Annotated in this window: 794 protein-coding genes, 17 tRNA genes, 7 pseudogenes and 3 riboswitches (2 of these 821 only partly in view); of the genes and pseudogenes, 339 read left to right on the plus strand and 479 right to left on the minus strand. The window is 62.9% G+C overall.

Going from position 1 to position 914478, the window contains the following annotated elements:
• The 6 genes in view from ACN9MW_RS17335 to ACN9MW_RS17360 are tightly spaced (at most 10 nt apart) and all read right to left on the minus strand, a layout consistent with a single transcriptional unit that may run on beyond the window.
• Nucleotides 1–229, minus strand: the start of a protein-coding gene (locus ACN9MW_RS17335) for an SDR family oxidoreductase (RefSeq protein ID WP_426161684.1). 668 nt of this gene lie to the left of the window's left edge; only the first 229 of its 897 coding nucleotides appear in the window; the start codon lies at nucleotides 227–229; the stop codon falls past the left edge of the window.
• On the minus strand, nucleotides 226–1224 hold the full coding sequence (locus tag ACN9MW_RS17340; RefSeq protein WP_426161685.1) for an NADP-dependent oxidoreductase: 999 nt from the start codon (nucleotides 1222–1224) through the stop codon (nucleotides 226–228). Before ACN9MW_RS17340 ends, ACN9MW_RS17335 begins: the two co-directional genes overlap by 4 nt.
• A gap of 9 nt (nucleotides 1225–1233) precedes the next feature.
• Nucleotides 1234–2019, minus strand: coding sequence for an SDR family oxidoreductase (locus ACN9MW_RS17345; RefSeq protein WP_426161686.1), 786 nt, complete (start codon nucleotides 2017–2019; stop codon nucleotides 1234–1236).
• Between the two features lie 10 nt (nucleotides 2020–2029).
• The gene (locus tag ACN9MW_RS17350; protein WP_426161687.1) at nucleotides 2030–2332 is read right to left on the minus strand and encodes a Dabb family protein; all 303 of its coding nucleotides are present in this window, start codon (nucleotides 2330–2332) and stop codon (nucleotides 2030–2032) included.
• Between the two features lie 10 nt (nucleotides 2333–2342).
• On the minus strand, nucleotides 2343–4166 hold the full coding sequence (locus ACN9MW_RS17355) for an acyl-CoA dehydrogenase (protein WP_426161688.1): 1824 nt from the start codon (nucleotides 4164–4166) through the stop codon (nucleotides 2343–2345).
• Nucleotides 4166–5344 carry an acetyl-CoA C-acyltransferase gene (locus ACN9MW_RS17360; protein WP_426161689.1) on the minus strand — a complete coding sequence of 393 codons (1179 nt, stop codon included), beginning with the start codon at nucleotides 5342–5344 and terminating at the stop codon, nucleotides 4166–4168. Before ACN9MW_RS17360 ends, ACN9MW_RS17355 begins: the two co-directional genes overlap by 1 nt.
• A 186-nt stretch (nucleotides 5345–5530) precedes the next feature.
• Here ACN9MW_RS17360 and ACN9MW_RS17365 point away from each other — a divergent pair, with 186 nt between their 5' ends.
• The 4 genes from ACN9MW_RS17365 (at nucleotide 5531) to ACN9MW_RS17380 (ending at nucleotide 9365) form a co-directional block, all read left to right on the plus strand.
• Complete coding sequence (locus ACN9MW_RS17365; protein ID WP_426161690.1) at nucleotides 5531–7234, plus strand: MFS transporter; 1704 nt, start codon at nucleotides 5531–5533, stop codon at nucleotides 7232–7234.
• Nucleotides 7235–7447: 213 nt separating this feature from the next.
• Entirely contained in the window at nucleotides 7448–8554 is a 1107-nt protein-coding gene (locus tag ACN9MW_RS17370) for a C1 family peptidase (protein ID WP_426161691.1), read from the plus strand.
• A gap of 24 nt (nucleotides 8555–8578) precedes the next feature.
• The gene (locus ACN9MW_RS17375; protein WP_426161692.1) at nucleotides 8579–9031 is read left to right on the plus strand and encodes a hypothetical protein; all 453 of its coding nucleotides are present in this window, start codon (nucleotides 8579–8581) and stop codon (nucleotides 9029–9031) included.
• A gap of 13 nt (nucleotides 9032–9044) precedes the next feature.
• On the plus strand, nucleotides 9045–9365 hold the full coding sequence (locus ACN9MW_RS17380) for a protease inhibitor I42 family protein (RefSeq protein ID WP_426161693.1): 321 nt from the start codon (nucleotides 9045–9047) through the stop codon (nucleotides 9363–9365).
• On the opposite strand, the gene nadC is transcribed toward ACN9MW_RS17380, so the two are convergent.
• The 10 genes from nadC to queE form a co-directional block, all read right to left on the minus strand.
• Nucleotides 9341–10207: a carboxylating nicotinate-nucleotide diphosphorylase gene (gene nadC / locus ACN9MW_RS17385; RefSeq protein WP_426161694.1), complete on the minus strand. Its 867-nt coding sequence runs from the start codon at nucleotides 10205–10207 to the stop codon at nucleotides 9341–9343. The genes ACN9MW_RS17380 and nadC overlap by 25 nt on opposite strands.
• Complete coding sequence (gene nadA / locus ACN9MW_RS17390) at nucleotides 10204–11337, minus strand: quinolinate synthase NadA (protein ID WP_426161695.1); 1134 nt, start codon at nucleotides 11335–11337, stop codon at nucleotides 10204–10206. The genes nadC and nadA overlap by 4 nt, the downstream gene beginning before the upstream one ends.
• Nucleotides 11337–12938: an ABC-F family ATPase gene (locus ACN9MW_RS17395; protein WP_426161696.1), complete on the minus strand. Its 1602-nt coding sequence runs from the start codon at nucleotides 12936–12938 to the stop codon at nucleotides 11337–11339. Before ACN9MW_RS17395 ends, nadA begins: the two co-directional genes overlap by 1 nt.
• A 197-nt stretch (nucleotides 12939–13135) precedes the next feature.
• A complete protein-coding gene (locus ACN9MW_RS17400) occupies nucleotides 13136–13603 on the minus strand; it encodes a hypothetical protein (protein ID WP_426161697.1) in 468 nt (155 codons plus the stop codon).
• Between the two features lie 128 nt (nucleotides 13604–13731).
• Nucleotides 13732–15003: an NAD(P)/FAD-dependent oxidoreductase gene (locus ACN9MW_RS17405; RefSeq protein ID WP_426161698.1), complete on the minus strand. Its 1272-nt coding sequence runs from the start codon at nucleotides 15001–15003 to the stop codon at nucleotides 13732–13734.
• On the minus strand, nucleotides 15000–15905 hold the full coding sequence (gene ldcA / locus ACN9MW_RS17410) for a muramoyltetrapeptide carboxypeptidase (protein ID WP_426161699.1): 906 nt from the start codon (nucleotides 15903–15905) through the stop codon (nucleotides 15000–15002). The genes ACN9MW_RS17405 and ldcA overlap by 4 nt, the downstream gene beginning before the upstream one ends.
• The gene (locus ACN9MW_RS17415) at nucleotides 15902–16798 is read right to left on the minus strand and encodes an alpha/beta fold hydrolase (RefSeq protein ID WP_426161700.1); all 897 of its coding nucleotides are present in this window, start codon (nucleotides 16796–16798) and stop codon (nucleotides 15902–15904) included. The genes ldcA and ACN9MW_RS17415 overlap by 4 nt, the downstream gene beginning before the upstream one ends.
• 40 nt (nucleotides 16799–16838) lie before the next feature.
• The gene (gene tadA / locus ACN9MW_RS17420) at nucleotides 16839–17336 is read right to left on the minus strand and encodes a tRNA adenosine(34) deaminase TadA (protein WP_426161701.1); all 498 of its coding nucleotides are present in this window, start codon (nucleotides 17334–17336) and stop codon (nucleotides 16839–16841) included.
• Entirely contained in the window at nucleotides 17299–17742 is a 444-nt protein-coding gene (gene queD, locus ACN9MW_RS17425; RefSeq protein WP_130312395.1) for a 6-carboxytetrahydropterin synthase QueD, read from the minus strand. The genes tadA and queD overlap by 38 nt, the downstream gene beginning before the upstream one ends.
• A gap of 3 nt (nucleotides 17743–17745) precedes the next feature.
• Complete coding sequence (gene queE / locus ACN9MW_RS17430; RefSeq protein WP_426161702.1) at nucleotides 17746–18378, minus strand: 7-carboxy-7-deazaguanine synthase; 633 nt, start codon at nucleotides 18376–18378, stop codon at nucleotides 17746–17748.
• A 143-nt stretch (nucleotides 18379–18521) separates the two neighbouring features.
• On the opposite strand from queE, the gene ACN9MW_RS17435 reads away from it, so the two are divergent.
• On the plus strand, nucleotides 18522–19511 hold the full coding sequence (locus ACN9MW_RS17435; RefSeq protein WP_426161703.1) for a diguanylate cyclase: 990 nt from the start codon (nucleotides 18522–18524) through the stop codon (nucleotides 19509–19511).
• On the opposite strand, the gene ACN9MW_RS17440 is transcribed toward ACN9MW_RS17435, so the two are convergent.
• The 3 genes from ACN9MW_RS17440 to ACN9MW_RS17450 all read right to left on the minus strand — a co-directional run bounded on the left by ACN9MW_RS17440 (nucleotide 19492) and on the right by ACN9MW_RS17450 (nucleotide 24779).
• Entirely contained in the window at nucleotides 19492–20415 is a 924-nt protein-coding gene (locus tag ACN9MW_RS17440) for a diguanylate cyclase domain-containing protein (protein ID WP_426161704.1), read from the minus strand. The genes ACN9MW_RS17435 and ACN9MW_RS17440 overlap by 20 nt on opposite strands.
• The gene (locus tag ACN9MW_RS17445) at nucleotides 20397–24512 is read right to left on the minus strand and encodes an ATP-binding protein (RefSeq protein WP_426161705.1); all 4116 of its coding nucleotides are present in this window, start codon (nucleotides 24510–24512) and stop codon (nucleotides 20397–20399) included. Before ACN9MW_RS17445 ends, ACN9MW_RS17440 begins: the two co-directional genes overlap by 19 nt.
• A gap of 84 nt (nucleotides 24513–24596) precedes the next feature.
• Nucleotides 24597–24779 (minus strand): hypothetical protein, encoded by a 183-nt coding sequence (locus tag ACN9MW_RS17450; protein ID WP_426161706.1) that lies wholly within the window; start codon nucleotides 24777–24779, stop codon nucleotides 24597–24599.
• 124 nt (nucleotides 24780–24903) lie between these two features.
• Here ACN9MW_RS17450 and ACN9MW_RS17455 point away from each other — a divergent pair, with 124 nt between their 5' ends.
• Nucleotides 24904–25965: a methyl-accepting chemotaxis protein gene (locus tag ACN9MW_RS17455; protein WP_426161707.1), complete on the plus strand. Its 1062-nt coding sequence runs from the start codon at nucleotides 24904–24906 to the stop codon at nucleotides 25963–25965.
• On the opposite strand, the gene ACN9MW_RS17460 is transcribed toward ACN9MW_RS17455, so the two are convergent.
• The 4 genes from ACN9MW_RS17460 to ACN9MW_RS17475 are packed head-to-tail and all read right to left on the minus strand — an operon-like array spanning nucleotide 25966 to nucleotide 30825.
• Nucleotides 25966–26958, minus strand: a complete 993-nt coding sequence (locus tag ACN9MW_RS17460; protein WP_426161708.1) for a response regulator — start codon at nucleotides 26956–26958, stop codon at nucleotides 25966–25968.
• On the minus strand, nucleotides 26955–28082 hold the full coding sequence (locus ACN9MW_RS17465) for a hybrid sensor histidine kinase/response regulator (RefSeq protein ID WP_426161709.1): 1128 nt from the start codon (nucleotides 28080–28082) through the stop codon (nucleotides 26955–26957). The genes ACN9MW_RS17460 and ACN9MW_RS17465 overlap by 4 nt, the downstream gene beginning before the upstream one ends.
• Entirely contained in the window at nucleotides 28079–29440 is a 1362-nt protein-coding gene (locus ACN9MW_RS17470) for a sensor histidine kinase (RefSeq protein ID WP_426161710.1), read from the minus strand. The genes ACN9MW_RS17465 and ACN9MW_RS17470 overlap by 4 nt, the downstream gene beginning before the upstream one ends.
• Nucleotides 29437–30825: a class I SAM-dependent methyltransferase gene (locus tag ACN9MW_RS17475; protein WP_426161712.1), complete on the minus strand. Its 1389-nt coding sequence runs from the start codon at nucleotides 30823–30825 to the stop codon at nucleotides 29437–29439. The genes ACN9MW_RS17470 and ACN9MW_RS17475 overlap by 4 nt, the downstream gene beginning before the upstream one ends.
• A gap of 192 nt (nucleotides 30826–31017) precedes the next feature.
• Between ACN9MW_RS17475 and ACN9MW_RS17480 the strand changes: the two genes are divergently transcribed.
• Nucleotides 31018–31206 (plus strand): hypothetical protein, encoded by a 189-nt coding sequence (locus tag ACN9MW_RS17480; protein WP_426161713.1) that lies wholly within the window; start codon nucleotides 31018–31020, stop codon nucleotides 31204–31206.
• On the opposite strand, the gene ACN9MW_RS17485 is transcribed toward ACN9MW_RS17480, so the two are convergent.
• On the minus strand, nucleotides 31203–32396 hold the full coding sequence (locus tag ACN9MW_RS17485; protein WP_426161714.1) for a hypothetical protein: 1194 nt from the start codon (nucleotides 32394–32396) through the stop codon (nucleotides 31203–31205). The genes ACN9MW_RS17480 and ACN9MW_RS17485 overlap by 4 nt on opposite strands.
• A gap of 107 nt (nucleotides 32397–32503) precedes the next feature.
• Between ACN9MW_RS17485 and ACN9MW_RS17490 the strand changes: the two genes are divergently transcribed.
• The gene (locus tag ACN9MW_RS17490; RefSeq protein WP_426161715.1) at nucleotides 32504–34879 is read left to right on the plus strand and encodes a diguanylate cyclase domain-containing protein; all 2376 of its coding nucleotides are present in this window, start codon (nucleotides 32504–32506) and stop codon (nucleotides 34877–34879) included.
• On the opposite strand, the gene ACN9MW_RS17495 is transcribed toward ACN9MW_RS17490, so the two are convergent.
• On the minus strand, nucleotides 34876–35766 hold the full coding sequence (locus tag ACN9MW_RS17495) for a LysR family transcriptional regulator (RefSeq protein ID WP_426161716.1): 891 nt from the start codon (nucleotides 35764–35766) through the stop codon (nucleotides 34876–34878). The two genes, ACN9MW_RS17490 and ACN9MW_RS17495, sit on opposite strands and share 4 nt — an antisense overlap.
• 120 nt (nucleotides 35767–35886) lie before the next feature.
• Here ACN9MW_RS17495 and ACN9MW_RS17500 point away from each other — a divergent pair, with 120 nt between their 5' ends.
• Nucleotides 35887–37020 carry a hypothetical protein gene (locus tag ACN9MW_RS17500; RefSeq protein ID WP_426161718.1) on the plus strand — a complete coding sequence of 378 codons (1134 nt, stop codon included), beginning with the start codon at nucleotides 35887–35889 and terminating at the stop codon, nucleotides 37018–37020.
• Here ACN9MW_RS17500 and ACN9MW_RS17505 read toward each other — a convergent pair.
• Together ACN9MW_RS17505 and ACN9MW_RS17510 are read right to left on the minus strand one after the other, a co-directional pair.
• Entirely contained in the window at nucleotides 37017–38030 is a 1014-nt protein-coding gene (locus ACN9MW_RS17505; RefSeq protein WP_426161719.1) for an AraC family transcriptional regulator ligand-binding domain-containing protein, read from the minus strand. The genes ACN9MW_RS17500 and ACN9MW_RS17505 overlap by 4 nt on opposite strands.
• Nucleotides 38030–38926, minus strand: a complete 897-nt coding sequence (locus ACN9MW_RS17510) for a GGDEF domain-containing protein (protein WP_426161720.1) — start codon at nucleotides 38924–38926, stop codon at nucleotides 38030–38032. Before ACN9MW_RS17510 ends, ACN9MW_RS17505 begins: the two co-directional genes overlap by 1 nt.
• Before the next feature lie 133 nt (nucleotides 38927–39059).
• Between ACN9MW_RS17510 and ACN9MW_RS17515 the strand changes: the two genes are divergently transcribed.
• The 3 genes from ACN9MW_RS17515 to ACN9MW_RS17525 are packed head-to-tail and all read left to right on the plus strand — an operon-like array spanning nucleotide 39060 to nucleotide 44554.
• Nucleotides 39060–41552 (plus strand): TonB-dependent receptor, encoded by a 2493-nt coding sequence (locus ACN9MW_RS17515; RefSeq protein WP_426161721.1) that lies wholly within the window; start codon nucleotides 39060–39062, stop codon nucleotides 41550–41552.
• Nucleotides 41552–43216, plus strand: a complete 1665-nt coding sequence (locus ACN9MW_RS17520) for a phytase (protein WP_426161722.1) — start codon at nucleotides 41552–41554, stop codon at nucleotides 43214–43216. The genes ACN9MW_RS17515 and ACN9MW_RS17520 overlap by 1 nt, the downstream gene beginning before the upstream one ends.
• 39 nt (nucleotides 43217–43255) lie before the next feature.
• A complete protein-coding gene (locus ACN9MW_RS17525) occupies nucleotides 43256–44554 on the plus strand; it encodes an NCS2 family permease (RefSeq protein WP_426161723.1) in 1299 nt (432 codons plus the stop codon).
• On the opposite strand, the gene ACN9MW_RS17530 is transcribed toward ACN9MW_RS17525, so the two are convergent.
• Complete coding sequence (locus ACN9MW_RS17530) at nucleotides 44539–44802, minus strand: hypothetical protein (RefSeq protein WP_156401456.1); 264 nt, start codon at nucleotides 44800–44802, stop codon at nucleotides 44539–44541. The two genes, ACN9MW_RS17525 and ACN9MW_RS17530, sit on opposite strands and share 16 nt — an antisense overlap.
• A 96-nt stretch (nucleotides 44803–44898) precedes the next feature.
• Here ACN9MW_RS17530 and ACN9MW_RS17535 point away from each other — a divergent pair, with 96 nt between their 5' ends.
• Nucleotides 44899–45360 carry an Lrp/AsnC family transcriptional regulator gene (locus ACN9MW_RS17535; RefSeq protein WP_426161724.1) on the plus strand — a complete coding sequence of 154 codons (462 nt, stop codon included), beginning with the start codon at nucleotides 44899–44901 and terminating at the stop codon, nucleotides 45358–45360.
• 12 nt (nucleotides 45361–45372) lie between these two features.
• Nucleotides 45373–46122 (plus strand): DUF481 domain-containing protein, encoded by a 750-nt coding sequence (locus ACN9MW_RS17540; RefSeq protein ID WP_426161725.1) that lies wholly within the window; start codon nucleotides 45373–45375, stop codon nucleotides 46120–46122.
• Here the strand turns inward: ACN9MW_RS17540 and ACN9MW_RS17545 are convergent.
• The 3 genes from ACN9MW_RS17545 to ACN9MW_RS17555 are packed head-to-tail and all read right to left on the minus strand — an operon-like array spanning nucleotide 46119 to nucleotide 49890.
• The gene (locus tag ACN9MW_RS17545) at nucleotides 46119–48590 is read right to left on the minus strand and encodes a cbb3-type cytochrome c oxidase subunit I (protein WP_426161726.1); all 2472 of its coding nucleotides are present in this window, start codon (nucleotides 48588–48590) and stop codon (nucleotides 46119–46121) included. The genes ACN9MW_RS17540 and ACN9MW_RS17545 overlap by 4 nt on opposite strands.
• Nucleotides 48587–49540: a cytochrome c oxidase subunit II gene (locus tag ACN9MW_RS17550; RefSeq protein WP_426161727.1), complete on the minus strand. Its 954-nt coding sequence runs from the start codon at nucleotides 49538–49540 to the stop codon at nucleotides 48587–48589. Before ACN9MW_RS17550 ends, ACN9MW_RS17545 begins: the two co-directional genes overlap by 4 nt.
• Complete coding sequence (locus tag ACN9MW_RS17555; protein WP_426161728.1) at nucleotides 49537–49890, minus strand: c-type cytochrome; 354 nt, start codon at nucleotides 49888–49890, stop codon at nucleotides 49537–49539. The genes ACN9MW_RS17550 and ACN9MW_RS17555 overlap by 4 nt, the downstream gene beginning before the upstream one ends.
• Before the next feature lie 150 nt (nucleotides 49891–50040).
• On the opposite strand from ACN9MW_RS17555, the gene ACN9MW_RS17560 reads away from it, so the two are divergent.
• The gene (locus tag ACN9MW_RS17560; RefSeq protein ID WP_426161729.1) at nucleotides 50041–50856 is read left to right on the plus strand and encodes a c-type cytochrome; all 816 of its coding nucleotides are present in this window, start codon (nucleotides 50041–50043) and stop codon (nucleotides 50854–50856) included.
• Here the strand turns inward: ACN9MW_RS17560 and msbA are convergent, their stop codons facing one another.
• Nucleotides 50857–52677: a lipid A export permease/ATP-binding protein MsbA gene (gene msbA, locus ACN9MW_RS17565; RefSeq protein ID WP_426161730.1), complete on the minus strand. Its 1821-nt coding sequence runs from the start codon at nucleotides 52675–52677 to the stop codon at nucleotides 50857–50859.
• 99 nt (nucleotides 52678–52776) lie between these two features.
• Between msbA and ACN9MW_RS17570 the strand changes: the two genes are divergently transcribed.
• Nucleotides 52777–53574 carry an isocitrate lyase/PEP mutase family protein gene (locus tag ACN9MW_RS17570; protein ID WP_426161731.1) on the plus strand — a complete coding sequence of 266 codons (798 nt, stop codon included), beginning with the start codon at nucleotides 52777–52779 and terminating at the stop codon, nucleotides 53572–53574.
• Here ACN9MW_RS17570 and ACN9MW_RS17575 read toward each other — a convergent pair.
• Nucleotides 53561–53968, minus strand: coding sequence for a carboxypeptidase regulatory-like domain-containing protein (locus tag ACN9MW_RS17575; RefSeq protein ID WP_426161732.1), 408 nt, complete (start codon nucleotides 53966–53968; stop codon nucleotides 53561–53563). The two genes, ACN9MW_RS17570 and ACN9MW_RS17575, sit on opposite strands and share 14 nt — an antisense overlap.
• Before the next feature lie 211 nt (nucleotides 53969–54179).
• On the opposite strand from ACN9MW_RS17575, the gene ACN9MW_RS17580 reads away from it, so the two are divergent.
• From ACN9MW_RS17580 to ACN9MW_RS17605, 6 genes are read left to right on the plus strand one after another with little or no spacing between them, the layout of a single operon-like run.
• Nucleotides 54180–56417: a TonB-dependent receptor gene (locus ACN9MW_RS17580; protein ID WP_426161733.1), complete on the plus strand. Its 2238-nt coding sequence runs from the start codon at nucleotides 54180–54182 to the stop codon at nucleotides 56415–56417.
• 11 nt (nucleotides 56418–56428) lie between these two features.
• Nucleotides 56429–57229 carry a carotenoid biosynthesis protein gene (locus tag ACN9MW_RS17585; RefSeq protein WP_426161734.1) on the plus strand — a complete coding sequence of 267 codons (801 nt, stop codon included), beginning with the start codon at nucleotides 56429–56431 and terminating at the stop codon, nucleotides 57227–57229.
• Nucleotides 57226–58590, plus strand: a complete 1365-nt coding sequence (locus ACN9MW_RS17590) for an oxygenase MpaB family protein (RefSeq protein ID WP_426161735.1) — start codon at nucleotides 57226–57228, stop codon at nucleotides 58588–58590. The genes ACN9MW_RS17585 and ACN9MW_RS17590 overlap by 4 nt, the downstream gene beginning before the upstream one ends.
• Nucleotides 58584–62048 (plus strand): response regulator, encoded by a 3465-nt coding sequence (locus ACN9MW_RS17595; RefSeq protein ID WP_426161736.1) that lies wholly within the window; start codon nucleotides 58584–58586, stop codon nucleotides 62046–62048. Before ACN9MW_RS17590 ends, ACN9MW_RS17595 begins: the two co-directional genes overlap by 7 nt.
• Complete coding sequence (locus ACN9MW_RS17600) at nucleotides 62045–62941, plus strand: diguanylate cyclase (protein WP_426161737.1); 897 nt, start codon at nucleotides 62045–62047, stop codon at nucleotides 62939–62941. Before ACN9MW_RS17595 ends, ACN9MW_RS17600 begins: the two co-directional genes overlap by 4 nt.
• On the plus strand, nucleotides 62941–63219 hold the full coding sequence (locus tag ACN9MW_RS17605) for an acylphosphatase (protein WP_426161738.1): 279 nt from the start codon (nucleotides 62941–62943) through the stop codon (nucleotides 63217–63219). The genes ACN9MW_RS17600 and ACN9MW_RS17605 overlap by 1 nt, the downstream gene beginning before the upstream one ends.
• A gap of 6 nt (nucleotides 63220–63225) precedes the next feature.
• On the opposite strand, the gene lnt is transcribed toward ACN9MW_RS17605, so the two are convergent.
• Genes lnt through ACN9MW_RS17620 form a run of 3 tightly spaced genes read right to left on the minus strand, consistent with a single transcriptional unit; the run spans nucleotide 63226 to nucleotide 67339 of the window.
• Entirely contained in the window at nucleotides 63226–65637 is a 2412-nt protein-coding gene (lnt, locus tag ACN9MW_RS17610; protein ID WP_426161739.1) for an apolipoprotein N-acyltransferase, read from the minus strand.
• The gene (locus ACN9MW_RS17615) at nucleotides 65634–66263 is read right to left on the minus strand and encodes a hypothetical protein (protein WP_426161740.1); all 630 of its coding nucleotides are present in this window, start codon (nucleotides 66261–66263) and stop codon (nucleotides 65634–65636) included. The genes lnt and ACN9MW_RS17615 overlap by 4 nt, the downstream gene beginning before the upstream one ends.
• Nucleotides 66260–67339 (minus strand): SGNH/GDSL hydrolase family protein, encoded by a 1080-nt coding sequence (locus ACN9MW_RS17620; protein WP_426161741.1) that lies wholly within the window; start codon nucleotides 67337–67339, stop codon nucleotides 66260–66262. Before ACN9MW_RS17620 ends, ACN9MW_RS17615 begins: the two co-directional genes overlap by 4 nt.
• A 174-nt stretch (nucleotides 67340–67513) precedes the next feature.
• Between ACN9MW_RS17620 and ACN9MW_RS17625 the strand changes: the two genes are divergently transcribed.
• The 3 genes from ACN9MW_RS17625 to ACN9MW_RS17635 are packed head-to-tail and all read left to right on the plus strand — an operon-like array spanning nucleotide 67514 to nucleotide 69509.
• On the plus strand, nucleotides 67514–68482 hold the full coding sequence (locus tag ACN9MW_RS17625) for a ribonuclease Z (protein ID WP_426161742.1): 969 nt from the start codon (nucleotides 67514–67516) through the stop codon (nucleotides 68480–68482).
• Between the two features lie 7 nt (nucleotides 68483–68489).
• On the plus strand, nucleotides 68490–68864 hold the full coding sequence (locus ACN9MW_RS17630) for a cupin domain-containing protein (protein ID WP_426161743.1): 375 nt from the start codon (nucleotides 68490–68492) through the stop codon (nucleotides 68862–68864).
• 45 nt (nucleotides 68865–68909) lie between these two features.
• Complete coding sequence (locus ACN9MW_RS17635; RefSeq protein ID WP_426161744.1) at nucleotides 68910–69509, plus strand: DUF3617 family protein; 600 nt, start codon at nucleotides 68910–68912, stop codon at nucleotides 69507–69509.
• Here ACN9MW_RS17635 and ACN9MW_RS17640 read toward each other — a convergent pair.
• Complete coding sequence (locus ACN9MW_RS17640; RefSeq protein ID WP_426161745.1) at nucleotides 69506–70228, minus strand: class I SAM-dependent methyltransferase; 723 nt, start codon at nucleotides 70226–70228, stop codon at nucleotides 69506–69508. The genes ACN9MW_RS17635 and ACN9MW_RS17640 overlap by 4 nt on opposite strands.
• A gap of 180 nt (nucleotides 70229–70408) precedes the next feature.
• Here ACN9MW_RS17640 and ACN9MW_RS17645 point away from each other — a divergent pair, with 180 nt between their 5' ends.
• Nucleotides 70409–71179, plus strand: coding sequence for a polysaccharide deacetylase family protein (locus ACN9MW_RS17645; protein ID WP_426161746.1), 771 nt, complete (start codon nucleotides 70409–70411; stop codon nucleotides 71177–71179).
• Here the strand turns inward: ACN9MW_RS17645 and ACN9MW_RS17650 are convergent, their stop codons facing one another.
• Genes ACN9MW_RS17650 through ACN9MW_RS17740 form a run of 19 tightly spaced genes read right to left on the minus strand, consistent with a single transcriptional unit; the run spans nucleotide 71180 to nucleotide 87351 of the window.
• Entirely contained in the window at nucleotides 71180–71800 is a 621-nt protein-coding gene (locus ACN9MW_RS17650; protein WP_426161747.1) for a 4'-phosphopantetheinyl transferase family protein, read from the minus strand.
• Nucleotides 71801–71813: 13 nt separating this feature from the next.
• Nucleotides 71814–72257, minus strand: a complete 444-nt coding sequence (locus tag ACN9MW_RS17655) for an excinuclease ATPase subunit (protein ID WP_426161748.1) — start codon at nucleotides 72255–72257, stop codon at nucleotides 71814–71816.
• 12 nt (nucleotides 72258–72269) lie between these two features.
• Entirely contained in the window at nucleotides 72270–73502 is a 1233-nt protein-coding gene (locus ACN9MW_RS17660; RefSeq protein ID WP_426161749.1) for a beta-ketoacyl-ACP synthase, read from the minus strand.
• A complete protein-coding gene (gene fabG / locus ACN9MW_RS17665; protein WP_426161751.1) occupies nucleotides 73499–74236 on the minus strand; it encodes a 3-oxoacyl-ACP reductase FabG in 738 nt (245 codons plus the stop codon). Before fabG (ACN9MW_RS17665) ends, ACN9MW_RS17660 begins: the two co-directional genes overlap by 4 nt.
• A complete protein-coding gene (locus tag ACN9MW_RS17670; RefSeq protein ID WP_426161752.1) occupies nucleotides 74233–74694 on the minus strand; it encodes a 3-hydroxylacyl-ACP dehydratase in 462 nt (153 codons plus the stop codon). The genes fabG (ACN9MW_RS17665) and ACN9MW_RS17670 overlap by 4 nt, the downstream gene beginning before the upstream one ends.
• Nucleotides 74691–75884 carry a beta-ketoacyl-ACP synthase gene (locus tag ACN9MW_RS17675; RefSeq protein WP_426161753.1) on the minus strand — a complete coding sequence of 398 codons (1194 nt, stop codon included), beginning with the start codon at nucleotides 75882–75884 and terminating at the stop codon, nucleotides 74691–74693. The genes ACN9MW_RS17670 and ACN9MW_RS17675 overlap by 4 nt, the downstream gene beginning before the upstream one ends.
• 15 nt (nucleotides 75885–75899) lie before the next feature.
• A complete protein-coding gene (locus tag ACN9MW_RS17680) occupies nucleotides 75900–76460 on the minus strand; it encodes a DUF3261 domain-containing protein (protein ID WP_426161754.1) in 561 nt (186 codons plus the stop codon).
• Nucleotides 76453–78804: an MMPL family transporter gene (locus tag ACN9MW_RS17685; protein WP_426161756.1), complete on the minus strand. Its 2352-nt coding sequence runs from the start codon at nucleotides 78802–78804 to the stop codon at nucleotides 76453–76455. The genes ACN9MW_RS17680 and ACN9MW_RS17685 overlap by 8 nt, the downstream gene beginning before the upstream one ends.
• Nucleotides 78801–79403 carry an outer membrane lipoprotein carrier protein LolA gene (locus tag ACN9MW_RS17690; RefSeq protein ID WP_426161757.1) on the minus strand — a complete coding sequence of 201 codons (603 nt, stop codon included), beginning with the start codon at nucleotides 79401–79403 and terminating at the stop codon, nucleotides 78801–78803. The genes ACN9MW_RS17685 and ACN9MW_RS17690 overlap by 4 nt, the downstream gene beginning before the upstream one ends.
• On the minus strand, nucleotides 79400–79831 hold the full coding sequence (locus ACN9MW_RS17695) for an acyl-CoA thioesterase (protein ID WP_426161758.1): 432 nt from the start codon (nucleotides 79829–79831) through the stop codon (nucleotides 79400–79402). The genes ACN9MW_RS17690 and ACN9MW_RS17695 overlap by 4 nt, the downstream gene beginning before the upstream one ends.
• A complete protein-coding gene (locus ACN9MW_RS17700) occupies nucleotides 79824–81389 on the minus strand; it encodes an HAL/PAL/TAL family ammonia-lyase (RefSeq protein WP_426161759.1) in 1566 nt (521 codons plus the stop codon). The genes ACN9MW_RS17695 and ACN9MW_RS17700 overlap by 8 nt, the downstream gene beginning before the upstream one ends.
• On the minus strand, nucleotides 81376–82329 hold the full coding sequence (locus tag ACN9MW_RS17705) for an acyltransferase (RefSeq protein ID WP_426161760.1): 954 nt from the start codon (nucleotides 82327–82329) through the stop codon (nucleotides 81376–81378). The genes ACN9MW_RS17700 and ACN9MW_RS17705 overlap by 14 nt, the downstream gene beginning before the upstream one ends.
• Nucleotides 82314–83063 carry a glycosyltransferase family 2 protein gene (locus ACN9MW_RS17710; protein WP_426161761.1) on the minus strand — a complete coding sequence of 250 codons (750 nt, stop codon included), beginning with the start codon at nucleotides 83061–83063 and terminating at the stop codon, nucleotides 82314–82316. Before ACN9MW_RS17710 ends, ACN9MW_RS17705 begins: the two co-directional genes overlap by 16 nt.
• A complete protein-coding gene (locus tag ACN9MW_RS17715) occupies nucleotides 83056–84786 on the minus strand; it encodes an AMP-binding protein (RefSeq protein ID WP_426161762.1) in 1731 nt (576 codons plus the stop codon). The genes ACN9MW_RS17710 and ACN9MW_RS17715 overlap by 8 nt, the downstream gene beginning before the upstream one ends.
• The gene (locus ACN9MW_RS17720; RefSeq protein ID WP_426161763.1) at nucleotides 84779–85324 is read right to left on the minus strand and encodes a hypothetical protein; all 546 of its coding nucleotides are present in this window, start codon (nucleotides 85322–85324) and stop codon (nucleotides 84779–84781) included. Before ACN9MW_RS17720 ends, ACN9MW_RS17715 begins: the two co-directional genes overlap by 8 nt.
• A gap of 5 nt (nucleotides 85325–85329) precedes the next feature.
• On the minus strand, nucleotides 85330–85581 hold the full coding sequence (locus tag ACN9MW_RS17725; protein WP_426161764.1) for an acyl carrier protein: 252 nt from the start codon (nucleotides 85579–85581) through the stop codon (nucleotides 85330–85332).
• A gap of 37 nt (nucleotides 85582–85618) precedes the next feature.
• Nucleotides 85619–85873: a phosphopantetheine-binding protein gene (locus tag ACN9MW_RS17730; RefSeq protein WP_057263891.1), complete on the minus strand. Its 255-nt coding sequence runs from the start codon at nucleotides 85871–85873 to the stop codon at nucleotides 85619–85621.
• Complete coding sequence (locus ACN9MW_RS17735; RefSeq protein ID WP_426161765.1) at nucleotides 85866–86627, minus strand: lysophospholipid acyltransferase family protein; 762 nt, start codon at nucleotides 86625–86627, stop codon at nucleotides 85866–85868. The genes ACN9MW_RS17730 and ACN9MW_RS17735 overlap by 8 nt, the downstream gene beginning before the upstream one ends.
• Nucleotides 86620–87351 carry a beta-ketoacyl synthase chain length factor gene (locus ACN9MW_RS17740; protein WP_426161766.1) on the minus strand — a complete coding sequence of 244 codons (732 nt, stop codon included), beginning with the start codon at nucleotides 87349–87351 and terminating at the stop codon, nucleotides 86620–86622. Before ACN9MW_RS17740 ends, ACN9MW_RS17735 begins: the two co-directional genes overlap by 8 nt.
• A gap of 1226 nt (nucleotides 87352–88577) precedes the next feature.
• On the opposite strand from ACN9MW_RS17740, the pseudogene ACN9MW_RS17745 reads away from it, so the two are divergent.
• Both ACN9MW_RS17745 and ACN9MW_RS17750 read left to right on the plus strand, forming a co-directional pair.
• A pseudogene (locus ACN9MW_RS17745) lies at nucleotides 88578–90050 on the plus strand (DNA translocase FtsK); the annotation flags it as partial.
• An 82-nt stretch (nucleotides 90051–90132) separates the two neighbouring features.
• Nucleotides 90133–90438 (plus strand): hypothetical protein, encoded by a 306-nt coding sequence (locus ACN9MW_RS17750; RefSeq protein ID WP_426161767.1) that lies wholly within the window; start codon nucleotides 90133–90135, stop codon nucleotides 90436–90438.
• A 15-nt stretch (nucleotides 90439–90453) separates the two neighbouring features.
• On the opposite strand, the gene tssA is transcribed toward ACN9MW_RS17750, so the two are convergent.
• The 21 genes from tssA to tssB form a co-directional block, all read right to left on the minus strand.
• Nucleotides 90454–91551 (minus strand): type VI secretion system protein TssA, encoded by a 1098-nt coding sequence (gene tssA / locus ACN9MW_RS17755; protein ID WP_426161768.1) that lies wholly within the window; start codon nucleotides 91549–91551, stop codon nucleotides 90454–90456.
• A gap of 2 nt (nucleotides 91552–91553) precedes the next feature.
• Nucleotides 91554–92204, minus strand: a complete 651-nt coding sequence (locus ACN9MW_RS17760; RefSeq protein WP_426161769.1) for a formyltransferase family protein — start codon at nucleotides 92202–92204, stop codon at nucleotides 91554–91556.
• Nucleotides 92205–92211: 7 nt separating this feature from the next.
• Nucleotides 92212–96324 (minus strand): type VI secretion protein IcmF/TssM N-terminal domain-containing protein, encoded by a 4113-nt coding sequence (locus tag ACN9MW_RS17765; protein WP_426161770.1) that lies wholly within the window; start codon nucleotides 96322–96324, stop codon nucleotides 92212–92214.
• A complete protein-coding gene (locus ACN9MW_RS17770; RefSeq protein WP_426161771.1) occupies nucleotides 96246–97022 on the minus strand; it encodes a DotU family type IV/VI secretion system protein in 777 nt (258 codons plus the stop codon). Before ACN9MW_RS17770 ends, ACN9MW_RS17765 begins: the two co-directional genes overlap by 79 nt.
• 2 nt (nucleotides 97023–97024) lie before the next feature.
• Nucleotides 97025–98350: a type VI secretion system baseplate subunit TssK gene (tssK, locus tag ACN9MW_RS17775; protein ID WP_426161772.1), complete on the minus strand. Its 1326-nt coding sequence runs from the start codon at nucleotides 98348–98350 to the stop codon at nucleotides 97025–97027.
• Between the two features lie 14 nt (nucleotides 98351–98364).
• Entirely contained in the window at nucleotides 98365–98868 is a 504-nt protein-coding gene (locus ACN9MW_RS17780; RefSeq protein WP_426161773.1) for a hypothetical protein, read from the minus strand.
• Between the two features lie 8 nt (nucleotides 98869–98876).
• The gene (locus tag ACN9MW_RS17785; RefSeq protein ID WP_426161774.1) at nucleotides 98877–100283 is read right to left on the minus strand and encodes a cation:dicarboxylate symporter family transporter; all 1407 of its coding nucleotides are present in this window, start codon (nucleotides 100281–100283) and stop codon (nucleotides 98877–98879) included.
• A 10-nt stretch (nucleotides 100284–100293) separates the two neighbouring features.
• Nucleotides 100294–101607 carry a dicarboxylate/amino acid:cation symporter gene (locus ACN9MW_RS17790; protein ID WP_426161775.1) on the minus strand — a complete coding sequence of 438 codons (1314 nt, stop codon included), beginning with the start codon at nucleotides 101605–101607 and terminating at the stop codon, nucleotides 100294–100296.
• The gene (locus ACN9MW_RS17795) at nucleotides 101604–102473 is read right to left on the minus strand and encodes a substrate-binding periplasmic protein (RefSeq protein ID WP_426161776.1); all 870 of its coding nucleotides are present in this window, start codon (nucleotides 102471–102473) and stop codon (nucleotides 101604–101606) included. Before ACN9MW_RS17795 ends, ACN9MW_RS17790 begins: the two co-directional genes overlap by 4 nt.
• On the minus strand, nucleotides 102470–102673 hold the full coding sequence (locus ACN9MW_RS17800) for a hypothetical protein (protein WP_426161777.1): 204 nt from the start codon (nucleotides 102671–102673) through the stop codon (nucleotides 102470–102472). The genes ACN9MW_RS17795 and ACN9MW_RS17800 overlap by 4 nt, the downstream gene beginning before the upstream one ends.
• A 40-nt stretch (nucleotides 102674–102713) precedes the next feature.
• On the minus strand, nucleotides 102714–103100 hold the full coding sequence (locus ACN9MW_RS17805; protein WP_426161778.1) for a DUF4280 domain-containing protein: 387 nt from the start codon (nucleotides 103098–103100) through the stop codon (nucleotides 102714–102716).
• Nucleotides 103100–103813, minus strand: a complete 714-nt coding sequence (locus tag ACN9MW_RS17810; RefSeq protein WP_426161779.1) for a toxin-antitoxin system YwqK family antitoxin — start codon at nucleotides 103811–103813, stop codon at nucleotides 103100–103102. The genes ACN9MW_RS17805 and ACN9MW_RS17810 overlap by 1 nt, the downstream gene beginning before the upstream one ends.
• Nucleotides 103814–105799 (minus strand): type VI secretion system Vgr family protein, encoded by a 1986-nt coding sequence (locus ACN9MW_RS17815; protein WP_426161780.1) that lies wholly within the window; start codon nucleotides 105797–105799, stop codon nucleotides 103814–103816.
• Entirely contained in the window at nucleotides 105796–108429 is a 2634-nt protein-coding gene (tssH, locus tag ACN9MW_RS17820) for a type VI secretion system ATPase TssH (RefSeq protein WP_426161781.1), read from the minus strand. The genes ACN9MW_RS17815 and tssH overlap by 4 nt, the downstream gene beginning before the upstream one ends.
• 3 nt (nucleotides 108430–108432) lie before the next feature.
• Nucleotides 108433–109458 (minus strand): type VI secretion system baseplate subunit TssG, encoded by a 1026-nt coding sequence (gene tssG, locus ACN9MW_RS17825; protein WP_426161782.1) that lies wholly within the window; start codon nucleotides 109456–109458, stop codon nucleotides 108433–108435.
• Complete coding sequence (gene tssF / locus ACN9MW_RS17830) at nucleotides 109446–111200, minus strand: type VI secretion system baseplate subunit TssF (protein ID WP_426172228.1); 1755 nt, start codon at nucleotides 111198–111200, stop codon at nucleotides 109446–109448. The genes tssG and tssF overlap by 13 nt, the downstream gene beginning before the upstream one ends.
• A gap of 20 nt (nucleotides 111201–111220) precedes the next feature.
• On the minus strand, nucleotides 111221–111679 hold the full coding sequence (gene tssE / locus ACN9MW_RS17835) for a type VI secretion system baseplate subunit TssE (RefSeq protein WP_426161784.1): 459 nt from the start codon (nucleotides 111677–111679) through the stop codon (nucleotides 111221–111223).
• Between the two features lie 484 nt (nucleotides 111680–112163).
• Nucleotides 112164–113735, minus strand: a complete 1572-nt coding sequence (locus ACN9MW_RS17840) for a GNAT family N-acetyltransferase (RefSeq protein ID WP_426161785.1) — start codon at nucleotides 113733–113735, stop codon at nucleotides 112164–112166.
• Between the two features lie 366 nt (nucleotides 113736–114101).
• A complete protein-coding gene (locus ACN9MW_RS17845; RefSeq protein WP_426161786.1) occupies nucleotides 114102–114593 on the minus strand; it encodes an Hcp family type VI secretion system effector in 492 nt (163 codons plus the stop codon).
• An 80-nt stretch (nucleotides 114594–114673) separates the two neighbouring features.
• Nucleotides 114674–116164 carry a type VI secretion system contractile sheath large subunit gene (tssC, locus tag ACN9MW_RS17850; RefSeq protein ID WP_426161787.1) on the minus strand — a complete coding sequence of 497 codons (1491 nt, stop codon included), beginning with the start codon at nucleotides 116162–116164 and terminating at the stop codon, nucleotides 114674–114676.
• A 45-nt stretch (nucleotides 116165–116209) separates the two neighbouring features.
• Entirely contained in the window at nucleotides 116210–116749 is a 540-nt protein-coding gene (gene tssB, locus ACN9MW_RS17855) for a type VI secretion system contractile sheath small subunit (protein ID WP_426161788.1), read from the minus strand.
• Between the two features lie 212 nt (nucleotides 116750–116961).
• On the opposite strand from tssB, the gene ACN9MW_RS17860 reads away from it, so the two are divergent.
• Both ACN9MW_RS17860 and ACN9MW_RS17865 read left to right on the plus strand, forming a co-directional pair.
• Nucleotides 116962–120237, plus strand: coding sequence for a winged helix-turn-helix domain-containing protein (locus tag ACN9MW_RS17860; RefSeq protein ID WP_426161789.1), 3276 nt, complete (start codon nucleotides 116962–116964; stop codon nucleotides 120235–120237).
• Nucleotides 120238–120248: 11 nt separating this feature from the next.
• The gene (locus ACN9MW_RS17865) at nucleotides 120249–120656 is read left to right on the plus strand and encodes a hypothetical protein (RefSeq protein ID WP_426161790.1); all 408 of its coding nucleotides are present in this window, start codon (nucleotides 120249–120251) and stop codon (nucleotides 120654–120656) included.
• On the opposite strand, the gene ACN9MW_RS17870 is transcribed toward ACN9MW_RS17865, so the two are convergent.
• Nucleotides 120626–121393, minus strand: coding sequence for a hypothetical protein (locus ACN9MW_RS17870; protein WP_426161791.1), 768 nt, complete (start codon nucleotides 121391–121393; stop codon nucleotides 120626–120628). The genes ACN9MW_RS17865 and ACN9MW_RS17870 overlap by 31 nt on opposite strands.
• A 272-nt stretch (nucleotides 121394–121665) precedes the next feature.
• On the opposite strand from ACN9MW_RS17870, the gene ACN9MW_RS17875 reads away from it, so the two are divergent.
• The gene (locus ACN9MW_RS17875; RefSeq protein ID WP_426161793.1) at nucleotides 121666–122763 is read left to right on the plus strand and encodes a hypothetical protein; all 1098 of its coding nucleotides are present in this window, start codon (nucleotides 121666–121668) and stop codon (nucleotides 122761–122763) included.
• A gap of 1 nt (nucleotide 122764) precedes the next feature.
• Here the strand turns inward: ACN9MW_RS17875 and ACN9MW_RS17880 are convergent, their stop codons facing one another.
• Together ACN9MW_RS17880 and ACN9MW_RS17885 are read right to left on the minus strand one after the other, a co-directional pair.
• Nucleotides 122765–125104 carry a family 43 glycosylhydrolase gene (locus ACN9MW_RS17880; protein ID WP_426161794.1) on the minus strand — a complete coding sequence of 780 codons (2340 nt, stop codon included), beginning with the start codon at nucleotides 125102–125104 and terminating at the stop codon, nucleotides 122765–122767.
• Between the two features lie 105 nt (nucleotides 125105–125209).
• A complete protein-coding gene (locus ACN9MW_RS17885) occupies nucleotides 125210–126094 on the minus strand; it encodes an alpha/beta hydrolase (RefSeq protein ID WP_426161795.1) in 885 nt (294 codons plus the stop codon).
• Between the two features lie 143 nt (nucleotides 126095–126237).
• On the opposite strand from ACN9MW_RS17885, the gene ACN9MW_RS17890 reads away from it, so the two are divergent.
• Both ACN9MW_RS17890 and ACN9MW_RS17895 read left to right on the plus strand, forming a co-directional pair.
• Nucleotides 126238–126717: an arsenate reductase ArsC gene (locus ACN9MW_RS17890; protein ID WP_426161797.1), complete on the plus strand. Its 480-nt coding sequence runs from the start codon at nucleotides 126238–126240 to the stop codon at nucleotides 126715–126717.
• Nucleotides 126718–126828: 111 nt separating this feature from the next.
• On the plus strand, nucleotides 126829–127041 hold the full coding sequence (locus ACN9MW_RS17895; protein ID WP_426161798.1) for a hypothetical protein: 213 nt from the start codon (nucleotides 126829–126831) through the stop codon (nucleotides 127039–127041).
• 3 nt (nucleotides 127042–127044) lie between these two features.
• Here ACN9MW_RS17895 and ACN9MW_RS17900 read toward each other — a convergent pair whose 3' ends face one another.
• The 3 genes from ACN9MW_RS17900 to ACN9MW_RS17910 form a co-directional block, all read right to left on the minus strand.
• A complete protein-coding gene (locus ACN9MW_RS17900; RefSeq protein WP_426161799.1) occupies nucleotides 127045–127374 on the minus strand; it encodes a hypothetical protein in 330 nt (109 codons plus the stop codon).
• Nucleotides 127361–128158 (minus strand): family 1 glycosylhydrolase, encoded by a 798-nt coding sequence (locus tag ACN9MW_RS17905; protein ID WP_426161800.1) that lies wholly within the window; start codon nucleotides 128156–128158, stop codon nucleotides 127361–127363. The genes ACN9MW_RS17900 and ACN9MW_RS17905 overlap by 14 nt, the downstream gene beginning before the upstream one ends.
• A gap of 65 nt (nucleotides 128159–128223) precedes the next feature.
• Nucleotides 128224–128754 (minus strand): hypothetical protein, encoded by a 531-nt coding sequence (locus ACN9MW_RS17910; RefSeq protein WP_426161801.1) that lies wholly within the window; start codon nucleotides 128752–128754, stop codon nucleotides 128224–128226.
• On the opposite strand from ACN9MW_RS17910, the gene ACN9MW_RS17915 reads away from it, so the two are divergent.
• Complete coding sequence (locus ACN9MW_RS17915) at nucleotides 128732–129130, plus strand: VWA domain-containing protein (protein WP_426161802.1); 399 nt, start codon at nucleotides 128732–128734, stop codon at nucleotides 129128–129130. The genes ACN9MW_RS17910 and ACN9MW_RS17915 overlap by 23 nt on opposite strands.
• Nucleotides 129131–129146: 16 nt before the next feature.
• Here the strand turns inward: ACN9MW_RS17915 and ACN9MW_RS17920 are convergent, their stop codons facing one another.
• A complete protein-coding gene (locus tag ACN9MW_RS17920) occupies nucleotides 129147–129785 on the minus strand; it encodes an NAD(P)-dependent oxidoreductase (RefSeq protein WP_426161803.1) in 639 nt (212 codons plus the stop codon).
• Between the two features lie 118 nt (nucleotides 129786–129903).
• Here ACN9MW_RS17920 and ACN9MW_RS17925 point away from each other — a divergent pair, with 118 nt between their 5' ends.
• Both ACN9MW_RS17925 and ACN9MW_RS17930 read left to right on the plus strand, forming a co-directional pair.
• Nucleotides 129904–130779 carry a LysR family transcriptional regulator gene (locus ACN9MW_RS17925; protein WP_426161804.1) on the plus strand — a complete coding sequence of 292 codons (876 nt, stop codon included), beginning with the start codon at nucleotides 129904–129906 and terminating at the stop codon, nucleotides 130777–130779.
• Nucleotides 130780–130814: 35 nt separating this feature from the next.
• Nucleotides 130815–131165: a hypothetical protein gene (locus ACN9MW_RS17930; RefSeq protein WP_426161805.1), complete on the plus strand. Its 351-nt coding sequence runs from the start codon at nucleotides 130815–130817 to the stop codon at nucleotides 131163–131165.
• A 9-nt stretch (nucleotides 131166–131174) separates the two neighbouring features.
• Here ACN9MW_RS17930 and ACN9MW_RS17935 read toward each other — a convergent pair whose 3' ends face one another.
• Nucleotides 131175–132005 carry a MipA/OmpV family protein gene (locus tag ACN9MW_RS17935; protein WP_426161806.1) on the minus strand — a complete coding sequence of 277 codons (831 nt, stop codon included), beginning with the start codon at nucleotides 132003–132005 and terminating at the stop codon, nucleotides 131175–131177.
• Nucleotides 132006–132094: 89 nt separating this feature from the next.
• On the opposite strand from ACN9MW_RS17935, the gene ACN9MW_RS17940 reads away from it, so the two are divergent.
• Both ACN9MW_RS17940 and ACN9MW_RS17945 read left to right on the plus strand, forming a co-directional pair.
• A complete protein-coding gene (locus ACN9MW_RS17940; RefSeq protein WP_426161808.1) occupies nucleotides 132095–132787 on the plus strand; it encodes a hypothetical protein in 693 nt (230 codons plus the stop codon).
• Between the two features lie 146 nt (nucleotides 132788–132933).
• On the plus strand, nucleotides 132934–133470 hold the full coding sequence (locus ACN9MW_RS17945) for a glycine zipper 2TM domain-containing protein (protein ID WP_426161809.1): 537 nt from the start codon (nucleotides 132934–132936) through the stop codon (nucleotides 133468–133470).
• A gap of 51 nt (nucleotides 133471–133521) precedes the next feature.
• Here the strand turns inward: ACN9MW_RS17945 and lpdA are convergent, their stop codons facing one another.
• The 4 genes from lpdA to ACN9MW_RS17965 are packed head-to-tail and all read right to left on the minus strand — an operon-like array spanning nucleotide 133522 to nucleotide 138507.
• Nucleotides 133522–134919, minus strand: coding sequence for a dihydrolipoyl dehydrogenase (gene lpdA / locus ACN9MW_RS17950; protein WP_426161810.1), 1398 nt, complete (start codon nucleotides 134917–134919; stop codon nucleotides 133522–133524).
• A gap of 3 nt (nucleotides 134920–134922) precedes the next feature.
• On the minus strand, nucleotides 134923–136239 hold the full coding sequence (locus ACN9MW_RS17955) for a dihydrolipoamide acetyltransferase family protein (RefSeq protein WP_426161812.1): 1317 nt from the start codon (nucleotides 136237–136239) through the stop codon (nucleotides 134923–134925).
• A 2-nt stretch (nucleotides 136240–136241) separates the two neighbouring features.
• Nucleotides 136242–137246: an alpha-ketoacid dehydrogenase subunit beta gene (locus ACN9MW_RS17960; RefSeq protein WP_426172230.1), complete on the minus strand. Its 1005-nt coding sequence runs from the start codon at nucleotides 137244–137246 to the stop codon at nucleotides 136242–136244.
• 28 nt (nucleotides 137247–137274) lie between these two features.
• A complete protein-coding gene (locus ACN9MW_RS17965; protein WP_426161813.1) occupies nucleotides 137275–138507 on the minus strand; it encodes a 3-methyl-2-oxobutanoate dehydrogenase (2-methylpropanoyl-transferring) subunit alpha in 1233 nt (410 codons plus the stop codon).
• A 212-nt stretch (nucleotides 138508–138719) separates the two neighbouring features.
• On the opposite strand from ACN9MW_RS17965, the gene ACN9MW_RS17970 reads away from it, so the two are divergent.
• Nucleotides 138720–140198: a hypothetical protein gene (locus ACN9MW_RS17970; protein WP_426161814.1), complete on the plus strand. Its 1479-nt coding sequence runs from the start codon at nucleotides 138720–138722 to the stop codon at nucleotides 140196–140198.
• On the opposite strand, the gene ACN9MW_RS17975 is transcribed toward ACN9MW_RS17970, so the two are convergent.
• The 3 genes from ACN9MW_RS17975 to ACN9MW_RS17985 form a co-directional block, all read right to left on the minus strand.
• Nucleotides 140136–140738: a serine hydrolase domain-containing protein gene (locus tag ACN9MW_RS17975; protein WP_426161815.1), complete on the minus strand. Its 603-nt coding sequence runs from the start codon at nucleotides 140736–140738 to the stop codon at nucleotides 140136–140138. The two genes, ACN9MW_RS17970 and ACN9MW_RS17975, sit on opposite strands and share 63 nt — an antisense overlap.
• A gap of 71 nt (nucleotides 140739–140809) precedes the next feature.
• A complete protein-coding gene (locus tag ACN9MW_RS17980) occupies nucleotides 140810–141055 on the minus strand; it encodes a hypothetical protein (RefSeq protein WP_426161817.1) in 246 nt (81 codons plus the stop codon).
• A 59-nt stretch (nucleotides 141056–141114) separates the two neighbouring features.
• Nucleotides 141115–141852: a substrate-binding periplasmic protein gene (locus tag ACN9MW_RS17985; protein ID WP_426161818.1), complete on the minus strand. Its 738-nt coding sequence runs from the start codon at nucleotides 141850–141852 to the stop codon at nucleotides 141115–141117.
• Nucleotides 141853–142026: 174 nt separating this feature from the next.
• Here ACN9MW_RS17985 and ACN9MW_RS17990 point away from each other — a divergent pair, with 174 nt between their 5' ends.
• The 3 genes from ACN9MW_RS17990 to ACN9MW_RS18000 all read left to right on the plus strand — a co-directional run bounded on the left by ACN9MW_RS17990 (nucleotide 142027) and on the right by ACN9MW_RS18000 (nucleotide 148496).
• Nucleotides 142027–143166, plus strand: a complete 1140-nt coding sequence (locus ACN9MW_RS17990; RefSeq protein WP_426161819.1) for an SLC13 family permease — start codon at nucleotides 142027–142029, stop codon at nucleotides 143164–143166.
• A 423-nt stretch (nucleotides 143167–143589) separates the two neighbouring features.
• Entirely contained in the window at nucleotides 143590–146385 is a 2796-nt protein-coding gene (locus ACN9MW_RS17995; RefSeq protein WP_426161821.1) for a TonB-dependent receptor plug domain-containing protein, read from the plus strand.
• A gap of 14 nt (nucleotides 146386–146399) precedes the next feature.
• Nucleotides 146400–148496 (plus strand): prolyl oligopeptidase family serine peptidase, encoded by a 2097-nt coding sequence (locus ACN9MW_RS18000; RefSeq protein ID WP_426161822.1) that lies wholly within the window; start codon nucleotides 146400–146402, stop codon nucleotides 148494–148496.
• Between the two features lie 28 nt (nucleotides 148497–148524).
• Here the strand turns inward: ACN9MW_RS18000 and ACN9MW_RS18005 are convergent, their stop codons facing one another.
• Nucleotides 148525–149280, minus strand: a complete 756-nt coding sequence (locus ACN9MW_RS18005; protein WP_426161823.1) for a helix-turn-helix domain-containing protein — start codon at nucleotides 149278–149280, stop codon at nucleotides 148525–148527.
• Nucleotides 149281–149648: 368 nt separating this feature from the next.
• On the opposite strand from ACN9MW_RS18005, the gene ACN9MW_RS18010 reads away from it, so the two are divergent.
• The 4 genes from ACN9MW_RS18010 to ACN9MW_RS18025 all read left to right on the plus strand — a co-directional run bounded on the left by ACN9MW_RS18010 (nucleotide 149649) and on the right by ACN9MW_RS18025 (nucleotide 155505).
• Entirely contained in the window at nucleotides 149649–152321 is a 2673-nt protein-coding gene (locus tag ACN9MW_RS18010; RefSeq protein ID WP_426161824.1) for a TonB-dependent receptor, read from the plus strand.
• 125 nt (nucleotides 152322–152446) lie between these two features.
• Nucleotides 152447–153514 carry an OmpA family protein gene (locus tag ACN9MW_RS18015; protein ID WP_426161825.1) on the plus strand — a complete coding sequence of 356 codons (1068 nt, stop codon included), beginning with the start codon at nucleotides 152447–152449 and terminating at the stop codon, nucleotides 153512–153514.
• Nucleotides 153515–153678: 164 nt separating this feature from the next.
• Nucleotides 153679–154191, plus strand: a complete 513-nt coding sequence (locus ACN9MW_RS18020; RefSeq protein WP_426161826.1) for a hypothetical protein — start codon at nucleotides 153679–153681, stop codon at nucleotides 154189–154191.
• 63 nt (nucleotides 154192–154254) lie between these two features.
• On the plus strand, nucleotides 154255–155505 hold the full coding sequence (locus tag ACN9MW_RS18025; RefSeq protein WP_426172231.1) for a styrene monooxygenase/indole monooxygenase family protein: 1251 nt from the start codon (nucleotides 154255–154257) through the stop codon (nucleotides 155503–155505).
• Here ACN9MW_RS18025 and ACN9MW_RS18030 read toward each other — a convergent pair.
• Entirely contained in the window at nucleotides 155472–156356 is an 885-nt protein-coding gene (locus tag ACN9MW_RS18030; protein ID WP_426161827.1) for a class I SAM-dependent methyltransferase, read from the minus strand. The two genes, ACN9MW_RS18025 and ACN9MW_RS18030, sit on opposite strands and share 34 nt — an antisense overlap.
• Nucleotides 156357–156365: 9 nt before the next feature.
• Nucleotides 156366–157259 carry an NAD(P)/FAD-dependent oxidoreductase gene (locus ACN9MW_RS18035; RefSeq protein WP_426161829.1) on the minus strand — a complete coding sequence of 298 codons (894 nt, stop codon included), beginning with the start codon at nucleotides 157257–157259 and terminating at the stop codon, nucleotides 156366–156368.
• A gap of 83 nt (nucleotides 157260–157342) precedes the next feature.
• On the opposite strand from ACN9MW_RS18035, the gene ACN9MW_RS18040 reads away from it, so the two are divergent.
• Entirely contained in the window at nucleotides 157343–158005 is a 663-nt protein-coding gene (locus ACN9MW_RS18040; RefSeq protein ID WP_426161830.1) for a TetR/AcrR family transcriptional regulator, read from the plus strand.
• Between the two features lie 38 nt (nucleotides 158006–158043).
• On the opposite strand, the gene ACN9MW_RS18045 is transcribed toward ACN9MW_RS18040, so the two are convergent.
• From ACN9MW_RS18045 to ACN9MW_RS18060, 4 genes are all read right to left on the minus strand, one after another.
• Nucleotides 158044–159045, minus strand: coding sequence for an NADP-dependent oxidoreductase (locus ACN9MW_RS18045; RefSeq protein ID WP_426161832.1), 1002 nt, complete (start codon nucleotides 159043–159045; stop codon nucleotides 158044–158046).
• 106 nt (nucleotides 159046–159151) lie between these two features.
• Nucleotides 159152–159760 carry a TetR/AcrR family transcriptional regulator gene (locus ACN9MW_RS18050; RefSeq protein WP_426161833.1) on the minus strand — a complete coding sequence of 203 codons (609 nt, stop codon included), beginning with the start codon at nucleotides 159758–159760 and terminating at the stop codon, nucleotides 159152–159154.
• 167 nt (nucleotides 159761–159927) lie between these two features.
• Nucleotides 159928–160437, minus strand: coding sequence for a hypothetical protein (locus tag ACN9MW_RS18055; RefSeq protein WP_426161834.1), 510 nt, complete (start codon nucleotides 160435–160437; stop codon nucleotides 159928–159930).
• A gap of 16 nt (nucleotides 160438–160453) precedes the next feature.
• Complete coding sequence (locus ACN9MW_RS18060) at nucleotides 160454–161215, minus strand: hypothetical protein (RefSeq protein WP_426161835.1); 762 nt, start codon at nucleotides 161213–161215, stop codon at nucleotides 160454–160456.
• Between the two features lie 396 nt (nucleotides 161216–161611).
• Here ACN9MW_RS18060 and ACN9MW_RS18065 point away from each other — a divergent pair, with 396 nt between their 5' ends.
• On the plus strand, nucleotides 161612–164209 hold the full coding sequence (locus ACN9MW_RS18065) for a discoidin domain-containing protein (protein ID WP_426161836.1): 2598 nt from the start codon (nucleotides 161612–161614) through the stop codon (nucleotides 164207–164209).
• A 46-nt stretch (nucleotides 164210–164255) separates the two neighbouring features.
• Here the strand turns inward: ACN9MW_RS18065 and ACN9MW_RS18070 are convergent, their stop codons facing one another.
• From ACN9MW_RS18070 to ACN9MW_RS18115, 10 genes are all read right to left on the minus strand, one after another.
• Nucleotides 164256–165656: a glycoside hydrolase family 43 protein gene (locus ACN9MW_RS18070; protein ID WP_426161837.1), complete on the minus strand. Its 1401-nt coding sequence runs from the start codon at nucleotides 165654–165656 to the stop codon at nucleotides 164256–164258.
• A 40-nt stretch (nucleotides 165657–165696) separates the two neighbouring features.
• Entirely contained in the window at nucleotides 165697–166557 is an 861-nt protein-coding gene (locus ACN9MW_RS18075) for an alpha/beta hydrolase family esterase (RefSeq protein WP_426161838.1), read from the minus strand.
• 106 nt (nucleotides 166558–166663) lie between these two features.
• Complete coding sequence (locus ACN9MW_RS18080; RefSeq protein WP_426161839.1) at nucleotides 166664–167041, minus strand: hypothetical protein; 378 nt, start codon at nucleotides 167039–167041, stop codon at nucleotides 166664–166666.
• Nucleotides 167042–167073: 32 nt separating this feature from the next.
• Nucleotides 167074–168255, minus strand: coding sequence for an MFS transporter (locus ACN9MW_RS18085; RefSeq protein ID WP_426161840.1), 1182 nt, complete (start codon nucleotides 168253–168255; stop codon nucleotides 167074–167076).
• Nucleotides 168256–168340: 85 nt separating this feature from the next.
• Complete coding sequence (vioE, locus tag ACN9MW_RS18090) at nucleotides 168341–168922, minus strand: violacein biosynthesis enzyme VioE (protein ID WP_426161842.1); 582 nt, start codon at nucleotides 168920–168922, stop codon at nucleotides 168341–168343.
• 10 nt (nucleotides 168923–168932) lie between these two features.
• Nucleotides 168933–170051: a tryptophan hydroxylase gene (locus ACN9MW_RS18095; RefSeq protein WP_426161843.1), complete on the minus strand. Its 1119-nt coding sequence runs from the start codon at nucleotides 170049–170051 to the stop codon at nucleotides 168933–168935.
• Complete coding sequence (locus tag ACN9MW_RS18100) at nucleotides 170051–171340, minus strand: FAD-dependent oxidoreductase (protein WP_426161844.1); 1290 nt, start codon at nucleotides 171338–171340, stop codon at nucleotides 170051–170053. The genes ACN9MW_RS18095 and ACN9MW_RS18100 overlap by 1 nt, the downstream gene beginning before the upstream one ends.
• A gap of 1 nt (nucleotide 171341) precedes the next feature.
• On the minus strand, nucleotides 171342–174362 hold the full coding sequence (vioB, locus tag ACN9MW_RS18105) for an iminophenyl-pyruvate dimer synthase VioB (protein ID WP_426161845.1): 3021 nt from the start codon (nucleotides 174360–174362) through the stop codon (nucleotides 171342–171344).
• Nucleotides 174359–175663 carry a flavin monoamine oxidase family protein gene (locus tag ACN9MW_RS18110; RefSeq protein WP_426161846.1) on the minus strand — a complete coding sequence of 435 codons (1305 nt, stop codon included), beginning with the start codon at nucleotides 175661–175663 and terminating at the stop codon, nucleotides 174359–174361. The genes vioB and ACN9MW_RS18110 overlap by 4 nt, the downstream gene beginning before the upstream one ends.
• A 669-nt stretch (nucleotides 175664–176332) precedes the next feature.
• Nucleotides 176333–178396 carry a beta-galactosidase gene (locus tag ACN9MW_RS18115; RefSeq protein WP_426161847.1) on the minus strand — a complete coding sequence of 688 codons (2064 nt, stop codon included), beginning with the start codon at nucleotides 178394–178396 and terminating at the stop codon, nucleotides 176333–176335.
• Between the two features lie 315 nt (nucleotides 178397–178711).
• On the opposite strand from ACN9MW_RS18115, the gene ACN9MW_RS18120 reads away from it, so the two are divergent.
• From ACN9MW_RS18120 to ACN9MW_RS18130, 3 genes are all read left to right on the plus strand, one after another.
• Nucleotides 178712–180253, plus strand: coding sequence for an alpha-L-fucosidase (locus ACN9MW_RS18120; RefSeq protein ID WP_426161849.1), 1542 nt, complete (start codon nucleotides 178712–178714; stop codon nucleotides 180251–180253).
• A 151-nt stretch (nucleotides 180254–180404) separates the two neighbouring features.
• Entirely contained in the window at nucleotides 180405–182774 is a 2370-nt protein-coding gene (locus ACN9MW_RS18125) for a dockerin (RefSeq protein ID WP_426161850.1), read from the plus strand.
• Nucleotides 182775–182788: 14 nt separating this feature from the next.
• On the plus strand, nucleotides 182789–183370 hold the full coding sequence (locus tag ACN9MW_RS18130) for a hypothetical protein (RefSeq protein WP_426161851.1): 582 nt from the start codon (nucleotides 182789–182791) through the stop codon (nucleotides 183368–183370).
• Here the strand turns inward: ACN9MW_RS18130 and ACN9MW_RS18135 are convergent.
• From ACN9MW_RS18135 to ACN9MW_RS18145, 3 genes are read right to left on the minus strand one after another with little or no spacing between them, the layout of a single operon-like run.
• A complete protein-coding gene (locus tag ACN9MW_RS18135) occupies nucleotides 183367–184287 on the minus strand; it encodes a putative DNA-binding domain-containing protein (RefSeq protein WP_426161852.1) in 921 nt (306 codons plus the stop codon). The two genes, ACN9MW_RS18130 and ACN9MW_RS18135, sit on opposite strands and share 4 nt — an antisense overlap.
• Nucleotides 184274–185221: a DUF692 domain-containing protein gene (locus ACN9MW_RS18140; protein ID WP_426172233.1), complete on the minus strand. Its 948-nt coding sequence runs from the start codon at nucleotides 185219–185221 to the stop codon at nucleotides 184274–184276. The genes ACN9MW_RS18135 and ACN9MW_RS18140 overlap by 14 nt, the downstream gene beginning before the upstream one ends.
• Nucleotides 185221–187218, minus strand: a complete 1998-nt coding sequence (locus tag ACN9MW_RS18145; protein WP_426161853.1) for a ferritin-like domain-containing protein — start codon at nucleotides 187216–187218, stop codon at nucleotides 185221–185223. The genes ACN9MW_RS18140 and ACN9MW_RS18145 overlap by 1 nt, the downstream gene beginning before the upstream one ends.
• 490 nt (nucleotides 187219–187708) lie before the next feature.
• On the opposite strand from ACN9MW_RS18145, the gene ACN9MW_RS18150 reads away from it, so the two are divergent.
• From ACN9MW_RS18150 to ACN9MW_RS18180, 7 genes are read left to right on the plus strand one after another with little or no spacing between them, the layout of a single operon-like run.
• Nucleotides 187709–189262 (plus strand): TolC family protein, encoded by a 1554-nt coding sequence (locus ACN9MW_RS18150; protein ID WP_426161854.1) that lies wholly within the window; start codon nucleotides 187709–187711, stop codon nucleotides 189260–189262.
• A complete protein-coding gene (locus ACN9MW_RS18155) occupies nucleotides 189259–190032 on the plus strand; it encodes an efflux RND transporter periplasmic adaptor subunit (protein WP_426161855.1) in 774 nt (257 codons plus the stop codon). Before ACN9MW_RS18150 ends, ACN9MW_RS18155 begins: the two co-directional genes overlap by 4 nt.
• Before the next feature lie 32 nt (nucleotides 190033–190064).
• Nucleotides 190065–190898, plus strand: coding sequence for a phage tail protein (locus ACN9MW_RS18160; protein ID WP_426161856.1), 834 nt, complete (start codon nucleotides 190065–190067; stop codon nucleotides 190896–190898).
• Nucleotides 190899–190941: 43 nt separating this feature from the next.
• Entirely contained in the window at nucleotides 190942–191925 is a 984-nt protein-coding gene (locus tag ACN9MW_RS18165) for a tetratricopeptide repeat protein (protein WP_426161857.1), read from the plus strand.
• 1 nt (nucleotide 191926) lies between these two features.
• A complete protein-coding gene (locus ACN9MW_RS18170) occupies nucleotides 191927–197833 on the plus strand; it encodes an Ig-like domain-containing protein (protein WP_426161859.1) in 5907 nt (1968 codons plus the stop codon).
• On the plus strand, nucleotides 197830–199188 hold the full coding sequence (locus ACN9MW_RS18175; RefSeq protein WP_426161861.1) for an efflux RND transporter periplasmic adaptor subunit: 1359 nt from the start codon (nucleotides 197830–197832) through the stop codon (nucleotides 199186–199188). Before ACN9MW_RS18170 ends, ACN9MW_RS18175 begins: the two co-directional genes overlap by 4 nt.
• 9 nt (nucleotides 199189–199197) lie before the next feature.
• On the plus strand, nucleotides 199198–201300 hold the full coding sequence (locus ACN9MW_RS18180) for an HlyD family efflux transporter periplasmic adaptor subunit (protein WP_426161863.1): 2103 nt from the start codon (nucleotides 199198–199200) through the stop codon (nucleotides 201298–201300).
• Nucleotides 201301–201516: 216 nt separating this feature from the next.
• Here the strand turns inward: ACN9MW_RS18180 and ACN9MW_RS18185 are convergent, their stop codons facing one another.
• The 3 genes from ACN9MW_RS18185 to ACN9MW_RS18195 form a co-directional block, all read right to left on the minus strand.
• Nucleotides 201517–202347 carry a hypothetical protein gene (locus tag ACN9MW_RS18185; RefSeq protein ID WP_426161865.1) on the minus strand — a complete coding sequence of 277 codons (831 nt, stop codon included), beginning with the start codon at nucleotides 202345–202347 and terminating at the stop codon, nucleotides 201517–201519.
• 241 nt (nucleotides 202348–202588) lie between these two features.
• On the minus strand, nucleotides 202589–203662 hold the full coding sequence (locus ACN9MW_RS18190) for a diguanylate cyclase domain-containing protein (RefSeq protein WP_426161866.1): 1074 nt from the start codon (nucleotides 203660–203662) through the stop codon (nucleotides 202589–202591).
• An 18-nt stretch (nucleotides 203663–203680) separates the two neighbouring features.
• Complete coding sequence (locus ACN9MW_RS18195; protein ID WP_426161868.1) at nucleotides 203681–203929, minus strand: hypothetical protein; 249 nt, start codon at nucleotides 203927–203929, stop codon at nucleotides 203681–203683.
• Nucleotides 203930–204337: 408 nt separating this feature from the next.
• Between ACN9MW_RS18195 and ACN9MW_RS18200 the strand changes: the two genes are divergently transcribed.
• Nucleotides 204338–204547: a cold-shock protein gene (locus ACN9MW_RS18200; RefSeq protein WP_426161869.1), complete on the plus strand. Its 210-nt coding sequence runs from the start codon at nucleotides 204338–204340 to the stop codon at nucleotides 204545–204547.
• Here ACN9MW_RS18200 and ACN9MW_RS18205 read toward each other — a convergent pair.
• Genes ACN9MW_RS18205 through ACN9MW_RS18215 form a run of 3 tightly spaced genes read right to left on the minus strand, consistent with a single transcriptional unit; the run spans nucleotide 204534 to nucleotide 205364 of the window.
• Nucleotides 204534–204788 carry a hypothetical protein gene (locus ACN9MW_RS18205; protein WP_426161871.1) on the minus strand — a complete coding sequence of 85 codons (255 nt, stop codon included), beginning with the start codon at nucleotides 204786–204788 and terminating at the stop codon, nucleotides 204534–204536. The two genes, ACN9MW_RS18200 and ACN9MW_RS18205, sit on opposite strands and share 14 nt — an antisense overlap.
• 4 nt (nucleotides 204789–204792) lie before the next feature.
• On the minus strand, nucleotides 204793–204990 hold the full coding sequence (locus ACN9MW_RS18210; RefSeq protein ID WP_426161872.1) for a hypothetical protein: 198 nt from the start codon (nucleotides 204988–204990) through the stop codon (nucleotides 204793–204795).
• Nucleotides 204991–205016: 26 nt separating this feature from the next.
• Nucleotides 205017–205364: a hypothetical protein gene (locus ACN9MW_RS18215; protein ID WP_426161873.1), complete on the minus strand. Its 348-nt coding sequence runs from the start codon at nucleotides 205362–205364 to the stop codon at nucleotides 205017–205019.
• Between the two features lie 618 nt (nucleotides 205365–205982).
• On the opposite strand from ACN9MW_RS18215, the gene ACN9MW_RS18220 reads away from it, so the two are divergent.
• From ACN9MW_RS18220 to ACN9MW_RS18230, 3 genes are all read left to right on the plus strand, one after another.
• Nucleotides 205983–206252, plus strand: coding sequence for a hypothetical protein (locus tag ACN9MW_RS18220; protein ID WP_426161874.1), 270 nt, complete (start codon nucleotides 205983–205985; stop codon nucleotides 206250–206252).
• Between the two features lie 92 nt (nucleotides 206253–206344).
• Nucleotides 206345–206653 carry a transcriptional regulator gene (locus tag ACN9MW_RS18225; protein ID WP_426161875.1) on the plus strand — a complete coding sequence of 103 codons (309 nt, stop codon included), beginning with the start codon at nucleotides 206345–206347 and terminating at the stop codon, nucleotides 206651–206653.
• Nucleotides 206654–207089: 436 nt separating this feature from the next.
• Complete coding sequence (locus tag ACN9MW_RS18230) at nucleotides 207090–208295, plus strand: cation:proton antiporter (protein ID WP_426161876.1); 1206 nt, start codon at nucleotides 207090–207092, stop codon at nucleotides 208293–208295.
• 823 nt (nucleotides 208296–209118) lie between these two features.
• On the opposite strand, the gene ACN9MW_RS18235 is transcribed toward ACN9MW_RS18230, so the two are convergent.
• Nucleotides 209119–209769: a hypothetical protein gene (locus ACN9MW_RS18235; protein ID WP_426161878.1), complete on the minus strand. Its 651-nt coding sequence runs from the start codon at nucleotides 209767–209769 to the stop codon at nucleotides 209119–209121.
• 18 nt (nucleotides 209770–209787) lie between these two features.
• Entirely contained in the window at nucleotides 209788–210210 is a 423-nt protein-coding gene (locus tag ACN9MW_RS18240; RefSeq protein ID WP_426161879.1) for a hypothetical protein, read from the minus strand.
• A 277-nt stretch (nucleotides 210211–210487) separates the two neighbouring features.
• Here ACN9MW_RS18240 and ACN9MW_RS18245 point away from each other — a divergent pair, with 277 nt between their 5' ends.
• Nucleotides 210488–210697 (plus strand): cold-shock protein, encoded by a 210-nt coding sequence (locus tag ACN9MW_RS18245; RefSeq protein WP_426161880.1) that lies wholly within the window; start codon nucleotides 210488–210490, stop codon nucleotides 210695–210697.
• Between the two features lie 1438 nt (nucleotides 210698–212135).
• Here ACN9MW_RS18245 and ACN9MW_RS18250 read toward each other — a convergent pair.
• From ACN9MW_RS18250 to ACN9MW_RS18265, 4 genes and pseudogenes are all read right to left on the minus strand, one after another.
• A complete protein-coding gene (locus ACN9MW_RS18250; protein WP_426161881.1) occupies nucleotides 212136–213320 on the minus strand; it encodes a DesA family fatty acid desaturase in 1185 nt (394 codons plus the stop codon).
• A gap of 27 nt (nucleotides 213321–213347) precedes the next feature.
• A complete protein-coding gene (locus ACN9MW_RS18255; protein WP_426161882.1) occupies nucleotides 213348–213944 on the minus strand; it encodes a hypothetical protein in 597 nt (198 codons plus the stop codon).
• Between the two features lie 204 nt (nucleotides 213945–214148).
• On the minus strand, nucleotides 214149–214481 hold the full coding sequence (locus ACN9MW_RS18260) for a hypothetical protein (protein ID WP_426161883.1): 333 nt from the start codon (nucleotides 214479–214481) through the stop codon (nucleotides 214149–214151).
• Between the two features lie 97 nt (nucleotides 214482–214578).
• Nucleotides 214579–215678, minus strand: a pseudogene (locus tag ACN9MW_RS18265) (GGDEF domain-containing protein).
• Between the two features lie 225 nt (nucleotides 215679–215903).
• Between ACN9MW_RS18265 and ACN9MW_RS18270 the strand changes: the two are divergent.
• Together ACN9MW_RS18270 and ACN9MW_RS18275 are read left to right on the plus strand one after the other, a co-directional pair.
• Entirely contained in the window at nucleotides 215904–216248 is a 345-nt protein-coding gene (locus ACN9MW_RS18270) for a hypothetical protein (protein WP_426161884.1), read from the plus strand.
• Nucleotides 216249–216661: 413 nt separating this feature from the next.
• A complete protein-coding gene (locus ACN9MW_RS18275) occupies nucleotides 216662–218569 on the plus strand; it encodes a PAS domain S-box protein (protein WP_426161885.1) in 1908 nt (635 codons plus the stop codon).
• A 369-nt stretch (nucleotides 218570–218938) separates the two neighbouring features.
• Here the strand turns inward: ACN9MW_RS18275 and infA are convergent, their stop codons facing one another.
• The 3 genes from infA to guaB all read right to left on the minus strand — a co-directional run bounded on the left by infA (nucleotide 218939) and on the right by guaB (nucleotide 223116).
• Nucleotides 218939–219205 carry a translation initiation factor IF-1 gene (gene infA, locus ACN9MW_RS18280; RefSeq protein ID WP_426161886.1) on the minus strand — a complete coding sequence of 89 codons (267 nt, stop codon included), beginning with the start codon at nucleotides 219203–219205 and terminating at the stop codon, nucleotides 218939–218941.
• A 792-nt stretch (nucleotides 219206–219997) separates the two neighbouring features.
• A complete protein-coding gene (gene guaA, locus ACN9MW_RS18285; RefSeq protein ID WP_426161887.1) occupies nucleotides 219998–221599 on the minus strand; it encodes a glutamine-hydrolyzing GMP synthase in 1602 nt (533 codons plus the stop codon).
• A 56-nt stretch (nucleotides 221600–221655) separates the two neighbouring features.
• Nucleotides 221656–223116 (minus strand): IMP dehydrogenase, encoded by a 1461-nt coding sequence (gene guaB, locus ACN9MW_RS18290; protein ID WP_130312186.1) that lies wholly within the window; start codon nucleotides 223114–223116, stop codon nucleotides 221656–221658.
• Between the two features lie 218 nt (nucleotides 223117–223334).
• Between guaB and ACN9MW_RS18295 the strand changes: the two genes are divergently transcribed.
• From ACN9MW_RS18295 to ACN9MW_RS18310, 4 genes are all read left to right on the plus strand, one after another.
• Entirely contained in the window at nucleotides 223335–223844 is a 510-nt protein-coding gene (locus tag ACN9MW_RS18295; RefSeq protein WP_426161888.1) for a gluconokinase, read from the plus strand.
• A 19-nt stretch (nucleotides 223845–223863) separates the two neighbouring features.
• Entirely contained in the window at nucleotides 223864–225177 is a 1314-nt protein-coding gene (locus ACN9MW_RS18300; RefSeq protein WP_426161889.1) for an MFS transporter, read from the plus strand.
• Between the two features lie 33 nt (nucleotides 225178–225210).
• Nucleotides 225211–226278 carry a porin gene (locus tag ACN9MW_RS18305; RefSeq protein ID WP_426161891.1) on the plus strand — a complete coding sequence of 356 codons (1068 nt, stop codon included), beginning with the start codon at nucleotides 225211–225213 and terminating at the stop codon, nucleotides 226276–226278.
• Between the two features lie 94 nt (nucleotides 226279–226372).
• Nucleotides 226373–226897 carry a DUF4124 domain-containing protein gene (locus tag ACN9MW_RS18310; RefSeq protein WP_426161892.1) on the plus strand — a complete coding sequence of 175 codons (525 nt, stop codon included), beginning with the start codon at nucleotides 226373–226375 and terminating at the stop codon, nucleotides 226895–226897.
• A gap of 80 nt (nucleotides 226898–226977) precedes the next feature.
• On the opposite strand, the gene ACN9MW_RS18315 is transcribed toward ACN9MW_RS18310, so the two are convergent.
• Together ACN9MW_RS18315 and ACN9MW_RS18320 are read right to left on the minus strand one after the other, a co-directional pair.
• Nucleotides 226978–227259: an RnfH family protein gene (locus ACN9MW_RS18315; RefSeq protein ID WP_426161893.1), complete on the minus strand. Its 282-nt coding sequence runs from the start codon at nucleotides 227257–227259 to the stop codon at nucleotides 226978–226980.
• Nucleotides 227252–227683, minus strand: a complete 432-nt coding sequence (locus ACN9MW_RS18320; protein ID WP_426161894.1) for a type II toxin-antitoxin system RatA family toxin — start codon at nucleotides 227681–227683, stop codon at nucleotides 227252–227254. Before ACN9MW_RS18320 ends, ACN9MW_RS18315 begins: the two co-directional genes overlap by 8 nt.
• Before the next feature lie 67 nt (nucleotides 227684–227750).
• On the opposite strand from ACN9MW_RS18320, the gene smpB reads away from it, so the two are divergent.
• Genes smpB through ACN9MW_RS18335 form a run of 3 tightly spaced genes read left to right on the plus strand, consistent with a single transcriptional unit; the run spans nucleotide 227751 to nucleotide 229507 of the window.
• On the plus strand, nucleotides 227751–228200 hold the full coding sequence (smpB, locus tag ACN9MW_RS18325) for an SsrA-binding protein SmpB (protein WP_130312176.1): 450 nt from the start codon (nucleotides 227751–227753) through the stop codon (nucleotides 228198–228200).
• A 60-nt stretch (nucleotides 228201–228260) separates the two neighbouring features.
• On the plus strand, nucleotides 228261–228965 hold the full coding sequence (locus ACN9MW_RS18330; protein ID WP_426161895.1) for a hypothetical protein: 705 nt from the start codon (nucleotides 228261–228263) through the stop codon (nucleotides 228963–228965).
• Complete coding sequence (locus ACN9MW_RS18335; protein WP_426161896.1) at nucleotides 228962–229507, plus strand: FlgO family outer membrane protein; 546 nt, start codon at nucleotides 228962–228964, stop codon at nucleotides 229505–229507. Before ACN9MW_RS18330 ends, ACN9MW_RS18335 begins: the two co-directional genes overlap by 4 nt.
• On the opposite strand, the gene ACN9MW_RS18340 is transcribed toward ACN9MW_RS18335, so the two are convergent.
• The 7 genes from ACN9MW_RS18340 to ppsA form a co-directional block, all read right to left on the minus strand.
• The gene (locus ACN9MW_RS18340) at nucleotides 229488–230333 is read right to left on the minus strand and encodes an NAD-dependent protein deacetylase (protein ID WP_426161897.1); all 846 of its coding nucleotides are present in this window, start codon (nucleotides 230331–230333) and stop codon (nucleotides 229488–229490) included. The genes ACN9MW_RS18335 and ACN9MW_RS18340 overlap by 20 nt on opposite strands.
• Complete coding sequence (locus ACN9MW_RS18345) at nucleotides 230311–230559, minus strand: DUF1272 domain-containing protein (protein WP_426161898.1); 249 nt, start codon at nucleotides 230557–230559, stop codon at nucleotides 230311–230313. Before ACN9MW_RS18345 ends, ACN9MW_RS18340 begins: the two co-directional genes overlap by 23 nt.
• 12 nt (nucleotides 230560–230571) lie before the next feature.
• Nucleotides 230572–231645 carry a hypothetical protein gene (locus ACN9MW_RS18350; protein WP_426161899.1) on the minus strand — a complete coding sequence of 358 codons (1074 nt, stop codon included), beginning with the start codon at nucleotides 231643–231645 and terminating at the stop codon, nucleotides 230572–230574.
• Nucleotides 231642–232064 (minus strand): DUF4259 domain-containing protein, encoded by a 423-nt coding sequence (locus ACN9MW_RS18355; protein WP_426161900.1) that lies wholly within the window; start codon nucleotides 232062–232064, stop codon nucleotides 231642–231644. Before ACN9MW_RS18355 ends, ACN9MW_RS18350 begins: the two co-directional genes overlap by 4 nt.
• Nucleotides 232065–232231: 167 nt before the next feature.
• A complete protein-coding gene (locus ACN9MW_RS18360; RefSeq protein WP_426161902.1) occupies nucleotides 232232–233152 on the minus strand; it encodes an SPFH domain-containing protein in 921 nt (306 codons plus the stop codon).
• A 13-nt stretch (nucleotides 233153–233165) separates the two neighbouring features.
• A complete protein-coding gene (locus ACN9MW_RS18365) occupies nucleotides 233166–233585 on the minus strand; it encodes an NfeD family protein (RefSeq protein ID WP_426161903.1) in 420 nt (139 codons plus the stop codon).
• 70 nt (nucleotides 233586–233655) lie between these two features.
• The gene (gene ppsA / locus ACN9MW_RS18370) at nucleotides 233656–236082 is read right to left on the minus strand and encodes a phosphoenolpyruvate synthase (RefSeq protein ID WP_426161904.1); all 2427 of its coding nucleotides are present in this window, start codon (nucleotides 236080–236082) and stop codon (nucleotides 233656–233658) included.
• 153 nt (nucleotides 236083–236235) lie between these two features.
• Here ppsA and ppsR point away from each other — a divergent pair, with 153 nt between their 5' ends.
• On the plus strand, nucleotides 236236–237081 hold the full coding sequence (ppsR, locus tag ACN9MW_RS18375) for a posphoenolpyruvate synthetase regulatory kinase/phosphorylase PpsR (RefSeq protein ID WP_426161906.1): 846 nt from the start codon (nucleotides 236236–236238) through the stop codon (nucleotides 237079–237081).
• Here ppsR and ACN9MW_RS18380 read toward each other — a convergent pair.
• The 18 genes from ACN9MW_RS18380 to rpsB all read right to left on the minus strand — a co-directional run bounded on the left by ACN9MW_RS18380 (nucleotide 237056) and on the right by rpsB (nucleotide 254656).
• Nucleotides 237056–237907 (minus strand): hypothetical protein, encoded by an 852-nt coding sequence (locus ACN9MW_RS18380; RefSeq protein WP_426161907.1) that lies wholly within the window; start codon nucleotides 237905–237907, stop codon nucleotides 237056–237058. The two genes, ppsR and ACN9MW_RS18380, sit on opposite strands and share 26 nt — an antisense overlap.
• Nucleotides 237907–239106, minus strand: a complete 1200-nt coding sequence (locus tag ACN9MW_RS18385) for an EAL domain-containing response regulator (RefSeq protein ID WP_426161909.1) — start codon at nucleotides 239104–239106, stop codon at nucleotides 237907–237909. Before ACN9MW_RS18385 ends, ACN9MW_RS18380 begins: the two co-directional genes overlap by 1 nt.
• Before the next feature lie 28 nt (nucleotides 239107–239134).
• On the minus strand, nucleotides 239135–239920 hold the full coding sequence (locus ACN9MW_RS18390) for a TrmH family RNA methyltransferase (RefSeq protein ID WP_426161911.1): 786 nt from the start codon (nucleotides 239918–239920) through the stop codon (nucleotides 239135–239137).
• Nucleotides 239917–240534: a ribonuclease HII gene (gene rnhB / locus ACN9MW_RS18395; RefSeq protein ID WP_426161912.1), complete on the minus strand. Its 618-nt coding sequence runs from the start codon at nucleotides 240532–240534 to the stop codon at nucleotides 239917–239919. Before rnhB ends, ACN9MW_RS18390 begins: the two co-directional genes overlap by 4 nt.
• A gap of 131 nt (nucleotides 240535–240665) precedes the next feature.
• A complete protein-coding gene (gene lpxB / locus ACN9MW_RS18400) occupies nucleotides 240666–241820 on the minus strand; it encodes a lipid-A-disaccharide synthase (protein WP_426161913.1) in 1155 nt (384 codons plus the stop codon).
• On the minus strand, nucleotides 241804–242595 hold the full coding sequence (gene lpxA, locus ACN9MW_RS18405) for an acyl-ACP--UDP-N-acetylglucosamine O-acyltransferase (protein WP_426161914.1): 792 nt from the start codon (nucleotides 242593–242595) through the stop codon (nucleotides 241804–241806). Before lpxA ends, lpxB begins: the two co-directional genes overlap by 17 nt.
• Before the next feature lie 4 nt (nucleotides 242596–242599).
• Complete coding sequence (gene fabZ / locus ACN9MW_RS18410; RefSeq protein ID WP_055924214.1) at nucleotides 242600–243061, minus strand: 3-hydroxyacyl-ACP dehydratase FabZ; 462 nt, start codon at nucleotides 243059–243061, stop codon at nucleotides 242600–242602.
• Nucleotides 243058–244113, minus strand: a complete 1056-nt coding sequence (lpxD, locus tag ACN9MW_RS18415; protein ID WP_426161915.1) for a UDP-3-O-(3-hydroxymyristoyl)glucosamine N-acyltransferase — start codon at nucleotides 244111–244113, stop codon at nucleotides 243058–243060. The genes fabZ and lpxD overlap by 4 nt, the downstream gene beginning before the upstream one ends.
• Before the next feature lie 19 nt (nucleotides 244114–244132).
• Nucleotides 244133–244645 carry an OmpH family outer membrane protein gene (locus ACN9MW_RS18420; RefSeq protein WP_426161916.1) on the minus strand — a complete coding sequence of 171 codons (513 nt, stop codon included), beginning with the start codon at nucleotides 244643–244645 and terminating at the stop codon, nucleotides 244133–244135.
• 44 nt (nucleotides 244646–244689) lie between these two features.
• Nucleotides 244690–247023 (minus strand): outer membrane protein assembly factor BamA, encoded by a 2334-nt coding sequence (gene bamA / locus ACN9MW_RS18425; RefSeq protein WP_426161917.1) that lies wholly within the window; start codon nucleotides 247021–247023, stop codon nucleotides 244690–244692.
• A 17-nt stretch (nucleotides 247024–247040) separates the two neighbouring features.
• Entirely contained in the window at nucleotides 247041–248405 is a 1365-nt protein-coding gene (gene rseP, locus ACN9MW_RS18430) for an RIP metalloprotease RseP (RefSeq protein ID WP_426161918.1), read from the minus strand.
• Between the two features lie 10 nt (nucleotides 248406–248415).
• Nucleotides 248416–249588 carry a 1-deoxy-D-xylulose-5-phosphate reductoisomerase gene (ispC, locus tag ACN9MW_RS18435; RefSeq protein WP_426161919.1) on the minus strand — a complete coding sequence of 391 codons (1173 nt, stop codon included), beginning with the start codon at nucleotides 249586–249588 and terminating at the stop codon, nucleotides 248416–248418.
• 8 nt (nucleotides 249589–249596) lie between these two features.
• Nucleotides 249597–250433 (minus strand): phosphatidate cytidylyltransferase, encoded by an 837-nt coding sequence (locus ACN9MW_RS18440; RefSeq protein ID WP_426161920.1) that lies wholly within the window; start codon nucleotides 250431–250433, stop codon nucleotides 249597–249599.
• A gap of 11 nt (nucleotides 250434–250444) precedes the next feature.
• Entirely contained in the window at nucleotides 250445–251197 is a 753-nt protein-coding gene (gene uppS, locus ACN9MW_RS18445) for a polyprenyl diphosphate synthase (RefSeq protein WP_426161921.1), read from the minus strand.
• Nucleotides 251198–251262: 65 nt separating this feature from the next.
• On the minus strand, nucleotides 251263–251823 hold the full coding sequence (gene frr, locus ACN9MW_RS18450; RefSeq protein ID WP_057262710.1) for a ribosome recycling factor: 561 nt from the start codon (nucleotides 251821–251823) through the stop codon (nucleotides 251263–251265).
• Between the two features lie 33 nt (nucleotides 251824–251856).
• A complete protein-coding gene (gene pyrH / locus ACN9MW_RS18455) occupies nucleotides 251857–252573 on the minus strand; it encodes a UMP kinase (protein WP_130312126.1) in 717 nt (238 codons plus the stop codon).
• A 270-nt stretch (nucleotides 252574–252843) separates the two neighbouring features.
• Entirely contained in the window at nucleotides 252844–253758 is a 915-nt protein-coding gene (tsf, locus tag ACN9MW_RS18460) for a translation elongation factor Ts (RefSeq protein ID WP_426161922.1), read from the minus strand.
• A 145-nt stretch (nucleotides 253759–253903) separates the two neighbouring features.
• A complete protein-coding gene (gene rpsB, locus ACN9MW_RS18465; RefSeq protein ID WP_130312122.1) occupies nucleotides 253904–254656 on the minus strand; it encodes a 30S ribosomal protein S2 in 753 nt (250 codons plus the stop codon).
• A 314-nt stretch (nucleotides 254657–254970) separates the two neighbouring features.
• Here rpsB and ACN9MW_RS18470 point away from each other — a divergent pair, with 314 nt between their 5' ends.
• From ACN9MW_RS18470 to ACN9MW_RS18480, 3 genes are all read left to right on the plus strand, one after another.
• On the plus strand, nucleotides 254971–255405 hold the full coding sequence (locus ACN9MW_RS18470) for an SRPBCC family protein (protein WP_426161924.1): 435 nt from the start codon (nucleotides 254971–254973) through the stop codon (nucleotides 255403–255405).
• A gap of 10 nt (nucleotides 255406–255415) precedes the next feature.
• Nucleotides 255416–255616, plus strand: coding sequence for a DUF4287 domain-containing protein (locus ACN9MW_RS18475; protein WP_426161925.1), 201 nt, complete (start codon nucleotides 255416–255418; stop codon nucleotides 255614–255616).
• Nucleotides 255617–255678: 62 nt separating this feature from the next.
• Nucleotides 255679–256323: a hypothetical protein gene (locus ACN9MW_RS18480; RefSeq protein WP_426161926.1), complete on the plus strand. Its 645-nt coding sequence runs from the start codon at nucleotides 255679–255681 to the stop codon at nucleotides 256321–256323.
• A 5-nt stretch (nucleotides 256324–256328) separates the two neighbouring features.
• Here ACN9MW_RS18480 and ACN9MW_RS18485 read toward each other — a convergent pair whose 3' ends face one another.
• Both ACN9MW_RS18485 and ACN9MW_RS18490 read right to left on the minus strand, forming a co-directional pair.
• Nucleotides 256329–258224, minus strand: a complete 1896-nt coding sequence (locus ACN9MW_RS18485; RefSeq protein WP_426161927.1) for a M6 family metalloprotease domain-containing protein — start codon at nucleotides 258222–258224, stop codon at nucleotides 256329–256331.
• 118 nt (nucleotides 258225–258342) lie between these two features.
• Complete coding sequence (locus ACN9MW_RS18490; RefSeq protein ID WP_426161929.1) at nucleotides 258343–260760, minus strand: phosphocholine-specific phospholipase C; 2418 nt, start codon at nucleotides 260758–260760, stop codon at nucleotides 258343–258345.
• A gap of 223 nt (nucleotides 260761–260983) precedes the next feature.
• On the opposite strand from ACN9MW_RS18490, the gene map reads away from it, so the two are divergent.
• From map to ACN9MW_RS18510, 4 genes are all read left to right on the plus strand, one after another.
• The gene (map, locus tag ACN9MW_RS18495) at nucleotides 260984–261802 is read left to right on the plus strand and encodes a type I methionyl aminopeptidase (RefSeq protein WP_426161931.1); all 819 of its coding nucleotides are present in this window, start codon (nucleotides 260984–260986) and stop codon (nucleotides 261800–261802) included.
• A 6-nt stretch (nucleotides 261803–261808) separates the two neighbouring features.
• The gene (locus ACN9MW_RS18500; protein WP_426161932.1) at nucleotides 261809–264391 is read left to right on the plus strand and encodes a [protein-PII] uridylyltransferase; all 2583 of its coding nucleotides are present in this window, start codon (nucleotides 261809–261811) and stop codon (nucleotides 264389–264391) included.
• Entirely contained in the window at nucleotides 264391–265140 is a 750-nt protein-coding gene (locus ACN9MW_RS18505; RefSeq protein WP_426161934.1) for a pseudouridine synthase, read from the plus strand. Before ACN9MW_RS18500 ends, ACN9MW_RS18505 begins: the two co-directional genes overlap by 1 nt.
• Nucleotides 265141–265262: 122 nt before the next feature.
• Nucleotides 265263–266021 (plus strand): flagellar brake protein, encoded by a 759-nt coding sequence (locus ACN9MW_RS18510; protein WP_426161935.1) that lies wholly within the window; start codon nucleotides 265263–265265, stop codon nucleotides 266019–266021.
• Between the two features lie 17 nt (nucleotides 266022–266038).
• Here the strand turns inward: ACN9MW_RS18510 and ACN9MW_RS18515 are convergent, their stop codons facing one another.
• Together ACN9MW_RS18515 and ACN9MW_RS18520 are read right to left on the minus strand one after the other, a co-directional pair.
• The gene (locus ACN9MW_RS18515; protein ID WP_426161937.1) at nucleotides 266039–269239 is read right to left on the minus strand and encodes a TonB-dependent receptor; all 3201 of its coding nucleotides are present in this window, start codon (nucleotides 269237–269239) and stop codon (nucleotides 266039–266041) included.
• Between the two features lie 49 nt (nucleotides 269240–269288).
• Complete coding sequence (locus tag ACN9MW_RS18520) at nucleotides 269289–271805, minus strand: DUF4982 domain-containing protein (RefSeq protein WP_426161938.1); 2517 nt, start codon at nucleotides 271803–271805, stop codon at nucleotides 269289–269291.
• Nucleotides 271806–272093: 288 nt separating this feature from the next.
• Here ACN9MW_RS18520 and ACN9MW_RS18525 point away from each other — a divergent pair, with 288 nt between their 5' ends.
• A complete protein-coding gene (locus ACN9MW_RS18525) occupies nucleotides 272094–273773 on the plus strand; it encodes a rhamnogalacturonan lyase B N-terminal domain-containing protein (protein ID WP_426161939.1) in 1680 nt (559 codons plus the stop codon).
• Nucleotides 273770–274414, plus strand: a complete 645-nt coding sequence (locus tag ACN9MW_RS18530; protein WP_426161941.1) for a PEP-CTERM sorting domain-containing protein — start codon at nucleotides 273770–273772, stop codon at nucleotides 274412–274414. The genes ACN9MW_RS18525 and ACN9MW_RS18530 overlap by 4 nt, the downstream gene beginning before the upstream one ends.
• Here ACN9MW_RS18530 and ACN9MW_RS18535 read toward each other — a convergent pair.
• From ACN9MW_RS18535 to smc, 6 genes are all read right to left on the minus strand, one after another.
• A complete protein-coding gene (locus ACN9MW_RS18535) occupies nucleotides 274411–275232 on the minus strand; it encodes an aldo/keto reductase (RefSeq protein ID WP_426161942.1) in 822 nt (273 codons plus the stop codon). The two genes, ACN9MW_RS18530 and ACN9MW_RS18535, sit on opposite strands and share 4 nt — an antisense overlap.
• A 22-nt stretch (nucleotides 275233–275254) precedes the next feature.
• A complete protein-coding gene (locus ACN9MW_RS18540; protein ID WP_426161943.1) occupies nucleotides 275255–277240 on the minus strand; it encodes an OPT family oligopeptide transporter in 1986 nt (661 codons plus the stop codon).
• A 76-nt stretch (nucleotides 277241–277316) separates the two neighbouring features.
• Complete coding sequence (gene def, locus ACN9MW_RS18545; RefSeq protein ID WP_426161944.1) at nucleotides 277317–277853, minus strand: peptide deformylase; 537 nt, start codon at nucleotides 277851–277853, stop codon at nucleotides 277317–277319.
• Nucleotides 277854–277855: 2 nt separating this feature from the next.
• Nucleotides 277856–280201 carry an NAD-dependent DNA ligase LigA gene (gene ligA / locus ACN9MW_RS18550; protein WP_426161946.1) on the minus strand — a complete coding sequence of 782 codons (2346 nt, stop codon included), beginning with the start codon at nucleotides 280199–280201 and terminating at the stop codon, nucleotides 277856–277858.
• A gap of 8 nt (nucleotides 280202–280209) precedes the next feature.
• Nucleotides 280210–281334 (minus strand): cell division protein ZipA C-terminal FtsZ-binding domain-containing protein, encoded by a 1125-nt coding sequence (locus ACN9MW_RS18555; RefSeq protein ID WP_426161948.1) that lies wholly within the window; start codon nucleotides 281332–281334, stop codon nucleotides 280210–280212.
• Nucleotides 281335–281348: 14 nt separating this feature from the next.
• Complete coding sequence (gene smc / locus ACN9MW_RS18560) at nucleotides 281349–284879, minus strand: chromosome segregation protein SMC (RefSeq protein WP_426161949.1); 3531 nt, start codon at nucleotides 284877–284879, stop codon at nucleotides 281349–281351.
• Nucleotides 284880–284958: 79 nt separating this feature from the next.
• On the opposite strand from smc, the gene ACN9MW_RS18565 reads away from it, so the two are divergent.
• Complete coding sequence (locus ACN9MW_RS18565) at nucleotides 284959–285429, plus strand: low molecular weight protein-tyrosine-phosphatase (RefSeq protein WP_426161950.1); 471 nt, start codon at nucleotides 284959–284961, stop codon at nucleotides 285427–285429.
• Here the strand turns inward: ACN9MW_RS18565 and ACN9MW_RS18570 are convergent.
• Nucleotides 285426–288164, minus strand: coding sequence for a DUF1631 family protein (locus tag ACN9MW_RS18570; RefSeq protein ID WP_426161952.1), 2739 nt, complete (start codon nucleotides 288162–288164; stop codon nucleotides 285426–285428). The two genes, ACN9MW_RS18565 and ACN9MW_RS18570, sit on opposite strands and share 4 nt — an antisense overlap.
• A 289-nt stretch (nucleotides 288165–288453) precedes the next feature.
• Between ACN9MW_RS18570 and ACN9MW_RS18575 the strand changes: the two genes are divergently transcribed.
• The gene (locus ACN9MW_RS18575; protein WP_165402207.1) at nucleotides 288454–288621 is read left to right on the plus strand and encodes a hypothetical protein; all 168 of its coding nucleotides are present in this window, start codon (nucleotides 288454–288456) and stop codon (nucleotides 288619–288621) included.
• 66 nt (nucleotides 288622–288687) lie between these two features.
• On the opposite strand, the gene ACN9MW_RS18580 is transcribed toward ACN9MW_RS18575, so the two are convergent.
• The 3 genes from ACN9MW_RS18580 to ACN9MW_RS18590 form a co-directional block, all read right to left on the minus strand.
• Complete coding sequence (locus tag ACN9MW_RS18580; protein ID WP_426161953.1) at nucleotides 288688–289248, minus strand: ATP-dependent Clp protease proteolytic subunit; 561 nt, start codon at nucleotides 289246–289248, stop codon at nucleotides 288688–288690.
• A gap of 67 nt (nucleotides 289249–289315) precedes the next feature.
• The gene (locus ACN9MW_RS18585; RefSeq protein ID WP_426161955.1) at nucleotides 289316–289660 is read right to left on the minus strand and encodes a hypothetical protein; all 345 of its coding nucleotides are present in this window, start codon (nucleotides 289658–289660) and stop codon (nucleotides 289316–289318) included.
• Between the two features lie 72 nt (nucleotides 289661–289732).
• On the minus strand, nucleotides 289733–289933 hold the full coding sequence (locus tag ACN9MW_RS18590) for a hypothetical protein (protein ID WP_426161957.1): 201 nt from the start codon (nucleotides 289931–289933) through the stop codon (nucleotides 289733–289735).
• Nucleotides 289934–290012: 79 nt separating this feature from the next.
• Nucleotides 290013–290098: riboswitch (glycine riboswitch) on the plus strand.
• A gap of 5 nt (nucleotides 290099–290103) precedes the next feature.
• Nucleotides 290104–290208, plus strand: a riboswitch (glycine riboswitch).
• 49 nt (nucleotides 290209–290257) lie between these two features.
• Between ACN9MW_RS18590 and gcvT the strand changes: the two genes are divergently transcribed.
• From gcvT to ACN9MW_RS18610, 4 genes are all read left to right on the plus strand, one after another.
• Nucleotides 290258–291376: a glycine cleavage system aminomethyltransferase GcvT gene (gcvT, locus tag ACN9MW_RS18595; RefSeq protein WP_426161959.1), complete on the plus strand. Its 1119-nt coding sequence runs from the start codon at nucleotides 290258–290260 to the stop codon at nucleotides 291374–291376.
• A gap of 45 nt (nucleotides 291377–291421) precedes the next feature.
• Nucleotides 291422–291802, plus strand: a complete 381-nt coding sequence (gcvH, locus tag ACN9MW_RS18600) for a glycine cleavage system protein GcvH (protein ID WP_426161960.1) — start codon at nucleotides 291422–291424, stop codon at nucleotides 291800–291802.
• A 64-nt stretch (nucleotides 291803–291866) separates the two neighbouring features.
• Nucleotides 291867–294746: an aminomethyl-transferring glycine dehydrogenase gene (gene gcvP / locus ACN9MW_RS18605; RefSeq protein ID WP_426161961.1), complete on the plus strand. Its 2880-nt coding sequence runs from the start codon at nucleotides 291867–291869 to the stop codon at nucleotides 294744–294746.
• Between the two features lie 78 nt (nucleotides 294747–294824).
• Nucleotides 294825–295154, plus strand: a complete 330-nt coding sequence (locus tag ACN9MW_RS18610) for a hypothetical protein (protein ID WP_426161962.1) — start codon at nucleotides 294825–294827, stop codon at nucleotides 295152–295154.
• Here ACN9MW_RS18610 and ACN9MW_RS18615 read toward each other — a convergent pair.
• Both ACN9MW_RS18615 and ACN9MW_RS18620 read right to left on the minus strand, forming a co-directional pair.
• A complete protein-coding gene (locus tag ACN9MW_RS18615) occupies nucleotides 295151–296674 on the minus strand; it encodes a hypothetical protein (RefSeq protein ID WP_426161963.1) in 1524 nt (507 codons plus the stop codon). The two genes, ACN9MW_RS18610 and ACN9MW_RS18615, sit on opposite strands and share 4 nt — an antisense overlap.
• Before the next feature lie 3 nt (nucleotides 296675–296677).
• Nucleotides 296678–298018 (minus strand): hypothetical protein, encoded by a 1341-nt coding sequence (locus ACN9MW_RS18620; RefSeq protein ID WP_426161964.1) that lies wholly within the window; start codon nucleotides 298016–298018, stop codon nucleotides 296678–296680.
• 188 nt (nucleotides 298019–298206) lie between these two features.
• Here ACN9MW_RS18620 and ACN9MW_RS18625 point away from each other — a divergent pair, with 188 nt between their 5' ends.
• The gene (locus ACN9MW_RS18625; RefSeq protein ID WP_426161965.1) at nucleotides 298207–301440 is read left to right on the plus strand and encodes a winged helix-turn-helix domain-containing protein; all 3234 of its coding nucleotides are present in this window, start codon (nucleotides 298207–298209) and stop codon (nucleotides 301438–301440) included.
• Between the two features lie 23 nt (nucleotides 301441–301463).
• Nucleotides 301464–301919 (plus strand): hypothetical protein, encoded by a 456-nt coding sequence (locus ACN9MW_RS18630; protein WP_426161966.1) that lies wholly within the window; start codon nucleotides 301464–301466, stop codon nucleotides 301917–301919.
• A 164-nt stretch (nucleotides 301920–302083) separates the two neighbouring features.
• Here the strand turns inward: ACN9MW_RS18630 and ACN9MW_RS18635 are convergent, their stop codons facing one another.
• On the minus strand, nucleotides 302084–303022 hold the full coding sequence (locus ACN9MW_RS18635; protein WP_426161967.1) for a fatty acid desaturase family protein: 939 nt from the start codon (nucleotides 303020–303022) through the stop codon (nucleotides 302084–302086).
• A gap of 48 nt (nucleotides 303023–303070) precedes the next feature.
• Between ACN9MW_RS18635 and ACN9MW_RS18640 the strand changes: the two genes are divergently transcribed.
• The 4 genes from ACN9MW_RS18640 (at nucleotide 303071) to ACN9MW_RS18655 (ending at nucleotide 308529) form a co-directional block, all read left to right on the plus strand.
• A complete protein-coding gene (locus ACN9MW_RS18640) occupies nucleotides 303071–304042 on the plus strand; it encodes a GlxA family transcriptional regulator (RefSeq protein WP_426161968.1) in 972 nt (323 codons plus the stop codon).
• 97 nt (nucleotides 304043–304139) lie between these two features.
• Nucleotides 304140–306104 carry a TonB-dependent receptor plug domain-containing protein gene (locus ACN9MW_RS18645; protein WP_426161969.1) on the plus strand — a complete coding sequence of 655 codons (1965 nt, stop codon included), beginning with the start codon at nucleotides 304140–304142 and terminating at the stop codon, nucleotides 306102–306104.
• Nucleotides 306104–306643: a YfiR family protein gene (locus tag ACN9MW_RS18650; protein WP_426161970.1), complete on the plus strand. Its 540-nt coding sequence runs from the start codon at nucleotides 306104–306106 to the stop codon at nucleotides 306641–306643. Before ACN9MW_RS18645 ends, ACN9MW_RS18650 begins: the two co-directional genes overlap by 1 nt.
• Nucleotides 306640–308529, plus strand: a complete 1890-nt coding sequence (locus ACN9MW_RS18655) for a putative bifunctional diguanylate cyclase/phosphodiesterase (RefSeq protein ID WP_426161971.1) — start codon at nucleotides 306640–306642, stop codon at nucleotides 308527–308529. The genes ACN9MW_RS18650 and ACN9MW_RS18655 overlap by 4 nt, the downstream gene beginning before the upstream one ends.
• A gap of 52 nt (nucleotides 308530–308581) precedes the next feature.
• Here ACN9MW_RS18655 and ACN9MW_RS18660 read toward each other — a convergent pair whose 3' ends face one another.
• From ACN9MW_RS18660 to ACN9MW_RS18705, 10 genes are all read right to left on the minus strand, one after another.
• The gene (locus tag ACN9MW_RS18660) at nucleotides 308582–310213 is read right to left on the minus strand and encodes a peptide chain release factor 3 (RefSeq protein ID WP_426161972.1); all 1632 of its coding nucleotides are present in this window, start codon (nucleotides 310211–310213) and stop codon (nucleotides 308582–308584) included.
• A gap of 56 nt (nucleotides 310214–310269) precedes the next feature.
• Complete coding sequence (locus ACN9MW_RS18665) at nucleotides 310270–310857, minus strand: hypothetical protein (protein ID WP_426161973.1); 588 nt, start codon at nucleotides 310855–310857, stop codon at nucleotides 310270–310272.
• A gap of 10 nt (nucleotides 310858–310867) precedes the next feature.
• Nucleotides 310868–314500, minus strand: coding sequence for a pilus assembly protein (locus tag ACN9MW_RS18670; RefSeq protein ID WP_426161975.1), 3633 nt, complete (start codon nucleotides 314498–314500; stop codon nucleotides 310868–310870).
• Between the two features lie 15 nt (nucleotides 314501–314515).
• The gene (locus ACN9MW_RS18675) at nucleotides 314516–315157 is read right to left on the minus strand and encodes a pilus assembly PilX family protein (RefSeq protein ID WP_426161976.1); all 642 of its coding nucleotides are present in this window, start codon (nucleotides 315155–315157) and stop codon (nucleotides 314516–314518) included.
• Nucleotides 315158–315161: 4 nt separating this feature from the next.
• A complete protein-coding gene (locus tag ACN9MW_RS18680; RefSeq protein ID WP_426161977.1) occupies nucleotides 315162–316268 on the minus strand; it encodes a PilW family protein in 1107 nt (368 codons plus the stop codon).
• A gap of 15 nt (nucleotides 316269–316283) precedes the next feature.
• Nucleotides 316284–316673 carry a type IV pilus modification PilV family protein gene (locus ACN9MW_RS18685; RefSeq protein WP_426161978.1) on the minus strand — a complete coding sequence of 130 codons (390 nt, stop codon included), beginning with the start codon at nucleotides 316671–316673 and terminating at the stop codon, nucleotides 316284–316286.
• A gap of 10 nt (nucleotides 316674–316683) precedes the next feature.
• Nucleotides 316684–317280 carry a GspH/FimT family pseudopilin gene (locus ACN9MW_RS18690; RefSeq protein WP_426161979.1) on the minus strand — a complete coding sequence of 199 codons (597 nt, stop codon included), beginning with the start codon at nucleotides 317278–317280 and terminating at the stop codon, nucleotides 316684–316686.
• Nucleotides 317274–317732 (minus strand): type IV pilin protein, encoded by a 459-nt coding sequence (locus tag ACN9MW_RS18695; protein WP_426161980.1) that lies wholly within the window; start codon nucleotides 317730–317732, stop codon nucleotides 317274–317276. The genes ACN9MW_RS18690 and ACN9MW_RS18695 overlap by 7 nt, the downstream gene beginning before the upstream one ends.
• A 96-nt stretch (nucleotides 317733–317828) precedes the next feature.
• Entirely contained in the window at nucleotides 317829–319169 is a 1341-nt protein-coding gene (locus ACN9MW_RS18700) for a sensor histidine kinase (RefSeq protein WP_426161981.1), read from the minus strand.
• A 5-nt stretch (nucleotides 319170–319174) separates the two neighbouring features.
• Nucleotides 319175–319846 (minus strand): response regulator transcription factor, encoded by a 672-nt coding sequence (locus tag ACN9MW_RS18705; protein WP_426161982.1) that lies wholly within the window; start codon nucleotides 319844–319846, stop codon nucleotides 319175–319177.
• Between the two features lie 763 nt (nucleotides 319847–320609).
• Here ACN9MW_RS18705 and ACN9MW_RS18710 point away from each other — a divergent pair.
• From ACN9MW_RS18710 to ACN9MW_RS18720, 3 genes and pseudogenes are all read left to right on the plus strand, one after another.
• Nucleotides 320610–321056: pseudogene (locus ACN9MW_RS18710) on the plus strand (methyl-accepting chemotaxis protein); the annotation flags it as partial.
• A gap of 235 nt (nucleotides 321057–321291) precedes the next feature.
• Nucleotides 321292–321909 (plus strand): methyl-accepting chemotaxis protein, encoded by a 618-nt coding sequence (locus tag ACN9MW_RS18715; RefSeq protein ID WP_426172235.1) that lies wholly within the window; start codon nucleotides 321292–321294, stop codon nucleotides 321907–321909.
• 164 nt (nucleotides 321910–322073) lie between these two features.
• A complete protein-coding gene (locus ACN9MW_RS18720; protein ID WP_426161983.1) occupies nucleotides 322074–322883 on the plus strand; it encodes a Crp/Fnr family transcriptional regulator in 810 nt (269 codons plus the stop codon).
• Here ACN9MW_RS18720 and ACN9MW_RS18725 read toward each other — a convergent pair.
• The 12 genes from ACN9MW_RS18725 to ACN9MW_RS18780 form a co-directional block, all read right to left on the minus strand.
• Complete coding sequence (locus ACN9MW_RS18725) at nucleotides 322786–324318, minus strand: CHASE3 domain-containing protein (protein WP_426161984.1); 1533 nt, start codon at nucleotides 324316–324318, stop codon at nucleotides 322786–322788. The genes ACN9MW_RS18720 and ACN9MW_RS18725 overlap by 98 nt on opposite strands.
• A gap of 81 nt (nucleotides 324319–324399) precedes the next feature.
• Nucleotides 324400–325032 carry a response regulator gene (locus ACN9MW_RS18730; RefSeq protein WP_028101218.1) on the minus strand — a complete coding sequence of 211 codons (633 nt, stop codon included), beginning with the start codon at nucleotides 325030–325032 and terminating at the stop codon, nucleotides 324400–324402.
• Nucleotides 325033–325186: 154 nt separating this feature from the next.
• Nucleotides 325187–325585: a MerR family transcriptional regulator gene (locus tag ACN9MW_RS18735; RefSeq protein ID WP_426161986.1), complete on the minus strand. Its 399-nt coding sequence runs from the start codon at nucleotides 325583–325585 to the stop codon at nucleotides 325187–325189.
• 17 nt (nucleotides 325586–325602) lie between these two features.
• Nucleotides 325603–325950, minus strand: a complete 348-nt coding sequence (locus ACN9MW_RS18740; protein WP_055925271.1) for an integration host factor subunit alpha — start codon at nucleotides 325948–325950, stop codon at nucleotides 325603–325605.
• 137 nt (nucleotides 325951–326087) lie between these two features.
• Complete coding sequence (gene pheT, locus ACN9MW_RS18745; RefSeq protein ID WP_426161987.1) at nucleotides 326088–328514, minus strand: phenylalanine--tRNA ligase subunit beta; 2427 nt, start codon at nucleotides 328512–328514, stop codon at nucleotides 326088–326090.
• Nucleotides 328515–328636: 122 nt separating this feature from the next.
• On the minus strand, nucleotides 328637–329653 hold the full coding sequence (gene pheS, locus ACN9MW_RS18750) for a phenylalanine--tRNA ligase subunit alpha (RefSeq protein ID WP_426161988.1): 1017 nt from the start codon (nucleotides 329651–329653) through the stop codon (nucleotides 328637–328639).
• Between the two features lie 99 nt (nucleotides 329654–329752).
• On the minus strand, nucleotides 329753–330112 hold the full coding sequence (gene rplT / locus ACN9MW_RS18755) for a 50S ribosomal protein L20 (RefSeq protein ID WP_028101213.1): 360 nt from the start codon (nucleotides 330110–330112) through the stop codon (nucleotides 329753–329755).
• Between the two features lie 26 nt (nucleotides 330113–330138).
• Nucleotides 330139–330336 carry a 50S ribosomal protein L35 gene (gene rpmI / locus ACN9MW_RS18760; RefSeq protein ID WP_057262756.1) on the minus strand — a complete coding sequence of 66 codons (198 nt, stop codon included), beginning with the start codon at nucleotides 330334–330336 and terminating at the stop codon, nucleotides 330139–330141.
• Nucleotides 330337–330563: 227 nt separating this feature from the next.
• Nucleotides 330564–331139, minus strand: coding sequence for a translation initiation factor IF-3 (gene infC, locus ACN9MW_RS18765; protein WP_426161989.1), 576 nt, complete (start codon nucleotides 331137–331139; stop codon nucleotides 330564–330566).
• Nucleotides 331140–333047 carry a threonine--tRNA ligase gene (gene thrS / locus ACN9MW_RS18770; protein ID WP_426172237.1) on the minus strand — a complete coding sequence of 636 codons (1908 nt, stop codon included), beginning with the start codon at nucleotides 333045–333047 and terminating at the stop codon, nucleotides 331140–331142.
• Nucleotides 333048–333228: 181 nt separating this feature from the next.
• A tRNA-Val gene (locus tag ACN9MW_RS18775) sits at nucleotides 333229–333305 on the minus strand.
• 34 nt (nucleotides 333306–333339) lie between these two features.
• Nucleotides 333340–333416: transfer RNA gene (locus tag ACN9MW_RS18780), tRNA-Val, on the minus strand.
• A gap of 80 nt (nucleotides 333417–333496) precedes the next feature.
• Here ACN9MW_RS18780 and ACN9MW_RS18785 point away from each other — a divergent pair.
• Nucleotides 333497–334417, plus strand: a complete 921-nt coding sequence (locus tag ACN9MW_RS18785) for a cation diffusion facilitator family transporter (RefSeq protein WP_426161990.1) — start codon at nucleotides 333497–333499, stop codon at nucleotides 334415–334417.
• Nucleotides 334418–334543: 126 nt separating this feature from the next.
• Here ACN9MW_RS18785 and ACN9MW_RS18790 read toward each other — a convergent pair whose 3' ends face one another.
• Complete coding sequence (locus tag ACN9MW_RS18790) at nucleotides 334544–335023, minus strand: lipocalin-like domain-containing protein (RefSeq protein ID WP_426161991.1); 480 nt, start codon at nucleotides 335021–335023, stop codon at nucleotides 334544–334546.
• A gap of 98 nt (nucleotides 335024–335121) precedes the next feature.
• Between ACN9MW_RS18790 and ACN9MW_RS18795 the strand changes: the two genes are divergently transcribed.
• Entirely contained in the window at nucleotides 335122–335970 is an 849-nt protein-coding gene (locus ACN9MW_RS18795) for a LysR family transcriptional regulator (protein WP_426161992.1), read from the plus strand.
• A gap of 71 nt (nucleotides 335971–336041) precedes the next feature.
• On the opposite strand, the gene ACN9MW_RS18800 is transcribed toward ACN9MW_RS18795, so the two are convergent.
• Genes ACN9MW_RS18800 through ACN9MW_RS18810 form a run of 3 tightly spaced genes read right to left on the minus strand, consistent with a single transcriptional unit; the run spans nucleotide 336042 to nucleotide 339549 of the window.
• The gene (locus tag ACN9MW_RS18800; protein WP_426161993.1) at nucleotides 336042–338291 is read right to left on the minus strand and encodes a RelA/SpoT family protein; all 2250 of its coding nucleotides are present in this window, start codon (nucleotides 338289–338291) and stop codon (nucleotides 336042–336044) included.
• Nucleotides 338292–338310: 19 nt separating this feature from the next.
• On the minus strand, nucleotides 338311–338658 hold the full coding sequence (locus tag ACN9MW_RS18805; RefSeq protein WP_426161994.1) for a RidA family protein: 348 nt from the start codon (nucleotides 338656–338658) through the stop codon (nucleotides 338311–338313).
• Nucleotides 338659–338667: 9 nt separating this feature from the next.
• On the minus strand, nucleotides 338668–339549 hold the full coding sequence (locus ACN9MW_RS18810; protein ID WP_426161995.1) for an alpha/beta fold hydrolase: 882 nt from the start codon (nucleotides 339547–339549) through the stop codon (nucleotides 338668–338670).
• Between the two features lie 84 nt (nucleotides 339550–339633).
• Between ACN9MW_RS18810 and ACN9MW_RS18815 the strand changes: the two genes are divergently transcribed.
• Nucleotides 339634–340428: a 3-hydroxybutyrate dehydrogenase gene (locus tag ACN9MW_RS18815; protein WP_426161996.1), complete on the plus strand. Its 795-nt coding sequence runs from the start codon at nucleotides 339634–339636 to the stop codon at nucleotides 340426–340428.
• On the opposite strand, the gene ACN9MW_RS18820 is transcribed toward ACN9MW_RS18815, so the two are convergent.
• Nucleotides 340429–340965, minus strand: a complete 537-nt coding sequence (locus ACN9MW_RS18820) for a gamma carbonic anhydrase family protein (RefSeq protein WP_426161997.1) — start codon at nucleotides 340963–340965, stop codon at nucleotides 340429–340431.
• Between the two features lie 135 nt (nucleotides 340966–341100).
• Here ACN9MW_RS18820 and ACN9MW_RS18825 point away from each other — a divergent pair, with 135 nt between their 5' ends.
• From ACN9MW_RS18825 to ACN9MW_RS18855, 7 genes are all read left to right on the plus strand, one after another.
• Nucleotides 341101–342417 (plus strand): dicarboxylate/amino acid:cation symporter, encoded by a 1317-nt coding sequence (locus ACN9MW_RS18825; RefSeq protein WP_426161998.1) that lies wholly within the window; start codon nucleotides 341101–341103, stop codon nucleotides 342415–342417.
• A 166-nt stretch (nucleotides 342418–342583) separates the two neighbouring features.
• Nucleotides 342584–342976 carry a type IV pilin protein gene (locus tag ACN9MW_RS18830; protein WP_426162000.1) on the plus strand — a complete coding sequence of 131 codons (393 nt, stop codon included), beginning with the start codon at nucleotides 342584–342586 and terminating at the stop codon, nucleotides 342974–342976.
• Between the two features lie 4 nt (nucleotides 342977–342980).
• Nucleotides 342981–343430, plus strand: coding sequence for a GspH/FimT family pseudopilin (locus tag ACN9MW_RS18835; protein ID WP_426162001.1), 450 nt, complete (start codon nucleotides 342981–342983; stop codon nucleotides 343428–343430).
• 32 nt (nucleotides 343431–343462) lie between these two features.
• Complete coding sequence (locus ACN9MW_RS18840; protein ID WP_426162002.1) at nucleotides 343463–343996, plus strand: type IV pilus modification PilV family protein; 534 nt, start codon at nucleotides 343463–343465, stop codon at nucleotides 343994–343996.
• 11 nt (nucleotides 343997–344007) lie between these two features.
• Nucleotides 344008–345030, plus strand: coding sequence for a PilW family protein (locus ACN9MW_RS18845; RefSeq protein ID WP_426162004.1), 1023 nt, complete (start codon nucleotides 344008–344010; stop codon nucleotides 345028–345030).
• Nucleotides 345030–345596, plus strand: coding sequence for a hypothetical protein (locus ACN9MW_RS18850; protein WP_426162005.1), 567 nt, complete (start codon nucleotides 345030–345032; stop codon nucleotides 345594–345596). Before ACN9MW_RS18845 ends, ACN9MW_RS18850 begins: the two co-directional genes overlap by 1 nt.
• Nucleotides 345597–345628: 32 nt before the next feature.
• The gene (locus ACN9MW_RS18855; protein ID WP_426162006.1) at nucleotides 345629–348997 is read left to right on the plus strand and encodes a pilus assembly protein; all 3369 of its coding nucleotides are present in this window, start codon (nucleotides 345629–345631) and stop codon (nucleotides 348995–348997) included.
• Nucleotides 348998–349093: 96 nt separating this feature from the next.
• Here the strand turns inward: ACN9MW_RS18855 and ACN9MW_RS18860 are convergent, their stop codons facing one another.
• Both ACN9MW_RS18860 and ACN9MW_RS18865 read right to left on the minus strand, forming a co-directional pair.
• Nucleotides 349094–349738: a CoA transferase subunit B gene (locus tag ACN9MW_RS18860; RefSeq protein ID WP_426162007.1), complete on the minus strand. Its 645-nt coding sequence runs from the start codon at nucleotides 349736–349738 to the stop codon at nucleotides 349094–349096.
• Nucleotides 349739–349750: 12 nt separating this feature from the next.
• Entirely contained in the window at nucleotides 349751–350449 is a 699-nt protein-coding gene (locus ACN9MW_RS18865) for a CoA transferase subunit A (RefSeq protein ID WP_426162008.1), read from the minus strand.
• Nucleotides 350450–350531: 82 nt separating this feature from the next.
• On the opposite strand from ACN9MW_RS18865, the gene ACN9MW_RS18870 reads away from it, so the two are divergent.
• Nucleotides 350532–351077, plus strand: a complete 546-nt coding sequence (locus ACN9MW_RS18870) for a LuxR C-terminal-related transcriptional regulator (protein ID WP_426162009.1) — start codon at nucleotides 350532–350534, stop codon at nucleotides 351075–351077.
• A 171-nt stretch (nucleotides 351078–351248) separates the two neighbouring features.
• Here the strand turns inward: ACN9MW_RS18870 and ACN9MW_RS18875 are convergent, their stop codons facing one another.
• Nucleotides 351249–352025, minus strand: a complete 777-nt coding sequence (locus tag ACN9MW_RS18875) for an SDR family oxidoreductase (protein WP_090436401.1) — start codon at nucleotides 352023–352025, stop codon at nucleotides 351249–351251.
• Between the two features lie 211 nt (nucleotides 352026–352236).
• Here ACN9MW_RS18875 and ACN9MW_RS18880 point away from each other — a divergent pair, with 211 nt between their 5' ends.
• The 3 genes from ACN9MW_RS18880 to ACN9MW_RS18890 all read left to right on the plus strand — a co-directional run bounded on the left by ACN9MW_RS18880 (nucleotide 352237) and on the right by ACN9MW_RS18890 (nucleotide 355941).
• Entirely contained in the window at nucleotides 352237–353853 is a 1617-nt protein-coding gene (locus ACN9MW_RS18880) for an electron transfer flavoprotein-ubiquinone oxidoreductase (RefSeq protein ID WP_426172238.1), read from the plus strand.
• Nucleotides 353854–354025: 172 nt separating this feature from the next.
• Nucleotides 354026–354907: a flagellin gene (locus ACN9MW_RS18885; protein WP_426162010.1), complete on the plus strand. Its 882-nt coding sequence runs from the start codon at nucleotides 354026–354028 to the stop codon at nucleotides 354905–354907.
• A gap of 74 nt (nucleotides 354908–354981) precedes the next feature.
• Nucleotides 354982–355941, plus strand: a complete 960-nt coding sequence (locus tag ACN9MW_RS18890) for a hypothetical protein (RefSeq protein WP_426162011.1) — start codon at nucleotides 354982–354984, stop codon at nucleotides 355939–355941.
• On the opposite strand, the gene ACN9MW_RS18895 is transcribed toward ACN9MW_RS18890, so the two are convergent.
• Nucleotides 355871–356839 (minus strand): LysR family transcriptional regulator, encoded by a 969-nt coding sequence (locus ACN9MW_RS18895; protein WP_426162012.1) that lies wholly within the window; start codon nucleotides 356837–356839, stop codon nucleotides 355871–355873. The genes ACN9MW_RS18890 and ACN9MW_RS18895 overlap by 71 nt on opposite strands.
• A 126-nt stretch (nucleotides 356840–356965) precedes the next feature.
• Between ACN9MW_RS18895 and gcl the strand changes: the two genes are divergently transcribed.
• The 5 genes from gcl to pyk are packed head-to-tail and all read left to right on the plus strand — an operon-like array spanning nucleotide 356966 to nucleotide 363128.
• Complete coding sequence (gene gcl / locus ACN9MW_RS18900) at nucleotides 356966–358708, plus strand: glyoxylate carboligase (protein WP_426162014.1); 1743 nt, start codon at nucleotides 356966–356968, stop codon at nucleotides 358706–358708.
• An 11-nt stretch (nucleotides 358709–358719) separates the two neighbouring features.
• A complete protein-coding gene (gene hyi, locus ACN9MW_RS18905) occupies nucleotides 358720–359499 on the plus strand; it encodes a hydroxypyruvate isomerase (RefSeq protein ID WP_426162015.1) in 780 nt (259 codons plus the stop codon).
• 18 nt (nucleotides 359500–359517) lie between these two features.
• Nucleotides 359518–360405, plus strand: a complete 888-nt coding sequence (gene glxR / locus ACN9MW_RS18910) for a 2-hydroxy-3-oxopropionate reductase (protein WP_155455714.1) — start codon at nucleotides 359518–359520, stop codon at nucleotides 360403–360405.
• 1 nt (nucleotide 360406) lies between these two features.
• Entirely contained in the window at nucleotides 360407–361678 is a 1272-nt protein-coding gene (locus ACN9MW_RS18915) for a glycerate kinase type-2 family protein (protein WP_426162017.1), read from the plus strand.
• Between the two features lie 28 nt (nucleotides 361679–361706).
• Nucleotides 361707–363128 (plus strand): pyruvate kinase, encoded by a 1422-nt coding sequence (gene pyk / locus ACN9MW_RS18920; protein WP_426162019.1) that lies wholly within the window; start codon nucleotides 361707–361709, stop codon nucleotides 363126–363128.
• Between the two features lie 112 nt (nucleotides 363129–363240).
• Here pyk and guaD read toward each other — a convergent pair whose 3' ends face one another.
• Together guaD and uraH are read right to left on the minus strand one after the other, a co-directional pair.
• The gene (guaD, locus tag ACN9MW_RS18925; RefSeq protein ID WP_426162020.1) at nucleotides 363241–364542 is read right to left on the minus strand and encodes a guanine deaminase; all 1302 of its coding nucleotides are present in this window, start codon (nucleotides 364540–364542) and stop codon (nucleotides 363241–363243) included.
• A 9-nt stretch (nucleotides 364543–364551) separates the two neighbouring features.
• Nucleotides 364552–364905, minus strand: a complete 354-nt coding sequence (gene uraH, locus ACN9MW_RS18930; RefSeq protein WP_426162021.1) for a hydroxyisourate hydrolase — start codon at nucleotides 364903–364905, stop codon at nucleotides 364552–364554.
• Between the two features lie 129 nt (nucleotides 364906–365034).
• Here uraH and ACN9MW_RS18935 point away from each other — a divergent pair, with 129 nt between their 5' ends.
• From ACN9MW_RS18935 to ACN9MW_RS18945, 3 genes are all read left to right on the plus strand, one after another.
• Nucleotides 365035–365856 carry an outer envelope protein gene (locus ACN9MW_RS18935; RefSeq protein ID WP_426162022.1) on the plus strand — a complete coding sequence of 274 codons (822 nt, stop codon included), beginning with the start codon at nucleotides 365035–365037 and terminating at the stop codon, nucleotides 365854–365856.
• A 108-nt stretch (nucleotides 365857–365964) separates the two neighbouring features.
• A complete protein-coding gene (locus ACN9MW_RS18940) occupies nucleotides 365965–367317 on the plus strand; it encodes a uracil-xanthine permease family protein (RefSeq protein ID WP_426162023.1) in 1353 nt (450 codons plus the stop codon).
• A 112-nt stretch (nucleotides 367318–367429) separates the two neighbouring features.
• Nucleotides 367430–368806 (plus strand): 8-oxoguanine deaminase, encoded by a 1377-nt coding sequence (locus ACN9MW_RS18945; protein WP_426162024.1) that lies wholly within the window; start codon nucleotides 367430–367432, stop codon nucleotides 368804–368806.
• Nucleotides 368807–368834: 28 nt separating this feature from the next.
• Here the strand turns inward: ACN9MW_RS18945 and ACN9MW_RS18950 are convergent, their stop codons facing one another.
• The 4 genes from ACN9MW_RS18950 to ACN9MW_RS18965 all read right to left on the minus strand — a co-directional run bounded on the left by ACN9MW_RS18950 (nucleotide 368835) and on the right by ACN9MW_RS18965 (nucleotide 373391).
• On the minus strand, nucleotides 368835–369212 hold the full coding sequence (locus ACN9MW_RS18950; RefSeq protein ID WP_426162025.1) for a DUF3060 domain-containing protein: 378 nt from the start codon (nucleotides 369210–369212) through the stop codon (nucleotides 368835–368837).
• A gap of 123 nt (nucleotides 369213–369335) precedes the next feature.
• Nucleotides 369336–370232 carry a hypothetical protein gene (locus ACN9MW_RS18955; protein WP_426162026.1) on the minus strand — a complete coding sequence of 299 codons (897 nt, stop codon included), beginning with the start codon at nucleotides 370230–370232 and terminating at the stop codon, nucleotides 369336–369338.
• 254 nt (nucleotides 370233–370486) lie between these two features.
• The gene (locus ACN9MW_RS18960; protein WP_426162027.1) at nucleotides 370487–372109 is read right to left on the minus strand and encodes an HAL/PAL/TAL family ammonia-lyase; all 1623 of its coding nucleotides are present in this window, start codon (nucleotides 372107–372109) and stop codon (nucleotides 370487–370489) included.
• Nucleotides 372110–372119: 10 nt separating this feature from the next.
• Complete coding sequence (locus ACN9MW_RS18965; protein WP_426162028.1) at nucleotides 372120–373391, minus strand: urate hydroxylase PuuD; 1272 nt, start codon at nucleotides 373389–373391, stop codon at nucleotides 372120–372122.
• A 232-nt stretch (nucleotides 373392–373623) separates the two neighbouring features.
• Here ACN9MW_RS18965 and ACN9MW_RS18970 point away from each other — a divergent pair, with 232 nt between their 5' ends.
• The 6 genes from ACN9MW_RS18970 (at nucleotide 373624) to ACN9MW_RS18995 (ending at nucleotide 382432) form a co-directional block, all read left to right on the plus strand.
• Nucleotides 373624–374559: a LysR family transcriptional regulator gene (locus ACN9MW_RS18970; protein ID WP_426172240.1), complete on the plus strand. Its 936-nt coding sequence runs from the start codon at nucleotides 373624–373626 to the stop codon at nucleotides 374557–374559.
• 129 nt (nucleotides 374560–374688) lie between these two features.
• Nucleotides 374689–376440, plus strand: a complete 1752-nt coding sequence (locus ACN9MW_RS18975; RefSeq protein ID WP_426162029.1) for an allantoate amidohydrolase — start codon at nucleotides 374689–374691, stop codon at nucleotides 376438–376440.
• A 145-nt stretch (nucleotides 376441–376585) separates the two neighbouring features.
• Nucleotides 376586–377887: an NCS2 family permease gene (locus ACN9MW_RS18980; protein WP_426162031.1), complete on the plus strand. Its 1302-nt coding sequence runs from the start codon at nucleotides 376586–376588 to the stop codon at nucleotides 377885–377887.
• 17 nt (nucleotides 377888–377904) lie between these two features.
• Entirely contained in the window at nucleotides 377905–379392 is a 1488-nt protein-coding gene (gene xdhA / locus ACN9MW_RS18985; RefSeq protein ID WP_426162032.1) for a xanthine dehydrogenase small subunit, read from the plus strand.
• Nucleotides 379389–381734 (plus strand): xanthine dehydrogenase molybdopterin binding subunit, encoded by a 2346-nt coding sequence (gene xdhB, locus ACN9MW_RS18990; RefSeq protein ID WP_426162033.1) that lies wholly within the window; start codon nucleotides 379389–379391, stop codon nucleotides 381732–381734. The genes xdhA and xdhB overlap by 4 nt, the downstream gene beginning before the upstream one ends.
• Nucleotides 381731–382432: an aquaporin gene (locus ACN9MW_RS18995; protein ID WP_426162034.1), complete on the plus strand. Its 702-nt coding sequence runs from the start codon at nucleotides 381731–381733 to the stop codon at nucleotides 382430–382432. Before xdhB ends, ACN9MW_RS18995 begins: the two co-directional genes overlap by 4 nt.
• A gap of 18 nt (nucleotides 382433–382450) precedes the next feature.
• Here the strand turns inward: ACN9MW_RS18995 and ribB are convergent, their stop codons facing one another.
• The 8 genes from ribB to ACN9MW_RS19035 all read right to left on the minus strand — a co-directional run bounded on the left by ribB (nucleotide 382451) and on the right by ACN9MW_RS19035 (nucleotide 389820).
• Complete coding sequence (gene ribB, locus ACN9MW_RS19000; RefSeq protein ID WP_426162036.1) at nucleotides 382451–383092, minus strand: 3,4-dihydroxy-2-butanone-4-phosphate synthase; 642 nt, start codon at nucleotides 383090–383092, stop codon at nucleotides 382451–382453.
• A 102-nt stretch (nucleotides 383093–383194) separates the two neighbouring features.
• Nucleotides 383195–383345: riboswitch (FMN riboswitch) on the minus strand.
• 199 nt (nucleotides 383346–383544) lie between these two features.
• Nucleotides 383545–385638 (minus strand): flagellar biosynthesis protein FlhA, encoded by a 2094-nt coding sequence (locus tag ACN9MW_RS19005; RefSeq protein ID WP_426162038.1) that lies wholly within the window; start codon nucleotides 385636–385638, stop codon nucleotides 383545–383547.
• On the minus strand, nucleotides 385635–386780 hold the full coding sequence (gene flhB, locus ACN9MW_RS19010; protein WP_426162039.1) for a flagellar type III secretion system protein FlhB: 1146 nt from the start codon (nucleotides 386778–386780) through the stop codon (nucleotides 385635–385637). Before flhB ends, ACN9MW_RS19005 begins: the two co-directional genes overlap by 4 nt.
• On the minus strand, nucleotides 386773–387555 hold the full coding sequence (locus ACN9MW_RS19015) for a flagellar biosynthetic protein FliR (protein ID WP_426162041.1): 783 nt from the start codon (nucleotides 387553–387555) through the stop codon (nucleotides 386773–386775). The genes flhB and ACN9MW_RS19015 overlap by 8 nt, the downstream gene beginning before the upstream one ends.
• A 6-nt stretch (nucleotides 387556–387561) precedes the next feature.
• On the minus strand, nucleotides 387562–387834 hold the full coding sequence (gene fliQ, locus ACN9MW_RS19020) for a flagellar biosynthesis protein FliQ (RefSeq protein ID WP_055924555.1): 273 nt from the start codon (nucleotides 387832–387834) through the stop codon (nucleotides 387562–387564).
• Between the two features lie 11 nt (nucleotides 387835–387845).
• Nucleotides 387846–388592 (minus strand): flagellar type III secretion system pore protein FliP, encoded by a 747-nt coding sequence (fliP, locus tag ACN9MW_RS19025; protein ID WP_426162042.1) that lies wholly within the window; start codon nucleotides 388590–388592, stop codon nucleotides 387846–387848.
• Nucleotides 388589–388963 (minus strand): FliM/FliN family flagellar motor switch protein, encoded by a 375-nt coding sequence (locus tag ACN9MW_RS19030; RefSeq protein ID WP_426172241.1) that lies wholly within the window; start codon nucleotides 388961–388963, stop codon nucleotides 388589–388591. Before ACN9MW_RS19030 ends, fliP begins: the two co-directional genes overlap by 4 nt.
• 2 nt (nucleotides 388964–388965) lie before the next feature.
• Nucleotides 388966–389820, minus strand: a complete 855-nt coding sequence (locus ACN9MW_RS19035) for a FliM/FliN family flagellar motor switch protein (protein ID WP_426162043.1) — start codon at nucleotides 389818–389820, stop codon at nucleotides 388966–388968.
• 387 nt (nucleotides 389821–390207) lie between these two features.
• Between ACN9MW_RS19035 and ACN9MW_RS19040 the strand changes: the two genes are divergently transcribed.
• The 17 genes from ACN9MW_RS19040 (at nucleotide 390208) to ACN9MW_RS19120 (ending at nucleotide 403846) form a co-directional block, all read left to right on the plus strand.
• Nucleotides 390208–390558, plus strand: coding sequence for a flagellar hook-basal body complex protein FliE (locus tag ACN9MW_RS19040; protein ID WP_426162044.1), 351 nt, complete (start codon nucleotides 390208–390210; stop codon nucleotides 390556–390558).
• Between the two features lie 36 nt (nucleotides 390559–390594).
• A complete protein-coding gene (gene fliF, locus ACN9MW_RS19045; RefSeq protein WP_426162045.1) occupies nucleotides 390595–392364 on the plus strand; it encodes a flagellar basal-body MS-ring/collar protein FliF in 1770 nt (589 codons plus the stop codon).
• Nucleotides 392345–393367, plus strand: a complete 1023-nt coding sequence (locus tag ACN9MW_RS19050) for a flagellar motor switch protein FliG (protein ID WP_426162046.1) — start codon at nucleotides 392345–392347, stop codon at nucleotides 393365–393367. The genes fliF and ACN9MW_RS19050 overlap by 20 nt, the downstream gene beginning before the upstream one ends.
• Nucleotides 393367–394071, plus strand: a complete 705-nt coding sequence (gene fliH, locus ACN9MW_RS19055; protein WP_426162047.1) for a flagellar assembly protein FliH — start codon at nucleotides 393367–393369, stop codon at nucleotides 394069–394071. The genes ACN9MW_RS19050 and fliH overlap by 1 nt, the downstream gene beginning before the upstream one ends.
• Nucleotides 394068–395378 carry a flagellar protein export ATPase FliI gene (gene fliI, locus ACN9MW_RS19060; RefSeq protein ID WP_426162048.1) on the plus strand — a complete coding sequence of 437 codons (1311 nt, stop codon included), beginning with the start codon at nucleotides 394068–394070 and terminating at the stop codon, nucleotides 395376–395378. The genes fliH and fliI overlap by 4 nt, the downstream gene beginning before the upstream one ends.
• The gene (gene fliJ / locus ACN9MW_RS19065) at nucleotides 395375–395806 is read left to right on the plus strand and encodes a flagellar export protein FliJ (RefSeq protein ID WP_426162049.1); all 432 of its coding nucleotides are present in this window, start codon (nucleotides 395375–395377) and stop codon (nucleotides 395804–395806) included. The genes fliI and fliJ overlap by 4 nt, the downstream gene beginning before the upstream one ends.
• Before the next feature lie 87 nt (nucleotides 395807–395893).
• Nucleotides 395894–397285, plus strand: a complete 1392-nt coding sequence (gene fliD / locus ACN9MW_RS19070) for a flagellar filament capping protein FliD (protein ID WP_426162050.1) — start codon at nucleotides 395894–395896, stop codon at nucleotides 397283–397285.
• 12 nt (nucleotides 397286–397297) lie between these two features.
• Nucleotides 397298–397684, plus strand: coding sequence for a flagellar export chaperone FliS (fliS, locus tag ACN9MW_RS19075; RefSeq protein ID WP_426162051.1), 387 nt, complete (start codon nucleotides 397298–397300; stop codon nucleotides 397682–397684).
• The gene (locus ACN9MW_RS19080) at nucleotides 397677–397988 is read left to right on the plus strand and encodes a hypothetical protein (RefSeq protein WP_426162052.1); all 312 of its coding nucleotides are present in this window, start codon (nucleotides 397677–397679) and stop codon (nucleotides 397986–397988) included. The genes fliS and ACN9MW_RS19080 overlap by 8 nt, the downstream gene beginning before the upstream one ends.
• Before the next feature lie 2 nt (nucleotides 397989–397990).
• Nucleotides 397991–399229 carry a flagellar hook-length control protein FliK gene (locus tag ACN9MW_RS19085; protein ID WP_426162053.1) on the plus strand — a complete coding sequence of 413 codons (1239 nt, stop codon included), beginning with the start codon at nucleotides 397991–397993 and terminating at the stop codon, nucleotides 399227–399229.
• A 7-nt stretch (nucleotides 399230–399236) separates the two neighbouring features.
• Nucleotides 399237–399692, plus strand: coding sequence for a flagellar basal body-associated FliL family protein (locus ACN9MW_RS19090; RefSeq protein WP_426162054.1), 456 nt, complete (start codon nucleotides 399237–399239; stop codon nucleotides 399690–399692).
• Nucleotides 399693–399697: 5 nt separating this feature from the next.
• On the plus strand, nucleotides 399698–400414 hold the full coding sequence (locus ACN9MW_RS19095; RefSeq protein ID WP_426162055.1) for a FliA/WhiG family RNA polymerase sigma factor: 717 nt from the start codon (nucleotides 399698–399700) through the stop codon (nucleotides 400412–400414).
• 40 nt (nucleotides 400415–400454) lie between these two features.
• Nucleotides 400455–401369: a flagellar motor stator protein MotA gene (motA, locus tag ACN9MW_RS19100; RefSeq protein ID WP_426162056.1), complete on the plus strand. Its 915-nt coding sequence runs from the start codon at nucleotides 400455–400457 to the stop codon at nucleotides 401367–401369.
• The gene (locus ACN9MW_RS19105; protein WP_426162057.1) at nucleotides 401353–402339 is read left to right on the plus strand and encodes a flagellar motor protein MotB; all 987 of its coding nucleotides are present in this window, start codon (nucleotides 401353–401355) and stop codon (nucleotides 402337–402339) included. Before motA ends, ACN9MW_RS19105 begins: the two co-directional genes overlap by 17 nt.
• A 22-nt stretch (nucleotides 402340–402361) precedes the next feature.
• Nucleotides 402362–402634 carry a flagellar biosynthesis anti-sigma factor FlgM gene (gene flgM / locus ACN9MW_RS19110; protein WP_426162058.1) on the plus strand — a complete coding sequence of 91 codons (273 nt, stop codon included), beginning with the start codon at nucleotides 402362–402364 and terminating at the stop codon, nucleotides 402632–402634.
• Nucleotides 402631–403059 (plus strand): flagellar export chaperone FlgN, encoded by a 429-nt coding sequence (gene flgN, locus ACN9MW_RS19115; RefSeq protein ID WP_426162059.1) that lies wholly within the window; start codon nucleotides 402631–402633, stop codon nucleotides 403057–403059. Before flgM ends, flgN begins: the two co-directional genes overlap by 4 nt.
• The gene (locus tag ACN9MW_RS19120; protein ID WP_426162060.1) at nucleotides 403046–403846 is read left to right on the plus strand and encodes a glycoside hydrolase family 73 protein; all 801 of its coding nucleotides are present in this window, start codon (nucleotides 403046–403048) and stop codon (nucleotides 403844–403846) included. Before flgN ends, ACN9MW_RS19120 begins: the two co-directional genes overlap by 14 nt.
• On the opposite strand, the gene flgA is transcribed toward ACN9MW_RS19120, so the two are convergent.
• Complete coding sequence (flgA, locus tag ACN9MW_RS19125) at nucleotides 403806–404522, minus strand: flagellar basal body P-ring formation chaperone FlgA (RefSeq protein WP_426162061.1); 717 nt, start codon at nucleotides 404520–404522, stop codon at nucleotides 403806–403808. The genes ACN9MW_RS19120 and flgA overlap by 41 nt on opposite strands.
• A 54-nt stretch (nucleotides 404523–404576) precedes the next feature.
• Here flgA and flgB point away from each other — a divergent pair, with 54 nt between their 5' ends.
• The 13 genes from flgB (at nucleotide 404577) to ACN9MW_RS19190 (ending at nucleotide 415488) form a co-directional block, all read left to right on the plus strand.
• Nucleotides 404577–404939: a flagellar basal body rod protein FlgB gene (flgB, locus tag ACN9MW_RS19130; protein ID WP_426162062.1), complete on the plus strand. Its 363-nt coding sequence runs from the start codon at nucleotides 404577–404579 to the stop codon at nucleotides 404937–404939.
• 11 nt (nucleotides 404940–404950) lie between these two features.
• Nucleotides 404951–405367 carry a flagellar basal body rod protein FlgC gene (gene flgC / locus ACN9MW_RS19135; protein WP_426162063.1) on the plus strand — a complete coding sequence of 139 codons (417 nt, stop codon included), beginning with the start codon at nucleotides 404951–404953 and terminating at the stop codon, nucleotides 405365–405367.
• On the plus strand, nucleotides 405367–406035 hold the full coding sequence (locus tag ACN9MW_RS19140; protein ID WP_426162064.1) for a flagellar hook assembly protein FlgD: 669 nt from the start codon (nucleotides 405367–405369) through the stop codon (nucleotides 406033–406035). The genes flgC and ACN9MW_RS19140 overlap by 1 nt, the downstream gene beginning before the upstream one ends.
• A gap of 15 nt (nucleotides 406036–406050) precedes the next feature.
• Entirely contained in the window at nucleotides 406051–407298 is a 1248-nt protein-coding gene (locus tag ACN9MW_RS19145) for a flagellar hook protein FlgE (RefSeq protein ID WP_426162065.1), read from the plus strand.
• Nucleotides 407299–407312: 14 nt separating this feature from the next.
• Nucleotides 407313–408041 (plus strand): flagellar basal-body rod protein FlgF, encoded by a 729-nt coding sequence (flgF, locus tag ACN9MW_RS19150; RefSeq protein ID WP_426162067.1) that lies wholly within the window; start codon nucleotides 407313–407315, stop codon nucleotides 408039–408041.
• A 13-nt stretch (nucleotides 408042–408054) separates the two neighbouring features.
• Nucleotides 408055–408846 (plus strand): flagellar basal-body rod protein FlgG, encoded by a 792-nt coding sequence (gene flgG / locus ACN9MW_RS19155; protein ID WP_207232845.1) that lies wholly within the window; start codon nucleotides 408055–408057, stop codon nucleotides 408844–408846.
• On the plus strand, nucleotides 408846–409505 hold the full coding sequence (gene flgH, locus ACN9MW_RS19160) for a flagellar basal body L-ring protein FlgH (protein WP_426162068.1): 660 nt from the start codon (nucleotides 408846–408848) through the stop codon (nucleotides 409503–409505). Before flgG ends, flgH begins: the two co-directional genes overlap by 1 nt.
• 10 nt (nucleotides 409506–409515) lie before the next feature.
• Nucleotides 409516–410709: a flagellar basal body P-ring protein FlgI gene (locus ACN9MW_RS19165; RefSeq protein ID WP_426162069.1), complete on the plus strand. Its 1194-nt coding sequence runs from the start codon at nucleotides 409516–409518 to the stop codon at nucleotides 410707–410709.
• Entirely contained in the window at nucleotides 410709–411113 is a 405-nt protein-coding gene (locus ACN9MW_RS19170; protein ID WP_426162071.1) for a rod-binding protein, read from the plus strand. Before ACN9MW_RS19165 ends, ACN9MW_RS19170 begins: the two co-directional genes overlap by 1 nt.
• A gap of 84 nt (nucleotides 411114–411197) precedes the next feature.
• A complete protein-coding gene (gene flgK / locus ACN9MW_RS19175; RefSeq protein WP_426162072.1) occupies nucleotides 411198–412589 on the plus strand; it encodes a flagellar hook-associated protein FlgK in 1392 nt (463 codons plus the stop codon).
• 11 nt (nucleotides 412590–412600) lie between these two features.
• A complete protein-coding gene (flgL, locus tag ACN9MW_RS19180) occupies nucleotides 412601–413512 on the plus strand; it encodes a flagellar hook-associated protein FlgL (RefSeq protein WP_426162073.1) in 912 nt (303 codons plus the stop codon).
• A 5-nt stretch (nucleotides 413513–413517) separates the two neighbouring features.
• On the plus strand, nucleotides 413518–414552 hold the full coding sequence (locus ACN9MW_RS19185) for a hypothetical protein (RefSeq protein ID WP_426162074.1): 1035 nt from the start codon (nucleotides 413518–413520) through the stop codon (nucleotides 414550–414552).
• 93 nt (nucleotides 414553–414645) lie between these two features.
• Complete coding sequence (locus tag ACN9MW_RS19190) at nucleotides 414646–415488, plus strand: transposase (RefSeq protein ID WP_426162075.1); 843 nt, start codon at nucleotides 414646–414648, stop codon at nucleotides 415486–415488.
• A 12-nt stretch (nucleotides 415489–415500) separates the two neighbouring features.
• On the opposite strand, the gene ACN9MW_RS19195 is transcribed toward ACN9MW_RS19190, so the two are convergent.
• From ACN9MW_RS19195 to ACN9MW_RS19210, 4 genes are read right to left on the minus strand one after another with little or no spacing between them, the layout of a single operon-like run.
• Entirely contained in the window at nucleotides 415501–417717 is a 2217-nt protein-coding gene (locus ACN9MW_RS19195) for a putative bifunctional diguanylate cyclase/phosphodiesterase (protein WP_426162076.1), read from the minus strand.
• A gap of 42 nt (nucleotides 417718–417759) precedes the next feature.
• Nucleotides 417760–418422 (minus strand): amino acid ABC transporter permease, encoded by a 663-nt coding sequence (locus tag ACN9MW_RS19200; RefSeq protein ID WP_426162077.1) that lies wholly within the window; start codon nucleotides 418420–418422, stop codon nucleotides 417760–417762.
• 2 nt (nucleotides 418423–418424) lie between these two features.
• A complete protein-coding gene (locus ACN9MW_RS19205; protein WP_426162078.1) occupies nucleotides 418425–419195 on the minus strand; it encodes a transporter substrate-binding domain-containing protein in 771 nt (256 codons plus the stop codon).
• 10 nt (nucleotides 419196–419205) lie between these two features.
• Complete coding sequence (locus ACN9MW_RS19210; protein ID WP_426162079.1) at nucleotides 419206–419610, minus strand: hypothetical protein; 405 nt, start codon at nucleotides 419608–419610, stop codon at nucleotides 419206–419208.
• A 35-nt stretch (nucleotides 419611–419645) separates the two neighbouring features.
• On the opposite strand from ACN9MW_RS19210, the gene ACN9MW_RS19215 reads away from it, so the two are divergent.
• On the plus strand, nucleotides 419646–419831 hold the full coding sequence (locus tag ACN9MW_RS19215) for a DUF3460 family protein (protein ID WP_426162080.1): 186 nt from the start codon (nucleotides 419646–419648) through the stop codon (nucleotides 419829–419831).
• 102 nt (nucleotides 419832–419933) lie between these two features.
• Here ACN9MW_RS19215 and ACN9MW_RS19220 read toward each other — a convergent pair whose 3' ends face one another.
• Both ACN9MW_RS19220 and ACN9MW_RS19225 read right to left on the minus strand, forming a co-directional pair.
• Nucleotides 419934–420521 carry a YcbK family protein gene (locus ACN9MW_RS19220; protein WP_426172242.1) on the minus strand — a complete coding sequence of 196 codons (588 nt, stop codon included), beginning with the start codon at nucleotides 420519–420521 and terminating at the stop codon, nucleotides 419934–419936.
• 92 nt (nucleotides 420522–420613) lie between these two features.
• Entirely contained in the window at nucleotides 420614–420895 is a 282-nt protein-coding gene (locus tag ACN9MW_RS19225; RefSeq protein WP_426172243.1) for a 2Fe-2S iron-sulfur cluster-binding protein, read from the minus strand.
• Nucleotides 420896–420905: 10 nt separating this feature from the next.
• Here ACN9MW_RS19225 and ACN9MW_RS19230 point away from each other — a divergent pair, with 10 nt between their 5' ends.
• The 4 genes from ACN9MW_RS19230 (at nucleotide 420906) to ACN9MW_RS19245 (ending at nucleotide 425394) form a co-directional block, all read left to right on the plus strand.
• Nucleotides 420906–421418 (plus strand): DUF1697 domain-containing protein, encoded by a 513-nt coding sequence (locus ACN9MW_RS19230; RefSeq protein WP_426162081.1) that lies wholly within the window; start codon nucleotides 420906–420908, stop codon nucleotides 421416–421418.
• Nucleotides 421403–422161 (plus strand): helix-turn-helix domain-containing protein, encoded by a 759-nt coding sequence (locus ACN9MW_RS19235; RefSeq protein ID WP_426162083.1) that lies wholly within the window; start codon nucleotides 421403–421405, stop codon nucleotides 422159–422161. The genes ACN9MW_RS19230 and ACN9MW_RS19235 overlap by 16 nt, the downstream gene beginning before the upstream one ends.
• A gap of 45 nt (nucleotides 422162–422206) precedes the next feature.
• Nucleotides 422207–423043 carry a sterol desaturase family protein gene (locus ACN9MW_RS19240; RefSeq protein ID WP_426162085.1) on the plus strand — a complete coding sequence of 279 codons (837 nt, stop codon included), beginning with the start codon at nucleotides 422207–422209 and terminating at the stop codon, nucleotides 423041–423043.
• A 122-nt stretch (nucleotides 423044–423165) separates the two neighbouring features.
• A complete protein-coding gene (locus tag ACN9MW_RS19245; protein ID WP_426162087.1) occupies nucleotides 423166–425394 on the plus strand; it encodes an NADP-dependent isocitrate dehydrogenase in 2229 nt (742 codons plus the stop codon).
• Nucleotides 425395–425494: 100 nt separating this feature from the next.
• On the opposite strand, the gene ACN9MW_RS19250 is transcribed toward ACN9MW_RS19245, so the two are convergent.
• Nucleotides 425495–426355, minus strand: coding sequence for a LysR substrate-binding domain-containing protein (locus ACN9MW_RS19250; protein WP_426162088.1), 861 nt, complete (start codon nucleotides 426353–426355; stop codon nucleotides 425495–425497).
• Between the two features lie 95 nt (nucleotides 426356–426450).
• On the opposite strand from ACN9MW_RS19250, the gene ACN9MW_RS19255 reads away from it, so the two are divergent.
• Both ACN9MW_RS19255 and ACN9MW_RS19260 read left to right on the plus strand, forming a co-directional pair.
• The gene (locus ACN9MW_RS19255; protein WP_426162090.1) at nucleotides 426451–427815 is read left to right on the plus strand and encodes an MFS transporter; all 1365 of its coding nucleotides are present in this window, start codon (nucleotides 426451–426453) and stop codon (nucleotides 427813–427815) included.
• Entirely contained in the window at nucleotides 427803–428027 is a 225-nt protein-coding gene (locus ACN9MW_RS19260; RefSeq protein ID WP_426162092.1) for a 2-hydroxymuconate tautomerase family protein, read from the plus strand. Before ACN9MW_RS19255 ends, ACN9MW_RS19260 begins: the two co-directional genes overlap by 13 nt.
• Here the strand turns inward: ACN9MW_RS19260 and ACN9MW_RS19265 are convergent, their stop codons facing one another.
• Nucleotides 428028–428762, minus strand: a complete 735-nt coding sequence (locus tag ACN9MW_RS19265) for a ThuA domain-containing protein (RefSeq protein ID WP_426162093.1) — start codon at nucleotides 428760–428762, stop codon at nucleotides 428028–428030.
• Nucleotides 428763–428924: 162 nt separating this feature from the next.
• On the opposite strand from ACN9MW_RS19265, the gene ACN9MW_RS19270 reads away from it, so the two are divergent.
• Nucleotides 428925–429521, plus strand: a complete 597-nt coding sequence (locus ACN9MW_RS19270) for a M15 family metallopeptidase (protein WP_426162094.1) — start codon at nucleotides 428925–428927, stop codon at nucleotides 429519–429521.
• Between the two features lie 3 nt (nucleotides 429522–429524).
• On the opposite strand, the gene ACN9MW_RS19275 is transcribed toward ACN9MW_RS19270, so the two are convergent.
• Entirely contained in the window at nucleotides 429525–430043 is a 519-nt protein-coding gene (locus ACN9MW_RS19275) for a GNAT family N-acetyltransferase (RefSeq protein WP_426162095.1), read from the minus strand.
• 173 nt (nucleotides 430044–430216) lie between these two features.
• On the opposite strand from ACN9MW_RS19275, the gene ACN9MW_RS19280 reads away from it, so the two are divergent.
• Nucleotides 430217–431227 (plus strand): sulfate ABC transporter substrate-binding protein, encoded by a 1011-nt coding sequence (locus tag ACN9MW_RS19280; protein ID WP_426162097.1) that lies wholly within the window; start codon nucleotides 430217–430219, stop codon nucleotides 431225–431227.
• Between the two features lie 3 nt (nucleotides 431228–431230).
• Here ACN9MW_RS19280 and ACN9MW_RS19285 read toward each other — a convergent pair whose 3' ends face one another.
• From ACN9MW_RS19285 to ACN9MW_RS19295, 3 genes are read right to left on the minus strand one after another with little or no spacing between them, the layout of a single operon-like run.
• Nucleotides 431231–432379 carry a response regulator gene (locus ACN9MW_RS19285; RefSeq protein WP_426162099.1) on the minus strand — a complete coding sequence of 383 codons (1149 nt, stop codon included), beginning with the start codon at nucleotides 432377–432379 and terminating at the stop codon, nucleotides 431231–431233.
• Nucleotide 432380: 1 nt separating this feature from the next.
• Nucleotides 432381–436676 (minus strand): response regulator, encoded by a 4296-nt coding sequence (locus tag ACN9MW_RS19290; protein WP_426162101.1) that lies wholly within the window; start codon nucleotides 436674–436676, stop codon nucleotides 432381–432383.
• A gap of 9 nt (nucleotides 436677–436685) precedes the next feature.
• Entirely contained in the window at nucleotides 436686–438188 is a 1503-nt protein-coding gene (locus ACN9MW_RS19295; RefSeq protein WP_426162103.1) for a cache domain-containing protein, read from the minus strand.
• A gap of 201 nt (nucleotides 438189–438389) precedes the next feature.
• Here ACN9MW_RS19295 and ACN9MW_RS19300 point away from each other — a divergent pair, with 201 nt between their 5' ends.
• Nucleotides 438390–439256, plus strand: coding sequence for a serine hydrolase (locus tag ACN9MW_RS19300; protein WP_426162104.1), 867 nt, complete (start codon nucleotides 438390–438392; stop codon nucleotides 439254–439256).
• Between the two features lie 33 nt (nucleotides 439257–439289).
• Entirely contained in the window at nucleotides 439290–441620 is a 2331-nt protein-coding gene (locus ACN9MW_RS19305) for a histidine kinase dimerization/phospho-acceptor domain-containing protein (protein WP_426162105.1), read from the plus strand.
• Here ACN9MW_RS19305 and recD read toward each other — a convergent pair.
• The 4 genes from recD to ACN9MW_RS19325 are packed head-to-tail and all read right to left on the minus strand — an operon-like array spanning nucleotide 441600 to nucleotide 453687.
• Complete coding sequence (recD, locus tag ACN9MW_RS19310; RefSeq protein ID WP_426162106.1) at nucleotides 441600–443531, minus strand: exodeoxyribonuclease V subunit alpha; 1932 nt, start codon at nucleotides 443529–443531, stop codon at nucleotides 441600–441602. The two genes, ACN9MW_RS19305 and recD, sit on opposite strands and share 21 nt — an antisense overlap.
• Nucleotides 443528–447160, minus strand: coding sequence for an exodeoxyribonuclease V subunit beta (gene recB / locus ACN9MW_RS19315; protein WP_426162107.1), 3633 nt, complete (start codon nucleotides 447158–447160; stop codon nucleotides 443528–443530). Before recB ends, recD begins: the two co-directional genes overlap by 4 nt.
• Entirely contained in the window at nucleotides 447157–450555 is a 3399-nt protein-coding gene (gene recC, locus ACN9MW_RS19320; RefSeq protein ID WP_426162108.1) for an exodeoxyribonuclease V subunit gamma, read from the minus strand. The genes recB and recC overlap by 4 nt, the downstream gene beginning before the upstream one ends.
• Nucleotides 450556–450603: 48 nt before the next feature.
• Nucleotides 450604–453687 (minus strand): CHASE domain-containing protein, encoded by a 3084-nt coding sequence (locus ACN9MW_RS19325; RefSeq protein ID WP_426162109.1) that lies wholly within the window; start codon nucleotides 453685–453687, stop codon nucleotides 450604–450606.
• A 222-nt stretch (nucleotides 453688–453909) separates the two neighbouring features.
• On the opposite strand from ACN9MW_RS19325, the gene ACN9MW_RS19330 reads away from it, so the two are divergent.
• Nucleotides 453910–455412, plus strand: a complete 1503-nt coding sequence (locus ACN9MW_RS19330; RefSeq protein WP_426162110.1) for a CehA/McbA family metallohydrolase — start codon at nucleotides 453910–453912, stop codon at nucleotides 455410–455412.
• Here the strand turns inward: ACN9MW_RS19330 and ACN9MW_RS19335 are convergent.
• Nucleotides 455399–456079: a hypothetical protein gene (locus ACN9MW_RS19335; RefSeq protein ID WP_426162111.1), complete on the minus strand. Its 681-nt coding sequence runs from the start codon at nucleotides 456077–456079 to the stop codon at nucleotides 455399–455401. The genes ACN9MW_RS19330 and ACN9MW_RS19335 overlap by 14 nt on opposite strands.
• Nucleotides 456080–456153: 74 nt before the next feature.
• Between ACN9MW_RS19335 and ypfJ the strand changes: the two genes are divergently transcribed.
• On the plus strand, nucleotides 456154–457035 hold the full coding sequence (gene ypfJ / locus ACN9MW_RS19340) for a KPN_02809 family neutral zinc metallopeptidase (RefSeq protein ID WP_426162112.1): 882 nt from the start codon (nucleotides 456154–456156) through the stop codon (nucleotides 457033–457035).
• Here the strand turns inward: ypfJ and ACN9MW_RS19345 are convergent, their stop codons facing one another.
• A complete protein-coding gene (locus tag ACN9MW_RS19345) occupies nucleotides 457036–457608 on the minus strand; it encodes a hypothetical protein (RefSeq protein WP_426162113.1) in 573 nt (190 codons plus the stop codon).
• Between the two features lie 62 nt (nucleotides 457609–457670).
• Between ACN9MW_RS19345 and ACN9MW_RS19350 the strand changes: the two genes are divergently transcribed.
• From ACN9MW_RS19350 to ACN9MW_RS19365, 4 genes are all read left to right on the plus strand, one after another.
• Nucleotides 457671–459755: a prolyl oligopeptidase family serine peptidase gene (locus ACN9MW_RS19350; protein ID WP_426162114.1), complete on the plus strand. Its 2085-nt coding sequence runs from the start codon at nucleotides 457671–457673 to the stop codon at nucleotides 459753–459755.
• 148 nt (nucleotides 459756–459903) lie between these two features.
• Nucleotides 459904–460746 carry a transposase gene (locus ACN9MW_RS19355; RefSeq protein ID WP_426162116.1) on the plus strand — a complete coding sequence of 281 codons (843 nt, stop codon included), beginning with the start codon at nucleotides 459904–459906 and terminating at the stop codon, nucleotides 460744–460746.
• 249 nt (nucleotides 460747–460995) lie between these two features.
• On the plus strand, nucleotides 460996–465891 hold the full coding sequence (locus ACN9MW_RS19360; protein WP_426162117.1) for a HAMP domain-containing protein: 4896 nt from the start codon (nucleotides 460996–460998) through the stop codon (nucleotides 465889–465891).
• On the plus strand, nucleotides 465891–466766 hold the full coding sequence (locus ACN9MW_RS19365) for a CheR family methyltransferase (RefSeq protein WP_426162118.1): 876 nt from the start codon (nucleotides 465891–465893) through the stop codon (nucleotides 466764–466766). Before ACN9MW_RS19360 ends, ACN9MW_RS19365 begins: the two co-directional genes overlap by 1 nt.
• Here the strand turns inward: ACN9MW_RS19365 and ACN9MW_RS19370 are convergent.
• Nucleotides 466732–467637 (minus strand): AEC family transporter, encoded by a 906-nt coding sequence (locus ACN9MW_RS19370; protein ID WP_426162119.1) that lies wholly within the window; start codon nucleotides 467635–467637, stop codon nucleotides 466732–466734. The genes ACN9MW_RS19365 and ACN9MW_RS19370 overlap by 35 nt on opposite strands.
• A 117-nt stretch (nucleotides 467638–467754) precedes the next feature.
• Between ACN9MW_RS19370 and ACN9MW_RS19375 the strand changes: the two genes are divergently transcribed.
• Entirely contained in the window at nucleotides 467755–468621 is an 867-nt protein-coding gene (locus ACN9MW_RS19375; protein ID WP_426162120.1) for a LysR substrate-binding domain-containing protein, read from the plus strand.
• Here the strand turns inward: ACN9MW_RS19375 and ACN9MW_RS19380 are convergent.
• A complete protein-coding gene (locus ACN9MW_RS19380) occupies nucleotides 468618–470843 on the minus strand; it encodes an alpha-galactosidase (RefSeq protein WP_426162121.1) in 2226 nt (741 codons plus the stop codon). The two genes, ACN9MW_RS19375 and ACN9MW_RS19380, sit on opposite strands and share 4 nt — an antisense overlap.
• A 212-nt stretch (nucleotides 470844–471055) precedes the next feature.
• Between ACN9MW_RS19380 and ACN9MW_RS19385 the strand changes: the two genes are divergently transcribed.
• The 5 genes from ACN9MW_RS19385 (at nucleotide 471056) to ACN9MW_RS19405 (ending at nucleotide 477978) form a co-directional block, all read left to right on the plus strand.
• A complete protein-coding gene (locus tag ACN9MW_RS19385; protein WP_426162122.1) occupies nucleotides 471056–473392 on the plus strand; it encodes a TonB-dependent receptor in 2337 nt (778 codons plus the stop codon).
• 66 nt (nucleotides 473393–473458) lie between these two features.
• Nucleotides 473459–476101, plus strand: coding sequence for an ATP-binding protein (locus tag ACN9MW_RS19390; RefSeq protein ID WP_426162123.1), 2643 nt, complete (start codon nucleotides 473459–473461; stop codon nucleotides 476099–476101).
• 149 nt (nucleotides 476102–476250) lie between these two features.
• Complete coding sequence (locus ACN9MW_RS19395) at nucleotides 476251–476505, plus strand: hypothetical protein (protein ID WP_426162125.1); 255 nt, start codon at nucleotides 476251–476253, stop codon at nucleotides 476503–476505.
• On the plus strand, nucleotides 476489–477367 hold the full coding sequence (locus tag ACN9MW_RS19400) for a DUF692 domain-containing protein (RefSeq protein ID WP_426162126.1): 879 nt from the start codon (nucleotides 476489–476491) through the stop codon (nucleotides 477365–477367). The genes ACN9MW_RS19395 and ACN9MW_RS19400 overlap by 17 nt, the downstream gene beginning before the upstream one ends.
• A 2-nt stretch (nucleotides 477368–477369) precedes the next feature.
• Nucleotides 477370–477978, plus strand: a complete 609-nt coding sequence (locus tag ACN9MW_RS19405; RefSeq protein ID WP_426162127.1) for a hypothetical protein — start codon at nucleotides 477370–477372, stop codon at nucleotides 477976–477978.
• On the opposite strand, the gene ACN9MW_RS19410 is transcribed toward ACN9MW_RS19405, so the two are convergent.
• A complete protein-coding gene (locus ACN9MW_RS19410) occupies nucleotides 477864–478775 on the minus strand; it encodes a LysR family transcriptional regulator (RefSeq protein ID WP_426162129.1) in 912 nt (303 codons plus the stop codon). The two genes, ACN9MW_RS19405 and ACN9MW_RS19410, sit on opposite strands and share 115 nt — an antisense overlap.
• 128 nt (nucleotides 478776–478903) lie before the next feature.
• On the opposite strand from ACN9MW_RS19410, the gene ACN9MW_RS19415 reads away from it, so the two are divergent.
• Genes ACN9MW_RS19415 through ACN9MW_RS19440 form a run of 6 tightly spaced genes read left to right on the plus strand, consistent with a single transcriptional unit; the run spans nucleotide 478904 to nucleotide 484482 of the window.
• Nucleotides 478904–479770 (plus strand): alpha/beta fold hydrolase, encoded by an 867-nt coding sequence (locus tag ACN9MW_RS19415; protein WP_426162130.1) that lies wholly within the window; start codon nucleotides 478904–478906, stop codon nucleotides 479768–479770.
• A 3-nt stretch (nucleotides 479771–479773) separates the two neighbouring features.
• Complete coding sequence (locus ACN9MW_RS19420) at nucleotides 479774–480946, plus strand: substrate-binding domain-containing protein (protein ID WP_426162131.1); 1173 nt, start codon at nucleotides 479774–479776, stop codon at nucleotides 480944–480946.
• Nucleotides 480947–480959: 13 nt separating this feature from the next.
• On the plus strand, nucleotides 480960–481709 hold the full coding sequence (locus tag ACN9MW_RS19425; RefSeq protein WP_426172244.1) for an ABC transporter ATP-binding protein: 750 nt from the start codon (nucleotides 480960–480962) through the stop codon (nucleotides 481707–481709).
• A complete protein-coding gene (locus tag ACN9MW_RS19430; RefSeq protein ID WP_426162132.1) occupies nucleotides 481702–482424 on the plus strand; it encodes an ABC transporter ATP-binding protein in 723 nt (240 codons plus the stop codon). Before ACN9MW_RS19425 ends, ACN9MW_RS19430 begins: the two co-directional genes overlap by 8 nt.
• A 14-nt stretch (nucleotides 482425–482438) precedes the next feature.
• Nucleotides 482439–483413 carry a branched-chain amino acid ABC transporter permease gene (locus tag ACN9MW_RS19435; RefSeq protein WP_426162134.1) on the plus strand — a complete coding sequence of 325 codons (975 nt, stop codon included), beginning with the start codon at nucleotides 482439–482441 and terminating at the stop codon, nucleotides 483411–483413.
• Nucleotide 483414: 1 nt separating this feature from the next.
• Nucleotides 483415–484482 carry a branched-chain amino acid ABC transporter permease gene (locus ACN9MW_RS19440; protein WP_426162135.1) on the plus strand — a complete coding sequence of 356 codons (1068 nt, stop codon included), beginning with the start codon at nucleotides 483415–483417 and terminating at the stop codon, nucleotides 484480–484482.
• Here ACN9MW_RS19440 and ACN9MW_RS19445 read toward each other — a convergent pair.
• From ACN9MW_RS19445 to ACN9MW_RS19465, 5 genes are all read right to left on the minus strand, one after another.
• Entirely contained in the window at nucleotides 484451–485224 is a 774-nt protein-coding gene (locus ACN9MW_RS19445; RefSeq protein WP_426162137.1) for a substrate-binding periplasmic protein, read from the minus strand. The two genes, ACN9MW_RS19440 and ACN9MW_RS19445, sit on opposite strands and share 32 nt — an antisense overlap.
• Nucleotides 485225–485227: 3 nt before the next feature.
• Nucleotides 485228–485851 carry a glutathione S-transferase family protein gene (locus ACN9MW_RS19450; RefSeq protein WP_426162138.1) on the minus strand — a complete coding sequence of 208 codons (624 nt, stop codon included), beginning with the start codon at nucleotides 485849–485851 and terminating at the stop codon, nucleotides 485228–485230.
• Nucleotides 485852–485872: 21 nt separating this feature from the next.
• Nucleotides 485873–486571, minus strand: coding sequence for a glutathione S-transferase family protein (locus tag ACN9MW_RS19455; protein WP_426162139.1), 699 nt, complete (start codon nucleotides 486569–486571; stop codon nucleotides 485873–485875).
• Between the two features lie 67 nt (nucleotides 486572–486638).
• Complete coding sequence (locus ACN9MW_RS19460; RefSeq protein WP_426162140.1) at nucleotides 486639–487229, minus strand: NF038129 family PEP-CTERM protein; 591 nt, start codon at nucleotides 487227–487229, stop codon at nucleotides 486639–486641.
• Between the two features lie 10 nt (nucleotides 487230–487239).
• On the minus strand, nucleotides 487240–490173 hold the full coding sequence (locus tag ACN9MW_RS19465) for a putative Ig domain-containing protein (protein ID WP_426162141.1): 2934 nt from the start codon (nucleotides 490171–490173) through the stop codon (nucleotides 487240–487242).
• Between the two features lie 666 nt (nucleotides 490174–490839).
• On the opposite strand from ACN9MW_RS19465, the gene ACN9MW_RS19470 reads away from it, so the two are divergent.
• Nucleotides 490840–491466: a YceI family protein gene (locus ACN9MW_RS19470; protein WP_426162142.1), complete on the plus strand. Its 627-nt coding sequence runs from the start codon at nucleotides 490840–490842 to the stop codon at nucleotides 491464–491466.
• Here the strand turns inward: ACN9MW_RS19470 and ACN9MW_RS19475 are convergent.
• Nucleotides 491450–492079 carry a LysE family translocator gene (locus tag ACN9MW_RS19475; RefSeq protein WP_426162143.1) on the minus strand — a complete coding sequence of 210 codons (630 nt, stop codon included), beginning with the start codon at nucleotides 492077–492079 and terminating at the stop codon, nucleotides 491450–491452. The genes ACN9MW_RS19470 and ACN9MW_RS19475 overlap by 17 nt on opposite strands.
• A 101-nt stretch (nucleotides 492080–492180) precedes the next feature.
• Between ACN9MW_RS19475 and ACN9MW_RS19480 the strand changes: the two genes are divergently transcribed.
• From ACN9MW_RS19480 to ACN9MW_RS19490, 3 genes are all read left to right on the plus strand, one after another.
• On the plus strand, nucleotides 492181–493893 hold the full coding sequence (locus ACN9MW_RS19480) for an ATP-binding protein (RefSeq protein ID WP_426162144.1): 1713 nt from the start codon (nucleotides 492181–492183) through the stop codon (nucleotides 493891–493893).
• Nucleotides 493890–494510, plus strand: coding sequence for a phosphohydrolase (locus ACN9MW_RS19485; RefSeq protein ID WP_426162146.1), 621 nt, complete (start codon nucleotides 493890–493892; stop codon nucleotides 494508–494510). Before ACN9MW_RS19480 ends, ACN9MW_RS19485 begins: the two co-directional genes overlap by 4 nt.
• Nucleotides 494511–494800: 290 nt before the next feature.
• On the plus strand, nucleotides 494801–495499 hold the full coding sequence (locus ACN9MW_RS19490; RefSeq protein WP_426162147.1) for a hypothetical protein: 699 nt from the start codon (nucleotides 494801–494803) through the stop codon (nucleotides 495497–495499).
• Nucleotides 495500–495785: 286 nt separating this feature from the next.
• On the opposite strand, the gene ACN9MW_RS19495 is transcribed toward ACN9MW_RS19490, so the two are convergent.
• The 4 genes from ACN9MW_RS19495 to epsC all read right to left on the minus strand — a co-directional run bounded on the left by ACN9MW_RS19495 (nucleotide 495786) and on the right by epsC (nucleotide 499532).
• Nucleotides 495786–495989, minus strand: a complete 204-nt coding sequence (locus tag ACN9MW_RS19495; RefSeq protein WP_426162148.1) for a hypothetical protein — start codon at nucleotides 495987–495989, stop codon at nucleotides 495786–495788.
• A 143-nt stretch (nucleotides 495990–496132) separates the two neighbouring features.
• Nucleotides 496133–497893, minus strand: coding sequence for an amidohydrolase (locus ACN9MW_RS19500; RefSeq protein WP_426162149.1), 1761 nt, complete (start codon nucleotides 497891–497893; stop codon nucleotides 496133–496135).
• A 4-nt stretch (nucleotides 497894–497897) separates the two neighbouring features.
• Nucleotides 497898–498464 (minus strand): YceI family protein, encoded by a 567-nt coding sequence (locus ACN9MW_RS19505; RefSeq protein WP_426162151.1) that lies wholly within the window; start codon nucleotides 498462–498464, stop codon nucleotides 497898–497900.
• Nucleotides 498465–498590: 126 nt separating this feature from the next.
• A complete protein-coding gene (epsC, locus tag ACN9MW_RS19510; RefSeq protein WP_426162152.1) occupies nucleotides 498591–499532 on the minus strand; it encodes a serine O-acetyltransferase EpsC in 942 nt (313 codons plus the stop codon).
• A 126-nt stretch (nucleotides 499533–499658) separates the two neighbouring features.
• Here epsC and ACN9MW_RS19515 point away from each other — a divergent pair, with 126 nt between their 5' ends.
• Nucleotides 499659–500861, plus strand: a complete 1203-nt coding sequence (locus ACN9MW_RS19515; protein WP_426162154.1) for a multidrug effflux MFS transporter — start codon at nucleotides 499659–499661, stop codon at nucleotides 500859–500861.
• Here the strand turns inward: ACN9MW_RS19515 and ACN9MW_RS19520 are convergent.
• Genes ACN9MW_RS19520 through ACN9MW_RS19535 form a run of 4 tightly spaced genes read right to left on the minus strand, consistent with a single transcriptional unit; the run spans nucleotide 500831 to nucleotide 503716 of the window.
• Nucleotides 500831–501088 (minus strand): hypothetical protein, encoded by a 258-nt coding sequence (locus tag ACN9MW_RS19520; protein ID WP_426162155.1) that lies wholly within the window; start codon nucleotides 501086–501088, stop codon nucleotides 500831–500833. The two genes, ACN9MW_RS19515 and ACN9MW_RS19520, sit on opposite strands and share 31 nt — an antisense overlap.
• A 51-nt stretch (nucleotides 501089–501139) precedes the next feature.
• Nucleotides 501140–501760 (minus strand): helix-turn-helix transcriptional regulator, encoded by a 621-nt coding sequence (locus ACN9MW_RS19525; RefSeq protein ID WP_426162156.1) that lies wholly within the window; start codon nucleotides 501758–501760, stop codon nucleotides 501140–501142.
• Nucleotides 501757–502998: an MFS transporter gene (locus ACN9MW_RS19530; protein WP_426162157.1), complete on the minus strand. Its 1242-nt coding sequence runs from the start codon at nucleotides 502996–502998 to the stop codon at nucleotides 501757–501759. Before ACN9MW_RS19530 ends, ACN9MW_RS19525 begins: the two co-directional genes overlap by 4 nt.
• Nucleotides 502999–503053: 55 nt before the next feature.
• Nucleotides 503054–503716, minus strand: a complete 663-nt coding sequence (locus ACN9MW_RS19535; RefSeq protein ID WP_426162158.1) for a GntR family transcriptional regulator — start codon at nucleotides 503714–503716, stop codon at nucleotides 503054–503056.
• 130 nt (nucleotides 503717–503846) lie between these two features.
• On the opposite strand from ACN9MW_RS19535, the gene dctP reads away from it, so the two are divergent.
• From dctP to ACN9MW_RS19585, 10 genes are read left to right on the plus strand one after another with little or no spacing between them, the layout of a single operon-like run.
• Nucleotides 503847–504863: a TRAP transporter substrate-binding protein DctP gene (gene dctP, locus ACN9MW_RS19540; protein WP_426162159.1), complete on the plus strand. Its 1017-nt coding sequence runs from the start codon at nucleotides 503847–503849 to the stop codon at nucleotides 504861–504863.
• Nucleotides 504860–505414, plus strand: a complete 555-nt coding sequence (locus ACN9MW_RS19545; protein WP_426162160.1) for a TRAP transporter small permease — start codon at nucleotides 504860–504862, stop codon at nucleotides 505412–505414. The genes dctP and ACN9MW_RS19545 overlap by 4 nt, the downstream gene beginning before the upstream one ends.
• Complete coding sequence (locus tag ACN9MW_RS19550; RefSeq protein ID WP_426162161.1) at nucleotides 505411–506760, plus strand: TRAP transporter large permease; 1350 nt, start codon at nucleotides 505411–505413, stop codon at nucleotides 506758–506760. The genes ACN9MW_RS19545 and ACN9MW_RS19550 overlap by 4 nt, the downstream gene beginning before the upstream one ends.
• Nucleotides 506761–508428, plus strand: coding sequence for a malonate decarboxylase subunit alpha (mdcA, locus tag ACN9MW_RS19555; RefSeq protein ID WP_426162162.1), 1668 nt, complete (start codon nucleotides 506761–506763; stop codon nucleotides 508426–508428).
• An 8-nt stretch (nucleotides 508429–508436) separates the two neighbouring features.
• Nucleotides 508437–508751 (plus strand): malonate decarboxylase acyl carrier protein, encoded by a 315-nt coding sequence (gene mdcC, locus ACN9MW_RS19560; protein ID WP_426162163.1) that lies wholly within the window; start codon nucleotides 508437–508439, stop codon nucleotides 508749–508751.
• Nucleotides 508748–509632 carry a biotin-independent malonate decarboxylase subunit beta gene (locus ACN9MW_RS19565; protein ID WP_426162164.1) on the plus strand — a complete coding sequence of 295 codons (885 nt, stop codon included), beginning with the start codon at nucleotides 508748–508750 and terminating at the stop codon, nucleotides 509630–509632. The genes mdcC and ACN9MW_RS19565 overlap by 4 nt, the downstream gene beginning before the upstream one ends.
• Nucleotides 509633–509634: 2 nt before the next feature.
• Nucleotides 509635–510351 (plus strand): biotin-independent malonate decarboxylase subunit gamma, encoded by a 717-nt coding sequence (gene mdcE, locus ACN9MW_RS19570; RefSeq protein WP_426162165.1) that lies wholly within the window; start codon nucleotides 509635–509637, stop codon nucleotides 510349–510351.
• Nucleotides 510335–511033 carry a malonate decarboxylase holo-[acyl-carrier-protein] synthase gene (mdcG, locus tag ACN9MW_RS19575; RefSeq protein ID WP_426162166.1) on the plus strand — a complete coding sequence of 233 codons (699 nt, stop codon included), beginning with the start codon at nucleotides 510335–510337 and terminating at the stop codon, nucleotides 511031–511033. The genes mdcE and mdcG overlap by 17 nt, the downstream gene beginning before the upstream one ends.
• Entirely contained in the window at nucleotides 511030–511956 is a 927-nt protein-coding gene (gene mdcB, locus ACN9MW_RS19580; RefSeq protein WP_426162167.1) for a triphosphoribosyl-dephospho-CoA synthase MdcB, read from the plus strand. The genes mdcG and mdcB overlap by 4 nt, the downstream gene beginning before the upstream one ends.
• A complete protein-coding gene (locus tag ACN9MW_RS19585; protein ID WP_426162168.1) occupies nucleotides 511914–512846 on the plus strand; it encodes an acyltransferase domain-containing protein in 933 nt (310 codons plus the stop codon). Before mdcB ends, ACN9MW_RS19585 begins: the two co-directional genes overlap by 43 nt.
• Here the strand turns inward: ACN9MW_RS19585 and trxC are convergent.
• Complete coding sequence (trxC, locus tag ACN9MW_RS19590; RefSeq protein ID WP_426162169.1) at nucleotides 512843–513277, minus strand: thioredoxin TrxC; 435 nt, start codon at nucleotides 513275–513277, stop codon at nucleotides 512843–512845. The genes ACN9MW_RS19585 and trxC overlap by 4 nt on opposite strands.
• A gap of 61 nt (nucleotides 513278–513338) precedes the next feature.
• On the opposite strand from trxC, the gene ACN9MW_RS19595 reads away from it, so the two are divergent.
• Complete coding sequence (locus ACN9MW_RS19595; RefSeq protein WP_426162170.1) at nucleotides 513339–514220, plus strand: alpha/beta fold hydrolase; 882 nt, start codon at nucleotides 513339–513341, stop codon at nucleotides 514218–514220.
• Here ACN9MW_RS19595 and ACN9MW_RS19600 read toward each other — a convergent pair.
• Genes ACN9MW_RS19600 through ACN9MW_RS19625 form a run of 6 tightly spaced genes read right to left on the minus strand, consistent with a single transcriptional unit; the run spans nucleotide 514217 to nucleotide 521808 of the window.
• Entirely contained in the window at nucleotides 514217–515023 is an 807-nt protein-coding gene (locus ACN9MW_RS19600; protein ID WP_426162171.1) for a substrate-binding domain-containing protein, read from the minus strand. The two genes, ACN9MW_RS19595 and ACN9MW_RS19600, sit on opposite strands and share 4 nt — an antisense overlap.
• Complete coding sequence (locus ACN9MW_RS19605) at nucleotides 515024–515677, minus strand: energy-coupling factor ABC transporter ATP-binding protein (RefSeq protein ID WP_426162172.1); 654 nt, start codon at nucleotides 515675–515677, stop codon at nucleotides 515024–515026.
• Nucleotides 515674–516381 (minus strand): ABC transporter permease, encoded by a 708-nt coding sequence (locus ACN9MW_RS19610; RefSeq protein ID WP_426162174.1) that lies wholly within the window; start codon nucleotides 516379–516381, stop codon nucleotides 515674–515676. The genes ACN9MW_RS19605 and ACN9MW_RS19610 overlap by 4 nt, the downstream gene beginning before the upstream one ends.
• Nucleotides 516381–517337, minus strand: a complete 957-nt coding sequence (locus ACN9MW_RS19615; protein WP_426162175.1) for a formate dehydrogenase accessory sulfurtransferase FdhD — start codon at nucleotides 517335–517337, stop codon at nucleotides 516381–516383. The genes ACN9MW_RS19610 and ACN9MW_RS19615 overlap by 1 nt, the downstream gene beginning before the upstream one ends.
• Entirely contained in the window at nucleotides 517334–520117 is a 2784-nt protein-coding gene (fdhF, locus tag ACN9MW_RS19620; protein WP_426162177.1) for a formate dehydrogenase subunit alpha, read from the minus strand. Before fdhF ends, ACN9MW_RS19615 begins: the two co-directional genes overlap by 4 nt.
• Nucleotides 520114–521808, minus strand: coding sequence for an NADH-ubiquinone oxidoreductase-F iron-sulfur binding region domain-containing protein (locus tag ACN9MW_RS19625; RefSeq protein WP_426162178.1), 1695 nt, complete (start codon nucleotides 521806–521808; stop codon nucleotides 520114–520116). Before ACN9MW_RS19625 ends, fdhF begins: the two co-directional genes overlap by 4 nt.
• Nucleotides 521809–521907: 99 nt before the next feature.
• Between ACN9MW_RS19625 and ACN9MW_RS19630 the strand changes: the two genes are divergently transcribed.
• On the plus strand, nucleotides 521908–522318 hold the full coding sequence (locus tag ACN9MW_RS19630; protein WP_426162179.1) for a hypothetical protein: 411 nt from the start codon (nucleotides 521908–521910) through the stop codon (nucleotides 522316–522318).
• Here the strand turns inward: ACN9MW_RS19630 and ACN9MW_RS19635 are convergent, their stop codons facing one another.
• Both ACN9MW_RS19635 and ACN9MW_RS19640 read right to left on the minus strand, forming a co-directional pair.
• Nucleotides 522319–523359 carry a dienelactone hydrolase family protein gene (locus tag ACN9MW_RS19635; protein WP_426172246.1) on the minus strand — a complete coding sequence of 347 codons (1041 nt, stop codon included), beginning with the start codon at nucleotides 523357–523359 and terminating at the stop codon, nucleotides 522319–522321.
• 201 nt (nucleotides 523360–523560) lie between these two features.
• Nucleotides 523561–524118: a TetR/AcrR family transcriptional regulator gene (locus ACN9MW_RS19640; RefSeq protein ID WP_426162180.1), complete on the minus strand. Its 558-nt coding sequence runs from the start codon at nucleotides 524116–524118 to the stop codon at nucleotides 523561–523563.
• 114 nt (nucleotides 524119–524232) lie between these two features.
• Here ACN9MW_RS19640 and ACN9MW_RS19645 point away from each other — a divergent pair, with 114 nt between their 5' ends.
• From ACN9MW_RS19645 to ACN9MW_RS19655, 3 genes are read left to right on the plus strand one after another with little or no spacing between them, the layout of a single operon-like run.
• Nucleotides 524233–524568, plus strand: a complete 336-nt coding sequence (locus tag ACN9MW_RS19645; protein WP_426162181.1) for a flagellar basal body rod C-terminal domain-containing protein — start codon at nucleotides 524233–524235, stop codon at nucleotides 524566–524568.
• A 54-nt stretch (nucleotides 524569–524622) separates the two neighbouring features.
• Complete coding sequence (locus ACN9MW_RS19650) at nucleotides 524623–525264, plus strand: phosphoribosyltransferase (RefSeq protein ID WP_426162182.1); 642 nt, start codon at nucleotides 524623–524625, stop codon at nucleotides 525262–525264.
• Between the two features lie 54 nt (nucleotides 525265–525318).
• Nucleotides 525319–526272: a gamma-glutamyl-gamma-aminobutyrate hydrolase family protein gene (locus ACN9MW_RS19655; protein ID WP_426162183.1), complete on the plus strand. Its 954-nt coding sequence runs from the start codon at nucleotides 525319–525321 to the stop codon at nucleotides 526270–526272.
• Nucleotides 526273–526296: 24 nt separating this feature from the next.
• On the opposite strand, the gene ACN9MW_RS19660 is transcribed toward ACN9MW_RS19655, so the two are convergent.
• The 5 genes from ACN9MW_RS19660 to ACN9MW_RS19680 form a co-directional block, all read right to left on the minus strand.
• Nucleotides 526297–526773 carry a hypothetical protein gene (locus ACN9MW_RS19660; protein WP_426162184.1) on the minus strand — a complete coding sequence of 159 codons (477 nt, stop codon included), beginning with the start codon at nucleotides 526771–526773 and terminating at the stop codon, nucleotides 526297–526299.
• A 49-nt stretch (nucleotides 526774–526822) separates the two neighbouring features.
• The gene (locus tag ACN9MW_RS19665; protein WP_426162185.1) at nucleotides 526823–528763 is read right to left on the minus strand and encodes a hypothetical protein; all 1941 of its coding nucleotides are present in this window, start codon (nucleotides 528761–528763) and stop codon (nucleotides 526823–526825) included.
• Between the two features lie 7 nt (nucleotides 528764–528770).
• Nucleotides 528771–529085 carry a hypothetical protein gene (locus ACN9MW_RS19670; RefSeq protein ID WP_426162186.1) on the minus strand — a complete coding sequence of 105 codons (315 nt, stop codon included), beginning with the start codon at nucleotides 529083–529085 and terminating at the stop codon, nucleotides 528771–528773.
• 83 nt (nucleotides 529086–529168) lie between these two features.
• On the minus strand, nucleotides 529169–530287 hold the full coding sequence (locus tag ACN9MW_RS19675; RefSeq protein WP_426162187.1) for a YbdK family carboxylate-amine ligase: 1119 nt from the start codon (nucleotides 530285–530287) through the stop codon (nucleotides 529169–529171).
• 1 nt (nucleotide 530288) lies between these two features.
• Nucleotides 530289–531473 carry a cation:proton antiporter gene (locus ACN9MW_RS19680; protein WP_426162189.1) on the minus strand — a complete coding sequence of 395 codons (1185 nt, stop codon included), beginning with the start codon at nucleotides 531471–531473 and terminating at the stop codon, nucleotides 530289–530291.
• A 65-nt stretch (nucleotides 531474–531538) separates the two neighbouring features.
• On the opposite strand from ACN9MW_RS19680, the gene fghA reads away from it, so the two are divergent.
• Nucleotides 531539–532393, plus strand: a complete 855-nt coding sequence (gene fghA, locus ACN9MW_RS19685; protein ID WP_426162190.1) for an S-formylglutathione hydrolase — start codon at nucleotides 531539–531541, stop codon at nucleotides 532391–532393.
• A gap of 7 nt (nucleotides 532394–532400) precedes the next feature.
• Here the strand turns inward: fghA and ACN9MW_RS19690 are convergent, their stop codons facing one another.
• Nucleotides 532401–533354, minus strand: a complete 954-nt coding sequence (locus ACN9MW_RS19690) for a chemotaxis protein (protein ID WP_426162191.1) — start codon at nucleotides 533352–533354, stop codon at nucleotides 532401–532403.
• A 141-nt stretch (nucleotides 533355–533495) separates the two neighbouring features.
• A tRNA-Gly gene (locus tag ACN9MW_RS19695) sits at nucleotides 533496–533571 on the minus strand.
• 77 nt (nucleotides 533572–533648) lie between these two features.
• Here ACN9MW_RS19695 and ACN9MW_RS19700 point away from each other — a divergent pair.
• From ACN9MW_RS19700 to ACN9MW_RS19715, 4 genes are all read left to right on the plus strand, one after another.
• Entirely contained in the window at nucleotides 533649–535295 is a 1647-nt protein-coding gene (locus ACN9MW_RS19700; RefSeq protein ID WP_426162192.1) for a Na+/H+ antiporter, read from the plus strand.
• Nucleotides 535292–536341 (plus strand): sensor histidine kinase, encoded by a 1050-nt coding sequence (locus ACN9MW_RS19705; RefSeq protein ID WP_426162193.1) that lies wholly within the window; start codon nucleotides 535292–535294, stop codon nucleotides 536339–536341. Before ACN9MW_RS19700 ends, ACN9MW_RS19705 begins: the two co-directional genes overlap by 4 nt.
• Complete coding sequence (locus tag ACN9MW_RS19710) at nucleotides 536329–537045, plus strand: LytR/AlgR family response regulator transcription factor (protein WP_426162194.1); 717 nt, start codon at nucleotides 536329–536331, stop codon at nucleotides 537043–537045. The genes ACN9MW_RS19705 and ACN9MW_RS19710 overlap by 13 nt, the downstream gene beginning before the upstream one ends.
• An 88-nt stretch (nucleotides 537046–537133) precedes the next feature.
• Nucleotides 537134–537850, plus strand: coding sequence for an SDR family oxidoreductase (locus tag ACN9MW_RS19715; protein ID WP_426162195.1), 717 nt, complete (start codon nucleotides 537134–537136; stop codon nucleotides 537848–537850).
• On the opposite strand, the gene ACN9MW_RS19720 is transcribed toward ACN9MW_RS19715, so the two are convergent.
• Complete coding sequence (locus ACN9MW_RS19720) at nucleotides 537731–538729, minus strand: LysR family transcriptional regulator (RefSeq protein WP_426162196.1); 999 nt, start codon at nucleotides 538727–538729, stop codon at nucleotides 537731–537733. The two genes, ACN9MW_RS19715 and ACN9MW_RS19720, sit on opposite strands and share 120 nt — an antisense overlap.
• Before the next feature lie 89 nt (nucleotides 538730–538818).
• On the opposite strand from ACN9MW_RS19720, the gene ACN9MW_RS19725 reads away from it, so the two are divergent.
• A complete protein-coding gene (locus ACN9MW_RS19725; RefSeq protein WP_426162197.1) occupies nucleotides 538819–539838 on the plus strand; it encodes a metallophosphoesterase family protein in 1020 nt (339 codons plus the stop codon).
• Here the strand turns inward: ACN9MW_RS19725 and ACN9MW_RS19730 are convergent.
• Nucleotides 539812–541401 (minus strand): sigma-70 family RNA polymerase sigma factor, encoded by a 1590-nt coding sequence (locus ACN9MW_RS19730; protein WP_426162198.1) that lies wholly within the window; start codon nucleotides 541399–541401, stop codon nucleotides 539812–539814. The genes ACN9MW_RS19725 and ACN9MW_RS19730 overlap by 27 nt on opposite strands.
• Nucleotides 541402–541578: 177 nt before the next feature.
• Between ACN9MW_RS19730 and ACN9MW_RS19735 the strand changes: the two genes are divergently transcribed.
• The gene (locus ACN9MW_RS19735) at nucleotides 541579–542769 is read left to right on the plus strand and encodes an acyltransferase family protein (RefSeq protein WP_426162199.1); all 1191 of its coding nucleotides are present in this window, start codon (nucleotides 541579–541581) and stop codon (nucleotides 542767–542769) included.
• A 97-nt stretch (nucleotides 542770–542866) separates the two neighbouring features.
• Here the strand turns inward: ACN9MW_RS19735 and ACN9MW_RS19740 are convergent, their stop codons facing one another.
• From ACN9MW_RS19740 to ACN9MW_RS19750, 3 genes are all read right to left on the minus strand, one after another.
• The gene (locus ACN9MW_RS19740; RefSeq protein ID WP_426162200.1) at nucleotides 542867–543469 is read right to left on the minus strand and encodes an RNA-guided endonuclease InsQ/TnpB family protein; all 603 of its coding nucleotides are present in this window, start codon (nucleotides 543467–543469) and stop codon (nucleotides 542867–542869) included.
• Nucleotides 543470–543497: 28 nt separating this feature from the next.
• On the minus strand, nucleotides 543498–544613 hold the full coding sequence (locus ACN9MW_RS19745) for a suppressor of fused domain protein (RefSeq protein WP_426162202.1): 1116 nt from the start codon (nucleotides 544611–544613) through the stop codon (nucleotides 543498–543500).
• A 283-nt stretch (nucleotides 544614–544896) separates the two neighbouring features.
• Nucleotides 544897–545826 (minus strand): sensor domain-containing diguanylate cyclase, encoded by a 930-nt coding sequence (locus tag ACN9MW_RS19750; protein WP_426162203.1) that lies wholly within the window; start codon nucleotides 545824–545826, stop codon nucleotides 544897–544899.
• A gap of 101 nt (nucleotides 545827–545927) precedes the next feature.
• Here ACN9MW_RS19750 and ACN9MW_RS19755 point away from each other — a divergent pair, with 101 nt between their 5' ends.
• The gene (locus tag ACN9MW_RS19755) at nucleotides 545928–546791 is read left to right on the plus strand and encodes a dienelactone hydrolase family protein (protein WP_426162204.1); all 864 of its coding nucleotides are present in this window, start codon (nucleotides 545928–545930) and stop codon (nucleotides 546789–546791) included.
• Here the strand turns inward: ACN9MW_RS19755 and ACN9MW_RS19760 are convergent.
• A complete protein-coding gene (locus ACN9MW_RS19760) occupies nucleotides 546781–549168 on the minus strand; it encodes a penicillin acylase family protein (RefSeq protein ID WP_426162205.1) in 2388 nt (795 codons plus the stop codon). The genes ACN9MW_RS19755 and ACN9MW_RS19760 overlap by 11 nt on opposite strands.
• A 185-nt stretch (nucleotides 549169–549353) precedes the next feature.
• On the opposite strand from ACN9MW_RS19760, the gene ACN9MW_RS19765 reads away from it, so the two are divergent.
• Nucleotides 549354–549767, plus strand: coding sequence for a hypothetical protein (locus ACN9MW_RS19765; RefSeq protein ID WP_426162206.1), 414 nt, complete (start codon nucleotides 549354–549356; stop codon nucleotides 549765–549767).
• 34 nt (nucleotides 549768–549801) lie between these two features.
• On the opposite strand, the gene ACN9MW_RS19770 is transcribed toward ACN9MW_RS19765, so the two are convergent.
• The 6 genes from ACN9MW_RS19770 to ACN9MW_RS19795 form a co-directional block, all read right to left on the minus strand.
• The gene (locus ACN9MW_RS19770; RefSeq protein WP_426162207.1) at nucleotides 549802–553053 is read right to left on the minus strand and encodes an EAL domain-containing protein; all 3252 of its coding nucleotides are present in this window, start codon (nucleotides 553051–553053) and stop codon (nucleotides 549802–549804) included.
• Nucleotides 553054–553072: 19 nt separating this feature from the next.
• Nucleotides 553073–553951, minus strand: coding sequence for a pyridoxamine 5'-phosphate oxidase family protein (locus tag ACN9MW_RS19775; protein ID WP_426162208.1), 879 nt, complete (start codon nucleotides 553949–553951; stop codon nucleotides 553073–553075).
• A complete protein-coding gene (locus ACN9MW_RS19780; RefSeq protein WP_426162209.1) occupies nucleotides 553948–554559 on the minus strand; it encodes a glutathione S-transferase family protein in 612 nt (203 codons plus the stop codon). Before ACN9MW_RS19780 ends, ACN9MW_RS19775 begins: the two co-directional genes overlap by 4 nt.
• 99 nt (nucleotides 554560–554658) lie before the next feature.
• A complete protein-coding gene (locus ACN9MW_RS19785) occupies nucleotides 554659–555798 on the minus strand; it encodes an esterase-like activity of phytase family protein (RefSeq protein WP_426162210.1) in 1140 nt (379 codons plus the stop codon).
• Nucleotides 555795–557096: a DUF3422 family protein gene (locus ACN9MW_RS19790; protein ID WP_426162211.1), complete on the minus strand. Its 1302-nt coding sequence runs from the start codon at nucleotides 557094–557096 to the stop codon at nucleotides 555795–555797. The genes ACN9MW_RS19785 and ACN9MW_RS19790 overlap by 4 nt, the downstream gene beginning before the upstream one ends.
• A 67-nt stretch (nucleotides 557097–557163) precedes the next feature.
• The gene (locus tag ACN9MW_RS19795; RefSeq protein WP_426162212.1) at nucleotides 557164–557922 is read right to left on the minus strand and encodes a hypothetical protein; all 759 of its coding nucleotides are present in this window, start codon (nucleotides 557920–557922) and stop codon (nucleotides 557164–557166) included.
• A 178-nt stretch (nucleotides 557923–558100) separates the two neighbouring features.
• On the opposite strand from ACN9MW_RS19795, the gene ACN9MW_RS19800 reads away from it, so the two are divergent.
• Genes ACN9MW_RS19800 through ACN9MW_RS19810 form a run of 3 tightly spaced genes read left to right on the plus strand, consistent with a single transcriptional unit; the run spans nucleotide 558101 to nucleotide 560873 of the window.
• Nucleotides 558101–559081 carry a L,D-transpeptidase Cds6 family protein gene (locus tag ACN9MW_RS19800; protein WP_426172248.1) on the plus strand — a complete coding sequence of 327 codons (981 nt, stop codon included), beginning with the start codon at nucleotides 558101–558103 and terminating at the stop codon, nucleotides 559079–559081.
• A 5-nt stretch (nucleotides 559082–559086) separates the two neighbouring features.
• Nucleotides 559087–560307, plus strand: a complete 1221-nt coding sequence (locus ACN9MW_RS19805) for a L,D-transpeptidase family protein (RefSeq protein ID WP_426162213.1) — start codon at nucleotides 559087–559089, stop codon at nucleotides 560305–560307.
• Entirely contained in the window at nucleotides 560277–560873 is a 597-nt protein-coding gene (locus ACN9MW_RS19810) for a CPBP family intramembrane glutamic endopeptidase (protein WP_426162214.1), read from the plus strand. Before ACN9MW_RS19805 ends, ACN9MW_RS19810 begins: the two co-directional genes overlap by 31 nt.
• Here the strand turns inward: ACN9MW_RS19810 and ACN9MW_RS19815 are convergent.
• Nucleotides 560828–561853, minus strand: a complete 1026-nt coding sequence (locus ACN9MW_RS19815; RefSeq protein ID WP_426162215.1) for a GlxA family transcriptional regulator — start codon at nucleotides 561851–561853, stop codon at nucleotides 560828–560830. The genes ACN9MW_RS19810 and ACN9MW_RS19815 overlap by 46 nt on opposite strands.
• Before the next feature lie 65 nt (nucleotides 561854–561918).
• Here ACN9MW_RS19815 and ACN9MW_RS19820 point away from each other — a divergent pair, with 65 nt between their 5' ends.
• Nucleotides 561919–562668 carry an SDR family oxidoreductase gene (locus ACN9MW_RS19820; protein ID WP_426162216.1) on the plus strand — a complete coding sequence of 250 codons (750 nt, stop codon included), beginning with the start codon at nucleotides 561919–561921 and terminating at the stop codon, nucleotides 562666–562668.
• Nucleotides 562669–562671: 3 nt separating this feature from the next.
• Here ACN9MW_RS19820 and ACN9MW_RS19825 read toward each other — a convergent pair whose 3' ends face one another.
• Nucleotides 562672–564162, minus strand: coding sequence for an AMP nucleosidase (locus tag ACN9MW_RS19825; RefSeq protein WP_426162217.1), 1491 nt, complete (start codon nucleotides 564160–564162; stop codon nucleotides 562672–562674).
• A gap of 43 nt (nucleotides 564163–564205) precedes the next feature.
• Here ACN9MW_RS19825 and ACN9MW_RS19830 point away from each other — a divergent pair, with 43 nt between their 5' ends.
• Nucleotides 564206–564949 (plus strand): substrate-binding periplasmic protein, encoded by a 744-nt coding sequence (locus ACN9MW_RS19830; RefSeq protein ID WP_426162218.1) that lies wholly within the window; start codon nucleotides 564206–564208, stop codon nucleotides 564947–564949.
• 2 nt (nucleotides 564950–564951) lie between these two features.
• Here ACN9MW_RS19830 and ACN9MW_RS19835 read toward each other — a convergent pair whose 3' ends face one another.
• The 6 genes from ACN9MW_RS19835 to ACN9MW_RS19860 form a co-directional block, all read right to left on the minus strand.
• A complete protein-coding gene (locus ACN9MW_RS19835; RefSeq protein WP_426162220.1) occupies nucleotides 564952–565536 on the minus strand; it encodes an NAD(P)H-dependent oxidoreductase in 585 nt (194 codons plus the stop codon).
• On the minus strand, nucleotides 565533–567032 hold the full coding sequence (locus ACN9MW_RS19840) for a thymidine phosphorylase family protein (protein WP_426162222.1): 1500 nt from the start codon (nucleotides 567030–567032) through the stop codon (nucleotides 565533–565535). The genes ACN9MW_RS19835 and ACN9MW_RS19840 overlap by 4 nt, the downstream gene beginning before the upstream one ends.
• A gap of 64 nt (nucleotides 567033–567096) precedes the next feature.
• Complete coding sequence (locus ACN9MW_RS19845; RefSeq protein ID WP_426162223.1) at nucleotides 567097–567816, minus strand: TorF family putative porin; 720 nt, start codon at nucleotides 567814–567816, stop codon at nucleotides 567097–567099.
• Nucleotides 567774–569045, minus strand: a complete 1272-nt coding sequence (locus ACN9MW_RS19850; RefSeq protein WP_426172250.1) for a S8 family peptidase — start codon at nucleotides 569043–569045, stop codon at nucleotides 567774–567776. Before ACN9MW_RS19850 ends, ACN9MW_RS19845 begins: the two co-directional genes overlap by 43 nt.
• Nucleotides 569045–569725: a zf-HC2 domain-containing protein gene (locus ACN9MW_RS19855; RefSeq protein ID WP_426162225.1), complete on the minus strand. Its 681-nt coding sequence runs from the start codon at nucleotides 569723–569725 to the stop codon at nucleotides 569045–569047. The genes ACN9MW_RS19850 and ACN9MW_RS19855 overlap by 1 nt, the downstream gene beginning before the upstream one ends.
• Nucleotides 569722–570273: an RNA polymerase sigma factor gene (locus ACN9MW_RS19860; protein WP_426162226.1), complete on the minus strand. Its 552-nt coding sequence runs from the start codon at nucleotides 570271–570273 to the stop codon at nucleotides 569722–569724. The genes ACN9MW_RS19855 and ACN9MW_RS19860 overlap by 4 nt, the downstream gene beginning before the upstream one ends.
• 171 nt (nucleotides 570274–570444) lie before the next feature.
• Here ACN9MW_RS19860 and mrtJ point away from each other — a divergent pair, with 171 nt between their 5' ends.
• The 7 genes from mrtJ to ACN9MW_RS19895 are packed head-to-tail and all read left to right on the plus strand — an operon-like array spanning nucleotide 570445 to nucleotide 578266.
• On the plus strand, nucleotides 570445–570780 hold the full coding sequence (gene mrtJ / locus ACN9MW_RS19865; RefSeq protein WP_426162228.1) for a JDVT-CTERM system glutamic-type intramembrane protease MrtJ: 336 nt from the start codon (nucleotides 570445–570447) through the stop codon (nucleotides 570778–570780).
• 26 nt (nucleotides 570781–570806) lie between these two features.
• A complete protein-coding gene (locus ACN9MW_RS19870; RefSeq protein WP_426162229.1) occupies nucleotides 570807–573389 on the plus strand; it encodes a choice-of-anchor D domain-containing protein in 2583 nt (860 codons plus the stop codon).
• Complete coding sequence (locus tag ACN9MW_RS19875; RefSeq protein ID WP_426162230.1) at nucleotides 573386–573604, plus strand: DUF4266 domain-containing protein; 219 nt, start codon at nucleotides 573386–573388, stop codon at nucleotides 573602–573604. Before ACN9MW_RS19870 ends, ACN9MW_RS19875 begins: the two co-directional genes overlap by 4 nt.
• An 11-nt stretch (nucleotides 573605–573615) precedes the next feature.
• Entirely contained in the window at nucleotides 573616–574761 is a 1146-nt protein-coding gene (locus tag ACN9MW_RS19880) for a DUF3570 domain-containing protein (protein ID WP_426162232.1), read from the plus strand.
• Entirely contained in the window at nucleotides 574755–575645 is an 891-nt protein-coding gene (locus tag ACN9MW_RS19885; RefSeq protein WP_426162233.1) for an FAD:protein FMN transferase, read from the plus strand. The genes ACN9MW_RS19880 and ACN9MW_RS19885 overlap by 7 nt, the downstream gene beginning before the upstream one ends.
• 3 nt (nucleotides 575646–575648) lie before the next feature.
• Nucleotides 575649–577523: a protein-disulfide reductase DsbD gene (dsbD, locus tag ACN9MW_RS19890; RefSeq protein ID WP_426162235.1), complete on the plus strand. Its 1875-nt coding sequence runs from the start codon at nucleotides 575649–575651 to the stop codon at nucleotides 577521–577523.
• Nucleotides 577520–578266, plus strand: a complete 747-nt coding sequence (locus ACN9MW_RS19895) for a carbonic anhydrase (RefSeq protein ID WP_426162236.1) — start codon at nucleotides 577520–577522, stop codon at nucleotides 578264–578266. Before dsbD ends, ACN9MW_RS19895 begins: the two co-directional genes overlap by 4 nt.
• 2 nt (nucleotides 578267–578268) lie before the next feature.
• On the opposite strand, the gene ACN9MW_RS19900 is transcribed toward ACN9MW_RS19895, so the two are convergent.
• Complete coding sequence (locus tag ACN9MW_RS19900; RefSeq protein ID WP_426162238.1) at nucleotides 578269–579291, minus strand: diguanylate cyclase domain-containing protein; 1023 nt, start codon at nucleotides 579289–579291, stop codon at nucleotides 578269–578271.
• 8 nt (nucleotides 579292–579299) lie between these two features.
• Nucleotides 579300–580664 carry an MBL fold metallo-hydrolase RNA specificity domain-containing protein gene (locus tag ACN9MW_RS19905; protein ID WP_426162239.1) on the minus strand — a complete coding sequence of 455 codons (1365 nt, stop codon included), beginning with the start codon at nucleotides 580662–580664 and terminating at the stop codon, nucleotides 579300–579302.
• A gap of 148 nt (nucleotides 580665–580812) precedes the next feature.
• On the opposite strand from ACN9MW_RS19905, the gene ACN9MW_RS19910 reads away from it, so the two are divergent.
• Nucleotides 580813–582159, plus strand: coding sequence for an amino acid permease (locus ACN9MW_RS19910; protein ID WP_426162240.1), 1347 nt, complete (start codon nucleotides 580813–580815; stop codon nucleotides 582157–582159).
• Complete coding sequence (locus ACN9MW_RS19915; protein ID WP_426162241.1) at nucleotides 582159–582989, plus strand: hypothetical protein; 831 nt, start codon at nucleotides 582159–582161, stop codon at nucleotides 582987–582989. The genes ACN9MW_RS19910 and ACN9MW_RS19915 overlap by 1 nt, the downstream gene beginning before the upstream one ends.
• Before the next feature lie 81 nt (nucleotides 582990–583070).
• On the opposite strand, the gene ACN9MW_RS19920 is transcribed toward ACN9MW_RS19915, so the two are convergent.
• The 8 genes from ACN9MW_RS19920 to ACN9MW_RS19955 form a co-directional block, all read right to left on the minus strand.
• Nucleotides 583071–583634 carry a hypothetical protein gene (locus ACN9MW_RS19920; protein ID WP_426162242.1) on the minus strand — a complete coding sequence of 188 codons (564 nt, stop codon included), beginning with the start codon at nucleotides 583632–583634 and terminating at the stop codon, nucleotides 583071–583073.
• Nucleotides 583631–584944 (minus strand): peptidylprolyl isomerase, encoded by a 1314-nt coding sequence (locus ACN9MW_RS19925; protein WP_426162243.1) that lies wholly within the window; start codon nucleotides 584942–584944, stop codon nucleotides 583631–583633. The genes ACN9MW_RS19920 and ACN9MW_RS19925 overlap by 4 nt, the downstream gene beginning before the upstream one ends.
• Nucleotides 584944–585969: a phospholipase gene (locus ACN9MW_RS19930; RefSeq protein WP_426162245.1), complete on the minus strand. Its 1026-nt coding sequence runs from the start codon at nucleotides 585967–585969 to the stop codon at nucleotides 584944–584946. The genes ACN9MW_RS19925 and ACN9MW_RS19930 overlap by 1 nt, the downstream gene beginning before the upstream one ends.
• Before the next feature lie 87 nt (nucleotides 585970–586056).
• A complete protein-coding gene (locus ACN9MW_RS19935) occupies nucleotides 586057–587730 on the minus strand; it encodes a methyl-accepting chemotaxis protein (RefSeq protein ID WP_426162246.1) in 1674 nt (557 codons plus the stop codon).
• An 85-nt stretch (nucleotides 587731–587815) separates the two neighbouring features.
• Nucleotides 587816–588736 (minus strand): hypothetical protein, encoded by a 921-nt coding sequence (locus ACN9MW_RS19940; protein ID WP_426162247.1) that lies wholly within the window; start codon nucleotides 588734–588736, stop codon nucleotides 587816–587818.
• 80 nt (nucleotides 588737–588816) lie between these two features.
• Nucleotides 588817–589455, minus strand: a complete 639-nt coding sequence (locus ACN9MW_RS19945; RefSeq protein ID WP_426162249.1) for a dienelactone hydrolase family protein — start codon at nucleotides 589453–589455, stop codon at nucleotides 588817–588819.
• A 42-nt stretch (nucleotides 589456–589497) separates the two neighbouring features.
• Nucleotides 589498–589860 carry a DUF5329 family protein gene (locus ACN9MW_RS19950; protein ID WP_426162250.1) on the minus strand — a complete coding sequence of 121 codons (363 nt, stop codon included), beginning with the start codon at nucleotides 589858–589860 and terminating at the stop codon, nucleotides 589498–589500.
• On the minus strand, nucleotides 589857–590276 hold the full coding sequence (locus ACN9MW_RS19955) for a hypothetical protein (protein ID WP_426162251.1): 420 nt from the start codon (nucleotides 590274–590276) through the stop codon (nucleotides 589857–589859). Before ACN9MW_RS19955 ends, ACN9MW_RS19950 begins: the two co-directional genes overlap by 4 nt.
• Before the next feature lie 143 nt (nucleotides 590277–590419).
• Between ACN9MW_RS19955 and ACN9MW_RS19960 the strand changes: the two genes are divergently transcribed.
• The 5 genes from ACN9MW_RS19960 (at nucleotide 590420) to ACN9MW_RS19980 (ending at nucleotide 595290) form a co-directional block, all read left to right on the plus strand.
• Entirely contained in the window at nucleotides 590420–591817 is a 1398-nt protein-coding gene (locus ACN9MW_RS19960) for an amino acid permease (protein ID WP_426162252.1), read from the plus strand.
• Between the two features lie 146 nt (nucleotides 591818–591963).
• Complete coding sequence (locus tag ACN9MW_RS19965) at nucleotides 591964–593163, plus strand: porin (RefSeq protein ID WP_426162253.1); 1200 nt, start codon at nucleotides 591964–591966, stop codon at nucleotides 593161–593163.
• A gap of 10 nt (nucleotides 593164–593173) precedes the next feature.
• Entirely contained in the window at nucleotides 593174–593581 is a 408-nt protein-coding gene (locus tag ACN9MW_RS19970) for a hypothetical protein (protein ID WP_426162254.1), read from the plus strand.
• Between the two features lie 60 nt (nucleotides 593582–593641).
• On the plus strand, nucleotides 593642–594520 hold the full coding sequence (locus tag ACN9MW_RS19975) for a DMT family transporter (protein WP_426162255.1): 879 nt from the start codon (nucleotides 593642–593644) through the stop codon (nucleotides 594518–594520).
• 92 nt (nucleotides 594521–594612) lie between these two features.
• Entirely contained in the window at nucleotides 594613–595290 is a 678-nt protein-coding gene (locus ACN9MW_RS19980) for a PEP-CTERM sorting domain-containing protein (protein WP_426162256.1), read from the plus strand.
• Nucleotides 595291–595308: 18 nt separating this feature from the next.
• Here the strand turns inward: ACN9MW_RS19980 and ACN9MW_RS19985 are convergent, their stop codons facing one another.
• On the minus strand, nucleotides 595309–596010 hold the full coding sequence (locus ACN9MW_RS19985; RefSeq protein WP_426162257.1) for a 2OG-Fe(II) oxygenase: 702 nt from the start codon (nucleotides 596008–596010) through the stop codon (nucleotides 595309–595311).
• Between the two features lie 255 nt (nucleotides 596011–596265).
• On the opposite strand from ACN9MW_RS19985, the gene ACN9MW_RS19990 reads away from it, so the two are divergent.
• On the plus strand, nucleotides 596266–597831 hold the full coding sequence (locus ACN9MW_RS19990; RefSeq protein WP_426162258.1) for a S8 family serine peptidase: 1566 nt from the start codon (nucleotides 596266–596268) through the stop codon (nucleotides 597829–597831).
• A gap of 192 nt (nucleotides 597832–598023) precedes the next feature.
• On the opposite strand, the gene ACN9MW_RS19995 is transcribed toward ACN9MW_RS19990, so the two are convergent.
• The 6 genes from ACN9MW_RS19995 to ACN9MW_RS20020 all read right to left on the minus strand — a co-directional run bounded on the left by ACN9MW_RS19995 (nucleotide 598024) and on the right by ACN9MW_RS20020 (nucleotide 602008).
• Nucleotides 598024–598440: an ExbD/TolR family protein gene (locus ACN9MW_RS19995; RefSeq protein WP_426162259.1), complete on the minus strand. Its 417-nt coding sequence runs from the start codon at nucleotides 598438–598440 to the stop codon at nucleotides 598024–598026.
• Nucleotides 598441–598525: 85 nt separating this feature from the next.
• The gene (gene xth / locus ACN9MW_RS20000; RefSeq protein ID WP_426172252.1) at nucleotides 598526–599305 is read right to left on the minus strand and encodes an exodeoxyribonuclease III; all 780 of its coding nucleotides are present in this window, start codon (nucleotides 599303–599305) and stop codon (nucleotides 598526–598528) included.
• Nucleotides 599306–599329: 24 nt separating this feature from the next.
• On the minus strand, nucleotides 599330–599863 hold the full coding sequence (locus ACN9MW_RS20005; protein WP_426162260.1) for a GNAT family N-acetyltransferase: 534 nt from the start codon (nucleotides 599861–599863) through the stop codon (nucleotides 599330–599332).
• Nucleotides 599863–600219 (minus strand): hypothetical protein, encoded by a 357-nt coding sequence (locus ACN9MW_RS20010; RefSeq protein WP_426162261.1) that lies wholly within the window; start codon nucleotides 600217–600219, stop codon nucleotides 599863–599865. The genes ACN9MW_RS20005 and ACN9MW_RS20010 overlap by 1 nt, the downstream gene beginning before the upstream one ends.
• Before the next feature lie 81 nt (nucleotides 600220–600300).
• Nucleotides 600301–601335 (minus strand): NADP-dependent oxidoreductase, encoded by a 1035-nt coding sequence (locus ACN9MW_RS20015; protein ID WP_426172253.1) that lies wholly within the window; start codon nucleotides 601333–601335, stop codon nucleotides 600301–600303.
• A gap of 79 nt (nucleotides 601336–601414) precedes the next feature.
• The gene (locus ACN9MW_RS20020; RefSeq protein WP_426162262.1) at nucleotides 601415–602008 is read right to left on the minus strand and encodes a TetR/AcrR family transcriptional regulator; all 594 of its coding nucleotides are present in this window, start codon (nucleotides 602006–602008) and stop codon (nucleotides 601415–601417) included.
• Nucleotides 602009–602102: 94 nt separating this feature from the next.
• On the opposite strand from ACN9MW_RS20020, the gene ACN9MW_RS20025 reads away from it, so the two are divergent.
• Entirely contained in the window at nucleotides 602103–602537 is a 435-nt protein-coding gene (locus ACN9MW_RS20025) for a DUF411 domain-containing protein (protein WP_426162263.1), read from the plus strand.
• On the opposite strand, the gene ACN9MW_RS20030 is transcribed toward ACN9MW_RS20025, so the two are convergent.
• The gene (locus tag ACN9MW_RS20030) at nucleotides 602534–602890 is read right to left on the minus strand and encodes a hypothetical protein (protein ID WP_426162264.1); all 357 of its coding nucleotides are present in this window, start codon (nucleotides 602888–602890) and stop codon (nucleotides 602534–602536) included. The genes ACN9MW_RS20025 and ACN9MW_RS20030 overlap by 4 nt on opposite strands.
• Before the next feature lie 122 nt (nucleotides 602891–603012).
• Between ACN9MW_RS20030 and ACN9MW_RS20035 the strand changes: the two genes are divergently transcribed.
• Together ACN9MW_RS20035 and ACN9MW_RS20040 are read left to right on the plus strand one after the other, a co-directional pair.
• Nucleotides 603013–603819, plus strand: a complete 807-nt coding sequence (locus tag ACN9MW_RS20035) for a ferritin-like domain-containing protein (RefSeq protein WP_426162265.1) — start codon at nucleotides 603013–603015, stop codon at nucleotides 603817–603819.
• An 11-nt stretch (nucleotides 603820–603830) separates the two neighbouring features.
• On the plus strand, nucleotides 603831–605285 hold the full coding sequence (locus tag ACN9MW_RS20040; RefSeq protein WP_426162266.1) for a DUF4832 domain-containing protein: 1455 nt from the start codon (nucleotides 603831–603833) through the stop codon (nucleotides 605283–605285).
• A 3-nt stretch (nucleotides 605286–605288) separates the two neighbouring features.
• Here the strand turns inward: ACN9MW_RS20040 and ACN9MW_RS20045 are convergent, their stop codons facing one another.
• Nucleotides 605289–605666, minus strand: coding sequence for a GFA family protein (locus ACN9MW_RS20045; protein ID WP_426162268.1), 378 nt, complete (start codon nucleotides 605664–605666; stop codon nucleotides 605289–605291).
• 64 nt (nucleotides 605667–605730) lie between these two features.
• Here ACN9MW_RS20045 and ACN9MW_RS20050 point away from each other — a divergent pair, with 64 nt between their 5' ends.
• Nucleotides 605731–606060, plus strand: coding sequence for a hypothetical protein (locus ACN9MW_RS20050; protein ID WP_426162269.1), 330 nt, complete (start codon nucleotides 605731–605733; stop codon nucleotides 606058–606060).
• 63 nt (nucleotides 606061–606123) lie between these two features.
• Entirely contained in the window at nucleotides 606124–606795 is a 672-nt protein-coding gene (locus ACN9MW_RS20055; RefSeq protein ID WP_426162270.1) for a CatA-like O-acetyltransferase, read from the plus strand.
• Here the strand turns inward: ACN9MW_RS20055 and ACN9MW_RS20060 are convergent.
• The 3 genes from ACN9MW_RS20060 to ACN9MW_RS20070 form a co-directional block, all read right to left on the minus strand.
• Nucleotides 606792–607343 (minus strand): hypothetical protein, encoded by a 552-nt coding sequence (locus tag ACN9MW_RS20060; protein ID WP_426162272.1) that lies wholly within the window; start codon nucleotides 607341–607343, stop codon nucleotides 606792–606794. The two genes, ACN9MW_RS20055 and ACN9MW_RS20060, sit on opposite strands and share 4 nt — an antisense overlap.
• Nucleotides 607344–607347: 4 nt before the next feature.
• On the minus strand, nucleotides 607348–607704 hold the full coding sequence (locus ACN9MW_RS20065; protein WP_426162274.1) for a hypothetical protein: 357 nt from the start codon (nucleotides 607702–607704) through the stop codon (nucleotides 607348–607350).
• Nucleotides 607705–607833: 129 nt separating this feature from the next.
• Nucleotides 607834–608697, minus strand: a complete 864-nt coding sequence (locus ACN9MW_RS20070; protein ID WP_426162276.1) for a hypothetical protein — start codon at nucleotides 608695–608697, stop codon at nucleotides 607834–607836.
• A gap of 511 nt (nucleotides 608698–609208) precedes the next feature.
• Between ACN9MW_RS20070 and ACN9MW_RS20075 the strand changes: the two genes are divergently transcribed.
• Entirely contained in the window at nucleotides 609209–610063 is an 855-nt protein-coding gene (locus ACN9MW_RS20075) for an integrase core domain-containing protein (RefSeq protein WP_426162277.1), read from the plus strand.
• Nucleotides 610064–610385: 322 nt separating this feature from the next.
• Here ACN9MW_RS20075 and ACN9MW_RS20080 read toward each other — a convergent pair whose 3' ends face one another.
• The 4 genes from ACN9MW_RS20080 to ACN9MW_RS20095 all read right to left on the minus strand — a co-directional run bounded on the left by ACN9MW_RS20080 (nucleotide 610386) and on the right by ACN9MW_RS20095 (nucleotide 629501).
• Nucleotides 610386–610805: a hypothetical protein gene (locus ACN9MW_RS20080; protein WP_426162278.1), complete on the minus strand. Its 420-nt coding sequence runs from the start codon at nucleotides 610803–610805 to the stop codon at nucleotides 610386–610388.
• Nucleotides 610802–626551 (minus strand): hemagglutinin repeat-containing protein, encoded by a 15750-nt coding sequence (locus tag ACN9MW_RS20085; RefSeq protein WP_426162279.1) that lies wholly within the window; start codon nucleotides 626549–626551, stop codon nucleotides 610802–610804. Before ACN9MW_RS20085 ends, ACN9MW_RS20080 begins: the two co-directional genes overlap by 4 nt.
• A gap of 5 nt (nucleotides 626552–626556) precedes the next feature.
• Nucleotides 626557–628203 (minus strand): ShlB/FhaC/HecB family hemolysin secretion/activation protein, encoded by a 1647-nt coding sequence (locus ACN9MW_RS20090; RefSeq protein WP_426162280.1) that lies wholly within the window; start codon nucleotides 628201–628203, stop codon nucleotides 626557–626559.
• 233 nt (nucleotides 628204–628436) lie between these two features.
• Nucleotides 628437–629501: an alkene reductase gene (locus ACN9MW_RS20095; RefSeq protein ID WP_426162281.1), complete on the minus strand. Its 1065-nt coding sequence runs from the start codon at nucleotides 629499–629501 to the stop codon at nucleotides 628437–628439.
• Nucleotides 629502–629606: 105 nt separating this feature from the next.
• Between ACN9MW_RS20095 and ACN9MW_RS20100 the strand changes: the two genes are divergently transcribed.
• Nucleotides 629607–630485, plus strand: a complete 879-nt coding sequence (locus ACN9MW_RS20100) for a LysR substrate-binding domain-containing protein (RefSeq protein WP_426162282.1) — start codon at nucleotides 629607–629609, stop codon at nucleotides 630483–630485.
• Here the strand turns inward: ACN9MW_RS20100 and ACN9MW_RS20105 are convergent.
• Genes ACN9MW_RS20105 through ACN9MW_RS20130 form a run of 6 tightly spaced genes read right to left on the minus strand, consistent with a single transcriptional unit; the run spans nucleotide 630445 to nucleotide 637604 of the window.
• Entirely contained in the window at nucleotides 630445–633612 is a 3168-nt protein-coding gene (locus tag ACN9MW_RS20105; RefSeq protein ID WP_426162283.1) for an efflux RND transporter permease subunit, read from the minus strand. The two genes, ACN9MW_RS20100 and ACN9MW_RS20105, sit on opposite strands and share 41 nt — an antisense overlap.
• Nucleotides 633613–633621: 9 nt before the next feature.
• Nucleotides 633622–634800 carry an efflux RND transporter periplasmic adaptor subunit gene (locus ACN9MW_RS20110; protein ID WP_426162284.1) on the minus strand — a complete coding sequence of 393 codons (1179 nt, stop codon included), beginning with the start codon at nucleotides 634798–634800 and terminating at the stop codon, nucleotides 633622–633624.
• The gene (locus ACN9MW_RS20115) at nucleotides 634797–636026 is read right to left on the minus strand and encodes a TolC family protein (protein WP_426162285.1); all 1230 of its coding nucleotides are present in this window, start codon (nucleotides 636024–636026) and stop codon (nucleotides 634797–634799) included. Before ACN9MW_RS20115 ends, ACN9MW_RS20110 begins: the two co-directional genes overlap by 4 nt.
• Nucleotides 636027–636080: 54 nt before the next feature.
• Nucleotides 636081–636401: a hypothetical protein gene (locus ACN9MW_RS20120; protein WP_426162286.1), complete on the minus strand. Its 321-nt coding sequence runs from the start codon at nucleotides 636399–636401 to the stop codon at nucleotides 636081–636083.
• Between the two features lie 9 nt (nucleotides 636402–636410).
• Nucleotides 636411–636905, minus strand: a complete 495-nt coding sequence (locus ACN9MW_RS20125) for a DinB family protein (RefSeq protein WP_426162287.1) — start codon at nucleotides 636903–636905, stop codon at nucleotides 636411–636413.
• A gap of 15 nt (nucleotides 636906–636920) precedes the next feature.
• On the minus strand, nucleotides 636921–637604 hold the full coding sequence (locus tag ACN9MW_RS20130) for a substrate-binding periplasmic protein (RefSeq protein ID WP_426162288.1): 684 nt from the start codon (nucleotides 637602–637604) through the stop codon (nucleotides 636921–636923).
• Nucleotides 637605–637739: 135 nt separating this feature from the next.
• On the opposite strand from ACN9MW_RS20130, the gene ACN9MW_RS20135 reads away from it, so the two are divergent.
• Entirely contained in the window at nucleotides 637740–638576 is an 837-nt protein-coding gene (locus tag ACN9MW_RS20135; protein ID WP_426162289.1) for a universal stress protein, read from the plus strand.
• Here the strand turns inward: ACN9MW_RS20135 and hppD are convergent, their stop codons facing one another.
• A complete protein-coding gene (gene hppD, locus ACN9MW_RS20140; protein ID WP_426162290.1) occupies nucleotides 638577–639644 on the minus strand; it encodes a 4-hydroxyphenylpyruvate dioxygenase in 1068 nt (355 codons plus the stop codon).
• 119 nt (nucleotides 639645–639763) lie between these two features.
• Here hppD and ACN9MW_RS20145 point away from each other — a divergent pair, with 119 nt between their 5' ends.
• Nucleotides 639764–640285: an Lrp/AsnC family transcriptional regulator gene (locus tag ACN9MW_RS20145; protein WP_426162291.1), complete on the plus strand. Its 522-nt coding sequence runs from the start codon at nucleotides 639764–639766 to the stop codon at nucleotides 640283–640285.
• A 6-nt stretch (nucleotides 640286–640291) separates the two neighbouring features.
• On the opposite strand, the gene ACN9MW_RS20150 is transcribed toward ACN9MW_RS20145, so the two are convergent.
• The 9 genes from ACN9MW_RS20150 to ACN9MW_RS20190 all read right to left on the minus strand — a co-directional run bounded on the left by ACN9MW_RS20150 (nucleotide 640292) and on the right by ACN9MW_RS20190 (nucleotide 651074).
• A complete protein-coding gene (locus ACN9MW_RS20150; protein ID WP_426162292.1) occupies nucleotides 640292–642004 on the minus strand; it encodes an FAD-binding oxidoreductase in 1713 nt (570 codons plus the stop codon).
• On the minus strand, nucleotides 642001–642693 hold the full coding sequence (locus ACN9MW_RS20155; protein ID WP_426162293.1) for a PepSY domain-containing protein: 693 nt from the start codon (nucleotides 642691–642693) through the stop codon (nucleotides 642001–642003). The genes ACN9MW_RS20150 and ACN9MW_RS20155 overlap by 4 nt, the downstream gene beginning before the upstream one ends.
• A 94-nt stretch (nucleotides 642694–642787) precedes the next feature.
• The gene (locus ACN9MW_RS20160) at nucleotides 642788–643141 is read right to left on the minus strand and encodes a hypothetical protein (protein ID WP_426162294.1); all 354 of its coding nucleotides are present in this window, start codon (nucleotides 643139–643141) and stop codon (nucleotides 642788–642790) included.
• Between the two features lie 6 nt (nucleotides 643142–643147).
• The gene (locus ACN9MW_RS20165) at nucleotides 643148–643495 is read right to left on the minus strand and encodes a copper-binding protein (RefSeq protein WP_426162295.1); all 348 of its coding nucleotides are present in this window, start codon (nucleotides 643493–643495) and stop codon (nucleotides 643148–643150) included.
• A 1-nt stretch (nucleotide 643496) separates the two neighbouring features.
• On the minus strand, nucleotides 643497–646631 hold the full coding sequence (locus ACN9MW_RS20170; protein ID WP_426162297.1) for an efflux RND transporter permease subunit: 3135 nt from the start codon (nucleotides 646629–646631) through the stop codon (nucleotides 643497–643499).
• On the minus strand, nucleotides 646628–648109 hold the full coding sequence (locus tag ACN9MW_RS20175; protein WP_426162298.1) for an efflux RND transporter periplasmic adaptor subunit: 1482 nt from the start codon (nucleotides 648107–648109) through the stop codon (nucleotides 646628–646630). The genes ACN9MW_RS20170 and ACN9MW_RS20175 overlap by 4 nt, the downstream gene beginning before the upstream one ends.
• Nucleotides 648106–649356 carry a TolC family protein gene (locus tag ACN9MW_RS20180; RefSeq protein ID WP_426162299.1) on the minus strand — a complete coding sequence of 417 codons (1251 nt, stop codon included), beginning with the start codon at nucleotides 649354–649356 and terminating at the stop codon, nucleotides 648106–648108. Before ACN9MW_RS20180 ends, ACN9MW_RS20175 begins: the two co-directional genes overlap by 4 nt.
• A gap of 77 nt (nucleotides 649357–649433) precedes the next feature.
• Complete coding sequence (locus ACN9MW_RS20185) at nucleotides 649434–649808, minus strand: hypothetical protein (protein WP_426162300.1); 375 nt, start codon at nucleotides 649806–649808, stop codon at nucleotides 649434–649436.
• Between the two features lie 210 nt (nucleotides 649809–650018).
• A complete protein-coding gene (locus tag ACN9MW_RS20190) occupies nucleotides 650019–651074 on the minus strand; it encodes a LacI family DNA-binding transcriptional regulator (protein WP_426162301.1) in 1056 nt (351 codons plus the stop codon).
• Between the two features lie 105 nt (nucleotides 651075–651179).
• On the opposite strand from ACN9MW_RS20190, the gene ACN9MW_RS20195 reads away from it, so the two are divergent.
• Together ACN9MW_RS20195 and ACN9MW_RS20200 are read left to right on the plus strand one after the other, a co-directional pair.
• Nucleotides 651180–653621, plus strand: coding sequence for a family 20 glycosylhydrolase (locus ACN9MW_RS20195; protein WP_426162302.1), 2442 nt, complete (start codon nucleotides 651180–651182; stop codon nucleotides 653619–653621).
• A gap of 103 nt (nucleotides 653622–653724) precedes the next feature.
• A complete protein-coding gene (locus tag ACN9MW_RS20200; protein WP_426162303.1) occupies nucleotides 653725–654534 on the plus strand; it encodes a pre-peptidase C-terminal domain-containing protein in 810 nt (269 codons plus the stop codon).
• Nucleotides 654535–654542: 8 nt separating this feature from the next.
• On the opposite strand, the gene ACN9MW_RS20205 is transcribed toward ACN9MW_RS20200, so the two are convergent.
• A complete protein-coding gene (locus tag ACN9MW_RS20205; RefSeq protein ID WP_426162304.1) occupies nucleotides 654543–656078 on the minus strand; it encodes a hybrid sensor histidine kinase/response regulator in 1536 nt (511 codons plus the stop codon).
• A complete protein-coding gene (locus tag ACN9MW_RS20210) occupies nucleotides 656071–657564 on the minus strand; it encodes an ATPase domain-containing protein (protein WP_426162305.1) in 1494 nt (497 codons plus the stop codon). Before ACN9MW_RS20210 ends, ACN9MW_RS20205 begins: the two co-directional genes overlap by 8 nt.
• Before the next feature lie 317 nt (nucleotides 657565–657881).
• Here ACN9MW_RS20210 and ACN9MW_RS20215 point away from each other — a divergent pair, with 317 nt between their 5' ends.
• The gene (locus ACN9MW_RS20215) at nucleotides 657882–659057 is read left to right on the plus strand and encodes an MFS transporter (protein ID WP_426162307.1); all 1176 of its coding nucleotides are present in this window, start codon (nucleotides 657882–657884) and stop codon (nucleotides 659055–659057) included.
• Nucleotides 659058–659059: 2 nt separating this feature from the next.
• Here ACN9MW_RS20215 and ACN9MW_RS20220 read toward each other — a convergent pair whose 3' ends face one another.
• Both ACN9MW_RS20220 and ACN9MW_RS20225 read right to left on the minus strand, forming a co-directional pair.
• Nucleotides 659060–659749 carry a hypothetical protein gene (locus tag ACN9MW_RS20220; RefSeq protein ID WP_426162308.1) on the minus strand — a complete coding sequence of 230 codons (690 nt, stop codon included), beginning with the start codon at nucleotides 659747–659749 and terminating at the stop codon, nucleotides 659060–659062.
• Nucleotides 659750–659753: 4 nt separating this feature from the next.
• Entirely contained in the window at nucleotides 659754–660368 is a 615-nt protein-coding gene (locus ACN9MW_RS20225; protein ID WP_426162309.1) for a transglycosylase domain-containing protein, read from the minus strand.
• A 177-nt stretch (nucleotides 660369–660545) separates the two neighbouring features.
• Between ACN9MW_RS20225 and ACN9MW_RS20230 the strand changes: the two genes are divergently transcribed.
• The 7 genes from ACN9MW_RS20230 (at nucleotide 660546) to ACN9MW_RS20260 (ending at nucleotide 668719) form a co-directional block, all read left to right on the plus strand.
• Nucleotides 660546–661787, plus strand: coding sequence for a paraquat-inducible protein A (locus tag ACN9MW_RS20230; protein ID WP_426162310.1), 1242 nt, complete (start codon nucleotides 660546–660548; stop codon nucleotides 661785–661787).
• Nucleotides 661780–663417: an intermembrane transport protein PqiB gene (locus ACN9MW_RS20235; RefSeq protein WP_426162311.1), complete on the plus strand. Its 1638-nt coding sequence runs from the start codon at nucleotides 661780–661782 to the stop codon at nucleotides 663415–663417. The genes ACN9MW_RS20230 and ACN9MW_RS20235 overlap by 8 nt, the downstream gene beginning before the upstream one ends.
• Nucleotides 663414–664013, plus strand: coding sequence for a PqiC family protein (locus ACN9MW_RS20240; RefSeq protein WP_426162312.1), 600 nt, complete (start codon nucleotides 663414–663416; stop codon nucleotides 664011–664013). Before ACN9MW_RS20235 ends, ACN9MW_RS20240 begins: the two co-directional genes overlap by 4 nt.
• A gap of 65 nt (nucleotides 664014–664078) precedes the next feature.
• A complete protein-coding gene (locus tag ACN9MW_RS20245; RefSeq protein WP_426162313.1) occupies nucleotides 664079–664963 on the plus strand; it encodes an AraC family transcriptional regulator N-terminal domain-containing protein in 885 nt (294 codons plus the stop codon).
• 107 nt (nucleotides 664964–665070) lie between these two features.
• Nucleotides 665071–665529 carry a (2Fe-2S)-binding protein gene (locus ACN9MW_RS20250; RefSeq protein ID WP_426162314.1) on the plus strand — a complete coding sequence of 153 codons (459 nt, stop codon included), beginning with the start codon at nucleotides 665071–665073 and terminating at the stop codon, nucleotides 665527–665529.
• Nucleotides 665526–667721 carry a molybdopterin cofactor-binding domain-containing protein gene (locus tag ACN9MW_RS20255; RefSeq protein WP_426162315.1) on the plus strand — a complete coding sequence of 732 codons (2196 nt, stop codon included), beginning with the start codon at nucleotides 665526–665528 and terminating at the stop codon, nucleotides 667719–667721. Before ACN9MW_RS20250 ends, ACN9MW_RS20255 begins: the two co-directional genes overlap by 4 nt.
• Nucleotides 667721–668719: an XdhC family protein gene (locus tag ACN9MW_RS20260; RefSeq protein ID WP_426162316.1), complete on the plus strand. Its 999-nt coding sequence runs from the start codon at nucleotides 667721–667723 to the stop codon at nucleotides 668717–668719. Before ACN9MW_RS20255 ends, ACN9MW_RS20260 begins: the two co-directional genes overlap by 1 nt.
• On the opposite strand, the gene ACN9MW_RS20265 is transcribed toward ACN9MW_RS20260, so the two are convergent.
• Nucleotides 668672–669541, minus strand: coding sequence for an acyl-CoA desaturase (locus ACN9MW_RS20265; protein WP_426162317.1), 870 nt, complete (start codon nucleotides 669539–669541; stop codon nucleotides 668672–668674). The two genes, ACN9MW_RS20260 and ACN9MW_RS20265, sit on opposite strands and share 48 nt — an antisense overlap.
• A 66-nt stretch (nucleotides 669542–669607) precedes the next feature.
• On the minus strand, nucleotides 669608–670528 hold the full coding sequence (locus ACN9MW_RS20270) for a LysR family transcriptional regulator (protein ID WP_426162318.1): 921 nt from the start codon (nucleotides 670526–670528) through the stop codon (nucleotides 669608–669610).
• 112 nt (nucleotides 670529–670640) lie between these two features.
• Here ACN9MW_RS20270 and ACN9MW_RS20275 point away from each other — a divergent pair, with 112 nt between their 5' ends.
• Nucleotides 670641–671876 carry an MFS transporter gene (locus ACN9MW_RS20275; RefSeq protein ID WP_426162319.1) on the plus strand — a complete coding sequence of 412 codons (1236 nt, stop codon included), beginning with the start codon at nucleotides 670641–670643 and terminating at the stop codon, nucleotides 671874–671876.
• On the opposite strand, the gene ACN9MW_RS20280 is transcribed toward ACN9MW_RS20275, so the two are convergent.
• Nucleotides 671845–672474 carry a LysE family translocator gene (locus tag ACN9MW_RS20280; protein WP_426162320.1) on the minus strand — a complete coding sequence of 210 codons (630 nt, stop codon included), beginning with the start codon at nucleotides 672472–672474 and terminating at the stop codon, nucleotides 671845–671847. The genes ACN9MW_RS20275 and ACN9MW_RS20280 overlap by 32 nt on opposite strands.
• 78 nt (nucleotides 672475–672552) lie before the next feature.
• Between ACN9MW_RS20280 and ACN9MW_RS20285 the strand changes: the two genes are divergently transcribed.
• Nucleotides 672553–673464 (plus strand): LysR family transcriptional regulator, encoded by a 912-nt coding sequence (locus ACN9MW_RS20285; protein ID WP_426162322.1) that lies wholly within the window; start codon nucleotides 672553–672555, stop codon nucleotides 673462–673464.
• Here the strand turns inward: ACN9MW_RS20285 and ACN9MW_RS20290 are convergent.
• A complete protein-coding gene (locus ACN9MW_RS20290) occupies nucleotides 673445–673696 on the minus strand; it encodes a hypothetical protein (RefSeq protein WP_426162323.1) in 252 nt (83 codons plus the stop codon). The genes ACN9MW_RS20285 and ACN9MW_RS20290 overlap by 20 nt on opposite strands.
• A 497-nt stretch (nucleotides 673697–674193) precedes the next feature.
• Complete coding sequence (locus ACN9MW_RS20295; RefSeq protein WP_426162324.1) at nucleotides 674194–674622, minus strand: PACE efflux transporter; 429 nt, start codon at nucleotides 674620–674622, stop codon at nucleotides 674194–674196.
• A 124-nt stretch (nucleotides 674623–674746) separates the two neighbouring features.
• On the opposite strand from ACN9MW_RS20295, the gene ACN9MW_RS20300 reads away from it, so the two are divergent.
• Nucleotides 674747–675634 carry a LysR family transcriptional regulator gene (locus ACN9MW_RS20300; protein ID WP_426162325.1) on the plus strand — a complete coding sequence of 296 codons (888 nt, stop codon included), beginning with the start codon at nucleotides 674747–674749 and terminating at the stop codon, nucleotides 675632–675634.
• Between the two features lie 40 nt (nucleotides 675635–675674).
• On the opposite strand, the gene ACN9MW_RS20305 is transcribed toward ACN9MW_RS20300, so the two are convergent.
• Nucleotides 675675–676676: a YeiH family protein gene (locus tag ACN9MW_RS20305; protein ID WP_426162326.1), complete on the minus strand. Its 1002-nt coding sequence runs from the start codon at nucleotides 676674–676676 to the stop codon at nucleotides 675675–675677.
• 102 nt (nucleotides 676677–676778) lie between these two features.
• Here ACN9MW_RS20305 and ACN9MW_RS20310 point away from each other — a divergent pair, with 102 nt between their 5' ends.
• Both ACN9MW_RS20310 and ACN9MW_RS20315 read left to right on the plus strand, forming a co-directional pair.
• The gene (locus ACN9MW_RS20310) at nucleotides 676779–677678 is read left to right on the plus strand and encodes a LysR substrate-binding domain-containing protein (protein ID WP_426162327.1); all 900 of its coding nucleotides are present in this window, start codon (nucleotides 676779–676781) and stop codon (nucleotides 677676–677678) included.
• A gap of 70 nt (nucleotides 677679–677748) precedes the next feature.
• Nucleotides 677749–678180 carry a VirK family protein gene (locus ACN9MW_RS20315; RefSeq protein WP_426162328.1) on the plus strand — a complete coding sequence of 144 codons (432 nt, stop codon included), beginning with the start codon at nucleotides 677749–677751 and terminating at the stop codon, nucleotides 678178–678180.
• A gap of 50 nt (nucleotides 678181–678230) precedes the next feature.
• Here the strand turns inward: ACN9MW_RS20315 and ACN9MW_RS20320 are convergent, their stop codons facing one another.
• The 3 genes from ACN9MW_RS20320 to ACN9MW_RS20330 form a co-directional block, all read right to left on the minus strand.
• Nucleotides 678231–678872 (minus strand): outer membrane beta-barrel protein, encoded by a 642-nt coding sequence (locus ACN9MW_RS20320; protein ID WP_426162329.1) that lies wholly within the window; start codon nucleotides 678870–678872, stop codon nucleotides 678231–678233.
• A gap of 171 nt (nucleotides 678873–679043) precedes the next feature.
• The gene (locus ACN9MW_RS20325; RefSeq protein WP_426162330.1) at nucleotides 679044–682688 is read right to left on the minus strand and encodes a hypothetical protein; all 3645 of its coding nucleotides are present in this window, start codon (nucleotides 682686–682688) and stop codon (nucleotides 679044–679046) included.
• Between the two features lie 84 nt (nucleotides 682689–682772).
• Nucleotides 682773–683288 carry a hypothetical protein gene (locus tag ACN9MW_RS20330; protein ID WP_426162331.1) on the minus strand — a complete coding sequence of 172 codons (516 nt, stop codon included), beginning with the start codon at nucleotides 683286–683288 and terminating at the stop codon, nucleotides 682773–682775.
• Between the two features lie 140 nt (nucleotides 683289–683428).
• Here ACN9MW_RS20330 and sctV point away from each other — a divergent pair, with 140 nt between their 5' ends.
• From sctV to ACN9MW_RS20365, 7 genes are all read left to right on the plus strand, one after another.
• Nucleotides 683429–685543, plus strand: coding sequence for a type III secretion system export apparatus subunit SctV (gene sctV, locus ACN9MW_RS20335; protein WP_426162333.1), 2115 nt, complete (start codon nucleotides 683429–683431; stop codon nucleotides 685541–685543).
• Nucleotides 685544–685545: 2 nt separating this feature from the next.
• Nucleotides 685546–686463: an FHA domain-containing protein gene (locus ACN9MW_RS20340; RefSeq protein WP_426162334.1), complete on the plus strand. Its 918-nt coding sequence runs from the start codon at nucleotides 685546–685548 to the stop codon at nucleotides 686461–686463.
• Nucleotides 686457–687818 (plus strand): FliI/YscN family ATPase, encoded by a 1362-nt coding sequence (locus tag ACN9MW_RS20345; protein ID WP_426162335.1) that lies wholly within the window; start codon nucleotides 686457–686459, stop codon nucleotides 687816–687818. The genes ACN9MW_RS20340 and ACN9MW_RS20345 overlap by 7 nt, the downstream gene beginning before the upstream one ends.
• Before the next feature lie 74 nt (nucleotides 687819–687892).
• Complete coding sequence (locus ACN9MW_RS20350) at nucleotides 687893–688279, plus strand: hypothetical protein (protein ID WP_426162336.1); 387 nt, start codon at nucleotides 687893–687895, stop codon at nucleotides 688277–688279.
• Between the two features lie 260 nt (nucleotides 688280–688539).
• Complete coding sequence (locus ACN9MW_RS20355) at nucleotides 688540–689127, plus strand: RNA polymerase sigma factor (RefSeq protein ID WP_426162337.1); 588 nt, start codon at nucleotides 688540–688542, stop codon at nucleotides 689125–689127.
• A 64-nt stretch (nucleotides 689128–689191) separates the two neighbouring features.
• Nucleotides 689192–689530, plus strand: a complete 339-nt coding sequence (locus ACN9MW_RS20360) for a hypothetical protein (protein ID WP_426162338.1) — start codon at nucleotides 689192–689194, stop codon at nucleotides 689528–689530.
• Entirely contained in the window at nucleotides 689527–691026 is a 1500-nt protein-coding gene (locus ACN9MW_RS20365; protein WP_426162339.1) for a DUF535 family protein, read from the plus strand. The genes ACN9MW_RS20360 and ACN9MW_RS20365 overlap by 4 nt, the downstream gene beginning before the upstream one ends.
• Nucleotides 691027–691029: 3 nt before the next feature.
• Here the strand turns inward: ACN9MW_RS20365 and ACN9MW_RS20370 are convergent, their stop codons facing one another.
• The gene (locus tag ACN9MW_RS20370; RefSeq protein WP_426162340.1) at nucleotides 691030–691281 is read right to left on the minus strand and encodes a hypothetical protein; all 252 of its coding nucleotides are present in this window, start codon (nucleotides 691279–691281) and stop codon (nucleotides 691030–691032) included.
• Nucleotides 691282–691379: 98 nt separating this feature from the next.
• Between ACN9MW_RS20370 and ACN9MW_RS20375 the strand changes: the two genes are divergently transcribed.
• Nucleotides 691380–692153, plus strand: coding sequence for an AraC family transcriptional regulator (locus ACN9MW_RS20375; protein ID WP_426162341.1), 774 nt, complete (start codon nucleotides 691380–691382; stop codon nucleotides 692151–692153).
• A gap of 9 nt (nucleotides 692154–692162) precedes the next feature.
• On the opposite strand, the gene ACN9MW_RS20380 is transcribed toward ACN9MW_RS20375, so the two are convergent.
• From ACN9MW_RS20380 to ACN9MW_RS20400, 5 genes are all read right to left on the minus strand, one after another.
• Complete coding sequence (locus ACN9MW_RS20380) at nucleotides 692163–697043, minus strand: hypothetical protein (protein ID WP_426162342.1); 4881 nt, start codon at nucleotides 697041–697043, stop codon at nucleotides 692163–692165.
• A gap of 108 nt (nucleotides 697044–697151) precedes the next feature.
• A complete protein-coding gene (gene bla, locus ACN9MW_RS20385) occupies nucleotides 697152–698087 on the minus strand; it encodes a class A beta-lactamase (RefSeq protein WP_426162343.1) in 936 nt (311 codons plus the stop codon).
• 10 nt (nucleotides 698088–698097) lie between these two features.
• Complete coding sequence (locus ACN9MW_RS20390) at nucleotides 698098–698511, minus strand: type III secretion system chaperone (RefSeq protein ID WP_426162345.1); 414 nt, start codon at nucleotides 698509–698511, stop codon at nucleotides 698098–698100.
• 116 nt (nucleotides 698512–698627) lie between these two features.
• Nucleotides 698628–699311 carry a response regulator gene (locus tag ACN9MW_RS20395; protein ID WP_426162346.1) on the minus strand — a complete coding sequence of 228 codons (684 nt, stop codon included), beginning with the start codon at nucleotides 699309–699311 and terminating at the stop codon, nucleotides 698628–698630.
• Nucleotides 699312–699407: 96 nt separating this feature from the next.
• Nucleotides 699408–702449: an ATP-binding protein gene (locus ACN9MW_RS20400; protein WP_426162347.1), complete on the minus strand. Its 3042-nt coding sequence runs from the start codon at nucleotides 702447–702449 to the stop codon at nucleotides 699408–699410.
• Between the two features lie 227 nt (nucleotides 702450–702676).
• Between ACN9MW_RS20400 and ACN9MW_RS20405 the strand changes: the two genes are divergently transcribed.
• Together ACN9MW_RS20405 and ACN9MW_RS20410 are read left to right on the plus strand one after the other, a co-directional pair.
• The gene (locus ACN9MW_RS20405) at nucleotides 702677–703975 is read left to right on the plus strand and encodes an SGNH/GDSL hydrolase family protein (protein ID WP_426162349.1); all 1299 of its coding nucleotides are present in this window, start codon (nucleotides 702677–702679) and stop codon (nucleotides 703973–703975) included.
• A gap of 128 nt (nucleotides 703976–704103) precedes the next feature.
• Complete coding sequence (locus ACN9MW_RS20410; protein WP_426162350.1) at nucleotides 704104–705330, plus strand: PrpF domain-containing protein; 1227 nt, start codon at nucleotides 704104–704106, stop codon at nucleotides 705328–705330.
• A 262-nt stretch (nucleotides 705331–705592) separates the two neighbouring features.
• Here the strand turns inward: ACN9MW_RS20410 and ACN9MW_RS20415 are convergent, their stop codons facing one another.
• The 3 genes from ACN9MW_RS20415 to ACN9MW_RS20425 form a co-directional block, all read right to left on the minus strand.
• Nucleotides 705593–708943, minus strand: a complete 3351-nt coding sequence (locus tag ACN9MW_RS20415) for a TcdA/TcdB pore-forming domain-containing protein (protein ID WP_426162351.1) — start codon at nucleotides 708941–708943, stop codon at nucleotides 705593–705595.
• A gap of 158 nt (nucleotides 708944–709101) precedes the next feature.
• Entirely contained in the window at nucleotides 709102–710019 is a 918-nt protein-coding gene (locus ACN9MW_RS20420) for an arsenic resistance protein (protein ID WP_426172255.1), read from the minus strand.
• An 82-nt stretch (nucleotides 710020–710101) separates the two neighbouring features.
• Complete coding sequence (locus tag ACN9MW_RS20425; RefSeq protein WP_426162352.1) at nucleotides 710102–710695, minus strand: cysteine hydrolase family protein; 594 nt, start codon at nucleotides 710693–710695, stop codon at nucleotides 710102–710104.
• Between the two features lie 216 nt (nucleotides 710696–710911).
• Here ACN9MW_RS20425 and ACN9MW_RS20430 point away from each other — a divergent pair, with 216 nt between their 5' ends.
• From ACN9MW_RS20430 to ACN9MW_RS20450, 5 genes are all read left to right on the plus strand, one after another.
• On the plus strand, nucleotides 710912–711769 hold the full coding sequence (locus ACN9MW_RS20430; RefSeq protein WP_426162353.1) for a hypothetical protein: 858 nt from the start codon (nucleotides 710912–710914) through the stop codon (nucleotides 711767–711769).
• A 3-nt stretch (nucleotides 711770–711772) separates the two neighbouring features.
• Nucleotides 711773–712267, plus strand: coding sequence for a hypothetical protein (locus ACN9MW_RS20435; protein WP_426162354.1), 495 nt, complete (start codon nucleotides 711773–711775; stop codon nucleotides 712265–712267).
• Nucleotides 712264–713442 carry an MFS transporter gene (locus tag ACN9MW_RS20440; RefSeq protein WP_426162356.1) on the plus strand — a complete coding sequence of 393 codons (1179 nt, stop codon included), beginning with the start codon at nucleotides 712264–712266 and terminating at the stop codon, nucleotides 713440–713442. The genes ACN9MW_RS20435 and ACN9MW_RS20440 overlap by 4 nt, the downstream gene beginning before the upstream one ends.
• Nucleotides 713443–713624: 182 nt before the next feature.
• The gene (locus ACN9MW_RS20445) at nucleotides 713625–714563 is read left to right on the plus strand and encodes a DMT family transporter (protein WP_426162357.1); all 939 of its coding nucleotides are present in this window, start codon (nucleotides 713625–713627) and stop codon (nucleotides 714561–714563) included.
• Nucleotides 714550–715296 carry an alpha/beta fold hydrolase gene (locus ACN9MW_RS20450; protein WP_426162358.1) on the plus strand — a complete coding sequence of 249 codons (747 nt, stop codon included), beginning with the start codon at nucleotides 714550–714552 and terminating at the stop codon, nucleotides 715294–715296. The genes ACN9MW_RS20445 and ACN9MW_RS20450 overlap by 14 nt, the downstream gene beginning before the upstream one ends.
• A 98-nt stretch (nucleotides 715297–715394) precedes the next feature.
• Here ACN9MW_RS20450 and ACN9MW_RS20455 read toward each other — a convergent pair whose 3' ends face one another.
• Entirely contained in the window at nucleotides 715395–715676 is a 282-nt protein-coding gene (locus ACN9MW_RS20455; RefSeq protein WP_426162359.1) for a hypothetical protein, read from the minus strand.
• A gap of 66 nt (nucleotides 715677–715742) precedes the next feature.
• On the opposite strand from ACN9MW_RS20455, the gene ACN9MW_RS20460 reads away from it, so the two are divergent.
• Nucleotides 715743–716153 (plus strand): hypothetical protein, encoded by a 411-nt coding sequence (locus tag ACN9MW_RS20460; protein ID WP_426162360.1) that lies wholly within the window; start codon nucleotides 715743–715745, stop codon nucleotides 716151–716153.
• A 33-nt stretch (nucleotides 716154–716186) separates the two neighbouring features.
• On the opposite strand, the gene ACN9MW_RS20465 is transcribed toward ACN9MW_RS20460, so the two are convergent.
• The 8 genes from ACN9MW_RS20465 to ACN9MW_RS20500 form a co-directional block, all read right to left on the minus strand.
• A complete protein-coding gene (locus ACN9MW_RS20465) occupies nucleotides 716187–716438 on the minus strand; it encodes a hypothetical protein (RefSeq protein ID WP_426162361.1) in 252 nt (83 codons plus the stop codon).
• 262 nt (nucleotides 716439–716700) lie between these two features.
• Nucleotides 716701–723096 carry a TcdA/TcdB pore-forming domain-containing protein gene (locus ACN9MW_RS20470; protein ID WP_426162362.1) on the minus strand — a complete coding sequence of 2132 codons (6396 nt, stop codon included), beginning with the start codon at nucleotides 723094–723096 and terminating at the stop codon, nucleotides 716701–716703.
• A gap of 213 nt (nucleotides 723097–723309) precedes the next feature.
• Nucleotides 723310–723609 (minus strand): hypothetical protein, encoded by a 300-nt coding sequence (locus ACN9MW_RS20475; protein ID WP_426162363.1) that lies wholly within the window; start codon nucleotides 723607–723609, stop codon nucleotides 723310–723312.
• Between the two features lie 135 nt (nucleotides 723610–723744).
• Nucleotides 723745–725874, minus strand: a complete 2130-nt coding sequence (locus tag ACN9MW_RS20480; RefSeq protein WP_426162364.1) for a type I secretion system permease/ATPase — start codon at nucleotides 725872–725874, stop codon at nucleotides 723745–723747.
• A 1-nt stretch (nucleotide 725875) separates the two neighbouring features.
• The gene (locus ACN9MW_RS20485; RefSeq protein WP_426162365.1) at nucleotides 725876–727243 is read right to left on the minus strand and encodes an HlyD family type I secretion periplasmic adaptor subunit; all 1368 of its coding nucleotides are present in this window, start codon (nucleotides 727241–727243) and stop codon (nucleotides 725876–725878) included.
• Nucleotides 727233–729356: a peptidase domain-containing ABC transporter gene (locus ACN9MW_RS20490; RefSeq protein WP_426162366.1), complete on the minus strand. Its 2124-nt coding sequence runs from the start codon at nucleotides 729354–729356 to the stop codon at nucleotides 727233–727235. The genes ACN9MW_RS20485 and ACN9MW_RS20490 overlap by 11 nt, the downstream gene beginning before the upstream one ends.
• A 168-nt stretch (nucleotides 729357–729524) precedes the next feature.
• Nucleotides 729525–730181 (minus strand): gamma subclass chorismate mutase AroQ, encoded by a 657-nt coding sequence (aroQ, locus tag ACN9MW_RS20495; RefSeq protein WP_426162367.1) that lies wholly within the window; start codon nucleotides 730179–730181, stop codon nucleotides 729525–729527.
• A 53-nt stretch (nucleotides 730182–730234) separates the two neighbouring features.
• Complete coding sequence (locus ACN9MW_RS20500; protein ID WP_426162368.1) at nucleotides 730235–730699, minus strand: PliI family lysozyme inhibitor of I-type lysozyme; 465 nt, start codon at nucleotides 730697–730699, stop codon at nucleotides 730235–730237.
• Between the two features lie 296 nt (nucleotides 730700–730995).
• On the opposite strand from ACN9MW_RS20500, the gene ACN9MW_RS20505 reads away from it, so the two are divergent.
• Nucleotides 730996–731343, plus strand: a complete 348-nt coding sequence (locus tag ACN9MW_RS20505; protein WP_426162369.1) for a hypothetical protein — start codon at nucleotides 730996–730998, stop codon at nucleotides 731341–731343.
• 158 nt (nucleotides 731344–731501) lie between these two features.
• Nucleotides 731502–731846, plus strand: coding sequence for a helix-turn-helix domain-containing protein (locus tag ACN9MW_RS20510; protein ID WP_426162370.1), 345 nt, complete (start codon nucleotides 731502–731504; stop codon nucleotides 731844–731846).
• Nucleotides 731847–732155: 309 nt separating this feature from the next.
• Here the strand turns inward: ACN9MW_RS20510 and ACN9MW_RS20515 are convergent, their stop codons facing one another.
• The 9 genes from ACN9MW_RS20515 to ACN9MW_RS20555 all read right to left on the minus strand — a co-directional run bounded on the left by ACN9MW_RS20515 (nucleotide 732156) and on the right by ACN9MW_RS20555 (nucleotide 741599).
• The gene (locus tag ACN9MW_RS20515) at nucleotides 732156–733130 is read right to left on the minus strand and encodes a fimbrial protein (RefSeq protein WP_426162372.1); all 975 of its coding nucleotides are present in this window, start codon (nucleotides 733128–733130) and stop codon (nucleotides 732156–732158) included.
• Nucleotides 733131–733334: 204 nt separating this feature from the next.
• Nucleotides 733335–735845 (minus strand): fimbria/pilus outer membrane usher protein, encoded by a 2511-nt coding sequence (locus ACN9MW_RS20520; RefSeq protein ID WP_426162373.1) that lies wholly within the window; start codon nucleotides 735843–735845, stop codon nucleotides 733335–733337.
• Nucleotides 735846–736041: 196 nt separating this feature from the next.
• Nucleotides 736042–736788 carry a fimbria/pilus periplasmic chaperone gene (locus tag ACN9MW_RS20525; RefSeq protein ID WP_426162375.1) on the minus strand — a complete coding sequence of 249 codons (747 nt, stop codon included), beginning with the start codon at nucleotides 736786–736788 and terminating at the stop codon, nucleotides 736042–736044.
• Between the two features lie 91 nt (nucleotides 736789–736879).
• A complete protein-coding gene (locus tag ACN9MW_RS20530) occupies nucleotides 736880–737428 on the minus strand; it encodes a fimbrial protein (RefSeq protein ID WP_426162376.1) in 549 nt (182 codons plus the stop codon).
• Nucleotides 737429–737609: 181 nt separating this feature from the next.
• Nucleotides 737610–738653: a hypothetical protein gene (locus ACN9MW_RS20535; RefSeq protein WP_426162377.1), complete on the minus strand. Its 1044-nt coding sequence runs from the start codon at nucleotides 738651–738653 to the stop codon at nucleotides 737610–737612.
• 3 nt (nucleotides 738654–738656) lie between these two features.
• A complete protein-coding gene (sctC, locus tag ACN9MW_RS20540; RefSeq protein WP_426162378.1) occupies nucleotides 738657–740252 on the minus strand; it encodes a type III secretion system outer membrane ring subunit SctC in 1596 nt (531 codons plus the stop codon).
• Nucleotides 740246–740665 (minus strand): hypothetical protein, encoded by a 420-nt coding sequence (locus ACN9MW_RS20545; protein ID WP_426162379.1) that lies wholly within the window; start codon nucleotides 740663–740665, stop codon nucleotides 740246–740248. Before ACN9MW_RS20545 ends, sctC begins: the two co-directional genes overlap by 7 nt.
• A complete protein-coding gene (locus ACN9MW_RS20550; protein WP_426162380.1) occupies nucleotides 740662–740880 on the minus strand; it encodes a hypothetical protein in 219 nt (72 codons plus the stop codon). Before ACN9MW_RS20550 ends, ACN9MW_RS20545 begins: the two co-directional genes overlap by 4 nt.
• A complete protein-coding gene (locus tag ACN9MW_RS20555) occupies nucleotides 740877–741599 on the minus strand; it encodes an HrpE/YscL family type III secretion apparatus protein (RefSeq protein WP_426162381.1) in 723 nt (240 codons plus the stop codon). Before ACN9MW_RS20555 ends, ACN9MW_RS20550 begins: the two co-directional genes overlap by 4 nt.
• Nucleotides 741600–741713: 114 nt before the next feature.
• On the opposite strand from ACN9MW_RS20555, the gene sctQ reads away from it, so the two are divergent.
• The 13 genes from sctQ to ACN9MW_RS20620 all read left to right on the plus strand — a co-directional run bounded on the left by sctQ (nucleotide 741714) and on the right by ACN9MW_RS20620 (nucleotide 749436).
• A complete protein-coding gene (gene sctQ, locus ACN9MW_RS20560; RefSeq protein ID WP_426162382.1) occupies nucleotides 741714–742748 on the plus strand; it encodes a type III secretion system cytoplasmic ring protein SctQ in 1035 nt (344 codons plus the stop codon).
• Nucleotides 742745–743407: a type III secretion system export apparatus subunit SctR gene (gene sctR / locus ACN9MW_RS20565; RefSeq protein ID WP_426162384.1), complete on the plus strand. Its 663-nt coding sequence runs from the start codon at nucleotides 742745–742747 to the stop codon at nucleotides 743405–743407. Before sctQ ends, sctR begins: the two co-directional genes overlap by 4 nt.
• Before the next feature lie 10 nt (nucleotides 743408–743417).
• Nucleotides 743418–743699, plus strand: a complete 282-nt coding sequence (sctS, locus tag ACN9MW_RS20570) for a type III secretion system export apparatus subunit SctS (RefSeq protein WP_426162385.1) — start codon at nucleotides 743418–743420, stop codon at nucleotides 743697–743699.
• Between the two features lie 59 nt (nucleotides 743700–743758).
• Nucleotides 743759–743932: a hypothetical protein gene (locus tag ACN9MW_RS20575; RefSeq protein WP_426162387.1), complete on the plus strand. Its 174-nt coding sequence runs from the start codon at nucleotides 743759–743761 to the stop codon at nucleotides 743930–743932.
• A gap of 93 nt (nucleotides 743933–744025) precedes the next feature.
• A complete protein-coding gene (locus tag ACN9MW_RS20580; RefSeq protein WP_426162388.1) occupies nucleotides 744026–744229 on the plus strand; it encodes a hypothetical protein in 204 nt (67 codons plus the stop codon).
• Between the two features lie 29 nt (nucleotides 744230–744258).
• A complete protein-coding gene (locus ACN9MW_RS20585) occupies nucleotides 744259–744543 on the plus strand; it encodes a hypothetical protein (RefSeq protein ID WP_426162390.1) in 285 nt (94 codons plus the stop codon).
• A 56-nt stretch (nucleotides 744544–744599) separates the two neighbouring features.
• Nucleotides 744600–745163: a hypothetical protein gene (locus ACN9MW_RS20590; protein WP_426162391.1), complete on the plus strand. Its 564-nt coding sequence runs from the start codon at nucleotides 744600–744602 to the stop codon at nucleotides 745161–745163.
• Nucleotides 745160–745525 carry an EscI/YscI/HrpB family type III secretion system inner rod protein gene (locus ACN9MW_RS20595; RefSeq protein ID WP_426162392.1) on the plus strand — a complete coding sequence of 122 codons (366 nt, stop codon included), beginning with the start codon at nucleotides 745160–745162 and terminating at the stop codon, nucleotides 745523–745525. Before ACN9MW_RS20590 ends, ACN9MW_RS20595 begins: the two co-directional genes overlap by 4 nt.
• Nucleotides 745526–745532: 7 nt before the next feature.
• Nucleotides 745533–746288 (plus strand): type III secretion system inner membrane ring lipoprotein SctJ, encoded by a 756-nt coding sequence (gene sctJ, locus ACN9MW_RS20600; protein WP_426162393.1) that lies wholly within the window; start codon nucleotides 745533–745535, stop codon nucleotides 746286–746288.
• Entirely contained in the window at nucleotides 746266–746949 is a 684-nt protein-coding gene (locus tag ACN9MW_RS20605; protein ID WP_426162395.1) for a hypothetical protein, read from the plus strand. Before sctJ ends, ACN9MW_RS20605 begins: the two co-directional genes overlap by 23 nt.
• Entirely contained in the window at nucleotides 746936–747514 is a 579-nt protein-coding gene (locus ACN9MW_RS20610; protein WP_426162397.1) for a GNAT family N-acetyltransferase, read from the plus strand. Before ACN9MW_RS20605 ends, ACN9MW_RS20610 begins: the two co-directional genes overlap by 14 nt.
• Before the next feature lie 6 nt (nucleotides 747515–747520).
• The gene (sctT, locus tag ACN9MW_RS20615; protein WP_426162398.1) at nucleotides 747521–748309 is read left to right on the plus strand and encodes a type III secretion system export apparatus subunit SctT; all 789 of its coding nucleotides are present in this window, start codon (nucleotides 747521–747523) and stop codon (nucleotides 748307–748309) included.
• A complete protein-coding gene (locus tag ACN9MW_RS20620; RefSeq protein ID WP_426162399.1) occupies nucleotides 748306–749436 on the plus strand; it encodes an EscU/YscU/HrcU family type III secretion system export apparatus switch protein in 1131 nt (376 codons plus the stop codon). Before sctT ends, ACN9MW_RS20620 begins: the two co-directional genes overlap by 4 nt.
• Here the strand turns inward: ACN9MW_RS20620 and ACN9MW_RS20625 are convergent.
• Nucleotides 749418–750524 (minus strand): HD-GYP domain-containing protein, encoded by a 1107-nt coding sequence (locus ACN9MW_RS20625; protein WP_426162400.1) that lies wholly within the window; start codon nucleotides 750522–750524, stop codon nucleotides 749418–749420. The two genes, ACN9MW_RS20620 and ACN9MW_RS20625, sit on opposite strands and share 19 nt — an antisense overlap.
• A gap of 218 nt (nucleotides 750525–750742) precedes the next feature.
• On the opposite strand from ACN9MW_RS20625, the gene ACN9MW_RS20630 reads away from it, so the two are divergent.
• A complete protein-coding gene (locus ACN9MW_RS20630) occupies nucleotides 750743–751090 on the plus strand; it encodes a hypothetical protein (protein ID WP_426162401.1) in 348 nt (115 codons plus the stop codon).
• Nucleotides 751091–751110: 20 nt separating this feature from the next.
• Here ACN9MW_RS20630 and ACN9MW_RS20635 read toward each other — a convergent pair whose 3' ends face one another.
• Entirely contained in the window at nucleotides 751111–751275 is a 165-nt protein-coding gene (locus tag ACN9MW_RS20635) for a hypothetical protein (RefSeq protein ID WP_426162402.1), read from the minus strand.
• A 375-nt stretch (nucleotides 751276–751650) separates the two neighbouring features.
• Here ACN9MW_RS20635 and ACN9MW_RS20640 point away from each other — a divergent pair, with 375 nt between their 5' ends.
• From ACN9MW_RS20640 to ACN9MW_RS20655, 4 genes are all read left to right on the plus strand, one after another.
• On the plus strand, nucleotides 751651–751830 hold the full coding sequence (locus ACN9MW_RS20640) for a hypothetical protein (RefSeq protein ID WP_426162403.1): 180 nt from the start codon (nucleotides 751651–751653) through the stop codon (nucleotides 751828–751830).
• Between the two features lie 9 nt (nucleotides 751831–751839).
• A complete protein-coding gene (locus ACN9MW_RS20645) occupies nucleotides 751840–752400 on the plus strand; it encodes a disulfide bond formation protein B (protein ID WP_426162405.1) in 561 nt (186 codons plus the stop codon).
• 73 nt (nucleotides 752401–752473) lie between these two features.
• Nucleotides 752474–753730, plus strand: coding sequence for a molybdopterin-dependent oxidoreductase (locus ACN9MW_RS20650; protein ID WP_426162406.1), 1257 nt, complete (start codon nucleotides 752474–752476; stop codon nucleotides 753728–753730).
• Nucleotides 753731–753741: 11 nt separating this feature from the next.
• Nucleotides 753742–754392 carry a c-type cytochrome gene (locus ACN9MW_RS20655; RefSeq protein WP_426162407.1) on the plus strand — a complete coding sequence of 217 codons (651 nt, stop codon included), beginning with the start codon at nucleotides 753742–753744 and terminating at the stop codon, nucleotides 754390–754392.
• 59 nt (nucleotides 754393–754451) lie between these two features.
• On the opposite strand, the gene ACN9MW_RS20660 is transcribed toward ACN9MW_RS20655, so the two are convergent.
• Nucleotides 754452–755177 carry a hypothetical protein gene (locus ACN9MW_RS20660; RefSeq protein ID WP_426162408.1) on the minus strand — a complete coding sequence of 242 codons (726 nt, stop codon included), beginning with the start codon at nucleotides 755175–755177 and terminating at the stop codon, nucleotides 754452–754454.
• Nucleotides 755178–755363: 186 nt separating this feature from the next.
• On the minus strand, nucleotides 755364–756506 hold the full coding sequence (locus ACN9MW_RS20665; protein WP_426162410.1) for a branched-chain amino acid ABC transporter substrate-binding protein: 1143 nt from the start codon (nucleotides 756504–756506) through the stop codon (nucleotides 755364–755366).
• A 367-nt stretch (nucleotides 756507–756873) separates the two neighbouring features.
• Here ACN9MW_RS20665 and ACN9MW_RS20670 point away from each other — a divergent pair, with 367 nt between their 5' ends.
• From ACN9MW_RS20670 to ACN9MW_RS20695, 6 genes are all read left to right on the plus strand, one after another.
• Entirely contained in the window at nucleotides 756874–757275 is a 402-nt protein-coding gene (locus ACN9MW_RS20670; RefSeq protein WP_426162412.1) for a CesT family type III secretion system chaperone, read from the plus strand.
• A 12-nt stretch (nucleotides 757276–757287) separates the two neighbouring features.
• Nucleotides 757288–762060, plus strand: coding sequence for a hypothetical protein (locus tag ACN9MW_RS20675; RefSeq protein WP_426162414.1), 4773 nt, complete (start codon nucleotides 757288–757290; stop codon nucleotides 762058–762060).
• Nucleotides 762061–762216: 156 nt separating this feature from the next.
• A complete protein-coding gene (locus ACN9MW_RS20680) occupies nucleotides 762217–763713 on the plus strand; it encodes a DUF535 family protein (protein ID WP_426162415.1) in 1497 nt (498 codons plus the stop codon).
• Nucleotides 763710–764921, plus strand: coding sequence for an MFS transporter (locus ACN9MW_RS20685; RefSeq protein ID WP_426162416.1), 1212 nt, complete (start codon nucleotides 763710–763712; stop codon nucleotides 764919–764921). The genes ACN9MW_RS20680 and ACN9MW_RS20685 overlap by 4 nt, the downstream gene beginning before the upstream one ends.
• A 111-nt stretch (nucleotides 764922–765032) precedes the next feature.
• A complete protein-coding gene (locus tag ACN9MW_RS20690; protein ID WP_426172257.1) occupies nucleotides 765033–766943 on the plus strand; it encodes an FTR1 family protein in 1911 nt (636 codons plus the stop codon).
• Nucleotides 766944–767054: 111 nt separating this feature from the next.
• On the plus strand, nucleotides 767055–768080 hold the full coding sequence (locus tag ACN9MW_RS20695) for a hypothetical protein (protein WP_426162417.1): 1026 nt from the start codon (nucleotides 767055–767057) through the stop codon (nucleotides 768078–768080).
• Between the two features lie 76 nt (nucleotides 768081–768156).
• On the opposite strand, the gene ACN9MW_RS20700 is transcribed toward ACN9MW_RS20695, so the two are convergent.
• Nucleotides 768157–768498, minus strand: a complete 342-nt coding sequence (locus ACN9MW_RS20700) for a hypothetical protein (RefSeq protein WP_426162418.1) — start codon at nucleotides 768496–768498, stop codon at nucleotides 768157–768159.
• A gap of 264 nt (nucleotides 768499–768762) precedes the next feature.
• Between ACN9MW_RS20700 and ACN9MW_RS20705 the strand changes: the two genes are divergently transcribed.
• From ACN9MW_RS20705 to ACN9MW_RS20715, 3 genes are all read left to right on the plus strand, one after another.
• Nucleotides 768763–770403 carry a methyl-accepting chemotaxis protein gene (locus ACN9MW_RS20705; protein WP_426162419.1) on the plus strand — a complete coding sequence of 547 codons (1641 nt, stop codon included), beginning with the start codon at nucleotides 768763–768765 and terminating at the stop codon, nucleotides 770401–770403.
• Nucleotides 770404–770416: 13 nt separating this feature from the next.
• Nucleotides 770417–771157 (plus strand): HD-GYP domain-containing protein, encoded by a 741-nt coding sequence (locus ACN9MW_RS20710; RefSeq protein ID WP_426162420.1) that lies wholly within the window; start codon nucleotides 770417–770419, stop codon nucleotides 771155–771157.
• A gap of 313 nt (nucleotides 771158–771470) precedes the next feature.
• A complete protein-coding gene (locus tag ACN9MW_RS20715) occupies nucleotides 771471–776774 on the plus strand; it encodes a hypothetical protein (RefSeq protein ID WP_426162421.1) in 5304 nt (1767 codons plus the stop codon).
• 115 nt (nucleotides 776775–776889) lie between these two features.
• Here ACN9MW_RS20715 and ACN9MW_RS20720 read toward each other — a convergent pair whose 3' ends face one another.
• The 9 genes from ACN9MW_RS20720 to ACN9MW_RS20760 all read right to left on the minus strand — a co-directional run bounded on the left by ACN9MW_RS20720 (nucleotide 776890) and on the right by ACN9MW_RS20760 (nucleotide 788465).
• A complete protein-coding gene (locus tag ACN9MW_RS20720; protein WP_426162422.1) occupies nucleotides 776890–777948 on the minus strand; it encodes a porin in 1059 nt (352 codons plus the stop codon).
• A 124-nt stretch (nucleotides 777949–778072) separates the two neighbouring features.
• Nucleotides 778073–779542, minus strand: a complete 1470-nt coding sequence (locus tag ACN9MW_RS20725) for an amidohydrolase family protein (protein WP_426162423.1) — start codon at nucleotides 779540–779542, stop codon at nucleotides 778073–778075.
• A gap of 128 nt (nucleotides 779543–779670) precedes the next feature.
• Nucleotides 779671–780213 carry a response regulator transcription factor gene (locus ACN9MW_RS20730; protein WP_426162424.1) on the minus strand — a complete coding sequence of 181 codons (543 nt, stop codon included), beginning with the start codon at nucleotides 780211–780213 and terminating at the stop codon, nucleotides 779671–779673.
• Nucleotides 780203–781540 carry an ATP-binding protein gene (locus tag ACN9MW_RS20735; protein ID WP_426162425.1) on the minus strand — a complete coding sequence of 446 codons (1338 nt, stop codon included), beginning with the start codon at nucleotides 781538–781540 and terminating at the stop codon, nucleotides 780203–780205. The genes ACN9MW_RS20730 and ACN9MW_RS20735 overlap by 11 nt, the downstream gene beginning before the upstream one ends.
• The gene (gene cyoD, locus ACN9MW_RS20740; protein WP_426162426.1) at nucleotides 781537–781896 is read right to left on the minus strand and encodes a cytochrome o ubiquinol oxidase subunit IV; all 360 of its coding nucleotides are present in this window, start codon (nucleotides 781894–781896) and stop codon (nucleotides 781537–781539) included. Before cyoD ends, ACN9MW_RS20735 begins: the two co-directional genes overlap by 4 nt.
• Complete coding sequence (cyoC, locus tag ACN9MW_RS20745; RefSeq protein WP_426172259.1) at nucleotides 781893–782495, minus strand: cytochrome o ubiquinol oxidase subunit III; 603 nt, start codon at nucleotides 782493–782495, stop codon at nucleotides 781893–781895. The genes cyoD and cyoC overlap by 4 nt, the downstream gene beginning before the upstream one ends.
• A gap of 37 nt (nucleotides 782496–782532) precedes the next feature.
• The gene (cyoB, locus tag ACN9MW_RS20750) at nucleotides 782533–784533 is read right to left on the minus strand and encodes a cytochrome o ubiquinol oxidase subunit I (protein ID WP_426162427.1); all 2001 of its coding nucleotides are present in this window, start codon (nucleotides 784531–784533) and stop codon (nucleotides 782533–782535) included.
• A gap of 2 nt (nucleotides 784534–784535) precedes the next feature.
• On the minus strand, nucleotides 784536–785552 hold the full coding sequence (gene cyoA, locus ACN9MW_RS20755) for a ubiquinol oxidase subunit II (protein WP_426162428.1): 1017 nt from the start codon (nucleotides 785550–785552) through the stop codon (nucleotides 784536–784538).
• Between the two features lie 198 nt (nucleotides 785553–785750).
• Nucleotides 785751–788465: a M16 family metallopeptidase gene (locus tag ACN9MW_RS20760; protein ID WP_426162429.1), complete on the minus strand. Its 2715-nt coding sequence runs from the start codon at nucleotides 788463–788465 to the stop codon at nucleotides 785751–785753.
• 192 nt (nucleotides 788466–788657) lie between these two features.
• Between ACN9MW_RS20760 and ACN9MW_RS20765 the strand changes: the two genes are divergently transcribed.
• The gene (locus ACN9MW_RS20765) at nucleotides 788658–789740 is read left to right on the plus strand and encodes an FUSC family protein (RefSeq protein ID WP_426162430.1); all 1083 of its coding nucleotides are present in this window, start codon (nucleotides 788658–788660) and stop codon (nucleotides 789738–789740) included.
• Nucleotides 789741–789742: 2 nt separating this feature from the next.
• Here the strand turns inward: ACN9MW_RS20765 and ACN9MW_RS20770 are convergent, their stop codons facing one another.
• A complete protein-coding gene (locus ACN9MW_RS20770; RefSeq protein ID WP_426162431.1) occupies nucleotides 789743–790051 on the minus strand; it encodes a hypothetical protein in 309 nt (102 codons plus the stop codon).
• Nucleotides 790052–790265: 214 nt separating this feature from the next.
• Between ACN9MW_RS20770 and ACN9MW_RS20775 the strand changes: the two genes are divergently transcribed.
• Both ACN9MW_RS20775 and ACN9MW_RS20780 read left to right on the plus strand, forming a co-directional pair.
• Nucleotides 790266–790715, plus strand: a complete 450-nt coding sequence (locus ACN9MW_RS20775; RefSeq protein WP_426162432.1) for a helix-turn-helix domain-containing protein — start codon at nucleotides 790266–790268, stop codon at nucleotides 790713–790715.
• Between the two features lie 77 nt (nucleotides 790716–790792).
• The gene (locus ACN9MW_RS20780) at nucleotides 790793–791728 is read left to right on the plus strand and encodes a dihydrodipicolinate synthase family protein (protein WP_426162433.1); all 936 of its coding nucleotides are present in this window, start codon (nucleotides 790793–790795) and stop codon (nucleotides 791726–791728) included.
• Here the strand turns inward: ACN9MW_RS20780 and ACN9MW_RS20785 are convergent.
• Entirely contained in the window at nucleotides 791688–796094 is a 4407-nt protein-coding gene (locus ACN9MW_RS20785) for a two-component regulator propeller domain-containing protein (protein ID WP_426162434.1), read from the minus strand. The genes ACN9MW_RS20780 and ACN9MW_RS20785 overlap by 41 nt on opposite strands.
• A 241-nt stretch (nucleotides 796095–796335) precedes the next feature.
• Entirely contained in the window at nucleotides 796336–800796 is a 4461-nt protein-coding gene (locus ACN9MW_RS20790) for an ATP-binding protein (RefSeq protein WP_426162435.1), read from the minus strand.
• A 180-nt stretch (nucleotides 800797–800976) separates the two neighbouring features.
• Here ACN9MW_RS20790 and ACN9MW_RS20795 point away from each other — a divergent pair, with 180 nt between their 5' ends.
• Nucleotides 800977–802644 (plus strand): protein-tyrosine phosphatase family protein, encoded by a 1668-nt coding sequence (locus ACN9MW_RS20795; RefSeq protein WP_426162436.1) that lies wholly within the window; start codon nucleotides 800977–800979, stop codon nucleotides 802642–802644.
• Between the two features lie 535 nt (nucleotides 802645–803179).
• Here ACN9MW_RS20795 and ACN9MW_RS20800 read toward each other — a convergent pair.
• The 9 genes and pseudogenes from ACN9MW_RS20800 to gspG all read right to left on the minus strand — a co-directional run.
• Nucleotides 803180–803665 (minus strand): type II secretion system protein N, encoded by a 486-nt coding sequence (locus ACN9MW_RS20800; protein WP_426162437.1) that lies wholly within the window; start codon nucleotides 803663–803665, stop codon nucleotides 803180–803182.
• A gap of 15 nt (nucleotides 803666–803680) precedes the next feature.
• Nucleotides 803681–804862 (minus strand): type II secretion system inner membrane protein GspF, encoded by a 1182-nt coding sequence (gene gspF / locus ACN9MW_RS20805; RefSeq protein ID WP_426172261.1) that lies wholly within the window; start codon nucleotides 804860–804862, stop codon nucleotides 803681–803683.
• A gap of 628 nt (nucleotides 804863–805490) precedes the next feature.
• Nucleotides 805491–806546, minus strand: coding sequence for a hypothetical protein (locus tag ACN9MW_RS20810; RefSeq protein WP_426162438.1), 1056 nt, complete (start codon nucleotides 806544–806546; stop codon nucleotides 805491–805493).
• Between the two features lie 134 nt (nucleotides 806547–806680).
• A complete protein-coding gene (locus tag ACN9MW_RS20815; protein ID WP_426162439.1) occupies nucleotides 806681–807205 on the minus strand; it encodes a type II secretion system protein N in 525 nt (174 codons plus the stop codon).
• Nucleotides 807202–807585, minus strand: a pseudogene (locus ACN9MW_RS20820) (type II secretion system F family protein); the annotation flags it as partial. The pseudogene ACN9MW_RS20820 and the gene ACN9MW_RS20815, both read right to left, overlap by 4 nt.
• Before the next feature lie 88 nt (nucleotides 807586–807673).
• A complete protein-coding gene (locus ACN9MW_RS20825) occupies nucleotides 807674–808057 on the minus strand; it encodes a PulJ/GspJ family protein (protein ID WP_426162440.1) in 384 nt (127 codons plus the stop codon).
• Nucleotides 808054–808416 carry a type II secretion system minor pseudopilin GspI gene (gspI, locus tag ACN9MW_RS20830; protein WP_426162441.1) on the minus strand — a complete coding sequence of 121 codons (363 nt, stop codon included), beginning with the start codon at nucleotides 808414–808416 and terminating at the stop codon, nucleotides 808054–808056. Before gspI ends, ACN9MW_RS20825 begins: the two co-directional genes overlap by 4 nt.
• A complete protein-coding gene (locus ACN9MW_RS20835; protein ID WP_426162442.1) occupies nucleotides 808416–808904 on the minus strand; it encodes a GspH/FimT family pseudopilin in 489 nt (162 codons plus the stop codon). The genes gspI and ACN9MW_RS20835 overlap by 1 nt, the downstream gene beginning before the upstream one ends.
• Nucleotides 808873–809112 (minus strand): annotated as a pseudogene (gspG, locus tag ACN9MW_RS20840) (type II secretion system major pseudopilin GspG); the annotation flags it as partial. The gene ACN9MW_RS20835 and the pseudogene gspG, both read right to left, overlap by 32 nt.
• Here gspG and ACN9MW_RS20845 point away from each other — a divergent pair.
• Complete coding sequence (locus ACN9MW_RS20845) at nucleotides 809002–809337, plus strand: response regulator (RefSeq protein WP_426172262.1); 336 nt, start codon at nucleotides 809002–809004, stop codon at nucleotides 809335–809337. The pseudogene gspG and the gene ACN9MW_RS20845 overlap by 111 nt on opposite strands.
• A gap of 438 nt (nucleotides 809338–809775) precedes the next feature.
• Nucleotides 809776–810066 (plus strand): HU family DNA-binding protein, encoded by a 291-nt coding sequence (locus tag ACN9MW_RS20850; protein WP_426162443.1) that lies wholly within the window; start codon nucleotides 809776–809778, stop codon nucleotides 810064–810066.
• A 960-nt stretch (nucleotides 810067–811026) separates the two neighbouring features.
• Here the strand turns inward: ACN9MW_RS20850 and ACN9MW_RS20855 are convergent.
• Nucleotides 811027–812331, minus strand: coding sequence for a hemolysin family protein (locus ACN9MW_RS20855; RefSeq protein ID WP_426162444.1), 1305 nt, complete (start codon nucleotides 812329–812331; stop codon nucleotides 811027–811029).
• 459 nt (nucleotides 812332–812790) lie between these two features.
• On the opposite strand from ACN9MW_RS20855, the gene ACN9MW_RS20860 reads away from it, so the two are divergent.
• The 4 genes from ACN9MW_RS20860 to tnpB all read left to right on the plus strand — a co-directional run bounded on the left by ACN9MW_RS20860 (nucleotide 812791) and on the right by tnpB (nucleotide 816802).
• Nucleotides 812791–813927 (plus strand): sensor histidine kinase, encoded by a 1137-nt coding sequence (locus tag ACN9MW_RS20860; protein WP_426162445.1) that lies wholly within the window; start codon nucleotides 812791–812793, stop codon nucleotides 813925–813927.
• A 323-nt stretch (nucleotides 813928–814250) separates the two neighbouring features.
• Nucleotides 814251–815606, plus strand: coding sequence for a S49 family peptidase (locus tag ACN9MW_RS20865; RefSeq protein ID WP_426162446.1), 1356 nt, complete (start codon nucleotides 814251–814253; stop codon nucleotides 815604–815606).
• Nucleotides 815607–815980: 374 nt separating this feature from the next.
• Nucleotides 815981–816166 carry a transposase gene (locus ACN9MW_RS20870; RefSeq protein ID WP_426162447.1) on the plus strand — a complete coding sequence of 62 codons (186 nt, stop codon included), beginning with the start codon at nucleotides 815981–815983 and terminating at the stop codon, nucleotides 816164–816166.
• A 132-nt stretch (nucleotides 816167–816298) separates the two neighbouring features.
• On the plus strand, nucleotides 816299–816802 hold the full coding sequence (tnpB, locus tag ACN9MW_RS20875; protein ID WP_426172264.1) for an IS66 family insertion sequence element accessory protein TnpB: 504 nt from the start codon (nucleotides 816299–816301) through the stop codon (nucleotides 816800–816802).
• A gap of 67 nt (nucleotides 816803–816869) precedes the next feature.
• On the opposite strand, the gene ACN9MW_RS20880 is transcribed toward tnpB, so the two are convergent.
• From ACN9MW_RS20880 to ACN9MW_RS20905, 6 genes are all read right to left on the minus strand, one after another.
• A complete protein-coding gene (locus tag ACN9MW_RS20880) occupies nucleotides 816870–817121 on the minus strand; it encodes a hypothetical protein (RefSeq protein WP_426162448.1) in 252 nt (83 codons plus the stop codon).
• A 561-nt stretch (nucleotides 817122–817682) separates the two neighbouring features.
• On the minus strand, nucleotides 817683–818867 hold the full coding sequence (locus tag ACN9MW_RS20885) for a DesA family fatty acid desaturase (RefSeq protein ID WP_426162449.1): 1185 nt from the start codon (nucleotides 818865–818867) through the stop codon (nucleotides 817683–817685).
• A 26-nt stretch (nucleotides 818868–818893) separates the two neighbouring features.
• Nucleotides 818894–819532 carry a hypothetical protein gene (locus tag ACN9MW_RS20890; RefSeq protein WP_426162450.1) on the minus strand — a complete coding sequence of 213 codons (639 nt, stop codon included), beginning with the start codon at nucleotides 819530–819532 and terminating at the stop codon, nucleotides 818894–818896.
• A gap of 368 nt (nucleotides 819533–819900) precedes the next feature.
• Entirely contained in the window at nucleotides 819901–820218 is a 318-nt protein-coding gene (locus tag ACN9MW_RS20895; protein WP_426162451.1) for a hypothetical protein, read from the minus strand.
• A 22-nt stretch (nucleotides 820219–820240) separates the two neighbouring features.
• Nucleotides 820241–820417 (minus strand): hypothetical protein, encoded by a 177-nt coding sequence (locus tag ACN9MW_RS20900; RefSeq protein WP_426162452.1) that lies wholly within the window; start codon nucleotides 820415–820417, stop codon nucleotides 820241–820243.
• 137 nt (nucleotides 820418–820554) lie between these two features.
• Nucleotides 820555–820980 (minus strand): SET domain-containing protein-lysine N-methyltransferase, encoded by a 426-nt coding sequence (locus ACN9MW_RS20905; protein ID WP_426162453.1) that lies wholly within the window; start codon nucleotides 820978–820980, stop codon nucleotides 820555–820557.
• 726 nt (nucleotides 820981–821706) lie between these two features.
• Between ACN9MW_RS20905 and ACN9MW_RS20910 the strand changes: the two are divergent.
• Nucleotides 821707–822584 (plus strand): annotated as a pseudogene (locus ACN9MW_RS20910) (slipin family protein).
• 1267 nt (nucleotides 822585–823851) lie between these two features.
• Here the strand turns inward: ACN9MW_RS20910 and ACN9MW_RS20915 are convergent.
• Nucleotides 823852–824385: a DUF1003 domain-containing protein gene (locus tag ACN9MW_RS20915; protein WP_426162454.1), complete on the minus strand. Its 534-nt coding sequence runs from the start codon at nucleotides 824383–824385 to the stop codon at nucleotides 823852–823854.
• Between the two features lie 238 nt (nucleotides 824386–824623).
• Here ACN9MW_RS20915 and ACN9MW_RS20920 point away from each other — a divergent pair, with 238 nt between their 5' ends.
• The 5 genes and pseudogenes from ACN9MW_RS20920 to ACN9MW_RS20940 form a co-directional block, all read left to right on the plus strand.
• The gene (locus tag ACN9MW_RS20920; protein ID WP_426162455.1) at nucleotides 824624–824779 is read left to right on the plus strand and encodes a hypothetical protein; all 156 of its coding nucleotides are present in this window, start codon (nucleotides 824624–824626) and stop codon (nucleotides 824777–824779) included.
• 569 nt (nucleotides 824780–825348) lie between these two features.
• The gene (locus ACN9MW_RS20925) at nucleotides 825349–825582 is read left to right on the plus strand and encodes a hypothetical protein (protein WP_426162456.1); all 234 of its coding nucleotides are present in this window, start codon (nucleotides 825349–825351) and stop codon (nucleotides 825580–825582) included.
• 202 nt (nucleotides 825583–825784) lie between these two features.
• Complete coding sequence (locus ACN9MW_RS20930; protein ID WP_426162457.1) at nucleotides 825785–826135, plus strand: hypothetical protein; 351 nt, start codon at nucleotides 825785–825787, stop codon at nucleotides 826133–826135.
• Between the two features lie 31 nt (nucleotides 826136–826166).
• Nucleotides 826167–826658 (plus strand): hypothetical protein, encoded by a 492-nt coding sequence (locus tag ACN9MW_RS20935; RefSeq protein WP_426162458.1) that lies wholly within the window; start codon nucleotides 826167–826169, stop codon nucleotides 826656–826658.
• 660 nt (nucleotides 826659–827318) lie between these two features.
• A pseudogene (locus tag ACN9MW_RS20940) lies at nucleotides 827319–828268 on the plus strand (IS256 family transposase); the annotation flags it as partial.
• 480 nt (nucleotides 828269–828748) lie between these two features.
• On the opposite strand, the gene ACN9MW_RS20945 reads toward ACN9MW_RS20940, so the two are convergent.
• The 3 genes from ACN9MW_RS20945 to ACN9MW_RS20955 all read right to left on the minus strand — a co-directional run bounded on the left by ACN9MW_RS20945 (nucleotide 828749) and on the right by ACN9MW_RS20955 (nucleotide 832060).
• Nucleotides 828749–828934: a hypothetical protein gene (locus ACN9MW_RS20945; RefSeq protein ID WP_426162459.1), complete on the minus strand. Its 186-nt coding sequence runs from the start codon at nucleotides 828932–828934 to the stop codon at nucleotides 828749–828751.
• A gap of 218 nt (nucleotides 828935–829152) precedes the next feature.
• Entirely contained in the window at nucleotides 829153–831363 is a 2211-nt protein-coding gene (locus ACN9MW_RS20950) for an ATP-binding protein (RefSeq protein WP_426162460.1), read from the minus strand.
• Between the two features lie 346 nt (nucleotides 831364–831709).
• Nucleotides 831710–832060: a PEP-CTERM sorting domain-containing protein gene (locus tag ACN9MW_RS20955; protein ID WP_426162461.1), complete on the minus strand. Its 351-nt coding sequence runs from the start codon at nucleotides 832058–832060 to the stop codon at nucleotides 831710–831712.
• Between the two features lie 21 nt (nucleotides 832061–832081).
• Here ACN9MW_RS20955 and ACN9MW_RS20960 point away from each other — a divergent pair, with 21 nt between their 5' ends.
• Nucleotides 832082–832348 (plus strand): hypothetical protein, encoded by a 267-nt coding sequence (locus ACN9MW_RS20960; protein ID WP_426162462.1) that lies wholly within the window; start codon nucleotides 832082–832084, stop codon nucleotides 832346–832348.
• A 713-nt stretch (nucleotides 832349–833061) separates the two neighbouring features.
• Here ACN9MW_RS20960 and ACN9MW_RS20965 read toward each other — a convergent pair.
• From ACN9MW_RS20965 to ACN9MW_RS21110, 30 genes are all read right to left on the minus strand, one after another.
• Nucleotides 833062–834204, minus strand: a complete 1143-nt coding sequence (locus ACN9MW_RS20965) for a site-specific integrase (protein WP_426162463.1) — start codon at nucleotides 834202–834204, stop codon at nucleotides 833062–833064.
• Between the two features lie 272 nt (nucleotides 834205–834476).
• Nucleotides 834477–834550 (minus strand) — tRNA-Cys (locus tag ACN9MW_RS20970).
• A 49-nt stretch (nucleotides 834551–834599) separates the two neighbouring features.
• Nucleotides 834600–834675 (minus strand) — tRNA-Gly (locus ACN9MW_RS20975).
• 16 nt (nucleotides 834676–834691) lie between these two features.
• A tRNA-Gly gene (locus tag ACN9MW_RS20980) sits at nucleotides 834692–834767 on the minus strand.
• Nucleotides 834768–834806: 39 nt separating this feature from the next.
• A tRNA-Gly gene (locus ACN9MW_RS20985) sits at nucleotides 834807–834882 on the minus strand.
• 91 nt (nucleotides 834883–834973) lie between these two features.
• Nucleotides 834974–835049, minus strand: a tRNA-Gly gene (locus tag ACN9MW_RS20990).
• Between the two features lie 80 nt (nucleotides 835050–835129).
• Nucleotides 835130–835720 (minus strand): CDP-diacylglycerol--glycerol-3-phosphate 3-phosphatidyltransferase, encoded by a 591-nt coding sequence (pgsA, locus tag ACN9MW_RS20995; protein WP_426162464.1) that lies wholly within the window; start codon nucleotides 835718–835720, stop codon nucleotides 835130–835132.
• A gap of 258 nt (nucleotides 835721–835978) precedes the next feature.
• Complete coding sequence (uvrC, locus tag ACN9MW_RS21000; protein ID WP_426162465.1) at nucleotides 835979–837832, minus strand: excinuclease ABC subunit UvrC; 1854 nt, start codon at nucleotides 837830–837832, stop codon at nucleotides 835979–835981.
• Nucleotides 837825–838223, minus strand: a complete 399-nt coding sequence (acpS, locus tag ACN9MW_RS21005) for a holo-ACP synthase (protein ID WP_426162466.1) — start codon at nucleotides 838221–838223, stop codon at nucleotides 837825–837827. The genes uvrC and acpS overlap by 8 nt, the downstream gene beginning before the upstream one ends.
• Nucleotides 838220–838978 (minus strand): pyridoxine 5'-phosphate synthase, encoded by a 759-nt coding sequence (gene pdxJ, locus ACN9MW_RS21010; protein ID WP_426162467.1) that lies wholly within the window; start codon nucleotides 838976–838978, stop codon nucleotides 838220–838222. The genes acpS and pdxJ overlap by 4 nt, the downstream gene beginning before the upstream one ends.
• Before the next feature lie 9 nt (nucleotides 838979–838987).
• Nucleotides 838988–839821, minus strand: a complete 834-nt coding sequence (recO, locus tag ACN9MW_RS21015; protein ID WP_426162468.1) for a DNA repair protein RecO — start codon at nucleotides 839819–839821, stop codon at nucleotides 838988–838990.
• Nucleotides 839821–840723 (minus strand): GTPase Era, encoded by a 903-nt coding sequence (gene era, locus ACN9MW_RS21020; protein WP_426162469.1) that lies wholly within the window; start codon nucleotides 840721–840723, stop codon nucleotides 839821–839823. Before era ends, recO begins: the two co-directional genes overlap by 1 nt.
• 18 nt (nucleotides 840724–840741) lie before the next feature.
• Nucleotides 840742–841530, minus strand: a complete 789-nt coding sequence (rnc, locus tag ACN9MW_RS21025) for a ribonuclease III (RefSeq protein ID WP_426162470.1) — start codon at nucleotides 841528–841530, stop codon at nucleotides 840742–840744.
• Nucleotides 841531–841536: 6 nt separating this feature from the next.
• Nucleotides 841537–841914: a DUF4845 domain-containing protein gene (locus ACN9MW_RS21030; RefSeq protein ID WP_426162471.1), complete on the minus strand. Its 378-nt coding sequence runs from the start codon at nucleotides 841912–841914 to the stop codon at nucleotides 841537–841539.
• A gap of 21 nt (nucleotides 841915–841935) precedes the next feature.
• The gene (gene lepB, locus ACN9MW_RS21035; protein WP_426162472.1) at nucleotides 841936–842865 is read right to left on the minus strand and encodes a signal peptidase I; all 930 of its coding nucleotides are present in this window, start codon (nucleotides 842863–842865) and stop codon (nucleotides 841936–841938) included.
• Complete coding sequence (lepA, locus tag ACN9MW_RS21040) at nucleotides 842862–844655, minus strand: translation elongation factor 4 (protein WP_426162473.1); 1794 nt, start codon at nucleotides 844653–844655, stop codon at nucleotides 842862–842864. Before lepA ends, lepB begins: the two co-directional genes overlap by 4 nt.
• A 148-nt stretch (nucleotides 844656–844803) precedes the next feature.
• The gene (locus ACN9MW_RS21045; protein WP_426162474.1) at nucleotides 844804–845058 is read right to left on the minus strand and encodes a glutaredoxin family protein; all 255 of its coding nucleotides are present in this window, start codon (nucleotides 845056–845058) and stop codon (nucleotides 844804–844806) included.
• Entirely contained in the window at nucleotides 845059–845445 is a 387-nt protein-coding gene (locus ACN9MW_RS21050) for a hypothetical protein (protein ID WP_426162475.1), read from the minus strand.
• 103 nt (nucleotides 845446–845548) lie between these two features.
• The gene (locus tag ACN9MW_RS21055) at nucleotides 845549–847030 is read right to left on the minus strand and encodes a DegQ family serine endoprotease (RefSeq protein ID WP_426162476.1); all 1482 of its coding nucleotides are present in this window, start codon (nucleotides 847028–847030) and stop codon (nucleotides 845549–845551) included.
• A 106-nt stretch (nucleotides 847031–847136) separates the two neighbouring features.
• Complete coding sequence (locus ACN9MW_RS21060; protein WP_426162477.1) at nucleotides 847137–847421, minus strand: hypothetical protein; 285 nt, start codon at nucleotides 847419–847421, stop codon at nucleotides 847137–847139.
• 9 nt (nucleotides 847422–847430) lie between these two features.
• Nucleotides 847431–848009 carry a sigma-70 family RNA polymerase sigma factor gene (locus ACN9MW_RS21065; protein ID WP_426162478.1) on the minus strand — a complete coding sequence of 193 codons (579 nt, stop codon included), beginning with the start codon at nucleotides 848007–848009 and terminating at the stop codon, nucleotides 847431–847433.
• A gap of 24 nt (nucleotides 848010–848033) precedes the next feature.
• On the minus strand, nucleotides 848034–848342 hold the full coding sequence (locus tag ACN9MW_RS21070; protein WP_426162479.1) for a protein YgfX: 309 nt from the start codon (nucleotides 848340–848342) through the stop codon (nucleotides 848034–848036).
• 150 nt (nucleotides 848343–848492) lie between these two features.
• Nucleotides 848493–849737: a beta-ketoacyl-ACP synthase II gene (gene fabF, locus ACN9MW_RS21075; protein ID WP_426162480.1), complete on the minus strand. Its 1245-nt coding sequence runs from the start codon at nucleotides 849735–849737 to the stop codon at nucleotides 848493–848495.
• Nucleotides 849738–849776: 39 nt separating this feature from the next.
• The gene (gene acpP, locus ACN9MW_RS21080) at nucleotides 849777–850016 is read right to left on the minus strand and encodes an acyl carrier protein (RefSeq protein ID WP_028104092.1); all 240 of its coding nucleotides are present in this window, start codon (nucleotides 850014–850016) and stop codon (nucleotides 849777–849779) included.
• 143 nt (nucleotides 850017–850159) lie between these two features.
• Entirely contained in the window at nucleotides 850160–850912 is a 753-nt protein-coding gene (fabG, locus tag ACN9MW_RS21085; RefSeq protein ID WP_426162481.1) for a 3-oxoacyl-ACP reductase FabG, read from the minus strand.
• Between the two features lie 6 nt (nucleotides 850913–850918).
• Nucleotides 850919–851860 carry an ACP S-malonyltransferase gene (fabD, locus tag ACN9MW_RS21090; RefSeq protein ID WP_426162482.1) on the minus strand — a complete coding sequence of 314 codons (942 nt, stop codon included), beginning with the start codon at nucleotides 851858–851860 and terminating at the stop codon, nucleotides 850919–850921.
• A 44-nt stretch (nucleotides 851861–851904) separates the two neighbouring features.
• Nucleotides 851905–852891: a beta-ketoacyl-ACP synthase III gene (locus ACN9MW_RS21095; protein ID WP_426162483.1), complete on the minus strand. Its 987-nt coding sequence runs from the start codon at nucleotides 852889–852891 to the stop codon at nucleotides 851905–851907.
• Nucleotides 852845–853945 (minus strand): phosphate acyltransferase PlsX, encoded by a 1101-nt coding sequence (gene plsX, locus ACN9MW_RS21100; RefSeq protein WP_426162484.1) that lies wholly within the window; start codon nucleotides 853943–853945, stop codon nucleotides 852845–852847. Before plsX ends, ACN9MW_RS21095 begins: the two co-directional genes overlap by 47 nt.
• A gap of 83 nt (nucleotides 853946–854028) precedes the next feature.
• Entirely contained in the window at nucleotides 854029–854211 is a 183-nt protein-coding gene (rpmF, locus tag ACN9MW_RS21105) for a 50S ribosomal protein L32 (RefSeq protein WP_028104096.1), read from the minus strand.
• Between the two features lie 133 nt (nucleotides 854212–854344).
• Complete coding sequence (locus tag ACN9MW_RS21110) at nucleotides 854345–854842, minus strand: YceD family protein (protein ID WP_426162485.1); 498 nt, start codon at nucleotides 854840–854842, stop codon at nucleotides 854345–854347.
• A gap of 117 nt (nucleotides 854843–854959) precedes the next feature.
• Between ACN9MW_RS21110 and ACN9MW_RS21115 the strand changes: the two genes are divergently transcribed.
• Entirely contained in the window at nucleotides 854960–855553 is a 594-nt protein-coding gene (locus tag ACN9MW_RS21115) for a Maf family nucleotide pyrophosphatase (protein ID WP_426162486.1), read from the plus strand.
• Between the two features lie 108 nt (nucleotides 855554–855661).
• The gene (locus ACN9MW_RS21120) at nucleotides 855662–856387 is read left to right on the plus strand and encodes an SAM-dependent methyltransferase (protein ID WP_426162487.1); all 726 of its coding nucleotides are present in this window, start codon (nucleotides 855662–855664) and stop codon (nucleotides 856385–856387) included.
• Nucleotide 856388: 1 nt separating this feature from the next.
• On the opposite strand, the gene ACN9MW_RS21125 is transcribed toward ACN9MW_RS21120, so the two are convergent.
• Both ACN9MW_RS21125 and ACN9MW_RS21130 read right to left on the minus strand, forming a co-directional pair.
• Nucleotides 856389–857657, minus strand: coding sequence for an EAL and HDOD domain-containing protein (locus ACN9MW_RS21125; RefSeq protein WP_426162489.1), 1269 nt, complete (start codon nucleotides 857655–857657; stop codon nucleotides 856389–856391).
• A gap of 67 nt (nucleotides 857658–857724) precedes the next feature.
• On the minus strand, nucleotides 857725–858645 hold the full coding sequence (locus ACN9MW_RS21130; RefSeq protein ID WP_426162490.1) for a 23S rRNA (adenine(2030)-N(6))-methyltransferase RlmJ: 921 nt from the start codon (nucleotides 858643–858645) through the stop codon (nucleotides 857725–857727).
• Between the two features lie 70 nt (nucleotides 858646–858715).
• Here ACN9MW_RS21130 and ACN9MW_RS21135 point away from each other — a divergent pair, with 70 nt between their 5' ends.
• Nucleotides 858716–859174: a GNAT family N-acetyltransferase gene (locus tag ACN9MW_RS21135; protein WP_426162492.1), complete on the plus strand. Its 459-nt coding sequence runs from the start codon at nucleotides 858716–858718 to the stop codon at nucleotides 859172–859174.
• Here ACN9MW_RS21135 and aceA read toward each other — a convergent pair.
• From aceA to ACN9MW_RS21150, 3 genes are all read right to left on the minus strand, one after another.
• Nucleotides 859171–860472, minus strand: coding sequence for an isocitrate lyase (gene aceA / locus ACN9MW_RS21140; RefSeq protein ID WP_426162493.1), 1302 nt, complete (start codon nucleotides 860470–860472; stop codon nucleotides 859171–859173). The two genes, ACN9MW_RS21135 and aceA, sit on opposite strands and share 4 nt — an antisense overlap.
• A 247-nt stretch (nucleotides 860473–860719) precedes the next feature.
• Nucleotides 860720–861214: a ribonuclease E activity regulator RraA gene (rraA, locus tag ACN9MW_RS21145; protein ID WP_426162494.1), complete on the minus strand. Its 495-nt coding sequence runs from the start codon at nucleotides 861212–861214 to the stop codon at nucleotides 860720–860722.
• Between the two features lie 37 nt (nucleotides 861215–861251).
• Nucleotides 861252–862460, minus strand: a complete 1209-nt coding sequence (locus tag ACN9MW_RS21150; protein WP_426162495.1) for an MFS transporter — start codon at nucleotides 862458–862460, stop codon at nucleotides 861252–861254.
• Nucleotides 862461–862559: 99 nt separating this feature from the next.
• Here ACN9MW_RS21150 and ACN9MW_RS21155 point away from each other — a divergent pair, with 99 nt between their 5' ends.
• Nucleotides 862560–863354, plus strand: a complete 795-nt coding sequence (locus tag ACN9MW_RS21155; protein ID WP_426162496.1) for an AraC family transcriptional regulator — start codon at nucleotides 862560–862562, stop codon at nucleotides 863352–863354.
• Nucleotides 863355–863422: 68 nt separating this feature from the next.
• Here the strand turns inward: ACN9MW_RS21155 and ACN9MW_RS21160 are convergent, their stop codons facing one another.
• A complete protein-coding gene (locus ACN9MW_RS21160; protein ID WP_426162497.1) occupies nucleotides 863423–864001 on the minus strand; it encodes an HD domain-containing protein in 579 nt (192 codons plus the stop codon).
• A gap of 46 nt (nucleotides 864002–864047) precedes the next feature.
• On the opposite strand from ACN9MW_RS21160, the gene ACN9MW_RS21165 reads away from it, so the two are divergent.
• Entirely contained in the window at nucleotides 864048–864563 is a 516-nt protein-coding gene (locus ACN9MW_RS21165; protein WP_426162498.1) for a hypothetical protein, read from the plus strand.
• Nucleotides 864564–864565: 2 nt separating this feature from the next.
• Here ACN9MW_RS21165 and clpB read toward each other — a convergent pair whose 3' ends face one another.
• The 7 genes from clpB to ACN9MW_RS21200 form a co-directional block, all read right to left on the minus strand.
• Nucleotides 864566–867148 carry an ATP-dependent chaperone ClpB gene (clpB, locus tag ACN9MW_RS21170; protein ID WP_426162500.1) on the minus strand — a complete coding sequence of 861 codons (2583 nt, stop codon included), beginning with the start codon at nucleotides 867146–867148 and terminating at the stop codon, nucleotides 864566–864568.
• Nucleotides 867149–867202: 54 nt separating this feature from the next.
• On the minus strand, nucleotides 867203–867655 hold the full coding sequence (locus ACN9MW_RS21175; protein ID WP_426162502.1) for a molybdenum cofactor biosynthesis protein MoaE: 453 nt from the start codon (nucleotides 867653–867655) through the stop codon (nucleotides 867203–867205).
• Nucleotides 867652–870237: a DUF349 domain-containing protein gene (locus tag ACN9MW_RS21180; RefSeq protein WP_426162503.1), complete on the minus strand. Its 2586-nt coding sequence runs from the start codon at nucleotides 870235–870237 to the stop codon at nucleotides 867652–867654. Before ACN9MW_RS21180 ends, ACN9MW_RS21175 begins: the two co-directional genes overlap by 4 nt.
• An 80-nt stretch (nucleotides 870238–870317) precedes the next feature.
• Nucleotides 870318–870989 carry a hemerythrin domain-containing protein gene (locus tag ACN9MW_RS21185; RefSeq protein ID WP_426162504.1) on the minus strand — a complete coding sequence of 224 codons (672 nt, stop codon included), beginning with the start codon at nucleotides 870987–870989 and terminating at the stop codon, nucleotides 870318–870320.
• A 105-nt stretch (nucleotides 870990–871094) separates the two neighbouring features.
• A complete protein-coding gene (locus ACN9MW_RS21190) occupies nucleotides 871095–873458 on the minus strand; it encodes a bifunctional acetate--CoA ligase family protein/GNAT family N-acetyltransferase (RefSeq protein ID WP_426162505.1) in 2364 nt (787 codons plus the stop codon).
• Between the two features lie 12 nt (nucleotides 873459–873470).
• On the minus strand, nucleotides 873471–874463 hold the full coding sequence (locus ACN9MW_RS21195; RefSeq protein WP_426162506.1) for a DUF2804 domain-containing protein: 993 nt from the start codon (nucleotides 874461–874463) through the stop codon (nucleotides 873471–873473).
• A complete protein-coding gene (locus tag ACN9MW_RS21200) occupies nucleotides 874460–875692 on the minus strand; it encodes a winged helix-turn-helix domain-containing protein (protein ID WP_426162507.1) in 1233 nt (410 codons plus the stop codon). The genes ACN9MW_RS21195 and ACN9MW_RS21200 overlap by 4 nt, the downstream gene beginning before the upstream one ends.
• Before the next feature lie 190 nt (nucleotides 875693–875882).
• Between ACN9MW_RS21200 and ACN9MW_RS21205 the strand changes: the two genes are divergently transcribed.
• The 3 genes from ACN9MW_RS21205 (at nucleotide 875883) to ACN9MW_RS21215 (ending at nucleotide 883535) form a co-directional block, all read left to right on the plus strand.
• Nucleotides 875883–878483 carry a diguanylate cyclase domain-containing protein gene (locus ACN9MW_RS21205; protein ID WP_426162509.1) on the plus strand — a complete coding sequence of 867 codons (2601 nt, stop codon included), beginning with the start codon at nucleotides 875883–875885 and terminating at the stop codon, nucleotides 878481–878483.
• A gap of 67 nt (nucleotides 878484–878550) precedes the next feature.
• Complete coding sequence (locus ACN9MW_RS21210) at nucleotides 878551–879801, plus strand: exonuclease SbcCD subunit D C-terminal domain-containing protein (protein WP_426162510.1); 1251 nt, start codon at nucleotides 878551–878553, stop codon at nucleotides 879799–879801.
• A complete protein-coding gene (locus ACN9MW_RS21215; RefSeq protein ID WP_426162511.1) occupies nucleotides 879798–883535 on the plus strand; it encodes an AAA family ATPase in 3738 nt (1245 codons plus the stop codon). Before ACN9MW_RS21210 ends, ACN9MW_RS21215 begins: the two co-directional genes overlap by 4 nt.
• Here ACN9MW_RS21215 and ACN9MW_RS21220 read toward each other — a convergent pair.
• Nucleotides 883524–883688, minus strand: coding sequence for a hypothetical protein (locus ACN9MW_RS21220; protein ID WP_426162512.1), 165 nt, complete (start codon nucleotides 883686–883688; stop codon nucleotides 883524–883526). The genes ACN9MW_RS21215 and ACN9MW_RS21220 overlap by 12 nt on opposite strands.
• A gap of 93 nt (nucleotides 883689–883781) precedes the next feature.
• Here ACN9MW_RS21220 and ACN9MW_RS21225 point away from each other — a divergent pair, with 93 nt between their 5' ends.
• The 8 genes from ACN9MW_RS21225 to dbpA all read left to right on the plus strand — a co-directional run bounded on the left by ACN9MW_RS21225 (nucleotide 883782) and on the right by dbpA (nucleotide 890997).
• On the plus strand, nucleotides 883782–884279 hold the full coding sequence (locus tag ACN9MW_RS21225) for a putative metalloprotease CJM1_0395 family protein (RefSeq protein WP_426162513.1): 498 nt from the start codon (nucleotides 883782–883784) through the stop codon (nucleotides 884277–884279).
• A gap of 307 nt (nucleotides 884280–884586) precedes the next feature.
• Nucleotides 884587–885573, plus strand: coding sequence for a hypothetical protein (locus tag ACN9MW_RS21230; protein WP_426162514.1), 987 nt, complete (start codon nucleotides 884587–884589; stop codon nucleotides 885571–885573).
• A 109-nt stretch (nucleotides 885574–885682) separates the two neighbouring features.
• On the plus strand, nucleotides 885683–886834 hold the full coding sequence (locus ACN9MW_RS21235; protein ID WP_426162515.1) for a methyltransferase: 1152 nt from the start codon (nucleotides 885683–885685) through the stop codon (nucleotides 886832–886834).
• A gap of 48 nt (nucleotides 886835–886882) precedes the next feature.
• Nucleotides 886883–886959 (plus strand) — tRNA-Met (locus tag ACN9MW_RS21240).
• 95 nt (nucleotides 886960–887054) lie between these two features.
• Nucleotides 887055–887567: a hypothetical protein gene (locus ACN9MW_RS21245; protein ID WP_426162517.1), complete on the plus strand. Its 513-nt coding sequence runs from the start codon at nucleotides 887055–887057 to the stop codon at nucleotides 887565–887567.
• Between the two features lie 45 nt (nucleotides 887568–887612).
• On the plus strand, nucleotides 887613–889268 hold the full coding sequence (locus ACN9MW_RS21250; RefSeq protein WP_426162518.1) for an acid phosphatase: 1656 nt from the start codon (nucleotides 887613–887615) through the stop codon (nucleotides 889266–889268).
• 82 nt (nucleotides 889269–889350) lie between these two features.
• Nucleotides 889351–889584: a hypothetical protein gene (locus tag ACN9MW_RS21255; protein WP_426162519.1), complete on the plus strand. Its 234-nt coding sequence runs from the start codon at nucleotides 889351–889353 to the stop codon at nucleotides 889582–889584.
• Nucleotides 889585–889587: 3 nt separating this feature from the next.
• Nucleotides 889588–890997, plus strand: a complete 1410-nt coding sequence (gene dbpA / locus ACN9MW_RS21260; protein ID WP_426162520.1) for an ATP-dependent RNA helicase DbpA — start codon at nucleotides 889588–889590, stop codon at nucleotides 890995–890997.
• Here dbpA and ACN9MW_RS21265 read toward each other — a convergent pair.
• From ACN9MW_RS21265 to apbC, 21 genes are all read right to left on the minus strand, one after another.
• Nucleotides 890994–892571 carry an amidase gene (locus tag ACN9MW_RS21265; protein WP_426162521.1) on the minus strand — a complete coding sequence of 526 codons (1578 nt, stop codon included), beginning with the start codon at nucleotides 892569–892571 and terminating at the stop codon, nucleotides 890994–890996. The two genes, dbpA and ACN9MW_RS21265, sit on opposite strands and share 4 nt — an antisense overlap.
• Before the next feature lie 133 nt (nucleotides 892572–892704).
• Nucleotides 892705–893280 (minus strand): elongation factor P, encoded by a 576-nt coding sequence (locus tag ACN9MW_RS21270; RefSeq protein ID WP_130311408.1) that lies wholly within the window; start codon nucleotides 893278–893280, stop codon nucleotides 892705–892707.
• A gap of 65 nt (nucleotides 893281–893345) precedes the next feature.
• Nucleotides 893346–894485, minus strand: a complete 1140-nt coding sequence (earP, locus tag ACN9MW_RS21275; RefSeq protein ID WP_426162522.1) for an elongation factor P maturation arginine rhamnosyltransferase EarP — start codon at nucleotides 894483–894485, stop codon at nucleotides 893346–893348.
• Between the two features lie 47 nt (nucleotides 894486–894532).
• Nucleotides 894533–894608 (minus strand) — tRNA-Glu (locus ACN9MW_RS21280).
• Between the two features lie 29 nt (nucleotides 894609–894637).
• Nucleotides 894638–894713 (minus strand) — tRNA-Glu (locus tag ACN9MW_RS21285).
• Between the two features lie 39 nt (nucleotides 894714–894752).
• Nucleotides 894753–895088, minus strand: coding sequence for a cytochrome C oxidase subunit IV family protein (locus ACN9MW_RS21290; RefSeq protein ID WP_426162523.1), 336 nt, complete (start codon nucleotides 895086–895088; stop codon nucleotides 894753–894755).
• A 9-nt stretch (nucleotides 895089–895097) separates the two neighbouring features.
• Nucleotides 895098–895754: a heme-copper oxidase subunit III family protein gene (locus tag ACN9MW_RS21295; RefSeq protein ID WP_426162524.1), complete on the minus strand. Its 657-nt coding sequence runs from the start codon at nucleotides 895752–895754 to the stop codon at nucleotides 895098–895100.
• Between the two features lie 3 nt (nucleotides 895755–895757).
• The gene (locus ACN9MW_RS21300; RefSeq protein WP_426162525.1) at nucleotides 895758–896417 is read right to left on the minus strand and encodes a bb3-type cytochrome oxidase subunit III; all 660 of its coding nucleotides are present in this window, start codon (nucleotides 896415–896417) and stop codon (nucleotides 895758–895760) included.
• Nucleotides 896414–898225 carry a cytochrome c oxidase subunit I gene (ctaD, locus tag ACN9MW_RS21305; protein ID WP_426162526.1) on the minus strand — a complete coding sequence of 604 codons (1812 nt, stop codon included), beginning with the start codon at nucleotides 898223–898225 and terminating at the stop codon, nucleotides 896414–896416. The genes ACN9MW_RS21300 and ctaD overlap by 4 nt, the downstream gene beginning before the upstream one ends.
• An 11-nt stretch (nucleotides 898226–898236) precedes the next feature.
• The gene (locus tag ACN9MW_RS21310; RefSeq protein WP_426162527.1) at nucleotides 898237–899334 is read right to left on the minus strand and encodes a c-type cytochrome; all 1098 of its coding nucleotides are present in this window, start codon (nucleotides 899332–899334) and stop codon (nucleotides 898237–898239) included.
• An 81-nt stretch (nucleotides 899335–899415) separates the two neighbouring features.
• Nucleotides 899416–899919, minus strand: a complete 504-nt coding sequence (locus tag ACN9MW_RS21315; RefSeq protein WP_057259100.1) for a hypothetical protein — start codon at nucleotides 899917–899919, stop codon at nucleotides 899416–899418.
• A gap of 114 nt (nucleotides 899920–900033) precedes the next feature.
• Nucleotides 900034–900109 (minus strand) — tRNA-Glu (locus tag ACN9MW_RS21320).
• A 30-nt stretch (nucleotides 900110–900139) separates the two neighbouring features.
• Nucleotides 900140–900215: transfer RNA gene (locus ACN9MW_RS21325), tRNA-Ala, on the minus strand.
• Between the two features lie 26 nt (nucleotides 900216–900241).
• Nucleotides 900242–900317 (minus strand) — tRNA-Glu (locus tag ACN9MW_RS21330).
• Between the two features lie 40 nt (nucleotides 900318–900357).
• A tRNA-Ala gene (locus ACN9MW_RS21335) sits at nucleotides 900358–900433 on the minus strand.
• A 26-nt stretch (nucleotides 900434–900459) separates the two neighbouring features.
• Nucleotides 900460–900535 (minus strand) — tRNA-Glu (locus ACN9MW_RS21340).
• A 36-nt stretch (nucleotides 900536–900571) separates the two neighbouring features.
• Nucleotides 900572–900647 (minus strand) — tRNA-Ala (locus ACN9MW_RS21345).
• Nucleotides 900648–900722: 75 nt separating this feature from the next.
• Complete coding sequence (gltX, locus tag ACN9MW_RS21350) at nucleotides 900723–902117, minus strand: glutamate--tRNA ligase (RefSeq protein WP_426162528.1); 1395 nt, start codon at nucleotides 902115–902117, stop codon at nucleotides 900723–900725.
• A gap of 128 nt (nucleotides 902118–902245) precedes the next feature.
• Nucleotides 902246–902632: a DUF4399 domain-containing protein gene (locus ACN9MW_RS21355; protein ID WP_426162529.1), complete on the minus strand. Its 387-nt coding sequence runs from the start codon at nucleotides 902630–902632 to the stop codon at nucleotides 902246–902248.
• Between the two features lie 10 nt (nucleotides 902633–902642).
• Nucleotides 902643–903716, minus strand: coding sequence for a WD40/YVTN/BNR-like repeat-containing protein (locus ACN9MW_RS21360; RefSeq protein ID WP_426162530.1), 1074 nt, complete (start codon nucleotides 903714–903716; stop codon nucleotides 902643–902645).
• Complete coding sequence (gene apbC, locus ACN9MW_RS21365; protein ID WP_426162531.1) at nucleotides 903716–904798, minus strand: iron-sulfur cluster carrier protein ApbC; 1083 nt, start codon at nucleotides 904796–904798, stop codon at nucleotides 903716–903718. Before apbC ends, ACN9MW_RS21360 begins: the two co-directional genes overlap by 1 nt.
• A gap of 82 nt (nucleotides 904799–904880) precedes the next feature.
• Here apbC and metG point away from each other — a divergent pair, with 82 nt between their 5' ends.
• Together metG and ACN9MW_RS21375 are read left to right on the plus strand one after the other, a co-directional pair.
• Nucleotides 904881–907046, plus strand: a complete 2166-nt coding sequence (gene metG / locus ACN9MW_RS21370) for a methionine--tRNA ligase (RefSeq protein WP_426162533.1) — start codon at nucleotides 904881–904883, stop codon at nucleotides 907044–907046.
• 2 nt (nucleotides 907047–907048) lie between these two features.
• Nucleotides 907049–907528: a GNAT family N-acetyltransferase gene (locus ACN9MW_RS21375; protein ID WP_426162534.1), complete on the plus strand. Its 480-nt coding sequence runs from the start codon at nucleotides 907049–907051 to the stop codon at nucleotides 907526–907528.
• 250 nt (nucleotides 907529–907778) lie between these two features.
• On the opposite strand, the gene ACN9MW_RS21380 is transcribed toward ACN9MW_RS21375, so the two are convergent.
• The 3 genes from ACN9MW_RS21380 to ACN9MW_RS21390 all read right to left on the minus strand — a co-directional run bounded on the left by ACN9MW_RS21380 (nucleotide 907779) and on the right by ACN9MW_RS21390 (nucleotide 909527).
• Nucleotides 907779–908171 carry a TonB-dependent receptor domain-containing protein gene (locus ACN9MW_RS21380; protein WP_426162535.1) on the minus strand — a complete coding sequence of 131 codons (393 nt, stop codon included), beginning with the start codon at nucleotides 908169–908171 and terminating at the stop codon, nucleotides 907779–907781.
• 179 nt (nucleotides 908172–908350) lie between these two features.
• Nucleotides 908351–908548, minus strand: a complete 198-nt coding sequence (locus ACN9MW_RS21385) for a zinc ribbon domain-containing protein (RefSeq protein ID WP_426172265.1) — start codon at nucleotides 908546–908548, stop codon at nucleotides 908351–908353.
• A complete protein-coding gene (locus ACN9MW_RS21390) occupies nucleotides 908514–909527 on the minus strand; it encodes an RNA-guided endonuclease InsQ/TnpB family protein (protein WP_426162536.1) in 1014 nt (337 codons plus the stop codon). The genes ACN9MW_RS21385 and ACN9MW_RS21390 overlap by 35 nt, the downstream gene beginning before the upstream one ends.
• A gap of 21 nt (nucleotides 909528–909548) precedes the next feature.
• Here ACN9MW_RS21390 and tnpA point away from each other — a divergent pair, with 21 nt between their 5' ends.
• Entirely contained in the window at nucleotides 909549–909965 is a 417-nt protein-coding gene (gene tnpA / locus ACN9MW_RS21395; RefSeq protein ID WP_426162537.1) for an IS200/IS605 family transposase, read from the plus strand.
• Between the two features lie 80 nt (nucleotides 909966–910045).
• Here the strand turns inward: tnpA and ACN9MW_RS21400 are convergent, their stop codons facing one another.
• Together ACN9MW_RS21400 and ACN9MW_RS21405 are read right to left on the minus strand one after the other, a co-directional pair.
• On the minus strand, nucleotides 910046–910207 hold the full coding sequence (locus tag ACN9MW_RS21400; RefSeq protein WP_426162538.1) for a hypothetical protein: 162 nt from the start codon (nucleotides 910205–910207) through the stop codon (nucleotides 910046–910048).
• On the minus strand, nucleotides 910204–911361 hold the full coding sequence (locus ACN9MW_RS21405) for a PepSY-associated TM helix domain-containing protein (protein WP_426162539.1): 1158 nt from the start codon (nucleotides 911359–911361) through the stop codon (nucleotides 910204–910206). The genes ACN9MW_RS21400 and ACN9MW_RS21405 overlap by 4 nt, the downstream gene beginning before the upstream one ends.
• 87 nt (nucleotides 911362–911448) lie before the next feature.
• Between ACN9MW_RS21405 and ACN9MW_RS21410 the strand changes: the two genes are divergently transcribed.
• A complete protein-coding gene (locus tag ACN9MW_RS21410; RefSeq protein WP_426162540.1) occupies nucleotides 911449–913596 on the plus strand; it encodes a TonB-dependent receptor in 2148 nt (715 codons plus the stop codon).
• A gap of 10 nt (nucleotides 913597–913606) precedes the next feature.
• On the opposite strand, the gene ACN9MW_RS21415 is transcribed toward ACN9MW_RS21410, so the two are convergent.
• The gene (locus ACN9MW_RS21415) at nucleotides 913607–913744 is read right to left on the minus strand and encodes a hypothetical protein (protein ID WP_426162541.1); all 138 of its coding nucleotides are present in this window, start codon (nucleotides 913742–913744) and stop codon (nucleotides 913607–913609) included.
• Nucleotides 913745–913779: 35 nt separating this feature from the next.
• A protein-coding gene (locus tag ACN9MW_RS21420; protein WP_426162542.1) for a DMT family transporter crosses the window boundary here: on the minus strand, nucleotides 913780–914478 show its 3' portion. It continues 204 nt past the right edge of the window; the window shows 699 of its 903 coding nt (coding positions 205–903); its start codon lies beyond the right edge, outside the window — the gene reads right to left on this strand; it ends in the stop codon at nucleotides 913780–913782.

Raw genomic sequence — 914478 nt, forward strand, 5'->3', positions numbered from 1 at the left:
CCGCATCGGCCAATGCCTGCACTTCGGCCGATTTGCGCACGTCGCAGCGCACGGCCACGGCCTGGGCGCCCTGCGCGCGCAGTTCTGCGGCTGTGGCGTCGAGCGCGTCCTGCTGCACATCCGCCAGCACCAGCTTCATGCCGAGCGAGTGGGCCTTGAGCGCGAATTCACGGCCAAAGCCGCTCGCGCCCCCGGTGATGACTGCAACCTTGCCTTGGAAGTTTTTCATGAGGTAAGTCTCACAAGTTGTTTACCGAAGTTGTGGCCCTGCAGCAGGCCGATAAGGGCTTCCGGCGCCGAGGCCAGGCCCTGGGAAATCGTTTCACGGTATTTGACCTGGCCCGATGCGACCAGCCTGCCCATCTCGGCCAGGCCTTGCGGCCACATATCCATATGCTCGGTGACGATGAAACCGCGCAAGGTGATGCGGCTTAGCAGCAGCTTCTTGGCGTTGCGGATCGGGATCTCGGCGCCGGTGTAGCCGGCCAGCAGGCCGCAAAGCGCGACGCGCGCAAAGGCATTGCTGCGGCCCAGCGCAGTATCGAACACTTCGCCGCCCACGTTCTCGAAAATGGCGTCGATGCCGTCCGGAGTGGCGGCTGCCAGGTCGGCCTTCAGGTTGCCGGCCTTGTAGTCGACGCAGGCGTCGAAACCCAGTTCATTGACCACGTAATCGCACTTGGCCTTGCCGCCGGCAATGCCGACCGCGCGGCAACCGGCAAGCCTGGCCAACTGGCCGACCGCGCTGCCCACCGCGCCGCTGGCTGCGGACACCACCACAGTCTCGCCCAGCTTCGGGCGCAGGATTTCATGCATGCCGTACCAGGCGGTCATGCCGGGCATGCCCACTACGCCGAGGTGGGCGGAGGCCGGGACGACGCTGGTATCAACCTTGCGCAAGCCGGCGCCGTCCGACACGCCCATCTCGGCCCAGCCGAACATGCCGGCCACGAATTCGCCGACGACGAAGCTGGCGTTGCGCGATTCGACCACCTCGCCGACCGTGCCGCCGATCATGGTCTGGTCCAGCGGCTGGGGCGCAGCATAGCTTTTCGCCTCGCTCATGCGGCCGCGCATGTATGGGTCCAGCGACAGGTAATGGTTGCGCACCAGGAGCTGGCCTTCGGCCAGCGCCGGTACTTCCACTTCTTCAAGCCGGAAATTTTCCGGCACGACGACACCGCGCGGACGCGAGGCCAGCACGATGCGATGATACTTGGACATGCAAACTCCTTAGACCGCCGAGACCCCGCCATCCACTGCCAGGACCTGGCCGGTAATGTGCCGGCCGGCGTCGGAGGCAAACAGCGCAACCGCGCCCTTCAAGTCCTCGTCGCCGCCCAGGCGCTGCAGCGGCGCTGCCGCCGCCAGCTTGTTTTCACCCATGGCCTTGATCACGCCTGCGCTCAATTTCGACGGGAAGAAGCCCGGCGCCAGCGCGTTGACGTTGATACCGTACTCGCCCCACTCGCCCGCGAGGGCGCGGGTGAGGTTGATCAAGGCCGCCTTGGACGTATTGTAAGCGACGGTCTTCATGGTGCCGGGGCCATTGCCGGCCAGGCCGGCAATCGATGCGATATTGATAATGCGGCCGGAGCGGCGCGGAATCATGGAGCGCTTGCCGACGGCTTGCGACAGCAGGAAGATGCTGCGCACGTTCAGGTTCATCACCTTGTCCCAGGCTTCCAGTGGATAGTCTTCCGCCGGAGCGCCCCAGGTGGCGCCGGCGTTATTGACCAGGATGTCGACATGGCCGCCCAGCGCGGTCAGCGCCGCGTCCACCAGCGGATCGATCGATGCTTCCTTGCCCAGGTCGGCGGCGATGGCGAACGCTTCGACGCCGTTTTCCTTCAGCACTGCAACCGCTTCGTCCAGGTCGGCCTGCTTGCGCGAAGTGACCACCACCTTCGCGCCCAGTTCGCCCAGTGCCAGGGCCATTTGCAGGCCCAGGCCGCGCGAGCCGCCGGTGACGAGTGCAGTCTTGCCTTTGAGGTCGAAGAGTTCCTGGGTAGTTCGCATGGTCGAGTCCTTAAATTGTGTAATCCATGCACTGGCGCGCATCGCGCACAGCGCTGAAGAATGGTTTGAGTGCCTGGTGCTGCGGGTGCGACTGGTAGGCGTCGAGCGCCTGCTTGCTTTCGAATTCGGAATACAGCACGACGTCGCAGGTCGCTTCCAGGCCCGGTTCGGCGATGGCCACTTCGAGCTTCAGGATGCCGGGGACGATGCCGGCACAGGCCAGCAACTGCTCCTTCATTTTGGCCGCGTTGGCGGCGCGGCCGGCGCCTTCGGCATAGTCTTTCAGCTTCCACATGACGATGTGCTTGATCATTCGTTACTCCTCAGAACCACGCGTCCTGCATGTCGAGCGTGGTCGTATCGAGGGCGGCCAGCAGGTCCAGCTGCGGCTGGACCCTGGGCAGCTCCCATTGGTAGAAATAGCGGCAGGCTTGCAGTTTGCCGCGCCGGAAGTTGTCCTCTTCCGGCAGCCCGGCCACAGCCGCCATGGCTTGCTGCAGCCAGATCCAGGCCACCACCACATGCCCCACCGCCTCCAGGTAGACCGTGGCGTTGGCCAGGGTCCGGTTAAGGTCGGGGGCAGCATACAGGGCCTGCGTCACTTCTTCAACCCGGCGCCAGGCGGCATCGAGGGCATTGGCGTAGGCGACAAGCTGGCGCGCGTCCGCGCCGCGGCCGGCGCCGCGCGCGCTGTGCACCGTGGCGCGGATTTCTTCGGCCATGGTCTTGAGCAGCGCACCGTCATGGATGCTGGCCTTGCGGCCCAGCAGGTCCAGGCCGTGGATGCCCTGCGTGCCTTCGTGGATCTGGTTCAGGCGGTTGTCGCGGTAGAACTGCTCGACGTTGTACTCGCGGGTGTAGCCGTAGCCGCCATGCACCTGGATCGCCAGGTTATTCGCCTCCAGCCCCCATTGCGAGGGCCAGGACTTGGTGATCGGTGTCAGGAATTCCAGCAGGCGGCCGGCGCGCTGGCGGATCTCCGGCGTTTCGCCGGTATGCTCGTCGTCCACCAGGCGCGCACTGTACAGGCACAACCCCAACGCCCCTTCGGCGTAGGCTTTTTGCGCCAGCAGCATGCGGCGCACGTCGGTGTGGGCAATGATGGGCAGTTGCGGCGAGGCCGGATCCTTGGCTGCCGGATGCCGGCCCTGCGGGCGTTCACGGGCGTAATCCAAAGCGTGCAGGTAGCCGGTGTAGCCCAGTACCGCGGCCGCCAGGCCCACACCGATGCGCGCCTCGTTCATCATGTGGAACATGTTGAGCAGGCCCTGGCCTTCGCGGCCGACCAGGTAGCCGACAGCGCCGCTGCGGCCGCCGGGCAGATGACGCCCTTCGCCGAAGTTCAGCAGGCAGTTGGTGGTGCCGCGGTTGCCCATCTTGTGGTTCAGGCCTGCCAGGGCGATGTCGTTGCGCTCGCCGTTGTCGAGGAACTTGGGGACGATGAACAGGGAAATGCCTTTGACGCCGGGCACCAGCTTGCCGTCCGGGCCGGGAATCTTGGCCAGCACCAGGTGCACGATGTTCTCGGCCAGTTCGTGCTCGCCGCCGGAAATCCACATCTTGTTGCCGGTCAGCCGGTACTGGCCTTCGGTGTCGGGATCCGGTTCGGCGCGGGTGGCGATGTCGGACAGGCTGGAGCCGGCCTGCGGCTCGCTCAGGCACATGGTACCGAACCAGCGTCCTTCCAGCATTGGCCGCACGAAGTGCTCGACCTGCGCCGCGGATGCGCACTTGAGCAGCGTATTGGCGTTGCCGATAGTGAGGAAGGCGTAGCTCGCAGTGGCCATGTTGGCCGCGGTGAAGTAGGCGGTGACCGCCTTTTCCACCGTCAGCGGCAATTGCATGCCGCCCAGCGCGTAGTCCTGGCCGGCGGCCATCAGGCCCGCTGCCGAGAAGGCGTCCAGTGCGCGCTTCACTTCCGGGATCACGCTCACGCGTTCACCGTCGAACTGCGGCTCCTGCTGGTCGCTCAGCTTGTTATGCGGGGCGAACAGGTCGGTGGCGATCTGCTCGGCGGTGTCGAGGGCCGCAGTGAAGGTCTCGCGGCTGTGGTCGGCAAAGCGCGGACGCGCGGCCAGCCCTTCGGCGTCGAGCCAGTCGTACAGCATGAATTCGACATCGCGGCGGTTCAGCAGCCGGGACGACATCACACCACCTCGAACAGGCCTGCCGCACCCTGGCCGCCACCGATGCACATGGTGACCACCACATATTTCACGCCGCGGCGCTTGCCTTCGATCAGCGCGTGGCCGACCATGCGGGCGCCGGAGACGCCATAAGGATGGCCCACAGCGATGGCGCCACCGTTCACGTTCAGGCGCTCCATCGGAATGCCAAGCTTGTCGGCGCAATACAGCACCTGCACGGCGAAGGCTTCATTCAGCTCCCACAGGCCGATGTCTTCGACCTTCAGGCCTGCGCGCCCGAGCAGTTTCGGCACGGCGAAGACCGGGCCGATCCCCATTTCGTCCGGCTCGCATCCGGCAACGGCGAAGCCGCGGAAGACGCCCAGCGGCTGCAAGCCTTTGGCAGCTGCAATGCGGTCGCTCATGACGATGGCGCAGGAGGCGCCGTCGGAGAACTGGCTGGCATTGCCCGCCGTGATCACGCCGCCCGGCACGGCAGTGCGGATGCCGCGCACCGCTTCCATGGTGGTGCCGGCGCGGATGCCCTCGTCGGCCGCAATCGTCACTTCGCGCGTGCCCAGCATGCCGGTCGCCTTGTCGGCCACGCCCATGGTGACCGTCATCGGCACGATCTCGGCATCGAAGCGGCCGGCGGCCTGCGCGGCTGCGGCGCGCTGCTGGCTCTGCACGCCGTACTCATCCTGGCGTTCCCTGGCAATGCCATAGCGCCTGGCCACGATTTCGGCGGTCTGCAGCATCGGCAGGTAGATCGCGGGCTTGTGTTCGTTCAGCCAAACGTCCTTGTACATGTGCATATTCATTTCCTGCTGCACGCAGGAGATCGACTCCACGCCGCCGGCCGCGAAGATCTCGCCCTCGCCCGCCAGCACGCGCTGAGCAGCGCTGGCGATGCCCTGCAGGCCGGAAGAGCAGAAACGATTGATGGTCATGCCGGGCACGGTGACCGGCGCGCCGCCGCGCAAGGCGATCTGGCGCGCGATATTGCCGCCGGTGGCGCCTTCCGGATTGGCGCAACCCATGACGACGTCCTCCAGCTCGCCCGCTTCAATGCCGGCGCGTGCGATGGCCGCCTGCAGCACGTGGCCGCCGAGGCCGGCGCCGTGGGTCATGTTGAAGGCGCCTTTCCAGGATTTGGCGAGGCCGGTGCGCGCGGTTGAAACGATGACTGCTTCGGTCATGGGTGTCTCCTCTGGATGAATGTTTCGAACCAGCATAGCACAGGTTTAGCACGGTCGTTCGCTAAATTAGCGCTGTTGTAAGTTTTGTGTAAGTTTCAAGAAAGAATGCTGTAAGAATACTGGTCCAGACTCCATCCTGCCGTTGAAGCATTTGGAACACTAACTATTAATCTGGAGACAAGCATCATGGCAATTAGTTCTGGCACCGCCGACGGGCGGAGCATGGGCGGCGGCAAGGCCGCGCCGATGACCAAGGAAGAGAAGAAGGTCATCTTCGCCTCTTCGCTCGGTACCGTGTTCGAATGGTACGACTTTTACCTTTACGGTTCGCTGGCATCGATCATCGCCAAGCAGTTCTTCGTCGGCGACCCGACCACCTCCTTCATTTTCGCCCTGCTGGCCTTCGCTGCCGGCTTCATCGTGCGCCCGTTCGGCGCCATCGTGTTCGGCCGCCTGGGCGACATGATCGGCCGTAAATACACCTTCCTGGTGACCATCCTGATCATGGGCCTGTCCACCTTCATCGTGGGCCTGCTGCCGAACTACGCCAGCATCGGCATCGCGGCGCCCATCATCCTGGTCGCACTGCGCCTGCTGCAAGGCCTGGCGCTGGGCGGCGAGTACGGCGGCGCGGCAACCTATGTCGCGGAACATGCGCCGCACGGCAAACGCGGCCTGTTCACGGCCTGGATCCAGACCACCGCAACGCTGGGCTTCTTCCTGTCGCTGCTGGTGATCCTGGCCTGCCGCAATTCGATGCCGCTGGAAGAGTTTGAATCCTGGGGCTGGCGCATTCCGTTCCTGGTGTCCGTGGCACTGCTGGGCATCTCGGTCTGGATCCGCCTGTCGATGAACGAGTCCCCTGCTTTCGCCAAGATGAAGGCTGAAGGCAAGACCTCGAAGGCGCCGCTGAGCGAAGCCTTCGGCCAGTGGAAGAACCTGAAGATCGTGATCCTGGCGCTGCTCGGCCTGACCATGGGCCAGGCGGTAGTGTGGTACACCGGCCAGTTCTACGCGCTGTTCTTCATGATCCAGACGCTCAAGATGGATATCGCGACTGCCAACATCCTGATCGCCATTGCGCTGATCCTGGCAACGCCGTTCTTCATCTTCTTCGGCAGCCTGTCCGACAGGATCGGCCGCAAGTGGATCATCCTGGGCGGCTGCCTGATTGCAGCAGCAACCTACTTCCCGCTGTTCGGCGCACTGACCCACTACGGCAACCCGCAGCTGGAATCGGCGATCAAGAATTCGCCGGTGGTCGTGGTGGCTGATCCTGCATCGTGCCACTTCCAGTTCAACGCGACCGGCGAGAAGAAATTCCCGTCGTCCTGCGACATCGCCACCTCGATGCTGTCGAAAGCTTCCGTCGCCTACACCCGCCAGGATGCGCCTGCCGGCAGCGTGGCCGTGATCAAGGTTGGCGACAAGGAGGTCCAGTCCTTCAACGCGACCATGACCGCAGACGGCCTCAACTTCGATGCCGATTCGAAGAAAAAGGAAGGCGAGCTGAAAAAGTCCGTGGCTGAAACCGTGAAGGCGGCAGGCTATCCTGCCAAGGCCGACCCGGCGCAGATCAACAAGCCGATGATGGTGCTGATCCTGTGGGTGCTGGTGATTTACGTGACCATGGTGTACGGCCCGATCGCAGCCATGCTGGTGGAACTGTTCCCAACCCGCATCCGCTATACCTCGATGTCGCTGCCATACCATATCGGCAACGGCTGGTTCGGCGGCCTGCTGCCAACCACTGCTTTCGCACTGGTGGCGTTCAAGGGCGATATCTACTACGGCCTGTGGTATCCGATCGTGATCGCACTGGCCACCCTGGTGATTGGCGCCCTGTTCATCCGTGAGACCAAGGACAACAACATCTACGCACAAGACTGAGCCGCCAGCGCGTTCAGCCGAGGCCGCTTTCGGGCGGCCTTTTTCATTGCGGCGTCGACCGCACAAGGCGCGGGAGCTTTGAGATACCTCAAACCCCGCGCATTCAAGGGACTTGAAATATCGACCGCCTCCTATACTCAAGCTGCTCCCATGGCCCCGTATTCACAGGGTAGAGCAAGCAGGAAATCCCATCAGCTTCATCAGGAGAAGGCCATGACTATTGAAACCATTTCCCTCCAGCAGATCAAGGATGCACTCGCAAAAGAAGGCGATCCTTGGGAGGCTGGAGTGACCACCATGTCCGTACTGCTGCCCGACGAGCAGCAACTGCGCCTGGGCGTCAAGCCGCCGCCCGGCGAAGCATCGATCGACCAGGTTGCGGCACGCAGCCAGCAGAACCGGGAAGCATTGCGCGCCCGCGCATCCGAGAACATTGCCGCGCCAAGCGCCTACGATCTGCGCAATGTGGGCGGGAAGAACTTCGTCACCGATGTCACCGACCAGGGCAATTGCGGCTCCTGCGTGGCATTCGGCACCATCGCAACCGTGGAAGGACGCCTGCGGGTCCAGCGCAACAACCCTGCGCTGAGCATCAACCTGAGCGAAGCGCACCTGTTCTTCGTGTATGCCAAGGCGGCGGGCTACAACTGCGATACCGGCTGGTGGCCGGAGTACGCGTTTGACGCCTTCAAGCAAGGCGTGGTCGACGAAGCCTGCTACCCCTATGACCTGAATCACCGTGAAGGCAACCTGTGCAGCAATGCGGCCGAGCGGCTGACGCGCATTACCGGCTATACGGCGTTGACCAACAACCCGGCACAGATGAAAGAGTGGATCGCCACCAAGGGCCCGGTCAGCGCCTGCTTCGTGGTCTACAACGACTTCTTCAGCTACAAGAGCGGCATCTACCGTCACGTGACGGGGGGCCAGGCCGGCGGCCATTGCGTTTCCATCGTCGGCTATAACGACAATCCAGGCTATTGGATCTGCAAGAACAGCTGGGGCAATGCCTGGGGCGATGCCGGCTTCTTCAATATTGCCTACGGCGAGTGCGCCATAGACAGCTGGCGCAACCACGGCGTGGACGCCATTCAAAACACCGGCTGGCAGAACAATGCGCGCGTCACGGGCCTGTGGGCCATCGACCAGCAGCGCAATGCCTGGGCCTATTTCCAGGGACTCGGATGGCGCAAGATTTCCAATGAAACCGATGCCATTTTCTACGACATGCTGACCGACCTGATTGCAGCCAAGGCATCAGGCCGCGCTGTCAACTTCTACGAAGTGGACAACGTGATCAAGCAAGCCTATGTATTCTGAACCGCAGTAATTTCGGAGAACATCATGACTGAATCACAACCGACAATGACACCTGGCGGCGCCCAGGCATCCGGCGTCGTGGAGTACGACGCACCAAGCATGAGCCCGGCAACCGTGCTACCCGACGGCGATGGCGCGACGGCGCTGCTCCTGCAAAGCCCGCCCGTGCCCACTATCGGCCTCGAACTGTTGGCACGGCAGAGCTCTCCTGCCCTGCCGGCCCAGGCTGCCGGCACCGCTGTGGGCGCGGTGACGGCGTGGCAAAATGACAAACGCTTCACCGCACTGTGGACCATCGCCGAAGACCGCAACGCCTGGGTTGGCGTGTCCGGCATCGGCTGGAAGAAGCTGTCCAACGCAAGCGAAACGGCGACCACCGGCCTGGCCATGCTGTCTGCCCATGCGCGCGACCGCGAGCGCCAGGTCAACTACCGCGACGAAGCCGATGGCATGATTCACGAAATGTACGTCTGGTAAACGGGAGGCCGGGATGCAGGTGGATGAGTCGCAAGCTGGCAGCAGCGTCGACCTCGCCGAGGGTGAGCTGCTGATCGTGCGCCTGAAGGAAAACCCAAGCACGGGATACCGCTGGGCCGTCGAACAGGCCGGCGGACTGGCGTGGGAGGATGGCGGCAGCGGTCCGGCCGGCGTGCCCGGCGCTGCCGGCATCCACGAGTTCCGCGCACGCGCCGACCGCGTGGGCCGGCACGACATCTGCCTGAAACACTGGCGCGACTGGGAAGGCGAGCGCGGCATCATCGCCCGCTATCCCTTGACCCTGCAGGTTCAGCCGATGATACGCAGCGAGTAATCGGTGGCCTTGATGTCTTTCGTCAAGGCGCCGATGGAAATGCGGTGTACGCCGGTTTCGGCAATGGCGCGCACCGTGTCGAAATTGACGCCGCCCGAAGCTTCCAGCAGCGCCCGCCCGCCGTTCAGTTGCACGGCTGCGCGCATCATGTCGAGGTTGAAGTTGTCGAGCAAGATGGAGACCGCGCCGGCAGACAAGGCTTCTTCCAGTTGCTCCAGCGTTTCCACTTCAACCTGGATGCTGACTTTCGCGTCCAGGCGCTTGGCCGCCGCCAGTGCAGCCGTGATGCCGCCTGCCGCCGCGATATGGTTCTCCTTGATCAGGATACCGTCGTACAACGCCAGGCGCTGGTTCTGGCCGCCGCCCACGCGCACCGCGTATTTCTGCGCCAGGCGCATGCCCGGAATCGTCTTGCGGGTATCGAGGATGGCCGCGGTGGTGCCTGCGATCACGTCGACATAGCGACGGGTCGCAGTGGCAACGCCGGACATCAGCTGCATGAAATTCAGCGCCGAGCGCTCGGCAGTCAGGATGGCGCGGGCCGGGCCGACGATGGTGCAGACAGGCGTGTCGGCGGCCATCAGGTCGCCTTCAGCGTAATGCCAGTCGATGCCGATGGACGGATCCAGCGCTTCCATCACGCCTTCGAACCAGGGCGCGCCGCACAGGACCGCCTCTTCCCGCACGATCACGCGCGCGGTGGCGCGGCCGTCTTCGGGCACCAGCTTGCCGGTCAGGTCACCGGTGCCGATATCTTCCATCAGTGCCGCCAGCAGGTTGCGCTCGTACGCGCCCGCCAACGCATCGTCAAACGGTGCGAATCTATTTTTCAGGGTACTCATGCGGGACCGATGCCTTGGAACAGTTGCGCTTCTTTCGCCAGGTCGGCGCCGGGGGCAATCTTGGCTTTCTTGGCGGCGGCGAAATCGAGCATGCGGTTGATCGAGCGCTGCGCCAGCTTGCCCACTTCGGGATCGACGTGGATCTCGTTATTCATGTTCTCCAGCACGTCGGCCAGGTTGCGCAGGCCGTTCATCGCCATCCATGGGCAGTGCGCACAGCTCTTGCAGGTCGCGCTGTTGCCGGCGGTAGGCGCTTCGATGAAGGTCTTGCCCGGTGCAGCCATGCGCATCTTGTGCAGGATACCGTTGTCGGTCGCGACGATGAATTCGGTGTTCGGCAGGCTGACAGCAGCGGCGATCAGTTGCGAAGTCGAGCCCACCACGTCGGCTTGCTCAACCACGCCGGCCGGCGACTCCGGGTGCACCAGCACTTTGGCGTTCGGGTGCTCGGCCTTCAGCAGGTCCAGCTCCACGCCTTTGAATTCGTCGTGCACCAGGCAGGAGCCCTGCCACAGCAGCATGTCGGCGCCAGTCTGCTTCTGGATGTAGGAACCAAGGTGCTTGTCCGGCGCCCACAGGATCTTCTTGCCCTGCTCGTGCAGGTGCTTGACGATGTCCAGGCCGATCGAGGACGTGACCATCCAGTCTGCGCGCGCCTTCACCGCGGCACTGGTGTTGGCGTACACCACCACGGTGCGGTCCGGATGCTGGTCGCAGAAGGCGATGAAGTCTTCCGGCGGGCAGCCCAGGTCCAGCGAACAGGTGGCGTCCAGGTCCGGCATCAGCACGGTTTTCTCCGGACTCAGGATCTTGGAGGTCTCGCCCATGAACTTGACGCCGGCCACCACCAGGGTCTTGGCCGGATGGTCGCGCCCGAAGCGCGCCATTTCCAGCGAATCGGAGACGCAGCCGCCGGTTTCCTCGGCCAGGTCCTGCAGGTCGGCGTCCACGTAGTAGTGGGCCACCAGCACGGCGTTGCGCTCGCGCAGCAGGGTCTTGATGCGTTCCTTCAGCAGGATCTTTTCATTGGCCGGCACGGGTGCCGGGGTGCGGGCCCACGCGTGGGCCACGCAGCTGCCGCCTTCGACCGGCTTCTCGAATTCGACAGTCTTGATCGGAGTTTCAATCATTACTCGATGCCTTGGCTCTTCAGATATTCCTCATAGCCGCCGCGGAAGTCCACGACTTCGTTTTCCTTGATCTCGATGATGCGGGTGGCCAGCGAGGAAACGAACTCGCGGTCATGCGACACGAAGATCAGGGTGCCGGCGTACTTTTCCAGGGCGATGTTGAGCGACTCAATCGATTCCATGTCCATGTGGTTGGTCGGCTCGTCCAGCAGCAGGACATTGTGACGGCCCAGCATCAGCTTGCCATACATCATACGACCTTTTTCGCCACCCGACAGGACCTTGACCGATTTCTTGACTTCGTCGCCGCCAAACAGCAGGCGGCCCAGCGAGGAGCGCACCGCCTGGTCGTCGTCGCCTTCCTTGGTCCACTGGCCCATCCAGTCGGTCAGGTTGATGTCCGCAGCGAATTCCTCGGTCGGATCCTGCGGCATGTAGCCGACGTTGGCGTTTTCCGCCCACTTCACAAGGCCGGTATCGCTGTCCAGGCCCGTGATGTCCTTGCCGCCGATGCAGCGCAGCATGGTGGTCTTGCCGGCGCCGTTGGCGCCAATGATGGCAATGCGCTCGCCCGCTTCGATCATCAGGTCGACGTTCTTGAACAGGGTGCGGTCGTAGGTCTTCGAGATGCCCTGGGTTTCCACGGCCAGGCGGTGCAGCTTTTTCTCGCCGTCGAAGCGCACGAACGGATAGGCACGCGACGATGGCTTGATGTCCTCGATCTTGATCTTGTCGATCATCTTGGCGCGCGAAGTAGCCTGGCGGGCCTTGGACTTGTTGGCCGAGAAGCGGCGCACGAAGTCCTGCAGTTCGGCGACCTTCTCTTTCGCCTTGGCGTTGTTGGCCAACTGCTGGTTGCGGGCCTGGGTCGAGGCCAGCATGTATTCGTCGTAGTTGCCCGGATAGATCTTCAGGGTGCCGTAGTCCATGTCGGCGACGTGGGTGCAGACCTGGTTCAGGAAGTGACGATCGTGGGAAATGATGATCATCGTCGAATCGCGCTGGTTCAGGGTGTCTTCCAGCCAGCGGATGGTGTTGATGTCCAGGTTGTTGGTCGGTTCGTCCAGCAGCAGGATGTGCGGATTGGAGAACAGGGCCTGCGCGAGCAGCACGCGCAGCTTCCAGCCCGGCGCCACGGCGCTCATCGGGCCCTGGTGCAGGCTGATGTCGATGCCGGCGCCCATCAGCAGCTCGCCGGCGCGCGCTTCGGCGGTGTAGCCGTCATATTCGGCGACCTTGCCTTCCAGTTCGGCCGCTTCCATGTAGTCGTCGTCGGTGGCTTCCGGGTTGGCGTAGATGGCGTCGCGCTTGGTCATCGCTTCCCACATCTCGGTGTGGCCCATCATGACCACGTCCAGCACGCGCATTTCTTCGTAGGCAAACTGGTCCTGGCGCAGCTTACCGAGGCGCTCGTTGGCGTCCAGGCTGACGTTGCCGGCAGACGGTTCCAGGTCGCCGCCCAGGATTTTCATGAAGGTCGACTTGCCGCAGCCGTTCGCTCCGATCAGGCCGTAGCGGTTACCGTCGCCAAACTTGACGGAGATGTTCTCGAACAGCGGCTTGGCGCCGAACTGCATGGTGATGTTTGCGGTAGAAAGCATGCTGGGAAAATGGTGAGAAAAAGCGAATCGGGCATTATACCCCGTCGACCACAGGGGCGCATAGGAGCGGCCATGATTGAATGCATCAGAAAGTTGCCTTATTGATCACAGATCATGACGCTTTTACGGCAGAGCGCCGTCAACCAACAGCAGCAATACGAGGCCGTTGTCGATTTCGGGAAAAGTCCTGTGCGGTCCTAAACGGTCTTTTTTGGTCTGGCGCGGTCTGGTTTGGTCTGGAATTCCATCATTTTATTGCGTAGCGCCATTGCGGGTTGCCATTCGTCTTCATTGGGAAAACGTAACCACAGGATACGCCAGGCATTGCGCTCGCACCTGGCGACCTGATTCACAAACTGACCAGGTGAGACGCCTTGGCCTTCGTACAGCACCTCGCTGCCCTCCACATGAGCCAGGTAGTTCGTGCGCTTATAGACGGTACGCAACGTCGTGCCACTTGGCAAAAACAAACATCTCCATTGGTACCCATCAAGGGTTGATGCTGAACGCCGGTTTTGCTGGTCCTGGAATTTCGCCATCCATTCATTGATCGCGATATCGACCAACTCAAACATTTCCTGTTTGATTCCGTGGTTGTACATAAAATTCCCCAGGCCCTGGTACGTTTCCAAAGACGCGGGCAGGCTGAACAAGATCGGATGCATGGCAATCTCCAGTTCTTTGAAAAGGACATGCCGATTTCGACCCAAACCAGACCAAAAAAGTTCAATCCAGACCAAAAAAGTTCGATCCAGACCATTCCAGACTTTTCCTGAAAATCGCGACCACCCCTCTATTGCCGCATCCAGTCCCGCAGTTCGTAGTACCAATACGTCAACTGTGCAGCGAGCAGGCCGGCCGGACCGCCAGTAGTCGGCAGCCCCCATGTCGCAAACTGTTCGACCTTACTGAGTTCGCCCATCAAGGCGGCCGACAGCACGTCGCCGGCCAGCGAAGTCGGGCCGACGCCATGGCCACCGAACCCCATGCCATACCAGACCCCATTGGGCAGTTTGCCAAGCTGCGGCATTTTGTGGCGGCCATAGCTCATCAATCCGCTCCAGGCGTATTCGACCCTGGCACCTTCCAGTTGCGGATAGACCTTCAGCATGTCGGCGTACAGCAAGCGCGCCACATCCTCCGGGCTGCGCGAGCGCACCGAAATCCGCCCGCCCCACAGCATGCGGCTGTCGCGCAATGGACGGTAGTAATCGAAGGCGAAACGCGTATCGTAGATGGCAGCGTCGGTGGCAAGCGCTTGCGGCATGCGCGCGCCCAACGGCTCTGTCACCATGACATATGTCGCAATTGGCAGGATCGCGCCGGCCAGCGCCGGATAAAGGCGTTCGATATAACCACCGCAACAGACAACCACCTCATCGGCCAGCACTTCGCCGGCATCGGTGGCGACGCGCCAGCCACCGTTGCTGCGTGCTTCAATTGTGGTCGCGCGGCTGCCTTCATGCAGGCGAACACCGCCAGCATGCAGCGCCCTTGCCAGGCCCTGCGCATACTTCAAAGGATGGAAATGGAAGGCATTTTCTTCGTACAGGGCGCCGAAATAGCGTTCGCTGCGGGCACGCTCGGCAAAATCGGCGCGCGCGATGCGCTGCCATTCCACACCAAGATGTTCCTGCATGAAGCGCTGGCGTTCGTCCAGCACGCGCGGGTCGTCGAACCAGTTCGCAAGATAGATGCCGCCGTGCGTCGCATCGCATTCAATCCCGTATCGCGTGATTCGGCGCCGGATCTGGTCGACGGCGCCAAGCGTTAGCTGGTAAAGCCGCCTGCCCTGCTCCGCGCCGACCGTCGCGAGCAAGGCTTGCTCGTCGAGCGAATAGCCGCCAAATACAAAACCGCCGTTGCGGCCGGACGCACCGTGACCGACGGATTCGGCCTCCAGCAGCGCGACATCGCGCTCGCCATGCTCCACCAGCGACATTGCAGTGGCCAGGCCCGCGAAGCCCGCGCCGATAATGCAGACGCGCGCCCGATGGCTGCCGGACAAGGGGGCGTAGCATTCTCCGGGCGCTGTGGCTCGGTAGTAGCTTTCCGCACCGTTCATGGCAGGGTGGGATATCCGCTTACAGTCAGGTCGAAGCCTTCGATATCGCTTACAAGGCGAGCTTGCGCACCAAACGGCAAGGTGCAGCGCTCCTTCACATGACCAAACGGCAGCCCGGTCAGCACCGGTATCGGCAGCAGGCCACGAATGAAGGCCAGCATCGCTTCGAAATCATAGCCATTATCGTGTGCGCCCAACTTGTACCCGGAAAAGTCGCCCAGCACGATCGCCTTCTGGCGCTCCAGCACGCCCGCGTAATGCAACTGCAGCAGCATGCGCTCTACGCGATACGGATGTTCGGCGATATCTTCCAGGAACAGGATGCCGCCCTCGATCTGCGGCCAGAATGGCGTGCCGACCAGATGGTTGACCATGGCCAGGTTGCCGCCCCACAGCGTGCCCTGCACGTCGACCTGTGGATTGCCGGCTGCCGTGCCGCGCACCTGGTGGGTCGGCCCCCGCAGGCAGTCCCAGAACTGCCGCAGCGTGTATTCGACAGGCTCTTCGCGGATGAAGTCATCGCACATCATCGGCCCGGCAAAACTGATCCGGCCGGTGGCCTGGTACAAACCCATATGGAAGGCCGTGAGATCGCTGTAGCCGCTAAACAGCTTGCCACAGTCGGCCATCTTGCGGAAATCGATGCGCGGCAAGATGCGGCTGATGCCGTATTGGCCGCGCAGCATGATCACGACCTGGCAATCCGGATCCGCCGCAGCGGCATTGAGCTGCGCCAGGCGGCCGTCGTCGGTGCCGGCAAAACGCTGGAATTTGCGCTCGGCGTCGTAATAGTTGTGGACGATGCAGCCCTGCGCTTCAAGGCGGGCGATGCCGCGTGCCAGCGCGGCGTCATCGAGGGCGTAGCCGCCGGGTGCGGCGATGGCAATTCCGATATTTTTCACCCGGCCATATTACTCCGCAGGTGTTGATCGAGCAAGGTTAGCAGCCTGCCAACCACGGCCGGCGGCATGTCGTGCCCCATGCCTTCGATCAGTTCCAGCCGCGCGCCCGGAATCTGGCGCGCCGTGTCGATGCCGCAGGCGCATGGCACCAGCGGGTCGGCGTCGCCGTGGATCACCAGCGCCGGGCAGCGGATCTTGCGCAGCAGCGCGCTGCGGTCGCCGGAGGCGGCAATCGCCACCAATTGCCGCGCCACCCCGCCGCCGCTCACATTGCGCGCCACCGCCTCGCCGGCCATCTGGCGCAGCAGGCCTTCCGGCATGGGAAACGCCGGACTGCCGATGGTGCGGAAGGTATCGACCATCTGCTCCACCACGCGCGCCCGGTGGTGGGCGCTTGGCGTGCGCCGCAGCAGGATGCGCCGGGCCGCCGGCGTCGGGCCCGGCAAGCCGGGGCGGCCGCTGCTCGACATGATGGAGGTCAGGCTCAGCGTGCGCGCCGGATAGCGCGCCGCCATGATCTGCGACACCATGCCGCCCATCGACACCCCGACAACATGCGCGGCCGCGACGCCCAGTGCATCGAGCAGCCCCACCGCATCGCCGGCCATGTCGTTCAGGGTATAGGGTGCGCGCTGGCGCCAGCCGAAGAGGTGGCGCAGGTAGGCCAGCCAGAGGTTGGGCGCCCCCAGATGGTCAAAGTGGGAAGACAGGCCGGCATCGCGGTTGTCGTAGCGGATCACGTGGAAGCCGCGCTGCACCAGCCCTTCGACGAATTCACCGGGCCAGGAAATCAGTTGCAGCGCGAGCCCCATGTTCAACAGCACAGCCGGCCCGGCCGGGTCGCCGCTCGACTCGTAGGTAATCGTAATACCGTTTATATCAACGCTGGCCATGGCTCAGCATAGCACCGCAGCAGCGGCGTGTGGCGCGCGCTCAGGTGACGTTGTTTTTGCGCACGGCGCGCCGTTCGGCAAAGAAATCTTTCAGCACCTGGCCACAATCCTCCGCCAGCATGCCGCCCTCCACCTCGGCATGGTGATTCAGCTGTTCGCTCTCGAAAACGTTGACAACCGAGCCACAGGCGCCGGTCTTGGGATCGGTGGCGCCATAGACGATGCGCGACAGGCGCGCATGCATCATGGCGCCGGAGCACATCACGCAAGGCTCCAGCGTCACATACAGTTCGCAGCCGGGCAGCCGATAGTTGCCCAGTGCTTCGGCAGCCGCGCGCATCGCCATGATTTCTGCATGGGCGCTCGGGTCGTGGCGGCCGATCGGCTGGTTATAGCCGCGCCCGATCACCACTCCATCCTTGACCACGACAGCGCCTACCGGCACCTCGCCTTCCGCCCAGGCGCGACGCGCTTCCAGCAGCGCCTCGCGCATGTACAGCTCATTCGACAATTTCAGCCCAGCAGTTAGGGGTTTCATGCAGCACCAGCTTGTGCAGGTGCAGGCCGGTGCCGTAGCGGTCCTTGAAGGCGGCCTTCAGGATGTCCCAGGCCACCGCAGCCAGGTTTTCCACCGTCGGGATACGGTCGATCACCACGGTCTTGTGGTTGGGCAGCGAGGACAGGAAATCCTTCACCGCGGCATCCTTCTCGTACACCAGGAAGGCGTGGTCCCACACATCGACCAGGTGTTCCTTGGCGATCGTCTTGACGTCGGAGAAGTCCATGATCATGCCGTTATCGGAATTGCCTTCGGCGTCGATCACCTTGCCGGTCAGGGTGATTTCCAGGGTATAGCGGTGGCCGTGCAGGTTGCGGCACTGGCTCTTGTGGTCCGGGATGCGATGGCCAGCATCGAATTCCAGCTTGCGGGTGATAGTCAGCATTGCTTAAGGGATGTTCAACAGTTTATGGGTTTGCAGGCTCAGTTTCCACTTCGGATTGCGCTTGCAGGTCTCGATCGCCAGCGCGGTATTGAAGGCCGCCAGCGGGCCATCCATCGGCTGCACGAAGAAATTCTCGAAATCCAGGCCTTCATAGGCGGCCAGGTCCTGGTCCTTCTGCGGGATCACGACCTTGATTTCATTGCCTTTGCTAACCACCAGCTTCGAGCCCATCTTCGGACTGACGCAGATCCAGTCCACGCCGGCCGGCACTTCGACGGTGCCGTTGGTCTCGATGGCGATGGTAAAGCCCGCCGCATGCATCGCATCGATCAGCGGCGCATCAAGCTGCAGCAACGGTTCGCCGCCAGTAAACACCACGTACTTGTGCCCATGGCCGGGCGGCCACAGGCTGTCGATTTCCTGCGCCAGCGCCTGCGGCGTGGCAAATTTGCCACCGCGCTCGCCATCGGTGCCCACAAAGTCGGTATCGCAGAACTGGCAAACGGCGCTGGCGCGGTCCTGCTCGCGGCCCGTCCACAGGTTGCAGCCGGAAAAACGGCAGAATACGGCGGGCCGCCCGGCATGGGCGCCTTCGCCCTGCAGGGTGTAGAAAATTTCCTTGATGCTATATGTCACGGGTGAATCCAGTGGTCGGCAACCCTACATTATAGCGCGTTTCACGAAACGAAACGGCTTTGCGTTTCGTCAACGTTTACCCCTTGCGGCAGCGGCACAATCAAATTCCCGACGCAGTGAACAACAAACAGGGCCGCCGCCAAATGAATAGTCTCCTCAAGATCTCCCATCTGATGGAAGCACCCTCCCCCGACCAGCCGCAGGGCTTTGCGCTGAAGCTCATGGAACTGCTGGTCATTCCCACTTTCGTGCTCGACGCCCAGGGCCGCGTCGTCATCTGGAACCGGGCCTGCGAACGCCTGACCGGCGTGCCGGCGCACGAGCTGCTCGGCACCAGCGGGCACTGGTGCGCCTTTTACGCCCAACAGCGCCCGACACTGGCCGACCTGGTGATCGCCGGCCGCACCGGCGAGATCCTGGACCTGTACGACGGCCAGTCGCGCGGGCCGGCCGGCGCCAAGGACAACCTGTGCGCCGAAAACTGGTGTGAAATGCCGCGCACCGCCGGCCGCCGCTACCTGGCCGCCGACGCCAGTCCGATCTACGACAGCGACGGCCAACTGGTGGCCGTGGTGGAAACCCTGCGCGACCTGACCGAGGAAAAACAGGCCCAGATCGCGCTGGAGCAGCTGGCAACGCGCGACGGCCTGACCGGGCTAGCCAACCGGCGCTGCTTCGACCACACCCTGCTGGCCGAATGGCAGCGCGCCTTGCGCCAGGCGCAACCGCTGTCGTTGCTGATGGTCGACGTCGACAACTTCAAGCAGTACAACGACGCCTACGGCCACGTCGGCGGCGACGACTGCCTGAAGCGCATCGCCGCCGCCGTGGCGAGCGAAATGCGCGCCAACGACCTGGTGGCGCGCTACGGCGGCGAGGAATTTTCCGTGATCCTGCCCAACCAGTCGCTCAAAGGCGCTGCCATCGTGGCGGAACGGATACGCTGCCGCGTCGAAGCGCTGCGCCTGCCGAATATCGGCGCTGCCCAGCACTATGTCACGGTCAGCATCGGCGCGGCCACCGCGATTGCCTCCCACGAGCACCAGCCGGCGCAGCTGGTGGCCACGGCCGATGCGGCGCTGTACCGCGCCAAGCACATGGGGCGCAACCGTATCAGCTTGCCCGGCACTTAGCGCTTGCCGCGCCGTCCAGCACGGCGCGGTTGCGGCCGGCCCGCTTGGCTTCATACAAGGCCTTGTCGGCCGCTTCCAGCACGCTGGCCGGCGTGTCGTCGACATCGGGCGACAGTGAGCACAGGCCGGCGCTGATGGTGACATGCGGCGCCACCGGCGAGGCGGCATGCGGCATGCGCAGCCCGGCCACATGCTCGCAGATCCATGCACCGTAGCGCTGCACCTCGTCTTCGCAGCTGTTTGGCAGCAGCACCACGAACTCCTCGCCGCCGTAGCGGGCCACCAGTTCGCCAGGCCGGCGCGTGCACTGCGCCAGCGCTTGCGCCACGGCGCGCAGGCATTCGTCGCCCGTCTGGTGGCCGTAGTGGTCGTTATACAGCTTGAAGTGATCGACATCGACCAGCGCCACCCCCAGGGCCGCGTCCTGGCGCCGGTGCCGCGCCAGTTCCACCGCGAACTGCTCGTCGAAATAGCGCCGGTTGTGCAGCCCGGTCAGGCCATCCTTGTGGGCCAGTGTGTCGAGGCTGGCCAGCGCCGCCTGCAGGCGCAGGTGGGTGCGCACCCGCGCCTGCACGACCGGTCCGCTCAGCGGCTTGGTGATGAAATCGACGGCGCCGGCATCGAGGCAGGCAATCTCGCTCTCCACGCCGCTGCTGGCCGTGACGAATATCACCGGGCAATGGCGCAGGTCGGGGTCGGCCATGATGCGCTCGCAAACGGCAAAGCCGTCCATGCTCTTCATCTGCAGGTCAAGCAGGATCAGTTGCGGGCGCTGGGCGCGCGCAATCTCCAGGCCCGCCAAGCCATTGGTGGCAAACAGCACCCTTGCCTGCTCGCGCAACATGGCGCTCATGAGGCGGATGGTGTCGGGGTTGTCATCGATGATCAGGATGGTGCTTTCCATGCTTCCTCACTCAGGACGTCGAGCGCGGTACCGAAGTCCAACGCTTCTATTGCTGTTTCCAGTTGGGCCGCCGCATCGTCGCCGCGCTGGCTGGCCAGTTGCGGCCGCAGCTGGCGAAACTGTTCGAGCGCATCCAGGTCCTGGCGGCGCAGCATGTCGACCAGTGTCTGCATCGCGCCCTGCAAATCCTGCTGCACCCTGGCGGCGGGCGCCGGCTGCTCCAACTGCAGCCAGCGCGCGCCGGCCTGCAGCGTTGCCGACAGTGCCTCCTGCACCAGCGCGAACTGGCGGCCGATGGCTGCCGCGTCGCCTTCGCGCAAGGCCTGCTCGGCCGCCACCGTGGCTTCCGAAAAATTGCGCGCCCCCAGGCTGCCGACGCCGCCACGCAAGGCGTGCAGCGCGGCGGCCGCGCCGGATGCGTCGCCCGCTTGCCAGCGCGCCTGCGCGGCGTCGAATTCGGCTTGCGACTGGCGAACCACGCGCTCTACCAGCGCAACGATATTCTGCCGCTGCGGCCCATGGCCGATCACGGACAGCAGCTTGCGGATGGCGAATACGCCGGGCTGCTGGTCGGCGTCGGCGCCGGCCGCCGGCTCCGCGGTCGCCGTGGCCGCCGTTGGCGCCGGCGCCGGCCGCTGCGCCGCGCCGCCCAGGTGGGCCGCGATGGTGGCCAGCATCTGGGTGTAATCGACAGGCTTGGGAATGAAGCCGTCCATGCCGCACTCGAGGCACTTGGCTTGCTCGGTATCGAGCACGCCCGCGCTCATCGCCAGGATCGGCAGCCGCAAGCCCATTTGGCCGCGCAGGATGCGGGTCGCTTCGAAACCATCCATCACCGGCATCTGCACGTCCATCAGCACCAGGTCGAAGGCCGCCGCGTCGTCGCGCAGCAAGTCCACGGCCTGCTGCCCATGCTCGGCCACCGTCAGCTGCGCGCCGGCCGGCTCGAGCACGCCGCGCGCCACCACCTGGTTGGTCGGGTTGTCCTCCACCAGCAGAATGCGCGCGCCGCGCAGCACGCTGGCATAGGCAGCCTGCGCGGCTTCCTGCGCCGCTTGCGGCGCGCCGCCCTGCTGGCGCAACCCCTGCAACAGCAGGCGCAGGGCGGCAGGCAGCACCGGCTTGGCCAGCGCCGCCGCCTCGCCCGGCAAGGAATTGCGGTCCAGGCTGCGGTTCAGCGCCACCAGGCACATGTCCTCGAACGCTGCCGTGCCATGCGCGTCAAGCAGCACCGAGTCGACCAGGGCCACGTCCCAGCTTCCTGTGCCGGCAGCCGGCGCCGCCGCATGCGCTTCCACCACGCAGCCCCATTGCCGCAGCTGGCCTTCCAGGTAATGCAGGGTCGGCACATGGTCGTCCACCAGCAGCACGCGCAGGCCGGCCAGCGAGCTGCCGGCCGGATCGCCGGCGCGCTGGCGCCGCGCCACCTGCAGCGGCAGGGACACCACGAACTCGCTGCCGCGTCCCGCTTCGCTGCTGACCGTGATGGTGCCGCCCATGAGCTGGACCAGCTGCTGCGAAATCGACAGGCCCAGCCCGGTGCCGCCGAAACGGCGCGCGGTCGATGTGTCGGCCTGCTCGAAGGGATTGAACAGCCGCCCCAATTGTTCGCCGCTCATGCCGATCCCGCTATCGCTGACCACCAGTTGCAGGATCTCCATCGAGCTGCCGGGCGCGCTGCTGCCGATGTGTACCCGCACCTCGCCTTCGGCCGTGAACTTGATCGCGTTGCCGACCAGGTTGAGCGCCACCTGGCGCAGGCGCTGCAAGTCGCCCACCAGGCTTTGCGGCATGTCCTGGTCGAGCGTGAGCAGCAGGTCGAGCCGCTTGCCGACGCTGGCCGACTGCATCGCCGCCGCCACCGCCTCGGCCAGCTCGTCGACCTGGAATGGCGCCGCCGCCACGGCCAGCTTGCCGGCCTCGATCTTCGACAGGTCGAGAATGTCGTTGACCAGGGCCAGCAGCGCGCTGCCGGAGGCGCGGATCAGGCGCACATATTCCTTCTGCTCGGCGCTCAGGGGCGTGCGCTCCAGCAACTGGCCGATGCCGAGCACGGCGTTCATCGGCGTGCGGATTTCATGGCTCATATTGGCCAGGAACGCGCTCTTGGCGCGGCTCGCCTCCAGTTGCTGCAATTCGGCTTTCTTGCGCGCCGTGATGTCCAGCGCCACGATGTGGAAGCCGCACACTTCGCCCTGCACGTCGGTGTCGGGAATGTAGTCGGTCATGAAATGGCGCTGCCAGCCGGCGCGCTCGGTGTCGGTCTCGAAGTGCACCCGCTCGCCGCGCAGCGCCGCCGCCGCGTGCGGCTCGATTTGCCGGTACAGGGCCTCGCCCAGCACTTCCTTCATGCTGCGCCCGATCATCGAGGCCGGGTCGATGCCGAGCAAGGTCTGGTAGCTGCGGTTGGCAAAGCGGAACACCTCGTCCTGGTCGACATAGCCGATGGCGGCCGGGTTGTGGTCGGCCACCGTGCGCAGGAAGCGCTCCTTGTCCGCCAGTTCCAGCTGGGCGCTGGCCAGGGCCGATAGCTGCTCGGCCGCCGCCTCTTCGCTGCGCCGGCCCTGCGTGGCGTCGGTGACGAATACCGCATAGGCCTGCGCCCCATCGGCCGCGTGGCGCCGCAGCGTCAGCTCGGCGTCGAAGCGCGCGCCGTCGCGGCGCCAGCCCGTCAGCGCCACCGGCTGCCCGACGCTGCCGTCGCCCAGGCGCGCCAGCAGGCCGGCGCCGGCCTGCAGGAACTGGTCGACCGGCTTGCCCAGCACCTCGCCGCGCTGCCAGCCGAAGATTTCGCTGGCGCGCCCGTTCCAGTCCGTGACGTTGCCGTTTTCGCTCAGGCCGATAAAGGCTTCCTGGGTCGCATCGAGCATGGCGCACATGCGCGCTGCCAGGGCCCGGCCCTCGCCTTGCGCGCGCGCCAGGTCCGCCACGGCTTGTTCGAGTTGCTGTTGCAGTCCCGCCTTGTCGTGCGCCAGTTGCCGCGCCTCGCCGCCCTGGCGCTGCAGCACGGCGTTGCAGGCCGTGCGCAAGGCCTCGAGTTCGCTGAAGCTGCCCGCCAAGGGCGGCACCTCGCTGGCGCCGCCCTGCTCCACCCGGCGCAGCGCCGCCTGCGCCTGCTGCATCGGCTGCAGCACTGCGCGTCCGGTGCGCCAGCCGATCAAGGCGAACAATACCGCCAGCGCCATCCCGCCCAGTACCACGCCTGCCTGCAGCCGGCGTACCGGCGCCAGGGCGCTGTCGACGTCCTGCCGCACCAGCACGGTCCAGCCCAGGCCGGGATAGCCGTCGTAGCCGCGCGTGCGTCCGTAGCCGACCAGGTAGTTGCGCCCATCGGCCCAGCGCCCTTCCACGTAACCGGCGTGCTGCAGCCGCGCCTGCGCCAGGGCGCCGCCTTGCAAAGGCTGTCCGAGCAAGGCGTCCGGGCCTGCCAGCACCTTGCCGGCGCGCGAGACCACCATCACGCTTTCGCCCAGCAGTTCGCGAGCCCAGTTCCAGTGCAGGTGCACGCCCAGCACGCCGGCAGGGCGGCTGGCGCCGTCGTAGTACGGGAAAGCCAGGTCCAGCACGCGCAGCGCGCGCCCGGCGCTGGACGGCAGCAACTGCCCAAGCTGCGGGTCGGCGTGCACGTCGTGCACGTACACCCCGCTTGGCGCATCGGCCCACCACGGCTGTTGCGACACGTCGGCGCCCTCCAGCACGGCGCCGGTGGCCACCGTGACCTTGCCGGCCGCGTTGGCCAGTCCGATCCAGGCATACAGGGGATAAGTGCGCTGCAGGTCTTCCAGCAGGTGGCGCCGCTGCGCCACACCCAGCTCGCCCGCCGCGGCGCCGGCGCGCCGCGCCAGCAGTTGCACTTCGCGATAGCGTTCGAACATGGCGGCATCGAGCTGGTCGGCGCTATCGCCGGCGCGCTGCGCCAGGCCATGGCCGATGCTGCGTTTGAGTTCGTCGGCCGTGCGCCAGCCCAGCAATGCTGCGCACAGCAAGGTCAGCAACAGCACCGCGATCGCCAGCAATCCGGCCAGCACCGTCCCCAGGCCCGCCGGGCCAATCCTGTGTCGCAGGGAAGGACGTTCGGGCAAGGCTTCGTCTGGCATGGCGGACTCCGGTGATCCGAAGTCCCGAGTATAACCGACTCTCCAGCGAAAAGTTGCCAGAAAGTCTTGCCCCAAGCGCCTTCCCTAATGCACTTTACGTCCCGAGCGCGCTTTCTGCGCCTTGGTCTCGCCGTGTTCGCGGCGCTGCTTGTTGACGATGCGCGCCGCCACTTCCTCTTCGCGCCCGGGGTAGCGGTGTTCCTGCTTGAACTCCTGTTTGAGCTCCTTGTATTCGCGCTCCCGTTTCTGGCTGGCTCCTCTTGGCATGATAGGCCTCCGTGTTTCAGATGCTGCCCCCATGCTAACCAAGCTTTGGCAGGCACAGCGCACGTAATGGCTGGTCACTTTCACCACTTTATCGACACGCAACTGTTTGACTGGGGAGACACCGATGCAAGACCATTACGCCAAGGCCCACAAGCTGTTCATCCCGACCCTGTGGCTGCTGCTGGCGCTTTCGCTTGGCCAGGCGCCGTGGTACGGCACCTGGCAGCCCGCGTTGCTGGCGGGCCTGCCGGCGGCCTTGCTGCCAAGCCTGCTCGCCTGGAAGGCGCCGCAGGCGCTGGCCAGCCGCATGGCTGTCGGCATCGCGTGCATGGGGTTCTGCGCCCTGCACATCCACCAGGCCATGGGCATGATCGAACTGCACTTCGGCATCTTCGTCTTGCTGACCCTGCTGGTCGTCTACCAGGACTGGCGCGTGATCGTGGCCGCGGCAGCCTTTGTCGCGGTGCACCACCTGCTGTTCAATTTCCTGCAGCAAGCCGGCTTCGGCACCATGTGCCTGAGCCGCCCTTCGCTGCCCGTCATCATCGTGCACGCGCTGTACGTGGTGGTGGAAACCGCGGCGCTTTGCCATTTCGCGCTCAGCTTCGCGCGCCAGCGCCGGCAGACCGAGGCCGACCGCCGCAGCCTGCAGGCCGGCTTCAACCGCATGCACCGCACCGTGACCGACATCATCGGCGTGATCGACGGCATCGCCTTCCAGACCAATATCCTGGCGCTCAATGCGGCAGTGGAAGCGGCGCGCGCCGGCGAGCAGGGGCGCGGCTTTGCCGTGATGGCGGGCGAGGTGCGCAGCCTGGCCCAGCGCAGCGCCGCGGCCTCGCAGGAAATCCGCCAGCTGATCGGCGACTCGGTCGGCAAGGCCGAACAGGCCAACCAGTTGGCCGGTGCTAGCGGGCAGGTGATGGAAAAACTGGTGGGATCGGTCCAGCAGGTGGCAGCACTGATGCAGGGCATTACCGCCGGCAGCCGCGCCCAGTCGGACGGCATCGAACAGCTCAGCGGCGCCGTCAGCGGCATGGACCGGGTCACGCAGCAAAACGCCGCGCTGGTGCAGCAGGCAGCCAGCGCCTCGGCCAGCATGCTGGAACATGCGCGCCGCCTGGTTCAGCTCATGGGCAGCCAGGACGACGGCGCGCCGCAGCAGCGCGCACCGGCGCTGCGCTGATCAGAACTGCTCGACCCAGGCCGCCAGCTGCGACGGGGTCAGGGCGGCGTCGGCCTGCACCAGCCGGCATTCCACGCCTTGCGCGCCGCTGGCCATTTGCAGCGAAGCGCCGCGCTTGCCCATCCACAGCAGGCAGGCCAGCCAGAACGCGTGCTGCGACGAGACCGGCGCGCTGGTCGGCGTTTCCAGGAATTCGGTGAGCTGGGACGCCTGCAGGAACAGGGCGTGGCCGGCATCCACCGCGCGGAACGTCGGGCCGAACGCTTCCGCCAGCAGCGCAAAAGCGTGCGCCGGGTCGGCATCGGCATAGCGCTGCTCCAGGTCCTGCAGGTGGTCGCGCACGGCGCAGCCGAAAGCGGCGCTGCGGAAGGCTTCCGAACTGATCAGATCGGAGTGGTCCAGCATCAGCCAGTCCGGTTCCGGCGGCGTCATGCCGGCGCTGAGGGCGCCCGCCAAGTAGCTCTCCACCGGCACGAAGGACGGGCCGGCCGACAGGCTGGCTGCCAGGGTGTACAGGGTGCCGATGCGGGTGGCCACGGCCTGCTTCTGGCGCACCAGCAGCTTTTCGCGCAGCAGTTGCGAATGTTCCTTTTGCAGCTTGGCCAGGGCCAGGGCCTGCTTCAGTTCCATGCGCAGCGCCGCGATGTCCCACGGCTTCTGGATGTAGCGGTGGATCTGGCCCTGGTTGACCGCGTCGACCGTGTGCTCCAGTTCCGAATAGGCGGTGGTCAGGATGCGCACGATGTGCGGGTAGCGGTCCCACGCATAGAACAGCAACTCGTTGCCGTAGGCGCCGGGCATGCGCTGGTCGGACACCAGCACTGCGATTTCGTCGGCGTGCTCGTCGAGCATGCGCTTGCCCTCCTCCACCGACTCGGCCACGTACACTGGCGCCAGCGAACCCAGGGCGCGCTGGAAATATTTGAGGGCGGTCGCCTCGTCGTCGACGTAGAGGATCGCCGGCGCTTGTCTGGTCGGTTGTTGTTCGTTCATGCTCGTTCCTTCTCTAACTCCGGGAAATTCATGGTGACGGTGGTGGAGCAACCCTGTTCCGACTGCACCCGCAGGTGGCCGCCGAACGATTGCATCACGCGGTTGCAGAAGATCAGTCCCCAGCCGCTGCCGCCTTCGTCGCCGTGCATGGACACCGGGTCCAGCAGCAGGCGGTTCAGCAGCGCCGGCGCGATGCCCGGGCCGTTGTCTTCCACGACGATATAGGGGCGCTCTGCCACGCCCACGGTGATCCTGATCCGGGGACCAGGCAGTCCTTGCAGCGCGCGCAGCGCATTGCTCAGCAACGAGGACAGCACCAGCGCCACGCAGTTGGGCGAGGCCCGCACGGTGAAGTCGGCTTGCACGTCCACTTCGATGATGTCGCGCTGGCCTGGCGCCAGCGGGTACATGCCCAGCAAGGCCGCGACCATCTGCTGCGCGCTGCCGCTGGCCAGGCGCGCCGCCGGCACGACGCTGGCGCGCTTGGCCGATTCGACAAACGTGGCCAGCACCGACAGGCAGTAGCGCGCATTGTCGTGCATGTGCGCCGCAGCGTTGCCGATGTCGGCCCGCGGCGGCAAGCCGCTCTCTTCCTGCTGGGCGTTGTGGGCGTTGACGCGGCGCTGGATATTGCGCGCGAAATTGGCGATCGTGGCCAGCGGCGTGTTCAATTCGTGCGCCAGGAAAGCGACGGTTTCTTCGATTGCGAGCAGGCTCTGGCGGCGCAGCGCGCGTTCGCGCGCGTTCTCGCTGGCCAGGCGCAGCGCATCGCGCACGGTATGGGCATCGAGCGGCTTTTCCAGGATGCGGAAGATATCGCCGCCGTTGATGGTCTCGAGCAGCACTTCCTTGTCTGCATAGGCCGTGACCAGGATGCGCACCAGGTGCGGGTAATCGCGCTCGACCTGGCGCAGCAGCTCGCCGCCGACGCGGCCCGGCATGCGGTAGTCGGTCACCAGCACGTCGACATCGCTGTCGGGCTTGGCCAGGATCTCCAGCGCCTCGTCCACGCTGGGCGCGGTCAGGACCGTGAAGTCGCTTTCCACCGCGCGGGCGAAGTACTTGCGCGCCAGTTCCTCATCGTCCACGTACAGCACGGTCGCCGGCTGGCTGCGATCGCTCATTTCTCGCCTCCGGTCACGCGCGGCAAGTCAAAGGTGAACCTGGTCCATTCACCCGGCATGCTCTCGGCGGCCAGCAGGCCGCCGTGGCGCTGGATCACGCTGTAGCAGATCGACAGCCCAAGGCCCAGGCCCTGCCCGACTTCGCGCGTGGTGAAGAAAGGTTCGAACACGCGGCCGATATTCTCCGGCGCGATGCCCGGGCCGTTGTCGCGCACCGTGATCTTCAGCCGTTCGCCGCGCGCTTCGGCATACACGTCGATGGCCGGCGCCTGGGTGGCGCCCTTGCGCATGGCCAGCGCCGCATTGCTCAACAGGTTGATCAATACGCCGATGATGGCCGCTTCATCGCCGCGCACCAGGGTGTCCGGCTGCAGGTGGCGATTGACCTTGATGCCCTTGATCTCGTGGCCCACCAGGCGCACCGACGATTCCAGCGCGCGCTCGAACAGGAATTGCGCACTTTCGTGGTCGGTGCCGGACTTGCGGTAGGCGAAGGTCTTCAGGTCGGACACGATGTACTGCACGCGCTGCATGCCCGACTTGGCATCGGTCAGGCATTCCAGCAGCACTTCGCTGCCCTTGGCAGCCGGCTCCTCCATCGCGATGTCGATCGCCATCATGCAGAAATTGACCGGATTGTTCACCTCGTGCAGCAGGCCTGCCGCCAGGGTGCCCAGGGCCGCCATTTTCTCCTGCTGCAGCATCTGACCCTTGATCTCGGCCAGGCTGCGGTTGTTCGCCTCGAGCTGGGCGTTCTTGTCGGCCAGCTCCGCCTTGAGCTGGAACAGGTTGAAGCGCGCCTGCTCGTTGTAATAGGTGCAGACCGCACTGGCCACGGCGCTGAACGCCAGCAGCAGCGAATTGACGGCAAACGCGCCGCCCACCGGCGGCTGGCCGTCATGCACCCAGCAGGCGGCCGCGTACAGCAGGTAGGTCAACAGGCCAAGCGTCAGGTTCTGCCACATGCGGAAGGCAAACGCGATGGCCGAGGCAAACACGCCCAGGTTCAAGCCTGCGTAATAAATCGACGAGGCGCCTTCGGTGACGGCAATCATCCAGGCGATCATGATCTGCGGCAGCATCAGCCAGGTGAAGCTCATCGCCTCCACATTGCGCGCTCCCCATGGCTGGCGCATCACGCCGATGATGGCGAGGATGGCCAGCGACACCAGCACGCGCGCCAGGGTAAATGCGCCGAGGTGGTCCGGATAGAGGCTGAAATCGAGCCCGATCCCCAGCAGCACCAGGCCGATCGCGGTCCACGCGCCGCCGCGGCTGAAGCGCAGGCGGTAGGCGCGCAGGTCCGACTCATAGGCCGAATGCAGGTGCGGGCTCACGTAGGGTGCCGGTCCAGTCATGGCAGCGACGCTTCGGCAAACACATTGACGCCGGTCGCATCGACATAGGTGAGGCGCTCGCGCGCCTGCGGCGGCAGGAGCTGCTCCATCTTGGCCTCGTCACGATAGATCAGGTACCACTCCAGCAGGTGCTCCATGCCAGGGCGCTCCGGATTGCTGCTGTGGACGTTGGTCACCAGCAGGCGCCCGCCGCGCTTCATGCAGGAGGCGAAGTAGCTCAGCAGGCGGCTGCACACCTTGTCCGACAGGTAGTCGAACAGGCCGGCGCAGTACACCACGTCGAAATCAGCGCCCACTTGCGGCCCGTCCACGCGGCGTTTCAGCAGGTTGTGCACGGAATCCTGCACGAAGCGGATGTCCGGCTGGCGCGCCAGGCCGGCGCTGATGCCGCCCAGCTGGCCGCGCGTCCAGGCCAGCGTCTCTTCGCTGAAGTCGACCAGTTCAAACGAGAGCCAGTGCGGCTCATCGTACTCGCGCAGGAAGCGCTGGATCTCCTGCGCTGGCCCGCAGCCCACGTTCAGCACGCGGTACGGGCGCCCCACGCGCCGCGCCGCGTCGGCCTGGCGCTTCAGGAACTCGACCAGGATCTCGATGCGGTTGCGGTGCGCCACGGCGACCGCGGTCTGCAGGAAGGCCGCATTGACGATCTGGAAGTAAGTGCTCGGCCCCTGGCGCGGGTCGCCCAGGATCTGGTTCACCATTTCATAGTCTCCGGCATAGCCGAGCGGCTTGCTGAAGGTGCGGAAGACGAACGGCGCGCGCAGGATCAGCGGGTGCAGCGCCGCCTGCGCAAAAGCGCGGTGGGCGGCGGCAGCATCGGCCTCGACCATTCCCGCTTCCTTGTTCAAGTCGTCGAAGTAGCGGCGCACGCGCATGATCAGCGGCTCGGCCAGTTCGGCAAACACGTCGGCGCGCAGGCGCCCGCCCTCTTTCGGCAGCGAATCGGACAGGTCGACCTGCTCGACCCAGCGCGCCACCTCGGCCAGGTAGGCCCGCGATTCGTTGACGGCAATCTGGTAGTCGCGCCGGATGCGGAAGCGCTCATCCCAGTCCAGCACGAACTTGCTCGCTTCGCGGCCCACCGCACCCGGCAGCATCACCACCTCGCTCAGTTCGCGCCATTCGTCGATCAGGGTCACCGACACCACGGCGGTCAGGCCGGTGTTGACCATGCTGATCACCACGGCCTTGCCGATGTAGGCGCTGGCCGTGCCCATGCGCACCGTCAGCTCGCTGAGCACCTCGCTGACCTGCACGATGGAATACGGGTTATACACTTCCATGACCAGCGACTTGCGCTGGAGTGTCACGATGGTGCCGCGCACTGCCTCACCCTGCGTGTTCAGGAAACTGACGACCGGATCGATTTGGGCCTGTGAATACACTTTTTTGTCGGAACTAAATGGTTGCCGTGAATTAAATCGAGTGTACTGACTTGTGGCGCAAATCGCAACGTTTCCCCAAGAAGAATTGCCAGGAAGATAGTAGGGCTTATTTAAATAGCAAGCGCGGCCGGATGTCAAAGTTCGCTGCCGCACAGACGCGACCATTGCCTGATGCCAAACTGGACGCAAGTCATGGAGATCACGATGGAGCAGTTACGCAAACAGAGCGCCGCTGAACTGGAGCGGGCAGAATTCCACGAACGGTTTGCCCGCAGTTTTACCGATGCCCGCTTCGACGGCCTGCGCGACGCCGTTGCAGCCCTGGAAGAACTGGCCTGGCGCCAGTATTGCGAACAGCGCCGGCCGCCTACAAGCCATTAGCCGTTCGTTGCCAGCAACTCCAGGCGGGCAGCGAGCCGGTCGGCCATCTGCGCCGGCGTAAAGCCGGCGTAGCGGTTGGCCACGCCGCGCGCCGCCATCAGGGTACGCCCATCCATCAGCAAGCTGCGCACCACGCCGCGCCAGTCCACCGTGCCCGGCAAGCGCCCGCCATTGACCGCCACCCCGGCCTGTTCCAGGCGCGCCGCCAGCAGGTAGCGTTCGAGCTGGGTCGGCAGCAGCAACATGGGCACCGCCGCCAGCACGGAATGGGCAATGGTGCCCTCGCCTGCCTGGCTGACGCAGATGCGCGCCTCGGCCAGCGCTGCCGCCAGGTCGACCGGCCCGCGCGCATACGCCAGGCTGGTGGCATGCACTGGCGGCACCGCGCCGGCAGCGACTTCCGGCTGGTAGCACAGCACCCGGCAACCTTCCATGACCAGCGCGTGCAGCACGGCGGCGTGGGCCGGATGTTCCTGGCGCAGGTAGACGAACACCTTGTGCCCGTGGCCGGGCGGCCACTGCGGCGCTTCGCCGCTGGGCGCCACGAAGGCCGGACCGTACCATTGCTCGCGCTCCGCCGGGCGGCCGTAGTGGTCCAGCTCGGGCCAGGCGCACAGGAAATGCTGGCGCCCCAGCAGCGCGTCGGCCGCCTGCACATAAGGCACGCCGCCGTGGTGCACCAGCACGGTGTTCATGATCTTGAGGGTATGCAGTTCGGCCGCGGCCAGGCGCTGCAAGTCCATCGCTTCCCATGGGCGAAAGTTGGGCAAGGGCTGGCCGGGCGGCGGCAGGGTAAAGCCGGCGCCGATCGCGGCCGACGGAATATCCAGCGTGCGCGCCGCCAGCAAGGCGGTGGGGGCGAATTCCGCCACCACCACGTCCGGCTTCAGCAACTGCAGTGCGGAGCGCCAGCCGCGCACCAGTGCGTCGAGCGACTGCGCCTCGCGATAGCCGGAAGCGAGCATGATTTCAGCCAGGCTGGCCGCATGCTGCCCGGCGCCGTGCAGCCACAGGGGCGCCTGCAGCATCGTCACGTTGAGCGCACCCAGCAGGCGGCGCGCCTGGCCCAGGTCGCGTACCGACAGGCTGACGGCATGGCCGCGTGCCAGCAGGGCTTGCGCAATGACCCGCAAGCGTCCCGCATGGGCGGGATCCCCGCCTAATTCCCAAGCCAGGTGGAAGTGAGCCATTCTCAGTTCACCCAGCCAAGTGTCATTGTATTTTTCACATTATTTCCAATCAAGGCCGTGCCTTGGATTTTAGAACACACTCGCAAACAGGTGTGCAATACTAAGCCATGGCCCTCCACCGACTGCTACCACAGAGCTTGCGCGCGCGCATGACCTGCGTGGTCATCTTGTTCGTGCTTGCGGCGACGACCATCGTGACCTGGCTGGCCCTGTCGCTGTCGGAACGGGACATGAAAAGCGTGATCGGCCAGCAACAGTTCAGCCTCCTGTCGGTGGCCGCCGCGCACATCGACGAACAACTGACCACCAAGCGCTTGCTGCTGGCCTCGATTGCCGACGCCATCCCGGCCGCCCAGCGCACGCCGGCCGCCATCCAAGCCGCGATCGAACGCCACGCAGCGGCCTCGGCCGAATTTGCCAACGTGGCTGCCTTCGACAGCAGCGGCCGGTTCCTGACCAGCCTGCGGGCGCCGCAGCAAGACAATCCCAATGTTGCCGACCGCTCCTACTTCACCCAGACCCTGGCGCAAAAGCGGGCCATCATATCACCGCCCCTGCGCGGACGCGTGTCCAGCTTGCCAGTGGTCGTGCTGACCCATCCCATCGTCGATAGCGGCGGCGACGTGCAGGTGGTCCTGGTGGGCAGCATCGACTTGCTGAACTCCGACTTCTTCCATCATTTCAATGCCATGAAGCCGGGCAAGACCGGCTTCATGTTCATCATGACCACCGAAGGGCTGCTGGTCAACCATCCCAACAAGGCGCGCCTGCTCGAGCATATCAATGCACGGCCCGGCCTCAACCTTGGCACCCAGCGCGCCCTCGACGGCTTCGAAGGCTGGATGGAAGCGGCCAACAAGGACGGCGTCGACGGCATCTATTCGTACAAGCGCCTGAACTCTACCAACTGGATCGTGGCGGCGCGCTATCCGACTGCCGAAGCGTTCGCCCCCATGATCAGCATGCGGCAACAGGCCGCGCTGGCGGCAAGCGCCTTTGCCGCCGTGGCCGGGGTCCTGAGCTGGCTGATGATCAAGGGACTGCTATCGCCGCTGCAAAGGCTGCGCGCCAACCTGCATGCCATCCGCCACCGCGGCGGCGATATCAGCCTGCTGCGCAGCGGCGGCAAGGATGAGATCGGGGAGCTCAGCGAAGCGCTGTATGAATTGACGGCCGAACGCCAGGCGGCGCAGGAGCGGCTGGCTGAAAGCGAAAAGCGCGCGCGCGTGATCGCCGACAATATCCCGGCCCTGGTGGCCTACATCGATCGCGAGCTGCGCTTCCGCTTCACCAACGAACATTATCAGTTCCTGCTCGGCATCGATCCGCGCGCCATGGTCGGCAAGCGTTTCGACGAAGTATTCGGGGCCGAACCCTTCGAGCGCTGGAAGGACTGCTTCGAGATCGTGCTGGCCGGCCGCCGCATCCACGTCGAGCGCCCCGGCGAGGAACTGGAACGCCACCTGCACCTGATGACCGAGCTGGTGCCGGACCTGGCGCCCGATGGCAGCGTGCCCGGCTTCTATATGATGTGCACCGACATTACGGAACGCAAGACTGCCGAACTGGCGCAGGCCGCCAGCGAAAAGCGCCTGCGCCTGATCGCCGACCACTTGCCGGTGATGATCAGCGCCATCGACCGCGAGCATGTCCTGCAATTCGGCAACGCCACTTATCGGCGCTGGCTGGACACCGATCCCGATACCCTGCCCGGCCGCCCCATGTCCAGCGTGAGCGGCGAAGCGGCTTATCAGCAAGCCCGTCCCTGGCTGGACCGCGCCTTCGGCGGCGAAGTGACGGAATACGAATCGACTGCCCGCCTGCACGGCGAACCGCGCGTGCTGGAAACCACTTTCGTGCCCGATGTGCGCAAGGATGGCAGCGTGCCCTTCGTCTACGCCCTGACCACCGACGTCACCCGCAGCCGCGAGGTCGAAGCGGAACTGCTGCGCCAGGCGCGGCGCGACCCGCTGACCGGCATTCCCAACCGGCGCCAGTTCGAAGACGTGCTGGACCAGGCCATCGAACGCGCGCGCCGCCAGGACAGCCAGATGGCGCTGGCCTATCTCGACATCGACAATTTCAAGCACATCAACGACAGCCTGGGGCATGCCGGCGGCGACGAAGTGTTGAAGGAGTTCGCGCTGCGCCTGTCGGGCAGCGTGCGCACCACCGATACCGCCGCCCGCCTGGCGGGCGACGAATTCGTGATCGTATTCGAAAATATTCGCCATGCGGACGAAGTGCGGCTGCTGGCCGAGAAAGTCATGGCGGCAGTGGCGCCCGACTTCACCGTGCTGGGCGCCCCGTTGCGCGTAACCACCAGCATCGGCATCGCGCTGTATGCCGGCGGCACCGAAACCGCGGGTGGCCTGATCGGGCGAGCCGACATGGCCCTGTACGACACCAAGCGGCGCGGCCGCAACGGCTTCACCATCGACAACGGCCGCGGGCTGCCCGAAGCCGCCGTTTCGCCGCCTTAGGCTTCGCGCAGCAGCGCGATGAAGCGGCGCCCCGCCGGACCTGGCGGCGCATCCTTGCGCCAGCACGCATACATCGAAAAGGCATGGCCCAGCACCGGGCTCGCTTCCAGCGACAATTCGACCAGCGCGCCGCTGGCCAGCTCGTCTTCCACCATATGGCGCGGCATGCCGCCCCAGCCCAGGCCCGCGCGCAGGAAGGCATGCTTGGCGCCGAGGTCGGCCAGGCGCCAGCCCTGCGGGTTGACAACGCCGAACTGGCGCCCCGCGGTCAGCGCCGAGCGATCGCTCAGGATCAATTGCACATGGCGCGCCGCCTCGCTGCGCGCAATCGGCGCCGGCAAGGCGGCCAGCGGATGGCCGGCCGCGGCCACTACCACCACCGGCACCTCGAACAGGAAATCCGTGTCGCACTCCGGCGGCACGTCGGGATAGGAACCGACGACTGCCAGCCGGCAGCGCCGCTCGAGCAGGGGCTGCACCACGGCACCCAGCGCTTCGACGTCCAGCCGCAGCGGCGTGCCCGGGAATTCCCGGTGAAAGCGCCCTACCGCCGCGGTCAGGCGCGCGATCGGAAACATCACGTCGACCGCGACCGACAGCTCCGCCTCCAGTCCCTCGGCCAGCGTGCGCGCCTTGGCCTTGAAGCCATCCATGCTGCTGGCGGCAGCGCGCGCCGCATCCAGCAAGGCACGGCCCTGCTCCGTCAAGCGCGGATAGCGGCCGCTGCGGTCGAACAGGGCAAAGCCCACTTGCAATTCGAGATTGGCGAGGGTCTGGCTGACCACCGATTGCGCCCGTCGCAGCTTGCGTCCTGCCGCGGAAAAACTCCCCTCTTCGGCCGCGGCGATGAATGTGCGCAGCTGGTCCATCGACATTGCGTCAAGCATGTGCGATCCTGTGTTTTGCCAATGGCGGCCGATTGTACACGACGGTGTAAGACTGGTCCGACATGGCGGCGCGCTTCTCTCTGCTAGGAAACACTGCCTTGCACTTGGATACTGGTTGACATGATGACCACACTTCCACTCAGCCGTAGCCCCCAGGCCGCAACGAGCGGTCCCTCGCAGCAGCTGTACCTGCTGCTGCGCGAAGCGCCCGACCGTGCCGCTGCGACGGCCTACCTGCAGCGCCGCCTGGCGGAGGCAGCTGCCCTGCCGCCCGCCTGGAGCGGCGGCCTGCAAGAGCTGGAAGAGTGGCTGGAGCTGCGCAGCCGCAACCGCGCGGAAGAATTCCGGCAGTACCAGCAAGGACGGCAGCAAGGCGGCCCGCGCCGCCATTTCGCGACGCTGGCCCAGGCGCGCCGGTTCCTGTGCGTGCAGGCGCCCGGCTTGCTGGTCGAAGGCGCCTGGCTGCATGGTGTGCTCGACCATTGGCGCCAGCCGGCCTATATGCCGCTGGTCAAGCTCTACCTCGATTACCTTGGCAAAGGCGTGCCGGCCGCCAACCATGTTGCGCAGGTGCGACAGGTGCTCGCAGTGCAGGCCTGCAGCACCTGGCAGGACCTGGAGGACAGTGGCTTTGTGCAAGGCGCCATCCGCCTGGCCCTCGCCAGTGCCGGCGAGCGCTGTCTTCCCGAGCTGCTGGGCTACCAGCTGGCGGTCGCCGACCAGCCCGCCGCCCAGCCGTCGCTCCTGCAGGAGCTGGCAGAACTGGGCATCGCCCTGCCGTCGCCGCCGCCTTCCGACACGCTCGTCCTGAACGTACTGCGCGCCATGCTGGGCCAGGCGCCGGAGACCGCGCCACAATTCCTCCAGCAGGTGGAGCTGGGCTACGCCCTGGGGCGCATCGGCCTGCAAACCCTGCCTGCCACACCCGAAGACGGCGCGCCGCAAGACCCGCCTGTGGCCAACGGCAGCGCCGCCATCTTTGCCGCGCCGGCCGCAAACGCTGGGCAAGCGGCCGAAGCGGCGCCAGCGCCAGATGAAGCACGCCCCATCCTGCGCCACCGTTTCGATGGCGATGAACACGCATGGGAAACCATCACCAGCGACCTGGGCCTGCTGGAAGCACAGATCGCAGCCTGCAGCGGGAAAGGCGAGGCAATGAACCTGCTGGCCCGCCATATGGGGCCCGCCGTCCACCACCAGCCATTGGGCCTGATGGCGGCCCGCATCTATTCCCAGCTGTTCGCACTGGCCTAGGACGCCAGCGAAGCCCGCAGCAAGGCCGGCGTCAGTCCGGTCCAGCGCTTGAACGAGCGCCGGAAATTCGCCGCATCGTGGAAGCCGAGGTAGTCCGCCACCGCTTCATTGCCGGCGTGCCGCGACTGGAACAGGTACAGCGCCACATGGGTGCGCACCTGGTCCAGCTCCGCAACGAAATGGGTTCCGTAGCGCGCAAGGTGGCGCTTCAGGGTGGCCGGGCTGACGCCGAAGGCCGCGCTGGCCCCCTCCAGCGTCGGGTTGCGGCGAATCTCTGCCAGCAGGTAATCGTACAGGGCATCGGTCAGGCTGGGTGTGGCGTCCAGCGCGCTAGCAGCGGCCAGCGAGGCGGCACAGGCACCGGGGTCCGCCTCCGGCCAAGCCTGCGCCAGCGAGGCAGCATCCAGCAGCATCGCATCCAGCAGGCAATCGAAACGCAGTTCGCCGCCAAGGTGCACCTCATGCTGCTCGACGTGGCGTGGACGGGCGCGGTTGAAACAAAACCGCCACGGCAGGCGGCGTCCGCCCAGCCAGCGCGCCAGCGAGACCACGGCCGTCATGTGCATTTCCACCAGGGCCGCGCGCAGGCCCGGTGCGCCCTGGCTGTCAACCCAGTACAGCACCATCTGGCCGCCGGCGACGTGCAGGCGTGGACGCAACAAGGGCAACAGGCGCGACGGCCACTGGCACAGGATTTCCAGCGCCTGCTGCAGCGACGCCGCGCGCCGCAAAGCGCCCGATAGCGCGGGCTCTGTACCCGGCAGCAAATGCTGGCCGAGCATGAAGCTGGTATCCGCGCTATCCAGCGCGCGCAGTACATTCGCGAGCAGTTGCAGGCATTGCTGCGGGCTGACCAGCGCTCCCGGCAAGGGCGGGCCGCCGTCTCCAGGCATTCCCGTACCGCGTGCAATCGCAGCCGGCTGTACCTCCTGTTGCAGGGCGTAGTCGAGAAAATGCCAGGGCAAGCCGCGCGCGGGAATGGTCGCCTCCCCTGGCAGCGAGTAGCGCATCACAGCGCAGGCATCGCTTGCGGCAAGGTCCGGCCAGGGCCGTCGATCGCAGCCGACAGGCGCGCCAGCAAAGCATCCGCCTCGCCCTGCGCCGGTTCGCTGGCAAAACGCAGGCTGACCTGCAGCGGGCCTTGCGGCCCATGATGGCGCATCATCGCCACCATGCCGCACAAGTGCCGCGCCACGTCTCGCGCCTCGGCATCGCCGGTGCCCGGCAACAGCAGCGCAAAGCGATCGCCTGCATAGCGGCACAACAGGTCTTCATTGCGCAGGTTAAGCAGCAGCATATGCCCGACCGCTTGCAGCACACGGTCGCCTTCGCGCGGCCCGTGTTCGCGGTTGATGCGGTGGAAGCCGTCGATATCCAGCAGGACCAGTGCGCACTGGCCGGACGGATCGCGCTCTTGTTCGAGCCGGATCTGCTGCCTCAAATAGGCCGCATCCGCCAGTTGCGTCACCCGGTCGAAGGCGCGGTGCTGGCGGAACAGGCGCTCGCGCTTGGCCAGGTGGTCGTTCAGCATGAACTGCTCGTGGCGCCAGTAGTAGATGCCAGCCGTCAGCACCAGCATGCCGAATGGCACCAGGGCTTCGAGCGAGTTATCCCAGGCCGCAGCCTTGTTGATGCGAAAGAATTCGTCAAGGCAGTCGGCCCAGGAGCCCAGCATGATCGCCGCGAGCCCGCCGGCCAGCAGGCGCGTGACCAGGCCGCCCGGCCTGCTGCTCAAGGTCATCACGAACCAGAGTCCTGCCATGGCCGCCATGCCGCCTTCGGCAATGATGTCCATCCAGCGCCAGGCGCTGAAAGGCTTGGTCTGGCCCGCGCTGGCATACAGCAGCAGGCATGCGATCACGGCCATTGCCGCGGCCAGCAGGGAATGTCGATGGAGTTTCAGCATAACCGCGCAGCTTAGCCACGCCTTGTGACAGGCGCATGACAAGCGCAGGGTCATTTCAGCTCACTGCCGCGTAACCAGCTTGTCATCCGCCCTTCACATAATCCGCTGCATTCTCCACTCCGACTGAATGCACATGAAAACCCGATTGACCGCCGTCGCCGCCGGCGTGCTTGCCCTGTCCAATGCCACCGCCTCCGATGGCGCGGACGCTTCCCTGGCCGGCGCCAGCGTTGTCATTACCGGCCAGCGCGCCGTATTGGCTAAATCCATCGCCGAGCAAGACAAGGCCGACAATATCATCAACGTTTTGAGCAGCGACGACATCGGCAACCTTCCCGACAAGAACGCCGCCGAGGCACTGGCGCGCCTGCCCGGCGTTTCGGTGCAGCGCGACCAGGGCGAAGGCCGCTACATCACCGTGCGCGGCCTGGGGCCGGACCTGAATGCCGTCGCCATCAACGGCGCCCTGGTGCCTTCCCCGGAAGCCGGCCGCCGTGCCGTAGCGCTCGACGTGCTGCCGTCGGGGCTTATCCGCTCACTGGAAGTCAGCAAGACCCTGACGCCCGAGCAGGACGCCAGCTCGCTTGGCGGCGCCGTCGAAGTGAGGACGCTGTCCGCCTTCGACCTGCCTGGCTCGCTCCTGACGGTGAACGCGGCATCCTCCCACGACCAGAACACCGGCAAGAACAGCCCGAGTGCCGGCATGCTGTGGGCCAGCCGCTTTGGCGATGGCAGGTTCGGCGTGGCGGTGGGCTTGAGCGGCGAAAAGCGCAAGTTCGGTTCCGACAACCTGGAAACGGGCGGCGCATGGGATGGCGAGCGCCTGTCGGGCTTCGAACTGCGCGATTACCTGCCGGTGCGCGAGCGCCGTGCCGCCGCGCTGAACCTGGACTTCCGCCCGGCGGCGGGCAACAGCTGGTTCCTGCGCAGCTTCCTGAGCCGCTTCAGCGACGACGAAGTACGCGACCGTCTCACGATCAGCAACGTCAGCGGCGGCGCCCTGACTGAAGGCGTACCGGCCAGTGCCCGGCTTGAGCGCCGCATCCGCCAGCGCAAATATACCCAGGAAATCCAGTCGGCCGTCTTCGGCACCCAGCAAAAATTCGGCGCCTGGCAGCTTGACGTGCAGGCCGGCCGCAGCACAGCCGACGAAGACACGCCGGAAGCGCTGAACGATGGCCGCTTCCGCGGCACCGCCAATTTCAAGGACATCAGCTTTACCAACAGCGAGCGCCCAACGCTGAAGGCCCCGGCAACGGCATTCGATCCCGCCAGCTATAGCCTGAACGCGATCACCTTGCAACAACGCTACTCGAAAGACGCGGAGCATCATGTCAAGTTCGACCTCGGCCACGAATTTGCGCTGGGCGAGATGCGCTCCGCCATGAAGTTCGGCGCCAAGGCCAGCCGCCGCGAAAAAACCAACGACACGAACCAGTGGAGCTACGGCAGCAAGGCGGTACCCGGCACCCTTTCCATGGCGTCGTTCGTACAGGACCACCAGCTTGATTATCAGTTTGGCCAGGTTGGCGCGGCGCTAAACCCGGCCGCCATCCGCGCCCGCGTCGCGGGGCTGGACCGCAACGCAGCGCGCCTCGCCACCGAGTCAGCCATCAACGACTTCACCCTGAATGAAGACATTGATTCCGCCTACTTCCAGGACACCCTGTCGCAAGGCGACTGGCGCCTGCTGGCCGGCGTGCGCGCAGAACGCACGGCCTTCGACGCCGCTGGCGTACGCACCAGCGGAAGCAGCATCACGCCACTGCAACGCAGCCGCTCCTACACCAACTGGCTGCCATCGCTGCAACTGCGCCATGACCTCGACCGCGAAACCAGTTTGCGCGCCGCCTGGACCAATTCCGTGGTCCGGGCCAACTTCAGCCAATTGGCCCCAGGGATTGCGCTGGCCAGCGCCACCGAAGCCACCATCGGCAATCCCGACCTGAATCCGCTCAAATCGCACAATCTCGACCTTGGAGTTGAACGCGTGATCGGCAACGACGGTGCGGTGTCCGCCTACCTGTTCTACAAGGACATCAAGGACTTCACTTACACGACCAATCTTGCCGGGAGCGGGCCGTGGACGGGCTACACCAGCGCCACCACCTATGCCAACGGCGACACGGCCAAGGTAAAGGGCATCGAATTGTCCTGGCAGCAGCCGCTGCGCATGCTGCCGGCGCCCTTCAACGGCTTGCTGGTCGGCGTCAACGGCGCCTTGACCGATTCACGCGCCCATATCGCACGTTTTGACCCCAAGGCCAGCGGCATGGCCGGCCGCCGCATCCCCATGCCGGGCCAGTCCGATCGCGTCATGAACCTGATGCTCGGCTACGAGGCCGGACCAGTCAGTACCCGCATCGCCTTGAACTACAAGTCGCCCTACCTGCTGGAACTGGGCTCGGATATCCTTAACAGCAGCCAGGACCGCATTGTCGATACGCAGAAGCAGGTCGACTTTTCCCTGTCCTGGCAGTTGTCCAAAGGCGTCCAGCTGAGCTTTGACATCGCCAACCTGAACAACGAGAAGTACTACGTCTACCAGGGGGTGAAGGCACATAACGCGCAATTCGAGCAATATGGCCGTACCTATAAACTGGGCCTGAAAGCGAGCGTGTTCTGATGCGCCGCCTGTCCTTGATCCCTTTCCTGCTGGCCTGCGCCTTGCCGGCAACGGCAGCCGAAACGGTCGCACTGCCCGGCGGAGCTGCACTCGCGCTCGACAAACAAGGCCTGCACCTGCGCGCCGCGGACGGCGCCGAACGTGCCACGATCGCGCTGCGCGGCCGCCATCTGGACTATCGCAACGGCACCGCCCTGGTCGTCGACGCCAACACCGAACGCGCCATGGCGGTATCAGTCGATACGGCCGCGGGGACCCTGACCACTGCCGCCATCCTCGACGGCGCCGCGATCGCGCCGGAAGCAGCCTGCCTCTACCGCGATGCCCAAGGCCTGCTCTACGCCTTCCTCGCCGGCAAGGACGGCCAGGCGGAGCAATGGCTGCTGCACGGCCGTCCACAGCTGGTGCGCAAGCTCGCGCTGCCGCCGCACAGCGAGCAATGCCTGGTTCACGACGCCAGCGCCAGCCTGGTAGTCGCCGAGAAAGGCCTCGGCGCCTGGTCCTACAACGCCGACGCCGAAGCCCCGCCAGGCCGCCGCGCGCTCGCCATCGACATACCGCCAGGTGACAGCACGCGCAACGCTGCCAAGGCCACCGAGCCTGCGACATATCGTCTGGCCGCATCCCCTGGAGGCGTCACCCTCCTCGACCGAAACGGCAAGCCCCGCCGCACAATCGCGCTGCAGGGCAGCATGCCACCAGCCCTTATCGTGCAACCGCAGGTGGAGACAGAAAGCATGCCGCGCCTTGGCGACGCCGCCGACGACCCGGCAATCTGGATCGACCACCAGCATCCGGGCATCGTCCGCGTGCTGGGCACGAACAAGAAGCAGGGCCTGCACGTCTACGACCTTCACGGCCGCCAGTTGCAGCTGCTCGAATCGGGCCGCCTGAACAACGTCGACCTGCGCCAAAACGTCACGCTCGACGGTCAACGCTACGATCTCGCCGCCGCCACGCAGCGCGATGAAAACGCGCTCGTCCTGTACACCATCGACGGCGCCGGCACGGTGGCGGAAGCGGCTCGCTTCCCTACGCCTCTGGAGCGCATTTACGGCATCTGCTTGTACCAGCCGGCAAGCGGCGGCCTGGAAGCGTTCATCAACGACAAGGACGGCAGCTACCTGCAATACCGAATCGGCCGTCAAGCCGGGGCCTACACGGCCACCGAGGTGCGCCGTTTCAAGCTGCCTACCCAGCCGGAAGGCTGCGTGGCCGACGATCGCAATGGCCGCCTGTTTGCAGGCGAAGAGAAACGGGGCGTGTGGTCCATCGACGCCCGCGCCGATGCCAGGGCCGAACCCAGGCTGATCCTGCCTGTTGGCGGTCCGCTGCGCGCCGACGTCGAAGGCATGGCCATCTATCACGGGGCCAACGCCAGCTACCTGGTGGTTTCCAGCCAGGGAAGCAACAGCTATGTGGTGGCCGATGCCGCCGCTCCGCACCGCATCCGCGGCAGCTTCCGCATCGGCATCAACCCCGAAGCCCGCATTGACGGGGCTTCCGAGACGGACGGCCTGGACGTCACCTCCGCCAACCTGGGCGGCCGCTTTACGCGCGGCATGCTGGTGGTACAGGACGGTTACAAGCGCCTGCCGGACGGTGCCCAGAACTTCAAGTATGTTGCATGGGACGATATCGCCCGCGCGCTGGACTTGCCGTAGTGGTATGCTCCCCGATAGTCAAAACCGGGGAGCAGCGTTGTGTCGATCGTAGAAAAACTATTCAAACTCAAGGAAGCCGGCAGCGATGTGCGAACAGAAGTGGTGGCAGGGATCACCACCTTCCTGACCATGGCGTACATCATCTTCGTCAACCCCGCCATCCTCGGCGACGCCGGCTTGCCGAAAGAAGCAGTCTTCGTCGCCACCTGCCTCGCCGCAGCCCTGGGCACGGCGATCATGGCCTTGTACGCCAACTACCCGATCGGCATGGCGCCCGGCATGGGCCTGAACGCCTACTTCGCCTACGCCGTGGTGCTCGGCATGGGCATCAAATGGCCGGTCGCACTGGGTGCTGTCTTCATTTCCGGCTGCCTGTTCCTGATTGTCAGCCTGCTTGGGCTGCGGGAAGCCATTGTCAACGGCATCCCCCGCTCGCTGCGCATTGCGATCACCGTGGGCCTGGGCCTGTTCCTCGGCCTGATCGCGCTGAAGAGCGCCGGCATCGTCATGGCCAACCCTAATACGATGGTTACGGTGGGCGACCTGCACAAACCACCAGCACTGCTGGCCGTCGTCGGCTTCCTGCTGATCGTCACGCTGGACCGGCTGAAAGTCAAAGGGGCAATCCTGATCGGCATCATGACCGTCACCGTGTTGAGCTTCTTCTTTGCCGGGAACCAGTTCCATGGCGTTTTCTCGGCGCCGCCATCGCTGGACGCGACTTTCCTCAAGCTGGACGTTCCCGGCGCGCTGGGCGTGGGCGTGTTGAACGTGGTCCTGGTGTTCTTCCTGGTCGAACTGTTCGATGCCACCGGCACCCTGATGGGTGTCGCCAGCCGCGCCGGCCTGCTGGTCAGCGGCAAGATGGAGCGCCTGAACAAGGCCCTGCTGGCCGACAGCACCGCCATTGTGGCGGGCTCCGTGCTCGGCACTTCCAGCACCACCGCCTACCTGGAAAGCGCCTCGGGCGTGCAAGCGGGCGGCCGCACGGGGCTGACTGCGCTGGTGGTCGCGCTGCTGTTCCTGGCGGCGTTGTTCATTGCCCCGCTGGCTGGCGTGGTGCCGCCTTATGCGACCGCGCCCGCGCTGCTGTTCGTTGCCTGCCTGATGCTGCGCGACCTCGGCGACTTCGACTGGAACGAAACCACCGAGTGCATACCGGCAGCGATTACCGCCTTGCTGATCCCCTTCACTTATTCGATCGCGCACGGCATCGCCTTCGGCTTCATCACCTATGCAGCCCTCAAGCTGCTGACCGGCCGCTTCCGCGAAGTGAAACCGATCGTGTGGGTGATCGCCATCGTCTTCAGTTTCAAGTACGCCTATATCGGGGCGTAAGCGCGCGACTGCACGCGAATCTTCAACACGCCGATCAGGTTACACAGGCGCATCCGGGCCAGCACGAGGGCATCTTCGCCCTCGGCTGCCACATCCAGGTCAAGGTTCATGCCGTGCACGCCCGGCGCCATGCGCATTGCATGGAGCTGGACGCCACCGCGGCGCAGGGTCGCCAGCACCGCCTCCGCAGCATCCATGGCGGAGCAACGGTCGAGGCGCAAGCGGAAAGTTCTCTGTTCAGTATTCATGTGGAAGATTATCCGGCTGGCTCGCCGGAATAGGCATCTGAAGTTTGCCTCGTTTTCCATGTAAAATAGAAGAATCTTCTTCATTTCAACAAATTCATGGAACACCTTGACGAGATGGACCGAAAAATCCTGCGAGAACTTCGGCGGGATGGACGTTTAAGCAACACCAGGTTGGCCGAAACCGTGGGCCTGTCCACCACGCCTTGCTGGAACCGGGTCAAGGCGATGGAGGAGCGCGGCGTCATTGAAGGGTATACTGCGCTGCTCAACCAGCAGGCCCTGGGCCTGCCGGACACCGTCATCATCGAGGTCACCCTGGATCGCCATGACGACGACATGCTGCACAAATTCGGCCTGGCGCTGGCCGACCTTCCGGAAGTGATGGAAGCCTACCTGCTGACGGGCGAATATGACTACCTGATCAAGGTCGCGGTGGCCGGCACCGCGGGCTACGAAGAATTCCTGCGCCGGAAATTGTATAAACTGCCCGGCATCCGCCACAGCCGCTCGACTTTCGTGTTGCGCTGCCTGAAGCGGGCACATTCCGTAGAGCCCTGATAGAATTCAGTCATGAAATACCTGATACCCCTGATTTTCGCCTCCGGCATGGCCGCAGGCAACGCACTGGCAGAAGATAACGAAGTTGAGCACACTGGCAATGTCATGCTGTCCGCCGAAATCGGCGCCATCAGCACCAGCGGCAATACCGCCGGTACTTCCGTCACCGGCAGGTTCGAAATCCTGCAAGACACCCTCCGCTGGAGCAACGAGTACACCGGCAACGGCTACTTCAAGGAAGACCGCGCCCGCGTCAATGGCGAGGAATCCAAGCAACGCTCGGCTGAACGCTACCAGTTCGGCGCCAAGGCCGGCTACAAGCTGCTGGAAGAAAATTCCACCCTGTTCGTGCTGGCAGGCTTCTCGGAAGACCGGTTCGGCGCCTATACCCGCAGCGCCAGCGTCGGTGTCGGTCACGGCTTCCGCGTTTACCAGAGCGATGACAAGACCCTCGACATGGAAGCCGGTCCGGGCTTCTTCAGGGCCACGCGCGCGAATGGCGAAGAGGATCGCGGCCTGGTGCTGCGCGGCCGCGCCGCCTTCCGCTGGAAGCTCAGCGACAATGCCACGTTCGCGCAAATGCTGACGGTGGAACGCGCTTCGTGGAACACTCACTCCACTTCCGAGACTTCGCTCAGCGCCCGGATCAACGGGTCGATGCACATGAAGGCCGCCTTCAGCGCCATCAACGACTCCACCGTGCCGATCGACAAGCAGAACACCGACACCCAGACGTCGGTCACGCTGGTCTACTCGTTCTAAACCAGCCGAAGTAAAACCAGGCCCGCCAGCGCCTGCAAAACAGCGCAGTGCCACAGCAGGATAGTGTTATCCAGCGTGGCGCGGCTGGCTGCGCGCAATTTCCCCCGAGCCGCAACGTACGCCGCTGCCGGCGCCAGCACGGCAACATGCAGTCCCTGGTAAGCCAGTAGCGCGGCAACCGCTGCACTCCACGCATCGCGCGACGGGGCAAGTCCCGCTTGCCGGTGTGCATCCAGATCACATGCAAACGCGGCGAACAGGCATGCGCCTGCCGCCAACATCGGCCACCCCTGGGCCGGGCGGCGTGAACTCCACCCGGCCAAGAGGGAACTGGCCGCCAGGAAGGCAGCCTGCAGCCACGGCCAGGGCGCAGCCGGCAAGTGCGCGCCAGGCGGCGGGCAAACCTCCAGGCGCATCGACAAGTGCAAGAAAGTAAAGGCCAGCGAGGCGAAAATTGCCGCATCCACGACGACCAACACCCAGGTAGCCCACCAGGAATGCGATGCCCGTCCTTCGGCGCCGATCGGCAACTCGACCCCTTCCGCGGCAGTGGCCTGCGGTGGCAGCGGCCGGTCTGCCTGCCACAACCAGGCCAGCAGCGTGGCAATGGCCAGTGCGCCGAACAGCCACGCGGCGATGGCTTGCTGCACCGTCATCAAGAGGAAGAAGCCCGCCGTCCCAAGCGCACAAAGGAATGGCAGCCAGCTGTCGCCCGGCAGCACCAGCAAATACCGGGGCCGCGCGTCGCGCCAGCCGGTCACCAGCGTCTCGCGCATGCCGGTCACGCTGCCGGGTAGCCAATGCATGCCGGTTTCCACTTCCTGCACGAGCAGCGGCTGCCGCCACAACGGCTCCGCCGAGCGAACGTCCGGCTGGCTGCGGGTCGCATATTCGTCCTGTGGCAGCCACTCCAGCGAGCTCGCTCGCCAGGGATCTCCGTGCGCCCGTTGAGGTCGGCGCAGCGTCCGGATCAGATCGATGGTGAACAGCGCGACGCCGCAGGCCAGCAGCAAGGCGCCGACCGTGCTGGCCATGTTCAAGTCTGCCCAGCCCATTTCCGAACCATAGGTGTAAACCCGGCGCGGCATGCCAAGCAAACCCGATACGTGCATCGGGAAGAACGCCACATTGGTTCCCGCGAACACCAGGCCAAACACCCAGCGTGCCCAGGCCTCTGACATGCGGTGCCCGTTGAACAAGGGAACCCAGAAATACGCGCCTGCCAACATCGGGAATACCAGTCCGCCTACCAGCACGTAATGAAGGTGGGCGACAATGAAGTAACTGTCATGCGCCTGCCAGTCGAATGGCACGGCGGCCACCATCACGCCTGTCAGGCCGCCCAGTACAAAGACCAGCAGGAAACCAAGGACGAATAGCGTCGGCGCGTTCAACTGCACCCTGCCCCGCCAGAGGGTTGCGATCCAGGCGAACACCTGCACCGCCGTAGGGACTGCGATGGCCATGCTCGCGGCCGACACCAGCGTGGTCTCCAGCTGCCCAAGGCCGGCGGTGAACATATGGTGCATCCACAAGGCGAAACTCAGCGCTCCCACGGCAGCCAGCGAGAAAATCACCGCCCGGCGCCCCACCAGCGGGGTTTGCACCAGCGCCGGCAACATGGACGACACCATACCCGCAGCAGGAAGGAAAATGATGTACACCTCCGGATGCCCGAAGAACCAGAACAGGTGCTGCCACAAGACCGGGTCGCCGCCGCGCGCAGGGATGAAGAATGGCCAGTCGTAGGCCCGTTCCAGTTCCAGCAGGGCCGTTCCCGCAATCAACGGAGGAAAGGCGAAGACCACCATCGCAGCCACCACCAGCATCGACCAGGCAAACACGGGGATGCGCGCCAGCGTCATGCCGGGCGTGCGGGTGAACAGGATGCCGATAATGAGCTCGATGGCGCCGGCGATCGCCGAAATTTCGATGAATCCGATGCCGAGCAGCCAGAAGTCAGCGTTCAGTCCGGGCGAATATTCCTTGCCGGTCAGGGGCGGATACATGAACCAGCCGCCATCGGGAGCGAGCCCGAAGGCCAGCGTCACGATAAAGCCTGCGCCGCCGAAAGCATACGCCCAATAGGCGTAGGCGGACAGGCGCGGGAACGGCAGGTCCCGGGCCCCCAGCATGCCTGGCAGCAGGAAGACGGCAATGGCTTCCACCATGGGAATGGCGAACAGGAACATCATTACCGTGCCGTGCATGGTGAAGAACTGGTTATAGGTCCCCGGCTGCAGCAAGTCATTGCCTGGGACTGCCAGTTGCAGCCGCATTGCCAGCGCAAGGACGCCTGCGAACAGGAACAAGGCAAACGCGGTCGCCAGGTACAGGCGGCCAATGCGTGTGTTGTTGACGGCGGTCAGGGCGCGCCAGCCACCCGGTTTGCGCCATGCGCGCTCCAGCGCTTCGTACTCGCCCGGCGGGCGCGGCAGGCTGTTGGGGGGACGTCGAGGAGCGCTCATTCCAGCGTCTCCAGCCAGCTTGCCAGGGCTTGCAGGTCGTCGGGTGACAGGCTGCTGGGCGGCATGCGGGCACCGGGTTTGGCAGACTGGGGGTTGACGATCCATCCAAGCAGCCCGGCACGGCTCATTGGCAGCGCCCCGGCTGCAAGATGGCGGCGGCCAGCGAGGTGCGTCAAGTCCGGGCCCGACTTTCCACCTTCCGCGATGCCTCGCACCGTATGGCACGCGTTGCAGCGCGCGGCCAGGAACACCTCGCGCCCGCGGTGTGCGATTTCGCCCTCGCCCGCCTGCATCGTTGCCGCACGCGGCGAGCTGGCCGCTGGCGCGGCCTGGTGCGCCAGCCAGGCTTCGAATTGCTGCGGCGTGACTGCCACCACATCCAGCGCCATGGCTGCGTGCTGGGTGCCGCAATACTCAGCGCACTGGCCCCGGTAGCGGCCAACTGTCCCGGCACGCAGTGTGAGGCCATGGACGCGGCCCGGCACCATATCCACCTTGCCCGCCAGCGCCGGCACCCAGAACGCATGCAGTACATCCGCCGACGCCAGCGCGAGGTAAACCCGCTCGCCCACCGGAAGCCGCAGCTCGTTCGCCAGCACCGCCTCCCTCCCGCTCACCGTGTCGCGATAGCGCACTTCCCACCACCACATATGCGCCGTGACGGTGACCTGGATACGGGTCCCCGAAAAGGGCCACGCCAGGAGCGAAGCTTGCCACCCCGACCACCCCATGAGCGCAACCAGCAAGGGTACCGGCAAGAGCAATCCCCCGCCCACCACCAGCCTGCTCGACCAGGACTTTCCGCGCTTGCGTGCAACACTGGCGAGAACGAGGGCCGCGACCAACAGGAATATCACGGCCCCCGAGCCGAACAACAGCCAGCTGAATCGGCTAAGCAGCGCCGCATCCGGCCCCGCAGGCGACAGGACCGATTGCAGCGCCGGCGTCATTGGAGCGAATAAAGATAAGCCGCCATGTGGCGTGCATCTTCGGGGGAAACGCCCATGTCCGGCATCATGGTCGCGGGATCCATGCTGCGCGGGGCCGAAATCCAGCGCACCAGGTCGGCCTGCCGGTTCGGCCAGCGCCCCGCAATATAGCTGCGCAGCCCGAACTCCGCGAGCGACGGCGCCGCCTTGCCGCGTGCAGATTCCACGCCTGGAATGTGATGGCAGCTGCCGCACTGGAATTGCGCCAGCAGCGCCTTGCCGCGCCGGGCGTCGCCGCCCTCGCCGGCCGGTGGAGTGGGCTTGCGCGGCTGGCAAGCGCACAAAGCGAGCGGAAAGAGCAAGGCTGCCACGCATGCGCGATGCGTGCTCCCATTTTTCCGCAAACGCACAGTGATTGCTTGCACGAATCGTCCCTGCCTTCCCGCTGCCGATCCCTATAATTTGCTCAAGACATCATCGCCCTTTTCCCGATTGTGCGTCGCCTTATTGCTACCGCCGCTATGAGCTTGTGCCTGGCCGGACTGGCCGGAATACTGGCGGCTACCGTGGTGCTGCAGGCGGGCTGGTATGACGCTTCCGCGCTGCGCCCGCATTTCCAGTTCGTGCACACCCTGATCGAGCGCGGCATGCAGCAATCGGTACGCTTTCACGCGCGCGAAATCGCGCCCCCTTCGGCGACGGCGGGCGCCTCGACGCGCGGCGGCGTCCTGTTTCGCCAGCACTGCGAACAATGCCATGGCGGACCGGGCGTGCCGATGGGCGTGATCGGCTTGAGCATGCAACCGGTCCCCGGCCCGCTGGCCGACGCGGCACGGCGCTGGAAAGCGCGTGAAATGTACTGGATAACCGCAAACGGGATCAAGATGAGCGGGATGCCCGCATGGCGCTTCCACCTGAGCGAGCGCGAAATCCGGGATATCGTTGCCTTCCTCGGCGCGCTGCCTGCAATGACGCCCGCGGACTATGCCGCTATTGAAAGGCCGCCTGCGCTGCCCCCGCTGGACGCCCAGGTCGAGCGCGCGGTGGGCCACGTACCCGACCGCGAGCGCGGCAGGCTGGCGCTGACCCAGTTTGCCTGCCAATCCTGCCACCATGTCCCGGGCGTGACCGGCCCGCTGACCTTCGTTGGACCCAATCTGGACGGACTGGCACAACGCGGCTTCATCGCCGGCAAGCTGCCGACAAGCGAAGAAAACCTGGTGAAATGGATTCGCGCACCGCAGCAGGTCAAACCCGGTACCGCCATGCCGCAGCTCGGCGTGCCGGAGCGCGATGCGCGCGACATGGCAGCCTACTTGCTGCAGGCCACCCGCTGATTATTGGTCCAGCTGCTTCTGCGTCTGGTACAGGCGGGCGTAAATGCCGCCCTTCGCCAACAGCGCTTCGTGGCTGCCCTGCTCCGCAATCGATCCCGCCGACATGACCACAATGCGGTCGGCGTTTTCGATGGTGGACAGGCGGTGTGCGATGACGACCGTGGTGCGGCCTTCCATCAGCTTTTCCAACGCCGCCTGCACCTGGCGTTCGGACTCTGTGTCCAGGGCACTGGTTGCCTCGTCCAGGATCAGGATAGGCGCATCCTTGTACAAGGCGCGTGCAATGGCCAGCCGCTGGCGTTGGCCGCCCGACAGTCGCATGCCGTTTTCGCCGACCTCGGTCTGGTAGCCCTGAGGCTGGCGCATGATGAAGTCATGCGCGTAGGCCGCGCGTGATGCCGCTTCGACCCGTGCCATATCCGGTGCCGGATCGCCGTAAGCGATATTGGCAGCCAGCGTATCGTTGAACAGGACCACGTCCTGGCTCACCAGGGCGATCTTGCTGCGCAGTTCAGGCAGGCGGTATTCGCGCAAGTCCACGCCGTCCAGCAGGATCCGGCCGCTGCTGACGTCATAGAAGCGCGGCAGCAGGCTGGCCAGCGTGGTCTTGCCGCTGCCCGAGCCGCCCACCAGCGCCACCGTCTCGCCGGCCGCGATGTCGAGCGACAGCGAGCGCAAGGCCGGCGCCGCTTCCGGGTCGTCCGCGTTGTAGCGGAAGCCGACATCCACCAATTCAATGTGGCCTTTCACGTTATCTGCCGGGCGCGTGCCGGTATCGGCTTCCATCGGCGCATCGATCAGGCCGAACACCGATTCCGCGGCAGCCAGGCCGCGCTGCAGGGGTTCATTCAGCTTGGTCAGGTTCTTGATCGGGCCTTGCAGCGACATCAGGCAGGTGATGAAGGCGACGAAAGCACCGGGCGTCAGTGCGCCCGCCTGCGCGCGCAGCAAGGCGTAATAGATCACGGCCGACAAGGTGGCGCCGACCATCAACATGATCAGGCCGGAATTCATCGCTGCAGTCGAAGCGTGCTTGACGGCCAGTTGGCGATTCAGCTTCACCACTTCGTCGAAGCGCTTTTGCTCATAGGCCTGGCCGCCGAAAATCTTCACTACCCGCTGGCCGCCGATGCTTTCGTCCAGCACGCGGGTCAGCTCGCCCATAGCATGCTGGGCGCTGGAACTGAGGCGGCGCATGCGGCGGGCCGCGATGGTCACGACCAGAGCGACCAGCGGCAGCAGCACGAGGCAGAACAGGGCCAGCTTCCAGTCGATATCGAACAGCGAACCAAGGAAACCGATCACCGCCACCGTGTCGCGCACGGCGATGGTGAGCACGCTGAGGCCGGCCTGGGTCACCTGCGTGGCATCGAAGGCAATGCGCGACAGCGTGGTGCCGGTCGAAGACTGGTCGAAATAGCGGTTCGGAAGACGCAGCACACGGGCAAACATCTGCTCCCGCACATTAGCCTGGACGCGCTGGGTCAGCCATGCGGAGCCGTAGTCACCGGTAAACGTGCTGACCATGCGCAGCAGGGCCAGGGCCATGATCAGGGCCGGAATCGCCCACAGTGCAGCGGCGCCGGGATCGGTCGGCAGGATGCTGTCGAGCCAGGCGTGCACCGTCGCCAGCGCCCCGCTCTGCGGCGCCGCGCCGGCGACCGCGTTCGGCTGCACCGCATCGACCACATTCTGCAGCTGGCGTATCAGCAGCACGTCGGTCATCGACGCCACACCCACGCCGACCAGGGTCACCAGGGCGGCCCACTTATAGGGGAGGAATTCCTTGATCAGGCGGACGTAGAGTTGGCGGCTTTGCACTATGGTTGGGGATTGATTGGCAACCCCGAATTGTACCAAAGCAGGAATGTGGGAACCGTGGCAGAATGGCCAGCTCCTCAATGTTAAGGAAAAAACCACATGCGCAACGACACCCAATTCCATGCCCTGCACCAGGATGGCATCCTGCTGCTGGCCAATTGCTGGGACGGTGGTACCGCCCGCATCGCCGCCCTGGCTGGCGCCAAGGCACTCGCCACCAGCAGCGCGGCAGTCGCCTGGGGCCACGGCTACGCCGACGGTTCGCAGCTGCCGACCGCCCTGTTACTGGAAACCGTGCGCGACATCGTCCGTGCCAGCGCCTTGCCGCTGACGGTCGATATCGAGGACGGCTATTCTTCCGATCCGGAAGTCGTTGGCCAGTTTGTCGGGCAACTTATCCGGGCCGGCGTGGTCGGCATCAATATTGAAGATGGCGGTGCGCCGCCGGAGCTGCTGGCGCGCAAGATCGGCGCAGCGCGCGCTGCGGCCGCTGCGGCCGGCATCGACCTGTATATCAACGCCCGTTGCGACGTCTACCTGCGCGGCCTGGCCGAGCCGGGCGCCCGCGTGGCGGAAACCCTGCGCCGTGCAGCGCTGTACCAGGAAGCGGGCGCCAGCGGCCTGTTTGCACCGGGCGTCACGGACGAGGGCGAAATTGCCGAGCTTGCAAAAGGCATAACAATGCCGCTCAATGTGCTGGCCCGTCCCAACCTGGCCGCGCCATCACGCCTGGCCCAGTTGGGCGTGCGCCGCCTGAGCGCAGGATCGTCGCCGGCAGAGGTAATGATGGGCCGGCTGAGGGTGTATATGGAGCGCTTCCACCAGACCGGCGCCATCGACGATGAGCAGACCTTCCATTACGGTCCGCTCAACCAACTGATGTCTACTGCACGATAGTGGCAGGTTCGCTCCAGTAGAAGTACAGGTCCTTCGTCCGTCCAGGCTGCACTTGCACCTCGCGGCGTTGGACCTGGCCATCGGCCGCCGTAGCGGTCACGCGGTAGCGGCCAGGCTCCAGGTTAACGAACATCAATGGCCCGGCATCGCGCGCGTTGACGTTGGTATGGCCTTTCGCATCAGAGATCTCGACCTGGACGTCCGAGCGGTACTCGCCGGTGCCGCGGGTCGCGAAGGTCATGCGCACGTTGTAATCCGGCTTGCTGGCGAGCATTTGGCCACGCTCTTCAAGGCCGACGCCGCCGGTCACGAATTGCGGCTCATCGGCCGCCACTGCTGCGCCGATGGCGCTGCAAGCCAGGGTGAAGGCGAAAGTAATGTTTCGTACAAACATGATGCACTCCTTTCCTTTTTCAGGCTTGCCGCCAGTATTCTCCCCTCGCGCCCGGCACGCTATCAGCCATCGTGTCGTTTCTATGTCGGGGAAAGCCTACATACCCCCTATTTCCTACGTTGCCAAACTGTTAGACTCTTGAACTTTGCTAGCAACACTTTTAAGTAACGTTGCAAAAATAATCATATAAAGCAAGGCACTAGGGGTAATCATGTCGAATTGCGGGGCGCATCTGCGCCCGACCATGTTGGCGGCCGCGGTCTCCAGCATTCTTTGCGCGCCTGTCATCGCGCAAGGTCAAACTGAAGAGCAAATTCCGGAAGTCCTCGTGACGGCCCAGCGCATCGCTGCGCCCGAATCGCGGACACCGGTCGCCATGTCGGTCCTCACTGCCGAGCAACTGGACAAACTCGGCATCGACAACGCGGCAGCCATCGGCAAGCGCCTGCCCAATGTGCACCTGGACGGCGCCCCGGACGGGCTGCGCATCACGATCCGCGGCGTGTCCAATTCGGACGTGACGGAAAAGGGAGATCCTTCCGCCGCGTTCATGATGGACGGGATCTATATCGCCCGCCCCCAAGCCCAGACCCTGGGCTTCCTGGACGTGGACCGCATCGAAGTGCTGCGCGGTCCGCAAGGCACCTTGTATGGCCGCAATACCACGGCCGGCGTGGTGAACGTCATCAGCAACACGCCAATCCAGCGCTGGGAAGGCGCCGCCAGCCTTGCGCTGGGCAATTTCCATTCGCGCGTAGCGAACGGCATGCTCAACCTGCCGGTCAATGACATGCTCGCCCTGCGCGCTGCAGTAGCGCTCAGCAAGCATGACAGCACCCTGCGCAATGGCCAGGGCACCGGCTATGAACTGGGCCAGGACCGCGACGACCGCGCTGCGCGCCTGTCCGCCAAACTGGCCCTGGGGAAATCGGCCACGCTGCTGCTGCGCTACGAACACGCTACGCAGAACGGCAATATCGACAACATCGTCCCGGACACCAATTTCTACAAGGGTGTCGAGGCAGGCAGGCCCACCTGGTATGACGCCGGCACCGATGAGCGCCTGACCAACAATTTCAAGCCATTCAATACAAAGCTCGAGCAAGGCTACAACCACAAATCGACCGATAGCCTGGGCGCCGAACTCTCGTGGAACCTCGGCCCCGTCACCCTGGACTACCTTGGCTCGCACCGCAAGAACGAACACGACTTCCTGGCCAACTTCTACTACCGTGTGCAACCAACGCTGGCAATTGGCGTGCACGAGAATTTCTGGGGCGACCAGCGCCAGGATTCCCATGAACTGCGCCTGTCCGCCTCCGGCAGCGGCCCGCTGAAGGCGCAGGGCGGCTTGTATTACTTCCGAGAAGAATCGCAGCAGCTCTATGTGTTCCGCGACCTGCAGCTGGTCAAGCTGCCGCCTTACTACGTATTCCCGCATGGACCGACGATCTCGCGCAGCAAGGCAGCCTTCGGCCAGCTGACGTACAGCGTAACGCCGGTCCTGCGCGCCACTGCGGGCCTGCGCTATACGGAGGATGACAAGTCGCGCGTGGGCTCGACCAACTTCCAGCAGGCGCGCGAATTCAACGCCGCGACCGATCTCAAGATGCTGAACGACGCCACCCTGGCCACCCACAAGACGACGTGGAAGCTGGGTGCCGAGGTCGACCTGGCGCCGGCGGCCATGGCTTATGCCAGCATCGCCACGGGCTACAAATCGGGCGGCTTCAATGACGGCTGCCTTGCCGGTTCCAGCGCGCTGGGCATCGCCTGCCCGGCCGTGATTGCCGTGCCGGCTGAAACCCTGTTCTACCGGCCCGAGACGCTGAAATCCTGGGAAGCCGGGCTGAAAACGCGGTTCTGGAACAAGCGGGCTAGCATGAACCTGGCCATCTTCCACTACGACTACACCAACCTGCAGCTCTCCGGCGTTGCGATCGTGGCCGGCGCGCCGCGCTTCGTCACCCAGAATGCCGGCGCCGCCAGCGTCAAGGGCCTCGAGCTCGATGGGCAGGTACGCGCCACCCCTGCCGACAGCTTCACCTACGGCCTGACGCTGCTGGATGCCCATTACGTAAGCTACCGGCCGAACGGCCTGGTTTCCTGGGCCGGCGAGCCGCTGGACCGGGCGCCGCATTCGGTGCTGAGCCTGGGCTGGGACCATCGCTTCCGCCTGCCTGGCGCAGCACTCACCGCCGGCATCAGCGCGCGCCGCAGCGCGGCCTACAACATCAGCGCTTCCAGCCAGTTGCTGCAATACCGCATCCCGCCGCGCACCGCCAGCGACCTCTCGCTGGCGTATCGCCCCGACGGCGCCAATTGGAGCCTGATGGCCCATGTGAAGAACCTGGAAAACAAGGTGCAGCCTGTCACCATCGACAGCTTCGGCATGGCTGCGCCGAGCGATCCACGGACCTTTGACATCCATTTCGACTACCACTTCTAACCCGGAGACGTATGAAGTCGCTGCTGAACCAACTGCCCCGCATCACCCTCGTCCTGCTCGCCGGATTCCTGATCGCGCTCGCATCCCGCAGCTGGAGCGAAACGACGACCCTGTTGATCGTCAGTTCGATCCTGATGTTTGCCTGCTGCTGGGCCAGTGCCAGCCACTTCCTCGGGCACGCACCGGCGCTGCGCTTCGTCGTCATCGGCGTCGTCGTCGGCTGGTTCGCCGAGGAGATGGGCGCGCGTTATGGCTGGTTCTTCGGCTCGTACACCTATACCGACGTGCTGGGCCCGCGCATCGGCTCCGTGCCCTTCATCATCCCGCTGATGTGGTTTGCGCTGTGCTATGTCGCCTATGTGATCGCCAACCTGATCGTCTGGCAAACGCCGACCGACGGCGTGCCGTCGACGCTGATGACTTTCATCATGGCCTTCCTTGGCGCGATGATCGTGACCGCCTACGACCTGGGCGCCGACCCTTACATGGTCTTCACGCTCAAGGCCTGGATCATGACCAAGACCGATGGCGGCTGGTTCGGCGAAACGCTGCAGGGTTTTGTGGGCTGGATGACGATTTCCTTCGCCATCATTTATGGCTTCCGCCTCACGCTGCGCAATAAGCCGCCGGTTCCAAGCAGCAGGGTCACGCCCCTCTACGCGCTGGTACCCTTGCTGATCTACGGCGGCAGCATGGTGTTCCAGGCCCTGAAAGGCAACCCGATCGAGACCCGTACCATCGCCCTGTTCGCCATGGGAATTCCCGTCCTGACGGGCCTTTGCGGCTGGATGCGCTGGAAGGAAGCGCAATGAACGCGCCCATCGCAGTGGCGCCGACCCTGCGTGCCGACCCGCTCGCCGACGACGCCATCGCAGCCATCCTCCACGGCCACGAGGGCAGCCAGTGGGAAGCCATCGCGATTGTGAACCGCCTGCTTGGCGAGTGGCAAAGCAACGCCATCATCGCCGGCTGGCGCGCCCCCGAAGGCACCCCCGCGCCAATCGCGGCCGCGCTGGAAGCCTACCTTGCCGCAGGCTCGCGGCTGCCCGAATGGGCCGATGCCGCCCGCATTGCGCGCTCGGAGGAGCTGTTCTTTGACATGAGCATGCTGTCCTGCAGCCTGCTGTTCTGCGCCAGCCTGCCCGAATGCTATGTCGTGCCCGACCTGGCGGGCGTGCTGCACGTCGCCGGCCAGCTCGAAGCCCATACCGACTACCGCGTGCGCTCCACGGCCGCCATGATCTTCCCGGTCATGATGCACGGCGGCCTGACCAGCCCGGAAGGCGGCGGTGTCGCACAGATCCTCAAGGTTCGGCTGATCCACGCCGCCATCCGCCACCTGATCTTGCGCGGCAACCCTTCCGACGCGGTCCTTGAAGGCGGCAGCGCCGTGGCGCCGATGGATGCTCCCTGCCGCAATGTGCACGATACCCTGTACAACCATGGGTGGGACGTCGCCGCGAACGGCCTGCCCTGCAACCAGGAAGAGCTGGCCTACACCCTGCTCACCTTCCACTATATTTTCCTGCGCGGCCTGCGCAAGCTTGGCCTCGGCCTGCCGCAGCAGGACGAACAGGCCTACCTGCATACCTGGAACGTGGTCGGGCACATCCTCGGCATCGAATCAGGCCTGATGCCGCAAACCATGGAACAGGCCGAGGCCAGCTTCAACGACATCCAGGCGCGCGCCCGGCTGTCGCCCTACCTGCCCGACCCGCGCCCGGAGCTTGGCGCGGCACTGATGAAAGCAATGCAGGACCAGATCCCGCTGCGCATCCTGAAGCCGTTCCCGGTCCTGCTTACGCGCTACCTGTGCGGCAAGTCCGCCCGCCTCGACCTGGCGCTCAATCAGCGCGTCAACCTGCTCTCGCGCGCACTGTTCATCAGCGGCATGGTCGTCGTGCGCGGCGTCGACGCCCTGGTGCGCCTGGCTTTCCCCAATTTTTCGATCTGCCGCATGATCACCCGCATTTTCGGCTACCAGTTCACCGTGAAGTTCCTGATGGACCAGACCCGCCCGCTGAAGCTTCCGCCTGCGGTGCTGAACCAGGTTGACAGCGCCGTGCGCGGCTGGGGCAAGGATCCCAAGGCGCCGGCCTGGATGAACGCACTGGAAGCGCGCCTCGCCGGCCGTGCCCCGGCCAAGCCGGCAGGAGACCAGCAGCCATGCTGAAGCGCGTCACCTTCGTTTTCTTCGCCCTCATGCTGGCGCTGGCGTCGAGCCTGTGCCTGGCCAGCGCCGCGGGAAGCGCAGCGCCGACCCCGCTGGTGCTGGACGAACGTGCCGGTTCGCACGACGCCTGGCCCGCCGTCACGATCCTGAAGGACCCGGGCGGCACCCTCAGCGCAGCCGAGGTCCTGGCCGCTGCCGCCGGGTTCCAGAAGCCGCAATCGGCTTATGCCACGCTGGGAGTGAACAAAGGCACCGTGGTCTGGGTCCGCATCCCGGTCTTCGTGCCGGCCGACGCCACCGGCGAATGGACCCTGAACATCGATTATTCGCAGATCAACCGGGTCGACGTGTTCGCCGCCACCGATGGTGCGCTCCACAGCCACACCGTGACCGGCAACCTGCAGCCGGTGGTGGCTCCGGGCGGCGGCGGCCGCACGCCGGCGGCAGCCTTGCGCCTGACGCCCGGCGCAGACCATGTGGTCCTGCTGCGGGTCGAGAATGTCGGCTCGATGATCCTGCCGATTCACTTCTCCAAGGCCGCGGTCTACCACGCCTCCGCGCTGGCCGAGCAAATGCTGCAGGGGATGCTGATGGGCCTCAGCCTGTGCCTGCTGCTGTATAGCCTGGCGCAATGGGCCAATTTGCGCGAGCCGCTGTTCGCCAAGTATGCGCTGCTGATCGCCGGCACCACCCTGTTCTCCTTCGAATTCTTCGGCCTGGGCAGCCAGTACATCTGGCGCGACAATGTGTGGATGACGCTGCACGCCGGCGGCCTGTTCGCCCTGATGGCGTCCTGCGGCGGCTACCTGTTCGTCGAGCAGTCCTTGGCGCGCCCCGGCGTCGACCGTACTTTCTCGGTCCTGATGAAGGCCGGGGCAGCGCTGGCCGCCCTGTTTGCCGTGGCCTATTGCCTCGATGTGATCAGCGTCGAAGGCCTGGTGGTCATCGTCAGCACCCTCGGCTTGCTGCCCATGCTGCTTGGCTTGCCGGGCGCCTACAAGCGCGCGCGCCGCGGCGATTCGGTCGGCATCTACTTCATGCTGGGCTGGGCGGTCAGCTTCTTGTCGTCGGTGGTGCTGAGCCAGGTCATCAGCGGCAAGATGGCGGCCAACTTCTGGACCATGCACGCCCTGCAGTTCGGCAATGCCTTCGACATGCTGGTGTTCATGCGCATCCTCGGCCTGCGCACCAAGGCCATGCAGAACGCCATGCTGCGCGCCGAAGCGGCCACCCGCCTGAAATCCGATTTCCTGGCCAATATGAGCCACGAGATCCGCACCCCGATGAATGCCATCATCGGCATGAGCCGCCTGGCGCTGATGACCGATCCCAGTCCGAAGCAGCGCAACTACCTGGCCAAGATCCTCGGCGCAGGCGAACACCTGCTCGGCATCATCAACGACATCCTCGATTTCTCCAAGATCGAAGCCGGCAAGCTGGCCCTGGAAGCCGTGCCGTTCAGCCTGGACGAGATGCTGGACCACCTGTCCACCCTGACCGCCGTCAAGACCGATGCGCGCAAGGTGGAGCTGGTGTTCCGCGTCGAACGCGGCGTACCGCAAAAGCTGGTCGGCGACCCCTTGCGCCTCGGCCAGGTGCTGATCAACCTGACCAACAATGCCGTCAAGTTCACCGAACGCGGCGAGATCGTGGTGGCAGTCAAGGCCATCGAGCGCTCTGCCGACGGCGTGGTGCTGCAATTCAGCGTCAGCGATACCGGCATCGGCATGAGCGAAGAGCAGCTCGCCCGGCTGTTCCAGTCCTTCAGCCAGGCCGACAGCTCGATCACGCGCAAATACGGCGGCACCGGCCTGGGCCTGAGCATTTCGCGCCAGCTGGTGGAACTGATGGGCGGCAGCATCAAGGTGACCAGTACGCCTGGCGTCGGCAGCCGTTTCAGCTTCACCGTCAGGCTCGGCCTCGGCGATGCCAGCGCGGAGCCTCTGTCCTCGCCGACCGGCGGGCTGCAGCAGGCCCGCGTGCTGGTGGTGGACGATAGCGCCACGGCGCGAGAAGCGCTGGTGGAAATGCTCGGCACCTTCGGCGTGGCTGCCCACAGCGCGAGCTCCGGCGAACAGTCGCTCAACATGCTGCTGCGCGGCGTGGAAACCGGCATGCCCTACCAGGTGGTGCTGATGGATTACATGATGCCGGGCTGGGATGGCGTGGAAACCATCCACCGCATCCACGCCGACCCGCGCTTCGCTGCCCCGCCATCGATCCTCATGGTCAGCGCCTGCACCCGCGAAACGGTGCTGCAGGAGGAAGGCGAACTGCCGCTGCAAGGCTTCCTGACCAAGCCGGTCGGCCCTGCGCTGCTCTATCACAGCCTGCTGCAAGTGCTGCGCCCCGAGATCGCCCAGCCGGCATCGCTGCAGGCGGAACGGCGCGGCGTGCCGGCCGAGGAGCTGGCGCGGCTGCACGGCGCCCGCGTGCTGCTGGTGGAAGACAATGCCAACAACCGGGAGGTGGCAGTCGACTTCCTGGAAACGGTGCGGGTGCACGTCGATGTCGCTGTTCACGGCGGCGAGGCGGTGCGGATGGTGCAGCAAGGCGATTACGACCTGGTGCTGATGGACGTGCAGATGCAGGTGGTCGATGGCCTGAGCGCCGCGCGCCAGATCCGCGCCATTGAAGCGCTGCGCGGCCTGCCTATCCTGGCCATGACCGCACACGCCATGCCGGAAGACCAGGCCAGGAGCCTGGAAGCGGGCATGAACGACCATATCACCAAGCCGATCGATCCGGACGTGCTGTTCCGCGCCATGCTGAAGTGGATCGATCCTGCACGCCTGGTCGGGCGCGCCATTCCCGGCGCGCCTGCCGCAGAAATCCCCGCCGCGCCGGTCGCCGCAGCCTACCCGCCGCTGGCAGGCGTCGACTGGCAATATGCGTTGGCGCGCGCCGAACGCGATCCGGCCATCCTCGCCAAGCGCATGCGCAGCTTCTGCACCGAATACGGCGGCGGCCCGGCCTTGCTCACTGCCGCACTGGCCGACGGCGACTGGGCCCAGGTCGAGCGCCTGGCCCACAACCTGAAATCCAGCGCCACCTACCTCGGCGCCATCGGGCTTGCCCAACTGTCCGACATCGTCGAAGCCGGCATCCGCGATGGACGCCCCGAGCGCTGCGCACGGGAGGCTGCGGACATGGCCAAGTCTCTCGGGATCATCCTTGCCGGCTTTGCGAATGCCTTGCAGGCGCCGGCCGGCGCCAGCGAAAGCCAGGTGGCCGATTTTGGCCGCCTGCTGCGTGAACTGGACCGCTACCTGCGGGCCGACGACGCCCGTTCCGAAGATTTGCTGACCGAACTGAGCGCCCTTCTGGCCGCTTCAGGCCACGCTGCGCTGCTGGCGCGCATCCAGCGTGCTGTGGACGAAATCGAATATCATGATGCCTTGAAACCGCTGGCCGAACTTGCGCAAGCACTCGGCGTCGATATGGAATTGAGTGCATGAGTCAAAAGGTCTTAGTCGCGGACGATGACGGCATCAACCGTCAGGTTCTCGCGACCTTGCTGAAACCAGAGTATGTGGTACTGCTGGCCAAGACCGGCGAGCAGGCCATCGAGCGCGCCCAGCGCCACTTGCCGGACTTGCTGATGCTGGACGTGATGTTGCCCGACATGGACGGCTATGAAGTGCTGCGCCGCCTGCGCGCCGACGCCGCCACTGCCCACATTGAAGTCATCTTCATCACCGGCATGGGCCGGCCCGAGGACGAGGCGCGCGGCCTCAAGCTGGGCGCAGCCGATTACATCACCAAGCCCTTCAACACCACGGTCGTGATGGCGCGCGTGGCCACCCACCTGGAAGTGGTACGCCAGCGCAGCATGCTCGAGCACCTGGCGCATATGGACGGCCTGACCGAACTGGCCAACCGCCGCCGCTTCGATGAAGTCTACGCAAGCGAATGGCAGCGCGCCGCCCGCCACGCGCACGCGATTTCAGTGGCGCTGCTGGACATCGACTGCTTCAAGCAGTACAACGACCATTACGGGCATCCGGCCGGCGACCGTGCCCTGCGCGCCGTGGCCCGCGTGGCGCGCAATGCCATGCGCCGGCCCTGCGACGTCGCCGCCCGCTATGGCGGCGAGGAACTGGTGATCCTGATGCCCGAAACCGACGCGGCGCAAGCCTTGTATGTAGCGGAGGGAATTCGCGACGCGGTGGCCCAGCTGCTGATTCCGCATGAGCAGTCCATTGCCAGCCCGATGCTGACGGTCAGCATCGGCGGTGCAACCCTGGCGCCGGGCAGCCAGGAAAGCGCCCCCGCGCTGTTCGATGCCGCCGACGCGGCCCTGTACCGCGCCAAGGAAGCAGGCCGCAACCGCGTCAACTGGAGGATGTGATGGCCAAGCGATTGATGATCGAAGGTCTGGTGCAAGGCGTTGGCTATCGCTACGCGCTTGCAGAACGCGCAACAGCGCTCGGCCTGGCGGGCTGGGTGCGCAACCGCGCCAACGGAGCGGTCGAAGCCAGCGTGCACGGCCCAGCCGACGCGGTGAAAGCCATCATCGAATGGGCGCACAAGGGTCCCAGCGCCGCGCGGGTCAGCAGCGTCCACGTTGCGGACGATCCGGAACCCGCACCGCTGGCCGCCACCTTCGACATCCGCCCGACGCTCTAGGCGTAGTCACGCGCCAAATACGCGCAGGAGCAGCCAGCCGGGCAAGGCGAGGTAAAGCGCAACATGTCCGGCACGCTCCAGGCCCAGGCGGATGCCGGCCGCATGGCCCGGGCGCAGCGCTGCCGCCATCATGCTTGCCGATTCAATCAAGGCGCGCACCAGTGCTGCCCCCAGCACCACGCCGATTGTCCACGCCGCCCACCACAGTCCGAAAGCACTCAGGTAGGCCCCCAGCCCGAAGCTGTAGTATTCGCCCAATGCGCTGCCATAGGCGATGTGCTGATGCAGGTGGAAGGCGGGAAGCGCCAGTACCAGCGGCAACATGACAAACTTCGCAAGCGGATGGTCAAGCCGCGTCGCCGGCGCCACCAGCATGCGCCACCCCGGCATATCCACCATAGGGGGGCCGCCGGCAGCGGCCAGGCCTGCGGCGAACGCTGCCGGGTCCGGCAAGGCGAGTCCAACATCCCAGTAATTCCCGGAGCGCAGGCGCAACGCCGCGCCGCGGCCCGGCACCGGCAGGCGCCAGGGTTCGACGGCAGCCACCTGGTCCAGGGCCAGCGCCAGTTCCTGCGCACCACGCGCCAGCAGCAGCCGGCCCTCGCTCAACGTCGCCCGGGCCGAAAACGCCATCAGCAAGCACCAGGCGATGGCCTCCGGCAGCAGGAAAACCAGGGAGAAGATGCGCAACTGCCCAAGAGTATTGCTGCGCAGCGCTTCGTTCAGCAGCAAGGCCGCTCCCGTGCCCAGCAAACCCGCACGAGAAATGACGCGCAGCAGTCCGGCAACGACGCGTGCCGCCGGCGGCAGCACCGCCACGCGCATCGGGAATGCCGGCCTGGACGTGCGCGCCCTGGCGCCATCGTAGTGCGGCCGCCACGCCTGGCTAAGCGGCCTTACCGTCAGCACCAGCAATACCGCGCAGCATGCCAGGCCAAGCCAGTCGCCCCACAGCACCATCAGGGTGGGTGCGGGCGAGCGCACCGGGAGGTCCGCGATTACCAGCGCAGGTTCGCCGACGCTGGTTCCGGCGAGGATGTCGCCGCTCGCATCGATCGCTGCGCTGTAGCCGTTTGTCGTCACGCGAAATTGCGGCAGGCGCGTTTCGATGCTGCGGAAGGCCGCCGCCGCCTGGTGCAGCCGCGCACCCGGCCCCTCCCCGCTGAACCAGGAATCGTTGGACATCGTCAGGATCACCTGCCCTCCAAGCCGCGCGCCGGCGATGGCCAGGGCCGGGTCGACGTCATCGCGGCAGATCAAGGGCAGCACCGCAATCTCGCGCCCGTCCGCCAGGCGCAAAGGGAACACCCGCGCGCCGCCGCCGGCCTGCCAGTTGCCAGCCCAGGGCAGAAGCCTCCGCAAGGCCGGCACGTCAAGCCAGGCCGGCAGGTATTCGGTGAACAGGAACAAATGCGACTTGCGATAGAACCCCAGCAAGCCCCGGCCCGGCTGCACAAAGGCCGCGGCGTTATATTCGCCCTGTTCATCCCGGTCATAGGTCCCGAACACCAGGGGGACCGCGGCCGCGTTCACGTATTCAATGATCTCCCGGTCGAGTTCCGCGCCGGCCTCGCTCTTTGGCTTGCCGAACGTGGTCGGATACGCTGTCTCGGACCAGAGCAAGGCTTCCGCACGCTGGCGCGTCACCGCGTCATAACCCATCGAGAAATGCCGGTCCAGCACCTCGCGCACGACCGCAAAAGCGCCCTTCTCCAGGCGCTGCCTTTCATAATCAACCATGTTTGCCTGGATTAGCCCCATGCGCAGCGGCTTCCCTGCCGGTGCAGCGCTGCCCGAAAGCGCCAGCGCACCGTACGCCGCCAGCACGGCAGGGACCAAGGCCGCCAGTGCCAAGGGCTTCGCGATTGCCCGCCAGCCTTGCCCATGCCGGGCGACGGCCGCCGCCACGCCCTCGTTGGCCAGCAGGAGCAAGAGAGTCAGTCCCGCGCTCCCGCCCACATCGGCCGCCTGCCGCAGCAGGCGCGAAGGGTACAGGCCGTAACCGAGCGTATCGCCAAGCATGCGCGGCACCAGCCATTCCACCGCCACCCATGCCGCAGCCGCCGCCAGCGCGCATACGCCCCGCCCGTACCAGCGCCCGGCGGCGTGGCGGACCAGCCCATAAGCAAGGAACTGCGGCTGGAACAAGGGCGCGGCAAGCAGCAGCAAGGCAATTCCACTGGCCTCCCCGGCCTGCGTATAGCGCCCAAGCGCAGCGCCAAACCACGCAAAGCCGGCCGCCGTGTAAGCGAGCGACATGGACCAGGCAAGCAGCAGCGTTCCGGCAAGGGAGCGGCGGCCGTCAAGCGCCAGGAGCCAGGGCACAAGTAGCAGGCATCCGAGCACCCAGGCCGCGCCGCCCTGTGCATACAAGGCAGTCATCGCAGCGCTGGCGAAAATGCAGGCAAGCGGCTTCATTGTCCGGAGGCGTCAAGTGGAGGCGGGATCACGATACGCCGCAACGGCAGCCCCGGCGGCGCCATTTCAGGTGGAACGACGCGGTCCTTCGGCATCTCGATGGGCCGGTTCGACGCATCGTAGAGCTGGAAGTCCGGCGCAAACATCAGGACAGGTTCGATGGACTGGCCATCGTCGGTGACCTGGTGATGCCGCACATACCCCGCAGGCAGCGGGAAATCCTTGGGCACGGCCAGGCCGACCAGGGGCGGACTGGTGCCGGGCGGATTGAACGCGCCCAGGCCGGTGTGCACACCTTGCTCGTGCAAGCGCTTGATCACTTCATTCATGGTCGGCTTCTCGCCCCGCATGACGTAACTGCGCAAGTCGCGCGTCGGATCGGCGTCGCCTTCCGGCGCTGGCGGCGTCTGGCGCTGGGGCCCTTCGCGCGCAACTGCCGGCCCGGCAATGGCGGCCGAGGCTGGTCGTCCGGCAGCCGCCACGCTTGCCGGGGGCGGCGTCTGGCCAGCCCCGGCTGCGGCGTCGCCGCGCGCAAAATACCAAAGAAAGAAAGCCAGGCTGGCCGCGCCAACGGCCAGCAGCAGCGCCGCCGCCAGGTAACCCGGGCTGGGGCGCCAGGAACTCACGGCGTTGGCGAGTTGAAGACCGAAACCGCCCACCCCATGCGTTCATGCCCGAACTGGTTCCAGATCGGGTTCTTGCCCGAGCTGAAGGAGGTGTAGCGTGGCGCCCCGGTGCCGGTGGTGCCGCCGAACAGCCCTGCCGTGACCGTGCTGCCGGTATAAGTCGGGTGCGTATCGTCCGACTGGATGTAGTCGTAGCTGCTGCCGGCAGACACGAAGTGCGTGTTGGCGTCGCGGATGGTGGAGCGCAGCGTCGAGGTGATGCGGGTCACATAGCTGGCCTGGCTCTCGCCGGCCACGTAGCGCAGCGCATCGGAATCGGCAATGCCGTCGCCGTTGCTGTCGTAATCGGCCCCCATGTACTGCGCGAAGTTGTCGGCGCATTGGAAGCCTTTCTGGCGCGCGGTATCGCACATCATGAAGTTCATGCGCGCCAGGGCCGGCAGGAACTTCTGCTGCATGTTAACGGTGGCGCCGGTATTCGGATCCTTGCAGGAGCTCTGCACATTGTCGGCCGCATAGCCGGGATAGTGCAGGTTCGAGATGACCTTCACCTTCACGCCCGAATAGGCGTTGGCGTTGATGTAGTCCATGGCCGCCGCGACGTAGGTCTTGCAGCTGTTCTCGGCGGCGGTCAGCACCGAGTCGTCGCAAGTGCCGGTCTGGCCCTTGAAGGCGGAGCGGGCCTGCAGCCCGTCGTTGCCGCACATTTCGAAGGTGACCACGCGCGTGTTGCTGGCCTGCATGTAGGATCGCTCGGCGACAATTTTGTTGTTGTAGACATCAGAGGCCACGGCGCCGGACTTGGCGCGGCGCACGCTTTCAATGTCGGCATTCCAGGCCGCGGACAGGTATTCCGCGTCCACCGTCGGCGCCGAATACTTGGCCGCGCTGGTAATCGAACCGTTATAGCCCGCATAGATCGAATCGCCATAGGCCACGACGCGGTACTTGGTGCTGGTGCCGGCGCGGTCGATGGTCCAGGATACGTTTTGGGTCAGGGTGTTTGCTGCTGCCTGTCCCCCGAGGGTGAAGAAGACTACTGCGGCCAGAAGCGTGCTGCGAATGCGAGTTTGCATAGAGTGTCTCCGATCATTGAAGTAATTGTTCGAATCGACCAGCCAACAACTCATCTTAACGCCGCCCTGCGCGGCCTTCACGGCCTGGCTCGCCAGGACACGCAAATGGCCGCCAAGGCACTGGCGCCTGTCGCGCGCGGGCCACGAACCGGCCCTGATGCGGCATAATATGGCATGCTGAAACTGACCTTCCTTGGCACCTCATCCGGCGTGCCGACCATCCGGCGCAACGTCACCGCGCTGGCCTTGCACTCAACAATGAACCGCGACTGGTGGCTGGTCGATTGCGGCGAAGCCACCCAGCACCAGCTGCAGCGCATTCCGCTCACCGTGCATGACCTGGCCGGCATCTGCATCACCCACGTCCATGGCGACCATAGTTATGGCCTGCCTGGGCTGCTCGCAAGCGCCTCCATGACCGGCCGCAAGAAGCCGCTGATCCTGATTGCGCCGGCCGCCGTCAAGGCCTGGCTCGATGCCACCATGCTGCACACGGAGCTCTTCCTCACGTTCGAGATCATCCATGTCGACGTCGCGAACCAGCGCCTGGTGCACCACCAGGATGGGCTGAAGATCGAACGCTTCCCGCTGTCGCACCGCGCGCCAAGCTTCGGCTTTAAGTTTAGCTTCGAAAAGACTACATGGAAGGTTGATAGCGACGCCTTGCGCGCACGCGGCGTGCCGCCCGGCCCGGCCTGGGGCCAGCTCCAGCACGGCAAGGACGTCCGGCTGGACGATGGCACGCTGCTGGCCGCTGCCGGGTTCCGCTCGGAGCACGTCGAACGCGTGAATGCGGTCATCGGCGGCGACAACGACACCCCTTCGCTGCTGGCCGAAGCCTGCCAGGGCGCCGACCTGCTGGTCCATGAAGCGACCTACACGGAAGCCGTGCTGCAGAAAGTCGGCCCGGGGCCGCAGCACAGCTCAGTGCAGCGCACTGCCCATTTCGCTGCCCAAGCCGAGGTGCCGAACCTGGTCCTGACGCACTTCAGCCCCCGCTATGACAGTAAGGAAGGCATGGCAGAGGTGGAGGCGGAAGCGCGCCAGCATTACAGCGGCCGGCTTTTCCTGGCCAGCGACTTCGATACCTATGAACTCGACGATGGCGTACTGGCCAAGATGGCGCCGGCGCCGCGCGTATAATGACGCCATGACTGCAATCACAGAATTCCGCGCTCAGGCTCCAGCCCCCGAATACGACCATCCGCGCGAAGACCGCCGGCTCGACGGGAACCCGCTGCGCACCACATGGAACCATTTCAGCAACGCCAGCGGCGAAGTCCATGCCGGCATCTGGGCCTGCGAGAAAGGCAGCTGGCGTATCGCCTTCGCGCCCAACAAGGATGAGTATTTCTGCGTCCTCGAAGGCCGCTGCCGCGTGATCGATGAACAGGGACACGCAGCCGAAGCCGGGCCGGGCGACGCCCTGGTCATCCCGGCCGGGTTCAAGGGCGTGTTTGAAGTCCTGGAACCGGTCCGCAAGCACTATGTCATCGTTGAGCGCAAAACGAACGGCCCATCCTGATGTTTTTTTGCTACCATTCGCTCCTTTTCCCCACAGGAGCCTCGAATGAAGTTCACCATCCACGCACTTGCCGCCAGCCTTGCCACCGTTTGCCTGGCCAGCCACGCTGAAGTCATCCCCCTCAAACTGGCACCGGGCCTGTGGGAAGAAAACCGTGTCACCATGATCAACGGCCAGAATGTAGAGGAAACGATGCGCAAAGGGCGCGAACGCATGATGGCGCGCCTGACGCCTGAACAGCGCAAGCAGATGCAGGACCAGATGGGACAAGGCGGCAACGCCGGCGGGACCCGGACCTGCCTAACGGCGGCCCAGGTGGCCAAAGGCGTCGACACCGAAGACATCAAGCGCAAGATGGAGCAGTCGGCGCAAGGCTGCAAGCTGGACATCATCTCGGCCAGCAGTTCGGGCGCCAAGTTCAAGGCGGCCTGCATTGGCCCGCAAGGGACCACCTACAATGGCAGCGGCGAGTACATCGTCGCCAACAGCAAGGAATGGCGCTTCAAGATGGTCGGCGACGGCAAGGTCACCGGCCCTGATGGCGCCCCGGTCCCGCAAGCGGGCGACTTCCACGCCACCCAGGAAGTGACCGCCCGCTGGAAAGGCAGCGACTGCGGCAGCGTAGCGCCGCAGCAGGAAGGCTAAGGCTTGACCGCCACCAGGTTGATCAGGGTTTCCTCGCGTTCGGCCGGCGGATTGATGCGCAGCACGCGCTCCATCAATCCCAGGTCCTCGCGGCTCCACCACAGGAAGGGGTAGGAAACCGCACTGTCAGGCACGCTGAAGCCGGCGTTACGCACCATCGCCAGGTATTCAGGCGCGGTTTTCTGCACGTCCATCGGATGGCGGAACAGCAGGCGGATGATCCAGGAATGGATGTAACGCCTGGTCGATTCGGCGAACAGCAGGACGCCGCCCGGCTTGAGCACGCGGAAGAACTCGCGGATCGCGTTTTCCTGGTCCACCAGGTGGTGGAAGGTCTGGTGGCAGAACAGCAGGTCCACCGAATTGTCTTCCAGCTTGATATTAGAGCTCGAACAGCAGATGAATTCGGCCTTGATGTCATGCGCGGCCACTTCCTTCGCCGCGTGCTGCAGCATCTCCGGGTCGATGTCCATGCCGATCAGGCGCTGCGGCGCGAAGCGCTGGTGCAGTTTCGGCAGGGAGCGGCCAAAGCCGCAGCCGACATCGGCCACCACGCCGAAACTGGCCGGCGCATCCGGCATCAGGCGCTGCAGATCCTTCAGCGCACGCTCCAGCACGTGCACGGTCCACGTCTCGGTACGCAAAAACCATTTGCCAAATGCCGTCTCTTCAACGTGAACCTCACCGGACGACTGGATGCCTTCTAAACTAGCGCTCATATTCTTTTCTGTTTAAGTTGATACAAACGGCCTGCGAGAGACGCTTGGTCAAATCACGTACAATATCGGGCCGACCTGTCCTGACGACCTTTTGCCGTGCTTTTCCTGCGCCTGCTACTTGCTGCCTTAACAATACTGCTACTTCCCCCGGGAGCGGCAGCGCAGGCCGACCAGGCCCCTGTGCGCTTCCTGCTCACGTTCGATGACGGCCCGGCCTGGGCCCCCTACTTCAATCCCACGGTGCGCATCCTTGAAACCCTGGAGAAGAATCCCTACCAGGACAACATCAAGGCCGTGTTCTTCACCCAGACACGTGCCTGGAGCGGCGGCGGCACCGACAGGGGCCGCGCGCTGATCCGGCGCGAACATGCCGAAGGCCACGTGGTCGCGCTGCACTCCGCCACGACCTTCCATTCCAACCACCGCCTCATGAGCCGTGAAAAGCTCGATGCAACACTGCAGCTTGGCGTCGCCGACCTGCTGGCAGAAACCGGCGTCGTGCCCAAGCTGGTACGCCCGCCGTTCTGGGCCTATGACGCCGATACGCTGGCGTCCTACCATGCCTATGGCCTGCACATGCTGCTGACCGACCTGAGCGCCAAGGACGGCGTGGTCTACGTCTTCAACATGAGCTTCCACAAGCGCTCCAACATGCTCAACATGCTGGCCGAAGCCCGCAAGCGCTGGGCCGCCGGCGCCATGCCGGACGTCGACGGCGCCACGCCCGTCGTCGTCACCTTCCACGACGTCAACAGCCATACCGCCCGCCATTTCGAGGAATACCTCGGGATCCTGCTCGACGTCGCCCGCGAACTGCAGATCCCGCTGGCCGACAAGCCTTTCTACGACAACCGCGACGAACTTGAGCGCGCAGCCCTGGCCTCATCCGTCGACACCCCGGAAAACGCCCCGCCCCTGCCCGGCCTCTGGCACTGGCTGTGGGAGCATTGATCAGGGCAGCGCGACCAGCACCGGCTGCGGCACGCTGGCCAGCGGCACGGCGCTGCACAACACCACCGACAGCTCCTGGTGCGGCACGGCGACGCAGTGGCCGCCCACCGCCAGCCCGAGCTTGATGCGCGCTTCCTTTTCGCTCCAGAGCCGATAAAAGCCTTCAATTCTTGCTGCGTCATCCCAGCGCTGCATCTGCTGCCAGCGCGCCATTTCATCGGCGTCGAAGGCCTGCTTTGCCAAGGCAGCGAGGTCGCGGGAGGCATCGCGCATTTCAATGTCCAGCCCCACCGCAAGGTCGCCGACGGCACAGGCCACCCAGCGGCCGCTATGGGAAATGCTGAAGCCTGGCGTCGCGCCGTCCGGCGCCGGCGTCAGCAGCCGCGGCGCCAGCCCGTTGCGTTCCTCCAGCAGCACCTGCTGCGGCTGAACACCCAGCAGCGGCGCCAGCGCCATCCGCAGCAACACCCGGCCGGCGACAAACTGGCGCTTGCGCAGTTCGCGTACAAAGCGCCCATGGCGCGCCAGTTCGCCCGGCGTCAGCCAAGCGAGGTAGCGCTGCAGGCTTGCCTCGGACAGCGCACCCGCATCGGCCAGCCAGAGCAGCATCCCGCGCGCCATGCGCCGCTTCTCCTTACCGGGCCAGCTTGACGAAATCGCCCTTCAGCGCCACGCCGGCCATCAGTGCGCCGTCGGCGCATTGGAACTCGGTAGCGCTGGCGAATTCAACGTTATTGAAATTGCTGACGATATTGACCACGGCATCAGCACCAACGTCTTGCGCGCGCTTCTGCAACTGCAGCATGGCGGACAGGAAGACGTAATTGCATGCCTTTTCAGCCGACTTGCCAAAACCGTTGGTGCGCTGGCTGGTCTTGTCGCTAATGATCTTGGAAGCGATGGCCGGCGTCGGCTGGCCGGCGAAGTAGAACTTGACCGAATCGCCCAGGCGTGCCTGCGCGTCGTTAGCAGCCATGGCGCCCTCGATCGGAAACTTCAGCATGTCGTTGCCAGCCGAAGCTGCCGACGATGCCATGGCGGCGGCGGCCATCACTACTACAGAAATCATCTTTTTCATCTGGTCTTCCTTCTATTTGTTGTAGCGTTTAAAAATCAGCGAGGTATTGATGCCGCCGAAAGCAAAATTATTCGACATCACGTATTCGCAATCGAGTTCTCGGCCGGTGCCGGCGATGTAATCCAGCGCCGCGCACTCGGGATCGGTTTCCTCCAGGTTGATGGTCGGCGCGAACCAGCCCTCGCGCATCATCTCGATGCTGATCCATGCTTCCAGCGCACCGCAGGCACCCAGCGTATGGCCCATATAGCTCTTCAACGAACTGATCGGAATGGCGCCGCCGAACACCGCCAGCGTGGCATGCGATTCGGCGATGTCGCCCTGGGCGGTGGCGGTGCCGTGGGCATTGATGTAGCCGATGTCCGATGCCTCCAGGCCTGCGTCCTGCAGGGCCAGCTCCATGGCGCGCTGCATGGTGGCCGCATTGGGCTGCGTGACGTGGCAGCCGTCGCTATTGGTACCAAAGCCGACCACTTCCGCATAGATCGTGGCGCCGCGCGCCTCCGCATGCTCCAGGTCTTCCAGGATCAGGCAGCCGGCGCCTTCGCCGATCACCAGGCCATCGCGGGCGCGGTCGAACGGACGCGGCGTCGCTTGCGCCTGGTCGTTGCGCACGCTGGTGGCGAACAGGGTGTCGAACACCGCGGCTTCCGTGGCGCACAGTTCCTCGGCGCCGCCGGCGACCATGGCGACCTGCTTGCCGCTCCTGATCGCCTCGTAGGCGTAGCCAATGCCCTGGCTGCCCGAGGTACAGGCGCTGGAGGTGGTGATCACTCGCCCGGTCAGGCCGAAGAACACGCCGATATTCACCGGCGCCGTGTGCGACATCATCTTGATGTAGGTGGTGGCGTTGATGCCCTTGGTGGTGCGCTCTTCCATCATGCGGCCGAAATCGCCGATGGCGCTTGGGGTGCCGGCGGACGAACCGAACGACACGCCCATGTCGCCGCTCCTGGTCAAAGGGTGTTCGAGCAGGCCGGCGTCTTCCAGCGCCAGTTCGGTCGCGCGGGTTGCCATCAGGGCTACGCGGCCCATGCTGCGGGTGGTCTTGCGGTTATAGCGTGCGGACAGTTCGAACGGCGCAGCCGGTGCGCCCAGGCGGGTATTCAGGCCCTCGTAGTCTTCCCACTCCTCCATGCGTACCACGGCATTGCGGAACTGGCCAAGCCGCTCTCGCACCGCTGCCCAGTCGTTGCCCAGCGGGCTGATGCCGGCCATGCCGGTGATGGCGACACGGCGGCTCATGCCAGGCCTCCGTTGACGGAAATGACCTGGCGGGTGATATAGCCCGCATCTTCGCCGACCAGGAAACTGACCGCGGCCGCCACCTCTTCCGGCTTGCCGACGCGGCGCGCCGGGATCATCTTCAGCGCTTCTTCCATCGGCACTTCCTCGATCATGTCGGTTTCGATCAGGCCGGGCGCCACGCAGTTGACCGTGATCGAACGCTTGGCCAGTTCCAGCGCCAGGGCCTTGGTGGCGCCGATGATGCCCGCCTTGGCGGCGCTGTAGTTGACCTGGCCCCGGTTGCCGATCAGGCCCGAGACGGACGCCAGGGTGACAATGCGGCCCGGCTTGCGGCGCTGTACCAGCGGCATAATCAGCGGGTTCAGGACGTTGTAGAAGCCATCCAGGTTGGTTTGCAGGACAATGTCCCAGTCCTCGCCCGACATGGCCGGGAAGGCGTTGTCGCGCGCCACGCCGGCGTTGCAGACCACGCCGTAGTAGCAGCCGTGTTGCGCGATGTCCGCTTCCAGCGCAGCGGCCGTGGCGGCGCGGTCGCTGATGTCGAACTGCAGCACGCGCGCGGCGCGGCCCAGTTGCACGATCTCCTGCGCGACCGCTTCGGCTTCGGCGCGCTGGCTGCGGCAGTGCAGCACCACGTCGTAACCGTCGCGCGCCAGGCGCAGCGCAATCGCCTTGCCGATACCGCGCGACGATCCGGTCACCAGCACGCTCATGGACTTGTTCTGATTCATCCTACGTTTCCATCTTTGAGAAATTGATTGACATTATCTGGCTGGAATACCGTGACCGTTGCGGCGGCGGCATTGGCCGGCCCGCCCGCGATGTCGATGCGGCATTCGAAGGCGCCCAGCCCGTTTTCGGACTGCAGCACGCGGCGCACGTGCACCCGCAGCACGCTTCCCAGCGCAAAGCTGGCGACATTGGCTTCGTACTTGCGCGAGCCGAGCAGGAAGCCAACCTTGACTTCCTCGCCCCGCTGCAGCGCGAGCCAGCCGGCGTGCGCGGCAATCGCCTGCGCCATGTATTCGATGCCCACCCAGGAGCCGACGCCGTCGGCGCCCGCCAGGATGCTGGCTTCGTGGATGCGCACTTCGGCGCACAGGCGCTCAGCGTCGGCTTCCAGCACCCGGTCGAGCAATACCATCTGGCCGGAATGGGGCACCAGCTGGCGGATGTCCGGCATGTTCATCCAGGCCTCCCCAGCAGCAGCACGGCATTCGAACCGCCGAACGCGAAAGAGCTGCTCAGCACCCGGCGCAGCGGCCGGCCCAGCGCAGCGCCCGGCGGCGCCAGGTTCAGTGCCGGCAATGCAGGATCGGCGGCGCCGTCCCACAAATGCGGCGGCAGCCGCCCCTGCGCGTTATCGTCCTGCATGGCCAGCCAGCACAGCGCTGCTTCAACGGCGGCGGCCGCGCCCAGGGTATGGCCGGTGAACGGCTTGGTCGAGCTGACCGGCACTTCTTCGCCGAACAGGGTCGCGATCACGCGCGACTCCATGGCATCGTTCTGCGGCGTAGCGGTACCGTGCATATTGATGTAGTCCACCTCGGCCGCACCCACGCCCGCTCGGCGCAATGCCTGTTCGAACGCCAACCGGGCGCCGGCGCCTTCCGGATCGGGCGCGGAGATGTGGTGGCCGTCGGACGATTCGCCCCAGCCCATCAGCTCAACGGCTTGCGGGCCGCCAGGTGTGGCTTCCATCAGGAACAGGGCCGCGCCTTCGCCGATATTGATCCCCTTCCGGTTGGCGCTCATCGGGTTGCACTGGCCGGGGCTGACCGATTCCAGCGCCGAGAAGCCCGCCACGGTAAAGGCGCACAGCGAGTCGGCGCCGCCGGTCACCACCGCATCGCACAGGCCCATGCGGATCATGCGCGCGGCACTTGCCATCGCCTTGGCGGCCGACGAGCAGGCTGTTGAATGCACGTAGGCCGGGCCTTCCAGGCCCAGCTCCAAGGCCAGCAGTTCGGCCGGCGAGCCCATTTCCTGCGCACGGTAGCTGAATTCTGGAGGCAGTGCGCCGTGCGCCACGTGGTGGGCCAGCGCCTGTTCGGTCTCGCCGATGCCGGAAGTGCTGGTGCCGAGCACCACGCCGACGCGTCCCGCACCATAACGGTTGACGGCCGCCTGCACCGCCTCGCGGATTTGCGCCAGGGCCGCCAGGGCCAGTGCGTTGTTGCGGCTGCGAAGGTGGGCAGGCAAATGCGCCACCGATGGCAGCTCGCCCGGCACTTCGCCCAGCGCCAGTTCGCGGCCTTTCGACCAGCGGCCGGTTGTGGACACGCCGGCCTGTCCCGCAAACAGGCGCGCCTTCACCTGCGCCTGGCCTTCGCCCAGCGCACAGATGATGCCGCATTCATTCAGGTAGATCTTCGACATTGCTCGCCCTCGCACTCAGTCCGCATTCGCCGCGAACTGGATCGTCAGCTTATAGCGATAGCGCAGGTTTTCCAATACTACGGTGCCACTCCAGCGCTGCGCGTCGCTGTAAGTGATCTGCATCACAGGCGCATCGTCCAGGTACAGGGTGCGCAAGCGCCCCTGCTCGGCCACCCGCCAGCCGGCAGGCAAGGCTGCCGCCACGGCATCGGCCGGCCACAGGGTGAGCTGGATATCTTCCAGCACATCCTCGGCCCGCACCTGCGCCGGCAGCATCACATGGCGCCAGGAAGTGAGTTCCCTGCCGTCGTAGTGCAGCGACAGCACGCGCTGGCCGAATGCCAGCCCGACCACGTCCACCGCTTCCGGCTCCACCTGCAAGGCCACGTCCAGGTCATCGGTGCGGCCGTTGCGCTCGACCTTCAGGTGCTGCTGCACGCTCAGCGAAGTGCCCAGAGCAGCGGGCGCCAGCTTCAGGCCAAGGCGAGCCTGCGGTTGCGGCGGCGTGGCGGCACAGGCGGCCAGCAGCAAGGTGCCGGCGACGGCGGCAAGGCGGCGCGGAAGCGCGTTAAACATTCCTGATTTCCTTCACAATAGCAAAACACGGAACCAGCAGCCAGACCAGCGTGGTCCCCAGCAGCATCGTCAGGCCGAAGGCCTGCAAGGCCGGCGTCGCGCTCAGTCCCAGCAAGCCAAACGACAGGATGGTGTTGGCGGCCGACATGCCGACTGCCAGCCACGGCGTGCGGTCGCTGCGCTCCGGGTGTTCCTGCATGAAGATGCCATAATCCACGCCCACGCCAAGCAGCAGCATCAGGGCCAGTACATGGAATAGCTGCAGGTTCTGCGATGCAAAGCCAAGCATGGCCAGCGTCGCGATGCTGGCCAGCGCAGTCGGCGCCAGCACACGCCAGGTACGGCTGCGATAGCGGTGCAGCAACAGCACGAACACCACGGCGTAGGCGCCCAGCACCACCCAGCCCATGTAGGCGCGGTAGCGGCCCAGGACCGAGGAAATCTCGGCCACCTTGTCGACCCATTGCACGCCCTGCAGGCCATCGGCAGCCAGCATGACCTGTTGGGCGGCCTTGTTGTCCATGCCGCGCAAGGCAACGATGCTGGCGTACGCGCCTTGCCGCTCGCCCAGCCACAAGTGGCGCCAGGGCTCGCTGGCAGGGGAAGCAAGGAATTCGTCGAGCAGCAGCGGCTGGCCGGCTGCCAGCAGCGCCTTGCGGGTGGCGGCAATCCATTGCTCGTCCTCGCCGGCCTGGCCGGCGATGCCTTGCAGCGGGCCGTCGTCGGCCAGCAACTTCTGTTCGACCAGCGTGCGGCGCGCCGCCTGCGTACGTGCCGACGGCACCCAGTTCGACATGGCCTGGTAGCCCGTCAGGCGCCGGGCCGCCACGTGCCGGTCCAGGCGCGCTTTCAATTCTTCTTCGCGCTGCAGCACCTGTTCGGCCGAATCGCCGCGCACCAGGAAATACTGTACCGGCGTCGGCGCATCCAGCAGCTTGCCCAGCTTGAGCTGGTCCGCCACCAGGTGCTTGGGGGGATTCTGCAGCAGGCGGATGTCGTCGTTTGCGCCCAAGCGGCTGATGCCCCAGGCGGCCAGTACGGCGAAGAGAACGGCAGCTGCCAGCGTGCCGCGGCTGCCACGCCACACCGGCCAGCGCGCGAGCGCCGCGCCATAATGCTTCACCAGCCAGCCACTGCGCAGGGTGCGGCCGTTGATCAGTGCCGGGAACCAGCACACCACCGTCAACCACGCGAACACCAGGCCCAGCGCCGAGAACACCGCCATCTGGCGCAGCCCAGGGAAAGGCGTCAACGCCAGGCCGGTGTAGCCGATCACCGCCGCCAGCAAGGTCAGGCCAAGGCCCGGCAGCAGCCGCTTGAGCAGCGTCACGGAATCGAGCTTTTCATCGGCTGCCAGGCGGTTGCACAGGAAGTAGATGCCGTAGTCCTGCGCCACGCCAATCAGGCTGGCGCCAAATACCAGGGTCAGGAGGTGGATGCGGCCGAAGAGCAGCCAGCATACCGACAATGCGCCCAGGCAGCCGATACCGATCGACAGTAGGATCAGCGCGATCGGCTTGAGGGAGCGGAAGGTGAACCAGGTCAGCACGATAATGCCGACCAGGGAGCCGATGCCGATGGTGGACATTTCGCCGCTGGCCTGGGCGCTGGCGCTGGCGGCGTGCAGGATCACGCCGGCCTGGATCAGCTCCACTTGCGGGGCTGCCTTGCGCGCTGCCGCTTCGGCCTGCCGCAGCACGGGCAGCACGGTTTCCTGCGCGGTCATCGACAGCGCGGGAACCTTCAGGGTCAGCGGCAACAGCACGTACTGGCGCTGCGCGTCGGCGACGAACAGGTGGCCGTCGCGCGGACGCACCGGCGTTTCCTGGGCGCGCTCCTGTACCCAGCCGGCAAACAGGCCGTAGGGATCATCCTGCCACGAGCCGAGCTTCGGGCCGCCGAAAGGCGCATACAGCCTGGCCAGCGCCGATTCCAGCCAGAATTGGGACGGCTGCTCGCGCAGCTGCTGCTCCTGCTGCGCCGTCAGCAGCGCCAGGCGATGGCGCTGGAACAGGCCAAGCCAGTCGTTCTGCGTCTGCTCGTTGATCGGGGTGGCTTCGAACAGATCCTTGCGCGCCGCCAGCACGCCCTGGTAGGCGTCGGCGGCACGGCGCGCATCATCCCATTCGGCGGCGCCGGCCAGGACCAGCACGCGCTGCTGCGCCGCGTCGACCATATGGCCGAACGAAGCCTGCAGCACCGGGTCGCGCTCCTGCACCGGCAGCAGCGCCATGATGTCCGTGTCCGGCACGATGCGCTGGACCAGCCACAGGGTGGCGTTATGGCCCAGCAGCAGGCAGGCCACCAGGGCCCACAGCCACGCGATTTTTCGGGTTTGCCTCAAAACAGCGCCGCCTCTTCCTTGTTCATCGCGCCGTCCCCGGTCTGGATGCCGGAGAACACGATGGTGGTGCGGTCGCCGCTGGCCTCGTTCATCACGATCTGCCTGACGTAGGCGCCGCCTTCGAGCTTGATGGTGCCGATGGCCTTTTCCAGTGCAGCCTGGCGCGGCTTGAGCGCCACGTTCCAGCTGTTGGCGTCCACGCTGCCCTCGCCGTCGAACAGCGTGTCGAGCTGGCCCAGGTCGCCCGACAGCAACGAGAACAGCACATTGTTAATCATGCGCACGGTCGGCTCGGTCTTGGCGTCCAGCCGCATGGCCACGCGTTCGCCCTGGTAGTTCACGATCTCTTCGCGCGTCAGGCGCAGCGTGTTGGGGAAAGGCTTCAGGGTGCGCCATAGCACGCCCTTGCCGGCGACGACGCAGAAGCGCCCTTCCGACGCCAGCGGCTTTTTCATGCCCGCCAGTTGCTTGGTCTGGTCGAAGCGGCCGCACATGACGGCCGGCTTGGCCAGCATTGCCTGAATTTTAGCGCTTGGCACGGCGGCCTGCGCGCTGCCTGCGGCGGCCAGCGCCAGGACGGTTGCAAGGTATTTTTTCATGCTGGTTCAATCCCCAGTTTCTCAAATAGTACCGGCGGCGAGGCAAAGCACATCTCCTTCGTCGCGATATCGACGGCAACCATGGTGGTGCTGGCGCGGTTCAGGCGCTGGCCGCTGGCCGCATCGGTGATCAGGTAATCGATCTTCATGCGGTTTTCCCACTCGACCAGGTCGGCGCGCAGCTTCAGCTTCTGGCCGAACACCGCCGGACTGACGTAGCGCAGTTGCATGTCGATGACCGGCCAGGCGTAGCCCGATGCCTTCATTTGCGGATAGTTGTAGCCGATCTTGTCGAGCAAGGCGCAGCGCACGATTTCCAGGTACTTCACGTAGTTGCCGTGCCAGACGATCTCCATCGGGTCCAGGTCGAAGAACTGGACATCGATCTCGACTTCCGCGAACCAGCGGCTTTGCTTGTACTTACGCATACAGCGCCCATGCCTTGCTGCGGATGCGCTCCAGCATCAGGCGCAGGTCCGGTTCCAGGCGGCGGTCTTCTTCCACCGGGGCGATGTCGGCGGCCAAGGCCTGCTGCATTGCAGCCAGCGGGCTTTCCGGAAGCACGCCCTGGTGGTCGCGGCAGCGCAGCCACACGGCCTGGCGCACGGTCACCAGCAAGGCCGCCACCACCTGCTCGGTGAGTTCCAGCACGCGCAGGCAGTCGCGCGCCGCGATGGTGCCCATGCTGACCTTGTCCTGGTTGTGGCATTCGGTGGAACGCGAGAACACCGAGGCGGGCATGGTCGCTTTCAACGCTTCCGCCGTCCATGCCGAGGCACTGATCTGCAGCGCCTTCAGGCCGTGGTTGATCGGCGCCCGGGCACCCACCGCACCGGACAGGTTGGCCGGCAAGCCATGGTTGTAGCGTGCATCGACCAGCAGCGCCATCTGGCGGTCCAGCAGGTCGGCCAGGTTGGCCACCGCATTTTTCATGCCGTCCATGGCGAAGGCGATGTGGCCGCCATAGAAGTGGCCGCCGTGCAGGATGCGTTCGTTTTCGACGTCCACCAGCGGGTTGTCGTTGGCGCTGTTCAGTTCATTCTCGATCAGTTGGCGGAACATCGGCATGGTGTCGGCCAGCACCCCGATCACGTGCGGCGCGCAGCGGATCGAGTAGCGGTCCTGCAGGCGCTTGCCGTTGCGTTCCCATTGGTCGGTCGGCAAGTCGCTGCGCAGCCAGGCGGCTACCCGCTGCATGCCCGGATGCGGCTTGGCCGAGAACAGCACTTCGTCGAAATGGTGGGCATTGCCGTCCATCGCGAACGACGCCATGGCGGTGATGCGCGTGCACAGCCTGGCCAGGTAATCGGCCCGGTCGTAGGCCAGGCAGGCCAGCGCCGTCATGACAGCGGTGCCGTTCATGATGGCCAGGCCCTCCTTTGGACGCAGGCGCAGCGGGGTGATGCCCGCCTCCTGCAGCGCCTGGGCGGCAGGCACCTGCTCGCCGTTGCGCCAGACTTCACGCTCGCCGCACAGCACGGCAGCGAGGTAGGACAGCGGGGTCAGGTCGCCGGAGGCGCCGACCGAGCCTTCGGAAGGGATCAGCGGCAGCAGGCCGGCGTCCAGCAGGCGGGTAATCTGCAGCAGCAGTTCGACGCTGACGCCGGAAAAGCCCTTGCTCAGCGACGCCAGGCGCGAGGCCAGGATGGCGCGGCTCTGGGCCGGCGTGAAGTACTCGCCCAGCCCCACGCCGTGATAGGTGTACAGGTGGTGCGGCAGGTCCGGCACCAGGTCCGCCGGCACCGTCACGGTGCAGGAATCGCCGTAGCCGGTGGTCACGCCATAGATGGTGCCGTCTTCGCGCAGCAGGCGGTCGAGGAAGCCGGCGCCGCGTTCAATGGCGGCGCGGAACTCCGGATCGTCCGACAGCACGGCGGCGGCGCGCCCTTGCGCGATGTCCACGATGTCTTCGATCGTCAGGTTGTTGCGGTCGAAGCGCACGCTGCGCTGCGGGTTATTCAGTTGGGCGATGTCAGCGAGATGCATCGTTGTGTTCCAGTCCAGGTAAATGCCAGAAATCGTAGAAATTGAACCACTGCAGCGGCGCGCGCAGGGTATGGTGTTCGAGCCGGCGGGCATAGTCGGCGGCCAGCACTTGTAGTGCGGCTTCGCGCCCCTGGCGCGGGATGCGCACCTGGTCGCGGAAGTGCTCGAAATGCACTTCCGAACGGCTGCCCCGGCGCACCGAGAACAACAGGTACACCGGGCATTGAAGAATGCTGGCCAGCATATGCGGGCCGATAGGGAACGCCGCGGGGGCGCCGATGAAGTCGGCTACTGCCACGCGCGGATTGAGCGAGACGGGAACGCGGTCGCCGGCAATCACCACGAACTCGCCGCGCGCAACGCGCTCCGACAGCAGCATCGCCGTGGCGGGCGACATCTCGGTCACCTGCAGCAGGTTAAGCTGGCTCTCCGGGTTCAGGCGGCCCAGCATGGCGTTGAAGGCTTGCGCGTGCTTTGTATGCACCAGTACCGTCAGCTTGATGTCCTGGCGCTGGCGCGACAGCACGCGGCACAGTTCCAGGTTGCCCAGGTGGGCGCAGACCAGCAGGCCGCCGCGTCCCGCCGCCACCGCATCGGTCATCAACTCGCCGCCGTGCAGGTCGACAGAGCTGAAGTCGAACAGGCCGCCCCACAGCAGCATCTTGTCTAGGATGCTCTCGCCGAAAGCGCCGAAATGGCGCATCACGCCCGCCGGCTCGGTGGACGTGTGGCCCGCGACACGGCGCAGGTATTCCCGGGAGGCGCGGCGCGGTAGCGGCTTGGCCATGACGTACCAGGCCAGCACCGGATACAGCACCAGGCGGAACGGCCAGCGGCCGAACACGCGGAAAATCCAGAACATCAGACGCATGCCTGCAACGAAGCTCACTTCGTTGATGGATGCCCAGTGCAAGCCGCGCGCGCTCAATTTGCCCGCCATTTCCGCGCCAGCAGCTTGGGAATGCGCGGCAGCATGCCGAAGAACAGCACGGTGTGCATGCGCGTGATCAGCACGTTGTCGCGCCAGACGCGGAAGTGCGACACGCCGTCGACCGGATAGGACACGCGCGTCCCAACGTTCACTACGCTCAGCCCGTCCCAGAACAGGCGCACGATGATGTCGGTGTCGAAATTCATGCGCGAACCGATTGCCTGGCGCGCAGCCAGGGCATTGACTGCCGCCACCGGATAGACGCGGAAGCCACACATGGAGTCCCTGATTTCCAGCGAGATGGTGTTAATCCAGACCCAGACATGCGTGGCGTAACGACCGTACAGGCGCGCTTTCGGCACCGACTCGTCGTAGATCGGGTAGCCCGACACCACGGCTTGCGGGTGGGCAGCCGCCTGCGCCAGGAACTTCGGCACATCGGCAGTCTGGTGCTGGCCGTCGGCGTCGATCTGCACCGCATGGCTGTAGCCGAGTTGCCCGGCACGGCGGAAACCGGCCAGCACTGCCGCGCCCTTGCCCTGGTTGCGCGGCAGGCGTTCCAGCACCACGCGTTCGCCATGGCGGGCCGCCAGCGCATCGAGCACCGCCGCACAGGCGGCTGAACTGCCGTCGTCGACCAGGATCACGGGCACGCCGTGCACCAGCAGGCCTTCCAGCACGGTGCCAATGGCGTGTTCGTGGTTATATACCGGCACCACGACGCAAGGCTTGAAATCAGCCATCGCAACCTCCCAGCGCCACGCGCCCGCCCGAATGCTGGCCGGCTGCGGAGCTGTAGCTGAAACGCAGGCTATGCTTGGCAGCGTCATACGCCAGTTCCAGCTGCACCGGTTTTTCTGGCCCGATCACCTGCTGGAACTTGAGCTGGCTCATGCTCTTGAACTGCGCCGGCAGATCGAAATACTGGCGGCCATAGTGGATCGCCCAATCGACCTGCACCACACCCGGAAGGATAGGCGCCACGTCGAAGTGACCGTCGAAATACCGCAGGCGCGCCGGGGCCGTAATTTCCAGCAGCACGCGCCCGTCTTCGTTCGCCAGCTCGCGCACCAGGGGGAAGCGCGGGCGCTCGTCGCCCAGCAATGCCAGCAAGGCGGCCACGGTGACCTTGCCCTGCGCATTGACCGGCATCTGTTCCAGGTAGCGCCAGCGGCGCGGCAACGCCACCGCGTCCACCACGCCGGCCAGCACTGCGCGCAGGCGGGCGTTCAGGGCCTGCTTGCCCTGCTGTTCCAGCAAGGCGCGGCCACTGTCAGCAGGCACCACGAAAGCGGCCAGGCGCTGGCGCTCGCCCGGCACCGGTTCGCACAGCGCCACGCGGGCTTCGGCAGCCAGGCCGGACGCCAGCAGTGCAGCTTCCATCGCGCCGAGCGATACGCGCTTTTCCTCGATCTTGACGATGCGGTCGCTGCGGCCCAGAAGGCGGAAGCCGCCGCCGGTCGCCGCCACGCGGTCGGCCAGCGCGAACCAGTCGTCGTCGGGAAGGTGCGGTGAACGTACCGCCAGCGTGCCGTCTTCTTCGTTGATGCGCCATGCCACCGTCGGGAACGGCTGCCATGCGTCATCGCCGGCGTCGCGGCGGCGGCGCCAGGCGATGCCGCCGGTCTCGGAACTGCCGTAGACTTCCGTCGGCACCTGGCCAAGCAGCGCGCCGGTGGCCAGCGCCGCATCGGCCGCCAACGGGCCGCCGGAGGAGAACACGCCGCGCAGCATGGCTGCGGCAGGGCTCCAGTCAAGGTGCGCCGGCAGGCGTTTCAGGTGCGCCGGGCTGGCCACCAGCATGCACGGTCCGGCTGCCATGGCAGGCAGCAGTTCTTCCGGATAGACGATGCTGGCGGCATGGATGGCGCGCCCGCTGGCCAAGGGCCACAGCACCTTGAACAGCAGGCCGTAAATATGCTGGTGCGAGACCGTCGCCAGCACGTCGGCGGCGCCGATGCGTGCGCCGAACAGCTCTTCCAGGGTCGCCACTTCGCTGGCGACCTGCGACAGCTTCTTTGGAATGGCCTGTGCCGCGCCGGTGCTGCCGGAGGTGAACACCACGAGCGCCGGCATGTCCGGGTCGAGCGCGGCAAGCGCCGCTGCAGCCACTGCAGTTGCCGCGCCAGGCGCGGCTTGCAACGGAGCCAGGTCCGCCGGAAACTCGCCGAGGAAGCCATCCACTGCGCCGCGCAATGCCGCGCAGCTGGCGGGCAGCGTATCCGCGCTCAGCCAGATGGTCTTGCCCGCGTGCCAGGCGCCCAGCAGTGCGGCGCCGAATTCAATGCTGTCCTCCAGGAACAGGGCGAAATTCCTGCCGGCCTGCGCGCTCAGTAGCGCGTGCCAGCTGCGAACACTGGCCAGGAAAAGCGCGTTGTCGACGCCCTCGCCCGCGCGCCAGCCGGCCAGTGCATTGCCGGAGCGCGCCGCAATGGCGGCGTAAAGATTTTCAATACGGTCAGACATTATGCAAGCGCTTGAAACGCAGGCGCACCAGGTATTCTGCGCCGAACAACAGCGCCATCAGCGCATAAGAAATCACACCGGTGTACAGCGACCAGACGGCTTCGGGCGCCCACAGTGCGGTGCCAAGGGCAAGCGCGCCATTGACCACAAAAAAGCCGCACCAGACCTGCGTCACCTTGCGCATATAGGCTTGTGCCACCGGAGGAAAGTCCTCGCCGCGCAGGCGGGCCATGCGCTCGACGGCGGACATCGGCGTGCCCAGGCTATAGGCGAAACCGGCCAGCAGCGCGGCGTTCACCAGCACCGGGTACAGCTTCAATGGCAGCAGCAGGTTGCTCCAGATCGCCGCAGCTACCAGCAGCAGCGCACCGGCAACCGACCAGCGCGCAACACCGCTCAGCTTCAGCGCGGGCAGCCGCGACATGGCGGCAAGCAGCAGCAGGCCGGCCAGCCAGCGCGGCTCGATGCGGCCGTGGCCAAACCAGATCGCCAATGGATACAGCAGGGTAATCGCTGCCGCCAGGACACTCATCCTCATCTTGCTTACGCAACCTGCTCCGTCTTGCCGGCCAGTGCTTCCACCACGTCGCCGATGGTGCGGATGGTCTTGAACACTTCCGGCTGCAGGCGCTGGCCGGTAAGCTGCTTCAGTTTCACCGCCAGGTCGACCGCATCGATGCTGTCGATATCCAGGTCGGCATACAGGTTGGAATCGGCGGACAGTTCCGACTTATCCAGTTCAAACATTTCAGCGAGCAGGTCGACCACCCAGGCTTGCAATTGGTCTTTGCTCATTTCTTTCAGATTAACCATCTTCTACCCCTACGTTGTTTTATTTCTGTCGGTGGCTCTCGATCATCGCGGCCAGCGCCTGCACCGAGGCGAAATGACGGCGCGTCTCTTCCGAATCGGCCGAGAGCGAGATCCCGTACTTCTTTTGCAAAGCGACGCCCAGTTCGAGCGCGTCGATCGAGTCCAGGCCCAGGCCTTCGATGAACAGCGGCGCTGCGCTGTCGATATCATCCGGTGTGATGTCTTCCAGCTGGAGGGCATCGATGATCAGTTGTTTCACTTCGAGTTCAAGCATTGCTTTGGCACTTTCCGGCAAAATAATTTTGTAAGAAGTCGGTCAATTGGCGCGCGGCCATCACGTCGCTGGCGCCCTCCGTGAATCGTGCGACCGCCAGGTCGTCCTGCACGTCGATCTGGATCAGGAAGCGGCGCGACGGCACGCGCCACCATTTTTCGCCCTTGTGCAGCGTGGGCGGATCGCATTGCAGCAGCACAGGCGTGATGTCGCGCCCGCCGCGCACCGCAATATTGGCGGCCCCGCGCTTCATGCTGATCACGCCGTTCTTCGGCGTGCGCGTCCCTTCCGGGAAGATGATCAGGTTGTTGCCGCGCTCCAGGGAAGCGATGCAGTCGTCCACCAGTTCCGCGCCGCCCTCGTTATTGATATAGCCCGCGCCGCGCACCGGGCCGCGCGTGAACGGGTTGTTCCACAGCGCGCCCTTGACGATGCAGTCGGCGTTCTTCACGAAGGCCATCAGGAACACGGTATCGAGCAGCGTCGGGTGGTTGGCCAGGATCAGCATGCCGCCCCGCTCCAGCTTTTCCAGCCCGCGCACCTCGTAGCGCAGCACGCCGATCACCCGCATCATGTCGATATAGACGCGGAAGGCGCAGCGGATCACGGTGCGGGCGGCACTGATGCGGCGCTGCCTGTCGCGGATCAGCAGGTTCATCACCGGGAACACCAGGAGGCCCAGTACGATTCCGCCGACGCCGAAGACCACGAAGCTCAGGCCCGTCACGAAAATGCGCCAGTAACGGTCAAGCATCGCGGCTCCATGTCCAGCGCAGGCGGCCGTCGCAGCGTTCGAGCTTGCGGGCGCCGCTGGCGTAAAAGGCTGCCACTTCCAGGCTGCCCGGCATCTTGGCAGACGGCGACTCGGCGCAAGCCTGCCATTCGAGCCGCACTGCATTGGCGCCGGCCGGCGCGATCAGCCATGCCCAAGCGTGCGGCTGTTCTTCATATTCCTCGAATGGCCTAAATAATTCCGGCAGCGGGCAATCGCAGGCAAGCAGCAGTACGCTAGTCGCACCGTCGGCCAGCAGGCCGCATGCTTCGATGAGCGCATGTTCGACCGACGCCGCGCCGGAAGCCAGCGCAGTGTAATTGGCGCGATCGCTGCGGGCGATGCTGAACAGGCCGGGGATGGCATTGTGCACGGCCATGCCGAACGCCATCGGCGACAACGGTTCGCTGCGCGCCAGGTCCGATAGCAATTCAACTGCGCGCGCCACGTCGCCATGGCGCGAACAGAACACGGTGGGCACGCCGCTGCGGCCTTCGAGGCAGTCATAGGCCACTTCCAGCGCCATCTTGCCGAGGAAGCCCGCGCGGCGGCGCAGCATGGCCGGCATCGCTTTCACGCCCGGCTCTTCGCCGGCACGGATCGCAAACGGCGCTTGCGCCCAGGCTTGCCAGGCTTCAGGCGTGCTGATGCCTGGCGCCCATGCGGAATGCCTGAGAATTGAAAAACTAATGCCCTGGGTGCGCACTTTGCTGAACTATCGGAAATCTGGAGGAAGCCGGCGATTATAAACGATCAGCCCGCCCGAACGATAGAAACATTATCCCAGCAGCAACACTTTTTTGCATATTAGCACCTAAAAACCGCAAAACTTCGCGCAAATTCTCACCAAAACTCACATTTCACTTCTCTTATTGGCATCATTGCTCGTGATAAACTCCGGGCGAGCGATTTTCAGGAAAGATTTGAATGGCAGTAATGTCGTGGTTTGGCTGGTCTGTGCTGTGGACACTCCCCCTGCTCTGGCGCCTTGTGAAGGTGTTCCTGCTGAAGAGGACCACCTTGCTCGGGCAGGGCTTCATTAGGTTAGTGCTGGGCACCGTGCTGATGTTGCTGGCCAACTCGATTGGCGCTGCAACCGGCGGTCTTGCCGGCATCTTGCTCATCCTTGCCATCGGTACCGTCGCCGTCCCGTGGATGTTTGGCCATCGCGCCCTGGCATTCATGGCCTGGTGCGGCCGTGCCGCGCGCCTGCTCAAACGCCCGGACCAGGGGGAGCGGCGCGCGCCGCCGCGAACCGCTTCCCACGCCGCGGCGCCGGCCAGCCCGGCCCGCGGCGGCGAGCGCTTCTCCGAAAAGCGGCCGGCCTGGGACCACGCTGCGGCAGCATCGCCTGCCCGCTTCTTCGGCGCGGAGGCACTTGAAAAGGCGCGCGCCCCGGCGGCGCGTCCGGCAACCGAATGGGCCGAAGTCGAAAGCCTGCGCCCTACTCCGGCCATGCTGGCCCGGGCCAGGGCCAGGGAAGAAGCCGATGCCCTGGCCCGCCAGGCGCGGCCCGCCAGGATCGTGAAATTGCCGCAGCCGGCCGCGCCGGTACCGGCTGCACACACGCCTGCTCCGCTGCCGGTCCAGGTCCAGGTGCCGCTGCCGGCAATCGTGGAAGTGCAGGTGATCCACGCAGCGGTCGAAGTGCGCACCATCACGAGCCCTGTGCCGGAAGCAAGGTGGGTCGACGAGACGCCCGGCCTGCCGCAACAGCCGCCTGCGCTGGAAACGACGCCGGTTGAGGTGGAATACACGCCATTCCGGGCTGCTCCGGTACCGGCGCCGGCGCTGCCTTGGCAGGAACCAGTTCCTGTTGTTTACGCCGAGCCGCCGCCGGCTCCTGCGAGCGCGCCGCCGGCAGTGCCGCCAGCCCCGCCAGTTCCGGCAGCGGTGCCGATCACGCTCATGTCCCAACCGGAAGCCGACGTCGAACTTCCCGGCCTGGACTTGCTAGACGCCTATACGGAGGCGAAGTTCGAAGTCTCCGGCGCCGAGCTGGAAGAAACCGCTCGCCTGATCGAGCAGCGCCTCAAGGAATTCAAGGTCCCGGTCACCGTGCTTGGCGCTTCCGCCGGTCCGGTGATCACCCGTTTCGAGATCGAGCCGGCCATCGGCGTGCGCGGCGCCCAGATTGTGGCGCTGGTGAAGGACTTGTCGCGCGCACTGGCCGTGACTTCGGTGCGGGTGGTCGAGACCATTCCGGGCAAGACCTGCATGGGCCTCGAGTTGCCCAATACGCGGCGGCACATGATCCAGCTGTCGGAGATACTGGCAGCGGACGCCTACCGCGCCTCGCGCTCGCAATTGACGCTGGCAATGGGCAAGGACATTACAGGCGCCCCGGTCGTGACGGACCTGGCGCGTGCGCCGCACATGCTGGTTGCGGGCACCACCGGTTCCGGCAAGTCGGTGGCGATCAATGCCATGATCGTCTCTCTGCTGTACAAGGCCACGCCGACCGACGTGCGCCTGATCATGATCGACCCGAAGATGCTGGAACTGTCCGTCTATGACGGCATCCCGCACCTGCTGGCGCCCGTGGTCACCGACATGAAGCTGGCAGCCAACGCGCTGACCTGGTGCGTCGCCGAAATGGAAAAACGCTACCGGCTGATGTCCGCGCTGGGCGTGCGCAACCTGGCCGGGTTCAATCAGAAAATCCGCGACGGCAAGGCCGCCGAAAAATACATTACGAACCCGTTCTCGCTCACGCCGGATGCGCCGGAACCGTTGTCGACGCTGCCCACCATTGTCGTCATCATCGACGAACTGGCCGACCTGATGATGGTGGCCGGGAAAAAGATCGAAGAACTGATCGCGCGCCTGGCGCAGAAAGCCCGCGCCGCAGGCATCCACCTGATCCTCGCCACGCAGCGTCCTTCCGTCGACGTCATCACGGGCCTGATCAAGGCCAACATCCCGACCCGCGTCGCCTTCCAGGTGTCGTCCAAGATCGATTCGCGCACCGTGCTTGACCAGATGGGCGCCGAAACCCTGCTCGGACACGGCGACATGCTGTTCCTGCCGCCCGGCAGCGGCTACCCGCAGCGCGTGCACGGCGCCTTCGTGTCCGACGAAGAAGTGCACCGCGTGGTCGACTACCTGAAACAGTTTGGCGAACCCGAATACGAAGAAGCGATCCTGGCCGGCACGCCGAGCGAAGAACCGGCGCCGGATCTCCTGGGCGACGTCAGCGCCGGCGAAACCGACCCGCTGTACGACGAAGCAGTGGCTTTTGTCATCCGCACGCGGCGCGCGTCGATCTCGTCCATCCAGCGCCAACTCCGGATCGGGTACAACCGCGCCGCGCGCATGGTGGAAGACATGGAGGCGGCCGGCATCCTGTCTTCGATGTCGACCAATGGCAGCCGCGAGATCCTGGTCCCTGTCTCATCCGATTGAGCGCCCCGTCAACGGTGCGGCCCTCAAGCAAGGCAATTGCTAAGATTTGGCATCGAAGCTTTGTTTGGATCAAGGAGGCACTATGGAGCGATTCCTGCTCGTCTATCGCGGCGCGCCGGACGGATCGGCCGAGGCCTGGCAGCATGCGCCGCAACGCTGGGCAAGCTGGTTCGATTCGCTGGGCGCCCGCTTGCTCGACCGCGGCAGCCTGACCCACGCCAGCGTCGACATCGACACCCGTCTCGCCGGCCCCAAATCGTCCAGCAGTTCACTGGCCGGTTACTCGGTGCTGGCGGCCGCCGATTTCAACGAGGCCGTTGCCCTGGCCGAACAGTGCCCGATCTTCGACGAACACGGCTCGCTCGAGATTGCGCACCTGGCAAATTGAGCGCCTGGGCCAAGGCTAGAACTTGATGCCGATCACGTTCATCAGCCGGTTCAGGTCTCCTTCTTCCTGCATGACTTCAGCCAGCACTTCCGGCAACGGCATGCGGCCCCAGCGTGCGGCACGACGCAACAGGAATGGCGTCGGGCTATGCGGCTCCACCGCCACCAGGTAGTCGGCCAGTGCATCGAGCGTGACATAGGCTTCGTTGCGATCGCGCCATTGGCCGACGACGATCGGGTCCAGCTTTGGCGGCGGCGCCGGCGCTGCTTCCGCTTGCACTGCTAGCGCCGATTCCTCTGCAGCCGGCGCCGCGCCCTCTTCCTCCTCTTTGCCGGGCTGGATCTGTTGCAGCACGCGCTGGACCGCTTCCAGCACGCTTTGCAGCTTGCCCAGCTTGGGCGCCTGGTCTTGCAGATGCGCGTGCAGCATGGCCGACAGCGAATGCAGGTAATCAAGGCTATGCGTTACAGCGGCAAGCGTGACGGCCAGCTCCGCCGCCCGCGCTGCGCCGGCGGCCAGGATATCGCCGCGCGTGGCCGCAGGCAGGCCGTCGCGTCCTGCGCTGGGCGTTTCTCGCGGCGCCGCAAGGCACTCCCACTCCGCCAGGGTGACCCGCGGCGGCTTGAAGCCATCGAGCGACAGCAATGGGGCCTGGACGCGGATGCTCACGCTCAGCGACTCGTTCAGCCATTCCAGGGGCGCCAGCCGTGCATCGCAATCTCCGTCGTCCTCGACCAGCGGATGCAATGCCGGCCAATATACGCGCAACAGCGCGTCGAGCAGGCGCAAGCCGTGCAACAGGCCGACGAAACCTCGCTGGCGCATCCAGGCCTCGGCCAGCCATGCGGCGAGCTGCAAGTCTTTCGAGCGCGTGGCCAACATGGCGCTGCAGCGCTGGGCAACCTGCTGCCACTGCGCGACCTTCAACGGACGCTCCCATTGGCCCATCGGCAGGCTCGGGTCGTCTTCTTCGCGCAGCAGGCGGATCTCGGTGAAGGCGGCATCGTCGCGCGCCGGCGGCCCGCACGGCGCGTCCTGCGACACAGGCGCCAGCAATTCGTCCAGCAATTGCTGTTCGGCGGCGCTGACCAGGAAATCGGGAATCGCTTTCATTGCTATGCCTTTTCTGAAGTGCCGGCAAGGAGCTTGCCAAGCTGTTGTACCAGGAACTTGGCCGCCAGCGGCGAGGTGCTCTTGTGCAGGTCGACCACGGAGGCGCCAGGAGGAAAATAGATGCGCTCCGACAGCGCGACGAGGCGACCGGTGTCGAAGCCTTCGTCCACCTCATGCAAGGCGATGACGACGTGGTCGGAACCGTCATCCAGCAGTGCCTGGAAGGGGTTCGGCCCCGCATAGCCGGACGGCCAGCCATCGTCGATGCAGGGATGCAGGTTATAGAAGCCATGGCGGGGATAGCTGCGCAGCCGCGCATCGATGCGCTGGCCGAACGTGGCGGCAATGCACAGGTCCGGCCGCCATTCGTCTTCATACAGGCGGTAGAAGGCCTCGCATTTCACCCGCCCCTTGTAGACCGGCAGCCCGTGTGCGCCGGCCAGTTGCTCCACCATCGCTTCCTCGCAAGCGCCATGCGGGTAAGCCCACACCCGCCGCGCTGGATTGACGAAGCTGGCCGCGGCGTCATCGGTCGCGACGCCTGCAACCAGCACCTGGCGGCCCAGCGGGCCTTTGAGCAGTTCGCTCAGCACATGGAAGCCGCGGTAGAAACTGCCGAATACCGCGATCCGGACCGGGGTGGTCATGTCCATGGCACGCTCACTCGCCCAGCGCCGCCTGCGCCGTGCGGCGCGCCGGCTCGGTGGTCCGCGCTGGGTCTTCCCACGCCGGCGCATGCGTCGGCCACGCCAGCGGCCAGGCCAGGGGCGCGCGCTTGCCGGGGGCGCTGACCAGCAGGCGCACGAACACGCGGGCGCGCGTGTCAGGTGCGGCCGGCTCGCTGTGCGCCAGCGGAAATTCGAAGCGCAGCAAGGGCACGCGCCCGTCGCCGGCACTGGTGTCGGCGTCGCGGTAGGCGCCGATAAAGCTGAACAGTGCCCACGGATCGTCGAAGCGATAGCTGACGGTGCGCGCCTCGACCGTCATGTTCGGATGGCCGCCTTCCGCCTTCGGCTGCACCATGCCGTCGCGCGCGAAGCGCAAGGACAGCAGCACCGGCATGCCCGGCTCCCAGCGCAAGGCGCGCGGCGTTTCGCCCTGGCGCACCGTGCTGGCGCCAATGGCCAGGCTCCATTCGATGATCTTGTTGGCCTCCGCTTCCGCCGCGACGTTGACGCGGAACTGCGCCGTTACGTCAAGGCCGCCGGCCTGGCCTTCCTCGGCCGGGAACAGCGGCGCCAGCACGTCGCGCACGCGGCGCCATTGCAGGTCGGCCTGCCGCACGGCGGCGCTGGCGACCGGCCGCCCGGGCTCGCGCTCGGCCCGCGCAGCGGCGGCACGCACCCGTTCATACTGCCGCAGCGCAGCCCCCACCTCGTCGACGGCGGCAGCCGCCGTATCGCCGCCGCTGCCGGGCCAGGCCACGAACGGCAGTCGCCTGCCGAGGTCGCGGTTGTAGCCCTCGGCAAAACGCTCCCATTCCGCCCTGTACTGATTGGCCGACAGCTCGCGGCAGCGGGCCAGCAGGCTGTCCTGCAGGCTGGCCAGGCGCTCGGCAAACAGGTCGGCGCCGCGCCGCGGCGTGCCGCGCCCTGCCAGCTTGTCCTGGCAATTGCCGGCGTCGATCTCGCTCGCGCCCAGCAGGATGAACTGTTCCAGCGCGATCAGGGAACTGGTCGGGCTCTTCAGGCGGTAGCGCCGCAGGTCGGCCGCGATGCCCTGCCAGCGCGCAACCGCCGGCGCGCCCGCCGCCGTGGCGCCGGCCAGAGGCAGCACGCCCTCCACCTGCTTGCCCGCCACCTCGATGAATTCAAGCTGTTGCGCCACGTAGTCCGGCAGCGCGCCGGCGACGCCGCCGGCAAAGGCATCGGCCAGCGCCCCCTTGCCGCCCTTCCACGACTGGAAATTGCGCTCGCGCGGCTGGAACACCTCGGCTGCGCTGAAATAGTCGTCCATGCGCTGCAGGCGGGTCAGCGCGTCGCGCGCCAGCGCCGCATCCAGTTCGGCCAGCGCAGGGCGCGCGCCCAGTTCTTCGAGGAAGGCCCGCACGCGCAGTGCCGCGGCGCGTTCGGCGTCACTGGCGGCGCTGGGCAAGGCGGCCGGCGCAATGCTGGCCGCCTGCGCCAGGGCATGGTGGGTACTGTCGGCCAGCGCGAGGTCGACCAGCGCCGCGGCGGGCAGCTGCAAGGGGGCCGGCAAGTGCAGGTAGCTGCCGGCCTGGAAGGCCTTGCGTGCCTCAGCCATGCTGGCTGCGCGTTCGAGCTGGCCCTTGTCCCAGGCCATGGTGGCGCCGGGCGGGACGTCGGGCAAGCGGGCCGGCGCGCCCTCTTTCATGTAAGGCTGCGCCAGCAGCGCCGTCACCGTCTCGTGCAGCAGTTTGCGCTCGGGCGTGAAGGCCCAGTGTCCCTCGGTCCAGGCCAGGCCGGTGCTACCGCCGTCGATCGCCAGCGGCGTTGCCAGCAGCCCGTCCCAGGCGGCCTTGAAGCGGGTGAAGCCCTGCGCCGCGCGCTCCTTGCTGTCGCGCGCGAGCGCAGGGCCCAGCAGCCCGTTGGCGGCAATGCGCGCCAGCAGCGCCTCGTGCGCGGCGCCCAGGTTGACCGTGCCTTCACGCATCCAGCCGCCCTTGGCTGTGGCCAGCATCGCCTTCTCGTCATCGAGCGCGCCGCGCAGGGCTGTCCATAGCTGCAGCTGACCCGCCAGTTCGGGCGAGCGCGGCGCGGTGTCGAGCAGGCCAGCCGTGCTGGCAGCAACGGCCTGTTCGGCGCGCAGCAAGCCATTGCCATCGAACAGGCGGCGATACAGCGCATGGCTGGCCAGTTGCAGCGTGCAGCGTGCGGCCTGCTGCATCGGCGCCAGGTCCAGGGCCGGCAACTGCTGCGCCGTGGCGCGGAACATGGCCGCCGTGCGTGGCGGCAGGCCTTGCAGTTGCACGCCCAGCAGCACGCGCACCGCCAGCGCCAGGTCGTCTCCCGTGGCCGGCGCCGCCCCGGGATCCTGCAGGCGCCGCAAGGCTTGCAGCGCCCCGTCGAGCCGGTCGAGCTGGTCCAGGTATTGCAGCATGCCGAGGTATTGCGGCAAGTCTTCCAGGTTCAGTGCGCGCGCCGATCCCGCAGCCTCGCTCCAGCGCGCCGGCAGGCTGCATTGCGCACCGGGGATCAACTGCCCCGCCGGGTCGCGCGGCACCCCGGTCAGGGCCGAGGCCTGCGCCAGCGCGGCGCGGCGCAGGGGCTCGAAAGCGTGCTGCGCAAAGTCCTGCGCCAGGCGCTGTTGCAGGCGGCCATGCAGCTTGTCGAAAAGCGCCCAGGAACCTGGCATGAAGACCGAGGAGAAACGGCGCGCTCCCAGTTGTTCCAGGCTGCGCAAGGCGTCTACCGTGCGCTGCTGGCCTGCCTGGGGACTGGCGGCGTCGGCCGCGCTGTCCGCCAGCGACTGCCGCAGCAGGTAGTCGTGCGCAGCGCCGCCTTGCTGCGCCAGCTGCACGGTGGCGACGACCAGCCCGACGCCCCACATGGCCGGCACCGCCCACAGCGCAAGCCGGCCGGCATGGCTCAATGCCGGGCGCCGCGGCCGGGAAGCGCCGCGCAGCAAGCCCATTTCCGCGAAGATCTTGCGCTCGAAAATATCGCGCAGGAAGGCCGGCATGCCGTGGCCTGCCGGCGCTGCGCCTTGCTGCACCGCCGGCTCGGCCTGGCCCGCCGGCAAGGCGGCGCTGCAATCGCCGCTCAGGTAGATGCCGCGCAGCAGGAACGGCTCGTGGTAGGTGCTGGGGCGCATCAGCTCCCCGCAAAACAGCTTCAGGCCACTGCGCAGGCGTTCCAGCTGCGCCGGCAGCAGGAAATAGGCGGAACTGCCGCCATCGCTGCCTTCCAGCGCGCACAGTTCGGCGCAGGCATCGGCCACGCTGCCCGTCACCTGGTCCATCGCCGCGTCGACCCAGGCTTCGCGGAACGGTGCCACCACTTCATACGGCGCCGCCCATCCCAGCATGGAACGGCGCAGCGCCTCGGGCAAGGCGGCGGCGAAGGCGGCGAAACCGGGTACCTGCTCGCATTCGGTGATCACGATGTGCAACGGAAAACGCAGGGCCAGGCGGTTCTGCGCCAGCCACAGGCGGCGATGGATGGCCTTGGCGCGCGCCGCCAGTTCCTGCTGGCCTTGCGCATCCGAGGCCAGCAGGGCCGAGCAAGGCAGGGCCAGCACGATGGCGTCGAACGGCCGTTGCGGGCGGTACTTGCGGCACAGGGCGATGAAGTCGTCCCAGATGCCGGTATTGGCCGCGCTGTCCGGGTCGGGCGAGCCAAGCTGGCTGGCCTGCAGCTGCGCCACCACGCCCTGGTCGAAAAAGTGCCAGCCCACGCCGAGCGCCGCGGCGCTCTGGCTGCTGTCGGCGCTCAGGGCGCTGGGCAGGCCCGATTGCGCCAGCGGCAGGCCGGCGCCGCTGCCTTCGTCCAGCACCAGGGTCCAGCACAGCTTGTACCGTTCAGCGCGCGTGGCGAGATTGGCTTCGATCAGCTCCAGCGCGGTGCGGAACGACTGGCGCAGCGAATCGCTGGCCAGTTTCGGCGCCGCGGCAGCGGCGGCCGCGTCCTGGCCGGGGGCACGCAAGGCCGCGCTGACGACCACGGCCAGCAAGGCCAGCACCAGCAGCGTCACCAGGAGCAGGCTGACGATGGCCAGGTTATCGGACAGGAAGTTCAGCATGGCAGCCCCTTTGCCGGCGGAGGGCCCGACCACGCCATGGCCGGCGCCGCCAGCGCCTCGCGCACCGGCCACGATTGCCACAGCCAGAGCACTTCGGATAGACCCAGCAGGATCAACAGGACCAGCCCGAGCGCCAGGTAGCGCCGGCTCAGGCTTGCCAGGCGCCGCGTGCCGAGGTGGGCCAGCGTGCTGGCATATGGCTGGTCGCTCAGTACCGCGTCGCGCCCGCCCAGTCCCGGCGCGCGCTGGTAGGCAAACTGGAACAGCTCGCGGCGGTAGGCGGCCAGCGGCGCCAGGCTCGGTCCATCGCGATAGCTGCCCTGGAAGCCCAGCGCCAGGACATGCAGGAACATGCGCGCCTGGCTGCGCTGGGCCGGCTCCCGTTCGCGCAGCAACTGGTCGATGTCGGCAAACACCCGTTGGCCGGCCTGGCTGGTCTGGAACAGCACCGCCTCCAGCAGCACATGTTGCCAATGCTGGCGTCCGGCCCAGTCGGTATGCAGCAGGATCTCGTCGGCCAGTGCCGCCTTCAGGTAGCGCGCCTGCGCCGCGGCGTCGGCCCCGCTGCGGCCGGCCACGCGCCCCGCTTCGCGCGCCTGCTCCTCGATCAGCGCGCACAGGCGCTGGCTCAGGGCGTCGGCCCCGCTGCGGCCCTCGCCTTCACCCAGGCGCACGGCGGCCGCCACCTCCTGCTGCAGCACGCCGAAGAAGGCGCGCATCTGGGCCGAGGCAAAGTCGTCGCCGCCGGCACTGGTGTCGTAGCTGGTCATGATCAGTCTTTCACAAAGAGCACCACTTCGCGCGGGCGGCCGGCTTGCGAGTGCTCCAGCTGGTTGCTAAGCAGCAGGTCCTGTCCCGCCACGATGAACTGCGGCGCCGCTTCGATGGCAAACAGGCTCCAGCCGGCGCCGCCGCGCAGGCCCAGTTCGGGCGCGCCGTCGATCAGCCAGCGCGCCGCGCCGGGCACCCTGCGTTCGGCCAGCGACGTCGATACCGTGCGCGAACCGATCACTGCGCGTTCCATCCAGTCCTGCAAGCCGCGCTCGTCCTGGCCGCGCAAGCCCACCACCAGGCGCGCACCCAGCCATGCTTCCTCGATCGGCAAGGCAAATACCCGCCCCTCGTCGCGGAAGGTGTGGCTGCGCCATTCCTGGCTCACTTCCCCGGCCAGGTCTTCCAGGTTGTCCAGCACCTGCTCGAAAGCGCAATGGCTGTCCGCATGCAGGTACACCGGCGGCGCCAGCGGCACCGCCCCGGGACGCAGCGCAGCAAGCGGCCCCAGTTGCGCGCACAGCGCCAGGTAGAGCGGCAGCGGCTGCACCTGCGGCGCGAAGACGGCCGCTTCCAGCAGCGGCAGGTGCAGCGTCAGGCTGGCCAGGCGCGAGCGCAGTTCCAGCAAGGCCAGCCTCTCTTCCGGCAACGAAGAACCGGCTGCGCTCTGGCGTGCCAGGAACAGCGCCTTGCCGCGCATCTGCGCCGCAAGCGCCTTGGCACGCTCCAGCAGCGGCGCCTGCGGCGCCACCGTGAGCTGCGCCGGCCAGAACGGGGCGCGCCGCACCGCCTCGTTCTCGCGCGTCAATTGCATCAGCTGCAGCGAGACATAGGCGGCGCCTGGCATCGTGCCGGCCATCAGGGCCAGGTTGGCCGCCATGCGCGGCACTTCTTCGGCCAGCGCCTCCGACACTTCATCCTCGACCAGGCTGCCCGCGATGCGGCGGAACCGGGCCGGCTGGCCCGCCAGCCGCAGCGAGCGCGCGCTGCCGACCGCCAGGTAGACCGGCAATGGCTGCTGTTCCATGCTGTTGCGATATGGAGCCAGGTCCAGCTCCAGCGCATGGCCCTGGGCCAGCGCCGCGTCGTAGTGCACCGCCATGCCGTCCGGCAGGATGGCCTCGATGGCGGTAATGCGCAGCAGGCCGTTGCCAAGCAGCGCTTCGTCGACTTCCAGCCGCCGCACGCCCCAGGCGGCCGGCTGGCCGGCCAGGGTTTGCCAGCCCACCAGCGCGTCGACGCGCGCACTCTCCTGCTGGAAATGCTGGGGCGCCAGGAGCATTCCTTCATGCCACTGGATATGTTCGGACAAGCGTGCTTCGGCCATGGCGGCTCCTTCTTTCAGTGGGCGGCGCCAGGCCGGATGTCGCTCGCGACAAAGCCCTGGGCGTTCAGTTGCAGGACATAGCCGCCGCGTTCGAGCAGCAGCCGTGCGCGGTGTTCGCCCGGCGCCGCATAGTTGGCGAAGGCCAGCGCGGCCCAGGCCCGTTCCGCGCCAAAGCGCTTCGGCTCGAGCTGGATGACCTGGCCCGGCGTGATTTCCACCGCCAGCACGGTCAGCGCTTCGGGAAAGGTTCGCTGCAGGTCGGCGCGCGTTGCGAAGTAGCGCGCGGCCGGCATGGCGGCCAGTGTATCGAGCACGCCCTTGTCCTTGACCAGCACCACGTCCACCGCCAGCGCGCTGTTGCCGTTGGCATTGTCGGCGGCGGCCAGGGCCAGCGTCTGCCAGCGCGGCGCTTGCGGACGCGGACCGCCAGCCAGGCTGGCCAGCGTGCCGCAGGCGGCCAGCACGCCGGCCGCCAATAACGCCGCCAGCAGGTGGGCGGCAGGCTTCGCGTATCTCATGGCGTCTCCTAAAAAGTGGCCAGCAGGTGCTTGCGCAGGCCGGCCCCGAGCCCGGCGCAAAAGACCAGCAGCAAGGTGCCGCCCAACAGCAGCAGGCTCAGTACCGCCTGCCGCCGCCCCAGCACCAGCACCACGGACGCCCCTTGCACGCTGTCGCGCGCCGTTGCCGCCGGCAAGCGCCCCGGCTCGGCAGACAGGGCCACCAGGGCTGCCGCCGTAAGATAGGACACCAGGCTGCGGGTGCCTTCGCACAACACTTCAACAGCCACCAGGACGGGCAACAGGGCATCCAGCGGCAGCCCGAAGCGCGCCTGCAGCACGCCGGACCACAGCGCGGCCTTGGCGCCCGGCAGGCCGCTGGTGGCCAGCGTGAACCAACAGGACAACAGGGCCAATAGCACAAGGTCCTGCAAGGCCAGGGCATGGCCGTAGATATTGGCCGCGTAGACAGCCAGCACCGCGTGGAACAGCGCTTCGCCGCTGCGCAAGAACACCGGAAATGCGGAAGCCAGCAATTCCACCGTGCCGCGCGCGAAGCCGAGCCGTACGCTGAGCGCTTCAATGAATTCCGGCAGCGCGGCCGTGCCTACCGGCGAGAACAGGCACACTGTCAACGGCATGCGCAATGCCGACAGCACCGGCGCCGGCGCCGACTTGAGCCGCCAGCACAGGGCCGCCAGCGCCAGGCCCGATGCCAGCAGCGCCGCCACGGCCCAGCTTCCAAGGAAGCCGCCCAGCAGGCTGATTTCCGTGCCGGCGGCGCCAACTGCAGCCGCCGCCAGCACGAAGGCGATCAGCGGCAGGCCGGTATTGACTAGTCCGATCACCCCTTCCAGGCCGCGGTAGACTGCCTCAAGGATGCTGCCAAGTTGCGCCACCCTCTCCATTTTCTGTGCGGCGACCGCGGCGCCGAACAGGATCACGCCCACCAGCACCGAAGGCACGGCGCCCGCCGCCAGGGCTGCATACAGGTTGGCCGGCACCAGGTCGGGGGACGCCGGCATGGCCGCCGGCGGCGCATCGCCGCGCAGGCTGATCGGCGCCCCGATCTCATCGCGCGCTGTCAGGCGGCCCAACGCCGCCGCCTGGTCCGGGGCCATGCCGGCGCCACCGGCCGCGGCGCTGGTCAGCAGGGCTCCCGCCAGCGCACAGGCGAGCATGCCGGCCAGCCCCGCCGCCAGCAGCCAGGCAAGGCGCCCCCAAGGCGCCCCGCCGGCAACGCTGCGCTGCAGGCCGAAGTACACCGCCAAGGCCAGGAACGGCAGCGTGGCAGCCTGCACCAGCGACAGGTAGAGTGCCGCCAGCGCCGCAAACAGCGGGCTGGCGGCGGGCCAGGCCAGCCCGCACCACGCTCCCAGCAGCATGGCTGCCAGCAAGGCCGCTGGCTGGTGCAGGATGGCGTGCAGCGCTTTCATGGCATGTCCCTCACAAGCCGAGCGGCCGAGCGCAGATCAGCGACACCGCAGCGCAGCCCACCAGCACGCTCACTGCGGTACGCGCCATCGCGCACAGCGGATCGACCGCAACAAAAAGCACGAAAGCTGCTTCGAACGGCAGCGAGAAGTACGCGCAGACCGTGCCCATCAGCGCTACCGTCGCCACCCCGCCCATGCCGGACGAAGCGAAGCCGGTCAGCGCCGCCACCGCTGCCAGCAGCACCAGTTCTCCCGGCCCCAGCGTACGCCCGTACAGGGCCGCGATGAACATGGTGCCGCTGACGAAATAGACGACCGGGCCGGCGCGCAGCAGGGCCGTGCACAGCGGCACCAGCAATTCCACGCGGGCCCGCGCAAAGCCCAGGCGGCCCGCCAGCGCCTCCACCATGGCCGGCATGCAGGCGGCGCTGTTGTTGGTTGCCACGCCAAGCGCAAACGGTTCGCGCATGGCCTTCAACACCGGTTTCAGCTCGCCGCCTGTGCGCTGGCGCAGCAACAGCACGGCCAGGCAGATCACCAGGGCGCTGACGAACAGGAATCCCAGCACATAGCCGGCCATTGCCGCCATCGCAACGACGCCGGTATGCGCCACCTGGCCGGCTGTCATGCATACCACGACCAGCGGCAGCGGCAGGTTGATCCAGCGCGTCAAGGTCTGGCAGGCTTCGTACACGGATTGCAGCGCCTGTTGCAGGCCGCCGGCGATGCGCTCGGGGACCTGTCCGACCGATACCCCGAACAACAACGCAAAAACCAGCACTTTCAGGGTTTCGCCTTCGGCCAGGGCCGCGAAGATATTCGAGGGCACCAGCCGCCGTACGATGTCCTGCGCCGTCGCCGCCGGCGGCGCGACATCCGCCTGGTGCAAGGCCATGGCGGTATTGGTCTGGTCAGCATCGCCGCCAACCAGCTGGCCCAGCTCCTGCCTTGTGGCGTCCGACAGGTTCTCGCCCGGGTGCAGCACCAGCGTGCCGGCAGTAGCCAGCACGGCGGCCGCCAGTGCCAGCAGCACGAACACCAGCACCACGCGCCGCGCAATCCTGCCGGTGCCGCCTTCGCGGTACAGGGTCTGCAGGCTCAGCACCACGGCCGACATCATGAACGGCAGCACCACCATGGTCAGCAGGTTGACGTAGACGCTGCCGACTACCGCCAGGCGCAGGCCGGCCGCCGGAGCGGCCCAGCCGATCGCCCCTCCCAGCAGCACGCAGGCCAGGACCACCAAAGGATTGATGGCCAGGGACCGCACGCGCCGCCAGGCAGCTGCGGGCAGCGGGCCGGCAAGCTGGGCCAGTGCGCTCATGGCTTGATCCTCCTGTCGCCGGGAGGGCGCCTGCCGGCGCGCGATGCAATCACCTCATTGACGAACGCCAGCAAGGTGCCGTCGCGCACGCCCACCATCACGCTCAGCGCCGTTTGCGCATCGGTGAATGTCACCGTGCGTAGGCTGAGCGCCAGGCGCGGGTCCTGCTCCAGCACCTCGCGCACTGCCAGCTCGTCGCGATAGGCGGCCAGCACTTCGCCGCGGCGCACCGCATCGACCAGCGCCTGCCAGGTGGGATACGGTTGCAAGCGGGCCGCCGGGAAGTCGCGCCGGGCGAACTCCACCCACGATGTGTTGGCCATCACGCCCAACGGTCCTTCGAAGTTGCGCATGGCTTCCTTCAACGGCTGCTTGCCGTATCTTTCGGCGAAGCGTACACGGTGGATCAGCATGGCGTGGCCCAGCACCAGGTAGGGCGTCGAAAACAGCACCATCTGGCTGCGCCGCAAGGTGCGCCCGAGGCGGCTGATGCCCAGGTCGGCCTGGCCGTTGCCGACCATTTCCACCACTGCATCGACGCTGCTGGAACTGCGGTCGAAGCGTAGCTTCACGCCCAGTTCCCCGGCAATCGCCTGCGCCAGCTCGATGTCGATCCCGCTCATCACGCCGTCCTTCTGCGCGTAGAACGGCGGGCTGTCGACCTGGTACATGGCGATCACCAGCTCGCCACGCTCGACAATGCGGGCGATATCGGGCGCCAGCAGGCGGCCATCGGCGGTGCGTACCAGCGGCGAGGCCGGCGGCAGCGCAGCACTGGCTGTTGCCGCCGCCGACGTTGCGGGCGCGGACATCAGGCCCATGGCCAGCAGCACCGGGGATGCCAGGCGGGCCAGGCGGGCGTTCATGGCGCCTCCTGCGCGACCGGGGCCGGCGGCGCGGCCACGGCCGGGGCGGCCGATTGCGGCGCCGCTGCCAGGACTTGCGGCGCATGTACGGCCGCCTCCGACATGCGCACGCCGAACTGGAAGCCCAGCGCAAACATCAGCACCAGCAAGGCCACCACGCCGCATGATCCCACTGCCAGCAGGCGGGGTGTCAGGCTCAATCGGTATTCCATCATCGCACCTGTCTGTCCGGATCCGGGTTCAGGGCACGGACACCGTGGCCTGACCCGGCACGCATACTTCGATCACCCCGCCGGCCATGCACATCAGCTTGGAGGCATTGTTCAGCGCCGGCAGCTTGCCCAGCAGGACTGTCGGCGAACCGGGCATCCAGGGAGCACTGGTCATCGGCACGCAAGGCATCGGCGTCAACACGCCCAGTGCCGCAGCAGTCGCCGCCGCCACTTGCGGATTGCCCAGCGAAGTGCACATGCCGAACGGCAGGATGTTCACCATCGGCTTGCAATCCATGACATTCGCATCGGGCATCGTCGATACGACCTGGCTGGCCGGCGGCACCATCAGAGTGCCGGGCGCCAGCCCGAACGAGCATTTGAGCATCGCTCCAGCGCATACTTGTTGTCCCATCAGTCGCCCCTCAGTAGTCGTTTGATGCGTTCCATCAGGGCCGGCGCCGCTTCGGCATTGCCCAGCCGTCCCCCCTGCGCATTGAAGCGCACCGGCGGCCCCACCGGAACGCCGTCGCGATACAGCACTTCCTCCATCAGCGCCCCGTTGGGCCAGTAGCGGCGCAGCGAACCATGCAGCAGGTTGGCGCGGTAGCTGCAGCGCTGCACCACTTGCCCTTCCGCGTCCAGGTCGACCGACTCGCCCTCCAGCAAGCCGCTGCGGTACACCGAGTTGCGCACCTGCCGGCCTTCGTGGAAGAAGGCAGCCGGCCCTTCGATCTGGCCCGACTCCAGCGACAGGCGCGCCGTAACCTGGCCTGCCTCGTCATAGGACAGCGCAGGCCCGCTGGCGACGCCTTCGGCCATGGTCTGCGCCATCACCCGCCGGCCGTGCACATAGGTCTCCACCAGGCCATGCGCCAGCCCGCGCTGGAAGGCACTGCGTTGCACCAGGGCGCCGTCGGCGTCGTACAGCGTCATCGGCCCATGCAGCTTGCCGTGCTCGAAATGGGCCTGCATCGCCAGCTGGCCGCCTGGCCAGAACTGCTCCAGCGGGCCATGCAGGACGCCGCTGGCCATGGCGCTGCGCAGCAGTATGTTGCCGTCGGCGTCGCGCTCTTCGACCACCGTCGGCACTGCGCTATTGCTGGCGGTTTGCAGTGGGGATTCCATTCAATTCACCTTCGCCATGGCGCCCTTGAGCGTCAACACCGCCCCCGCCTCCACCGTCTGGGTGGCATCGGCCTTGCTGTTGATGATGGGGGCCTTGTGGTCGATCTGCAGGCCGGCCTGCAACTGCAGCGCCTTGCCTGCCTTGCACCCCAGGTCGGTGCCTGCCTCGCATTGCAGCGCGGTACCGGCCTTGTTGCTCAACTCCGTGCCAGCCTTGGCCGACAGCGCTTTTGCCGCCTCGAGCGCCAGGCTGTCGTCCGACACCAGCTTGATGCCGCCTTTGACGGAAATGGTCAGGCTGCCGTCGATCGTCAGCTGGTAGTCGCCCTTGACCGTATGTGTGAACGCGGCCTCGTTGGCGTGGGTCTCGGCTCCCGTCACTGCCAGTTCGCGGCTGCCGGCCACCTGGTGCACTTCCTTGCCCTTTTTCAGGACGATGGTGCGGTCGCCCTCTTCCAGCGTGTGCAGTTCCACGCCCTTCTTTACCGTCGTGGCCAGGGCATTCTCGATCTCCACCGCCATATCCTTCTGCGCATGCATGTAGAGCTGCTCGGCGTCCTTCTTGTCTTCGAAGCGCAGTTCGTTGCCGGCCTTGCCCTGCTTCGACGACAAGGTGCGCAAGATCGACTGGGTCTGGTTTGCCGGCAGTGTTGCCGGCGGCACGTTGTTGCCGTTGTAGACGCTGCCCGTCACCAGCGGCCGGTCCGGGTCGCCGTTCACGTAGCTGATCACTACTTCATGCCCGATGCGGGGCAGGAAGAATGCGCCAACGCCCTTGCCCGCCGCGGCTTGCGCCACGCGGACCCATGGCGCCCGCTTGTCGTCGGCGGCCGCGCGGTCCCACGGGAAGCGCACTTTCACGCGCCCGTGCTTGTCGGTCCAGATCTCTTCCCCGGAAGGCCCCACCACCATGGCCGTTTCGCAGCCGGCCATGCGGGGAAGCGGCGCCCGGCGCGGAGGACGGAACGGCACGGCGCCGGGAAACGCTTCGAAAGCGTTGCTGTATACGTCGTCACGCACCGTATGCCGGACCCGGCGCAGCACGAAGTCGGCATTCAGCGCGGAGACGAAATGCCCGGCCAGCGTGAAGCGCGTTCCAGCACAGAAGGGATAGCAGAAGCTGTCTCCGTGCAGCACTTCCGACGCGCACTGGCTCTCCTCCACCTGCAACTGGGCCAGCGCCCGGCCGGCCTCCACCGTGCCATGGCCTGTGGCGAATTCATAACTCGCGCCGATGCCCGCCGTTGCCTGGAAACTGCCCTCGAGCGAGGTGTCAGGGGTGACGAAGTCATAATCGCTGACGGTCGCCTGCTGCAGCACGATCCGGTGCTCATGTGCGAAACGCGAGACGGCATCGACCGGTCGCAGCATACCCGTTTCGGGCCAGAAGCGAACCTTCGCAGCGCCGGCGCAGTCGGCAAACTGGCTCGATGCATCGGCCAGCACCATGGTGTGCCCGCTGGCGGCAAAGGTAAAGAAGTAGCAGATGCCTGCCTGTTCCATCAGCCGTGAAATGAAGTCGAAGGCGGTTTCGTCGTATTGCACGCAGTATTCGCGGCTGGCATAGCTCTTGCCGAGCCGGGACTCGAAGGCCACGCCGAATCCACCCAGTACATCCTTGATGATCGCGTCCACGCCCAGGTTGGAAAAGATCTTGCGGTCCCGCGAGAGGGTCAGCTTCCACAGTGCCGGCACCAGCTCCGCTTCGTAGAGCGCAAAATCCTTATCCTCGCCGCTTTGCACGAAACGCATCACCATCCCGCTGATGTAGCGTGTGCCGCCAGGGCCGCCGATACTGACCGTCATTTCCTTGCCGACGGCGGCGGCCGCGCGCAGGCTGGTGCTGGCGGAACGCATATGCAGGGTAAACCCGAACAGCTCGGACAAGCCTTCGCTACCAGCCAGGCTATCGAGCAGCAGGTCGTCGGCGCCGAAGGGCGAAGTCAGTTGCATCAGGCCGCCGGCCTGTTTGAAGCCGGTTTTCATGCCGCCCTCCCGATCGGACTGTCACGGAAACTATAGGAAAACTGCGTGCCCGCCACCGACATGTGCACGGCCGAGAATGCCGAAGCGGTGGCGATCCGTTCCAGCACCTGGCTGGCCAATTGCGGCAGCACGGTCTGGGTCAGGATGAAGTCGATATTGCGCGCGCCGCTGTCGACTTCCGTGCAGCGCGCCGCAATCGCGGTCGTCACCGCATCGTCCCAGCTGAAACGGGCGCGATGGTGGGCGGTAAAGCGTTCGGCCAGCCTGGCCAGCTTCATGTCGACGATCATGCCGATACCGGCGTCGTCCAGCGGATAGTACGGCACCAGCACGACGCGGCCAAGGAAGGCAGGGCTGAACTGGCGCAGCAGGGCTGGCCGCAGCAACTCCACCAGGGCGGCTGGATCCGGCACTGCACCGTTGTGGCAGGCACAGGTAATCACATCCTGCGCGGCATTCGAGGTGAGCAGGATCATGCAGTGCCTGAAATCGATCGCGACGCCCTCGCCGTCCTCCATGGTGCCCTTGTCGAAAACCTGGAAGAACAGCTCCAGCACATCCGGATGGGCCTTTTCCATCTCGTCCAGCAGGACCACGCTGTAGGGCCGGCGCCGCACGGCTTCGGTCAGCACGCCTCCCTTGCCGTAGCCCACATAGCCGGGTGGCGCTCCCTTCAGGCTGGAGATGGTGTGGGCCTCCTGGAATTCAGACATGTTGATCGTGATCATATTGCGCTCGCCGCCATACAGGATGTCGGCCAGTGCGCAGGCGGTTTCAGTCTTGCCCACACCGCTCGGGCCTACCAGCATGAACACGCCGGCCGGCTTGCCCGGATCGTCAAGTTCGGCGCGCAGGGTACGCACCCGGCGGGCGATGGTGTCCAGCGCCTGGTCCTGCCCGACGATGCGCTCGCACAGGCGCTCGTTCAGCTCCAGTACCGCATGCACCTCGTCGGCCAGCATTTTCCCGACCGGGACGCCGGTCCAGCCGGCGATCACTCCCGCCACCATGGCCGAATCGACGCACACGGGCACCAGCGGTTCATCGTCGCGTATCGCTTCCAGGCCTTTCTGCAGGCGCTGCAACCGGGCGGCCTGGGCCTGCTGTTCTTCGTCACCGGCGTTGCCGGCATCGGCGCGAGCCGCGATCTCGCGCCGCAACGCCAGGATTTCCTCCACGGCGCGGCGCTCCTCCGCCACCTTGGCCACCAGGCTTGCGCGACGGGCAGCCAGGCGTTCCAGGGCGCCCGCCAGCTGCGCCGCTTCGGCGGCATCACCCTCGCCGCGCCCAAGCTGCTGGCGCGCCAGGCGCAGCCCCTCCTGCGCCAGCACCATCTCGTGCTCAAGCGCCTCCAGCGCGGGCGGCGTCCCGGCCTGCGCAATGGCGACACGGGCGCAGGCCGTGTCCAGCACGCTGATCGCCTTGTCCGGCAGTTGGCGCCCTGCGATATAGCGCTGCGACAGGCGCACCGCATCGCGCACAGCCTCGTCCAGGATCTCCACCTGGTGGTGCCGCTGCAACGTTCCTACCATGCCGCGCAACATGCCGATTGCCGCCTCCGGCGCCGGTTCATCCACCTTCACTACCTGGAAGCGCCGCGCCAGCGCAGGGTCGCGCTCGACGTGTTTCTTGTATTCGGCCCAGGTAGTTGCCGCAATCGTGCGCAACTCCCCTCGCGCCAGGGCCGGCTTGAGCAGGTTGGCGGCATCGCCCTGCCCTTCGCTGCCACCGGCGCCGATCAGCTGGTGCGCCTCGTCGATGAACAGGATCACCGGAACGGCAGCGGCACGCACCTCGGCAATCACCGATTTCAAGCGCTGCTCGAATTCGCCGCGCACCCCGGCGCCGGCCTGCAACAGCGCAAGGTCCAGCGCGCAAACGCGCACGTCCGCCAGCGCGGCCGGCACGTTGCCGTCGGCGACGCGCTGGGCAAAACCTTCCACCACGGCCGTCTTGCCGACGCCGGCCTCCCCGGTGAGGATGGGATTGTTCTGGCGCCGGCGCAGCAGTACATCGATAATCTGGCGGATTTCCTCGTTGCGGCCGCGCACCGGGTCGATGCGCCCGGCGCGCGCCAACGCCGTCATGTCGACCGTGTACTGCTCCAGGGCCGGCGTCGAGGCACCCGCCTGCGCCCCTCCGCGCCGCACTTCGGCGCCGGCGCAGCCGCCCAGCAGCGAAGCCAGCTCGTTTTTCAGCCGCTCACGCGGGATCTCGAGCAGGGCCGGAGCGGTCTCGATCAGCATGCCGCGCATGCTGTCCAGATCCAGCATGGCAAGCAGCACAGCGCCGGAGCGGATTTGCTGCGCCCCCAGCAGCATTGAACCGGTCAGCCAGGCTTCGCGGAACAGGGCAGCGAAATGGGGCGACAATGCTGGCGTGCGACCGTTGCCGCGCTTGAAGCCATCCAGGCAATCCTGCACCTGTCGCCGCACCGCATCGGCGTTCACGCCATAGTGATTCAGCAGCAGCATCAGGTCGGAGGCGGCGCCATCGATCAGCGCTATCAGGAAGTGCTCCACCTCGACGTTGAAATGGGTTTGCTGGACACACAGTTCAGCGCCCGCGTCCATGGCCCGCCGGCATTCGGGGTCAAGGCGCGACAACAGGCTGCGGATATCGACTTCCATGCCTTAGCTCCCTTGTCCCGGCAGCACGAATCGCACCGCCCGGTATTCGCATCCCGGCCCAGACGGCGCCGCGCGGCCGCACAGCCATGCGCTGCGTCCCAGGCGTGGCGCAAGCCCGCCCCCGTGCTGCGCGCCCAGGCGAGACTCCGGCCTGCCCGCCAGCTTCAGTTCCAGCGTCACCTTGACATCGCGCTGCAGGTGACGCGCTACCAGCCAGCCCAGCAAACCGCATTGCCGTCCGTCCGGCAGCAGCGCCGCGAAACGGTCGGGCGCCAGGGATGGCGCGCGAAGCGCAATGCCCGCAGCCTGGTCCCAGGCACGCGCGCCCAGGCTGGCGCCGCCGCCAAGCCGTTGCGCCGCCTGGCCGCCGCCAAGTCCCCTCAGGCGCGCCCGGTCGCAGTCAGCCAGCGGATGCCAGTGGCCGACGAACTGCCTTCCCTCGCATGCGACGCCAAGGCGATCGCGCAAAAGCGTCAGCAAAGTCGCCAGCGAGCGAGGCGCTGCTCCTTGCAATCCCGCGTGGCGCAACCAGGCCAGTTCACCGCCTGGCCCAAGGGCGCCTTCCGCCAGGCCAAGTCCCGACAGGGCGTCCAGGCTGCGCGGAAGCGGCGCCCGCGCAGCGATCCCTTGCAATGCCAGGTGGTGCTTGCAACGGGCGCGATACCAGAACCCGATCAGGCGCTGGTTGAAGATGTCGAGGAAATCCAGCCCTGCGCCATCGCGCGCCCTGCGGCGTGCCAGCAGCAACTCGGTGAACGGCGCCGCCAGCGGGCCTTGCGCGCCGGCCAGCGTCAGCGCCGCAGTGCGCAAGGTCAGCGGTGGTCCAGGGCGCGCGCTCTCGCCCAGGCTGGCGATATCGCTCGGTGCAAACGCCATGTCCACCTGTGCAGCCAGCCGCAGCGCCTCGTTGGCGCCGACGCCACATCCGACCGGGCTGCGCGCCGGCTCGCTGCGCTCCACCAGGCTGATGGCCTGGAACAGGTTGAAATCCTGCGGTGCAGCCCGCAATTGTGCGATCAGGTCAGACATTGCCGCCCCGCCATTGCAGGCCACTGCTTCCAGGTTTCCCCGGCACGCCGTACCGACAGGCGCACGAAGGAATTGGCCGTAGTGTACAGCGCAAAGAATCTCGCCAGGACGCCCGCCAGCACCAGCGGCGAGGTGCCGTCAAAGGCGGCCGCATCGAATTCCAGCGTGACGTCGGTGCCGCGGCAATGGCCACGCCACGAATCGCCGCCCAGGCGAGCCGTTCCTGGCTGCGCATGCAGCCGCTTGATGCCCCGCACCTGGAGCTGGTCGCGCGCACTGCTGCCGGCAAACAGCGACAGCATGTCGCGCAGCGTCGCCGCACCGTTCGTGCCATCGGCCAATGAACGGTGGTTCAGCCGCAGCAGCGCAACCAGGGCCCAAAGCGCATCGTTGCCCAGGGCCGGCTGGCGCGGTGCACTCGGCTGGTAGACCGCGCGCACCGTAGTCGACTTGGCCACGCCATCGCCCCAGAAGCGCGTGCCTGGCAAGACCTGCTCAGCCAACAACCGGTTGGTGCACAGCAGGCTGGCGAAGACCACATGCTCGGCCAGCGCCGCCCGCACATCGCTGCGGTCGACAAATCCGAGGTAGACGTCGCTGCCGCTGATCCCTTTGCGCAGGCTAGCCTCGCGCCGCATCGTCCAGCGCACTTTCGCCCCGCTGGAACCACCTTCCGTCACTGCGAACGCGCTCGGAATCTCCACGCCACGTTCGCCACGCGGGTCCGCCGCACTGACTGAGACGATCGAATGCACTTCCAGCACCGCATCGCGGCGGCGGTCCGGAATCAACAGGTATTCATAATGGCGCCGGTCCAGCACGATCGGCTCGCTGGTGACCGGGAAAAGGTTCAAGGCCGGAAGACAGCCCAGCAGCACATTTTCCGGTCGTAGCTGCGACAAGACCGCCGAACTGTGGGTGAACACCAGGCGTATTGAAAAGCCGGCGCCGCGCCCCAAGCGGCCGCGCAGTCCGGACAAGTCAAAGAACTGGAATTTGCGCGGAAACGCGAAATACTCCTGTAGCAGGCAGTATGCGGGGTGGACGTGCGCCGGCCGCGCCAGCATTGCCTGATCCTCGGCGAAGCCCACGTCCACCATGTGGTGCGCGGACATGCGATAGACGCCGGCACTGCCTACTACCTCTATATATTCCAGTGCGCTGATCAACAGCTCGTGCAAGGGCATCGTGGTCAACAAATCGCCCGACAGATGGAGACGCAGCGTATCGAGCTCGAGTTCCGCCACATCGATACCACCATCGCACCGCAGGTCGAGGCGCAAGATCCTTGGATCTTCCTGCACGACGGCGTCGACCCGCAGTGGCCACAAAGTCGTGTCCCACCCCACTTGGAAACGGCATTGTTCGCCCGTCGCGGCTGTGGTGGACAGCATGGTGCCGCGCTTCACCGGCATCCCGGCCGTGACCTTGCCTTCATTAGGGTCGAGCGTCATCTGCATGACAGTCATGGCGGGCACGGGCTGCGTCAGGCTTGGGCACAGATTCTCGAGCATCGCCGCAGCCACGGTCGGAAAGTCACGTTCCAGCTCCCGATGCACGCGTGCGTTCAGGAAAGCCACCGACTGGATCAGGTGCTCGGTATGCGGATCGGCCGCCTCGTCGCTCGTCAACACCAGCCGATGCGCGACCTTCGGGTAGCGCGCCGCGAAGTCGGCAGACTGCGTGCGCAGGTAGGCCAGTTCGCGGCGGTAGTATTCGAGCAGTTCATCCTGAGCACGGATCACTGGTTTCTCCCTCGGGTTCATGCCGCCGGCTCCAGGGCTGCCACATGGCCGTCCAGCACACAATTGAAATGCAACCGGCGCTGCTGTCGCCCCTGTGTCACCGCGCCGCTAATCCTGATGCGCGCCGAAATGGGCTTGCCTGGCTCAGGCTCCACTTTTACCCCCACTTGCATCAGGCGCGGCTCATATAACGCGAGAGCGCGCGTCACCACCTGTTCCCATTGGGCGAGGTCGGCGGCGGACTGGGGCGACAGGCGCAGGGTATCCGGCAGGCCGTAATGTAGAGAATTTGGCTTATCGCCCAGGAATTCTTCTATCGTCAGGCCGTTTCGCGAATTGAAAAGCCTGGATAAATCGGTCAACACCGACTGCTGCACACCGTCGGCATCCAGCAAGCGGCTACCTCCTGCGGCATCAGCTATCCCCGTGAGGCGGTCGAACAACGGTGATACGGAATTCGATGACATGAACTTCATGTGAGCACCATTTCAAGGCTAGTCGACAAAAGGGCTTGAATTGATGTTAGGGTTTCCCACCAGCGTTACACAAGTATCAGCCGCGTAACAACTGAGCGCAATTCAAAGGGGGCAAGAGCCCCCTTTTTGAAAAATGCCGGATCAGACAGGCAGTCCGATCCTATCCGCATTCGTTTATTGCCCTGGATTGGGTGGCGCCATCCAATTCACCACTCCCGGTGCCTGAGTGGTCGCCATCCTGATAGCAGTTACCGCCCTGGGAACCTGCCCAGCAACCGCTATCATTCCGCCCATCCCGGAAGTGACGACGCCCACGGCATGTACCGCTCCCTCGCGAGAGTTGCCGTTGCTAAATGCCTGAACACTCTTATAGCCGTGATATCCGGCCATACCTATCGGTATCAAGAATGGAAACATAACTGAAAATCTCCTGTAATAGTTGGCAGACCTAAGTTAGTTCAAACGTATTTACCCCGCTTTCCCATTAAACACTCATATCTTCTTCCTTTCTAGCAGACTCGAATCGCTCCAAGGCGCAAGACGATTGCAATACCGCCGGCGCGCTAGCAAAACGAAAAGGTGCCGCAATCTCCCTGCACAGTGTTTGCAACTGCCACTCAGCGACTTCTTCGCGCGTTACACCTGGGACCAGGGATTTGTGCATAAAAAGCAGCCGCTGATCTTCTTCGATGCAGACTTCCATTGCAGTGAAGCCCAAACTATCCAATGCGCGACGAGACCTATAATTGCCTTCTCGTACCGAGGTGTACACCGAATGGACTCCCGCTTCCTTTGCCATCTCGAAGAGCAAACGAGCGGCATTGCTAGCGTATCCGCACCCCTGGAAATCACAACCGGCCCAGAAGTAGAAATAGGCATTGCGCCCACTACGCCGGAGAAAGACCATACCTACCAAGCCCCAGCGCCGGTGAATGATTGCCTGTGCTGCAAGTCCTCCCGTGAGCCGCTGCGAGCGAATCCATTGCCTGACCTGGGCCAGCGTCTGCAGTTCCGGCAGCCCGGCCATGGCCGCAATGCCTCGGTCCCGATATTGACGCAAGAGTGCCGGTGCATGGTCCATGTGCAGTGCTTCCAATACAAGAACCCCGGATGGATCGCGGCGTCCGGGATCAACTGGCAGTCGGCCCACGTCCGCCAAGCGCCGCTTGATCGCTTCCAATTCGCTTAGTGCATTTGTGTCGCATGGGGCAAGGGCGACCGCCTGGAGTAATAGATCGTGGGCGCGATTCAAATCTCCACTTGCGCTTTCGCAGCGCGCAAGGAAAACCAGATCGACTGGATTGTCGCCGTGAAGTTGAAGACCAGACTCGATGCATTGCTTTGCCAACCCCCAGTCGCCAACCGATGCGGAATATTCGGCCACGCACCGATAAAAGCAGTCGAAAACACTTTGAGTGCGATAGTTGTTCCATGTCTGCTCGAGAACAGCGCGCCACTGTTGCGCTACACCAGAATGGAGAGCACTAAAATCTATGTGCCGGGGGCAAACCTGCAGCAGCGCAGGAAAGTAAGACGTGGACGCCAACATGGCAGGTATAAGTTTCGCCGCCGCTGGCGCCGTCAGATAGGATGCCGCTTCCATTATGGCCAAGCTTCGGTAGGCTTGCCCTTGTTCGAGAATCTTGCCAATCACCTCGATAGCCGCGAGTGGTACCACGCTCCCCGCGACAAGATAGGTCGCCAGTTCCGCGTCGCCGGGCTGGCAGTACCATGTACGTGCCCCATGCCATGTCCGGTCGAGAAGGAGGGCGTGCAGGTTCAGGTACTCCTTGCCGATCACCTGCTCCCGTAACGCCGGTTCGTTGACAATCCCGAGGTCCGCGCCTAAGAAAAGATAACGCTCCCTACTCTGGCTAGCCAGTGCTGAAACACATTCAATCGCCGCCAGCGGCAATACTACGGGCGATCTGCCGCAGCAGATGGCGTAGTACGCAAGCAGCGCATCCGCATGCCCGCTACTGGGCGGTTCCTGCATTTCCGCAATGTAGACATTGCCGCGGTCAAGCGCATAGTGCGCTGAAGCAAGCGATCCCATGCACTTCCAGCCAACGCAAACCAGGGGATTGCCCCCGACATCAAGTCCTTTGACTCCGTCTGCAGGGCAATGTTTATAGGATACTGCCATTCCGGCGCAAGATGAACGCTCCAGGCGTTCTGCCAACAGGCGGGGCAACGCCCACGCAATGAGCCCACTGGGCGCCCCCAGGTCGAGGATTATTAATGGCTGAGAGGCGTCGATCGCACCCTGCGCCCACATTGCCCCCCAAAACAGCACGGCCGCATCTGCCCAGGCATGTTGAAGGACTGGCGGAGGTTCGCCCCTGGCCCTTTCAAACGCTTCAGAGCATTGCGATCCCTCGAAGGTATCGATCAGTTGGCGGTCCAGGGACATACTTGCCTCTCAATCAGCTTTCATCGTCTCGAGATTCCAGTTCCAAGTACCAGTGCCTTTTGCAGTAGAGTCAGTTTTCTGCTGGGTGAAATCGGCTTTAATTTTGGTGAAGTTGATCGAGAAGGCATCGGCCGGAATTCCGGTTGCGCCGCCACCGCTTGAATTCATCTGCGAGATCATGGCGTTGTCCAGGGTGTACGTCATGAAATTCATGTACACGCCATTTTCCACGCGTCCAACATGCAGTTTGGCGGTTCCAAGTTTGGTTCCCCGCGTACAGGCTTTGAACAGCTCCGTGGTGGACAGATCGGAGAGTTTGACGAGTCCCATTTCAGAGAGTACGGGCCGACCGGCCGTGCGCTCGGTATTCGCGGCGTCGTTCGCCATTGGAATATATGCGCCATGGCTGAATGAATTAATGATGATCTTATTGGCGTAGCCATCTATAGCGCAGTTCCCCTTGATGCTATCGCCCAGGTCCAGAATGAATACGTCAGACATCGTAGACTCCATTGAAAGTTTTGCCGCATGGGCAGCAGATCAGGACTGCCCTCCATACGGCGTGCATTGAAGAGGGTCGATCAGGCCCCTGCCGCTGGCAGTTGTGCCACCAGGCGGATCGAAGTTGTCAACTCTTCCATCTGGAAGTGCGGCCTCAGGAACACGGTGGCAGAATACGCGCCGGGCCTGCCTGGCACTTCGGTGACGTCAACCCGTCCCTCCGACAACGGGAAGCGCGCTTTCTCACCCTGCGATGCACTCGGGCTTAGCAGCACATAGTCGCTCAGCCAGTTGTTGAGGAAGTTTTCCACGCTGTCGCGGGTCTGGAAGCTGCCGATCTTGTCGCGCATGATCACCTTGATGTAGTGGGCAAAGCGCGAGGCGGCCAGCACGTAGGGCAGGCGTGAAGACAAGGCTGCATTGGCATTCGCCTCGTCCTTGTTGTACAGCTTCGGCTTGCTGACCGTCTGTCCGCCGAAGAAGGCGGCCATGTCCGAGCCTTTCGAGTTGACCACGGCGATGAAGCCAAGGTCGTTCAGCTCCTTTTCGCGGCGGTCGGTGATCGACACCTCGGTCGGGCACTTCAGGGCGATATCGCCTTCGTCGGTCTTGAACGTGTGCGCTGTCAGGCCAGTGATCTTGCCGCCGCCTTCCACGCCGCGGATCGCGGTGGTCCAGCTATGCTTGGCGAAGGCATCGGTGATGCGCAGGCCGAGCTGGTAGGCCGAATTCGCCCACAGGTATTTGTTGTGGTCCTTGCCGTCCACGTCTTCCTCAAACGCGAACTGCTCCACAGGATTGGTCTTGGCGCCATACGGCAGGCGGGCGGCGTAGCGCGGCAACACCAGGCCGACATATCGCGAGTCTTCCGAATCGCGGAAGCCGCGCCAGGACACCAGTTCATCGCTTTCGAAGATCTTCGCCATGTCGCGCGGCACGCCCAGCTCGGTGAACGATCCCATGTCGAACAGCGATGGCGCAGCGGCTGCAATGAACGGCGCATGCGCCGCCGCCGCGACCTTGGACAGGCGTTCGAGCAGCGCGATGTCCTGCGGATGGCGGCCGAAGTAGTAATCGCCGATGAACAGCGAGTACGGGTTGCCGCCGAAGGTGCCGTACTCTTCTTCGTAGACTTTTTTGAACAGCACGCTCATGTCGTGGTCGACCGCGCCTTCCAGGTCCTTCAACAATTCCTTTTTCGAGACATTCAGCAGGCGCAGCTTGAGCATCGTACCAGTCTCGGTGCCGAACACCATGTCATGCAGCCCGCGCCACGATGCCTCCAGGGCCTGGAAACGCTCGTCGTGCAGGATCGCGTTGACCTGGTCGCTCAGGATCTTGTCGATCTGCGCCACGCGCTCGTTGATCATGGCAACCACGCCCACGTCGGGCGCCTTCTTCATGCCTTCGTCCAGCACCTGGGTGGCGAACTGGCCCAGGAGCTGGCGCGCATATTGGCTTTGCGATGGCTCGACTGCCATTTTTCCTTCTTGGACGATGCGATCCAACAGGCTCAATTCCTGGTTGGTCGTGCTGGCACCGGCCTGGACTTCCTCTTGATTACTGGCCATTTTGGACTCTCTCTGATGAGTGGAGAAGACAGCGCGTTGGCGCTATCAGGACTGGACTTCCTCGGCTTTCTCTTCCGCGGCCTCGCCGCCGGCATCGGCCCCGCTTTCAGCCTTCAGCGTTTTCAGCTCTTCGGTGTTTTCGACGATCTTCTCGAGCAGCGTGTCGAGTTCATCGTTGCCATCGAGTTTGCCGAGCAAGTCGCGCAATTGCTGGCGAACGAGCAGCAGCTTGGCCAGGCGCGGCACCTGCTGCGCGATGGATTCGGGATGGAAGTCGTCGATCTCATTGAACTTCAACTCGATCTTCAGGTTGCCGTCTTTCTTGTAGGTGTCCGACACCGACAGGTCAAGGCGCGGCGCAATCTTCGCCATCACTTCCTTGAAGTTGTCGCGGTCGATTTCCACAAGGCGGCGCTGCTTCAGCTTGGGCAGCGGCACCAGCGGCTGGCCCGACAGGTCGGCCAGCAGGCCCACCACCAAAGGTAGTTCCTTCTTCTCGACGGCGCCGCCGACTTCTACATCGTAGGTAATTTGTACGCGTGGGGGACGGTTCCGTCCCACCCATTTTTGCAAGCTGTCTGACATCACGCCCTCACTGGAAATGTTATATGGGACAGACCGGGTGTTTCGGATTTGAGATTAGGACTGCGCTTCCGCGTAACACAAGTATCAGCGCCGTATCAAGCGATATCGTGCCAATTCTGCGTCGCAACTTTTCGCAGCAATCGTGTTAGCATGCGCCATCGTCTCTCCAGCGCACGTCCGACATGCCCGACTCGAATGCCGCAGCAGCAGGATTGAAAGGAACAAGGAGCCCCTTCCGCTTTGGTGCATGGCTGATCGACCCGTCCACCAACTCGATCGAGGGCGAGCAAGGCAGGCGCCAGATGGAGCCGCGCACGATGGATGTGTTGCTTGCCTTGTGCAATGCGCATGGTGCCGTGGTCAGCGCAGACGAATTGCTGCAGCAGTGCTGGGGCAACATCGTCAACAGCGACAGCTCGCTGCACAAGAACGTTGCGCAACTGCGCCGCCTGCTCGGGGACGACGCGAAATCACCGGAATACATCGAGACCATCCGCATGCGCGGCTACCGCGCCGTGGCTCCGATTGATTTCGAATCGCACGGCACGCGCAACTGGCAGGCTGGTTCTCCGTTCCGCGGCTTGATGGCCTTTGACGAGGCGCACGCGGATGTTTTCTTTGGCCGCGACGAAGCAACCCGCAACCTGGTCGAAACGGTGACAGAGCAAGCCAGGCATGGCTTCGCCCTGACGATGGTGCTCGGCCCTAGCGGCGTCGGCAAGACATCGCTGGTCCAGGCCGGACTGTTTCCCGCGTTGTCGGCGCGGGGCCCGGATTGCGAAGTCGCGGTGCTGGATTCCACAGCCTTCGACCTGGTGGAACTTGGCGAGCAAACCCTGTTCACCGGCCTCGCCGGGTCCCTGATCGACCTGCAATGCGGCGAGCAATGTGCCTTCCCGGGGGAGAACGCAATCTCCCTTGGCATACGCCTGCAGCAATCCTGCGCCTCCGTGATTGCGGTGATGGAGGCGGCGCTCGACAGCTATGCGCCGTCGCGCAGCGGCTTTCGCTTCGCGGTTTTCATTGACCGCTTCGAGGCCTTCTTCAACGATGGCCGCATCGCCGAAACCGAACGCCAAGCCTTCCTGAAAACGCTGGAGCAATTGGCGCGCAGCCGCGCCGCGCTCCTGGTAATTGCCTGCCGCAACGACTTCTACCCCAGCATAGCGAAGTACCCCCTGCTCACTGAGGGCAAGCGGCATGGCGGCCACTTCGACCTTGGCGCTCCCGGCTTCAGCGACATCGCTCAGATCATACGCCGGCCGGCGGCTGCGGCCGGACTCAGTTTCGACACCGATCCCGCGACCGATGCCAGGCTGGACGACGTACTGTGCGAAAGCGCGACAGACAGCCCGGATGCGCTGCCGCTTCTACAGTACTGCTTGCAGGAGTTGTACCGCCTGCGCACGGAACAGGGAGTCCTCAGCTTCGAGGCCTTCCACCAACTGGGCGACCTGGAAGGCGCGATCGGCCAGCGCGCGGAGCAAGTGGTGCTGGAGCTGAGCGACGCCCAACGCGCAACCATTCCCCACATCATGTCCCTGCTGATCGTGCTGTCCCTCGACGGAGACACCGCCACCAGCCAACGCGCGCCATGGTCGGCGCTGCGCGGCGTTGCCGCGCACGAGGCAGTGCAGGCGCTGGTCGAAGCGCGCCTGTTCGTCAGCGACCTGGCCGACGGCAATCCGGTTTTCGGCATCGCGCACGACGCCATCCTGCGCCGCTGGCCGCGCATGACCGACTGGATCGCGGCGCATCGGGTGGCGCTGCGCACGCGCGGCCGCCTGGCGCAGCAGGCAACGCGATGGCGCGACGAGGGACGTCCGGCCGACTTGCTCCTCCCGCGCGGCAAACTGCTGGACGAAGCGCGCGAGCTACAGCATGCGGGCGTGCTCTCGCTTTCGGACAATGAATCCGAGCTGATCCGCGCCTCGCACCAGCGCGCCCGCCAGCGCGACCGCCTGCAAATCCTGGCTCTCTCCGCAATCATCACCCTGGCCCTGCTGGCCACCGGCCTGGGATTGAGCGCTGTCGCTGCCAAACGTTCCGCCGAACAGCGGCGCAACGAAGCGGAAAGCATGATGGACTTCATGCTCGGCGACTTCGCCGACAAGCTGCGCCCGCTGGGCCGCCTCGACCTGCTCGAAAGCGTCAGCGGCAAGGCAATGCAATTCCTGCGCGGCTCCGATGACGACGACTTGAGCGCAACCGCCCTCACCTTGCGCGCCAAAGGCTTGCAGGTGATCGGCGAGGTCGCACGTTCACGGGGAGATTCCAAGGTAGCGATTGATGCACTGAACCAGGCCAACGCGATCCTGACTCGCCGGCACCAGGCTGCGCCAACAGACATCCAGGTGCTCAAGAGTCTCGGCGCCAATGCATACTGGGTCGGCCAGATGCACAAGGACCGCAACGACTGGGAGGCCGCCGGCGCCGCATGGCGCGACTACCTCGCCTATTCGGACCGGCTGCACAGCCTCGAACCGGAAAATGACGAATGGCTGATCGAACAATCGTACGCCCACAATAATCTTGGTAGCCTGGCCTTCCAGCGCGGAATGCCGGAACTGGCGGTTCCGGAGTTCCAGCACTCGATAGGATTGAAACAGCGCGTCCTGGCCAACAAGCCCGATGCCCGTTCAGTCAAGAGCGACCTTGCAAGCAGCTATTCGTGGCTGGCCTCGGCCAAGGAGGCTTTGGGTGAGTTGCAGGATGCGCAGCAGTTGTATGCGCAGGAGATGCAATTGATCCTGGAACTCCGCAAGCAATTCCCGGACGAGTCAACGCTGGCACGCCGCCATGCACTCGCCCTGCAGCATCGGGCAACGCTTGGCGTAGCGCTCGGCCTGGATGCCATCGCACTACGCGATTACGACGAAGCAAAACTGCTGTATACCCAGTTGACCTCGCACGATCCGGAAAACCGTGCCTGGCAAGTTGAAATGGCCGGCCTCGATGTGGATCGACTGAGGATCATTGCCCGCCATTCACCGCCTGCCGACCTGCTGCCAAGAACGCGGGATGTGCACCGGCGCCTGCAAACCATCCTCGCCTTCGACCCAATGAACTCGGACTGGAAGTTGCGCGAGGCGGGTGCGCGCACGCAAGTAGCGGCAGCCATGCGGGCGAACGGTGAAGTACCGGCGGCGCAGCAGGAAGTAAATGGCGCAGTCGCCAGCCTTGAACCATTCTACAAGAGCAACCAGTCCAACTTGAGCGGAAGACTGGTGTTGATCGAAGCATTGCAGCTCCAGGCCATGCTGCAGCTACAAGCGAAAAACGCGAGTGCGGCGGCCCAGGTCTGCAGGAAGATCCACGCCTTGATCGAAGGCGATGCCGGCCGGTCCATGAACTATCAGATCCTCGACCCATGGGTTCGCGTAAACGCTTGCCTGCAAAACCAAGAAGTCTTTACGAAAGGAGCCAAACTACTCAGCCAGATCGGATATCGTGACAGTTCGTACTTCCAATTTATTTCTAGCCATTAGAAGGGAAATACATGCACCCACTCGACAGACCTACTGTTCAACGCCGCATCGTTGTCAGTATCTTCGGCATCGAAAGCGATGCCAATGCCACCTACACCTACATCGAGCCGGTCACCGGCGAATCGTTCGTGCAGTCCGACACTTGCAATATGAAGATCAACCGTCCATCGGTCTGCCTTTTTGTGCTGGACGACGACGCCTCGATCAGTGGCTGGACCATCAAGGAAATCACGGCCAAACCGGCTGGAGCGCCGTTGCTGCCCAGCGCAAAGGGCCCCTTCGGCCTGTCGCTCGCCACCTATAACGACCACAGTGACGATACGGCAGTGTTCAACTACTACATCCACTTCTACAACACGGTCACCGAGGCCACGTTCAAGGAAGATCCTCAGGAAGAGAACATTCCGCGGCCACGATGATCTACCAGGTAGAACTGTAAAGCGTCGCAAATCGCCCCGGCCAGCTCTTCCTGCAATGACATGCAGAGTTCGCCGCGGCGATCAAATTGCGAGAGCCAGGCGATGCTTCCTGCTCCCGGGTCGACCAAACGGATGGAAGCGCGCACATGGTCATCCTCCACCCGCACGCTGCCTTCCAGCCGCGGCGATTGATTGGCATCCGATACAGCGCTGACTTGCAAGCCCTTGCCCAAAGTCTGGAACAGCCTTGAGCCCAGCTCTTCGTCCAGCCCGCAGACAAAGGTATTGCTGGCGCCAGCGCCGGTCAGGTTACGCAAGGGAGTCAGGAGAATTCGCTTGTAGCGCAGGAGCTTTGGCTGCGTACCAGGGCAGGCAATGACGGGTACATAGCTTCCCATCGGGATCGAGACATGAATCGCAGGCGTGATTTCCAGCGCCGCATAGTAAGCCGAAAGCCGCTGGCGCAAACGCCCAATCTGTACCCGGACCTGTGGGTCGAGACTGGTGTCGTACGTACTCGCATCGCGACCAAAAAGATCCAAACCGATCGCATATTCGTTGATCTCTTGCTCATTGCCGCTCAATTTTTTTTCGAGCAGGAAGGTCAGCAAGCGACACATCCGGGGCGCCTTCGCGAAGGTTGGGCTGGCCAGCAAATGGTCCACTTCGCGCCAGAGCTCTTCGTTTGACAGGGAAATGCCATTCTCTTCCAAGGGCTGCATCAATCGTGCGTTCATTTCCGTTTCCAGTTAGAAGTGATCGAATTGCACTTGCGACGTGCTGCAGCTACTCTAATTTCCCTCCCGGCTTCTTGCCTTACGACGATCTTACGGCTGAAAATTGTTGCGTTATCCGCCTTTCACGCATGGTTTGAGAAAGATCAAAACGACCCAGACAGGCCGGAGAGGTTGCGCATTTGTTGTATTTGCAGGCGACGTGAGTATCGGAGAGGATTGAGCGCAGCCGTTGCCCGCAAAATTTGAGACTCGCCAACAAGGGAGCAACAAAGATGAAGAGCGCCGTCGCGACACTGTTGATGCTTGCCGCTTACGCGCTGATCGCCGGCCAAGCTGCGGCCCAGCATCCCGCCTTCACCGATGGTGTCCGAAGCGGGCCCGATGCCAACTCATCGCTTGTCGGGATCGTCAAGGCCCTAGCGTGGCCAGTAGTGGCGCTCGCGATGGGTATCGTCTTTTATCGGCCGATTACACTCTTCGTCGCAGCCCTTGGAAGCCGCATCACCAGGCTTTCGCTCTTCAAGGTCGAACTCGAACTGGTGCCTGCCGCTCCCGCCACCACCATGCCTCTTCTCGACAACATCCGTTCGGCGACCCTGGCTGCGGAAATTGCCGACTCTTCGTCAGCCATGCTGGATCAGGTTCAAATTCAGACACCCGCGGATTATGTGCTGGTCATGCTTGGCGATGGCACTGAATGGCTGACCTCCCGCCTCTTCATCGCGATTGTCATGGTGGAGCGGATGCGAGGGGTCAAGGCATGTGTCTTCGTAGAGCGGTCAGCAAACTCCGAGCGCAGCTTCCTCGCCGTTGCGACAATCAGGGAGTTGCGCCAAGCGCTAACTCGCCGCTATCCCTGGCTCGAAGTCGCCTGGTTACAGAGCCTGCTTTCAATTTACCCTGGACTTCCGCCCATCGCTCCCAATACTGAGTGGCATCCCGACCCCAAAAGAATCAGTGCAGGCGGTCCGCCACAATTAAACGAATCTGGAAGCTTTACCCCATATGACGCGCGATCGATAGTTGCCAGATTCATCGAATCGCTGCAGCGAAATGAGATGAATCCCGATCCAGGCCAGGTGTATATAGAGACCGAATGGGTATCCCTGCGGTCAAGCAAGGAACGCGCCCAATGGGTCTCCAGGGAGCTGCTCGCGACCTTATTGCCCAATGCCGCATTCGAAGCCTGGGCGCCAAACCTGCGAGATGCGCCCAGGGCTCAATTGACCCGTGCGGTGCTGCGCCGGCCCGGCCCCTTCGTCGCACTGGTAGACGGCAACCGGGAATTCTCGCGGCTGACAAACCGCGGCGCCTTATTGGAGGAAACCGCAGCGAAGCTAGGTGAAGAGCCGGACGACAAGCCACACTGATTCAGCGCGCAATGCTCGCGACTTCCCCATCGCTCAAGGCCGAACCATAGATGCGCAAGTCATCCATCGAACCCTTGTAAGGCGCATCCCACCAATTGACCCCCAGCGCGAACACGCCGTTGGTCGTTGTGAAGACATTCGGGAAGTTCACGCCGCTGAAACGCTTCGCGCCGTTGACGTACACATTGACCGCGCCGTTCTTGACCGTGAACGCCACGTGCGACCATTGCCCGGCCGGGATGTTCATGCCCAAGCCGGCGTCATACCATGCCGTTCCCGACCACAGCATGCTGGCGCCGCCAACAAAGTCGTGTCCCTTGGGCAGGAAGCTGATCCACGAATCGCCGTTGCGCGCGCCAAAGAAGGTGGTCGAGAACGCGGTCAGCTGGGCAGGCTTGAGCCACATGGCAACCGTGTAGCTATTGCCCGTGATGAGCCCATCCGGCAAACGCACGCCAGATGCGCCATCGAAGACGGCGGCACTGCCTTTCATCCCCGGCTCGTACGCCATGCTGCCGCCGGCGGCATCTATCTTGCTGCCGACGACGGCGCCGGCGCCGAAGGCGCCCGTCGCGTCGCCCAGGTTCCCGTCAAACGCGTAATGGGCAACCATGCTACCCAGCTTGCGCACCGTGACCACGAAGGTCTTGACGGCACGCGCATGTCCCTTGGTGATAGTCGCTGTCAGCGTGACGTTCACGTCATTGGCAGGGCTGGTGACCTGCCCGGTATTGCTCAATACCGAAGGATTCGATGATATCCAGCTGATGGCCGAGTCACGCGCAGCGCTGGTCGGCAGCACGATATCGCCAGTGACCGCATTGGTGTTACCGAGACTGAGTTCGCCATAGACAGCCTGCACCACCTGCATGTCGCTACGGGGCGCCATGCGGCTGCCCATGATGGACACGCCCTCGCGCGACGTCGCAGTAAATGTCATCACATAGCTGCCGGAGGTCTCATCCCACTGATTCAGGAACACGCCCTTGAAAGGCGGCGACCCAGCCAGGTTGATTTCAGCCTGGTTGCTCCCAACCAGCGCCCAGCTGCCGGTTGCCGCCCCGCTGATTGTGCCGTTGGGATTCAGCGTGACCAGCCGGGACTTCTTGATCGTGGCCGAAATGTCCTTTCCGTGATTGACGAACATATAGTCGCCAAAGACAAAACCGCGCGGAACAGCAGCCAGCGTTTCATTGGTATTGCGGTATGGCGCCACCACCGGCCACCCGTCAGCGTTCATGAACATCTGGTGCACGCGGATTTCGTGCTGCTCGCCACGTTCAGGGAAGCGGCTATGGAAGATCAGGAAGTGCTTTCGGCTTGCGGCGTCGTAGTAAGCCGAGTTGTGGCCCGCGGACACATATCCGGTACCGATACCGGTGCCCGTTTCGCCGATCTTGCGCTCGAACAGGAAATTGCCCATGATTTTCACGCCATATGGGGCAATCGACGCATCGTCGAACAAGGGCTTTGCAGGATCTGCCTTGACGTTCGCCATGTTCACGCCCTGCGCGTCGAAATAGGGACCGTCCGGCGCAACGGATCGCGCCACGCGCATGTTGTAGCCCCCTGCCGCATCCAGCCCGCCGAATGAGGTGAACAGATAGTAGTACTGCGTGACAGGGCTGTACATCACGTAAGCCCCTTCTATCCGGCTGTGATTCCCGCCCATCAGGCGCTTGCCATAGCCCTGCCCCGGCAGCGGCATGCCAGTCGCCGGGTTCATTTGCATGATGAAAATGCCGCCGGAGTAAGAGCCGTAGACCATCCACAGCCGTCCGCCGTTATCGAAGAAGACGTTCGGATCGACGGTATTCGGATGCTTGAGGGCGTCGTAGATGGTACCGTCGTAGCTGGCCTGCCCCCACATGCCCGACTTCAGGATGATGCCCTTGTTCACATAAGGGCCCTCGATCTTGTCGGCGACCGCAACGCCCAGGGCTGAGCGCGGCGAATCGCCCTTGCAGGCGTTGTAGTACATGTAGTAGCGGCCGTCGGCCAGGCGGACGACGTCCGGCGCCCACAGGGTGTTCGTTTGCGCCCAGCTGAAAGTCTCCGCAAGTTCGGTAAAGACGTTGCTGGCACCGTTCAGGAACAACTTGTTGGTGGCGCTGACGGAACTGGTGATCTGCGTCCAGTTCATCAGGTCCGTGGACTTGGCCGAAGCAAGATGGGAGCCGAATACATAGTAGCTGCCCCCCGCCCTGATCACGGAAGGGTCGTGCACTGAGGCGTTCTGGAAAGTCACCGGCGCATAGGGCGCTCCGGCCAAGGCGCTGAGGGACAGCATGGAGGAAGCCAATACAGCAGCGCCCCCCCATAGCGAGAAGGGTTTGGTCACGTTCGTCTCCAATAATGTTTTTACGCAAGTTAGCGCGCGGGACTTGGAGTGTCCAATGACCTTTTCCGTTAATGCGATAGCGAAACCGGCATCGAAAGCAGCAAATCAGCCGATGTGAGCCCGGAGGAAGGCGCATCCCTCGTCGAGCGCTGCGGCGCCTTCCGGGAAGTGTTCAGCATCCTTGAAAAACTGGATGAACCCGTGCTGTTGGTCCCTGTAAACCCTGGCCCTGGCATCGACGCCCGCATCCTTCAGGGCCTGCGCATAAGCAACGCCCTCGTCCCGGAGCGGGTCATGCTCCCCGACCTGGACCAACGTAGCGGGAAGGCCCTCATGCCGCGCCCACATCGGCGCAAGCAGGGGCGCGTTCGCATCCATCCCGCACGGGACATAGGCAGCAAGCACTTTCATGTTCATGGCGCGGGTAGGGAAATTCTTTTCGCCGTATGCATGCCAGGACGCGGTGTCCATCCTGTTGTCCAGTGCAGGATACATCAGCCATTGTGCGCCGATCCCGGGGCCGCGCCGATCCCGCGCCAGGATAGCCGCTCCGGCCACCAGGTTCGCACCAGCGCTGTCCCCGCAGACCGCCATCCGTTGAGGATCGCCGCCAATGCTGCCGCCCTCCTTCGCCAGCCATTCCAGCGCGGCATAAACGTCGTCCAGTCCAGCCGGGAAAGGATGTTCCGGCGCCAGGCGGTAATCGACTGCAATGACAAGCGCGCCCGATCTGTTCGCGATGGCGCGTGCCAGCACGTCATGGGTATCGAGGTCACCCGCGACAAAACCGCCGCCGTGGGCAAAGAGAACCATCGGAAGGGCATTGCCGGCCGCCCCCAGCGGAGCATAAAGCCGCGCCGGGATCGGCAGCCCTCGAACCGCTGCAACGGGATCTGGCGCCCCGGCGGCAGGGATCTTCGACCGATAATTCGCGCGCATTTCTCCGGCAAATTTTGCAAGCTCCGCTTCAGGTAATACCGGCCTTTGCATGGTTCGCTCCCTGTTCCTCGCGCCAGCAACTATGCAGCGCACACTTTTGCATGTCAAGCCGAGGCCAGGCGGGAAAATGTCATAAAACTGTAATCTTGCTCCGTTATGATCCGGCATTTTGCATGAGCACCCGAACTTATCATGTGCTGTTCCTCAGCACCCAGAACACTGCACGCAGCATCATGGCCGAGGCAATGTTGAATGCTGTCGGCGGACGCCGGTTTCGCGCGTTCAGCGCAGGCAGCCACCCTGCCGGCAAGCTCAATCTCTTCGCCGTCGAGCAAATCCGGGCGCTTGACAATACCCTGGCAGGATTGCGCAGCAAATCCCTCGATGAATTCTCGGCGCCGGACGCGCCGGAAATGGATTTCGTCATCACCATGTGCGACCTGGTTGCGGGCGAACCATGCCCGAACTGGCCCGGCCAACCCGCAACAGCGAACTGGAACTTCCGCAACCCCGCCGCCGTGCAAGGACCGGTTGAGCAGATTCGCCAGGAGTTCTTTACGGTCTGCCGCGAAATCAAGACGCGCCTCGAGATCTTCCGCAACCTCCCAGATGAAGCACTTGACAAAATGGCACTGCAACGCAAAATAGCGAGGATCGCTGGCGTCCAGCTCTAACCCCTCGCTCCCATCGAGCATCTGCGCGGCCTTGCACGCGACGCGAAGAAAGTTGATCTCGCAAGCCAGGTCCAATCTGAATTAGGGCGCGAGAATAGCAGCAAGGTCGCCTTGGCCGAGGCTGAAATCACGCGCCAGCTCGGTTACGACATGGGCTGGGTCACGGCAAATGCCATCGAGCGCAAGGACGGCAAGCAAGCCATTTACCGTCTGCTGCAGGGGGAACCCAAGCAATTCGTCCTGCGCTGCCAGCAAATCGCGGAGAGCGACCCTGCCTTGTTCCGCTTTAACGAAGACTTCCTCAGCGCGGTGCGCAAGCTGTAGCACTCATTCCGTATTGGTCGGCGCGGCAGTCGCCTGGCTGCTTGGCTGGCCGATATCGGGCCTTGGCGCTGCCACGCCGGCGGCAGCGCACTCATCATCAAGCGGCAGCACGATAGGCACCCGCAGGCAAATACTCTGGGTCGGCAGCACTTCGCACCAATCCCGGATCAGGTCGCGATAAGCCGTGCCAACGGCGCGGATATTGCGCTGCAGGTCGAACAGGCCAAGCGGATTGACGGTGCCGCGGTTTTCGCGCAGGGCGACATCCCAGTCGACCTGGTCGATCAGCGAATACCAGGTATAGCCCACAATGGGCACGTCATTGTTGCGCACCCTGATAATCGTTGCCCATGATGCACTGGTGCTTGAGGCAATTGTCGAGGAAAAAATGATACTCCTCGCGCGTCATGCCATTATCCAGCAAGTACTCATAGACCTCGGAGTCGACCCTGCGGCCGTAATTCAGGTCCAGCGACAGGAAACGGCGCGCATTGCGGAACTCCGATTGCGCAATGGCGGCCGGATTCTCGGGATGGAAATATTCGCTCGATTCGCTCTGCACGAACAACGCGTCGGGGCGTACCTTGAGGATCTCGCGCATGGCCAGGATGTTTGCCTTGACGATATTCTTGATCGCTGTCGCAAACGCAAAATCGGAGGCCAACTGCTCGTTCCACCATCCGTACATGGCGGAAAACAGGGCGCAGATCTGCATCTCGTTGACCGGCGTATAGACCTGGACCCAGTGGTAGCGCTCGGCAAAGGCTCGGGCATACTTCGCGAACTCGGCCGGAAAATCCGGATTCTGGAAATTGCCGATCCAGTCCGGCACGCCGAAGTGGCACAAGTCGGCCATTGCAACGATATTCCTGCGCCGCAGGTCGCGGAATGTTTCGTCGGCAAACGACCAGTCGTACTTGCCAGGACCGGGCCACGCCAGATGGAGGGGCGCGCCATAGCGCAGTGCGCGTATGCCCAGCTGTTCGACGAGGTCGAAATCCGTGCACCAGTATCGGTAGTGGCCGCACTTTTCCATCTCGTCCATCCGTACGCGGCCATTCTCGATGGTCGGAATGCTGTTCTCGATCCCTGTTGCAAAGATGAATCCGTTATACATGGCGGCACCTGACATCGTGATCGCCCACGATACCGCTTTCCCAGGAGCCGCCTCGCCCGCTTGGCTTATCGTCGCGCCAGCCTCGGGCGCCTTGCAGTCCAGCCCAGCAGCCCCAGCAGGCCGGCACCGTACAGCGTGACCGGCACTGGCTCAGGCACCGCCGACGCAACCAGCGTCTGCTCGAACACCAGGAAATAGCCCGGTCCCGGATACACCGTGGGCAAATTGATCGAAAAAGTCTGCAAGCCGGAATCATATGCAGCGTCGCCGAGATGCATCACAAAATTCAATGCGTCCGGCATGAGATTGAATTCGAGGCTTTCGCCGCTAAAAGCCTGGATGCTGAATGGTTCGCCAAGGGCATCGAGCGCATGGCTCACAAGCAGCAGGGCTTCGCGTTCAACGTCGATAACGCGGCGCTGGCCGCTGATCCAGCCGTCGGTCGATCCGCTGACATCAACCAGGACGAGAACGGCGAGGTCGCGCCGCTCCTGCCGCTGGGTTTCAAACACACGTCCTGGGCATGCGCCGCCGGCGCGCCGCGCGCATTCCGCATCCAGGGATGGGGTGGTCGTGCGCGAGATAAAGGCCTTCAACGAAACCTTCGGCCAGCTGGTTTCCCTTCGCATCGCCGGCATCGAGCCCGATCGTTACACCCGGACCGGCAGCGCCCTTCGCCATGCGACAGCCTGCCTTGCCGCCGAACCGGCCAGGCACCGGCTCCTGCTCCTACTGACGGACGGCAAACCCAACGACGTCGACCATTATGAAGGCGAGTATGGCCTGCACGATACGCGGCAAGCCATCATCGAAGCCCGGCAAACCGGCATCTCGCCGATCTGCCTGGCGATCGACCACCAGGCGCCGCACCATCTCGGCCAAGTCTTTGGCAAACACCAGTTTGCGATCTTGCCGCGTACCGAACTGCTGCCCGGCGTTCTGCTGGCGTGGCTGCGCAAAATGCTTGCCTGACCGACCTGGCAGGCGCTTAGTAGGCGACGCTGAAACGCTTGCCCGAATGGGCAGGATGTTCCAGTTCATCCAGCATCGCAACGGCGTAATCCTGTACCGAAATGCGGCTCTGGCCCTGTGCATCGACCAGCAACTGATCGCCGCCGATGCGGAACTTGCCGGTGCGCTCGCCACGTTCAATCAAGGCGGCTGGGCTCAGGTAGGTCCATTCCAGCTCCTGCTCCTTGCACAGCTTCTCCAGCGTGTCGCGGGCGCCCAGCGCGGAGGCCTTCCACTGGTCGGGGAATTGCGGAGTATCGACGGCCTGCACGCCCGGCGCCACTTCCAGGCTGCCAGCGCCACCTACCACCAGCAGGCGCGGCACGCCGGCACGCTTGGCGGCGCCAACGATCGAGTCAATTCCGCGGCCATAGTACTCGCGCACGTCTTGCTGGGCATGGCCGCTGAATGCACTGATGACCGCGTCATGGCCGGCCAGCTGCCCGGTCAGTTTCTGCTGGTCGTGCACGTCGGCGCCAAGCGCCGTCAGGCCAGCTTGCGGCGCCAGCCGTTCCGGACGGCTGACCAGGGCTGTCACCTGGTGGCCGCGCGAGAGCGCCTCAGCCAGCAGGCCATTGCCAATGAAGCCGGTAGCGCCGATTAATGCGATTTTCATGGGGAACTCCTGGGTGATTGAAGATGGATTCAGTATGACGCCTTTACGATCCCCCGATAAGAGGGCAAAATCCACAATCACTATGAAGCAACTCTTAACAATCGACCGACTGAGGCGCATGGCCGTCTTTGCCCGCGTGGTGGAAGCTGGCTCCATGAGTGCCGCTGCGCGCGAGCTGGGCATGACCACCTCGGCAGTCAGCCAGCAGATACGGCAACTGGAAACGGAAACCGGCCTCGCCCTGCTGCACCGCTCGACCCGGCGCCTGAGCACCACGGTGGCCGGCCAGGCCTACTATGAGGACTGCGCCGCCATGCTGCACGCGGCACAGGCAGCCGAGCAGCGATTGTCCGACCTGCGCGACGAGCCGCGCGGCGAACTGCGGGTGGCCTTTCCCGTCGGCTTCAGCGCGCACCTGGCGGCAGCGCTGGCGCCTTTGCTGCGCGCCCACCCGCTATTGTCGCTGCGCCTGTTCGCCGAGGACCGCCGCGTCGACTTGATTGCCGAACGCAACGACCTGGCGATCCGCGCCGGAACGCTGAGCGATTCCGCGCTGGTCGCACGCCGCCTGACCGAATGGCGCCATGTACTAGTGGCCGCCAGATCATTCGCGCAGGAGCATGGCTTGCCGCGCACGCCGGAGGAACTGGCCAGGTTCCCGGTGCTTAACCTCAGCGTGATCAACCAGACCGAGTTCATCGAACTGCACCGGCCGGGCGAGCCGGCGCACCGCGTGCGCGTCAACGGCCCCGTTGCCGGCAACAGCTTCATCGCGCTTCAGCACATCATGCTGCAGGGCGCCGGCATCATGCGCATGCCCGGCCCGGATGCCGCGCCGCTGATCGAAGCCGGACTCGCCGTGCCGATATTGCCGGAGTGGTCGATGGCGCCGATGGGCGTCTATGCAGTGACGGTACAGCGTGATTCGCAGCCGGCCAAGGTGCGGCTGGCAATTGCCGCGCTGCGCGACTACCTGGAAAAGATGCCACCCTAGCCCGGCGACGGCCTTGGATGGTGTATGCTGCGGGCATGACTCAAGACACCGATATCCAGCTCAGCGGCCCCTTCAAGGCCATCGACGGCAACGGCCGCGCCATTGACATCAAATCCCTCCGCATATTCGACGAGGGCTACGGCGTGGTCGACCTATATGTCGACCTGGCCGCCCCAGCCACCGACGGCTTGCACAAGGATCATCAATTGATCGCCGAAATTGGCGCGCGCCTGCGCGCCATCGGCTACAACGGCCCCGACCTGAAGCCAGGCGATCCGGTGATCCAGGAAAAGCGCCTGATCGTGCTCGACACGCCGGACGAATTCCTGCCCTTCGCCGTGCGCAAGGGTTTCAAGGACCTCAGCTCGGAATTCGACGAGCAGTAATCCGGCCGCCTAGTCCCAGGCCCGCGCTTGCGAACGATAGGCCGTCCAAGTAAAACCGAAACCAAGCGACAGCCCGCTATTCTTGCGGAACAGCGGGCTGTCGCGGTTGGCAGCATGCGTGTAGTTGTCGTAGCGGGTAAAGCCGAACACGCGCCAATCGGGCCCCAGCGAATGCGACAGGCTCGCGCCAAGGCGCGTCATCATCAGTCCACTCCCGGCTTGATAGGCTGGACGGGTGGCGTTCGCATATTGTGGCGCGACCTCGTAAAAATACTGGTTCAGGCGAGTATTGCCAAACACCGCGCCGAGATTGGCGTCGGCCTGCCATTGCTGGTTGCTGCCGCTGGTTTCGAACACGACGCGCGGCTCAAAGACCAGGCCCTGGCGGCGAAAACCGTTCCCCACTTCAAGCGGCACCCGCAAAGGCAGCTCCAGCCTTACCCGATTGGGGGCCGAAGGCTCCGACAGCAACACTTTCAGGCGCGGGCCGAATTCCAGCAAGGAGTTCAGGTCCGGCATGCCGGCGCGGGCCGGCACGTCGTCCGAACGCGCCGGCAGCGACATCTGGAAACCAAGGTCCAGGTCCACGCGCTCGGTATCGAACAGGCGCGCGCTCACGCCGGAACGATCCGCACGCACGATCTTGCCGCGATAAATCACCATTGGCAGCACCAGCCCGCGCATGGAGCGTTCGGATGAACCCGGGTAAGCCGGCGTGGACGCCGCACCGCCGAACAGGCCGGCTTCCCATAGCGGCAAATCCGGACCCGGCGCTGGCGCCGCGCCGGCCGGCAACGCCAGTACCGACATCGCGATGCCAGCCCACATTCCCTTCTTCATATTCATGCTCCGCAAAAAGTCGTTGATGATACAGCCAAAGACGCGGGGCAACCATGCCATAATTTCATTTTTTACAATGTGCGACTGCCATGAAGCCCATTCACGTCTTGCCTGTCTTGCTCGTGCTCGCAGCATGCGGCCAGCAAGCCCCGTCAGCAGCTCCGTCCAAAGGCAACACCATGACTTGCGTAGCTGGCGGCCTCAAACTGGCCGGCGCCGGCGAACCAGAGGTTGGGGTTGGCAGTTTCGGCATCCAGGGCGATACCATCGGCGGTTTCGGGCTCGGACTGACCGTTGAGCATGGGGGCAAGGTGCATGAGATTTCCAGCTCGCTGATGTCCTTGCCGATGCAGAGCGGCACTTATCACTTTCCCTCAGTGTCGGAACCGGGCATGACCCTGGCTTCCTACAAGGTCAGGACCATGGACCGTGATCTGATCAGGGACTACAACGGCGGCATCTATAGCCAGCAGTTCTCGCCCATCGAGAACGACCCGGAAGCGAAGCTTAAGCTTCAAGTGGACAAAATGCTTGTCTCGGACGCGCCGCTGCCCGGATTCAAGCGTATCCACGCCGTCGGCAGGTTCCAGTTCAACGCAGCGGCGCTGCCCGGGCCGGAGCCCAGCGACGCCTGCGTGCGCGATAGCATCATCCGTTCGATCAAGGGCGCAAACGCCGGCAAGCGCCAGCTGCCGCTGTTCGACGCCGCACTTTGCGGCGCGGAAAAGATGCACGTCCAGTGTGATTTCGATGTCGTAGTGGACCTGGCTAAGGTGCAGTAGCCAGCGGCGATGACGCGTCTCCTATGCTGGTGGTGCGGCATCCGTAACAATTGCTTACCGGCGATACACTTTTTGCGTCACCGTGTTTTCATCCTGAGGCGTTTTCCAGGCAAGCGCCAACGATGGCGAGTTCAGGAGAAAACAACATGGAAAACAGCCCACGCACCAAAATTCATCCGATGATTGTCGCCGCAGCCGCTTCGGTGGCACTGGTAAGCCTGGTGGGAGCTGCATCAATTGCAGGCCTCCTGCCAAACTCGCAAGCGACCACGATGCCAGGCGCCGCAGCCGCACCGATCGCCGCTGTAAGCCCTGCAACGCCAGCAACAGTCGCGGCGCCAGCGCCGGAACCGGAAGTACGCAAAGTCGTGGAGCACAAAACCGTGGTGCATCATACGTACACGCCGTCGACGCGTGTCGCGGCAGCAGCGCCGCAAGCGGCCTCGCCTGCGCCGGCACCTGCTCAAGCACCTGCACCGGCGCCGGCACCAGCCCCCCAGAATAGTGCGCTGGGCATCGGCATCGGAGCTGTGGTGGGCGGCTTGATCGGCAACCAGGTAGGCGGCGGCAACGGCCGCAAGCTGGCTACTATCGCCGGCGCGGTTGGTGGCGGCTATATTGGCAATGAAATCGCCAAGCGCAACCAGCAGCAAGCACCGACGCAATCGCCATCGCAACAATAACGCCAATCGCAGCGGTGCAGGCCATCGACGGCCTGCACGCTCGCAGCAGGGTCAAATGTGCAGCGCATGCCCCAGGGCGCGCAAGGCAGCTTCCAGGATCGCCTCGCCCAGGGTCGGATGCGCATGGATCGTGCCCGCCACATCTTCAAGCGTCGCGCCCATCTCGATGGACTGGGCAAATGCGGCGGACAACTCGGATACCGCCTTGCCCACCGCTTGCCAGCCCACGACCAGGTGATTATCCCTGCGCGCCACCACCCGCACGAAGCCGTCCTTTGATTCCAGCGACATGGCGCGTCCATTTGCGGCGAACGGGAACAAAGCTTCGATGCAATCGATGCCCTGCGCCCGTGCCTGCTGGGGAGTGGCGCCGACCACCACGACTTCGGGATCGGTAAAGCACACCGCCGCAATCGCCGCTGGGCTGAAATGGCGGCGCTCGCCGCTGATGATCTCGGCGACCATCTCACCCTGCGCCATGGCACGGTGCGCCAGCATCGGTTCACCGGTCACGTCGCCGATAGCCCAGACATCGCGCATCGAAGTGCGGCACTGGTCATCGATCTTGATGAAGTGCCCATCCATGTCGATGCGCAGCTTTTCCAGGCCGAAGCCGCGGGTGCTCGGGCGCCGGCCAACGGCAACCAGCACCTGGTCTGCGGCAAGTACCGATTCCTCCCCAGCGGCATTCTGGATGCGTACCGCATTACCCTCCCCGCCCAGGCCGAGCACCGAGCTGCCCAGGTGGGTTTCAATGCCCAGGCCCTTGAGCGCGATCGCTACCGGACGGCTCAACTCAGCGTCGTAGGCAGGAAGGATACGCTCCTGCGCCTCCACCACCTGCACCTGCGCCCCCAGCTTGGCATAGGCGATGCCCAGTTCAAGGCCGATGTAGCCCGCTCCCACCACTACCAGCCTGCCCGGCACGGTCTTGGGCGACAGCGCTTCCGTCGCACTGATCACCGGCCCGCCGAACGGCATGAAGGGCAATTCGGTAGCGTGCGACCCGGTGGCCAGCAGTAAATGCTCGCAGCCGATGCGCTGCGGACTTTCGCCGTCGCGAATCACTTCGACGGTCTTGCCATCGACAATATTGGCCCAGCCCTTAACGACACGCACGCCGCTTTTTTTCAGCAGCGCCGCCACGCCGCCGGTCAGGCGCCCGACGATGCCGTCTTTCCAAAGCACGGTCTGGCCGATGTCGATGCGCGGCGCCTGCACCGAAATGCCAAGCGCCGAGCCGCTCGCGTAATGACTGGCCTTTTCAAACTCTTCAGCCGCATGGATCAGCGCCTTGGAGGGGATGCAGCCGACGTTCAGGCAGGTGCCACCCAGTTCTCCGGCTTCGACCAGGGTGGTGGGAATGCCAAGCTGGCCGGCGCGAATGGCCGCGATATAGCCGCCAGGACCGCCGCCGATCACCAGCAGCGTAGTGGTGTGTTGATTCATCGATTACTCCACAAAGAGCATCGCTGGACATTCCAGCAAGGCGCGGATGGCTTGTACAAACTGGGCTGCGTGCATGCCGTCGACCACGCGGTGGTCGAACGAGGACGAGAGGTTCATCATCTTGCGCACTACCAGCCCGCCCTGGCGCACCATGGGCCGCTCCACGATCTTGTTGACGCCGATGATCGCCACTTCCGGATGATTGATCACCGGCGTGGTGACGATGCCGCCCAAGGCGCCCAGGCTGGAAATGGTGATCGTCGAACCGGACAACTCGTCGCGCGTGGCCTTGCCAGTGCGCGCGGCATCGGCAAGGCGTGCGATCTCCGCGGCGCACGACCACATATCGCGTGCTTCGGCATGGCGCATGACCGACACCATCAGGCCGGCATCGGTCTGTGTGGCGACGCCAAGATGGACAGGACCGTAATGGGTAACCACGCCGGCATCGTCATCGAAACGGGCATTCATCTGCGGGAACTGGCGCAAGGCGACCACCAGCGCGCGTGCCAGCAAGGGCAGCACGGTCAGCTTGCCGCGCTCCTTGCCCCATTGCTCGTTCAGGCGCACGCGCAGGGCCTCAAGCTCGGTGACGTCGATTTCCTCCACGTAGGAAAAGTGCGGGATGCGGCGCTTCGATTCCTGCATTTTCTGAGCGATCTTGCGCCGCAGGCCGATCAGCGGAATTGCCTGCTCCCCGTGAACCTCGCGGTAGCCGCCCGGGCTTGCGGACGGAGCCCCATGCACACCGCGCGCGACGTAGGAATCAAGGTCGGCATGCAGGATGCGGCCGGCCGGACCGCTGCCGTGCACGAACTGCAGCTCGACACCCATGTCCCAGGCGCGCTTGCGCACAGCCGGAGAAGCCAGCGGACGTTCGCCAGGCTCGCGGGCCACGCGGGCCGGAGCCTGCACCTGCTGGCCCATCGCCGTCGCCGCAGGCTTCGCGGGCGAGGCAACGGACGGCGCGGCCGGAGCAGGCGGTGCAGCTTGCGCCACGGCGGGCACGGCCGCAGGCGCCGGCATCGCAGCAGAAGCAGCAGCAGCCGCGCCGGCCTGCGGCTTCAGGTTGCCAGCCCCCTCCACTTCAATATGGATCAGGTCCGCCCCCACAGCCATCACCTGCCCCGCCGCGCACCCAAGCATGGCGACCGTGCCGTGCACAGGCGATGGAATCTCGATGGTGGCCTTGTCGGTCATGACGTCGGCCAGGATCATGTCTTCCGTAACAGCGTCGCCCACCTTGACATGCCACATGACCAGCTCAACTTCTGCAATGCCCTCACCAATATCAGGCATCTTGATGACGTGAATACCCATCGTTATGCCTCCACCGTACGTTTGAACGCCGCGCCGACGCGCCCCGGCCCAGGGAAATACGCCCATTCCTGCGCGTGCGGGTAAGGCGTATCCCACCCCGTCACACGTTCAATCGGCGCTTCCAGATGGTAGAAGCAGTGTTCCTGCACCAGCGAGACCAATTCGGCGCCGAAGCCGCAGGTGCGCGTGGCCTCGTGCACAACCACGCAGCGCCTGGTTTTCCGGACCGACTCGACAATCGTCTCGAGGTCCAGCGGCCACAAGCTGCGCAGGTCGATGATCTCGGCGTCGATGCCGGTCTCGCGCGCCGCCGCCTCGCATACCCACACCATGGTGCCGTAGGCGAGCACCGTCAGTTGCTTGCCCGGCCGGAAAATTGCCGCCTTGTCCAGCGGGACGGTGTAATAGCCTTCCGGTACTTCCCCCAGCGGGTTCTGCGACCATGGCACTACAGGTTTGTCGTGGTGGCCGTCGAACGGCCCGTTATACAAGCGCTTCGGCTCGAGGAAAATTACCGGATCGTCGTTCTCGATCGAGGAAATCAGCAGGCCTTTGGCGTCGTAGGGATTCGACGGCATCACCGTGCGCAGGCCGCATACGTGGGCAAACACGGCCTCCGGACTTTGGCTGTGGGTCTGGCCGCCGTAGATGCCGCCTCCGCAAGGGGTACGGATTGTGATGGGCGCCGTAAAGTCGCCGGCCGAACGGAAGCGCAAGCGCGCCGCTTCCGACACGATCTGGTCGTAGGCCGGATAAATGTAGTCGGCAAACTGGATCTCGATGCATGGCCGCAGCCCGTAAGCTCCCATGCCGATGGCCACGCCGACGATGCCGCCCTCGGAAATCGGCGTGTCGAACACGCGCGATTTGCCATATTTCTTTTGGAGGCCCTCGGTGCAGCGAAACACGCCGCCGAAGTAGCCCACGTCCTGGCCGAAGACCACGACGTTTTCGTCCTTCTCCATCATCACATCCATCGCCGACCGCAGCGCCTGGATCATGGTCATGGAAGTTTTCACTGTGTTTTCCGCCATCTCAGATCCCCAGTTGCTGTCGTTGTACACGCAAGTGTTCCGGCAGCTCCTTATAGATGCCATCGAACATTTCTGCGGGACTGAAGGTATGGCCGCTGGCCATGGTGCCGTATTGTTCCGCCTCCTTCTGCGCGGCCAGTACCTCCGCCTCCAGCAGCTTCTGGGTTTCTTCGTGCTCCTGTTCGGACCAGGCGCCAGCCTTGATCAGGTACTGCTTCAGGCGTGCGATCGGGTCGCCCAGCGGAAAATGCGACCAGTCGTCGCCGGGACGGTACTTCGACGGATCGTCCGAGGTCGAATGCGGGCCGGCGCGGTAGGTGACCCATTCGATCAGGCATGGTCCGAGGTTGCGCCGCGCCCGCTCGGCCGCCCAGCGCGACGCTGCGTACACCGCCAGGAAGTCATTGCCGTCGACACGCAACGAGGCGATGCCGCAGCCGACGCCGCGCGCCGCAAACGTTGTATCCTCGCCGCCCGCGATGGCCTGGAAAGTCGAGATCGCCCATTGGTTATTGACCACGTTCAGGATCACCGGGGCGCGATAGACGTGGGCGAACGTCAGGGCGGTATCGAAGTCCGCTTCGGCAGTGGCGCCGTCGCCGATCCATGCCGAGGCAATCTTGGTATCGCCCTTGATCGCCGACGCCATGCCCCAGCCTACTGCCTGGATGTACTGCGTCGCCAGGTTGCCGGAAATCGAGAAAAAGCCGGCCTTTTTCACCGAATACATGACGGGCAACTGCCGACCCTTGAGCGGGTCGCGTTCGTTCGACATCAGCTGGCAGATCATGTCGACCATTGGATAGTCGCGCACGACGAGGATGCTTTGCTGGCGGTAGGTGGGAAAACACATGTCGTCCACATTGAGCGCCAGCGCCTGCGCGGTGCCGATCGCCTCTTCGCCAAGGCTTTGCATGTAGAACGACATCTTCTTCTGGCGCTGCGCCATCAGCATGCGGCTATCGAAGATGCGCGTCTTCATCATGGCGCGCAATCCTTTGCGCACGACTTCGATATCGATTTGCGGCACCCAGGGCCCCACGGCGTTGCCTTCGGCATCGAGCACGCTGATCAGGGAATACGCAAGATCGCGCGTATCCATTGGGGCTACGTCGACCTCGGGACGGCGCACAGCACCGGCCGGCGACAGCCGGAGATAGGAAAAATCAGTTGCACAGCCTGGACGTCCCGTGGGTTCGGGCACGTGCAGGCGAAGTGGTTCGCCCTTGCTCATTCAGATTCCTTCAATTGCGATGGTGACGCAGGATCATTCCCGGCGGGCCTGCGGCGGGTAGCCTCGGCCGGCCTGGACTGTGGAACCGCCCGCCGCGGATCGCAAAGCGGGCACGAAAAAACATTTCCTTCAAAGCAATGGTAGGGTAGCATGCTTTTTCGTGGCGAAGGGTCACAATTAAAGTTTCATTAATAAATCGCCGTTAAGGGGGAATGAGCCCAATCTCCTCCCCCTCCAACTGGCAACCGGCCGCCCGCTATCCCGTGCCCGCCCTCGCGCGGAAGGCCGATCCTCTCCTGGCCAGGCTGGACGCGGCCGCCGCTCCACCAGCTTCCACCATCGTGACGCTGAGCCCGGAAGCGATCGCTGCGGCCTCCGCGGCCGTTCCGACCAGCCTGCGCTACCAGGACCTTGGTGCGGACATGCTCAAGCAGCTCGGCGCCGGCTCGGTCATAGCGCTGGACCATGCCAGGCTGCCGGACAGGGTCGACAACAAATTCACGCTGGGCATCACCACGCGCAGCGGGACCCAGGTCGAGCTCACGCTGGCCGATGTCGATGACGAAATGATCTACCAGGTCAGCTCGAGCGCCAGGCTTGATGATGATGAGCGTAAAGCCCTGTCCACGCTGGCAGCGGGCTTCCAGGCTGCTATCGATGGGATGGCGGGAGCGGCCCCTCAGGTCCGGCTGAGCGGCCTGACACAGTTCGACAGCAGGTTTGTTCAGTCGATCGACTTCCATGCCGAAGTGTCCGGTCCTGAGCCTGCGCCGCAGACCCTGGATTTCCACATTGACGACGCGTTGCGCAAGGCACGCATCAACGGGCCTGATGGCCAGGCTGAAGTGAACGTGGACACAAGCACCCTGGAACACCTGGGCACCAGGAAGCAGCAGGCAAAAGCCATCAACAACTACCTGGCGCAATTCGACCAGGCGCTCGCACGCGGGCACGGTGACAAGAAGTTGATGTCCATGTTCAAAGACGCCTTCTCGGACATGAATCGAACGGCCGTCGCCGAAGAGACTGACGACTTCCTGCACATTCCATCGAAGTGGCAGCTGAATTCGGACGACCGTTCCGCGCTGACAGGTCTTTCCGATTTCAGCGCCTCCCTGACCCAGACGCCCAAGTCCAGCAATCCGCTCAAGGCATGGGAACAGGACACGTTCTCCTATGAGGTATCGCAAGCGACCAAACTGGAGGGGACAAGCCGCGACGACCGCAAGATTGGCCAGGACCAGCAATCGCGCCTTAGCGCCCAGTACCACACCGATATCGGCAAATCCAGTCCTCCATGGTTCGACGGGACCCTGCAGACCCAGAACTACGAATACCACCAGGTCGAGGATAGCGCGCGCAGCAATGTCTCCCTCGAATACCGGCTGGGCAAGCTGAAAAAAGCAAGCCTGGAACAGATCGCCGGCCAGTCGGAGCAAGTAAAGACGATCATCCTGGGCAAGCTGAAGTCAGACAAGTCCATTCCGAGCCAGCAGTCGCTTGTACGCGACCTGCTCCCATCGCTCACCTCATACGAACACATCAAAGGTGCGGATAATCTGAACGATCATGTCTTCCTGCTTGGTTCGCCTGGCGAAATCGTCGCGCGCAACGAGCAGTTCCAGGTCTCAGGCCACTGGCGGAAAACGGAAGGCGCCGTGATCCGAAGGCAGCACCTGCTGCGCGATTGAAGCGGCGAGCGGCATGCCCCGTTCGCTGTTTGTCAGGACCACAAAGCCATCCTTCGTCGTGGTCGACGCCATCGCAAATGCGCGGAAGCCGGGGTTGTTCCCCCACTGCCAGACATGGCTTCCGCCCGAGCCGCGCTCGATACCCCAGCCCAGCCCCCATGCCAGGCCAAGCGGCTTGCTCACGTCTACAGGCGCGGCAAGCGCCATCTGCATCAGCGCATCGTCGGCCAGGAAGGCCGACATGAAGCGCTCATAGTCTGCTGCCGTGGTGTAAAGGGTGAATGCGGCCAGCGCGTTCTGGAAACAAGCCCGCCGCGAAAAGCCAAGAAACATCTTGCCTGGGACGGCCCGTTCCTCGAATGCCTCGCGCCAGACCAGGCTCGTGTCGCGCATCTCCAGCGGCGCAAACAGATGCTGGTCGAGATAGGCTGCAAGGCCCGTCCGGGTAATGGCCTCCATGATGCCTTGCAGGAGCACGTAGCCTTCGCCGGAATAATTCCAGCCCTGGCCAGGTTCCGCAACAAAGGCCAGCGGTTTCATGGCTTCCCACCGGGCGTAAAGTAAGGCGGAAAGTATTGCCCAAGCGATAACCGTTGTAAATTAAGTAAAGCTTAAAGCAGCACGCACGGTGCCGGGCGTCGCGCTTGCTGCAATAGCTCCGCACAACATGCCGCCTGCCCCTGTGCGGCAATCAGCGCCTGCTCATACGCGCGCAACTGGCTAAGCGAAGGGAGCACCCCGCTGCCTTTCACCGCCCTGGCCGCGACTGCCGTGATTTCCGTCATCAGGCGGTTGGTCTTGTCGTGCGCCGCCTTGAGTTCGGCCAGGTGATCCAGCAACGCTTCTTTTGCATCCATAGCTCCTCCTCGAAAACGTCGTAACCGAGCCAGTAATTTTTGGCCTGGCCTGGAAGATTTCAAGAGGAGTCGTGCGGCCTGTAACGCGCCAGGATCGATCGGATCGTGCCGCGGGCCTTGAGCGTAGCGATCGCCTGGTTCAGGTCCCTGATACCGAGTTTGCCTTGTGGATGAACTGCGCAATAAGTATCAAAATCCGTGATCTTCAGGTTATGGGATGCCAGGCGCGCCCGCTCAGGGTGAACCTTGCGCTGGTAGTCGAAATAGATGCGGTTGGTGAAAATGAAGTCGAAGCGCCCGAGCAGCAACTTTTCAAGGTTCTGGCTATCGTTCGCCGCGTTATCGCGCAGGATTGGTGGCTGCAAGTGTTCAATCTCCGGGTACCTGTATCCCCGGATCGTTCCCACCCGCAGGCCCGCGATAGCGTTCAGGGAGGCCGGCACTGGCGTTTCACTGCGCATGGCGACCATCATTCGATTCGAAATAATGGCGTCCGACCAGAGGAAGCCCTGGTTGTCGAGCCATTCGGGCCGCAGGTCGCACAGCAAATCGGCATGTCCCCGCAGCAGCGCGCCTTCAACACGCGTGCGCGGCAGGATCATATAACGGGGCTCGAGATGCAGCAAACCGCCTAGCGCGTCGCCGAATTCCTTAAGTATCCCGCCCTTGAGTTCCTCGCCGCGAATATCGGTCATCGGCATGCCACTACCGTTGGAGATTGCCATCACCAGATCGGATGCATGGACGGTCTTTGAAGCTAGGAGGAAAGCGAATAGTAATTGACGCGTGAAGTACATCGTGGACCCGCGAGTTATCGTAGGGCAAGCGTTATTGATCGGTTTTGCTGATGATAACCCTTCCGGAAGACGCGGAGCTTCACAATTGCGGCAATGCAGGCGTGCCTGGCCCTGCGCACGCGCCCTTGCCCGCTCCTGTTATCATGCGCACGTTTGCCCACGCAGAAAACTTACATGCTTGTGACCACCGAACCAACCACCGCGCAGCCATTCCTGCGCCAGATTATCCAGCCTTTCCTACGCGACCGCCTGATGCACCTGCTGCTGCTCGCCGCCATTGCTCTTTCCATCCTGTCGCCGCATCCGCTCACGGAGTATAAGAACTGGGTAGACTGGCACACCATCGCGACGCTCGCCGGCATGCTGTTGCTAACGACCGGCATCGAAGCCAGCGGCTACCTGGAACACCTGGGGCGGCTCATCATCAACAGGCTGCGGCAGGAGCGGGTGCTGGCAGTGTTCCTGGTGGCGGCATCCACGGTGTTGTCGACCGTACTGACCAACGATATCGCGCTCTTCATCGTGGTGCCGCTGACTGTCGGCCTGTCCGGCATCCGCGGCCTGCCTGTCGGACGCCTGGTGATCTTCGAAGCGCTGGCAGTCAACGCGGGTTCGCTGTTGACGCCGATCGGCAATCCCCAGAACATCCTGCTGTGGCAACGTTCGCACCTGTCCTTCGCTGAATTCACCTGGCAAATGGCGCCGCTTGCGCTGGCGGTTTTTGCCGTACTGCTGCTGGCGACCTGGTTCTGCTTCCCCAAACAGACCATCCATGCCGAGCTCAATGACGATCCCGCGGCCTACCATGTCGGCTTGCTCAGGACTTGCGGCATGCTTTATATCGCCTTCCTGATGACTGTGGAACTCGGGTATCCCGGATGGGGCCTGGCCGGCGTGGGGCTGGCTGTCCTGCTGTCCTGCCGCGGCATCATCGCCAAGGTTGACTGGAGCCTGATCGTTGTTTTCATCCTGATGTTCATCGATATCCGGTTGCTGTCACAGCAGCATTTCATCCAGGGCTGGATTGAATCTGTTCCCCATTTCTCCCGACTGGAACTGTTCCTGGCAGGCCTGCTCGGTTCCCAGGTGATCAGCAACGTCCCGGCAACCATCCTGCTGGTCCAGCATTCCGTCGACTACAAGGTCATCGCCTATGCCGTGAATGCAGGAGGCTTTGGGCTGGCGATCGGCTCGCTGGCCAATATCATCGCCCTGCGCATGGCGCCCGAACGCCGCCTGTGGCTGCGCTTCCACTTGTACTCCTTCCCCTTCCTTCTGCTGTCGGCGCTGATTGCATGGGGGCTCCTGCGTTAATTGGCAACTCCACCGATTAATACGCGGTGTTCTGCAAGATTCTTATTGCCTTTGCGTTCTCCAGGCACCCCCATCTTGCTTTATAGTCCACCGCGTTGCGGCCGGCTCCTTTCATTCCCTGCCCTGAAGGACGGGTTTCTCGGAGCAACTCTGATAAATGATGTAGATACACGGCTGGGTTCCCGGCGCCGGGTTCTCCGATGAGGTGACTCGGAAGGATGATAGAGGTGCGCAGCGAGGTAACACCAGTATCAGCAGGTATCTGCAAGCGCGGCGCCGGTGCACAGGCCATTGGTTGCCGCGGTATGCCATTTTCAGCGTATTAGCGCGGGAAAACGCTCAAGACCGTGCGCTCCCTCGAAAGTATCCTTGCGACGACATGTAGAACGATTCAAATCGTCCATGAAGTACAAGGAGACATACGTGAAGCACAGCAAGAAGTTGAAGTACAGCGTCCTGGTCGGATCAATCGTTGCCGCCTTCCCGGCGATCACCCTGGCACAGGCTGCGCAAGACAAGAACGTCCAGCGCGTCGTCGTGACGGGCTCGAACATCAAACGCGTGGACCAGGAAACCGCCTCCCCGGTCCAGGTCCTGTCGCGCCAGGAGATCGAACAAAGCGGCGCGCAGACCGTTGCTCAAATCCTCGACAACCTGACCAGCAATGACCGCGGCGCGATCAGCGACCTGGGTGGTACCAATTCCTGGGCGAGCGGCGCCACCGGCGTCTCCTTGCGCAACCTCGGCACAGGTGCGACCCTGGTCCTGCTTAATGGCCGCCGGCTCTCCTCCTACGGTTTTGCGGACGGGCTTCAATCGAACTTCGTCAACATCGATTCCATTCCAAGCGACGTCATTGAACGCGTCGAGATTCTCAAAGACGGCGCTTCCGCGATCTATGGCTCCGATGCAGTTGCCGGTGTCGTCAACATCATCACCCGCAAGAGTTACCGGGGCGTTGGCGTGAAAGCTTCGGCCCAGCAATCGCTGACGCGCTCCTTCCTCGATCGCGAACGCAAGGCTTCGATCATCGGCGGCACCGGGGACTTCGAGGAGGACGGCTATAACGCCTTCGCTCATCTCGAAGTCTATTCGCGCGGCAAATTCACCGATCGCCAGGTGCGCCCCTTGCTCCCCGACTGGTTCATCCGCATGAACCCGGACCGCGACGCGACTTCCACCGGCTCGATTCCCGGCAACTATGTCGGCCGCTACCCCGCCAATTACCACGATCCTGCCCTGGCCGGCAAATCGATCAATGTCGCGGCCCCTGGCTGCGCGCCGGAGAACCTGCGCGGCGGCCTGTGCTTCTATGACTATTGGCAGGACAGCCTGGCCCGTGCGCCTGCCGAGAGGGTAACCTTCCTGGGTTTGGGACGCCTCAAGCTTTCCGGCGATACGGTAGCCTACGGCGAACTGCAGCTTGCCAAGACGCGCAACAACTACAACACGGCGCCTCCGCGCAGCAATGTCACCGGTGTTCCCCTGTCCTGGTATGATTCGATCAGCGGCACGATGCAGTACTTTACCGATCCCAAACTGCCGGTCGGCCATCCGAACAACCCATATGACTTCCCCATTGGCCTGAATTACCGTTTCGCCGACGATCGCGACATGTTCAAGAACGTCGGATCATCGGAGCAGTTCCGCGCCCTCGCCGGCATCCAGGGCGCAAGCTTTGGCTGGGAGTGGGATGGTGCAATCGGCCATATGGGCTCCAAGGCCCGCCAGCGCCAGCACCTGTACCGCGATCGTTACGGCTACTACGATGCCATCGTCAGCGGCGCCTACAAATTCGGCCAGCAGAATGACCGCGCCCTGCTCGAAACCATGTTCCCTGAAATGGGTTCGCATGGCGAGTACCGCCAGACCTTCCTGGACTTCAAGGCGAACCGCGAGCTGTTCATGCTGGGCGGCGGTCCACTCCAGCTTGCGACCGGCGTCGACCTGCGCCACGAGTCCTTTGAGCATCAGAGCAGCGACAACGTCCTGGCCGCGCGCATCGTCCAGTTCAGCGGCGTGAAGATCAATGGATCGCGCAAGGTCGCGGCGGCCTTCCTGGAGCTTGGGGCGCCATTCACCAAGCAGCTGGAAGCGAGTTTTGCGGTCCGCGGCGACAAGGTGATCGACGGGGCCGGCGCGGTCGTGCCCAAGCTTGGCCTGCGCTATACCGTGAACGACATGCTGATGGTGCGCGGCACGGTGTCCAAGGGCTTCCGCGCGCCAAGCCTGCCGGAGACCGGCAACGGCGGCGCGTCCTGGTTCAACAACGGCTACAACGACCCCAAACGCTGCGCAGCCGCCACGGAGCTCAGGAACATCCTGAATACCGGCAACGCGGCCGACAAGAACCTGGCCCTGACCGCCTATGGCCTGGGCTGCTCGGTCAGCTTCCCGTCCGCGGTCACTCCAAATCCCGACCTGAAGCCAGAATATACCAACAGCTTCACGGCGGGCCTGGTGCTGCAGCCGATTCGCGCGCTCAGTTTTACGATCGACTACTACAACATCAAGCGCCGCGATGAAATCGCCGTCAAGAGCATCGACCAGACGCTCGCCAACGAAGATCGGCTGGCCGGGCTGGTGGAGCGCGACCCGCTGACGTCACAGGACCTGGACATCGCACGCCGTGCCTTCGAGCTGTCCGGCAGAACGGTCGGCTTCCCTGTGGGACCAATCAGGACCATCGCAGCCCAGTATGAAAACTACGGCAAGTCGCGCGTTTCCGGTATCGACCTTGATGCCAAGGCGCGCTGGAACCTTGGCGAAGCCGGTACCCTTAACCTCGGCCTGGAACTCAACCGCCAGTTCAAATACCAGAGCTGGGATAGCTTTGCCAAGACCTACACCGAGAACTATGTCGGTTATCGCGACAAACCTCGCACGCGCGCCGTCGCCAAGATGTCGTGGGAACGGGGCCCGCTTGTTGCAGGCCTGCGCGCGAATTATACGGACTCCACCAAGCTCGCCTGGGGCGTACTTGATACGACCAGCAGCATCGAGGGATGCGAGGACCGCGGCGTGAGCGCGGGCGAATGCCATATCGCTTCGGATACGACGGTCGACCTGTGGACCCGCTATACCTTCCAGCCTGGCACCACCGTATCGGCGAACGTATTCAACCTCTTCGACCGCAAGGCCCCCGTCAAGCTGTATCCGGGAAGTTCCCTGCCGCTGCGCTCGCGTACCTTGATGCTGACGGTTGAGCACAAGTTCTGAGGAAATTGAGAAACATGCTTCCAATCGAAAAGCTGAGCCTGACGGCGGCGGCCGCACTCCTGTCCTGCACAATGGCGCAGGCACAGGCACCGGCGGCCGATGCCGATCCTTATCTTTGGCTTGAAGAAGTCAGCTCGAAGCGGGCGCTGGACTGGGTCAAGCAGTGGAATAGCCTCACCACCAGCCAGCTGGACGGACTGCCGGGCATCCAGCAGACCACCAATGCAATCCGCGAAGTCGTCGACTCGCGCGAGCGGATTCCTTTCGTCGAGAAACAAGGCCAGTACCTCTACAACTTCTGGAAAGACGCCGAGCACCCGCGCGGCGTGCTGCGGCGTACCACGCTGGAACGCTACGGGACTGATGCGCCGCAGTGGGACGTGGTATTGGATCTCGACCGGCTGGCGCGGGATGAGAAGGAAAACTGGGTCTGGCATGGCATGGAGTGCCTCAAGCCGCACGCGGAGCGCTGCCTGTTCTCGCTGACCCGGGGCGGCGGGGACGCGCATGTTGTGCGCGAGTTCGACATGAGCAGCCTGCAGTTTGTCCCGCAGGGCTTCTACCTTCCCGAAGCGAAGAGCGACGTCAATTGGGTGAGCCGCGACCGCCTGTTCGTAGCGACCGACTTCGGCCCCGGCTCGCTCACCAGCTCAGGATATCCGCGCATCGTCAAGGAATGGAAACGGGGAACGCCATTGCAGGCTGCGAAGCTGGTGTTCGAGGGCAAGCTGGCCGACATCAGCGTGTCCGGGTACTCTGACCACTATCCGGGATTTAAGCGCGAGTTTGTCCTGCGCTACACCTCGTTTTTCACGAACGAACTGTACTTCCGCCATGCCGGGAAGCTGGTCAAGCTCGACAAGCCGAACAGCGCAACAGCCTTTACCTTCAAGGACCAGCTCCTGATCCGCCTGCGCGGAGACTGGAACGTCGGCAATCGCCAGTACCAGCAAGGCTCGCTCCTGTCGATCGACTTTTCCGGCTTCATGGCGGGCAAGCGCAACTTCACCATTCTGTACGAGCCAGAGGCCACCCGCTCGCTGCAATCGGTCACGACGACCAGGAGCGCGATCCTGCTGACAGAGCTGGTCAATGTGCGCAGCCAGGTGCAGGAGCTGCGCATGCAGAAAGGAAAATGGGAACGCCGGACGGTACCGACGCCGGCATTTGCCAGCGTCTCGATCTCATCGCTGGACTACCTGGATTCAGACCAGTACTTCATGGTGCAGAACGACTTTCTCACCCCCACTACGCTGCACCTGGCTCAGGTCGGTTCCGACGAACGGCGCCAACTGAAATCGCAGCCGGGCTTCTTCGATGCTTCGGGCCTCAAGGTGGAGCAGCACTTCGCCTCCGCCAGGGATGGCACGCGGATTCCGTATTTCGTCGTCATGCGCAAGGACCTCAAGTACGACGGCAGCAATCCGACGCTGCTGTACGGCTATGGCGGATTCGAGATATCGATGAAGCCCTCATACAATGCCACGGTCGGCCGCGCCTGGCTGGAAAAAGGCGGCGTGTACGTGCTCTCGAACATTCGCGGCGGTGGCGAGTTCGGGCCGCGCTGGCACGAAGCCGCGCTGAAGGAAAAGCGCCAGGTATCGTATGACGATTTCATCACAGTGGCCGAAGACCTGATTGCGCGGAAAGTCACGTCGCCGCAGCATCTCGGCATCATGGGCGGCAGCCTGGGCGGCATGCTGGTGTCCGTGGCAGCCTTGCAGCGCCCGGAGCTGTTCAATGCCGTCGTCAGCCAGGTGCCGCTGGCCGACATGAAGCGCTACCACCGCATGCTGGCAGGCGCCTCATGGATTGACGAGTATGGCGACCCGGACCGCCCTGAAGAATGGGACTACATCTCGCGCTACTCGCCCTACCACCTGCTCGACAGGAACCGGTCCTATCCGCCGGTATTTTTCACCAGTTCGACCAGGGACGATCGCGTGCATCCGGCCCATGCCCGCAAGATGGTCGCGCGCATGAAGGAACAAGGCCACCAGGTCCTGTATTGGGAGAACATGGATGGCGGCCATGGCGGCGCGGTCAACGGTGAACAGCAGGCCCGCCTCTACGGCATGGTCTACAGCTTCCTTTGGGACCGCTTGAAATAGGTATTTGCCGGCCGCGCGGGGACCACAGTCAAGTCCCCGTGCGGCCCGCCACGCGGCTGTATTCGGACGGGCTCATTCCCACCACCGATTTGAACTGGCGGCTGAAAGCGCTGTGGTCGGAATAGCCGCATTCGTGAGCGATGTCGGCGATCCTGGCGTCCGGCATTTTGTCGATGATGGCCCTGGCTGCCGAAAGCCTGCACTGAACCAGCATTTGCCGCGGCGAGTGATGAAAGACTTTCTGGAACAGGCGTTCAACCTGCGAGAGCGATAGCCCCGCCTGGTCGGCCAGCTCCTGGACGCACACGTTGCGCTGATAATTCTCGCGGATGTAGTCCGCGATATGGGCGATCTGGCGGAATGCGGGATTCACGTCGTCGGGCAAGCCGAGATCGCGTGACGTGCCGATCAAGCCGACAATCCTGCCCTTCGTGTCCTGCAAAGGCATCTTCCTGGTGATGCACCAACCGCGGCTGCGCCCCGGGTAGATGTGCAATTCAAGGTGCTTGTCGATGCAAGCGCCGCTGTCAATCACCTTGCGGTCCTGGGCAAAATAGGTTTCCGCCAAAGCCTGGGGAAACAGGTCCAGCGCGGTTTTTCCGATCACCTCTTCCTTGTCCCGCGCCCCGCAACGGCGCACCATCGTCCGGTTGATGCCGAAATAGCGCCCTTCCCTGTCCTTGACGAAAAAGGCAATGTCATTCAAAGCGTCGAACATGGTCAAGATGGCGTCGATATTAATCGCCTCCAGCTCGCCAAAGCATGCCTGACTGATCATCTCCATTCCTCCGCAGCACGAAAAATGTTCACTTTGCATTGGCTTGGCAAGGATGGCAACGCCACTGTTGCGCCCCGCGCCAGGACATGGCCGGACTATGCCGATTTCCGTGTGATCCCGATCGAAAACATGCAAATTGGAAGTCAGCAAAAACGTTGTAATCACAACGAAATTGCGACTTGCATGTGCTCCAGTGCGCACAAGTCGCACAACGTTGCATACACTGCAATTGTTCCATAACAACTCAAGCTTAGTTAATCGGGTACGAATACCAACTTACGAGGACTGATCGCATGAAAATACCTGGCACGCACAAGGCATCGGCATTCTGCCGCTCCCAATGCACCCATGCTGTATTGCTCGCACTTGGCTGCATGAGTTTGGACGCCGTCGCGCAAACCATGCCGCGCGTGGAAATCACCGGCTCCAGCATCAAGCGCATCGAGGGCGAGTCAGCACTGCCAGTTGAAGTCATCAAGCGCGAAGACATTGAAAAGACGGGCGTGACCACGGCTGCCGAATTGCTGCAAAAGATCTCCTCGAATGTGGGCGGCCTGACCGATGGCACCAGCGTCAGCGATGTCATGGGCGGCCAGCGCGGCTTTAACGGCGCCAACCTGCGTGGCCTGGGCGTCTCCAGCACGCTGGTGCTGCTGAATGGCCGGCGCATGGCCAACTTCGCCAGCCCTGGCGACAATTCCGGCGTCGACCTGAACAACATTCCCGCCGGCGCCATCCAGCGCGTGGAAGTGCTCAAGGACGGCGCATCGGCAATCTACGGCACCGATGCCATGGGCGGCGTGATCAACTTCATCACCCGCAAGGATTACCAGGGCGGCGATGCCAGCGTGTATGCGCTGCGTACGGACGAAGGTGGCGGCGGCAAAAGGTCGGCCTCGCTGTCCGGCGGCATCGGCGATCTGAGCACCGACCGCTATAACCTGTTCGGTGCGCTGGACGTACAGAAGACGAACCGCCTGGCCAGTTCGCAACGCAAGTTCATGCAGGAATACAGCCTGCCCGACCGCCTGTCGCCACAGCTATCGAGCTACTCCTTCCCAGCCAACGTCGACCTGACTCCCGCCCAGTTGGCAACCCTGAACCAATCGAGCTATCTGAAGGGCTCCGGCCCCGGCGGCACTTGGGTGCCGTCGCCTGGTCGCCGCGTCAATTTCGGCAAGGAGTCCTGTGTGGACGGCAGCCCGAACGTGGTGCGGCCGCTCGGTCCCGGCGGCACGGAAGGCTGTTCCTTCAACTACATGGGCGATTCGGAAGTCTATCCGGAATCGAAGAAGCGAAGCTTTATCGGTCGCGCCACCTTCCAGGTGACGGATGCCCACCAGGTGTTTGCTGAAGTCCTGCTGAGCAGGGCCGAGACCAGCTATGCTGCCTCGCCTGCCGTATCGAGCAGCATCAACGGCACGACCAGCGGCATCTTCCTGCCGGCCGACCTGCAAGCCAGGACCGGCATCACGGATCCGATCAATTTTCGCTTCCGGCTGTCGGACGCGGGCCGCCGCACCTCGGAAGTGACCAGCAAAGCGTCGCGCCTGGTGCTCGGTGCGACCGGCAAGGTGGGCGACTGGGATTACGATACGGCCTACAACCACAGCGTCAACAAGGCCACCGACCTGGATATCGATGGCTGGGTGTCGCACAGCAAGATGTTGGCCGGTATTGCCAGCGGCCAGTACAACCCCTTTTCCCCTGCCACGGATGACTCCGGCCGCAAGTTCATGGACTCGATCAAGATCCATGACGCGGCACGCATGTCCAAGGGCACCAGCGACAGCATCGATGGCAAGGTGAGCCGCCCCCTGATGGCGCTGGGCGGAGGCGATGCCGTGCTGGCCATCGGCGCTGAACTGCGGCGCGAAAAGACTTCGTTCACCTCCTCCGAAGCACTGCGCAGCAACGATGTGCAAGGTGACCGCGCCAGCTCGGACGAATTGCTGGCCGACTCGTCCAATTCGCGCCGGATCACCGGCATCTACGCGGAGATCGACGCGCCGTTCAGCAAGGAATGGGAAGGCCAGTTCGCCATCCGTCACGACCGCTACAAAGGCGTACATGATCCGCTGACCAATATCACCACGCCGGCACTGAACACCACCAACCCGAAAGTCGCAATCAGCTATCGCCCGAGCAAGGAAGTACTGGGGCGCGCCTCCTACGGCACAGGCTTCCGCGCACCTTCGATTTCCGAAATGTTCCTGCCCGTCCGTTCCGATACCACGGCAAGCTTCGTGAAAGACCCGATCTCGGGCGAAGTAGCCCAGTTCGACCTGGACCGCTACGGCAACCCGCAACTGAAGCCGGAAAAGTCCAGGCAGTTTTCGGTCGGCCTGGTACTGCAGCCGAACAAGAACTGGAATGGCAGCCTCGACTACTGGATCATCCGCAAGACCGACATCATTTCGGAAATCGGCGAACAGACCGTGTTCGACAATCCGGTCTACTACAACGATCCCAACATCGTGGTGCGTGATGAAGATGGTGTCGTGTCCTTCCTTCAGTTCAAGAAGGAAAATCGGGGCAAGCTCAACACAGCCGGTCTCGATATTGACCTTAACTGGCACGGCGAACCCACTTCAATGGGCCGCTTCAGCGCCAGCCTGAACGGCACGCTGATCACCAAGTACAAGTTCCAGTCCGATCCGCTCTCGCCGATGACGAATGGCCTGGGCGTCTTCCGCGACGACAAGGCTGTGCAGCGCTGGCGCCACAAGCTGAATATCGACTGGAGCCAGGGACCCTTCAGCCTGAGCCTGGGCAACACCTTCTTCTCCAGCTATCGCGACCAGAACATCGCCGGCCTGGCTGATCCGGGATGGAACGACCGTGACGTGAAAGCCTATTCGCTGTGGGACCTGACAGGCAGCTATGCCTTCAACAGCAAGCTCAAGCTGCGCGCCGGCGTGATCAATATGTTCGATACGCCGCCGCCATTCACCAACCAGTCGCGCTACTTCGAAGTGACCTGGGACCCAACCTATGGTGATCCGCGCGGCCGCTCGTTCTTTGCCAACCTGCAGTACAAGTTCTAGTGTGACGTCGTTAATTCAGCCTTCCGATTACCGACGCGTTTGAATGGAGAGCGATCACGACGCAGTATAAGATTTACATCATTGCACTGCGTCGTGCTCTGACATTCTTCGCGAAAGGATAAACCTTGAAACTACTGTCCTCCCCTCTGGCACGCCACTTCGCCGCCACCGCATTCTGCCTGTCTTCGTTTGCTATCGCCGCCCCCGCCTCCGCCGGACCTGACTGGGCAATCGATGTCGCTGGCGGAGAAGACCATCCCCTGATCCAGCGCTATAACAATTCCTGGATGATGGCGTACAAGAAAATCGGCTTTGACCAAACGACTTTCCCCGGCAAAATGGGCTTGGACAGCCATAATGCATTCCAGGCGCCGGTCACCGTGGAAGGCCAGATCACCCGCATGGTGTATTTCGCCCCGCTCGGCAAGTCGCCGCTGGAAGTACATCGCAACTATGAACAGGCCCTGAAGGCAGCGGGATTCAAAGCCATCGTCAGTTGCACGCCGCGCGACAAAGGCTGCGATAGCATGCGCTACGGTTTTGACGATCATTATGGCGCCATGAAGGAAGCCGACTTCCGTGCCAACCGCTCACGCCATCCGGAGAAATCCGCGCTGTATAACCAGATGTATTCCCTGGGCGGTTCGAACATGCTCGGTACCGATGACATCTATTTTACTTACGGCACCTTGTCAAAGGATGGGAACCTCGTCCACGTGATGGTGAATTCAGGAAAGGTATATCGCACCGACTTCACCACGACTTACATCGAAATCGCCGAACCCCAGGCGATGCAAGGCGGACAGGTGACTGTCAACGCCGATGCATTGAAGACAGCCTTGCAGTCGAGCGGCAAGATTGCCCTGTACGGCATCTACTTCGATACCGGCAAGGCAGAGATCAAAGCCGCGGAATCCAGGACCCAGCTGGACGAGATGGCGAAACTGTTGAAAAGCCAGCCTGCCCTCAAGGTCTACATCGTGGGCCACACGGACAACCAGGGCAATCTCGACGCCAACCAGCTGTTGTCACAGCAACGTGCACAAGCGGTTGTCTCCGCGCTGGCGAAGCAATACCAGATCCCTTCCACGCGCCTGGCGAGCAAAGGTGTCGCCAGCCTGGCCCCCGTCGCTTCCAACGGAGATGAAACTGGTCGGGCAAAGAATCGCCGGGTGGAATTGGTCCTTCAGTAGAAACGGGAATGCCCGCAAACTCTAATCTAGGTATGTGCCCTGAGCTAAATTAGGTGGCAGTACCGATTCCCGCACCTCTCCTCCAGTCCATGATCAGCAGGCCGTTGCCCCTCGCGGGCAGCGGGTTCGCTGTACAAACAGTAGCGTTTTGATAGGAGGCTGCCATGTGGATTGGATCGATCAGGCTGATTGTGCAAACAAAAAACGCAGCAAACGCCGGAACAGATAGCCTTGTTCAAGCCAGGATCTTGCGGGATGGCCACGAACTTCGCTTGCTCAATCTGGACTATCCGACGGAAGATGACCTGGAGGCCGCGGCCATCAGGAATTATGATTACATGGGGCCTACGAAACTGCCCCGGCGGAATGACAAGACACCGGAACTTCCACCGGGCGTAGGGCAGATACCCATGCCGTATCCGGGTTACGGCTTTGAATTCTCGAGCGGGATGAGCCGTCATTTGCAGATTCAGTTGCGCATTCGCGGGGAAGATATGTGGATCAAGGACAACGTCGACCTGTACGTCAGGTTTATCCGCCAACGCGCCACAAGCTTCGATACCTTGGCCTGGATCGAGGACCCGGACTGGACATACATCGCGAGCTGGGGTCGCGACGTCGCAATGAGCACGGACGCAAGAGAAGGCGTTACCACCTGGACCTTGAATTTGTCCTGATGCAGACAAGTGCACTGCGCCTGCAACGGCGAACTTCTTTGAGAAACGTATGGGAGAGAAATGATGCGCAAGATCGCCGTTGTAGGCAGTGGACAGGCCGGCCTGCCTCTGGCATTGGGCCTGTTGGCCAATGGCTTTGACGTCACCGTCGCGACCAACCGCACGCCCGACGACATTCGTAATGGCCGCGTCATGTCGAGCCAATGCATGTTCGATGCCTCACTGCAGATCGAACGGGACCTGGGCCTCAACCAATGGGAGGACGCATGCCCGACGGTGGACGGGATCGGACTGGCCGTTCCGAATCCCGATGCCCCACATGAAAAACTGATCGACTGGAGCGCCCGCCTGCAGCGTCCTGCGCAGGCCGTCGATCAGCGGATCAAGATGCCTGCCTGGCTGCAGCAGTTCGAAAGGCAAGGCGGCAGGCTGCTGATCGAAGACGTCGGCATTCCGGAACTGGAACGGCTCGCGAAGGAGAATGAACTGGTGATCGCGGCCGCGGGCAAAAGCGAAATCGTCAAGCTATTCGAACGTGATGCCATCCGATCCGCATTTGACAAACCGCAGCGCGCCCTGGCCCTCACCTACGTGAACGGTTTGCGACCAGCGCAGGAATATTCGCGCGTCGCATTCAATCTGATCCCGGGTGTCGGCGAGTATTTTGTCTTCCCTGCCCTGACCACCAGCGGCCCTTGCGACATCATGGTGTTCGAAGGCGTTCCCGGCGGCCCGATGGACTGCTGGCGCGATATAGCAACGCCCCAGGCCCACCTGGCGCAAAGCCTCGCCCTGCTGCGTACCTTCCTGCCCTGGGAAGCCGAACGTGCCGCGCATGTGGAGCTGACCGACGCAAACGGCATCCTGGCTGGCAGCTTTGCGCCCACCGTGCGCAGGCCAGTCGCCACCCTCCCGTCAGGGAAAATGGTCTTCGGCCTGGGCGATGCCGTCATGCTCAACGACCCGATCACCGGCCAGGGTTCGAATAACGCCACTAAGGCAGCGCGCATTTATCTCGACGCCATCCTTGCCCATGGCGACCAGCCCTACAGCCTCGAGTGGATGCAGCGGACTTTCGAACGCTTCTGGGTGTACGGCGAGCAGGTCGTTGCATGGACCAATTCGCTGCTCCGCCCGCCGCCGCCCCACGTGCTCAACATGCTGGGCGCGGCCGGCAATTGCCCTTCCCTTGCCAGCGCTGTCGCCAATGGCTTCAACAATCCGCCAGACTATTTCCCATGGTGGTTCGACGCCGAGGCCTGCGAACAGTTTGTCGCCCTTCACATGGCCAACGCTTCGCGCGCGGCAGCCTGATTGCGCGCCATGACGATCCACGCCGCGCCGTCGAACATCACCGACCGATCACCGGGTTGACGCGCGAACACGGCACGCAGCGCGGCCGAGGCGCTGGCGCGGATGCCGTCGGGCTGGTCAGCGAGCGCACGCGACAACGGGCCGACCTCGAGCGCCATCTTTACCGCGTCGTCGATCGCAGCGTCGCGCGTCTCGCCTTCGCCCAACGGGATGGAAGCGTCGAAGGGCATGATGGCAATATCGGTGAAGCCGGCTGCAGCCAGGATGCACGCCACGCGCTCCCGGTCGCCGAACGAGAATGGGCCAGGCGCTTCTGGATCGGGCTGCGCGGCCGGCGGAACGATGCCCTTGATCGCACCCATCGGCAGGCGCACCCAATCGTTCTCGGCCGCTCCGCGCCAGCACACGAAAGCGACCCGCCCACCCGGCCGGAGCGCGCGCCGCATATGGGCGAACGCACCTGCCGGATCATCGAAGAACATGACCCCGAAACGCGAGAACAGGATGTCGAACGCGCCCTCGGGCAGCTCGGCGCTGCAGGCATCGGCCAACTGGAAACGGACCGGCGCATCCGGCGGCGCCAGCGCGCGCGCCCAGCCGATCAGCGGTTCGGAAATGTCGACGCCCAGCACTTGCCCGCTCGCACCGACGCGGGCGGCCAGCGCCAGGCTCGAAGTGCCCGCGCCGCAGCCAACGTCCAGCACGCGCTCGCCCGGCGCAGGAGCCACGGCGTCGATGGCGGCCTGGCCGAACACCGCCACCATGGCGTCAAGCCTGGCCTGGTGGGCAACCCAGCGCTCCCCGCTTTGACCATTCCAGTCGGCGACCTGGTAGATATTCCTTTCTGCCATGTCAAATCCTCACGCCAGCAGCGATTGCTGGGCGAAGATGCCCGCCATCGCGCCTTGCGATGACGCCTGGGTGACCGAAGGAAGGAAAGGCGTGGCGAGGTCGCCCGCGGCGTAGATGCCGGGCACGCTCGTTTGGCGGCGCTCGTCGACCTTGAGGACGATGCCGGTGGGCGTATCCGCGGTGGCCAGGCCCAGTGTTTCGTGCAGGCTTGCGGACGGCTTGTTGCGCGGTTGGGCGAACAGGACGTCGACCGCGACATGACGGCCGGTATCGAGATCGACGGTGGCGATATGGCCATTGCGATGGGCGATCGCGGCGATCCGGCCGGCGACGACTGCTATGTTGCGGCCCGCCAGGTCGGCCTGGATATCGGCCGGAATGTCATGACCATCGGCGAAGACAGTCAACTTGTCGGTCCAATGCTGGAACAGCTTGACGGACTGGTGCGACTGCGGGCCTGTCCAGAGAACGCCCCAATGCCGGCCCGCGACTTCAAAACCGTCGCAATAGGGACACGGCACGATCGACGTGCCCCAGCTTTCGGCAAAGCCAGGTACATCAGGCATCTGGTCGGCGACGCCATAACTCAGGATCACGCGGCGCGCCGCAAAGGTTTCGCCATCGCCCGTGAGAACGGAGAAATGGTCGATGGCGCCGGAGACGCTGTCGGCCCGGGCATTGACCAGCCTGATCGCGGGATAACGCGCCAGCTGCTGCCGCGCCTCGGCCAGGATGTCCAGCGGCGGCTTGTGATCGTGGCCGAGCAGGCCATGCGAGTGGCCGGCGAAGCGATTGCGCGGCAGGCCGCTATCGAGAACGGTGACCGTGCGGCGGGCACGGCCAAGCTGCAGGGCGGCGGCGAGACCGGCAAAGCTGCCGCCGATGATGATGACGTCATTCATGATGATGGGCTCCGTTTGCAGATTTGAATACTACGTGGTATCCTAAATCCTGACTTTGAATACTGTCAAGTACTATAATTATCATGACTGAAAACAGCCAGGGCCGGCGTGGCCGGCCAGCGAACGAGGCGCTTGCCCAAACGATCGTCGACGCCGCGTACGAACTCTTTGTGGAATTGGGCTTTCAAGCAACGACCATGGACAAGGTCGCCCAGCGCGCAAAAATATCCAAGCTCAGCATCTATCGGCACTTCGAGAACAAAGAGGCGCTATTCAGCGCCGCCATCTCGGCCCGCTGCCATCAGTTTGCACCGCAAGCCCTTTTTGAAAGCATCGGCGGGTCGGCCGAGGACCAGCTCATGGCGGTCGGATCATCCCTGCTGCGCACGCTGATGAATCCGGAAGTCCGCGGTGTCGAAGCCATGATCATGGCCGACAAGACGAATCAAAAGTCGTTAAGCAAGCTCCATTACGAAGCCGGGGCCGCCCATGTCACCGCCCAAATCGAGGTCCTGTTGCGCCAATTGCAGGCGAAGGGGGCGATGAAGGTGCCAAATCCTCGCCAGTCCGCCCGCTTGTTCGCCGCGCTTGTCAAAGGAGCCGACCTGCTGGCGATCGCACGCTTCGATGAAGCGAAAGCAATGGACGCCAGCGAAATCGAATCCTATTGCCGGTCGGCCGTCGCCATGTTCCTCGCCGCACACGGTTCTGCGCTGCCCAATAAAGGAATTGCGAACGCTGCATAGTGCTTCTTGGCTAAGCCATGTTTCCCTGCCTGAAAACATCACACCATCTGGACTACTACCTTGCCCTTGGCGCGCCCTTGTTCGAGGTGCGCCAGCCCTTCCTTCGCGCTCGTGAACGGAAACACCTTGTCGATGACAGGCCGAATGTGCGACGACTCCAGCATTTCTCCGATCTTGCCAAGCTGGCGTCCATCAGGGCGAACGAACAAGAATGAGTACCGCGCGCTGCGCTTTTGCGCCAGCCGAATGATCTTGCGGCTCAAGAGACCGAAGACGAACTTCATCAGGAAGTTCATGCCGCGCGCACTTGCAAATGCGGCATCCGGCGGGCCAACGAGGGAGACCACGCTGCTGCCAGGCTTCACGATCTTCAAGGCATTCTCAAGCCCGTCGCCGCGCACCGTGCCCAACACGGCGTCATAGCCACTCAGAGTATTCTCAAATTCCTGCTTCTTGTAATCGACGACTTCATCCGCGCCGAGACTACGCACCAGATCGACATTTGCCGTGCTGGTCGTGGTGCCCACTTTCGCGCCAAGCTGCTTGGCCAGCTGGATGGCAAAGGAACCAATGCCGCCAGAACCTGCCGGGATAAATACCTTCTGCCCTGGCTTCAACTGGGCGCGCTCGTTGAGCGCCTGCCACGACGTGAGGCCAACCATCGGAATCGATGCTGCCTGCACAAAATCCAGGTTGGCAGGCTTATGTGCTGCAGCGCGCTCAGGCACCGCAGCATACTCTGCCAGGGAGCCTGTGCCGAGATCGAACACGCTGGCGAAGACGGCATCGCCGACCTTGAAGCGGTTGACGCGGCTGCCGACTTCGACCACCACCCCAGCCAGGTCGCTTCCCATCGTGGCGGGCAAATCAAACTTGAGGATGGGCTTGAACGATCCTTTCGGAATCATGTAATCGATAGGATTGAGGCCGGCGGCATGCACGTGGACCAGGATCTCATCGGGTTTGATGCTTGGCCGTGGGACATCGGCAAAGGCGAGCGAGTCAATGCCGCCATAACGTTTCAGGACAAGTGCTTTCATTTGGACCTTCCTTCTTTATAAAAATAATACGGGCGGTCCTGGAGACCGCAATCCTGCTGCATCAATATGATGAGCATCATATTTTTGCGCAAAAAAAGTCAATGCCTCATTCGGCGGCAGCCGCAAACTGCTTCATCGTGGCTTCACACAACGCTTTGGACAAACGCGGGTCATCGACAGCGCGCGCCATTACCGTAGTGCCGATCAGGGCGCACACCAGCGCCATCGCCTGCTCATGCGCCTTTGGCTGGCCCCAATCCGGCATCTGGCGCGCGAACACGTCGATCATTTCCTTGATATGAATCGTCGCGGCTCGCCTTACTTCGGGCGATTGCCGCGGCATCTCCGAGCCCAGCGCCGATACAGGGCACCCGGTCTCGATCGCAGCAATATGCTGCGGCGACAGATATGCCTGCATCATGGCCTGCACGGCTTGGCCAGGGGGTGCGGCAGCCGCCACCCGCGCAGCCAGGGCAACCGACTCGGTGCCGGCACGATCGGCGGCTTCGGCCAGCAAAGCATCGCGCGATTCAAAGTGCGCGTAAAAGCCCCCGTGCGTCAGTCCAGCCTCTTTCATGATGTCGGCCACGCCGGTACCGTCATACCCGCTGCGACGAATGGCGCGCGACGCCACCTCCACGATACGCTCGTGGGTGAGTTCCTTGCGGCTGACAGGCGGGCGCTTGCGGGATTTGGTCGGCATGATGGTCATCATATACGATTTCAGCTAGATGTGCACGCAGCACATGCTGCCCGCCGTCGCCAACAGCGGCCATGGTTCGGTTGCCAAAAGTTTAAACTGCGAAAACGCTGGCCAGCGCGAATCAACCCGCGCCACGCCAGCGTTAATGGAAACCGGTACGGCCGGTCCAGGCCAAGCATTCACAAGTTCGAATGCACGATCGTTGCTCCCGTCTTTTTGTCCCGGACTGTTACGCTGCGTGCGCCAAGCGGACGGCCATCTGCATACAAGGGCACGACCAGGGCCCAGTCAAGCGTCCCCGTTTCATCAACCCATTGATAATCGGCGTGCGCCCTGGGGTATGCTTCGGCCTCGCGCCTCGCAGGGCTGTCGACATAGAAGGTGCGGGGCGTATCGCCCTCGATCATAACTTCCCACATCCCGCCCTCGCGGGCAAAGACCTTGGGCGCGTACGCCGCAATGCGCTTGACCGACTCGACCCGTGCGGCACGCACTTCGCCCTTCGCAACGTCAAGCTTGATCGCCAGTACGGCAACCTGCTGTTGTCCGGTCGGTGCGGCGGCTGGCCTGGCGCTTTCGATGCGCGCAGAACTTCGAAGCTCCCTCGCGCGCTCAGGGTCCTGTTGTTGGGCTTGCGCCAGGCCGAGGCCTGCCCCGCACATGCCGATGGCAATCCAGATCTTGTTCATGATGTTCTCCTCTCAATCAAGGGTGCCAAGGCGGCGGAACCGTGTAGCTCCAGTGGGCTGGTGCAAATGCGGCAGGCTGGGTGATGGTCGGGGAACCGGACAAGCCATGATAGGCCGCCCGCATCACTGCCCAATCGGCCGGCCCGGCCTCCCACACTTCGTCGCCGGCGTTGCGCATGATCAGGTTATCCGTGATATTGCCCTGCGAGCGCCACCAGACCGATCCATCCCGGCTGGACGTCATGGATTGGCAATTGCGCCAGCCGGCATTGGCGCCGTCCCCGTTACAGGCTGCCTGCGAACTGTACATGACCGGCGGCTTCACGAAGTATCCGCCATCGCAGCAATATTCGTCCGGCAGGCCGAACAGGCCATGGCCGGTTTCATGGACGATCGTTCGATAGCTGGTCGGTTCTCCAGTCGCGCGCCCGCCACCGCCGCAGTCACGCAATTCATTGCGGTGGATGAGCACGATCTGGTCGGCGAATACGCCGTCCGTGTTGACCTGCCCCGGCCAGGTAACGATCGGGCAGCGGAACTGGCCGCCCGGTCCCGGCGCTTGTTCGACAACGGAACCGCTGGCTGTCATGTAGAAGTAGTTGTACAGGCCCCAGGCGTTGAAGTAGGCGCGGTTCTGCCAGTATCCGTTTTCAATCACATTGGCCAGGTCGTTGACGAAAGCCTGGCGGTTGGCCAGGACCGACATGTCTCCATAAGAGGTGTCCGGAACGAAGAGCACGTTGAAAGCGCGATCGCGGTCGCTTTGTACAACATACATTTCGAACACCGTACTGCCGGACGCAGGCGGGTCGTCATCATGGACGACCCGCGTAATCTGACATCCCATGAGTAGCGATGCTGCAAGCGCCGCGAGCATCGCTCCCGGCAGGTTCCGTAGTTTTAGAACGTATTGCCATGACATGATGAACTCCCTTGTTTTGTTGACCGAGGCGGGCAGCAACCGCGCTGGCGCCTTGCGATGAACTTTAGGGAAGTGCGGACCGGCACGGATTGGTACTGACACCCAAATTTAGATGGCCGCGACACCCAGATTTCGGCCCAGCGAGCGTGTTTGATCAATTTCATTAAACCCGGTGGAAATATTCATAATTGCCAAGGTATGCAGCCGCGCCGACAATTGCCATAAAGCAATTTTAATCGTTGGAAGGATGGCATGAAGAGTTACAAGATGCGGACGATCGCCCTGTCGGTCATCGCAGCGAGCATCGCCGCGGGCTGCGGCGGCGATTTGAAGACTACCGGGAATACGGCTGCACCAAACAACGCCAGCAATTCCCCGGCTTCAAATGACGCTGGCGGAACGTCCGGCACTGGCGGTGCGGGCAACATTGGCAGCACGCCCGGCGCCGGCAGCACACCCGGCACAGGCACCACACCCGCAAATGACAGCGCTGTGGCGCGCGTTTTCACCCATCCAGGCGCCCCGCTCACCCGTTCGGACCTCCTCACGCTGAAGTCCTACGTCGACCAGGGCCGGGAACCATGGAAGTCCGCCTACGACCAGCTGGCAAACGATGGCAAGGCCAAGCTCACCTATGGCATGGCCGGTCCTTACGCGACGGTCGGTCGCGCGCCGAACGTCAACCTGTGGGCATGGCGCAATGACATGGTCGCGATCTGGAATCTCTCGCGCATGTGGCATTTCACTGGCAACCAGGAATACGCAAAGAAGGCGCGCGAGATCCTCATGGCGTGGGCCACAACCCAGGTGGAGTTTTCCGGCCGCGAGTCGATGCTCGACCTGGGCGACTATGCCTACATGTTCGTTGGCGGCGCTGACATCCTGCGCGGCACGTGGCCGGGCTGGACCGAAGCCGATACTGCCACCGTGAAGAAGTACTTCAAGAATGTCCTGATGCCGGCATCGAACCCTTATGGCGAACATCAGTTTGGCGCCGCCAACAAGGGGGCGTTGGCCCTGGTCGCCCTCGGCTTGATGGCCATTTTCAACGACGATACGGCGGCGCTGGACAAGGTGGTCTACCAGGTACGCACTCTGGCCCACATCGGACTGCGCAATTCCAACGATATCGGCATGCTCGGCGACTCCCTGCGCGACCAGGGCCACTTCCACGGCCAGCTGAGATCGCTGACCATGCTGGCAGAGGCGCTCTGGAAGCAAGGCATCGACATCTATTCCGACCTGGACGACCGCCTCCTGGCAGCTGGTGAGTATTTCGCGCGGGTGAACGAGCTCGTGCCAACCACCGCACTGCCTTTCGGCACCACCGATGCCTATTACACTGCTGACGTGACCAACCGCGGATGGGACGGCTGGGGTGGCGGGAACATCGTACTCAATCAGATCCATGCCGCCTACGTCCTTCGCAAGGGCATGCAGGCGCCGTTTATCGAACAAAGGCGCCGCTGGATGCCGGTGGACGGCAACAGCTTCATGTTCTTGAAGGAGGCCGACGCCTCCATCGCGGCGCCTGCACCACAGCTCAACCAGCCGTCTGCCACCTCGCTTACAAGTGGGTTGAACGGCATCGATATCGGCGGCGCCGCCCCCGGCGGCAGCGCCAGCTATAGCGCCGGCAAATGGACCGTAACGGGCGCCGGTTCAGAGATCTGGGGCACAAACGACAGCTGCCACTTCGCGTACAAGGCGCTCGTCGGCGATGGCGCCATTATCGCCAAGGTTGAATCGGTCCAGAACACAGGTCCGTCTGCCAAGGCGGGCGTGATGATGCGCACAAGCCTTGACCAGGGCGCCCCGCGTGCGTGGATGGCCATCAGCAATCGCATCCAGGCCGAGCAGAACATGCAGAAGCTCACGGCATATGGCGGCAGCAACTACGCGAACAAGGCCCTTCCAATTGCGAACCCTGCGGCCTCGTACTGGGTGAAACTCGAGCGCATCGGCAATGTCATCACCGGTTACCTGTCTCCCGATGGGACCAACTGGGCTGCCACGGACGTCGGCCGCATCGACGGTCCCCTGCCGGACACGATCTATGCAGGCCTGGTGGTCTCTTCGACCGTCAACGGCACACCTAACAGCTCAGTGTTCAGCAACGTCCAGATCACTGGAGGCGACGGTAATGCGCCGGCCGTGATCCCGGCAGCGCCGAGCGCACTGCTTGCCGCGCCGGGCGATGGCGCCGTTCCGCTGCGCTGGCAGCGCTCATTCGGCGCCACGCGCTACCTGGTCAAGCGCGCCACATCCAGCGGCGGCCCCTACACAACCATCGCAACGGATGTCAAGGGCGCCAGCTACACCGACAGGTCGGTGGCCAACGGCATGACCTACTACTACACCGTCGCTGCCGCAAACTCCGCCGGCGTGAGCGCCAATTCTCCCGAGGACGCGGCTACGCCGCTTCGGTCGATGGTCAACGTCGCCAGCGGCGGCACCGCCAACGACAGTGCGAACAATGCCGACAACGCGAAGCGCGCCTTCGACCATAACTCCGCGACGCAATGGTTCTACAAAGGTGTGCAGGGATGGCTGCAGTATGACCTGGGACACACGGAGACGGTCCAGCGCTACACCATCATCAGTTCCAACGACCAGGTTGCGCGCGATCCGAAGGCCTGGGAGCTCTTGGCTTCCAACGACGGCGTGACCTGGCAAGCACTCGACGCACAAACCAACCAGGCGTTCGCCCGGCGCTTCGCGCCGAAGAGCTACTCGGTCTCGCGACCGGGCGCCTATCGCTACTACCGGCTCAACATCACAGCCAATAACGGCGACGCTACCTTTACCGACCTCGCCGAATTCGGACTGTTCGCGGCCAGGAAAAATTGAAAATCATCGACAGCATCGGGCGCACCTCCGGGAGGTGCAACCGATGCTATTCAAACTGCCAGTAATCGATGCCGAACGGAACGTGGCGACCATGGGCGTTTAATACGAGGTAGAGGTCCTGCGTGCCGGTCACGTTCTCCGCAGGGACTGTGACGCTGCGCCAGGCGGACAAGGTACCGGTTGCGGGCACCTCGATGGTTGCGATCAACCTGCCTTCCGGCGAACCGGCCCGTACTTCGATCTTCCCTCCCGGCGCCTCGCTCGCGACGCTGATCGTGAACGTCTTCGGCCCCTTGCGCCCGAAATCGACGCCTGCCACCTGCGTGAACGCGCGTGCAGCCACAGGGGCAATGTACACGCCGGTCTGCCGATCCTTGACGCTACGCACCCCCGGTGCCCAATCAAACGGCATGTCCCGGTCGCGTTTCAGGCGCGATTCCCAGGCCATCGTCTCGGCCTCCACGCGGCGATACGGCGACAAGGGCTCCACTTGCTGGACGCCCGTCTTGTTCCAGAACGGCAGCGTCGGGATCGTGCCATCAGGACGGTAGGAAAAGTCGGCCAGGTTAACAGACCGCCGTTCACGGTGTATCGGCGTTTCAGCCCAGTTCAAGCGGTAGTTGAGCCCAAAGACATAGGACTTCCCCTTGAAATCGATGATGCCAGGGTGGTTGCCGGTTGACAGAGGGCTCGGGTCCATGATCTGCCCCCGGTATTCCCACGGACCGGTCGGCGCATCGCTCATCGCATACCCCAGTCCCTCGGAACAGCAGCTCGAGGCATACGCGAGGTAGTATTTGCCGTTGCGCTTGTAGACCCAAGGGCCCTCCTGGTAGTTGCGTGGCTTGGCGTCGATACGTGCGATCTCGCCGGCATAAGACACCATGTCGCGATTCAGCTTGACGTATGACAGATGGGGGTTGCCCCAGTACAGGTAGGCCTGGCCATCGTCGTCGATCAGGACTGTCGGATCGAAGTTCCCTTCCCCGCGTCCGATCAACGGCCGGCCCAGTGGGTCCTTGAATGGACCGTAAGGACTGTCCGATACCGCCACCCCGATGACGTTGCCGGGCGATCCGGCGACCGTAACAGGAGCGTACAAGTAATACTTGCCGTTGCGCGCAACGACTTGCGGCGCCCATGCATCGTTGTGCTGATTCGCCCAGGGGAATATGGAAAGATCGGCTACCGTACCATGGTCAGTCCAGTTCACCATGTCCTTCGAGGTGTACAGCTTCCAATCGACCATCTTGAACTCGAGCGCGTCGTCTTCGTCGTGTGTCGTGTACAAGAACACGGTGTCGCCGACTACCAGCGGTGCCGGATCGGCAGTAAAGCTGGTCTGGATGATCGGATTGGCAGCGAAGGCGCAGTTGCTGGCGAAACCGGCCACCACAAAAGCCAGGAGCGCCGCACGGACATCGGGCAACGCGGGTCTACGAACCATTTCCTTGATGATCGGCATGGGGCCGGCTCTCCTCATTGAACTACTTGAACCGGTCAAAGAAGGTTTTCGATTCCTGCGCCGAGAAATTGGGGTACCAGTGGCCGCCAGTCTCGGTGCCGCACCAGATCACCGGCTTGCCGCTGTCGCAGCCCTGGTACTCTACGCAGCCGTTGCTACCCAGCTGCACTGTGGCGGCGCCACAGCTATTGCGCTTAAGGAAAAGATCGCGCGCCTCCATCCCCGCGGTGTAAGGCACGACGTTATCGTCCTTGGCGTGAATGAACATGGCCGCCACCTTGTTGGAAGAACTGGCGCAGCCGCTCCAGAGCGAACCGGCCATGGGCACGATGGCCCGCACCACATCGCCCATCTGGCATCCGATGGCGTTGGACATCATTCCGCCGAAGCTGAAGCCGGTAGCGAAGACACGCCGGGTGTCGGTGCACGCGCCCTTCTGCACCTCGCTGATCATGGCGCGCAAGAAGCGGATATCGCGGTCGCCAGTGTTGGCCCACCCCTTATCCAGGCCTTGCGGGGCCACAAAGATGGCATTGTCGCCGTACAGGTTCTTCAGCCCGAAAAAGCCGCTCCAACCGTAGACATCGGCGGCGCTGCCATCGCGCCAGTGCAGCCCGATGATCACGGGATAGGCCTTGTTGCGGTCATAGGTGGCCGGCATCTCGATCCAGTAGCTGCGCTCGGTACCGTCGCTGGTGAGCGAGCGCAAGCCAGTGGTCAGGCTGGAACTGCCGCCGCAACCCGCAGTGCTCGTTGACGGCGGGGCGACGGGCGTCGAGGATGTTGATCCCAATGCCGGTGTTGGTGCGGTGCTGCTGGCGCCTGTTCCCCCTCCGCAAGCTACGACCGTGGTGAACAGTAACGCGGCCCAAACATATCTCATGTCTACTCCTTGTTTGCATTGAGACGTTTCATGCGCGCTAAGTCTAATGGCCACGATCGGGACCGTCATTTATGTTTTTCGCCAACAGCCGACATGTTTTTGAATTTCAGGCATCGTCGCCACCCGGCTTCCGCCCGCTGGCGGGGCCGGTGCGCTTTTTCACCTCGGCTTCGCGCAGGAACGGAACATCTTCCATGATCGGCTCAATGGCCCGGAATAGTTGATCGGCATCCCGGCCATACAGATGGAGGCAGACCTCACTGCCGTCTGGCGCAGCTTCCTTGCCGCCATATTCACCAGCCCCCGCCCTGGCCAGTGCATGCCGTATCCGGTCCTCCAGTTCAAGCACCCGGCTCAGGTCACGCGATCCGTACTGGAACCTGATGACCAGCGCCGGACCTGGGTGAGGCCCTGCGTGGGCAAGCAAAAGCGTGCCCGGATAGCTCATGCCGAGAAACCCGGCAAGCGAAGCGAAAACTTCCATGCTGTCTGCTCCTTGGTAAAATCAGGCAGCGGTCAATCGGCGCGGGCCGCGAAAGCCGCGGCCTTCGCCTGGCCCGGTTTCTGCCCGAGGTAAGGCAGCAAGCTGAGCAGGCCTAGAATCGCAAGCGCCACACCGACCCACAGCGGCGAGAGCAAGCCGTACCCGGCAGCGATGCCCGCTCCGCCGATCCAGGCACCGGCACTCAGGCCGATATTGATGACGGAGGTGTGCACCGTATTGACCAGCGGCCCGGGATGGGCGACGCGCATCACGCGCGCAATGATGGCCGGGTTCATCGACATGCCGACCAGCCCGATAACGACCAGCAAAGCCAGGCTGGCGCTCTGCCGGTGGGCAAAGACGGCGAACAGCGCCAGGGCGATGCTGAGGACCACCATGCCGCCGGCCAGGATGGGTATCGTGTGCCGGTCGGCGAAGCGCCCTACCACGCCATTGCCCACCACGTTGGCAATGCCGTACACGCCCAGCAGCCAGGGAATCGCGCTGGCAGGGAAGCCGCTGACCGTGGTCAGGATGGGCGCGAAATAGCTGAAGGCGGCGAAAATCGCGCTGATGACAAGGGCGCTGGTGGCATAAGCCGCCCACAGCTCGCGCTTGCGGAATTCGCCCAGTTCGCGGCCAAGGCTGATGTCCTCGGCCGGCCTGGAGCGTGGCACGAACAAAGCGACCAGCACCATGCACAGCAACGCCAGCACCACCACCAGCCAGAAGCTGGCCCGCCATCCCGCTTGCTGATCGATGAGCGTCGTGAGCGGCATGCCCAGCACCGACGACAGCATGAGGCCGCCGATCACGACTGCCGCGGCGCGTCCGCGCACCGGCGGGCTGACGGCTTCGGCGCAGATGGCCAGGGAGACCCCGAAACAGGCGGCGCCGGCCACGCCGGTGAGCAGCCGGGCAGTGGCCATGAGTTCATAGCTGGCAGCCGAAGCGGCAGCCGCTTGGGCAACGGCATACATGGCGAGCAGGCAAAGCAAGCCCTGTCTGTTCGGGACGCGCAGCTTCAGCATGCCGAAAGTGACCAGGGGTCCGCCGATCACCATGCCCAGGGCATACAGTGAGATCAGGTAGCCGATGCGCGCTACCGGCTCGCCCAAGGCGTGGGCCAGCGAGGGCATCATCCCCGCCACCATGAATTCAGAGGTGCTCAGCGAGAACACCGTCAATCCCAGAACATAGACAAGCAAAGGCATACAGATCTCCTGCAAAAGCCGGGCTCATGCCGGCATGAGCGGCAAAGGTGGGCGAACAGCACATGGACGGCAAACGCGGCGGGGCTCAGCCTGGCGGCGTCATGAACACGCTGTCCGGAATATCGCCGGCAAAGAAGTTGGGGAAGTCGCGCACCGAAAGATGCTGCGCGTCGTGGCCGGTAACCATGCGCAACAGGCGGTTGCCGCCGGCCTGGAGATAGAAGACCGACGGCGCCCGGCCGGCGTGCTCCACTACCCAGGCGTCGGCGGACTGGCCCAGCACGGCATGGCAGCCGTCATGGCGCGCCGCGCCGTCCAGCAGGATCGCCTGGGGCAGGAACAATTCCTGGAAGGGCGTTACCGTATCGGGCAGGGCCGCCTCGTACAGCCGGACGCCGGCCGCCACCGTTTCCCTGGCATACGCCACCTTCTGCTTGCGGCTCTGGCCGCACCCGGCATCGCCGATTTCCGACATCCAGAGCCGATGCCCGGTATCCCGTTCCGACCAGGGATTGAACAAGCCGTCGATGCGGCAGATGTTGCGGCCATAATCGAACCAGCAATAGCCGGAGGTGATCTGGTCTTCCTCCCGCATCGGCAGCCAGTACGAGATATAGGCACTGCTCCATTGCTGCGGCAGCAGCGGCGGTGTGGCGTGGACGGGCATCGGCGTCTCCTCAACGGCCCAGGGCGTAGCCCAGGGTGGCCATCAGCGCATCCTGCAGCGGCGGCAAGTCCTTGCGCCGGGCATCGAAGCTGGCGGTCAATTCCGCGTTGCTCAGTCCCATGCGTTCAGCCACGCTTTCAAACCACAGGCGGCTGCTGTTGGCATGCTCCTTGAACAGATGCGCCACAGGCAGCGCGCGGGCGTTGAAGTTGGCCAGGGCGGCCGCCGGATCGGTGTCGGCGTTGAGGGTTTTCACCAGCAGCAGGGCCAGCACCACCGCCATGGTCGTGCCGTGGCCGATCGAGAAGTGGCCCGATTGCAGCGCATCGCCGATCAGGACAAACTTGCCCTCGCAGGCGCGGTCGTGGCTGAGGGTCATGAAATTGCGCCAGCCCTGGCCGGGCTGGCTGACCAGGGCGTGGCCGCCCAGTTCGGCCTCGAACACCTTGGCGACATAGGCGGCGGCATCGCGCTCGGAGCGCATTTCCAGCTCGGCCCGGGCGTACGCCTGTTCATCGCATTCGACCACGAACGTGCTCATCGTGTCCGAATACCGGTAGGCATGGCCGATGAACATGCCTTGCGCATTGCCGCGGAACACCAGGTTCATCTGTTCGAACAGCTGGGTGGTGCCGTACCAGATGTATTTATTGCGCCCGAAGTCGATCTGCGGCGCCAGCGACGGCGGCAGCTCCAGCGTTTTGTGATTGACGCCATTGGCGACCACCACCAGGTCGTACTCGGCTTCGAGCTGCGCCTGGCTGGCCGGCGCCGTTTCGTAGCTGATGGCGATGCCGGCCGCCACGCATTTGGCGCGCAGCGCCTGCACCAGCGCGCGCCGCTCCACGCCGCACAGGGTGACGCCAGTGCTCATCAGATTGGGCTGGTCGTGGTGCACCAGCTTGAATTCTTCCAGGTACTGCGGCTTGAGCCGCTCCGGCTGCTCCAGGTAGGACAAGGGATTGGCAGGATGGCGCGGCGGCCGTCCCGGCAGCACCACGCCCCAGCCCAGCACTTCTTCCTCGGTGTTCCTTTCCACGACACGGATGTCCCAGCCTGGCTGGGCTTGTTTCATTTGGCTGGCAAAGATCAATCCTGCCGGGCCGGCGCCGATAACGAGAATCTTCATTAATTTACCCTTCCAAGTTTGTACCACACGTTTTGCTTCTTCTGGATTTGCTGCAGTTCGGCGTAAGGAACCGATGTGAAATACAGTTTCTCGGCCATGTCAGGTGGATAGACCCGCGGGAATTTCTGGTGCATATAGCGGGTGTAGCGCGCCTGCAGGAAGAAAAGAAAGTTCGGATTGCTCAGCACCTCGTAGTTGGCGATCGCCATCTCCTGCATGGCGTCGGCCTGCACCTTGCGCTGGCGGGTGAACTCGGGCAAGGCCAGCTCCAGGGCATTGCCATGCTTTTCGAGCAAGCCGACGAAGACCTGCACATCTTCCAGCGCCATATTCATGCCCTGCCCGAGGAAGGGCGCGGTGGCGTGGGCCGAGTCGCCGATCAACAGCACATTGCCCTTGTAGTGGAAGGCGCTGGAGCGGACGTTGATGAGGTCATTGCTGGGCAGCGCGAGGAACTGTTCCACCAGTTCCTCGCGGCTGGCCGGCGGCAGCTTGCCAAAGTAGCGGCCGAAAAAGCCGCGCATGACGTCGCGGTCTTGCGTGTGCAGGCTGGGCGCGCCGGTATATGGCAGGCAGATTGCGAAGCTGATGCTGCCGTCCGGGATGACGGCGGCGCGGCCGGCAAATTCGCCCCGCGAATCCATGCCGAAAAAGTACAGCAGGTCCTTTCGGAAGCCGAGCGCTTCCGCATTCGGCAGCACCATGGTCTTGTAGCCATGGCGGAAAAAACTCTGCTTGAATTCGAAACGCCGCATGCTGCTCTGCATGGCGCGCCGCACCGCCGAGTGCGCGCCGTCGGCACCGATGACCAGGTCGCCATGCAGCTGCTGCACGGCGCCGTCCGGCCCCTGGACCAGCACGATCTTGCGCTCCAGGTCGACATCCAGGCATTTATGCTCGAACGAATATTTCACCTGGTGCCGGGCCGCGTACTGGTTGAGCAGGCGCTGGAAGGCATTGCGGTTCAGCGACAGCGGCAACACGCCTTCCAGCGGGTGCAGCTCGCGCACCTTGTATTGGCCGCGGATGGAAAACGCCATGCCGACCACGGGCTCGCCGCACTGGCCCAGCTCCTGCATGCTGATGCCGGCCCCCAGCACTGCCTTGATGCCGCGCACGGTCATGCTGACGCCGATGGCGCGTGAGCTGACGGGATCGGCATTGGCCAGCGGTTCCTGCATCGGATCGGCGCGCTTTTCGACCACATGGACATCGTGTCCGCGCTGCGCCAGATAGATGGCGGCCAGGCTGCCTGCCAGGCCGCCGCCGACGATGATAATTTTATGCATATCAAGCCTCTCTAGACATCGTTCCCCGGGATAAGTCGGTCAATTGCTGATTAAAAAACTCTAGCATCTCGATCGGCGCCAGGCCGACCACGCCGGCGTCCAGGCCGCGCGCATAGCGGGCCAGCGCCAGGCATTTCTGCGCCAGCTGAGCGCACCCCTCGCTGTAGTCGACGCTGACCGTGGCGGCGGGCGGCACCGGCAGCGGTGGGCCGGCGTTGCGCCCCGGCAGGCCGGACGGCATATTCATCAGCGCCGCCGACAGGGGTCGCAGCACGCCGGTCATGATGTCGATCGAGGCGTTCATCAGGCGTGAGCGGCGCAGGCTACCTGCGGGCTTTTGCGCGAAATGGTGGGCCATCAACAGGAAGGTCAATTCGTAGCCGCCCTGGTACAGCCGCATCAGGGCAAGCGCTTTGCCATCGCTTACCCGGCAGCCCTCCGCGCCCGCATCGGGCAACGGATTTTTCAGCGCCGGCAAGGCCGGCTCGAAGGGCTTGCCGCGCGCCGCAAACCGGCCGGCCAGGGCGCGCAGCCGGTTGAAGTGTGAGCTCTCGAAATGCGGCGAATCGAGCGCCACGCCCTCCCCCTGTCCTGTGACGAAGTCGATCGCGAACAGCGCGCTGTCGCGGTCGCTCACCTCGAGCTGATAGGCGGGATAGGCGCGGTTGGTCAGCTCCTTCAGGAACAAGTGGTGTTCGCCGCCGCTCTTGCCGCTGCCGGCCGCGAACAGCTGCGGCAGGTCGGCGAGGGCGCGCCGGATCGCCGCGTAGAAGGTGGCCACCGATTTGCCCGGGGTCGGCAGGTAATCGGGCCACTCGAAGCGCACGAAGCGGGCCAGCACATGCTCGGAAAAGGGCTCGAACGCAAACTCCGTGTCCAGGCCAAAGCGCTGGCGCGCCTGCTCGCCCAGTAGCGGACGGCCGGCGTAGAACGGCTCGCCGAGCGCCATCAGCACGTTATTGACCACCAGGTAGTGAATCATTTCCTCGTGGGCGATTTCCAGCAGGGTGCCGCGCGCGCCGCTGTTGCGGCGCCGGTCCGCCCCGCCGCAAGCCAGCTCCAGCTCGCCGGCCTGCCAGCGGCCTTCCGCGACCAGCTGCACGCCTTGCTCATAGTTGGGGATGGAATAGGCGGCATACAGGTACTGCAGCATGAGCGACAACTCGAGGTCGATGGCCTTCTTCAGCTCCTCGACCAGCTCGGCCTTGCTGCCGATGGCCGGCGCGGGCCCGGGCGGTGCCGCTTGACCGCTTTTCGCGCCCGCTTCAACCTGGGTCAGGTATTTCAGGAAAAGGCGTGCTTTCGGCAGCGACAGTTCGCGCGTGCTCGGCATGTAATAGCTCTTGTCGCGGTTTTGCGGATCGCACATCTGCCACATCAGGCGCGCATAGGTTTCGCATTTGCACTGGTCCGCCAGGCTGAACACCTTGTCCGCCATGAAGGGATAGATCAGCTCGTAATAGCTCATCACATGCCGGTAGAGGAAGGCGTAGTCGACCTGTCCAGCCGGGACTTCGTCCAGATGCCAATCGTCCGGCAGCACGCGTACGCCAATGTGCTGGCGTTCCAGGCCATCGCCAAGCACGATGCGGGTGACGCCGGGAACGCGCCCCGTGACGCGCAGCTCGGCATAGCCACAGCCGCGCGCCGAAGCTTGCAGATCAAGGGCCAGCATCGCACCGTCTTCGGCCCGTGGCGCCAGGGCCGGATGGTCCGCCAGGACGCCGCGGAAACGGCTTTGCAGCGTGATCGTCTGCGGATAGTCCAGTCCTTTCGCGCGGTTGGGCGCCTCCAGGTACAGCTGATTGCTGTCGGACTGCAGCACCCAGTCCGCTTCCTCCCATTGCCCCAGCGCGCTGCCCAGGCGCAGCCCACCTTCGGCCACGCCAGCGTGCAGCAGCGGCACGTCGACCACCCCATGATGGCGCCAGTAATCGAGATACAGCGCCTCCGGGATGCGGGCAAGCAGCCTGCCCGCGCCATCCTCCAGCCGCAGGTCGCCCAGCGCCTGCTGGCCGCCCAGCGCATGCGTCGGGTGCTGCTCTGAAACGGCGCTGGCCGCGCGGGTGGTAAACGGAATCGCGGTCGGCATGTTCAGCGACACCCGGTCCGCGTCCAGTTTCACCAGCACCGGCCCCAGGCTGCCCTGGCGCGGCAGCAGCAGGCGGCCCGCCGGATAGGTGGCCAGTTCATCACGGCGCCACAGCCCAATGGTGCCGGCCAGGTCGTAGAACACCGGCGAATCGGGTTTCAGCGGCGTCGACATATTGAACAGGGCGTACTGGACCGTCAATCCCAGCACATCCTCCTCGGCCAAGGCTTCCTGCAAGGCGCACAGGCTGGCCGGTAGCGGCACCTCGGGGTTGAACAGGAAATGCGGCGCCTGCTTGGCAAGGGAAAACTGGAACAGCCGCGCGCGGCCGAATTCCTCGTCCAGAAAATGGCCGCTGCGCTCGGTAATGTGGCCGCTTCCCAGCCAACGCACCGAGTGCGCCTGCCCGATCGCGGCACTGAACAGGCTGGCGGTGTTGGGCCCGGCCTGCTCGCCGCTCAGCGTGAACTGCCCGGCGTAAATCAGCGTGGTATCGGGCTGGGCCGGATTGTTGTCCACCCAACGTGCGCGGTTGAACGTGGTGCGCAGATAGTCATTGTAATGGCCCCACAGGGCCAGCCTGGCGCCGACCAGGGCATCGCCGGTATCGACGCCGCCCTCCCCGAGCTGGACGCCGGTGATCCGGGTGTTTTCCCAGGAAAAGTGATTATTGCCGCAGGAATTGTAGCCGGCGGCCTGGCTGAAGATACCCTCCGGATCGGGCTTGCCGGCGGCATCGAAGCGCGGCTGCAACTGCTTCAGGTGCGCATGAAATTCCGACGGCGCCCGGCTCAGGTCGAAGGGCTGGCCCGCCATCGATACCACGTTGGTGGCCATATCGATATGCCCGTGCGTGTTGCGGTTTGCCGTGGGCACGTTGGCGCGGGCAAAGCCGCGGAAATGCAAACGGGGGAAATCCAGAATGCTCATGCGCTCTCCGCAACCGGGGTGTCGAGCGTATCGTCACCACTTGCCTCTTCGGGCAGCCAATTGCAGCGCTCCTGCAAGAGCTGGCAGGCCTGGTGCGCGCTGATCAGGCTGCCCTCCATCCAGCCGCAGTGCGAGGTATACGCGTCCGAGCAGGCGATGATGCCGCTCGGATGCACGAGGGCGGCCGGATGCTTGGCTTCAGGTTCCAGGTAGAACTCGACGCCATGCGGCCAATGCTTGTAGAAGTGCGATTGGATCGGCGGCAGCGCCCTGCCCTTGAGCGGCAGGGCCTCCTCCAGATGCCGCCGCACGCGCTCCAGGTAAATTTCTTCGCCCTGCTCCACGCTGTCCTGCCAATAGAGGGCGCTTTGGCTGTCGGTATAGAACAGCAGGTATTTATCGCTCTTGAAGTAGATCTTGCGCAGGGGATTATTCGCCATCAGCATCTTGTCGCCCAGCCCCAGGCACTCGAACCAGCGTTTCTCGAACGTCAGGAAGCCCTTGAACAAAGGCAGGGAATCGTACTTGAACGTGCTCCAGGCGGCCGGGAAGTCCAGGTTCAGGCCCGCCATGGCGGAGGGCGGCATGGCCAGGATCACATGGCGCGCACGCTGCATCTCGATCTCGCCATGATGGCTGAAAGCCAGCAGATGATCGGCGCCGGACTTTTCCAGCGACAGCAAGCGGTGTTCGAGGCGAAACTCCACACCAGCGGCCTGGGCCTGGCGCTGCAACTGGCGCAGCAGCTCTCCATAGCCATCCGGGGCATAGCGCCATTCGTTGCCGGCGTTTTCGGTGCAGTTTTGCGTTTCCGGATGCTTCTTGATGATGTCATACGCCATGGCAGCCGTGACGATCGGCAGTTGCAGCGCATCGTAGCCGGTGGCCTTGAGGATCCGGAGCGCTTCGGCAGCGCCCAGATAATGGCTGACGAATTCAAGGAAGGATTCCTGCGGATGCTCTTTCACCATGGGCTGCAAGCTCAGCAGGGTCTCCTTCAACTCTTGCTGCTCGCGCTCCTGGGACGCCACTTCCGTGAACGGGTAGACCGCGTGCGCCAGCCCGCTGTCGTGCATGAGCTCCTGGAAATGCGGATGGAGCTGCGGCGAATAGCGGGCAGCGCCGAGTTCGGCGACCTCCTCGTCGATTTTGCGCGACTGGATGCGGCCACCCACGAAGCCATTCAGGTCGAACACCCGGATGCGCATCTGCTGGCCAAGGCCGGCGTTGATCAAACGGGTCGCGCAGGTCAATCCACCAATACCGGCGCCAACAATGCAAATGTCGGAATAGTTTGTCATTTAGAAATCCTTTTAGCTAGTCAAGACCGTTAACCAAACTGGCCACGCCGCATTCCGACAGTGGGAGAGGCGCGCACGAACCCGCCCGCCGCTGGCGTGAATCAAGAATGGTTGACTTTAGGTAAAGCTTTTCGGTTGCTCGGACCAGGGGTCCGTCTTGCGGGGCAAAGCGAGTACTGCTCACTGACTGCAAATTCACCAAAGCGTAACGGCGCCCCCGTTCCGGCATTAGAAAAATGCCGCTGGCAGCGATTGCCGCGGGGTCTTACTTACTTGCAACTATGACATTGCGGTGCCCAGTTCCCTCAGCACTCGTAGCTCTGAGCGGGTAATTGATCTGGATCAAATTTGTCTAGACAATATCCGATGTCCAAGCCTCGGATTTGATAAAAATCAAACGAATTACTGAATGATCCACTTATCAATAAATGCAGGGTGAAAACCGAATTTCATTCATCCGACAGCGATTTCAAGAACATTTCCACCGGGCGCCCGCGCGGCAGTTGGCGTTTCGGGCGCGCATGGTGATCGCGCACGAATGATCTTGATTGGCCGGTGCCCTCAGGCCGCTTTCGTTCGGCCGGCAGAAACAAAAAAAGCCCCTGGGAGTCAGGGGCTTGGCTTGGTGGATGAACTGGGTGCAACTGCGAGAACAGAGCGCGCTTCAGGTCACTTCTCGAGGAGGTCGACGCCCAAGGGGCCAAGGCGCAGCACGCCTGGCCAGCGATTTCCGGTGAGCACACCGTTCATGGCGCCACCAAGCACCACGTCCTTGGTCTCGCCCGTAGTGTTGACGTAGAGCGTACGGCCAGCCACAACGCGCGCGTAAACCCCATCGGGCGTCTGCGGCCCCGGTGCAATGCCCAGGCTCGCGTAAAGCTGGCGGTACAACGGGCGCATGAGCTGCGGATGCGCAGCCGTGGCGACGTAGATGGCGCGTCCCTGGCCGTAGCGGTTGAGCGTGATGGCGGGCGTCTTGCCGTCAACATTGTCAAAACGTGCCAGCACTTCGGCCGTGGAAGGTTCCAGCACCTCGTAGGTCCCCAGTTCGGCCTTGATTTCTGCACCAGCAACCGTGGTCTGCAATGTGCCTGCGTTGTAGAACGCGTTGGTACGCAGGCCAAACACGTCGGACAGGCCGCCTGGCAGCGGAGTGTCGTGCCACTGATTGTTGTCATTCACCTTGGCCGACTGCGCGGTCATGATGACAGTGCCGCCGGCGGCGACGAACTCGCGCAACCTGGCGGTCGATGCCGCGTCGAGCAGATACAGGCCGGGCACGATCACCAGCTTGTAGCGTCTCAGGTCCTCGTGGCCGATGTGAATGATGGCCACGTCGATATTGTCCTTGAACAGCGGCTCGTAAGCGTTATGTGCCTGCTTCATGTAACCCGGGTTGAGGTAAGGGCGCACCGTGTTGTTCATGCCCTCCTTCGGCAAGTTGGTGGCGATCATATTGTCAAACGCGTAGGCGATCGCGACCTCGGATTGCTGGAGGCGGGGGAAGCCCAGCTTTTCCAATTGGCTGAACTCCTTCGCGATGGTAGCAAACTCATCGAGCTTCCATGAGGGCCGGTCATCGTGGTCGACCAGGCCGAACAAAGCCTGCTCCTCGCCGCCGTGGTGGCTGTGCCACGTCCATGGCATCACCGCCTGCGCGCCCATCAGCAGGCCAAAGTGCGCCCACATCCGGGAGCGCCCCGGGGTGCCATAATATCCCGGGCCGCCAGCAGTGAATTCGTTGAACCAGATCGGAGCCTTCATGCCGGCACGCATCATCGTCGCTTCGAAGCCGGCGCCCAGCGGATCGCCAGGGTAGAAGCCCATCGCGCCGTAGCTCACATAATTGCGGTACGTGGCCAAATAGTCGAAGCCCTTGCGCCCTGCGCTGTCCCATAGGTTGGAGATGGCGGGCTTGTCCGGCACATTTTTCTTGCGTACCGCTTCGAGCAGCTCCAGCACTTCAACAGTCTGGTCGGACCAGAAACGACGCATGTCGAGGTAGCGCTCGTAGGGACCAGCGCCTTCGATATACGGCAGGCGCACCTCATCCCAGTTACTGAGGTGGCGCGACCAGCGCTGCGCAGCCCAGGCCTTGTTCAAGGCGGCCAGGCTACCGTACTTGCGTTTGAGCCAGCGGATGAAGCGCTTGCGGTCAGCCTCGGAGTACGACACCATGCCATTGCCGCTTTCGTTGTTGTAGCCGATGGCGAACAGCGCCGGGTGCTTCGCATAGCGCCTGGTCATGGTGTCGGCCAGGCGTAACAGCAGGCGCCGGTAGTCGGGGTCGCTGGTATCGTCCATGTAACGCTCGACCGGATCGAGCCGCGCACCGCGCTCGGTGACGATGCCGACGCCGGGATACTTCTTGTGCAGCCATACCGGCGCCGGCTGTCCCGGGATATCCATGATGACCTTCAGGCCGGCGGCCTGCATCCGGTCCATGATCCAGTCGAACAGCCTGAAGTCGAATTTCCCCTCGGCTGGCTCGAAGGCATCCCAGGCCAGGTCGCCCATGCGCACCACTTTCATCCCAGCCTGCTTCATGCGCTGGATGTCGCGCTCAATCTGATCGCGGTCCCTACGGTCGAAGGGTTGGTAGTTGGTGCCGACAAATAGCTGTCCGGCGCCAGGCCATCCGGGATGGCCTTCCGCAGATTGCGCCCAAACATCGGCATTGGAGAAGGAGGCTAGCGCCAGCGTGCACGCGGCAGCGATTGAATTGAATTTCATGACTGTGCGGGGTGCATTCGGAATTTTTAGCCTCGCATTCTGCGAGCATCCGCATCGCACTGCAATTGCGAAAATGGTCAACGCATTCAATGAAATTCAACAACTGGAAAAACGGGGGCACATTGCCGAGCGTGGCCGCGGGATGGATCAATCCATTGTGCGAGCGGTGCCAGAGGCGAGGCGATTGCGAAAGTTACCAAGCTGGCCAACGAAATTTCGTACTCTGAACTCCAGTGCCCTGGTATCGCTTGTCCATGCAACCGTTTGCCTCTAACCTGTCTCCATCCCTACAAGTTCTTAACATCCGGAGACCGAATGCCGAATCGCCGCGCCACATTGCTGGCCTTTGCCGTGCCACTGCTCACCTCGTGCATCCCACTCTCGGCTGTCCACGCCGAGGATTCCACCCTACAGTTAACCAGCGTTCCGGGGCCATTCCGCGCGGACGCAGCAACGTTCAAAACTTACCAGGCTCCCGACTGGTTCCGCGACGCGAAGTTCGGCATTTGGTCGCACTGGGGGCCACAATCCGTGCCGCGCGCGGGCGACTGGTATGCGCGCAATATGTACATCTACGGGACCGATCAGTACAAACACCATCTTGAACACTATGGGCATCCGTCCAAGTCCGGCTACAAGGACATCATCCCCCTCTGGAAAGCGGAGAAATTCGATCCAGATGCCTTGATGGCCCTGTACAAGAAGGCAGGTGCGCGCTATTTCGTCAGCATGGGCGTCCATCACGACAACTTCGATTTGTGGGACTCGCGCTTTCATGAATGGAACGCAGTCAAGATGGGGCCGAAGCGCGACATCGTCGGCGACTGGAAGAAAGCCGCGTTGAAGGCTGGCCTGCGCTTTGGCGTATCGGAACACCTGGGCGCAAGCTACAGCTGGTTCGCACCAAGCCATGGCTACGACCAGGCCTGGCCCATGCTGGGTGTGCCATATGACGGCGCCGATCCAAAATACACATCGCTCTATCACCGCCCGACCGACCAGCCCTACCGCAATTCAAGCACCTGGTACACCACCGATGCCCGCTTCCAGCAGGAGTGGTTCAACCGCATCACCGACCTGGTGACGCGCTACCAGCCCGACCTGCTCTATTCCGATGGCGGCATTCCCTTCGATAAAGTGGGCCGCACCCTGGTGGCCAACTTCTACAATGCCAACGCCGCCAAGCACGGCGGCAAGCTGGAAGCGGTGTACAACCACAAGGATATCGGCTCGGGCGAATTCATCCGCGAAGCCGGCGTGCAGGACGTGGAGCGCGGCGTCATGGACGGCATCAATCCCCGTCCCTGGCAGACCGACACCTCGATCGGCGACTGGTTCTACAGCGAAGGCTATAAATACAAGAGCACCAGCGAGGTGGTGCATATGCTGGCCGATATCGTCAGCAAGAACGGCAACCTGCTGCTGAACGTGGTGCAGTACCCGGACGGCAGCTTGCCGCCCGAGCCGATGCGTTTCCTGAAGGAGATGGCAGAGTGGATGGCGGTCAATGGCGATGCGATCTATGGGACTCGCCCCTGGAAAGTCTTTGGCGAAGGGCCGACCAAGGCGTCGTCCGGCCATTTCAATGAGAACGCCGCCTATACACCGCAGGATATCCGCTTTACCGCCAAGGATGGAGCTCTATACGCCATCACCCTTGGCACGCCCGGAACCGAGGTGCGCGTCCAATCGCTGGGCCGGAAGGCCGGATTGGAGCCGCGGCCAATAAAGACTGTCACCCTGTTGGGCAGTCCAGCCCCGCTGTCCTGGGAACTGTCTGACGAGGCCTTGACAATCCGCCTGCCTGCCGGCCGGCTGGACACAATGGCAGCCAGCTTCCGCGTCACCTTCCAATAGCGTGTAAATCTCTTCAACTTTCTGCACATTCAAGGATTTGCAAGCGCGAATGCGACACCCCGTCCCGGCTTCCGCGTAGGCTGGGCTGGACCGGCCGAACGGTCTGTCATTCCAACAATCGCAGTTCAATAAATTCTCTTGGAGCCAAAGGATGAAGAAGCAAACTCTCGCCCTCGCCTGCCTCATGGCCGGCCTGGTGGCGGCCTGTGGAGGCGGCAGCAGTCCGTCTACCCAGTCGCCTGCTTTCGCCGCCACTGTCACCGCCAGCACCAGCGCCAGCACCAGCACTACCACGGCAACAGGCACGCGCTGGATGAACGTGAAGTACGGCGGCAGCGGCTATGTACCCGGGCTGGTCTTTCACCCCACCAGCCCCAACGTGCTGTACGCGCGTACTGACATGGGCGGCAGCTACCGCTGGGATGCGGCAACCTCAGCCTGGACCCCGATCACCGACGGCTTCGGGATCAGGGAAGAGTTTTTCAACGGTGCGGAAAGCATCGCACTGGACGCCAACGACGACAAGCGCGTGTACCTGGTCACGGGAATGTATGACTGGGCCGGTACCAATGGCCGCCTGTATATTTCAACGGATCGCGGCGATAACTGGACCCACGTCGATCTCCCCTTCCGCGTCGGGTCCAACGACCCGGGCCGCGCCATCGGCGAACGCCTGATGGTCGATCCGAACCAGTCCGCCGTCCTGTATTACGGTTCGCGCACTGCCGGTCTCTGGAAGAGCGCGGACTATGGCCAGACCTGGGCGCAAGTCAGCGCGCTGTCGTCGTTCCAGTATCCCGCCGAGCAGATCCCCTCGCTGCCCGGACGCACCTCGGCCGGCATCGAAGCAGTGTTGTTCGACACCTCGAGCACCGGCGCAGGCACTGCCACGCAGGGTCTTTACGCTGCCGTCGGTCCCGATTATGCAACTGCGGCAGGCCTGGCCTTCAACCTGTACAAGTCGAACGACGGCGGCGCAAGCTGGACGGGTGTACCCACCCCGGTGACCGGATACCACATCCCGCACATGGCCCGTGCCAAAGACGGCATGATCTATGTCGCGTTCACCCGCGATATGGGCCCAGGCGCTGGCGGTCCGGCAAAGCTTTACAAGTTCGACGGCAGCAACTGGACCCTGTTGAAAAACTACGATACGCAACAGTGGGTCAACTTCGGCATGGGCGGCCTGTCAGTCTCCGGCTCGGGACCGGCCACCCGGATTGCGCTCGGCGTCACGAATTCCTGGGGCAACTGGCAGGGCCAGCCTATCGTCCAGCTCTCGGACGACGCGGGCCTGACCTGGCGTGAAATCGCTTCGATGACGCCTCATACCCCGGCTGACGTCGACTTTTCCGGCTGGGTGGACGATGTCGAAATCGACCCGCACAACCCAGACCGCATCCTGCACGTATTCGGCGGCGGGGTCTGGGAAACCAGGAACGCTTCAGCAGCCTCGCCCAGCTGGAATCTCGCGGTCACCGGCCTCGAAGAAACCGCCACGCTTGCCCTGATGACGCCACCAAAGGGGGCCAGCTACACCCTGCTGAGAAGTTCGGGCGATATCGGCATGCACGTCCAGACCGAACTCCTGAAAACGCCAACGCGCGGCCCCCGCGGATGGTTCGGCAATGGCAACAGCGCCGACATGGCGTGGTCTGCCCCCGCTTACATCGCTGCGATCGGCACGCCGGTGTGGAACACGCCGAACGTCGCCGGCGCATACTCCACCGACTCCGGCGTGACCTGGACGGCATTTGCCGCCAACCACCCGGATGCCCTGGCCAACCAGGGTGGCGAATCGAACATCGCCGTGACCATGCCAGGGAACATTGTCTGGGCGCCTGCCAACTCGCGGCCCGCCTACACCACCAATAACGGCGCCAGCTGGGCCTATACCAACCTGCCAGCCCTCAGTGCGGTGGGTATCAACCGCGGCTACCGCATCGTTGCCGACCGCAAGAATCCACTCAAGGTGTACGCCTTCAACTCGGGCGGCGCATGGTGGAACCAGTGGTCCGATACTGCGCACTTCTGGTACTCCATCGACGGCGGCCACACCTTCACCGAGAGCACCGCCTTCACTGCTGCCGGAGCGCGGGTTGCAGATTTCTCGCACTCTTCGGTCGCCGTCAACCCGAATGCCGAGGGCGACATCTGGGTGGCTGATGGCTTCAGCCTCCTCCACTCGACCGATTCGGGCGTGACCTGGACCAGGCTGCAGGCCACGGCGCCCGACTGGGGCAGCCAGCCGGCGTGGATGTACCCGGAAGTATACGGTGCAACTTCGATCGCGCTGGGCAAGGCGACCGCCGGCGCCACTTATTCCTCGACCATCTACATCGTTGGCACCATCAGCAACGTATGGGGCGTGCATCGTTCCGACGATGGCGGCGTGACCTGGCGCCGTATCAACGACGACAAGCACCAATACGCGGGCCTCGGCAACCTCGCAGCCGACCAGTCCGTGCCGGGACGCGTGTTTGCCAGCGCCGCAGGCCGTGGCGTCGTGTTCAGCTATTGAAAAAGGGAGAAACCGTGAAACTCAATACTATCCTGGCCGCCTTGTGCTTCAGCATGGCAGCAAGCAGCGCTAGCGCGACCGTCCTGGAGTTCAGCAAGCTTACCGAGATGATGTATGGCGACGGCTTTCCGCTGGCGGACACCATGCGCTACGATGGACCGAACCTGAAGTACGAGGAGTCGGGTTTCCAGCTAACCCTGCACGCCCCTAATGCAGCACCAGGTGCGGCCAATGTTGGCAGCGGTACTTTCGAACCGCAGACCTACAACTGGCATGACGGCCTTGACAACGGCTCCGACACGTTCGTCACGCTGACCCGCATCGGTGGCGGCTTGTTCAACCTGAGTGGCTTTGACTACTTCGCAGACTGGAGCTCCATCTCCGCCGATGGGAAACTGGTTGGCGTCATCCAGGACGCAGGCATCTGGGCCACGGCCTTGACCGGCATCATGGAACTGCGCATCAGCTCCGGCGCATTCACCCAGATCGACAACATCGATGTCGAAGCTTCCACCCGGGCCGTAGGCTTGCCAGGGACGTTGTCGCTGATGCTGGCGGGATTTGCTGCCGCCGGATTCACGCGACGCCGACGCTAATCCTGTGAAGCCGCGGCAAATGGATCGCATCCACCTGCCGCGCGCCCCTTGTCCGACTCATTGCCTGCAGGGAGACTATGAATCAGGCCCGCCGCCAAGGCACCGGGCAGCCAGGCCAGCAGGTTGACCCGCATGTCGTGCTCGGACAAATCGGCGTGCCGCGCCGCCAGTGGCAAACACTGGCTGGCTAGCATGCCCTCGGGACCGGCGGCCACCAGCCGGGCCAGAAAATGGTATTGCCACTCCTGCAGTTCCTTCATGCCGACGCGGAATGCCATGCGCGTCACTGCGAGCAGCGAACGTGCGCGTGCCGGCGCGGGCGGTACGTCGTCGGCGGCAAGCAGGGCGCGCGCATAGTCAAGCGCCGGCACGTCCAGGTCCAGCAGGCGCAGGCAGGCCGGCGTGCGCAGCAAGGGATCGCACCCCATCAACCAATCCAGCGGCGAGACGGCTCGCCCGGCGGCGCGGCCGGCAGCCTCCAGTCCGGGCGCTCGGCCAGCCTCGGTGCAGGCGCGCTCCAACTGCGCCAACGCGACCGGCAACCGCAGTGCCCCATCGGCGCCCTGTCCCGCCTGGCTCGCGGCCAGGAAGCCGGCAAAACCCGCGCCCAGGTCATACAGCGATGTGGTGGATGGAGGATGGCGCCAGATGTAGCCCCTCGCAAAGAAGGAAAACAAGTCCTCGCCCAACAGCTTGTGCAGCAGTGGGTAGTCGGCGCGCAGGCAGTCCAGCAGTCGCAGCACATAGCCGTCGGCGTAGATGCGCATGCGCGCGGCAGGCGCTGCCCCATGGCCGTGGGCGATCACGTCGTCCAGGCGCCAGCCATGGCGTTGCAGCGCCAGCGCCTGCCCCTGCTCGACGCCACCCGGCGATGTCATCACCGTCAGGAACCAGGCTTGCAAATCAGGCAGAGACATCGACGCCATCCCCCTGCCCCAGGCAGAAATCGAGCGGCGTCGAAACGGCGTCTTCGCGGCGCGCTGCGGCAACGCTCTGCGGCATCCCGCCGTTGAGGACCTGGCGCGCCTTGCCCAGTTCGTCCAGCAATTCCGGGTAGGAGGGAATCTTCGCGTCCCATTCGAGCAGGGTCGACACCCCGCCTGTCAAGCGCTGGGCCAGCGCGTACAGCTGCCATACCGGCCCGGGCACCGGCGCATCGTGCGTGTCGACCAGGTAGGCGCCGCAGTCCGCCGGCCCGGCCAGGTGGATCTGGACGATGCGCTCGTGCGGCAGGCGCCGGATGTATTCCGCCGCGTCAAAGCCATGGTTGAAGGCCGAAACGTACACATTGTTCACGTCGAGCAGCAAGCCACAGCCGGTGGCTTCCGCCAGCCGTCCGAGGAACTCCCATTCCGGCATCTGCGAGGCGCGGAACTCCGCATAGCTGCTGGGGTTCTCCAGGACCAGCGGGCGCTCCAGGTAGTCCTGCACCTGGCGCACGCGCGCTGTCACGTGGGCCAGGCAGGCGTCCGTCAACGGCAGCGGCAGCAGGTCGTGCGCGTTGTGCGACGCCACGCCGGTCCAGCACAGGTGGTCCGAGACCCAGGCCGGCCCGATGTCGCCGGCCAGCCGCTTCAATCCGTCCAGATAGGCGAAGTTGAGCGGCGCCGTGCTGCCGATCGACAGCGACACTCCGTGCATGACCAGCGGCACCTGGCGCGCCACGGTCTCCAGCACATGGCGCGCATGGCCGTGGTGGCCGATGAAGTTCTCGCTGATGATTTCGAACCAGTCGACACCGGGGCCATGCGCCAGGATGTGCTGAAAATGCGGCGTGCGCAGGCCTACGCCGAGCCCGAGATCGGGCAGGCCCAGGCGCTGGCGCACACTGTCGCGCGCTTTGCCTGCCATCACGTGGATGGCGGCAGGGCCACGCGCAGGTCGGTCGGCTCCGGCATGGGCGCCGTCACCGGGGCGCCGCGCTTGGCCATTACTGCCTTGTAGGCTTCCCATGCCTTCCCGTACACCGAGTCGCCCTTGGTGAACGCCATGGTCTGACCCAGCGGCACCGCCTGGTGGTCCGGCCCCTCGAAGTCGTACAGCTTCATGGCCGGAGGCGGCGCCGTCTCCGGATACAGCTGCGAGGCCGAAATCGGCACCGCGCAGCCGCCGAAGCTGGCGCACTTGTTGTCGCTCGGCGCGCTGTATGGCGTCACTTTGCCGGTGCTGCCTGCGGCAGGCGCCTGCGCCACCTTGGCGCCGCACAGTCCTCCGCCTCCCGTATCGCGCTGCGCGAAGCCGCAGCCGCCCTGTGCATGGCAACCGTTGGAGCCGCGGCAGGTATGGTAGATCTCGATTGCCGCGCAGCTGGCGCCGGTATCCGGCTTGGCCAGCGACAGGCCCTGGCAGGCGTGGTACAAGGTATCCTTGCCGGGCGCGTCCAGGCCGTGGCGCAGGTCGGCCGACTGTCCCGTGATGGCCCAGCAGATCGACATGCGGTCACCCGATCCCACCATCGATGGATAGGGGAAGCTGACGCCCTGGTCCTGCCAGTATGTGTCGAGCACCGTGGTGATGCCGGCGATGGCGCCCACGGCCACCTCGCTCAGCATCTTGCGGGTGGCGGGACCCTGCGCCTTCAGGCGATTGAGCGCATCGGCCACCTGCTGCGGCGTGGGGATGTTGTGGGGCGCCGTTTCGGGATCGTACTGCGCGTTGGTCAGGTCGGCGGCGCTCCAGCCCTTGCCCTCCTTGTCCCATGCCGCATGCCACGCTTCCCAGGTCACGACCTGCTTGAGGATTTCGCGCACTTCCAGAAAGCGCTCGAAATGGTCCTGCTTCTTGCTGTCGGCGCGCGCCGCGGCATCGCGCGACGGCGACTGCTTGCCGTCCTGGTCGTAGGATGGATAGTCCGCTTCCAGCGCAGCGCGATCTTCCTGGTATTTCCCATCCACCGCCGTCAACAGGCGTTGCTTGCGGTAGCGCTGGATCTCGATGGTATTGCCCTCCCCCTGGTCGGAGATCGCACTCATCATGTCGATCACCTTGTCGAAGGCGGTGGCGGCGCTGGCCTGGTCTTCCGTCGTCAGCAAGGTGTCGAAGCGCGGGAACTCTTTCTTCGGGTGGCCATCGGCCTTGGAGTTGAACATGTCCTGCTGCACCGAGCCGGCGCGGAACATTTTCGTAAACAGCGACTCGCCATCCGCATATTCGATGCTCAGGTACTGGGCATAGCATTCGTACATCCAGCCGATGGTGCCGAACATCGGCAGGTTGCGCTCGGTGTAGTCCACCTGCCAGCCAGCGAACGGGACCTCGGGGAAATACCTCTTCGCGTTCTCAGGATCGCCTTCCAGTTCCTTGCGCGCATCCTTTTCCGGCTGCTCGATGGCCAGGAACAGCTTGCACTGGTTTTCGTTCAGCGCTTCCAGGTTGACGCGCACATGGCTGTAGTTACTGGTGTTCTGCAGGTCGACGATGTGGGGAATCACGCTGCAGTCGGGTCCATAGCAATGCCAGCCATGCTCTTTCGTCTGCAGCGACAGGCTGGTGAAGGACGGCTTGACGTCCAGCGCCGTAGCGATGTTGGAGGCCATCTGCAAATGCAGCATCTCCTGGATGAACACACTGAAGATGATGTTGAATGCCTTGGCGTTCGGCGTGCCCGGCATGGCGCGGGTCGACATGCCGGGCCATTCGCGGCCCTTGTAGTAAGTGGTGCCGTCGGAGTTGATCTGGTGCATGCCGTGGATCGAGTACATGGTGCTCATGTACAAGGGAATGGTGAACAGCTCCACGTTGATGGCCGCTTGCGCCATGGCGCGTGCGGCCGACTTGTCTTCCTCGACGAACTTCAGGCTGCGTCCGGTGATCGGCTTGATGGTCTTGCCCAACAATGGAATCTGCATGGAGCTTCTCCTCGGGGTGGTGAACCAGCGGGCGGCCCGCTGTGCCGCTACGACCTATAGCTCGGCAAGTGTGCCCGAGTCCCCTGCCCGGAATTCTCTCCAAATATTTACTTCGCGGAATATTTCGTTGCCGCTCCTTGAATTGCCTTGAGTTTCGCAACACTTGCGAATTACGAGCCGGACAAAATGGACTGATAATTAGTTATCAAAGCAAGCACGTATTAATACTTTTAAAAAAGTAGAAAAGCATGCGCCCGCCTTCCATTTAATTCTCTCCAATGCTCACATATTGAATTGAAAGCCTAAGTTCAAGCCCAGCCACCCTTTCCTGATGGTTGCGGAAATCCTACACATTCGTTCGGAAGCGTAACAGAATATTGTTTTTCCAGAGGCAAGTCTAAAATCCCATGTATTTTATGGTCCTATGAGCCAGTAAGCCAAACCCTTACCTCCTCGATAACCTGGCACCATTAACTGAGAAATCAAATTAATGCGCTCCATTCCTTGCAAGCTTCAGAATAAATACCGTCCAATAAACAAAATCGCGCTTGGCGCCGCCAGCCTGCTGATCCTGTCAGGCTGCTCGACGTTGAACGTCGATGGCGCCAAGCTGACGTTGCCTGAAGTGCGCGCCGCGCTGCGGGAGGACAAAACCGCCCTGGCCCGCGACGTCGAGCCGCTAAACGGCCCGCTGACCTTGGACAACGCCATCGCCCGCGCCATCAAATACAACGCTGACCGCCGCTTCCGCGCTATAGAACTGGCAGTGGCTCAGGACAGTTTTGAAGCAGGCAAATACGATATGCTGCCCAAGCTGGTAGCCTCGGCCGGCTACCGCGACCGCAGCAACGACCTGATCACGCGCAGCACCGATTCGGTCACCGGTGAACCGTCGCTGGCCCACCCGTATATTTCTTCCGAACGCCAAGCGCTGAATACAGAAATTGGCATTTCCTGGAGCCTGCTCGACTTCGGCCAAAGCTATTACGCCGCGCGCCAGAACGCCGACCGTGTATTGATCGCCGCCGAGCGCCATCGCAAGGCCCTGAATAACCTGGTGCAGGACGTTCGCTCGGCCTACTGGCGGGTCGTGGCGGCGCAAAATCTGCTGCCGCAGCTGCGCCAGACCATTGCCGATTCCGAGGCGGCGCTCAAGGATGCGCGCAAGGCTGAAGACGACCGCATCCGTACGCCGCTGGAACCGCTGCGTTACCAACGCCAGCTGCTGGAAAACCTGCGCCTGCTGGAAACGATCGAACAGGAGCTGTCGACCGGCAAAGTCGAGTTGGCCACCCTGGCAAACCTGCCGCTGACAGCTGACTACACCGTGGTCGAGCCGGCCAACGAAGTCAACGCTGCTTGGCTGCAGCAGCCGGTCGACCGTCTGGAAGAGTACGCACTATTGCGCAACCCGGACCTGCGCGAAGGCATCTACAACGCCCGCATCGCCCAGCAGGAAACCCGGCGTGCGCTGCTGAAGATCTTCCCTGGCCTGTCATTCAACTATGGCGTCAAGCACAGCAATGACGACTACCTGATCCACCGCAACTGGAACGAAGCGGGCGCACAGATTTCCTTCAACCTCCTGGGCTTGCTATCGGCCCCGGCACAGATGCGCCTGGCCGATGATGGTGTTGCGCTGGCCAACCAGCGCCGCATGGCGACCCAAATGGCCGTGCTGAGCCAACTGCATATCGCGCGCCTGCAATATGCCAACACGATCCGCCAGTACGAGCGCGCCGACGCCATTGCGGGCGTCGACAATCGCATCGCCCAGCACGTCGCCAACCAGGCCGAAGTGCAGAAGCAGTCGGCCCTGGACCGCATTTCGCAGCAGAGCAGCACTGTCCTGTCGCAGCTGCGCCGCTACCAGGCGCTGTCCAACGCGCAGGCCGCTGCCTCGCGCCTGCAGGCGACGCTGGGCATGGAGCCGGCCATCGCAGGTGCCGCCAACATGCCGCTGGACCAACTGACCGCGGCCGTCGGGCAGTCGCTGCAACGCTGGAACCAGGGCCAGCTGCCGCCGCTGAAGGACGGTAAATGAGCGCTGGACGCACTACCCTGGCCAGCCTGCTGGCAGCTGCCGCCCTGCCCCTGTTGAGCACCCGGGCCGCCACGCCGCCAACGGTCGGCGCTGCGCTCGATAGCCGTGAGATCCGTGCCCAGTTGATGCCGCGCCGCTACACGACCCTTGCCGCCGAGATCGGCGCCAAGATCAATCGCCTGCCGCTGGCTGAAGGCGCATCGTTCAAGCAGGGCCAGTTGCTGGTGCAGTTCGACTGTACGCTGCAGCAAGCGCAGCAGGCCAAGGCCGAGGCGGCGCTGATGGCGGCCGACACCAACTGGAAGGGCAACCAGAAGCTGGCTCAACTGAACTCGGTTGGCAAGGTCGAGCTGGATGTGTCAAAGGCGGAAATGCTGAAGGCCCAGGCCGAAGTGGGGGCCAGCCGCGCGCTGCTGGGCAAATGCCAGGTCAGCGCGCCATTTGCCGGCCGCATCGCCGAGCAAAAGGCGCGTGAGCAGCAGTATGTGCAGCCCGGCCAGGCATTGATGGAGATCATCGACGACAGCGCGCTGGAACTGGAATTCATTGTGCCGTCGCGCTGGCTCAACTGGGTGCACAGCGGCAGCGCCTTCCAGGTCAGTATCGATGAAACCGGCAAAACCTACCCGGCCAAGGTGCAGCGTATCGCTGCCAAAGTCGACCCGGTCAGCCAGTCGGTCAAATTGACAGCCGTCATCGAAGGCCGCTACGGCGAGCTGATCGCCGGCATGAGCGGCAAAGTGCTGATGACGCCGCCAACGCCGAAGTGATCTTTTACCACAACGGAAAGAAAGGGGATCCAATGAATTCGCGCTCTCGCATCACCCGTTGCCTCACCCTGACCGCGACCCTGGCCGCTGCCGCTGGCTGGAACAGCAGCGCCTATGCCTGCTCGGCAGAACCGTATTTGTCGTCAGTCTGCATCATGGCCTGGAGCAGCAATGACTTCCGTGGTTTTCTGCCGGCCGCCGGTCAACTGCTGAACATCTCGCAAAACTCCGCCTTGTTCTCGCTGCTTGGAACGACCTATGGCGGCAACGGCCAGAGCACGTTCGCCCTGCCCGACCTGCGCGGCCGCGTGGTGGTAGGCGCGGGCACCGGTGCCGATGGCATCCCCTATACAGTGGGCCAGGCTGGCGGTGTTGCCAACGCCACCCTGACGATGGCGCAAATGCCTCTCCACGTCCATAGCTCCGGCGCAGCCAGCCTGAATGGCGTCGCGGTCACGCTCGACCTGAGCAAAGCCACCGGCGCCACCGCCGCGTTGAGCGGTGCGACCTTCACGGCGAACACCAGCGCCCTGACGCTGAAAGCGTTCAGTGGCAACGGTACAGCCTCGGCTCCCGGTGGTGCTGCGCTGGCGACTACGGCCTCCCCAAGCAACAAGATTTACTCGACTACCGCGCCTGACGTCAACATGGCGGCGGGCACCTTCGGCGGCAGCATCGCGGTGAGCTCCACCAGCACGATCCCCGTCACCCTGCCGGCATCGGCCAGCGCCACGCTGAGCGGCACCGCGCCGGGCAGCGGCAACACCGGCCCGGCCGGCGGCAGCACGCCGTTCAGCAATATGCAGCCTTACCTTGTGATGAATTACTTTATTTCCACCCAGGGCGTTTACCCTTCCCGCAACTAAAGCAACGCGGCCGCTCTTCAGGGAGAGCGGCCTTTGGAACGATATGCAGTCCATTCGCATTTCCCTCCTGCTCGCCGCCGCGCTGTTTGCGGCGCCAGCGAGCGCAAAAAAGGCATCAGACTATGCAGAGCCGCTGCATGCCGCCTACGCTTTGCTGGACAAAGGCGATTATGCGCACGCCTATCCTGCATTCCTGCGCCAGAGTGGCAAGAATCCACTGGCTCAATTCATGCTAGGGCTGTTTCACCAAATTGGCTGGGGCCGCCCCGTTGACCAGGATGCCGCCTGTGCCTGGTTTGCCAAGGCTGCCAAGGGCAAGATTCCGACCGCCCAGCACTACACCGCGAACTGCCTGATGCGTACACCCGACGTACCTGGAAACGCGGGTGCCGCGCTGGCCGAATACCTGGCCGCTGCCGATGGCGGCCACAAGATCTCGCTGTGTTCGGCAGCCGAGTTCTACATCCGTGGTCGTTACATTGCCAGGGATGTGGTGCGCGGCCTGAACCTGTGCGCCCAGGCCGCGATGGCCAATTCGCCGCCGGCCATGCTGTTGCTGGCCAATTACCTGCAAAACGATCCTGACGTGCCGCGCGATCTTGCCGGCGCGCGCCACTGGTACCAACTGGCCGCCGGACACAACGTGCCCGAGGCACGGTACCAGCTGGCCATCATGCAGTCCCAGGGCGATGGCGGCCCGGTCGACAGCAATGCGGCGCTGGGCAATATGGAAGCCCTGGCTGCCGCCGGCTACGCGCCGGCCTACCTGCCTACCGCCGTCCTGTATGCCCATCAGCCACCGCAAGCCGACACCGGCGCGCCCAGCGCAGAACACCTGGCCAAGGCCTACCTGTGGGCCAGCGCAGCCAAGGCCAGCCTGGCCGACCCGGCCCCGGCTGAAAAACTGCTGGCCAGTGTCCTGGCCCTCATGCCCGCCGAATGGCGCCCCGGACTGGACCGGAAAGTCGCCGACCATTTGGGCAAATTTGCCGCACCTCGCGCCACCGGCGCATCCCCTGGAGCCTGACATGAACGATTCATCCTTCCCCGCCGATCGACGCCGCCGCCCCCTGCGCCGCAGCTCCCAACTGCTGCCGCTGGAGCAGCGTTTCATGTTCGACGGTGCTGTCGCCGATGCTGCGCATGCCGCCCAGGCGCACGAAGCACCGCCGGTCCCGCCCGCGGTCACGGTGCGGGCGGCCGAGCCGGCCAAGGACCAAGGCAAGAAGGAAGTGGCGATCGTCGATACCTCGCTGGCCAACTACAAGACTCTGGAAGCCGGCCTGCGCGCCGGCGTCGGCATCGTCGAATTCGACGGCAGCAAGGACGGCCTGGCGCAAATCGCGCAATGGGCTGCCAGCCAAAACGGTTACGACGCGATTCACGTCCTGTCGCACGGTGCGCAAAGCGTGGTCGATCTCGGCACCATGCACCTGAGCGAGAGCTCGCTGTCGTCGGCCGCGACCCAGCGGGAACTGGCGCAACTGGGCAAGGCGCTGTCCAGCGACGGCGACCTGCTGTTCTATGCCTGCGATGTCGCCGCCGGTGGCAAAGGCACTGCGCTGCTGGATGGCCTGGCACGCGCGACCGGCGCCGATGTGGCGGCGTCGACCGACGCGACCGGCGCCGCCGGCAAAGGCGGCAACTGGGGGCTTGAAGTCCGTGCGGGCAAGATTGAAACCGAGGCGCTGCGCATCAGTGACTACCAGGACTTGCTGACCCTGGTCACCATCACCAACAGCGACGCCGATTATTCGAACTATCAGTTCACCAAGAGCGTCAACGGCGTTACCTTTACCTTTGCCGGCGACCCGGGCTTCGGCGTCGGCATGGATGCATCCTTCGGGACAGACGGATTGTATGCATTCGATACCAGTACCGGGAGTGGCGTCAAGCTGACCATCTCGGCCCAGTCTGGTTATATGTTCGACCTGAGCGGCCTTGATGTGGGCACCAATGCCAGCGGAATAAGCATCCAATACACCGATGCCGGCAACCATACCAACACGGTGTCGCCGGGCGTGGCAAACGGCAGCTGGCAAACCCTCTCAGGTTTGGGCAGCACGGTCAGGAACGTAGTCAGCATCGTGCTGACCGCAAATGATTTCACCCTTTTCCAAAATTTTAATTTCATCAACATCCAGACGATAGCGCCGGTCGCCGTGGTCAATAGCGCCTCGCTGTCGTCCGATAGCGGCACCAGCAGCAGCGACTTCATCACCAACGTTGCCAGCCAGACGATCAGCGGTACGCTGAGCAGCGCGCTGGGCACGGGTGAAAAGGTGCAGGTGTCTTACGACAACGGCAGTACCTGGAGCGATGCCACCAGCTACACCGTCGGCTCCAGCAGCTGGAGCACCACCACCACCCTGTCCGGCAGCAATACCTTCCAGGCCCGCGTTTCCAATTCCAATACCTCCAGTACGGCCTATACGCACACCTACACCCTGGACACCACGGCGCCCGCCACCACCTTCAGCAACGCGGCGCTGGGAACCGATACCGGTGCCAGCAACACCGACTTGATCACCAACGTCTCCAGCCAGACCATCAGCGCCACCCTCGGCAGTACGCTGAGCGCGGGCGATGTGCTCAAGGGCTCGCTCGATGGTGGCAGCACCTGGACCGATATCACCGCCAAGGTTTCCGGCACCACGCTGACGTGGAACGGGGCCACGCTCGGCAGCGGGACCAATACCCTGATGCTGAAGGTGACCGACGCTGCCGGCAACGACAGCAGCACCTACAGCAAGAGCTATACGCTGGATACCGTCGCGCCGGCCACCACGATCAGCACCGTCAGCTTCTCGAACGACAGCGGCAGTTCCGGCAGCGACTTCAACACCAACGTCGCGTCGCAAACGGTCAGTGGCACGCTGTCGGCCAACCTGCAATCCGGCGAGACGGTGTACGTCTCGATGAACAACGGCGCCACCTGGACCGCGGCCACCACGACGGTCGGCACGAACACTTGGTCGCTGGCAGGCGTCACGCTCACCGCCAGTAACAATATGCGCATCAAGGTATCCGACACTGCCGGAAACGACGGCACCGTGCTAGTCCAGGCCTATGTCTACGACGCCACGGCGCCCAGCACGACGTTCAGCGGCCTGGCTTTCTCCAACGACAGTGGAGCCGCTGGCGACTTCATCACAAATTCCGCCAGCCAGACCATCAGTGCCACATTGAGTGGCAGCCTGGCAGGAGGCGATATCCTGTACGGTTCGCTCGATGGCGGCAGCACATGGACGAACATCACCAGCAACGTCAGCGGCACCGCGCTGAGCTGGACGGGCGTTACCCTCACAGGCAGCAACACCCTGCAGCTGAAGGTAGTGGACGCCGCCGGCAACCAGGGCGCGGCAAGCAGCCAAGCTTATGTGCTGGACACCGGCGTCCCTTCCGCGCCGTCCGCGCCGGTGCTGACCATCGACAGCGGTATTTCCAGCAGCGACCTGGTCACCAATGTCAACACGCCTACGTTCACGGGAAGCGCAGAGAATGGCAGCACGGTCAGGATCTACGATGGCGCTGTGCTGCTGGGCAGCGTGACCGCCAGCGGTGGTGTCTGGAGCTACACTTCGACCACGCTTGGCGAGGGCAGCCACAACATCTCCGCAACGGCAACTGACGCGGCCGGCAATGTCTCTGCATCGTCCAGTGCCATTGCGGTGACAGTGGATACAACTGCTCCAGTGGTCAATTCCGTGTCCGTGCCGGCGAACGCCACCTACTACACTGGCAATACGCTGGACTTTACTGTCAACTTCAGCGAAGCCGTATACGTGGACACCAGTGGCGGCACGCCGCGTATCGCGATGGTGATTGGCGCCACCACACGCTATGCCAACTACCTTTCCGGCTCTGGCACCAGTGCCCTGCTGTTCCGCTATACCGTGGTCAACGGCGACAGCGACAGCGACGGCATCACGGTCGGCGCCATGACATCCAACGGCGGCGTGCTATCCGACTTGGCGGGAAACATCGGCGTCAACACGCTGAATAGCGTCGGCAGCACGGCAGCGATCCTGGTCGATGGCTCGCAACCCAGTGTCACCAACATCAGCTCGACTACCGCAGACGGCGCCTATCGCACTGGCAGCACCATCACCATCACGGTCGATTTCAGCGGCACCGTGAACGTTGACACTACCGGCGGCACGCCGACGCTGGCACTCAACTCCGGTGGTACCGCTACGTACAGCGGCGGCAGCGGCAGCAGCACCCTGACCTTCAGCTATACGGTGATGGCGGGAGAAAACAGCGCCGATCTCGATTACACCAGCAGCAGCGCCCTTTCCCTTAATGGCGCCACCATTGCGGACGCGGGCGCCAGCGGCCAAAGCGCCTCCTTGACACTGGCCGCACCGGGCGCCGCCAGCTCGCTCGGCGCCAACAAGAACATTGATATCGACACCATTGCGCCTGTCGTCACCGGAAGCACGGCAGCATTCTCGGCCGATACCGGCATTTCCGGCACGGACCTGATCACCAATGTGGCAGCGCAAAGCATCAGCGGCACGCTGACCGGGAGCCTGCCGGCCGGGGACAGCGTACAAGTCTCGCTGGACAACGGCGCCACCTGGACCACCGCTCTTGCCTCAGGCAACAGCTGGTCGCTTGCCGCACCCGTCGTACTCACCGGCAGCAGCACATTGCAAGTGCGCGTCGTCGACCCCGCCGGCAACGCCGGCAGCGCCGCCTCCTTTGCCTACGTGCTGGACACCGCCGCTCCTGCTGCCGCTTTCAGCAATATCGCCTTCTCCAGCGACACCGGCATCAGCAATAGCGACCTGGTCACCAACATCAGCGCGCAAACCATCAGCGCCACCCTGAGCGCCGCGATGGCAAGCGGCGAACGTATGTTTGGCTCGCTGGACAACGGCGCCACCTGGACCGACATCACCAGCAAGGTCAGCGGCACAACGCTGAACTGGGATGGCATCACGCTAAGCGGCAGCAACACCTTGCAGCTGCGTATGACAGATGCCGCCGGCAATGATGGCGCCATTACCAGCAAGGCCTACGTGCTCGACACGACGGCACCGGCCACCGCCATCGCCAGCGCATCCTTTTCCGGCGACAGCGGCAGCAGCGCGAGCGATTTCATCACCAGCGTAGCGGCGCAAACCCTCAGCGGCATGCTGTCCGCCAACCTGGGGGCCGGCGAAACCGTTTACGTTTCCCTGGACAATGGCGCCAGCTGGCACGCCGCCAGCGCCAGCGTCGGCCAAAGTACCTGGTCGCTTGGCGGCCAGACGCTCAGTGCCAGCAATACCCTGCTGGTGAAAGTAAGCGACGTCGCCGGCAACGATGGTCCGGTCCACACGCAAGCCTATGTTTTCGACACGACAGCGCCAGTCAGTCCATCTGCCAATACAGTGTTCAGTAGCGATCTGGCGCCGGTGCTGTCAGGCAGCGCTGCGCTGGCTGGCGGCGAGACGCTTACCGTCACGGTCGGCGGTGCGAAATACGTCGTCAGCCCAGTCGGTGGCCACTGGAGCCTGGACCTTTCCAGCGCCACGCCCGCCAGCGGCACCCTGGCCCTTGCTCAAAACAGCAGCTACGACATCCTTGCGACCGCCACCGATCCCGCCGGCAATCCCAGCAGCGGCACCGGCAAGCTAACCATCGCCTCCACACCACTGGTTACCGGCTTCCAGCTGTCGGCGGATAGCGGCATCAGCAACAGCGATTTCATCACCAACGTGGCTGCACAGACCGTGAGCGGAACGTTATCGGCCCCACTGTTCAACGGCCAAACGGTGGAAGTGTCAGTCGACGGCGGCGCCACCTGGAGCCCGGCAAATGCCAGCGGAAATAGCTGGAGCGCCAACGTGACGCTCAATGGCAGCAACACCCTGATGGCGCGCGTTACCAGCGTCAGCGGGAGCGGCACGCCACTGCAGCATGCATTCACACTGGACACCACTGCACCAACCACCGCGCCATCGCTCATCTCGCTAAGCACGGATGGCATCGTCGACGGTGCCCTCTCGGCCCCTTTGGCTGCCGGCGAAGCCTTGCACGCTTCGTTAGATGGCGGAACCACCTGGTCTGCTGTCAGCACCATCGGTCGAGCCTGGTCCGTGAACAGCAACGGTGCCAGCAGCGTACAAGTAGCCGTACGCGATACCGCCGGCAATAGCGGCGCCACGCTGGTGATCAATACTGCGGTGCCACCAGCGATTCCCTTGCCCGTTACGCCGATGATGGCAGTTGCCCCGCCCAGTGCGCCATTCACCGTCGTTCCGGGTGGGGATGACCAGCAGGGGCAGGACCACCCGGATGCGACGGCGCCATTGGTGCTGCCGCTGACCAGCATGGGCGGGGACATTGCCTCCAGTTGGCCGGGCGCCGCGCCCAAACCGGTGCTGGACATTCTGCCAGCCACCGTCGCACTGGCACCGGTTCCAGGATTCGACCCAGGCCGAAGCGCAACGACCTTCAGCGATGTACAAGGATCGACCGGTGTCACCTTCCAGATCGCCATCGTGCCGGAACTGCCGGGTGGCGATACGCTGGTGGCATACCGGCCTATCCCGGATGTCAGCAGCGCTAGCGGCCAGCGGATATCCGTACAGATAGGCAGCGATGCCTTTGCCCAATCGAGCAAGAGCGCGAGCGTCATGTTGAGCGCGCAATCGGCGGACGGTTCACCGCTTCCCGGATGGATCAGGTTTGATGCCCGCACCGGGCGCTTTGAAGGCACGTCACCGCCGGCTTTCGAAGGCACCCTGAGCTTCAAGGTCATTGCGCGCGACAGCAAAGGCCATATCGCAACACAGGTGTTCAAGATTGTCGTTTCCAAGGATGGGCAAGCCGGTAAGCACAGCGAATGGCATGCAGAACCGGCCGGCCGGTCAAGTCTCGGTGAACAGCTGCGCGCGGCGCGCAGTGCGGCTGCGGCCCGTCTGGCGGCGCTCTCGCCATGAACGACGGCGCACTGCAGAATCCCTTGCTGCTCCTGCTGGAACTGGCCCAGCGCGCGCGCGCTGCGGCCAGTGCCAACGAACTGGCCTTCCTGGCGGTGAACGACAGCCGTGCGATGGCGCCTTATCGCCAGGCTGCGCTATGGTTCCAGTCCAGTGGCGTGCATACCCTGTCCGGCGTGGTCACGGTGGAAGCCAATGCACCCTACGCGCAGTGGCTGGACCAGCTTTGCCGCACACTCTCCGAACAGCACACGCTGACGACGCCGCTGGACATCGATCCAGCCCAGCTTCCAACTGCCATCAAAGGCGAATGGGACGAATGGCTGCCAGCGCACGCGACCTGGTTGCCGCTGCGTGGCTTGGCCAGTCCAGGCGGCCTGCTGCTGGCCGGTGAGGCTGCCCTGCCGCCCCATCAACTGGCGCTGTTGAGCGAATGGATGGACATCTGGCAGCACGCTTGGCGCGCCGCGCATCCGTCGCCGGGCTGGTCACTGGGCCGCCTGCCCACGCTGCTACGCGGCTGGTGGCAAGGCGGCACCCAGGACAAGCGCTGGCCTCGCCGGCTGGGCACTGTTGCCGTGCTTCTGGCCGTGCTGATGTTTCCGGTTCGGCTGACGGTTCTGGCGCCGGGCGAACTGGTGCCGGCCAATCCGGCCACCATACGCGCGCCGCTCGATGGCGTGATCGCCGCAATCTCCGTACGTCCGAACCAGGTGGTGACGGCTGGCCAGCCGCTGTTCTCATTCGACCAGGCTCCTATTGGCAGCCGGCTGAATGTAGCGCGCGAGGCCCTGTCCACCGCACAGGCAGAGTATCGCCAGAACGCCCAGCTGATGCTCAACGATCCACGCGCACGAAGCCAGCTGGCCGCGGCGCTCGGCAAGGTGGCGGAGAAGCAGGCCCAGGCCGAATTCCTTGAAGGCCTGGCGCAGCGCTCGCGGGTGTTGGCGCCGCAGGCCGGCATCGTCCTGTTCGACGATCCATCCGAATGGATAGGCCGTCCGGTGCAAACCGGCGAGCGCATCATGCAGGTCGCAGCGCCTGACGATGTTGAAATCGAAGCCTGGGTACCGATTGGCGATGCCATCCCCCTGGCCAACAACGCCCCACTACATCTCTACCTGGCCACGACGCCAATGTCGCCACTGAGCGGTTCGCTACGCTACATGAGCCACCGCGCCGTGACTCGTCCGGACGGAAGCTACGCCTATCGGGTGCGCGCGAGGCTGAACGCCCCCTCCGGCCAGCGTATCGGCCTCAAAGGCACAGCCAAACTGGGCGGAGAGCGTGTACCACTGATCTACTGGATACTGCGCCGGCCGTTGGCCAGCATTCGCCAGTTCATCGCACTTTAAGGGCGCCCCATGTCATCACGCCTTCCCCTGCTGCGCCAGGAACTATCGATCTCAGTCGGGCCGCGCCTGGCCGACGGCCAGCCCAGCTGGACGCTGCACGACCCGGTGCGCAATCTGTTCTTCCAACTGGACTGGCCCAGCTTTGAAATGCTGAACCGCTGGGGCCTGCACGAGCCACAAGCCTTGCTTGCACAGGTCAACCGCGATACCACCTTGCAGCTGGAAGCAGGAGATCTCGAACGATTGCAGGCCTTCCTCGCAAATCAGCAACTCCTGCAACCAGCGCTTGGCGCTGCTGCGGAACTGGCCGCCATGCGCGACCGCCAGCGCGGCAGCTGGTACGAATGGCTGCTGCATAACTATCTGTTCTTCCGCATCCCGCTGCTGAAGCCGGATCGCTGGCTTGGCAGGCTCACACCGCAACTGACCTTTCTGTTCTCGCCGCTATTCCTCTGGCTGACGCTGGCCGCTGGCGTGTTCGGACTGGCCGGTGCCTACCGCGAGTGGGACCGTTTTACCGCAACGCTGATGGACACCCTGAGCTGGCAAGGTGCGCTTCTGTACGGCTGTGCCGTCACCTTCGCAAAGATCTGCCATGAATTCGGACACGCACTGACGGCCAAGCGTTACGGCTGTCGCGTACCGGCCATGGGCATCGCCTTCCTGGTCATGTGGCCTGTGGCCTACACCGACACCAACGAAGTATGGAAATTGCCGCGCCGCGAACAGCGCCTGGCAGTCGCAGGTGCCGGTATCGCGACAGAACTGATGATCGCCGCATGGGCCACGCTGGCATGGGTGTGGTTGCCGGACGGAGCACCGAAACAGCTCGCCTTCCTGCTCTCCACTACCACCTGGATTTCGACCGTGGTGATCAACGCCAGCCCGTTCATGCGTTTTGACGGCTACTTCCTGCTGTCGGATTATCTTGGCATGCCCAACCTGCACAACCGAGCGTTTGCACTGGCACGCTGGGATCTGCGCGAGCGCCTGTTCGCGCTGGGCGACCCAGTTCCCGAACCTTTTCCGCCGCGTTTGCAGAAAGGGCTGATTCTATTTGCCTGGATGGTGTGGATTTATCGCCTGGTCGTGTTCCTAGGGATTGCCGCGCTTGTCTACCACTTCTTCATCAAGGCCGTGGGCATCCTTCTGTTCATGGTGGAGATCAGCTGGTTCGTCGCATTGCCAGTGTGGCGCGAGCTGCAAGCGTGGCGCACGCGCTGGAGCGTCCTTCGCCATAGCCGCCGCGCCAAACGCAGTGCCGTCGCTTTCCTGTTCTTGGCGGGCCTGTTCCTGGTACCGTGGCCGAATCGCGTGCTGAGTTCGGGGCTGCTGCAACCGAGCCAGCGCCTGGCGCTGTATGCACCGGGTAATGCAGTCCTCGAGGCGCTGCCGGTAAAGAATGGCCAGCAAGTAGCAGCAGGCATGCCGCTGCTACGCCTGTCTACGCCAGAACTGGCGCTTCGCGAAGGTGAAACCACTGCGCACCAGGATGCGCTGGCCTGGCAGTCAGCAGCAGCCGGCCTGGACACGGCAAGCCGCAAGGACTGGCAGGTTCTGCATGACCAGCTGGTTTATGCCAATGCAGAAAGCGCGACTGTGGACTCGGACCTGCAGCGCTACCGTCCAGTGGCGCCGAATGCCGGCGTGCTGGTCGATATCGACCCTGACCTGCGCCCTGGCGACTGGCTGAAGGGCCAGGAATACCTGGGATCGCTGATTACGCCAGGGCGTTGGCAAGTTGTCACCTATATCGACGAAGAGGCCGTGCGACGTATCGCCAAAGGAGATCGTGCGCTGTTCATTGCCGACGGCATGTCCGGGCCCGTGGTGCAGCTGAGCGTGTCGAGCATCGACCGCGATGCCAGCCGTACCTTGGGCGAGCCTGAGTTAGCTGCAACGTTTGGTGGCGACGTGCTGGTGCGGGAGAAGGCTGGCGCGCTGTATCCTGAACATGCTGTGTACCGCGTGCTGCTCGTGGCGGATGCTGAACTGCCTCCGACGAATCCGGAATGGCGCGGCCATGTCGCCATTGCCGGGCAATGGGAGGCGCCTGCGTTGCGCTTCCTGCGCACCGCAACCTCCGTCGCTTGGCGCGAAGCGGGCTTTTAATTGAGCGTCGCCGTCCATACTGACCAATCGGCCAACTGTGACGCTGACCGCTTGATCAAATGGCGTCCATAAAGTGACGAAACCTTGGTCGAGCAATTTGAATAATAGTGACGCGCCTGTACGTTCAGACGCCTCCCCCGCAGGCATTGGGCGCCGCGAGGCTCGGCCAAACCGCCGCAAAGACTAACGCGGTCACCACCGTGCGCCCTAAGCCGATTACCTTAACCCGTCCGAAATACCAATGGCTTTGAGCACGAACGCCTGTTCATCCATTACGCCTTCAGACGTTGTGCCGCAACCGCTATGAGTTTGTTGATCAAGAAAGTAGCGCATCGTCGCAAGTAACAGTCCGTCGCGGCGATCCCAGACGGTTATGTCGACGGACTCGAGATTACTTTTGGTGTCCTTGGGATCGATCCGAGATACCTTGTATTTCACCAGAACATCGGCGGTCGACTCTGGAACACCGAAGTAAGATGCAGAGTTGTCTCCATCGTTCTGGCGGCGAATGAACGGATGAATCCCGTTCGTTGCAGCACCTTCAAGCTGACAGCACCGGACCTCAGTGAACCTAATCGACTTGGGAAGTCTCGGAGGGTCTACTCGCAAATTCTGAGCAGCACCCCGAGCATCCAAGGTGAAATAATTGATCCGGGGTGGGTACGTGGCAGGTTCCCAATCATATGCGAGCGACTCCACAGTCGATGCTGGTTTGGCAATGAAGCGCGGCCCCACGTCTTTGCATACCGCTTCGAGCTTAGGTGAGTTGGGTTTAAACGAGTTGAAAGCGATGACGACGGGTATGCTCGCCAACGCGACGATATAGCCCACAGGCAGTGTTAGGCAAGCAGTGCCGATGGCGGTCGACCGTTTCCCCTCAGCGCAAAGTACAAGCGAACCCAACGAAGAGAGAGCAATCCACGAAAAGCCGAAGATCCACACCTGGAACATTCCCTTTGCACTGCCGTCGCCGGCGGCTAGGAACGAAAAGAAGAACAGAACGACGCAGTTCAGGATCGCGATGAGGAGGACGACAATATATGCCATGAGGCGCTAGTGTTGATGCAAAACGGCCTATGGTGCCATGTGACTGTTGGTAAAGCAATATTAGCTCAAGCGCCGATCGTTACCTTGCATCGCGTTCTCACCATCGGCAAATAGAAAAAGCCCCTGAGGAATCATGAGCTTGGCGGTGTTTTTTTAACCGGGTGCTGCGCTATGCAGCCTGACGGGAAACCTCGACGAGGATGCAGCGACGGCGAAGCGTCGTCTGCCGGAGGCGCCTGATTCAATGCAGACGGCTCCGCTTTTGCGCATACATTTGTTCGTCTGCCAGGAGGACGTAGTACGACAGGGTCTGGTTCGCAGATGAATCGACCAGCACGACGCCGGCACTGATCGAGACGCAATACGGCCGCTCCTGCATCAAGTTGAATGCACTCAGGTTAGCCTCGATACGCGCCAGGATGACCCCTGGCTGCTCGTCGTCCAGGGTATATGCAACAAATTCGTCGCCGCCGAGACGTGCAACAACATCGGCATGGCGAAACGACTGGCGGAACACAAGCGCGGCGTCCTTGATCATGGCATCTCCGGCCTCATGCCCCAGTTGATCGTTTACACGCTTCAGGCCATCGATATCTGCGAAGATCACAGCACTCTTCGTACGCTTGCGGCGCGCAAGCTTATAGATCTGTTCGGCCTGCAGGAAGAAGCCGCGCCTGTTGTACAGACCTGTCAGCACGTCGGTCAACGACAGCATCCGCATTTCGCTCACCGCTGCGTCCCTTTGCTGCAATTCTTCCGCATGGCTTACTGACGTGTCAGCGATTTCCTGGCGTTGTTCGCGTAGCAGCCGCTCGAGTGAAGTCTGCGACTCGATTTTGCCCAGCGCTGCCCCAGCCAACTGCAAAATGTATGAGAGCGTGCGTTCGTAGGCGTCCTGCGTCGCCGTATCCAAGTCGTGATCCCAACTGACTGCGAGGACCACCGCAGCGGCGTGCGCGGGCACGGCCAGCACCAGCCTGCGCGGCCCCCTGTATTCGAGCTGCTGTTCATCATAGGACTGGGCGTTCGCAGCCTCTACCGCGTCGGCGGTCATACGCACGGCGGCGCGGTATAGCGGATGGTCTGTGCCGGCCGAACGCGCAATGCCGTGGCTGTCGAATTCGACCAGTTCCGTCCGGTCGCTGCGCAGGAGCAGCAAGGCCGAATCGAACCGGACAGTCTCCGCCAGCGCGCGGCCGATCAGTGCCAACGAACCTTGCGCCTCGTCGGTCTGAAGCAGGTCGCGCGCCAGGGTCAACAACATGCGCAACTGGGCTGGTCCGAGCTGCCGCGTTTCCACCCGATCCTTTCTCATTGGGCATCGCCCTCCATGCTAGTCCTCCACCTCGTCTGTCGTCGGCGGCGCATTGGACGGGGTAATAGCCTCCGAGACCAGTTGATCGCTACTGGGGGCTCGGCGCAACAACGGCTTGTCGAGCACTCGCGCAATCACGTCCGAGGGAACGCGCCTGTATTCCATGTATTTCTGTGCCAGCGCCCGGTTGCGCACCGACTCGATGTTGATGCCGCGCGCCACCGCCTTCGCGGTACCAATGTCAGAGCGCCTTTGCCGTTCGTTCATCTCGGTCCCGATATGCTAAACATGTTGATGCTTCATGACTTCCGGTTCCCCAGCCACAAGGCGTTCTTCGCTTTTGCGGCCTGCACTGAGTGTATTCCTATTCCGGCCCATGCGCCGCCCACTTTCCTGGTCCTTCAAGTGTTGTTTGCTGAGTGGCACCGCCGCCTCGTATTGGCCAATCAACTCATCAACCGGCAGAGCTGACACGTTCCGTGAAAATCGCTAGGTGTTCGTCTGAAAGACCTGTATATTGGATTCACCGCGTATTCAGCACCGCTAAAGAATTGCCGGTTTCTCTCCTGTCTCGCCTATCTTGGCGACTCCCGTCTGATTCCCTCATCTGTTGCCCCTGCTCGTTGGCGCGTATCGCCGGAAACGGCCCGACTCTACATCTTTTGAGGTTATTTGATGACTACCCAAACCGGAATCGTTAAATGGTTCAACGAAGCCAAGGGCTTCGGCTTTATCACCCCAGACGCAGGAGGACCAGATCTGTTCGTCCATTTTCAGGACATCCAGGCTACTGGCTTCAAATCGCTCGCCGAGAACCAGCGTGTCTCGTTCGAGCTCAGCCCCAGCCCTAAAGGCGAAAAGGCGACCAACGTCAGTCCTTCCTGACAATCTGCGCTGCCTTCCGTTCGCGCGTGTGCTGGACCTTCAACCGCTTTTCCCACCAGCCATAATCTGACAAGGTTTCCTTGGCCACCTCCACGCATCGCAAATAGTCGGGGACGGCCTTGGAGCATGGCGGGGCCGGTGGTTCAATGCCCTGGGAGGTGCAATAGCGTACTGCATCCTCCAGGTCGCCGTCATTGAGCAAATCCCGGCACGCGGTCGAGTGAATCAGTGCAAGGTTCATGTCCCTATCCAGAACTCACCAATCGCCTGGAAAAGCGCTGCAGGAGACGCTGGCCGCAACGCTCCAGCGTGGCAAAGGTCGGCTGCCGCATCGCGGTAGAGATCGGTCCGGTCATGTACGCTGTCACCAGTCCGGCCAGCGAAAGCTGCCGCCAGCTTAAGGAGAGACGGCCTTCAGCCACCCACTGCAGATACCTCTTCATACCGGCGCTCCTTCACGATCCTGGGTCTACAAGTTGGGGTGGTCCTCAGCAAACGCGATCGCGTCGCACAGTTGGCCATACCGATAGCCTCCATACAGGAAGTGGCCCTCAATATAGGCGATGCCATGCAGTTTCATCATGCTTTCGTCTTCGTCGGTTGGGTGATATGCCGCCACCCAGCTCGGTTGGAACGCATCATCGCGCAAGAAGCCGGCTTTGGCGTGTTCTGCGACTGCGTAACGCAAGGCATCCCGAAATACATCGTAATGGTGCTGCCGAAATGCATACCGCCTCCCATCGAACGAAATCTCAAATTGTGCCGCCAGGCTTTCATCCGATTCCTGCTGCATATTTGTGTCGCGCGTGCTTTCCATGACCTTCCCCCCTGAACTATCCCGACTCCCATTCATTACGCAGATCTGACGCCGGGCCTTTAACATCGCGTCGGTGTTGGCGTCCTCTCGGGATCCGAACGCCTCGTCCGGGAAGATAATCGTTCGCCTGATGCTGTCCGGCCATTGAAGGCTGGTGCAGTCCGATGATGGCGGCATATGTTTGAGTATGGCAGTCGAGGCGTACTTCAGTGCTCCGTCCTGGCACCTGAACTCAGCGCACCTGAGCAGGATATTCCACCCCTGGAACCACGTTGTTGAGTGTTGGCGCATGGCGCCCTCCTTCGCTCGCGTTCAGGAACAATCTCGGAAAGGTGGCGGCAACGAGCAAGCCTTCCTTCCCGGCGCTGCACGCCAACGGCGTGCCAAACGCATGTGCAATACCAATTCAGGACGATTATGGGCTTTGACGCGATTGCGCTGTCAGGCAGCAATGCTGAGGAAGACCGGCACGAAACTCGATATTGGCTAGGTACCTGCTTACCCAATATACGCCCACAAACGAAATTCACCTAATGAATTCGGCAGCCAAGACGAGCCGTGCAAACGGGCCATTGCCGGATATACTGGAATGGTGGATTCGGGCGCTGGGAGGAACCGATGGAGAGCATGCTGCAGTGGAAAGTCTCCTATTGCCGCTCAGATGGGAGCACCGGCCTGGTCTTCATCGCGCTGCCCAGCGAACCTCTATGCACTGACCTGATGGACTCCATTCTTCAATGGGATACGGATCGCGCATACCTTCACCCAGGCGCGCTGCCAGAAACCGATCGGTTTGCGCAAGCGATCGCATTCTTTGAGTTTAATCACATCACAAATATGCGCGTGAAGTCACTTGATGACCAGATAGACTCTACGTCCGACGCCTAGTTCCCGGCAACATACGGCGTCAGTACAGCGCGAAACTGGGACCCGCGTCTATGGCAAGCGATGGCGTCGGCAGGATCACTTTGGGAGGATGTATGGAACTGCTCGAAACAGAAGACATTGCCGAGTTTCGGAAGATTTTGCGCAGGAGTCGCTTACTTCGTGCAGACTTTTCTCTCAGCGCTACGGACACAACCGATCCGAAGACTGATGAAGTGCCGGCATTGCAGGGTGAATTGACGGTGCGACGAAAATCGACCGGACAGACCAAACAATACCTGATCAGTGACAGCACCTCGTGGCTCGACCTGTTTCGCAATGACATCAAGAGCGGCGCGTTTATTGGACAGGATTCTTTGCAAGTGCGCTATCCGGCAAGTTGGCCGCACAAGACCAGCCATTAACGTGCGCTCTGCCCCAGCCTATTCTGCCCATCGAACCTGGCTGCATAGTACAGAATTGTGCCCAGCATCGATGCGCGCCGGTCGCCGACACGCATCGCTCGGCGCTTTAGCGCTCTTTGACTCTGCTCCCGGCGTGGTATCAGTGCGCCCACTAAATGCCCGCAATCGAGCATGGGCCAATGCACTCTTGGCGCCAGGCAGCGGAAGCGGCGGCACCGAGCCCGCAACGGAGCCGCCCCTTGGCGCCGATGCAGGTAGACTCGAGCAATCTCGCACCAATGGACGAATGTGCAGTCATGACAACTGACGGTCCCGGGTGATCCCATCGTTGCAAACTCTAATGCCTTCGTCATATTGGGTCCTCCTTGCAGGCCTCTTGCTCATCGCAATGATGTTGGGCGGGACGTTGCTTGGGCGTCTCCCGCTGAGCGGAGCCATGATTTACCTCGCAGTTGGCTACGTGCTTGGTGTGGCGGGGCTTATCACCCCGGACCCGATCCGCCATGCCGGGGCTCTGCAACTGGCGACGGAAGGCGCCCTGCTCATTTCGCTCTTTTCGGTCGGCCTTAAGCTGGAGCTTCCATTGCTGGACCGTCGTTGGCTCGCACCTTTCCGACTTGCCTTCGCAGCGATGGCAATGACCGTGGCGCTCATCGCTGTTATCACTGTCTATGGGTTCGGCTTGTCTGTTGGCGCCGCGATCCTGCTTGGCGCAATTCTGGCACCTACGGATCCTGTGCTCGCATCGGCGATTCATTCGGAGTCAGGACCGGCGCCCGATCCGACCCGCTTCAGTCTCGCCGGAGAAGGCGCACTCAACGATGGCACGGCATTCCCCTTCGTTCTACTGGGCTTGGGTATCATGCAGCTGCATGATCTCGGGGAATCCGGATGGCGTTGGTGGGTTATCGACCTGCTCTGGTCAACCGCCGGCGGAATGCTGATTGGGGCAGCCGTCGGCGGCATGCTCGGCACACTTGTGATCTACCTGAGAACGCGACACCAAAGCGCAGTCGGATTGGACGAGTTCCTCTCGCTTGGCGTCATCGCGGTCTCGTTCAGCCTGGCACAGTTGGCATTAGCTTCCGGCTTCTTGTCGGTCTTCTTCGCCGGTTTAGCGCTGCGACGCGCGCGAGACTTTCCCATCACCGGGACGACGCCGATGACGCGGAGCGCGGGCTTGGAAGCCTCGCCCACCAATGCGTCAACCCATTCCCATCATGCCAGTGGCGTCATGACCCGGGCAGTACTGAGCTTCAATGAGCAGTTGGAGCGTCTCGCCGAGCTGGCAATTGTATTGATGATCGGCGCCATGCTGCCTTCGATGGTCCTATTTAGCGGATTGTGGTGGCTCATCCCAGCGATCTTCTTTGTTGTGCGCCCCGTGTCGGTCGTGCTTGCATTTGCCGGCTCCAAAGTGCCAACGCACCAGTTGGCAGCCTTGAGCTGGTTAGGGATCCGAGGGATCGGGTCTATCTATTATCTGATGTTCGCCATCCGCAGGAACATCGACGATGGGCTCGCTCAACAGCTCGTCACGTGCACCCTGGCTGTCGTTACGACATCAATCATCGCGCATGGCATCACCGTTCTACCACTGTTGAAATGGTACGCATCCCGTAACCGCGGAGCCGCAAAATGATATGCTATAACTAAGGCGGAACCCACGGGGATTGGCGTTGACGAGAATGAGTTCGCCACTGCCGCTCTTTGTACCGTACTGCCCTTGAGGACAGGTGGCTTGCGATGAATACGTTACTTGAAAAAGAGCGGAGGCGGGATTGGCGTATGGCCGAGCTTGTACAGTACGGCATGACGCTGCGCGCTGTTATCGGCCTAGCGGAAGCCCAACGATACTTGCTCTCCCGCTGTGTTCCCCAGGCGGTGGTCGATCGCGCTTTGAATGCCGTCGGACCTCGGCCATCCATGCCGACGCGCATCGCGCAGGAATTGGAACGGTGCCTACTCACCAAACCCGTTCGATCCGTGCTGGATTAGCTGGGCATAGACTTGGGCAGCACCTCTCCCCTATAGGTCGAACCTCTTCTTGGTTTCAATGGTGGCCCGATCGCTCCAGCGGCCGCCGCGCTGAAGTGTAAATCTTAACAGCGATCTGTCGTGGTACACGGCCCGCAGAAAATGACCATAAGCCTGGTGTGAATTGCCGCGCTCATACCGAGCGATCCAGGCATTCTCGGCCGTGCGGCGGCCCCAGGCGTCGTACCGCTCATCTCCACGTCATTCATGGCCAACATTTTACGCCGCAATGAGAATGCAGAGACGGCGAAGCGCCGTTTGCCGGAGGCGCCAGATTCAATGCCGGCGGCTCCGCTTTTGCGCATACATTTGTTCATCTGCCAGGAGGACATAGTAAGACAGGGTCTGGTCCGCGGATGAATCGACCAGCACGACGCCGGCACTGATCGAGACGCAATACGGCCGCTCCTGCATCAAGTTGAATGCGCTCAGGTTGGCCTGTTGTACAGACCTGTCAGCACGTCGGTCAACGACAGCATCCGCATTTCGCTCACCGCTGCGTCCCTTTGCTGCAATTCTTCGGCATGGCTTACTGACGTGTCAGCGATTTCCTGGCGTTGTTCGCGTAGCAGCCGCTCGAGTGAAGTCTGCGACTCGATTTTGCCCAGCGCTGCCCCAGCCAACTGCAAAATGTATGAGAGCGTGCGTTCGTAGGCATCCTGCGTCGCCGTATCCAAGTCGTGATCCCAGCTGACTGCGAGCACCACCGCAGCGGCGTGCGCTGGCACGGCCAGCACCAGCCTGCGCGTCCCTCTGTATTCGAGCTGCTGTTCATCATAGGACTGGGCGTTCGCAGCCTCTACCGCGTCGGCCGTCATACGCACGGCGGCGCGGTATAGCGGATGGTCTGTGCCGGCCGAACGCGCAATGCCGTGGCTGTCGAACTCGACCAGATCCATCCGGTCGCTGCGCAGGAGCAGCAAGGCCGAATCGAACCGGACAGTCTCCGCCAGCGCGCGGCCGATCAGTGCCAACGAACCTTGCGCCTCGTCGTTCTGAAGCAGGTCGCGCGCCAGCATCAACAGTATGCGCAACTGGGTCGGCCCGAGCTGCCGCGTTTCCACCCGATCCTTTCTCATTGGGCATCGCCCTCCATGCTAGTCCTCTGCCTCGTCTGTCGTCGGCGGCGCATTGGACGGAGTGATGGCCTCCGAGACCAGTTGATCGGTACTGGGGGCTCGGCGCAGCAACGGCTTGTCGAGCACTCGTGCAATCACGTCCGAGGGAACGCGCCTGTATTCCATGTATTTCTGTGCCAGCGCCCGGTTGCGTACCGACTCGATGTTGACGCCGCGCGCCACCGCCTTCGCGGTACCAATGTCAGAGCGTTTTTGCCGTTCGTTCATTTCGGGCCCGATATGTTGAACATATTGATGCTTCATGACTTCCGGTTCCCCAGCCGCAAGAGATTCTTCACGCGTCATAATCGCGACGCCGTCACCGGCACTCTGGGCCAGCGCAGGGAAAGAAAATTTCAGTCCAGCATTATCAAGGTGCTTCGCCTGATTTGCGGCCTGCACCGAGTGTATTCCTATTACGGCCATGCGCCGCCTACTTTCCTGGCCCTGCAACGCAGTCAGCTGCCAGAACTAACAAATTCCGTGAAAATCGCTAGGTGTTCGTCAGAAAGGCATGTACACTGGACTCACCGCGTATTCAGCACCGCTAAAGAATTGCCGGTTTCTCTCCTGTCTCGCCTTTGTTGGCGACTCCCGTCTGATTCCCTCATTTGTTGACCCTGCTCGTTGGCGCGTATCGCCGGAAACGGCCCGACTCTACATCTTTTGAGGTTATTTCATGACTACGCAAACCGGAATCGTTAAATGGTTCAACGAAGCCAAGGGCTTCGGCTTTATCACCCCGGACGCAGGAGGACCAGATCTGTTCGTCCATTTTCAGGACATCCAGGCTACTGGCTTCAAATCGCTCGCCGAGAACCAGCGCGTCTCATTCGAGCGCAGCCCTAGCCCCAAAGGCGAGAAGGCTACCAACGTCTGTCCTTCCTGACAATCCACGCATCCTTCGACTCCCAATACAGGTGAGCCACATGTCCATATGGCGAATTCAATACCAAGACGATCATGGAGCGCATCAAGAATGTTTTGGGGAACGAGACGGCCGGCCGAGTCCTCATGAAGCCATGGAGATCGTGGTCCAAAGCCTTATTCTGGCTGCACACACCGGCATGAGCGCTGTACCAAACTTGACGCTGCTATCGGCAGACGCGCTTTCCGAATTTCGGGTCCACTTCATTTCACCAGTTAGCGCGATTTCCCAGACCAACCGAGAAACCAAGTGCCCGCCCGAACGGTAGTAAATGACAACTGGACCTTCAACCTTTTGGCTCATGTTCTTCATCCATAGGTCGCCAAACACCTGACAAAGCGCTGAAGGGGGCATGGCGCAACAGTCGCTTCGCCTGGACTGAAGTTGAATGCGGGACCAGCCTCGCCAAGGCGCTACGTTCAGCCTGAAATACGTCCAGCGTCAGGATGGTCAGCTCACGCGTGTATAGCGCACGATGGCCAAGGACGGTTCAAAGTCTCCAAGGTCGGCACGAACTGTCCTGCGCATCGCGTCAAGAGCTTCCGGGGGGCCGAAGCGGCCTCCCATTGCCGCGTCATCATCCCCGTCGTCAACCCAAGCCAGCAGCGGAAGCAATGTGCCACGAAAGGTTGCAGCATGAGGGAACGATGGGTCTAACAACGTGCAAATATATCGTCACCGTGACGATCGTCATGTGCGTGGTCACCAGTCAGATCAGCGAAAGCGGCCACCAGATTTAGGCGAGAAGACCTTCAGCCGTCTACTGCAGACACCTCTCCATGCCGGCGATCATTAGCTGGGGGGATTACCAGTTGCCTTGCAATGGACGGCCCGAAGAGATAAGCCGGCTTCAATGTATGCTGGAGTTCCCGCTCGATCAAATTTATAGGCATTCGATAGAAGCGCCGCACATACCCACTACATTTCTTTTAGGTAGGGACTTGTGCAGGATCGACGCCAACACATTCACTCGCCAGACGCGGCTCAAGCAGAAAGTGGTAACTCATTCGGTTCGTCTTCATCTGTCCGAACTTCGACGATCTCTGCGCGCCGTCTGATCAAGCTGGATGCGCGTACACACAAGAGGCCGAACGAAGACCGCTTTGATCAGAGTCATCCGCAGACCATATGACACAGCCGTGCGCAATCCTGCCGTTGTGCCAAAGGCAACTCTAGTTAGAAGGACGATGGACATCTGTTGAGCAGTAACTTGGTCAACGCGTCGTTTCTTTTGCATAGATCCCATCCATCTTCGGAACGCATTTCGGATGAAGCCTTTTTGCAAGGCTGGAATGCCGAAGGACTCCTTGCGCCAGACAATAAAGCATGGCGCCAGCCAGAGCGCCTTCGTTCAACAGCTCTTGGCATGTAGGTGAACGTATCGAGAGAACTCATCGCGTCACCCGTAACTGGCCAGTTGCCGCGCGAAGCGCCGCAAGGGGCGCGGCCCACAACGCTCCGCATCAGTGCACCATCGTTGCAGGCGGGCCAACAGTTGCTCTTGCGTTTCAGACGAGCGGTCCCACAGCGTTTCAAGCGTCTTCTGCGCCATATGCATTCGATGAAGACGTTCACTATGCGTCAACACCCGTTCGAGATCCCCGCACTGCGCACCAGAGAGACGGCATGGCGCTTGCTGCAACAACCCCTTGGCTTGCTGTAGGTCTGCCCTCGATATCAAGTTCGCCATTCGCGGACGCTCAGCCTGAAAGACCGCTTGTTTGAGCACAGTCAATTCCCGCATCAGGACCGCGCGATGTCCCAGAACCAATTGCAGCGTGCGCAGGGTCGGCGCGAACTGGCCGGCACAGCGCGTCAATGGAACGGGCGCCTTGCGCAGTGTTGCGAGACGCATCAATCCCATCAGCCTGATATAGACCCAGCCGACGTCCACTTCGAACCAGCGGACGGAGAACTTTGCCGAGGTAGGAAAAGTGTGGTGGTTGTTGTGCAGCTCTTCGCCACCGATCAGTACCCCAAACGGCAAGATGTTAGTCGCGGCCTCTTTGCATTCGAAGTTGCGGTAGCCGAAATAGTGCCCGAGACCATTGACCACCCCTGCGGCCAGAAACGGAATCCACATCATTTGGAACGCCCATAGCGTCAGCCCCGGAATTCCAAACAAAAGTAGTTCAATCACCAATAACAGGCCCACGCCTTGCCAGGTATAACGCCCGTAAATTTTTCGTTCCATCCAGTCGTCCGGACCACCTCCCCCATAGCGCCCAACCAAGCCGGGGGCGCTAGCCGCTTTCCGGTAGAGCTCAGCGCCCCGCCACAAAACTTCATTAATGCCCTCTTGTAACGGGCTGTGCGGATCTCTTGCTGTTTCGCAGTGCGCATGATGACACCGGTGTACCGCCACCCACTCCCTCGTCACCATCCCCGTGGTTAGCCATAGCCAGAAACGAAAGCAGTGCGCCACAACTGGATGTAAGGTCAATGCGTGATGCGTTTGGCACCGATGCAGGTAGATCGTCACGGCGACGATCGTCGCATGCGTCATCGCCATTCCGACCAGGATCAATTTCCACCAGCTCCAGGCCAGCAATCCCCCCATCAACCATTGCACGGTTTCTCCCATCACGCAGATCCTTTCAACTTCACTAAACTACAGCCCCGGATGTGCGATGGCGTAAGTGACCGCATCACGCAACTGGTCGTACCGATAGCCGCCGTAATGAAAGCGCCCTGTTGCAAAGACGATGCGATGCTGACGCATCAAGAAGTCCTCCGCGTCTGTCGGGCGATAAGCGCTCCGCCAATTCGGCCGAAAGCCATCATCAGGTACGAACCCCTCTTTGGCATGTTCAGCGATGGCGTAGCGTAAAGCATCGCCAAAGACATCGTAACGATATTGCCGGAAGGTGTACCGGAGCCCGTCGAAAGAAATCTCGTACTGTTCCGCCAGGAGCTGGTCCGCCGATGGCTTGCGCAACGTGCCGTCAACGCATTCCGTATCCCCGGCCCCACCAGCGACAATGCCGCTTTCCATGGCAATGATTTCGCGCTTGGCGCGCGAAGTGGCGGCAACATTGGCATCCTCTCGCGTATCAAAGGCCTCCTCGGGGAACACGACGGAACGTTTGCCGAGGTTCCGGAGAATAGCAGTCGACGCGAACCTGCGCACGCCATCCTGGCAACGAAACTCGGTACATCGCAAGACGATACGCCATCCATGGAACAAGGTGTCTTCCCGCCATCTCATCGCGCACTCCTTCGCTCGCGTTGGTGAAGGATTAGTGAAATGAGGTCGCGACGAGCAAGCTCTCGTTTCAGGCGAACCACGACTTAGAGAGGAGTGTAGGCCATACCGCCATCCTGGTTAGTCCCGGGAATTAAGGCTGCCCGGCGCCAATCATTGGTCAAAGAAGCGTCATGCCCCCACTATACGCGCAGCGTACGAAACCACCTATTCATTTCGGTGGCCCTGCGTGCCTTGGTGCTTCATGAACTCAGCCTCACTGGCAGCGTTGCGCTCTTCGCGCGCGGCAATGGGATCGCCGCCGCTATCAATCCGGTTTGCGGCGCGCTCGGCGTCAGTGTGCGGCCCTTCGGCACCGGTTTCATGCGTGTCATCGTCGCCCGGAGGATGCAGCATGTCCTTCAACATGGCACTTAGTTCAGCAGCATCCGGGGCCAACCCGCGCCTTTTCCTCTGATGGATATAGTGTTGGATTTCGGCTTCTTGTTCGGCGCTCAAAGGCAACCCGTGGAAAGCGGTTTCTGGTTCATTGCTGTGCACGATATCTCTCCAGTCCGGCATGACACCAAGTCTACGCTCTATTCCACAACTATTGGAAACCGATTTCGCTGTCCATGAGCGAACTGCGTTTGCCTGGCTAACTTGTTAGCGACAAGGCATGGTCGCGTGGTTGCACCAGATTGAACTCGGTGATCCGGGCAAGTATCCGCTTTGTGATTGCGCGCGGGGTCGCATTATCGAATGTGAATGCGGCAAATTTGTCCCCGCCAACACGTCCCACCACGTCGGCCTGCCGAAAGGCGCTACGAAAGAGCCGTGCTGCTTCGCGAATCAGGTCGTCTCCCGCAGCGTGGCCAGTTGGTCATTCACATTTTTTAGTCCATCGACATCGGCGAAAATGACGGCGCAGGCAAGACGCTGGCGGCGGGCGATCAACAAACACTGTTCCGATTTGGCGAGAAAACCGCGTCGATTCTGCAGGCCCGTCAGTTCATCCTGAACGGCCATTTCACGTGCTACCACTGCCTCACTCTCACTGATTCTTAACTCTTCGACGAGCCGCGATTCTGCCGCCGCATGGGCCTCGTGCTGTTCATGAACCAGTTCGTCACACTTCAGCGGATGCCACAGGGTCGTGAGCCGAATGCCCGCCAGTTCGGCGATAAGCGGGAGTACAGTGCACGCTCCGCGCTGGATAAAAGAGCCCGCGGGCCGGTCCAGCGGGACTTTCTCCAACATCTTCCTTAGTTTGCGGCATTCCTGATGGTTCATTTCCAGGAATTTTTTCTTTCCGGGAGGATCGAGGTAGTAACAACTGTCGCCGCCCCCTCGATTGCTGATCAATAAAACACCGTCAGGCTTCAATGACGACAAATTCTGATAGATGGATCGTAATGCGGCTTCGACGTTTACGGCATTCATCAAAGCCTTTGCAATCCGCAACAGCATCATGAACTCATTCTTAGACGGTTGGCGCGCATCACCAGAAGGCGCCAGGCTTCCATTCCTCCGAAGAGTCCGAGCCCCGAACACATCTGGGTTCGGGCTCGTTATCGCTCCGAGTTTTTCCATGATGTGTGCCCTCACAGATGGGGGGTGATCTGTCCGGCACTTTGCGGAAAGCCCGCGAACCGAGCGGAACGTCAAGGAGCACAGTGCCCCCGGACAGGCAATGCCCCACACTAGCACGTGGCACATTCCAAGTCGATTGCTGCTTCTTATCGAACACGGGTGCATTGTAGGCACGCTCCGGCTCACTCAATGTTCCTGGCGCGCTCGCTGTCGTTGGAGGCAACGGGCAATGCCTGAGCTAACCACTTCAGTTCCCCACTGCCTTGCGGACCAACAATGATCGCGGTGCAACAACGCTGTAGCATTTACAAATCAGAGAGCCGGCGCTAAGCTAGAAGTTCAGCCGAATACATTATGTCATCTTCGAAATAGGACAAAGGAGACGCAGACGTGCGTGTGTTGACTGCCGCAATTTCGGTGGTAAAAATTCAGATCGATCCGCCTGCTGAGGGCGGACAGACCACCGTGCTTGTTTATCAGCACGTGAATCGCAAATCACTGGTACCTTGCCAACCAGAGACGAGCTATTTTGTTGTTTCGGATGGAGAAGAGAGGCGTATCGCCAGAGCACCAGAATGGGATGAAGCACTTGGTGGTTTTGAGAAAGCGTTTTGGGATGAATCCGGAAACGCTTATATTGCTTCGGATTCAATGGGTAAGATCGATCGCATCTTTCCGTCCCCTTCAATGGGCCTCTCTACTTGTTTGGATGCAGACCGCCTCGACCTTCGATAAGCGCTTCCAGCCTTCCCACCAAGAGCGCATTCGTGCCCAAGCATCGAAATAGCCAGCTTTTCTCACACGTGGCCACGGTGACTTAATGAAGGGCGGCGTAATCACCCGCTATAGGTGCATTCTGTCGACATCGGCAATACCATTCCATGAAGAGATAAGACTTGCTCACCGTTCTGGCGCGATTCGACGAGGACCGTGACTTCGTGTTGGACGGATGGCGAGACGCATTCGACGAGCGACGCTAGACATGTCCTGTATCCGCGAGCGGACTGCGTCCGAGCTCCTGTTGTGACTGGACAGCCCACACCGTACGTCTGCGTTTGACCGCCCTCCCCATTCCAGCTACTCTCGATCAATGCTTCTCCATTCAGCGCCCCTGGAGCACCTGTTGGGCACATCTTTGCTACCCTGCCATGACCTTCCACGTTAAACGGCTTGCAGCACATCAGTTCGAGCAGTTCATCTCAGAGGTGGCAGACTACGCTATCTATACGATATCTCCGGAAGGCGAGATTACCAGCTGGAATGTCGGCGCGGAACAATCGACGCAATACGCCGAAACGGAGGTGCTGGGCAAGCATTTCTCGCTGTTCTGCACCGCCGAAGATCGCATTACGCGACTTCCTGAGGTGGCACTCCGCGTGGCTGCAGAGCAGCGTTTCGAAGGCGAAGGCTGGTGTGTCCGTAAGGACGGAACCCAGTTTTGGGCAAATACCGTGGTGGATGCAGTGCGTGACGTAACGGCAAAGCTGATCGGCTTTACCGTCATCACACGGGACATCACGGAGCGGGTTCGGGCGCAGGAAGCACTCTATGCGAGCGAACAGCAATTTCGGCTGCTGGTACAAAGCGTAACTGACTACGCCATCTACCTCCTTTCGCCCTCCGGCATCGTCACCAGCTGGAACACCGGCGCCGCGCGCATCAAAGGCTACGAGAGTGAGGAGATCGTTGGCCAACATTTTTCACGTTTCTATACGAACGAAGACAAGGCCGCTGGGCTTCCTGAGATCGCACTGAAGACTGCCGAGCGAGAAGGGAGATTTGAACGCGAAGGCTGGCGCGTCCGCCGGGACGGCACCCGATTCTGGGCACACGTCGTCATCGACCCGGTGCGGGACCGTATGGGCCAACTGATAGGGTTTGCCAAGGTGACACGCGACGTCACTGCGAAACGGTATGCCGACGATGCACTTGCGCGTGCGAAGGACGCGCTATTCCAGTCCCAAAAGGTGGAAGCACTTGGCAAGCTGACAGGGGGCGTCTCGCATGATTTCAACAACCTCCTGAACGTCATCGTCAATGGTTTGCACTTGCTAAAACTCGAATCGAACCGTGAGACGCAACAGCGTACGATCGATACAATGGAGCGCGCCGCAAAGCGCGGCGCCAAATTGACGCAACAGTTGCTGGCCTTCGCGCGCCAGCAGCCGATTCGGCAGGAGCATGTCAACGTCAATCAGGTATTGACAAGTTTTGAGCCCGTCCTCCGGCGCGCAATCCGCAGCGATATCTCGCTCGATCTGTCTCTTGCTCCCCATTTGCCCGACATCCTGGTGGACGAAGCCCAACTGGAAGCAGCAGTGCTCAACCTGGTCGTCAATGCTCGCGATGCCATCCAAGGGAACGGCAGGATCGTGATCAGCACAGAACTGGACGACACCCCTGCCAAGCGGCCAGATACCGGAACTGGGATCGCGTGCGACATTCTCCTGAGAGTAGAAGATACTGGGACAGGGATGAGTGAAGAGGTCGCTCAACGGGCTATCGAGCCTTTTTATACGACCAAGCCGCTCGGCGAAGGCACTGGACTCGGCCTCAGCCAGGTTTACGGACTCGCAGGACAGTCGGGGGGCACTCTCACTCTCGCCTCTTCGCTGGGCCGCGGCACCATCGTCACGCTTGCCATCCCCATAGTAGCAAGCGCAACCGCGAACGCATCCACATCATGTCCCATCAAGGTCCTGGTCGTTGACGATCAGCCTGAGGTACTGGAGATGACCGTTCAGCTCATCGAGAGCCTCGGATACTTAGCTCTCTCCGCGCATAGCGGCCAAGCGGCGCTGGACCTGCTGAGTCACGACCCCGACATAAGCATTCTCTTCAGCGATGTCGTGATGCCTGGGATGAACGGCCTCGAATTGGCGTCGAGTGCGATCGAACTGGCACCTATGCTGAAGGTGATCCTCGCAACCGGGTACATGAATTCCTTCCTGCTGGAACAGCGACACGGCTTCGGATTGGACAATTTCCCACTGCTGCAAAAGCCGTTTTCCTTCGAGGATGTCGCCCGACAACTGAAAGTGCTCGCCACCACATGAAAGGTGAGACCGTGATATTCCCTGGTTGTCGATACGGTTAATCCGGAAGCCTCGACGGCAAAGCCGGCTTGAGCTAGCGCTTGTGGCGCACAAAGGAACTTCCGACGAGACTGGATTTTGGAAATGCCCGTCAAAGCCCGTCAGCTGCAATGCATGATGGGCTTGTCCAGTTCCGTTCTCAAATAGTGCGGGCCGGACACCTGTGCCGTTATACTGATTGTCTTGAACTGCCCACGAGCACTCAATGCACTGCTACCAGACTGGCTTTCGAACCGCGTCGCCACAACGTTTATGCGGTCACGTGAGGACCGCACAGACAACTGGATGGTACGGACGCCCATTTCCGAATGCTTATCTTTGTGATCCAGGTTAGCGGCTGCGCCGGAATGCATTGCGCGGCGCCGCCCGCTTCGGCGAATCGATGTGACGGAATGTGATGCGCCCCTTGCTCAGGTCATACGCCGACAACTCAAGCGTCACCCGGTCACCCGCGAGGATGCGAATAAAGTTCTTTTTCATACGCCCTGCCGCATAAGCGATCAGGCGATGCCCATTTTCCAGTTCAACACGAAAACGGCTGTCAGGAAGCACCTCGTGCACCACGCCCGGCATTTCAATAAGGTCTTCTTTTGCCATCTCTCACAACCTTCGCACAATGTGGATATTGGTGGCGCGAGAACCCCACGCCGACTCGGTGAGCTCATACGAAACGAGCTTTTGCTCGAGTAAGCCGGCAGGTTGATCTCCAACAAAGTCCCCAATCTCGGCTGCAATATCACATCCCCCAGCATCCGGTCTGATCTGACCGATGCCCTTTAGCCTGCTAAACCAATGAATGGTGCCTGTATGTGTGCTCAAGTGCTGCTCCTTGCTGTAGACGTGCGAACCCAATTCTCAAGTAGAGCCAGTGGTCGAGGATCGGACAGGAATGGCCGCCAGGCCGAGACAGGTAGGAAACAGGACGGTGACGAAGTACCGAAGTGGGAGGTCAGTGTATAGGAAGTTGGCCAAATCACCTAATCTGTTTGTTCCGATAGTTCTTCAATTCAACATTCTCTGAGGGGAGAACTGGGCAAGCATGAGCCGGCACGAATGGGTAAATGGGTTGCACGTTCCCAAGCTGTTGATTTCCTTAGAAATTGTACAAAAACGCACATCAGTTCGAGGCATAGGGCCCTGCAGTACGTTTGCAGTGTTTTGGAAGAAGTTATGCAGGCACTGCGATCGGCTTTGCGTTCATGGGGAGCAAATCATCCAGGAGCGAGGAATCAGCGTTACAGGAACTGGCCAGAATTAAAGCTCATTGATAATTCTGTGGGGCGATCATGCGATTTTTCTGGCAAGCGTATGCACCTAAAAATAAAGCCCTGTAAAAACAGGGCCTTACTGGTCATTTAAGCTGGAAGTCTAATATTGCCATTTGGAAATTCACTCCCACTCGATGGTCGCTGGCGGTTTACCGCTGATGTCGTACACCACACGGTTCAGCCCACGCACTTCATTGATAATGCGGTTGGACACCTTGCCCAGCAGCGAGTGCGGCAGGTGCGCCCAGTGCGCGGTCATGAAATCCTGGGTCTGCACGGCGCGCAGGGCTACGACGTAATCGTAGGTGCGGCCATCGCCCATCACGCCCACCGATTTCACCGGCAGGAACACTGCGAATGCCTGCGAAGTCGCGTCATACCAGTTCTGCGGTGCGTCCTCGCCTGCCATCACGGCGCCTTCGTATGGGGTGTTGCGCAGTTCTTCGATGAAGATGGCATCAGCGCGGCGCAGCAGGTCGGCGTATTCCTTCTTCACTTCGCCCAGGATGCGCACGCCCAGGCCTGGGCCAGGGAATGGATGGCGGTACACCATCTCGTGCGGCAGGCCCAGGGCCACGCCCAGCTTGCGCACCTCGTCCTTGAACAGTTCGCGCAGCGGCTCGAGCAGCTGCAGCTTCATGGTCTCCGGCAGGCCGCCCACGTTGTGGTGCGACTTGATGGTCTGGCCTTTCTTGCCCTTGCCCGCGGATTCGATCACGTCAGGGTAAATGGTGCCTTGCGCCAGCCACTTGGCGTTCACCAGCTTGGCCGATTCGGCCTGGAACACTTCCACGAACTCGCGGCCGATGATCTTGCGCTTCTGCTCCGGATCGGTCACGCCGGCCAGGTGGCCCATGAACTGTTCGGTCGCATCGACCTGGATCACTTTCACGCCCAGGTTCTTGGAGAACATGTCCATCACCATCTTGCCTTCGTTCAGGCGCAGCAGGCCGTGGTCGACGAAGACGCAGGTCAGCTGGTCGCCAATGGCGCGGTGGATCAGCGCTGCGGCCACGGAGGAATCGACGCCGCCGGAGAGGCCCAGGATCACTTCATCTTTGCCTACCTGGGCGCGGATCTTCTCCACGGCTTCGGTGATGTAGTCCGGCATGTTCCAGTCTGCCTTGCAGCCGCAGATCTCGTGCACGAAGCGGCCCAGCATGGCCTTGCCCTGCACGGTGTGGGTCACTTCCGGGTGCCATTGCACGGCGTAGAACTTGCGATCTTCGTCGGCCATGCCGGCGATCGGGCAGGATTCGGTGGACGCCATCAGCTTGAAGCCAGGAGGCAGGTCCAGCACCTTGTCTCCGTGGCTCATCCAGACCTTCAGCATGCCGTGGCCTTCATCGGTGACGAAGTCGTTGATGCCGTTCAGCAGCGCGGTGTGGTTGCGGGCGCGCACTTCAGCGTAGCCGAATTCGCGTACCAGGCCGTTTTCCACTTTGCCGCCCAGTTGCGCAGCCATGGTCTGCATGCCGTAGCAGATGCCCAGTACCGGCACGCCGATTTCAAATACGGCTTGCGGTGCGCGCGGGGAGTCGCCCTCCAGCGTGGAGTTGTGGGAGCCGGACAGGATGATGCCCGATGCGCCGTAGTTGCGAATGAATTCGTCGTCTACGTCGTATGGGTAAACCTCGGAGAACACACCCGCATCGCGCACGCGGCGTGCGATCAGCTGGGTCACCTGGGAACCGAAATCAAGGATGAGGATTTTTGAATGCATATTTTCGGGGGCAAAAAATAGTGCGGCGACACTTGGTCGCCGCCTTGCGGAGTTTCTTATTCGGAGCGGTAGTTCGGCGCTTCTTTGGTGATCTGGACGTCGTGCACGTGCGATTCACGCATGCCGGCCGACGTGATCTCGACGAATTCTGCTTTCTCTTTCAGTTCGTCGATGGTGGCGCAGCCGCAGTAGCCCATGGACTGGCGCACGCCGCCCACCAGCTGGAACAGGATCGCCAGCACGGAGCCCTTGTAGGCCACGCGGCCTTCAATGCCTTCCGGTACGAACTTGTCCTGCTTGGCGCTGGCGTCCTGGAAGTAGCGGTCAGCCGAACCATCGGCCATCGCGCCCAGGGAGCCCATGCCGCGGTAGGACTTGTACGAACGGCCCTGGTACAGGATCACTTCGCCCGGCGCTTCTTCGGTACCGGCGAACATGGAGCCCATCATCACAGTCGATGCGCCGGCTGCCAATGCTTTCGAAATGTCGCCCGAGAAGCGGATGCCGCCGTCGGCGATACATGGAACGCCTGTGCCCTTCAGCGCTTCGGCCACGTTGGAGATCGCGGTGATCTGCGGCACGCCAACGCCTGCAACGATACGGGTGGTGCAGATCGAGCCTGGGCCGATGCCGACCTTGACCGCGTCCGCGCCGTATTCAACCAGCGCCTTCGCCGCGGCTGCGGTGGCGATATTGCCGCCGATGACGTCAACGTGCGGATACTTGGTCTTGATGTACTTCACGCGGTCCAGGATGCCCTGGGAGTGGCCGTGGGCGGTGTCCACCACCAGCACGTCCACGCCTGCCGCCACCAGCAGGTCGATGCGTTCTTCGTCTTTCGCGCCGACGCCGACTGCCGCGCCAACCAGCAGCTTGCCGTGCTGGTCTTTCGAAGCGTTCGGGTGTTCGGTGGATTTCTGGATGTCCTTGACGGTGATCAGGCCGCGCAGTTCAAACGCTTCGTTCACCACCAGCACGCGCTCCAGGCGGTGCTTGTTCATGAGGCGCTTGGCTTCTTCGGTGTTGGCTTCTTCGTTGACGGTCACCAGCTTTTCACGCGGGGTCATCTTGGCGCGCACTTCAGCGTCCAGTTCTTTTTCAAAGCGCAGGTCGCGGTTGGTGATGATGCCGACCACTTCTTTGCCCTGAACGACCGGGAAGCCGGAAATACCATATTGCTCGGTCAGCTTGATCACGTCGCGGATCTTCATGTCCGGCGGAATGGTGATCGGATCGCGCAGCACGCCAGCCTCGAAACGCTTGACCTTCGACACTTCACGCGCCTGGTCTTTCGGCTTCAGGTTCTTGTGAATGATGCCGATGCCGCCTTCCTGTGCCATCGCGATCGCCAGGCGGCTTTCAGTGACGGTATCCATTGCTGCGGACAGCAGCGGAATATTCAGGGAGATGTTACGGGTCAGGCGAGTCTTGAGAGACGTATCCGCAGGCAGGATGTTGGAATACGCGGGGACGAGGAGCACGTCATCGAAAGTGAGTGCTTTTTGGAGCAGACGCATAGTATTTCCTATAGGCGCAAAAGCAGATTATACAGGAAACATTCGCTTTCGTCTCGGCAATCCTAAAGCACAGTTCAGGCCTTGACCGGCGAAGACATTGCTAGCGCTATCATCTGCACAACACTTTGCTGCGTCGCACAATCCAAATCTGTTTACAAATTCTTGCGGTAGTCTAAACTTGCCATCACTGATAGCGCTATCAGTGATTAAGGAGACTTATGGAGAACAATATGAACCTGCGCTGGGTTGTCATGGGCGTCAGTGGCGCCGGGAAAAGCGAGATCGGCGCGCGCCTGGCCACGGCACTTGGCGTGCCCTTCCTTGAAGGCGATAGCTTTCACCCTGAAGAAAACGTGGCCAAGATGTCGGCCGGCACTCCCCTGAACGATGAGGATCGCGCGGGCTGGCTGCAAAAGCTGCGCAGTGAAATCAGTGCTGCCCGCGAACGCGGTGAAGGCCTGGTGCTGTCCTGCTCTTCGCTCAAGCGACGCTACCGCGACTTGCTTCGCAGCGGCGATCCGGAATTGCGCTTCGCCCACCTGCACGGCGAACGCGAAATCCTCGAGCAGCGCATGCGCACCCGCCCCGGCCATTACATGCCGGCCTCGCTGCTGGAAAGCCAACTGCGCGACCTCGAACCGCTGCAAGCCGACGAAGCTGGCGTCTATCTCGACTTGACACAGCCGCCACAACAGCTGGTCAGCCAGATCCTGCAGCACCAAGCCTAAAACCAATACTGGAGACAGCATGAAATCAGCCATCACCGCCAAGGTCGCAAAACGCCGCTGGGGCATAGGCGCCCTGCTCGGCATCGGCGTCCTGATCAACTATATCGACCGCATCGGCCTGTCGGTCGCCGCGCCGCAAATCCAGGAGGCCTTCAACCTGACGCCAGTCGACATGGGCCTTCTGTTCAGCGCCTTCGCCTGGTCTTACTCGCTGCTGCAGATCCCGGTCGGCATGGTACTGGACCGCTTCGGCCCGACCCGCGTTGGGCGCTGGGGCGCCTTCCTGTGGGGCCTGGCTTCTGTCATTACTGCCTTCTCCAGCGGCTTTGCCGGCATTTTCGCCGCCCGCATCCTGCTCGGCATTGCCGAAGCCCCGGCCTTCCCGGTCAGCTCCAAGGCCACCGGTTACTGGTTCCCGCGCAATGAACGCGGCACTGCCACCGCCATCTTCGATGCCGCAGCCAAATTCTCCAACGTGATCGGCGTCCCCCTGGTGGCCGTCACTGTGGTGGCCTTCGGCTGGCGCTGGGGCTTCGGCCTGACCGCGGTGCTGAGTTTCAGCTACTTCTTCGCCTTCCTGCTGGTGTATCGCGACCCGAGCGCCGACACCAAGTTGAGCAAGGTTGAACTCGATTACATCCAGCTCGGCGGCGCCGCACCGGAAGGCCCGGCAGAAGGCGGCGCCATCAATATGCTGGGCTACCTGCTCACCAAGTCCAAGGTCTGGGGCCTGACCATCGGCTTTGCCGCCTACGGCTATACCTTCTACCTGTTCCTTACCTGGCTGCCTGGCTACCTGGTGCAGACCATGCACATGAGTATCATCAAGTCGGCCGGCTTTGCAGCCATTCCATGGGCCGTGGCGACGGTAACCGACCTCTTCGTCGGCGGCTGGCTGATCGACCACCTGATCGCCAAAGGCAAGAATGAATCCGTGGTGCGCAAGAGCGTGCTGGTGATCGGCATGCTGTTCGGCCTGGCGGTGTTCGGCGCGACGCAAACCACCGATCCGGCATGGGCCATCTTCTGGATCTCGATCGCACTGGGCGGCCTGGCATCCGCAGCACCGGTCGGCTGGTCGCTGCCCTCGCTGATCGCGCCGAAGGGCGGTGCCGGCACCGTCGGCGGCATCATGAACTTTGCCAATAACCTGATGGGTGCTGCTGCCCCTATCGTGACCGGCATGATCGTCGGCGCGACCAATTCCTTCGCCAACGCCTTCATGGTTGCCGGCGTGATCCTGCTGGTGGGCATTGTGTCCTTTGTCTTCGTACTTGGGAAAATCGAGCCCCTGCCAGATCCGGTCCCGCGTGGCAGCACGGTCCCTGCATAAGCGCGCCGCCCCCTAATCAAAAACGGAGACAGCATGAACAAACGCATTACTGCGGTGGCGACGCTCGCCCTTACCGTTTGCAGCAACGCCGCATTGGGGCAGAGCAATGTCGCTTTCTACGGCGTGATGGACCTTGGCATTTCACAGGACCGCGGCGGCCTGGCCGGCACCTCGACCCGCGTTACCAGCGGCATGGCGACCCAGAGCCGCTGGGGCTTCAAAGGCAACGAAGACCTGGGCGGCGGCCTGTCGGCCTTCTTCGTGATCGAAGGCGGCATCCACGGCGACGTGGGCAATTCGACCCAGAACAATACCTTGTTCGGCCGCACCAGCATCGTCGGCCTGCGCAGCGCCAAACTAGGCTCGGTGTCCATCGGGCTGCAGGACACGCCGCTGTTCACGACCCTGAACACGATTGTCGACCCGCTGCGCAACGGCATCGCTCGCTCCAACAACCTGATGCCTTCGACCGGGTTCCGCGCCAGTAACTCGGTACTGTTCCGCACCGCCGACATGCATGGCTTCAGTGCCGACTTCATGGTGGCGGCCGGCGAGGTGGCGGGTGACAGCAGCGCCAGCCGCGCGCTTGGCGGCTCGGTCGGCTACGCCAAAGGCCCCTGGAACATCCGGCTCGCCTACCACGACCGCAATAACGACAGCGCCAACGTGAAGAACACCGGCAGCGGGCGCAATTTCCTGCTCGGCGCAAATGTCGACTTCGAAGTGGCCAAGCTGTGGTTCGGCCTCGGCGTCGACAAGGGCTTGAATAGCGCGCCGTTGAACAGTTCCGGCGCGCCATTCGGCGCTACGCCACCGACGCCATCGACCGACAGCCGCGACCTCCTCCTTGGTGTATCGGTCCCGTTCGGTCCGCACACCATTGTCGCCACCGCCATTGCCAAGGACGACCGCGGCGTGCTGAAACAGGACGCGCAACAGTATGCCCTGGCCTATATGTACGCTTTCTCGAAGCGTACGGACGTCTACACCTCATACGCCCGCATCCGCAATCACAATGGCGCGGGCTATACAGAGGGCAATAGTGAAGAGCCGGGCTTGGGTGACCGCCAGTTCACGGTCGGCCTGCGCCACCGCTTCTGAGCTGTCACCGAACCCACGATTCTTTTGGGAAATAAATTTGACAACAGGGGGATTTCGGGGTGAAATGTGCGTTCTCACCCAAGGAATTCCCTCTATGAATCAACGTATTACCCGCCTGGCGCTGGCAACGGCGCTGATTGCCTGCACTTCCCTTGCCCAAGCGCAGTGGATGTGGGTGAACGACAAAGGCGTGAAGCAACTGTCCGACCAGCCGCCGCCACCGGGCACGCCACCAAACCGCATCCTGAAAGCACCACGCGGCGCTGCCGCTGCCGAGCTGCGCAAGGAAATGGCTGCGTCCGCCGCCAACGGTGACGAAGCCCCAGCCGCCGAAGAGAAAGCCGCACCAGTCAAGCCGACGTTGGCTGAACGCAACGCCGACTATAAGAAGCGCCAGCAGGAAGCCGCGGAAAAGACCGCCAAGGCCAATGAGCAGGCCAAGGTCGACGCCGAGAAGAAGAAGTACTGCGCGGAAGCCAAGAGCAATATCGGCATGCTGGAAAGCGGCGTTCGCGTATCCGAAATGGGCCCGAACGGCGAGCGCAACTTCATGTCCGACGAAGCCCGCGTGCAAAAGATCAAAGAACAGCGCGAGTCCGTCAACAACATCTGCAAATAAACGGGAACTCGCATTGCCGGGCATGGCCTGAGCATGCAACTGGCCATGATCGGCGCCCTGCTGCGCCTGGCGCGAGTTTTCTAGGCTTTCTTCGCCCGGCGGCGCCGGGCGTCCTTCGGATCGGCGATCAGAGGACGGTAAATCTCGACCCGGTCGCGTGCACGGACCACGGTATCCAAGGTTTTCTTCTTGCCGTAAATCCCGACCGGCATCGTCACCAGGTTGATCTCCGGCGCCTCCTGCATGATGCCGCTGATCTCGATAGCCTGGCCGATCGTCGTGCCCTCATCCACTTCCAGCGCATACAGCAATGGCTGTGAAGCTGGCGCATAACACACGGTAATCTTGATACGTTCAGCCATAGACAGTCTCGGCACGCTTGCAGAAGGAATCGACCATGCTATTGGCAATCATGCCGAACACCGAACCGATCACCTGTTCCAGCAGCTTGCTGGAAAACTCGTAGTGCAAATCGAGTTCGACCTTGCAGGCATCATCGCGCAGGGCCTTGAAAGTCCAGGTGCCGTCGAGGGTCTTGAAGGGTCCGTCGACCAGCTTCATGCGGATTTCGCTGACCGGCGTATTCGTATTGGACGTGGTGAAGTGCTGCTTCACACCATGGAAATTGATCCCAACGCTGGCCACAACATGGTTCTCCCCCCGTTCGCGGACATCAACTCCGCCACACCAGGGCAAAAATTTGGGATAATCCTCGACCTTTGCCACTAAATCAAACATTTGCTCGGCGCTGTATCCCAGGAATACCGACTTGTGCACTACTGCCATTGAGTAACCGTTTGCTATGATGTTGTCCAAAGAACCCGTAGTTTAACCGACCCACGCATTTTTACCCATGTCCATTGCCGATAATCGCAAAGCCTTCCACGACTACTTCATCGAAGACAAGTATGAAGCAGGGATCGCGCTCGAGGGCTGGGAAGTCAAGGCGATCCGCGATGGGCGCGTTCAGATCAAGGAAGCTTACGTTACCATCCGCGATAACGAACTGTACCTGTTTGGCGCGCACATCAGCGCCCTGCCCACCGCTTCCACCCACATCCACCCGCAAGCAGTGCGCACCCGCAAGCTGCTGCTGCACCGCGCCGAGATTGACAAACTGGTCGGCAAGGTCGAGCGTGCCGGCTATACGCTGGTGCCGCTGAACCTGCATTTCAAAGGCGGCCGCATCAAATGCGAGATCGGCCTGGCCAAGGGCAAGAAGCAGCACGACAAGCGCGCCTCCGAGAAAGACCGCGACGCCAGCCGCGAGGTGGCGCAAGCCATGAAGCAGCACCGCCGATAACATTTCCAAGTGGCAACATTGATGGTACACTTTGCACCATCAATAATGCCCGGAAATGACATGGCGACCAAAATCGCATTCGCACTGATGGCAGCCGCTGCGCTCAGCGGCTGCAAGACTCCGTATTCGTCCGCACCGCTCGCCACCAATTTCCCCACCACCAGGCAGGAAAAGCTGCAGGCTGCGGCGCATTGGAACGCGATCGCCGGCCATCTGCAGCAACAGCTTATCGCCGAGCTGAAGAAGGCGCCGCCACGACCGCTGTATGTGGCAAGCCCTGTCAACCAGACTCCATTTCAACAGGCTATCAACAACCAGCTCATCTCCTCGCTGGTCCGGGACGGTTACGCGGTTTCGCGCACGCCCGCCGGCGCACTGCAAATCGACCTCGATATCCAGGCCATCACATTCAGCCCGAATCGCAAGCAAGCACCGACGGTAGGCGTAGCAACCGCCATCGCCACGGGCGTTTGGGTGCTGGCCGAGCGTATTGGCGAACCGGTCGGCAAGCTTGGCCGCTTTGCAGGCGCAGCCGGGGTTGGCGCCGGCATCGACGCCTACCAATGGTACGGCAGCGAATTCGCGTCTGGACCAACGCCTCGCACCGAGATTATCATTACAGCGTCCGTGACCGATGAACATCGCTACCTTGCGCGCGCGGCTAACACCTACTATGTCGCCGACACCGATCGCGCCCTGTACGGCATACGGGACGAAGCCGTACTGCAAATTAGCCAGAGCTTCCAGGTAAAAGGAGACCGATGATGCGCGCTATCGCTGCCCTACTTCTTCCGCTCGCACTGGCAGGCTGCGCCTGGTTCTCCAACAAGCCGCCCGAGAACGACTATGCATCCACCTCGCAAAACCAGTTTGTCGGGGCCAATTACCGGGCAGCAGACGCTCTGCTCGCGCAACTCAATGGCCGCGTGGCAGGCGACAAACCCTTGATCATGGCGACCGTAGTCAACATCGACGCGCTGGACCAGAGCTCCACACTGGGCCGGCTGGTATCCGAACAGGTGTCGACGCGCCTGGCCCAGGGCGGCCTGCGCATGCTCGAAATGAAGCTGCGCAATTCGGTCTACATGAAGCGCCAACAAGGCGAAATGATGCTGACGCGCGAAGTGGGCGAAGTGGCGCACAACCACAATGCCCAGGCCGTAGTGGTCGGTTCATACGGCGAAACCAATGACGCCGTCTTCGTCAACATCAAGGTGGTACAGCCGCAAACCAACCAGGTAATGGCAGCCACCGACTACGTGCTGGCCAAGGACAGCGTAGTCCGTTCTATGCTGCTGGGACGCTGAGCAAGTCCACCAGCCGGGGCAGCACTTCCTGCGCGGGCGACTCCAGCTTCAGGGACAGCAGGCCGTCGGCGCGCGTCCTGCCTGCGTTGATCGCGGCAATCGGCTTGCCCGCCGCCGCAGCCATGCGGCAGAAGCGGTAGCCGGAAAACACCATCAGCGAAGAGCCGACCACCAGCAGCGCGTCGGCCGCCTCCATTTCAGCCAGTGCATGCGCGGTGCGTGCCGGCGGCACGTTATCGCCAAAGAAAACCACGTCGGGCATCAGCACGCCGCCGCAGGCGGCGCAGGCCGGCGCATGGAAGTCCACCAGCGCATCCGGTTCGATCGCAGCATCGCCGTCGGGCAGCGGCTGGGCCAGCATGTTCGCCAGGTCGGGATTGTCACGCTCCAACTGCGGCTGCAGGCCGGCGCGCAAATAGCGGGCCTGGCATGCGAGACAGCTTACGTGGTGCAGGTTGCCGTGCAATTCGATCAGGCGCTTGCTGCCGGCCCGCTGGTGCAAGCCATCGACGTTCTGCGTAATCACGCAATGCAGGTGGCCGCCGGCCTCGAGTTCGGCGATCGCGCGATGGCCGGCGTTCGGCACGGCCCTCGCCATCGTTGGCCAGCCCACCATGCTGCGCGCCCAGTAGCGACGCCTGATCGCCTCGTCGCGGCGGAATTCCGGGCCCTGGATCGGCGCGCGACCGCGCCGCACGCCGTCCTTGTCCCGATAGCCGGGAATGCCGGAGGCAGTACTCAGCCCCGCACCGGTCAAGACCAGCACGCGGCTGTGGCGCGCCAGCCAGCGCGCCAGTTCGGCTTCAGTCGACAGCGGCGCATCCATTGGGCTTGAAAATGCGTTCGGTCGACGCCGGGTATTTTTCCAGCTTCGCTGTGGCGCGGGTTGGGCGCGGAGCGAAGTCGCCGCCGCAGTTCGGGCATTTGCCGTGCAGCTTCTCGTCCACGCAATCGGCGCAGAAAGTGCACTCGAAAGAACAGATCAAGGCATCCTGCGCACCGGGCGGCAAGTCCTTGTTACAGCATTCGCAGTTAGGTCGCATTTGCAGCATTTCCAGGTTCCTTTATTGTTTCTTGTAGCTGATTGCATTCAGCAAAGCGCTGGTGGTGTCGATATCGGCCAGCGCCTCATTACTCACGCGCGCAAAGCTGCGTTCACGGATGCGGGCCAGGCGTTCGAGCAATTCCTGCCTTGGCAGTCGCGATTGCACGATCGCCGCAGGATCAATGCCCTCGTAACGGCCCCCATTTGCTTCCAGCGTATCGAGCAGGCGCCGCACTTCAGCGTCGGCCAGGCTACCGTTGCCTGCTTGCTGTGCCGGCTGTTGCGCCAGTTGCTGGCGCATCGGCGCAAAGAAGGCCAGCGCCTCTTTCGACAACCCTTGCGGCTTGAGCGCCAGCAGCACCTGGCGGCCCTGCGGCCCGCCTGCGCGCAACAGGAAGTTCACAGCGCGCGTGAACACTTCCATGTCCGGGCTTTGCAGCAGCGGTTCAACGGCCGGCACGCTGGCTGGCGAGCCGACGAGCTGCAGCAAGTCCAGCACAGGTTTGACCAATGAAGGGTCGCGCAACAGTGCGGCAAGATGACGCTCTGCCGCCGCGCCAAAGCGGCCATACAGCAAAGCGCGCACCCCGGTTTCGTCGATGGTAGAGCCTTGCTGCGGCAGCGGAATGCTCATGGCCTTGCGCAGGAAAGCGCGATCGACCAGCGGCAGCAGGCGCGCATCCTGGCTGGCCGCGGCAGCGTGCATCAGGCGGAATAGCTGCGGGCCATCGAGCGCCGCATCGGGATTGATGGCCAATGCCGCTTGCACGATAAGCGCCTCGTCGGATTCGGCGCCGTAAGCGGCCAGAAAGCAAGCGGCGTCCAGCAACAGGTGCTGGCTGGGGCGCGGCGAGCGCAATTCGGCAGCCAGCTCGCGGCGCAGCAAGGGAATTGCGTCCTCGCGGTAATCGCCGAAGAAGCGCCAGGCAGCATCGAGCTCGCGGCGCTGGGCTCCCGCTGCGGCGGCGTTGGCAGCCGCCGGCATGGCGCGGATCTGGGCGATGCGGGCAGTAATGGCGGCATCGGTAGCGGCATCGCCGGCATATGCCGTGAAAGACGACGCTGCCAGGGCAGCGGCAAGAAGGCGCCTCATGCCGACAGCCTGCGCTGCAGGTCCGTCACGCCAGCGAGCCAATCCTCGTAATGTTCGCTGTCTTGCCACAACTCGCGCAACTCGGAAGCATCGGACAGCACCAGCGCCAGCACGCGCTGGGCCTTGTCGGCGATATCGGCCCGAGGCTTGTTGAGCTTCGCCTGCACCTCAGCCACCCACTCATCGACGCGCTCGGAATCCTCATCCCTCGCCCCGCCCTTGCCTTGCAGGCGCGACCAGGTTTCCACCGCCGCCAGCGCCTCGGCGCCAAATGGCGCCTCCAGGTACTCGGTGGTCTCCGCCTGCAACACGTTGTTCAACGTGTCCTCGATAAAGTAAAGGTCCCTCGATTCCTGCAGATCCTCCGCCCAATCCTGCGCGAAGTCATTGCCAAACGGTCCAACAGCCCAGGTTCCCACAAGCGCCTCCTGTACGATATAAGGCCGCATTGTACGCAATTACGGCAGACCTCGTGTCACACCCTGGGGTCACACCCCGAAAGTGACACGGGCTGAGCCATTTCCCGCTTGAGGCCGTGTCACACTTGGGGTGTGACCCCAAGGTGTGACACGGACTCTGCTGGAGCTTACTTCTGGGTCTTGACCACTTGCAGGGCGGTGGCGATCAGGCTACTCATTTCACCGACGTTGGCGGGCACGATCAGGCTGTTGTTGGTCTTGGCCAGTTCGCCGAAGGCGCTGACGTATTGCTCGGCGACTTTCAGGTTCATTGCCGCTTCGCCGCCGGGTTGCTGGATCGCTGCGCCAACCTGCTTCAGCGCGCCGGAAGTCGCTTCGGCAATTGCGAGGATGGCGGCAGCTTCGCCTTGCGCGCGGTTGATGGCCGCTTGCTTGTCGCCTTCGGAACGGGCAATCGCGGCTTCGCGCTCGCCGGTGGCGATGTTGATCTGCTCCTGCTTGCGGCCTTCGGAGGCTGCAATCAGCGCGCGCTTGCCGCGCTCGGCCGTGATCTGGGCCTGCATGGCGTGCAGGATTTCTTGCGGCGGCGTCAGGTCCTTGATTTCGTAGCGCAGCACTTTCACGCCCCAGTTGGCGGCCGATTCGTCGATCGCGTTCACCACCGTGGAGTTGATGTGGTCGCGTTCTTCGAAAGTCTTGTCAAGCTCCATGCGTCCGATCACCGAGCGCAGCGTCGTTTGCGCCAGTTGCGTGATTGCGGCAATGTAGTTGGAGGATCCGTAGGAGGCGCGCATGGCATCGGTCACCTGGAAGTACAGGATGCCATCCACCTGCAACTGCGTATTGTCCTTGGTGATGCAAACCTGCGATGGCACATCCAGCGGTATCTCTTTCAGCACGTGCTTGTAGGCGATGCGGTCGATGAACGGCACCACGATATTCAGGCCGGGCCCCAGCGTGGCGTGGTATTTGCCAAGCCGCTCGACCACCCATGCGTGCTGCTGCGGCACCACATTGATGGTCTTGAAGACGAACACCAGCGCGACGATAAATACCACCAGCGTGACAGTGCCAAAACTGATTTCCATTCCCTTCTCCCTGTTATGCGCCGACGATCAGCCGGCTGCCGCGAATCTCGCGAATCCTGAATATGCCTGGTGCCGCTGCTTCGCCCGGCGCCAGTTCCACATCCCACATGGCGCCGCGATACATCACGCGTGCAGCGCCGTCCTGCCAGGCGGCCACGCTCACGGTCTGGCCGATGTCCAGGTTGACGTCCGGGTTGGACGCCGCCGGCGGCTGCGTGGTCTTGCCGAAGCGGCTGCGGCGCAGCAGCAGCGTGGCGATAGCGGCGACGATGGCGGCCACCAGCATCTGGCCCGGCATGTCGATGCGCGCCAGCGAAGCAAGCGCGCCCGCCCCCATGCCGATGGCAATCATCAGCAGGTAGAACGTGCCGCTAAACAGTTCGAGGGTGACCAGCACGCCCGCGCCAATCGCCCACAACATCCAGTCAGCCATCACAACCTCCAAAAGTAAAAAACCCCCGCTGCCGACAAGGCCACGGGGGTTCAAGCCGCTTATCGGCGGTTTATTGTTGCATTTCTGCCAGCTTCTGCCAAGTGTCGATGACCGAGTCCGGGTTCAGCGACATGGTCTCGATACCCTGCTGCATCAGCCACACGGCCAGTTCCGGGTGGTCGGAAGGACCCTGGCCGCAAATGCCAATGTACTTGTTCAGCTTGATGCAGGCCGAAATGGCCATGCCCAGCAGCGCACGCACTGCTGGATCGCGCTCGTCGAAGTCGGCTGCCAGCAGTTCCATGCCGGAATCGCGGTCCAGGCCCAGGGTCAGCTGGGTCAGGTCGTTGGAGCCGATCGAGAAGCCGTCGAAGTGCTGCAGGAACTGCTCCGCCAGCACGGCGTTGGATGGCACTTCGCACATCATGATGACGCGCAGTCCATTTTCGCCGCGTTTCAGGCCGTTCTTGGCCAGCAGGCCAACCACTTTCTCCGCCTGGCCCAGGGTGCGCACGAACGGCACCATGATTTCGACGTTGGTGAGGCCCATTTCTTCACGCACGCGCTTCATCGCGACGCATTCCATCTCGAATGCGGCAGCGAAGTCTTCGGACAGGTAGCGCGCGGCGCCGCGGAAGCCCAGCATCGGATTTTCTTCATCCGGCTCGTAGCGCGAACCGCCGATCAGCTTCTTGTACTCGTTGGACTTGAAGTCGGACAGGCGCACGATCACTTTCTTCGGCCAGAAGGCAGCGGCGATGGTGGCGATGCCTTCCGCCAGCTTGTCGATGTAGAACTGCTTCGGCGAAGCGTGGCCGCGGGCGACCGACTCCACCGCCTTCTTCAGGTCGGCGTCGATGTTCGGGTATTCCAGGATCGCTTTCGGGTGCACGCCAATATTGTTATTGATGATGAACTCGAGGCGGGCCAGGCCCACGCCGTTGTTCGGCACGGACTGGAAGTCGAAGGCCAGCTGCGGGTTGCCCACGTTCAGCATGATCTTGGTCTTGATCGGAGGCAGTTCGCCGCGCGACACTTCGGAGATCTCGGTTTCCAGCAGGCCGTCGTAGATCTTGCCCTCGTCGCCTTCGGCGCAGGACACGGTCACGAAGTTGCCGTCTTTCAGGACGTCGGTTGCGTCGCCGCAGCCCACGACTGCCGGCACGCCCAGTTCACGCGCGATGATCGCTGCGTGGCAGGTGCGGCCGCCGCGGTTGGTGACGATTGCCGAGGCGCGCTTCATCACCGGCTCCCAGTTAGGGTCGGTCATGTCGGCTACCAGCACGTCGCCCGGCTGCACGCGTTCCATTTCGCTTGGGTCGTTGATCACGCGCACAGGGCCGGCGCCGATCTTCTGGCCGATCGCGCGGCCGGAGGTCAGCACGGTGCCGCTCGACTTCAGCTTGAAGCGCTGCTGCGAGTCGGTGGCTTTCTGCTGCGATTTCACGGTTTCAGGACGTGCCTGCAGGATGTACAACTTGCCGTCGCGGCCATCCTTGCCCCACTCGATGTCCATCGGGCGGCCGTAGTGCTTCTCGATGATCATGGCGTACTTGGCCAGTTCGACGATTTCGGCATCGACCAGGGAGTAGCGGTTGCGCATCTCGATCGGCACATCGACGGTCTTCACGGAACGGCCGGCCTTGGCTTCGCTGGTGAATTCCATCTTGATCAGCTTGGAGCCGATATTGCGGCGGATGACGGCCGACTTGCCCTGTTCCAGCATCGGCTTGTGGACGTAGAATTCGTCCGGGTTCACGGCGCCCTGCACCACGGTTTCGCCCAGGCCGTAGGAGGAAGTGATGAAGACCACGTCCTTGAAGCCCGATTCGGTATCGATGGTGAACATCACGCCCGAAGCGCCCAGGTCGGAACGCACCATGCGCTGCACGCCCGCCGACAGCGCCACTTCAGCGTGGGTGAAGCCTTTGTGTACGCGATAGGAGATCGCGCGGTCGTTGTACAGCGATGCAAACACGTGCTTCATCGCTTCCAGCACGTTGTCGATGCCGACCACGTTCAGGAAGGATTCCTGCTGGCCTGCGAACGATGCGTCAGGCAGGTCTTCCGCGGTGGCGGAGGAGCGCACGGCGAACGACACTTCAGTGGTGGAGTCTGCGACCAGTTTGTCGTAGAAGGCGCGGATATCGGCTTCCAGGCGAGGCTGGAACGGAGTATCGATGATCCATTGGCGGATTTCTGCGCCCGATGCTGCCAGGGCGCGGACGTCGTCGACGTCCAGGTGTTCAAGGCGGTCAGCGATGCGCTTGGCCAGCGAAGGGCCACCGTCAACGCTGTGCGACAGGAAGTCGCGGAAGGCCTGGGCGGTGGTCGCGAAGCCGCCAGGCACCCGCACACCTGCGCCGGCCAGCTGGGAGATCATCTCCCCCAGCGACGCGTTCTTGCCGCCGACGGATTCGACATCCGTCATGCGCAAATTCTCGAACGAGGCAACGTACACCCCGTCGGATTGCTCCTTCAATGCTGCGTTAGTCATAAAGACACCTTTTTGATGATAAAAATCTTTACGCAGGCATGCTTGGCATCGTTCTTGTCATTCTTGGCGCCGTGCAGCACAATCTTACCGTTGGCAAGCATTTTACAGCCTGCGCAGCAAATTGACGATTCATCCACTGGAAAAGCTTTTTTGATGCCACAAGATCAACGTTTATTGCCGGCTTCGAGCCGCACCGTCTTTTTCGTCTCTGACGGCACGGGCATCACTGCCGAAACTTTCGGCCATTCCGTGCTGACGCAGTTCGACCTGCGCTTCCGCCAGATCCGTCTGCCCTTCATCGATACCTGCGACAAGGCTTATGATGCAGTGCGCAAAATTAACGAGATCGGGGCCGAGGATGGCGCCAAGCCGATTGTCTTTTCGACCCTGGTGAAAGCGGAGCTGTCGGAGGTGATCCAGCGCGCCAACGCCATGCACATGGACCTGATCCAGACCTTCGTCGCGCCGCTTGAGCAGGAATTGGGCGTCAAGTCGACCCACACCATCGGCCGGTCCCACAATGTGGTGGACAGCGAGGAATACAAGAACCGTATCGAGGCGATCAACTTCTCGCTGGCGCACGATGATGGTCAATCAAACAAGAACCTGTCCTCGGCGGACGTGATCCTGGTCGGCGTCTCGCGTTCGGGCAAAACCCCCACTTCGCTGTACCTGGCCATGCAATACGGTGTGAAAGCGGCCAATTACCCGCTGATTCCGGACGATTTCGAGCGCGGCAAGCTGCCTTCGGCGCTGTATGCGTACAAATCGAAGATTTTCGGCCTGAGCATCGAGCCACAGCGCCTGTCGGAGATCCGTAACGAGCGCCGTGCCGGCTCCAAGTACGCTTCGCTGGAAAACTGCCGCTATGAGGTCAACGAGGCAGAAGCCATGATGCGGCGCGAAGGCATCCGCTGGCTGTCTTCCACCACCAAGTCGATCGAAGAGATTTCCACCACCATCCTGCAGGAAATCAAGCCGAACCGCTCGGTTTATTGAGGATTTCCGTCCGCATCGCCTGCTGGAACTCGGCCCACAGGGCTGCCAGCGGGCGTCCATAGGCGCCGCTCACCGCCCCGGCAAACGCGTCGCCCCGTCCGACCGCCGCCAGCAGGCGCTTGAACGCTGCCGGATCTCTTTCGTCCATCCACGCTACCAGCACCGACGCCTGGCGGTAATACATGGCATGCGCCAGCCCGTAGCTGGGCGCCTGCTTGGGCGCGAACAGGGGGTCCTCATCTTCAGGAACCATGTGCCGGCCGTGTACGAAGGCCTGCACCGCCTCCTCACGTGTCACGTTGCCAGCGCCGCCACCGCCCGACAGATAGGTCGGCAAGCCTTCCCAGAACCAGTTGGGTAACTTGCCGATGCCGGACATGCCGATCCGCTGCACCAGGTGCAAGTGCGCCAGTTCGTGCGTCACGATGGCCTCCGTGCGCTCGGTTGCCCAGGCCTGCATTTTCGGCGCAAGGTGCACATCGCCCAGCACCACCACTCCGGCTGCGCGCGGGGCAACAGCGCCGTAACGCGAGAAACTCTCGTCACTGGCATACACATTGACGCGTACCGGAGCCACGTACGCCATGCCGAAGGCCCGTTCATCATGCCCGATGGCGGCCGGCAGGAGCGGCGCGACGGCTGCGCCGAAGGCCTCGGCGCCGGGCTCGCACCAAATGCGGGGATCGGGCGTGCACTGCGTGAAGTGGTCCTTGCTGGACAGCCAGGCACGCGCGCCGTAAAAAGCCATCTGGCAAACGGGCGTGAAGGCAGCGGCGACCGGCAGGCTGACCGCGATTAGCAGCCCCGCAATCCATCGTTTTTTCATTAGAAGAAGTCTTTCCAGTCATCCAGCCAGCCGGGGATGTCGTCCACCGGCATCGAGTTGGCAATATAGAAACCCTGGGCATAGGTGCAGCCCAGCCCTTGCAGGAAGTCCCAGTCATCCCTGGTTTCCACACCCACTGCGCAGGCATGCCGCGACAGGCTGCGCGCCAGGCCAAGGCAGGTTTTGAGGACGGTACCGATGGGGCGCTTGCGCGAGGCGCCATCGACGAAGCCGGGATCGATCTTCAGCTCGGAAAACGGAATGGCGGCCAACAGCTGCAGGTTGGAGCGCCCGGTGCCGTAATCGTCGATCGCCAGCCCGAATCCCATCATGCGCAGGCGCAAAAGGCGTTCGATGAAATGCGGATTGGTGGTCAGTACTGAAGCTTCCGTGATCTCGAACGTGAGGTAGTCGGACAGGATGCGGTGGCGCTCCAGGCAGGCCGTCATCTGGGCGATGAATTGCGGGTGCGCCAGCGTGCCAGGGTCCACATTGAGCGAGATCGAAATCGGAATCCCCTTGTCGTGCAGGCCGCGACAGGCTGCGACCGACTTCTCGATCATGCACCAGTCGAGGAAATCGATGCGCCGCACGCTTTCGAGCACCGGCACAAATGCCGATGGCCCAAGCACCCCATGCTCGGGATGGCGCCAGCGGGCGAACACTTCCAGCCCTTTGACGGTGCCAGTCTCCAGTTCGATCTTGGGCTGAAAATAGGGATCGAATTCGCGTCCCTGGAGCCCGCGCCCTACTTCGGCAAAGCTGAACTCGGGATGCTGCGGGCCCGCTTCCGGCTCGGCGGAAGGCTCCCGGTAGTTGGCAATCAGTTCCTGCAGCCTGGCCGAGGTGACTGGCTTGGCCGAACTGCCCAGCACATCGAGTCCATAGGCTTCGGCCATGGTCTCGACGGAAAACAGCACGTCGGCGCTTTGCGAGGCGAAGATGATGATGCCCGCCCGGCAGTCGATTTCGGCCAGGCGCCGTAGCACTTCCAGGCCGTCCATGCCGGGCAGCGTCAGGTCCATCAGGGCGATGTTGGCGGGGGGATTGAGGCCGATTTCCAGCAGGCGCAGTGCACTCAGCCCATCTGATGCCTGGGTCACCTGCCGGGCGCCCAGGTGGCGCAGCATGCCGGCCAATAGCTCACGCTGGACGGGTTCGCCCTCGGCGACCAGGAAGTGCAAGCTTGCAATTTCCATAACGCCCATTCCAGCATGGTTAGTTTTATTAAGCCAGATTTTGCCTTACTTGCTCGAAAAAGCATACTGCCGCGCACGCAGCAACATTCAGCGATTCGACCTTGCCCAGGTGGGGCACGATGACGCGGTGGGTGGCCGTGCTTAACAGCATGTCCGAGACACCCTGCCCTTCATGCCCGAAGATCCAGGCCACGGGGCGTTTCAGGTCCAGCCGGTACAACTGTTCGGCTGCGTAGCCGCTGGTGGCCAGGGTGGCGATTTGCGCGCCCTGCACCAGTTGCGGCAGGTCGACGTTTTCGTAGATATCGAGCACAAAGTGGGCGCCCATGGCGGCGCGCAGCACTTTCGGCGACCAGCAGAAGGCGGTGCCGGGTGCGCAATACACCTCCTTCACGCCTGCAGCGGCGGCGCTGCGCAGGATCGAACCGACGTTGCCCGGGTCCTGCACGTTATCCAGCAGGACGGCGTTGACGCTCAGCGCCTGAGGCACATCTTTTTGGGGCGTGGCGATCAGGAACATCAGGCCGACGCCGTGTTCGACCTGGCTGACGGCGTGGTAAAGCTGGTCGGTCAGGCACAGGATATGGGCGTGCTCTGCCTCCAGGCGGGCGATGATGGCGGCCACCTCCGGGTTGTGCAGCGCGCCTTCGGCCACAATGGCTTGTTCGGGATGGCCGCGCAACTCGAGCCAGGTCTCGCACAGGTGCACGCCATCCAGCAGGCTGCGGCCGGCCTTGCGACGCGCCTGCGAGTTGGTGGCGAGCTTGGCCAGTTCCTTGTATTGCGCGTTGTCGCGCGAAGTGATGTTCTTCACAGGTCACGCTCCAGGACTTCACGCACCGGCGCAAAGCTGCGGCGGTGCACCGGCGAGGCGCCGTGCTCGCGCAAACGCTCCAGGTGCAGCGCCGTGCCATAGCCTTTGTGCTGGTCGAAGCCGTATTGCGGGTATTTCTTGTGCAGCTTGACCAGCGCGGCGTCGCGCGCGGTCTTGGCCAGGATGGAGGCGGCTGAAATGGATTCGATCTTGTCGTCCCCTTCCACGATGGCGATGCTCTGGATGCGCATGACCGGGCACTTGTTGCCGTCGATCAGCGCGAGGGTCGGCACGGTTTGCAGCGCATACACCGCACGCTTCATGGCCAGGAGGCTGGCCTGGAGAATGTTCAGGCGGTCGATCTCCTCTTCCGACGCCTTGGCCACGGCCCAGGCGATCGCGTGCTCGCGGATCAGGGGCGCCAGCTCATCGCGCTTTGCCTCGTTGAGTTTCTTGGAATCGCGCAGGCCCAGAATCGGACGGTTGCGATCGAGGATCACGGCAGCGGCAAACACCGGGCCGGCCAACGGACCGCGCCCGGCCTCATCGACGCCGCAAATGATCTCGTCGAGGGAATATGGAAGGTCGTCAAACAGACCGGATTGTTCGGACATCACTCAATTCTTTCTACTGTCCAGTTCGTGTCACACCTTGGGGTCACACCCCAAGTGTGACACGAACTGATCCATTCTCACGGCAGCGTCCGTGTCACCGTTGGGGTGTGACCCCATGGTGTGACACGGGCTTATCTGTTGATGACCTTAAGGACTGCCGCGGCGCCTTCCTGGGCACTGTTACGCAGCAGGCTGTGATGCATGTCGGTGAAGCGCTGCACCAGTTTCAGGCGGTGCGGGACGTCGCTCAGTTGCTTCCACATGGCGTCAGCCAGCGTCTCGGCTGTTGCGGCATTCTGCAGCATTTCCGGCACCAGGAATTCGCGCGCCAGGATGTTCGGCAGGCCGATCCACGGCTGGTAGCCCATATGCCTCATGATATGCCAGGACGCGGCCATCATCTTGTAGGCAATGACCATCGGCTTCTTGAACAGGGCTACTTCCAGCGAGGCGGTGCCGGAGGCTACCAGCACGGCATCGGCGGCGCAGATGGCGGTGTGCGACTGGCCATCCAGCAGCATCAGCTCGACATCCTGCAGGCCGGCTTCGGCCACCAGTTCCAGGAAATACTTGCGCTGCTTTTCGCCCGCCATCGGCACCACGAATTTCAGCGTGCGATCGCGCTGCTGCAGCAGCTTGCAGGCGCCAATGAAGGCGGCTGTGTTGTACTTCAGTTCGGCCATGCGGCTGCCCGGCATCACCGTGACGACGTTGGCATCTTCCGCAATGCCCAGCTGGCGGCGCGCGGCCGCTTCGTCCGGCTGCACGGGGATCACTTCTGCCAGTGGGTGGCCGACGTAAGTCACGGGCACGCCAGCTTTTTTGTAGATCTCTTCCTCGAACGGGAAGATCACCAGCATGTGCGAGACAGATTTGATGATCTTCTTGATCCGGCCGCCGCGCCAGGCCCAGATTTGCGGGCCGATATAGTGCACGGTCGGGATGCCTGCGGTGCGCAACTGCGCTTCCAGGCCCAGATTGAAGCCCGGATAGTCGGCGCCAATGAAGCAGGCAGGCCGTTCGGCCAGCAGCTGGTCACGCAGCGTGTTCTGGATGCCTTTCAGCTCGCGGTAGCGGGGAATGATCTCGAACAGCCCGCGCACGGTCATCTTCTCGATCGGCCATTGCGACTCGAAGCCATGTTCCATCATGGCCGGGCCGCCGATTCCGTGGAAGCGCGCTTCGGGCAGGTGCGGGCGCAGGCCGCCCAGCAGGCGGCCCGCCAGCAGGTCGCCGGAAGGTTCGCCGGCGACGACTGCAATCGATACGTCAGCGGACGATGCCACGGGTGGTCGTATCGAGGAATTCGCGCATCGAGCGCGCGGCGGCGGCGCAATCTTCCGGCAGCCCGGCTTCGGCTTCCAGCATGGCTGCCCTGGCTTCGTCCAGCGTCAGGCCGGAACGGTACAGGATCTTGTAGGCGTTGCGGATGGCGTTGATCTGCTCGCGCGTGAATCCGCGGCGTTTCAGCCCTTCGATGTTGACGCCATGCGCTGCTGCCGGATTGCCGTTCAACAGCACGTATGGCGGCACGTCCTGGGTCAGGCTGGTGCTCATGCCGACGAAGGCGTGGGCGCCGATCTTGCAGAACTGGTGCACGTTGGCGAAGCCGGACATGATCACCCAGTCGCCGATCTCGACGTGGCCCGCCATCTGCGCGTTGTTCGAGAAGATGGTGTTGTTGCCGACCACGCAGTCATGCGCCAGGTGGACGTAGGCCGAAATCCAGTTGTTGTTACCCAGCTTGGTCACGCCCTTGTCCTGCACCGTGCCGAGGTTGAAGGTGCAGAATTCGCGGATGGTGTTGTCGTCGCCGATTTCCAGGCGGGTCGGTTCGCCGTTCCATTTCTTGTCCTGCGGCGCGGCGCCGATGGAGGAGAACTGGAAGAACTTGTTGTTCTTGCCGATCGTGGTATGGCCCTCGATCACGACGTGCGGGCCCACCACGGTGTTCTCGCCAATCACCACGTTCGGGCCAATGATCGTGTAGGGGCCGATCTCGACGCCGGCAGCCAGTTCGGCTTTCGGGTCGACAATCGCTGTTGGGTGGATGGTTGCCATGCTCTTACTCCACGGAGCGGATGGTGCACATCAGCTCAGCTTCCAGCGCTACCTGGCCGTCGACCGAGCCGACCGCCTTGTATTTCCAGATGCCGCGCGCATTGCGCAGGATTTCCACGTCCATCTTCAACTGGTCGCCGGGACCGACCGGGCGCTTGAAGCGCGCATTGTCGATGCCGACGAAGTACACCACCGAATTCTCGTCCGGCTTGATGCCCATGGACTTGAACGACAGCAGGGCTGCGGTCTGCGCCATCGCTTCGATCATCAGCACGCCGGGCATGACCGGCTTGTGCGGGAAGTGGCCGTTGAAGAACTCTTCGTTCACGGTCACGTTCTTGATGGCGGTGATGGACTTGTTCTCTTCATAAGAGATGACGCGATCAACCAGCAGCAGCGGGTAGCGGTGCGGCAGGTAAGCCTTGATCTCGCAGATGTCCATCGTCTTGTTTTCGGTAGTCGTCATGATTCTTCGTCTTCGGTTTTAGTTTTAATGGTTTTTTCCAGCGCGCGCATTTTATCGCGCATGGTCGGCAGGTTCCGGACAATCGCAGCCGACTTCTCCCAGTCGCTGTTCTTGGCCAAGGGGTAGAAACCCGTGTATTGGCCTGGTTCGGTGATCGAGCGCGATACCAGGCTGCCCGACGAAATATGGACATGGTCCGCAATCGTCAGGTGGCCAAGGATCATCGCCGCGCCGCCGAAAGTGCAGTACTTGCCGATTTTTGCGCTGCCTGCCACGCCGACGCAGCCGGCCATGGCCGTGTGCGCGCCGATATGGCAGTTGTGGCCGATCTGGATCTGGTTGTCCAGCTTCACGCCGTCTTCAATAATGGTGTCCGCCAGTGCGCCGCGGTCCACGGTGGTGTTGGCGCCGATATCGACATCGTCGCCGATCACTACGCGGCCCACTTGCGGGATGCGTACGTAGACCCCGCCGTCATTGGCAAAGCCGAAGCCGTCGGTGCCGATCACGGCGCCCGAGTGGATGATGCCGCGCTTGCCAATCACGCACTTCGAATGGAAAGTCACATTGGCAAAGAAATGCGTGCCCTCGCCCACCTGCGCATCGCGGCCGATGGTGCAGCCGGCATCAAGCACCACGCCAGCGCCGATCACGGCGCCCGCTTCGACCACCACTTTGGGGCCGATATGGGCAGTGGCGTCCACGCTCGCAGCCGGGTCGACATACGCCGTCGGGTGCACGCCGGCCGGGCGCACATAGGCCGTCTGCGCTTCGAAGATCTGCGCGGCGCGAGCAAAGTACACGTAGGGATTCTTGACGACGATGCGGGCACCCTTGTAGGTTTCTGCCACGGTGGCATCGTCATTGGCGCTGACAATCAGGGCTGCCGCGTGGCTTTGCCCTGCTTGTGAACGGAATTTGCTGTTACTGAGGAAGCTGATATGCGAAGCGCCTGCATCGGTCAACGGCGCGATTCCGGCAACATAAAGTTCCGGGTCCCCCACCAGTTGGCCGCCCAGGCGCTCGACCAGTTCTCCTAGCCGAAGGCCCATCTGTAATCCAATCTATCTGTTATTTGTCCAACGCTTCCAGCACCTTGTTGGTGATGTCGATGCGCGGGCTGGCCCACACGGCGTCCTGCAGGACGATGTCGTAGCCTTCGGTATTTGCAAGCTGCTTGATGATCTTCGTCGCCTTTTCGGCAATCGCAGCACGCTCCTCGTTGGTGCGCTGGTTCAGGTCTTCGCGGAATTCACGCTGGCGGCGCTGGAAGTTCAGGTCCGCCTCGTAGGCTTCGCGCTGCAGCTTGCTGCGCTCAGGCTCCGGCTTGCTGGCGCCTTCCTTTTCCCATTTCTCGGCCGCCGCCTTGGAGCGCATGGCCAGTTCCTGCAGCGCTTTCTCGCGGCTGGAGAATTCCTCGCGCAGCTTGTTGTCGGCCGACTTGGCCAGCTTCGATTCGTTGTAGATGCGCTCGGCGCTCAGCCAGGCAATCCGGGAGGACTGCGCCAGCGCCGGTGCCGCGGCCATCATGCCCAGCGCCAGTACGGCAGCGATTTTGCCCAGGGTAGCGGTTGCAGTCTTCAACTCGATTCTCCGTCCAAATAAGTTGCTTTGGTGCACTAAATGCATCAGAAACCAGTGCCCATCTGGAACTGGAAGCGTTCCAGGCGGTCACCCAGTTTGTCGTTCAGAGGCAAAGCATAACTCAACTTCAGCGGCCCCACCGGGGAAATCCAGCTCAAGCCCAGGCCGGCCGAGAAGCGCAGCTCGGACAGGCGCATCTTCTGGCGTTCCTGGTAGACCTGGCCGCCATCGAGGAAGCCGAACCAGCGCAGCGAGCGGTCCTGGCCCTGGCCTGGGAACGGCATCTGCAGTTCGGCATTGCCGATCAGGCGCGAAGCACCGCCCAGCGAGTCGCCGTAGCGCGGGTCGACCGCGCCCAGCGAGGAACTCTGGTAGCCGCGCACCGAGCCGATGCCGCCGGCGTAGAAGTTCTTGAAGACCGGGTAGTTCTTGCCGCCGAAGCCGCGGCCATAGTCGACCTCGCCCTTCAGCGCCAGGGTGATCTTGTTGGTCAGCGGCTTGTACCACTGGGTTTCGTACACCGCTCGCCAGTACTTCGATTCGCCGATCGCATCCAGTTCCAGGTTGATGCGCTGCATGTAGCCGAGGGTCGGGGTCATGGCGGAGTCGCGGCTGTCGCGCGCCCACGCCGCGGTCAGCGGAACCGAGTAGGCGTTGACCGAGCCGACGCCGCTGGCCGGGCCGCCCAGGTCGCGCACGTACTGCTTGAAGTAGGTCGGCGACGATTCGTCGGTTTCCACGTTCGACTTTTCCAGCCCGATACCGAAGAAGATGGTGTCCTGCTCGGAGAACGGCACGCCGAAGCTCACGCGGCCGCCGGTCTGCTTGATGGTGTACAGGCCGGTGTTGACTGCAGGCGGGCGGAAGGTGCGCAGGTAGAGCTCGTAGCTGCGCGAGATGCCGTCCGGCGTGAAGTACGGATTGGTGTGCGAGAACGCGATGGTGCGGCTGTACTTCGAGGTATTCAGTTCCAGGCCCACGGTGTTGCCCGAGCCGGCGAAGTTGGCCTGCTGGATCGCCGCGTTGAAGGTGAACTTTTCAGCCTGCGAGAAAGCGCCGCCGATCTGGAAATTGCCGGTCGGGCGTTCGACCACGGACAGGTTGATGTCCACCTGGTCGGAGGTGCCCTGCGCTTCCGGCGTGTCGACCGTCACGTCCTTGAAATAGCCGGTGCGGTCGACGCGGTCGCGCGAAGCCTTGATCTTGGAGGCGTCGTACCAGCTCGATTCGAACTGTCGGAATTCGCGGCGGATCACTTCGTCGCGGGTGGTCGTGTTGCCCGAGATATTGATGTGGCGCACATAGGCGCGCTTGCCCGGGTCGATGAAGAAGGTGAACGCGACTTCGCGCTTGGCCTGGTCGATTTCCGGATTGGCGTTCACGTTGGCGAAGGCGAAACCGAAGGTGCCGAGGCGGTCGGTGATCAGCTTGTTGGTGGCGGTCAGCAGCTTGCCGGAGTACAGCTTGCCCTTTTGCAGCAGCACCAGCTGGCGCAGTTCGTCTTCGCGGCCGAACATCTCGCCTTCGAACTTGATGTCGGAGACCGTGTACTTTTCACCCTCGGTGATATTGATGGTGATGTAGATGTCCTTCTTGTCCGGCGTGATCGAGACCTGGGTCGAATCCACGTTCATCTCGATATAGCCGTGGTCCAGGTACCAGGACTTCAGGGTCTCGATGTCGCCATTCAGCTTGGTCTTGGAATACTGGTCGGACTTGGTGTACCAGCTGAACCAGCCGCCGGTATTCAGGGCGATCTGCTCTTTCAGTTCCTTGTCGCTGAAAGCCTTGTTGCCGACGATATTGATCTGCTTGATGCGCGCCACGTCGCCTTCATCGACGTCGAAGTCGATGCTGACGCGGTTACGCTCCATCGGGGTAACGGTGGTGGTGATTTTCACGCCGTACAGGCCGCGCGACAGGTACTGACGCTTCAATTCCTGTTCGGCGCGGTCCACCGATGCCTTGTCGAAGGTCTTGGCTTCGCCGACGCCGATATCCTTCAGCGCCTTGACCAGCATGTCCTTCTCGAATTCGTGGGTGCCTTTGAAATCCACCTTGGCGATCGCCGGGCGCTCTTCCACGATCACCACCAGCACATTGCCGTCGCGCTCCAGTTTCACATCCTTGAAGATGCCGGTCGCGTACAGGGCCTTGATGGTGGCTACGGATTTGTCGTCACTGAAGGTTTCGCCCACGCGCACCGGCAGGTAGCTGAACACGGTGCCGGCTTCGGTACGCTGGATGCCTTCGACGCGGATGTCCTTGACGACGAACGACTCGGCGGCCATTGCGCTGCCGGAGCAGAAAGCCAGGACGGCTGCGCCTACCAGGGTACGGCGGAATTGGGGAGCGATACGATCAGTGTGTAATTTCATCGGCAAATCGAAAAAAATTAAAGCAGGCGGGCCAGGTCATTGAATATCGCCAGCGCCATTAAAGACACCAGCAATCCCAGTCCAATACGCTGCGCCATTTCGCCAAAGCGCTCGGAAACGGGGCGCCCTGTCAAAACTTCCAGCGAATAATACAGCAAATGCCCCCCATCCAGAACAGGAATTGGCAGCAAATTCATCAGTCCAAGGCTCACGCTGATAAAGGCGACGAAGGCAATAAAAGGCTCGGCGCCCATTTTCGCCGTTTCACCGGCATATTCGGCAATGGTCAGCGGGCCGGTAATATTCTTCAGCGAGACTTCACCAACAATCATGCGGCCCAGGATCTTGAAGGTCATCGTGCAGATTTCCTTTACCTGGCGCACCGCCTTGGCGCCTGCCTCCAGCGGGCCGTAGTGCACCACCATCGTATCAACAGCGCCCACCAGTTCGGCCTTGATCTTACCGACTGTTACAAGACCTTTGCTGTTTGCCTGCTTGTCCTCTACCGCATCCGGGGTCAGCTCGAGCTCCAGCCTGCGCCCCTCGCGCAGCACGGTGACGACCAGCTTTCGGCCCGGCGAGCGCAGGACTTCGGCCACGAAGCCGCGTGCATCGTCAATCGGCTGGCCGTCGACAGCCTGGATCACATCGCCCTTCAGCATTCCGGCGCGGAGGGCGGCGCCGCCCTCCTCCATGCGGCCAATGACTGGCGGCGGGCGCATCAGGTCGAGGCCGATCACCGCCGGCACGTCGTCCTCGAGGCTCGCATGGCCCGCCGCTTCGGCCGGCAGCGAAGCGCGAACTTCGCCGTAACCGGGGCGTTCGACCACCAGGCTCAGGGCTTCCTTGTGAATTGCAGACTGGATGATGGCCCAGCGCAGCTCGGACCAGCCCTGCACCGGATCGCCATTGACCGACTTGACCAGGTCGCCCCGGTGCAGGCCGGCAGCTGCTGCCGCCGTCGCTTTCGCCGGTTCCGCAATGCGGGCCGTCGGCTCGCGCACGCCGGACATGTACAGGCCGGCGTACAGGGCGATAGCAAGCAGGAAGTTGGCCAGCGGGCCGGCCGCCACGATGGCAATGCGTTTCCACACGCTCTGGCGGGTAAATTCACGGGCCAGGTCTTCGGCCGGCAGGCCGGATACATCGCCTTCGCGGGCATCCAGCATCTTCACGTAGCCGCCCAAAGGGATGGCAGACAAGGCCCATTCGGTCTGGTCCTTGCCGAACCTGCGCATCCAGACGATGCGCCCCATGCCGACCGAGAAGCGCAGCACCTTGACACCGCACCAGCGCGCCACCAGGTAGTGCCCCAACTCGTGGATGATGATCAGGGAACCGAGACAGACAATCGTGGCGAGAATGGTGCGGAAAGTGTCCATGGCTGGCTGCTTATCCGGCGATGATCCGTTCTGCTGCGGCCCGCGCCAGCGCATCCTGCGCCATCACGGCATCAATGCTGCTGGCCGCTCCATGCGGCAATTCGTCCATCACCTGGCGAATCACGCGGTCGATGCGGCGGAAGCCGATGCGCTCGTCGAGGAAGGCCTGTACCGCCACCTCGTTGGCCGCATTCAGCAAGGCTGGCGCGGTGCCGCCTGAACGCAAGGCCTCGAAGGCCAGTGCCAGGCAAGGGAAACGGTTGAAGTCCGGCTTTTCGAATTGCAGGGTGCCGACCTGGGTCAGGTCAAGCTGTGCCACGCCGGAGGCGACGCGTTCCGGGTAAGCCAGCGCATGGGCGATCGGCGTGCGCATGTCCGGGTTGCCCAGTTCCGCCAGTACGGAGCCGTCGTTGTAGGACACCATCGAATGGATCAGCGATTGCGGGTGGATCACGACCTCGATCTGTTCGGCCGGAGCGCCGAACAGCCAGTGGGCCTCGATCACTTCCAGGCCCTTGTTCATCATGGTCGCGGAATCGACCGAAATCTTGCGGCCCATGACCCACTTGGGATGCTTGCAAGCCTCGTCCGGCGTGACATTTTCCAGCGTGGAGACGTCGCGCTTCAAGAACGGGCCGCCGGAGGCGGTGAGCAGGATCTTGGTCACGCCCGCAGCGGCCGGAACGCGGCCATAGCCTTGCGGCAGGCACTGGAAGATCGCATTGTGCTCGGAATCGATCGGCAGCAGCACGGCGCCGCTTTCGGCCACGGCATCCATGAACAACTGGCCGGACATGACCAGCGCTTCCTTGTTGGCCAGCATGACTTTCTTGCCGGCCCGGGCAGCAGCCAAGGTTGGCGCCAGGCCGGCGGCGCCGACGATGGCAGCCATCACAGCATCGGTTTCGGCGGCGGCGGACACGGCGCACAGCGCGGCCTCGCCCCACTCCACTTCGGTGCGGCAGCCGGCGGAGCGCAGCAGAGCGCCCAACTGGTCGGCGGCAGCGGCGCTGCCGACCACGGCGCGGGCCGGGCGGAACTGGATGCACTGTGCAGCCAGTTCTTCGACGCGGCTATGGGCGGTCAACGCGTAGACAGAATAACGGTCCGGGTGGCGCGCAATCACGTCCAGCGTGGAGACGCCGATCGAGCCAGTAGCGCCGAGGATGGTAATGCGTTGCATGGAATTCCTTAGAACAGCCTTGGAGTGATCAACGCAGCGATGGGCAGCACCGGCACCAGCGCGTCGATACGGTCAAGCACGCCGCCGTGGCCAGGCAGCAGGTTGCTGCTGTCCTTCATGCCGGAGCGGCGCTTGAGCATGGATTCAAACAGGTCGCCCACAATGGATGCGGCGACGATCAGCACCAGCACGGCCAGCATGATGCCCCAGCCCATGCGGGTCGCCAGGCGCACCGCGAAAGTGTCCTGCAGCAGGGGTACGGATGGCGCCAGCAGCACGGTCATGACGGCCAGCAGCAGCACGGCAACCAGGCCGCCTACCGCGCCCTCCCACGACTTGCCGGGAGAGATGGTCGGTGCCAGCTTATGCTTGCCGAAAGCCTTGCCGGAGAAATAGGCGAAGATGTCGGCCGCCCACACAATGGCCATGACCGACAGCAGGTAGACAGGGCCGCGCGCGAACAGCAGCAGGATGGCGACGAAGCAGGACACCAGGGTCACGGCGTACACCATGCTCAGCATGGTATTGCCCATGCCTTCGGCCGGCGGCAAGCCCAGTTTGAGGGCCGGCGCAAAGCGGATCAGCCAGATGGCCGCGCCGATGGCCAGCCAGAACCTGGCCTGTTCGAGTCCCGCATTGAAGAAGAAGGTATAGACAAACGCCGCCGCCCACGCGGCCGCCACGACGATCGCGGCGCGGTTCTTGAACAGGCGGAAGGCTTCCCACACGGCAGCGGCAAAGAACACAGCCACCACCACATTCACCGCTGGCTGGTAGCCGGAGAACAGGACAGGCAACAATACCGCCAGCAGCAGGACGGCGGTAATCACGCGGGTTTTCAGCATTGTTTTAGCTCTTATTTGCTTTTCTTTGCCACCTGGTCGCCAGTGCGGCCAAAGCGGCGTTCACGGCCCTGGTAGGAGGCAATCGCCTCATCCAGGCGTTCGGCATTGAAGTCGGGCCAGTAGGTGTCGGTGAAGTGCAGTTCCGTATAGGCCAGTTGCCACAGCAGGAAATTGGAGATGCGCTCTTCACCGCCGGTACGGATGAACAGGTCCGGCTCCGGGGCATATGCCATCGACAGGTAGGGTGCCAGTTGCTCTTCCGAGAAATCGGTCGTGCCGGGGTGCTCGGCCACCATCTTGCCGATCGCCTGCATGATATCCCAGCGGCCGCCATAGTTGGCGCACACGGTGACGGTCATGCGGGTGTTGTTGGCGGTCTTGCGCTCGGCATTGGCGATCATGTCCTGCAGCTTCTGGTCGAAGCGCGACAGGTCGCCCACCACCTTCAGGCGGATATTGTTCGCATGCATCTTCGACACCTCACGCTCCAGGGCCGTCACGAAGAGTTTCATCAGCAGCGAAACTTCCTCTTCCGGCCGGCGCCAGTTCTCGGAGCTGAACGCAAAGACGGTCAGGTACTCGATGCCCCGCTCGGCGCAGGCTTCCACCACCGTGCGCACCGCTTCCACGCCTTTGACGTGGCCCGCCACGCGCGGCAGGAAACGCTTGGTTGCCCAGCGCCCGTTGCCGTCCATGATGATCGCCAGGTGGCGCGGCACCTTGGGCGCATCAGGCACGTCGGTTGTCGAACTAGAATATTTCATAGGTGCGTAAACTAAAAATCCGGGGAGGCAGGGGCAATACCCCTATCCTCCCCGGTTTCGGGACCTTAGACGGTCAGGACTTCTTTCTCTTTTTCGGCGACGGTCTTGTCGATGTCGGCGATGAACTTGTCGGTCAGCTTCTGCACTTCGTCAGCTGCGCGGCGCTCTTCGTCTTCCGAAATGGCCTTGTCCTTCACCAGCTTCTTCAGGCCTTCGTTGGCGTCGCGGCGGATGTTGCGCACGGCGACTTTAGCGTCTTCGCCTTCGCCCTTGCACAGCTTGACCATTTCCTTGCGGCGCTCTTCGTTCAGCGGCGGGGTCGGCACGCGGATCATGTCGCCCTGCGAGGCCGGGTTCAGGCCCAGGTCGGAATCGCGGATCGCCTTTTCAATGACGGCGCCCATTTTCTTTTCGAACGGGGCTACGCCGATGGTGCGCGCGTCAACCAGGGTCAGGTTGGCCACCTGGTTCAGCGGGGTCGGGTTGCCATAGTAGTCCACCATCACGTGGTCCAGGATGCCTACGTGGGCGCGGCCGGTACGCACTTTGGCCAAGTCGGCCTTCAGGGTTTCCAGCGATTTGACCATGCGGTCCTGAGTATTCTTTTTAATGTCAGCGATAGACATTGCTGCTCTCCTGTTGCAATTACTTGAAATATTTTAAACGTGAACCAGTGTACCCTCTTCCTCGCCCATAATCACGTTCATCAACGCGCCCGGCTTGGTAATCGAGAATACTTTGATCGGCAGTTTCTGGTCGCGGCACAGCGCGAAGGCGGTGGCATCCATGACTTGCAGGTGCTTGGCGATCGCTTCGTCGAAGCTGATCTTGTGATACATGGTGGCGTTCGGGTCTTTTTTCGGGTCGGCGGTGTAGATGCCGTCGACCTTGGTGGCCTTCAGCACGATTTCCGCGCTCACTTCCGAGCCGCGCAGGGCCGCTGCGGTGTCGGTAGTGAAGAACGGGTTGCCGGTGCCGGCGGCGAAGATCACGACCTTGCCCTCTTCCAGGTACTGCAGCGCTTTCGGGCGCACATATGGCTCGACCACCTGCTCGATGCCGATGGCCGACATCACGCGCGCGGTCACGCCCACGTGCTTCATTGCGTCGGCCAGGGCCAGCGCGTTCATCACGGTAGCCAGCATGCCCATGTAGTCGGCGGTGGCACGGTCCATGCCCTGGGCGCCAGGCGCCACGCCACGGAAAATGTTGCCGCCGCCAATGACGACCGCCAGTTCAACGCCCAGCTTTGCTACTTCGGCGACGTCCGCCACCATGCGTTCGATGGTGCCGCGGTTGATGCCGTACGGGTCATCGCCCATCAGGGCTTCGCCGGACAATTTCAGGAGGACGCGCTTGAAGGCTGGTTTTGACATGAGCTGGGGCTCCTTTTAAATGTTTTGTTCGGTGTGGCTTCGGCGGCAATGATAACGGAAATGCCATTGTCCACCGTTTAATTCAGGATTGAAAGCCTTAAAAGAGGCTTAACAACCTTAAAACCGGTAAACCAGTGCCTGACCCGCAGGGTCAGGCACTTGCCCGCTGCCGCCGCGTATCGGGTGTCAGACCCTGCGGGTCTGACACTGGTTTACCGGTTTGGCAAGCAGCAGGCTTAAAAAAACGGGCCTTTCGGCCCGTTTTCTTGATTATGCGCCTTTGGAGGCAGCCATCTGGGCTGCGACTTCCGCCGCGAAATCGTCAACTTTCTTCTCAATGCCTTCGCCAACCACGTACATGGTGAATGCCTTAACGGTGGTGTTAGCGGCTTTCAGCATCTGCTCGACGGACTGCTTGTCGTTCTTCACGAAAGCCTGGTTCATCAGCGACACTTCTTTCAGGTACTTGGCAACGGCGCCATCGATGCGCTTGGCAACGATGTCGGCTGGCTGGGCTGGCTTGCCAGCGGCAACAGCGGCAGCAGCGTCTTCGTCCGACTTGGCCTGGGCAACCGAACGCTCTTTAGCGATCAGGTCGGCAGGAACTTGCTCGGAGGACAGAGCCACTGGCTTCATTGCAGCGATGTGCATGGCCACGTCTTTACCAACTTGCTCGTCGGCGCCGTCGAACTCGACGATTACACCGATCTTGGTGCCGTGCAGGTATGCAGCCAGCTTGCCGGTGGTTTCGAAACGCTGGAAGCGACGGATCGACATGTTTTCGCCGATTTTGCCCACCAGGGCAGCACGCACTTCTTCCAGGGTCTGGCCGTTGCCAGCTGGCAGGGCCAGCAGGGCAGCAACGTCAGCTGGGTTGTTTTCAGCGGCCAGCTTGGCAGCCAGGGCAGCCAGGGCCAGGAAGTCGTCGTTCTTGGCAACGAAGTCGGTCTCGGAGTTCACTTCAACCAGGGCGCCGATGTTGCCGGCGATGTGGGAAGCAACCACGCCTTCAGCGGTGATGCGTGCGGAAGCTTTGGCAGCCTTGCCGCCCAGCTTAACGCGCAGCAGCTCTTCCGCTTTGTCCATGTCGCCGCCGGCTTCGGTCAGCGCTTTTTTGCATTCCATCATTGGCGCGTCGGTCTTAGCGCGCAGTTCACCTACCATTGCTGCAGTAATTGCTGCCATGTGATTCTCCTGTATTCGGTTTGGGATTCAGTCCGGGGCGGCGCCAAAGGCAGCCTGCTCTTCCGGGGGATTCTGTTTAAAAAAAAGGGGGAGCTGGTGGGCCACCCCTTTCTCAAGCTGAAGCTGCCTTGCGGCAGCCAGGCAATTAAGCCTGCTCGTTAACTTCTACGAACTCGTCGCCAGCTGCAGTCTTGATGGATTCCAGGACTTCAGTGGTAGCGTTTGCACGACCTTCCAGGATCGCGTCTGCCACGCCGCGGGCGTACAGGGTGATCGCTTTGGAGGAGTCGTCGTTACCAGGGATAACGTGAGTCACGCCTTCTGGGGAGTGGTTGGTATCGACCACGCCGATCACTGGGATGCCCAGTTTTGCGGCTTCGGTGATCGCGCCTTTGTGGTAGCCAACGTCAACCACGAAGATTGCGTCAGGAACACCGCCCATATCCTTGATACCGCCGATCGACTTCTGCAGCTTTTCCAGTTCGCGACGGAACAGCAGAGCGTCTTTCTTGGTCAGCTTTTCAACGGAACCGTCTTCGATCGAAGCTTCCATGTCTTTCAGGCGCTTGATCGAGGTCTTGATGGTCTTGAAGTTGGTCAGCATGCCGCCCAGCCAACGCTGGTCAACAAACGGAACACCGGCGCGCTGAGCTTCAGCAGCGATGATGTCGCGAGCCTGGCGCTTGGTGCCAACCATCAGGATGGTGCCACGGGAAGCTGAGATTTGACGGATGGTTTTCATCGCGTCCTGGTACATGGCCAGGGTCTTTTCCAGGTTGATGATGTGAATCTTGTTGCGGTGGCCGAAGATGAACGGAGCCATCTTTGGGTTCCAGAAACGGGTTTGGTGACCGAAGTGGACGCCGGCTTCCAGCATTTCACGCATCGTTACAGACATTATTTACTCCAGGGTTGGGTCTGGAATCCTCCCAGTCACCCTTGCGGGCACCCTTGTTGGGGGGATTCGGGTTTATAAAATAAGAAAATTTACTACTTTGCAAGACACTAGGCCAGGCAACCATAAATTTTAGCGTATTGGAGGGGGCTCATGCAAGCGTATTGCAGCCTTCCACGCAGTGCGCCGGGCCGCATTTTAGTGCAAACTTTATAATAAATACAAAGATTCCCGAAATTTTTTGTATTTCTTGTCGATCCTGGGCACGCTGGCGCGTCGTGCTTTTACAAACCCACCCCAACATGGAGATTACTGAAATGGCTACGAATACCATCAAACTGCACCGTGTACTGCGCGCTTCCCCTGATCGCATCTACAAGGCCTGGACTACCGCCTCGGCCTTCAACAAATGGCTGCCGCCAAACGGTTATCTGGGCGAAGTGCACGAAATGGATGCGCGCGTTGGCGGCAAGTACCGCATGTCCTTTGTCGACCTGGGCACTGGCTTCACCCACTCCTTCGGCGGCGAATACCTGGAACTGCATCCGGGCGAGAAAATCCGCTACACCGCGGTGTTCGACGATCCGAACCTGCCGGGCCAGATGCAGACCACCATCAATCTGCGCGCCGTCTCCTGCGGCACCGAAGTCGACATCGTCCAGGAAGGGGTGCCAGCTGTAATCCCGGCGGAGCAATGCTATCTCGGCTGGCAGCAGTCGCTGGCCTTGCTGGCTTTACTGGTTGAACAGTAAGGAGGCGGCCATGGGATCTCCCTCCTCCTACTTCCCCTCGATCGAAGCAAAGTACGGCAAGCCGGTCGAGCATTGGCTCAAGCTGCTGAAGGGCATGAAAGACTTGAAGCACATGGATATGGTGGCTGCGCTGAAGGCCGAACACGGCATGGGCCACGGCCATGCCAATGCCCTTGTTGCGCACTTCAAGACGGAGAACAGCAAAGCTTGATCCGCATCTAAGCGGCAGGAGGGGAGCGTCGCCACAATGGGGAAACACGTCGAGGTGCCCTCATGAGCCTGGTTGACATCAATCCCCTACCCGCCGAAGATGAAATCATGGATCCAGCAACCAAACAGTATGTTGATTCCAGCCTCCTGATCGCTGAGGGGCGTTCTGACGTAAAGCTCGCGGAATTCCGCTCCACGATTGAAGCGTACACTGCGCGGGCTGACGAACGCGAGGCGGCTGCCCGGGCGCGCGAAGCCCTCGACGCAAAAGCCTTCGTGCAACATATGAGCGAGATTGCTGCGCGGGCCGCTGAGCGCGATGCGGCCGCACGGGAGCGCGAGGCAGCCATTGTGGAGCGCGAGGCCATCCGGGCCAAGGCATTTGAACGACGGATGGACGGCTATGAGGCACGGGCCGACGAGCGCCAAAGGGCTACGGAGGCAAGGCTTGATCGAATCGAAGCTTCAATTGCAAGCTTGAAAAAACTCGTCGTGGGAGCTTCCCTCAGCACCGTGCTGGGCGTGGGGGCGATCTACGTAGCACTGGTCCAGAATTATCACGCTGCCTTCGACTCGGCTCGCTATCTTACGACGGCCGAGCGGGACTTGGCGGCGCAGCGCCAGCGCACCGAAGCGCTGCTGACCGCCATCGATGCCCGCTTGGCCGCCATGCAGAAAGCTGGCGGCCAGCAGGACCCTTCACCTTAGGCGCCTTACTTCGTGACGCTCAGCGTGTAGTTGCCGGAGCCGCTATACGAGTACACAGTGATCCGGTAATAGGCTACCGCGGCACTGTAGCTGATCGCTTCGGTCGACGTCGGGCTGGTCGACGAAGCCACCTGCACCCACGCACTGCCATTCCACTTCTCCAGCTTCAACTCAAAGTCGGCGTTCGAAGGGCCGGACAGGTTGGCCTTGATCGTGCCGCCGTTGTAGTAGAAGTATGGCGATGGGTGGATGGCGGATGCATTGGTGCCGGACAGGTAGCCGGTATAGGTTTCACCGCCGCCCGTGCCGTCGCCCTTCACGACATCGAAGGAGATCGTCTTGGCGGCCGCGCTGATATTGGCAAGCCCGAAGTTGGAACCGCTGCCGCTCCACCAGCGCGAGTTGGTGCCATGGCTGGCGTAGTTGTTCGGCACCGTGTCATAGAAGGCCTTGTAGATTGCGCCGTCATACAGGTCGGTGCCGTCGCCGCGATTCACATTGTTTTCGGGATCGCGGCGGCCATCGGCATGTTCCATCTGCACGTATGGATGCCACTCGTCGGAGTTGTTGCCCGCCGGGTCGATGTGCCACACGGCCAAGCCGGAACCCAGTTGGTACAGGTTCTGGTCCGCTTTGTAGATCGCTTCCACGTAGAAGGCCTCATCGGTCTTGGCCGGATTGGTCCAACGATACAGGCTGTGTGAACCGGAAGTGTGGCTCAGACGGCCTTTCGGCGCATTGGCGTTCAGCGCCGGATTCAGCTCGGTCACCGTATCCCAGCCCACCTGGTAGCGGAAGAAGCCATTCGGCGGTACCGGGCGGTACTGGCTTTGCGCGCCAATGCTGCCGAAGCCCATGATGCAATAGCTGGCCGCCGAACCTTCGGAGCTGCCGTCATAGTCATACAGGTCCGGCCAGCCCATTACCAGGTGTCCGGTCTCGTGAGAAAAGGTGCCGATTGCCAGGCTGTTGCCCATATTGGTGATCTGGTAGTAGCCGGTGCAGACGCCATCCGCGCAGAACTGCTTGCCCAGCCAGCCCATGTGCGGCCAGAGGCCTTTGGACCAGGCGCTGTCCGCGCCGCCGGAGTAGAAGAAGTTCAGGCCGCGAATGCGCTTGTTGGCATCAACGCTCAGCGATGCGAAGTTGAAGCCTTGAGTGTATTCCAGCCAGTTCAATGCTTCGGAAATCAGCTCTTGCGAACGCACGCCGGAATCGAGCGAGCTGTCGGCGTAATAGGCCTTGTTCTTCTTGGCGCGGTAGTAGATCGTGGTGGTGTTGGTGTAATCCAGCTTGCCGCCCGAGACCGATTGCCAGTAGCCGCGCACCGACTGCGCATTGCCGAAGCCGGTGTACGGCATGTCGTTCAGGAAGGAGTTGACCTGGGCCTGGGTGATCGTGCCGGGAACGTCCGGGAAGTCGATGATCACGGTCAGGCCTTTGACCTGGCCCGTTACAGGGGCCGCCAGGGCCTGCGGCGCGCTCATGGCGGCGCTTGCCGATTTGCGGGCACTATCCAGCGTGCGGCCGTTCATCTTCTCGAACTTCTCCTTGGCCTTGCGGGCACGCGCCTCCTGGCTCAGGCCTTCCTGCTTCTTGCCGGCAGTTCCGCCCAGGCTGCGCACCTTGGCGTTGGTCGCCAGCACGCCGGTCGACACCAGTTCGTCTCCCGCGGCGTTCACGGTGGCGTAGCAGAAGCCTTTCTTCGCAGCGTCGTACACGACCAGCGAGCCGTCATCGGTACGCTGTTCGGCGTAGTAATCATTACCATCCAGGTGAACGCGCAGCTTTTCGCCGCCCGGCTGCTTGAACTCATAAACGCTGTCTTTGTAGGGAATACCAGCCTGCGCAAACAGGCTGGCCATCAACATCGCAGCTGCAGTAACTACTTTCAATCGCATTTCGGTCTCTCCGTTTCTTGTTGTAAAGAAAGGAAAGTAAATCACGCACGATTGTGCAAGTCTTGATGAATTTATAAGTGCGCGGTGTAGAAATCGGCACAATCGCGCACCATCGACATCAAGTCACCGTGAAGGCAACCGGGCCTGCAAGGGCCGAATAGCCGTCGTTATACAGCAGCCAAGCCGCATAGCTGCCGGCGGCCAGGCCGGACGTGGCGAAGGCTGCCGTGCCGGCGCCGCTGGTGACGTACTGCCATGACAGCGAGGCGGTCGAGCCTGGCGTGACGCCGTTACGGTAAATGCCGATCCAGTTCTTGCTGTTAACCTGCGGGGCGGGAACCGAGTAGCTGAAGCTGATTGGAGTGCCGCGTGGGACCGAAGCGGCGCTGGCCGACAACGTGGCCCTGGGACCGGCTGGCGTGCGGCCCAGTACCGGGTCGGTGCGGCTGGCCTGGCCGTTTTCCACGCGGCCGGCCATACGGCGCAGGTATTGCGCGTCGAAGTCGCAAGTCACGGCCAGGTCGTACCAGCCGTAGCTGGCTCCAACCGGAATGCTCACGACGGCCTGCTGGCCGGCAGCCACAGTGTGGCTGGTGGCGGCGCGCCCATAGGCATTGTCGACAATGCGGAAGGTGGCGGCACGCAAACCCTCCACATTGGAGAGGACGATATCAACCGACATGGCGAGCGGGTTGGCGTTCAGCCACGCCTCCGGGCGCGCACCGCCAGTCGCAGTCGCCAATGCCAGCACGCCGGCAAACTCACGCTGGAAACCGCCCGGCCCCACAACGCTCAGGTGATAGTTGGGCGTGGACCAGTTCCATGCCTCGCGTTCGATTTTCTTGCCTGCTTCGACCGTGTAATACCATGGGCCGTCGCTGCGGACATGGGAATAAACGATAAACGCACCGCCTGCCAAGCCCTGGTTGAAGAACGACAGCTCCACCTGCTTCGACAAATTCACCCGTGCCGTAGCGGCAAAGGCATACGGCAAGGCGCAGGAGTAGCGCGGGCTGCCGCCCTCTTGCATCGGCAAGGTCTGCACTGCCGGTGGTTGCGGATAAGGCTTGCCCGACACCAGCTGGTAGGTGGTCGATTTCGGCACCGTCGACGGCCACGACGAATTCGGCGTCTTGAAATCAAATGCCGAAGTCAGGTCGCCGCACACCGCGCGGCGCCATGGGGAAATGTTTTCGCAAGCGATACTGGAGCGCTGCTTGCCCAGGCCGGCCACCAGCCATTCTTCGAGAAAGCGCAGCTTGGAGGTATGGTCGAACAACTGCGAGCACACACGGCCACCTTTGCTCCACGGCGAAATGACCAGCATCGGTACGCGCGGGCCCAGGCCGACCGGAATGCCGTTGTAGTTTTCGTATTGACCGTTATCGGCCAGCGTGCTGCGCCCCATGCCGGTGTTCAATGGGGCCATATGCGAAGGGATGTGATCGAAGAAGCCGTCGTTTTCGTCGTAGGTAAGAAGGAAGACCGTTTTCGACCACACGTCGGGGTTGGCGACGAGTGCGGCGAGCAAGCGCGCAGTGAGGTTCTCGCCGGCGTTGGGCGAGTTCGGCGAATGTTCCGTGTAATCGTTGGGAGCGACGATCCACGACACTTGCGGCAACCGGTTATTGCGCACGTCGTCGGCGAAGGAATTCACCAGCCAGTCGCCCTTGGTGCCGCGCGCGTTGCTTTCATAGGAACCCGGCGCGATGACCCGGCCCTTCTGGTATAGCGGGCTGCTCTCCGACAGGCGCGTGCCATCGGCATTGACGCGGAAGTTGCGGAAATAGGCCAGGTAGTTGTCGCCGTAGTTGTCCCATTCCTGGTACACCTTCCAGCTTACGCTGTTCGCCTCCAGCACTTCGGCATAGGTGCGCCAGTTCGGCGCGCTGGCCGTCACGGACGGCGTGATGTTGTCGTATTTCGGATCGTTGTTGTAGTAGCCAGCCGAATCTATGTTGTACAGGCTGCCCATCGCGCCGAGCCAGTTCTGGTTGCTGCCGGTCAGCGAGTACATGCGGTTCGGGTCGGTGGCGCCGAAGATCGAGCAATGGTAATCGTCACAGATGGTGAAGGCGTCGGCCAACGCGTAGTAGAACGGCAGGTCGCCGCGGTCGAAATAGCCCATGCTCTGGGCGGTCTTCTGCTTGACCCAGGCGTCCCAGCCCTGCCATGTGGTTTGCGAACCTTTCCAGCTATGGTTGGTGCCCAGCGAGAGTGCGCTGGTATTCTTGGCGTCGAAATGGAATGGCAGCACATAGCCGCCAGTGCCGTTGGGCTGGTACCAGACCGCTTTCCCGCCCGGCAGCGTGATCGCGCGCGGGTCGTTGAAGCCGCGCACGCCAGCCAGGGTGCCGAAGTAATGGTCGAAGGAGCGGTTTTCCTGCATGAAGATGACGACGTGCTGCACGTCGGCCAGGGTGCCGGTGGCGCTGTAGGCCGGCACCGCCAGCGCTTGCCTGATCAGGTCGGGGAACAGGGTGCTGGCGGCGCCAGCGGAGGCCATGCCAAGGAACTTGCGGCGGCTGGTGGACATCGTTTTTCCTTATCGGTCTGGTTGTAGGGTGTGCCGATGCTAAGGTGCATTTATGACCATTTCATGTCGCCTGTCACCCGTGCGCCACGCCTTTGACCGATTCGCAACCCAGCGTCCCGCAATTCGGCATAGGCGGCCGACCGGGCGCGCGCTGAGGCTGTCGTTTATAATCTTGCTGATAACGCCCCTGAGTGGCGTACCCTGTACAGAACAGCAAGATCCCATGACTATCAATATCAAAACTCCCGAGGACATCGCAGGCATGCGCGAGGCCGGCCGCCTCGGCTCCGAGGTGCTCGACTACATCACCCCCTTCGTCAAGGCAGGCGTCACCACCGGTGAGCTGGACCGCCTGTGCCACGAGTACATGACCAATGTGCAGGGCACCGTGCCGGCGCCGCTGAATTACTGCCCGCCAGGCTACACGCCCTACCCGAAAGCCATCTGCACTTCCGTCAACGACGTGATCTGCCACGGCATCCCAGGCGACAAGGTGCTGAAGGATGGCGATGTGGTCAACCTGGACATCACCGTCATCACCAAGGATGGCTACCACGGCGACAACAGCCGCATGTTCTTCATCGGCAAGCCATCGATCCTGGCCAAGCGCCTGTCGGACGTCACCTTTGAATGCATGTGGCTGGGCATTCAGCAGGTCAAGCCGGGCGCCACCCTGGGCGATATCGGCCACGCGATCCAGGTGCATGCCGAGAAAAACGGCTACAGCGTGGTGCGCGAGTTCTGCGGCCATGGCATCGGCAAGGTCTTCCACGAAGAACCGCAGATCCTCCATTACGGCAAGCCAGGCACGGGCCCCGTGCTGGAAGCAGGGATGGTCTTCACCATCGAGCCGATGATCAATGCCGGCCGCCGCGAGATCAAGGAAATGCCGGATGGCTGGACCATCAAGACCAAGGATCGCAGCCTGTCCGCACAATGGGAACATACGCTGGTCGTTACCGAAACCGGTTACGAGGTGCTGACCCTGTCCGCCGGCAGCCCGCAGCCGCCAGCTTTCATCACTGAAAAAGCCGCAGCATAAAAACGCATGCCCCACGCCGCGATGAAGAAGGACCTCCGGGAACAGCTCAAGGCCCGGCTTAAATCGGACCGCCAACGCATCATTGCCAACTTCCATGAAGACGGCATGCCAGAGAAGCTGTTGCGCAACCTGCGCAGCAGCGTCGACGACATCCTGACGCAAGCGTGGGCAGCAAACCGCCTGCCGCCGCAAGCCGCCCTGGTGGCGGTCGGCGGCTACGGGCGCGGCGAGCTTTTCCCCTACTCCGACGTCGACGTCCTGATCCTGCTGCACGAGGCGCCGGACGACGCCGCGCGCGGCAAGCTGGAAGAATTCGTCCAGCTGCTATGGGACCTGGGCCTGGACGTGGGCCACAGCATCCGCACCATCGACGAATGCCTGGCCGAATCGAAGGCCGACATCACCGTGCAAACCAGCCTGCTGGAAGCGCGCATCATCACCGGCAACATGGTGCTGTTCGCGCAACTGCAGGACGCCTACAACAAGGCCATGGACCCGCGCGCCTTCTTCGAGGCCAAGACCATCGAAATGCGCCAGCGCCATGCCAAGTACGAGGACACCCCTTTCAGCCTGGAGCCCAACGTCAAGGAAAGCCCGGGCGGCCTGCGCGACCTGCACGTGATCCTGTGGATGGCCAAGGCCGCCGGCCTGGCCAACTCCTGGCGCACCCTGGCCGTGCGCGGCCTGATCACCCAGACCGAAGCGCGCCAGCTGATGGAGAAGGAACGCGCCTTCAAGGATATCCGCGTGCGCCTGCACCTGGTGGCCGGCCGCCGCGAGGACCGCCTGGTGTTCGACGTGCAGACCGCCGTGGCCGAAACCCTGGGCCTGAAAGCCACCGGCACCGGCGTGCACATGCGCCGCGCCAGCGAATACCTGATGCAGCGCTACTACTGGGCTGCCAAGACCGTGGTGCAGCTCAACACCATCCTGCTGCAGAACATCGAGTCCTACCTGTTCCCACACGACGAGAAGCCGGTGCGCATCAACGAGCGCTTCAGCGAAGTGAACGGCATGATCGACATGAACGACGACGACACGTTTGAAAAGACGCCGTCGGCCATCATGGAAATCTTCGTGCTGCTGTGCGAGCGCCCTGCCCTGAAAGGCATGACCGCGCGCACCATGCGCGCACTGTGGCATGAGCGCTTCAAGATCGACGCCGACTTCCGCGCCGATCCGGTCAACAAGGCTTACTTCCTGCGCATCCTGCAGGCGCCACAGGGCATCATCCACAACATGCGCCGGATGAACGAGCTGTCGATCCTGGGCCGCTACCTGCCGAGCTTCCGCAAGATCACGGGCCAGATGCAGCACGACCTGTTCCACGTCTATACGGTGGACCAGCACATCATGATGGTGCTGCGCAATATGCGCCGCTTCACCATGACCGAGCACGCGCACGAATATCCGTTCTGCTCGCAGCTGATGGCGAACTTCCCGCAGCCATGGCTGCTGTACGTGGCGGCCCTGTTCCACGACATTGCCAAGGGCCGCGGCGGCGACCACTCCAAGCTGGGCGTGGCCGACGTCGAGCAGTTCTGCCAGGAGCACGGCATCAACGAGGAAGACACCGAACTGGTGGCCTTCCTGGTCGAGCAGCACCTGACCATGTCGCACGTGGCACAGAAGCAGGACATGTCGGACCCGGACGTGATCCAGGCCTTCGCCAAGACGGTGGGCGATGAACGCCACCTGACTGCGCTCTACCTGCTGACGGTGGCCGACATTCGCGGCACCAGCCCGAAAGTGTGGAATGCCTGGAAAGGCAAGCTGCTGGAAGACCTGTACAAGATGACCTTGCGCGTGCTGGGCGGCGAGCCGCATTCCGCCGACCGCGAACTGAAGAACCGCCAGCAGGAAGCGCTGGCCACCCTGCGCCTGTACGGCCTGCCGCCCGACGCGCACGAAGCGCTGTGGAAGCAGCTCGACCTGGCCTACTTCCTGCGGCACGACGCCAGCGACATCGCCTGGCAGACGCGCGCCCTGTGGGATCGGCTGGACAGCGAACAGCCGGTGGTGAAAGCGCGCCTGGCGCCGATCGGCGAAGGCTTGCAGGTGGCTGTCTACATCAAGGACCAGCCCGACCTGTTCGCGCGCATCTGCTCCTATTTCGACCGCAAGAACTTCAGCATCCTCGATGCCAAGATCCATACGACGAAGCACGGCTATGCGCTCGACACCTTCCTGGTCACCGAGCAGAATTTCGCCAAGAGCTACCGCGACATCATCAACCTGATCGAGCATGAGCTGTGCGACCTGCTGGTAACGCAAGGCCCGCTGACCGCGCCAAGCAAGGGCCGCCTGTCGCGCCTGTCGCGCACCTTCCCGATCCAGCCAACGTTGGACCTGCGCCCTGACGAACGCGGCCAGTATTACCTGCTGTCGGTGGCGGCCAACGACCGCACCGGCCTGCTGTACTCGATCGCCAACGTGCTGACCAAATACAAGATCAACCTGCATACGGCCAAGATCATGACCCTCGGCGAACGCGTGGAAGACGTGTTCATCGTCGACGGCCCTGCCCTGGCCAATGCCCGCACCCAGCTCCAGCTGGAAACCGACTTACTCGAAGTACTGAAAATCTGATGTCCGAAGAATTGTTACGCCTTTCCAAGCGCATGTCCGAACTGGGCCTGTGCTCCCGCCGTGAAGCCGATGAATGGATCGCCAAGGGCTGGGTGCGCGTGGATGGCAAGGTGGTGTCCGAACTGGGCACCAAGGTTTACCCAAGCCAGAAAGTCACCGTGGAACGCCAGGCTGCCGCCGAACAGGCGCGCCGCGTCACGATCTTGATCAACAAGCCGGTCGGCTATGTCTCCGGCCAGGCCGAAGACGGCTACCAGCCTGCCGTAGTGCTGATCAAGCCGGAAAGCCGCTGGGCCGAAGACCGCTCGCCGGAACGCTTCGACCGCAACCAGCTGCGCAGCCTGGTGTCGGCAGGCCGCCTCGACATCGACTCGGTCGGCCTGCTGGTGCTGACCCAGGATGGCCGCGTCGCCAAGCAGCTGATTGGCGAAAATACCAACGTTGACAAGGAATACCTGGTCCGCGTCGAATACACCAAACCAGGCCGCCTGCCGGACAGCGACCTGCAACGCCTGAATCATGGCCTGTGGATGGACGGCAAACCGCTGCTGCCGGCGAAAGTACGCTGGCAGAACGACGACCAGCTCAGCTTCACCCTGCGCGAAGGCAAAAAGCGCCAGATCCGCCGCATGTGCGAGATGGTTGGCCTGCGCGTGGTAGGCTTGAAGCGCGTGCGCATTGGTCGTGTCAAACTTGGAAACTTGCCAGAAGGGCAATGGCGCTACCTCAGCCCGGACGAGCACTTCTGAGTCGGCATCAACGCAACAGAAAAGCAGCATTCATTGCCGTTTAGCAAGCGCTGGGCGCCGGAACGCGGTAAAGTGTTGGCGTCCTCTCCCAAAAAACGAGAACCTGAGCTGTGAACGATCCAATGCCAAACGACTTCCGCAAGGGACCGCCCCGTCCACAAGACGCGGTGGAGCCGATTGCCGCGGGGTCACATCCGCACGATATCGTGGACCCCGATGAAATCGGCGACGCACTGGCGGCGCTGGCCGATGCGGGCGACGCGATTTCTATCTACCACCGGGACAACGTCGAGCCGGTGATGGCGCGCCTGCTGTCCGTCGATCCCGAACTGCCGCACTTCGTGATCCAGCTGAACGAAGGTTCAACCCTGCCACCGGGTGAATGCACCTTCGTGGCATGGCTGCGCAGCGCCAAGTTCCAATTCAAGCTGGACGACCCGCAATGGAATGCCCTGCCCGAGCAGCCGACCCTGGTCCCGGCGCAATTTCCCGAACGCTGCCAGGTGCTTAACCGCCGCGCGGCGCCGCGCCTGGAGACTCCGCTCGGCACCTACCACACCGCCTCCTTCGTCCTGAATGGCAAGCCGTACGAAATGCAGCTGTACGATTTCGCTGTTGGCGGCGTCGGCATGCGCTGCTCGCCGCGCGATGCAGTCGGCTTGCATGTCGGCCGCAAGTTGCAGCGCGTACGGCTGGACATGGGCCCCGGCTCGGTGCTGATCTGCGACCTGGAAATCCGCCTGGCGCGCCATTTCCGCTCCTTCCTGCTCGGCGAGCAAGTGCAGATTGGCTGCCAGTTCCAGAACCTCTCGCCCATGATGCAGGACGAACTGCAACGCATCCTGGAAAGGCTTAACACTAGCCGCGGCGGCCAGCGCTAAGCCTCGGCTTACGCCGCCTAGAACGAAGTCCGCAGCGACAGCGTGTAGCTGGCGCCGGGCTTGTACTCGTCGAAGATCGCGTTGCTGAATTGGGTATAGGTCTGGCTGATCGCCTTGTTGGCATTCCAGACGCTGAGCGTCAGGTCGGTGTTGTACCTGAAGCCGAACATCTGCTTCAGGTTCATGCCGACCGACGCATCGACCTGGGTGCGCTCCGTGGTGTAGGCATACGCCCCTCCCGCAACATTCAAGCCGGTACTGGTGTTCACGACATGGCTTGCCGTGTATTGGCGTGCCACGCGGATATTCAGGCCGCCGCGTTCATAGTACAAGGTAAGGTTGTTGGTGCGCGGCGGCACGCCGGCTACCGGCGGCGCATTCGGCGCGTCGTCCGTCTGTTTGGCATAGGTGAAGTTGGCGGTGAAGCCAAAGCCCTTCACCGGCAGCATATCCAGCGGCTGCTGCCAGGTGGCTTCCAGGCCTCGAACCTTCAGCTTGCTGTCGATGTTGTAAGGTTCGGTGATTTCCACCAGATGCTTGTCGCGGCCGCCGCTGGCCGTCACCGCCTGCTGCTGCGCCTCCGTCAGGCCGACGGTGCCGAACATCTGGTCCAGCTGCGCCAGCGAATAGGTGTTGATGCGCTGGCCCGGGCGGCTGGTGATGTCTTTGCCGAAGGCGCTCAGGGAAACATAGGCTTCCTTGCTCATGTAATACTCGAGTCCGATATCCAGGTTGTTCGCCTCGAATGGCTTCAGGTTCGGATTGGTCACGCTGCCCTGGCGCGCGCCCTGGTCGCCCAGCGTAAGTTGGGTCTGGCGCAGGTCGGCCGGGTTGGCACGCGTCAGCGACTTCGAACCCGAGGCGCGCAGGATGGTATTCGGCGTGACGTTGTAGGCCAGCGTGGCCGACGGCAGCGTGTTGCTGTATTTGGTGGTCTCGTACTTCCACACACTGAGGTTGTCATACAGGCCGCCGTTCTTCAGCGTCGCGTTGCGCGGGTCGGCGCCGACACTCAACACGCCGATGGTCTGCTCGGTCTGCGCATAGCGCACCCCGGCGTTATAGCGCAAGGTGCGGCCAAAGAGCTGCATGCGGCCGGTGGTTTCCGCATAGGCCGCGTCCACCACTTCGCGGATGTAGCCGCCGCTGCCGTTCTGGAAGCCCTTATGGATGTTGTCGCGGAAGTACTGGTAATCCGTATCGGTGGCAAACTTTGGCCAGTCGACGGTAATGAAGCCATTGCTGCCCGCTTTCACGTAGTTCGGGATTGCCGAATTCGGAACCACCGAACCGAGATACATCAGGGGTGCCGCCCCGGCGGTGGAACCGGTGCCGTAACCCGGGTAGGCAGTGGTGACATCAGCCACCGGGCCTGGCGTGCTGCGGCCATCGCAACCGGGGCTGCGGATCTGTGTGTTCGGTGCGAAGAAGCGGTAGCTCATGTTATTGCCGCATGCGACGTTCATCCAGGCGTCGGCGACGGAATAGCTGCGGTAGCGCCGTTCGATGTCGTCACGCGAACCGCCAAACTTGATGCTGAAGTCCGCGTCGCCCCAGTTGACGTTCAGGCGAGTGCCTTTGGTCTTGTTGGTGCGCTCGTAGAGGTCCATACGCAGCCCGGACAGGCTCTGGCCTGCCTGGTACCAGCCGAAGTTGTTCGGATCGTTGATGTCCAGGTTGGAGGTATAGACCGGCGTCTGCCCCGGCGTGCTGTTGTCGTAATAGATGACGGAATTGGGCGACCTGGTTGCCACCAGCACGGTCGGCATGTCGCGGAAGAAGGAGCTGTTGGTGGCGTTGAAATGGCCGTCGATGGTCCACTTGTCGCTGGGACGGAATTCGAAGCCCGGATTGATGCTGCGGAACTTGGTCTCCTCCTTCATCGGGCGGTATTCCAGCGCCCAGAAAGTATTGGCAAACGTCGCCTTGGTGATGGTGCACCCCAAGGTGCAGTCGCTGCGGTCGAATTCCATGCCGATCGGTATCGGCGTATTGGCGCGGGTGCCGGCATTCATGCCCTCGTAGGTCATTCTGTTCTTCTTCTGCGCGAACATGGTGTCGAGGTAGATATCGAGCATATCGTTCGGCTGCCATTGCAGGCTGATGACTTCACCGGCGCGATTGCGCTTGCCTTCGTAGACAAAGTGCCGTCCCAGTCGGCCCATCAAGCCGTTGTCGATCTGCTGCAGCGTGGCGCCGGGGTTCAGCGCCAGCAGCATGGCGCGGTCGATCTGCTTGCCCGGCACCAGGATGGGGCGTGCAAATTCCGGCAAGGCGCTCAATGCCAGGCCGGACGGCACGGTGTCGGGCGTCGATTGCGAGCCGCCGCCGGTGCTGTTCAATTTGTCCGACGCATTGCCCTGGAAGGACTTCAACTGGAAGTTGCGCATGTCGACCGTCTGGAACCCGTCGGTCTTGTAGCCGGTGTTCCCCCAGGCGATGCCGGCCAGGGCGCCGAACTTGCCCCAGCCGGCGGTGGTCCATGTATTGCTCACCAGGGCCGATCCGGTATTGCCGGTCTTGCTGTTTTGCTCGCGGTAGTTGCCGCTCAGGGTAAACGCGGAGCGAAAGCCGGCCTTGTCGAAGGGGCGTACGCTGCGCATATCGACGGTGCCGGCAATGCCGCCTTCGATCAGGCTCGCCTTCTGGCTCTTGTAAACGCTGGCGCTGCGGAACAATTCGGAAGGCAGGAAGTCCATGTCGACTTCGCGGTTGGCGCTGATCGAACCGCCCCAGCTGCCCGCCGACGCCGACGCCATGGGCGCGCCGTTCAGCAGCACGCGCGTGAACGCCGCGCCCATGCCGCGGATCGAGATGTTCAGGCCTTCGCCGTCGATCTCGCCGCGCCGCACGTTCACGCCCGGCACACGCGCCAGGGCGTCGGCAATGTTCGGGTCGGGGAATTTGCCCATGTCTTCGGAGAAGACGGTATCGCTCAAGCCGATGTTGTCGCGCTTTTCCATTGCCGACAGCGCGAGCGAGCTGCGATAACCGCTCACGGTGACTACCGGCAGCACCTTGTTCGCTGCAGTTGGCCTGGCATCCGTTGCCGGCGTGGCTTCGGCGGAGGGCTGCGACTCGGTGGCCGCAGTGGCTGGCGGTTGCGGCGCTTCGCTTTGCGCGTAGGCCGTGGAAATCATCCCCGCGAGTATGGTCATGACGAGGATTTCACCGCGCGTGCCGAAGCGGCGCACGCGTCCTCCCAGTTGCTGGTTCATGCTGTCTCCTTTATATATGGCCTCATGGGCCTTGATTTAGTTAGCGCTATCAATGCGCTTGCAAAGTTACATTTGCTCCTTGTAATGCGGGCGCTTGCGCCCGCACGGTGATGGCTCCCTTCTGTCCAGGCTTGCCGCGCACGATGGCCAGGCACAAGCCGTTGAAGGCTGGTCGTTCGGTGGATGGGAAAGGCACGAAGCTGGTCGGGTCGCCGTTATCGGTCGCCACGATCTCGCCCGGGCCTTCGATGCTGAATTTCACGCTGTCCTTTGCCATGGGGACGGTATTGCCTTCCTGGTCGGTCACGTGCAGGGTGATGAACGAGAGGTCGGCGCCATCGGCCGCGATCTCGCTGCGGTCAGGCACCAGGTCGAGCTTTGCCGCGGGGCCCACGGTGCGTACCGTCGATGCCGCCCATTCCTTGCCCTCTTTGTACGCGATTACCTTCAACTCGCCCGGCTCGTAGGTCACCAGGTCCCAGCGCAGGCGGTATTCGAATTCCGCGCGCTTTTTGCGGCCCTGGCTTTTGCCGTTCACGAACAGTTCGGCCTCGGCGCCCGAGGTGAATACGTGGACCGGCGTGAACTTGCCTTCCCTGCCCGGCCAGGTCCAGTGCGGCAGGATGTGCGCCAGCGGAAGGTCCGGGCGCCAGCGCGCCTGATACAGGTAGAAGCGGTCCTTCTTGAAGCCCGCCAGGTCGATGATGCCGGAATAGGAACTGCGCGAAGAGTAGAACGGCGTCGGCTCGCCCAGGTAATCCCAGCCTGACCAGACGAATTCGCCCGCCACATAGGGGTATTGGTCCTGCGCGGACCAGGAGCGGTCGGCTGAAGTGCCGAAGTCGGACGCATACAGCTCGTAGGCGCTGACCTGGTGCGTATTCCAGTCGCCGCCGGCGTCGGGCCGTACCGAGGACGTGAGCGCGCCCGTCACTGGAAACTGATACTCGCCGCGGCTGCTCAAGGCTGAAGCGCTTTCGCTGCTGAAGATCATCTTGCCGGGGAAACGGGCACGGAATTCGGGGAAGCGGCCTGGATTGCTGCGGATGCCCGCGCCCTGGTAGTTCACGCTGACCAGGTCCACCGTGGCCGGCAGCGGCATGTGGGCACGGGCGTAATTCATGGCGGTCATGTCGTGCCAGTCGGGGAAGATCAGGTGCGTATCGAGCGCGGTCTTTTTCCGTTCCCACACATCGAACACTTCGTCGATCACCACGATGCCCATGCGGTCGGTCAGCTCCAGCAACTCCGGAGCCGGCGGATTGTGGCTCATGCGCAGCGCATTGGCGCCCATTTCCACCAGCATTTGCAGCTGCCGTTCCGCTGCGCGCACATTGAAGGCGGCGCCGAGTGCGCCCAGGTCATGGTGGTTGTTCACGCCCTTCAGCGCAATGCGCTCGCCGTTGACCAGCATGCCTTTGTCAGGGTCCATGCGCACATCACGAATGCCGAACCTTGTCTCGAATTCGTCGATCCCAACGCCGTCGCGCCGGACGGTGGTGACGGCCACGTATCGATGCGGATGCTGGGTCGGCGGCGGCCCCCAAAGGCGCGGCCGCGCGATGGTTGTGCTGCCTGTTGCGACATTGCTTGCGCCTGCGGCCACTTGCAGGCGCTGCGGCTGGATGTGCGCAACCGGCTGGCCGCTGCGGGTCCCCTGTTCGTCCAGCGCGTATATCGCCGTTGCCACGCTGACGGTGGCGCCGCTGCGCGAGTCGTTGTCCACCGCGACTTCCAGCGACACCTCGGCGAAGTCCCGGCTCACGCGCGCCGTTCGCACATGGGTGCCCCAATGCGCGACGTGGATGGGCGCCGTCTTGGTGAGCCACACATTGCGGTAGATGCCCCCGCCCGGATACCAGCGCGAAGACTCCGGCGGGTTATCCAGCCGTATCGCGAGCATATTGCTGCCGCCGGGGACGACGTATGGCGTCAGGTCCAGCCGCCAGGAGTTGTAGCCGTAAGGCCAGCCGCCGACCAGCTTCCCGTTCAGCCACACCATCGCATACGACATCGCTCCGTCGACATCGAGGAAGATCGAGCGGCCACGGTCGGAGGCCGGTATGTCGAGTGCCTTGCGGTACCAGCCGATGCCCCAGCTGGGCAAGCGGCCAACGCCGCCATAAGGCCCGGTTTCCAGGAAGGGCCCGGCAATGGCCCAGTCGTGAGGCAGGTCCACGCGCTTCCATGCGCCGTCGTCGTAGCCGGGCTTCAGGTAGGCCACGTCAAGTTGCGGCTCCTGCGCCGGGCGCCGATGGCGTCGAGCGGGATCGCTGATAAAGGCGTTGCCGCTCGGGAGTATCCACGGCTTGAGGACCTGTTCCTGTGCTGCGGCCGCAAGCGCCGCAGCCTGCGGCACCGCATCGGCAGCCTTGCCGTCTTCACTTGCCTTCACCTCGGGCCGCCCGTCGTAGCGCAGCGAAGCGGAAGTACCGGCTGGATCGCTCATCGTGAAGCGCCAGCCGGCATTGATCGACAGGCGTTCTCGCGGAGCGGCGGCAGCAAGCAGCGCGACAGCCCAAAGCAACAGGGACGCCAGCGCCCTGCATTTCGTCAGACGTTTCATGTTTTCCCGTAGTTCGAAGTAAGCCGTCGCGCAAACAACCAACCACTAACACGAAACAGATAGCGCAACCATTTCAGTCTATATTTGGCGTCATAGAAATGTCAACAACTTGTTGGCGAGACTGTTGCGCACGATTGAAAGGCGTTGTTTGCGCTATTCATTTGGCACAGGCCTTCGATCAACATGGTGATTTTCTGGCGTACCGCAGCCGTGCCCCCGTTGACTGGCCACTGCCACTGCTTTGATACTTCAACGGCAACATACCAAAAAAATCCCCAAGGAGACATCGTGAAAACTTTCCGGTTGAATGCCTGCGCGGCAGGTATGGCCTTGCTCGTCCTCTTTTCCGGCTGGTTCGCCGGCAATGCCCATGCGGCCGACTTCGGACTTACTGAAGACAGCAATTTCTACACCATCGACACCGGCGCCGGCCTGGTGTTCAAGATCCGCCGTACCGACAATGGCGTGAGCACGCAGTCCGCCGGCGACATCGCTTCGATGATTTACAACGGCGTACAGTACCAGGACCAGTCGCGCGGCAGCCAGGTGAATTCCGGCTTTGATTTCCTGTACACCGGCGTTTCCGCAGTCAGCGTAAACGCCACCACGCTCGGCCCCGACTTCATCAAGGTGGCGGTGCAGGCAGGCGGCCTGACGCACTACTATATCGCCCGCCGCGGCTATCCGCACATCTACATGGGCACCTATTTCACCAGCGAGCCAAGCACGCTGGGGCTGACACGCTATATCCTGCGCGTGCCGATTGCCGCCTTGCCGAACGGGCCTGTGCCATCGGATATCCGCAGCAATACGGGCGCCATTGAATCGGGCGATATTTTCGGACTTGCCGACGGCCAGACCCGCTCCAAGCATTATTCCAACAGGCGCCTGAAGGACTGGTCGTACATCGGCGCCACCGGTCCCGGCGTCGGCCTGTGGGTGGTGCGCGACAACAACGAGGGCAATAGCGGCGGCCCCTTCTACCGCAGCCTGCTGAACCAGGGCACCTCGACCACGCAGGAGATTACCTACATCGTCAACTATGGAGAGGCCCAGACCGAAGCGTTCCGGCCCGGCATCCTGAACGCTTATTCGCTGGTGTTCAACAACGGCAGCGCACCGACAACTCCCGACACCTCCTTCTTCGCCAGCATGGGCATGACCGGATTCGTCGGCCCTGAAGCGCGCAGCCGCGTGGCCGGCGTGGGCCTGCAGGGACGCGACACGCGCTATGAATACACGGTGGGCTTCTCCAATGCCACCGCCCAGTACTGGGCCAAGGCCGATGCGGCAACCGGCCACTTCGACAGCCCCGGCATGATTCCCGGCACCTACACCATGAAGGTCTACAAGAACGAACTGGTGGTCGATACGCGCAGCGTGACTGTGGCGGCGGGACAGACGGTGGCGCTGAACACCATCAATATCGCGGGCGATCCCAGCACCGCGGCAGCGCTCTGGCGCATCGGCGACTGGGACGGCACGCCGGCGGAACTGCTGAACGGCGACAAGGTCACCACCATGCATCCATCCGACGTGCGCATGGCTTCCTGGACGCCGGGCGACTTTGTGATCGGCAGTTCCAGCGCGGCCACCGGATTCCCGGCTTATCAATGGAAGAGCGTCAACGGCACCATCACCATCCGTTTCAACCTCAAACAAAGCCAGCTTGTGCCGCTCACGCTGCGGGCCGGGATCACCGTCGCCTTCGCAGGCGGGCGGCCCAAGGCACAGGTGAACGGCTGGGTCTCGGCCAACCCGGCCGCCTCCAGCCAGCCTTCAACGCGTACACTGACCGTAGGCACCTACCGTGGCAACAATACGCTGTACACCTTCAATATCCCGGCCAGCGAACTGGTGGTCGGCGAGAACGTGCTGACCCTCACCGCCATCAGCGGTTCCAGCGGCACCACTTACCTGAGCCCCGGCTACGCCTGGGATGCCGTCGACCTCATTCCTACGCCATGAACAAGATAAGACTACTCACCCTGTCGGCAGCGCTGGCCGCTGCCGCCGCAGTGCCGGGCGCGGCATCGGCAACCGTGATGCGTACCTTGGCTGCGCCGCCCTCCTCGCTGCACACCGCTACCTTCAGCGCAAATCTCGCGCTGTCGAATGATTATGTGGAGGACGGCCTGCTGTTCCATTTCAACGGTTCGGCCAACAACAACCAGTGCGGCTATGCCGGCATCAACTGCTATGACCAGCCATCGGACCTCAGTCCCTGGTTTTCGGGGAATTACATGTCGACATCGGGGAACAATGCCTACATCAGCATCAGGCGGGCAGACGGCAGCGATTTCCGCAGCATCGCCTTCGCCGCGGCGTCCGGCTACCTGACCGTGAACGGCTACTGGAGTACATGGAACGACAATGTGCGCACCGGCGCCGGCAATTTCACGCAGGCTGGCGGCACCCTGCTTGGGCTCTATGATGCGACGGGGTTCGACGAAGTGCGCTACTACGCCTTCTCCGGCGCCAACCGCAGCAGCGGCTGGAGCAGCCCGGCCATCGATGCAGTCCAGGCAGACATACCGGAACCCGGCGGCGCTTTGCTGCTGGGCGCCGGCCTGTTTGCCCTGGCCACGGTGCGCCGCAAGCGCGCCTAGAGCACGTCCAGCGGCGTGGCGCGCGTGGGCGGGGCGAACGCCTTGTCCAGCGAAGCCAGGTCCTCTTGGTCCAGGCGCAGCGTCATCGCGGCCGCGTTGGCGCGCACATGCGCTTCGCTGCTTGCTTTCGGAATCGGCATCACGCCGTCCTGCCGCAGCAGCCATGCCAGCGCAATCTGCGCGGGCGTAGCATGGTGACGCGACGCGATGGCCTGCAGCGCCGGTTCGGCCAGCAGGCGTTCCTGTTCCTTACGGTTGGATTCAAGCGGCGAGTAGGCCATCAGCAATATGCCGCGCTCCTGGCACCAGGGCAGCAGGTCCCACTCGATACCGCGACGACGCAGGTTATACAGCACCTGGTTCGCCTCAATGGCTTCGCCGCCGGCCAGCGCAGTCGCCTTTTTCATGTCCGACAGGTCGAAATTGCTGACGCCGAATTCATGGATCTTGCCGGCCTGCTTCAGGGCTATCAGCCCTTCCAGGGTCTCGGCGAAAGGCACGCTGCCTTGCCAGTGAAGCAAGTACAAGTCGATGTGGTCGACCTTCATGCGCTTCAGGCTCTTCTCGCACGCCGCCACCACGCCCTTGCGCGAAGCGTTCTGCGGCAGCACCTTGCTGACCAGGTAAGCCTCGCTGCGGCGGCCGGCAATCGCTTCGCCGACCACTTTCTCGGCGCCGCCATCGGCATACATTTCCGCCGTGTCGATGACGGTCATGCCGAGGTCCAGTCCCAGTTGCAGGGCGCGCACCTCGGCAGCCTTGTCGGCTGCCCGCTCGCCCATATTCCAAGTGCCCTGCCCGATCCTCGACAGCGTCATGGCGACCTCCGGAAGTGTTGCGTCAAGCCTCGATGGCGCTGGCCGACTTCGCGGACCAGCGGTACAGCCCTACGACCACGGCGCCAGCAACGGCCAGCGCGATCAGCATGGTGGTTGCCTCGCTCATGCTGTTGGCAATTGCCAGCGGTTCGCCTTTGTTGGTCAGCACGATCAGGCCAGCCAGGGCAACGTTGAACAGCGATTCACCGACAATAAAGCCGGACATCACCAGCACGCCCAGGCGGGAAGCTGCTTCGCCATGCTTCTTGTTGCGCATTGCTTTCTCGAAGAAGTAACCGGCGATTGCGCCCACCACCACCGGCGAGGTAACCGCCGACGGCAAGTAGATGGCCAGGCCGACGCCGAGCGGCGCACAGCTGTATTTGCGGTTGCTGGACTTCTTCAGGATGAAGTCGAGTGCAACCAGTGCCAGGCCGATCAGGGCGCCATAGCCGATCAGGTCCCATTTCAGGTCGCCGCCGATCACGCCTTTGGCCAGCGTGGAAATCAGGGTCGCTTGCGGGGCCGCCAGCGGCTGGTCGGAAATGGCATTGGCATTCGGTGCGCCCGCGAAGCCGTTCGCGTGGTTCAGCAGCTCCAGCACCGGCGGCACCACGCAGGAACCGGCGAACACGCCGATGATCAGGGCGACCTGCTGCTTCCAGGGCGTCGCGCCGACCAGCTGGCCGGTCTTCAGGTCCTGCAGGTTGTCGTTGCCGATCACGGCTACTGCCAGCACCACGGTGGTGACGAACAGTGCGAAAGCGATCAGCGCCTGGGCGGTATCCGGCCCCATGATTTCGCGGCCCACCCAGCCTACCGAGGTGGCGGCACCCAGGATCGACAGGATGGCCAGGCCGGATACCGGCGAATTGGAAGAGCCGATCAGGCCGGCCATGTAGCCGCACACCGCGGCAGCCAGCATGCCGGCAATCAGGATGTAGCCGATGCCCACCACGATCAGAGGGGTCGAGATCGAGGACAGCGGGCCGCCCGACAGGAAGGACGACAGCAGCCAGCCTGCCGGCACCATAGACAGAAGGGTCACCAGGCCGACGATGAAGATCGGCAGGTCCTTGTCTTCGCGCGGCACGTCGCCGCCGCCGGCCTTGGCGCGGCGTGCAGACTCCATCGCGGACTTCAGGCCGCCCACGACCGGCTTGGCCAGTGTCGCCAGCGTCACGATCGCGGCAGCGCCAATGGTGCCGGCGCCCATCATGCGCACCTGGCTGCTCCAGATGCCCAGGGCGTGGTCGGCCACCGATACGCCGGGAGCCGCCGGATTGGCCATGGTCAGCAACGGGACCAGGATACCCCATGCAATCACCAGGCCGACCAGCATGGCCATGCCGACCGCGATACCCATCAGGTGGCCGGCGCCCACCAGGGCCAGCGAGCTCGATGCTCCCAGGCCGGTGGCGCCGTTGCCGAATTTGACGAAATGCGCCACTTCAGCGGCAACCAGCTTGGCAGCGCCGAGGAAAGCGAAAATGGCGGAAGCCACGGAACCCCAGATCACCGCCCACAGTCCAGCCTTGCCCTCCTGCGCGCCGGCACGCGATTGGGTGCCGACTTTCAGCACTTCCGCCGCGGCCACGCCTTCCGGATACGGGAGGTCGGACTGCGACACCAGTGCGCGACGCAGCGGCATGGTGTACATCACGCCCAGCACGCCGCCGATGGCGCAGGCGCCAAAGGTTGGCCAGAAAGGAATTTTTGCCCACCAGCCGATCATCAGCAGGCCAGGCAGCACGAAAATCACAGACGCCAGCGTGCCCGCGGCCGACGCGATGGTCTGCACGATATTGTTTTCCTGGATCGTCGCATCCTTGAATGCGCTGAGCAGGGCCATGGAAATCACGGCAGCGGGAATCGAGGTGGCGAAGGTCAAGCCGACTTTCAGGCCAAGATAGACCTGCGCCGCGGTAAAGACCAGTGTAATGAGAATGCCGAGGGCGATGCCGCGGACACTGAATTCGAGCGGGTTGTTCTGCGACTGGTTGCTCATCTGGGTAATCCGTTGTGTTGATAAGGATGCAAAGTGGCCGGGATATTACGCCAGATTCGCGGCGCCGCCAAACAAATCAGTCGTCGTCGCCGGGATCGAGGTCGGGGAACAACACCGAGGTAAAGCCGAACTTGGAGAAGTCGCGGATCCGTGCTGGATACAGGATCCCCAGCAAATGATCGACCTCATGCTGTACCACGCGGGCATGGAATCCCTCGGCATCGCGCACGATGCGTTCGCCGAACTGGTCGTAGCCCTCATAGTGCAGGCGCGTATAGCGCGGCACAGAGCCGCGCAGGCCCGGCACCGACAGGCAGCCTTCAAAGGCCTCTACCATCTCTTCGCCGAGCGGCGTCAGCACAGGGTTGATCAGCACCGTTTCCGGCACTTGCGGCGCATCGGGATAACGCGTGTTGGCCTTGAAGCCGTAGATCACCAGTTGCAGGTTGACGCCAATCTGCGGCGCCGCCAGGCCGGCGCCGTTCGCCGCATGCATGGTGTCGAACATGTCCACGATCAGCGCATGCAGCTCTTTCGTGTTGAACTCGCGCACCGGCTCGGCAACGCGCAACAGCCGCGGATCGCCCATTTTCAGGATTTCACGCACGGCCATGCTTAGCCTCCCAGCAGCGCGAGCAAGCCCGCTTCATCAAGAATCGTCACGCCCAGCTCTTCGGCCTTGGCCAGTTTGCTGCCCGCCTCCGCGCCGGCGACGACATACGAGGTTTTCTTCGACACCGAACCCGACACCTTGCCGCCGGCACCTTCGATCAGGGCTTGCGCCTGGTCGCGGCTCATGGTCGGCAGCGTCCCGGTGAGGACGAAGGTCCTGCCGCTCATGGCGCCTTCCGCCTCGGCCACCTCGGGCAGTTGTGCCAGCAGCGCTTCGCGCAGCTCGTGCAGGGCCACCAGGCATTCGCGGTTGGCCTGTTCGCGCAGCCAGGCTTCAAGGCCCTGTTCCACGGTCGCCGGCAGGCCGAACACGTTATACACCGTCAAGTGCGACAGTGCCTCCAGCGTCATGCCCTGCTCTACCAGCTGGCGCGCGCGCGGCTCGGTCAGTTTCGGAATGCCGACGGCAGCCAGCAGCGCAACCGTGTCCAGCTTTTCGCGCAGCGCGGCCTTTGGAGCATGCTCCCCTTTCGGCGCCACGCCAGCGGCCAGCAGCGCATCCAGCGCCTCCTGGTTGCGCTCTTCGGCGAAGAAATCGGCAATCGATTCGGCTACCGTACCGCCGATATCAGGCAGCACGCGCAGCAGCGCCACGGGCGCCTTGCGGATCAATTCCAGCTTGCCCAGCCAGTCGGCCAGCGTCTTGGCGGTCGACTCGCCGACGTGGCGGATGCCCAGTGCGAACAGCAGGCGATCCAGGGGCGGGTTCTTGCTGGCGGAGATGGCGTCCAGCAGGTTTTCCGCCCACTTGGTCGGGACCTTGCCCTGGGCGACAGTTTCCGGCGTGGTGCCGTCTCGCTCGTCGGCCAGGCGCTTCATTTTCAGCAGGTCATCCAGGGTCAGGCGGTACAGGTCCGCCACGCCATGCACCAGGTTGCACTCGACCAGGTTGTCGATGTAGCGGTCGCCCAGGCCTTCGATATCCATCATGCGGCGGCCGCAGAAGTGGCGGATCGCCTCCTTGCGCTGGGCGGAGCAGAACAGGCCGCCGGAGCAGCGCGCGACCGCTTCGTCGGCCTCACGCACCACGTGCGAACCGCATACGGGACATTCGGCCGGCAGCGCCCACATCAGCGGTTCCGGCGCTGGGCGCTTCTCCAGCACCACGGACAGCACTTCCGGAATCACGTCGCCCGCGCGGCGCACGATGACCGTATCGCCAACACGTACGTCCTTGCGGCGCACTTCGTCCTCGTTATGCAGCGTTGCATTGGTGACAGTCACGCCGCCGACGAAGACCGGCGCCAGGCGCGCCACCGGCGTAATCGCGCCGGTACGGCCAACCTGTACCTCGATCGCCTGCACGGTCGTCAGCGCTTCTTCCGCCGGGAATTTATGCGCCAGCGCAAAACGCGGGGCGCGCGAAACGAAGCCCAGCGCACGCTGGTCTTCGAAGCGGTTGGTCTTGTACACCACGCCGTCGATCTCGTACGGCAGCGAGGGACGCGCTTTCCCGATGCGCTCGTAGTAGCCCAGCAAGCCATCCTTGCCGCGCACCACCTCGCGTTCGGCGCATACGGGCAGGCCAAGTTCGGCGTACCAGTCCAGCAGCGCGCTGTGCGTTGCCGGCAGTTCGGCGCCGGTCAGTTCGCCGATGCCATAGGCATAGAAGCTCAGCTTGCGCTGCGCGGTGATGCGCGAGTCGAGCTGGCGCAGCGCGCCGGCGGCAGCGTTGCGCGGGTTGACGAACTCTTTCTGGCCCAGTTCACGCTGGCGCGCGTTCAGGGCGGCAAAATCGGCCTTGAACATCAGCACTTCGCCGCGTACTTCCAGCACCGGCGGCGGCGCATCGGTATTCAGGCGCAGCGGGATGCCCTTGATGGTACGGATGTTGGCAGTGACGTCCTCGCCGGTGTAGCCGTCGCCGCGCGTTGCCGCCTGCACGAAGACGCCGTCTTCGTAGCGCAGGTTGATGGCCAGGCCGTCGAACTTGGCCTCGGTTGCGTATTCGACCAGTTGCACTGCGTCGAGTCCTTCGCGCACGCGGCGGTCGAAGTTCTCGATATCCTCGTCGTTGAAACCGTTATTCAGCGACAGCATCGGCACCGCATGCGTCACGGCGGCGAATTCCGCCAGGGGCGGCGCGCCCACGCGCAGGGTTGGCGAGTCGGGAGCCTGCAGCTCGGGGTGCGCCGCTTCAATCGACTGCAGTTCGACGAACAGCTTGTCGTATTCGGCATCGGGGATGGTCGGCGCATCCAGCACGTGGTAGGCGTGCAGGTGGCGGTTCAGCTCCGCGTTCAACCAGGCTGCGCGTTCGGCGGGTGTTGCGTGTTGGGTATTGCTCATGTTTCCGGTTAGCTGAACAGGCGCAGTGCGCGGGTGGAACCAGCAGGAATATCCGATGCAGCCATGTCGTCGTAGAACTCGCGCACCTGGCCGGCAATGCTGGCCAGGGTTTCGTCGGCCAGCGGCTGGTTGGCGTCATCGACAATGGTCGCATCCAGGCGCGCCATCAGGTTCTTGGCACAGCCGATCATCGAGCCAAAGCCGTCGCGTGCCGGAGCGACGCAAGGCACGTCCAGCAACAAGGTCAGGCGCGAAGTGGTTTCCTCGGCCAGCGTGACGTTGGTCGACAACGAGAACAAGTAGCCGCCCTCGCCGTCCGGCATGGCATAGCGGCCGTCCGGGCGCATGTCGAAGCCCAGCTTCTCCAATGCGCCGAGCAGGGTCGCTATGTTCCATGGAGCACCGTTGGAAGCGAGGTTCACGCCCAGCTGCGCATCGTGGTTGGCTACGAAGCGATGCAGGTTTTTCGCATCCTGCATGACTTCGATCATGTCCGGGATTTGCGGCTCGGCGCCGATTTCGTCGGACACGCTGCGCAGGCGCGTCACCAGCTCGGAGTATTCCAGTTCATTCAATGCGGTGCTGCGGCTGGCCAGCTGCACCCCGCCTTGCAATTTGGTGTACACCACGCCGTGGCGCACCGGTTCCCAGTCGCCGCTCACGGCCAGGCCAATGAAGTGGACAGGCTTGTTGCCGACAAAGCGCAGCTTCTGCAGGGCCGGCAGCAGTTTTTCGCCGCGGGCCGGCGCTTCCAGTTCCAGCGGCAGCAGGCAATCGATCAGCGGATCGACCAGGCAGGTGGCCAGTTCTTCGGCAGGCACGCCGGCATCGGCGGCGCGTACCGGCAGCACCGGCGCATTGCTGTCCGGTGCGATATTGGGCCCGGCGACGTTGCCGACATGGCCTCCGACATGTTCCGGCACGCCGTAGGCGCCCGAACCGGCGTCCGGCATCGGCACGTCGTCGAGGTGGAAGCGCGGTTCGGCGCGCACGCCGTCATCGCTGCGCATCAGGACATCGTCGTGCTGGCCGTCGAAGGCGCGCTCGACACGTTTCTTCAGCTTGTACTCCTGCCACTTGTTGTAGCTTATGACGCCAACGACGAACACGCCGCCGGCGGCAATCAAACTCATTTGGAAATCTGTAATCATGCGGCTTGAGCCTCTGTAGCAAATGATGCGGCGGATTCCATGTCCACCGCTACGATGCGCGACACACCTTGTTCCTGCATCGTCACACCGATCAGTTGATTGGCCATCTCCATCGCAATCTTGTTGTGCGAGATGAAGAGGAATTGGGTCTGTTCGGACATGCGCTTGACCATGCGGCAGAAGCGCTCGGTATTGGCATCGTCCAACGGCGCGTCCACCTCGTCCAGCAGGCAGAATGGCGCGGGATTCAAACGGAACATCGAGAACACCAGGGCCGTTGCGGTCAGCGCCTTTTCGCCGCCGGACAGCAGATGGATGGTGGCGTTCTTCTTGCCTGGCGGTTGCGCCATGACCTGCACGCCGGAGTCGAGGATTTCCTCGCCGGTCATGATCAGCTTGGCCTGGCCGCCGCCGAACAGGATCGGGAACAGTTCGGAGAAGCTCTGGTTGACGCGGTCGAAGGTGTCCTGCAACAGGTCGCGCGTTTCCTTGTCGATCTTGGTGATCGCATCTTCCAGGGTCGCAATCGCTTCGGTCAGGTCGCGGTTTTGCGCGTCCAGGAAATTCTTGCGCTCCGACGCGGTAGCCAGTTCGTCCAGCGCGGCCAAGTTGACGGCGCCCAGCGCGGTAATGGCGTTGGTCAGGCGGGTTACCTCGCCCTGCAGGTAGGAGGCCTTCATGTCCGGGTGCAGTTTTTCGGCCAGCGCGGCTTCGTCGGCCTGCACTTCGGCCAGTTGCTGCGCGAACTGTTCCTGGTTCAGGCGTGCGGCCTGCTCCTTCAGCTGCATTTCGGTGATCTTGTCGCGCTGCGGCTGCAAGCTGCGCTCGGACTGCATGCGCGAGTCTTCAAACTGGCGCAGTTGCTGCGTAATCTGGTCCAGCTCATGGCGGGCGTCGGCCAGCGCGCGCTCCTGCTGCGTGCGCCGGTCCAGCAGGTCCTGCAGGCCTTCGTTGGCGGTGCCGGCCTCCAGCCCTTCCAGCTCCAGCTTGCCGGCCTGCAGGCTTTCCGTCACCTGCGCGACTTGCGAAGTAGCGGTCGCAATATTTCGACGCAGCTCGTCGATGCGGTTGCGCCCCGATTTCTCGGCAAATTCAGCTTCCTGCGCCTTGCGTTCCAGTTCGCGCAGGGCTTCGCGGGCGTCGGCCAGGCGCTGCTCTTTCTGCATGAAGGCAGTCTGGCCATCTTCATGCTCGCCTTGCAGGTTGCCCAGCTCCATATCGAGCTGCTCGAACTTTTCTTCCGATTCCAGCTTTACCTGCATCTGCTCTTCTTCTTGCGCGGCGATTTCGGCGAGGTCGGTTTCGATCTGGTTGCTGCGCTGGTTGAAGCGGGCTTCGATCTCGGACAGCTTGACCACTTCCAGCTGCAGCGTATGCACGCTGGCGGTCAGGCTTTGCACCTTGGCGCGCAGTTCAGTGACCAGGCGGCCATGGTTGCCAAGCGCCGCATCGGCACGCACGGCGCGGCTGCGGGCTTCTTCAGCCAGCATCGATTGCGCGCGCAACTGCTTGGTGATGTTGTCGATTTCGTGCTGGCGGCCAAGCATGCCGGCCTGTTCGTCGTCCGCCGCATAGAAGCGCACCGACGATTGCGTAATGATGTGGCCCTGCTTCGTCACGAAGCAGCCGCCCGCCGGCAGCGTGCCGCGCGCGGCAAAGGCGCTGGCGTTGTCGTCGGCCAGGAACACATTGTGCAGCCAGTCCTGCAGCACGCCACGCAAGCCAGGATCGTTCAGCTTCAGCAGGTCGAGGAATGGACGCAGCGTCGCATCGCCCGATGCCGCAGGCGCAGCGGCGGCAACCGCAGGCGCGAACAGCGCCAGCTTGGCCGGCGGCGCATCGTTGAAGAAGTGCTTGGCCCATTCGATATTCGATACCTGTAACGCCGAAGTCCGTTCGCGCAGCACAGCCTCCAGGGCAGTTTCCCAGCCTTGCTCGATGTCGAGCTTTTGCCACAGGCGCGGCAGCTCGTTCAGTTCGTGCTTTTGCAGCCATGGCGTGATCTTGCCCTCGGTCTGGACGCGCTCCTGCAACTGGCGCAGCGCATTCAGCCGCGCTTCCAGCTGGTGGGTCGCGGCGGACTCGGATTGCACGGCTGCCTGCGCAGCCTGCCGTTCTTCCTCGAGCTTTGGCTGCTGCTCCAGCGCTTCCTCGAGCATCATGTTCTGCTCTTCCAGCGACTGCTGCTTTTCTTCGAGCTGCATCTTCAGGTTCGACAGGTGCGATGAATCCGGCATCGCCAGCCCGCCCTTCTCCTGCTGCAGGCGCTCCTTGCGCGTCGCCAGGCCGGCCAGGATGTTGGAAGCATTGCGCTGGTGCGCAGATTCCAGTTCCAGTTGCTGCTGCGCCTGCATGATGCGCGCGCGCGACTCCGTGCTCCGGGTCTGCGCCTCGCGCCATTCCTGCTCCAGCACCGGCAGCAACTCGCCCTTCTGCTCGGCCAGCATGCGCGCCTCTTCCACGCGCGCCGACAATTCCTCCAGGTTGATTTCCGCTTCGGCGACCTGGCCGCCGTATTCCTCCGCCTGCTGCGACCACTGGTCGCGCTGCGCGGTCAGCGTAGCCAACTGCTGCTGCAGGCGGGTGCGCGACTCGATCACGAACTTGATCTGCGCCTCAAGGCTGCCGATTTCTGCATTGGTCTGGTACAGGTGGCCCTGCGCCTGGTGCAGGCGGTCGCCGACAGCGAAGTGCGCCTGGCGCATCTGCTCCAGCGTCAATTCCACGTTGCGCAGCTTCGCGGTCTGTTCTTCCAGGTCGTTTTGCGCCTGCTCCATTTCGCGGAAATACTTCGCCTGCTCGGCCTGCGCCTCGTTCTTGCGCAGCAGCCAAAGCAGCTTCTGTTTTTCCTCCTGGTCGGATTGCAGCTGGTGGAACTTGGTCGCCACCGCAGCCTGGCCTTCCAGCTTTTCCAGGTTGTTAGTCAGCTCGCGCAGGATATCTTCCACGCGCAGCAGGTTTTCCCGCGTATCGTGCAGGCGGTTTTCTGTTTCGCGGCGGCGTTCCTTGTACTTCGAGACCCCGGCCGCCTCTTCCAGGAACACGCGCAGTTCTTCCGGGCGCGACTCGATGATGCGCGAGATCATGCCCTGGCCGATGATCGCGTAGGCGCGCGGCCCCAGGCCGGTGCCGAGGAAGATATCGGTAATATCGCGCCGGCGCACCGGCTGGCCGTTGATGTAATAGGTGGACGTGCCATCGCGCGTCAGCGTGCGCTTGACCGCGATTTCGGCGTACTGCCCCCATTGGCCCGACGCCTTGCCCTCGTTGTTGTCGAACACCAGCTCGACGGAAGCGCGGCCGGCCGGCTTGCGATGGGTGGAACCGTTGAAAATCACGTCCTGCATCGATTCGCCGCGCAGCTCGGAAGCCTTCGACTCACCCAAGACCCAGCGCACCGCGTCGATAATATTGGACTTGCCGCAACCGTTAGGACCAACCACGCCGACCAACTGCCCGGGTACCTGGAAATTGGTGGGATCGACGAACGACTTAAATCCCGACAATTTAATGGAAGATAGACGCACGTTTTATCTGTACTTCGCCCGCTGGGACGTGTTAAAAAAGTGGCTAATCATACCATTTTCCCTGTATAGCAAGAACAAAATGAAGACCAGAACCGCCATCCTGTTTGTATGCATGGGTAACATTTGTCGCTCCCCGACCGCAGAGGGTGTATTCCGGACCCGCGCCCAGGCTGCCGGGCTCGATTTGCACATCGATTCAGCAGGCACCCACGCATACCATATTGGCAACCCGCCAGACCCGCGCTCGACCCGGCATGCCGCTGCCCGCGGCTATGACCTGAGCGCACAACGCGCCCGCAAGGTGGCCGCGGAGGACTTCGAGCGCTTCGATTACGTGCTGGCCATGGACCACGACAACCTGGAGATGCTGCAGCGGGCCTGCCCCGCGCAACATCGCCACAAGGTCAGGCTGTTCATGGAGTTCGCCTCACGCTCCGGCTCGGACGTGGTGCCCGATCCCTATTACGGCGGCGCGAATGGCTTCGATACGGTGCTGGATTACATCGAGGACGCATCGGACGGCCTGCTGGCCGCCCTGCGCAAAACCTAGGCAGAAGTGCCGTTGGCCGGCAAATCGTGGTGATCGTCGTTGACGGCGGCGACACCGCCCATTGCCACCGACAGCGCTGCAGCCACCACGCCTTCGGTACGGATCAGGCGCACAGTGCCCTTGCGGAACTGCTCCGCCATCGCCTCGCCCGTGATCGAGAACGCCTCCTGGCGGCCCGTGGTGGAGAAGATGTAAAGCGTCTTGAGTGGACTGATCCAGGCCAGCTTGACCTTGCGCTGGCTGCCATCTTCCTGGTCGAATTCAAGCCACATGCCGCGCGTCAGGCTATCCACCTCGATCGCCGCATCGTCGTCCGGAGGCGGCGCCTCTTCCGCTTTTACTTCGGCTACAGCCTGCAGCTGCATGCGGCGCTCGGCATCCTTCTTCGCCACTTCCATTGCAAGTTCAACCTGGCGCTCGGGCGACATTTCAATCGGCGCACGAACGATCGAGGCATGGCACTCAGCCAGTTCGGCGAAGAATTGCAGGCGATCCGCATCCTGCCACTTGATCACGTCCAGCCATTTGTTCAGGGTGGACAGCAAGGTAGGCAGCTTGGCAATCAGGGTCTTGCGCTCGTCCTGGGTGATCTTCGGACGCACGCTCCAGATCAGGTCATCCATGGTCTGGGTAGCGTTGTTGACCGCGCCCGGCTTTTCGCCTTCGACGCTATAGGCAATGGTCAACACGGACACCCACTTGTTCTCCAGGAAGGCCTCGACGATCGCCACCACTTCGCCAGTGCCGATGCGCAGTGCCACGGCATCCTTGGCCGACTTGGCGGCCACCGACATCTTTTCCTGCTTCAGCGCCTTGGCGATCGGCTCCGCCATGGCGGCTGCAGCTGCCGCCTCCTCAGCCTTGATGGAGGCTTCCAGTTCATTGACCGCCTCGGTGAAGACGGTCATTTCCTCCTCGTGGTCCTCGCTGACCTTCTCCACGCTGCGCTGCATGGCCTTGTAGAGAGGATCGTCCGGGTCCTTGCGATTCTCCCAGCCCATGCGCGACAGCAGGTCGATCATGCGGCGTGCAGGATGCGCTTCCTGGAAGAAGAAATTCTTGTCAACCAGCGCGGCCTTCAGCACCGGGATCTGCAGGAAGCGGATCAGGTTGCGAATCTCGGGCGAAATGCTTTCGTCGCGGAACACCGTCTCGAACACTGCCGACAGCAGGTCGATCGTGCCTTCGTCGGCGCGAGTCAGGCTGCCGGCAGGCGCCTGCTCTTTAATCTGCGGCAGCAAGAACACATTGCTCATCGAGCCGCCACCAGTAACAAAGCCGGGGGCCGGCATCGCGCCGCCGCCGGCCTGCACGGGCCCCATAGCGAATCCTGGAGCCAGGCCCGCCGGCATGCCCGGCGCCGGCATCGCACTGCTATCGGCGCTGGCAAACACGGCGCCCTGCGGCACGCCGCGCTGCAACTGCGCCAGGAAATTCATCAGCGGCTCTTTGGCGCTGACCAGCGATGCGCGCTGGGCCGCTTCGTTATTGGCCCCGCCGTGGAAGCCCTGGGCCGGCCCCTGAACCCAGCCTCCCGCAGGCACTGCCACGCCACCCGGCACGCCCGGCACGGCGACGCCGCCCAGCATTCCGCCCGGGACGGCCGCTCCCGCACCTGCAACTGCTGGGCCGCTCGCCAGCGGCATGCCCGGCAGGCCACCACCGGGTACAACACCGCCGGCAGGAATCATCATGCCGCCCACGGCCGGCACGCCAGGGACGCCGGCCATCATTGGCGCGGCACCAGTTGCAACGCCCGGCGCCATGCCAACGCCACCAGGCATTGCCATGCCAGGCGCCGCGCCGGCCACATAGCCTGGCGCAGGCATTGGCTGCCCCGGCGCTGCCATTGGCGCTGCTGTCCCGGCACTTGCCGGCGCGGCAGCTGCCAGCGCCTCCGCTGTATGCGCAGGCGTACCATACAGCCCCGGCGTCACGCTCAGAGTAGGCAGTGACAGGTCGAGGTCGCCCAGTTGGTCAAATCCGGTCGGCGCTGCCTTGCCGCCCGGCGCATCGCCCGCACCAGAGAAGAATTGGCGCAATTGCTCCGCCAGCGCGGCCTGCTGGTTTTTCTTGCGAGATGACGCTTGCGACGCATCGTGCGAATCAGCGCGGCGTGACTTGTGTTTTTCGACCGAGCCCGGCCCCACGCCCTTGCGCTCGAGCGCTGAACTCAGCTCCTGCAGCATGGCGCCAAAATCGAAGAACTCTTCCGGACGCAGGAATGGCTTCATCAGCTCATTCGCCTCCTCATCCTTGATGAAATCGATCCACGCCTGCTGGAAGGCGCCGAGGAAGACTTCCGGCCGGAAGGGGTTCTGGTTAATGCGCAGGATATCGCGGTCCAACAGGAAGGCCAGGCGCACATTCAGGGTGGCGAGGCCATCGGAATACTTGGCTTCAAACGGCTTGCTGAAGCTGCCCAAGGTCACCTTGGTATCCATTTCCTCCATGGACACCAGGGACAGGGACTCAGCCACCTTGCGCACCGGCGCCTTCTGCCCTGGCGCCAGTTGCGCGATTTCCAGCCGCAGGTCGTTTTCCAGTTGCCTGGCGAAGATGCCGAGGAAGGCGTAGTGATCGGTGCGCAGCCGGTTGCCGGCGCGCAAGCGCGCTTGCAGTGTCTTGACGTCGACTGCCTCGCCCGCGTCCACCAAGCTGCCCGCCCATTGGGTGGACAACTCATTGAACTGATCACTGATGTGCTTATTGACCAGGCTAATCAGGTTTTCCAACAAGGCATGCCGCGGCGTGACCGCTTTTTGGGGCGCCGAAGATGTGTGGTTTTCTGGAAGCATGGTCTGGCCTGACTTTGGTGGTTATTCACATTGTCGCAGATTCTTTCCACATGGCAATAGGCAAATCAAAAGAATCTGCAAATATTTTCGGCGATGTGGTCAAACGGTTGGGTTTGCACCACAATGGTGCAAGGTCATGTCCTACACGCCGGTCAGTTGTATTCCGATTCACCTTTACTATTGCAGAAAGCATGATGAAGTTCCGATCCTTCAGAAAGGAACTGTCATGAAATCCAGGCAAAAATCCAGCAAGCAGAGTTCGAGCTCGGGCACACGCCAAAGCGCCGACCAGGGTTCCCGTTCGGGAGCCCAGCCGGCCAGCCAGCAGTCCGATACCGGCCGTCAGAGCAAGACGGACAAGAAGACACCTGCCAGCCGTAGCGGCAATCGCTAGATGACGGGCGCGGCATAGGGGGCCTGGGAGTTCGCTTCCAGGCCCTGTCGTTTCAGATATTGCGCTTCAGATGTTCGTTACGCGCTTGCCCTTGGGCGGCTTGAAGTCGGCCACGTCGTTGACGAGACCGACCTTGGCAGCTTCCTGGGCAGTCAGGTGCAGGTCTGAATAGGCGTGGATATTCCAATGTTCGTCGGTCAGACGGACATGTTTGCGCAAGATCGATTCGGTGCGGGCGTCGTCCGCCTGCAAGCCTTCCACAATGATGCGCAGCGCATCTGGCCGCGCTCCGTGCGGCGCACTTGCATGCGACTTGTGCACCATGAAACGCGCGGTTTCGCTGGCAAAGCGTTCGTCGCCGGACAGGAACAGGATGACGGCAATGGAAGCCACCGCTCCGCCGTTATACGTGACGATCTTGATCGGCAAGTTGCGCAGGTAATTGTGCAGGCACAAGCCGTCGCTCACGTAGCCGCCGTTGGACTGGATCAGGATGTGGGCGGTTTCGATCCCATCCTCTGTCATGTCCGCCACCGCATCGAACATGCGGTGCACCATATCGCTGTTCACGTCGCCGGACAGGGTGAACCAGGCCTCGGTATCGCGTTTTTGCTTTTCTTCGCTCATGGTCGCTCCACTCTGTAAATGGATGTCCGGTCATTCTAGCGCAGACCGCCATCCAGGCGTGCCCTCCTCAGTCATTAGCCAGCACATCCTCCAGGCATCGCGCCACCAGCAGCTTCGCCGAGCAGCGTGACAACTCGGGCTCAACTACCGCCTTGATCCGCTCCCGCAAAGGGCTCGACAGTAGCCCGAAGCGCTGCTCCAGCAACTCCAGCAACATTTGCCGTCGCCCCATCAATTGCCCTTGCTCCAAACCTTGCTCCAAACCTTGCTCCAGTCCTCGCACCCGTCCTTGCGCCTCACCACGCTCGACAGCGTCCCTCACCATGGAATTAACGTACGGCATATTCAACCGCCTTTCCAGCTCACCTAACGCCGCCTCATAGCGAGCTTTCTGCGGCTCAGGCAAGTACATTCTTTCGGCGGCGGATCGAAGTCGAGCAATTTGATTGTTGTAAATTCAATCGACTGACGCGTTCCCCAAGCCTCACAAACGAAGGAATTCGGGCGCCAGCCCTGGCCTTGCGTCACGGCTTACTTTGCCCAATTCCTGGTCGTGAAACTGCGGGTTCACGGCCCAATCGATTGCCGCCTCCAGCCAGGGGCAGAAGATGGCAAGAAATTCCCTGTAATAGCGTTCAACCGCGGCTTTCCAGGGATTGTCATAGTCGTCGTTTGGCGTTTTCATGACCATTGGACCAACGGCCCAGCGGCAAGTTCCCCGGGGCCGCAAGATTGACTTTATTGCCCTCCTGTCATATAGTCGCAAGTCTTGATCGGGAGAGACCAGCTGCCGCTGGCGCCGAAGGGGCATTACCCAGAAACTCTCAGGCAAAAGGACCGAACAAGGGCCCCATGGGCTAAAACTCTGGAGAGCGGTCCGCCATGGCGCAGGGCCCACCGAAGGGGCGTGCGGGATTACCTTCCCGTTATCTCTCAGGTACCAAGGACAGAGGGGTAGGCGTATTCATGTTTACGTTTATTAACCCCTATTCTCTGCCCCGAGGTATCAATGACGCTCAAAGCAACCCCACTCAACAACGCTCATCGTGCCCTCGGCGCCCGCATGGTCGACTTCGGCGGCTGGGACATGCCGGTCAACTACGGCTCCCAGATCGAAGAGCACCATGCCGTGCGCACCGACGTCGGCATGTTCGACGTGGCCCATATGTGCGTGGTTGACATCAAGGGCGCCAACGTGCGTTCCTTCCTGCGCGGCCTGGTCGCCAACAACGTCGACAAGCTGCAGGTATCGGGCAAGGCCCTGTACTCCTGCATGCTGACCCCGGAAGGCACCGTCATCGACGACCTGATCATCTACTTCATCAACGAAGAGTGGTTCCGCCTGGTGGTCAACGCCGGTACCGCGGAAAAAGACATCGCGTGGATGAACAAGCAGAACGAAGCCACCAATGCCGGCCTGACCATCACCCAACGCCGCGACGGCGCCAACGCCATGGCCCTGATCGCCGTGCAAGGCCCGAACGCCCGCGCAAAAGTGTGGGAAGTGATCCCGCAAGCCAAGGAAGCCACCGCTGAAATGAAGCCATTCAACGTGGCGCTGGTGCCAGGCACCGCCTTTGGCGAAGCCATGGTGGCCCGCACCGGCTACACCGGTGAAGATGGCTTCGAAATCGGTGTCGCCGCGGAACAAGCTGAAAACCTGTGGAATGCACTGAACGCGGCAGGCGTCAAGCCGGCCGGCCTGGGCGCGCGCGACACCCTGCGCCTGGAAGCCGGCATGAACCTGTACGGCCAGGACATGGACGAAACCGTGAACCCGCTGGACGCCGGCCTGGCATGGACCATCGACCTGGTCTCCGAGCGCGACTTCATCGGCAAGGCGGCCCTGCAAGCGAAAGGCCAGAACGCCCAGTTCGTCGGCCTGATCCTGCGCGAAAAAGGCGGCGTGCTGCGCGCCCACCAGAAAGTCATCGCCCCCAACGGCGACACTGGCGAAATCACCTCCGGCACCTTCTCCCCTACCATGCAGCAGGCCATCGCGCTGGCGCGCGTGCCGATGGGCGTGAACGTGGGCGACACCGTGCACGTGGAAATCCGCGACAAGAAGCTGGCCGCCACCGTCGTGAAGCTGCCTTTCGTCCGTAACGGTAAAATCCTGGTTGCTTAAGCCAGACCCGCAAAACCAAACAATAACCTTAGCCTTGGAGCCAACATGAGCAACATTCCAGCAGACCTGAAGTACACCGAGTCCCACGAGTGGGTACGCGCTGAAACGGACGGCACCGTGACCGTCGGCATCACCGAATTCGCGCAAGACGCCCTGGGCGACATCGTGTTCGTCGAGCTGCCAAAAGTCGGCGCATCGTTCACCGCCGGCGACGACGCTGCCGTGGTGGAATCGGTGAAAGCCGCTTCCGACATCTACGCGCCGGTCTCGGGCGAAGTGGTTGCCGTGAACGACGCCGTAGTCGGCGCGCCTGAATCGATCAACGCCGACGCCTATGCGAACTGGCTGTTCAAGATCAAGCCAAGCGACGCCAACGCCATCAACGGCCTGCTGGACGCCGCTGCTTACGGCAACGTAGCGCACTAATTACCGCATTACCGGGCCCGCTGCGTGCGGGCCTTTTCACATTCTGGCCAAGAGATTTCCCACCATGACCCGCACCAGCCTGACCCAACTTGAAGCCCGCGATGCCTTCATCGCCCGCCACATCGGCCCGGAAGCCGCAGAACAGCAGCAAATGCTGGACGTGCTCGGCTACGCAACCCGCGCCGCCCTGATCGATGCCATCGTCCCGCCGGGCATCCGCAACAAGAATGACCTGCCGCTGGGCCAGTTCTTCCAGCCGCTGCCGGAGAACGAAGCACTGGCCAAGCTGAAAGGCATCGCTTCCAAGAACAAGGTGCTGAAATCCCTGATCGGCCAAGGTTACTACAACGCCCACACCCCGGGCGTTATCCTGCGTAACATCTTCGAAAACCCAGCCTGGTACACCGCTTACACCCCGTACCAGCCGGAGATCTCCCAGGGCCGCCTGGAAGCGATCCTGAACTTCCAGCAGGTGCTGATCGACCTGACCGGCATGGCCATCGCCAACTCGTCCATGCTGGACGAAGGCACCGCCGCTGCCGAAGCCATGACCCTGATCCAGCGCGTCGGCAAGTCCAAGTCGAACACCTTCTACGTCGCCAACGACGTGCTGCCGCAGACCCTGGAAGTAGTGCAGACCCGCGCCGAGCCGCTGGGCATCACCGTCAAGACCTTCGACCCGTCCGAGCTGGCCGGCGTGACCGATGCTTTCGGCGTGCTGCTGCAATACCCGGGCGTGAACGGCGTTGTGCGCGACTACCGCGCTGCCGTCGAAACGGTCAAAGCTTCCGGTGCCATGGTGATCGTTGCCGCCGACCTGCTGGCCCTGACCATGCTGACCCCTCCGGGCGAATGGGGCGCCGACGTTGTGGTCGGCAACTCGCAGCGCTTCGGCGTGCCGCTGGGCTTCGGCGGCCCGCACGCCGGCTATATGGCCACCCGCGACGAATACAAGCGCTCCATGCCAGGCCGCCTGGTTGGCGTGACCATCGACCAGAACGGCAACAAGGCTTACCGCCTGGCCCTGCAGACCCGCGAACAGCACATCCGCCGCGAAAAAGCGACCTCTAATATCTGTACCGCACAGGTGCTGCTGGCCGTGATGGCTTCGATGTACGCCGTCTACCACGGCCCGAAAGGCCTGAAGCAGATCGCCGAGCGCACCCACCGCTACACCGGCATCCTGGCCGCCAACCTGAAGTCCCTGGGCTACTCGGTCAACGACACCTTCTTCGACACCCTGACCGTCGCCACCGACAAGGCCAACGAACTGCACGCAGCCGCTGTTGCCGCCGGCATCAACCTGCGCAAGATCGACGCCAAGCACGTTGGCGTGTCGCTCGACGAAACCTGCGACCGCGACACCCTGGCAGCGCTGTGGAACGTGTTCAGCGGCGGCAAGGCTGCGCCGGACTTCGACGCAGTTGAAGCATCGGTCGGCGCCAGCTTCCCTGAAGCGCTGGCACGTACCTCCGCTTACCTGGAGCACCCAACCTTCAACCGCTACCACAGCGAAACCGAAATGCTGCGCTACCTGCGCTCCCTGGCCGACAAGGACCTGGCGCTGGACCGCACCATGATCCCGCTGGGCTCCTGCACCATGAAGCTGAACGCCACCAGCGAAATGATCCCGGTGACCTGGCCTGAGTTCTCGTCGATCCACCCGTTCGCACCGAACGACCAGACCGTCGGCTACCGCGAAATGATCGCCCAGCTGGAAGAAATGCTGTGCGCCGTGACCGGCTACGCCGCTGTCTCGCTGCAGCCTAACGCCGGCTCGCAGGGCGAATACGCCGGTCTGCTGGTGATCAAGAAGTACCACGAATCGCGCGGCGAAGGCCACCGCAACATCTGCCTGATTCCATCGTCGGCACACGGAACCAACCCTGCTTCCGCCGCCATGGTGGGCATGCAGGTTGTGGTGACCGCCTGCGACGACAAGGGCAACGTTGACCTGGTGGACCTGAAAGCCAAGGCCGAGCAGCACTCCAAGAACCTGGCCTGCGTGATGGTGACCTACCCATCCACCCACGGCGTGTTCGAAGACGGCATCACCGAACTGTGCGAAATCATCCACTCGCACGGCGGCCAGGTTTACGTGGACGGCGCCAACATGAATGCACTGGTTGGCGTGGCCGGCCCAGGCGCGTTCGGCGGCGACGTATCGCACCTGAACCTGCACAAGACCTTCTGCATCCCTCACGGCGGTGGCGGCCCAGGCGTCGGCCCGATCGGCGTTGGCGCACACCTGGCCAAGTTCCTGCCGAACCAGCGCTCCAACGGCTACGTGCGCAGCGAAGACGGCATCGGCTCGATTTCGGCCGCACCGTTCGGCTCCGCATCGATCCTGCCGATCTCCTGGATGTACATCGCCATGATGGGCGGCGAAGGCCTGACCGCAGCCACCGAAACCGCGATCCTGAACGCCAACTACGTCGCACGCCGCCTGGCGCCGCACTTCCCCGTGCTGTACTCGGGTCACGACGGCCTGGTGGCGCACGAGTGCATCCTGGACCTGCGTCCATTGACCGACGCCACCGGCATCAGCAACGAAGACGTGGCCAAGCGCCTGATGGACTTCGGCTTCCACGCACCGACCATGAGTTTCCCGGTTCCGGGCACGCTGATGATCGAGCCGACCGAATCCGAGTCCAAGGTTGAACTGGACCGCTTCATCGACGCCATGATCGCCATCCGCGCCGAAATCGCCAAGGTGGAATCGGGCGAATTCGACAAGCTGGACAACCCACTGAAGTTTGCCCCGCACACCGCTGAAGTACTGCTGGCAGACAAGTGGGACCGCAAGTACAGCCGCGAAGTGGCCGCCTATCCTGTGCCGTCGCTGCGCAAGCAGAAGTACTGGCCGCCGGTTGGCCGCGCCGACAACGTGTATGGCGACCGCAACCTGTTCTGCGCCTGCATTCCAGTCAGCGATTACGCATAAGCGCGCTTGCCTGAAACCGGTGAATCCGGGTCGGACCCTTGGGTCTGACCCTGGTTTACCGGTTTTGAAGGAAACTGAATGAAGCAATCTACCAAAGCAGCCCTGATTTCCGGCCTCGGCTTCCCCGGCCTTGGCCAAATGCTGGTACTGAAGCGCACAGTGCGTGGCCTGGTATTCATGCTGCCGGCGCTGGCAGTTTTCGGCTGGCTGATGTATGGCGTATGGAAAGCCACCGCGGTCCTGATGGACCAAGCGCTGAGCGGCGCCCTGCCGCCCGACCCGATCCTCATCGCCCAGCGGCTAACCAAGGCCAGCATCATGCCCGGCACCTCCACGGCAGGCTGGATCCTGCTGGCCTGCTGGGTCGCCAGCATCGTCGACGCGCTCCTGACGCGCGACAAGCCTTAAGCCACGCTGCGCGCCACCCGGGCTGCGCGCTGCACATCCTGTGCTTCGTCATCCCACACCGCGGCCTGGGTAATTTCCTCCGCCCCCACCTGCGCGCCATCGGCGTTAAAACGCAGCCATGCCAACGCCCCGCCTGGCGTCACGCCGATCGCATGCACGCCGCCGTGATTCGGCGCCGCCATCAGCGCCGCCATCACCAGCGTCGTTGCGATGGGCACAGGCATGCCCCAATGCCCGCCCTGCTTCCGGCACACCAGCCACAGGCCGCCCGCACCGTCGCCATAAGCGAGGTACTCGCCCACCGGGCTCGACTCGCTCCACACCACGCATGCTCCGCCGATATTGGCGACCGGTTGCGGCACGGACTGCCCGCCGCGATAGACGACGATGCTCTCGCCTGCCACAAACACGTCAGGCACGTTCGGAACGTTGGACGGCGCCAGGTGCAGGCTGGACGCTCGGCGCGGCAGGCCCTGGTAGTCGATCGCGATCCCCCAGGAGGCCGCGCGGGAAAAGCTGTTGAAACGCAGGGTGCGGCCGCAAGGCGTATCACTCAGGCGCCAGGCACCCGGCACCCTGTAGCTGCCGATTGCCGACGCTAGCGAGTCAACGCCCTCCTGTTCTTCCCAGGCACTCAACGGGCCTTCCATCGCTGCGTTGAAGTACCATGTCTTCGCCGCAGTCACCAGCACCATCGGCACGGCGCCCGACTGCAGCAGGCCAAAGGAGATACGCGTGACATCATCCTGCATTTCCGGCACATGGCGCGGCGCCAGGCCGCGCATGGCCTCCACCCATGCTGCCTCGTCGAGGTGATTGGGAATGCCGACTGCCACATGCAAGGTCGGCCCGCCGCCGCTGGCCCATGGAGCAACCGCAAGCGCCAGCGCAATGGTGCCATCCGGCGCCTGCTGGACGTCGAGTGCCTGCACCTTGCCGGGCTGGTTCAAAGGCAGCATGCCGCTCAGGTCCGTCTGCGACCAACGGCCGAACGGCGTGCGGCGGAACATATATAGCGAACGATTGGCGCCGACCGTAAACACCAGCGGCAAGCCTGATGCGTCACGCACCACGAACAGGGGCGAACGGGCCAGGGCCGGTGCTGCGCAAGGGCTGGAACGGTAGCCCGTTTCATACAGCGGCACCAGTTCCTGCCGCACCAGCGCAGGCAGTTCGCGGCCAGCCGTCACCTGGCTGCGCCAATAAGGCATGTCGGCCGGCTGCGACGTGTCGTAGCGGTCGAACACCGCGTTGTAGGCGCGCAGCAGGCGCTCTTTCACGTCCAGTTCCGCCAGTTCAGGGCGCGCCAGCATATGCAGCGCCAGCTCCGCGCGGCCGCGCACAGCCTCGCCCTGGCAGCTATACAGGGTAGTCCACGACAGCGCCTCGCTCGCCATCGGTTCACGTTGCAGCACAATGCGCGCCACGCGCGCTGCGGCATAACTCAAGGCGCCCGACGCACTGGCGCCGCCCCACTTCCGTACCTGCGCCACCGGCACAGATGTCATCAGCACAGACATGCTTCACTCCCCCAGTTCAATTTCTATGTCACCAGACTCATTGATGCGCAAGTCACGGCACCCCAGCTTGCGCCCTGGGGCCAGCCCCTCGGCAACGGCGGCGAACATGTCGCCGGTAGCCGTTGCCAGGAAACCGGCAATATCCTGTTGAACCGAGGCCAGGCTGGCAGCGTTGCCTTCCCACCACAGGTTGATGCGCTGCACATTCAGCAGGTGCGGCAGCGGGTCGGACACCACGTAAATTCCGGTAGTCCCAGCGTCGGTGGCCGGCACACTCTTGCGTGCGAGCGACGCCACGCCCACCCGGCCGTTTTCGACCTGCCACTGCAGTCGCAGCGACCATTGCAGCGTCGCGCGCGCCCAGGCCTTGCCCATATAGCTGCGCTGGCGCGACAGCGGCAGTTCCTGCTTCACGCTGTCCCACTCATAACGGCCCAGCACACTGCTGATGTCGATGGTCGGACGCGGCACGCCATCCGGCCCGGCCTGGCGGCCCATGGTTACCATGCATTGCAGGTCCTGCTCCGACTCGCGGTCATGCAAGGTACGGTTGGCTTCCTGCCAGTTCAGCAGAACGTGGTCGCGATAGGTCCAGCCATTGCTGTTGCGGATGAAGCGCGCGCGCTCGCCGTTGCAGAGCGTCGCCTCGACGCCCGACTTCTCGTTCTGGCATTCCTGCGGATTGACCTGCGCCACGCCATCGCGCGACGCCACATAGTCGGGCAGCGAATCCAGGCGCCGTTGCAGCTTCTCCACCACCATTGGGTAGATGTACTGGCGCAGGAAGCTCTCGCGCCCGATCACGGCGCGGCGCATTGCTGTCTTATTGAGCACCGCCGGAGCCAGGCTGCGCAGCCAGTTTCCAACCGCAGTGATAAAGAATTCCTTCAACGGGCCGTTGTCACACGGCAAATGAGATTTATCCACGTCACATAAAGCCGCCTGGAGCACCAGGCCGCCATATTCGTTGACCGCGGCCGTGAACTCAAGGCGCCAGCCGGCCACCGGCTGACGCAGGATGTCGCGCCGGCCGTAAGCGTTGTAAAAGCGCAAATTCCCTGATGCAAGCGTCAATGTCAGTTGGGCAGTAGTTGGTGCCGCGGAGTCATATCGGATCTCGACAGGACGCAACTCGGCACGGTCCTCGCCTTCGCCGCCGAGGGCCAGGCTGCCCACTTCCATGCTCCCGTAACGGATGTCATTAGGAAACTCTCCGGCGGCCCGCATGGCGTCAATCGTACTCTCTAGCAACTTTCCGGAAGTAAACCAGCTGGCGGACAGCTGTTGCACCGAAGTCGTGGTGTCGGAACCGATTTCGAAAAATACCGCTTTAGTTGTGACCATTTTTGCTTTTAAGAATGTTAAGATTTGGCCGTTTGGCAATGACTGCACTGTAAGAAAAAAAGTCTTCCCTCGCCTTCCGGCAACCTTCCGGAGGCCGGAAGAAAACCTTCCGGACCGGAAGAAATGCTCCGGAAGGTTTCTAAGTCATTGATTTATAAGAGACAGATAAAAAGAAGGTTCAACAGGCCATGGAGTTTCAATTCGGCGACTGGTTGGTCAGTCCAGAAGCCAATGTCGTCACCAACGGGGAAGCGAAAACGCAGCTCGAGCCGCGCGTAATGGCGGTTCTGCGCTATCTTTGCCGCCACCCCGGGGCGGTAATTCCAGCGGAAGAGATCCTGCAGGCTTGTTGGGGAAGCAACGAGTTGGGCGACAACCCGGTCCATAAAGCCATCACCCAGCTGCGCCGCGCCTTCGGCGATTCGAGCACCGAACCGCGGTATATCGAGACGATCCGCAAGCGCGGTTATCGCGCAATTGCCCCCGTCGTGACCCTGGCCGCGCCACCTGCGACCACGTGGGAGGGTGGATCGCCGTTCCGGGGTCTGGAAGCATTCCAGGAAAATCACGCCGCCATCTTCTTCGGTCGCGTGCAAGCGACCGCCCAATTGCGTGAGCTGGTTCTAACCCAGGCGGCACATGGTTGTCCAATGGCGCTGGTGCTCGGACCTTCCGGCTCCGGGAAGACTTCGCTGGTCCGCGCCGGTCTGCTGCCTCAATTAATGGCTGGTGCAGTTCGCTCAGACGAGCCTGTCGGACTCTCCAGCACGGTTTATCTAGACTGCGCCGACCTCGGCAGCGGCACCCTGTTCCAGGCCTTGGCCGGCGCCCTAATCGACGCCGAGATCAACGGCGAGTCGCTATTTTCCGGTGCCAGTGCCGACAGCCTCGGCCAGCGCCTGACATCCGAGCCAGATGCCGTCGCGGCAGAACTGCGCGAACGGGCCTGCCAGCGCACGGCTATCGGCGTGTTCGTCGACCGCCTAGAAGCAGTTTTCCGTGCGCTGCCAGGCGACGCAGACCGCTTCATGGAAGTAATTGATGCGCTCGCAAAGTCAAACTGCCTGCTCATACTGATGGCGTGCCGGAATGATTTCTATCCCGAAGTCATGGCACAGCCAGTTTTGCTCGCCTTGAAGTCGCGCGGCGGTCACTTCGATGTACTTCCACCAGACGGCGCCGACATCGCCCAAATCGTTCGTCAGCCGGCCCTCGCTGCCAGCTTGACGTTTGAAAAAGATGAAAAAACCGATGCCCGACTCGACGACGTTCTTTGCGATGCCGCTCGAGGCAACCCTGATACCCTGCCACTACTCCAATATTGCTTAAACGAGCTCTACCGTCAGCGAAGTGAAGAGGGGCAGTTAAGGTTCGCGATTTATCGGGAACTGGGCGGAATCGACGGTGCCGTTGGCGTACGAGCAGAGCAAGTTGTAGGTCGCTTAACGTCATCGCAGTTGGAAGCGCTACCTCGCGTTCTCTCGCTGCTAGTGAATATTGGAGAAGACCAAACTTCAGTTACTTCTCGTCGCAGTCCTTTATCGATGTTGAAGACCGACGATGAACGTGAACTGGTACGGGTTATGGTTGAAGCACGTCTCTTCGTCAGTGAATTGGCCGGCGACGTTCCAAGTTTTGGTGTTGCACATGAAGCGCTGTTGCGTCGCTGGCCACGGGTTTCCGATTGGGTTGAATACCATCGTCAAGCATTGCAATTGCGAACTCGCCTACGAGGGCAAGCAGAACGATGGGAACAAGCGGAACGGAGGAATGATCTCCTTATACCCCAAGGTATGCAAACGCACCAAGCCGCTGAGTTGTTGCGCTTGCCCGACTTCGCAATTGCTCCGCTTGAATCTGAATTTATTCGGCGGTCGATCGCCCGTGCAAAATTCCGTGAACGCATCAATGTCGTTGTGATCACAGCCATTCTTCTCCTGGCGATCCTTTCGACAGTACTTGGTCTTATTGCGCGAAATTCGCAACGGGAGTCCGAAGAACATCGAATCGAAGCTGAAGGTTTGATGGGTTATATGCTGGGGGAATTTGTAGAAAAAGTGCGCCCATTAGGTAGATTAGAATTGCTTGACGACGTGAGTGCTCGAGCACTTCAGTATTTAACGGCGACAAAACACTCTACTACGACGCCGGAGTCCGTGACCCATAGGGCCAAAGCCTTGCAAGTGATTGCAGAGGTCAACATCGCACGCGCCACGCCAGAGAAGGCTAAGGAGGCATTGCTGACGGCTCGCGAACTCTTGCTTCAACAAGGCTCATCTAACAGTACCGACGAAGCACATCTAAAGAATCTCGGTACAAATGCCTATTGGCTCGGATTGGTTCATCTAAGGCAAAGGGAATTTGAAATCGCCACGAAATATTTCAATGAATATAAGGCGGCAAGCGAAAGATGGCGAGCAGTGGCGCCGGAAAACGTGGATGCGATTATCGAACTGGCTTATAGCCATGGAAACCTGGGCACAGTAGCTCTCCGCCAAGGCAATTTAGAGTTTGCAGCTGCATCATTCGGCACGTCCGTACAACTAAAGGAGCAGGCGCTTAGCAAGCGTAAAACCGCTGAGCTTTCTGGCGGCCTTGCAAATAGCATCGTCGGTCTCGCCGCAGTGAAGGTACGATTGGGTCAACTTTCGGAAGCATATGACCTTTATAAACAATCGGAATTGCTTCTCCAAGATCTCATTTCTCAATCTCCGAATGATGCCACTTGGCAACTGAGGTTGAGCCATACGTTGCGCTTCCAAGGTGAGCTCAGTTCCGCAATGGGTCATTCAACTCAAGCTATCGAGAAATATCGGGAGGCAAACATATTGCTTACCCGATTGGTTCAGCAGGACTCCAGCAACCAGGAATGGTTCTATATCTTAGCTGAAAATCAACTTCGGATGATTCGTGAGGAGGCTTTAACGAAACCTCGGGCTACGACCTTGAGCGATCTCGATATGTTGTTGAAAAACATAGCCAACAACAAGAGTGCTGAACCACAGATGGCCCGGGCTAGTGCACTCAAAGGCCGAATTGATGTGCTAAGGGGTGAAGTACTGCTAATGGCTAAGCAATCTTCCGAAGCGACGAGCCGTTTCGATACCGCAACAACCGAGCTTGAGGGGCTGCTTAAGAAGAACAAAGCTGACACCCTACTCTTCGAAAGTTACATCGAGGCTTTACTTGGCCGCGCACGTTCCCGTGGTTGGAATTCATCTGAATCTCAACAGGATTGCCGACTGGCCTTGGCGGCTTTGAAGGCTTCACCAGGGGATCAGCGCGATTACCACCTCTTAGTTCCATCAGCAATCGCAAACAGATGTCTCGGAAACAAGGCCGAGCTCGCCGAAGACAAGAGGAAGTTAAGTCAAATAGCGTATCGTGACGAGCGCTATCTTCGTATTATCTCGTCACAGTAAAGACATACAACAAGGAGTATCTCATGCCAAAAATCCAAAACTCGTTGGACGCAGCACCTGTCATTCAAGTTCAAGTTGTCGCAGTTCCTTCACTCGATTCAGCGACAAAGAAGGTGAAATATCAAACTACTTTTACCCCCGCAAAGGTCAAGGTGACCGCTCCTGATACTATCTTGAGCTATGAATTGGTGGCGCCGACACCGTCTGGAGTACGCTTCAAGTCAGTGAACGTCAAGGGAAAGCGCCCTGAACAAATTAGTGCCCCGACGATCAGTCAGAGTGGGAAAGTGATGGTAATGACGGATGCGAACTCATTTAAAGAAGTATTGAATTTAACGATTCACTTCAAAGACTCTGATGAGCTCGAGTTCGCTGTTGATCCTGAAGTTGAGAACGATCCGGGCCAACCAGAGTTCTCGGATGGTCAAATTGCGACGGCTATGTTGGAGCCGGAAGAAGGTAACGATCCTGGCCAATAAGATTGGCGCTCCCTAAGCACCAGCATCCCAATGGCCGCTTTCTTTTCAGCTGCATCCGCAATACGATTTTTCTCAAAGTAATTTGAAGCCGTTTGCGACTTGGCCCGCGTTACGCAAACGCAGCAGAGCCTCCCGAAGTCTTGAATGGTCTGCGTAGAGAATTCTTAACGCATATTGTCCAAGGCGCCGCGGGCGCCGCTAATGCGGCGTCCTGCGGCGTTTTCATTTTTGGCGGTACAGCGGCGGATCACTGCCCAATAGGATGTAGCCAAGCACTCGGTGCCTTCGAAGTAGCCTCGCTCTCGTAACAGTTTATGCAACGCTGGCAGTTTATAGCCTGGCACAGTTGCGGCCATGTGGTGTTCAAGGTGGTAGTTGACGAAGTTGGGAGCGACCAGCAAACGCGCGAGCGGGCCGGCCAACGTGGTCGCTGTGTTGCGGCGCGGGTCTCGGTCCATATGATCGGGCACGCCGCCATGCTCGCCCATCACGCGCAAGCGCAGCAACAGCGGAAAGACGAAGAGCTGGCCAAGCCACCAGCATGCGTAAACCTCTGGCACACCCAATGCCCACAGCACGGCGATGATCAGCCCATGCATAACGAATACCGGATACAGCGCACCGCGATCGCTCGGCTGGAATTGGTAGACGATCCCCTTCACGCCGTTCACGCCGGAGACGTCGCGCAATAGTTTTCGGAGCAGGCTGGCGCGCGTAGCGGGGTAACCGGCGACAAAAGCAAGGTCCGGATCAGCGCCCGTGCCTGCAGCACGATGGTGTTCCAAATGCCCGCGACGATATGCCGCATAAGGCACGTTTGGCAGGGCGCCGAAAACCCACTTTCCCATCCATTGGTTCACTTTGCGAGAAGTGAAGAAATTCAGATGCGCGGCATCGTGCGTAAGGATCGCGAAGCCGAGCGCTCGGCCGGCGAGCAGCACACTAGCGAATATCCAGGCGATCGGATGATGCCAAACCGCGGGTAGCGCGAAGCCGGCTGCGACCAGCGCCACGTTGACAAGCATGACGTAGGAAGCACGCCAGTTGTCGGCAGTAGTGAAGGCCCGAAGCTCTTGCTTGTCGATGTAGGAGAGGATGTTCATGTGGCCATCCTAGCGCCGCACGCAGCAGATCATGGTACATTATTCGTCATGCAACGCACTTTTTCCGCCACACCGACAAGCATCTACATCGACCACAACTGCTGGGCTGGCGGCGTCATGCTGATTCGCGAGTTGCTCGCGGTCGCAGGGACGTTGAACGCGCGTGAGGTCGATTTGCATGCCGCCGCGATGTTCGATGTGGCTCTCGTCGGTCCTACCTTGCAGCCAGTCCGTTCCTTCACGGGGCCGCCATTGCTACCGGAGCGCAGCTTGCGCAATGCCAAAATAGCCGGCGTTCTGGTGCTGCCCTCCTTCTACGGCGACGTGCCAACCAGCCCTTCCCTACTGCGCTGGATCGTCAGGCACTACGAAGCAGGCGGCTGCGTCCTCGCTTCGGCCAGTGGCGTGCGATTGCTGGCGGCAACTGGCTTGCTCGATGGGCATGATGCCACGTGCAATCTGGCGGACCGGCGCGCAATCGCTGCCGCGCGTCCAGCGGTACGCCTGTCGCCGCAATCGCCACTCGTCGTTGATGGCAGGCTGATCACAGCGGCCAGCATCACGCCAACCATCGACGCTTGCGCCCACTTGGTAAAGCGTTTCCATGGCGAGAAAGCTGCGCTGAAGTTCGCTCGCTATGCCAACTCGGCGCGCCAGTTGGCAGACGTCGGCCTGGCTAGCGGGCACCATGAACACGGCGATGTCCGCATCCAGGCCGCGCAACGGTATATTGAACAACATAGCTGCGCTGGCATCACACCCGACGACGTGGCGCGCCATATCGCCATGAGCCAGCGCAACCTGGCGCGGCGTTTCAGCGCGGCGCTCAGCGTCACGCCGGTGCAGTACATTCTTCGATGCCGAATCGAGCAGGCCAAGCGCCTGTTGGCAAAACCGAGCGCTGGTTTGCGACGCGTTGCGATTGAAACCGGTTTCAGCGACGAGGCCGTTTTCCGCCGCGCGTTCAAGCAGGTGACGGGCCAGGCGCCCAGTGCCTGGCGAACGTTGCTCGGCAATTAACGGATGTTGTTTATCAGTGCTGATGGTGCCTGTTGCACTGTACATTCCCGCAGGGCAATGCCACCATGTGAACACACCTAGAAAACAAACCATCGGGATGAGAATCACAGCACTGCAAGGCCTGCGCACCAGGCCGCTGGCAGTCTTGCTGCTCGCGGCGGCAAACGCATGCGCGCAAGATGCCGACTTGACCACCTTGCCGCTTGAGCAATTGATGTCGATGGAGGTCTTTAGCGCCTCCCGCTTTAACCAAAAAGCGACGCAAGCTCCTTCGAATGTAACCGTACTTACTTCAGCCGACATCCGTGCCTACGGTTGGCGCACGCTCGCCGATGCGTTGCGCAGCATTCGCGGGCTGTACACCAGCAACGACCGCAGCTACAGCTATCTCGGGGCGCGTGGCTTCTTGCGGCCGGGCGACCTGAATACGCGCTTCCTTCTGCAGATTGATGGCACGCGCATCAACGATCCGGTTTTCGACCAGGCGCAGCTTGGCGCTGAATTCCCGCTTGATCTTGAACTGGTCGATCGCATCGAATTTGTGCCGGGGCCGGGATCGTCGATCTACGGCACCAACGCATTCTTCGGCGTGATCAATGTGATCACCCGCCGCGCGCCCGACATCGAGGGGACGCGCGCCACGCTGGAAGCTGGCCAGGCCGGCACTCGCTCCGGCAGCGCAAGCTACGGCTGGCGAAACGGCGATGCCGAATTGCTGCTGGCAGCTAACCGCGGCCTCAGTGATGGCCGCGACCTCTACTTCCCCGAATTCGGCGGTACCGCGCACGGGCTGGATTGGGAACGCTACTCGCGCTTCTTTGCGCGCGGCCAAGTTGGCGCATGGTCCCTAACCCTGATCGACGGCAAGCGGACCAAGGGCATGCCAACGGCTTCTTACGGCCAGCCATTCGACGTCGCGGGCGGACTGACGGTCGACGAATTGCGGATGGCGGAAGTCGGCTATCGCGCTACGATGCTGCCGATGCACGGCGAGCTTTCGGCCCGCCTTTACCATTCCGAGTACCTTTATGACGGGCACTTCGTCAACCAGGAACCCTTCGGCACCATCAACTTGGACCGGACCCGCGCCAAGTGGTGGGGAGCGGACGTCAACCTGTTCCTGCAGCTGCTCGAATCCCACAAGTTGGTCGTCGGTGCGGATTACCAGTACAACCACGATGTGCTGCAGCAGAACTTCGACACCGAGCCTTTCGTCAGCTACCTGAATGACCGCTCACAAAGCAAGCGTTTCGGCATCTATATGCAGGATGAAATCACGCTGGCCAAAGGCATCCTGCTCAACGCCGGCCTGCGCTACGACCGTGAAACCAGCACTGGCGGCGTATTCAATCCGCGCCTAGCCCTGATTGCCGAACTGTCGCCGGAAACAACGGTCAAAGCCATCTACGGCAGCGCATTCCGCACGCCTAACAGCTATGAACTGTTCTACGGTATCGACACCGAAGGCGGTCAATTGGCGAACCCCGATCTTGGCCGCGAGCGCATTCGCAGCCATGAACTATCCTTGGTCCGGCAATTGGGCGCCAACGCGCGCTTCACGCTGAGCGCTTATGCCAATGAGGCTTCCGGCCTGGTAACCGAAGTCGAGGACGAGGAATTCGGCTTGCCGATCTTCCGCAACCTGGGCCGGGCGCGTGCGCGCGGTATCGAACTTGAATATGAACGCTCCTTCAGGAACGGAGCGAGACTGCGAAGCAGCATTTCGCGCCAGACCGTCACGGGCGGCATCAGCGAGGTCAATTCACCGCGCTGGCTGGCCAAGTTCAATGCCACCGGGCGGCTGGCCGGCGTCTGGCATGTCGGTGTCGAGGGCCAGTACATGGGCGGGCGCAGGCTGCTCGATGGCGGCGAGACGGCAGGCTTCATGCTTGCCAACATCAACTTCTTCACCGTCGGACTGACCCGCCACTTCGACGCCTCGCTTGGCATACAGAACCTGTTCGACCGGCGCTATGCGGATCCGTCTTCGCTGGGACTGCTGCAGCACTCCATCGAGCAAGACGGCCGCCGCGTCTATCTCAGGCTGAAGGCGGCCTACTGATGATGCGCCAACTCTTCGCCCTGCTGCTTCTGCTGGTCACCGCGAGCGAATACGCGCGCGCCCAGCTTCCTGCGGGCGCAGACGAGGCGGAACTGAAGGCGGCCATCCTGTACAATTTCGCCCTGTTTACCGAATGGCCTGCGGACACCCTGCCCGCCAGCGCGCCGTTGCGCCTGTGCGTCTTCCAGGGCAACGCCTTGCTGGCCGCGTTGACCGGGCTGCAGGAAAAGCAGGTCAACGGGCACCGTGTTTCAGTGCGCACGCTGCCTGCAGCGCCGGGCGGCGCACAGCTGGCGGCCTGCCACCTTCTGGTGCTGGATGCACGGGACCGCGAACGGTGGTCCCTGCTCAAGAATGACCTGGCGACCAGCAGCGTGCTGACGGTTGCGGATGACAGGATCATTGGCGCCAACGGCGCCATGATTTCTTTTGGTATCGACAATCGCCGCGTGGGCTTCGACGTGGACCTGGTGCCTGTGCGCCAGGCGCGCCTGACCCTCAGTTCCAAGCTATTGCGGCTGGCAAGGAGTGTGCAATGAAGTCGCGCGCCAAAACCGCGCTGCTGCCGATTGGCAGCAAGGTAGTGCGTTCCACCATGCTGGCGGCGGGTGCCGCCCTGTGCCTGGCCGGCATGCTGATGGTGGTGTTCCAGTTCATGGCCTTGCGCAGTACCCTCCTGCGCGATATGCAGGTGCAGGCCCGCATCGTTGGCAACAACAGCACGGCCGCCCTCCTCTTCAGCGATGCCCGTGCGGCGGAAGAGATCCTCAGCGGCCTGTCGGCATCACCCGACGTACAAAGCGCGAATATCATCGTCGGCAGCACGCCGCTGGCCCAGTTCCGCCGTAATAACGCACCGGTGCCCGAACTTGCGATCAGCGAGACCGGCCAGTCGCTGCACGAATACGGCATGGACTATATCGAGGTGCAGGAACCGATCAGCGTCGACCATAAGCTGATTGGCAGCGTCTCCATCCGGGCCACCCTGCTGCCGCTTTACCGGCGTTCGCTGGCTTTTGCCACCTTTACAGCGTTCGCGACCCTGGGTTCGTTTGCACTGGCGTGGTTGCTGGTGCGGCGTATGCGCGCGGCGGTGGCACTGGCCGAGCAGAACCTGCACTTGCTGGCGCACGTCGATCCGGTCACTTGCCTGCCCAACCGAAATGCCTTCAACGACCGGCTGGCACACGCGCTGAAGCGAGCGGACCGCCAGGAGACCAGCGTCAGCATGCTCCTGCTCGATCTCGACAACTTCAAGATCGTCAACGATACGCTGGGCCACGACATCGGCGACATGCTGTTGCGCCAGGTGGCGGAGCGCCTGGGGCAAACCCTGCGCAGCACGGATGTCATCTGCCGTATCGGCGGCGATGAGTTCGTGGTGATCGTCGAGCCGGCAGAGGATGACGCAGAACCGGACCAGGTGGCGCGCAAGATCCTGCGTGCACTGGCCGACCCGTTCATGGTCGAAACCCACCAGCTCTTCGTCAGCGCGAGTATTGGCGTCAGCGTCTATCCGCAGGATGCTCCCGACGCGGCAGCCGTGGTGCGCTGCGCCGACATTGCCATGTACCACGCCAAGAACAAGGGCAAGAATGCCTATGAAGTCTTCCATGCGGAGATGGCGCAGCGGGCCAGTAAGCGCCTGGCGCTGGAGGCCAACCTGCGCAAGGCTTTGCAGAATCATGAGCTGTCCTTGCACTACCAGCCGCAGATAGACACGCGCACCGGGCGCATGCGCGGCATGGAGGTTCTGGTACGCTGGCACTGCGAAGCATTGGGCGGCATGGTGAGCCCGGCGGAGTTCATTCCGGTGGCGGAGGAAAGCGGCGTGATCGTGCCGTTGGGCCGCTGGGTGCTGCAGACCGCGATCCGCCAGGCGGCAACCTGGCGCAAGGCGGGACTGATGGAGGACATCGAGCACGTGGCGGTGAATGTTTCGGCGTGCCAGACCAAGGATGCGCAGCTGATGTACGAGGTGCAGGGATTGCTGATGGAGACGGGCTTGCCGCCCCGCCTGCTGGAACTGGAGATTACCGAGGGCGTGCTGATGGAGAATGTGAATGCCAATATCGCCTTGCTGCACAAGATACAGGCGGCAGGCATCCATCTGTCCATCGACGACTTCGGGACCGGGTATTCCTCGATGGCCTATTTGAAGCGCTTCCCGATCGACCAGCTCAAGATCGACCGCAGCTTTATCCATGCGGTGCCTGGTGATGGCGCGGCGATCGCGAAGGCGATCATTGCGATGGCGCATTCGCTGAACATGACTGTGGTGGCGGAAGGCGTGGAAACCGAGGAGCAGGTGGCGTTCCTGTCGGATGCCGGGTGCGATGTGATGCAGGGGTATTACTTTGCGCGGCCAATGCCGGCGGAGCAGTTGGAGGCTTTGCTGCGGGAGAGGCGGCTGTGGGCAGCCTGAAAACCCGGTAAACCTGGGTCTGACCCTTGGGTCAGACCCGCCTCACCGGGTTTTAATCCAGCTTGGTCGCGTGCTCGCGCGTCGCGTGGAAGGTCAGCTTCGGCCAGCGCTCCTGGGTCAGGCGCAGGTTGACGCCGGAAGTAGCCAGGTAAGCCAGGTTGCCCGCCGCGTCATACGCCACGTTATGACCGAGCGCCGCTTCGAAATCGGCCAGCGCCTTCTTGTCATCGCTGGAAACCCAGCGCGCAGTCGAAATCGAGGTGCTCTCGAACACCGCATCCACGCCGTACTCATTCATCAGGCGCGAAGCCACCACTTCGAACTGCAGCACGCCGACCGCGCCCAGTACCACCTCACCGCCCTGCACCGGCTTGAACACCTGCACAGCGCCCTCTTCACCCAGCTGCTGCAAGCCTTTCTGCAGCTGCTTGATCTTCAGCGGGTTACGGATGCGCACCTGGCGGAAGAAGTCCGGCGCAAAGTACGGAATGCCGGTGAACTGCAGCATCTCGCCTTCAGAGAAGGAATCCCCGATCTGCATATTGCCGTGGTTCGGCAAGCCGATGATGTCGCCGGCGTAAGCCTCTTCCACCTGCTCGCGCGACGAGGCCATGAACGTGACCACGGACGACACCTTCACCTCGCGGTTCAGGCGCAGGTGCTTGACCTTCATGCCGCGCTCGAATCGGCCGGAGCAAACGCGCAGGAAGGCGATACGGTCGCGGTGCGCCGGGTCCATATTGGCCTGGATCTTGAACACGAAGCCGGAAAACTTCTCCTCGGTCGGCTGCACGGTACGCACCGACGCATCGCGCGATTCCGGCGCGGGCGCCCAGTCGACCAGCGCGGACAGGATCTCGCGCACGCCGAAGTTGTTGATCGCGGAGCCGAAGAAGACCGGGGTCTGCTTGCCGGCCAGGAAGTCTTCCAGGCTGAACGGATGGGAGGCGCCATGTACCAGCTCCACTTCCATGCGCAGCTGGTCCATCTCCAGGGGGAACATCTCCTGCAGGCGCGGATTGTCGATACCCTTGATCACCTCGAAGCTTTGCACGCTCTCTTCGCCGGCGCGGAACAGCAGGATCTCGTCGTTGATCAGGTGGTAGACACCGCGGAAGTTCTTGCCCATGCCGATCGGCCAGGTCACCGGCGCGCACTGGATCTTCAGCACCGATTCCACTTCATCGAGCAACTCGAGCGGATCGCGGCATTCGCGATCCAGCTTGTTCATGAAGGTGACGATCGGCGTATTGCGCATGCGGCAAACGTCAAGCAGCTTGATGGTCTGCGCTTCCACGCCCTTGGCCGCGTCGATCACCATCAGGCCCGAGTCGACCGCGGTCAGCACGCGATAGGTATCTTCGGAAAAGTCCTGGTGGCCCGGCGTGTCGAGCAAGTTGATGATGTGGTCGCGGAACTCGAACTGCATCACCGAGGACGCCACGGAAATGCCGCGCTGCTTCTCGATTTCCATCCAGTCGGAGGTGGCATGGCGGCCGCTCTTGCGGGCCTTGACGGTACCGGCCATCTGGATCGCGCCCGAGAACAGCAGCAGCTTCTCGGTCAAGGTGGTTTTACCCGCGTCGGGGTGGGAAATAATGCCGAAAGTACGGCGGCGGGCAACCTCGCGTGCAATCAGCGCAGGGGTCTTGCTCGAGCTTTGAATTTGGATATCGTCAGACATGATGGCAGCCAGGGGTTGGCGCAGACGGAAAACCCGCTATTTTACCACCACTCCCCTCACAGCCGGACGGCATAATCGAGCATGACTTCCAGCGCCAGGTGGCTACGTACGGCGATGCGGCCGATCCGGCCCGGCTGGAACCTGACGCTGGCGAAAGCCGCCAGCAGCAGTTGCTCTTCTTTCTCCGACATCGGCGAATCAAGGGCGACGCGTTCGACCGCGCCTTCATCGCTGATCCAGACCTGCAAGGCCACGGACTGGGGGGTAATCCCCGGCACCACCAGCAACCTGCCCGCCACCAGCCCCTCGGCTACTTCCGGTTGGCGGGTCATCGCGTCGGCGCCGAAGTAGTGCCGTTCGGCCGCCCCGGCGACGCCGTCCGTGCCCGCCGCAGCCTGCGCCTGCACCGGCTGCATGGGAAGCATCGGCACCGCGGCCGGTGGCTGCGCAACGGGCAGCGGAGCCTTGTCCGGCGCCGGCTGTGTCGCACCGACCAGGCGCACCATCATGGCTGGCCCAGGCGAAGCCGAACTGCCGCCTTCGCCGGCGACGCGGCTGGCCTGGCCGACCAGGAACAGGGCGAGGGCCACATGCGCCATCGCCGATATTGCCAGCGCCAGCCAGGGCCGCAGACGGGCTTCCATTACAGTTCCGTCAGTCCGAAATCTCGCGCCACAGGACGCGGATCTTCGCGTCGCTCGGATCGCCAGGGCCGACACGCAATACCTGCGGCACGCCCATGCCGTTCGACGCACCAACCGGATAGATCATCGGGGTGCCGTTCGGCAGCTTGACCACGCTGTTACCGACAATCGGCGAGGCATACTTCAAGCCGCCCGCCACGTTCACCTGGACGTTGCCGCCGGTCTTGTAATCGAGCTGGTACAGCCAGCTGTAGCCGCCTGGCTGGCAGGCCGACACCGATGGCACCGTGGACGCGAAAATCAGGGTGCCAAGGAACAATTGCGGCGAGAGCGTGATGCGCTCACCGGTATCCGGCAAGTCCACATACCAGCCCATCTTGCTGGACCATTCAACCGCATCGCGGCTGATGTTGCGCGCTGTGCCGCTGGTCGTGACCGTTTGCGCCACCAGCGGGCTGCCGGCATTTACCGTGGTAACGCCATCGTCCTTGATGCCGTAGATGGTCTGGGTGTCAACATCGTCCAGGTCGCTCTGCCCCAGGTAGCGGCCGGTACCATAGAAGATCGCCAGCTTGTCCTGGATCTGGCCGATAACCGGTGCAACCATGATCGGCTTGCCCGGGAAATCGGCCAGCTTGCTGGCCGTGCCCTTTTCCAGGTCGAAACGCCACATGGCGCCAGTCAGGTCGCCGCCGTAGGCGCCGACTGCCGTGTTATTGGTCGTGAAGTCAGGCGAGCGCACGTTGATGCGCCCCAGGCCGCTTGGGTTTACGTTGCTGCCAACGCCGGTCGCAATGGTTTTCAACAGCGAGCCACTGGCGAGGTCGAGCACGAATACGTAGCCGCCGCCGTCGCCGCCGGCATACTTGGTACCTTCCGGCACGTTGTTGTAGCCCGATGGCAGCACGGCCACCCAGCGGCCATCGGCCATCTTGGTGATGAAGGCCGTGCCGAAGCTGTAACCCATTTTCGGATTATCGTCTGCCGTGTAGTTCCACAGCGGGCGCGGATCGGTAGGGTCAGTCACATCCAGCGCGAAGTAGCCGCGGCCGCCCTTGCCCATGGCGCCTATCAGCACCGTTTTCCAGCTGCCGTTGATCTTCGCATCGCTCATGGCCAGCGGGCCGTCCAGGTAGTAGCGGTGCTGGCTGCCATAATTGGCATCGGCCAGGCGCCACATATTCGGCAAGACCATCGGCGGCACGTAGGCCCAGCGTTCCTGGCCGGATTCGCCGTCGAAGGCATGCAGCATGCCATCGTTGGCCGAGGTGTATAGCGTCGGCAGGCGGTCTGCCTTGGCAGCCTTGAATTCCTGATAGCCATCGTCATCGAAATTGAACGGCGGCGCTTTCACATAGATCGGCTGCGCATGGACGATATCGCCCAGCGCTTTCTCGCGGTCGCGGTACAGGCGCTCGTAAGCGCCGTACGTCAGCACGCGCTCCTGGTCTTCATTGCGGTCTTGCCCGCGCAGGTAGTTCACCAGCGAGGCTGCGGTGGCAGCGGTCTTCTGCGTGCTGGACCAGGTGCTGGCCTGGCTCAGCCTGTTGGTGTCGAACAGCGCCAGCTGGGCTGCCGTCAGGCCGCCCTTGCCCGTGCTAAACAAGGTACGGGTGGTGCCGTCGGCGGTGTAGATCACGCGCGTATCGCTATCGCCGGTCGCGGCGATCTTGTTGCGCAGCAGCGGCTCCGCTTGCCAGAAGGGATCCTTCGACACTGCACCGGTCGACAGGTCAAGGGAATAGCCGCTCACGTCGCCGTCCCACTTCACGGTGCGGTACGTCGCCACATAGATGAAATTGTCGCCGGCAGTTGGCTGCAGCGCGCTGGTCGCCGCCGCCGCACCGTTGCCGGTCACGCTGTCAATGCTGCGCAGCGCCTTGCGCAAGCCGCCTTCCAGCGCCGCCGGGTCCTTGGTGCTGAAATAGGTGCCGCGGCCATTGACGGCAGCGTGCCACAGATCATCAATGGTTTCGGGTGCATTACCGCTCGGGGCTGGCCATTTGGTCACGCCCTGCTTGATATTGAAGTAATCCCCGCTGTTGCTGGTCTTGTAGTTGGGATCGTAAGTCAGGGTGCCGTCGACCCCGAGGCCGATGGTGAACGTGGTCATGTGCTGGTGTTGCGCCACGTCATCCACATCCGCATTTGCGCCCGATGGCGCAACGTTATTGGTGCAGACATCGCTCGAGCTGCAGGATGTGCGCAGGTCGTTATGGTAGTAGTAATAGGCCACGTCCGCCAGCGTATTGGGTGTTTGCAGGGCGTCGCGCGATGGCAGCGTCACCCCCGCAGCGCCGTCGGTGTCGGCCACGCCGTTATAGCTGTCGTTCCAGTAACCGTCCGTCGCCAGGATCGTAAAGTTCTTCTGGCAGGAATACTGCACCGGGTCCTTGTAACGCGTGCTGGTGCCCTTGTACATCTTGCCCAGCGAATCAAGCGAATTGCGCAATGGCGTGCCGCCAAGCGGATCGAAGCTGTACAGATCGGTATAGAACTTCTCCTTCTGTGCAGCGTCGAAGTTGGCGATATCCAGTGCGATGGGATTGTTAATGGTGGTCAAGCCAATGCGTGCGTGCAGGTAGGCCGAATCGTCGGGGTCGGTGGCAACCGGGGTGCCGCGCACATCCTTGAATGCCTGGCCGATCGCGCTCTTGGTCATCTGGGTACGCGTGCGGTACCAGGCGTACCAGGTCGCGAAGTTCGCCATCTCCTCCTGATAGGTGCAGATGTTTCCTGCGCAATCGGTGCGTCCTGCTGCCTTGGCCGGGAACTTCGTGGACGGCGTAATGTCGACGCGCGACCAGTTGGAGTAGCGCACGTACTTGTAGGTGTCCGTCTTCTTGGCCTGGCAGCTGCCTGCCTTGCCGAAATTCTGGTTGGGCGCGCTATCCGCAGTCTTGCACCACTCAACGCTGACGTTGTAGTAGAAAGGCGCGCCGTCCTTCGCATACAGGTACTTGTAGGTGTTATCCGGATACGAATAGCTGCCGTTCTCCACTGCCTGCTTGCAATTCGCGCTCGGCGGCACATCATAGGTGTGACTGCACCACATGCGCTCCGGGTAGCCGGTCACCAGGTTGGTCACGGCAGTATTTGACAGGCGCGGACAGTTACCACCGGACACCACCCCCTTGCACGGCGTAGTGTCAGGCTGCTCGGCGCTGGTATCGTCGATCAACTGCACGCCATAGCCGTCGCTCGGCACGGCAGTCCACGACGCCGCATAGGAGGTATTCCCCTTGTGGTCGGCCAGGCGTGTGCCGTCGGCCTTGGTCGGCCACATGTAGCGGATCGCCGGGTTGTAATACAGCCCGTTAAAGGCGCTGGCAAAGAATGGCGGGTCGCCAGGCTCGCACACCACCAGAGTGTTGTTCTTGTTAGGCCCGCGGCACATGGTGCCGAAGTTGCCCAGCGAAGTGTAGCGCACGTAGTCGGGCATATAGCTCCACGCCATGCTGCCGGAATTGTCGAGGTCCAACATAATGTTGGGTAAGATCGGGGCGGTCGACGCGTTGGCCAGCGGGATATCGGCCAGCTCGGTCGGGGCGGCGGACACTGGCTGGGCAGCCAGCGCCAGGCTCAGGCCGAGCGATGCGAGCAAGGCACGCAGGCCCGGCGGTGGGACATTGGTCCAGTCCATCTGAATTCTCCTGCGTTAGATTGAGACCACAGCCTGAACGTAGCTGGTGGTGTTCCTCGGCCCGGATACCCGTGCCGTAATACGGTAGAAAGCCCGGGTGGCCGAGCTGTCGAATTTGGGTGGGCGGTAGCCCTCCATCGCGCCCTGCGCACCTTCGTCATAGCCCTTACTGAAGGTCTGCTGCGTGGAGCAGGTGCGCGCGTCCAGCGGGCCGGCGTTATCGCACATGCGGTGGATGACATAAGCCACCTGGTTGCCGGCCGCATCGGCGCCCAGCTTGACGACGGCTGCGGCATTGTCCCAATTCAGGTCGTCATCGGCTGTGCCAGCACCTTCGGAATCACGCTTGTTGCCGGTCAGGTCGAGAGCATCCTGGCGGGTGGCGTAATAGCCGCTGCCCGGCATGTCCTGGTCGAGGGAGCCGCTTGGTGCGGTCTGGATCAGCCAGGCGATGCCCGCTTCCACGCCGGCATCGCCGCTGGCGGTGGCGCTTTGCTTGAAGGCCAGGTTGCCCGCGATCACGGCCGAGGTATCAACCGAACGCAGCAGCGCGATGCCGGCCAGCGTCATGGCCACCAGCACGATCAGGGTGATGGGCAGGATGACGCCCTGCTGCCAGGCTTGCCGGACTGCGCCGGCTCGTTTGCTGTGTTTCATCGTCTTATCCCCAAATGACATTGCGCAATGGCACAATCGTCTCGAACACTTTGTAGCGGTAGCACTTCCAGTCGGCCGGATAGCCGCTGGTATTGAATGTTGCCCAGCTCGACCACTTGCTGACCATGTCGCTGGTCGTGGTTGCGCATTGCTGGTTGGGTTCCGGTTTCTCGTACTGCACGCTGCGCGCGACCAGGGCGATGCGCACCGCCTTGACCAGCTTGATATCAGCGGCCGAGGGGTTGGCCCAGGTGCCGGTAGCAGGGGTCCAGGCGCTGACCCACGACTCGGTGGCCGTCGAGATCCCGTACTCCAGCTGCATGTCGACGATCTCGGGCGCCACGACGTCGTTGACGATCGCCGGGCTGGCCGAATTGTCCGAACGCAGCAGCTGGTGCAGGTTGTTCACGCTATAGGAACGCTGGAACAGGGCGCCGCCCGGTGGGGCCGTGAAACAGGACAGCTTCGCAGGCTTGGTATAAGCGGGCCAGTTGTTGGCGTTCTGGTAATTGGCCGGCGGGTTGTAATGACCGCTGGCGCCAGGGTTATGCTGGATCTTCAAGGCCTGGTCCTGGATCTGGGTCGCCTGCATCAGCGTGCACTTGCCCGCCTGCTGCACCAGGATCAGGTCGCCTTCCCGGCAGCCGGCCGTGTTGCCGACATTCAGCTCCGACGATGGCTGCGGCATATTGCTGCGCAGTTCCGTATTGGATGGATAGCGGAACGAACCTTCGCGCGGGTTGGCGAAATACTGCACCAGGAAGCTGTCGGGCCCGTTGCCGCCGTCGGTGATGGCCACCGGCGCCATCGACAGCCCGGTGATCGGCCCAGCCGATCCACCACAGCTCAGGTCGCCGTCGCAATAAGAGTAGGTGGTATTGCAGTCGGAGAACATCGAATTGGCCATGCCCCAGCCTGCCATCTTGCCATCGCGTTCGATCATGGACAGGGCGATCGCGCCGTTGCTCTGCGCATCGGCGCCGCCGGTGGTGGTGCGCTTCTGTCCTTCCGCCTGGCTGAACACCTGCATCACGACCACCATGGCCAGCATGCCGACGCCCAGGCCCACCATGATCTCGACCAGGCCGAAACCGTTTTGCTTGTCGTGCATTGGATTATTCCTTTTCTAACCAGCGATGAATTGCACGCTGGTCTGTGTATGAACGGCGCTCTCGCCCGGCACTTGCCAAGTCACGGTCACCGTGACCGTGACACCGACTTCCGCAGTCCACGGGCCGGGCACCACGACCGTCAGTTTCCCGTTCGGCAAAGAGCTGACGGCCTGGTCCCTGACGGCATGCAGCTGGATGCGCTCGCGGTCGGCCCACATCGCACCCAGCGACTGGCTGATCACATTGGCAGCGTCGATGCGGTACTTGGCGTCGCTCACCTGGCGCACCGAAGCGGCCTGCAAGCCGACGATGGCCAGCACGCCGAACGCAAAAATCACGATGGCGACCAAGGCCTCCACCAGTGCTATGCCCCCTTGTTCCCGCAATGTGCGTTGAGACTTCATGGGATTCTCCTTAGCTGCAGCCACGCGGATCGGTGGCATAGGACATTTTCGGATCGCACATGCGGATCTGGCCGCCGCTCGATACCACCACCACATAGCGGCGCGCGCTGGCACTGGCCGTGCTGGTCACGTCGGCGCGGTTGAACAAGGTGCCGGCCGGTGGCGTATACACGCGGCCCAAGCCGTCGAAATTGATCTCGGCCGGCAGTGCCCCCGCATCGCTGATCTGCGCCGTGAAATAGCCGGCCGGAGCCGGCACCGGGATCGGATCGGCGCTGACCGTCACCTTGACCAGCTTGCTGCTTTCACCCGCCGAACGGGTCTGGATATCTGCCGGGCAGGTGGTGGTCACGGTCGGGCAGCCGACAGTCCAGCCCACCTGGCCTTCCGCGCCGGTCAGGGTGAAACGCACGACCGAATTGCGCCGCACCGCCTCGGCACGCGCGGTCTGCAAGCCGTTCACGATCGATTCGGCGGCGGCGCGGTTCTGGGCATCCTGCATCCAGGCTGAAAACGCCGGCACGCCCATGGCCAACAGCACCGCCAGGACGGTCACGCCGACCATCAGCTCGATCAGGGTCGCGCCCTGTTGGCGGCGCGCTAGCATGTGCCACCCTTTTTGCGCACCCAGCAGGTAATCGGCGCAGATTCCGACGCCGAGCCCCAGCCGCTTGGCAGCGCCGTCGTCTTCTTGTTGTTCGACTGGTCGATCGTGAAGGTGAAGCCGGCCATCTTGCCCTGGCCTTCGGCCTTGACCACGTAGGTCGTCGCCGTCAGCGTCGGACAGGTGTAGACAAAGTCGTCGGCAGGAGGCAGCGCGGCGATGGTGCCGGCGACGCAGGCGCCGTCATAGCTGCGATTGTCCTGGAAATATTGCTCCAGCTTGGCGCGCATGCTGGCCAGGTTATTGGACGCCTGCGGCAGGCGGCCGGTCTTGATGTAATCGCCGTAGGCTGGGATCGCCACCGCGGCGAGGATGGCGATAATTGCCACGGTCACCATCATTTCAATCAGCGTGAAGCCCGCCTGGCGGGATGCACCGGACTGCTGCTGTTCCATGTATTTCTCCAAAGCTGGTATTTGATAGTGCAAGTCTAGACAAGCAAGCTTGCATTTCCCTGAGGAAAACCTGACAAATACCTGACAGCAGCGGTTTTAGGAGGGAAAATACACGGAAAACAGTGCACCCTGCCCGCTGGCGGGAGTGTCGATGGCAACACTGGCGCCATGGGCAGTGGCAATATCGCGGACGATGGCCAGGCCGATACCGCTGCCATTGGTCTTTTCATCCAGGCGCTGGAAGCGCTGGAAGACTGCGGCGCGCTTGGCCTGCGGAATGCCCGGACCGGAGTCTTCCACCGTCAGCATGCCGCCGCCCAGGTGCGGGAAGCAGCTCACCGTGACGGCCCCCTTGGGCGGCGTGTAGCGGATGGCATTGTCGACCAGGTTGTCGACCAGGTCCCGCAACATGAAGCGGTCGCCGGTCACCCTGGTTGGCTGCAAGTCGAAGCCGAGGTCGATCTCCTTGCGCAGCGCCTGCTCGACAAAATGCTGGATCGATTCTTCCAGTAACTGGTCGAGCGACAGGCGCTCCATGCGCGTCTTGCGCAAGGGGCCAGGTTCCGCGCGCGCCAGCGCCAGCAACTGGTTGACCTGGCGGATCATGCGCTCGGTCGAGGCCTGCATCATTGCCAGCGACGACGCCGCGGCCGGCGTGCGCTCCTGCGCCGCCAGCAGTTCGATCTGGGTGCGCATGCCGGCCAGCGGGGTCCGCAGCTGGTGCGCCACATTGGCCAGGAAGTCTTGCTGCGCCTGGGCGCCTTCGCGCACGCGCTCCAGCAAGCCATTAAAAGAGTGCACCATCGGCATCACTTCCAGCGGCACGCTGCCGGCCGGGATAGGCGACAAGTCTTCGGCGCTGCGCGCCTGGATGCCGGCCTTGACCTTGTGCAAGGGCGCCAGGCCATTGGTGACCGAAAACCAGACCAGGCCGACCGAAGCCAGCGTAAACACGGCCGCCAGCGGCAGCAAGGCGCGCACGATGGCGGTGCGTGCCTGGCCGCGCTTGCGCAGCGTCTTGGCCACCACCACGATGCCCTGCTGCTGCCCGGTCAGCACCGGCAGCGCCACCAGGCGCACCGGGTTGTTCTCGACCACGCCGTCAACCGCAGGGGCACCGGCACGCGCCGGGAGGACAGGCAGCACGGCATCGCCGGCCACCAGGCGGCCCTGGCCATCGCGCAAGGCAAAATAGACCTTGTCGAGCTCATCCTCGCGCAAGACGCGCTCGGCGGCCTCCGGCAAGTCGAGCACCAGCCGCCCTTCACGTTCGCTGATGCGGGCGCCCAACATGGCGGCGGCGTCGCCGAGCGACTGGTCGAAGGCGATCTGGGCCGGGATCCAGGCCAGCGCATAGCTCAATGCAACGCCGGCCAGGTTCAGCAGGAGAACCGGGCCGATCAGCCATTTGAGCAGGCGCAGGCGGATGCTATCCAAGAGTCTTATCCATTGGCCGGTTCCAGCATGTAGCCGAAGCCGCGGATGGTGCGGATGCTGATGCCGGCATCGGCCGTCTTCTGGCGGATGCGCGAGATATAGACTTCCACCGCGTTCGGCGTCACGTCTTCCCCCCAGGGCAGGATGGCGTCGATGATCTGCTGCTTGCTGACCACGCGCGCGCTGTGCTGCAACAGATACTCCAGCACCGCCCATTCGCGCACCGACAGGTCGATCACCGTATCGCGCACGCGGGCACGCTTGGCGCCCAGGTCCAGCACTAGCGAGCCCATTTGCAGCACGCTGGGCTTCGGCGCATGGCGCCGCGCCAGCGCGCGCAGGCGCGCCACCAGTTCCGGCGTGGCGAAAGGCTTGACCAGGTAATCGTCGGCGCCCAGCTCCAGGCCGCGCACGCGGTCTTCCACCGCATCGCGCGCCGTCAGCAACAGCACCGGCAGCTGGCTGCCGCGCGCGCGCAGGCGGCGCACCACTTCAAAGCCGTCCAGGCCCGGCAGGCCGATATCAAGGACCAGCACGTCGGCCTGGCCGGGACGCTGCAGCATGGCATCGGCTTCGCTGCCGTTTTGCAGCAGTTCCACTTTCATGCCATGGCCGGACAACACCCGGACTACGCCGTCGGCCAATACTGCGTCGTCTTCTACCAGGATTACATGCATGGGGAGTGGAATAAGTTGATTACCGCGCATTATGCCCCGATTCATCACGAGGTAACAATTGCCTTGCATCATTATCGCGCCGCAAAAATCCTCGCCCAAAGCCCGCTCATGATCTTGGTCCGCCCCGCCATCGCCCTCATGCAGAGGCTGCGACTATTGCCCAAGTTCGCCCCTCGACTCCCTGGTTTTCCTGCTGCCGCTGCTGCTTGCCTCGGGCCTGCTGGTGGCCGAATTGCACAAATCGGTGTCCTTCACCATCCAGGAGCGCCAGGGCCTGGCCTATGTCCGCCAATTGCACGAGCTGCGCCGCCTGCAGGAAAAGCGCAACCTGGAACACCTGCGCCTGGCCGCCAGGCAGCAAGACGGCGCGCGCGCGATAGCCGCCGCAGGACAGGCTGCCACGTCCGCGCTGCAGGGCCTGCGCCCGCTTGCCATCGGCACGCTGTCCGGCCTGCCCGCGCAGCCTGAGCTGGAACAGGGCTGGCAGCAACTGCAGCAGCGCCAGGCCGGCCTGGATGCACGCGCCAGCTTTGCAGCGCACAGCAGGCTGATCGCGCTGGCCGATGCCCTTGCCGCCCAGGCTGCCGACCGTTCACGCCTGTCGCTCGCCCCGGAAGTACGCAGCGCCTACCTGATTGCCTCCTTCCTCAAGAGCCTGCCGGACCTGGAGGAAAACCTGTCCGTGATGACCGGCCGCGGCGCCGCCTACATCGACAGCGGCCTGTTCGAAGCCAATGAAGACCAGATGCTGAATGCCACCGCCATGCTGGCGCGCCATGAACTGGAGCGCCTGCCGGGCCAATACAAGGGCATCCTGGCCAACCACCCTGGGCTGGCGCCGGCCCTGCAGCCGCGCCTGGCCGCCGTGCCGGTCGCCCTTGCATTCCTCGAACGCGCCCGCAACGAGGTGCTGAACTCCTACAACCAGAGCAGCGGCAAGGACTTCAACGCCGCCGGCCAACAAGCGGCTGCGGCTTTGCACGCGCTGTTCGGCAGCAGTGCCGATGCGCTGCAACAGTTGCTGGCCGAACGCGCTGCGCAAGACCGTGTGCGCCGCAACGCCGTCGGCGCCGTGGTCCTGCTCTCCATCGCACTCGCTGCCTGGCTGGGCGCCGGCTTCTATGCCCCCTTCACGCGCGACATTCGCCAACTCAACCATGCCGTGCGCGCCGCTGCGGCGGGCGACCTGAGCGTTCGCATCAGCTCCCCGGCGCATGATGAAATCGGCGCGCTGGCAAACGCCTTCAGCGGCATGACGGCAGCACTGGAAAGCCTGGTCGCCGATATCCGCAGCGGCGCCGCGCGCATTGCCAGCGCCGCCGACGAACTGGCCAGCGGCAGCACGGCACTGCACGGATCTACCAGCACCCAGGCTGAAGCCCTGCACGTCACCGTCATTCGCCGTGCGCCGCAACAGCGCCCACGCCGACGACGGCCGCCAACTGATGCGGCAGGCGGCCGGCGTGGCCCTGCGCGGCGGCGCCAGCGTCGGAGCCGTAGTCGACACAATGGCAGCAATTCGCAGCAGTTCGGATCGCATTGCCGACATTATCGGGGTTATCGACGGCATAGCGTTCCAGACCAATATCCTGGCGCTGAACGCCGCCATGGAAGCGGCCCGGGCCGGAAACCATGGGCGCGGCTTCGCCGTGGTGGCCACCGAAGTGCGCAGCCTGGCCCAACATTCGGCGGCCGCTGCGCTGGAGATCAAGCAACTGATCGGCGATTCGGTCAGCAAGGTCGAAAGCGGCAACGTCCAGGTCGATGCCGCCGGTGCCACCATGAGCCAGGTTGTGGCTTCCGTGCGCAGCATGGAGCACGTTATTACCCGGATTACAGAAGCCGAAGCGGGTCAGCGCAGCGAGATCGCGCGCATCAATGGCGCGCTCCACCGTATTGACGACATGACCCGGCAGAATGCCGCCCTGGTGGTCCAGGCCTCGGAAAGCGCCAGCCGTGTCCACGCGGAAACTGCCATCCTGCACGAAGCCCTTGGACAGTTCCGCCTCGGCCCTGCAAGCAGGATTTTCAACAGTGCGCCAGCCAAAATTACAATGTTGTAGGACTAGCCTGACAAACTGCCATGTTGCCAGCCTACATGACGGAGGTAACAGGTCTTATGTTCATCTCTCACATAGAAAATTAAAGTATTACCAACGCGATCGGCAAGCAGCACCCCTAAGAATGCCGACTGCAATACCGTGTACTTTAGTTCTGTGAGGATAAAATGAACAACACTCAACTTAGCGTCTCTGCCAAGAACTCGCTGTCGCAAGCAATGCCTATTGGTTCGACGGAGTTCAAAGTTGCGTCCCGGCCGGTTGTCAGCTACAGCGGCGCCCAGCAAAATGAATTGCTGGCAGCCCTCCCTCGTGAAGCACTGGAGTCCCTGTTCGAGCACCTGGAGCTGGTGCAGCTGCCCTTCGGCAAAGAATTGTTTGAATTCGGCAGCAAGCTGGAATACGTCTACTTCCCGACGACTGCCATCCTGTCCCTGCTGTACGTGATGGAAGACGGCGCGACCACCGAGATCGCCGTGGTCGGCCACGAAGGCGTGGTGGGCGTGTCGATGTTTGCCGGTGAGCGCGCCATGAGCACCGCCGTGGTGCAAAGCGCCGGCTACGGCTACCGCCTGAAAGCGCAAGCCCTGCGCGACGCCTTCAACCAGGGCGGCGCCCTGCCCCAGCTGCTGATGCGCTACAACGCAGCACTGTTCGCACAGATGGCGCAGAACGCCGTCGGCGGCCGCCACAGCTCGATCGAGCAGAAGCTGTGCCGCTGGTTGCTGGACCGCCTGGACCGCTCCCCAAGCAACGAATTGAAGGTGACCCAGGAAATGATTTCGATCATGCTGGGTGTGCGCCGCGAATCGATCACCGCCGCCGCCGGCAAGCTGCAGGAGGACGGCATGATCACCTACCGCCGCGGCAACATCACCGTCATTGATCGTGAAGGTCTGGAACGTTATGCGGGCGAGTGCTATAAGGTGGCGAAGATTGAATATGATCGCCTGCTCGCTGATGTAGCGTGCTGCTAGGATGCAGCATTGCCGGGGGCACGGCGCCAACAGGACGCTTGCCCCGGCCCTTCAGGGGAATATAGACCTCGATGCAGGTTCCCCGGTCACCCCGCCCACGGCGGATATTCAAGATTCCGCCCAGCAACAAAGCCCGCTCCCGCATCCCCAGCAAGCCGTGCGACATTGGCTTGGCCAGCGTTGGAGCGGCAATCCCGATACCGTCGTCGATGATGCGCAGCACCAGCATGTCGTCGCGCTGCAGCTTGAGCGAGACGCTGACATGGCCGGCCTTGGCGTATTTGCGGATATTGGTCAGCGACTCCTGCACGATACGGAACAAGGCAATCGACAGGCTGCTGTCGCCGGCCTTGGCAACGGCGTCAATATCGGGGCCGATCTCGGTCTCACACGGGATATTGGTCATGCGCGTGAAGTCTTCGCAGTAGCTGTCGATCGCCGCGCACAGGCCAAGGTTGTCGAGCAGGCTCGGGCGCAGGTCTTCGATGATGCGACGCTTCAGTTCCACCGTATCCACCAGGGTGCCGCGCGCACGGCGCAGCTGGGCCGCCAGCTCAGGATTAGTCTTTTGCAGCTGGTGCGCGACCGCCGCGATATCCATGCTGATCGAGGTCAGGTTGGCGCCCATCTCATCATGCAGCTCGCGCGACAGCCGCATCTTCTCTTCTTCGCTGATCGAGATCAGGTGACGCGACAGCACCGATAGCTGCTCGGTACGCTGCTGCACCATCGATTCCAGGCTTTCGTTCGACAATTGCAGCGCGTGCTCCACCGCTGCCCGGTGCACGAAACTGCGCCGCACCAGCTGGTAGAACATGACCAGCACCACGATGGCGATGGCATTGATGCCGGCGCCCATCACAACGGCCTTCTGGTATTCCTGGTAGAAGCTGGCGGCGCGGGCCGACATGGCTTCTCCCTGCTCGCGCACCATGATCACCACTTGCAGGCGGATTTCATCCATGCCGCTGCGCTCGTCGCTGACCTTGGCAATATTGACGATATCGTCGAGCCCGCCGTGCTTGTAGACCTCAATGGCCTGGGTCAGGATGGCGATGCGCTTGCGCACCAATACCTGCAATTGCTGCAGGTTTTTCAACTGGATCGGATTATTCGCGAGCAGTTTCTCCAGCTCGCGGAACTGCTGCTCCGATTCGGTGACTACCGAGCGCGTCGGCCCCAGGTAGGTTTCCTTGCCGGAGATGAAATAGCCGCGCGCGCTGCTGTCGGCATCGAGCACCAGCACGTTCAGGTACTGCAGCCGTTCGGCAACGCGCGAGCTGAGCGCCAACTGCTCATTGGCGCCCTTCAGCGATTGCAGATTGTGGAAAAGGCTGAAACCGTTGACGATGAGGATCAGCGCGCAGGTCACGCACAAGAGCGTTTTATACAGCGGCAGCCGGTGCCGGGGCGCTGGTTCGATGGTGAAGTACATTTTCCCCATTATAGACCCGCAGCAAGATGCTGCCGCACGGAAAGCTAATTGTGCGGCACCGCAAAAGTGTAACCAGACGTATCAATCCAGCAAATTGTTCTTCATTGCGTAGTACGTCAAGTCACTATTCGACTGCAAGCCCATCTTCTCCATAATGCGCGTGCGATACGTACTCACGGTCTTGATGCTCAGCGAAAGCGCCGTGCCGATGTCGGACACGGTGGCGCCGCGCGCCAGGCGCAGGAACACCTGGAATTCGCGGTCCGACAGCTCCGTATGCAGGGCCGTATTCGGATCGCGGTCGAAGCTTTGCGCCAGCAGTTCGCCCACTTGCGAGCTGACATAGCGGCGCCCCTGGTGCACGGTGCGCACGGCGTTGATCAACTCCTCCGCCTCGCATTCCTTGTTCAGGTACCCGTTGGCGCCCATCTTGAACAGGTTGAGCGCATATTGCTGGGCTGGATAGCCGGACAGGATCAGCACCGGCAAGTCCGGCTGGCCCTGGCGGATGGTACGCAGAGTATCGATACCGCTCTGGTCCGGCATGGCGATGTCAAGCAACAGCACGTCGCACACTTCCTTGCGTGCGATGTCGAGCGCTTCCCGCCCGGTGCTGCCTTCAGCGACTACGCTGAATTCGTCCGACGACGAAAAGATTTGCTTGAAACCCGCCCGTACAATCTGGTGGTCGTCACAGATGGCTACGCGAATCATTGTCTTCCCTCTTGAATTCCTAGCTTGGGAACGGAGCCAGCGTCTGCAATATCACTAGCAAAATCATAACGTTAATATTGTAGCACCAATGGTTTAACAGTTTAGCCGAGTCTAACCGAAAAAAAGGACGCCTAAGCGCCCTTGCTACAGCTGCTTACAACTTTAGTAGCTCGAGGATGCCTTGCAGCTCGCTGCGCAGCATCTCGCGGTCCAGCGGCGGCGCTTCATGTGCCATGCCAGGAGTTTCATCATACTCGCCTTGCGCCGAATCGGCAGCGCGGCTATCGAGCTTGTTGCGGGCGCCGCTGATCGTGAAGCCCTGCTCGTACAGCAGCTCGCGGATGCGGCGGATCAGCAGCACTTCATGATGCTGGTAATAGCGGCGGTTGCCGCGCCGTTTGACCGGTTTCAGCTGGGTGAATTCCTGTTCCCAATAGCGCAGCACATGCGGCTTCACACCGCACAGTTCGCTGACCTCGCCAATGGTGAAGTAGCGTTTCGCCGGGATCGGCGGCAACACTACCAGGTCTGCCTTGCCAGGTCGGTCGTTCATTCACGCACCTATGCAGCTCAGGATGCGCGCGCCGTACCGGCGCTGTCTTCGACCATGCCTTTCAGCTTCTGGCTGGCGTGGAAGGTCACCACACGGCGTGCCGTGATCGGGATCTCCTCGCCGGTTTTCGGGTTACGGCCCGGACGCTGCGGCTTGTCGCGCAGCTGGAAGTTGCCGAAACCGGACAGCTTCACCGCTTCGCCGCGTTCCAGCGCATTGCGGATCTCGTCAAAGAAGGTTTCGACCATGTCCTTGGCCTCGCGCTTGTTCAGGCCCACCTGTTCGAACAAAAGTTCGGCCAGTTCTGCCTTGGTCAGCGTCGGCAAATCTTTTTCAGCTTCCTGGCGTACCTTGGCGTTCTGCATCGCGCTGTGCAACTCGGCGTCCAATGCGGATTCAAGTACGGCGGAATCGACGTCGTTGTTGTTAATTTTGCTGCCCTGCCTTTTAAAGTACATGAGTCCGGCAGTGCCGGACTCGCTGGTCATCCTGAATTGTTAAATCAAGCCCGCAGTTTTGCACCGTGTGCCAAGACGACATGGGCGGTCAGCGTCTTCATCAGCTCGTCCACGACATCATCCTGCAGGGTGTTTTGAGTATCTTGCAAGCTAAAGCGGAAAGCAAGCGATTTTTCGTCGCTTTCCAGGCCTTGGCCGCGATATTCATCAAACAAAACAATGGCTTGCACAATGCGCCCTTGAGCATGGGCCGTCACGGCACCATGGAAGGCGTCGAGCAGGTCCTGCACGGGAACGACCTGTTTCACCACCAGGGCGACGTCGCGCGTGGTGCCAGGGAATTTCGAAATCTCTTCATATTCTGGCACGCGGCGTTGCTGCAACGCAACGGCATCGACTTCGAACAACACTGGCGCCTTCGGCAGGTCGTACTTTTGCAGCCAGCGCGGATGCAGTTCGCCGATAAAGCCGATCACCTTGCCATCCAGTTCCACCGAAGCGGCGCGGCCCGGGTGCAGGGCCGGGTGAGCCAGCTTCGCAAAGCGCAGCTGGCGCGGGGCAAACAGGGCTTCCAGGTCAGCCTTGACGTCGAAGAAGTCAACGTCGCGGGCTTTCTGTCCCCACTGCTCGTCGGCTACCGGGCCGTAAGCCATGGCAGCGACGCGCTGCGGCTGGTCATAGCCGGCCACGGTCAAAGGGCCGTCCTGCACGGAAGCGTCGCGCTTGAAAATGGCGCCAACCTCGAACAGGCGCACGCGCGGCTGCTTGCGGTTGACGTTGTAGCGCACGTTCGCCACCAGGCTGCCGATCAGCGACGAACGCATGACGGACATCTGGGAGGCGATCGGATTCTGCAGCTTGATCGGGCTGTCGTTGCCGTTGAAGTCCAGCTCCCACTGCGCTTCCACGAAGCTCATGTTGACCACTTCCTGGAAGCCCAGGTCAGCCAGCTGGTGGCGCACAGCGAAGATCGAACGGGTGTCTTCCGGTGCGATGCGCATCTCGTTTGCGGCGATTGGCGGCAGGGTCGGGATGTTCTCGAAGCCGTACACGCGGGCCACTTCTTCGATCAGGTCCTCTTCGATTTCGATGTCGAAACGGTAGGACGGCGAAGTGACGCTGAATACACCGTCTGCCAGCGTGAACGCGAGGCCCAGGCGCGTGAAAATATCGGCAACCATCTCATCGTTCAACGCTACGCCAATTACCTTCGCGGCGCGGGCGGTGCGCATTTGCACCGGAGCGCGCTGCGGCAGGTTGACGACCTGGTCGTCGATGGCGCCGACCTTGGTGTCAGGCGTGCCGCAGATTTCCACCAGCAGCGCGGTAATGCGCTCCAGGTGCTCGGGGATCGATGCGAAGTCCACGCCGCGCTCGAAGCGGTGTGCCGCATCGGTCGAGAAGTTGTATTTGCGGGCGCGGCCCTGGATGGCGTTCGGCCACCAGAAAGCCGCTTCCAGGTAGATGTTGCTTGTATCGTCCGACACGGCGGTAGCGTCGCCGCCCATGATGCCGGCCAGCGATTCCAGTTCCTTGTCGTCGGCGATCACGCCCACCCACTCATCGACTTCAATGGTGTTGCCGTTCAGGAGCTTGATCTGTTCGCCCTTCTTGCCCCAGCGGACGTCCAGCGAACCATGGATCTTGTCCAGGTCGAACACGTGCGAAGGACGGCCCATTTCCAGCATCACGTAGTTGGAAATGTCGACCAGTGCCGACACCGGACGCTGGCCGCTGCGCTCCAGGCGCTGCTTCATCCAGGCCGGGGTTTCGGCTTTGGCGTTCAGGCCGCGGATCACGCGGCCGGCAAAGCGCCCGCACAGGTCTGGAGCGCTCACCTTCACCGCCAGCTTTTCGTCCAGCGTGACCGGCACGATGCGGTTCTGCGGCAGGTTCAGTTGCGAGCCGGTCAGCGCCGCCACTTCACGCGCCACGCCCAGCACGGACAGGCAGTCTGCCTTGTTCGGGGTCAGCTTGATGGTGAATTTCAGATCGTTCAGCGCGAAGTAGTCACGGATGTTCTGGCCGATCGGCGCGTCGTCCGGCAGTTCGATCAGGCCACCGTGGTCTTCCGACAGCTTCAGTTCGCGCGCGGAACACAGCATGCCTTGCGACTCGACGCCGCGCAGCTGGCCAACCTTGATTTCGAACGGCTTGCCGTCGGCGCCAGGCGGCAGCACGGCGCCGGCCATGGCGCACGCGACCTTCAGGCCTGGACGCACGTTCGGCGCGCCGCAGACGATGTTCAGCAGCGTGCCGGTGCCCACGTCGACCTGGCAGACGTTCAGGCGGTCGGCGTTCGGGTGCTTGGCGGTTTCGCGCACATGGCCCACCACAACGTTGGTGAACGGCGGCGCTACTGGATCGATGTCTTCCACTTCGAGGCCGGACATGGTCAGCATGTGTGCCAGCTCATCCGAAGTCATCTTCGGATCGACCATGGTGCGCAGCCAGTTTTCAGAGAATTGCATAGTCAGCTTTCGTATCTTTTAGAACCGGTAAACCAGTGTCTGACCCACAGGGTCAGACACTTGGCCCGTAGCTTCGGCAGACTGGTGTCTGACCCTGCGGGTCAGACACCGCTTTACCGGTTTTAGTTGAACTGCTTCAGGAAGCGCAGATCGCCTTCATAGAACAAGCGCAGGTCATTGACCCCATAGCGCAGCATGGTCAAGCGCTCAAGGCCGGAGCCGAACGCAAAGCCGATGTACTTTTCCGGATCAAGGCCGAAGTTGCGCACCACATTCGGATGCACCTGCCCCGAGCCCGAAACCTCCAGCCAGCGCCCTTTCAGTGGGCCGCTACCGAAAGCGATATCGATCTCCGCCGACGGCTCCGTGAACGGAAAATACGAAGGACGGAAGCGCACTTGCAGGTCATCCGTCTCAAAGAAAGCCTTAACGAAATTCAGGTACACGCCCTTCAGGTCAGCGAAGGAAATGTCCTCCGCAATCCACAGGCCCTCGACCTGGTGGAACATCGGCGAGTGGGTCGCATCCGAGTCCACGCGATAGGTGCGGCCAGGCGCGATCACCTTGATCGGCGGCTTGTTGTTGCGGGCGTAGCGCACCTGCATCGGCGAGGTGTGGGTACGCAGCAGCAGCGGCTTGCCGGTGCTGTCGTTGCCTTCAACGTAGAAGGTATCCTGCATCGAACGCGCCGGATGGTTCTCAGGCGAATTCAGGGCGGTGAAGTTGGTCCAGTCGGTTTCGATTTCAGGGCCCGCAGCGACGTCGAAGCCGATCGAGCGGAAGATTTCTTCCACGCGTTCCCAGGTGCGCATCACAGGATGGATGCCGCCTTTGGAACGGCCGCGGCCTGGCAGCGATACGTCGATCGCTTCGGCATTCAGGCGCAGTTGCAACTGCGCTTCCGCCAGCGCGTCACGGCGCGCGGTCAGCGCGGCCTCGATCTGCACTTTCGCAGCGTTGATCAGGGCGCCCTGCGCCTTTTTCTCTTCAGGGTCCAGCTTGCCCAGGCCCTTCATCATTTCGGTGATCTGGCCAGTCTTGCCAAGGTACTTGGCTTTGGCGTTTTCAAGTGCGGCAGCGTCTACGGCGGCGAGGAAATCAGCCTGCGCGGAGACGACGAGTTGTTCGAGCGAGTTCATCCGACGATTTTCCTGTTTTGGAAATTAAAAACGGGACATAGCTAAGCCATGTCCCGCTTCTTATGAGCGCTGCCCGAAGACAGCGCGCATCACTGGCAATTAAGCAGCGATCTTGGCTTTGACGACGTTGACAATCGCTGCAAATGCAGGCTTGTCCATCACAGCCATATCAGCCAGGACCTTACGGTCCAGTTCAATAGCGGCCTTCTTCAGACCGTTCATGAACACGCTGTAGGTAACGCCGTGTTCGCGGGCAGCCGCGTTGATACGGGTGATCCACAGGGCGCGGAAGACGCGCTTCTTGTTACGACGGTCGCGGTATGCGTACTGGCCAGCGCGCATCACTGCTTGCTTGGCAATACGGAATACTTTGCTGCGACGACCGCGGTAACCCTTGGCCAGGTTCAGTACTTTCTTATGACGGGCACGCGCGGTAACCCCACGTTTTACTCGAGGCATAGTAGCTCCTTAAATAACGAGTGAGATTAAGCGGACGGCATCATACGCAGAACGCTAGTCACGTCCGACGCATTGATGTTACGGGTGCCACGCAGTTGACGCTTGTTTTTGGTGGTCTTCTTGGTCAGGATGTGGCGTTTGAAAGCCATGCCCGACTTAACGGTGCCACCTGGGCGCACGCGAAAACGTTTTTTCGCGGAGCTCTTGGTTTTCATTTTTGGCATGTGAATGCTCCAATAATGACCGGATTGTAGGTGGCAGCCCTTCGCTGCACTTTTGGTGCCTACTCTCACGGGAACCCGGGAGTATAGCACAACATTCTTCAAAACCGGTAAACCTGGGTCTGACCCGCAGGGTCAGACCCTGTATAAGCAACGGCCGCGGGTCAAAGACACGCGGCCGTTGCTCAGACAGTGCCCGACCCTGTGGGTCAGGCACTGGTTTACCGGTTTTACTTCTTCTTCTTCGGCGCCAGCACCATGATCATCTGGCGGCCTTCCATCTTGGGGAACTGCTCGACCTGGCCATGCGGCTCCAGGTCAGCCTTCAGACGCTCGAGCATGCGCATGCCGATATCCTGGTGGGCCATTTCACGGCCGCGGAAACGCAGGGTGATCTTGGTCTTGTCACCGTCTTCCAGGAACTTGATCAGGTTGCGCAGCTTGATGTTGTAGTCGCCATCATCGGTGCCGGGGCGGAATTTGACTTCCTTCACCGAGATCACCTTCTGCTTCAACTTGGCTTCGTGCGCCTTCTTCTGTTCCGAATACTTGAACTTACCGTAATCCATCAGCCGGCAGACTGGAGGATTCGCGTTCGGCGCGATCTCGACCAGGTCGACATCGGCCTCTTCCGCCAGGCGGAAGGCTTCGGCCAGGCTTACGATGCCCAGCGGTTCATTATCCACACCCGATAGACGCATTTCAGGGTGGGTGATCTCGCCATTGATGCGATGGGAAGACTTGTCAGTAGCTATGGTGTTTCCTTCAATTTTGGTTAGTAGGCCGGTTGCGGGGCTCCCCCGCATTTAGGCTTTGGTCTCGACCTCGTTCTGAAGTCGCTCCACCAGGGCTTCGATCGACATGACGCCCAGATCGACATTGCCCCGCGCACGCACGGCCACGGTGTTGGCATCCCGTTCTTTGTCGCCCACCACGAGAATGAAAGGCACTTTTTGGACGGAATGTTCGCGGATTTTATACGTAATCTTCTCGTTGCGCAAATCAGCAGCAACGCGGAAGCCCAGCTTGCGCAGCCTGGATTCAAGCGCCTTGCAGTAATCCGCCTGGGCGTCGCTGATGTTCAGAATCGATACTTGCTGAGGAGCAAGCCACATCGGCAGCGCGCCGGCGTAGTTCTCGATCAGGATACCGATGAAGCGCTCCAGCGAACCCACGATCGCACGGTGCAGCATGACCGGAGTCTTGCGGGTGTTATCATCCGCGACATATTCGGCACCCAGGCGGCCCGGCATGAAGAAGTCGACCTGCATGGTGCCGACCTGCCATGGGCGGCCCAGCGAATCCTTCAGGTGATACTCGATTTTCGGACCGTAGAATGCACCCTCGCCCGGCAGTTCGGTCCAGGTCACGCCGCAAGCGCGCAGGCCCGAGCGCAGCGCTTCTTCCGCTTTATCCCACACCTCGTCGTCGCCGATGCGGTTGTCCGGACGCAGCGCCAGCTTCACGTCGATGTTCTCGAAATGGAAATCTTTATAGACTTCCATCGCCTGCTGGTGGAAGGCCACCACTTCCGGCTCGATCTGCTCGTTGGTGCAGAAGATGTGGCCGTCGTCCTGGGTGAAGCCGCGCACGCGCATGATGCCGTGCAGCGCGCCGGATGGCTCGTTGCGGTGGCACTGGCCGAATTCACCGTAGCGCAGCGGCAGGTCGCGGTAGGAACGCAGGTCGCTGTTGAAGATCTGCACGTGACCCGGGCAGTTCATCGGCTTCAGCGCGTAGGAACGGTTTTCGGACTCGGTCACGAACATGTTTTCGCGGTAGTTTTCCCAGTGGCCGGTCTTGCCCCACAGCGAAGCGTCCAGGATCTGCGGCGCCTTCACTTCCTGGTAGCCGTTTTCCTGGTACTTGCGGCGCATGTATTGTTCCACTTGCTGCCAGATGGTCCAGCCTTTCGGGTGCCAGAACACCAGGCCCGGAGCCTCATCCTGGAAGTGGAAGAAGTCCAGCTGCTTGCCCAGCTTGCGATGGTCGCGCTTTTCCGCTTCTTCCAGCTGGAACAGGTACTGCTCCTGGTCTTCCTTCTTGGTCCAGGCGGTGCCATACACACGCTGCAGCATTTCGTTCTTGCTGTCGCCGCGCCAGTAGGCGCCGGCCAGCTTCATCAGCTTGAAGACCTTCAGCTTGCCGGTCGATGGCACGTGCGGGCCGCGGCACAGGTCGGTGAAATTGCCTTCGGTGTACAGCGACACGTCTTCATTGGACGGGATCGAAGCGATGATCTCGGCCTTGTAGTGCTCATTGATGGACTTGAAATAAGCCACGGCCTCGTCGCGCGGCAGGACCTTGCGGGTCACCTGCTCGTCCTTCTTCGCCAATTCCGCCATTTTCTTCTCGATTGCCACCAGGTCGTCCGGGGTGAACGGACGCTTGTAGGAGAAGTCGTAATAGAAGCCGTTTTCAATGACCGGCCCGATGGTCACTTGCGCATCAGGGAACAGTTCCTTGACGGCGTACGCCAGCAAGTGGGCGGTCGAGTGGCGAATCACGTCCAGGCCTTCCGGATCCTTGTCGGTCACTATGGCGACATCGGAGTCCTTCTCGATCAGGAAGGAAGTATCAACGACCTTGCCATCAACTTTGCCGGCCAGGGCTGCTTTGCCCAGGCTGGTGCTGATGTTGGACGCAACCTGCGCCACGGTCAGGGGTGCATCGAATTGGCGGACGGAACCGTCGGGCAGTCGGATTGAAACCATCATGGATCTCCGGAAGAAAAAGGTAATGCTGGAAAAAATGGACGAAAAAAAACGCGGGCTAGCCGCGTTTTTCTTCAATTGAACAAGCAAAAGAAAGCCGATCGACTAGCGTCACTCACCAACCTTGATGGTAGTTCGCGGTGTCATAACCGGTGTGCCTTTCTCGCTCTTACAAAATGTCTGGTGGGCGGTGAGGAATTCGAATCCCCGACCCCTTGGATGTCGACCAAGTATTCTAACCAGCTGAACTAACCGCCCGTGTCTTTTGCAATGGTACTACATAAAAATGTTCTGGTGGGCGGTGAGGAATTCGAATCCCCGACCCCTTGGATGTCGACCAAGTATTCTAACCAGCTGAACTAACCGCCCGAGAGCCAGCATTATAGAGAGCACTTCCCTCTGTGACAAGTGTTTTCCGAAGAAAACATTGCTGATATATTCAGGGGACCATGCAAAACCACGATTCAACCCATCTTCACGCCCATCTGGACGGCGACGCGCAACACGCTCACTTCAACGAACACCGCAGCCAGGCTGCCCTGGCAGCCGCACTGGCACTCACTTTGGGCTTCGCTGTAGTTGAGGTAGTAGCTGGGTTCATGGCCAATTCGCTGGCCCTGATTTCCGACGCCGGCCATATGGTGACCGATGCCGCAGCACTCGGCCTGGCACTGCTGGCGCAACTGATTGCCAAGCGGCGCCCTTCTGCGCGCTACTCCTTTGGCTTTGGCCGTGCCGAAGCGCTGGCAGCTTTCGTCAACGGGCTGGCAATGCTGGTCGTCGTCGGCTGGATCGTATTTGAGGCGGTGCAACGCTTCGCTTCACCCGAGCCGGTGCAAGGTGGCACGGTACTGGTCGTAGCCGGCATCGGCCTGGCTGTGAACTTGCTGGTCGCCTGGAGCCTGTCGCGCGACAAGGAAAGCATGAATACCCGCGCCGCCCTGGTGCACGTGCTGGGCGACCTGCTTGGATCCGTCGCGGCGTTGATTGCCGGCGGCGTGATCATGGCAACCGGCTGGATGCAAATCGACCCCATTCTCTCGCTGCTGGTATCGCTGCTGATCCTCAAATCGACCATCGGCGTCTTGCGCGAATCCTTCCACCATCTGATGGAGGGCGTGCCCGACAACACGGACTACGCCCAGATCGGCGCCGACCTGGCTGAAGTGCAAGGCGTCCTGTCGGTGCACGATCTGCACGTATGGGAAATGTCGCCAGGCCAGCCGGCCTTGATCGGCCATCTTGAAGTCGCGGACTTGCACGAATGGCCGGCCATTCTGGCCCGGGTAAAAACAATGCTGCGCACCCGACACGGAATCGATCACATCACATTGCAAGCCGAGCCCGCAACCCATTCCCGCCCATCCTGAAATCATGAAGACCAGCTATTCTTCAATGTTGGACTCACATGCGGTCCCAACAAGCAAGCTGCGATAGATCCCTTCAACAAAACCATGTCCGAAAGGCTTCGTGTGAAATTGCCGTAAGCCCAGCAGCTATCGAAGCCGGCGCCAAACCGAAATCGGTACATCCCCATCAGGCCGAGGCGGGACACGCCATTCGAGAACATCTCCCTCCAGCGAATATGCGCGGCGCTGCACGACCCCGTCCCATTGCGGATTCGATGCGGCGGCGATATGGAATACCAGGCGTCCATCCTCCACCGTAATCTTGCCAAAATGCGCGCTCATGGCGAGCAACAGCCGCTTGTATTCATGCAATTCGGCCGAGCGAAAATCACCTGCAAATGGCGGCCTGTCGGCATGATAGATCTGAAGCGCGTAGTGGCCGTCGCTTGCCACGTTCAGGGTGCCGCGCGGCTTGGCCCCATAGTCGTCACTTCGACTGCCGTCGCGATGTTCACGGTAGGCGCCGATCAATTCCCAGGCCCCGGCCAGGCTGGCCCCGGTGGCTGACACCTCGGCGGCAGTTGCTGCGCCACTCAGCACTAGTGCTGTCAAAACAAGCTTCCGCATTTCAAACCTCCATCAGTCGAACACGCAACAGAGGATAGCCAGCTTGACGTCAACGCAAAATTGCAAAAATTTCGCGTGACCTGTGCATAATTGCACCGATGGACACCCCTGACTGGAACGATCTTCGCTATTTCCTCGCCGTCACCGCAGCTGGCTCCCTGTCGGCTGCTGCACGCTCGCTTGGCGTCGAGCACACCACCGTGTCGCGCCGCATCGAGGCGCTGGAGAATATGTTGGGCCTGAGGCTCTTTGACCGCTTTGCGCGTGGCTGGTCCCTGACGGATGCCGGTCGCGCCTTGCTGCCCCAGGCACAACGGGTCGAGGAAGAGATTCATGCCCTGCTGCGCCAGGCAAGTGGCGCGGGATCCGATTTCGGCACAGTACGCATCTCGGCGCCGCCCGCCATCGCCGCCCACTGGATCACGCCGCGCCTGCCCGCTTTGCGCGCGCAACTGACGGGAATTCAGATCGAATTGGGCGCCGAACCGGCCCGCGTCGATTTATCGCGGCGCGAGGCGGATATCGCGATCCGTTTTCGCCGGCCGCAAGCGCCCGACCTGGCAGTGCGCATAGTCGCGACAGTCCAATATTATCTGTGCGCTGCGCCCCAATATCTCGCCTCGCGCAAATCTGAAGAATGGGAATTTATCGGCTACGACGAAAGCCTGGCCACGACCCCGCAGCAGGAGTGGTTGAACGCATTTGCGGCGGGCCGCCCGTTTGCTTTTAGCAGCAACGATTTGAATTCAATTGCGGCAGCGGTGCGATTTAGCGCTGGGATTGCGGTCCTGCCCGATTACCTCGCCGCTGGGCTGATAATCCCAGGCATTAACTGCCCGGTGCAGCGCGACCTCTGGATGGTCATTCATGACGACGTCCGCAAATCGCCAAGAGTTCGCCGTACCGCAGACCTCCTCGCAGAACTGTTCAGTACTGCGGCGCGCTAGCTCCTGGCAGCAACACGCCAAGACCTGGCACGCTTCGGGCGAAGCTCTAGAGGGAGATGAGCCGCCCTCCCTCAAGCACGGCGAGCTTCCAGGATGCCGGTGACTTCGCAAATCGCGGCGAGCGCTTTTTGCAGCTGGCTGGTGGCGCCGATTTCGACCGTAAAGGTCATGCGGGCCTGCCCTTTGGCTGATTGAGTGTTCACGCCGGTAACATTGATTTTCTCGCGCGAGAAAATCTCGGAAATATCGCGCAGCAATCCCTGGCGGTCGGTCGCCAATACAAATAGATCGACGGGAAATACCGTGTCGGAACGCGCAGCGCCCCAGGCAGTGACAATTACCCGCTCCGGCGCTTTAGCGCGCATTTCAGCGAAGTTTTTGCACGAGGCGCGATGAATTGAAACGCCTTTTCCGCGCGTAACAAAACCCACAATTGGATCGGGTGGCGCCGGTTTGCAGCATTTCGCCAATTGCGTCATCAAGCCATCGGTTCCCACCACCAGCACGCCCGATTTGGCGCCGGATTCAACGCTGGAATTGCGGCTCTTATTAACTGCGACCTGGTCGCTCGCATCTTCTTCAGCCTCGGCAGGATCGCGCAACGCTGCCTCGACATGGCGCAGTGAAAACTCATCCTTGCCCACGGCGAGGAACAGATCGTCCACTTTGCCAAAGCCCAGCTTTTGTGCCAGGGTCTCCAGGTTGACGGCGGTCTTGCCTTCGCGTTGCAGCGATTTCTCAACCAGGGAGCGGCCGTTGGCAACCGTTTCCTGGATGTCGATCGCGTGGAACCATGCCCGCACCTTGGTGCGGGTGCGGTTCGAGACCGTATAGCCTGGGCTCAGCCAGTCGCGCGACGGTCCAGCCGTACCGGGTGCGCCCTTGGCGGTAATGACTTCGCAAGTTTGCCCGCTTTTCAACGGCGTATTCAGCGGCACCATCTGGCCGTCGACGCGGGCGCCGCGGCAGCGGTGGCCCACGTCGCTGTGCAAGTGGTAGGCGAAGTCGATTGGGGTGGCGCCCACTGGCAACTCGATCACGCGCGCCTGCGGGGTCAACACGAAGATGCGGTCGTCCAGCGTGGTGGACTTCAGTTTTTCCACCCACTCGCGCTGCTGGTCCTCATTGTTGACCACAGCATCGGCAACTTCGGTTTTCCAGGCCAGCAGTTGGCGCAGCCAGGCGATCTTTTCGTCGTACTGCTGCCCTTTGAAGTTGGAACCACCCTCCTCCTTGTAGCGCCAGTGCGCTGCCACGCCGTATTCGGCGAAGCTGTGCATCTCCTGCGTGCGGATCTGCACTTCGAGGGGGCGGCCGTCGTCCGCCGTCACCACGGTGTGCAGCGACTGGTAGCCGTTCGGCTTGGGACGGGAAATGTAATCGTCGAATTCTTTCGGGATCGGGGTCCAGATATTGTGGACTACGCCGAGCACTGTATAGCAGGTCTTCACGTCGTCGACGATTACGCGGAAGGCACGCACATCGTACAGCTCGGAGAAGTCCAGGTCCTTGCCCTTCATCTTGTTCCAGATGGAGTAGATGTGCTTGGGCCGGCCGAATACCTCGGCCTTGATGCCGGCAGATGCCAGCTCGGACTGCAGGCGCGCAATGGAAGACGTGACGAAGCTCTCGCGCGCCATGCGCTTCTCTTCCAGCATCTTCGCAATGCGCTTGTAGGTCTCCGGCTCGATGAAGCGGAACGACAGGTCCTCCAGCTCCCACTTGATCTGCCAGATGCCGAGGCGGTTTGCCAGCGGCGCGTAAAGGTCCAGGGTCTCGCGGCCGTAAGCGCGCGTTACTTCGTCGAAGCGCTTGATGTCGGAGAAATAGCGCAAGGTGGTGCAGCAGGAAGCCAGCCGCACCAACACCACGCGCATATCGGTGGCCATGGCCAGCAGCATCTTGCGCAGCGACTCGACCTGGGCGACAGCCTGCTGCGCCGCGGTCTTGGTGCGCGCGGCACTGCCGGAAGACGCCAGCGTCAGCTCGCGCAGGCGGATCAGCTGGCGTACGCCGGCCACCAGGTCATTGACTTCCTTGCCGTAGCGCGGCTCGATGGAGGGGGCGGTATCGGCGTCGAGCAGGGTCAGCTCGAACATCAGTGCCGCGATGCGGGTTTCCGCATCGGTGCGCAGGATGGCCAGTGTGCTGGCCACCCCGATGGCGAATTCCAGGGCATCTTGCCCATGGCCTGTGATACGGCCGCTGTACGCCTGGCTGGCGTGGTCGAGCGCAGCCAGCACGCGCGCTCCATCGTCGGCGGACAAGCCTTGTACCAACTGATCCGTCGTTGCGCTGTTGAGAGCCGCGATTGAAACCATTACGAAAACCTTTGCAACTTTACTTTTGGGCGGCGGTCACCACGATTTCGACCAGCCAGTCGGGATTTGCCAGTTGCGCCTGGACAGTCGCACGCGGCGGGGTATTGCCTTCCACCACCCAGGCTTCCCACACTTCGTTCATGGCGGCGAAGTTGGCCAGGTCGGTGATGTAGATCTGCGCGCGCAGGATGTGCGCCTTGTCGCTGCCGGCTTCGCCCAGCAGGCGGTCGATATGGCCCAGCACTTCGGCGGTCTGCGCCTTGATGTCGCCGCCCTTCTCGGCAATCTGGCCGGCCAGGTAGACAGTGCCGTTGTGGACGGCGATTTCGGACATGCGCTTACCTACGTGAAAACGTTTGATTTCCATGCTTCTCTCTTAGTGGTTCAACAAAAAATCTTTCGCAATCGCGATCTGGTCGTCGTGCAGGAAGGTCGGCGCATGGCCAACGTTCGGGATCTCCACCAGTTTGGCCTTCGGGCCGCGCTGCGTCATCGCTTGCGCCGTTTCGCGCGACAGCAAGTCGGAGTTGGCGCCGCGCACCAGCAAGGTCGGGCAGCGGATCGCATCGTAGGCAGCCCACAGCATCGCTTCGTCAGCCTTGGCCGACTCCGGCGTCACCGACTGGAAAGGCAAGGCCAGGCCCATATCGTAGTGGCGTACCCACGAGCCGTCCTTGTCCTGGCGCAGCACGTCGGCGGCCAGCTTGTGCCATTCCGCATCGGTGTGCTCGCCGAAGGTAGCCGACACCATCTTCACGAATTCGGCGCCGGCCTTGAAAGTCGGGAAGCGCACTTCCTGGGCAATGTAATCGCCGATGCGCTGGATCGCCACCGCATCCAATGTGGGGCCGATATCGTTCAATACCAGCTTGCTGACCGGGCTGTCCGGCAGCGAAGCCAGGCCCATGCCGATCAGGCCGCCCATCGAGGTGCCGAACCAGTCCACGCTCTGCCGCTCGCCATTGGCCAGCACGCGCGCCAGCAAGGTCACCATATCGCTGACATATTGGGGAAGGCGGTAAAGCTGGGGGTTCACCAGGCTGCCGGAACGGCCGCGGCCCACCACGTCGGGGCAAACCACACGGTATTCCTTGCACAGTGACTGTGCAAGATTGTCGAAATCGTCCGAAACCCGGGTCACGCCGTGCACGCAAACCAGCACATTCGGGTTATCTTCCTCGCCCCATTCCTTGTATGCCATCTGGTGCAGGCCAGACATGGAGAAACACTGAACGGACTTGATTTTCGCTTCTGGCATTCGGTTCCTCGCTCCCCGCGCTGTTGTTTCGCTATTGGTTTTTGCGCTACATTCTACATTGGCTAACTAATTATAGGGGACCAAATGGTCAGCACGACTTTGCGCGGCAAAACTGCGCTCGTAACCGGCTCCACCTCCGGCATCGGCCTGGGCATCGCACGCAGCCTGGCAGCCGAAGGCGCCAACATCGTATTGAACGGCTTTGGCGATGCAGGCGAGATCGCGAAGCTGCAGGAATCGCTGGCCGCCGAATTCGGCGTGCAGGCAGGCTACCATGGCGCGGACATGAGCAAGCCGGCCGATATCGAGGCCATGATGGCCTATGCCGCCCAGAAGTTCGGCGGCGTCGACGTCCTGGTGAACAACGCCGGCATCCAGCACGTGGCCAATGTCGAGGACTTTCCGGCCGAGCGCTGGGACGCCATCATTGCCATCAACCTGACTTCGGCCTTCCACACCACCCGCCTGGCGCTGCCGCATATGAAGGCGCGCAACTGGGGACGCATCATCAACCTCGCTTCGGTGCACGGGCTGGTTGCTTCGGCCGGCAAGTCGGCCTATGTCGCGGCCAAGCACGGCCTGGTGGGCTTTACCAAAGCCACCGCTCTGGAAACTGCCAAGACCGGCATCACCTGCAACGCGATCTGTCCGGGCTGGGTCCTGACTCCGCTGGTGCAGAAACAGGTCGATGCGCGCGCCGAGAAGGAAGGCCTGTCCAACGAGGCAGCCAAAGCGGCACTGCTGGCGGAGAAGCAGCCGTCCGGCGAATTCGTCACGCCTGAGGAGCTCGGGGCCATGGCCGTCTTCCTGTGCTCCGATGCGGCCCGGCAGATGCGCGGCGTGGCGTGGAATATGGACGGCGGCTGGGTCGCCCAGTAATCAGGCTTTTTGCGCCAGGTAGTTGTTCTTCAGGCGCATATAGTGCTCGGCCGAGTATTTGAAGTGCGCAATCTCCTGTTCGGTCAGCTCGCGGATGCGCATCGCGGGCCGGCCGACATACAGCCCGCCGCTCTTCAGCACCTTGCCGGGAGCCACCAGGCTGCCCGCCCCCACCATCACATGCTTTTCGATCAGCACGTCGTCCATGATGATCGAGCCCATGCCAACCAGGCATTCGTCGCCGATGGTGCAGCCGTGCAACAGCACCGAATGGGCAATGGTGACGTACTTGCCGATCGTCAGGGCGGCGCCTTCCGGCTTGGCGGCCGAGCGGTGCGACACGTGGCACATGGCGAAATCCTGCACATTGCTGCCTTCGCCGATCGTAATGCGGTTCACATCGCCGCGCACAACCGCATTGCACCAGATCGAGGCATCGCGGCCGACATTGACGTCGCCGATAATTTGCGCGGACTGGTGGACGAACACGCCGTCTGCCAATTGGGGAAAGGTATCGAGGTAGGGTTGCAGTGTCATGCCAGGATTATATGGCCTGCGGCGCTGCAGCATCCGGCCGATTGTGGTTTTCCACAATGGGGATAGACACAATAGCGGCAAGACAACCCGTTTGCCATGATGGGAATATTCGGAGACAAACGAGGCCCCCTCATCATGGAAAAGAAACCCTTCTACAAAGTACTGTACGTCCAGGTACTGTTCGCCATCTTCTGCGGCATCCTGCTCGGCATCTACCTGCCGACCGACGCAGTCGCCATGAAACCGCTTGGCGACGGTTTCATCAAACTGATCAAAATGATCATTGCCCCGGTCATCTTCTGTACCGTGGTGAGCGGCATCGCCGGCATGCAGGACGTGAAAAAGATCGGCCGCGTCGGCGGCAAGGCACTGATCTACTTCGAGATCGTGTCCACCTTCGCCCTGGTCATCGGCCTCGCCGTAGCCAACTTCATGCAGCCAGGCGCCGGCTTCAACGCCGATCCGCACACGCTGGACACCAAGTCCATCGCCCAGTACACGGAAAAGACCAAGGCGCTGACCACCACCGACTTCCTGCTGAACATCATCCCTAACACCGTGTTCGATGCCTTCGCCAAGGGCGACATCCTGCAGGTGCTGCTGGTTGCCGTGCTGTTCGGCTTTGCCCTGTCGCTGCTCGGCGAGCGCGGCCGTCCGGTCACCAAGCTGGTCGACGAGGTATCGCACGCCTTCTTCGGCATGGTCAACATCATCATGAAGGCCGCCCCTATCGGCGCCTTCGGCGCCATGGCCTTCACCATCGGGAAATACGGCATCGCTTCCCTGCTGCCGCTGGCCAAGCTGATGGGTTCGTTCTATCTGACCTGCTTCCTGTTCGTGTTTATCGTGCTGGGTCTGATCGCCAAGTACACCGGCTTCTCGATCGGCCGCTTCATTTCCTACATCAAGGAAGAACTGCTGATCGTGCTGGGCACCTCCTCCTCGGAAAGCGCCCTGCCTTCGCTGATGCGCAAGCTGGAAAAACTGGGCGCCTCCAAGCCTGTGGTTGGCCTGGTGGTGCCGACCGGCTACTCCTTCAACCTGGACGGCACCAATATCTACATGACCATGGCCGCCCTGTTCGTAGCCCAGGCCACCAACACCGACCTGACGCTGTGGCAGCAACTGACCATCCTCGGCGTCGCCATGCTGACCTCGAAAGGCGCCTCCGGCATCACCGGCGCCGGCTTCATCACCCTGGCAGCCACCCTGGCCGTGGTGCCAACCATCCCGGTGGCAGGCATGGCCCTGATCCTCGGCATCGACCGCTTCATGAGCGAATGCCGCGCCCTGACCAACTTCGTCGGCAACGGCGTGGCTACCCTGGTGGTCGCCAAGTGGGAAGGCGAGCTGGACATGGACACCCTGAAGCGTGAACTGGCCAATCCTACCCCGCTGCATGCAGCGGCCCAGCCGGCCGCCGCGGAAGCCCTGGCCGCTACCGCCGAGTAAGCCCGTAGCTTCTTTACCACTAAGACAGGCCCCATGCAATTGTGCATGGGGCCTGTCTTTTTTTGTGGTTAGAATGTAACGAAGAGTCACGAGGCAAATGTTGACACACGGAAACATGCAACCTAGAATGAACTCACTAATCATGCCCCCAGAAACGGACGCCAGGATGAAATTCCCCAGCCACCGTGGCTTTACCTTGATTGAATTGATGATTACCGTCGCCATCGTCGGGATCCTCGCTTCCATCGCCCTTCCCAGCTACACCCGCTATATCGTAAAGGGTAACCGCGCCGCTGCGCAGCAGCACCTGATCGACCTGGCCCAGCGCGAGCAGCAATTCCTGGCCGATGCACGTGTCTACAAGGATTCGGTCAGCGGCCTGAACATGCAAACGCCTGCTGCCGTGTCCAAGTGGTACACGATTACCATCCAGACTGATGCCGGCCCGCCGCCAAAGTTCAACATCACGGCGACCCCTATCGCCGGCAGTCGCCAGGAATCCGACGGCGCCCTCACCATCGACCAGGCCGGCAGCAAGCTGCCGGCTGACAAGTGGTGAAGCCATGAAGCGCCAATCCGGCTTCGGCCTTCCTGAAATGCTGATGGTGGTGGTCGTGATCGGTATCCTGGCGGCGCTCGGCGCGCCTGCAATGCAGGACTTCATCGCCAACCAGCGCCTGAAGAGTACCTCAAGCGACCTGTTCACCAGTATCCTGCGCGCGCGCAGCGAGGCCATCAAGCGCAACAGGGACGTGTCGATTTCCCCCTCGGCCAGCTGGAATACTGGCTGGAGCATCCCTAGCCCGAACGCCGGCGAACCGGCCCTGGCCATGTTTGTGACGCGCCCGTCGATCACCGTGTCCGGCCCCGCCGCTGGCGTGACGTTTACCGCTGCCGGCCGCGTCAAGGGGGATGCCAACCCGCAGTTCTCCCTGACGGCCTCCACCGGCAAAGCCAGCTGCATCAGGATTGACCTTGGCGGCCGCCCGAACGTGCAACCTACATCATGCTAAGACCCACCATGCCTCGCCAACACGGCGTCACTATGATTGAAGTCCTGGTCACCATTGTGATCCTGGCTTTCGGCCTGCTGGGCATTGCGGTCTTCCAGTCCAAGGCCAGCGTCGGATCGATCGAATCCTACCAGCGCGCCCAGGCGGTCATCCTGCTGGACGACATGACTGCCCGCGTGCAAGGCAACCCTCAGAACAGCGCGGCCTACGAGTCAGCCAATATCGGCACCGGCGATGCGCAGCCAGCCGATTGCAGCGGCCTCGGCGCCGGCCCCGCCCGTGATGTCTGCGAGTGGAGCAACCTGCTGAAAGGCGCGGCTGAAACCGACAGCAGTACCAAGGTCGGCGCCATGATTGGCGCACGCGGCTGCATTACCCTGCTGCAGGCAGCCGATCCCAGCGCCGGCGTTTGCAAGCCGGGCATCGTCCAGGTCGCTGTTGCCTGGCAGGGCTTGCACGCCACCCAGGCTCCATCGCTGGACTGCGGCCGCAATCAATTCGGCGACGAAAGCTATCGCCGCCTGATTGCCGCCCAGGTCCTGATTCCTCAACTTGACTGCAAATGAGGAGCCCATTCATGCAGATACATCGCCGACGCGCGCAAGGTTTTACGTTGGTTGAAATGATGGTGGCTGTCGCCGTCGGCCTCCTCCTGCTTGCCGGCTTGTCGACCCTGTTCAACAACAATAGCGCCGCGCAAATGGAAATCGAGCGCGCCAACCGCCAGGTGGAGAACGGGCGCTACGCCATGCAACTGATGACCGGCGACTTGCGCAACGCCGGCTATTACGCCGAGTACGACCCGGTGGAACTGGCGGCGCCAACCGTCCTGCCGGATCCCTGCACGCTCGACCTGACAGCCATCCGCGGTGACATCGCCTTTGCGGTGCAAGGCTACGACAACAGCAATTCGCTCGGTTGCCTGTCCGACGTCAAGGCCAATACCGACGTGGTGGTGGTGCGCCATACCCAGACCTGCGTGGTCGGCGCCGCCGATTGCGAGGACGAGGCTGCCGGTGGCCCCTTCTTCCAGGCTTCGCAATGCTCCAACGACTATGAACTCGGTTCCAGCGACAAGAACAAGCACTACCAGATCTCCGAGATCAACAACGGCTTCACGCTGCACCAGTACAACTGCACGGCGGCCATCAACAGCGGTACACCGGCCGACGTGCGGCGCCTGCTGACCCATATCTACTTCGTCGCCAACAACAGCATGGCGCGCGATGGCGTCCCCACTCTCAAGCGCGCCGAGGTGGTGAGCAAGGGCGGCGTCATGTCGGTCCAGATCGTGCCGCTGGCCGAAGGCATCGAAAACATGCAGCTCGAATATGGCCTGGACACTAGTGGCGACGGCGTCGCCGACAGCTTCACCCCGCATGTCAACGATACCGAGTGGGGCAATGTGGTTTCTGTCAAGCTGCACCTGCTGGCGCGCACCCTGAGCCCGTCCGTGGGTCACACCGACCGCAAGTCCTACGTCCTCGGCGCGAACGAGAATGGCCAGCAGAACGTCATCAGCGCCGCCAACGACAAATACAAACGCCACGTTTTCACCTCACTGATTGGCCTGCCTAACGTGGCCGGAAGGAAATCCTGATGAAACACCCTGCACTCCGCCAGCAAAGCGGCATGACGATGGTCGTGGCGCTGGTCATGCTGGTGCTGCTCACCTTGCTGGCCATGACCACCTTCAACCTTGGCAAGTCCAGCATCCAGGTGGTCAACAATATGCAGAACCGCGACGAAGGCATTGCTGCCAGCCGCAGCGTGCTCGACGAGGCCATGTCCAGCACCCGCTTCTTCGACACGCCATCCGATGCACTGGACCAGCCTTGCCTGAACAGTAACCATCGCTGTTTCGACGTCAATGGCGACGGCGTGGTCGATATCGTTACCTCCCTGAGCGCGGCGCGCTGCGTCAAAGTCCGCAAAATCAAGACGTCTGAACTCGATTTGCAGAACGAAGAAGACCGGGGCTGCAGCGTCGGCTCCGGCAACGATGGCCTGATCGTCGGGGCACAAAGGGGCGATTCAATGTGTGCCGACTCGACCTGGGAAATGACGGCCACCAGCCAGGACCAGCAGGTTCAATCGGAAGTCCAGATGGTGCAAGGCGTCGCCATGCGCGTCTCTACCGACAATGTCGAAACCTCCTGTAAATAGATAACTAGCCCGCTTTTATTTGAGAGCCAGCCATGCAAAAAAAGCTAATGATCACCGCGGCCGCCAGCCTCGGTGCATGCGCCACCCTCCTGTCGTTCCCGGCTGGCGCTGACGACATCGATATTTTCACCGGGGCCTCTGCCGGCACCTCGATCAATCCACGCATCCTGATCGTGCTGGACAATACGTCCAACTGGTCGCGCCAGTCGCAGAAGTGGCCCGGCGGCCTGTCCCAGGGCCAGTCCGAGGTACGCGCCATCAAGGACGCGATTGCCACCCTGAACGACAAGGTCAACGTCGGCCTGTTCGAGTTCGTCACCGACGGCAACGCCAACGACAACGGCGGCTTCGTGCGCTTCCAAGTGCAGCCGATGACCGCGTCGGCAAAGAACCAGTTCAACAACCGGCTCAACACCATCGACGGCGCCATTACCAGCCCGATCGAAAAGCGCAACTCGGGCACGATGTACGGCAACCTGATGTACGACGTGTACAACTACCTCGGCGGCCGTCCCGGCTACTCCGCCGCGCAGGGCGTCACGCCGAGCTCGATCGCCGATCCCGCCGGCTACGTTAGCCGCTGGGTGCCGTTCAAGTCGCCGCTGACCGACGACGCCAGCTGCGCCAAGACGATCGTGATCTTCGTCACCAACCCGGACCAGAGCGGCCCGACCAAGGACGATTCCGCCAACACGACCCAGTTGCAGAGCCTGGGCGGTAGCACCAGGCAGCTCGGCCTGCCGAACTTCTCGACCCAGACCGTCGAGAGCGTCACCAATATCGGCCAGACCTCGGTCTGCTACGCGAGCCAGAGCGCCGCCGGCAATGAGCTGAACATGGCGCCGTGGCCCACCACCTGCGGCAACTACACTGACGGCTGCAGGATAGGCTCGCCCCTGAACGACGGCAGCAAGATCTGCCCGGTCGGCACCTCATCGTATGCAATCAACGGCGTCAACAGCACCGTGACCAACGTGCCGACCGGCGGCGAAACCACCGACTCCAATCCCTGGAATGCCGACGAGTGGGCGCGCTTCATGCACGACAAGGGCGTGCCGATTCCGGCCAGCACAATGAAGTCCAAGGTCACGTTCTACACGATCGACGTGTACAACGCCCAGCAAAACATCGAGCACACCAAGCTGATGCTGAGCATGGCGCGCGCCGGCGGCGGCAAATACTTCGCCGCCAAGAGCCAGCAAGCCATCCTCGATGCTTTGAACCAGATCATTGGCGAGGTGCTGGCTGTGAACTCGACGTTCGCGTCGACTTCGCTGCCAGTGAACGCCACCAACCGTTCGCAAAACCAGAACCAGGTCTTCATTGGCATGTTCCGCCCCGACCCGGATGCCAAGCCGCGCTGGTTCGGCAACCTGAAACGCTACCAGCTGGTGCTGGATGGCTCCGAGGTCAAGCTGGGCGACGCCAACGCCAACCTGGCAGTTAACGACAATACCGGCTTCATCACCGATTGCGCGCAAAGCTTCTGGACCGTCCAAAAGGGACCGTATTGGGAGAACCTCGGCCTGAACCCCGACCCGGCGAGCGGCTGCAAGGCCTTGCCGCGCGGCGTGTCGCCCTATTCCGACGCGCCGGACGGACCATCGGTTGAAAAAGGCGCGGCGGCGCAGATGCTGCGCAATGGTAACGACCCGAGCTTCACCGGCGACCCGACCTATGCCGTCAACCGCACCCTGTACACCCGCGTCCCGGGTGGCACCTCGCTGGTGGCCTTCAACACCACCAACAGCGGCTTGCCAGCCGACGTGGTCAACTTCATCAAGGGCGCGGACGTCACGCAGGAGCGCGGCGACAACATGCCAACCACCACCACCCGCCCGTCGATCCACGGCGACGTGATCCACTCGCGCCCGCTGCCGCTGGCCTATGACGAGAACAACGTGTTCGTCTTCTACGGCGCCAACGATGGCTTCTTCCGCGCAGTCGATGCCAGCAACGGCAAGGAACGCTGGGCCTTTGTCGCCCCTGAATTCTTCAGCCGCCTGTCGCGCCTGAAAGACCAGACCCCGCTGGTGAACTACCCGAACGTGTCCGGTCCCGGCGACGTGGCTGCCGTCGGCAGCCCGAAAGACTACTTCTTCGACGGTTCCACCGGCGTGTTCCAGAACCTGCCGGTCGATGCCAACGATCCCAAGAAGATCTGGATCTACCCGACCATGCGCCGCGGTGGCCGCATGGTATACGGCCTGGACGTGACCGATATCGACAGCCCACGCCTGATGTGGTCGGTAGGTTGCCCGAACCTGACCAATGACAGCGGCTGCACCCCGGGCTTCGATGGCATCGGCCAGACCTGGTCCATCCCGGCGCTGGCCTTCGTCAAAGGCTACTCGCCCAGCAAGCCAGTGATCGTGATGGGTGGCGGCTACGACAACTGCGAAGACGCCAACACCGGCGCCCCCACCTGCGTGGCAGGCAAAGGCGGATACGTCTACATCATGGACGCGGAAACCGGCTCCCAGTTGGCCAGCTTCAGGACCAAGCGCAGCGTCGTCGGCGACGTGTCGATGGTCGACATCGACAACGACGGCATGGTTGACTACGCCTACGCGGCCGACCTTGGCGGCAATATCTACCGCATCGACTTCATCGATAGCCCCACCACCAGAGCACAGCTCACGGCCGGCAACTGGCGCATGTACCGCGTGGCCTACACCAACCAGGCCAGCAGCCCGCGCAAATTCATGTTCGGCCCGGCCCTACTGTACAACAAGGGCTTCGTCTACCTGGCCCTGGGCAGCGGCGACCGTGAGCACCCGCTGTCGTGGCAGTATCCTTACGAGTCGACCGCCAACCGCTTCTACGTGGCGCTCGATGACCTGTCCCTGCGGCCCACAACTGACGAGGCTGGGCTGAACCTTGACGCCAGCCTGACCAACAGCACGGCGTCGACCAGCTGCAATTCGCCGAACGTCCTGCCGAACGGCAGCACCCGCGGCTGGTTCATGGAATTGCAGAAGGGCGAACAGGTCGTGACCTCGTCCCTGATCGCCGGTGGCACTGTCATGTTCAGTACCAACCGTCCGATTGTCGGCAACGCGGCAAGCTGCTCCACCGCCCTGGGTGAAGCACGCGGTTACGTGGTTAACCTGTTCAACGCGTCTGGCGCCATTGGTGCCGACGGCATCTGCGGCGGCAACCGCTCCTCCGTGTTTGCCGGTGGCGGCCTGCCACCTTCGCCGGTGCTGGCCCGTGGTGTAAAAGTCCGCAGGGTGGGCGAGACAGGCGACCCGGGCAGGCCTGGCACTGGCACTGAGCCTCCCCGCGTAACTGTTGGGATCGGCATCGGCGGTACAGCGGCGCCGATCCAGTCGACGCGCATCAATCCGAACATCAAATCGGTCCGCAAACGTAAATACACTTACGTCAAAGGCCAGTAGGAAACGGGGGCGCATCGGCGCCCCTTTTTCCTGACAGCCTTATCAATACAAAAAAGGGACGCCAGCAGGCGTCCCTTTTTTTCTTTGGCTGCGTGCTCAGGAGAACGACAATTCCACGCCGGAAGCAGCGGCGATTTCTTCGCGCGTTACGCCTGGGGCCAGTTCGGTCACCTTGATGCCGGTCGGCGTCACCTCCATTACGCCAAGGTCGGTGATGATCATGTCCACCACGCCCACGCCGGTCAGCGGCAGGTCGCATTTCTTCAGCAGCTTGTGCGAGGTCGAGCCATCCTTGGCGGTGGCGACGTGCTCCATCAGTACCACCACCTTCTTGACGCCCGCCACCAGGTCCATCGCGCCGCCCATGCCCTTTACCATTTTGCCGGGAATCATCCAGTTGGCCAGGTCCCCCTTTTCCGACACCTGCATCGCGCCCAGGATTGCCAGGTTGATCTTGCCGCCCCGGATCATGGCGAACGAGTCGGCGGAGCTGAAGTAAGCAGCGCCAGGCAAGGCGGTCACGGTCTGCTTGCCAGCATTGATCAGGTCCGCATCCACTTCGCTTTCGGTCGGGAAGGGGCCGATGCCCAGCAAGCCGTTTTCCGACTGCAGGAACACTTCGATATGTTGCGGCACATAATTGGCAACCAGCGTCGGCAAGCCGATGCCCAGGTTCACATAAAAGCCATCCTGCAGCTCTTTTGCCGCGCGCGCGGCCATTTCATCACGAGTCCATGCCATGTTGTCTTCTCCTTAGTTGGCACGCACGGTGCGCTGTTCAATGCGTTTTTCCGGGGTGGCGTTGAGCACGATGCGGTGCACGTAGATGCCCGGCAGGTGCACGGCATCCGGGTCGATGGCCCCGACTTCGACGATCTCTTCCACTTCCACCACGCAGACCTTGCCTGCGGCGGCGACGTTCGGGTTGAAGTTGCGCGATGTCTTGCGGAATACCAGGTTGCCGGTCTTGTCGGCCTTCCAGGCCTTGACCAGCGAAACGTCGGCCACCAGCGAACGTTCCATCACATACTGTTCGCCGTCGAATTCGCGGATCTCCTTGCCGTCGGCGACAATGGTGCCGACGCCGGTCTTGGTGAAGAATGCAGGAATGCCGGCGCCGCCGGCGCGCAGCTTTTCAGCCAGCGTGCCTTGCGGCGTGAATTCCAGTTCCAGTTCGCCGGCCAGGAACTGGCGCGCGAATTCCTTGTTCTCGCCCACGTAGGAGGAGATCATCTTCCTGATCTGGCGGGTTTCCAGCAATTGGCCCAGGCCGAAGCCGTCCACGCCGGCATTGTTGGAAATCGCGGTCAGGCCCGTAGCCCCGCTATCGCGCAGGGCGGCGATCAACGCCTCGGGAATGCCGCACAGGCCGAAACCGCCGACCGCGATGGTTTGGCCGTCGGCCACGATGCCGGCCAGGGCGGCCTTGGCATCCGGGTAAATCTTGTTCATTATGTCTCCTTGTTCAAATGGCCAGAAGGCGATTGAGGATAGAATACGCTCGCCCAAACTTCAATACCGTAGAAATACCGCAATGCCGATCAATTATGAGTCCATCTTCAAATTCGCCCCGGTAGGCATGTGCGTGTCGGACCAGCGCGTGATCAAGGCCGGCAATGACGCGCTGGCCGCCATGTTCGGCTACGGAGCGGGTGAACTGGATGGGCAATCGTTCCAGGTGCTGTACCCGACGCAGGACGAATACTTGCGCACCGGGGACCGCATCATCCCGATCATGAATGCCAAAGGGCGTTATTCGGATGAGCGCATCATGCGTCGCGCCAATGGAGAATTGTTCTGGTGCCACGTGACCGGGCGCGCATTGGAGACGGCGCAGCCGCTTGGGGCCGGGATCTGGACGTTCGAGGACGTGTCGGAGCAGCGGCCGGTGTCGGCGGCCCTCACGCCGCGTGAACGCGAAATCGCGGCGCTGCTCGTCGAAGGCAAGACTAGCAAGATGATTGCGCGCGATGCCGGCTTGTCGCCGCGGACGGTGGAGATGCATCGCGCTTCCTTGATGCGCAAGTTCGGTGCTGCTACCGCCACGGAACTGGTCCATAAACTGGCTGGGGCACGCTAGAACCGGTAAATCTGGGTCAGACCCAAGGGTCTGACCCTGTCAGCGGCACCGCCTGGAGTTACGGTTGTGCGTTGTTGATCTTTTCAAAGAGTCGAAGTCCAGGAACCAGCCTCGGGACCCTGAAACCGTCGGGGGTCTGACCCTTCGGGTCAGACCCCGGTTTACCGGTTTTCAGCCCGCCATCATGCCATCATCGGCCGAGATAATGGCACCATTGATAAAGTGCGCCTCATCGCCCGCCAACAACAGCAGCAAGCCATCCAGGTCCTCCGGCTTGCCCGCCCGCTTGCGCGGCAGCATGTCGATCAGGCGCTTGCCCTGGTCGCTGGCGAAGTAATCCTCGTTGATTTCGGTCTCGATATAGCCCGGGCAAATCGCGTTGGTGTTGATGCCATATTTGCCCCACTCCACCGCCATGGCCTTGGTCATCTGCACCACGCCCGCCTTGCTCATGCAGTAGACGCCAATCTGCGGCAACACGCGCAGCCCGGCCACCGAGGCGATATTGATGATGCGGTGCTGCTTGCGCGGATCGCCCTTGGCGCGCGCAATCATGCGCTTGGCCGTTTCCTGCGCCACGAAAAAGGCGCCGCGCAGGTTGCAATCCATGACAAAGTCATAATCTTCCGGCGACACATCGAGCAAGCGTTGCGTCATTGATACACCAGAATTGTTCACCAGGATGTCGATCGGCCCCGCTTCGGTTTCAGCGTGGGCGATGGCGGATTTGATGCTCGCATAATCGGTCACATCCAGCGTCACCACATGGGCGGCGCCGCCATCGGCTTCGATTTCTGCACGCAGTTCCTTCAGGCGTTCGATGCGGCGCGAGGCCAGTACCACCTGGCAACCTGCTTTCGCCAGCACCTTGGCGAAACGGGCGCCGAGACCGCTGGAGGCGCCTGTGATCAGGGCGATCTTGCCCTCAAAATTAACTTCGATCCCCACCGGCCACTCCTTATAATTCCGTTCCGCCATGATGACACAAAAAACCTCCTTATTAGATTGCCACGTCTAATATTAGCCCTCACAATGGCGCCACCGTTGCAATACCCGGGAAAAAAGAGCACACTCGTTCTATTTTCAGCACCGAATTTTCCATCATTCTTATAAAAACACTATGAGCAACCTTGTAGAACAGTACGGCCCGCGCGAGGCAATGGAGTACGACGTTGTGATCGTTGGCGGCGGCCCTGCTGGCCTGTCGGCAGCGATCAAGATCAAGCAGCTGAACCCGGATACCTCCGTGGTCGTGCTGGAAAAAGGCGGCGAACTCGGCGCCCATATCCTGTCCGGCGCTGTGATGGACCCAAAGGCGATCACCGAACTGATCCCCAACTGGAAAGAGCTGGGCGCTCCGCTGAACACCGCAGTCACCGAAGACCGCGTGCTGTTCCTGACCGAGACCAAGGCATACAAGACCCCGAACTTCATCCTGCCGAAGTGTTTCGAGAACCACGGCAATTACGTGATTTCGCTGGGCAATGTGGTGCGCTGGCTGGGCCAGCAAGCCGAAGCGCTGGGCGTGGAAATCTTCCCTGGCTTCACCGGCGCTGAAATCCTGTACAACGACGACGGTTCCGTCAAAGGGGTTGCGACCGGCAATATGGGTGTGAAGCGCGATGGCGAACCAGGCCCTGACTTCCAGCTCGGCATGGAGCTGCACGGCAAGTACACCCTGTTCGCCGAAGGTGCGCGTGGCCACCTGGGCAAGCAGTTGATGGCCAAGTACGACCTGAACAAGGGCAAGGACCCCCAGTCCTACGGCATCGGCATCAAGGAACTGTGGGAAATCGATCCTGCCAAGCACAAGCCGGGCCTGGTGATCCACACCACCGGCTGGCCGCTGGACACCAAGACTTACGGCGGTTCTTTCCTCTACCATCTGGAAAACAACCAGGTCGTCGTCGGCTACGTGGTCGGCCTCGATTACGAGAACCCTTACCTGTCGCCCTACGAAGAATTCCAGCGCTACAAGACCCATCCGGAAATCCGCACCTTCTTTGAAGGCGCCAAGCGCATTTCCTACGGTGCCCGCGCCATTACCGCCGGCGGCCTGCAATCGCTGCCTAAGCTGGTGTTCCCGGGCGGCGCCCTGATCGGTTGCGACGCCGGCTTCCTGAACATGAGCCGTATCAAGGGCTCGCACGCTGCAATCAAGTCGGGCATGCTGGCCGCGGAAGCAGTGGTGGCTGCGCTGGGCGCCGGCCGTTCCGCCGACGAGCTGGTAGCCTACCCGACCGCCTTCGAGCAGTCCTGGCTGCATGAAGAACTGCACGTGGCGCGTAACGTCAAGCCTTGGCTGAAGAAGGGACTGTACCTGGGCTCCCTGATGACTGGGATCGACCAGATCGTGTTCCGCGGCAAGGCGCCTTGGACCCTGCACCATTCGACGCCCGACCACGCCTGCCTGCGCCCTGCTTCGGAATTCACCCCGATCACCTATCCCAAGCCGGATGGCAAGCTGACCTTCGACCGCCTATCGTCGGTATTCATCTCGAATACCAACCACGCGGAAGACCAGCCTATCCACCTGACGCTGAAGGACAACTCGGTGCCGGTGAATGTGAACCTTGCCAAGTTTGCAGGACCCGAATCACGCTACTGCCCTGCCGGCGTATACGAATTCGTCAAGACCGACGAAGGCCAGGACCGCCTGCAGATCAATGCGCAAAATTGCGTGCATTGCAAGACTTGCGATATCAAGGACCCGACCCAGAACATCGTCTGGATCACGCCGGAAGGTGGCGGCGGACCGAACTATCCGAATATGTAAGGACAAAGGGGGCTTCGGCCCCCTTTTCCATGGTCACCCTGGCAACGGCCAAAAAAAATCAAAAAAATTTCCACTCGGCACTTAATGCTCCCGGCCCCACGGTCGTCTTGTACTTCTGAGAGCGCAGAAAAAGACCCGCTGCTCGATTTGAACCAACCACCCAGGAGTTATCATGCTGAGCCTTCACACCAACGCAGCGGCCCTGTCCGCACAAAACTCGATCACCCGCACTCAGAACACCCTGTCGACCTCGATGACCCGCCTGAGCACCGGCTTCCGCATCAACTCGGCAATGGACGACGCTGCAGGCCTGCAGATTGCAACCCGCCTGAAAGTGCAGACCAGCGGCATGAACGTCGCAATGCGCAACACCCAGAACTCCATCTCCCTGCTGCAGACCGCTGAAGGCGCGCTGGACGAAGTGACCTCGATCCTGAACCGCATGAAAGACCTGGCAACCCAGGCAGCTGACGGTTCCTCGACCGCCAACGACAAGACCGCAATGCAGAGCGAGTTCAACTCCCTGACCAGCGAACTGTCGAACATCATGACCAACACCAAGTTCGGCGGTACCGCACTGCTGACCAAGACCACCGGCAAGCTGTCGGCTGCCGCTGGTGTTGACTTCCAGATCGGTGCTGACTCCGCTGAAAAGCTGAACGCCAAGTTCGACACCAGCCTGACCGCCATCGACACCGCCCTGGAAGCCGTGTCCGCAGACTACGACGGCGCAACCGGTGCCGCAGCCGGCGGTGCCACCACCGAACTGACCGCATCCGCGAACGCCACCATCAACATCGTTGCTACCGCGATCGACAAAGTGTCGGCCCTGCGTTCCGACCTGGGTGCTGTGTCGAACCGTCTGGACCACGTCTACAACAACTTGGCCAACATCTCGACCAACACCAAGAACGCAACCGGCCGCATCATGGACGTTGACTTCGCTTCCGAATCCGCGAAGATGACCTCCTCGCAGATGCTGCTGCAAGCTGGCACCGCCATGCTGAAACAGTCGAACAGCCAGTCCTCCCTGGTCCTGTCCCTGCTGCAGTAATTCCGCAGGTGGCCTGAAAAAGCCAACCGTACGCGGTTGGCTTTTTTTATATCGCCGTATTACTATCAGTTTGTATGGCAATCGATCGCGTCACTCCTTCCAATCCAAGCCTGAGCATCCACGACCGCCAGGTCCGGGAAAATCCCGGCCAGGTCAATGCCCAGCCGATTCCGCCGGTTGCCCAGCCACCGGGCGACACGCCCGAGTTCGCGCTGCAGGGCGGCTTGCCCGCTTCCGTCGGTGCGCTGATCGCGGCGATGGAAGGTGCGCAGCATGGCCAGCTGGTCCGCAGCACCGCTGCCGCCGGCGCCACCATCGGCGCCCTGCTCTCGCAGGAAGCGTTGTCGATGCAGCCCAACCAGTTGTTCCCCTTGCGCCAGATGGTCTGGCACACCCCCGATACCTCCTTGCTGGCCGCGTCGTGGCAAGTCATGGTGCGCACCTATAGCGAACAGCGCGCCGCGTTGCAGCAGCAAAACGAAGGCCGCCATGTGCCCTCCAGCCTGTTCATGGCCGACCCGCCGCCGCCTGTGCTGCGCGACGGGCGCCCGCACCCTGGCCTGGTGTCCGAACTGGATGCCTGGCGTTTCGCGGTCTACGCCTGGGGCGCCGAGAAACTGACGCTGCGCGTCGTGGCGCGCGATCCGGGCCAGGACGAAGGGCCGCCGGAACAGCGCCGCCGCCGGCCGCGCGTGGCGCTGCGGCTGGAAATGAACTTGCCCGACATCGGCAAGGTTGTCGTGCAGATGGAGCCCTCCGAACTTGGCGTCGTGCTGGAGATCGGCGCCGCCAGCAATGAAGCCATGCAGCAGATGCGCGAGCTGTTGCCGCGCATCGCCACCATCATTGGCCAATGCGGCCTGCAGATCGTGCGCGCGCGCCTGATGCGTGAACTGACGCCGGTCAACCACCTCGAAAACGATCCTTCGCGCACGCAGGTGGCGCTGCTGACCGCCTCGCTGTTCAAGGCGATGGCGGAAGTGGCCGTGTTCCTGTCGCAACCGCGTTTGCCGGAACAAGCGCTGTCGGCCTAGTCCAGTAGCCCGGCTGGGAATAGACTTCCTTCAACTCGTCGATGAAGAAGCGTATCTTCGCCGGCAGATGCCTTTGCTGCAGGTAGACGGCCATGATGTCGTAATCGGGCAGCGCAAAATCGTCCAGCACTGTAATCAGGCTGCCCTCGGCAAGCTGGGCCTGGATCTCCCACGTTGATCGCCACGCCAGCCCCAGGCTTTCGCACGCCCAGCGGTGCAGCAGTTCGCCGTCGTTGCAGTCCAGATTCCCCTGCACCCTGACCGTGACGGGCTTGCCACCCTGCTGGAAATACCAGCCGCGCTGCTGGCCGCCCTGCAGGTTGAATGCCAGGCAGTTGTGCTGCGCCAGGTCGTCCAAGGTGCGCGGAATGCCATTGCGGGCGAAGTAGTCCGGTGTGCCGCATACAACACGGCGGTTCTTCGCCAGCCGCACTGCCACGAAACTGGGGTCGATGACGCCACCGATGCGGATGCCCAGGTCATAGCCCTCGCGCACCAGGTCGATGACCTGGTCGGTCAGGTTGAACGAGATCTGCACGTCGGGATTGGCAGCCAAAAAGGCCGGCGCGTGCGGTGCAACATGCTGGCGCCCAAATGAGGCCGGTGCGGACACAATCAGGTGGCCCGTCGCCTTGTGCCGGCCTTCCGAAATATTGCGCTCGGCGATATCCAGGCCCGAGAGAAGCTTGCGGCAATCCTCAAGGAAGACATTGCCCTGCTCCGTCAGGGTAAGGTGGCGCGTGGTGCGGTGCATCAGTTTGACGCCCAAACGCTTTTCCAGCGCATCGATCCGGCGCCCCAGCATCACCGGCGTGATGTTCTGTTCCAGCGCGGCACGCGCCAGGCTGCCCTTCTCGACCACGGCCACGAAGGCCTCGATTTGCTTCAGTTTGTCCATGGTTTTGATTATTCCATACTCAGAGTATCGAATGAAACGATTTTTTGTCGTCTTATCAGGGGAACTCATCGCCTATAGCATACAAAACATCAACAACAGACTTTGCATGCATATCAGGAGATCACCATGGCAAAAATGACGGCGGCCGAAGCGGCTGTCCACGTACTGCAGAAGGAAGGCATCTCGGTCGCATTCGGCGTACCGGGCGCCGCCATCAATCCGCTGTACGCTGCACTGAAAAAGAACGGCACGATCAAGCACATCCTGGGGCGCCACGTCGAAGGCGCATCCCATATGGCAGAAGGCTACACCCGCGCTGCCCCCGGCAATATCGGCGTCTGCATCGGCACCTCCGGTCCTGCGGGCACCGACATGATCACCGGCCTGTATTCGGCGCAAGCGGACTCGATCCCTATCCTGTGCATTACCGGCCAGGCGCCGCGCGCCCGCCTGCACAAGGAAGACTTCCAGGCCGTCGACATCTCGTCCATCGCCAAGCCGGTCACCAAGATGGCGACCACGGTGCTGGAGCCGGCCCAGGTGCCGCGCGTGTTCCAGCAAGCCTTCCACCTGATGCGCTCCGGCCGTCCGGGCCCGGTGCTGATCGACCTGCCGTTCGACGTGATGATGGCGCAGATCGAGTTCGATCCCGGGACCTACACCCCGCTGGACGCCTTCAAGCCGCGCGCCTCGCGCGCCCAGGTCGAGAAAGCGCTGCAAATGATGAACGAGGCCGAGCACCCGCTGATCACCGCCGGCGGCGGCATCATCAACGCCAATGCGTCCGCCCTGTTGCAGGAGTTCGCGGAAATCGTCAACGTGCCGGTGATCCCCACCCTGATGGGCTGGGGCACCATCCCCGACGACCACCCGCTGATGGCGGGCATGGCCGGCCTGCAGACCAGCCACCGCTACGGCAACGCCACCGTGCTGGCATCCGACTTCATCATCGGTATCGGCAACCGCTGGGCGAACCGCCACACCGGCTCGGTCGACGTGTTCACCGAAGGCCGCACCTTCGTGCACGTGGATATCGAGCCAACCCAGATCGGCCGCGTCTTTGGCCCTGACCTGGGCATTGTGTCCGACGCCGGCTACGCGCTGGAACTGTTCGTCGAAGTAGCCAAGGAATGGAAGGCCGCCGGCAAGCTACGCGACCGCACCGGCTGGGTGGCCCAGTGCCAGCACCGCAAGCGCACCATGCTGCGCCGTACCGACTACGACAACGTGCCGGTCAAGCCGCTGCGCGTGTACGAGGAGATGAACAAGTACTTCGGCCGCAATACGCGCTATGTCTCGGCCATCGGCCTGTCGCAGATCGCTGCAGCGCAATTCCTACACGTCTACCAGCCGCGCAACTGGATCAACTGCGGCCAGGCTGGCCCGCTCGGCTGGACCATTCCTGCCGCGCTGGGCGTGCGCGCCGCCGATCCGAGCACCGACATCGTGGCGATTTCGGGCGACTACGACTTCCAGTTCCTGATCGAAGAGCTGGCAGTGGGCGCGCAGTTCAAGCTGCCTTACATCCACGTGCTGGTGAATAACTCGTACCTGGGCCTGATCCGCCAGTCGCAGCGCGGCTTCGACATGGACTTCTGCGTGCAGCTGTCCTTCGAGAACGTGAACGCACCGGAACTGAACGGCTACGGCGTCGACCACGTGGCCGTGGTGGAAGGCCTGGGCTGCAAGGCGATCCGCGTGCACAAGCCGGACGACATCATCCCTGCCTTCGAACAAGCCCGCGAGCTGATGGCCAAGTACAGCGTGCCGGTGGTGGTGGAAGTGATCCTTGAGCGCGTGACCAATATCGCGATGGGCACCGAGATCAACGCCATCAATGAATTCAACGACATCATCGACGCTGCATAAGAGGAAAGCAAATGCCTAAATTCGCTGCCAACCTGACCATGCTGTTCAACGAGCAGCCTTTCCTGGAACGCTTCGGCGCCGCCGCGCGCAACGGCTTCACGGGCGTGGAATTCCTGTTTCCGTATGAATTCGAACCGCAGCAAGTGCACGAGCAACTGGAAGAGCACAAGCTGGAAATGGTGCTGCACAATCTCCCGGCCGGCAACTGGGCCGGCGGTGAGCGCGGCATCGCCTGCCACCCGAACCGCATCGGCGAATTCGAGCAGGGCGTGGAAACCGCCCTCGCCTACGCCAGCGTGCTGGGCACCCAGCGCATCAATTGCCTGGTCGGCATCAAGCCGCAAGGCGTGGCCGATGCCGATGCCCGTGCCGTCCTGGTGAGCAACCTGAAGTTCGCGGCTGCCGCGTTGAAGAAGGCCGGCATTCCGCTGCTGATCGAACCGATCAACACCTTCGATATTCCTGGCTTCTTCCTGTCGGGAACGCGCCAGGGCCTGGACCTGATTGAATCGGTCGGCTCGGACAACCTGTTCCTGCAGTACGACATCTACCACATGCAGCGCATGGAAGGCGAACTGGCCAACACCATCAAGAACCACCTGTCGGTGATCAGGCATGTACAGCTGGCCGACAATCCGGGCCGCTTCGAGCCGGGCACCGGCGAAATCAATTACCGCTACCTGCTCAACTTCCTGGACGAAATCGGCTACGACGGCTGGGTGGGCTGCGAATACAAACCAAAAGCGGGTACGGAAGCGGGCCTCGGCTGGCGCGCTGAACTGGCCGCGTAAATCAAAGGAGAAAGCAAAATGCAAAAGCTCGGTTTCATCGGTCTCGGCATCATGGGCGGCCCAATGGCCGGTCACCTGCAAGCGGCAGGCCACAAACTCTACCTGCACGACGTGAAGAACCCGCCGGCCAACCTGGTCGAAGGTGGCGCCACGGTCTGCACCTCCGCGATGGAAGTGGCCAAGCGCGCCGACATCATTTTCCTGATGGTGCCGGATACCCCGCAGGTGGAGGAAGTGCTGTTCTCGGAAGACGGCATCGCAGCCGGCCTTTCCGCCGGCAAGATCGTGGTCGACATGAGTTCCATTTCGCCGATCGCCACCAAGGAATTCGCCAAGAAGATCAACAAAAAGAGCTGCGCCTACCTGGACGCTCCGGTGTCCGGCGGCGAAGTGGGCGCCAAGGCGGCTTCGCTGACCATCATGGTCGGCGGACCGCAGGAAGCCTTCGACACAGTCAAGCCGCTGTTCGAACTGATGGGCAAGAACATCACCTTGGTCGGCGGCAACGGCGACGGCCAGACCACCAAGGTGGCCAACCAGATCATCGTGGCGCTGAACATCCAGGCCGTGGCCGAAGCGCTGCTGTTCGCATCCAAGGCCGGTGCCGATCCCGCCAAGGTGCGAGAAGCGCTGATGGGCGGCTTCGCATCCTCGCGCATCCTGGAGGTGCATGGCGAGCGCATGGTCAAGCGCACCTTCAACCCGGGCTTCCGCATTGCCCTGCACCAGAAGGACCTGAACCTGGCCCTGCAAGGCGCCAAGGCGCTGGGCGTGTCGTTGCCAAACACCTCGGCCACGCAGGAACTGATGAACGCCTGCGCCGCCAACGGCTTGTCCGGCCTCGACCACTCCGCGCTGTGCCAGGCAATTGAACTAATGTCCAACCACCGCATCGCACAGGCTTGATATGACGTCCACACCAGCCCCACGCGAGCTACTGCTCGACCTGTATAACGCCGCCATTGGCGCAGTCCATCCGCGCAACCTGGTGCAGGATTACCTGCCGCAGCCCCCTGCGAACGGCCGGACACTGGTGATCGGCGCAGGCAAAGGCGCTGCAGCCATGGCGCAAGCCGTGGAGCAGCATTGGCAAAGCCCCTTGTCGGGGCTGGTGGTGACACGTTATGGCCATGGTGCCGACACCCGGCAGATCGAGGTGGTCGAAGCCTCGCATCCCGTACCTGACGATGCAGGCCAGAAGGCTGCGGCGCGCATGCTGGAGATGGTGCAGGACCTGACCGAAAACGACCTGGTTCTGTGCTTGATTTCCGGCGGCGGTTCGGCCCTGCTGGCCCTGCCGGCGGAAGGCATCTCGTTGGCCGAGAAGCAGGCCCTCAACAAAGCATTGCTGAAAAGCGGCGCCACCATTGGCGAAATGAATTGCGTGCGCAAGCACCTTTCCGCGATCAAGGGCGGCCGCCTGGCGCTGGCCTGCGGCAAAGCGCGCGTTGTCACGCTGCTGATCTCAGACGTGCCGGGCGATGATCCGCGCGTGATCGCCAGTGGGCCAACCCTGCCGGATGCCACCAGCAGTTCCGAAGCACTGGCCATCCTGTGCAAGTACCGGATCGAGATCCCGAAAAGCGTGCTGGCACACCTGCAATCGGATGCCAGCGAAACACCAAAGCCCGGCGACGCTCGCTTCGAAGGCCACAGCCACCACGTTATCGCAACCGCCCAGCATGCGCTGGAAGCCGCTGCCGCGAAGGCGCGCGAAGCCGGCCTCGCGCCGTACATCCTGTCAGACGGGATCGAAGGCGAAGCACGCGACATAGGCCTGATGCACGCGGCGATGACTCGCCAGGTGGTGGCGCGCAGCCAACCGTTTCAGCGCCCATGCGTCATCCTGTCAGGTGGCGAGACCACCGTCACAGTGCGCGGCGGCGGACGCGGCGGCCGCAACGTGGAATTCCTGCTCAGCTTCGCACTAGCCATGGAAGGTGCCGAAGGCGTGCACGCGATTGCCTGCGACACCGACGGCATCGACGGTTCGGAAGACAATGCCGGGGCTGTCTACGCCCCGGATTCGCTGGCCCGCGCCGAGGCGAAAGGCGTGAGCGGCAAGCACCTGCTGGCCAACAACGACGCCTACAGCTTCTTCAGCGCGCTGGACGACCTGGTGGTCAGCGGACCGACACGCACCAACGTGAACGACTTCCGCGCCATCCTGATTCTTTGATTTACTGAGAATAGAGAGAGACACCAATATGCGTCGCGAACGCAAAGCAAAAATCGTAGCAACCCTCGGCCCCGCAAGCAGCGAATACGTCACCATCAAGGCGCTGTTCGAAGCGGGTGCCGATGTCTTCCGCTTCAACTTCAGCCACGGCAGCCATGCCGACCATGAGGCCCGATACGGCATCGTGCGCTCCATCGAAAAGGAGCTGGGCCGTCCGATCGCCATCCTGGCCGACCTGCAAGGACCCAAGCTTCGCATCGGCCAGTTCGAGGGCGGCAAGGCGACGCTGAATGCCGGCGCCGAATTCCAGCTGGACCAGGCGCCGGCGCCGGGCAGCGCCTCGCGCGTTCGCCTGCCGCACCCCGAGCTTTTCGCAGCCGTCAGCGCCGGCCAATCGCTGCTTCTGGACGATGGCCGCATCCGCCTCGAAGTCTTGGCCAGCGACGCCGACACCATACGCACCCGCGTAGTGACGGGCGGTGTACTTTCCGACCGCAAGGGCGTGAACGTACCGGATGCCGTGCTGCCGATCCCGGCGCTGACCGCCAAGGATAAAGCCGACCTCGAATTCGCACTGGGGCTGGGCGTGGACTGGATCGCCCTGTCCTTCGTCCAGCTGCCGGAAGATGTGGTGCAGGCCAAGGAGCTGATTCAAGGGCGCGCCGGCGTGCTGTCCAAGCTGGAAAAGCCTGCCGCCCTGGACCGGCTGGAAGAAATTGTCAGCGTGTCGGATGCGATCATGGTGGCGCGAGGCGACCTCGGCGTCGAGCTGCCCCCAGAGCGCGTGCCGGGTGTACAGAAACGCATCGTGCGCCTGTGCCGCAAGCACGGCAAGCCGGTGGTCGTCGCCACCCAGATGCTGGAATCCATGGTCAGCGCACCGGTGCCGACCCGCGCCGAAGCCTCGGACGTCGCCAATGCCGTGTATGAAGGCGCCGATGCCGTGATGCTGTCGGCCGAATCGGCCAGCGGTGCATACCCTGTGCAAGCAGTATCGATCATGGACCGCATCATCTCCGAGGTTGAGCGCGACCCGCTGTATCCCGCCGTGATCGAGGCCCAGCACCAGGCGCCACTACCAAACAAAGGTGACGCCATCAGCGCCGCAATGCGCGACGCCGCGCGGATCATGGGCGCGAAAGCCATGGTGGCCTACACCACCTCGGGTCACAGCAGCCTGCGCACCGCGCGCGAACGCCCGATGGCGCCGATAGTCAGTATCACACCCAAGCCGGAAACCGCGCGCCGCCTGGCACTCGCCTGGGGCGTTCACAGCACCGTAAGCCAGGACGTGAACAGCGTCGATGAAATGGTTGCAGCCGCATGCCGCACAGCGCTGCGGGAAGGATTCGTAAAGGCAGGCGACCAGATCGCTATCGCTGCCGGCACCCCATTCGGCCAACCCGGTAGCACCAACCTCCTGCGCCTGGCCGAGATTTGGCCGCAATAAACAGCAACGTACAGACTTTCTCTTTTAACGCCGGTCCTCCAACCGGCGTCTTTTTATTTGTGGCGTATGAAAAACGGGTCAGACCCTTGGGTCTGACCCTGCCCTACCGGTTTTACTCGCCGCGCTGATGGACTTGCGCACCAGCTGCGTAAGTTGCCGCAATCGCCCGATCATCCCCGAGCAACGCCAGCGCAAACAGCAATTCCTCCAGGCTGTTGCAGCGCGTGGAGCGGCGCTCCAGCAACGGCGTGGCCTTCGGATCGACCACGATGAAGTCGGCCTCTGCGCCGGCAACGAAATTGCCCACCGTACCTTCCAGCTGCATGCTGCGCGCACCACCCAGCGTCGCCATGTAGAACATGCGCAGCGCCGGCAAAAAAGTCCCGCCCATGCGCGCGACCTTATAGGTCTCGTTCATGGTCTGCAGCATCGAGAACGAAGTCCCGCCCCCAACGTCGGTCGCCAGCGACAACGCTACATTCTGCTTGTCAGCCGCTGCGAAGTCGAACAGGCCGCTGCCCAGAAACAAGTTGGACGTGGCGCACATCGAAACGGCGGCGCCAGTAGCGGCCATGCGGGCACGATCCTCGTTGTCCAGCCAAATGCAATGCGCGTACATCGAGCGCGGGCGCAGCAGTCCGTACTTGTCGTACACGTCCAGGTAGCTGCGCGCATCCGGGAACAGCGACTTGACCCACGCCACTTCGTCGACATTTTCCGCCACGTGCGTCTGCACGTAAGTGTCAGGATAGGCGCGCGCCAGCTCGCCGCACATATGCATCTGTACCTCGGTGGAAGTCGGCGCAAAGCGTGGCGTGAGGGCGTACATATTGCGGCCCTTGTTATGCCAGCGATGAATCAGTTCCTCGCTTTCGCGCGCACCGGTTTCTGCCGTATCCTTCAGGAAGTCCGGACAATGGCGGTCCATCATCACCTTGCCGGCAGCCATGCGCAGGTTGCGAGCTTCAGCCGCGCCAAAGAACGCGTCGACCGATTCCGGATGCACCGTGCAATACACCATGGCTGTAGTGGTGCCGCAACGAAGCAATTCCTTGACGAAGAAGTCGGCCACCTCGCCCGCGTGCGCCGGATCCTTGAACTGGCGCTCCGTGGGAAAGGTGTAGGTATCCAGCCAAGGCAAGAGCCCCGGCGCCGGCGACGCGATCATGTCCATCTGCGGGTAGTGGATATGGGTATCGATAAAACCCGGCATGATGATCTTGCCGCGGTAGTCGCGCACCTGGGTATCGGGCGGCAGCGTGTCTTTCAGCTGTGCGTAGTCGCCGGCCGCTTGCACGCGGCCGTCGTTTATAACCAGCAGGCCGTCCTCATGCCAGGCGTGCGCATCGGCATGAAAGGCTGGATCGGCCGTGAAATGCAGGACGCTGGCGCGGAAAGCTTTCAAAGTAGTCATCGCGCTTTCCTAGCTGCCGCGGTACGTCGAATATGCCCAAGGCGACACCACGATCGGCACGTGGTAGTTCGCATCGGCGTCCGCAATGCCGAAGGCGATGACCACCTCGTCGACGAAGCGCGGCTCCGGCAATGCCACGCCTTGCGCCGCAAAATAGTCTCCGGCCGCAAAAACCAGCTCGTATTTTCCCGTCACGACCTCGCCGCCAGTCAGCAAAGGCGTTTCGCAGCGACCGTCCTGGTTGGTGATGTCGGTCTTCAACAACACTTTGGTGTTCCCCTCAACGCGGAAAAGCTTCACTTTTACGCCCGCGCCAGGCTTGCCCTGCCTGATATCCAGGACGTGTGTACTTAGTTTGCCCATATGGTCTCCTCTTGTGAATGAAGAAAATCATATACGTCGGGCCATTGCGATATATACACGGTGGTGAATATCAACCATGACGTGCACGGACATAATCGGGTCTCCATATCAAAAAATACAGGAGACACCATGCAGCAAGCATTACGCGTAGCGGCAGCGGGCACTATCGCTGTCCTGGCCTTGGCGATGGGCGCGCAGCAAGCCAGCGCCGCCGACTGGAGCGACACCTCGATTGGCTACCGCTACGGCAGCAAATTCGCAGAACCGTACAACCCGAACGACATCAACAAGCAGATCCTGAACTGGACCTATGTCGACGGCTACAAATACGGCGGCAACTACATGAACCTGGATTTCCTGCGTTCCGACGGCAAAGACAACAACGCCCACGAAGCCTACCTGTTGTACCGCCACACCCTGGACCTGGGCAAAGTAAGCGGCAAGGACCTCAAATTCGGTCCGGTACGTGGCGTAGGCATCACCGCGGGCTTCGATTGGAACACCAAGAACGACGACAGCTACAACTCGCGCAAGCGCATGATCGTGGCCGGCCCAACCCTGATGCTGGACGTGCCGGGCTTCCTGAATGTTAGCCTGCTCGGCATGTGGGAGAGCAACCAGCCGCTGGGCGTCGCCAAGCGCTACAAATACGACACGCACGCCATGCTGAATGCCGCCTGGGGCATTCCTCTCGGATCGGGCTTCAGCTTTGAAGGCTACGCCAACTGGATCGGCAACAAGGGCAAGGACGAATTCGGCGGCCAGACTTCTCCAGAGGTGAACATCGACGCGCAGGTGATGTATGACCTGAGCGGCCACGTGGGCGCCAAGCCAAACAGCTTCAAAGCCGGCCTGGAATACCAATACTGGCGCAACAAGTTCGGGAATCCGCATAATATCCCCGGCAGCACGGCAAAAACCCCGATGATCCGTGCGGAGTACCATTTCTGATTGATGCAGGGGCACGGTCTTCCAGCCGTCCCCTAAGCTGACCCGCAGCGGCATGCCGGATAGCACCGGAAAAAGTAGTTCAGACAAAAATCCAATAACGGAGACACCATGAACAACCTGCTATACCAGGTGGACGACCGTCCACCGCCAATCACAACCGCCCTCCTCGCCGCCCAGCACATGCTGGCAGCCCTGGGCGGCATCATCGCCGTCCCGCTGGTGGTCGGCGCAGTCCTGAAACTTCCCGCCGACCAGATAGTCGCCCTGGTCAACGCCGCCCTCCTCGGCTCCGGCATCGTCACCACCATCCAGTGCATCGGTGTAGGCCGGGTCGGCATCCGCCTGCCCTGCGTGATGGGCACGAGCTTCGCCTTCGTCGGCGCCGCCATCAGCGTGGGCCTGGAGCACGGCGTGCCTGGCATACTCGGCTCCTCGCTCGCAGGCTCCGCGATCATGATCCTCGGCAGCTTCTTCATGCCGCAGATCCGTAAGCTGTTCCCGCACCAGGTGACAGCTGTCGTCGTCACCATGATCGGCCTGTCGCTCGTTCCTGTCGCAGTGGACTGGGCCGCCGGCGGCAAGAACGCGGGGGCGAACTACGGCGATCCGACCAACCTCGGCATTGCCCTGTTCGTTCTGGCGACCGTGATCGCCCTTGTGCAATTCGGCAAAGGCATCGTTTCCGCAGCCGCGGTGGTGATTGGCATCGCGATCGGCTATTGCGTTTGCCTGGGACTCGGACTGGTGAATTTTTCGGCCGTCCAGAATGCCGCGGTGTTCGCGGTTCCCCAGCCGCTGTACTTCGGCATGAGCTTTCCGCTGAGCGGCATCCTGGCAATGGCACTGGCTTACGTCGTGACCATCGTCGAAACCACGGGCACCTTCATGGCGCTAGGCTCGGCGACCAATACCAAGATGAAGGGCAAGCTGCTGTGCCGCGGCGTGCTGTGCGACGGCCTGGGTTCGGCCTTCGTGTCCGTGCTGGGCGCTCCACCGGTTTCGACGTTCGCACAGAACGTCGGGGTCATCTCGCTGACCGGCGTTGCCAGCCGCTATGTGGTGGCGTTGACCGGCGTGTTCCTGGCGGCGGCCGGCTTGTTCCCTGTGCTCGGCGCAGTCGTCGTGACCATCCCGCAGCCGGTGTTGGGCGGCGCCGGCCTGATGATGTTTGCAATGATTATTGCGGCCGGCGTCCAGATGCTGTCCAACGTGGAACATGACAAGCGCACCGGACTGCTCATCGCAGTTTCGGTTGGCTGCGGCCTGGCGGTATCGGTCCGGCCCGAACTGTTGTCCAAGCTGCCTGCCTTCGTGCACGAAATTTTCGGCTCTGGCATCTCGACCGCCGCCATCGTGGCCGTCGTGCTGAACCTGGTGCTGCCGGACCGACCGGTAGCCGAACATGACGAGGATGAAGAAGATGACGTACCGCAGCCGATGCTGATTCCCAAAGTCGGCTAAACTCCCGCGGTCCTGCACCGGCACGTGACGGGACCGGACCGTTCCCTGACATTGTTTCCGCATTGCCCCGCGCATTGTTTCCGCAGTGTTTAATCATTTCGAGAAAAATTGAATGAGCAAAACTCTCCTGATCAAGAATGCGCGCGTAGTTGTCACCATGGACGAACAACGCCGCGAAATCGACAACGGCGCAATCTACGTACGCGGCAACGTGATCGAACAGGTAGGCCCAACTTCCGAACTACCGCAATCGGCAGACGAAATCATTGACGCCTCCGGCCACGTAGTGATTCCAGGCCTGGTCAACACCCACCACCACATGTACCAAAGCCTGACGCGCGCCATCCCTGCGGCGCAGAACGGCGAGCTGTTTGACTGGCTGACCAACCTGTACCCGATCTGGGCCAACCTGGATAGCGAAATGGTGCACGTGTCGACGTTGACCGCCATGTCGGAGCTGATCCTGTCCGGCTGCACCACCAGCAGCGACCACCTGTACATCTACCCGAACGACTGCAGGCTGGACGACAGCATCGAAGCCGCCGCAAAAATCGGCATGCGCTTCCACGCCGCGCGCGGCTCAATGAGCGTGGGCCAGTCAAAAGGCGGCCTGCCGCCCGACAGTGTAGTCGAGGATGAAAGAGCGATCCTGCGCGACACGCAACGCCTGATCGAGACCTACCATGACGCCGCGCGCCACGCCATGCAGCGCATCGTCGTGGCGCCCTGCTCACCGTTCTCGGTCTCGCGCGACCTGATGAAGGAGGCCGCTGCACTTGCACGCAGCCACGGCGTATCAATGCACACCCACCTGGCAGAAAACGTCAATGACATTGCGTACAGCCGCGAGAAGTTCAACATGACTCCGGCCGAATACGCCGAAGACTGCGGCTGGGTAGGCCATGACGTCTGGCACGCGCACTGCGTGCAGCTTGATGACGAAGGCGTCTACATGTTCGCAAAAACAGGCACAGGCGTCGCGCACTGCCCATGCTCCAACATGCGCCTGGCCTCAGGCATCGCCCCGATCCGCAAAATGGTCGATGCCGGTGTGCCGGTTGGCCTGGGCGTCGATGGCTCCGCATCAAACGACGGCGCCCATATGCTGGGAGAAGTGCGCCAGGCCATGCTGCTGCAACGGGTCGGCTTTGGCCCGGACGCGATGTCTGCCCGCCAGGCGCTGGAGCTGGCGACTTTGGGCGGCGCCAAAGTCCTGAACCGCGACGATATCGGCGCCCTCAAGCCCGGCATGTCCGCAGATATCGTCATGTTCAAGCTGAACCAGCCAAACTTTGCCGGCGCCCTGCACGACCCGGTAGCGGCACTCGTTTTCTGCACCCCGGCAAATGTTGATTACAGCATCATCAACGGAAAGCTCGTAGTGAAAAACGGGATCTTGCAGACGATCGACCTGCCATTGGTGATCGAACGTCATAACCATTTGGCAGCCAACCTGGCCTTGGCGGCAGGAACGCGAAGGATCGCATGAACGACGGCCGGGCGGCAGGGAATCCCGGCTATTTGACGCGGCTGATCCGGTGCCCGGTCCCGGTGACGCTTTGCGCAATCTTGCCTTCGGATTTCCAACGGACTGTGTGATCTGTACCAGTGATGCTGAGACGCCCTTTGGGCTTCACCTCGGTATTGACAACGTTGCCGACGCCCAGGATCTCAACCTCGCTGCACACCCCAGTGGTGGTCACGACATGCCCCGTACCGACGACCTCGAGTTTCCGTCCATCGCAAGCAAACGTACGCTGATGGCCACTGCCGCTGATGCTGATCAGCGTATCGGTCACCTCAACCTCGCCGACCGCATCTTCCTGTGCGCAAGCATTGGACATTGAGATCAACACAACGGTGGAAGCTGTGATTTTAAGCATTTTCCGAATCATACAAACTCTCAATAAATTATGAAAAATGTAATTCTATGGAAATGCTGGATACCGGCGCGTACAATAGAAAACGATACCGAAAGTGGCAATGTCCTGCGCCACCGGATCAGGGCGAAACTCAAGTTACCAGGTAAATTTCTCGGAGGCTTTCAACTCCTCGGGAAGCTCCGCGATATCGCCGCTGCTCGCTTCAATTACGAGGAATTCATTGAAACCGTGCCTGATAACGAGATGGTCTTCATCAAGCCAGCCGGAGATGAGCATCCGTCCACAGCTGGCACCCAGTATGCTGGCGACTGTCTTGATCTTGCCATTGCGGTTCCGAAGTTTGAGCACATGCGGTTCTGAATCAGCTTTGTTTTCGACAAACGCGTGCCATGTCCCACCTCGAGAACTTTCCGCTTTGGGTGCATAAGATGAGCGCGGGATCAGATCCTCGAAAGAGGGAATCTCCCGACCGTTTCGTATGAACGAATGTCCGCTGTTCGATTCGTACTTGGCGGCGAGTTTCTCGAACGAGTTCGACGCCGGCCGATAAGAGAGGAACTCAAACGGGACTTCATGTCCATTATGAAGGTTGCTGCGCACCAGAATCAGCAACTCGGTGCTGTCTTTTGACCATCTGGTCAATGTCATTATTTCTTTTACCGGAATGGAAACCGGCAGCGTCAATTTCGTCCGCTTCAGTGTCGCTGTATCGAAAAGGAAGAGGCCAGCAGATACCCCGATGACGAGGTACTTGCTGTCCGGTGAGAATGAGGGGGAAGACGCTCCCAGCGAGGGCTGTTCGTAGACGAGGCGGTTGGAATTGGCATGCCGGTCAAGCAGCCAATACTGCATTCTCGTTCCCCCAGCACGCACTCCCAGATAGCTTAGCCAGCGGCCATCCGGAGATTGCGTCATGTTCACGCCGTTCGCAAATTCATGTTCAGCCAGGCGCTTGCTACTCTGGTTTGCCAAGTCTGATTTGAAGAGCGACCCTTCACGGTGCGTAAAATAGACCTGCGTTTTGATATCCATGGAGGCGAGTGATACCTTTTTCGCATCAGTCGAAATGCTTCCGCACAGGGGAAGCGCCGCAGAACAATGAGTCGTCGCGGACGCATATATGGTCACTGCGGTGATTGCCGATGCCAACGAAAAGGACCTGTTCATTTCTTGACTCGCTCCGGAACTTTTCGCAGCTTACCATCTTGCAATTTTGAAAACAAGCCAGGTCGGCTCCAATGAAAATGGCCCTCGCGGGCCATCTTCATTTTTTAAGTCAGCGAGGTTTAAATGAATTCACCGACCCTTGCACTCACTGCCTCACGTACCGAGCCACTGGTCACAAAGCTGTGCGCCACCTGGATATCGTTGTGGAACCAGCGGTCACCATCCAGGCAAGCCGGGATCTGCTTGCGGATCTCGTCATAAGCCGCTTGCGTGCCCTCGCCCAGCTTGAAGCCTGGCAGCAGATTCTCGGTCATGGTCAGCGCCTGTGCGGCCAGCAGCATTTCCACGCCCACGATGTATTGCGTGTTCTGCACCACGGTGTGGGCCTTGCGTGCGCACCAGGTGGAGTTGGAGATGTGGTCTTCGCTGTTGGCCTTGGATGGGATGGAATCCACGCTGCCCGGCATCGACAACGTGCGGTTCTCCATCACCAGGGAGCTGAGCGAGCATTGCACCACCGGATAGCCGGTGTTCACGCCGCGCAGGCCCGACATCAGGTTGCGCGGCAGGCCCCAAGACAGAGTTGGATCAATCAGGCGCGCCACGCGGCGCTCACAGATGCTGCCCAGGTCCGTGACCGCCATGGCCAGCAAATCCATTGCCTGCGCCAGGTACTGGCCGTGGAAATTACCGCCCGAGATGATCTCGAAGCCGCCGCCATCCTTGCCGAAAATCAGAGGATTATCGGTGGCCGAATTGATCTCGTTCTTTACAATGGTGTCAATGTAGTCCAGCGCATCGAACACGGGACCGTAGACTTGCGGCGTACAGCGCAATGAGTACACGTCCTGGATACGCGGGGTGTAGGGAATGTCGGTGCGTCGCAGTTCGTCGGGAAACTGGACGGCACGTGCCTCATGCGTGGTGCGGGTGGACCCCTTCAGCAGCTTGCGCACGACCGATGCAGTCTTGATCTGCCCGGGATGCGGGCGCGCCTGCTGGATGCGCGGGTCGAAAGCCGACATTTCCGCACGCATGGCCTCCAGCGTCAGGCCCAGCGACAGGCAGGCATCAGTCAGCAGGTCGCGCGCGTCCTTCGCCGCCAGCACGGCTACGGCCAGCGAGGCGGTGCAGCCGTTGATCAGTGCCGAGGCATCCTTGGCCTTGAGATCGAACTTTACCGGGCCGACTTCGGCGCGCGTAATCGCTTCGGCAGCAGGCATGCGCTGGCCCTTGTACATCACTTCCGCCTCATCGAAGCCGGCGATGGCTGCTGCCAGGTAAGCCAGCGGTGCCAGGTCGCCGGATGCGCCTACGGACCCTTTCTGCGGCATGACTGGATGGATGCCGGCGTTGATGAAGGCCAGCAGGCGGTCCACTACTTCCACTCGCGGCGCCGAGTAGTTGCTGGCGAAGGCGTTTGCGCGCAGCAGCATGGTGGCGCGGCTCACTTCTTCCGAAAACGGTTCGCCGATGCCGCCGCTATGGGCCTTGATCAACTGCGTCTGGAACAGTTCAATGTGTTCGACCTTGATACGCGTATCTTTCAGCAGGCCAACGCCGGTATTGAAGCTGTACATCATCGGCGCTTCGTCGTGCATCCAGGTGGATTCGATGTAGTCGCGGCTTTCCTTCAGCGCCGCGCGCGAAGTGGCGGACAGCTCGACTTTGGCGCCGTTGCGCGCCACGGCCAGGACTTCTTCGGCAGTCAGGTTGAAGCCGTCGATAGTTACGTTGCTCATTTCTCTTCCTTTAATTTGCGCTGGTTTCGAACCAGGTACCGATCAACTGGCGTTCGGCGTCGGTCATATGGGTCATGTTCGCCAGCGGCATATCCTTGTTCTGCACGGCGCGCTGGTAAATCTTGGCGGCGTGCTGTTTAACCTGGGCCTCGGTATCGAGCATCACGCCGCCCGGGGCTGATGCGAAACCCGCCTGGGTCGGGGTCGCGGAGTGGCACGAGGCGCAGCGCTGCGTCACCACTTGCTGAACGCTGGACAGGCTGGCCTGGGCGGCCGGTGCGGCAGCGGCGGCTGGCGCGGCGTGGCCATCGGCATCCACCGCAGCGGCCACGGTCGCCGGCGCGGCAACTGCCTTGCGCGGCGCCGGCGCGATCGCCACAGCCACGCCCGCCAGCAGGATCACGCCCGCGATCGGGAACGCAGGCGAAACCTTGCCCGCATGGCGCAGGTTGAAGAAGTGGCGAATCAGCACACCAGCAGCCATGATGGCGGCCAGCACCAGCCAGCTGTATGCGTGGCTGTAGGTCATGGCGTAGTGGTTGCTGATCATGATCAGCAGCACAGGCAAGGTGAAGTAGTTGTTGTGGACCGAACGCACCTTGGCGCGCTTGCCGTAGATCGGATCAGGCGACTCGCCCTTGGCCATCGCATCCACCAGCTTGCGCTGGCCAGGAATGATCACGAACAGCACGTTACCGACCATCATGGTGCCGATCATCGCGCCAACGTGGATGTAGGCTGCGCGGCCGCTCAGGGTATGGGTCAGCACATATGCCGCGCCGACAATCAGCACGAACATCACGGTGCCCAGCACGGCAGGCTTTTCAGCCAGCGCGGTCTTGCACAGGGTGTCGTACACCAGCCAGCCTCCCGCCAGCGTGCCTATGCCAACGGCCACTGCCTGCAGGGAGGTCAGGTCCGCCACATTCTTATCGATCATCATCGCCGAAGCATTGAAGTAGTAGACGATGAACAGCATGGCGAAGCCGCTCAGCCAGGTGGCGTAGGCTTCCCATTTGAACCAGTGCAGGTCTTCCGGCAGTTCATCCGGCGCTACCAGGTATTTTTGGGGGTTATAGAAGCCGCCGCCGTGCACGGCCCACAGCTCGCCCATCACGCCCTTCCTGGCAAGCGGACTGCCAGGCTTGGGGGGACGGATCGAGTTGTCAAGCCATACGAAGTAAAACGAGGCGCCGATCCAGGCGATACCTGTGATCAGGTGCAGCCAGCGAACCAGCAAGTTAAGCCATTCCACCCCGTAAGGGCCGAATAAAGTCTCCATGATTTTTATCCATTCAGTCCGTTCACCTGCCTCTGGCGGGCACTTCAGGTGAACCAAACGGTCGTTATATCGCCGCCGCTACGACCTGCGTGGATGGAACGATATCGGTTGCTGGCGCGGGAGACCTTCCATTTGCTATATAACTCGCATAGTCCTGGAGATATAGTTTCGTGCCCCGGAAGGTGCGAACCTCTCATGGATAAATCCAAATAAATAATATTCGGAGACCATGATGTCCAGATTGCCAGAACACTTAGACATCCACCTGATCCGTATTCTGTACCTGCTGCTGGTGGAGAAAAACGTATCGCGGGTGGCGCTTAAACTGAACCAGCCGCAGCCCTCTATTTCCGGCTCGCTGCGCAAATTGCGCGACCTGACCGGCGACCCGCTGCTGGTGCGCGGCGGCCGCGGCATGGTGCCGACGCAACACGGCGAAAGCCTGTTGAAGACCGCCAAGCGCATCCTCGACGAAACCGAAAGCCTGTTCAGCCCAAAGACTGCGTTTGTGCCGCAGGACGAAGCGCGCACCTTCCATATCGCCGCGCCGGACTACATGAACACCCAGTTCTTCACCGAGGTGATTGCCCGCCTGCGCCGCGAATCGCCGCGCAGCCGCCTGGTGATCCACTCGCTGGGACCGGACATCGATTACGTGCGCTTGTTGTCGGATGGCGACCTGGACCTGGTGGTCGGCAACTGGGACGAGCCGCCCCAGCACCTGCACATCTCCAAGCTGTTCGACGACCCGATCGTGTGCCTAATGCGCGCCAACAGCGCCTACGCCCGCCGCACGCCGAAAGACGGCATGACGCCCGAGGAGTACCTCACCCTGCCCCACGTTGCCCCAGCGCAAATACTGCCCGGCTACCACGGCAACATCGATTCCTTCCTCGAAGAGCGCGATATGGAGCGCAATATTGTTGTGGAATCGGCACACTTTCGCATGCTGCCCTACATCGTGCAGCAAACAGATTTGGTTTTGACGAGTGGCAAACAATTCGCCAATTTCTACGAAAACCTGCTCGGCCTGAAGTCATACAAGGTGCCACTGGATTTCCCGCCGCTGAGCTTCTACCAGCTATGGCACGAGCGTGCCCACCACGCCACCGAGCACAAGTGGCTGCGCGCCCAGGTCAGCGCAGCCGCCCGCCTGCTGGTGAAATAAAACCGCCCCAGATAGCTGATATCGGCCCAGCGTTATATCTCCTGCCCGCCGGGCCTCTATTATCAATTCGCCATTCCCCAGAACACCTTACTTGGAGCGGGCCGTCGCCAGGCGGCGGCCCGAAGCACGATGACGAGCCTGAAGCGACTGAATACCTGCGACGCAGAGACTTTTACCGAGATCCTGCACGGCCTGTACGAGCATTCCCCATGGATTCCGCAGCGCGCCGCCGCGCAGCGCCCGTTCCGCACCATCGACGAGCTGAAACTGGGCCTGCAAACGGTCGTCACGGATGCCAGCGACGACGAGCAGTTGGGCCTGATCCGCGCCCACCCGGAGCTTGCCGGCAAAGCCGCCGTGGCCGGCGAATTGACGCCTGAATCCACCGGTGAGCAGGCCAAGGCGGGCCTCAACCTCTGCACCAAGGAAGAATTCGCCGTGCTGCAGGAGCTGAACGCCGCCTACAACAGCAAATTCGGCTTCCCCTTCATCCTGGCGGTCAAGGGCGGCGACGGCAAAGGCCTGTCGCGCCAGGCCATCATTGCCGCCTTTCGCCGCCGGCTGCGCAACCAGGCCGACGACGAACAGCGCGAGGCGCTGCGCCAGATCCACCGCATTGCAGAGATGCGCCTGAACGCCCTGCTGTCCTATGTGCCGCACATGGGCCGCGACATCATGGAATGGGCCGAAGAGATCGGCGCGATCAGCGAGGACGAGCAAGGCCTCACCTGCACCTACATGACGCCTGTGCACCGCCGCACCGCCAACCAGCTGGCCAAGTGGATGCGCGAGGCCGGCATGCACGCCCACATTGACGCGGTCGGCAACGTAGTGGGCCGCTACCTGTCCACCGATCCGCAGGCACGCACCCTTCTCACTGGCTCGCACTACGACACGGTGCGCAACGGCGGCAAGTACGACGGCCGCCAGGGCATCCTGACCGCCATCGCCGTCGTCAAGCACCTGCATGAAACCGGCGAAACCCTGCCCTTCCACCTCGAGGTGATCGGCTTCGCCGAAGAAGAAGGGGTGCGCTTCAAGAGCACCTTCCTCGGCAGCAGCGCCGTCATCGGCCAGTTCGATCCGAAACTGCTGGACTTGCGCGACCGCGATGGGCAGTTGCTGCGCGACGTGCTGACCGACGCCGATCATGACGTCAACGCGATTGCCGACATCGCCCGCGATCCATCCGACCTGCTTGGCTTCGTCGAAGTCCATATCGAACAAGGCCCGGTATTGCTGGAGCGCGGCCTGCCGGTCGGCGTGGTGACCTCCATCGCCGGCAGCAAGCGCTACCTGGTGGAGCTGAAAGGCGTCGCCAGCCACGCCGGCACCACCCCCATGCCGATGCGCAAGGATGCCGCCGCCGCCGCCGCCGAAATCATCCTGTACGTGGAACAGCGCTGCGCACAGGACCAGGATTCTGCCCTGGTGGGCACCGTCGGCCAGCTGCAGGTGCCGAACGGTTCCACCAACGTCATCCCGGGTGCCTGTACCCTGTCGCTCGACATCCGCGCAGCCAACAATGCAGCGCGTGATGCTGCCGTGGACGACATCCTCGCCCACATCGAAAAAGTGTGCGAAAGGCGCCACATCACCTGGCAAATTGAACAAACCGTTGCCGCCGATTGCGCCCCCTGCGCGCCGCGCCTGATGGAGCAGTTGGCAGCCGCAGTGGAGCGCCACGGCATCCCTGCCTTCCACCTCGCCTCCGGCGCCGGCCACGACGCCATGCTGATGTCGCGCGTCACCGACGTCGCCATGCTGTTCACGCGCTGCGGCAACGGCGGCATCAGCCACAACCCGCTGGAGACCATGACGGACGATGACGCAGACCTGTCGGCCCGCATCCTGCTGAGCTTTTTGCGCAACTATAGCTAATTCGAGATAGCCAATATGCCCCGGCATAGAAGCCGAAAAGGAGACCTTCAACGATATTGTTAAAACAAGCAGCGCAGGGCCGCCATATTTGCCCGCCCGGAGAGGCGGGATTTCGGGCGCTAAAAACTAAACGGAGACAACCCAAATGCAATTCCTGGACAACTATTTCAAGCTCGGCGAGCACGGCACCAACGTGCGCACCGAGGTGCTGGCTGGCATTACAACCTTCCTGACGATGGCGTACATCATCTTCGTCAACCCATCGATCCTCGGCGATGCCGGCATGCCCAAGGACTCGGTCTTCGTGGCCACCTGTGTCGCGGCCGCCGTCGGCACCCTGATCATGGGCCTGTATGCCAACTTCCCTATCGGCCTGGCGCCTGGCATGGGCCTGAACGCCTATTTCGCTTACGGCGTAGTGCAAGGCATGGGCTTCCCGTGGCAAGCCGCACTGGGCGCCGTGTTCATTTCCGGCTGCTGCTTCATGATCGTCAGCCTGCTGCGCATTCGCGAGAAGATCATGAACGCCATTCCGCCGTCGCTGCGCATCGCCATCCCGGCCGGCGTGGGCCTGTTCCTGGCGCTGATCTCGCTGAAGAACGCCGGCATCGTGGTTTCCAGCCCCGCTACCTTCGTCACCATGGGTGACCTGCACAAACCTGCACCGGTACTGGCAATTATCGGCTTCCTGGTGATCGTTGCCCTGGACCGCCTGCGCGTCACCGGCGCCCTGCTGATCGGCATCATGACCGTGACGGCCCTGAGCTTCTTCTTCGGCGGCAACCACTTCAACGGCATCGTCTCGCTGCCGCCATCGATCGAGCCGACGGCCATGAAGCTGGACATCGTCGGCGCGGTGTCGCACGGCCTGTTCACCGTCGTGATGGTGTTCTTCCTGGTTGAACTGTTCGACGCCACCGGCACCCTGATGGGCGTCGCCCAGCGCGCCGGCCTGATGAAAGACGGCAAGCTGCCAAAGAACATGAACAAGGCGCTGCTGGCCGACTCCGGCGCCATCATCGCCGGTTCCGTGATGGGCACTTCCAGCACCACCGCCTTCATCGAAAGCGCCGCTGGCGTGCAGGCGGGCGGCCGCACCGGCCTCACCGCCGTCACCATCGCCTGCCTGTTCCTGGCGGCGCTGTTCATCGCGCCATTGGCCGGCGTGGTCCCCGCCTACGCCACCGCACCCGCCCTGTTCTTCGTCGCCTGCCTGATGCTGCGCGAACTGGCGGAAGTGAATTGGGCCGAAACCACCGAAAGCGTTCCGGCAGTGGTCACCGCACTGGTCATGCCCTTCACCTATTCGATCGCCAATGGCCTGGCGCTGGGCTTCATCAGCTACGCCGGCCTGAAACTGCTGACCGGTAAATACAAGGAAGTCAGCGCAATGATCTGGTGTGTTGCAGGCGTGTTCCTGTTCAAAATGATTTACATCCCCGGCTGAAGCAAGGAGTAGCAAAGATGTCCCAACCGATTCGTTTCTTCTACCAGGGGCGCGTGCAGGAAGTCGATTCCGCCGCCCCCACCCGCACGGTGCTGCAACACCTGCGGGAAGACCTGCATTGCATCGGCACCAAGGAGGGCTGCGCCGAAGGCGACTGCGGCGCCTGCACCGTGGTGATCGGCTCGCTGGTGGATGGCGAACTGGAAATGCGCAACGTGAATTCGTGCATCCAGTTCCTGCCAACCCTGGACGGCAAGGCAGTGTTCACGGTGGAAGACCTGAAACAGCCAGATGGCGGCCTTCACCCGGTGCAGGAAGCCCTGGTGGAATGCCATGGCTCCCAATGCGGTTTCTGTACTCCCGGCTTCGCCATGTCGCTCTGGAGCCTGTACTTGAAACAGGAAGGCCAAACCACCCCACCATGCCGCAAAACGATCGATGAGACATTGTCCGGTAACCTGTGCCGCTGTACGGGCTACCGCCCGATTATTGATGCAGCCGCCCGCATGGGCGAGTTGCCGGCGGTCGGCTTCGACCGCGACGCATTGAAGGCAGTCCTGCAAGGCCTGCAACGAGATACCATGTTCAGCTACACCCACGACGGCCAGACGTTCCACGCGCCGCGCACCCTGGCCGAAATGACGGCCCTGCGCGCGGCCAAGCCGACCGCCACCATCCTTGCCGGCTCGACCGACGTCGGCCTGTGGGTCACCAAGCAGATGCGCAACCTGGGCGACGTGATCTACACGCGCCAGGTGCAGGAACTGCACCGTATCGCCAGCGTCGACGGCAAGCTGGAGATCGGCGCTGCCGTTTCGCTGGACGACGCCTACAAAGCCGTGCTGGAGCTCTATCCGAACGACTCGCTGCACGAACTGTGGCAGCGCTTCGCCTCGCAGCCGATCCGCAGCACCGGCACCCTGGGCGGCAGCGTCGCCAACGGCTCGCCGATCGGCGATTCCGCGCCATGGATGATCGTGCTCGGCGCCGAAATCGTGCTGCGTTCCGATAAAGGCCAGCGCGTCCTGCTGCTGCAGGACTTCTACCTCGATTACATGAAGAAGGACTGGCAGCCCGGCGAATTCGTGGAAGCCGTGCGCATCCCCCAGCCGCGCACCGGCCAGCAGTTCCGCACCTACAAGCTGGCCAAGCGCTACGACCAGGATATCTCCGCCGTGTGCGCCGCCTTCTCGCTCGAACTTCAAGACGGCGTCGTTCGCAATGCCCGCATCGCCTACGGCGGCATGGCGGCGACTTCGCGCCGGGCACCACAGGCCGAAGCAGCCATCAATGGCCAGCCGTGGAACGAGGCCACTCTGCGCGCCTGCATGGACGCCCTGGCACGCGACTACACGCCGCTGACGGACATGCGCGCCTCCGCCAATTACCGCATGCGCACTGCACAAAACCTGCTGCGCCGCTTCTGGATGGAGACCCGCCCGGAAGACGCCATACCAAGCACTTACGTTAACGCTTACGCATTCAAGGAAGGAGCCGCCGCATGAACAGCAAGTCCGAACAGTTCATGACGCTCGGCGCCGCCAAGGGCTGGTCCGAAGTTGGCCAGAGCCATCCGCATGAATCGGCCATCCTGCACGTGCTCGGCGAAGCCGTCTACACCGACGACATCCCCGAAGCGCAAGGCACGCTGCACGCTGCGCTGGGCCTCTCCGCCAAGGCACACGCACGCATCCTGTCGCTCAACCTGGAGCCTGTGAAAGCCATGCCAGGCGTGGCCGCCGTGTACACCTGGAAGGACATCCCCGGTACCAATGATTGCGGCCCGATCATCCACGACGACCCGATCCTCGCCGAAGAAAAGGTGGAATACGTCGGCCAGCCGATCTTCATCGTGGTAGCCGACACCCACGACAATGCGCGCCGCGCCGCCCGCAAGGCCGATATCCAGTACGAAGAACTGCCAGCCATCCTGACGCCGGAAGCCGCGCGCGACGCAGAATCGTTCGTGGTGCCGCCAATGCGCCTGACACGGGGCGAAGCGCAGGCAGCATTCGAGCGCTCCCCGAACATCCTCAAAGGCAAACTGCACGTCGGCGGCCAGGAGCAGTTCTACCTGGAAGGCCAGATCTCCTATGCCATTCCCAGGGAAGGCAACGGCATGCACGTCTACTGCTCCACCCAGCACCCGACCGAAATGCAGCACGTGGTCTCGCACGCCCTGCACTATCCGTCACACGCCGTGGTGGTGGAATGCCGGCGCATGGGGGGTGGTTTTGGAGGCAAGGAATCCCAGTCCGCGCTGTGGGCCGCCTGCGCCGCAGTCAGCGCCGCGCGATTGAAACGCCCGGTAAAGCTGCGCGCCGACCGCGACGACGACATGATGGTTACCGGCAAGCGCCACTGCTTCTACTACGAGTACGAAATCGGCTACGACAGCCAGGGCCTGATCACCGCAGCCAAAGTGCAGATGGTGACGCGCGCCGGCTTCTCGGCAGACCTGTCCGCACCAGTGGCAACGCGCGCCATCTGCCACTTCGACAACACCTACTACCTGTCGGACGTGGACATCCGCGCCATGGCAGGCAAGACCAACACACAGTCGAATACCGCCTTTCGCGGCTTCGGCGGCCCGCAAGGGGCCATCGCCATCGAATACATCATCGATGAAATCGCCCGCAATCTCGGCAAGGATGCGCTGGACGTGCGCAAGCTGAACTTCTACGGCCGCAACGACGAGGAAGGCCGCAATATCACGCAATACGGCCAGAAGGTAAAGGACAACGTCATCCACGAACTGGTGGCGCAACTGGAAAGCGAGACCGCCTACCGCGCCCGCCGCGAAGCCATCCATGCGTTCAATGCCACCAGCCCCGTGCTGAAGAAAGGCCTGGCGCTGACTCCGGTGAAGTTCGGCATCGCCTTCAACGTCACCCACTTCAACCAGGCCGGGGCACTGGTACACATCTACGTCGACGGCTCGGTCCTGGTGAACCACGGCGGCACCGAAATGGGCCAGGGCATCAACACCAAGGTATGCCAGGTAGTGGCGCATGAGCTGGGGATTCCGCTGTCCAGCGTGCGCGCTTCCGCCACCGATACCAGCAAGGTCGCCAATACCTCCGCCACCGCCGCCTCGACCGGCGCAGACCTGAACGGCAAGGCCGCGCAGGATGCCGCGCACACGCTGCGCAGGCGCCTGGTGGATTTCGCCGCAAAGTCGTTCGGCGTGGCCGCCGAGGAAATCATCCTCGCCAACGGCACCGTGTTCGCGGGCGAAACCGTGATCCCGTTCGCCGACCTGGTGCAGAAAGCCTACCTGGCCCGCGTGCAACTGTGGTCCGATGGCTTTTACGCCACGCCTGGGCTGAGCTGGGACCGCGAGACCATGAGCGGCAACCCCTTCGGCTACTACGCCTACGGCGCCTCGGTGTCCGAGGTGATCGTCGACACCCTGACCGGCGAATGGAAGCTGCTGAAGGCCGACTGCCTGTACGATGCCGGCAATTCGCTGAACCCCGCCATCGATACAGGTCAGGTGCAAGGCGCCTTCATCCAGGGCATGGGTTGGCTGACAACCGAAGAACTGTGGTGGAACCAGCACGGCAAGCTGATGACGCACGCACCGTCTACTTACAAGATCCCGGGCGTGTCCGATTGCCCGGATCACTTCAACGTGCGCCTGTTCAAGAACCGCAACCCGTTCGACAGCATCCACCGTTCCAAGGCGGTCGGCGAACCGCCGCTGCTGCTGCCGTTTTCCGTCTTCCTGGCCATTCGCGATGCCGTGGCCTCGGTCGGCAACTACCGCATCAATCCGCCGCTGCGCGCCCCTGCCACAGGTGAAGCGATCCTCGACGCGGTCGATGCCGTTCGCGCCCAGGCATGACGCTCGCGCGACGCCTTGCCGCAGAAGGCCTTGGCACGGCACTGTTGCTGGCCGTGGTGGTGGGCTCCGCCATCATGGCCGACCGCCTGGCTGGCGGCAATGCCGCAATCGCCTTGTTCGCCAATTCAGTCGCCAGCGCCGCCGGCCTGTTGGCGCTGATCCTGGCGTTCGGCGCGATCTCCGGCGCTCATTTCAATCCGGTCGTCACGCTGTCGGAAGCCTGGCAAGGCGGCATGGAGTGGAGCGACACCCTCCCCTACGCGGCGGCGCAGGTTTTCGGCGCGTTCGCCGGCATTGCCGCTGCGCACGCGATGTTCGGCGAACCGTTGTTTGCCATGGCGACCCACTCCAGGACCGGTACAGCGCTGTGGTGGAGCGAGTTCATGGCAACTTTCGGCCTGATTTTCGTGATCAGCGGCTGCGCACGCAGCCGGCCGTCGTTGACGCCGTTTGCCGTCGCTGCCTACATCGCTTCCGCTTACTGGTTCACGGCATCGAGCTCGTTCGCCAACCCTGCCCTTACCCTGGCCCGGGCCGCGACGGATACGGTGGCAGGCATACGCTTTGCAGATGTACCCGGCTACGTCGCTGCCCAATTGCTCGGCGCAATGGCAGCGACTGTCCTTGTCACCTGGCTGCATAGTCCAGCGAAACTTCGAGAGCCTGAACCGGACGTTCGCCGCGCGTCAACCTATTGACCGCTCCGTGACCGGAAATCAGCTGCGCTTTCGCCACTCAATCAATTCGGCGATGGTGAGGATCGGCATGCCATGCAGCTGTGCGAACCGCTCGATGGCGTCGCCACGCATCATGGTGCCGTCCGGATTCATCAGCTCGCACAGCACGGCCGATGGCGACAGGCCAGCCATGCTGGCCAGGTCGACCGAGCCTTCGGTGTGGCCGGCGCGCATCAGGACACCGCCTGGCGTGGCGCGCAGCGGGAAGACGTGGCCGGGCCGCACCACGTCTTCCGGGCGCGCGCCAGGCGCCACGGCGGCACGGATGGTCGTGACACGGTCAGCGGCCGATACACCGGTTGTCACGCCGTGGCGTGCCTCGATCGAGACCGTGAACGGGGTGCCGTACTTGCTGCCGTTTTCAGCAGCCATCGGTGGCAGTTCGAGCTCACGCACTTTTTCGGCGGTGAGGCACAGGCAGACGATGCCGCTGCATTCGCGGATCATCAGGGCCATGGTCTCGACCGTCAGGCGATCGGTGGCGACAATCAGGTCGGCCTCGTTCTCGCGGTCGAAGTCGTCCAGCAGGATGACAGGGATACCGGCCCGCATGGCTTCCAGCGCCGCGTGGATACGGGCTTCGAGGTCGGTGCTTTGAAGGGACAATTCAGGGGACAACATAGGAAACGCTCCTCGCTAAAAGTTAACGAAAAACGCTCCAGGGCAAGCGAACAGGCGCAGCTACCCAGCCCGCAAGGCGGACAGGCATCCACGCGCAACAGCGCACATCTTCTTTCATCCGGACTATACCGTCGGCCCTGGAGTCGCACCAGGTCTGCTGACCCTGCCCTATGCAGCCAGGCAGGCGCTCGCGGGCTTGGACATTGCTGTCCTTACCGCCGGTGGGGAATTGCACCCCGCCCCGAAGACGTAATTATTTGCCTGCACGTTGCAGGCGCTGGGATTCTACCAGCAAAACCGGTGAACCGGGGTCAGACCCAAGGGTCTGACCCCGTACGGTCTTCGGGCAGCGGGTTCGGGTTGAGCGGTATTGATCTTCGCCGAAAGTCAGAGGCGCACAACCAAACCCGGGACCTGGAGACCGTACAGGGTCTGACCCTGGTTTGCCGGTTTCAGCCCACCGTACCGATAATCGAAACTTCGCGATTCTCCGGCACTTCGTTATACGACAGAACGTGCAGCCCAGGCGCAAACAAGCGGGCGTAACGCGCCAGCAGCGGCCGGATCTGCGGCAGCACGAGTAGCAGCGGCGGGGTTGCCTGCTGCTTCATCTGCTCGCGCGCCACCGGCATGTTCACCTGCAATTGCGCCAGCAGGTGCGGGTCGATCGGATAGTTATCCAGCACCACCTTGCCGGTCTGGCGCGCCTGGTTCAGGGAGCCAAGCAGCATGTTTTCCAGTTCGCCGCCCAGGTTAAAGGCCAGCATCTCGGTCTTCTGGCCGAACAGACCGGACACGATCTGGCGCCGCAGCGCGCAACGCACTTCGGCTGCCAGCAGGATCGGGTCCTTGGTAGTTTCAGACGAGTCGAGCAGCGTCGTGGCAATCGGCACGATATCCTTCAGCGACACCGACTCCTGCAACAGCACGCGGAACACGCGCAGCAACTGGGTGTGCGTCAGCGCCTTGTCCAGCGAGCCAGCCAGCTTCGGCGACAAGGCAGTCAGGCGATCCATCAATGCCGCCACGTCTTCATGACGGAACAGCTCCGGCAGGTACTCGCGAATCAGCTTCGACACATGGGTCGCGATGGCGCTTGGCGCTTCCACCACCTGGTAGCCCAGCCCCAGTGCATGCGCCTTGTCCTTTGCCTCGATCCAGGTCACCGGCATGCCATAAGCCGGTTCCACGCCAGGGATGCCGTCGATCTGGCCATAAACGTTGGGCGACGCGATTGCCATCAGGCGCTCTGCAAACACTTCGGCCACCGCAATCGTGGACCCGCCCAGCACTACCGCATACTGCGTCGGCTTCAGCCCCAGGTCGTCGCGCACGTTAATCTGCGGCAGCACCATGCCCATCGCTTCCGACAGGCTTTGGCGCACGCCGCGCAAGCGCTTGGTCAGCACTTCGCCATGCGCCTTGTCGATCATGCCCACCAGCTTGTAGCCCAGCGAAACCTGCAACGGCTGCACCACGGGCAGCGATTGCCATTCGAGCTCTGGCACTTTCTCTTCGCGCAGCGCTGCCTCGATGGCGGCGATGTTGTCGACCACCGGCGCGCCCTGCCGCTGGTACAGGCGCCAGCCCACATAGCCCAGCACCGCGGCAAAGGTGAGGAAGCTCAACTTCGGCATGCCCGGCACCAGGCCGAGGATCACCATCACGGCCGCAGCGCTGAACAGCACATTCGGCGATGCCAGCAACTGCTGGCCCACCTGGGATTCGAAGTCGGCGCCTTCCGTCTCGGACACGCGGGTCACGATGATCGCCGCCGCAGCCGACAGCAGCAGCGCCGGAATCTGCGCCACCAGGCCGTCACCGATGGTCAGCAGGGCGTACTGCTTGAACGCATCGCCGAAACTCATGTCCTGCATCACGGTACCGATGGCGACACCGCCGACGATATTGATGATCAGGATCAGGATCGATGCAATCGCATCGCCGCGCACGAATTTGGCGGCGCCGTCCATGGCGCCGTAGAAGTCCGCTTCCGTCGCCACTTCCTTGCGGCGCTGCACTGCCTTTTCCTGGTTGATCAGGCCCGCATTCAGGTCGGCGTCGATCGCCATCTGCTTGCCCGGCAAGGCATCCAGGGTGAAGCGCGCCGACACTTCGGAAATTCGCTCGGCGCCTTTGGTCACCACGGCGAAGTTGATGATCATCAGGATCACGAACACCACCATGCCGACCACGTAGTTGCCGCCAATGACCACCTGGCCGAAGGCCTCGATCACCTTACCGGCAGCATCCGTGCCCTGGTGGCCGTGCAGCAGCACCACGCGGGTCGAGGCCACGTTCAGCGTCAGCCGCATCAGCGTGGTAGCCAGGATCACCGTCGGGAAGACCGAGAAGTCCAGCGGCCGCTTGGCGTTCACGCTGACCAGGATCACGATCAGGGCCAGCACGATATTGAAAGTGAACAGGACGTCCAGCAGGATAGGCGGCAATGGCAGGATGATCATCGCCAGGATCGCCAGCAGGAATACCGGCGTGGCGAGTTTGTGGCGTCCCGCTTCTGCGAACAAGCCCTTCAGGAAATTCATATGGTTGCTGCCTCACTCATGGAAGTTGGAACCGGTACCTGCGCCGCTTCCAGCGGATTGGGCTGCGATGGACGGCGCCCTTCACGGAACGCCTTCAGCTGCAGCACATAATGCAGGACCATGGAAACAGCCTGGTACAACTGCACGGGAATCTGCTGGTTGACCTGGCTGGTATTGTAAATTGCGCGCGCCAAGGGCGGCAGGGAGAGCACATCGATGCCGTTCTCCTGCGCCAGCCGCTTGATGTACAGCGCCATTTCGTCGACGCCCTTGGCCAGCACGAACGGCGCCTCGGCGCGCTTCTCGTCGTATTTCAGCGCCACCGCATAGTGCTCCGGATTGACGATCACCACGTCGGCGCCCGGCACGATCTTGCGCGCAGCCCGTTCGGCCATCGCTCGCTGCAGTTGCCGGATGCGCTGGCGCACTTCGGGACGGCCTTCCTGCGACTTGTATTCTTCCTTCAGCTCCTGCTTGGACATCTTTTGCTGTTCGGCGAAGAAGTAAGCCTGCGCCGGCACGTCGATGATGGCGAAGATGATGAACACGGCCACCATGGCCATCACGCCATTCAGCATCTGGTTGGCGCCCGAAATCATGGCTTCATTCAGTCCCAGCCCTTGCAGGCGCGTGTACTCGTTGACCGTACTGGTGCCGATGTGCACCAGCACCCAGCCCAGCACCGCTGCCTTGCCGATCGATACCAGCAGTTCAAAGCCATGCTTCTTCGAGAACAGCCGCCCCAGGTTGGTCACCGGGTTGAAGCGCTCGAACTTCGGCTGCAGGTTCTTGGCGCTCATCACCCAGCCGCCCGGCACCATGGCGCCCAGCACGACAAACAACGGCACCACGAACAAGGGCAACACCATCTTCACCAGCAGCAGCGCGGAACTGAGCCAGACCGTGCTCATGACGTTCTCCAGGGCGCCCTCGCCTTCCAGCGGCGCAAACGCCTGGTGGAAGATCTCGCGGAAATCCAGCAGGTAGTCCGGCAGCATGTACACGAACAGCTTGAGCGACACCAGGATGCCGATGGCCGTCGCCAGGTCGCGCGAACGCACCACCTGGCCTTCCTGGCGGGATTTCTTCAGCTTCTGCGCTGAAGCCTTCTCTGACTTGTCGCCGCCGCTATCGTCAGCCATGAGGCACCATCTGTTGCTGGATCATGTCGAGCACACGGCTCGACATGCGGATGTAATGCTGCGGAATGAAGCGCACCACCTGGCCCAGCATCAGCAGGCCGAAAACGGTGATCACCGAAAAGCCCAGCGCAAAGAGGTTCAGCGTCGGCGCCACGCGGTTCAGGAAACCGAAACCAAGCTGCACCACCAGCGCGGAAAACACCACCGGTATCGCCAGCAGCATGGCGGCCGAGAAGATCCATGCCACATTCCACGCCACCGCCTGCAACAGCAGCGCCGAATAACCGCCGCCCAGCGGCCAGGCCTTGAAGCTTTGCCCGATCACGCCGGCCAGCACCAGGTGGCCGTCTATCGAAAAGAAAACGACGATGGCCAGCATGGACAGCAGCGCCGACACCACGTCCGACGAAGTGCCATTCAGCGGGTCATTCATCACCGCCATCGAAAAGCCGACCTGGCTCGATACCAGGTAACCCAGCACGCCGATCACCGACATCGAAAAATGAAATGCCAGCCCGATCGCGCCGCCGATCACCGCCTGCTCCAGCGTCACCGCAATGCCCTGCACCGAAATCGGGTCGATGCCCTGCACCGCCTGCCCCTGGGTCACCGGCAGCAGGATGATCGCCAGCACCAGCGACACCAGCAGCCGCACAGTGACCGGCACCATCATCTCGCCCAGCACCGGCGCCGCGCTCAGCATGGCCATGCAGCGCACGAAAGGCCACCAGATTGCCGTCAGCCACACCAGGAGGTTTGCCAGGACCTGTTCCATGGCCCGCTACCCCACCAGAGTTGCCGCACGCTGGAAGATCGACACGCAATAATCCATCAGGTAGCTGGACATCCAGCGCCCCGTCAGGACAATGGCCAGCAGGGTGACCAGCAGGCGCGGCAGGAAGCTCAGCGTCTGCTCATTGATTTGCGTTGCGGCCTGCACCAGCGCCACCAGCAGGCCCGCCACCAGCCCTGGCACCACCAGCACCATGACCATGATCATTACGATATGCAGGGCCTCGACGATCAGGTCGACGGCCACGTCGGGCGTCAGCATCGCTTTGTCACCTAATAGGCCTGTATGCTCGTCACGAGCGTATTGACAGTCAATGTCCAGCCATCGACCAGCACGAACAGCAGCAGCTTGAACGGCAGCGAAATCACCAGCGGCGACAGCATCATCATACCCATTGCCATCAGCACCGACGATACCACCAGGTCGATGATCAGGAAGGGAATGAACAGCAGGCAACCGATCTGGAATGCCGTCTTCAATTCAGACAAGACAAACGCCGCCAGCTTGACGGTGAACGCATGGTCGGCGGGATTGGTAATCGCGTCTTCGCCGGCCAGGTGGGCGATCTGCCTGAGCGAAGCCTTGCTGGTCTGGGCCAGCATGAAGCGCGATATCGGCTTCTCGGCAATTTTCAGCGCATCCTGCAAGCCGATCTTGTCCTGGTCGTAGGGCACGAAAGCGTCGCGCCACACCGCGTCCCCGATCGGCTTCATGACCAGCAGGGTCAGGATCAGCGCCACGCCGGTGATGATACGGTTGGGCAAGCCCTGCTGCAGGCCCAGGGCCTGGCGCAGCAGCGACAGCACGATGACGAAACGGGTAAAGCTGGTCATCATCATGACCATGATGGGCAGCAAGCCCAGCAGGGTCATGATGACCAGGATCTGCATCTTCACCGACAAGTCGGTCTTGGCGCCAGGGACCACCCCGGCCAGCAAATCCTGGGCCCACGCCGGCGCACAGGCACATAGCAGCACTGCCCCGGCCGCCAGGCCGGGCACCAGGCGGCGCGCCGTCATGGCGCCATCATGTCGAGGTTCAACCCGTCCAGATCGATGACCTTGAGGCCGTAGTTTTCGCCGGCCACCACCACCTCGGCGCGGCCGATCGCGGTGCCGTTGACCTTGATGGTCAGCGGTTCCCCGGCCAGCATGTCGAGTTCCACCACGCTGTCCGGCCCGATCTGCATCAGGTCCTGCAGCGACAGGCGGGCCGAACCAACCTCCAGCGTCAGCGTGACGGGAATCTTGCGCATCATGGCAGGCAGGTCGCGCCGGCCGGCACGCGGCGCCGGCACGTCGCTCAAATCCTGCGATACCTGGTCGATGATCATTTCTTCCGACATATCGTCCAGCATGGAGTCGTTGGAACCGTTCGGGTTATTCATCATGTTCATTCGGAATCTTCAAAAGAGGTTAAGCAGAGTTTGCCCTTGTGCTCAGTGACCGCAGCTGTAAACAGGCGGGATTCTTCGAGCATAACGTCTGCCCTGTGCAGGCTGATCGGGATGACATCGCCCACACGCAGGTCGAACATGGCGCCCAGCGTGGTTTCCTTGGAAACCAGCCGGCCGCTCAGGCCAACCTGGAGCCGCGCCGCCAGCGGCCCTGGATGCTTGTTGCCCTTCTTGCCGGCATCGCGCTCCGGCATCAGGCCGGCCAGCACACTGCCCATCACTTGCTTGTCGAGCGCAAACCAGGCCTTGCCCTGCAGTTCGCCATCGCTGAGCGAAACAGTGACCACCCAGCTTCCTTTGCCGGGCTGGGCGGCGCTGCTTGCCTTGATGCTTTCCTCTTCGCCAAGTTCGCGCCCGCTTGCAGGCAGGTTACTTTCAATTCGCGCTGCCAGAATGCTCACCAGCTGTTGCCCCAGAACCACAGCCAGGCGTTCCTCGGTAGCGGTAACTCGCACGGCCTGTTCGTCAACAGCGGCATCGGCGCGGGTGGCGCGCCCGTAACGGTAATTCAATACGCCTAGCAGTATCTTACGCTCCAACGCAAAACCCAGTTGCCCGGAAGGCGCTGCAAAACCCAGCCAGCGCTGGCGCGCTTCGCTGCCGTCCATCCGGCTGAAGGACACATCGTCCACCTGGAACGTGCCCCAGTAACGGCGGTGGACGTTCAGGCGCATGGCCTGGGCCAGGTCTTCGCGCAACTGCGCGGCAAACTCGGGCAGCCGGTGTACCGGCCGCCCCAGCAAGCAAGGGTCAAGTACTTCGTATTGCACAGTGCTTTGAGAGGTAGTCATAGTTGGCCATCCGTCTGCTGCAATCCTATCGCAAAGTTCTGCGCTCAGGATGATCTTGGAAGCGTAGAATAACTCAAATCCCTCAGTATTGCCATGAATCAAGTAGCTCTTTGGTCAAAAAGACTTTACATAAAAGTTTCCAAAGAGTAAGCTTCATTATTGCAATGTAACATCAGTTGGTTGCAAAAACTATCCTTAGTGCATGATTTATAAGTAGTTTTGCGATTTGTAAGCGGTTGTTACGAACCAGAAATCGGGTTACACTGCATGTTCCCGTACGGCACCATTTAACATTTAGTCCAGATTGTTGGTTAGTGACTGGAAGTCAATGGTGTTGCAGTATTGGTAACGAAAGCGCGCCCTGACGCAACCAACCTGAGGTGTTTTATGGCAAATGAATTCGCTGGCCTGATCAAGGCCGACCTGGCATCCCTGAACAATGCGGCCGCCGAGCTGACGCAGCACGCCAACCTCATCGCGCCTGCCGCCCAGTTCAACGCGCCGCAGCCGGGCGCCACTTTTTCCTTTGCCCAAACGATGCAAGACGCCATTGCCGGCGTCAATGCGCAGGACCTTGATGCCGGTCAAAAGATGGCCGATGTCGATGCCGGCCGCAGCGACGACCTGGTGGGCGCCATGCTCGCCAGCCAGGAAGCCAGCCTGTCGTTCCAGATGCTGATGCAGGTGCGCAACAAGGTGATGGGTGCGGTCGATGAATTGATCAAGCTTCCGCTGTAATCTGTAGTTTCCGCCTTCCTTCTCGAAAGACCTGACGTGATTGCTAACCTCAAGTCCGCCCTCGGACGCTGGCGCGGCGCTGCGGCACCAGCGGTGCCGCCGGCTGTCCTGAAGAACCTGTATCCCCTGCTGCTGCTCGCTGTCGGCGTGACGGCGCTGGTGCTGATGATCCTGTGGAAGGACCAGAGCGGCTACAAGCCGGTATTCGGCCAGCGCGAAAAAGTCGCGACCGCCGACATGATGAACGTGCTCGACGCGGAAAAGATTTCTTACCGCATCCATCCGGAAACCGGCCAGGTGCTGGTGCCGGAAGGTAAGCTGGGCCAGGTGCGCATGCTGCTCGCCGCCAAGGGCGTGACCGCGCAATTGCCGGCCGGCCTGGAACTCATGGACAAGAACGACCCGCTCGGCGTCTCGCAATTCGTGCAGGACGTGCGTTTCCGCCGCGGCCTGGAAGGCGAACTGGCCAATTCGATCATGACCCTCGACGCGATCGCCCATGCGCGCGTGCACCTGTCGATCGCCAAGTCCACTTCCTTCGTGTCGAGCGATGGCGAGAAGTCGTCGGCCTCCGTAGTTATCGCTACCAAGCCAGGACGCACGCTCGCGCCTGAACATATCGCCGCCATCGTCAACATGGTGGCAGGCAGCGTCGCTTCGCTGAGCCCGGCGCGTGTGAGCCTGGTCGACCAGGCCGGCAACCTGCTGTCCTCGCACGTCGATCTGACGGAGGCGTTCGATGCCTCGACCTCGACCAATGAGAACGCCAAGCGCCAGCAGGAAGAAATCCGCGCCAACATCAAGGGCCTGCTGGGCCCTATCGTTGGCGACAGCAATTTCCGCGTCAGCGTGACCGCCGATGTCGACAACGACAAGGTCGAAGAAACCGTTGAAAAATATGGCGCCGACCCCAAGGTAACCAGCGAAGCCATGCGCGAAGAGCAGGACCGCAACCGCATCGCGATGGGCGTGCCTGGCACCCTGTCCAACCGTCCGCCGCAGCAGCAGGCGGCCGATGCAGCGGCCGCAGCCGGCGCGGCTGGCGCGCCCGGCCAGGCGCCGGAAGGCACCGCGCGCAAGAACGCGACCACGCGCCAGTTCGCCTATGACCGCAGCATCACCCAGACCAAGCGCGCCCGCGGCCGCCTGGTGCGGCAGAACGTGGCCGTGGTGCTGGCACAGGCTGCCGCCCCCTTCCCGAAGACTGGCTGGACCGCACCTGAGATTGCCAACATCGACAAGGTGCTGCGCAGCGGCCTGGGCATCAATGAAGAACGCGGCGACAAGCTGGTGGTAAGCGCCATGAACTTCCCTGCCAAGGCGGCCGACGTGCCATGGTGGCAGGAACGCGATACGGTGGTCGATTCGGTCAACTGGCTTGGTTACGCGGTGGCCCTGCTGCTGGCTTACCTGCTGCTGGCCCGCCCGCTGCTGCGCCTGCTGACTGCGCGCTTCGCCCCGGCCACGCCGGCGCAGGCGGCCAAGCCGGCCCTGGCCGGCGCGGCGGCGCGCCAGGCCGAGGCTACGCCGATCCCGGGCAGCGCGACGGCCGTGCCGGGCGCCGCCGGCGCGGCAGCTGCTCTAGGCTCTCCGGAAGCGCAGGAAGAAGCCGGCGCCAAGCCGGCAGCGCTGCAAGGCAGCCAGATGCCGATGGTGCCGCTGCTGGAAAACTACGATTTGCCGCCTGCCGGTTCGCCGGTGGACGTGATGGTGGACCACCTCAAGGTTCTGGCCGAGAAAGAGCCGGAACGCGTAGCCGAAGTCGTCAAACAATGGATGCAGAAAAATGGCCGACATCAACAATAACCTGGACCAGGAACAGGGCCTGAGCCCGGTCGAGCAAGCCGCGATCGTGCTGCTGTCGATCGGCGAAGAGCCGGCTGCTGCCGTGCTGCGCTGCCTGTCGCGTGAAGAATTGCTGGAAGTGACCCAGGTCATGTCGCGCATGAGCGGCATCAAGGTGGAAGAAGTGAAGACCGCCATGCAGACCTTCTTCGACGACTACCGCCAGCAGTCCGGCGTGCACGGAGCTTCGCGCTCCTTCCTCAAGCGCTCGCTCGACCTGGCGCTGGGCGGCGATATCGCGAATACCGTACTGAACAACATCTACGGCGACGAGCTGCGCCCGAAAATGGCGCGCCTGCAGTGGGCCTCGCCGAAGTGGCTGGCCGACTACATTGCCAACGAACACGTACAGATGCAGGCGGTGTTCCTGGCCTTTCTGCCGCCGGCGCTGGCCGGCCAGATCCTCGATGCGCTGCCGCTGGAAGGACGCGACCTGGTGCTGCTGAACATGGCGCGCCTGGACGAGATCGACCGCGACCTGCTGCTGGAACTGGAAGAACTGGTGAACCGCTGCCTGTCCTCGTTCGACTCGCAGTCGACCAGCGTGGAAGGCGTGCGCCAGGTGGCCGAGATCCTGAACCGCCTGCCCAGCAACCGCGCCCAGATCGTCGAGCTGCTGCGCGCCCACGACCCGGAAGTGGTGGAACAGATCGAGATGCAGATGTACGACTTCCTCATCCTGTCGACCCAGACCGAAGTCACGCTCACCCGCATCATCGAGGAAGTGCCGCTCGAGCAGTGGGCCATCGCGCTCAAGGGCGCCGAACAGGCGATCCGCGACGCGGTGCTGAAGACCATGCCGAAGCGCCAGGCGCAGGCCTTCGAAGACATGATGCGCCGCGCCGGCCCGGTGCCGATGTCGCGCATCGAAGCGACGCGCCAGGAAATCATGGCCACTGTCAAGGCGCTGGCCGATGCCGGCGAAGTCGAAGTGCAGCTGTTCGCTGAAACGGTGGTCGAGTGATGAAACAGTTCCGCCCTTACCGCTTCCCGCCTTTGCAGCAGTACGTGCACGGCGCCAATGGCCAGCGCGTCGCCGGCCAGGGCCACGTGGCCGATGCCGCCCAATGGCAGGCTTCGGTCAGCGAAGGTTTCGAGCAGGGCCAGCGCGACGGTTATGAAATCGGCTTGCAGCGCGGCCAGGAAGACGGCTTTGAAGCCGGCCGCCAGCAAGGCGTGGAGCTGGGCCGTGAAGAAGGCCGCCAGGAAACCCTGGTCGGCTTCGACCACCTGGCGCGCCCGGTCGACGGCATGCTCAAATCGCTGAAGAAGCTGCGCGCCGATTACCGCGCCGCCCAGCGCAAGGAAGTGGTGGACCTGGTGGCGAAAGTGGCGCGCAACGTGATCCGCGCCGAGCTCGCGCTGCAGCCGGTGCAGATCATGGCCCTGGTCGACGAGACCCTGGCCTCGATGCCGCCAACGCGCGACGAGATCGATGTCTACCTGAATCCGGAAGAAGTCAAACGCATCATGGAAGTCGATCCGAAGCGCGCCAAGCGCTGGAACCTGATCGGCGATGCCCGCCTCGACCTGGGCGAATGCCGCATCCGTGCCGGCGATAGCGAAGTCGATGCCGGTTGCCACCAGCGTCTTGCTGCTGTCATGGAACAGGTCGATAATCAGTTGCAGGCCGCCGATGGCGGTGACGACGCTGAGAGCGAAGAATGATTGCAGACGCACTGCGCAAACTGGAACTCGATGACGTACCGCTGGCCACCCCGACCGGGCGCCTGGTGGGGGCTTCCGGCCTGCTGCTGGAGGCTACCGGTTGCAAGCTGCATACCGGCCAGCGTTGCCAGATCGAGACAGTCGATGGCGAATGGCTCGACGCGCAGGTGGTGGGCTTCCGCGAAAAGCTGACCTTCCTGATGCCGTTCAAGAAAGCTGCCGGCTTGACCACCGGCGCACGCGTGCTGCCGTCCAACGAAAAAGGCAGCTTGCAGATTGGCGACAGCTGGCTGGGCCGCATGGTGAACGGCATTGGCGAACCGATCGATGGCCTGGGCAAGCTGGGCGGTGAATACGCGCTCGACGCCCAGCCGCCGCGCATCAACCCGCTCAGGAAGCAGCCGGTAGTCGATGCACTCGACGTGGGGGTGCGCGCGATCAACAGCATGCTGACCTTGGGCAAGGGCCAGCGCGTCGGCCTGATGGCCGGTTCCGGCGTCGGCAAGTCCGTGCTGCTGGGCCTGATCACGCGCCAGACCGTGGCCGACGTGGTGGTGGTAGGCCTGATCGGCGAACGTTCGCGCGAGGTGCGCGAGTTCATTGAAATGTCGCTGGGTCCGGAAGGCTTGAAGAAAGCCGTGCTGGTCATCGCGCCGGCCGACGAGTCGCCCTTGATGCGCATCATGGCCACCGAACTGTGCCACTCGATCGCCGCCCATTACCGCGACCAGGGCAAGAACGTGCTGCTGCTGGTCGATTCGCTGACGCGCTATGCGATGGCGCTGCGCGAGGTGGCGCTGGCACTGGGCGAGCCGCCCGCCACCAAGGGCTATCCGCCATCGGTGTTTTCCGCCCTGCCCCAGCTGGTCGAATCGGCCGGCAATGGCGAAAATCCATACGGCAGCATGAGCGCGATCTACACCGTGCTGGCCGAAGGCGATGACCAGCAGGACCCGGTGGTCGACACCGCGCGCGCCATCCTGGACGGCCACATCGTGCTGACGCGCGAACTGGCCGAGCGCGGCCACTACCCGGCGATCAATATTGCCGCCTCGATCAGCCGCTGCATGAACCATGTGATCACGCGCGAGCACATGCTGGCGGCGCGTGCACTGAAAGCCTCGATGGCGCGCCATGAACGGGTGCGCGACCTGATCCCGCTGGGCGCCTACGTGCCGGGCGCCGATCCGGTCACCGACAAGGCCGTCAACCTGCATCCGCATATCGAAGAATTCCTGTGCCAGGGGACCAAGGAACCGGCCCCCTACGCCAATTGCGTGGACCAACTTGAAAGGCTCATGGCATGACGACAACCACGATTCGCAGCCTGTCGACCCTGGTCGACATGCGCAGCAATGAAGTCGACAAACTGCAAACGGAAATGGCCGCCAAGGAAAGCGTGCGCGACCGCTACCGGAAGACGCTCGACAAGCTGACCAACCTGTACGAAAGCAGCGGCCCGTCCGGCCGCCTGCCGATGGCCCTGGCCATCAATTGCGGCGATTACAAGCAAGGCGTGATGGCCATGGCCGACAGCCAGCGCCTCAACCTGCACATGCACGAGGCCGACATGGCCGTGTCGCAGCGCGCCCTGACCGCCGCCTACGTCAAGCGCGAAGTGCTGGGCCAGGTCTTGGAGCGCCACCAGGACGCAGCGGCCACGGCGCAGCGTGCGCAAGAGCGCAAGCGGCATGACGAACTGGCAACCCAACTGTGGTACCGCGGACATAAATGAAAGGCTGAACCGAATATTTCATGAAGTCATCACTTTGGTCGCCTCTTACCTTGGTACACTTCATTTAATTTCTTCGGAGCACGAGAAATGGCTACTTCTGTCCCCACCTACGATCCCAAGACCACGGCCACCCAACTGGCGCAGATGTATATCCAGGGGCGCCAGTCCATGCTGGATTCCCAGTCTGCTACCGCGACGGCGATCGACAAGGCGCTGAGCAAGCTGAGCTCGGCCCTGGGCACCTTCCGCAGCGCCCTGTCGTCAACGACCTCGTCCGGCTCGGTTGTAGCCAACAAGGCAACATTCAGCTCCGATGTCGGCACGGCCACGGCAACCGCCTCGGCGGCCGCCGGCAATTACCAGTTCTACGTCGAGCAGCTGGCCACGGTCGGCCAGGTGTCCTACAGCGGCATGACCGATTCGGCCGTGACCGGCGCGGCCGCCGGCACCCTGTCCGTCAAGCTGGCCGATGGCAGCAGCTTCACCGTCAGCCTGGCCAACGGCGACAAGGACCTGAACAATACGCTGAGCGCGAAAGAAATTGCCGCTGCCATCAATATGGAAGCGACCAATAATTCGCGCGTGACCGCCTCCACCCTGACCGTCAACGGCCAGACCCGGCTGGTGCTGACCTCCAATGTGACCGGCCAGGCCAATGGCGTGGCCGGCATCGACACCACCAACCTGGGCGATCCGGCGTTGCAGGCGCAGCTGGCCGATGCCAACCGCGTGCTGCAGAACGGCACCGATGCCGTGGTCTGGGTCGGTGCCCCGGGCGGCGATCCGAGCAACAAGATCACGCAAGCGTCGAACACCTTCAATGTGGTCGATGGCGTCTCGATGACCTTCACCAAGGCCCAGACGGGCGGCGTGCCGGCCACCCTGAATGTCGCGCGCGACAGCAGCGCCACCGCGACCAATGTGCAGAATTTCGTGGACCAGTGGAACAAGATGCTGGCCTCGATCGGCGAACTGACGGCAGCCGGCAACGTTGCCAAAGGCACGGCCAGCGGCATCTATGCCTCCGACGCCGGCCTTGCTTCGCTGAAATCGCGCATGCAATCGCTGCTGCGCACGGCGGTCGGCGGGGTCAGCCTGGTCAACTATGGCGTCACGGCCCAGCGCGACGGCACCCTGGCGCTGGACAAGACACGCCTGGACAAGACCCTGGCCACCAACCCGACCGGCCTGGACGCGATCCTGGGCAAGACCGGCACCATGCCGACGGGCGTCCTGGGCAACCTCGATACCCTGGTCAACAGCTGGACCAAGGCCGGCACCGGCCAGCTCGCCACCCGCAAGGATGCCAACGCCAAACTGCAGTCCCAGCTGGTGTCCCGCCAGGCCGCGCTGGAAACCCAATACGACAACGCTTACAAGCGCTACCTGAACCAGTTCACCCAGCTGCAATCCCTGCAGTCCCAGATGAGCGGAACGAGCAGCATGTTTGAAGCGATGTTCAGCAAATCCGATTCCTGAAAGTCTTAAACAATGGACCACGACGCCTACGGCAGCTATCACGCCACGAACCTGGATGCACAGACGGCCCGCGCCACGCCGATCGAACTGGTGCTGGTGCTGACCGACGGCCTGCTGGAAGAGCTGGCCCGTGCACGCGGCCACATCCTTGGCAAGCGCTACGAACAAAAGGCGCTCAGCCTCGACAAGTGCACCGAGATCATCAACGGCCTCGCCAGCTCGCTCGATTTCGAGCAAGGCGGCGAGGTGGTGGCCAACCTGGGCCGCCTGTACGATTATTGCGCTGCCCGCCTGTACCGCGCCGGCGTGGACATGGACCCTGCCGTCATCGACGAGGTGGTGGGCCTGCTGACCACGATCCGCGCCGGCTGGCAAGGCGTGCACGACAAGCATGGATAGGCATGGGACGCTGCTGCAGCTTGCGCAGCAGCTGAGCGCCGCCACTGCCGCCAGCGACTGGGCGGCACTGGCGGCGATTAATACTTTGATGACCTCCACCCTGCCGGCGCTGGCAGCGCAGGGTGCGTGGACGCCGGCCGAGCGCGCAGCGCTGACGGCGCTGCGTGATTTGCACGTCGCGGCTGTGGCAAGAGTTGATAGCGCCACCGTCGAGACTGGCCAGCACCTGAGCGATATGACGAACAACAGAGAGGGCTGGCTTGCCTATGCCCTCGACAGCGGTGACGCTGCAACCGGAACCTGAGCATGATCAACTTGCCTGCGGCCCCTGCCGCTCCCGTCCCAACAGCCGCCGGCGTCGCCGGCCTGCCGCCGCCGGCCGCCAACGGCGCCGCAGCGGCCGATGCCGCCCGCGGCAGCACGGCTGACAGCGCTGCGCCGGCCAGCGGCCTGGCCGGCGTGCTGCTGGATGCCGCCGCCATGGTGCCGGCGCCGTTCGGCGCCCTGCTGGACGCCATGGCCGGCAGCAGCGCCGACCAGGAAAGCACCCCGGCCAAGCCTGCCGACGACACGGCAGCCGCCGCGGCCGCCCTGGCCACCATGCTGCCTGCCATGGGCACGCTGCCGCTGAACGGCGGCACGCCGGGCGCCACGCCCGACAGCGTGGCAGCCGTCGCCGCCGCCCTGACCGCTCCCGCCGCCAAGGCCAACGCCAGCAGCCTGCTGTTGCGCCAGCAGGCCCAGGCCAGCGCCCTGGCCGCCCGCGAAGCCGGCGCCGGCGCGCAGGCCGAGGCCGCCAGGGCGCCGGCAGCACCGCTGCCCGACACCCGCAGCGCCCTGCTCGCCGCAGCAGCCCGCCCTGCTGCCAGCCCGGTGCTGCCGGCCGCCACGCCCGCCGCGGCGACCCGCAGCTCGGCCAGCGAAGCCCTGGCCAGCGCGCTCAACGCCCTGCAAGGCCAGGCCGCCGACAGCACGGCCGCCCCGCTGGCCGCCAAGGACAGCGCCAGCCTGCTGGCCGACAGCCAGCGCCAGCCGGCCGATGCCGGCGCCCTGCCCGGCTTTCGCAGCGTGCTGGCCAATGCAGCCGCGCCCCAGCCCGGCGATACGCTGCAATTGAGCGGCAGCCCGGAGCAATGGCAACAGCCGCTGCGCGCCGCCCTCGGCGACCGCCTGCAGCTGCAACTGGCTCGCAATGACGAGCGCGCCGTGATCCGCCTGGAACCGCCAAACATGGGCAGCGTGGAAATTTCCGTGCGCCACAGCGGCGGCGCCCTGCAGGTGAACATCGCCGCCAGCCACAGCGAAGTGCTGCGCCAGCTCAACACCATCGGCGACGCCGTGCGCCAGGACCTGTCGCAGCGCCAGTTCGGCGAGGTAGCCGTCACGGTGTCTTCCAGCAATGCGCGCAGCCTGGCCGATGGCGGCCAGCAGCAGCGCCAGCAGGACGCGCAGCAGCAACGCGAACAGCAGCGCCAGCCGGGCCGCGCCCTGGAAGGCAGCGATGCCGGCAACACCACTTTTGCCATGTTGGGCGAACGGGAGTAAGCATTAGATGAACAAGAAACTGGTCCTGATCGTGGCAGCCGTGCTGCTGGTGGGTGCAGGCGCCGCCGGCGGCGCCGTCTGGCTCATGAAAGGCAAGAGCGCCGAGCCGGCCAAGGCGGCAGCCGAGGAGAAAAAACCGGGCGAGCCCCTGAAGTACCTGACCATCGAGAAAGTCATCGTCATGCTGCGCCGCCAGCCGGGCGAGACCGTGCCGCACTATATGTCAGCCGACCTCGTCATCTCGACCACGGCCAAGCAGGAAAAGGAAGCCAAGGAAGCCCTCCCGATGCTGCGCAGCGTCGCCGTGCGCGCCCTGTCGGCCCTGCCGATGGAAAAGGCGTCGATGATGACCATTGACCAGTTTGTCGAGGAATTGAACAAGGCTTACGATGAAGCCTACACCAAGGAGGCGCGCGAACGCCCCTTCGAGCAAGTGATGATTGGCAAGTTGATCCTGGAGTAAAGGCCATGGGCTTGGTGGATACGGTTGCAGATCGCTATGCCGAGAGCTACGCCGCAGTCAGCGTGGCCGACGAGCAGAAGCACCTGCTCGCCTACGCGCCGCTGGTCAAGCGCATCGTGCGCCAGCTGAATTCGCAGGTGCAAGGCGCGATCGACCGCGACGACATGGAGCAGATTGGCTTGATGGGCCTGCTTGAAGCGCTGCGCCGCTACGGCGAGCCCGATGCCGGCTTCGGCAGCTACGCCGCGCTGCGCGTGCGCGGCGCCATCCTCGACGAGCTGCGCCGCCAGGACTGGCGCCCGCGCGCGGTGCGCCAGCAAAGCCACAAGATGCGCGATGCGGTGCGCGAGCTGACGCGCAAGCTGGGCCGCGAGCCGGGCGAACAGGAAATCATGACGGCGCTCGGCCTCGATGCCGAGGCCTACCAGGCTTACCTGCTGGACGAGAATGCCGAGACCATCGCCAGCTTCGACGACATCCTGCAGGACACCCTGGCCGACACCGGCAGCGTGGCCGGCCCCGAAGAGCAGCTGATGATACGCCGCAGCCTGGAACAGGCGCTGAACGGCCTGGACGAACGCGAGCAGCGCGTGATCCAGATGTATTACGAATTCGAGCTCAGCTACAAAGAAATCGCCGCCGTGCTGGACCTGACCGACGCCCGTGTCTGCCAGTTGAACAAGCAGGCCCTGAACAAGATGAAAGCGGTGCTGGCGGCCTGAGCCGCAGCTCACCTTGAAGACCAATCGAAAGGCATAAACCATGCAGCAACTATTCGGCATCATGATCGTGTTTGGCTCGGTGTTCGGTGGCTACGCCATGATGGGCGGCCACTTCACTGCGATCTGGCAGCCGCTGGAACTGCTGGTGATTGCCGGCGCCGGCATCGGTGCCTTTGTCATCGGCAACCCGCGCCACGTGCTGTCGGAAACCATGGTGCAGGTCAAGCACCTGATGTCGCGCAAGAAGTACGACTCGGAATTCCAGCGCCAGCTGCTGCTGCTGATGTATGAACTGCTGCAACTGGCGGCCGGCGGCCTGAAGGCACTTGACGCCCACGTCGAAGCGCCGCGCGAATCGCCGCTGTTCCAGCGCTATCCGCTGATCCTGGACGAGCCCAAGCTGCTGGCCTTCATCGTCGACAACTTCCGCCTGATGGCCATGGGCAAGATCAACGCCCACGAACTGGAAGGCGTGCTGGAGCAGGAACTGGAAGCCATCCACGAAGAACTGACCCAGCCGGCCAAGTCGCTGGGCAAGATCGGCGAAGCCATGCCGGGCTTCGGTATCCTGGCCGCGGTGCTGGGCATCGTGATCACCATGGGCACGGTGGGCGAAGGCGCCACCTCGGCCGAGATCGCCGAGCACGTGGGCGCCGCCATGGTCGGCACCTTCATCGGCATCTTCTTCTGCTACGGCGTGCTGGACCCGATTTCCAACATGCTCAAGCAGCTGGTCAGCCAGGAAGCGTCCACCATGGAATGCGTGAAAGTGGTGCTGGTCACCCACGTGGCCGGCAAGCCGCCGCTGCTGGCCATCGACGCCGGGCGCCGCCTGGTGCAGCTGAACATCAAGCCTAGCTTCGCCCAGCTCGAAGGCTGGATCAATGCGATGGAAGGCGGCGACGAGCCGGAATCGACTTCGCGCCGAGGAGGTGGCCGTGCTAAAGCCGCATGACAAGCACCATGAGCAAACCATCGTCAAGCGCGGCGGTGGCAAGCACAAGCACGACGAGCATGGCGGCGCCTGGAAGGTTGCCTTTGCCGACTTCTGCCTGGCCCTGATGTGCCTGTTCCTGGTGCTATGGCTGATGGCCGTGCGCAACCAGGAATCGCTGGAACACGTGCTGACCCAGTCCGACGGCAGCAAGACCGACGTCGGCAAGGGCGTGATGCCGGAACAGGTGGGCGGCCCGCGCGGCAGCCTGATCGAACGCTTCCCGATGCCGCGCACCGGCAATACCGATGTGGACGGCAATGCCACCCAGGGCTTCAACAAGAGCCCGACCGACACGGCGGAAAACCGGGTGCGCTACGAAACGCCGGAAGACCTCAAGCTGCTGGCCAAGACGCTCGCCAGGATGAGCGAGGAAACCGGCCTGGCCAGCAATCTGGAATCGGTGGTCACGCCCTATGGCTTGCGCGTGATGTTGCACGATACCGACAGCCAGGGCATGTTCGTGCGTGGCTCGGCGGTGCCGACCGACAAGTTCGCGCGCCTGCTGCAGAGCATGGGCCCGCTGTTCGCCAAGATGGAAAACCAGATGCTGATCGTCGGCCATACCGACTCCTCGCAGTATGCCGATACCAGCTACAAGGCCTTCTCCAACTGGAACCTGTCCAGCAACCGTGCCATGGCCGCGCGCTCGCAGCTGCTGGCCGGCAGCATGCCGCAGGACAGCGTGCTGCAGGTGGTCGGCATGGCCGACCGTGCGCCGCTCGATGCCAAACGGGCCGATGCTGGCGTCAACCGCCGGATCGAACTGCTGATCCTGACCAACACGCAGGCGAAAGCCATCGCCGATATGTTTGGCATGCCGAGCAGCAAGACTGCTATCATCCGGGAATCGGATTTGCCCGAACCCGGCCTGTTGCAGCAATTGCGGCAACAACTGCTGCCTGGCAAGGGGAAAAGCAATGGCAATTAATGTTAAGTCAAGAGGAAACCGTATGAGGATTTCCGGTTCTACCCCAGGCACCCCGGTGCAGACCGTGGCCGACAGCGCGCCGGCCGACGCGGCGCGCCCGAGCGCCGCCCCGGCCGCCCGGCGCGAGCTGGAATCGGCCGTGATGCAACCCGCCATCCAGGCCATGAAAGAGATGGGCGACATCGACCACGAGCGCGTGGCGCAGTTGCGCGACGCCCTGGCCAAGGGCGAACTGCCGTTCGACGCCGGCAAGCTGGCCGGCCTGATCCAGAAGTTCCACCGGGGCGAGCAGTGAGCGAGATCAGCCGCCAGGACGCCATGCGCTTGCTGCTCGACGGCATCAAGGCGGACTTGCACAGTTACCAGCAGATGCTGGACCTGATTGCCCAGCAATTTGAAGCGGCGATCCGCCACCAGAGCGAACGCCTGGGCGAAATCGCTAAAGAAATCGGCGCTTTGGTCGATGTTCTGGAAGCGCGCCGCGCCCAGCGCGTCGAACTGGCAACCCGCCTGGTCGGCGCCCAGCCCTCCATGGAACAAGTGTTCACCCTGCTCAAGCCCGATGCGCGTGCGCGCCTCGAAGCTGACTGGGCGCAACTGGAAGGCATGGTGCAGACGGCGCGCGAAATGGGCCGCCGCAATGCCGAATTGCTGGCGGAGCAATACACCATCATGCAGCGCGTGCTGCATGGCGACGATCAAACCTATGAGCCGGTCTGAATTCACGCCTTTCCGGGCCTTTACCGCCGCCACCGCGCCGACCCAGGCCACGGCAGCCACCGTCAGCAATATGAGCGCGACGCGCCCTGCGCTGCCGGCAGCCTTCAGCCCTTCCCCGGCCGCCAGCGGCGGCGCGGGCAGCGCCACCTTCCGCCAGGTGCATGCCGAAGTTGCACGCTATATTGCGGCAGCCGACGCACCGGGCGCCGCTGCGCCCGGCGCCGGCAACGCCCTGACTGCCGATGGCGCCGCCCTGCGCGCCCGCATTGCTGCGCGCGCCTTCGGCGGCAGCGAGGCAACGCCCGAGGCCGGGGTGCCCAGCGAAGCCCAGCAAGCCTTCCTGGAAGCGATCCGCCCGCATGCGGAAGCGGCCGCGGCAAGGCTTGGCGTGGCGCCGGAACTGGTGGCCGCCCACGCGGCGCTGGAATCAGGCTGGGGCCGCCATGCCCCGGGCAACAATATGTTCGGCATCAAGGCTGGCGGCAACTGGCAGGGCGCCGTGCAGGCGCTGGCCACGCTGGAAGTGGAAGACGGCGTCGCGCACAGCCGCAACGAGCGCTTCCGCGGCTACGGCGACATGGGCGGCTCGTTCGAAGACTATGCCGGCATGCTGCTCGACAATCCACGCTACCGGCGCGCCCTCAACACCGGCAGCGACGCGCAAGCCTTTGCACACGCGCTGCAGGCCGGCGGCTATGCCACCGATCCCGCCTACGCCGACAAGCTGGACCGGGTTGCCGCCAGCATCAAGGCAAGTCTGCAGGCTCAACAGTCCCAGCATCAATAACGCGCGCCCGGATCTGGGTGCCGCTGCTGTTTTTCACTCGGATGATGGCGCCGCGCGTGCCATTGTCCAGGGCTTCGCCCGCCATCGACACCTCGATCTGCTCGCGCTTGGCGACGATGCGCACCTGGTCGCCGCGCTTGACCAGTTGTGGCGCTGCCAACATATTCTGCCGAATGACTTCGCCGGCGCGGATGGTGCGCCGCGCAGCCATCCCCTCGAGCTCGCCAAAGTCGGAAAAAGCATCGGGAATCAAGGTGATATCGTGGCGCTCCCGCAACAAGTCTATAGGCGACAGAATTTTTCCGGAAATTAAATCGGTGGCAGCAACTGCAACGTTTGCCGACACCTTGCCCTTGGCAAGGAACTCATAGCGCCAACCTTGCAAGCTTGGGCAAACCACCACGAAACGCATGCGTGCGATGCCGCGCTGGTCCAGGCTCTCAACCCGTGTCTCAGAGGGACAGGAAGGAATGACGCGATTGGTCTTTATGACTTCGACATCGAACTTCGGCTCCAGCCAGCGTTGGCTTTCTGCATTGTTTTGCAATTGCTTTTCTGCAGCTAGTTTCACTTTGCTTAGCAATTCTTCCATTGTTGAAGCAGTTGCAAGCCTGAAATTTAAAATTCCTATGAGCAATATTCCACCGAAAACCTGTACAATGGGATTGTTGGGCATGGGCAATACCTTTAGACTGTAAATTCGCTGGGACATTACCAGAGGAGAGCAACAATGGCCATTAATTTCAAGGACGCGCTGGGTTTGCATGCGGATGCATTGCAGCTGCGCGCGCAACGTACGCGCATCCTGGCATCGAACATCGCCAACGAGAATACGCCGGGCTATTCAGCTCAGGATATCGACTTCAAGGAGTCGCTGGCGCGCGTCGAAGCGGAGCTGTCCGGTGAGCCAATCCTCGAGGGAGATGGTGAAACCAAGTTCCGCGTGCCCTACCACCCCAGCGGCGACGGCAACACCGTTGAAATTGGCGTGGAGCAAGCCGCTTTCTCGCAAAATGCAACTGACTTCGCAACCAGTTTGACCTTCATCAACATGAAATTGCGTGGCATCGCCAAAGCCATCAACGGTCAATAAGGGGATTTTTCATGAGCTTTAAAGACATTGCGCAAATTGCCGGTTCGGCGATGGCGGCGCAGACAGTGCGCCTGAATACCGTCGCCTCCAACCTGGCCAATGCCGACTCGGTGGCCGGCAGCGAGGCCGAAACCTACCGCGCCCGCAAGCCGGTCTTCGCCACCGTCATGGACGACAACGTCGACGCCGCAGCCGGCGGCCGGGTGCAGGTGCTGGACGTGGTCGAGTCGGCCGAACCGCTGCGCAAGGTGTACGAGCCCGGCAACCCGCTGGCCAATGCCGACGGCATGGTGTTCTACCCGAATGTCAACCAGGTGGCCGAGATGACCGACATGATGTCGGCTTCGCGTGCTTTTGAAACCAATGTGGAAGTGCTGGGCCGCATCCGCGGCATGCAGGCTTCCCTGCTCAAACTCGGTGAATCCTGATGGAAACCAACCTGTTTACCAACGCTGCTGCGCAAAACAGCAACCCGGCCGGCGTGGCGCTGAACGGCGCCTCCAACGAAGGGCGCGACATGTTCACCAAGCTGCTGGTAGCCCAGATCAAAAACCAGGACCCGCTGTCGCCGCAAGATCCGTCGCAGTTCGTCCAGCAATTGACCCAGCTCTCGCAAACCGAAGCGCTGCAGAACCTGGCCAGCCTGACCACCGCCAACGCCTCGGTGCTGCAATCGATGCAGGTGCTGGCCATGGGCGCCCAGGTCGGCTCCGACGTGATGGTGCAGTCCAGCCAGGTGAGCATCGACGGCCACAAGGTGGTGGGCGAAGCGACCTTGGGCAGCAGTTCGGCCAAGACCAGCCTGGTGCTGACCGGCAGCAACGGCCAACAGGTTGAAATCGTCATGGGCACCCTGCCTGCGGGCACCCACCAGTTCACCATCGACCCGGCCGCGCTCGGCCTGCCAGCCGGCAGCTATTCCATGCGCCTGGCCAGCGAGAGCAACCCGAACGCGCCGCTGGCCGTGCTGGGCCGCCTCGACAGCGTTCAGGTCGGCGCCGCCGGTAGCGTTACCGTCAAGATTGATTCCGTGGGCGAGGTATCGCCTTCCGCCATTACCGCATTCCGGGGCAAAACCCCGACTTCCGCTATTTAACGAAAGGTCCTCGCCATGAGTTTCGATATCGCTTTGTCCGGCATCCAGGCCATCAACGAGCAACTGGGCACGATTTCCAACAATATCGCCAACGCCGGGACCTACGGCTTCAAGTCCAGCCGCGCCAACTTCGCCTCGCTGCACGCGGGTGCGCAGCCGACCGGCGTGCACGTCGGTTCGACCACCCAGTCGATCGGCCTGAACGGCGGCATCCAGGCCACCAACCGCGGCCTGGACGCCCTGATCAATGGCCGCGGCTTCTTCGTGGCCAAGGATTCCACCGGCCAGACCAACTACACCCGCGTCGGCATCTTTACCAAGGATGCCACCGATTTCCTGGTCAACAGCGCCGGCGCCAAGGTCCAGGGCTTCCAGCTGACCCCGCCAAGCATGGTGGCCGGCCCGATGGGCGACATCAAGGTGCCGACCAACCTGCTGACCGCCAAGGCCACCACCAACATCGATTTCGTGGCCAATATGTCGGCCGACTGGACCGTCCCGACCGGCAATATCACCACCAAGCTGCCGAACGCTACCGTCACCCCGGCCGTGGTGCCCGATGCAAACATGTACAACATGTCCAAGGTCACCGTGGTGCACGACTCCCTGGGCAATGAACACACCGTGACCCAGTATTTCGTGAAAGACGTTGCAGCGCGCACCGTCAAGGTGTACTCGGCAGTGGACGGCACCGACCTGGGCGCCGCCGGCGGTTCGCCCTACACCCTGACCTTCGACACCAGCGGCCAGCTGGACCTGGCGGCCAACGGCGGCGCCTCCTATGCCCATAACCTGAGCTTCGCCGCCGCCCCGGCAGCCGCCATGACCGTCGAGATCGACTACACCGGTACCACCTTCCAGAAAGGCGAATCGACCACCTCGACCAACGCCGCCGACGGCTACGCGGCCGGCAGCTACGTGGGCGTGGAACTGGACCAGGCCGGCAACGTGGTGGCCAAGTACTCCAACGGCGAAAAGCAAGCCATCGCCCGCCTGGCCATCGCCACCTTCCCGGATGAAGATGCGCTGACCCCGGTCAATGAAACGTCCTGGACCGCCAACGTGCAGTCCGGCAACGCCAACCTGTCCGAAGCCGGCCAGGGCATCGCCGGCGCACTGACGGTCGCGTCGCTGGAAACCTCCAACGTCGATGTGACCTCGGAGCTGGTCAGCCTGATGACCTCGCAGCGCAACTACCAGGCCAACTCCAAGGTCATCACCGCGGAGAACGAGATGCTGCAGTCGCTGATGCAAGCCCTGTAATAAAGGCCAACTGAATGGACGCGCTGATCTACACCGCAATGAGCGGCGCCGAGCGGGCCATGCGTGGCCAGCAGGTGCACGCCAACAACCTCGCCAACCTCGACACCAACGGCTTCCGCGCCAACCTCGAGCTGGCGCAGGCTGCCAAGCTGCCCGGCTACGGCTACGACGACCGCCACATGTCGCAGATGCAGTCGAACGCCGTGACCGACCGCCAGGGCGCGCTGCGCCAGACCGGCCGCGAACTGGACGTGGCCATTTCCGGCCCCGGCTACTTCGCCGTGCAGGGCCCGACGGGCGAAGCCTACACCCGCGCCGGCGCCATCACGCTCGATGCCGACGGCACCCTGACCGTCAACGGCATGCAGTTGCTGGGCGAAGGCGGCCCGATCACCCTGCCGGTGCACCGCAAGGTGGAAATCGGCCAGGACGGCACCGTCTCCATCCTGGGCCCGACCGCCAATGCCGAGATGCAGGTGATCGACAAGCTCAAGCTGGTGCGCGCCGAAGCGTCCGAGCTCACCAAGAATGAAGCGGGCCTGCTGGTGGCGCGCGACGGCCAGTTGCTGGGCACCGACCCGACCGTGCAAGTGAAGGCCGGCCACCTGGAAGGCGCCAATGTGACGGCAGTCGAAGAAATGGTGGCCACCATGAGCCTGAATCGCACCTTCGAAATCCAGATGAAATTGTTCAAGGCCGCCGACGACATGACCTCGGTCGGCAACAAACTGATTAGCGGCTAACAGGAGAATCACGATGAATCCAGCAATGTGGATCAGCAAGACCGGCGTGCAGGCGCAAGACGCGAAGCTGCAGGCCATCGCCAACAACCTGGCCAACGCCAACACCGTCGGCTTCAAGCGCGACCGCGTGGTGTTCGAAGACCTGTTCTATTCGATCGACCAGCAGCCGGGCGCCCAGCGTGCCGACAACAACACCCTGAACCCGTCCGGCGTGCAGATGGGTAACGGTACCCACCTGGTCGGCACCCAGAAGATTTTCACCAACGGCAATGTGCAAACCACCAACAACGCGCTCGACGTGGCCGTGATGGGCAATGGTTTCCTGCAGGTGCGCCGCCCGAACGGCGAGCCGGCATTTACCCGCGCCGGCCAGTTGCAGGTCGACAAGGACGGCGTGCTGGTCAACGCCTCCGGCCTGCCGCTGGTGCCGCAGATCACCGTGCCGGCCAATGCCACCGCCATCACCATCGGCGAAAACGGCACCGTGTCGGCCACGATTCCGGGCAACACCACCCCGACCGAACTGGGCCAGTTGACCCTGACCTCCTTCATCAACCCGACCGGCTTGCAGGCGCTGGGTGAAAACCTGTTTGCCGAAACCCCGGCCTCCGGCGCCCCGACCGAAGGCCGTCCGGGCGACGCCCAGTTCGGCAAGCTCAAGCAGGGTGCCCTGGAGGGCTCCAACGTGCAGGTGGTGGAAGAGATGGTGGACATGATCGCAGCCCAGCGCACCTACGAAATGAACACCAAAGTTCTGACGGCAGCGGATAATATGCTGCAGTACCTGGCACAGGCCGCACGCTGATGAAAACCGCCCTGCCCGCGCTGGCCCTGGTCCTGCTGGCTGGCTGCTCCAGCCTGCAGCCGACCGTGCGCCCGGCGCCGTTCGACGAAACCCCTGCCGTGTCGCGCAGCGCCTTGCCGCGCGGCACCTCAGGTGGCGTCTTCAATCCGGACAGCAGCATCTCGCTGGTGTCGGACAGCCGCGCCTTCCGCGTCGGCGATATCGTCACCGTGATCCTGCAGGAAACCACGCAGGCATCGAAGAGTGCCGGCACCACCCTGGCCAAGGATTCCAGCGTTGGCATCGCCTCGCCCGGCCTGCTGGGCAAGACTTTCCCGAAGGCCGGCGTCGATATTTCGGCTGAGCGCGGCTTCAAGGGCGATGCCCAGAGCACCCAGCAGAATGCCCTGAGCGGCGCGATCACCGTGATCGTGCAGGAAGTGATGCCGAACGGCTTGCTCAAGGTCGCCGGCGAAAAAGTGCTGACCCTGAACCAGGGCGAGGAATTCGTGCGCCTGCGCGGCTTCCTGCGCGCGGCCGATATCGATGCCAACAATATGGTGTCGTCGCAGCGCATCGCCAATGCCCGCATCGCCTACGGCGCGCAAGGCACACTGGCCGATACCAACCAGCCGGGCTGGCTGACGCGCTTCTTCCTTGGTCCCTTGATGCCTTTCTGAGGTGATGGATATGTTCAGCTTCAAAACCGGCAAATCACTGCCTGACCCGCAGGGTCAGGCACTGGCCAGCGGCCGCCGCGTATCAGTGTCTGACCCTGCAGGTCTGACACGGGTTTACCGGTTCGTGGCAGCCCTGCTGCTGGCCATCGCCATCCCCGCCAGCGCCGCCCCCCAGCTGCGCAACCTGGTCGCCATCGAGGGCGTGCGCGACAACCCCCTGGTCGGCTACGGCCTGGTGGTCGGCCTGAACGGCTCCGGCGACTCGACCCAGGTCAAGTTCGCCAGCCAGTCGGTGGTCAACATGCTCAAGCAGTTCGGCGTGAAAATGCCGGACGGCGCCGACGCCAAGTCCAAGAACGTGGCTGCCGTGATGGTGTCCGCCGTGTTCCCGCCCGGCTACCGCCGCGGCCAGCCGATCGACGTCACGGTCTCCTCGCTGGGCGACGCCAAGAGCCTGCGCGGTGGCTCCCTGCTGCTGACCCCGCTCAAAGCCGCCGACAACGAAGTCTACGCGCTGGCCCAGGGCAATGTGGTGGTGGGCGGCCTGTCCGCCGCCGGCAAGAGCGGCTCCTCGGTCACCGTCAACACCCCGACCGCCGGCCGCATCCCGAACGGCGCCGTGATCGAACGCGAAATCGCCACCGACTTCGCCAGCAAGCCATCAGTGCACCTGTCGCTGAAGCAGCCGAACTTCGAGACCGCCACCAATATCGTGGAAGCGATCAACCGCAAGTTCGGCGACGTGGCCAGCACGGCGGACGGCACCGGCATCGACGTGCTGGCGCCGCAGAACCCGACCCAGCGCGTGGCCTTCATGGCCAAGCTGGAAGCGCTGCCGATCGAAGTCGGCCAGGACGTGCCGAAAGTCGTGTTCAACTCGCGTACCGGCACCGTGGTCATCGCCGATGGCCTGCGCGTGAAGGCGGCCGCCGTTACCCACGGCTCGCTCAAGGTGGTCATTTCGGAAAGCTCGAAGGTCAGCCAGCCGGCGCCCTTCAGCCAGGGCCAGACGGCCATCACCCCGCAATCGAACGTGGCGGTGAATGAAGCCAAGCCGCAAATGTTCAAATGGCCGGCAGGCGCCAAGCTGCAAGCCATCATCGACGTGGTCAACAGCCTGGGCGCGACGCCGGATGACATCATGGCAATCCTGCAAGCCCTGGACCAGGCCGGCGCCATCGAAGGCGAACTGGTGGTGATCTGATGGACAGCCGCTTCGCCCCCCTGCCGGTACGCAAGCTGGACATCGGCGCCGACGACAGCAAGCTCGGGCAGGCCGCTCCTGCCCCGCAGACCGAGGAAGTACGCTATCGCGACAAGGCCACCGATGCCGCCGTCAAGTTCGAGAGCTTCTTCATCGCCCAGACGCTGCACAAGATGCGCGACGCCACCAAGGCCATGGCCGACGACGACAGCATCTACAAGGACTCGATCAACAGCGACATGCTGGACATGGCCGACAATATGGTGGCCGACCAACTGGCCGGCCGCCGCGCCTTCGGCGTCGCCGACGCCATCCTGCGCCAGTTATTGCCAGCGACGCCGCCTGCCGGGGCTTCCCAGCCAGAAATTTCAGTTTTATCCAAGAAAAATCCGACCGACGCTTAATCTCCCCATTGGCGCGGTCGCCTTTACTCGATAACGGGCCAAGATGCCATTGAGCAACGGCCCAGCCTAAGGGAAGATTGCACCATGTCGATTATCAACAATGCACTGTCGGGATCGTTGGCCGCCCAGGCCGCCATCAACACGACCAGCCAGAACATTGCAAACTTGCAAACCAAGGGTTATACCCGCCAGGGCGTGCTGCTGTCGGCCGTTGCCCCTTCGGCCGGCTCCGGCGGTCCCGGTTTCGGCGTTGAAGTGAGCAAGCTGTTGCGCTTCTCCGACTCGTACAAGAGCCAGCAATTATGGCGTGCCAACTCCGAACTCGGCTCGCGCACCCAGAGCCAGCCCTACTTCACGCAACTTGAACGCGTGATGGGCGATGAAAAGACCAGCCTGTCGAACGGCGTCGACCAGTTCTTCCGCGCCCTGAACGCGGCCGGCGTCGACCCGGTGTCGACCCCGCTGCGCCAGCAGGTGCTGACCGCCGCCAACGCCATGGCGCAATCGTTCAACAGCATCTACAACGTCACGCGCCAGCAGCAGGTGTCGATCACGCAGCAGCGCGACGCCATGCTGCCGCAACTGAATACCCTCAGCGCCAATATTGCGGCCCTGAACAACCGCATTACCCAGGCCGGTTCGCTCGGCACCAACACCTCGGCCCTGGTCGATGAACGCGACCGCGCCATTGATTCGCTGGCCAACCTGGTCTCGGTGGAGGTGCTGGAACAGCCGGACGGCACCCGCAGCGTTTCCCTGCGCAGCGGCCAGCCGCTGGTGGTCGGCAACTTGGCCGGCACCATGTCGATGAATCCGTCGACCACGCCAGCCACGCTCGAACTGAAATTTGCCGGCACCACCTTCGGCCTGGACGATACCAAGGTCGGCGGCCAGCTGGGCGGCATTGGCGATTTCGAGAAGAACACCCTGCAGCCGCTGCAGCAATCGCTGCTGGACATGGCCAACCAGCTGGCGACCAAGGTCAACAACACCATGGCGCTGGGCTACAAGCCGGACGGCCTGCCGGGTCCGCCGATTACCGCCACGCCTGGCGGCGCCCTGTTCGCCTTCAACGCCACCGGCGCCGGCGGCATCCTCGGCCTGGTCCCGGGCATCCAGGCCCAGGACCTGGCGTTCTCGTCCAACGGCGCGCCTGGCGACAGCAAGAACCTGCAAGACCTGATCGCGATCAAGGGCCAGCCCATCACCCTGACCTCGGTCGGCACGGTGCTGATCGGCGATGCCGACACCCAGCTGGTGGGCAAGCTGGGCATCGACAGCGGCCAGAACCAGTCGCTGCTGGACACCGCCACCACCATCCGCCAGCAATCGGAAGACGACTGGGCCGCGACCAGCTCCGTCAACAAGGACGAGGAAGCGATCAACCTGGTCGAGTTCCAGAATATGTACCAGGCGAACATGAAAGTGATCGCCGTTGCCAACACCCTGTTTGACGCCACCTTGGCGCTGTTCTGAGGATTATTGAAATGCGTATCGCCTCCAGCCAGTTCCAGGCATCCATGAACCGCTCGCTGCAGATCAACCAGACGGTGATCGCCAAGCTGACCGAGCAAATGGCCACTGGCAACAAGATCCAGGTGCCGTCCGACGAGCCGATCGCCAATGTGCGCCTGTCGCGCCTGCGCCGCGAAGAGAATATCGTCAGCCAGTACGTGGACAACATCAGCGCCGTGAAGATCCGCCTGTCGAAGAACGAGACCTACCTGGGTTCGATGGTCGACGACATGGGCGCCGCGCGCGACCTGTTCGTGTGGGCTTCGGACGGCTCCAACACGCCGGCCGACCTGAACTCCATGGTCAACAGCCTGGTGGCGCTGCGCGACTCGCTGTACTTCAACGGCAATACCAAGGACCAGGAAGGCAAGTACATCTTCTCCGGCACCCTCACCTCGACCGCGGCGCTGTCGTACGACGCCACCCAGCCGCTGGGCGCGCGCTACAGCTATACCGGCAATAACGGCACCCAGGAAGTCGTGGTGGGCAATGGCATCACCCAGCCGGCCAATGTCACCGTGCAAGGCATGGACGTCTACCTCAACCAGCTGGACCAGGCCATCAGCATGCTGAGCAGCCCAACCGTCAGCCCCAGCGACCCGGTCCTGCAAGGCGTGTTGAAAACCGCGCTGGACGGCACCGACTCCGCGCTGAACCAGATTTCCAGCAAGATCGCCCAGTTCGGCGGCGCCCAGAACGTGATGGAAACCCTGGCCAATAACCACAGCAACGTCAGCCTGTCGAACAAGATCGCGATCACCGATATCGCACAATTGGATTACGGCCTCGCGGCCACCCAGCTGTCTGGTTACAATAGCGCCCTACAAGCGACTTACCAGGCTTATTCGAAGGTCAGCGGACTGTCGCTGTTTAACGTACTGTAAATATCATGGAAATCGCCCAGCGCCCCAGCACTACCGGCCTCTCCGCCCGCGCCACCGCCAATCCGGCGGCAGGACAGGCTGAGACCACGCCGGCAGAGGCAAGCGCGGCGATCGACCAGGCCGCAGCCAGCAAGGCGCCCGCCCCCCTGCGCCGCGGCCTGAGCAATATGGATGCCCCGCTGCAGAACGATGTCTCGGGCGCCCAGCAAGCGATTGACTTCCTCGAGCAAAGCGCAGCCCAGCTGCGCGCCCTGAAGACCGACATCGCCGCCAAGCTGGCCACGCGCACCATGCGCGACGGCCAGGTGGAACAGCGCGTACGCCAGTTCAGCGAAACCTGGCGCAACCGGGCGCAAGCGTCCGGCGGTACGCTTGACGCGCAACTGAACTACTCCAACCAGCCGTCGACCCAGCGCTTCACCGTGCGCGGCATGACCCTGGCCAACCTGCGCAACGGCGCCCGCGAGACGCTGGCCATCTCGGTGGGCGGCGGCACCGCCGGCCTGCGTTCGGTGCACCTGGCGCCCGGCCTCTCGGACGCTGAAATCATTTCCCGCTTCGACCAGGCGATGGCCCCGGCCGGAGTGCGCGTGTCGGTCAACAAGGATGGCGAGCTGGTGTTCACGGCGCCGGAAAGCGCCTGGCCCGGGATTCGCGACTCGCTGGCCGTGCAAGGCTCGGGCATCCGCTTCCCGGCGGGCCAGCTCAACCGGATCAAGGCCGACGCCGAAGCCCCGGTCGTGATGCCCGAAGGCTGGGGCACCAGCGACATCGAAGCGATGCGCGCCACGCTGCAGCAAGTAACGCAAGCCCTGGCGCACGTCGAAGCCGCGCTGGCCAAGGTCCGCCAGGAACTCGCAACTGCCACCCAGCGCGTGCAAAGCGAACTGCCGGAAATCGAAGTGGCCGGCATGGGCCAGATGGCCGAAGTCTTCGCCAACGTCGCCAACGAGCCCGGCTACTCCGCCCTGGTCTCCCTCACCTCCGCCCTGGTCGGCATCAACCGCGACCGCGTCGTCTCCCTGTTACGCCTAAGTTAAAAGTCGGGGTCAGCTCCGGCAATCAGACATTTCTTGCGCTGACGCAAATTTGACTTCGCTGGTCGGACCTAAACTTGGTCTATGAATCGACCTTTGCGAATCGAGCGCGACAACGCCTGCTACCACGTCACTGCACGTGGAGACCGACGCTCCACCATCTTCCGCAATGATAGCGATCGCTTGACCTGGCTGGCACTGCTCGCTGAAACTTGCGCGCGTTTCGACTTTAGCGTCCTGGCCTACTGCCAAATGGGCAACCACTATCATTTGGTCCTGAAAACACGGCTAGGCAAGCTGTCGCGCGGCATGCGTTACCTCAATGGCAATTACTCCCAGTATTTCAATCGCCAACACCGATTGGTTGGGCACGTTTTTCAAGGACGCTACCACGCCATCCTCTGCCAGGAAAGCGAATATCTGAGGGAGCTTTCGCGCTACACCGTCTTGAATCCTGTGCGGGCCGGACTGGTAAAACACCCAAGCCACTGGCTATGGAGCAGCTACGGCGCGTTGGTCGGCTCAGTTGACGCGCCTGCTTGGCTCGAGCGCGATACCGTCCTCGCACAATTCGGCAATATTCGCCAACAAGCAATATGTGCGTTTGAAGACTTCGTCTTGGCCGGCATCGGTCAACAAAATCCCTTCCGAGCAGTGCGCCACCAGCTTTTCCTGGGAAGCGACGAGTTCTGCTTGCTGGCGGCCCAAGGGGAAATCCGCGGCGACCTGTTGGAAATAAAACGCACGCAACGAAAAGCAATCGTGCAGCCGCTGAGGGACTACTTCCTCCTTTACCTGGACCGCCACGAAGCGATGGCCCAGGCCTATCTCTCGCACAATTACACGATGGCAGAGATCGCAGCCTTTTGCGACGTTTCGGCACGAACCGTCGGCCGCGCGGTGAAGGCCTTTAGGAAAATGTCCGATTGCCGGAGCTGACCCCGACTTTTATCACGCCAGTTGGGCGGGGCCGCGGGCCAGCGCGCCCATCTGGCTGGGGGGCAAGGGGCGGGCGTAGACGAAGCCTTGGGCGTAGTCGCAGCCGGCGGCTTTCAGGAGGTTGAGCTGGGTTTCGGTTTCGACGCCTTCGGCGACTACTTTCAGGCCCAGCTTGTGGGCCATGACGATGATGCCTTCGCACAGCGCGAGGTCGCCGGAATCGCCGGCCAGGTCCATCACGAAGCTGCGGTCAATCTTCAGGTAGTCGATATCGAAATTCTTGAGGTGGGCCAGCATGGAGTGGCCGGTGCCGAAGTCGTCCAGCGCGACCTGCAATCCCATCGATTTGAACTGGCGCAGGCGCTCCATCACCGGCCCGCTGCTGTCGAGCAGCAGGCGCTCGGTAATCTCGATCACGATGCTGCGCGGCGCCAGGTGCATCTGCTCGACATAGCGCATCCATTTCTCGAAAATCTCGGGGCCGGTGCGAAACTGCACCGGCGACTGGTTGACGCTGATCTGGAAGGGGCGCCCCAGCTCCTCCTGCCAGCGCTTGGCCTGGTCGGCGGCGCTGCGGAATACCCAGTCGCCAATTTCGAGAATGACGCCGCTGGCTTCGGCGCTGCCGATGAAGTCGGCCGGGTTCAGCATGCCGCGCTCGGGGTGGCGCCAGCGCAGCAGCGCTTCGGCACGTTCGATGGTGCCGCTATGCAGGTTGACGATGGGCTGGTAGTGCAGCTCGAACTGTTCGTTGGCGACCGCCATCTGCAAATCGCGCGTGATGCGCAGGCGCAATTGGGCGGCGGCCTGCATGTCGGGCGTGAAGTAGCTGTAGCGGTTGCGGCCGGCATTCTTGGCGGCGTACATGGCCTGGTCGGCGTTGCGCAGCAGTTGCTCGGGGTCGTTGGCGTCCGAGGGATGCAGGGCGATGCCGATGCTGGCGGACACCGATCCGCTATTGTCGCCCAGGATGAAGGGCCGGTTCAGGCTGGTGATGATCTGCTGCGCCACGCGCTCGGCACTGGTGACATGGTCTAGGCCGGGCAGGATTACCACGAACTCGTCGCCGCCCAGCCGTGCCAGCGTGTCGGAGGCGCGCACGCAGGCGCTAATGCGGTGCGCCGCCTCCACCAGCAAGGCATCGCCCATTTCGTGCCCGAGCCGGTCGTTGATTTCCTTGAACTGGTCGAGGTCGATGAACAGCAGGGCCAGGAACAGGCCGTCGCGGCGGGCCTTCTTCATTTCCTGCGATAGCCGGTCCTGGAACATATTGCGGTTCGGCAGGGCCGTCAGCGAGTCGTAATTGGCCTGGTGCCAGATCAGTTCGGTCGACAGCTTGCGCTCGGTGATGTCGCTGACCAGCGCCAGCGCGCCGAGGTAGCTGCCATCGGAATCGAAGATCGGGTTGGTGGCCAGGGTGGCCCACATATCGCTGCCATCGCGGCGCAGGAACTTGAATTCGTGGCGCTCCGCAATGCCTTGCTGGCGGCGTGCGATATTGCGCTCGAGCAGGGCGCGCCCTTCGTCGTCCATGAAGTTGACCAGCGGCTGCTCCAGCATCTCCTCGATCGTATAACCGAGCATGGCGGCCATCTTGGGATTGACGAAACTGGTGCGTGCCGCAGCGTCGATTTCCCAGATCCCCTCTTCCGCGCTGTGCACGATGCGGCGAAAGCGCTCTTCGCTTTTTTCCAGCGCCGCCAGCTTGCCTTCGGCCATTTCCAGCACCACGCGCAATTGCGCCAGACCTGGCGTGCCGCTGCCCAGCAGCGTGACGGCAAAGCCGCGGTCACCGCGCCCGCGCGTCATCTGCAGCGACAGGCGCTGCGGCTCTTCGCTGGCCAGGCTGTTGCTGACGAAGGCATCGAAATCGGCAATGAAGCGTTGCGCCACATAGTTGCGGAAGGGGACGCCATCAGGGTTCTGGCGCGGCAGGCCGAGCAGGTCGGCGCCCACCAGGTTCATTTGCAGGATGGTGCTGTCGCTCGCGAGAACAAAATAGCCAACCGGGGCCAGCAGGTAGAGATCGTTGAAGTAGTCCTGGTCGCTGGCCAGTTGCAGGTCGCCGCTGGCGCGTTGCAGGCCGTTGTAGACGGCTGGCGGAGTGCCTCCCATGGCAGCCAGCACTGCTTCGCCGGGCAAGAGTGCATCGAGCCCTGCCAGTCCGGGGACGGCGGGCCGGGTGGCGGTCCCCTGCTCCGCCTGCCTGGCATGCTGGTCTTTATCCATATTGGTTCCAGCCTAGCATGCCCTTGTGACAATGTCGAGCAGCTAACTTTGGCGGTGCGCGCGGTTCAGGCGTTGTTCGGCAAAGCGTTGCAGTTGCTCGAAAGCCAGGCTGAGGATCCAGTAAATGACAGCTGCCGCGAGATAGAGCGGCAAGGGGCGGAAGGTGGTGGCAATCACTTCCTTCGTCGATAGCATCAGTTCCGTCATGGTAATGACTGACACCAGCGAAGTATCCTTGATCAGGCTGATCAGGGTATTGCTCATCGAAGGCACGGCAATGCGCAGCGCCTGCGGCATCACCACATGGCGCAAGGTCTGTCCGTAGCCCAAGCCCAGGCTGTAGCTGGCCGACCACTGGCCTTTATGGATCGAGAGGATGGCGCCGCGCAGGCTTTCCGACAGGTAGGCGCCGGCGTTCAGGCTCAGCGCCAGGATGCCGGCGGTGACCGGCGTGAACTCGATGCCGACCGACGGCAGGCCGTAATAGATCACGAACATCTGCACCAGCAGCGGCGTGCCGCGCATCAGGCTGACGTACACATTGGCCGGCCATCGCAGCAGTTTCCAGGGCAGGATGCGCATCACGGCGGTGGGAAAGCCCAGCACCAGGCCGCCCACCATCGCGGCGACCGCGAACACCAGGGTATAACCGGCGCCCTTCAACATCACGGGCGCCGCCTCGTGCAGCAGCTCCAGCCACTCCATGCTTAGGGCGCCTTGCTGACGTCAGTACCGAACCACTTCATGGAAATGGCTTTCAGGCTGCCGTCGGCGGCGGCATCCGCCAGCACCTTGTTGAGCGCGGCCTTGAAGGCGGGATTGCCCTTCTGGAAGGGAATGCCCATGCGCTCGACGGCGCCGACACGGGCGCCGGCCTTGATTGGCAGCTTGGTGGTTTTCAGCAAATAGGCCGTCATCAGGCTGTCGTTCAAGGCTGCATCAATACGGCCCAGCGCCAGGTCGGTCAGGTTTTCCGGGGCTGCCGGGTAGCCTTTCACGTCGATGCCGGGCACAGCCTTCAACTGCATTTCGTAGACGCTACCCTGCCCGGCGCCGACGCGCTTGCCTTTCAGCTGTTCGAGGGAAGTCCAGTTGTTCTTGTCATCCTTGCGCACGATCAGCATCGGCGACGAGTAGATGTAAGGCGTACTGAAGTCGAAAGCTTGTTCGCGCTTCGGGTTGATGCCAACCTGCGAAATGATGACGTCGTATTTATTGCTGGCCAGTCCAGCCAGGATCGAGGCCCATTCGGTGGTGACGAATTCCGGCTTCAGCCCCAGCTTGCTGGCCACCAGGCGCGCTACGTCGACGTCGTAACCCGCCAGCTCGCCATTTTTCTCCTTGAAATTGAATGGCGGGTAGACGCCTTCCATGGCCACTTTCAGCGTGCCGCGCGCCTTGACTGTTTGCAGCAGGTCGGCGGCACTGGCGTGCAGCGCAGCTGCGGCCAGCAGGAGGGCGATCAACGGTTTGCGCATCAGGAATCCTTTAATAAGAACGGCTGCGGCCGAATTTGTGACCGACGACGAGGGTGGTGCTGGCGACTAGGACGGACAGGCCAAGGATGAGCTGCACCAGCTTGTCTTCGGGCAGGGTCCAGAGGCGGCCCTTGGGCGGCTCGCAAGCGGCGATAGCGCACAGCAAGGGCTCCACCCAATCGGCTTCAGGAGTAACATCGAGGATAACGGCGCCCTCGGTGGTCTGCATGTAGATATCGCCGCCCTCGGCCAGGCTGAAACACACGCCGTAGCCGGTTTCCTGCTTGCCGACGTGTTCCTTCAGCGCGAGGTCGTGCTCGGCAATCCACAGCTCCACGTCCTGGGGCGTTTCCAGTGCGGTCCACGGCACCGGGCGAAAGCGCGGCTTGGCCGCTTCGTCATCGTGATTAAACATGGGTCAGGAGTGTAACCGAAACCTCAGGAGGCGGTATGAAAGTAAACGAATATGTATCTGAGTTTGATGCGTTCTTCGGCAAGCTGCTGGATGAGCATCCGGAATTGGTGGAAGACCAGCGGGTGGGGTGGAATATCTGGTGGGACCATAAGGTGGACCTGGAGGCGGAGCGGCTGGCCAGGACGGATGCGGTGCCGACGCCGGCTTATTACTACCACTGAAAACCGGTAAACCGTTGTCTGACCCGCAGGGTCAGACACCCCGGCCTGCGGCAGCCGCGTATCAGTGTCTGACCCTATGGGTCAGACACTGGCTTACCGGTTTTAGCCTTTCCAGCTCCGCTGCAGCCCCGTATCCGCATGAATCCACCCGCCACGCGGTCCCTGGCGGTAATAGAACCCCACGCCCCCCTGCCGGAAACTCTGCACCAGGCTGCCCAGCACCTCCGCGTTCAAGTTCGGAATCCGGATATCGGCTGCCTTGCCGCTCATATGCAGCGACTGCCGCGCCGCAGGAATTCCCTGCTCGATCAGCTTTTTGTTGGAAGCCGGCGTGCGATACCCCGACAAGATCTCCAGCGGGCTCTCGATCCCGAAGCGCTGCACAAACGCCTGCGCGCCCCACAGCGTCTCGAACAGCTTCGGATCAATCGCTGCCGTCTCCTTGCCGTTCACGTCGCGCAGCAAATGGCACAGCTCCTGGTAAGCCGAGTCGATGATCTCGCCATCCTTCCAGTAGGTCAGCCGGGCCTTCTCCCCGCTTTGCGGCCGGATCACGCTGATCGTGCGCGGCTTGATCCAGAATTCCAGGTCCAGCATCTGGGCGTCGAAAATATCGGGCGGAGGTTCCGGCTCCGACTGCGCGCGACCCTGGCCAAGCAGCGGCAGCCCAGCCAGCGCTGTGCCCGCCATCATATGGAGGAAGTCTCTGCGAGTTGTCATGGCGATTCCATCTATTGCAATAACGATTACTATAGCAATAGAGAATGACTTCAGAAACCCCTTTAACAATTTGTCGTAAACTTCGCAGCGGGAGCGACGATCACAAGGTCCGACGTTGCAACCGCCACGCAAGGCAGGATATAGCCTTCCCGCTTCTCCTCCAGGCTCAGGCCTGGCCATTCAATCAGGTGGCGCGCAGTGCCGCTTTGCACCTGGCAGATGCAGGTGCGGCAGGTGCCGTTGCGGCAGGAACTGGGAAGCACCACGCCGGCGCGGGCGGCCGCCATCAGCAGGCTGGCCTCGCCATCCGTTTCGAACGATAATCCCTTCGGCTCAACTTTTATCTGAAACACAATGCCTCGCTATATTGCCCTGCTCCGCGGCGTCAGCCCGATGAACTGCAAGATGCCGGAACTGAAAGCCGCCTTTGAAACTGCCGGATTTTCCAACGTCAAGACGCTTCTATCAAGCGGCAATGTAGCATTCGACGCCCGTTCCGCCTCCGAAGCCGCGCTGGAACGCAAGGCCGAGGCAGCGATGGAAAAGGCGCTCGGCCGCAGCTTCTACACCATTATCCGCTCGCAAAAACACTTGCAAGACCTGCTGGCGGATGATCCCTATCCTGGCCTTGGCGCCGATCCTGCCGCCAAGCGCGTGGTGAGCTTCCTGCGTGCCGCACCATCCGCGACCGTGCTGCCGCCGCCCATCAGCGGCGCCGAAATGCTTGGCGTAATTGGAAGCGAGGTGTTTTCGACCTACTTGCCCAGCAGCGACGGCCCGGTCTTCATGCGCCTGATCGAGAAGACTTTCGGCAAGGACATCACCACCCGCACCTGGGACACGGTGCGCAAGTGCGCGTCAGCCTGATGCCTGGACAGCACTGGTCGGGAAACGCCCTGCTCTCGCCCGGCTTCGGCGTATTCCGCGGCGCGATCGGCGACAGCGCACTGCACGCCCATTACGCGCACCAGCTGGTCATTTCGCTCCATGGCGAAATTGGCGTGGCCTTCCCTAGCGGCCCGCTGCGCGCCCCGGGAATTACCATCCCGGCAGGACTGGCGCATTGCGTCTGCGCCGACGAGGCGCTCCTGGTCTACCTGGACCCGCTGACGCCGGAAGGAACGGCTTTATTCCAGGCCCCGGCCGACACGCCGACGCTGCTGGCCGACGATCTGTGCAGCCAGCTCCTCGCGGCCGCCGATACAGGCCAGCCCCTGCGCAGCGTGCTGCGGCAGGCTTTCGGCCTGTCCCGGCCCTCGGCTCAGGATGCGCGCATGACTGCCGTTGCCGGGGCGCTGCGCGCAGGCATTGCGGAAGGTGGCGCAAACAGGCTCCAGCTGGCCGAGCTTGCCCATCTGTCGCCTGACCGTTTTTCCCACTGGTTCGTCGAACAGACCGGCCTCCCCTTGCGCAGCTATCGTAAATGGCTGCGCCTGGAACTGGCACTACACCGGCTTGCTCAGCGCGGCAACCTGACCGACGCGGCGCACGCTGCCGGTTTTGCCGACTCGGCCCACCTTTCGCGTACTTTCCGCGAGATGTTCGGCCTTAACCCGGCCGCCATGCTGCGCGGCATCGTGCTGGATAGCTCTTTCGTTCAAGCCACCTGACGCGCGCGCCCTTACGCTGGCCTTCTTTCACCACTGGAGGTCAACATGAAACAATGGACGATACGCTACCTGAGTTATCCAATCGTTTTTGGCGGCGCCGCCGCGGCGATTTTCTGGGCCGCCACGCAAGGCTTGCCCTACTGGCCAGCCGTGCCGCTGATGGCGCTGGCGGCCATTGCCTGCGTCGCCCTGCTCGAACGCTTGCAGCCCTATGAGGCGGCCTGGCTGGCCGATCATGGCGATACGCGCACCGACGGCCTGCACTTCCTGGTCAACGCAAGCGTCCTGTATGGCAGTATTGAAATCCTGTCCTGGGCACGCGCCCTGTTGCCTGCGCCAGCAGCCTGGCCGGCCACCTGGCCGGCTTGGGCGCAAATCGCCGCTGCCATGGTCGTGCTCGATTTCGGCTTGTTTTTTATGCACTGGCTGAGCCATCGCCACCACCGCCTGTGGCTGTTCCACGAAGCGCACCATAGCAGCGAACGCCTGTACTGGCTGAACAGCGAACGGCGCCACCCGCTGCACGCCATGATGATGGGCGCTCCGGGTTTTGCCGTCCTGCTGGCACTGGGAGCGCCGGCTGCCACGGTCGCGACCGGCCTGGCCATTCTTTCCGTCCACCTGGCTTTCCAGCACGCCAACCTCGACTATTCGCTGGGTCCTTTGCGCCACCTGTTCGGCGTCGCCCAGACCCATCGCTGGCACCACAAACGCAAATACGAGGACGCCCAGGTCAATTTCGGCGAATGGCTGATGCTGTGGGACCACCTGTTCCGCACCTACCGCCAGCCGCCGGGCTGCATCGGACAAGCTGACGTCGGCCTGGACAGCCAGGATGCCCCGTCTAAGTATCTTCGCCAATTGTTACGACCATTCCTGTGAGCTACAATGTCAAGCTTGTCCGGTAGGCCATCGCCCACCCGCTATCCACCCCGAGCCTGCCGAACCCGGCGAGCCCAGGGAAGAATATTCAGCGGAAAACCTCCGCATTTGAGGGAATAAACATGTCTCAAAAGTCTAAAATCATCTACACCCTTACCGACGAGGCGCCACTGCTGGCGACTTATTCCCTGCTGCCAATCGTGCAGAAATTCGCAGCCCCAGCCGGCGTCGACGTCGTCACCAGCGACATTTCGGTCGCCGCCCGCGTGCTGGCAGCCTTCCCGGAATGCCTGAGCGACGAACAGAAAGTGCCGGACAACCTGGCCGAACTGGGCGCCCTGACCCAGAACCCGGACACCAACATCATCAAGCTGCCTAATATTTCGGCATCGGTTTCCCAGCTGGTCGCCTGCATCCGCGAACTGCAGGCCGCCGGCTACAAGCTGCCGGACTACCCGGAAGACGCCAAGACCGAAGAAGAGAAAGCACTGAAAGCCCGCTACGGCAAGTGCATCGGCTCCGCCGTGAACCCGGTCCTGCGCGAAGGTAACTCCGACCGCCGCGCGCCAAAGGCAGTGAAAGAATACGCACGCAAGAACCCGCACTCGATGGGCGAATGGAGCCAGGCTTCGCGCACCCACGTATCGCACATGCACGGCGGCGACTTCTACCACGGCGAAAAGTCCATGACCCTGGACAAGGCCCGTGAAGTGAAGATGGAACTGATCACCAAGTCCGGCAAGACCATCGTGCTGAAACCGAAGGTCGCCCTGCAGGCTGGCGAGATCATCGACTCCATGTTCATGTCGAAGAAAGCCCTGCTGGAATTCTACGAGCGCGAAATCGACGACGCCTACAAGACCGGCGTGATGTTCTCGCTGCATGTGAAAGCGACCATGATGAAGGTATCGCACCCGATCGTGTTCGGCCACTGCGTGCGCATCTTTTACAAGCAGGCGTTCGAGAAGCACGCCAAGCTGTTCGAAGAGCTGGGCGTGAACGTGAACAACGGCATGGTCAACCTGTACGAGAAGATCGAAAAGCTGCCAGCATCGCAGAAGGACGAGATCCTGAAAGACCTGCACGCCTGCCTGGAAAACCGTCCGAAGCTGGCCATGGTCGATTCGGCCAAGGGCATCACCAACTTCCACTCGCCAAATGACGTGATCGTCGACGCATCGATGCCGGCCATGATCCGCATCGGCGGCAAGATGTGGGGCGCCGACGGCCGCACCGCCGACGTCAAGGCGGTCATGCCTGAATCGACCTTCGCCCGCATTTACCAGGAGATGATCAACTTCTGCAAATGGCATGGCAACTTCGATCCGAAAACCATGGGCACCGTGCCGAACGTGGGCCTGATGGCGCAGCAAGCCGAAGAATACGGCTCGCACGACAAGACCTTCGAAGTACCGGAAGGCGGCATCGCCAACATCACCGACCTGGCCACCGGCGAAGTGCTGCTGACCCAGAACGTGGAAGAAGGCGACATCTGGCGCATGTGCCAGGTGAAGGACGCTCCGATCCGTGACTGGGTCAAGCTGGCGGTCACCCGCGCCCGCAACTCCGGCATGCCTGCCGTGTTCTGGCTGGACACCTACCGTCCGCACGAAGCCGAAGTGATCAAGAAGGTCGAGACCTACCTGAAAGACCACGACACCACCGGCCTGGACATCCAGATCATGTCGCAGACCCGCGCCATGCGCTACACCCTGGAGCGCGTATCGCGCGGCCTGGACACCATCTCGGTGACCGGCAACATCCTGCGCGACTACCTGACCGACCTGTTCCCGATCCTGGAACTGGGCACCTCGGCCAAGATGCTGTCCATCGTTCCACTGATGGCAGGCGGCGGCATGTACGAAACCGGCGCCGGCGGCTCCGCACCGAAGCACGTCAAGCAGCTGGTGGAAGAAAACCACCTGCGCTGGGATTCGCTGGGCGAGTTCCTGGCGCTGGCCGTCTCGCTGGAAGAGCTGGGCATCAAGACCGGCAACGCCAAAGCCAAGATCCTGGCCAAGACCCTGGACGAAGCCACCGGCAAACTGCTGGACAAGAACAAGTCGCCATCGCCACGCACCGGCGAGCTGGACAACCGCGGCAGCCACTTCTACCTGTCGATGTACTGGGCCCAGGCCCTGGCAGCGCAGAACGACGACGCCGAGCTGAAAGCCAAGTTCGCACCGCTGGCCAAGTCGCTGGCAGAGAACGAAGCAAAAATCGTCGAAGAGCTGAACTCCGTGCAAGGCGGCGCCATGGACATCGGCGGCTACTACAAGCCGGATGCAGCCAAGACCTCCGCCGTGATGCGCCCAAGCGCAACCTTCAACGCAGCACTGGCCGCCCTGTAACCCGGCCCCTGCCCTAGCTCCGTCTATAAAAGTCGGGGTCAGGTCTGGCAATCCGCCACAAAGTGGCGGATTGCCAGACCTGACCCCGACTTTCTTTTTACTATTGGCGGAAGCTGGCGATGAAGGCGTCGCGGGCGGCGTGGTGGGGGATGTCGCGGCGCCATACCATGACCGTCTCCACTTCGGCCACTTCCGGCGGCAAGGTGTGGCATTGCACGGTGCGGCCCAGGCCGCGCTGCCTCAGGACTTCACGCGGCATCATGGCGACGCCCATGCCGGCGGCAACACAGCCGATGATGGCTTCGAAGGTACCGAATTCGGCGATCCGCGTGTGGGCGACACCGGCGTCGGCAAACCACCATTCCAGGCGGCGCCGGTAGGAGCAGCCGCTGCGAAAACCCAGCAGCGTACGGCGCGCCACGTCAGCCGGTCCGGTGACTGGGCCGTGCAGCGCGTCGGTCAACAGCACCAGTTCTTCTACAAATACAGGCTGCTGTTCCAGTTCCGGGCGCTCGACCGGGCCGGAGACCAGCGCGAGATCGACCTTGTGATTCAGTACCTGCTGTATCTGGTAGTCGGTCGGGCCGGTATCGAGCAGCAGGTCCACTTGCGGATGCTTGCGGTGGAATGCGCCCAGCACGCGCGGCAGGCGCGCGGCGGCGGTGGTTTCCATCGAGCCGATACGTAGCTGTCCCGACGGCTCGTTCTCGCCGCGCACCGACATCTGCGCTTCGTCCGCCAGCCGCAGCAGGCGGTCGGCGTATTCCAGCAGGCGCGTGCCCTCCGCGGTGATCAGCATGCGCCGCCCCGAACGGTTGAACAGGGTCACGCCCAGCGATTCCTCGAGCTGGTTCAGGCGCGCCGAGACGTTCGATTGCACCCGGTGCAGCCGCGCTGCGGCCTGGGTCACGCTGCCTTCTTCGGCCACGGTCTTGAATATCCTCAGCGAGGAGAGTTCCATTTCATTCTCCAATTGAGATAGATGAATTCATTATTATTCATTTTTATTGATGCGTGAAGACATTTATAGTTCAAGCTATCCAAAGGAGCTTCACCATGCACAAGCCATCCCCCGCCGTCCTGCTGGCCGCCAGCTTTGCCTTCATCATCGTCCAGCTCGACGTCACCATCGTCAACGTGGCCTTGCCGGAAATCGGCCGAGAGCTGGGCGCCAGCGTCAGCGCATTGCAGTGGGTGGTCGACGCTTATACCTTGGGCTTTGCCGTCTTCCTGTTGTCGGCGGGCGTGCTGGGCGACCGTTTCGGCGCACGCCGCGTGTTCCTGTCGGGCTTTGCCCTGTTTACACTCGCTTCGCTGGCTTGTGCGATGGCGCCGGGTGCGCTGGCATTGAACCTGGCGCGTGCCGTGCAAGGCGTCGGCGCCGCGCTGCTGGTGCCTAGCTCGCTGTCGATCCTGAACACGGCTTACGCTCACGACCGCGCCCAACTGGCCAAGGCCATCGCCTGGTGGACGGCTGCCGGCGGCGTATCGATTGCAGCCGGTCCGGTGCTGGGCGGCTTGTTGATGAGTGTTGCCGGCTGGCGCAGCATTTTTTGGGTCAATATCCCGATTTGCGTGCTGGGTTTCTGGCTCACGCTGCGCGTGGTCCCTGCCCTGCGCGGCAAGGATCCGGCGCGCTCATTCGACATCAGCGGCCAGGTACTCGCCATCGTTGCGCTGACGGCGTTTATCGGCGCGGTGATCGAATTCAATACGCTGGGCGCCTCCAGCCACCTCGTGCAGGGCGCGCTGCTGGCGGCCCTGGTGTCGGCGGCCTTGTTCATTCGCAGCCAGCAGCGCAGCGCGGCGCCCATGCTGCCGCTTGGCCTGTTCCGGGACATCGGTTTTTCAGGCGCGGTACTATTTGGCGTCCTGGTCAACTTTGCCTATTACGGTGTGATCTTCGTACTCAGCTTCCATTTGCAGAAAGTGCGCGGCTTCTCAGTGATGCATGCGGGGCTGGTTTTCCTGCCGCTGACCGGCACCTTCATTTTCTCCAATATCGCCAGCGGCCGGTTGCAGGCGCGTGCGGGGTCGCGCTTGCCGATGATCGTCGGCGGGCTGGTCGGCGCCGCGGGCTATGCTCTGTTGGGCGTCTTCGGTGTCGCACACGACGCCACATTCCTGGAAATGCTGCCAGGACTGGTGCTGATCCCGGCCGGCATGGGCCTCGCGGTGCCGGCCATGACCACCTCGATCCTGGCCGCCATCGATCGCGGCCAGGCCGGCACCGCGTCGGCGGTGCTGAATACGGCGCGCCAGGTGGGCGGCGCCATGGGCGTCGCGATCTTCGGCGCCATCCAGGATATCAAATTCGCACTGTCCGTTTCCACCATCTTGCTGCTGCTCGGCGCGCTGCTGGCCTGGTATTGCATCAAACACCCCATTTCAACCAAAGGAGCTTCTCTATGCCGTACGTAAATTTCCGCATCACCAAGGAAGGCGTCACCGCCGAACAGAAACTGGAATTGATCAAGGGCGCGACCGAACTGCTGCAGCGCGTACTGAACAAGAACCCGGCAACCACCTTCGTCATCATCGATGAAGTGGAAACCGATAACTGGGGCATCGGTTACGACAACGTCACCACGCTGCGCGCCAAGGCCGCAGCAGCCAAGGCGCAAGGCGGCTGATCATCGCGGTTCAAGGCCATTGCCTGTGGCGGCCCAGTAAATACCGCCGTACAGGTGGTGGCGAAAGACCGGGTCGCCGTAGGTCGCGGGAAGATGGCCAAGCGCAGTGTAGAACGCGCGGCCGCCATCGTAGTCCTGGTACCAGCTGACCGGATGAAATGCGCCCATGCCTTGGGGTCCCGCCTTGTAAGTCGTCTCATCGACCGACAGCAGATAGCTGACTTTGCTGGTGGCGGGCTTGAACGCGTACCATTCTTCCGTCACCAGGTTGCGCGCGGCGAAACGCTCCATGCCCGGGAAGCTGCGGTTCTCCACTTTCAGGATGGCGGTCTGGATCGCTGGATGGTGGTCGAACATATGCCCCACCAGCCTGGTGTACCACGGCCAGCCGTACTCCGTGTCCGACGCACTGTGCACACCAACATAACCTCTGCCGGAACGGATGTAGCGCTCGAACGCCCCCTTCTGTTTCGAGTCAAGTATGTCTCCGGTCGTCTGCAGGAAGACTACGGCCTGGTATTTCGCCAGTTCCTGGTCACTGAATACGCGATTGGCGTCTTCGGTCCAGAACACATTGAAATCATGCAGCTTGCCCAGCTCCTGGATCGCCGCGACACCTGCCGGGATCGAGTCATGATGCCAGCCGGCCGTTTTCGAAAACACCAGCACGGTGAATTGCGCCGCTTGCACGCAGCTGGAAGCCAAAGCAAAAACTGCCGTTATCAACACTTTCACGCACATCCCTCCATTAGCGGCCCAGTTTGGTAACGCTATCACGAATTGCGCGAGACAAGTTGCTTCAATTTGGCAACAGGTGAGTATTTGCGAGACTTTTGAGGCATTTTCCGGCAGATCATAGGACGAATCTTACAAGGCAACGCTGCGGAGGATTCGGCCATGGATACTGAAATGGTGATACGCGCAGTCCAGCGCAAGCTGGGCATTGAAGCCGATGGACGCCCCGGCCCCATCACCTGGGCCGCCATCTATTCGAAGATCGTCGGCGAGGAAGTGCCGGCGGAACTGTCCGGAAATGTCGACGCACGAAGTGAGGCCGTCATCCTCACCTTGCACCCGACAGCCAGGTCATATGCCAGGGCCCTGGTCAACAAGGCCGCTTCGATCGGCATCGACATCAAGGTAATCAGCGGCCTGCGCTCATTTGCGGAGCAGGACAAGCTGTACGCCCAGGGCCGCACGACGCCGGGCAAGAAGGTGACCAACGCCAAGGGCGGCCAGTCAAACCACAACTATGGCATTGCATTCGATGTGGGGGTCTTCGATGGCACCAAATACCTCCCCACTTCGCCCAAGTACAAGGTGGTCGGCGGCCTCGGGCAGGACCTGGGGCTTGAATGGGGCGGAAAATGGACCACGATCGTCGACCAGCCGCACTTCCAGCTGCGGCCTGACTGGGCAAGGAACGAGTCGGAACGTGACATGCTGGTCGAACTATTCCGGCGCCATGAACAAGGTCTCGACTATTACGCCTGAACCCTAGTTGCAGCCGCAGAAGCGCTTCGGCTTGCTGGCATCGCACACGGTGCCATCAAGCTGCTTCCAGAAGAAGACCGTGTCGACACCGTAAGGCGAGCGCACATTGCCGGCACGCAGATAGCCCTGGCGGGCAAAGAATTCCTCGCCGGTTGCAGTGCTGTGGAGTTGCAAGGCTTTGACGCCCCAGCTGCAGGCTTGCTGTTCGACGCAGGCCAGCAGGGCCTTGCCTGCGCCGCGCTGGCGCACTTCGGGCAGCAGATAGCACAGGGCCAGCTTGCCGGCCGCGGTCAGCAAGGCGACGCCGACCACGGCGCCCTGCTCGACCGCCACCAGCGAATAGTTGGTGGGCGAAGCAAACCAGGACGCGACCGTTTCCGGCGTCTTGTTGCCAAGCCATGCGCCAAGAATGGCGGGATCGTTTTTATGGTCAAGCACACAACATTCGGCGATTGAGCGTCGCAGCACCTCACAGGCAGCCGTGGCGTCTTTCGCTTCCGCGCGGCGAATTTCAAAACTCATGCGTGCTCACAGGTATTCAATAACCGGAATATACACCAGCGGCAAAAACCCCGTATGAGGCCGCGTGCACGCAAGCTTATCCGGGGCCGAGACTAAGCTTATAACGAATAAGTAGTTTCCTTTCGGCGCGAGATTCTAGACCATGCATATCTGTTTTCACAATAGAGATTGCCATGACTTATAACAAATTCGCATTTGCACTCAGCACCGCACTGGCCGCGGCGACCTTCGGTTTTGCTTCGGGCGCATCGGCCGCCGAAGTGACCCTGCTGAACGTGTCCTATGACGTGGCACGTGAACTGTATAAGGACATCAACCCGGCTTTCGCGGCCGCGTACAAGAAGAGCACGGGCGTCGACGTCACCGTCAAGCAGTCGCACGGCGGCTCTTCCAAGCAGGCGCGCGCCGTGGCCGATGGCCTGGAAGCGTCGGTGGTGACGATGAACCAGGCCAACGACATCGACATGCTGGCCGACCGCGGCCTGGTGGTACAGGACTGGGCCAAAAAATTCCCGAACAATGCGGCGCCGGCCTACTCCACCATGGTCTACCTGGTGCGCAAGGGCAATCCAAAGGCAATCAAGGACTGGGCCGACCTGGCCAAGCCGGGCGTGGCCGTCGTGATCCCGAATCCCAAAACCGCGGGCAATGGCCGCTACACTTATCTGGCGGCCTGGGGTTCGGTGCTGAAGAAAGGCGGCAATGAAGCGCATGCCCGTGAACTGGTCGGCAAGATCTTCAAGAACGTGCCGGTGCTGGATGCTGGCGGCCGCGCAGCCACCACTACCTTCACCCAGCGCAAGATCGGCGACGTGCTGGTGACCTTTGAAAACGAAGTGAACCTGGTGCGCGCCGAATTCGGCGACGACTTCGAAGTGGTATATCCATCGTCCTCGATCCTGGCGGAGTCGCCGGTGGCCGTGGTGGACAAGGTGGTGGACAAGAAAGGCATCCGCAAGGAGGCCACTGCCTACCTGAATTTCCTGTACTCGGAAGGCGGCCAGGAGATCATCGCCAAGCACTACCTGCGCCCGCGCTCGGACGCCGTGTTCAAGAAGTATGCGGCCAACTTCAAGCCGATCTCGCTGTTCACCGTGGATGAAGTATTCGGCGGCTGGCGCGCAGCCCAGAAGAAGCACTTCGACGACGGCGGCGAGTTCGACAAGATCTACAGCTCGAAGTAAGCCTTACGCTTTCGTCAGGCGCTCAATCTGCGCCTTCTTCTCGGCCATGTCATGGTCGGTATCATGGAACCGCGCCGCGATGGCGCGGAACTCCTCCTGCAACCCGATGAATGCATCAACAATGTCGGGATCAAAGTGTTTTCCCTTGCCCTCGGTGATGATCTGTACCGCCTGCTCATGCGGCATGCCGTCCTTGTAGACGCGGCGGCTGATCAGGGCGTCGTACACATCCGCCACGGCCATCAGCCGCGCCGAAACCGGGATCGCTTCGCCGGCCAGCCCTTCCGGATAGCCTGAACCATCCCATTTTTCCTGGTGCGAATGAGCGATCTCCTTGGCGATCGACAGGAACGCCATCGGCGTGCCCAGCGAGCGTTCCGCGTGCTCGATGGCGGCGCGGCCCAGCGTGGTGTGGGTCTTCATGATTTCGAATTCGTGCGGCTCGAACCTGCCGGGCTTGAGCAGGATGCGGTCGGGGATGCCGACCTTGCCGATATCGTGCAGCGGGGCGGATTTGAACAGCAGGTTGATGTAGCTGTCGGTGAGCACCGCACTGAAGCGAGGATGGCCTTTCAGGCGTTCAGCCAGCGCCTTGACGTAGAACTGTGTGCGGCGGATATGGTTGCCGGTTTCGGAATCGCGGGTTTCGGCCATCGATGCCATGGCGAGGATGGTGACGTCCTGGATTGCCACCACTTCGCGCGTACGTTCGCGCACCTCCTGTTCCAGGAATTCGTTCTGGTCGCGCAGGAAGTCGGCATGCTCCTTCAGCATCAGGTGGTTGCGCACCCGGGCCAGCGTGATCGCCGGGCTGATTGGCTTAGTGATGTAGTCGACCGCGCCCAGGTCCAGGCCAAGCTGTTCGTCCTCCACCTCCGACTTCGCGGTCAGGAAGATGATGGGGATGTCGCGGGTGGCCGGATTGGCTTTCAGGCGGCGGCATACCTCATAGCCGTCCATCTCGGGCATCATCACGTCGAGCAGCACCACGTCCGGCGGCTGGCCGGTGGTGGCGATGCGCAGGGCTTTCTCGCCGCTGTTGGCGACCTTCACCTTGTACAGGTCTTTCAGCAGGTCGTTCATCAGCACCAGGTTGTCGGGCGAGTCGTCGACCAGCAGCACGGTTTTCCTTGCGATCAGTTCCAGTTCCATCTCACTTTTCCTCCAGGCTTACCATTGCTTCGTCCAGCGCCGCCAGCGCGGCTTCCAGGTCCAGGTTACCAATTCCGTTTTCAATTCGTCGCCAGTGATCGGGCAAGGCCGCCTTGAATTGCGCCAGCTCCGCCTCCCACAGCTCGGCCGCTTCCGAGTCGCTGTCCGCCAGCAGGTGGCGCAGGCGGCCAAGCGGCGGTGCGGCGGCCGGCATGGCAGGCACCAGCGCAGGGTGCACGGCGCCGCCGCGCATTTCTGCGTCGAGCGCGCGCAGCGCTGCCAGCAGCGGATCGAGCTCCACCAGCACCATTGCCAGCAGGCGTTCCAGGTCCTCGCGCGCGGCCCCGTTCTGGCACGCCTGCTCCAGCGCCTGCGCAGCCTCCTGCACGCTGCGCGCACCGATATTGCCGGCCACGCCCTTCAAGGTATGCGCCAGCCGCTCCGGCGCAGTCGCATCGCCGCCCATGAGCGCGTGCACGAACATGGCGGCGAAGTCCTGCTGGCCGTCGCGGAACTTCACCAGCAGGCGGCGGTATAGCTTTTCGTCGCCCATGGAGGTCGCGAGTCCGGCCCGGACGTCGACCATCGGCAGCGCCGGCAGCGGCGCTGGCTTGCCGCCGGCGGCATCGACGGAGGCGGCGTGCGCATTGGACGCGGCAGGCAGCATGCCGGCCTGGCCCTCGCCCGGTGCCGGCCGCAGCCAGCGCGCCAGCGTGGCGTACATTTCGGCCACGTTGACCGGCTTGGCGATATGGTCCTGCATGCCGCTGGCCAGCACCTTCTCGCGGTCCCCGGCCATGGCGTTGGCCGTCATCGCGATAATCGGCAATTTGTCCAGGGCTGGATTGGCGCGGATCGCGCGCGAGGCCTGGAAGCCATCCATCACGGGCATCTGGCAGTCCATCAGCACGCCGTCAAAGCGCGTGTCCTGTGCCAGGATGTCCAGCGCTTCCTGCCCATGGCGCGCCAGCACCGCTTCGATGCCGGCCTTGCCCAGCAGGTCGATCGCCAGCTCCTGGTTCATCTCGTTGTCTTCGACCAGCAGCACGCGCGTGCCTGACAGGCGCGCCATGACGTCGACCTGGTGCATGTCGCGCTCGGCCGCACGCCGCCCCTCGGCCAGCACGCCCTTGCCCAGGGCCTCGCCCACCGCTTCCAGCAGGGCAGACGGCGTTACCGGCTTGGTCAGCACGGACTTGAGCCGGACCCGGCGCTCCTCCGCGCTGGTCAAGGCTTCCTCGCGGCCGTAGGCGGTCACCATGATCACCGCCGGCAGCCGGCCGGCGTCCCCCGATTGCAGGCGCCGCACCGTTTCCACCCCGTCCATGGACGGCATCTTCCAGTCCATCAGGATCAGGTCGTACGGCATGGCCTTCTGCCCGGCACGCGCAGCCATGTCCAGCGCCTGCTGCCCGCCCAGCGCCACGTCCACTTCCAGCCCGAAGGAGCGTGCGACCGTGGACAGGATTTCGCGCGCCGACGCATTGTCGTCCACCACCAGGACCCGCACGCCGAGCAATTCGTCGGCCCGGAACATGCGGCGCGGCTTCGGGTTGGCCTGCAATCCGAAGCGTGCGGTGAAGTGGAAGGTGGAGCCCATGCCTTGCGCGCTTTCGACCCAGATGCGCCCGCCCATCAGCTCCAGCAGGTTCTTGCAGATCACCAGGCCCAGGCCGGTGCCACCGTATTTGCGCGTGGTGGAGGCATCGGCCTGGCTGAAGGACTGGAACAGCTTGGCGCTCTGCGCCTCGCTCATGCCGATGCCGGAGTCGCGCACCCAGAAGTGCAGTTCAACGCCCGCCGCGTCCTGCGCCGACTGTTCGATGCCGACCACCACCTCGCCCTGCTCGGTGAACTTGACGGCATTATTGGCCAGGTTGACCAGCACCTGGCCGATGCGCAGCGGATCGCCCACCAGGCCGGTCGGCAATTCCGGCGCTACCTGGAACAGCAGTTCAAGGCCCTTGTCCTCGGCCTTGAAGCCGATCAGGTTGGCCAGGTTGTCCAGCACGTCATCGAGGTCGAATTCAACCTGTTCCACCGTCATCTTGCCGGCCTCGATCTTCGAGAAGTCGAGGATGTCGTTGATGATGCCCAGCAGGTTCTCGCCGGCGCGCTGCACCTTCTCGACGTAGTTGCGCTGGCGCTTATCGAGCTTGGTCTGCAGCGCCAGGTGCGACATGCCGATGATGGCGTTCATCGGGGTGCGGATTTCGTGGCTCATATTGGCCAGGAAATCGCTCTTGGCACGGGTGGCGGCCTGCGCCTGCTCCTTGGCCACGCGCAGCTCGTCCTCGGCGGCTTTTTGCGCAGTGATGTCCTGGTAGACGCCATACATGAAGCGCGGCGTGCCGTCCTGCTCGTCGCGCACCACGGTGCCGACGGCGTGCAGCCAGATCACCCGGCCGTCGAGCGGGCGCTTGTAGGCATACACCGCGTCGAACTTGTCGTAGCTGCCGTCGAGGGCGCCCTGCACCCGGGCCGCCACGCGCAGCGCCCCTTCGGGATCGGCTTCCACCACGCGCGCAAACCATTCGTCCTGCAGGTGGTAGCGGCCGCCGGGCCGCGGCGGTTCGCCCAGCAGGCGCGCGGCGCGTTCGGACTGCGTGTAGTATTCGGGATCGCTGTAGTCCACCACCCAGTAGCCGCAGCCGGTCATTTCCAGCGCGATATCGCCGAGGAAGTTGCTGCGCTTGATCTGCTCTTCCAGCTGCTTGCGTTCGGTGATGTCGCGAAACACCACCACCGAGCCGACCTGCGCGCCATCCTTGTACATGGGCCGGTCCGCGTAGTCCACCGGGAAGGCGCTGCCGTCCTTGCGCTTCAGCAGCTCGCCATCCTGTTGCCATTCGGCGCCTACCAGCTCGCCTTCCTCGTAGCCAAGCAAGGCCGGCGCCGCCGGGTTGACGAAGGTGACCCGGCCGGCCAGGTCGAGGCCGACGATGCCGTCGCTGACGGCGCCCAGCACCAGCCGGCTGCGCTCTTCCAGCAGCCTGGTGCGCTCGTTGCGCTCCAGGATTTCCATATTCATCGCGATCACCGGCAGCGCGCCATCGAGCAGCGCCTGGGCCTGGTCGCCGTAAGGCTCCAGCGTTGCCAGTTCCAGCACGCCCAGCAGGCGTTCATTGCGCAGCACCGGCACGATGGCAATGCTGGCAGGGTCGGCCTCGCCCAGCGCGGAGCCGATGCGCACATAGCCCGCCGGCGCCTGGCGCATGACGATCGGCTTGCGCTGCGCCGCGCACTGCCCGACCAGCCCTTCGCCGAGCAGGAAACGCTGCTGCGCCGCGGACCTGCCGCGCATCGCATAGCCGGCCAGCAGCGCCAGGCTGCCCTCTTCCGCCTCATGCCGGTAGAAGGCCGCGTGGCCAGCCTGCACCAGCGGCGCCAGCAGCGCCAGCGTGCGCGTCGCCAGGTCTTCCGCGCTTTCCGCCGATTGCAGGTCGTTGCCGATCGCCGCCAGGTGGGTCTTGAGCCAGCGCTGCGCCTCCATCTTGCACGCTTCCTCCTGCAGCACCTTGATCGAACGCGCCAGGCTGCCCATCTCGTTCGGGAAGTCGGTCAGCGGCACTTCGGCACCCAGCTTGCCCTTGGCCAGCTGCTGCACGGCGCTGCGCAGGCGGTCCGAAGGCAGCCGCACCGAACGTCCCACCAGGTAGCTGAAAAGCACGCCCAGCACCAGGCTCAGGCCCAGCAAGCCATAGGTGAGCTGCTTTTCGTAGCGCGACAAAGCCTGCATCTCTTCGATCTGGTGGCGCGCGCTGTCTTCCTTGATTTCGGCGATGCGCGTCAAGGCATTATTGGCGCGGATGGCGTGTTCCTGGAACGCCGGATCCGCCACCACGGCGACGGCCTGCTCCACCTGGCCGGCGCGCAACAGGCGCAGCGCATCGTCCACGCGCAGGTGATAGTCGGCGTAGGCCGTATCGAATTCGGCCAGGTTCTTGCGGTTCTCTTCGCGGATGATGCGCGGACGCAGTTCCTCCAGCGCGCGGTCTTGCTTGCGCTGGGCCTCTTCGAGCATGGACATTGCATACTCGCGGCCAGCCCTGTCGCGCGCCAGCAAGGCTTGCTGCAAGGCCCGCCCGCGCTGAGCGAACTGGATCAGCGCATCCTTGGCGTCGGAGATGCCCAGCAAGTCATTCTTGTAGATGCCGAGGATCTCGTCATGCAGCCGGGCCTGGGTGGTGACGTTGTGCAGCCCGAACGCCAGCGTGATCAACAGGCTGCCGCCAAAACCCAGCGCGAGCTTCCACGTCAGGCCCAGTTTTTCAAGTCGCGTCAGTAAGCGGGCCACGCTTCCTCCCTACTCAGTCATATTGATTGCCAGCAGGTCGAGCGCTGACAGGAATTGTTCATAAGCCGCCGCATCCGGGGTTGCAAGCAGCGCCAGTTCCACGGCTCCCAGCAGGCGGCCTTGCAGCTGGACTGGCGCCAGCAGCAAGGCGCCCGGCGGCGCCTCGCCCAGCCCGGACCGGATGCGCCATGCCGCGCCCGCGCCGCTGGCGTCGACGATGCGCGCTTCGCGTTCCAGGGCGCACTGGCCAAGCAGGCCCTCGCCCAGCGCCAAGCGCGCCGGCGGCGCAGTGCAGGCATAGCTGGCGGCCAGCGCCAGGCCATCGGCGACGGCAGCGTAGATGCTGCCCTGCATGGCGCCGAACAGCAGGTGGCATTGGTCGAGGAAGGCCGTGAGGCGGGCATGGCGGCTGCTTGCCTGCTGCATCTGCAGCGCCACCTGGGCCAGCTGCATCTTGCGTTCGGCGCGCAGTTGCTGCTCCTGCGCCACGCGTTCGAGCTCGCGGTGGGCGCGCTGCTGCGCCGCCTGGCTGCGCACGGCGCGCAGGCCGGCCGCGCCGAGCAGGAGCACCATGGCCGCGGCCATGGCAGCGGCAGGCAGGCCGCTGCCCGGCGGCACGCTCTGGCCCAGGTCTTCCAGCACCACCAGCTGCCAGGCGCCGGATGGATCGTGCCAGTCCACGCTGGCCGAGGCCACCGCAAAATGCCGGCCTTCGCCCTGCACCATGCCCGGCGCCAGCTTGATCGGCAGCGGGCGCGGCTCCTTCTCTTCGAACAACTTGCCGAACTGGCGCACGGCCCGGATGCCGGCCACCCGGGCCGGCGTCACCTCGCCGGCCAGCATGCCGCGCCATTCGCGCCGGCTGCTGGCAAACACCACGCCTTGCGGCGACAGCAGGATGGCGGCCTGGCCGCTGCGCGCCAGCAGGCGCTCCAGCTTGTCCATGCCGGTGCGCGCCACCACCACGCCCACCGGATCGCCGCGGCGCGCCATGCCGGCGTAGACCGGGGCGGCGAAATACAGGGCATGGTCGCCGCGCGCCAGGCTGACGGCGGCGTAGATATTGTTGCGCCCGGCCATGGCTTCCTTGTAATAAGGCCGGAAGCGCACGTCGATGCCGGTCGATGGTTTTCCGCTATCGTCCCAGGACGATTTGACGAAGCCGTCCCGGCCCACCACGAATAAACCCTGGATTTGCTGGCTGCGGGCCACGTTTTCCAATAAGGCCGATATTTTCGGCTGGTTGGCGGGAATTGACTCGGTACTGTCTTTTTTGATATCCGGCTCAATCAATCCGAGCAGGGAAATCGCCCCCATCAAATTACTGTCCAGGGTTAATGACATTGCAGCAATAGCGTCGCGCTGCACGTCGATATTCAATAATTCCAGCCTGGCCTGTTCCAGCCCGGCGCGGTAGCTGCTGCCGGCCAGCAGGGCCGCTGCCGCGGCCAATAGCGCGACCACAGCCCAGGCCCGCAAGCGATATTTTGCAATTCTCTCAATTACCAACATGGCAAATTTCAAGAAGGAAATATTATCGAATAACAATACCAGCATTCCCGCCGCGCGTGCCGCACGCCATGGTTTTTATTGTTCAGTTGCGCATGATTGACGTTTGCTGGACGAGTTAACCCGATAGTGATATCGTCCCTATTTAGAATATTGCCCTTAATCCAGCAATATTCCGCCCCGAACGAACGCCTCAAACCCATCATGTTCAAGAAAATAACCGCAGCCCTGCTGGTGTCGATCTCCGCAGCCGCGTTTGCCGTGCCTTTGGGCTCGCAATCTGTGCTTGTCGTCGAGGATGAGACTGGCAAAGTGCTGGTCGAGAAGAACGCCACCGCCGTTGTTCCGATCGCCTCCCTGACTAAATTGATGACCGCAATGGTCGTGCTCGACTCCAAGCTTGATATGGACGAGCAAATCAGCATCGACAAGGACGATGTCGATACGCTCAAGCACAGCACCTCGCGCGTGCCGGTCGGCGCCACCCTGTCGCGCGGCGAAGTGCTGCAACTGGCGCTGATGTCGTCCGATAACCGCGCCGCGGCCGCGCTGGCCCGCACCTTCCCCGGCGGCCCGGCCGCCTTTACTGCCGCGGTGCACGCCAAGATCCAGCAGCTCGGCATGACCAGCACCCGGATCGATGAACCGACCGGCCTGTCGCCTAACAATACATCGAACGCGGCCGACCTGGTGAAAATGGCTGCCGCCGCCGCCCAGTATCCCGAGATCCGCCGCATCACTACCGATACCGAGGAAGTGATCAATATGAAGGGGCGCATGGTGCAGTACCACAACACCAACCGCCTGGTCGGCGCCAAGGGCTGGGATATCGGCCTGTCCAAGACCGGCTATACCGAAGAAGCGGGCCGCTGCCTGATCATGCGCATCACGGAAGCCGGCCGCGCAGCAACCCTGGTGCTGCTGAACGCCGGGGGCAATTCAGCACGCCTGATGGATGCGCTGAACATCCGCCGCCTGCTGGCGGGCGACAACGCTCCCAAAGTGATGAAAGCATCCAGCCCGCGCAAGAAGGCCGTGCGCACAACGGAACGCCGTCGCCGCCGCATGTAAGACGCCTGACGGGGTTCGCTGCCGAGAGGCACCATGGACCTGCTGCGCAAGCTGCGCTTCGCACGCCGCCTGGCGATCCTGGTGGGGATCTTCGCCGGCGGCTTCCTGCTGTACGGATTCTGGTCGTTCCGCACCCTGGACCAATTGCGCGTCAACGGCCCGCTGTACGGCGACGTGGTGCAGGGCAAGGACCTGATTGCGGACGTGCTGCCGCCGCCGCTGTACATCATTGAATCGTTCCTCGTCGCGCAGCAATTGGCAACGGCCGGCAGCCAGGTCGAACGCGAACAGCTGGCGCAGCGCCTGCGCACCCTGCACGCGCAACAGGTGGCGCGCGTCCATTACTGGCAGGGCCAGGCCCTGGACGGCAGCCTGGCCGAATCGCTCAAGCAGGCCAACATCCAGGCCACGGCGTTTTACAACGAAGCGTTCGGCCAGCTGGTGCCCGCGCTGGAGCTGGGCGACCGGCCGCGCGCCGACCATGCGCTGGCCAAGATGCAGCGCCATTACGAGCAGCACCGGCAAGTGGTGGACGACCTGGTGAACCTGGCGGCAAGCCGCGCACGCTTTACCGAAGGCCAGGCAGCCGAACGCATCCGCTTCGACAGCACGCTGCTGCTGGCCATCCTGGCCGCTTCGCTGGTGCTTGCCATCGGCATGGCATGGCTGATCAGCCGCAGCATCACGCAACCGCTTGCGCAGGCGCTGGCGATTGCGCAGCGTGTGCGCGGCGGCGACCTGGCATCGCCCGCCCCGCCGCCCTTCCCCGACGAAGCGGGCGAGCTGCTCTCGTCCCTGCACGCGCTGCAGGCGAGCCTGGCCGCGTCCGCCGCTGCGCGCAGCGAGTCCGAGCGCAAGCTGCGTTGCACGCGCCAGCTGCTGGACCGCCTGTTGAACAGCGCCGACATGCTGGTGCTGGGGCTGGGGCATGAGGGCGAAGTACTGATCTTCAACGAAACGGCGGTCCAGGTCACAGGCTGCAGCCGCGACAGCGTGCTGGGACGCGTCTGGCGCGACCTGCCGCTGCTGCCCATGTCGGCCGTGTCGCAATGGCCGGAAGGCGGGCACCCCGAACAGTTCCGCGCCATGCCGGCCGGCCACGAGCATCTGCTGCAGACGGCGTCGGGCGATGAGCGCCGCATCGCCTGGCACCACAGCGCCCTGGAGGAAGGCGAGATCGCCCTGCTCAGCTTCGGTATCGACGTCACGGAACTGCGCCAGGCCGAGCGGGCCATCGCCGCGGCCCACGAGGCAAGCGACCACGCCCATCGCAGCAAGGGCGCCTTCCTGGCCAATATGGGCCACGAGATCCGCACGCCGCTCAATGCCATCATCGGCCTGACGGAACTGGCCTTGCGCGGGCCGCTCGACGCGCGCCAGCGCGGCTACCTCGAACAGGTCGACGGCGCTGCCGCCAGCCTGATGGCGATGTTCAACGATATCCTCGATTTCTCGCGCATCGAGGCCGGCAATTTCCACATGGAAGAATGCGTCTTCAGCGCGCGCCGCGCGGCCGAACAGGCTTGCGCGGAATGGCAGGCTGCGGCGCAAGCCAAAGGCCTGCTGCTCGAATGCAGCGTGGAGGCGGCGCTGCCGGAAGAACTGGTAGGCGACGCGGCCCGCCTGCAGCAGCTGCTGCAGCATTTGCTGGCGCATTCGGTCAAATTCACGGAGCGGGGCAAGGTGCAGTTGCTGCTGCGGCGAGAAGACGCCGGCGCCGAAGATGGCACGGTACTGCGCTGGGAAGTACGCGACACCGGCGCGGCGCGCGACGCCGCAGTCCAGCTCTACGAGCCGGTGGGGCCGGGCGATTCGGCAGCAGGACTGGGCCTTTCGGTGGCGCGCCAGCTGGCAGCCATGATGGGCGGCCACCTGCTGCTGGAAAGCGATCCGGCCGAAGGCAACCGCTTTGTCTTCACCGCCCTGTTCCGCCATGCGCTGCCGGGCGCAGTCGCTTGCGTTGAAGCGCAGGCGGCTGCGCAAGCGGCATTTCCTGCGCTGAGCGCCCTCGGCGCCGACATGGCCGGCGCCCTGGCGCGCCTGCATGGCAACCACGCGCAACTGCGCAAGATGCTGGGCCAGTTCCTGCAGGGCCAGGCCGCCCTGCACGTGGCCGTTGGCGATGCCGTGGCCCTGGGCGACCGCCAGCGCGCGCAGCGCATGGTGCACACGCTGGCGGCGCTGTCGGCGCAGCTGGGCATGGAGGCCCTGCGCCAGGCCGCGGCAGGCGTGCTCGGGGCGCTGCGCGCCGGCGGCGGCGCGGCGCCGGAACTGGCGGCGCTTGCGCCGGCCCTGGACGCGGTGCTGCAGGCGATCCACGCCGACCTGCAGACAGGCGGCGAATCAGGCGAGCAGGCTGCGTAGGCCGCTGGTGCGTTCGGTACGGCGCCGGATCGCATCGGGCAGCACGCCCGGATTGGGCGTCAGCAGCGTAAAGCGCTGGCGGGCGCGCGTGATGCCGGTGTACACAAGTTCGCGCGCCAGTACGCTGGGCGCTTCGCGCGGCAGCACCAGCACCGTGTGGCTGAATTCCGAACCCTGCGATTTGTGCACCGTCATGGCGAAAGCCGTTTCCACATTGCGCAGGCGGGTCGCGAGCACGCTGCGCACCTGGCCGCCCTCCGAGAAATACACGCGCAAGGAACCGGAGCGCCCGGGGTCGGGCAACGCCAGCCCGATATCGCCGTTGTACACGCCCGTGGCGTAGTCGTTGCGCGTGACCATGACCGGGCGTCCTACATACCAGTCGCCGCGCCGCTTCAGCAAGTCAAGCTGTTCAAGGCGTTGCGCAATGCTGTCGTTCAGGCCCGAGACGCCCCATTCGCCCTCGCGCACGGCGCACAGCAGGCGGAAACCTTCGAATTCAGCCAGCACGCCGGCGGCCCAGGCATCATGGCCGGCAGCGCCGGGGCCCTGCCCGACCATCTGCAGGAAAGGCCGGTAGCCTTCGACTGCCAGGCGCAGCATGTCCTCCTGCTGCGCCGCTTCGTTCCAGTGCAGTTGTCCCCCGCTGTCGGCGCGCAGCACGGCGCGGGCCGCGTCGGCATCGCCGTGATTGACGGCAACGGCCAACTGGCCGATCGGGCCGCCGAAACGGCGGCTCTGGCGCAGCATGACGGTCTGCTGCGCCAGGGCGCCGGCATTGCCGAGGAATTCCGGCGGGATGGCCTGGCCCGATGCCGCTTCCACAAAGGCCGCCGTGGCGGCGTCGTAGCCACCGGCCTGCGCATCATGGCACAGGTCGCCCAGCACCGAACCCGCTTCCACCGATGCCAACTGGTCCTTGTCGCCCAGCAGGACCAGGCGCGCGCCGGCGGGCAAGGCATCGAGCAGGGCCGCCATCATTTCCAGGTGCACCATCGACGCTTCATCGACGATCAGCACGTCCACGTCGAGCGGATTGCCGGCATTGTGGCGGAAGGCGCGCGTCTCCGGACGTGCACCGAGCAGGGAATGCAGGGTGCGGGCGCCGCCCATGCGCTGCGCCAGTTCACGCAGCGGCAATGCGCCGCCAAGGCTTTGCTCCAGGTCGCCCAGCGCGCCGTCGATAGCCTGCTTCAGGCGCGCGGCAGCCTTGCCGGTTGGCGCCGCGAGCGCCACGCGCAGCTGGTCGGCATGGACGCCTTCGACCGCAAACAGCAAGGCAAGCAGGCGCGCCACCGTATAAGTCTTGCCGGTGCCGGGACCGCCGGTGATGACTGCCAGGCCGCCGCGCGTAGCGACCGCGCAGGCGATCTTCTGCCAGTCGGCCCCGCCCTCGCGCGTGGCGTGCGTGAACAGCCGGTCCAGCCATTCGCGCACCAGGGAGGGTGGCGGCCCCCCTTTATCCGTGCCGGTGCGGGCGCGCACGGCATCGGCCACCGTGTTCTCGTCCGACCAGTAGCGGCGCAGGTACAGCCGGCCGCCGGCAAGCACCAGCGGCTGGCCCCTTTCCACGCCGCCCGGCCAGGCCAGCACTTGCGGGCAGGCCTGCAGGAATTCGTGCCAGCCCGCCAGCCCTTGCGGCAGTTCGCCGGCCTCCTCGCACAGGCTTTGCCAGTCGTCTTCGCCCCAGCCCAGCATGGGCGAGGGATCGCCGGCCAGCGCCGTCAGTTGCAGGCAACTGTGGCCGCGTCCTTCGAGCTCGGACAGCAGCAGGCAGGCCAACGCCAGCGGCCGGCCCGATGCGGGACTGCCGTCCGGCGCAAGCGCCGTCACAAAGCGCGCAAACACCGGTCCCAGGCGGCGCAGCATGCCGCCTTCGGCCAGCATGTCGGTATGTTCGTAAAAACTCATCGGCAAAGCCCGTCCAGTTCGTCCAGCAGCTGCGCATCGGGCGGCAGCAGGTAGCAACCGCGCGTCTGCTCGTTGCCGACCCCGCGCAGGAAGTAGAAGATCGCGCCGCCCAGTTGCGTGGCCGGGTCGTAGGACTCGCCCAGGCGCGTGCGCAGCAACCGGTGCAGCGCCAGCATGTAGATGGCGCCCTGCACGTCGTAGCGGTGCGCCGCCATGCCGTGCGCCAGCGCAGCCTTGTGATAGGCGGCATCGCCGCCGCCCAGTGCGTTCGATTTGTAGTCCAGCACCCAGTACCGGCCCTGGTATTCGAAAACCAGGTCGCAGAAGCCCTTCAGCATGCCGTGCAGCTCGCGCTGCGGCAAGCCGGGACGGGCAATGCCGTCCAGCAGGTGCTGGCGGCACAGGCGATCCAGCTGCGCTGTATCCAGACGCTCGCTCGGGAACCAGAATTCCATTTCCGGCAGCAGTTGCCCGATCGCGTCCAGCGCGCTGCCCAGCGGCGGCAGTTCGGTGGTGACGATCGCCTTCAGCCACTCCAGGGTATCGGCTTCACGATGGCCCCAGCCGGCGCGCTTGATCTGGCGCGCGGCGCGTTCCGTGTAGTGCTCCTGGTGGATCGACGCAAAGCCGTCGCGCGCCAGCGTTTCCAGCTGGTCGTGCAGGAAGTTGCCGGGCACGGAGCCGCGCGGGAAGCGGTGCCAGGCCGTATCTTCGATGCGCAGCGCTACGCCCTCTTCCTCGCCTTCCAGCAGCGTTTCTTGCGAGGCGTGCATGGGTGCTGGCAACGGCTCGCTGCCGCTGCGCCTTGCCAGGGAGGTGAAGCTGCCGACCGACCAGTCGCGCTCGAAATCGCCCTGGTAAGCCAGCGGCGCTTCCAGCGGCGGACGCTCGACCGCGCGCGCCAGGCGCGTCACTGGCACGGCGGGCTCCAGCAGGGCGACGGAAATGGCATCGCAATCGCCGCGCAGCTGCTGCCAGCTTTCCAGCAACTGGCCGGCAGGCAGCGGCTCGCCGCCGGTCAGCAGGTAGCCAAGCGCCGAATCGTGCAGGGTATTTTCGTCCTTCTTGCGCGCCGGCAGTGCGGCCACGCCAAGCCACAGGAAATGCCGGGCGCGCGTCAGCGCGACATACAGCAGGCGCAGGTCTTCCTCGATGCGGGCCGCTTCGGCTGCCAGCTGGCCTTCTTCGGACAGGTGCATGTCAAGACGGCGCTCGCCGTCGGCATCGGTGTATTCGAAGAAGGTGCGGTTGCGCTTGTCCACCTTGCGCACCGTGACGGCGAACGGCAGGTAGACCAGCGGGTATTCCAGGCCCTTTGACTTGTGCACGGTAACCACCTTGACCAGCTCCGCGTCCGACTCCAGCCGCAGCACGCGTTCATCGCCGCCGTCCGTCTCGTCGTCGATCTGCTCCGCCAGCCAGCGTATCAGCGCCTGTTCGCCTTCCAGCTGCCGGCTGGCCTGCTGCAGCAGCTCGGCCAGGTGCAGCAGGTTGGTCAGGCTGCGTTCGCCGCCGGGCCGCGCCAGCAGCTGCGCAGGCAGGCCAAGGTCGTGGATGAAGCGGCGCAGCATGGCCAGCACGCCCTGGCGCTGCCAGACCACGTGCAACTCCTTGAGCTGTTCGACGCGGCGCTCCCAGGCCAGTTCGTCGGCCGAAAACCGGGCCAGTTCCGCCAGCGGCAGGTTGGCGGTGCGGGTGGCAAACGCGGTGCGCGCCAGTTGGCCATCGAGCGGGTTGGCGACTGCCGAGAGCCAGCGCAGCATGTCCGCAGCTTCGTCGCTGGAGAGCACCGAGTCCTTGTCGGACAGGTACACGCTTGGCACCAGGCGGCGTTGCAGCGAACGGCGCACGGCAGCCGCTTCACGGCGCTCGCGCACCAGGATGGCGATGTCGGCCGGCTGCAGGCGCCTGAAGCCCTCGCCGCCCTGGAAGCCGGTAGCCGGGTCGTTGAGCAGGCAGGCGATATGCTCGGCGCACTGCTCCGCGAAGTACTCGCGATAGGCGTCGGCGCCCAGCTGCTCCATGGTGCAGCCGGCCGTCAGCGCCTGGATGTCGCCGGCCGGGCCCACCAGCCGCTCCGCGCGGCCGCGCGCGCCCACAGCCTCGAACGGCAGCGGATTGCCCTTGTCGGTGCGGAAGCGGAACGCCCCGCGCGCAAACCCGCCCTGCCCGGCCACGCCTTCCGCGTGCAGGAAGACCTGGTTGACCGCAGCAACGATCTGCGCCGTGGAGCGGAAGTTGGTGCCAAGCTGGTAATGACGGCCCTGCGTGGCACGGCGCGCATCGAGGTAGCTGTGGATGTCGGCGCCGCGAAAGCCGTAGATCGACTGTTTCGGATCGCCGATCAGGAACAGGCCGAGATCGGGGTCGTTGGCGGCGACCTGGTACAGCAGGTTGAAAATGCGGTACTGGCTGGGCGCCGTGTCCTGGAACTCGTCGACCATGGCCACCGGGAACTGGTTGACGATACGCTGGCGCAGCGCCTCGCCATTGGCGCCTTCCAGCGCACCGCGCAGGCGCTCCAGCATGTCGGCAAAGCCGAACAGCCTTTGCTGGCGTTTCAATTCCTCCATGCGCGCGGCAATCGTCGCAGCTGCATGGCGGAGTACGTGGTGGCGCAGCGGCTCGATGGCATCGAGGGCGCGGCGCAGCGGCGCGATCCCTTCGAAGTCCGCCGGAATGTCGGGCGCGAAGCCCTTGGCGCAAGCGTCGGCCATGCCGGCCGGGGTCAGGCGGAACCACGGCGTGGCGTTCATGTCCGGTTCGGCCAGCGCAGGATCGTTGGCCCAGTCGCGCAGGGCCGCGAACCATTTGGCGACATTGTCGGCGCGCAGCTTGGTGCCGTTGAAGCACTTCGGATTGGCCTCGCGCTGGGATGCGATCCAGCTTTCCATGCGCGCTGCCCGCTCGGCCCAGCCTTGCTTCAGCGCCGCCAGCGCGGCCTGCTGCTCGCCCTGCACGCGGCCGATCATGGCGCCCAGCGGCTCCCGGCCTGCCAGCCCTGCGGCATCAGGCCGGCGCGCCAGGTCGCGCACGCTGCGGCCGAGCGCGGACACGTCGCGGCAGGCGGAAAGCAGCACACGCAAAGCCTGTTCGCCCAGCGGGTACACCTGCTGGCGCCAGTAATCATGCACCGCGTCTTCATACAGCGCCGCCTCGTCGCTGAGCAACTCTTCGTCGAACAGGTTGCCGCTGTCGAAAGCGTGCTCGCGCAGCATGCGCTGGCACCAGGCATCGATGGTGAAGATTGACGCCTCGTCCATCGTTTCGGCTGCCAGCTGCAGGCGATAGGCTGCCTGCTGGCGCGCGGCATGGTCGGGCAATGCTTCCAGCAGCGCGTCCAGGTAGGAATCGGGTGTCTGCGGCGTTTCAGCCCGGAAGTACGCTGCCGCTTCCACCAGGCGTTCGCGCACCCGGTTGGACAGTTCGCGGGTGGCCGCGCGGGTGAACGTCATGACCAGGATTTCGTTCGGCATCAGCGGCCGGCGATAGCCGTTCGCGCCGCCATGCCCCAGCACCAGGCGCACGTACAGGGCGGCGATGGTCCAGGTCTTGCCGGTGCCGGCGCTGGCTTCGATCAGGCGCGACCCATGCAGCGGGAAGTCGAGCGGATTCAGGGCGATGCTCATGCCTCGCCCTCCCCGTCGCCCTCGATCGGCTGCACCGCAACCGATTGCGCCAGCCAGTCCGCCAGCGGCTGGTATAGCGCTCGGCTGGTGTCCGCAAAGCCGGGGTCTCCCGCCAGGGCGGCAAAGTCCGGCCACAGGCGGGCCAGGCACGGGTCCTCGTTCTCGCCTGACAGCTCGAAGCCGCCGTCGTAGACGCTGCGCGGATCGCCCTCCATCACCAGCGCGAGCCCGGTCTTGCAGGCTGCGGGCAATGGCTGGTCCATTCCCTCCCGCCACAATTCGGCAATGCGCGCCAGGACCGCAAGCGCAGCCTGCGGCTCAAGCGGCGCCATGATCACGATCGCATCACGCGCAACCAGGAAGCCGGTCACCGGATGGCCCTGCGCGGCTGCGGCCAGCTGGCGCAGCCACATCGGGATCAGCTTTTCACCGCGCGGCGCGCCGGATTTATCGCACACGCGCGACGACATCTGCATCAGCCATACCGTGGCGCCCTCGGCCCGGTGCAACTGGTCGATCCAGTCTTCCAGCTCCAGGCCAGCGACTTTAAGGTGGACGGCCAGTTTGGGCGCATCTTCGCTGTATGTGCCGCGCAGCGACAGCCAGGCCGTCCGCACAGGCACCAGTTCTTCGACCAGCTCGTCCAGCACCCGGTCGCCGATCAAGCCGATCGGCAGCACGCCCTGGCGCCGCAGGCGCTGGCCGCGTTCGCGCAAGGTGGCGCGCACCTCTTCAATCGGCTCCATTTCGCCGCCGTCCGCCAGCATCGCATCTTCCAGGTTGTAGCGTTCAAGGCCGTCCAGCTGGAACGGTTCCTCATCCTCGCCAATCATCGCCGATTCGGCAAAGTAGACGCCCAGGCGCTGGCGGAAGAAATGCCGCACCGGCTGGCGCAGGAAGGCTGCCAGCGTGGAAAGCCGCAGCCGGAACCCCTCTTCCACCTCGTAGGGCGGCAACGCCACGGGCGCCGCAGGCGCATCGCCGGCGTCATGCGCCGCGCGCCATTCACCGGCAAAGGTCAGCAAGCCGCCGCGCTCGAAGTAGGCGCGGCTGAAAGGCTGCAGCGCATGCAAGGTGGTGCGCGCGGCGAGATCCAGGCCCCAGCCGGCATGCAGGTAATCGCGCAACTGCGCCACCAGCACCGAAGGCGGCTGTTCGCTGTTGTCGCGCACATTGCGTCCGACCCAGCTCACGTACAGCTTGTCGCGCGCGGCCAGCACGGCTTCCAGCATCAGGTAGCGGTCGTCGTCGCGGCGCGAACGGTCGCCGGGACGCGCCATGCCGGGCAAGGCCAGCAGGTCGAAGTCGGCGCGGCTGGCGCGGCGCGGGAAGTCGCCGTCGTTCATGCCCAGCAGGCAGACCACGCGAAACGGCACGGCGCGCATCGGCATCAGGGTGCAGAAGGTGACGCCGCCCGACACGAACTGGTGTTCCAGCGACGGTTCGTCAAGGCCGCCCATCCACGCTTCGCGCAGGGTTGCCAGCGGCACTTCCTCGTCGAAACCGGCGTCCTCGCAAGTCTCCAGCCACTTATCCAGCGCATCGTCCAGGCGCGCCAGCGTCAGGCGGTCGCTTTCGTCGCGGTCGCTGAAGAAGCCTGCCAGCAGCAGGCGCGCCTGCTCGGCCCAATCGGCAGGCCGGCGCGCCACGTCCAGCCGTTCGCGCCAGGCCAGCAAGGCCTCGATCAATTGCGCCAGCGAACCGGCCAGGGCGGCGTCCAGCCCGCCAACTTCCGAATACGGTTCGACGCCGGCATAGGCCGAGCCCTTGCCTGCCGCATAGCCCAGCAGCATGCGGCGCACGCCGAACATCCAGGCATTCTGCTCGCCTGCCGGCGCCAGGCCCAAGCCCGCACGATGGCCTGCATCCAGGCCCCAACGCACGCCGGCGCCTTCGATCCACTGGCCCAGGGTCGGCAAGTCGTCTTCGGACAGGCCGAAACGGCGCGCCAGGGCCGGCACATCCAGCAGGTCGCGCACCTCGCTCTGGCGGCAACGCTGCTGCGGCAGCCGCAGCAGCCACTCCAGCGCCACCAGCAGCGGATTGACGCTGCGGTCGTTGACGTCGCCGATTTCGTGCGGGATATAGCGCGGGTCATGGCGGCGGTGCTGGCCGAACACGGCGCGGATCGAGGCGGTAAAGACATCGATATCCGGCACCATCACCACCACGTCGCGCGGCCGCAGCGAGGGATCGGCGGCAAACATGGCCAGCAACTGGTCATGCAGGATTTCGACTTCGCGCTGCACGCTGTGCGCCACGTGGAATTCGATGGAGCGGTCGCTGTCCTCGGGCGCAACGCGCGGATGCTCGGCCAGCGGCAGCATGTCGCGCACCGCCGCCTGTACCTGCGCCAGCAGCGTCCCGCCTGCTTCATCCCCGAACAGGTCCACGCGCAGCTTGTCGTCGCGCCCTTCCAGGTCGCTGGCGGTGTCGAATTCGTCCAGCATGCGGATATAGTCGCGCCCCTGCCGCCCCCAGCTCGCCAGCAGCGGATGGCTGTGCGCGTGCAGCGCTTCCAGCGGCACAGCCGACAAGTCGATGTCCTTGCGCGCAGCGTGGCGGTGGCGCGCGGCGCGCAGCAAGTCGCGGCCTTCGATGATGTCGCCCCAGTAGTAGCGGCAGGGATTGGGGACCGCGATCACCACCTGGGTGAAGCGCGCCAGCGAAGCCATGGCCTGCAAAGTCTGGTACGGCAACGCCGATACGCCGAACAGCACGATGCGGCGCGGCAGCCGGCCCAGCGGCGTATCGCCGCGCTGCACAGCATCGACGAAGGCTGCATGGACGCTGGCGCGTCCGAGGCCGCGCTCTTCTTCCGGCACGCTGGCTGCGACGGCACGCCATAACTCGGCCTGCCAGCGCTGGTCGGCCGCCAGCGGCACAGCCTCGCCGCGCGCGTTGCGCAGCTGGTCGCGGCCCGCAGCCCAGTCCTCCAGCCAGTCAGCCCGGTACACCTGGTACTGGTCGAACAGGTCGGCCAGGCGTTCGGCCAGCTGCAGGCGGCGCTCCGGGTCGCCGTCGCGCAGGAAATGGCGCAACGGCGCAAAGGCATCCCGCACCAGCAACTGCGGCAGCAGGCGCATCAGGCGCCAGGTCAAGGGACCTTTATCGAAAGCGGAAATCGGCGGCACGCGCGCATGTCCCAGCATGCCCCGATAGATTTCCCACAGCAGCCGCGCCGGCAGCGCAACGCGGGTGGCGCCGCACAGGCCCGTTTCCTCAGCCAGGGCAATCTTCAGCCATTCGGCCACGCCGTTCGACTGCACCAGGAAAATCTCCTGCTCCAGCGGCGCCAGCGGATGGCCGCGCAACCACTGGAACACGGCGCTGCGCAGCTCTTCCAGCTGGTTGCCGTGCAAAATCAGGAGTCCGGGTTGGATGCTTTGGGCCATGTAAAAGCAGCGAAATAGCGTGGAACGCCATTATCGCCGCAAAGTCGGCTATCCGGGAATATTGGCGTTCATTTCCTGGGCAATATGCTCGCGCAGGCGATCCAGCAAAGGCTGCATCTGGCTGACGATGGCGCGGGCACGGTCGATGCCGTCGGCCGGCACCATTTTTTCCAGCGCCAGGCACAGGTCCGCAAAACTCATGGCGCCCACCGCCCGCGCGGAAGACTTGATGCGGTGGCCCAGCTCCGACAAGCGCACGATATCGCCCGCCTCCAGCGCAACCTGCACTTCGCGCAAGCCTTCCTGCGCCGAGTCGATGAACATATTGGCGTACTTGCGCATCTTTTCAGGCTTGTTGCCGAAAGTCTGGGCCAGGGCGCGCAGGTCGAACAGCTCCGATTCGCCGCCATTGCCAGGCTCCTGCTCGGCGGCAGGTTCAGGCGCAGGCGCAGGCGCCGGCTGCGGCTGGCCAGGCGTCGTGGTGCTGCGCACCTGCGCCATGCGCCCTTCGGCTGCGCGCTGGCTCATCCACTTGGACAGCACCGAGAACAGCAGGGTCGGCGCAATCGGCTTGGTGACGAATTCGTCCATGCCGGCAGCCAGGCAGCGCGCCTGGTCCTCGCGGCCCGCGTTGGCCGTCATGGCGATGATCAGGGTGCCGGACAGCTTGGGATGGGCGCGGATGATGCGGGTGGCCTCGTAACCGTCCATCACCGGCATCTGCACGTCCATCAGCACGCAGTCGAAGTGCTCTTTCAACAGCAGGTCGATGGCTTCCTTGCCGTTGTTGGCCACCACCACCGTGGCGCCGGCGTCCTCCAGCAGCTCCTGCCCGACCTGCTGGCTGAAGATGTTGTCTTCGACCAGCAGGATCGAGGCGCCGTGGATGGGCGCCAGCATGTCCGGCTGCAGCGCGTTGGAGTCGGTGGCCTGCAGCAGGTGCGTCCCCTTCTGCAGCTTGGCCGTGAACCAGAAGGTCGAACCCTTGCCTGGCTCGCTTTCCACGCCCACCGTGCCGTCCATCAGCTCCGCCAGCTGCTTGCTGATCACCAGGCCCAGGCCGGTGCCGCCGTACTTGCGGGTAGTCGACGTGTCGCCCTGGTGGAAGGACTGGAACAGGCTCGAGACCTGGGCCGGCGTCATGCCGATGCCGTTGTCCTGCACTTCGAAGCGCACTACGGTGTAGTTGTCGCGGTCCTCGACCGGCCGCGCGCGGATGTAGATCTTGCTGTTTTCAGAGAACTTGATGGCATTGCTGGTGAAGTTCAACAGCACCTGCTCCAGGCGCAGCGGGTCGCCGCGCAACTGGTGCGACAGTCCCGGCCAGATCTCGAACACCAGCTCCAGGCCTTTGCGGCTGGCCGCCTCGCCCAGCTGGCCCGAGATATTGGTCAGCAGGGACTCCAGCGCAAAGTCCAGCACTTCCAGGTCCAGTTTGCCGGCTTCGATCTTGGAGAAGTCGAGGATGTCGTTGATGATGCCCAGCAGGTGCTGGCCGGAGTGGTAAATCTTTTGCAGGTAATCCTTCTGCTTCGGATTGGTGGCGCCCTTCAAGGCCAGGTGCGCCATGCCGATCACGGAATTCATCGGCGTGCGGATCTCGTGGCTCATATTGGACAGGAAATCGCTCTTGGCCTGGTTGGCCGCGCGCGCCTGTTCTTTCAGCATATGCAATTCGGTGACGTCGGTGGACAGCGCAATCACCACCGTCACATCCTTCTCCAGCCGCACCGGAGCCTTCACCGTCCACAGGTGGTGCACCACGCCGTGGCGGTCGGTGTAGCTCGCCTCGCCCGAGCGTTTCTGGCGATCGGTCAGGACCACGTGGTCCTCCTGCCAGGCGTCGTCGGCCTCGCGCTTGCGCATGACTTCGATATCCAGGCGGCCGATGATGTCCTCGACCGGCAAGCCGATCACCTCCGCCATCTTGGCGTTGACGTAGACATAGCGGCGGTCCTGGTCCTTCATGTAGACGTGCGCCTCGACGTTATCGAGCACGCTATCCAGCAGGCGGCGCTGCTCCAGCGCATTGCGGCGCTGCGAATACATGGTGAACAGGTAGCCGTAGACCAGCAGCGTTCCGGAAAAACCCGTGACCAGGGCCAGGTAGGGTATCCAGCGGTCGAAGCCGACGATCATCGCATCCTTGCGCGCGTAGAACTGGGCTTTCCACAGGCTGCCGTTGAAATCGATCGGCAACACGGAAATGAAATAGTCGCCGGGATCGCCCGGCAATGCAGCAGGCTTGTCGATCGAACCGTTATCGTTGAACAGCAGCCGGTCATCAGGTTCGATGGTGAGGTTGCGTTTTTCGGGATCGGTGGAAGCGTCCGAGTACAGGATCATGTGCACCTGGCGGTCCGCCATCTCGTCGATCGCCCCCTGGATCAGCTTGGAAACCGAAAAGCCGATGCCGACCGTGCCGATGAAATTGGCGCGGCGGCTGCTCACATCATCCACCGGCATGCCGCGCTTGTAGACGGGCAGGCGCATGCCCAGCCCGATATGGGGTACCGGCTGCTTGAGCAGCACCGGCTGGCCCGACGCGCTGATCTCGCCCGTGTCGCGCGACAGCTGCATGGCACGGTCGATGGCTGGATTGGCAATGATGTCGACGCCAAACTTTTCCATCATCAGGCCCATCGGCTCCAGGTAAGTCAGCGGCGCATACTGTTCCCGCTTGCCCGGCGGCTTGATGTCGAATTTCGGATAACCGCCGGGCGTCAGGCTGGTATCGGCCCGCACCGCAGCGACGAAGGCCTCGCGCTCCGCATGTGGCACGTTCGGCGCATAGTTGATGGCCTCGAGTGCCGGGTAGTGCTTGCCGATGTTCAGGGTCGTCACGTACTGCCGGAATTGCAGCCGGGTGACATGGTCGGTGGTCTGGAACAGCGCCACCAGGCCGCGCACCACGTCCGAATAGGCCTTCACGCGCGCCGAAATACTGTACTGGGTGGCGCGGTTCAGATTGTCAAAGCGCAGCTGCGCCTCATCCTCCACCGTATGGGAAGTGATGGCATACAAGGTCGCGCCAACGGCGGATGCCAGCGACAGGCCGAGCAACCATAGGAGGGCCCGCCCGCCGCCCAGGCCACGCCACCTCCGCCTCATCCATTGAGAAAAGTCTTGCATTTGAGCAGCATACTATTAAAGCAGCCCTGAACGGAACCAATTCAACTCCCCCTGGTCCAAAGCTCGACAGGAGGGCTCATCATGAAAAATGGATTCCACATCTTACCGGCATCCCGGGCTTGCCGGAATTTCCTAGCCTGCATGCATTTTGCCGGCCTTGGCCTTGCCGCACCCGCCAGCGCCGCTCCGCCCCGTGCGCAGGCTCAGCCACCCGCGCCAGTATTGGAACACCGCGAATTCGATGCCATGCTGGAGGCCGCCTTCCGGCCCGCCGCACCGGGCGCGAGCCGGACTTTCATAGTGCACTTTACACTTCCCGGTGCAAATGCGGCGCGCAACGTGAACTGGACGTTGGCGCTGTACCGGCCCGGCGGCGGCCTGGTCCGGCAGTGGCGCGGACGCCACGTCTTGCGTGGAGATAGTGGCCGGGCCACGGTGAACTGGCGCGCGCCGGCCGCCCTCCCCGCCGGCATTTACACGCTGCGACTGCAGGCCGGCCCGATCCGCCAGCAGCGCCCGATCGCAATTGGCCGGCCGGCGCCGTTGCAGGCCGCCACGGCGGCGGCAATGGACAGCGCCGGGCCGCCGCATTTCGACGGCCTGGCCTTCGACATCGTCTATGGAAACCTGCACAGCCAGACCAACCATAGCGACGGCGGCGGCGATCCCGCCAGCTGCCGCGGCGCCCAGGCGCCCCGCACAGGCGCGTTCGGCCCCGAAGACGCCTACCACTTCGCCCGGCAGCACGGCCTGCAATTCCTGCTCACGTCGGAACACAATCATATGTACGATGGCAGCGAAGGCAGCGATCCCGATGCCGACCCGCTGGCCGCCCGCCAGCTGTACCGTATCGGCATCGCCAGCGCCGAACAGTACAGCGCCCGGCACCCGGGATTTGTCGCGATGTACGGCATGGAATGGGGCGTCATCAGCGGCGGCGGCCACCTCAATATCCTGAACAGTCCTGCACTGCTGGGCTGGGAGCGCAGCGCCAGCGGCCAACCCTTTGCCGACGTGGTCACGCCAAAGAACGATTACGCCGCCTTGTACACGCTGATGAAGCAGCAAGGCTGGCTCGGCCAGTTCAACCACCCGGGTGCCGGCCAGTTCCCGATCAAGGGCAAAGCGCTGGCCTTCAGCGAAGATGGCGGCGCCGTCATGGCCCTGTGCGAAGTCATGAACAGCAACGCTTTCTCGAAACGCCTCGACGAAGGAGAACCACGCCACAGCTTCTACGAAGAAGCCTGCGGCAAGTTGCTGGAAGCCGGCTACCGCCTTGCGTTCAGCAGCGACCAGGACAACCATTGCGCCAACTGGGGCGCCTCGTACAGCAATCGCACCGGCATCCTGCTTCCCGCCGGTACGATGCCGAGCGTCGACGCGCTGCTCGAGGCCATCCGCGCCCGCCGTGTGTTCGCGACGATGGACAAGCAGGCCGCCATCGCCCTGACTGCCAACGACAACATGATGGGCAGCCAGATGGACAACAGTGGCCCGCTCGCACTGCAAGTGCGTTACGCCAGCACGGCCGGACGCAGCGTCGCGGCGCTCGAGATCCTGGAGGGCGTGCCGGGCCGTCGTGGCGCGGTCCAGCCCCTGCCCGGCGTGAGCGCCATGCTGCACAACTTTACGCCGCTACCCGGCCCACACTTCTACTACGCCCGCATCACGCAGGACGACGGCAAGCAGCTGTGGTCAGCTCCGGTCTGGGTCAATCAACGCTGATACGGACCGGATTGATCTCGCGCGCCAGCATCTGCCGCACCATCTCCGCCTCCTTGCGGGCGGCGGCCGGCACCTGCTGGCGGCGCTCGCACTCAGCCAGCAGGTGCTGCGCCCCCTGCGAATCCAGTGCTGCCCCATCGGGCGACAGGCGCAGCAAACCATAGCGCACCGCTACCTTGCACAAGCCAGCGCCGTCCTGCACCGCCAGCAATTGCGCCGGCTCGATGGCGCGCGCAGCCCCCACATCCGCCGGCGCGCACGCTCCACCGAGACGGAAGTTCAATGCTTCCAGCATCGGCGCCGCCGGCAGCAAAGCCTGCGCCTCCTCGACCGAGTACGGCCCCGCCGCACCGCATGCAGACAGCACCCGCCCGATTGCACGCGGCTCGCCCAGTTTCGCCGCCGCCCGCGTCCAGCGGATTGCTTCAGCCGGCTGGCGCTTGTCGAAATATTCCACCAGGGCCGCCATCGCGGCCCGGTCGCCCTGATCGGCTGCCGCCTGCGACTGCGCCAGGCAATAGTGGCTGAATTGGGACGGCGGCTGCTGCGCACACGGCACGCTGCCGCGCTCCTTTAACCGCAGGTAGTACCAGCCGCCGCCCGCCACAGTTGCCAAGACCATCACAGCGGCCAGCGCCAGGGCCATCGTTTTGCGTTCAATCTTCATTCCCGGCATTCTACGTGCGCCTGCCCCGCGCACCAATGCGTTACACTTAGCGAAAATAAACAAGGAGTTAAAAAATGCGTTGGGAAGGTAACCGGGAAAGCGATAACGTCGAAGATCACCGTGGCGATGGCGGCGGAGGCGGCGGCTTCGGTTTCGGCGGCCGATCGATCGGTATCGGCACAATCGTCGTTGCGCTGATAGGCGGCTGGGTGTTGGGCGTCAACCCCATGACCATCCTTGGCCTGTTGAGCGGCGGCGGTGGCCCGGCCCAGGTAAGCCAGCAGCAGCAACATCGCCCGCGTACCGAAGCCAACGACCGCGAATACAAATTGATGAAGGTCGTGCTGGCCGACACGGAAGACGTCTGGACGGACCTGTTCCGCCGCAACGGCGGCACCTACCAGATGCCCAAGATGAAGGTCTTCACCGGCGCGATCCAGACCGCCTGCGGCACCGGACGCTCGGCCACCGGGCCCTTCTACTGCCCGGGCGACCAGGACATCTACATCGACCTCGACTTCTTCCGCCTGCTGGAGCAGCGCTTCCGCGCCCCCGGCGAATTCGCGCAGGCCTACGTCGTGGCACACGAAGTCGGCCACCACGTACAGAACCTGATGGGCCTGAGCGACAAGGTGCATAACGCCCAGCGCAATGCCTCCGAACGCCAGGCCAATGCCCTGTCGGTGCGGCTGGAACTGCAGGCCGACTGCTTCGCCGGCGTCTGGGCCTACCACGCCAACCGCGCGCGCAGCATCATCGAAAAAGGCGACGTGGAAGCAGCGCTGAACGCCGCCACCGCCATCGGCGACGACGCGCTGCAAAAGCAGGCAGGCGGCGAAGTGATGCCTGACTCCTTCACCCACGGCAGCTCGGCACAGCGCGTGCGCTGGTTCAACCGCGGCATCGAATCGGGCGAAATCGCCCAGTGCAATACCTTTGAAGCCCGCCAGCTCTGATTATTGCGCCAGGTTGCCGACCAGGGGCGTCCGGTAATCCAGGTCTTTTTCTTCGAACCGCAGGACGCCCCTCGGCAAGTCGGCATGAATGAAGACTTCGCTGTACTGAGCTTCCGAACCATCGCCCTGGAAGAAGAACTTCATCCTGGTCGGGGCAGTGTGCATCAGCGCCGGGTCGCTGCCCAGGCCCACCACTTCAGCCTCGACGCTCGCTTTTGCCTGCCGGCCGGCTGCGTCCAGTCCATACAGCCGCGCCAGCGCAGCAACGAACCGGTCGGTATCGCCGCCCGTGCTTACAAAGCGACCGCTCCCCCAATACACCCACTGCTCCGAGCCATCGAGCTGCCTGGCCTCCCAGTTCGGGTGGAACTCGACGGCAAAGCCGAGCGGCTGCCCATCCAGGCTGCCCAGCACCACTACGCAACGCGTTCCATCCTTGAGCTGTTCAACTTTTTGTACCGGAAACTCAAAGTCGACAAACCCTTCCTCCTGCACGACCTTGACCTCTGGCGCGGCGGCGTGTGACGCAACCGCGGGCACTCCCTGGGCAGCAGTGACAATGGACTTCTTCAATTCGGTCTCCAGAAAAAAACGATTAGTGTAGAGTAATCGGATTCCAAGAAACAGGAGCAGCAATGCCTTCGTATCGAAAAATGGCGTCTGGAGTAGTACTGGGGCTGGCGGCTGCCGGCGGCGCGCACGCGCAGAAAGCAGATCCCTACCTTTGGCTGGAAGACGTCGGCGGCGACAAGGCGCTGGCCTGGGTCAAGGAGCAAAATGCCGTCGCCCTGAAAGAACTGCAGGCGCAGCCCGATTATCCCGGCATCCACGAACGCCTGAAGACCATCCTCAATTCCAAAGAGCGCATCCCCTACGTCACCAGACACGGCGACTACTTCTACAACTTCTGGCGCGACGCACAGCACACGCGCGGCATCTGGCGCCGCACCACGCTGGAGCAATATCAGAAGGCCGAGCCGCAATGGGAGACCGTGCTCGACATCGACAAGCTGGCCGCCGATGAAAACGAAAACTGGGTATGGCACGGCGTCTCCTGCCTGTACCCGAAAGGCGAACAATGCCTGGTACAGCTATCGCGCGGCGGCGGCGATGCGCACGTGGTGCGCGAATTCGACGTTGCCACGCGCCGCTTCGTGAGTGAAGGTTTCAACCTGCCCGAAGCGAAAAGCGATATCGGCTGGATCGACGCCGACACCATCTTCGTCTCGACCGACTTCGGCGAAGGCAGCATGACCACTTCCGGCTACCCGCGCATCGTCAAGGAATGGAAGCGCGGCACCCCGCTGGAAGCCGCGCTCACGCTGTATGAAGCCAAGACCGAAGACCTTGGCGTTGGCGCCTACAAGGACTTCACCCCCGGCCATAGCTACCAGTTCATCAACCGCCAGATCGGCTTTTACGCCAGCGAGCTGTATGTGCGCGAGGGCGGCAAACTGGTCAAGATCGACAAGCCGGAAGACGCCAACGCCTACACTGTGCGCGACCAGTTGATCATCGACTTGCGCTCCGACTGGACTGTCAACGGCGCCACCTACAAGCAAGGCTCGCTGCTGGCGGCCGACTTCAAGCGCTTCATGGCCGGCGAACGGCGGTTCGAAGTCCTGTTCACGCCCACGCCAAGCAGCTCGCTCGACGGCGTTTCCGCCACCCGTTCGGCCATGCTGCTCAACGTGCTCGATAACGTAAAAAACCGCCTGATCGAAATGCGCCACGTGGACGGCAAATGGCAACGGCGCGAGGTCGACGCACCAGCCTTCGGCACGCTGGCGGTGCAGGCGCTCGACCCGATCGAATCGGACCAATACTTCCTGACGGTGACGGACTTCCTGACCCCGACCACGATGTACCTGGCCCACGCCGGCAACGACGAACGGACTTCGCTGAAGTCCCTGCCCGCCTACTTCGACGCCAAGCCCTACACAGTGCAGCAGCACATGGCCATATCGAAGGACGGCACCAAGGTGCCGTATTTCGTCCTGATGAACAAGAAGGCCAGGCTGAACGGAAAGAATCCCACGGTCATGTACGGCTACGGCGGCTTTGAAGTATCGATGAAGCCCTTCTACAGCGGCACCACCGGCGAAGCATGGCTCAAGCAAGGCGGTGCTTACGTGCTGGCCAACATCCGCGGCGGCGGTGAATTCGGCCCGCGCTGGCACCAGGCCGCGCTGAAGGAACACCGCCAGCGCGCCTTCGACGACTTCATCGCCGTCGCACAAGACGTCATCAAGCGCAAGATCAGCAGCCCGCGCCACCTCGGCATCATGGGCGGCAGCAATGGCGGCCTGCTGGTCGGCGCCGCGCTGACCCAGCGCCCCGACCTGTTCAACGCCGTGGTCTGCCAGGTGCCGCTGCTGGACATGCAGCGTTACAGCAAGCTGCTGGCCGGCGCCTCCTGGATGGGTGAATATGGCGACCCCGACGACCCGGCGCAGTGGGCCTATATCAGCCAATACTCCCCGTACCAGAACGTATTCAAGGACAAGCACTATCCGCGCGTCCTGTTCACCACCTCCACCCGCGACGACCGTGTCCATCCCGGCCACGCGCGCAAGATGGTGGCCAAGATGAAAGACCAGGGTCACGACGTGCTGTACTGGGAAAACACCGAAGGCGGCCACGCCGGCGCCGCCAACAACGACCAGCAAGCCCAGATGTGGGCATTGACCTATGCCTTCCTCCTCAAGCAGTTGAAATAAATTCGGGGTCAGGTCTGTCATTTGGACAGTCGCTACACACCTTTGATCAATATCAAAACACCCGCCTCGAAATGTCCGCTGGCGGGTGTTCTTCAATTTATTGCGCCATCGCAATTATGGGTAATGGAAAGCGGCATATGCTCTTTCCATGAACCGGCCACTCAGAATCGAACTCAGCGACGCGCTGTACCACGTCACGGCACGCGGAGACCGCAAAGACCGCATTTTTCGGTCTGATAGTGATCGGCTGACCTGGCTTACGCTATTAGGCGAGACCTGTGACCGCTTCAATTTTGGCGTGCTGGCTTACTGCCAAATGGGCAATCATTTTCACATCTTGCTTGAGACCGTTGACGGGCATCTCTCGCGCGGCATGCGACACCTGAACGGAAGCTACTCGCAGTACTTCAACCGCGCTCACGGGCTTGTCGGGCACGTGTTTCAGGGACGCTTCAAGGCGATCCTCTGCCAACGCGAGCTGTACATGAAGGAAGTGGCGCGGTACATCGAACTCAACCCGGTGCGCGCGAACATGGTGCAATGCCCATCTTATTGGCTTTGGAGCAGCTATAACGCAACTATGGGTGTGGTTGACGGACCGGTTTGGCTGCGCTCCGAAGCTCTGCTCGCACATTTCAATAGCAATAAGCATGATGCGCGGCAAGCCTACAAGGAATTCGTTGCCGCTGGCATTGGGGGACCCAGTCCCCTTGCTACTGTCTCCAATCAGCTCATGCTTGGAGACGAAGAATTCTGCGCCCGCGTTGTGGGTAGTCGCGCGGAAGGCAACTTGATGGAGCTAAAGCGGACCCAACGGCGCGCACTTGCAGGGCCCTTGCAACAATACTTCGCTACATACCGGGATCCCAAGGAAGCGATGGCCCGCGCCTACCGCTCCCTCGCCTATTCAATGCCAGAGATTGCCCGGTATGCACGAGTTTCTGTCAAAACGGTCAGTCGCGCAATCAACGCGTTCGAACGGACGTATTGAGAAAAATCAAAGGTGCGTGCTGGCTGTCCAAATGACAGACCTGACCCCGAATTTTGCCCCCGAATTTCGCCGCCCAATCGTGCGCGTTGGAAAATTGCACGTGGTTATGCTTAGTAAAATGTTTCCCGGCGCGTTGCATAGTTGACAAAGTGAAGCTTTTTGTCACGTTTGTACTTGACTGTCGCCCCCTGCCGGAGTGACATTAAGCCTTCCCCCCGCATTCCACCTTCATACCTGAGGTAGCGTCGAATGAACGACATGACCGAACTGCCGGAAGAGTTGGACCTCAAGCTCATCCTGTCCACCCTGATGGCCCTGAAAAAAGGCGATTTTTCCGCGCGCTTACCCTCCGATTGGACCGGCGTCTCGGGCAAGATCGCCGATACCCTCAACGACATCATCGAAACCAATGAACGAATGGTGAAGTCGGTGACCGAGGTTAGCCGCGTGGTGGGCCGCGAAGGCCGCCTGACGCAGCGGGCAACCGTCCATGTCTCGGGCGGCTGGGCGACCATCATCAGCGCGGTCAATACGCTGATTGATGACCTGGTCCGCCCGACCACTGAAATGGCGCGCGTGATCGGCGCTGTGGCGAAGGGCGACCTGTCGCAAACCATGGCGCTGGAGGTGGACGGCCATCCGCTGAAGGGCCAGTACCTGCGCGCGGCCATGACCGCGAATACCATGGTGGAGCAGTTGACGTCCTTCTCTTCCGAGGTGACCCGCGTGGCGCGGGAGGTCGGTACCGAGGGCAAACTGGGCGGCCAGGCGCAGGTGAAAGGCGTGGCCGGCACCTGGAAGGACTTGACCGACTCCGTGAACTCGATGGCGGGCAACCTGACCTCCCAGGTGCGCAATATCGCGGAGGTGACGACCGCCGTGGCGAACGGCGACCTGTCCAAGAAGATTACGGTGGACGTGCGCGGCGAGATCCTGCAGCTGAAGGACACCATCAACGTGATGGTGGACCAGCTGCGTTCCTTCGCGTCCGAAGTGACCCGCGTGGCGCGTGAGGTGGGTACCGAGGGCAAGCTGGGCGGCCAGGCTTACGTGCCGGGCGTGGGCGGCACCTGGAAGGATTTGACAGATAACGTGAACTTCATGGCGTCCAACCTGACGGGCCAGGTGCGCAACATCGCGGCGGTGACGACCGCGGTGGCGAACGGCGACCTGTCCAAGAAGATTACCGTGGACGTGAAGGGCGAGATCCTGGAACTGAAAAACACCATCAACGTGATGGTGGACCAGCTTTCCTCCTTCGCTTCCGAGGTGACCCGCGTGGCGCGCGAAGTGGGTACCGAGGGCAAGCTGGGCGGGCAGGCGCAGGTGAAAGGCGTGGCCGGCACCTGGAAAGACTTGACCGACTCGGTGAACTCGATGGCGGGCAACCTGACTTCCCAGGTGCGTAATATCGCGGAGGTGACGACCGCCGTGGCGAACGGCGACTTGTCCAAGAAGATTACCGTGGACGTGAAGGGCGAGATCCTGGAACTGAAGAACACCATCAACGTGATGGTGGACCAGTTGAACTCCTTTGCATCGGAAGTGACCCGCGTGGCGCGTGAGGTGGGTACCGAGGGCAAGCTGGGCGGCCAGGCTAACGTGTCCGGTGTCGGCGGCACCTGGAAGGACTTGACCGACAACGTGAACTTCATGGCGTCCAACCTGACGGGCCAGGTGCGTAACATCGCGGAGGTGACGACCGCGGTGGCGAACGGCGACCTGTCCAAGAAGATTACCGTGGACGTGAAGGGAGAGATCCTGGAACTGAAAAACACCATCAACGTGATGGTGGACCAGCTTTCCTCCTTCGCATCCGAAGTGACCCGCGTGGCGCGCGAAGTCGGCACCGAGGGCAAGCTGGGCGGCCAGGCTTATGTGCCGGGCGTGGGCGGCACCTGGAAGGACTTGACCGACAACGTGAACTTCATGGCGTCGAACCTGACGGGCCAGGTGCGTAATATCGCGGCGGTGACCACCGCCGTGGCGCGCGGCGACCTGTCGAAGAAAATTACCGTGGACGTGAAGGGCGAGATCCTTGAGCTGAAAGACACCATCAACGTGATGGTGGACCAGCTGTCTTCCTTCGCGTCGGAAGTGACCCGCGTGGCGCGCGAGGTGGGCACCGAGGGCAAGCTGGGCGGCCAGGCCAACGTGTCCGGCGTGGCCGGTACGTGGAAGGACTTGACCGAGAACGTGAACCAGCTTGCGGCCAACCTGACCAACCAGGTGCGCGCCATTGCGGAAGTGGCAACCGCCGTGACGCGCGGCGACTTGTCCCGTTCCATCCAGGTGGAAGCGCGCGGCGAGGTGTCCTACCTGAAGGACAACATCAACGAGATGATCCGCAACCTGAAGGAAACCACGCAGAAGAATGCGCAGCAGGACTGGCTGAAAACCAACCTGGCGCGCTTCACCCGCCTGCTGCAGGGCCAGCGCGACCTGCAGGCGGTGACAAAGCTGATCCTGTCCGAGCTGGCGCCGCTGGTGTCGGCCCACCACGGCGTGTTCTACATGATGGACTCGCAACTGGCCGACGCCCGCCTGCGCATGATCGCCAGCTACGGCTACCGCTCTTCGCGCAAGCTGCCGACTTCCTTCCTGCCGGGCGAAGGCCTGGTGGGCCAGTGCGCGCTGGAGAAAGTGCGCATCTGGCTGACCGATGTGCCGCGCGATTACATCGTGGTGAGCTCGGGCCTGGGCGCGGCGCCGCCGACCAATATCGTGGTGCTGCCTATCCTGTTCGAGCAGCAGGTGAAGGCGGTGATCGAGATCGCTTCGCTGGACCGCTTCACCGAAACCCACCTGTCCTTCCTCGACCAGCTGATGGAGTCGATCGGCGTGGTGCTGAATACCATCGAGGCAAACAGCCGGACCGAATCGCTGCTGACCCAGTCGCAGTCGCTGGCGCAGGAGCTGCAACAGACCAACCAGGAACTCGCGGAAAAGGCCCGCCTGCTGTCCGAACAGAACATCGAGGTGGAGCGCAAGAACCGCGAGGTGGAACAGGCGAAACTGGCGCTGGAGGAAAAGGCGACCCAGCTGGCCCTGTCGTCCAAGTACAAGTCCGAGTTCCTGGCGAATATGTCGCACGAGCTGCGCACGCCTTTGAATTCGCTGCTGATCCTGGCGCAGCAACTGGGCGACAACCCGGAAGGCAACCTGTCCGGCAAGCAGGTGGAGTTCGCAAAGACCATCCACGGCTCCGGCTCCGACTTGCTTACCTTGATTAACGACATCCTGGACCTGTCGAAGATCGAATCCGGTACCGTCACGCTGGACGTGTCGGAATACCGCTTCGCCAACCTGCGCAGCTATGTGGAGCGCACCTTCCGCCACATGGCGGAGGCCAAGCACCTGGGCTTCACCGTGGAACTTGGCGGCAACCTCCCGGCCTCCCTGATGACCGATACCACGCGCCTGCAGCAAGTGCTGAAAAACCTGCTGTCCAACGCCTTCAAGTTCACCAACCACGGCCAGGTATCGCTGGGCATCGCGCTGGTGCAAAGCGGCTGGAGCGCCGACCATCCGAACCTGGGCAATGCCGACGCCGTGCTGGCCTTCTCGGTCAGCGACACCGGCGTCGGCATCGCAGCCGACAAGCTGCAATTGATCTTCGAGGCCTTCCAGCAGGCTGACGGTTCCACCGCCCGCAAATACGGCGGCACGGGCCTGGGCCTGTCGATTTCGCGCGAACTGGCGCGCCTGCTGGGTGGCGAGATCCGGGTGGAATCCACCGTGGGCGCGGGTTCGACTTTCACGCTGTTCCTGCCGTATAACCGCTCCGGTTTCGTGTACTACGAAACGGCACGCCAGCCGGCCATGCCGCGCCTGCCCGCGCCGGCAGCAACCTCCACGCCGATCGTGGCAACGCCGGCCGTTGTGTACGCGCAGCCGCAGCAACAGCAGGAAGTCGAGCCGGACGAGCAAATCTACGGTTCGACCATTGACGACCGGGGCCTGACCACTCCGGGCGATCCATCAGTGCTGATCGTCGAGGATGACGAGCGCTTTGCCAAGGTGGTGCTGGACTTCGCGCGCGAAAAGAACTTCAAGGGCATCGTGACCCACCAGGGCGACTGGGCCCTGAGCCTGGCGCGCGACTACCTGCCTTCCGCCATCCTGCTTGACCTGGACCTGCCGGACATCGATGGCTTCACCGTGCTGGAGCGCCTGAAACGCGACCCGAGCACCCGCCATATCCCGGTGCATGTGATGTCCAGCCTGCGCGAACGCGAGCGTGCGCTGCGCTCCGGCGCCATCTCCTACCTGAACAAGCCGGTCAGCAAGGAGGACCTGAACGAGGAGTTCATGCGTATCCAGCGCTTCCTGATCGGCGGCAAGCGCAACCTGCTGGTGGTGGATGACGAGGAAAACCAGCGCGATGCCATCGTCAAGCTGATCGGCGACACCGACGTCGACATCACGGCCGTCGGCACCGGCCAGGACGCCCTGGCTGCGCTGCATGCCTCGCACTTCGACTGCATGGTGCTGGACCTGACGCTGCCCGACATCAGCGGTTTCGAGCTGCTGGACCTGATCGGCAAGGACCAGCGCCTGCGCGACCTGCCGATCGTGATCAACACCGCCAAGGAATTGAACCGCAAGGAAGTGGCAAAGCTGAAGCGCTACGCCAAGACCATCGTCATCAAGGACGCCCGTTCGCCGGAGCGACTGCTCGACGAAACCGCCCTGTTCCTGCACCGTTCGCAGGCCAACCTGCCGGAAGCCCAGCGCCGCATGCTGGAGGAAGTGCATGCTGCCGATGCCGGCCTGGCGGGGCGCAAGGTGCTGATCGTCGACGACGACCTGCGCAACATCTTTGCCCTGTCGTCGCTGCTGGAGCGCCAGCAGATGCTGGTTTCCTTCGCCGAGAATGGGCGCGACGGCATCGAAGTGCTGGAACGAGATCCAAGCATCGAGATCGTCCTGATGGACATCATGATGCCGGAAATGGACGGCTACGACACCATGCGCGCCATCCGCCGCATCCCCAAATTCCGCTCGCTGCCGATCATCACGCTGACGGCGAAGGCAATGAAGGGGGACCGCGACAAGTGCATTGCTGCCGGCGCTTCGGACTACATCACCAAGCCGGTCGATGTGGCGCAGCTGCTGTCGCTGATGCGGGTCTGGCTGCACTGATGGGCGCCAACGGAGAACTGCGCCGCAACACGGCGCCGGAGCTGGAAGAACTCGAACTGGAGCTGCTGCTGGAAGCGCTGGTGCGCCGCTTCGGTTTCGATTTCCGCTTGCACGAGCGCGCGCCGCTGAAGCAAAAGGTGCTCGCCTTCATGCAGCAGTGCGGCCTGGCTACGCTGTCGCAGGTGCAGGACCAGGTCCTGCACGATCCGGCAACGTCCAGCGCCCTGCTGCGCGCCCTGCACGTGCCGCCCGCGGCGCTGTTCGACAATCCTGCGGAAGCGCTCATGCTGCGCGAGGCCGCCGAGCATTCCCTGCGCGGCGCCGCCCTGCCCCGCGTCTGGCTGGCCGATTGCGCCGGCGCGGGCCAGGCCTGGACGCTGGCCATCATACTGGCCGAAATGGGCCTGCTGTCCCACGCCGAAATTTATGCCACCGTCGCCAGCGACGAGATGCTGGACGAAGCGGCATCGGCCTGGCTGCCGGAAGGTGAGCTCGAAGGGGCGCAGGAAAGCTACCAGCAGGCCGGCGGAAAGGGGCGGCTGGCCAATTACTTCAACGTGCAGGGAGGACGCGCGATGCTGGCGCCATCGCTGCGCAGCCACATCACCTGGGCCCAGTACAACCTTGTCACGGACGCCTCGTTCAACGAATTCAACCTGATCGCCTGCCAGCGCGCCCTGCCCGACTTCGGCCCCCTGCTGCGCCAGCGCGTGCTGCAGCTATTCCACGACAGCCTGGTTCCCTTCGGCACCCTTGGCCTCGACCGGGAGATTGCCCCGGACGAGCCGCTTGCTGGCGCCTACCAGGCCCTGGAACCGGGCCAGCCCTGGTATAAGCGCGTCATGTGGCAAGCGCCAATATCGCCAGCAGGCTGATTGCGGACAACAGGGTTTGCAGCGAGATGATGCCGGCCATGAGATGGCCGTCTCCGCCCATTTTCCGCGTCAGTACATAGGAAGTTGGCGCCGTTGGCAAGGCAAAGAACAGCACCATGATTGCCGTCTCGGTGCCGGTCAGCTTGAGCAAGCGCGCGCTCAGCCAGGCCACCAGCGGAACCAGCAACAGCCGCGCCGCGCTGTTTGAAACCATTGCGGCGAGCTGGCCGCGCAGCTCGCTGGGCTTCAAAGCGGCTCCCACGCACAAGAGGCCGAGGGGCAGGCTGGAACCGGACAGCAATGCCAGCAGGCGATCCGCGCCCCAATCCAGGTGCAATCCGGTGAGATTCAGGCACACTCCGGCCAAGCAGGACAGGATCAATGGATTCTTTGCAAGGGCAACGGCGAGCGACTTGAGGTTCACGCCACTGTCGGCCGACAGGGCCAGGACGGACAACACATTCACGGTAGGCACCAGCAAGGCAAGCAGGACACTCGCCAGCAGCATGCCTTGCTTGCCATACAAGCTGCCGACGGTTGCCAGGCCAAGGTAGGTGTTGAACCTCAGGATACCTTGCAACATGACGCCAAAACGCGCGGCAGGCCAGCCTTTCAGCGCTCGGAAAAACAGCAATCCCGCGCCGCATGCCAACAAGGCCAGCATCGTCGCCGCGAGCAGCCGGGGCAAGGCCGGGTTGTCCAATGGCGCAGCCGCCAGGCTGCCAAACAGCAGGGCGGGAAACAGGATGAAATAGTTGAAGCGTTCTGCGCCCGGCCAGAAGCCCTCACCGGGAAAACCTGCTTGCTTCAAATAGTAGCCAGCCACGATCAGTAAAAACAGCGGCCAAAGCGATACCAGGATAGTGCTCATTGCGAAAACAAGTGTTGTTGCGAACAGTGGCTTATCGTATTCTTCATCAAATTCATCCACAATTGAATTTGATTTCAATACCGGCCAATGCCCTCTCCTACACTTCGTCAACTCGAATTGCTTCTGGCGCTCGTGTCCTCGGACGGCATCGCCGGCGCCGGCGCCAAGCTTGGCATGTCGCCCTCGGCCACCAGCCATGCACTGCGCGCGCTGGAAACTGCGCTCGGCACCGAGCTGGTCGACCGTAATGCGCCTGGCATGGCACTTACCTATACCGGCAAACAAGTCTTGCCCCACGTACGCGACGTCTTCGCTTCACTCCAGCTGGCGCAGGCAACGGCGCTGGCTGGGGCGGAGCTCAGGACAGGGCTGCTGCGCCTGGGTTCCTTCGGGGCCAGCGCAACGATCAGGGTCCTGCCGCCGCTACTGGAGCGCTTCAAGGCGCGCTATCCCGGCGTGGAGGTCGTTGTCACGGAAAAGCCTGACGAGCAAACCTCGCAGGACCTGGTCGAACGTCGCCTGGAGCTGGCCGCGCTCACGCTTCCCAAACGGGACTTCGATACGCAAACCCTGGCCGTCGACGAACTGGTAGCAGTCCTGCCTTCCAGGCATCCCCTGGCGCGGCTGGAAACCGTGCCGCTCAAGGCGATGACGAGCGAGCCATTCATCCTGACGCGCGCAGGTTCGCAAGCCCTGGTCACGAGACTGTTTGAAAAGAACGGCTTGCGCCCGCAAACCAGTTACGAACTGGTTCAGCTCATGTCCATCCTTGAACTGGTCGCGAGCGGGAAAGGCATCTCGATACTGGCAAGGCTGGCGCTTCCGCAATACTATGAAGGCGTGGTCCTGCGCCCCATCGTTCCTGGCGCATCCAGGCGCATTGGGCTGGCCTGCCTCGATGAGAGCCGGCTTTCGCCGGTCGCAAGGGCTTTCTGGCAAGAGGCTCGCCGTTACCAGGCGAGCCTCAAGCGCAGCCCCGCTTAGGACACGGCCTCCAGCACGAACGCAGCAGCCTGGAAATCGCCCTCAAGCGCTACCTTCAATCCATGTCCCATCCAGTAGGCGCCGCTTGCCTTGGCAACGGTTCCTGCCGCCGCGGAGCCGGCGATCGGGCGCAGCGAGTAGACGGCGCTGGCGTCCAGTCCGCGCAGCTGGATCGTCTTTTGCGCAGAACGCAACATGCTGGAGTGCAGGAAGGCGAACAGCACGGCCTGTTTGCGGTCATGCGACACGGAGAGCGTGGCCGAGCGCGGCGAGCCGTTCCCCGGCGATACCAGGCGATAGAGGTTCCCAAGCTGGATCGTCGCGCGAACCTGCTTGTATGCTTCGACCAGGCGCCGGGCCTTGGCGAAATCCTCGTCCTGCCGGTGATTGAGGTTGGCGCCGATACCAAGCCCGCCCTGCATGGCCGACAGGAAGCGGTACTCCAGCGAAGTCACGCGCTTGTTCACGAAGTTCGGCGAATCCGTCACCCATGCCATCATCGCGGCAGGAGCATAGGCATGGCTGTATCCGTCCTGGATGACGAGGCGGTCGTACGGATCGGTATTGTCCGAGGTCCAGACCTGTTCGGTGAGCTTCATGATGCCCAGGTCGACCCGGCCGCCGCCGCTGGCGCAGGATTCGATCTCAAGCTTCGGATGCCGGCGGCGCAGCCCGGCCAGCAGCTTGTACAGGTTGTCGACGTAGGCCACGTAAAGCCGCTGCTGGTCGTCCGGCGCCACTTCCGGCCAGCCGGGTTCCGACCAGGCGCGGTTATGGTCCCATTTCAGGTATTCGATATTGTGGCTGGAGAGCAGTGCATCCAGCACCTTCAGCAAGTGTTCGCAGACGTCCTTCCTCGCCAGGTTAAGCACCAGCTGGTTACGGGCCTCGGAGCGCTGCCGGCCGGGGAAATTGATGACCCAGTCGGGATGGGCGCGATACAGATCGCTGTCCGGATTCACCATTTCCGGCTCGACCCAGAGCCCGAACTGCATGCCCAGGCCATTCACGCGCTTGATCAGCGGCCCCAGGCCACTGGGAAACTTCTTCAGGTTGACCACCCAATCCCCAAGCCCGGCCTTGTCGCTGTCGCGCGCACCAAACCAGCCATCGTCTACCACAAAACGCTCGACGCCGATGCTGGCCGCTTTTTCGGCCAGCGCCACCTGCCCTGCTTCATTCACGTCAAAGAAGGTCGCTTCCCACGAGTTGTAAAGGACTGGCCGCAGGCGTGGCCTTGGCGCGTGCGGCAAGACCTTTTCTCGCTGGTAGCGATGGAATACGCGCGAAGCCCCGCCAAATCCCTCGTTGGAAAAGCCGGCATGGAAGACCGGCGACGCCAAGCTCTCCCCCTGCTTAAGGCGGTAGCTGAAGTCGAACGGGTTGTAGCCGGCAGTGGCATGCACCCCGCCCATGGCATCCATCTCGACGTTGATGCGCCAGTTGCCGCTCCAGCCCAGTGCTCCGAACCACACCGGGCCGGACTCTTCGCCGGTTGCGGCGCGGCTCACCGCAATCCATGGATTGATTTGGTGCGAGGTGACGCCCTTGCGGCTTTCCAGCACGAACGCGCCCGGCGTGATCGCGCGGGTCTGCAGCATGAATTCCCCGGCCCACCGGCCGGACAGGAAGTACAACCGGTAATCGTCGCTGTAAGGCAGGTTCAGGCAGGCAGCCGCCATTTGATCCACCTGAATCCAGTTGCCCGTCCGGTTTTCCACCACGGCGGAGCGCGCGAGGATCCCGGTCGCTTCGTCCATCGCGTAAGTCAAGGCGACGCGGACGGCCCGCTTCGCGTCCTGCAACTGCAGCACAAGGCTGTCTCCTTTGTCCTGATGGCCGGCATAGCGCAGGTCGAGGTCGCGCACGCCGTCGGGGAAGCGGACCTTCAATGCCGGCTCCGTTGTCAAGCCGCCACCAAATCCCGCAAACTCGTATGGCGTCAGGCCAGGCGCCATCTCGTTCGACGAATTGGCTTCGACCGGAACTGCCGCAGGAAGACTGTCGCTGGCAGCAAGCGCAGCGCCCCAATACAGCGATTGCACCTGCCCGCCGGCATTGATGCCAAACGCATAGGTGACGCCGCCGCCATCAAGGCGGAATACCCTGGTGGCCTGGTCGACCATCGCGCGGGCCCCGGCGCCACCGCCGAGTGCCATGCCCGCGGCACTGCCCAACAAGCCAAGGAACACCTTGCGCCGGGTTTCATTTGTTGCCGCCATCGTCCCTCCAGGATGCGTTTTTCGGCAGAGGATAGCAAGCAGCCAGGCCGCCGCGACGCAGCTATATCAGGACGGATTAGTTCTTTTTGAATTTGAAATATCACAACTGGCGATTCTGTGCAAAATTGCACAACGTGAGTGCAACCCTGTCAGTTTCGCACAGTTGGCAAAACATGCACACTCCTCGCATAACAAAACCTGAGGAGACTTTGATGCGCGTGTCGAAACACAATTTCATGCTGCGACGCTCGGCAGCAGCCGTGATGATGACGCTTCCCGCCATTTATTCCCACCCGGCCTTGGCGCAAAGCGCCGGCGGTGAGAAGGCCGAAGGCGGGATGGACCGGGTGATCGTTACCGCCCGCAAGCGCGAAGAGCTGATCCAGGACGTGCCGGGAGCCGTGACCGCGCTGTCCGGCGCCCAACTCGACAAGAAAGCGCTGCCCGACATCACCGCCCTGACCGACATCGTGCCCAATACCACGCTCAAGGCTTCGCGCGGCACAAACACCACCCTCACCGCCTTCATTCGCGGCATCGGCCAGCAAGATCCTGTTGCCGGTTACGAGCAAGGCGTCGGCATCTACCTGGACGACGTCTACCTGGCCCGCCCGCAAGGCGCCCTGACCGACATCTACGACCTGGAACGCATCGAAGTGCTGCGCGGCCCGCAAGGCACGCTGTACGGCCGCAACACCATCGGCGGCGCAGTCAAGTATGTGACCCGCAAGCTGTCCCCTAACCCGACTTTCGAAATCAAGGGGGCGCTTGGCAACTACAGCCAGCGCGACCTGGTCCTGAAAGGCAGCACCCCGGTCAGCGACATCCTGCGCATTGGCGGCACGGTTGGCACCTTCAATCGCGATGGCTTCGGCAAGAATGTGATCAACGGCCGCGAGAACTATAACAAGGACGTTAATGCCGCCCGCATCAGCGCGGAACTAGTGCCGAACAGCGACCTGTTCATCCGTCTCGCGGCGGATTACACCAAAGACGATTCCGAGCCAAAGCAAGGCTACCGCCTGCTGAATGGCCCGCCGCCGGGCAACGAACCGCCGCTGGAAGGCGCCTATGACACGCGCGCCAACCTGTACAAGGTGAATGGCCATGAGCAGCAGGTGACCACCAAGGGCGCCTCGCTGACCATCGACTACAACATCAATGCGGAAACCATGTTCAAGTCGGTCACCGCGCACCGTTCGTCCAGGTCCTACGCCCCGATCGACTTCGATTCCCTGAACGCGCCGCTGTGGGAAGCGCCCGCCATCTACAGCGACAAGCAGGACAGCCAGGAATTCCAGCTCACCTACACCGGCGCCAAATGGCAGGGCGTGGCCGGCCTGTTCTACATGAAGACCAATGCCTTCAACGAATTCGACGTGCTGTACAACGCGGCCGGCGGCCTGTCGCTGCTGACCCGCGACGATATCGATTCCAGGACCTGGGCCGTCTACGCGGACGCCAGCTATAGCGTATCCGACAACTTCAACGTCAGCATCGGCGGCCGCTGGACCGATGACGAGCGCGAAGCCGCCATCTACAAGCGCACCTACCTCGGCCTGGCCGGTTCGCCCAACCTGGGCAATCCCGCCGCCGTGGGGCTGGCGCCGAATACGGACCTCGGCAAGGGTGACTTGCACCGCAAGGACAGGAAGTTCACCCCGAAACTGGGCTTTGGCTGGAAGCTGTCGCCGGAACACAACGTGTACGGCAGCTACCAGAGCGGCTTCAAGGGCGGCATGTTCGATCCGCGGATGGACCTGACGGCAACCGGCGGCCCGAACACCCCGGCCTCGCTGGAGAAGCGCAAGGGCGTGAATCCGGAAGAAGTCGATACCGTTGAACTGGGCTTGAAATCGTCGCTGAACAGCGGCCGCCTGCAGACCAATGCGGCGGTGTTCTACACCGACTACAAGAACGTCCAGATCCCGGGCTCGATCCCGACTTTCAATGCACAAGGCCAGGTGAACGGTTTCGCCGGCACGCTGACCAACGCCGGCAAGGCCAAGATCAAGGGCCTGGAACTGGAAGCGATTGCCCGCGTGACCGATGGACTGTCGCTGAACGGCATGCTGAGCTACATCGATGCCGAGTACAAGGAATGGATGGTGGCCAGCGGCGCCACCCTGGTCAATGTGGCGCAAAGCGCGGAATTCCAGAACACGCCGAAAAAGTCGGCCAACCTGGGCGCGACCTATGAATGGCCGGTCAGCCTGTTCGGCCGTGGCGGCAACATGAGCTTCAACAACAGCCTGTCCTACAAGGACAAGGTGTACCAGGCCGAGATCGTGCGCCTGACCGGCATCGCCTCGATGGATGCACTGGTGCCGCAGAACCAGATGCTGGCCCAGGGCGGCTTCACGCTGTGGGATGCCGGCCTGGTATGGACCAGCGCCGACCGCCGCCTGCAAATCGGCCTGCACGGCCGCAACCTGACGGACAAGCGCTACAAGGTGGCCGGCTATGCCTTCGGCGGCTTCTTCAACACCGTCACCACCTACTACGGCGATCCGCGCACCTACAAGCTGACCGCTTCATACAAGTTCTGACGCACGTTACGATTGGTGAGAATCTCTTTGCGCTGACAGGAATATGATGGCAGTGAGGAGAGCCAGATGCTGCTCGAGCGCGAAAGGCAATTGCAGGATTTGCAGCGGCTTGCCAGCCGCGTTAGCTCAGGTGCGGGCGGGATGGCGCTGGTGCTGGGTGAAGCCGGCATCGGCAAGTCATCCCTGCTGCAAGCCTTTGCTGCCCCCTTGAAGGACGAGTTCTTCGTCTTGCAGGGCGCTTGCGAAGACCTGTCCACGCCGCGCGTGCTGGGCCCCTTGCGCGATTTTGCGCCCGCCCTGGGCCAGGACGTGGTGTCGGCCATCGACAACGCCGCCAGTCCCGACGTCCTGATGCCGATGCTGCTGGGCCACCTTGCCGCCCAACCGCGGCCGGTGCTGGTCATGTGCGAGGACCTGCACTGGGCCGACCAGGCCACGCTGGACCTGCTGAAATACCTGGCGCGCCGCATCGGCGGCCAGCACACCATGCTGCTGGCCAGCGCCCGCAACGACGAGCTGCCGCCCGACCATGCCTTCTGGCGCTGGGCGGGCGACTTGCCTCCCGCCAGCACCCAGCGCATCGACCTGCCGCCCCTGTCGCCGCAAGCGGTCGCCACTCTCGCGCGCGATGCCGGCTGCGATCCCTCCGAGCTATACCGCGTCACTTGCGGCAATCCCTTCTTCCTTTCCGAACTGCTGAGCGACTGCAACCGTTCGCCCGGCCATTTGCCGGCCTCGGTGCGCGACGCGGTCTGGGCCCGCACATCGCGCCTGGACGCACAGGTGCGCACCGTGCTGGAACTGGTCAGCGTCAGCCCCGTCGCACTGGAAGAGTGGCTGCTCGAAGCCCTGCTCGGCGAGGACGGGCACGATGCGATCGACTGCAGCGTGGACAGCGGCCTGCTGCAGCGCGCCAGCCCCGGCCTGTTGTCGTTCCGCCACGAGCTGGCGCGCCAGGCCTTGTTGAGCGGACTGCGCCCCGGCGCCACCCGCGCCCTGCACAAACGCCTGTGCAAAGCCCTGACCGAGCAGGCGCCGCCCCATGCGCGGGTCGAACTGGCGCGGCTCGTGCATCACGCAACCGGAGCGCAGGATGCGCACATGGTGCTGCAACTGGCGCCGCGCGCGGCACGCCAGGCGGCGCGCCTGGGCGCCCACAGGCAGGCGGCGGCCCACCTGGCCAGCGCACTGCAGTTCGTCGACGCGGTCGGCTGGACCGGCGAAGCTGCCCAGCTTTACGAGGACTGGGCTTACGAGGCGGGCCTGCTGCGCATCGACGAGCGCCTGATCGAGGCGCGGCAAAAGGCTATCGCCCTGTGGCAAAGCGTGGAGCGGCCGGACAAGGTCGGCCTGAACCTGCGCTGGCTGGCACGCACCCATTGGTACCGCGGCGAGGCAAAGGAAGCGGAACGCTACGGGCTGGAAGCGATCCGCACGCTCGAGCAACTGCCGAACAGCAAAGAGCTGGCCATGGCCTACAGCATGCGTTCGCAGCACCAGCTATTGCAGAACCATCCGGCGTCCGCCATCGAATGGGGCCGCCTGGCGCTGGAACTGGCTACCGCGCTGCACGACCATGACACGCGCGTCCATGCGCTGACCAATATCGGCAGCGCAAAGCTGTTCCTGGGCGACGACGGCGGCCAGCAAGACCTGGCCGACGGCTTGCAATGCGCCCTGGAACAGCACCTGCACGAACACGCGGCGCGCATCTATAGCAACTGGGTGGAATACGCTGTCGTGTTCAAGCAGTTTGCCCTGGCCGAACGCCTGCTGGCCGAGGGCCTCGCCTACCATCGCGAACATGAACTGGACGCCTGGGTGCACTACCTGACCGGCTGGCAGGCGCAGCTCCATCTCGACAAGGGTGAGTTCGCCCAGGCCGCCGCGCTGGCGCGGCAGGTGCTCGCCCTGCCCGACCTGAGCCTGGTGATGCGGCTGCCTGCCTTGACGGTACTCGGGCGGACCCTGTCGCGCCAGGGCGAACAGGATGCCGCACGCTGCCTGCAGGAAGCGCTGCAATGGGCGCGTGCCACCGGCGAATCGCAGCGCTTGCTGCCGGTGCTGCTGGCCCTTGCGGAAGCGGCCTGGCAAGTGCAGGACCTGGACAGTTGCCGGCGCTGGCTGGACGAGATCGGCCAGTTCGACCTGTCCGGCGTCAACGCCTGGGACCTGGCGGCAGTCGGCGCCTGGCGGCGCCGGGCGGCAATCGCCGTGGAAGGCGGGCCGGCAGGCTGGACACCGCCGCCGCGCGCCGCGGAAGCGGCCGGCAATGGGCAGGCTGCCTGCGACGCCTGGCTGGCATTGGGCCTGCCATTCGAAGCAGCGCTGGCCTTGCTCGACCTGCCCGGCGACGCGGCTGCGCAAGCCATGCCCAAGGCAGTCGCCCTGCTGGAACAGATCGGCGCCGCACCGGCGGCTGCGCTGGCGCGGCAGCGCGCCCGCGCCTGCGGCGCCCAGGCCCAGCTGCCGAAGCCGCGGCGCGGTCCCTACGCAGCAGCGCGCCAGCACCCGAGCGGCCTGACCCGCCGTGAAGCCCAGGTGCTGGAACTGTTGCTCGATGGCCTCAGCAACCTTGAAATCGCCCAGCGCCTGTGCCGTTCCGAACGCACCATCGAACACCACGTTTCAACCCTGCTCGGCAAGCTGGGCGCCACCACGCGCCTCGACTTGCTGCGCCGGCCGCCCACCTCGCTGCACAAAAACTAGGTGCTGGCGATCCGGAATCTGGGTGCCAGTACCAATTCGCCGCGCCTGTCCTCGGCCTAAAGTGACTCCCATGGAAAGCACGGGGCGCGGTCCATAGCCTGGTCCGAAGGGCCCGCCCCTCTTCAATACCGGACCGCCTGGAGATCGTCATGGAAGAACTGCGCCACACCAATTCCAAGAAAAACCATATCAAAATCGTCGTCAGCGAAGGCAAGGTCACCCTGGAAGAATTGCACAAGGCGCTCGATATCGCCGTGTCCCAGATGGTGCCGAAAGGCGGCTGCAACTGCGGCCTGACCGGCTTCGACCTGACTTTCCTGCGCGGCGACCCGTCGATCGGCCGCGTGCTGCGCGAGGTGCCGCACATCGAAGGCGCGGTGCTGGAACATGAACTCCGCGGCTGAATTGCCTGCGCACGACCCGCGCCCTGCCCTGGGCGTGGGCGTCAGCTATGAGGGGCGCGATCCGGCGTTGCTGGAGATGATGCTGCCGCACGTGGACATCATCGAAGTCACGCCGGAAACCATGTCGGTGGCCGATGGCGAGCGGATCTCGCTGGACAAGGGCATCCTGGCCGAACTGAAAAACATCGACCGCGAAAAAACCATCGTGGTGCATGGCGTCAGCCTGTCCATCGGCTCGCACGATGGCTGGTCGCCGACCTACCTGCACCTGCTCGACGAACTGATGGACCAGGTGCGGGTGCGCTGGCACAGCGAGCACCTTGGCTTTACGCGGGTCGACGGCGAACATCTCGGCATCATGCTGGCCATGCCGCGCACTGAGCAGGCAGCGGAGCTGGTGGCGCAGCGGGCCTGGTGCCTGCAGCAGCGCTACGGCTTGCCCTTCCTGCTGGAGAACATCGTGCACGTGGTGCCGGACTGCCCGGCCGACTACAGCGACGCCGGTTTCCTGAACGCGGTGGCGCGCGACAGCGGCTGCGGCCTGGTGCTGGACGTGTACAACCTGGAATGCGATGAACATAACCATGCGCTCGACATACAGGCCTTCCTCGCCGAACTCGATGGCCGCCACGTGAAGGAAGTGCACGTGGCCTGCGGCGTCAAGCACAACGGCCTGATGCTGGACGTGCATTCGCGCCTGCCGCGCCCCTGCACCATGGACCTGGCGCAGCAAGTGCTGCAGCAGGTCGCGACCGAGGCGGAAGTGATCGTGTACGAATTCATGCCGGAGGCGGTGCCCGGCCTGGGCAACGCAGCCATCGCCAACACCCTGCAGCAAATGCGGCAACGAAAATGGAGGTAGACATGGACCTGGCCAGCCACCAGCGCATCCTGCTTGGCCTGATGCGCGCCACTTACCAGCCCGGGCCCGGCGACGCGCCCTATTTCCACCGGGTTGCCGATTCCCCCGACCTGCAGGAAGCGCGCGGCAATGTGCTGCTGTGGCGCATCTACGTGCTCGAACGCAGCTGCGTGCTGACCGTCGAATTGCTGCGCCAGGCCGGCTTGCTGGAGAAAGCGCTGCAAGCCTTCATCCGGCAGGAGAACATCTCGCCGTTCCGCGAGTACCAGCCGCTGGCCTTCCTTGGCTTCCTGGCCGGGCATGAAGACCCGCTGGTGGTCTCCGTGTCCCAGTTCGAACTGGCGCTGATGAAGGTGCGCGAAGGCGACCCTTGCCGCTACATGGTGGACTGGAGCTACGACCCGGCGCCCATTCTGCAGGCGCTGGCGCAACGGGCGCCGCTGCCGGACCGGGCCGATCCAGACTTGCACCGGATCGAGATTTCGGGTGAGCTGCCCTATTTGTTCGAGATGAAAAGGCTGGCGCGCGATTCGGCAAACGAGCGGAGCAAGTTCCAGACCGCCCTGACGCGCGGCAGCCGGTACAAGTCGACGGGCGCCACCAGCCAGTAGGCGCGCTCGACGAATACCTCGTCCTGCAACACCGGCACCAGGCGGCCGTCCGTTGCCATGTAAGGCGGCGCCATCATCAGGCCCAGGCCGGCGGCGGCAGCTTCGGCCTGGGCCAGCATGCCCGTGCAGCACAGGCGGCGGCGCGGGTTGACGCCCAGTTCATCAAGGAAGTTCAGCTCGTTGCTGGCCAGGCGGTCCTGCACGTAGTCGACAAAGTCATGGCCGGCCAGGTCGCTGCGTTTCTGGATCGGCGGGTGGCGGGCCAGGTAGTCAGGCGAACCGTGCACGTACAGCCGGAAGGACGCCAGGCGCGTCACCATGTAGCGTCCGGTGTTGGGCGCGTCGAGCGTCACGCCCAGGTCGGCTTCGCGGCTGGCCAGGTTTGCAAAGCGCGGCTGGACCAGCAGATCGACCGACAGCTCGGGATAATCCTGCAGGAATTGCGCCAGCAGCGGCGTGATGAAGCGCACCCCGAGCGCTTCGGGCACCCCAAGGCGCACCACGCCGCGAATCGCGACTTCGGTGCCGGACAACTGGCCTTGCGCGGCCAGCACTGCGCTTTCCATCGCTTCCGCATGGGGCAGCACCGCGTGGCCCATTTCGGTCAGTTCATAGCCCTCGCGCGAGCGATCGAACAGGGTGGCGCCCAGTTGCTGCTCCAGGCGGTCGATGCGGCGCGAGACGGTGGTGTGCTCCACTTCCAGCCGGCGCGAGGCGCCGGACAAGGTGCCGGAGCGCGCCAGCTCAAGGAAGAAGCGCAGGTCAGTCCATTCGGGCAGGGTTTTCATGCGGCCCATTGTGCATCATTTTCCCTCGCTGTAGTGTTGCTGTGCAAAATTGCACACACAGTGGGCGCGGCCTCCGGTTCCCGCGCCGATGCATTTCTTGCACACTGCACGCTCCTGCAACGCTGCCCACGAGGACCATGTATTCCGAGATCAGCTACACCAGCGACGATGGCCTGCGCCTGTATGCGCGCGACTACCCTGCCGCCAGCGGCCCCGCGCGCCTGCCCGTGATCTGCATCCACGGCCTGACGCGCAATTCGGCCGACTTTGAAGACGTCGCGCCATGGATTGCGGCCCAGGGCCGGCGCGTGATCGCCGTCGATGTGCGCGGCCGCGGCAATTCCGAATACGACTCCCAGCCCGACCGTTACACGCCCATGGTGTACGCCAACGACGTCGTCAAGCTGGCGCACGACCTGGGCATCGAGCGCGCCGTCTTCATCGGCACATCGATGGGGGGGCTGATCACCATGACCCTGGCCTTGCGCAAGTCGGCGCTGATCGCGGCGGCGGTCCTGAACGACGTCGGCCCGACCCTGTCGGAACGCGGCCTGTCGCGCATCCGCGGCTATACCGGCAAGGGCGAACAGTTCACGAGCTGGCAGCAGGCGGCGGACTACATCGGCGGCATCAACGCGGTCGCCTTCCCCGGCAACACGGCGCAGGAGTGGGAGCGCTGGGCGCGCCGGGCCTTCCGTGAAGAAGGCAACGGCACCCTGGCCATGCGCTACGACCCGAACATCGCCGTGCCGATCCGCGCCAACAAGCTGCGCTCGACCTCGATGGCCGCGCACTTTGCCTTCCGCCGGCTGGCCCGGCGCCGTCCCACCATGCTGATACGCGGCGCCCTTTCCGACCTGATCGAGCCGGCCCAGGCCAACGCCATGCGTGCTGCAGCACCGCGCATGATGTATGCTGAGGTGCCCGACGTCGGCCACGCGCCGATGCTGTCCGAGCCCGCCGCGCAAGAGGCGCTGCGCAACTTCCTCGCCAGTGTGGACTGATCGATGACAAAGCTGATTGCCCTGTTGCTTGCATTGGCGCCGCTCCTGGCCGGCGCCCAGGAACTGAAGGTCGCCCTCATCGCCGGCAAAACCGGCATCCTGGAGCCCTACGCCAGGGAGACCGAGACCGGCTTCATGATGGGACTTGAATACCTGACCGGCGGCAGGATGGAAATCAACGGCCGCAAGCTGAAGGTCTTTGTCAAGGACGACCAGAGCAAGCCGGACCTGGGTCGCACCCTGCTGGCCGAGGCCTATGGCGACGACAAGGTCGACATCGCGGTAGGCACCAGTTCCTCCGGGTCCGCCATCGCCATGCTGCCCATCGCGGCGGAATACAAGAAGGTCCTGGTCGTGGAGCCGGCCGTGGCCGACGCGATCACCGGCGCCAAATGGAACAAGTACATCTTCCGCACTGCGCGCAATTCCATGCAGGACGGCCTGGCTGCCGCCACCACCTTCAAGCAAGGCAGCGTGGCTTTCCTGGCCCAGGACTATGCCTTCGGAAAGGACGCCGTGGCGGCCGCGCGCGAGGCCCTCAGGCTGACCGGCTCCAAAGCCCACATCGTGCACGAGGAATTCGCGGCGCAGAACGCGACCGACTTCACCGCCCCGGCCCAGCGCCTGTTCGACAAGCTGAAGGATGCGCCGCAGCCGCGGGTATTGCAGATCATCTGGGCCGGCCCGAATCCGATGAACAAGATCGCCGACATGAAGCCGGAACGCTACGGTATCACGCTGGCTCCCGGCGGCAACATCCTGCCGGTGCTGAAGACGTGGAAATCGTTCGCCGGCACCGAAGGCACGATTTATTACTACTACGCCTTCCCGAAGAACAGGATGAACGACTGGTTCGTGGCCGAGCACCGGAAGCGGCACGGGAAACCGCCGGACATGTTCACGGCGGGCGGCTTCACGGCAGCCAGCGCCGTCTACACCGCCCTGGCCAAAACGGGCGGCGGCGACACGCAGAAGATGATTGCCGCCATGGAAGGCATGGAGTTCGATACGCCGAAGGGAAAAATGAGTTTCCGCAAGGACGACCACCAAGCCATGCAAGCGATGTACCACTTCCGCATCAAGAAAGACCAGAAGGACGAATGGGATTTGCTGGAACTGGTGCGTGAGATTCCGGCTTCCGAATTGCCGGTCCCGATCAAGAACAAGCGGCGCTGAAACGATGACTCCACTGCTGTCAACACGCGGCCTGACGATCCGCTTCGGCGGCCACACGGCCGTCGACAACGTCAGTGCCGACTTCCATGCGGGCCAGCTGACCGTGATCGTCGGCCCGAATGGCGCCGGCAAGACCACCTATTTCAACCTCATGTCGGGCCAGTTGCCGGCAACCGGCGGCCAGGTGCTGCTACGGGGCGAAGACATCACGCGCAGCGGTCCGGCCGCACGCACCCGCAAGGGCATCGGCCGCGCCTTCCAGCTCACCAACCTGTTCCCTCACCTGCCGGTGCACGAGAACGTGAGGCTGGCGGTGCAGTCGCGCGCCAATGCCGGCATGAAGCTGTGGTCGATCTGGTCCAGCCACAAGGAACTGATCGATCGCGCCGACCATTACCTGGGTCGCGTGGCGCTGGCGGCGCGGCGCGATACGCCGGTAGCCGCGCTGTCGCACGGCGACAAGCGCAAGCTGGAAGTGGCCATCATGCTCGCGCTGGAGCCGGAAGTGATGATGTTCGACGAACCGACCGCCGCCATGAGCGTGGACGAAGTGCCGGTGGTGCTGGACCTGATCCACCAGGTCAAGGCGCAGCGCAACAAGGCCGTGCTGCTGGTGGAACACAAGATGGACGTGGTGCGCGCCCTGGCCGATCGCATCATCGTGTTGCACAACGGCGCCCTGGTGGCGGACGGCGAGCCCGCTGCCGTCATGTCGTCCGCCATCGTGCAGGAAGCTTACCTGGGGACCGCAAGCCATGAATGAGGCCTTGCTCAAACTGTCCGGCGTGCACACGCACATCGGCGAATACCACATCCTGCAAGGCGTCGACCTGGCCGTGCCGCGCGGCGGCCTGGCGGTCCTGCTGGGTCGCAACGGCGCCGGCAAGACCACCACGCTGCGCACCATCATGGGACTGTGGCAGGCCAGCGCCGGCCAGATCGAATTCAACGGCCGCGACATCGGCAAGCTGCGCACGCCCGATATCGCACAGGCGGGCATCGCCTACGTGCCGGAGTCGATGGCTGTGTTCAGCGACCTGACCGTGCGCGAAAACCTCTACCTTGCGGCGCGTAGCGGCCCGATGGATACGGCGCGGCTGCAGTGGATCTTCTCCTTCTTCCCGGCGCTGGAAAAATTCTGGCATTACCCGGCTGGTAAGCTGTCCGGCGGCCAGAAGCAGATGGTTGCCATTGCACGCGCCATCATCGAGCCGCGCGAGCTGCTGCTGATCGATGAGCCGACCAAGGGCCTGGCGCCGGCCATCATCAAGAACCTGGCCGACGCGATCCGCCAGCTCAAGGGCCAGTCCACGGTGCTGCTGGTGGAGCAGAACTTCAACTTCGTGCGCCAGCTCGGCGACACCGTGGCCGTGATGGACGACGGCCGCATCGTGCACAGCGGCGCCATGGCCGAACTGGCCGCCGACCGCGCCTTGCAAGAGCGCCTGCTCGGCCTGGCCCTCGATTCACACCAATAAGGAGCCGCACGCCAATGCCATCCGTTCCGCGCGACTATATACCAATGCTGCTGGTGCCGGCCCTGATGCTGGCCATGCTGCCGCTGGTGGGCAGCATGCCGACCTGGCTCACGCTGACCGTGGCCGGTCTGGCAATGGGGATGATGCTCTTCATCATGTCCAGCGGCCTGACTCTGGTGTTCGGCCTGATGGACGTGCTCAATTTCGGCCACGGCGCCTTCGTCTCCGTCGGCGCCTTCGCCGCCACGCTGGTGCTGGTGCCGATGCAGGGCTGGATGGAGGCCGATTCGCTGGGCATGAACCTGGCCGCGCTCGGCCTGGCGATCGTCATGGCGATGGCCGTGACGGCAGCACTGGGCTGGGCCTTCGAACGTCTCATCATCATGCCGGTCTACGGCCAGCACCTGAAGCAGATCCTGATCACGATGGGCGGCATGATCGTGGTCGAGCAGCTGATCCACGTGCTCTGGGGCGCCGACCACAAGCCGATGCCGCTGCCAACCGCCCTGCGCGGCGCCCTCGTGCTGGGCGACGCCGCCATCGAAAAATACCGCTTGCTGGCCGTGGCGGTGGGCGTGCTGGTGTTCATCGCGCTCACCCTGGTGCTGAACCGCACAAAGCTCGGCTTGCTGATCCGTGCCGGCGTGGAAAATGGCGAGATGGTCGAAGCACTTGGCTACCGCATCCGGCGCCTGTTCGTGGCGGTATTCGCGGCCGGCTCCGCGCTGGCGGGCCTGGGCGGCGTGATGTGGGGCCTGTACAAGGAAACACTGACCGCTTCCATGGGCGGCGAGGTGATGGTCATGGTCTTCATCACGATCATCATCGGCGGCCTCGGCTCGGTGAGCGGCTGCTTCATCGGCGCGCTGCTGATGGCACTGACGGCCAATTACGCCGGCTTCCTGGCGCCGAAGCTGGCGCTCGTGTCCCATATCGTGCTGATGATCGCCATCCTGCTCTGGCGGCCAGCCGGCCTGTCGAGGAAATGACATGCTGAACACCCTTCTTTCCGGCGACCTGCCGCGCAGCCGCGCCCTGTCCGTCCTGCTGCTTGTGGTCGTGCTGGGACTCGCGCTGGCGCCCTTCATCACCAGCGGGGCCCGGCCGCTCAACACCGCCGCCACCATCTGCATCTACATCGTCCTGGTCGCCTCGTATGACCTGTTGATCGGCTACACGGGCATCGTGTCCTTCGCCCATACGATGTTCTTCGGCATCGGCGCCTACGGTGTCGGCCTCGGCTTCGACAGTCCCACACCCGCCTGGGGCGACATGGCACTGGGCCTGGCGGCGGCGCTGGCGTTGACGCTGGTCCTGGCCTTCGTCATCGGGCTTTTTGCGCTGCGCGTGCGCGCCATCTTCTATGCCATGATTACGCTGGCGGTCGCGTCTTCGTTCGCGGTGCTGGCATCGCAAATGTCGGCCTGGACCGGCGGCGAGGACGGCAAGACTTTCGACGTGCCAGACCTGCTGTCTCCCGCCAACGAATTCGGCGAATTCATGGGCCGCATTGTGGACGGCAAGGTGCTCACCTACTACATCGTGTTTTCCTGCACGGTGCTGATCTTCCTGGCGCTGCTGCGCATTGTGAACTCGCCTTTCGGGCGCGTGCTGCAGGCGATCCGCGAAAACGAGTTCCGCGCCGAGGCCCTGGGCTACCGCACCGTGGTCTATCGCATCGCAGCCAATTGCATCGGCGCCGTTGCCGCCGCGCTGGCCGGCGCCCTGATGGCGTTGTGGGCGCGCTATGTCGGCCCCAAGACCACGCTGGGCTTTGAGGTCATGACCGACATCCTGCTGATTGTCGTCATCGGCGGCATGGGCACCATGTACGGTTCCGTGATCGGGGCCGTCCTGTTCATCCTGGCGAACAATTACCTGAAGTCCCTGATGGCGCAAGCGGCAGGCGCGATGGCCGGCGTGCCGGTGCTGGCGGCCGCCCTGCACCCGGACCGCTGGCTGCTCTGGCTCGGCATCCTGTTCATCCTCGCCATCTACTTCTTCCCCAGCGGGATCATAGGGAAATTCAGGCAGGCGGCAGTCCGGCCAGGTACCTAGCCAGCAGCCCATCAGCCTTGCCGCTGCTGCGCAATGCATGCACGGCGCGGCGCAGTTCCGTCGCCAGGTCCTCGTCGGCGTTATGGCGGCTCAGGTGCAGGTGGATCTCGCGCGACTGCACCGCCAGCACCCCGCCCAGGCGCGCGCGCGGCACGCCCAGCAAGCGCATGGCGTGGAATACCGCCAGGCGCGTGCCGACCGAGGCATCGAGCCGCCCCTCCTGCAGCATGCGTATGCCTTGCAACTGGTCGGTGATTTCATGCTTGCGGTATTCCCGGTCGTCCAGGAAGGCAGCACCATAATCCGAGCCGCGCAACATGCCCACCGTGCGGCCCCGCAGGTCTTGCAGGCCGTCGAGCTTGAGGCCCGCCCGCCCGATGGCGATGACTTCCGTCGTCCACAACATGCCCATGGGTTCGGCCGCTTCCGCGATTGCCGAGTTGGAGGTGGCGATCATCAGGTCCGCCTCGCCCGAGCGCAGCATGGCGATGGCGCGCGCGTAGGGGGCAAGGGTGATCTCGACCTGGCGCTGCGACTCGCGGGCGATCAGCTCAAGTGCTTCCACGAACAGGCCGCTCTTGCGGCCGCTTGCGTCGAGTACGGCGAAAGGTGGAATGGCCAGGGCCACCGCGCGCAGGGGCCGGGGCCTGGCAAGGGTGCGCAACGGCCAGGAAGCCGCCGCCATTGCAGCGATGGCGGCCGGCATGCAGCCCAGCCAGCGCCGGCGCTGCGCCATTTTCATCGTTCAGGCCCCTGCTGTGGCGCTTGGACGGTCGGCAATGCGGTCGCGCCATGCCTGCAAGTGCTGCAGCCCGTGGTCGGAGGGACGAAATTTCATCAGCCCGCGCGCAAACTCGATGGCGCAAAAGCCGGTAATGTCGGCAATGGTGAAGCGCGGCCCCGCCACGAAAGGCTGCGCGGCCAGCACGCCATCCAGCCATTTCGCGTTCTCGCGGAACTTCTCGCCTTGCGAAGCGCCGAAGTCGGCGAACTGCGGATTCTCGATCGGCGCAAAGCCGGGATGGGAGTGGCGGATGCTGTTGGCCGCAATGGCAAACAGGTGCAGCTCCATGCGGCGATCGGCCATTTCGATGAAGGCACGCTCCTCGGCGCCCTCGCCCATCAGGTTCGGCGCCGGGTGCAGGCCTTCCAGATAGGTGCAGATGGCGCGCGTTTCGCACAGGATGCGGCCATCGTCCAGTTCGAGCGCCGGCACGCGGCCGAACGGATTCACCGCCAGGTAAGCTTCGCTGCGATGTTCGCCCCTGCCCAGGTCGACCGCCTGCAATTCAAGCGCGATGCCCTTCTCGGCCATGAACATGGCGACGCGGCGCGGATTCGGGGCGCGCGGGGCGGTGTACAGCTTCATTGGGTCTCCTTGGTGTTGTGATCAGCGCGACTGGCCGGTTTCCAGCATTTTGCGCGCCTCGGCCGCAAATTGCTCTACTTTCTCCTGACTGTCGGCGCGATCCAACACATTGCTCGGCGGCCGCTCGATGCCGCGCAATACGGCAGGACGGGCGCGGACCTGGCGAATCCAGCGCTGCAGGTGCGGCAGGCCTTCGGTCTCCACCCCGGACCAGCGATGGGTGCGCACCCAGGCCCAGTTGGCGATATCGGCGATCGAATAGTCGCCGGCCAGGAATTCATGCTGCGCCAGTTGGCCGTCCAGCACGCGGAACAGGCGCCGGCACTCGCCCTGGTAACGGTCGATGGCAGGCTGGATCTTGTCGGGGAAGTAGCGGTAGAAGACATTGGCCTGGCCCATCATCGGGCCGATGCCGCCCATCTGGAACATCAGCCATTGCAGCACCAGGGAGCGGCCCTTGGCGTCCTGCGGCATCAGGCGGCCGGTCTTCTCGGCCAGGTAGACCAGGATCGCGCCCGATTCGAACACCGCGAAGCCATCGTTGCCGCGGTCGACGATCGCGGGAATGCGCCCGTTCGGATTGATGGCCGTAAACCACGGCTCCTTCTGCTCGTTCTTGCCCAGGTCGAGCACATGCATTTCGTAAGGCAGCGCCAGCTCTTCCAGCGCAATGGAAATCTTGTGGCCATTCGGCGTGGCGGCGGTGTACAGGTCGATCATCGCGGCTCCTTTCACGGAATCGCTGCATCATAGCTGCTTTTCCGCCCCCACGCCGGGGCCAGCCGCGTCAGGCGCGGCGGCGGGTGAATGCCAGCAGGGGCAGGCCTGCCAGCAATAGCAGCCAGGCGGTGCCAGGTTCCGCAACCACCTGCACGTCAACCAGCGGACTGGCGCTGGCCAGGACGAACTGCGGGTTGCCGCCCAGGACAGGCTGCACCGAGACCGTACCGAGGTCGCCGTCGGCGCCCAGATAGCTGGTGTCGTTGAACAGCGCCCAGCCGAAGGTCGAACCGGCATCGCCCTGGCCCACCAGCAGGTTGACGTCGAAGGAGAACACGCCGCCCAGCGTCACCGCCTGCACCCAGTCGCTGCCGCCATCGGCATTGCTGAATGCAAGCGGGCCAGGCGCGGCGCCGGACACAGTCCCGCTCACGTCCGGCGTGCCAAGCAGCTCGCCTGCCAGGTTGGTGACAAGCGCGGTGGCCGGCGTCGCATCGGCCAGGCCGATGAAATACAGGCCGAGGAATGCCGGGCCGGTGCCCAGCGAGGCGGTGTCGACGCTTACCTTGTACAAGGGCCCGGCGGCAGCCTGCCCCGCACCACAGGCCAGCATTGCGGCCAACAGCAGCCGCGCCAGCATAGTTTGCAGTTTACTCATGATGGTGTCCTCAATACTTGACGCTGAAAAGTTGACGGGTATAGCCGATGGCAGCCTTGGCCGGATTGCTGAAGGTCGTCGTCACGGTCACGCTCTGGCCCGGCGCCAGGTCAAGGGTCGGCAGCGTGATGTAGGGCACGCCATCCTTGATGCCGGTCGCGTTATCCAGCGTCACGCCCGGCGTCAGCCCGTACAGCCGGAATTGCAGCGGCCCGCTGACGGTATGGTCCGTAGCGTTGACGATGGTCACGTTGCCGGTGTACTTCTGCGTGAAGCGGTTCATGTTCAGGCCCGATTGCTGGATCTTGACGATCGGCGTGACGTCCACTGGCGTCAGCAGGTCGTAGCGGTCGCCATGGAAGCGCAATTCGCTATAGGAGGAAATGCCCGGATAGGCAGGATCGGTCGGCGGGCCCGGATGGTCGACCCGCACCATGAAGTAGCGATAGCGTTGTTCCGACAGGCCTGGCAGCACAGGAATCGTCTCCAGCTCGAAGTTGCGGTTGCTGGTATCGGTGGTTTCGCGGCTGGTCAGCAAGGTCCAGTTCGAATTGTCGTTCGAGCCGTAGATATTGATGCCCTGTGAACGGTTGGCGAACATGAAGCGGGCCTGGATGCCGAAGGCGTCGACGGACACGCGATAGTCGGCGCCGAAGTCGATGGTCACGACATTGCGCAAGTCGCCCGACGTGCTGTTGTAGTCGCCGTCCACCAGCAGGCCGACACGGTTTACGTCGAGCGTGGTGGTGGTCACCATGTGCTTGCTCCAATCGAGGCTGCCGTCCAGCGCAACGCGCGGGTTCAGCAGCTCGAGCTTGGCCACCACCGCCTGCACGGATTTCAGCAGGGCCGGAAAATCGGCATCGGACACCGTCATCATCTGCTCGCGCAGCGGGGCAATCTCCTGCTGGAAGGTCGCCAGCGACGGCGTGGTGTAAACGCTGGCAGGGTCATAGCCGCCCTGCGCCGCCGCAAAGGCACTGGCGCGGTCCGGCTGCACGCTCAGGCGCGCGGTCATGGTGCTGATGGAAATGCCGTCGGTGGCGCTGATCACGATGTCATGCAAGCCGCTTTGCGCCGCAGCCGGCGTCCAGTTGAAGGCGCCGGTCGAGGTATCGAGCGTGGCGCCATCCGGGATGCTGATCGCCTTGTAGACCACCGTATCGCCGGCTTGGGCATCGGTGGCCGTGTAGGTCGCCTGGTAAGGCACGCCCTGCACCACCAGCTCCGTGGCCGGGAACACCGGCATGGCAAAGCGCGGCGGGGTCAGTTGGGTCGGCGCGGCCATGTTCACGAAGTCCACGTCCACCGTTGCCCCTTCGGCGCCGGTGAATTTGAAGTACATGATATTGTCGCCCTGGCGCTTGCCCGGCGTGGCCGCCCACGACGTGTCAGGCACGATATAGCGCCACTGGCCTTGCGTGTCGGGCACCGTCATTTCGCACCAAGGACTGGCGCTTTCGGTGGCGCTGGCGGCAAGCTTGGTGACCGCATTGGTGCGGATCATGATGCCGGCCGGCGCGTACTTGGCGCGGTCGGCGTACTGCACGTCGGTGAACACCACCGTAGCGCCGGCCGGCGTGACGTTGGCATGGCCGAAGGTGCGGTCGCCCTCGCTCACCTTGCTCCAGTCGCCCTTCAGGTAGATCGATTTGCGTTCCGTCTCCAGCATGCCCGTGTTGGGCGGCAACGCCGCCCCGGTCAGCGCCTTGGGCAGCGACAGGAAGGCTTCCGCTCCCATGTCCTTGTTGGCCGGCGCGCCGGGGCCCCAGCGGGTCACGAACTCGTTCGAATGCGCGTTGGCGGCCGCCAGGAATGGCGCTTCGACATCGACGTCCACGCCCTCTTCGTACTTGTACACGTTATACAGCTCGGGGATGCCGCCCACTTCGTACAGGCGGCCGCGATAGGCTTCCGATTGGGAAGAGGTGCCGCCCGAGGTATCGGCCCACGGCGCGGCATAGCCAAGCATGAACTGGGCGTAGGCATTGGCGCCCATCAGCACGCGGTTGCCGCCGAACTTGTAGACGCTCACCGCGTCGCCCGAGGTGGAAGGCTTGCCGGTGAACGGGTCCACTTTGGTGCCCTGGGCCGTGACCAGGCGCAGCAGGCCGGTCAGGTTGTCGACATTGTCCCCGCCGTGGGCCTGGTCGCGCTGCATTTCCTGGATCTGGTAGAAGGGATAGCCGTACTTATTGTAAGGGCTGTCCGCCTCGATCAGGGGGATCAGGGGCAGGATGGCGCCATTGATGTCCTGCCGCGTCGAGGTGGAGTTGACCGTCATCCATTCCACGGTTTCGTCATAGCGCGCGCGGTTGTCGGTAAAGATCGCCCCCGACATGCGCCCCACGATCGAATACACATGCTGGTTCATGAAGCGCTCGTTGCTGGCGAAGAAGGTGCGCTCCATCGGGTCGACCAGGTTGTCCTTCAGCTTCTGGGTGTCGGTGTCGGTCCAGACCAGCGGGTAGGCGGTGTAGCTCGGATCGCCCGGCGTGTAGCGCATGATCTCGGCGGCAGCCAGCATGCGGAACAGCGGCACGCCGGTGTGGATATGCGCATCCGGATAGTAGGCATAGCCATCCTTGTTCATATTGCTCCAGGTGCGCAGAATGCGCATGGCATTGCGGCGGTACTCGTTGCGGCCAGTGATGTAATACAGGATGGCCTGCGTCAGCGCGCCCTGCGAATCGTTGATCAGCCGCACCTGGGCCGTATTGCCGTTGAAGTTGGGCGTGTTGGGCGTATCGATCTTGGTCGAATCGCGATTGGTCGGCAGCAGGTTGATGTTCGCGTAATTGCAGCAGACCGTAGCCAGGGTGTTGTAGTAAGTCTTGTACGGCTCGACGTCGGCGCGCACCTGGGCGCGTGCGTACTCGAGCTGCTCCAGCGTGATGCCGAGCGCCGGATGCTTGATCCCGGTAGCGCTAATAACGGGTTGCAAGACAGGTGTTGCTACATAGTCGACTGCGTAAGCGGGCTGAAATGAAGCGGCGATCGCTGCCGCCACGGCCAATACCCTGAACCCGGCCATGACCCCGCCCTTTAGTGAATGGTTATGCATGATTATCCTTATTAACCAATGTCGAAGGGACATACCGAAACCCGAGCGTCTCCTCTCGTGTTATCGATATCAGGCCAATATAGCACGCACCCCTGCAGCTTGCCTTAAAATTATGTTATCGATATCTAGGCAAGCGATACCGTTTACAGATGGGCAAAAAAAAACCGGCCATTTGGAGGGGGCCGGTGAAAAACGCTTTTTAGGGCGCGGGGATAGAAGAAACCGTGCCGGATTGAGGAATCCGGCAACCCGGCGTACAGGGATGCTGTACGCTATGGACGTACTTTGCCAGCTTTCCGCCGCCTAAGGCTTAGGAGTTCATTAAGGTAGCCAATAATCCCGGGCAAAAAAATACCCGCGTCATTTGCGCGGGTAAAGGGATTCAAATCGGGAGAGATTTGAAAGTGCAAGGGGATATTCTCGAAAACGAAAACATCACGACTTCGTTTAAGATAGTACACTTTTTATAATAGAAACTCTCCAATAGTCACAATGCGAAAAAAAATTTGCAAATGGACTTTTCGAAGCGCGCTTTTAGCGGCGCTTTTGGCCATTTCCGCCTGTGGCACCCAGCCTCCAGCGCCCCCTGCCGCCGCACCGGCAAGCGCGGCCCCGGCGCTCCAGGCCAGCCGCTCGGCGCACCGGATCATGGCGGGCGAATCGCTGATCGCCATGACGGTTCGCCGTGGCGGACCGCTGGCTCGCATGGGCCACGACCACGTCGTTGCCACGCGCCAGATTGAAGGTTTCGTGGACGTCGAACAGGGCCGCACTGAATTACGCTTCCGCCTGGACCAGTTGACGGTCGACGAGGCAGCGCTACGCAAGGAAGCCGGGCTCGAGACCCAGCCTTCGGCCGACGCAATTGACGGCACGCGGAGGAATATGTTCAGCAAGGTCTTGCAAGCCGAAGCCTATCCATGGGTGCTGGTGCGGGCCGCCTTCGAACCGGGAATGAAAGACAAGCTGCGCGCGGAAATCACGCTGCATGGCGTGACGCGCGCATTCCAGGTGCCGCTGCAGTTGCGCGAGGATGGTGCAGTCCTGCAGGCCAGCGGCGCCTTCACCGTCAAGCAGACCGATTTCGGCATTACGCCATTTGCCGTTTTCGGCGGCGCACTATCGGTGAAAGACGAACTGGAACTGAGGTTCGCGATCAGCGCGCGACGATAAGGCGCAAGCCCAGGCCGACGAAGATCGCGCCGGCGCCGCGGTCCAGCCACAGGCCGGCGCGCGGATTGCGGTTGATCCATTTGCCCACGGCGCCCGAGAAGTAGCCCAGCGCCCCAAACAGCAGGCAGGCTTGCAGCGTGAAGACCAGGCCCAGTTGCGCGGTCTGCCAGCTGGCATCGCCGCGCCCTGCCACCACGAACTGCGGCAGGAAGGACAGGAAGAACAGCACCACCTTCGGATTGATCGCATTTGCGAACAAGCCTTTGGCAAACAGCTTGCCCAAGGACTCCTCCGGCAGGGCCGCCTGGCCCACTTGCGCGCCGCCCTTGCTGCGCAGTGCGCCATATCCCATCCAGATCAGGTAGAGTCCCCCCGCAACCTTGAGCGCGGTGAATGCTGCAGGCGATGCGGCAATCAGCGCACCCACGCCCAGTGCGGCCAGCAGCGTATGACTGAGGCAGCCCAGGGCGCAACCGAGGCCGAATACCACGCCCTGCTTGCGTCCACGGGACATGCCCATACTTAATACCATCAGGTTGTCCGGACCTGGCGATACGGTAATGAGCATGGCGGCGGCCAGGAAGGCCAGCCCTTGTTCAGGAGAAATTAACATAGCCGGGATCATACACGAGTGCAGCGGGGCATAACAATTCAGTATCGCGCCATGATTATTTGTCCATTACAATAATTGCTATTGAGGAGATCATTAATATTTTGTTTTCTTCGTTTGCATCGTTTATTGAACTGCTTGCGCCCCTCTTATTAATCCTGGGGTTGGCGGCGTTTATCCTGCTGATATGGGAGAACCGCAGCCTAAAGAAGCAATTACAGGCGCGGGAGGCCGCGCTGAGGCAAACGCAGATTCAAAATGAAAAGCTGGGCCGCCACCGCATCGACTTCCTGGCGGCCATGAGCCACGACATCCGCACCCCGCTGGCCGGCGTGATCGGCATGCTGAAATTTGCCCTGCGCGACCGCACCATCGCCGACCGTACCGGGGAATACCTGCGCATCGGCCTGAAAAACAGCGAAGCCCTGCTGGCGATCCTGAACGACCTGCTCGATTTCTCCCGCATCGACGCCGGCCGCCTGTCGATCAACACCCAGGACCTGGACCTGATCGACATCATTGACGAAGCCATCACCATCCTGCGCCCGCAGGCCGACGCCAAGGCCCTGCTGCTGCGCTGCGAACTGGCGCCGGGCCTGCCGCGCCATGTGCAGGGCGACCCCAACCGCATCCGCCAGATCCTGCTCAACCTGCTGGGCAATGCCATCAAGTTCACCGAACGCGGCGAAGTGCGGCTGCGCGCTTCCGGCGAAACGGCTGACGGGCTGGCCCGTGTCAGCTTCAGCATCAGCGACACGGGCCCGGGCATTCCACTGGAAATGCTGCCGCGCCTGTTCCGCAAATTCGAGCCCGCCGACCTCTCTTCCACCCGCCAGGCCGACGGTCCCGGCCTTGGCCTGGCCATCTGCAAGGAGCTGGTCGGCCTGATGGGCGGCCAGATCGAAGCCGATACCCGCCTCGGCAAGGGCACCACGCTGCGCTTCTCGCTGCCGCTGGCACTGGGCGGGCCGCTGGAGCAGGACCCGGTCAAGATCCCGGCCAACCTGCGCCACGCCTACCGCTTGCGCGTGCTGTGCGCCGAAGACGTGCGCACCAACCAGATCATCATCAGCACCCTGCTGGAAGGCATGGGCCATGAAGCGACCGTCGTGGAAAACGGCCTGGAAGCGCTGCGCGCGCTGCACGAACGCGATTTCGACGTGGTGCTGATGGATGGCCGCATGCCGCAAATGGATGGCGAGCAGGCGGCCCGCCTGGTGCGCCGGGGCGGCAGCCAGGATTACCCGTCGCGCGATCCGCTGATACCGATCATCGCCCTTACCGCCAACGCCAACGAACTCGATCGTGCACGCTACCTGTCGGCCGGCATGGACGCTTTCCTCAGCAAGCCGGTGGATGAACGCCTGCTGTTCGACCAGCTTGAAAAGACCATCACGCAATTGCTCAATCGCGGCCGCAGCCTGCCGCGCACCGCGCCCACGCTGGCGGAACTGGACGACATGTTCGGCGTGGAGCCGGCCAGCCCGGCGATCCATATCCTGCCCCTCAGCGGCATGACAACACGCCACCAGCAGCGCATCGCCCAGGCCTTCCTTGAGGAAGCGCCACGCCGCATGGACGAAGGCCGCCTGGCCCTGCAGAACGGCGATGGCGAAGGCGCCACCAGCGCCTTCCACGCTCTGAAAGGCAGCTGCGGCTACCTGAGCGCCCCCGAACTGCATACCCTGTGCCATCAAATGGAAAAGGCCAGCGCCGCCGGCGACCTGCAGTCGGCCGCCGCACTGTTGCCCGAACTTGAAACACTTATCCTGCAAGCTTGCACCGACCTGCGTCGCGACGATACGATAGCGGCATGACGACTCAACGCGCCTGGGTGCGCATGCCATCCGGCCGCCGGCTGGACTTGCTGGACCCCACGCCCTTCGATTGGGATGACGCCGACCTCGCACTGGGCCTGGCACGCACCTATCGCTGGGGCGGCCACTCGGCCTGGCCCTTGCCCCTCTCCGTCGCCCAGCATTCGATCACGGTGCTGCAATTGCGCCGCCTGTGGTCGCCCGCCCCGCTCGACCCGCTGCGCTCGCTACGCGAGCTGCTGCACGACGCCGAAGAAGGCTTGCTGGGGTTCGATTGCATCTCCGTGCTCAAACCCTTCCTCGGCGACAGCTTCCGCGAATTGAGCCAGCGGCTGGAACAAGCGGTATTCCTGCGCTATGGCTTGCCGGCCTGGACGCCGAAGGAATACCAGGTCCACAAGCGCGCCGACCGGCTGGCCGCGGCCAGCGAAGCGGTGCACGTGGTGGGCTGGAGCAATGAAGAGGTGCGCCGCACTTTGAAGATCCACGCCGTGCCCCTGCATGACGATCCATTGCAGGCCTTGTATGGCGAACCGGCCTGGGAACCCTGGCCGCCCGGGCTGGCCTGCGAGCGATTTCTCGACGAATTGAACCGTCTCAAGGCAGCGGCTTCATAGTCCGGATGATAAAATTGCCGTAATGCGAAGTTTTTAAAGACGAAATTCCAGTTATCCACTTCTGCTGTGGATAAACGTGTGGAGAAGCGGGTCTTGACAGCCCGTTCCGCCTTTAACGGCGCGGCTTTCAACAAATTGCCCAATTCTTTGGCAATCGATTAGTCTGAATAGAATCAATGACTTAGCACGGTAGAGTGCGTGCCATTTTGCAACTCACTGAGCCTTCGGAAAATATTTTGACAAAAGTTCTGGCGCGGAATAGTGTGTCCACAACCGACAAAGGAAAATGCATGGACGTGAAAGTTCCTGACGACGATTCAAGCGAAGGATGGATGATCGACGACGAGGCGCAAGCCAGTTCCGCCGAGCAGGCTCCAGGCGCCAATCCCGCTCCATGGCGGGTACTGATCGTCGACGACGACGTCGACGTCCACGTCGTCACCAAGTTTTCACTCAGCAATGCATGCTTCATGGGACGCCGCCTCAGCTTCCTGCACGCCTATTCCGGCGAAGAAGCCCTGACCACCCTGCGCAACAACCCCGACGTGGCGCTGGTGCTGCTGGACGTGATCATGGAAACCAGCGATGCCGGCCTGCGCGTGGCCAACCAGATCCGCTCCGAGCTTAAGAATGAACTGGTGCGCATTGTGCTGCGCACCGGCCAGCCCGGCCAGGCGCTCGAACACAGCATCATCCTCGATTACGACATCAACGATTTCTGGTGCAAGACCGACCTCACGACGCGCAAGCTGTTCACCACCGTGATTTCCTCGCTGCGCAACTATGCGGACCTGCAAGTCCTGCAGTCGCAACTAGCAAAATACAACCAGCACCGCGAGCAATTTGCGGCGATCTTGCAGGGCCTGCAGAACGGCGAAGCATGGTCGGGGCACCTGGTCATCGGCCAGCCGGCCTCCACTGTGGATATCCAGGTCCAGCCGGGCGCCGAGCCGGGCAGTTTCAAGGCTTCGGGACGCATCCTGAATTAAGCACTGTATGCACGTACAGTAGTTATTTTAGCGCCATCTACCGCCGAATTCCCGGTAAAACGCGGTAAGTCGCGGATTGAAAAGGGCTTTTCCAATTATCCACATTGTTTGTGGATATCTTTGTTGATAAAGGGGTCTTGACAAGGCAAACAGCCCTCAACGACGCCATTTTCAACAAACTGCCTGTTCAATGTGCAGAAAAAAGCACCTTAAAAATCAAGGACTTAAAATCTCACCAATTCTCACATGCGTTCTTTAACTAATTAAAGTCGCGCGTTACTTTTCGTTAATTCTTGTGCATAACCCAGGCTGCCGAGCGCCGCTGGGCCGGTTGCAGCAAGACACGGCGGATGATGTGGGGAGCGATGTTATGGGATTTCATATACTCCACTGCGCACACGGTGCTGAAGCTCGCTTGCACCTCGATGCCACGGTCGACGATTTCACTGCGCGCCAGATCGACGCGTGGCAGGTATTGCAGCAGATCCATAGGAACACCTTCGGGCGGGGTGGGCGGTCAAGGAAGTATTGACCATGCCGCCAATAAGTCAATGGCCCACCCGCAACACCTACAGCTGAGCCCGTGTCACACCCTGGGGCCAGACCCCAGGGTGTGACACGGGCTGGTCAGTACTAGTGGTTCTGGTAGCCGCCGTAGTATTTGACTGGACTCCATTCGGGCTGCACGGGCGGCAACTCGGGGGCGTATTGGCCGAAGTCGGCGCCGGCGTGGACGATGCGGCCGTTCACCACGGTCAGCGCGCTTTCCAGCGTCTTGATCTCGGCTTCAGGGATGCTGAAATAGTCCTTCGGCAGGATCACCAGGTCGGCGTATTGGCCTTTGGCGATCTGACCTTTCAGCTTTTCTTCGCCGCTGAACCAGGCGCTGCCCTGGGTCATCAGCTTCAGTGCTTCGTAGCGGCTCAGGCGGTCCCTGGCCTGCCACATCGGCATGCCGCCCGCGGTCTTGCCGGTCACCGCCCAGTAAATCGACGGCCACGGGCCATAGCTCGATACGCGGGTACCGTCCGTGCCTAGGCCGACCGGGATCTTCATCTCCAGCATCTTGCGGATCGGCGGCATCTGGCGCTCCTGCGCGCCATAGCGCTTGGCGTAATGCTCGCCCTGGAAGTACATGCGGTCTTGCACAGCCACGCCGCCGCCAAGCTTCTTCACACGCGCCAGTTGATCATCGGTGATGGTCTCGGCGTGGTCGAAGAACCAGCGCAAACCGTTGAACGGCATTTCGCGGTTGACCTTTTCGATCACCGCCAGGTCGCGCTCGATCGATTCGCCGTATGTGGCGTGGATGCGGAACGGCCAGCGGTTTTTCACCAGTAGGCGCAGCACCGGTTCCAGTTCGCTTTCCATATGGCCCGGCATTTCCGGGCGCGGCTCGAGGAAGTTTTCGAAATCGGCTGCGCTCCACACCAGGTTCTCCCCTGCCCCTTCGGTGTTGTAGCCGTTGGCGTAGAACATATGGTCGTTGCGGTCAGGCTTGGTCATCGTGAGCCAGCGCTGGTAGTTTTCCAGTTCCTTGCCCGGCTTTTGCGCGAACAGATAGTAGGAAGTGCGCACGGCCAGCTTGCCGCCCTTGGCCAGTTCCAGGCTGACCGCGTAGTCGTCTGGATAAGCCTGCCCGCCGCCGCCAGCGTCGATCGCGCTGGTCACGCCGAGGCGGTTCATTTCGCGGTAGTACTGGATGGTGGAATTCAGCTGCTGATCGCGCGGCAGCGCGCCGGTCTTACCCAGCGTGGAGTACAGCACCATCGCGTTCGGCTTGGCGACCAGCAGGCCCGTCGGCTTGCCGTCTGTGCCCAGCTCCACCACGCCGTCCTTGTATTTGGTGTCCTTGTCGTAGCCCAGGACTTCAATGCCCTTCTTGTTCACGAAGCCAAGGCCGTACAGGTAGAGGATGAATACCGGCTTGTCCGGCACCGCCTCATTCAGTTCTTCCAGCGTAGGCAGGCGCTTTTCTTCAAACTGGAACTCGTTGAAACCGCCCACCACCTTGATCCATGCTCCGTCCGGCGTGCGGGCGGCCTGCTCGCGCAGCATCTGCATGGCGCGCTTCAGCGAAGTCACGCCGTCCCAGCGCAGCTCGGCGTTGTAGTTCAGGCCCTGCCGGATGATGTGCAGGTGGGAGTCGTTCAAACCGGGAATGACCGTGCGGCCGCCGGCATCGATTACTTGCGTGCCAGGCTTCTTCAGCTTGAGCACCTGGGCATTGCTGCCCACCGCAGTAATCACGCCGCCCTTGATGGCTACTGCCTGCGCGAAGCTGCCTTCACGCGCCATCGTGGCAACTTTGCCGTTCGTGATGATCATGTCTGTCGCATAGGCCTGCGACAGACCGGCAGCCAGCAAGGCTGCGGCCAGCAACGGTCTGGTCATGGACTTATTCCTTGATCGATTCGATCGAGAAGCCGAGGGTCAGCTCGTCGCTAACGTGCGGGGCGTATTTGCCGGCGCCGAAATCGGAGCGCTTGATCTTGGCGATCGCATTGGCGCCGCAAGCGTCTTTCTTCAGCATCGGGTGCGGCATGCACTGGAAGGAGGTCACTTCCAGGTTCACCGGCTTGGTCACGCCCTTGATGGTCAGGTTGCCTTCCACGCCCACCACCTTGTCGCCGTTGAACAGGAACTTGGTCGACTTGTAGGTGATGGCCGGATACTTGGCGGAATCGAGGAAGTCGGGGCCTTGCAGGTGTCCGTTAAACAGGTCGGAGCCGGTATTGACCGACTTCGGGTCGATGGTCACTTCCACCGAGCCGGTCCTGGCGGCGCGGTCGATCTGGATCTTGCCGGTGGTGCTATTGAATTTGTTCACCTGGGTCGAATAGCCGAAGTGGCTGTACTCGAAGCGGGAGAAGGAATGCATTGGATCGATGCTGTAGGTTTCAGGCGCCGCGGATGCGGCGAGGGAGAAGCCGGCTGCGAGGGCGAAGGCGATCAGTTTTTTCATTGTAAGAACTCCAGGTTGGGAATGACGGCCCATTATGCGACGACAACCGATCAGTGTAAAACGCATAATGTGCGCGCTACTGATCGACTTTTTCGATAGTAGGCACCAGTCTGGAGCGAAAAACAATCACCCTTTCGAGGTATCCCCCTCGCAATCGCTGCGCATCTGCGCCTGCGACACATTGCTGTTCGGCGGCACGCTCTGGGTCAGCCAGACATTGCCGCCCACAGTGGAGCCGGCACCGATGGTGATCCGTCCCAGCACGGTGGCGCCGGCATAGATCACCACATCATCTTCCACGATTGGATGGCGCGGCGTCCCTTTGATCAACTGCCCGGATTCGTCGGCCGGGAAGCGCTTGGCGCCCAGCGTGACGTGCTGGTACAAGCGCACGCGCTCGCCAATGATGGTGGTTTCGCCGATCACCACGCCCGTGCCGTGGTCGATGAAGAAGCTGGCGCCGATCCGCGCCGCCGGGTGGATATCGATTCCGGTGCGCGAATGGGCGATGTCGCTGACGATGCGCGCGATGAAAGGCGCGCCGAGCTTGTGCAGGCTATGCGCGAGCCGATATTGCAGGATGGCCACCATGCCTGGATAGCACAGGAGGATTTCCGCAATCGAGGTCGCGGCCGGGTCCCCGGCATAGGCAGCCTGCACATCAGAGACGACCAGGGCGCGGATCTGCGGCAGCGAGGCGGCGAAGGCGCGCGTGATGCCAAGGGCTGCGCGCGCCTGGTCTTCCTCGGTCTCCGCCACTTCTGCGCCGAATTGAAGCCCGCGCCGCACCTGTTCGTGCAAGCGGTCCAGCGTCGTGTTCAGGGTATCGCCGACGAAGTAGTCGATGCTTTCGTCGGTCAGGTTCGGGCGTCCGTAATGTGTCGGGAACAAGGCCGCCGACAAGCCCTCGAGGATTTGCACTAGCTCCGCGCGCGAAGGCAGTTCGCGCACGCGACGCTGGTGGCGGATATTGTGGGTCGCTTCGCGCGATACGCGCAACTGGTGTACCACCTCGTCGAGGTCCCAACGCGATGCGCCGCTTGAGGCGCCATAAGAGTCGATAGCCATAAGGCACAAGAATATCGAATTTACATTAAAAAGCGAAAGAAGCTGTTCGCACAAGCTTATGCTTTTCAGTCATAAGCACAGACTCCGGGATTCCCTTAAAATAGCGCGCTCACTCTCGGGCATCACATGAAGAATATCCTGCTTACCCTGCTGCTGGCCGGCCTGACCATGGTCGGCCCGCTGGCGATCGACACCTATTTACCCTCGTTCCCGGCCATCGCTGAGACCTTCAACGCCAGCCCGATGGCGATCCAGCAGACCCTGAGCCTGTTCCTGTTCACCTTCGCCTTCATGATGCTGTTCTACGGCACCCTGTCGGACAGCTTCGGCCGCCGCCCGGTCATCCTGTGGTCGCTGGTCCTGTACGTCCTGGCCTCGCTGGGCGGCGCCCTGGCCGGCTCCTTCGGCTTCCTGCTTGGCGCCCGCATCCTGCAAGGGCTGGCCTCGGGCGCCGGCTCCGTGATCGGCCGCGCCATCGTGCAAGACCGTTTCGAGGGCATGGAAGCTCAGAAAATCCTCGGCAACATCATGATGGTGTTCGGCCTGGCGCCAGCAATCGCTCCCGTGCTGGGCGGCTGGCTCCAGGTTTCCTTCGGCTGGCGTTCGATCTTCTGGTTCCTTGCCGCCTTCGGCGTCTTGATGTGGGTTGCCGTCTGGCGCTGGCTGCCGGAGAGCCTGCCGCAGGAAAAGCGCCACCCGCTGCACCTGGGCGCCATCGCACGCAATTACTGGATGGTGCTGAAGCACCGCCAGTTCCTCCTGCTGTCGGTGTCGCTCGGCGCGGCCTTTGGCGGTTTTGCCCTGTATATCGGCTCCGCCGCCTATTTCATCATGCATATCCTGAAGCTGCCGGAAACTGCATTTGCCTGGCTGTTCATCCCCCTGATCAGTGGCCATGTGCTGGGGGCAACGATGAGCGGCAAGCTGGCGCACCGCATGCCTCCGGCGAAGCTGATTCGCCTGAGCTTTGTGCTGATGGCCATTGCCGCTGCGCTCAACGTGGGCTACAACTGGTTCTTTGCCGCGACCGTGCCGTGGGCCGTACTACCGCTGTTCCTGTTCTCGTTCTCGCTCGCGCTGGCGATGCCGCCGCTGACGCTGGCCGGCATGAACCTGTTCCCGCAAAATAGCGGACTGGCGGCGTCGATGCAGTCCTTCCTGCAGATGATGCTGTTTGCACTGGTGTCCGGACTGGTGGCGCCGCTGCTGTTCGACAGCGCACTACACCTGGCGCTCGGCCTAGTGGCTTGCCTGGTGGTGAGCTACGCCACCTACCTCGGCGCCACGCATGGCCAGGCTCAGGGCCAGGGCGCCGGCGTCACTTCCTGATATTGCGGGCCGCCTTGCTCAGGCTCAGGCGCGGCCTGCGGTTTCTCGTGCCCCGGCCTGAGGTTGGGCGGCAAGCCAAGTCCGAGGATTTCCTTGCGGCCCTCGACAAAGTCGGAAGTGCTGAGCGGATGTTCGCTGTCGGGCCAATTGGCAATGGCCCAATTCTGCACCTCGACAAATCGCTTCCACACTTCCGAGACAAACTGCCGCCTGATCGCGTCATCCATGGGCGCCTCCGTTGGGTTTACCCCTACTCTACACCAGCGCTGGAAATGCTGTCACACTGGCTTGATGCGGTAGGCGCAACGGCGCTCCCCCGCCAGGATATGCTCCTCGCGCTGCACCTGGCATCCAGGACCCAGCACGCGCTGGAAAACGTCGAGTTCCGAACGGCAGAAATTCTGGCATTCGCGGGCTGCGGCGCAGATCGGGCAATGGTTTTCAACCAGCAGTAGCGATCCGTCGCCTTGCTGCTCGACTTCGGCCATATAGCCCTCCACGTCGCGCGCCAGCGCCAGGGCTTGCACGCGTTCAGGTAATGCCGTGCCGTCGCCGATCGCTTCGCGGTAGAAAGCCTCGCTGGCCTGTTCGCGGGCGGTGATCAGCTTATCCATGCCATCTTCCCCGAACAAGGCTCGCACTTGCGTGATCAGCTGCAGCGTCAAGTCGGCGTGACGGTCGGGAAAGCGCGCGTGGCCGGCGTCGGTCAACAGCCAGCGGCGCGACGGGCGGCCGACTTTTTCCGCCACATCTTCAAACGTCACGAAACCACGTTCCTCCGCCGCCTCCAGGTGGCGGCGCGTGCCCATCGAAGTCAGGTCGAGCAACTCGGCCAGTTGCTGCGCCGTGTGCGCGCCGCGCGTCTTCAGCAGGAAAAGGATCTGGTCGGCGGTATTCATGCGCCGGCTCCTTCAGTGCCAGCCAGCCCGCGCTGCACAGGCGCCGCCGCCATTTCTTCGCGCCAGCCGCGCAGGCGCCAGCCGGCCCATGCCGCCAGCACGGCGCCGAGCAACAGGATCAGGCGGGTATCGACCAGCGTCAGCACGGAGCCGATCGCCGCCATCACGATATTCGCGAAGCAGAACGTCATCGAAAGCAGGCCCATGACGGAGCCCTGTCCGTGTGCCGCGAAGCGGTCCGCCGCCCAGGATTGCACTGTCGCGTTATAGAAAGCGTTGGGCAGCCCGAACAGGCAGATCGCCACCATGCCGATCCACAGGTTGCCCAGCGCGACGCCGGCTACCGAAGCCGCCAGCCCGAAAGCCAGCCAGCTTGCGCGATGCAGCGGCTCCATGCTGCTCTGCCGGCCCGCGATGATGGCGGCCAGCGTCATGACGGCGCACATCGCCATATTGATGGTCGCAATGCCGCGTGCATCGTAGCCGCCCTGCTCCACCAGCCACAGTGGGTAGTATTCATAGAATCCGGTGATGCCGCAGGTCAGCGCCAACTGCACGATGAACAGCGTGCGCAGTTCAGAGACGCGCAACAGGTGCATGGCGTGATGCGAGCGCGCCACCTGCCACCAGGAGACGCCATCGGAAGGCGCTTTGGCGGCGCGCGGCACCGTCATCGCCACGAGCGCCGCAGCCAGCATCAGCGCCGCCACGGCAACCCAGAACGGAACCGTGATGCCGAAGCCCAGCGTAAAGCCAGCCAGCACCGGGCCCACCAGCCAGCCAAGGTGCAGCGAACCATTCACCAGCGACAGCGCCCGCAGGCGCTGCGGACCTTCCAGCTTTTCCGCCACCAGGGCACGCGCCACCGCGCCGTTCCCTTCCAGCAAGCCGGTGCCGAAGCGGGCCAGGATGAACAGCGGGAAGGACTGCATCACCAGCGCGAGACCGGTCAGCGCGTGGCCTGCCGCTGCGCCGAGGGCAGTGGCCAGCAGGATCGGGCGGCGCCCATAACGGTCGGACAAAGGCCCGAGCAGCGCCGAGCCGATCACCAGGCCGATCGGGTTCACCGTCAGCGCGATGCCGAACAGCAGCTTGGGCGGCAGGCCGAGGAAGTTGTTCAGGCTATTGTGGGCTTCTGCCGCGAACAGCGGCGGCAGGATGGGATATGGCAGTGATGCGCCCGTAGTGGACAGCAAGCCAAGCAGGCAGGTAGCCGCGATGAGGAGGAGATTGTTCATGCCCTCCAATATACGCAGCGCCCGACAATAAGTAAACGAAAATCTTTATTTATTATCAGGCGGCGGATTTGGTCAGTTGCGGCAGCGATGCCATCAAGTCCGAGAAGCGCTGCCCCTGGATCATCACGTGCCCGCGCAGCAGCTCGGCCGCCTTGTCGCCGTCACCCGCGAGGATGGCCTGCACCACGCCCTCATGCTCGGAATACGAATGGCCGATGCGGTTGCGCACGCGAAGCTGCAGGCGGCGGTATGGCCGCAGGCGCCGGTACAGGCTGCGCGTCTGCTCGAACAGGAAGCTGTTGTGGGCGCCGGCATAGATCGCCTCGTGGAAGGCCTCGTTGCGGTAGTAGTACTCGTCCGGCTCCTGCGCTTCCACCGCGGCCTTGCATGCCTCGTGGGCCGCGAGCAGGACCTGCTGCTCTTCCGGCGTCATGCGGCGCGCAGCCAGGCGGCCGCAGGTCGCTTCAAGCTCGGACATCACTTCGAACATTTCAACCAGTTGCTGCGGCCCCAGTTCGGCCACGATTGCACCGCGCCGTGGCCGGATCACCACAAGGCCCATCGATTCGAGTTGGATCAGCGTTTCGCGGATTGGCGTGCGCGACACGCCGAAGCGGGTCGCCAGTTCCGTTTCGTCGAGGTGCTGCCCTGGCTGCAGCTCGCCCATCGCAATCATTTCCTCGATGGTTTCCCGCAGGGTGGAAGAATGTTTCGTCATGGAACTAAAACTTCGGTATGTATATGAGACTCCATTATAAGACGCATATTTCACTTGACAATGTATTCGGTGAAGATATTCTTGTATACATAAAAAACAAAGCTGCATACTTAACCCCTTGGAGGATGACATGTCCCAGATGACCCGCAGGTCCGTTCTTGCCGCACTCGCCACCAGCCCGCTGTGGCTGCAAACCGCCTGGGCCCAGACAGGCTCGCTGAAGATTTCGCACCAGTTCCCCGGCGGCACCCTGGCCGAAGGCGACTTCCGCGACCGCCTGACCCGCATGTTCGCGGCGGAAGTCGAAAAGCGCACCAAGGGAGCCCTGAAGTTCGCGATCTATCCAGGGTCTTCGCTGATGAAGACCAACGCCCAGTTCTCCGCCATGCGCAAGGGCGCGCTGGACCTGTCGCTGGTGCCATTGTCCTACGCAGGCGGCGAAGTCCCGGAAGTGAATATCGGCCTGATGCCCGGCCTGGTCACGTCGTATGAACAAGGCTACGGCTGGAAAAACCAGGAGATCGGCAAGGCGCTGACCCAACTGCTGTGGGAAAAAGGCGTGGTGCTGGTGAGCTGGATCTGGCAGGCAGGCGGCGTCGCTTCGCGCGTCAAGCCGGTGGTCGATCCCGAAGATGCCAAGGGCATGAAGATCCGCGGCGGCTCGCGCGAGATGGACCTGATCCTGAAAGCCGCCGGCGCCGCCGTGGTCTCGCTGCCATCCAACGAAATCTACGCCGCCATGCAGACCGGCGCGATGGATGCGGCCTTGACCTCCTCCACTTCCCTGATTTCCTTCCGCCTCGAAGAAGTATCGAAAGCGCTGACCACCGGGCGCGGCACCGCTTACTGGTTCATGTTCGAGCCCTTGATGATGTCGCGCGCCGCCTATGAACGCCTGCCGAAAGACCAGCAAGCCGCCATCATGGCCGTTGGCGCCGAACTGGAAGCCTTCGCCAAGACCGCGGCCCAGGCCGACGACACGCAAGTGGCAGCCGTCTACCAGAAGGCCGGCGCCAAGGTGGTCGACCTGAACGCAGCCTCCGTCAAGAAATGGCAAGCCATCGCCCGCACCACGGCGTGGAAGGACTACGGCGAACGCAACGACAACTGCGCGAAACTGCTGGCCCTCGCGGAGAAAACGCTGTGAGCCACGGATTCGAACTCAACCCGCCCAAGGAGGCGGCCTTGCCGCAAACGCCCGGTCTTTCGACGGTCGGCATGCTGCTGGCGAAAGTGAACCAGGGCCTGCTCGTGTTGTCCATGGTGGCCATGGTGACCACCGCCCTGATCCTCACCTATTCCGTGGTGTCGCGCTACTTCTTCCACGCACCGACCGACTGGCAGGATGAAGCATCGATCTTCATGCTGGTCGGCGTCACTTTCTTCTGCTGCGCATATGTGCAAAGCTTCCGCGGCCATATCGGCATCGAGGCGCTGGCTGCGATCCTGCCGCCCAAGGCCAATGCGGTGCGCCTGTTCGTCGTCGACCTGCTTTCCTTCGTATTCTGCGCCTTCTTCTCCTGGAAATCGTGGACGCTGTGGCACGAGGCCTGGGTCGACGGCCAGACCACCACTTCCACCTTTGCGCCGCCGCTCTGGATTCCCTATTCCATGATGGCGGCCGGCATGACCTTGCTGACCCTGCAGATCCTGCTGCAAGTGCTGGTTCGTATCACTGAAAAAGGAGCCGCAAAATGAGCGAGCTGACTTTGGGCGCCCTGTACGGCATCGTCACCCTGGTGGTCATGTTCTCCGGCATGCCGATCGCGTACGCGCTGGGCATCGTGGCGACCACCTTCATGTATTTCTTCATGCCCGCCAGTTCGCTCGACACGGTGACCCAGAACGTGTACGAGGAAATGGCTTCCATTACCCTGTTGTCGATCCCGCTGTTCATCCTGAAGGGCGCAGCGATCGGCAAGTCGCCGGCCGGCAAGGACCTGTATTCAGCCATTCACACCTGGCTGCACAAGGTGCCTGGAGGCCTGGGTATCGCCAACGTGTTTGCCTGCGCACTGTTTGCCGCCATGGCCGGCTCCTCGCCGGCCACCTGCTCGGCGATCGGCTCGGCCGGCATTCCTGAAATGCGCAAGCGCGGCTACTCGCCCGGTTTCGCTGCCGGCATCATCGCGGCCGGCGGTACGCTCGGCATCCTGCTCCCGCCATCGATCACCATGATCCTGTACGCCGTGGCGGCGGAGCAGTCGCTGGGCCGCCTGTTCCTCGCTGGCATCGGTCCCGGCGTGCTGCTGGTGCTGCTGTTTGCCGGTTATGCCGTCTACCGTGCCCGCACCGAATACAAACTGGCGCTGGCGGCTTACCAGAAAGGCGGCGTCAAGTCGGCCTACCTGGAAGACGAACATTTCACGCTGCGCGAAAAAGTGGAAATGCTGCCGCGCGTGCTGCCCTTTATCATCCTGTTGATCGGCGTGATGGTTGCGCTGTACGGCGGCTTTGCCACGCCTTCCGAAACGGCGGGCCTGGGCGCCCTGCTCGCGCTGGTGCTGATCGCCGTGGTGTATGGCGCATGGCGCCCCAAGGACATGTCGCCGATCCTGTCCTCCACCATCAAGGAATCGACCATGCTGCTGCTGATCATCGGCATGTCGCTGCTGTATTCCTACGTCATGAGCTACCTGCATATCAGCCAGGCGGCTGCGAGCTGGGTGGTCGGCATGCACCTGTCCAAATGGGTGCTGCTGGCAACCATCCTGGTGCTGGTGGTGGTACTGGGCTTCTTCCTGCCGCCGGTCTCGATCATCCTGATGACGGCGCCGATCATCCTGCCGCCGCTGCGCGAAGCGGGCTTTGACCTGGTGTGGTTCGGCATCGTGATGACGGTAGTGATGGAAATGGGCCTGATCCACCCGCCGGTAGGCCTGAACATCTTCGTCATCAAGAACATCGCGCCGGATATTCCACTGCGCGACGTGATCTGGGGTGTGACGCCTTTCCTGCTGCTGATGGTGGCCGCGGTGATCCTGCTGTGTATCTTCCCCGGCATCGCTACCGGCCTGCCGGACATGATCATGGGAGCCAGGTAAATGAATGCACCAATCCGCGTGTGGGACAGCCTTCAACGCAATCGCAACGAGCGCCTGGCGCGCGCCCGCAACGTGCTCGGCGGCGAACTGGCAGGCAAGGCGCTGCCGGCAGCCCGCATCAGCGACCTTCTGCATGCGGTACTGGAAAACGGCGACCGCGTCTGCATCGAAGGCAATAACCAGAAGCAGGCCGATTTCCTGGCGCAGGCGTTGGCCGGTCTCGATCCGCAGCGCGTGCGCGGCCTGCACATGCTGCAATCGGTGCTGGCCCTGCCTGAACACCTGGACGTGTTCGAGCGCGGCGTTGCCTCGAAGCTAGACTTCTCCTTCTCCGGCCCCCAGGCCGCCCGCGTGGCAAAGCTGGCGGCGGCCGGCAAGCTGAATATCGGCGCCATCCACACCTACCTGGAGCTGTTCAGCCGCTACTTCATCGACCTGCCGCCGCGCGTGGCCCTGGTCGCTGCTGAAGCGGCTGACCGCCACGGCAACCTCTACACAGGGCCGAATACGGAAGACACGCCGCCCATCGTCGAGGCCACCGCCTTCAAGAACGGCATCGTGATCGTGCAGGTGAACCGCATCGTGGACGACCTGCCGCGCATCGACGTGCCAGGCGACTGGGTCGACTTCGTCGTGCAGTCGCCGACGCCCTACTACATCGAGCCGCTGTTCACGCGCGACCCGGCCCAGATCTCGGAAATCCAGGTCCTGATGGCCATGATGGCGATCAAGGGCATCTACGCCGAATACCAGGTACAGCGCCTGAACCACGGCATCGGCTTCGATACCGCGGCCATCGAACTGCTGCTGCCGACCTACGGCGCCTCGCTCGGCTTGCGCGGCAAGATCGCCACCAACTGGGCGCTCAACCCGCATCCCGCCCTCATTCCAGCAATCGAAGCGGGCTTCGTGGAGTCGATCCATTCCTTCGGCTCCGAACTGGGCATGGAAAACTATATCCGCGCCCGGCCGGACGTCTTCGCGGTCGGTTCGGACGGCTCGATGCGCAGCAACCGCGCCTACTGCCAGGCCGCCGGCCACTACGCCTGCGACATGTTCATCGGTTCGACCCTGCAGATCGACCTGGCCGGCAATTCGTCCACCGCGACGCTGGGCCGAATCTCCGGCTTTGGCGGCGCGCCCAATATGGGCGCGGATGCGCGGGGCCGGCGCCACGCCAGCCCGGCATGGCTCAAGGCCGGCGAACAGGCGCGCCAGGGCAGCGGCGCCATCCCGCGCGGCCAGAAACTGGTGGTGCAGATGGTCGAGACCTTCCGCGAACACATGCAGCCGGCCTTTGTCGAACGGTTGGACGCATGGGAACTCGGCGAACAGGCCAAGATGGCGATTCCGCCGGTGATGATCTACGGCGACGACGTGACCCACATCCTGACCGAGGAGGGCATTGCCAACCTGCTATTGTGCCGCAATGCGGAAGAGCGCGAGCAGGCAATCCGCGGCGTCGCTGGCTACACACCGGTCGGGCTGCAACGCGACAAGCGCATGGTGGAAAACTTGCGCGAGCGCGGCATCATCACGCGTGCCGAAGACCTGGGCATCGACAAGCGCCATGCCACGCGCGACCTGCTGGCGGCAAAGAACATGAAAGACCTCGTGCGAGCGTCGGGCGGCCTGTATGACCCGCCCAAGCGCTTCCGCAACTGGTAGGAGCCAAGATGGAAACACTCAATTACCGATTCGAACAAGGCCGCCGCTCGCTGTCGGCCGAACCGCGCATTGTCGGCGTGGTCAGCTCCGGCAACCTGGAAGTGCTGATCGAGAGCACGCCGCTGGGCGGTGCCTGCGAAGTAGGCATCCAGACCGCCGCCGTCGGCTTCGGCCCGATCTGGCAAGCCGTGATCACCGACTTCCAGGAACGCTGGCAGCTGGCCGACACGCGCATTGCCATCAACGATATGGGCGCGACACCGGCCGTGGTCAGCCTGCGGCTGGACCAGGCAGTGGAATCCATGCTGGGAGAAGGCCAATGAGCAGCTACCTGGAGGCCAATGCGCGCGAGCGCCTGGCGCTGTTCGACAGCTTTGAGGAATTCATCGGTCCTGCGCAGCGCGTCGTCAGCCCGCACCTGGCGCAACTGAATGCACCGGTGGCGTTCGACGACGGCGTGGTTGTCGGCCGCGCCACCCTCGACGGACTGACCGTCTTTGCCGCCGCGCAGGAGGGAGGCTTCATGGGCGGCGCGGTGGGCGAAGTCCATGGCGCCAAGCTGGTTGGTCTGCTGCGGCGCGCCGCGCTTGACCGTCCTGCCGCCGTGCTGCTGTTGCTGGAAACTGGCGGGGTGCGCCTGCACGAAGCCAACGCCGGCCTGATTGCAGTGTCGGAGGTGATGCGCGCCGTGCTGGATGTACGTGCAGCCGGCGTTCCGGTGGTGGTGCTGATCGGCGGCTCCAACGGCGCCTTCGGCGGCATGGGCATCGTGGCGCGATGCGCCAACTCGCTGGTGATATCCGAGGAGGGCCGGCTGGCCATGTCGGGCCCGGAGGTGATTGAAACCGCCAGCGGCGTCGAGGAATTCGATTCGCGCGACCGCGCCCTCGTGTGGCGCACCACGGGCGGCAAACACCGCTACCTGATGGGTGATGTGCAACGCATCGTGGAAGACAGCATTTCCGCATTCCGCCAGGCTGCGCTGGACGCCATCGAGGAAGCGAGCAGCGGCACGGTCGAACTGACATTGGCCGCCCTGGAAGCGGAACAGGCCATGCTGGAGCAGCGCATCGAGCGCTTTGGCGGCCTGCGCGACCCGGCTGAAGTCTGGGCCGCGCTGGGCGTCGCCGCGCCCCACGACATTCCGATGCTCGATATCGATTCCTTCACCGCCGCCGCGGGGCCTTGCCGACTGGGAGCATGACCATGGACTGGAAAATATTGGCCGACGCCCTGTTCCCCGGCGGGCATGACATCGTCGAACATGAGCAATTCCTGAACGGCAGCGCACGCGTGGAGGGCCAGGACGTCAGCGTAATCGGCACCACCGGACATGCGCCGATCGGCGTGGAAATCGCACTGGCACAGGCCAAAGCCGTGCTGGCGACGGTGCGCAGCCACCCCGGCCGCCCTATCGTGCTGCTGGTCGACACGCAGGGACAGCGCCTGCGCCATCGCGACGAGATGCTGGGCATTAACAGCTACATGGCCCACCTGGGAAAGTGCATCGACCTCGCACGCCACATGGGACACCGCATCATCGGGCTGGTGTACGACCAGGCATTGTCCGGCGGCTTCATCACCAGCGGTTTGATGGCAGATGCCTGCTACGCCCTGCCCGATGCCACGATCCGCGTCATGGGCTTGCCTGCAATGGCGCGCATCACCAAGGTACCGGAAGAAAAACTGGTGGAGCTGGCGCGCAGCAATCCCGTGTTCGCGCCGGGGCCGGAGAACTACTTGCGCATGGGCGGCTTGCAGGCAATCTGGGAGGGCGACCTTGCCGCCCACCTCGCGCACGCCATCGACAATGCGCCGCGCGAAGACCAGCGCAGCGCCCTCGGCCTGCTGCGGGGCGGCCGCAAGGCAGCGCAACCGGTCATCGAAGCCATCATCGGCGGCAGCAATGCACGCGCGGCATGACCTGGCGTGGCTGACGCGCGACGGCTGGCAGGATGTGCTGGCCACGGCAACACAGGGCACGCCCGCCCACGCAGCGATTGCCCGCTGGGCCGCTTGCGACTGGCCGCTGGTCGTGCGCCGCCGGGACGACGCAGCGCAAGCGCCAGCAAGCGCCAGCGGGCACGCGGGCGAGCCTGCCGGCGAGATCTGCCTTGGCCTGGCGGCCCCGCCCGACCCGGTCAGCGCAGCAAAACTGCGCTTGCCATTACGCGTCCCGGCCCGGCACATCGCCCGCCACAGCGCACCAATGGCGCTGGACGCCGTGGTCCATGCCCTGCCCGCAGGCTGGCAAGCGCCGTTCGCCCGCCTGGCCACGGCCAGTGCAGGCCTTGACGTCCGGGTATTCGGCTCGCTCGCCCTGCAAGCGCTCACGGGCCAGGCCTACCTGCGTGACGCCTCCGACATCGACCTGCTGTTCCGCCCCCGGGACAGCCTCGAACTGGACGCAGGCACCCTGCTGCTTGCCGGCTTCCTCGATGAATTGCCGCTGGACGGCGAAATCATCTTCCCCAGCGGCCAGGCCGTGGCCTGGAAAGAATGGCTCAACGCCCACGCCCACACCGAACGCGTGCTGGTCAAGTCGCATGCCAGCGTCAAGCTCGGCACGCGGACCGAGCTGCGCGCAGAACTGGAGCCTGCATGACCACCTCCGCCATCCGCACGACGGAGGCCGCCCGCGCAATGGCGGCTGCGCTCAGGCGCAGCGCCGGCCCTACCGCACACCGGCATCCAGCGCAAGCGCTCTCCCGCGAAGTCGCCCTGCGCGCAGTGCGCAGCCTGTACCACGAACTGGCCCTTTACCCCAAGCCCGGCCTGGTCTCCTTCGTCGACAACGGCAGCCATGCCGACATGGATGCGGACACCTTCATGCGCAGCCTGTTCTCGCTGCGCCACTACTTCGCCCGCATCTGCAGGGCGGGCTACGACGGCGTCCCCTTTGCGGAACTCAAAAGACTCGGCATCGCCGCCGAACAGCGCATGATGGCCGCGACCCAAGGCATCAACACCCACCGCGGCGCCATCTTCGCCCTCGGCTTGCTGTGCGCCGCAATGGGCCGCGTCCGCGCGTTGCGCATGACCTTGACGCCAGCCGCCTTGCGTACCGCCCTGCTGCTGCACTGGGGCGAAGAGCTGGCTGCCCATACGCATGCCAGCGGTGACTCGCATGGCCAGCAAGCCGCCGCCCGGCATGCCGCCAGCGGCGCCCGCGAAGAAGGCGCGCTCGGCCTGCCCTCGGTATTCGAAGTCGGCCTGCCCGCGCTGCAAGACACGCTGGCGCGTGGCGCGCCCATGCTGCACGCCCGCGTCGACGCCATCTTCGCCCTGATGGCGCATATCAGCGACACCAACATCTACCACCGCGGCGGGGCCGAAGGCGCCGGCACGGTGCGCCATGCCGCCCGCGACTTCCTGCGACAGGGAGGCACCGCAAACCGGCAATGGCAAGAGCATGCGCTGGATTGCCACCGGCGCTTCATCGCCCAGCGCCTGTCGCCGGGCGGCGCCGCCGACCTGCTGGCCGCATGCTGCCTGGTGCACAGCCTGACAACCCTGCCACCGCCATGAATAGCCGCTTGCTGATCCTGTGCCCCGGCCAGGGCGGCCAGCATGCCGCCATGTACGACCTGGCCCGTAGCGACCCGCACGGCGCGGCCCTGCTATCACAACTGGCGCCAATGCTGCCCGGCTTGAGCGACCCCGCAGCGATGTTCAGCAACCACAACGCCCAGCCAGCCATCGTTGCCAGCAGCCTTGCCATGTGGGAGGCATTGCGCCGCGATTGCCCGCAGCCGGCGCTGGTGGCCGGCTACAGCATCGGCGAACTGACAGCATACAGCGTGGCAGGCGCATTCACGCCGGAACGCACCCTGGCCCTCGCAGCACAGCGCGCCGCACTGATGGACGCCTGCGTCGCAGGCGACAGCCCGCAAGCCATGCTCGCGATCAGCGGACGCCGGACAGCAGCGCTGCGGCCCCAGCTTGCAGCTCACGGCTTCCACATCGCGATAGAAACAGGGGAAGACAGCTGCATCGCCGGCGGTCCCGCCGCGAATGCTGCATCCCTGGCGATTCCCGGCGCGCGCATCGCACAGTTGCCGGTCGCAGTCGCTTCGCACACACCCTACTTGCGGGCCGCAGTCGAACCCTTCGCAAGCCTGCTCTCCCAGGAAGCATTCGGTACGCTGCAGGCGCCGGTACTGGGCGGCATCGACGCCGCGCCCGTACGCGACAAGGCGACGGCAATTGGCCATCTCTCCCGCCAGTTGGCAGAAGCAATCTTGTGGGCAGATTGCATGGATGCCTGCGCCGAGCGGGGAATCACCGCAGCGCTGGAACTGGGGCCAGGAAGTGCTCTATCGAAGATGTTGTTGGCACGCCACCCTGGCATTGCCTGCCGCTCGGTGGCCGACTTCCGCTCATTGGACGGAATCAGGAACTGGCTGGCGCATTTCTAACGCAAGTGCTGCTGCACCCAGGCGATGATGCTCTTGCTGTCCATTGCGCCGGCCTGGCGCGCCAGTTCGCGGCCACCCTTGAACACCGCCAGCGTAGGAATACTGCGGATGACATAGCGCGCCGCCAGTTGCTGTTCCGCCTCGGTATTAACCTTCACCACACGGAAATAGGGTTCGAGGTGCTGGGCCGCCTGCTCGTAGAAAGGCGCCATCGTGCGGCACGGGCCACACCACGGCGCCCAGAAATCGACCAGCACAGGAATATCGTTGCGCTCGATATGCTTGAGGAAACGCTCCGTCGACAGGTCCACCGGATGGCCAGTAAACAAGGGCCGCTGGCATTTGCCGCAGGTAGCCTCTTCTTCCAGGCGTACCGAAGGCACGCGGTTGACCGCGTCGCAGTGGGGGCAGACGATATGCAAGTTTTCCATGGGTCCCAGTATAGCGCAGGCTTATAATCCTGAGGGCACGCTTCGCCAGCCAGGAGTCAACATGGAATACGTGAACACCGACCGCTTGCGCATTGCCTTTCGCCAGCATGGCGACCTGCAGGGGGAACCGATCATCCTGCTGCATGGCTGGCCGGATGATATGCACACCTGGGATGGCGTGCTGCCCTTCCTTGCAGGCTCCGGCTACCGGCTGATCGTGCCCAGCCTGCGCGGCTTCGGCGAAACCCGCTTCCTCGATCCGGCCACGCCGCGCAGCGGCCAGCTAAGCGCCCTTGCGCAAGACCTGCTGGACTTCGCCACGGCGCTGGGCATCGAACGATTCAATGTCATCGGCCACGACTGGGGCGCGCGCGCCGCCTACAACGCCGCCTTGCTGGCGCCGGAACGCGTGATGCGCTGCATGGCCTTGTCGGTCGGCTGGGGCACCAATGACCCTGGCCAGGCCCTCAGCATGCACCAGGCGCGCAATTACTGGTACCACTGGTATATGGCAACCGATCGCGGCGCCGAAGCGCTGCGCAAGGACCGGCGCGAATTCGCCCTGCTGCTTTGGCGCACCTGGTCGCCTTCATGGCATTTCGGCGAAGGCGTGTTCCACGACGCCATGCATGCCTGGGACAATCCGGACTGGGTGGACGTCACGCTGCACTCCTACCGTCACCGCTGGGGTCTCGCCCTGCCCGACCCTCACTACGCCTTGCAGGAAGAGCGGCTGCGGCACGAATCCATGATCAGCGTGCCGACGCTCACCCTGCACGGCACGGAAGATGGCGCCAACAGTCCGCAGACCTCGGAGCACAAGGCGCACCTGTTCAGCGGGCCGTATCACCGCGCGCTGCTGGCCGGCGTCGGCCACTTCCCGCAGCGCGAGAATCCGGGCGCCGTGGCAGACGCCCTGCTCGCCTGGCTGCAGCGCGCCTAATCAGGCCTGGCGCTTGGGAAGAACAACTGCTGCCCGCCTGGACGGAACTGCGCAATCCCGGCCTGTCCTTCCTGCGACGTGATCCAGTCGATCAGCTGGCGCGCGCCCTTGTAATTCACGCCGGGATGCCTCGCCGGGTTGGTCGCGATAATACCGTAAGGGTTGAACATGCGCTGGTCGCCCTCCACCATCACCGCCAGGCCGGTCCTGGCCTGGTACGCCGCATACGTTGCGCGGTCGGTCAGGGTATATCCGCCCATCTCGGCCGCCATGTTCAGCACCTCGCCCATGCCCAGGCCAGCCGAAACGTACTGCGCGCCTGCAGGCTGCGTGCCCACCTGTTTCCAGTAAGCCTTTTCCATGATGTCGGTGCCGGAATTGTCGCCGCGCGAAATGAACTTCGCCGGACCGCCCGCCAGCTTGCGGAACGCGGCCAGCACATCCCTGCCGCCTTTGATACCCGACGGATCGCTGGATGGGCCGACCACGATGAAGTCGTTATACATCACGTCGCGCCGGTCAATGCCCCAGCCTTCTGCCACGAACTTGTCTTCCGCCGCGCGTGCATGCACCAAGGTCACGTCCACGTCGCCGTTTTTCGACAGTTCGAGCGCCTTGCCGGTGCCCACCGAAATCACATGGACCTTGCTGCCGGTCCTGGCTTCGAAGGCCGGCAGCAGGAAGGCCAGCAAGCCAGAATTTTCGGTGCTGGTCGTGGTGGACAGCCGGATGACCTGCTGGGCAAAGGCGCTGCCGGACAGAGCAAATGCAGCGGCAAAGGTGAGCAGCAGCCTGCGTTTCATTCACTTCTCCTCAAGTTGTCCATCGCGCAGCTTCAGGCGCCGCACATCCGGCAGGTTGATCAAGTCACGGTCGTGGCAGGCCATGACAACGGTGCTGCCCGACTGGGTCAGCGACGGGATCAAGGCCAATACCTGCTCGCGCGCCTCGCCATCGAGGCTGGCAGTCGGTTCATCGAGCAGCAACAGGCGCGGATGCAGCACCTTGGCACGGGCCAGCGCCACCCGCTGCTTCTCGCCGCCGGACAGCGTGGCCGGCCGGCTGCCGCGCAAATGCTGCACCCCCGCCCAATGCATCGCCTCCTCCACCATGCTTGCAGCCTCGGCGCGCGCCATGCCGCGCGCCTTCAGGCCGAAGCCGATATTTCCCGCCACGCTGGTCGAGAACATCACCGGATGCTGGTGCACATAGACGATCTCGCGTCGCAAGGCAGCAGGGTAAGGAGACAGCATCACCGCCTTGCCCGCAAAATGCACGCCATCCGCATCAGCCGGCGCCAGGCCGGCCAGCACGCGCAGCAGCGTGCTCTTGCCGGCGCCGTTCACTCCGGTCAGGACGTAGGCCCGCGCCGCATCAAGCCTGAAATCACGCAGGTCGAACAGCATTTTTTCACCATAGCGTTTGGTCAGGCGGGCGATCGACAGCATGGGCGTCATCCCCGGCCCCTGGCGGCATGGGCATCGCCCTGCAGCACCATCATCGCGCCATTCATCGCCAACGCGATGGTGACCAGCACCACGCCCAGTGCAATGCCCTGGGCGAATTCGCCCTTGCTGGTTTCAAGCGCAATGGCGGTGGTGATGGTGCGCGTTTCGCCGGCGATATTCCCTCCCACCATCATGGCGCAGCCGACTTCCGAAATCACTCGCCCGAAGCCGCTGATGATCGCCGCCATCACGCCGAAGCGGACCTCATACAGCAGCGTCCCCATGACGCGCCATGGCGAAGCCCCGTGTGCGATGGCGGTTTCCGCAAAACGCGGATCGGCCGCCTGCACCGCCGCCAGCGTGAAAGCCAGCAGCACCGGCAGCGCAATGACGACCTGCCCCGCCACGATGCCCGGCTGCGAAAACAGCCACTGCAAGCTGCCCATCGGACCGTGGCGGGACAGCATCATGTAGAGGAGCAGGCCGATCAGCACCGTCGGCAGCGACAAAGCCGCCTGCACCAGCCAGATCACCACACGCCGGCCGCGAAACTGCGTCATCGCAATCGCATAGCCCCCGATCACGGCGAAGGGCGCCGCCAGCAGCAAGCCGAGTACGCTGGTACTGAGCGAAACCCAGACGATCCCCCACAGCACAGGATCGCCATTGAACAGCAGCCCGAACGCCCCCCGCACCGCTTCCATCAGCCCCATCACGCCTCCCGGCCGAGCCCGTGTCCCACCATGGGGTCACACCCCAAAGGTGACACGGGCTCGGCTGTGGGCTCGGCTGAGGCTGTGTCACTCTGAGGGTGTGACCCCAGGGTGTGACACGGGCGCGGCGGTGGTTCGGCCAGCTCGGGTTCGGGGATCAGGCGCTGCGGTGAGGTCAGCAGCAGGTAGTGGCGTCCGGTGCAACGGGCCAGCAGGGTCATGCCGAGGCGGGTGGCGACGCTGTGGCCCATCTGGGTGGTGCCGGAGCGCGATAGCAGGAAGGGGATCGACATTTGCGCGCCCTTGATCACCATTTCGGAGGTCAGGCGGCCGGTCGTGTAGAACACCTTGTCGCTGCCCTCCATCCCGTCCAGCCACATCTTGCCGGCAATGGAGTCGACCGCATTGTGGCGGCCGACGTCTTCGACAAAATACAGGAGTTCGCCGCCTTGCGTGAACAGGGCGCAGCCGTGCACCGAGCCGGCCTGCTTGTAGATCGACTGCAGCGTGCGGATCGTTTCGACTATCCGGTATACGCCCGATTGCTTCAGGCGTGCAGCGGGCGGCAGGACGATGTCGTCCACTTCGTCCATCAGGTCGCCGAACACGGATCCCTGGCCGCATCCGGTGGTCACCACCTTGCGCGCTGTGCGCTCTTCGATACCGGCGATGCCTGCGCGCGTCCTGACCGCTGCGGCGCCGACCGACCAGTCGACGTGGATGGATTCGACATCTTCCACTGATCGTACCAGGCGCTGGTTGCGCAGGTAGCCGAGCACCAGGGCTTCGGGGGCGCCGCCCAGCGTCATCAGGGTGACCAGCTCGCGCTTGTCTACGTACACCGTCAGCGGGCGCTCGGCGGGTATGTGGATCAGCGAGCGGCGTCCTTTTTCGTCGATCGCTTCCACTTCCTGCGTCAGCGGCACGCTGGCCTGTGTCATCTCCGGTAGTCTCATGCGCCTGCTGCCTCCATTGCCTTGCCGCCGCCAAAACTGGACTGGGCGCCGACCGTGCCGCCCAGCGTGACCTTGACTGCACAGTACTTGAATTCGGGGATCTTGCCAAACGGGTCGAGCGCCGGATTGGTCAGCTTGTTGATGGCGGCTTCGTAATAGCAGAACGGTACGAACACTGCGCCGCGCGGGGAACTGTCGTCGGCTCGCGCATACAGCGAAACCTGGCCCCGCCGCGAGGCGATGGTCACCACGTCGCCCGGCGTGCCGCCAAGCGCCGCCAGGTCAAGCGGATGCACCATGGCCACCGGGTCCGGTTCGATGGCATCGAGCACCGCCGTGCGGCGCGTCATGCTGCCGGTGTGCCAGTGTTCGAGCTGGCGGCCGGTGATCAGGACCATCGGGTACGCGGCGCTGGGTCTTTCATCCGCGGGGATGATATCGGCCGGGACAAAACGAGCCCGGCCGGACTCGCGCGGGAAATCCTCTGTAAATACCACCGGCGTGCCTGGATCGCCCTCCGCATGGCAGGGATAGGTCACCGCGTGCTCGCGCTCGAGCCGTTCCCACGTAATGCCTGCGATGCTTGGCATCACTTGCCGCATTTCCGCAAACACGTCGGCTGCAGAGCCGTAGTGCCAGTCCAGCCCGAGGCGCTGCGCAAGCTGCTGGATGATCCATAAATCCTGCTGTGCCTCGCCCGGCGGGTCCAGCGCCTGCCGGCCGATCTGCACCAGGCGGTCGGTGTTGGTGAAACTGCCGGTCTTTTCCGGGAAGGCGCTGGCGGGCAGGATCACGTCGGCCAGGCAGGCTGTCTCGGTGAGGAAGATGTCCTGTACTACGAGGTGCTCCAGCGACGCCAGCGCCGCCCGCGCATGGTTGGCGTCGGGGTCGGACATGGCGGGGTTTTCGCCCATGATGTACATACCCTTGACCTGGCCTGCCTCGGCGGCGTCCATCACCTCCACCACGGTCAGGCCGGGTTTGTCGTCCAGGGTGCCGGGCGCCAGGCCCCAGGCGCTTTCGAAGCGCGCCCTGGCGGACGGCTCGCTCACGCGCTGGTAGTCCGGGTACATCATGGGAATCAGGCCGGCGTCGGACGCGCCCTGCACATTGTTCTGTCCCCGCAGCGGGTGCAGGCCGGTGCCCGGCCGGCCGATTTGCCCCGTCATCAGGGACAGGGCAATCAGGCAGCGTGCATTGTCGGTGCCATGCACGTGCTGCGAGATGCCCATGCCCCACAGGATCATCGAGGCGCGGGAAGCGGCGTACATGCGCGCCACCTCGCGAATCGTCCCGGCTTCGATGCCGCAGATCGGCGCCATGGCCTCCGGACTGTAAGCTGCGACGTTTGCCGCCAGTTCCTCGTAGCCGATGGTGCGGCGGGCGATAAATTCCTGGTCGACCAGTCCTTCCGTCACGATCACGTTCATCATCGCATTCAGCAGCGCCACGTCGGTATCGGGCTTGAATTGCAGGAAGCGGTGGGCGATGCGCGACAGGTCGGAGCGGCGCGGGTCGCATACCACCAGCTTCGTGCCTTGCCGCACGGCGTTCTTGATCCAGGTCGCCGCCACGGGGTGGTTGACAGCCGGATTGGCGCCGATCAGGAGCACCACCTCGGCCTTCATCACGTCCTTGACCGGATTGGAGACTGCGCCCGAACCTATCCCCTCCAGCAGCGCCGCTACCGAGGAGGCGTGGCACAACCGCGTGCAATGGTCGACATTATTGCTGCCAAAGCCGGTGCGCACCAGCTTCTGGAACAGGTAGGCTTCTTCGTTGCTGCCCTTGGCGGAGCCGAAGCCGGCCAGCGCACGCGGGCCGTGCCGGTCGCGGATGGCAGCCAGCTTGCCGCCGGCCAGCGCCAGCGCTTCGTCCCAGCTCGCTTCGCGGAAGATTTCATGCACGCGCTCCGGGTCCATGTTGAAGTCGCCCGATTTTGGCGGCGCGTCGGCGCGCCGCACCAGCGGCTTGGTCAGGCGGTGCGGGTGATGCGCGTAGTCGAAACCGTAGCGGCCCTTGACGCACAACCTGCCCTGGTTGGCAGGGCCGTTTCTGCCTTCCACGTACAATATCCTGTTGTCCTTGATGTTGTAGGTGAGCTGGCAGCCCACGCCGCAGTATGGGCACACCGAGTCGATGCGTTTGTCCGGCACGGCCAGCGCCGCTTCGCGCGCCGGCATCAGGGCGCCTGTCGGACAAGCTTGCACACATTCGCCGCATGCAACGCAGGTGGAGGCGCCCATCGGGTCGTCCATGTCGAACACGACTTTTTCATGGTCGCCGCGCCAGGCCAGGCCGATGACGTCATTCATTTGCTCGTCGCGGCAGGCACGCAGGCAGCGTGTGCACTGGATGCAAGCGTCGAGGTTGACCGCAATGGCGGCGTGCGTCAGGTCGCAGGCGGGTTGCCGGCGGGCTGCAAAGCGGGGTTTGCCGAGGGCGAGCCTTGCGGCCCAGTGTTCGACTTCGTTATGCCGCGTATGCGCTTGTTGCGGCATGTCCGCCAGCAGCAGTTCCAGCACCATCTTTTGCGCTGCGCGCGCCCGTGGGCTGTCGCTGGTGACCTTCATCCCTTGCACGGGATGGCGGCAGCAGGATGGCGCCAGTACGCGCTCGCCGTCGATCTCCACCATGCACGCGCGGCAATTGCCGGCCGGCGCCATGCCGTCCTTGTAGCACAGGTGCGGAATCTCGATGCCTGCGCGCCTTGCCGCCTGCAGCAGCGTTTCGCCTTCCGCCGCCTGCATTGCGCGCCCATCGAGCTCGAAGTCGATCATCGCGTGACCTCGTGCGGGAAGTAGTTCAGCACGCAGTCGACCGGATTGGGGGCGGCCTGCCCAAGTCCGCAGATCGATGCATCGCGCATCACTTGCGACAGTTCCCTGAGCAGGCTTGCGTCCCACACCGGTGCTTCGATCATGTCAGCCGCCTTGGCGGTGCCGGCACGGCATGGCGTGCACTGGCCGCAGGATTCGTGACGGAAGAAGCGCATCATATTGGCTGCCGCGGCCCGCGCGCTATCGTGTTGCGACAGCACGATGACGGCGGCGGAACCGATGAAGCACCCATAGGGCTGCAGCGTGTCGAAGTCGAGCGGGATGTTGTTCATGCTGGCAGGAAGGATGCCGCCGGATGCTCCGCCCGGCAGGTAGGCGTAGAGCTGGTGCCCGTCCTGCATGCCGCCGCAGAATTCGTCGATCAGCTCCTGCACCGTGATGCCGGCAGGCGCTAGCTTGACGCCCGCTTGCTTCACGCGGCCGGACACGGAGAACGAGCGCAGCCCTTTGCGGCCGTTGCGGCCATGGCCGGCGAACCACGCGGCCCCTTTTTCCAGTATCTCGGGCACCCAGTACAGGGTTTCGAAGTTATGTTCCAGCGTTGGACGGCCGAACAGGCCCATCTGCGCCACGTAGGGTGGCCGCAGGCGCGGCATGCCGCGCTTGCCTTCGATCGATTCGATCATCGCCGATTCTTCGCCGCAGATATAGGCGCCGGCGCCGCGCCGCAAATGGATGCGAGGCGTTCCTTCACCGAGCCGCGCCAGCTCCTGTTGCAGCAATCTGCGGCAATCATGGTATTCATCGCGCAGATAAATATAGATTTCGTCGATGCCGGCAGCCCAGGCGGCGATCAGCATGCCTTCGATGAATTGCCGGGGATTGCGCTCGAGGTAGTAGCGGTCCTTGAAGGTTCCCGGCTCGCCTTCGTCGATATTGACCGCCATCAGGCGCGGGGCCGGCTCCTTGCTGACGATGCGCCATTTTCGCCCAGCCGGGAAACCGGCTCCGCCCAAGCCGCGCAGGCCAGAGTCTTCAAGCTCCGCGATCACAGCCTCGACGGAGCGCAAGCCCGACAGGCATTCGCGCAAAACCGCAAACGCGCCGGCCTCCGTCGCCGCAACCGTGCCCGCTGTGGCGGACTGCGCCGCGTGGCCGCCCGCCACACCCGCACTGGGAACGGCCGCCGACACGCCCTCGCAACTGGCCGGCGCGATCGTGCGCTGTCCAAGGAGGACGGCGGGCGCCTGGTCGCAACGCCCGAGGCAAGGCGCCGGCACGACCCGCACTTCCCGTCCCAGCAACTGCGGCAGGCGCGCCAGCAGTTCGCCAGCGCCTGCCATCTCGCACGACAGGCCGTCGCACACGCGCACGGTCAGCGCCGGAGGCGCAAGCTCGCCCTCGCGGACAATATCGAAATGGTGGTAGAAGGAAGCGACTTCAAAGACCTCAACCTGCGCCAGCCGCAGTTCGGATGCCAAGGCCGCCAGGTGTGCCGCCGACAGGCAGCCATAGGCATCCTGGACCAGATGCAGGAATTCGATCAGCAGATCCCGCTTGCGCGGCAAGTCGCCCAGCAAAGCCTGCACCTGCTGCAGCGCAGCAGCATCGACTTGCCGACCTTTCGGCAGCTGGCGTTTCCTCTCCCGGCTGGCACCCTGCACTGCAATAGGAATCATGCCCTGATTCACCTCGCAAAATGGCGTTGCTTACCTCAGGGTATCATGCGTAGCCCTGCGGCGGAACATGTTATTGTCAGTATAAGGATGCCACAGCACGGGAGGTCAACCGTGGAAATTTTTCAATCGCTGGCGTCCATGTTGGACCTGTACCAGTTGAGCCTGACGATCATCCTCGTCCTGCATGCGTTCAGCCTGGTACCGCAATGGCAGCGCCAGTATTTTCACCCCCGCCTGATGCGGGTGGCGATGCTTGGAATGATGCTGGGGATAACACAAGGTGCGGTCATCGCCGTCGGCGTCGAAGATGGCGCGATCGCGCGTGGCGGCGGCATTGCCCTGCTGGGCGCCGCAATCATGATGCATGCCTGGGTCGCGCTGCAGAACCTGCTGGCCAGCTACGCCTTCGTCCATCTGCACCACGCCAGCGCCCTCATGTCCCACCGCATGCGCTGGGGCCAGCGCCCGCTCGGCTACCTGAGTGCCGCGCTGACCCTGGCCGCCGGACTCACGCTGGCGTAATCAGTTGCGGCCGGCGGTGCCGTGCTCCGACGACCAGACGATGTCGTTGTCGACCGAATACAGGCGGCACGGCTCCCTGCTCGCCGCCTGGCAGGCCGCCAGCGCCTTCTCGTTGGTGTTTTCGCCCTCTTCCGCCCAGCCCCACGATCCCGTCGCCGAAATCGCAAACGCACGCGGCGTAGCCTTCTTCAGGAATTCCCGATACTGTTCGCGGCCGCGTTGTGGCAGGTAGGGTACGGCACTCACGTCATCCAGCGCTGCATAATGGGTGGCCTTTTGCGCTGGCGGTTCGGCGATGGCATAGACTTCGCGCGTCGGCATGCCAACCGCGGCCAGGAAGCGCTCGACTTCCGGCAGCCAGATCGCTGCGCCATCGCGGTTGCCCAGCAGGCCATGGGCATCCTTCTTGAACGGGCCATACGCCACCAGGTCGGCCTTGCCGCCGGCCGCCGTGAAGGCGCCGTGCATGCGCGCCACCAGTTCCGGGCCGAAGTAGCTGTCATTGGCGCCGTACAGCCACATGCTGGGCAGCTTGTTGCGGCGGCCATACTCGCCGAAGGCCTTGACCAGGGCGCCTTGCCAGTTGCACAAGTCCCCGTGCACCTTCAGGCCGCCGGCGAAATTCATGATGCCACGCACGCCGGGCAGGTCTTGCGTGGCGGCCGCCATGCTCGCCAGTCCGCCGAAGGACTGGCCGGCCAGCACGATATGTTCATTGTCGACCCAGGGCTGGCTGCGCGCGAATCGCACCACGTCGGCGATGTCGCCAGCCTGCTCATAGCCATTGGCCGTCATATTGCAGCCGTATTCGACAAACTTGCCTGTCGAATTGGCGAATCCGGTGCGCATCGGCACCATCACCGCATAACCGCGGCGCACGAACGCCGTGGCCAGGTAGATGAAACGGTCGCGCGCCTGCAGCTTGGGGTTGCCGGGCGCCTTGCCGTGGTTGACGATCAGCAGCGGGAAGGGGCCGGGGCCGGAAGGACGGAACACGGTGGTCTCCAGCTGCACGCTCTGCGCGCGGCCAGCCGGCACCATGATGACTTGCTCGTTCAGGCGCGCATCGAGCGCAGCCTCCCCCGCCTGCGCCGATGGCAGGCTTGCACAGGCCAGCAAGATGGCGGCGACACGTGCAATGAGGGAATTAATGATGCTCTCCAGAACAATGCGTTAGGGCAATAACCCAGATTCTTATGCGCACAGTTCAGGAAAGCAATCCCAAAACGTTAAACGTAGCAATTAGCTCAGCTTCAGGAGCATGGAACGTACCGATTCCAGCACTTCATCGGCCAGTTTGGAGTCGGTTTTGTAGACATTTCGCGACACTGAGACGCCGCCTACCAGTGCTGCCACGATGGCAAGCGCCTGTTGCCGCCGACCCTCCCCGGCCGGCAACAGGGTTTCGATGTAGTCCGCCATCTGCCGCACTCCGCCGGTATAGCCCGCGCCCACCGAGGCATCCTGGCGCGCCACCTCGCTGGCGGCGGCGGCCAGCGGGCAGCCCTGCGCCAGGTTGTCGCGCTGCTCGGGCGCCAGGTAGTAATCGACCAGTTGCGGCAGCGTGACCGGATGTTCAGTCAGCTTGCCGTAGGCGGAGCGGGTGCTGAACTGCATGGCCTCGGCCGCCAGCGCGTCTTTCGAGGGGAAGTGGGCATACAGGGCGCCGTGGGTCAGCCCGGCTGCCTTGCTGATCTCCGCCACGCCGACCCCGTCCATTCCCTTTTCCCGGAATAGCCGGGAGGCCGTCTCAACCAGCAATTGCCGGTTTTCCGCCGCTTTTTCCTTGGTAATCTTCATGGCCAGCCTCCCGCCTCAATCATTGCGATCATCATCATACCATGTGTTGCGCAGCGTGCCCGTTTTTTAGGCAGGCAATGGCAATTTCCGTATGGAATCATGTAAACTGGGGCCATGACGATCCCAGCACTTCAATCCGGCCTGTCCGGCCTCCAGGCAAACCAGCGCGCACTGGATGTGGAAGGTCACAACGTCGCCAATACGGCGACCCAGAACTTCCAGCCGCAACAGGCTACGTTCCAGGAAACGCCGGGCGGGACCAGCGTCACCATTTCGACTGCCGCGCGCGACCTGTCGGCGGCCGCCAATGCCGGCGGCGCCCCATCGGGCACCGACCCGGCCAGTTCCATCACCAACTCGCTGGTCTACAAGGCCAACTTCGACCTGTCGGCCAAAGTGATCCAGGCCGCCGACGAGCGAATTGGCACACTGCTCGATATCAAGGCTTAACGCCGCCGCCTTCCCGCGCTATGCTGTCGTATGTGCAGCGTGGCGGAGGCTAGCATGGACGACCTCGAACTCCCCCTGAAGGACCGCAAGCAAGCCGCCGAGCTGCTGGCCGAAAAGCTGGCGCACCTGCGCGGCAGCCATCCCCTGATCCTTGCCATTCCGCGCGGCGCGGTACCGATGGGGCGCATCATTGCCGATCGCCTCGAAGGCGAGCTCGATGTCGTGCTGGTGCGGAAAATTCCCTCTGCCATTGATCCCGAACTGGCGGTTGGCGCCGTCGACGAGCATGGCAACCGCGAGCTGGCCCCCTACTTCAACCGCACCCGCACCAGCATGGAATGGGTCGAGCTGCAAACCCACGAGCAGCTTGAACTGATGCGCCGCCGCCGCGCCTCCTACGGCGGCAAGCGTCCGCCAGCCGATCCGGCAGGCCGTACCGTCGTGATCGTCGACGATGGCCTGGCCACCGGCTCCACCATGGCGGCGGCCCTGCGCTCCACGCGCGCCCGCCAGCCAAAGCAACTGATCGCCGCCGTGCCGGTGGCTGCCCCGGATTCCCTGGAAATGATCGCACCCTTGGCCGATAGCATCGTCTATCTCGCCGCGCCGATGAACTTCATGTCGGTCAGCCGCCATTACCGCAGCTTCCCCCAGGTATCGGAAGAGGAAGTGCTGGAACTGCTGACGAGCCAGTAGTGCGACTTTGAATTGCCGCGTGTGCGACACTGGCGACAAGGAGGCAGCCAACGGATGACCGAACACGATCCCCGCCAGCATGACCGCCGCGAGAGCGACCGCGGGCAACGGCGCCGGGCCGGCGATGCGCCGCGCTACCTTGATCCGGGCGAGACCATCTTTACCTTGTGGGGACGCGTGATCGTGGCGCGCTACAAGCGCTGGGCTGCCGCCGCCACGCGGCATATCATCCAGCGGCCTTTGCACATCGGGGTTTCAGCCCGCATCTACCATCCCGAACCTGGCGCCACGGGGCTGCGCAGCAAGAACCTGCAGTACCTCGAAGAGTCGGTGGCGCAGTGGGTGATGTCGCGCGACGTGCTGGTGTTCATGATTCCGACCGTAAATACCTCAGGCCTGCTGCATCCGTCCAATATCCGCCTGCGCGATTATGCCAAGCACCTCGATGGCCTGGTGCTGCAAGGCGGCGCCGACGTGTCGCCCCAAAGCTACGCCGAATCGCCGACCAAGCCCGAATGGAGCGGCGACCGGGCGCGCGATATGTACGAGCTGGAACTGCTGCATGAGTTCGTCGAAGCAGGCAAGCCGGTGCTGGGCATCTGCCGCGGCTGCCAACTGTTGAATGTCGCGTTCGGGGGCAGCCTTTACCAGGATATTGCGACCGACGTGCCGGACGCGCATGCCCATGTGTCCGATGACTACGACCGGCACCGCCATGAGATCACCTTCCCGCCCGGCTCTTCCCTGCCCGCGATGGTGCGGGGGCCGCAGCGCGCGCTGGTCAATTCCATCCACCACCAGGCGGTGAAGTCGCTCGGCAAGGATATGCAGGTGGAAGCGCTGTCCTACCCGGACAATATGATCGAAGCGATCCGCTACACACGGGCGCCCTTCGTCATGGGGCTGCAATGGCACCCTGAATTCCACCGTGCCGGGGGCGTCGAGCTGCTCGATTGCACCGGCATCCTCGACAGCTTCCTGCGCGCTGCGCGCGAAACGCGCTTCTAGCTTGGGCCGGCCGCTTCCCGCTCGTCAGCGCTGGCAGGGCTTGCCTTCGTATTGCTTGCCAACGACCTTGTATTCGCTGCCGTTCCAGCGCTCGACGGGAAAGCAAAAGCCCGGGCCGCCGATTTCCAGGTCGGGCCAGCCATCCTTGCCTCGCGCTCCCAGCACCAGCAAGATGCCGACGCCGCGCGACATCACCTTCCAGTTGCCGTCGGCTTGCTTGCTGACCAGGGTATAGCCAACGCCCGTATCGCCAAAGCAGGCCGTGCTGCCTTCCGTGATGATGGCTTCGGGAAGGCCATCCCCATTCAGGTCCTGGACCTTGTCGATTGCGCCGGGAACATAGCTTCCGCTCGCGTCCTTGCAGGACTTCCAGTGCTTGCCGTGTTCTTTGAAGCCCGCCGCCTTGAAGGCGGCAGCCTCGTCGGCCGGCTTCAAGGCGCCGCCCGCAGCCAGCGCAGCCTGGCATAAAACCATGCTTGTTATCGCGATAATTGCTTTCATATTGCACCTCTAGGGGGAAAGGATACGCCTCCCTCCCGTCCAGGGCAACTTATGGCTGAGCCGCCAGCCAGTCCAGCAACGCCTTCTCTTGGGCCTTCGATGCCGACATGGCAACAACAAGCTCGCGAAGTTCGCCGCGCCTGGCGGGCGATAAAGGCTTGCGCGCAAGGACCTCCAGCACCGGCTTCATTCTTTCCGGCCCGATCTCCCGGGCTGCAGCCTTCAGCAAATGAGGCTTGTAGTTGGCCACCACCTGAGTCACATCACCGGCGTAGGAACCCAGGTGCGGCACGAGCTTCATCAGCATTTCCCTGGAGTTCCGGGTATCGGCGACCCGCGAATAAGCGAGGAGCGCGGCTTCATCGCCAGGTTCCGCTTGAAGGAAGCGCTGCAACAGCCCGGGCAGTTCCGGATCACCAGGCGCCACCTTCTCCATTGTCCGTATCGCGATGCGAGCGTATATTTCATCCGGGCGGATCAGCCTCTTCAACGCCGGCGCTGCGAGCCGCCCTCGATCCCCCATGCGCGCGATGATATCGAGGATGTCGCCGGTCTGCCCCGGCTGCGGCGCCCCCGCCAGTAACGCGGAAATTTGCGGCAGCTTCGCTTCCAGTTGCATCTGAAGCAGTTGGGTCGCTTGCGGATTATCGACTGTGGCGTCCAGCATCCGTTTATAGTCAAGGACACCCTGCATGCGCGTTGCGGGATCTGCCAACTCACGGCTGCCAATCACTCCAAACATGTGAACCGCCTGTAGGGCCTGGTAGTTTTTTTGCCACGCATAGCCGGCCATCAAATCCGTCGCGCAGGAATTGGGCAAAGGATGCACTTGCATCAGGCGGGCGATCGTAGCCAGCGACGGCATTTTTGGTGCGGCTCCCCGGCTATTTCCCACTTCGTTCATGCTTGCATCGTTCGCGATATTGCAAGCCGCGTAAGCAGCACTATCCATGTCGCCCGCCATCAGCGACTCATTCAACAATGCCACCGCCGTGCATGCCCGCCCTTTGGCCGACCCAAATGGGGCAAGAACAGGCCCAACAAGCTGCAACCTGCCGTCAACCTCGGGAAAGCCTACCCAGCCGCGCACCTGTACTGGCCGTGTTGTCTCGCAGCCGACTACCGCCCCCCCGCGCCCGCCAGTATTCCTCGCCAACTCCGGCTCGGGCACGCTGCAAAGCGAGCCATGAATGACAGTGTCGTGAAATCGCCCGGGCACTTTCCGGCTTTCGACTTCCGGCAAATAGGTCAACGCCTCCCGATAGGGCTTGAGCGATTCCGGCGGCTCGAAATGGAATTCCTGCCGCAAGCTCAGATAGTCGCCGCTGCAACTGCCGCCTTGGGCAAAGGTGACCATCCTGCGGACCGGGGCGCCATCAAGGACCAGTTTGTAGGCGCCCTTGGTATCCACCGCATCCGGCGCGATCTCGTGGACCACCACCGCGCGTCCTCGCCCCGGAAAAGGCGAACGATAAGAAATGGTATAAGTCTGGCCGGGCTTGAAGCCGCCCTCGGGTGCAATCAGGAACAGCCGGCGCTCATCGGACATGGTGTACGAGATGTCCTTTACCTGCCCGCCACTCAGCAGCTCGGCGAGAGCCGGCTTCTCACGGGCAGCGGCGAAGTCCTTTTCCGCTTTCTTGCTGGCGAATGCGTAATAGCTGCCCCATTTCGACGCAGGAATGTCGCCGTCGCCCCTCAGCTCCAGCGGCGTGACCCGGGCGCGATATTTCTTGCCGGCGCCATCCTTGATGTCGAACGCTGAAGGCGAAAGCTCGATTCGCGGCGCCTTGATGATACTGGCGTTCTCGAAAGGGAAGTCGGCAATACTGACCGGCCCTGGCGGAGGCGCGAGGAACAGCGCGCCTTTGGCGTTGGCAGGCAAGCGCCGGACGAATTGGTGAGGAAACGATCCATCGACCGGATCGGGCATGGCGCAGCTGCAGGCGCCGGCAGCCAGCGGCAAGGCCGCCAGCACTGCCGCCAGCAAAAACCGCTCAAGCATCCGCGTAGAAGACCAGCGAGCTGCCCAGGGTCAGGGATTCTTCGATGTGGGAATGAAGGTCAACGAAAGGCTTCTGCTCCAGCATTTCGGTTTGCAAGATACTGAAGGCATCCATCGCCACTTCCTCAAAGCCGAACTTGCCGGCCTCGATGATCGCGGAATCCCAGAGTGCGTCGGCGCCTTCCTGCAGCAGGAAGAGCATGCACTTATGCAGCGCATGCTCTTGCGGGTGCGCGTATTCATAGACCGGCTTGCCTTCGAAAATCCCTTCGAAGGTGTAGATCCCCAGGACACTGTTATCGCTCATGAGCTATTCGAATTAACTGGTAGTGCCTGATTATACGATGGACTCAAGCCAGGCCAATCGCGGGAACAGAACCCTGAAAAAGCTCAATTCCCCCTGAACTTCGCAATCGCCGCATCCACCACGCCCTCCACGCTGCCGGAGGAGTCGAATTCCGCCCGCAGGTAGTGGGCGTCGCTGCCCATATGCGTCACCTGCATCAGGTGGTTCAGCGCGGCGCTGCCGCCGAGGGCTTCGGCGTGCAAGTCCATGCGGCGCAGCGTGGTCAGGATGTCTTCGCGCAGCGACAGGCTTTCATAGGTCTTCGGATGCACCACCGTGCCATCCAGGCCGAACCGGCAAGCCTGGAAGCGGTTGTAGTTGTAGACCAGGTAGTCGTCCTCGGCCGGCGGCGCTTCCTTGCGTTCCAGCAGGTAGGCGCACAGGGCCTGCAGGTAGCAGGCCAGCGCTGCGGCGCGCTCCACCGTCAGCGGCGTGTCGCACACGCGCAGCTCGATGGTGCCGTATTCGGGCTTGGGCCGGATGTCCCAATAGAAGTCCTTCATCGACTTGATCACGCCCGTATGCTCCATCTTCGAGAAGAAGCTGTGCTCGAACTCGTCCCACTTGAGGATGAACGGCGCGCGTCCGCTCATGGGGAAGGCGAACACGCTGTTCAGGCGCGCGGAATTGAACAGGGTGTCGTTCCCCTGCACATAAGGCGAAGAGGCCGACAGCGCGATGAAGTGCGGCACATAGCGGCTCAGGGAATGCAGCAGGTACAGCGCATCGTCGCCGCTGGCGCAGCCGATGTGCACGTGCTGGCCGAAAATCGTGAACTGCTTGGCCAGGTAGCCATACAGCGCCGACACTTCCTTGAAACGCGGCTTGGAGAAGATCTTGCGCTCCGACCAGCGCTGGAACGGGTGTGTTCCACCGCCGCAGATGCCGATGTTCAGCGTGTCGGCCGCCCGCACCAGCGTATCGCGCGTTTCGCGCAGCTGGGCAAGAAGCTCGCCGTGCCTGGTGTGCACGTCGCTGTTGATCTCGATCATGCTCTCGGTGATCTCCGGCGTGACGTGGCCGGGGAATGGCTTGCGCGCCAGCAGGTGCAGCAAGTCCGGGCTCGACGCGGTCAGGTCGAAGTCGGACAGGCTGACCAATTGCAGCTCCAGTTCGACGCCCATCGTCAAAGGCTGCGACGATTTGAATTCTTCCAACGGCATCTCAGCCCTCCTCTTTGGCCGTTTCGCGCGCGCGGATCAGCGCGCGCTGCGTGATGATCGGCCCCAGCACTTCCATGAACAGTGTCATGGAGGCCAGCGCTGCGAGTTCATCAACCAATACAATCCCCATGTAGCGCGTCTGCTCCAGCAGCAGGATCGCGAACACGGACATCGGCGACAAGGCCACGCCGATCAGCGCGCCCTTGCGCCACGAAATGCCGGCGACGTGCGAGAGCAGCGCCACCGCAACGGTCTTGGTGGCAAAGCGCACCAGCAGCAGCAACAGGCCGAGCGAGGCACCAAACACCACGCGCTGCCAGTCCAGCGTGGACACGGCAAACACGAACAGCAGCACCGTCAGCAACTCGCCGATCGCGCCGAAGTTGCGCTGCGTGCGCGTGAAGGTCACGCGGCGATGGCGCGCCATCAGGCCGAAGGTCAGTGTCGCCAATACCGGCGACAGGTCGGCCGCCTGGGTGATCGACACCAGCAGCACGACTACCATGGCAAAGGCCACGGTGCCGTCGCGCGCCAGCGTGCCGAGGCTGCGCAGCAGCGCAGGCACCAGCATGCCCGCCACCGCGCCCAGCACGGCCGACGCCAGCAATTCAATCACGCTGCGCGACACCGCTTGCGTCAGGCTGCCGGAAGTCTGGAACACCCAGAATCCAACGACAACCTTGAACACGAACAGCGCAAGCACGCAGTTCATCGCCACCAGGTGCAGCAGGCGCTCCGTCACCTGGCCCGAGCTGCGTTCTTCATTGATCACGCGCAGCACGCCGGCCGGCGAGGTGGACATCGCCAATGAAGCAAGCAGAAGCGCCGTCAACGGCGGCATGCCCTGCCAGTAGGCGATTGCAAACACAGCGCCGAACGTGAGCGCCGATTCTGCAAGGCCGCTGACGGCAATCCAGGGATTGACGCGCAGCCAGCGCAGATTGATGCGGTAACCAAATTCAAACAGGATGAGGCCGAAAGCGATATTGGCAAGCAGCGTTACCTGGCTGCTGCCGTCCGGCACGAGAAGATCGGGCATGGCCTGCGCAAGCAGGAAGCCCACCAGGCCGTACACACTGATGCGCGGCAGATTGGTCCAACGGTGAACAAACTCGCCTGCAAGCCATGCAAGCAGCATGGCGCAAGGCCATGCGAGTTCGTCAGAGATGACTAACAAATCGGTCATAGACTTACCTCCGAGCCGTACTATATTGCAATTGTGAAAAACGTGTCACACGAATCTTGGTTACAATGCCACGTATGGACATGATCAGCGAACACGTTTGCCACGGTGGAGTGCAGCGCTTCTACCGGCATGAGTCGGAAACGATTGGCTTGCCAATGCGCTTCTCCATCTTCATTCCGCCGCAGGCAGCGCAGGGGCCGGTGCCCGCGCTGTTCTATCTCGCGGGACTTACCTGCACTGAGGAGACCTTTGCCATCAAGGCCGGCGCGCAGCAGCATGCCGCACGCGAAGGCCTGGTCCTCATTGCACCGGACACCAGCCCGCGCGGCGCCGGCATCGAGGGCGAATCGGCAAGCTGGGACTTCGGCGAAGGGGCAGGCTTCTATCTCGACGCAACGCAAGCGCCGTGGTCGCGGCATTACCGCATGGAGAGCTACATCCACGAGCTGCGCCAAATGGTGATCGATGAATTGCCGGTCGATGCGAAGCGCATCGGCATCTTCGGCCATTCGATGGGCGGGCATGGCGCGTTGACGCTGGCCTTGCGCCGGCCGGACCTGTTCCGCAGCGTATCGGCTTTCGCGCCGATTGCAGCGCCGGTGCGCTGCCCGTGGGGACAGAAGGCTTTCGAAGGATACCTGGGGCCGGACAAGGAGACCTGGCTGCAGCACGACGCCAGCGCGCTGATGGCGGTGCAGGACGAAGCGCCCTTCCCCAGCGGCATCCTGATCGACCAGGGCCTGGCCGACAAGTTCCTTGACGAGCAGTTATATCCGGGAGTGTTCGAGGATGCGTGCCGCGCCGCCGGGCAGCCTTTGGAGCTGCGCCGGCATGCGGGCTACGATCATGGCTACTACTTCATTTCGAGCTTCATTGCCGACCATGTGAAATTCCATAGCCGGCAGCTGAAAGAGCTTTAATGCGACATCACTTGGTGAGGACGCGGCGGATGGTTTCCGCCAGTTCTTCCGCGACAAACTTGGCCACGTAAGCGTCCGCGCCGACACCCTTCACGTGGTCTTCGTTGGTCTTGCCCGACAGCGAAGAGTGGATCACCACCGGAATCTTGGAGAAGCGCGCATCCTGCTTCACCAGGCGGGTCAGCGTGAAGCCGTCCATCTCCGGCATTTCCAGGTCGGTCAGCACCAGCGCTACACGATCCTCCACCGCGATGCCTTCCGCCTTGCAGCCTTCGGCGATGTGATTCAGCTTGTCCCAGGCTTCCTTGCCGGTCTTCATCATCACGAACGGCGCATGCATCGCTTCCAGGCCGCGCTCGATCAGGTTGCGCGCCACCACCGAATCGTCGGCCGCCAGGATGAAGGTGCCCGGCTTCAGCGGCAGGCGGCCCACCGCGGTTTCATCGATATCCTTGCCATCGCTCGGGGTCAGGTTGCGCAGGATGGTTTCCACGTCCAGCACCTGCGCCAGGCGGGTGTTCTGCACGTCGCCATCGACGCGGGCGATGGATGTCACCATGCCGCCGCCGTGGCTGCCTTCGGCGCTCAACACCTGGCTCCAGTCCAGGCGCACGATCTCGTCCACCGATTCGACAGCGAAGGCCTGGGTGGTGCGCGCGAACTCGGTCACCAGCATGATGTTCAGGCCCGTCTTCGGCTTCACGCCGACGATGCCCGGCAGGTCCATCACTGGAATAATCTGTCCGCGCAGGTTGACCACGCCCAGCATGTGCGGCTCCGAACCGGCAACGGCGGTCACGGTCGGCATCGCCACGATCTCGCGGATCTTGAAGACGTTGATGCCGTACAGCTCGGAGTTGCCGCTGGTGCTATCGACGCCGAGGCGGAACAACAGCAGCTCGAACTTGTTGGAGTTTGTGAGGTTACTGCGCTCGTCAACTTCTTGTTGAACGGAATTCATCGATCGCTCCAGTCTGCTTTAAATGGCATTCCCTTTGGTATGGAATGTTTCGGCAGTATACCGGCCCTTTTTAAGGGCCGGGAGCGATGAGGGGCAGAAACAACAAAAAAAGGACGCGCGATGGCGTCCTTTCAAGAATTCTGGAGCGGGAAAAGAGTCTCGAACTCTCGACCTCAACCTTGGCAAGGTTGCGCTCTACCAACTGAGCTATTCCCGCAGAGGAGGCGCTATTATGACAGTGACTACCCCGAGTGACAAGTTCTTTTTCATTTGGCATGCCCCTATAATGTCCGGATGGATTCTATCGAGATAGTTTTGGCAATGCTGCTGGCCGTGATCGCCAGCGCCTACGTGAAGCGGATGCTGTCCGGCGGCATTCCCCTCCCCCTGGTACAGATCGGCCTTGGCGCCGGGATCGCCGCATGGTCCGGCCACGGCATCCAGCTTGACCCTGAGATGTTCTTCCTGCTGTTCATTCCGCCGCTGCTGTTCCTCGATGGCTGGCGCATTCCGAACACGGGCCTGTTCCGCGACCGCGTGGTGATCCTGGAGCTGGCCTTGGGCCTGGTGATCTTCACCGTCCTGGGCGCCGGCTACATGATCCACTGGATGATCCCCGCCATGCCGCTGCCGGTAGCATTTGCGCTGGCCGCCATCCTGTCGCCGACCGATCCGATTGCGGTCGGCTCGATTGCGTCGCGCGCCCCGATTCCCAAGCGGCTGATGCACATCCTGGAAGGCGAAGCCTTGCTGAACGATGCCAGCGGCCTGGTGTGCTTCCGCTTTGCCGTGGCAGCGGCGCTGACCGGCACCTTCTCCTTGACGACCGCTTCGCTGACCTTTGTCTGGCTCGCGGCGGCCGGCATCGCGACCGGCGTGGCCGTCACTGCAGCCATCGCCTGGCTGCAAGGCCAGCTCACCATGCGCTACGGCGAACCGGCCGGCTCGCCCATCCTGGTCAGCCTGCTGATTCCCTTTGGCGCCTACCTGGTCGCCGAGCGCCTGCACGCCTCGGGCATCCTGGCAGCCGTCGCTGCCGGCATCACCATGAGTTACGTGGAGCTGGGCGGCCAGGCCCTGGCAGCAACGCGCATCCAGCGCACCGCCGTATGGGACACGGTGCAGTTCACGCTGAACGGCGTCATGTTCGTGCTGCTCGGCGAGCAGTTGCCCGACATATTGCGCGGCGCCAGCGAATCGCTGGAACAGAGCGGCCATATCAATCCCTGGTGGCTGGTGCTGTACGCCTTCGCCATCAGCTTTGGCCTGATTGCGCTGCGCTTCGTGTGGGTGTGGGCGACGCTGCGCGTGACCCTGTACCGCCGCAGCCGCCGCGCCACCTCGGCGCAAGGCGGCAAGCCACACTGGCGGCTGCTGCTGGCAACCGCGCTGGCCGGTGCGCGCGGTGCGATCACCCTGGCCGGCGTGCTGACCTTGCCGCTATTCCTGCCGAACGGCGAGCCCTTCCCGGCGCGCGACCTGACCATCCTGTTGGCCAGTTCGGTGATCCTGATTTCCCTGCTGGCAGCCAGCATCGGCTTGCCGCGCCTGCTGGGCGGCATGCGCTTCCCGGAGGAGCCGGCCGAGCGCCAGCAGGAAGACATGGCGCGGCGCCAGGCCGCATCGGCGGCGATTGCCGCCATCGAGCGCGCGGAACTGGCGCTGGCCGACGCCCACCATCCCGACGTGCTGCCGCAAGCGGCTGCGCGCGTGATTGCACTCTACGAATACCGCCTGAACGTGGCCTGGTCGGCGGAAGACCAGAACAAGGAGCACTTCCGCAAACTGGACCGCGCCGAGCGCGAACTGCGCCTGGCCGCCATGGTGGCCGAGCGCCAGGCCATTTTCGACCTGGCGCGCCACCACCATATTTCCGACGAAACGGCGCGCAAGCTGGTGCGCGAGATCGACCTCGTCGAAGCACGCCACCAGAAAAAATGAACCGGCGCGCCACGCTATCACTCCTCGCCGCGTGGCTGCTGTTCTGGGCCATGATGGTGGCGACCGCGGTGCAGGATTTCCTGCGCCACGACAGCGGCCCGCTGTGGCAGCCATTTCTCTGGGAGTCGTCGTCCATGGCGGTGGCCACGCTGCTGTTTACCGCACAGCGGCTTGCCACGCGGCGCTTTGACGGCATGCTCGCCACGCCGGCGCGCTGGTTGGCGCGGCAAGCCTTGTGGCTGCCGGCCTGGTGGGTCCTGTTCACGCCCCTCGCCTTCGGCATCCGCCACGCCGTGTATGCCATGGCCGGCATGACTTATGAACATGAGCCATGGGGCCAGACTTTCCTGTACGAGAACATCAAGATCTCGATCTTCGTCGTGATCTTTACGCTCATTGCCTTCGGCATGCTGTCCTTCCGCGCGGCCGAGCAAGCGAATGCCCAATTGCGCACGGCGCAGCTGCACCAGCTCACGCAGCAGATGCAGCCGCATTTCCTGTTCAATGCGCTGAACACGATTTCTTCCCTGATGCACAGCGATGTCGAGCGCGCCGACGCCACGCTGGTGCAATTGGCCGACGTGCTGCGCGCAACGCTGGATGTCAGCGGCCAGCAGCAGGCGCCTTTGCCGACCGAGCTGCGCCTGCTGCGTGGCTATGCCCGCCTGATGGAAGAGCGCTTCATTGACCGCGTACAGATCGAATGGGATATCGACGCGGCCTGCGGCGAGTGCCTGGTACCGGTGATGAGCATGCAGCCCTTGCTGGAGAACGTGTTCAAGCACACGGTCGAAAGGCGGCGCGGCGTAACGAAGATCGCCATCAGCGCAAAACGGGATGGCGGCAGCCTCGTGCTAGCAGTCTGCGACGATGCCGGGATGCTCGCCTCCCACGCCGCGGGCAGCGCCACAGGCGGCGCAGGCATCGGCGTGAGCAACCTGCGCGAGCGGCTACAGGCACTGTATGGCGCGCGGGCGAGCCTGCGGCTGGTGCAGCTCGAACCGGCCGGCGTGCGCGCGGAAATGAGACTGCCATGCGTATCCTGATCGTCGACGACGAACGGCCGGCGCGCGACAAGCTACGCCGCATGCTGGCGCATGAGACGGACATAACAGCCATCGAAGAAGCGCGCGATGGCGTGGAGGCGCTGGAGAAAGTCGAGACCTTCGCACCCGACGCCATCTTCCTGGACGTGCAAATGCCCGAGGTAAGCGGTCTGGAGGTGGCCGCCTCCCTGCCCCATCCAGCGCCGCTGGTGGTCTTCGCTACCGCATTTGACGAATATGCCGTCCCTGCCTTCGACGCCAACGCCATCGACTACCTGCTGAAGCCCTTCGACGCCGCGCGCCTGCAGCGCGCCATGCAGCGCCTGCGTGAACGCGTCGCCAGCCGCGCCGCGCAAAGCGAGAACGCGCCCGGCGCCCTCGGCCTGCCGCTGCGGCAACTGCTGGTCAACGAGCGCGGCGGCACGCGCGTGGTGCCGGTCGCCGACATCGAGTGGCTCGAGACCGCCGACAACTACGTAGTACTCCACACAGCGCAAGGCGCACCGCTGCTGCGCCAGACCCTGACCGACCTGCTGGACAGCCTGGGCAGCCAATTTGTGCGCTGCCACCGCCGCGCCGCCGTGCGCCTGGCGCTGGTCGATAAAGTCGACCAGCAAGGGCAACTTGTGCTGCGCAACGGTGCCCTCGTCCCCCTCGGCCGCAACTTCAAGACCGCCATCCTGGACGCCCTCGCCCATCGGTAATTCCGATAGCCGGCATCGTAAAATCCCGTTTCCTTTTCGCGCAGCGCGCCCGCGACAATGTCCCTGTCCACAACCAAGGAGGAATTCAATGGAACGGGTATTGATCGCCGGCGGCAGCTCCGGCATGGGCCTGGCGCTTGCCGAGCGCCTGCTGCGCGAGGACTGCGCAGTGACGATAATGGGCCGCACCGAGGCGAAGCTGGCCATGGCACGGGAAACACTGAAGCACTCGCCGCAGCTGACAACCATTGCTGCAGACATCACCCAGGAAGACCAGGTCGCCGCCCTGTTCGCACAATGCGGCAATCTTGACCACATCGTCTGCACCGCCGCTGACATCGGCGGCGCCTACCAGCTCTTGCCGGACATCGACGTCGCGGTGATGCGCAAGGCCATGGACTCCAAGCTGCTAGGCCCGCTCCTGTTGGCCAAGCATGGCGCCCCGATGCTGCCCGCTTGCGGCAGCATCACCTTCACCACAGGCATCGCCTACTGCCGCCCAGCGGCACGCGGCTCGGTCGTCGCCGCGATCAACGGCGGCCTCAATTCTCTGGCCTACGCCTTGGCGGTTGAACTTGCGCCGATCCGCGTCAACGCAGTCTCACCCGGCTGGGTCGATTCACCAATCTGGGACTTTGTCGCTGGCGATGCCAAAGCCGGCATGCTCGAAGGAATGGCCAGCAAATTACCGGTTGGCCGCATCGGCCACGTCGGCGACATCGCCGACGCCATCTGTTTCCTCATGCGAAACCGCTTCACTACCGGCAGCGTGCTGCACGTCGATGGCGGACACCGGCTCGTGTAACCCAACAGCCCGTAGCCGAAACGCATCCAGGAGCTGGCGCATGGCAAATGGCAATTGCCTCGGCCGCCAGCTCATATGGATGCCAATGCGCGCCGCGCCGCCCTCCCAAGGCAGGGCCGCAAGCCCGGCGCCTTGCCCCGCGACGGCCAGGCGCGGCATCAACGCGCAACCGAAGCCGGCACGGACCATACTCACGATCGCACCCAGGCTGCCATATTCACCGGCCACCTGAGGCACCTGGCAACCCGAAGCGGAAAAGGCACTGTCAAACATGCTGCGGTAGACACATCCTTGCGCTGTCACGAGAAAGCGTTCACGCGCAGCGTCCCGCGGCCCAACACTGGCGAGACTGCCAAGCGCGTGTCCCGCAGGCACCAGCAGGACCAGTTCGTCCGAAGCAACGCATTCGCTGTGCAGGCCGCTGTCGGGCGGCGGCCGGGAAAAGGAAAAGCTCAGGTCCAGCGAACCATCCCGCACCGCATCGCGCAGCGCCCCGGTTCCGGCCACCTGCAAATCGACCTGCAGTGCCGGATGCCGGCCCTGGAATTCTGCCAGGATCGGCGCCAGCCAGTGCGCGCACAAGGTTTCCAGCGCGCCGACTGCGAGCCTGCCCCGCACCGCCACGCTGCCAAGCACAGCGGCCCGGGCATCGGCCGCCAGCGCCAGCATGGTCCCGGCATACTCCACCAGTGCCGCACCAGCATCGGTCAGTGCCAGCTTGCGCTGCGAGCGCTCGAACAACGCCACACCCAAGTCCGCCTCCAGCGCCTGGATCTGCTCTGTCACGCTGGACTGCGCAAGATGTACCTTCTGCCCCGCCCTGGTGAAACTGAGGGTGGAAGCGACGGCCAGGAAAGTTCGTAAGTGTTTGAGCTGCATGTCACGCATTATCGCCGAGATTTCCCTTAAAATCCCCTGAACTTTTGGTAGCCCCGCCTGTCCAAAGCGGACTAACCAGGGAGACCATCATGACAACAACACTGCTGACAACCTTGCTGCACATCTCCGATTTGCACATCGGAAGCCTTGATCCAAGCACAGGCGATGCAACGATCAGCCCCACCGTACAAGTTGGACTGGACAATTTTCCCCTCTTCGATGGTCTATTGGGACATCACGCCGTTGGCTTGCGTGCGCTTGCCGAATTCGTCGCAGACCTGCGCAACAGGGACGAGCAGTTCCAGATCCTGGTCACTGGTGACCTTAGCCGAAACGGAGATGCAGATGAACTCGCACTGGCGCGTCGTTTCTTTGAAAGCGAAATCGACCTTATCCCACCCAATGGTGATTACGTAGGCCTGAACGCCGCCGGAAAAATCATCGCCATCCCCGGAAACCACGATCACTGGGCAGGACTGCCGGTGCCCATTGGCGCGACCCCCACCAATTTTTACCACTACTTCATCCGCTCGTTGCCGGCAACACGCAGCTTCCCGCTGGGGAAGCACGGGCATGAGTTAACCCTGATCGAACTTGATTCGGATGCGGACGTGCGCCCCAATTCGATACAGCGCACCTGGGCGAGGGGAAGTTTCTGCTCGCAATTGAAACTACTGGATACGATGCTCGCAGCCCGCAAAGAACGAGAAATCCGCGCACTGGTCATACATCATGCCAGGACATGCACTGGCTTCAGCCTGGCCATGTCCAGCACTACGATGCAGGCGCTGGATCGCTTTCTGCAGCAGCATCAGATTGCAGTCATCTTATGTGGCCACACGCATAAGGCCTCCGTACGGCGCCATTATGCCGGCGCCAGGGAGTGCTGGGAATGCGGCGCGGGCTCAACGACGCAATTTGATGTCGTTCCCCGCAAGTGGCGGCTCAGGCTGCGCAAGCCAAACGCCATCAGCCCCGGGCCGAATGCATTAATGCTCCATCGCATCTTCGACAAGGATGGCAGGCTCGAGTGGACGACGACAACGTACGAGCGTTCAGCAAGGGGGTTCACTGCCACGCGCTCACCGCGCGAGTTCGCCTTGCAATAGCGGCGAGCCATGTGCGATGTCGCGTTGATTGGCGCACCAACGCTTCACTAGTGCGTCCCGCGTGAGGAATCCTGTTGGGCGCGTCGTTTCCGGCAACTTGAAGAAAGTGTTCGCACCCAGATAATAGTAGCCGCTGACCAGGAGCGGCGACGCTTGCATCATGCAGACAAGACTGCGCGCCAGCGCGGGCGCGAGCTCCAGCTCAAGATCAAGCGTACCCGCGATGGTCCCGCATAACAGCTTGGGCTTGATTGCTACGCTCTTGCCTTTTTGCTTGACGACGAGATCAGCGTCAGAGTCCTTGCGAGCTATCGCTCCTTCGCCGGCGCGACGAAGCGAGCGATTGAACAGCAGTTCCATTTCGCGCAAGGCTTCAAACACCATGCCGGGCGACAGGCCGTATTTCAGCAAACGTTCGCTAGCGGGGTCGCCACGCCGGCAGGAAGCGTGATACTGGCGCAAATGCTGTACCAGATCGGGTTCCGGTTTCTCTGCGGCCATCAACGCGAGTTCCCAATGTCCCGGCCCGGAAGGCGGACGCACTTCATCCAGCTTCTCGAGCAGCGCTGCCCAGGCATCGGCGATCACTTGCTGTTCGCCATCGAGCATGGCGGTCATGGAAGGCTGGAGCTCCTCCGATTCGATGTCCGCCAATTCATCGCTACTCAGCGCAGTGTAGACGCTTGCAAGCCATTCGGGATGGGCAGCCAGTGCGGCACATTCGGCATTGTCAAGCAGCAGGTCTTCCTGCTCTAGCGCCAGGCGAATATCCTGCGCATGCGCGCGCAAATGTTCCAGGGCGTCGCTGTCATCAAATGCGCTGAGCGCTTTCCTAAGTATGTCGAGTTCCGGCATGATATTTCTCCCCTGTCGAACCGGCCGCTCTATACCTCGAATCGAGTTGAGCAGGGCTTGCGCAAAGCGCGCCTTGGCCTGGTTCACCTGTTCAGTTGACATTCCGAGTTCGGCGGCCACAAAGCGTGGCGACTGGTCCATCACCCAAACCCGGTAAGCGATATCGGCGTCGGCCTCTTGCGGCCTTGCCTCCATCAATTGCAACGCGACCCGGCTGACCGTAGCCGCCAGCTGTTCGCGCATGCGATAGCGCGTGAGACGGTGTTTCTCCGCGAGTTCGCGCTCGCCAGGCGCATAGTCCGACAGGAAATCGGCCAGCAAAGCCTGCTCCGCCTCGGGCAAATGCGAAATGGCCTCCTTGAGCTGCGCAGTTTGCTGCTTCAATTCGGCCGCTTCGAGCGGCAAAGGGTCCGCTGCCGCCAGGTCGAGGCATTCCTCGATATCGACGGCGCGTGAGCGCAGCCGGTGCAGCTTCAATTGCCGACGGCGGCCAAAGCGGTAGAAGGCGGTGGCGAGGTAGGGGGCGAATTCGCCCTTGGCCGCGTCAAAGCGGCTATTGAGCGGTTCCCACTCAAGGAAGAAGTCGTGGATCAGGTCGCGGGCGTCGTGCGGCTGGATGTGATATCCATCGCGCACCAGTTTGCTCAGCACGCGCCAAAGCAGCGGCTCGAACTCGAGGAAATTCCTGGGGGACGCCAACGCACTCATCACAACTCCAATCGGGGCACTCAATACAGTCATATTGCACGGCGCCAGCCAACTGGTTGAAATTTGGATCAATAAATGCGTTCGCCCCAACTAAATGCCGTTCGCCACCTATTGCTGGCCTGGCAAGACCGCCTTCCCTAAGCTGGAGCCATGTCCAACCCAGCTTGCCAAACCATCATGCAAAACCAACGCCTGTATTTCCTCGACTGGCTGCGCATCGGCGCATTCTTCCTGCTCGTGCTGTACCACACCGGCATGTATTACGTGACCTGGGACTGGCACGTCAAAACGCCCCACCCCAGCGACGCCATCGAGCCGCTGATGCTGCTGTCTTCGCCCTGGCGCATGTGCCTGCTGTTCCTGATCGGCGGGGCCGCAGCCGCCTTCCTGCTTGACAAGCTCGGCGGAAAAGGATTGGCCAAGGAACGCAGCAAGCGCCTGCTGATTCCGCTTATCTTCGGCATGTTCTTCATCGTCCCGCCACAATCCTACTTCGAAGTGGTGTCTGACGTCGCCTACCAGGGCAGCTATGTCGACTTCATGCAACTCTACGTCCGCGCCTACCACGGCTTCTGCGACCACAACGGCTGCCTCGACCTGCCGACCTGGAACCACCTCTGGTTCCTGCCCTACCTGTGGATCTACACCCTGCTGCTGGCCGCCATCGGCAGCCGCCGCGTGCAAGTGATGGGCAACTGGCTGCTGCGCCACCTGCAAGGCTGGAAACTGTTTGTGCTGCCAGTTGCTTTCCTCGCTGCAGGCCGCATCCTGCTCTTGCCGCACTGGCCGCATACCCACAACCTGACCTCCGACTGGCATAACCACGCCATGAGCCTGCCCTTCTTCCTGCTCGGCGCGGCCATGGCACGCCAGGCTGAATTCTGGCAGCGCCTGGAAAACGCCCGCTTCGCCGCGCTGGGCTTTTTCCTCGCCAGCTGGGCTTCTCTCATTTTCTTCTACGCGACGGGAGACACGTACAAGGACTGGCTGCCACTGGCGCGCACCGTGTACGCTTTCTGCCAATGGAGCGGGATCGTCGCAGTCTGCGGCTTCGGCCACCGCCACTTGAACTTCGACAGCGCCAAGCGCCGCTACCTGACGCAGGCCGTCTTCCCGGTCTACATCCTGCACCAGACCCTGATCGTCTGCCTGGCCATGGGCCTGCGCGCGGCCGGCCTGGCGCCGGTGACCGAAGGTGCACTGATCGTGGTGCTGACCTTCGCCATCAGTTTTGGCGTCTTCGAAATGGTACGCCGCGTACCTCTTCTGCAGCCGCTATTTGGATTGGCAAAGTCCTCGGCTACAACAACAGAGACGCCTCTTAGCGTGAAGCTGTCCGCCAAGTCATCTACCTTTCGGGAAACTTGAACTATCGCGCTCCACTACAATCAGCAACTAGAGACCGTTCGGCGGTTTGCGACCACGCCTCGATGCGAACTACTTCTTCTTTGACGCCCTCCCTGCCCTAAAGGACGGGGATTCCTGCAACCAGCGTCGCGCGCCCGCGACGGAGAATGTTTTTCGCAGCATTGAGATCACGGTCATGTGCCGCGCCGCAATCACTGCAAATCCACTCTCTTATTCCAAGGCCTGCAATACCTCTCGGCCGCGAATCGGGCAGTGCGCCACAATCCGAGCAGGTCTGGGTGGTAAATCGTTCGTTGACTTCCACATACCGCGCGCCATGCCTAACGGCCTTGTACGCCAGCATTCTCCGGAAGGACGACCAGCCTGCATCAAGCACGAACTTCGCCAGGCTGGTCTGGGCGAGTCCGGCGGCATTGACATTGCCGACAGCGATACAGTCGAAGGCACGCCCGATCTTCAACGATTCGTTATGCAGAAAATCGAGCCGGCGGCGCGCCGTATAGGCATGGATGGCCTTGATCCTGCGCCGTTTATGTGCACGCTGCGCCACCGCGAGCGCCGCTTCGGCCTTGCTGTGGAACCCAGGCGCAGGAATCCTGTTCGTGTCAGTCGGCTCCTTGCACTCCCCGTCCTGAAGGACGGGGTTTCTCGGAACAAACCTGATGAATGTGAAACTGGAACTAGCAAAGTCCGATAACATTCGGCAATTTCGTTCGCCTGAATTCTTTTCACCACACGTCTAGCGTCAGCGTCCGCTGCTCACCGCTTTCCGAATGCGATGCATTCATATGGATGCGCGAAGGTACAAAACTTGTATCCCTATATTCAGGGCGGACGTCCAGGCTATTTATTGCGCCTTCCTTAACCCATGCCCGGAGCGTTTGTATATGGGCAGTCCGTTGTCTGACCGTCCTAAGTGGGACGTAAAGAACATTCATCGCCACATCTTCGCCTCCAAACTCTGCGGGGAACATCAAGAGCTTTGCCAATTGTCCCTTTGCCTCGAGTGCTTTTGCTTGTTCGAGGCTCGCCACCTGTGCGAAGTCGGGTTCCTCGATACAAACAACACTCGGCCGGTCCAGGACGCTAATCTGGCCCACTCCAGATTTCTTCAGTTCGCCTAGTAAGTTATTGCGCCCATTAGTCATGGACCAATGCATTTCGTCTTCGGTGATCACCGTCGCGACAAGCAGTTCCATCTTCCCGTTGGGGAGGGCAAGGTGATCAGGGAGCGGCGCATGGGACTTGCTGATGAGCAGGTTGACGAATTTACCTTCACCGATGCCAATCTGTTCAACCGTGACGCCTTGGTGCCGTTCCACGACGCTGAGAAGGTCCGCATCTTTGAGCACCTCCGCTTTGGTAGCCCATTGCAATAGCCAAAGTGGCCAATCAGCATTCTCCTTGGCAAGCACGATCAGCTCATATCCATACCCTGGTCGATCAGAGCGTGGCCTCACATTTGCTTTCTGGCGCAACGTACCGGCAAACCCAACGGCTCGCACGCCGTTGCTCTCGCTGGACGTGGGCAACGCATCGACCATCTCCAATGTGGTGGGCATATCGGGATTGGAAAGCCCGAAGGTTGTGTAGATGAATCCTGGCTCCCCCGCGATCTTGGACGGGATGACGTAGAGCCCGCCGCCTGGCCATACGCCGGAAAGATCCATCAACTTGAGGATGTCGTTGGGCAATGAACCAAAATGCTGTTCGAACAACCGGGAGCGCGCGTCATAGACCTGCTGCCAAAGTGCCTCTTCCACCGATGGTGCGGCTTCCCTACCTTTAATGCTCGTACCTTGGTCTTTCTCTTTTCCACCAAACAACTTGCCAAATAGGCTCATTGTGCTTTCCCCCACTTCAATAAGTTATATGTTATTCGATTCCAACGGCGGCGATTGGCCGTTCGCAGGCGGAATAAAGACCTACGAAATCTCGACATGCCTTTCCTAGCCACGATTGTTTTGTCCTGGGGCCAGTTTTTCATCTTGCCGAATTGCAAAATGTAGGCGACCGTCAATTCAATGGGGAAATTGTCCCTCGCCAGCAGGAGGGACAACAGATCATACGCGGATTCGCGTCTTCGCTCGGCGCCCGCAGTCGGACTGCCGTTTGTTACGGGGGCGATTAATTCAGAACTTTGCGTGACCGCTTTGCACGGTACATCTCAGCATCGGCTATCGCGAGAGCCTCCTCCAGGTCGATGCCGGGTTTGCGCATCGCCATGCCGATTGACGCGCGCACGTCGTAGCCGGCCAGCGTTTCCTGTACCCGCAGTAGCATGGCCTGGGCATCGAAGTAATCGCATTCAACCATCAGCATCGCGAACTCATCGCCGCCCATCCGTGCGACCACATCGGAACCGCGCGTCACTTCTTTTAGTGCCTTGCTGCAACGAATCAACAGCGCATCGCCGGAAGCGTAGCCCTGGGTATCGTTATAGAACTTAAGGTCGTCCAGGTCGATCGAGACCACACAGGCCGGGTGGCCATAGCGGCGGCAGCGCTCTTCTTCGCGCACCATCAGCATGTCCCAACCGCGGCGGTTGTACAGGCCGGTCAGTTCGTCGCGCGTGATGTCGACATCCATGCGCTCAGCCTTGCGCACGTTTTCAGCGTTGGCCAGTTCGGCTTCCAGCAGGCCGCCCAGCAGTTCGCCCATCAGAACCACCATATCCTTGTCTTCGCGGATGCGTTCAGGTTGCGGCTCTGGATCGATGGCGCATAAGGTGCCGAACAGGGTGCCGTCGGCGCGCCGCAGCGGGACGCCGACGTAGGCGCCCACCTTGATCTTGTCGGTAATCGGGGCTTGCGCATAGGCCGGTTCGCTCGTCACGTCGGGCGCGATGTGCGGACCCTGTCCTTCGACCATGCGCGAGCACAAGGTTTCGGCCCAACTGTAGACCTGGCCGGCCTTCACGCCATAGCCATGGTCATCGGCAAACAGCACGATCCAATCTTTCCCGTCGGTACGAGTGACCATCCACAATTTGAAGCCCAGGCGCTGCCGAAGGAACTGCATGGTGGCCTTGGAAGCGGCCGCAAAATCGTTCATCATTGCTTGCCTCATCAATAGCTGGTTCCGGCTCGGAGTCGAAATGTCATTATGCACCGGTCGGAGTAGACTTGACAGCGCTAATTTACCTGGAGACCGCCACGATGACACGCCTGACCGCCAAAGACTTTGACCCCGAAGTACTGAAGCTGTTCGACAAATACGTTCATGGCCAGTTGAGCCGCCGCGAGTTCATTGCCGCTGCCGGCGCTGGCCTGCTGGCATCCCTGTCGCCGACCTTTGCCGCCCCGCTGGTGCCGGCCGACGACAAGCGGCTCAAAGCCGGCTACGCTGAATATCCCTCGCCTCAGGGCTACGGCAAGCTGCGCGGCTACCTGGTGCAGCCGGCCGCTTCCAAGGCCAAGCTGCCTGCCGTGCTGGTCGTGCACGAGAACCGTGGCCTGAACCCGCATATCGAGGACATCACGCGCCGCCTGGCGCTCGACGGCTTCCTGGCCTTTGCGCCGGACGCCCTGTTCCCGCTGGGCGGCTATCCCGGCGACGAAGACAAGGCGCGCGAACTGTTCGCGAAGCTGGACCAGACAAAGACCCGCGCCGACTTCCTCGCTGCCGTGCAGGTCTTGAAGTCGCATCCGGCGGCAAATGGCAAGGTCGGCGTGGTGGGCTTCTGCTACGGCGGCGGCATGGCCAATTACCTTGCCACCATGGTGCCGGACCTGGCGGCAGCCGTCTCGTTCTACGGCGCCCAGCCGCCGGCCGCCGATGTGCCGAAGATCAAGGCGCCCTTGCTGGTCCACGACGCTGGCAACGATGCGCGCATCCTGGCCGGCTGGCCGGGCTACGAGGCCGCGCTGAAGGCCGCCGGCGCCCGCTACGAGCACTTCGTCTACCCTGGCGTCGAGCATGGCTTCAACAACGACACCACGCCGCGCTACGATGAAGCGGCCGCCAAGCTGGCCTGGCGGCGCACGGTGGACTTCCTGCAGCAGAACGTCGTTACTTCGTAAACGCCAGCGTGTGGGCCGCAGGGCCGGGCAGTAGCGGCGTGGCTTTGCCGGCCACCCAGTCGGCATGCCCGGCCAGGAAGAACGGCGACAAAGGATGGCCGCTCTGGCCGCCCGGCATATTGAACAGGCCCTGCTCTTCGTGACCCGGGGAGACCGTCATGCGCTCGGATTGGCCGAAAGCGGGACCCGCCACGCGCGGCATATTGCTGTCGCCCGGCAGCTGGTCGGGCGGCACGCTGAGCCACTTCTTCAGCATCGGCACCGCGCCTGCAATCGGGTGCGCAATCGCGGCCGTGTTGCGCGCGCCCCAGGTGGCCGAACCCAACGGCTTGCCGCCGCTGGTCAGGTGCTCGATGGCGCGGTCCAGCGCCGCCAGCTGAAGGGCCTTCCAGTTGGCATGACCTTGCGGCAGCCAGCCGCCGGGCTGTTCATCCAGCAAGCGTCCGATGACCACCGGCCAGCGGCTGGAGGCGGCGCGCATATTGGCATCCTTGTTCAATTTGGCCAGCTCGATGTTGGCGCCGCCATACAGCAGTTCGTAGAGCGACCACATGAAGGCTCGGCTGGCGCGGTAAGCCACCGAATCGACGCTGGCACGCCCATTCCAGTTGTCCTTCAACAGGCGCGCCAGCTCGGCGCGCTGCGGCTTGCCCTTCACCGCTTCCGCATCCAGCACCGCCAGCGCGCGGTCGCGCCATTGGGAAATGAACAGTGCGCGGTCATCCAGCATCACGCCGTAGACGCCCTTCTCGTCGGCCTTGTCGCCCAGGGCTGCCAGCGCGTCGCGCGCCTGCCTGGCGCGGGCGCCCATGTCGAAGCCGCCGTCGCCCAGCTTGACCGAGTCGGAGCCCAGCAACTGGCGGCTGTTCGCCGTCACCAACTGGCCGCTGGGCGGATTGCGCACCGACGGATACACCGCCGCCGGCAGCAAGCCTTGCCAGCCGCGCGTGCTGCCGTTGGCCGACAGCGGATAGCTGGCGTCGACCGGCGTGGCGGGCCGCTGCGGCAGCGGGCCGACGATGGTCCAGCCGATATTGCCGTCGCTGTCGCCTGCCACCAGGTTCTGCGCCGGCATGCCGACTTTCGGCGCCAGCGCCAGCGCTTCGGCCACATTGTCCACTTCCTCCATATGGCGGATCGCCAGGTTGACGGCCTTCACGTCGTGCGCCACCCAGTGCACGGCATACTCGCGGCCGCCGCTCTGCATGATGGGGCCCAGCGACGTTTCACGCACCTTGAGGGTGACGGCCGGCTGGCCTTTGACCAGGATGGTCTCGGCATGCTCCGTCGGCGTTTCCCAACCGCCGGGCAGCTTCGCCTGGCCGGGCCGGTCCTTGGCCGCCCCCACTTCCACCAGGTCGACATAATCGCCATAGCTGTTGGTGAAGCCCCAGGCCACATTGCCATTGCTGCCCGCCACTACGGCCGGCACGCCCGGAATGCTGACGCCGACGATGCGGCGCGTGCTGCCGTGCTGGCCCGGCACGTGCAGCAACAGGCGGTACCAGGTGTTGGCCAGCTTGATCCCCAGGTGCATGTCGTCGGACACGATGGCGCCGCCATTGGCGCTGCGCTTGCCCGACACGGCCCAGTTATTGCTGCCGACGCCGTCGACGAATGCAGCGGCGGCCAAGGTGGCCGGCTCGCTGGCCACGCCCTTGCCCCACCAGTCCGGCGCGCGGGCCGGGATCGGCGCATCCGGTGGCGGCGGGCTGGCGGCGTCCAGCGGTGCATCCCACTGCGTGCTGGCCGGCAGCAGGAAGGCCAGTTGCTCGGCGCTGGCATGCTCTTTCAGCCAGCCGCGTGCGAACTCGCGGCCGATGCCTGTCACTTGCAGGTCGATATACATGGCCCAGGCCACCAGGAAGGAATCTTCCGGCGCCCAGGCACGCGGGCCGACGCCGACCAGGCCATATTCAAAGGGACGATTGCCAAGCGCATTCAGGCCATCGTTCACGCCTGCGGTATAGCGCTCCAGCAGCTGGCGGTCCGCCGCCGGCATGAGTTCGATCGCTTGCGCGGCGCGGGCACGGAATCGGTGCAGGCGGTTGATACGGTCGGTCTCCAGGGCCTTCTCGCCAAACAGTTCGGACAGCTCGCCGGCCGGCATGCGGCGCAGCAGGTCCATCTGGAAGAAGCGGTCCTGCGCATGCACGAAGCCGGTGGCATAGGCCACGTCGTTCCGGTCACCGCCGGAGATGGAAGGAACGCCCCTTGCGTCGCGGGTCACTGTGACGTTGCCGCTTAGTCCCGTTGCGGAACGCCGGCCATCGAGCTGGGCCAGGCTGCCGCGCAGGAAGAACCATAGTCCCAGTACGACCACCAGCAGCAGCGCCAATATTGCGAGGACAAGACGTTTCAGCCATAACTTCGCCATCGGCAACCCCATTGTTATTCTGTTGCCTTAAATCTTGCCAGAATTCCAAACGAAACGGAGCAAAAAAGTGCGGTGGGAGGGTGCTTCGTGCACGACTGGGAACTTTTCTGAGCTAGCCCTGTCCAAGCTCAAACATCTGCGCGGCAGTTTGCTACAGAGTTGGGGCATCTGTGCGGAGGTATTATATGACTGACTATGAGGCGAGAATCACGAAACTCGAAGCTGGGATGGAAACCGTTCGCGAAAGCAATGCAAACCTGTTGAGGGCTCTGGAACTGCTGCAAAGTGAGCACGTAGCACTGCGCAATCAAATTGAGCTGGGATTCGAAAAGCAACATGACCGCCTCAATGAAATGCGGGACAGAATCGACGCATTGCGAGACAGAATCGACGCATTGCGAGATGGCTTCGAACAGCAATTGGCCGAACAACGGATCTGGTCCGAGAAGAATTTTTCCGAGATAAGATCTAGCATTGAACGCGGCTTCGCCGAGAGCCGAGCCGAAGCCAGGGCCAGCACGCGCTGGCGAATCGGAACCACCATCGCCGTCATCCTCACGCTCGCGGGCCTCGCCGCCAAAGCGTTTGGCGCCTATTGAAAGACGGGAAACGTTCGCGCCTCTGGCAGGCGAGCTAAGTCCCGGTCGGGGCATGGCCATCGCCGCCATGCATCAGGGCATGGTAGCGGAACGCCTCCCGGATATTGTCGCGCAGCGCCTGGTCATCCCATGGCTTGGTGTAGAAACGGTAGATCTCGCCGCGGTTGATGGCGCCCAGCACCGATTCCAGTTCGGCATAGCCGGACAGGATGATGCGCACCGTGCCCGGATAGAGCTTGCGCACCCGGCTCAGGAACTCGGTGCCGTTCATGTCCGGCATACGCTGGTCGCTGACCACCACCTGCACCTCGTGCGTGGCCAGCATGGAAAACGCTTCCTGCGCATTGTGCGCTGCCAGGATCTGGTAGCCGTCGCGGCGCAAGAGGCGCATCAGGGACGACAACACGTTCGGTTCATCATCGAGCAGCAACAAGGTGCCCCTGCGCTGTTCCGCCGGGCGCAGCGCCGGCTGGCGCGATTGCTCCTGCTTCAGCAAGGCGGCAAAGGCTTCCGGCATGATCGGCTGGCTGAGGTGGAAGCCCTGGGCTTCGTCGCAGTTGTAGCGTTGCAGGTAGGCCAGTTGCCCTTCGGTCTCCACCCCTTCGGCAATGATGCGGAAATCCAGGCTGTGGCCCAGTGAAATGACCGAGCGTACGATGGCGGCCACCGTGGGGTCGCCCAGCATGTCGCGCACGAAGGACTGGTCGATCTTCAGGTAATCGATGGGGAACAGCTTGAGGTAAGCCAGGCTGGAATAGCCGGTACCGAAATCGTCGATCGATATGCCGACGCCGACTTTCTTCAGGCGCTGCACCGTCACCACCGCCTCGTCCGCGTTTTGCATCATCATGCTCTCGGTCAGTTCCAGCTCGAGGTATTGCGCCTGCAGGCCGGTACTGCGCAAGGCTTGCACCACCTCGTCGGCCAGGTTCTTGTCGCGGAACTGGCGCGCCGAGACATTCACCGCCACCCGCAGCGGCCGCAGGCCGGCATCCTGCCAGGCCTTGTTCTGAGCGCAGGCGGTGTGGATCACCCAGCGTCCCAGCGCTACGATCAGGCCCGTCTCTTCCGCCACCCCGATGAAGCGGCCCGGCGGAACCAGGCCCAGGGTCGGATGGCGCCAGCGCAGCAGCGCCTCGACCCCGGAGATCTCGCCGCTGGCCACGTTCATCTTCGGCTGGTAGACCAGGAACATCTCGCCGCGCGCCAGGGCGCCGCGCAATTCGTTTTCGATGGCGGCCCGTTCCACGATGCGCGCGTGCATGGCCGGCTCATAGAACTGCACCTGGTTGCGGCCGCTTTCCTTGGCGCGGTACATGGCGATGTCGGCATAGCGCATCAGCAGCTGCGGATCGGTGCTGTCGCCCGGGTAGAGCGAGACCCCCATGCTGCAGGTCACCGTACGCTCCTGTCCTGCCAGCTGCATTGGTGCCGAAATGCTGTCGAGGATCTTGCGCAGCATGGCTTGCGACGGCGTCGCCTCATGCCCGTCCAGCAGCACCAGCACGAACTCGTCGCCGCCCATGCGCGCCACCGTGTCGGTGTCGCGCACGCAGCCGCGCAGTCGGGCCGCCACGGTGCGCAGCAATTCATCGCCGGCATCGTGGCCCAGGTTGTCGTTGACCAGCTTGAAGTTGTCCAGGTCGAGGAACGCCACCCACACCGTATGGCCATAGCGCTGCGCATAGCTGATCGCCTGCGCCAGCCGGTCGCCGCACAGGTTGCGGTTGGGCAGGCCGGTCAGCGCGTCGTGGCTGGCCTGGTGCTCGAGCTGCGCCTGGTAGTCCATGGTCGAGGTCATGTCGGTCAGCACGCAGACGCGGTGCGTGTGCTGGCCTTCGCTGCCGCCGACCGGCGCCACGTGCAACTGGGCCCACCAGCTGCGGCCGTCCCGATGGCGTCCGCGCAGCATGAGCTGGACGTCGCTTTGTCCCTGCACGGCTTCGTGCAAGGCGGTGCGGGCGGCGGCATCGTCGTCGCTGGCCAGGAGCTCTTCCAGGCTGCGGCCAGCCAGTTCGCCGGCCGCGTGGCCGGTCAGCTCGGCCAGCGCCCGATTGGCATAGTTGATGGTGTCGCTGCCGTCGTGGATGGCGGTGATGGCAATGGCGTTGACGCTCGATTCCAGTGCGCGGTTATGCAACTGCAGCATCAGTTCGACTTGCTTGCGCTCCGACACGTCCTCGATGGTGCCGAGCAAGCCGATGGTGCGGCCGGCCTGGTCGTGCAGTGGCAGCTTGTTGATCAGGAACCAGTGCACGCTGCCGTCGGCGAACAGCAGGTGGTCTTCGCGGTTCAGGTGCGGCACGCCGCTGCGGATGATCTTCGCGTCGTCGGCGCGGATGCGCTCCGCGTTGTGCGACCAGGGGAAGTCGAAATCGCTCTTGCCCACCACTTCTTCCTGCGAGGCCAGGCCGGCCGCGCGCAGGAACACGTCATTGCAGCCCCGGTAGCGCAGGTCCAGGTCCTTCCAGAAGATCTGGTGCGGAATGTGGTCGACCACCAGCTGCGTCATCTCCTGCGATGCGTGCAGGGCTTTTTCGATGCGCAGGCGCTGCGTCACGTCGTGAGCGAAGACGAAACGCGCCTTGTGCCCCGCCATCAGCAAAGGGTGCGAGGAAATCTCTACCTGAATCAGGCGGCCATCCTTGCAGCGGTGGGTCCAGGTACCGGTCTGGTGTGCCGCAGCCTGCGACGACGTTGCCAGTTCGTCGCGCAGGCGTGCCAGTTCGTGATCGGGGCGGATATCCTCGATCGTCATCTCCAGGAACTCTTCTTCGCTGTAGCCGTAGACTGCCGCGGCCGCGCGATTGACCACCAGGAAGCGCAGGCTGCTGACGTCATACACCCACATCGGGTGCGGATGGTGGTCGAACAGGCGCTTGAAGCGCAGCCGAGAGCCATAGGAGTCTGCCTCGGGCAGCGGCGTGACGATGCAGCGGAAGCATTCTGGCTGGTCGCCATGGCCGGCATAGTATTCCAGCGCCAGCGAGACCGGCGTACCGTCGCCATCGCCTTCGCATAGGGCCAGTTCGCCGCGCCAGACGCCGCGCTGCGTGGCCTCGGGAATCGCGTCGTCGCGCAGTTCGGCGGCAGCCCAACTGCGGAACAGGCCGAATGCCTTGTCCCCGACGCCGAGTTCCTGCGCCAGCCGTCGCACATGGGCGTTCGCGGCAAGCACAGTGCCATCGGCATCCATCATGAAAGCCAAGTTGGGGCTGTGTTCATACACCGCAATGAATGCATCCAGCCTGGTCCTTCCCGGCGCAGCGAGAGAAGCCCTATCCATGCCACCGATGGTAGCAGAACTATTTTGCTAGGAGCGCCCATCTGAGCGGCAATGCATCTTCCCGCCACACAATCTGTTGCGGCTGGAACTCCCAGTGCCGCTCCACTCCGTCCACGACAACGCGCGCGCTTCCGCTCATCTGCAACAAGCCGCCGCTCTCAAAGTCCGGGAACACCAGCCCGGCCCGGCCATTCAGCAGTATGTTACCGAGAGTCGCAAAGAAGCGGTTGCCTTCATAGTCGGGCACCAGCAAGCTCCCCGTGCTGCTGATCTGGACAAAGCCAGGCGCACCGCCGCGATGCGAGACATCCACCCGCATCTCCCCGCCCTCGCTGGAATAGGTCGCGACAAAAAAAGTTCCCGAGCGGCCTATCAGTTCGCGCGCCAGCGCATCGAGGTGCGGCAGGCGGCGTGGCGGCAAACCCGATGGCTCGCCTGGCGTGCGCTCGAAGCGGTAGTCGCGCTGGTGGATGTACTTCGGGCAGTTGCCGAACGATTCGGCGACCGCGATCTCGAACCGTTCGCCGCTGAGCGCACGCAGGCGGCCATTCAGGCGGTTGCGGCGCCGCGTATGCAATTCGATGCCGAGCATGCCCACTGCCGCACCGTCGCGCAGGCCGGCCTGCGCCGGATCGTCGAGCTGCGCGGGCAGCAGCAGCTGCAGATGCTGCGGGTCCGGCGAATGCATGAAACCCTCTTCCCCGGCACGCAGCGTGGCCCACGGCCGTCCTTCCGCATCAACACTGCCGAACACGGCGAACGGCAACTGCGCGAAGAAGTCGCGGTGCTGGTCCGGCATGTAGTCGCGGATCACCTTGCGGCCGATCTCGTCCATGCGTTCCGCCGCGCCGAGCGTGGCCTGCAGCGCGATTTCGCCGGCGTGCCAGGGCCCGTTCATGCTGCCAGCCCGACCGCTGATTTGATGAAGGGTTGGAAGCGTGGCAGGCTTTCGACGCGCGCCAGCCAGGCGCCGACATTGGCGTAGCCCGAGAGGTCGACATCGCCCTCCGGTGCGCGTGCGATATAGCTGTACAGGGCGATGTCGGCGATGGTCGGCCAGCCGGCCGCGATCCATTCCTTGCCGGCCAGGCTGGCCTCGACCAGGGCGAGGATGCGGTGGGCGCGGGCGATGGCGTCGGCCGGATCGACCGGTTTCCTGAACAGGTTGATGATGCGCGCGGTGGCGGGCCCGTTGGCAATTTCGCCGGCGGCGACCGACAGCCAGCGCTGCACGGCAGCCGCGCCGGCCGGGTTTCGCGGCAGCCAGCTGGCATCGCCATAGCGCGTGGCGAGGTAGACCAGGATGGCGTTGGAGTCGGCGATCACCACGCCGTCGTCTTCCAGTACCGGCACCTGGCCGAAGGGATTGAGCTTGAGGAAGGCTTCGGTTTTCTGCTCGGCCTTCAGCAGGTCGACTTCGACCAGCTCAAAGTCCAGGCCCAGCAGGGAGAGGAACAGGTGGGCACGGTGGGCGTGGCCGGAAATTGGGTGGTAGTACAGCTTCATGGGATCTCCTTTCAAGTAATGATGAGAGTCTGATCCATGTCGGCGATGACGGGAATCACCACCGGCAGCAATTAACCATTCCACCCAGCGGAATAATACTCAGGGCAGCACTTCAAACAGCAGGAACTGGGTAACCTGGCCCTTGCCAAAGTTGTCGTCGCTGGCGAACACCAGGGTGGCGTGGCCGTTCGGCAGGCGCGGGCCAAAGGACATCGCCTCCAGGTTGTAGGCTCGCGGCATGGGCTGCTTGCTGAAATCATGCACCAGGCGTTTGCGCGCCGGCGTGTATTGCGCGCCCGCCAGGCCCGGCAGCGCTTTCACATCGCTGGCGCCGCGCGCATCGGTGGCATACAGGCGGACGTAGTTGATGTATGCGCCGGCGGCATCCTGCACCGTGGCGCGCTCCAGCACCAGCAGTTCGCCATCTGGCAGCGCGAGAATCTCGGAGACGCCGTTTTCGGCTTCCTTGCCCGATCCCGGTGCGGCGGGAATCGCATCCAGCGGATAAGCGAACTGGCGCAGCACCTGTCCATCGCGCTGGAACTGCGTCATGCGCAGCACCGCGCCGTGCTGCGGGGTCGCGATCGGGCCGTCTTCGTACAGCGGCCATTCGATGGAAGCCCACAGGCTGCGGCCATCCGGCGCGAAAGCCAGTCCTTCGAAGGTGGCGTTGTAGCGCGAACCGCGCTCTTCGCCCTGGTGCACCCGGAAGTTTTCCGGCAAGGGCAATTCGGCCAGCAACGCGCCATCGCGCGTGGCATGGCGGATGAAGGGGTCGAGGCCATAGCGGCGGTCGCCTTCGCTGGAATACCACATGCTTCCATCCAGCGGGTCGATGCGGATTGATTCCACGTCAGCGCGCGTGCACGCGGTGGCTGTGGCGGTAAAGTCCTTGCCGTCGGCGTTCAGGAAATAATGCAGGCCGCTGAAGCGCACAGCACGGAACGCACTGGCGTCAAAATCGAGCTCCGCTTCGTAATAGCGCGCGGGGTTGTGGGTGCAGCGGTCATCGCTTTCGACCACCCAGCGGCCGCGCGCCGCATCGTAATCGAGCCCGGAGAAACCGCCCAGCATGGTGTCCTGGAACATGGCTTGGTGTGCAACCCGCTGCTCGCCGATGAAGCGCAGCGCGCCCACCGGCGATGCCGTCGAAGCGGGTGCAAGTCGCGTGGCCGGTGCACAGGCGGCCAAAGCCGCGCCCACCGCCAGCCAGGCGAATCGACGAGCAAGGTGCATCATGCGTGGTGCAGGCGCTTGTGCATGCTGCGCAGGCCGAGCCACATGCCGACCGCCACCACCGGCACCATGATGCCCATCAGCAGCTCGGGATTGACGCCGACACCCAGCACCTTGGCGCCCTTGGCGCTATAGCCGATCAGGCCCACCACATAGTATGAGATCGCCGCCACGGACAGTCCTTCCACGGCCTGCTGCAGGCGCAGCTGCTGCGCCGCGCGCGTATTCATCGACTGCAGGATCTTGCGGTTCTGCGCTTCCTGCACGATGCCGACGCGGGTGCGCAGCAGGTCGTTGCAGTTGGCGATACGGCCGGCCAGCGCCTGCTGGCGCGCGGCGACGGCCTCGCAAGTCTTCATGGCGGGCGCCAGGCGGCGCTCCATGAACTCCTCCACCGTTGGCGTGCCCTCGATACGCAGTTCGCGCAATTCGTCGATGCGCGCGTTGACGAGGCCGAAATAAGCCTTGGCTGCGGCGAAGCGGTAGCTGGTGTCGGCCGAGACCTTTTCGATCCGCGCCGCCAGGTGGGTGATGCGATCGAGCAGCGCCTGTTCGGTGGAGCCGTCGTCGACCTTGCCGTCGGCTTCCACCAGGGCGCCGGCCAGGGTGGCCAGCTCGGCCTCCACCTGGTTCAGTTCCGGTGTCGCGTTTTGCGCGACCGGCAGGCCAAGCAGGGCCATCATGCGATAGGTTTCGATTTCAAGGACGCGCTGCACCAGGCGGCCCGACTGCTGTTCGTGCATGCCGGCGTCGCAGATCACGAAGCGGCTGAAGCCATCGGCATGGATGGCGAAGTCGGTCCACATCTCGCCGCCGTTCATCACCTGGCTGCCCGCCAGCGGGGCGCCCTGGAACAGGCGTTGCAGGCTCTCCGCGAAGGCGTGCTGCATGCCGCCCGGCCGCCCAAGCAGCACGTGCGCGGCCACCAGCACCCTGCCCTGCAGCTGCAGCAGCCACTGCTCCGGCAGATGGCGCGAAGGCATGTTGCTGAAGGCCTCTTCCGGCAGCGGCATGCTGGCCACTGTTTCGGCGAAGGTGAAGGTGGCGAATTCGGTGTGCAGCTCCCACTTCAGGCGGAAACGGCCGAAATCATGGGTAAAGTACTTGCCGCCTGCGGCCGGCGCCGCCACGCCGAAGTGTCCGCACAGCCCTGCCAGCAACTCTTGCTGTTCCTCCTCGCCCATGATGGCGAAATGGGACAGCAGGGTCGGCGCATCCAGTTTCAGGAAGGGGCGCGAGTGGATTTCGGCAGCGAGGGGCACGCGCTGCGCGTGGTTCAGGCTGGAAAACACGATACTCATTGGGCTGGGCTCGGTAATGGGGGAGTCCAGATATTAACATTGTTGTTACCACAAGCCCTGCGGGGGCCTAAGGCTGGGCAGTGAAGCGCAGGACCAGTTGGCCGCCGGCTGCCGCCATGATGGGCTCCAGCCACAGGAAGACGGGCGGATCGCCGCAGCCCAACCGCAAGCTGGCGGCATCGGTGGCAAGTTCGAGCACGCGGCCCGTGGCAGGGTCGAGCAGGCGCAGCGAAGCCGCGCCGTTTCCGTGCTTGTCCAGGAGGTAGCGCGCCTGCCCTGGAAATTCGGCCAGCGGGCGCGGCGAACGGCAATCCCATGGCGTGCCGGCCACGTCGCGCTCGTGTTCACCGGCCGGTACGACGCGCGTTGCGCCTACCTCCAGCTGCTGGCCGAGGACATCGCCCTCGCCGGCCATATTCAAGGCGATGCGCAGGCAGACGGTGGCCGAAGCGGCTGCCGGCGCCTGGCAATGCAGCGTCAGGCCGTTCGCCTCATCCAGCAGATAGGTCGCTAGCACCGCTTGCGGGCCTGGACTGGCCAGGCGCAGGCCGACGCTGGCATCTTCCACCAGCGGCATGGCGTGCCAGGGCACCCGGTGCAAGGCGCGCCCCGGCGCCGGCAGCAGGTGGATGCCGCAATCGGGCGCCGCGCCATGGATGACGTTGGCGAGCCGGCCACGCCGGTCGGGTGCTTGCAGCTTGGCAATTGCACCGCCCAGGGTAGTGATCCTGGCTTCCATTCCGTGGCGGTTGCAGAGCGCAAAAATGAACAGCGGCAGACCCTCCGCCGTATGCCCCGCGTCCTCCTGCGTAATACTTAGTTCCATCTTCTAAGTATATTCAGCCCCCTGAGTTTTGATAAAATGGTTCTTTATTTCCCGTCGGCAAAATAAATAAATGCAGGCATCGCAAATTTCCTCTCGTACAGCCCTTGCGCTAGGGGCCGCGCTATTAATCGCGTGCTTTTCCGCGCAGGCCGATGAGGTCGCAGATATCAATAAAATGATGCGCAGTGGACAGCTGCCAGCCGCCTTGGCGAAGGTTGATGTTGCGTTATCGCAACGGCCAAAAGATGCGCAATTGCGATTTATTAAAGGGATGATTTTGTCCGAACAGGGCAAAACAGCCGATGCAATTAATGTTTTCCAAAAGCTGACGGAAGATTATCCCGAATTACCGGAACCTTATAACAACCTGGCCGTGCTGCACGCCTCGGGCGGCAATTACGATAAGGCCCGCGTGGCACTGGAACGCGCGATTCGCACCAACCCGGCTTATGCCACCGCCCACGAAAACCTGGGCGATGTCTATGCCAAGCTGGCCAGCCAGTCTTACGACAAGGCCATGCAGCTGGCCGATCCGAGCCAGCAGCCGCCGCAGAAGGCCAAGCTGGCAATGGTGCACACCTTGACGCCGAAAGGCGGAGAAGCTGCCTCGCCGCTGGCTGCAATCGCTGCGGCGCCGGCGCCCGCGCCTGTCAAGGCGGCGGCGCCTGCCGCGGCGCCGGTCCCGGTCGTGGCGCAGGCCAAGCCCGTGGCAAGCGCCCCGTCCGCCGCGCCGGCTGCAGCTTCCGCACCAGCTCCCGCCCCGGCGGTACAATTGGCAAAAGCTGCTCCGAAGGCTGAGCAGGTACAGAAGGAAGACGCCGATGGCGCCGATGTCATCAAGGCTGTCGATAGCTGGGCCAAAGCCTGGAGCGCGCAAGACATGAAAGCCTACCTGAATGCTTACGGCAGCAATTTCCAGACGCCGAAGGGCCAGAACCGCAAAGCCTGGGAAGCCGACCGTACCGCCCGCATCGAGGGCAAAGGCCACATCAAGGTAAGCGTCGAGGCACCGCAAGTGACGGTCAACGGCAATACGGCGACCGTGAAATTCCGACAGAAATATGTGTCGGATCGCCTCAGCACCACGGGCCGCAAGACACTGGTGTTGGAAAAGCAAGGCAAGAATTGGCTGATCAGGCAAGAGCAGTCGGGGGGCTGATGGAGATGTCGAAGCGAGCAAGTGCCAGCGCCGCTGCCGCGCTGTTGGCAGCATGCGCCGTGCTGGCGCCAGCCGGCACCGGCATGGCCAAGTCCATCCATCCAGCCGAAGCCCCGCGCGCCCGGCAGGATGCCGAAATCATGCTGCTTGAGATTTACAAGAATCTGCGCGCCAGCCAGCTCCAGGAGGCGATGGCCAAGGCCGACGCACTGGTGCAGGCTTACCCGAATTTCCGCGTCGGCCACCTGATTCGCGGCGACCTGCTGCTGATGCACACCAAGCCGGTGGCCCAGCTCGGCGCCGGCGCCAGCGGCCCGGCCGACAAGCTGAAAGACTTGCGCGACGAAGCGCGCGTGCGCCTGCAAACCTTGGTGGCGCGCCCCGGTCCCGAACTGGCGCCGCGCTCCGTGCTGCAGCTGCGCGCCGACATGCGCCATGTGCTGGTGGTCGACGCCACGCAATCGCGCCTGTACGTCTACCAGAACAACAACGGCGAACTGAAACTGGTCACCGACTACTACATCAGCCAAGGCAAGCTGGGGGTCGACAAGTTCCGCGAAGGCGACCAGAAAACCCCGCTCGGCGTCTACTACATCACCGGCCGCGTAGCGGGCCCCAAGCTGCCCGACTTCTACGGCGCCAGCGCGCTGCGCATCAACTACCCCAACGAATGGGACCGCCTGAATGGCCGCAGCGGCGGCGGCATTTTCCTGCACGGCACGCCGGCCGACAATTACAGCCGCCCGCCCCTCGCTTCCGACGGCTGCGTGGTGCTGACCAACGACGATTTGCGCAAGCTTGAAAACACCGTCGATATCGGCAGGACGCCGGTAGTGATCGCCGACCACCAGGAGTTCATCAGCAAGGCCAAATGGGATAACGAGCGTTTTACCGCGAACCGCCTGGTCGAATCCTGGCGCGCCGACCTGGTCAGCGCCGACAGCAAGCGGCTGTTGAAGAATTATTCGGGCAAGTTCAAGTCGGCCAATGGCGAAGACCTGAAGACCTGGTACGAAAAAGACATGCGCCCGCTGGCCAGCGTGAATGGCCTCAGCGTGTCCCTCAGCGAAGTCACCATCTTCCGCTACCCGAGCCGCGACGATATGCTGGTCAGCACCTTCACCCTCGAATCGAAGATCGGCAAGAACCGCTCCACCCAGCGCAAGCGCCAATACTGGGCGCGTGAAGGCAGCGAGTGGAAGATCATCTTCGAAAGCATGATCTGAAAATCCCCCTGCGCACGCAGCTACTGAGTTGCGCCGCGCTGGCCGGCATCGCCCTTGCCATCCTCCTCTTCCGGCGCCAGCGGCTTGCCGCACTGCTGCTGGGCGGCTGGCCATGGTGGCAGCAAGCGCTGGCCGGCATCGCGCTGGGGCTGGCCGCCGGCGGCATGTCGGCCCTGACCACATTGCGCAAGCCCCATGCCGAAGCGGTGCAGCGCACCGCCGCCAGCTATACAAGGCTGGACCTCAGCGGCTGGAATCCCCTGTGGATTTCGCTTGCCGCCGGGGTTTCGGAAGAACTGCTGTTCCGCGCCGCGCTGCAGCCGCTGGCAGGCGTCTGGGGCGCCAGCCTGCTGTTCCTGCTGGTGCACGCCGGCGCCTACGACTTCCGCCGCTTCGACCGCGCCGCCCTGTGGCAGGCCAGCGGCGTATTCGGCATGGGCGTGCTGCTCGGCTTCGCCTTCGACTACATCGGCTTGCTGGCCGTGATGATCGCCCATGCGCTGGTCGACATCATCGGCCTTTACCTGGTGCGCCGCATAGCGGAAGGCGCAAAGCGCTTGCGGTAATCGCTGGGAGAAACGCCCAGCTTGCGCTGGAAGACGGTGCGCAGCCGTTCTTCATTGCCAAACCCGCACAGGCGCGCCACCTGTTCGACCGTGCGTTGCGATGCCTCCAGCATGCGCCGCGCAGCCTCAAGCCTGAGTGCCTCGACGCCCTTGGCCGGCGTGCGGCCGGTCTTCTCCTTGTACACGCGCGCGAAGTTGCGCGGGCTCATATTCACCTGGCCGGCCAGCACTTCGACGGGCAGCTCCAGCGTCAGGTTTTCCATGATCCACAGGTGCAGGCGTTCGAAGGTATCGCCGCCCGCCTCCTGCGCCAGCAGCAGCTCGCTGAACTGCGCCTGGCCGCCGGGGCGCTTGAGGAAAACCACCAGTTCGCGCGCCACCTGCATCGCCACCTCGTACCCGCAATCGGCCTCCACCAGCGCCAGGGCAAGGTCGATGCCGGCTGTGACGCCGGCCGACGTCCATACCGCCTCCTGCCGCACGAACAGCGAGTCGCGGTCGATGTCGACGGCCGGAAAGCGCTCCTGCAGCAGGTCGCACATCGCCCAGTGCGTAGCGGCCCGCTTGCCGTTCAACAGGCCGGCCTGCGCCAGCAGGAAGGTGCCGCTGCAGACCGATGCCGTGCGCCGCGCGCGGCTTGCGGCAACCGCTAGCCAGTCGCTCAGCTCCCGCAACAACGATTGCACGCGCGGCATGTCCGGCGAACCGGGAACGATGATCGTGTCGATCTCCTGCAGGAGGAAGGAAGACAGCGGCTCGGTCGCCAGGGCCATGCCTTCGGCGCTGCGCACCATGCCGCCGGCCAGGCTGGCGACCCGGCGCGCATAGCCTGGCAAGCCGCGTTCGCGCATGCGTTTGTCGGCGGCCCAGAACACGGTCTGGGGGCCGCTCAAGTCCAGCAGGCCCACCTCTTCATAAGCCAGGAACAGCACCAGGCGTTCGCCCTGCATATTTGGCAGGAAATTAGGGGTATTCGTCATTCCTGCCGATTCTCGCCGTCCTAAGATGGTCTGTCAACGTGACAGCAACCCATAGGAGAAAAACCATGAAAATCGTAGTCATTGGCGGCACCGGCTTGATTGGCGGCAAACTGGTCAAGCTGCTGCAGGCAAAAGGCCATGCAGTGCTGGCGGCATCACCGGGCACCGGCGTCAACGCCGTTACCGGCGACGGCCTGGCCGCCGCACTGGCCGGCGCCGAAGTCGTGGTCGACGTGGCCAACTCGCCGTCGTTCGCACCGGCCGACGTGCTGGACTTCTTCCAGAAATCCAGCCACAACCTGGGCAAGGCGGAGAAAGAGGCTGGCGTGCGCCATCACGTGGCGCTGTCGATCGTCGGCACCGACCGCTTGCCGGAGAATGGCTACTTTGCCGCCAAGGTGGCGCAGGAGGAACTGGTCAAGCAAAACGGCGTGCCTTACACCATCCTGCGTGCCACGCAATTCATGGAATTCCTGGCCGCCATCGGCCAGTCGTCGGCAGTGGAAGGGACCATCCGCCTGTCGCCGGCCCTGATCCAGCCAGTGGCGGCCGACGACGTGGCGCAGGCGCTGGCCGATGTGGCGCTGGCCGCGCCGCTGAACGGCACCAGCGAACTGGCGGGCCCGCAAGCCTACCCGCTGGAGCAGATCGTGCGCCGCGCGCTGGCGGTGGCCGGCGAGACGCGGCCGATCGTGACCGACCCGCAGGCGCCCTACTTCGGCTCAGTCCTCGAACATGGCAGCCTGGTGCCTGCCGCCGATGCCAGGCCGCGCCTCGGCGCCGTCAGCTACGAAGCGTGGCTGAAGCAGCGCTAAGCCTTACTGGAAGGCCACCTCGGCGAAGCTGCGCAGCTTGCGGCTGTGCAGCTTGTCCGAGCCGAGGCCGCGCAGCAGTTCCAGCGCGCGGATGCCGATGCGCAGGTGCTGGTCGACGCGGTCGCGGTAGAACTGGTTGGCCATGCCGGGCAGCTTGATTTCGCCGTGCAGGGGCTTGTCGCTGACGCACAGCAGCGTGCCGTAGGGGACGCGGAAGCGGAAGCCGTTGGCGGCGATGGTTGCGCTTTCCATGTCCAGCGCCACGGCGCGGCTCTGGCTGAAGCGGCGCTCCGGCGTGCGCTGCGGCAGCAGCTCCCAGTTGCGGTTATCGGTGCTGGCCACGGTGCCAGTCCGCAGCACACGCTTCAGGTCATGGCCGCCCAGCTGCGTCACTTCGGCCACCGCCGACTCGATCGCCACCTGCACTTCGGCCAGGGCTGGAATCGGCACCCACAGCGGCAAGTCCTCGTCCAGCACATGGTCTTCGCGCACGTAGCCGTGGGCCAGCACGTAGTCGCCCAGTTGCTGCGTGTTGCGCAGACCGGCGCAGTGGCCCAGCATCAGCCAGGCGTGCGGGCGCAGCACCGCAATGTGGTCGGTCGCAGTCTTGGCGTTGGCCGGGCCGACGCCGATATTGACCATGCTGATGCCGCTGCCGTCGGCGCGCACCAGGTGGTAGCCCGGCATCTGCGGCAGGCGCGGCGGCGCCGCGCCCAGGTCGTCGCCCGGCTGCATGGCGTGGCCGACGCGGCGCGTGACGATATTGCCCGGCTCGACGAAAGCCACGTAGCCGTCGCTGTCCGGACTGGCCATCAGCTCATGGCCCAGGCGCACGAATTCGTCGATGTAGAACTGGTAGTTCGTGAACATGACGAAGTTCTGGAAATGTTCGGGCGAAGTGCCGGTGTAATGGCGCAGCCGCTGCAGCGAATAATCGACGCGCGGCGCGGTAAACAGCGACAGCGGCTGCGCCTCGCCCGGCGCCGCTTCGAACGTGCCGTTGGCGATGCCGTCGTCCATGGCAGCCAGGTTGGGCAGGTCGAACACGTCGCGCATCAGCAGGCGGCGCTCGGCGCTCAGGCTGCCCTCGATGTGGTCATGCTCGGCAAAGGAGAAGTGGATCGGGATCGGCTGGGCGCTCAGGCCCACTTCGATCTGCATTTGCTGCTGGCCGTGATTCTTCAACAGCAGGCGGAATTGTTCGGTGTAGTAGCCCTCGAACAGGTCGGGGCGCGTCAGCGTGGTCTCGAAGGCCCCGGGGCCGGCAACAAAACCGTACGACAGGCGCGAATCGGCGCGCGCCACGGTTTCCGTCTGTACCCGCACATACGGGTAGCAGGCGCGCACGCGCTCGGTAGGCGTTTCGCCCTCGACAAAGCGTTGCAGGGATTCGCGCAGGAAGCGGATACTGTCGTCGTAAATCGCCCGGACCTGGGCCAATGCTGCGGATGGATCGTCAAACATGCGGGGTGCTACGTGGGGACGGCTGAACATCGTGCGACTCCTTTCTGCTGTTGCCCCCTATTATAATGGCAGCATGTGGCAGAAATATTTCATCGGGTTGCTGGCGACCGCCGGCGCGGCAGGAGCGGAGGCGGAAGCGCCGCTGACCGTGGCCTGGCGCGAAAAGCCGCCCTACTATTATTTTGACGAAAGCAAGGTCGCGAAAGGCTTCATGCTGGAACGCGCCAGGCAGGTATTCGCCGCCGCCGGCGTGCCGGCGGTCTTCGTCAACGAGCCGCAAAAACGCATCTGGGCCAATTTCAACCACGGCATGCCGAACTACTGCTCGATCAGCTGGTACCGCCTGCCCGAGCGCGAGGCCGTGGCGCAGTATTCGGTTCCGGTGCACGCGGACCTGCCGCACGCCGTGCTGGCGGTGCCGGCGGTGGCGGCCCGCATCCGGTCGCACCCCAGCCTGAAATCCCTGCTATCGGACAAGTCGCTGACGCTGGCCGTAATCGACGGTGTCTCCTACGGCCCGGAACTGGATGCCCTGATCAACACCAGCCAGAACCGCATCATGCGCCGCACGGTGGAAACATCGGCCATGTTCCGCATGGTGGCCTTCGGCCGCGCCGACTACCTGTTCGTGGACCGCGAGGACTGGAACTACCTGCGCCTCAAATTCCCGGAATTGCAGTCGCTGGTGCTGATCGATTTCGCCGACATGCCGCCCGGCCTGAAGCGCTACATCGTCTGCAGCCGCGACGTGCCGGCCGACACAATGGAGCGCCTGAACCGCGCCATCATGGCGCGCAGCGATACCCCGCGCCGCTAACTTCAGATTCCCTTGGCGCCCAGTACCCGCATGCGCTGGCGCCATGCCGCCACAGCCCCGGCATCCATCTTTCCGGCGCCGCCAACCAGCGTCTTGCGCACCGGCTTGATACCGACGAAGTTCAGGATATTGCGTTCCAGCGATTTCAGGCTGTGGGCGCCGAAGTACCAGCGATAGAACAGGGCCGGCATGCCCATCGTCACCACCACGCGTGCGCTGCGGCCGGCCAGCAGCCCCGCTTGCAGCGGATTCTTGGCTTCCCGCGCCAGCGCGAAGCCGGGCCGCGCCACCTGCTCCAGGAATGCCTTCAGGCTGGCCGGCATGTCGCCCAGCCAGAGCGGATAAACGATGACGATATGCAGCGCATCCTCGATGGCGCGCTGCATCGGCGCCAAGGCCGGCGGCACCTCGCCTTCTTCCCATTCATGCGCGTTGGCCAGCATGGGAAACGCCAGCGTTGCGGGCGTAACGACCTGCACCTCGTGGCCGGCCGTGCGCGCGCCATCGACGTAGGCTTCGGCCAGCGCGTGGCACAGGTGCCCTCCTGCGGGATCGGGGTGCCCCTGGATCACGAGGATCTTGCTCACGCATCCTCCACGGTGACCAGGTTGCTTTGCGCTTCGGCGTATTCCAGCGCGTAGGCCAGCTCGCCCGGCGTGTCGGCATGGATCGCCAGGATCGGCTGCCCTACTTCGAGCCTGCCGCCCAACGGCGAAAAGAATCGCACGCCAGCAGCGGCGGCGCGCGGCGCGCCGGCCAGCTTGGCCAAGGTGGCCAGCTTGCGGTTGTCGATGGCGACCACGCGGCCGGCATGGCGCGCTTCCAGCACATGGGTGCAGGCCGCGACAGGCGGCTGGCGCAGGCCGCCCTGGGCCGCGCAGATGGCCTGGAACTTGGCCCAGGCGGCGCCGCTATCGAGCGTCTGCGCGGCCAGCGTCATGCCTTCGCCGGGGGCGGCGCGGCCGCCCAGTTCCAGCACGCCTGCGGCCAGCGCCAGCGCGCGCTGGCGCAAGTCCTGCGGCGCATCGGACGCACCTTGCAGCACCGCCAGCACGTCCATCGCTTCCAGCGCCGGGCCGATGCCGACGCCGACCGGCTGGCTGCCGTCGCTGATGACGCACTTCACGGCCAGGCCCAGCGCCCGCCCCGCCCCCTCCAGGCGCTCGGCGAGCTGGCACGCGGCCTGCCCGGAGCGCACCTTGGCCGTGCGTCCGACCGGGATGTCGATCAGCACATGGCTGGCGCCGGCCGCCAGCTTCTTCGACAGCACGGAGGCGACCAGCAAGCCATCGCTATCGAGTTCCAGCGGGCGTTCGACGCGGATCAGGACATCGTCGGCCGGGCTCAGTGTCACGCTGCCGCCCCAGACGATGCAGCCGCCTTCCTGCTGCACCACGCGGCGCATGGCGTCGATGCCGATCGCCACCGGCGCCAGGGTTTCCATGGTGTCGGCCGTGCCGGCTGGCGAAGTGATGGCGCGCGAGGAAGTCTTGGGCATGGTCATGCCGCAAGCGGCGACGATCGGCACCACCAGCAGCGTGGTGCGGTTGCCCGGCAGGCCGCCGACGCAATGCTTGTCCACCACCACTTGCGACGGCCAGTGCATGCGCTCGCCCGCCGCCGCCATAGCGCGCGTCAGGGCGATGGTTTCCGCCAGGTCGAGGCGGTTGCCGGAACAGGCGGTGATGAAGCTGGAGAGGTGGATGTCCGGATAGCGCCCGCCGGCGATATCGGCAATGATGGCCTGGGCCGCTGCGTCGTCCAGCGGCCGGCCGTGGATCTTGCCGCGCACCGCCGCGAACGATGCCAGCGGCGCCGGGTGGCGCACGCTGACCGGCGCACCCGGCGCCGCAGCCAGCGCTTCCCAGGCCGCCTCGGACAGGCCGATGTCCTGCTCGTCCAGCAAGCCGCCGTCAACCACGTTCAGCGTGGCGGCGACGACCTGCGCGCCGCATTGCAGCTCGATGCGCGCTTGCGCTTCAAAGCCTTCCGCCAGGCAGACCTTGCAATCGCGCCGCATGTAGGCTACCGGCTGCTGGTAAGTGTCGATGCCGAGCCGCCTGGCCCGCAATGCATATCCCATGTGTCACTCCTTTCGCCCAGCCTATGCGATAGCACCGGCGCACGGAATGACCTGGATCAAAATTTCAGAAGCCTCGCGCCAGGCCTAGCACCACTTTGCTGCGCACCTTGCTGGACGGTGCGCTGGCGGTGCTGCCGTAGCCGGCGCCGGTTCCCTGGCGGCGCAGGCGGGCCGCATCCAGCGAGAGCTGCATCTGCCAGCCCTCCACTGACGTGCCGACGCCCATGCGTCCTTCCGCGCGGTTGCTGGCTGCATTGCCCGGGGCCGACAGGTAGCCGCCGCGCCAGAAATAGCGCCAGCTGGAGCCCAGCGCGCCGCCGCCATTGAGTTCAGCATATACCGTCCGCTCGCGGAAGCCGAGATAGTCGGGCGAATAATGCAGTCGCGCCGAGTAGTTTTCGAATGCCAGGCCGGCGAACACTTCGCGGAAATTCCAGTCCGGCGCGCCGTGGAAGGCGTAGGCCGACATGCCGGCTTCCCATGACAGGCCGGACGGCAGGCGCTGCGCATAGCCGCCATATCCCAGCCACTGGGCTGTGCGGTGCGATTGCGGCGCCAGTTGGCCGCTGACCACCTGGCCACCGGCGAACCAGCCATTGGCGCCATCGACATCGAGCGAGAGCCGCGCCGCCGGCTTGCCGGAACTTAAGGAGATGCCGCGGTACATATAGTCCGATACGATGCCGGCGCTGCCGCTCACCTGTGCCTGCGCACTCGCTGCAAGGATGCAGGCCAGCCCGGTCAGGGCGAACGTGCGAGGTTGTCGGAGGAAGGGTTGGGGCATGCGCAGGAACATTTACCGGTAATGCGCATGATGGTGGCGCAAAGATCTATCCCCGTCAACGGTGCGGGACCGCTATTGCGCACGATGCCCTCGTGCAGGCGCTCGCCGCTTAGCTGCGGCTTGAGTTCGCCGATCAGGGCGAGCATGCCGCTGACATGCGCGGCCGCGTAGGAGGAGCCGGACACCATGCCCCAGCGCGCGCCGGGCATGGTGGTCGGCACGTCGCGTCCCGGCGCCAGCAGGCATTGGCCGCCATGGCGCGGCGCATCGTCGGCAGCGACGGCAAACACGCCGGGACTGTTGGCTGGAAAGCCGCCATCGCCACGCGCCGGATCGATCGCGCCGACCACGCGGATGCCGCGCGCCTGCGCCACGCCGACCAGCTGCTGCAACAGGCGGTCCTGCGGCCCGGACAGGCTCAGGTTGATCACTTGGGCATTGTGCAGCAAGGCATAGTTGAGAGCCTTGGCCAGGGTGAAGCTGTTGCAGCGCGTGCCGCCGTCGGCTTGCCAGCAGGCCCGCAGCGCCATCAGCCGGGCTTCCGGCGCCACGCCGGCGATGCCGATGCCGTTGTCGGCGCGCGCGGCGATCACGCCCGCCACCGCCGTACCGTGCTCCTCGGCGACGTAGGACTGGCCGTCGACGAAGTTCTCCTGCACCGCCACCTGGCCGGCCAGGTCGGGGTGGTTGGCCTCGACGCCGCTGTCGATCACGGCCACCAGCACCTTGCGGCCGGTGGCCGACTTGCGCACCTGCTCCAGTTGCCAGGGCGCGGCGGCGGGCTGCACGCGGTATAGCGGGTCGCCCGAGGCGCCGGAGCCGCCTTGCGCGCTGAAATCCTGGATCGCCTGCGCCCAGGCGACACGGCTGTCGCGCGACAGGGCTGCCAGCACGGCCGACGGGTCCTGGCCGGCGGCAAGGCGCATGCGATAGCAATCGACATTCAGGGCCGGCATCGGCCAGTCTTCCATCATTTGCAAACCGTGCTCGCGCGCCAGGGCGGCGGCAATGCGCTGGCGCGCCAGGCGGCCCGCATCGTCGCGGTAACTGGCGCCGCTATAGCCATCGACCCGGAAATGCGGCGCCGGCAAGTGCAGCATGACGAGGATTTCGCTGGCCCTGGCCGCGGGCGCCGCGACAGCGTCCGGCCTGGCCTGCGCCGCTGCCTGCGCGCCGGGCGGACCTGCCAGTGCGCACAGCGCCCAAACAATCATGGCGGCCCAACGCATCACTGACCGCCCTCCGCTGCCAGCGCTTCTGCCAGGTCCACGGCGGGATCGGCGCGCAGGGCTGCCAGCACTGGCGCGCGCTGCGCCGGTTCGACATTGAGCAGCCAGGCGCCGGTGGCGGTCGGGCCGCCAACCAGGTGGGCGCCGGAGGTTTTCAACAGCCGCTGCACGTCCTGCACGCTGGCATGCGGCTTGAACACCACCAGCACGTCGGGCGTGGCCGCCGGTGCGCTGCCGAGCGCCTTGTATGCAGGCGGCGCGCCGGACGGCAGCATATTGGCTGCCAGCACGACAATCACGGCTGCCTGGGCGGCGATGGCCCAGCCCTTCCAGTCGCCGGGCCCGCGCAGCCAGTCCAGCAAGGCACTGGCGAAGCGGGACGACGCCGGCACGACGGGGGATGGCTTGGCGACGGGCTGGGCCAAAGGGGACGGCGCCTCGTCCAGGCGCGGCATCAGGCGCGCCAGGGCGCGCTCGGGGTCCAGGCCGGCCGGCAACGGAGCTGCCGTTTCGATCAGGCGGCGCTGCCAGGCCAGCTCGGCGCGGCATTCGGGGCAATCGCGCAAATGCTGCTGCACGCGTGCCGCCTCGCCGTCGGCCAGCGAGCCGGCGGCATACCAGGGCAGCAGTGCCTGCATGTCCTGGTGCTCCGCAACGTTCGATGGGTCTTGCGTATTCATCGTATCTCTTCCAAATGATCGGACAACATGTCCTTCAAGCGCAGCCGGGCGTGGAACATGCGCGTCTTCACGGTATTGACCGGGCAGCCGATGGTCTCGGCGATCTCCTGGTAGGCCATGCCGTGGTAATAAGTCAGGCAGACCACGGCGCGCTGCTCCAGCGGCAAGGCGTCCAGCGCGCGGCCGACGCCGCGCTGCAACTGCAAGGCCGCCAGCGCATGCTCGGGCTCGTGCCATTCTTCGCCTGCTGCATCCGGCGCGTCCTCCAGCGGCTCGTCCAGGCCGCGCAGGGCTTTCAGGGCCTGGCGATAGGCAATGCCGAAAATCCAGGTGGAGACCTTGCTGCTGCCGTCATAGCTGGAAGCCTTCTGCCACACCACCAGCATGGTGTCGTTGACGATTTCTTCCAGCAGCGGCACATTGCGCGTCATGCGGTCGAGGAAACGGGCCAGGCGCGGGAAGTAGGCGCGATACAGGGCCTGGAAAGCCAGGCGATCGCCGCCTCCTACCAGCCGTACCAGCTCACCGTCGTCCACGTCCCCTGTCACTCCCGCCCTCCTGCCAAGCCGCATGCACTTTTCTCCTTTTTACGCCTGTGAATACACAGCCGGAGCAAAAAGGTTCAAAGAATTTTCAAAAATATTTTCACACCCGATTTTGAACCATTTTCGCGTGCGCCGGTATTGACCGTAACAACATTGACAGAATGTTCAGTACCTGTGTTCGCTCAAACTGCCGTCTGCGGCCCCGCCCTGCTCTCGCCTGACCTGGCCGCCGTGCTGCGCCTGCTGGTGCTGGCGCCGCTGCTGGAGGAATGGGTGGTGCGCGCGGGATTGCATGCATGGCTGTTGCCGCGCTCGCGCGGCGCAGTCGCGGTGCTGGCCAGTGCGGCGGCCTTCAGTGCGCTGCACCTGGGCTCCGGCCCGCTGGCGGCAGCGCTGGTGTTCGGGCCGGGCGTGATGTTCGGCCTGGCCTACCAGCGCTGGCGCGACTGGCGGCTGTGCTCCCTGCTGCACAGCGCATGCAATGCCTGGGCCCTGTCGATGTGCGCATGAACCAATTACCAACCACGGGAGCTCCGATGAAACATCACCGACTTTGGGCTTTGCTGGCACTGGGCCTGGCGCAAGCCGCGCATTTCGCGCAGGCCGCCGATGCCCTGAACGGCAAAAGCCTGTACCTGAACGGCCCCACTTCAGGCGGCACCACCTGCTCCGCCTGTCACGGCGCAAACCCGGCCGCCAACGTCAATAACGTCCTGGCGGGCGCTAACAACCCCACCGTCATCAGTTCTGCCTTCGCAGCCAACAAGGGCGGCATGGGATCGCTGTACAACGGCAAGTTCACGGCGGCGGAAGTTGCCGACCTGGCAGCCTTCATCGGCAACCCCAACGTGACGGCGGCGCCGGCGGCTTCGGTGGCGCCGTCCACGCTGTCCTTTGGCGGCGCGACGGTGGGCCAGGACAGCGGCGCCCTGTCCACCACGCTTTCCAATACCGGCTCGTCGGCGCTGAACATCAGCGGCCTGGCGGTGGGCGGCGGCAATGGCGGCGACTTCCGCATCACCGGCGGCACTTGCGCTTCCGGCCAGGCCGTGGCGGCAGGCAGCAGCTGCAGCGTGCAGCTGGTGTTCCGCCCGACCGCTTCCGGCGCCCGCAGCGGCGCGCTGACCATCAGCCACAATGCCACGGGCGGCTCCAGCAGCGTCACCCTGTCCGGCACCGGCAATGCCGTGGCGCAGGCCACGCTGTCGCTGTCGGCCACGGCGCTTGATTTCGGCGCCCTGCTGACCAATGCTCCGGCGCAGCGCACCCTGACCCTGACCAATAGCGGCCAGGCGGCACTGAGCTTTTCATCGATCGGCGTGAGCGGCGCCCAGGCGGGCTTCATGACGCTTGGCGGGACTTGCGCGACCACGGCGCCGCTGGCCATTGGCGCCAATTGCACCGTGGTGGTGCAGGCACTGCCCACCACGGCAGGCGCCTTCGCTGCCAGCCTGAACCTGGCGTCGAACGCCAGCAATGCGAATGTGGCGGTCGCGCTGTCCGGCAACGCGTCCGCACCGGCTCCTGCCATCGACGCCAGCCCGAGCGCCGTTGCCTTCGGCCTGTGGACCATTGGGGCGGCTCCGATCGTGCAGCCTGTGACGCTGAATAATCGCGGCAACGTGGCCCTGGCCTTCAGCACCATTGCCGTCAGCGGCGCGCCCGGCATCACCATCGGCAGCGGCGGCGATTGCGGCAGCAGCCTGGCCGTTGGCGCCAGCTGCACCGTGCCGCTGTCCTTCGCCCCGGCGGCCGCAGGCAATGTCACCGGCACCTTGCTGGTACGTTCCAACGCAGCCGACCTGTCGGTTGCCGTCACCGGCGTCGGCACCACTTCGCCGGTGGCACGCCCGCAACTGAGCAACAGCGGACCGCTGGCCTTCGCCAATACCCAGGTGGGCCAGCAGTCTGCCGCGCAGCGCGTCACCCTGGCAAACAACGGCACGGGTTCCATGAAAATTGCTTCGCTGGTCCTGGGCGGCAGCAATCCCGGCGACTTCGCGCTGGCCGGCAGCTGCGCCGCCGATGCCACCCTGAGCCCTGGCGCAAACTGCACCATCGATGCAAGCTTCAAGCCGACTGCGGCCGGCGCGCGCAGCGCAGACATGCAGCTGGTCACCGATGGCGGCGCCCAGTTCACCGTGCGACTGAACGGCAACGCCAGCGCGGTTCCCACTCCCACGCCATCGCTCGGTCTTGCGCCGCAGGCCTTCGACTACGGCAGCACCGCTGCCGGCGGCGCGGGCGTCGTCAAGCGCTTCACCCTGTCGAACACTGGCTCCGCTGCCCTCGTATTGAGCGGCATTAGCTTCAGCGGTCCATTCGCCGTGGCAACCGGCGAAGCCAATGCCTGCGGCGCCTTCCCGTTGACGCTGCAAGCCGGCGCCTCCTGCGAACTGCCGGTGCGCTTCACGCCAACCGCAGCGGGCAGCGCCAGCGGCGGCGCCACCTTGCAGGCGACCGGCGCAAGCTGGCAGCTCGCGCTGACCGGACAGGGTTCGAGCGAGGCGGCGGCCGGCGCGACTCAGAATCGCGGCGGCGGCGGATGCTCTTCGATCAGCGGCGGCAACGATCCGATGCTGGCCGTGCTGGCCGTGCTGGCGGCCGCGGTGCTGCTGTGGCGCCGCCGCCAGGCGCGCATTCTGGCGGCCGCCGCCGCGCTGGCGGTAGGCGGCCAGGCGATGGCGCTGGAACCGGGCCAGGCGGCACCGGCCTTTTCGCTGAGCGGCCCTGCAGGCACCGTGAAGCTGGAGCAATACCAGGGCAAGCTGGTGTACATCGATTTCTGGGCATCGTGGTGCGGGCCGTGCCGCCAGTCCTTCCCGTGGATGAACGAGATGCAGGCCCGCTACGGCGGCCAGGGCTTGCAGGTGGTCGGCATCAACGTCGACGCCAAGACCGATGACGCGCGCAACTTCCTGACCGCGACGCCTGCCAGTTTCGTGATTGCCTTCGACCCGAGCGGCACCGCGCCGCGCAACTACGGCGTCAAAGGCATGCCGAGCAGCGTGCTGATTGGGCCGGACGGCAAGGTGCTGTATGAACACAGCGGCTTCCGCCCCGCCGACCGCACCGTGCTGGAAGCGCGCATCAAGAGCGCACTGGGAGTACGTCAATGAGCGCCCGCCTGCTTGCGGCCTGCGCCGTGCTGGCCGGGCTTTCCGGTTGCGCCGTGAAACCCGTCCAGCCCTGGGAGAAAGGCGAACTGGCGCGCACCGACATGCTGCTCCAGGGCGACAGCCTGGAAACGCGCTTCAACGAACACATTTACGCCAGCAAGGAAGCGGCATCCGGCGGCAGCGCCGTGGGCGGCGGCGGATGCGGCTGCAACTGACAAGGAAGACCATGGAAAACAAACCACAGAACGGCATGCCCGTCGGCCAGGCCTTGCTGGCGGCGGCCATGCTGCTGCCGGGGATCGGCGTCGTGCATGCAGAAACGCCGCCGGAACGGGGCAGCATCGGCGTCAAATACCTGTATTACAAGGAAGACCAGCCGGGGCTGGACCGGGTGCGCGTGCATGCGCCGGCGGTGTCGGTGCTGGCCCCGGTCGCCGGCGAATGGTCGGTGGCCGCCAGCGCCACGGTGGACGACGTGTCGGGCGCTTCTCCGCGCTACCACACAGCCGTCTCCGGCGCCTCGCGCATGGACGACTTGCGCAAGGCCGGCGACGTGACCGTCACGCGCTACCTGCCGCACGGCACGGTCGGCGTGTCGGCGGCGTATTCGACCGAGCATGACTATGTATCGCGCGCGCTGTCGATGCAGGCGTCGCTTTCCAGCGAGGACAAGAACACGACCTGGAATTTCGGCGTGGGCGGTTCGGACGACAGCATCAACCCCGTCAACCATATCGTGCAGGACGCCGGGCGCCAGACCGTCAGCGTGCTGGCAGGGGTGACGCAGGTCCTGACGCCGGTCGACGTGGGCCAGTTCACCCTGACCCACACCCAGGGGCATGGCTACTATTCCGACCCGTACAAGATGGCCGACAACCGGCCGGACAAGCGGCGCCAGGATACCGCCCTGCTGCAGTGGAACCACCGCTTTGTCGCGCTGGGTGCGACCAGCCGGCTCAGTTACCGCTTCTACCGCGACAGCTTCGGCATCAGCGCCCACACGCTGGGCGCCGAATGGGTGCAGGGATTCAGCGATGGCTGGACTGTTACGCCGGCCGTACGGCTGTACACCCAGCGCGCAGCCGACTTCTATTTCGACCCGGTCTATGACCGCACCCTCGGCGAGCCCTTCCCACCCGGCTACGTGTTCGGCAGCGGGCAGGCCAGTTCCGCCGACCAGCGCCTGTCCGGCTTCGGGGCGGTCACGCTCGGCGTCAAGCTCGCCAAGCAGTTGAACCGGGACTGGGCGCTCGACTTCAAGGTCGAGCGCTACGAGCAGCGCGGTTCCTGGCGCGTGTTCGGCAGCGGCAGTCCAGGCCTGGCGCCAATGCGCGCGGTCAGCCTGCAAATCGGAGTGACACGGCAGTGGTAAATCCGGTCTACACGATCGACTTCCAGGCCATGGCCAGCCGCTGCGAGATCCGGCTGGCCGCCGCCAACGGCGCCGAGGCACGGGCATTGGCCGAGCCGGCGCTGGAGGAAGTACGGCGGATCGAGGCCAAGTACTCGCGCTATCGCCCGGACAGCATCGTGAGCCGGATCAATGCGGCAGCCGGCCTGGCGCCGGTCGACTGCGATGACGAGACCCTGGCCTTGCTGGAGTATGCCGATGCCGTGCATCGCAGCAGCGGCGGCCGATTCGATATCACCTCCGGCGTGCTGCGCAAGGCCTGGGATTTCCGGCTCGGTGCCGTGCCTGCGGCGGGGACGCTGGAGCGCTTGTTGCCGCTGGTCGGCTGGCAACAGGTGCGGCGCGAGGGCGGCAGCGTCCTGCTGCCCCGCGTTGGCATAGAGCTGGATTTCGGCGGCTTCGGCAAGGAGTATGCCGTGGACCGCGCGGCGGAAATCCTGATCGCCCAAGGTGTGCAGCATGGCTACGTCAACCTGGGCGGCGACATGCGCTTTCTCGGCCCCCGTCCGGATGGCGCCGAGTGGAGCATCGGCATCCAGCACCCGCGCGATGCCCGGGCCACCATCGCCAGCGTGCCTTTCAGCCGGGGCGCCCTGGCGACCAGCGGCGATTACGAGCGTTTTTTCGAAGCGGATGGGCGGCGCTATTGCCACATCCTTGATCCGTACAGCGGCATGCCGGTGTCGTACTGGCGCTCCGTGAGCGTGGTGTCGCCCATGGCCATCGCCGCCGGCAGCTGCAGTACCACGGCCATGCTGCTGGAGCGGGACGGGCTGGACTTTCTTGAACAGTCAGGCTTGTCCTACCTGGCCATCGACCAGGATGGCCGAATTTTTCGGAGATGAATAATGAAGTTCCTCATTAAATGGCTGGCGGCGCTGCTGCTGGCTGCACTTTTCGGCAACCCTGCCCTGGCCGATGATTTCCTGGCGCCGGAGCAGGCCTTTGACCTGCGCGCCGAACTGCGCACCGACGGCCAGCTTGCCTTGCACTGGACGATCGCGCCCGAGTACCACCTGTATCGCGATCGTATCAGCCTGCACAGCGACGGCGCCGTAGTGCCGGTCCTGCTGCCGCCCGGGAAGCGCAAGTTCGACGAGAATTTCGGCAAGGAGATGGAAACCTATGCGGGCGGACTGGCCTTGCAGCTTCCCTGGCAGGGCCGCTCCACCGCCACCTTGACGGTCGCCTACCAGGGTTGCGCCGACGCAGGCTTGTGCTACCCGCCGGCCGAACGCCGCTACCGCATCGATCCAGCGCGCCCGGGCGTGCTGGAAGCGCTGCCGGAAGCGCCGCCCGGACAGGCCGCGGGCACCGCTGCCGCAAGCGCTCCGGCGGCGAATGCCGGCGTGGCGCAGGCCAGTGCCCCGGTGGCGGCCGAAGATGACACCTCGCTCGCCCAGCGCACCCTGCAAAGCGGCAGCGCCTGGCGCATCGGCGCGGCATTCCTGGTGTTCGGCCTGCTGCTGTCGTTCACCCCATGCGTGCTGCCGATGGTGCCGATCCTGTCCTCCATCATCGTCGGCGAAGCGCAGGTGACGCGCAAGCGCGGCCTGCTGCTTGCCGCTGCCTACAGCCTGGGCATGGCCCTGGTCTACACCTCGCTGGGCGTGGCGGCGGGCCTGGCAGGCGAAGGCCTGGCCGGCGCGCTGCAAAAGCCATGGGTCCTGATGACCTTCGGCGCCCTGCTGGTTGCCCTGGCGCTGTCGATGTTCGACGTCTACCAGCTGCAACTGCCAAGCGCCCTGCAAACCCGACTCAGCTCCGCCAGCGGCAACCTGTCCGGCGGCCGCCTCGCCGCCGTGTTCACGATGGGCGCCGTGTCGGCCCTGATCGTCGGTCCCTGCGTGGCCGGCCCGCTGGCCGGCGCCCTGCTGTACATCAGCCAGACCGGCAATGCCCTGATCGGCGCCGGCGCCCTGTTCGCCATGGCATGCGGCATGAGCGTGCCCCTGCTGCTGACCGGCCTGTCCGCCGGCAGCCTGCTGCCGCGCGCCGGCGCCTGGATGAACCACGTGAAGAAGGTTTTCGGCCTGCTGCTGATCGCAGTGGCGATCTGGATGGTCAATCCGGTGCTGCCGGTAACCGCCAGCATGGCGCTGTGGGGCGCCTTCGCCATCCTGTGCGCCGCCTTCCTGCGCGTCGGCGAAGCTGTCCCGCAAGGCGCCGGCGCGGGCGCCTATGCAACGAAAGCGCTCGGCGTCCTGATGCTGCTGGGCGGACTGTTCGAGCTGGTCGGCGCAGCCAGTTCCGGACGCGACGTGCTGCAGCCGCTGGCGCACCTGCGCGGCGGCGGGAACAGTGCTACCATGGCCGCCGCGGGCACGGGCCAGCCACACGATGCCGAAACCCGCTTTACCCGCGTGCGCACGGTAGCCGACCTTGACCAGGCCCTGGCCAGTGCCAAGAAACCTGTCATGCTAGACTTCTACGCCGATTGGTGCGTCTCATGCAAGGAGATGGAACGCCTCACCTTCACCGACACGCGCGTGCAAGCGGCCATGCAGGACATGCACCTGCTGCAAGCCGATGTCACAGCCAACAGCGAAGAAGACCGCGCCCTGATGAAACGCTTCAGCCTTTTTGGACCGCCCGGCATCGTCATGTTCGACGCTAGCGGTAATGAAGTTCCTCAAGCGCGCATCATCGGCTACCAGCCACCCGAAAAATTCCTGCGCCGCCTGGAACTGGCGGCCAACAACCCTGAAAGGACCACTCAGTGAAACGCACTCTCTCCCTCCTGCTCAGCGCCGCCCTGCTGCCTGCCGCGGCCTTCGCTGCAGACAAGCCGGCACACTGGAGCTATGACGGCGCCACCGGCCCGCAGAACTGGGGCAAGCTGGAACAGGACTTCAGCACCTGCAAGCTGGGTCACAACCAGTCGCCGATCGACATCCGCAAGACCAGCAAGGCCAAGCTGCCGCCGCTGGAATTCGCCTACAGCCCGTCGCCGCTGAAGATCCTCGATAACGGCCACACCATCCAGGTGAACTACGCCGCAGGCAGCAGCGTCACCATCGACGGCAAGCGCTACGACCTGCTGCAATTCCACTTCCACAAGCCAAGCGAAGAAAAGATCAATGGCCGCAGCTACCCGATGGTGGCGCACCTGGTGCACAAGAATGAAGAAGGCAAGCTGGCCGTGGTAGCGGTGCTGTTCCGCAAAGGCGCCGAGAACCCGCTGGTGCAAACCCTGTGGGATGCCTTGCCGAAGGAAAAAGGCGAAGCACAGGAAGTGCCCGGCGCGAGCATCGATATCGGCAAGCTGCTGCCTGCCGCGCAAGGCTATTACAACTTCGCCGGGTCGCTGACCACTCCGCCCTGCAGCGAAGAGGTCAACTGGTTCGTGCTGAAAAATCCGGTTGAAATGTCGGACGCCCAGCTGAAGCGCTTCGCCCAGGTCTACAAGCACAACGCCCGCCCGGTGCAGCCGCTGAACGGCCGCACCGTCCAGGAAAGCCTGTAGATTCAGCAGCGCGCCTGCGCCCGCTTGCAGCGGTCGCGTCCCTGCCGCTTGGCGGCATACATGGCCGCATCGCTGCGCCGCAACAGCTCTTCGGCCAGTTGCGCATCATACGGAAACACGGCCAGCCCGATGCTGGCCGATACGAAGGCCGGCTGTTCTCCCGCCAGCCGCACCGGTGCGCGCACTGCCGCCAGCGCACGATCCAGGATCTCCTCCGCCTCGCCCACATCGTTCAGGCCAGCGAGCAGCAGCACGAATTCGTCGCCGCCCAGGCGCGCCACGGTATCGTTGGCCCGCACCACCTGCTGCAGACGTCCCGCCACTTCCACCAGTACCGCGTCGCCAGCCTCGTGGCCAAACGTATCGTTGACGTGCTTGAAGCCATCCAGGTCCATCACGCAAACGGCCACCAGCTTTTCGGCACGCGCCGCAAAGGCCAGCGCCTGCTGCAGGCGGTCTTCCATCAGGCGCCGGTTCGGCAGGCGCGTAAGCGGGTCCATGAAGGCCATCTTTTCGATCTCTTCCTGGCGGGCGCATTCATCGGTAATGTCGGTAAACAGGCCGAAATAGTGCTGCACCCTGCCGTGTTCATCGCGCACCGCGCTCAGGGTCAGGTGTGCGGCAAACAGCGTGCCGTCGGAGCGTTTGTCCCATACCTTGCCCTGCCACTGGCCGGTTCCCAGCAGGCCTTGCCACATCGCCTTGTAGAACTCGGCGTCCTGCCTGCCGGACTGCATGATGCGCGGATGCTGGCCCACCAGCTCGTGGCGCGCGTAACCGCTCATGGCAGCGAAGGCGCGGTTGGCCTCGACGATGCGCATGTCGCGGTTGACCACCAGGATGCCTTCCGATGTCGCATCGAACACCTTGGCCACCAGGTGCTCGCGCGCCGCGGCGCTGCGCATGCGCTGGCGCAGCAGCCGGGAAATGCTCGTCACATGGCGAAACATCAGCCATGCCGTCAGCGCCGCGGCCAGCAGGGCGCCGCACAGTGCGGCAAGCGAGATTTCCAGCAAGGCCGCCATGGCATCCCCTACTCCAGTACCACCTCTTCCAGGTAGTCCGGCACCCGGCATGGCCAGTGGAGCTGTTCCGAAATGCGCAGCCGCAGGGCATCGGCCGCCGCCGGTTCGCCATGGGTGACGAACACCTGGCGCGGCGTGGCCGAAGAATGCGAGAGCCAGCCCAGGATTTCGTCGGAGTCGGCATGGGCCGACAGGTTGCCGATCAGTTCGACCTTGGCCCGGATCGAGTAATACTCGCCGTGGATCTTGACCGAGGTTTCGCCGGCCAGCATGCGGGCCCCGCGCGTCCCTGCCGCCTGGAAGCCGGCAAACAGGATAGTGTTGCGCGAATCGCCGGCAAAGGCTTTCAGGTGGTGCAGCACGCGGCCGCCGGTAGCCATGCCGCTGGCGGCAATGATCACCATCGGCGCCTGGCGCCGGTTCAGGGCCATCGACTCTTCCACGCTGTTGACGATGTGCGCCACGTGGCCCAGGGCGTGGCAACTGCGTTCGTCCAGCCGGTGCTGTCCCTGGTGCTTGATATAAAGCCGCGTGGCATCCACCGCCATCGGGCTGTTGAGGTAAACGGGGAGCGCGAGCGGGATGGCGCCTGCCTCCTTGAGCCGCCAGATTTCATACAGCAGTTCCTGCGCACGTCCGACGGCAAACGAAGGGATCACGGTCACCCCGCCGCGCGCCGCCGTCCTGCTGATGACGTCGGCCAGCTTGCTGCCGGGGTCGGAGACGTCGTGGCGCCGGTCGCCGTAAGTCGATTCCACCACCAGGTAGTCGCATTTGCCAAGCACGGTCGGCGGCCGCATGATCGGATCGTTGGGCCGCCCCACGTCGCCGGAAAACATCACGGTCCGGCTGTTGCAACGTACCGAAACCGACGCGGCGCCCAGGATATGCCCGGCCAGCTGGAAACGCGCCATCATGCCCGGCGCCGGCGAAAACTCCTGCCCGAACGGCACCACTTCCAGGTGCTCCAGCGCGCGCAGCGCGTCCGCTTCCGAATACAGGGGCAAAGCCGGCTTGTGCTTGGAGAAGCTGTGGCGGTTCGCATACAGCGCTTCCTCCTCCAGCAGCCGGCCGCTATCGGGCAGCAGGATGCGGCACAAATCGCGCGTCGCCTCCGTGCAGTACACCTTGCCGCGGAAGCCGGCGCTGACCAGCACCGGAAGGAAGCCGCTGTGATCGAGGTGGGCATGGGTCAGCACCACGCTGCGGATGGCCTCCGGCGGCACCGGGAAAGCATCCCAGTTGCGCAAGCGCAGCTGCTTATAGCCTTGGAACAGGCCGCAATCGACCAATACCTGTTCGTCGCCATGGCGCAATAGGTATTTGGAGCCGGTGACGGTGCCGGTGGCACCAAGGAATTTAAGTGTGAGCATGTTTGCAGCATATCCAAGCCGACGCACAAAATATTTGATCCAGGTCAAAGAGAAGTCTTGCGAAATGCGGCAGTGCGAAAATGACATTGTTGCCTTGCGAGGATGTAGAATCAGGGCCTTTGATCTTTTCGACACCAGGACGCCATACATGACAGAACTGAAACGGGGCCTGAAAAGCCGCCATATCCAGCTGATCGCGCTGGGCGGCGCCATTGGCACGGGCCTTTTCATGGGCATCGCCGACACCATCAAGCTGGCCGGGCCTGCCGTGCTGCTTGGCTACGCGGTGGCTGGCTTCATTGCCTTCCTCATCATGCGCCAGCTGGGCGAAATGGTGGTCGACGAGCCGGTCGCGGGTTCCTTCAGCTATTTTGCCGACAAATATTGCGGCCACATGGCCGGCTTCATGTCAGGCTGGAATTACTGGGTGCTGTACGTGCTGGTCAGCATGGCCGAGCTGACGGCAGTCGGCATCTACGTCCAATACTGGTGGCCGGGCATTCCCACCTGGGTCAGCGCCCTCGCCTTCTTCCTGATCATTAACGCCATCAGCCTGGCCAATGTGCGCGCTTACGGCGAAATGGAATTCTGGTTCGCCATCATCAAGGTGGTAGCGGTGGTCGGCATGATCGTGTACGGCGGCTACCTGCTGGTGTCCGGCAACGCCGGGCCGGAAGCGACCGTGGCCAACCTCTGGCAGCACGGCGGCTTCTTCCCGAACGGCGTGTCGGGGCTGATGATGGCGATGGCAGTGATCATGTTCTCCTACGGCGGCCTGGAACTGGTGGGCATTACCGCCGCCGAAGCCAGCAACCCTTCCGAGACCATTCCCAAGGCGACCAACCAGGCCATCTACCGTATCCTGATCTTCTATGTCGGCGCATTGGGCGTGCTGCTGTCGCTGTACCCCTGGCAGAAGGTCGTCACCGGGGGCAGCCCGTTCGTGATGATCTTCCACGCACTAAACTCCAACTGGGTTGCGAACATCCTGAACGTGGTGGTGCTGACCGCCGCACTGTCCGTGTATAACAGCGGCGTGTACTCCAACAGCCGCATGCTGTACGGCCTGGCCAGGCAAGGCAATGCACCGAAAGCCCTGCTGGGCGTGAACAAGCGCGGTGTGCCCTTGGCGGCGCTGGGCGTATCGGCCCTCGCCACCGGCATTTGCGTGGTGCTGAACTACTTCATGCCGGGCAAAGTGTTCGGCTTCCTGATGGGACTCGTGGTTTCGTCGCTGGTAATCAACTGGGGCATGATCAGCTGGATCCACCTGCGCTTCCGCGCCCAGAAAAAGATCGAAGGGCACGAGACGGGCTTCAAGAGCTGGGGCTACCCGCTGACCAACTACCTGTGCCTGGCCTTCCTGGCCGGCATCCTGCTGATCATGTACATGAGCGAAGGCCTGCGTATTTCGGTGTACCTGATCCCGGTCTGGCTGCTGGCACTGTACATCGGCTACCGCCTGCGCGGCGTGCCTGAAAAGGCGGCGGCGTAATGCCCAAGGTCGCACTCCTGACGATCCACGGCATGGGCGAGCAACCGCTCGACTATGCCGACGACATGCGGCGCGCGCTGTCGCACCGCATGGGCGCGGCCTTCTCCGACGTCGACGTGCATAGCGTGTATTACCAGCACCTGCTCAAGCCCAACGAGCTCGATGTATGGAACCGCACGCGCGAGCGCTCCACCGTGCGCTACGAACAGCTGCGCAAATTCATCCTGTTCGGCTTTGCCGATGCGGCAGGGCTGGAAAATCGCAAGGAATACGACAATTCGGTCTACGAGCAGGCGCAGATGGAGATTGCGCGCGCCCTGCTGGCGATTCTTGCCAACCGCGGCCCGGAAACGCCGATCGTGCTGCTGGCGCATTCGCTGGGCTGCCAGGTCATGTCCAGCTTTATCTACGACGCGCAAAAGCGCGCCGGCGGCGGTGCTGTAGCCGCCGGCATCTGGAAGCCGGGCCGCATGGCCGACAGCCTGACAGCCGAGCAGCGCAAGTTCCTGCAATGCGGCACGGTGCGCACCTTCGTGACGACCGGTTGCAATATCCCGGTCTTCGTCTCCGCCCACCAGCGCATGGACGTCAAGCCGATCATCAAGCCCAATCCAGCATTCACCTGGCTCAACCTGTACGACCCCGACGATGCACTCGGCTGGCCCTTGCAGCCGCTGGAAGGCGGCTACGAAACCCTGGTCGAAGACCGCGTCGTCAACGCCGGCCAGGGCATCCTCGACTTCATGACCAAGAGCTGGAACCCGCTCTCCCACACCGCCTACTGGACCGACGACGAGATCATCAAGCCCTTGGCCAGCTTATTAGTTTGAAAGTCGGGGTCAGGTCTGGCAATCCGCCATTCTTTTCGCAATGCGAAAAGAATGGCGGATTGCCAGACCTGACCCCGACTTTTATCTTGAACGCATGTTGTCGGCGGCTTGGCGCTGCTGTTCGATGCGGCGGATCTTTTCTGCAACTTTGGCCAGCTCCTCAGGCGGCACGCCGGCTTCGCGACCTTGCTCGAGATCGGAATGCAGACGGGCTAGTTCGGGGACTGCGGCTTGGGCGTAGGCCGCGGCCAGGCGCTGTTTCTGCGCCAGCTCATGGGCGGCGTAGGCTTGCGGGTCGGCCATTACGCTGGCGTCGGGGTGCTCGGCCGGGGCGTCGTGCTGGATCGGCGGGGTGCGGGCATCGCCGGATTCCCGTGCCTGGGCCAGCGAGAGCCAGGCTGGCGCCCGCGCGTCGACCGGCGGGATCGGCACGCGGCGCAGTCCATCGCCTTCGCCCGTATCAGCCATCGCCGGACGTTCGCCAGCCCCCGGTGCGGGCATGGGGGCCGGCGGTGCGGGCTTGGGTGGTGTGACGGCGGGCGCCTGGGGAGGGGGCGTCGTTTCGCGAACGCTGGCGAAGTACCATTGGCCAACGACGGCGGCGACAATAGCGGCGATGACGGCGATGGCTTGCCAGTGTTTCATGGCGCCTCTGCGATTTCAATGCGCACTGTGCGGCGCGACTGTTCGATCATCTGGCTTAGCTGCTGCCTGGCTTTCTGCAGCGCGATCATGCGGCTGGCCTGGTAGCGCACTGTTTCCGATTGCAGCGGGTGGGCGCCATGGACCTGTTCTTCAACGAGCACGATTTCCCAGTAGGCGTTCTCGTTCGGGCCGACCGGTGCCCGGACCGGGGCGGATGGCTTGCCCGGCGGCTGGCTGAAGGCGAGGCTGGCCAGCCAGTCCTTGCTGCCGTCGGCGCTGATCCAGCCAAGGTCGCCGCCTTTGGCTGCGTCGCCGGCGCGCGACATGCGGCGTGCAGTGGCGGCGAAGCCTGCGCCTTGCTGCAATGCCCTCACCGCACGCTGCGCCTGCGCTTCGTCCGCTACCTGGATGTGGCGGGCGCGGACCCTGTCGACGCGGGCGAACAAGTCCTTGTGCTCGCGGTAGAAGCCTTCAATCTCCTGCGCACTGACTTCGCCGGACAGGCGGTTCAGCAGCGGGCTTCCGGCGTCGGTATCGAGGCCGACGCCGTGCAGGTTCTGCAGCGCCACCACCGTGTCGCCATCCTCGATGACCTTGCGCAGGTCCGCCACGGCTTCGGCGCCGAAGCGTTGTCGGGCCCAGTGCAGCACGAATGCGTTGGCGACGATGCGGCGTGCCTGCTGTGCTGCGACGCTGGCCGGTTGCTGCGACAGCGCCAGCCGCCCCTGGACGTTCTGGCGGTGGTACACGTCGTAAAGGGTGACGCTCGCTGGTTCGCCGCCGGGAAGCCGGTAGCGCAGGACGTCGGCCTTGCCGGCCAGGGACTGCTGTTCGGCGGTCAGCGCGATCTCCAGCTTCAAGCGGCCCTGGCGGCCGAAAATGGCGTCCAGCTGCGGCTGCGACATCGGCGGCTGCGCGATCACCAGGCTCTCCAGCGTGGCGCCCGGCTGCGCCTTCACGGCGGTGTCGATGTCCTTTCCATACACTTCGCGCAGGGTTGCGACAAGGCGTTCTTCCACCATGACTTCCGGGGCAAAGGCTACCGTGGCGCCGGGCTGCTCTTTTGGCGCTGCGTTGCCGGCACGTGCCGCCAGCAGGCGAACCTGGATGATGTCATCCAGCACCGCCCGCCGCTCCAGCGAGGGCTTGGCGGCGCGGCGCTGTTGCCAAAGGGCGTCCAGCGTGAAGGCATAAACCGGCTCGCCGTCGATGCGGGCGGCGATGGCGGCGCCGGGCGCGGTGGGGCCCGCCACCGCGCTTGCTCCGGCGAGCACTGCGGCGACGGCGGCGACGAAGTGGCGGGCGGCCATCAGTTGGCCAGGCGCTCGGCGGCGCGGTTCAGCACGTGGACCACCATGGCGATCGAGTGCGGAATCATCTTCTTGCCAACGACCACGCGGTCGCCATGCGCAGTCGACGACAGCACGATGCCGCCGTTCGCGTACGAATAGGTGCCGCCCTGGGTCAGCAATGGACGAATATCGCTGCCGCTTGCAGCCACCGGCGTGAAATCAGCCATGGCGGCAGTCACCAGCGCCGAGTCGTTCAGGCGTTCGCTGTCGTAGTAGTCGTACACCCATTGCTCCCAGCCCGAGTGGTCGTGGGCGGAAGTGGTCCAGGTGTGGTGCGGCTGCAGCAGGTCGGTGGTATGCAGCACGAAGCCGAGCGACTGCGCGGTCGGCTGCGCCAGGAATTGCGAGAACCAGTACTGGCCCAGGTTGTCGATCGGCTGGAATGGCGCCGCTTCGAAGTCGGCATACATGGACGCGGTCGAATAGCCGCCCAAGCGGTAGTGGGCTTCGGTGATGCCGTAGGCGTTGTATTTGCTTCCGTCGCCGAACCAGCCTTTCAGGCCGCCGGCGCCGTCGTCCAGGTAATCGCCATACAGCCAGCTCGCCGCCAGGTTGTCGATGTCGCCTGCCACCGCCATCTTCGCGTAGTTGTAGCCGCCGAACGGATTGCCGTGCACATCGCGGCCGGAGGTATGGTTCTGGAAATGCCAGAAGGTGGTGTACTTGACGATGCTCGCGCCGGCGCCCCACACCGGCGCCAGCTGGCAATTGCCGGTGGTGGCGCCGCAGATATAGGTGTCGGCAAAGTCGTCCACGTCGTACGCGCCCTGCCCCAGCGCTGCCGCGAACTGGTCCATCGTGTAACCGGCGCGCGTGACGCCGGAGAGCAGCTTGTTGTAGTTGGTGGTACCAGGATTGGCCTTCATGTAATTGACTGCGTCCAGCACGATACGACGGTGCGTTTCCTGCTGCCATGCGTGGGCCGGAAGGCTTACTGCGGATGCTGCCAGCGCGAGGCTGGCAGCGATGGTGCTCAGTTTCATCTGGTGTCTCCTGGTTGAAAAGAGTCCAGACGATAGCGTCAATTTATGACGGACAGATGAAAAAGTATTCTAAAAATATTAACAAACTCAGAACTGCTCCCACTCGTCGCCGGCGGTGGCGCTGGCAACCTTGCGCTGCCGCGCCGGGCGCACCGCAACGGCGGTGGAAACGGGCGCGCTGCTGGCAGCGCGCAGCACCGGCGCAGCCTTCAGGTGGGCGGCGCCGATGCGGAACGCGCTCACCGCGCGGGCCAGGACTTCCGCCTGGTCCTGCAAGGCTTGCGACGCCGCCGCGGTTTCCTCCACCAGCGCCGCATTTTGCTGCGTGACCTGGTCCATCGAGGTAATCGACTGGTGCACCTGGGCGATGCCTGCGTTCTGTTCCGCGGTGGCGGCGCTGATCTCGGCCACGATGTCGGATACCTGCTTCACGCTGGCCACCACGTCGCTCATGGTGTCGCCGGCGCGCACCACCAGCCTGGTGCCGGAATCGACCTTCTCCACGCTGTCGTCGATCAGCGCCTTGATTTCCTTGGCCGCCGCGGACGAGCGTTGCGCCAGGCTGCGCACCTCGGTTGCCACCACGGCGAAGCCGCGCCCTTGTTCACCGGCGCGGGCCGCTTCCACCGCGGCGTTCAGCGCCAGGATATTGGTCTGGAAGGCGATGCCGTCGATCACGCTGATGATGTCCACGATCTTGTGCGAGGAGGCATTGATGGACGCCATGGTGTCGATCACTTCCTTCACCACCTCGCCGCCCTGCACCGCGATCTGCGAGGCGTTCTGCGCCAACTGGTTGGCCTGGCGCGCATTGTCCGAGTTCTGGCTCACGGTGGAGGTCAGTTCCTCCATGCTGGAGGCGGTTTCCTCCAGTGCCGCGGCCTGCGCCGAAGTACGGTTATTCAGGTCGCCGGTACCTGCTGCGATCTGGCGCGAAGCGGTGCTGACCGCATCGGCCGCCGACCTGGCCGTGCCCACCACGCCGCCGATTTCACCGAGCAGCTTGTTGAAGGCCACGCCGGCATAGCCGATTTCATCCATGCGCTCCACCTCGACCTGGTGCGTCAGGTCCAGCGAGGAACTGACGTTTTCCATCGTGCCCTGCATCCTGTCCAGGCCACCTGTAATCACCAGGTACATCTTGTAGCCCATGAACGCCACCACCAGCAGCACGGCCACGGTGACCGCTACCAGGATGGTCAGCGCCTTCGAGTAATCCGCATCGCTGTCGGCCTTGACCTTTTCAATCAGCTTCTGGTTGTAGGCGACGTGGTCATCCAGGCTTTTCTTGACGCCGGCCGCGCCCAGCGCCAGCGGCGAGCCAGCCACCAGGGTGGCGCGCACGGCGTCCATGTCGCCGGCATGCGAGGCGGCGATAAACGGCACCAGCGCCTGGCGGTAGGTTTCCATTGCCGCCTTGTCCTGCTCCAGCATCTTGCGGTCGGTCTCGTCGAAGACGTTGTTCTTCGCGTAATCGGCCAACACCTTGTCGAAGTTGGCGTGGGCGTCGTTGTAGGCCTTGTCCAACGCGGCCTTGTCGGGCAGGTTGGAAAACACCGACAGGCGGTAGCCGGCCAGGCGGCTGTCGCTCACCGCCGCCTTGGCGGCATTGATGGCTGAAACGCTGGGGATCAGGCGGGTCTGCACCAGCTCCATGCGGCGCTGGGCATCGCGCAGTTGCCAGATGCCCTCGGCGCCGACGAACAGCAGGCCAATCAGGGCAATTGCCAGGGTAATGATCAGTCGGTTGCTGATTTTCATGATGGGGTTTCTTCCTATGCAAGTGAATCAGTATCGCAGTCTTAGAAACCTGGCCGGCGCACGCTACCAGCTTACAGCCTTGCCCTCAGAATTGTGTCGCCAGTGATTCGTGGAAGATTGGCGGCTGGACATCCGAACCGAAGCCGTTGTCCAGTTCCTCCAGGCGACGCTGCGGTACTTCCTTGAGGTCCGCAATCTGCGGCGTCCAGCGCAGCAAACGGTCGGCATCGAAGCGGTCGACCGCGCAGGCAATCGCATAGCCGCTCATAGCGCTGAGACGGCTGCGTGCCTGGGCTTGCGCCTCGCGAATTGCCAATACATAACGTTCGACAGTCAAGCCGGTGGAAGGCGCCTTGCCGACCCGTTCGCGCAGACGGGACAGCAGATCGGTGTGCGTCGCAAGCAGTTCCATCAGTCCGCTGCCCGGCCGTGCAGTCGTCACATCGTGCTCGCCACGCATCAGGTAGGTGACAGCCATCGGCTTATGGTTGCTGGTGACCACACGAATGCTGCCGCCCACCATCGACATGATGCTGAAATAGATCCCATCGTTCAGCGCAGCCTTGCCTGCCTGCGGCAAGAGCTTCAATTGCTGGATTTCGATGATCATGCTGCCTTCGGCGTCCGTGAACATGGCAGCGACGCCGGCCAGGGTTGGCGCACTTGGATAGGTTGTATAGTCGCCAAGCGGGCGGAAACCGCGGGTGGCGAGCTGGGTCGCGTAATCGTCGATCAGGCTCCAGTCGACCTGCTTGCGCGCTTGCTCGCTGTCGCGATCAATATGCACGTAAGAGGCGAGGTCCTGCAGGCGAGACAGCAGGCCTTTCCTGATCTTCCAGGCAGTGCGCAGGAAGGTCAGCACGCCGACACTGCAAATCAGCATGCCTGGCCAAAGCATGCCGCCGGGTGCGCCAAGCAATGGGATGAGAATGGCAGCCAGCGCGGCACAAACAACGCTGTTGACTAATGAATTCCTGAACATTGCCTTCTTCAAATGCAGCGCCATACGCTCTCCCAATAGATGGGGAAAATTATAGCGATGCAGATGGGGTTAAAAATGCACGCATTCTCACCATTCTTCACCATTCATGATGAAAGGTGCTGGCTGAACCAGTCGCGCGCCAGGCGGGCCACTTCTTCCAGTGCGCCCGGCTCTTCAAACAGATGAGTCGCCCCGGGCACGATGTCGATGCGTTTTTTGCAATTCAGCTGGAGGTAGGCCGATTCGTTGAGTTCGATGACGCCTTCATCGCGGCTGCCCACGATGAACAGCGTTGGCGCCGTCACGCGCGCCAGCGCCACCTGCCCGGTCAGGTCGGGCCGTCCGCCACGCGAAACGACGGCCGCCACCCCGCCCTTGCGCTCAGCGGCCATTTGCAAGGCCGCTGCGGCGCCGGTACTGGCGCCAAACAGGCCAAGCGGCAGGCCGCGCGCCGCCTCGGACGCCGCCAGCCAGTCGGCCGCCATGCCAAGGCGTTCGGTCAGCAGGATGATATTGAAACGGATGCGGTAGACGTCGTCCTCGGCAGGCGTGAGCAAGTCCATCAGCAAGGTGCCGATGCCGGCCGTGCGCAAGACGCCGGCCACGAAATTGTTGCGCGGGCTGAAGCGGCTGCTGCCGCTGCCATGCGCGAACAAGACCACGCCCTTCGCCCCTATCGGCAGGTCGAGCGTGCCTTCCACTTCTCCGGCGGGCGTGGCGATGCTGGCGGTCTGGTGGTGCATGGCGGGCTGTCCTCCTGGCCCACTATACCGCTAGCCTCGCAGTCAGTGCGCGCGGATGGCTTTCAGCTCGGCGCTCAGCCAGGCCTTGCTTTCTACCGGCGCCGCCGCGCCGCACTTGACCGTATATGGCTTGCCGCTCGAGCTGCTGGCGCTGGCGCCAAGCTCGATGAACTGCTCGGCGTTCTTGACCAGGTCTTTCTTCTCGAGATATTCCAGCTTGCGCAGCAGGTGGGTCCTGGCGTCGGCGCCGCTATACCAGCTGCCGTTGCGGTTGAACTGGCAGCCGGACGATTGCAAGCGCGTCAGCAGCGCGTCGACTTCGGCACGCGCCGGCGCCGGCAGCGGCGCGGCCTGGACGCTGGCGCCGGCCAGCGCGAAGGCGAGGACGAGGATCTTGCGCATCATTTCTCCTTCTTGCGAACTTTATAAGGCGCGAGGATGTTGCCGCAGCGGATATTGCCGGCAGCGACGCGAGCATTGAAGGCATGCAGCTCTTTTTCCAGGCTGGTGCCGGCCGCGTTCAGGCTCGCTGCCTGGGCGTTCAATTCATCCTGACGGGCATTGTATGCGGCGACGGCCGCGTTGTCGGTCCGATTGACCTGGGCCGATGCGGCTTCGTGCGCCGACAGCGCGGCCGAAGTGCGCTCCAGTGCCGCTTCATGCTCGCGGAAGCGGCGCGCCAGGGCCTGGCGCTGGGGACGCAGTTCGCCCTCCTCCGCCATGCAGGCTTTATAGGCCGGGGTATCGGGCTGCGGCGGCATCGGCTGGGCGAAGGCGGCGCCGGCAAAAGTGGTCGCGGCAGCAGCCGCGGCGAGTATCATATATTTCATCTGTGGGGCAAGGACTTTTAAGGCAACAAACAATTCAGATTTACAATCCTACAACATCCTCCTCAAACCCGTGTGCTAATATGCGGCAGCCTTTTTTTGGCGATCCCAAAAGAGAAGAGATATTGGAGAGACTAGTGAGCATTTTTAGGACTAAGAACCTGGACGACATGGTAGCAGCCACCCGTACCCCGGGCGGCCTGCAGAAAGTGCTGGGTCCGATGGACCTGGTGCTGATGGGCATTGGCGCCATCGTCGGTACCGGCATCTTCGTCTTGACCGGCACCGGCGCACTGACCGCTGGCCCGGCCCTGACGATTTCCTTCGTGGTCGCAGCGCTGGCCTGCGGTTTCGCCGCCCTGTGCTACGCCGAATTCGCCTCGACCGTTCCGGTGGCCGGCTCCATCTACACTTATAGCTACGCCACCCTGGGCGAGCTGGTGGCATGGATGATCGGCTGGGACCTGATGCTCGAATATGGCCTTGCCACGTCCGCCGTGTCGGTGGCCTGGTCCGGCTACTTCCAATCGCTGATCGCCGGCATCGGCATCCACCTGCCGACCGCGCTGACCGCCGCCCCTGGCGCCGTGCCTGGCACGACCACCCTGTTCAACCTGCCAGCCTTCGTGATCATGATCGTGCTGACCGCCATGCTGGGCTGGGGCGTGCGCGAATCGGCCCGCGTCAACAACATCATGGTGGTCATCAAGATCGGCGTGGTGCTGCTGTTCATCGGCGTTGGCGCCGGCCACGTGCAGCCAGCTAACTGGCAGCCATTCATGCCCTTCGGCGCCTCCGGCGTGATGAGCGCGGCGGCCCTGGTGTTCTTCGCCTTCATCGGCTTCGACGCCGTAACTTCCGCCGCCGAAGAAGTGAAGCGCCCTGAGCGCGACCTGCCAATCGGCATCATCGGCTCGCTGGCCGTCTGCACCATCCTGTACGTGATCGTGGCCGGCATCATGACCGGCATCGTCCCTTACAAGCAATTCCTGGGCGTCGACCACCCGGTCTCGCTGGCCCTGCAATACGCCGGTGAAAACTGGTTCGCCGGCTGGGTATCGCTGGGCGCCATTCTCGGCATGACCACCGTGATCCTGGTGATGGCCTACGGCCAGACCCGCATCATCTTCGCCATGTCGCGCGACGGCCTGCTGCCGAAGAAGCTGTCCCAGGTGCATCCGAAATACCACACCCCGTTCTTCGCCACCTGGATGGTCGGCCTGATCTTCGGCTTCATCGCTGCCCTGGTGCCGCTGAACGTGCTGGCCGAACTGGTCAACATGGGTACCCTGGCTGCCTTCTGCCTGGTGTCGATCGCGGTGATCATCATGCGCAAGAAGCGTCCCGACCTGCACCGCGCCTTCCGCTGCCCTGGCGTGCCGGTGGTTCCGGGCCTGGCGGTCGCCTTCTGCCTGGCCCTGATGGCCTTCCTGTCGGCCATTACCTGGATCGCCTTCGGCATCTGGCTGGCCATCGGCCTGGTCGTGTATTTCGGCTACTCGCGCCACCGCTCCGAACTGGGCAAAGCGAAGTAAGCAGCACGCTCCCCACATGAAAGCCCGCAGTAGCGGGCTTTTTTCATTGTTGCGCGCCTACCACGAACGGTGGCGCACCTGCCTGCAATCTGTGACACTTAGCCCCGTAGTCAGCTTGTTCACCACCAATAACAACGGGAGAGAGCATGACGATGAAAAGAATGTGCAGCGCGCTTGCCGCGCTTTCAGCAGCCAGTTTCACCATCACGGCAAGCGCCCAGGAAGGCGGGCCTACCGTCACCATCAGCGGCTTTGGCACTGCCGCCCTCACCTCCACCGACACCGACGACGCAGAATTCATCCGCCCCAACCAGGCATCCGGCGTGAAGAAGGATTGGCGCACCGGCGTCGACTCGAATTTCGGCATCCAGGCCACGGTCAAGGTCAACGACATGATCTCGTTCACCGGGCAGGGCCTGGTGCGCAAGGACGCCATCGACCATTACCGTGCGCAGGCCGCGTGGGCTTTCGCCAAGTTCAAGCTCAACGACGATTTCAGCGTGCGCGTCGGCCGCATGGGCGCGCCGATCTACATGATTTCCGACTTCCGCAACGTGGGCTATGCCAACACCATGCTGCGCCCGCCCGCTGAAGTCTATCGCCAGGTCACGCTCGATTCCTTCGACGGCGTCGACGTGCTGTACCAGCACAGCTTCGGCGATACCTCGCTGAGCGTGCAGCTTGGCACCGGTCGGGCCGACGTCGACCAGCCGGCGCAGAACATCGAGTTCCGCAAGATGCTGCTGCTGCACGTCGTGGCAGAAAACGGCCCGTTCACGCTACGCTTCGGCCGCGCCCAGGCCGACTTCAGCGTGGTCGACAACCCCACGCTGACCGGGCTGGTGAACACGCTGCGCACCGTCGGGCTGGCTTCGGTGGCGAACATGATGCCGCTGAACGACGTGAAGGGCACTTTCACCTCCGTGGGCGGCACCATGGACTGGAAAAACGTGGTGCTGCAGGCCGAATACGCCATGCGCCGCACCGATACGCTGATCGTGCACGACACAAACTCGTGGTACGCGATGGCTGGCTACCGCTTCGGCAAGTTCCTGCCCTACTACTACCACGGCAGCATCAAGCAGAAGTCCGACCGCAGCGTCGCCGGCTTGCCCACCAGCGGACCGCTGGCTCCGCTTGCCGCGGGCGTGAACGGCCTGGCCAAGGCGGCCCTGCAATCGTCCGACGCGATCGGCGTGCGCTGGGACTTCTACAAGTCGCTGGCACTGAAAGTACAGGTCGACCACATCAAGCCGAAAGATGGCCCCGGCGCATTCATCAATTACAAGCCTGGCTTCAATGAGTCGGTGAATGTGTATGCGGTAGCTCTCGACTTCGTGTTCTGAGGAGGCAGCCATGGACAAGCGAATCAAGCCGCTGCTTGCCGCAGCGATGTTGTGTGCCGCCCTGCCCGCGCTGGCAGCCGAAATTGTGGTGATCGTCAATCCGAAGAACCCGGCCTCGCGCATGTTCAGCGAGCAGGCGGCCCAATTCTTCCTCGGCAAATCGACCTTGTTCACGCCGGTCGAACACACCGAAGGCCCGCTGCGCAATGAATTCAGCCAGAAGGTGCTGGGCAAGGACAGCGCCCAGGTCAAGGCGCAGTGGTCGAAGCTGGTGTTTACCGGCAAAGGCACGGCGCCCAAGGAATACGGGTCCAGCGCCGAAGTGAAGAAAGCCGTGGCAGCCGACGTGCAGGCTATCGGCTATATCGAGAAGTCCGCCGTCGACGACAGCGTCAAGGTCATCCTCACCGTGCAGTAAAAAAAAGGGGACGTACCCATTAAGGGGTACGTCCCCTTTTTTCATGCGATGATGATGGCAATGCGCCATCCCGTCCTCACCTACACCGTCGCCATGCTCATGCTGAGCACCCTGGGCGTCTACGTCCAGGAGGCGGGCCTCGATCCGGTCACCACAGTATTCTTCCGCTGCGCCATCGGCGCCCTTGCGCTGGCGCTCTATTGCGGCTGGAAAGGCATGTTCAGGCGCGAGAACATGCCGCCGCGCGCATTCAGGCTGGCGGCCTTCAGCGGCGTGCTGATGGTGGTGAACTGGGTGACGTTCTTCGAAGCGATCCGGCGCATCGGCATCGCGGTCGCCACCATTGTCTTCCACGTGCAGCCCTTCATGGTGTTGCTGCTCGGCGCGCTGATCTTGCGCGAGCGGCTGGCGGCCAACAAACTGGCCTGGGTGTTGCTGGGCTTTGGGGGGCTGGCGCTGGCCTGCGGCGTGCGCTTCGACGAGCCGATGGACGCCAATTACCTGCTCGGCATCGCCAGCACCCTGACCGGCGCCCTGGCCTATGCGGGCGTAACGCTGACCACCAAGTCGATGCGCGGCACGCCGCCACACCTGACGGCCCTGGTGCACTGCATGGCCGGCGCGCTGCTGCTGGCCGCCTTCACCAGGATTCCTCCCGGCGGCCTGGACGCCGCGCAATGGGGCTGGCTCGCCACTCTCGGCCTGGTGCCCACTGCCCTGGCATACGTGATGATCTACGGCGCCACGCCGCACATGGAAACGGCGGCGATCGCGGTACTGACCTTCATTTATCCCGCAGCGGCGGTGTGCTGGGACTACGTGGTCTACGGCCACCTGATCAGCGCGTGGCAGGTCACGGGCTTCGCCATGATCGTCCTGGCCAGCCTGGGCGTCAATCTCGATTGGCGAATTGCTGTCGGAAAACTTTACAGTCGATAAATGCTTCTTGCATAAGTCATTGATTTATTTACGTGGCACAAGATTTGCTTTAAGGCATTCCTGTTTGACCAACAATAATTATGGAAACCTTAATGAAATTCAAAGCAATCCTCGCCGCACTGGCAGCAGCCGCCACCATCCCGGCGTCGGCATCCGTCCTCTACTCCAACAATTTCGAAGCCAACGCGAACGGTTTCACCGGCGCCGGCTTCCTGACCGGGACCCAGGGCTACGGCCAGGTGGGTTTTGGCAACCAGATGCTGCGCAACTCGGCCGCGGGCAATCCAGCAGCCGCCTCGGTCCTGAACCTGAATCTTGAAGGCGCGGTCAGCGACGCCACGCTGAAACTGTCGTTCGGCGCCATCGATTCGTGGGATGGCAGTAACTGCTGCGGCCCGGATTACTTCAATATCCGCGTCGACGGCACCCTGCTGTACCAGCAGAACTTCGACACTTTCGGCGCATCCGCTTCCGACTCGCACCTGACCCTGCTGTCCCACACCCACCTCGGTTTCTCCGGCTGGGAAGACCAGGCCTATAACATGACCTTCAACCTGGGCAACCTGGCTGCCGGCGTGCACACCATCGAGTTCTTCGCTTCCGGCAACGTGTGGCAGGCAGGCGACGACGAGAGCTGGGCAATCGACAACCTCAGCGTTGACGGCGAGCGCGCCGCGCCTCCGGCCGACGTGCCGGAACCCGTCAGCGGCGCCCTGCTGCTGGGCGGCCTGGGTGCAATGGCCCTGGTACGCCGCCGTCGCCGCGCCTGATCCCTTCCAACGCGCGCCTCAAGCCGGCGCGCCGAACATCGCTTCGGCGCGCTGGAACAGGATCCACGAAGTAGCCACATATTTATCGCCGCTGCGCGATACATTTCCCTTGTGCGTATGGGTGAAGCCGGCCGGCGCGATGATCAGCCGGCCCTGGCGCGCTTCCACCTTGCGCTGCTGATAGAAGAACTCCGTTTCCCCGCCCTCCGCCACGTCGTTCAGGTAGAACTGGAACAGCAAGGCGCGGTGCAGCGTTTCACAACTGGCATTCTGCGGATAGATCTCGGAATGCCAATGGTGGTAGCCGCCGCTGGCCTGCAGGTATTTCTGCACATTGATCGGGCCGCAGCGGTACATGGACTGGATCAGCTCCGCCAGGTAGGGCCGGCCGCAGCGCTCGAAATTGTCGATATTGAGCGTGACCGGCTGGCCGCTCTCCGGATCGGCCACGCGCGGCGACAAGGCGCCGGTCAGCAGCATGCGGTACTTGTCCATGTAGGCCGACAGGTGGGTCAGCACGCTGGCCATCATCAAGTTGGACACGTCGTTCCATTCCGCGTGCTGGCTGATGGTCAGGTCGTAGCTGTCCTTCTTGGCCACATCCACGCCCTGCCCGGTCTTGCCGCGCACGGCTTTGCCGCTGGCTTCGAAGCGCGCCAGGATTTGCTGGCATTGATAGGGCGTCAGGGCGCCGTCGTAGATTTCAATAAAGTCGTCCATGCCGGGCAGCATACGGCAAAACCAGGCTCCGTTTGTCCAGTTTGAGACAGTGACTTTCAAAATGTCTCATTCTTAACAAATGTGTATGCCAAATTCAACAGCTGGATACAACTGGAGACATTTCGATAGATTTCTTGCGTTTTTCTCCATACACTCAGTCCTGTCGAACGCAAAATCTTTGCGATACGGCAAATAATATTCGCGCCGAACAACGGCCCGGGGACATACACCTTACACAAGAGTGGGAGAATTTCCATGATTCAAAAGCAATTCCAGGTTTCGAAAATCGCTGCCGGCGCCAAGCTGCTGGCTGCAGTAGTTGCTGTCGGTGCTGCTGGCCAGGCTTTCGCCGCCAACGACACCACCCGCGTCATCGTGCAATTCCAGCCAGGCAAGGCAGCCGCCATGAAATCGGCCGTCGCTGCTGCCAAGGGCAACATCAAACATGAAATCTTCGGCATGGACGCGATGGCGATCGAAGTGCCGACCCAGGCCATCAAGGGCCTGGAACACAACCCGAACGTGATCCTGGTTGAAGAGGACGTCAAGCGCCAGCTGTTCGCCACCACCTCGCCTTCGACCGGCACCCCATACCAGCTGGGCCAGCTCGTACCATGGGGCATCAAGGCTGTGCAAGCGGACCAGCTGTCCGATGCGAACACCTCCAACCGCAAGGTCTGCATCATTGACTCCGGCTACGACAACGCCCACGAAGACCTGAACGGCAACGTGGTGACCGGCGAGTACGACTCCGGCACCGGCAACTGGAATACCGACGAAAACCACCACGGCTCGCACGTTGCAGGCACCATCGCCGGCATCAACAACGGCCTGGGCGTGGTTGGCGTGAACCCGAACAAGAAGCTGAAGCTGCACATCGTCAAAGTGTTCGGCGCTGACGGCTGGGCATATTCCTCGACCCTGGCAACTGCAGCCAACAAGTGCGGCGCAGCCGGCGCGAACGTGATCTCGATGTCCCTGGGCGGCGGCCGCTCCAGCCAGACCGAGAAGAAAGCCTTCGACACCCTGCAAACCAAAGGCGTGCTGTCGATCGCCGCAGCAGGCAATGACGGCAACACCGTGATTTCCTACCCAGCCGGCTACGCCAGCGTGATGATGGTCGCCGCTGTGAACGAGAACAAGCAATGGGCCGACTTCTCGCAGTACAACAGCAAGGTTGAAATCTCCGGCCCAGGCGTGGCTGTGCTGTCGACCGTGCCGATGGGCGCCGGTTCCGAATCCCACCTGAGCGTAGGTTCGACCGTGTACACCCCAGGCGATATGGACGGTTCGCCAAAAGTGACCCGCACTGCTCCGCTGGCTGACTTCGGCCTGGGCGATGCGGTCAACAGCTCGGTATCCGGCAAGGTCTGCCTGATCCAGCGCGGCACCGTAGACTTCGCGACCAAAGTGTCGAACTGCCAGGCATCCGGCGGCGTTGGCGCCATCGTGTACAACAACGCAGCAGGCAGCTTCGGCGGCACCCTGGGCACGACCGTGACCAGCATCCCATCGGTTACCGCGACCGACGTGGACGGCGCAGCGATGAAGAACCAGCTCGGCCAGTCCGCGACTGTGGAAGTGAAGCCGACCAACTACTCCTTCTACGACGGCACCTCGATGGCAACCCCGCACGTATCGGCTGTAGCGGCGCTGGTATGGTCCTACTTCCCAAGCTGCACCGGCTCGCAGATCCGCGCCTCCCTGACCAAGTCCGCACTGGACCTGGACGTGGCCGGCAAGGATAACAAGACCGGTTACGGCCTGGTGCAAGCCAAGGCAGCCTACAACCGCATCCAATCCCTGGGCTGCGGCAACTAAGTTACTGCTTTCTCCAAGCACGAAGGGCGCCTCGCGGCGCCCTTTTTTTATTCGGGGTCAGGTCTGTCAATCGGACAGTTAGCGCAATCGTTTGATCTAGATCAATACGCGAAATCATCGAAATTTGCGTATTGAGATAAATCAAGGAACCTGCATGGGTGTCCAAATGACAGACCTGACCCCAACTTGGGGTTACTGGAAGCGCTCGTTTCCTACGATGGCGATATTGCGTACCCCGAGCCGCTGGGCCGTGGCCAGCACGCCGGCTACGACCTTGTATGGGGCGAGGCCGTTGGAGCGCAGCTGGATGGTGTCGTCGCCTTTCAGCGCCGCCAGCTTTTCTTCCAGCGCGGCGCGGCTTGCGAGCTGGGCGCCGTTCCACCACAGCGTGCCGTCGAAATCGACTTCCAGCGTCTGGGCCAGCTTCTCGATGGCGCCGCTGTGCCGCGGCATGTCCATGCCGATGGAATGATTGGCTTTCGGGATGGTGACGATCAGCATGATGATCAGGACCAGCATGACGTCAATCAGCGGCGTCATGTTCAGCTGGTTCAGGGGCTCGGCTTCGGCCGATGGTGCGGACAGTGCTGCATTGCGTGCGTAACGCATGGTGCCTCCTCGGGTTAGTGTTAGCAAAACGATCAACTCCGGAGTGAAGCCAATATACCGCGTGGAAACAACAGTTGCGAAAATTTTAGAAGGCGCCCTCTAACTCAACCCATGTCGGCGCGTGGTCGCTGGGCTTCTCGCGGCCACGCACTACCCGGTCGACATCCGCGCCGCGCAGGAGCGGCGCCAGCACCGGATTCAGCAGGAGGTGATCGATGCGCAGGCCGGCGTCGCGGCCAAAGGCGTTGCGGAAGTAATCCCAGAAAGTGTAGATCTTTTCGTCGGGATGCATCGTGCGCAGGGCGTCGGTCCAGCCCTGCCCCACCAGCTTTGCGAAGGCTGCGCGCGTTTCGGGGCGGAACAGCGCGTCGTCAACCCAGCGCTCCGGCTTGTACACATCGAGTTCGGTCGGCATCACGTTGTAGTCGCCGGCCATGATGACCGGCTTTTTCGACACTACCAGTTCTTCTCCGCGCGCTATCAGGCGATCGAACCATTTGAGCTTGTAATCGAATTTGGGACCGGGCGCCGGATTGCCATTGGGAAGGTACAAGCATGCAACCAGCAACTTGCCCACCATCGCTTCGATATAGCGGCTCTGTACATCTTCCGGATCACCGGGCAAGGCGCGGCCAAGTTCCACCGGCGTGGTGCTGCGGGCCAGGATGGCAACGCCGTTCCAGCTTTTCTGGCCATGCCAGATGGCGCCATAGCCGGCGTCGTTGATTGCAGCTTCGGGGAATTTCTCGTGCGGGGCTTTCAGCTCCTGCAGGCACACCACGTCGGGCTGGGTCTCATTCAGCCATTGCAGCAGCGCCGGCAGGCGGGCGCCGATTCCGTTGATGTTAAAGGTCGCGACTCGCATGGCGACCATTATGCATAATCCCGGTCAGTTGCGGCGCATGACGATGGCGGGCAGGCGCTGGCCGCTGCCGGAGGCGAAATAGCCCTCGATTTCGCCGATTTCGGCAAAGCCTTCGGCGCGGTAGATGCGGCGGGCCGCATCCCATTCGGGATTGACGATCAGGATCGTGCTGCGCAAGCGTGGGTGGCGGGCGAACATTTCGACCAGGGCGTCGCGGAACAACCGGTGCCCCCAGCCAGTGCCGCGTGTTGCGGGATCGACCACCATGGAGGAAACGTAGACTTCTTCGCCGTCTGGCACATGGGCTTCGGCTGCAGCATGGTTGCGCGCGAAGCGGGCTGAATTGAAGCCCTGCTCCAGCGGCCAGAATTCGGCACAAAGGTAGCCGTACAAACGCTTTGCTTCGCCGGCCAGCACCCAGCATCCTTCGGGCGCGGAAGACAAGCGCTCGGCAAAAGCTTCCTCAGTTTCCTGGATCGCCTCCGCAAAACCGGCGCGCTCAAGCCGCATGATTTCGGCCATGTCGGCCATCGCGGCTGGCCGCAGGGTGAAAGACATTACTGCTGCTTCGGGCAGCCTTGCGCCACGCTGCGCACTTTGAAGGCTGCGACGGATTCGCCTTCGGTCACGACCTTCAGGCAGATGCCGTCATACGACACGAAAAAGTGCGTGCACTGGCCGCTGGCGGCCTCGCAAGACCGCAGTTCGGGGAACTGCCCCTGGAGCTGGCGCTCCCATTCGGACGAGGCATCGCGGTGGTCGGCCCGCCAGCCCGCATCGATGACTTCCTTGCGCGCCTTGGCGTATTTCATGCCAACGAGGTTGTCCCAGGTATTGGTTGGCTGGGGGGCGGCGGCTGCAGTGCCGACGGCCAGGGCCATCGACAACGCCATAATCAATCGGGTGACATTCATGAATTGTTCAGGATTATTATTAAGAACTAAATCAATTATGCCACGCAGAAATAGCCCCCGGCCAGTGTTATATACAACATTTCAGGAATTTGCGACGCACACTACAACCTTGCCGAAATTGCTGCCTCGCAACAAACCGATCAAGCCCTGCGGGGCCTGCTCCAGGCCGTCCAAGACATCTTCGAAAACCTTGATTCTGCCCTCTGCAACCCAGGCCGACATGTCGCGGGCGAAGTCCTCATAGCGGGTCTCGTAGTGATCGAGGATGACCATGCCCTGCATCAGGATGCGCTTTTGCAGGATGGTCGACATCACTTTGGGCAACCGGTCTTCGCCGTGCAATGCACCATTCTGATTGTATTGGGCGATCACTCCGATCACCGGAACACGGGCGCCGATGTTCAATAGAGGCAACACTGCATCGAAAACGGCTCCGCCCACGTTCTCGAAGTAGACGTCGATGCCGTCCGGCGCCGCCTCGGCCAGCTTTTGCGCCAGTTGCGGGTCATGGCGGTCCAGGGCGACGTCAAAACCCAGTTCGTCACGTGCAAACGCCACCTTGTCGGCGCCGCCGGCAATGCCAATCACGCGCGCGCCTTTCAGTTTGGCCAGTTGGCCGACGATGGAGCCGACCGCGCCGGTCGCCGCCGCCACCACCACCGTTTCGCCCGGCTTGGGCTGGCCAATATCCAGCAGGCCGACATAGGCGGTGAAGGCAGGCATGCCCAGGCCGCCCAGCGCCAGCGATGGCTGTTTCATGTCGCCCAAGGCGCGCAGGTCGCTACCATCGGACAGCGCGTAATCCTGCCAGCCGGCGTTGCCAAGCACGATTTCGCCTGCCTTGAAAGCGGGATGGCGCGATGCCACCACGCGATTGACGGTGCCGCCCACCATCGTAGCGCCCAGCTCCACGCGCGGCGCGTAGGCTGGCGGGACTTCGTCCATCAAGTTTCGCATGTACGGGTCGAGCGACAGGTAAAGGGTGCGCAGCAGGACCTGGCCTTCGCCCGGTTCCGGCACCGGGCCTTCCTCGAGGCGGAAGTCGGCCTGCACAGGCTCGCCTTGGGGGCGCGAGGCCAGGACGATGCGGCGATTGGTAGTGGCAGTCATTTTGATGCTCCTTTCAGTATTAGACCAGTCGTCTAGTCGTTAATTACAAAAAAGGCGGGAGGCCTGCGTCACGCTCCCGCCCGATTCACGATTGCTGCGTTTGATTCAGTACTTGCTGCGTTCCCGCCATGGCCGTATCAAGCGGTGCACGGTCATGGTTGATCTTGGCGAGCAGGCTCGCGCCCACCCAGCTCTGATACAGGGCAACGGCCAGCACTTTGGCGTCCAGGCCTTGCGGCAGCGAACCGTCGGCCATGCCGCGTTCAATGCATTGCGCCAGCCGCGTGGTGATGCCGCTGACGCCGCGATGCAGCGATGCGCGCAGGGCTTCAGACAAATCGCTCACTTCCGCGCCCAGCTTGACGGCCAGGCACTGGCTGGATTCGCCCAACTGGCATTCGCGCCAGTCCTCGAAGTAATTCTGCAGGCCTTCGCGCCCGGTGGCTCCCTGCGCCAGCAGATCGTCGATGCGCGCCAGGGTCCGCTCGAAATAGCTGTCGATGACGGCCGCTCCAAAGACTTCCTTGGAGCCGAAGTAATGATAGAACGAGCCTTTCGGCACCCTGGCGGCGCCGAGCAGTTCTGTCAGCCCGACGCCGTTAAAACCCTTGTGCATGAACAGCGGCATCGCCGCATCGATAATGCCCTGGCGAACGTCGGCGTAATTGGTAGAAGTCATGAAATACAGTCTAGACCGAATTAGACCAGTCGTCTACAAATATTTTTGACCCAGGTCATGTCGAGGCCGAACAGGCCCGTGGCACCATGGGCGCATGAAGATCCGCAAAACATTCCTGGCCGCGATGCTGGCCATGCCGGTGCTGGCAATGGCTGCCGCGCCTGTCGTCAACGTCTACAAGAGCGCGACCTGCGGCTGTTGCGAAGCATGGGTCAAGCATTTGCGCGACAACGGCTTCAAGGTGGAGGCGTACAACGTCGCCAACCCTTCCGACATGCGCGAGAAGATGGGCATTCCTGACCGCTTCGGCTCCTGCCACACGGCGGTGGTGGACGGCTATGCGATAGAAGGCCATGTGCCGGCAGCGGACATCAAGCGCCTGCTGGCATCAAGGCCAAAGGCGATAGGCCTGGCTGCGCCGGGCATGCCGCTGGGCTCACCGGGCATGGAGGGGCCGCGCAAGGACGCGTACGACGTGCTGATGGTACTGCCCGATGGCTCGTCCCGGGTCTACCAGCGCTACAACTAGAGTGCGAGCAGCAGCAAGGCGACACCGGCCACCGCCAATAGTGCGTGGCCGACCATGACGGCGCTGGGTATCAGCACGCCCTGCTGGTGACGGCCCAGGTTCATCCACACGCCGCCAGCAGCAGCCAGCAGCAGCGCCAGCAAGCCAAGCTGCGCGAAATCCGGCACATGCGAGAAGATTGTCACGTACGCCAGCAGCGTCACGCCGGCTGCGGCGATAAAGCCGTGCAGCATGGCGATCCAGTGCGGTGGATTAGCCTTTTTCCCCAGGCGGATCAGCGCCATGACGATGCCGCCGGCAGCGGCAACACCGAACAGCACACAGGCAACAAATAATATTGTTTGGGTATCCATGCGGGCATTCTGCGCCCCTGCCTGTGGCCGTTCGGTGCGCTGGCTCACGCAGGCACTATACTGTCGGCCCTGCGCCGGAAAACAGAGCGCAGGGCAAGACAATCTTTACCTCGTGCAAAAAAATGGAAGCAAAGCCTGAACTCCGCAGCCTTGCGTTGCAATGCCTGGTCGAACCCGATCCCGCTGCCAAAGTCGCTGCCGTCGCCGCCATGGCCGAAGCCTGGGCCGGCGGCGCACTCGCACTCGATGCCGCGTCCGCGCTGAGCGCGCCGGATGCGCAGATACCCGGCCGCCCTGCCCGCCCTGAACTGGTGGCGCCGCGCCTGGTGGGCCGCCGTTCCATGGCAACCGTGGAGGGACGGGCCATGCTGGTGCACGCGCTGGCGCATATCGAGTTCAACGCCGTCAACCTGGCGCTGGATGCGATGTGGCGCTTCCCCGCGATGCCGGAACAGTTTTATACCGACTGGCTGCGCGTGGCGAAGGAAGAGGCCTATCACTTTTCGCTGCTGTCGACCCATCTCCTTACGCTTGGTTGCGCCTACGGCGACTACAGCGCGCACGGCAGCCTGTGGGAAATGGTGGAGAAGACCACCGGTGACGTGATGGCACGCATGGCCCTGGTGCCGCGCACGCTGGAAGCGCGCGGCCTCGATGCCATTCCACCGCTGCGTGCCAAGCTGGCGCAGGCCGGCGACGAGGCGGCGGCCGCCATCCTCGACATCATCCTGCGCGACGAAATCGGCCATGTGGAAATCGGCAACCGCTGGTACTGGCACCTGTGCGGCCTGCGTGGAATTGACCCGATAACGACCTACGACCAACTGGTGGTAAAGTACAAGGCCACCGTACGCGGCCCGTTCAACATGGAAGCACGCCGCAAGGCAGGCTTCAGCGAGGAGGAGCTGCGCGCGCTACCTGACCAATGACAGGAGCCCCTATGCCGCGCCTGAACTTCATCATTGCAACCATCCTACTGGCGGCCAGTGCCGCACCAGCGATCGCCGGCCCGAAAGGCTGGACTGCCTTGAATGCCAGCCGCACATACACGGCGATTCCCGTCGCCAGCGACGACACCGTCAATCCCTTGCGTGGGTATTATCGCTGGCAGAACCAGGAGCTGGTCCCGCAGTCGGCGCCGGCCAGGGACGCCTACCGCCGCTATTACTGGAAAGACCTGGAAACCGCCGAAGGCCAGTACAACTTGAGCGCCATCCTGAACGACCTTGCCTTGGCAAGGAGCCAGGGCCGCAAGTTCGCCTTCCGCCTGCGCACGATGGCGGGCTATGACGACAACGTGGTCTATGCCCCGGCCTACATCGTCAACAACGCCAATTGCCAGGCAGGCTGCGGCTTCTGGGCCGACACCGATACCACGGTCCCCGGCCAGACCTTCATCCCCGACTGGAACGACCCGTGGCTGCAACAGCGCTCACGCGCCCTTCTCACCGCGCTGGCCAGCGCATTAGGCCCGAACAATCCGGACCTCGCATGGATCGACGTGGGCATGTACGGCCAATACGGCGAATGGGCACTGCGCTCCAGCGCCTACGCCAACCCACCGGCCGGCATCACGCCTGCGACCGATGCCAGCAAACGCGAATATGCGAAGATGCATTTCGAGGCATTCCCCAACCAGCAGCACGTGATGTTCATCCCCTACTCCAGCAAGGATGCGCTGACCTTCGGCCTGCTGGAACAAACCATCACGAGCCGGCCGGTAGGCTTGCGCGCGGATTGCCTGAGCCGCTACGGTTATTTCGACCAGTGGACCAACCGTCCCGCCGAATGGGCGGCCTTTGCGGCTCAATGGCAGAAGGCGCCGTTCGTGTCCGAATTCTGCCCGTTCAGCAGCGGCGATCCACAGAACAATCCCGCCACGGCACGCCAGCAGGCCGCCGCCTTCCATATCACGCTGTTCAGCAACGGGAATTTCGAGACCAGCCGGCCGGATGCCGAGCGCTGGGGTGCGCTGTCCGTGGCCGAACAGAATGACTTGCTGATGATGGCGCGCGAATCGGGCTATCGCTACGCCGTCGCCAGCAGCACCGTCAACCTCACCGCCAGCGGCGTGCTGACGCTGACAACGACGCTGCGCAACGACGGCAGCGCACCGGCCTACGAAACGTGGCTGGTCAAAGCGGAACTGGTGAATGCTTCCGGCACGGTGGTGTGGACGGGTCAGACTTCCGCCCAGCTGAAGTCCCTTCTGGGCGGCGGCGCCAGTGCCAGCTACCAGGACAACTGGACGCTACCGGCACTACCGACGGGCGACTACATCTTGCGCCTGGCAGCGCGCGATACCAGCGCCTCGCCGCGCGCGCCCTTGAAATGGACCATCGGCGAACGCGCCGGCGACGGCACGCTGGCAGTGGCAACGCTGCGCCGCCGTTAGGCGTCAGGCAGTCGGCAGCCAGCGCGGCTTGGTGTCCGTGTGCAGCTCACGCTGCACCGGGCCATCATATTCAGGCTCCATGGTGCCAAGCGTGATAGCGATACGGTCCGGCGCCTGCGTGCTGCGCCAGGTCAGGGTCGAACCGCACACCTTGCAGAAACCGCGCCGTCCATGGTCGGAAGAATGGAATTCCGTCACCAGCTCGGCGCCTTTTTCGAAACTGAAGCCAGAGCTGGCGACATTGGCATACGTGCCCGATGCGGCGCCGTGCTGCTTCTGGCACATGGTGCAATAACAGTGGCTCGCACTGTGCACCGAATTTTTCTCAGCCTTGTATTCGACACCGCCGCAAAGGCAGCTACCGCGCAGATATTCCGTCATGCCTAGTCTCCTTTGGAGGAATGTCGGGAATGATAATATATCCAGGCACCCAAGGGAGACGCACATGACGACCGAAGCCATGCCTTTCCGCACCCTGCTCTACCGCTTCATCTTCTTCGACTGGCTGTTCAAGGATGTCAGCGCGGCACGCAACGTGATCGAGCGCCACGCCGCCCTGCAGCACAACAAGTACATGAGCCGTTACCTGCCGATTTATTTCCGGCGCTGGACCGTCATGGCGACCTTTGACTTTGGGCTGGGCTGCCTGTTCGAACGCGCGCTGCAGGCCACCGTGCTGTCAGCTTATTTCTTCACCTGGTCGTGCGTGACAGTGGCCGGGATGGTGGTGATTGCCGCCGCCTGGATCTTCCTGACCTTCGGACGCCTGAGTTGACGCAAAATTGAGCAGCCAGATTATTCTCATTAGAATCATGGCTTTAGCAGACGGAGGGATTCCTTGTTAACAGACTTTTCCACAGAAACCGTTAACAACTCCTTGCAGCGCCGCCTCGACCGTTTCGAGCTGTTCGACAGCATGGACAGCCCCGCGCTGAACCTGACCTTCGTACTGGAGTTGCCGGATTTCCGGCCTTGGTGCAAAAAGCAAGGCCTGCCGCCATTCCACGTGATGCTGTGCGCCGTGCTGCGCTCCGTGCTGAAGGTGGAAAATTTCCGCTACCGCATCCTGGACGGCAAAGTGATTCGCATCGAGCGCCTGACACCGTCCTTCACGGTCAAGAATCAATATGACGACTTGAACTTCGCCCAGTTCGAATGGTCGGACGACCTGCGCGAGTTCGTAGCGCGCGGCCTGGCAGCACGCGAACAGGCATCGAATATGGAAGCACTGAATCGCAAATACAGCAGCATGACGCCGCGCGAAGCAAAGGAGCAGGTATTCGTCACCTGCATACAGTGGCTGAACTTCACGTCAATTCAGCATCCCACCGCCGTACTGGCGCAGCCGGATATTCCATCGTTCGCATGGGGCAAATTCCGGGATGCTGGCGCCGGGCGCCTTGAGCTGCCATTCTCGGTTCAAGCGCATCATGGTTTCGTCGACGGCTATCACATTCACCTGTTCGCCGAACAGGTAGCCGCCGAACTCGCCGCAATCATGCAGGCCTAGGCCAGGCGGATGTCGCGTGCGCCTGCTGCAGCCAAGCGCGCCAGCAAATCTTCCAGCGCCTGTACAGGCGCCGAACCAAGATCCAGTTCGACCGCGACCATGGCGCCTTCCGGCCGCGGATCGCTCGCAAAATGGACTACGCCGAACAGCCCCTCTTCATTCAGCCGATTGGCATCCTCCGCATCGAACCAATCCATGAACCACGGCGCCAGCACCGCACCGACCTGCTGCGGAGCCAGGCCGCCGATACGCAAGGCGACATCGTCCCACACAAAAGGCGCGACATAGACAATGGCTGGAGGAAGCGGCAAGGTGTGCACGCTGAACTGCATGCGCGTGTGCGAGTCGACCGTAAGCAACTTGCCCGCCTGCGAGCCCCACCTTGGAACCAGGTCGGCCCGCATTGGCAAGTCATACTCGCCATCGAGCGCAAGGCTGCCGTCGTCGCGACGCAGTGCCGCTTCCACATGGGCGCTCGCGGAGGATGCAACCGCATCGGCGAACGTGGCGGCATAGGCCATGCGAATGACCGAGAAAAGTTCCGTCATCGGCTTAAAGCACGCTTGGCAGGGTGATGTAGACGAGCCCGGACAACAACAGGAGCGAAGCGCATGCGACGAGACGATTGAGCGACTGCTCCCAGGCGTGATCGCGAGTTCGTGCCATGCGCGCATCGGCCGCAGCCTGGATGCGTTTGAACTCTTCGTCCGTCACTGCGGTAGCGACGATGTGCAGGGGGTTGTGGAGCAGCTCGACCGCATCGTCATATTGGTGTGCGAGCCAGATGCAAAGTACCCGTCCTTCTTTCGACGGTTTGGAAGGCTCGAATACCGGGATGCCTGCACGGGACAATCGATCCCATGCATCCTCGTACTCGAGCTCGCAAGTTGTGACAAAGACCTGACGCATAGCGCGGTATGGTAACCGCCAAGGAGGCCTTAGAAACTCTCAGAATTTCACTTATCAAATAATTTTATTTGATGGCGCACGCTTGACCTTAGCGAAGCCGAACAGTGACGCCGGCTTCGCGCCAGTCAATTACTTGCAGGTGAACGTTGCAATACCGCTGTAGCTAGTCTTGTTCTCGTTCGCCACGACCACGTTATAGATCGCAATGACGTTCACTGCGCCGTTGCCCGCGTCACCGACTGCAACCATGCCACCATTGCCGGTGCCGCCCAACCCACCCGAGATATAAGTGGCATTGCCGGTCTTGACCGTGCCTGACAGATTGACCGTACCGCTGGCGCCAGCACCGGTGGTGGTGATCATTAACGACACATTGGCGCCAGCCCCATCAAAAGTAACGCTTGCGCTGCCGGTAGACGTACCAAAGTAGTCCGTGGACCGTACGGTTCCTCCAGAATAACCCGGTTTGGTGAATTTGCCGGAATTGCAGGTCATGCTGCCATTCGTTGGGAAGGTCTCGAGGCTGTTGTAAACAGAGTAGTGAAACGCGTCAAAAGAATCGCCGGTCATCGTCCAGGTGCTGCTGGAAAATTTGGCCGTGCCGACACTCCAACGACCTTGAGCGAAGCTCGCGTTACCAGAAATATCCTGGGTTGCAATTGTCGTTCCGGTCAGGGTGGTGCTTCCCATGACCGTCACTGCCCCGTCACTTGTCTGCGTTAAAGGTGATGCGATTCCGCTCATCTGACCCAAGCGGCCAGTCATCAGGAATCGTGGCTTTGCTCCGGCAACGAAAGGCGCATCGACAGAGCCCGGATTGGCCGGCTTACTTTCGGCTGGTGGCGGATTGACTGGGGCAGGCGGATTGGTTACGGAAGCCGAGCTACCGCCGGCACCTGGAGCAGCAGCGGAAGTACTATCGCCGCCACCACCTCCACAACCGACCAGCGTAAATGCCGAGACTACTGCCAACGAAAGAAATTTAATGTTCATGTTCTTCTTCAAAAAACTACGCAACTATCCAAATCCGATCCATGAGATGCGTAGATACCTCATGAAACCAGCTTTCCTCGAGTGAGATTCAGTCTCCAATGCGCGAACCCAAAGGGCGTGACTAAGCCTCGCTGGACTCGCGCGTTCTTTTTAATTGAGGGGTACATTGATGAGCCCACCGACCGGGTGGAGGATCTGCGTAAGACGTCGGCCGTTATCCCAACCCGCGAGATGTGCGGCCAACGAAGCTTCCAGAGTTACGGCGACTACGAAATCAAAGGGTTCGCCTGCTGGCAATTAGCTGGCCAAGCATGCGGCCGCGCAATTGCATATTGGCACCAACAATTTCATCAATGCATTTTTTACAGTTGTGAAGTATAGCGGTGCCTCGCTTCGAAATCAATTGTTCAGCTTACACTTCCATAAGATTTTAGAGAAAATAGCCGAACATTTGAGCCAGATTGACCGCATTTAGTGACATTTGGTGAGAATACCCTTACTCAAGCACATCATGCCGATTCTATACTCTGCTCAGCATCCAAAGATTACTGGCCGCCGCCATCGTCGCATGAAACCTGCGCAGACCAATCGACGCAAACCGCAATGGGTAGTGGATGCCATCATTCGCTTGAAAGCCTTGCAGCCAAAGGCCAGCAATCGTGTGATGGCAGCCCAGTTCAACAGGCTCTATGCGGCTTCGCGCCGCATGACCGTCTCCAGCTCCTACTTTCATTACACGGTGCGAGACAACCAGCTGGCCATTCTGCGAAAGCGCCGCGAAATCAGAGCGCAGCCCCCATCTAACCAGCCCTGCAATGCGATCTGGGGCATCGACATGAGCGGCAAAGTCGACGCAGCGGGCACGCTTCACATGATATTCGGCATTCTCGACCACGGAAGCCGCAAAGCGCTCGCATTGGTTGCCCTGCCTAACAAAACATCGTGGACTTTGCTCGGCCATCTCTGCGTCGCGATTGGGCGCTACGGTAAACCAGCCGCAATTCGTACCGATAACGAGCGAGTCTTTACGTCGTCGGTATTTCGGTGGGCTCTTCGTTTCGCTGGCATCCGTCATCAGCGCATTAAGGCAGGCTGTCCTTGGCAGAACGGCCGTATAGAACGCTTCTTCGGCACACTGAAGCAATCACTCGATTGTTGGCAGGTGGAGAACCAGCGCCAATTGCAAAACGCGCTTGATGTCTTCCGCGATTGGTATTGTTGCATTCGTCCGCATACACATTTGGACGGTGCGACGCCAGACGAGGTTTGGCAAGGGGTAGATCCGCATCGACGCATGCCAATGCGCGTGGAATGGTTCGCGGCGTGGGATGGCTTGCTGACTGGGTTTCGAATACGCCGACGGTGATGTAGTTCGCAGTTTCGAAGAGAGTGGCGGCGCTGTCCACGGTCGCCGGGGCCGCGATCGTCAATTCATCGCGAACTATGGTGATCTGCTGAAAAAGTGGACAAAAAAAATGGCGCGACCCTCCTGGGCGACCGGCTCGCATCAGCCGGCGTCCACGAGAATCGCGCCCCTTTTCTGAGAAAACGGACTATTCCTCCGGCCCGCTCCCCTTGTTGATCATTTGGACAGGACACCCGCTTCCCTTATTGATCATTTGGACAAGACACTTATTGATCATTTGGACAGGACACCGTTTCCCTTATTGATCATTTGGACAGGACAACTACATTCCAGAGTACGGATCATCGACATTTTCGCCAAATTCTAAATTTGCATCCAAAATCGCTTGTTTGACTTGGGGATCCAATAGCGCGTTGACGGAATTTATTACATAAGACATTGCCGCGCCTAATCCTAATCTCGCAATTATTCCAAGCATCATTTCAGTGGAATCCAACGAGTTTCTGTCCCATATAAAAACTATTAAGCTACCTAGCTCTCTCCTTGTCAACTCTGGCAATAATTCATAAGTTTCCCATTGACGATCAGCCAAATCAACCAATACATTCATCACCATCTGAAACTCAGACCGATCAACCCCTTCCTTTATAACACGGATGAGGAATTTGAACTGTTCCTCGAGATCGTCACCAATTAGCCCCCGCTGCATTGATGAAATTTTTACCAGATCGCCATCCTTCATTTTATCTCCAGTGGTATGTGCGTAATATTACTTGGCTTCGAATAGAGCTCACCATCTGTGCCAAGAAGTTTGTTTCCAATTTTAATCTGCGCCGTCCACCCATCACCCGAATTTGATCCCGGGAACTTCGACGCAGCGACAGAATCTGGTGAATGCCATTTCACTTCCATTTTCGTTCCATTCAGTTCATATTTGAACTTAAATCCATCTGCAATTGTGGGTGAGGAAGTGAATGTGTCAACTGAACTACCCGGAACGGCCTTAAGCAGCTCGTCCGCGTTTATGCGCCCGTTGTTGATTAACTCGCGCATGCGCAGGAGCTCCGGCCGTACACTTAAAGGAGTATAAGCCCCCCAAATAACTGGTTTTGCACTTAACAGCGAATAGTCACCTACAATTTCTGGCCTAGCGCTCAATAACCAATACTCGCCGACAATCTCGGGCGTGGCATCCGATGGATTCGCGGCCCTCGACGACACCATTTCAATCGGGGTTGAAGGCGTCAATTTTCGCACATCGACATCCGGTTGACCTATCACATTGAGGTCGTCGGCAGCCTTCCGAGGAAGGGAACTCGCATTAGTACCGAAGTTTCCCGCTTGTACATCAGATGCCCCATTAACTACCGATTTCGCGTCAAGCCCGCCCTGTGAGATCGCGTTGCGGCCTAATTCATCAGAAGTCAACTCGACAGGGGTAGCTCTATTCGCATTGGCAGCCGAGGCAATTACATCAACTCTAGTAGGTGCCGATGTAGATGCCTCGGAGCTTCGCACAATTGACGAAGCTGGCTTCGTTGACACTGACGAAGCAACAGACTGGTCAACAGGCGCCTTCAACGCCGTTCCTTCCGATACCCCTGCTTTCACTTCATTGGTCGTGGTCGCTGCTGGAATTTCCCAGGTCTGCAGGTCAGTGCGCAGTGGCACCTTACTGCTGGAACCTGCAATACCGAAGTCCCAGCTCGTGCCTGCGGCTAGATCGCCCTGGCCAACAGTCGATTTACCCATTGTTCCACCAAGAGTCACTTCGGTCTTTGCCGAATTGAATCCCATGGCTCCTTCTGCCGCCTTAGCCTCGCTGCCAATTTTTGGCAATCCAAACATTGCATCAACTGCTTCCGTAGAAGCTCGCGCGGCGCTCGTCGTATTGGCTACAGAATTCGCCGTACGGGCCGTAAGCCATAGCTCCTCCGCACCAGCAACCAAAGCGTATCCCCGAGAAAATACTCCTACTGGCAATGTCACAATGTTCAACATGCGCTCGGTCTCATAGGCTTGCCTTACGCGGTAATCCTTTGTTCCTTGGTCGCTTTCGATTAGAGCAGAGCTCCAAGGATCTACAACTGCGGCAGGCACACGAGCGACAGCAGCGCCCGTTGATCCATCGCGATACTGTCCGGCGCTGCGATCCAGTTCCACATAACCCGACTGGGATACGTCCTTCTTCGCCTGGGCTTGATCCTTCTTCGCCTGGGGCAAATCGCTCACCCGAAGCAAGTTATACTCGCGCACGATAGTATGCGATTTTCCGGCGGCAACTTCCGCAGCTTCTATACTCGAATTGGCCATTGCCCATAATTCAGCCGCACGAGCCTTATCGCCCTGTTGATCCAGGTTCTTGGCAATACGGAGGAATTCGCTGGCTTCGGATCGAAGTTTGCTCTCAACACTCTTGCATTGCGTCAGGTTGGAACATTCAGCAACCTGATCGAGTGTCCTACGACGATATTCTGGGAACTCTAGCGTGGTAACTTTGCTCGGGTTTTTCAGTGCGTTGTTTTCGACAGCGTTGGATGCCACTTGCCCACCGATCGCGGCATCAAGCATGCTTCCGCCATTGGTACCGGACAGCAGTGCCCCAATAGCGCTCGATAATGCGAGAACGTTATTTGCTTGTTCCGGCGTGAGTTTGTCACGTTGCAGCACTCCGTTTTCATCAAAGGCCTGCGGATACAGTTCCTTTGTCAACACCTGTGCTGCCAATTCGCCTCCGCCGCCAGCCAGCGCACCACCTGCCGCACTGCCGCCATTCGCATAGGCCAAGGCGGCGCCCAGCACCGCATGGCTCAGGTTTTGCAGCGTCTGGTTTTCGTTGCCCTCTTTCTTGAAGTAGTCGCCAATTTCAGCGGCAAGATATGGCGCGGCGGCGTTCGCCACGATTTGTGTGCTGCTTTGTCCGGCTACCGAGCCGACCAAAATTCCGGTGACAACGTTCAGTGCGCGACTCTTGTCGCCGCCGACGCCCCACTCTGCCTGGACCTGTTTGGCGGCATCAATTGTTTGTTCTGCTTCCGCTCTTTGCTCGGCCGTGATATTCGGTTTTTTGAGCGTTTCTTCCGCGTCTTTTTGCGCTTTCGCCGCGCCGATTGCGATGTCACCGGCGATCTGCTTGCCAGTCGCGATAACAGTACCTGCCGCGGCCGACATCGCTTGCTGATCCTTCAGGAGCTTCTGCAAATCGGGCAGCTTGTCGAGCGCGGTGTTGGCCTTGCTCGCATCGGTATTGATGCCCAGGTCCTTGACCGAATTGGTCGTCACGCCACCAATGGTGATCTTGCCGTCGGTGACGGTGGCGTAGGTAGTAGAGCTGTCGCTGCCCTTCTCAACCGTCGGCAGTCCAGGCGCGGCGTTGCCGTCCTTGGCTGTGCCGAATCCCTGCGTCTGCTGGCTTAGCGGCAGGATCTTGCCGGCGTCGTCCCTCAGCAACTTGCTGCCGCCGCCAGTGCCACCCGCCATGCTGACGTTGCTGGCCGAGTAGGTCATCTTGTTTTCGATGTTGGACGTGGTCAGCTTGTTGGTCGTCAGATCGGAAGCGGCAGCATTGGTGCTGGCGATGGCGCCGCCTTTGAGGTCGATGGTGTCGGCCTTGACGTGGTAGCCGCCGTCACCGGCGAACAGGCCCGATTGCTGTTCCACGCCAGCGTAGGTGCCTTTGCCGTTTTGCTGAGACACGTTGCCCGAAGCACTCCACGCGTTGCCGATCGCGACCTGCACGCGTACCCCAACGTTGGACTGCTTGCTGTCGAACGCACTGGTGTCCTGCAGGCTTTCGACGGCCAGCTTGCCGCCAACGTCAGTGTTGACGGTGTTAGCCGTTGCCGTTGCGCCTTTCAGCATGGTGTCGCCTTTGCTGCGGATGTTGATCGTGTCGGCTTTGAGCTCGGTGTTGTTGTTGATCGTGCTGTCGTTCTTGTTGTGGCCCTTGCCCATGTTGGCCGCGGCGTAGATGTACACGCCGGTCTGGGCGCCGACCTGGAAGCCAACACCCGCTTCAACACCGGAGCTCTTGTTCTTGCCGTCGCTGTGCAGCGTGCTCTGGCTGGCGTCCAGCACGATGTTCTGTGCTGCGTCCAGGCTCAGGGTCTTGCCGGCATTGAGCGTTGCGCCGGTGGCGTGGATGTCGCCGCCGGTGGCTGTCAGGTTGACGTTGCGGCCGCCATTGATGGTGCTGCCCTGCGCGGTGCTGTCGTTGCCGTTGCTGGAATTGCTGCTGCTGGCGAAGCCGACGCCGGCCTCGCCCTTGACCAGGATGCCGCTGCCGGCGCCTCCCCTCAGGCTCTCGATCGCGCTGTAGGCCTGGTAGCCGTTGGCGGCGGCTGCCATGCGCTGCATCTCTTTCAGGCGTCCGTCGGATTTGCGCGCTGCTTCCACATTGTTGGCCAGGTCAATCAGCGGGGAGCTGATGCGGGCGAAGGTGCCGATCTTCAGGTCGCTGTTCGATTCCTGGTGGCTGCCGGTGTTTTGCAGCGCCGTGATGTCGATCGACTTGGCGGTGATGTTGACGTCATTGCCGGCCAGGACGTTGCTCGACGCCTGGGTGTACTTCTGCCCTGCGGTCAGGTTCACGTCGCCGTTCAGGCTGGAGACGTTGGACGCCACCTGGGTCACCTGGTCGCTGTTGTCCTTGTGCTTTTCGTTGTGGTAGCCGGAGAAGCGCTCGGTGTCGGAAATGGCGACCTTGCCGATGGCCTTGTTGTTGCTCTGGTTGGCGTTGTGCAGCGTGTCCTGCGCGCTGGTGATGGTCAGGTCGCGTGCGGCGTTGATCGACAGGTTGCCGTCCGAGACCACGCTGGCGCCGGTCAGCGCGATGTCGCCGGTCTGCGTGGCCATGGTGGTGCTGCCGCCCACCGACAGCTTGGTGCCGGTCACGGTGTCGGTGGCGCCGTTGCCTTTGCCGTTGTTGTTGAGTGAACCAATCACCTGCGTCGAGCGCGTGTCAATACTGAAGCCCGACTTCTTGGTGTCCTGCGACCTGCTTTCCGTGTTGTGGGCCACGTCGAACTTGATGCTGTCCTTGGCCAGGATCAGGGCGTTGCCTTCGGCGCTGATCTGGGCGCCCTGGCTGGTGATCGAGCCGTCGGTAGCGAGGATCGTCAGGTCCTTGCCGGCAAGGAGGCTGCTGGTGCGCGCTTCGCTGGTGGCGTGGTTTTGCGTGCTGTTGGTCTTCTTCGTGCCGAACTGGGTGTTGACAACCGCCAGCGCAGCCGCGGCGCCTTCCGCCGCACCTTCCGCCTTGGCGAATTCCTTGCCGACGAAACTGCCGGACTTGGAGTTTTCGGTGCTGGTCTTGTAGGCATCCTTGAAGGCAGCCAGCGGGTTGACTGTGAAGCCTACGCCGAAGCCGGAGGATTTGCCTTGGGTATTAGCCTGGCTTTGCATGGTGTTCTGCGCTGCGGCCAGGTCGACGTTCTTGCCGATCAGGGTCAGGTTTTCCTTGGCGGCGATGTCGGAGGCGACCACTTGCAGCGTTTCGCCGGATTTGAGCTTGACGCTGCCGTCCAGCGCGCCGATGCTGGAGGCGTGCTGCGTGACCGACTCCTGCGCGCTTTGCGAGGAAGTGTTCGACTTGCCATAGCCAGTACTGAGATTGCCCGACTTGAAGCTGACGCTGAAGCCGGATTTCTTCTCTTCCCTGGTGCTGGCGGACTTGCTGGCTTCCTCGGCGCTGACGATGCTCAGGCCACCTTTGGCGTCAATGCTGAGGTCTTTGTCGGCCAGCACGGCGCTGGCCTTGATCAGGGTGTCGCCACCGCTGGTGACGACCACGTTGCCGCCTTTGATGGTGCTGCCGACTGCCAGCGTGCTGGCGTTGTAGTCGGTGGCGGTGCTGCTGCGCTTCTTGGTGAGGCTACGCGATTCGCTGTGCATCGCAATATCGGACAAATGCGTCTCGCTCACGCTGGCAATATTCAAGTCGTTGCTGGCCTTGAGCGTCAGCGTGCCGCCTGCCGCAACGGTGCTGCCCATGACATTCAAGTCGCTGCTTTGACTAATACCTGCGCTAACCAGCAGGTCGCTGGAGGAAGAGATCTTTGCACCAACCACTGCTTGATTCTCGTGGATATCCCTGGACCAGTTCTTCCCTCGCTGCCCTTGTTCATTGGTCTTCACTTCGTCAGTAACGGCGCGAATGTTCACACTGCCGCCTGCCAGCAGCTTGCCTGCATCCATTGAAACCTGGGTACCGGTGAGGTTCAGGTTACCCGTCGCTGCCATCAGCAAGTCTCCGCCGACATTGACGCGGCTAAGCTGATTGTACGTGGCACTGTTGTTGATCGTGGTTCCGTCAATCTTCCCGTATTCGGTACTGCCGGTCTTGACGGTATCGAAGCTGATATTGTTGCCGGCGAAAATGGAAGCACTCGCGCCAGCGTTGATCGTGCCTGCCAGGTCGGTTAAGTTGCGGCCCGCGTCCATTATCAATCCACCGGTCGCACTAATCACGGCCTGGTTTGAGAGCGAAGTGTAGCTGCCGCCGTTCACTTTGGACGACCACTTGCTGTCCACAGTCAGGGTCTCGTTCTTGATGTCACGCCCAGCTTGCAGCGCCACATCGCCGCCTTTGATGGTTCCGCCGCGATTGATAATGTCTTCGCCAGCCAGCAGCAAGGTGCGGCCATTGCCGCCGTCAATCACGCCGCCCTGGTTCATGATGGTTTCGCTGACGTTGATCGTCACGCTAGCACCAGTAACGAGTGCGCCACTATGCTTGATTGCGTTAGCGTCGACGTGTGCGAGATAAACCTTCGGCACCAGCACAGTTTCGATGGAGCCGTCCGGCAGTTGCACGGCCTGGCTTTCCAGCCAAACGATATCGCTGGTCAGATGGCTGACTTGCTCAGGGCTCAGGGAAATGCCTGGACGCAAACCGAATTGCTGTGCGAAGCTAGCTGCGTTGTTCAGCATCTGCTTGTACAGGCTGTCATCGGCAGGGCCGGCACTTGGGGCCCGCCCGGTCAGCTCGGAGAGCTGCTCACGAACCAGTCGTTGTTCATAGAAGCCATCGCCCAATCGTTTCTGGGTAGTTGCATGATCAAGAGCCAGCTTATCGAGCAGGTAGTCGCTGCTGGTCCATTGGTCTTCTTTGGCGAATTGCGGGCGCGTTTCGAACAGGTATTGGCCGCTCGGGTTGGGGTTGCGCAGGAACAGTCCACCGGGCGAGATCTTTTTCACGCTGGTGATATTTTCGCCCTGCACTGCGCCGGCGGATTGGCCAATTGCAGTTCCCGCTGATGTATTGGTGTCGCCCAGCTTGCTGTGTTGGGCTTGGTTGGACATACGGCCGAAGAACGAACCCTGGCGCGCCGGCGCGACCGAGTGCGTGGATCCTTCAACGTTTAATCCACTGCCATCTCCACTACCGAAAACCGAGCCTCCGGCCAGGAGTTGATTGGACACGCCGCTATTGCCCGCGAGGCCCGCCCCGGAAAGATTGCCCCCCGTACCAGATGCACCGGCATTGCCAGCCACGTTGGCATGCGCACCCAATGCACTGCCGGAAAAGTGACCGCCGACTCCGCCGCCGAAACCTCCGCTAGCGCTGGCGTCGGTGCCTGCGCCATTGGCGCCATTGGCTCCGCTGCCGATCACATTCACGGAATCACGGATATTGCCAACCGTACCTGCGCTCACATCCACATTGCGGAAGCTGCGAGCGTTGATGAATACGCCCTGGCCACCTTGTATCGTCCCGGCGCCTGAACCGATTTCCGTCGGGATTACGGTATTGGTCCATGCTACGGTGCTGGAGCCTGTGTAGGTAGTAAAGGTACCGTCGAAAGTGTGCTTGCGTAGCAGTTTGGCCCCGCTGCTGACAATGGCAGGCAGGCCGTCAACTTTCAAGGTACCGACGGCTCTTATTTCGCTAAAGCTGTTGTCCAGTGTAGCGGTGACCGTCAAATGCATATTTCCGCCAGACAGGATCTGGCCAGCTTTACCGGTATCAGCTGAAATCTGGTCCTCCACGACAGTGTGGTGCGCCACACGCTTCTCTTCCAATTGATCATACGTCTGCGTCCCCGTATGCTTTTGTGTATCTCGCTTGATAGTGTGCTGTGGATCGTCATATCCTGGAATGGTCACCATCCGGATGCAGTTGGTACTGCAGCTGCCATATGCTGTCGAGAAGTCATATTCCTTCGTATTCCCCCAGTCAAGGTTGCCATCTGGTGGTCGCACATATGCATCGGTAGAAACCCCGCCCTGGTCAGGGTTAGTGATAGTCCGTCCGTCCCAGTAGTAGATAACCTTTGTGCCATCGCTCATTGGGATTCGGCTGCGCGAAGCCCACTTGCCAGCCAAACCACTAGTGGCGTTAAAGAAAGCCGAATCATTCGCGTGCGTTCGGATCTCGGCACGAGTAATCTCATATCCGTCGGGCGTGACGTACTTTTCCGATTTCAGAACATCATTCGGGTTGACGAAATAGACTTCGAACGGAAGATAGTTGGATGACCGCGGATCATACTGGTTGTGGTTTCCGCCGGGGTTGTACCAGCTCGGCATCGTCATATTCACCGTTTCGTCCATCGTCTTGACTTGGACGATCGATACGTTGTCCCGCACGTTCCTCAACGAGACGGTATTCAACGCCAAGTCGCCGTTCGCCTCGATGGTGGACGAGGAGTTATTCACCAGCGCGGTGCCGCCGCCATTGGTAGCACCAACAGCCATATTGGCGGCGCTATACAGCGTGCCGCCCTGGACGTTGTTCAGCGTTCCATCCACGCCCAGCGCCATGTTGCCGGTGGAGCCGATCAGCGCATTGGCGCCGGTGTTATTGAGGCTGCCGGTGCGGACGGTCACATTGCCGCCGACAATGCCGCTGGTGTTGCTGATGTTGGCGGCAACCAGGTCTACCGCGCTTTCGCCATTGATTTCGCCGGAGTTGGCCAGATCGCCGGCCGCACGGATCGCGACGGCGCCGCCCTCGATCACAGCACCGGCCTGGTTGGTCACCTGGTTGCCACTCAGCGCGAGCGTTCCCGCTGCGCCGAGGGTGCCGTTGTTGATGATGTTGCCGGTGACTGTCAGGCTCAGGTCGCGGTTCGAGTGAACTTGCTGTGTGCCCGCATTCTGGACGTAGTCGCCGTTCATGCTGATCGCGAGGTCGCGGCCGCCGAAGATTTCTCCCAGCGCGCCGACCGTGCCGGCCGAAACGAACAGATCGCGGTCGGTGGCGATGCGGCCACCGGAGTTGCTCAGTTGTGGCGTGTTCAGCGTCAGGTCGGCACCGGAACCGCCTGCGGTGCCCAGCGTGCCGCCGTCATTATTGACGTACAGCGCAGAGATGAAGGCATTACCGCCGGATAGCACCTGGCCGCTATTCACGAAACCTGCGCCGGCCTGGTTGAAGGTCAGCGTGCCGCCGCTATTGACCTTGCCTTGGTTGTTGAGCTGTTGGGTGATCGCCAGGTCCATGCCCTGGCCCGATGCGATGGTGCCGGAAACGCCATTCCACAGCGTGGTACCGGACAGTAGCAGGTTGCCCATGCCGGCAATCGTGCCGTTACTCGTGATCGCGCCGCGGCTCAGGAGCCTGGTGTCGCCGCTGCCTTTATTGGCGATGCGGCCAGTGCCGTTGTCGATGGAATCGCTGTTGATGGTTAACGTGCTTCCCGCGCCAACTGCTTCGATCACGCCGCCATTGTTTTGCAACGCGCTACCTGAGGTCAGTAGCAGGTCGGTTCCTGCTTGCACAATACCGCCAGCATTGTTCGCTACGCCCGCGACGGACAGCGTGGCTTTGCCGTCGGCCACGAGCTGGCCGCTGTTGGTGAAGGAGCTCGATGTGATGGTCAGTTCGGCACCGTGGCCGGCAACCGTGGACACCTGGCCGCTATTGGTAAAGCTGGACGCATTGACCAGCGCCCTGCCCTTTGCCGCAACCTGGCCGCTGTTGCTGAAGGTGGCCGCCGCTTCGTCGAAAGTCAATGTGCCGCCGCTGCCGATGGTGCCCCGGTTGTCCAGTTGCTGGTTCACGTCCAGCAGCATGGCCGCACCGGAGCCGAGCTGGCCGCCGGCCTGGTTGAGCAGTGAGTTGGCGTGCAGCTCCAGCGCGCCGTTGCCGGCGATGGTGCCGCTGTTGGCAATGCCTCCAGCACTGGTGATCGTGGTATTGCCGCTGCCTGCATTGACGATACGGCCGCCGGTGGCTACCGATTGCGCGTTGACCGTCAGCTTCGATGCCGCACCGGCAGCTTCGATCGTGCCGCTGCCGTTATTCAATGCACCGGCGGCATTCACGGCCAAGTCGCCACCGGCGTGCAAAGTACCGCCATTGTTGGCAACGGTGCCGTTGATCGTTGCAAGCAGCACTCCGTCGGCGGAAACTGCGCCGCCGAGGTTGGACAGGCTGTTGGCTTGCAGCGTAACGCCTCGACCATTGCCGCTGACGGTGTACAGCTGGCCGCCATCGTTGACGATGCTGGAAGCGATGATGCTCATCTCGCCGCCGGAGCCCATGCGGCCATTGTTGGCGAACGTTGCGCCGGCCTGGTTGAAGGTCAGCGCGCCGCCACTGCTGATTGTGCCGCCCTGGTTATCCAGTTGCTGGCGGACGAGCAAGTCCAGCGTGGTGGCGGCGGAAACAACGCCGCCAGCCTGGTTCTGCAGAGTCTGCGCATTGAGGACCAGTGCGCCGTTGCCGGCAATGGTGCCGCTGTTGATGATGCTGCTCGCGCTCGTGATGCTGGTACGCGCGTTGCCAGCGTTGACAATTCGGCCTGCCAGGTTGTTGATCGAGCTTGCCTGCACGTCCAGCTTGGAACCGGCACCCAGTGCTTCGAGCGCGCCGCTGTTGTTCGTCAACACGCCGCTGGCGTTGACCGTCAGGTTACCCGCCGCCTGCACCTGGCCTTGGGTATTGTCGAAGCCTGCGCCGGATACCGCGCTTGCGTTGCCGGCTGCTGCAATCGCGCCGCTGCGGTTGCTCATGGCGCCAACGCTGTCCAGCGTAATGTTCGCACCGCCTGCGGTGGCGGTTGCGATCTGGCCACCGTTGTTATTGATGTTGGCGGCATGGACGTTGATGGCGCCTGCCGCAGCGATTTGGCCGCTGTTGCTGAACTGGGCTGCCGCCTGTTCGAAGGTCAGTGTGCCGCCGCTGCTGATCTTTCCAGCGTTGTTCAGTGACTCGCGCACGCCGAGGTTCAGGTTGGCGCCCGAGGAAATGCTGCCGGTGGTCGCGTTGTCCAGCGTGGCTGCAGCAATATTGAGCGCGCCGTTGCCAGCAAGTTGACCGCTGCTGGTCACTGCGCCGCCAGCGGTGAGCGTCGTTGCGCCGGTGCCAACGTTGACGATACGGCCCGTTCCATTGTCGATGGCGCCAGAGTTGATGTCCAGCGTGCCGGACGATGCGGACGTTTCGATCACGCCGCCCTGGTTGCCCAAGGTTCCGCGCGAAGTGATATTTGCGCTGCCGTCGGCAACGATGGCGCCGCCGGTGTTGCTGACGCTATCTGCGTCCAGGCGCAGGTTGCCGCCGCCATCCTTGACGGTTACCAGTTGGCCGCCATCGTTGGTGAAGGCGCCAGTTGCGAGGCTTGCGTCCGTGCCGCTGACAAGCTTGCCGCTGTTGCGGACCACCTTGCCTGCTGCGTTAAGCGTGAAGGTGGTACGGCTGCTGATGGCGCCCGCATTGTCCATGCCGTGACCGACAGTCAGGTCCAGCTTGCCGCCAGATGCGGCGATGCTGCCGCCCGCGCGGTTGGCCAGGTCGGCAGTTGTCATGGCAAGGTTGCCGTTACCGGCAATCAGGCCGGCATTGTCCAGCGTTGAGTCGACGGTCACCGTCGTAGCGCTGGAGCCCACATTGACGATGCGGCCGGTGCCATTTGCCAGCGAACCGGCGTGCAGGCCCAGGGTGGCGTTGTTGGCCAGGGCCTCCACCACGCCGCCGTTGTTGCTCATTGCGCCTGCGGCATCAATATCCAGGGAGCTGGCGGATTGCAGGGTACCCTGGGCATTATCGAGCTTGCCGGCGCTGTCGATTGTGGCTGCAGCGTCGGACATGATCACGCCGCTGCGATTGCTGATCGAGGCGGCATCAATAGTGATTGCTGCACCGGAGTTTTTGGCAGTGGCGAGCTGGCCACCGTCGTTGACCAGATCTCCCGCATGCATCGTAAGCTGGCCCTGCGACACGATCAGCTTGCTGTTGGTGACTGTTGCGCCATTGGCTTTGACTTGCAGCGTGCCGCCGCTGTTGATGGTGCCGGCGTTCGCCAAGGAGCCGGTCACGGTCGTGGTCATGCCTTGCGCCGACGCGATGGTACCGTTGGCCTTGTTCTCGAGCGTGGCGGCGGAGATTTCCAGTGCGCCGTTGCCCGCAATCGTGCCGTCGCTCGTGATGCCGTGTACCGCGTCCACCTTGGTGCTGCCGGTACCGACGTTGACGATGCGGCCGGTGCCGTTGGCCAGGTCGCCGGCCTTCAGGTGCAAGCTGCTGGTGGCGGACACAGCTTCGATATTGCCACCGTCGTTTTTCACGGTGCCGCCGGCTTCCATTCCCATGTCGGAACGGGCTTGCAGCAGGCCACTGCTGTTGACGATGTCGCCAGCAACGTGCAGGTCCGCTTTATTGTCGGACATGATGGTGCCGCCCTGGTTGCTGATGCCCTGCGCGTTGAGGGTCACGCTGGCGTTGGAGCCTTGGGCCGTGGCGAGCTTGCCGCCGTCGTTGTCCAGGGTGGCGGTCGTGATGTCCACGGCGCCCCCAGCAACCATGGTGCCGATATTGCGCAGGTTCAGGCCGGCCTGGTTGGCCTGCAGCGTTCCGGCGCTGCTGATGGTGCCGGCGTTATCCAGCGAGGCATGTACAGCGAGCACCATGTTGCCAGCAGTGCTGACGGTACCTTGCGCCTGGTTGCGCAAGCTGTCGGCGGAAAGCTCCAGATTGCCGTTTCCGGCGATCTGGCCGCTGTTTTCAATATTTCCGTTTGCGGCCAGGCTGGTTGTGCCGGTGCCGACGTTGACGATGCGGCCCGCCGTGTTGTCGATCGAAGCGGCGTTCAGGTGTACGGCGCTGCCAGCGCCGGATGCCTGAACCAGGCCGCCGGTGTTGCTGATCGTGCCGCCGGCACCCAGCTGCAGGTCGTGCGCGGCCTGGATTTCGCCGGCGCCGTTGTCGATGGCTCCGGCAGAATTGATCGCAGTGTCTGCGCCGGAACTGATGATGCCACTGCGGTTATCCAGCTTGCCGACATTGGACGCGATGCCCGAGCCGCTGGAAGTGATAATCTGGCCGTCGCGGTTATCGAGCTCGCGCGCGTTCAGGGTTGCCGCGCCTTTTGAGGTGATGGAGCCGCTGTTGCGCAGCGACGCGCCCAGCTGGTCGAAATTCAGCTTGCCCTGGGTACTGATCTGGCCATCCAGGTTGATCAGCTCAGAACGCACCTTCAGGTCCAGGTCGGACATGGCAGTGACGGTGCCGGCGGCGCCATTGGTCAAGCTCTCCGTGCCAATGGCCAGGCTGCCATTGCTGCCGATCAGGCCATTGTTGACGATGTAACGGCTGGCCGTGAGCGAGGATTGTCCCGTGCCGGTGGATACAATGCTGCCTGCCCAGTTGGCCAGGTAATCGCCGGACGCAGTCAATTCGTCCCGGCTTTCAATGCGGCCGCTATCGTTGTTGATGCCGCCGCCGGCGCGCAGGTCCAGCGCGCCCCCGGAACCGAGATAGCCGCCGACGTTGTTCATGTCACCGGCAATGCGCGCCGAAGCGTTGCCTTCTGCGCGGACGGTACCGGCGTCGTTCAGCAACGAGCCGGAAGTGATGTCGATGCGGCTGGTGCTGCCTTCGGCGGTGGCAATAGTGCCGGTACGGTTATCAATCGAGCCGTTCTCGATCTTCAGCGGCCCTTTTGCAAGGATCTCGCCGGAATTCACCAGCGCTGATTGGCTTTGCGACATGGTGAAACTGCCGCCGTTGCTGATGCTGCCCTCATTCTTCAGCAAGGAGGCGACGTTCATGTTGACGTCGCCTGTAGCCGTCATGCGGCCTTGCCGGGTGTTGGTCAGCGTTGCGGCGTCGACGTTCATCGCGCCGTTGCCGCCGATAATGCCGCTGTTGCGGATCGTCGCTGCATTCAGCGCCAACGGGCCGGTGCCTGCATTGACGATGCGGCCGGTACTGTTGTCGATCGCAGCAGCTTTGACGGCGAGGCTGCTCTGGCTGCCCAGCGTTTCGATGGAGCCGTCCTGATTGAGCACCGTGCCGCTGGCTTCCAGCGTCAGGCCTTTGCTGGCCTGGAGCTGGCCGGCAGTGTTATCCACGCCGCCTGCCACCTGCAAGCTTGCCTGGCCGCCGGTTGAAATCTGGCCATGCTGGTTGGCGAGCGCCGAGGATTTCAACGACAAGTCGCCGGCAGCGGCAATGGCGCCGGAAGTGTTGGTCAGCGCGCCGGTTTCCAGTTGCGCGCTGCCGCCGATGCGCCAGTCGCCCTGGTCGGTGGTGGTGGAGCTGCTGCTCAGGATAAGGTTGCCGCCGACATTCAATTTGCTGCCAGTGCCGGAGATCTCTCCGGCGCGCAGGGCCAGGTTGCCTGATATTTCCAGTTTGCCGCCGGCTTGCCGGAGCTTTCCGCCGACATTGATCGCCGCATCGCTTGCGCCCAGGTGGAGCATGTTGCCGCTATCGTTATTCAGGTAGCGGGCGACGTCGATGGACAGCTTGTTCGCTTGCAGCAGGCCGTTGCTATTGTCGAATTCGCCGAGCGAGGCGCTAAAACCGCCGCCGGCCAGCAAGCGGCCGCCCTGGTTGCTCAGGGCGGAGAGTCGCAGCGTCGCATCCTGCTGCACGCCGACCTGGCCCTGGCTGTTGTCGAGGACCCCGCCGTCGACTTTCAGGGTGCGCAGGTTGACCTGGCCGCGCTGGTTGGTCAGGGTTGCGGCGTCCAGGTTGATGCCGCCGGTGGCGGTGACCAGGCCGTGCTGGTTGTCCATTGCGGCGAATTTGAGTTCGCCCGCTTGCAACTCGGGAACGGCGGTGCCGCCAGTGCCGGAGCCAGTGCCCGTGCCGCCCGTGCTGCCGGCATCGGTCGTACCACCTGTGCCGCCGCCGGTTCCGGCGCCAGTGCCGCTGTCAGCACTGCCACCGCTGGTCGAGCCGCCCGTTGCGCTCGACGCTGCTTGTCCCAACACGCCGTCGGAGTTATTGGCGCTGCCCGTGGTCACGTTCAGCGCGGACGAACCGCCTTGCACAATCTTGCCGTCCGCATTCAACAGGGTGCCGTTGGCGCTACCCAGTTCCACCCGGCGCGCCTCGATGCTGCCGCCGCGGTTATCGAAGTCCCCAGTCACCGCCGCAATCAATTGCCCGCCGGCGTTGATGCTGCCGCCGTTGGTCACGGATGCCGATTTGAGCGCCAGGTCTTCACTCGCCTGGATCTTGCCGTTGTTCTCGATCGCGTCACGCATCGTCACCTGCATGCCTTTCGATGCCGCCAGCGTGCCGGTATTTTCAAGACGCCCCTCGGACGTGACGACCAGTTGTCCCGCCGCCGCGCCGATCTCGCCCGCGTTACGCACGCCAACACCTGCTTCGGTACCGACCAGGAAAATCTGGTTGGCGTACATGCCGCCCAGGCGCGAAGCGTCGATCGCGAACTGCGGCGCAGCATCGGCCGCTTTGCCGACCTCCGTCACAGTTGGCGATTCCCCCTCCGCCACCTTGTTCACGCCGGTGACCACATTCAGGCGCTGCGCCCACAGGGATGCGTTCAGCACCAGGGAACGGCTGATCAACGCTGTATAGTCGGCCTTGCTCGCATCCAGCCCCGCGCCGTCGATGGCGATCTGGCCGCGCTGCACGTCATAGCCGGTCAGGCGGCCGTCCATCATCAAGGGAGAACCCGTGGTGAGGGTCGCGCGGCTGACGTTGATAAAGCCGCCGCCGTCCACCGAAATACCGGACGGGTTGGCGATCACCACTTCCGCCTTCTGGCCCGCCACTTCGATATAGCCCCGCAACGCGCTGGGGTTGCTGGAATTGACCTCGTTCAGGATCACCCGCGCGGTACCCGCTTTCAGCCATGGGTTGCCTTCGACCCAGCCGCCCAGTTCAGTCTGCACGTTGACGCGCGAGTTGTTCAGGATGGCGCCGCCCTTGGCCACGTCAAACTGCGAGTAGACGTTGCGCGACACGCCGGCCGCACTCGGCTCCCGTACGTTCACCTGCGGCACGCCGTTGGCGGCCTTCAGCACGATGGCCTGGTTCTGGCTTGGCGCCTTGGGATCGGCAATGATCTGTGCCTGAACGTGGCTGGCCCAGAGGAACCCGCCGAAGGCTGCGCCGAACAACAGGGTCAGCCGGCGCAGCGCTGGATGCCCGAACGCGGCCGGTACCGAACTATCGAGCGCACCGGTCTGGCCGGCGCCCTTGACGCAGCTGCGGGCACACTCTCCCACAGCCATCAGCATGCCACGTGCTTTATTGAAAACGATACGGTAGCGAAGTTTATTCATGATGCTCAGAATTCGACATTCAGGTTGAAGCCAGAGGCAACGCTGGCGGTGCGGAAGGCGTCCGGCTTGCTGACCGGTTTGCCCGCGAAGAAGTCGGCGCTCAGGCCGCCGAACTGGCCGCGCCAGCCAAGGGCGGCGCCGGTCAGGTGGGTGCCGCGCAGCAGCGGCGCGGACGGGCCGGATACGACGCCGTGGTCCAGTGCGAAGTAAAGCTGGTGGCGGGTGGCGGGGATGCTCCAGCTCAGGTCATTGCGCAGCAGCCAGCCGCGTTCAGCGGACAGGCTGGCCTCGCCGTCGAAACCGCGCACGGTATAGCGACCGCCAATGGAAAAGCGGTCTTGCGGAATCAGCTTGGTGCGGTTCCACTGGCGGCGCCAGGCAGCCTGATAGGACAGCGATTTGGTCAGGGGCCAGTTCAGCGTCACGTCGGCATTGAAGATGCGCGGGCGCGCAGTGCCTTCGTCGAAGGCTTCCTCCTGCGCCGGCAGGCTGCCGTAGGAACGCGTGCCCAGCTTCCAGGTCAGGTTGCTGTCCAGCGTGGCAGCGCCGATGAATTCCTTGTGCGCGACGCCCGCGACGAAACCGGCCATGCGGCGCCGCTGCACCTCGACTTCCATGTCGTCGATGTAATTGCGGCTGCCGCGCTGGTAGGTTTTCAGCGACAGGGTGGTCTTGCGCGTCGCATCGCGATACACCAGGCGCGAGAGCTTCAGTTCGGCGGTATTGCTGGTGCCGCGATAGAGGTAGTCATGGAAGGCGCCGGCCACGGTCTGGCGATAGCGGTAATCATTCAGTTGCAGCGAGAGCAGCCAGTAATCGAAGGGTACCGAGTAATGCAGGGCATAACCGCTGGTGCCATAGTCGCCTTCCGGGCTGTCGCCATGCAGGTTGCGATTGAGGGTCAGGTAGAACAGGTCCTGCAGGCCGAAGGGATTATCGACCGAGAGCGTGATGCCGCCCTGGTAGGTACCGGTCGAGCGGCTGCCGCTATCGTCCACCGATGCGCTGAAGCGATAGGCGCGGCCGCCCTTCCACTTCACCTGCAGGTCGCTCTCGCCGGGCTGCTCGCCGGGCACGATCTCGATATCGGCTTGCGCGCCCGGCACGCGCTTGAGGTTTTCCAGGCCCTGCTCGATATCGCGCAGGTTCAGCAGTTCGCCCGGCGCCATCGGCAGCGCATTGTCGAACGATGGCTTCTGCTCCGGATAGCGCAGCGCGCGGATGCGGCCTGGGACCAGTTTCAGGTGCAGCTCGCCACCCAGCAAATCCTGCGGCGCGGCCAGCACCCGGGCTGTGACATAGCCCTGCGCCACCAGCGCGTTCTGCACTTCGCCCACCAGGACGTTGATGCCGGCACTGCCCAGGCAGCGGCCCAGAGCCCCGTCGGCGGCTTTCAGCGCCCACTGGAACTGCTCGGCCATCTCGCCTTCTAGGAACACGCGGCGGATCGGGAAGCATGGCGACTCGTTTTCCGGCCAAGCGGCTTGCGTCGGCGTCACTTCGCGCTGCAGGCGCACGTCGGGCTTGGCCTCGTCCTGGCGCGCGCGTTCGCGCTCACGCTGTTCCTGCCGCTGCAGTTCCTGGTTTGCCAGTGCAGGATCGACCTGCGCGAACGCAGGCAAAGCTGCGCCAAGGCCGAACGCAAATTGCACGGCCAAACTTATTCTTTTGTACAACATCTATTGATCTTATGGAATTTTTTCAGCCGGCAGTATACCTGCCAATTCCACAGAACTAGATGATTTACTTATATAAATTTATTATTTGGTGAAGGTTTAATCGCAATAAGATGGACATGAGTGACAATTGGAGAGAATTAATCCAGTTAAAATCTCTCCAAAGGCGCAAAGATAATCACACTTCCATCAAAATCAGTGACTTGTGGTTATTGAGGCGCAAGGTTGGGATAGTCGGTGTAGCCAGCCGCGCTGCCGCCAAAGAAGGTATTGCGGTCGGCAAGGTTGATCGGTGCGTTGGTCTTCAGGCGCGTAACGAAGTCCGGATTGGCGAGCACCATCTGGCCGTATGCCTCCACGTCCGCCAAGCCGGATTCGATGTCGGCGCCAATCTGCTCGCGCGGCCGGCCGGGGCGGTTCAGTACCAGGGCGCCTTTCCACAGTTTGCGGATGTCCGCCAGCAGCGCTTCGTCGCCCTGGTGCATGATGTGCAGGTAGGCTAGGCCAAGTTTGTCCAGCTCAGACACCAAGTAGCGATAAAGCGCGGGGCCTTCGGCGCCTTCGTCGATGCCCCAAAGCGTAATGCCTGGCGACAGGCGGATGGCAGTGCGGTCGGCGCCGATCTCGCCGGCAATGGCCTTGGCCACTTCAATTGCAAAGCGCGCACGGTTGGCGATTGACCCGCCGAATGCGTCGTCGCGCGCGTTCGCACTCGGTGCGAAGAACTGCTGCACCAGGTAGGCGTTGGCGCCGTGGATCTCTACGCCGTCCGCGCCGGCTTCGATTGCCCGGCGCGCTGCCATGCGGAAGTCGTCAACCGTCTGGCGCACTTCTGCGGTGCTGAGCGCACGCGGCACCGGGATGTCCTGCATGCCTGCCGGCGTGAACATCGGCGTGTTCGGCGCAATGGCGGAAGGCGCCACGCCTTGCCGGTGGTGCGGCGTATTGTCCGGATGGGACATGCGGCCCGCATGCATCAACTGAATGAAAAGACGGGCGCCTTTGGCATGGACGGCATCCGCGACCTTCCTCCAGCCCGCCACGTGGGCATCGGTATGAATGCCGGGCGTCGTCATATAACCCTGGCCGTCTTCCGAAGGCTGGGTGCCTTCGGTCACGATCAGGCCGATGTCGGCGCGCTGCGCATAATATTCGGCCGCCAGTTCGCCTGGCGTGCCGTCGTACTGCGCGCGGCTGCGCGTCATCGGCCCCATGGCGAGGCGATTTGCCAGCGTATAGCGACCCACTTTGACGGTTTCAAACAGTTTGCTCACGACAGTATTCCTTACAAGTGAATGGAGATGCGCCATCATCCAACACCTTCCAAATGAGATAAATATGGTAAATTGCAGAACATTGATCCATAGATGGAGCAATCAGTGGAGTATCTGAACGACATGGCCTTGTTCGTGGAGGTGGTGAAGGCCAAGGGTTTTCGCGGTGCCGGGGACGTGCTGGGGATTCCGAATTCAACGATTTCGCGCCGGATCGCGGCGCTGGAAAAAGCCATCGGCCTGCGGCTTCTGCATCGCACGACCCGCAAGATCGAGCTGACGGAGGCGGGCCAGGTCTATTTCGAGCGCTGCAAGCGCATCATCGATGAAGCGCGGCTGGCGCATGAACAACTGGGCGGCATGCTGGCGCAGCCGACAGGCGTGCTGCGGGCTTCGCTGCCGGTCGATTTCGCACAGACCTACCTTGCGCCCTTGATCGCTGAATTCGCGCAACGCTATCCCGGCATCACCTTTGAGCTGGACCTGACGCCCCGCCTGGTGGACCTGGTCAGCGAACCATTTGATGTGGCGATACGCATGGGTGAGCTGGTGGATTCGCAGCTGATTGCGCGCCAGTTGGCGCTGCTCACGCCCAAGCTGTATGCCTCGCCGGGCTACCTTGCGCAGCACGGCGAGCCGCACGAACCTGCGGACCTGGAACGGCATGCCTGTCTCGGCTTGGCGAAATCCACCACCTGGACCCTGCTACGCGATGGGCACAGCGAGCCAGTTGCGGTGAGCGGCCGCTTTGCAGTCAACAACGTGGGCATGTTCCGGCGCCTTGCTGCGCTCGACATGGGCGTCATCCTGTTGCCGGAAGAAGTCGTAGCAGACGATCTTGCGGCAGGCCGCTTGCAACGCATCCTGCCGCAATGGCATGGCAAGCCAACACCGGTGTATGCCTTGACCGAAACACGCCTGGTTCCGGCCAAGACGGCGCGCTTTATTGAGTTCCTGCGAGAGCACCTGGGGCAAGCGGGCTGACCTCTTCCTTGCGGCTGTAGGCCAGGCGGTACAGCAAGGGCAACAGCAGCAGCGTCAGCGCGGTGGAGGACAGCACGCCGCCGATCACCACGGTAGCCAAGGGGCGCTGGACTTCCGCACCGGTGCCGGTCGCAATCGCCATCGGCACAAAGCCAAGCGATGCCACCAGAGCCGTCATCAGCACTGGCCGCAAACGCACCAGCGCGCCGTTGCGCACGGCGTCGGCCAGCGGCTGCCCCTGCTCACGCAGGCTGCGGATGAAGGAGATCATCACCAGGCCGTTCAGCACAGCGACGCCGGACAGCGCAATGAAGCCGACTGCTGCCGATATCGACATCGGAATTCCCCGCATCCAGAGCGCGAAGATGCCGCCGGTCAGCGCAAATGGAATGCCGGTAAACACCAGCGCGCCATCGCGGGCGTTGTTAAACATCAGGAACAGCAGCGCGAACACCAGCGCAAGCGATGCCGGCACCACCACCTTCAGGCGTTGCGCAGCATTCTGCAGGTTTTCGAACTGCCCGCCCCAAGCCAGCCAGTAGCCGGCCGGCAGCTGCACGCCTTTCAGGATCGCTTGCTGCGCTTCTTCGACGAAGGAGCCGATGTCGCGGTCCTGCATATTGACCGTCACCACCACGCGGCGCTTGCCCTGTTCGCGGCTTAGCTGGTTCGGGCCGGGCGCCGTGTCGAAGGTCGCAATCTCGGCCAGGGTGACGTAGGCCGGACGTGCGCCCTCCTTCTTCGGCAGCGGCACCGGCAGGCGCTTCAGCAGTTCGATGTCCGAGCGCAGCGCTTCCGGCAAACGCACCACGATGTCGAAGCGGCGGTCTCCCTCGAACATGGCGCCCGCCTCGCGGCCTGCGGTCGCAGTGGCGATCAGCTCCTGCACTTCGGCGATATTCAGGCCAAGGCGCGCGGCCCGTTCCCGGTCGACCTGTATCTGCAGCATGGGCAGGCCGGTGGTTTGTTCGACCTTGACTCCGGAGGCGCCCGGAATCCTGCCAAGGATGGCGCCGATTTCGGCAGCCTTCGCATTCAGCACATCGAGGTCGTCGCCAAACACCTTCACCGCAACATCGCTGCGAACGCCGGAAATCAGCTCATTCACGCGGAGCTGGATCGGCTGGCTGAATTCGTAGCTATTGCCGGGCAATTGCTCCAGCGTTTCCCGGATGGCGGCCAGCAGTTCCTCGCGGCTGCGCTTCGGCTTTGGCCATTCCTTTTCCGGCTTGAGCATGATGTATCCGTCCGAAATACTTGGCGGCATCGGGTCCGACGCGATTTCCGCCGTGCCGGTGCGGGCGAAGACGTTGGCAATTTCGGGGAATTTTGCCACCAGCGTCTTCTCGATCTGTTGCTGCATCTGGACCGATTGACCCAATCCGGTACCGGGAATGCGCACGGTCAGCACAGCGAAGTCGCCTTCGTTCAGGTTCGGCACAAACTCGGTGCCAAGGCGCGTCGCCAGCAACGTGGACAGGGCCAGCACCAGCCCCGCCGCGGTAAACACTACCGGGCGGTTGGCCATGACATAGTCCAGCAGCTCGCCGTAACGGCGTTTGGCTGCCAGCATCAGGCGACCTTCTTCCTCGCGCACCGATTTGTTCATGAACAGCGCCACGGCGGCCGGCACGAAGGTAATCGACAGCAGCATGGCGCCAAGCAAGGCCGTCACGACGGTGAAGGCCATCGGGTGGAACATCTTGCCTTCAATCCCGGACAGCACGAAGATCGGCAGGTACACGATCATGATGATCAACTGCCCGAACAGCAGCGGCCTGCGCGCCTCGTGTGCGGCGGCGAAGACTTCCGCAAAGCGTTCTTCGCGCGTCAGCGGCCGTCCGGCATGCTGTTGCGCGTGCGCCAGGCGTCGCACGCAGTTCTCCACGATCACCACGGCGCCATCGACGATGATGCCGAAGTCGAGCGCGCCGAGGCTTAGCAGGTTGGCGCTAACGTTATTGGCCACCATGCCGGTGAAGGTAAACAGCATTGACAGCGGAATCACCATCGCCGTAATCAGCGCCGCTCGCATATTGCCGAGGAAGAGGAACAGCACGCCGATCACCAGCACCGCGCCTTCCAACAGGTTTCGCTTGACGGTATCGATCGCCTTTTCCACCAGCACCGTGCGGTTATATACCGGCGTCGCCGATACTCCGGCCGGCAGGCTGCGGTTGATCTCGACCATCTTCTTGTCGACCGCCAGCGCCACCGCACGGCTGTTCTCGCCGATCAGCATGAACACGGTGCCCAGCACCACCTCGCGCCCGTTGCGGGTGGCGGCCCCGGTGCGCAGTTCAGCGCCGACGCCCACGGTTGCGACGTCGGCGATGCGCACGGCCACGCCGTCGATGGTGGAGACCACGATATTGCCGATGTCGGCCACGGACTTGAGCTGGCCTGGTGCGCGCAGCAGGTATTGCTCGCCTTCCTTCTCGATATAGCCTGCACCGACATTGCCGTTGTTGCGCTCCAGCGCCGTCACCACGTCCGACAGGTTCAGGCCATACGACGCCAGCTTGGCCGGCGTTGGCGCGACCAGGTATTCCTTGTCGTAGCCGCCGATCGAATTGATCTCGGTGACACCGGGCACGTTGCGCAGTTGGGGCTTGATGATCCAGTCCTGGATTTCGCGCAGGTCGGTCGGCGTGTAGGGCGTGCCGTCCGGCTTGCGTGCATTCGGCGCCGCATCCACCGTCCACAGGTAGATTTCAGACAGGCCGGTGGCGATGGGGCTCATGGTCGGCGTCAGTCCGGCCGGAAGCTGGGAACGCGCATCCTGGATGCGCTGGCTGATCAACTGGCGGGCAAAGTGGATGTCCGTGCCATCCTTGAATACCACCGTGATCTGCGACAGGCCATAACGCGACAAGGACCTGGTCTGCTCAAGGCGCGGCAGGCCGGCCATCAGCGATTCGATCGGGAAGGTGATGCGCTGTTCCACTTCCAGCGGCGAGTAGCCGGCGGCGGCGGTATTGATCTGCACCTGGACGTTGGTGATGTCCGGCACGGCGTCGATCGGCAGCTTCTTGTAATTGACCGCGCCCAGCACGGCCATCGCCAGTACGGCGAACATGACCATCCATCGGTGGCCGATGCAGGCCTGGATAATTCGGCTTAACATGGCGGCTCCTTAGTCTTCATGCTCGGCAGCGCCCTTGCCCTGCTCCGCCTTGATGGTGAAACTGTGGGCGGCGGCATACTGCGCAGCCTTGCGCAGGCCGGCAGTGATCTCCACCAGCTTGCCGTCGGAACGGCCGACCGTGACCGGCACCGGCGTGAACGCCTGGCCATCGCGCTGGAAGACGACCTGCGTGCCGTTCAGCACTTGCAGCGCTTCCTTTTCCACCGCGACCGGCACTTCGGCTGAACCGGTGATCACGTCGACATCCACGAACAGGCCGGGCCGCCATGCCAACTCTGGATTGTCCAGCACAACGCGGGCGCGGGCGGCGCGGGTCTGTTCGCCGATCAGGGCGCTGACAAAACTCACCCTGCCCTTGACCGCGGCATTCGAGGCGGCCGAGTGCAACACGGCTTCCGTGCCGACCTTGACGATCTCGAGGTCCTTCGCAGGCACCACGACCTCCGCCCATACCCGGCGCAAGTCGGAAACCGTGAATACCTTGGTTTCCGCGCCGACCGCCTCGCCAACTGCGATGTGCTTGTCGACGATCAGGCCATCGAACGGCGCCCGGATTTCAAGGCGGTTGTATGGCCCCTTGCCGGAACCGCCCGCGCCGATGGCCACCAGCTTCTGGCGCGCGTTCTGCACGGCGATGCTGGCTTCATGCCATTCCTGCTCCGCCTTCAGGTAGTCCTGGCGTGCCGAGACCTTGTCTTCCCACAGCTTCTTTTCGGCCTCGTAGACCGAGTGGGCCAGCACTGCACGCTTTTCGGCGGCGGCCAGGCTGCTGCGCTGCTCGGATACGTCGGCGCTGGCCAGCACCGCCAGTAGCTCGCCCCTGCGTACCTGCTGGCCGAGATTGGCCTGCACTTCCTGCACAATGCCGTCCACGCGCGGCGTGACGTGCGCAGTGCGATCCTCGTTCAGTTTGACTTCGCCCGGCAGGCGGACGAAGGTTTCCAGGCGCGCCGCGCCGGCCGTACGCACTTGGATATCGGCCGCCGCAACCTGCGCGTCGGTGAACGGGATTGACTGCGTGCCGGCAGGATGTTCCTCGTGGTGTTCGCTCGCCTCGGCACCGGCTTTCGCGGCCGGCGCGATGCGCTCCCAGCCCAGAACTGCGCCCGCAAACAGGGCGGCAACGGCCACCATGGCCGCAATGGTGATTTTTTGACGCTTGTTCATTTTGAATCCTTGATGTCCAGGTTGCCAACCAGCTTGGCCAGGTCGGCCCGGGCGCGATAGAAGTCCGAAATGGCCCGCAGGTGCTGGCCCTGCGCCTGCACCCAGGTGCGCTGGGCATCGAGCACTTCGACGTAATTGAATTTGCCGGCTTCGAAGCCTTTCATCGCCGCATCGGCAGCATATTGGGCGCCGGGCAGCACGTCTTCGCGCACCAGGCGTTCCTGCTGCACGGCCGCCTGCATGCGAGCATGGGCCTGCATGGCCTCTGTGCGAATACGCTGGCGAGTCGCTTCCAGCTCCGCGCCGGCCTTGTCGGCACGGCGTTGCGCTGCCAGGATCGCGCCCTGGTTGCGATTAAACAGCGGCAGTGGGACGGACAGTCCGATGATGTTCTGGCGGACGCGGTCGCGCTCCGGACCTTCGCTGCGCTTGCTGCCGACGATCAGCGAAACGTCCGGCATGCGTGCGGCGCGCTCCATACGCAGGGACGCCTTGCCCGCCTCGACTTCGGCAATGGCCCGCTCGATGGCTGGCGCGGAATCAATCAGGTCTTCCAGCTGTCCGGCGGGGAGGCCGGCTTCGGCTGGCGAGGCAGGCGCCGCCAGCACCCCGATTTCGCTACCGGTGTTGCCGAGCAGGCTGGCCAGCCTGATACGCGCCTCGTCCAGTTCGCGCTGCGCTGTCACGCCCTCGATGCGCCAGTTGGCTTCCGCCACGCGGGCTCGAGCCTCTTCCACCGGCGACACCTTGCCCGCCAATACGCGGCGCGCGGCGGCTTCGCTGGAGCGGCGCCCGCTTTCGCTGACCTGCATAGCCAACGCAACATGCTGCTGCGCGAGCCATGTTTGCTGGTAGGCGGCGACCACTTCCGCCTCGATTCGCGCCCGGCCGACGGCCAGGTCCAGTGCCGCCGTACGGCTGCCAGCCTGCGCCGCCTCCATGCGCGCGGCGCGCTTGCCGCCCAGTTCAAGCGGGATTGATAGCTGGACGGTCGAAGAACCGCTCTCGCTGGTTTTCCCTTCGCGCAGGTAGTCCAGCGAAGGATTGGGCAGCAAAGCTGCCTGCCGTCCGGCCGCGTCGACGGCTGCGACTTCCAGCGTCAGCGCCCGCAGCTCGGGATTGCCTTGCCGCGCACGTTCCAGCGCTTCGGCAAGCGTCAATGATGGTTGCGCCCACGCGGGGGCCAGGCAAATGGCCGCCAGCAAGGGCACGTAAATGGCTTTCACGATGTTGCTCCTTGATGATTGATGGGGAACGGCTGCATGCGGCAGCCGGATCAATCAGCGGAGCCTGTCGGGACGCGGAGGAATATCCGGGATGAAGGAATGGAAAGGCGGCTCCGGCGAAGGCACCGGAGCGATCGAATCGACTTGCTGGCGCCCGTCAACCAGGTTGGCGACAAACGGCGCATGCGAGTGATGGCAGAAGTCGCACTGCGTGCAGCAGGCACTATCCGAGCCTGCCGAATCAGCCGCCGCAGCCACATGCTCGTCGAACTGCGACACATTGATTTTCAGACAGCAGCTATCCGTCGCCGCCAGGGTCGCCTGGAGCGGCAGCACTAGTAACAGCAGGATAACGAGGAAGCGCCGGATATTCATTTGGCCAGATTATAGCAAGCGGCGCCCCGGTTCGCTGACGTGCAGGAATTTCGTCAGGATATCGCGCGGCGGCGTCACCGAGATATTCTTGAGCACCTGGCCCACGTTGCCGCGGTGATAACCGCCATGGGTAATCACGTGCATCAGCATTTCCTCGCGCGACATCTGGCCGGTGTCGCCGTCGGTGAACCTGAACTGCAGCCTTGCGGACAGCGCAGCTTCATCCAGGCTGGCGACATACTGCTGGTACCAGCCATCCGTTTCGATGACTGCAGCGCGCAGCTCCGCCAAAGCCGGCGTGGCCATGGTGTTGGTGGCCTCGTAGCCATGCGCCTCGCCGAGCAGGTGCGCGCGGAAGATCCGGTCGACGACGTAGATATGATTCAGGGTACGGATGGCGGTGTGCAGGTCTGCTTCCGAAGTAACGGACGCCAGCACGTCGAACAGTTCGACATTGGCCCAGGCCTTGTAGTCGAACAGTGTTTTGAGAATGGGCAGTGACATGGTTTTCAAGTGTAGTTAGCGATAGCGGCGCAGCAGCCGGTCGATGCTGCCATCGGAGACCAGGCCGCCGATGGCGCGCTGGACATCGTCGAACGGGATTGCAGATTTTTTCGAGAACGCACATTGCGCCTTGAAGGGATCAAACTCGAAGTCGATCCGCAGCTTGTGCTGGGGCTCTGCGCGCATCAGGTATTCCGCCGTCATGCGGCCCATGATGGCGTATTGCATGCGGCCATGCTGGATCTTCGAGATATTCAGCTCCATCGAAGGCGCATCCTCGCGCACGAACGCACGTCCCAGCGCGGCATCGATCATCGAATAGGAATACCCCAGCACCGTGCCGACCGGCTTGTTGGCCAGGTCGGATAGTGCCCGTACCGCAGGCGCTTCCGGCCGTGACACCAGCACGCCTGCATCGGGCATCAGCGGCTGGCTCCAGTTGAAAGTGCCGGGCAGCCAGCGCGGCAGTACGTAGCAGACGCCATCGGCCCGTCCGCTGGCCAAGTATTCGGCCACCCGCTTGGCGGGAACGCTGACGTAACGCGCCTGCCGCCCCATGCGATGCGCAATGCCGTCGCCAAGGTCCTTCAGCAGGCCATCGACCATCTCCCCGTCCTGGAAACGGGACAAGGGCATATTGTGGTTGGTCGCGGCGACAAACACCACTTCCCCCTGGCCGGCAACTGCTGCAGGGCTCAAGGCAAGCAACAGGCAGGAAGGCGCGAGACAAGAACGTAACATAAAGACATGATATCAGACGAGCTTGACCCAAGTCATGGATCATGCGTGGCAATCGGGCGCACACTTGTACCAACATCAACACAGGAGGACATCATGTCTTACCGCACCATCGTAGTCCATGCCGACCGGGCGGCGAACGCCGAAGCCCGCATCGCGCTGGCGGCAGCCATCGCCGCGCGTGAAGAAGCCCACCTGGTCGGCGCCGCGATGACCGGCATGCCACGCTCGATGTTGGCAGGCCGCAGTTACGAAGGCAGCGGCGTATTCCTCGCCGACTACCTGCGCCGTGCCGAGGAGCGCGTGCAACTGGCGCTGGAGCAATTCAAGTCCCAGGCCGATCGCCTTGGCGTCCAGTCTTTCGAAGCGCGCAGCAGCAACGACGACGAATATGCCGGCCTGTGCATGCAGGCGCGCTACGCCGACCTGGTGGTACTGGGACAGGCTCCAGCCGCCGACGACAATCAGGATAGCCTGCTGCCGGACCTGCCGGATTACGTGCTATTGAATTGCGGCCGCCCGGTACTGCTGGTGCCGCGTACGGGACGCTTCCCGACCATCGGCAAGCGCGTGATGGTGGCCTGGAACGGCAGCGTGGAGGCGGCAAAGGCCGTCACCGCCGCCCTGCCCCTGTTGCGCGGTGCGGAACAGGTCACGCTGGCAGTGCTGGGCAACAGCGCCGATACCCTGGGCGAGTCCCCGGGCGCCGATATCGCCTTGTACCTGGCGCGGCATGGCGTCAACGTGGAAGTCCTGCGCCGGCCAGAGCCGGCCGATCCCGGCAAGGCCATCCTGTCGCTGGCGGCCGACTTCAATGTCGACCTGCTGGTGATGGGCGCCTACGGCCATAGCCGCTTCCGTGAAATGATGCTGGGCGGCGCCACGCGCACCATACTGGCAACGGCGACGCTGCCTGTATTGATGGCGCATTGATTACGCGGTCAGCACGCCGCGGCGCATCTGGTCCAGCTCAATCGACTCGAACAGGGCTTTGAAGTTGCCTTCGCCGAAGCCCTGGTTGCCCTTGCGCTGGATGAACTCGAAGAACACCGGGCCAAGCTGGTTTTCGGAGAAGATCTGCAGCAGCAGGTCGCCCGGCTTGCCGTCGATCAGGATCTTGCGCTCGCGCAGGGCCTGCAGCTGCTCGCCATGGCCGGGGATGCGCCGGTCGACCAGTTCGTAGTAGGTGTCGATGGTGTCGAGCAGCTTCACGCCGGCGCCGCGCAGGCTGTCCACGGTCACGTACAGGTTGTCGCTGCCCATCGCGATGTGCTGGATGCCTTCGCCGCGGTACGCGTCGAGGTATTCCTGGATCTGGCCGGGGCGGTCGGTGCCTTCCTCATTGATCGGGATGCGCAGCTTGCCGCAAGGGCTGGTCATGGCCTTCGACTTCACGCCGGTGACCTGGCCTTCGATATCGAAATAGCGCACTTCGCGGAAGTTGAACAGGCGCTCGTAGAACTCGGCCCACTCGCCCATGCGGCCTCGGTGCACGTTGTGGGTCAGGTGGTCGATGTAGGTCAGGCCATGGCCTTTCGGGTTCTGGTCGACACCCGGAATCGGCTCGAAGTCCACGTCGTAAATGCTGATATTGCCGTTGCCGGGCCAGCGGTCCACCAGGTAGATCAGCGAATCGCCGATGCCTTTGATGGCCGGCAGGTTCAGTTCCATCGGGCCGGCCTTGCTCTCAAAGCCCCAGGCGCCAAGACGCAGCGCTCGCTTGTAGGCATAGGCGGCATCTTTCACGCGGAAGCCGATGGCGCAGACGGACGGGCCGTGCAGTTCGGCGAAGCGCTGTGCGAAGGAATCCTTTTCAGCGTTCAGCAGGAAATTGACTTCGCCCTGGCGGTACAGGGTCACGTCCTTGCTGCGATGGCGCGCCACCGCGGTAAAGCCCATGGCTTCGAAAGTCTTGCCCATTGCGACTGGGTCCGGCGCCGCGTATTCGATGAATTCGAAGCCGTCGGTGCCCATCGGGTTGTCCCACAGTGAGTCGGTCATTTGCTGTCTCCGGAAAAGTGTGTAGATAACGGATATACTACGCACTGATTCTGGATTTTTTGCGCATCATGAACGACAAGCGCGACTGAAGATGCGCATTTTGCGCACAACCAAGGGAAATGATGATGATTACCGTCGACCGCCACGACCTGTCCCTGCTGAACGAGCTTCAGCGCAACGGGGAAGCGACCAACGCCGCCCTGGCTGAAGTGCTGCATTTGTCGGTATCGCAGGTTGGGCGGCGCGTGCAGCGCCTGCGCGAGGCAGGGATCATCGACCATTATGCAGCCGTGCTGGAACCGACCACGGTGGGATTGGACGTAATGGCCTTCGTCCATATCACACTGGATCGCCACGGCGAGAAGCGCGGCGACGCCTTCGAAAAGGCGATCCGCGATGTGCCTGAAGTGATGGAGTGCTTCTCCGTGACCGGTGAAGCAGACTACGTGGCGCGCGTCGTATCGCACGACCTGGCATCCTTCGCCGACCTGATGATGAAGGAAATCCTGCTCCTGCCCGGCGTGGTCAACGTCAAATCCAACATCGCGCTGAAAAAGATCAAGCAGTCCACCGTGCTGCCGCTGGAGCACATCGTGCGGCCGAACCCGCGCAAGCAGCGCATCGAGTTCGCCCGCACTTGACGACAGCTAGATCTTGAAGTCGTCGAACGACACCCGCTGCGCGCCCTGCTCCTTCAGCATTTCGCGCGTGGCATGCAGCATTGCCGGCGGCCCGCAAACATAGAAGTCGCAATCGCGGGCCTGCGGCTGCTGCGCAAGAAACTCGTCGCGCACCACTTCATGCACCTTGCGGCCATTGTCGGACAGCACCACGTGCCAGCTGAAATGCGGGTAGCGCAGCGCCAGTTCGTCAAATTCTTCACGATACGGCACTTCGTCCGCAGCACGCGCCCCGTACCAGAAGCGCACGGTTTCCTTCGCGCCGGATTCCAGCTGCGCGCGAATCATCGACCGTAACGGCGCCATGCCGGCCCCGCCGCCGATGAAGACCTTCTCGTTCCGGCCCCGGCGCAAGGCGAATTCGCCAAACGGTCCATTGAACGCGACTTGCTCCCCCTCTTTCAGCGCGTGCACGTACGACGAGCCGATACCGCCGGCGACGTGCCGCACCAGCAGCGTCACGCAGCCGCCGGCCTGTGCGACCGGCAGCGACAGCGAATAAGACCGGCGCAAGGACTTGCGGGGCCCGAACAGCCCGCGCGTACGGGGAATGTGAAGCTGCACATAGCTGCCGGGGCGGAAATCGGCGCCCGCTTTCTGGTCCGGGCGCAGCACCACTTCACGCAGGGTCGGCGTGATCTCGCGCACGCGCTCCACCGTTGCCGTGCGGCTGACCATCAGTGCCGCACCATGGCTGACAGCGATTTCCATATCGGAGGTCACCGCCATGCCGCAGGCCAGCCGGTGGCCGCGGCGCAGGCGCTGGTCGGGAATGTGGTCGCCATCGGACGACGATGCCGGCGGCGCGTTATGGCAGGCGCGCACCTCGCACAGCCCGCAGCTTTGGCCGCCGCCGCAGTTGGACGGCAGCTGGATCCCCGCGCGCGCCAGCGCGTCGAACACCGAATCGCCATGGCGGGACTTGACGATGCCGATGCGCCTTCCGCCCTCATCGAGCACGGTCACCTGCCGCGCCGGCAGCAGGCGTGCCGGGACGAAATCGTGCAGGCGCAGGCTGGTGCACAACAGCCATATGCCACTCAGCGCCATCCACAAGCCGCCCAATGCAGCCATCAGCAGCAGCGAATTATTGAAATCTTCACGGCCACCATAGTCCATGATGTGCAGCATCCATGCGATGTCGAACAGGCGCCACGTGGCGTTGCGCCGCTCCAGGATGCGGCCATCGACGGCGGACACGTAAATCGTCGTGGCGTCCGCGTCATCGAACTCAACACGCCAGCTTGCCCCGCGATGCTTGCGAATTTCCAGCGTCGGTTTCGCCACCCATTGCGGCTGCCCGGCCTTTCCTTCGCCAACATAATCGGCACGCGCCACTTCCAGCGCCTGGTCAGCGCCGACCGCAAGCGGCGCGCCGTTGCGCGCATCCAGCAGCCAGCTACCCTCGCCGTTCTTCAGCAGGTAAGCCGGCACTTGCAGCAGCCAGCGGCTGTCGATCGATTCCACCGGCTTGCGCGAAGCCGCCAGCACGTCGGCCGGCGCCACCAGGCCGGTTCTCGGCCACTCCGCAGCCGCCTTCAGCGGCGCCCGATGGGCCATGCCTTCGACCACGTCCTGGTCCAGCAGGCTCATGACCATGCCGCTCACCAGCCAGAGCAGGAACTGCAGTCCGACGACCAGCCCGACCCATTTATGCATTTTCCGCAGTAACGGCGTCATTTCGCGGCCCTCCTGCGCACGGTGAACCACAGCAGCCAGATCCCGCTCAACGCGAACAGGGTGCCGGCAATGGAAACGCTGCGCAACAGCGTGTTGTTGACGTTGCTGCGCTTGTCGTAATCCATGATGTGCAGCATCCACAGGAAATCATAGGCCCGCCACAGGGAATGACGCTGCGCCACCACTTCCCCTGTGGATGGAGACACGTAAAGGCTGCTGCCATTGGAGTCGTCAAAGTCGACGCGCCATAACGGCGCGCGGCGCGTAGCGACCTCTTTCGGCAATTCCCGGAGTAATTGAATGCCGCTCACGCTGCCATCGCCCATGTACGCTTGTTGCGCCAGTTTCAGTGCCTGCGCCTGGTCCAGCGGATCCAGTTGCTTGCCGCTGGCCGCGTCCACCAGGCCGATGCCGCCGGCGAACTTCACCTCATACACTTCCCGCTCCAGCAAATGCTTCAGGCGAAAGCCTGTCATGCCGGGGAGTTGCGCCGCCAGCTGCGACGGCTGCAGCGCGACGGCTTTCGCCTCCACTGCAGGCCGCTCCACGTGCGACAGGTGGTCGCCGTGGATAATGTCGATCGAAATTGCGGCCATATACACGCCGCTCGCCATCCAGAACAAAGCCTGGATGCCGACCAGCAGGCCAAGCCACTTGTGTAGCCGGCGTGACCAGAATGCCTGTTTCATAAAGTCCTCTTTCTTTGCCCGCCGCACGCAACCATGGCGTGCAGCCTATCCTCCGCCGCGCAAGGCGGCGCCTCTTGTGGAAAATCCTGGAAACTCAGGAAGCGTGGTGGCGCGGGGGGCGTTCCGGGCCATCGGGGATATGGCTGGCATGGCAAGCCGGCAGCAAGCCAAAGTGCGGGTCGGTGCCGTCCCAGGACGCCGACGCGACGTTCGGGTCCGGCAATGCGGCCGAAGCGCAGCAGCAAGTGACGCAGGCGCCGCAAGCCGTATGGCCCACGTCCTGCAGCACGCTGGCGCCCTTCTTTACCGCTTTGACGTCATGGCGCAGCGACTGCCTGGGCTGGTGCTCGCCGATTTCGCAAGACAGTTGCACGACGCTGGCCAGCGCTTGCAGGGGCAAGGCCAGCATCAGCAGCCACAGCATCCATGTCCTGACGAATCGGTTCATGCTTTTTTACTTCGCAACTTCGATGGCGGTGACCGTCATGGCGCCATTGGCATTTTCAACGGTGAAGCGCACCTTGTCGCCGGCTTTCACCTTGTCCAGCATGGCGGCGTCCTTGACGCGGAATACCATCGTCATCGCACCCATGCCGAGGTTTTTCAGTTCGCCGTGCTTGATGGTCAGCTTGCCGGATGGCTTGTCGACTTTCTTGATTTCGCCATCGGTGGTATCGGCCACGGCGCTTGTCGCCTGCTGGTCATGGTCGGCGTGTCCGCCATGGTCGGCCATGGCTGGCACGCCGGCCATGACGGCTGCCGCCAGGATTGCTGCTTGCAGGGTGGTGTGGATTGCTTTCATATTAATTCTCCAAAGTTGTATTGCGCCGCCGAAGCAGCAAGTATGCCGCAGGTACTACAAATAACGATAGCAGGGGCGCGGACAACATTCCCCCCACCATCGGTGCAGCGATGCGCTGCATGATCTCGGACCCGGTGCCGGCGCCAATCATGATCGGCACCAGGCCAGCCACGATGACCGTCACCGTCATGGCTTTCGGCCGCACCCGCAACACCGCGCCTTCACGAATGGCGTCCAGCAGGTCTGCCTCGCCGTGACGCCCTGCGGCTTCGCGCGCTTCCCACGCATGTTTGAGATAGAGCAGCATGATCACGCCGAATTCGGCCGCCACGCCGGCCAAGGCGATAAAACCAACGCCGGTAGCCACCGACAGGTTATGGCCGAGTACCCACAGCAGCCAGACCCCGCCGGCCAGTGCAAACGGCAGCGTGGCCATGATCAGCGCTGCCTCGTCGGCGCGGCGGAACGTCAGGTACAGCAGCACGAAGATAATCAGCAGCGTAGCGGGCACCACTACCTGCAGGCGCGCCGTTGCGCGCTCCAGGTATTCGAACTGTCCCGACCACGACACTGAATAGCCAGGCGGCAGCTTGACGCCGGCTGCGACGGCTCGCTGCATTTCCTGCACGGCAGAACGCAAGTCGCGGCCGTGGATATCCACATACACCCAGCCCGACAACCGGGCATTTTCGCTGCGCAGCATCGGCGGGCCATCGCTGATGCGCACCGTGGCCACGTCGGCAAGACGCAACTGGGCGCCGCGTTCCGTCAACAGCGGCAAGGCGCGCAGGCTCTCCAGCGAATCGCGCAGTTCGCGCGGGTAGCGCACGTTGATGGGAAAGCGCTGCAGGCCTTCGACGGTTTCGCCGACGTTATCACCGCCCACCGCGCTGGCGATGATGCTTTGCACTTCATCGATATTCAGGCCGTAGCGCCCCGCTGCCGCCCGGTCGATTGCCACATCAATGTAACGGCCGCCGTTCAGGCGTTCCGCCAACGCTGACGACACGCCCGCCACCGGCCGCACCACGCGCTCGATTTCAGCTGCGATACGGTCGATTTCCTGCAGGCTGGCGCCCGACACCTTGATGCCGACCGGGCTCTTGATGCCGGTCGCCAGCATGTCGATCCGGTTGCGGATCGGCGGTACCCAGATGTTGGCCAGGCCAGGCACCTTGACGATGCGGTCCAGCTCCGCCACCAGCTTGTCCGGCGTCATGCCGGGCCGCCACTGGTCGCGCGGCTTGAACTGGATGGTAGTCTCGAACATCTCCAGCGGCGCCGGGTCGGTGGCCGATTCCGCGCGACCGGCCTTGCCGAAGACGCTTTGTACTTCCGGCACTGTCTTGATCATCCGGTCGGTCTGCTGCAGCAGTTGCTGCACCTTGCCCGCGCCAAGCCCTGGCAAGGCCGAAGGCATGTACAGCAAATCTCCTTCATCCAGCGGCGGCATGAATTCGCCGCCCATGTGCGCCAGCGGCCAGAGCGACAGCACCGCCACCGCAGCCGCCACGGCCAGCGTGGCCTTCGGCCATTGCAGCACGCGCTCGAGCAAGGGCCGGTACACCGCAATCAGCCAGCGGTTGAGGGGATTGGCATGTTCGTCGGGAATTCGGCCCCGAATCAGATAGCCCATGAGGACCGGAATCAGCGTCACTGCCAGCCCCGCTGCCGCCGCCATCGCATACGTCTTGGTGAAGGCGAGCGGGGCGAACAGGCGCCCTTCCTGCGCTTCCAGTGTGAACACCGGGATGAAGGACAGCACGATGATCAGCAGGGAGAAGAACAGCGCCGGCCCCACTTCCGCAGCCGCCGCGGCAATCACCTGCCAGTGTTCTTCGCCTTCCAGCGACCTGCCGGGATGGGCATGGCGCCATGCTTCGATATGCTTGTGGGCGTTCTCGATCATCACCACCGCCGCATCGACCATGGCGCCGATGGCAATCGCGATCCCGCCCAGGGACATGATGTTGGCATTGACGCCTTGGTAATGCATGATCAGGTAGGCAGCCAGCACGCCCAGCGGCAGCGAGACGATGGCCACCAGTGCGGAGCGCAGGTGGAACAGGAACACGGCGCAGACCAGGGCCACGACGACGAATTCCTCCGCCAGCTTGGTCTCGAGGTTGCTGACCGCACGCCGTATCAGGTTGGAGCGGTCGTACACCGGCACGATTTCCACACCCGGCGGCAGGCTGGCCTTGAGCGCCGCCAGGCGCGCCTTGACGGCATCAATCGTCTGCAATGCATTTTTACCGGAACGCATGACGATCACGCCGCCCGCCACTTCGCCCTCGCCATTCAAGTCGGCGATGCCGCGCCGCATTTCCGGGCCGAGCTGGATGGTTGCCACGTCGCCCAGGCGCACCGCCACGCCGCCCTCGCTGGCCGTCAGGGGAATCTGGCGGAAGTCTTCCAGCGAGCGCAGGTAGCCCGATGCGCGCACCATATACTCCGCTTCCGCCAGTTCCAGCACCGAGCCGCCGGTCTCCTGGTTGGCGCGGCGGATCGCGTCGATCGCCTTGCCGTGCGTGATATTGAAAGCGCGCAGCCGCGCCGGGTCAAGCAGCACCTGGTACTGCTTGACCATGCCGCCAAGGCTGGCCACCTCCGCCACGTTCGGTACCGCCTTCAGTTCGTACTTGAGGAACCAGTCCTGCAAGGCGCGCAGCTGCGCCAGGTCATGCTTGCCGCTGCGGTCGACCAGCGCATACTCGAACACCCAGCCCACGCCCGTCGCATCTGGCCCCAGCGAGGCGCGCGCCTGCGGCGGCAGTCGTGACTGCACCTGGTTCAGGTACTCCAGCACGCGCGAACGCGCCCAGTAGGGGTCGGTGCCGTCCTCGAACAGCACGTAGACAAAGGAATCGCCGAAAAAGGAATAGCCGCGCACCGTTCGCGCGCCCGGCACCGACAGCATCTGCGTGGTCAGGGGGTAAGTGACCTGGTTTTCGACGATCTGCGGCGCCTGCCCGGGGAAGCTGGTGCGAATGATGACCTGCACGTCCGACAGGTCCGGAATCGCATCGAGCGGCGTGCGCTGCAGCGCCCATGCGCCCCATCCTGCCAGCAGCACGGACGCCAGCAGCACGAGGAATCGGTTACGGATCGACCACAGGATCAGTTTCGCGATCATTTCTGCTCCCCGTGCTGATGCGTTGGAGCGGAAGCCGGCGCCATCGACGTAACCCGGAAGCTGCCGTCCGCCTGCTGCACGAACTCGAAGCTCACATGGTCGCCCGCCGCGACACGCAGCGGCAAGCCGCCTTGCGGCAGCTTGAAGGCCATCGTCATGGCGGGCCACTTGAGCGTGGCGATCGGGCCATGCGACAAGGTGATCTCGTCCTTATCCACAGCTTCCACAGTCGCCTCGCCGCGATGCGCCAGCGGCGCCGGGCCGGCCATGCGCTGGCCGCTGCCTTTCAGGCTCGCTTCCGAGTCGACCAGGAACTGCCCGGAGACCGCCACTTTCTGCCCAGCCTGCAAACCGGCGCGGATTTCCACTTGCCCGCTGCTCTCGGCGCCCAGCTCCACCTGCACCGGGGCGAACTTGCCAGCCCCCTCTTCCACCATCACGACGTTGCGCGTACCGGTGCGGATCACCGCTTCCGAAGGCACCAGCAAGGCTGTCTGCCGCCGGCCCGGCGCAAACGACATCGTCACAAACATGCCCGGCGCCAGCCGCCCGCCCGGATTGGACAACTCGATGCGTGCGCGAATGGTGCGCGTCGCCGCATCCACCTGCGGCAGGATCGCCGCCACCTTGCCGTGCAATTCGTTGTCCGGCAAGGCCGCGGCACGTGCCGTGACATCGGAGCCGACCGGTACCTGCGCCACCGCATTTTCCGGCAACTCCGCATTCACCCACACCGTCTCCAGGCCATTGATGCTGTATAGCGGCGCCCCGGCGGCGACGGCCATGCCTTCGCGCGCGGCCAGTTCCGTCACCACGCCGGCACGCGGCGCGACCAGCACCTGGCGCGCCAGCACGCGGCCGCCCGCCTCCACCTGTTGCACCTGCTGTTCGCTCATGCCCGCCAGGCGCATGCGCTGGCGCGCAGCATCCAGCAGCCCCGGCGCAGCGCCAGCCTGCATGCGGCGCACGGCCAGGAATTCTTCCTGCGCCGCCACCCAGTCCGGCATGGTGACCTCGGCCAGCGGCTGTCCGCGCCGCACCGGTTCCAGCGGCGCGCGTACCAGCACGCGTTCCACAAAACCGTTCGAGCGGGACTGGACAACCGCCACTTCGCGCTCGTTGAAAGTCACGTTGCCGACCGCCGATACGGTCAGCGGCAACGGGGCGCTGGAGACCAGCGCCGTGCGTACGCCAAGGTTTTGCTGCACGCGCGGGCTGATGCTCACCGTGCCGGCGTCGCCGCCCTCGTCGGCGTAAACCGGCACCAGGGCCATGTCCATATAGGGCGACTTGCCCGGCTTGTCGAATTTCTGTCCAGGCACCATTGGATCGTGCCAGTACAAGGGCTTGCGGCCCTCCACAACTGGAGCCTGTGCCGGCGCCGCCTGTCGCTTGCCCAACTGGTAGCCGCCGATGGCACCCACTGCGCCCAGCGCGCCTGCCGCGACGATGGCGGCGATCATTGCGTTCTTCTTCATGGGTGGCCTTTCGCCGGCTGGATGTACGTCAGTTGCGCCCAGGTGCGCGCATTGTCGCGTTCGAGCTGCAATGCCTGCAGGCGCTGCTCGCTCTCCGAGCGGCGCGCCGCCATTACCTCCACCAGGCCAGCCTTGCCCCCACGGTAGGCGGCAAGGACCGCCTCCGTGCGCGCACTCGCCAACGGCAGTACCTCCTTCTCGTAGCGCGCGATGCGCTCGCGGCCAGCCTGCCAGTCGGCCAACTGGCTGCGTATCTCCGCCACGTGTTCGCGCAGCGCTTCGTCGCGCTCGGCCTGCGCCTGCCCAGCCATCGACAGCCGGGCCGACAGCTCGCGCTCCTGGCGTTGGTCGCGATCCCACTGCAGCGGTACCGACACGCCAAACGACACCATGCCCGGATAGCCGGGCCCGCGCTGCTGCAGCGCCACTTCAACGGTCCAGTCGGCACTGCGGTTGGCGCGCGCCAGTCCCGCTTCCGCCTGCGCCAGTTCGGCCTGGCGCGTCAGCACCGCCACCTGCGGGTGATGCTCGAGCGTCGCTTCCAGGTTCGCCGGTTCAAGGGCAATGCTGCCGGTATCGACGCTGCCATCGAGCGCCACATCCACCGGCTCGCCGGTCCAGCGCGCGAGCATGATGGCGGCATTGCGCGCCTGCTGCCCCAGCTCCGTTGCACGGTCCTCCAGCACCAGCAAGGCCGCGCGCGCATCGAGCAGGCCGGACTGGGTGCCGCGACCGCCACGATAAGCCGCTTCCGCCGCCGCGATTTCGTCGTGCGCCAGGGCGGCTTGCCGGGCCAGTTCCGCTTTCATGCGCTCGAGATGGTAGCGGTCGAGCCAGGCGATCGCGGTATCGCGCTGGATGTTCGCCGCCAGCGCCTCGGCCGCGGCCTTGCTGCGCGCCGCTTCGCTCTCGAAGCGGGCAGCCCGCCAGCGGCGCTTGTCGCTGCTGGTCAGCTCCTGCATGACGCCAATGCGGCGCATGGTCATCGAATCCGCGCCGATGCGGTAGCGATCCGCACCGCTGACGGGAAGGTTGTCGACGCCGGCTTTCAGCACCGGGTCGGGCAATTGCGCCGCTGCGACAGCCATGTCGCGTGCAGCATCGGCAGCATGGCCTTGCGCCGCCAGTTGGCGCGAACGCTCAACGGCGCGTTGCTGCGCCTGCGCCAGCGTCAGCGCAGGAGCCTCGGCGGCGAACGCCAGGGCGCAGCCAAACGCAAGGCAGCGCCAGATAAATGGGGAAAACATGAAACCTCCAGAGTGCAAAGGAAACCACGCGCAGGCCACGCAGGCAGGCGCGAGACGTCATCAGGCAATCTGGAAGCTCAATGTCGGAAGCAGCAATGCTCTATGGAGTGAGGCGGAGATAGACTGCGCGTCATATCTGGCGGCGCGGCAGCCCCTTCGCTGGACTCGAGGGCCCAAGCGTCGGCAACCACGGTCCCTGCCAGGTCGGCAGCGATGAATGGCAGCACGGGCGGCAAATCGGGCTTGTCCAGCGATTGCTTGGCGGCCAGGTTGCTCGCCTTCGCCTTGCACAGGCTGGGCTGCGCCGGGTCCATGCCGGCGCACTGGGCGCCGGTGGCGACCGGGTTTCCGGCGGTCGGACAGGCATAGGACGCCACGGCAAGCTGCATGAACAGCATGCTGAACAGCGCCACCACAGCGGCCACGATCCTGGAAGTCCGGCGGAATTTCATGGGGGCGATAATAGACCGTTTCTCTCAATCGATCAATGACTTCACCATTATTCTGCCGTCCGTCGCCCGCGGAAGCGCTGGTGCATGGGCGGACTGGCAGCGCTGCCATTTAATTACGCAGCGCGATTTTTCTTTTTCAAATCATCGCCTTAACGCGCAGCCCCGGTGCTTGTTAACAGGCTTTTCCACAGAAAGCGTTAACAAGTTCGCTCAGGAGCGGCGCTTCCGGGCGCGCGCCGAAGCAGCGGAGCCTGGCGCAGGCCCGGTCGACTCGCGCACCACGAACTCGCTCGGGAATTCGATGCGCTGGCGGCGTCCGGATTCGCCGCGGATGCGGCGCACCAGCTCCTGCACGGTGGCCTGTGCCATGGCTTCAAACGGATGCCGCAAGGTGGTCAGCGGCGGCTGCATCATCGATGCGGATGGAATATCGTCGAACCCGATGATCGATATGTCTTCGGGAATCCGCAGGCCCTTTTCGCGGATGGCGTTCATCGCCCCCTGCGCCATCGCATCGTTGGCAGCGAAGATGGCAGTCGGCGGTTCGGCCAGTTCCAGCAACCGCCTGCCGCCTTCCAGCCCCGACTGCTCGTTGAAATCGCCTGGGTAGACCAGGGCCGGATCGGTCTTGATGCCGGCATCGGCCAACGCTGCGAGATAGCCGCGCTCACGCACATCGCTTTGTCCCGTGTATGAACTGCCGCGTATGAAGCCGATACGGCGGTGGCCCAGTTCAAGCAGGTGCGTTACCGCATCGTGCGCACCGTTGACGTTATCGCCGCGTACCACCGGCAAGCTGGTCTCATGCCGGAAATAGTTCACCAGGATGATAGGGCTGGCACTCTTCTCCAGCGTTTCCAGGTAATCGTCGCTCATGCGCGGCAGCACATAGACCAGGCCATCCCACAGGCCATGCAGCAACTGGCTGACGCGCTTGCCTTTGCCGCCCCCCATGTCGCCCAGCGAGTTATAGATGAAAAGATCCATGTCGAACTTGCGCACTTCCTCGCTGAGCGCCGTCACGAAGCAATTGACGACTGCCGACGACAAGTCGTTCACGACCACGCCAATGACATTGGTTTTCCCGCCCTTCATCATGCGCGCCAGGGCATTGGGCGTGTAGCCGAGCTGCCTGGCTGCCGCCTGCACCTTGGCCCTGGTTTCGTCCGAGGCATAACCATCGCCACTCAGTGCGCGCGAAGCAGTCATCACCGATACGCCGGCAACCTTGGCCACATCGGCCAGCGTCACACCCGCTTTTTTCATTTTCACCTGCCGTCCGTTAACGTTATCCGTATTGTAGCGAGAGATGTAGCAGGTAAGGCAACTTTATGCTAGCGTTACCAATTCTCAACGAAACAAGCTGATCCCATGACTTCAAAACGTTTGCTTGTTAGCCTCGCGCTGCTGCTGGCGCTCCCCGCCGCCATGGCGGCGTCACCCACCGCTAACGGCGAACGCCTGCAAGTACGCTGGGAGCTGCAGGACGGAGGCAAAGGCGGCCGGCTTGAAGTCAGGAACCTGGACCACCATCCCCTGCCGGCGCAAGGCTGGGCGCTCTACTTCAACTGCATCGAATGCGCCGTGGCAGGGCCGCTGGCTGGCCAGTTGGCGATCGACGCGCTGGATGGCACCCTGTACCGCCTGCGCCCGCAACCGGGCTTTCGCGGCCTCGCACCGGGACAGTCGCTGAACGCGGTCTACCGCGCTCCCAGCGCCGACGCCAAGGCCTACCGCGCCCCTTCCGGCCTGTACCTGGTCTATGAGGCGGCGCCGGACAAGTCGCAAGCCGTTGCCGATTACCGCATGCTGCCGCTGCCGCGCCCGGACCAGCTGGGAAAAGGCCAGGCGGTAACAGCCCAGGACCTGTACCAGCGCAACGCAGGAACCGATGTGCTGCCTGCCGGCGCCCTGCCGCCAGTCTTTCCCACTCCGCTGCACCTGCAGCAAGGTGCCGGCACGCTGCACCTGGCGGCGGCGCCCGCCCTCGTGGTCGCCGACGGGCTCGAACCGGAAGCCGCCCTTGCCGCCAGCCTGCTCAAGCAATACTGGCCCGCCGGCGCACGTGCGCCATCCAGCGCCACCTTGCGGCTCTCAGTCGGCGCCGTCGCCGGCCAGTCGTCGCCGGAGGCCTATACCCTGGCCGTAACGTCCGATGGCATTGCCATCACCGGCAACAGCGCCGCCGGGGTGGCGCACGGCCTGCAATCGCTGCGCGACCTGTTGCCGCTGCCCGGCGCCGGCCGGCAGCAAGCAGTAGAGCTGCCGCTGCTGGCGGTGACCGACGCTCCGCGCTTCGGCTATCGTGGCCTGATGCTGGACGTCAGCCGCAATTTCCAGCCCCGGCAAACCGTCTTCCGCCTGCTCGACCTGATGGCGCGCTTCAAGCTCAACGCCTTCCACTTCCATCTGACGGACGACGAGGGATGGCGCCTTGAAATCGCCGGCCTGCCGGAACTGACCGGCATCGGCGCGGTGCGTGGTCACAGCGCAAAACCTGGCGTGCGCCTGCAACCCGACTACGGTTCCGGCCCTAGCGCCAGCGATCCGCACGGCAGCGGCTACTACTCGCGCGCCGACTACATCGAGATCCTGCGCTATGCGGCAGCCCGTCACATCGAGGTCATCCCGGAAATTGAAATGCCCGGCCATGCGCGCGCCGCAGTCAAGGCCATGGAGGCGCGCTATCGGCGCATGAAGGCCGCCGGCCAGGCCGGTGCCGGCAAATACCTGCTGAACGACCTGGACGACCGTTCGCAATACAAATCAGCACAGAACTTCCATGACAACGTGATCAATCCGGGCCTGGAGTCCAGCTATGCCTTCATCGAGCACGTGGTGGGCCAGGTCGCAGCCATGCACCGCGAAGCGGGCGTCCCCTTGCGCACCCTGCACGTCGGCGGCGACGAACTCGCGGCGGGCGCCTGGGAAAAATCCCCCGCCAGCCGCAGCCTGATGGCGCGCCGCAAAATGCAGTCCACCGCCGACCTGTGGGATTACTTCTACGACCGGGTCGACGCCATCGTGCGCCGGCAAGGCGTGGCAACCGCGGGGTGGGAAGAACTGGGCACGCGCAAGCTGATACCGAACCCGCATTTCGCCCAGCGCGGTTTCCGGCTGCACGTCTGGAACAACGTCGGCGCCGCGGCCGACCTGGGCTACCGGCTAGCCAATGCCGGCTACGACGTGATCCTCGCGCCCGCCACCAGGCAATACCTGGACATGAGCCACAACCTCAATCCCGACGAGCCGGGCGTGAACTGGGCCGCCTATATCGAGCTCGATGACGTCTACAACTTCATCCCGTTCGACAAGAGCTTGAGCGACGCCGGCAGGCAGCGCATCCGCGGCCTGGAAGCTGCGCTGTGGACCGAAACCATCCGTGATCCTGCACTGATCGACTACCTGCTGGTGCCGCGCCTGCTGGCCATGGCCGAACGCGCCTGGGCCGCCGATCCTGCATGGGCCACCGAATCCGATTTCGCCCGGGCCTCCGCCTTGCACCGAGCCGAATGGTCGCGCTTCGTCAATGCACTGGGCCAGCGCGTGCTGCCGCGCCTCGACCTGGAGCCTGCCCCGCTTGGGCCCGTCCATTACCGCATCGCACCGCCCGGGCTGTCGAGGGATGGCGGCAAGGTCCACGCCAATCACGCCCTGCCCGGCCTGGCGCTGCGCTACACCAGCGACGGCACCGAACCGCATGCCGCCAGCCCGCTGGTAGCGGGGCCCATCGCCGATCGCGGCCTGATCCAGGTGGCCGCCTTCGACCGCAACGGCAGGCGCGGCGCCGTATCGCGCATCGACAATCCCTGATCGTTTCGTGCGCCGCGTGACGCGCAGGCCGAATTGCCGTATCCTCCCGGAGCAGTATTGCCTTAAATACAACATTGTGAAATTATTTATTCCGGGAGACTACATGAAGAGCATATTGGGCGCCCTGGCGCTGGCATTTTGCGCAGCGCAGGTTTCGGCAAACGCCAACACGATTTACCTGACCCGCCACGCCGAGAAATCGGCCACCGGCACCGACCCTGTGCTGACCGCGGAAGGCCAGGTCCGCGCCACCAACATCGCCGCCACGCTGAAGGACGCCCAGGTCAGGCACATCTACTCGACGGCATACCAGCGCACGCAGCAGACTGCGCAGCCCCTGGCCGCCTACCTGAACCTGCCGGTCACCACGTACGATGGCGGCCAACTGGCGACGTTCGCGCAGCAATTGCGCGCCTTGCCCGACAACGCGCTGGTAGTCGGCCATTCCGACACCACGCCCGAGCTGATCCGGCAACTAGGCGGCGATCCGGGCAGCGCCATCGCGGAAACGGAGTTCGACCGCCTGTACCAGATGACGTTTGGCGCGGACGGATCGGTCACCACCACCCTGCTGCATTCGATGCCAAGCACCCTGAACCTGCCTTGCGCCAGCGTGACGCTGAACCAGTCCAACCTGTCCGCCACGGCCGGCAACTGGCTGTACTTCAGCATCAACGTGCCGGAATGCGCGAATACCCTGAACGTGAACATGAGCGGCGGCAGCGGCGACGGCGACCTGTACGTCCGCTTTGGCGCGCAGCCGACTGCCAACGATTATGCTTGCCGCCCCTACAAGACCGGCAATGCCGAATCCTGCGCGCTGGCCAACCCGCAAGCCGGGACCTGGTACGTTGGCATCCCCTCCTACGCCACTTTCAGCGGCGTCTCGCTGAACGCCAGCGCGGCCCAGTAAGCACGCGGTCAGGCGCGCTGCAAGGCCAGATCCCGGATCTCGGACAGGTATTTGCGCAGCACATTCAAATCCACCGGCTTGACCAGATAATGCTGCATGCCGGCGTCGGATGCGTGGCGGCGCGCCTCGTCGTGTCCCCAGCCGGTCATGGCGATGAAGACAATGTCTTCGCCGCCTTCCATCTCATGGATGCGCCGCGCCGCTTCATGGCCCTGCATGTCGGGCAGGCCGATATCCATCAGAATGGCATGAGGACGAAATCGTCCAGCCAGGGCGATCGCGGCCTGCCCGTCGTTGGCTTTGGCGACCGTGCAGCCCTCCATTTCCAGCATCACCTGCAGCATGTCCGCGCCATCTTCATTGTCGTCCACAACCATGATACGCAGCGAGTCATCGGAATGCGCCGAGGATGGTCCCGCAGCAGAGCGCTCCTTGCTGCGGCGCTCAGGCACCACGATCGGCATGCGCAGTACGAACTCGCACCCCTTGCCGACGCCCGCGCTGGCGACCGAGACGCTGCCACCATGCATGTTCGTGAAGCGCTGGGTCAGGCTAAGCCCGATCCCCAGGCCGCCGAGTGAATGCGAGCGCCCAGCCCGTCCCTGGACGAACAGGTCGAAGATGCGCGAGCACGCCTCCGGTTCAAGCCCGGCGCCATGGTCACGCACAGTGAACACGATATCCTTGTCGTCCACGTCGGCGTACAGGTGGATGGTCGAGCGTGGCGGCGAGAACTTGGCGGCGTTGCCCAGCACATTGGCCAGGCTTTGCACCAGGCGCGCACGGTCGCCGAACAACAGCACGCTGCCCGCCGGCTGGCGCAGGTCCAGCGTATGGCCCGCCGCGTCGATCTGCTGGCGGCAAATTTCCACCGCATGTTGCAGCACTGTCGCCAGGCTGACGCGCTCGCGTTGCAGTGCAACTTTGTCGTTGGTGATGCGGGCCACGTCGAGCAGGTCGTCCACCAGGCGCGTCAGGTGGCGCACCTGTCGTTCAACCACCTGGCTGATGCTGCGCACTTTGGGATCGGTGCCCGGTATGGTATTCAGCACATCCATCGCCGTGCGGATCGGCGCCAGCGGATTGCGCAACTCATGGCCAAGGATAGCCAGGAATTCATCCTTGCGGCGGTCGACCTCGCGCATTTCATACTGGCGGCGGCGGGCACGCCCAGCCGAGAGCGCCGCGCTCACCAGCGTTGCCCTGCGCACCGGGCGCTCCAGCAGCGTAACGTTGCCGACTTGCTCAAAGATCCTCTGCACTCCAGGCGAATCGAGCCCCTCCTTGCTCAATACCAGCACCGGCAAGTCGGACCAGGCCGGCTGGACAGCGAGGAAGCCCGTGATCTCGCGCAGGAATGCATCGTTGAAGGCCTCTTCGACCACGAACAAGCCTGCCGCCCCCTGCTGCAGTTCTTTCACCACATCGCCCAGTTCAGTGCAAATATGGCAGGCCAGGCGCGCCTGGCCCAGCACCTGGCCGATCAGGCGAGCATCCTTGCCGACCGGGGCAAATATGACGATACGATGCTCCAGCTCACTCATGCCCTGCTTCCTTCTTCCCGTTGGATATGCTCACGGGCACCCCGGTCAGGATGCCGCGGAAGCCTTTCAGCACGAGTCCCACTTCGATCCCCTTTTCGCCGATCGAGAAGGCGCGCAAGGTGGTTTCATGCTTGCTGCCGCGTTTCTTGAAGACCGACACGGCCTTGTGGATTGTGCCGTCGGCTTCGTAGTAGCGCAGCAGCAGCACATTATCGGCGAGGTAGCTGACGTCCACATTGGTGCCCGTCGGGCCGATCACGCCCTGTTGCACGCCGACCAGCATGGTCGCCACCCCACGCCGCCCCAGGTAGGTCAGCACTTCGCGCAATTGAATGGTGAGGAAGCGTGCTTCCGGCATCGCATTCATATAGCCATTCAAGCTATCGATCACGATCACCTTTGCCCCGTCGTCGGCAGCTTTGCAGACCGTGTGCGCAAACTGTCCCGGCGACAGTTCAGCCGGATCGATCTGGTTGACGGTCAGCAATCCCGCAGCCAGCGGCGTGCGCAAATCCATGCCGATGCCATCTGCGCGGTTCAGCAAGGTACTAAAATCCTCCTCGAAGACGAACATGGCTGCCTTCTGCCGGCGGTCCGTGACGGCCTTGACGAATTGGGCCGCAAGGCTCGACTTGCCGGTGCCAGGCGGGCCCGAAATCAGGGTGCTGGAACCCTCTTCAATTCCGCCGCCAAGCAAGGCATCAAGGGACGGCAGCCCGCTTCTCACCTGGCCCCGCTGTACCAGCTCGCGTGAGTCTGCCGCCACAATGCGCGGATAGGCAACCGCGCCGCCGGAAATGATCACGTAGTCATGTGGCCCGCGCCGGAAGTCGATGCCGCGGTACTTCAGCACACGCAGCACGCGGCGTTCGGCCCCATAGCCCGATTCAAGCTGCTGCAGCGAAATCACGCCGTGCGCGATGCTGCGCACCTGTTGGTCGCCGCCCACGGCCGCTTTGTCGTCGAGGAACAGCGCGGTGCAGGCGCGCTTGGCGAAATACTGCTTCAGCGCCAGCACATGCCGCCGATAGCGCAAGGGATTGCCAGCCAGTAGCTGCAGTTCCGACAAGGAGTCGAGTACCACCCGGGTAGGACAGAGCCGCTCAATCTGCGCCAGGATCAAACGGTTGGTCTCGCCCAGCTCGATCTCAGAGGGATGAAACACGGTATATTGTTCGTCAGGATCAAGCACGCCTTCGGCTGGGATGATTTCGTGCACGGTGATGCCGTCCATCCGGAAGCCGTGCGATTGCGCCACCGCACGCAGTTCTACTTCGTTCTCCGCCAACGTAATGTATAGCACCGTTTCGCCGCGCTGGGCTCCCTCGATCAGGAACTGCAGCGCCATCGTGGTCTTGCCCGTTCCGGGATCGCCTTCCAGCAGGTACAGGCGCTCCTTGGTCAGCCCACCGGCCAGGATGGTGTCCAGGCCAGCAATGCCGGTCGAGATGAAGGCATCCGTCTGCTTGTTCTGCGGCTGGAGCATGGCTGTCCTGCACTAAGATTGTCGATAAAACACTATAGCAGGTGTTGCCGAACGGCTCGTTTCGATTGCCCTTTATTTGCGCACGATAACTTTCCTCAATTGAATCAATTACTTGCCTGGCCGTGCGCAGCCTTGTTAACAGGGTTTTCCACAGAAACCGTTAACAACTTCCGGGCGCCGAGCAACCATGGCAGGCAGCGGCAAGGCAAGAGAATTGTTGAATTCAAATCAAAAGTGTTTGGCAAATCCTGGGCTTAATCCGCAAATATTGCCCCGGTACACTGCGATCCATTGAAAAACTCCAGGAGTGTCTTCCAATGCGATCCTCTACCGCCCTGTTAGCCCTTGCCACTGGCGCCTTCGCCATCGGCACCACCGAATTTACCCCCATGGGCTTGCTGCCCGTGATCGCCGACGGCGTCAATGTCAGCATTCCCACCGCCGGCATGCTGGTTTCGGCCTATGCTGTCGGCGTCATGGCCGGCGCGCCGGTGATGACCTTGCTGTTCAGCCGCTTCGGCAAGCGTGCCGCCCTGATGGCGCTGATGCTGATCTTCACTGTCGGCAACGTGCTGTCGGCCTTTGCGCCGAGCTATACCACCCTGCTGCTGTCGCGCCTGATCACCAGCCTCAACCATGGCGCCTTCTTCGGCATCGGCGCCGTGGTGGCCGCCAGCGTCGTGCCGAAGGAGAAACAGGCCAGTGCCATTGCGGTCATGTTCATGGGCCTGACGGTCGCCAATATCGGCGGAGTGCCGGCCGCCACCTGGATCGGCCAACAGGTCGGCTGGCGCGTCGCCTTTGGCGGCACCGCCGTGCTGGGGCTGGTCACCATCGCCGCGCTGTGGCTGGCCTTGCCCAAAGGAGAACCCGGCACGCCGCCCGACCTGCGCCGCGAACTGAAAGTGCTGGTGCGTCCCGAAGTGCTGCTGGCGATGGGCACGACCGTGATGGGTTCCGGCGCCATGTTTGCGCTCTATACCTATGTGGCGCCAATCCTGGCCGAGATCACCCACGCCGGCCCTGGCTTCGTCGCCTTTGCCCTGGTGCTGATCGGTGTCGGTTTCACGCTCGGCAACAGCCTGGGCGGCCGCCTGGCCGACTGGTCGCTCGATGGCGCCACCAAGCTGATTCTCGCCGCGCTCGCCGTTACCATGGCGGTACTGCCGCTGGTCATGCAGACCGAGGCCGGCGCTGCCATCGGCCTCGTGATCTGGGGCGCTGCGGCTTTTGGCATCGTGCCGCCCGTGCAGATGCGCGTGATGCATGCGGCGGCGCAGGCTCCTGGCCTGGCCTCCTCCGTGAACGTCGGCGCATTCAACCTGGGTAACGCGCTTGGCGCGGCGCTGGGCGGCGTGGTGATCAGCCAGGGCCTGGGCTATGGCGCGGTACCGCTGGTTGGCGCCGCGCTGGCTGCCGGCGGCCTGGCACTGGTCTGGCTTGGCAATGCCGGCCGCCGCGATGCGTCGGCCTCCGCCGCTTCCTCGGCTTGAACCTAGCCCGGTGCCTTGAACGGCATGTCTTTCATGGGTGGGCACTTCTTGCGAGGTGCCCAGTCCCACCAGCCATGGTTCTTAACGAGTTTCATTTTCCATTGACGCTTCTGGTCTGAAGCGCAAGTTGCGGTTGCAACCAGTTCGCCGTTGGGCATCCAGGTCGGCATGCCGAGGTCGACGTACCGGGACCTTTTATCGGGGTCCGAAATGAAGTTGTAGCCAGACCAGGACATCTCGCCGTTCACGGCATATACGGCCCACGCGTCGCCATCGAGCCCGCCCCCGTGTGAAGCGGCGAGATAGGCGCGGCGGTCTTCCGAGAACAGGACACTGGTCCCGTCTTCCGTGACAGCGCCGGTCTGTTCGTTAATCAGCTTGCCGGTGAATTCGTAGGCATCTTCGACATTGACCAGGACGAAGCCTTCCTTGCGGTCGCAAAAGTAGTAGTGGACGCCGTCCATCGGCTCGTCATAAGGCGGTTCGTCCTTGAACGATTGAACGCCCGCCTTGGTGCTGACCTTCAGCAGGTGCGCGCCTTTGCGCACCACCACGCCCGCGCCAAGCTTGCTGATGCGCGCTTGATCGCTTCCCGTACGGCTCGCGCATTCCAGTTCCAGGGGAGCTGCGTGCAGCGTGGTGCCGGCAAGCGCCAGCGAAGCGAGGAAGATCGATCGGGCGAGTTTTTTCATTGGTCTATTGATTCCGGAGCTGAACGTTCACCTGCATCAGGCGCTGGACAAACTGTGCAGGATTCCTGACCGGGTGGTACAGGTTAGGCGCCTTGATCATGGCAACCAGGCCCACGAATTCCTGCTCCGAAAGCCGGTCCAGTGGCTTGCCGTAGTAGCTGAGGGCCGCCGCGCCGAAGCCGCGCACCTGCCTGCCCTCCTGGGTGCCCATATAGACCAGGGCCGAATAGGCGTCCAGTTGCTGGGGCTTGCCCAGCTTGCGGTCCAGCACCAGAGCCATCGCGTCGCGCCCGATATCGATCTTTTTGCAGCAATCGAAGACGCCGCGGTAAAAGCGCTGGAACGCGCCTGTGGCGCCGTCAAACTGCGCCTCTCCGAGGTACACGCTGCGTGCGAGCGAAGACGTGATGGTCGCCAGTCCCTGCCCGCCAAAGACGCTCAAGCCCGAATGACGGTAAAAGTCCGGGTCTTCGACCTGCAGCAGGATCTCCACCTGGCGCGGCGACAGCGGCACGGCGGATGCCTGCGGCAGGTTCTGGACGGCCGCTGGAAAAGCCGTCCAGGCCCAGGCTGCGGCAACGGCGAGGTAGCCGGCCAGCGCAAGCAGCAATGCCAGCAAAGCCCTTTGTGCTAGTCGTGCTAATCGTGCCAGTTTCAATGCGTGTCCCGGTTCGTCTTTCGAATGGCCGCAGACTGTAGCCGAACTCGGGACCCGAAAGTCTATCGAATAGTCACAGTGCCGGCTTTCATGGCAAATGTCGTATCATGCTGGCATATTTCAGTTCCCGCCCAACGAGTGCATCGATACGACCTGATTAGCTGCCATGACTGCGGCGTGCTGCATCGCCGGCGCCCGGTGCGCCCGCGCGAAAAAGCGCGCTGCGTGCGCTGCCGCTCGATCATGTATCGGGGCATACATTCCGACGCCAGCCGCATGGCGGCCATCATCCTGACCGCCCTGATCGTGTATGTCATCGCCCAGTGCTTCCCGATCGTTGAACTGGAGGTGAACGGCAATGTCTCGCGCGCCACGCTGCTGGGAGCCATCGTGGTGCTGTGGCAGGGGCATATGCCGCTGGTAGCCGCGGCGGTCTTCCTGTTTACCATCCTGCTGCCGGCGGTCGAACTGCTGTCGCTGCTGCACGTCACGCTGTCGCTGGCGGGCGGCCACAAGCCAAAACTGTTCAATGTCCTGCTGTATGCCGTCCACCTGGCGCGGCGCTGGGGCATGACGGAAGTGCTGATGATCGGCATCCTCATCACCATCGTCAAGATGACCAGCCTGGCCACGGTGGTGCTGGAGCCGGGCCTGTTCGCGTTTGCCGCGCTGACGCTGATGCTCGCCATCGTGGTGTCGTTCGACCCCAAGATGCTGTGGAACCTGGGCGACGCCCTGGCGCCGCAGCCGGACGTTCCTCCGCCCGTTCCCCAGGCAGCGTTGGCATGCCACGTGTGCGGGCTGGTGTCGGCAGACAGCGGGACACGGCGGCAGGACTGCCCGCGCTGCCACGCGCGCCTGCACCACCGCCATCCGGACAGCCTGGGCCGCACCTGGGCCCTGCTGATTGCCGCCGCCATCCTGTACGTTCCTGCCAACCTGCTGCCCGTGATGTACACCCATTCCCTGTTCGGCCTGGAGGACGACACCATCATCAGCGGCGTGCTGTATTTCTGGGACAGCGGTTCGCCCGCCCTGGCCGCGATCATCTTCGTCGCCAGCATCCTGGTACCGCTGCTGAAGCTGGCCGCCCTGTCGCTGCTGGCATGGACTGCACAGCGCCGTTCGCGCTGGCGGCCGCTACAGCGCACCAGGCTTTACCGCATGGTGGAATTCGTAGGACGCTGGTCGATGCTGGACATCTTCGTCATCACCCTGACCGTGGCCCTGGTACGCTTCCAGACGCTCGCCACCATCACCGCCGGCCCCGGGGCCCTGGCGTTTTGTGCCGTCGTGGTGCTGACCATGCTGGCATCGATGCAATTCGACCCGCGCCTGATCTGGGATCCCGTCCCGCCCAATGGAGAACAACATGCCTGAACACGACGGCGCCCCAGCCAATACCGCCGGTGCTCCCCTGCCCCAGCCCCAGGTCGACAGGGCCAGCCACTGGCTGCCTTCGCTGGTATGGCTGCTGCCCCTGCTTGCAGCGCTGGTCGGTATCGGCCTGGTGGCCAAGTCCTACTTCGACGAAGGGCCGACCGTGGTGGTCAGCTTCCGCAGCGGCGAAGGGCTCGAAGCCGGCAAGACCAAGGTGAAATACAAGGACGTGGACGTCGGCCAGGTGCGCGCGATTTCCCTGTCGCCGGACCTGAGCAAGGTGCTGGTCACCATCGACATGAACAAGGATGCGCGCCGCTTCACCGCGGCCGATACCCGCTTCTGGGTGGTCAAGCCGCGCATCGGCGTGAGCGGCGTCTCGGGCCTCGGCACGCTGCTGTCAGGCGCCTATATCGGAGTCGACGCCGGCAAGTCGAAGGACAGCAGCCACGAATTCACGGGCCTGGAAAAAGTGCCGCAAGTGGCGGGCGACCAGAAAGGCACGCACTACACGCTGCACGGCGAGTCGCTCGGTTCGATCGACGCCGGCTCTCCAGTCTTTTATCGCCGCATCCCGGTCGGCCAGGTGATCAGCTATGAGCTGGAAAACAACGGCCAGGGGGTTGCCATCCGGGTCTTCGTCAACGCGCCTTACGACCAGTACGTGGGCAAGAGCACGCGCTGGTGGCATGCCAGCGGCGTCGACCTGCAGCTCGACTCGGGCGGGTTCAAGCTGAATACGCAATCGGTGGCGGCCATGCTGGTTGGCGGCATCGGCTTCGAATCGGTCACCGGCCGCAAGCCCGACACCGTGGCCGCCGCGGGCACCGAATTCCCGCTCGCGGCCGACCAGGCCCGCGCGATGCGCGAGCAGGATGGCGCACCGATCACCACCGTGTTCTACTTCAACCAGTCGCTGCGCGGGCTCTCGCCCGGCGCGCCGGTGGACTTCCGCGGCATCGTGCTGGGCGAAGTGCGTTCGGTAGGCGTGGAGTTCGACCCGGTCAAGAAGGACTTCCGCATGCCCGTCACGGTGGACATGTATCCGGGCCGCCTGGGCCGCCGCTTCCAAGAGACGGTCACCGACGAGAAGGACCGCAACGCCGGCCCGCTGGTGCTCGAGCGCATGGTCAGCCACGGCTTGCGCGGCCAGCTGCGCACCGGCAACCTGCTGACCGGCCAGCTGTATATTGCGCTGGACTTCTTCCCCAACGCGGCGCAGGTCAAGCTGGACATGAACGCCTACCCGGTCGAAGTGCCGACCGTGCCGAACGCGCTGGACGAGCTGCAGGCGCAGATCGCCAGCATCGCGCGCAAGCTGGACAAGGTGCCGTTCGACCAGATCGGCAACAACCTGCGCGACTCCCTGAAGAGCGCCGACAACCTGTTCAAGAAGGTCGATTCTCAGCTCGTGCCGGAACTGCAGTCCACGCTGGGCGAGGCGCGCCAGACCTTCGGCGCGGCGCAGCAGGTGCTGCAGCAGGATTCGCCGGTGCAGTCCGACCTGCGTTCAGCCTTGCAGCAATTGACGCAAACCCTGCAATCGCTCAATGAACTGTCGGATTACCTGCAGCGCCATCCGGAAGCGCTGATCCGCGCCAAACCCCAGCCTGCGAAGGAGAACAAATGATGCGCTGGCATTCCCTGTCAGGCGGCGTAGTGCTTGCCTTGTCGCTGGCCGGCTGCGCAAGCCCGCCGCCGGAACGCTTCTACAGCCTCAGCAACGGCATGGCCCCTGCCGCCAGCGTGCCCAATCCGGGCTACTACATCGAGGTGCAGAATGTGACTGTGCCGCAGCAGGTGTCGCGCAGCCAGCTGGTGGTGACTTCCGGCGAAGGGCGCGTCGACCTGCTGGAGCAGGAGCGCTGGTCCTCGCCGCCGGCAGCGGAGATCGGGCAGGCCCTGTCGCTGGCCATTTCAGGCGAACTTGGCGCCATCGATGTGTTCCGCACGCCGCAGCCGGAAAAGGCCACGGTCTACCGCATCAACACCAATGTGCAGCGCTTCGAATCGGCGCCAGGCAACTATGCGCTGCTGGACGCCGTATGGAGCGTGCGCGTGGCGGGCAGCGCGCAAGTGCTGGCCTGCCGCAGCACCGCCCGTGAAGAAGTGGGCGCCGGCTATGACGCGCTGGTGATGGGCCACCGCCGCGCGATAGCCCGGGTAGCGGCGGATATCGCGAAAGCAGTGCGCAGCCAGGCGGCCGGCAAAGGCGTTTGCCCTTGACCGTTTTCTGCGCGTGGGAAATCCTGGCTCATGAACAAACCGGGCCGTGATGTTATGCTAGCCGCATGAAAACCCTGGCTGAAGCTGTCGCACAATGGACCGAGGACGCGGAAGACTACCAGTCCCCCATTGCCAACCTGTACCTGTACCGCCGCAATGAGCCGACTCCGCCGAACGTCTGCCTGGTAGAACCCAGCATCGTGATGGTCGCGCAAGGCGCCAAGCAACTGGTCATCGGCGAGCAATGCTACCGCTACGATGCACAGCGCTTCATGGTGACCGCGCTGAACCTCCCCGGCAGATCGCAGGTGCTGGAAGCGACTCCGGAGCAGCCTTGCCTTGGCCTGGTCTACAAGCTTGACCTGCGCACCATCACCGAACTGTCCACGCACAGCAGGCTGCCCCTGGCGGCCGACGTTTCCAGCCAGGGCGTGGCGGCCATCGGCAGCCTGACGCCCGCGCTGGCGGATCCTTTCCGGCGCCTGATCGCCTTGCTGGACGAGCCGGAGTCCCTGTCGGTGCTGGCGCCGCTGGTCGAGCGCGAGATCCACTACCGGCTGCTGCTCAGCGACCAGTCCGCACGCCTGCGCCAGATTGCCTCCACCGGCAGCCAGGGTTTCCGCATTGCGCGCGCACTCGACTGGCTGCGCGTGCATTACGCCCAGCCGCTGCGCCTGGACGAACTGGCGGCACACGTGAAAATGAGCACGTCCAACCTGCACCTGCATTTCCGCCAGCTGACTGCGATGAGCCCTTTGCAGTACCAGAAATGGCTGCGCCTGAACGAAGCGCGGCGCCTGATGCTGAACGAACACCTGGATGCCGCCAGCGCCGCGTTCAGGGTCGGCTACGAAAGCCCTTCGCAGTTCAGCCGCGAGTACAGCCGCCTGTTCGGCGCCCCGCCCAAGCGCGATATCGACAGCATGCGGCGCGAAGCCGCTGCTGCCTGAAGCGCCAAAGAGGATCAGGCAAGAAATCGGTGGGATTGTGCTATCAGTAGCGAAAATCCGCTCCCTAGAATGCAAGCTTGCATTTCCACATGAGCGGAGAGTACGGAATGATCACACTGAATATCAATGGCACGACGACACGCGTTGACGTCGCCGCCGACACCCCATTGCTATGGGTGCTGCGCGACAAGCTGCAGCTGACCGGCACCAAGTACGGCTGCGGCATGGGCCTGTGCGGCGCCTGCACGGCGCACCTGGACGGCACGCCGATCCGCTCCTGCAGCACGCCCGTTTCGGCCGCTGTCGGGAAAAAAATCGTCACCATCGAAGGCGTCGACCGCGCGCGCATCGGCAAGGTGGTGCAGGAAGCCTGGAAAAAGCTGGACGTGGTGCAGTGCGGCTACTGCCAGTCCGGCCAGATCATGAGCGCTGTCGCCCTGCTGGAAGGCAATCGCAAGCCATCGAACGCTGACATCGACGCAGCCATGGCCGGCAACATCTGCCGCTGCGCCACCTACGTGCGCATCCGCGCCGCCATCCACGAAGCCGCACAGGAGCTGGCATGAACATCACTTCCCCTCGCATTGAAAATGGCAGCCGCCGCGACTTCCTGCGCAGCGCAGTGCAGGCTGCCGCCGGCCTGACGCTGGCAATCTACCTGCCCGGCACGCAAGCCGCAACCGCTGCCGCCGCAGCACCGGAATTCGAACCAAACGCCTTTGTCCGCATTGGCACGGACGGCACGGTCACCGTCATCGCCAAGCACGTTGAAATGGGCCAGGGCGCCTACACCGGCCTTGCCACGCTGGTCGCGGAAGAACTTGACGCAGCCTGGTCGCAGGTGCGCGTGGAAGGCGCGCCTGCTGACGCGCGCCGCTACAACAACCTGGCATTCGGACCGGTCCAGGGCACGGGCGGCAGTACCGCCATGGCCAACTCCTGGGAACAGATGCGCAAAGCCGGCGCCAGCGCGCGAGCCATGCTGGTATCGGCCGCCGCCGCGCAATGGAAAGTCCCTGCCGGCGAGATCCGCGTCAGCGAAGGCATCGTCAGCCACGGCGCGCGCAAGGCCGGCTTCGGCGAATTGGCGCCCGCCGCGGCACTGTTGCCGGTGCCGGCCGACGTGCCGCTGAAATCACCGGAAAACTTCAAGCTGATCGGCAAGCATGCGCCGCGCAAGGACAGCGCGGACAAGGTCAATGGCCGCGCCCAATTCACCCAGGACGTGCACCTGCCCGGCATGTTGACCGCCGTAGTCGCCCGCCCGCCGCGCTTTGGCGCCACGGTCAGGTCATTTGACGCGCGCAAGGCAAAGGCCGTCAAGGGCGTGGTCGACGTGGTGCAGGTCCCGACCGGCGTGGCAGTGCTGGCGCACGATACCTGGAGCGCAAAGAAAGGCCGCGACGCGCTCAGGATCGACTGGGATGAGTCCCGTGCCTTCAAACTGGACAGCGAGGAAATTCTCGCGCAGTTCCGCGCGCTGGCGCAGCAGCCTGGCCTGGTGGCCCACAGTTCCGGCGACGCCGAGGCTGCCCTCTCCCGCCCTGGCCGCGTGCTGCGCGCCGCCTATGACTTCCCCTATCTCGCACATGCGGCGATGGAGCCCTTGAACTGCGTCGTGCGCATCGGCGAAGGAGAGTGCGAGTTGTGGTACGGCGCCCAGTTCCAGTCCATCGACCAGCCTTCGGTCGCCGCCCTGCTTGGCCTGCCGCCGGAAAAAGTGAAGATCAACATGCTCTACGCCGGCGGCAGCTTCGGCCGCCGCGCCAGCAAGGACGCGGACTACGTGCTGGAGGCGGTGCAGATCGCCAAGGCCAGCAAGTCCCGCGCACCGATCAAGATGGTCTGGATGCGCGAAGACGATATGCGAGCCGGCTACTACCGCCCTGCCTTCCACCATGCACTGGAAGCATCGCTGGGTGAAGATGGCCGCCCGACGGCCTGGCGCCACCGCCTGGTCGGCCAGTCGATCATCGCCGGCACGGCATTCGCCGGCATGATGATCAAGGACGGCGTTGATGCGGTGTCCGTCGAGGGTGCGGCCAATCTTCCGTATGGCATCCCGGCCTTGCGCGTCGAGCTGCACACGCCGACCAATATTGGCGTGCCGGTGCTCTGGTGGCGCTCGGTCGGCTCGACCCACACCGCTTACTCCACCGAGACCTTTATCGACGAACTGGCCAGCAGCGCGGGGCAGGACCCGGTTGCCTACCGCCTGGCGCTGCTCGGCAAGCATCCTCGCCACGCGGGCGTGCTGAAACTCGCCGCGGAAAAGGCCGGCTGGGGCCAGCCGCTGCCGGCCGGTGCGGCCGGTACCCGGCGCGGGCGCGGCATCGCCGTTCATGAGTCCTTCGGCAGCTTCGTTGCCGAAGTGGCTGAAGTGACAGTGAATGCCGATGGCAGCTTCAGTGTCGACCGCGTGGTGTGCGCCGTGGACTGCGGCATGGTCGTCAATCCCGACGTGGTGCGCGCACAGGCCGAAGGCGGCGTCGGCTTCGCGCTGTCGGGGGCGCTGCATGGCGCCATCACGCTGAAGGACGGCGTGGTGGAACAGTCCAACTTCCACGACTACGCGCCAATCCGGATCAACGAAATGCCCAAGGTGGAAGTGCACATCGTCCCCTCGGCCGAGAAGCCGACCGGCATCGGTGAACCGGGCGTGCCGCCGCTGGCGCCTGCCCTGGCGAACGCGCTTGCCGCGGCAACCGGCAAACGGGTGCGCAGCCTGCCGATCCGTACAGAGGAGCTGAAGGCCTGATGGAGAGTGTTGACCTGCAGGTGCTGGAAGCCGCCCGCCGCTGGGCGGCTGAAGGGCGGCGCTACGCATTGATCACCGTGGCGCATACCTGGGGCTCGGCGCCCCGTCCCTCCGGCTCCTGGCTGGCGATACGCGACGACGGCATGGCCATCGGTTCGGTGTCGGGTGGCTGCGTCGAAGACGACATCATCGCCCGCATGCGCGAGGGCCGCCTTGGGGACCGCCTGCCGTTCAGCCTTGACTACGGCGTCACGCAGGACGAGGCAGCGCGCTTTGGCCTGCCTTGCGGCGGCGCGCTGCAGTTGGTGGTCGAACCGCAGCCGGATGCCGCGCAGCTGGACGAACTGGCCCGGCGCCTGGAGCGCGGCGAGCTGGCCGTGCGCGAAGTGGACCTGGCGCGCGGCGCCACCAGCCTGGCTGGCGCACAGCGCGGCGACGTGTTGAGCTGGGACAGCCAGCGCCTGCGCACCGTCCATGGCCCGCAATGGCGGCTGTTCATCGTCGGCGCCGGCCAGATTTCCTATTACCTTGCCCAGATGGCGCAGGCACTGGACTACGACATCACGATATGCGAACCGCGCGACGAGTACGGCGCCGAATGGCGTGTGGCCGGCACCAGGCTGCTCACCGCCATGCCCGATGACGCCTTCCTGTCCATGCAGGCGGACTCGCGCTGCGCTGTCGTCGCGCTGACGCACGACCCGAAGCTGGACGACATGCTGCTACTGGAAGCCCTGCGTTCGCCCGCCTTCTATGTCGGTGCGGTCGGCTCCCGCACGAATGACGCCAAACGGCGCGAACGGCTGTCGGGCCACTTCGACTTTTCGCAGGAAGAACTGGCAAGGCTGCACGGGCCTATCGGCCTGCCCATCGGCAGCCATACGCCGCCCGAAATCGCCGTCGCCATCGTGGCGGAGATGACCGCCGTGCGCCACGGCGCGCCGATTGCCTTATCGAAGGTGCCAAACCAGCCCAAGCTTCTCGAACCCGCGAATTAGCCATCCGCCAGCATCGAGATGCTTCGGCTCGTTCATCGCAGAAGCAGGACGCCAGTGATGGTGGCTGTGCAAGCCCTCGCCCAGCAGGAGCAAGGCAAAGAAAATATTGTCGCGCGCCTCGCTGTCGCTGCCGGCCACCTTCTGGCCAAACAGATGGCCGAAGGAATTGACCGACCAGGTCAACTGGTGCAGCAAGGCGACCCTTGCAGCACCAGCCCAGAAGACGCACCTGGCCATCTCGCCTTCGCCGCCAAGCAAATATCCGAAGGCTCCAGGCAGGACCAGGCCCAGGGCGACGATCGGCCAGTAGTACCTGGACAGGACGGCGATGCTGCGGTCGGCAAGGCAGTCAGGGGCATAGCGCCCCGGCTGCGACACGCGCCCGTAAATCATCCATCCCATATGCGCATGAAACCAGCCGTGCAGGCGATTCGGAATCGGGCCGCGGTCGGAATACCATGGCGAATGGGGATCGAATTGTTTGTCGGCGAAACGATGGTGGCGCCGATGATCGGCTACCCAGCGCGTGATATCGCCCTGCATCGCCCAGGTCCCGAGCACGCCCAGGCAGACCTTGATGAAGCCACTGGTCTTGAAGGCATGGTGCGTGAAGTAGCGATGCATGCCGATGGCGACGCCTACCACGGTCATGGCAAAGAAGACGGCAAAGAGCAGCAATGTCGTGGCGGTTGGCGCCAACTGCTTTTCGCTGCCAGACGCAATCGCCGCCATCAACAGCCAGGGCAGGAAGATGGACGCCAGGTTCAGCACCCGGTTACCCCAGTTCTCTCTTGCGTCTTGCGAGATATACGGATCCTTCATCGCCGATGCTCGAATTATTTTAACAACAATATACTATTATCAATCTTCCTCTACCGCAACAATGGCTCACGCGGCTGCGCGCTGCAGGTCCGGCTCGGCCTCGAACAAGGCCTCCAGCCAGCGCGCGAATACCTGCAGCTTGGGCGACGCCATGCGGCCCTGGGGATAGACCAATGAAACAGGCATCGGAGTCGGCGGCGTGTCGTGCAACACCTGCACCAGCGCGCCGCTGGCGAGGTGGCTGCGGACAAGGTAGGTAGCCGTCTGCACCAGGCCAAGCCCCTGCAGGCCGAGCGTGACATAGCCTTCCGCATCGTTTGTCGCGAGGGCGCCGGCCATATCGATCTTGCGCACGCCGCCAGCATCGTTGAAGGCCCAGTCGAAGGCACGGCCGGTACGGCCTGAGTAGTGCAGGATCGCCGTGTGCTGCGCCAGTTCCTCCAGCGATCGCGGCACGCCGCGCGCGGCGAGATAAGAAGGAGCCGCGCAGGTCACGAAGCGCATGGTGCCGATCTGGCGCCCGATCAGGGCTGAGTCCTGCAGTTCGCCCACGCGCAGGGCGCAATCGACGCCTTCACGGACCAGGTCTGTCAGCCGGTCGCTGAGCGTGAGTACCAGCTCGACGCCGGGATAGGCACGACAGAATTCCCCCAGCTGCGGCAAGACCACATTGCGCCCTACCGCGCCGCCCAGCTCCACGCGCAGCCTGCCCTGCGGCGCGGCGCCATCGCTGGTTCGATATGGCGCTTCAGCTTCGTCCACCGCCGCGAGAATCGCCAGGCAATGCCGGAAGTAGGCCGCGCCGTCGCTGGTCAGCGAAAGCGTGCGTGTGGTTCGCTGCAGCAATTGCGTGCCGAGATAGGCTTCCAGCTTCTGGATGGTTGCCGTCAGCGCGGCGCGCGGCAAGTCGAGCGTTTCAGCCGCCTTGGTGTAGCTGTTTGATTCCACGATGCGGACGAAGGTTTGCATGGCTTTCAAGCGGTCCATGGCACTCCAATTGTTCATTTAATGTGAAAAGTATAGGCTATTTGTTGGCCAATTATCTTTGCGGCCGCATCCCGCAGAATGGCTTCAGTCTTTCCACTACTGGAGTTTCAACATGAAGAACGATATTTCACGCAGCATGGTGGCCCTGCTGGCCGGCGCCAGCGGACTGATAGTCGCCAGCCTGTATTACGCACAAACCCTGGTCGGCCCTATCAGCGCAGCGACCGGACTGCCGCCCGCAGCGGCGGGCCTGATCGTGACCCTGACCCAGGCCGGCTATGCGCTTGGCCTGCTGTTCGTGGTCCCCCTTGGCGACCTGCTGGAAAACCGCAAACTGGTGTTTTGCGCCCTGCTCTTCGCAGCTGCAGCTCTCGCCGCAGCGGCCGCGAGTCACAACGCTGCGCAGTTCCTTGCCGCCTCGCTGGCCATCGGACTCGGTTCGGTAGCCGCCCAGGTGCTGGTCCCCTTCGCCGCCCACCTGTCGCAAGAATCGACGCGAGGGCAGACTGTGGGCAAGGTGGTAAGTGGACTGCTGCTGGGGATCATGCTGGCCCGGCCTGCGGCGAGCCTCATTGCCGATCACGCCGGCTGGCGCGCAGTGTTCGCCCTTGCATCCGTGCTGGTCGCGATGCTGGCCTTCGTACTGCGCGCCCGGCTGCCGCAACGCATTCCGGACGCAGCGCTTTCCTACGGCCGCCTGATTGGATCGCTGTGGCACCTGTTCCGCGACACGCCCGTGCTGCGCCGCCGCGCCGCGTATCACGCTGGCCTGTTTGGCGCCTTCAGCATGTTCTGGACGGTCGTGCCGCTGGTGCTGGAAGGCGAACGCTTCCAACTGTCACAGGCCGGCATTGCCTTGTTCGCGCTGGTCGGCATGGCAGGTGCAGTGGCATCGCCTGTCGCCGGGAAGCTGGCGGACCAGGGTTATACGCTGCCGGCGACAGCTGCGGCGCTCCTGCTCGGGATTCTCGGCTTTGCGCTGCCCCTGTGGATGCCCGATGCGCGCGTCATTGCGATCGGCATGCTGGTCATCGCCTCCATCGTGCTCGACATGGGAGTGGCGGCCAACCTTGTGCTCGGGCAGCGCGCCTTGTTTGCCCTGGGCGCCGAAGTACGCAGCCGCTTGAATGGCATCTATTTCGCGCTATTCTTCGCAGGCGGCGCCCTGGGCTCGGCGACCGGCGCCTGGGTGCTGGCAAGCCACGGCTGGCGCGCCGCCCTGTTGACGGGCATCGCCTTCCCGGCCGCTGCACTGCTTTATTGGATTTCGGAAGCGCTGGCATCGCGCGCTGCGCCACGCCAGCCCTTGGCAGCTATCATTCGAAAGCCAGGAGGATCGCAAGGCTGATGAACAACACGGCAGTGCCGCGCTGCAGGATCGCCATCCGTGGTCCGGACACGATCCGTGAGCCTGCCGTGGCAGCCAGCAGCACATAGCTCAGGTGCGCGACCAGGGTACACGCAACAAAGGTCAGGCTAAGCAACAGGAAGCGCGCCAACTCTATCTCGCCCGGCGGCATAAATTGCGGGAACACTGCGGCAAAGAACAGGATCGCCTTGGGGTTGCTGCAAGCGACCAGCATGCCGCGCCGGAACACCGCGCCGCGGCTGCTGCCTTCTGGCGCGCTTGCCAGGGCCGCCGCCCCAACCTGCCCCGCATTGCGCCATTGCTTGACGCCCAGCCAGGCGAGATAAGCGGCACCGCCCAGCTTCAGGGCGGAAAAAGCCGCAGGCCAGGCCTTGAACAAGACGCCCATGCCGCCGACGGCCACGCAAGCGACCAGGAATACCCCGACGGCGTTGCCGGCGGAGCTGTACGCGGTTCGGCGTGCGCCCAAGGTCAGTGTGGTGGAAACCGCCAACAGCACGGCAGGGCCTGGGCTGAAGGTGGCGGCAAGAGCCATGGCGAGGAACGCCAGCCAAAGGGAGAAAGTCATGGTTGTCATGCCGCCAGTATCCTTCCTGCAGCCGGGATTAAAAATACCGTAAAATTAACAACATCTTTAACTCATGATTAACAATGCATGGACAAGATGCGCAGCATGGAGGTTTTTGTCCGCGTGGTGGATGCCGGCAGCTTCAGTGCCGCAGCCCGAACCCTCGACATGTCGACCGTCATGGTCAGCAAGCACATTGCCGCCCTAGAACAACTGGTCGGTGCGCGCCTGCTGCACCGGACCACGCGCAGCCAAAGCCTTAGCGAGATCGGCCAGCAATACGCCGAGCAATGCCGGCATATCCTGCAGCTGGTGCACGCGGCGGAGAGCGGCGCCCTCGCCATGCGCACGGTCCCGCGCGGTACGCTGAAGATCAGCGCGCCGGCGGCGTTCGGCAGCCGCTGCCTGGCCCCGGCCATGGCGGAATACCTGGAAACCTATCCTGAGGTCAACCTCGAGCTCGACCTCTCCAACCGTTTGTCCGACCTGGTGGAAGAAGGCCTCGATGCCGCGATCCGCATCGGCCCCTTGAAGGACTCCACCCTGGTGGCCCGGCCGCTGACGTCTTTGCAGATGATGGTCTGCGCCGCACCAGCCTACCTGGCGCGCCATGGCACGCCCCGCACGCCCGGCGAACTGTCGCAGCACCGCTGCCTGGACTTCTCCCACTGGCGCCATGATGCGCGCTGGCGTCTCGGTCAGCTCGGTACGGAAGAAAGCACCTCCCCCCATTGCCGCATGCGCTCGAACAATGGCGAAGCTTTGCGCCTGGCGGCAGTCGCAGGCCTGGGCCTGGTGATGCAGGCCGACGCCGTCCTGGCCGACGAAATTGCCGCCGGCCGGCTGGTGCCTATCCTGCGCGCTTACTGGCCGACGCCACGCCCGATGCACCTGATCTATCCGCGCGACCGGCAGTCGACGCCCAAGCTGGCCAGCTTTGTGGAGTTCGTGGTGCAGCGCTTTGGCGCGGCAGCGCCCCTCAGAGAAAAGGCCAGCTAAGGATGCCTTTGGCGTGCAGTACCGGGCGCAGCACCAGGTATCCCACCGCCAAGCCGATTGCCAGCACGCTGCGCGCATCGCCCATGGCAGCGAGGAACACACCGCCAACGGTAATGGCGGCCACCAGCACCATCAGCCAGACTTCAATACTGGCGAAGAAAGGCGCAGCCCGACGCCACGTGGCCATCATCAGCTTGAATGCTTCGCGGGGAGTCTTGACTGGCTTTTGCATGAAATTCCACCAACTGTTAGTCTCGGTCCTTTGCTTAACTTTGCAATAGCCCGCGATAGAACTGGTGTTCCATGAGCGATCTCCATTGCATCGAATCCGGCCCAGGTTGAACCTAACCGCCGCGCGCGCGCAAACCGCGCCACAATGTCAGCGGCACTAATGCATTCTTCCCCAGGCAAGATTTTCCGCATCTTTTCCATTGTCATCGGTAGTAGTTGATTCAGTAGCGACGCTGGGCCACGAACCCGCCAGCAGTCCTCCAACATCGCGGAACCCCGGGGCCTCTGCGTGCTCCGCGCCACATTGAATAATCGCGCGCAGCGGTCTGGTCTTTCCAGCAGTCCGCCTCGATGCATTCGAGGCCCTGCACGATACGCAAGGGACTGCCGTAGAACGGACGCTCGTCGCGCATCAGTATCGCGATGAGGCTTTCGCCAGAGCCATGGACATCGCCCCGCCCGCAGCCATGCCGGAGAACATCACCGTGCCGCCATAGCTCACGCAGATGTTCCCCGCTGAGTCGGCGCGCCGAAGAGCGCATCGAAGGTCCAATTGAACAGGAATGTGTAGCCCGGGATAACAACCATTAGCGCAAAATCGAGCTGGACCGCCTGCCATAGCGTAATCGCCATCCACCAGGCAATCAACGGAATCAGGTAGAGCATCAGGGTAAGTTGGAATCCCACAGCATGTAGCACGCGACGCCATACCGTGCGCGCCAGTTGTGCCTGGCATGCCTCCCATCGCTCGAATAACAGGTTGTAGGCCATATTCCAAGCGACTGCAATCAAGCTGATCATCAGCGACAAAGGCCCTGTATGAATGGGTGCGCCCCCCGACAGCCAAGCCAGCCCCAGACCGGATATCAGCATGCCGAGCAATTCGTAAGAAGTCGCATAGACCAGTTTCCGTTTGATACCTTGCATTTTTACTCTCGCTTTCTGTAGTCATGTGAAGGCAGCACGGTCGCTCTGCCTTGCAGCAAAGATACGTCAGTCATACTGACACTCAAAGTCAGCATCTTTCAGTTTTTCTGATAAGCTGTCGGATATGAACCTGACGAGCGATCACGTTGAACTATTGCTGGCCGTCCTCGAGCACGGCTCGTTCTCTGCCGCGGCGCGGGCGCTTCGGCGTGTCCCCTCCGCGGTCAGCATGGCAGTCGGCAACCTGGAAGCCGAATTGGGATTCGAGCTGTTCCAGCGCGGCCAGCGCGAATTGCGTCCGACGGCCGCCGCCCTGGCGCTGGTGCCCCAGGCGAAGCTGGTGCACAACCAGCTGAGGCAGTTGCGCACGCACGCCGTCGCCTTGGCGCGCGGCCTCGAAAGCACGCTGTCGATCGGAGTCGCCGCCGATCTGGACAGCAGTTCCCTGATGGCGGCCATGTCCGTGCTGGCGCGACGATATCCTTTGCTTGATATAGAAGTGATGCAAGCGCCGCAGGACGAGGTGCTCGCCTTGTTGCGCCGTGGCCGCGTCGCCGTCTGCCTTGCGTACGGTGGCCCCAACGTCAAAGCGGACGAGCAATTCCTGTGGGTGGGAAGCGAATCGCTGGTGGCGACCATCTCCCCCCATCACAGCTTGGCGGGCTCAGTCTTCTTGCAGGAGTTGGTCAACGTGCGGCAAATCATTGTCGCCGCCTGTGAGCAGCCGATGACCGACAAGCGCCCTTTGCTGGCAGCGGCATATTGGCGCACCGATAGCCTGCCCCTGGCCCTGCAAATGGTCGAGTTGGGGCTTGGCTGGGGCAACTTTCCTTTGTCCCGCATCACCCGTTTGCTGGAACAAGGCCGGCTGACGCGGCTGCACTTCAAAAATACCCGCAACGAATTGCTGCTGCCGGTGCATCTGGTCTGGCGCAGCGCCACGCCGCTGGGCAAAGCGGCGCGCGAATTGATTGAACTCATGGAGCGGCCGGTTCCCGAAATGCGAGATTAATTGGCAGGCCATTTCCTCGGGAACCGGCCATGGCAGCGCATCAGATGCCTAAAATACGGATCAACAGGAAGCTTACGACCCCAAGCGCGGCGAGCGAGACCACCACCACTCCAGCAACGCGCGGACCTGCGCGCATCACGGAGCGCACATCGACGCCAAGTCCCAGCGCTGCCATCGACATGATGGTCAGGAAGTTCGCGGTATGGTGAGCCGGGGCGAGCAGCAGTTGCGGCAGCAGGTCCAGCGAGCGCATCGTCAGCATCACCAGGAAACCCACGATAAACCATGGCACCAGGTGATTCAAGCTCGGGCGGCCTTTCGCCTGGCCGAGGCCAAACAGCGACAGGACCACGCAAACCGGACCAAGCATCAGCACGCGCACCAGTTTCACCAGCGTTCCGATGTGCACGCAAGCCGGGGAAATGCAGTTGGTAGCGGCCAGCACCTGGGGCACAGCGTAGACCGTGAGTCCAGCAAAAACCCCGTATTGGACTGCAGTGAAGGATAGCAGAGACACAAAGAGCGGCAAACCGAGTACCACCACCACGCCCAGGACCGCGGTGAATGCAATGGAAGCCGCGACATCATTGCTGTCGGCATCGATGACCGGCGCCACGGCCGCGATTGCCGAATTGCCGCAGATTGAATTGCCACACGCGATCAGCAGGGCCATCTTGTTTGGCAAGCCGGCGCAGCGGCCAATCCCATAACTGGCCACGATTGCGATCACGACCACCCCCGCGATGCCGGCGATCAGCCACGGGCCGTATTCCAGCAGATTGCTGGCGCTGACTGCCGCCCCGAGCAGGACGACGGCAATCTCCAGCAGCAATTTGGCGCCAACCCGGATGCCCGCTTCGTAGCGCTGGTGGAAGCGATGCAGCGAGCGCACCGCAGTGCCGATCACGATCGCCAGCACCAGGCTTTCCAGCCAGGCGCGCCCGAAGATCCGGGCCTCCATCCATTCGGTCAGATAGGCGGCTAACGTCACCGCGCCACATAGGCCAAGGCCAGGGATGGCCGACAATACTTTATTACGCATACATACCTCCGTTCGTGACAAAAACAATGAGGCGATTGTCAGCTTTCCCATTCATTCGATCCATCTTATAATTTCTCATATTTCATTCATCTAAATTAAACAATGACCCTTGAGCAGCTCCGTGTCTTTGTTGCCGTCGCAGAGCGCCAGCACCTGACCCACGCCGCATCGGCACTGTCCTTGACGCCGTCCGCCGTCAGTTCGTCCATCAAGGCGCTGGAGGAACGCTTCGGCGTTGCGCTCTTCCATCGGGTCGGCCGCGGCATCGAAATCAGCGACGCCGGCAAGACATTCCTGGACGAGGCGAGGCGCGTTCTGGCTAGCAGCCGCGCGGCGGAATCGGTGCTTGCGGAGCTGGGTGGCTTACGGCGCGGCTCATTGACCATCCATGCCAGCCAGACCATCGCCAATTACTGGCTGCCGCCGCTGCTGGTGCGCTTCCAGGACCTGCATCCTTCCATCGAGCTCCGGGTTGATCTGGGCAATACCGAACAGGTAACTCGTGCGGTCGTGCAAGGCAGCGCCGACATTGGCTTGATCGAAGGCGCCCTGCAAGAAGAAAACCTGCAATGCCGCGTGGTGGCCGAGGACCGGATGGTCGTCGTCGTGCGGCCCGACCATCCCTGGGCATCTGGTCAGAAGCTCACGGCTGCCGTCTTGCGCACCGGGCACTGGGTCTTGCGCGAGGCCGGTTCCGGCACGCGCTCCGAATTCGAGGCCGCACTGAAAGTTATCGGTGCCCGCCGTCTCGCCTTGCGCATTGCCCTTGAATTGCCGTCGAACGAAGCCGTGCGCAGCGCAGTACTTGCCGGTCCCTATGCCGCAGCCATGTCGGAACTGGTCGCCGCGCCGTACCTGCGCGCTGGCCTGCTGGCCAGTGCGAACCTGGATCTGCCGGTACGCAGCTTCTCCCTGTTGCGGCATCCGGCCCGGCTGCGGAATCCCGCCGCCACTGCCTTCGAAGAAATCCTGCTGCAAAAGCAGGACTGGTCCGGGAAGTAATGCCTTTACCCCGGACGGCTCAGCACGCTGGTTAGAGTGCGCCTTTTCACCCATGGAAAGGCAAAGCACAATGAAGAAATTTCTGGCAGGTTTCTCCCTGGTCCTGCTGTCCACGACAGCAGGAGCTGCTGAATTACCGGGCTACGGTGACGTGGTTGAGGCCCTGATGCACGGGCGAAGCGTGGCGCTGACAATGGATCTTGCGCAATGCGTCGATAATCTCGGTGCCAAGGGCCCAGACCGCCGTGCAGGGCTGGCCATCGGCAGTTTCATGCTACCCGGCTCATATCTGGCCTTTTCCGACACGCACTTTACTTTGTCCCCCATCGGCAGCCCTGCCACCGAGTTCATGCGCTACCGCCTCAACAACGATGGCAGCCTGACTCTGGACGTAACCGTCTTGGGAATGCCGGACTACCACCCGGTAAGGCAAATGAACTATCGATGCACAATTGGCGCCGGCGCCCGTTTCTGGACGGCAGATAGCCCAGCGAAGCGATGACCGAAAAAAGCCGGGATACCTCCCGGCTTTTTTGTGCGGCAACGCGGAAATCAGAAGCTTACGCGCACGCCCACCGACATCATGTCTGCTCGGACCTTGCCACCAAAGTGCTTCTTGTACGATGCCTTGCCGAAGTAGTCATACTCCGCCAGCAGCGCGACATTCTTGGTCAGGTTATAGGAAGCGCCGACGCCAACCATTGGGGAGAGGCGAGTCGATTTCTCCTTGGTAATGCTGGTCTCCTTGGCCGGCTGTGGCTGACCTTCCGCAACCTCTGCCACCGGCTCGCTGATCCCCAGCACGGTGGTGTTGTGGCGGGTCACAGAGGCGCCGCCTTTGGCAAACACGGCGAAGTCGGCGCTCAGCGGCATGCGTGCGGTGGCGGCCGCATAGACAGCCGTATTATCCATCGTCAGCGAGCCATCGTTCGACTTCAGGAACTCGGCTTTGCCGAAGCTGACCACGCCTGCTTCAACACCCCAGTTCTGGTCCAGCTGGTAGCCACCGTGCAGGTTGAATGCACGATGCTTTTGCACGGTCTTGACGGAGTTGATAGACAACTGCTGGTGAGCATTGCCGATCGAACCGCCGATGTAGGCGTGGCCGGACTCATCATTCGTATCGGCGGCGTGGGCCAGGGAAGCGAGCGTGCCGACGGCACCGATCATTACAGCGATAACTTGTTTCTTCATGTTTAATCTCTTTGCGGTTTATTCGAGAAATGGATACTGCGGAAGCGCGTCTGCTTGAATGGCGACTTCGGGGAGAAGTGTATCCATCAGGAATCACGGCCGAGCACCCCCTGCACATTTCTAGGACGATGTTACGTCTAGGTTATTTTTAACTACGCCAATCCCGGAATTTCATGGGCATCGGGTCAGCCGCGGTGCGACTGCTGGCCTGGATATGGCTCGCCGATGTTTCGCTTGGGTGCAGGGCCGACGCCAAGGTCCGTACTGGCGTCGGCCAGGGAGCTTGCGCATCTGGCCGCCATGCGACCGCGCCAAGCTCGGATCGCGGCACTGCCGGCGCATTGTCATGCAAGTGCTGGGCAATCGCGCCCAGGTCGACCTGGTGTACCTCGGCCGGCGCCTGTGCCACCGTCGCGCCGGGTGTGGCGCTGTCGGGCGCCGTTGTCGAAGGCGGACGCATAAAGGCCGCAAATGGGGGGCCGTCGGTCGCAACCTGCTCGTGGTAAAAGGCGTGGCGTGCGGTGCAGGGCGCGTCGGCGCAGCTTGCGGCACTGCATCGGCACTGTTCGTTGCCGTTCCCGCCCGCGGCGCCTGCAGGCGGTCGGCATGGTTCCGATCAGCCGCTTCCAGCGCCCGGGTCACCAAGTCCGCTTGCTGCGCCGCCGCTGCCTTCTGCTGCACCTCGCGTTCACACGCATCGGCGTAGGCTTCCTCACGCCAAGCCTCTATCGCCGCAGCATCATATGCTAGCCGCTCGGCATTTTTCTGTTCGATCATCGCAGGCGCAGCGTCATTCATTTCTTGTACGAACGCGCCCAGTACGCCAAACATCGCGTCCGGCGGCTCTTCGCGCCTGCCCGGTTGCAGCGCTGCTGTCTCGGAGGCAATACACCACTGCTGTTGGGCAAGCCAATCCTGCAAGATATCGCGGCGCTTCGGAGCATTCAGTATCGCGCATTCCAGAGCACCGGCCACTTTTTGCCGCAACAGCAGCCGCGCCTCATTCGCAGTTGGCCTGACATCAAAGTCCACCGTCAACATGCCTAGGCGGGCCGCCAGTTCATCCACGTTGGCAGCATCGAATTCAGCCAGCACCCGCGGCGTCAACATGCGCTCCGACTCCAAGTTCTGGATGGTGGCAAAAACGCGCTGGCCAGATTCCCAAGACGCTTCCATCAGCAGCCTGATCGCTTCCACATCGGCCACATCGGGCCGCGGCAGGCTGGGCCCCGGCGCCAGCGGAGCCGGCCTGCGCGCAATCATCCCAGCGGGCTGAGGCGGTGGCGCTGCGCGCAGGCGCTTTGCCGCGAGCCAGCCCTCGATCCGCGCCGAATAAGGTGGTCTTCGACCGACTTCATCGTGACGCCGCAGAAGGCGGTTGCCAAAATCGGCACGGCTGGCGTCACCGAGTCTGCGGCTGTTGATCAGTTTGACAGCCACGATCTCCTGGTGCTCCGGGTGCATTTGAGCGACCAGCCGGTCCAGCAGGCTGCCCATGCGCGCAGCGGCGTTGTCCAGTTCCCGCCTGACGTCCCGATCCTTGTCCTTGAGTTCCTTCACGGCACTGTACAAGATGGGAGGCGCAAGGTCGTCGGCCGATAGGACGTCGCGCTCGCGCAGTGTTGCGATGGCGTCCGCCCGCGACAACACGTTCTCGGCCGATGGCTTGACATATTCTTGTGTCAGCTGGACAGCATAGCGCGCCGCCAATCGGCTCAGCTGTTTCCGGAACTCCGGCGCATCCGACAATTCGCGCAGACGCACCAATAGTGCGGTGTAGCCGGAGCGCAATGGCGCGTCTCCTTCACTATCGAGCACATCGAGAATGCCTTGCGCGGCTTGCGCTGAACTCACGCGGGCCGCCAGTTGGCCCAACAAGCGTGGCATCCCCTCGTAAGACGTGCCCGGGGCAACATTCTGCAAATACCCCAACAAATCCCCGGGCAGAACCTCGTTCCGCGCCATAGCTCGGCCCAGTGCATCGAAGATTCGGCCCGTCGCGTAGGAACCGCGTACCGTTTCGAGCAATCGGCTACGCTCCAGTATCTCCAGCAAGGCGCCGCCTTCCATACGCGCCAGACGGTCCAGGTAAAGCAACAGTGATCGCGGCATATCTTCCACGCCGCGCAGTGAACTGACCTGGCCTGCGGTCAGAGCGCGCATCGACCGTGCCAATCGCAGCGCATCCTTAACCCGGTCGCGCTGCAACTTGGCCGCATTTGATGCCGCACGGCTGGGTGCAGTGAAACGATCCATGAACTCAGCCAAATTCGTACTTGTGCCATCCGGGGATCGCCCCACCTCAAGGGCAGACAGCCTGGCCAACATTTCATCATCCAACGTCAGCACATCCACTACGGGGCCGTCATCCTTTCCGATTTCGACCGCATACGTGGACTGATTTCTGGCCAAATGCCTCGCGAGTCCATCACGAAGGGCTTCCTCGCCTGAGAATGCCACAGCACCCAGATTGGGGTCGAAGAGAAGATATTGCCGCTTTCCTCCCGCGCCGTCACGGCCCATCAGTGCCATCACATGCGTTCCCGTCATTAACAGGACGGCGGTAGATCCTGCTCCCACGCCCATATCATCGACTACCTGGTCCAACGCCACCGCGCGCCCTTGAAATTCGCCGAATTCCACCGCACTAAACACTGTCTCGAGCGCCAATCTGAACCCGGAAAATTCAATATCCTGAATGGTTACAGCGAAGTTACGCTCAGTTCTTGCGGCAATGGCATCCGACAATGCTAGGACACCGCTTTCCTGACTTTCCTTGTAAGCCATTGCAAACATGGTTGATGTCGGCAAACAATTGCCCTGATCAAAGCCAGCAGAGCGCATGAATTGCGCTTGACACATACCAAACTCGCCGCGGGCGGGATCTGCCGCTCCTTCCAAAGCGAGGGTTTTGCGCCACTTTCCATACCTCCTCTCGACTCGTTTGGCAGTCCGATCAACTCGGTCCTGCAATAAGGCGGTCATGACGCCGATTTGACGCGCGTCATCCATACTCACGGCGAGGCGCGCCAGATCCCCAGTGGAGAGGGTCGCCAGCCACTCATCTTCCGCCCCATCCCATCTAAGACGCTCGGCAGGCTTTCCCGTACCCAATACGCCAAGCCAATACTCTCGCACTTCCTCTGGCGAAGCATTGGCGCTCTTCTGGAGTTCCCTATTGTCCCGGAAGTATCGCTGTGTAGAGTCATACAGCTCTGCCTGGGCGTAATCCAGATAGGGATTGCGTTCCAATAAGCTAATCCACTGCCGCATGAATGAACGGTCCCGGAGCCCGGCTTCGTCCAGCGTGTGGCCATCGAAATTCTCAAGATAATACTGTTGCAACCGTCTCACCGCCTCAGCCCTGCGTCTTAGCGCATCTCCCACTGCTTCTAAGGGTCGGTAGATTGCTTCGGTGGGCACTGCCCAGGCAATCGCATTTGCAGTCACTTGCGCAGCAGCACTCTGGTCGGCGGCCAAAACCCAGTCGCGCAGCTCTCGACGGCTCAGTTGCCTGTCACTGTCGTTAGCTTCGCTGACCGCACGCCGGTAGGCATACGCTTCTTGTAATGCGCTCAGGTTCGCACCAATAGTCTCCCATCGGACCCTCCCCTGAGGTTCAGGCGTGATAACGGCGTCGCTGGTCCCGGCTTGCTGGGATAGCAGAATAAAGAGCGGTTCTCCCTCCGCTTGCCGCGCATCGTTCGGCACGCCGGCGTCCGCATCGCCTATCCTGCGATAAGAAGCGTAGCGCCAGCCAGGCACTATCGTGTCGGAAATCGAACGGATTCCAGGACCGATGTTTGCAGTCGCCAAAGCCTCGTCGAGCTGGTTGACGAAATCTGCTACACGCTTCAGCCGGACCGCCGTGTATTCGGCCTCGTCAGGCGCTGGTCCAATTTACAGCGTCAGACGTGCGACGCCCTCATCCGTTTCGCCAAACTGCCATTTCTCCACAGGACTGTCTTCCGCCAACAGCAAGGGGGCGACTGCGTCGAACGCCTCCGGCAGCTGGCGCGGGTCGATGCTGAAACGGATTTCCTCACCGAGATTGCCAACTCGCCCACCGCCGCGCGTCACCGTCAGGATCATTCCCGGCACGGCTTCGTCGAAACGGAAGCCGGCGGGCTCCTCCTTATAACCGCGGCGCGCCACGTCAAAACTCGGCACCTGGTTCTGCAAACGGAACTCGCTTTCTCGCAGAGTACGCATCTCCTTTTGCAACATGGACGACCGATCAGACAAGGATCGACTGGAAGCTTGCTGATCCGCGCGCTGCGCGAGAGGCCCGCTGGCGTCTGGCGGCCAAGCCGGCGGTGGGGTGTTGGGCGAATTCGATACTGAGCTAGGCATGGCGTGGTTTCTTGAGGGTCTGTATTTGTTAGTGCGGCCTGAGCGCCGTCCGGTTCGCGGCATGCCAACCGGCAGGCAGCGTCATAAACGCCGAACCAATTCCCACCGCCTTGGCACTTAGCGGGCATGAACCCCGATCGCAATACTCGATGCAACCGCGCGGCGGTCTGCCTTTCGCGCGCCGCCACGCAAGGAAACAACGTTTGAACGCCACGCCCCCATCCTGGAGCGACGCCAAGGCCCTCGGCAAAGAACTGCTGCCAAAGGGGGGCCGTGCCGAAGTCACCGCCGCCGCCATCCTGCTCGCCATCGTGCTGGCCATGCTGCTGCCGCTGCCCGCCTGGCTGCTGGATATTCTGATCGCCCTGAACATGTGCGCGGCCTGCCTGATGATCGTGCTGGTCATGCAGATCAAGGATTCGCTCGGCCTGAGCACCTTCCCCGCCCTGCTCCTGGTCACCACCCTGTTTCGCGTCTCGCTCAGCATCGCCAGTACCCGCCTGATCCTCCTCGAAGCGGAGGCCGGCCACATCATCGAGGCTTTCGGCGAGGTCGTGGTGGGCGGCAACTTGGTGGTCGGCCTGGTCGTCTTCCTGATTTTGACCGTGGTGCAATTCCTGGTGATTACCAAGGGCGCCGAGCGGGTGGCCGAAGTGGGCGCCCGTTTCACGCTTGACGCCCTGCCCGGCAAGCAGCTGGCGATCGACATGGAGTTCAAGGATGGCTCGCTGACCGCGAAGGAGGCACAGGCCAAGCGCTTGCAGCTGGGCCAGGAAAGCCAGTTCTTCGGCGCCATGGATGGCGCCATGAAGTTCGTCAAGGGCGACGCCATTGCCGGTATCGTCATCCTGCTCACCAATATGGTGGGAGGCCTTGCCATCGGCATGCTGCAACGAGGCATGTCCGGCGCTGACGCCATGCACCTGTATTCCATCCTGACCATCGGCGACGGTCTGGTGGCGCAGATCCCGGCCCTGCTGCTCTCGCTGGCGGCCGGCCTGCTGGTGACGCGCGTGGCCGGCGGCGAAGAAGGCGGACGCAACGTTGGTAAGGAAATTACCGCCCAATTGATGGCGCAGCCCAAGGCCTGGGTCATTGCCGGCTGTGCCATGCTGGTGTTTGGCATGCTGCCCGGCATGCCTAGCATGGTGTTCGCCGTGCTGGCGGGCAGCGCGCTCGCGCTTGGCCTGGGCATGATCTACCGCAAGCAGAAGCGCGCCCGAGACGATGCGGCCAGAGCAGCCGCCGAAGTGCCCGAGTTGCGCGAATTCCAGGTGCTGCGTCACTTCGTCGTGCGGACCGGGGCGCAAGTTGACCCGCTCATGGCGGCAAACGTGCTCAACCAAGCCCGCCTGGCACGCAATTCACTGGTGCTGCGCTACGGCCTGGTGCCGCCACCGGTGTGCGCCGACCCTGGCATCCATGTTGCCGACGCCGACTTCGAGTTCTGCCATGAAGAAGTGCGCGTCTTTGCCGGCTGGCTGCGGCAAGACATGCTGACCACCTTGTGCGCGCCGGATCAGGTACCGGCGCTGGAGCTGGCGCCCGACTGCATCGAGCCGATCGGACGCGACGGCCGCCAGCGGGTCTGGTTGACGCCGCAGCAAGCTGAGGTGCTGGAATGGGCGGCGGGCAAGCCGCAGCCATTCTGGGAATACCTGAACGGCCTGTTCACCAGCGCCCTGTTGAGGGCGGGGCCGCGCTATTTCGGCATCGAACAGGCACACAAGCTAAGCCGCTGGCTGACCGAAAAAACGCCGGAGCTGGCCAAGGAGCTCGAACGCAGTGTGCCTTTGGGCCGCCTGGCCGATGTCATGCAACGCTTGCTGGGCGAACAGGTCAGTATCCGCAATATGGATACGATCGCCGAGTCCCTGGTCGAATGGGGCCAGCGCGAGCGCGACCCGGCCGTGCTGTACGAATGCGTGCGCGGCGCGCTGGCACGGGAAATCTGCGGCGCCTACGCCAGCAAAGGTCCGTTGCACGCCCTGCTGCTGGCGCCCGAGCTGGAAGCGCTGGTGCGCTCGGCTGTGCGCCAGACTGCGTACGGCGACATGCTGGCGCTCGACGTGCGCACCAGCGAAGCCTTGACCGACGAGTTTGCCGTCCGGCTCGCGCTGCAGCCGCCGCGCCCACCGCCGGTGGTGCTGTGCGCGCCGGACCTGCGCCCACATGTGCGGCGCCTGTTGCGCGACCGTTTCAATGAACTGCCTGTCTTATCCACCCAGGAAGTGCCGCCGGAACAGCAGGTCCAGGTGCTCGATGTGGTGCCGTGTCCACCCGGCACGCAAGAAGCGGAAGACGAATTTGGAGTGTGACCATGGACGAAACCATTGAGGGCAACATCGCGGCGCCTGCCGGCCTGGAGCTGCGCGTGCTGTCCGGCTTGCATGCCGGCGCCGCCTTGCCGCTGACGGAGGAAGCCGTCGTCGTGGGCAGCGATACCGCATGCGACGTCATCTTGCTCGACCCCGACGTCGCACCGCAGCACCTGAGCTTGCGCTGGGTGGACGGCCAATGGCTGGCCGAGCCGGGTTCCGGCGCCGATGTCGCCGACCTGGCAGGCCGGCCGCTGCATGCTGGCAGCGCGCTGGCGCCCGGTCTTCCGTTCCGCATCGGCCAGGCATGGCTCATGCTCAGTCCAGCCGACGCACCATGGGAAACGGCCGTGCTGCAGCCGTCCGCGCCGCCGGTGCCGGAGGCGGCAAGGCCCGGCCGGCGCTGGCCGCTGGCCCTGCCGGCCGTGACCGCGCTCGCGCTGTTGCTGCTGGTGCTGGCCTGGTGCGTGCTACGCAGTCCGTCCGCCCAGCCGCCCAGCGCGGCCGCGGCGCCAGCGGCGGCCGCGGTGCCAGCCGAAGCCGACGAGATCGCGCGCCAAACTGAACGGGTTCTGAGCGAGCGCGACTTGTCCAAACTGGTGGGCATTGTCTACGAAACCGGCCACCTGACGCTCTCGGCCGAGCTCGATGCCGACGAATCACGCCGCTTCGACAGCGCGCTGGCCAGCTTGCGGCAGCGCTTTGGTACACGGGTGCGCATCGACGTCGCCCTCACACCGCTGCAGCGCGCACTGCCCTTCGATGTGCGCGAAATCGTCACCGGCAGTGCGCCCCACATCACGCTTGCCGATGGCACCGTGATGTACGAAGGCACCAGCATGGCCGGCTACCGGCTGCAAGCGATCCGGCCCGGCAAGCTGCTGTTCGACGGCAAGCGCCAACTGGAACTGCCATGGTGAAACGGCATAGCCACTGGCGCCAGGCTGGCAACGGCCTGCTGGCCGCCGCGCAGCAGGCATTCGCCGGCGTCACCTTGGTTAGCGGCCTGGGCCGGGTACAGCGCGTGCTCGGCGCATTGGTCGAAGGCAGCGTGCCCAACGCCAGCATCGGCGAACAATGCGAACTGTTCCACCCATCGGCGCCCGGCCGCACGCGGCGCGCCGAAGTCGTCGGCTTCAATGAGCACGCCGCCTTGCTCTCGCTGCTCGATACGCTGGACGGACTGGGCCCGTCCTGGCTGATCCGGCCGCTGCGCCGCACGCACCGCGTGGCGGCCGGGCCGGATCTGCTGGGCCGGGTGCTCGACGGCTATGGCCTGCCACTTGACGGCCAGCAGCCGCCCGACGGCGACGCGCCCGGCATGGCCTGGCGCACCGTCATGGCCGAAGCGCCCGCGCCGACCGAAAGGCCGCGCATCCGCGAAGTGTTCGCCACTGGCGTGCGCAGCATCGACACCCTGCTGACCCTGGGCCGTGGCCAGCGCGTCGGCATCTTCGCGCCGCCCGGCTGCGGCAAGACCACGCTGATGGCGGCCATCGGCCGCGGCAGCGCGATCGATGTGCTGGTGCTGGCCCTGATCGGTGAGCGCGGGCGCGAAGTGCGCGAATTCACCGAGCACGAACTCGACCCAGAATTGCTGGCGCGCACCGTGATCGTGTGCGCCACGTCGGACCGTCCAGCGCTGGAGCGCGTGCGCGCGGCCTTCACCGCCACCGCCATCGCCGAAGGCATGCGCGCGCGCGGCATGAATGTGCTGCTGATGGTCGATTCGCTGACCCGCTTGGCCCGCGCCCAGCGCGAAATCGGTCTGGCGGCGGGCGAAGCGCCGGCCCGCGCCGGTTATCCGCCCTCGGTCTATGCCATGCTGCCGCGTCTGCTCGAACGGGCCGGCAACACCAGCCAGGGCGCGCTGACGGCGCTCTACACGGTACTGCTGGACGGCGAACTGAAGGCCGACCCGATCAGCGAGGAAGCCGTCTCGCTGCTCGATGGCCATATCCTGCTCTCGCGCAAGCTGGCCGAACAGGGTCACTATCCGGCGGTTGACGTCCTGCCCAGCCTGAGCCGCGTCATGTCGAATATTGTGGCGCCGGAGCAGCGCAAGGCTGCGGCTCGTTTGCGCCATGTGTTATCCAGCTACCGTGAAGTCGAACTGCTGATCCGGCTGGGCGAATACCGCAGCGGTGCCGATCCGGAGCTTGACAAGGTGGTACGCGCCCATCCGGAAGTGATCGCCTTCCTGCGCCAGGACACGCGCCAGGGTGCCACCTGGGACGCCAGCATCGAACAATTGCTGCGCCTGGCGAGCCTGTGAGCGCGCGCCGCTTTCCGCACGAGGTGGAGCCGGAGCCTCCCCCACCCAACCCCGACCTGGCCCGCGTGCAGGCCATGGAACACTTGCAGTTGCTGCGCCGCTTGGCGGCGGACGGCCTAGTCGGGCAGGCCCGGCAAGCGCTGGCGGCCGCCGAAACCGCACTGCTGGCACGGCAGCAAGCCCTGGCGCAGGCGGCCGACACGCTGCAGCTGCGGCGCGCAGCGCAGACGGCGGCCGCAGCTGCGCAGCCGCTCTCCATCGCTGCGCTGCAGTGCTGGCGGCAAGAGGAAGCGGCGCTGCTGGCCGGCCTGGCGCGGCGGCGTGATGCCGTGCACGCCCAGCACGCCGCCATCGACCAGGCGCGGCGCGAGCTGCAACTGGCACAACAGCAACGCCGGCAGTTGGAGGCTCGCCGCGAGAAGTTCACGCAACTGCTCGAACAGCTGCGTACGGCGGACTAACGGACTGGAACCGGAGTGGCGCGAGCGAAGCACGCGCGGATGCCTTGCAGGACAAGGCGCAAAGCGCAGCAGTTGCATGCTGTCGCGAGTATTGGCTACAGCACGCGGCGGCGCCTCCGATTCGCGCGCTGCGACCAACTAAGACCGAACGCTATGGAACCGGTCCGATAGATGGCCAAACGCTCAAGGCGGTCGAGATACCCATGCTCTAATTTTCTGCTGGTGCCCGTGGGGCGCCGCTCCTCTGGAAAAAGGCAGCAATGAATCCAACGCCTGACAGCAAACAACAACAGCAAATGCTGGCCTACCTTGGCCAACTCTCCCGCACCGCCACCAGCTCGTCCAGCCCGCTGCGCCGCTTCCTGTGGCGCTTCGAACGCTCACAGGACCAGCAGGACGACATCATCCAGCAAGCCCTGCTCGAGGCGCTACGCTGCAGCCATCACGACCTGCGCGGCGCGTCGGTGCAGACCTGGTTCTTCGGCGTGCTGGCCAACGTGGCGCGCCATCATGTGGCGCGCCAAGTGCGGCAGTCGGAACGTACCGAAAGCCTGGACATGTGGCAGGACGGCAGCGAGCGTAGCGCAACGCCCGACGACAGCACCCCCTCGCCCGAGGAAGTGACACATTTCCGTCAGCTGGCCAGGCGCCTGGAGGAAGCCACGCGCGAACTACCGCCGCGGCTGCGCCACACGCTGGAACTGGTGTGCCTGGACGAATGCAGCTATATCCAGGCTGCCGAACAGCTGCTTGTACCGATCGGTACCATCCGTTCTCGCGTCAATCGTGCCCGCATGCTGCTGCGCCGTCAGATGGAGTTCGGGGCACAGCAAGCCTGGAGCGAGTAATTCGGTCCTAAACTGCGCGGCAGCGGGCCGTGCCGCCGCGCCAGGTGCCTAAGATGCAGCGCTTATGGACATCAAACGCCCCACCACCACCCTGTGGCCCTTCCTGCTGGCCGGCGCCCTGTGCTCTGGCCACAGCGTTTTGCTGCATCGCTTGGCCCAGCCCTCGGCAGGCAGCGTTCCGCGCGCGAGCGCGGCCGCCGAAACGGCCGCGCTATGGTCGGCCCTGTATCCCGAGGCCAGCATCGCCCCCCACAGCGGCGGCGCCGACGCACGCGACTCCGGTGAGCTGCAGGCGCAGGCGCGCGCCTTGCGTTGCACGGTCCTGCTGTCGCGGCGCCCCAGCTTGGCCGCGGTGCAGGCGCGCAACGCCATCTCCGGCACGCAGCTGCCGGCGCTGCAATGAACGGCTGTCAACCGCGCCCCGCAGGACGGCACGCCTGCTGGGCCCTATTGTTGACCGCGTTGGCGCTGCTTGGCGCATTGGCCCATGCAGTCGCCGGCAACGCCGCCCTGCTGCACTGGGATCATCGCCTTTCGCATTGGTGCGCAAAGCACGCCACCGGTTGGCTGACCCACACCATGCACCTGATCAGCCTGCTGCACAGCGTGGCCGGGATTCTGGTCCTGGCTACGCTGCTGGCCTACTGCATGATCCGGGCGCGCGCCCGCCTTTGGCTGCTGATCCTGGCATGCGGCCTGCCAGGGCTGATGCTCCTGAACCTGTTGCTCAAGCAGGTCGTGGCGCGCCCCCGGCCGCTGTTCGACACGCTGCAGTCTGGTCAGCTCGCCACCGGCTTCAGCTTCCCAAGCGGGCACACCGCCCTCGCCACCATGCTGTACGCCCTGGGCGCCGCCTGGCTCCTGTCGCGCACCCGCGGCCAATGGCGCCGCGCGGCGATCGTACTGCTGGCCGCGCCGCCGGTGGTGCTGGTAGCAGCCAGCCGCGTCTACCTGGGCGCCCATTATCCCTCCGATGTACTGGCGGCAATGGCCGAAGGCCTGGGCTGGTTAGCAGCCTGTCTGCTGGCTGCGAACGCCCTGCACGGCCGGCGCGTGCCACCGCCGCTTGGCGCCGCGCCGCCGGCACGCCGGCACACCACGCTCGGCTTGCGCCTGCGCGCGCTGCCTGCGCCCCGCCTGGCACGCCGCTGGCTGGCACTGCTGAACAGCGACAGTGCGCTGCGCGACCTGCTGCACGCGCAACCGGCGCTGGCGCACAAGCCTTGCCTGCCCTGGTTCAGCCTGCGCTTGAGCCGCCCGCGACGGGTGGCGGCCCTGTGCAGCCACTACCGCTTCGTCCTGCAGCGAGGCTGGGGTGGTCAGCTGGCGGCGGCGGCGCGCCAGCCGCTGGAACTGGCGCACCTGCCCGGTCGCGGCGGCGCAACCTTTTGCGTCAAGCTGGGCGCCGCTGCGCCGCTGGCACCCCACGGAGAACAGCTGCTCTACCTGTATCGGGACGCGCAACCTTTGTACGCTATGGCCTTCTGCTTCGTACCCGACGATGGCCGCATCGAACTGGGGATCGGGGGGGTGCTGGATGCATGCGGCGAAAGCGCGCCGCTACTGGCGCATGAGCTGCATGGACTGCATCCCAGGGATTTGCTGTTGCGCCTGCTGCGCCAGCTCGGGCACGCCCTGGGTTGCAGCCGCCTGCTGCTGGTCAGCGACAGCAACCGCCCGCGGCGCTGGCGGCTTCCACACCGCCGCTGCGACCGGCTATGGCTGGCACTGGGCGCCGAACGGCGCCCAGACGGCGACTTCAGCCTTCCCTGCCTGACGTTAGCGCTGCATGGAACGCCAGACGGCACGCTCACGCAGTGCGGCCAGGATTTACTGCAGGCCGCCAGCCGCGCCGTGTTGGCCCGGCTCGGCCCGAACGCTAGCCGCGACGTGCGGTGACGCTCATTCGCCTTCGACCAGCCGGCGTAAATGCGGATCGCGCACCGTCAACACCTCCAGCACGCCAAGCGCGCGCAGCGCCGGTACGGCGGCCACAATGTCCTGCTCGGCAATCGCGCGATCGGCGGGCGCCGCGTCCGCATCGAGCCAGGTCCTGGCACTGACAATAAACGCGCCGACCGTGCCTTTGCGCACGATGACGCCCTCGAAATCGCGCTCGTTCAAATGATCGGGCAGCATGTCTTTTGCTTGCATATGGGAGATCTCCGAAGTGATAGGAGCCATTACTGTAACCACCCGGCGCCCCCAGCGCTACGCCGCTGGCGCCAATTGCTAGCTCATTTCCGCCAATCATGACGAGCTTCTCCTTGCTTGGCGCCGACGCCGGGTCTGACACCGATCAACCGCCACTATTTGCCGTGGCGCACCGCCAACGCGAGCGCCGCTGGCACCGCCATGCACGCGGACAGCTGGTGGGTGCCGCCAGCGGCCCGCTGGCGGTGGAGGCTGGCGGCGGCCATTGGCTGGTGCCAGCCAACTGTGCGGTCTGGATACCGCCCGGAATAGCGCACGCGGTGCGTGCGCGGGACGCGGCCTGGAATTTGTATGTGGCGCCCTCAGCGTGCGCCGCGCTGCCGCGCGAAACGCGCATCCTGGCCGTTTCTGGCCTGCTGCGCGAAGCGCTGGCGCGCGCCATGTGCTGGCGCGGCAACGTGCCCGATGCGGCCCAGGCGCGCCTGGGGGCCGTCATCATCGACGAAATCAGCGCCCCTCCGGCCGCGCCCGGCGGCCTGTCCATGCCGCGCGAACCGCGCCTGCTGAAGATTGCGCAGGCGTTGGCGGAAGATCCGGCCGATCCGCGCCGCATCGGAGAATGGGCGGCCTGGGCCGCCATCACGCCGCGCACGCTGACGCGCCGCTTCGTGGCCGAAACTGGGTTCAGTTTCAGTGCCTGGCGCCAGCGCGCCAGGCTGCTGCGCGCACTGGAGATGCTGGCGGCGCGCCAGTCCGTGACCGCCGTGGCGCTGGACCTTGGCTACGACAATGTCAGCGCCTTTATCGCCCTGTTCCGGCGCGTGTATGGCACGACGCCGGGGCAATATGCCGCCTTGGCGGCGATTGCCTGAGGGGCGCGCTCAGGCCGCCTGTTGCCGCTGCAGTTTGAGATAGTCCTCTTCCACCAGCACCGCCCGGCGTGCCTTGATCAATTCCGCCGTCACCTCCCGCTGCGACGCCAAATCGTTGGAGCGCGCGCGCGCCGCCACCAATTGCGTGGGATGGTGATAGCCCGCCTCATGCAGGATCTCGTCGACCAGTTTCACCTTGCCGCCACGGCTCTTCAACGGCTGGGCCGGGGCTTCCATTTCAGTCATGGCATTGACGAAGGCAGTGGTGACCTTGCGTTCAAACTCGGTATCGCGCAAGCCCTCCTGTTCCAGGTACTGCGAATGATCGTCGAACACGTACAGCTTGCCGGTGGTGCGGTCGGCGGCGCCGGCCCAGGCCTGGCCGGCCGGCAAGTCCGCCTGGGCCGTCGCCTCGTCGAACACGAACTGCCATTTGCCCTCGGCGCGCTCGGGCATACGTTCCAGCAGGTTGCGGAAGGTCCGACTCTTCAGCAAACGCTTGCACACGCTCTCGAAGGCTCGCGGGGCGGCGCCGTCCGGCAGCTCGAAGCGTTCGCGCAACGCATCCAGGCGCCGGCCGGCGCGCAAGGTCGCGCTTGGCCTGGCCGGTGGCTGCCGCTGCGCCTGCTGCAACTGCTGCCATTGCGTGACGGTCGGGCGTTCGGCAAGGCGCTGTTCCAACACAACGGTGTCCGCAGTCGGTGGCAAGCGGTGGCGGTTCAGCATTTTGTCGATATGGTAGGAATCCAGTTGCGCATCGTTCGCCGCCACCGGCACGCGCGGGTCCGCCGCCCCCCGCCTGAAGTCGGCGTACGTCACCCGTTCCGGCACGTCCTTGCCCATTTCGAACAGAATGCGGTCGGCCAGGAACGATGGGCTGCCGGTGTCGGTGGGCACGACAGGCCGAGCGTTCACGGTCTGGTCCGGCAAATTGGGGTCTTTTCCCAACAACAGGGCGTGGATCAGTTCGTGCACCACCGCGTTCTCCTTGGTATAAGTCGGCACGTCATTCGCGGCCGTGTAGGCGTGCACCATCGTCGCCGGGATATCGATTGCGCGCGCTTGATGATCGGTTCTCGGATTAATCGCGTGCGTAGTTTGAACACGGCCGCCGAAATGGATTTTCCATAAGCGCCGGTCTACGCGGCGGCCATGGGCGTCAAAGTGATTCATGATGCGACGGAAAGTTTCGCTGCGGTCGTATAGCTGCTCCATGAACTGCCTGAAGCCTTGCATGCCGCTGCCGGGCTGGCCCGGCAGCTCCCAGCTCGTCATGCAGTTCCCGAGGTCGAACACAGCGAAATTCCGCTCGAACAAAGTGTTGAAATTCTGCCGGCTGCGATCGTTGGCGGGTTTTAATAGCTCCTTCACGGCGACCACTGTCTCCCTGTTCGCGACCCGTGTGCCGTCGCTGGTCTTTTTCCGGCCGGAATGGCCCGGCAGGGGCATCCCGCCCGCCAGTTGCTGGTCGTTGCGGTAGCCGCGTGACGTCGGGTCCTGGTGGATCAGCTTGCCATTCTTGACCGGGTGTTCGGTCTGCCAGTCCAGCTCCTGATAGGCGCCGCCACGGTTTTTCACCGGCACCACCCGGTCCTCGTTCTCGATCAGGATCACTTCGTGTCCCTTCCAGGTCACACCGCGTTCGCCACTGCGCACACGCGCGGCTAGCGGCCGCAAGTCGCGCGGCACGTTCCCGTCGCGCACCTTGAAGTTGATGGTGCTGGCGATATGCGCCTCCGGCAGCAGGTCGCCTGGCGTCGGCGCCTTGAATTTAAATGGCACGTCGTCAATCCGCGGGACATCCTGCACGCCGAGCTTGCCCGTAATGCGCTTGAAATCGGACAAGGCTTGCCCCATCCCAGGCTTGAGCAGCTTCAGGCTGAGGCTGCGCAAGTCGCCGGCCGAGCCTTCGAGCAGATTTAGAAAGCCCATCAGCATCTCGATCTTGTCTCCATGCTGCCAGCCTTGGTAAATGCCCCATATCCCACCGACGATCGGAATACTGCCCAATTCGACGTTCAACATGGTTATTAACTGCTTGTGGTACTCGCTTTCAGCCTTATACGGCTCGGCCACGCTACGCATTTCCAGCTCAATGTCGACGTCGCGCATCGGCGCCCCGCGCAGACGCAGGTTTTCCTTGGCCTTGGCGCGCACCCAGGGATCGCTCAGCAAGCGTTCGTTGTATGCCGTGACGGCTGGCTGCAAAAAGTCAATGGGCTTGACAAATCGTGTACCGATCCACATTTTACTGCCGTCAAGCAGCGGCTGGTCGACGCACTGCATGAACTTCTCCAGCAAGCCGGTATTCCTGGCATACTCCGGATCCAGGCGGAACTCTTCTTGCAGTATCTTGAGGGCGGCGGCCTGGCGGTCGAAGCGCGGCGGATCACTCAGGGCTGCATACAGTCGTTCGGTGCCATACTCCACCACAGCGAAAGCCTTTTCCATCGGCGTATCGCCCACCACCACTTCGCTCAACAGGCCAGCTTGCTTGACCTTGGCTGCGAAGTCATAGACGACGTGCTTTGCGCGTACCCCAAATCCCGGTTCCTCGGAGCGCTCACACATGGCGCGCAAGCCGTTCAGCACCGCTTGGATGGCTTTGCGCTGCCTCTCAGCGGGTTGCTGGTCCCACCTCGCGCCTCCCCGGTTGTACCTGGCAGCGACGCTCGTCACCCAGGATTCCGGGTCCAGGGCGCTATTCGAGTTGCGCTCCTCGGGCGGATACGACAAGATGTGGCCTTGCGCCATCGCCAGGATCGCGTCGTAGCGCGCCTTCAGCTCCGCCGTGCTCATCACTTCAACGCCACTCGCGGCGGCCATGTGCTCCGAGAATTGCAGGCGCGGGTGCAAGGGAAAACTGCTGTTGTCGGCGGCCCACTGCTGCTCAGCTTCCACGTAAGCGCGCGCCAGTTCCTGGTTCGAGGCGAATGGGCCCGGTACCGGCTGGTCCCGATAGCGGGCCATACGGATCAGGGTACTGGCTACGGACTGCCGCGCCGTGCCGATTTCGAATTGCGTGCTTTCGCCCACGTCCGCGAACTTCGCCTCCAGCAGTTCGCGCTGGCGCGCCGCTGACAAAGCACGGAAGCCGGTGTCGATCGACACCCTGGGCGATTGCAGTACCTGGTCGAAAGTCTTGTTGTACGCGTCCGCGATCGCAAAACCAGTGAAATATGGCGACGGCGCCGAAATATTGCGCGGCGATGCCAGCAACTGTTCCAGCGCATGCAAAACGACGTATTCTGTGCGCAGGTCGTCCAGCAGGCGCGTGCGCAATTGTTCCGAGCGCGGCATCGCGGCTTCGGCATCGGGACCGGGATTGCGCAACTGATGGTACAGTACGGCGGCTTCGTCCAGCCGCTCCTCATCCTCAAGCAGCGTGATGTCGAAAGTTCGCGTGAACTCTTCCGGCACCTCCTCGCCATAATGCTGAAACACACCGTGCAGCGCATGATAGGCGTTGACGCTCTGGTTGGCTTTGCTGTAGTCGACCCAGCCGCGCAGCGAACGGGCCAACGCACTGACGTAACGGCTGTCCTCCTGCACTTCCTCCGCCAGGTAGGCCGGCGTGGTGGTTTGCGGAATGGGGGTGGCAGCGGCGGCATTGCCCTGCAAAGTGACGGTGCGGATCAAGGTATCGAGCACGAAGTCCACCGCGCCCGCAGCGCTGCCAACTGCAGCCAGCATTGCCCCGGTACTCGTGTCCATGGGCTCCACATCCTGATTCTGGGGCATGGCAGGCGTCATCGCACCGGCCCCCTGCTGCGCGGCGGAGGGCACCGGTGGCGCGTCCTGCGCCGGCGGATCGAATTGTTTCGGCATCTGCTTTTGCAAACATCCGGCATATGCGGCGCTGTCCGAACCAGTCGCCCCCAGCAAGATCGCGGCAGTCTGGCCGGCGTCGCGGGCCGGATGCCGCGTACCGACGGGAACCGTCGCGTCGAACGCATTACGCAGCGCATTGAAGTTCTTCATGGCCTCTTTACTTGCCAGATCGGCCGCAGCCTGTTCGCGCCGCGAATTCGTACCGATTGCGCGCCTGCCCAGTTGGTCTCGACATAGCCTCTTGGCGGCCTCACTCGGGGCCACGTCGCAGATTTGCTCGTGCGCCCGCTTGGAGCCTTGAATGGCCGCCTTGCCACCGCAGGAGCCTGCATGGCCGATCACCTGATTGGCAAACTGCTCCGCGTCGTCGCCGCCGTTCAAGGTCGGATAGCCCGTGATTGGACGCCTGTAGGCGTCAAGCGGGCGCTGGTACTGCGCCAGCACCTGCCCCAAATACAGGACCACTGCCTTCAGACGGATACGCTTTGGGGTGGGCAAGTGCTGGTAGATGCCCTGATCGTTCAGAAAAGCCTGATTCTCCAGTTCCGACGTCGCGCCCAGCAGTAGGCGCGCCCCATCGGTGCGCAGTTCCCCCCGATTCACTTGGCCATGTATTTCGCGCCACAGGCCCTCGCGCTGGCGTAGTTGCTCCAGATGCCGGGCCGGAACGCCCTCTTCCGCCAGGTTTTGCAGCACCACGTCGGTGAATTCGCCGAGGTCGCGCGGATAATCGTTCGGGTTGACCGTGATCCAGCTGGAGGTCGCCCTCGCCTCGCCTGTGCGCAGGCGATGCAGGGGCACCGGATCGTCCATGGGCGATCGCAGCACGTCTGGCGCGCCAATAGCAGTGGCGCCGTTGATACCACCTTCGGTTGCGGAAGCGCCACCCGGCGCGCCGGCGTCGGGCACCTTGGCGTTGGCGCGCAGGGGTGCCCCGACCATAACAGCGGCCACCTGCTTGGCAGCGTGAAGATAACTGGCGATCGAGCCGATACCCTTCACGTAATTGACGCAACTGAATGCGCCAGCAGTCCGGCCGATTACCGAGTGGTTATTCATTGCGTGCCTCGCAGTCAATGCAGAGTTGTCGGAGGCAGTATGGTAGGGGCGCTCCGGCGCGGCGGCGGCGGCGGCGGAGAATCTCGGACCAAGGGAAAGGCCGTCCGGCTAGCGCCGCTCGCGTATCCACTCGGTGGCAATGCGGCTTGCGGCGGCCACCACATCGTCGCGCATGGTAGCGTCGCGCGCGTGACGCGTGGTGTACACCGCCAGGACCACCGGGGCGCCCTCGCTCGGCCACAGGACGGCGATATCGTTGCGCGTACCGAAGGCGGCACTGGCACCGGACTTGTCCCCCACCAGCCAGCCGGGCGGTACGCCGGCGCGTATCAACGAGGCGCCGGTGACGCTGCCGGTCAATCCAGCCCGTAATTGCATGCGTTGCGGCGACGGCAACTCTTCGCCCAGGACCAACTGCTGCAGGCAGTGCGCCATCGCTTCCGGCGTCGCCGTGTCGCGCGGGCCGTCCGGGGCGGCATTCAGGTTGGGTTCCCAGCTGTCAAGCCGGAACGATTGATTGCCGATGCCATGCGCATAGGCAGTCACGGCGGCCGGACCGCCGATCAGGCGCATCAGCAGGTTGGCCGCCACATTGTCGCTGTAGCGCAGCAACGCGTCGACCAGTTCGCCCACCGTCATGCCATCGGCCAGATGATGCTGCGTGATCGGCGCATAGGCCACCATGTCCGCCGCCCCGTAATGGATGCGGCGCGCCAGCAGAGCCGGAGCATGGATGTCGCGTTCAAGGACCGCCGCCGCCAGCAGCACTTTGAAGGTGCTGCACACGGGAAAAGGCTGGTGCGCGCGATAGGTCAAGCGCGCGCCGTCCGCCGTATCGATGGCGCAGAGGCCGAGGCGGCCATCGAAGGAGCGTTCCAGGTCAGCCAGGCGATAGCGCGCACGGGGCACGCCGGCATCGTGCGCCCAGGCCGGCAAGGACAGTAGCGGCGCCAGCGCAGCAGCTCTCAGCAAGGCTCGGCGGCCGCTGTCGACGGCATGGCGCGAACTGCGGCCCGCGCCAGGGGATATTGCGGTTCGGTTCATGGCAAGCTCCTTAGCGCGTCGCCACCAGCTGCGCCATGCGCCGACGCTTGACCAGGAAAGCGTTGATCTCATGCTCCAACTTTCCGACGGTGATGTGGTCGGACGGCAGCGCCACATGGTAGACAAATGCCGCCAGGCGATCCGATACCGACAGTACCCCGCCTTCCGAGCCCTCTTCAAGGCAATTGTTCTGTAAGAGGCTCAAGGCAATCTCAGGCCGACGGTTGGACGACAGGGGGGCCAGCACGGCATACACGTACAGCCGGTGCGCGGCCGGCGCATAGCGTAGATAGATTTCGCTGCCGTCGCGCAGCCGCAATCCCGAGGAACCATCGCCATCGAGATCCCACCCAGTGATGCCGTTCTTGGCGCCCAGCGCGCGGACGCATTGCCGCACATGGAAGTCTTCGTTCATTTCTGCCATCCTTATTCCTGTTGCAATTCGCCGAAGCGGCATTACTGATAAGAAATAATAGAAGCAGAGTGCCGCGCGCCGGCCGCCCGACGCGGGATTTCGGACCGAATTACCCTGGGCGGGGCTTACAGGGCATCGTGGTGCCCCTGATCGAATTTTTCCTTCAGATAGAGCGCCAGCGACAAGTCATCCGCCAGACCCAGCTTGGTCATCGCGCTACGCTTGTGCGTGCTGACCGTCTTCTTGCTGCGGCTCAGGCGCTCGGCCACCTGGGTCACCGACAGGCCATTGGCGATGTGGCGCAGGACTTCCACTTCGGAAGCGGTCAATTGCTCATCCGCGCTAAGCGGCTGGACTTTGTCGATGCGGCCGCCGCGCACGGCAAAGAACGAATGCGGCAGGGTGGCCGCCATGCGGATCGCTTCGCCTAGCAGTTCCAGCGGCGCCGATTTGGGCACGAAGGCGTTGGCGCCGGCGCGGAAGGCCGCATACTCAATCTCGCTCGCCTTGCCGGCGGAGAAGGTCACGATGATCAAGTCGGGAAACAGGCGACGGATGCGCTTCAGGAAGTGGAAGCCGTCTGTCGTGGCCTCGGGCAGGTAGAAATCCAGCACCGCTGCGTCGCATGGTTGTTTGGCCAGCATGGCAGCAAAGGCATCTCCCGACGTTTCCTCCACTTCCACCTTGAAATCGCTCTGGCTGCGCAGGTAGGCTGCCGTCCCCAGTGCGATCACCGGATGGTCGTCCAGCACGGCGATATGCATCGTATGCATGGGGCGGGAAGAAAGCAGATATTGCCTCGTTAACATAAAGTACTCCATTAATGATTAGCGACCGCAACGCTGGCGTAGGGCTGGCTCGGTCAATTTTACTGCCGGCAAACAGTCTGCCGACACATTCGAACGTTATTCTTGCTGCACGGGCGCGATGCCCCAGCGCAGCAGGCAGTCGGCCAGCATCTGCCGCGTCATCGGCTTGGGCAGGTAATCGTCCATGCCCGCCGCCAGGCAGTTGTCGCCGTCGCTCTTCGAAGCGCTGGCGCTGACGGCGATGATCAGCGTACGCGGCAGGCCGCGCTTCGCCTCCTCGGCACGGATCGCGCGCGCCAGGCCATAACCGTCCAGCCTGGGCATCTGGCAGTCGGCCAGCACGATGCGCGGCTGCCGCTGCCGCCACTGCCGCAGCCCGTCTTCGCCATCGATGGCGCTGCGCACCACAAAGCCGAGCTTGTCCAGCTGGCGGGCCATGATGTCGCGGTTGATGTCATGGTCCTCGCATAGCAGCACGTCGGCTGCCAGTGCGATGGGGGCCGGCGCCTTGGGTTTGGGCCGTGGCCTGGCCGGCAGGCCGCCCAGCAAGCGTTCAGCCTCGCGCACAAAGTCGCTGCGGGTGAATACCGTGGTGGGTGCCTGCCCAGGGACTGCCAGTAGCCAGCCCGCGCTGCCGGCATCGCTCACCTGCAGCGTCGCCGTCGCCGCCGGCGCGCCAGCCATGCCCATCTTGCGTGTCCAGGCCTGCACCGCGCGCCGCAGCGGCGGCGAATCCAGCGCCACATGCGCGCTGCGCCCTGCCAGGCTGGGCCACGGCGGTGCCGCTTCACCCCAGGTCAGCGGCAGCATGACCAGCACCGTGGTACCGGCACCGGGGGCGCTCTCGACCACCACCGTGCCACCCATCATGTCGGCCAGTTCCTTGACAATCGATAGCCCGAGCCCAGTCCCGCTGCGGCTGGCGGCGCCCGGACGCTCTTCCTGGTGGAAGGGGGTGAACAGGCGTTGCTGGAACTCAGGCGACATACCGCAGCCGCTATCGGATACCCGCAATTGCAAGTGCGGGCGGCCGTGGCGCAGCAGGTTGCGCATTTCAACCGTCACCGCGCCGTGTGCGGTGAAGCGGATTGCGTTGCTGACTAGATTGGCCGTCACCTGGGTCAGGCGTACCGCGTCGCCCAGCACCAAGCGGTCGAAGTGGGGCATGACGGCCACCCCGAAATCGAGTTCCTTCTCGATTGCCAGTGGCCGGAACAGCACCGCGATATGGTCGGCCACCATATACATATCGAACGGCGCCTGCTCCAGGGTCAGCGCGCCAGCTTCGATTTTCGAGTAATCGAGCACATCGTTCAGTACGCGCAGCAGCAGCCGCGCCGACTGCTCTGCCACGTTCAGGTAGCGGCGCTGTTGCGGGTCGAGTCCGCTGTCCTGCAACAGGTCGATGACGCCGATCACGCCATTCATCGGGGTACGGATTTCGTGGCTCATGGTGGCCAGGAATACCGACTTGGCACGGTCCGCCGCCTCCGCCTGCTGGCGCGCGGCAATGGCATCCTTGCGCGCCAGTTCGGCCGCACGTCCGGCGGCGCGGATGCGGTGAATGGTCCAGCCCAGGCCGGCCAGCACGACCAGCACCAGGCAGGCAATCAGTAGCGCCGTGCGCCACACGCTCTGTTTGTCGTAGCCCACCGACAGCACGGTCTGGCGGCTGCCGTGCGCCAGCCGTTCCAGTTCGCCCGGCCGGTAGCGGGCGATGGCGCGATTCAGCATATCGCGCAGCACGGCATTGCCAGCAGGCAGCCCAAAACTCAGGAATTCCGCGCCGGACTGCTCTGCCGCCACTTGCAAGCGCCCTTGGTAGTACTGGCTGATCAGGTCGTTTGCAACGAACAGGTTGACATAGGCGGCGTCGGCACGCCCCGCCACAATGGCCGCCAGCGCCTCGGCCGTGCTGGCCACCGGCACGATGTCATACTCCTGCAGGCCGGGCGCAGTCTTGATGCCGCGCAGGCGCCAAGTGACTGCTGCCACCCGCCGTACGGCAGCGGTATCGTCAAGTTTGCGCACCCAGCCCCACGGTTCATGGGTATACGGTTTCGTTTCCAGGATGGCACCGTCACCGGTGCCCACCGTATAGGACGGCGTGACGTCGATCACGCCGCGCTGCAGCGCCTCGTGTGGCGCTTCGTAGCGCGAGAGCAGGATCGGTTCCAGCCGGATCCCGGCGCTCAGGCTGAATCGGCGCAGCAATTCGGCGCCCGGGCCATGCCAATTTTGTTCGTCGTCCAGGTAGTCGTATGGGCTGGTAAAACCGGGAATGCCGACTTTCAGCGCCGGGTGGGCTTCCAACCAAGCGCGCTCATCGGCGCTGAAAGCCAGCGCGTGCTGGCTGGCCGTTTGCAGAGCATCGAGCCAGCGCACGCGGATATCGTTGCGCTCCTGCGTGGTCATTGCGCTCAACCCACCGGCCAGCAGTGCAATGGTGGCCTTATCGTCGTGCCGCGCCATGAAGTGCACCGAGCGGTTGGCCAGGGCCAGCTGGTGCGCCTCCAAAGTGCCCATGCCGCCGCGCTGGACTTCGGTCAGGCCGGCGAAGTAGAACCCCAGATAGGCATCGGCGCGTCCCTCGTCCACCGCCAGCACCCCTTCTCGCGGAGTAGCAACCGCCACCGCCTGCGCTTGCGGCGCGGCCTGCAGCAGGTGGTCGCGCCAGGCATCGCCTATCACGGCTACCCGCAAGCCGTCCAGCGCGGACAGCTTGTCGATGGAGGCTGCCGAGCGCGCCTGCACCACCCCTACCGGCAAGTTGGCGTAGGCAGCGGACAGCCAGAAGTCGCGCTGGCGCTGCGGAGTCCACAACATGTCGAGCAGGACATTGATCTCGCCGCTGCGCAAGGCTTGCTCGGCGGCGGCATAGCTATCGTAGTGGTGGTAGCTGGGGACGATGCGCCGGCCAGCCAGTACTGCGCGCAGAGTATCCGGCGTCAAGCCCTGGTGCATGCCGGAGGCATCGGCATAGTTCAACAGGTAATGTCCGCCGGCGTTGAACCAGCCCACGTGCAGCACCGCCGCGGCAGGCTCGGCCTGGCGCGCCGCGTGGGCGCGCCCCCCGCCCAGCAGCAAGGTGGCGCACAACAGCAGGGCAAGGGTCAAGGCGGTGGAAACGGTGCGCATGTCTGGGGCTGTGTCAAGGATGAAAATAATCATACACGATAGACACACTTTTCCGGACTGCCAACATGTCCCCAGAGCCGTCCGGCACAGGTGAATCAGTCCGATTTTTACACGGCCGCGCAAATAACTTTACGACTGAACAATATCCTGCCGCCGCAACTAGGACCAATTAACCCCCCGCCCCCCGCCCGGTCACGCACCGGGTCCTTGCTTCACGGAGCCACATCTTGAAGAATTTCATCATTCCCGCCCTGTTCTATTGCCTCAGTCAGGTAGCCAGCGCCGCGCCCGACCCCGGCCTCGGCGCCTGCTATTCTCCAGACGGACCGCTGAGCGAAGAACAGCTGCTCGGCCGATCCCGCTCGGAATGCGAGACAGCGCCGGGCGCCACCACCCAGACCTATCTGCGCTGCTTCTTCCGGGTCGACGACGACGCCCGCCGCCCCGCCACCAGCTATGCCTGGGCGCGCGAGGCCGATGGCGAGTATTACCGGGTCGAGGGCTACTGGTGGTCGGCCAGTCCCCTTCAATGGCGCAATATGTTCTATAGCGACGCCACGCAGGAAGCGCTGGCGGAAACTTGCCGCAGCACCCTGGAGCACGCCGGCATCGACCGGCCGCTGGCGATGTTTGCGGCCGCCAACAACGCGCTGTCGTTCAACCACACCATCTGGAGCAACGACGTGCCTACGCCGGCCGGTGCGATCAACAAACTCATTGCCTTCGGCGACAGCCTGTCCGATACGCAGAATATGTACAACGCTTCGCTGTGGCGGCTGCCGAACAGCCAGAGCTGGTACCTGGGACGGTTCAGCAACGAGCAAGTCTGGACGGAGTATCTGGCCCGGCACCTCGGCCTGCCTCTGTATAACTGGGCCGTCGGTGGCGCCGCCGGCGATACCGCCCACCTGGTAGTGCCGGGGCTGCTGCAGCAGGTCCGTTCGTGGCGCCAATATATGCAGGAAGCCAGCGGCTATCGCGCAGAACATACCCTGTTTACGGTCTGGATCGGCGGCAACGACTTGCTCACTTATGGCCGCAGCGTCGACCAGGTGAGCGCCAACGTCACGCAAGCGCTGGCCGAAATGGTCGACGCGGGCGCCCGGCACATCTTGCTGCTCAACCTGCCCGACGTCTCGCGCGCACCGGTCTTCAAATACCGCGGCGATGCCACCCGTATCGCCGCCCAGGTCCGCGACTACAACGCCAGACTGGCGGCACTGGTCCAACGTCTGCGCAGCCGGCATACCGACCTCAATCTCCAGTTGTATGATGCCTACGCCTTGTTCAACGACGTCTTTGCCAATCCGGCACGCTACCAGTTCGCCAACGTCACGGACTCCTGTCTGGAGATCAACCGCAGCTCCTCGCTCGATTACATGCTGCGGCAGCGCACCCGCGCCAGCTGCCGCGACCCGCACACCTTCCTGTTCTGGGATACCCTGCACCCGACCACCCAGACTCACCGCCTGCTGGCCGAACGCTTGGGGCAACAGGTGAAGGCCATGCTGCCGGGACTGCGCTGAAGACCTGCGCCGGGGTGCATCGGTCCGAGAAAGCAGCACCATGCCGGCGGCACGCCCCTGCCGGGGCTAGCATCACGCCCACCTGCCTGGCGCCCGGCGCCGAACCCTTTCCCAAGCCGAATCCGACAATGCACGATTACCCGAGCTTCCCCCACCCTATGCTGCAGCACTTGCGGCCCTGCATGCTGGACGGCGTGCTGCAATTCCCTGTCTACGCCATGCGCGGCGGCACCTCCACCGGCGCCGTGCTGTGGCAGCCCCAGCTGCCGCCGGCCGGCCCCCTGCGCGACGAACTGATCCGCCTGATCATGGGCGTTCCCTTGCACCACGATGTCCCGGGCGACCGCCAACTGACCGGCCTGGGGCGCGGCACCCCGACCAGCAACAAAGTTTTCCTGGTCGAGGTCGACGCGCACTCACGCGAGATCACCAGCACCCTGGCGCAACTGGCCCCGGGCCGCAGCGCCATCGACTGGAGCGTCAATTGCGGCAATATGTCGGCCGCCCTGCCGCTGTTCGCGCTCGACAGCGGCCTGCTGCCGGCCGGCCCCGAGAACGGCGACCTGCGCATCGCGATCCAAAACCGCAATACGGACAGTGCACTGAGCGCCCAGTTGCAGCGCGTCGGCGGCCGACTTGCGCAGGTGGCAATTCCCGGCGTGATGGGTTACCACCCTGGCGTCGACCTGCACCTGCATCACCCCGCCGGGGCCAAGACCGGCGCCCTGCTGCCCACTGGCCGCGCGCGCGACACCATTTTCGGCGTCACCGTCAGCTGTGTCGACGTGGCGGTGCCAATGGTGATCGTGGCGGCCTCCGAACTGGGCAAACGCGGCGATGAAACGCCGGCCGAACTGGACGCAGACAGCGACTTCAAAGCCCGCCTACGCGTTCTGTGGACCGAGGCCGGCCTGCGCATGCGCCTGCGCGGCGACGACGGCGCGCTGCTGAGCGCAGCCCGTCTGGCCGCCAGCGAAACCATGCCGAAGGTCTGCCTGGTGTCGGCCCCGCGCGAAGGCGGCGACATCGCGGCCCGCTACTTTACGCCGCAGCGGGCGCACGCGGCGCTGGCGGTCTCTGGCGGCTGCTGCCTGGCCGCCGCCTGTCTGGTTCCTGGGACAGTGGCCCACGCTCTGGCCCTGCCGCGCGGCGTGCCAGTCGGCGACCCTGGCCTGCATAGCGTGCACATCGAGAATCCGGCCGGTATCTTGACGACCCTACTGGATACGCGTATGGTCGACGGCCAACTTGACATCGTGCGCGCCGCCTACCGCCGCAGCGCCCAGGTTCTGATGCGAGGCCACGTGCCGCTGCCGCAGGCATCGCCCGCGCTGCTCGCGTGCTATGGCGCTTAGGCGACTGCGCGGCGCAAAGCGGCGTGCTTCGTGATGCGACAGTCCGGCTCGTGAAGTTCTCGGTCGCCGCATTGCGCGACAGGCCGCCAGCGAAATCGGCTGCGGCGGACGACAGGGAAGAACATGGATGATCGTCCCTTGCAGCCAGCAGCAGCGCCCCGACCGCTTTCCGTCGTGCCGCGCAGATGCCCAAGGTATGGCGGCCAACACCGGCGTTGGCGCCAACCATGCCGCAAGGCCAGCGCCGTCAGCGGTTCTTTTCTTACGCCGGTCCGCCGGCTGGGTGCGGCAGCGCGCCCGGCCCGGCCAGGAGTCCAGGCGCTTGCGGCGTGACAATGGCGCGCTGGCCGGCCGCCCCTTCACGCGCAAAACTGCTCATTTCCTGCTTCAGCAGCCCCGTGTCCATCATGCGCAGCGACGTATGCGCCGGCGCTGTACTGGTCTCTGTCCAAGGCAGATGTTCATCCGCCCCGTGTTGGTTGCGCGGGTGCACGCGCAACACCTCGCCTTTGCTCACATCGATGATGTCCACTTGCGTCAGACCATCGACGATGAGGCGCACCTGGGACGCGATCCTGTCGCTCTTGGCTTGGCCCGAATGTCGGATCACCAAGGTGCTGCCGACGCGCATGACGTCGTCCACCTCGTTCACGCCGCTGGAGAGGATGCCTATCACCGTGCCATCTCCGACGCCACGCATGAGACACTTGCCGGTGGCGGTACGTTCGAACACGACGATGCCGTTCGACATCTTGCCCAGCACCGTAAAGCTTGCCTGCCGGTCCTCCGGAAGATCCGCCGGGCGATACACCTTATATTCGTCGCCGTAGTGCTCGGGTTGCAGCCGCACCCATCCCTTGCCCGCGCCATCCTCGATCGGAACGAATGTGTCGTGTTCATAAATCCTGGCCAGGTCGTCCGAGTAACCGCCCTTTTGCCGAACCACCGAATCCGCCATCTCCCCCTTCAGGCCCAGCAAGCGCGGCTTGCCACCGCCGGGGCGCAACGACAGGATGCGGCCATCGCCAGTCTCGATGACGAAGCCGTCGCCGCTGATCGATGCCGACTTGACCCATCCTTTGATGTCGGGCGGACCGCTCAACGGGTCGGCGATTTCAAAGCAATCGGGCGCGCTGTCGTAGCGGGCGTCCAGCTTGTGGCTGTAAAGCTTGCCCATCGAAGGGTCGAACAGCCATACCTTGCCGCCCATGATCCCCAGGTAATCCGGCCGCTTGCCCGGCGTGTTGCCCGCCACCAGCAGGTGGCGGCCGACGTCGTACCAGCCCGGGCTGATGCCGCCGTCCGCGCTTTGGATGCCGGCCACGCTGAGAATGCCGGCGCTCGCCTCCATGCTCAGATTGGCCAAGTCCTGCGGCAGAGTGGCCCGGTGTGCCGCGCTCCAGCTGGCATCGACGCCGAGCACCCGCCGGCTCAGATCGCCTGCGACGCGGTACAGCACCCCGTCGGCCGCACGGCCCAGCAATTCACCGGAGACGCGGTCATAGCGCCCGCCGGGCAAAGTCATACCCTGCGCGGGAATGCCCAGTACTTCGACGGTGCTACAGCCGAAACTGCCGGCCAGCGCACCCAGCGCGCCCAGCAGATTGCCCTGGTGCGCCTTGACCCAGCTTGCATCGACCAGCAGAATTCCTGCGCCATTGTGCGCGTTGCGCACCAGACTGGCCCCCGGCTCCGCCCGGCATACCAGGTAGCCGCTCTTGGCGCTGAAGCAGCCTTCCAAGGCCTGCCCGCCAGGGCCCGGATAGCCGATCACCTCCAGCTTGTCCGCCCCCTGCTCCTTCGCCAACTGCGCCAATGAGGTCAGCAAGGTCTTGGCGTGCGCTTCGATCCACCCCGCGGCGACACCGCCCAGCTCGATCTTCCTGGCCTGCGCGTCGACCTTGTACAGCGTACTGTCCGCCTTTTGCACGCACACCTTGGTGTTCGCCGGGCGGTCGATCCAGACCTGCGCGCCGCCGATGGCCAGATGGTCGCCCTGGAACGCGATCGCATCGCCCAGGCCCTTGGCGCCGGCGTCCAGCAGCCAGGTCGACTTGCTGTCGCCATTTTCCTGCAGGGTGACGCTACCGTAAGCACTCAAGGCCAAGGCGTATTTTCCACCTTTGCCCCGCATGCGGTACTGCATGTCCCAGTTGGTGCCATGGCCATCCTTGATCTGGGAGCGCGCCATATTTGGCATCACCAGGGTCTTGCTGGCCTGGCCCAGGAGCACGTCGACCGTGGTCGATTCGAACGTGAGATCGATTCCGGTCAGCTCATCCTCGCTCTTGATATAGGTCTTGAAACTGATCGGGTTGCCCTTATCGTCGAGTTTGCCGTCCATGCCGCGTATCACGGGACCCAGCCCCACGGTTTGCACGCCATGCACCATCTTCGCTCTGGCCGCCGGCATGAAGGGCAACAGCACCAGGTCGCGCTGCTCCGGCAGCGCTATGGTGTGCTTCACGCCCAGCCCTGCGTGGATTTCGAAGGTGCGGCCATCGTCAAACGGTTCCAGCGTAGCCTCCCAGCCGCCCGCGGCCGAACCGCCCATCCCGCGCCGCCCCTCCTTGTACTGCAGCATGTCGAACTTGCCGAAGGAGACGGTGTTGTGCTCCAGGTCGAGCGTACCGATCGGCACCCCGTATTGCGGAATCAACGCCCTCCCCTCCTTGTCCAGCCCATAACCGGCGTGGTGGTAGCCTGCGTTCAGGATGTCGAAGTATTCCTTGGTCTTGCTGGCGCGTTCGTTGCCTTGCTCGATCGCTTCGACCAGCCCGGCGACATACCAGCCGACGGCCGCAGCGGCCAGCCCCACGCCACCGAGCGCGCCAGCCACGGCTTCCGCACCGGCGATCTCGGCGACCACGCTCGCCACTTCGAGCCCGGTGCCCAGCAGGTCATTGGTGAGCTTGGTGCCAGCCACCATCTGCGCGTCCGGCGACTGGGCTTTGGCCAGTTCGATGGCGTCTTCGAATGCCAGCCCCCCTTTCAGCACCACGCCGGCCGCACCGAGAATGCTTGACATGTTTTCGGTTATCAACGCGACTTTTTCGAACTTCATCGCTTCATTGAGCGCTCCAGCAAAGGCGTTCAGGCGCTGCAGGCCCACCACCGAGTAATCGACCTGTTCGGCGACCTTCACAAAGGTCTCCGCTTGTAGCGACTGGCGTACGACTTCGCCCAGCTCCGCCTGCTCGCCGACCTGCACCTGCGCCTCCAGCGCTTCGTCGAGCATCGCGGCGTACGCGCCGCCCAGCGCCAGCTCTTGCGACCCGGGCGCCGGCGCACCGCCGCTCTGCGGTTGCAGCTCGCCGTCCTCGACCTTGAACTTGCTTTGGATGGCATTGGTCAGCTCGCGCGTGTAGGCCAGCGCCTGCCGCAAGGGGACAGCCCCGACTTTACAGGTGAGCAACTTGCTCGGATCGTTGCGTTTCATGAAACTGACCTGACCGCTGGCCGTGTCGTAGCTGCCCAGCATCGGCACCCATTCACTTCGCTCCAGGCCCTGCTGTTTCATCAACACGGCCAGGCCCTGCCGCAATGCACGCGCTTGCTTGCGTGCTTCCAGCACGGCCATCGCTTGTCGCTCTTCTGCGTTAAATGAACCCATTTATCTCTCCTTGACGTGACAACGTTCAACAGCCAACGGGGCCAGGCCGCTGCCTGACAGCAGTCCGAACCGGGTTGGGAACCGGCTTCAGGCTAGCCTTTCGCTAACGAGGCAGCGCATCGACGGTGCAATTTCGGACGGAATCACGCGACCCGCACTCAGAGGCGTGCGGTGGGCGTCGCGGCGCCGAGGACGGGCAGCATGCGGATGTAGAGCAGTTGGAAGACCAGTTCGACGCAGGTCTGGGCCACGATGACGGCCGGCAGGATGGGAACGGCGCCCGGCACGGCCAGCGCCAGCGGCAACACCACCAGCGAATTACGGGTCGCCGCACTGAATGCGACGGCGCGGCCCGCGGTCGGCGCCAGGCCCAGACAGCGGCCGGCACACCAGCCCAGCAGCGGCGCCGCCAGCGCGAAGGCCAGGTACACCGGCAACACCTGCAGCACCGCCGCCGCCGCGGCGCCAAGTTGCGGCAGCATAGCCACCATCATCAGCCACAGCACCAGCGCCGTGGCGGGCACCGTCAGGCTGGTCAGGCCGCCGGCGACGCGCCGGCCTGCGCGCGACGATGCGGCCCAGTATTGCAGCAAAGCTGCCAGGGTCAGCGGCAGCAGGATCATGGTGCCGAACGCGTGCAGGAATGCGGTGGGCCGTACCAAGTCCGCTTCGGCCTGGCCTAGAAACAGCCGCAGGTATAACGGCAACAGCGCCATCTGCGCCAGCAGCAACAACGGGGTTGCCGCCAACAGCAGGCGCGCGTCGGCCCGGCCAAGGTGGGAAAAGGTCACAACGTAATCGATGCAGGGCGCCAGCAGCACCAGCAGCACGCCCAGGCGCAACAAGGGCACCTGCGGCAGCCAGTGCAGCAGGAACACCACCAGGAGCGGGATGCAGACGAAATTCACCGCCAGCAAGGCGGCCAGGAAACGCCCCTGTCGCAGCGCCCGCCCCAGCTGTCCCAGCGGAACTTGCAGGAAAGTGAGCGTCAGCATCAATGCCAGGCAAGGCTCGATCGCCTGCGCCCATGCCGCACTGTGCGGCAAACAGTAGGCCCCCAGTGCGCCCAACAGCATGGCGCCGAAGTAGCAGGCGATCTGGTGGCGCTCCAGCGCCGCGCGCAATACCTGGCAAGCCGACGCGGCGCTGTCCACCGCTTCAGTCCTTCATGCAGGCGCGCACTTCGTCCAGCGTGCGCACTTGCGCCACCTGCGACAGCGCACCGGACAAGGTGGCGCGGTGCTGGTCCAGGCTGCGCGCCGCGCAGCAATCGGACAACACGGTCACCCGCAGGTCGCGGTCATGCGCCTCGCGCGCAGTCAGGTCAATGGCGTGGCACGTCGAAACGCCGGCCAGCACCAGTTGCCTGATGTTCTTGGTGCGCAGCAGTGATTCGAGCGGCGTGCCGTAAAAGGCGCTGACGCGCGGCTTGACGATCACCAGCTCGTCCGGATGCACGTCGAGTTCCTGGTGGAAGGCGGTGCCCCATCCACCCAGTTGCAGCGCACCGATCTGGTCGGCCTTGCCGAACATCGACCACGAACCGAGCGTGGTGCTCGTGCCGGCTACCAGGGCAACCTTGACGTGGCCGATGTGAAAACCCTGCGCCCGCGCCCAATGCAGCGCTTCGTTGCTGCGCGCGATCACGCCGCACGCCATGACCATTGGCGCGCAGCCGGCCATCTTGCCGTCCGGGTGCACCAGGTCGTTAATGAAATCGACTGTCAGGAATAAGGGCTTGGAATCGTTCATGAGACTGTCCTTGGGCGAGAAATGTGGCTGCGATGCTAACGCTCGGGCGCCCCGCGGCAGAGGGACCGCCTCATTTCCCGGACCAATTCCGAGAGGCGGGGTGCAATCGTCCTAGAAATTGCCCTTGGGAAGTTATTAGTGCTGAGTAGCCACATACTGCGGACCGGATCGGCAAGGCCCTTGCCGAATAATTCGATCAGACCAGGAAACTGTTCCATGAACCATAAACTGAAAATTGCCGCCTTGCTGCCCCTGTGCGCCACCCTGCTCGCCTGCGGTGGCGGCGGCACTCATGCCGGCGCTAGCACGTCCAGCCTGACCCCGGCTCCCGCCTTCAAGCCGAGCGGTTCGCAACGCCTGGCCGACGGCATCTGGTTCGGCACCAATGCCGATGGCAAGCCGGCCTTTGCGCTGCTGCACGGCCAGAACAACGATGCCGAAACCGAGTTCTATTTCGCCGACGGCGTTGGCGAGGACAATTATCTTGGCACCTATAGCGGTTTCCTCAAGCTCAACGATGGCGACATCGGCGGCGCAAGCGTCGTCGCTCCGCTCCACTTCGTGCATGCCGTCATGAGCGGCCACGCCGACGCCGCGAACACCCTGTCCGCCACCTTCGACCTGGCGGACCGCTATGTCGCCGGCGCACCATACGGCAGTTATGCGATGACTTACAGTGCCGACAACAACCGTCCCGCCAGTCTCGCGGAGGTGCGAGGCAACTACTCGCCCACGGCGCGTACACTGCCCGGCTACCAAGGCTACGACACGGCCACCACACCGCGCCTGTCGATCGACGCCCAAGGCAAGGTGATCGGCAAGTTGTTGGGCTGCAACCTGGATGGCTACATCCGGGTGCTGGATCCGTCCAAGAACATCTACCGATTTTCGGTAACGGCCAAATCGGATACGCCCGGCATGGGCTGCGTGCAGGGCGACGCTTCCGAATCGCTCGACCTGAATGGCTTCGCCGCCCTGGTCACCCTGCCCCACGACAAGGTGCGCAGCCTGATCTTCGCCGCAAGCGGCGGCAGCAACCTGCGCATGTTGGCCGGTGCGGTGCCCAAGCAGTAAGCCATGCACCTGCTGCCCCGCCGCCTGGTTCTGCGCTGCGCCGCGTGCGCGACGCTGGCAGTCTCCACTGCCCTGATCGTGCACGCCGGCGTGCTGCAATGGGCCGGGCAGCTGAGCGGCGCCTTGGCCCAGGGCCACGTCTTCCCCGGCCCGCAGCAATACTCGGCTGGCATCATTGCCATGGCCTGGCTCACCGCGCTGGAACCGGTGATGGCGCTGATGGCCTTGAATTATGGCGCAGGCCACCGCCTGCCGGCGCGCCTCCTGCCGCGCGCCGGGCTTCTGGCCGTGGCCGTGCTCGCACTAAAAGGCGACTTGTTGCGCCAGGCCTGCATGACCAGCTTGGTCGCCAGCGCGGCCGGCCTGGCCGCGCCGTGGCGCTATGGCCTGTTATGCCAAGCCGATGTCTGGCTCGCCAACGGCGCGTTGGCATTGTGCGTGGCCTGGCTGGGCCCGCGCCGCGCTCCACCAAATGAACCCAACCTGGAGCATCGATGAATCCCATTCCCCTTTCGCGGCCAGCAATCGCCATCCTGCTATTGTTGCTGGCCTACCCGCAACTGAGCCAGACCATGTACGCGCCGGTGTTGCCCGACATTGCTGCCGCCTACGGCATCAGTGCCGGCCAGGCGCAATGGACCATGAGCTTGTACTTCGCCGCCTTTGCCCTTGGCGTCCTGTTCTGGGGCCGCATTTCCGACCTGAAGGGACGCCGCCCCGCCCTGTTCGGCGGTTTGTGCTGCTACGTCGCCGCCGCCGCCCTGGCGCTGGTGGCGCGTAGCTTTACCGTCCTGTTGCTGGCGCGCGCCTGGCTGGCGTTCGGCATCAGCGTCGGCGCCGTCGTCATGCAAACCATGGTGCGCGACAGCTACCAGGGTCCTCAGCTGACCAAAATGTTTTCCGCCGTTGTCACGGTGCTGGCCTTCTCGCCGGCCATTGGCCCCGCCTTGGGCATGCTGGTGGCCAGCCATTACGGTTATCACGGCGTGTTCGCCTGCCTAGGGCTGCTGGCCGCGCTGGCACTGCTGTGCGCCGCCTTCATGCCGGAAACCCGGCCGCGGCATCAGCCGGCCCCGGTGCCCATGCTCCGCGTCGCGCGCCATATGCTGACCGACCGCCATATCTGGATCTCGGCCGCGCTGGTGGCCGGCTTCAACCTGATCCTGTTCGGCTATTACGTGCTGGCGCCGCACACGTTCGATGAATTGGGCATGCCGCACTGGCTGTCCGGCGCCAGCGGATTGTTGCTCGGCCTGGCGGCCGTCGGCGGCGCCCGCCTCAACAAGCTGGCGCTACGGCACTACCGGCCGCGCCAGCTGATCCGCCGCGCCTGCCACGCCGGGCTGGCGGCGGCCCTGCTGCAGTTGCTCGCCTTGGCCGCCGGCGCCCGTGCGCCGCTGCCGGCGGCGTGCGCCGTGCTGGCCACGCAGGTGGTCCTGATGCTGTGCTTCGCCTGCGCCATTCCCAGCATTTTCGCCGCCTCCCTGCAGCACTACCGCGCGGTGCAAGGCAGCGCCAGCGCCATGTACGGACTGACCTATTACCTGCTGATCGCCGCCGGCCTGGCCGCACTGGGCGCCCTGTACCACGCGCAAACACTGGCCCAGCCGGTGTTCATGCTGGTGGTCAGTGCCGTCCTGATGCCGGTGGCGCATTGCTGGGCACAGGACTGAAAGCTGCCACCGCATGGTCCTGGCCCGTGGGCGCGGCGGCGCGCCGCCCGCTCGGCAGGCCGGACCGGTCCTGCTTTTCGCTTCCCGGAAGCGCAACGCGCCTCATCGTGTGCATGATCCATGCCGGCGCCCGATGTCGGTCTCGCAGCCCGTTCGAGCCCTGGCACCAAGGAGAACGCATCATGCACACACAACAAAGAACCCTGCTCGACTATCTTCTCTTATTGGGCATCGGCACAATCTGGGGCGGACAATTCCTGTTCAATGCCTTCGCCGTCGAGAGTATTCCGCCCGCCACCACCGCGGCTCTGCGCGTGTTGATTGGCGCGGCGACGCTGACCATGCTGGCCGGCTTCACACGCCGACCTACGCGCCCGTTACCTGCAGCCGGCCGCAAGGCGCCACTTTCGCCCGCACTGCTGTATGCATTGATTGCTCTGTTCGAGGCAGTGCTCCCCTTTTTCCTGATCGTTTGGGGGCAGCAGCATGTCGACAGCGGTATCACGGCGGTGATGATGGGCAGCGTGCCGATCCTGACAATGCTCCTGTCTTTATGCATAAGCAAACACAGGCGCCCCGGCTGGCCGGCGATGCTCAGCGTTCTGCTCGGTTTCGCCGGCATTATCATCCTGGTAAGCCCTGCCACCAACCACGGCAGCGGCCACTTGGTCTATGAAGGCGCCATCTTCCTGGGCTGTGCCAGCTTCGCCTTAAGCCTCAATCTCTTGGAACACCTTCCGCATGACAACCCGATCCGCTCCGTACGGACCATCTTGTGGTATGCCGCCTTGCCGCTGGCGATAGCATCGTTGCTGATCGACCATCCCTGGCAACTGACATGGACGCCGGGCGCGCTGGGCGCCGTGGCCGTGCTGGGCACGGTCGAGTCCGGGCTGGCTTACCTGATGTACGCCGCACTGGTACAACGCCGCGGCCCGGTATTCACGTCGCTGTCCAATTTCATCGTTCCCGTGGTCGGCGTGCTGCTCGGCGTGGCGCTGCGCGGCGAGCACTTCGGCCTGCGCCAGGCGAGCGCGCTGGCGCTCACGATTGCCGCGCTGGCGGTCAACGGGATGCCATCCTGGCTTAGAAAAAAGGGGATCAACCATGTCTCACCGTAAACAATTCGTCCTGCTTCCGGGCTGGAGCAACCATGGCGACCGCATGTGGCGCGACTTGATCGAACACCTTACGCCACACTACGACGTGCACACCATCGTCGTGTCCAACCAGTCCAACGCGGCCGGCATGGCCAGGGAAGTGCTGCAGCTGGCACCGCCGGAATTCACTTTGCTCGGGCACTCCCTGGGCGGGCTGGTGGCCCAGCATCTGGCCCTGATGGCGCCGCAGCGGGTGCAGCGCATGGTCCTGGTGTGCACCTATCCGGGCAATGCCCCGGAGGCGCAGCGCGAGTTCTTCCGGCACGGCATGCTCACGCCCCTGCTCAACGGCACCATCGGCCAGCATTGGCCGCAGCTCAACCAGTCCTGCGTCGATCCGCGCCGCGCCGGGGAGCGCGACCTGCTTGACGCCCTGGCCGCCTGCCAGCAGTTGCCGCGCGCCGGCCTGGTCAACCAGACCCGGGTCCTGATCAACGCCTGGGATATTTCCGCGCGCCTGACTGCACTCAGCATGCCGACATTGATCCTGTACGGGCGGCAAGACCAGTTGTTCAGCATGGAGATGCAGCGGCTGATGCTCAGCAAGCTGCGCCGGGCCGAACTCAAAGTCATCGAGAATTGCGGGCATCTGCCTGCGCTTGAGCGGCCACAGGCGACGCGCGAGGCGATCCTCTCGTGGCTGGCGCAGTCCACGCCAGGCGAAGATCGGAGGAAGGACGGGCAGCCTGCCTGAGCGCGCCCCTTGCCACGCCGGCCGGCATGCGTCTGGCGTGCGGTCAGGCATGCTGCCGGACGGCACACCACCGTGGCCGCCGCAGCGCTGTCCCGCCGTTAGTGACGGTAGCGGCGCCGCCATTCGCGGTCTTGCCAGCGCTGCTGCTCCAGCCAGTCTTGCTGCTCGCACTCCTTACGCGCATTCACTTCCGACCCGACGCACTGGGCATATGCGTCGGTGCCGGGACGGAAACCGTATTCACTGCAAACCCGGCGCGCATCCTCCTTCTCACTGCGCGCCATCCCCTTGGCGAGACCGTCAAGTTCGGCGCACGCCGTTGCCGCAAGCCCAAGCAGGCAGAGCAGCAACAGCTTGCATAGGCGGCGGAACCTGTCCATTTTTCCGCTGAATCATAACGCTCCTTTCCCCATAAACGTGGCGCCGTCCAGCGCGGGCGGCCAACCATGCAAGTTACCGGCGGAGTGAAGCACGTGTTCAAGGCCGGCCTGCGCACGCTCTGGACCGAGGCCGGTCCGCGGATGCGATTGCGCGGCGCGTACGGTGCCCTGTTGACCGCCGCCCAACTGGGCGCCAGCGAAACCGTGCCAAAAGTGTACCTGGTGTCGGCGCCGCCCCAGGGCGGCGACCTCTCCGCCCGCTATTTCAGGCCGCAGCAGGCGCACGCCGCGCTGGCGGTCTTCGGCGCCTGCTGCCTGGCGGCGGCCTGCCTGGTGTCCGGCACGGTGGCGCATGCGCTGGCCCTGCCGCGTGGCATGCCAGCCGGCGATCCCGGCCTGCAAGGCGTGCATATCGAGAACCCGGCCGGCATGCTGACCCAAGCGTCGCCGCGCCTCAAAGCATGCTACGGTGCCTGAGCCGGCGCTTGCGGCGGCCCAGGACGCCGTGACTCAATGGTGCCGCAGCAGCGGCGGCGCGGTCAGCGGCAGCGTCGCGCCATCGCCGGTCCAGGGCAGATGCTCGTCCGGCGCATGCAGGTAGCCCAGATGCATGCGCAACAGCGCGCTCTTGCTGACGTCGATGATATCGATCGCTTTCGCGCCATCGGTGAGCAGGCGCAACTGGGCATGGATCGCCTTGATACTGTCGGTTGCGGACGTCTTGATGCCTAGGGTCGTACCGACGCGCGCGGCATCGTCCACCTCAACGGCGCCCGATGAGAGCACCCCTTGGAAGCTGCCTTCGCCAATGCCGCGCAGGGCGCACTTGCCGTTGCCACTGCGCTCGCTGCAACAGGCCGGGGGCCACCTGGCGCAGATCTCGATTCAGGGCGTGCTGGGTGCTGGACGTACAAATAGCGGCAGGCGGCCCATGGGCCGCCTGTTGTCCCGCAATCGCCGCGCTCTGAATGCGCAGCCAGACGCGGCCCGAAGCGGTCTCCAGGCCGCATCGGCGGCATTCACGTCAGACGCGGATGGTCCCGCCCGCCGCCTTCGGCAAAGCGGCCGACAGAAACTCGGCGCTCCCGGCAACCGGCGCAGCCGTCCTGCCGGCAACGCCGTCCTGCGCGAACGTGCTCATGGCCTGCTTGAGCAGGGCCAAGCCATCGGGCGCCTGCATGAGCGTGGCCGGCGGCTTGTTACCGGCTTGCCCGTCCGCGATGGTACTGGACTTGGTGTCGAACCACTGTACCTTGCCATCGGTTTGCTGCAGGCTGATCCCGTCCTCGCAACCGAGGCGTTTGGCCAACTCGGCCAAGGCCCCGGTCAGATTGTCGGCATGCGCGGCCAACCAGGCCGGCCCAACCTGCAGCAGTGTCGCCTCGTGATGTACCGACACTTCGAACGTCAGGTCGTCCTTGGTGGTGGCTATGTAGTTGTCCACCTTGAACATCCGCGGCAGCTTGGCCAGATCGGTTTCGGCAATGCCGCTCAGGCCCAGGACGTTGCCTACACGTACCACGTGCTGCGCCTCGATCGCCACCGGTTCGTGCCGCATGCCGCCTTCACCGGCCGCCGACACCAGCTTGTGCGCGAGCGGGTCGAACATGTAGAAATCATCGCCGTAGCCGAGGTACTGCAGCTCGGCAGCTTGCGGCGCCGCGGTCATCGCGCGATGCTCGAAGTCATACCAGGCGCACGCGCCATCTGCCATGCGCACGCGGATCGCTTCGCCAAAGCTGAAGCCGTAGTGTTGTTCCCAGCTTTGCAAGCGCTCCCGGTCGCTGTTCGAAACCGTCTTGGCCGACTTGCCGCCGCCCAAATCGATCGTGCCGACCAGCGTCTCGCCATCGATCTCCAACGGCGTCAACACTCCCGGCAGCGCCAGGTCGGCCCCCAGCGTCAAACGGCCGTCTTCCATTGCCAGCACCAGCGTGCTGCCCACCATGGTCGCGGACTTGAGTTTGCCCAGCTGTCCGAACATGCGCCCGGCGGCCGGCGGCTGCTTGAGCGCGTCGAGCGAAGCGACCTGCTTCCGCGGCACGCTGCCCAGCACCTCGCCGCGCTCAGCATCGAACAGCCAGGCCATGCCGCCGAACGTGCCCAGGTAATTGAGGCCGCCACCGCCCGGGCGGCCGGCCACAATCCACTGTTCCGCCACCACGTCGTACCAGGCGCACAGCGCTTTGCCGGCGGTATCGGTCAGGCCGGAGACGGCCAGCACGGACGCGCGCCGCTCGGGCAGGCTCTTCAGCGAGTCCGGGCCATGCTGCCGGAAGAATGCCGCGCTCAACCCGACCAACGTGCCGTCCTGGTCCAGATGGGCCGCATCGTGCTGCCAGATCCTGCCCTCGCTATCGGTGCCGGCCAACGTCCAGGACTTGCCGTCGTAGTGGCCGGACACATCGTAGGACTTGCCTATCGGCAGGCCATAAATATCGAATTGTTCGGTTCCCCGGTACGCCTTGGCTTCCGCGACCAGCTCGGCCAGCAAGGCGCCTTGCTTGTGCTTGAGGTAGTACTCAGCGCCGAGTTTCTCCTGCCTGCGCCTGATGGCCTCCGCGCTGAATGCCACCAGCGTGCCGGATCCTTGCAGAAGCTCAGGCGCGCTCGCGAACTTCATCACCAGCCCGTCCTCGCGTTCGGAGATGATGCCGCTACCGACGATGTAACGACCGCTGCGCGGCTTGCCGTCGTTCCATTGCACGGTCAATCCGGTCAGATGCTGGTCCGCGGCCAGTTGCGCCAGATCCTGCATCAGTGTGGCCGCGTGCTCCTCGACCCAGGCGGCGTCCACCAGGCGATCGACGGCCGTCGCGGTCTGCTTGGCCAGATCCACCTCCATCAACTGACCGTCCGGTTGCTGCACGCGCAGATGCGTTTCCTGCGGCTTGTCCAGCCAGACCCAGGTCGAGCCCACCTTCACCCAGTTCGGCGCCTTCCATTCCACCACATTGCCGTCGCCGCGCAGTAGCCAGTTCGACGCTTTGCCGTCGTCTTCCTCGTAGAGCCAGACTTCGCTCTTGCCGTGCAGGTCCAGCGCCGCCTGGCTGCCGTTGCCGCGCACCAGGCAATGGCCTTCCCCATCGTCGGCAACCATGGCCTGGGTCTTGCCGTCGAAATGGCCGCTGATCACATGGCTGCGGAAAGGCATGCCTGCCACGTCGAAGCTGCTCCCTCCGATATCCCGCACCAGGTCGGCCAGCGTGGCGTTCGCGTGGTACTTGAAATACTCCTTGGTGAAGCCTTGCTTGTACGCAGCCGAGTCGAGCAAGCTCAAGCGCATCAAATTTCCATCCGGCTGCTGCACCCTCAGTTCCGTAGCCGCCGGCTTGTCCACCCAGATCCGGCTCGAACCCAGCGTCACCCAGTTGCGGGACCAGCCGCTTGGATCCTGGCCGTCCGTCTCCAACTGCCAGGTCGACGGATGATCGGCATCTTCCTCATAGAACCAGACCTCGCCTTTGCCTTGCACCTTGAACACCACGTGGCTGCCATTGCCGCTGACCAGCCAGTGGCCATCCTTATCCCGGCCGACCATGGTACGGGTCTTGGCATCGTAGTGGCCGCTGGCCAGGGTGTGGCCGTGGAAAGACAGGCCGGCCACGTCGAAACTCCCGCCGCCGGCAATCTTGACCAAGTCGGCCAGCGTGTCGTTCGGGTGCGTCGTGAAAAACTTCTCGCTGAACGCGCTCAGCCTGCCGGCGCCACCGAGATCCGGGTTGGCCCCCTCATACACATACACCTGTCCCTTCGGATCGACACGCGTCAGCACCCAGCTCTTGCCATCGTAGTGGCCAGAGACCACAAACGACGCATCGGCCGAGGCGACCAGCTGCTTCAGCGGAATGTCATACACATCGAACTCGGTCGCGTCGAAGTCCTCCGCATATTTCACCAGGTCGGCCAGACTCTTGACGTCCGGTTCCTGGAAGACCTCGGCGGTGAAGCCTGCAACCACCCCCTTGGCCGTATCCAGGCCGCCGTCGGCATTGGCATTGAACCTGTCGACAAATTCATCATGCGCTCCAATAATGTAGTTCTGACCCGCGGTATAGCGGAACGTCAGCACGCTGGACTTCTGGCCGGGCGGCTGCCAATTCAGCGTCAGGCCATTCAGATTCTTCTCCTTGGCCAGCTGCGCCAAATCGTGGAACAAGGTTGGGGCGTGTTCCTTCACCCACGCATCCTCGACCACATAGTCCACCAGCTCAATGGACTTCTTCGCAACATCCAGGCGATACACCCCCTCTCCGTTGCGCAACAGGACGTTGGTATTGAGATCGTCGAGCAGCACGACCTTCGGGTGGGTATCGGGGTGTTTCGACTCGTGGCCAGGCGCCCAGACCGGGGTCAGGATGATCGAGGTATATTTGTGGTCCCAGTACGTGCCATCGTAAAACTTGACATCGAACGTTTCATCTTTGCTCGCGCTTTGCAGCACCCACGTCGAGGGTGCTTTCGGATCCTGCTCGGACAACAGGACGCGGTCGCCGTTGGGGACCAGGCTGTAGTGTCCCCCGGCACCGGCAATGCGATACTCGATATTGCCATTATCGGCAGGGATAACCAGCTGCTTGGGTGCCTTGCCCAGGGTGACCTCGAGTTGCGTGAACTGCGGTTCGTATCCATAGCCGACAACGCCCACGCCCAGCGATCGGGTATCGAAGGTGATACGCTGGTCCTTCAAGTCCCCCGAAAGATGGTCGCCCTGATGATTAGGGCAATCCTCGCCACTATGGCCCGGATCATCTCGATGGGAATGTTTGGAGAAGTCATTGAGCGTTTCGCCGGCCGCCTTCAATCCGTCCAGAGCCGTGGTGAACCAGCCCACCCGCTTGCTCGTGACCGGAAGTACGAATATATCCGGGTTGTCGATGGTCGCTGTGTGGCCGACGCCAAACGCTTCGTGCACGTCGAATGATAATTTGGGATTACTCTGCAGCCCTGGCACCAATGCCCCCGGCTCGACTTGCTCGCCATAAATCACGTTGGCGCCGAAGCTGATCTTCGCATTCTCGCCGGACAAATCGATTTTGTCGATCACCACGCCATCGATCGGCAGCATGGCGGAATGGTCGCCGTTCCATTCATAGCCCCCTCTTTGGTAGCCTTTTTTCAACTCGTCGAAATAGACAATGGTTTGATCCTTTGTCGCGGCGGTTTCCAGGAAATTGTCGACCAGGGCGCTGATGCCGATGCCGACCCCTGCCAGCGGCACGGCCATGCCTCCCATTACGATGCCCGCCGTCTCACCGGCCACCATCGCCGCCACACCCACGCCCATGGAGACCGAATCGAGCGCCAGCGAGGTGCCTGCGCTGACGCGCTGCTCGTAGCTTTGCGCCTGCGCCAGCTCCGCAATATCCAGGGCCACACCGGTCGCGTCCAGCGCGGTCGACAGGCCTTCAAACGCCTTGCCCACTTTACCGCCGATCTTGAGCAGCCCTTCACTCAGCTTGGCAGTGGCCTCTTCCAGCTTGCCCGAGTCCTCCAGCAGTTTGCCCACCATTTCGGCCAACTTGCTCAGGTCCTTGCCCGAGCTCGCGCCAACATTGCTGACATTGGCCCACATGTGCGCCTCGATGGTTTGCGCCAGCGACCCGGCCAGCTCTTCCTGCTCGCCCCCTTCGACCTTCTCTTGACGGTGCCGCGCGTGCAGCAGATCGACGATGGTCTGTAAGGTAAACGCGGCATTCAACCCTTCCGAGCCGTCCACCCCGCCCTCGCCCTCATGGTGGGCCTGCGTGAGGTGGTCGTTTTTCATCTGGAAGTTGTCGCCCACCTTTTTCAGCAGATCCGACATGCGCTGCAGGCTGGAGCGCAGACGGGCCGCTTCTGCCGGATCGGGCAGGCTCACCTGCACTTTTTTGGTCTGATGACCCGCCGCTCCGGTATCGAGAAAATCCATCGTCATACTGCCGTCGGTTTCTATGCGGAAGGTATTGAACAGCGGCTTGTAGCCTTCGGGCAGGGCGCACTGGACCATCCATTTGCGCATATTGTCCACCAGCGCGTCGCCGATGGTTTGCGCCTGCACGGCGGCATGCGCAGATTCCTGCGCGCTATCCAACACCATCGCCGCATCCTGCGGGATCGTGAAGATCTCTCCCAGCTTGGCAATGCGCTGCCCGCCTACACTGTCCTTTATCTCCATATTCAAGAGACTGGCGGCCATTGCCTCATCAATTTTGGCCGCCGCCAGCATAAGCTCCCCGCCCCGCATAGGGATCCTATATGCCTCCTGTGCCGTCGACAGCAGCATGGAGACGTCGTTAATCGCCTGTTCCGCGCTATCGAAGGAATAATTGCCGAAATTGGGGTCGAAGAATTGATAATGGCGTTGACCATGTTCGTCGATGCTGACGCCGAGCTCCATTGAGTGATTAGGGGATTCGATAAGAAAACTAGTCCTGCCCGTGGTGCTGGCGAGCTCCTTGACCACCTCGCGCACGGTGCGCATCTGAAGCCTGGCAAGAAGCCCCCACGCTACATCATCCGAACCATTCAGATGCGATAAGGCAGCTCGCGTGGCCGATTTATCGCTCGGATAGCGCGCATGCATGCCATCGAACATCTCAAGTCTGAAGCTGCGGAACAATCGGGCGGCAGCGTCCACGTCATTGTTCACCAATGCCGTGGCATAGAGGATGGAATACGCCCGGCAATATCCTTCGTTACCGCCAAAGGCGTAGAAATGAGCCGTCTGATTGAAGGCGAATTCGCCCTTCTTCCGGTCGGGGATAAGACCGCCAAAGGCGCTCCGCCAGTGTGCGTCATTCGCCCCCATTGTCGCCCATGCATCCTGCACTTTCCTGCCCATAAGCCCGATAACGGTCCCGAAGTCTCGCGGGCGGTCAGCCAGACTGAGCCCAAGACGATACAAATCCCGACCTTGGAATGTGCGCCAGCTCGGATCGGACGGCGGCTTCGCCACGCCATCCCAGAAATCAATCAATGCGGTTGCGCTGGCGGCGGAATCAGCGCTTTGGAACTGTCTTTGCGCATCTTTGAAGAGCCGTCCCTGCGCATCACGGAAGCCGGAAACGCCCTCAACATTGTGGATTCCGTCGGCAAGCACCGCCACAGCTTTCAACTGGTCCGGATTGGCAGGGTCAATGGTGGAAAAGTTCTTGTTAAAGCAAGCGTATAGGTTGTCCAACGCCGTCTGGTACATTTGTATCGCTCTTTCGACTTGGCCCGGCGAATCCAGCAATTTTTTGGCCTTGTTGGCAACATCAAACGCTGCCCGGTACTTTTCTTCCAATTCAGATCCTGCTGCCTTATCCAGCCACTCCGACCGATCTGAATTGGTAATAGCCGGAAGATCTTTAGCATATTTTCCGATGAGCCGTTCGAATTCTTGGCGAGATCTGATGCCCGACTCGGCTTGTGCTGTGGATTCCAACGCGTGTGTCATTTGAACAATCTCCTGATAACAGTTTCGATATGAGGCAGTTTCACGCCGTAAGCGCGAATGCCGACTCAGTTACTGTTCAGCATACCGGTGTACCCGGGCGCAATCTGGATCGGGGAGATTTATCGGACGGATTTCGCGATGCGGGTCGCTGCGCCACGTGCGGGTGCGGCCCGGCAAGCTTCCGCCCTTTCCGCCGCGGGGCTGTGCCGCGGCTTAGTGACGGTGGCGGTGCCGCCACTCGCGGTCTTGCCGGCGCTGCTGGTCCAGCCAGTCTTGCTGCTCGCGGTCCTTGCGCGCATTCACTTCCGAGCCAACACATTGTGCATACGCGTCGGTGCCGGGGCGGAATCCATAGTCGCCGCAAACCCGGCGCGCATCTTCCATCTCACTGCGCGCCATCCCCTCGGCCAAACCGTCAAGTTCGGCGCACGCCGTTGCGGCCAGCCCGGCCAGGCAGACCAGCAACAGTTTGCATAGGCGGCGGGACGCGTTCATTTTCCACTGAACCATCATTCTCCTTTCCTCATCAATGTGGCGCCGCCCGATACGGACGGCAAACCATACAAGTTACCGCTGGAGCGAACCACGATTGGCCCTGGCGGCAATTATTCGGACCGGTCCGAGCGCCGCCGTCCATCATGCCGCGCACTACGCCGCGCCAGTCTGCAACCGCCACAGCCGCGCATACAGGCCATCGCGCGCCAGCAGCTCCTCGTGGGTCCCGTCCTCGGCCACGCGGCCGTCGTCCATCACCAGGATGCGGTCGGCGTGGCGGATCGTGTTGAGCCGGTGCGCGATGCTGATCACGGTTCGGCCGGCCACGATATCGGGCAGGCGCTGCATGATGGCCGCTTCCGACTCGTAATCGAGGGCGCTGGTGGCCTCGTCCAGGATCAGGATGCGCGGATCGGTGATCAGGGCGCGTGCCAGCGCCACCCGCTGGCGCTGGCCGCCGGACAAGGCGGCGCCGCGTTCGCCCACTTCGCTGTCGTAGCCCTCGGCCAGCGCATCGGCGAAGGCATCGACCCCGGCCAGGCTGGCGGCGACAAGCACCTGCGCTTCGCTGGCGCCGGGACAGCACAGGCGGATGTTGTCGGCGATGGTGCCGGCCAGCAGCACGCTGTCCTGCGGCACGATGCTCATTTGCCGGCGCAGTTCGACCGGGTCGGCCACTGCGATGTCGGCGCCGTCCAGCAAGATCTGTCCTTGCTGCGGGGTATACAGGCGCTGCAGCAGCCGCACCAGGGTCGACTTGCCCGAGCCGGATGGCCCGGTCACGCCGACGAAGCTGCCGGGCGCGATGTCCAGCTGCAAACCTTTCAACACCTCGGCACTGTCCTCGCCATAGCGGAAGCGCACCTGGCGGAACGCCACCGCACCGGCCAGCGCCGGCAAGGCGCCGGCGCCCTCGGCCGCCGCCTCGGCCGGTTCGTCGAGGATGTCGCCGACCCGGCGCAGGGCGATTTGCGTATGCTGGAAATCCTGCCAGACCTGGGCCAGGCGCAGGATCGGCTGCACCACGTGGCCGGACCACATATTGAAGGCCACCAGCTCGCCCACGCTCATCTGCCCGGCCAGCACCGCATGCACGCCAAACCACAGCAGCAGTGCAGCGCCCAGCTTCTGCGCCAGGCCTATGCCCTGGCCGGCGGCAATGCCCAGCGCCTTGCTGGCGAACTGGCTGCGCAGGTAGGCCGCCAGGCGCTGTTCCCATTGCGCCGCCAGCCGCTCCTCCACCGCATTGGACTTGATGGTTTCGATGCCATTGACCGCCTCGACCAGGAACGCGTTGGCGTCGGCATTGCGCTCATAGGCCGCCAGCGCGCGCTGGCGCAGCAGTGGCCCGAATACCATCCACAAGACGAAACACAGCGCCAGCGAGAGCGCCAGCACGCCGGTCAGCACCGCCGAATAACACAGCATGACAGCCAGGAACACCAGCACGAACAGCAAGTCCAGCACCAGCGTCAACGCCGAGCCGGTGAGGAACTGGCGCACCGAATCCAGCTCGCGCACCCGCGCAATGATGGCGCCGGCCTGGCGTGCGCGGAAATAGCGCAGCGGCAGCGCCAGCAAGTGGCCGAACACACGTCCTTCCAGTTCGGCCGTGATCTTGCTCGACAGGTTGCCGTACAGCCAGCTGCGCAGCCAGCCATACAGGGGCTCGAAGAGCGCCAGGCCCAGCATGCCAATCAGCAGCACCTGCAAGCTGCCGGCGCTGCGGCTGACCAGTACCTTATCGACCACGTTTTCGAAGAACAGCGGCGTCACCAGGGCGATGGCCTGCAGTGCCAGCGACACCGCCAACACCCAGGCGAATTGGCGCCAGTGGCGCCGCAGCGCGGGCAGGAACCAGCGCAGACCAAATGCCGGCGTGCGCAGGGGCGCGCGGCGCTCGCCCAGCAGCAGCACGGTGCCCTCGCACCAGTCCTGCAGTTCGCCATGCGTGAGGCGCAGTTCGGCCCCGGTAGCCGGCAGCCACAGCGTGGCGCCCGCGCTGCCGTTGGCCGCCAGCAGCACGAAGCCGTCCCCGGTCAGCAGCAAGGCCGGCGCCGGCAGCGTGGCCAGGTCGCCGGCGCGATAGTTGGCCACGCTGGCGCGCAGGCCGAGCCAGTGTGCCAGGCGGCACAGCTCGGCGGCGCTGACGGCCTCGCCGGCCCGCCCCAATTGATGGGCCAGGCGTTGCGGTGCAACGGCCAGGTCGAAGCTGGCGGCGGCACGCGCCAGCGCCAGCAGGCCGGTGTCGGACGCGGCCGTGAATGCGGTGAGCCGGTCCATCTTAGCGCTCCCGCATGGCCGTGGCCTGGTAATCGCGGATCGGACTCAGCAAATAGTCGATCACGCGCCGGCGATCGGTCTTGATCTCGGCCACCACGCTCATGCCCGGCTGCAAGTCCACCTGCTGGCCGTCCACCAGCATGCTGCCGCGCGCCAAGTGCACGCGCGCCGGGAACACATAGCCCAGCCGTTCATCCTTCACCGCGTCGCGCGACACGAACGACAGCCGCGCCTGCACCGTGCCGTAACGGGTATAGGGGAAGGCGTCGACCTTGACATCCACCGGCTGGCCGGGCACCACGAAGCCGACATCCTTGTTCAGGATATTGACGTCGGCTTCCAGGCCGCTGGCGTCCGGCACCACCACCATCAGGGTCTGGGCCGGCGTCACCACGCCGCCCACCGTGTGCACCGCCAATTGCTGCACCACGCCGTCGGCCGGGGCCCGCAGGCTCTGCAGGTCCTTGCGCTCGACCGCCTTGGCCAGTTGCTGTTCGATTTCGGCCACGGCATTGTCGGCCTGGGTCAGCTTGTCGCTGAAATCGCGCCGCATATCGGCCAGGTAAGTGCGCTTGCGGGCCAGCAGGTTGGCATGCTGGGCTTGCAGGACCTGCAGCTGGGCCTGTTGTTGCGCCTGGCGTTCTTCGAGATCGAGCTGTTCACGGCTTTTCTCAAGCAGGGCCACGTGCGACACCATGCCTTGCTGCTCCAGCGTACGTAAAGCACGCAGGCGGCTCGCCACGTTGCGATGCAGTTTGTCGAGCGCCTCCAGTTCACGCGCCGCCGCTTGCTGGCTGGCCTGGTTGACAGCGCATTCCGCTGCCAGGTCGGCCACGCGCGCTGACAAGGCTTGCCACTCGCTGGCCAAGTGGGCGCGCGCCGCCGCCACCGGCGTGGGGCCGATACCGGCCGGTGGCGCAAAAGCGGCCGGCGGGTCCTCCGCCAGCAAGGCGCGAAAACGCGCCGCTTCCAGCTGGTTGGCGACCAGTTGTTCGCGCAAGCGCAAGGTGTCGGCACCTGCCCCCAGCAGCTTGAGGTCGATCAGCGGCTGGCCGGCCGTCACGCGCTGGCCGTCGCGCACCAGGATCGCCACCACTTCGGCCTGTTCCAGCGGCTGGATCAGCTTGGAGCGTGAGGAAGCCACCACCCGGCCGCTCGCGCTGGCATGGATGTCCAGCCGACCGAACACCGACCAGAGCAGCGCCAGCAGGAGTAGCAGCGCCAGCGCCAGGGCGCTGCGGCGCGCCCAGGGCGACGCCGGCCGCTGCAGGATTTCCAGATAGGCGGGCAGGAATTCGTAAGAGGTGTCGGGCCGGCGGTCCGGCTGACCGCGCCGGCGCCAGGCACCAAGCAGGGATTTAAATGGCATGGGAAGACTCCGATAAGAAATTTTGTTGCAGGCGCCACAGGCGGGCATAGCGGCCGTCCTGCGCCAGCAACGCAGCGTGGCTGCCGCTTTCGACGATGCGGCCGCGCTCCAGCACCACGATGCGGTCGCAGCCGGCCACGGTGGACAGGCGGTGTGCCACGGTCAGCACGGTTCGGCCCTGGGCAATGCGCGGCATGTGCTCGCGCAGCACTTGCTGCGCCTCCTCGTCCAGGGCACTGGTGGCTTCGTCGAAAATCAGCACCGACGGATCGCTCAGCAACGCGCGCGCGATCGCCAGCCGTTGCCGCTGGCCGCCCGACAGCGAACTGCCACCCTCCGCCAGCACGGTGTCGTAGCCCAGCGGCAGGCGCAGGATGAAGTCGTGCGCCCCGGCCAGGCACGCGGCCGCCATCACCGCCTCCAGCGGCGCAGCCGGCTCGCGCAGCGCGATGTTGTCGCGCACCGAACGGTGGAACAGGAAGTTTTCCTGCAACACGACGCCTATGCGCCGCCGCAATGCACCCGCCTCCAGCGCGGCCAACGGCTGGCCATCGATGAACAGGGCACCGCCCTGCGGCAGGTAAAGTTTCTGGATCAATTTGGTCAGCGTCGATTTGCCGGAGCCGGAAGGGCCGACAATGCCGACGTGCTCGCCGGCCCGCACCGTCAGCGACAGCCCATCCAGCGCCGGCGGCAAGTCCGGCCGGTAGCGGAATTCCACCGCATCGAGAGTAATGTCGCCGCGCAGGCGGCCCGGCAGGCACGCGCTGCCCCCCTCCTGTTCGACTGGCAGGTTGAGCATATCGCGCAGGCGGTCGACCGCGACCCGCGTCTGCACGAACTGCTGCCACAATTCGACCAGGCGGGTCAGCGGCTGGCTGGCCTGGCCGGCCAGCATATTGAAAGCGATCAACTGGCCCACGCTCAGGCGCAACTGCAGCACTTCGTGCGCCCCAACCCACAGGATCAGCACCGCCACGACTTTTTGCACCCACTGCACCGCCTGGTTGACCAGCACTTGCCGGCTCTGCACTGCGAAGCCGCTGGCGACCTGGTCGCGCGTGGTTTCTTCCCAGCGCCGGCGCAGGCGCGGCTCCAGCGCCAGGCCCTTGATGGTTTCCACCGCGCCCAGCGACTCGGCCAGCAGGGAGGCGCTGCGCGCGCCATGGTGGAACATGGTTTCGATACGCCCTTGCAGGCCGGGCGTGGCGCGCCAGGCCAGCAGCAGGTACAGCGGCAGCGAGGCGGCCAGCAGCGCCGTCAGCAGCGGCGACAAGCTGGCCATCACCCCCAGCAGCACCAGCGTGAAGACGGCATCGACGCACAAGCCCATCGCCGCCCCGGTCAGGAACTCGCGCACGGTATCGGCCTCGCGCACGCGCGCCACGATGGCGCCGGCCTGGCGGCTGCGGAAATAGGCCAGCGGCAGGCCCAGCAAGTGGCGTACCAGCTCGCCGCCCAGGCGCGCGTCGATGCGGGCCGCCGTGTGGCCCAGCAGGTATTCGCGCAAGCCCTTGAGCAGCACTTCGGCCAATGCCGCCAGCGCCAGGCCCAGCACCATCACGTCAAGCGTGGCCAGGGCCTGGTGCACCAGCACCTTGTCCAGCACCACCTGGAAACCCAGCGCGGGCAGCAAGGCCAGCAGTTGCAGCACAAAGGAAAACAGCAATAATTCGAGCAACAGGCTCCGGTGCGCGGCAAACGCCGGCACGAACCAGCGCAAGTCGAAACGCAGTGCCGGCCCGGCCAGTTGCAGGGCCTGGCCGCTCCAGTCCTCCTTCAGGTCGGCCAGCGCCAGCTGCATCGGCTGCGCCCGGTCCGGCACTTGCACCAGCGCGCGCGCCTCGTCCATGGCGGCCAGCACAGCGAAGCCGCCGCTGCGGCGCCGGTAAGCCAATGGCAGCTGGGCTGGCCGCAGCTTGCGCCAGCCCAGGCGGCCCAGGCGCAGCCGCACCCGGTGCCGGGTGCCGTATTCGGCCAGTGCCGCGCCCAGCGGCTGGCCGGGCTGCGGGTTCGGCGCCTGCGGTTCAATGCGCGCCAGCGCCAGCAGGCTGGCGGCGCAGGCCAGCGCCGAGCCGGTGTCGTCGGCGCTGTCGGTTGGATGGGATTGCATGGTAACTCCAGTGGGGCAACGCCGAAGCGTCGTCGGTTCGCATCAAAATGCGCAGCGCCGACGGCTTGGGCCAGTGCTGCGGTGATAGCTGGATGTTACCGATAGGAAATCATTTTGGCGCACCGGGAGCGAGATCTCGGACTGGATTACCAGAACCGGACGCCGGACTTATTTGCCGCGCGGATAGGCGCTGCCGTCGGTCAGCACCAGGGTGGCGTGTTGCGATGCCTCGACGCTCAGATGATCGCTGTCCATGGCGGCAAAAATCACGGCGACGCGCGGCCGCTTGGCCGGATTGGACAGGATCGGCCAGGCCGCCGCGAGCGCCAGCAGCAGCGGCTGTTCGAGCGCATCGAGGCGCGGCCGGGTCTCCTGCGCCAGATCGGGCACGGGACCGGCGGTAATGCATGGCAGCGAAGCAGTACAGGCGCGCTGTAGCATTTTGGCGGCGTCGATCTGGGCCCGGAAAAACAGCTCGCTCCAATCGCTGGGCAAGCCCAGCGCCGCGGCCTGCGCCGCGAAACGCTCGATAATGACGCGTTCGCGCGCGAGATCTTCGATGGCCCCGCCGTGGCGCCATTTGTAGCGCGCCACGTCCGGCATCAGCGCCAGGCGCTGCTCCATCAGCTTGCGCAATTGTTCGAGCAACGCATCTTCGTAGGGCGGTGCACCGGCAGATGCCGCCTGCTGCGCCTCTGCCAAGCCCACAGCGCTGGCGGAGCCCGCGCCGGTCAGCGGACCGTCCTCCCCCGCATTAGCCGCATAGGCTGCGCCGGCATACAGCATCGCCAGCCCGGAGGCCGTCAGTAAGGTAAATCGCTTCATGGCATTCCTTTCGTTTTTAATCGCTTGGTGGGGCGCTCCCCGGGCGCGCACGCTCAACGCCGGCGGCGCGACAGCGCGGCACGCAGCACGGTTATCGGGTCGGCCTGAGGCGACAGCCCGCCGACGCTGGCGCGCAAGGCAAGCTTGCCGTGCGCAACGCTGAACGCGTCGGCCGCCAGGAAGGATCCGGAACCGGCGCTGCGCATGATCACGATCAGGCTGTCCGCCTTGCCATCGAGCCTGTCCAGCATGATTTTTTCCACGCTGCCGTCGCGCGGCAAGACCAGACCGGCCTCGTAGAACACAGTGTCGTCGCCCGGCGCAGCGCCGGCGCTCGAATACAGGCGCACGCTGTAGCTGCCGATCGAGCGCGCTTCACAGTCGCCCTCCGCCACCACTGCCGTATACTGGCGCCCCACGGCTAGTTTTCGGACAACGCGCCCGGAATCGTCCGCGCGGCAGGCAGCGTTCGACAGGGCAAGGAGCCCGGCGAAAGCCAGCAGTTTGCAGGATCGCATAGGCCTCCTTGCTAAAAGCCACCCAGCATAGACGCCTTCCGCCCAAGACAGCGCGGATCGCTGCATTTCTCGGACCGAATCACTGCAGCACTGCCGACGGTCCGGTAAACCCGCGCGCCAGCACCGCGCCGCACTTGACGTTTTAGCATGCATGATCCACGACATCTCGATTCAGAGGATCATCCATGCCGGAACTGCTTATCTCCACTCCCGTCCAGCACGGCGACACCGCGCCCTGCCCCAGTGTCGCGAAAGCTGGCACAATAGCGGTTGGACACTGCTCCCGGGAAACCCTTATGTCAGACGACACGCCGCTGCTCGACCTCGACGAGCTGCAGGAACTCTACGATGCTGATGCTCTGCGCAACTTGCTGACGCAAGTGCGCCAGCACCTGTCGGCCGACCTTGCCATCATCCGCGGCGAGGCGGCCACTGGCCGCCACGAGGTTTGCCGCAGCGCCACCCATCGTCTGAAAAGCATGCTCATGTTCGTGACCGGCGAGCGCCTGCGCGCCGATTTTGAACACCTGGAAGAGGCCTTGCGTCAGAACGCGATCAACGTGGCGCCGGCGCTGGAGCAACTCCAGCAGCGCCTCGGCCAGTTCGACGCCGAACTGGCAACCGCCCTCGATCACCTGGCCTGACCATTCCTCCCCGCGAGCGCAGCCGCAACGCGGCGGCGTAATCTCGTCCGGTAATTGCAGCACACGCCTGTGGGCCATCTGACCCGCCGGGATAATTCTTCACGCCAATCCCGGCACCCTGATGATAACCACAGCCTGGCGCTGCTATCGATATGAACATGAAAACGCCCGAACATGCCGTCTACAACCCCGACATGCTGCTCGACACCGTCAAATTCTGGCTCGGTTTGCGCTACGACGCCGCCCTCGCCGACCGGTTGCAGGTCACTCGCACCACCATCAGCAAAATCCGCCACCGGCACTGCCCGGTATCCTCCGAGCTGCTGCTGCGCATCCATGAGATGACCGGACTGCCGCTCCGCGAGCTGCGCTTTCTCGGGGGGGATTTTCGTTGGCACACCGGAACTTCGACCTGGACCCTCCTCCCCAGCCAAGTGACATGCCAGCTGTCGGCGCCGCTGCGCGCCTGCGCGCACAGGGCACGCCAGGGCCGGCGCTTTTAAGCCAGCGCGGTAGTTTCCCGCTCCAACTAACCCCTGCACGCAGGGCACGTGGGCGCCCCAGTGATACACCAGGGTGACCGTCTCAGCGCCCTTGGTGATACCGGGACTGGTCTGGCGGCCGGTCGACTCATAGCGTACACTCAGAGGAACCTTCTCCTGTTAGTACACCAGGGCCTCTTCCTGGACTTTGCTGCCGCAGCACGTGACCTGCCAGTTGTCCAATCCGATACGTCATTGCGCGCGCCGGGCCTGCCAGTGCCGGCGCTTTTAACGTCCCGCCCAAGCGCGCTCGGCTAGCCGACTTAGTCGTCAGTCATAAGTTATGGTGAATGTGGCCATGCTGCGAATAATACCGGGCGTAACTTTGCCCGTCGCCACATAACGCACACTGAGCGGGATCTGCACTGGCCCCTGTGGATAGTGCCAAGTGTTGGCGATTCGGCCAAGTGACCACTTGTTGCCAGGCCCGCCCAGACGCACCGGCTTGCCATCGCGCGCAATGCGCAGCTGCACACCTTTGACTTCGGAGCCGGCAGCCGGCGTTAGCAGATCGCCATCCTTTCCGTTTCCATTCGCGTCCGATAGGTAGATAGACGGTTCGGCTCCAGCGTAGCAAAGCAGCCGGACCTGGAATGGCGTTTCGCCAGCTTCGCTCCCGATGGTGCTCAGGTCCGACGCTCGCACCTCGTTCAGCCTAACCTCGCTCTGGGAAACTTGCGCTGTGCAGGTCGGACGAACAAACTTCACCTTGAATTGCCACGCTCCCGCATCGTGTTCCTTCCACATCCATTTGTCCGTGAACCGCATCACTTCGCTGGACACATCCCCCACCACCGAGGTCGCCCCAAGAGCCCATCGGGTCAGCTGAATCGAAAACGTCTTATCGAAATTCTTGCCCCCCTCATCTATGATGGTGCTCGTGTCGAACAGCAAGCCTTTGCGCTCCCGAACGATATTGCCCTCGCTGTCACGCAATATCATGCCAATGCCCGGGATTCCCGTCTTCCATGCCCAGCCCCCATCCGTTGATTCAAAAGGAATCTGATAATAGACTTGTACGCCCAGCGTGGTTTTATCACAGTGAAAGCTAAGCTTCATGGGGTAAGTTGTCGAGCTACCAAATGAGTCGTCGTCGGTACCGAAAGCTGGCAACATCAGCTTATTGAGAGGCTGCATCGGGGGACTGATAAGCGTGCACGTCGCGTGCGCGGAAAAGCTGGCGACCACGAGGCCAAGACCAACGGCAAACCTGCGCCACATGGCAGGAAGTTTCACTAAAAACATTATGGTTCTCCTGAACTGATGATATGTCTGGGTGGATGAACGTCAGCGCGACACGCCGATGGGAAGTCAGGTAGTGGTGGGCAGCAGGCCCCGTGCAAGTGCCTGCTTTACGTGCGCTGGCGCATAATCGGGCCAGACGAGAAACGCGGCCGCGATGCAGACAGATGGCGTTGAAATGGCTTCCACGCGACACCGGAAATTTCTTCATGGCGAACCCGATGCGGCATTTGAAGCAGATTCGGTCAGCGCGCCCGGCCCTGTCGGACCTTGCTTGACACTGGATTCATCCGCCGTCCGGTGCTGCGCCACACAGACTGCACTGCTACGGGAAAATGGGCTCGCCGCTCCCGCTTGCTGCTGCAAGTGATAGTCGAAGTCGCAACGCTGTGCTGCTCCATCACCCCAATCCGCGTAAAGGTGGCCTCTATCCTCGATTCCACGCACGTACAGCTGCCCCCCCTGTCCGACAACGCCAACCTCGACACCTTGAGCGTCGCGGACAGTCGAACCGAACGGCAATGGAGCACCATCGGCGCCGGTCAATGTGAGAAGCGCGGCACGTCCGGTCACGGTACCAAAGCGCACCATCACCACCGAATTGGCACGTGGCGCCACTTGTGCGCTGGTGCTCGTAAAGTCAACATTGCTTGCCGCGCCTTTGGGATCGATTTCGACATTGTTCATGCGATATGGCGTCATGTAAGGCACCACCGCATAACCTCGCCCGTCGACCTTCACACCTGGCGCATTGAAGACGCTGGCCCCTTTGGCCGACTTCGCTTCCAATACGGCGACTGTATCGCCCAGATCGTTCGCCAGCGTCACGCCGCCAGGGTGCACCACCACGCCGCCGGATACTCCGCCCGACCATTGCGAATAGCCCTGGCTGCGGCTGCCGGTGGCACGCAGCGCTGCAAATTGCGTCCGGTAAGAGACATTGGCGCCGAAATCGGCATCCTGTCCGTGCCCAGCCCGCACGCCGTAACTGAGGGCATTGTCTTCACCATAGCTTCCGCTCAGCTCGGCAAGTTGGCTGGTGCCGCCGCGATCGTGGGTGGCGCTCAGCGACATCATCGGCGCCTGTGTGCCACGGCCGAACGGCACCGACAGGCGCAGGGCAATGCGATTATCCATCTGCCCGCTCAGCATGTCGCGCTGGCGGCCGGCTGAAATGTCGTAACTGACATTGGTGCCCAACGCGGTCAGAGAGTTGTTGTAGCGCAAAGTGAAATCGGTCCCCGCCCCTGGCCGGTTCCAATAGCGGCCAGCGACACCGGACAGCGACAGCACGCCGCCGCCTTCCCCGAACTCTTGACTCAGCATCAACTGCAATTGTTCACGTGGGCGATCGATGCTCAGCGATTCCCAGCCGCGAGCCTGGTAATCGCGCACCAGCGCCGTATCGCTCAAGTTCCAATAGCCGCGCGAGGAATAGCGCAGGGCCGCCAGGCTGAAGTTGGTACCGGTCGAGGCCATGCGCTTGCTGTAACGCAGACGCAGACTCTGCCCCGTGGCCGGCGCGGTACGCGCGAACTCCGCGCGCGCCTGGGTCAGGTCGGCGGACAAAGCGCCCAGCGAAGTATTGAAGGCGGCGCCCCCCGTCACAGCCCAATAGTGCTGGGTGGCGGTCACACCGCCATAGGCGGTTACCATATTGTTCAGGCCACGCTGCAAGGTACCCTGCAACAAGGCATCGCCATTGTTCAAGCGGCCATCCCGCAAGCGCCCAGCCGATACGCTGTAACGCATGGTGCCTGGCCGCAGCAGTTGCGCGACCGAGGCAAACGGCACCACCGAGCTATGCTGGCTGCCGTCTGCCTCCGTCACCGTCACCAGCAGATTGCCGCCATAACCGGTGGCGTACAGGTCACTGATCTTGAATGGGCCGGGGGCCACGGTGGTTTCCAGCAGCGTCATGCCGTTCTGGGTCACCGTGACGCGCGCATTCGTACGCGCCACCCCCTGGATCAGCGGTGCATAGCCGCGCAGCGAATCGGGCAGCATATTGTCGTCGGTCGCCACGGTCAGGCCTCGGATGCCAATGCTATCGAACACGGCGCCATCGGTGAAGGCGTCGCCCACGCGCAGCTGGCTCTGCAGCGACGGCAGATCACGCTGAACGTAAGTGGAGATATTGTCGAAACTGCGCCGCCCCTTGTTGTCGCGCATCATCGATGAGTTATGGCGCAGGTGCCAGTCGCCGATATTCAAGCCGGCGCGCAAGCCCAGGTAGTCGCTGGTGTCGCGGCCGCTGTGGAAGGTGTTGAAATCATATGCCAGCGTAGCCGACGTTACGCCGGCATCCCACAGCTCGGGGCTGACGTAACCGCGTGGCTGTTTCAGCAACGCCGCCTGCGGCAGGTTCAACTCCAGGCGCAGTTCGCCCGTGTCGAAGTGCTCGGTGGCAGCCGGGACGAGTCGGCCCAGCGCAGCGCACTGGCCCGCCTGCGCTTGCGCCAGCTCGGCGCGGCTCCTGCTGGACAGAATAGCGTAATCGAGACCAAGGCGGCCGATCAGCGCCTTGTCAAGACAAGCACTAGCATTCGCGACACCGGGGCTGGCAACAAAGCGTACTGAAGTGCGTCCGCGCCATTCGCCGTTGACGATAAGGTCAACCAGGTAATCTCCCGGCGTCACCGGGTTGCCGCGCGCAAAGCGCGACAGGTCGACGGCACCGCCGCCACCGCCCATCAGAAATTGCTCATTGAATTGCATCGACTCCGAACTGCTTTCGGCACTGGCTGGCAGGCACAGATGGACAGAAAAAACGCCCAGCATTGCCGCACAGATGCGGCGCAACACAAGACGGTCGCGTCCGCACCCGGAGGGTGGTTGGTGATAACTCATAGTGATGATTCGTTCAGTTAAGGGGGCGCGGAGCTGCCGCGCTACTGCAAGCGGGAAATGCTGTTCAGGGCGCGGCAACGTCGCCGTTAGAGCCGCCGCCGTAGTCGTTGAGGAAGGTGTACTTGACCTTGAGCGCACCGGCTGGCGCAGCGCTCAGGTGCCCGACCGGAAATTCCTGGGTCGCACCGGGCGCCACCATACCGCCCGCCTCGCTTTCATAGCTGGCATTGCCGGCGCTCGCAGTCAGCTTGCTGAACGTAACGTGGTAAGGAGTGGGATTGGTTGCGGTCAGGACGTAGTTCCCTGACTCGGCCTTTCTCCAGGCCCAGTGCACTTTGGCCGCGGCGTCACGCGGGTCTCCCGGCAGGCCCGCGGGACGGAAAAATACTTTGATACGGCTGCGAATAGCCAGCTGCAGCATATTCTGCGGACGTTCCCCTTTTTCGGCGCGCGGCGGCACTTCCAGAACGTTGAGCCAGAATAGGGATTCCTTATCCTTCGGCAGCGCGTCATGCGTGTACATCAGGCGCAGGTGCTGTCCCTTACGCGGATCTATGCGGGACAAGGGTGGCGTCAGAGCAAAAGGCACTTTGGCCGAGCCCGGCGTAGCGGAGGCATCGCCGTCGTCCAGCCACACTTGGGCCAGCACCGAAGTCTTGCCTTCATTACTCAGCTTAACCGTGACTTCGCGCTCGTCGGCCGGATAGATAACACGGGTGCCGGAAATGATAATGTTGGCGTTGGCCGTGCCGGCACTGATCACCATACCCACCGCCAGCAGCATCGAAAAGAAAGAAGGTCGTACTAACATATCGCGATTCCGATCTTGGTCAAATTGAAATACGTGCTGAAAAAGGCGCCGATGCCCAGCCAAGCCATCGACGCCCTGCTTACTTAATGCATCACAGGTACTGGATGGTGTAAGTCGCAGTGGAAGTCACGGCACCGGGGGTCGCCGCGCCCAGCGCAGCGTACTCGGCGAAGTACTTCAGTTCGGCCTTCTTGCCGGACACGGTAGCAGCACTCGAACCTTGGTCCGCCGGGGTAACGGCAGCCAGATTCATGTCCTTACCGTCACTGTTCAGCAGCGCAATGCCGACGTTGGTAGCGGCGTCCTTACCCGTCAGGTTGTTTTTCAGCTTGCCGGAATTGGCATCCAGCGCACCAGGCACGAAGAGCGCGCTTACCTTGCCCGCTTGGTCGTCACACTCGGTCAGGCTCAGCGTGAATGGAACACGGCCGGCGCGCTGGCCTGCCGTAGCCAGCGACCCAGCGACAGCAGATGGCAGCGGTACAGTGAGATCGCCCTTACCAGTGTTGACCTTGCAAGATTGAGCCAGCACCTTGCCGGTGAAGGTGATGGTGCCATCCGCTGCGTGCGATACAGCCGGCACGATGGAAGCAGCGGCCAGCAGTGCGCCAACGATCAGGTTTGCTTTGGAGTGTTTCATGTAATGCCTTTCAAATGAAAGTAGATTTAAAAACCGGACCGGTTAGTCCGGCTGCGTGATGCGAGGTGCATCCTAGCGGCGCGTAGTCCGAGAGCGAAACTGCGACGCCACTTTCTAAGACGGGTTCACACCGGCGCGATGGCGACTAGGACCAGCTCACCTTCGCTCCGGAGCCCCCGTCTCAATTCGATTGCTTGCGTACCAGCTGCTGCAGCACAAGCGGCTTGCTGTCGGGTGTCGTCCACACCAGGTCCGGCCAGCGCAGCGCTTGCCCGTACAAATAACTGAACAAGGCCTGGCGCCGTTTGCGCGGCGCCGATTGTCCCAGCACGGCGGCGGCCAGCTTGTCCAGCATGCCGGCCGGCACCGAAGAATTGGCGATGTCGATCATGGCCCGCGCATGTTTGAACGGCAGCACGGCATCGCCTGCCACGGCCCCCGGGTAGCGCTGTAGCGCCCTCCCGTGTTCGACCATGGTGCGCACCGCCCCTGCCAGGCGGCTGACAATGATGAACACGGCGATCTGCTCCAACCGTCCCACTTGCCCAGCCCAGGCACTTTGCATGGCGTTCAACGTCTTGGTCGCATCGGTGGTTCCGCCCACTTCGGCCAGCACATCGAGCACGGTGCGCACCGTCGGCTTGCTGGCCAGCAGCTCGCAGTAGTGGCGCTCCACGCCAGGCAATGGCGACGTTGGCGCGGGGGGCGGCGCGGCGCGCATCGCCGGCAAGGCGCGGAAAATACTGTTCAGCGGCGCCGGATACTGCATGGCCAGCGCATGGGCCTCGGCATTAAGCCGGTTGGCCGATTCGTCGGCCATGGCCCGGGTGGCAAGGCGCAGCACCGCCCAGCGGTGCTGCGGCTGCAGGCCATCGGTCAGGTAATCCATCGCCTCGCGCCGCCCTTCGCTGAAGGCCTTGGCGAACAGGCGCGCACGGCCGCGCAGCTGATCGAACAGGTCGCGTCCCTCCAACAGACGCAGCACGGCGCACACTTCCTCCACTGACGCCTCTTCTTCGTCATGCAGGGCGTGCATGTCCACATCGAAGCGCTGCTCCAGCGCGAGCTGGGTCGCTTCCACCACTTCGCTGACCTGGAAGGTCAGTTCTTCCATGGCGTTGACCAGGCCTTGCTGCGAATACCCTCCCTGGCTCGGGCCATCCGCCTTTGCTTGCTCGCGCGGGACGTAGGTGGGGAACGCACCACGTGAAATCGCTTCTGCCATCGCTTAGCCTTTGTCTGAATGGGAGGCGCTTGGTACAGGCAAGGTAGCGTCCGCTGCCGCGTCGTGTCCCACGACGCGCGCCGTTAGAATGAACAGGCGCTCCAGCTCATCCTTCTTATCGCTGTCGGCCGAGAACAAGCGCCCCAGCAGTGGAATCTTGCTCAACACGGGAACGCGCTCCTGTCCGTTTTGCGTTTGTTCGCGGCGGTAGCCCCCGACCACCAGGGCCTGGCCCGGGTGCACCAGGGCTTGGGTGCTGATACTATTGCGCTCGGTCGTCGCACTGCTGCTACCGTCGCCTGCCGTGATCAGCCTGCCGTCCTCGATGTCCACCAGCAGATGGATGGTGGGGTCGGCTGCATCGGCAATCACGCGCGGGGTCACCTTCAGCAAGGTGCCGGCGGTCAAGCTCTTCAAGTCGGCAGTGCGCTCGCCCAGCAGCTTGACGTAAGCCGACTGGCTCATGTCCAGCACAGCATCGACATTGTCGAGCGTGAGCAGCGAGGGACGCGACACCACGCGCAGCGCGCCTTCCGATTCCAGTGCACGCATTTCCAGATTCAGCTTGCCGAGCGACCACAACACAAGATTGGCGCCACCTTGCTCAGCATCGCCGCCAGCGTGAGAAAACCGGCCCCCCATCTTTCCGCCCAGCAGCGACAGGCCGGCCGACCAATCGCGCAGCGTGCCGCGCTTGGCGTCGACGATGGTCACCAGGATTTCCACCTGCTCGACCGGCACATCCAGTGCCGTGATCAAGTCCTGGTACATGGCGCGCCGTTCGGGCAGGTCGCGTACCAGCACGGCATTCAAGGGCGCATAAGCTTCGACGGTCGCAGGTACCGGCGCGGCCGGAGGCGCGCCTGGCGGCACCGGTTCGTTGCGTTGCGCCGCACGTGCCAGGGCGATCGGTCCCGGCCCGCCAAAGGGCTCGGGACGTCGCCCCGCCACCATCTGGCTGAGCAGCGTTGCCACACCCGGCTGAATCAAGAGCTGCTCGCGTACAGTGGTTTGATGATCGGCCGCAAGTGCGTATTTCAGGCGGAACAGCATGGGCTGCGGCGTCTCCTTGTTCTCGTCCTTATGCTCCAGAACGCTCTTTAGCAGGCGGACATAGTCTGGCGGACCGGCGACAATTACCGTGCTGTTGCTATCGTCACCACCTCCCCATCCGAACTTGGACTCAAACAGACCGAGGCCCTCCAAGGCCTGGCGCGCGCCCGCACTATCAAGGCCGGCCAAACTGACACGCTCGGTCACCTGTGCATCCGCAGCCGACACATACAGCACTCCGTGATAGACGAACCACTGGAAGCGCTGCGCCGCCGCCAGGCGGTCCAGGTAGACGCTGGCCTGAGCCGCATGTGGATCGAACGGCACCGGCGCGCGGGTCAGGGCGCCATCCCGCAGACTCAGACGCAAGCCCATGGTGCGGGCAAACGCTTGCAGGCGCTCGCCCAGGGTCGATGCTTCGCCGCGATAGCTGTACAGCGTATCGTTCCAGGAAGCGGGCATGGCAGCGGAACAAGGCGTGACGGACACGCCCAGCGCCAGCAGCAGTGCCGCGCCTGCAGCCAATTGGCCCAACGGTCTCAGCATGCTCGCCCTCCTGCTGGGGCCGATGTGAGCAAAAGCAGCCAGGCGTCGATCTGGTTCAGCATCGCCTCGATTTCGTCCAGCAGGGAAGCCCTGTCCCGTGCCGGCAGGCGACGCACGAAGCGCAATGCGGCAGCCGCATGGCTATAGCTGAGGCTGGCAGCATGATGCGCGCTGGCCGGCAGCGCCATGGCACATAAACGCGCAAACAGCACATCGTCCAGTGGCTGCGCCAGCGCCAGTTCACCTGTTAGCCATGCGGAGTCCTCGTGCAGCGAAAGCTGCAGCGTGCGTCCCGGCAGCGCGATTTCAGCCGATCCGGTTTGCTCCAGACTGGCCAGGCTGGCGACAGCCGCGGCGTGCAGCGCCTCCATCTCCATGCCAGCCGTCACTGGCGTCGGCAGGCCATCCGTCATCGGATCTCCGTCATGATTTTCGAGAGCAAGCTATGGCGCCGTTGGGTGGCGACTTTGGCAGCCCACACTGCCATTTGCACTTCCTGAAAGGCCGCGACGTAAGCTTTCTGTTGCGCCGGATCGCTAGGACTGAGGTCGTTCATGGCTTTGTCAAAATTCTGCAGGGTGTTGCCGAAGCCGCTGACAAAACGGCTCAAGGGATTGTTGTAACTCATTGCGCTTCCTCCGAAATATCGCCCGCATGCCGGCCCAGTGCTGCCACGAGACTGCTCACGCTGGCGGAAAAATTGGCTGACAGTTCACTCCCGCCAGCGGTCAGTACACATGTCCCAGACGCCACCGAGGCATCGGCCACGGACTGCCAGGCGTCACCGCTGCGCAGTTCCGCCGGCAAGCTGTCATAGTCTTGCGCATGCACTCGCAGCACCGCCTGGCTTGTGCCAGCTGCCGCACGCCATTCGCGCAACACAAGGCGCACACTGGACACCGCCGGCCAGCCTGGCGGCACTTCAAGCAACAGGCGCCGCAATGCCGTCCGCGCCAGTCGTGCCAGCATACGTCCCGCCTCCGTTTGCAACGCCGCACGCTGGCCCCGCAACTCTTCCAGCAAAGCATGCGCTTCGCGCCACACCATCTGGCTGGCTTCCTGCTTCAGCGCCAGGGCATCGTCGGCTGCCGCGGCGCGCACGGCATCCGCATCGTCGTAGGCCGCCGCGCGGATTGCCTCGGCTTCGACCTGCGCCGCGAGGCGCATTGCCTCGACCTCTTCCTGCCCTGCCGCACGCATGGATTGCAGCAGCTCCATGCCTTCCTGCCAGGTGGCGAGCTGCTCGCGCGGCAGGACCACGTCGTCCGGCGTGCGCGGCATACCGGGAGCAAGCCGCAAACGACGCACAACCGGCATCAGTAAAGCTGGATTCAACTCATCATTCATGCCTGCTTAGTGCGCTGGCCCGCGGTGCCGGTTCAGTATTTTTTTGGCGAACCGTTCGCTGGCGGCGTGCCACTACAGCCCAAGCCCTAGGGGCGCTATGCCGAAAGGTCGCCAATGCCAGCCAACACCACACCATCCAGCCACCCTGCCCGCCGCGTCTCGTTGCGCAGCATGCCCGCCGCGCAAGCGCAGCTGGCACGCAGGCTGGCAAGCGGGTTGATCTGGAAGGCAACGCAAGGACCATGGCAATGTTTCGAGTTGCGTCGTTCCGCGTTGCCCGCGGCAGGCGCAGTTGAGGCAGGCTTTGCGCTACGCAATGCACACGGTGAATTGCAGATAGGGGAATTCACCCTGCTGCAGATTGCGGGCGGAATTGCGCTCGATCCCGCTTGGCCGGCTGCGGTAATGCATGACATGCTGCAGCTTGCCTGGGGCATGGTCGATGACGACCTGCGTCAAGCGCTCGGCGGCGACGCTACGTGCAGTACACAGCCCGTTGCCGCAGCATCCGACGACGTCCACTTGCTGCTTACCCTTTGCGGTAGCAATGGTTTTCGCCATAGCGCTGCGCTGCGCTGCCCGGCAGCCAGTGCACTGCCATGGCTGCACTGCGACGGCTGGCAAGCCGGCGCACCGCCGGCTTGCCCCGCCGTCGATGCCCTGCCGTGCCACGGGCGGCTGTGGCTGGGCACCTCACACCTTACGGCACGCACGCTACGTACCCTGCGGCCCGGCGATGCCGTGCGCATTGCGATGCAGTACTACGGTTCAGACAACCGCGTGCGCATCAAGCTCGGCCGGCACGCACTGATCGCTTACACGGCAAGCGACGGCACCCTCTACTTTGACTCTTGGAGAAGCGCAAGCATGGAACACGACAGCACGGAATGGGAAAGCGAAATCGATGGCGCCGACGCGCCGGTTGCTCTGGACGACTTACCGATCCGGGTCGACTTCGTCGCTGGACATGCGAACTTCACTGTCAACGAGCTGCGCAGCCTGGCGTCCGGCGCCGTCATCGAGTTGTCAATGCCGGCGCGCCCGGCAGTCGACATCGTCGCTAACGGCCGCCGCATCGGCTCCGGCGAACTGATCGAGGTTGACGGCACGCTCGCGGTCGAAATCATCAAGCTGGAAGGCGGCGCGTGAGCATTAGCAACGTCGACCCGATCGGCATCGCCCTCTTCCTGGCGGCGCTGTCGCTGCTTCCGCTATTGTTAATTTGCACCACCTGCTTTCTCAAGGTTTCAATGGTGCTGGTCATTGTGCGTAACGCCATCGGCGTGCAACAGGTGCCGCCCAGCATCGCCATCTATGGTGTGGCGCTGGCGATCAGCCTGATGGTGATGGCGCCGGTGTTTCATGACGCGGCGGCACGCTTGCCCGGGCAAGGCGGCACTGTGACTGAACGGACCGCGGGCCTGTCGCTTGGCGAGATGGCGCGCGCGGGCGAGCCGCTGCGCAGCTTCATGATCCAGCACACCGCCCCTGAAACGCGCAGCCATTTCCTGGCGTTGGCGCAGCGCCAGTGGCGCGGCACCACCCTGGCCAACGAGGCCAGCGACCGCGATTACGCCGTTGTGATTCCGGCATTCGTCGTCTCGGAGCTGACAGTGGCTTTCCAGGTTGGTTTTGTGCTGTATGTGCCTTTTGTGGTGATCGACCTGCTGCTGTCGAATGTCCTGCTGGCGCTTGGCATGCAGATGGTGTCGCCGATGGTGGTGTCTTTGCCGCTGAAGATGCTGCTGTTCGTCATGGTCGACGGCTGGAGCAAGCTGGCGGAAGGATTGATGCTGTCTTACACATAGGAGAAAGGATATGGTCGAAACAATTGCGTTATTCCAGCGCGGCATGCTGCTCGTACTTTGGCTATCCGGACCGCCCCTGGCGGTGGCGGTACTGGTCGGTGTAGTGCTGTCGCTGGTGCAGACGCTGTTGTCGATTCAAGACCAGGCCTTGCCGTTTTCATTCAAATTGCTTGCCGTGGGTTTAACTCTGGCAATCAGCGGGCGCTGGATGGGACTCGAACTGTTCACGCTCACCAACCAGGCAATGCAGGCGGTGGCCAGCTTGGGCTACCACGGCTTGCCTGGCTCATAGGCGGCTCACATCGCCATTTCAACCACGCCGGCATACGCCGGCATTTAAAGGAGAACTTTATGCAACTACTCGGCGGTATCCTTGGCATTATCCCAAAAGTCATCGGCGGCGTGCTTGGCGGCGGCGCCTCGTCCGGTGCACAAAACGCTCCTGCGCAGTCTGGCAACCCGCTTGCCAACGTCGCACACCAGGTGCTCAACGCGGTCGGTCTGAATCTTGGCAACTCGTTCTGATCAGACCGAAAGAGCGAACCGTGCATTCTTCGCCTTGCACTAACGAGGAAGCGGCATACTGTGCCGCCCCCCCTTTAACAACAGGAGAATCAAATGCCTGACATTAGCGCCCCCGGCAGCAATCCTTTCGTGGATTACGAAAAGGATTTGACCAATAGCGAATCGATCAGCTCACAGATTCAAGCTTATCAATTGGCCCGGCAACAAATGCGGTACCAAACGGAAAACGCGCGTTTGAAGAACGGCCTCGAGCAGACTACCGCTGTCTACGGCTTTCTCACTTCAATCCGACTGTAGTTTCTTAATCAACCAAGGAAAGGAAAAGTATGGCTACTCCTATCGATACCCGGCCAGTCTATATTGACCGCAGCGTCCATATCAATGAAAACCCGGGTGGCGGCATGCCATTCGGCGGCGGCATGCCGTTCGGCGGCGGCCCCTTCGGCTTCGGCGGCCCCCAGTACAACATGGGTTACGGCATTGGCAATATGCTGCGCAATTTCGGTTCCATGTTCCAGGGCATGAGCGACGGCTTCCGCGGCGGCTTCCTGGGAGGCCTGGCCCAGTATGCCATGTGCGGTACCCAGCGCATGTTGCAAATGCCGTTCTAACATTTTTTGCCAGTGCGTTTGCGCCGACGCACTGGCTTTTTTTTCAAGGATAAGCAATGTCCGAAGCAATCAAACTTGATATCACTCCGCGCTTGGCACAACAACGCGCATGCATCGCACGGCTCATGGACGACCATCCCTGCACCTTTGCCGCGCCGCAAGATGGCGGCCGCTGGAGCGAGTTCATTCAGCACGGCACCGTAGCGCAGGGCGCAGATCGCCATACCGCCGACAAAGCGTTAGGCATGCTGTCCAGTACCATCCGTACTGCCCAGCTCTCACTGAATGTACAAACCAGCCTGGTCGACATGCTGGCGCGCGCACGCGAACTGGAGATCGCCGATTTTCCCGCCGACCCGGCAGCGATGGCCCAGGCAGGACCGAACGCCGATCAGGAAGAGGCCACTGCATATGGCCAGGCGATCACCGTCTACAAGCAGTGCGTGCTGGAGGGCTTGATGGAACGCCAGGACCTGCTGCGCTTCCTGGCCGAGGCGTTCGACGAATTGCCGGCCACTACCCCGCTGAGCCGCGCATTGATCGAAACGGCCAAGATGCTGGTCATGATCGATCTGGAGGAACTGCTGCCGGAACAGGAGCTGCTGGAGGCGCCACGATGAGCGCGCCGGCCATGCTTGGGCGCGTGGCTGCGGCACGTGCCGCCACGCTTCGCGCGGCGGGTGCTGACAGCGCAGCCGCACGCGACGTCGATGTGTTTCGCCAAGCCTTGCAGGCCCCTCTGCCTGGGTCCGTGCTCAAGCCGGGCCGCACCGGCAGCGCATTGCAAGAGCTGACAGACGCATTGAGCCGGAACCGGCGTAGCCTGGCGCGACAGATCGAGCAGGTTCAAACCACACGCGACCCCGCCAGCATCGTGAAAATCACCAATGAACTGGTCGATCAAGGTGTACAGAACGACCTGATTGCCAAGGTGGTGGGCAAGACTGTGAGCGCGGTGGACCAGCTGACCAAATTGAGTTAGGCCGCCGATGTCCGCTCCCCTGCGCCGCTGGCGCGCGGCATTGCTATGCGCTTGCCTGATGCTGGCCGCATGCTCACACCCGCTCCAGCTGTATACCGGCCTGCCCGAAGGCGACGCCAACGAGATCGTCGCCGTCCTGCGCGACCATGGCATCAGCGCCGACAAAAGCAGTGCCAAGCAAGGTTTCGTCGTCAGTGTCGGCGAAGCCGAACTGGCCACGGCAGTCGCCCTGCTGCACGAGCGCGGCTTGCCGCGCGACAGCTTTGCCCGGATGGGCGAGGTGTTCAAGAAGGACGGCATGATCTCCACCCCGACCGAAGAGCGCGCGCGCTATCTGTCGGTGCTGGCGGCGGAGCTGGAAAATACCCTGTCGCAAATCGACGGTGTGGTGCTGGCCCGCGTCCACCCGGTGCTGCCTGAACGCATCGTGGCGGGAGAACCGGTGCTGCCGTCCTCATGCGCCGTGTTGATCAAATTCCGTCCGGGCTGGGACCCGGTCGCCTACGAGAGCCGCATCCGGCAACTGGTACTGGCCAGCATCCCCGGACTGGCGGACTCCCCGTCCCCAGCCCACAGCGTGTCAGTGGTATTTGTCGCGGCCGAACAGGCGACGCCGTCCCCCCCACCGCCGGACGATCACCGCTTCGTATGGCTGGGCGTTTGCGGTGCCGCGCTGCTGGCGCTCGGCAGCACGGCCGTCTGGGCCTGGCGCCGCCGGCAGGTCACGAACACGGTCGAGCATGATGACGACGGCCCGATGTGATTCCGAGGCGCTTGATGCCGTCTGGCGCACGCTGTGGTTCGCGCCCTGGCGTGGGGCCGATCCCAGCTGGCGCGAGCAGGCGACGGATGGCGCGCCCTGGATCGCCCTGGAACGCCAAGGCGGGGCCTCGGAACACCTGTCCTATCGGCTGTTTTGCCTGCACTATGATTTGCCGCTGCTGGCGCCGCCCGCCGCGCCCGCCCTGCGCTCCTTGCCTGCAGCCGCGTGGCAGGCTGCACAACTGCCGGCGGTGCAACTCTTCCTGGGCATGGCCGGGTGGGCTGGCACGCCCGGTTTTACACGGAGCGGCTTGACCGAGCCCCTGGCCCATGCCGGCAGTGCGCTGGAGTGGCGCACCGCATTGCGGCTGGCGCGCGTGCGGCCGCTGGCGCCGCTGGAACCGGATCTCGCGCCACCGGCTGACGCCGCGGCCCTGATGCACATTGGCGGGCAGCAGCTACAGCAGGCCTGCGAAGCCTTGGCGCCTGGCCTTTGGCAACGCCTGCGCCTGCGCCTGCCATGCGGCGTCAGCGCCGGCCAGACGCCGCGAGCGGCGCCGGCCGCGATCGACGTCGCCACCGCGCGCCATATCGTCCGCGCCTGGCATTGCGCAACGACTCTCCCTGTCACCGTTGAGGAACACAAGCTTGAAACAGAATAGATCATTCGTTTGGCGCACAGCGCTGCAAACGGACGCCGAAGCGATCGCTGCCATCTATAACGAAACCGTAAACGGCGGCGGACATTCGCCGACCTTGAACAAGAGCAATGCGGCCAACGTCGGCCATTTGTTGCGTGAATCGCGCCGCAACGGCTGGCTGAATTGGGTGATTGAGCACGATGGCCAGCCTGTCGCCTGGGCCTTGCTGCGCGCCATCGTCTGGGGCCGGGAAGTCTGCCACCGTACCGGCGACCTGTCGATCTATGTGCGGCACGACATGCAGGGACAATCCTTGCCGATGAAGATGATCGCCGAAGTCTACCGCGAAGCGCCGCGCCATGGCTACGAAGCCGTTTCTTGCTGGATCCTCGGCGGCAACCGCAAAAGCCTGATGGTCGCCCGCGCATTCCGCATGAGTTTATGGGGCTGCCTGCCGCGTGCAGCCTGCTATGGCGACCGCGTTGACGACGTGATGATCTATGGCGTACGCTTCGACGATCCAGAATGGCGTGCCTACATGGAACGGCGCATCGCGCGGGCCGAGCGGCGCGCAGGCGCCGTTTAACCCCACATGGCTGCCGCGCCGCTGCCGAACTTTCTGCTGCCGGTCAGCTGCCTGGCGCTGGCCATGCCGCGCATGCTGGGCTGCGCCCTGGTGCTGCCGGCGCTGGGACGGCAGCATATGGCCGGGCTCGAACGCAGCGCCTTCTGCCTGGCGCTCTCGCTGCCGCAGGCGCAACTGCTGTGGCCTTTGCTGCAGCATCAGCCGCTGACTTTTTTGCAGGGCGGCGCGCTGGCCCTGAAGGAAGTGCTACTGGGCGTGTTGCTAGGCTGCCTGCTCGCCGTACCGTTCTGGGCCATGCGCGCAGCCGGTACGCTGATCGACAACCAGCGCGGCACCAATGCGGCGCAACAGATCAACCCATCCCTGCAGGCCGATTCTTCGATCCTCGGCGAGCTGTGCGAACGGGCTTTGCTGGTCTATCTGATTGAAACAGGCCTGTTCCTGCGCCTGTTTGATGTGATGGCCGACAGTTACCAGCTGTGGCCGGCCCTCACGCTGGCGCCGCTGCATGCGCCGGCCGCGCATCAAGCAATGCTGGCGGCATTGACGCGCTTGATGGCCGACGCCATGTTGTACAGCGCACCGGTATTGCTGGTGACCATGCTGGCCGAATATGTGCTGGCGATCGGCAGCAGCGTGCTGCAGGGGCTGGATGTCTACCAGGTCGCCATGCCGGTCAAAGCCATGCTGGCGCTGTGGATGCTGATGATGTGCTTCCCGGCCCTGCTGCCCTTTATCGCCACCCACGCCGGCGAATGGTGGGGCGACGCCGTGCTGCAGGCCCTGCGCCCATGAGCGACAAAACCCACCCGCCCAGCGAACAGCGCAAGCGCCACGCACGCGAGCATGGCGAATTCGGCTTGAGCCAGGAACTGTCCAAGCTGCTGCTGTGGACCATCGGGACCGAGGCCGTGCTGGCCGCCGAGCCGGCATGGCGCACCCTGCTGCAGAACGATATGCTGCAGGCGCTGGCCGCCATTGCGCGCCCCGGCCGGGTGCCGCTCGACAGTGCCTGGTCCGCCTTCAGCGCCGCCGTACTGATCATGCTGTGCATGGCCGGCGTCGCGGCCCTAGTATCCGCGCTTGCCGTTCTATCGCAGACCGGTTTCAATATCGCACCCAAAGCGCTGGAGAAAGGCACGCAGCGCTTCGACATCGGCAGCAACCTGAAACAGCTGGTGGCGCCGAAGAAATTCCTGATGGCGCTGCTGGGGCCACTCAAGATGAGCGTGCTGCTCGCGACCGGCTACGGCTGCCTGCGCGACCAGTTGCCCGGCCTGGCCCAGTTGTACGTACTGACGCCGCAACAAGGCTGGCTGGCGGCAATGGCGGCCATGCGTACCGTCACTCACCATTGCCTGGGTGTGTTGCTGGTGCTGGTGCTGGCCGACCTGGCCCTGCAGCGTTATATGAACTACCGCAGCATGATGATGGATATCAGCGAGGTCAAGCGCGATCATAAAGAATCCGAGGGCGACCCGCATACCAAGGGCCAGCGCAAGGGGATTGCCAAACAGAACGTGATGGAAGAGCGGCGCAGCCCGCGCGCACCGGAGGCCGACGCCGTGGTGGTCAACCCCGAGCACATTGCGGTGGCGCTGGCCTACAGCGCCGAGCGCGACGGCTTGCCGCGCATCGTCGACAAGGGGCGCGACGGGGAAGCCGATCAGCTGCGCGCGCTGGCGCGCCAGCGGCACGTCCCCATCATCAAATACCCCGGCTTGGCGCGCCAGCTGTACGCCACCGGCCGGGTGGGCAGCCACATTCCATCGCACACCTTGCGCGCTGTGGCCTTGCTGTACCGCGCCATCCAGGAACTGGAAGGCATGGCGGTCGACGAGCTGCACGAGATTGATGAGGAAATCGGCCACGCCATGCTGGCCGGCCCAGTGCCCCCGCCGCCTCAGTCCTCGTCCACGTAGCGGGCGGCAATGCCGCGGAACTGGTCCTGGATCGCCAAGAAGGCGTCCAGCACGTCAGGGTCGAAGTGCCTGCCACGTCCCTCGCTCATGATGGCGACCGACTGCTCGTGGGAGAAAGCTGGTTTGTAGACCCGCTTGCTGATCAGCGCGTCATAGACGTCCGCCACCGCCATCAGGCGCGCCGAGACCGGAATCGCGTCGCCGCGCAAGCCTTGCGGGTAGCCCGTGCCATCCCATTTCTCCTGGTGGCCGTACGCAATCTCGCGGGCAAACAGCAGAAAGCCGTTGCTGCTGCCGAGATACTCTTCCACCGCCTGCACGGCATCGCGGCCGTAATCGGTATGTTTCTTCATGATCTCGAATTCATCCTCGGTCAGCTTGCCGGGTTTGAGCAGGATCTGGTCCGGCACGCCCACCTTGCCGATGTCATGCAGCGGCGCCGACTTGTAAAGCAGCTCGATGTTTTCCGCCGTCAGCACGCGGCGGAATCGCGGGTGCTCGCGCAGCGCATTGGCCAGCGCCGCCACATAGTGCTGGGTGCGCCTAATATGGTTGCCTGTTTCGTTGTCGCGCGTCTCGGCCAGGCAGGCCATGGCGAAGATCACGCCGTCGCGCATCTTTTCCACCTCCTGCGTGCGCGCTGCCACCTGCTCTTCCAGCCAATCGTTGTGGCGCTGCAGGGTACGGCGCGCCTGGCGCACCATCAGCTCCTTGCCCACCCGCGCCAGCACGATGGCCGGAGAAATCGGCTTGGTGATGTAATCAACCGCGCCCGCCCGGATGCCACGTTGCTCTTCTTCCGCCTCGCTCTTGGCGGTCAGGAAAATCACCGGAATCTCGGCCGTCAGCGGATTGGCCTTGATGCGCGACAGGACGGCGTAGCCATCCATCTCGGGCATCATGACATCGAGCAGAATCAAGGCCGGCAGCGGCGGAATTTCCAGTGCACGCAAGCCACGCGCCCCGCTATTGGCCAGCGTGACACGATACTGGTCCTTGAGCAGGTTGTTCAGCAGCGACAAATTGCTGGTGTTGTCTTCAATTACCAGGATGGCGGGCTTCGCCGCCACGAGCGTCGGGTTGCGCATCTTCTTCTCCAGTTAAACGAAGGCAGGCTTGCCGGCGACTGTCGGCAGCACCCTTCAGGTAGCGAAGCCGGAGTAACTACATAATTGCAAGTACGTTAATCCCCGTAAAGTTTCAGTATAGATTGTTAATTCGGGAAAAAACCATGCGTTGCAAAAAAAGATATACGAAATGCTCTCCCGTTGTCGAACTGCCTTGAGACAGGCAGGCACTCACCGTCATGGACCGAGACCTTCCCCTGGCCGCCCCGGTGTGCCACAGCCTGCTGACCAGCCTAAGGCTGGGCCAGCCCAGTCATGACTGCTATCGATGTGGCGAGCTGATTTTGTCGGCCTTGAGCGGCGGCCGGCTATGTGTCGCATTTGCGGAAAAGAAGATGACCCTGGCCGACGCGCAGCGGCTGATGCAGCGCCAGTTCGAGGCGCCAGAGCGGCATGGCGAAGCCCAGCTGGTGCTGGACCGCCTTGGCCGGTTCGGTTTGATTGTGCGCCTCACCGCCGACGGGGGCAGCGATGAAGCGCGCCTGCGCGCCACCCTCCGGCCTGCTTTGCGCCTGTTGGCCGGGTGAGGGCTGCAGACGCCCGGCAGTCAGGCGGGGCAGTCTGTGCCCTGTTCGGGCAGTTCGGAACGGTCCTGGCCGACAACCCGCGCGTACGTTTCGCGCGTCATGACGTGACCAGGTTGCCACACCGCCAGTTCATCGCCCTCATCGGTGAGCGACGTGGTGCGGATTGGGTCGAGGTAAATAGTCAAGCGATTCGCCCTCCTTCAGGTTGAAACAGTGGTCGCCCAGTGCACGCACAGCAAGGCTGCGGCGAACAGGCAATCCATCAATAGCATGCCGGCCACCATGCGCCTGTCATGCTGGTTCTCGTTTGTTTTGCTCATAACATTCTCCTTTCGGGCCCGCCTTTGGCGCGCCGACCGAAGACTATATGCCGTGCCCGGCATTGCCTGGCGGCCCCGCAAGAATTCCCGGACCAATCCCGGACAGCAAAGCCGGTCTGCCCGCTTGACCTGCATAAATCGTTACCCATTGGTAATTCAGTCCGACATTTGGCAACGTCCAGCGCGTCGCACGGCCACAGGCATACGATGGTTGCGCTTCTACTTCAAAAGGAGGTCAATGTGTTTATCGGATTTATCCCATTCATTTTCTTATGCGCAGCAACCGTGCTGTCGCTGCGCCCGAACGCGCGCACTGTGGCGCAGTGCATGTGGCTGCTGTCGATCCTGATGATCGTCATCTGGGGCGTCTACCATGGCAGCCATCATATGCCGCTATTCCGCACGCTCAGCTCGTGGTAAGGAGCCATCATGAAACTGAACCGTTTAATTGACTCGCTGACCCTAATGGGCGTGTGCCTGGTGCTGCTCATCGCTTTTTACTTTCAACTTTTCATGGATGAACTGCCCTGCTCGCTTTGCAATCTGGAGCGCGCCGGCTTCCTGTTGTTTGGCGGCGGACTGCTGCTCAATGTCAGGCAGGAGGAAGCAAGCAATGCCAACTATGTCCTAGCCGCGCTCGGAGCCCTGGTCGGCAGCGTCATTTCCTTGATGCATATGTTCGTCAAAGTCCTGCCTGGCACGCCACCGACCGGCACCACCTTCCTCGGCTTGCACATGTACACCGCCAGCTATCTCGCCCTGACCGCAGCCGTTCTGTATTGCGTTTGCATGCTGGCGCTCGCGCCCAGGCTGGGCAAGCGGACAGTGGCTTGCAGCGCATCCTGGACTCGCGTCGCGTCGACGCTGTTTGCGGTGCTGGTATTTGCCAACCTGGTATCCGCCTTCCTGGAGATTGGCTTTCATCCGTTCAAACCTGGCGGCCAGCAGCATTACCTGATGCTCTATGACGGCGATGTCATGAAGCCTTGACGAGGCCCACGGCCTCACTATCCGAAGCGCCAGCCACGCCTGGCGCTTCTTTTTTAATCCAATGGAGTGTTCAATGACCGACCACAACAGCGCGGCCCCCAAAGGCCGCCGGCAATTTGTCAAAGGCATGGGCGCCGTCGTCGGCGTGGCCGCAGCCAGTCCCTTGCTGGGCTTTGCCGCACAAACGGCGCAGGCTAACGACGATGTCGCGCTCGCGGCCGGGCCACGCCCGCTTGTCGCCTATCCCCAGAAACGGCCCCTGCTGCGCGTCACCACCCGTCCGCCGCACCTGGAGACGCCGTTCGAAGTCTTCAATCATGGCCCGATCACGCCAAATGACGCCTTCTACGTGCGTTACCACCTGGCCAATATTCCGCTCGCGGTCGACCCGCAAACCTACCGCCTGCAGATCAAGGGCAAGGTGAAGACGCCGCTCAGCCTTTCGCTGAACCAGCTGAAAGACCTCGGTGCGCACGCGGAAGTGATCGCGGTCAACCAATGCTCCGGCAACGGCCGCGGCTATCTTTCGCCACGCGTGGCGGGCGCACAGCTCGGCAACGGCGCCATGGGCAACGCGCGCTGGGTCGGCATCCCGCTCAAGACCGTGCTGGAAAAGGCGGGCCTGCAAGGCCGCGCCCGGCAAGTGGTCTTTAACGGACTGGATCAGCCGGTCCTGCCAAGCACGCCGGACTTCAGAAAAGCGCTCGATATCGACGTGGCGCTGCAGGAGGACGTGATGCTGGCCTGGGGCATGAACGGGGAAGACTTGCCATTCCTGAACGGCTATCCGCTCAAACTGATCGTGCCAGGCTATTTCGGCACCTATTGGGTCAAGCACTTGTCCGATATCGAAGTCATCGATACCGCGTTCGGCGGTCACGATGCCGCCTTCATGACTGAAGCTTACCGCCTGCCCGACAATGACTGCCATTGCGTCACCCCGGGCGCTCCCGCCGGGCACACCAAGCCGATCGGCCGGCTGCCGGTGCGCAGCTTCATCACCAGCCTCGCTTCCGGCGCCGTGCTGCCAGCCGGACGCCCCGTGGAACTGAAAGGGATTGCCTTCGACGACGGCAGTGGGCTGAAGACAGTGGAAGTGTCGACCGACGGCGGGCGCAGCTGGCGGGCTGCAAGCCTCGGCCAGAACCTTGGCCGCTACTCCTTCCGCGAGTGGCGCTTGGCCGTCAGCTTCGGCGCCCTCAAGGGCCCTGCGGTACTGATGGTACGCGCCAGCAACCGGCGCGGCGAAGTACAGCCCATGCAGGTCGACTGGAATCCCGGCGGTTACCGCCGCCACGCGATCGAGTCCTACCATATCACTCTTGCCTGATGAGGAATTCAATGAAGTTCAGCCACGCTTTCGGTGCCCTGGCCCTGCTGGCCAGCACCACCTTCGCCATGGCCGCGCCGCACGCCATCACCTTGCCGCCTGAGACGGCCAAGCTGAAGCCATCGGCCTTGCCCGGCTATCAGATCGCGCTGCAAAAATGCGCCACCTGCCATTCCGCCGATTACATGGAATACCAGGCGCCGCATATGACGCTGGCGCAATGGACCAAGGAGGCGGCCAAGATGCGCGACCTGTTCGGCGCGCCGCTCAGCGAAGACGATGTGCGCCAGGTCGGCGCCTACCTCGCCGTGACGTACGGCAGCGCCAAGGAAAGCGAACTTCCGGCCGCACTGCGCAGCGCGGCGCCGGTCCGCCCCGGCACGCCGGACGCCGGTGCCGGTAATGCCAAGGCGCCGGACGTGAAAGCCCTGCTCGCGGCAAATGCCTGCCTTAGCTGCCACGCCATCGACGCCAAGGTCGTAGGCCCAGCCTACAAAGACATCGCCAGGAAATACCGCGGCGATGCTTCCGCCCTGGACAAGGCTAGCGCGAGCATTCAAGGCGGCAGTGCCGGAAAATGGGGCCCAGTCGCAATGCCGCCGTTCGGCCAGTTGAAACCAGAGGAAGCGCGCGCCCTGGCTGCTTTCGTACTAAAGCAATGAGGTAAAGCGGGAGGTGCCCGGCGTGCGCCGGGCAGTGCAGATGCCGCGGGCGACGCAGCCTAAAGGCTCGCGTCGAAGCCAGCCATCAATGCCGGTGCCCGGGACCTGGGCAGATAAACGAAATTCCGATTGAACGCCTGGCCGGCCAATTGCGCATCATCCATATCCCTGTTCCATTGCAGCGAATACAGCTGTCCGGCAATGTACGGATCGGCCACGGCGCACAGCATGCGGCGTAAATCGGAAATTGTGCACGTGCGCCACCAATCCGCGCCACGGCCATGCAAACGGAATGGCTCGTCATATGGCCAGGCGTTGGCGCGCCGCGCCATTTCGTGGCGCCCGAAACGGCATATGCCCAGGGCGAACATCGTCGCGACAGGCCCATAGCGAAGACGTTGCAGCGCTTTGCGATAAGCGTGTACACGGGCGCGCCGCACAGCTGGAGCCTCGTCATAAACCTTGAATATTTCCTGCATCAGCCTCGCGTTCTGAACCGCCGCGGCGGAAGACGGGCGCGCGAAACAGTGTTGGTAATGTTCCAGAAAAGCCGTCAGGCAGTGTTCGTATGCCGCCAAGCTGTCCCCGTCGCCGGGTGAATCGCGCAAGTTGGACAACAAGTTGTCCATCGACCTGCACAGGCGGTTCACGACCCGCCGCGCATCGGTGGTCTTATCGTCCAGCCAAGCCGCCGTGTTGCCGTCATCGGGCCAGTTCCATTCAAACAGCGCCCTGGCATCACGCCGGCCATGCTCGTAATGCTCGTGTGTCAAGATCGATTTCATGACACGCTTTTCCATACTGTTTTCGCCAACCGGCATTGATCCCTCGTTAGAATTGAATTGGGCCCGTTTGGGCAACGAGCCATCGTAAAAGACCCGCGCACGCAGGACGCACCCGGCTAACTAGAATCAGACCAATTCACGGAAGGTGTGACTGGAAACGCAAGGATACGGAAGGCCAACTAGGGTTTACAGTCGTGCGCCCTGCGAAGTCGCGATCGCTCGCCATTCGCCGTTCGTGACTCGGTAGAGGGTAATTGACCCGTTCTTCACATCACCCTTGTCATCAAACTCAGTGGTTCCTGTAATGCCCTTGTAATGAATTTTGCGCAGGGCCGGCAGAAACTTTACAGGATCCGTCGAGTTAGCCTGCTTCATGGCCTCGACCAGGATCATGACCGCATCGTAGCTGTAAGGCGCGTATGCCTGCATCTCGCCGTACTTCTCGGTAAATGCCGAATTGAGCGCCGCGTAACCAGGCATACTCTCTTTTGGCATACCAATCGAAGAGGCCATGTGCCCTTCCGCGTCGGGACCTGCAAGCTTTGTAAAAATGGATGATTGCATGCCATCCGCTCCAAGCAACTTCGCCTTAATTCCCAGTCTGGCCATTTGCTTTACCATGAGACCAGCCTGCGAATCCATACCGCCGTAGTAAATAAGATCCGGATTCAAACCCTTAATTTTCGTGAGAATTGCCGTAAAATCAGATGCCGTGTAGGTGGTGTACTCGCGACCGATGACCTTCCCCCCACGCTGCGCAAATACTTTGGCAAATCGGTCCGCCTGTCCTTGCCCCGCTGCCGTTCGATCATCGATCACGGCCACTTTTCTGGCGCCTAATTTATCGTAGGCGAAATTGCCGAGAACTGAGCCTTGCTGGTCGTCATTGGCGATATTTCGGAATGCCGTATTCAACCCTTGATGGGTATAAACAGGGCTGGTCGACCCTGGTGAGATTTGCGGAATACCTGCGGCAGCGTAAATCCTCGAGGCGGGAATGGTCGTTCCGGAGTTATAGTGACCGATTACAGCAACGACCTTCTGGTCCACCAACCGATTTGCCACTTGCGTGGCGACGCGCGGATCCGATTGATCGTCTTCCACGACCATTTCGAACCGAACCTTCTCGCCCCCAATCACAGGCTGTTGGGCGTTGATCCGGTCGAGTGCCAAGCGCGCACCTGACTGAATATCTTTTCCCAGGTGCGAAATTGGCCCAGTCATTGGCGCGGCAAGTCCGATCTTGAGCAGGACTTCGCCAGCTGTCGCCATTGCAGGGAGACCGCTCGCAAAAATCGCGGTGCAGATCATTGCTCGAATTACTTTCATATGTCAGTCCTACGGAAACTAAGTTGAGATCTAATCCCACAGCGAGGCAGCTCCGACTGTGGCCCGAGCGTGGCTGCGCGCGACGCATCGCCTATGAGTGAAGAATGACAACTGGAGGGTTCGGGTAAATTAGTCCGACTATTTGACGTCGACCGCCGTGAATGAAATTAGCGGCGCGGCCAGGTTGTCATTATCTCGCCCCCGGTTCCCCGGCTGGTGGTGCCGGCCACGCCTTTGCCGGAGCCGACATCCAGACCAATTCACGCTTGTTATTCGGCGTAGTCCGAAACTTGCCCCCGCCTAGCCCAGGGGGAGACCAGCACCGTTATGCTCCTGCCCTCAGAATTGATTGCATACGGTGTAGCCTTTGAAGGAGGAATTTCAGATCCGCCAATACGTCGAGGCGTTGGGCATCAGATACCGGATCGCCGGCCTCACGCTCGATGCGGATGGCGGCGCCGGCTTGCGACTGGGTGACGGCAGTGAAATCCATCTGCGGTTCAGGCGCGCCACCAACCGGCTCTACATCCATGCCGTGCTGGCGCCGCTGCCGGCAAGGCCCATACCCGGACTGGCCCTGAAGCTGTTGAAGATGAACTGTCTGGAAGCGGGCAGCGGCGGCGGCGTGCTGTCCGTCTCCGCATTTCAGCGCGCTTTCGTCTATCACGTGTCGCTGCCGGCCGCCTGCATCGACAGCGAGCGCCTTGAGCGCGAAATCGAAGCATTCCTGTCCAAACGCGCGCGCGCCGCGCAATGCCTGGACGCCTGAACGGAAACCAATATGTGGCCCTTTGGAACCAACCAAACCTCGGCGGCGGAGCATCTCGGCCATACCCATTGCACAGCCGGCGCCTACTCTGAACAAGAGCTCTCCAATCTCTTCGACAGCACTTTCATTCCCGCGTTGAGACTGATCCAGGACGCCGGCGCTAGCCAGTCCACCAGCCACGATACCGGCGGTCCCGGCTTACACAATGCCACGCCCACGCCCAGCGCCGACCCGTTGGGTGGCGCCAGCGGCAGCCAGCCGAAAGCAAAGAAGGAACGGCGCGGAGAACACGTCGTGTATCACGTCAACCCTGACAACTACCCGCAAGTGATGGAGGAATTCAGGGACCTCGTGCTGGAAGGCCTGAAGGAAGAAGGCAAGTCTAGCGAACAGATCGCAGCGTTACGCCGCCAGCACGACATGTGGACAGCCCTGCACGCCGAGGCGCGCAGCGGACAGCTAAGATCGAGAAAGGCACAAAAGCTGCTGTTGGGCTCGACCAAGCGCAATACCCGTTTTGTCAAGGAAGGCGAGCAATACACCGAACTGCCGGATCCCACACATCTTGGCGCGAAGGCTGCCGTAGTCGGCTATCTGCGCTTGTCGCAGCCCCGCCTCCCGCCGCCTGAGGCCAGCCAGCAATTGGCGACTGGTTATCCTTCGGTCTTGAACGAAGCGGGCGACTTTGCGGTGAATTTGGCGACGCAGACTGCGCAGTTCGCCCTCGACGAATTCCAGGCGGCGCGGGAAGCTGCCTTGTTCGGCAATTGCGAAGACCGCGACAATCGCGAGTCCTGCGTTGGCGTCTTCAGTAAAATGGAAAACCGTACGGTGAACGCCCGCGGCCAGAAGATCCGCGACGATGCGCTGAAAGGCGCCCTAAACCATACCAGCTGGCTCGGACAACTGTTCCAGACCCCGATGAATATCACCATCGTGCATCTGACGCGAAATGCAACCGCGATGGCGACGAAGATGCTGGGCAGCCAGAGCACGAAGATCAAGGGTTTCAGTGACTATCTTACGCAGAAAATGCCGCATCAGTTTCCCGCGCAGCCGGTGGGCAACGCGACTGAGCCGGCCGCCAGCACGACCGAGCCGGCTGGCAGCGCGACGACCACGGAGGGCGGTCCCGCCACCACACTGCTTGACAGCATGGTTACCTTGGCCGGGAGCGCGCTCACGGCTACGCGGACGACACTGTCGAATGGCGCCTCGGCGGCGGCCAATGGCGCCGGCTCGGTGCTGAACGGAATGGCCAACATGTTTACGCTGCCCGGCGCGGACGCCAGCACCTTGACCACGCGGCCGCCGTCGAACACGACGGCCAGCCCAGCCGCCGGTCCCTCGGATACGGTCTACCTGCGGCTGCTGTCGAGCATCCTCGACGGCTGGATCGACTATGGCAAGGCCAGGGCCCAACGCGACAAGCCGCTGGCGCTGTTGCAGGGCGTGTTCCAGCACCATGGCCGCAACCTGCCGAAAGCCTTTGAAACCGGCTTCAACGTGACCCTGCTGGAAGACGAGGGCTGGTTCGACGAAGCCGCCCTCCTCCACCACAAGCTGCAAAACCAGGCTGCGGACGACGCCGAAGACACCGTTCCGCCGTCCCTTGCCTACCTGCAGCAGCGCTTCCAGAATGCACTACGAGCGGAGTCGCAAAGCAAGCAAGCCCACGCCAATCTGATGCGCCCATCCGCCGCTGCCGCCGGCGCCCCGCAATTCGACGGTTTTTCGATCCGCAACGCTTTCAACCAGACCTTCGATGAGGTGCTGGCCATGCCTGACCTGTGGCGCGATCCAGTGCATGCCAACGTCGGCATCGACAAGAAGCGCGAAATGCTGAAAGCCAGATTCGCCGAACTGGGGGAGAGTACACAGTACAAGATCGGCACTGCGCAGCAGTCGCTGGCCAGCACCCTCATCCGCATAGCCAAATACCGGGGGCAGCCTGTCCCCGCCGACTTTGAGAATGATGAAGCATTGCTGCTTGCCTTGAAGGAGGTGGAAGATGCCTGGGTGGCTGACCGCTCTACCTTCCCAATCCACCCGCGCCTGCTGTTCTCGATGCACTTGGCCAATGCCAGCGGAGTCGACATCATGAGCACCGCCCAGCGTTTCGAACAGTTCCGGTCGATCTTGCAACGTGGCTTCGAGGGAGCATCGCAGCATCCGCAGCGCGACTACAGGACCTTCGCCTGGATGGTCGATGTCGGCAAGAAATGGAATGATGGCCAAACTTGGTGGATGTTCCGCAACGACAGCATCAGGCGCCAGGCGCTCGCCGCCTGCTTCGAAGCCTTGCGCGCAGAAACCGGCCATCGCCGGCCACCGGAGGGGACGGGCCACGAACGGATCTGGCAGGTGGCCCAGTGGGCGAAGCAGAACAATTTGCTGGGCGAAGTGCTGCTGGGCGACACGACGAACGAAAAGCTGGCCGCCGCGCTGCAGTATGGCAGCGAGCGCCTGCAGGCCGCGATAGGGGGACCGCCTAAATTCGACCGGGAAACAGCAGCATTCGAAATCCTCAAACGCTATGGATTGAGCGATGAAGAGGCGTTACGCCTCGTGCCCGCTTTCATGGAGCGCCTCGGTGCGCCGGACTTCGTGGGAACTATGCTGCGGCTCAACCCGGGTCGCGTCATTAAACCGTACACGGAATTGTTGCACGCTGAACTGCTATTCAATGACGGCCTGCCGAACGATCCCCGGGTGCGCGCCGTGGCGCTCGAAAACCTACGGGTGCAGGGGGTCGTGCCGACCGAAGAGAAGGTGACGGCGGAAATCAATCGCATCGTGCCGGGCTTGAACACCGACCTCGAGAGCACACGTTCCCGGTCGCGGATGCTGGACAGAACCCTCGTCTTTATTCCCTTTGTCGGTAGTGTCCGCGAAGTCTATTCAGGCTGGTCGGACGGCGACCGCAGCCGGCTGGTGCTGGGCCTGCTGTCCGGCGCGATGGAAGGGGTCAACCTGCGCCAACTGAACATGATGCGGGTAGCAATGAATCAACGGCAGGGCCTGCAGGATTTCGTCAAGATCGCCAACAAGCTGGACCTGACATCCCCAGTGACGGTGAGCGACTTGCCGGCCGACCCGCTCGAAGTCGTCGGCGGCCCGCCCGCCGTCGCGGCCAGTGTTGCTGCCCGGGACGGCAATGTCCCGCCGGCTTTCCGCAGACTGGCGCAGCGGGTGCGCAACGGCGAACGCGGCGTGCTTTGGCAAGGGCACGAGCTGGTGATGTTGACTAATGAAGAAGACCGCGTCGTGCCGGTCAGGAACATTGGCGGCGCCTACCAAGAGATCGACTGGCAAACCGGCCACGCGGTGGGCACCGGACGCATCATCCATTACGACTCCGCCACGCAAAAATTCCATTCCGACTTGCAGCTGAATGGCGGCGTGCGGCCGACCGTTGAGGTGCCGGTCGACTATCACGGCACCCCCATCGCGGAACGCCAAACGGTGGTCGATGTCATGCGCTCGCTTGCACCCGCCACCGATGCCAGCGTGCGCGATATCGACGCCATCTTGAATCGCCGCTTTACTTTCCAGGAACAGAACAATGCCCTGCGCGAATGGGCCAGCGAAGGGATCAACGGCATGCAGGGTTTGAAGAACTTCCTCAAGCGGATGTACGAGCGCAGCTACACCTTTCGACGCATGCTGAACTATTATGACGATACGGCTGGCGACAAGCGCTGGGATCTGCGTTTCGGCGTGCCTGGTCTGAACGGCAAAGTAGTCGAATCACCGGTCCAGTACCCGCGTACCTCCCATATAGAATTCCCACACGCCGGCGTGTACGACACCTTTACCTCAGTCGGCGGAACCGGCCTATTTACCAAGGAGAATATGGTCATTCATGAATTGATGCACGCCCTGACCGGATGGCGAGATCCGGGCCGCAATCAACCGCATCTCGGCGGCCCGAGCTGGGCAGCCGACAAGATGCTGCATGAGGCAGGTTTTACGGTTCGCAACCGCCTGCTCTACCTCAACCTGGCTGGCGGCGACAACGACGCGCGCCGTCCGCACCTGATCCAGGACATGAATGCCGAAAACATCATGCTCGACGAAGTCATGGACCGGTATCGGGCGCCGCCAATCGACGGCACGATGCTGGAAGACATACCGCTTTCCCAGCGCGTCACCGTCGAGCAATGGCGGCAGCTTGAGGACCAGCTGCAGAGGCCGCCGGACGTCACGGTCGACCAATGCTGGAGCAAACTGCAGGGACAGTTCGATTTCGGCTTGGACAACGGGGGCGACGTCTCGCCCCAGCTGAGGGAAGTGAAGCGTATCACCCAGCGCTTCCTGAAGAGCAAGACCTTCCGCAGCCTGGTCGAAACCATGCGGGTCCGGGCCGCTGGCGCCTGGAAATTCGAATTCGATCCGGCCGTCGCGCAAGAGGAACTCGGCAATGCCAAGTCCAGCACGGGCGCCAGCCCCATGCACGGCAAGATTTATCTGTACGATGCCCAGACCAGCTATCTCGCCGCCGACGGCTTGCATCCGACCGAGTATGCGCGCAAGGTCCTGCTCGGCTATATCAACGCCATGACCGACCTGTCGATGAAAGCCAAAAACCCGTTTCGCAATATGGGCGGGGCCGTGAAACTGGCCAACCGGATTCTGCACGAATCCGGTTTTCATTATCCCGAGCAATTGGTGGCGGCGCGCGCCGCGTCCGATGCTGATGCACAGCGACTATTGCTGGATTACATCACGGCCGCCCGCCGCAACGCCGCGCTGGAAAGCGCATATCTGCACAGGCCGAATTGATTTTGGGTAATTCCGTCTGAGAAAGCGCCCGGTTCAGTCTGCCATGCCCGGACTGGCCCTACCATTTTGCATCCCGTCCCCACGCACTGCATGCGCGCCAGAGCCGCTGCTCGCGCTCTTGCCGTGTGCCGGGCCGATTTGCTTGTGGAACCAGTCATGAACAAACTTAACAATCGCCCCACCACCGACGACAGCTGGGCCGAATTCACGGGCCTGCTGCTGTTGCTGCTGGCCGCCGCCTACTTTGCCGCTTGGTCCAGACTGGGACACATTTCCGGCGTGCTGCCGCGTTTCGATCTGCGCGTCGCCTATTGGCTCACACAGCACACGGCGCCATGGCTAACGCCATTGCTGCGCACGCTCAGCCATGTCAATAGTGGGCCCGCCATTGCCTTGCTGAGTCTGCCATTGGCCTTGCATTTCTTATTGAGGGGCAGGCGCGCCTGGCTGGCGGCCCTGCTGCTCGGCTTGGCACTGATCAAGCCTGCGGGTGGCGCTACCGCCATGACCATCCTGCTCATCGGCATTGGCGGTACTTACCTGGCCGGGCGCCGGCCCCCCAATTGGCAGCGCGCCGCCGTCGCCGGTTTTGCCTTGCTGCTGATCGCATTGGTCGCCGTGAGCCGGGTCTGCGTCGGCGCCCAATACCCAAGCGAAGTGCTGTCCGCACTCTGCGTCAGCGGCGCCTGGCTCGGCGTGTGCCTGGTGTCGGGCGCCTGTGCAATGCGCATGCGTCCGCAGGAACGGCCGACCCGAACCGTGGGTTTGCGCACTGCCGTGACCGGCAAGATGGGGCTGTCGCGTCTGTGCGCCCTGCTCAAGCTGGAGCTGCGTTGTCTCCCCACGCCGCGGTTGATGCGCCGCTGGCTCGACCTGCTGAACGATTACCCGATGCGGGAATTTGCATTGACCAGCCCGCACCTGGTTCAAAAGCCGTTCCGGCCGTGGTTCAGCCGCCGGCTGGACCGCGCCGCCCGCCTTCAAGCGTTGGCCGGCCATTACCGTATCATCTGCAATCATGGCCTGGCGCCGCTGCTCATCAAGGCAGCCAGCAAGCCAGTCACGCTGGTGCGCTTTGTCGGCAAGGACGAGACGCCTTACGCCATCGAACTGTGCGCGGTGGCGGTGATGGAGCGAGAAGGCGAGCTGGCGCTGCGGCTGCGCAGCGCGCAGGGTCCGGTCTATACGGTCGCATTTTCCTTCTTACGCGACAACGGCCAGACCTGCGTCGCCATCGGCTGCGCACAAGGCCCCGCCGCCGATGGTCTGGAACTGGTGCGCAGCGCCACCCGTAACCTGTACGGCCTGCGCCCGCGCGACCTGCTGCTGCGTCTGGTCCAACAATTCGGCCTGGTGCTGGAGTGCGAGCAGTTGCGCCTGGTCGGCAACGACAACCGCACTGTGGCGCGCGGCTCGGTGCGCCGCGGCAGGATTAAGGCCGATTACGACAGCATGTGGCGGGAGATGGGCGCCAGGGGGCGCGCCGATGGCGACTTTGAATTGCCCTGCCTGCCCCTGCCCGCACTGCACCTGGAAAGCGTCCCGTCCAAAAAACGCGCGGAAGCGCGGCGCCGCCACCAGTTGCTGCAAGCGCTCAATGACGCTGCGCTGGCGCGCCTGTTTCCCGCCAACAAACGACTAAGCGCCGCATGAACGGCAAACCACTTTCCCGCGCCGCCATGGCCGCCGTACTGTTGCTGCTCGCCTTTCCCCAGTTGAGCGAAACGATCTATGCGCCGGTGTTGCCCAGGATCGCCGCCGCGTTCGCGGTGGCGCCGGGCATGGCGCAGTGGGCCGTCAGCATCGACTTCGCCGCTTTCGCTGTCGGCGTTCTCTTCTGGGGCCGCCTGTCCGACCTGCAGGGGCGGCGTCCGGCCTTGCTGGCCGGCCTGGCATGCTATGCGCTGGCCGCGCTGCTGGCCCTGGCGGCAGGCAGCTTCGGCACGCTGCTGCTGGCACGCGCACTGCAAAGCTTCGGTGCTGCCTGCGGCTCCATCGTGGTCCAGACCATGTTGCGCGACCGCTTCCAGGGCGCCCAGCTGGCGGCGGTGTTTTCCACCATCGTTGCAGTGCTGGCCCTGTCGCCGGCGGTCGGGCCGCCGCTGGGCGCCATGCTGGCGTCGCGTTACGGTGTTCACGGTGTGCTGGTCTGCCTGGCCGCGCTGTCGCTGGTCTTCCTGCTGTGCGGAGCCAGCCTGCCGGAAACCCGCCCCGCGCACGCCGCGGCGCCCGCGCCTTTGCTGCCTACCGCATGGCGCATGACATGCGACCGGCAGCTGTGGAGTGCAGCGTGGCTGGTGGCCGGCTTCAACCTGATCCTGTTCGGCTATTACACGATCGCACCGTTCACGCTGAACCAGCTCCAGATGCCGGACTGGATGTTCGGCGCCAGCGGCATCCTAATTGCTGTCGCCGGGGGCCTGGGCGCACGTCTCAATCGCCGCGGCTTGCTGCGGCACAGCCCGGCACATCTGACCGCACTGGCCGCCCTGGGCGCCCTGCTTTCGTCCGCGCTGCAATGGATGGCAATGACTGCGGCCGCTGGCCACCCGCTGGCGGCGGCGCTTGCCATGCTCGGCACGCAAATGCTGCTGGTGCTCGCATTTGCCTGCGCCATTCCGAACGTCCTGGCCTCGGCCCTGAGCCGCTATCGCGATGTGCAAGGCACGGCCGGTGCCCTATTCGGGCTGGCCTACTACCTGATGCTGTCGGCCGGCCTCGGCCTGCTGAGCGCACTGTACCGGCCTCAGCCCATGTTTCAACCCGTTTTCATGCTGCTTGTCAGTGCGGCCATCATGCCGTGCGCCGTCCTGGCGCGACGCCAGGCCGCGCTGGCGCTGCGCACGGAGGCCAGTAGCTAAGGCAGGCATTTTTCCGCGTCCGCCACCCTCGCACCACAAGCCGGCAGCCAGACGACGCTCTTCTTCCATCATGCAGCAGGAGGTAATTTGAGTATTTGGCGTACCCTATTGATGGTCTGGCTGCTGGCCGCCCCGGCTGCGTTTGCCAGTACGCCCAAGGCCGGCGGCGACGGCGCCCGGCAAATCTGGCAGTTGCTCGATTACGTGGCGGTCGACTACGGTGGCGCCGTGGAGAATGGCGCACTTGCCAGCGCCAGCGAGTATGCCGAGATGGTCGATTTTGCGGCGCGCGCGCAACAGCAACTGCAGTCGCTGCCGCCTCATGCCGGCAAAGCCGCCATCGCAAGCGCCATCGGAAAGTTGCGCACGGCCATCGGCACCCGGGCCAGCGCAACCGACGTGGCGCGCCTGGCGCAGGAAGCCAACAGGCTGCTGCTGGCGGCCTATCCGTTTCCCATCGCGCCGCCACTACGGCCCAGCCTCGCACGCGGCGCCGAACTGTATGCCAGGCATTGCATCGCCTGTCACGGGGAACGCGGTGGCGGCGACGGGCCGCTGGCCGCCACGCTCAATCCCGCGCCAACGGCTTTGAACGATCCGGTGCGTGCGAAGCTGCGCAGCCTTGGCGCGCTCTACCAGATCGTGTCGCTCGGTGTACCCGGGACTGCCATGCCGGCGTTCAAGGAGCTGCCCGCCCAGGACCGCTGGGCACTGGCCTTCTTCGCCGGCACCTTGCCATATGACCAGGCCATGGCGCAGCGCGGCGAACAGCTGTGGCGCCAGGGCCGCTCCGTCACGCCACAGCGCGTTCCCGACCTCGCCACGCTCAGCCAGCTTAGCGAGTCGGCACTGGCCCAGGAGGTGGGCGACGCTGCCGCGCAGGCGCTCACCGCCTACCTGCGGCGCCAACCCGCCGCCATCCAATCCGGCCAGCCCGAGGGCTTGGCGCTGGCGCGCCAGCTGCTTGACGCAAGCCGGGCGGCCCTGCATGGCGGCGACCGCGCCGCTGCGTTACGGCTCGCCTTGTCGGCCTACCTGGACGGCGTAGAACCGGCCGAGCCGGTGCTTGCCGCACGCAGCAAGTCCCTGCTGGCAGCACTTGAGAGCGCAATGCTGGCTTACCGTTCCGCCCTCACTGCCGGCGATCTTGCCCAGGCCGATGCCAGCGCCGCCCAATTGTCCGAGCTAATCGATCAGGCCGAAGCTGCCAGCAGCGCCACGCGCGCCACCCCGCTGGCCACTTTCCTGGGCGCGCTCGCCATCCTGCTGCGCGAAGGCTTGGAAGCGCTGCTCATTGTGGTAGCCATGATTGCCTGCCTCAAGAAGGCTGGCCAGGAGCAAGCGCTGCCCTTCGTCCATGCGGGCTGGGCCAGCGCCCTGCTCGCCGGGCTGATCACCTGGGCGGTAGCCACCTGGCTGGTGGCATTCAGCGGCGCCAGCCGCGAGTTGACTGAGGGCCTGGGTTCGCTGCTGGCCGCCGCGGTCCTGCTCAGCGTAGGCATGTGGTTGCACCGCAAAAGCAGCGCCGGGCGCTGGCAGCATTTCATCGACACCACGCTGGCGGCCGCCCTGTCGCGCCGTTCAGCATGGGCCTTGTTCGGGCTGGCATTCCTGGCGGTTTACCGCGAAGTCTTCGAAACTGTGCTGTTCTACTCGGCCTTGCTGGCCGACGGCAACGGCACCGCGTTGCTGGCAGGGTTCGCCAGCGCTGCCGCGCTGCTGGCCGCAGCCAGCTTCGTGCTGCTGCGAACCAGCACCCGCCTGCCGATCCGCCAGTTCTTCGCCCTCACCTCGGTCGTGGTCGCCGTCCTGGCAGTGGTCCTGGCGGGCAAAGGCATCGCTGCACTCCAAGAAGCCGGCTGGGTCGGCGTGCGTCTGGTAGCCGGCCCGCGGCTGGAGATGCTGGGGCTCTACCCCACGTTGCAAACCATGCTCGCGCAAAGTGCGGTGGCGCTGGCGGCGCTGGCGGCCATCATGTTCAATCGCCGTCCGGCCAGCGAGCGCGGCACCGCAAGCAGTTAGTTGGTCCTGATTTTGATTACCGTCGCGCGCCAATTGCCAGTGGCTTTGCATACTGGAGTCCAGCCTCGTCGAGAGGCTGACGCAAGCATCCCAATCACATAGGAACCAACAATGAAATACAAGAAGTACACGTTGACCGCTTTGCTGCCGTTCTGCTTCGCCCTGTATGGCTGCGGTGGCGGCGGCCATGGCGGCGACGCTCCGCAGAAGAGTCCTACGCCCCAGACCAAACCGGTACAGCACGGCAGCAGCGCCGAAACGCAGACCGATCCTGCCGGAGAAGGCAGCAGCACCGAAACGCAAACCGACAAGGCCGACACCGTGGATGCGGGCACCATGACCGACGTCCCGCAGAATCCAATGCCTCCCGACATCGCCATGGATGGTTCGCAGGGCGTGGCAAACGGTATCTGGATCGGCAAGGCGGGCAACGGCCTGCCCGCCTTCGCGCTGGTGGCAAACGACACGCCCATCGCCAATGGGCCCGCCAATTTCTATTTCATTTACAGCTCAAGCGCCGAGCACAAGTACGACGTGCTGCGCGGCGGCAGCATGCGCATCAACAAGGGCGCCATCGCAGCCGACGTATATTCCAGGGGCGGCGCGCACTACAACGCGCTGCGCGGCAAGATTGATCCCGCCAATACCCTGATGGGCGACCTGTACAACGATGCCGGCCAAGTGCTCAACAACTACAGTTTCAGCTACAGCGCGGACAACGCCATTGCCCCGCAACTCACGCCCCTGTACGGCAACTATCTTGGCGTGGCGGCCAAAGCAGGGGACCCTGTTCCCTCGGTCGTCATCAAGAAGTGGCCCGACCCGGCCACAGCCACCACGCAGGCCGCCATCGAAGGCAATATGCCTGGCTGTACCTTCCGCGGAAGCATCCGCGTCGGCACCGGCAAGACGGCTGTTTATGCGCTGGAAATGCACGCCGAAGGCCCACAGTGCAGCCTGCCGGACAGCACTGGCGGCAAGACACACCTGTACGGCATGGCAGCCCTGACAACCTTGCCCGGCGCTAAAGCGCCCAGCCTGGTCTTCGCCGCCTCTGCCGACCAGGTCAAGGAGGGCAAGTACGGCACCAGCCTGATCCCTCTGGCCAATCTGACCGGCACCCTGCAGAAGCAGTAAGCAAGGCCGCTCCAGAAAAAACCAGGGGCCTGCGCATCAGCGCAAGGGCTCCTGGTTTTTCAGCAGGGCGGCAGTTTCAAATGCTGCCAGCCTTGCCTGTCGGTCCAAACAACGCCGCCACCAGCGAATCGCGCCTCACCTTGCCCTGCTGCTCAGCAGCGACCCAACTGCGGCGACACTCGATCACGTCGACTTCTTCCTCCTCCTCGATTGCGATCCGCCAGGTACAGGCGATCGACCCTGGCCGCCGCGGGCCAGGCCGGATTTCGCCGACCGCGTGCAACACCTTCAAGTGAAAACGCAGCTTCGCTACCGGTACGTCGAAGATCCGTGCCATTTCCGCTGGCGTGGCGTCGCCGACCTCTTCCAGCAACATCAGCACGGCATCGCGAATGATTTCCGCGCGCTCGTCGCTCACCGTACGCGTGCTCCCTTTGGGTAACGTAAGTTTATATTTCAACATCTTATTAAGGCCAAGAATGGATGGTCGTCCGATTCTACTGACGTGCCGCCTAACCCCGGTCGTCAGCGCCCAATCTAGGACCAGGGAAGGTGGCCAAAGTAACTAAGTCCTATTTTCAGGACCGACTGCGCCTGGCGTTCATCGGTCCGATACCATGCAATTCGTCTATCTGGGCGCCTGTTTCGCCGCCCGTATTCCTGATTACAAAGAGAGAAAATCATGTTCAAAAATATGAGGCTGGCCCACAAGCTGGCGCTGGGGTTTGGCTTGACCATCGTGGTGGCGGTTGTCGTTGCCGGACAAGGGCTGCACAGCACCGGCAGGATGAACGACCTGCTCAAAGGCATCTACGAAAACAACCTGATGCCGATCAAGGATGTCGCCAATGCAAATATGCAAGCGATCTATCATCATAGAGCCCTGTACGAAGTGGTCACCGCCAGCGATGCGGCAGCCATTGCCACCACGCGCAGCAAACTCGACAAGCATGCCGGGCAAATGAACGGACTGCTCGACAAATACCGTAAGACTTTCCTGACCGATAAAGAAAAGGAATTGCTGCAGCAATTCGAAACCGCTTGGGACGCCTACCTGCAAGCGGCCGGCAAAGTCGAGCAGTTGGCCATCGCCGGCCAGCAATCGGACGCCCAGCAACAATTGAACGGCGCGGTCGCGTCCACCTTCCAGGTCGCGGATGACCTGCTCAGCGACCTGGTAAATATTAACGAAGAGCTGGGCCACGAGGCTTTCGAAAACAGCCAGGCCGTTGCATCCGCAGTCCACATCGAAAGCATTACCGTGCTGCTGCTCGGCGCCATCCTGGGCACGGGGTTGGGCTACTGGATCACGCGCTCGATCGCCAAACCCATGGGCGAAGCAGTGCAAGTGGCGCAAACGGTGGCCGCCGGCGACCTTACCAGCAACATCGAGGTGCGCAGTGCCGACGAAGCGGGCCAGCTGTTGCAAGCCCTGCGCCAGATGAACGGCTCCCTGACCAGCATGGTCGGCGATGTACTGGACGGCACCTCGCTGATCGCTTCCGCCTCCAAGCAGATTTCGGCCGGCAATGCCGACCTGTCCTCGCGTACCGAGCAGCAGGCAGCGGCCTTGGAACAGACTGCAGCCTCGATGCATGAATTGACCGACACAGTCAGGCAGAATGCCGCCGGCGCGCAGCAGGCCAGCCAGCTGGCCCACGATGCCTGCGAACTGGCGACCAGGGGCGGCACTGCGGTGACCCAAGTTGTGCAGACCATGGGCGAGATCCAGGCGTCCGCCAAACAGATCGTCGACATCATCGGCATCATCGAAGAGATTGCGTTCCAGACCAACATCCTGTCGCTGAACGCTGCCGTGGAGGCAGCGCGCGCAGGCAAACACGGCCAGGGCTTTTCCGTGGTTGCATCCGAGGTGCGCAGCCTGGCGCAGCGCTCGGCCGCTTCGTCCAAAGCCATCAAGACCCTGATCGAGGGATCTGTCGGCAAGATCAATGAGGGCACACGCCTGGTCGGCGAAGCTGGCGCAACGATGGAAGAAGTCGTGCGCAGCTCACAGCAGGTGGCACACATCATGGACAGTATCAGCGCGGCCAGCGGCGAACAGGCCGAAGGCATCGAACAGGTGCGCCAGGCCATTGCTCAAATGGACCAGGTGACGCAACAGAATGCAGCACTGGTGGAAGAAGCTGCCGCCACAGCCGAATCGATGGAAGAGCAAGCTGCCCGGCTGGCGGCCCTGGTCGCCGTGTTCAAGATCAAGCAGGAAAGCGCACCATTTGTTTCTGCTCCCAGGCCAAGGGACATCAATCCGGCATGGCGTCCGGCGTTGATGCGCCCACAGTCGACCTCAGCAGGTAATTGAAGAGCGGGCTGCCATGCGAATCTCCTATATCGAATACACCGCCGTCAAGGCCGAAAACAATGCCGCCGAAGTACGCACCGATGTCGATCTGGCGCTGCTGATGCTGGTTTCCCTGGTCAAAGCGCGCGACAATGAAACGGCCAGCCACCTGGTGCGTACGGCGCAGTACGTCCGGCTACTCGCGGAATATTTGCGCAATCATCCGCGCTTTGCCCAAACCCTGTGCGATGAAACCATCGAACTGCTGGTCAAGTCGGCGCCGCTGCACGACATCGGCAAGGTCGGCATTCCCGACCGCGTGCTGCTCAAACCAGGCCGCCTGACGCCCGATGAATTCGCGGTCATGCGCACCCATGCCAAGCTCGGCTACGACGTGCTGGCGCAAGCTGAAGCGCAGCTCGGCCATCCACTGCCCTGCCTCGCCTTCGCCAAAGAAATCGCCTTGTCGCACCATGAAAAATGGGATGGCAGCGGCTATCCGCAAGGCCTGGCAGGGGATGCGATTCCGATGTCGGCGCGCCTGATGGCCGTAGCCGACGTCTACGATGCGCTGACCAGCAGGCGCAGCTATAAACCGGCGATGTCGCATGAAGAAGCCTTACAGATCATGCGCCAGGGACGCGGTCGTCACTTCGATCCCGACGTGCTGGATGCGTTCCTGGTCCTGGAACAGCAGTTCGCGGCCATTGCGGCGCGCCATGGCGACACGGTCGGCGATCTGACCGCACTGGCCCAGCGGGTGCTGCACGGCTAACGCAGTCACGGCCAGCACCCGGCTGGCCCATGATTTCCTCTTCCCGCGCCCCCTCCTCTGGCGGCCTCCTGCTTGGGACCTTAACCGTCATTGGCGCTCCCTCAGCTCCCGGCCCAAAATGCGTACTGAGCAACTCCGCATCCATTCCAGCGCGACGTCGGTCGAACCGTTGATCCTGTAGCGCGCACTTCATTATGCGCCCAGCCCTTACTCATCCGGAAAATGTTCCGGCGCAGCGCAACTTTTGATCAATCCAGCACCGGCAGCCTTGGGAATTCCCAAGGCATGCCATTAACTCATTGGAATAAACAAAGTGAAGTTCTCAATCATTGTGCCCAATCCCGACATCGCGTCGAACCGGGCCAACAACATCGGCGAACGAAGTACGGCAAACGATAATTCAACGAATAGCGGCGGTAAAGTGCCTACCTTGCCACCGCCGTCGGGATGCAATGCGCCACACGAAGAGACGATGTTTTGGATCTATGCGAGTAAATTGGATCAGAAGGATCCAGGGATTCCCCGCTTCTGGATAACAGATCCTAAAGGACTGAAGAAGAAACTCGAAGAATTCCGAAGTTGGCAAACGCTTGGATCCGTTCATTCCAGTCGTGCGACGGTGCTGCAGGATTTTCCCGAAGTCTTTGCGCCATTCTTCAAACACGGCTTTGGCGAATTGATCCGACCGGACCTGCTGGACAGTCTGCTGACCCCTGGCGCCCCCATTCCCGAATCACTGATGCCTGTGCTGTTGCACGGTATTGCCGACATGCTCGGCAAAAGCATCCATGTGGCCGACGTCGGGCTGGCAAACGACCTTCCGCCGAAGGAAGGCATACTCAAGGATGTGCTCCGTGTCTACCAACAGGGGGAGGATGAGGAGGCCCGCTTCTGGGCCACTGACAACGGTCCCACTCCGCCCAATGTAAGTTCCGATCCGGACGGATCGAGCATTTTCAGGGCATTAATCGCCGATGCACAAGGCTTACGCGATGACAAAGTGCGTCAGGAAGATATCAATCGCTTCCGTCAAGATATTTATGAGCACTTTTGCCACAACCATGGGCCTTATCAGGAAGCTTTTGCCAAGGCCTATGGAGAGCAGAAAGAAGTCGATGACGAATACTCCAGCCGGCCACAGCCTGAACCGGGCCTGAAGCAAAAAGCGACTGCCGTGATATTTTCGGGCTTGGCATTAGGCGCCCAATTCGAGCCGGTGCTTCGGCTCAAAGCGCAACGCATGCTCGAAGGCCAGCAGGTTACAGGGCCACAAACCACGACGGTAGCGCAAGGAAGAACCGCCATCTTCGAGCAACGCCTGCAAGAGGCGCGAGCATACGAGCAACAACATCAGGAGCCGCAGCCAGCGGCACAGACTCCCAACGAGCAAAGCAAGGGCTGGCAGGAGGCCGCAACCGAGGTTGCGAAGACCGCCTTGGTGGCCGGGGCTACCATGGCCCTGACTGGCAATCCAGTTATCGCGGCAGGGGCCGCGGTTCTATCGCAGATCGGCACCGCTGGTACCGCACAACCGGTCGAAAACGTGGTTGACGCACAAACCGACGAGGCCGGCGATGATGACGTGACCATTGAAACCGAACATGAGCCTGGCGAAATGCAGGGCGAGCACACCGGCCCGAAGGCAACTTACTCAGACTATATCGATTTCAAGCACGCCATCATTGACAATGCTTCTGCGTCAGCACGGCAGCGCCGCGAACTTGCTCCTAGCGACGCGACCGCGCAAACCAACGAACTGTTCTCAGTGCCGCTGGAAACCGTCCATGCCAACGAAACGGTTTTCCGAAACGACTTTGAAGCCTATTCGCGGCTGAATGCACCAGCACCGCGCGACCCGGTGCAATTGCAACGCGACGCGCAAACGCTGCTCGATCAGCACATCGCCGACACCGAAGCTGAAGTCCAGCGACTTCATGTTCAACGAGGCAGTGGCGAGCTACCACCACCATTCCAGGGATCGAATGCCACCGATGCCAGCAGTCTTGCTGCTAAGCTCGATCGGCTGCTCGAACTGGAGGTCCTGAAGCTGCGCTACACCACAACCCCAAGCAACCACCACCATCGCCACCGCAATGCACGTCTGCATGTACTCACCCATCAGCAGACGCATGGCGCGGCGAAAGCACTTCTTCAGACATTGCAAGCGGACTGGAAGCTGAAGACCGCAGGGGACGACAGCTTCATTCTCAGCCTTCTCGGAAAAAGTCCCGCCCAGTGGTTCAGGGAACATAAGGATCAGCTGAACGGAAAGACATGTGCCCAGGCCAAGGCGGCCATGCTGGCCAGTTGTGCAGGAGAGCTGCCGGTGGGCGAGCAGGGCAAGCTTGCCTTTACCCTCGCCCTCATTGACCAGCTCGATCCTACGCTTCGCCAAGTCCCGGAATCCGTACTGGAACAGATGCAATGGGCCGATGACAGGCATTTGAACTATCGGGTCGGCTATGCAGCATTGAGCGCCGCAAACATCCCGATCAGGTCTGAAAAGGAAATGGACGCAGCGGCGCAGACCATCATTACCCAATTCATGAACGATGATCTGGGCGCGTTGGGGCAGCATCACATGGCAAGCGACTTCGCGCTCCTGACCGGGGCCTACGGTGCGGAGGGAAAATCCGACGACACCGTCCTTGCCGACATCATGAAAGACTTCGAGCAACGTCCCAATGCCGTCCGCGATCAGAAACTTGCACAGATCCGGGCAGCCCTGGTTGACCCGCCTCCATCCCTGGCTGAGATTGCAGCGGTGTTCGGTGAACAGTATATCTCGGGACGGCCCGAAAGTGTCACCACCGTCAAATACCCGGTACGGCCCGTCAGTTTCGACAACCGCGTCGTCCGTAATGAGACCCTGCTGGACGCATTCGCCCATGGCAACCATTACAGCCGCGGTTCCGACGGTAACTCATATCGACAGCGAACTTTCCTGATCGAAGTGCCTCATGGCGGACTCGCCGCTCAAGGCCAGGAAGTCACCATCGACGGCGAGCGCATTTTTGCAGAATACGATCAGCGCGCAAGGGATTATTTCAAGACAGTCGAACGTGGTGCGCATGCGCAATTGGACTTGTTGTTCGGGCTTCATCGCCAGCCAGAAGCAATTCTCAAGCCTCAAGTACAGATGGGATCGCACACCGTCAAATCGCCGGATAACATCATGATCGTGATGTTGCGCTCAGATGGCGCGAACCAGCCTCAGCCTTACAGGCTTGCGTTCGATGCCGGAAGGCACGCCTCGCTCACTCCCATGGCCGCAAGCATCGAGGACATCGCTGATCATGATCTGAACACTGTCGAGGATCAAGCCATGTTCTACGTAAAAAATCATCCCGCGGAGTTCTTCGAACGAGCGCCGGATCAGATTCGCAGCGGCACTTTCGGTATCGAGCGGCGTTTCCCCGGTACGCCGCATGAAGTGCGCAGGGAAGTGTTCTCCCAGCTTGGCTGGACCCAGAAACTCGAGGCACACAAACTCAATGCTGAGCGCAGCTTGCACGCCAAGCCCTACGTCGAGGGCTTGCCACTATACGGCTGCGTCAACAGAGTCCGCGACGCCTTTACCGACCCGCGTGTTCAAAATGAGCCCTATGAGTATCCTGTTGGCGCCCGACCGCCACGAACGACACCATCCAGCAGCTATGTCAATCCCTTCCCGACCGACGAGTTCATAATCGGTCTGCAGTGCGGTGGCGCAGTTGTGAGTATGTTGGGTGGCAAGCGCACGCTCATGAATAAGGCGGCAAAGTGGGGCAAGGCCGTTGGAAACTTGCACGGCGTCAAGTTCAAGAGCCTGAAGAGACCCAGGAAGGTCTTCGTGGATGCGCTGATGAAGGGGAAGAACGAGTTCCGTGACCGGCTGCGGGCCCATGGCCTCAGCACGGCCGATTCGAACGATCTAAGCGCGAAGCTGAATAGCGTGGGCTATGGACATGCGTTCCAGCGATTCCGGGATGCGAAAGAACTTGAGGCGCTCGCAAAGCTGACAACCGATGGGTCACGTCTCCGGGACGGCGCTGACCTGCCGCACGGGATGCTGATTACGGGATCGGATGGCAAGCGCTACCTGAAGGCAAGCGGCGGCCAGGAAGGCGGTATATTCTTTGATCCAGACCGGCGTAAATTCATGCGCCAGATTGGCGCCGCCGATGCTCCTCGCTTCGCCGAAGTTGACTTGCACACGCTCACCCTCAGGCCCGGTTCGTCCGGCTATCGGCAGCGCGAGCCCGATGCCGTCGCCATCGACCGTTTGGGACAGGCCAAGACCAGCTACTATGGCGACGGCACCGACGTACGCGTTCTGGATGGACCGGGCTTGCGCCGCGCCCGCCCGAACGAGGGAGAGGCTTATCGCAACTCAGATACCGTCTTGAAACGCGACACGCGCCGCCACGCAGACGGCATCATTCGCTACGTTGAGGACGGCGCTCCAACGTCGGAGAAGACCCACTACCGCCTGACCCAGCCCGATGGCTCGGACGTTGTGACGCCACCGGCCGGCAGCATCCATTCGTATAAAGTTCCGATGCTGCGCGCCATAGGCCCCGAAGGAGATGTGCTGCCTTTCCGCTGGGAGCGCGTGGCGGCCTTTTCCATCGGATCGAAAGAGATTCTCGTTGTCAAAATTGATGGCGCACTTTACCACCTCAAAAACAAAGAAGGGCGTCTGCATGCAGTCCACGCAAGTCCGCACACGGTCCAGGCTTATAACGAAATTTCCTGCGCGCCGCGCATCGGCAATGCGAGAACCAAGCGTGCGCCTGGTCAACAATTGCGTAGGCTATGCGACGCTGGTGCATATGATAAAGCTCAACTGGTAGAGGAATTACAACGCCAGAAAGCGGCATCGACTGACGAAAAAGAAAGGACGGAGATACAGCGCAATATCAACCATCTCGAGCAACACCATATTCAGAGAGGTACCGATGCCGAATTTGCAGAGCTGGATCAGCTCGTGAAGGAAAGGTACAACTCGGTCAAGACTGGCATTAATTGCCAAGAAATATTCAACGTTGAGAATCCGTCCGAACTGGTTAAGGTTGGAAGAAACAAGGTCAAAGGAAGGAATGTGGCGGCGTTCACGATGAACGCATTCGATGGAGAGTCGACGCTCGACTCTGCCACGGTTCAAGGTGTGACCGCCCAGCCACGCATATTGATCAGCGGATCGTATGCATTCAAGGATCAACTTGATTTGCTGCCAGGAGCAGGAAACCACGCCGGTGCCGTGTCCAACCTGGGAGCAATGAACGCGGCTGGTCGACCCAGGGAAGGCCAACAGCCGATCGTCATTCCCCGCGACGGCGACACCGAATACAAGGCTCTACCCAACATTGAAGCAAACATGAGGAAATTCATGGACAGCGTTGCTTCACTTGATAGCGCCTCGGTCAACAATCCAGAGAAAAAGCTTCGCATGGATATCAAGTTTCATACCGGACTTCCACCTTGTCTCTCATGTAGTTTTGCCATGGATGAATACATGCATGGGCTGAAGGAAAAGGTCGCGAAATGGAATCTCGAGAACCTCGGGCCCGGTCGCAATGGGATCCAGATTGACGTCAGCTTCAAGTACGGATTTGATCCGACCAAGACTGAGTGATGGTGATGAAGCGCGTGGACCAGCAGCGCGCTTCGCCCGCCGGAACTGGCCCCAAATGGGGCTTGACTTCGGCGGGCAAGCTCGCGATAAAGAAAGAAAACTGAAGGTTTCGAATTCAGAGTGTATGGCGCAGACCGAGATTGAAGGCTCGGTCGCCACTGCCGTTGCCTGTGGCGTTGCCGACCGTGTAGCCTGCGCCGTTGCGATTCATCATATGGCCGTAGGCTGCATACACATCGGTGCGGCGCGACAGGTAATACCGGTAGCCAAGCGCCAGCTGCGTAGCATCCTGGCGGCCGATGGTGTTGTCGTGCTTTCGCAGCCAGGAAGCCATCCATATGCCTGCGCCCTGGGGAATGGACAGGCCCAGCATGATGCTGCGGCTGTCGTGGCTTGGCCCTGGCGGGACAGCATAGCCGAAGGAATTGGCACTGTCGCGCATCTGCGTGCTGTCCGGACCTTTGTCCCTGCCGACTGCAATATGGGTTTTCGCCACGCCAAAGTCATACACGGCAGCCAGCAGCGTGTTGCTGGCTGGCTCCTGGTCCGGCTCGGGCGGCGGGGCGGCCGGATTGCTGCGCCGATGGTGGCCCACGTGCACCGCCAGAGGCCCACTGGTATAGGAAAAAGCGCCACCGGCCGCGTGGCCGCCGCGCTGTTGGCCGCTTTTGTCACCGCTGGCATAAGCCAGTTCCACGTTCACCCCGTGCCATCTCGGCGAGGCGTACTTGACCGAACTTTCCATGGTACCGGCGAAGCCCATCAGGTTTTCGGTATCGCCCGCCATACCGGTGTCGAAGGGATCGGCGGCCGCCATGGCGAGGTACTGGGGCGTGAGCTGCAGCCCCAGCGTGACCGTGCCCAGCCGGCTTTCCAGGCCGACGTAAGCCTGGCGCCCAAACAGGCGGCCGCCCTGCCCCGCCTGGCCGGTATCGGCGCGAAAACCGCTTTCCAGCACAAAGACGGCGGCGCTGCCGCCGCCCAGATCTTCCCTGCCGCGCAGTCCAAAACGCGAGCCCGACTCGACGCCGCTGGTCAGCTTGGTAAGCGCCGCCTGTCCGCCGCTTTCATGCACCAGCGCCATGTCGATCACGCCATACAGTTCTACGCCCGTCCCGGCCGCCGCGGTCCCTGCCGATGCGCTGGCCGCCAGCGCTAGCATTACTTTCCTCATTGATTCGCTGCCTCATGAAATGGCCTGCGACGAGGCCGACGATCCGATGCTGCGCGAAGCGTCGCGCCGCTGCTGCAGCGCGCCGATTTCCCGGACCGAATGAAGCAGCGGCGGCGTTGCCTGCTTAGAACAGGACTCGCGCCAGGCCAGCTTTCTCGAACAGGTAATCGCGCGAAGCTTCCAGCTTGCGCGTCAACGAAGGCACATCGACGCCGACCAGCCGTCCCTGCCACTTGCGGATGCGGCCGGCCACCATCACGGTGTCGACGTTGCTGCGCTCCATCAAGGTCACTACCGCACCCGGCGCATGGTTGAGGGGGCTGACGTTCAAGGCTTCGCTGTCCAGCAGGATCAGGTCGGCCTGCTTACCAGGGCTCAGGCTGCCGGTTTGCGACGCCAGCCGGAGCGCCCGGGCGCCGCCAATGGTCGCCCACTGCAGCACTTCCCGTGCCGACACGGGAGCAAAGGTATGATCGCCTTCCAGTGCCAACTCGTTGACCAGGCCACGCTGCAGCGTCAGCGCGCATCGCATTTGCGTGAAGAAGTCGGCCGTCATGGTGCATTCCACATCCGAACTCAGGGATGGCATGATGCCTGCCGCCTGAGCGTGCAGCAGTGGCGGCGTGCCGTGGCGCATTGCCATTTCAATCGGCACCGCCAACGAGATGGCGGCACCGGCTTCGGCCACCGCTTTCCAGGCAGGCTGGTTGATACCGGTCATATGAATGATCAGGTTATCGTCCCGCAGCAGGCCGCGTGAAATCAGATCGTCCATCACAGCCTGCGATCCCATGCCGCCTACGCAGTGGAAGACTATCTGCAGGCCCAGTTCACGCGCGAGCTGCCAGGCGCGCTCCCATTCCGGCAGATAGACTTCGCCGCCCATCGCCAGCGTGACCTGGCTTTGCGTGCCGGCGAAGTATTCGCGCTGCAGGCGAAAAATGTCATGCGGGTACCTGCAAGCCAGGCCTTGCCCCTCAAAATACCCCAGGACAGCCCGCCGTCCGGCGTCGAGTAAAGCTGCTACGGCAGCGTCGGTATGTTCCGGCGAATGGTGGATCTGCGACACGTCGAGTACACTGGTGACCCCGGCATCGAGCTGGCTCAGCGAGCCATACAGCTCACTGATATACACATCTTCCGGGCGGTAGGCAGGCGCCAGCCGGCCCAGGATGCGCTCCATGTAGTTCGGGTATTCCGGCTGCGCCGGATCGCCGGACAGGATACCGTCGGCCAGGCTGCTGCGCAACGCCGTTTCAAACTGGTGGTGGTGGGTGTCGACGAAGCCCGGCACGACAATCTTGCCGCGTCCATCGATCGTTTGGACCGGGGCGCTGATACATTGCGCCAAACCGGATCCGATAGCGGCAATCGTGTCGCCGTCAATCAGGATGTCGGCACATGCGTAATCACCGATCTGGTTGTCCATGGTAAGGATGCAGGCGTCTTTGATCAAGACCTGGACGTGATCCTTGCCGCTGTCCTGCGGCATCGCTGCGGGCTGCGTTGGCGACCGCCCGGCTTCCGGCAGCCGCGCGAGCAAGATGGCGCCGGTCGCAGTTCGGCCATCGGCTTTCGAATGATGCTGGCACATTGGGGAATTCCTTTCTGGGTTGCAGTGTTCAACCCATCCTAGGCTGCGCATGCCGGGCGGTGCCTGAGCAAGCTACTTTCCCGGACCGATTTACGGACTGCGATGGAACTTTCCCGCTGCTTGATCCACTACTTGACCCGCTGTTTGCCGAGCTTGCGAACCAGCGAACGGCGGTGCATGCCCAGCTGGCGCGCCGCCTCCGAGATGTTGTAGCCTGTCTCGGCCAGGACCGCATGGATATACTCCCATTCCAGGGTCTTGACAGAAGTGGCACGGCTACTGGCCGCAATGTCCGTAGTGCCGGCCACGTGGCCAAGTGCCGCTTCGATCTCATCGGTGTTGGAAGGCTTGGACAGGTACTGGATCGCGCCCAGCTTGATCGCTTCCACCGCCGTATTGATGCTGGCAAAGCCAGTCAATACTACGATGCGCATGGCGGGATCACGCCGGCGCAGCAGCTGCACGCAGGACAAGCCTGTCGCGTGGCCTTTCAGCTTGAGGTCGACCACGGCATAGGCAGGCGCATGGCACGCCAGCCGGTCGCAGACCTCGTCCAGGCTTTGCGCCAGCAGCACCTGGTAGCCGCGGCGTTCGAACGAACGCGCCAGCGTGCGCGCAAATGCGGCATCGTCTTCCACCAAAAGCAGGATGCGCCCGGCATCAGTTGTCATGGAGCTCCTCCAGCGTAATCGCCGCCAAAGGCAGGCGCAGGCAGACTTTGGCCCCGCCCCGGCCCAGATTGGCGGCCGCCAGCGTTCCGCCTAGCCTGCGCGCCACGTTCATGGCCAGGAATAGTCCCAGTCCACCGCCCTCGCGCCCTTTGCTGGAGTGGTATGGTTTGCCGAACTGGGCCAGCATTGCGACAGTGAATCCAGGCTCCGCGTCTGTCACCCGCACTGCCAGCATTTCGCCGTCGATGCTTGCTTCCATGCGCAGCCATTGCGGCGAGGCTTCGAGAGCATTGTCCAGGAGATTGCAGATGGTCTGTTTTATGATGGAATCGGAAACGATACGCACATCGCGCCCGATCCGGTTGTCGAACTCGAAGTCCGCTACCGTCCTGGCGATGCGCCATTCCGCTGCCAGGCCGGACAGGAAGGCATTGATGGTGGTGGGTCTCGACAGCTCGCCACGCGTCTGGCCTGCGCAAAGCAGGATGCTGCTGACCGTCGTCTTGCAGCGTCGAAGCTGCGCTTCCATCTCGCCGAGCTCTGCGCGCAATGCACGATTGCTGCTGAATTCCGGCATCCGGCGCCAGTCGCCCAGAATGACCGCCATGGTCGCCAGCGGAGTGCCCAGTTCGTGCGCCGCGCCGGATGCAAGCAATCCCAAACGGACGACATGCTCCTCTTCTACCGCCTGCTGGCGCAGGTCGGCCAGCTTGCCGGCAGTGCGGCGCAGGTTGCAAATGATGCGGCCAGTAAACATCACCAGCAGTCCTGCGATGAGCACGAAGCACAGCAACACGCCTTGAATGTACAAGCTGAAGATGCCGGAGCCAAGGTCCGCCGGCAGCTCCAGCGGCCGCGAAAAGACCGCCAGCGCGGCCAGGCAGGCGGTGCTGGCGCCGACGACCAGCCAGCTCGAACGCTGGTCGAGCAGCAGCACGCTGAGCATCACCTGCAGCAGATACAGGAAGGCAAACGGATTGGAGATGCCCCCGCTCAGGTGCAATTGCACCGTCAGGCAGGCGACGTCGGCCAACAGTGCCCACAGCAGCTCGCCGTTCGAAACCGCGGCTTCGCCCCGACAGCGCAGCACGCTGGCAATATTGAAGACGGCCAGGCATCCGAGCACACTCAGCATGGCAGGCAGCGGCAGCGGCACGCCGCAGCTTACGCTGCAAACCATGATCGCCGCCCCCTGCCCCAGCACAGCCAGCCAGCGCAGTGCAATCAACTGCCGCATGTTCTGCCGTCCGGAGGCGTGCAAGATGTTGCCGGCGACGGTGGATGCGGCACCGGCCGCGCCGTCCTCGCTCGCCAGGGAAGCCTTCATGGCGTATGGTGCATCATGCCATTGGTCATGCCTGGCATCATGTTGCTGTTCAGGTGATGCATGACCCAGAGCGAGCCACTGAGCATGATCGCCACCAGCACGAAGGTGAAGATGAGTGCCAGCAAGCTCCAGCCCCCTTCCGACCTGGCATTCATGTGCAGGAAGCACACCATGTGTACCACGATCTGTCCAACGGCCAGGCCAAGCAGGACATAGGCCGCCGTGCTGGAGTGGACGAACACATTGCCCATCACCAGCCAGAAGGAAACGGTGGTCATGATGGCAGCCAGTACGAAGCCGATGATGTATCCGCGCAGGCTGCCGTGCGCCGGATCGTGCTGCAGGTGTTCGCTCATGGCAGCACTCCCATCAGGTAGACAAAGGTGAACACGCCGACCCAGACCACATCGAGGAAGTGCCAGAACAGCGAAAGGCACATCAGGCGGCGCCGGTTCTCCGGCGACAGGCCATGCTTCTTCAGCTGGAACAGCAGCGTGACCAGCCACACGATGCCGAAGGCGACGTGCAGCCCATGGGTGCCGACCAGGGCAAAGAACGCGGTCAGGAAGCCGCTTTGCTGGGGCCCGGCGCCTTCCTGAACCAGGTGGATGAATTCAAACAGCTCGAAAAAGACGAAGGTTGCGCCAAGCACCCCGGTGATGGCCAGCCAGCCCATTACCTGCTTCAGCTTCTGCCTTTGCATCTCCAGCATGGCAAAGCCATAGGTGATCGATGACAGCAACAGCAGCGTGGTGTTGATGGCCACCAGCGGCAAGTCGAACAGTTCGGCCCCGGATGGCGCGTTCGCGTAGCTGCGTCCCAGCACCGCATACGCGGCGAACAGCACGGCGAAGATCAGGCAATCGCTCATCAGATATAGCCAGAAGCCCAGCATGGTCCCGTTCTGCGGATGATGATTGCGCACCAGGAAGCGCGCGCAAGGGTCGGCGGGCATCGCGCCCGCGACGATAGGATGATTGGTAGTCATAAGTTCAGGCGATTTTCAGGAGACGGGTACGCATTTCTTCCGTGTGCGCGACTTGATCCGCGGGAATGTAGTAGTCGCGCCGGTAGTTAAAGGTGTGGGCCACGATTGCCGCCAGCAGCACGGCAAAACACAGCCCGGCCGGCAGCCACATATGCCAGATCAGCGTGAAGCCGAGCGCGAAACTGAGCGCCGCCAGGATGAAGCCGGCGCGGGTATTCTTCGGCATATGGATCGCAGAAAATCCGGCCAGCGGACGCTGGAAGCCGTGCCTTTTCATATCAGTCCAGGCATCATTGTCGTGTACGCGCGGCGTGATGGCGAAGTTGTAATCCGGCGGCGGCGACGCGGTCGACCACTCCAGGGTACGGCCATCCCATGGATCGCCTGTGAGGTCGCGCAGCTGCTTGCGGCGCTTGAAGCTGACCGCAAACTGCACGGCCATCGCCGCAATGCCGACAGCGATCAGGACGGCGCCCACGGCAGCGACGATAAACCAGGGCTGCAGCGATGGATCGTCGAAGTGGCTCATGCGGCGCGTCACGCCCATCAGGCCCAGCACATACAGGGGCATGAAGGCCAGGTAGAAGCCGATCACCCAGCACCAGAACGAAACCTTGCCCCAGAAGGCGTCGAGCTGGTAGCCGAAGGCCTTTGGAAACCAGTAGTTGATGCCTGCGAACATGCCAAACAGGACGCCGCCGATGATCACATTGTGGAAGTGCGCGATCAGGAACAGCGAGTTGTGCAGCACGAAATCGGCCGGCGGAACCGCCAGCAGCACGCCGGTCATTCCGCCAATGACGAAAGTGATCATGAAGGCGACGGCCCACATCATCGGCAGCTCGAAGCGGATGCGGCCGCGATACATGGTGAACAGCCAGTTGAAGATCTTGGCGCCGGTCGGGATCGAAATGATCATCGTCGTAATGCCGAAGAAGGAATTGACGCTGGCGCCGGACCCCATGGTGAAGAAGTGGTGCAGCCACACCATGTAGGACAGGATCGTGATAACTACCGTCGCATACACCATCGACGTATAGCCGAACAGACGCTTGCCGGAGAAGGTCGAGACGATTTCCGAGAAAATGCCGAAGCACGGCAGGATCAGGATGTAGACCTCGGGATGGCCCCAGATCCAGATCAGGTTCACGTACAGCATGGAATTGCCGCCAAGGTCATTGGTGAAGAAGTTGGTGCCGAACATACGGTCCAGGGTCAGCATGCCCAGCACGGCCGTCAGCACCGGGAATGCGGCGACGATCAACACGTTGGTGCACAGCGCGGCCCAGGCAAAGACCGGCATCTTCATCAGCGTCATGCCGGGGGCGCGCAGCTTGACGATGGTGGCAATCAGGTTGATGCCCGACAGCAGCGTCCCGACGCCCGAGATCTGCAACGACCAGATGTAGTAGTCCACCCCGACATCGGAACTCGCCAGGATTCCGGACAAGGGCGGATAGGCCAGCCAGCCGGTGCGCGCGAACTCGCCCACGAACAGTGAAGTCATGGTCAGCATGCCGCCGAATGCAGTCATCCAGAACGAGAAGTTGTTCAGGAAGGGAAAGGCGACGTCGCGCGCACCGATCTGCATCGGCACCACGTAGTTCATCAGCCCCGTCACCAGCGGCATCGCGACGAAGAAGATCATGATCACGCCATGGGCCGTGAAAATCTGATCGTAGTGGTGCGGCGGAAGGTAGCCCAGGTTCTCGCCAAAGGCCATGGCTTGCTGCGCACGCATCATCAGCGCATCGGCAAAGCCGCGCAGCAGCATCACCAAGCCAAACACCATATACATGATGCCTACCTTTTTATGATCGACACTGGTGATCCAGTCGCGCCACAATGGCCCCCAAAGCCGGTAACGGGTCAGCAGGCCCAGGATGGCGGCGCCCGCGAGCGCCACCATGATGAAGGTACCCAGCAGAATCGGCTCGTGGATGGGAACCGCATCCCAGCCCAGCCTGCCAAATATCAATTGTTTCAGGTTAGCTTGTTCGTACATAGTCAGTTCTTTCTGGTTTCAGGGCTGGCGCACTCCACCCCGCTCGCGGCCTGGGTCAGGCGCTGCGCAGCGCGCTCCGCAGCCAGTTCGGCACTGCTGCGGTGGCGGGCGACCCGGGTCGCGTTTTCGGACATCATCTCGTTCATGCATACGGCGTTGCGGTCGACACAGCGGTTGACGATGGCGCTGTACAGGCCGCCCTCGACGGCGCCGTAATAGCGCACCTTGTCGCGCGTGCTGGGTTTTTCCAGCGCCGCATATGCGGCGCGGTCCAGCTGAACGGTACTGCGCTTGGCGCCTTGCACCCACTGCGCGAAGTCTTCGCCGCTCAAGCCATGGAACTTGAAGCGCATGCCCGAGAAACCGGCCCCGCTGTAATTGGAGGAAAAGCCGTCGTAGATGCCAGGCTTGTTGATCACGCCGTGCAGCTGGGTTTCCATGCCGGGCATGGCGTAGATCTGTCCGGCCAGGGCAGGAATGAAGAAGGAGTTCATCACGCTCGATGCGCTGATCTTGAAATTGATCGGCACGTCGACCGGAGCCGCCAGCTCGTTCACGGTCGCGATGCCTTGCTCCGGATAGATGAACAGCCATTTCCAGTCCAGCGCCACCACTTGCACCTCCAGCGGCTTGACCGTAGCCGGCAGCGGGCGACGCGCATCCAGGCGCTGCAGCGGGCGATAGGGGTCGAGCGTGTGGGTAGCGATCCAGGTCAGCAGCCCCAGTACGATAATGATCAGCAGCGGACCGCCCCAGATCAACAGTTCCAGGACCGTCGAGTGATCCCAGTCCGGCGCATAACTGGCTGCGCTATTGCCCTTGCGGTAGCGCCAGGCAAACAGAACGGTCAAGGCGATGACCGGGACAATAATCAACAACATCAGCAAGGTGGACACCGCGATCAGGTGGCTTTGCTGAGCAGCGATGTCGCCCGAAGGCTTCATCACCACCGTATTGCAAGCGCCAAGTGCAGCCAGTGGCACCATGAAGAGCCCGCGAAGGAATAAGGAACGTAGCATACGAATAAGTCCTGTGTTGAATGGATTCGTGCTGCCACTCTATTCCTGCCCTGCGGTCCTGCACATTGGACACTTTGTCCGCTTCGTCGCGCAAACCTCGGACCGGATGACTGCCGCCAGGGCGCACACCGGTTTTCAACCCGAATTATTGCGAATTGGAAACTCAAAGCCGGCTTTGCCCCGCGTAAACCGGACCGATTAACGGCTTTGGCTGCTTGGCGCCGCTTGTGCGGCATCGGTAGCGATGACGATACTCAGCTTGCTGGCATCAATGTGCTTGCGGAAGGCGGCATTGACCTGCCGCAGGGTGAGCGCATTGAGCTGCGCTTCCTGAGCCTTGTTCCAGGCGAAGCCGCGGGCCATCTGCATCAGGCGCAGCCATTCCCAGGCCAGGGCGTCATCCTCCGCCCGCTGCTGGGCGCGCAGCCGGAGCATGGCGGCCTTGGCACTTTCCAGTTCAGCCCGGGTAAAGCCCTGCTTGAGCGCCCGCTCCAGCTCCTGGCGGATGGCTGCCTCCAGCCTGGCCATGTTTTGCGGCGCCGCCACCGCTTCGACCGTGAAAATGCCGGCATCGTCCCGCTCGCCGGCCCGCAGTGCAGAGCCCCCCCAGTACGACAGGCCGTCCCGTTCCCGGATCCGGTCCATCAGGCGCGACTTCGCCGCGCCGCCAAACATGAAGTTCGCGGCCTGCAGCGCCAGATAATCCGGATCGTCCAGGTTCAAGGCGACGTTCATGCGGGCACCGTACATGGCGTTTTCCTTGTCCGCTGCGGCAAGCACTTTGCGGACAGCCGGGATGGCGGCGTACCGGTCGAGGACAGGGGCGTATTCCGAATTGCTGCGCCAGCCGGCCAGCTCCTCGCTGACGGCGCCGAGCAATGCCTCTTTGTCGAAGTCGCCCACCACCGCCAGTGCGCCATGCGAGGCGCCATAAAACGCGGCATGAAATGCCTTCAGGTCCTCCAGGCTCAGGACCCGTACTTCGGCGATCTGTTGCTCGAGCGTCAGCACAGCCCGCGGGTCGCCTTTGGGCCATTGATTGAAATGCAGCTCCAGTTCGCGCCGCACCATCGATGTCGGCTCACCGCGCTGCGATTCAAGGCTGAGCAGCCACTGCTGGCGCATCTGGTCGAATTCCATTTGAGAGAAGGCCGGCTCCTTCAGCACATGGGCCATCAGGCGCATGGCGGCCGGCAGATGCTGCCGCGTGGTTTCGAAATTGAATGGCGTGCCGGTGATCTTCAATGCCGCCATCTCATCGGCCAGCTGCGCCCTTGTGTATTTGCTGGTCCCGCGCATGAGCATGGCGTTCACCGCCGTCGCCACGGTCTGCTTGCCGAACAGCGTATTCTCGTTCCCCCAATGCAGCTGCAGCTCCACGGTCACGGTCTCGCCCCGGTTTTTCTTGGACAACAGCGCGAGCTTCAGTCCTCCGACTTGCGTCAGCTGCGTGCGCGCCAGGATGTTGTCGTGACTGGTGTCGAAGTACGCCCCGGCTTGTTTCCCTGCCTCGCCGCGGTAGGCTCGCAGCAATTCGGCGGCAGTCGGCGCCGTACCGATCAGCGCGCGCTGGGGCGCGTCATCCGGCAGGAAGGTGCCTACGGTGCGGTTATCGCGCCTGTAATAGCGTTCCGCCGCCTGCATGATTTGCTGCCCCGTCACCGAGGCAATAACCTCGCTTTGGCGGGACAGCAGACGCCAGTCGCCCAAGGCAATGGCTTCGCTTAACGCGATGCCCAACTGCTGCGGATTGCTCAGCGCCTTGTCAAGCGAATTGGCAAACTCGCGCCGTGCGCGCTCGACCTCTTCCGTCTCTGGTGGTGCGCTGGCAAACCCCTCCACTGCGGAGACCAGCGCATCGCGTACCGGCGCTACCTCCTGCCCCGACCTGACGACGGCGCCGAACATTTGCATGCCGGGAGCCATGCCCGCCTGGCTGATCGCAAAGACATGGGCCGCTTTGCCCGTTTCCACCAGCAGTTTGTGCAGGCGGCCATTCGGGGCGTCGCTGAGGATGGAACTGGAGAATGCCAGCGCTTCGGCATCGCCGTGCAGGCCGGATGGCACCTTGTAGCCGACCATGACGATCTGCTGGTCACCGCTGCGCCGCACGGCAAACTGGCGCTCGCCATCCTGGGCCGGCTCAACGGTCCAGAATTGCGGCAGCTCGCGCTTGGGCTTTGGGATGGCGCCGAACGCCTTGCCGATCCAGGCCAGGGTTTGCGCCGGATCGAACTTGCCGGCGACCAGCAGTACCGCATTATCGGGCTGGTAATAGGTGCGATAAAAGGCGCGCAGCCTGTCAATGTCCACATGCTCGATATCGCTGCGGTTGCCGATGGTGGCGCGTCCATAGCTGTGCCAGTCGTAGGCCACACTTTCCATGCGCTTGTGCAGCACCTCGTAGGGATTGTTTTCGCCGAGCTCATACTCGTTGCGGACCACCGTCATTTCCGCGTCCAGGTCCTTCTTCGCGATAAAGGCGTTGGTCATCCGGTCGGCTTCCATATCCAGCACCCATTTGAGGTTGTCGGGGCTGGCCTGGAACACCTGGTAGTAGTTGGTGCGGTCCTGCGAGGTGGTGCCGTTGAAATCCATGCCGCGTACCGTGAATTGGTGCATGAGGTCGCGATGCCGTGGCGAGCCCTTGAACATCAGGTGCTCGAGCAAATGCGCCATACCGCTTTCGCCATAGTTCTCGTGGCGCGAGCCCGCCAGATAGGTCATGTTCACGGTCACCGTTGGTTTGCCCGCATCGGGAAACAGAAGCACTTTCAGGCCGTTTGCCATGCGATATTCTGTGATGCCAGCCAGCGACGGACCTTGCGTCATGCCCGGCGGGATCGCCTGCCCGAACGCAGGAGGGAGGATGCATACTCCAAGCAGCAGCGGAGCCAGGTACCGGGTTGCCATTGTGTTTTAGTCCTAGAGTGAAAACCGCATTGGAATAGAGGGCAGTCCGACAGTCGCCCCGCTGCGCAAATTCCCAGACCAAAGGAAGCCTGCCCAAGCTTCATTTGGTCCGAATTCCTGACGGGGCATCAAGGCGCAAGACTGTTGTCGGATAAGCTACGGTTCGACTCTCTCCCCTCCATCCGGTGTCTTATGCTCCCCACCCGCCCCTTGCGAGCAGTCCATACTGCCGTATGCAACTGGTTTCGCGCCAGCTTCGACTTCATGCGCGTTGCACGCGTCGTGCTGCTGATGGCCCCTACGCTGGCGTGCTTCCTGTCCACTGGCGACAGCAGTAGCCTGAAAGCTGGCTTCCTGGGTGTGCTCTTGCTGTCCGCGGCGGAAAAAACACAGCCTTCGCTGTTCCTGCTCTTACTGCACGCTGGAGCCATCCTCGGTTCCGTTGCGCTTTTCAGCCTGGCTTATCCATATGCCTGGCTGTTTGTGCCGCTGTGCGCCGCTTACGGCGCGGCAGCCGGATGGCTCGGCCGCTGGGGGCCAGCCTGGCAATCGCTTGGCAATTATGGATTCCTGGCGGCGCTATACCTGGGCTGCGAGCTCAACGCAGGCGGCGGCATTATGCTGGCGGGCTACCTGCATTTGCTGTCCTGGTCGGGACTAGCGCTGGTCCCCACAGCGCTGGTGCTGGTGTGGAAGCTGTCCGCCGGCGAAGCCGGTGCTGCAGCCGCCCTGCGCGTCTTCTGCCGTCGCCACAATATGCTGCCGGCGCGCGCATCTGACACCGAGCGGGCCCGCACCGCCAGCGATGCCGCCGTGGTGCGCTGCGCGGCCGTGCTGCTGGCCGCAGCCCTGGTGCGCTATCTGCACCTGCCGGCCGGGGAATGGCTGATCTGGTCGGCTGCCAGCGTCGTCACCGGTTCGATGCCCAGCGTGCGGCGCAAGGCTGGCGACCGTGCTGTGGGCGTGCTGTGGGGCGCCGGCGCCGGCATGACACTGTGCTGGGTGGCCTTGCAGGCGGCACCCGCCATGCTGCACACCGGTCACGCACTGCCAGCCGTATGCACCCTGGTGACCGCCATTTCCCTCGGTTGCTGCCAACGCTATCGCCTGGCGTTTGGACTGCGCAGCATGATGTGCGTGGTTCTGGCGGCGACGTCTGGTTATGGGGTTGGGGTGGCCGTGCTGCGCTCAGCCAATGTGCTGGTGGGCGGGATGATCGGTGCCGCGCTGACCCTGCTGTATGAACAGCGCGGTGCCCGCATCCCAGGGCTCTGAATCTAAGGCAGGTCAGGCTGTTCCGAGCGCCTGAATTGACGCTCCAGCTTACGGCGGTAGTTCCGGTCCGTCGCCAGGCGCGCCTTCAACTCACGGTCCTTTGCCGCATTGACGTTCATGCTGACGCAATCTGCGAATTCATCGGTACCTGTGCGATAACCATACTGCATGCAGGACGCCGCAGCGCGGCCGGCATAGTCGGTCTGCACCGGATAGCGGTGGTGGGCGCAAGCTGTCGCGCCCAGGCAGGTAGCGAAAGCCAGCAAAAGCGTACGCGCCAGGGGGCGCTTGCCGGAGTGGGAGTGTTGCATAGGTTTTCCTTGGAATCAGGGCGAATCGATTCGCCCCATGTCCGGACACTGTAGGGCCGTCGCCAAGACTGCCGGTGCGAAGCGCCAGATTTCAGACCAGTCCGCCGGAACCGGCGCGCGTAGGTTAATGGGTCCGAAAGTTCCGCTCCGGGCGCTGCGGTCCGTGCAATTGCAGCGATTATTTACTGGCGGCCTGGCCGCACGTTACCTTCGCATGCCAATTGATCGCGGCGCGCGCGCCGCCACGCCTATGTCCAAATACCGAACAGAAAATCCAGACTTCAATCCCAACCTGCTGCTCGACACCATGAAGGAATGGCTGGGAGTGCGCACCGACTGCCGCCTGGCACAGCGCCTGGCCGTTGGCGGGCCTTCGATTAGCAAGCTCCGCCACGGCAGGGTGCCGGTCTCCGCAGACCTTCTGGTGAGCATGCATGAGGAAACAGGCCTCAGTATCCGCGAGCTGCGCTTACTGGCCGGCGATCTTCGATGGCACACGGGAAAGTCCGCGCCAACGATGTTGCCGGCGCAAGTGCCACGGATGTTGTCCGATCATGCCCGTCTTTGCGCCGAAATGGCACGCGTCCGAAAGCGCGTTTCCAGCGGCGTCGCGCTGCGCATTGCCGCCGGCACACCAGGCATGCACGATGCCCTTTACGGGTAACCATACGCCGCTCAATCATTGTTCCCCCCGGCGTAGCCGATCCGCAGTTTCCCACCATCGTTAAAAGGAGTAAGTTAATGAAAGCGCAGAAATGGGAAGGAGTCTTCCCCGCAGTAACCACCAAATTCCACGCGAATGAGGAACTGGACCACGCGGCAATGGAACAGCACTTTGCCTTCATGATCGACAGCGGCTGCCACGGCCTGGTGACCTGCGGTTCCCTGGGCGAAGCGAGTACCCTGTCCTTCGAAGAGAAGCTGGCTGTCGCCAAGACCGCCGTTAAAGTAGCCGACGGCCGCGTGCCGGTGCTGGCCAACGTCAGCGAAACCCGTACCGCCAATGCCGAGCGCTACGTGCAGGAAGCGCGCGACCTGGGCGTGGACGGCTTCATGGTGATGCCCTCCGTGCTGTACGCCGCCGACGCTTTCGAAGCCAAGGCCAACCTGCGTACCATCGCCAAGGCTGCCAAGCTGCCGATCATGGTGTACAACAACCCGGTCACCTACAAGGTCGACCTGACCCCGGCCGACTTCAAGGAGCTTTCCGACTGCGAAGAACTGGCCGCCATCAAGGAATCGACCGACAATATCCGCCGCGTCACCGACCTGCGCAACGCAGTGGGCGAGCGCTACCAGATCTTCATGGGCGTGGACGACCTCTCCTTTGAAGGCCTTGCGGTGGGTGCAAACGGCCTGCTGGCCGGCCTGGTGGTGGCCTTCCCCCGAGAAACCGTGGCCCTGTACGAACTAATGAAGGCTGGCCGCTACGCCGAAGCGCTGAAGCTGTACCAGTGGTTCATGCCGCTGCTGCACCTCGATGTCTCTAGTAAGCTCGTGCAAAACCTGAAACTGGTCGAGGCACTGGTCGGTGTCGGAAATGAAAACGTACGCCGCCCACGCCAGCCGCTGCGCGGAGCGGAGCGAGAGTTTGTCATCACGCTTGTCGAACAAGCGCTCGAGACCAGGCCATCGCTCACTTCGCTTGCAATGCAGACCCAGCCTCCGCAAGCATGATGCTATGGGCCTGCTCAAAGTCGAATCCATCCAGGCAGCGCTGTATTGCTGAAGCGCGCTCCTCCCCATAGCGCGCCGCGAATTCGCCGCGCAGGCCGGCGAAGCGCTCAATCGCTTCGCCATCCATGGCAGCCAGCAGTTGGGCAAGCTCCTGTAAGGCGTCGTGCCAGGCTTGTGGATCGCGCAGCGTCTGCGCCTCTTCCGCGCGCTGCTCCGGCAAGGCGGCAGTAATGCCCTGGCACACGCGCAGCAATTCCTCCTCCAGCGCCGAGACGTCGCCCTGCACCTGCGCCCATTCCAGATGCTTTTGCGCCGTCACTTCGGCCATTCCCGCCAATACCTGCACCTGGCGTACGCCCAGGTTGCCCGCTACCCCGCGCAGCGTGTGGGCCAGGAGTTCCGCGCCAATGTAGTCGTGCTGCTGGAAGGCGGCGGCGATGCGCTGCGCCGTACCGCATTCGTCGCGGGCAAAACGCCGCAGCAGGTCAGCCAGCAGCCCGGCATTGTCGCCGGCCACGGCACGCGCCGCATCCAGGTCGATGCCTGGCAATTCGGCAGGCAGTTCGCCGCTGCCGTCCATATCTGCGCTGGCGGGGCCTTCGTCGCTCAGGTAGTCTCGCAGATACTCCCGCAGCAGACGGTATAGTTCGGCCGGCTGCAAAGGCTTGCCAAGGTGCTCGTCGAAGCCCTCTTCCAGGCAGCGTAAACGGTCCTCCTGCATGGCGTTGGCGCTCAAGGCGACCACCGGCAGGTCGTCAAACGCCTTGTCGTCGCGCACATGCCGGATGGCCGAACTGCCATCCATTTCCGGCATCTGCAAATCCATGAAGACCAGCTTGTAGTATGCCGGGCCCACCAGCCGCAGACGGTCCAGCGCAATCCGGCCGTTGACCGCAGCGTCCACTTCGATGCCGCAGCCTTGCAGCAGTTCGGTGACGATCTGCCGGTTGATGTCGTTGTCTTCCACCAGCAGCACCCGCACATCGCGCAAGTGCGGTGTGCTCATGATCGTGCGGCGCACATGGGTCCCGGGACCTTCGGCCGCGTGGGCCCGTTCGAATTCGAGTTCGAAGTAGAAGCGGCTGCCGACGCCGGCTTCGCTTTCGACGTCGATGGTTCCGCCCATTAGCATGATCAGGTCGCGCGAAATGCTCAAGCCCAGGCCCGTGCCGCCGAATTGGCGGCTGGTCGAACCGTCGGCCTGCGAGAACGGTTTGAACAGCCGGTCCAGCTGCTCGGCCGTCATGCCGATGCCCGTATCCTGCACGCTGAATTCGAGCCGCACCCGGTCGGAGCGTGCCGGCGTGGCGCGTACGGTCAAGGTCACGGCGCCGTCGGATGTGAACTTGATCGCGTTATTCAGCAGGTTGATCAACACTTGCCCAAGGCGCAGCGGGTCGCCCCGCAAGTGGCGCGGCATGTCCTCTGGAAACTCGAAGCGGTAGTCCAGCCCCTTTTCGGCGGCGAAAGGCGCAGTCAGGGACAACACCTGCTCCAGGGTTTCACCCAGCTCGAAGTCGGTATGCTCGATATCGAGCTTGCCCGCCTCGATCTTGGAAAAGTCCAGGATATCGTTGATCACTCCCAGCAGCGTCTTGCCGGCCAGGTGGATCTTCTGCACATAATCGCGCTGCCTTGCCGACAGATCGGTGGACAACGCCAGGTACGACAGGCCCAGCACGGCATTCATCGGTGTGCGGATTTCGTGGCTCATATTGGCCAGGAAGCGCGACTTGGCTTGCGTGGCCTCCTCGGCCTTATCGCGCGCCGCCTGGGCTTCTTCCTTCTGCTGGAGCACTTCGGCGGTGCGCGCCGCCACTTCGGCAGTGCGTTCCTCCACGACGCGCTCCAGTGCAGCGCGCTGCGCGGCCAGCTGCCGAATGCGCCAGCGATAGAGTCCATACAGTCCACCCAGGAAAATCAAGCCTATGATGCACAGCGCCCACCAGGTCTGGTACCACGCGGGCAGCACGTCCACCTCAATCTGCAGCGGCGCCTCGACCCAGTTGCCGTTGTGGTCCGATCCGCGCACCTGCAAGGTATATCGGCCCGGGGAGAGATTGGTGTATGAGGCGATGCGGCGCCCCGCATCAGTATTGACCCAGTCCTTATCGAAACCGACCAGCCGATACGCGTAGCGATTCAGCTCGGGGGCGTGATAGTCCAGCGCCGCAAACTCGATCGCTATGCTGTTCGCGTCGGAGGCCACCGTCAGTGGAGGCCCTTTTCGCACATTCGAATACTGCAGCGGCAGCGGCTTTCCTCCGACCCGGATCGCGGTCGTAACTACCGGTGGCCGGCATTGGCGCGACTTAAAGCGCTCCGGCCAAATAATGCTGGCGCCACGGTCACCGCCGAACACCAGTTCACCTTCTCCAGTACGTGCACCGGCCTGCGCCCAGTAACTTGCAAGCGCCGCGCCTTCATTCTGCTTCAGCCTGTCGATTGCAAAAGTGGCGGGATCGATCCGGACAACGCCATCGTTCGTGCTGGCCCACATCATCCCTGCTGCATCGAGGCGCAGATCGTTAATGTACCCGTTGAGCATGCCTTGGGCAGCCCCCAGCCAATGGAGCTGGGGCCGCCCGTCGGTGCCTCGCCTTTCCAGGATCTGCAACCCGCTGGCCGTACCGATCCATAGGCGGCCCTGTCGATCCGAGGCGAGCGTAGTCACATAATCGCTGACCAAGTGATGACCGTCGTCCGCCCCCGACCTGATCTGCTCCGACACGGTGCCGTTTGCCAGATCAACCCGGTTCAGGCCAGTACCTGTACCTACCCACAGCGTTTCATTCGATTCCGGCAGCAAGACGCTGACGCGTGGCCCGCTTAGCCCCTTCACCGCCCGCATTCCTGTCGGCCGCGCAAGAGTTCCGCCCATGATGAACAGCCCTTCGCGAATGGTACCGATCAAGAACGTGTGTCCCGCCAACCCAAGTGTACTGACGCCTGAACGAATTTCAGGCTCTGGCAACCGAACTCTCGCCACCCGCCTCCCGTCCGGACTGGAACGGTACAGATCTCCGCCAGCGCTAATTCCTATATCGCCGTTCGCGTCCGCAGCCATGGAATAGATGAAGCCGCGACGAATCCTGCTGTGGCTTTCTTCAGAAGCCACGCCCAGCCGCCTCACGGATCCCTTGGAGGGATCGACGATGTCCACCCCTCCGTTACTGGCCCCCAGCCACAAAGTACCGTCGGGACGCGCAAGCACTGCAGGATAGCCGTCCTGCATTGGAATGCCTGCGGTTAACTCGCTGATGATCAGCGTTTGCACCGCCAGCCCACCTTCATAGCGGGCAATTCCATGATCGCTTCCTAGCCAGAAGGCACCACTTCTGTCATGTAGAAAGGCGTAGACCGAATTCGACGGCAGGCTATCCTCACGAAGCGGATCATGTTTCAGCGTGCGGTACCGCAGGGTCGTTCCGTCAACGGCCACAACACCGACGCCAGGCACACTCGCCCAAATCTCGCCCGCAAACGGTTCGCCGAAACAAAAGACGGGCCCCGGCATTGGCACTTGCCGCGCAGTTCCAGTAGCCGTATCCAAGACAAAGACGCCGTCGTCTGCAGCCACCATCCAAAGCTTGCCGTCGCTGGCCAAAAACATCGTAACGATGACCGGCGGCCTCCCTGAGCGAACCGGCAAAGGCACCTCGACGAATTGCTCCCTTCCGGCGGCTTTTCGAACCAAGCCACGTGGCGAACCAACCCAAAGCGTCCCCTTGGCATCGCGCTCAAGCGACAGAACCACCTCCAATGGCTCCTCATCACCTTTGCCCGGCTTATAGGGACGATGGTGAGTTATGGCGCCTGCGGTGGGCGTGGCGCCGGCCGGCAAATGGTCAAGGCCTTCGTCAGTGGCAAGCCACAAGCCGCCGGCGCCGTCATCAACCATCTGATGCAAAGTCGCCGACGACAAACCAGCATTCTTCGGGTTGAAGACAATAAAACGGTCCCGTTCGCGATCATAGCGGGCCAGTCCGCCGCTAGCTGTTCCAACCCATACGTTGCCCTTCCTATCGATCAAGATGCACTTGATATAGTTATCGGGGAGGGAGTAGGGGTCACCCGGAATCGATTGGTATTTGATGAACCGGTAGCCATCCCAGCGCGCTAAGCCACCCTGGGTTCCGATCCATAGAAATCCATCCCTGTCCTGTGCGAGGGCGACGACAGGGGCGTTGGCCAATCCGACCCGGACGGTTTGAAACGTCGGCGGTATCAGCGCTTCCCAACGCTTCGGAGCGCGCTCGGCGGTGGCTGCGCAAGATGCGGCCACGAACAGCAGGCCAAGTAAACCTGTGACGACGCGCAAAGCCGCAAACATTCGTTCAAAGTAGCAATTGTGAATGAACGCCATGGGCGGAACACTTCGCATGAAATGGTGGCCAGCACAAAGCCGCGTGCAAGAACTCTCCTCCGCGCCGCAGAGGATTACTTTCTATTTTACAACGCCAAGGCTATCACGTAACTTATTTCTAAAACAAGTGCCAAAGGGACTCGGCTAGGGGCCATCGACATTCTGCATGCATGCCTGGCTCCGTTCGGCGATGTTGACTTCCCCGATATCGGACCAGGGGCGGCCCCTAGTGCAGAAAGACCTACTTTTCCAACGTCGCGGTCAAAATATCGTGGGCGCCGTCGAAATCAAACATGTCCAGGCAACGCTGCAGGTCAGCGGTTCTTTTCGTGCCATAGCGCGCTTGAAACTCACCACGCAGCGCAGCGAAACGTGCATTTGCTTCGCCATCCATGGCCGCCAGCAGTTGGGCCAGTTCCTGTAACGCCTCCTGCCACGCTAGCGGGGCACTCAATGCCGGCGCTTCTTCGAGCACCTGCTCCGGCAAGGCGGCTGCAATGCCTTGGCACACGCGCGCCATTTCCTCTGCCAGCGCCTCGACGTCGCGCTGCACCTGCGCCCATTCCACGTGGCTTTGCGCCGCCGCTTCGGCGGCTCCCGCCAGTTCCTGCACCTGGCGTGCGCCCAGATTGCCCGCCACGCCGCGCAGCGTATGCGCCATGAGTTCCGCGCTTGCGTAATCCTGCTGCTGGAACGCGGCCGCGATGCGCCGTGCCGTGCCATCTTCTTCCTGGGCAAAGCGGCGCAGCAGTTCGGCCAACAGACCGTCATTGTTGCCCGCCACCGTGCGTGCCACCGTCAGGTCGATGCCCGCTAGTTCGGCGGGCAGCTCCGCGCCCTCTTCCGCCCCCTCATCTACCTGCGCCCCCTCACTGGCGGGAACGTCGTCGCTCAGCTTGTCTTTCAAATATTCGCGCAGCAGGCGATACAGTTCGGCCGGCTGCAACGGCTTGCCAAGGTGGTCGTCAAAGCCCTCTTGCAGGCAGCGCAAACGGTCCTCCTGCATGGCGTTGGCGCTCAAGGCGATCACCGGCAAGTCGTCGAAAGCGCGGTCGTTGCGCACATGCCGGGTGGCCGAGCTGCCATCCATTTCCGGCATCTGCAGGTCCATGAAGACCAGGTCGTAATAGGCCGGGCCCACCAAACGCAAACGGTCCAGGGCGACACGGCCGTTTACGGCGGCGTCCACTTCGATGCCGCAGCCTTGCAGCAATTCGGTGACGATCTGCCGGTTGATGTCATTGTCTTCCACCAGCAGCACGCGCGCGTCGCGGAAGTGCGGTGTGCTCATGATCGTACGGCGCACACTGGCGTCCAGGCTCACCGGCTGGTGCGCTCGATCGAACTCGAGCGCGAAGTGGAAGCGGCTGCCAACCCCGGTTTCGCTCTCCACATCGATCGCGCCGCCCATCAGCGTCACCAGGTCGCGCGAAATGCTCAAGCCCAGCCCCGTTCCACCGAATTGGCGGGTGGTCGAACCGTCCGCTTGCGAGAACGGCTTGAACAGCCGCTCCAGCTGTTCGGCCGTCATGCCGATGCCGGTGTCCCGCACGCTGAATTCGAGCCGCACCCGTTCGGCTGCCGCCGGCATGGCGCGCACCGTCAGCGTCACGGCGCCTTCGGCAGTGAACTTGATCGCATTATTCAGCAGGTTGATCAACACTTGCCCAAGACGCAGCGGGTCGCCGCGCAGGTGGCACGGCACATCGTCGGCCAGCTCGAAGCGGTACTCCAGCCCTTTCTCGGCCGCGAAGGGCGCGGTCAGCGACGACACCTGTTCCAGCGCTTCATCCAGATCAAAATCGGTGCTTTCGATGTCGAGCTTGCCCGCTTCGATCTTGGAAAAGTCCAGGATGTCGTTAATCACGCCCAGCAGCGTTTTGCCGGCCAGGTGAATCTTCTGCACATAGTCGCGCTGCCTGGACGAAAGATTCGTGGCCAGCGCCAGGTACGACAGGCCCAGCACGGCATTCATCGGTGTGCGGATTTCGTGGCTCATATTGGCCAGGAAGCGCGACTTGGCTTGCGTGGCCTCCTCGGCCTTATCGCGCGCCGCCTGGGCTTCTTCCTTCTGCTGGAGCACTTCGGCGGTGCGCGCCGCCACTTCCGCCGTACGTTCCTCCACTACCCGCTCGAGGGCCGCGCGTTGCGCGGCGAGCTGCCGTATGCGCCAACGATATAGGGCATACACCCCGCCCAGGAAAACCACGGCAAACAAGAATTGCGCCCACCATGTCTGGTTCCACGCCGGCAAGACGTCGACGTCGATTTGCAGCGGCGTTTCGACCCAGTTGCCGTTATGGTCCGATCCGCGTACTTGCAAAGTATAACGACCAGGAGACAAGTTGGTGTATGACGCGACACGGCGGCCGGAATCGGTTTCAACCCAATCCTTATCGAAACCGACAAGCCGATACGCGTAGCGGTTCAGTTCAGGCACGTGATAGTCCAGAGCAGCAAACTCGATCTCAACGCTGTTAGCTTCCGGCGTGATCGTGAGCGGGAGCCGCTTTCGGTCTGCAGCGTGTTGCATCGGCAGTAGCTTCCCTCCGACTCGTATTGCGGTCGCGACCACTGATGGCCGGCATGGGCGTGCCTCGAATCGGCCTGGCCAGACAATCGTGGCGCCACCTTCGCCTCCGACTACAAACTCGCCAGCGGCCGTGAGTGTACTGGACGCCCAATAGTCGGGAAGCGCGACGCCTTCGCTTCGGCGCAGTCTCTCAATGGCTAAATTGTCAGGATTGATACGAATAAGGCCATCTGAGGAGACGCCCCATATCATGCCCACCGCATCTACTTTCAGATCGCCAAATTGAGCATCGGGTAATCCTTCCGCGCGCCCCATCCGTCGCAACCGCGGCAGCCGTTCGGCAGTGCGGCCTTCAAGAATTTGCAACCCAGCAAGTGTGGAAATCCAAAGACGTCCTTGGCGGTCCGTGGCAAGCGCATGAACTCTGTCGTTGAGTAAATGCTGCTCGTCGGGGCCTGACCTAATCTGCTCCACTACCGTGCCATTGGTCGGATCAACCAAGTATAAGCCGGTACTTGTTCCCACCCAAAAAGTACCATTCGGCCCCTGTTCCAGTGCGCTTATCTGCATCCCGCTCAATTCTTTGATTGCTTCAACTTTCTCCGGTTTTGCCAAAGTGCCGCTGACCATGTACAGCCCATTGTCGAACGTACCCATCAAAAGTTTGCTGCCCGCTCGCGCAAAACGCGACATCCCACCCGTTGAGTTTAGCGTTGGCAAATGTACTCTTGTTACGGTCTGCCCATCGGCTGTAGCGCGGTAAAGACCTCGATTTGTGCATATTCCAACCTCACCAATTGCATCTACTGCAATGTCGAGGACTGCGGCTTCAGGAAGACGACGCTCCAGTTGATTGGGACTGGTTTCGAGGCGCATGATCGATCCGGTAGTGGGGTTGACGATATCCACGCCGCCGTTGGTCGCCCCCATCCAAACGGTACCATTAGGATGAGCGAAGACAGTTGAATACCCATCCTTCATCACGAGTCCGGGTTTCAATCCATTGAAGTCGAGAGACGTCGCCGCCAATCCGGGTTCAAACCTCGTGATACCACGTTGCGTCGCAAGCCAAAAAGCGCCGCTCCTGTCGCGTAAAAAGCCATCCACCATGTTTGAAGGCAGACCGTTGGCGCGCAGCGGGTCATATTTCAACGCGTCCCACTTTAATGTGGATGCGTTCACGACGATAATACCGTTCGCGAATGTATTGAACCAGATCTCACCGGGATGAGGCTCATTGATGCTGCGGGGGAAAGCCGTAACGGTGATGCTCCGAATAGTTTTTGTACTCGGATCAAGAACATGCATCAGGTTGTCTCTGGTACCGATCCAAATCTTCCCGTCGCTAGCGACAAAGACGGCTGATATGTTAGGGGGCGCGCCGTTGCTAGGGGGTAAAGGGACGTCTTCGAAGCGTGGACTGCCGGCATCTTTTCGCATCAGCCCCCGTGCAGTACCCATCCATAGTGTTCCGCTGGCCTCGCGTTGCAAAGAGGTAACCTTGATAGACGATATGTCACCATTGCTTGAAATACTACTTTCGCGATATCGGGTGACGGCGCCACTGCCTGGCACAGCATCCCTGGGAACGTGCACCAAACCGCCTAGCGACCCGACCCAAAGCCCCCCGGCGCCATCGCTAACGATGCCGGTTATTCGTCCAGGGAGCAAATCACCGCTGGCCCTGCTGAAAACGACAAAGCGATCATGTGCGCGGTCGAATCGAGCCAGGTTCCCAGTAACTGTGCCTACCCATAAGCGGTCCGCGTCATCAAAAAACAACTTGACGACATAGTTATCGGGCTGCGCCACGCCATCGCCTGAACTTGGCTGGAAGATCTGGAAGCGGTAGCCATCCCAACGGGCTACGCCCCTTTCGGTCCCTGCCCAGATGAAACCATCGCGGTCCTGTGCCAATACCTTCACGCCGGCGCCTCCCACCTCGGCCGGCGTTGAGTATGTCTTAAATAACGGCGGCGTCATCGCGGGCCACCGCTGCGCCCCCAATTCTGTGTGAGCGGCGGAGCTTGGTCGCGATGCCAGCAAAAACAACGCCCCCACAATAAAGCGAAGGACGGCGATGAAGCATAGCAGCTGGCGACGAGATTTAAATTCCATATGCGTAACACATAGGTAAAACATGAATTGAGTATAAAGAGCTGCGTGCAAAAAATCTCCTGCCTATTGTTGAAATGCCTTGCAAATGAACAATATTCACCAATATAAAACATGCAATGAATTATTTGCAAGTTTTGGAGCGCAATTGCCGGCCGATGAACTCAATTACCCGGAAGGGCCACTTCGGAATAGACGTTCAGTATGGTGCTGGGCGTCCCGGAGGTAATCGAAATGTTAAAAAAAAATGTAAATGGCCTACGTCTAGGCATCGAGTGCAACCTTGACCCCAACCAAGCCGCGGGGACAAGCAATCCTGTGCAAGCCCGATTTGATCGGTTGGGGCAAGAAACGCTCAAGATGGAGCATCGCGCTGATTCGACCTGGCTCAGCGGCTTTAACAACATATATCTCAGTCGCGGCAACCTTTGCGATAGCAGTGGCAAGGACTTCAACGGCCACCACGTTGGCAGGAATACGATCATCTGTGGCGAGCCCAACAGTCGGGACCACGCGAAAATGTGCCAATTCGCGGATATATTGAACTCGCAGAATGTCGCCTACATCATCGACCTGCGGCAGCAGAATGAGACGGTGGGGGCTGACTACACGCCCTTTGAGCCAACGAAGTATACGACCGGAGAGCAGTCCGCCGCATTCCACTTGACAAGGCAGCAGGTTGGCATTCCCCACTATTCTGATTCGTCCGCAAAGATGGGGCTATTGAAAGCCTCATTCGGCGAAAGCCTGCAAGATATCAAGTATTTGAACTTTCCTATTCCCGATTTTAAGGCTCCTCAGTCTATCAACGACTTGCACAAGATCGCCAGTACAATCTGCAAAGCGCGGGATGAGGTCGCTGACCAGGGTTCCGACAAAAAATTGCTCGTTCATTGCAGGGCTGGTGTGGGCCGTTCAGGCACGCTGACCGGAGCGGCAGATGTGCTGCAGCTCTACAAGGACAGGAAACTGACAGCAGACAATTGGGAGGATCAGGTCGACAACTGTATCTTGGACCTGCGCAGGCAGCGCAGCAATATGATGGTTCAAGACTTTAGTCAGTATGTCGCGCTACGCAATTACGCGGAAAGACTGGTTGCCGGCGCTTTCGATACTTCAATAAGGGGCGCAAGCATCGGTGACGATTCCAAGACACTTCCACAGGCTCAACTGCATCAGATTGGACGGCAATTTCAATTTACGGACGCAGGTGTCCCACCAAACGCTAGTCGTCCGACGCCACCGCCGAGGCCATCCAAGGGCCAAACAAGCAGTGCAGAGCAAGCAGTTTCGCAAAATCAGCCCACGGTCCTTGCTGCCCCACCACCAACTGGAGATCGTCGGCCGCCGCCACCGCCACCGCCCAAGCCAGGCCGTGTGAGCGCAGAATTTGCAAAGCAAACAGGTTCTCATGTTCAGCGCACTGGAGAGCCTGGTGCACCGCAACCCAAGGCATCCCCGGTCCAAACAGAGAATACAGAGCAAACAGGTTCATTTAAGTCGAACCGCCCCGTCTCACCACCCGCAGGGTCGCGGAGCCCTGTGCACACGCCGCAAGCGACGCGCACTTCCGTTACCAGCGCCGTGACGAAATCGAAAAAATCCCAGGTTAAAAATCAGGAACTGCAAGATGAACTTCAACGTTGGGTCGACACAGGGAAGGAGCTTGATGCGCAAATCGATAAACTGAAATCCCAACGACGCACTATTCGTTTCCAACTTCGAAAATTCCTCCGTGGTGGCAAAGGGAACGAAGAAATTAATCAGGCAATTCGGTCACTGACAGTTGCGCGCGATCGAGTTTACTCGCACAGGACCAGACTAGATATGCAAAATGCTGATATTTTGCTGGCAAAGAGAAGGGCTGAAGCTACTCTGCAGCAAGCCGGAAAAGGCCGGTAGTGTTGACCACCGACGGCATGACTCTGGCGCCATAAAGGTTCCAGCGATAGTCCGGGCGATTGGGCACGAAAGTGCCCAATCGCCCGGACAAAGGTGCAGTTGTCTGCGTTGTGGCATCTCACGCCCATGCATCGCAATCGGTGGTCGCGTTATTAAGCGATTGCGGGAAACGTACGCCACGAGCCCCCCTCAGCATCGCGCGCCACGAAGGTCTTTTCAGATCAAGACATGCTGGCCCCGATTCTTCGAAAACACAGACTTAGTCATCGTCACATTCCAAGGCGAACTTCGTCGCCTGCACGAAACATCCCCAACCAAACGCAACGATCCAACGCCCTCAATCGCCTTAACAAGTCTTTTCTGGCCCAGAAACGGACTTTCGAAAACAGATCGTTAGGTACGGCCGCCTTGCACCAGGTGACTTTGTGCAAATGGACGTTTGCAACATCGGGCCGGGCTCATTTATTCAACAGTCATGCGATGGACTTCGCTGCCCTTATTGGACTGAGAGAACGAAGCGGATGCTGAACGAGGTTTATTGGCTGGCCGGCATGGATGGCCCCTGCACCGGCGCTCCAGCCGTGCCAGCGACAGGCGGTATCATGCCGCCAGAGGAAATCACGCCCGGGGCATTCATCAGGTCAAGGCGCTTTTGCACGCCGCCTTCCATCAGGATCACGTGGCGCGGCTGCAAGTCCTCCACACTGACGCCTGGCGGCAGCATGGAGCCAACCGGAAGGACCTGGGCAGGCTGCCCATCGGCCGAAATGATCGCCACGCTGCCACGGCCGCGGGTATCGGCCACCACGCCGCGCAACTGGCAATTGCTGACGGCTGCCAGCGCGGTATTCCCGCCAAACAGCCCGCGTGCAGCGTCCATGTTCGCTTCCGGCACCTGCGCCACCGGCACCGCCGCGATCGGGCGCTGCTTCGGCTTGAATAGCTGCATGCCCCAGTAGGCCAGCGAGGCAGACAGCACCGCGACGGCGGCCACACTGCAGATCAAAGGCAAACGTTTCAATTCGATTCTCCAGGTTCAGCGCACGAGCTGATTGATTTCGATGATCGGCATCAGCACGGCCAAGACGATCAGCAGCACCACGCCCATCGCCAGGATCAGCATCGGTTCCAGCAGGCCGGCGATGGTCAGCGTGCGGCGCTCCAGGTCGGACTCCTGCGCGCTCGCGGCGCGGTCCAGCATGGCGGGCAGTTCGCCGGTGATTTCGCCGGCGCGGATCATGTGGATCAGCATCGGCGGGAAATGTTTTTGCGCCGACAGCGAACGCGCCAGGCTGGCGCCTTCGCGCACCGAGTCGCTGGCCTGCTCGACCAGGTCGCGCATGGCCACATTGGACAAGGTGTCGCGGCTGGTTTCCAGCGCGCGCAGGATAGGCACGCCCGAACCGGTGATGATCGCCAGCGTGCTGGCGAAGCGCGAGGTGTTCAGGCTGCGTTCGAACTTGCCGTACAGCGGTGCGGTCAGCAGCCATGTATGCCAGCGCAGCTTGATGTCGGGGTTTTGCAGCATGCGCCGCACCACGAAGCCGCCGGCCACCAGGAGGCCCAGCACGGCAAAGCCGTAACTGCGCACGAAATCGGAAATCGCCAGCATGATCACCGTCAGCAGCGGCAGCTTTTGCTTGGTGTTGGCGAACACCGACACGATCTGCGGCACCACATAGGTCAGCAGGAAGATCACGATCAGGAAAGCCACCACGGTCACGATGGCCGGGTAGGTAAAGGCCAGCTCGACCTTCTGCACCAGGGCGTTGCGGCGCTCGATGTAGTCGGCCAGGCGCGACAGCACGCGCGACAACTGGCCGATCTGCTCGCCCGAGGCGACCAGCGCGCGGTAGATTTCCTGGAAATCGCGCGGGTGGCGCGACAGGGCTTCCGACAGCGAGGAGCCGCCCATCACTTCCGAACGGATCGAGGCGACCAGGTCGCGCACGTATTGGCGCTCGGCCTGTTCCAGCAGGGCGGTGAAGGCTTGCTCGAGCGGCAGGCCGGCTTCCAGCAGGCTGGCAAGCTGGCGCGTGAACAGCGCCAGCTCGGTGGTGCTGAGCTTTTCGCCGAAGCCGCGGCGCGCGGTGGCGCCGCTGGCATCGACTTGCGCCGAGATGGCGTCGACCTTGATCGGCACCAGGCCTTGCGAACGCAGGTCGGCGCGCGCGGAACGGGCGCTGTCGGCATTGACCACGCCTTTCTTTGGGGCTATTTGGTGGCTTGGGAAATGGGGAGCAAAACCGTGTGCTGGCGAAACTAACTGCGGACAAGGGCACAATTAGGGAGTTGACATCAGACTTCAATGCAAAAGAGAATCAAAGGCGGGTGGACCTAGTTAGAAGCTATGGAATCGGTACAGTATCTAAAACAGAAAAAGCTCAACCCTCGCGGAATAGTGATGCTACAACGCATTCACAGCCATCCGCACCTCGCCCCCCGCAATTTCCTGGTGTAAGTGACCCAGCACGCCTGAAAAAGGAGATCGCCCGCTTGCAAAATAAGACAACATCCCTTTCCTATCGCTTTCGCGACACGTTTCTCGGCGGTATTGGAAATAGATCTACGAAACGTAAGCTGGACGCGTTGCTTGAGAAGCAAGGTGCAATTAACCGTGCGAGAACGGCTCGCGAAGCCGAGGCCGCAGATATGAGTCTCCAACGAGTGAGAAGCGCTAGAATCGGCTGAACGCCTAATACCGGAACCAATCCATCGAAGAGTCCTAAAATGGCGTAAGGCTGAATCGGTATGCCGTGCGGCGCTCAACCGCAACAGCATATCCGAGCAAACGTTGACAAGGGCGCCGGACCGAAAGTCCAGCGCTCCCTGCCACTTAGCTAAACTTACTGCTGCTTGACCAGGGCACCGCTAGCGCCGACCAGAGGCATCGCAAAGCTTTGGCCTGAGATCATCCCAGCAGTCACATACGACGCGCCGAAAATCAGGCTCGGCGCGCGGTCGCCCGGGCGCAAGTTAACCAGCGCCGCCAGGCCATTCAGACTGCTGCGATCTCCCTGCGCCGGGCAAGCGGCGCCCTCGCCGTGCAGGTTGATGTTAAAGAGATTCTTGCCCGCACTGCTGGGAATGATCATGCCGCGGAAGGTGCAGCTTCCGATGGTTGCCCTGACCATCGCCATCGTAGCTCCCGCAGGGCCGCTGATGGTCAAAACTGGCCCTTCCCCCGCGGTGCCATAGCTGCCGTGCAGCAGATCCAATTGTTGCGCCTGATCGGAAGTGGCGCTGTAGTTGAATTGGTAGCTCGCCTGCTTCTCGCCCGCTTGACCGACCAGTTCGACAGTCAGGGAGTTTTGCGGATTGAAGCGCCCGCGCAAGATACCGCGCTGAGCAGCGCCCGACGCACCTTCCGGCGCATACAGCTTGGCTTCCACGGCGCCGTCATTAAGGTTCATATAACCGGTGACCAAGTCTTCGCGCAGCGTTCCGGTGACCTCGGCATAACCGCCCGGCGCGCCGCCGCCCGCCGGTGCCGATGAGAGGAAGAATGGCGTGCTGGGCGTACCGTTTGCCACCAGGGCAAAGCTGGCACGACCATCCGCTGCGGCACCGATCCAGATGCCGTTGGCCAGATTTTGATCGCCGCTCCCCGGCTTCGATTCATCAGGCTTGGTTGGATCGGTTACGGTACCGCCGCCGGTGTCTGGCTTGGTTGGATCGGTTACAGTGCCGCCACCGGTGTCCGGCTTGGTTGGGTCGGTTACGGTGCCACCACCGCTATCCGGTTTGGTTGGCTCGGTTGTGGTGCCGTGCCCGGTGTCGGTACCTGGGTGTGTCACAGTTGCCGTACCAGTGGCCGCACCACCACCACCTCCGCCTCCGCAACCAAAGAGAGCAATGCAAAGCGGTGCGACCGAAGCCAGTCGTACGATCTGTTTGTTCATGATGCCTTTTCCATTTTGATAGTTGTAGGGAAGCGGGCCCTGTGCCCTGCTTGATTCGGAATCGAGTATGGCCCAGGCTCTATGGCAAGTTTCCAGCGGGTGATAAAAACAGGACCGTTTAACGTCCGTCTTTTCTAAATGGTCTGGCCGGTAAACAATGCGTTGTAACGAGGTTCATGTGGCTGCCACGCCGGCGGGAGTCCTCCCGCGCCCGGTCGCGCCTCCGCGGACGCGGTATTTAGTTTGCCGACAGAACTCACGCGCTGATCATTCATCAGGTCAAGGCGCTTCTGCACCCCGCCTTCCATCAGGATCACATGGCGCGGCTGCACTTCCTTCACGCTGACACCGGGCGACACCTCGGAACCGACCGGGAAGGCCGTGGCAGGCTGGCTGTCGGTCGAAATGATCGCCACGCTGCCACGGCCGCGGGTATCGGCCACCACGCCGCGCAACTGGTAATTGCTGACGGCTGCCAGCGCGGTATTCCCGCCAAACAGCCCACGCGCAGCGTCCATGTTCGCTTCCGGCGCCTGCGCCACCGGCACCGCCGCAATCGGGCGCTGCTTGGGCTTGAACAGCTGCATGCCCCAATAGGCCAGCGAGGCAGACAGCACCACGACGGCGGCCACACTGCAGATCAAAGGCAAACGTTTCAATTCAATTCTCCAGGTTCAGCGCACGAGCTGGTGATTTCGATGATCGGCATCAGCACGGCCAGCACGATCAGCAGCACCACCACGCCCATCGCCAGGATCAGCATCGGTTCCAGCAGGCCGGCGATGGTCAGCGTGCGGCGCTCCAGGTCCGATTCCTGTGCGCTGGCGGCGCGGTCCAGCATGGCCGGCAGTTCGCCGGTGATTTCGCCGGCACGGATCATGTGGATCAGCATCGGCGGAAAGTGCTTTTGCGCCGACAGCGACCGGGCCAGGCTGGCGCCTTCGCGCACCGAATCGCTGGCCTGCTCGACCAGCTGGCGCATGGCCACGTTGGACAGCGTGTCGCGGCAGGTTTCCAGTGCGCGCAGGATAGCCACGCCCGGCCTCCCACACGCGCACTTCCATGGCGTTCGCGCCGGTCTGCAGGTCCACCGCCGATTGCGCGCCAGACTGGCCGATCGCCGCCTGTCACAGCGCGTCCAGCTGCACCAGTTCGCGCGTGACAGCCGACTCGCTGCGCGACAACACACCGTCGCGGATGATGTAGCTCACTAACTGCAGCTGGGACGCTGCATTCTCCGACAACACGGTGCGGATGAAGACCAGGCGCGAATTATCGGCCAGGATGTTCTGGTGTTCGCGCAACAGCGGCTTGTCGGCAATCTGCTCGAGGTCGCTCTGCAGCTGGGCGAACGTGAGCTGGATGCCGCGCGTCTGCTCCATGTTTTGCGTGAGCTGCTCGCGCGAGCGCACGATGCCGTCGAGCCCGCGCCAGCCCATCACGGCGACGATCGCCAGCACGGTGATCGCGACCAGCAGTTCGACTAGGGTAAAGCCGCACGTATTCTTCATTCCTGCAGCACCAGTTGGACTAGCTTGACGATGCGCCGATCGGGTGCGCCCGCCTCGAACACGCTGACTTCGACCCGGCGCATGCGCGGGTTCGGCGAGATGATCACTTCTTCCTCGCAGATGAAATGCAGATCGGCCTGCGGGCATTCGTAGGACGTCTTGCCCGGCGCCGGCCAGCTCTTGGCAAGGCGCACCTGCACCAGCCGGTTCTCGGCCGACCAAGTGGCCATCATGGTGGTGCGCAGATTTTCGCTGTTCTGTGTCAGGCTGCCCATAGCACGCAGGGCTGCGCCCAGTGCGGTGCCGACAATCAGCAGCGCCACCAGCACTTCCAGCAGGGTGAAGCCTCGTTGCCGCATTATTGGTCCACAACGAAATGGCCGACGCCGTCGGCGCGGATGGAAGCGCGCAGGTCACTGCTAGCGATGGTCAGCACGAAGGGCCGGTCGACCGGCTCGCGGCCGAAGACAATGCGCAGGGTGCCGGACACATTGATCGGCGGGTCCGGCACCAGGGTCACGGGACCGAGCTCGAATGGGCGCTCGCGAAGCAGGTCATCCTGCGGCAGGGTCTCCCAGGTCCTGTCGTTGCGCACCAGGAAGCGGTAGCTGTCCGGTGCCGCCTCGAAGGCGATCGGCCGGTTGCGCACGATCGCCTCATCGCGCGCCAGCTGCAGCAGAAGCGCGATGCGCTGCGCTTCCTTCTGCATGGCCTGCGCCTGGGACGGCGCGACATTCATCACGGTCAGGCCGAGCGTGATGCCGATGATGACGAGCACCACCAGCAACTCGATCAGCGTAAAGCCGCCTGAGCGTTCAGATTTCCCAGGAGCCGATATCAATATCATCGCCGGTGCCGCCTGGCAGGCCGTCGGCCCCATACGAGAACACATCGACTTCCCCCTTCACGCCCGGGGACAGGAACTGGTACGGATTGCCCCAGGGATCCTTCGGCATCTTCTCCAGGTACGGGGCCTTCCAGCCGTTGGCCGCTGGGCCGGCGGTTGGCTTGGTCATCAAGGCTTGCAGGCCCTGTTCCGTGGTCGGATAGACCTGATACTCATGGCCATCAACATGCCAGGTGTCGACGGTATCGAAACAGCAAAGATGCTACGCGCACACCCAACAACGCGCGCCATTCCACTGATTGCCGTAACGGCCTTGGCCATGGCTGGCGACCGGGAACGCATTTTGGACGCCGGGTTCGATGACTACATTGCGAAGCCATTTGATCATGGCCAACTTCTGCAAAGGGTTGGGTATTTCACCGATCGCAGTTGACGGTGATCCTCACACCATCCTTGCGCTACGGGGTATCAATGCACTTGTCTCTTGATATGTATCTTGCCGTACAGACTAAGAGCGGACTGCGTGCTACAAGAAAATTAGTGAACCTGAATGGAGGTCATCATGAAGACGCTAATTATCCTATGCAGCGCTGTCATCAGCTTAAGTGGCTGTGTCGTTTCGCCACTTTACGGTGTCGAGGGACGGTACCACTCTCGAAGCTATGACCGGAGAGACGGCAACTACAATTACTATCACCACGGCTACCGTTATCGAGACAGCAGAGAGTATCCGGGAGATCCATACCGAAATTAAGTAGTTCCAAGATGCGCCACTCGATCCATCTCTACTACCGCTGAACGCTTAGCTGAAGAGGCATAAGCGCAACTTGGTATTTCAATTGCGCGAGAATGTGAAAGCAATGGGGACTGCATGCATACGATTACTCGCGTCGACCTGTCCGCCTCTCTCCAGTCCGCAACCGGCTTCACTTTTTCGAGGGATGCACAAAAATTCATCGAAAACCTTTTCGAAGAAATTGCACTCGCGCTCGAGCGGGGAGAAGAGGTCTCACTCCAAGGATTTGGCAAGTTTAGGATCCTCGCAAAAGCTGCGAGACCAGGCAGGAATCCGAGGACGATGGCGCCATGCACCGTGTGTGCCAGGCGGGTGGTGGTGTTTCATCCGGATTCCACGTTAATCAAGAATTGCCAACGCACTTGATTCGACTCGCGGAATTCGCCTCCAGGGAAATGGCGCCAGCCGGCTACTGTCAGTTGGACGCAATACCAAGATGCCGTACAATCGCTCGCTTTCCGACACCACGCAATGCAAAGATTGCCTGCTGAAATTTCAAACGCGGAACGGCGGCGCCATCTTCCCACTTGTGCACAGACGGGTCAGACGCGCCAATGAGTCGTCCCATTTCTGCGAGGGATAGTCCTAATCGACCGCGCACGGCGCATGGTAGCGAAAGCTTTGGCGGTGAAGCACTGCCGCGATGTTTTCTGCACTTCAGATGATTTGACAGCCGGTGGTCGCGGGGGCGTTTCTAGTGCCCTTTATCTTGCTTTTTAGCGCGCCAACTTCATCGCGCAGAAATCCCAGCTGGGCCTTGAATTGCCGCCCATCTCATTAATGATTCCTACTTTGCCTTCAATTCTTTGCAAGCAAGCAGGGAGATTGGGCCTTTAAAGCCTTAGAAATAGCGAAGCAAGACACTTCCATTGCATCAGCGTGAATTACCGCTTCCTGAGCGCGAACTATAGCTAAGTTGCCGCACGACAGCATTATCGGATTCTTGCGATTCTGACGCATATGGTAGTTCAGCATGTTGGTCCGAACAGTCATGCTTCCGGTGCTGATCCTGGGAACCACTCAGCACACGCGCAATTGTCTCGTCGCCGAATTTCTGATTGCGAAGATATGTTGACGCATAAGACAAGCCATGCGTACAGACCAAGTCAATGGCATGATCAATGACGGTTGTCTTCACTCGCTGTTGTCGGCGTTCCGTGGGAACTAACATGATCCAACTCCAATCTGATCCGACGGCACCAAGATAGCATATCCATAGTCCCCTTGCATGGTTGCCCTTTCGAATCGAACAAGGCCACCGGAAGACTTTGCATCTCGGCGTTCGGCACGGCCAGCCACTGACCAGGCACCGCGTCAGGCACCAAGCTACTCAGTATGTTCGCGGGACGCGAGCGGGTGTCGAGTGGCCAATACTTTATCGATGCGGAGACCATCCAAGTCAACCACCTCGAAATCCCACCCCTGCCAGTGACAGATGTCGCCTGTTCGCGGAATAGTCCCGAGCAGAAGCATGATCATGCCACTGAGGGTGTTATACCGACTCTTTTCCTCTTCGGGCACGCTTTGAAGTGCCAGGCGGTCCTTCAGTTCGGGGACCGGAATCAATCCATCTAGGAGCCAACTGCCATCCCTACGGACAAGCGCCCAACTGTCTTCCGCGCACCGAGGCTTGAACTCGCCGGTAATGGCCTCCAAAACGTCTTGCAGCGTCACGATACCTTGTACTTCGCCATATTCATCCACAATGAACGCGAGGTGGGTGCCAGTCTGCTTGAAGTGCTCCAGCAGCTCCATGCCCGTCAATGTTTCCGGAACGAAGACGGGCAACTGAAGATGGACTCCCAAGTCCAGTTGGGCACCTTGCCTTGCTTGGGTAAGCATTTGGCGCGCGCTGGCGATTCCAATTACCTGATGCCAGCCGCCCCTGAGTACCGGGAAGCGGGAATGTTCGCAATTGTCGAAGCGCGCCATATTGGTCACCAGCTCGTCATCAAGGTCAAAGTAGATGACATCATTGCGCGGTACCATAAAGGACGCCAACTGGCGATCCTCCAAACGAAAGACATTACGCACCATCTGGTGCTCCTGGACTTCGATAACACCGGATTCAGATCCTTCTTCGAGCATCATGTGCAGTTCCTCTTCCGTGATCGTCTGTGGACCAGCCTGTCGCACGCCCAAGCCTCGCAATATCAGCTGAGTGGATGCCGAAAGCAGTTTGACAAATGGCTTGACGATCCCTGCCAGAATCAGCATAGGACGTGCAACGACACGCGCTACCGGCTCTGGATTCAGTTGGCCCAGGCGCTTGGGAACTAGTTCGCCCAGCACGATCGAAAAATAGGTGATTGTGAGGACGACCAGAGCCGTTGACAGATTGTTGGACCAGGCGGAGGTGATGCCGAGAGACATCAACCATTGGCCAAACGGACGGGCAAGGGTCGCTTCGCCGACAATACCATTCAGGACACCTATCGACGTGATGCCTATCTGTACTGTGGACATGAATTTATTGGGATCAGCGCCTAATTGCAGGGCTGCCTGCGCGGCGTTATCGCCGCGTTCTGCAAGTTTGCTGAGCCGGACTTTGCGCGCCGTCATCAACGCAACCTCGGACATCGCGAACAGACCATTGAGCAGAATGAGCCCGAGAAGGACAGCAATTTCCATTGTTACCCCTTTCATGCCCATAAGTGCACTAAGCAAACCTGCCGAGGTATCAATTGCGATCCGGCTTGGCGGCAGAATTTTCAGTCCCAATCTGCTCGGTCATTCTAACGCGCCTGACACATCATCCCTACTCCCTAGCCAGGCAATGTCTGGTGCCCCGTTTGCGTAGCTAGCGGTACATTGACCTTACCACTGCATTAACGATCACATTGACGAGATCGGAGGGACCTACGCCTCGCTCATCTTGTTAAAGAAAAGGCTTCCTAAAATGATGCTGTGCTGGCGTCGGAGAATTTCGCCCAGAGTGTCCGGTGATTCGGTCACTATCATTGCTGGGTTTCCCATCTATACTGATAAAGCAGAAATCATTTTCAATTCTTGGTCGATCGCACTTGACCAAGTCTTGCCGCCCGACGTTTGTGTGCTCGATTGGGCCATAAGTGCGGTAGGGAGCCAGAGATGCTGCACGAATTCCTGTCCAACAATCGCAGTGAACTCGTCGATCGCTGCAGAGCAAAGGTCGCCACACGTGAACATTCCGCGACAGCCGAGCAATTGCAAAATGGCGTCCCGATGTTTCTTGAACAGTTGATTTATACATTGAGGTCAGAGCAAGCAAGTAGCACGCTCCAGACTAAAACAATCTCGGTCAAGCTGGAACCCGCTCTGCCCCGCACTGAGGTTCAGGCATCGGCGACTCTGCACGGTCAGGACATGCTCGCACTGGGCTTTACGGTCGACGAAGTGGTTCACAACTATGGCGATCTGTGCCAAGCGATCACCGACTTGGCGGTCGAGCGCGACGCCCCGTTTGCCGTCGACGAATTCAGGACCTTGAATCGATGCCTCGACAATGCGATTGCCTATGCAGTCACTGCCTTTAGCCTGCAGCATGATTTCATTGAATCGGGCCGCCACAATGCCGAAGAAAACAAGCGGATGGGCTTCTTTGTCCACGAGCTACGCAACCTGCTTGGCACCGCCAAACTTGCCTATACGGCCTGCCGGACTGGCAACCTCAACCTGAATGGGGCAACTGGAGGAATTTTGGACCGCAGCCTGGACGGCTTAGACAGCCTGATTCAAACCACCGTTTCACTCGTGCGCAATGAGCACCTGGACGGAATGCGGGACATCTTTTCGGTTGCAGACTTTGCCGCAGAGATCGAAGCAGCATCAGTTTTGGCGGCAGTTGCGAAGCAGTGCCGGCTGACGATCATGCCAGTCGATCCGGAATTGGCGATAAAGGGCAATCGGTCGATGCTGTTGGCGGCCGTCGTGAACTTGTTGCAGAATGCCTTCAAGTTCACGCATCCGCACACCGAGGTCACGTTGACCTGCCATGCTGTCAATGACAATGTCCTAATTGAAGTATCCGACCATTGCGGCGGGCTAGGTGCCGAATTGGCCGAACGCATGTTCCAACCCTTTGAACAAGGCGGCGCCGATCGCTCGGGGCTCGGGTTAGGCCTGACGATCGCCAGGCAGTTCGTCGTGGCGAACGGTGGGCGCCTGAGCGTCCGCGATCTGCCCAATGTTGGCTGCGTGTTCACTGTCACACTGCCACGCCATGCCATAACTGACAGCGTTAAGTAAGCGATGATCCAACTCGTGGACCCGGTTTCCCTCGGACGTAAAACACTACATTCGCCTAGAAAATCCCCATGGCAGACACCGTGGCCAAACGGTGAATGATGTGCTCGCAACGAAGGCGCCATGACTCCGCTGACACACGCCAACACGCTCTATGTTCGTGCCACGGGATTCCAACTTCTAAGTTCCGCTTCGGGGCAACTGTCAGCTGAACGCGGTACTAAGGCGCTCGGCAATCGCTCGCTTTCCGACACAACGCAATGCAAAAATCCCCTGCTGATATTTCAGACGCGGAACGGCGCTCCGTGCACAGATGGAATCTGGCCTTGAAATCAGTTCTGATCATCGGACCGCTAGCGGGCGCCGCTATGAATTTCGCGACGGCGACCGGCCTCTCGTTCGGCCCGTTTGGTGATGTCATCGGCGTTGTAGAAATCAAAGGTGAGATCAAGCACGGTGCGTTGGCTTCAGCCGATAAGATCGTGCCGGCATTGGAAGCTGCGTTTAAGAACACTCGCGTAAAGCAAGTTCTAAAAATCGACAGCCGTGGCGGAGCACCGGTCGAAGCAGAGCGGATTATCAGCGCGATCGTCACTTACAAACAAAAGTACCCGAAACCAGTTACCGCGGTCATCGGGAATCTGGGTGCATCCGCAGCCTACATGGCGGCCATGCACGCTGATCGTATTGTCGCGGGAAAGTACAGCCTGGTTGGCTCGATCGGCGCGATCCTCGCTCCATGGCAGCTAGATAAGGCGATCGCTCAACTGAAGGTATCGCAGCGTGTCTATAGTTCGGGTCGCCTGAAGGCATTCTTGAATCCCTTTACTCCGCTGACAAACGAGTCGGACGCCAAGGCAACTGAACTTGCAAACAAGGTCGGCGGCGCGTTTGTCCAGGGTCTGCAGCAGCAAAGAGGGCGGCATCTGAAGGCCGGGGTAGACTTCGGTACCGGTGAAGTATGGAGCGGGATGGAAGCGAAGGCGCTTGGCCTCGTCGACGAGATCGGAACGATGGAGACGGTCGTTGGTGCACAGACAAACCTCAAGGAGTTCAACTTTGGCCCACGTGGTGAAGGGTTCGCTAGCCTCGGCAGCCGGTTCGTGGGAGCGATCTTTTCGGCCGTCAGCGACGCTCGAGTAGGCGCTGCCGCAGCCACAGAAGTCGTTGGCCCCAACGTTCTTGTGGCGCGACTTACGTGTAAGGAACTCATGGGCCTTGGAGGTACGGCCATGTTCGTGCCAATTGCCGGCGGATCCATGATTGGCCTGGCATATTGGCTGCAGGCTGGGAGGGCTGGCGTGCGCTTGTTCCCCAAGGATAAGGTAGTGCATGGTGGTCGACAAGTGCCGCGTACTGCGATCCACGAATGGGGCCCGAACAGGTGCTTCTTTGAGTACGATTTGTACACCACCCATTTCGGCTCGATCGTCAACGGCGAAGTGGAGAAGTTTTTGTTTGGTACCATTGACGACCAGGGGGCGAAAGCAGTCCGCGCGTTCGTGCGTGGGGATCACGCCGATGTACACGATTCGTTCCAGGAATTCTTTGAATACATGGCAGCGCAGAAGCTGCGCGCGCCCAAAGGCCTTGACTGGATCCGCTCATGCTACGGCTCTTTGGGCCAAGTCGACCTGATGGTCGAGATGCAGGCTTTGCGCCTGATGCATTGCACAATGTGAGTCGAGGGTGTGCGGGAGATCGTGTCGGCACATGACTCGGATGTGAAATTCATATTGACGGACCACCCCGTGACGGTCTACAACGCGGCGGTGGATCCCACGTCTGAGCAGTGCACCTATCCACAAGATCCGCTGACAGCCGCCGTGGGCACCCAGACCGTGTTCGCGCTGCAAGCGTCTTGCCAGCACCGTCTGGACGCATCAATCACGCCCGGCCATGATCCAATTTTGGCACAGCATTTGTGCCCACAAATTTGATCATGGACACAAATTTTCAACCAGTCATTCAGCGCGGGCCACGCGGCAAATATCGCCAGCACTCCCTGGAGTTCAAGCGCGCACTCGTGGAGATGACCTTATAACCCGGCGTGTCGGTGCCGCGGCTGGCGCGTGAGCATGGCGTCAATGCGAACCAGGTGTTCACTTGGAGGAAGCTGTACGAAGCAGGCGCAGCTTGTAGCAGCTGCGCCTGCGCAGTCCAGCGAATTGCTGCCGGTGGTCGTAGCGACGCAGGAACGGGTGCCGGAATCGGAAGCTGCGACCGGAACAATCACTCTTGAAATTGGACGTGTGCGCTTGCGCATCGAAGGCCAATCCAACGCCGCCACACTGATACAAGTATTGGAGCGTGTGCTGCGATGATCGGCCTGCCAGCGGGTACGAAGGTCTGGCTCGCAGCAGGCGTCACCGACATGCGCAGCGGTTTCAACGGTTTGGCGGCGAAAATGCAAACGGCCCTGGAAGAAGACCCGTTCAGTGGCCACGTGTTTGTGTTCCGTGGCAGGCGCGGCGACTTGATCAAGCTGCTGTGGTGGACCGGCGACGGCTTATGCTTACTGGCGAAGCGTCTGGAGCGCGGTCGCTTCATCTGGCCGCAAGCGTGTTCCTCGACATTCAAATGCCTGACATGGACGGCTGTGAAACCGCGACTGCCATGCATGCCCTTCCTCAATGCGCAGAACTACCCATTGTTGCATGGACCGGTTGGGATGGCCCCGGTAGTCGAGAAGCCATGGCACACGCACGCAGGTATCCCGCCTGACGAAGCCCGTAGCACTAGAAGAGTTGCTAGCGATGTTGTCGCGCTTTGGCAGCAGAGACTCGCCCCGATAGAAATCGCATGCCGACACCTCCCGACGCACGTCTTTCGTCCGCAAACAGCGTTACGTCACGCCCCCTCTTCGCGCGATCGGTAACACCGGCAGGCCCGGAACACAGTGCTACCGCACTTCGCATTGACCAGGGCTGCGCCCTACAACCTGGTCACTGAACACGGGGAGGATCCCAAGCAGGCAATTCGATTCCGAGCGCATCGTCGATGCGTTCCTTCGCACGATGCAGGCCGAGCACACTCGCCGAGCGCATGGTCCAGGCAATCACTGTAACCTGGTATCGCGTCGGAATTGGATCACCGACTTTCCTGATGCTCAATCGGCAGTACCATTTTGCGCTAGGCTTGCCCAAAGTCGCCCTGACGGTCGAACAGTCAATTTCGTAACCACGATAGCGTTGCATATCCGGCTCCTTCGTGACGTCGCGCCCATTGCTGCGGGACTTCTGGCGCTCGTCGAACGCCACGCTCGCACTATCGAGCACCTGCCCCCTGCGTCTCAGCGCAGCCGCCACGCGACTGCCACATGGGTTGAATGCATCCGTCACGGCACACGATGTACGTTAGGCCCGCGTACCTTGGAATCATTCCTTGTACGCTGGAGCACTGCGGGACCCATCTCACCAAGACATCGCCAGGCCGGCGCCAGCTGGCGTAAAAGATCGCATCAGCGTGTGGCCGCACCGGAGGGCGACCGGGACTTCGCAAGTGAGTGTTCCTGCATTTCAGCCTGCCTGCGTTCACGCGTACTGCGGACCTTTAGCCGTTTCTCCCACCAACCGTAGTCCGACAAGGTTTCCTTTGCCACGTCCACACACCGCTCGTAGTCGGTGGAGAGCCTGGTGCATGGCGGGACCGGTGGTTCAATGCCTTGGGCGATGCAATAGCGTACCGCATCCTCCAGGTCTCCTTCATTGAGCAATTCCCGGCACGCCGTTGAGTGGATCAATGCAAGATTCATATCACTACCCATAACTCGCCAATTGTCGGGCAAATCGCTGCAAGGGGCGCGGACCGGAGCGCTCCGCATCCACGCACCAGGTTTGCAGGACTGCCAGGAGTTCTTCCTGCGTTGCCGGCGAACGTTCCCATAACTTCTCCAGCGCCTGCCGCGCCACATGCATGGTATTGAGTCGTGTGCTGTGTACGATCACCTGTTCCAGCTCCACCTTCTGCGTTCTGGTGAGCCGACACGGTGCGCGCCGCAGCAGACGCTTCGTCTGGACCAACGCCGCGTGGGGGATCAACTGCGCCAGTCCCATGCGTTCAGCCCGAAACACGTCCAAAGTCAGGACTGTCAGCTCGCGCATCAATACCGCACGATTGCCCAGGACCAGCTTCAAGGTCACCCGAGTCGGCACGAACTGCCCCGCGCATCGCCTCAAGCGCTCTGGTGGCCGGCGCAGCGTTGCCAGGCGCAACCACCGCAACAGGCTGATATAGGCCCAGCCGATATCGAGTTCAAACCAGCGAACCGAGAATTTTGCAGACGTCGGAAACGTGTGATGGTTGTTATGCAGCTCTTCCCCGCCAATCAGCAGGCCAAACGGAACGATATTGGTGGCGGCTTCCTTGCAGTCGTAATTGCGGTAGCCGGCACAGTGCCCTAAGCCGTTGACAACCCCGGCGGCCAGGAACGGAATCCACATCATCTGGCAAGCCCACAGCGTCAGGCCTGGCGCCCCGAACAAGACCAGTTCGATCAGTAGCAGCAAGCCGACGCCTTGCCAGGTGTAGCGGCCGTAGATCCGTCGTTCCAGCCAATCAGCCGGTCCCCCACCGCCGTAGCGATCCACCAGCGTGGGGTCACTTGTCGCGTCCCGGTACAGTTCTGCCCCGCGCCACAGAACTTGGTTGATCCCGACCACCACCGGGCTGTGCGGATCCTTCTCGGTTTCACAATGGGCGTGATGGCAGCGATGCACCGCCACCCACTCCCGCGTTACCATCCCTGTCGTCAGCCATAGCCAGAAGCGGAAACAATGGGCCACGAGCGGGCGTAAAGTCAGCGAGCGATGCGTCTGGCACCGGTGCAAATAGACCGTCACCGCGACGATCGTCACATGCGTCGTCACCAGCCCGATCAGCAGCAGCTGCCACCAGCTCAGCGCAAGCAATCCTTCGGCCATCCATTGCAGATACTGCTCCATACCGGAGCTCCTTCGCGACCACGGCCCTACAAGTTCGGATGTTCGGCGGCAAACGCGACCGCGTCACACAGTTGACCGTATCGATAGCCGCCGTAAAGGAAGTGGCCCTCGATAAAGTCAATACCATGCAGTCTCATCGTGCTTTCGTCTTCGTCAGTGGGTCGGTATGCGGCCACCCAGCTCGGTTGGAACGCCTCGTCGCGCAAGAAGCCTTCTTTGGCGTGTTCCGCGACCGCATAGCGCAAGGCATCCTGGAACACGACGTAACGGTGCTGCCGGAATGCGTACCTTTTCCCATCGAACGAGATCTCATATTGCGCAGCCAAGCTCTCATCGGACTGCTGGCGCGCATCTGTATTGTCCGCACTGTCCATAATCTTTCTCCCACGGCTATCCGTGCTCCCGTTCATTACCAGAATCTGACGCTGGGCCTTCGCCATCGCATCGGTATTGGCGTCTTCACAGGAGCTGAATGCGTCTTCCGGAAAAACAATCGATCGCGTCACCTTGTCCGGCCATTGCAGCCTCGTGCAATCCACCATCGGCGCCCTATGCTTGAGGATGGCGGTTGACGCGAACTTCAGCGAGCCGTCCTGGCACCTGAATTCGGCCCACCTCAGCAGGATTTTCCACCCCTGGAACCGGGAAGTTGAATGTTGGCGCATGGTACACTCCTTCGCTCGCGTTCAGGAACAGACTCCGGAAGGCGGTAGCAACGAGCGGGCCCACCTTTCCGGCGCGGCACACCGACAGCGTGCCAGGCGCAGGCATAACACCACTTCACGGCGTTGAGGGGCTTTGACGCGATTGCGCTGTCACGCTGCAATGCTGAGGAAGACCGGCACAAATTGGGAATGTTGGCTGGGTACCTGTTCCCCACTATACGCTCACAAGCGACGTTCACCTAATGATTTAGGCATCGCCCGCACCAATACACATTGCTTGCAATACTAGTCGACACTCTCATGCACCATCGGTGTGTCGACGGCGGAACATTACTGTCTCTCCACCGAGCAGTACCCGCAGCCCCCCCTTACGATGTTGAATGCTTCATCGCTTCAGCCTCATGGGCAGCCGTACGTTCTTCGCGCGCGGCGATCGGGTCGCCGCCGTTATCGACCAGGCCGGCTGCGCGTTCGGCGTCGGCATGTGCGCCTTCCGCTTCGGCTCGCTCACCTGGGTTCTCGCTAGCGGGGGGGGCCAGCATGTCGTGCACCATGGCGCGCAGTTCTTCAACGTCTGGCTGCAAGCCGCGCCTTTCCCGTTGATGAATGTAGTGTTGAATTTCAGATTCCTGTTCGGCGCTCAAAGGTAGGCCGCGGAAGGAGAATTCCGGAACAGAGTCTTTCATGACGGATCTCCTTCTTGGTGACTCACACTGAGTGTACGCTTAAACGGGCGCATGCGTCGGCCTCTTGGAGATAGTCGTCGATCCACTCCCGCCCCCATGCCTTGGCGAAGGACACCGCGTCCGCCGCCGCACTCGCCACCCAGAGGTCATGGAATGCATACTCATCCAATGCATGGCCACATTCCTGCATCGCCAGCATGAATTTGCCAGCATACCGCCCGAGTTACCATATACATCAGAAGTCGGGGACGCCAGCGAGACGCCTGTCCGACAGCTAAGTTACAGTTCGCGCCTAAAATTTAGGCATCTGCGTTGATGCGACGACCGCATGGCTGACTAAGAAATCAATGCCACACCATGCTTGCGAAACCAAACGTCATCCGTCGAGCTGACATTGCCGCCAGTATGATTGTAATTAATGGTCAGTTCTTCATGGATTTCGATGTCTCGGGCGGCAATGAAATGGAGCTGCTGCTCTTCAGCAAGCGCAACGTACCTCAGATTTGCGGGATTGGCGTGGTTGTACATGCTGCCCCAACCAAGGGCTAAGCAACCCGCGGGTTCCCCCTTTGTCAAATGTCCCCAATTGAACAACAAACGCTTTACCTCCTCGGGAAACTGAGCCCAGTACGGGGAAAGCAGCACAACAGGGCAAGCTTCCACGAGTTCACCAGTCGATATCCGCCGACTAGCGAACACGCCCCTGCCTTTTGAGGAGCCCGTGTCCTTGATGTAGCCGAGACAAGCCTTGATGTTCGTCATACCTACAGAACCTCCCGCTTTCCATGCATCGCGCGTGCAACGGCCAGGCTCCGCCGTAGAAAACATCACAATGTTCGGCGGTAATGCTGCAGCACCATGGCACGCCTATTATGGGCCTTTCGATCGACGGCGCGTTGTGCGCTTCTCTTGAAGAATCAGTTTCCTTCGCTGCACCACACGAATCTGACTGCAAAGTTGCTGCCAGAAAGTGGATTGTAATGTGTCATCGCGATGGTGAAACGCTTGTCTAACCGCTGCCGGCCGAATTCCCCTGCTTGGGCATCTCCACCTCCCGAAAGAATCGGGATGGTCCGGTTCAAGCGGTTTGCGCCCTACGATATCTGGCACAGAATGCCAGTGTGATGCGTGAATATCGATGACATGGGTGCGCGTGCGTACTGACGACTTCGACCATTCGGCGCATAGTGAATTCATTGCATCTGAGCGAAGTATTCGCCCTGTTGAATACACAGCCCGATTGGCTCTGCATATTCTTAGAAGGGAGTTTCGTATGGACGAATATTTGTCAGCGCAAGCTTGTGGCGACGCCGCATTGCACAGCAATGATAGGGACATGTCCGAACAGGTTCGTCTTGATGCTGCACTGGACGAAGCATTGTGTTGTACTTTCCCGGCGAGCGATCCCGTTGCTCTGGACTTCGCCATGACCTCGCATGTCTCAACGCGAGCCGAACTCATTAGGCGGGCATTCCCGCGGAGATCATCATGAACCCGGTCACATCATTCTTAGTCGGCGTCTGCCTGCTGGCGAGCACCGGCGCCCTTTACTGGGGGCGCCATACGTTGCCTTGCTCTTCTTCGCCCTCGGCGTTCTCATCGCACTATCGCTGAAGATGGCCAATGCGTGGGAAAAGTTTGTGATTTTGAGGCTGGGTAAGCTGCAGAGCGTCAAGGGGGCGGGCCTGTTTGCCGTCATTCCGATCATCGATAGCGTGGTTGCGATCATCGACGTGCGTATTCAGACCACTGCCTTTAACGCCGCCGAAGCGCTCACCCGAGACACCGTTCCCGTCAATGTCGACGCGATCATTTTCTGGCATGTAGGCGACGCGGAAAAAGCGGCGTTGGCGATCACTCATTATCGGGAAGCAATCGATCGCGTCGCACAAACGTCGTTGCGCGAAATGATCGGTGCATCGATGCTGGCGTCACTGTTATCTGAACGCAAAGAGGCTGATGCGCAGCTAAAGGATGTCATTGCGCGGAAGACGGCGGCATGGGGTATATCGGTCAGTTCCGTCGAGATCCGCGACGTAGCAATTCCCGTCGCTTTGCAAGACGCAATGTCTCGTCAGGCACAGGCAGAGCGCGAAAAGCAGGCTCGTGTCATTCTCGGCTCTGCCGAAGTAGCGATTGCCGGCAAGTTTGTCGAGGCGGCAGAGATGTATGCAGGGCATCCTGCAGCATTGCAGCTGCGGGCGATGAATATCATCTTTGAGACAACAAAAGAGCGCGGCGCCACAGTCCTGATCCCCAGCACGATGATCGATAGCTTGAATCCGCCTGCAACCATGGAGCGGCCAGCAAGGTTTGAACGAAGGGCATCGGGTCCAGAGGTAGCTATGAGCAAAGTTGCGGCCTGATTTAATTCTATTGATCCCCAGGAACACTCAGTACAAGTTCCTGAAGGCGCATGACTCGGTGAATGGGCGCCAACTGCCCTCCGCCCCCAAAGTATCGCCCAAGGATCATTGCGCGGCGTGGCATCAGCAAGCCCACTTACCACGCACGTTGCTGCCGCCGCCAAGTAAGCGCCAATTCATTCGTCAGACCGAAACGAAGGGATGACGGCGTCATCTACCGCGCGCTGGAAGGCCTGCATCAAGCTCAATGTCAGGCCTGTTTGGACAATGTGGCCGCATGTGCCGTGTGCCGTCCACTTCGCAAGAGCAAGCGCCTCACACTGCTCCTTCGTGTGCACTACGGTTTAGCGAAGGCGCGCTCCTTTGGTCCCGCGCTTATACTTGAGGAAGCCTAAGTACCGTTCATCGGATCGGTGCAATCTATTCTGGTTGACGTGAGCAACCAGAAAATCCGGCTGTGGGTGTGCGCCGTGAGCACGCTGCTTCGCAGTAGTGGTCTGCCCCTCGCGTAGCTAACTTTAGGTCAACCAATTATCGAGGCCCGCGCGTCGAGAACCGCAACGTGCATAGCATTTGAAGACCATGACTATCGTGTCGCCGAATCGATCCATATATATGCTTAGGCGATGGGGTGTCCCCATGCTATCGTCAATGGCTGCCCTGACTATAGCGATTCCAGTCCGCAGCAGTGTAATCACTGAAGCGGAGGCTATATGAAAGATTTCACTCGCCCTGACCAAGGCATGGCCTTGGCCGTCGATACAGCGATCAAAATGGCGACATCTTCCGGATGCTTACTCACATGGCAATACCTGCAAATGCACTCAGTTCCAAATGGTGTGGCGACGCGGGTACTCTCCCAGAGTGGCCCACGGCGCACTTCAACCACCAATGGCCGAGACATGTTACGGGAGCAAGGCCCAGCGAACGGCGAGAAAGTGCCGAACAGGCGACAAAACTGGCTGCGACAGGATTGCGAACCGTCCTAAAGTTCCGAGTACCAAGGACAAATATCACGCTTTCCGAAACGATCGATCAGGCTATCGAGATGGTGGGGGTTCACAATCGGTTCTACGCTGAAGCACTATTGCGCATCCATGCCGTCAAAACATCAGTCATCATGGGGGGTGCTATTTGACGTGGCACGCCGACGGAGCATTGGCTCTCCAACCATTCCTCTAGCGCCGGCACGTGGCATTCGATTGCTGCACTCAGTCCGAAGCAAACTCCCCACAACGGGACGCGATAGTAACAGAAGCGCAACTCGTCAATCTCTGCCTTTTCGCGTGGCGTCCTGAACAAGGTGACGGTGGATTTCGGCCGTCAACGTTTCGATTCGCTCTGCCATCGCCCTGGTGATTTCTGTCAGCTCAGTGTTCTGACGGAGCAGCTCCAACGTTTGTGCGGAATGCTTGGTCGATGCGACGGCGATCGCCTCGCGGTGCTTGGCGTCGGCTTCAGAATGCGCCTTGTCCCGCGCCGCCTGGCGCGTTTGTGCTAACAAGATAAGCGGTGCAGCATAAGCCGCCTGCAAGCTAAATGCCAGATTCAATAGGATGAAAGGGTAGACGTCAAAATGAACCAGCCCAAAGACATTGGCTGCGATCCACGTGGCGACAATGATGGTTTGCAGGCCAAGAAAAAGTGAGGTGCCGAGGAAGCGCGCGAAGGTTTCCGCCTTCAGCCCGAACGCGTCACTCCCAAACGTCTTGGATAAGTGTTCGTGCTGGCGATGAAAACGCAAATGATCGACATGTGATTCACCTGTCGAAGACAAGTTTTCGGTTTGAGATGAGTTCATACAACCTCCCAACATGCCCGGAATGATTCGCCCACTATAGCTCAACTTGGGATCGCAATTCCCAACTCGCTACCGTGGTGGGCATCGACGATCACTGCGCCAACGCGCCAGCGAGTTAAGGCGTACACTGAATACGAGTCATGACGTAGAAGCGCGGCCAAGGACGTCACGCGCCAGGCTTTCCATCGCCAGTCGACCAGTGCACGCACGATGTCCTAATACGTTGACGGAGAACATCATGAACAGTACAAAGAAAGTCCAGGACCCAACGCCTCACAAAGCGTTCCCTGGCAAAACAGGCGACATCAACAAGCAGCAGCAGAAAGCAACCCAGAATGAAGTCGCAGGTCGACATAAAAATGACGGCATCATGGGGCATCGTGGCACACGCTGAGGAGGTCCATGGGAGACATCTTTTCCAGTCCGACGATCTCATTGACGTAACGCTTTTTCCCTCACTCCTGAGGCTGCTGTGCAGCTATGCGCCATCCTCAGCGAGTCGCTGCATGTTGACTGCCGGCAGTCTGGCTGCAAAAGTATTGAAGTCAATCTTACTTTTGCTTCGAAGTGGTGGAAGTCCTGCCTGAAAACAGTGAGGAATTCACGCTTCATTTTGGTTTCCCTAGTAGACGCCACATTCCTCGTGCCGTTCGCCTGCTCACCGAATTTGCTATCAGTGATGCTGGAACAAGGCATGATGGTCCCACCGAAGCCTACGCCGCCAATCGGTACGTAGCAATGGAGGTCAGACGCGCCAATGAGTAGTCCCATTTCTGCGTGGGATTGCCCTAAGCGACTCCCAATGGTCGCGAAGCCTTTGGCCGTGAAGCGCTGCCGCGCAGTTTTCTGTACAAGCAACTGGACGCTTGGTTCAACGCTTATCTCCGACTGGAACACTGAGATACAGCGGTACCAGCCACATCGTTCGGGAAGCGATCCATTGAAAATTCCACCAACCGCTTCATGGCGCTTTACCTCGCAGAAGCCTCGCACTGCCGATCCAGCGCCAAGGTCTCCGACGACGCTGATGGTGCGTTCGACGCGCAGCACGAGCTGCAGTTCATGGCGATGAAGCGCGAAGTGCTGCGAATCGGGGGCTACACTCAGGAATGTTTCATTTCTCATGCACCTGAACTGAGCGCGATGGTCTATGCCGTCATTGATCTGATCAATATGTATCGACCGAGGTTCAGTTAGCTTAGGTTGAGCATTTGGCGCTTCCTGCGTTTGAACTGGACAATGCCGGGTCACCCTGCGTACCGCGAACGGAGCTGTAGCACAGCGCCAACACTGCATATGAAGATCGCGAGCACGACTCGCATGGCGAACACGAGCGTGCTAAGGTGAGTACATCACCTGTTGTGGCATTGGCCAACCGAAGCCAAGCCTTTGAGTGAACATGGAGACAACCGTGCCATTTTATCATCCGGAACGCCGAACGGGCGTTCGCATGGCAAGCGTCGTGGACGCAGCGCTTGACTTGGCAGAAAAATTCGGGTGGCGCTATGCCATCGCCTATCTCATTGGCGAACGCGTTCCTTCGCAGATCATCCAGCGTCTCCTCTCTGGCGACGGAAAAGTCAGAAGTCACTCCCCCGTTCTTCACGATTCTCCGTCCTGGTGGGGTTCCAACGTGGACGGTCTGCACAGCCTGTTTGAATCGCTGCGGCAGCGCGAGGCGACGACCGCGTACTGCAACGCCGACATGGCTCGTGCCCCGCGCGCCGACGCATACTACGAACTCGACTAAGAATCTGACTTCTTCTTGCAGGCCTTGCACGATGTCGAAGGCCGACTGCTCGCGATTCCATCTCGCGAATCGTTCGCCATTGCCGTCCATAGCCCGCTTGCGCAACAATGCCAATCGTATTATCCATCGCGCCGAAAGACAGGAAACCCATGGGTGTGCTAAGGACAACGAGTCGGCGGCGGGCTTCCCTATCGGGTACTTGAAACGATCGATCCGCACCAAGCTCTTTGGCAGCGTCTTTGCCTTTGTCCTTCTGTCGGCCATTGTTGTCGCCCTTCTCGCCGCCAACGTCGTGCGCACGAGCATGCAGCCGCAGATCGGCATGCAGCATGAATTACTAGTGCGCGGCGTAGCCGACGTGGTCTCGCCCGCAATCTCCGGAGACTCCGCCGCCCTGCGCCAACGCATCTTGATCGTTCCGTCGCTCACGAAGCACTTCTGGAACGTCGGTGTGATCGACCGACAAGCAAGGCAATGCGCTCACCAATGTCCGCGGCATAACCTCACGCAATGTGAACATTAGCTCCCGCGCGCATTCTAGCGTGCACCGGCCTCCAAACTGCCGGTTTTCTCGATACCGATCAAGACCAGCCCTGAACGACGCTTTTGAACTATTCGTCGACCAGGTTGGGCACCGGGTGTCCAGCGCGGTGCAGCGTCCGCCGCAACCCGATCGACCACTCCGGACACCGCCCTCTCAGCCTTCCTATCACTGGTGCGCGCGCACGATATCGCGGCAATCACGCAGTTCAGGAAAGTAAAGGAGAAGATGAGCGCCGCAATGTCCGTCGACACCGTTACGGCGATTCAGGAGGCATTAAACAAATTTGATTTTGATAAACCTTATGAGCTGCTGCAGGCATTCGGTGCAGACGCCAATTCATGACAGCGTGACCGATGCGCAAGCAAAGAGTGCATGGAGTTTAATATTTCGCAATCCATCGGTGGAAAAAACCACTAGCCTCAATCCATGGTTTACAAGAAGGCAGACCCTTTACCGCGTCGATCTCATTCCGGAACACACAATTGTTTCTATGGCGAGCCGCCGAGGGCGCTTGCTGGGCGGCGCGGTTGATCCCGTCCGTACAAATGATCCTGCCAATTGCGTGGGATGTGAGTACAGGAACGAATGCCATAAGCGCATGATCTTGGCGTCGCCTTCGGTGGCGAGATGGTGGGTCATGAGCCTAAGCTGGTAGCCAAGCATCAACGCCGCATGCCGGGTTTTGACGACCATGTGATCGGCATGTATGCCCGAGGCATGACAGTGCGGAAATCCAGGCACATTTACTGGAGCTGTACGGCACCGAAGTGTCGCCAGACCTGATCTCAACGATCACCGACGAGGTCATGGACGAAGTGACGCAGTGGCAGCAGCGTCCACTGGAAGCGATGTACCCAATCGTGTACTTCGATGCATTGCGCCTGAAGATCCGCGACGAAGGCACCGTCAAAAACAAGGCCGTGTACCTGGCGCTGGGCATTCGTGCCGACGGCCGCAAAGAAGTGCTGGGGCTGTGGATCGAGCAAACAGAGGGCGCCAAGTTCTGGCTGAAGGTCTTTAACGAACTGCGCAACCGTGGCCTGGAGGATATCCTGATCGCCGTCGTTGATGGCCTTCGCGGCTTCCCTGAGGCGATTGAAGCGGTGTTCCCACAGGCGCATATCCAAACCTGCATCGTGCACCTGATTCGCAACTCGATGACGCTGGCCTCCTGGAAGGATCGTAAGGAGCTTGCGGCAGCGCTCAAGCCAATCTACCAGGCTTCTAACGCCGATGCGGCGGCAGCGGCGCTGGATGCCTTTGCGGCAGGCCCTTGGGGCCAACGCTTCCCGTCAGTGGTAGCCATGTGGCGCCGGCAGTGGGAGCAGGTAATTCCGTTCTTTGCCTACCCACCGGAAGTACGCTCGATCATTTACACAACGAACGCCATTGAGAGCCTGCATATGCGCTTGCGGAAGATCGTCAAGAATCGCGGACACTTCCCGAGCGACGAGGCAGCGACGAAATTGCTCAACCTGGCCTTGCGCAATATCGAAAAAGATTGGAAGATGCCGCAGCGGACCTGGAAGATGGCCGCCAATCAGTTTGCCATCCTGTTTGGGGAACGTTTTACCAACGCGCTCAATTAACTAACAGCGACCCCGGCACACAAAATTCCTGACAGGTCCAAATGATCGCGCTCAAGGGAATTGCCACGACGCAAAAACACGAATGTATTTATCCTTAGTACGACCACTACCGAGTTTTTGATCTCGACCTAGTGGCAGCCCCAATTACAAACATCCCTGCGAAAAGCATTAGATAGGTTTCCGGCTCCAGAACTGCCGATATAGTGAACTGGGTTTCGGGTATGAACATCCAATCACGGCCTTCATAAAACTGCTGTGCGCGACCGATCATCGAAAAGAAACCGGCCGTGGTGTCCATTGAAATCTCATTCCAAGTCCAGTTCGGACCACCGTTGTCGTCCCAGTAGTCCACGTAATTTCCACGAAGCGTCAATACGCCCCCAGGAGTATATGAAAACTCCGAAACGCCGCAGGTCACAGTTGGAATCGAAACGCAACCTAGCGCGTCTCGTCCCTGTAGCACGAGGGACGTCAACTCATTCAATTCATCTGACCATCGGCATCGGAGTCAGTAGCTTCAAAAGAGCCGCTTACCGTGGCATCGATAAATCGGAGGGTTAGCGTGTCAAAGAAACCCGACCAGGAAAAGTCCCAGTGGGTAGGGGCCGCGCGAGCTGATGTGATCGAGGAAATCAAGAGACCGCAGAAAACGAGCGCTTTGAACATCGCAATCCTCCAAGTCGTGTGGTTCCTGGCTAGCCAAACTCGGATATCATCATACGCAAACTGCCCCCCGCAAGTGCACGGAACTGCGATGGTCCGTGAAGTAGTAGTATGGCTTCGCGTCGGACGCGCATCTATTGCGCGATTCTGACTCAAGGTATCTCAGGGCAGCTATGGCGAACCGCCAACAGTTTTCGGCCATGTGTAACCTGAAGCCAAGTTCACTGGGGGCGGACCGTATCCTGAGTCGGCGCGCGCCCGCGATTCATTAGCGCTAGTAGCTCTTCGGAATTGACCGGCTTAACGACGTGGTGGTCAAAACCAGCCGCCAGCGACGTGCGTTTATCTTCGGCCTGGCCGTAGCCTGACACCGCGATTAACTGCGCGTCGGCCACGGCAGGTGTTTGCCGCAGCCTGCTCGCCAATTCTCGGCCGTCCATATCAGGCAATCCTATGTCCAGCAAACAGACATTGGGCCCTTCATTTGTAGCGACCTGGAATGCCTCAGCGGCCGTATGCGCGAGCACGACGCGATGGCCGGCGGTTTCCAGCAACATGCCAAGCATCCTCGCCGCGTCCACATTATCATCGACGATCAAAACACGCAGACCGGCGGTCTCGCCGACTGCATGCTGACCATCGCCGCTGACCTCAAGGGCTTGCTCCACGTGCTGTTCGAGAATCGGCAGTTTCACGGTAAATCGACTGCCCTTACCTGGCCCCGCGCTCTCGGCACGAATCGTTCCACCGTGAGCGTGCAGCAGCCTGCGCACCAGCGCAAGCCCGACGCCTAGCCCGCCTTCCGACCGGTTAGAAGTCCGCGCTCCCTGGATAAAGAGTTCAAACACTCTTCCGACGAGCTCCGGCGCCATCCCAATGCCGTTATCCGTCACGACAAGCTCCACTTCACGGAGCACCACGGAGAGGCGAACAGCAATTCGCCCGCCCGGCGGCGTGTATTTCGCGGCGTTAGTCAGCAAGTTGGTAATGATCTGCACCAGCCGCTTTTGATCACCGCAAACCCAAACCTGCCTAGGCGTCGCAGTCGCGGAAAGAGAGTGCGACAGGCGCTCGAAAAGCGGCGTGACCTGCTCGATCGCTGCCGCCAACACGTCGTTCAGATCGACTGGCTCATGAACCATATTGATTTGCCCACGCGTAACGCGTGCGACATCAAGCAAATCGTCGAGCAGGATTGCAAGGTGAGCAGCTTGTCGTTCAACGACTGACGCCACCTCCCTGACGCGGACGGCATCCGAATCAGCACTCAGAAGGGTTCTTGCTGCCGCAGTGATCGGCGCCAGTGGATTGCGCAACTCATGCGCCAGCATCGCGAGAAACTCGTCTTTCGCGCGATTCATACTAGTCATCTCCGACAGCAAATCTTCGCGTTCGCGGTACGCCTGCTGAAGCAACATCCGCTCGGTGGCATCACGCGTAAAGCAACGCGTATAGCGTAGTTTTCCATCTACGAAATAGGCATTGGAATGGATCAGAACGTGCTTGGTCGCGCCACTTCTACAGAGCAGTTGAGCAGGTTGGTCGCAAATGGTTTCGCCGGCTTGGAGGCGCAATAGTATAGTCGCGATCAATTCCTGATCCACATGGAATTCGGCGATATGGTGGCCAACATATTCCTCCCACCGGTAGCCAAGCATGGCCAACTCAGCCTTATTGGCCCAAACGATCGTGCCATCACTTCCGACGCGGTGAAGGCCCTCGGCCGCATTATTGACGAAATCAGCCAGCTCCTGCTCGCGGTGCCGCAAGGTGTGCACAGCATCGAGGGCACGAGTCAGTTCGCTCTGCAGGATGCGATTGTCCTGTTCCAGCTCAAGCGTGCGAACATCGCCCGCTTCCTCCCGCCCATGCGCGTTCGAACGGGCATGATCATGGACCCTGCATACTTGCTGAAACTTAGTCAACAGCTCGCGCGACGTGAAGACACTCCAGGGATAGGCGCAAAAGAGCAGAAAGTCGAATCGCTTCTGCAATTCGTTCCACAGTTGTTCAAGTCGAATAGCTGCTTCATACAGTCCACGATCACATAGGATGGCGACCATTTCGCCAAAGGCATGGACCAAGCGTCCATTGTGACATGCATCGCGTACGATCGTACCGACACTCAGATTGAAAAGTTCGGGATCGGGCCAGTCATTCACCATGAATTGGTCGAGGACAAGTTCGGCCTCGAGTACAACTAGCTTGCCCATCGTCCAGGGTCCCTGGTTAGCGGAAGTTCCGAAACCAGCCAAGCTTCGGCGCAAGATGGCAATATGCTCCTTCGTCGCGATAACGATTGAGACGCCGCCGGAGCGTAATGGGACGTCCAGGAACTCCGCCACCTCTTCGAGCAATTGCTCGTCCTGATCATAAAACCGAACGACATGGCGTTCCTTGCGCTGCTCTTGTATGGGTGGATCAAGTTCCAACTTACCTCCTTCCAGCCCATGCGGCGCGTTAGTTTAGACACCGCCTCGAACTCTAAGCTTCTCAAACGACATCGGAGGCCAGTCTAGCACGGCACACCCTGCGTTCGATTGCCGCACGCGACTAAACAGCTAAATAGCGAACTGTAAGTGACAGATCGTTGCGGTATCGTACGCACCGCTGCTATTGAAGTTCGATAGTTGCCCGCGCCGGGGCATCACTAATAGCCGAAAACAACGCATCTGTGATACAGCCGCCAAGGCGCCCTCTTCATCGCGCGGCCCGAAGTTGAAATTCTTGAGCTTAGATCGTGTCCCGATATAGCTTTCAAAGGTGCCAATTTCATCGTCAGCTTGGCGATGGACGCGACATGTATCCGGTGTTCCGCAACAGCGAAAAGGCGCCTAGCAGCACCAATCCTGCGGCGAACAGGAAGGGATGTGCCGGCTCGGGCACCGCCGGCGGCAACTCGGGGCCAGATACCTGCATCACATTGACGATTGTGTCATCGGTGATCCGGTAATCGGGGACATTCGAACTACCAGCAGCTACAAACACGGAACGTGTAAGCCGGTAGTTAGTCATTGGGGAAAGGTCACAAACCGAGTCATCTGTTGCGCCTCCAGATAAAGAAACTGCGCCCACCTCACCACAGGAAACGATAAGCAGAGCCGCGATACACTTCGAAGTGAGCCTCATACGACCTCCTATCCTCACGAAATGAAAACACTACTCCAACTGCTAGTAACAACAATCGTCGGCTTTGCTTTGGGCTGTGCGCTCCTGCGTGATGACGACGAACTGATGCTGGTCGCCGGCGCGATGACCGCCTCAGCATTCTTTACTCTCTATCTGATTCTATTCGCCGCCCACTCCATCTTCAAACGCCGCCCACAAAGTGCTTCCTACGCCGACTACTGCGAGGAGTCGTTGCTTGGCTTCGACTCACGTGGCGAGTTAAAAATCGAAAGCAAATATCCGGTCTAAGCGATCTATTCGTCCTTCCCGAGTTTTGCTTTTGCCGCCTTTACCAACTCACGTAGCTTTCTCGCGACTACATCCGGACCGCTAGTTACCTGCCTGTTCGCATTCTCGAACAATGACTGTTCCGATCGCAACGGCTCGTTTGGCATCGAGTGAATGCCTTTCGCTTCAAACCGCTCAATGCGTTTGTCAAACTCAGCGCTTATACCGATCCCCTTTTGGGCAACATCATCTCGCACCTTCGGAACGTGACCTTGGTCGATCGTCTCAGAAGGCGAACCGCCTGCAGCCTGGCGCGAACCGCTGTTACTCGTTCCGAATCTCGACTTGAATGCGTCAAAGTCCTTCTGTACGTTCCTTTCAATCTTGGGGTCTTGGGATATCGTCCGAAAACTGTCCTCAACATCCTGGAACGACCCGGGCAAAGCGGCGCCCCCTGTGTAGTCTTGTGGGCGAGGTCGCAAAATTTCCCAAGTACGTCTCCAGCTTGATAAGCTCTGCAGCGCTTCCTTTCCCCTCATTCCGAAGCAGCTTCTCGAATAGCTGAATATTCTGGGGATCTTTAGCCAAGTCTTTACTTAACAACTCGCCGCGCTGATAAGCGTCCGATACCGGCTATCAACTACGGCCGCTCATGGCGCTTTCCTGTCGACGCATTACACCAATATCTGCATCAGGAGGCAAACGCGCATTTGAACTCCAGCGTGACCACCACTTCAAAATTGCCTGGCCCACGATTGCGGCGGAGCCTCCCTGACCTGACTCGTACGGTTAAGGTGGCGTAGTCCAGAGGCGCTCTGCAAGGTCGGATCCACGCAAGGAAACGTAGCGCATGAACACGCGTGGATCTTTGTGCCCCGTAATACGCATGACTTCCTCCGTACGAAATAACCAACTCCCCCCCCGTCCTTCATCAGCACCCACCGGCAAGTAGCTTCGTGTCGCAGATCGTGCGCGGTCAAGTCATTGCACTCGGCGAACGCGAAGGCACGCCCCAGCGCGCGGCTTAACAGCGATGTCACGCGCGCCAATTCTTTGCTGTCTGCCCCATCAATCCACCAAGGGAAAATCGCCGCCTTGGCGCCGGCACCCTTGACTTCTTCGACGCGACGCTTCAGCAAGGCGTAAACATCAGGCAGCAGTGGGACATCACGCGCGGCACCAGTCTTGCTCCTGCGGATGTGCACGGTACGCATGTCCAGGCGTACATCCTGTACGCGCAAGGTGTACGCTTCGCGCAGACGCAAACCGGTGTTCACCAGTAAGAGGAAGAGGTCCATCAACGCAGCACCATCTGGCAGCTCAAGGGCGCGTTCGCGCCCCTCCCGCTTATCTCCGCGTAGCGCAGCGACAATACGCGCCTCTTCATCGGCCTCCAATCGCCGGTCGCGGCTCACGTCCTTCTTCGACGCGATGTTGTCGCGCGCTTCCAAGAGCAAGCCCTCATGCGCGTTATACGTCGAATAATTCTTCGGCAGCAGCCGCAATGGATTGGCAATGGGCTGTTCGCCGGCCTTGGCTTCTCGTTTTAAGAACCAGTCCAACAGGCGCGCAACAGCACCAACACGCTTACGGATCGTCCCAGGCGCCAGGTGATGCTCGAGTTTTAACGAACGCACCCAGTCTTCTGCCCACTGATATTTCAACACTCTGTCTGCCCGTTCGGCGCCGATTTGAAGCCGCAGCAAATGGAGAATGGCGCTATCCAACGCACTGACCGGAACCGCGGCCTGGTAATCTCGCATCAGTTTAGCCAACGTCTTGGAGCTGACGCGAACGCGCTGCGTCACCAAGTCGTGCGGCAAATGACCTTGCGCCAGCAACGCTTCCACCTGCTCGCCATAATTGCGCGCGTCCACTTTAAATGCCTTTGGGCAGAAGCCGGTGCTTGATTCGCAGTTCGTACTTTTCGCCCCATTTCCTGACCATCGCCATAGTTGCCTCCATGACATTGGGTGGCAAAGTGGCAGAAGACTGGCGTCGACGGCCAACTCGCGTAGACGGCCAACCGAGGCCGTATCAGGCTGGTTTTGCCACCCAAATGAGGTGGCAGAGAACCATTATGAGGCATTTTGACGCAAAAAAGCCGGGAAGTTCCCGGCTGATTCGCAAGCTAAGTGCTTGATTTGTTTGGAGGCGAGGGCCGGAATCGAACCGGCGTACACGGCTTTGCAGGCCGCTGCATAACCACTTTGCTACCCCGCCGTAAGGCTGGAAGAAACAACCGGCGAGGCCTGGTTCTTTCTAAGAATTCTGGAGCGGGAAAAGAGTCTCGAACTCTCGACCTCAACCTTGGCAAGGTTGCGCTCTACCAACTGAGCTATTCCCGCATGGGTTTGAAAAACTTGGAGCGGGAGAAGAGTCTCGAACTCTCGACCTCAACCTTGGCAAGGTTGCGCTCTACCAACTGAGCTACTCCCGCATGGAGTTATTTCATTTTACTACTGCTGCTCCAGTGAACTGGAGCGGGAGAAGAGTCTCGAACTCTCGACCTCAACCTTGGCAAGGTTGCGCTCTACCAACTGAGCTACTCCCGCATTTCAGAGGAACCGCATTATCGCAGAAACATTCTCATATTTCCAGTGCGATTATTACTGCTTCGTTACCGCTTTGTTGCCGATGACTTTTTGGAGCGGGAGAAGAGTCTCGAACTCTCGACCTCAACCTTGGCAAGGTTGCGCTCTACCAACTGAGCTACTCCCGCTTTGCATCGCTGCGTCGTCATCAACAGCAGGCCAGCATTATAGATGATCCAAAGACGCTGTCAAGGGGCAATATTGTTATTTACGATAAGTTGCCCGACCGTTCCTTGATCAGGGGCCACGCCTTCTTCAGGTAGTAGAACATGGACCATACGGTGAGGACGCTGGCCAGCCACAGCAACAGGTCGCCCCAGAAGCGGGTATCGATCGCACCCCACAGCACGTCGTAGTACAGCAGCATCGGGATGGCGCTCATTTGCGCCGCCGTCTTGATCTTGCCGATCGAACTGACCGCCACCGATTTGGAGGCGCCAATCTGCGCCATCCACTCGCGCAGCGCCGAAATCGTAATTTCGCGGCCAATGATGATGAAGGCGACAATCGGGTGGCAGCGGCCGCCGTCCAGGTTAAGCAGCACCAGCAAGGCGCCCGCCACCATCAGCTTGTCGGCCACGGGGTCGAGGAAGGCGCCGAAGGCCGATGTCTGCTGCCAGCGGCGGGCCAGGAAGCCGTCGAACCAGTCGGTAACGGCGGCAACGATGAAAATCAGGGTGGCGGCCAGATTGCGTTCGTGCGGGCTAAGCCAGGTGACGGGGAGGTAGAACACGCCTACGACCAGGGGAATCAGCGCGACGCGCAACCAGGTCAGAAGGATCGGGATGTTGAAAGGCATATGCGGTGTATAGGAATTGTAATGACGCGCCGCTAGTGTATAACGACGGCGCGATCAAAGCCAATTTGACTGCGAAAACCGGTAAACCTGGGTACGACCCGGAGGGTCGGACCCTGTCTGCGCTGCGGTGAGGGGATGGGTCTAGGCCTTTGAATTTCTCAGAACGTCAAAGGCCCAGAACCAACCCCGCGACAGTCGATCAGACAGGGTTAGACCCATGCCGGATGGCCGTCCCGTCTGACCCTGGTTTACCGGTTTTCAGTGGAGCTGCCGGTAGATTTCTTCGGCCAGCGTGTCCGAGATACCCTCCACCGATTTCAAGTCCTCGATACTGGCGTTCATCACGCCTTTCAGCCCGCCAAAGCGGGACAAAAGCTTCTGGCGGCGCTTGGCGCCAATGCCTTCAATCTCCTCCAGGCGCGAGGTCTGGCGGGCCTTGGCTCGCTTGGCGCGCATGCCGGTGATGGCAAAACGGTGGGCTTCGTCGCGGATCATGGCCACCAGCATCAGGGCTGCGGACTCCTTGCCCAGTTCCTGCGGCTCGCGGCCATCGACGAAGACCAGTGTCTCCAGGCCGACGCGCCTGCCCTCGCCTTTCGCCACCCCGACGATCAGGCTGATGTCCAGTCCCAGCTCGACAAACACCTGGCGCGCCATTTCGACCTGCCCCTTGCCGCCGTCGATCAGCACCACGTCCGGCATGACGCCGTCGCCGCCCGCCACTTTTTCGTAGCGGCGCGTCAGCACCTGGCGCATGGCGGCGTAATCGTCGCCCGGCGTGATGTCGTTGATGTTGTAGCGGCGGTACTCGCCGTTCTGCATCTGGTGATGGTGGAACACCACGCAGGACGCTTGCGTCGCCTCGCCGGCCGTGTGCGAAATGTCGAAGCACTCCACGCGCAGGGTGTCGAGGTCTTCGTTTTCCAGCCCGAGCACTTCGGCCAGGGCGCGGGTGCGGGCCTGCTGCGAGCCCTGCTCGGACAGCAGGCGGGCCAGCGATATCTCGGCGCCCTTCTGCGCCAGCTCCTGCCACTGGCGGCGCTGGCCTTGCGGCTGGAATACAAGGTGGATGCGGTGCCCGCACTGTTCCTGCAGCGCCAGGATCAGCTCCGGCTGGTCGAATTCGATATTCAGGATCAGGGTGCCGGGAATCGACTTCTCGGTGTAATGCTGCACCAGGAAAGCGGCCAGCACTTCCTGTTCGATCGGGCGTTCGGCCACGACCTCCGCATCCATCACGTGGGTCGGGAAGTATGCCCGGTCGCCCAGGTGGCGGCCGCCGCGCACCATCGCCAGGTTGACGCAGGCACGGCCGCCCTGCACCACCACGGCCAGGATATCCACGTCCTGGTCGCCGGTGGTTTCCATCGACTGCTGGTGCAACACCTTCGACAGCGACTGGATACGGTTGCGCACCACGGCCGCCTGCTCGAATTTGAGATCGGTGGCATAGGCGAGCATCTTCTGCTCCAGCTCCTCCAGCACCTCCGTCTGCCGGCCGCGCAGGAAGCGCGCGGCGTTGTTGACGTCATTGCGGTAGTCCTCCACCGCGATCAAGCCCACGCAGGGTGCGCTGCAGCGCCCGATCTGGTGCAGCAGGCAGGGACGCGTGCGGTTCATGTACACGCTGTCCTCGCAGGTGCGCAACATGAAAACCTTTTGCAGGATCTGCATCGATTCCTTCACCGCCCACGAGGAAGGGAAAGGACCGAAATACTGGTGCTTGCGGTCGACCGCGCCGCGGTAGTACACCATGCGCGGTACGTCGCCGCCGGTGATCTTCAGGTAGGGATAGCTCTTGTCGTCGCGGAACAGGATGTTGTAGCGCGGCTGCAAGGCCTTGATCAGGTTGTTTTCCAGGATCAGGGCCTCGGCTTCGCTGCGCGTCACCGTGGTTTCCAGGCGCGCGATGCGCTCGACCATCAAGGCAATGCGCGGGCTCGAAAGATTCTTCTGGAAATAGCTTGACACGCGCTTTTTCAGGTCGCGCGCCTTGCCCACGTAGAGCACCTTGTCTTCGGCATCGAAGTAGCGGTACACGCCAGGCAGGTTTGGCAGCTTGGCAACGGTGGCCAGCACCTGTTCGCGCGGGTCTGGGGTTTCTTCAGTCATTCGCTCGTTCGACGATCGCATAGGCGACCGCGTAATCCTCTTCATCGCTCACGGAGATATGGGCGACCAGCGCATTCTGCAACATGAATTCGCCCAGCGCGCCGCTGCAGGCCATGTACGGCTTGCCTGAATCATCATTGAGCAGCTGCGCGGTATGCCAGGTCATCGGCGGGCGCAGGCCCAGGCCTAGGGCCTTCGAGAAAGCTTCCTTGGCTGCGAAGCGGGTCGCCGCATAGCGCACGCCGCGCAGCGGGCTGCGGGCGCAACGCTCCTGGAAAACCGCAAATTCTTCAGGACCGAGGATCTTGCGCGCAAAGCGCTCGCCGCTGCGTTCCAACGCGGCGGCAATGCGGGGAACTTTGCTGACGTCCGTCCCGATCCCGTAGATCATTTTGCGCCCAGGCGGGTCGACACCATGATGGCCTTCATTTCGCGCACGGCATTTTCCCAGCCGGCGAAGATCGAGTGCGCCACGATGGCGTGGCCGATATTCAGCTCCGCGATTTCCGGAATGGCGGCAATGGCCTGTACGTTGGTGTAGTGCAGGCCATGGCCGGCATTGACCTTCAAGCCGTTTTGCACGCCCCAGCGCACGCCGTCCCTGACGCGCTGCAGTTCGCGCGCCTGCGCTTCGCCTTCCGCATCGGCATAGGCGCCGGTGTGCAGTTCGATCACCGGCGCGCCGACTGCGGCGGCAGCCTTGATCTGCTCTTCATCGGCGTCGATGAACAGGGACACGCGAATGCCCTCCCCTTGCAGCTGTTTCACGGCGGCCTCCACTTCCTTGTGGAAGCGCACCACGTCCAGCCCGCCTTCGGTGGTGATTTCGGTGCGTTTTTCCGGCACCAGGCAGACGTCGGCCGGCTTGATGCGGCAGGCGAAGTCGATCATCTCCTGGGTCACGGCCGCTTCCAGGTTCATGCGCGTCACCAGTTGCGGCGCCAGCGCAATCACGTCGGCATCCTTGATGTGGCGGCGGTCTTCGCGCAGGTGCAGGGTAATGCAATCGGCGCCGGCCTGTTCGGCCAGCAGCGCCGCGCGGATCGGGTCCGGGTACACGGTGCCGCGCGCATTGCGCAGCGTGGCGACGTGGTCGATATTCACGCCAAGGTCGATGATGGTGCCGGATGGTGACAGGAAGCTCATGTTCTTTTCTTAAAGTTGCAGCAAATCGATCAATATCTGGCGCGTATTCAATGGCGCGCCGCCAAGGTGCCAGGACAACAGGTAGCGCATCAGCTGCTTGCTTTGCGCCTGCGTTGCCGGGTCGCTGTAATCTTCGCGCTCGATATCGAGCAGCGTCTTGCCTGCGACACGCGGGGCCGTGTCCTCATCGCGCTCCGGGCGCGGCCCGCGATCCGGGTCTACCACATAATGTACATCGGCCAGCACTTTCGTGCGCGAGGCGGTGCAGCGCGTCAGGTCGGCCGCCACGCCGGTCTCCTTCAGCAGCGCCATTTCGAACTTGCGCAGCACGATCGGAGCCGGTTCATTGTGGGCCAGCTGGTTCAGCGTGGAGACGTAATGGTCGAACAGCTTCGCATGCGCATCGTCGCGTGCGGTCAGCTTGACCAGCAGTTCATTCAGGTAGAAGCCGCACAGCAGCGCGGTCTTTTCAAGGGGCAGCATGCCGCCGACCCAGTCGGCATCGGTCAGCGTGCGCAATTCGTTCTTGCCGGTCCAGCCGGTGGTCAGGGGCTGGAAGGTTTGCAACACTCCGCGCAGCTGCGAATGCGGACGCTTGGCGCCCTTGGCGATCAATGCCACGCGCCCGTAGTCGCGCGTGAACAGCTCGACGATGAGCGAGGTTTCCTTGTACGGGTAGCTATGCAGCACAAAGGCCGGCTGTCCCGTCACGCGGGTGCCGACAGTGCGCTGCTGCCCTGGTGGGCGGCGCTTCTGCGCCGGCGGGGCTGGTACGGCCGCGCTCGTGTCCCGGCTGGGGTCAGACCCCAAATGGGACACGGGCTCGGCTGTCAGGACAGGCATTATTCGTAGCCGTATGCGCGCAGGCCAGCCTCGTTGTCGGCCCAGCCGGATTTCACTTTCACCCAGATCTCGAGGTAGACCGGGCCGCCAAACAGTTTTTCCATGTCCTGGCGGGCCTGGGTGCTGACTTCTTTCAGGCGCGCGCCCTTGTTACCGATGATCATGGACTTGTGGCTGTCGCGCTCGACCAGGATGGCGGCAAAGATGCGGCGCAAATTGCCTTCCTGCTCGAACTTCTCGATCAGCACCGTGCTGGTATAAGGCAGCTCGTCGCCCACAAAGCGGAACAGCTTCTCGCGCACGATTTCCGACGCCAGGAATTTCTCGCTGCGGTCGGTGATATCGTCCTCGCCGAAGATCGGCTCATTCTCCGGCAAGTGCTTCTTGATCTCGTTTTGCAGGCCATCCAGCTGGAAGCGCAGCTTGGCGCTCACCGGCACGATCGCCGTGAACTGGAATTTCTCGGCAATCTGCTGCGCGAACGGCATCAGTACCGCCTTGTCCTTTACGCGGTCCGACTTGTTGATCACCAGGATCACCGGCACATTCTTCGGCAGCAAATCCATCACTTGCTGGTCGGCTTGGCCGAAGGTGCCCGCCTCCACGATGTACAGGATCAGGTCCGACGATTCCAGCGTATTCGTCACCGTCTTGTTCAGCGTCTTGTTCAGCGCATTCGAATGGCGGGTCTGGAAGCCGGGCGTATCGACGTAAATGAACTGCGCGTCGCTGACAGTCTGGATGCCGGTGATGCGGTGGCGCGTGGTCTGCGCCTTGCGCGAAGTGATGCTGACCTTGGCGCCGATCAGCGTATTCATGAGGGTCGACTTGCCAACGTTCGGGCGGCCGACAATGGCGATGTAACCGCAGCGGAAGCCGGCGGGAGTGGGTGCACTAGTCATGATGCAAACTCAATTCAGTTATTGTTTGGCGAGCTTCTTGTCCGCCGCCGTTTCGCCCTGGACCGTGGCGATGCCGGCCAGCTTGAGCTGGGCCGAGCGCTGGCGCGGCTTGCGGCCGGCCGATGGCGCTTTCTTCAGCGCTTCTTCGGCCACTTCCAGCGCCAGCTTGGCCGCAGCCTGCTCGCCGGCGCGGCGGCTGCCGCCCCGCCCGAACACCTGGATGCCCAGCTTGGGTACCAGGCACTCGATCTCGAACTCCTGGCTGTGCGCGGCGCCGTGGGTGGCGACCACGTTGTACAGCGGCAGCGAGATCTTCTTCGACTGCAGGAATTCCTGCAGCAGGGTCTTGGCATCCTTGCCCAGCGTCTGCGGGTCGACAGAATCGAGGATCGGGATGTAGAAGGCGCGGATCACCGCTGCGGCCTGGTCGAAACTGCCGTCCAGGTAGATGGCCCCCAGCAAGGCTTCCAGCGTATCGGCCAGGATCGACGGGCGCCGGAAACCGCCCGACTTCAGTTCGCCTTCGCCCAGGCGCAGGAACTGCGACAGTTCCAGCTTCTGGGCGATTTCGAACAGGGATTGCTGCTTGACCAGGTTGGCGCGCACGCGCGACAGGTCGCCCTCGTCGAGGGAGTTGAAACGTTCGTAAAGGATGGAGGCGACTACGCAGTTCAGGATCGAGTCGCCGAGGAATTCCAGCCGTTCGTTATGCAAACTGCTGTGGCTACGGTGCGTCAGGGCCTGCTGGAGCAATCCAGCATCCTGGAACGTGTAGCCCAACCTGGTTTGCAATAACTGTAAATTCATCACTTATTATTCAACCTTCTTCTTTGCGCCAGCCTTTGCTGTCGTGCCCTCGTATTCCAGCAGGATGCTGGCCGGGCCAACCAGGGGAATCTTTTTCTCATACGCAAAGCTGATGTCGAAATCAGTGCCATTGCGCTCCAGCATCAAATCGTGGCCGGTAATCGACGTGATATAACCCGTTTCCGCACTCCTGGCGAAAGATCCCTGGATGGCCGAGACATTGTCGCCACCATCCTTCTTGGCACGCTCGATCGCGTTCACGATGGCGCGGTACTCGATGTAGGTCGGCAGGATTTGCGCAGCAATCAGGCCGACGCCCGCAAGGATTGCAATACCAAAAATCAGGCCAATCAGGCTGATACCACGTTCATGCTGCTTGCGCATAAGTTCTACTCTCCTGTCTGCTTAGCGGATGCCGCCAAGACGATCGAAATTGAAATTACCCAGGTTCATCCAGACAAAGAAGGCTTTGCCCACGATATTTTTGTCCGGTACGAAACCCCAGATACGGCTGTCGGCACTATTGTCCCGATTGTCGCCCATCATAAAGTAATTTCCTTCAGGAACTACACACGAAAACCCTTCGTAGTTGTAAGTGCAGGCCTCACGGTGCGGGAAATTGTCGTCCACCTGGCCGATCAGGACCGGCGGCGCCTTTTCGTTGTTCAGGATGCGGTGCTGTACGTTGCCGAGCTGTTCGGTAAATTGTTTCTGGTAAGTAAGAGTGCCTTCTTCCAGATAATCTTCCATCGGGGTATAGCCAACTGCCTGGCCATTCACCGTTAAGCGCTTGTTTTGATAAACAATTTTATCACCCGGCACACCAATCACCCGCTTGATGTAGTCCTGGCTCATATCCTTCGGATATTTGAACACCATCACATCGCCGCGCTGCGGATCGTTGACCTGCACCACCTTCCTGTTCAGGATAGGCAGGCGAATGCCATAGGTGTATTTGTTCACCAGGATCAGGTCGCCCACCAGAAGGGTCGGCACCATCGACGAGGATGGGATCTTGAACGGCTCCCACAGGAAAGAGCGCAGGAAGAACACCAGCGCGATCACCGGGAAGAAGCTGCCCGAATATTCGATCCAGGTCGGCTGGCGCAGGATGTCCGCTTCCAGCTTGGAGCGGGCATTGCCCTGCTCGTCCATGCGGATGCCGTTGGCAGCCGAGCGCGCCATGCGCTCGTCATATTCAACCAGCGCCTTGTTGGCGGCAGCGCGGCGCTGCCTGGAAAACACCACCAGGTCGAGGACCCAGATGATCCCCGTCACCACCATCAGGACGAACAGGATTAAAGCGAAATTGCCCAGGATGGATTGCAGTGTCATTTCTCTTCCACTTGAAGGATTGCCAGGAATGCCTCTTGCGGGATCTCCACGGAGCCCACTTGCTTCATGCGCTTCTTGCCTGCTTTCTGCTTCTCGAGCAGTTTCTTCTTACGGGTGATGTCGCCGCCGTAGCACTTGGCCAGCACGTTCTTGCGCATCGCCTTGACGTTTTCACGCGAGATGATGTTGGAGCCGATCGCTGCCTGGATCGCCACGTCGAACATCTGGCGCGGGATCAGTTCGCGCATCTTGGCCGCCACGGCGCGGCCGCGGTATGGCGCATTGGCGCGGTGCACGATGATGGCCAGCGCGTCGACCTTTTCGCTGTTGATGAGCATGTCGACCTTGACCACGTCGGCAGCACGGTTTTCCTTGAACTCGTAGTCCATCGACGCGTAGCCGCGCGAGGTGGACTTCAGCTTGTCGAAGAAGTCCAGCACGATCTCGGCCATCGGCATCTCGTACACCAGCTTCACCTGGCGGCCGTGGTAAGCCATGTCCATCTGGATGCCGCGCTTGGCGATGCACAGGGTGATCACGGAACCGACATACTCTTGCGGCATGTACAGGTTGACCGTCACGATCGGCTCGCGCACTTCGTTGATGTGGCTCGGGTCCGGCATGCGCGACGGGTTGTCGACGTGGATCACGGTGCCGTCGCGTTTCTCGACTTCATACACCACGGTCGGTGCGGTGGTGATCAGGTCCTGGTCGAATTCACGCTCCAGGCGCTCCTGCACGATTTCCATGTGCAGCAGGCCGAGGAAGCCGCAGCGGAAGCCGAAGCCCAGCGCCTGCGACACTTCAGGTTCGAACTGCAGCGCGGCATCGTTCAGTTTCAGCTTTTCCAGCGAGTCGCGCAGCGCATCGTACTGGTTGGCTTCCACCGGGAACAGGCCGGCGAACACCTGCGGCTGGACTTCCTTGAAGCCTGGCAGCGGGGCCGGAGCGCCGTTTTGTGCATGGGTGATGGTGTCGCCAACACGGGCGGCTTTCAGTTCCTTGATGCCGGCGATGACGAATCCCACCTGGCCTGCGGTCAGCTGGGACAGCGAGACGGAACGCGGCGAGAAGATACCGATGTCTTCCACCAGCTGCACCGAGTCGGTCGCCATCAGGCGGATCTTTTCTTTTGGACGCAGGGTGCCGTTCACCACGCGCACCAGCATCACCACGCCCACGTAGGCGTCGTACCAGGAGTCGATGATCAGGGCTTGCAGCGGCGCTTCCGGGTCGCCTTTTGGCGGCGGCACCTTGGCGATGATCGATTCCAGAACGTCTTCCACGCCCAGGCCGGTCTTGGCCGAGCATTGCACGGCGTCGCCGGCTTCAATGCCGATCACGTCTTCGATCTCGGCGATCGCGGTTGGCGGGTCGGCGTTCGGCAGGTCGATCTTGTTCAGTACCGGCACCACTTCCACGCCCAGGTCGAGCGCGGTGTAGCAGTTGGCCACGGTCTGCGCTTCCACGCCCTGCGACGCGTCCACCACCAGCAGCGCGCCTTCGCAGGCGGACAGGGAACGGCTCACTTCATAGGAGAAGTCGACGTGGCCCGGGGTGTCGATCAGGTTCAGGTTGTAGATTTCGCCGTTGCGCGCCTTGTACTTCAGGGCTGCGGTCTGGGCTTTGATGGTGATGCCGCGTTCACGTTCCAGGTCCATGGAGTCCAGGACCTGCGCTTCCATCTCGCGGTCGGACAGGCCGCCGCACAGCTGGATGATGCGATCCGCCAGCGTGGACTTGCCGTGGTCAATGTGGGCGATGATGGAAAAATTGCGAATGTTGTTCATTAAAAATCGAAACGAGCTATAACAAAAAGGCGCTTGAGCGCCTTTTTATGGAATTCAATGCAAGGGTAACCCCCGGCATTTTACCGGATTTCAGAGGGGAAAGCCGGATTTCTAGAGGGAAGACTGTGAAATAGTGCCATTCCGGCAATCATTTCGACAACACGGCCCGTACTTTGGCCTCATCCAGGAAGTAATGGCACAGCTCTGGCTCAGCCAGATCGGCGAACAGCACCGGTACCAGCTCGTCGAAGCGCGCCACCAGGGCTTCGTCGGCATCAACGTCAATGACTTCGACAGTGAACGGCTTTTCCGGGGTTTGCAGGGCATTCAGGGCTGCCAGCATGTCTTCGCACAGGTGGCAGTAGGAACGGGAATAAAGGGTAAAGTGCGGAGTGGCGTGCATTCAGGGCTTGCGTGGGCTGGTCTGCGCCCCCTCGGGCGCGGGCTGCCATTGTAGCGCGCCGGGCGGGATGGTGATGATGATAGCCTGCGGCTGAACGGGCGCAGTCGCCACCGTTGCGACGGGTTCCTGTCTGGCGAACCGTCCCTGCGGCGGCGCATAGTTCATGACGAACGTCATGACAGTAATCATGAGTGCTATCGATCCTAGCGTCGCGCCAACCGTCCATTTCACAACTGTCGCAACGGCACGCTCGAGGTCAGCTTTAGTTGCCATCTCCCTGTCGAGGCGCGCCAGGATGGCTTGAGAATCACGCTCCACGATGGTTACCCTTGTGCGAATAACTTCATCTTCGGCGTGCGCGTCGTAGTTGCCAAACTCATGCGGCATGGCGTCCTCCTGGCGCGCAGGGCGGAGAACCAAACGTAACGCCGCCGCGGGCTTGCCGCCTTGAGGGGCGACAAACGCGCGGCGGCGTCGGGCCGAGCGGTGCTTACTTGGAGGCGGGCGCCGGGCGCAGCGAGAAGTGCTGCGCCTGGTTGCCGCGGCGCACCAGCACGGCGGCGGCCCGCTTCGGATCGAGCTTGGCCACGGCAGCATTGAACTGCCTGGCGTCCACGATGTCCTGGTTGTTCAGCATCAGCAGGATATCGCCCTGGCGCAGGCCGGCAGCCTCGGCCGGACCGTCGGTATCCTCAACGATCACGCCTCCGGACACGCCCAGTTCACGCTTCTGCGCCGCAGTCAGGTCGCTGACTACGAAGCCCAGCGCATTGACCGCACTGGCTGGCGCCTCGTCCCTCTTCTCGCCCTTCTTGCCGCCCGAACGAGCAGCCACCTTGTTGTCCGGATCAGCCTCGCCCACCGTGACATGCACATCCACCGGAGCGCCCTTGCGCCACACGGTCAAAGTCGATTTGCTGCCTGGCGCAGTGCCCAGCACCATGCGGGTCAGGTCGGCAAAGCGGTCGATATCCTTGCCGTTGTACTTGATGACTACATCGCCCACGCGCAGGCCGCCCTTGTCGGCCGGGCTGCCCGGTTCGACCTGGGTCACCTCGGCGCCCTTGTTGTTCTTCAGGCCCAGCGACTCGGCGACGTCCTTGTTCAGCTCGCCAATCTGCACGCCCAGGCGACCGCGGGTCACCTTGCCGGATTTCTTCAATTGGTCGGCCACGCGCATCGCCTCGTCGATCGGGATCGCAAAGGAAATGCCGTTATAGCCACCGGACAGCGTCGCGATCTGCGAATTGATGCCGATTACTTCGCCCTTCAGGTTGATCAGCGGCCCACCCGAGTTGCCCGGGTTGACCGCCACGTCGCTCTGGATCAGCGGCAGCAGGTCGCCGGTATCGCGCGCCTTGGCCGAAATGATGCCGGAGGTGACAGTGTTCTCGAGATTGAATGGGGAACCGATCGCGATCACCCATTCGCCGACGCGGGACTTGTTCGGGTCGCCAATGGTCAGGTAGGGCAGCTTGCCGCCGCTATCGATCTTCAGCACGGCCACGTCGGCGCGCGCATCGGCGCCCAGCACCTTGGCCTTGAATTCCCGCTTATCGGTCAGGGTGACGTACACCTCGTCGGCGCCATCGACTACGTGGGCATTGGTCAGCACATAGCCGTCGGCCGACACGACAAAGCCGGAGCCGATGCCGCGCTGGATCTCCTGGCCCGGGGTCGGCAGGTTACGGCGGCGCGGCGCCTGGCCGCGCGGCATTTGCCCGCCGAAGAAGCGGCGCAGGAATTCCTGCATTTCATCGACCTGGCCAGCCGCGTCGACGTCGCGCTGGGTAATGCGTTCGGTAGTACGAATATTCACGACAGCCGGGCCGACTCGCTCAACGAGGTCGGCAAAGTCCGGCAAACCGGCCACGGCGGGAGCCGCCGCATAGGCGGGCGCGAAACCGGCAACGGCCGGCAGGCCGAGGGAGGCTGCACTGAGTACCAGCGCAGAAATCATGGTTTTTTTCATGGTTGCGTTCAGTGAAAGTCAATGAAGAACAAGCAATATAAATCAGCTTCGTGTTAAACGGGAGCCGGATATTGTGACGATATGTTGCGGGCAACCCCTCGCGGTTTCAAGAGGCCGCTTCGGCAGCTTCCGACCCTTGCCCCGCTCCCTCACCCTCGCCCGCCTGCTTGCTCTCGCCCGGCACGGCCTCCTGGCACGCCGGCTCGCCGGCCACCACCTGCGTTCGCACCAGATGACTGTCGCGCTCCGCCTCGTCCAGCGCCGCCGCCAGCCGCGCCACGAAGCCTGCACTCGGCTCGATGTCGGCAACACTCAGGCGCAAGGCCTCCCCGATCACCGCATTGACCTGGGCGCCCACGGGCAGCTCATCCTCATCCGGCAGCAAAATCATTGCTCCTCCTCACCAACGCTTATCGACAGGCAAATCCAGTAAAGGCCGCAAGCGCCGTGCAATCGCTTCGCGGGCGCGAAAAATCCGGCTGCGCACGGTTCCCAGCGGACACTCCATGATTTGCGCAATTTCCTCATAACTCAAGCCCTCGATTTCCCGCAGCACGACGGCAGTTCGCAACTCCAGCGGCAAAGCCTCCATGGCCGCATCGATGGCCAGCATCACCTGCTTGCTGAGCAACATCGACTCCGGCGTCCCGATTTCCGGCACCGGCGCCGGAAGCTGGGACGGCGCCACGCCCTGCGGTGCGCTTCGCTGCCGCCGCCGCAGGATTGCATTGCGCGCCCCATTCAAGGCAATCCGGTACAGCCAGGTGTAGAACGCCGCCTCGCCCCGAAAGCGCGGCAAGGCGCGGTACGCCTTGAGGAAGGTCTCCTGCACCACATCCTCCGCCTCGGCCGGATCGCGCAGCAGCCGCAGGACCAGGCGCAGCAGGCGCCGCTGGTAGCGCGCCACCAGCTGGTCAAACGCGGCCCGCTCCCCTGCCCGGGCCCGCTCCACCAGCTCACGATCTGGGTCCACCTTCATAAGAGCAGTCCCGCGAAGATTGGTTCACATTTTTTGAAGCTGGGCCCGCACTGCCGCCTGCAGCCGGCGCCACTCGCCGCGCGCCACCGAATCCGGCAGCAAGGCCAGCCACAGGCGCAGCCCTCCTTCCAGCTCGAGGTGGAGCAGCAAGGCGGCCGGCCACGCGGTGCAACCATCGAGCAAGCGTGCCCGGCACTGCTTCCGGTATACCGTCAGCCGGATTTCTCCGACACCGGAAATATCAATGTGGCTGCAATTGACTTCGCGCCGCAGGCTTGCCAGGGCTGCCACCGCCAGCAAGGGCTGCCCGCTCCATGCCCCGACAGCCAGCACGGACGCAACAATCCCTGCCCGCAAAACGCGCAGGCATGGCGACGGACGAACAGCGACAGATGCCGCGATCGACATAGGAATAAATGAAGGGGGGTACAGCGGGAGCGCTCGCCCCGGTACTGAGACCGGGGCGAGGCTTGGAAGTTCCGTTTAGACTTTAGCGAACAGCAGGCTGCCGTTCGTTCCGCCGAAGCCGAAGGAGTTCTTCAGCGCATAGTTGATCGTGGCATCACGCGCGGTATTGGCGCAGAAGTCCAGATCGCATGCCGGATCCTGGTTGAACAGGTTGATGGTCGGTGGGATCACCTGGTTGTGGATTGCCAGTACGGTGAACACAGACTCCAGGCCGCCAGCGCCGCCCAGCAGGTGGCCGGTGGCCGACTTGGTGGAGCTGACAACCAGCTTCTTGGCGTGGTCGCCGAAGGTGCGCTTGACACCCTGGACTTCCGCCACGTCGCCCTGCGGCGTCGAGGTGCCGTGCGCGTTCACATAGTTCACCTGGTCAGGGTTGATGCCAGCGTTGCGCAGCGCGTTCTGCGCCGACTTGCTGCCACCAGCGCCATCTTCCAGCGGCGAGGTCATGTGATATGCATCGGCGCTCATGCCAAAGCCCAGCACTTCTGCATAGATCTTGGCGCCGCGCGCTTTCGCGTGTTCGTACTCTTCCAGGACCATGACGCCGGCGCCTTCGCCCAGCACGAAGCCGTCGCGGTCCATGTCCCATGGGCGGGACGCGGTGGCAGGATCATCGTTGCGTTGGGACAGCGCGCGAGCCGAAGCGAAACCGCCCAGGCCCAGCGGCGACACGGTCGATTCCGCGCCGCCGGCGATCATGACATCCGCATCGCCATATTCAATGGCACGGGCTGCCACGCCGATCGAATGCAGGCCGGTGGTGCAAGCCGTCACGATGGACAGGTTGGGACCGCGCATGCCGTACTTGATCGACAGGTTGCCGGAAATCATATTGATGATCGAGGCCGGCACGAAGAATGGGGAGATACGGCGCGGACCGCGCTTGTCGTAGTCTTCCTTCTGCGCTTCAATCATCGGCAGGCCGCCGATGCCGGATCCAATGATCACGCCGATGCGATCGGCATTTTCTTCGGTGACGGTGATGCCGGAATCCTGGATTGCCTGGATGCCAGCGGCCATGCCGAAGTGGATGAATTTATCCATGTGACGCGCTTCTTTGGCGTCGAGGTAGTCCTCGACGTTGAAGCCCTTCACTTCACCCGCGAAACGGGTGGAGAAGGCCGACGCGTCAAAACTAGTAATGTTTGCGATCCCGGACTTGCTCTCGGTGATTGCTTTCCACGCGTCGGCAACGCTGTTGCCGACGGGGGAAATAACACCGAGGCCGGTGACCACTACACGACGGTTTTTAGAACTCAAGCGAGTCTCCCGGAGTGGATCGGAGAGTCAGGGCTTTGATTAGGCCTTGACGTGTGCAGTTGCGTAGTCGATCGCTTGCTGCACGGTGGTGATCTTTTCAGCTTGTTCGTCTGGGATTTCCATTTCGAACTCGTCTTCCAGTGCCATTACCAGCTCAACGGTGTCGAGGGAATCGGCGCCCAGGTCGTCGACGAAAGAGGATTCGTTCTTGATGTCTGCTTCAGCGACGCCCAGTTGTTCAGCGACGATTTTCTTAACGCGTTGTTCGATATCCGACATGTTATGGCTCCAATATGTTGTTACGGAAAGCGCGCATTTTAGCAGGTTTGCGCGCCTATAAACTAATTTCGACGTTTGATTTGATCTACGTTGAAATCACTATTAAATGATGCGATCGTGCGGCATTATGCCGCATAACCGTATCAATTCATATACATACCACCGTTCACGTGGAGGGTGGTACCGGTAATATATGCGGCCGCTGGCGAGGCCAGGAAAGCGACGGCTGCCGCGATATCTTCCGGCTTGCCCAGGCGGCCCAGTGGAATCTGGGTCAGCAGGGCCGTATGCTGGTCTTCGCCCAGCGCCTTGGTCATATCGGTATCGATAAAGCCGGGGGCGACGCTGTTGACGGTAATGTTGCGGCTGCCGATTTCACGTGCCAGGGCGCGGGTCATGCCCTCGACGCCAGCCTTGGCGGCAGCGTAGTTCATCTGGCCAGGGTTGCCGGCCGAAGCCACCACGGAGGTGATATTAATGATACGCCCAGCCTTCGCTTTCATCATGCCGCGCAGGACAGCACGCGACAGGCGGCCCACCGAAGTCAGGTTGGTGGCGATCACGTTATCCCACTCCTCGTCCTTCATGCGCATGGCCAGCTGGTCTTGCGTGATGCCCGCGTTGTTGACCAGGATGCCGACGGCGCCGTAGGTTTTCGAGATATCGTCGATGACGGCAGCGCACTGCTCGGCGTTGGTGACGTTCAGCACCATACCCCTGCCTGCTTCCGCGCCGATGTCGGCCAGGTAGGCCGAGATCGCTTCTGCGCCGGCCTCGGTGGTGGCGGTGCCGATCACTTTGGCGCCCTGGCGGGCCAGTTCTTGCGCGATTGCCTTGCCGATGCCGCGCGAGGCGCCGGTCACCAGTGCTACTTGATTAGCGAGTGTCATTGTCATCCTTGTTTATTTCAGGGTTTCCAGCATGCGCTCGAGGGTTGCCTGGTCGTAGATGGCCTCGCCAACCAGGACCGGATCGATACGCTTGGCCAGGCCCATCAGGACCTTGCCCGGACCGCATTCAACCACATTCGTGATGCCGTCGGCTGCAACTTTCTGCATGGTTTCCACCCAGCGCACCGGGGAAGCGGCCTGGCGCACCAGTGCGTCCTTGATCGAAGCCGGGTCGTTCAGCACGGCCACGTCCACATTGTTGATCAGCGGGATTTGCGGCGCATTGAAATGGATCGAAGCCATGTACTCGCGCAGGCGATCCGAAGCCGGCTTGAGCAGCGAGCTGTGGAACGGCGCGGAAACCGGCAGGCGCATGGCGCGCTTGGCGCCTTTCGCCTTGGCGATTTCACAGGCCTTGTCGACCGCGGCAGCGTGACCGGCGACCACGACTTGCGCTGGCGCATTGTAGTTAACCGCTTCCACCACTTCGCCAGGAACGGCGGCAGCCGCTTCGGCGCAGGCTGCACGCACGTCTTCATCGGACAGGCCCAGCATCACAGCCATGGTACCCTGCCCGACTGGCACGGCTTCCTGCATCGCTTGGGCGCGGAAGCGCACCAGCGGCACCGCATCCTTGAAGGAAATCACGCCTGCAGCTACCAGGGCCGAGTACTCGCCCAGCGAGTGGCCGGCAACCACGGTTGGCACCGGGCCGCCAGCGGCGATCCAGGCGCGGTAGGCTGCCACGGCAGCGGTCAGCATGATCGGCTGGGTATTGGTGGTCAGGTCGAGTTCTTCTTTCGGGCCTTCAGCAATCAGCTTGGCCAGGTCGAACTGCAATGCGTCGGAAGCTTCGGCAAGGGTCTGTGCGACCACTGGATTGCCGGCAAAACCTTCCATCATGCCCACGGCCTGGGAACCCTGGCCCGGGAATACGAACGCGAATTTATTCATCTTTCAACCTTTAGACTTCTTATTCTAAAAAGGACTGCATTTTATTACATCCGGGCCAGTACGGCACCCCACGTAAAGCCACCGCCTACACCTTCCATCATCACCACATCGCCCTTCTTGATGCGGCCATCGCGCACCGCGACGTCCAGCGCCAGCGGGATCGAAGCTGCGGAAGTATTGCCATGCTGGTCGACGGTCACCACCATCTTTTCCGGCTCCATGCCCAGCTTCCTGGCGGTGCCGTTCATGATGCGGATATTGGCCTGGTGCGGGATCAGCCAGTCAATCTGGCCGGAAGTCATGCCTGCCGCGTCCAGTGCCTCGTAGGCCACCTTCTCCAGCACCGACACCGCCAGCTTGAACACCGCCTGGCCATCCATGTACAGGAAAGCGCTGCCGTCGATCGCGCCGTTGGACAGGCTGCCCGGCACGCGCAGCACATCGGAATGGCGGCCGTCAGCATGCAGCTTGCACGCGAGGATGCCAGGCTCTTGCGACGCGCTCATGACAATGGCGCCAGCGCCATCGCCAAACAGCACGCAGGTGGTGCGGTCTTCGAAATTCAGGATGCGAGAGAACACTTCCGCACCGATCACGAGCACATTCTTGTGCATGCCGGACTTGATGAAGCTGTCCGCCGTCGCCACCGCGTAAACGAAGCCGCTGCAGACGGCCTGCACGTCCACTGCCGCGCAGTTGTTGGTCATGCCCAGCTTCTTCTGCACGATGCAGGCCGTGCTCGGGAAGCTGCCGTAAAAGTCCGGCGTGGAACTGGCAACGATGATCAGGTCGATATCGTCCGGCTGCATGCCGGCCATTTCCAATGCCCGCTTGGCCGCGATCACACCCAGGTCGGACGAAGCCTGTTCAGGCTCCGCATAGTGGCGGGCGGAAATGCCGCTGCGCGACACAATCCACTCGTCCGAAGTCTCGATGCCCTTGGCAGCCAGCTGGGCTGCCAGTTCATGGTTGGTTACGCGTTTCTCAGGCAGGTAGCTGCCCGTGCCTACGATCTTGCTGTACAGGGTCATGCGTGTCTCTCGTTTGTGGTGTCGTCTCTTCCTGCGGCATCAGTTCGGCAATCATGGCCGACAGATGCTCTTGCAAATCATGATGCGCCGCCTCGTAAGCGCGGCGGATTGCCCATTCAAAGGCTTCCACGCCCGCCCCACCATGGCTCTTGAATACCAGGCCGCGCAGGCCCAGCAGGCCGGCGCCGTTAAAGCGGGCAGGATTCAGGCGTTGGGTGATCATGCGCAGCGCACCGCGCGCGATCAGCGCACCCAACATGGTGATCGGGTTACGCTTGAATTCTTCGGTCAGCACCACCTTGAACAAGCTGGCCAGGCCTTCGATGGCCTTCAGCGTCACATTGCCGACAAAACCGTCGCAGACGACGATGTCGGTGGTACCTTTGAAAATATCGTTCCCTTCCACGTTGCCGTAGAAGTTCAGGGCGCCGCGCTCGTGGTCGGCGCGCAGCAAGGCAGCGGTGGCTTTCACCACTTCATTGCCCTTGATGTCTTCCGTGCCCACGTTCAACAAGCCGATGGTCGGGCGTTCGATGTCCTCCATGGCCTGCACCAGCACATAACCCATGATAGCGAATTGGTGCAGGTGGTGCGGTTCGCAATCCACGTTGGCGCCCAGGTCCAGCATATAGGTTGGCTTGCCCAGCTTGTTGGGCATGATGGTGCAGATGGCAGGACGGTCGACGCCGGCCATGGTCTTCAGCACGTAACGGGAAACTGCCATCAGGGCGCCGGTATTGCCAGCCGAAACACAGCCGGCAACGGCGCCGCTCTTGACCTGCTCAATGGCCACGCGCATCGACGAATCCTTCTTGCGGCGCAAAGCGACCTCGAGCGGGTCATCCATGGTGACCTGTTCGGAAGCGTGAAGGACGGTGAGGCGCGGCTCGGCCTCGGCGTGGTGCTTTTTCAGTTCAGCGCGAAGGACGTCTTCCAGGCCAACAAGGACCAGCTCGGCATTCGGTTCGTGCTTGAGGAAAGAGAGTGCTGCGGGGATCGTAACTGAGGGGCCGTGATCGCCACCCATGCAGTCGATAGAGATTTTAATTGTCATTGTATAACTCAAAGAAAAAGCGGCGCGACGTCAGAAAATCCTGCGTAGCACCGCTTTGTCTTGTCGCTGAAGCGAAACGTCGATTACTCGTCGTTCTTGGTCTTCAGCACTTTGCGACCACGATAGAAGCCGTTAGGCGAAATGTGGTGACGCAGGTGGGTTTCACCGGTGGTTGGCTCAACGGCCAGGTTCGGTGCTACCAGAAAATCGTGCGAACGGTGCATGCCGCGCTTCGACGGGGATTTCTTGTTCTGTTGAACAGCCATGATGACTCCTAATACTAAAGTTCTAAGATTTTAACACATCCGATGCGCAAAAACATGCGAATCGAGCTTTTACATCCATGCCAAACTCGATTACTGCACGCGTTTTGACACGTTCTTTGCTACTACAAACTGATTAATTCGTTTTCAGGCCTTTCAGGCCGGCGAAGGGCGACGCCTTCTCATTCTTCGCAGAGTCGACCAGCGAGGTATCAGGACACACCTCGTGCTTCGGCGACTGCGGCAAGGCCAGCAGGGCCTCATCTTCCACCAGGTCCATGAGATTCATGGAGCGCGCACCGACGATCACGTCAATGCTTTCATCATCAATGATTTCCTCGATCTCGTCCGCATCCTCGTCGTCCTTGCCGAGCATCAGGAGCGTCGACGAATCGATGTCGTAATCAAACGGGGTCAGGCAGCGCTGGCACACCAATTGCACTTTGCCGGCAACGGTCAGGCGCATCTGCGGGAAGCCCTGTTTGCTGGAACCACCCTCCACCTTCCAGGCCAACTCACCGGAAGTGTTTGCGCATTCCTTGCTAAGCCGGGTCATTTCAGCGACGGGCGTTACCCCTTCCTTGCTGCTGTTGGTCCGACAGAATTCAAAGGCGTCGATCTCAAAAGCATTCATTGGCTAAAATTTCCCTCGAAAACCTGCGATAATAACAGGATTTTCCACGCCGCGTCAAAGACTTGCGAGACTTTTCGCTGTTTTTCTACGGCGCAGAGAGCATATAACATTTCCCTGATGAAAACAACCGACATCATTCTCGCCTCCAGCTCGGCCTACCGCCGGGAGCTGTTGTCGCGGCTGCGTTTACCGTTCTCGGTCGATGTGCCGGATATCGACGAAAGCCCGCTGCCGGGCGAAACTCCCTCTGCCACCGCCCTGCGCCTGGCCCGTGAAAAGGCTGCCGCAGTAGCTGCCCGCCACCCTGGCGCGCTGGTGATCGGCTCCGACCAGGTCGCCACTTTGGACGATGAGCAAATCGGCAAACCTGGCAATCATGCCAATGCCCTCGCCCAGCTGCAAAAAATGCGCGGGCGTGAAGTGGTGTTTCATACCGCGCTTTGCGTGTGGGATGGGCGCAACAATACGCACCAGCTTGAAGACATCCAGACCGTGGTCAAGTTCCGCGATTTGCCGGACGAGGAACTGGATGCCTACCTGCGCATCGAGCAGCCCTATGATTGTGCCGGAAGCGCGAAAAACGAGGCGCTGGGAATTGCGATCCTGGAGCGGATCGATTCCAGCGATCCGACGGCACTCACGGGCTTGCCGCTGATCGCCTTGACTGGCATGCTGCGCGCTGCCGGCGTCAGCTTTTTCCAAAACCGGTAGACCGGTGTCCGACCCACAGGGTCAGACACCAACGGCGCACCGGCCAACACAGTATGCAGACCGGTGTCTGACCCTGCGGGTCTGACACCGCATCACCGGTTTAAAAACATGAACGGCACCCTATACCTCATCCCCAACACCCTCGGCCCCACCGACTCCCTGGACCAGGTCATCCCCCAGCACGTGCAGCAACTGACCTCCCATCTCACCCACTTCGTCGCCGAAAACGCCAAAACCGCCCGCGCCTTCCTGAAGCAAGTCGGCACCGCCAAGCCCATCCAGGAAATCGCGATCAGCGAACTGAACATCAACACGCCGCAAACCGCACTGCAAGCCTTGCTCGAACCCCTGAAAGCTGGCCACGACGTCGGCCTGTTGTCCGAAGCCGGCGTCCCTGCAGTCGCCGACCCGGGCGCCGACCTGGTTCGCCTGGCCCACGCCAACAGCATCCCGGTCCGTCCGCTGGTCGGCCCCTCCTCCATCCTGATGTCCGTGATGGCCAGCGGCCTGAACGGCCAAAGTTTCGCCTTCAACGGCTACCTGCCGACCGACGCTGCGCAACGTGCCAAGCGCCTGAAAGAACTGGAAACGCGCTCCCGCCAGGAAAAGCAAACGCAGCTCTTCATCGAAACACCCTACCGCAACGCAGCCATGCTGGAAGCACTGGTCAGCGCATGCACCGGCAGCACGCTGATCTGCGTGGCCACCGACATCAGCCTGCCAACGGAAACGATTCGCACCCGCACGGGCGCGCAATGGAAGGGCCTGCTCGACTCCGGCAAGGCGCCGGATTTCCACAAGAAGCCAACGGTGTTCCTGCTACTGGCCCAATAAGCTATTGAACCGAGTGGGCATACTCATTGACCCACTCAAACGCCTCGCGCTGCAGCGCATACAGCGCCGAAGGCGCCAGGTCCAGCTTGTGCAGGATGCCGGTCAGTTCCCGCCCCTCCTGCGCCCGCTCGATCAGCTCGATCAGGCGCAGCACATCGCCATAATCCCCCTCGCGATGCAACAGCGCATCGCGCACCTCGTCCAGCACATTGACGCTATCGAGGATTTCGCCCATGCGCACCGAGAACAGCGCATCCATCAGCGACATGATGCCGACCGTAAAACCAATGTCAGCCGCCACCCGTTCCGACGGCCGCACATGCCCCATCACCAGCTCCATGGTCTTGCCGCGCGTGGTCGCCATTTGCAGCAAGGGCGAGTCGAATTCCGAGCCTTTCACATACAGCAGGATCTGCAGCCAGCGCTGCAACTGCCGGCGCCCCAGCACGATCAGGGCATGCCCGACGGAATTGATGCGGAAGCGCGCGCCCACCGCCGGGGTATTCACCAGGCGCAGCAGGTTCAGGGAAATCAGCGGGTCATGCTTGACGCTGCGCTCCACCTCGCGCTGGTCCGCATCCTGGTTCAGCAAATCCAGCAAGTGCATGATGGAGAGCTGAGATGGCGTAATCTTCTTCCCGCTCAGGATCACCGGCCGCGCGAAATAATAGCCTTGGAAGTATTCAAAGCCCAGGTCCATGCACTCGCGGAACTCCTCGACCGTCTCCACCTTCTCGGCCAGCAGCTTCTGGTTGGGGTTGCGCAGGTTGCGCGCCAGGGCTGGCAGGCTGCCGCGCTCGATCTGCTTGATATCGACCTTGATCACATCCATCAGGGGACGTAACGCCGTCACGGCATCACTCTCCCCCGCCACATCGTCGAGGGCGAACTTGTAGCCCGCCTGCTTCAGTTCCTGCACCCGCTTCAGCACGTCCGGCGTCGGCTCGACCGACTCCAGCACCTCGAGGATGACCTTGTCATTCGGCAGAAAGTGAATGAAATCGCTCATCAATCCCGTCGTGTCGACATTGACGAAAGCGAGCTGGTCGCCCACGACCTGCTCCATGCCCAGCTCGGAAGCATGGGCAATCACGGAGGCAGTGGCATGGGTTCCGTCCGTCACACGGGCTTCGTGGACTTCGGCATTTCGGTAGAGCAGCTCGTAGGCCACGAGCCGCTGGCTGCGGTTGAGGATGGGTTGCCGTGCCAAGAAGAACTGATTGGCATACGGCATTGGGATCTGCACTTCACTTTCAACCACGGCTGTCATGGGTTTCCCCATTGTTAAGACTCATGGTGTCAAGACTATACCCATTAGTGCAGTCCTGGCAACATTTTTATGTTGTGCGCTGCGGGACCTTCTTGCTTGTGGCCGCCTCGCCACTCTCCAGCGTGAACTGCGCACCGGCATCACGGCCCAAAACCTGCACCAGGTAGGGCATCACCTGGCGCAGCATCGGCTCCAGCGTGTACGGAGGATTCAGCAGGAACATGCCGCTCGTATGCAGCGCGATGCCGTCCGGGGTTGGCGTGCTGATGCACAGGGTCACGTTCAGCCAGCTCTTGGCCGGCAAGTGCTTCAGGCGCTCGGCGAAGTTGCGCGCCTCAATGCGCTGCAGCACAGGATACCAGACCGCATACGTGCCGGTCGGGAAGCGCTTCAGCGCATCGTTCAGCATGTCAGTGACCTTCTTGTAGTCCTGCTTGTCCTCGTAGGGAGGATCGCACAGCACGATGCCGCGGCGCGATGGCGGCGGCAGCAGCGCCTTCACGCCCAGGAAACCATCCGCCTTGTTGACGATCACACGCTTGCCGCGCGCAGCAGGCCGGCGGCCATTGGCCGCCTGGTGCTGCTCCAGCTTGTGGAAATTGTCGGCCAGGATCTTGGCGTCCGACGGGTGCAGCTCGAACAGGCGAAGGCGGTCTTCTTCGCGCGCCACGATTTCGGCGCAGTAAGGCGAACCAGGGTAGAAGCGCAGTTTGCCGCTTGGGTTCAGGTCCTTGATCAGTTGAACGTAGTCGGCCAGCGGTTCCGGCAGGTCATCACGATCCCACAATGGGCCGATGCCGGTCTCGAATTCAGCGGTCTTGGTGGCTTGCGCGCTATCCAGCGAATAAACGCCGGCGCCGGCATGCGTGTCGATATAGGTGTAAGGGACGTCCTTCTGGTTCAGGTATTCGAGGACCTGGACCAGGACAAAGTGCTTGAGGACGTCGGCGTGATTGCCGGCATGGAACGCGTGGCGGTAACTGAACATAGGAGAGGCGGGTCAATAAGATTTGCCGGCATTATCTCATGCGCATGATCGCCTGCGATACACTGGCCAAATGATCACCCTTCTTCCAGTGGCCAGCACCGACATCCCAGCCCTGTGGGAATTGCGCACCCGCGCGCTGCGCAGCCAATGCGCCGGCCACTACGATCCCCTCACATTGAGCACGTGGGCCGCAGCCCCGGCGCCCTCGACCTATCCCGCCTTGCTGGCCCAAGGCGGCGGCATCAAGGCCTATATCAACGGCGAACTAGCCGGATACGCCATCCTCGACCTGGAGAGCAATGAGGTGGATGCGGTCTTTGGCGAACCGCGATTTGGCGGCCAGGGCGTAGGCAAATGCCTGTTGAAAGCCCTGGAGCAGATGGCCGGCGAACCCGCCGCCCTGCACCTCTATGCTTCGCTGAACGCAGTCCCCTTCTACGAAGCGGCCGGCTATCGAGCAATGAAGAACACGCAGTACCAGCATCCCTCGGGAATCCTGCTGGACTGCGTGTTCATGACTCGCACTTAAGCGACTTTCTTCTTCTCGTCGAAGAACTGCTCGTCTTCGGTCGATCCATGCAGGGCCGTGGTGGAACTCTGGCCCTGCTGGATGGTTTGAGTCACGGCATCGAAGTAGCCCGTACCGACTTCGCGCTGGTGCTTGACCGCGGTGAATCCTTTGGCGGCCGCGGCGAATTCGGCTTCCTGCAGCTCCACGAAGGCGGACATCTGGCGGCGCGCATAGCCATGGGCCAGGTCGAACATGCCGTAGTTCAGGGAATGGAAGCCGGCCAGCGTGATGAACTGGAACTTGTAGCCCATCGCCCCCAGCTCTTTCTGGAATTTGGCAATGGTCGCGTCGTCGAGGTTTTTCTTCCAGTTGAAGGAAGGCGAGCAGTTATAGGCCAGCAGCTTGCCGGGGAATTTGGCATGCACGGCTTCGGCGAAGGCCTTGGCGAATGCCAGGTCAGGCTTGCCGGTTTCGCACCACACCAGGTCAGCGTAAGGAGCGTAGGCCAGCGCGCGGGAAACCGACTGCTCCAGGCCATTGCGCACCTTGTAGAAGCCTTCCACGGTGCGTTCGCCGGTGCAGAAAGGCTTGTCGTTGTGGTCCACGTCGGAGGTCAGCAAGTCCGCCGCTTCAGCGTCGGTACGGGCGATCACCAGGGTCGAGGTGCCCATGACGTCAGCCGCAAGGCGCGCAGCGGTCAGTTTTTCGACGGCTTCGCGGGTTGGCACCAGCACCTTGCCTCCCATGTGGCCGCACTTTTTCACCGAAGCCAATTGGTCTTCGAAGTGCACGCCCGAAGCGCCGGCTTCGATCATGGCCTTCATCAGTTCGAAGGCATTCAGCACGCCGCCGAAGCCGGCTTCCGCGTCCGCAACGATAGGCGCGAAGAAGTCGATATTGTCCTTGCCCTCAGACCACTGGATCTGGTCGGCGCGCTGGAAGGTGTTGTTGATGCGGCGGACAACCATCGGCACCGAATTGGCAGGATACAGCGACTGGTCCGGATACATCTCGCCCGCCAGGTTGGCATCGCCAGCCACCTGCCAGCCTGACAGGTAGATCGCCTTCAGGCCGGCCTTCACCTGCTGCATGGCCTGGTTGCCGGTCAACGCGCCCAGCGCATTGACGAAGGGTTCGTTGTTCACCAGGTCCCACAGCTTTTCCGCGCCGCGCTTGGCCAGGGTGTGCTCGATGGCCAGCGAGCCGCGCAGGCGCACCACGTCTCCGGCGGTGTATGTGCGAGTGACTCCCTTCCAGCGTGGATTGGTATCCCAGTCGTGCTGCAGGGCAGCGATTTGTTCGGCGCGAGTAGCCATGATGATCTCCTACGAAAGCGTTAGAAAACGAAAACCGTTAGAGATATCTTAGGCGTGATTGTTCTGGTGCAACACGTCTTATATAAGACATATAAGCGCCTTTTATTCGCGCAAAATCAAACACTTGAGGCGCATGTTCCATGATGCGGAACGCCATTTCTCCTTTCGAGAGAAACAAGGTTTCTTGATTTGACGCACTTTCCATCGCATGAAATGATGATTTCACATGGTGGAAAGCGCACCAGTATCAGGCGAGCTTTTGCTTGGCCACCAGCACACCATCCGCATCCGCATAGATCCAGTCGCCGGGGCACACTGCGACGCCAGCAATCTGCACATTCACATCGCGCTTGCCGACGCCGTCACGCGCACTACGCTGGGGATGCGTCGCCAAGGCCATGATGCCGACGTCGCACTCCGCCAGCTCCGCGCTATCGCGCACGCAGCCATCGACAATCACGCCTGCCCAGCCGTTGTTCTGCGCCAGCAGGCCAAGCTGGCCGCCGACAAGCGCCCGGCGCAGGCTGCCGCCGCCATCGATTACCAGCACCCTGCCCCCGCCCTGGGTTTCGAGGGTCGCACGCACCAGCGCATTATCCTCATGCACTTTCAGCGTCGCAGCCGGCCCGGAAAACTGGGCTCGCTTGCCGAAGTGGCGGAAGAATGGAGACAGGACTTGCAGGCTGCCGTCGTCCAGCATCGCAGGATTGTCGTCACAAAGGTCTGTCGTGGCAAAACTCATGGCATTACTCGCGGTTATGGAAGATGACACGACTATATCAGGCTGCAACGTTGGCGGTGGCGCGGGTACGGCTGCCAACGCCGGTCGCGGTAGCGATGGCCAGCAGCAGGAAAAAGGCGATGCCGGCGAAGACGTACTGCGGCTTGCCTGCGTCCATCATCAGGCCGAATAGCAGAGGCCCGACCGAGAGGCCGCTATCCAGGCCGGAATACACCACGCCGTACACGCGGCCCGTGGCATTCTTCGGCGCTGCGGCGCGGATCATCAAGTCGCGCGATGGTCCTGCAATGCCGGAGAAAAAGCCGACCAGCGCCATCAAGGCTACGGCACCCCAAGCGGGAACCACCGCCATGCCAAGCAGCAGGGCCAGGACGGCGGCCAGCGCGAAGGCGGCGGCAATGGTACGGTCGTGGTTCTTGCGCCCAGCACCGAGGAAGCCGCCCAGCATCATGCCAACCGCGGACGCCAGCATATAGGCCGTGAAGGCGCTGGTCGCCATCGCCAGCGACATGCCGTACAGCTTGACCAGTCCGGTCGAGGCGAAACTCTGGATGCCGCCCAACGCCAGCGCAGTCAGGAAGAAGAAGCCAAAGCACATCCACACCGAAGGCAGTCGCAGGAAATCAAACGAGCCGCCCTGCCGCGCGCCGGCGGCGTGATGAATGACAGGATCAGGGCGCAAGGCTGCGCGGTTCCACCACAGGATCGCCAGCACGATCGCGGGCAGCGCTGCAGCCGACAGCAAGGCGGTACGCCAATCCGTGGCACTGGCCACGCCAGTCAGGAACAGCGGCGCGGCAGCCCAGCCAATGCTGCCGCTGATGCCATGCACGGAAAAACCATGCGCCAGGCGGTCGCGCGACACGCGCTGGTTGAGGATCGTGTAGTCCGCCGGGTGGAAGATGCTGTTGCCCATGCCCGCCATCAGCGCGCCCGCCACCAGGCCGGCATAATTCTGGGCATTCGACAGCACCAGCGCCGATACCCCTAGCATCGCCATGCCTGAAAACAGCACGCGGCGCGCGCCGACCCGGTCCACCACAAAGCCGGCCAGGGCCTGGCCAATGCCCGACACCACAAAGAACACCGTCATCAGCAAGGCCAGCTCCGAGTAGCTCAGGCCGAAAGCCGTCTTCAGCCAGGGAAACAGGGCAGCCAGGATCAGGTGATAGAAATGCGAGACGCCATGCGCCAGCCCGACCAGGCCGATCACGCGGGCATCCGTGCGTAAGGTTTGCTTATCCATTCTGTGCCTCATTCGTATAAAGAATGGAAACATTTTAGAAGAACATCGCCCGTCTGTTTTGAGCTAGGATGACATCATTTATCGCAAAACCGCCATCCCATGCCGATCAAGATCGTCACCCATACCGGCCCGCACGAAAGCCGCCGTGAGCCGAGCGCCGTGCAGCCTGTCACCATGATCGCCCGCGACCTGGTCAGCGAACGGTCACTGCAGGCGCATACCCACGACTGCGCCCAACTGACCCTGGCGCTGGAGGGCGTCATCCGCGTGAATGCGATGGACAGCAGCTGGATCGTGCCGCCGCAGCGCGCCATCTGGACCGCCGCCAATGTCGAGCACTCGCTGAGCGTGATCGAAACCGCGCGCCTGCGCCCGGTCTACGTCGTGTCGTCTTACGACCCCTTCCCCGGTGAACCGTGCAAGGTGCTCGAAGTCTCGCCGCTGCTGCGCGAGCTGGTCGTGGCACTGGAGCTGGAAGATCCGGAGGTCCCGACCCACCGCTCCCAGCTGCTCTGCAAGCTGATCCTGGACGAATTGCCGCACCTGGCCACGCGTCCGATCCGCGTCCCCATGCCGCGCGACAAGCGACTGAAAAGCCTGTGCGATGCCCTGCTCGCCGATCCGGGTGCAACGCACACTCTGGAAGAATGGGCAAGCAAGGCTGGCGCATCGGAGCGCACGCTGGCGCGCCTGTTTGAAAAGGAACTGGGCATGAGTTTCGGCCAGTGGCGCCAGCAGGCCCGGCTCGCACATGCCGCGCCGATGATTTCCAGCGGCATGCCCTTGTCGCAGGTCGCCGATGCGCTGGGCTATTCAAGCCAGTCCGCCTTCACCGCCATGTTCCGCAAGACCTTCGGCTGCCCGCCTACCGAGTTTTTCAACACCCGCATCTGATAAAAATCAAACCTGCTGTCGATGGCCTCCCGGCCGCGCTTGCCTGCCCGCGTTTGCGCTGCCTACACTCACTTCGGAGACGCGGACTGGTGGCGCGACGCGGTCTCGGCGTCGAGCATCTCCCGCAGCCTCACGAACAAAGGCGCCGTAGCTGTGTGCTTGCGGCCGTACCCCAGGTTGAAGGCATAGTCGAAATCGGGCGGATTATCGCCCTGGTTGTGCTGGAGGATGGTTTCCAGCTTGTCGAAGGCTTTCACCGCCTGGGCTTCTGGCGTGGCGGCGGCTTCATACTCGTCCCACAGGGCAATGATTTCCGCGCGCAGTGGCGGGTCGAGGTCGCGCGTCAGGGTATGCAAGTCTTCGCGTTCCTGCGCTGACTTGCCGGGATGGGCGTGTTGGTGGATCGCAGGAATGTCGCCATGGATCGCTTCGCCGAGGTCGTGCACGATGCACAGCTTCAGCACGCGGTTGAGATCCAGCCCAGGCAGTTCGTCGGCGAACACCAGCGCCATCAGCGCCAGCCGCCAACTATGCTCGGCGGTGCTTTCCGGCCGTCCGGCCGAAGTGAAACCGCTGCGCAGGACGCTCTTCAGCCGTTCCGCTTCGCGCAGAAATTCCAGCCGGCCCGCCAACATTGACTCATTCATGGTGTGCTCCTGTCAGAGCCACGAGTTTACGCAATTTGGAGGTTGTATGTCACCAGGATTCAAGCTGCCAGATAAATGGTGGCAATGGCTGCTGGTCTATTCCGGACTGGCCATTGCCCTCATCCCTGTCGTCACCGATTATCTCAAGTCCAGTGAAGGCGACAAACAGTTCGCACTCTGGACCAGGAATATCAGCTGCGTCGAGGCGCCCTTCGCCGGCGTCGTGAACGAATTCAATGTGCAGACCTCGGCCACGATCTGCAAATCGGGCGATGTCCTGGTCCGGTTTATCGGCCCCGGCGACAAGCGGGCCTACCGCTGGGTGCCGGTGGAGCTATTCGGCCTGCGCAGCGCAGGCAGCTTCAGCCTGATCGGCAATGCAATGGCCCAGGCGCCACGGGCGCGCCAGCGTGAAGAGATCATCTGTCAATGGACGCTGCCCAACGGCTGGGTCATTCGCAGGGTGAAGATCAACGACAGCTGTTTTGAAGAACAGATATGGGGCGCCACGGGTGAAGTCAAGGGGCGGCGGTCAGTCGACTGCCGCGCCCCTTGCCGCTGAGCTCAAGCCTTGCGGAAGGCCAGCTCGTTGCCCTCGGCATCGATGCGGATCGTGTCTTTCGGCCCAAAGCGGCCTTCCAGGATCAGTTTCGACAACGGATTTTCGATCTGCTGCTGCACCGCGCGCTTCAGCGGACGCGCACCGTACACCGGGTCGTAGCCCGCCTCGGCGATCTTCTGCAGGGCCGCGTCGGTGACTTCCATCCCCATGTCCATGCGCTTCAGGCGCTGCTCCAGGATCTGCAGCTGGATGCGGGCAATCGAACCGATATGCTTGTCGTCCAGGCCGTGGAACACCACGATCTCGTCGATCCGGTTGATGAACTCCGGACGGAAGTGGCCACGCACCTCGGCCATCACCGCCAGCTTCACCACTGCCGGATCGGATTCGTCCAGCGACTGGATCTTCTGCGAGCCCAGGTTCGAGGTCATGATCACCACCGTGTTCTTGAAGTCCACGGTGCGGCCCTGCCCGTCCGTCATGCGGCCGTCATCCAGCACTTGCAGCAGCACGTTGAACACGTCCGGGTGCGCTTTCTCGATCTCGTCCAGCAGGATCACGCTGTAAGGCTTGCGGCGCACGGCTTCGGTCAGGTAGCCGCCCTCGTCGTAACCCACATAGCCTGGCGGCGCGCCGATCAGGCGAGCCACCGAATGCTTCTCCATGAATTCGCTCATGTCGATGCGGATCAGCGATTCCTCCGAATCGAACAGGAAGTTCGCCAGCGCCTTGGTCAGCTCGGTCTTGCCGACGCCGGTCGGGCCGAGGAACATGAAGGAGCCGTACGGACGGTTCGGGTCCGACAGGCCTGCACGCGAACGTCGGATGGCGTCGGCCACCGCGCTGATCGCTTCGTCCTGTCCCACCACGCGCTCGTGCAGCTTCTCTTCGATGTGCAGCAGCTTGTCGCGCTCGCCCTGCATCATGCGCGACACGGGAATGCCGGTCGCGCGCGATACCACCTCGGCGATTTCCTCCGCCCCGACCTGGGTGCGCAGCAGCTTCGGCTTGTCGCCCGCCTGCTCGGCGGCGCCGGCGGCTTCGGCCTGCTTCAGTTGCGACTCCAGCTCCGGCAGCTTGCCGTACTGGAGCTCGGACACGCGCTGCCAGTTGGAAGCGCGGGTCGCCTCTTCCATCTGCTGCTTGATGCGTTCGATTTCCTCCTTGATGTGGGTAGTGCCTTGCACATTGGCTTTTTCAGCCTTCAGCACTTCCTCGTAATCGTTGTATTCGCGCTGCAGCTTGGCGATTTCATCGTCCAGCAGTTGCAGGCGGGCGCGCGAGGCTTCGTCCTTTTCGCGCTTGACCGCTTCCTTCTCGATCTTGAGCTGGATCAGGCGGCGTTCGAGCTTGTCCATCACCTCCGGCTTGGAGTCGATCTCGATCTTGATCTTGGACGCGGCTTCGTCGATCAGATCGATCGCCTTGTCGGGCAGGAAGCGGTCGGTGATGTAGCGGTGCGACAGCTCCGCCGCCGCGATGATCGCCGGGTCGGTGATCTCCACCTTGTGGTGCAGCTCGTACTTGTCCTGCAAGCCGCGCAGGATGGCGATGGTGGCCTCCACGCTTGGCTCGTCGACCAGGATCTTCTGGAAGCGGCGCTCCAGCGCGGCATCCTTTTCGATGTATTTGCGGTATTCGTCAAGCGTGGTCGCACCGAGGCAATGCAATTCGCCGCGCGCCAGCGCAGGCTTCAGCATATTGCCGGCGTCCATGGCGCCTTCGGCCTTGCCGGCGCCGACCATGGTGTGCAGCTCGTCGATGAAGACGATGGTCTGGCCCTCGTCCTGCGCCAGCTCCTTCAGCACGGATTTCAGGCGCTCCTCGAACTCGCCGCGGTACTTGGCGCCGGCCAGCAGGGCCGCCATGTCGAGCGACAGCACGCGCTTGCCGCGCAGGGAGTCCGGCACCTCATTGTTGACGATGCGCTGGGCCAAGCCCTCCACGATGGCGGTCTTGCCCACGCCCGGTTCGCCGATCAGCACAGGATTGTTCTTGGTACGTCGCTGCAGTACCTGGATGGCGCGGCGGATCTCGTCGTCGCGGCCGATCACCGGGTCCAGCTTGCCCATGCGGGCACGCTCGGTCAGGTCGAGGGTGTATTTTTTCAGCGCTTCGCGCTGGCCTTCCGCTTCCTGCGAATCGACCTTGGCGCCGCCGCGCACGGCGTCGATGGCGGTTTCCAGGGCTTTGCGCTGCAGGCCGTTCTCACGTGCCAGCTTACCGGCGTCGCCCTTGTCTTCCGTGATCGCCAGCAGCACCATTTCGCTGGAGACGAACTGGTCGCCGCGCTTCTGCGTTTCGCGGTCGGCCTGGTTCAGCATGTTGACGAACTCGCGGCTGACCGTCACGTCGCCGCCGGACACCTTGGGCATGCGCTCCAGCGCATGCTTCAACGCCTGCGCCAGCCCGCCGACATTCACGCCGGCGCGCTGCAGCAGCGAGCGCGCGCCGCCGTCTTCCTGGTTCAACAGGGCCAGCAGCAGGTGCGCGGGTTCAATGTATTGGTTGTCGTTGCCGACGGCCAGGCTCTGGGCATCGGCGAGTGCTTCTTGCAGTTTTGTTGTGAGTTTGTCTTGGCGCATTTCAAACGCTCCTGATGAATTGTCAAGGACAACATGAGGATGCGTTGTTACATTTCAAGACCACTTCTTTAACGCATCGTCGTCGCTCGTGCGTGCATCAACCCAGCGGGCGCCCTCGGGCGTCTGTTCCTTCTTCCAGAACGGCGCCTCGGTCTTGAGGTAATCGATAATAAATTCACAAGCCGAGAAGCCCTCGCCCCGGTGCGGTGAAGTGACCGCCACCAGAACGATCTGGTCCATGGGCTTGAGCGGCCCGACGCGATGAATGACCAGCGCACCATAGATCGGCCAGCGGGCCTTGGCCTGGTCGATAATGGCCTGGATCGACTGCTCGGTCATGCCCGGGTAATGCTCCAGCTCCATTTCGGCAACCGCGGCGCCCTCGTTCAGGTCGCGCACCGTGCCAACGAAACTGACTATAGCGCCAACCTTGGCGTTCCCGGCGCGCAGTTGCGCCACTTCATGCGACAGGTCGAAATCTTCTTCCTGGATGCTTACTTCGCTCATTTACCCTCCGCCCCGGTCTTGCGGAACAGCTGCTCGATGCGGCTGGCAGTACGTGCGTCCACCAGTGCGGGCATGGCACACAAGGCAAGGAACTGGGCGGCGTGGCTGGCCGGCTTCTGGCCGGACTTGAGGGAGGATTGCAACACTTCTACCTGCATTTTCAATCGGTCTTTCGCAAATTCGGCGCCGCTGTCGATGCCGGCCATGATTTCGAGGCGCAGCACTTCGGACAGCAGGCGTTGACGGTTGGTTTCCAGTTGGCCGGCGTAGTCGGAGCGCGCAGCAGCGCCCTCCCCGACTGCTTTCAGCGCGGCGTCGAAGCGGGCGCGCAAGGTGCGCTCCTGCTCGGCCGGCAGGGCTGCCAGGGATTGCCAACGATTGTTCCAGTCGGCGCTGTCGATTTCGCCGGCTCCGGCCAGCGCGCTTTCCAGTGCCTGTGCCAGGCGCAGCTTTTCACGCAGGGCGTTGGCTTGTGCCGCGCCGGCGCGCTTGCGGATGGCGTCAGCCTGCGCTTGCAAGGCGCCGACGGCGGCGCGGTAGCGCTGGTCGATCTTCTGCTCGCTGGCGCGCGGCACCACGCCGGAAGCATGCCATGCGGCGGCAGCATCTTTCAGGGCCTTGCCGATGGCCGCCAGGACGGCCTTGTCGTCGCCTTCGAAGGCCGCCGACTCGAGGCCGGCGCAAATCGCTTCGCGCGCGTGCAAGTGGGCCTTGCGTTCGTGGTCCGCCGCGTGGGCGTGTTCCTTGCGCCTGGCGAAAATCTGGTCGCAGGCGGCACGGAATTTCTGCCACAAAGCCTGCTCGGTCTTGCGCTCCAGCGGCAAGGCGCGGGCATGGCCCTGCCAGGACTCCTGCAGGCGGCGCAAGGTGTCGATGGTGTGGCGGTCCAGCGGATTGAGCTTGCCCACCTCTTCGATCAATTGCTCGCGGCGCGCCACTTCGATCTTGCGCTGCGAATCGAGGGGCGCCATCAGCGCGTCCATCGCCTTGCTGAAGGCCGCGTCCAGCCGTTTCTTGTCCTTGCGGTCGATCGTACCCAGGCGGCTCCAGGCCTGGCGCAGGCGTTGCGTCGACGATGCCAGGGTGCGCCAGTCGTGCGTGTGCGGCAGGTTGCCAGAGGCCGATTCCTCGCGGTCGACCTGGGCGCCGCCCGCAGCCTCCAGTTGCGCGCTGTCCTTGGCGATCAGGGCATTTGCCTCGTCGACCAATTGTTGCGCTTTCGCCGCATTAGCGTGGCGCTCGTCGGCCAGGTGCTTGAAGTGGGCGGCGGCTGGAGCGTATGCGGCGGTGCAGGCGGCGTCGAATTTTTCCCACAAGGACTTGGGCGCGGCGCCGGATACGCCGTCCAGCGCCTTCCAGCGTTCGCGCATGCTGCCGACCTTCTTGGCCAGCTCGCTCATCCCCAGGCCCTCGGCAGGCAGGCTTTCGACGGCGTGCACCAGCTCTTCACGCGAGACATTGCCGCCCCAGCGCGCCCAATCGCCCAGGCGCTTGAAGTCGGCCCGCGCATGGGCCAGGCGCTCGGCCTGGGCTGGCGACAGGCGGCCGGTCTTGCTTTCCTTCAGGGTTTTATCGTGCTCTGCGGCAATGTGGAGCTGGCCTTGCGCCAGTGCGGTTTCCATCGCTTCGACCAGGTCCATGAACTGGCGGTTGGCTTCCTGCTCGGCGGGCGATGGCTTGTGTTTTTCCTTTGGTGGGCGCGGCGGGCGGGCGGCCAGCGCATCGTGGCCGTCGGCGTGCGTGACGGCCTCGCTATGCGGCGGTACCGGCGGCGCGCTGGCGCCAGGCGCCGGAGCGGCATCGTCCACTGCGCTTGCTGCGGCGCCCTTGGCGGGGACGCGTTCGGCCTCGGCGGCCTCGGCGGCCACTGCTGCCGCTGGCGCGGCGGCGGGCTGCTGCGCGGCGCGTTCCGCAGCCAGGGCAGCATCGAAATCGTTCAGCAGGTGGCGCGGCAGAGATCCGCGCTCGGGCGAGGCCAGGTGTGCCGCATGTTCGCTGGCCAGGCGCTCCAGTTCGACGGGATCGGGATGCTTGCGCAAGACTGCCAGCGCATCAATCATCGCTCGCTGCAGGGAGACCTGTGCTTCGAGGCGTTCGCCCAGCGCATCGCGGATATGGGTAAATTCAGCCGCAGCGGACGGCGCGGCATCGACCACCTTCCATTGACGGTCCAGGTCAGCCACCAGATTGGGCGTCAACTTTTCATCAGCCAACAAGCGCTGCGCCAGAGCAATACAGGCCTGCGCCTGCTTCTGTTCGGCCTGCACATGACGGATGGCGTCCAGGCGCCCTTGCACCAACTTGGCCACCCGGCGGTCCGAGTTGCGCACCGCCTGCTGCACTTTCTCCAGCGCCGCCTGCGAGACGACGTGTTCGGCTGCCGCCAGCCGCACGTCGGCAAATTCACTGTTCAGGATGAGCTCGACCGCAGCAGCCTCGTCGCCCGCAAGGTTGCGGGCCAGCTCGGCTTGCGCCGCGCGGCGTTCTGCGGGAGTGCCGAGCGGCGCCTGCGACCCGCCCGGGCTCGGCTGGCCGGCAACGCTGGCCTGGCTGGCCTGCTGCTTGAAAAGGAACTCAAACATAGTTGTGCTATGAATGGATCAAAACCACCATCATAGCGCAGCGCCGCCCGGCAGGGGCGGCGAATGCAGGCATGGCGTGTTCAGGCCGTGTCCGCAGCGGCGCGATGGGCCAAACGCGTGCGCCGGTGGTAGCGCAGCTTCGGCACAGGAACCACGAGCTCGTCTTCGCTGCGCAGGGAGGCACGCACCTGCTTGGCTTCCAACAAGGCTTTCCTGTCTTTTTCGGCGGAGGCCGGCACGCGGCGCGCTTCCACCACTTGAGCATCATGGGCCAGGAATTTGTTCGCGATATCGAACCAGGCTTCGCCGCCAATGGTGGCGCGGGCAATCGCAAACAATTCCTTTTCCTCTTTCTCCAGGCGCTGCAACAGCACCGTGCAGAAAGTCTCGATCGATTCGCAGATCTCCGTCACTTGCTGTTCGCTGTACTCCACCGCCGAGTCGAGTTCAGCCTGCAACCGCCGGATCACCGACAAGGCAGACTGGTTCAGCCGGCTCAGCTCGTCGAGCAGCTGGTTGGCCTGTTCCGTCGCATTTTGCAGGGCCGGAATCAGGTACAGCTCGATCTTGCGCCAATGGCAGGCCTGGTACAGGCGCTCCAGGGTTTCGCAAGCATATTCAAGCTGGGAGAGCGTCAGGCGCTGTTGCCGCAACAGCGTCGATTGCACGTATTTTTGAAACGACAGCAGGCTAAGGCGCACGTTAGCCTGTTCAACGGAAAGCGCAACTAATGTATATGTGGCCGTTAACATTCTTGCTCCCAAATATCGCTACGCGGAAACGGAAGTACAAGTGTAAATTAGCCCGACAGGTTCACTTTGACGTACATCAAGGTAACGCCATTCGCCCTCCACAATTTAGGAGGTTTTCAAATCCAGCGCAATGCGAAGATCAACCATACCAGCTTCTCGCGACGCCGTCACTGTTCCGCCAAATCTTCGCATCAGTTGTTGCATTCCGATATTCTCCGACAGGGCTTCGCCCGTGATTTCGCGCGTCCCGCGGCTGCCGAAATAGTCAAGCAATTTCTGGAACAGGATATTTCCCAATCCTTTGCCTTTCAGATCGGAACGCACGATGATCGCGAACTCCGCTTTCTGGTTGTCCGGGTCGGCTACCGCGCGCACCACGCCCAGTGTCTCCGGCTGGCCATCGGCGCCGGTGCGGGTGGCGATGAAGGCCATGGCGCGGTCGTAGTCGATCTGGGTCAGGCGCGCAAGCTGGGTCGGCGGCAATTCCTTCATCGCCGAGAAAAAACGCAGGCGCACATCGTCGGGGTCGAGCTGGCTGAAAAAGCGCACGTGGGCCGGGGCATCTTCCGGCCGGATCGGGCGCAGCAACAGGGCGGCGCCCTGCCACTGGATTTCCTGCTCCAGCTCTTGCGGATAGGGGCGGATCGCCATGCTGCTTTCGGCGCGGCGCGGGCCCAGCGCGGCCCGTGCGGCATGCACCTGCAGCACGCCGTCCACCACGGTGACTGAGTCGATTTCCAGCGCGGCGATTTCGCCGATGTCGGCCACCAGTTCGGCCACATGCACCAGCGCGCTGCACAGGGTTTCGCGTTCGTCGACCAGGGCGCGGCCGACGCCCGTACGCCGCAGCATGTCGCGCGCCAGCACGGTATTCAAGGGCGGCAGGCCGACGGCGCGGTCGTCCACCACGCGCCCGGCGCTGCCGCCCAGGCCAACGCTGATGGCGGGCCCGAAGACAGGGTCGACCTGCATGGCGATGCGCAGCTGCTGCACATTGCCGCCGGCCGGCTCGCTTGCCAGCGGCAGGCCGTAGGCCGCCAGCACGGCGGCCAGGTCGGCGCGCGCCAGCTCGGCCTGGCCGGCGGCGCGCGCCGCTTCCACCAGGTTGCGCGCCGCCTGCCGCTCCGGCACCGAATGCGCGGGCACCTGGGCCGGAACCTCGATCAGCAAGGCCTGGTTGCGCGAATACTGCACCACCTGGCTGTAGGCGCGCACGGCTTTTTCGGGCGTGTCGTAGGTCGGCAGGCCGGCATCGGCGAAGACCTGCCGCGCGCCGGCCACCGAGGCGCCGCCCAGCCAGCAGGAGAGCACGCTGCGGCCGCTCTGGCGCAGCAAGGGCGCCAAGGCCTGCGCCACGCCGGTGCTGGCTGCGGCCGACGATGGCGCGTGCACCACCAGCAATGCATCGGCGCCCGGGTCGGCCAGCAAGGCGCTGGCTACGGCGGCATGGCGTTCGGCACTGGCTTCGCCGCCGATGTCGATCGGGTTGGCCAGCAGCAGCCCGGGCGGCAGCTCGTTGCGCAGGCGCTTGCCGGTATCGGGCGAGAATTGCGCCAGCTTGCCGTGCACGTATTGCAGCGCGTCGGCGGCAAGCTTGCCGGTGCCGCTGCCGTTGCTCATGATGGCCAGGCGCGTGCCGCGCGTGGGCCTTGCGCGCGCCACCGTTTCGACCGCGTCGAACAGGTCGGCCGAGGAATACACGCGCAGCATGCCGGCGCGGCGGATCACGGCGTCGTACACCTTGTCGTCGCCGCTACGGCCGGCCTTCAGCACCACGACCGGCTTGCCGCGCGCCGCCAGCCGCGCGGCGGAAATGAATTTGCGGGCGCAGCTCACCGATTCGATGTGCATGATGATGGCGCTCGTGTCATCGTCCGCCGCCAGGTAGTCCAGCATGTCGCCCAGGTCGATATCGCCGCCCTCCACCACCGATACCACGCGCGAGAAGCCGATGCCGTGCAGCTGTGCCCAGTCCAGCACCGCCGTCATCACGGTCGCCGACTGGGAAATGAAGGCGGTCTTGCCCGGCTTGGCGCCGGCGTGGGCGGCACTGGCGTTCAGGCCCGCCAGCGGCGCCAGCAGGCCGATGCCGCCAGGGCCGAGGATGCGCAGCAGGTATGGGCGCGCCGCCCGCATGATCTGCTGGCCGATGGTAGCGCTGACCGGCGTCAGGATGATGGCGCCGCGCGTGCCGCGGGCGCCCAGGTCGGCGATCAGGGCCGGGACAGTTTCGGGCGGCGTGCAGATGATGGCCAGGTCCGGCGCGCGCGGCAGGGCCGACAGGCGCGGGTAGCATGGAATGCCGCGCAGCTGCTCGTATTTAGGATTGACGGGCCAGATCGCGCCGGCAAAGCCGCTTTCCGCCATGTTGTTCATCACCTGGGTACCCATGCGGTCGGGCCGCAGCGAGGCGCCGAAAATGGCCACCGAACCGGGGTCGAACAGGCTGTCCATATTCCTGATGCTCATGGCGGCTTTCCCTTACCAGCGTGAGTAGTGGTCCTCGGTCACGCCTGCCAGTTGCGTGACGATGCGTTTCGGCCCTTCCGGCTCGCTGCGTACCCAGCCGCTGAAGTGGCCCACCGGCTGGATGTAGCGGCTGGCAGCTACCAGCAGGTTGCGGTCCTGGCGGCGCGCGCCGTCGGGGGTAAAGAACAGCTCCAGCTGGTCGTCTTCGGTGAAGATGTGCCAGCGCTGCATGGGGTCGTGCGGGTCGAAGATGAAATGCGCAGGAGCCAGCGGCACCACTTCGCCATCGATCCAGAGCGCATTTTCGTGGCCGCCGAAATAGCCCGATTGCAGGTTGAAGCCCATTTCCAGGTTGTGCCCGGAGGCCCAGCGCCACGAAGTTTCACGTGCCAGCAGGCCGTTCGAATAATCGAAGCTGGCCACGCCTCCATCGAGCTTGTATTGGTCGCGGAAGGTGCGTATTTCACCGTTCAAAGGCATGCCGGGCGACTTCTGCGTGCCGTGCAGCGCCCCGCCCGCCACCGGCCCTGTCGCCAGCAGCAGCGGCGCGATCGGCGGCCCGAATTCTGCGTCGATCTCCATGTAGGGGCAGCGCAAGGCCAACTGGAAGCGTTCGCCTTCCAGCGGTTCGATGCTGACCTGGGCGCTGCGCGTGCGGAACCAGCTTGCCGCGCCGGCGTGCTCGCCGACGCCGACCGACATCCGGCCCGGCAGGCCGTCTTGCGAGAAGTTGGCCATCATATCGTTGTCGTTGCGATCGAAGGCGTAGGCGAAGCAGGTGCTGGTCCAGCCCAGGTCGACGATGGCAACTGCCGCCATCACCTGCTCCGAAACCAGCGAGACGTAATGCCATTTCTTGTGATGGAAGCGGCGCCACAGTCTGCCGCGCGCATGCTCGCCAGCCAGCAAATGCCAGTCGAAAGATTGCGTCGCGCCGGAAAAGCGGCCCAGCAAGGGCTTGCCGTCGGTGCCCACCACGCGTTGCGGCGCCGGGGCGAGCTTCATTGTTCGACTCCCTGGCCGTCCAGCTCCGCCTGCAGCGTGGCGGCGAATCCGGGCGGCTCGCTGGCCTGCACCTGCACCTGCGGGCAGCCATGCCAGTTGGCCAGGCGCTGCACCGCGCCGGCAACGTCGCGCACGAAGCGCTCGCTGACGCGGGCGCCCGGCTCCAGCACCAGGTTTTTCAGTTCGAACGTGCCGCCGCGGCGATGCGCCTTGGCGTCGATGCGGCCCACTAGTGCGCCGCGGCGCAGGATAGGCAGCGTGAAGTAGCCGTAGCGGCGCTTTTCGGCTGGCGTATAGCACTCAAGCCGGTAATCGAAGTCGAACAGGTCCAGGGCGCGGCGGCGGTCCCACACTACCGGGTCGAAAGGCGACAGGATGGTGGTGAGCGTCGGCGACAGGCTGCCTTCGGCTGCCGCTTGCGCCAGGTCCGCCAGGTCGTGGTGGATGTACACCGGGTCTTTCCATCCGTCGACGCGGGCGCGCAGAAGCAAGCCTTCCTCGGCCAGCGCTTCGAGGTCGGGACGCGGCGGCTTGGTGCGGTAGTAATCGGCCACCCAGGCGCTGCGCGCAAGACCCAGGGCGCGCACCGATTTCAGCGCCAGTTCGCGCCGGGTTTCATCCATGCCGGGCATGCGGCTGTCGTCCCAATCCGGCAGCACGCGCTCGGCCAGGTCGTACACGCGCTGGAAATTCTGGCGCCGCGCGATCATCAGCTCGCCGGCGGTGAACAGCACTTCCAGCGAGCGCTTCTCCGGCTTCCATTCCCACCATCCGCCGCCCTTGCCGTCGGTACGCTCGAAATCGGCGGAGCGCACCGGCCCATTGCTGCGGATATGCTGCAGCACGCGCTCGACGTCGGCGCGCCGTTCCTTCATCCACTGCGCCGAATACTTCCATCCCATCGCGCTCGGATCGACCATGCGATGGCGCAGCAGGCGGTAATCTTCGATCGGCACGAAGCACGCTTCATGCGCCCAGTATTCGAACAGCGCCCCTTCGGCCAGGTGCTCTTCCAGCCAGGGCTGGGGATAGTCGCCCAGGCGGCTCCACAACACCAGGTAGGGGCTGCGCGCCACCACATGGATGGTGTCGATCTGCAGCACGCCCATGCTGCGGATCGCTTCCAGCACGTCGCCTTTCTGCGCCTTGCGCCGGCGCGGTTGCAGCAGGCCTTGCGCGGCCAGGTGCAAGGCACGTGCCGCGGCGAGGGAGAGATTCAGTTCGGTCAAGACTCGATTCCTGTAGGGTGTGAACGCCTATTCTAATAGCGAATTGACAGTATTTCTTGGCATTTTGCGAATGATGGTGGCTGCCAGGCAGCATTGATCCGTTTTTTTTGACCCCGCTGCCGGGGTTTGAGTGCAAAATAAGCCTGTGCCAACATCCACCGCCCGTCAGATTTTCCGCAAGCTGTATCGCATGATACTGCTGCCCTCTTTCACGCTGGTTTTGCTGGTGGTAATGTGGGCCGACGTGTTCTACCAGCTCAGGCAGGACGCTGAAAGTGCGCATTACGACGCCGTCCAGCACAGCCATTCGCTGGCGCGCACGCTGGCCGAGCACTCCGGCCATTTGCTACGCCAGGCGGACCATGCCACCCAGCTTTTCAAGCTCAAGTTCGAAGAAACCAACGGCGCCCTGCGCCTGCCCGAATTCAGCAAACGCGGCGGCCTGCTGGACTCCGTCATGCCGGCCCGCCTCGAATTGCCGATCGCCCTGATCGACGCCAACGGCAAGCTGGTGGAGAGCATGCACGGCGTTTTCCCGGCCAATTCGGCCAACCTGGGATTCTTCAAGGCCCTTGCCACGACAGCCGGCGACGCAGCCCTGGTCACCAACCCGATGGTGGAACCGATCACCAGGAAGTGGCAAATCCAGATCGCACGCCGGCTGGACGACAAGGCTGGCAAGTTCGCCGGCGTGATCGTGCTGATGATCGACCCGGCCTATTTCGTCGAGGACTACGACCGCCTGCACGTGGACGAAGGCGGGCTGGTCATGCTGATCAGCCGCGACACCGCCCTGGCCACCGGCCGCGTCGACGAGAAGCTGTTCATCACCGACACCATCGACTACGTCGCGCCGGCCGACCCGGTCAACTTGCCGGAAGAACTGCTGCTCAAGACTCCTATCGACAAAACGGAGCGCATCTACGGCTTTCGCGACATGCCGCGCTACTCGCTCACCGCCGTGGTGGGCGACGCCAAACAGCACGCGCTGGCCAAGTACTATAGCCAGCGGCGCCTGTACTTTGGCGTCACCGCCATCGTTTCGGTGGTGGTGCTGGTATTCAGCCTCCTGCTCACGCAGCAGGCGCAGCGCCTGCGCGAGAGCACCCGCGAAGCGACCTACGCGCGCGAAAAGCTGCACGCCGCCGTCGATGCCAGCCTTGACGCCCTGTTCCTGATCAAGGCCTGCCGCGCCGGCGGCAACGCCGGCGCGATTACCGATTTCATCCTGGTCGACGTGAACGAGCGCGGCGCCCGCATCCTCGGCCACTCCTCCGACGACGCGCTGGGCAAGCGCATGGGCGACATGCTTCCCCTCTGGCATAGCGAGGGCATGTTCGACAAATGCATGGGCGTGATGCGCACCGGCGAGCCGCTGGAAGAGGAATTCGAATCGGCTGTATTCGGCGAACCGCTCTGGCTGCGGCACCAGATCGTCGCCATCGAGGACGGCGTCGCCGTCACCGCGCGCAATATCACCGAGCGCAAACGTTCGGAAATGGCCGTGCGCCAGAACCAGGCGGAGCTGCAGGCTGTCAACGATGCCTCGCCGCTTGGCCTGGTGCGCGCTGACAAGGACGGCAAATGCACCTACGTCAACCGGACATTCGAAGCGATTACCGGCATGCAGCGCGACGCGGCGCTGGGGGACGGCTGGTTCGATGCCGTCCATCCCAACGACCGCGACATGCTGCGCGCTTCGCTGCGCCACCTGAATACGACCCAGCAGGCCTTCCAGGAAACCCTGCGCTGCGTGCACCCGGACGGCAAGATAGTCTGGACCTCGATCAAGGTGGCCCCGATCGTGATCGACGATGCAATAGCCGGCTATGTCGGAACGCTGGACGACATCACGCTGGTGCGCAAGTCCGTCATGGCCCTGCGCGAAAGCGAGGCGCGCCTGCGCACCATCGCCGATACCCTGCCCGCCATGATCGCCTACGTCGACTTCGAAGAGATCTATCGCTTCCACAACCTCGCCTATGAGCGTGAATTCAGCAAGACAGGCCTGCAGGTCACGGGCCGCACGGTGCAGGAAACGGTCGGCGAGAAGCGCTATGCCTTGCTGCAACCCTACATCGCACGTGTCTTGCGCGGCGAGACCCTGACCTTTGAGGAAGAAGACGACACCGGCGACCACCTGCGCACTTACGACGTGGTCTACATTCCGCAGCTGGACGAAGACGGCATCACCGTGATCGGCTTCCACGTGATGCGCCAGGACGTGACGGCGCAAAAGCGCGAGAAACAGCGCCTGCTCAAGCTGTCGCAAGTCGATGCGCTGACCGGGCTCACCAACCGCGCCGGCTTCCTGCAAAAACTGAGCGAGACCATGGCGGCCTGCCGCGAGGGCGGAAGCCTGATGGCGGTGATGTACCTCGACATCGACCGTTTCAAGCCGGTCAACGATACCTACGGCCATGCGGTTGGCGATGCGCTGCTCAAGGCATTTTCGGCGCGGCTGTCCAATACCGTTCGCGCCAGCGATACCGTGGCGCGCCTGGGCGGCGATGAATTCACCATCATCATGGACCATATCTCCAGGACCGAGGACGCCGCCGTCACCGCGTCCAAGATCGTGCACGCCATGCAGCAACCTTTCGAGCTCGATGGCATCATGGCCAATGTCTCGACCAGTATCGGCCTGACCTATTACCGCGATGAAGATCTCAGCCCCGCAGAATTGCTGAAACGTGCCGACCTGCTGTTGTATGAAGCCAAACAGGCTGGACGCAATACCTTCCGCAGCGGCGAGCCGTTGCCGGCAATACGCTCTCCGAACGCGGCCTGACCGGGATCAAGACATCGGACAGCCGTTTGCGCTATATTTGCGCTTCCCACGCCCAGCCTTACATTTCATGCGCCTGCTGCACACTTCCGACTGGCACCTTGGCCAGTCGCTGCATAATTTTGACCGCCACTACGAGCACCAGCGCTTCCTGGACTGGCTGCTGGACACCATCGTGTCCGAACAAGCCGATGCCTTGCTGGTGGCCGGCGATATTTTCGACAACGCCAATCCGTCTGCGGCCTCGCAGCGCCAGCTCTACGGATTCCTTCAGCAAGCCCGCGCCCGCGCGCCGCAGCTTGACATTGTCGTCATTGCAGGCAATCACGACTCTCCCGGCCGCCTTGAAGCTCCCGGCCCTTTGCTGGAGATGCACGGCACCACAGTGGTCGGCTACCCGCACCGCGATGCGAACGGCAATATCGACATGGAACGCATGCTGGTGCCGCTGACAGGGAAAAACGGCGCCGTGGCGGCCTGGGTCCTGGCCGTTCCCTTCCTGCGCCATGGCGACGTGCCGCGCATACCGGCCGTGGAAGCCGCCACTGGAGAGGACGCCGCGCCGCAGCCCGATCCCTATCTTTCCGGCATCGCGGAACTGTACCGCCAGGCACTGGAACTGGCGGGCGCCCGCGCCGCCGAAGGCCAGGCGATTGTCGCAATGGGCCACTGCCATATGGTCAGCGGCACCATGTCGGCCGAATCCGAGCGCCGCATCGTCATTGGCGGCACGGAGATGCTCCCCACCGGCATCTTCCCGCCGCCGATTGCCTACGCGGCACTGGGTCACCTGCATCTTGCCCAGCAAGTCGGCCCGCATGCGCATATCCGCTACTGCGGCAGCCCGATTCCGCTGTCCTTTGCCGAAACGGGCTACCGGCACCAGGTCCTGCGTATCGACCTGGAAGGCGCCCAGGTGGCGGAAATAAGCGTCCTGCCGGTCCCGCGTGCCGTGCAGTTGCTGCGCGTGCCGGAAAAGCCGGCCACGCTGGAAGAGGTGAAAGCCGCCCTGGCCGCCATCGACCTGCCGGAAGCGCCATTGGAACAGCAGCCGCTGCTCGAAGTACGCATCAAGCTCACCGCGCCGGAGCCCGGCCTGCGCGCCGCCGTCGAAGAAGCGCTGCAAGGCAAGCCTGTCCGCCTGGCGAAAATCGAGACTTCGAGCGCCGCCCGCGCTTCCTTTGAAGAAGCCGCCTTGTCGCTCGACCAGTTGGCTACCCTGCAGCCGGACGACATCTTCAAGCGCCTCTACCAGCAACGCTATGGCGCCGAAGCGCCCGCCGAACAACTGGCAGCCTTTGCGGAACTGGTGCAGCCATGAGAGTCCTGCGCATCGCCGGCAAGAATCTTGCCTCGCTGGCCGACGAGTTCTGCGTCGACTTCACCGCCCAGCCGCTCTCCGAAGCGGGCCTGTTCGCCATCAGCGGCCCGACCGGAGCCGGCAAGAGCACCCTGCTCGACGCCCTGTGCCTGGCGCTATACGACGACACCCCGCGCCTGCACAAGGCGGACGGCAAGACGCCCGACGTCGGCGACCCGGTGTCGTCGCAAGACCCGCGCACCTTGCTGCGCCGCGGCGCCGCCGAAGGCTGGGCCGAAGTCGACTTCGTCGGCAACGATGGCGCATCCTATCGCGCGCGCTGGAACGTCTGGCGCGCCCGCACCAAGGCCGCCGGCGCTTTGCAGCCAACGATCATGACGCTGCACAAGCTGCCGGGACTGCAGCCGCTGGGCCATAAAAAGACCGAGGTCATGGCGGAAATCGTGCAGCGCATCGGCTTGAGCTTCGAGCAGTTCACGCGCGCCGTGCTGCTGGCGCAGAACGAGTTCTCGGCCTTTCTCAAGGCCAGGGACGACGAGCGCGGCGCCCTGCTGGAGACCCTGACCGGCAGCGGCATCTACAGCGAAATCTCAAAGCGTGCTTTTGAACGCTGGCGCGCCGAGGAACTGGCTTTGAAGGCCCTCAGCGCGGGCTTGGCGAACCAGCAGCCGCTGTCGCCGGATCAACGTGCCGCAATCGTCACCCAGGCCGAAGCCGCCGAAATAGCGCTGCACGCCGCGGCCCGGCGCGTCGCAACGCTGGAAGCCGAACTGCGCTGGCACCAGCAAGCCGAACGACTGGCCGCAGCGGCACAGCAGGCACGCGAACATCTCCGGCAGCGGCAGCACGATTCCGACGCCGCAGCGCCGCGCCGCGCCGTGCTGGCGCAACTGGATGCCGTGCAACCGGCGCGCGCACTGGACGATGAAGTGGTTCGCCTTGCAGCCGAACGCGCCGCCACGCAAGCGGCGATTTCCCTCGCAGAGCAGGAAGCTGAACGCACTCGCCTGGCACTGGAAGTGCTGGGCGGCGATGTCCATCAGGCCGGCGCCGCGCTGGCCGCGGCCGAAGGCGCGCAGCAGGACGCGGTGCCGCTGCTGGACCAGGCGAAAGTACTCGATGCGCGCCTGGAATCGTTGCAGTCGGCCGTCACCCAGGCTGCCAGCGCCCGCGACGCCGCAGCCCAGGCCGACGCCGCGGCACGCACCGCCCTGGCCGCACGCGAAGCGCAGCAACAGGCCCTCGCCGACGAGCAGCACGATTGCGAACAATGGCTGGCCGCGCACCAGCACTGGTCGGCGCTGGCCCGCGACTGGGCGCGCTGGGATGTGCTGTTTGCGCAGGCCGGCCAGCAAGCCGACCGCGCCGATAAACACTCGCAAGCGCTGGCCGCCGTGCAGCAAACCGCCGCCCGCCAGCGACAGGACGAACACCAGGCGCGCAACGGCTTCGCTGCCGCCACCGAGCGTTTGCGCCAGGCCGAATCGCAGCGCGAGCTGGCCACGAAAGCCCTCGCAGGCATCGATGCCGACAGTATCGCCCGGCAGCGCCAGCACCTCGACCGGCGCCGCATGCTGCTGGCCGAAGCAAGCGCCGCCTGGCAAGAGCTGGCGCAGCTCGGCACCCGCCAGCAGGACCTGGCGACGCGCAGCGCTTTACTGCAGGCTGCCCGCGACAGTGCCGAAGCCGAAGCTGCCGCTGGCCGCCAAGCCAACGCCGCATTGTTCGCCGCCTCGGCGCAGGCCGAACGCTCGCTGAAACTGGCCGAAGCGGCCACCGGCGAAAGCGTCGAAAAGCTGCGTGCCACGCTGCAGGACGACTGCCCCTGCCCGGTTTGCGGCTCGCACCAGCATCCATACCGGAACGAGGATGGCCCGCTGCGCGCCATGCTGGCGCAACTGCAGGCCGAAGTGCACGACTGCCGCGACAAGCTGCAGCGCAATATCAAGCACGAGGCCGAGCAGCAGGCCCGCCTCCAGTCCAGCATTGAACAGTTGGTGGCTATCGGCGTCGAGCAGCACAGCATCGGCAACGCGCTGGCCAACGTCCAGCCCCGCTGGCAAGCTGCGCGCTCCGCCCTGGCGGAGCACGCCGGCCAGGCTGGCGGCGACGAGGACAATACCGGCTGGCTCGCCGCGCATGCGGAGGCGCTGCAATCGGCATTGCACGCCCTGGAAGGCCAGGAACAGTCCCACCGCCAGGCCGCCCGCGTCCGCGAGGTCGCGCAAACTGCCTGTGAACAGGCAAACGCCGATTGCAGTCGCCACCAGCAGGCCCTGTCCGCAGCCCAAGCCGCCCTGGCCCAGGCCGAAGCGCAGCACAAAGCCCTGGACCAGCAGCGTATCGACACCGCCCTGCAAATTGCCGACCTGCTCGACCAGCTTGACGCCCCGTTGGCACGCGACGGCTGGCAAGACGAATGGAAGGAAAGCCCGGCGCGCTTCCACGAGCAGCGCGCGCGCGAATGCAGGCAATGGCAGGCGCAACGCCAGTCCGCGGATGAGCGCAGCAACGCAATTGCCGCCCTGTCCATCGAGGTGCAGTCCTTGCGCGCCGCCCAGGAACGCTGCGCTGCCGAAGCCCTCGCTACGCAGGCCGCTGCCGAAGCAGCGTGCGCCGCACGCGACGCCGCGGCCGCCGAACGCCAGGGGCTCTGGCAAGGCCGCCCAGTGCGCGAAGTGGAATCCGAATTGCGCGCGACAATCGACGCCGCCCGCACCGCCCTGCAAGCGCGCCAGGAATCGGCCCAGCAGGCCGCCCAGCAGCGTACCCGCGCCGACGAAATCCACGTGCAGGCCAGGCAACGCCTCACCGCACTGGACGCCGCCGCGGAAAATGCCGACGCCCGCCTGCAAGCCTGGCTCACCGACAACCAGCCCCTGGGCATCGAAAGCCTGGAAGCACTGCGCGCCCTGCTCGCCCACTCCCAGCAGGCGATCCGCGACGAACGCATCTTCCTGCAGGCGATCGACCAGGCACTGGCATCCGCCAATGCAGTGCAAGCCGAACGCGAAGCGCAACACGCCGAACACCTGGCCGGCGCGCCCGAAGGCGAGCAACGCAGCGCTGCCGAACTGGAACAGGCCCTGGCGGCCCTGCAGGAAGAGCGCAAGCGAGCGCACGACCATGCCGCCGCCCTCAAGCTGCAACTGGCGCAGGACGACGACCGCCGCAAAGCCGCAGAAGCCCTGCTGGCCGACATCGCGCGCCAGCAGGAAACGGAACGCCGCTGGGCGCAACTGAGTGAGCTGATCGGCTCGGCCGACGGCAAGAAGTTCCGCAACTACGCCCAGCAATTCACGCTGGACGTGTTGATCGGCTACGCCAACGCCCACCTGTCGCAACTGGCGCCGCGCTACCAGCTCGAACGCATCGACAACCCCGCCCAGCCTTCGCTTGGACTGCTGGTGCGCGACCTGCACATGGGCGATGAAAAACGCTCCGTGCACTCGCTCTCTGGCGGCGAATCGTTCCTGGTATCGCTGGCCATGGCGCTCGGCCTGGCTTCGCTCTCGTCCAACCGCGTGCGGGTGGAATCGCTGTTCATCGACGAAGGCTTCGGCAGCCTGGATGCGGAAACCCTGCGCGTCGCCATGGACGCGCTGGATGGTTTGCAATCGATGGGGAGAAAAGTGGGCGTGATCTCCCACGTGCAGGAAATGACCGAACGGATCTCTACCCGGATCGTGGTGCAGCCCGCAACCAGCGGCCGCAGCGCAGTCTCAGTCAGCTAAGCGCCAGGTGCGCTGGTCCTGCTCGACGCGCACCATTTCCCAACCGAGTTCGCGGCGGATCTGTTGCGGGTCGGGCAAGGGACGGCGTTCTTCCTGGCGCGACTGCAGCCAGTTGCGCACTGCTTCCTTGCTTGGTTGCCTGGACTTATCCATCGTAAACCTCCATCGGCATGACGGTCACTCCTTCAACGCAAGAAGTGGCCGCCAGTTGACGGAAAGCGCCTGCCAATTTGTTATGATGTGTAAATGGGAATCGGCGCCATATCATCGTCGGGCAGCTACGCGCCGCAGGCAAGCGCACCTGCGCGCAGCGCTACGCGCAGCGAATCGACCCAGCAGCAATATTCCCCCGAAGACCAGGCAAAAATCGACCAGCTCAAGGCGAGCGACCTCAAGGTGCGCCAGCATGAGCAGGCCCACCTTGCCGCCGCCGGCAGCCTGGCCACCTCAGGCGCCACTTACACCTACCAACGCGGTCCGGACGGCGTGAATTATGCCGTGGGCGGCGAAGTCAATATCGACACCTCGCCCGGCCGCACGCCCGAAGAAACCATCGACAAGGCGCGCCAGGTGCAGGCGGCGGCGCTGGCACCGGCCGACCCGTCCGGCCAGGACCGCAGCGTGGCCGCGCGCGCCGGCCAGATGGCGCTGCAAGCCCAGGCCGAGCTTTCGGCGAAGCAACAAACAGTCCAGCATGCCTACGGTCTTTCCGAAAAGCAAGCAACGATTGATATCTTTGCCTGATAAAATCGTTCTTTTGCCCGGAGTCTAGGCCATGTTCCTGAAAGCCCCACGCACCCTCACTTTCAAATGCGCAAAATGCAGCAAAGCAGTTAAGGTTGCATTGCAGAAAACTTCTGCGTGCTCGCACATTACGCCGTACTATGGTGTCTGCACCTGCGGGGAAGTGAAACTGCACGCCACCGGCGCCCCGGAAGCGGTCAAGTCCTACCTGGAGTCAAACGGCTTGTGGACTCATCACCATTGATAAACCTCAAGAAATCCAGAAACTTGCCGTATCTGGGGTAGTACCCCTAAAAGGTTTCCTATCATGAACCCTCTCAACTCCATCGGCCCACGTCAGTACCAGAACTCTTCCTTGTCACCTGCCACTTCGCAGGCGGAAAGCAAGCCTTCGCGCGCCAATGCTGTGAGGGACGTGAATGCAGATAGCCCGGTTTCGCTGTCCAGCAACGCGGTCGACCTGCAAAAGCGTGTCGACCAATTGGGCAACAGAACCGTCGACATGGCACAGAGCCTGATCGGCAGCTTTGCCAAAAATTTACTCGGCGACAATGCCGAGGGCGCCAAGATTTCCTTCGACTCCGTCGCGCTGGAATCGAATGCCAGTTTCGCTGCCGGTGCGCTGCATGCCGAAGGTGCCGATGGCGTGGCCGATGCCCTGGGCTTCAGCCTGAACGAGAACTCCCACTTCCTCGGCAAAGGCACCATCACCACCGCCGACGGCCGCAAGCTGAGCTTTGAAGTGGAAATCCAGTACGAAGCCACGATGACCGCCGGCGCGGCATCCAACGTGCCATCGCGCCGCAAGGATCAAGCCGACCAGAACCCTGCCATGCCATTGCCGGAAGTAGAATTCCCGGACATCGACTTCCCTGGCAGCCTGGCCGACCTGTTCCGCCTGATGGACCGCAATATCAGCGCCACGCTCAAGCAGCAGAACGAACAAGGCCAGGAGAGCGACGCCGGCAACCTGACCATGCGCCTGCTCAAGCTGGTCGATGCGGAATCGCCACTGGATACCTACCTGCCAGCTAACGCCAGCGAAAAGGCCAAGGCTTACGGCCGGCTGCAATCCGAGCCGGGCCAGGCTGCGGAACTGGCGCATGCCGCCAACGCCGCCCGCCAGGCCGCGCGTAATGGCGAAATCGACCCGCCGAGCGACGACATCGATCCACCGGCGACCGAGATTGACCCACCGGCAACCGATATCGATCCACCGGAAGCCGCCGCCGCCCCGATTGACCCGCCAGCGCCAGCCATCGCCCCGGCCCCTGAAGAACCGCCAGCAGCCTGAGCCCGCGTATAATGGCTGCCTCCTGAATTGAAATTCGGGGTCAGGTCTGGCAATCGGACAAAATGTCCGATTGCCAGACCTGACCCCGAATTTCATTAGAAAAGCCACTATGCAAGCAATCCACTGGACAGAACAAGGCGAGACGCGCTCTGCGCGCTGGCATTCCGAATCGGGCAATCCGCCGCCCAAGCGCGTGCAGGTCGCAGACGACACCATGAACGCCGACGTCGCCTATCGCCTCGCCTGCGAAGGCACCGCCCTGCTGTGGCGCGGCGATTTCCAGAACGCGCGCCAATTGCTGCAAGCGCTGGCCCGTCGCGCCGACCATAAGAAAGCCAAAGGCGGCAAGGGCCGCAAGGTCGCCCCCGCAAAAACACCGGCCAGCGCCACCGAGGCCTTCCACCTGCACCGCCAAGCCCAGTCGCAGCGCGCCCGCACGCTGGCCATGCTGCTGGTCCCTTTCGAACCCGGCTACCGCATTCCCTTGCGCCGCGCACCTGACGTGGCGTTGGCCTGCAACGAGGCTTATGGCCGTGGCGAAGATGCCTTCGTGATTTCCCTGCGCGAGCTGCAAGGCCTTATCGGAGCCCACGAGTGGCGCAAGGCTGGCGTGCCGGTGGCTGCGCTGGGCGAACGTATCCACCCGCATTACGGCGTGTTTTCGCCTGTGCGCGGGGAGTATGTGCAGCTTGTGGCCGATGCTCCGCTGCCGAAAGGCGCTTTGGAGCTGGCTTTCGATATCGGCGCGGGTACCGGCGTGCTGTCCGCTGTGCTGGCCAAGCGCGGTGTGAAGCACGTGATCGCCACTGATATGGACAAGCGTGCCCTCAGTTGCGCCCGCGACAACCTTTCCCGCCTGATGCTGGACGACCAGGTCGAACTGCTGGAGGCAGATTTGTTCCCTCCCGGCCAGGCGCCGCTGGTGGTCTGTAATCCGCCTTGGGTGCCGGCCCGCCCTAACTCCTCGGTGGAGCATGCTGTCTACGATACTGACAGCCGCATGCTGCGCGGCTTCCTGTCCGGCCTGAAGGCCCACCTGGCGCCAAACGGCGAAGGTTGGCTGATTCTGTCCGACCTGGCCGAGCACCTCGGCCTGCGTTCGCGCGCGGAACTGGAAGAATGGATCGCCGCTGCCGGCCTGATAGTGCTGGGCCGCCTCGACGCGCGCCCAGTCCATCCGAAAGCCAGCGACGCCAGCGACCCGCTCCATGCCGCCCGCTCGTCAGAGATTACTTCTCTCTGGCGCCTGGGAATCGCATAAATCGACCTTGCGGAACCGAAATGTGTGAGCTATAATGCTTGCCTCAGACGCGGGGTGGAGCAGTCTGGCAGCTCGTCGGGCTCATAACCCGAAGGTCACAGGTTCAAATCCTGTCCCCGCAACCAGATTCAAAAAGCCGTTGCCTTTGCAACGGCTTTTTTCATTTCCGGGTGCGCCAATGCAGATGTCAACGTGCTTACGCTGGATCCCAGTCCTCTTCTTGGCTGCCTGCGCCAGCCCTGGCAAGCAGGCCGACATTCTCGCCCAAAAGCTCAGCGCCGATATCCTGGCCGCCGACAGCGCCACGCTGACCCTGGAAAAATGGTGTGCCGACCATGCCATGGCGGCCGAACCGAAGATCGTGGCCCGCCTGGTGCGCGGCACGGATAAACCTGCGGCCGCAGAAACCCTTGCCCGGCTGGGCGTAACGAGCGCCGAAATCAAATATCGCCGCGTACAGCTTTACTGTGGCGCACACCTGTTTTCCGAAGCGGATAACTGGTACGTTCCCAGCCGCCTGACGCCGGAGATGAATCGCCTGCTGGACGAAACCGATGCGCCGTTCGGCAAAGTGGTGCGGCCATTGGCGCCTTATCGCCGCACCTTCTCCAGCACCATGCTGCATTCGCCAACCGCGCTGTTTGAACATGCCGCGGTACTGTACTCCGCCTCCCGGCAGCCCATCGCCGAAGTGCGCGAAACCTACCAGCGCGGGGTTCTCGCATTTTTGTAGTCGAGCTGTCACAATTGCACGCGACAGAACCGCAAGGAGCAACGCGTGAACCAAAAAGACACTTCAAAAGACCTGCCAGCCAGCCCTGCGCGCCGCCGCATCTTCCAGGCAGCCGGCGCCGCCGGCCTTGCCGCCAGCCTGCCCGGCGTGACTGCAGCTCCGGCGGTGAAATCGACACAGCCAGCCAAGGCCATGTCGCTGGACGACAAGCTGCAGGCCAACGTCAAGAACGTGGTGGTGATCTACCTGGAGAACCGCAGTTTCAACAACCTGTTCGCCGATTTCCCCGGCCTTGCTTCGCCAATGTCGGCGCTGAAGCCAGCCGACTACCAGCAGCGCGACTACGATGGCAGCATCCTGCCGACACTCCCGAAAGTCTGGGGCGGCCTGGTGCCGGTACCGCAGGATATCGCCGGCAAGCGTTACGAACTCAAAGAGGACCAGCTGACCGGCCTGCCGAACGCACCATTCAAGCTGGTCGACGCCGAAGGCAAGCCGCTGCCGGAATCGGTCATCACGCGCGACCTGTGGCACCTGTTCTACCAGAACCAGATGCAGATCAACGGCGGCAAGAACGATAGCTTCGTCGCCTGGGGCAATACCGGCGGGATGGTCATGGGCTACTACGGCGAGATGGAAAAGAACCTCGGCCTGTGGCAGGTGGCCCGCCAGTACACCTTGTGCGACAACTTCTTCATGGCGGCTTTCGGCGGCTCCTACCTGAACCACCAGTTCCTGGTCTCGGGCCGCTGCCCGGTGTACCCGAATGCAGCCAATAGCCCGGCCAAGCGCAAGATCGCGGTGCTGTCCGATGGCCCGACCGGCCACACCCTGGCCCTTGATCCAAAGAGTCCGAAATCCGCACTGGAAGGCCGGCCGCATTACGTGAATGACGGCGCTATCACCCCGGATGGTTTCGCTGTCAACACCATGGCTCCGCCGTACCAGCCAAGCTTTGTTCGCCCCGCGCCCGGCGGCGATCCCCTGCACGCCAATCCGGAAGACCCGGCCTACCTGCCGCCGCAAACATACGACACCATCGGCGACCTGCTTTCGCGCAAGGGCGTGAGCTGGGCCTGGTACGGCGGCGCATTCCAGGCTGCGCTCGACCACAAGGGCGGCGGCACCAAGCCGAATTTCCAGTACCACCACCAGCCGTTCAATTACTTCGCCAGCTTCGCGCCTGGCAGCGCGCAACGCGCCGCCCACATCCGAGACGGCGGCCTGGGTGACAGCCCGATTTCGAACAAGTTCCTGGCCGATGTGGTGGCAGGCAAGCTGCCGGCGGTAAGCTTCTACAAGCCGCAGGGCAACCTGAACCTTCATGCCGGCTACTCGGATATCGAGTCCGGCGACCAGCACATCGTCAACGTGCTGGAGCACCTGAAGAAATCGCCGCAGTGGGAAAACATGGTGGTGGTGGTGACATTCGACGAAAACGGCGGCTGGTGGGACCACGTGGCGCCGCCGAAGGGCGACCGCTGGGGCCCGGGTTCGCGCATCCCGGCCATCATCGTGTCGCCGTTCGCCAAGAAGTCGACGGTGGACCACAGTTTCTACGACACCACCTCGATCCTGCGCTTCATCACCCGCCTGCATGGCCTGCCGTTGCTGGAAGGCCTGGCCGAGCGCAACAAGGCCTTCGCCGATCGCGGCGCCTTGCCGCCGGGTGACCTGACGGGAGCCCTCGCCTTCCGTTGACATGGTTGCCCGTGTTACAATTCGCCGGTTCTAAAAGGAAGCCCGACTGTTTCAGCCGGGCTTTTGTTTTCTGCGACGGATAATGAGAGATAAAAAAGACAACGCGACAATCGACCTGCCAGGCTTCGAGCCTGCCGAGCCGATGGCGCCGGAAGCCAAGCTTCCGCCGCCGCCGCGTGTGCGCCGCTCTCCGCGCAAACAGGAACAACTCGACTTGCTTGGCGAACTCGGGCCAACCGACGCCAGCGGCCTGCCAATCTGGCAGAATGATCCCAACCTGGACCTCACCGGCCTGCCGATCTGGCGGCGCGACTAAAAAATGACTTCTTTCGCTACCCTGCCACTGTCCGAAAAACTCCTTGCCAACCTGGACTCGCTGGGCTACCGCGAAATGACCGAGATCCAGGCGCAAAGCCTGCCGTCCATCATGGAGGGCCGCGACCTCATTGCACAAGCGAAGACCGGCAGCGGCAAAACCGCAGCTTTCGGCATCGGCATGCTGTGCAACCTGAATACCGCCTGGTTTGCCGTTCAGGGACTGGTGCTCTGCCCCACCCGCGAACTGGCCGACCAGGTAGCCAATGAACTGCGCCGCCTGGCGCGCTGCGTGCCGAACGTGAAGGTGGTGGTACTGACCGGCGGCACGCCAATGCGCCCCCAAATCGCCTCGCTGGAATTCGGCGCCCACATCGTGGTCGGCACCCCGGGCCGCGTGCGCGACCACCTGTCGCGCGAATCGCTCGACCTGTCCAATGTGCGGATGCTGGTGCTGGATGAAGCCGACCGTATGACGGACATGGGCTTCTATGACGAAATCGCCGGCATCGTGCGCGCCTGCCCGAAACGCCGTCAGACCTTGCTGTTCTCGGCAACCTACCCGGACGACATCCGCCAGGCGACAGAAGCCTTCCTCTACGATCCGGTCGAAGTGACTGTGGAAGCACAGCACAGCGGCGGCCAGATCGAGCAGCGCTTCTACGAAATCGGCTTCGACGACCGCGACCAATCGGTCGGCAAACTGCTCAAGCACTACCAGCCGGCATCCGCCATCATCTTCTGCAACACCAAGGTGCACTGCAAGGAATTGCTGGATGAACTGCATGCAGAAGGCTTTTCAGCGCTGGCTTTGTACGGCGAACTGGAACAGCGCGAACGCGACGAAATCCTGGTGCTGTTCTCCAACCGCAGCTGCTCGATCCTGATCGCCACCGACGTCGCCGCGCGCGGCCTCGACATCGCCAATTTGGAAGCGGTCATCAACGCCGACGTATCGCGCGATACCGAAGTCCACATCCACCGCATCGGCCGCACCGGCCGCGGCGGCGAAAAAGGCTTGTCGCTGACACTGTGCGCGCCGAACGAGAAGAAGTGGGTCAAGCTGATTGAAGACTACCAGGGCGCGCCCGTCGAATGGCACGACATCAAGGAGCTGGCTGAAGACGAATTCGTGAACGCCGAACCGGCGCCGATGCTGACGCTCTGCATCGCAGGCGGCAAGAAGGAAAAGCTGCGTGCCGGCGACGTGCTGGGCGCGCTGTGCGGAGACGGCGGCCTGACCAAGGAACAAGTCGGCAAAATCAATGTCACCGAATTCCAGACTTATGTCGCGCTGGACCGCCGCATCGCCCACGACGCCTTCGCGCGACTGAAGGCCACCAGCACCATGCCGGGAGGCGACTTCGGCAGCTTCAAAGGCCGCAATTTCAAGATGCGATTTATCGAAGTTTAAGCACGGACCGAAACGCTGGCGGGGAATTGCGGCGCGCGGCGGACCATCGTCGCCTGCTCGAAAGCGTAGGCCATGCCGATCAATGCCGCCTCACTGAAGGCTGTGCCGACGAAAGACAAGCCGACTGGCAGGCCCCGCACGTAGCCCGCAGGCACGGTGATGTGCGGATATCCGGCCACCGCAGCTGGCGAAGAAAAACTCTTGCCGTAGTGGTCGCCGTTAATGAAGTCCGTCAGCCATGCAGTGCCGTCGGTCGGCGCAACCAGCGCATCCAGTTCGTGCGCTTTCAACACCAGGTCGATGCCCTCTTTTCGCGAATAACGGTGATTGTTGGCCAGCGCGTCCTGGTAGGCCTGGCTGTCGAGGCCCGGCTTGGCTTCCGCGCGCTCCAGGTACTCCTGGCCGAAGTATGGCATTTCAAGCTTGGCGTTCTGCTTGTTGAAAGCGATCAGGTCGGCCATGTTCCTGACCTTCGCATTTGGCGCGTAATCCCGCAAATAGGCCGCGAGGTCGACCTTGAATTCATGCAGCAGCACCTCGGTTTCACTGTCGCCGTACTTCTCCGTGTTGGGCACGTGCACGTCGACCAGGATTGCACCTTGCGCCTTCAACGCTTCCAGCGCCTTTTCGATTTCAGCATCGACGCCATCGCTGCCGCCGAAGAAATTGCGGGCAACGCCGAGGCGCTTGCCGCGTAAGGCATCGCGCTTCAGGGCCGACGAATAATCGGCAGCCCTGCCGGCGCCATCCTGCGTGACCGGATCCTTTGGGTCGATGCCCGCCATCGCGGCCAGCATCAATGCGGCGTCCGAAACGCTGCGCGCCATCGGGCCCGCTGTGTCCTGGGAGTGCGCGATGGGAATGATGCCGCTGCGGCTCACCAGGCCAATTGTCGGCTTGATGCCGACCAGGCCGCAGATCGATGCGGGCGATACGATGGAGCCGTCGGTCTCTGTGCCTACGGCCAGCGTCGCCAGCCCGGCGGCAATCGCTGCGCCGGAACCGGAACTCGAGCCGCTGCAGTTGCGGTCCAGCGAATACGGATTGCGGGTCAGGCCGCCGCGCGCGCTCCATCCGCTGACGGAATGGCTCGAGCGCATATTCGCCCATTCGCTCAAATTGGTCTTGCCGATGATGACCGCGCCCGCTTCGCGCAGACGCGCCGCCACGTGCGAGTCGCGTGCTGCCCGGACACCGGCAAGCGCCAGCGATCCGGCGGTAGTGCTCATGCGGTCTGCCGTCGCGATATTGTCTTTCAGGAGCACCGGAATGCCGTGCAGCGGACCGCGCACGCGCCGCTGATGGCGCTCACGATCCATTTCGCGCGCAATCTTCAACGCCTCAGGATTTATTTCGATGATGGAGTTAATGCGGGGGCCCGATTTGTCGATCGTATTGATCCGGGACAGGTATTGCGAAGTAAGCGCATGGGAGGTCAGCTTGTTGGCGGCCATCAGGCCTTGCTGATGCTGGACTCCGGCATCAAGCACGGACGGCACCGCCGCCTGCGCACGCGGCAAACCAGCTGCCCCGCCGGCAGCCAACCCCAACTTCACGAAACCCCTTCGATCCATCTGGTACGCCCTCAGTCAAGAAAAGCACAAACCAGTAGAATACCAGCATGTTGCAAGCAATTAATACTGTTAAAAAGTAAAAAAGCCCGCATCAGCGGGCTTTTTATTGCGCATTTGCAACAGTTTGCTGCAATTAGGCGCGCACGACCTTCTTGAACTCGTGGGTACGGGTGTCGATTTCGACGACGTCGTCCTGGGACACGAACAGTGGCACCTGGATCGAGAAGTTGCGGCCTTCGATGGCGTTTTCCAGCTTGGCTTCCTTCAGCACGTTACCGGAGGTGTTGCCTTTAACAGCTGGCTCCGAGTAAATGATCTGGCGAGCGATGGTGGTTGGCAGTTCCACGGAGATTGCCTTGCCGTCGTAGAAGACAGCTTCGCATTCCATACCGTCTTTCAGGTAGTTAACTGCTTCGCCCATGTTCTCTTCTTCGATTTCGTACTGGTTGTACTCTTCGTCCATGAACACGAACAGTGGATCAGCGAAGTACGAGTAGGTCACTGGCTTCTTGTCCAGAACGACCACGTCGAACTTGTCATCGCCGCGGAACACGTTTTCCAGCGGGGCGCCGGTCAGCAGGTTTTTCATCTTCCACTTGTAGGTGAAGCCAGTGCGCGACGAGCCGTTGACGTCGGAACGCAGAACGATGAATGGCTTGTCTTCAACCATGATGATGTTGCCGACACGAATCTCTTTTGCGAATTTCATAGCGAATATATACCGGTTAAGGGGAGTTGCAGTAACCGTGCATTATAGCACGGGGTTGTGATGTATTACCTGAGCGATGCACAAAAATTAGTCAAATTCGTGGCCAGATCGCCGTTTGCCAGGATTTTTTGTTGCCATTCCGACGACTTTGCCGAAATTTCAGGCATTGCCGCTACGAGGGCTTTCCACAAGGTTGGCCAGTCGCCCTGAGCCGCGCCGTTCCAGCACAGCGAAAACTCGTCGAACGCACTGCCTGCCGAATAGCGCTGCAGGAAAGCGCGCAACTTCTTATGGTGCAGGTTTTCATCTTGCGCGTAACTATGCCAGATGAAGGATTTGCCAGCCCATTGCGCCCGCACCCAGGAATCTTCGCCACGCACGAAGTTCAAGTCGCAGGACCAGAGCAGCTTGTCGTAATCCTGTTGCGGCACAAACGGAAGCACGCGCACAGTCAACGCGCCTTCGCTGCGCACCGCACCCGGCACGGCTGGCTGGCCAAGGAAAGTTGCCACAGCTTCACTCGTTACACCTTCCGGCACCAGGCAAGTCACTTGCTTCTCGCCGCCGCGCCACGCCGCGAACAGCTCCAAGACCGGCGCGTAGGGATAGCAGAACAGCGACACCTTCGTTGCTGCCGCCTCGGCGCCCGTTACGCCTAGCGAGGACAAGAAAGCCGATACGGCAGCGGGATCGGAGATATAGGCGCGGCGCTCGGCTTCAAGGTCTTTTTCGTACAAGAGCCCGCCTGTTTTTTCAGTAAAGCCGGGGAAGAAGAAATACTTGGTCAGCGGCAGGCGCGGATGCTTGGACGGCAGGCTATGGCAGCCTTCCACCCACTCTTCCGCGCTCAGGCCTTCAAGGTTCAGCCACACCGGGCGCTCCGGGCGCTGCGCCATCGCGGCAATATAGCCAGGCGGGATGTCGCAGGCAAAGAATTCGATCACGATGTCCGCCACATCGTCCGACGCAAACTCACCCTCTTGCGTAGCCCAGTGACGCACGGCGATGCCGTCAATATGTTGCGACTCGGCGGTTACGTCGACTTGCGGACAGATGCGTTGGAACGAACGCAAGTCATCAACCCACAGCCGGACGGCGATGCCGTGCTCGCGCTGCAGTTGGCGCGCCAGGCGCCAGCAAATACCGATGTCGCCGAAGTTATCGACAACTTTGCAAAACAGATCGAGGGACAAGCTAGTTGACATAGGCCGGAAAACGAAAAAGCCGCACTAGGCGGCTTCATTCTAATCTGTGGCGTCCCCACGGGGATTCGAACCCCGGTACTCACCGTGAAAGGGTGATGTCCTAGGCCTCTAGACGATGGGGACCCTGGACTTGCACTACGCTTTGAATGACTTGGCGTCCCCACGGGGATTCGAACCCCGGTACTCACCGTGAAAGGGTGATGTCCTAGGCCTCTAGACGATGGGGACGTCGTAAAAGCGTGCGCGAATTATATCAGCGTGCAAGCCTCATTTCAAGGGCGCAACGGCGAAGTGTTCGATGCGATTGGTGTTCACGTAATGTGACTCCGCCGACATCATCCCCACCAGCACGAGAATCGCCAATGGCGGCAAGGTGATCGCGAAGATCAGCGCCAGCCTCTCCCACTTCATGTGCATGAAAACCGCGACGATAAAGCCGGCTTTCAGCGTCATCAAAATCAGGATCAGCGACCAGCGCAGCATGCCCTGCAAGTGGAAGAAGTCCACCAGGTAGGAGAAGAAGCTCAATACGAACAGCAAGATCCAGACTTTGACATACGTCCCAATCGGATGCTGTTGATGGGCGGCGGTAGCTTCGGACATGGCGGCCTCCTACCAGAGATAGAACAATGCAAAGATGAATACCCAGACAAGGTCGACAAAGTGCCAATACAGGCCGGTGATCTCGACGATGTCATAACCCTTTTTCTCATAATGCCCATTCAGCACGCGCCGCGCGATGATCGACAAATAGATCACGCCCGCCGAGACGTGCAGCCCGTGGAAGCCGGTAATCATGAAGAAACACGACCCGAATTGCGCCGCCCCCATCGGATTGCCCCATGGCCGCACACCTTCGTGAATCAGCTTGCTCCACTCGAAAGCCTGCATGCCCACAAACAGCAGGCCGAAGCCTGCAGTCACCAGCATCAGCGTTGCGGCCATTTTTCGGTTGCGCTGATAGCCATAGTTCACCGCCATCGCCATCGTGCCGCTACTGGTAATCAGCACGAAAGTCATGATCGCGATCAGGATCAGCGGGTAGCTGGTTCCGGCAATGGTGAGCGAAAATACTTCGCTGGGATTCGGCCACGCTGAAGTGGTGGCCATGCGCACTGACATATAGCCTGTGAGGAAGGTGCCGAAGATGAAGGTATCGCTAAGCAGGAAGATCCACATCATCGCCTTGCCCCACGGGACGCGGAACGCGACGCGGTCTCCCGCCCAGTCGGAGACGAAGCCTTTCAAGTCATTGGTGCCGGTATCCATACCTCACCTCACTGGAATGCCTATCGTTGTGCAGAAGGCCCTGACCAGATCCGGCGTCACCAGGTACAGCAAGGCGAACACCGCCAGCCAGAGGACAAACAGGAAATGCCAGTACTGCGCGCACAGGCCGATCGCCTCTCCCGCCCTGCGCACTGCAAACGCCCCGGCAACCATGCCGCCCAGTACGTGTGCGGCATGCAGGCCGGTGATCAGGTAGAAGAAGCTGTTGGCCGGATTGGCCGCCACGCCATAGTCGGCGGCGGTCATCGCCTGCCAGGCATAGAGCTGGGAAAGCACGAACATTGCCGACAACACCAGCGCGCCAATCGAAGTGCTGCGCGCCGCTTCGCGCCGGCCGGCAGCGACATGCCGCCCCGCCAGCTCCCAGGCCAGGCTGCACGACACCAGCAATGCGGTGCTGGAATACAATTGCCACGGCACGTAGGCGATGGGACGCCAGTCTTCATAAGCGGCCCGCATCATGTAAGCCACGCCGAACAGGCCGAACAAAGTAGTGACCACTACCATGAAGACCCAAAGCCCGATGCGGCGCGCGCCATCCGGCCAGGCCGGGCCGCTGTCGTGAGCACCGTGCGGACCGCCCTCGCCTCCTGGTTGGCCAGGAATCCCGCCGCCTGCCCTCAACGTTGCATTGGCGCTCATTTCGGCACCTCCGCCGGGTCATGGTGCGGCGTCAGGTGCGCCTTCGGATGCGGCGGCGGAGCGTGCGGATCCGGACCGTACTCCGGACCAGCGTTCTGCGGAATGTAATCGCCGCCAGCACCGGGGCCGTCGACGCCATATTCGTAGGCGCCGCGATGTACGGACGGAAGCTCTGGCCCCCAATTTCCATGTTCCGGAGGAGTTTGCGGCGTATACCATTCGAGGCTGGCGGCGCGCCACGGGTTGCCACCTGCCACGGCGCCCTTGCGCGCGCTCCACGCCAGGTTGAACAGGAACAGCAACTGCGCCACGCCGACGATCAACGCCGCCACTGAAATAAAGGCGTTCAGCGTATGCGCGGACTCGGGGATGAAGGCGTAATTCTCATAGGCGTAATAACGGCGCGGCATGCCCAGGATGCCGAGATAGTGCATCGGGAAGAAGATCGCATAGGCGCCGATAAACGTAATCCAGAAATGCGCCTGGCCCAGCGTTTCGCTATACATGCGACCCGTCACTTTGGGGTACCAGTGATACAGGCCGCCGAACACCGCCAGCACCGGCGACACGCCCATCACCATATGGAAATGCGCCACCACGAAGTAGGTGTTCGACAGCGGAATGTCGACGCTGACGTTACCAAGGAACAGGCCAGTCAGCCCGCCGATCAGGAAGGTACTGATAAAGCCCAGGGCGAACAGCATCGGCACCGTCAAATGAATGTCGCCGCGCCACAGGGTCAGGGTCCAGTTATAGACCTTCAGCGCAGTCGGCACCGCGATGATCAGGGTCGTGGTCGCAAAGAAGAAACCAAACCACGGATGCATGCCGCTGACGTACATATGGTGCGCCCACACCACGAAGCTCAAGCCGCCGATGATGACGATAGCCCACACCATCATGCGGTAGCCGAAAATGCACTTGCGGGCATGCACGCTGATCAGGTCGGAAATCACGCCAAAGGCAGGCAAGGCCACGATGTACACCTCGGGGTGGCCAAAGAACCAGAACAGGTGCTGGAACAGCAGCGGACTGCCGCCCTTGTAATCGAGCTGTTGCCCCATCGAGACCAGGGCAGGCATGAAGAAGCTGGTGTGCAGCGTCTTATCGAACAGCATCATTACCGCGCTGACGAACAGCGCCGGGAATGCCAGCAACGCCAGGATGGTCGCCACGAATATGCCCCACACCGACAGAGGCATGCGCATCAGCGTCATGCCGCGCGTGCGTGCCTGCAGCACGGTGGTAACGTAATTCAGGCCGCCCATGGTGGCCGCGACGATAAAGATCGCCAGCGACACCAGCATCACGATGATGCCCCACTCCACGCCCGGCGTGCCCGGCAGGATCGCTTGCGGGGGATACAGCGTCCAGCCTGCGCCAGTCGGCCCACCGGGCACGAAGAAGCTCACGCACAGCACGACCACCGCCAGCAGGTAGAACCAGTACGACAGCATGTTCAGGAACGGGAACACCATGTCGCGCGCCCCGACCATCAGCGGAATGAGGTAATTGCCGAAGCCTCCGAGGAACAATGCCGTCAGCAGGTACACCACCATGATCATGCCGTGCATGGTAATGAACTGGTAATAGCTGTTCGGGTCGATGAACTTGAATTGGCCGGGGAAACCAAGCTGCAGCCGCATGAGGTCCGACAGGATCAGGCCAACAGTACCGATGAACAGCGCCGTCAGCGTGTACTGGATCGCGATCACCTTGTGGTCCTGGCTCCAGACATATTTGGTCCAGAAGCTTTGCGGGGCGTGATGGCCTTCGTCGTCGTGGCCGTGGTCTTCACCATAAGACATGCGAGGTCTCCTCAGCGTACAGTCTTGATGTAGTCGATCATCGCCGCCATTTCTTCATCGCTTAGCTGGTTAGGTGGCATGATGTTCGGGAAGCCCTTGACCACTTTGGCCTTGGGGTCGTTGATGGATTGCTTCAGGTAGGCTTCATCCACTGCGACGGTAGTGCCGCCTTCCAGCGTCTCCTGCTTGCCAAACAACCCTTTCCAGGTCGGGCCGACGCTCGGCGCCCCGTCTACGCTGTGGCAGGCTACGCAGCCTTTCGATTGCGCGATCAGCCTGCCCTGCTTGCCCGGCTCCGCAGGGCCGCCGACACCGCCCACGGCGCCTTGGCCACTGAAGGTCGGCTGTTTCGCCAGCCAGGCATCGTAGACGGCCTGCTCCTCAACCACGACGGCGCTGCGCATATTCGAATGCCCAACACCGCAAAGCTGGGCGCACAGCACTTCGAAGCGCCCGGTTTGCGTTGGCGTCAGCCAGAAATGCGTCACCAGCCCTGGTACCATGTTCATGCGGGTGCGGAATTGCGGCACGTAGAAATCGTGCAGCACGTCCTGCGCACGCAGCATGACCTTGACCGGCTGGTTGAGCGGAATATGGATCTCGCTGCCGTCGACCAGCACATCATCCTGCCCGGCCGGATCTTCCGGGTTGATGCCGAAGGGATTGGTGGCATTGATGAAGCGCACGTCCGTCGCGCCGAGTTTATTGTCCTTGCCAGGCAGGCGGAAATGCCAGTCCCACTGCTTGCCCATCACTTCGAACACGCTGGCATTGGGCGGCGGCGAAATCAGTTTGGCATAGACGTTCAGGCCCGGCGCCAGCATCGCCACGATGCCGAGCGAGGTGGCGCCGATCAGCCACCACTCCAGCTTGCCGTTATGCGATTCCGCCGCGGCGCGATGGCCCTCGCGGTGGCGGAACTTGAACACGGCGTAGGCGACAAACAGGTGGATGATGATGAAGAGAGCGGCGCAGATCACGAGCGTGATCATCAAAGCATCGTCCATCGCCTGCCAGTTGGAGGCTATGGGAGTCAGCCACCATGGGCTGAGCCAGTGAAAAATAATCGCGCCAAGAACAATCAGGATAAGGGAGATTGCCAACGCCATAATGATAAGCCCGGTTAGTTATGGGGAAACTACACACGGCTACGCCCCGCTCACTGGCGGGGCGACCTTGCCAAGGCTTATTCACTCGCGTTTTTCTGGCCTCTCAAGCATGCGGTAAAACACGGCACAGCAGGCGCCGAACACGACATGGGCGCCAAAGGTTGTCCATCCTCGCAAATCGGCAAACCAGGTAAAGGCGCCTGACATGCCGTAGAAATTCAGTACATAAAGAAGTACGCCAAACGCGGCGCCGGTCAGCGCTACCAGGCCCATGCTCGAGTCGAGCTGGAACGGCGCGATGATGGCCGCCAGCATCATGGCGAAGGTAATGCCGAGGATATAGTGGACTGCCAGCGCCGCAATCACGACGGTCAGATCGTAGCCGGAAGTTTGCAGCACCTCCCAGCCCATGACCATCGCCGCTACCATCCGGGTTGTCAGCCATCGGTCACCGCCTTGCACGGTGGCCCATAACAACTCCATCAACATCAGGATACCGCCGGCTCCGAAACCGGCGATGGCTGCGGCGGTCCAGTCAGCCTGGCGCGCCACCCAGCGATGCGATTGCAACACGCGAAGTTCCATGACTTCCTCCTGTGCAGGGTCCGTAACTCATATTAGTACGCAAACCACGAAGATGCAAAGGAGTTAAGCTTGCACGCTTTTTAGGCTGTTTTGGATGGAAGTAAGAAGAAATGCTGGCGTCCCCACGGGGATTCGAACCCCGGTACTCACCGTGAAAGGGTGATGTCCTAGGCCTCTAGACGATGGGGACCTGTTGGACTATTGCTACGTTGTGCCTTGTTGGTGGAGGTAAGCGGGATCGAACCGCTGACCTCTTGCATGCCATGCAAGCGCTCTCCCAGCTGAGCTATACCCCCCTGGGCACAACATAATGCGAAAAGCTTGGCGTCCCCACGGGGATTCGAACCCCGGTACTCACCGTGAAAGGGTGATGTCCTAGGCCTCTAGACGATGGGGACCATATGGACTTTCCGTTACTACTATCAATCTCTGCCGCGTTGGTGGAGGTAAGCGGGATCGAACCGCTGACCTCTTGCATGCCATGCAAGCGCTCTCCCAGCTGAGCTATACCCCCATGCTGGCACAGATTGTTACTGCTCTTGGCGTCCCCACGGGGATTCGAACCCCGGTACTCACCGTGAAAGGGTGATGTCCTAGGCCTCTAGACGATGGGGACCCTGGACTACTTTTTACTGCTTTTCCTTCGCTAAACTGGTGGAGGTAAGCGGGATCGAACCGCTGACCTCTTGCATGCCATGCAAGCGCTCTCCCAGCTGAGCTATACCCCCGTTTTCGAAGGAGACAGAAGTATAGCAGCCCTTCTTTAAATTGCAAATGCTAATTTGCAAGATTGTCGAAATTATTTACGCAAACTTGCTCAGGCGGGCTGCCACGGTGTCGCGTCCGAACAATTGCAGCACTGCATCGATAGCAGGCGTCTGCAGTTGGCCGGCCACCATCAGGCGCAGCGGCATCGCCAGCTGAGGCATTTTCAGGCCGTGTGCGGCCAGCACTTCCTTGATCATGGCGGCGATGGCTTCCTTGGTCCACTCGACAGTGGCGATGCGGGCAGCGAAGTCGGCCACGGCAGGCTTGACGGCATCGGTGTAATGCTGGGTCATCAGGGCCGCATCAGGGTTGGGCGCGCGGTAGAACAGCATTGCAGCGTCGGCCAGTTCGACGATGGTGTTGGCGCGGTCCTTCAGCAGGCCGATCACGGTGGCCAGTTCAGGCGCGCCCTCGAAGACGGCGCCGGCAGCCAGCAGCGGCTTCTTGGCGAGCTCGGCCAGGCGGGCGTTGTCGGCTTGCTTGATCCAGTGGTTGTTGACCCAGGCCAGCTTGTCGAAGTCGAACTGCGCCGACGACGCGGTCAGGCTCTCCAGGTTGAACCATTCGGTGAACTGCTCCATCGAGAACAGCTCATCGTTGCCATGCGACCAGCCCAGGCGCGCCAGGTAGTTCAGCATGGCTTCCGGCAGGTAGCCCTTGTCGGCATAGTCGATCACGCTGACGGCGCCGTGGCGCTTGGACAGCTTGGACCCATCCGAGCCCAGGATCATCGGCAGGTGGCCGTACTCCGGCAGCTTGGCGCCGATGGCGCGCAGGATGTTGATCTGGCGCGGAGTGTTGTTCACGTGGTCGTCGCCGCGCAGAACGTGAGTGATCTGCATATCCCAATCGTCCACCGCAACGCAGAAATTGTAGGTTGGGGTGCCGTCCGGGCGGGCGATGACCAGGTCGTCCAGCTCCTTGTTGGAAATGGTGATCGGGCCCTTGACCACGTCAGTCCAGCTCACATCGCCATCCAGCGGATTCTTGAAACGCACCACAGGCTTGCGGTCAGCCGGGACCGGCGGCAAGGTCTTGCCCTCTTCCGGACGCCAGGTACCGTCGTAGCGCGGCTTTTCGCCGGCCGCAGTCGCCTTGTCGCGCATGGCCTGCACTTCTTCCGGCGACGAATAGCAATGATAGGCGGTACCGGCAGCCAGCATCTGCGCCACCACTTCGCGGTAACGGTCCATCCGCTTCATCTGGTAGAACGGGCCTTCGTCATGCTGCAGGCCGAGCCACTCCATGCCATCCAGGATCGCCTGCACCGCTTCCGGGGTCGAACGCTCCAGGTCGGTGTCTTCGATACGCAGCACGAAAGTACCGCCGAAGTGGCGTGCGAAAGCCCAGGAATACAGCGCAGTGCGCGCGCCGCCAAGATGCAGGAAACCGGTCGGGCTAGGTGCGAAACGGGTACGGACTTGAGTCATTTCGAGTGGAAAGCGAAAAATATAAAGGCGTAATTCTACCTGTAATGAAAGTCGGGGTCAGGTCTGGCAATCGGACAAAATGTCCGATTGCCAGACCTGACCCCGACTTTGACCCCGACTTTCAACAGTTACTTGACTGTGACGGTGATGCTCTTGGACAGGCCGGGGCCGTAGCTTTGATGGGCGCCGTTGGCGAATTGCATCGTCAGTTTGTAGGTGCCCGGCGGCAGCGTGACTTCGGTTTCGGTCTGGCCTTTGCCAAAGTGCAGGTGGGTTTCGTCGAAGGGGATCGATTCGCCAACCTTCATGCTGTCGCCATTGATCAGCAGGTGGTGGTGGCCGGTGTTGCTGTCCATGGTGCCGGCTGGCTTCACTTCCATGCCGGTGACCGCAAATTTGACCTTGAATGGGCTGCTGACAACCGCGCCGTTCTTGGGCTCGGTGAAATCCACCGATTGCGCTGCCACTGTGCCTGCAACCAGGGTCATTGCGAGGGCCGCCAGGATCTTCTGCATATCTGTCTCCTTATCTGAGAGGGGGTCCAACGTACTTGACGATCAAGCCTTTCGGCCCGACTGCCCATCCGGCGCCGGAAGCTGAAAAGCCAACGGCGTTCAGTTTCGTTTCCTTTTCGATAATTGTCCAGCTTTTGCCTCCGTCGCGGGTATAGCCCGAGCCGGCCAGGCCAACGGCCACGAAAGTGCTGCTTGTCCCGGGCACAGGCACCACTGCCGACATGAAGCCGGCAGGCAGGATTTGCGCTGGCGACCAGCCTGCCCCGCCATCGAGACTGATGGCGCCATTCAGCGTTTCCAGCGATGGCTCCTTGTAGTCGCCTCCTGCAACGATGCCGCGCCCGTTGCCGGCAAACCCGACCGAGAAGGCGCCCTTGCTAGTCGCAGCAGCCGGAATCTGCAGCGTCGCGGCCTGCCAGCTTTGTCCTCGGTCGACCGAGCGGAACACCCGTGATTGGGCTCCCCCACCGGTGACAAACCACGCATCGGCCCTCCCGCCCACGCTCAGGCAGGTTCCACTGGCGGCGAACGCGCCCTCCTGCGGAAGCGCTGCCAGGCCGCCAGGGTCGCTCACTGGTTGCCAGCTTTCGCCGCCGTCGCTGGTCACGAGGATCTGGAAGGCGCCGCGCACCGGGTCGCCGAACACAATGCCGTTGCGGCTATCCCAGAACGCCATGGCATCCCAGAAGCCCTCAGCATCCTTGTTCACGACCAGCAGTTGCCAGCTGGCGCCTCCGTCGCGTGTGCGGTATATGCGTGAGGCGGCACCGGGTCCGGCGCCCATCACGATGGCCGTGTTGGCGTCAAATGCTTCGATATCGCGGAAGTCGAAAGCTTCCGCGCCGGGCACCGCAAGTAGCGTCCAATGCTCGCCATCCACCGTGCACAGCACGGTACCCTTGGCGCCGCTGGCCCACGCCACCTTATCGCTCAGGACGGACAGGCCGCGCAGCTCAGTGGTGGCTGCGTGCTGCCGCGGCACCCATGCTGCCGCATGAGCTGACGGAGGCGCCTCGACAACCGGTGGCAATGCCGAACAACCGGCCAGTGCGGCAAATACCGCGCAAGAGATGGCGCGCAGCATCAGTCGTGCTTGATGACGATGCTAGGGAACTTGCTACTCATATCCTTGGCCTTTTCGGCCACCTTCACCGCTACCTTGCGCGCGATCGCCTTGTAAATCGCAGCTTCGGCGCCATCCGGCTCGGCAACCACAGTCGGCTTGCCCGAATCAGCCTGTTCGCGGATCGCCAGCTTCAACGGCAGCGCGCCCAGGAAGTCCACGCCAAAATCGGCACACATCTTCTCGCCGCCGCCGTGGCCAAAGATTTCTTCCACATGGCCGCAGTTCGAGCAGATATGGGTGCTCATGTTCTCCACCACGCCCAGGATCGGGATGCCGACCTTCTCGAACATCTTCAGGCCCTTGCGCGCGTCCAGCAGCGCGATGTCCTGCGGCGTGGTGACGATCACGGCACCGGTCACCGGCACCTTCTGGGACAGGGTCAACTGGATGTCGCCAGTACCAGGCGGCATATCGACAATCAGGTAGTCCAGGTCGCGCCAGTTGGTCTGTTCCAGCAACTGCTGCAGGGCCTGGGTGACCATCGGACCGCGCCATACCATCGGCTCGTCCGGATCGATCAGGAAGCCGATCGAGGAAACCTGGATGCCATGGCCTTCCATGGGGTCCATGGTCTTGCCGTCGGAAGTGGTCGGACGGCCGGAAACCCCCAGCATCATCGGCTGCGACGGGCCGTAAATATCGGCATCCAGCACGCCCACGGACGCGCCTTCGGCGGCCAGCGCCAGCGCCAGGTTGACTGCGGTAGTCGATTTGCCGACGCCACCCTTGCCTGAAGCAACGGCGATGATATTCTTCACGTTCGGCATCAGCTTCAGGCCGCGCTGCACGCTGTGGGAAATGATCTTGCTGGCGATGTTCAGGTTCACTTTCGCGCCCAGCGGCTGCAAGGCAGCCAGCACATTGGCGCGGATCGATTCGATTTGCGACTTGGCCGGGTAGCCCAGTTCGATATCCAGGCTGATTTCGCCGCCCTCGACCTTCAGGTTGCGGACGGACTTGGAGGAGACAAAGTCCTTGTTTATATTAGGGTCAATTACTTTGGACAGTGCTGATTTGACGTCATCTACGGTGATACTCATGCAATTCTCCATTGGTGATGGCGCAGTCTAGCGCATCCGCTGGTAAAATGCTCTTTTTATCCACCTTACAAGCGCATCAATTATGACTCGCAAGCTGTTCGTCACCACTGCCCTGCCATACGCAAACGCTGCCTTCCACATCGGCCACATGATGGAGTACATCCAGGCCGACATCTGGGTCCGTTTCCAGCGAATGCAGGCCGAGGGCGACGGTTTGCGCGAAGTGCACTTCGTGGGCGCCGATGACACCCACGGCACCCCGATCATGATCGCCGCTGAAAAAGAAGGCATCACCCCGCAGGAATTCGTGGCGAAGATCGCCGCCGGCCGCCCGCAGTACCTGGACGGCTTCCATATCGCTTTCGATAACTGGTATTCCACCGATTCGCCGGAAAACGTGGAACTGTCCCAAGGCATCTACCGCAAGCTGCGCGACGCTGGCCTGATCCAGACCAAGACCGTTGACCGCTTCTTCGACCCGGTCAAGGGCATGTTCCTGGCCGACCGCAACATCAAGGGCGAGTGCCCGAAGTGCCACGCCAAGGACCAGTACGGCGACAACTGCGAAGTGTGCGGCGCTGCTTACCAGCCGACCGACCTGATCAACCCGTACTCGGTGTTCACCAACGCCACCCCGATCCTGAAGCCTTCGGAACAGTACTTCTTCAAGCTGTCAGACCCGCGCTGCTTCGAGTTCCTGCGCGACTGGCTGAACACCCCGGGCCGTTTGCAGCCAGAAATGGTGAACAAGGTCTCCGAGTGGCTGGGCGAAGCGGGCGAAAAGCTGGCCGACTGGGATATCTCGCGCGATGCACCCTACTTCGGCATCCCGATTCCTGACGCGCCGAACAAATACTTCTACGTCTGGCTGGACGCGCCGGTGGGCTACCTGGCTTCGCTGAAGAACTACTGCGGCAAGAAAGGCATCGACTACGACGCGCTGCTGGCCGATCCGGGCACGGAACAGATCCACTTCATCGGCAAGGACATCGTGTCCTTCCACCTGCTGTTCTGGCCTGCGATGCTGCAATTTGCCAAGCACCCGACCATCGACCGCATGAAGGTTGCCGTGCACGGCCATCTGACCGTGAACAACGAGAAGATGTCCAAGTCGCGCGGCACCGGCATTTCGCCGCTGCGCTACCTGAACCTGGGCATGAATCCGGAATGGCTGCGCTACTACCTGGCCTACAAGCTGAACTCCCGCGTCGAAGACCTGGACTTCACCGGCGACGACTTCGTGGCGCGCGTGAACTCTGACCTGATCGGCAAGTTCGTCAACATCGCCTCCCGCTGCGCTGGCTTTATTGCCAAGAAGTTCGACGGCAAGCTGGCTTCCGAACTGTCCGCATCCTCGCAGGAATGGATCAAGAAAGCCCTGGTTGGCGAAGACGGCAGCGAGCGCCAGGCCTCCATCGCCGCCAACTTCGAAGCGCGCGAATTCGGCAAGGCCCTGCGTGAAATCATGGAAATTGCCGACGTGGCCAACCGCTTCGTCGACGAGAACAAGCCGTGGGTGCTGGCCAAGGACGACACCAAGCTGGCCGAACTGCACGACGTCTGCACCACTGCCCTGATCCTGTTCCGCCAGCTGACCATCCTGCTGTCGCCAGTGCTGCCGGGCGTTGCAAGCAATGTGCGCACCTTCCTGAACGATGCCGCTTACACCTGGGCCGATACCTCGGTGGCATCGGGCGCCGCATGGCAGCCGCTGCTTGGCCGCACCATCGGCGCCTACAGCCACCTGATGACCCGCGTGGACGCCAAGATGATCGAGGACCTGTTCGACGCGCCTGCGCCGGCCGCCGCCGCTCCTGCAGCCGCCGCAGCCAAGCCTGAGAAAGCCGCCAAGTCCAAGGCTCCTGCTGGCCCTGCCGTCACCGAAACCGGCATCGAAGTCATCGCCCCTGAAATCTCGGTCGACGATTTCTTCAAGGTCGACCTGCGTATTGCCAAGATCGTCAACTGCGAACACGTGGAAGGTTCCGACAAGCTGCTGCGCCTGACGCTGGACGCGGGCGAAGGCCGCCACCGCAACGTCTTCTCCGGCATCAAGTCGATGTACCAGCCGGAAGACCTGGTCGGCAAGCTGACCGTCCTGGTTGCCAACCTGGCGCCACGCAAGATGAAGTTCGGCGTCTCGGAAGGCATGGTGATGGCCGCCTCGGCGGTCGATGAGAAGGCCAATCCTGGCATCTACATCCTCAACCCATGGCCGGGCGCCACGCCGGGCATGCGCATCAGCTAAGCATGGACATAATCGTCCGCGAAGCAACTGCTGAAGATGCGCCCCTGATCGCCGAGCTCACGCGCAAAGCGTGGGCCGGCAAGGTCAATGTCACCTCCAGCGGACACCGTGAAACCGCCGTCTACGTCGCCGACCACCTGCGCGACGGCGGCGGTTTTATTTTGCTCGACGGCGACACGCCGATCGGCTCCGTGCGCTGGCTGCCGCTCGATGCGGAGCCTGATGTGTGGGAAATCCTGCGCATGGGCGTGGTAGCCGACTACCGCGGCACCAACCTGTCGCAGCACCTGCTGGAAGCCGTGATCCATCACGCCCTGGCCGCCGGCATCGAAGAACTGCGCCTCGCCGTGCGCAGCGACCAGCCCAAGCTGATCGACTTCTACACTGCCTACGAATTCACCCTGGCCGAGGAACTCGAATACTCCCACGCCAACCCGCTGGAACCAGCGCCGCTGGTCATGCGCCGCCTGCTGCGCCACTGACAGCGCTATACTCTAATCATGGTTGGAGAAAGGCGAACGGGCGATCTAAGCACCTCTGCGTCCGCATTACTTTGCCTGGCAACTTTCCATCACCTCGTGAGGTAGGCTGCAATGTTGAATTATTTGGTGTTTGCAATCGGAGCCATTGGCGTTACGGTCGGAGTTTCCGTTTCAATCTGGTCGTTCCTGTACACGCGCCGCCAGTGCCCTCCCGCCCGCAGAGCCGGACGGGAGTAACAGGCCGGCCGGGTCAGAACTTGGCGTTCAGGGACAGCTTGTAGCTGCGCGGGGCGCCGGGCATGATGTTGTTGTCACCGTGCGCTGAAGCGTAGTACTTCTTGTCGAGCAGGTTCTCGACGTTCAGTTGCAGGCGGTAGTCGCTGCCGAAGCTGTAGAACAGCGCGCCATCCACACGCGTGTACGATGGCAGGATCACGGTATTGGCCGTCGAGGTGTAAATGCTGTCGCGATACACCACACCCAGCTTGGTGGCGGTCGAAGTCGACTGCTGGGCATAGCCCTGCTCCGCCGCCGCATGCACATCCACTTGCGGCAGTACTTGGGAGTCATCGGCAAAAGCGGAGCAGGCGGGGAATGCGGCGGCAACGGCCAGGGAGATCTGGGTGGGGCTGAAACGGGTCATGGCTTTCAACGCAAATGAGAATGAATCTCACTCTAGTTTTAAGCCGCCACTTTCCCGCTTAAGCTGGTTGACCTCCTCCCCCTCTCACTGACGTTCGCCCGCCACTCGGCCGGGAAGGGGGAGAATTCCTACGTCGCCTGAACGCAAAAGCATCCAGGTCGATTCGGCGGGTTCCTGCTTCATCGGGCGGCCTGACTGCTCCGCTCTCCACAGGCTAACAAGCGGAGTCCCCGCTCTAAAATATTGATCGCGCCAACCATATCGGCGTGATTTTCATAAGCACATGCGACACATTTAAATTTCGCTTGCGTTCGCCGGTTCTCTGGCGACACATGTCCGCAGCTAGGGCAAGTCTGGCTTGTATGCCGCGGCGGCACGACCTGCAATATGCCGCCCCGCCAGGCCAGCTTGTATTCCAGCTGTCGCCTGAATTCCCCCCCATCCCTGGTCCAGGATGCGACGATTCAGGGCGCTTTTCTGAGCAACCATTCGTCCAGGCTGCTGCAATGTCCCTTTGGCCGAACGCACCATATTGCCAATCTGCAGATCCTCGATGCAGACGATCGCGTGGGTTTTGCTGATCGTCGTGGAGGCCTTGTGCAAGACGTCTTTACGAAGGTTGGCAATGCGGGCGTGGAGCTTCTGCACACCGGCTTTCGCCTTTTGCCAGTTGCTGCTGAATTTCACCTTGCGGCTCATGCGACGCTGGAGCAGAGACAGGCGTTTTAGATGCTTCCTGTAGCTATTGGCTGCCTCGACGAATTTCCCGTCGCTCGTGGCAGCGAGATGAACAATGCCGACGTCCACGCCGATGGCTGTTTTACCGGCAGGAAGACACTCTTCGACCTCACGCCGGGTCTGGATAGCGACAAACCATTTACCGGCTGCGCAGCAGACCGTGACATTGCGCACTTCCCCCAGGACTTGACGGCTGTTCCTGTAGCGCAGCCAGCCCAGCTTGGGCAGGAAGATGCGGCTATTGCCCTGATCGAGTTTGATCTGTTTCGGATCCGGGTAGCGGAATGCATCACCGCAGCCTTTGCGCTTGAAGCGGGGGCAGCCCGTGCGCTTGGCAAAGAAGTTTCGAAAGGCTGCGTCGAGATGTTTCAACGCATGCTGCAACGGGTGACATGGCGCATCCCGCAGCCATGGCGTTTCCTGGTCATGACGCCAAGCCGTCAAATTTCTCGCCATGGCCACGTAACCGATATAGCCGTTGCCGGCCGCGTAATTCTCCTGTTGCAGTGCTAACGCCTTGTTGAAGACGTAGCGGCATGCGCCGGCGAAGCGGCGCAAGAGAGATAGTTGGCCACCGCTTGGCTTCAGCTCGAATTTGTAGGCTTGAAGACGCTCCATGGATTCAGTATATTTTGGTCTATGGCCATTTCAAGCGACCTCAGGCACGGTAGGCATTGCGTCTTCATGATGCATGTCCATTTGGTCTTTGTGACAAAATATCGCCGCGATGTCTTTACCAAGGATATCCTGGAAGACCTGCGCCCGATCTTCGCCAACGTCTGCGCAGACTTCGAGTCCGAGCTGGTGGAATTTGACGGCGAACACGATCATGTGCACCTGCTGGTGAACTACCCACCCAAAGTCGCCGTCTCGCATTTGGTCAACAGCCTGAAAGGCGTCTCGAGCAGGATGATCCGCAAAAAGCATTATCCAAGTATCCGCCAGAAGCTATGGGGCGGCACCTTGTGGTCACCATCCTATTTTGCTGGCAGTTGCGGTGGTGCGCCGATAGCGGTGATTCGCCAGTACGTCAAACAGCAAAAGACACCACACTAAGTGTGCAGGACGGCTTCGCCGTCCGCGCTCTTGACCCCGGCCTGAACGGCGGGCTTTGCCGCGCCCTGGATCAAGGAATTTCAGCTACGACGCCAGCCGTACCAGATGCCGGCCGCGACCGGTGCCCCGAGGGTGACGGCGGAGATGGCGTCCAGCCATCCATCCCCTACCAGCGCGGAAACCAGGCCGATGGTGGTCGAGACACCGAGCGCGATCGGGGCGCCCCAGAGTTTCCAGTTCATTTGCCGGCTCCTTCCAGCGCGACTGCCGGTACCTCCGCCATATCGGCGGGGGCCGCGTTGGCGCCCGCAACAACGCCGCGCTTGAGCCACAGGTAGAGGCCGCTGCCCAGCACGATGATCGTGGCGATGTCGAGCAAGGCCCACAGCAATTTCATGGCCTGGCCGCCGTAATCACCGAAGTGCAGCGGCTGCGAAATCAGTAGCGCGGTCAGGTACCACGGCAAGTCGCGGTTATCGGTGACCTGCGCCGTTTGCGCATCGACCAGCACCGGCTTGTACAGGCGCGACGTCAGCGCCTGGTCGCCGCGCATGAAGATGCCGTAGTGATGCGCGCTGGTAAATGGCGTCCCCGGGAAGGCGATAAAGCCGATCTTCATGCCCGGTTCGGCCGCCAGGGCGCGCTGCATGGAATCCTGCATCGACGCCAGCGTGGACGGCGGTGGCAGGTTCTTGTAGGGCGCCACCATTTCCGCCATTTCCGTGACCTGCCAGTACTTGAGCAGCAAGTCGGCCCAGGTATTGATCATGCCGGTCGCGCCCACCACCAGCGCCCAAACCAGCGTCACGATGCCCAGCAGGTTATGCATGTCCAGCCATTTCAGGCGCGGAGCACGGTCGCGCCGCACCGTGCCGAAATCGAGCTTGCGCATGAACGGCGCGTACAAGACCACGCCGGAAATGATTGCAACGACCAGCAGCAAGCCCATGAAACCGAGGAAGAGCTTGCCCCACAGGCCCGCATACAGGTCCACGTGCAGATGGAACATCACGCCCAGGAAGGTGTCCTCGAAATTGTGTTGCGCCAGGACTTTGGCCGTGCGCGCATCGACCGCGACCGGCTTGAAGTTCTCGTCGGTCGGATGGTCGCCCAAGGTCAGGTTCCAGATGTTCGGTTCATCGGCCTCTTGCGACATGTACATCATGATCTTGCCGGGGTACAGGGCCTTGCCTGCCGCGATGATGTCGTCGATGTTGGCTTTCGGGGTGTTTGCCGGCATTTCCGGCGCTTCCGTCTCGTAGCCCATCACATGGCCGATCTCGTGGTGATAAATCAGCGGCAGCCCGGTCAGGCAAAGCAGCAGCATGAAGACGGTGCAGACCAGGCTGCTCCATTTGTGGATCCACGCCCAGCGGCGGGTAATTTTCGGGCTCATCGGGGCAATTGTTAAACTATGCAAATGCGAACGATTCGCATTTCGTCTAAGATATTACATTCAGCAACTAATTTTGGCTAGTCTTCCATGTACAAACTCACTCCCCTCGCCTTCGCAGCCGCCATCCTGGCAAGCAGTCCAGCAACCGCCGAGGACATGCAGACCGTGGTCGTCAGCGCCTCCGCCGACGCCTCGGCCGAAGGCCTGCCCAAGGCGTATGCCGGCGGCCAGGTCGCTCGCGGCGGCCGCCTCGGCCTGCTGGGCAACATGGACATGATGGACACGCCGTTCAATACCACCAACTACACCCAGGCCCTGATCCAGGACCAGCAGGCACGGTCGGTGGCCGACGTGCTGCAGAACGATCCGTCCGTGCGGGTGGCGCGCGGCTTCGGCAATTACCAGGAGCTGTACGTGATCCGCGGCTTCGCCGTCAATTCTGACGACCTGGCATATAACGGCCTGTACGGCATGCTGCCGCGCCAGTTTGTCGCCTCCGAGTTGTTGGAGCGCGTGGAAGTCTTCCGTGGCGCGAACACTTTCATCAACGGCGCCCAACCGGGCGGCGGCGGCATCGGCGGCACCATCAACCTGCTGCCCAAGCGCGCCGGCAACCGCGACTTGACATCACTGACGATTGGCGCCGAATCTGGAGGCCAGGGCTATGCAGCACTGGACCTGGGGCGCCGCTTCGGGCCCGAGCAGCGCACCGGCCTGCGCATCAATGCCGTACGCCGCGATGGCGGCACTGCGATCGACCGCGAGGGCCGCGAGCTGAGCGTGCTGTCAGCGGGCCTGGACTATCGTGGCAATGGCTATCGCCTGTCGGCAGACATCGGCCACCAATCGCACGAATTGACCGGGGCACGTCCAAGTGTGACCGTGGCGCCCGGCATTGCCCTGCCGGTCGCTCCCGATGCCTCGTCCAATTTTGCGCAAAACTGGACCACTTCGGAAGAGCGCGACACCTTCGGCACCCTGCGCGGCGAAATCGACCTGGCCAAAGACGCCGTGGCCTGGGCCGCCTTGGGTGTCCGCAGCGGCAAGGAATTCAATATCCTCGCTTCGCCGACAGTCAGCGCCAGCGACGGCAGCGCCACCATGTACCGTTTCGACAATGCCCGCAAAGACAGCGTGCGCACGGGCGAGGCCGGCCTGCGCGGCAAGCTGCAAACCGGCGCCATCAGCCACAGCCTGAGCGCGACTTTATCCGGCTATTGGCAGGAGTCGAAGAACGCTTACGCAATGAGCAACTTCTTCCCCGGGTTTGCGACCAATATTTACCGCCCGGTGGACGTGGCAGCGCCAGCCGCCAATTTCTTCACTGGCGGCAAAATGGATGAGCCGCTGGTCACCAGCAAGAGCATCCTGTCCAGCTACGCCCTTGCCGACACCATGTCGCTTGACCAGGGCCGATGGCTGCTGACCGCAGGTATCCGCCACCAGTCGATGAAGGTGTTTGGCTACGACTACAACACAGGCGCCGAAAATGCGGCCTACGACGCAAGCGCCGTCTCGCCGATGGCCGGCATTGTTTTCAAACCGGCCAAAGGGATGTCGCTCTACGCCAACTACATCGAAGGCTTGCAGCAGGGCCCGGTCGCCTCAGGCACCGACATCGATAATGTCGGCGAAACTTTCGCACCCTACACGTCGCGGCAGAAGGAACTGGGCGTGAAATTCGATACCGGTTCGCTGGGATTCAGCGCCGCGGTATTTTCCACCGGCATGCCGTCGGCTTATGTCGAAAACCGCCATTTCGGCGTTTTCGGTGAACAGCGCAATCGCGGCCTGGAATTATCGGTATTCGGCAATCCGATGCGCGGCGTGCGCCTGCTGGGCGGCCTGACCCTGCTGGATGCCGAACAGCGCCGCACCGCCGGCGCCATTAACCAGGGCAAGGACGTCATTGGGGTACCGAAAACCCAGCTGAATATCGGCGGCGAATGGGATTTGAATGCAGTGCCTGGCCTGACATTCAATGCACGGGCGGTTTATACGTCCAAGCAATTTGCCGATGGCGCCAACCAGCAGCAATTACCGTCGTGGAACCGCATTGACCTGGGCCTGAATTACACAACCCGTATTGCCGACCGAGACGTGACCTTCCGTGTCCGCCTTGATAATGCCTTCGACCATCATTACTGGGCATCGGCGGGCGGTTATCCCGGCGCCGGCTACCTGGTTGCCGGCGCGCCGCGCACAGCAACCGTTTCGGCCAGCATCGATTTCTGATATACGCCAATTATTGGCTTGATTGCGCCAATAACTGGCCGCCCCCGACTTCCAGCGCTGCTATGGGCTTGGGCGGCTTGGGCGGCGGCTTCTGGCAGGCGGAAACGAGGAGTGCCGCGACCAGCGCGGCAGGAGCGAGGATACGCATGGCAACCTCCGGCGGAAAATTTGAAATTATCAGATTCAACGCCGGGCTGGCGCACGGCCGGAGGAAACAATAATCCCGCCGATAATCAGGATAAATGCGATGGCGTGATAAATTTTCGGCGCTTCCCCGAGAATCAAGGACGACAGCAATGCAGTAAATAATGGCGTCAGGTTGACAAAGAATGCCGCGACTGCCGGTCCAGCCTGTTGAACGCCGGCGCCCCAGCACCGAAAAGCGATAATCGCCGGCCCGATTGCGACATACAGCAGCGCGGCGAATAAAGGCCAGCTCCAGTGAATAACAGCCGCGGAAATGACAGCCTCGCCGGCGGCAAATAATCCAGACCAAGCCGCGCCAAATGCCACTTGCGCCAGCAGGAAACTCGCCCAATGCCCGCGAATATCAGCAGGTCCCGTAGTGCGGGTTAGCAGCCAGCTATATAAGGACCATGCAATCGTTGCCAGGATCATGAATATATCGCCGGCCACCAGGCGCAACTCCATTAAATGGGTCCATTCGCCGCGCGCCAATACCAATAACACCCCGGCAATGGACAACACAGCACCGGCGACCGGGCGCCGCGAGACGCCAGCACCGAAAAACAGCCAGCCGGTCAGCATCATCCAGACCGGCATGCCTGACGCCACCAGTGTCACATTGATTGGCGTGGAACTTTGCAGGGCGAGGTATTGAAGCGCGTTGTAGAGCCCGATGCCGAGCAAGCCCAGCCACGT

It is taken from the genome of Pseudoduganella sp. R-34 (assembly GCF_049904655.1).
Lineage (GTDB): Bacteria > Pseudomonadota > Gammaproteobacteria > Burkholderiales > Burkholderiaceae_D > Rugamonas.

What these genes read in the sequence shown, in the direction of transcription:
- ACN9MW_RS17340 (WP_426161685.1), bottom strand. Translation starts at nt 1,224, where the DNA reads ATGTCCAAGTATCATCGCATCGTGCTGGCCTCGCGTCCGCGCGGTGTC.
- ACN9MW_RS17345 (WP_426161686.1), bottom strand. Translation starts at nt 2,019, where the DNA reads ATGCGAACTACCCAGGAACTCTTCGACCTCAAAGGCAAGACTGCACTC.
- ACN9MW_RS17350 (WP_426161687.1), bottom strand. Translation starts at nt 2,332, where the DNA reads ATGATCAAGCACATCGTCATGTGGAAGCTGAAAGACTATGCCGAAGGC.
- ACN9MW_RS17355 (WP_426161688.1), bottom strand. Translation starts at nt 4,166, where the DNA reads ATGTCGTCCCGGCTGCTGAACCGCCGCGATGTCGAATTCATGCTGTAC.
- ACN9MW_RS17360 (WP_426161689.1), bottom strand. Translation starts at nt 5,344, where the DNA reads ATGACCGAAGCAGTCATCGTTTCAACCGCGCGCACCGGCCTCGCCAAA.
- ACN9MW_RS17365 (WP_426161690.1), top strand. Translation starts at nt 5,531, where the DNA reads ATGGCAATTAGTTCTGGCACCGCCGACGGGCGGAGCATGGGCGGCGGC.
- ACN9MW_RS17370 (WP_426161691.1), top strand. Translation starts at nt 7,448, where the DNA reads ATGACTATTGAAACCATTTCCCTCCAGCAGATCAAGGATGCACTCGCA.
- ACN9MW_RS17375 (WP_426161692.1), top strand. Translation starts at nt 8,579, where the DNA reads ATGACTGAATCACAACCGACAATGACACCTGGCGGCGCCCAGGCATCC.
- ACN9MW_RS17380 (WP_426161693.1), top strand. Translation starts at nt 9,045, where the DNA reads ATGCAGGTGGATGAGTCGCAAGCTGGCAGCAGCGTCGACCTCGCCGAG.
- nadC (WP_426161694.1), bottom strand. Translation starts at nt 10,207, where the DNA reads ATGAGTACCCTGAAAAATAGATTCGCACCGTTTGACGATGCGTTGGCG.
- nadA (WP_426161695.1), bottom strand. Translation starts at nt 11,337, where the DNA reads ATGATTGAAACTCCGATCAAGACTGTCGAATTCGAGAAGCCGGTCGAA.
- ACN9MW_RS17395 (WP_426161696.1), bottom strand. Translation starts at nt 12,938, where the DNA reads ATGCTTTCTACCGCAAACATCACCATGCAGTTCGGCGCCAAGCCGCTG.
- ACN9MW_RS17400 (WP_426161697.1), bottom strand. Translation starts at nt 13,603, where the DNA reads ATGCATCCGATCTTGTTCAGCCTGCCCGCGTCTTTGGAAACGTACCAG.
- ACN9MW_RS17405 (WP_426161698.1), bottom strand. Translation starts at nt 15,003, where the DNA reads ATGAACGGTGCGGAAAGCTACTACCGAGCCACAGCGCCCGGAGAATGC.
- ACN9MW_RS17415 (WP_426161700.1), bottom strand. Translation starts at nt 16,798, where the DNA reads ATGGCCAGCGTTGATATAAACGGTATTACGATTACCTACGAGTCGAGC.
- tadA (WP_426161701.1), bottom strand. Translation starts at nt 17,336, where the DNA reads ATGAAACCCCTAACTGCTGGGCTGAAATTGTCGAATGAGCTGTACATG.
- queD (WP_130312395.1), bottom strand. Translation starts at nt 17,742, where the DNA reads ATGCTGACTATCACCCGCAAGCTGGAATTCGATGCTGGCCATCGCATC.
- ACN9MW_RS17435 (WP_426161703.1), top strand. Translation starts at nt 18,522, where the DNA reads ATGAATAGTCTCCTCAAGATCTCCCATCTGATGGAAGCACCCTCCCCC.
- ACN9MW_RS17440 (WP_426161704.1), bottom strand. Translation starts at nt 20,415, where the DNA reads ATGGAAAGCACCATCCTGATCATCGATGACAACCCCGACACCATCCGC.
- ACN9MW_RS17445 (WP_426161705.1), bottom strand. Translation starts at nt 24,512, where the DNA reads ATGCCAGACGAAGCCTTGCCCGAACGTCCTTCCCTGCGACACAGGATT.
- ACN9MW_RS17450 (WP_426161706.1), bottom strand. Translation starts at nt 24,779, where the DNA reads ATGCCAAGAGGAGCCAGCCAGAAACGGGAGCGCGAATACAAGGAGCTC.
- ACN9MW_RS17455 (WP_426161707.1), top strand. Translation starts at nt 24,904, where the DNA reads ATGCAAGACCATTACGCCAAGGCCCACAAGCTGTTCATCCCGACCCTG.
- ACN9MW_RS17460 (WP_426161708.1), bottom strand. Translation starts at nt 26,958, where the DNA reads ATGAACGAACAACAACCGACCAGACAAGCGCCGGCGATCCTCTACGTC.
- ACN9MW_RS17465 (WP_426161709.1), bottom strand. Translation starts at nt 28,082, where the DNA reads ATGAGCGATCGCAGCCAGCCGGCGACCGTGCTGTACGTGGACGATGAG.
- ACN9MW_RS17470 (WP_426161710.1), bottom strand. Translation starts at nt 29,440, where the DNA reads ATGACTGGACCGGCACCCTACGTGAGCCCGCACCTGCATTCGGCCTAT.
- ACN9MW_RS17480 (WP_426161713.1), top strand. Translation starts at nt 31,018, where the DNA reads ATGGAGATCACGATGGAGCAGTTACGCAAACAGAGCGCCGCTGAACTG.
- ACN9MW_RS17485 (WP_426161714.1), bottom strand. Translation starts at nt 32,396, where the DNA reads ATGGCTCACTTCCACCTGGCTTGGGAATTAGGCGGGGATCCCGCCCAT.
- ACN9MW_RS17490 (WP_426161715.1), top strand. Translation starts at nt 32,504, where the DNA reads ATGGCCCTCCACCGACTGCTACCACAGAGCTTGCGCGCGCGCATGACC.
- ACN9MW_RS17495 (WP_426161716.1), bottom strand. Translation starts at nt 35,766, where the DNA reads ATGCTTGACGCAATGTCGATGGACCAGCTGCGCACATTCATCGCCGCG.
- ACN9MW_RS17500 (WP_426161718.1), top strand. Translation starts at nt 35,887, where the DNA reads ATGATGACCACACTTCCACTCAGCCGTAGCCCCCAGGCCGCAACGAGC.
- ACN9MW_RS17505 (WP_426161719.1), bottom strand. Translation starts at nt 38,030, where the DNA reads ATGCGCTACTCGCTGCCAGGGGAGGCGACCATTCCCGCGCGCGGCTTG.
- ACN9MW_RS17510 (WP_426161720.1), bottom strand. Translation starts at nt 38,926, where the DNA reads ATGCTGAAACTCCATCGACATTCCCTGCTGGCCGCGGCAATGGCCGTG.
- ACN9MW_RS17515 (WP_426161721.1), top strand. Translation starts at nt 39,060, where the DNA reads ATGAAAACCCGATTGACCGCCGTCGCCGCCGGCGTGCTTGCCCTGTCC.
- ACN9MW_RS17520 (WP_426161722.1), top strand. Translation starts at nt 41,552, where the DNA reads ATGCGCCGCCTGTCCTTGATCCCTTTCCTGCTGGCCTGCGCCTTGCCG.
- ACN9MW_RS17530 (WP_156401456.1), bottom strand. Translation starts at nt 44,802, where the DNA reads ATGAATACTGAACAGAGAACTTTCCGCTTGCGCCTCGACCGTTGCTCC.
- ACN9MW_RS17535 (WP_426161724.1), top strand. Translation starts at nt 44,899, where the DNA reads ATGGAACACCTTGACGAGATGGACCGAAAAATCCTGCGAGAACTTCGG.
- ACN9MW_RS17540 (WP_426161725.1), top strand. Translation starts at nt 45,373, where the DNA reads ATGAAATACCTGATACCCCTGATTTTCGCCTCCGGCATGGCCGCAGGC.
- ACN9MW_RS17545 (WP_426161726.1), bottom strand. Translation starts at nt 48,590, where the DNA reads ATGAGCGCTCCTCGACGTCCCCCCAACAGCCTGCCGCGCCCGCCGGGC.
- ACN9MW_RS17550 (WP_426161727.1), bottom strand. Translation starts at nt 49,540, where the DNA reads ATGACGCCGGCGCTGCAATCGGTCCTGTCGCCTGCGGGGCCGGATGCG.
- ACN9MW_RS17560 (WP_426161729.1), top strand. Translation starts at nt 50,041, where the DNA reads ATGAGCTTGTGCCTGGCCGGACTGGCCGGAATACTGGCGGCTACCGTG.
- ACN9MW_RS17570 (WP_426161731.1), top strand. Translation starts at nt 52,777, where the DNA reads ATGCGCAACGACACCCAATTCCATGCCCTGCACCAGGATGGCATCCTG.
- ACN9MW_RS17575 (WP_426161732.1), bottom strand. Translation starts at nt 53,968, where the DNA reads ATGTTTGTACGAAACATTACTTTCGCCTTCACCCTGGCTTGCAGCGCC.
- ACN9MW_RS17580 (WP_426161733.1), top strand. Translation starts at nt 54,180, where the DNA reads ATGTCGAATTGCGGGGCGCATCTGCGCCCGACCATGTTGGCGGCCGCG.
- ACN9MW_RS17585 (WP_426161734.1), top strand. Translation starts at nt 56,429, where the DNA reads ATGAAGTCGCTGCTGAACCAACTGCCCCGCATCACCCTCGTCCTGCTC.
- ACN9MW_RS17590 (WP_426161735.1), top strand. Translation starts at nt 57,226, where the DNA reads ATGAACGCGCCCATCGCAGTGGCGCCGACCCTGCGTGCCGACCCGCTC.
- ACN9MW_RS17595 (WP_426161736.1), top strand. Translation starts at nt 58,584, where the DNA reads ATGCTGAAGCGCGTCACCTTCGTTTTCTTCGCCCTCATGCTGGCGCTG.
- ACN9MW_RS17600 (WP_426161737.1), top strand. Translation starts at nt 62,045, where the DNA reads ATGAGTCAAAAGGTCTTAGTCGCGGACGATGACGGCATCAACCGTCAG.
- ACN9MW_RS17605 (WP_426161738.1), top strand. Translation starts at nt 62,941, where the DNA reads ATGGCCAAGCGATTGATGATCGAAGGTCTGGTGCAAGGCGTTGGCTAT.
- lnt (WP_426161739.1), bottom strand. Translation starts at nt 65,637, where the DNA reads ATGAAGCCGCTTGCCTGCATTTTCGCCAGCGCTGCGATGACTGCCTTG.
- ACN9MW_RS17620 (WP_426161741.1), bottom strand. Translation starts at nt 67,339, where the DNA reads ATGCAAACTCGCATTCGCAGCACGCTTCTGGCCGCAGTAGTCTTCTTC.
- ACN9MW_RS17625 (WP_426161742.1), top strand. Translation starts at nt 67,514, where the DNA reads ATGCTGAAACTGACCTTCCTTGGCACCTCATCCGGCGTGCCGACCATC.
- ACN9MW_RS17630 (WP_426161743.1), top strand. Translation starts at nt 68,490, where the DNA reads ATGACTGCAATCACAGAATTCCGCGCTCAGGCTCCAGCCCCCGAATAC.
- ACN9MW_RS17635 (WP_426161744.1), top strand. Translation starts at nt 68,910, where the DNA reads ATGAAGTTCACCATCCACGCACTTGCCGCCAGCCTTGCCACCGTTTGC.
- ACN9MW_RS17640 (WP_426161745.1), bottom strand. Translation starts at nt 70,228, where the DNA reads ATGAGCGCTAGTTTAGAAGGCATCCAGTCGTCCGGTGAGGTTCACGTT.
- ACN9MW_RS17650 (WP_426161747.1), bottom strand. Translation starts at nt 71,800, where the DNA reads ATGGCGCGCGGGATGCTGCTCTGGCTGGCCGATGCGGGTGCGCTGTCC.
- ACN9MW_RS17655 (WP_426161748.1), bottom strand. Translation starts at nt 72,257, where the DNA reads ATGAAAAAGATGATTTCTGTAGTAGTGATGGCCGCCGCCGCCATGGCA.
- ACN9MW_RS17660 (WP_426161749.1), bottom strand. Translation starts at nt 73,502, where the DNA reads ATGAGCCGCCGTGTCGCCATCACCGGCATGGCCGGCATCAGCCCGCTG.
- fabG (WP_426161751.1), bottom strand. Translation starts at nt 74,236, where the DNA reads ATGAATCAGAACAAGTCCATGAGCGTGCTGGTGACCGGATCGTCGCGC.
- ACN9MW_RS17670 (WP_426161752.1), bottom strand. Translation starts at nt 74,694, where the DNA reads ATGAACATGCCGGACATCCGCCAGCTGGTGCCCCATTCCGGCCAGATG.
- ACN9MW_RS17675 (WP_426161753.1), bottom strand. Translation starts at nt 75,884, where the DNA reads ATGTCGAAGATCTACCTGAATGAATGCGGCATCATCTGTGCGCTGGGC.
- ACN9MW_RS17680 (WP_426161754.1), bottom strand. Translation starts at nt 76,460, where the DNA reads ATGTTTAACGCGCTTCCGCGCCGCCTTGCCGCCGTCGCCGGCACCTTG.
- ACN9MW_RS17690 (WP_426161757.1), bottom strand. Translation starts at nt 79,403, where the DNA reads ATGAAAAAATACCTTGCAACCGTCCTGGCGCTGGCCGCCGCAGGCAGC.
- ACN9MW_RS17695 (WP_426161758.1), bottom strand. Translation starts at nt 79,831, where the DNA reads ATGCGTAAGTACAAGCAAAGCCGCTGGTTCGCGGAAGTCGAGATCGAT.
- ACN9MW_RS17700 (WP_426161759.1), bottom strand. Translation starts at nt 81,389, where the DNA reads ATGCATCTCGCTGACATCGCCCAACTGAATAACCCGCAGCGCAGCGTG.
- ACN9MW_RS17705 (WP_426161760.1), bottom strand. Translation starts at nt 82,329, where the DNA reads ATGGCGGGCAAATTGAGCGCGCGCGGCTTGCACTGGGCATCCATCAAC.
- ACN9MW_RS17710 (WP_426161761.1), bottom strand. Translation starts at nt 83,063, where the DNA reads ATGGCTGATTTCAAGCCTTGCGTCGTGGTGCCGGTATATAACCACGAA.
- ACN9MW_RS17715 (WP_426161762.1), bottom strand. Translation starts at nt 84,786, where the DNA reads ATGTCTGACCGTATTGAAAATCTTTACGCCGCCATTGCGGCGCGCTCC.
- ACN9MW_RS17720 (WP_426161763.1), bottom strand. Translation starts at nt 85,324, where the DNA reads ATGAGGATGAGTGTCCTGGCGGCAGCGATTACCCTGCTGTATCCATTG.
- ACN9MW_RS17725 (WP_426161764.1), bottom strand. Translation starts at nt 85,581, where the DNA reads ATGAGCAAAGACCAATTGCAAGCCTGGGTGGTCGACCTGCTCGCTGAA.
- ACN9MW_RS17730 (WP_057263891.1), bottom strand. Translation starts at nt 85,873, where the DNA reads ATGCTTGAACTCGAAGTGAAACAACTGATCATCGATGCCCTCCAGCTG.
- ACN9MW_RS17735 (WP_426161765.1), bottom strand. Translation starts at nt 86,627, where the DNA reads ATGCTTGACCGTTACTGGCGCATTTTCGTGACGGGCCTGAGCTTCGTG.
- ACN9MW_RS17750 (WP_426161767.1), top strand. Translation starts at nt 90,133, where the DNA reads ATGGAGCGATTCCTGCTCGTCTATCGCGGCGCGCCGGACGGATCGGCC.
- tssA (WP_426161768.1), bottom strand. Translation starts at nt 91,551, where the DNA reads ATGAAAGCGATTCCCGATTTCCTGGTCAGCGCCGCCGAACAGCAATTG.
- ACN9MW_RS17760 (WP_426161769.1), bottom strand. Translation starts at nt 92,204, where the DNA reads ATGGACATGACCACCCCGGTCCGGATCGCGGTATTCGGCAGTTTCTAC.
- ACN9MW_RS17770 (WP_426161771.1), bottom strand. Translation starts at nt 97,022, where the DNA reads ATGACCAGCTACGACACCAGTGCCGGCGGCGACGACTTTGCCTCGGCC.
- tssK (WP_426161772.1), bottom strand. Translation starts at nt 98,350, where the DNA reads ATGGCCGAAGCACGCTTGTCCGAACATATCCAGTGGCATGAAGGAATG.
- ACN9MW_RS17780 (WP_426161773.1), bottom strand. Translation starts at nt 98,868, where the DNA reads ATGAGATACGCGAAGCCTGCCGCCCACCTGCTGGCGGCGTTATTGGCG.
- ACN9MW_RS17785 (WP_426161774.1), bottom strand. Translation starts at nt 100,283, where the DNA reads ATGAAAGCGCTGCACGCCATCCTGCACCAGCCAGCGGCCTTGCTGGCA.
- ACN9MW_RS17790 (WP_426161775.1), bottom strand. Translation starts at nt 101,607, where the DNA reads ATGAGCGCACTGGCCCAGCTTGCCGGCCCGCTGCCCGCAGCTGCCTGG.
- ACN9MW_RS17795 (WP_426161776.1), bottom strand. Translation starts at nt 102,473, where the DNA reads ATGAACGCCCGCCTGGCCCGCCTGGCATCCCCGGTGCTGCTGGCCATG.
- ACN9MW_RS17805 (WP_426161778.1), bottom strand. Translation starts at nt 103,100, where the DNA reads ATGGGACAACAAGTATGCGCTGGAGCGATGCTCAAATGCTCGTTCGGG.
- ACN9MW_RS17810 (WP_426161779.1), bottom strand. Translation starts at nt 103,813, where the DNA reads ATGGAATCCCCACTGCAAACCGCCAGCAATAGCGCAGTGCCGACGGTG.
- ACN9MW_RS17815 (WP_426161780.1), bottom strand. Translation starts at nt 105,799, where the DNA reads ATGAAAACCGGCTTCAAACAGGCCGGCGGCCTGATGCAACTGACTTCG.
- tssH (WP_426161781.1), bottom strand. Translation starts at nt 108,429, where the DNA reads ATGGAAGTCGATATCCGCAGCCTGTTGTCGCGCCTTGACCCCGAATGC.
- tssG (WP_426161782.1), bottom strand. Translation starts at nt 109,458, where the DNA reads ATGTCTGACCTGATCGCACAATTGCGGGCTGCACCGCAGGATTTCAAC.
- tssE (WP_426161784.1), bottom strand. Translation starts at nt 111,679, where the DNA reads ATGAAGTTCATGTCATCGAATTCCGTATCACCGTTGTTCGACCGCCTC.
- ACN9MW_RS17840 (WP_426161785.1), bottom strand. Translation starts at nt 113,735, where the DNA reads ATGGGATCGCTTGCTTCAGCGCACTATGCGCTTGACCGCGGCAATGTC.
- ACN9MW_RS17845 (WP_426161786.1), bottom strand. Translation starts at nt 114,593, where the DNA reads ATGTCTGACGTATTCATTCTGGACCTGGGCGATAGCATCAAGGGGAAC.
- tssC (WP_426161787.1), bottom strand. Translation starts at nt 116,164, where the DNA reads ATGGCCAGTAATCAAGAGGAAGTCCAGGCCGGTGCCAGCACGACCAAC.
- tssB (WP_426161788.1), bottom strand. Translation starts at nt 116,749, where the DNA reads ATGTCAGACAGCTTGCAAAAATGGGTGGGACGGAACCGTCCCCCACGC.
- ACN9MW_RS17865 (WP_426161790.1), top strand. Translation starts at nt 120,249, where the DNA reads ATGCACCCACTCGACAGACCTACTGTTCAACGCCGCATCGTTGTCAGT.
- ACN9MW_RS17870 (WP_426161791.1), bottom strand. Translation starts at nt 121,393, where the DNA reads ATGAACGCACGATTGATGCAGCCCTTGGAAGAGAATGGCATTTCCCTG.
- ACN9MW_RS17875 (WP_426161793.1), top strand. Translation starts at nt 121,666, where the DNA reads ATGAAGAGCGCCGTCGCGACACTGTTGATGCTTGCCGCTTACGCGCTG.
- ACN9MW_RS17885 (WP_426161795.1), bottom strand. Translation starts at nt 126,094, where the DNA reads ATGCAAAGGCCGGTATTACCTGAAGCGGAGCTTGCAAAATTTGCCGGA.
- ACN9MW_RS17905 (WP_426161800.1), bottom strand. Translation starts at nt 128,158, where the DNA reads ATGTATAACGGATTCATCTTTGCAACAGGGATCGAGAACAGCATTCCG.
- ACN9MW_RS17920 (WP_426161803.1), bottom strand. Translation starts at nt 129,785, where the DNA reads ATGAAAATCGCATTAATCGGCGCTACCGGCTTCATTGGCAATGGCCTG.
- ACN9MW_RS17925 (WP_426161804.1), top strand. Translation starts at nt 129,904, where the DNA reads ATGGCCGTCTTTGCCCGCGTGGTGGAAGCTGGCTCCATGAGTGCCGCT.
- ACN9MW_RS17930 (WP_426161805.1), top strand. Translation starts at nt 130,815, where the DNA reads ATGACTCAAGACACCGATATCCAGCTCAGCGGCCCCTTCAAGGCCATC.
- ACN9MW_RS17935 (WP_426161806.1), bottom strand. Translation starts at nt 132,005, where the DNA reads ATGAAGAAGGGAATGTGGGCTGGCATCGCGATGTCGGTACTGGCGTTG.
- ACN9MW_RS17940 (WP_426161808.1), top strand. Translation starts at nt 132,095, where the DNA reads ATGAAGCCCATTCACGTCTTGCCTGTCTTGCTCGTGCTCGCAGCATGC.
- ACN9MW_RS17945 (WP_426161809.1), top strand. Translation starts at nt 132,934, where the DNA reads ATGGAAAACAGCCCACGCACCAAAATTCATCCGATGATTGTCGCCGCA.
- lpdA (WP_426161810.1), bottom strand. Translation starts at nt 134,919, where the DNA reads ATGAATCAACACACCACTACGCTGCTGGTGATCGGCGGCGGTCCTGGC.
- ACN9MW_RS17955 (WP_426161812.1), bottom strand. Translation starts at nt 136,239, where the DNA reads ATGGGTATTCACGTCATCAAGATGCCTGATATTGGTGAGGGCATTGCA.
- ACN9MW_RS17960 (WP_426172230.1), bottom strand. Translation starts at nt 137,246, where the DNA reads ATGACCATGATCCAGGCGCTGCGGTCGGCGATGGATGTGATGATGGAG.
- ACN9MW_RS17965 (WP_426161813.1), bottom strand. Translation starts at nt 138,507, where the DNA reads ATGAGCAAGGGCGAACCACTTCGCCTGCACGTGCCCGAACCCACGGGA.
- ACN9MW_RS17970 (WP_426161814.1), top strand. Translation starts at nt 138,720, where the DNA reads ATGAGCCCAATCTCCTCCCCCTCCAACTGGCAACCGGCCGCCCGCTAT.
- ACN9MW_RS17975 (WP_426161815.1), bottom strand. Translation starts at nt 140,738, where the DNA reads ATGAAACCGCTGGCCTTTGTTGCGGAACCTGGCCAGGGCTGGAATTAT.
- ACN9MW_RS17980 (WP_426161817.1), bottom strand. Translation starts at nt 141,055, where the DNA reads ATGGATGCAAAAGAAGCGTTGCTGGATCACCTGGCCGAACTCAAGGCG.
- ACN9MW_RS17985 (WP_426161818.1), bottom strand. Translation starts at nt 141,852, where the DNA reads ATGTACTTCACGCGTCAATTACTATTCGCTTTCCTCCTAGCTTCAAAG.
- ACN9MW_RS17990 (WP_426161819.1), top strand. Translation starts at nt 142,027, where the DNA reads ATGCTTGTGACCACCGAACCAACCACCGCGCAGCCATTCCTGCGCCAG.
- ACN9MW_RS18000 (WP_426161822.1), top strand. Translation starts at nt 146,400, where the DNA reads ATGCTTCCAATCGAAAAGCTGAGCCTGACGGCGGCGGCCGCACTCCTG.
- ACN9MW_RS18005 (WP_426161823.1), bottom strand. Translation starts at nt 149,280, where the DNA reads ATGGAGATGATCAGTCAGGCATGCTTTGGCGAGCTGGAGGCGATTAAT.
- ACN9MW_RS18010 (WP_426161824.1), top strand. Translation starts at nt 149,649, where the DNA reads ATGAGTTTGGACGCCGTCGCGCAAACCATGCCGCGCGTGGAAATCACC.
- ACN9MW_RS18020 (WP_426161826.1), top strand. Translation starts at nt 153,679, where the DNA reads ATGTGGATTGGATCGATCAGGCTGATTGTGCAAACAAAAAACGCAGCA.
- ACN9MW_RS18025 (WP_426172231.1), top strand. Translation starts at nt 154,255, where the DNA reads ATGCGCAAGATCGCCGTTGTAGGCAGTGGACAGGCCGGCCTGCCTCTG.
- ACN9MW_RS18030 (WP_426161827.1), bottom strand. Translation starts at nt 156,356, where the DNA reads ATGGCAGAAAGGAATATCTACCAGGTCGCCGACTGGAATGGTCAAAGC.
- ACN9MW_RS18035 (WP_426161829.1), bottom strand. Translation starts at nt 157,259, where the DNA reads ATGAATGACGTCATCATCATCGGCGGCAGCTTTGCCGGTCTCGCCGCC.
- ACN9MW_RS18040 (WP_426161830.1), top strand. Translation starts at nt 157,343, where the DNA reads ATGACTGAAAACAGCCAGGGCCGGCGTGGCCGGCCAGCGAACGAGGCG.
- ACN9MW_RS18045 (WP_426161832.1), bottom strand. Translation starts at nt 159,045, where the DNA reads ATGAAAGCACTTGTCCTGAAACGTTATGGCGGCATTGACTCGCTCGCC.
- ACN9MW_RS18050 (WP_426161833.1), bottom strand. Translation starts at nt 159,760, where the DNA reads ATGATGACCATCATGCCGACCAAATCCCGCAAGCGCCCGCCTGTCAGC.
- ACN9MW_RS18055 (WP_426161834.1), bottom strand. Translation starts at nt 160,437, where the DNA reads ATGAACAAGATCTGGATTGCCATCGGCATGTGCGGGGCAGGCCTCGGC.
- ACN9MW_RS18060 (WP_426161835.1), bottom strand. Translation starts at nt 161,215, where the DNA reads ATGTATGTTGTACAAAGCGACCGCGATCGCGCTTTCAACGTGCTCTTC.
- ACN9MW_RS18065 (WP_426161836.1), top strand. Translation starts at nt 161,612, where the DNA reads ATGAAGAGTTACAAGATGCGGACGATCGCCCTGTCGGTCATCGCAGCG.
- ACN9MW_RS18070 (WP_426161837.1), bottom strand. Translation starts at nt 165,656, where the DNA reads ATGGTTCGTAGACCCGCGTTGCCCGATGTCCGTGCGGCGCTCCTGGCT.
- ACN9MW_RS18075 (WP_426161838.1), bottom strand. Translation starts at nt 166,557, where the DNA reads ATGAGATATGTTTGGGCCGCGTTACTGTTCACCACGGTCGTAGCTTGC.
- ACN9MW_RS18080 (WP_426161839.1), bottom strand. Translation starts at nt 167,041, where the DNA reads ATGGAAGTTTTCGCTTCGCTTGCCGGGTTTCTCGGCATGAGCTATCCG.
- ACN9MW_RS18085 (WP_426161840.1), bottom strand. Translation starts at nt 168,255, where the DNA reads ATGCCTTTGCTTGTCTATGTTCTGGGATTGACGGTGTTCTCGCTGAGC.
- vioE (WP_426161842.1), bottom strand. Translation starts at nt 168,922, where the DNA reads ATGCCCGTCCACGCCACACCGCCGCTGCTGCCGCAGCAATGGAGCAGT.
- ACN9MW_RS18095 (WP_426161843.1), bottom strand. Translation starts at nt 170,051, where the DNA reads ATGAAGATTCTCGTTATCGGCGCCGGCCCGGCAGGATTGATCTTTGCC.
- ACN9MW_RS18100 (WP_426161844.1), bottom strand. Translation starts at nt 171,340, where the DNA reads ATGCATAAAATTATCATCGTCGGCGGCGGCCTGGCAGGCAGCCTGGCC.
- vioB (WP_426161845.1), bottom strand. Translation starts at nt 174,362, where the DNA reads ATGAGCATTCTGGATTTCCCCCGTTTGCATTTCCGCGGCTTTGCCCGC.
- ACN9MW_RS18110 (WP_426161846.1), bottom strand. Translation starts at nt 175,663, where the DNA reads ATGACAAACTATTCCGACATTTGCATTGTTGGCGCCGGTATTGGTGGA.
- ACN9MW_RS18115 (WP_426161847.1), bottom strand. Translation starts at nt 178,396, where the DNA reads ATGAAATTCAATTCAATCGCTGCCGCGTGCACGCTGGCGCTAGCCTCC.
- ACN9MW_RS18120 (WP_426161849.1), top strand. Translation starts at nt 178,712, where the DNA reads ATGCCGAATCGCCGCGCCACATTGCTGGCCTTTGCCGTGCCACTGCTC.
- ACN9MW_RS18125 (WP_426161850.1), top strand. Translation starts at nt 180,405, where the DNA reads ATGAAGAAGCAAACTCTCGCCCTCGCCTGCCTCATGGCCGGCCTGGTG.
- ACN9MW_RS18135 (WP_426161852.1), bottom strand. Translation starts at nt 184,287, where the DNA reads ATGTCTCTGCCTGATTTGCAAGCCTGGTTCCTGACGGTGATGACATCG.
- ACN9MW_RS18140 (WP_426172233.1), bottom strand. Translation starts at nt 185,221, where the DNA reads ATGGCAGGCAAAGCGCGCGACAGTGTGCGCCAGCGCCTGGGCCTGCCC.
- ACN9MW_RS18145 (WP_426161853.1), bottom strand. Translation starts at nt 187,218, where the DNA reads ATGCAGATTCCATTGTTGGGCAAGACCATCAAGCCGATCACCGGACGC.
- ACN9MW_RS18150 (WP_426161854.1), top strand. Translation starts at nt 187,709, where the DNA reads ATGCGCTCCATTCCTTGCAAGCTTCAGAATAAATACCGTCCAATAAAC.
- ACN9MW_RS18155 (WP_426161855.1), top strand. Translation starts at nt 189,259, where the DNA reads ATGAGCGCTGGACGCACTACCCTGGCCAGCCTGCTGGCAGCTGCCGCC.
- ACN9MW_RS18160 (WP_426161856.1), top strand. Translation starts at nt 190,065, where the DNA reads ATGAATTCGCGCTCTCGCATCACCCGTTGCCTCACCCTGACCGCGACC.
- ACN9MW_RS18165 (WP_426161857.1), top strand. Translation starts at nt 190,942, where the DNA reads ATGCAGTCCATTCGCATTTCCCTCCTGCTCGCCGCCGCGCTGTTTGCG.
- ACN9MW_RS18170 (WP_426161859.1), top strand. Translation starts at nt 191,927, where the DNA reads ATGAACGATTCATCCTTCCCCGCCGATCGACGCCGCCGCCCCCTGCGC.
- ACN9MW_RS18175 (WP_426161861.1), top strand. Translation starts at nt 197,830, where the DNA reads ATGAACGACGGCGCACTGCAGAATCCCTTGCTGCTCCTGCTGGAACTG.
- ACN9MW_RS18180 (WP_426161863.1), top strand. Translation starts at nt 199,198, where the DNA reads ATGTCATCACGCCTTCCCCTGCTGCGCCAGGAACTATCGATCTCAGTC.
- ACN9MW_RS18185 (WP_426161865.1), bottom strand. Translation starts at nt 202,347, where the DNA reads ATGGCATATATTGTCGTCCTCCTCATCGCGATCCTGAACTGCGTCGTT.
- ACN9MW_RS18190 (WP_426161866.1), bottom strand. Translation starts at nt 203,662, where the DNA reads ATGAGAAAGGATCGGGTGGAAACGCGGCAGCTCGGACCAGCCCAGTTG.
- ACN9MW_RS18195 (WP_426161868.1), bottom strand. Translation starts at nt 203,929, where the DNA reads ATGAACGAACGGCAAAGGCGCTCTGACATTGGTACCGCGAAGGCGGTG.
- ACN9MW_RS18200 (WP_426161869.1), top strand. Translation starts at nt 204,338, where the DNA reads ATGACTACCCAAACCGGAATCGTTAAATGGTTCAACGAAGCCAAGGGC.
- ACN9MW_RS18205 (WP_426161871.1), bottom strand. Translation starts at nt 204,788, where the DNA reads ATGAACCTTGCACTGATTCACTCGACCGCGTGCCGGGATTTGCTCAAT.
- ACN9MW_RS18210 (WP_426161872.1), bottom strand. Translation starts at nt 204,990, where the DNA reads ATGAAGAGGTATCTGCAGTGGGTGGCTGAAGGCCGTCTCTCCTTAAGC.
- ACN9MW_RS18215 (WP_426161873.1), bottom strand. Translation starts at nt 205,364, where the DNA reads ATGGAAAGCACGCGCGACACAAATATGCAGCAGGAATCGGATGAAAGC.
- ACN9MW_RS18220 (WP_426161874.1), top strand. Translation starts at nt 205,983, where the DNA reads ATGGAGAGCATGCTGCAGTGGAAAGTCTCCTATTGCCGCTCAGATGGG.
- ACN9MW_RS18225 (WP_426161875.1), top strand. Translation starts at nt 206,345, where the DNA reads ATGGAACTGCTCGAAACAGAAGACATTGCCGAGTTTCGGAAGATTTTG.
- ACN9MW_RS18230 (WP_426161876.1), top strand. Translation starts at nt 207,090, where the DNA reads ATGATTTACCTCGCAGTTGGCTACGTGCTTGGTGTGGCGGGGCTTATC.
- ACN9MW_RS18235 (WP_426161878.1), bottom strand. Translation starts at nt 209,769, where the DNA reads ATGAGAAAGGATCGGGTGGAAACGCGGCAGCTCGGGCCGACCCAGTTG.
- ACN9MW_RS18245 (WP_426161880.1), top strand. Translation starts at nt 210,488, where the DNA reads ATGACTACGCAAACCGGAATCGTTAAATGGTTCAACGAAGCCAAGGGC.
- ACN9MW_RS18250 (WP_426161881.1), bottom strand. Translation starts at nt 213,320, where the DNA reads ATGGGAGAAACCGTGCAATGGTTGATGGGGGGATTGCTGGCCTGGAGC.
- ACN9MW_RS18255 (WP_426161882.1), bottom strand. Translation starts at nt 213,944, where the DNA reads ATGAGATGGCGGGAAGACACCTTGTTCCATGGATGGCGTATCGTCTTG.
- ACN9MW_RS18275 (WP_426161885.1), top strand. Translation starts at nt 216,662, where the DNA reads ATGACCTTCCACGTTAAACGGCTTGCAGCACATCAGTTCGAGCAGTTC.
- infA (WP_426161886.1), bottom strand. Translation starts at nt 219,205, where the DNA reads ATGGCAAAAGAAGACCTTATTGAAATGCCGGGCGTGGTGCACGAGGTG.
- guaA (WP_426161887.1), bottom strand. Translation starts at nt 221,599, where the DNA reads ATGCATTCAAAAATCCTCATCCTTGATTTCGGTTCCCAGGTGACCCAG.
- guaB (WP_130312186.1), bottom strand. Translation starts at nt 223,116, where the DNA reads ATGCGTCTGCTCCAAAAAGCACTCACTTTCGATGACGTGCTCCTCGTC.
- ACN9MW_RS18295 (WP_426161888.1), top strand. Translation starts at nt 223,335, where the DNA reads ATGGAGAACAATATGAACCTGCGCTGGGTTGTCATGGGCGTCAGTGGC.
- ACN9MW_RS18300 (WP_426161889.1), top strand. Translation starts at nt 223,864, where the DNA reads ATGAAATCAGCCATCACCGCCAAGGTCGCAAAACGCCGCTGGGGCATA.
- ACN9MW_RS18305 (WP_426161891.1), top strand. Translation starts at nt 225,211, where the DNA reads ATGAACAAACGCATTACTGCGGTGGCGACGCTCGCCCTTACCGTTTGC.
- ACN9MW_RS18310 (WP_426161892.1), top strand. Translation starts at nt 226,373, where the DNA reads ATGAATCAACGTATTACCCGCCTGGCGCTGGCAACGGCGCTGATTGCC.
- ACN9MW_RS18315 (WP_426161893.1), bottom strand. Translation starts at nt 227,259, where the DNA reads ATGGCTGAACGTATCAAGATTACCGTGTGTTATGCGCCAGCTTCACAG.
- ACN9MW_RS18320 (WP_426161894.1), bottom strand. Translation starts at nt 227,683, where the DNA reads ATGGCAGTAGTGCACAAGTCGGTATTCCTGGGATACAGCGCCGAGCAA.
- smpB (WP_130312176.1), top strand. Translation starts at nt 227,751, where the DNA reads ATGTCCATTGCCGATAATCGCAAAGCCTTCCACGACTACTTCATCGAA.
- ACN9MW_RS18330 (WP_426161895.1), top strand. Translation starts at nt 228,261, where the DNA reads ATGGCGACCAAAATCGCATTCGCACTGATGGCAGCCGCTGCGCTCAGC.
- ACN9MW_RS18335 (WP_426161896.1), top strand. Translation starts at nt 228,962, where the DNA reads ATGATGCGCGCTATCGCTGCCCTACTTCTTCCGCTCGCACTGGCAGGC.
- ACN9MW_RS18340 (WP_426161897.1), bottom strand. Translation starts at nt 230,333, where the DNA reads ATGGATGCGCCGCTGTCGACTGAAGCCGAACTGGCGCGCTGGCTGGCG.
- ACN9MW_RS18345 (WP_426161898.1), bottom strand. Translation starts at nt 230,559, where the DNA reads ATGCTGCAAATGCGACCTAACTGCGAATGCTGTAACAAGGACTTGCCG.
- ACN9MW_RS18350 (WP_426161899.1), bottom strand. Translation starts at nt 231,645, where the DNA reads ATGAGGCGCCTTCTTGCCGCTGCCCTGGCAGCGTCGTCTTTCACGGCA.
- ACN9MW_RS18360 (WP_426161902.1), bottom strand. Translation starts at nt 233,152, where the DNA reads ATGGAAATCAGTTTTGGCACTGTCACGCTGGTGGTATTTATCGTCGCG.
- ACN9MW_RS18365 (WP_426161903.1), bottom strand. Translation starts at nt 233,585, where the DNA reads ATGGCTGACTGGATGTTGTGGGCGATTGGCGCGGGCGTGCTGGTCACC.
- ppsA (WP_426161904.1), bottom strand. Translation starts at nt 236,082, where the DNA reads ATGACTAACGCAGCATTGAAGGAGCAATCCGACGGGGTGTACGTTGCC.
- ppsR (WP_426161906.1), top strand. Translation starts at nt 236,236, where the DNA reads ATGCCACAAGATCAACGTTTATTGCCGGCTTCGAGCCGCACCGTCTTT.
- ACN9MW_RS18380 (WP_426161907.1), bottom strand. Translation starts at nt 237,907, where the DNA reads ATGAAAAAACGATGGATTGCGGGGCTGCTAATCGCGGTCAGCCTGCCG.
- ACN9MW_RS18385 (WP_426161909.1), bottom strand. Translation starts at nt 239,106, where the DNA reads ATGGAAATTGCAAGCTTGCACTTCCTGGTCGCCGAGGGCGAACCCGTC.
- rnhB (WP_426161912.1), bottom strand. Translation starts at nt 240,534, where the DNA reads ATGTCCGAACAATCCGGTCTGTTTGACGACCTTCCATATTCCCTCGAC.
- lpxA (WP_426161914.1), bottom strand. Translation starts at nt 242,595, where the DNA reads ATGGCAACCATCCACCCAACAGCGATTGTCGACCCGAAAGCCGAACTG.
- fabZ (WP_055924214.1), bottom strand. Translation starts at nt 243,061, where the DNA reads ATGACGACTACCGAAAACAAGACGATGGACATCTGCGAGATCAAGGCT.
- lpxD (WP_426161915.1), bottom strand. Translation starts at nt 244,113, where the DNA reads ATGGGCCTTCGGCTAGGAGAACTGGTCGAGCGCCTGGGCGGCCAACTG.
- bamA (WP_426161917.1), bottom strand. Translation starts at nt 247,023, where the DNA reads ATGAAATTACACACTGATCGTATCGCTCCCCAATTCCGCCGTACCCTG.
- rseP (WP_426161918.1), bottom strand. Translation starts at nt 248,405, where the DNA reads ATGGACACTTTCCGCACCATTCTCGCCACGATTGTCTGTCTCGGTTCC.
- ispC (WP_426161919.1), bottom strand. Translation starts at nt 249,588, where the DNA reads ATGCAACGCATTACCATCCTCGGCGCTACTGGCTCGATCGGCGTCTCC.
- ACN9MW_RS18440 (WP_426161920.1), bottom strand. Translation starts at nt 250,433, where the DNA reads ATGCTGAAAACCCGCGTGATTACCGCCGTCCTGCTGCTGGCGGTATTG.
- uppS (WP_426161921.1), bottom strand. Translation starts at nt 251,197, where the DNA reads ATGAAATATTCTAGTTCGACAACCGACGTGCCTGATGCGCCCAAGGTG.
- frr (WP_057262710.1), bottom strand. Translation starts at nt 251,823, where the DNA reads ATGTCTATCGCTGACATTAAAAAGAATACTCAGGACCGCATGGTCAAA.
- pyrH (WP_130312126.1), bottom strand. Translation starts at nt 252,573, where the DNA reads ATGTCAAAACCAGCCTTCAAGCGCGTCCTCCTGAAATTGTCCGGCGAA.
- tsf (WP_426161922.1), bottom strand. Translation starts at nt 253,758, where the DNA reads ATGGCAGCAATTACTGCAGCAATGGTAGGTGAACTGCGCGCTAAGACC.
- rpsB (WP_130312122.1), bottom strand. Translation starts at nt 254,656, where the DNA reads ATGTCTGTAACGATGCGTGAAATGCTGGAAGCCGGCGTCCACTTCGGT.
- ACN9MW_RS18470 (WP_426161924.1), top strand. Translation starts at nt 254,971, where the DNA reads ATGGCTACGAATACCATCAAACTGCACCGTGTACTGCGCGCTTCCCCT.
- ACN9MW_RS18475 (WP_426161925.1), top strand. Translation starts at nt 255,416, where the DNA reads ATGGGATCTCCCTCCTCCTACTTCCCCTCGATCGAAGCAAAGTACGGC.
- ACN9MW_RS18480 (WP_426161926.1), top strand. Translation starts at nt 255,679, where the DNA reads ATGAGCCTGGTTGACATCAATCCCCTACCCGCCGAAGATGAAATCATG.
- ACN9MW_RS18485 (WP_426161927.1), bottom strand. Translation starts at nt 258,224, where the DNA reads ATGCGATTGAAAGTAGTTACTGCAGCTGCGATGTTGATGGCCAGCCTG.
- ACN9MW_RS18490 (WP_426161929.1), bottom strand. Translation starts at nt 260,760, where the DNA reads ATGTCCACCAGCCGCCGCAAGTTCCTTGGCATGGCCTCCGCTGGCGCC.
- map (WP_426161931.1), top strand. Translation starts at nt 260,984, where the DNA reads ATGACTATCAATATCAAAACTCCCGAGGACATCGCAGGCATGCGCGAG.
- ACN9MW_RS18500 (WP_426161932.1), top strand. Translation starts at nt 261,809, where the DNA reads ATGCCCCACGCCGCGATGAAGAAGGACCTCCGGGAACAGCTCAAGGCC.
- ACN9MW_RS18505 (WP_426161934.1), top strand. Translation starts at nt 264,391, where the DNA reads ATGTCCGAAGAATTGTTACGCCTTTCCAAGCGCATGTCCGAACTGGGC.
- ACN9MW_RS18510 (WP_426161935.1), top strand. Translation starts at nt 265,263, where the DNA reads ATGCCAAACGACTTCCGCAAGGGACCGCCCCGTCCACAAGACGCGGTG.
- ACN9MW_RS18515 (WP_426161937.1), bottom strand. Translation starts at nt 269,239, where the DNA reads ATGAACCAGCAACTGGGAGGACGCGTGCGCCGCTTCGGCACGCGCGGT.
- ACN9MW_RS18520 (WP_426161938.1), bottom strand. Translation starts at nt 271,805, where the DNA reads ATGAAACGTCTGACGAAATGCAGGGCGCTGGCGTCCCTGTTGCTTTGG.
- ACN9MW_RS18530 (WP_426161941.1), top strand. Translation starts at nt 273,770, where the DNA reads ATGAACAAGATAAGACTACTCACCCTGTCGGCAGCGCTGGCCGCTGCC.
- ACN9MW_RS18535 (WP_426161942.1), bottom strand. Translation starts at nt 275,232, where the DNA reads ATGACGCTGTCGAGGATCGGGCAGGGCACTTGGAATATGGGCGAGCGG.
- ACN9MW_RS18540 (WP_426161943.1), bottom strand. Translation starts at nt 277,240, where the DNA reads ATGAGCAACCAGTCGCAGAACAACCCGCTCGAATTCAGTGTCCGCGGC.
- def (WP_426161944.1), bottom strand. Translation starts at nt 277,853, where the DNA reads ATGGCCGTGCGTGAAATCCTGAAAATGGGCGATCCGCGGCTGTTGCGC.
- ligA (WP_426161946.1), bottom strand. Translation starts at nt 280,201, where the DNA reads ATGAGCAATACCCAACACGCAACACCCGCCGAACGCGCAGCCTGGTTG.
- ACN9MW_RS18555 (WP_426161948.1), bottom strand. Translation starts at nt 281,334, where the DNA reads ATGAGTTTGATTGCCGCCGGCGGCGTGTTCGTCGTTGGCGTCATAAGC.
- ACN9MW_RS18565 (WP_426161950.1), top strand. Translation starts at nt 284,959, where the DNA reads ATGAAGACCAGAACCGCCATCCTGTTTGTATGCATGGGTAACATTTGT.
- ACN9MW_RS18575 (WP_165402207.1), top strand. Translation starts at nt 288,454, where the DNA reads ATGAAATCCAGGCAAAAATCCAGCAAGCAGAGTTCGAGCTCGGGCACA.
- ACN9MW_RS18580 (WP_426161953.1), bottom strand. Translation starts at nt 289,248, where the DNA reads ATGAGCGAAGAAAAGCAAAAACGCGATACCGAGGCCTGGTTCACCCTG.
- ACN9MW_RS18585 (WP_426161955.1), bottom strand. Translation starts at nt 289,660, where the DNA reads ATGTACTTGCCTGAGCCGCAGAAAGCTCGCTATGAGGCGGCGTTAGGT.
- ACN9MW_RS18590 (WP_426161957.1), bottom strand. Translation starts at nt 289,933, where the DNA reads ATGAAAACGCCAAACGACGACTATGACAATCCCTGGAAAGCCGCGGTT.
- gcvT (WP_426161959.1), top strand. Translation starts at nt 290,258, where the DNA reads ATGACGCTCAAAGCAACCCCACTCAACAACGCTCATCGTGCCCTCGGC.
- gcvH (WP_426161960.1), top strand. Translation starts at nt 291,422, where the DNA reads ATGAGCAACATTCCAGCAGACCTGAAGTACACCGAGTCCCACGAGTGG.
- gcvP (WP_426161961.1), top strand. Translation starts at nt 291,867, where the DNA reads ATGACCCGCACCAGCCTGACCCAACTTGAAGCCCGCGATGCCTTCATC.
- ACN9MW_RS18610 (WP_426161962.1), top strand. Translation starts at nt 294,825, where the DNA reads ATGAAGCAATCTACCAAAGCAGCCCTGATTTCCGGCCTCGGCTTCCCC.
- ACN9MW_RS18615 (WP_426161963.1), bottom strand. Translation starts at nt 296,674, where the DNA reads ATGTCTGTGCTGATGACATCTGTGCCGGTGGCGCAGGTACGGAAGTGG.
- ACN9MW_RS18620 (WP_426161964.1), bottom strand. Translation starts at nt 298,018, where the DNA reads ATGGTCACAACTAAAGCGGTATTTTTCGAAATCGGTTCCGACACCACG.
- ACN9MW_RS18625 (WP_426161965.1), top strand. Translation starts at nt 298,207, where the DNA reads ATGGAGTTTCAATTCGGCGACTGGTTGGTCAGTCCAGAAGCCAATGTC.
- ACN9MW_RS18630 (WP_426161966.1), top strand. Translation starts at nt 301,464, where the DNA reads ATGCCAAAAATCCAAAACTCGTTGGACGCAGCACCTGTCATTCAAGTT.
- ACN9MW_RS18635 (WP_426161967.1), bottom strand. Translation starts at nt 303,022, where the DNA reads ATGAACATCCTCTCCTACATCGACAAGCAAGAGCTTCGGGCCTTCACT.
- ACN9MW_RS18640 (WP_426161968.1), top strand. Translation starts at nt 303,071, where the DNA reads ATGCAACGCACTTTTTCCGCCACACCGACAAGCATCTACATCGACCAC.
- ACN9MW_RS18645 (WP_426161969.1), top strand. Translation starts at nt 304,140, where the DNA reads ATGAGAATCACAGCACTGCAAGGCCTGCGCACCAGGCCGCTGGCAGTC.
- ACN9MW_RS18650 (WP_426161970.1), top strand. Translation starts at nt 306,104, where the DNA reads ATGATGCGCCAACTCTTCGCCCTGCTGCTTCTGCTGGTCACCGCGAGC.
- ACN9MW_RS18655 (WP_426161971.1), top strand. Translation starts at nt 306,640, where the DNA reads ATGAAGTCGCGCGCCAAAACCGCGCTGCTGCCGATTGGCAGCAAGGTA.
- ACN9MW_RS18660 (WP_426161972.1), bottom strand. Translation starts at nt 310,213, where the DNA reads ATGTCTGACGATATCCAAATTCAAAGCTCGAGCAAGACCCCTGCGCTG.
- ACN9MW_RS18665 (WP_426161973.1), bottom strand. Translation starts at nt 310,857, where the DNA reads ATGGAAGCCCGTCTGCGGCCCTGGCTGGCGCTGGCAATATCGGCGATG.
- ACN9MW_RS18670 (WP_426161975.1), bottom strand. Translation starts at nt 314,500, where the DNA reads ATGGACTGGACCAATGTCCCACCGCCGGGCCTGCGTGCCTTGCTCGCA.
- ACN9MW_RS18675 (WP_426161976.1), bottom strand. Translation starts at nt 315,157, where the DNA reads ATGAAACACAGCAAACGAGCCGGCGCAGTCCGGCAAGCCTGGCAGCAG.
- ACN9MW_RS18680 (WP_426161977.1), bottom strand. Translation starts at nt 316,268, where the DNA reads ATGCACGACAAGCAAAACGGTTTCGGCCTGGTCGAGATCATGGTGGGC.
- ACN9MW_RS18685 (WP_426161978.1), bottom strand. Translation starts at nt 316,673, where the DNA reads ATGAAGTCTCAACGCACATTGCGGGAACAAGGGGGCATAGCACTGGTG.
- ACN9MW_RS18690 (WP_426161979.1), bottom strand. Translation starts at nt 317,280, where the DNA reads ATGCTAGCGCGCCGCCAACAGGGCGCGACCCTGATCGAGCTGATGGTC.
- ACN9MW_RS18695 (WP_426161980.1), bottom strand. Translation starts at nt 317,732, where the DNA reads ATGGAACAGCAGCAGTCCGGTGCATCCCGCCAGGCGGGCTTCACGCTG.
- ACN9MW_RS18705 (WP_426161982.1), bottom strand. Translation starts at nt 319,846, where the DNA reads ATGCATGTAATCCTGGTAGAAGACGACGCAGTATTGGCCGACGGCGTA.
- ACN9MW_RS18715 (WP_426172235.1), top strand. Translation starts at nt 321,292, where the DNA reads ATGCGGCAGGCGGCCGGCGTGGCCCTGCGCGGCGGCGCCAGCGTCGGA.
- ACN9MW_RS18720 (WP_426161983.1), top strand. Translation starts at nt 322,074, where the DNA reads ATGAACAACACTCAACTTAGCGTCTCTGCCAAGAACTCGCTGTCGCAA.
- ACN9MW_RS18725 (WP_426161984.1), bottom strand. Translation starts at nt 324,318, where the DNA reads ATGTACTTCACCATCGAACCAGCGCCCCGGCACCGGCTGCCGCTGTAT.
- ACN9MW_RS18730 (WP_028101218.1), bottom strand. Translation starts at nt 325,032, where the DNA reads ATGATTCGCGTAGCCATCTGTGACGACCACCAGATTGTACGGGCGGGT.
- ACN9MW_RS18735 (WP_426161986.1), bottom strand. Translation starts at nt 325,585, where the DNA reads ATGAACGACCGACCTGGCAAGGCAGACCTGGTAGTGTTGCCGCCGATC.
- ACN9MW_RS18740 (WP_055925271.1), bottom strand. Translation starts at nt 325,950, where the DNA reads ATGCAGAACGCCAAGGTACGCCAGGAAGCTGAAAAAGATTTGCCGACG.
- pheT (WP_426161987.1), bottom strand. Translation starts at nt 328,514, where the DNA reads ATGCAATTCTCTGAAAACTGGCTGCGCACCATGGTCGATCCGAAGATG.
- pheS (WP_426161988.1), bottom strand. Translation starts at nt 329,653, where the DNA reads ATGAACTCGCTCGAACAACTCGTCGTCTCCGCGCAGGCTGATTTCCTC.
- rplT (WP_028101213.1), bottom strand. Translation starts at nt 330,112, where the DNA reads ATGCCTCGAGTAAAACGTGGGGTTACCGCGCGTGCCCGTCATAAGAAA.
- rpmI (WP_057262756.1), bottom strand. Translation starts at nt 330,336, where the DNA reads ATGCCAAAAATGAAAACCAAGAGCTCCGCGAAAAAACGTTTTCGCGTG.
- infC (WP_426161989.1), bottom strand. Translation starts at nt 331,139, where the DNA reads ATGCGGGGGAGCCCCGCAACCGGCCTACTAACCAAAATTGAAGGAAAC.
- thrS (WP_426172237.1), bottom strand. Translation starts at nt 333,047, where the DNA reads ATGGTTTCAATCCGACTGCCCGACGGTTCCGTCCGCCAATTCGATGCA.
- ACN9MW_RS18785 (WP_426161990.1), top strand. Translation starts at nt 333,497, where the DNA reads ATGCAAAACCACGATTCAACCCATCTTCACGCCCATCTGGACGGCGAC.
- ACN9MW_RS18790 (WP_426161991.1), bottom strand. Translation starts at nt 335,023, where the DNA reads ATGCGGAAGCTTGTTTTGACAGCACTAGTGCTGAGTGGCGCAGCAACT.
- ACN9MW_RS18795 (WP_426161992.1), top strand. Translation starts at nt 335,122, where the DNA reads ATGGACACCCCTGACTGGAACGATCTTCGCTATTTCCTCGCCGTCACC.
- ACN9MW_RS18800 (WP_426161993.1), bottom strand. Translation starts at nt 338,291, where the DNA reads ATGGTTTCAATCGCGGCTCTCAACAGCGCAACGACGGATCAGTTGGTA.
- ACN9MW_RS18805 (WP_426161994.1), bottom strand. Translation starts at nt 338,658, where the DNA reads ATGGAAATCAAACGTTTTCACGTAGGTAAGCGCATGTCCGAAATCGCC.
- ACN9MW_RS18810 (WP_426161995.1), bottom strand. Translation starts at nt 339,549, where the DNA reads ATGCCAGAAGCGAAAATCAAGTCCGTTCAGTGTTTCTCCATGTCTGGC.
- ACN9MW_RS18815 (WP_426161996.1), top strand. Translation starts at nt 339,634, where the DNA reads ATGGTCAGCACGACTTTGCGCGGCAAAACTGCGCTCGTAACCGGCTCC.
- ACN9MW_RS18820 (WP_426161997.1), bottom strand. Translation starts at nt 340,965, where the DNA reads ATGACACTGCAACCCTACCTCGATACCTTTCCCCAATTGGCAGACGGC.
- ACN9MW_RS18825 (WP_426161998.1), top strand. Translation starts at nt 341,101, where the DNA reads ATGGAAAAGAAACCCTTCTACAAAGTACTGTACGTCCAGGTACTGTTC.
- ACN9MW_RS18830 (WP_426162000.1), top strand. Translation starts at nt 342,584, where the DNA reads ATGAAATTCCCCAGCCACCGTGGCTTTACCTTGATTGAATTGATGATT.
- ACN9MW_RS18835 (WP_426162001.1), top strand. Translation starts at nt 342,981, where the DNA reads ATGAAGCGCCAATCCGGCTTCGGCCTTCCTGAAATGCTGATGGTGGTG.
- ACN9MW_RS18840 (WP_426162002.1), top strand. Translation starts at nt 343,463, where the DNA reads ATGATTGAAGTCCTGGTCACCATTGTGATCCTGGCTTTCGGCCTGCTG.
- ACN9MW_RS18845 (WP_426162004.1), top strand. Translation starts at nt 344,008, where the DNA reads ATGCAGATACATCGCCGACGCGCGCAAGGTTTTACGTTGGTTGAAATG.
- ACN9MW_RS18850 (WP_426162005.1), top strand. Translation starts at nt 345,030, where the DNA reads ATGAAACACCCTGCACTCCGCCAGCAAAGCGGCATGACGATGGTCGTG.
- ACN9MW_RS18855 (WP_426162006.1), top strand. Translation starts at nt 345,629, where the DNA reads ATGCAAAAAAAGCTAATGATCACCGCGGCCGCCAGCCTCGGTGCATGC.
- ACN9MW_RS18860 (WP_426162007.1), bottom strand. Translation starts at nt 349,738, where the DNA reads ATGGCATGGACTCGTGATGAAATGGCCGCGCGCGCGGCAAAAGAGCTG.
- ACN9MW_RS18865 (WP_426162008.1), bottom strand. Translation starts at nt 350,449, where the DNA reads ATGAACAAGATTTACCCGGATGCCAAGGCCGCCCTGGCCGGCATCGTG.
- ACN9MW_RS18870 (WP_426162009.1), top strand. Translation starts at nt 350,532, where the DNA reads ATGCCGATCAATTATGAGTCCATCTTCAAATTCGCCCCGGTAGGCATG.
- ACN9MW_RS18880 (WP_426172238.1), top strand. Translation starts at nt 352,237, where the DNA reads ATGGAGTACGACGTTGTGATCGTTGGCGGCGGCCCTGCTGGCCTGTCG.
- ACN9MW_RS18885 (WP_426162010.1), top strand. Translation starts at nt 354,026, where the DNA reads ATGCTGAGCCTTCACACCAACGCAGCGGCCCTGTCCGCACAAAACTCG.
- ACN9MW_RS18890 (WP_426162011.1), top strand. Translation starts at nt 354,982, where the DNA reads ATGGCAATCGATCGCGTCACTCCTTCCAATCCAAGCCTGAGCATCCAC.
- ACN9MW_RS18895 (WP_426162012.1), bottom strand. Translation starts at nt 356,839, where the DNA reads ATGGACAAACTGAAGCAAATCGAGGCCTTCGTGGCCGTGGTCGAGAAG.
- gcl (WP_426162014.1), top strand. Translation starts at nt 356,966, where the DNA reads ATGGCAAAAATGACGGCGGCCGAAGCGGCTGTCCACGTACTGCAGAAG.
- hyi (WP_426162015.1), top strand. Translation starts at nt 358,720, where the DNA reads ATGCCTAAATTCGCTGCCAACCTGACCATGCTGTTCAACGAGCAGCCT.
- glxR (WP_155455714.1), top strand. Translation starts at nt 359,518, where the DNA reads ATGCAAAAGCTCGGTTTCATCGGTCTCGGCATCATGGGCGGCCCAATG.
- ACN9MW_RS18915 (WP_426162017.1), top strand. Translation starts at nt 360,407, where the DNA reads ATGACGTCCACACCAGCCCCACGCGAGCTACTGCTCGACCTGTATAAC.
- pyk (WP_426162019.1), top strand. Translation starts at nt 361,707, where the DNA reads ATGCGTCGCGAACGCAAAGCAAAAATCGTAGCAACCCTCGGCCCCGCA.
- guaD (WP_426162020.1), bottom strand. Translation starts at nt 364,542, where the DNA reads ATGACTACTTTGAAAGCTTTCCGCGCCAGCGTCCTGCATTTCACGGCC.
- uraH (WP_426162021.1), bottom strand. Translation starts at nt 364,905, where the DNA reads ATGGGCAAACTAAGTACACACGTCCTGGATATCAGGCAGGGCAAGCCT.
- ACN9MW_RS18935 (WP_426162022.1), top strand. Translation starts at nt 365,035, where the DNA reads ATGCAGCAAGCATTACGCGTAGCGGCAGCGGGCACTATCGCTGTCCTG.
- ACN9MW_RS18940 (WP_426162023.1), top strand. Translation starts at nt 365,965, where the DNA reads ATGAACAACCTGCTATACCAGGTGGACGACCGTCCACCGCCAATCACA.
- ACN9MW_RS18945 (WP_426162024.1), top strand. Translation starts at nt 367,430, where the DNA reads ATGAGCAAAACTCTCCTGATCAAGAATGCGCGCGTAGTTGTCACCATG.
- ACN9MW_RS18950 (WP_426162025.1), bottom strand. Translation starts at nt 369,212, where the DNA reads ATGATTCGGAAAATGCTTAAAATCACAGCTTCCACCGTTGTGTTGATC.
- ACN9MW_RS18955 (WP_426162026.1), bottom strand. Translation starts at nt 370,232, where the DNA reads ATGGATATCAAAACGCAGGTCTATTTTACGCACCGTGAAGGGTCGCTC.
- ACN9MW_RS18960 (WP_426162027.1), bottom strand. Translation starts at nt 372,109, where the DNA reads ATGAGCAACGTAACTATCGACGGCTTCAACCTGACTGCCGAAGAAGTC.
- ACN9MW_RS18965 (WP_426162028.1), bottom strand. Translation starts at nt 373,391, where the DNA reads ATGGAGACTTTATTCGGCCCTTACGGGGTGGAATGGCTTAACTTGCTG.
- ACN9MW_RS18970 (WP_426172240.1), top strand. Translation starts at nt 373,624, where the DNA reads ATGTCCAGATTGCCAGAACACTTAGACATCCACCTGATCCGTATTCTG.
- ACN9MW_RS18975 (WP_426162029.1), top strand. Translation starts at nt 374,689, where the DNA reads ATGACGAGCCTGAAGCGACTGAATACCTGCGACGCAGAGACTTTTACC.
- ACN9MW_RS18980 (WP_426162031.1), top strand. Translation starts at nt 376,586, where the DNA reads ATGCAATTCCTGGACAACTATTTCAAGCTCGGCGAGCACGGCACCAAC.
- xdhA (WP_426162032.1), top strand. Translation starts at nt 377,905, where the DNA reads ATGTCCCAACCGATTCGTTTCTTCTACCAGGGGCGCGTGCAGGAAGTC.
- xdhB (WP_426162033.1), top strand. Translation starts at nt 379,389, where the DNA reads ATGAACAGCAAGTCCGAACAGTTCATGACGCTCGGCGCCGCCAAGGGC.
- ACN9MW_RS18995 (WP_426162034.1), top strand. Translation starts at nt 381,731, where the DNA reads ATGACGCTCGCGCGACGCCTTGCCGCAGAAGGCCTTGGCACGGCACTG.
- ribB (WP_426162036.1), bottom strand. Translation starts at nt 383,092, where the DNA reads ATGTTGTCCCCTGAATTGTCCCTTCAAAGCACCGACCTCGAAGCCCGT.
- ACN9MW_RS19005 (WP_426162038.1), bottom strand. Translation starts at nt 385,638, where the DNA reads ATGAATTTCCTGAAGGGCTTGTTCGCAGAAGCGGGACGCCACAAACTC.
- flhB (WP_426162039.1), bottom strand. Translation starts at nt 386,780, where the DNA reads ATGGCTGACGATAGCGGCGGCGACAAGTCAGAGAAGGCTTCAGCGCAG.
- ACN9MW_RS19015 (WP_426162041.1), bottom strand. Translation starts at nt 387,555, where the DNA reads ATGGAACAGGTCCTGGCAAACCTCCTGGTGTGGCTGACGGCAATCTGG.
- fliQ (WP_055924555.1), bottom strand. Translation starts at nt 387,834, where the DNA reads ATGCTGACGCCCGACGTGGCCGTCGACCTGATCGTCGAGGCCCTGCAT.
- fliP (WP_426162042.1), bottom strand. Translation starts at nt 388,592, where the DNA reads ATGACGGCGCGCCGCCTGGTGCCCGGCCTGGCGGCCGGGGCAGTGCTG.
- ACN9MW_RS19030 (WP_426172241.1), bottom strand. Translation starts at nt 388,963, where the DNA reads ATGATGAATAACCCGAACGGTTCCAACGACTCCATGCTGGACGATATG.
- ACN9MW_RS19035 (WP_426162043.1), bottom strand. Translation starts at nt 389,820, where the DNA reads ATGACTACCTCTCAAAGCACTGTGCAATACGAAGTACTTGACCCTTGC.
- ACN9MW_RS19040 (WP_426162044.1), top strand. Translation starts at nt 390,208, where the DNA reads ATGGCAAATGAATTCGCTGGCCTGATCAAGGCCGACCTGGCATCCCTG.
- ACN9MW_RS19050 (WP_426162046.1), top strand. Translation starts at nt 392,345, where the DNA reads ATGGCCGACATCAACAATAACCTGGACCAGGAACAGGGCCTGAGCCCG.
- fliH (WP_426162047.1), top strand. Translation starts at nt 393,367, where the DNA reads ATGAAACAGTTCCGCCCTTACCGCTTCCCGCCTTTGCAGCAGTACGTG.
- fliI (WP_426162048.1), top strand. Translation starts at nt 394,068, where the DNA reads ATGATTGCAGACGCACTGCGCAAACTGGAACTCGATGACGTACCGCTG.
- fliJ (WP_426162049.1), top strand. Translation starts at nt 395,375, where the DNA reads ATGACGACAACCACGATTCGCAGCCTGTCGACCCTGGTCGACATGCGC.
- fliD (WP_426162050.1), top strand. Translation starts at nt 395,894, where the DNA reads ATGGCTACTTCTGTCCCCACCTACGATCCCAAGACCACGGCCACCCAA.
- fliS (WP_426162051.1), top strand. Translation starts at nt 397,298, where the DNA reads ATGGACCACGACGCCTACGGCAGCTATCACGCCACGAACCTGGATGCA.
- ACN9MW_RS19080 (WP_426162052.1), top strand. Translation starts at nt 397,677, where the DNA reads ATGGATAGGCATGGGACGCTGCTGCAGCTTGCGCAGCAGCTGAGCGCC.
- ACN9MW_RS19085 (WP_426162053.1), top strand. Translation starts at nt 397,991, where the DNA reads ATGATCAACTTGCCTGCGGCCCCTGCCGCTCCCGTCCCAACAGCCGCC.
- ACN9MW_RS19090 (WP_426162054.1), top strand. Translation starts at nt 399,237, where the DNA reads ATGAACAAGAAACTGGTCCTGATCGTGGCAGCCGTGCTGCTGGTGGGT.
- ACN9MW_RS19095 (WP_426162055.1), top strand. Translation starts at nt 399,698, where the DNA reads ATGGGCTTGGTGGATACGGTTGCAGATCGCTATGCCGAGAGCTACGCC.
- motA (WP_426162056.1), top strand. Translation starts at nt 400,455, where the DNA reads ATGCAGCAACTATTCGGCATCATGATCGTGTTTGGCTCGGTGTTCGGT.
- flgM (WP_426162058.1), top strand. Translation starts at nt 402,362, where the DNA reads ATGAGGATTTCCGGTTCTACCCCAGGCACCCCGGTGCAGACCGTGGCC.
- ACN9MW_RS19120 (WP_426162060.1), top strand. Translation starts at nt 403,046, where the DNA reads ATGAGCCGGTCTGAATTCACGCCTTTCCGGGCCTTTACCGCCGCCACC.
- flgA (WP_426162061.1), bottom strand. Translation starts at nt 404,522, where the DNA reads ATGCCCAACAATCCCATTGTACAGGTTTTCGGTGGAATATTGCTCATA.
- flgB (WP_426162062.1), top strand. Translation starts at nt 404,577, where the DNA reads ATGGCCATTAATTTCAAGGACGCGCTGGGTTTGCATGCGGATGCATTG.
- flgC (WP_426162063.1), top strand. Translation starts at nt 404,951, where the DNA reads ATGAGCTTTAAAGACATTGCGCAAATTGCCGGTTCGGCGATGGCGGCG.
- ACN9MW_RS19140 (WP_426162064.1), top strand. Translation starts at nt 405,367, where the DNA reads ATGGAAACCAACCTGTTTACCAACGCTGCTGCGCAAAACAGCAACCCG.
- ACN9MW_RS19145 (WP_426162065.1), top strand. Translation starts at nt 406,051, where the DNA reads ATGAGTTTCGATATCGCTTTGTCCGGCATCCAGGCCATCAACGAGCAA.
- flgF (WP_426162067.1), top strand. Translation starts at nt 407,313, where the DNA reads ATGGACGCGCTGATCTACACCGCAATGAGCGGCGCCGAGCGGGCCATG.
- flgG (WP_207232845.1), top strand. Translation starts at nt 408,055, where the DNA reads ATGAATCCAGCAATGTGGATCAGCAAGACCGGCGTGCAGGCGCAAGAC.
- flgH (WP_426162068.1), top strand. Translation starts at nt 408,846, where the DNA reads ATGAAAACCGCCCTGCCCGCGCTGGCCCTGGTCCTGCTGGCTGGCTGC.
- ACN9MW_RS19165 (WP_426162069.1), top strand. Translation starts at nt 409,516, where the DNA reads ATGTTCAGCTTCAAAACCGGCAAATCACTGCCTGACCCGCAGGGTCAG.
- ACN9MW_RS19170 (WP_426162071.1), top strand. Translation starts at nt 410,709, where the DNA reads ATGGACAGCCGCTTCGCCCCCCTGCCGGTACGCAAGCTGGACATCGGC.
- flgK (WP_426162072.1), top strand. Translation starts at nt 411,198, where the DNA reads ATGTCGATTATCAACAATGCACTGTCGGGATCGTTGGCCGCCCAGGCC.
- flgL (WP_426162073.1), top strand. Translation starts at nt 412,601, where the DNA reads ATGCGTATCGCCTCCAGCCAGTTCCAGGCATCCATGAACCGCTCGCTG.
- ACN9MW_RS19185 (WP_426162074.1), top strand. Translation starts at nt 413,518, where the DNA reads ATGGAAATCGCCCAGCGCCCCAGCACTACCGGCCTCTCCGCCCGCGCC.
- ACN9MW_RS19195 (WP_426162076.1), bottom strand. Translation starts at nt 417,717, where the DNA reads ATGGATAAAGACCAGCATGCCAGGCAGGCGGAGCAGGGGACCGCCACC.
- ACN9MW_RS19200 (WP_426162077.1), bottom strand. Translation starts at nt 418,422, where the DNA reads ATGGAGTGGCTGGAGCTGCTGCACGAGGCGGCGCCCGTGATGTTGAAG.
- ACN9MW_RS19205 (WP_426162078.1), bottom strand. Translation starts at nt 419,195, where the DNA reads ATGCGCAAACCGTTGATCGCCCTCCTGCTGGCCGCAGCTGCGCTGCAC.
- ACN9MW_RS19210 (WP_426162079.1), bottom strand. Translation starts at nt 419,610, where the DNA reads ATGTTTAATCACGATGACGAAGCGGCCAAGCCGCGCTTTCGCCCGGTG.
- ACN9MW_RS19215 (WP_426162080.1), top strand. Translation starts at nt 419,646, where the DNA reads ATGAAAGTAAACGAATATGTATCTGAGTTTGATGCGTTCTTCGGCAAG.
- ACN9MW_RS19220 (WP_426172242.1), bottom strand. Translation starts at nt 420,521, where the DNA reads ATGGCGGGCACAGCGCTGGCTGGGCTGCCGCTGCTTGGCCAGGGTCGC.
- ACN9MW_RS19230 (WP_426162081.1), top strand. Translation starts at nt 420,906, where the DNA reads ATGCCTCGCTATATTGCCCTGCTCCGCGGCGTCAGCCCGATGAACTGC.
- ACN9MW_RS19240 (WP_426162085.1), top strand. Translation starts at nt 422,207, where the DNA reads ATGAAACAATGGACGATACGCTACCTGAGTTATCCAATCGTTTTTGGC.
- ACN9MW_RS19245 (WP_426162087.1), top strand. Translation starts at nt 423,166, where the DNA reads ATGTCTCAAAAGTCTAAAATCATCTACACCCTTACCGACGAGGCGCCA.
- ACN9MW_RS19250 (WP_426162088.1), bottom strand. Translation starts at nt 426,355, where the DNA reads ATGGAACTCTCCTCGCTGAGGATATTCAAGACCGTGGCCGAAGAAGGC.
- ACN9MW_RS19255 (WP_426162090.1), top strand. Translation starts at nt 426,451, where the DNA reads ATGCACAAGCCATCCCCCGCCGTCCTGCTGGCCGCCAGCTTTGCCTTC.
- ACN9MW_RS19260 (WP_426162092.1), top strand. Translation starts at nt 427,803, where the DNA reads ATGCCGTACGTAAATTTCCGCATCACCAAGGAAGGCGTCACCGCCGAA.
- ACN9MW_RS19270 (WP_426162094.1), top strand. Translation starts at nt 428,925, where the DNA reads ATGGATACTGAAATGGTGATACGCGCAGTCCAGCGCAAGCTGGGCATT.
- ACN9MW_RS19275 (WP_426162095.1), bottom strand. Translation starts at nt 430,043, where the DNA reads ATGAGTTTTGAAATTCGCCGCGCGGAAGCGAAAGACGCCACGGCTGCC.
- ACN9MW_RS19280 (WP_426162097.1), top strand. Translation starts at nt 430,217, where the DNA reads ATGACTTATAACAAATTCGCATTTGCACTCAGCACCGCACTGGCCGCG.
- ACN9MW_RS19285 (WP_426162099.1), bottom strand. Translation starts at nt 432,379, where the DNA reads ATGGAACTGGAACTGATCGCAAGGAAAACCGTGCTGCTGGTCGACGAC.
- ACN9MW_RS19295 (WP_426162103.1), bottom strand. Translation starts at nt 438,188, where the DNA reads ATGTTGGTAATTGAGAGAATTGCAAAATATCGCTTGCGGGCCTGGGCT.
- ACN9MW_RS19300 (WP_426162104.1), top strand. Translation starts at nt 438,390, where the DNA reads ATGTTCAAGAAAATAACCGCAGCCCTGCTGGTGTCGATCTCCGCAGCC.
- ACN9MW_RS19305 (WP_426162105.1), top strand. Translation starts at nt 439,290, where the DNA reads ATGGACCTGCTGCGCAAGCTGCGCTTCGCACGCCGCCTGGCGATCCTG.
- recD (WP_426162106.1), bottom strand. Translation starts at nt 443,531, where the DNA reads ATGAGTTTTTACGAACATACCGACATGCTGGCCGAAGGCGGCATGCTG.
- recB (WP_426162107.1), bottom strand. Translation starts at nt 447,160, where the DNA reads ATGAGCATCGCCCTGAATCCGCTCGACTTCCCGCTGCATGGGTCGCGC.
- recC (WP_426162108.1), bottom strand. Translation starts at nt 450,555, where the DNA reads ATGGCCCAAAGCATCCAACCCGGACTCCTGATTTTGCACGGCAACCAG.
- ACN9MW_RS19325 (WP_426162109.1), bottom strand. Translation starts at nt 453,687, where the DNA reads ATGCAAGACTTTTCTCAATGGATGAGGCGGAGGTGGCGTGGCCTGGGC.
- ACN9MW_RS19335 (WP_426162111.1), bottom strand. Translation starts at nt 456,079, where the DNA reads ATGAAGATTGAACGCAAAACGATGGCCCTGGCGCTGGCCGCTGTGATG.
- ypfJ (WP_426162112.1), top strand. Translation starts at nt 456,154, where the DNA reads ATGCGTTGGGAAGGTAACCGGGAAAGCGATAACGTCGAAGATCACCGT.
- ACN9MW_RS19350 (WP_426162114.1), top strand. Translation starts at nt 457,671, where the DNA reads ATGCCTTCGTATCGAAAAATGGCGTCTGGAGTAGTACTGGGGCTGGCG.
- ACN9MW_RS19355 (WP_426162116.1), top strand. Translation starts at nt 459,904, where the DNA reads ATGAACCGGCCACTCAGAATCGAACTCAGCGACGCGCTGTACCACGTC.
- ACN9MW_RS19360 (WP_426162117.1), top strand. Translation starts at nt 460,996, where the DNA reads ATGAACGACATGACCGAACTGCCGGAAGAGTTGGACCTCAAGCTCATC.
- ACN9MW_RS19365 (WP_426162118.1), top strand. Translation starts at nt 465,891, where the DNA reads ATGGGCGCCAACGGAGAACTGCGCCGCAACACGGCGCCGGAGCTGGAA.
- ACN9MW_RS19370 (WP_426162119.1), bottom strand. Translation starts at nt 467,637, where the DNA reads ATGAGCACTATCCTGGTATCGCTTTGGCCGCTGTTTTTACTGATCGTG.
- ACN9MW_RS19380 (WP_426162121.1), bottom strand. Translation starts at nt 470,843, where the DNA reads ATGGCGGCAACAAATGAAACCCGGCGCAAGGTGTTCCTTGGCTTGTTG.
- ACN9MW_RS19385 (WP_426162122.1), top strand. Translation starts at nt 471,056, where the DNA reads ATGCGCGTGTCGAAACACAATTTCATGCTGCGACGCTCGGCAGCAGCC.
- ACN9MW_RS19390 (WP_426162123.1), top strand. Translation starts at nt 473,459, where the DNA reads ATGCTGCTCGAGCGCGAAAGGCAATTGCAGGATTTGCAGCGGCTTGCC.
- ACN9MW_RS19395 (WP_426162125.1), top strand. Translation starts at nt 476,251, where the DNA reads ATGGAAGAACTGCGCCACACCAATTCCAAGAAAAACCATATCAAAATC.
- ACN9MW_RS19400 (WP_426162126.1), top strand. Translation starts at nt 476,489, where the DNA reads ATGAACTCCGCGGCTGAATTGCCTGCGCACGACCCGCGCCCTGCCCTG.
- ACN9MW_RS19405 (WP_426162127.1), top strand. Translation starts at nt 477,370, where the DNA reads ATGGACCTGGCCAGCCACCAGCGCATCCTGCTTGGCCTGATGCGCGCC.
- ACN9MW_RS19410 (WP_426162129.1), bottom strand. Translation starts at nt 478,775, where the DNA reads ATGGGCCGCATGAAAACCCTGCCCGAATGGACTGACCTGCGCTTCTTC.
- ACN9MW_RS19415 (WP_426162130.1), top strand. Translation starts at nt 478,904, where the DNA reads ATGTATTCCGAGATCAGCTACACCAGCGACGATGGCCTGCGCCTGTAT.
- ACN9MW_RS19420 (WP_426162131.1), top strand. Translation starts at nt 479,774, where the DNA reads ATGACAAAGCTGATTGCCCTGTTGCTTGCATTGGCGCCGCTCCTGGCC.
- ACN9MW_RS19430 (WP_426162132.1), top strand. Translation starts at nt 481,702, where the DNA reads ATGAATGAGGCCTTGCTCAAACTGTCCGGCGTGCACACGCACATCGGC.
- ACN9MW_RS19435 (WP_426162134.1), top strand. Translation starts at nt 482,439, where the DNA reads ATGCCATCCGTTCCGCGCGACTATATACCAATGCTGCTGGTGCCGGCC.
- ACN9MW_RS19440 (WP_426162135.1), top strand. Translation starts at nt 483,415, where the DNA reads ATGCTGAACACCCTTCTTTCCGGCGACCTGCCGCGCAGCCGCGCCCTG.
- ACN9MW_RS19445 (WP_426162137.1), bottom strand. Translation starts at nt 485,224, where the DNA reads ATGAAAATGGCGCAGCGCCGGCGCTGGCTGGGCTGCATGCCGGCCGCC.
- ACN9MW_RS19450 (WP_426162138.1), bottom strand. Translation starts at nt 485,851, where the DNA reads ATGAAGCTGTACACCGCCCCGCGCGCCCCGAATCCGCGCCGCGTCGCC.
- ACN9MW_RS19455 (WP_426162139.1), bottom strand. Translation starts at nt 486,571, where the DNA reads ATGATCGACCTGTACACCGCCGCCACGCCGAATGGCCACAAGATTTCC.
- ACN9MW_RS19460 (WP_426162140.1), bottom strand. Translation starts at nt 487,229, where the DNA reads ATGAGTAAACTGCAAACTATGCTGGCGCGGCTGCTGTTGGCCGCAATG.
- ACN9MW_RS19475 (WP_426162143.1), bottom strand. Translation starts at nt 492,079, where the DNA reads ATGTTAATTTCTCCTGAACAAGGGCTGGCCTTCCTGGCCGCCGCCATG.
- ACN9MW_RS19485 (WP_426162146.1), top strand. Translation starts at nt 493,890, where the DNA reads ATGACGACTCAACGCGCCTGGGTGCGCATGCCATCCGGCCGCCGGCTG.
- ACN9MW_RS19490 (WP_426162147.1), top strand. Translation starts at nt 494,801, where the DNA reads ATGGACGTGAAAGTTCCTGACGACGATTCAAGCGAAGGATGGATGATC.
- ACN9MW_RS19495 (WP_426162148.1), bottom strand. Translation starts at nt 495,989, where the DNA reads ATGGATCTGCTGCAATACCTGCCACGCGTCGATCTGGCGCGCAGTGAA.
- ACN9MW_RS19500 (WP_426162149.1), bottom strand. Translation starts at nt 497,893, where the DNA reads ATGACCAGACCGTTGCTGGCCGCAGCCTTGCTGGCTGCCGGTCTGTCG.
- ACN9MW_RS19505 (WP_426162151.1), bottom strand. Translation starts at nt 498,464, where the DNA reads ATGAAAAAACTGATCGCCTTCGCCCTCGCAGCCGGCTTCTCCCTCGCC.
- epsC (WP_426162152.1), bottom strand. Translation starts at nt 499,532, where the DNA reads ATGGCTATCGACTCTTATGGCGCCTCAAGCGGCGCATCGCGTTGGGAC.
- ACN9MW_RS19515 (WP_426162154.1), top strand. Translation starts at nt 499,659, where the DNA reads ATGAAGAATATCCTGCTTACCCTGCTGCTGGCCGGCCTGACCATGGTC.
- ACN9MW_RS19520 (WP_426162155.1), bottom strand. Translation starts at nt 501,088, where the DNA reads ATGGATGACGCGATCAGGCGGCAGTTTGTCTCGGAAGTGTGGAAGCGA.
- ACN9MW_RS19525 (WP_426162156.1), bottom strand. Translation starts at nt 501,760, where the DNA reads ATGAATACCGCCGACCAGATCCTTTTCCTGCTGAAGACGCGCGGCGCG.
- ACN9MW_RS19530 (WP_426162157.1), bottom strand. Translation starts at nt 502,998, where the DNA reads ATGAACAATCTCCTCCTCATCGCGGCTACCTGCCTGCTTGGCTTGCTG.
- ACN9MW_RS19535 (WP_426162158.1), bottom strand. Translation starts at nt 503,716, where the DNA reads ATGACGAAACATTCTTCCACCCTGCGGGAAACCATCGAGGAAATGATT.
- dctP (WP_426162159.1), top strand. Translation starts at nt 503,847, where the DNA reads ATGTCCCAGATGACCCGCAGGTCCGTTCTTGCCGCACTCGCCACCAGC.
- ACN9MW_RS19550 (WP_426162161.1), top strand. Translation starts at nt 505,411, where the DNA reads ATGAGCGAGCTGACTTTGGGCGCCCTGTACGGCATCGTCACCCTGGTG.
- mdcA (WP_426162162.1), top strand. Translation starts at nt 506,761, where the DNA reads ATGAATGCACCAATCCGCGTGTGGGACAGCCTTCAACGCAATCGCAAC.
- mdcC (WP_426162163.1), top strand. Translation starts at nt 508,437, where the DNA reads ATGGAAACACTCAATTACCGATTCGAACAAGGCCGCCGCTCGCTGTCG.
- ACN9MW_RS19565 (WP_426162164.1), top strand. Translation starts at nt 508,748, where the DNA reads ATGAGCAGCTACCTGGAGGCCAATGCGCGCGAGCGCCTGGCGCTGTTC.
- mdcE (WP_426162165.1), top strand. Translation starts at nt 509,635, where the DNA reads ATGGACTGGAAAATATTGGCCGACGCCCTGTTCCCCGGCGGGCATGAC.
- mdcG (WP_426162166.1), top strand. Translation starts at nt 510,335, where the DNA reads ATGCACGCGCGGCATGACCTGGCGTGGCTGACGCGCGACGGCTGGCAG.
- mdcB (WP_426162167.1), top strand. Translation starts at nt 511,030, where the DNA reads ATGACCACCTCCGCCATCCGCACGACGGAGGCCGCCCGCGCAATGGCG.
- ACN9MW_RS19585 (WP_426162168.1), top strand. Translation starts at nt 511,914, where the DNA reads ATGCTGCCTGGTGCACAGCCTGACAACCCTGCCACCGCCATGAATAGC.
- trxC (WP_426162169.1), bottom strand. Translation starts at nt 513,277, where the DNA reads ATGGAAAACTTGCATATCGTCTGCCCCCACTGCGACGCGGTCAACCGC.
- ACN9MW_RS19595 (WP_426162170.1), top strand. Translation starts at nt 513,339, where the DNA reads ATGGAATACGTGAACACCGACCGCTTGCGCATTGCCTTTCGCCAGCAT.
- ACN9MW_RS19600 (WP_426162171.1), bottom strand. Translation starts at nt 515,023, where the DNA reads ATGAAACGCAGGCTGCTGCTCACCTTTGCCGCTGCATTTGCTCTGTCC.
- ACN9MW_RS19605 (WP_426162172.1), bottom strand. Translation starts at nt 515,677, where the DNA reads ATGACGCCCATGCTGTCGATCGCCCGCCTGACCAAACGCTATGGTGAA.
- ACN9MW_RS19610 (WP_426162174.1), bottom strand. Translation starts at nt 516,381, where the DNA reads ATGGGGCTGATGGAAGCGGTGCGGGGGGCGTTCGGGCTGCTGTTCAAT.
- ACN9MW_RS19615 (WP_426162175.1), bottom strand. Translation starts at nt 517,337, where the DNA reads ATGAGACTACCGGAGATGACACAGGCCAGCGTGCCGCTGACGCAGGAA.
- fdhF (WP_426162177.1), bottom strand. Translation starts at nt 520,117, where the DNA reads ATGATCGACTTCGAGCTCGATGGGCGCGCAATGCAGGCGGCGGAAGGC.
- ACN9MW_RS19635 (WP_426172246.1), bottom strand. Translation starts at nt 523,359, where the DNA reads ATGGTGCCGGCTGGCCGCGCGCAGAGCGTGCAGCTGGAGACCACCGTG.
- ACN9MW_RS19640 (WP_426162180.1), bottom strand. Translation starts at nt 524,118, where the DNA reads ATGAAGATTACCAAGGAAAAAGCGGCGGAAAACCGGCAATTGCTGGTT.
- ACN9MW_RS19645 (WP_426162181.1), top strand. Translation starts at nt 524,233, where the DNA reads ATGACGATCCCAGCACTTCAATCCGGCCTGTCCGGCCTCCAGGCAAAC.
- ACN9MW_RS19650 (WP_426162182.1), top strand. Translation starts at nt 524,623, where the DNA reads ATGGACGACCTCGAACTCCCCCTGAAGGACCGCAAGCAAGCCGCCGAG.
- ACN9MW_RS19655 (WP_426162183.1), top strand. Translation starts at nt 525,319, where the DNA reads ATGACCGAACACGATCCCCGCCAGCATGACCGCCGCGAGAGCGACCGC.
- ACN9MW_RS19660 (WP_426162184.1), bottom strand. Translation starts at nt 526,773, where the DNA reads ATGAAAGCAATTATCGCGATAACAAGCATGGTTTTATGCCAGGCTGCG.
- ACN9MW_RS19670 (WP_426162186.1), bottom strand. Translation starts at nt 529,085, where the DNA reads ATGAGCGATAACAGTGTCCTGGGGATCTACACCTTCGAAGGGATTTTC.
- ACN9MW_RS19675 (WP_426162187.1), bottom strand. Translation starts at nt 530,287, where the DNA reads ATGCCGTTGGAAGAATTCAAATCGTCGCAGCCTTTGACGATGGGCGTC.
- ACN9MW_RS19680 (WP_426162189.1), bottom strand. Translation starts at nt 531,473, where the DNA reads ATGACCGATTTGTTAGTCATCTCTGACGAACTCGCATGGCCTTGCGCC.
- fghA (WP_426162190.1), top strand. Translation starts at nt 531,539, where the DNA reads ATGCCACGTATGGACATGATCAGCGAACACGTTTGCCACGGTGGAGTG.
- ACN9MW_RS19690 (WP_426162191.1), bottom strand. Translation starts at nt 533,354, where the DNA reads ATGAATTCCGTTCAACAAGAAGTTGACGAGCGCAGTAACCTCACAAAC.
- ACN9MW_RS19700 (WP_426162192.1), top strand. Translation starts at nt 533,649, where the DNA reads ATGGATTCTATCGAGATAGTTTTGGCAATGCTGCTGGCCGTGATCGCC.
- ACN9MW_RS19705 (WP_426162193.1), top strand. Translation starts at nt 535,292, where the DNA reads ATGAACCGGCGCGCCACGCTATCACTCCTCGCCGCGTGGCTGCTGTTC.
- ACN9MW_RS19710 (WP_426162194.1), top strand. Translation starts at nt 536,329, where the DNA reads ATGCGTATCCTGATCGTCGACGACGAACGGCCGGCGCGCGACAAGCTA.
- ACN9MW_RS19715 (WP_426162195.1), top strand. Translation starts at nt 537,134, where the DNA reads ATGGAACGGGTATTGATCGCCGGCGGCAGCTCCGGCATGGGCCTGGCG.
- ACN9MW_RS19720 (WP_426162196.1), bottom strand. Translation starts at nt 538,729, where the DNA reads ATGCAGCTCAAACACTTACGAACTTTCCTGGCCGTCGCTTCCACCCTC.
- ACN9MW_RS19725 (WP_426162197.1), top strand. Translation starts at nt 538,819, where the DNA reads ATGACAACAACACTGCTGACAACCTTGCTGCACATCTCCGATTTGCAC.
- ACN9MW_RS19730 (WP_426162198.1), bottom strand. Translation starts at nt 541,401, where the DNA reads ATGAGTGCGTTGGCGTCCCCCAGGAATTTCCTCGAGTTCGAGCCGCTG.
- ACN9MW_RS19735 (WP_426162199.1), top strand. Translation starts at nt 541,579, where the DNA reads ATGCAAAACCAACGCCTGTATTTCCTCGACTGGCTGCGCATCGGCGCA.
- ACN9MW_RS19740 (WP_426162200.1), bottom strand. Translation starts at nt 543,469, where the DNA reads ATGTTATCGGACTTTGCTAGTTCCAGTTTCACATTCATCAGGTTTGTT.
- ACN9MW_RS19745 (WP_426162202.1), bottom strand. Translation starts at nt 544,613, where the DNA reads ATGAGCCTATTTGGCAAGTTGTTTGGTGGAAAAGAGAAAGACCAAGGT.
- ACN9MW_RS19750 (WP_426162203.1), bottom strand. Translation starts at nt 545,826, where the DNA reads ATGATGAACGATTTTGCGGCCGCTTCCAAGGCCACCATGCAGTTCCTT.
- ACN9MW_RS19755 (WP_426162204.1), top strand. Translation starts at nt 545,928, where the DNA reads ATGACACGCCTGACCGCCAAAGACTTTGACCCCGAAGTACTGAAGCTG.
- ACN9MW_RS19760 (WP_426162205.1), bottom strand. Translation starts at nt 549,168, where the DNA reads ATGGCGAAGTTATGGCTGAAACGTCTTGTCCTCGCAATATTGGCGCTG.
- ACN9MW_RS19765 (WP_426162206.1), top strand. Translation starts at nt 549,354, where the DNA reads ATGACTGACTATGAGGCGAGAATCACGAAACTCGAAGCTGGGATGGAA.
- ACN9MW_RS19770 (WP_426162207.1), bottom strand. Translation starts at nt 553,053, where the DNA reads ATGGATAGGGCTTCTCTCGCTGCGCCGGGAAGGACCAGGCTGGATGCA.
- ACN9MW_RS19775 (WP_426162208.1), bottom strand. Translation starts at nt 553,951, where the DNA reads ATGAACGGGCCCTGGCACGCCGGCGAAATCGCGCTGCAGGCCACGCTC.
- ACN9MW_RS19780 (WP_426162209.1), bottom strand. Translation starts at nt 554,559, where the DNA reads ATGAAGCTGTACTACCACCCAATTTCCGGCCACGCCCACCGTGCCCAC.
- ACN9MW_RS19785 (WP_426162210.1), bottom strand. Translation starts at nt 555,798, where the DNA reads ATGATGCACCTTGCTCGTCGATTCGCCTGGCTGGCGGTGGGCGCGGCT.
- ACN9MW_RS19790 (WP_426162211.1), bottom strand. Translation starts at nt 557,096, where the DNA reads ATGAGTATCGTGTTTTCCAGCCTGAACCACGCGCAGCGCGTGCCCCTC.
- ACN9MW_RS19795 (WP_426162212.1), bottom strand. Translation starts at nt 557,922, where the DNA reads ATGGAACTAAGTATTACGCAGGAGGACGCGGGGCATACGGCGGAGGGT.
- ACN9MW_RS19800 (WP_426172248.1), top strand. Translation starts at nt 558,101, where the DNA reads ATGCGCAGTGGACAGCTGCCAGCCGCCTTGGCGAAGGTTGATGTTGCG.
- ACN9MW_RS19805 (WP_426162213.1), top strand. Translation starts at nt 559,087, where the DNA reads ATGTCGAAGCGAGCAAGTGCCAGCGCCGCTGCCGCGCTGTTGGCAGCA.
- ACN9MW_RS19815 (WP_426162215.1), bottom strand. Translation starts at nt 561,853, where the DNA reads ATGACGAATACCCCTAATTTCCTGCCAAATATGCAGGGCGAACGCCTG.
- ACN9MW_RS19820 (WP_426162216.1), top strand. Translation starts at nt 561,919, where the DNA reads ATGAAAATCGTAGTCATTGGCGGCACCGGCTTGATTGGCGGCAAACTG.
- ACN9MW_RS19825 (WP_426162217.1), bottom strand. Translation starts at nt 564,162, where the DNA reads ATGTTCAGCCGTCCCCACGTAGCACCCCGCATGTTTGACGATCCATCC.
- ACN9MW_RS19830 (WP_426162218.1), top strand. Translation starts at nt 564,206, where the DNA reads ATGTGGCAGAAATATTTCATCGGGTTGCTGGCGACCGCCGGCGCGGCA.
- ACN9MW_RS19840 (WP_426162222.1), bottom strand. Translation starts at nt 567,032, where the DNA reads ATGGGATATGCATTGCGGGCCAGGCGGCTCGGCATCGACACTTACCAG.
- ACN9MW_RS19845 (WP_426162223.1), bottom strand. Translation starts at nt 567,816, where the DNA reads ATGCCCCAACCCTTCCTCCGACAACCTCGCACGTTCGCCCTGACCGGG.
- ACN9MW_RS19850 (WP_426172250.1), bottom strand. Translation starts at nt 569,045, where the DNA reads ATGCGTTGGGCCGCCATGATTGTTTGGGCGCTGTGCGCACTGGCAGGT.
- ACN9MW_RS19855 (WP_426162225.1), bottom strand. Translation starts at nt 569,725, where the DNA reads ATGAATACGCAAGACCCATCGAACGTTGCGGAGCACCAGGACATGCAG.
- ACN9MW_RS19870 (WP_426162229.1), top strand. Translation starts at nt 570,807, where the DNA reads ATGAAACATCACCGACTTTGGGCTTTGCTGGCACTGGGCCTGGCGCAA.
- ACN9MW_RS19875 (WP_426162230.1), top strand. Translation starts at nt 573,386, where the DNA reads ATGAGCGCCCGCCTGCTTGCGGCCTGCGCCGTGCTGGCCGGGCTTTCC.
- ACN9MW_RS19880 (WP_426162232.1), top strand. Translation starts at nt 573,616, where the DNA reads ATGGAAAACAAACCACAGAACGGCATGCCCGTCGGCCAGGCCTTGCTG.
- dsbD (WP_426162235.1), top strand. Translation starts at nt 575,649, where the DNA reads ATGAAGTTCCTCATTAAATGGCTGGCGGCGCTGCTGCTGGCTGCACTT.
- ACN9MW_RS19900 (WP_426162238.1), bottom strand. Translation starts at nt 579,291, where the DNA reads ATGGCGGCCTTGCTGGAAATCTCGCTTGCCGCACTGTGCGGCGCCCTG.
- ACN9MW_RS19905 (WP_426162239.1), bottom strand. Translation starts at nt 580,664, where the DNA reads ATGCTCACACTTAAATTCCTTGGTGCCACCGGCACCGTCACCGGCTCC.
- ACN9MW_RS19910 (WP_426162240.1), top strand. Translation starts at nt 580,813, where the DNA reads ATGACAGAACTGAAACGGGGCCTGAAAAGCCGCCATATCCAGCTGATC.
- ACN9MW_RS19915 (WP_426162241.1), top strand. Translation starts at nt 582,159, where the DNA reads ATGCCCAAGGTCGCACTCCTGACGATCCACGGCATGGGCGAGCAACCG.
- ACN9MW_RS19920 (WP_426162242.1), bottom strand. Translation starts at nt 583,634, where the DNA reads ATGAAACACTGGCAAGCCATCGCCGTCATCGCCGCTATTGTCGCCGCC.
- ACN9MW_RS19925 (WP_426162243.1), bottom strand. Translation starts at nt 584,944, where the DNA reads ATGGCCGCCCGCCACTTCGTCGCCGCCGTCGCCGCAGTGCTCGCCGGA.
- ACN9MW_RS19930 (WP_426162245.1), bottom strand. Translation starts at nt 585,969, where the DNA reads ATGAAACTGAGCACCATCGCTGCCAGCCTCGCGCTGGCAGCATCCGCA.
- ACN9MW_RS19935 (WP_426162246.1), bottom strand. Translation starts at nt 587,730, where the DNA reads ATGAAAATCAGCAACCGACTGATCATTACCCTGGCAATTGCCCTGATT.
- ACN9MW_RS19940 (WP_426162247.1), bottom strand. Translation starts at nt 588,736, where the DNA reads ATGGCGCTGCATTTGAAGAAGGCAATGTTCAGGAATTCATTAGTCAAC.
- ACN9MW_RS19945 (WP_426162249.1), bottom strand. Translation starts at nt 589,455, where the DNA reads ATGCACCACCAGACCGCCAGCATCGCCACGCCCGCCGGAGAAGTGGAA.
- ACN9MW_RS19950 (WP_426162250.1), bottom strand. Translation starts at nt 589,860, where the DNA reads ATGATGCGCAAGATCCTCGTCCTCGCCTTCGCGCTGGCCGGCGCCAGC.
- ACN9MW_RS19955 (WP_426162251.1), bottom strand. Translation starts at nt 590,276, where the DNA reads ATGATACTCGCCGCGGCTGCTGCCGCGACCACTTTTGCCGGCGCCGCC.
- ACN9MW_RS19965 (WP_426162253.1), top strand. Translation starts at nt 591,964, where the DNA reads ATGACGATGAAAAGAATGTGCAGCGCGCTTGCCGCGCTTTCAGCAGCC.
- ACN9MW_RS19970 (WP_426162254.1), top strand. Translation starts at nt 593,174, where the DNA reads ATGGACAAGCGAATCAAGCCGCTGCTTGCCGCAGCGATGTTGTGTGCC.
- ACN9MW_RS19975 (WP_426162255.1), top strand. Translation starts at nt 593,642, where the DNA reads ATGCGCCATCCCGTCCTCACCTACACCGTCGCCATGCTCATGCTGAGC.
- ACN9MW_RS19980 (WP_426162256.1), top strand. Translation starts at nt 594,613, where the DNA reads ATGAAATTCAAAGCAATCCTCGCCGCACTGGCAGCAGCCGCCACCATC.
- ACN9MW_RS19985 (WP_426162257.1), bottom strand. Translation starts at nt 596,010, where the DNA reads ATGGACGACTTTATTGAAATCTACGACGGCGCCCTGACGCCCTATCAA.
- ACN9MW_RS19990 (WP_426162258.1), top strand. Translation starts at nt 596,266, where the DNA reads ATGATTCAAAAGCAATTCCAGGTTTCGAAAATCGCTGCCGGCGCCAAG.
- ACN9MW_RS19995 (WP_426162259.1), bottom strand. Translation starts at nt 598,440, where the DNA reads ATGCGTTACGCACGCAATGCAGCACTGTCCGCACCATCGGCCGAAGCC.
- xth (WP_426172252.1), bottom strand. Translation starts at nt 599,305, where the DNA reads ATGCGAGTCGCGACCTTTAACATCAACGGAATCGGCGCCCGCCTGCCG.
- ACN9MW_RS20005 (WP_426162260.1), bottom strand. Translation starts at nt 599,863, where the DNA reads ATGTCTTTCACCCTGCGGCCAGCCGCGATGGCCGACATGGCCGAAATC.
- ACN9MW_RS20010 (WP_426162261.1), bottom strand. Translation starts at nt 600,219, where the DNA reads ATGAATGTCACCCGATTGATTATGGCGTTGTCGATGGCCCTGGCCGTC.
- ACN9MW_RS20020 (WP_426162262.1), bottom strand. Translation starts at nt 602,008, where the DNA reads ATGACTTCTACCAATTACGCCGACGTTCGCCAGGGCATTATCGATGCG.
- ACN9MW_RS20025 (WP_426162263.1), top strand. Translation starts at nt 602,103, where the DNA reads ATGAAGATCCGCAAAACATTCCTGGCCGCGATGCTGGCCATGCCGGTG.
- ACN9MW_RS20030 (WP_426162264.1), bottom strand. Translation starts at nt 602,890, where the DNA reads ATGGATACCCAAACAATATTATTTGTTGCCTGTGTGCTGTTCGGTGTT.
- ACN9MW_RS20035 (WP_426162265.1), top strand. Translation starts at nt 603,013, where the DNA reads ATGGAAGCAAAGCCTGAACTCCGCAGCCTTGCGTTGCAATGCCTGGTC.
- ACN9MW_RS20040 (WP_426162266.1), top strand. Translation starts at nt 603,831, where the DNA reads ATGCCGCGCCTGAACTTCATCATTGCAACCATCCTACTGGCGGCCAGT.
- ACN9MW_RS20045 (WP_426162268.1), bottom strand. Translation starts at nt 605,666, where the DNA reads ATGACGGAATATCTGCGCGGTAGCTGCCTTTGCGGCGGTGTCGAATAC.
- ACN9MW_RS20050 (WP_426162269.1), top strand. Translation starts at nt 605,731, where the DNA reads ATGACGACCGAAGCCATGCCTTTCCGCACCCTGCTCTACCGCTTCATC.
- ACN9MW_RS20060 (WP_426162272.1), bottom strand. Translation starts at nt 607,343, where the DNA reads ATGACGGAACTTTTCTCGGTCATTCGCATGGCCTATGCCGCCACGTTC.
- ACN9MW_RS20065 (WP_426162274.1), bottom strand. Translation starts at nt 607,704, where the DNA reads ATGCGTCAGGTCTTTGTCACAACTTGCGAGCTCGAGTACGAGGATGCA.
- ACN9MW_RS20070 (WP_426162276.1), bottom strand. Translation starts at nt 608,697, where the DNA reads ATGAACATTAAATTTCTTTCGTTGGCAGTAGTCTCGGCATTTACGCTG.
- ACN9MW_RS20075 (WP_426162277.1), top strand. Translation starts at nt 609,209, where the DNA reads ATGCCGATTCTATACTCTGCTCAGCATCCAAAGATTACTGGCCGCCGC.
- ACN9MW_RS20080 (WP_426162278.1), bottom strand. Translation starts at nt 610,805, where the DNA reads ATGAAGGATGGCGATCTGGTAAAAATTTCATCAATGCAGCGGGGGCTA.
- ACN9MW_RS20085 (WP_426162279.1), bottom strand. Translation starts at nt 626,551, where the DNA reads ATGAATAAACTTCGCTACCGTATCGTTTTCAATAAAGCACGTGGCATG.
- ACN9MW_RS20105 (WP_426162283.1), bottom strand. Translation starts at nt 633,612, where the DNA reads ATGTTAAGCCGAATTATCCAGGCCTGCATCGGCCACCGATGGATGGTC.
- ACN9MW_RS20110 (WP_426162284.1), bottom strand. Translation starts at nt 634,800, where the DNA reads ATGAACAAGCGTCAAAAAATCACCATTGCGGCCATGGTGGCCGTTGCC.
- ACN9MW_RS20120 (WP_426162286.1), bottom strand. Translation starts at nt 636,401, where the DNA reads ATGAATATCCGGCGCTTCCTCGTTATCCTGCTGTTACTAGTGCTGCCG.
- ACN9MW_RS20125 (WP_426162287.1), bottom strand. Translation starts at nt 636,905, where the DNA reads ATGTCACTGCCCATTCTCAAAACACTGTTCGACTACAAGGCCTGGGCC.
- ACN9MW_RS20135 (WP_426162289.1), top strand. Translation starts at nt 637,740, where the DNA reads ATGTCTTACCGCACCATCGTAGTCCATGCCGACCGGGCGGCGAACGCC.
- hppD (WP_426162290.1), bottom strand. Translation starts at nt 639,644, where the DNA reads ATGACCGACTCACTGTGGGACAACCCGATGGGCACCGACGGCTTCGAA.
- ACN9MW_RS20145 (WP_426162291.1), top strand. Translation starts at nt 639,764, where the DNA reads ATGATGATGATTACCGTCGACCGCCACGACCTGTCCCTGCTGAACGAG.
- ACN9MW_RS20150 (WP_426162292.1), bottom strand. Translation starts at nt 642,004, where the DNA reads ATGACGCCGTTACTGCGGAAAATGCATAAATGGGTCGGGCTGGTCGTC.
- ACN9MW_RS20155 (WP_426162293.1), bottom strand. Translation starts at nt 642,693, where the DNA reads ATGAAACAGGCATTCTGGTCACGCCGGCTACACAAGTGGCTTGGCCTG.
- ACN9MW_RS20160 (WP_426162294.1), bottom strand. Translation starts at nt 643,141, where the DNA reads ATGAACCGATTCGTCAGGACATGGATGCTGTGGCTGCTGATGCTGGCC.
- ACN9MW_RS20165 (WP_426162295.1), bottom strand. Translation starts at nt 643,495, where the DNA reads ATGAAAGCAATCCACACCACCCTGCAAGCAGCAATCCTGGCGGCAGCC.
- ACN9MW_RS20170 (WP_426162297.1), bottom strand. Translation starts at nt 646,631, where the DNA reads ATGATCGCGAAACTGATCCTGTGGTCGATCCGTAACCGATTCCTCGTG.
- ACN9MW_RS20175 (WP_426162298.1), bottom strand. Translation starts at nt 648,109, where the DNA reads ATGAAGAAGAACGCAATGATCGCCGCCATCGTCGCGGCAGGCGCGCTG.
- ACN9MW_RS20180 (WP_426162299.1), bottom strand. Translation starts at nt 649,356, where the DNA reads ATGTTTTCCCCATTTATCTGGCGCTGCCTTGCGTTTGGCTGCGCCCTG.
- ACN9MW_RS20185 (WP_426162300.1), bottom strand. Translation starts at nt 649,808, where the DNA reads ATGAAATTCCGCCGGACTTCCAGGATCGTGGCCGCTGTGGTGGCGCTG.
- ACN9MW_RS20190 (WP_426162301.1), bottom strand. Translation starts at nt 651,074, where the DNA reads ATGAAAAAAGCGGGTGTGACGCTGGCCGATGTGGCCAAGGTTGCCGGC.
- ACN9MW_RS20195 (WP_426162302.1), top strand. Translation starts at nt 651,180, where the DNA reads ATGACTTCAAAACGTTTGCTTGTTAGCCTCGCGCTGCTGCTGGCGCTC.
- ACN9MW_RS20200 (WP_426162303.1), top strand. Translation starts at nt 653,725, where the DNA reads ATGAAGAGCATATTGGGCGCCCTGGCGCTGGCATTTTGCGCAGCGCAG.
- ACN9MW_RS20205 (WP_426162304.1), bottom strand. Translation starts at nt 656,078, where the DNA reads ATGAGTGAGCTGGAGCATCGTATCGTCATATTTGCCCCGGTCGGCAAG.
- ACN9MW_RS20210 (WP_426162305.1), bottom strand. Translation starts at nt 657,564, where the DNA reads ATGCTCCAGCCGCAGAACAAGCAGACGGATGCCTTCATCTCGACCGGC.
- ACN9MW_RS20215 (WP_426162307.1), top strand. Translation starts at nt 657,882, where the DNA reads ATGCGATCCTCTACCGCCCTGTTAGCCCTTGCCACTGGCGCCTTCGCC.
- ACN9MW_RS20220 (WP_426162308.1), bottom strand. Translation starts at nt 659,749, where the DNA reads ATGAAAAAACTCGCCCGATCGATCTTCCTCGCTTCGCTGGCGCTTGCC.
- ACN9MW_RS20235 (WP_426162311.1), top strand. Translation starts at nt 661,780, where the DNA reads ATGCCTGAACACGACGGCGCCCCAGCCAATACCGCCGGTGCTCCCCTG.
- ACN9MW_RS20240 (WP_426162312.1), top strand. Translation starts at nt 663,414, where the DNA reads ATGATGCGCTGGCATTCCCTGTCAGGCGGCGTAGTGCTTGCCTTGTCG.
- ACN9MW_RS20245 (WP_426162313.1), top strand. Translation starts at nt 664,079, where the DNA reads ATGAAAACCCTGGCTGAAGCTGTCGCACAATGGACCGAGGACGCGGAA.
- ACN9MW_RS20250 (WP_426162314.1), top strand. Translation starts at nt 665,071, where the DNA reads ATGATCACACTGAATATCAATGGCACGACGACACGCGTTGACGTCGCC.
- ACN9MW_RS20255 (WP_426162315.1), top strand. Translation starts at nt 665,526, where the DNA reads ATGAACATCACTTCCCCTCGCATTGAAAATGGCAGCCGCCGCGACTTC.
- ACN9MW_RS20260 (WP_426162316.1), top strand. Translation starts at nt 667,721, where the DNA reads ATGGAGAGTGTTGACCTGCAGGTGCTGGAAGCCGCCCGCCGCTGGGCG.
- ACN9MW_RS20265 (WP_426162317.1), bottom strand. Translation starts at nt 669,541, where the DNA reads ATGAAGGATCCGTATATCTCGCAAGACGCAAGAGAGAACTGGGGTAAC.
- ACN9MW_RS20270 (WP_426162318.1), bottom strand. Translation starts at nt 670,528, where the DNA reads ATGGACCGCTTGAAAGCCATGCAAACCTTCGTCCGCATCGTGGAATCA.
- ACN9MW_RS20275 (WP_426162319.1), top strand. Translation starts at nt 670,641, where the DNA reads ATGAAGAACGATATTTCACGCAGCATGGTGGCCCTGCTGGCCGGCGCC.
- ACN9MW_RS20280 (WP_426162320.1), bottom strand. Translation starts at nt 672,474, where the DNA reads ATGACAACCATGACTTTCTCCCTTTGGCTGGCGTTCCTCGCCATGGCT.
- ACN9MW_RS20285 (WP_426162322.1), top strand. Translation starts at nt 672,553, where the DNA reads ATGGACAAGATGCGCAGCATGGAGGTTTTTGTCCGCGTGGTGGATGCC.
- ACN9MW_RS20290 (WP_426162323.1), bottom strand. Translation starts at nt 673,696, where the DNA reads ATGCAAAAGCCAGTCAAGACTCCCCGCGAAGCATTCAAGCTGATGATG.
- ACN9MW_RS20295 (WP_426162324.1), bottom strand. Translation starts at nt 674,622, where the DNA reads ATGCAAGGTATCAAACGGAAACTGGTCTATGCGACTTCTTACGAATTG.
- ACN9MW_RS20300 (WP_426162325.1), top strand. Translation starts at nt 674,747, where the DNA reads ATGAACCTGACGAGCGATCACGTTGAACTATTGCTGGCCGTCCTCGAG.
- ACN9MW_RS20305 (WP_426162326.1), bottom strand. Translation starts at nt 676,676, where the DNA reads ATGCGTAATAAAGTATTGTCGGCCATCCCTGGCCTTGGCCTATGTGGC.
- ACN9MW_RS20310 (WP_426162327.1), top strand. Translation starts at nt 676,779, where the DNA reads ATGACCCTTGAGCAGCTCCGTGTCTTTGTTGCCGTCGCAGAGCGCCAG.
- ACN9MW_RS20315 (WP_426162328.1), top strand. Translation starts at nt 677,749, where the DNA reads ATGAAGAAATTTCTGGCAGGTTTCTCCCTGGTCCTGCTGTCCACGACA.
- ACN9MW_RS20320 (WP_426162329.1), bottom strand. Translation starts at nt 678,872, where the DNA reads ATGAAGAAACAAGTTATCGCTGTAATGATCGGTGCCGTCGGCACGCTC.
- ACN9MW_RS20330 (WP_426162331.1), bottom strand. Translation starts at nt 683,288, where the DNA reads ATGCCGCGAACCGGACGGCGCTCAGGCCGCACTAACAAATACAGACCC.
- ACN9MW_RS20340 (WP_426162334.1), top strand. Translation starts at nt 685,546, where the DNA reads ATGGACGAAACCATTGAGGGCAACATCGCGGCGCCTGCCGGCCTGGAG.
- ACN9MW_RS20345 (WP_426162335.1), top strand. Translation starts at nt 686,457, where the DNA reads ATGGTGAAACGGCATAGCCACTGGCGCCAGGCTGGCAACGGCCTGCTG.
- ACN9MW_RS20350 (WP_426162336.1), top strand. Translation starts at nt 687,893, where the DNA reads ATGGAACACTTGCAGTTGCTGCGCCGCTTGGCGGCGGACGGCCTAGTC.
- ACN9MW_RS20355 (WP_426162337.1), top strand. Translation starts at nt 688,540, where the DNA reads ATGAATCCAACGCCTGACAGCAAACAACAACAGCAAATGCTGGCCTAC.
- ACN9MW_RS20360 (WP_426162338.1), top strand. Translation starts at nt 689,192, where the DNA reads ATGGACATCAAACGCCCCACCACCACCCTGTGGCCCTTCCTGCTGGCC.
- ACN9MW_RS20365 (WP_426162339.1), top strand. Translation starts at nt 689,527, where the DNA reads ATGAACGGCTGTCAACCGCGCCCCGCAGGACGGCACGCCTGCTGGGCC.
- ACN9MW_RS20370 (WP_426162340.1), bottom strand. Translation starts at nt 691,281, where the DNA reads ATGCAAGCAAAAGACATGCTGCCCGATCATTTGAACGAGCGCGATTTC.
- ACN9MW_RS20375 (WP_426162341.1), top strand. Translation starts at nt 691,380, where the DNA reads ATGACGAGCTTCTCCTTGCTTGGCGCCGACGCCGGGTCTGACACCGAT.
- ACN9MW_RS20380 (WP_426162342.1), bottom strand. Translation starts at nt 697,043, where the DNA reads ATGAATAACCACTCGGTAATCGGCCGGACTGCTGGCGCATTCAGTTGC.
- bla (WP_426162343.1), bottom strand. Translation starts at nt 698,087, where the DNA reads ATGAACCGAACCGCAATATCCCCTGGCGCGGGCCGCAGTTCGCGCCAT.
- ACN9MW_RS20390 (WP_426162345.1), bottom strand. Translation starts at nt 698,511, where the DNA reads ATGGCAGAAATGAACGAAGACTTCCATGTGCGGCAATGCGTCCGCGCG.
- ACN9MW_RS20395 (WP_426162346.1), bottom strand. Translation starts at nt 699,311, where the DNA reads ATGTTAACGAGGCAATATCTGCTTTCTTCCCGCCCCATGCATACGATG.
- ACN9MW_RS20400 (WP_426162347.1), bottom strand. Translation starts at nt 702,449, where the DNA reads ATGCGCACCGTTTCCACCGCCTTGACCCTTGCCCTGCTGTTGTGCGCC.
- ACN9MW_RS20410 (WP_426162350.1), top strand. Translation starts at nt 704,104, where the DNA reads ATGCACGATTACCCGAGCTTCCCCCACCCTATGCTGCAGCACTTGCGG.
- ACN9MW_RS20415 (WP_426162351.1), bottom strand. Translation starts at nt 708,943, where the DNA reads ATGGGTTCATTTAACGCAGAAGAGCGACAAGCGATGGCCGTGCTGGAA.
- ACN9MW_RS20420 (WP_426172255.1), bottom strand. Translation starts at nt 710,019, where the DNA reads ATGCTGTTGGGCGCACTGGGGGCCTACTGTTTGCCGCACAGTGCGGCA.
- ACN9MW_RS20425 (WP_426162352.1), bottom strand. Translation starts at nt 710,695, where the DNA reads ATGAACGATTCCAAGCCCTTATTCCTGACAGTCGATTTCATTAACGAC.
- ACN9MW_RS20430 (WP_426162353.1), top strand. Translation starts at nt 710,912, where the DNA reads ATGAACCATAAACTGAAAATTGCCGCCTTGCTGCCCCTGTGCGCCACC.
- ACN9MW_RS20435 (WP_426162354.1), top strand. Translation starts at nt 711,773, where the DNA reads ATGCACCTGCTGCCCCGCCGCCTGGTTCTGCGCTGCGCCGCGTGCGCG.
- ACN9MW_RS20440 (WP_426162356.1), top strand. Translation starts at nt 712,264, where the DNA reads ATGAATCCCATTCCCCTTTCGCGGCCAGCAATCGCCATCCTGCTATTG.
- ACN9MW_RS20445 (WP_426162357.1), top strand. Translation starts at nt 713,625, where the DNA reads ATGCACACACAACAAAGAACCCTGCTCGACTATCTTCTCTTATTGGGC.
- ACN9MW_RS20450 (WP_426162358.1), top strand. Translation starts at nt 714,550, where the DNA reads ATGTCTCACCGTAAACAATTCGTCCTGCTTCCGGGCTGGAGCAACCAT.
- ACN9MW_RS20455 (WP_426162359.1), bottom strand. Translation starts at nt 715,676, where the DNA reads ATGGACAGGTTCCGCCGCCTATGCAAGCTGTTGCTGCTCTGCCTGCTT.
- ACN9MW_RS20460 (WP_426162360.1), top strand. Translation starts at nt 715,743, where the DNA reads ATGCAAGTTACCGGCGGAGTGAAGCACGTGTTCAAGGCCGGCCTGCGC.
- ACN9MW_RS20470 (WP_426162362.1), bottom strand. Translation starts at nt 723,096, where the DNA reads ATGACACACGCGTTGGAATCCACAGCACAAGCCGAGTCGGGCATCAGA.
- ACN9MW_RS20475 (WP_426162363.1), bottom strand. Translation starts at nt 723,609, where the DNA reads ATGATGGTTCAGTGGAAAATGAACGCGTCCCGCCGCCTATGCAAACTG.
- ACN9MW_RS20480 (WP_426162364.1), bottom strand. Translation starts at nt 725,874, where the DNA reads ATGGACCGGCTCACCGCATTCACGGCCGCGTCCGACACCGGCCTGCTG.
- ACN9MW_RS20485 (WP_426162365.1), bottom strand. Translation starts at nt 727,243, where the DNA reads ATGCCATTTAAATCCCTGCTTGGTGCCTGGCGCCGGCGCGGTCAGCCG.
- ACN9MW_RS20490 (WP_426162366.1), bottom strand. Translation starts at nt 729,356, where the DNA reads ATGCAATCCCATCCAACCGACAGCGCCGACGACACCGGCTCGGCGCTG.
- aroQ (WP_426162367.1), bottom strand. Translation starts at nt 730,181, where the DNA reads ATGAAGCGATTTACCTTACTGACGGCCTCCGGGCTGGCGATGCTGTAT.
- ACN9MW_RS20500 (WP_426162368.1), bottom strand. Translation starts at nt 730,699, where the DNA reads ATGCGATCCTGCAAACTGCTGGCTTTCGCCGGGCTCCTTGCCCTGTCG.
- ACN9MW_RS20505 (WP_426162369.1), top strand. Translation starts at nt 730,996, where the DNA reads ATGTCAGACGACACGCCGCTGCTCGACCTCGACGAGCTGCAGGAACTC.
- ACN9MW_RS20510 (WP_426162370.1), top strand. Translation starts at nt 731,502, where the DNA reads ATGAAAACGCCCGAACATGCCGTCTACAACCCCGACATGCTGCTCGAC.
- ACN9MW_RS20515 (WP_426162372.1), bottom strand. Translation starts at nt 733,130, where the DNA reads ATGTTTTTAGTGAAACTTCCTGCCATGTGGCGCAGGTTTGCCGTTGGT.
- ACN9MW_RS20520 (WP_426162373.1), bottom strand. Translation starts at nt 735,845, where the DNA reads ATGCAATTCAATGAGCAATTTCTGATGGGCGGTGGCGGCGGTGCCGTC.
- ACN9MW_RS20525 (WP_426162375.1), bottom strand. Translation starts at nt 736,788, where the DNA reads ATGTTAGTACGACCTTCTTTCTTTTCGATGCTGCTGGCGGTGGGTATG.
- ACN9MW_RS20530 (WP_426162376.1), bottom strand. Translation starts at nt 737,428, where the DNA reads ATGAAACACTCCAAAGCAAACCTGATCGTTGGCGCACTGCTGGCCGCT.
- ACN9MW_RS20535 (WP_426162377.1), bottom strand. Translation starts at nt 738,653, where the DNA reads ATGGCAGAAGCGATTTCACGTGGTGCGTTCCCCACCTACGTCCCGCGC.
- sctC (WP_426162378.1), bottom strand. Translation starts at nt 740,252, where the DNA reads ATGCTGAGACCGTTGGGCCAATTGGCTGCAGGCGCGGCACTGCTGCTG.
- ACN9MW_RS20545 (WP_426162379.1), bottom strand. Translation starts at nt 740,665, where the DNA reads ATGACGGATGGCCTGCCGACGCCAGTGACGGCTGGCATGGAGATGGAG.
- ACN9MW_RS20550 (WP_426162380.1), bottom strand. Translation starts at nt 740,880, where the DNA reads ATGAGTTACAACAATCCCTTGAGCCGTTTTGTCAGCGGCTTCGGCAAC.
- ACN9MW_RS20555 (WP_426162381.1), bottom strand. Translation starts at nt 741,599, where the DNA reads ATGAATGATGAGTTGAATCCAGCTTTACTGATGCCGGTTGTGCGTCGT.
- sctQ (WP_426162382.1), top strand. Translation starts at nt 741,714, where the DNA reads ATGCCAGCCAACACCACACCATCCAGCCACCCTGCCCGCCGCGTCTCG.
- sctS (WP_426162385.1), top strand. Translation starts at nt 743,418, where the DNA reads ATGGTCGAAACAATTGCGTTATTCCAGCGCGGCATGCTGCTCGTACTT.
- ACN9MW_RS20575 (WP_426162387.1), top strand. Translation starts at nt 743,759, where the DNA reads ATGCAACTACTCGGCGGTATCCTTGGCATTATCCCAAAAGTCATCGGC.
- ACN9MW_RS20580 (WP_426162388.1), top strand. Translation starts at nt 744,026, where the DNA reads ATGCCTGACATTAGCGCCCCCGGCAGCAATCCTTTCGTGGATTACGAA.
- ACN9MW_RS20585 (WP_426162390.1), top strand. Translation starts at nt 744,259, where the DNA reads ATGGCTACTCCTATCGATACCCGGCCAGTCTATATTGACCGCAGCGTC.
- ACN9MW_RS20590 (WP_426162391.1), top strand. Translation starts at nt 744,600, where the DNA reads ATGTCCGAAGCAATCAAACTTGATATCACTCCGCGCTTGGCACAACAA.
- ACN9MW_RS20595 (WP_426162392.1), top strand. Translation starts at nt 745,160, where the DNA reads ATGAGCGCGCCGGCCATGCTTGGGCGCGTGGCTGCGGCACGTGCCGCC.
- sctJ (WP_426162393.1), top strand. Translation starts at nt 745,533, where the DNA reads ATGTCCGCTCCCCTGCGCCGCTGGCGCGCGGCATTGCTATGCGCTTGC.
- ACN9MW_RS20605 (WP_426162395.1), top strand. Translation starts at nt 746,266, where the DNA reads ATGATGACGACGGCCCGATGTGATTCCGAGGCGCTTGATGCCGTCTGG.
- sctT (WP_426162398.1), top strand. Translation starts at nt 747,521, where the DNA reads ATGGCTGCCGCGCCGCTGCCGAACTTTCTGCTGCCGGTCAGCTGCCTG.
- ACN9MW_RS20620 (WP_426162399.1), top strand. Translation starts at nt 748,306, where the DNA reads ATGAGCGACAAAACCCACCCGCCCAGCGAACAGCGCAAGCGCCACGCA.
- ACN9MW_RS20625 (WP_426162400.1), bottom strand. Translation starts at nt 750,524, where the DNA reads ATGCGCAACCCGACGCTCGTGGCGGCGAAGCCCGCCATCCTGGTAATT.
- ACN9MW_RS20630 (WP_426162401.1), top strand. Translation starts at nt 750,743, where the DNA reads ATGGACCGAGACCTTCCCCTGGCCGCCCCGGTGTGCCACAGCCTGCTG.
- ACN9MW_RS20645 (WP_426162405.1), top strand. Translation starts at nt 751,840, where the DNA reads ATGAAACTGAACCGTTTAATTGACTCGCTGACCCTAATGGGCGTGTGC.
- ACN9MW_RS20650 (WP_426162406.1), top strand. Translation starts at nt 752,474, where the DNA reads ATGACCGACCACAACAGCGCGGCCCCCAAAGGCCGCCGGCAATTTGTC.
- ACN9MW_RS20655 (WP_426162407.1), top strand. Translation starts at nt 753,742, where the DNA reads ATGAAGTTCAGCCACGCTTTCGGTGCCCTGGCCCTGCTGGCCAGCACC.
- ACN9MW_RS20660 (WP_426162408.1), bottom strand. Translation starts at nt 755,177, where the DNA reads ATGAAATCGATCTTGACACACGAGCATTACGAGCATGGCCGGCGTGAT.
- ACN9MW_RS20665 (WP_426162410.1), bottom strand. Translation starts at nt 756,506, where the DNA reads ATGAAAGTAATTCGAGCAATGATCTGCACCGCGATTTTTGCGAGCGGT.
- ACN9MW_RS20675 (WP_426162414.1), top strand. Translation starts at nt 757,288, where the DNA reads ATGTGGCCCTTTGGAACCAACCAAACCTCGGCGGCGGAGCATCTCGGC.
- ACN9MW_RS20680 (WP_426162415.1), top strand. Translation starts at nt 762,217, where the DNA reads ATGAACAAACTTAACAATCGCCCCACCACCGACGACAGCTGGGCCGAA.
- ACN9MW_RS20685 (WP_426162416.1), top strand. Translation starts at nt 763,710, where the DNA reads ATGAACGGCAAACCACTTTCCCGCGCCGCCATGGCCGCCGTACTGTTG.
- ACN9MW_RS20690 (WP_426172257.1), top strand. Translation starts at nt 765,033, where the DNA reads ATGGTCTGGCTGCTGGCCGCCCCGGCTGCGTTTGCCAGTACGCCCAAG.
- ACN9MW_RS20695 (WP_426162417.1), top strand. Translation starts at nt 767,055, where the DNA reads ATGAAATACAAGAAGTACACGTTGACCGCTTTGCTGCCGTTCTGCTTC.
- ACN9MW_RS20705 (WP_426162419.1), top strand. Translation starts at nt 768,763, where the DNA reads ATGTTCAAAAATATGAGGCTGGCCCACAAGCTGGCGCTGGGGTTTGGC.
- ACN9MW_RS20710 (WP_426162420.1), top strand. Translation starts at nt 770,417, where the DNA reads ATGCGAATCTCCTATATCGAATACACCGCCGTCAAGGCCGAAAACAAT.
- ACN9MW_RS20720 (WP_426162422.1), bottom strand. Translation starts at nt 777,948, where the DNA reads ATGAGGAAAGTAATGCTAGCGCTGGCGGCCAGCGCATCGGCAGGGACC.
- ACN9MW_RS20725 (WP_426162423.1), bottom strand. Translation starts at nt 779,542, where the DNA reads ATGTGCCAGCATCATTCGAAAGCCGATGGCCGAACTGCGACCGGCGCC.
- ACN9MW_RS20730 (WP_426162424.1), bottom strand. Translation starts at nt 780,213, where the DNA reads ATGACAACTGATGCCGGGCGCATCCTGCTTTTGGTGGAAGACGATGCC.
- ACN9MW_RS20735 (WP_426162425.1), bottom strand. Translation starts at nt 781,540, where the DNA reads ATGAAGGCTTCCCTGGCGAGCGAGGACGGCGCGGCCGGTGCCGCATCC.
- cyoD (WP_426162426.1), bottom strand. Translation starts at nt 781,896, where the DNA reads ATGAGCGAACACCTGCAGCACGATCCGGCGCACGGCAGCCTGCGCGGA.
- cyoC (WP_426172259.1), bottom strand. Translation starts at nt 782,495, where the DNA reads ATGCCCGCCGACCCTTGCGCGCGCTTCCTGGTGCGCAATCATCATCCG.
- cyoB (WP_426162427.1), bottom strand. Translation starts at nt 784,533, where the DNA reads ATGTACGAACAAGCTAACCTGAAACAATTGATATTTGGCAGGCTGGGC.
- cyoA (WP_426162428.1), bottom strand. Translation starts at nt 785,552, where the DNA reads ATGCTACGTTCCTTATTCCTTCGCGGGCTCTTCATGGTGCCACTGGCT.
- ACN9MW_RS20760 (WP_426162429.1), bottom strand. Translation starts at nt 788,465, where the DNA reads ATGGCAACCCGGTACCTGGCTCCGCTGCTGCTTGGAGTATGCATCCTC.
- ACN9MW_RS20765 (WP_426162430.1), top strand. Translation starts at nt 788,658, where the DNA reads ATGCTCCCCACCCGCCCCTTGCGAGCAGTCCATACTGCCGTATGCAAC.
- ACN9MW_RS20770 (WP_426162431.1), bottom strand. Translation starts at nt 790,051, where the DNA reads ATGCAACACTCCCACTCCGGCAAGCGCCCCCTGGCGCGTACGCTTTTG.
- ACN9MW_RS20775 (WP_426162432.1), top strand. Translation starts at nt 790,266, where the DNA reads ATGCCAATTGATCGCGGCGCGCGCGCCGCCACGCCTATGTCCAAATAC.
- ACN9MW_RS20780 (WP_426162433.1), top strand. Translation starts at nt 790,793, where the DNA reads ATGAAAGCGCAGAAATGGGAAGGAGTCTTCCCCGCAGTAACCACCAAA.
- ACN9MW_RS20785 (WP_426162434.1), bottom strand. Translation starts at nt 796,094, where the DNA reads ATGGCGTTCATTCACAATTGCTACTTTGAACGAATGTTTGCGGCTTTG.
- ACN9MW_RS20795 (WP_426162436.1), top strand. Translation starts at nt 800,977, where the DNA reads ATGTTAAAAAAAAATGTAAATGGCCTACGTCTAGGCATCGAGTGCAAC.
- ACN9MW_RS20810 (WP_426162438.1), bottom strand. Translation starts at nt 806,546, where the DNA reads ATGAACAAACAGATCGTACGACTGGCTTCGGTCGCACCGCTTTGCATT.
- ACN9MW_RS20825 (WP_426162440.1), bottom strand. Translation starts at nt 808,057, where the DNA reads ATGAAGAATACGTGCGGCTTTACCCTAGTCGAACTGCTGGTCGCGATC.
- gspI (WP_426162441.1), bottom strand. Translation starts at nt 808,416, where the DNA reads ATGCGGCAACGAGGCTTCACCCTGCTGGAAGTGCTGGTGGCGCTGCTG.
- ACN9MW_RS20835 (WP_426162442.1), bottom strand. Translation starts at nt 808,904, where the DNA reads ATGATATTGATATCGGCTCCTGGGAAATCTGAACGCTCAGGCGGCTTT.
- ACN9MW_RS20850 (WP_426162443.1), top strand. Translation starts at nt 809,776, where the DNA reads ATGCATACGATTACTCGCGTCGACCTGTCCGCCTCTCTCCAGTCCGCA.
- ACN9MW_RS20855 (WP_426162444.1), bottom strand. Translation starts at nt 812,331, where the DNA reads ATGGAAATTGCTGTCCTTCTCGGGCTCATTCTGCTCAATGGTCTGTTC.
- ACN9MW_RS20860 (WP_426162445.1), top strand. Translation starts at nt 812,791, where the DNA reads ATGCTGCACGAATTCCTGTCCAACAATCGCAGTGAACTCGTCGATCGC.
- tnpB (WP_426172264.1), top strand. Translation starts at nt 816,299, where the DNA reads ATGCGCAGCGGTTTCAACGGTTTGGCGGCGAAAATGCAAACGGCCCTG.
- ACN9MW_RS20880 (WP_426162448.1), bottom strand. Translation starts at nt 817,121, where the DNA reads ATGCAACGCTATCGTGGTTACGAAATTGACTGTTCGACCGTCAGGGCG.
- ACN9MW_RS20885 (WP_426162449.1), bottom strand. Translation starts at nt 818,867, where the DNA reads ATGGAGCAGTATCTGCAATGGATGGCCGAAGGATTGCTTGCGCTGAGC.
- ACN9MW_RS20890 (WP_426162450.1), bottom strand. Translation starts at nt 819,532, where the DNA reads ATGCGCCAACATTCAACTTCCCGGTTCCAGGGGTGGAAAATCCTGCTG.
- ACN9MW_RS20895 (WP_426162451.1), bottom strand. Translation starts at nt 820,218, where the DNA reads ATGAAAGACTCTGTTCCGGAATTCTCCTTCCGCGGCCTACCTTTGAGC.
- ACN9MW_RS20900 (WP_426162452.1), bottom strand. Translation starts at nt 820,417, where the DNA reads ATGCTGGCGATGCAGGAATGTGGCCATGCATTGGATGAGTATGCATTC.
- ACN9MW_RS20905 (WP_426162453.1), bottom strand. Translation starts at nt 820,980, where the DNA reads ATGACGAACATCAAGGCTTGTCTCGGCTACATCAAGGACACGGGCTCC.
- ACN9MW_RS20915 (WP_426162454.1), bottom strand. Translation starts at nt 824,385, where the DNA reads ATGAACTCATCTCAAACCGAAAACTTGTCTTCGACAGGTGAATCACAT.
- ACN9MW_RS20920 (WP_426162455.1), top strand. Translation starts at nt 824,624, where the DNA reads ATGAACAGTACAAAGAAAGTCCAGGACCCAACGCCTCACAAAGCGTTC.
- ACN9MW_RS20925 (WP_426162456.1), top strand. Translation starts at nt 825,349, where the DNA reads ATGGCGCTTTACCTCGCAGAAGCCTCGCACTGCCGATCCAGCGCCAAG.
- ACN9MW_RS20930 (WP_426162457.1), top strand. Translation starts at nt 825,785, where the DNA reads ATGGAGACAACCGTGCCATTTTATCATCCGGAACGCCGAACGGGCGTT.
- ACN9MW_RS20935 (WP_426162458.1), top strand. Translation starts at nt 826,167, where the DNA reads ATGTCGAAGGCCGACTGCTCGCGATTCCATCTCGCGAATCGTTCGCCA.
- ACN9MW_RS20945 (WP_426162459.1), bottom strand. Translation starts at nt 828,934, where the DNA reads ATGTTCAAAGCGCTCGTTTTCTGCGGTCTCTTGATTTCCTCGATCACA.
- ACN9MW_RS20955 (WP_426162461.1), bottom strand. Translation starts at nt 832,060, where the DNA reads ATGAGGCTCACTTCGAAGTGTATCGCGGCTCTGCTTATCGTTTCCTGT.
- ACN9MW_RS20960 (WP_426162462.1), top strand. Translation starts at nt 832,082, where the DNA reads ATGAAAACACTACTCCAACTGCTAGTAACAACAATCGTCGGCTTTGCT.
- pgsA (WP_426162464.1), bottom strand. Translation starts at nt 835,720, where the DNA reads ATGCCTTTCAACATCCCGATCCTTCTGACCTGGTTGCGCGTCGCGCTG.
- uvrC (WP_426162465.1), bottom strand. Translation starts at nt 837,832, where the DNA reads ATGACTGAAGAAACCCCAGACCCGCGCGAACAGGTGCTGGCCACCGTT.
- acpS (WP_426162466.1), bottom strand. Translation starts at nt 838,223, where the DNA reads ATGATCTACGGGATCGGGACGGACGTCAGCAAAGTTCCCCGCATTGCC.
- pdxJ (WP_426162467.1), bottom strand. Translation starts at nt 838,978, where the DNA reads ATGAGCTTCCTGTCACCATCCGGCACCATCATCGACCTTGGCGTGAAT.
- recO (WP_426162468.1), bottom strand. Translation starts at nt 839,821, where the DNA reads ATGCCTGTCCTGACAGCCGAGCCCGTGTCCCATTTGGGGTCTGACCCC.
- era (WP_426162469.1), bottom strand. Translation starts at nt 840,723, where the DNA reads ATGACTAGTGCACCCACTCCCGCCGGCTTCCGCTGCGGTTACATCGCC.
- rnc (WP_426162470.1), bottom strand. Translation starts at nt 841,530, where the DNA reads ATGAATTTACAGTTATTGCAAACCAGGTTGGGCTACACGTTCCAGGAT.
- ACN9MW_RS21030 (WP_426162471.1), bottom strand. Translation starts at nt 841,914, where the DNA reads ATGCGCAAGCAGCATGAACGTGGTATCAGCCTGATTGGCCTGATTTTT.
- lepB (WP_426162472.1), bottom strand. Translation starts at nt 842,865, where the DNA reads ATGACACTGCAATCCATCCTGGGCAATTTCGCTTTAATCCTGTTCGTC.
- lepA (WP_426162473.1), bottom strand. Translation starts at nt 844,655, where the DNA reads ATGAACAACATTCGCAATTTTTCCATCATCGCCCACATTGACCACGGC.
- ACN9MW_RS21045 (WP_426162474.1), bottom strand. Translation starts at nt 845,058, where the DNA reads ATGCACGCCACTCCGCACTTTACCCTTTATTCCCGTTCCTACTGCCAC.
- ACN9MW_RS21050 (WP_426162475.1), bottom strand. Translation starts at nt 845,445, where the DNA reads ATGCCGCATGAGTTTGGCAACTACGACGCGCACGCCGAAGATGAAGTT.
- ACN9MW_RS21055 (WP_426162476.1), bottom strand. Translation starts at nt 847,030, where the DNA reads ATGAAAAAAACCATGATTTCTGCGCTGGTACTCAGTGCAGCCTCCCTC.
- ACN9MW_RS21060 (WP_426162477.1), bottom strand. Translation starts at nt 847,421, where the DNA reads ATGATTTTGCTGCCGGATGAGGATGAGCTGCCCGTGGGCGCCCAGGTC.
- ACN9MW_RS21065 (WP_426162478.1), bottom strand. Translation starts at nt 848,009, where the DNA reads ATGAAGGTGGACCCAGATCGTGAGCTGGTGGAGCGGGCCCGGGCAGGG.
- acpP (WP_028104092.1), bottom strand. Translation starts at nt 850,016, where the DNA reads ATGTCGGATATCGAACAACGCGTTAAGAAAATCGTCGCTGAACAACTG.
- fabG (WP_426162481.1), bottom strand. Translation starts at nt 850,912, where the DNA reads ATGACAATGACACTCGCTAATCAAGTAGCACTGGTGACCGGCGCCTCG.
- fabD (WP_426162482.1), bottom strand. Translation starts at nt 851,860, where the DNA reads ATGAATAAATTCGCGTTCGTATTCCCGGGCCAGGGTTCCCAGGCCGTG.
- ACN9MW_RS21095 (WP_426162483.1), bottom strand. Translation starts at nt 852,891, where the DNA reads ATGACCCTGTACAGCAAGATCGTAGGCACGGGCAGCTACCTGCCTGAG.
- plsX (WP_426162484.1), bottom strand. Translation starts at nt 853,945, where the DNA reads ATGACAATTAAAATCTCTATCGACTGCATGGGTGGCGATCACGGCCCC.
- rpmF (WP_028104096.1), bottom strand. Translation starts at nt 854,211, where the DNA reads ATGGCTGTTCAACAGAACAAGAAATCCCCGTCGAAGCGCGGCATGCAC.
- ACN9MW_RS21110 (WP_426162485.1), bottom strand. Translation starts at nt 854,842, where the DNA reads ATGAATGCTTTTGAGATCGACGCCTTTGAATTCTGTCGGACCAACAGC.
- ACN9MW_RS21115 (WP_426162486.1), top strand. Translation starts at nt 854,960, where the DNA reads ATGAAAACAACCGACATCATTCTCGCCTCCAGCTCGGCCTACCGCCGG.
- ACN9MW_RS21120 (WP_426162487.1), top strand. Translation starts at nt 855,662, where the DNA reads ATGAACGGCACCCTATACCTCATCCCCAACACCCTCGGCCCCACCGAC.
- ACN9MW_RS21125 (WP_426162489.1), bottom strand. Translation starts at nt 857,657, where the DNA reads ATGACAGCCGTGGTTGAAAGTGAAGTGCAGATCCCAATGCCGTATGCC.
- ACN9MW_RS21130 (WP_426162490.1), bottom strand. Translation starts at nt 858,645, where the DNA reads ATGTTCAGTTACCGCCACGCGTTCCATGCCGGCAATCACGCCGACGTC.
- ACN9MW_RS21135 (WP_426162492.1), top strand. Translation starts at nt 858,716, where the DNA reads ATGATCACCCTTCTTCCAGTGGCCAGCACCGACATCCCAGCCCTGTGG.
- aceA (WP_426162493.1), bottom strand. Translation starts at nt 860,472, where the DNA reads ATGGCTACTCGCGCCGAACAAATCGCTGCCCTGCAGCACGACTGGGAT.
- rraA (WP_426162494.1), bottom strand. Translation starts at nt 861,214, where the DNA reads ATGAGTTTTGCCACGACAGACCTTTGTGACGACAATCCTGCGATGCTG.
- ACN9MW_RS21150 (WP_426162495.1), bottom strand. Translation starts at nt 862,460, where the DNA reads ATGGATAAGCAAACCTTACGCACGGATGCCCGCGTGATCGGCCTGGTC.
- ACN9MW_RS21155 (WP_426162496.1), top strand. Translation starts at nt 862,560, where the DNA reads ATGCCGATCAAGATCGTCACCCATACCGGCCCGCACGAAAGCCGCCGT.
- ACN9MW_RS21160 (WP_426162497.1), bottom strand. Translation starts at nt 864,001, where the DNA reads ATGAATGAGTCAATGTTGGCGGGCCGGCTGGAATTTCTGCGCGAAGCG.
- ACN9MW_RS21165 (WP_426162498.1), top strand. Translation starts at nt 864,048, where the DNA reads ATGTCACCAGGATTCAAGCTGCCAGATAAATGGTGGCAATGGCTGCTG.
- clpB (WP_426162500.1), bottom strand. Translation starts at nt 867,148, where the DNA reads ATGCGCCAAGACAAACTCACAACAAAACTGCAAGAAGCACTCGCCGAT.
- ACN9MW_RS21175 (WP_426162502.1), bottom strand. Translation starts at nt 867,655, where the DNA reads ATGAGCGAAGTAAGCATCCAGGAAGAAGATTTCGACCTGTCGCATGAA.
- ACN9MW_RS21180 (WP_426162503.1), bottom strand. Translation starts at nt 870,237, where the DNA reads ATGTTTGAGTTCCTTTTCAAGCAGCAGGCCAGCCAGGCCAGCGTTGCC.
- ACN9MW_RS21185 (WP_426162504.1), bottom strand. Translation starts at nt 870,989, where the DNA reads ATGTTAACGGCCACATATACATTAGTTGCGCTTTCCGTTGAACAGGCT.
- ACN9MW_RS21190 (WP_426162505.1), bottom strand. Translation starts at nt 873,458, where the DNA reads ATGAGCATCAGGAATATGGACAGCCTGTTCGACCCCGGTTCGGTGGCC.
- ACN9MW_RS21195 (WP_426162506.1), bottom strand. Translation starts at nt 874,463, where the DNA reads ATGAAGCTCGCCCCGGCGCCGCAACGCGTGGTGGGCACCGACGGCAAG.
- ACN9MW_RS21205 (WP_426162509.1), top strand. Translation starts at nt 875,883, where the DNA reads ATGATACTGCTGCCCTCTTTCACGCTGGTTTTGCTGGTGGTAATGTGG.
- ACN9MW_RS21210 (WP_426162510.1), top strand. Translation starts at nt 878,551, where the DNA reads ATGCGCCTGCTGCACACTTCCGACTGGCACCTTGGCCAGTCGCTGCAT.
- ACN9MW_RS21215 (WP_426162511.1), top strand. Translation starts at nt 879,798, where the DNA reads ATGAGAGTCCTGCGCATCGCCGGCAAGAATCTTGCCTCGCTGGCCGAC.
- ACN9MW_RS21220 (WP_426162512.1), bottom strand. Translation starts at nt 883,688, where the DNA reads ATGGATAAGTCCAGGCAACCAAGCAAGGAAGCAGTGCGCAACTGGCTG.
- ACN9MW_RS21225 (WP_426162513.1), top strand. Translation starts at nt 883,782, where the DNA reads ATGGGAATCGGCGCCATATCATCGTCGGGCAGCTACGCGCCGCAGGCA.
- ACN9MW_RS21230 (WP_426162514.1), top strand. Translation starts at nt 884,587, where the DNA reads ATGAACCCTCTCAACTCCATCGGCCCACGTCAGTACCAGAACTCTTCC.
- ACN9MW_RS21235 (WP_426162515.1), top strand. Translation starts at nt 885,683, where the DNA reads ATGCAAGCAATCCACTGGACAGAACAAGGCGAGACGCGCTCTGCGCGC.
- ACN9MW_RS21255 (WP_426162519.1), top strand. Translation starts at nt 889,351, where the DNA reads ATGAGAGATAAAAAAGACAACGCGACAATCGACCTGCCAGGCTTCGAG.
- dbpA (WP_426162520.1), top strand. Translation starts at nt 889,588, where the DNA reads ATGACTTCTTTCGCTACCCTGCCACTGTCCGAAAAACTCCTTGCCAAC.
- ACN9MW_RS21265 (WP_426162521.1), bottom strand. Translation starts at nt 892,571, where the DNA reads ATGGATCGAAGGGGTTTCGTGAAGTTGGGGTTGGCTGCCGGCGGGGCA.
- ACN9MW_RS21270 (WP_130311408.1), bottom strand. Translation starts at nt 893,280, where the DNA reads ATGAAATTCGCAAAAGAGATTCGTGTCGGCAACATCATCATGGTTGAA.
- earP (WP_426162522.1), bottom strand. Translation starts at nt 894,485, where the DNA reads ATGTCAACTAGCTTGTCCCTCGATCTGTTTTGCAAAGTTGTCGATAAC.
- ACN9MW_RS21290 (WP_426162523.1), bottom strand. Translation starts at nt 895,088, where the DNA reads ATGTCCGAAGCTACCGCCGCCCATCAACAGCATCCGATTGGGACGTAT.
- ACN9MW_RS21295 (WP_426162524.1), bottom strand. Translation starts at nt 895,754, where the DNA reads ATGGATACCGGCACCAATGACTTGAAAGGCTTCGTCTCCGACTGGGCG.
- ACN9MW_RS21300 (WP_426162525.1), bottom strand. Translation starts at nt 896,417, where the DNA reads ATGAGCGCCAATGCAACGTTGAGGGCAGGCGGCGGGATTCCTGGCCAA.
- ctaD (WP_426162526.1), bottom strand. Translation starts at nt 898,225, where the DNA reads ATGTCTTATGGTGAAGACCACGGCCACGACGACGAAGGCCATCACGCC.
- ACN9MW_RS21310 (WP_426162527.1), bottom strand. Translation starts at nt 899,334, where the DNA reads ATGGCGTTGGCAATCTCCCTTATCCTGATTGTTCTTGGCGCGATTATT.
- ACN9MW_RS21315 (WP_057259100.1), bottom strand. Translation starts at nt 899,919, where the DNA reads ATGGAACTTCGCGTGTTGCAATCGCATCGCTGGGTGGCGCGCCAGGCT.
- gltX (WP_426162528.1), bottom strand. Translation starts at nt 902,117, where the DNA reads ATGACTCAAGTCCGTACCCGTTTCGCACCTAGCCCGACCGGTTTCCTG.
- ACN9MW_RS21355 (WP_426162529.1), bottom strand. Translation starts at nt 902,632, where the DNA reads ATGCAGAAGATCCTGGCGGCCCTCGCAATGACCCTGGTTGCAGGCACA.
- ACN9MW_RS21360 (WP_426162530.1), bottom strand. Translation starts at nt 903,716, where the DNA reads ATGCTGCGCGCCATCTCTTGCGCGGTATTTGCCGCACTGGCCGGTTGT.
- apbC (WP_426162531.1), bottom strand. Translation starts at nt 904,798, where the DNA reads ATGAGTATCACCGTAGATGACGTCAAATCAGCACTGTCCAAAGTAATT.
- metG (WP_426162533.1), top strand. Translation starts at nt 904,881, where the DNA reads ATGACTCGCAAGCTGTTCGTCACCACTGCCCTGCCATACGCAAACGCT.
- ACN9MW_RS21375 (WP_426162534.1), top strand. Translation starts at nt 907,049, where the DNA reads ATGGACATAATCGTCCGCGAAGCAACTGCTGAAGATGCGCCCCTGATC.
- ACN9MW_RS21380 (WP_426162535.1), bottom strand. Translation starts at nt 908,171, where the DNA reads ATGACCCGTTTCAGCCCCACCCAGATCTCCCTGGCCGTTGCCGCCGCA.
- ACN9MW_RS21390 (WP_426162536.1), bottom strand. Translation starts at nt 909,527, where the DNA reads ATGGAGCGTCTTCAAGCCTACAAATTCGAGCTGAAGCCAAGCGGTGGC.
- tnpA (WP_426162537.1), top strand. Translation starts at nt 909,549, where the DNA reads ATGGCCATTTCAAGCGACCTCAGGCACGGTAGGCATTGCGTCTTCATG.
- ACN9MW_RS21400 (WP_426162538.1), bottom strand. Translation starts at nt 910,207, where the DNA reads ATGAACTGGAAACTCTGGGGCGCCCCGATCGCGCTCGGTGTCTCGACC.
- ACN9MW_RS21405 (WP_426162539.1), bottom strand. Translation starts at nt 911,361, where the DNA reads ATGAGCCCGAAAATTACCCGCCGCTGGGCGTGGATCCACAAATGGAGC.
- ACN9MW_RS21410 (WP_426162540.1), top strand. Translation starts at nt 911,449, where the DNA reads ATGTACAAACTCACTCCCCTCGCCTTCGCAGCCGCCATCCTGGCAAGC.
- ACN9MW_RS21415 (WP_426162541.1), bottom strand. Translation starts at nt 913,744, where the DNA reads ATGCGTATCCTCGCTCCTGCCGCGCTGGTCGCGGCACTCCTCGTTTCC.